The sequence below is a fragment of the Microbacterium sp. RG1 genome, from assembly GCF_005347485.1.
Classification (GTDB): Bacteria; Actinomycetota; Actinomycetes; order Actinomycetales; family Microbacteriaceae; genus Microbacterium; species Microbacterium binotii_A.
In genome coordinates, this window is record NZ_CP034121.1 from 1,530,574 (window position 1) to 2,426,024 (window position 895,451).

Annotated in this window: 884 protein-coding genes, 16 tRNA genes, 3 rRNA genes, 1 other RNA gene and 3 pseudogenes (1 of these 907 running past the window's edge); 357 read left to right on the forward strand and 550 right to left on the reverse strand. The window is 69.2% G+C overall.

Annotated features, from left to right (window positions below):
* Window positions 1-10 precede the first annotated feature (10 nt).
* On the reverse strand, window positions 11-757 hold the full coding sequence (locus tag EHF32_RS07330; protein WP_443189869.1) for an L-ribulose-5-phosphate 4-epimerase: 747 nt from the start codon (window positions 755-757) through the stop codon (window positions 11-13).
* 139 nt (window positions 758-896) lie between these two features.
* Complete coding sequence (locus tag EHF32_RS07335) at window positions 897-1,913, reverse strand: LacI family DNA-binding transcriptional regulator (RefSeq protein ID WP_137417570.1); 1,017 nt, start codon at window positions 1,911-1,913, stop codon at window positions 897-899.
* Window positions 1,914-2,127: 214 nt separating this feature from the next.
* Here EHF32_RS07335 and EHF32_RS07340 point away from each other — a divergent pair, with 214 nt between their 5' ends.
* Window positions 2,128-2,616 carry a hypothetical protein gene (locus EHF32_RS07340; protein ID WP_137417571.1) on the forward strand — a complete coding sequence of 163 codons (489 nt, stop codon included), beginning with the start codon at window positions 2,128-2,130 and terminating at the stop codon, window positions 2,614-2,616.
* On the opposite strand, the gene EHF32_RS07345 is transcribed toward EHF32_RS07340, so the two are convergent.
* Entirely contained in the window at window positions 2,603-3,931 is a 1,329-nt protein-coding gene (locus EHF32_RS07345) for a M20/M25/M40 family metallo-hydrolase (RefSeq protein WP_137417572.1), read from the reverse strand. The two genes, EHF32_RS07340 and EHF32_RS07345, sit on opposite strands and share 14 nt — an antisense overlap.
* A gap of 41 nt (window positions 3,932-3,972) precedes the next feature.
* Between EHF32_RS07345 and EHF32_RS07350 the strand changes: the two genes are divergently transcribed.
* Window positions 3,973-4,971, forward strand: a complete 999-nt coding sequence (locus tag EHF32_RS07350; RefSeq protein WP_137417573.1) for a Gfo/Idh/MocA family protein — start codon at window positions 3,973-3,975, stop codon at window positions 4,969-4,971.
* Between the two features lies 1 nt (window position 4,972).
* Window positions 4,973-5,836 (forward strand): NYN domain-containing protein, encoded by an 864-nt coding sequence (locus tag EHF32_RS07355; RefSeq protein WP_137417574.1) that lies wholly within the window; start codon window positions 4,973-4,975, stop codon window positions 5,834-5,836.
* A gap of 21 nt (window positions 5,837-5,857) precedes the next feature.
* Here EHF32_RS07355 and EHF32_RS07360 read toward each other — a convergent pair whose 3' ends face one another.
* The 3 genes from EHF32_RS07360 to EHF32_RS07370 all read right to left on the reverse strand — a co-directional run bounded on the left by EHF32_RS07360 (window position 5,858) and on the right by EHF32_RS07370 (window position 9,710).
* Window positions 5,858-6,247 (reverse strand): DoxX family protein, encoded by a 390-nt coding sequence (locus EHF32_RS07360; RefSeq protein ID WP_137417575.1) that lies wholly within the window; start codon window positions 6,245-6,247, stop codon window positions 5,858-5,860.
* Between the two features lie 76 nt (window positions 6,248-6,323).
* The gene (locus EHF32_RS07365) at window positions 6,324-7,097 is read right to left on the reverse strand and encodes an LLM class flavin-dependent oxidoreductase (RefSeq protein ID WP_137417576.1); all 774 of its coding nucleotides are present in this window, start codon (window positions 7,095-7,097) and stop codon (window positions 6,324-6,326) included.
* A gap of 72 nt (window positions 7,098-7,169) precedes the next feature.
* Window positions 7,170-9,710 carry an ATP-dependent Clp protease ATP-binding subunit gene (locus EHF32_RS07370; RefSeq protein ID WP_137417577.1) on the reverse strand — a complete coding sequence of 847 codons (2,541 nt, stop codon included), beginning with the start codon at window positions 9,708-9,710 and terminating at the stop codon, window positions 7,170-7,172.
* Window positions 9,711-9,839: 129 nt separating this feature from the next.
* Between EHF32_RS07370 and EHF32_RS07375 the strand changes: the two genes are divergently transcribed.
* Together EHF32_RS07375 and EHF32_RS15725 are read left to right on the forward strand one after the other, a co-directional pair.
* On the forward strand, window positions 9,840-10,571 hold the full coding sequence (locus EHF32_RS07375) for an EI24 domain-containing protein (protein WP_238343824.1): 732 nt from the start codon (window positions 9,840-9,842) through the stop codon (window positions 10,569-10,571).
* 79 nt (window positions 10,572-10,650) lie between these two features.
* The gene (locus EHF32_RS15725) at window positions 10,651-10,809 is read left to right on the forward strand and encodes a hypothetical protein (RefSeq protein WP_161594070.1); all 159 of its coding nucleotides are present in this window, start codon (window positions 10,651-10,653) and stop codon (window positions 10,807-10,809) included.
* A gap of 6 nt (window positions 10,810-10,815) precedes the next feature.
* Here EHF32_RS15725 and EHF32_RS07380 read toward each other — a convergent pair whose 3' ends face one another.
* On the reverse strand, window positions 10,816-11,280 hold the full coding sequence (locus EHF32_RS07380) for a DUF3817 domain-containing protein (protein WP_137417578.1): 465 nt from the start codon (window positions 11,278-11,280) through the stop codon (window positions 10,816-10,818).
* Between the two features lie 65 nt (window positions 11,281-11,345).
* Complete coding sequence (locus tag EHF32_RS07385; RefSeq protein ID WP_137417579.1) at window positions 11,346-11,807, reverse strand: MarR family winged helix-turn-helix transcriptional regulator; 462 nt, start codon at window positions 11,805-11,807, stop codon at window positions 11,346-11,348.
* A gap of 49 nt (window positions 11,808-11,856) precedes the next feature.
* Here EHF32_RS07385 and EHF32_RS07390 point away from each other — a divergent pair, with 49 nt between their 5' ends.
* Window positions 11,857-12,966 (forward strand): class I SAM-dependent methyltransferase, encoded by a 1,110-nt coding sequence (locus EHF32_RS07390; RefSeq protein WP_137417580.1) that lies wholly within the window; start codon window positions 11,857-11,859, stop codon window positions 12,964-12,966.
* A gap of 214 nt (window positions 12,967-13,180) precedes the next feature.
* Here the strand turns inward: EHF32_RS07390 and acs (EHF32_RS07395) are convergent, their stop codons facing one another.
* Window positions 13,181-15,175, reverse strand: a complete 1,995-nt coding sequence (gene acs, locus EHF32_RS07395) for an acetate--CoA ligase (RefSeq protein WP_137417581.1) — start codon at window positions 15,173-15,175, stop codon at window positions 13,181-13,183.
* A 105-nt stretch (window positions 15,176-15,280) separates the two neighbouring features.
* Between acs (EHF32_RS07395) and EHF32_RS07400 the strand changes: the two genes are divergently transcribed.
* Window positions 15,281-15,532 (forward strand): DUF4287 domain-containing protein, encoded by a 252-nt coding sequence (locus tag EHF32_RS07400; protein WP_137417582.1) that lies wholly within the window; start codon window positions 15,281-15,283, stop codon window positions 15,530-15,532.
* Between the two features lie 6 nt (window positions 15,533-15,538).
* On the opposite strand, the gene EHF32_RS16150 is transcribed toward EHF32_RS07400, so the two are convergent.
* From EHF32_RS16150 to EHF32_RS15730, 3 genes are all read right to left on the reverse strand, one after another.
* Entirely contained in the window at window positions 15,539-15,670 is a 132-nt protein-coding gene (locus EHF32_RS16150; protein WP_267955135.1) for a hypothetical protein, read from the reverse strand.
* Window positions 15,671-15,672: 2 nt separating this feature from the next.
* The gene (locus EHF32_RS15905; protein WP_192900706.1) at window positions 15,673-15,813 is read right to left on the reverse strand and encodes a hypothetical protein; all 141 of its coding nucleotides are present in this window, start codon (window positions 15,811-15,813) and stop codon (window positions 15,673-15,675) included.
* A gap of 65 nt (window positions 15,814-15,878) precedes the next feature.
* Window positions 15,879-16,043, reverse strand: a complete 165-nt coding sequence (locus EHF32_RS15730; RefSeq protein ID WP_161594071.1) for a hypothetical protein — start codon at window positions 16,041-16,043, stop codon at window positions 15,879-15,881.
* Between the two features lie 162 nt (window positions 16,044-16,205).
* Between EHF32_RS15730 and EHF32_RS07410 the strand changes: the two genes are divergently transcribed.
* On the forward strand, window positions 16,206-16,541 hold the full coding sequence (locus EHF32_RS07410; protein WP_137417584.1) for a UBP-type zinc finger domain-containing protein: 336 nt from the start codon (window positions 16,206-16,208) through the stop codon (window positions 16,539-16,541).
* Between the two features lie 52 nt (window positions 16,542-16,593).
* Here the strand turns inward: EHF32_RS07410 and EHF32_RS07415 are convergent, their stop codons facing one another.
* A complete protein-coding gene (locus tag EHF32_RS07415) occupies window positions 16,594-17,445 on the reverse strand; it encodes an MmyB family transcriptional regulator (RefSeq protein ID WP_137417585.1) in 852 nt (283 codons plus the stop codon).
* Window positions 17,446-17,565: 120 nt separating this feature from the next.
* On the opposite strand from EHF32_RS07415, the gene EHF32_RS07420 reads away from it, so the two are divergent.
* Window positions 17,566-18,195, forward strand: a complete 630-nt coding sequence (locus EHF32_RS07420) for a sugar O-acetyltransferase (protein WP_137417586.1) — start codon at window positions 17,566-17,568, stop codon at window positions 18,193-18,195.
* 69 nt (window positions 18,196-18,264) lie between these two features.
* On the opposite strand, the gene EHF32_RS16155 is transcribed toward EHF32_RS07420, so the two are convergent.
* The 5 genes from EHF32_RS16155 to nrdH all read right to left on the reverse strand — a co-directional run bounded on the left by EHF32_RS16155 (window position 18,265) and on the right by nrdH (window position 22,506).
* Entirely contained in the window at window positions 18,265-18,399 is a 135-nt protein-coding gene (locus tag EHF32_RS16155; RefSeq protein WP_272949065.1) for a hypothetical protein, read from the reverse strand.
* A gap of 213 nt (window positions 18,400-18,612) precedes the next feature.
* The gene (gene nrdF, locus EHF32_RS07425) at window positions 18,613-19,590 is read right to left on the reverse strand and encodes a class 1b ribonucleoside-diphosphate reductase subunit beta (RefSeq protein ID WP_137417587.1); all 978 of its coding nucleotides are present in this window, start codon (window positions 19,588-19,590) and stop codon (window positions 18,613-18,615) included.
* Window positions 19,591-19,651: 61 nt separating this feature from the next.
* Window positions 19,652-21,808 carry a class 1b ribonucleoside-diphosphate reductase subunit alpha gene (gene nrdE, locus EHF32_RS07430; protein ID WP_137417588.1) on the reverse strand — a complete coding sequence of 719 codons (2,157 nt, stop codon included), beginning with the start codon at window positions 21,806-21,808 and terminating at the stop codon, window positions 19,652-19,654.
* Complete coding sequence (gene nrdI, locus EHF32_RS07435; RefSeq protein ID WP_137417589.1) at window positions 21,790-22,269, reverse strand: class Ib ribonucleoside-diphosphate reductase assembly flavoprotein NrdI; 480 nt, start codon at window positions 22,267-22,269, stop codon at window positions 21,790-21,792. Before nrdI ends, nrdE begins: the two co-directional genes overlap by 19 nt.
* A gap of 3 nt (window positions 22,270-22,272) precedes the next feature.
* Complete coding sequence (gene nrdH / locus EHF32_RS07440) at window positions 22,273-22,506, reverse strand: glutaredoxin-like protein NrdH (protein WP_137417590.1); 234 nt, start codon at window positions 22,504-22,506, stop codon at window positions 22,273-22,275.
* Window positions 22,507-22,874: 368 nt separating this feature from the next.
* On the opposite strand from nrdH, the gene EHF32_RS07445 reads away from it, so the two are divergent.
* The 4 genes from EHF32_RS07445 to EHF32_RS07460 all read left to right on the forward strand — a co-directional run bounded on the left by EHF32_RS07445 (window position 22,875) and on the right by EHF32_RS07460 (window position 27,085).
* On the forward strand, window positions 22,875-24,080 hold the full coding sequence (locus tag EHF32_RS07445) for an MFS transporter (RefSeq protein ID WP_137417591.1): 1,206 nt from the start codon (window positions 22,875-22,877) through the stop codon (window positions 24,078-24,080).
* A 79-nt stretch (window positions 24,081-24,159) separates the two neighbouring features.
* Window positions 24,160-24,918, forward strand: coding sequence for an alpha/beta fold hydrolase (locus EHF32_RS07450; protein WP_137417592.1), 759 nt, complete (start codon window positions 24,160-24,162; stop codon window positions 24,916-24,918).
* Window positions 24,915-26,084 (forward strand): acyl-CoA dehydrogenase family protein, encoded by a 1,170-nt coding sequence (locus tag EHF32_RS07455; protein ID WP_137417593.1) that lies wholly within the window; start codon window positions 24,915-24,917, stop codon window positions 26,082-26,084. The genes EHF32_RS07450 and EHF32_RS07455 overlap by 4 nt, the downstream gene beginning before the upstream one ends.
* On the forward strand, window positions 26,081-27,085 hold the full coding sequence (locus EHF32_RS07460; RefSeq protein WP_337678157.1) for an aldo/keto reductase: 1,005 nt from the start codon (window positions 26,081-26,083) through the stop codon (window positions 27,083-27,085). The genes EHF32_RS07455 and EHF32_RS07460 overlap by 4 nt, the downstream gene beginning before the upstream one ends.
* On the opposite strand, the gene EHF32_RS07465 is transcribed toward EHF32_RS07460, so the two are convergent.
* Complete coding sequence (locus EHF32_RS07465; RefSeq protein ID WP_137417594.1) at window positions 27,086-27,358, reverse strand: metal-sensitive transcriptional regulator; 273 nt, start codon at window positions 27,356-27,358, stop codon at window positions 27,086-27,088.
* 32 nt (window positions 27,359-27,390) lie between these two features.
* Between EHF32_RS07465 and EHF32_RS07470 the strand changes: the two genes are divergently transcribed.
* Genes EHF32_RS07470 through EHF32_RS07480 form a run of 3 tightly spaced genes read left to right on the forward strand, consistent with a single transcriptional unit; the run spans window position 27,391 to window position 29,496 of the window.
* Window positions 27,391-28,665 carry a DUF445 domain-containing protein gene (locus EHF32_RS07470; protein WP_137417595.1) on the forward strand — a complete coding sequence of 425 codons (1,275 nt, stop codon included), beginning with the start codon at window positions 27,391-27,393 and terminating at the stop codon, window positions 28,663-28,665.
* 8 nt (window positions 28,666-28,673) lie between these two features.
* Window positions 28,674-29,021: a gamma-glutamylcyclotransferase family protein gene (locus tag EHF32_RS07475; RefSeq protein ID WP_137417596.1), complete on the forward strand. Its 348-nt coding sequence runs from the start codon at window positions 28,674-28,676 to the stop codon at window positions 29,019-29,021.
* A 10-nt stretch (window positions 29,022-29,031) separates the two neighbouring features.
* Entirely contained in the window at window positions 29,032-29,496 is a 465-nt protein-coding gene (locus tag EHF32_RS07480; RefSeq protein WP_137417597.1) for a SixA phosphatase family protein, read from the forward strand.
* Here the strand turns inward: EHF32_RS07480 and EHF32_RS07485 are convergent.
* The 8 genes from EHF32_RS07485 to galU all read right to left on the reverse strand — a co-directional run bounded on the left by EHF32_RS07485 (window position 29,493) and on the right by galU (window position 38,883).
* Window positions 29,493-29,975: a YbaK/EbsC family protein gene (locus tag EHF32_RS07485; protein WP_137417598.1), complete on the reverse strand. Its 483-nt coding sequence runs from the start codon at window positions 29,973-29,975 to the stop codon at window positions 29,493-29,495. The two genes, EHF32_RS07480 and EHF32_RS07485, sit on opposite strands and share 4 nt — an antisense overlap.
* Window positions 29,976-30,057: 82 nt before the next feature.
* Window positions 30,058-30,174, reverse strand: a 5S ribosomal RNA gene (gene rrf, locus EHF32_RS07490).
* A 111-nt stretch (window positions 30,175-30,285) separates the two neighbouring features.
* Window positions 30,286-33,390: ribosomal RNA gene (locus EHF32_RS07495) — 23S ribosomal RNA — on the reverse strand.
* 391 nt (window positions 33,391-33,781) lie between these two features.
* A 16S ribosomal RNA gene (locus EHF32_RS07500) occupies window positions 33,782-35,304 on the reverse strand.
* The 16S, 23S and 5S rRNA genes sit together here, the layout of an rRNA operon.
* A gap of 966 nt (window positions 35,305-36,270) precedes the next feature.
* Window positions 36,271-36,343, reverse strand: a tRNA-Ala gene (locus EHF32_RS07505).
* Window positions 36,344-36,389: 46 nt separating this feature from the next.
* On the reverse strand, window positions 36,390-37,289 hold the full coding sequence (locus tag EHF32_RS07510; RefSeq protein WP_137417599.1) for a large exoprotein: 900 nt from the start codon (window positions 37,287-37,289) through the stop codon (window positions 36,390-36,392).
* Window positions 37,290-37,346: 57 nt separating this feature from the next.
* Entirely contained in the window at window positions 37,347-37,982 is a 636-nt protein-coding gene (locus EHF32_RS07515; protein ID WP_137417600.1) for a GNAT family N-acetyltransferase, read from the reverse strand.
* A 16-nt stretch (window positions 37,983-37,998) separates the two neighbouring features.
* Window positions 37,999-38,883, reverse strand: coding sequence for a UTP--glucose-1-phosphate uridylyltransferase GalU (galU, locus tag EHF32_RS07520; RefSeq protein WP_137417601.1), 885 nt, complete (start codon window positions 38,881-38,883; stop codon window positions 37,999-38,001).
* 53 nt (window positions 38,884-38,936) lie between these two features.
* Between galU and EHF32_RS07525 the strand changes: the two genes are divergently transcribed.
* From EHF32_RS07525 to mscL, 3 genes are read left to right on the forward strand one after another with little or no spacing between them, the layout of a single operon-like run.
* On the forward strand, window positions 38,937-39,542 hold the full coding sequence (locus EHF32_RS07525) for a 5-formyltetrahydrofolate cyclo-ligase (protein ID WP_137417602.1): 606 nt from the start codon (window positions 38,937-38,939) through the stop codon (window positions 39,540-39,542).
* A 21-nt stretch (window positions 39,543-39,563) separates the two neighbouring features.
* Window positions 39,564-39,857, forward strand: coding sequence for an FmdB family zinc ribbon protein (locus EHF32_RS07530; RefSeq protein ID WP_137417603.1), 294 nt, complete (start codon window positions 39,564-39,566; stop codon window positions 39,855-39,857).
* Window positions 39,858-39,891: 34 nt separating this feature from the next.
* Complete coding sequence (gene mscL / locus EHF32_RS07535; protein ID WP_137417604.1) at window positions 39,892-40,311, forward strand: large conductance mechanosensitive channel protein MscL; 420 nt, start codon at window positions 39,892-39,894, stop codon at window positions 40,309-40,311.
* 4 nt (window positions 40,312-40,315) lie between these two features.
* On the opposite strand, the gene EHF32_RS07540 is transcribed toward mscL, so the two are convergent.
* Both EHF32_RS07540 and EHF32_RS07545 read right to left on the reverse strand, forming a co-directional pair.
* A complete protein-coding gene (locus tag EHF32_RS07540) occupies window positions 40,316-40,498 on the reverse strand; it encodes a hypothetical protein (RefSeq protein ID WP_137417605.1) in 183 nt (60 codons plus the stop codon).
* Window positions 40,485-44,180, reverse strand: a complete 3,696-nt coding sequence (locus EHF32_RS07545) for an ATP-binding protein (RefSeq protein ID WP_137417606.1) — start codon at window positions 44,178-44,180, stop codon at window positions 40,485-40,487. Before EHF32_RS07545 ends, EHF32_RS07540 begins: the two co-directional genes overlap by 14 nt.
* 199 nt (window positions 44,181-44,379) lie before the next feature.
* Between EHF32_RS07545 and EHF32_RS07550 the strand changes: the two genes are divergently transcribed.
* Entirely contained in the window at window positions 44,380-44,898 is a 519-nt protein-coding gene (locus EHF32_RS07550) for a methylated-DNA--[protein]-cysteine S-methyltransferase (RefSeq protein WP_137417607.1), read from the forward strand.
* A 21-nt stretch (window positions 44,899-44,919) separates the two neighbouring features.
* Here the strand turns inward: EHF32_RS07550 and EHF32_RS07555 are convergent, their stop codons facing one another.
* Window positions 44,920-46,536, reverse strand: a complete 1,617-nt coding sequence (locus EHF32_RS07555) for a solute symporter family protein (RefSeq protein WP_137417608.1) — start codon at window positions 46,534-46,536, stop codon at window positions 44,920-44,922.
* Complete coding sequence (locus tag EHF32_RS07560; RefSeq protein ID WP_137417609.1) at window positions 46,533-46,886, reverse strand: DUF485 domain-containing protein; 354 nt, start codon at window positions 46,884-46,886, stop codon at window positions 46,533-46,535. The genes EHF32_RS07555 and EHF32_RS07560 overlap by 4 nt, the downstream gene beginning before the upstream one ends.
* 131 nt (window positions 46,887-47,017) lie before the next feature.
* On the opposite strand from EHF32_RS07560, the gene EHF32_RS07565 reads away from it, so the two are divergent.
* Window positions 47,018-47,866, forward strand: a complete 849-nt coding sequence (locus EHF32_RS07565; protein ID WP_137417610.1) for a LuxR C-terminal-related transcriptional regulator — start codon at window positions 47,018-47,020, stop codon at window positions 47,864-47,866.
* Window positions 47,867-47,893: 27 nt separating this feature from the next.
* Window positions 47,894-48,238, forward strand: a complete 345-nt coding sequence (locus EHF32_RS07570; protein WP_137417611.1) for a histone-like nucleoid-structuring protein Lsr2 — start codon at window positions 47,894-47,896, stop codon at window positions 48,236-48,238.
* A gap of 6 nt (window positions 48,239-48,244) precedes the next feature.
* Here EHF32_RS07570 and EHF32_RS07575 read toward each other — a convergent pair whose 3' ends face one another.
* Together EHF32_RS07575 and EHF32_RS07580 are read right to left on the reverse strand one after the other, a co-directional pair.
* A complete protein-coding gene (locus tag EHF32_RS07575; RefSeq protein ID WP_137417612.1) occupies window positions 48,245-48,853 on the reverse strand; it encodes a hypothetical protein in 609 nt (202 codons plus the stop codon).
* Window positions 48,854-48,922: 69 nt separating this feature from the next.
* Window positions 48,923-49,312 (reverse strand): ester cyclase, encoded by a 390-nt coding sequence (locus EHF32_RS07580; protein WP_137417613.1) that lies wholly within the window; start codon window positions 49,310-49,312, stop codon window positions 48,923-48,925.
* A gap of 85 nt (window positions 49,313-49,397) precedes the next feature.
* Between EHF32_RS07580 and EHF32_RS07585 the strand changes: the two genes are divergently transcribed.
* From EHF32_RS07585 to EHF32_RS16025, 3 genes are read left to right on the forward strand one after another with little or no spacing between them, the layout of a single operon-like run.
* Window positions 49,398-50,354, forward strand: coding sequence for an epimerase (locus EHF32_RS07585; protein WP_137417614.1), 957 nt, complete (start codon window positions 49,398-49,400; stop codon window positions 50,352-50,354).
* A 45-nt stretch (window positions 50,355-50,399) separates the two neighbouring features.
* Complete coding sequence (locus tag EHF32_RS07590) at window positions 50,400-50,846, forward strand: SRPBCC family protein (protein ID WP_137417615.1); 447 nt, start codon at window positions 50,400-50,402, stop codon at window positions 50,844-50,846.
* 37 nt (window positions 50,847-50,883) lie between these two features.
* The gene (locus EHF32_RS16025) at window positions 50,884-51,564 is read left to right on the forward strand and encodes a helix-turn-helix domain-containing protein (RefSeq protein ID WP_137417616.1); all 681 of its coding nucleotides are present in this window, start codon (window positions 50,884-50,886) and stop codon (window positions 51,562-51,564) included.
* Here EHF32_RS16025 and EHF32_RS07600 read toward each other — a convergent pair.
* On the reverse strand, window positions 51,540-51,938 hold the full coding sequence (locus EHF32_RS07600) for a VOC family protein (protein ID WP_137417617.1): 399 nt from the start codon (window positions 51,936-51,938) through the stop codon (window positions 51,540-51,542). The genes EHF32_RS16025 and EHF32_RS07600 overlap by 25 nt on opposite strands.
* Before the next feature lie 81 nt (window positions 51,939-52,019).
* Between EHF32_RS07600 and EHF32_RS07605 the strand changes: the two genes are divergently transcribed.
* Both EHF32_RS07605 and EHF32_RS07610 read left to right on the forward strand, forming a co-directional pair.
* Window positions 52,020-52,826, forward strand: coding sequence for an alpha/beta fold hydrolase (locus tag EHF32_RS07605; protein ID WP_137417618.1), 807 nt, complete (start codon window positions 52,020-52,022; stop codon window positions 52,824-52,826).
* A gap of 37 nt (window positions 52,827-52,863) precedes the next feature.
* On the forward strand, window positions 52,864-53,541 hold the full coding sequence (locus EHF32_RS07610; RefSeq protein ID WP_137417619.1) for a HEAT repeat domain-containing protein: 678 nt from the start codon (window positions 52,864-52,866) through the stop codon (window positions 53,539-53,541).
* 12 nt (window positions 53,542-53,553) lie between these two features.
* Here the strand turns inward: EHF32_RS07610 and arr are convergent, their stop codons facing one another.
* The 5 genes from arr to EHF32_RS07635 all read right to left on the reverse strand — a co-directional run bounded on the left by arr (window position 53,554) and on the right by EHF32_RS07635 (window position 57,014).
* On the reverse strand, window positions 53,554-53,970 hold the full coding sequence (arr, locus tag EHF32_RS07615; protein ID WP_137417620.1) for an NAD(+)--rifampin ADP-ribosyltransferase: 417 nt from the start codon (window positions 53,968-53,970) through the stop codon (window positions 53,554-53,556).
* 38 nt (window positions 53,971-54,008) lie between these two features.
* The gene (locus EHF32_RS07620; RefSeq protein WP_137417621.1) at window positions 54,009-54,383 is read right to left on the reverse strand and encodes a hypothetical protein; all 375 of its coding nucleotides are present in this window, start codon (window positions 54,381-54,383) and stop codon (window positions 54,009-54,011) included.
* Between the two features lie 23 nt (window positions 54,384-54,406).
* Complete coding sequence (locus tag EHF32_RS07625) at window positions 54,407-55,114, reverse strand: alpha/beta fold hydrolase (RefSeq protein ID WP_202876839.1); 708 nt, start codon at window positions 55,112-55,114, stop codon at window positions 54,407-54,409.
* 327 nt (window positions 55,115-55,441) lie between these two features.
* A complete protein-coding gene (locus EHF32_RS07630; protein WP_137417622.1) occupies window positions 55,442-55,888 on the reverse strand; it encodes a GNAT family N-acetyltransferase in 447 nt (148 codons plus the stop codon).
* Window positions 55,889-56,621: 733 nt separating this feature from the next.
* The gene (locus EHF32_RS07635; RefSeq protein ID WP_137417623.1) at window positions 56,622-57,014 is read right to left on the reverse strand and encodes an HsmA family protein; all 393 of its coding nucleotides are present in this window, start codon (window positions 57,012-57,014) and stop codon (window positions 56,622-56,624) included.
* A 197-nt stretch (window positions 57,015-57,211) separates the two neighbouring features.
* Between EHF32_RS07635 and EHF32_RS07640 the strand changes: the two genes are divergently transcribed.
* From EHF32_RS07640 to EHF32_RS07675, 8 genes are all read left to right on the forward strand, one after another.
* Entirely contained in the window at window positions 57,212-58,408 is a 1,197-nt protein-coding gene (locus tag EHF32_RS07640; RefSeq protein WP_137417624.1) for an ROK family protein, read from the forward strand.
* A 51-nt stretch (window positions 58,409-58,459) separates the two neighbouring features.
* Window positions 58,460-59,464: an alpha/beta hydrolase gene (locus EHF32_RS07645; RefSeq protein ID WP_137417625.1), complete on the forward strand. Its 1,005-nt coding sequence runs from the start codon at window positions 58,460-58,462 to the stop codon at window positions 59,462-59,464.
* Entirely contained in the window at window positions 59,461-60,630 is a 1,170-nt protein-coding gene (locus EHF32_RS07650; protein WP_137417626.1) for a serine hydrolase domain-containing protein, read from the forward strand. Before EHF32_RS07645 ends, EHF32_RS07650 begins: the two co-directional genes overlap by 4 nt.
* Before the next feature lie 147 nt (window positions 60,631-60,777).
* A complete protein-coding gene (locus EHF32_RS07655; protein ID WP_137417627.1) occupies window positions 60,778-62,322 on the forward strand; it encodes an ABC transporter substrate-binding protein in 1,545 nt (514 codons plus the stop codon).
* Between the two features lie 48 nt (window positions 62,323-62,370).
* Entirely contained in the window at window positions 62,371-63,312 is a 942-nt protein-coding gene (locus EHF32_RS07660; protein ID WP_137417628.1) for an ABC transporter permease, read from the forward strand.
* Entirely contained in the window at window positions 63,309-65,072 is a 1,764-nt protein-coding gene (locus EHF32_RS07665) for a dipeptide/oligopeptide/nickel ABC transporter permease/ATP-binding protein (protein ID WP_202876840.1), read from the forward strand. The genes EHF32_RS07660 and EHF32_RS07665 overlap by 4 nt, the downstream gene beginning before the upstream one ends.
* Entirely contained in the window at window positions 65,069-65,911 is an 843-nt protein-coding gene (locus tag EHF32_RS07670; RefSeq protein WP_137417629.1) for an ABC transporter ATP-binding protein, read from the forward strand. Before EHF32_RS07665 ends, EHF32_RS07670 begins: the two co-directional genes overlap by 4 nt.
* Window positions 65,908-66,330, forward strand: a complete 423-nt coding sequence (locus tag EHF32_RS07675; protein ID WP_137417630.1) for a DUF3237 domain-containing protein — start codon at window positions 65,908-65,910, stop codon at window positions 66,328-66,330. Before EHF32_RS07670 ends, EHF32_RS07675 begins: the two co-directional genes overlap by 4 nt.
* Before the next feature lie 57 nt (window positions 66,331-66,387).
* On the opposite strand, the gene EHF32_RS07680 is transcribed toward EHF32_RS07675, so the two are convergent.
* The 3 genes from EHF32_RS07680 to EHF32_RS07690 are packed head-to-tail and all read right to left on the reverse strand — an operon-like array spanning window position 66,388 to window position 68,551.
* Window positions 66,388-67,065, reverse strand: a complete 678-nt coding sequence (locus EHF32_RS07680; protein WP_137417631.1) for an SDR family NAD(P)-dependent oxidoreductase — start codon at window positions 67,063-67,065, stop codon at window positions 66,388-66,390.
* A gap of 17 nt (window positions 67,066-67,082) precedes the next feature.
* Window positions 67,083-67,928 carry an aldo/keto reductase gene (locus EHF32_RS07685; RefSeq protein ID WP_137417632.1) on the reverse strand — a complete coding sequence of 282 codons (846 nt, stop codon included), beginning with the start codon at window positions 67,926-67,928 and terminating at the stop codon, window positions 67,083-67,085.
* Complete coding sequence (locus tag EHF32_RS07690; RefSeq protein ID WP_238343825.1) at window positions 67,925-68,551, reverse strand: TetR family transcriptional regulator; 627 nt, start codon at window positions 68,549-68,551, stop codon at window positions 67,925-67,927. Before EHF32_RS07690 ends, EHF32_RS07685 begins: the two co-directional genes overlap by 4 nt.
* A gap of 103 nt (window positions 68,552-68,654) precedes the next feature.
* Between EHF32_RS07690 and EHF32_RS07695 the strand changes: the two genes are divergently transcribed.
* Together EHF32_RS07695 and EHF32_RS07700 are read left to right on the forward strand one after the other, a co-directional pair.
* Entirely contained in the window at window positions 68,655-69,485 is an 831-nt protein-coding gene (locus tag EHF32_RS07695) for an SDR family oxidoreductase (RefSeq protein ID WP_137417633.1), read from the forward strand.
* Window positions 69,486-69,540: 55 nt separating this feature from the next.
* The gene (locus tag EHF32_RS07700) at window positions 69,541-70,551 is read left to right on the forward strand and encodes a hypothetical protein (RefSeq protein ID WP_137417634.1); all 1,011 of its coding nucleotides are present in this window, start codon (window positions 69,541-69,543) and stop codon (window positions 70,549-70,551) included.
* Window positions 70,552-71,070: 519 nt separating this feature from the next.
* On the opposite strand, the gene EHF32_RS07705 is transcribed toward EHF32_RS07700, so the two are convergent.
* The 4 genes from EHF32_RS07705 to EHF32_RS07720 form a co-directional block, all read right to left on the reverse strand.
* Window positions 71,071-71,496: a hypothetical protein gene (locus EHF32_RS07705; protein WP_137417635.1), complete on the reverse strand. Its 426-nt coding sequence runs from the start codon at window positions 71,494-71,496 to the stop codon at window positions 71,071-71,073.
* Window positions 71,497-71,704: 208 nt separating this feature from the next.
* A tRNA-Arg gene (locus EHF32_RS07710) sits at window positions 71,705-71,776 on the reverse strand.
* Between the two features lie 57 nt (window positions 71,777-71,833).
* Window positions 71,834-73,567: a ubiquinone-dependent pyruvate dehydrogenase gene (gene poxB / locus EHF32_RS07715; RefSeq protein ID WP_137417636.1), complete on the reverse strand. Its 1,734-nt coding sequence runs from the start codon at window positions 73,565-73,567 to the stop codon at window positions 71,834-71,836.
* 66 nt (window positions 73,568-73,633) lie between these two features.
* Window positions 73,634-74,224, reverse strand: coding sequence for a TetR/AcrR family transcriptional regulator (locus tag EHF32_RS07720; protein WP_137417637.1), 591 nt, complete (start codon window positions 74,222-74,224; stop codon window positions 73,634-73,636).
* 142 nt (window positions 74,225-74,366) lie between these two features.
* Between EHF32_RS07720 and EHF32_RS07725 the strand changes: the two genes are divergently transcribed.
* The 4 genes from EHF32_RS07725 (at window position 74,367) to EHF32_RS07740 (ending at window position 76,526) form a co-directional block, all read left to right on the forward strand.
* Window positions 74,367-74,963: a DUF6230 family protein gene (locus EHF32_RS07725; RefSeq protein ID WP_137417638.1), complete on the forward strand. Its 597-nt coding sequence runs from the start codon at window positions 74,367-74,369 to the stop codon at window positions 74,961-74,963.
* A complete protein-coding gene (locus EHF32_RS07730; RefSeq protein ID WP_137417639.1) occupies window positions 74,954-75,436 on the forward strand; it encodes a DUF6114 domain-containing protein in 483 nt (160 codons plus the stop codon). Before EHF32_RS07725 ends, EHF32_RS07730 begins: the two co-directional genes overlap by 10 nt.
* Complete coding sequence (locus tag EHF32_RS07735) at window positions 75,433-76,134, forward strand: hypothetical protein (RefSeq protein WP_137417640.1); 702 nt, start codon at window positions 75,433-75,435, stop codon at window positions 76,132-76,134. The genes EHF32_RS07730 and EHF32_RS07735 overlap by 4 nt, the downstream gene beginning before the upstream one ends.
* A 113-nt stretch (window positions 76,135-76,247) precedes the next feature.
* Window positions 76,248-76,526, forward strand: a complete 279-nt coding sequence (locus EHF32_RS07740) for a Fe-S cluster assembly protein HesB (protein WP_137417641.1) — start codon at window positions 76,248-76,250, stop codon at window positions 76,524-76,526.
* A gap of 46 nt (window positions 76,527-76,572) precedes the next feature.
* Here EHF32_RS07740 and EHF32_RS07745 read toward each other — a convergent pair whose 3' ends face one another.
* From EHF32_RS07745 to EHF32_RS07765, 5 genes are all read right to left on the reverse strand, one after another.
* Window positions 76,573-79,977 carry an error-prone DNA polymerase gene (locus EHF32_RS07745; RefSeq protein WP_137417642.1) on the reverse strand — a complete coding sequence of 1,135 codons (3,405 nt, stop codon included), beginning with the start codon at window positions 79,975-79,977 and terminating at the stop codon, window positions 76,573-76,575.
* The gene (locus tag EHF32_RS07750) at window positions 79,977-81,515 is read right to left on the reverse strand and encodes a DNA polymerase Y family protein (protein ID WP_137417643.1); all 1,539 of its coding nucleotides are present in this window, start codon (window positions 81,513-81,515) and stop codon (window positions 79,977-79,979) included. The genes EHF32_RS07745 and EHF32_RS07750 overlap by 1 nt, the downstream gene beginning before the upstream one ends.
* Entirely contained in the window at window positions 81,516-82,199 is a 684-nt protein-coding gene (locus EHF32_RS07755; protein ID WP_238343826.1) for a hypothetical protein, read from the reverse strand. It lies immediately after the preceding gene.
* Window positions 82,200-82,341: 142 nt separating this feature from the next.
* Window positions 82,342-82,935, reverse strand: coding sequence for a cysteine hydrolase family protein (locus EHF32_RS07760; protein WP_137417644.1), 594 nt, complete (start codon window positions 82,933-82,935; stop codon window positions 82,342-82,344).
* Window positions 82,932-83,867 (reverse strand): DMT family transporter, encoded by a 936-nt coding sequence (locus EHF32_RS07765; protein ID WP_192900707.1) that lies wholly within the window; start codon window positions 83,865-83,867, stop codon window positions 82,932-82,934. Before EHF32_RS07765 ends, EHF32_RS07760 begins: the two co-directional genes overlap by 4 nt.
* A gap of 40 nt (window positions 83,868-83,907) precedes the next feature.
* Here EHF32_RS07765 and EHF32_RS07770 point away from each other — a divergent pair, with 40 nt between their 5' ends.
* Window positions 83,908-84,405 carry a MarR family winged helix-turn-helix transcriptional regulator gene (locus EHF32_RS07770; protein ID WP_137417645.1) on the forward strand — a complete coding sequence of 166 codons (498 nt, stop codon included), beginning with the start codon at window positions 83,908-83,910 and terminating at the stop codon, window positions 84,403-84,405.
* A gap of 6 nt (window positions 84,406-84,411) precedes the next feature.
* Here EHF32_RS07770 and EHF32_RS07775 read toward each other — a convergent pair whose 3' ends face one another.
* The 3 genes from EHF32_RS07775 to EHF32_RS07785 all read right to left on the reverse strand — a co-directional run bounded on the left by EHF32_RS07775 (window position 84,412) and on the right by EHF32_RS07785 (window position 87,021).
* On the reverse strand, window positions 84,412-84,909 hold the full coding sequence (locus EHF32_RS07775; protein WP_137417646.1) for an HNH endonuclease: 498 nt from the start codon (window positions 84,907-84,909) through the stop codon (window positions 84,412-84,414).
* A 299-nt stretch (window positions 84,910-85,208) separates the two neighbouring features.
* Window positions 85,209-86,093, reverse strand: coding sequence for a M23 family metallopeptidase (locus EHF32_RS16160; RefSeq protein WP_272949067.1), 885 nt, complete (start codon window positions 86,091-86,093; stop codon window positions 85,209-85,211).
* 226 nt (window positions 86,094-86,319) lie between these two features.
* A complete protein-coding gene (locus EHF32_RS07785) occupies window positions 86,320-87,021 on the reverse strand; it encodes a metal-dependent transcriptional regulator (RefSeq protein WP_137417647.1) in 702 nt (233 codons plus the stop codon).
* Window positions 87,022-87,117: 96 nt separating this feature from the next.
* Between EHF32_RS07785 and serC the strand changes: the two genes are divergently transcribed.
* Window positions 87,118-88,230 (forward strand): phosphoserine transaminase, encoded by a 1,113-nt coding sequence (serC, locus tag EHF32_RS07790; protein WP_137417648.1) that lies wholly within the window; start codon window positions 87,118-87,120, stop codon window positions 88,228-88,230.
* Window positions 88,231-88,341: 111 nt separating this feature from the next.
* On the opposite strand, the gene EHF32_RS07795 is transcribed toward serC, so the two are convergent.
* Both EHF32_RS07795 and EHF32_RS07800 read right to left on the reverse strand, forming a co-directional pair.
* Entirely contained in the window at window positions 88,342-89,136 is a 795-nt protein-coding gene (locus EHF32_RS07795) for a DUF3027 domain-containing protein (RefSeq protein ID WP_137417649.1), read from the reverse strand.
* On the reverse strand, window positions 89,120-89,503 hold the full coding sequence (locus EHF32_RS07800; protein WP_137419171.1) for a cold-shock protein: 384 nt from the start codon (window positions 89,501-89,503) through the stop codon (window positions 89,120-89,122). The genes EHF32_RS07795 and EHF32_RS07800 overlap by 17 nt, the downstream gene beginning before the upstream one ends.
* A 117-nt stretch (window positions 89,504-89,620) precedes the next feature.
* On the opposite strand from EHF32_RS07800, the gene EHF32_RS07805 reads away from it, so the two are divergent.
* The 6 genes from EHF32_RS07805 (at window position 89,621) to EHF32_RS07830 (ending at window position 96,233) form a co-directional block, all read left to right on the forward strand.
* The gene (locus tag EHF32_RS07805; protein WP_137417650.1) at window positions 89,621-89,896 is read left to right on the forward strand and encodes a multidrug ABC transporter ATPase; all 276 of its coding nucleotides are present in this window, start codon (window positions 89,621-89,623) and stop codon (window positions 89,894-89,896) included.
* A 2-nt stretch (window positions 89,897-89,898) separates the two neighbouring features.
* Window positions 89,899-91,620, forward strand: a complete 1,722-nt coding sequence (locus EHF32_RS07810; RefSeq protein ID WP_137417651.1) for a helicase-associated domain-containing protein — start codon at window positions 89,899-89,901, stop codon at window positions 91,618-91,620.
* 47 nt (window positions 91,621-91,667) lie between these two features.
* Window positions 91,668-93,329: a DNA repair helicase XPB gene (locus tag EHF32_RS07815; protein ID WP_137417652.1), complete on the forward strand. Its 1,662-nt coding sequence runs from the start codon at window positions 91,668-91,670 to the stop codon at window positions 93,327-93,329.
* 56 nt (window positions 93,330-93,385) lie between these two features.
* A complete protein-coding gene (locus EHF32_RS07820; protein WP_137417653.1) occupies window positions 93,386-94,072 on the forward strand; it encodes a response regulator transcription factor in 687 nt (228 codons plus the stop codon).
* Window positions 94,073-94,155: 83 nt separating this feature from the next.
* Complete coding sequence (locus EHF32_RS07825) at window positions 94,156-95,835, forward strand: sensor histidine kinase (protein WP_137417654.1); 1,680 nt, start codon at window positions 94,156-94,158, stop codon at window positions 95,833-95,835.
* 110 nt (window positions 95,836-95,945) lie between these two features.
* Window positions 95,946-96,233 (forward strand): WXG100 family type VII secretion target, encoded by a 288-nt coding sequence (locus tag EHF32_RS07830; RefSeq protein WP_137417655.1) that lies wholly within the window; start codon window positions 95,946-95,948, stop codon window positions 96,231-96,233.
* Between the two features lie 79 nt (window positions 96,234-96,312).
* On the opposite strand, the gene groL is transcribed toward EHF32_RS07830, so the two are convergent.
* The 5 genes from groL to EHF32_RS07855 all read right to left on the reverse strand — a co-directional run bounded on the left by groL (window position 96,313) and on the right by EHF32_RS07855 (window position 100,387).
* On the reverse strand, window positions 96,313-97,932 hold the full coding sequence (gene groL, locus EHF32_RS07835) for a chaperonin GroEL (protein WP_137417656.1): 1,620 nt from the start codon (window positions 97,930-97,932) through the stop codon (window positions 96,313-96,315).
* 183 nt (window positions 97,933-98,115) lie between these two features.
* Window positions 98,116-98,319: a cold-shock protein gene (locus EHF32_RS07840; RefSeq protein WP_137417657.1), complete on the reverse strand. Its 204-nt coding sequence runs from the start codon at window positions 98,317-98,319 to the stop codon at window positions 98,116-98,118.
* A 135-nt stretch (window positions 98,320-98,454) separates the two neighbouring features.
* Window positions 98,455-99,057: a LytR C-terminal domain-containing protein gene (locus EHF32_RS07845; protein WP_137417658.1), complete on the reverse strand. Its 603-nt coding sequence runs from the start codon at window positions 99,055-99,057 to the stop codon at window positions 98,455-98,457.
* A 46-nt stretch (window positions 99,058-99,103) separates the two neighbouring features.
* Window positions 99,104-99,373 carry a DUF3263 domain-containing protein gene (locus tag EHF32_RS07850; protein ID WP_234074892.1) on the reverse strand — a complete coding sequence of 90 codons (270 nt, stop codon included), beginning with the start codon at window positions 99,371-99,373 and terminating at the stop codon, window positions 99,104-99,106.
* A 9-nt stretch (window positions 99,374-99,382) separates the two neighbouring features.
* Window positions 99,383-100,387 carry a DUF2332 domain-containing protein gene (locus EHF32_RS07855; RefSeq protein ID WP_137417659.1) on the reverse strand — a complete coding sequence of 335 codons (1,005 nt, stop codon included), beginning with the start codon at window positions 100,385-100,387 and terminating at the stop codon, window positions 99,383-99,385.
* A 69-nt stretch (window positions 100,388-100,456) separates the two neighbouring features.
* On the opposite strand from EHF32_RS07855, the gene msrB reads away from it, so the two are divergent.
* On the forward strand, window positions 100,457-100,864 hold the full coding sequence (gene msrB / locus EHF32_RS07860; protein WP_137417660.1) for a peptide-methionine (R)-S-oxide reductase MsrB: 408 nt from the start codon (window positions 100,457-100,459) through the stop codon (window positions 100,862-100,864).
* Window positions 100,861-101,400, forward strand: a complete 540-nt coding sequence (locus EHF32_RS07865; protein ID WP_234074889.1) for a nitroreductase family protein — start codon at window positions 100,861-100,863, stop codon at window positions 101,398-101,400. Before msrB ends, EHF32_RS07865 begins: the two co-directional genes overlap by 4 nt.
* Here the strand turns inward: EHF32_RS07865 and EHF32_RS07870 are convergent, their stop codons facing one another.
* The 3 genes from EHF32_RS07870 to EHF32_RS07880 form a co-directional block, all read right to left on the reverse strand.
* Complete coding sequence (locus tag EHF32_RS07870; protein ID WP_238343659.1) at window positions 101,401-102,348, reverse strand: DMT family transporter; 948 nt, start codon at window positions 102,346-102,348, stop codon at window positions 101,401-101,403.
* Between the two features lie 26 nt (window positions 102,349-102,374).
* Window positions 102,375-102,974, reverse strand: a complete 600-nt coding sequence (locus tag EHF32_RS07875) for a hypothetical protein (protein ID WP_137417661.1) — start codon at window positions 102,972-102,974, stop codon at window positions 102,375-102,377.
* A gap of 69 nt (window positions 102,975-103,043) precedes the next feature.
* Window positions 103,044-103,559 carry a MarR family winged helix-turn-helix transcriptional regulator gene (locus EHF32_RS07880; protein ID WP_137417662.1) on the reverse strand — a complete coding sequence of 172 codons (516 nt, stop codon included), beginning with the start codon at window positions 103,557-103,559 and terminating at the stop codon, window positions 103,044-103,046.
* 98 nt (window positions 103,560-103,657) lie between these two features.
* Here EHF32_RS07880 and EHF32_RS07885 point away from each other — a divergent pair, with 98 nt between their 5' ends.
* From EHF32_RS07885 to EHF32_RS16035, 3 genes are all read left to right on the forward strand, one after another.
* Window positions 103,658-103,987, forward strand: a complete 330-nt coding sequence (locus EHF32_RS07885) for a DUF7882 family protein (RefSeq protein ID WP_137417663.1) — start codon at window positions 103,658-103,660, stop codon at window positions 103,985-103,987.
* Window positions 103,984-104,325 (forward strand): hypothetical protein, encoded by a 342-nt coding sequence (locus EHF32_RS07890; RefSeq protein ID WP_137417664.1) that lies wholly within the window; start codon window positions 103,984-103,986, stop codon window positions 104,323-104,325. Before EHF32_RS07885 ends, EHF32_RS07890 begins: the two co-directional genes overlap by 4 nt.
* A gap of 112 nt (window positions 104,326-104,437) precedes the next feature.
* Window positions 104,438-105,985: a helix-turn-helix domain-containing protein gene (locus EHF32_RS16035; protein ID WP_137417665.1), complete on the forward strand. Its 1,548-nt coding sequence runs from the start codon at window positions 104,438-104,440 to the stop codon at window positions 105,983-105,985.
* A gap of 18 nt (window positions 105,986-106,003) precedes the next feature.
* On the opposite strand, the gene EHF32_RS16040 is transcribed toward EHF32_RS16035, so the two are convergent.
* From EHF32_RS16040 to EHF32_RS07915, 5 genes are all read right to left on the reverse strand, one after another.
* Entirely contained in the window at window positions 106,004-107,437 is a 1,434-nt protein-coding gene (locus tag EHF32_RS16040; protein WP_238343839.1) for a helix-turn-helix domain-containing protein, read from the reverse strand.
* 301 nt (window positions 107,438-107,738) lie between these two features.
* Entirely contained in the window at window positions 107,739-108,011 is a 273-nt protein-coding gene (locus EHF32_RS16220; protein ID WP_443189845.1) for a hypothetical protein, read from the reverse strand.
* Window positions 108,012-108,033: 22 nt separating this feature from the next.
* Window positions 108,034-108,345 (reverse strand): hypothetical protein, encoded by a 312-nt coding sequence (locus tag EHF32_RS07905; RefSeq protein ID WP_137417666.1) that lies wholly within the window; start codon window positions 108,343-108,345, stop codon window positions 108,034-108,036.
* A 203-nt stretch (window positions 108,346-108,548) separates the two neighbouring features.
* A tRNA-Thr gene (locus tag EHF32_RS07910) sits at window positions 108,549-108,621 on the reverse strand.
* 67 nt (window positions 108,622-108,688) lie between these two features.
* Complete coding sequence (locus tag EHF32_RS07915; RefSeq protein WP_137417667.1) at window positions 108,689-109,627, reverse strand: DsbA family protein; 939 nt, start codon at window positions 109,625-109,627, stop codon at window positions 108,689-108,691.
* A gap of 210 nt (window positions 109,628-109,837) precedes the next feature.
* Between EHF32_RS07915 and EHF32_RS07920 the strand changes: the two genes are divergently transcribed.
* Both EHF32_RS07920 and EHF32_RS07925 read left to right on the forward strand, forming a co-directional pair.
* Entirely contained in the window at window positions 109,838-110,941 is a 1,104-nt protein-coding gene (locus EHF32_RS07920; protein WP_137417668.1) for an ABC transporter ATP-binding protein, read from the forward strand.
* A 70-nt stretch (window positions 110,942-111,011) separates the two neighbouring features.
* The gene (locus EHF32_RS07925) at window positions 111,012-112,331 is read left to right on the forward strand and encodes a DUF4032 domain-containing protein (RefSeq protein ID WP_137417669.1); all 1,320 of its coding nucleotides are present in this window, start codon (window positions 111,012-111,014) and stop codon (window positions 112,329-112,331) included.
* Window positions 112,332-112,368: 37 nt separating this feature from the next.
* Here the strand turns inward: EHF32_RS07925 and EHF32_RS07930 are convergent, their stop codons facing one another.
* From EHF32_RS07930 to cysS, 3 genes are read right to left on the reverse strand one after another with little or no spacing between them, the layout of a single operon-like run.
* Window positions 112,369-113,010, reverse strand: a complete 642-nt coding sequence (locus EHF32_RS07930; RefSeq protein ID WP_137417670.1) for an NAD(P)-dependent oxidoreductase — start codon at window positions 113,008-113,010, stop codon at window positions 112,369-112,371.
* A 27-nt stretch (window positions 113,011-113,037) separates the two neighbouring features.
* A complete protein-coding gene (rlmB, locus tag EHF32_RS07935) occupies window positions 113,038-114,021 on the reverse strand; it encodes a 23S rRNA (guanosine(2251)-2'-O)-methyltransferase RlmB (protein ID WP_137417671.1) in 984 nt (327 codons plus the stop codon).
* Window positions 114,014-115,417, reverse strand: a complete 1,404-nt coding sequence (gene cysS / locus EHF32_RS07940) for a cysteine--tRNA ligase (protein WP_137417672.1) — start codon at window positions 115,415-115,417, stop codon at window positions 114,014-114,016. The genes rlmB and cysS overlap by 8 nt, the downstream gene beginning before the upstream one ends.
* A 63-nt stretch (window positions 115,418-115,480) precedes the next feature.
* Here cysS and EHF32_RS07945 point away from each other — a divergent pair, with 63 nt between their 5' ends.
* Both EHF32_RS07945 and EHF32_RS07950 read left to right on the forward strand, forming a co-directional pair.
* Complete coding sequence (locus EHF32_RS07945) at window positions 115,481-116,398, forward strand: DMT family transporter (protein ID WP_137417673.1); 918 nt, start codon at window positions 115,481-115,483, stop codon at window positions 116,396-116,398.
* A 2-nt stretch (window positions 116,399-116,400) separates the two neighbouring features.
* The gene (locus EHF32_RS07950) at window positions 116,401-116,859 is read left to right on the forward strand and encodes a GNAT family N-acetyltransferase (RefSeq protein ID WP_192900624.1); all 459 of its coding nucleotides are present in this window, start codon (window positions 116,401-116,403) and stop codon (window positions 116,857-116,859) included.
* Between the two features lie 4 nt (window positions 116,860-116,863).
* On the opposite strand, the gene ispD is transcribed toward EHF32_RS07950, so the two are convergent.
* Entirely contained in the window at window positions 116,864-118,063 is a 1,200-nt protein-coding gene (ispD, locus tag EHF32_RS07955; protein WP_137417675.1) for a 2-C-methyl-D-erythritol 4-phosphate cytidylyltransferase, read from the reverse strand.
* Window positions 118,064-118,077: 14 nt separating this feature from the next.
* A complete protein-coding gene (locus tag EHF32_RS07960; RefSeq protein ID WP_137417676.1) occupies window positions 118,078-118,560 on the reverse strand; it encodes a CarD family transcriptional regulator in 483 nt (160 codons plus the stop codon).
* 420 nt (window positions 118,561-118,980) lie between these two features.
* Here EHF32_RS07960 and EHF32_RS07965 point away from each other — a divergent pair, with 420 nt between their 5' ends.
* Window positions 118,981-119,451: a DNA modification methylase gene (locus EHF32_RS07965; protein WP_137417677.1), complete on the forward strand. Its 471-nt coding sequence runs from the start codon at window positions 118,981-118,983 to the stop codon at window positions 119,449-119,451.
* Between the two features lie 57 nt (window positions 119,452-119,508).
* Here EHF32_RS07965 and EHF32_RS07970 read toward each other — a convergent pair whose 3' ends face one another.
* Together EHF32_RS07970 and EHF32_RS07975 are read right to left on the reverse strand one after the other, a co-directional pair.
* Window positions 119,509-120,192 carry a response regulator transcription factor gene (locus EHF32_RS07970; protein ID WP_137417678.1) on the reverse strand — a complete coding sequence of 228 codons (684 nt, stop codon included), beginning with the start codon at window positions 120,190-120,192 and terminating at the stop codon, window positions 119,509-119,511.
* Window positions 120,189-121,421 carry a sensor histidine kinase gene (locus EHF32_RS07975; RefSeq protein ID WP_137417679.1) on the reverse strand — a complete coding sequence of 411 codons (1,233 nt, stop codon included), beginning with the start codon at window positions 121,419-121,421 and terminating at the stop codon, window positions 120,189-120,191. The genes EHF32_RS07970 and EHF32_RS07975 overlap by 4 nt, the downstream gene beginning before the upstream one ends.
* Before the next feature lie 168 nt (window positions 121,422-121,589).
* On the opposite strand from EHF32_RS07975, the gene phoU reads away from it, so the two are divergent.
* Window positions 121,590-122,258 carry a phosphate signaling complex protein PhoU gene (phoU, locus tag EHF32_RS07980; RefSeq protein WP_137417680.1) on the forward strand — a complete coding sequence of 223 codons (669 nt, stop codon included), beginning with the start codon at window positions 121,590-121,592 and terminating at the stop codon, window positions 122,256-122,258.
* Window positions 122,259-122,321: 63 nt separating this feature from the next.
* Here the strand turns inward: phoU and EHF32_RS07985 are convergent, their stop codons facing one another.
* The gene (locus EHF32_RS07985) at window positions 122,322-123,068 is read right to left on the reverse strand and encodes a phosphoglyceromutase (protein WP_137417681.1); all 747 of its coding nucleotides are present in this window, start codon (window positions 123,066-123,068) and stop codon (window positions 122,322-122,324) included.
* Between the two features lie 40 nt (window positions 123,069-123,108).
* Between EHF32_RS07985 and EHF32_RS07990 the strand changes: the two genes are divergently transcribed.
* Window positions 123,109-123,924, forward strand: coding sequence for a class I SAM-dependent methyltransferase (locus EHF32_RS07990; RefSeq protein ID WP_137417682.1), 816 nt, complete (start codon window positions 123,109-123,111; stop codon window positions 123,922-123,924).
* Window positions 123,925-123,935: 11 nt separating this feature from the next.
* Here the strand turns inward: EHF32_RS07990 and EHF32_RS07995 are convergent, their stop codons facing one another.
* The 4 genes from EHF32_RS07995 to EHF32_RS08010 form a co-directional block, all read right to left on the reverse strand.
* Window positions 123,936-125,054 (reverse strand): FUSC family protein, encoded by a 1,119-nt coding sequence (locus tag EHF32_RS07995; protein WP_192900625.1) that lies wholly within the window; start codon window positions 125,052-125,054, stop codon window positions 123,936-123,938.
* On the reverse strand, window positions 125,051-126,139 hold the full coding sequence (ygfZ, locus tag EHF32_RS08000; RefSeq protein ID WP_137417683.1) for a CAF17-like 4Fe-4S cluster assembly/insertion protein YgfZ: 1,089 nt from the start codon (window positions 126,137-126,139) through the stop codon (window positions 125,051-125,053). The genes EHF32_RS07995 and ygfZ overlap by 4 nt, the downstream gene beginning before the upstream one ends.
* The gene (locus EHF32_RS08005) at window positions 126,139-126,738 is read right to left on the reverse strand and encodes an FABP family protein (RefSeq protein ID WP_137417684.1); all 600 of its coding nucleotides are present in this window, start codon (window positions 126,736-126,738) and stop codon (window positions 126,139-126,141) included. Before EHF32_RS08005 ends, ygfZ begins: the two co-directional genes overlap by 1 nt.
* Window positions 126,739-126,899: 161 nt before the next feature.
* On the reverse strand, window positions 126,900-127,196 hold the full coding sequence (locus EHF32_RS08010) for a hypothetical protein (protein ID WP_137417685.1): 297 nt from the start codon (window positions 127,194-127,196) through the stop codon (window positions 126,900-126,902).
* Between the two features lie 117 nt (window positions 127,197-127,313).
* On the opposite strand from EHF32_RS08010, the gene EHF32_RS08015 reads away from it, so the two are divergent.
* From EHF32_RS08015 to EHF32_RS08030, 4 genes are read left to right on the forward strand one after another with little or no spacing between them, the layout of a single operon-like run.
* Window positions 127,314-128,009, forward strand: a complete 696-nt coding sequence (locus EHF32_RS08015) for a response regulator transcription factor (protein WP_137417686.1) — start codon at window positions 127,314-127,316, stop codon at window positions 128,007-128,009.
* A gap of 49 nt (window positions 128,010-128,058) precedes the next feature.
* Complete coding sequence (locus tag EHF32_RS08020) at window positions 128,059-130,224, forward strand: RNA degradosome polyphosphate kinase (protein WP_137417687.1); 2,166 nt, start codon at window positions 128,059-128,061, stop codon at window positions 130,222-130,224.
* Window positions 130,221-131,159 carry an NUDIX hydrolase gene (locus tag EHF32_RS08025; protein WP_137417688.1) on the forward strand — a complete coding sequence of 313 codons (939 nt, stop codon included), beginning with the start codon at window positions 130,221-130,223 and terminating at the stop codon, window positions 131,157-131,159. Before EHF32_RS08020 ends, EHF32_RS08025 begins: the two co-directional genes overlap by 4 nt.
* Window positions 131,160-131,162: 3 nt before the next feature.
* Window positions 131,163-131,669, forward strand: coding sequence for a 4'-phosphopantetheinyl transferase family protein (locus EHF32_RS08030; protein ID WP_137417689.1), 507 nt, complete (start codon window positions 131,163-131,165; stop codon window positions 131,667-131,669).
* Here the strand turns inward: EHF32_RS08030 and EHF32_RS08035 are convergent.
* Window positions 131,620-132,897 (reverse strand): M1 family metallopeptidase, encoded by a 1,278-nt coding sequence (locus tag EHF32_RS08035; protein WP_137417690.1) that lies wholly within the window; start codon window positions 132,895-132,897, stop codon window positions 131,620-131,622. The genes EHF32_RS08030 and EHF32_RS08035 overlap by 50 nt on opposite strands.
* On the reverse strand, window positions 132,894-136,826 hold the full coding sequence (locus tag EHF32_RS08040; protein ID WP_137417691.1) for a Pls/PosA family non-ribosomal peptide synthetase: 3,933 nt from the start codon (window positions 136,824-136,826) through the stop codon (window positions 132,894-132,896). Before EHF32_RS08040 ends, EHF32_RS08035 begins: the two co-directional genes overlap by 4 nt.
* Before the next feature lie 182 nt (window positions 136,827-137,008).
* Between EHF32_RS08040 and pstS the strand changes: the two genes are divergently transcribed.
* From pstS to pstB, 4 genes are all read left to right on the forward strand, one after another.
* The gene (gene pstS / locus EHF32_RS08045; protein WP_137417692.1) at window positions 137,009-138,121 is read left to right on the forward strand and encodes a phosphate ABC transporter substrate-binding protein PstS; all 1,113 of its coding nucleotides are present in this window, start codon (window positions 137,009-137,011) and stop codon (window positions 138,119-138,121) included.
* Window positions 138,122-138,199: 78 nt separating this feature from the next.
* A complete protein-coding gene (gene pstC, locus EHF32_RS08050; protein ID WP_137417693.1) occupies window positions 138,200-139,147 on the forward strand; it encodes a phosphate ABC transporter permease subunit PstC in 948 nt (315 codons plus the stop codon).
* 1 nt (window position 139,148) lies between these two features.
* Complete coding sequence (gene pstA, locus EHF32_RS08055) at window positions 139,149-140,240, forward strand: phosphate ABC transporter permease PstA (RefSeq protein ID WP_137417694.1); 1,092 nt, start codon at window positions 139,149-139,151, stop codon at window positions 140,238-140,240.
* A gap of 24 nt (window positions 140,241-140,264) precedes the next feature.
* Window positions 140,265-141,044 (forward strand): phosphate ABC transporter ATP-binding protein PstB, encoded by a 780-nt coding sequence (gene pstB, locus EHF32_RS08060; RefSeq protein WP_137417695.1) that lies wholly within the window; start codon window positions 140,265-140,267, stop codon window positions 141,042-141,044.
* A gap of 232 nt (window positions 141,045-141,276) precedes the next feature.
* On the opposite strand, the gene EHF32_RS08065 is transcribed toward pstB, so the two are convergent.
* The 6 genes from EHF32_RS08065 to EHF32_RS08090 form a co-directional block, all read right to left on the reverse strand.
* The gene (locus EHF32_RS08065) at window positions 141,277-142,161 is read right to left on the reverse strand and encodes an aminodeoxychorismate lyase (RefSeq protein ID WP_137417696.1); all 885 of its coding nucleotides are present in this window, start codon (window positions 142,159-142,161) and stop codon (window positions 141,277-141,279) included.
* Window positions 142,162-142,328: 167 nt separating this feature from the next.
* Window positions 142,329-142,781 carry a hypothetical protein gene (locus tag EHF32_RS08070; protein WP_137417697.1) on the reverse strand — a complete coding sequence of 151 codons (453 nt, stop codon included), beginning with the start codon at window positions 142,779-142,781 and terminating at the stop codon, window positions 142,329-142,331.
* A gap of 11 nt (window positions 142,782-142,792) precedes the next feature.
* Entirely contained in the window at window positions 142,793-143,569 is a 777-nt protein-coding gene (locus EHF32_RS08075; protein ID WP_137417698.1) for a hypothetical protein, read from the reverse strand.
* A gap of 104 nt (window positions 143,570-143,673) precedes the next feature.
* The gene (locus tag EHF32_RS08080) at window positions 143,674-144,189 is read right to left on the reverse strand and encodes a hypothetical protein (protein WP_137417699.1); all 516 of its coding nucleotides are present in this window, start codon (window positions 144,187-144,189) and stop codon (window positions 143,674-143,676) included.
* Complete coding sequence (locus EHF32_RS08085) at window positions 144,186-144,584, reverse strand: hypothetical protein (RefSeq protein ID WP_137417700.1); 399 nt, start codon at window positions 144,582-144,584, stop codon at window positions 144,186-144,188. Before EHF32_RS08085 ends, EHF32_RS08080 begins: the two co-directional genes overlap by 4 nt.
* 411 nt (window positions 144,585-144,995) lie before the next feature.
* A tRNA-Lys gene (locus tag EHF32_RS08090) sits at window positions 144,996-145,071 on the reverse strand.
* A gap of 89 nt (window positions 145,072-145,160) precedes the next feature.
* Between EHF32_RS08090 and EHF32_RS08095 the strand changes: the two genes are divergently transcribed.
* The 3 genes from EHF32_RS08095 (at window position 145,161) to EHF32_RS08105 (ending at window position 146,989) form a co-directional block, all read left to right on the forward strand.
* A complete protein-coding gene (locus EHF32_RS08095) occupies window positions 145,161-145,799 on the forward strand; it encodes a DNA-directed RNA polymerase subunit beta (RefSeq protein WP_137417701.1) in 639 nt (212 codons plus the stop codon).
* Between the two features lie 211 nt (window positions 145,800-146,010).
* A complete protein-coding gene (locus EHF32_RS16170) occupies window positions 146,011-146,511 on the forward strand; it encodes a helix-turn-helix domain-containing protein (RefSeq protein WP_137417702.1) in 501 nt (166 codons plus the stop codon).
* Complete coding sequence (locus EHF32_RS08105; protein ID WP_137417703.1) at window positions 146,501-146,989, forward strand: YbaK/EbsC family protein; 489 nt, start codon at window positions 146,501-146,503, stop codon at window positions 146,987-146,989. The genes EHF32_RS16170 and EHF32_RS08105 overlap by 11 nt, the downstream gene beginning before the upstream one ends.
* 21 nt (window positions 146,990-147,010) lie before the next feature.
* On the opposite strand, the pseudogene EHF32_RS08110 reads toward EHF32_RS08105, so the two are convergent.
* Window positions 147,011-149,045 (reverse strand): annotated as a pseudogene (locus EHF32_RS08110) (heavy metal translocating P-type ATPase).
* A 418-nt stretch (window positions 149,046-149,463) separates the two neighbouring features.
* Here EHF32_RS08110 and EHF32_RS15910 point away from each other — a divergent pair.
* A complete protein-coding gene (locus tag EHF32_RS15910; protein ID WP_192900626.1) occupies window positions 149,464-150,300 on the forward strand; it encodes a hypothetical protein in 837 nt (278 codons plus the stop codon).
* On the opposite strand, the gene EHF32_RS08125 is transcribed toward EHF32_RS15910, so the two are convergent.
* The gene (locus tag EHF32_RS08125; protein WP_137417705.1) at window positions 150,280-150,648 is read right to left on the reverse strand and encodes a hypothetical protein; all 369 of its coding nucleotides are present in this window, start codon (window positions 150,646-150,648) and stop codon (window positions 150,280-150,282) included. The genes EHF32_RS15910 and EHF32_RS08125 overlap by 21 nt on opposite strands.
* A 134-nt stretch (window positions 150,649-150,782) precedes the next feature.
* Here EHF32_RS08125 and EHF32_RS08130 point away from each other — a divergent pair, with 134 nt between their 5' ends.
* From EHF32_RS08130 to EHF32_RS08180, 11 genes are all read left to right on the forward strand, one after another.
* Entirely contained in the window at window positions 150,783-151,442 is a 660-nt protein-coding gene (locus EHF32_RS08130; RefSeq protein ID WP_238343660.1) for a DUF1345 domain-containing protein, read from the forward strand.
* A gap of 144 nt (window positions 151,443-151,586) precedes the next feature.
* Window positions 151,587-152,228, forward strand: coding sequence for a zinc ribbon domain-containing protein (locus EHF32_RS08135; protein WP_137417707.1), 642 nt, complete (start codon window positions 151,587-151,589; stop codon window positions 152,226-152,228).
* A gap of 129 nt (window positions 152,229-152,357) precedes the next feature.
* The gene (locus EHF32_RS08140) at window positions 152,358-152,552 is read left to right on the forward strand and encodes a chemotaxis protein CheY (RefSeq protein ID WP_137417708.1); all 195 of its coding nucleotides are present in this window, start codon (window positions 152,358-152,360) and stop codon (window positions 152,550-152,552) included.
* Window positions 152,549-152,776, forward strand: coding sequence for a hypothetical protein (locus EHF32_RS08145; RefSeq protein ID WP_137417709.1), 228 nt, complete (start codon window positions 152,549-152,551; stop codon window positions 152,774-152,776). The genes EHF32_RS08140 and EHF32_RS08145 overlap by 4 nt, the downstream gene beginning before the upstream one ends.
* Window positions 152,777-152,789: 13 nt before the next feature.
* Complete coding sequence (locus EHF32_RS08150; RefSeq protein WP_137417710.1) at window positions 152,790-153,233, forward strand: BLUF domain-containing protein; 444 nt, start codon at window positions 152,790-152,792, stop codon at window positions 153,231-153,233.
* 97 nt (window positions 153,234-153,330) lie between these two features.
* Window positions 153,331-154,371, forward strand: coding sequence for an iron-containing redox enzyme family protein (locus tag EHF32_RS08155; RefSeq protein ID WP_443189870.1), 1,041 nt, complete (start codon window positions 153,331-153,333; stop codon window positions 154,369-154,371).
* Entirely contained in the window at window positions 154,368-154,565 is a 198-nt protein-coding gene (locus EHF32_RS08160) for a CDGSH iron-sulfur domain-containing protein (protein WP_137417711.1), read from the forward strand. Before EHF32_RS08155 ends, EHF32_RS08160 begins: the two co-directional genes overlap by 4 nt.
* Window positions 154,566-154,595: 30 nt before the next feature.
* On the forward strand, window positions 154,596-154,877 hold the full coding sequence (locus tag EHF32_RS08165; protein ID WP_137417712.1) for a hypothetical protein: 282 nt from the start codon (window positions 154,596-154,598) through the stop codon (window positions 154,875-154,877).
* 126 nt (window positions 154,878-155,003) lie between these two features.
* Window positions 155,004-156,848 (forward strand): Na+/H+ antiporter NhaA, encoded by a 1,845-nt coding sequence (gene nhaA, locus EHF32_RS08170; protein ID WP_137417713.1) that lies wholly within the window; start codon window positions 155,004-155,006, stop codon window positions 156,846-156,848.
* A 68-nt stretch (window positions 156,849-156,916) separates the two neighbouring features.
* Window positions 156,917-158,251, forward strand: coding sequence for a HupE/UreJ family protein (locus tag EHF32_RS08175; RefSeq protein WP_137417714.1), 1,335 nt, complete (start codon window positions 156,917-156,919; stop codon window positions 158,249-158,251).
* Window positions 158,248-158,592, forward strand: a complete 345-nt coding sequence (locus tag EHF32_RS08180) for an LPXTG cell wall anchor domain-containing protein (protein WP_137417715.1) — start codon at window positions 158,248-158,250, stop codon at window positions 158,590-158,592. The genes EHF32_RS08175 and EHF32_RS08180 overlap by 4 nt, the downstream gene beginning before the upstream one ends.
* A 60-nt stretch (window positions 158,593-158,652) precedes the next feature.
* On the opposite strand, the gene EHF32_RS08185 is transcribed toward EHF32_RS08180, so the two are convergent.
* Window positions 158,653-159,741 carry a WxL protein peptidoglycan domain-containing protein gene (locus tag EHF32_RS08185; protein ID WP_238343661.1) on the reverse strand — a complete coding sequence of 363 codons (1,089 nt, stop codon included), beginning with the start codon at window positions 159,739-159,741 and terminating at the stop codon, window positions 158,653-158,655.
* Between the two features lie 84 nt (window positions 159,742-159,825).
* On the reverse strand, window positions 159,826-161,796 hold the full coding sequence (locus tag EHF32_RS08190; protein WP_137417716.1) for a purple acid phosphatase family protein: 1,971 nt from the start codon (window positions 161,794-161,796) through the stop codon (window positions 159,826-159,828).
* Between the two features lie 209 nt (window positions 161,797-162,005).
* Here EHF32_RS08190 and EHF32_RS08195 point away from each other — a divergent pair, with 209 nt between their 5' ends.
* Window positions 162,006-162,755, forward strand: a complete 750-nt coding sequence (locus EHF32_RS08195; RefSeq protein ID WP_238343662.1) for a hypothetical protein — start codon at window positions 162,006-162,008, stop codon at window positions 162,753-162,755.
* 13 nt (window positions 162,756-162,768) lie between these two features.
* Here EHF32_RS08195 and EHF32_RS08200 read toward each other — a convergent pair whose 3' ends face one another.
* The 13 genes from EHF32_RS08200 to EHF32_RS08260 form a co-directional block, all read right to left on the reverse strand.
* Window positions 162,769-163,344, reverse strand: coding sequence for an isochorismatase family protein (locus EHF32_RS08200; RefSeq protein WP_137417717.1), 576 nt, complete (start codon window positions 163,342-163,344; stop codon window positions 162,769-162,771).
* Entirely contained in the window at window positions 163,341-165,581 is a 2,241-nt protein-coding gene (locus tag EHF32_RS08205) for an MMPL family transporter (protein ID WP_137417718.1), read from the reverse strand. The genes EHF32_RS08200 and EHF32_RS08205 overlap by 4 nt, the downstream gene beginning before the upstream one ends.
* A gap of 57 nt (window positions 165,582-165,638) precedes the next feature.
* Window positions 165,639-166,034, reverse strand: a complete 396-nt coding sequence (locus tag EHF32_RS08210; protein ID WP_137417719.1) for a hypothetical protein — start codon at window positions 166,032-166,034, stop codon at window positions 165,639-165,641.
* A gap of 119 nt (window positions 166,035-166,153) precedes the next feature.
* Window positions 166,154-166,226 (reverse strand) — tRNA-Thr (locus EHF32_RS08215).
* Window positions 166,227-166,300: 74 nt separating this feature from the next.
* A complete protein-coding gene (locus tag EHF32_RS08220; protein ID WP_137417720.1) occupies window positions 166,301-167,845 on the reverse strand; it encodes an alpha/beta hydrolase in 1,545 nt (514 codons plus the stop codon).
* Window positions 167,842-168,996 (reverse strand): DNA polymerase III subunit delta', encoded by a 1,155-nt coding sequence (locus tag EHF32_RS08225; protein WP_137417721.1) that lies wholly within the window; start codon window positions 168,994-168,996, stop codon window positions 167,842-167,844. Before EHF32_RS08225 ends, EHF32_RS08220 begins: the two co-directional genes overlap by 4 nt.
* Before the next feature lie 9 nt (window positions 168,997-169,005).
* On the reverse strand, window positions 169,006-169,677 hold the full coding sequence (tmk, locus tag EHF32_RS08230) for a dTMP kinase (protein WP_137417722.1): 672 nt from the start codon (window positions 169,675-169,677) through the stop codon (window positions 169,006-169,008).
* The gene (topA, locus tag EHF32_RS08235) at window positions 169,674-172,334 is read right to left on the reverse strand and encodes a type I DNA topoisomerase (protein ID WP_238343841.1); all 2,661 of its coding nucleotides are present in this window, start codon (window positions 172,332-172,334) and stop codon (window positions 169,674-169,676) included. The genes tmk and topA overlap by 4 nt, the downstream gene beginning before the upstream one ends.
* 132 nt (window positions 172,335-172,466) lie before the next feature.
* Window positions 172,467-172,802: a helicase gene (locus EHF32_RS08240; RefSeq protein ID WP_137417724.1), complete on the reverse strand. Its 336-nt coding sequence runs from the start codon at window positions 172,800-172,802 to the stop codon at window positions 172,467-172,469.
* On the reverse strand, window positions 172,802-173,134 hold the full coding sequence (locus tag EHF32_RS08245; RefSeq protein WP_137417725.1) for a TadE family type IV pilus minor pilin: 333 nt from the start codon (window positions 173,132-173,134) through the stop codon (window positions 172,802-172,804). The genes EHF32_RS08240 and EHF32_RS08245 overlap by 1 nt, the downstream gene beginning before the upstream one ends.
* Window positions 173,131-173,349, reverse strand: coding sequence for a DUF4244 domain-containing protein (locus EHF32_RS08250; protein WP_137417726.1), 219 nt, complete (start codon window positions 173,347-173,349; stop codon window positions 173,131-173,133). The genes EHF32_RS08245 and EHF32_RS08250 overlap by 4 nt, the downstream gene beginning before the upstream one ends.
* A gap of 42 nt (window positions 173,350-173,391) precedes the next feature.
* Window positions 173,392-174,273 carry a type II secretion system F family protein gene (locus tag EHF32_RS08255; protein WP_137417727.1) on the reverse strand — a complete coding sequence of 294 codons (882 nt, stop codon included), beginning with the start codon at window positions 174,271-174,273 and terminating at the stop codon, window positions 173,392-173,394.
* Complete coding sequence (locus EHF32_RS08260; RefSeq protein WP_137417728.1) at window positions 174,264-175,292, reverse strand: TadA family conjugal transfer-associated ATPase; 1,029 nt, start codon at window positions 175,290-175,292, stop codon at window positions 174,264-174,266. The genes EHF32_RS08255 and EHF32_RS08260 overlap by 10 nt, the downstream gene beginning before the upstream one ends.
* 412 nt (window positions 175,293-175,704) lie before the next feature.
* Between EHF32_RS08260 and acs (EHF32_RS08265) the strand changes: the two genes are divergently transcribed.
* The gene (gene acs / locus EHF32_RS08265; RefSeq protein ID WP_137417729.1) at window positions 175,705-177,675 is read left to right on the forward strand and encodes an acetate--CoA ligase; all 1,971 of its coding nucleotides are present in this window, start codon (window positions 175,705-175,707) and stop codon (window positions 177,673-177,675) included.
* Window positions 177,676-177,801: 126 nt separating this feature from the next.
* On the opposite strand, the gene EHF32_RS08270 is transcribed toward acs (EHF32_RS08265), so the two are convergent.
* The 3 genes from EHF32_RS08270 to EHF32_RS08280 form a co-directional block, all read right to left on the reverse strand.
* Window positions 177,802-178,869 (reverse strand): ECF transporter S component, encoded by a 1,068-nt coding sequence (locus tag EHF32_RS08270; RefSeq protein ID WP_137417730.1) that lies wholly within the window; start codon window positions 178,867-178,869, stop codon window positions 177,802-177,804.
* Window positions 178,870-179,113: 244 nt separating this feature from the next.
* Complete coding sequence (locus EHF32_RS08275; protein ID WP_137417731.1) at window positions 179,114-179,584, reverse strand: RidA family protein; 471 nt, start codon at window positions 179,582-179,584, stop codon at window positions 179,114-179,116.
* A complete protein-coding gene (locus EHF32_RS08280; RefSeq protein ID WP_137417732.1) occupies window positions 179,581-179,805 on the reverse strand; it encodes a hypothetical protein in 225 nt (74 codons plus the stop codon). The genes EHF32_RS08275 and EHF32_RS08280 overlap by 4 nt, the downstream gene beginning before the upstream one ends.
* A gap of 107 nt (window positions 179,806-179,912) precedes the next feature.
* Here EHF32_RS08280 and EHF32_RS08285 point away from each other — a divergent pair, with 107 nt between their 5' ends.
* The 6 genes from EHF32_RS08285 to EHF32_RS08310 all read left to right on the forward strand — a co-directional run bounded on the left by EHF32_RS08285 (window position 179,913) and on the right by EHF32_RS08310 (window position 187,951).
* Window positions 179,913-182,435 (forward strand): transglycosylase domain-containing protein, encoded by a 2,523-nt coding sequence (locus EHF32_RS08285; protein ID WP_137417733.1) that lies wholly within the window; start codon window positions 179,913-179,915, stop codon window positions 182,433-182,435.
* Window positions 182,432-183,367: a metallophosphoesterase gene (locus EHF32_RS08290; protein WP_238343663.1), complete on the forward strand. Its 936-nt coding sequence runs from the start codon at window positions 182,432-182,434 to the stop codon at window positions 183,365-183,367. Before EHF32_RS08285 ends, EHF32_RS08290 begins: the two co-directional genes overlap by 4 nt.
* Before the next feature lie 102 nt (window positions 183,368-183,469).
* A complete protein-coding gene (locus EHF32_RS08295; protein WP_137417734.1) occupies window positions 183,470-185,938 on the forward strand; it encodes a hypothetical protein in 2,469 nt (822 codons plus the stop codon).
* Window positions 185,939-185,992: 54 nt separating this feature from the next.
* Window positions 185,993-186,066 (forward strand) — tRNA-Pro (locus tag EHF32_RS08300).
* Between the two features lie 232 nt (window positions 186,067-186,298).
* Window positions 186,299-187,066: an HAD-IIB family hydrolase gene (locus EHF32_RS08305; RefSeq protein WP_161594073.1), complete on the forward strand. Its 768-nt coding sequence runs from the start codon at window positions 186,299-186,301 to the stop codon at window positions 187,064-187,066.
* Between the two features lie 39 nt (window positions 187,067-187,105).
* Window positions 187,106-187,951, forward strand: coding sequence for a DUF1295 domain-containing protein (locus EHF32_RS08310; protein WP_137417736.1), 846 nt, complete (start codon window positions 187,106-187,108; stop codon window positions 187,949-187,951).
* On the opposite strand, the gene EHF32_RS08315 is transcribed toward EHF32_RS08310, so the two are convergent.
* The 3 genes from EHF32_RS08315 to EHF32_RS08325 all read right to left on the reverse strand — a co-directional run bounded on the left by EHF32_RS08315 (window position 187,944) and on the right by EHF32_RS08325 (window position 191,226).
* Complete coding sequence (locus EHF32_RS08315) at window positions 187,944-188,558, reverse strand: thymidine kinase (RefSeq protein ID WP_137417737.1); 615 nt, start codon at window positions 188,556-188,558, stop codon at window positions 187,944-187,946. The genes EHF32_RS08310 and EHF32_RS08315 overlap by 8 nt on opposite strands.
* Window positions 188,559-188,606: 48 nt before the next feature.
* Window positions 188,607-190,022 (reverse strand): malate dehydrogenase (quinone), encoded by a 1,416-nt coding sequence (gene mqo, locus EHF32_RS08320; RefSeq protein WP_234075400.1) that lies wholly within the window; start codon window positions 190,020-190,022, stop codon window positions 188,607-188,609.
* A gap of 133 nt (window positions 190,023-190,155) precedes the next feature.
* Entirely contained in the window at window positions 190,156-191,226 is a 1,071-nt protein-coding gene (locus tag EHF32_RS08325; RefSeq protein ID WP_137417739.1) for an aspartate-semialdehyde dehydrogenase, read from the reverse strand.
* A 157-nt stretch (window positions 191,227-191,383) separates the two neighbouring features.
* Here EHF32_RS08325 and EHF32_RS08330 point away from each other — a divergent pair, with 157 nt between their 5' ends.
* Window positions 191,384-192,604 carry a tetratricopeptide repeat protein gene (locus EHF32_RS08330; protein WP_137417740.1) on the forward strand — a complete coding sequence of 407 codons (1,221 nt, stop codon included), beginning with the start codon at window positions 191,384-191,386 and terminating at the stop codon, window positions 192,602-192,604.
* Complete coding sequence (locus EHF32_RS08335; RefSeq protein WP_137417741.1) at window positions 192,601-193,890, forward strand: tetratricopeptide repeat protein; 1,290 nt, start codon at window positions 192,601-192,603, stop codon at window positions 193,888-193,890. The genes EHF32_RS08330 and EHF32_RS08335 overlap by 4 nt, the downstream gene beginning before the upstream one ends.
* A 6-nt stretch (window positions 193,891-193,896) precedes the next feature.
* Here EHF32_RS08335 and EHF32_RS08340 read toward each other — a convergent pair whose 3' ends face one another.
* Window positions 193,897-195,183 carry an aspartate kinase gene (locus EHF32_RS08340; RefSeq protein WP_137417742.1) on the reverse strand — a complete coding sequence of 429 codons (1,287 nt, stop codon included), beginning with the start codon at window positions 195,181-195,183 and terminating at the stop codon, window positions 193,897-193,899.
* A 227-nt stretch (window positions 195,184-195,410) separates the two neighbouring features.
* Here EHF32_RS08340 and EHF32_RS08345 point away from each other — a divergent pair, with 227 nt between their 5' ends.
* On the forward strand, window positions 195,411-196,778 hold the full coding sequence (locus tag EHF32_RS08345; RefSeq protein WP_238343664.1) for a threonine/serine ThrE exporter family protein: 1,368 nt from the start codon (window positions 195,411-195,413) through the stop codon (window positions 196,776-196,778).
* A 9-nt stretch (window positions 196,779-196,787) separates the two neighbouring features.
* Here EHF32_RS08345 and recR read toward each other — a convergent pair whose 3' ends face one another.
* The 8 genes from recR to ffs all read right to left on the reverse strand — a co-directional run bounded on the left by recR (window position 196,788) and on the right by ffs (window position 207,905).
* Complete coding sequence (recR, locus tag EHF32_RS08350) at window positions 196,788-197,381, reverse strand: recombination mediator RecR (RefSeq protein WP_137417744.1); 594 nt, start codon at window positions 197,379-197,381, stop codon at window positions 196,788-196,790.
* Complete coding sequence (locus tag EHF32_RS08355; RefSeq protein WP_137417745.1) at window positions 197,381-199,465, reverse strand: DNA polymerase III subunit gamma and tau; 2,085 nt, start codon at window positions 199,463-199,465, stop codon at window positions 197,381-197,383. Before EHF32_RS08355 ends, recR begins: the two co-directional genes overlap by 1 nt.
* A gap of 63 nt (window positions 199,466-199,528) precedes the next feature.
* A complete protein-coding gene (locus EHF32_RS08360; RefSeq protein ID WP_137417746.1) occupies window positions 199,529-202,054 on the reverse strand; it encodes a glycoside hydrolase family 65 protein in 2,526 nt (841 codons plus the stop codon).
* Window positions 202,055-202,129: 75 nt separating this feature from the next.
* Window positions 202,130-202,855, reverse strand: coding sequence for an HAD family hydrolase (locus EHF32_RS08365; RefSeq protein WP_137417747.1), 726 nt, complete (start codon window positions 202,853-202,855; stop codon window positions 202,130-202,132).
* Window positions 202,856-202,930: 75 nt separating this feature from the next.
* The gene (locus EHF32_RS08370; RefSeq protein ID WP_137417748.1) at window positions 202,931-204,151 is read right to left on the reverse strand and encodes an acetate/propionate family kinase; all 1,221 of its coding nucleotides are present in this window, start codon (window positions 204,149-204,151) and stop codon (window positions 202,931-202,933) included.
* A 2-nt stretch (window positions 204,152-204,153) separates the two neighbouring features.
* Window positions 204,154-206,292: a phosphate acetyltransferase gene (pta, locus tag EHF32_RS08375; protein ID WP_137417749.1), complete on the reverse strand. Its 2,139-nt coding sequence runs from the start codon at window positions 206,290-206,292 to the stop codon at window positions 204,154-204,156.
* A gap of 112 nt (window positions 206,293-206,404) precedes the next feature.
* Entirely contained in the window at window positions 206,405-207,772 is a 1,368-nt protein-coding gene (locus tag EHF32_RS08380) for a CoA transferase (protein WP_137417750.1), read from the reverse strand.
* 36 nt (window positions 207,773-207,808) lie between these two features.
* Window positions 207,809-207,905, reverse strand: an RNA gene (ffs, locus tag EHF32_RS08385) — signal recognition particle sRNA small type.
* 110 nt (window positions 207,906-208,015) lie between these two features.
* Between ffs and EHF32_RS08390 the strand changes: the two genes are divergently transcribed.
* Genes EHF32_RS08390 through EHF32_RS08400 form a run of 3 tightly spaced genes read left to right on the forward strand, consistent with a single transcriptional unit; the run spans window position 208,016 to window position 212,511 of the window.
* Window positions 208,016-209,023 (forward strand): AAA family ATPase, encoded by a 1,008-nt coding sequence (locus EHF32_RS08390; RefSeq protein WP_137417751.1) that lies wholly within the window; start codon window positions 208,016-208,018, stop codon window positions 209,021-209,023.
* A gap of 4 nt (window positions 209,024-209,027) precedes the next feature.
* A complete protein-coding gene (locus tag EHF32_RS08395) occupies window positions 209,028-210,260 on the forward strand; it encodes a DUF58 domain-containing protein (protein ID WP_137417752.1) in 1,233 nt (410 codons plus the stop codon).
* Window positions 210,250-212,511 (forward strand): transglutaminase family protein, encoded by a 2,262-nt coding sequence (locus EHF32_RS08400; RefSeq protein ID WP_137417753.1) that lies wholly within the window; start codon window positions 210,250-210,252, stop codon window positions 212,509-212,511. The genes EHF32_RS08395 and EHF32_RS08400 overlap by 11 nt, the downstream gene beginning before the upstream one ends.
* A gap of 45 nt (window positions 212,512-212,556) precedes the next feature.
* Here the strand turns inward: EHF32_RS08400 and EHF32_RS08405 are convergent.
* The 8 genes from EHF32_RS08405 to EHF32_RS08440 form a co-directional block, all read right to left on the reverse strand.
* Window positions 212,557-212,648: transfer RNA gene (locus EHF32_RS08405), tRNA-Ser, on the reverse strand.
* A gap of 51 nt (window positions 212,649-212,699) precedes the next feature.
* Window positions 212,700-213,020: a DUF7882 family protein gene (locus tag EHF32_RS08410; protein WP_137417754.1), complete on the reverse strand. Its 321-nt coding sequence runs from the start codon at window positions 213,018-213,020 to the stop codon at window positions 212,700-212,702.
* Window positions 213,021-213,098: 78 nt separating this feature from the next.
* Window positions 213,099-213,980 (reverse strand): helix-turn-helix transcriptional regulator, encoded by an 882-nt coding sequence (locus tag EHF32_RS08415; RefSeq protein ID WP_137417755.1) that lies wholly within the window; start codon window positions 213,978-213,980, stop codon window positions 213,099-213,101.
* 339 nt (window positions 213,981-214,319) lie between these two features.
* Window positions 214,320-214,595, reverse strand: a complete 276-nt coding sequence (locus EHF32_RS08420) for a hypothetical protein (RefSeq protein ID WP_137417756.1) — start codon at window positions 214,593-214,595, stop codon at window positions 214,320-214,322.
* Window positions 214,596-214,726: 131 nt separating this feature from the next.
* Window positions 214,727-215,503: an SDR family NAD(P)-dependent oxidoreductase gene (locus EHF32_RS08425; RefSeq protein WP_137417757.1), complete on the reverse strand. Its 777-nt coding sequence runs from the start codon at window positions 215,501-215,503 to the stop codon at window positions 214,727-214,729.
* A 91-nt stretch (window positions 215,504-215,594) separates the two neighbouring features.
* Entirely contained in the window at window positions 215,595-216,146 is a 552-nt protein-coding gene (locus EHF32_RS08430) for a TetR/AcrR family transcriptional regulator (protein WP_137417758.1), read from the reverse strand.
* A 68-nt stretch (window positions 216,147-216,214) separates the two neighbouring features.
* Window positions 216,215-217,102 (reverse strand): SDR family oxidoreductase, encoded by an 888-nt coding sequence (locus tag EHF32_RS08435; RefSeq protein ID WP_272949037.1) that lies wholly within the window; start codon window positions 217,100-217,102, stop codon window positions 216,215-216,217.
* Between the two features lie 14 nt (window positions 217,103-217,116).
* The gene (locus EHF32_RS08440; protein ID WP_137417759.1) at window positions 217,117-217,677 is read right to left on the reverse strand and encodes a Dps family protein; all 561 of its coding nucleotides are present in this window, start codon (window positions 217,675-217,677) and stop codon (window positions 217,117-217,119) included.
* Between the two features lie 209 nt (window positions 217,678-217,886).
* Here EHF32_RS08440 and EHF32_RS08445 point away from each other — a divergent pair, with 209 nt between their 5' ends.
* Genes EHF32_RS08445 through EHF32_RS08455 form a run of 3 tightly spaced genes read left to right on the forward strand, consistent with a single transcriptional unit; the run spans window position 217,887 to window position 221,379 of the window.
* The gene (locus EHF32_RS08445) at window positions 217,887-219,683 is read left to right on the forward strand and encodes a glycoside hydrolase family 15 protein (protein ID WP_238343665.1); all 1,797 of its coding nucleotides are present in this window, start codon (window positions 217,887-217,889) and stop codon (window positions 219,681-219,683) included.
* Window positions 219,673-220,566 (forward strand): SMP-30/gluconolactonase/LRE family protein, encoded by an 894-nt coding sequence (locus tag EHF32_RS08450; RefSeq protein WP_137417761.1) that lies wholly within the window; start codon window positions 219,673-219,675, stop codon window positions 220,564-220,566. The genes EHF32_RS08445 and EHF32_RS08450 overlap by 11 nt, the downstream gene beginning before the upstream one ends.
* A 12-nt stretch (window positions 220,567-220,578) precedes the next feature.
* Window positions 220,579-221,379, forward strand: coding sequence for an SDR family NAD(P)-dependent oxidoreductase (locus tag EHF32_RS08455; protein ID WP_137417762.1), 801 nt, complete (start codon window positions 220,579-220,581; stop codon window positions 221,377-221,379).
* Between the two features lie 3 nt (window positions 221,380-221,382).
* Here EHF32_RS08455 and EHF32_RS08460 read toward each other — a convergent pair whose 3' ends face one another.
* From EHF32_RS08460 to EHF32_RS08505, 10 genes are all read right to left on the reverse strand, one after another.
* Window positions 221,383-221,880 carry a GNAT family N-acetyltransferase gene (locus tag EHF32_RS08460; RefSeq protein ID WP_137417763.1) on the reverse strand — a complete coding sequence of 166 codons (498 nt, stop codon included), beginning with the start codon at window positions 221,878-221,880 and terminating at the stop codon, window positions 221,383-221,385.
* Between the two features lie 99 nt (window positions 221,881-221,979).
* Window positions 221,980-224,961 carry an immunoglobulin-like domain-containing protein gene (locus tag EHF32_RS08465; protein WP_137417764.1) on the reverse strand — a complete coding sequence of 994 codons (2,982 nt, stop codon included), beginning with the start codon at window positions 224,959-224,961 and terminating at the stop codon, window positions 221,980-221,982.
* Window positions 224,962-225,105: 144 nt separating this feature from the next.
* Window positions 225,106-226,149, reverse strand: a complete 1,044-nt coding sequence (locus tag EHF32_RS08470) for an ABC transporter permease (protein WP_137417765.1) — start codon at window positions 226,147-226,149, stop codon at window positions 225,106-225,108.
* On the reverse strand, window positions 226,146-227,186 hold the full coding sequence (locus tag EHF32_RS08475) for an ABC transporter permease (RefSeq protein WP_137417766.1): 1,041 nt from the start codon (window positions 227,184-227,186) through the stop codon (window positions 226,146-226,148). The genes EHF32_RS08470 and EHF32_RS08475 overlap by 4 nt, the downstream gene beginning before the upstream one ends.
* The gene (locus EHF32_RS08480) at window positions 227,183-228,754 is read right to left on the reverse strand and encodes a sugar ABC transporter ATP-binding protein (protein ID WP_192900627.1); all 1,572 of its coding nucleotides are present in this window, start codon (window positions 228,752-228,754) and stop codon (window positions 227,183-227,185) included. The genes EHF32_RS08475 and EHF32_RS08480 overlap by 4 nt, the downstream gene beginning before the upstream one ends.
* A 118-nt stretch (window positions 228,755-228,872) precedes the next feature.
* Complete coding sequence (locus tag EHF32_RS08485; RefSeq protein WP_137417768.1) at window positions 228,873-229,883, reverse strand: ABC transporter substrate-binding protein; 1,011 nt, start codon at window positions 229,881-229,883, stop codon at window positions 228,873-228,875.
* A 184-nt stretch (window positions 229,884-230,067) separates the two neighbouring features.
* On the reverse strand, window positions 230,068-231,087 hold the full coding sequence (locus EHF32_RS08490; protein WP_272949038.1) for a LacI family DNA-binding transcriptional regulator: 1,020 nt from the start codon (window positions 231,085-231,087) through the stop codon (window positions 230,068-230,070).
* Window positions 231,075-231,413 (reverse strand): hypothetical protein, encoded by a 339-nt coding sequence (locus EHF32_RS08495; protein ID WP_137417769.1) that lies wholly within the window; start codon window positions 231,411-231,413, stop codon window positions 231,075-231,077. Before EHF32_RS08495 ends, EHF32_RS08490 begins: the two co-directional genes overlap by 13 nt.
* Window positions 231,410-232,279, reverse strand: a complete 870-nt coding sequence (locus EHF32_RS08500) for a DUF916 domain-containing protein (RefSeq protein ID WP_161594074.1) — start codon at window positions 232,277-232,279, stop codon at window positions 231,410-231,412. The genes EHF32_RS08495 and EHF32_RS08500 overlap by 4 nt, the downstream gene beginning before the upstream one ends.
* Before the next feature lie 286 nt (window positions 232,280-232,565).
* Window positions 232,566-233,171, reverse strand: a complete 606-nt coding sequence (locus EHF32_RS08505) for a hypothetical protein (protein WP_137417771.1) — start codon at window positions 233,169-233,171, stop codon at window positions 232,566-232,568.
* Between the two features lie 531 nt (window positions 233,172-233,702).
* Here EHF32_RS08505 and EHF32_RS08510 point away from each other — a divergent pair.
* Both EHF32_RS08510 and EHF32_RS08515 read left to right on the forward strand, forming a co-directional pair.
* Window positions 233,703-235,004, forward strand: a complete 1,302-nt coding sequence (locus EHF32_RS08510) for a hemolysin family protein (protein WP_137417772.1) — start codon at window positions 233,703-233,705, stop codon at window positions 235,002-235,004.
* A 99-nt stretch (window positions 235,005-235,103) separates the two neighbouring features.
* Window positions 235,104-235,511, forward strand: a complete 408-nt coding sequence (locus EHF32_RS08515) for a glucose-6-phosphate dehydrogenase (RefSeq protein ID WP_137417773.1) — start codon at window positions 235,104-235,106, stop codon at window positions 235,509-235,511.
* Between the two features lie 6 nt (window positions 235,512-235,517).
* Here EHF32_RS08515 and EHF32_RS08520 read toward each other — a convergent pair whose 3' ends face one another.
* Window positions 235,518-236,447: a diacylglycerol/lipid kinase family protein gene (locus tag EHF32_RS08520; RefSeq protein WP_137417774.1), complete on the reverse strand. Its 930-nt coding sequence runs from the start codon at window positions 236,445-236,447 to the stop codon at window positions 235,518-235,520.
* 191 nt (window positions 236,448-236,638) lie between these two features.
* On the opposite strand from EHF32_RS08520, the gene EHF32_RS08525 reads away from it, so the two are divergent.
* A complete protein-coding gene (locus EHF32_RS08525; RefSeq protein ID WP_137417775.1) occupies window positions 236,639-237,271 on the forward strand; it encodes a helix-turn-helix transcriptional regulator in 633 nt (210 codons plus the stop codon).
* A gap of 11 nt (window positions 237,272-237,282) precedes the next feature.
* On the opposite strand, the gene moaA is transcribed toward EHF32_RS08525, so the two are convergent.
* Entirely contained in the window at window positions 237,283-238,341 is a 1,059-nt protein-coding gene (gene moaA, locus EHF32_RS08530; RefSeq protein ID WP_137417776.1) for a GTP 3',8-cyclase MoaA, read from the reverse strand.
* A gap of 208 nt (window positions 238,342-238,549) precedes the next feature.
* Here moaA and EHF32_RS08535 point away from each other — a divergent pair, with 208 nt between their 5' ends.
* The 4 genes from EHF32_RS08535 to cydC all read left to right on the forward strand — a co-directional run bounded on the left by EHF32_RS08535 (window position 238,550) and on the right by cydC (window position 244,575).
* Window positions 238,550-239,995: a cytochrome ubiquinol oxidase subunit I gene (locus tag EHF32_RS08535; RefSeq protein ID WP_137417777.1), complete on the forward strand. Its 1,446-nt coding sequence runs from the start codon at window positions 238,550-238,552 to the stop codon at window positions 239,993-239,995.
* Between the two features lie 10 nt (window positions 239,996-240,005).
* Entirely contained in the window at window positions 240,006-241,037 is a 1,032-nt protein-coding gene (gene cydB / locus EHF32_RS08540; protein WP_137417778.1) for a cytochrome d ubiquinol oxidase subunit II, read from the forward strand.
* A 110-nt stretch (window positions 241,038-241,147) separates the two neighbouring features.
* Window positions 241,148-242,863: a thiol reductant ABC exporter subunit CydD gene (gene cydD, locus EHF32_RS08545; RefSeq protein ID WP_238343666.1), complete on the forward strand. Its 1,716-nt coding sequence runs from the start codon at window positions 241,148-241,150 to the stop codon at window positions 242,861-242,863.
* Window positions 242,860-244,575 carry a thiol reductant ABC exporter subunit CydC gene (gene cydC / locus EHF32_RS08550; RefSeq protein ID WP_137417780.1) on the forward strand — a complete coding sequence of 572 codons (1,716 nt, stop codon included), beginning with the start codon at window positions 242,860-242,862 and terminating at the stop codon, window positions 244,573-244,575. The genes cydD and cydC overlap by 4 nt, the downstream gene beginning before the upstream one ends.
* Window positions 244,576-244,578: 3 nt before the next feature.
* Here the strand turns inward: cydC and EHF32_RS08555 are convergent, their stop codons facing one another.
* The 5 genes from EHF32_RS08555 to EHF32_RS08575 form a co-directional block, all read right to left on the reverse strand.
* A complete protein-coding gene (locus EHF32_RS08555) occupies window positions 244,579-245,169 on the reverse strand; it encodes a GNAT family N-acetyltransferase (protein WP_137417781.1) in 591 nt (196 codons plus the stop codon).
* Between the two features lie 148 nt (window positions 245,170-245,317).
* Complete coding sequence (locus EHF32_RS08560) at window positions 245,318-246,349, reverse strand: ABC transporter ATP-binding protein (protein WP_192900628.1); 1,032 nt, start codon at window positions 246,347-246,349, stop codon at window positions 245,318-245,320.
* Window positions 246,346-247,149 (reverse strand): ABC transporter permease, encoded by an 804-nt coding sequence (locus tag EHF32_RS08565; protein ID WP_137417783.1) that lies wholly within the window; start codon window positions 247,147-247,149, stop codon window positions 246,346-246,348. The genes EHF32_RS08560 and EHF32_RS08565 overlap by 4 nt, the downstream gene beginning before the upstream one ends.
* Window positions 247,146-247,937: a molybdate ABC transporter substrate-binding protein gene (gene modA / locus EHF32_RS08570; protein WP_137417784.1), complete on the reverse strand. Its 792-nt coding sequence runs from the start codon at window positions 247,935-247,937 to the stop codon at window positions 247,146-247,148. The genes EHF32_RS08565 and modA overlap by 4 nt, the downstream gene beginning before the upstream one ends.
* A 1-nt stretch (window position 247,938) precedes the next feature.
* Complete coding sequence (locus EHF32_RS08575) at window positions 247,939-248,331, reverse strand: TOBE domain-containing protein (RefSeq protein WP_137417785.1); 393 nt, start codon at window positions 248,329-248,331, stop codon at window positions 247,939-247,941.
* 125 nt (window positions 248,332-248,456) lie between these two features.
* On the opposite strand from EHF32_RS08575, the gene EHF32_RS16045 reads away from it, so the two are divergent.
* The 7 genes from EHF32_RS16045 (at window position 248,457) to EHF32_RS08610 (ending at window position 253,181) form a co-directional block, all read left to right on the forward strand.
* Complete coding sequence (locus EHF32_RS16045; protein WP_238343667.1) at window positions 248,457-249,212, forward strand: hypothetical protein; 756 nt, start codon at window positions 248,457-248,459, stop codon at window positions 249,210-249,212.
* A gap of 71 nt (window positions 249,213-249,283) precedes the next feature.
* A complete protein-coding gene (locus EHF32_RS08585) occupies window positions 249,284-250,375 on the forward strand; it encodes a ThiF family adenylyltransferase (RefSeq protein ID WP_137417786.1) in 1,092 nt (363 codons plus the stop codon).
* A complete protein-coding gene (locus EHF32_RS08590) occupies window positions 250,372-251,607 on the forward strand; it encodes a molybdopterin molybdotransferase MoeA (protein WP_137417787.1) in 1,236 nt (411 codons plus the stop codon). Before EHF32_RS08585 ends, EHF32_RS08590 begins: the two co-directional genes overlap by 4 nt.
* Window positions 251,604-252,080, forward strand: coding sequence for a cyclic pyranopterin monophosphate synthase MoaC (moaC, locus tag EHF32_RS08595; protein ID WP_137417788.1), 477 nt, complete (start codon window positions 251,604-251,606; stop codon window positions 252,078-252,080). Before EHF32_RS08590 ends, moaC begins: the two co-directional genes overlap by 4 nt.
* Window positions 252,077-252,691, forward strand: coding sequence for a molybdenum cofactor guanylyltransferase (gene mobA / locus EHF32_RS08600; RefSeq protein WP_137417789.1), 615 nt, complete (start codon window positions 252,077-252,079; stop codon window positions 252,689-252,691). The genes moaC and mobA overlap by 4 nt, the downstream gene beginning before the upstream one ends.
* Window positions 252,688-252,948 (forward strand): DUF6457 domain-containing protein, encoded by a 261-nt coding sequence (locus tag EHF32_RS08605; protein WP_137417790.1) that lies wholly within the window; start codon window positions 252,688-252,690, stop codon window positions 252,946-252,948. The genes mobA and EHF32_RS08605 overlap by 4 nt, the downstream gene beginning before the upstream one ends.
* Window positions 252,948-253,181, forward strand: coding sequence for a MoaD/ThiS family protein (locus EHF32_RS08610; protein ID WP_137417791.1), 234 nt, complete (start codon window positions 252,948-252,950; stop codon window positions 253,179-253,181). Before EHF32_RS08605 ends, EHF32_RS08610 begins: the two co-directional genes overlap by 1 nt.
* A 2-nt stretch (window positions 253,182-253,183) precedes the next feature.
* Here EHF32_RS08610 and EHF32_RS08615 read toward each other — a convergent pair whose 3' ends face one another.
* The 5 genes from EHF32_RS08615 to EHF32_RS08635 form a co-directional block, all read right to left on the reverse strand.
* The gene (locus tag EHF32_RS08615) at window positions 253,184-253,612 is read right to left on the reverse strand and encodes a molybdenum cofactor biosynthesis protein MoaE (protein ID WP_137419184.1); all 429 of its coding nucleotides are present in this window, start codon (window positions 253,610-253,612) and stop codon (window positions 253,184-253,186) included.
* Window positions 253,609-254,082 carry a MogA/MoaB family molybdenum cofactor biosynthesis protein gene (locus tag EHF32_RS08620; RefSeq protein WP_137417792.1) on the reverse strand — a complete coding sequence of 158 codons (474 nt, stop codon included), beginning with the start codon at window positions 254,080-254,082 and terminating at the stop codon, window positions 253,609-253,611. The genes EHF32_RS08615 and EHF32_RS08620 overlap by 4 nt, the downstream gene beginning before the upstream one ends.
* A gap of 22 nt (window positions 254,083-254,104) precedes the next feature.
* On the reverse strand, window positions 254,105-255,637 hold the full coding sequence (locus EHF32_RS08625) for an SDR family oxidoreductase (RefSeq protein ID WP_137417793.1): 1,533 nt from the start codon (window positions 255,635-255,637) through the stop codon (window positions 254,105-254,107).
* A 68-nt stretch (window positions 255,638-255,705) separates the two neighbouring features.
* Window positions 255,706-256,329 (reverse strand): phosphatase PAP2 family protein, encoded by a 624-nt coding sequence (locus EHF32_RS08630; RefSeq protein ID WP_137417794.1) that lies wholly within the window; start codon window positions 256,327-256,329, stop codon window positions 255,706-255,708.
* A gap of 54 nt (window positions 256,330-256,383) precedes the next feature.
* Window positions 256,384-257,733, reverse strand: a complete 1,350-nt coding sequence (locus EHF32_RS08635) for a multidrug effflux MFS transporter (RefSeq protein WP_192900629.1) — start codon at window positions 257,731-257,733, stop codon at window positions 256,384-256,386.
* A 213-nt stretch (window positions 257,734-257,946) separates the two neighbouring features.
* Between EHF32_RS08635 and EHF32_RS08640 the strand changes: the two genes are divergently transcribed.
* From EHF32_RS08640 to EHF32_RS08650, 3 genes are read left to right on the forward strand one after another with little or no spacing between them, the layout of a single operon-like run.
* Complete coding sequence (locus tag EHF32_RS08640) at window positions 257,947-258,651, forward strand: DUF3105 domain-containing protein (protein WP_137417795.1); 705 nt, start codon at window positions 257,947-257,949, stop codon at window positions 258,649-258,651.
* A 4-nt stretch (window positions 258,652-258,655) separates the two neighbouring features.
* The gene (locus EHF32_RS08645; RefSeq protein WP_137417796.1) at window positions 258,656-259,309 is read left to right on the forward strand and encodes a DUF305 domain-containing protein; all 654 of its coding nucleotides are present in this window, start codon (window positions 258,656-258,658) and stop codon (window positions 259,307-259,309) included.
* A 25-nt stretch (window positions 259,310-259,334) separates the two neighbouring features.
* Complete coding sequence (locus EHF32_RS08650) at window positions 259,335-259,757, forward strand: hypothetical protein (protein ID WP_137417797.1); 423 nt, start codon at window positions 259,335-259,337, stop codon at window positions 259,755-259,757.
* On the opposite strand, the gene EHF32_RS08655 is transcribed toward EHF32_RS08650, so the two are convergent.
* The 4 genes from EHF32_RS08655 to EHF32_RS08670 form a co-directional block, all read right to left on the reverse strand.
* Window positions 259,712-262,177, reverse strand: coding sequence for an HAD-IC family P-type ATPase (locus EHF32_RS08655; RefSeq protein ID WP_137417798.1), 2,466 nt, complete (start codon window positions 262,175-262,177; stop codon window positions 259,712-259,714). The two genes, EHF32_RS08650 and EHF32_RS08655, sit on opposite strands and share 46 nt — an antisense overlap.
* 87 nt (window positions 262,178-262,264) lie before the next feature.
* Entirely contained in the window at window positions 262,265-263,239 is a 975-nt protein-coding gene (locus EHF32_RS08660; RefSeq protein ID WP_137417799.1) for a carbohydrate ABC transporter permease, read from the reverse strand.
* Window positions 263,236-264,570, reverse strand: a complete 1,335-nt coding sequence (locus tag EHF32_RS08665) for a carbohydrate ABC transporter permease (protein WP_137417800.1) — start codon at window positions 264,568-264,570, stop codon at window positions 263,236-263,238. Before EHF32_RS08665 ends, EHF32_RS08660 begins: the two co-directional genes overlap by 4 nt.
* Window positions 264,571-264,669: 99 nt before the next feature.
* Window positions 264,670-266,001, reverse strand: a complete 1,332-nt coding sequence (locus tag EHF32_RS08670) for an ABC transporter substrate-binding protein (RefSeq protein ID WP_137417801.1) — start codon at window positions 265,999-266,001, stop codon at window positions 264,670-264,672.
* Between the two features lie 281 nt (window positions 266,002-266,282).
* On the opposite strand from EHF32_RS08670, the gene EHF32_RS08675 reads away from it, so the two are divergent.
* The gene (locus EHF32_RS08675; protein WP_137417802.1) at window positions 266,283-267,314 is read left to right on the forward strand and encodes a LacI family DNA-binding transcriptional regulator; all 1,032 of its coding nucleotides are present in this window, start codon (window positions 266,283-266,285) and stop codon (window positions 267,312-267,314) included.
* Between the two features lie 52 nt (window positions 267,315-267,366).
* Here the strand turns inward: EHF32_RS08675 and EHF32_RS08680 are convergent, their stop codons facing one another.
* From EHF32_RS08680 to EHF32_RS08695, 4 genes are all read right to left on the reverse strand, one after another.
* A complete protein-coding gene (locus tag EHF32_RS08680) occupies window positions 267,367-272,316 on the reverse strand; it encodes an ExeM/NucH family extracellular endonuclease (protein ID WP_137417803.1) in 4,950 nt (1,649 codons plus the stop codon).
* Window positions 272,317-272,498: 182 nt separating this feature from the next.
* Window positions 272,499-272,882 carry a 50S ribosomal protein L7/L12 gene (gene rplL / locus EHF32_RS08685; RefSeq protein ID WP_137417804.1) on the reverse strand — a complete coding sequence of 128 codons (384 nt, stop codon included), beginning with the start codon at window positions 272,880-272,882 and terminating at the stop codon, window positions 272,499-272,501.
* 51 nt (window positions 272,883-272,933) lie between these two features.
* A complete protein-coding gene (gene rplJ, locus EHF32_RS08690) occupies window positions 272,934-273,422 on the reverse strand; it encodes a 50S ribosomal protein L10 (protein WP_137417805.1) in 489 nt (162 codons plus the stop codon).
* Between the two features lie 311 nt (window positions 273,423-273,733).
* Window positions 273,734-277,879 carry a 5'-nucleotidase C-terminal domain-containing protein gene (locus EHF32_RS08695; protein WP_137417806.1) on the reverse strand — a complete coding sequence of 1,382 codons (4,146 nt, stop codon included), beginning with the start codon at window positions 277,877-277,879 and terminating at the stop codon, window positions 273,734-273,736.
* Between the two features lie 170 nt (window positions 277,880-278,049).
* Here EHF32_RS08695 and EHF32_RS08700 point away from each other — a divergent pair, with 170 nt between their 5' ends.
* The 3 genes from EHF32_RS08700 to EHF32_RS08710 all read left to right on the forward strand — a co-directional run bounded on the left by EHF32_RS08700 (window position 278,050) and on the right by EHF32_RS08710 (window position 281,018).
* On the forward strand, window positions 278,050-278,703 hold the full coding sequence (locus EHF32_RS08700) for a YqaJ viral recombinase family protein (RefSeq protein WP_137417807.1): 654 nt from the start codon (window positions 278,050-278,052) through the stop codon (window positions 278,701-278,703).
* 232 nt (window positions 278,704-278,935) lie between these two features.
* Window positions 278,936-280,537, forward strand: a complete 1,602-nt coding sequence (locus tag EHF32_RS08705) for an MDR family MFS transporter (RefSeq protein WP_238343844.1) — start codon at window positions 278,936-278,938, stop codon at window positions 280,535-280,537.
* Between the two features lie 10 nt (window positions 280,538-280,547).
* The gene (locus tag EHF32_RS08710) at window positions 280,548-281,018 is read left to right on the forward strand and encodes a MarR family winged helix-turn-helix transcriptional regulator (protein WP_137417809.1); all 471 of its coding nucleotides are present in this window, start codon (window positions 280,548-280,550) and stop codon (window positions 281,016-281,018) included.
* Between the two features lie 58 nt (window positions 281,019-281,076).
* Here EHF32_RS08710 and EHF32_RS08715 read toward each other — a convergent pair whose 3' ends face one another.
* From EHF32_RS08715 to EHF32_RS08770, 12 genes are all read right to left on the reverse strand, one after another.
* Window positions 281,077-282,567 carry a glycoside hydrolase family 5 protein gene (locus EHF32_RS08715; protein ID WP_137417810.1) on the reverse strand — a complete coding sequence of 497 codons (1,491 nt, stop codon included), beginning with the start codon at window positions 282,565-282,567 and terminating at the stop codon, window positions 281,077-281,079.
* Window positions 282,568-282,639: 72 nt separating this feature from the next.
* On the reverse strand, window positions 282,640-284,274 hold the full coding sequence (locus EHF32_RS08720) for an FAD-dependent oxidoreductase (protein WP_137417811.1): 1,635 nt from the start codon (window positions 284,272-284,274) through the stop codon (window positions 282,640-282,642).
* The gene (locus tag EHF32_RS08725) at window positions 284,271-285,335 is read right to left on the reverse strand and encodes a LacI family DNA-binding transcriptional regulator (protein WP_137417812.1); all 1,065 of its coding nucleotides are present in this window, start codon (window positions 285,333-285,335) and stop codon (window positions 284,271-284,273) included. Before EHF32_RS08725 ends, EHF32_RS08720 begins: the two co-directional genes overlap by 4 nt.
* The gene (locus EHF32_RS08730) at window positions 285,332-286,393 is read right to left on the reverse strand and encodes an ABC transporter ATP-binding protein (RefSeq protein WP_137417813.1); all 1,062 of its coding nucleotides are present in this window, start codon (window positions 286,391-286,393) and stop codon (window positions 285,332-285,334) included. The genes EHF32_RS08725 and EHF32_RS08730 overlap by 4 nt, the downstream gene beginning before the upstream one ends.
* Entirely contained in the window at window positions 286,390-287,433 is a 1,044-nt protein-coding gene (locus tag EHF32_RS08735; protein WP_137417814.1) for an ABC transporter ATP-binding protein, read from the reverse strand. The genes EHF32_RS08730 and EHF32_RS08735 overlap by 4 nt, the downstream gene beginning before the upstream one ends.
* Window position 287,434: 1 nt before the next feature.
* Window positions 287,435-288,340 carry an ABC transporter permease gene (locus tag EHF32_RS08740; RefSeq protein ID WP_137417815.1) on the reverse strand — a complete coding sequence of 302 codons (906 nt, stop codon included), beginning with the start codon at window positions 288,338-288,340 and terminating at the stop codon, window positions 287,435-287,437.
* 1 nt (window position 288,341) lies between these two features.
* Entirely contained in the window at window positions 288,342-289,418 is a 1,077-nt protein-coding gene (locus EHF32_RS08745) for an ABC transporter permease (RefSeq protein WP_137417816.1), read from the reverse strand.
* Window positions 289,415-291,061 carry an ABC transporter substrate-binding protein gene (locus tag EHF32_RS08750; RefSeq protein WP_137417817.1) on the reverse strand — a complete coding sequence of 549 codons (1,647 nt, stop codon included), beginning with the start codon at window positions 291,059-291,061 and terminating at the stop codon, window positions 289,415-289,417. Before EHF32_RS08750 ends, EHF32_RS08745 begins: the two co-directional genes overlap by 4 nt.
* Before the next feature lie 211 nt (window positions 291,062-291,272).
* Window positions 291,273-292,283 carry a sugar phosphate isomerase/epimerase family protein gene (locus tag EHF32_RS08755; protein ID WP_137417818.1) on the reverse strand — a complete coding sequence of 337 codons (1,011 nt, stop codon included), beginning with the start codon at window positions 292,281-292,283 and terminating at the stop codon, window positions 291,273-291,275.
* Window positions 292,280-293,398, reverse strand: a complete 1,119-nt coding sequence (locus EHF32_RS08760) for a Gfo/Idh/MocA family protein (RefSeq protein ID WP_137417819.1) — start codon at window positions 293,396-293,398, stop codon at window positions 292,280-292,282. The genes EHF32_RS08755 and EHF32_RS08760 overlap by 4 nt, the downstream gene beginning before the upstream one ends.
* 5 nt (window positions 293,399-293,403) lie before the next feature.
* Complete coding sequence (locus EHF32_RS08765; RefSeq protein ID WP_137417820.1) at window positions 293,404-294,519, reverse strand: Gfo/Idh/MocA family protein; 1,116 nt, start codon at window positions 294,517-294,519, stop codon at window positions 293,404-293,406.
* A complete protein-coding gene (locus EHF32_RS08770) occupies window positions 294,516-295,307 on the reverse strand; it encodes a sugar phosphate isomerase/epimerase family protein (protein WP_137417821.1) in 792 nt (263 codons plus the stop codon). Before EHF32_RS08770 ends, EHF32_RS08765 begins: the two co-directional genes overlap by 4 nt.
* A 128-nt stretch (window positions 295,308-295,435) precedes the next feature.
* Here EHF32_RS08770 and EHF32_RS08775 point away from each other — a divergent pair, with 128 nt between their 5' ends.
* Window positions 295,436-296,083: a TetR/AcrR family transcriptional regulator gene (locus EHF32_RS08775; protein WP_137417822.1), complete on the forward strand. Its 648-nt coding sequence runs from the start codon at window positions 295,436-295,438 to the stop codon at window positions 296,081-296,083.
* A 111-nt stretch (window positions 296,084-296,194) separates the two neighbouring features.
* Entirely contained in the window at window positions 296,195-297,223 is a 1,029-nt protein-coding gene (locus tag EHF32_RS08780) for an NADP-dependent oxidoreductase (RefSeq protein ID WP_137417823.1), read from the forward strand.
* On the opposite strand, the gene EHF32_RS08785 is transcribed toward EHF32_RS08780, so the two are convergent.
* Entirely contained in the window at window positions 297,210-298,103 is an 894-nt protein-coding gene (locus tag EHF32_RS08785; RefSeq protein ID WP_137417824.1) for a LysR family transcriptional regulator ArgP, read from the reverse strand. The two genes, EHF32_RS08780 and EHF32_RS08785, sit on opposite strands and share 14 nt — an antisense overlap.
* 68 nt (window positions 298,104-298,171) lie before the next feature.
* On the opposite strand from EHF32_RS08785, the gene EHF32_RS08790 reads away from it, so the two are divergent.
* Complete coding sequence (locus EHF32_RS08790) at window positions 298,172-298,792, forward strand: LysE/ArgO family amino acid transporter (RefSeq protein WP_137417825.1); 621 nt, start codon at window positions 298,172-298,174, stop codon at window positions 298,790-298,792.
* Window positions 298,793-298,870: 78 nt separating this feature from the next.
* The gene (locus tag EHF32_RS08795) at window positions 298,871-299,146 is read left to right on the forward strand and encodes an acylphosphatase (RefSeq protein ID WP_137417826.1); all 276 of its coding nucleotides are present in this window, start codon (window positions 298,871-298,873) and stop codon (window positions 299,144-299,146) included.
* 52 nt (window positions 299,147-299,198) lie between these two features.
* Here EHF32_RS08795 and rplA read toward each other — a convergent pair whose 3' ends face one another.
* The 10 genes from rplA to EHF32_RS08845 all read right to left on the reverse strand — a co-directional run bounded on the left by rplA (window position 299,199) and on the right by EHF32_RS08845 (window position 306,662).
* Window positions 299,199-299,891, reverse strand: a complete 693-nt coding sequence (gene rplA / locus EHF32_RS08800) for a 50S ribosomal protein L1 (protein ID WP_137417827.1) — start codon at window positions 299,889-299,891, stop codon at window positions 299,199-299,201.
* A 14-nt stretch (window positions 299,892-299,905) separates the two neighbouring features.
* Window positions 299,906-300,337, reverse strand: coding sequence for a 50S ribosomal protein L11 (gene rplK / locus EHF32_RS08805; RefSeq protein WP_137417828.1), 432 nt, complete (start codon window positions 300,335-300,337; stop codon window positions 299,906-299,908).
* Between the two features lie 131 nt (window positions 300,338-300,468).
* A complete protein-coding gene (locus tag EHF32_RS08810) occupies window positions 300,469-301,740 on the reverse strand; it encodes a HupE/UreJ family protein (RefSeq protein WP_161594075.1) in 1,272 nt (423 codons plus the stop codon).
* Window positions 301,741-301,862: 122 nt separating this feature from the next.
* On the reverse strand, window positions 301,863-302,822 hold the full coding sequence (locus tag EHF32_RS08815; protein ID WP_137419186.1) for a DUF3500 domain-containing protein: 960 nt from the start codon (window positions 302,820-302,822) through the stop codon (window positions 301,863-301,865).
* Window positions 302,823-303,187: 365 nt separating this feature from the next.
* Complete coding sequence (gene nusG / locus EHF32_RS08820) at window positions 303,188-304,276, reverse strand: transcription termination/antitermination protein NusG (protein WP_137417830.1); 1,089 nt, start codon at window positions 304,274-304,276, stop codon at window positions 303,188-303,190.
* A 53-nt stretch (window positions 304,277-304,329) separates the two neighbouring features.
* Window positions 304,330-304,596: a preprotein translocase subunit SecE gene (secE, locus tag EHF32_RS08825; RefSeq protein WP_137417831.1), complete on the reverse strand. Its 267-nt coding sequence runs from the start codon at window positions 304,594-304,596 to the stop codon at window positions 304,330-304,332.
* Between the two features lie 45 nt (window positions 304,597-304,641).
* Window positions 304,642-304,714, reverse strand: a tRNA-Trp gene (locus tag EHF32_RS08830).
* A gap of 144 nt (window positions 304,715-304,858) precedes the next feature.
* Entirely contained in the window at window positions 304,859-305,311 is a 453-nt protein-coding gene (locus tag EHF32_RS08835; protein ID WP_137417832.1) for a hypothetical protein, read from the reverse strand.
* Complete coding sequence (locus EHF32_RS08840; protein ID WP_137417833.1) at window positions 305,308-306,225, reverse strand: hypothetical protein; 918 nt, start codon at window positions 306,223-306,225, stop codon at window positions 305,308-305,310. The genes EHF32_RS08835 and EHF32_RS08840 overlap by 4 nt, the downstream gene beginning before the upstream one ends.
* Window positions 306,222-306,662, reverse strand: coding sequence for a pyridoxamine 5'-phosphate oxidase family protein (locus EHF32_RS08845; protein ID WP_137417834.1), 441 nt, complete (start codon window positions 306,660-306,662; stop codon window positions 306,222-306,224). The genes EHF32_RS08840 and EHF32_RS08845 overlap by 4 nt, the downstream gene beginning before the upstream one ends.
* 147 nt (window positions 306,663-306,809) lie before the next feature.
* Between EHF32_RS08845 and EHF32_RS08850 the strand changes: the two genes are divergently transcribed.
* Window positions 306,810-308,627 carry an HSP90 family protein gene (locus EHF32_RS08850; RefSeq protein WP_137417835.1) on the forward strand — a complete coding sequence of 606 codons (1,818 nt, stop codon included), beginning with the start codon at window positions 306,810-306,812 and terminating at the stop codon, window positions 308,625-308,627.
* Entirely contained in the window at window positions 308,624-311,440 is a 2,817-nt protein-coding gene (locus EHF32_RS08855) for a hypothetical protein (RefSeq protein ID WP_137417836.1), read from the forward strand. Before EHF32_RS08850 ends, EHF32_RS08855 begins: the two co-directional genes overlap by 4 nt.
* Before the next feature lie 42 nt (window positions 311,441-311,482).
* Here EHF32_RS08855 and EHF32_RS08860 read toward each other — a convergent pair whose 3' ends face one another.
* Genes EHF32_RS08860 through gabT form a run of 5 tightly spaced genes read right to left on the reverse strand, consistent with a single transcriptional unit; the run spans window position 311,483 to window position 318,057 of the window.
* A complete protein-coding gene (locus tag EHF32_RS08860; protein WP_137417837.1) occupies window positions 311,483-312,850 on the reverse strand; it encodes an NAD-dependent succinate-semialdehyde dehydrogenase in 1,368 nt (455 codons plus the stop codon).
* Between the two features lie 32 nt (window positions 312,851-312,882).
* The gene (locus EHF32_RS08865) at window positions 312,883-314,430 is read right to left on the reverse strand and encodes an APC family permease (protein ID WP_202876809.1); all 1,548 of its coding nucleotides are present in this window, start codon (window positions 314,428-314,430) and stop codon (window positions 312,883-312,885) included.
* Window positions 314,427-315,308, reverse strand: a complete 882-nt coding sequence (locus EHF32_RS08870; protein WP_137417839.1) for a universal stress protein — start codon at window positions 315,306-315,308, stop codon at window positions 314,427-314,429. Before EHF32_RS08870 ends, EHF32_RS08865 begins: the two co-directional genes overlap by 4 nt.
* Entirely contained in the window at window positions 315,308-316,669 is a 1,362-nt protein-coding gene (locus EHF32_RS08875; protein ID WP_137417840.1) for a flavin monoamine oxidase family protein, read from the reverse strand. The genes EHF32_RS08870 and EHF32_RS08875 overlap by 1 nt, the downstream gene beginning before the upstream one ends.
* Window positions 316,670-316,701: 32 nt before the next feature.
* Entirely contained in the window at window positions 316,702-318,057 is a 1,356-nt protein-coding gene (gene gabT, locus EHF32_RS08880; protein ID WP_137417841.1) for a 4-aminobutyrate--2-oxoglutarate transaminase, read from the reverse strand.
* An 85-nt stretch (window positions 318,058-318,142) separates the two neighbouring features.
* Here gabT and EHF32_RS08885 point away from each other — a divergent pair, with 85 nt between their 5' ends.
* Window positions 318,143-319,669, forward strand: coding sequence for a PucR family transcriptional regulator (locus tag EHF32_RS08885; protein ID WP_137417842.1), 1,527 nt, complete (start codon window positions 318,143-318,145; stop codon window positions 319,667-319,669).
* A gap of 94 nt (window positions 319,670-319,763) precedes the next feature.
* On the opposite strand, the gene EHF32_RS08890 is transcribed toward EHF32_RS08885, so the two are convergent.
* The 13 genes from EHF32_RS08890 to EHF32_RS08950 all read right to left on the reverse strand — a co-directional run bounded on the left by EHF32_RS08890 (window position 319,764) and on the right by EHF32_RS08950 (window position 333,367).
* Window positions 319,764-320,906 (reverse strand): LacI family DNA-binding transcriptional regulator, encoded by a 1,143-nt coding sequence (locus tag EHF32_RS08890; protein WP_137417843.1) that lies wholly within the window; start codon window positions 320,904-320,906, stop codon window positions 319,764-319,766.
* Window positions 320,907-320,942: 36 nt separating this feature from the next.
* The gene (locus EHF32_RS08895; protein WP_137417844.1) at window positions 320,943-322,787 is read right to left on the reverse strand and encodes a glycoside hydrolase family 3 protein; all 1,845 of its coding nucleotides are present in this window, start codon (window positions 322,785-322,787) and stop codon (window positions 320,943-320,945) included.
* A 32-nt stretch (window positions 322,788-322,819) separates the two neighbouring features.
* A complete protein-coding gene (locus EHF32_RS08900) occupies window positions 322,820-323,674 on the reverse strand; it encodes a carbohydrate ABC transporter permease (protein ID WP_137417845.1) in 855 nt (284 codons plus the stop codon).
* Between the two features lie 11 nt (window positions 323,675-323,685).
* Window positions 323,686-324,636, reverse strand: a complete 951-nt coding sequence (locus tag EHF32_RS08905) for a carbohydrate ABC transporter permease (RefSeq protein ID WP_137417846.1) — start codon at window positions 324,634-324,636, stop codon at window positions 323,686-323,688.
* A gap of 4 nt (window positions 324,637-324,640) precedes the next feature.
* Window positions 324,641-325,903 carry an extracellular solute-binding protein gene (locus EHF32_RS08910; protein WP_137417847.1) on the reverse strand — a complete coding sequence of 421 codons (1,263 nt, stop codon included), beginning with the start codon at window positions 325,901-325,903 and terminating at the stop codon, window positions 324,641-324,643.
* 100 nt (window positions 325,904-326,003) lie between these two features.
* Window positions 326,004-326,645 (reverse strand): TetR/AcrR family transcriptional regulator, encoded by a 642-nt coding sequence (locus EHF32_RS08915; RefSeq protein ID WP_238343668.1) that lies wholly within the window; start codon window positions 326,643-326,645, stop codon window positions 326,004-326,006.
* Window positions 326,646-326,658: 13 nt separating this feature from the next.
* Entirely contained in the window at window positions 326,659-328,227 is a 1,569-nt protein-coding gene (locus EHF32_RS08920) for a glucoamylase family protein (RefSeq protein WP_443189871.1), read from the reverse strand.
* A 178-nt stretch (window positions 328,228-328,405) separates the two neighbouring features.
* Window positions 328,406-329,263 (reverse strand): MurR/RpiR family transcriptional regulator, encoded by an 858-nt coding sequence (locus EHF32_RS08925; RefSeq protein WP_137417850.1) that lies wholly within the window; start codon window positions 329,261-329,263, stop codon window positions 328,406-328,408.
* The gene (gene phnE / locus EHF32_RS08930) at window positions 329,253-330,086 is read right to left on the reverse strand and encodes a phosphonate ABC transporter, permease protein PhnE (RefSeq protein WP_137417851.1); all 834 of its coding nucleotides are present in this window, start codon (window positions 330,084-330,086) and stop codon (window positions 329,253-329,255) included. The genes EHF32_RS08925 and phnE (EHF32_RS08930) overlap by 11 nt, the downstream gene beginning before the upstream one ends.
* Complete coding sequence (gene phnE, locus EHF32_RS08935; RefSeq protein WP_137417852.1) at window positions 330,083-330,883, reverse strand: phosphonate ABC transporter, permease protein PhnE; 801 nt, start codon at window positions 330,881-330,883, stop codon at window positions 330,083-330,085. The genes phnE (EHF32_RS08930) and phnE (EHF32_RS08935) overlap by 4 nt, the downstream gene beginning before the upstream one ends.
* Window positions 330,880-331,599, reverse strand: a complete 720-nt coding sequence (phnC, locus tag EHF32_RS08940; RefSeq protein ID WP_238343845.1) for a phosphonate ABC transporter ATP-binding protein — start codon at window positions 331,597-331,599, stop codon at window positions 330,880-330,882. Before phnC ends, phnE (EHF32_RS08935) begins: the two co-directional genes overlap by 4 nt.
* Before the next feature lie 92 nt (window positions 331,600-331,691).
* Window positions 331,692-332,669, reverse strand: a complete 978-nt coding sequence (locus EHF32_RS08945; protein ID WP_137417854.1) for a phosphate/phosphite/phosphonate ABC transporter substrate-binding protein — start codon at window positions 332,667-332,669, stop codon at window positions 331,692-331,694.
* A 41-nt stretch (window positions 332,670-332,710) separates the two neighbouring features.
* Window positions 332,711-333,367: an HAD family hydrolase gene (locus EHF32_RS08950; RefSeq protein WP_137417855.1), complete on the reverse strand. Its 657-nt coding sequence runs from the start codon at window positions 333,365-333,367 to the stop codon at window positions 332,711-332,713.
* 53 nt (window positions 333,368-333,420) lie between these two features.
* Here EHF32_RS08950 and EHF32_RS08955 point away from each other — a divergent pair, with 53 nt between their 5' ends.
* Window positions 333,421-334,104 carry an amino acid deaminase gene (locus EHF32_RS08955; protein ID WP_238343669.1) on the forward strand — a complete coding sequence of 228 codons (684 nt, stop codon included), beginning with the start codon at window positions 333,421-333,423 and terminating at the stop codon, window positions 334,102-334,104.
* 80 nt (window positions 334,105-334,184) lie between these two features.
* Here the strand turns inward: EHF32_RS08955 and EHF32_RS08960 are convergent, their stop codons facing one another.
* The gene (locus EHF32_RS08960) at window positions 334,185-335,642 is read right to left on the reverse strand and encodes a helix-turn-helix domain-containing protein (RefSeq protein ID WP_137417857.1); all 1,458 of its coding nucleotides are present in this window, start codon (window positions 335,640-335,642) and stop codon (window positions 334,185-334,187) included.
* Between the two features lie 136 nt (window positions 335,643-335,778).
* Here EHF32_RS08960 and aceA point away from each other — a divergent pair, with 136 nt between their 5' ends.
* Window positions 335,779-337,095, forward strand: coding sequence for an isocitrate lyase (aceA, locus tag EHF32_RS08965; RefSeq protein WP_137417858.1), 1,317 nt, complete (start codon window positions 335,779-335,781; stop codon window positions 337,093-337,095).
* 38 nt (window positions 337,096-337,133) lie between these two features.
* Window positions 337,134-338,828 (forward strand): malate synthase A, encoded by a 1,695-nt coding sequence (aceB, locus tag EHF32_RS08970; protein WP_137417859.1) that lies wholly within the window; start codon window positions 337,134-337,136, stop codon window positions 338,826-338,828.
* 178 nt (window positions 338,829-339,006) lie between these two features.
* Here aceB and EHF32_RS08975 read toward each other — a convergent pair whose 3' ends face one another.
* Both EHF32_RS08975 and EHF32_RS08980 read right to left on the reverse strand, forming a co-directional pair.
* Complete coding sequence (locus EHF32_RS08975) at window positions 339,007-340,014, reverse strand: hypothetical protein (RefSeq protein WP_137417860.1); 1,008 nt, start codon at window positions 340,012-340,014, stop codon at window positions 339,007-339,009.
* 132 nt (window positions 340,015-340,146) lie between these two features.
* Window positions 340,147-340,938, reverse strand: coding sequence for a coenzyme F420-0:L-glutamate ligase (locus EHF32_RS08980; RefSeq protein ID WP_137417861.1), 792 nt, complete (start codon window positions 340,936-340,938; stop codon window positions 340,147-340,149).
* A 73-nt stretch (window positions 340,939-341,011) separates the two neighbouring features.
* On the opposite strand from EHF32_RS08980, the gene EHF32_RS08985 reads away from it, so the two are divergent.
* Complete coding sequence (locus EHF32_RS08985) at window positions 341,012-342,211, forward strand: pyridoxal phosphate-dependent aminotransferase (RefSeq protein WP_137417862.1); 1,200 nt, start codon at window positions 341,012-341,014, stop codon at window positions 342,209-342,211.
* Window positions 342,212-342,241: 30 nt separating this feature from the next.
* Here EHF32_RS08985 and EHF32_RS08990 read toward each other — a convergent pair whose 3' ends face one another.
* The 4 genes from EHF32_RS08990 to EHF32_RS09005 form a co-directional block, all read right to left on the reverse strand.
* Window positions 342,242-342,481, reverse strand: a complete 240-nt coding sequence (locus tag EHF32_RS08990) for a hypothetical protein (RefSeq protein WP_137417863.1) — start codon at window positions 342,479-342,481, stop codon at window positions 342,242-342,244.
* Window positions 342,474-342,800, reverse strand: coding sequence for a hypothetical protein (locus EHF32_RS08995; RefSeq protein WP_137417864.1), 327 nt, complete (start codon window positions 342,798-342,800; stop codon window positions 342,474-342,476). The genes EHF32_RS08990 and EHF32_RS08995 overlap by 8 nt, the downstream gene beginning before the upstream one ends.
* Before the next feature lie 9 nt (window positions 342,801-342,809).
* Window positions 342,810-343,334: a YbhB/YbcL family Raf kinase inhibitor-like protein gene (locus tag EHF32_RS09000; protein ID WP_137417865.1), complete on the reverse strand. Its 525-nt coding sequence runs from the start codon at window positions 343,332-343,334 to the stop codon at window positions 342,810-342,812.
* A gap of 205 nt (window positions 343,335-343,539) precedes the next feature.
* Window positions 343,540-344,505 carry an ArsR/SmtB family transcription factor gene (locus EHF32_RS09005; protein WP_137417866.1) on the reverse strand — a complete coding sequence of 322 codons (966 nt, stop codon included), beginning with the start codon at window positions 344,503-344,505 and terminating at the stop codon, window positions 343,540-343,542.
* Between the two features lie 55 nt (window positions 344,506-344,560).
* On the opposite strand from EHF32_RS09005, the gene EHF32_RS09010 reads away from it, so the two are divergent.
* Window positions 344,561-345,841, forward strand: a complete 1,281-nt coding sequence (locus EHF32_RS09010; protein WP_161594076.1) for an MFS transporter — start codon at window positions 344,561-344,563, stop codon at window positions 345,839-345,841.
* On the opposite strand, the gene EHF32_RS09015 is transcribed toward EHF32_RS09010, so the two are convergent.
* The 6 genes from EHF32_RS09015 to EHF32_RS09040 form a co-directional block, all read right to left on the reverse strand.
* The gene (locus tag EHF32_RS09015; protein ID WP_137417868.1) at window positions 345,838-346,974 is read right to left on the reverse strand and encodes a UDP-N-acetylmuramate dehydrogenase; all 1,137 of its coding nucleotides are present in this window, start codon (window positions 346,972-346,974) and stop codon (window positions 345,838-345,840) included. The two genes, EHF32_RS09010 and EHF32_RS09015, sit on opposite strands and share 4 nt — an antisense overlap.
* Window positions 346,971-347,378, reverse strand: a complete 408-nt coding sequence (locus EHF32_RS09020) for a MaoC/PaaZ C-terminal domain-containing protein (protein WP_137417869.1) — start codon at window positions 347,376-347,378, stop codon at window positions 346,971-346,973. Before EHF32_RS09020 ends, EHF32_RS09015 begins: the two co-directional genes overlap by 4 nt.
* Window positions 347,375-347,821, reverse strand: a complete 447-nt coding sequence (locus EHF32_RS09025) for an FAS1-like dehydratase domain-containing protein (RefSeq protein ID WP_137417870.1) — start codon at window positions 347,819-347,821, stop codon at window positions 347,375-347,377. The genes EHF32_RS09020 and EHF32_RS09025 overlap by 4 nt, the downstream gene beginning before the upstream one ends.
* A 64-nt stretch (window positions 347,822-347,885) precedes the next feature.
* Window positions 347,886-349,226: a CotH kinase family protein gene (locus tag EHF32_RS09030; RefSeq protein WP_137417871.1), complete on the reverse strand. Its 1,341-nt coding sequence runs from the start codon at window positions 349,224-349,226 to the stop codon at window positions 347,886-347,888.
* Between the two features lie 78 nt (window positions 349,227-349,304).
* Window positions 349,305-350,108, reverse strand: a complete 804-nt coding sequence (locus EHF32_RS09035; RefSeq protein WP_443189846.1) for a sulfite exporter TauE/SafE family protein — start codon at window positions 350,106-350,108, stop codon at window positions 349,305-349,307.
* A 29-nt stretch (window positions 350,109-350,137) separates the two neighbouring features.
* Window positions 350,138-351,151, reverse strand: a complete 1,014-nt coding sequence (locus tag EHF32_RS09040) for an SDR family NAD(P)-dependent oxidoreductase (protein ID WP_137417872.1) — start codon at window positions 351,149-351,151, stop codon at window positions 350,138-350,140.
* Between the two features lie 114 nt (window positions 351,152-351,265).
* Between EHF32_RS09040 and EHF32_RS09045 the strand changes: the two genes are divergently transcribed.
* Entirely contained in the window at window positions 351,266-351,952 is a 687-nt protein-coding gene (locus EHF32_RS09045) for a TetR/AcrR family transcriptional regulator (protein WP_137417873.1), read from the forward strand.
* A gap of 126 nt (window positions 351,953-352,078) precedes the next feature.
* Here EHF32_RS09045 and EHF32_RS09050 read toward each other — a convergent pair whose 3' ends face one another.
* The 3 genes from EHF32_RS09050 to EHF32_RS09060 are packed head-to-tail and all read right to left on the reverse strand — an operon-like array spanning window position 352,079 to window position 355,226.
* On the reverse strand, window positions 352,079-353,356 hold the full coding sequence (locus tag EHF32_RS09050) for a chloride channel protein (RefSeq protein WP_137417874.1): 1,278 nt from the start codon (window positions 353,354-353,356) through the stop codon (window positions 352,079-352,081).
* Window positions 353,353-353,937, reverse strand: coding sequence for a CoA-binding protein (locus EHF32_RS09055; RefSeq protein WP_137417875.1), 585 nt, complete (start codon window positions 353,935-353,937; stop codon window positions 353,353-353,355). The genes EHF32_RS09050 and EHF32_RS09055 overlap by 4 nt, the downstream gene beginning before the upstream one ends.
* A complete protein-coding gene (locus EHF32_RS09060) occupies window positions 353,937-355,226 on the reverse strand; it encodes an O-acetylhomoserine aminocarboxypropyltransferase/cysteine synthase family protein (protein WP_137417876.1) in 1,290 nt (429 codons plus the stop codon). The genes EHF32_RS09055 and EHF32_RS09060 overlap by 1 nt, the downstream gene beginning before the upstream one ends.
* 116 nt (window positions 355,227-355,342) lie before the next feature.
* Between EHF32_RS09060 and EHF32_RS09065 the strand changes: the two genes are divergently transcribed.
* On the forward strand, window positions 355,343-355,651 hold the full coding sequence (locus EHF32_RS09065) for a hypothetical protein (RefSeq protein WP_137417877.1): 309 nt from the start codon (window positions 355,343-355,345) through the stop codon (window positions 355,649-355,651).
* On the opposite strand, the gene EHF32_RS09070 is transcribed toward EHF32_RS09065, so the two are convergent.
* Together EHF32_RS09070 and EHF32_RS09075 are read right to left on the reverse strand one after the other, a co-directional pair.
* Window positions 355,640-357,091, reverse strand: a complete 1,452-nt coding sequence (locus EHF32_RS09070; protein WP_137417878.1) for a phytoene desaturase family protein — start codon at window positions 357,089-357,091, stop codon at window positions 355,640-355,642. The two genes, EHF32_RS09065 and EHF32_RS09070, sit on opposite strands and share 12 nt — an antisense overlap.
* Before the next feature lie 7 nt (window positions 357,092-357,098).
* On the reverse strand, window positions 357,099-357,545 hold the full coding sequence (locus tag EHF32_RS09075; RefSeq protein ID WP_137417879.1) for an SRPBCC family protein: 447 nt from the start codon (window positions 357,543-357,545) through the stop codon (window positions 357,099-357,101).
* A gap of 114 nt (window positions 357,546-357,659) precedes the next feature.
* Here EHF32_RS09075 and EHF32_RS09080 point away from each other — a divergent pair, with 114 nt between their 5' ends.
* Window positions 357,660-358,505, forward strand: coding sequence for an NAD-dependent epimerase/dehydratase family protein (locus EHF32_RS09080; RefSeq protein WP_137417880.1), 846 nt, complete (start codon window positions 357,660-357,662; stop codon window positions 358,503-358,505).
* Window positions 358,506-358,508: 3 nt separating this feature from the next.
* On the opposite strand, the gene EHF32_RS09085 is transcribed toward EHF32_RS09080, so the two are convergent.
* Window positions 358,509-358,988 (reverse strand): GNAT family N-acetyltransferase, encoded by a 480-nt coding sequence (locus EHF32_RS09085; RefSeq protein ID WP_137417881.1) that lies wholly within the window; start codon window positions 358,986-358,988, stop codon window positions 358,509-358,511.
* An 80-nt stretch (window positions 358,989-359,068) separates the two neighbouring features.
* On the opposite strand from EHF32_RS09085, the gene EHF32_RS09090 reads away from it, so the two are divergent.
* The 3 genes from EHF32_RS09090 to EHF32_RS09100 all read left to right on the forward strand — a co-directional run bounded on the left by EHF32_RS09090 (window position 359,069) and on the right by EHF32_RS09100 (window position 362,877).
* On the forward strand, window positions 359,069-360,403 hold the full coding sequence (locus EHF32_RS09090; protein ID WP_238343670.1) for an HNH endonuclease signature motif containing protein: 1,335 nt from the start codon (window positions 359,069-359,071) through the stop codon (window positions 360,401-360,403).
* Between the two features lie 124 nt (window positions 360,404-360,527).
* Entirely contained in the window at window positions 360,528-361,460 is a 933-nt protein-coding gene (locus EHF32_RS09095) for a DUF5996 family protein (protein ID WP_137417882.1), read from the forward strand.
* Between the two features lie 67 nt (window positions 361,461-361,527).
* A complete protein-coding gene (locus EHF32_RS09100) occupies window positions 361,528-362,877 on the forward strand; it encodes a D-alanyl-D-alanine carboxypeptidase family protein (protein ID WP_137417883.1) in 1,350 nt (449 codons plus the stop codon).
* Here the strand turns inward: EHF32_RS09100 and EHF32_RS09105 are convergent.
* From EHF32_RS09105 to EHF32_RS09125, 5 genes are read right to left on the reverse strand one after another with little or no spacing between them, the layout of a single operon-like run.
* Window positions 362,874-364,037 (reverse strand): serine hydrolase domain-containing protein, encoded by a 1,164-nt coding sequence (locus tag EHF32_RS09105; protein WP_137417884.1) that lies wholly within the window; start codon window positions 364,035-364,037, stop codon window positions 362,874-362,876. The genes EHF32_RS09100 and EHF32_RS09105 overlap by 4 nt on opposite strands.
* Window positions 364,034-364,990 (reverse strand): family 43 glycosylhydrolase, encoded by a 957-nt coding sequence (locus tag EHF32_RS09110; protein ID WP_137417885.1) that lies wholly within the window; start codon window positions 364,988-364,990, stop codon window positions 364,034-364,036. Before EHF32_RS09110 ends, EHF32_RS09105 begins: the two co-directional genes overlap by 4 nt.
* A 31-nt stretch (window positions 364,991-365,021) precedes the next feature.
* The gene (locus EHF32_RS09115; RefSeq protein WP_137417886.1) at window positions 365,022-365,846 is read right to left on the reverse strand and encodes a carbohydrate ABC transporter permease; all 825 of its coding nucleotides are present in this window, start codon (window positions 365,844-365,846) and stop codon (window positions 365,022-365,024) included.
* Entirely contained in the window at window positions 365,843-366,811 is a 969-nt protein-coding gene (locus tag EHF32_RS09120) for a carbohydrate ABC transporter permease (protein WP_192900632.1), read from the reverse strand. The genes EHF32_RS09115 and EHF32_RS09120 overlap by 4 nt, the downstream gene beginning before the upstream one ends.
* Window positions 366,808-368,166: an ABC transporter substrate-binding protein gene (locus EHF32_RS09125; RefSeq protein ID WP_137417887.1), complete on the reverse strand. Its 1,359-nt coding sequence runs from the start codon at window positions 368,164-368,166 to the stop codon at window positions 366,808-366,810. The genes EHF32_RS09120 and EHF32_RS09125 overlap by 4 nt, the downstream gene beginning before the upstream one ends.
* A 174-nt stretch (window positions 368,167-368,340) precedes the next feature.
* Here EHF32_RS09125 and EHF32_RS09130 point away from each other — a divergent pair, with 174 nt between their 5' ends.
* Window positions 368,341-369,372, forward strand: a complete 1,032-nt coding sequence (locus EHF32_RS09130) for a LacI family DNA-binding transcriptional regulator (protein ID WP_238343671.1) — start codon at window positions 368,341-368,343, stop codon at window positions 369,370-369,372.
* On the opposite strand, the gene EHF32_RS09135 is transcribed toward EHF32_RS09130, so the two are convergent.
* The 3 genes from EHF32_RS09135 to EHF32_RS09145 are packed head-to-tail and all read right to left on the reverse strand — an operon-like array spanning window position 369,369 to window position 372,845.
* The gene (locus EHF32_RS09135) at window positions 369,369-369,773 is read right to left on the reverse strand and encodes a VOC family protein (RefSeq protein WP_137417889.1); all 405 of its coding nucleotides are present in this window, start codon (window positions 369,771-369,773) and stop codon (window positions 369,369-369,371) included. The two genes, EHF32_RS09130 and EHF32_RS09135, sit on opposite strands and share 4 nt — an antisense overlap.
* Window positions 369,774-369,811: 38 nt before the next feature.
* Entirely contained in the window at window positions 369,812-371,332 is a 1,521-nt protein-coding gene (locus EHF32_RS09140; RefSeq protein ID WP_137417890.1) for an amidohydrolase family protein, read from the reverse strand.
* A 49-nt stretch (window positions 371,333-371,381) separates the two neighbouring features.
* On the reverse strand, window positions 371,382-372,845 hold the full coding sequence (locus tag EHF32_RS09145; protein WP_137417891.1) for a purine-cytosine permease family protein: 1,464 nt from the start codon (window positions 372,843-372,845) through the stop codon (window positions 371,382-371,384).
* Between the two features lie 124 nt (window positions 372,846-372,969).
* Here EHF32_RS09145 and EHF32_RS09150 point away from each other — a divergent pair, with 124 nt between their 5' ends.
* Window positions 372,970-374,520, forward strand: a complete 1,551-nt coding sequence (locus tag EHF32_RS09150) for a PucR family transcriptional regulator (RefSeq protein WP_137417892.1) — start codon at window positions 372,970-372,972, stop codon at window positions 374,518-374,520.
* Between the two features lie 8 nt (window positions 374,521-374,528).
* Here EHF32_RS09150 and EHF32_RS09155 read toward each other — a convergent pair whose 3' ends face one another.
* Complete coding sequence (locus EHF32_RS09155) at window positions 374,529-375,569, reverse strand: methionine synthase (RefSeq protein ID WP_137417893.1); 1,041 nt, start codon at window positions 375,567-375,569, stop codon at window positions 374,529-374,531.
* A complete protein-coding gene (locus EHF32_RS09160) occupies window positions 375,566-376,558 on the reverse strand; it encodes a putative oxygenase MesX (protein ID WP_137417894.1) in 993 nt (330 codons plus the stop codon). Before EHF32_RS09160 ends, EHF32_RS09155 begins: the two co-directional genes overlap by 4 nt.
* 118 nt (window positions 376,559-376,676) lie before the next feature.
* Between EHF32_RS09160 and EHF32_RS09165 the strand changes: the two genes are divergently transcribed.
* Window positions 376,677-377,618, forward strand: a complete 942-nt coding sequence (locus tag EHF32_RS09165) for a LysR family transcriptional regulator (protein ID WP_137417895.1) — start codon at window positions 376,677-376,679, stop codon at window positions 377,616-377,618.
* Window positions 377,619-377,733: 115 nt separating this feature from the next.
* Here the strand turns inward: EHF32_RS09165 and EHF32_RS09170 are convergent, their stop codons facing one another.
* From EHF32_RS09170 to EHF32_RS09190, 5 genes are all read right to left on the reverse strand, one after another.
* Window positions 377,734-378,630 carry a hypothetical protein gene (locus EHF32_RS09170; RefSeq protein ID WP_137417896.1) on the reverse strand — a complete coding sequence of 299 codons (897 nt, stop codon included), beginning with the start codon at window positions 378,628-378,630 and terminating at the stop codon, window positions 377,734-377,736.
* Between the two features lie 417 nt (window positions 378,631-379,047).
* A tRNA-Met gene (locus EHF32_RS09175) sits at window positions 379,048-379,121 on the reverse strand.
* 34 nt (window positions 379,122-379,155) lie between these two features.
* A tRNA-Thr gene (locus EHF32_RS09180) sits at window positions 379,156-379,227 on the reverse strand.
* A gap of 69 nt (window positions 379,228-379,296) precedes the next feature.
* The gene (locus tag EHF32_RS09185; protein ID WP_137417897.1) at window positions 379,297-380,580 is read right to left on the reverse strand and encodes a M23 family metallopeptidase; all 1,284 of its coding nucleotides are present in this window, start codon (window positions 380,578-380,580) and stop codon (window positions 379,297-379,299) included.
* A 272-nt stretch (window positions 380,581-380,852) separates the two neighbouring features.
* Window positions 380,853-381,659 carry an inositol monophosphatase family protein gene (locus tag EHF32_RS09190; RefSeq protein ID WP_137417898.1) on the reverse strand — a complete coding sequence of 269 codons (807 nt, stop codon included), beginning with the start codon at window positions 381,657-381,659 and terminating at the stop codon, window positions 380,853-380,855.
* A gap of 51 nt (window positions 381,660-381,710) precedes the next feature.
* Between EHF32_RS09190 and EHF32_RS09195 the strand changes: the two genes are divergently transcribed.
* Window positions 381,711-383,297 (forward strand): phytoene desaturase family protein, encoded by a 1,587-nt coding sequence (locus tag EHF32_RS09195; protein ID WP_192900633.1) that lies wholly within the window; start codon window positions 381,711-381,713, stop codon window positions 383,295-383,297.
* A 100-nt stretch (window positions 383,298-383,397) separates the two neighbouring features.
* Here the strand turns inward: EHF32_RS09195 and EHF32_RS09200 are convergent, their stop codons facing one another.
* From EHF32_RS09200 to EHF32_RS09225, 6 genes are all read right to left on the reverse strand, one after another.
* Complete coding sequence (locus EHF32_RS09200) at window positions 383,398-384,369, reverse strand: hypothetical protein (protein WP_137417899.1); 972 nt, start codon at window positions 384,367-384,369, stop codon at window positions 383,398-383,400.
* 154 nt (window positions 384,370-384,523) lie between these two features.
* On the reverse strand, window positions 384,524-385,021 hold the full coding sequence (locus EHF32_RS09205) for a hypothetical protein (RefSeq protein ID WP_137417900.1): 498 nt from the start codon (window positions 385,019-385,021) through the stop codon (window positions 384,524-384,526).
* A gap of 21 nt (window positions 385,022-385,042) precedes the next feature.
* Complete coding sequence (locus tag EHF32_RS09210; protein WP_137417901.1) at window positions 385,043-386,200, reverse strand: DUF3238 domain-containing protein; 1,158 nt, start codon at window positions 386,198-386,200, stop codon at window positions 385,043-385,045.
* Between the two features lie 748 nt (window positions 386,201-386,948).
* Window positions 386,949-387,033: transfer RNA gene (locus tag EHF32_RS09215), tRNA-Tyr, on the reverse strand.
* Window positions 387,034-387,138: 105 nt separating this feature from the next.
* Window positions 387,139-388,053 carry a PfkB family carbohydrate kinase gene (locus EHF32_RS09220; RefSeq protein WP_137417902.1) on the reverse strand — a complete coding sequence of 305 codons (915 nt, stop codon included), beginning with the start codon at window positions 388,051-388,053 and terminating at the stop codon, window positions 387,139-387,141.
* Window positions 388,050-388,541, reverse strand: a complete 492-nt coding sequence (locus EHF32_RS09225; RefSeq protein WP_137417903.1) for an FBP domain-containing protein — start codon at window positions 388,539-388,541, stop codon at window positions 388,050-388,052. Before EHF32_RS09225 ends, EHF32_RS09220 begins: the two co-directional genes overlap by 4 nt.
* A 67-nt stretch (window positions 388,542-388,608) precedes the next feature.
* Here EHF32_RS09225 and EHF32_RS09230 point away from each other — a divergent pair, with 67 nt between their 5' ends.
* From EHF32_RS09230 to EHF32_RS16050, 3 genes are all read left to right on the forward strand, one after another.
* The gene (locus tag EHF32_RS09230) at window positions 388,609-389,097 is read left to right on the forward strand and encodes a YajQ family cyclic di-GMP-binding protein (RefSeq protein ID WP_137417904.1); all 489 of its coding nucleotides are present in this window, start codon (window positions 388,609-388,611) and stop codon (window positions 389,095-389,097) included.
* Window positions 389,098-389,187: 90 nt separating this feature from the next.
* Window positions 389,188-389,556, forward strand: a complete 369-nt coding sequence (locus tag EHF32_RS09235) for a YybH family protein (protein ID WP_137417905.1) — start codon at window positions 389,188-389,190, stop codon at window positions 389,554-389,556.
* A 161-nt stretch (window positions 389,557-389,717) separates the two neighbouring features.
* On the forward strand, window positions 389,718-389,858 hold the full coding sequence (locus EHF32_RS16050; RefSeq protein ID WP_238343846.1) for a sigma factor-like helix-turn-helix DNA-binding protein: 141 nt from the start codon (window positions 389,718-389,720) through the stop codon (window positions 389,856-389,858).
* Between the two features lie 203 nt (window positions 389,859-390,061).
* Here the strand turns inward: EHF32_RS16050 and EHF32_RS09245 are convergent, their stop codons facing one another.
* From EHF32_RS09245 to EHF32_RS09265, 5 genes are all read right to left on the reverse strand, one after another.
* Complete coding sequence (locus EHF32_RS09245; protein WP_137417906.1) at window positions 390,062-390,628, reverse strand: manganese efflux pump MntP; 567 nt, start codon at window positions 390,626-390,628, stop codon at window positions 390,062-390,064.
* Between the two features lie 120 nt (window positions 390,629-390,748).
* The gene (locus EHF32_RS09250) at window positions 390,749-391,720 is read right to left on the reverse strand and encodes an alpha/beta hydrolase (RefSeq protein WP_137417907.1); all 972 of its coding nucleotides are present in this window, start codon (window positions 391,718-391,720) and stop codon (window positions 390,749-390,751) included.
* A 50-nt stretch (window positions 391,721-391,770) separates the two neighbouring features.
* Window positions 391,771-393,144: an FAD-dependent oxidoreductase gene (locus EHF32_RS09255; RefSeq protein WP_137417908.1), complete on the reverse strand. Its 1,374-nt coding sequence runs from the start codon at window positions 393,142-393,144 to the stop codon at window positions 391,771-391,773.
* 71 nt (window positions 393,145-393,215) lie between these two features.
* Window positions 393,216-394,277, reverse strand: coding sequence for a polyprenyl synthetase family protein (locus EHF32_RS09260; RefSeq protein WP_137417909.1), 1,062 nt, complete (start codon window positions 394,275-394,277; stop codon window positions 393,216-393,218).
* 48 nt (window positions 394,278-394,325) lie between these two features.
* Entirely contained in the window at window positions 394,326-395,003 is a 678-nt protein-coding gene (locus tag EHF32_RS09265) for a class I SAM-dependent methyltransferase (protein ID WP_137419192.1), read from the reverse strand.
* A gap of 141 nt (window positions 395,004-395,144) precedes the next feature.
* Here EHF32_RS09265 and EHF32_RS09270 point away from each other — a divergent pair, with 141 nt between their 5' ends.
* The gene (locus EHF32_RS09270) at window positions 395,145-396,386 is read left to right on the forward strand and encodes an isochorismate synthase (RefSeq protein WP_137419193.1); all 1,242 of its coding nucleotides are present in this window, start codon (window positions 395,145-395,147) and stop codon (window positions 396,384-396,386) included.
* A gap of 4 nt (window positions 396,387-396,390) precedes the next feature.
* Here EHF32_RS09270 and menD read toward each other — a convergent pair whose 3' ends face one another.
* The gene (gene menD / locus EHF32_RS09275) at window positions 396,391-398,169 is read right to left on the reverse strand and encodes a 2-succinyl-5-enolpyruvyl-6-hydroxy-3-cyclohexene-1-carboxylic-acid synthase (RefSeq protein ID WP_137417910.1); all 1,779 of its coding nucleotides are present in this window, start codon (window positions 398,167-398,169) and stop codon (window positions 396,391-396,393) included.
* Window position 398,170: 1 nt separating this feature from the next.
* A complete protein-coding gene (locus tag EHF32_RS09280) occupies window positions 398,171-398,557 on the reverse strand; it encodes a PLDc N-terminal domain-containing protein (RefSeq protein ID WP_137417911.1) in 387 nt (128 codons plus the stop codon).
* Window positions 398,558-398,627: 70 nt separating this feature from the next.
* Between EHF32_RS09280 and EHF32_RS09285 the strand changes: the two genes are divergently transcribed.
* Window positions 398,628-398,894 (forward strand): DUF4229 domain-containing protein, encoded by a 267-nt coding sequence (locus tag EHF32_RS09285; RefSeq protein WP_137417912.1) that lies wholly within the window; start codon window positions 398,628-398,630, stop codon window positions 398,892-398,894.
* 4 nt (window positions 398,895-398,898) lie between these two features.
* Here the strand turns inward: EHF32_RS09285 and EHF32_RS09290 are convergent, their stop codons facing one another.
* Genes EHF32_RS09290 through EHF32_RS09310 form a run of 5 tightly spaced genes read right to left on the reverse strand, consistent with a single transcriptional unit; the run spans window position 398,899 to window position 403,152 of the window.
* A complete protein-coding gene (locus EHF32_RS09290; RefSeq protein WP_137417913.1) occupies window positions 398,899-399,324 on the reverse strand; it encodes a GNAT family N-acetyltransferase in 426 nt (141 codons plus the stop codon).
* Window positions 399,325-399,337: 13 nt separating this feature from the next.
* The gene (locus tag EHF32_RS09295; protein WP_443189847.1) at window positions 399,338-400,297 is read right to left on the reverse strand and encodes a 1,4-dihydroxy-2-naphthoate polyprenyltransferase; all 960 of its coding nucleotides are present in this window, start codon (window positions 400,295-400,297) and stop codon (window positions 399,338-399,340) included.
* Window positions 400,298-400,322: 25 nt separating this feature from the next.
* Window positions 400,323-401,453 (reverse strand): AMP-binding protein, encoded by a 1,131-nt coding sequence (locus EHF32_RS09300; RefSeq protein WP_192900729.1) that lies wholly within the window; start codon window positions 401,451-401,453, stop codon window positions 400,323-400,325.
* Window positions 401,450-402,352 carry a 1,4-dihydroxy-2-naphthoyl-CoA synthase gene (locus EHF32_RS09305; protein WP_137417914.1) on the reverse strand — a complete coding sequence of 301 codons (903 nt, stop codon included), beginning with the start codon at window positions 402,350-402,352 and terminating at the stop codon, window positions 401,450-401,452. Before EHF32_RS09305 ends, EHF32_RS09300 begins: the two co-directional genes overlap by 4 nt.
* Before the next feature lie 2 nt (window positions 402,353-402,354).
* On the reverse strand, window positions 402,355-403,152 hold the full coding sequence (locus tag EHF32_RS09310; protein WP_137417915.1) for an LLM class F420-dependent oxidoreductase: 798 nt from the start codon (window positions 403,150-403,152) through the stop codon (window positions 402,355-402,357).
* A gap of 34 nt (window positions 403,153-403,186) precedes the next feature.
* On the opposite strand from EHF32_RS09310, the gene EHF32_RS09315 reads away from it, so the two are divergent.
* Entirely contained in the window at window positions 403,187-404,188 is a 1,002-nt protein-coding gene (locus tag EHF32_RS09315) for an o-succinylbenzoate synthase (RefSeq protein WP_238343672.1), read from the forward strand.
* On the opposite strand, the gene EHF32_RS15915 is transcribed toward EHF32_RS09315, so the two are convergent.
* The gene (locus EHF32_RS15915) at window positions 404,172-404,795 is read right to left on the reverse strand and encodes a TetR/AcrR family transcriptional regulator (RefSeq protein WP_238343673.1); all 624 of its coding nucleotides are present in this window, start codon (window positions 404,793-404,795) and stop codon (window positions 404,172-404,174) included. The two genes, EHF32_RS09315 and EHF32_RS15915, sit on opposite strands and share 17 nt — an antisense overlap.
* 138 nt (window positions 404,796-404,933) lie before the next feature.
* Between EHF32_RS15915 and EHF32_RS09325 the strand changes: the two genes are divergently transcribed.
* Window positions 404,934-407,702: an efflux RND transporter permease subunit gene (locus EHF32_RS09325; protein WP_137417917.1), complete on the forward strand. Its 2,769-nt coding sequence runs from the start codon at window positions 404,934-404,936 to the stop codon at window positions 407,700-407,702.
* Window positions 407,699-409,702, forward strand: a complete 2,004-nt coding sequence (locus EHF32_RS09330; protein ID WP_137417918.1) for a YhgE/Pip domain-containing protein — start codon at window positions 407,699-407,701, stop codon at window positions 409,700-409,702. Before EHF32_RS09325 ends, EHF32_RS09330 begins: the two co-directional genes overlap by 4 nt.
* 585 nt (window positions 409,703-410,287) lie before the next feature.
* On the opposite strand, the gene ccsB is transcribed toward EHF32_RS09330, so the two are convergent.
* From ccsB to EHF32_RS09365, 7 genes are all read right to left on the reverse strand, one after another.
* Window positions 410,288-411,298, reverse strand: a complete 1,011-nt coding sequence (gene ccsB / locus EHF32_RS09335) for a c-type cytochrome biogenesis protein CcsB (protein ID WP_137417919.1) — start codon at window positions 411,296-411,298, stop codon at window positions 410,288-410,290.
* 4 nt (window positions 411,299-411,302) lie between these two features.
* Window positions 411,303-413,102, reverse strand: coding sequence for a cytochrome c biogenesis protein ResB (gene resB / locus EHF32_RS09340; RefSeq protein ID WP_137417920.1), 1,800 nt, complete (start codon window positions 413,100-413,102; stop codon window positions 411,303-411,305).
* Entirely contained in the window at window positions 413,083-413,817 is a 735-nt protein-coding gene (locus tag EHF32_RS09345) for a cytochrome c biogenesis CcdA family protein (RefSeq protein ID WP_137417921.1), read from the reverse strand. The genes resB and EHF32_RS09345 overlap by 20 nt, the downstream gene beginning before the upstream one ends.
* The gene (locus EHF32_RS09350; RefSeq protein ID WP_137417922.1) at window positions 413,814-414,422 is read right to left on the reverse strand and encodes a TlpA family protein disulfide reductase; all 609 of its coding nucleotides are present in this window, start codon (window positions 414,420-414,422) and stop codon (window positions 413,814-413,816) included. Before EHF32_RS09350 ends, EHF32_RS09345 begins: the two co-directional genes overlap by 4 nt.
* Window positions 414,419-415,048, reverse strand: a complete 630-nt coding sequence (locus EHF32_RS09355) for a histidine phosphatase family protein (RefSeq protein WP_137417923.1) — start codon at window positions 415,046-415,048, stop codon at window positions 414,419-414,421. The genes EHF32_RS09350 and EHF32_RS09355 overlap by 4 nt, the downstream gene beginning before the upstream one ends.
* A 56-nt stretch (window positions 415,049-415,104) precedes the next feature.
* On the reverse strand, window positions 415,105-415,785 hold the full coding sequence (locus tag EHF32_RS09360) for a DedA family protein (RefSeq protein ID WP_137417924.1): 681 nt from the start codon (window positions 415,783-415,785) through the stop codon (window positions 415,105-415,107).
* Window positions 415,786-415,899: 114 nt separating this feature from the next.
* Window positions 415,900-416,397, reverse strand: coding sequence for a DUF6264 family protein (locus EHF32_RS09365; protein ID WP_137417925.1), 498 nt, complete (start codon window positions 416,395-416,397; stop codon window positions 415,900-415,902).
* Between the two features lie 46 nt (window positions 416,398-416,443).
* Between EHF32_RS09365 and aspS the strand changes: the two genes are divergently transcribed.
* Window positions 416,444-417,787, forward strand: coding sequence for an aspartate--tRNA(Asn) ligase (gene aspS, locus EHF32_RS09370; RefSeq protein ID WP_137417926.1), 1,344 nt, complete (start codon window positions 416,444-416,446; stop codon window positions 417,785-417,787).
* Window positions 417,788-418,067: 280 nt separating this feature from the next.
* Complete coding sequence (locus tag EHF32_RS09375; protein WP_137417927.1) at window positions 418,068-419,282, forward strand: mechanosensitive ion channel family protein; 1,215 nt, start codon at window positions 418,068-418,070, stop codon at window positions 419,280-419,282.
* Here EHF32_RS09375 and EHF32_RS09380 read toward each other — a convergent pair.
* The 5 genes from EHF32_RS09380 to EHF32_RS09400 form a co-directional block, all read right to left on the reverse strand.
* Window positions 419,231-419,530 carry a Dabb family protein gene (locus EHF32_RS09380; protein ID WP_137417928.1) on the reverse strand — a complete coding sequence of 100 codons (300 nt, stop codon included), beginning with the start codon at window positions 419,528-419,530 and terminating at the stop codon, window positions 419,231-419,233. The two genes, EHF32_RS09375 and EHF32_RS09380, sit on opposite strands and share 52 nt — an antisense overlap.
* On the reverse strand, window positions 419,527-419,808 hold the full coding sequence (locus tag EHF32_RS09385) for a glutaredoxin family protein (protein WP_137417929.1): 282 nt from the start codon (window positions 419,806-419,808) through the stop codon (window positions 419,527-419,529). The genes EHF32_RS09380 and EHF32_RS09385 overlap by 4 nt, the downstream gene beginning before the upstream one ends.
* Window positions 419,809-419,836: 28 nt before the next feature.
* Entirely contained in the window at window positions 419,837-420,130 is a 294-nt protein-coding gene (locus EHF32_RS09390) for a rhodanese-like domain-containing protein (protein ID WP_137417930.1), read from the reverse strand.
* Between the two features lie 65 nt (window positions 420,131-420,195).
* Window positions 420,196-420,294 carry a 30S ribosomal protein bS22 gene (locus tag EHF32_RS09395; protein ID WP_003792170.1) on the reverse strand — a complete coding sequence of 33 codons (99 nt, stop codon included), beginning with the start codon at window positions 420,292-420,294 and terminating at the stop codon, window positions 420,196-420,198.
* Window positions 420,295-420,376: 82 nt separating this feature from the next.
* Window positions 420,377-420,568, reverse strand: coding sequence for a helix-turn-helix domain-containing protein (locus EHF32_RS09400; RefSeq protein ID WP_137417931.1), 192 nt, complete (start codon window positions 420,566-420,568; stop codon window positions 420,377-420,379).
* Between the two features lie 138 nt (window positions 420,569-420,706).
* Here EHF32_RS09400 and EHF32_RS09405 point away from each other — a divergent pair, with 138 nt between their 5' ends.
* Window positions 420,707-421,138, forward strand: coding sequence for a hypothetical protein (locus EHF32_RS09405; RefSeq protein ID WP_137417932.1), 432 nt, complete (start codon window positions 420,707-420,709; stop codon window positions 421,136-421,138).
* Between the two features lie 2 nt (window positions 421,139-421,140).
* On the opposite strand, the gene EHF32_RS09410 is transcribed toward EHF32_RS09405, so the two are convergent.
* The gene (locus tag EHF32_RS09410; RefSeq protein ID WP_137417933.1) at window positions 421,141-421,545 is read right to left on the reverse strand and encodes an ArsR/SmtB family transcription factor; all 405 of its coding nucleotides are present in this window, start codon (window positions 421,543-421,545) and stop codon (window positions 421,141-421,143) included.
* A gap of 87 nt (window positions 421,546-421,632) precedes the next feature.
* Between EHF32_RS09410 and EHF32_RS09415 the strand changes: the two genes are divergently transcribed.
* Together EHF32_RS09415 and EHF32_RS09420 are read left to right on the forward strand one after the other, a co-directional pair.
* Entirely contained in the window at window positions 421,633-423,075 is a 1,443-nt protein-coding gene (locus EHF32_RS09415) for a TrkH family potassium uptake protein (RefSeq protein WP_137417934.1), read from the forward strand.
* Between the two features lie 64 nt (window positions 423,076-423,139).
* Window positions 423,140-423,811: a potassium channel family protein gene (locus EHF32_RS09420; protein ID WP_137417935.1), complete on the forward strand. Its 672-nt coding sequence runs from the start codon at window positions 423,140-423,142 to the stop codon at window positions 423,809-423,811.
* Window positions 423,812-423,814: 3 nt separating this feature from the next.
* Here EHF32_RS09420 and proC read toward each other — a convergent pair whose 3' ends face one another.
* A complete protein-coding gene (gene proC, locus EHF32_RS09425) occupies window positions 423,815-424,642 on the reverse strand; it encodes a pyrroline-5-carboxylate reductase (protein WP_137417936.1) in 828 nt (275 codons plus the stop codon).
* Window positions 424,643-424,734: 92 nt separating this feature from the next.
* Between proC and EHF32_RS09430 the strand changes: the two genes are divergently transcribed.
* Window positions 424,735-425,865 (forward strand): alpha/beta hydrolase, encoded by a 1,131-nt coding sequence (locus tag EHF32_RS09430; RefSeq protein WP_137417937.1) that lies wholly within the window; start codon window positions 424,735-424,737, stop codon window positions 425,863-425,865.
* Between the two features lie 26 nt (window positions 425,866-425,891).
* Complete coding sequence (locus EHF32_RS09435) at window positions 425,892-426,821, forward strand: LLM class F420-dependent oxidoreductase (protein WP_137417938.1); 930 nt, start codon at window positions 425,892-425,894, stop codon at window positions 426,819-426,821.
* A 42-nt stretch (window positions 426,822-426,863) separates the two neighbouring features.
* Here EHF32_RS09435 and EHF32_RS09440 read toward each other — a convergent pair whose 3' ends face one another.
* On the reverse strand, window positions 426,864-427,880 hold the full coding sequence (locus EHF32_RS09440) for an alpha/beta hydrolase family esterase (RefSeq protein ID WP_137417939.1): 1,017 nt from the start codon (window positions 427,878-427,880) through the stop codon (window positions 426,864-426,866).
* 166 nt (window positions 427,881-428,046) lie between these two features.
* On the reverse strand, window positions 428,047-428,478 hold the full coding sequence (gene tadA, locus EHF32_RS09445) for a tRNA adenosine(34) deaminase TadA (protein ID WP_137419196.1): 432 nt from the start codon (window positions 428,476-428,478) through the stop codon (window positions 428,047-428,049).
* A gap of 86 nt (window positions 428,479-428,564) precedes the next feature.
* On the opposite strand from tadA, the gene upp reads away from it, so the two are divergent.
* Window positions 428,565-429,197: a uracil phosphoribosyltransferase gene (gene upp, locus EHF32_RS09450; RefSeq protein WP_137417940.1), complete on the forward strand. Its 633-nt coding sequence runs from the start codon at window positions 428,565-428,567 to the stop codon at window positions 429,195-429,197.
* Between the two features lie 7 nt (window positions 429,198-429,204).
* Here the strand turns inward: upp and EHF32_RS09455 are convergent, their stop codons facing one another.
* Window positions 429,205-430,206: a magnesium and cobalt transport protein CorA gene (locus EHF32_RS09455; RefSeq protein WP_137417941.1), complete on the reverse strand. Its 1,002-nt coding sequence runs from the start codon at window positions 430,204-430,206 to the stop codon at window positions 429,205-429,207.
* Between the two features lie 238 nt (window positions 430,207-430,444).
* Window positions 430,445-433,999, reverse strand: a complete 3,555-nt coding sequence (locus tag EHF32_RS09460) for a TM0106 family RecB-like putative nuclease (protein ID WP_137417942.1) — start codon at window positions 433,997-433,999, stop codon at window positions 430,445-430,447.
* A 101-nt stretch (window positions 434,000-434,100) separates the two neighbouring features.
* Here EHF32_RS09460 and EHF32_RS09465 point away from each other — a divergent pair, with 101 nt between their 5' ends.
* On the forward strand, window positions 434,101-436,158 hold the full coding sequence (locus EHF32_RS09465; protein WP_137417943.1) for an NAD(+) synthase: 2,058 nt from the start codon (window positions 434,101-434,103) through the stop codon (window positions 436,156-436,158).
* 15 nt (window positions 436,159-436,173) lie between these two features.
* Here the strand turns inward: EHF32_RS09465 and EHF32_RS09470 are convergent, their stop codons facing one another.
* On the reverse strand, window positions 436,174-436,752 hold the full coding sequence (locus EHF32_RS09470) for a hypothetical protein (RefSeq protein ID WP_137417944.1): 579 nt from the start codon (window positions 436,750-436,752) through the stop codon (window positions 436,174-436,176).
* A 177-nt stretch (window positions 436,753-436,929) separates the two neighbouring features.
* Here EHF32_RS09470 and EHF32_RS09475 point away from each other — a divergent pair, with 177 nt between their 5' ends.
* The 3 genes from EHF32_RS09475 to EHF32_RS09480 are packed head-to-tail and all read left to right on the forward strand — an operon-like array spanning window position 436,930 to window position 438,639.
* On the forward strand, window positions 436,930-437,880 hold the full coding sequence (locus tag EHF32_RS09475) for an aldo/keto reductase (protein ID WP_137417945.1): 951 nt from the start codon (window positions 436,930-436,932) through the stop codon (window positions 437,878-437,880).
* Between the two features lie 58 nt (window positions 437,881-437,938).
* Window positions 437,939-438,082, forward strand: coding sequence for a hypothetical protein (locus tag EHF32_RS15735; RefSeq protein WP_161594077.1), 144 nt, complete (start codon window positions 437,939-437,941; stop codon window positions 438,080-438,082).
* Entirely contained in the window at window positions 438,082-438,639 is a 558-nt protein-coding gene (locus EHF32_RS09480) for a phosphorylase family protein (protein ID WP_137417946.1), read from the forward strand. The genes EHF32_RS15735 and EHF32_RS09480 overlap by 1 nt, the downstream gene beginning before the upstream one ends.
* A gap of 7 nt (window positions 438,640-438,646) precedes the next feature.
* Here EHF32_RS09480 and EHF32_RS09485 read toward each other — a convergent pair whose 3' ends face one another.
* The 4 genes from EHF32_RS09485 to EHF32_RS09500 form a co-directional block, all read right to left on the reverse strand.
* Complete coding sequence (locus tag EHF32_RS09485; protein WP_137417947.1) at window positions 438,647-440,155, reverse strand: MFS transporter; 1,509 nt, start codon at window positions 440,153-440,155, stop codon at window positions 438,647-438,649.
* Window positions 440,152-440,331 (reverse strand): hypothetical protein, encoded by a 180-nt coding sequence (locus EHF32_RS09490; RefSeq protein ID WP_137417948.1) that lies wholly within the window; start codon window positions 440,329-440,331, stop codon window positions 440,152-440,154. The genes EHF32_RS09485 and EHF32_RS09490 overlap by 4 nt, the downstream gene beginning before the upstream one ends.
* Before the next feature lie 70 nt (window positions 440,332-440,401).
* Entirely contained in the window at window positions 440,402-443,362 is a 2,961-nt protein-coding gene (locus EHF32_RS09495; protein ID WP_137417949.1) for an AAA family ATPase, read from the reverse strand.
* Window positions 443,359-444,519 carry an exonuclease SbcCD subunit D gene (locus EHF32_RS09500; protein WP_137417950.1) on the reverse strand — a complete coding sequence of 387 codons (1,161 nt, stop codon included), beginning with the start codon at window positions 444,517-444,519 and terminating at the stop codon, window positions 443,359-443,361. The genes EHF32_RS09495 and EHF32_RS09500 overlap by 4 nt, the downstream gene beginning before the upstream one ends.
* A gap of 82 nt (window positions 444,520-444,601) precedes the next feature.
* Here EHF32_RS09500 and EHF32_RS09505 point away from each other — a divergent pair, with 82 nt between their 5' ends.
* Entirely contained in the window at window positions 444,602-445,090 is a 489-nt protein-coding gene (locus EHF32_RS09505) for an 8-oxo-dGTP diphosphatase (protein WP_161594078.1), read from the forward strand.
* 3 nt (window positions 445,091-445,093) lie between these two features.
* Here EHF32_RS09505 and EHF32_RS09510 read toward each other — a convergent pair whose 3' ends face one another.
* The 10 genes and pseudogenes from EHF32_RS09510 to EHF32_RS16060 all read right to left on the reverse strand — a co-directional run.
* Window positions 445,094-445,321: a hypothetical protein gene (locus EHF32_RS09510; protein ID WP_137417952.1), complete on the reverse strand. Its 228-nt coding sequence runs from the start codon at window positions 445,319-445,321 to the stop codon at window positions 445,094-445,096.
* Window positions 445,318-445,500 (reverse strand): hypothetical protein, encoded by a 183-nt coding sequence (locus tag EHF32_RS09515; RefSeq protein WP_137417953.1) that lies wholly within the window; start codon window positions 445,498-445,500, stop codon window positions 445,318-445,320. The genes EHF32_RS09510 and EHF32_RS09515 overlap by 4 nt, the downstream gene beginning before the upstream one ends.
* Before the next feature lie 91 nt (window positions 445,501-445,591).
* Window positions 445,592-445,885: a GNAT family N-acetyltransferase gene (locus tag EHF32_RS09520; protein WP_137417954.1), complete on the reverse strand. Its 294-nt coding sequence runs from the start codon at window positions 445,883-445,885 to the stop codon at window positions 445,592-445,594.
* Between the two features lie 40 nt (window positions 445,886-445,925).
* Window positions 445,926-447,371, reverse strand: a complete 1,446-nt coding sequence (locus EHF32_RS09525) for a glycoside hydrolase family 1 protein (RefSeq protein ID WP_137417955.1) — start codon at window positions 447,369-447,371, stop codon at window positions 445,926-445,928.
* Complete coding sequence (yicI, locus tag EHF32_RS09530; RefSeq protein WP_137417956.1) at window positions 447,368-449,593, reverse strand: alpha-xylosidase; 2,226 nt, start codon at window positions 449,591-449,593, stop codon at window positions 447,368-447,370. The genes EHF32_RS09525 and yicI overlap by 4 nt, the downstream gene beginning before the upstream one ends.
* On the reverse strand, window positions 449,593-450,501 hold the full coding sequence (locus tag EHF32_RS09535; RefSeq protein ID WP_192900635.1) for a carbohydrate ABC transporter permease: 909 nt from the start codon (window positions 450,499-450,501) through the stop codon (window positions 449,593-449,595). Before EHF32_RS09535 ends, yicI begins: the two co-directional genes overlap by 1 nt.
* Window positions 450,501-451,481 carry a carbohydrate ABC transporter permease gene (locus EHF32_RS09540; protein ID WP_137417957.1) on the reverse strand — a complete coding sequence of 327 codons (981 nt, stop codon included), beginning with the start codon at window positions 451,479-451,481 and terminating at the stop codon, window positions 450,501-450,503. The genes EHF32_RS09535 and EHF32_RS09540 overlap by 1 nt, the downstream gene beginning before the upstream one ends.
* Window positions 451,482-451,549: 68 nt before the next feature.
* Window positions 451,550-452,863 carry an ABC transporter substrate-binding protein gene (locus tag EHF32_RS09545; RefSeq protein WP_137417958.1) on the reverse strand — a complete coding sequence of 438 codons (1,314 nt, stop codon included), beginning with the start codon at window positions 452,861-452,863 and terminating at the stop codon, window positions 451,550-451,552.
* A 111-nt stretch (window positions 452,864-452,974) separates the two neighbouring features.
* Window positions 452,975-453,397 (reverse strand): substrate-binding domain-containing protein, encoded by a 423-nt coding sequence (locus EHF32_RS16055; RefSeq protein WP_238343674.1) that lies wholly within the window; start codon window positions 453,395-453,397, stop codon window positions 452,975-452,977.
* A 508-nt stretch (window positions 453,398-453,905) separates the two neighbouring features.
* Window positions 453,906-453,989, reverse strand: a pseudogene (locus EHF32_RS16060) (LacI family DNA-binding transcriptional regulator); the annotation flags it as partial.
* A gap of 422 nt (window positions 453,990-454,411) precedes the next feature.
* Here EHF32_RS16060 and EHF32_RS09555 point away from each other — a divergent pair.
* The 7 genes from EHF32_RS09555 (at window position 454,412) to EHF32_RS16070 (ending at window position 459,830) form a co-directional block, all read left to right on the forward strand.
* Window positions 454,412-455,131: a winged helix-turn-helix domain-containing protein gene (locus tag EHF32_RS09555; protein ID WP_137417959.1), complete on the forward strand. Its 720-nt coding sequence runs from the start codon at window positions 454,412-454,414 to the stop codon at window positions 455,129-455,131.
* 42 nt (window positions 455,132-455,173) lie between these two features.
* On the forward strand, window positions 455,174-456,148 hold the full coding sequence (locus EHF32_RS09560; protein WP_137417960.1) for a DNA-3-methyladenine glycosylase family protein: 975 nt from the start codon (window positions 455,174-455,176) through the stop codon (window positions 456,146-456,148).
* 25 nt (window positions 456,149-456,173) lie between these two features.
* Window positions 456,174-456,398, forward strand: coding sequence for a hypothetical protein (locus EHF32_RS09565; protein WP_137417961.1), 225 nt, complete (start codon window positions 456,174-456,176; stop codon window positions 456,396-456,398).
* 117 nt (window positions 456,399-456,515) lie between these two features.
* Window positions 456,516-457,115, forward strand: coding sequence for a hypothetical protein (locus tag EHF32_RS09570; RefSeq protein ID WP_137417962.1), 600 nt, complete (start codon window positions 456,516-456,518; stop codon window positions 457,113-457,115).
* Between the two features lie 323 nt (window positions 457,116-457,438).
* Complete coding sequence (locus EHF32_RS09575; RefSeq protein ID WP_137417963.1) at window positions 457,439-458,251, forward strand: ABC transporter ATP-binding protein; 813 nt, start codon at window positions 457,439-457,441, stop codon at window positions 458,249-458,251.
* A complete protein-coding gene (locus tag EHF32_RS16065) occupies window positions 458,233-458,955 on the forward strand; it encodes a hypothetical protein (RefSeq protein ID WP_238343675.1) in 723 nt (240 codons plus the stop codon). The genes EHF32_RS09575 and EHF32_RS16065 overlap by 19 nt, the downstream gene beginning before the upstream one ends.
* Window positions 458,883-459,830, forward strand: a complete 948-nt coding sequence (locus tag EHF32_RS16070) for a hypothetical protein (protein WP_238343676.1) — start codon at window positions 458,883-458,885, stop codon at window positions 459,828-459,830. The genes EHF32_RS16065 and EHF32_RS16070 overlap by 73 nt, the downstream gene beginning before the upstream one ends.
* A 61-nt stretch (window positions 459,831-459,891) precedes the next feature.
* Here EHF32_RS16070 and EHF32_RS09585 read toward each other — a convergent pair whose 3' ends face one another.
* Entirely contained in the window at window positions 459,892-460,698 is an 807-nt protein-coding gene (locus EHF32_RS09585) for a Cof-type HAD-IIB family hydrolase (RefSeq protein WP_137417964.1), read from the reverse strand.
* Window positions 460,699-460,735: 37 nt separating this feature from the next.
* On the reverse strand, window positions 460,736-462,112 hold the full coding sequence (locus tag EHF32_RS09590) for an MFS transporter (RefSeq protein ID WP_443189872.1): 1,377 nt from the start codon (window positions 462,110-462,112) through the stop codon (window positions 460,736-460,738).
* 136 nt (window positions 462,113-462,248) lie between these two features.
* Here EHF32_RS09590 and EHF32_RS09595 point away from each other — a divergent pair, with 136 nt between their 5' ends.
* The 5 genes from EHF32_RS09595 (at window position 462,249) to EHF32_RS09615 (ending at window position 466,488) form a co-directional block, all read left to right on the forward strand.
* Complete coding sequence (locus EHF32_RS09595; RefSeq protein ID WP_137417965.1) at window positions 462,249-463,508, forward strand: sensor histidine kinase; 1,260 nt, start codon at window positions 462,249-462,251, stop codon at window positions 463,506-463,508.
* Complete coding sequence (locus EHF32_RS09600) at window positions 463,496-464,188, forward strand: response regulator transcription factor (RefSeq protein WP_137417966.1); 693 nt, start codon at window positions 463,496-463,498, stop codon at window positions 464,186-464,188. The genes EHF32_RS09595 and EHF32_RS09600 overlap by 13 nt, the downstream gene beginning before the upstream one ends.
* The gene (locus EHF32_RS09605; protein WP_137417967.1) at window positions 464,185-465,033 is read left to right on the forward strand and encodes a hypothetical protein; all 849 of its coding nucleotides are present in this window, start codon (window positions 464,185-464,187) and stop codon (window positions 465,031-465,033) included. Before EHF32_RS09600 ends, EHF32_RS09605 begins: the two co-directional genes overlap by 4 nt.
* A gap of 96 nt (window positions 465,034-465,129) precedes the next feature.
* The gene (locus EHF32_RS09610) at window positions 465,130-465,732 is read left to right on the forward strand and encodes a pyridoxine/pyridoxamine 5'-phosphate oxidase (protein ID WP_137417968.1); all 603 of its coding nucleotides are present in this window, start codon (window positions 465,130-465,132) and stop codon (window positions 465,730-465,732) included.
* A 9-nt stretch (window positions 465,733-465,741) separates the two neighbouring features.
* Window positions 465,742-466,488: a phosphotransferase gene (locus EHF32_RS09615; RefSeq protein ID WP_137417969.1), complete on the forward strand. Its 747-nt coding sequence runs from the start codon at window positions 465,742-465,744 to the stop codon at window positions 466,486-466,488.
* 9 nt (window positions 466,489-466,497) lie between these two features.
* On the opposite strand, the gene EHF32_RS09620 is transcribed toward EHF32_RS09615, so the two are convergent.
* From EHF32_RS09620 to EHF32_RS09630, 3 genes are read right to left on the reverse strand one after another with little or no spacing between them, the layout of a single operon-like run.
* On the reverse strand, window positions 466,498-467,325 hold the full coding sequence (locus EHF32_RS09620) for an SDR family NAD(P)-dependent oxidoreductase (protein ID WP_137417970.1): 828 nt from the start codon (window positions 467,323-467,325) through the stop codon (window positions 466,498-466,500).
* Window positions 467,326-467,368: 43 nt separating this feature from the next.
* Window positions 467,369-467,683: a hypothetical protein gene (locus EHF32_RS09625; RefSeq protein ID WP_137417971.1), complete on the reverse strand. Its 315-nt coding sequence runs from the start codon at window positions 467,681-467,683 to the stop codon at window positions 467,369-467,371.
* Window positions 467,684-467,737: 54 nt separating this feature from the next.
* Window positions 467,738-468,532 (reverse strand): class I SAM-dependent methyltransferase, encoded by a 795-nt coding sequence (locus EHF32_RS09630; protein WP_137417972.1) that lies wholly within the window; start codon window positions 468,530-468,532, stop codon window positions 467,738-467,740.
* Between EHF32_RS09630 and EHF32_RS09635 the strand changes: the two genes are divergently transcribed.
* Together EHF32_RS09635 and EHF32_RS09640 are read left to right on the forward strand one after the other, a co-directional pair.
* Window positions 468,531-469,391: a helix-turn-helix domain-containing protein gene (locus EHF32_RS09635; protein WP_137417973.1), complete on the forward strand. Its 861-nt coding sequence runs from the start codon at window positions 468,531-468,533 to the stop codon at window positions 469,389-469,391. The genes EHF32_RS09630 and EHF32_RS09635 overlap by 2 nt on opposite strands.
* Window positions 469,392-469,413: 22 nt before the next feature.
* On the forward strand, window positions 469,414-469,722 hold the full coding sequence (locus EHF32_RS09640; RefSeq protein ID WP_137417974.1) for a hypothetical protein: 309 nt from the start codon (window positions 469,414-469,416) through the stop codon (window positions 469,720-469,722).
* A 208-nt stretch (window positions 469,723-469,930) separates the two neighbouring features.
* On the opposite strand, the gene EHF32_RS09645 is transcribed toward EHF32_RS09640, so the two are convergent.
* Window positions 469,931-470,368, reverse strand: coding sequence for an Hsp20/alpha crystallin family protein (locus EHF32_RS09645; protein ID WP_137417975.1), 438 nt, complete (start codon window positions 470,366-470,368; stop codon window positions 469,931-469,933).
* Between the two features lie 159 nt (window positions 470,369-470,527).
* Between EHF32_RS09645 and EHF32_RS09650 the strand changes: the two genes are divergently transcribed.
* From EHF32_RS09650 to EHF32_RS09660, 3 genes are read left to right on the forward strand one after another with little or no spacing between them, the layout of a single operon-like run.
* On the forward strand, window positions 470,528-471,502 hold the full coding sequence (locus EHF32_RS09650) for a hypothetical protein (RefSeq protein ID WP_137417976.1): 975 nt from the start codon (window positions 470,528-470,530) through the stop codon (window positions 471,500-471,502).
* A gap of 47 nt (window positions 471,503-471,549) precedes the next feature.
* Window positions 471,550-471,969 carry a helix-turn-helix domain-containing protein gene (locus EHF32_RS09655; protein ID WP_137417977.1) on the forward strand — a complete coding sequence of 140 codons (420 nt, stop codon included), beginning with the start codon at window positions 471,550-471,552 and terminating at the stop codon, window positions 471,967-471,969.
* Complete coding sequence (locus EHF32_RS09660; RefSeq protein ID WP_161594079.1) at window positions 471,962-472,822, forward strand: alpha/beta fold hydrolase; 861 nt, start codon at window positions 471,962-471,964, stop codon at window positions 472,820-472,822. Before EHF32_RS09655 ends, EHF32_RS09660 begins: the two co-directional genes overlap by 8 nt.
* 41 nt (window positions 472,823-472,863) lie before the next feature.
* Here the strand turns inward: EHF32_RS09660 and EHF32_RS09665 are convergent, their stop codons facing one another.
* Both EHF32_RS09665 and pgl read right to left on the reverse strand, forming a co-directional pair.
* Window positions 472,864-474,579 carry a long-chain-fatty-acid--CoA ligase gene (locus tag EHF32_RS09665; RefSeq protein WP_137417979.1) on the reverse strand — a complete coding sequence of 572 codons (1,716 nt, stop codon included), beginning with the start codon at window positions 474,577-474,579 and terminating at the stop codon, window positions 472,864-472,866.
* Between the two features lie 28 nt (window positions 474,580-474,607).
* Window positions 474,608-475,336: a 6-phosphogluconolactonase gene (pgl, locus tag EHF32_RS09670; RefSeq protein ID WP_161594080.1), complete on the reverse strand. Its 729-nt coding sequence runs from the start codon at window positions 475,334-475,336 to the stop codon at window positions 474,608-474,610.
* 172 nt (window positions 475,337-475,508) lie between these two features.
* Between pgl and EHF32_RS09675 the strand changes: the two genes are divergently transcribed.
* Both EHF32_RS09675 and EHF32_RS09680 read left to right on the forward strand, forming a co-directional pair.
* Entirely contained in the window at window positions 475,509-475,853 is a 345-nt protein-coding gene (locus tag EHF32_RS09675; RefSeq protein WP_137417981.1) for an ArsR/SmtB family transcription factor, read from the forward strand.
* On the forward strand, window positions 475,850-476,500 hold the full coding sequence (locus EHF32_RS09680; RefSeq protein ID WP_137417982.1) for a cation transporter: 651 nt from the start codon (window positions 475,850-475,852) through the stop codon (window positions 476,498-476,500). Before EHF32_RS09675 ends, EHF32_RS09680 begins: the two co-directional genes overlap by 4 nt.
* A 7-nt stretch (window positions 476,501-476,507) precedes the next feature.
* On the opposite strand, the gene EHF32_RS09685 is transcribed toward EHF32_RS09680, so the two are convergent.
* The 4 genes from EHF32_RS09685 to EHF32_RS09695 form a co-directional block, all read right to left on the reverse strand.
* Window positions 476,508-477,140: a LysE family translocator gene (locus EHF32_RS09685; protein ID WP_137417983.1), complete on the reverse strand. Its 633-nt coding sequence runs from the start codon at window positions 477,138-477,140 to the stop codon at window positions 476,508-476,510.
* A 35-nt stretch (window positions 477,141-477,175) separates the two neighbouring features.
* The gene (locus EHF32_RS09690) at window positions 477,176-477,535 is read right to left on the reverse strand and encodes a hypothetical protein (RefSeq protein WP_202876810.1); all 360 of its coding nucleotides are present in this window, start codon (window positions 477,533-477,535) and stop codon (window positions 477,176-477,178) included.
* Between the two features lie 111 nt (window positions 477,536-477,646).
* Complete coding sequence (locus tag EHF32_RS15740) at window positions 477,647-477,796, reverse strand: hypothetical protein (RefSeq protein WP_161594081.1); 150 nt, start codon at window positions 477,794-477,796, stop codon at window positions 477,647-477,649.
* Window positions 477,797-478,168: 372 nt separating this feature from the next.
* Entirely contained in the window at window positions 478,169-478,816 is a 648-nt protein-coding gene (locus EHF32_RS09695; RefSeq protein WP_137417985.1) for a TetR/AcrR family transcriptional regulator, read from the reverse strand.
* A 38-nt stretch (window positions 478,817-478,854) separates the two neighbouring features.
* On the opposite strand from EHF32_RS09695, the gene EHF32_RS09700 reads away from it, so the two are divergent.
* Entirely contained in the window at window positions 478,855-479,469 is a 615-nt protein-coding gene (locus tag EHF32_RS09700; protein WP_137417986.1) for a GNAT family N-acetyltransferase, read from the forward strand.
* Here the strand turns inward: EHF32_RS09700 and EHF32_RS09705 are convergent.
* Window positions 479,353-480,474 (reverse strand): AraC family transcriptional regulator, encoded by a 1,122-nt coding sequence (locus tag EHF32_RS09705; RefSeq protein ID WP_137417987.1) that lies wholly within the window; start codon window positions 480,472-480,474, stop codon window positions 479,353-479,355. The genes EHF32_RS09700 and EHF32_RS09705 overlap by 117 nt on opposite strands.
* A 103-nt stretch (window positions 480,475-480,577) precedes the next feature.
* Here EHF32_RS09705 and EHF32_RS09710 point away from each other — a divergent pair, with 103 nt between their 5' ends.
* A complete protein-coding gene (locus EHF32_RS09710) occupies window positions 480,578-481,621 on the forward strand; it encodes an alpha/beta hydrolase (RefSeq protein WP_137417988.1) in 1,044 nt (347 codons plus the stop codon).
* On the opposite strand, the gene EHF32_RS09715 is transcribed toward EHF32_RS09710, so the two are convergent.
* Together EHF32_RS09715 and EHF32_RS15745 are read right to left on the reverse strand one after the other, a co-directional pair.
* Complete coding sequence (locus EHF32_RS09715) at window positions 481,618-482,904, reverse strand: MFS transporter (protein WP_137417989.1); 1,287 nt, start codon at window positions 482,902-482,904, stop codon at window positions 481,618-481,620. The genes EHF32_RS09710 and EHF32_RS09715 overlap by 4 nt on opposite strands.
* A 71-nt stretch (window positions 482,905-482,975) precedes the next feature.
* Window positions 482,976-484,796 carry a DUF2207 family protein gene (locus tag EHF32_RS15745; protein ID WP_161594082.1) on the reverse strand — a complete coding sequence of 607 codons (1,821 nt, stop codon included), beginning with the start codon at window positions 484,794-484,796 and terminating at the stop codon, window positions 482,976-482,978.
* Window positions 484,797-484,835: 39 nt separating this feature from the next.
* Here EHF32_RS15745 and EHF32_RS09725 point away from each other — a divergent pair, with 39 nt between their 5' ends.
* The gene (locus EHF32_RS09725; protein ID WP_137417990.1) at window positions 484,836-485,270 is read left to right on the forward strand and encodes a MarR family winged helix-turn-helix transcriptional regulator; all 435 of its coding nucleotides are present in this window, start codon (window positions 484,836-484,838) and stop codon (window positions 485,268-485,270) included.
* An 8-nt stretch (window positions 485,271-485,278) separates the two neighbouring features.
* On the opposite strand, the gene EHF32_RS09730 is transcribed toward EHF32_RS09725, so the two are convergent.
* From EHF32_RS09730 to EHF32_RS09740, 3 genes are read right to left on the reverse strand one after another with little or no spacing between them, the layout of a single operon-like run.
* Window positions 485,279-486,676: an L-serine ammonia-lyase gene (locus EHF32_RS09730; RefSeq protein ID WP_137417991.1), complete on the reverse strand. Its 1,398-nt coding sequence runs from the start codon at window positions 486,674-486,676 to the stop codon at window positions 485,279-485,281.
* Window positions 486,677-486,716: 40 nt separating this feature from the next.
* Complete coding sequence (fdhD, locus tag EHF32_RS09735; RefSeq protein ID WP_137417992.1) at window positions 486,717-487,580, reverse strand: formate dehydrogenase accessory sulfurtransferase FdhD; 864 nt, start codon at window positions 487,578-487,580, stop codon at window positions 486,717-486,719.
* Between the two features lie 7 nt (window positions 487,581-487,587).
* Window positions 487,588-490,005: an FdhF/YdeP family oxidoreductase gene (locus EHF32_RS09740; protein WP_137417993.1), complete on the reverse strand. Its 2,418-nt coding sequence runs from the start codon at window positions 490,003-490,005 to the stop codon at window positions 487,588-487,590.
* Between the two features lie 388 nt (window positions 490,006-490,393).
* On the opposite strand from EHF32_RS09740, the gene EHF32_RS09745 reads away from it, so the two are divergent.
* The 3 genes from EHF32_RS09745 (at window position 490,394) to EHF32_RS09755 (ending at window position 491,956) form a co-directional block, all read left to right on the forward strand.
* Window positions 490,394-490,654 (forward strand): hypothetical protein, encoded by a 261-nt coding sequence (locus tag EHF32_RS09745; protein ID WP_137417994.1) that lies wholly within the window; start codon window positions 490,394-490,396, stop codon window positions 490,652-490,654.
* 173 nt (window positions 490,655-490,827) lie between these two features.
* Window positions 490,828-491,676, forward strand: coding sequence for a tyrosine-type recombinase/integrase (locus tag EHF32_RS09750; protein WP_137417995.1), 849 nt, complete (start codon window positions 490,828-490,830; stop codon window positions 491,674-491,676).
* Between the two features lie 10 nt (window positions 491,677-491,686).
* Window positions 491,687-491,956 carry a hypothetical protein gene (locus EHF32_RS09755; RefSeq protein ID WP_137417996.1) on the forward strand — a complete coding sequence of 90 codons (270 nt, stop codon included), beginning with the start codon at window positions 491,687-491,689 and terminating at the stop codon, window positions 491,954-491,956.
* Here the strand turns inward: EHF32_RS09755 and EHF32_RS09760 are convergent.
* The 19 genes from EHF32_RS09760 to EHF32_RS15755 all read right to left on the reverse strand — a co-directional run bounded on the left by EHF32_RS09760 (window position 491,953) and on the right by EHF32_RS15755 (window position 504,733).
* Complete coding sequence (locus EHF32_RS09760) at window positions 491,953-492,240, reverse strand: hypothetical protein (protein ID WP_137417997.1); 288 nt, start codon at window positions 492,238-492,240, stop codon at window positions 491,953-491,955. The genes EHF32_RS09755 and EHF32_RS09760 overlap by 4 nt on opposite strands.
* Window positions 492,237-492,548 (reverse strand): hypothetical protein, encoded by a 312-nt coding sequence (locus EHF32_RS09765; protein WP_137417998.1) that lies wholly within the window; start codon window positions 492,546-492,548, stop codon window positions 492,237-492,239. Before EHF32_RS09765 ends, EHF32_RS09760 begins: the two co-directional genes overlap by 4 nt.
* Window positions 492,545-492,691, reverse strand: a complete 147-nt coding sequence (locus EHF32_RS15750; RefSeq protein WP_161594083.1) for a hypothetical protein — start codon at window positions 492,689-492,691, stop codon at window positions 492,545-492,547. Before EHF32_RS15750 ends, EHF32_RS09765 begins: the two co-directional genes overlap by 4 nt.
* Before the next feature lie 4 nt (window positions 492,692-492,695).
* Window positions 492,696-493,358 (reverse strand): M23 family metallopeptidase, encoded by a 663-nt coding sequence (locus EHF32_RS09770; protein ID WP_137417999.1) that lies wholly within the window; start codon window positions 493,356-493,358, stop codon window positions 492,696-492,698.
* Window positions 493,359-493,377: 19 nt separating this feature from the next.
* A complete protein-coding gene (locus tag EHF32_RS09775; RefSeq protein WP_161594084.1) occupies window positions 493,378-494,601 on the reverse strand; it encodes an SGNH/GDSL hydrolase family protein in 1,224 nt (407 codons plus the stop codon).
* Between the two features lies 1 nt (window position 494,602).
* Window positions 494,603-495,658 (reverse strand): hypothetical protein, encoded by a 1,056-nt coding sequence (locus EHF32_RS09780; protein WP_137418001.1) that lies wholly within the window; start codon window positions 495,656-495,658, stop codon window positions 494,603-494,605.
* Between the two features lie 29 nt (window positions 495,659-495,687).
* Window positions 495,688-496,053: a hypothetical protein gene (locus EHF32_RS09785; protein WP_137418002.1), complete on the reverse strand. Its 366-nt coding sequence runs from the start codon at window positions 496,051-496,053 to the stop codon at window positions 495,688-495,690.
* Window positions 496,044-497,252, reverse strand: coding sequence for a hypothetical protein (locus EHF32_RS09790; protein ID WP_137418003.1), 1,209 nt, complete (start codon window positions 497,250-497,252; stop codon window positions 496,044-496,046). Before EHF32_RS09790 ends, EHF32_RS09785 begins: the two co-directional genes overlap by 10 nt.
* A complete protein-coding gene (locus EHF32_RS09795; RefSeq protein WP_137418004.1) occupies window positions 497,252-497,692 on the reverse strand; it encodes a hypothetical protein in 441 nt (146 codons plus the stop codon). The genes EHF32_RS09790 and EHF32_RS09795 overlap by 1 nt, the downstream gene beginning before the upstream one ends.
* A 14-nt stretch (window positions 497,693-497,706) precedes the next feature.
* Window positions 497,707-498,126, reverse strand: a complete 420-nt coding sequence (locus EHF32_RS09800; RefSeq protein WP_137418005.1) for a hypothetical protein — start codon at window positions 498,124-498,126, stop codon at window positions 497,707-497,709.
* Between the two features lie 5 nt (window positions 498,127-498,131).
* On the reverse strand, window positions 498,132-498,503 hold the full coding sequence (locus EHF32_RS09805) for a hypothetical protein (RefSeq protein ID WP_137418006.1): 372 nt from the start codon (window positions 498,501-498,503) through the stop codon (window positions 498,132-498,134).
* Window positions 498,500-498,847, reverse strand: coding sequence for a hypothetical protein (locus EHF32_RS09810; protein WP_137418007.1), 348 nt, complete (start codon window positions 498,845-498,847; stop codon window positions 498,500-498,502). Before EHF32_RS09810 ends, EHF32_RS09805 begins: the two co-directional genes overlap by 4 nt.
* A gap of 20 nt (window positions 498,848-498,867) precedes the next feature.
* Window positions 498,868-500,352 carry a phage major capsid protein gene (locus tag EHF32_RS09815; protein WP_137418008.1) on the reverse strand — a complete coding sequence of 495 codons (1,485 nt, stop codon included), beginning with the start codon at window positions 500,350-500,352 and terminating at the stop codon, window positions 498,868-498,870.
* Window positions 500,349-500,690, reverse strand: coding sequence for a hypothetical protein (locus EHF32_RS09820; RefSeq protein ID WP_137418009.1), 342 nt, complete (start codon window positions 500,688-500,690; stop codon window positions 500,349-500,351). The genes EHF32_RS09815 and EHF32_RS09820 overlap by 4 nt, the downstream gene beginning before the upstream one ends.
* The gene (locus tag EHF32_RS09825; protein ID WP_137418010.1) at window positions 500,687-501,802 is read right to left on the reverse strand and encodes a hypothetical protein; all 1,116 of its coding nucleotides are present in this window, start codon (window positions 501,800-501,802) and stop codon (window positions 500,687-500,689) included. Before EHF32_RS09825 ends, EHF32_RS09820 begins: the two co-directional genes overlap by 4 nt.
* Window positions 501,803-502,066: 264 nt before the next feature.
* A complete protein-coding gene (locus EHF32_RS09830; protein ID WP_137418011.1) occupies window positions 502,067-503,593 on the reverse strand; it encodes a hypothetical protein in 1,527 nt (508 codons plus the stop codon).
* 259 nt (window positions 503,594-503,852) lie between these two features.
* A complete protein-coding gene (locus tag EHF32_RS09835; protein ID WP_137418012.1) occupies window positions 503,853-504,176 on the reverse strand; it encodes a hypothetical protein in 324 nt (107 codons plus the stop codon).
* Window positions 504,177-504,260: 84 nt separating this feature from the next.
* Window positions 504,261-504,575: a hypothetical protein gene (locus tag EHF32_RS09840; protein ID WP_137418013.1), complete on the reverse strand. Its 315-nt coding sequence runs from the start codon at window positions 504,573-504,575 to the stop codon at window positions 504,261-504,263.
* The gene (locus tag EHF32_RS15755; RefSeq protein WP_161594085.1) at window positions 504,572-504,733 is read right to left on the reverse strand and encodes a hypothetical protein; all 162 of its coding nucleotides are present in this window, start codon (window positions 504,731-504,733) and stop codon (window positions 504,572-504,574) included. Before EHF32_RS15755 ends, EHF32_RS09840 begins: the two co-directional genes overlap by 4 nt.
* A gap of 840 nt (window positions 504,734-505,573) precedes the next feature.
* Between EHF32_RS15755 and EHF32_RS16225 the strand changes: the two genes are divergently transcribed.
* Window positions 505,574-505,786, forward strand: coding sequence for a helix-turn-helix transcriptional regulator (locus tag EHF32_RS16225; protein ID WP_443189873.1), 213 nt, complete (start codon window positions 505,574-505,576; stop codon window positions 505,784-505,786).
* Here EHF32_RS16225 and EHF32_RS09850 read toward each other — a convergent pair.
* The 3 genes from EHF32_RS09850 to EHF32_RS09860 form a co-directional block, all read right to left on the reverse strand.
* Window positions 505,749-505,824: transfer RNA gene (locus tag EHF32_RS09850), tRNA-Arg, on the reverse strand. The genes EHF32_RS16225 and EHF32_RS09850 overlap by 38 nt on opposite strands.
* A 77-nt stretch (window positions 505,825-505,901) precedes the next feature.
* Complete coding sequence (locus EHF32_RS09855; protein WP_238343677.1) at window positions 505,902-506,591, reverse strand: asparagine synthase; 690 nt, start codon at window positions 506,589-506,591, stop codon at window positions 505,902-505,904.
* Between the two features lie 75 nt (window positions 506,592-506,666).
* On the reverse strand, window positions 506,667-507,095 hold the full coding sequence (locus tag EHF32_RS09860; protein ID WP_137418014.1) for a YdeI/OmpD-associated family protein: 429 nt from the start codon (window positions 507,093-507,095) through the stop codon (window positions 506,667-506,669).
* A 115-nt stretch (window positions 507,096-507,210) separates the two neighbouring features.
* On the opposite strand from EHF32_RS09860, the gene EHF32_RS09865 reads away from it, so the two are divergent.
* Window positions 507,211-507,408 carry a hypothetical protein gene (locus EHF32_RS09865; RefSeq protein WP_137418015.1) on the forward strand — a complete coding sequence of 66 codons (198 nt, stop codon included), beginning with the start codon at window positions 507,211-507,213 and terminating at the stop codon, window positions 507,406-507,408.
* Window positions 507,409-507,564: 156 nt separating this feature from the next.
* Here EHF32_RS09865 and EHF32_RS09870 read toward each other — a convergent pair whose 3' ends face one another.
* The 7 genes from EHF32_RS09870 to EHF32_RS09895 form a co-directional block, all read right to left on the reverse strand.
* Window positions 507,565-508,509, reverse strand: coding sequence for an aldose 1-epimerase family protein (locus EHF32_RS09870; protein ID WP_137418016.1), 945 nt, complete (start codon window positions 508,507-508,509; stop codon window positions 507,565-507,567).
* Window positions 508,509-510,020, reverse strand: a complete 1,512-nt coding sequence (gene araA / locus EHF32_RS09875) for an L-arabinose isomerase (RefSeq protein ID WP_137418017.1) — start codon at window positions 510,018-510,020, stop codon at window positions 508,509-508,511. The genes EHF32_RS09870 and araA overlap by 1 nt, the downstream gene beginning before the upstream one ends.
* A 20-nt stretch (window positions 510,021-510,040) precedes the next feature.
* Complete coding sequence (locus EHF32_RS09880) at window positions 510,041-511,615, reverse strand: xylulokinase (RefSeq protein WP_137418018.1); 1,575 nt, start codon at window positions 511,613-511,615, stop codon at window positions 510,041-510,043.
* Window positions 511,612-512,334 (reverse strand): L-ribulose-5-phosphate 4-epimerase, encoded by a 723-nt coding sequence (locus tag EHF32_RS09885; protein WP_137418019.1) that lies wholly within the window; start codon window positions 512,332-512,334, stop codon window positions 511,612-511,614. Before EHF32_RS09885 ends, EHF32_RS09880 begins: the two co-directional genes overlap by 4 nt.
* A gap of 179 nt (window positions 512,335-512,513) precedes the next feature.
* The gene (locus EHF32_RS15760; protein WP_161594086.1) at window positions 512,514-512,651 is read right to left on the reverse strand and encodes a hypothetical protein; all 138 of its coding nucleotides are present in this window, start codon (window positions 512,649-512,651) and stop codon (window positions 512,514-512,516) included.
* 256 nt (window positions 512,652-512,907) lie between these two features.
* Window positions 512,908-513,114, reverse strand: a complete 207-nt coding sequence (locus tag EHF32_RS09890) for a hypothetical protein (protein ID WP_137418020.1) — start codon at window positions 513,112-513,114, stop codon at window positions 512,908-512,910.
* A gap of 91 nt (window positions 513,115-513,205) precedes the next feature.
* The gene (locus EHF32_RS09895; RefSeq protein WP_137418021.1) at window positions 513,206-514,036 is read right to left on the reverse strand and encodes a universal stress protein; all 831 of its coding nucleotides are present in this window, start codon (window positions 514,034-514,036) and stop codon (window positions 513,206-513,208) included.
* Window positions 514,037-514,094: 58 nt separating this feature from the next.
* Here EHF32_RS09895 and EHF32_RS09900 point away from each other — a divergent pair, with 58 nt between their 5' ends.
* Both EHF32_RS09900 and EHF32_RS09905 read left to right on the forward strand, forming a co-directional pair.
* The gene (locus EHF32_RS09900) at window positions 514,095-515,129 is read left to right on the forward strand and encodes a glycoside hydrolase family 6 protein (protein WP_238343678.1); all 1,035 of its coding nucleotides are present in this window, start codon (window positions 514,095-514,097) and stop codon (window positions 515,127-515,129) included.
* Between the two features lie 118 nt (window positions 515,130-515,247).
* Window positions 515,248-516,246 carry a response regulator transcription factor gene (locus EHF32_RS09905; RefSeq protein ID WP_137418023.1) on the forward strand — a complete coding sequence of 333 codons (999 nt, stop codon included), beginning with the start codon at window positions 515,248-515,250 and terminating at the stop codon, window positions 516,244-516,246.
* 67 nt (window positions 516,247-516,313) lie between these two features.
* On the opposite strand, the gene EHF32_RS09910 is transcribed toward EHF32_RS09905, so the two are convergent.
* From EHF32_RS09910 to EHF32_RS09920, 3 genes are all read right to left on the reverse strand, one after another.
* On the reverse strand, window positions 516,314-517,732 hold the full coding sequence (locus EHF32_RS09910; protein WP_238343847.1) for a glycosyltransferase family 2 protein: 1,419 nt from the start codon (window positions 517,730-517,732) through the stop codon (window positions 516,314-516,316).
* Window positions 517,733-517,960: 228 nt separating this feature from the next.
* Window positions 517,961-518,674, reverse strand: coding sequence for a fructose 1,6-bisphosphatase (locus tag EHF32_RS09915; RefSeq protein WP_137418024.1), 714 nt, complete (start codon window positions 518,672-518,674; stop codon window positions 517,961-517,963).
* A gap of 136 nt (window positions 518,675-518,810) precedes the next feature.
* Window positions 518,811-519,428 carry a hypothetical protein gene (locus tag EHF32_RS09920; protein WP_137418025.1) on the reverse strand — a complete coding sequence of 206 codons (618 nt, stop codon included), beginning with the start codon at window positions 519,426-519,428 and terminating at the stop codon, window positions 518,811-518,813.
* 66 nt (window positions 519,429-519,494) lie between these two features.
* Here EHF32_RS09920 and EHF32_RS09925 point away from each other — a divergent pair, with 66 nt between their 5' ends.
* Window positions 519,495-521,258 (forward strand): DUF4012 domain-containing protein, encoded by a 1,764-nt coding sequence (locus EHF32_RS09925; RefSeq protein ID WP_137418026.1) that lies wholly within the window; start codon window positions 519,495-519,497, stop codon window positions 521,256-521,258.
* A 6-nt stretch (window positions 521,259-521,264) separates the two neighbouring features.
* Here the strand turns inward: EHF32_RS09925 and EHF32_RS09930 are convergent, their stop codons facing one another.
* Together EHF32_RS09930 and truA are read right to left on the reverse strand one after the other, a co-directional pair.
* The gene (locus EHF32_RS09930; protein ID WP_137418027.1) at window positions 521,265-521,960 is read right to left on the reverse strand and encodes an endonuclease/exonuclease/phosphatase family protein; all 696 of its coding nucleotides are present in this window, start codon (window positions 521,958-521,960) and stop codon (window positions 521,265-521,267) included.
* Window positions 521,961-522,024: 64 nt separating this feature from the next.
* Window positions 522,025-522,864, reverse strand: a complete 840-nt coding sequence (truA, locus tag EHF32_RS09935) for a tRNA pseudouridine(38-40) synthase TruA (RefSeq protein ID WP_137418028.1) — start codon at window positions 522,862-522,864, stop codon at window positions 522,025-522,027.
* A gap of 86 nt (window positions 522,865-522,950) precedes the next feature.
* Here truA and EHF32_RS09940 point away from each other — a divergent pair, with 86 nt between their 5' ends.
* Window positions 522,951-524,885: an acyltransferase family protein gene (locus tag EHF32_RS09940; protein WP_238343679.1), complete on the forward strand. Its 1,935-nt coding sequence runs from the start codon at window positions 522,951-522,953 to the stop codon at window positions 524,883-524,885.
* Window positions 524,886-525,005: 120 nt separating this feature from the next.
* Here the strand turns inward: EHF32_RS09940 and rplQ are convergent, their stop codons facing one another.
* From rplQ to EHF32_RS10120, 36 genes are all read right to left on the reverse strand, one after another.
* Window positions 525,006-525,557, reverse strand: coding sequence for a 50S ribosomal protein L17 (gene rplQ, locus EHF32_RS09945; RefSeq protein ID WP_137418029.1), 552 nt, complete (start codon window positions 525,555-525,557; stop codon window positions 525,006-525,008).
* 35 nt (window positions 525,558-525,592) lie between these two features.
* Complete coding sequence (locus EHF32_RS09950; RefSeq protein WP_137418030.1) at window positions 525,593-526,582, reverse strand: DNA-directed RNA polymerase subunit alpha; 990 nt, start codon at window positions 526,580-526,582, stop codon at window positions 525,593-525,595.
* Window positions 526,583-526,707: 125 nt separating this feature from the next.
* Window positions 526,708-527,106 carry a 30S ribosomal protein S11 gene (rpsK, locus tag EHF32_RS09955; protein ID WP_039395885.1) on the reverse strand — a complete coding sequence of 133 codons (399 nt, stop codon included), beginning with the start codon at window positions 527,104-527,106 and terminating at the stop codon, window positions 526,708-526,710.
* A gap of 33 nt (window positions 527,107-527,139) precedes the next feature.
* Window positions 527,140-527,514, reverse strand: a complete 375-nt coding sequence (gene rpsM, locus EHF32_RS09960) for a 30S ribosomal protein S13 (RefSeq protein WP_137418031.1) — start codon at window positions 527,512-527,514, stop codon at window positions 527,140-527,142.
* A gap of 153 nt (window positions 527,515-527,667) precedes the next feature.
* Entirely contained in the window at window positions 527,668-527,784 is a 117-nt protein-coding gene (gene rpmJ / locus EHF32_RS09965) for a 50S ribosomal protein L36 (RefSeq protein ID WP_005050492.1), read from the reverse strand.
* Window positions 527,785-527,842: 58 nt separating this feature from the next.
* Window positions 527,843-528,064 carry a translation initiation factor IF-1 gene (gene infA / locus EHF32_RS09970; protein WP_017201569.1) on the reverse strand — a complete coding sequence of 74 codons (222 nt, stop codon included), beginning with the start codon at window positions 528,062-528,064 and terminating at the stop codon, window positions 527,843-527,845.
* A gap of 167 nt (window positions 528,065-528,231) precedes the next feature.
* Complete coding sequence (locus tag EHF32_RS09975) at window positions 528,232-528,903, reverse strand: DsbA family protein (RefSeq protein WP_137418032.1); 672 nt, start codon at window positions 528,901-528,903, stop codon at window positions 528,232-528,234.
* Between the two features lie 11 nt (window positions 528,904-528,914).
* Window positions 528,915-529,697 (reverse strand): type I methionyl aminopeptidase, encoded by a 783-nt coding sequence (gene map / locus EHF32_RS09980; protein ID WP_238343849.1) that lies wholly within the window; start codon window positions 529,695-529,697, stop codon window positions 528,915-528,917.
* A 48-nt stretch (window positions 529,698-529,745) separates the two neighbouring features.
* A complete protein-coding gene (locus EHF32_RS09985; protein ID WP_137418034.1) occupies window positions 529,746-530,336 on the reverse strand; it encodes an adenylate kinase in 591 nt (196 codons plus the stop codon).
* Window positions 530,333-531,658: a preprotein translocase subunit SecY gene (secY, locus tag EHF32_RS09990; RefSeq protein WP_137418035.1), complete on the reverse strand. Its 1,326-nt coding sequence runs from the start codon at window positions 531,656-531,658 to the stop codon at window positions 530,333-530,335. The genes EHF32_RS09985 and secY overlap by 4 nt, the downstream gene beginning before the upstream one ends.
* A gap of 137 nt (window positions 531,659-531,795) precedes the next feature.
* Window positions 531,796-532,356, reverse strand: a complete 561-nt coding sequence (gene rplO / locus EHF32_RS09995; RefSeq protein ID WP_137418036.1) for a 50S ribosomal protein L15 — start codon at window positions 532,354-532,356, stop codon at window positions 531,796-531,798.
* Window positions 532,356-532,541 (reverse strand): 50S ribosomal protein L30, encoded by a 186-nt coding sequence (rpmD, locus tag EHF32_RS10000; RefSeq protein ID WP_137418037.1) that lies wholly within the window; start codon window positions 532,539-532,541, stop codon window positions 532,356-532,358. Before rpmD ends, rplO begins: the two co-directional genes overlap by 1 nt.
* Window positions 532,541-533,233, reverse strand: coding sequence for a 30S ribosomal protein S5 (gene rpsE, locus EHF32_RS10005; RefSeq protein ID WP_137418038.1), 693 nt, complete (start codon window positions 533,231-533,233; stop codon window positions 532,541-532,543). Before rpsE ends, rpmD begins: the two co-directional genes overlap by 1 nt.
* The gene (gene rplR / locus EHF32_RS10010; RefSeq protein WP_137418039.1) at window positions 533,230-533,589 is read right to left on the reverse strand and encodes a 50S ribosomal protein L18; all 360 of its coding nucleotides are present in this window, start codon (window positions 533,587-533,589) and stop codon (window positions 533,230-533,232) included. The genes rpsE and rplR overlap by 4 nt, the downstream gene beginning before the upstream one ends.
* Before the next feature lie 2 nt (window positions 533,590-533,591).
* A complete protein-coding gene (gene rplF, locus EHF32_RS10015; protein WP_137418040.1) occupies window positions 533,592-534,128 on the reverse strand; it encodes a 50S ribosomal protein L6 in 537 nt (178 codons plus the stop codon).
* Between the two features lie 6 nt (window positions 534,129-534,134).
* Window positions 534,135-534,533, reverse strand: coding sequence for a 30S ribosomal protein S8 (gene rpsH, locus EHF32_RS10020; RefSeq protein ID WP_137418041.1), 399 nt, complete (start codon window positions 534,531-534,533; stop codon window positions 534,135-534,137).
* An 88-nt stretch (window positions 534,534-534,621) separates the two neighbouring features.
* A complete protein-coding gene (gene rplE / locus EHF32_RS10025; protein WP_137418042.1) occupies window positions 534,622-535,212 on the reverse strand; it encodes a 50S ribosomal protein L5 in 591 nt (196 codons plus the stop codon).
* Window positions 535,212-535,571, reverse strand: coding sequence for a 50S ribosomal protein L24 (gene rplX / locus EHF32_RS10030; RefSeq protein WP_137418043.1), 360 nt, complete (start codon window positions 535,569-535,571; stop codon window positions 535,212-535,214). Before rplX ends, rplE begins: the two co-directional genes overlap by 1 nt.
* 5 nt (window positions 535,572-535,576) lie before the next feature.
* A complete protein-coding gene (gene rplN / locus EHF32_RS10035) occupies window positions 535,577-535,945 on the reverse strand; it encodes a 50S ribosomal protein L14 (RefSeq protein WP_045246799.1) in 369 nt (122 codons plus the stop codon).
* A gap of 34 nt (window positions 535,946-535,979) precedes the next feature.
* Window positions 535,980-536,312: a 30S ribosomal protein S17 gene (gene rpsQ, locus EHF32_RS16175; RefSeq protein WP_137418044.1), complete on the reverse strand. Its 333-nt coding sequence runs from the start codon at window positions 536,310-536,312 to the stop codon at window positions 535,980-535,982.
* Entirely contained in the window at window positions 536,312-536,623 is a 312-nt protein-coding gene (gene rpmC, locus EHF32_RS16180) for a 50S ribosomal protein L29 (protein WP_137418045.1), read from the reverse strand. The genes rpsQ and rpmC overlap by 1 nt, the downstream gene beginning before the upstream one ends.
* A complete protein-coding gene (gene rplP, locus EHF32_RS10050; protein ID WP_137418046.1) occupies window positions 536,623-537,042 on the reverse strand; it encodes a 50S ribosomal protein L16 in 420 nt (139 codons plus the stop codon). The genes rpmC and rplP overlap by 1 nt, the downstream gene beginning before the upstream one ends.
* Window positions 537,042-537,800, reverse strand: coding sequence for a 30S ribosomal protein S3 (rpsC, locus tag EHF32_RS10055; RefSeq protein ID WP_137418047.1), 759 nt, complete (start codon window positions 537,798-537,800; stop codon window positions 537,042-537,044). Before rpsC ends, rplP begins: the two co-directional genes overlap by 1 nt.
* A complete protein-coding gene (rplV, locus tag EHF32_RS10060; RefSeq protein ID WP_137418048.1) occupies window positions 537,800-538,195 on the reverse strand; it encodes a 50S ribosomal protein L22 in 396 nt (131 codons plus the stop codon). The genes rpsC and rplV overlap by 1 nt, the downstream gene beginning before the upstream one ends.
* A gap of 23 nt (window positions 538,196-538,218) precedes the next feature.
* Window positions 538,219-538,500, reverse strand: coding sequence for a 30S ribosomal protein S19 (gene rpsS, locus EHF32_RS10065; RefSeq protein WP_053546372.1), 282 nt, complete (start codon window positions 538,498-538,500; stop codon window positions 538,219-538,221).
* Between the two features lie 11 nt (window positions 538,501-538,511).
* Window positions 538,512-539,351 carry a 50S ribosomal protein L2 gene (gene rplB / locus EHF32_RS10070; RefSeq protein WP_137418049.1) on the reverse strand — a complete coding sequence of 280 codons (840 nt, stop codon included), beginning with the start codon at window positions 539,349-539,351 and terminating at the stop codon, window positions 538,512-538,514.
* Between the two features lie 24 nt (window positions 539,352-539,375).
* On the reverse strand, window positions 539,376-539,675 hold the full coding sequence (gene rplW / locus EHF32_RS10075; RefSeq protein ID WP_137418050.1) for a 50S ribosomal protein L23: 300 nt from the start codon (window positions 539,673-539,675) through the stop codon (window positions 539,376-539,378).
* Window positions 539,672-540,331 (reverse strand): 50S ribosomal protein L4, encoded by a 660-nt coding sequence (rplD, locus tag EHF32_RS10080; protein WP_137418051.1) that lies wholly within the window; start codon window positions 540,329-540,331, stop codon window positions 539,672-539,674. Before rplD ends, rplW begins: the two co-directional genes overlap by 4 nt.
* A gap of 4 nt (window positions 540,332-540,335) precedes the next feature.
* The gene (gene rplC, locus EHF32_RS10085) at window positions 540,336-540,995 is read right to left on the reverse strand and encodes a 50S ribosomal protein L3 (RefSeq protein WP_137418052.1); all 660 of its coding nucleotides are present in this window, start codon (window positions 540,993-540,995) and stop codon (window positions 540,336-540,338) included.
* Window positions 540,996-541,003: 8 nt separating this feature from the next.
* Window positions 541,004-541,312, reverse strand: a complete 309-nt coding sequence (gene rpsJ / locus EHF32_RS10090) for a 30S ribosomal protein S10 (protein WP_045246810.1) — start codon at window positions 541,310-541,312, stop codon at window positions 541,004-541,006.
* Window positions 541,313-541,725: 413 nt separating this feature from the next.
* Window positions 541,726-542,286, reverse strand: a complete 561-nt coding sequence (locus EHF32_RS10095; RefSeq protein ID WP_137418053.1) for an LPXTG cell wall anchor domain-containing protein — start codon at window positions 542,284-542,286, stop codon at window positions 541,726-541,728.
* 188 nt (window positions 542,287-542,474) lie between these two features.
* A complete protein-coding gene (locus EHF32_RS10100; RefSeq protein WP_238343680.1) occupies window positions 542,475-543,857 on the reverse strand; it encodes a sugar transferase in 1,383 nt (460 codons plus the stop codon).
* 200 nt (window positions 543,858-544,057) lie between these two features.
* Complete coding sequence (locus EHF32_RS10105) at window positions 544,058-545,935, reverse strand: DUF4012 domain-containing protein (RefSeq protein ID WP_137418055.1); 1,878 nt, start codon at window positions 545,933-545,935, stop codon at window positions 544,058-544,060.
* A gap of 101 nt (window positions 545,936-546,036) precedes the next feature.
* Window positions 546,037-547,248, reverse strand: a complete 1,212-nt coding sequence (locus EHF32_RS10110; protein WP_137418056.1) for a hypothetical protein — start codon at window positions 547,246-547,248, stop codon at window positions 546,037-546,039.
* A gap of 6 nt (window positions 547,249-547,254) precedes the next feature.
* Window positions 547,255-547,842, reverse strand: coding sequence for an acyltransferase (locus EHF32_RS16185; RefSeq protein ID WP_137418057.1), 588 nt, complete (start codon window positions 547,840-547,842; stop codon window positions 547,255-547,257).
* Window positions 547,843-547,844: 2 nt separating this feature from the next.
* Entirely contained in the window at window positions 547,845-549,053 is a 1,209-nt protein-coding gene (locus tag EHF32_RS10120) for a hypothetical protein (RefSeq protein WP_137418058.1), read from the reverse strand.
* Between the two features lie 129 nt (window positions 549,054-549,182).
* On the opposite strand from EHF32_RS10120, the gene EHF32_RS10125 reads away from it, so the two are divergent.
* The gene (locus EHF32_RS10125) at window positions 549,183-550,487 is read left to right on the forward strand and encodes an O-antigen ligase family protein (protein ID WP_161594087.1); all 1,305 of its coding nucleotides are present in this window, start codon (window positions 549,183-549,185) and stop codon (window positions 550,485-550,487) included.
* Here EHF32_RS10125 and EHF32_RS10130 read toward each other — a convergent pair.
* From EHF32_RS10130 to EHF32_RS10185, 12 genes are all read right to left on the reverse strand, one after another.
* Entirely contained in the window at window positions 550,467-551,225 is a 759-nt protein-coding gene (locus tag EHF32_RS10130) for a glycosyltransferase family 4 protein (RefSeq protein WP_137418060.1), read from the reverse strand. The genes EHF32_RS10125 and EHF32_RS10130 overlap by 21 nt on opposite strands.
* A 218-nt stretch (window positions 551,226-551,443) precedes the next feature.
* Window positions 551,444-552,541: a glycosyltransferase gene (locus tag EHF32_RS10135; protein ID WP_137418061.1), complete on the reverse strand. Its 1,098-nt coding sequence runs from the start codon at window positions 552,539-552,541 to the stop codon at window positions 551,444-551,446.
* Window positions 552,542-552,587: 46 nt separating this feature from the next.
* The gene (locus EHF32_RS10140) at window positions 552,588-553,127 is read right to left on the reverse strand and encodes a VanZ family protein (protein WP_161594088.1); all 540 of its coding nucleotides are present in this window, start codon (window positions 553,125-553,127) and stop codon (window positions 552,588-552,590) included.
* 75 nt (window positions 553,128-553,202) lie between these two features.
* Window positions 553,203-553,523: a hypothetical protein gene (locus tag EHF32_RS10145; RefSeq protein WP_137418063.1), complete on the reverse strand. Its 321-nt coding sequence runs from the start codon at window positions 553,521-553,523 to the stop codon at window positions 553,203-553,205.
* An 88-nt stretch (window positions 553,524-553,611) separates the two neighbouring features.
* Entirely contained in the window at window positions 553,612-554,805 is a 1,194-nt protein-coding gene (gene tuf / locus EHF32_RS10150) for an elongation factor Tu (protein WP_137418064.1), read from the reverse strand.
* A 164-nt stretch (window positions 554,806-554,969) separates the two neighbouring features.
* Window positions 554,970-557,084 (reverse strand): elongation factor G, encoded by a 2,115-nt coding sequence (fusA, locus tag EHF32_RS10155; RefSeq protein WP_137418065.1) that lies wholly within the window; start codon window positions 557,082-557,084, stop codon window positions 554,970-554,972.
* A 68-nt stretch (window positions 557,085-557,152) separates the two neighbouring features.
* Window positions 557,153-557,623 (reverse strand): 30S ribosomal protein S7, encoded by a 471-nt coding sequence (gene rpsG / locus EHF32_RS10160; RefSeq protein WP_137418066.1) that lies wholly within the window; start codon window positions 557,621-557,623, stop codon window positions 557,153-557,155.
* A gap of 5 nt (window positions 557,624-557,628) precedes the next feature.
* Complete coding sequence (gene rpsL, locus EHF32_RS10165; protein ID WP_036318318.1) at window positions 557,629-557,997, reverse strand: 30S ribosomal protein S12; 369 nt, start codon at window positions 557,995-557,997, stop codon at window positions 557,629-557,631.
* A gap of 288 nt (window positions 557,998-558,285) precedes the next feature.
* Window positions 558,286-559,872, reverse strand: coding sequence for a DUF5684 domain-containing protein (locus tag EHF32_RS10170; RefSeq protein ID WP_137418067.1), 1,587 nt, complete (start codon window positions 559,870-559,872; stop codon window positions 558,286-558,288).
* A 12-nt stretch (window positions 559,873-559,884) separates the two neighbouring features.
* Complete coding sequence (locus EHF32_RS10175) at window positions 559,885-560,547, reverse strand: spermidine/putrescine ABC transporter substrate-binding protein (RefSeq protein ID WP_137418068.1); 663 nt, start codon at window positions 560,545-560,547, stop codon at window positions 559,885-559,887.
* Between the two features lie 69 nt (window positions 560,548-560,616).
* Complete coding sequence (locus tag EHF32_RS10180) at window positions 560,617-561,102, reverse strand: hypothetical protein (protein WP_137418069.1); 486 nt, start codon at window positions 561,100-561,102, stop codon at window positions 560,617-560,619.
* A complete protein-coding gene (locus tag EHF32_RS10185; RefSeq protein ID WP_137418070.1) occupies window positions 561,102-562,079 on the reverse strand; it encodes an ABC transporter in 978 nt (325 codons plus the stop codon). Before EHF32_RS10185 ends, EHF32_RS10180 begins: the two co-directional genes overlap by 1 nt.
* A 113-nt stretch (window positions 562,080-562,192) precedes the next feature.
* On the opposite strand from EHF32_RS10185, the gene EHF32_RS10190 reads away from it, so the two are divergent.
* The gene (locus tag EHF32_RS10190) at window positions 562,193-562,783 is read left to right on the forward strand and encodes a hypothetical protein (RefSeq protein WP_137418071.1); all 591 of its coding nucleotides are present in this window, start codon (window positions 562,193-562,195) and stop codon (window positions 562,781-562,783) included.
* A 6-nt stretch (window positions 562,784-562,789) separates the two neighbouring features.
* On the opposite strand, the gene EHF32_RS10195 is transcribed toward EHF32_RS10190, so the two are convergent.
* From EHF32_RS10195 to pxpA, 6 genes are all read right to left on the reverse strand, one after another.
* Window positions 562,790-563,401, reverse strand: a complete 612-nt coding sequence (locus tag EHF32_RS10195; RefSeq protein ID WP_161594089.1) for a hypothetical protein — start codon at window positions 563,399-563,401, stop codon at window positions 562,790-562,792.
* Between the two features lie 62 nt (window positions 563,402-563,463).
* On the reverse strand, window positions 563,464-564,201 hold the full coding sequence (locus EHF32_RS10200; protein WP_137418073.1) for an alpha/beta fold hydrolase: 738 nt from the start codon (window positions 564,199-564,201) through the stop codon (window positions 563,464-563,466).
* A gap of 111 nt (window positions 564,202-564,312) precedes the next feature.
* Entirely contained in the window at window positions 564,313-568,188 is a 3,876-nt protein-coding gene (gene rpoC, locus EHF32_RS10205) for a DNA-directed RNA polymerase subunit beta' (RefSeq protein WP_137418074.1), read from the reverse strand.
* Between the two features lie 44 nt (window positions 568,189-568,232).
* On the reverse strand, window positions 568,233-571,736 hold the full coding sequence (gene rpoB / locus EHF32_RS10210; RefSeq protein WP_137418075.1) for a DNA-directed RNA polymerase subunit beta: 3,504 nt from the start codon (window positions 571,734-571,736) through the stop codon (window positions 568,233-568,235).
* A gap of 248 nt (window positions 571,737-571,984) precedes the next feature.
* The gene (locus EHF32_RS10215) at window positions 571,985-573,517 is read right to left on the reverse strand and encodes a 5-oxoprolinase/urea amidolyase family protein (RefSeq protein WP_137418076.1); all 1,533 of its coding nucleotides are present in this window, start codon (window positions 573,515-573,517) and stop codon (window positions 571,985-571,987) included.
* Window positions 573,514-574,269, reverse strand: coding sequence for a 5-oxoprolinase subunit PxpA (pxpA, locus tag EHF32_RS10220; RefSeq protein WP_137418077.1), 756 nt, complete (start codon window positions 574,267-574,269; stop codon window positions 573,514-573,516). Before pxpA ends, EHF32_RS10215 begins: the two co-directional genes overlap by 4 nt.
* Window positions 574,270-574,302: 33 nt before the next feature.
* Between pxpA and EHF32_RS10225 the strand changes: the two genes are divergently transcribed.
* The 3 genes from EHF32_RS10225 (at window position 574,303) to EHF32_RS10235 (ending at window position 576,441) form a co-directional block, all read left to right on the forward strand.
* Window positions 574,303-575,169 carry a spermidine synthase gene (locus EHF32_RS10225; RefSeq protein ID WP_137418078.1) on the forward strand — a complete coding sequence of 289 codons (867 nt, stop codon included), beginning with the start codon at window positions 574,303-574,305 and terminating at the stop codon, window positions 575,167-575,169.
* A gap of 218 nt (window positions 575,170-575,387) precedes the next feature.
* Window positions 575,388-575,915 (forward strand): hypothetical protein, encoded by a 528-nt coding sequence (locus EHF32_RS10230; protein WP_137418079.1) that lies wholly within the window; start codon window positions 575,388-575,390, stop codon window positions 575,913-575,915.
* Between the two features lie 37 nt (window positions 575,916-575,952).
* The gene (locus EHF32_RS10235) at window positions 575,953-576,441 is read left to right on the forward strand and encodes a SprT-like domain-containing protein (protein ID WP_137418080.1); all 489 of its coding nucleotides are present in this window, start codon (window positions 575,953-575,955) and stop codon (window positions 576,439-576,441) included.
* Window positions 576,442-576,445: 4 nt separating this feature from the next.
* On the opposite strand, the gene EHF32_RS10240 is transcribed toward EHF32_RS10235, so the two are convergent.
* Window positions 576,446-577,054, reverse strand: a complete 609-nt coding sequence (locus EHF32_RS10240) for a 2-phosphosulfolactate phosphatase (protein ID WP_137418081.1) — start codon at window positions 577,052-577,054, stop codon at window positions 576,446-576,448.
* A gap of 75 nt (window positions 577,055-577,129) precedes the next feature.
* Between EHF32_RS10240 and EHF32_RS10245 the strand changes: the two genes are divergently transcribed.
* Entirely contained in the window at window positions 577,130-577,627 is a 498-nt protein-coding gene (locus tag EHF32_RS10245) for a hypothetical protein (RefSeq protein ID WP_137418082.1), read from the forward strand.
* Window positions 577,628-577,664: 37 nt separating this feature from the next.
* Here EHF32_RS10245 and EHF32_RS10250 read toward each other — a convergent pair whose 3' ends face one another.
* From EHF32_RS10250 to EHF32_RS10270, 5 genes are all read right to left on the reverse strand, one after another.
* Entirely contained in the window at window positions 577,665-579,119 is a 1,455-nt protein-coding gene (locus EHF32_RS10250; RefSeq protein WP_443189848.1) for an FtsX-like permease family protein, read from the reverse strand.
* Window positions 579,116-579,883 carry an ABC transporter ATP-binding protein gene (locus EHF32_RS10255; RefSeq protein WP_137418083.1) on the reverse strand — a complete coding sequence of 256 codons (768 nt, stop codon included), beginning with the start codon at window positions 579,881-579,883 and terminating at the stop codon, window positions 579,116-579,118. Before EHF32_RS10255 ends, EHF32_RS10250 begins: the two co-directional genes overlap by 4 nt.
* Before the next feature lie 265 nt (window positions 579,884-580,148).
* Window positions 580,149-580,793 (reverse strand): response regulator, encoded by a 645-nt coding sequence (locus tag EHF32_RS10260; protein WP_137418084.1) that lies wholly within the window; start codon window positions 580,791-580,793, stop codon window positions 580,149-580,151.
* The gene (locus EHF32_RS10265) at window positions 580,790-581,956 is read right to left on the reverse strand and encodes a sensor histidine kinase (protein ID WP_137418085.1); all 1,167 of its coding nucleotides are present in this window, start codon (window positions 581,954-581,956) and stop codon (window positions 580,790-580,792) included. The genes EHF32_RS10260 and EHF32_RS10265 overlap by 4 nt, the downstream gene beginning before the upstream one ends.
* 59 nt (window positions 581,957-582,015) lie before the next feature.
* Window positions 582,016-583,377, reverse strand: a complete 1,362-nt coding sequence (locus EHF32_RS10270; RefSeq protein ID WP_238343681.1) for an aminotransferase-like domain-containing protein — start codon at window positions 583,375-583,377, stop codon at window positions 582,016-582,018.
* Window positions 583,378-583,523: 146 nt separating this feature from the next.
* Between EHF32_RS10270 and EHF32_RS10275 the strand changes: the two genes are divergently transcribed.
* The 12 genes from EHF32_RS10275 (at window position 583,524) to EHF32_RS10325 (ending at window position 596,492) form a co-directional block, all read left to right on the forward strand.
* The gene (locus tag EHF32_RS10275; protein WP_137418087.1) at window positions 583,524-584,372 is read left to right on the forward strand and encodes a nitrilase-related carbon-nitrogen hydrolase; all 849 of its coding nucleotides are present in this window, start codon (window positions 583,524-583,526) and stop codon (window positions 584,370-584,372) included.
* A gap of 14 nt (window positions 584,373-584,386) precedes the next feature.
* Window positions 584,387-585,823 (forward strand): dihydropyrimidinase, encoded by a 1,437-nt coding sequence (hydA, locus tag EHF32_RS10280; protein ID WP_137418088.1) that lies wholly within the window; start codon window positions 584,387-584,389, stop codon window positions 585,821-585,823.
* Window positions 585,824-585,879: 56 nt separating this feature from the next.
* Entirely contained in the window at window positions 585,880-586,896 is a 1,017-nt protein-coding gene (locus EHF32_RS10285; protein WP_137418089.1) for a TIGR03842 family LLM class F420-dependent oxidoreductase, read from the forward strand.
* A complete protein-coding gene (locus EHF32_RS10290) occupies window positions 586,893-587,768 on the forward strand; it encodes an ABC transporter permease (RefSeq protein ID WP_137418090.1) in 876 nt (291 codons plus the stop codon). Before EHF32_RS10285 ends, EHF32_RS10290 begins: the two co-directional genes overlap by 4 nt.
* Complete coding sequence (locus tag EHF32_RS10295) at window positions 587,765-588,598, forward strand: ABC transporter ATP-binding protein (protein WP_137418091.1); 834 nt, start codon at window positions 587,765-587,767, stop codon at window positions 588,596-588,598. The genes EHF32_RS10290 and EHF32_RS10295 overlap by 4 nt, the downstream gene beginning before the upstream one ends.
* The gene (locus tag EHF32_RS10300; protein WP_137418092.1) at window positions 588,595-589,359 is read left to right on the forward strand and encodes an ABC transporter permease; all 765 of its coding nucleotides are present in this window, start codon (window positions 588,595-588,597) and stop codon (window positions 589,357-589,359) included. The genes EHF32_RS10295 and EHF32_RS10300 overlap by 4 nt, the downstream gene beginning before the upstream one ends.
* A gap of 62 nt (window positions 589,360-589,421) precedes the next feature.
* Window positions 589,422-590,576 carry an ABC transporter substrate-binding protein gene (locus EHF32_RS10305; protein ID WP_137418093.1) on the forward strand — a complete coding sequence of 385 codons (1,155 nt, stop codon included), beginning with the start codon at window positions 589,422-589,424 and terminating at the stop codon, window positions 590,574-590,576.
* A 76-nt stretch (window positions 590,577-590,652) separates the two neighbouring features.
* On the forward strand, window positions 590,653-591,969 hold the full coding sequence (locus EHF32_RS10310) for an aspartate aminotransferase family protein (protein ID WP_137418094.1): 1,317 nt from the start codon (window positions 590,653-590,655) through the stop codon (window positions 591,967-591,969).
* 9 nt (window positions 591,970-591,978) lie between these two features.
* Window positions 591,979-592,146: a hypothetical protein gene (locus EHF32_RS15765; RefSeq protein ID WP_161594090.1), complete on the forward strand. Its 168-nt coding sequence runs from the start codon at window positions 591,979-591,981 to the stop codon at window positions 592,144-592,146.
* A gap of 34 nt (window positions 592,147-592,180) precedes the next feature.
* Window positions 592,181-593,674: a CoA-acylating methylmalonate-semialdehyde dehydrogenase gene (locus EHF32_RS10315; protein WP_137418095.1), complete on the forward strand. Its 1,494-nt coding sequence runs from the start codon at window positions 592,181-592,183 to the stop codon at window positions 593,672-593,674.
* 84 nt (window positions 593,675-593,758) lie between these two features.
* On the forward strand, window positions 593,759-595,207 hold the full coding sequence (locus EHF32_RS10320) for a DUF6421 family protein (RefSeq protein WP_137418096.1): 1,449 nt from the start codon (window positions 593,759-593,761) through the stop codon (window positions 595,205-595,207).
* Window positions 595,208-595,364: 157 nt separating this feature from the next.
* The gene (locus tag EHF32_RS10325) at window positions 595,365-596,492 is read left to right on the forward strand and encodes a threonine aldolase family protein (protein ID WP_137419204.1); all 1,128 of its coding nucleotides are present in this window, start codon (window positions 595,365-595,367) and stop codon (window positions 596,490-596,492) included.
* 7 nt (window positions 596,493-596,499) lie between these two features.
* Here the strand turns inward: EHF32_RS10325 and EHF32_RS10330 are convergent, their stop codons facing one another.
* Both EHF32_RS10330 and EHF32_RS10335 read right to left on the reverse strand, forming a co-directional pair.
* Window positions 596,500-597,360 (reverse strand): AlbA family DNA-binding domain-containing protein, encoded by an 861-nt coding sequence (locus EHF32_RS10330; protein WP_137418097.1) that lies wholly within the window; start codon window positions 597,358-597,360, stop codon window positions 596,500-596,502.
* A gap of 1 nt (window position 597,361) precedes the next feature.
* Window positions 597,362-597,973 carry a DUF4916 domain-containing protein gene (locus EHF32_RS10335; protein WP_137418098.1) on the reverse strand — a complete coding sequence of 204 codons (612 nt, stop codon included), beginning with the start codon at window positions 597,971-597,973 and terminating at the stop codon, window positions 597,362-597,364.
* Between the two features lie 67 nt (window positions 597,974-598,040).
* Here EHF32_RS10335 and EHF32_RS10340 point away from each other — a divergent pair, with 67 nt between their 5' ends.
* The 6 genes from EHF32_RS10340 (at window position 598,041) to EHF32_RS10365 (ending at window position 602,978) form a co-directional block, all read left to right on the forward strand.
* Window positions 598,041-598,682, forward strand: a complete 642-nt coding sequence (locus EHF32_RS10340; protein WP_192900636.1) for an alpha/beta hydrolase — start codon at window positions 598,041-598,043, stop codon at window positions 598,680-598,682.
* Window positions 598,683-598,862: 180 nt separating this feature from the next.
* Window positions 598,863-600,530, forward strand: a complete 1,668-nt coding sequence (locus EHF32_RS10345) for an ABC-F family ATP-binding cassette domain-containing protein (RefSeq protein ID WP_137418099.1) — start codon at window positions 598,863-598,865, stop codon at window positions 600,528-600,530.
* 87 nt (window positions 600,531-600,617) lie between these two features.
* Complete coding sequence (locus EHF32_RS10350; RefSeq protein ID WP_137418100.1) at window positions 600,618-601,574, forward strand: intradiol ring-cleavage dioxygenase; 957 nt, start codon at window positions 600,618-600,620, stop codon at window positions 601,572-601,574.
* Window positions 601,575-601,589: 15 nt separating this feature from the next.
* A complete protein-coding gene (locus EHF32_RS10355; protein ID WP_137418101.1) occupies window positions 601,590-601,823 on the forward strand; it encodes a Sec-independent protein translocase subunit TatA/TatB in 234 nt (77 codons plus the stop codon).
* On the forward strand, window positions 601,820-602,617 hold the full coding sequence (tatC, locus tag EHF32_RS10360; RefSeq protein WP_238343682.1) for a twin-arginine translocase subunit TatC: 798 nt from the start codon (window positions 601,820-601,822) through the stop codon (window positions 602,615-602,617). Before EHF32_RS10355 ends, tatC begins: the two co-directional genes overlap by 4 nt.
* Entirely contained in the window at window positions 602,598-602,978 is a 381-nt protein-coding gene (locus tag EHF32_RS10365) for a Sec-independent protein translocase subunit TatA/TatB (RefSeq protein ID WP_137418102.1), read from the forward strand. Before tatC ends, EHF32_RS10365 begins: the two co-directional genes overlap by 20 nt.
* Here EHF32_RS10365 and EHF32_RS10370 read toward each other — a convergent pair whose 3' ends face one another.
* Together EHF32_RS10370 and EHF32_RS10375 are read right to left on the reverse strand one after the other, a co-directional pair.
* On the reverse strand, window positions 602,979-603,305 hold the full coding sequence (locus EHF32_RS10370) for a hypothetical protein (protein WP_137418103.1): 327 nt from the start codon (window positions 603,303-603,305) through the stop codon (window positions 602,979-602,981).
* Complete coding sequence (locus EHF32_RS10375) at window positions 603,302-603,628, reverse strand: hypothetical protein (protein WP_137418104.1); 327 nt, start codon at window positions 603,626-603,628, stop codon at window positions 603,302-603,304. The genes EHF32_RS10370 and EHF32_RS10375 overlap by 4 nt, the downstream gene beginning before the upstream one ends.
* A 126-nt stretch (window positions 603,629-603,754) precedes the next feature.
* On the opposite strand from EHF32_RS10375, the gene EHF32_RS10380 reads away from it, so the two are divergent.
* Together EHF32_RS10380 and EHF32_RS10385 are read left to right on the forward strand one after the other, a co-directional pair.
* Window positions 603,755-608,374: an ATP-dependent helicase gene (locus EHF32_RS10380; protein WP_137418105.1), complete on the forward strand. Its 4,620-nt coding sequence runs from the start codon at window positions 603,755-603,757 to the stop codon at window positions 608,372-608,374.
* The gene (locus tag EHF32_RS10385; RefSeq protein ID WP_137418106.1) at window positions 608,367-609,149 is read left to right on the forward strand and encodes a DNA-formamidopyrimidine glycosylase family protein; all 783 of its coding nucleotides are present in this window, start codon (window positions 608,367-608,369) and stop codon (window positions 609,147-609,149) included. The genes EHF32_RS10380 and EHF32_RS10385 overlap by 8 nt, the downstream gene beginning before the upstream one ends.
* Window positions 609,150-609,172: 23 nt before the next feature.
* Here EHF32_RS10385 and EHF32_RS10390 read toward each other — a convergent pair whose 3' ends face one another.
* On the reverse strand, window positions 609,173-609,835 hold the full coding sequence (locus EHF32_RS10390) for a YitT family protein (protein WP_137419207.1): 663 nt from the start codon (window positions 609,833-609,835) through the stop codon (window positions 609,173-609,175).
* Between the two features lie 240 nt (window positions 609,836-610,075).
* Here EHF32_RS10390 and EHF32_RS10395 point away from each other — a divergent pair, with 240 nt between their 5' ends.
* The 3 genes from EHF32_RS10395 (at window position 610,076) to EHF32_RS10405 (ending at window position 612,194) form a co-directional block, all read left to right on the forward strand.
* A complete protein-coding gene (locus EHF32_RS10395) occupies window positions 610,076-610,483 on the forward strand; it encodes a transferase (RefSeq protein WP_137418107.1) in 408 nt (135 codons plus the stop codon).
* 202 nt (window positions 610,484-610,685) lie between these two features.
* Complete coding sequence (locus tag EHF32_RS10400; protein ID WP_137418108.1) at window positions 610,686-611,426, forward strand: LysR family substrate-binding domain-containing protein; 741 nt, start codon at window positions 610,686-610,688, stop codon at window positions 611,424-611,426.
* A 45-nt stretch (window positions 611,427-611,471) separates the two neighbouring features.
* Window positions 611,472-612,194, forward strand: coding sequence for a glutamine amidotransferase-related protein (locus EHF32_RS10405; protein WP_137418109.1), 723 nt, complete (start codon window positions 611,472-611,474; stop codon window positions 612,192-612,194).
* A gap of 12 nt (window positions 612,195-612,206) precedes the next feature.
* Here EHF32_RS10405 and EHF32_RS10410 read toward each other — a convergent pair whose 3' ends face one another.
* Window positions 612,207-612,998 carry a tryptophan-rich sensory protein gene (locus EHF32_RS10410; protein ID WP_137418110.1) on the reverse strand — a complete coding sequence of 264 codons (792 nt, stop codon included), beginning with the start codon at window positions 612,996-612,998 and terminating at the stop codon, window positions 612,207-612,209.
* Between the two features lie 159 nt (window positions 612,999-613,157).
* On the reverse strand, window positions 613,158-614,201 hold the full coding sequence (locus EHF32_RS10415; RefSeq protein WP_137418111.1) for an isopenicillin N synthase family dioxygenase: 1,044 nt from the start codon (window positions 614,199-614,201) through the stop codon (window positions 613,158-613,160).
* A gap of 236 nt (window positions 614,202-614,437) precedes the next feature.
* Between EHF32_RS10415 and EHF32_RS10420 the strand changes: the two genes are divergently transcribed.
* Entirely contained in the window at window positions 614,438-615,037 is a 600-nt protein-coding gene (locus tag EHF32_RS10420; protein ID WP_137418112.1) for a DUF1349 domain-containing protein, read from the forward strand.
* 105 nt (window positions 615,038-615,142) lie between these two features.
* On the opposite strand, the gene treZ is transcribed toward EHF32_RS10420, so the two are convergent.
* The 8 genes from treZ to xylA all read right to left on the reverse strand — a co-directional run bounded on the left by treZ (window position 615,143) and on the right by xylA (window position 626,702).
* On the reverse strand, window positions 615,143-616,885 hold the full coding sequence (gene treZ / locus EHF32_RS10425; RefSeq protein ID WP_137418113.1) for a malto-oligosyltrehalose trehalohydrolase: 1,743 nt from the start codon (window positions 616,883-616,885) through the stop codon (window positions 615,143-615,145).
* A gap of 29 nt (window positions 616,886-616,914) precedes the next feature.
* A complete protein-coding gene (treY, locus tag EHF32_RS10430) occupies window positions 616,915-619,263 on the reverse strand; it encodes a malto-oligosyltrehalose synthase (RefSeq protein WP_137418114.1) in 2,349 nt (782 codons plus the stop codon).
* Window positions 619,264-619,275: 12 nt separating this feature from the next.
* The gene (gene glgX / locus EHF32_RS10435; protein WP_137418115.1) at window positions 619,276-621,489 is read right to left on the reverse strand and encodes a glycogen debranching protein GlgX; all 2,214 of its coding nucleotides are present in this window, start codon (window positions 621,487-621,489) and stop codon (window positions 619,276-619,278) included.
* Between the two features lie 167 nt (window positions 621,490-621,656).
* Window positions 621,657-622,691, reverse strand: coding sequence for a DUF1266 domain-containing protein (locus EHF32_RS10440; protein WP_238343683.1), 1,035 nt, complete (start codon window positions 622,689-622,691; stop codon window positions 621,657-621,659).
* A gap of 67 nt (window positions 622,692-622,758) precedes the next feature.
* The gene (locus tag EHF32_RS10445; protein WP_137418116.1) at window positions 622,759-623,238 is read right to left on the reverse strand and encodes a glutaminase; all 480 of its coding nucleotides are present in this window, start codon (window positions 623,236-623,238) and stop codon (window positions 622,759-622,761) included.
* A gap of 26 nt (window positions 623,239-623,264) precedes the next feature.
* Window positions 623,265-623,960 (reverse strand): GTP pyrophosphokinase, encoded by a 696-nt coding sequence (locus EHF32_RS10450; protein WP_137418117.1) that lies wholly within the window; start codon window positions 623,958-623,960, stop codon window positions 623,265-623,267.
* Between the two features lie 79 nt (window positions 623,961-624,039).
* Window positions 624,040-625,341 carry a xylulokinase gene (xylB, locus tag EHF32_RS10455; RefSeq protein ID WP_137418118.1) on the reverse strand — a complete coding sequence of 434 codons (1,302 nt, stop codon included), beginning with the start codon at window positions 625,339-625,341 and terminating at the stop codon, window positions 624,040-624,042.
* A 170-nt stretch (window positions 625,342-625,511) separates the two neighbouring features.
* Complete coding sequence (xylA, locus tag EHF32_RS10460) at window positions 625,512-626,702, reverse strand: xylose isomerase (RefSeq protein ID WP_137418119.1); 1,191 nt, start codon at window positions 626,700-626,702, stop codon at window positions 625,512-625,514.
* A gap of 60 nt (window positions 626,703-626,762) precedes the next feature.
* Between xylA and EHF32_RS10465 the strand changes: the two genes are divergently transcribed.
* Window positions 626,763-627,920, forward strand: a complete 1,158-nt coding sequence (locus EHF32_RS10465) for an ROK family transcriptional regulator (RefSeq protein ID WP_238343684.1) — start codon at window positions 626,763-626,765, stop codon at window positions 627,918-627,920.
* On the opposite strand, the gene EHF32_RS10470 is transcribed toward EHF32_RS10465, so the two are convergent.
* On the reverse strand, window positions 627,907-629,427 hold the full coding sequence (locus EHF32_RS10470; protein ID WP_161594091.1) for a glycoside hydrolase family 43 protein: 1,521 nt from the start codon (window positions 629,425-629,427) through the stop codon (window positions 627,907-627,909). The genes EHF32_RS10465 and EHF32_RS10470 overlap by 14 nt on opposite strands.
* A 49-nt stretch (window positions 629,428-629,476) precedes the next feature.
* Window positions 629,477-630,481: a LacI family DNA-binding transcriptional regulator gene (locus tag EHF32_RS10475; protein ID WP_137418122.1), complete on the reverse strand. Its 1,005-nt coding sequence runs from the start codon at window positions 630,479-630,481 to the stop codon at window positions 629,477-629,479.
* Window positions 630,482-630,673: 192 nt separating this feature from the next.
* On the opposite strand from EHF32_RS10475, the gene EHF32_RS10480 reads away from it, so the two are divergent.
* From EHF32_RS10480 to EHF32_RS10505, 6 genes are all read left to right on the forward strand, one after another.
* Window positions 630,674-631,960, forward strand: coding sequence for an extracellular solute-binding protein (locus tag EHF32_RS10480; protein ID WP_137418123.1), 1,287 nt, complete (start codon window positions 630,674-630,676; stop codon window positions 631,958-631,960).
* 13 nt (window positions 631,961-631,973) lie between these two features.
* On the forward strand, window positions 631,974-632,987 hold the full coding sequence (locus tag EHF32_RS10485; protein WP_137418124.1) for a carbohydrate ABC transporter permease: 1,014 nt from the start codon (window positions 631,974-631,976) through the stop codon (window positions 632,985-632,987).
* Window positions 632,984-633,877 (forward strand): carbohydrate ABC transporter permease, encoded by an 894-nt coding sequence (locus EHF32_RS10490; RefSeq protein WP_137418125.1) that lies wholly within the window; start codon window positions 632,984-632,986, stop codon window positions 633,875-633,877. Before EHF32_RS10485 ends, EHF32_RS10490 begins: the two co-directional genes overlap by 4 nt.
* Window positions 633,877-636,177 (forward strand): glycoside hydrolase family 3 N-terminal domain-containing protein, encoded by a 2,301-nt coding sequence (locus EHF32_RS10495; RefSeq protein WP_137418126.1) that lies wholly within the window; start codon window positions 633,877-633,879, stop codon window positions 636,175-636,177. The genes EHF32_RS10490 and EHF32_RS10495 overlap by 1 nt, the downstream gene beginning before the upstream one ends.
* A gap of 284 nt (window positions 636,178-636,461) precedes the next feature.
* A complete protein-coding gene (locus EHF32_RS10500; RefSeq protein ID WP_137418127.1) occupies window positions 636,462-637,859 on the forward strand; it encodes an aspartate aminotransferase family protein in 1,398 nt (465 codons plus the stop codon).
* Window positions 637,860-637,894: 35 nt separating this feature from the next.
* On the forward strand, window positions 637,895-639,112 hold the full coding sequence (locus EHF32_RS10505) for an alpha/beta hydrolase family protein (protein WP_137418128.1): 1,218 nt from the start codon (window positions 637,895-637,897) through the stop codon (window positions 639,110-639,112).
* Between the two features lie 206 nt (window positions 639,113-639,318).
* Here the strand turns inward: EHF32_RS10505 and EHF32_RS10510 are convergent, their stop codons facing one another.
* Window positions 639,319-639,633: a DUF7882 family protein gene (locus EHF32_RS10510; protein ID WP_137418129.1), complete on the reverse strand. Its 315-nt coding sequence runs from the start codon at window positions 639,631-639,633 to the stop codon at window positions 639,319-639,321.
* Between the two features lie 73 nt (window positions 639,634-639,706).
* Between EHF32_RS10510 and EHF32_RS10515 the strand changes: the two genes are divergently transcribed.
* Window positions 639,707-640,033 carry a DUF7882 family protein gene (locus EHF32_RS10515; protein ID WP_137418130.1) on the forward strand — a complete coding sequence of 109 codons (327 nt, stop codon included), beginning with the start codon at window positions 639,707-639,709 and terminating at the stop codon, window positions 640,031-640,033.
* Window position 640,034: 1 nt separating this feature from the next.
* On the opposite strand, the gene EHF32_RS10520 is transcribed toward EHF32_RS10515, so the two are convergent.
* Window positions 640,035-640,760 (reverse strand): NRDE family protein, encoded by a 726-nt coding sequence (locus EHF32_RS10520; RefSeq protein WP_192900637.1) that lies wholly within the window; start codon window positions 640,758-640,760, stop codon window positions 640,035-640,037.
* A 50-nt stretch (window positions 640,761-640,810) separates the two neighbouring features.
* On the opposite strand from EHF32_RS10520, the gene coaBC reads away from it, so the two are divergent.
* A complete protein-coding gene (coaBC, locus tag EHF32_RS10525) occupies window positions 640,811-642,007 on the forward strand; it encodes a bifunctional phosphopantothenoylcysteine decarboxylase/phosphopantothenate--cysteine ligase CoaBC (RefSeq protein WP_137418131.1) in 1,197 nt (398 codons plus the stop codon).
* 138 nt (window positions 642,008-642,145) lie between these two features.
* Window positions 642,146-643,129 carry an LLM class F420-dependent oxidoreductase gene (locus tag EHF32_RS10530; RefSeq protein ID WP_137418132.1) on the forward strand — a complete coding sequence of 328 codons (984 nt, stop codon included), beginning with the start codon at window positions 642,146-642,148 and terminating at the stop codon, window positions 643,127-643,129.
* 40 nt (window positions 643,130-643,169) lie between these two features.
* Here EHF32_RS10530 and EHF32_RS10535 read toward each other — a convergent pair whose 3' ends face one another.
* From EHF32_RS10535 to EHF32_RS10545, 3 genes are read right to left on the reverse strand one after another with little or no spacing between them, the layout of a single operon-like run.
* Window positions 643,170-644,777, reverse strand: a complete 1,608-nt coding sequence (locus EHF32_RS10535; protein WP_137418133.1) for a glycerol-3-phosphate dehydrogenase/oxidase — start codon at window positions 644,775-644,777, stop codon at window positions 643,170-643,172.
* Window positions 644,774-645,592, reverse strand: coding sequence for an aminoglycoside phosphotransferase family protein (locus EHF32_RS10540; protein WP_137418134.1), 819 nt, complete (start codon window positions 645,590-645,592; stop codon window positions 644,774-644,776). Before EHF32_RS10540 ends, EHF32_RS10535 begins: the two co-directional genes overlap by 4 nt.
* A complete protein-coding gene (locus EHF32_RS10545; protein WP_137418135.1) occupies window positions 645,589-646,263 on the reverse strand; it encodes a class II aldolase/adducin family protein in 675 nt (224 codons plus the stop codon). Before EHF32_RS10545 ends, EHF32_RS10540 begins: the two co-directional genes overlap by 4 nt.
* A 67-nt stretch (window positions 646,264-646,330) precedes the next feature.
* On the opposite strand from EHF32_RS10545, the gene EHF32_RS10550 reads away from it, so the two are divergent.
* Window positions 646,331-646,963 (forward strand): TetR/AcrR family transcriptional regulator, encoded by a 633-nt coding sequence (locus tag EHF32_RS10550; RefSeq protein WP_137418136.1) that lies wholly within the window; start codon window positions 646,331-646,333, stop codon window positions 646,961-646,963.
* A 312-nt stretch (window positions 646,964-647,275) separates the two neighbouring features.
* On the opposite strand, the gene EHF32_RS10555 is transcribed toward EHF32_RS10550, so the two are convergent.
* The gene (locus EHF32_RS10555) at window positions 647,276-647,779 is read right to left on the reverse strand and encodes an Lrp/AsnC family transcriptional regulator (RefSeq protein WP_137419210.1); all 504 of its coding nucleotides are present in this window, start codon (window positions 647,777-647,779) and stop codon (window positions 647,276-647,278) included.
* A gap of 147 nt (window positions 647,780-647,926) precedes the next feature.
* On the opposite strand from EHF32_RS10555, the gene ald reads away from it, so the two are divergent.
* The 6 genes from ald to EHF32_RS10585 all read left to right on the forward strand — a co-directional run bounded on the left by ald (window position 647,927) and on the right by EHF32_RS10585 (window position 653,868).
* The gene (gene ald, locus EHF32_RS10560) at window positions 647,927-649,018 is read left to right on the forward strand and encodes an alanine dehydrogenase (protein ID WP_137418137.1); all 1,092 of its coding nucleotides are present in this window, start codon (window positions 647,927-647,929) and stop codon (window positions 649,016-649,018) included.
* Window positions 649,019-649,295: 277 nt separating this feature from the next.
* A complete protein-coding gene (locus EHF32_RS10565) occupies window positions 649,296-650,093 on the forward strand; it encodes an SDR family NAD(P)-dependent oxidoreductase (RefSeq protein WP_137418138.1) in 798 nt (265 codons plus the stop codon).
* A complete protein-coding gene (locus EHF32_RS10570) occupies window positions 650,093-650,704 on the forward strand; it encodes a TetR/AcrR family transcriptional regulator (protein ID WP_137418139.1) in 612 nt (203 codons plus the stop codon). Before EHF32_RS10565 ends, EHF32_RS10570 begins: the two co-directional genes overlap by 1 nt.
* The gene (locus tag EHF32_RS10575; RefSeq protein WP_137418140.1) at window positions 650,694-651,461 is read left to right on the forward strand and encodes a hypothetical protein; all 768 of its coding nucleotides are present in this window, start codon (window positions 650,694-650,696) and stop codon (window positions 651,459-651,461) included. The genes EHF32_RS10570 and EHF32_RS10575 overlap by 11 nt, the downstream gene beginning before the upstream one ends.
* A gap of 2 nt (window positions 651,462-651,463) precedes the next feature.
* On the forward strand, window positions 651,464-652,720 hold the full coding sequence (locus EHF32_RS10580; protein WP_137418141.1) for an aminotransferase class III-fold pyridoxal phosphate-dependent enzyme: 1,257 nt from the start codon (window positions 651,464-651,466) through the stop codon (window positions 652,718-652,720).
* Window positions 652,717-653,868 carry an MFS transporter gene (locus tag EHF32_RS10585; protein WP_161594092.1) on the forward strand — a complete coding sequence of 384 codons (1,152 nt, stop codon included), beginning with the start codon at window positions 652,717-652,719 and terminating at the stop codon, window positions 653,866-653,868. Before EHF32_RS10580 ends, EHF32_RS10585 begins: the two co-directional genes overlap by 4 nt.
* 120 nt (window positions 653,869-653,988) lie before the next feature.
* Here EHF32_RS10585 and EHF32_RS10590 read toward each other — a convergent pair whose 3' ends face one another.
* Genes EHF32_RS10590 through EHF32_RS10600 form a run of 3 tightly spaced genes read right to left on the reverse strand, consistent with a single transcriptional unit; the run spans window position 653,989 to window position 657,179 of the window.
* Window positions 653,989-654,951 carry a Gfo/Idh/MocA family protein gene (locus tag EHF32_RS10590; protein WP_137418143.1) on the reverse strand — a complete coding sequence of 321 codons (963 nt, stop codon included), beginning with the start codon at window positions 654,949-654,951 and terminating at the stop codon, window positions 653,989-653,991.
* A 37-nt stretch (window positions 654,952-654,988) separates the two neighbouring features.
* The gene (locus tag EHF32_RS10595; RefSeq protein ID WP_137418144.1) at window positions 654,989-656,626 is read right to left on the reverse strand and encodes an FAD-dependent oxidoreductase; all 1,638 of its coding nucleotides are present in this window, start codon (window positions 656,624-656,626) and stop codon (window positions 654,989-654,991) included.
* Window positions 656,627-656,675: 49 nt separating this feature from the next.
* Complete coding sequence (locus EHF32_RS10600) at window positions 656,676-657,179, reverse strand: MarR family winged helix-turn-helix transcriptional regulator (protein WP_238343685.1); 504 nt, start codon at window positions 657,177-657,179, stop codon at window positions 656,676-656,678.
* 105 nt (window positions 657,180-657,284) lie between these two features.
* On the opposite strand from EHF32_RS10600, the gene EHF32_RS10605 reads away from it, so the two are divergent.
* The 3 genes from EHF32_RS10605 to EHF32_RS10615 are packed head-to-tail and all read left to right on the forward strand — an operon-like array spanning window position 657,285 to window position 658,842.
* Window positions 657,285-657,686: a nitroreductase family deazaflavin-dependent oxidoreductase gene (locus EHF32_RS10605; RefSeq protein WP_137418145.1), complete on the forward strand. Its 402-nt coding sequence runs from the start codon at window positions 657,285-657,287 to the stop codon at window positions 657,684-657,686.
* Window positions 657,683-658,354, forward strand: a complete 672-nt coding sequence (locus EHF32_RS10610; protein WP_137418146.1) for an NUDIX domain-containing protein — start codon at window positions 657,683-657,685, stop codon at window positions 658,352-658,354. Before EHF32_RS10605 ends, EHF32_RS10610 begins: the two co-directional genes overlap by 4 nt.
* Window positions 658,351-658,842, forward strand: a complete 492-nt coding sequence (locus tag EHF32_RS10615; RefSeq protein ID WP_137418147.1) for a metallophosphoesterase family protein — start codon at window positions 658,351-658,353, stop codon at window positions 658,840-658,842. The genes EHF32_RS10610 and EHF32_RS10615 overlap by 4 nt, the downstream gene beginning before the upstream one ends.
* 9 nt (window positions 658,843-658,851) lie before the next feature.
* On the opposite strand, the gene EHF32_RS10620 is transcribed toward EHF32_RS10615, so the two are convergent.
* From EHF32_RS10620 to EHF32_RS10635, 4 genes are read right to left on the reverse strand one after another with little or no spacing between them, the layout of a single operon-like run.
* Window positions 658,852-659,067, reverse strand: a complete 216-nt coding sequence (locus EHF32_RS10620; protein ID WP_137418148.1) for a hypothetical protein — start codon at window positions 659,065-659,067, stop codon at window positions 658,852-658,854.
* The gene (locus EHF32_RS10625) at window positions 659,064-659,348 is read right to left on the reverse strand and encodes a hypothetical protein (RefSeq protein WP_137418149.1); all 285 of its coding nucleotides are present in this window, start codon (window positions 659,346-659,348) and stop codon (window positions 659,064-659,066) included. Before EHF32_RS10625 ends, EHF32_RS10620 begins: the two co-directional genes overlap by 4 nt.
* Complete coding sequence (locus EHF32_RS10630) at window positions 659,345-659,941, reverse strand: Asp23/Gls24 family envelope stress response protein (protein ID WP_137418150.1); 597 nt, start codon at window positions 659,939-659,941, stop codon at window positions 659,345-659,347. The genes EHF32_RS10625 and EHF32_RS10630 overlap by 4 nt, the downstream gene beginning before the upstream one ends.
* Entirely contained in the window at window positions 659,938-660,507 is a 570-nt protein-coding gene (locus EHF32_RS10635; protein ID WP_137418151.1) for an RNA polymerase sigma factor, read from the reverse strand. The genes EHF32_RS10630 and EHF32_RS10635 overlap by 4 nt, the downstream gene beginning before the upstream one ends.
* 143 nt (window positions 660,508-660,650) lie before the next feature.
* Between EHF32_RS10635 and EHF32_RS10640 the strand changes: the two genes are divergently transcribed.
* From EHF32_RS10640 to EHF32_RS15920, 11 genes are all read left to right on the forward strand, one after another.
* Entirely contained in the window at window positions 660,651-661,121 is a 471-nt protein-coding gene (locus EHF32_RS10640) for an Asp23/Gls24 family envelope stress response protein (protein WP_137418152.1), read from the forward strand.
* Complete coding sequence (locus EHF32_RS10645) at window positions 661,118-661,306, forward strand: DUF2273 domain-containing protein (protein ID WP_137418153.1); 189 nt, start codon at window positions 661,118-661,120, stop codon at window positions 661,304-661,306. Before EHF32_RS10640 ends, EHF32_RS10645 begins: the two co-directional genes overlap by 4 nt.
* Window positions 661,303-661,692 (forward strand): hypothetical protein, encoded by a 390-nt coding sequence (locus tag EHF32_RS10650; protein WP_137418154.1) that lies wholly within the window; start codon window positions 661,303-661,305, stop codon window positions 661,690-661,692. The genes EHF32_RS10645 and EHF32_RS10650 overlap by 4 nt, the downstream gene beginning before the upstream one ends.
* Window positions 661,689-662,273 carry a DNA/RNA endonuclease G gene (locus tag EHF32_RS10655; RefSeq protein WP_137418155.1) on the forward strand — a complete coding sequence of 195 codons (585 nt, stop codon included), beginning with the start codon at window positions 661,689-661,691 and terminating at the stop codon, window positions 662,271-662,273. Before EHF32_RS10650 ends, EHF32_RS10655 begins: the two co-directional genes overlap by 4 nt.
* Complete coding sequence (locus EHF32_RS10660) at window positions 662,270-662,884, forward strand: hypothetical protein (RefSeq protein WP_137418156.1); 615 nt, start codon at window positions 662,270-662,272, stop codon at window positions 662,882-662,884. The genes EHF32_RS10655 and EHF32_RS10660 overlap by 4 nt, the downstream gene beginning before the upstream one ends.
* 44 nt (window positions 662,885-662,928) lie before the next feature.
* Complete coding sequence (locus EHF32_RS10665; RefSeq protein ID WP_137418157.1) at window positions 662,929-663,099, forward strand: CsbD family protein; 171 nt, start codon at window positions 662,929-662,931, stop codon at window positions 663,097-663,099.
* Between the two features lie 89 nt (window positions 663,100-663,188).
* Complete coding sequence (locus tag EHF32_RS10670; RefSeq protein WP_202876811.1) at window positions 663,189-664,325, forward strand: glycerate kinase; 1,137 nt, start codon at window positions 663,189-663,191, stop codon at window positions 664,323-664,325.
* A gap of 30 nt (window positions 664,326-664,355) precedes the next feature.
* On the forward strand, window positions 664,356-664,814 hold the full coding sequence (locus EHF32_RS10675) for a hypothetical protein (protein WP_137418158.1): 459 nt from the start codon (window positions 664,356-664,358) through the stop codon (window positions 664,812-664,814).
* Window positions 664,815-665,027: 213 nt separating this feature from the next.
* The gene (locus EHF32_RS10680) at window positions 665,028-667,367 is read left to right on the forward strand and encodes a glycosyltransferase family 2 protein (RefSeq protein ID WP_137418159.1); all 2,340 of its coding nucleotides are present in this window, start codon (window positions 665,028-665,030) and stop codon (window positions 667,365-667,367) included.
* A complete protein-coding gene (locus tag EHF32_RS10685) occupies window positions 667,364-668,950 on the forward strand; it encodes a chitinase (protein ID WP_137418160.1) in 1,587 nt (528 codons plus the stop codon). The genes EHF32_RS10680 and EHF32_RS10685 overlap by 4 nt, the downstream gene beginning before the upstream one ends.
* A gap of 87 nt (window positions 668,951-669,037) precedes the next feature.
* Window positions 669,038-669,211, forward strand: a complete 174-nt coding sequence (locus EHF32_RS15920; protein ID WP_192900638.1) for a hypothetical protein — start codon at window positions 669,038-669,040, stop codon at window positions 669,209-669,211.
* Between the two features lie 59 nt (window positions 669,212-669,270).
* On the opposite strand, the gene EHF32_RS10690 is transcribed toward EHF32_RS15920, so the two are convergent.
* The 7 genes from EHF32_RS10690 to EHF32_RS10720 all read right to left on the reverse strand — a co-directional run bounded on the left by EHF32_RS10690 (window position 669,271) and on the right by EHF32_RS10720 (window position 679,951).
* Entirely contained in the window at window positions 669,271-669,786 is a 516-nt protein-coding gene (locus tag EHF32_RS10690; protein ID WP_137418161.1) for an ASCH domain-containing protein, read from the reverse strand.
* Window positions 669,787-669,865: 79 nt separating this feature from the next.
* Entirely contained in the window at window positions 669,866-673,003 is a 3,138-nt protein-coding gene (locus EHF32_RS10695) for a carbohydrate binding domain-containing protein (RefSeq protein ID WP_137418162.1), read from the reverse strand.
* Window positions 673,004-673,433: 430 nt separating this feature from the next.
* Window positions 673,434-674,555 carry an ROK family protein gene (locus EHF32_RS10700; protein WP_161594093.1) on the reverse strand — a complete coding sequence of 374 codons (1,122 nt, stop codon included), beginning with the start codon at window positions 674,553-674,555 and terminating at the stop codon, window positions 673,434-673,436.
* A gap of 155 nt (window positions 674,556-674,710) precedes the next feature.
* A complete protein-coding gene (gene mmsB / locus EHF32_RS10705; protein WP_137418164.1) occupies window positions 674,711-675,922 on the reverse strand; it encodes a multiple monosaccharide ABC transporter permease in 1,212 nt (403 codons plus the stop codon).
* Between the two features lies 1 nt (window position 675,923).
* Window positions 675,924-677,453: a multiple monosaccharide ABC transporter ATP-binding protein gene (mmsA, locus tag EHF32_RS10710; protein ID WP_137418165.1), complete on the reverse strand. Its 1,530-nt coding sequence runs from the start codon at window positions 677,451-677,453 to the stop codon at window positions 675,924-675,926.
* 75 nt (window positions 677,454-677,528) lie between these two features.
* Window positions 677,529-678,644, reverse strand: a complete 1,116-nt coding sequence (gene chvE, locus EHF32_RS10715; RefSeq protein WP_137418166.1) for a multiple monosaccharide ABC transporter substrate-binding protein — start codon at window positions 678,642-678,644, stop codon at window positions 677,529-677,531.
* Between the two features lie 299 nt (window positions 678,645-678,943).
* Window positions 678,944-679,951 (reverse strand): sugar phosphate isomerase/epimerase family protein, encoded by a 1,008-nt coding sequence (locus EHF32_RS10720; protein WP_137418167.1) that lies wholly within the window; start codon window positions 679,949-679,951, stop codon window positions 678,944-678,946.
* 110 nt (window positions 679,952-680,061) lie between these two features.
* Here EHF32_RS10720 and EHF32_RS10725 point away from each other — a divergent pair, with 110 nt between their 5' ends.
* On the forward strand, window positions 680,062-681,258 hold the full coding sequence (locus EHF32_RS10725; RefSeq protein WP_137418168.1) for an ROK family transcriptional regulator: 1,197 nt from the start codon (window positions 680,062-680,064) through the stop codon (window positions 681,256-681,258).
* Window positions 681,259-681,335: 77 nt separating this feature from the next.
* Window positions 681,336-682,580, forward strand: coding sequence for a maltokinase N-terminal cap-like domain-containing protein (locus EHF32_RS10730; protein WP_137418169.1), 1,245 nt, complete (start codon window positions 681,336-681,338; stop codon window positions 682,578-682,580).
* Between the two features lie 4 nt (window positions 682,581-682,584).
* Here the strand turns inward: EHF32_RS10730 and treS are convergent, their stop codons facing one another.
* Entirely contained in the window at window positions 682,585-684,885 is a 2,301-nt protein-coding gene (treS, locus tag EHF32_RS10735; protein ID WP_137418170.1) for a maltose alpha-D-glucosyltransferase, read from the reverse strand.
* Window positions 684,886-685,373: 488 nt separating this feature from the next.
* On the opposite strand from treS, the gene EHF32_RS10740 reads away from it, so the two are divergent.
* Together EHF32_RS10740 and EHF32_RS10745 are read left to right on the forward strand one after the other, a co-directional pair.
* A complete protein-coding gene (locus EHF32_RS10740) occupies window positions 685,374-686,339 on the forward strand; it encodes an acetylxylan esterase (protein WP_137418171.1) in 966 nt (321 codons plus the stop codon).
* On the forward strand, window positions 686,332-688,128 hold the full coding sequence (locus EHF32_RS10745) for an ABC transporter ATP-binding protein (protein WP_238343686.1): 1,797 nt from the start codon (window positions 686,332-686,334) through the stop codon (window positions 688,126-688,128). Before EHF32_RS10740 ends, EHF32_RS10745 begins: the two co-directional genes overlap by 8 nt.
* Here the strand turns inward: EHF32_RS10745 and EHF32_RS10750 are convergent.
* Complete coding sequence (locus EHF32_RS10750) at window positions 688,114-689,133, reverse strand: LacI family DNA-binding transcriptional regulator (RefSeq protein ID WP_137418172.1); 1,020 nt, start codon at window positions 689,131-689,133, stop codon at window positions 688,114-688,116. The genes EHF32_RS10745 and EHF32_RS10750 overlap by 15 nt on opposite strands.
* A gap of 293 nt (window positions 689,134-689,426) precedes the next feature.
* Between EHF32_RS10750 and EHF32_RS10755 the strand changes: the two genes are divergently transcribed.
* The 6 genes from EHF32_RS10755 to EHF32_RS10780 are packed head-to-tail and all read left to right on the forward strand — an operon-like array spanning window position 689,427 to window position 696,959.
* The gene (locus EHF32_RS10755) at window positions 689,427-690,740 is read left to right on the forward strand and encodes an ABC transporter substrate-binding protein (protein WP_137418173.1); all 1,314 of its coding nucleotides are present in this window, start codon (window positions 689,427-689,429) and stop codon (window positions 690,738-690,740) included.
* 58 nt (window positions 690,741-690,798) lie between these two features.
* Window positions 690,799-691,791, forward strand: a complete 993-nt coding sequence (locus EHF32_RS10760; RefSeq protein WP_137418174.1) for a carbohydrate ABC transporter permease — start codon at window positions 690,799-690,801, stop codon at window positions 691,789-691,791.
* Window positions 691,788-692,642, forward strand: a complete 855-nt coding sequence (locus EHF32_RS10765; RefSeq protein WP_137418175.1) for a carbohydrate ABC transporter permease — start codon at window positions 691,788-691,790, stop codon at window positions 692,640-692,642. Before EHF32_RS10760 ends, EHF32_RS10765 begins: the two co-directional genes overlap by 4 nt.
* Window positions 692,639-695,086 carry a glycoside hydrolase family 2 protein gene (locus tag EHF32_RS10770; RefSeq protein WP_137418176.1) on the forward strand — a complete coding sequence of 816 codons (2,448 nt, stop codon included), beginning with the start codon at window positions 692,639-692,641 and terminating at the stop codon, window positions 695,084-695,086. The genes EHF32_RS10765 and EHF32_RS10770 overlap by 4 nt, the downstream gene beginning before the upstream one ends.
* Window positions 695,083-696,039: a glycoside hydrolase family 113 gene (locus tag EHF32_RS10775; protein ID WP_443189849.1), complete on the forward strand. Its 957-nt coding sequence runs from the start codon at window positions 695,083-695,085 to the stop codon at window positions 696,037-696,039. Before EHF32_RS10770 ends, EHF32_RS10775 begins: the two co-directional genes overlap by 4 nt.
* The gene (locus EHF32_RS10780) at window positions 696,036-696,959 is read left to right on the forward strand and encodes an N-acetylglucosamine kinase (protein WP_137418177.1); all 924 of its coding nucleotides are present in this window, start codon (window positions 696,036-696,038) and stop codon (window positions 696,957-696,959) included. Before EHF32_RS10775 ends, EHF32_RS10780 begins: the two co-directional genes overlap by 4 nt.
* Before the next feature lie 70 nt (window positions 696,960-697,029).
* On the opposite strand, the gene EHF32_RS10785 is transcribed toward EHF32_RS10780, so the two are convergent.
* On the reverse strand, window positions 697,030-698,157 hold the full coding sequence (locus EHF32_RS10785; protein WP_137418178.1) for an acyltransferase family protein: 1,128 nt from the start codon (window positions 698,155-698,157) through the stop codon (window positions 697,030-697,032).
* A gap of 100 nt (window positions 698,158-698,257) precedes the next feature.
* Between EHF32_RS10785 and EHF32_RS10790 the strand changes: the two genes are divergently transcribed.
* Genes EHF32_RS10790 through EHF32_RS10800 form a run of 3 tightly spaced genes read left to right on the forward strand, consistent with a single transcriptional unit; the run spans window position 698,258 to window position 700,748 of the window.
* Window positions 698,258-698,941 (forward strand): response regulator transcription factor, encoded by a 684-nt coding sequence (locus tag EHF32_RS10790; protein ID WP_137418179.1) that lies wholly within the window; start codon window positions 698,258-698,260, stop codon window positions 698,939-698,941.
* The gene (locus EHF32_RS10795; protein WP_137418180.1) at window positions 698,938-700,035 is read left to right on the forward strand and encodes a sensor histidine kinase; all 1,098 of its coding nucleotides are present in this window, start codon (window positions 698,938-698,940) and stop codon (window positions 700,033-700,035) included. The genes EHF32_RS10790 and EHF32_RS10795 overlap by 4 nt, the downstream gene beginning before the upstream one ends.
* Complete coding sequence (locus tag EHF32_RS10800; RefSeq protein WP_137418181.1) at window positions 700,035-700,748, forward strand: GDSL-type esterase/lipase family protein; 714 nt, start codon at window positions 700,035-700,037, stop codon at window positions 700,746-700,748. Before EHF32_RS10795 ends, EHF32_RS10800 begins: the two co-directional genes overlap by 1 nt.
* A 28-nt stretch (window positions 700,749-700,776) precedes the next feature.
* Here EHF32_RS10800 and EHF32_RS10805 read toward each other — a convergent pair whose 3' ends face one another.
* Window positions 700,777-701,139 (reverse strand): DUF7882 family protein, encoded by a 363-nt coding sequence (locus tag EHF32_RS10805; RefSeq protein WP_137418182.1) that lies wholly within the window; start codon window positions 701,137-701,139, stop codon window positions 700,777-700,779.
* 149 nt (window positions 701,140-701,288) lie between these two features.
* Window positions 701,289-701,447: a hypothetical protein gene (locus tag EHF32_RS15775; RefSeq protein WP_161594094.1), complete on the reverse strand. Its 159-nt coding sequence runs from the start codon at window positions 701,445-701,447 to the stop codon at window positions 701,289-701,291.
* Between the two features lie 211 nt (window positions 701,448-701,658).
* On the opposite strand from EHF32_RS15775, the gene EHF32_RS10810 reads away from it, so the two are divergent.
* Both EHF32_RS10810 and nhaA (EHF32_RS10815) read left to right on the forward strand, forming a co-directional pair.
* Entirely contained in the window at window positions 701,659-702,426 is a 768-nt protein-coding gene (locus EHF32_RS10810; protein ID WP_137418183.1) for an alpha/beta fold hydrolase, read from the forward strand.
* Between the two features lie 118 nt (window positions 702,427-702,544).
* Window positions 702,545-703,909: a Na+/H+ antiporter NhaA gene (nhaA, locus tag EHF32_RS10815; protein WP_137418184.1), complete on the forward strand. Its 1,365-nt coding sequence runs from the start codon at window positions 702,545-702,547 to the stop codon at window positions 703,907-703,909.
* 118 nt (window positions 703,910-704,027) lie between these two features.
* Here nhaA (EHF32_RS10815) and EHF32_RS10820 read toward each other — a convergent pair whose 3' ends face one another.
* From EHF32_RS10820 to EHF32_RS10840, 5 genes are all read right to left on the reverse strand, one after another.
* The gene (locus tag EHF32_RS10820) at window positions 704,028-704,426 is read right to left on the reverse strand and encodes a VOC family protein (protein ID WP_137418185.1); all 399 of its coding nucleotides are present in this window, start codon (window positions 704,424-704,426) and stop codon (window positions 704,028-704,030) included.
* Between the two features lie 33 nt (window positions 704,427-704,459).
* Window positions 704,460-705,191 (reverse strand): hypothetical protein, encoded by a 732-nt coding sequence (locus EHF32_RS10825; protein ID WP_137418186.1) that lies wholly within the window; start codon window positions 705,189-705,191, stop codon window positions 704,460-704,462.
* A gap of 4 nt (window positions 705,192-705,195) precedes the next feature.
* Window positions 705,196-705,708: a hypothetical protein gene (locus EHF32_RS10830; RefSeq protein ID WP_137418187.1), complete on the reverse strand. Its 513-nt coding sequence runs from the start codon at window positions 705,706-705,708 to the stop codon at window positions 705,196-705,198.
* A 189-nt stretch (window positions 705,709-705,897) separates the two neighbouring features.
* The gene (locus EHF32_RS10835) at window positions 705,898-706,275 is read right to left on the reverse strand and encodes a MerR family transcriptional regulator (protein WP_137418188.1); all 378 of its coding nucleotides are present in this window, start codon (window positions 706,273-706,275) and stop codon (window positions 705,898-705,900) included.
* Window positions 706,272-707,222, reverse strand: coding sequence for an aldo/keto reductase (locus EHF32_RS10840; RefSeq protein WP_137418189.1), 951 nt, complete (start codon window positions 707,220-707,222; stop codon window positions 706,272-706,274). The genes EHF32_RS10835 and EHF32_RS10840 overlap by 4 nt, the downstream gene beginning before the upstream one ends.
* A gap of 152 nt (window positions 707,223-707,374) precedes the next feature.
* Here EHF32_RS10840 and EHF32_RS10845 point away from each other — a divergent pair, with 152 nt between their 5' ends.
* Window positions 707,375-707,989, forward strand: coding sequence for a hypothetical protein (locus EHF32_RS10845; RefSeq protein ID WP_137418190.1), 615 nt, complete (start codon window positions 707,375-707,377; stop codon window positions 707,987-707,989).
* Window positions 707,990-708,033: 44 nt separating this feature from the next.
* On the opposite strand, the gene EHF32_RS10850 is transcribed toward EHF32_RS10845, so the two are convergent.
* The gene (locus EHF32_RS10850; RefSeq protein ID WP_137418191.1) at window positions 708,034-708,765 is read right to left on the reverse strand and encodes a DUF1361 domain-containing protein; all 732 of its coding nucleotides are present in this window, start codon (window positions 708,763-708,765) and stop codon (window positions 708,034-708,036) included.
* 269 nt (window positions 708,766-709,034) lie between these two features.
* The gene (locus EHF32_RS10855; protein WP_137418192.1) at window positions 709,035-710,174 is read right to left on the reverse strand and encodes a tyrosine-type recombinase/integrase; all 1,140 of its coding nucleotides are present in this window, start codon (window positions 710,172-710,174) and stop codon (window positions 709,035-709,037) included.
* A 358-nt stretch (window positions 710,175-710,532) separates the two neighbouring features.
* Between EHF32_RS10855 and EHF32_RS10860 the strand changes: the two genes are divergently transcribed.
* From EHF32_RS10860 to EHF32_RS10880, 6 genes are all read left to right on the forward strand, one after another.
* A complete protein-coding gene (locus EHF32_RS10860) occupies window positions 710,533-710,769 on the forward strand; it encodes a helix-turn-helix transcriptional regulator (protein ID WP_137418193.1) in 237 nt (78 codons plus the stop codon).
* Window positions 710,770-711,648: 879 nt separating this feature from the next.
* Window positions 711,649-712,065, forward strand: a complete 417-nt coding sequence (locus EHF32_RS15780) for a hypothetical protein (RefSeq protein ID WP_161594095.1) — start codon at window positions 711,649-711,651, stop codon at window positions 712,063-712,065.
* 304 nt (window positions 712,066-712,369) lie between these two features.
* Entirely contained in the window at window positions 712,370-712,888 is a 519-nt protein-coding gene (gene mobC, locus EHF32_RS15785) for a plasmid mobilization relaxosome protein MobC (protein WP_161594096.1), read from the forward strand.
* A 2-nt stretch (window positions 712,889-712,890) separates the two neighbouring features.
* Window positions 712,891-714,228 (forward strand): relaxase/mobilization nuclease domain-containing protein, encoded by a 1,338-nt coding sequence (locus EHF32_RS10870; protein WP_137418195.1) that lies wholly within the window; start codon window positions 712,891-712,893, stop codon window positions 714,226-714,228.
* A 491-nt stretch (window positions 714,229-714,719) separates the two neighbouring features.
* On the forward strand, window positions 714,720-715,355 hold the full coding sequence (locus EHF32_RS10875) for a hypothetical protein (protein WP_137418196.1): 636 nt from the start codon (window positions 714,720-714,722) through the stop codon (window positions 715,353-715,355).
* 304 nt (window positions 715,356-715,659) lie between these two features.
* Complete coding sequence (locus tag EHF32_RS10880; RefSeq protein ID WP_137418197.1) at window positions 715,660-716,496, forward strand: metallophosphoesterase family protein; 837 nt, start codon at window positions 715,660-715,662, stop codon at window positions 716,494-716,496.
* A gap of 377 nt (window positions 716,497-716,873) precedes the next feature.
* Here the strand turns inward: EHF32_RS10880 and EHF32_RS10885 are convergent, their stop codons facing one another.
* The 4 genes from EHF32_RS10885 to EHF32_RS10900 all read right to left on the reverse strand — a co-directional run bounded on the left by EHF32_RS10885 (window position 716,874) and on the right by EHF32_RS10900 (window position 723,254).
* The gene (locus tag EHF32_RS10885) at window positions 716,874-717,785 is read right to left on the reverse strand and encodes a hypothetical protein (protein ID WP_137418198.1); all 912 of its coding nucleotides are present in this window, start codon (window positions 717,783-717,785) and stop codon (window positions 716,874-716,876) included.
* Window positions 717,786-719,870: 2,085 nt separating this feature from the next.
* Complete coding sequence (locus EHF32_RS10890; RefSeq protein ID WP_137418199.1) at window positions 719,871-721,103, reverse strand: ATP-binding protein; 1,233 nt, start codon at window positions 721,101-721,103, stop codon at window positions 719,871-719,873.
* 1,003 nt (window positions 721,104-722,106) lie between these two features.
* A complete protein-coding gene (locus EHF32_RS10895; protein ID WP_137418200.1) occupies window positions 722,107-723,024 on the reverse strand; it encodes a DUF7687 domain-containing protein in 918 nt (305 codons plus the stop codon).
* Window positions 723,021-723,254 carry a helix-turn-helix domain-containing protein gene (locus EHF32_RS10900; protein ID WP_137418201.1) on the reverse strand — a complete coding sequence of 78 codons (234 nt, stop codon included), beginning with the start codon at window positions 723,252-723,254 and terminating at the stop codon, window positions 723,021-723,023. Before EHF32_RS10900 ends, EHF32_RS10895 begins: the two co-directional genes overlap by 4 nt.
* Window positions 723,255-723,316: 62 nt before the next feature.
* Here EHF32_RS10900 and EHF32_RS10905 point away from each other — a divergent pair, with 62 nt between their 5' ends.
* On the forward strand, window positions 723,317-724,195 hold the full coding sequence (locus EHF32_RS10905; RefSeq protein WP_202876812.1) for a DNA adenine methylase: 879 nt from the start codon (window positions 723,317-723,319) through the stop codon (window positions 724,193-724,195).
* 234 nt (window positions 724,196-724,429) lie between these two features.
* On the opposite strand, the gene EHF32_RS10910 is transcribed toward EHF32_RS10905, so the two are convergent.
* The 7 genes from EHF32_RS10910 to EHF32_RS10940 form a co-directional block, all read right to left on the reverse strand.
* Window positions 724,430-724,792, reverse strand: a complete 363-nt coding sequence (locus EHF32_RS10910) for a DUF2185 domain-containing protein (protein ID WP_137418202.1) — start codon at window positions 724,790-724,792, stop codon at window positions 724,430-724,432.
* Complete coding sequence (locus EHF32_RS10915) at window positions 724,773-725,297, reverse strand: ankyrin repeat domain-containing protein (RefSeq protein WP_137418203.1); 525 nt, start codon at window positions 725,295-725,297, stop codon at window positions 724,773-724,775. Before EHF32_RS10915 ends, EHF32_RS10910 begins: the two co-directional genes overlap by 20 nt.
* A complete protein-coding gene (locus EHF32_RS10920; RefSeq protein WP_202876813.1) occupies window positions 725,297-726,415 on the reverse strand; it encodes an HNH/ENDO VII family nuclease in 1,119 nt (372 codons plus the stop codon). The genes EHF32_RS10915 and EHF32_RS10920 overlap by 1 nt, the downstream gene beginning before the upstream one ends.
* Entirely contained in the window at window positions 726,412-726,729 is a 318-nt protein-coding gene (locus EHF32_RS10925) for a hypothetical protein (RefSeq protein WP_137418204.1), read from the reverse strand. Before EHF32_RS10925 ends, EHF32_RS10920 begins: the two co-directional genes overlap by 4 nt.
* A complete protein-coding gene (locus EHF32_RS10930) occupies window positions 726,726-727,076 on the reverse strand; it encodes a YbaB/EbfC family nucleoid-associated protein (protein WP_137418205.1) in 351 nt (116 codons plus the stop codon). Before EHF32_RS10930 ends, EHF32_RS10925 begins: the two co-directional genes overlap by 4 nt.
* Window positions 727,077-727,313: 237 nt before the next feature.
* A tRNA-Ser gene (locus EHF32_RS10935) sits at window positions 727,314-727,404 on the reverse strand.
* 224 nt (window positions 727,405-727,628) lie between these two features.
* Window positions 727,629-728,483 (reverse strand): LLM class F420-dependent oxidoreductase, encoded by an 855-nt coding sequence (locus tag EHF32_RS10940; RefSeq protein WP_137418206.1) that lies wholly within the window; start codon window positions 728,481-728,483, stop codon window positions 727,629-727,631.
* Window positions 728,484-728,682: 199 nt separating this feature from the next.
* On the opposite strand from EHF32_RS10940, the gene EHF32_RS10945 reads away from it, so the two are divergent.
* The gene (locus EHF32_RS10945; RefSeq protein WP_137418207.1) at window positions 728,683-729,633 is read left to right on the forward strand and encodes an L-lactate dehydrogenase; all 951 of its coding nucleotides are present in this window, start codon (window positions 728,683-728,685) and stop codon (window positions 729,631-729,633) included.
* 4 nt (window positions 729,634-729,637) lie between these two features.
* On the forward strand, window positions 729,638-730,381 hold the full coding sequence (locus EHF32_RS10950; protein ID WP_137418208.1) for a creatininase family protein: 744 nt from the start codon (window positions 729,638-729,640) through the stop codon (window positions 730,379-730,381).
* Window positions 730,382-730,731: 350 nt separating this feature from the next.
* On the opposite strand, the gene EHF32_RS10955 is transcribed toward EHF32_RS10950, so the two are convergent.
* The 5 genes from EHF32_RS10955 to EHF32_RS10975 are packed head-to-tail and all read right to left on the reverse strand — an operon-like array spanning window position 730,732 to window position 737,007.
* Window positions 730,732-732,345 (reverse strand): dipeptide ABC transporter ATP-binding protein, encoded by a 1,614-nt coding sequence (locus tag EHF32_RS10955; RefSeq protein WP_137418209.1) that lies wholly within the window; start codon window positions 732,343-732,345, stop codon window positions 730,732-730,734.
* Window positions 732,342-733,139 carry an ABC transporter permease gene (locus tag EHF32_RS10960; RefSeq protein WP_137418210.1) on the reverse strand — a complete coding sequence of 266 codons (798 nt, stop codon included), beginning with the start codon at window positions 733,137-733,139 and terminating at the stop codon, window positions 732,342-732,344. Before EHF32_RS10960 ends, EHF32_RS10955 begins: the two co-directional genes overlap by 4 nt.
* Window positions 733,136-734,152 carry an ABC transporter permease gene (locus EHF32_RS10965; RefSeq protein ID WP_137418211.1) on the reverse strand — a complete coding sequence of 339 codons (1,017 nt, stop codon included), beginning with the start codon at window positions 734,150-734,152 and terminating at the stop codon, window positions 733,136-733,138. The genes EHF32_RS10960 and EHF32_RS10965 overlap by 4 nt, the downstream gene beginning before the upstream one ends.
* A complete protein-coding gene (locus tag EHF32_RS10970; protein WP_161594097.1) occupies window positions 734,152-735,765 on the reverse strand; it encodes an ABC transporter substrate-binding protein in 1,614 nt (537 codons plus the stop codon). The genes EHF32_RS10965 and EHF32_RS10970 overlap by 1 nt, the downstream gene beginning before the upstream one ends.
* 48 nt (window positions 735,766-735,813) lie before the next feature.
* Complete coding sequence (locus EHF32_RS10975; RefSeq protein ID WP_161594098.1) at window positions 735,814-737,007, reverse strand: metal-dependent hydrolase family protein; 1,194 nt, start codon at window positions 737,005-737,007, stop codon at window positions 735,814-735,816.
* Between the two features lie 235 nt (window positions 737,008-737,242).
* Here EHF32_RS10975 and EHF32_RS10980 point away from each other — a divergent pair, with 235 nt between their 5' ends.
* Both EHF32_RS10980 and EHF32_RS10985 read left to right on the forward strand, forming a co-directional pair.
* Window positions 737,243-737,713 (forward strand): PCC domain-containing protein, encoded by a 471-nt coding sequence (locus EHF32_RS10980; protein ID WP_137418214.1) that lies wholly within the window; start codon window positions 737,243-737,245, stop codon window positions 737,711-737,713.
* A 37-nt stretch (window positions 737,714-737,750) separates the two neighbouring features.
* A complete protein-coding gene (locus EHF32_RS10985) occupies window positions 737,751-738,503 on the forward strand; it encodes a GntR family transcriptional regulator (protein ID WP_137418215.1) in 753 nt (250 codons plus the stop codon).
* 218 nt (window positions 738,504-738,721) lie between these two features.
* Here the strand turns inward: EHF32_RS10985 and EHF32_RS10990 are convergent, their stop codons facing one another.
* Entirely contained in the window at window positions 738,722-739,210 is a 489-nt protein-coding gene (locus EHF32_RS10990; RefSeq protein WP_238343687.1) for a nucleoside deaminase, read from the reverse strand.
* A 184-nt stretch (window positions 739,211-739,394) separates the two neighbouring features.
* Between EHF32_RS10990 and add the strand changes: the two genes are divergently transcribed.
* The 10 genes from add to radA all read left to right on the forward strand — a co-directional run bounded on the left by add (window position 739,395) and on the right by radA (window position 751,170).
* A complete protein-coding gene (gene add / locus EHF32_RS10995; protein WP_137418217.1) occupies window positions 739,395-740,492 on the forward strand; it encodes an adenosine deaminase in 1,098 nt (365 codons plus the stop codon).
* Window positions 740,489-741,118, forward strand: coding sequence for a hypothetical protein (locus tag EHF32_RS11000; protein ID WP_137418218.1), 630 nt, complete (start codon window positions 740,489-740,491; stop codon window positions 741,116-741,118). Before add ends, EHF32_RS11000 begins: the two co-directional genes overlap by 4 nt.
* Before the next feature lie 45 nt (window positions 741,119-741,163).
* Entirely contained in the window at window positions 741,164-742,174 is a 1,011-nt protein-coding gene (locus EHF32_RS11005) for a BMP family lipoprotein (RefSeq protein ID WP_137418219.1), read from the forward strand.
* Window positions 742,174-743,703 (forward strand): ABC transporter ATP-binding protein, encoded by a 1,530-nt coding sequence (locus tag EHF32_RS11010; RefSeq protein ID WP_137418220.1) that lies wholly within the window; start codon window positions 742,174-742,176, stop codon window positions 743,701-743,703. Before EHF32_RS11005 ends, EHF32_RS11010 begins: the two co-directional genes overlap by 1 nt.
* The gene (locus EHF32_RS11015; protein ID WP_137418221.1) at window positions 743,700-745,508 is read left to right on the forward strand and encodes an adenine deaminase C-terminal domain-containing protein; all 1,809 of its coding nucleotides are present in this window, start codon (window positions 743,700-743,702) and stop codon (window positions 745,506-745,508) included. The genes EHF32_RS11010 and EHF32_RS11015 overlap by 4 nt, the downstream gene beginning before the upstream one ends.
* Complete coding sequence (locus EHF32_RS11020; protein ID WP_137418222.1) at window positions 745,505-746,677, forward strand: ABC transporter permease; 1,173 nt, start codon at window positions 745,505-745,507, stop codon at window positions 746,675-746,677. Before EHF32_RS11015 ends, EHF32_RS11020 begins: the two co-directional genes overlap by 4 nt.
* Window positions 746,674-747,588, forward strand: a complete 915-nt coding sequence (locus EHF32_RS11025; RefSeq protein WP_137418223.1) for an ABC transporter permease — start codon at window positions 746,674-746,676, stop codon at window positions 747,586-747,588. Before EHF32_RS11020 ends, EHF32_RS11025 begins: the two co-directional genes overlap by 4 nt.
* 17 nt (window positions 747,589-747,605) lie before the next feature.
* Entirely contained in the window at window positions 747,606-748,718 is a 1,113-nt protein-coding gene (locus tag EHF32_RS11030) for an acyl-CoA dehydrogenase family protein (protein WP_137418224.1), read from the forward strand.
* Between the two features lie 183 nt (window positions 748,719-748,901).
* Window positions 748,902-749,774 carry a hypothetical protein gene (locus tag EHF32_RS11035; protein WP_137418225.1) on the forward strand — a complete coding sequence of 291 codons (873 nt, stop codon included), beginning with the start codon at window positions 748,902-748,904 and terminating at the stop codon, window positions 749,772-749,774.
* Window positions 749,775-749,820: 46 nt separating this feature from the next.
* A complete protein-coding gene (gene radA, locus EHF32_RS11040; protein WP_137418226.1) occupies window positions 749,821-751,170 on the forward strand; it encodes a DNA repair protein RadA in 1,350 nt (449 codons plus the stop codon).
* A gap of 233 nt (window positions 751,171-751,403) precedes the next feature.
* Here the strand turns inward: radA and EHF32_RS11045 are convergent, their stop codons facing one another.
* The gene (locus tag EHF32_RS11045) at window positions 751,404-751,817 is read right to left on the reverse strand and encodes a dehydrogenase (protein ID WP_137418227.1); all 414 of its coding nucleotides are present in this window, start codon (window positions 751,815-751,817) and stop codon (window positions 751,404-751,406) included.
* A gap of 24 nt (window positions 751,818-751,841) precedes the next feature.
* Entirely contained in the window at window positions 751,842-752,321 is a 480-nt protein-coding gene (locus EHF32_RS11050) for a GNAT family N-acetyltransferase (protein WP_137418228.1), read from the reverse strand.
* Between the two features lie 39 nt (window positions 752,322-752,360).
* Between EHF32_RS11050 and EHF32_RS11055 the strand changes: the two genes are divergently transcribed.
* Both EHF32_RS11055 and EHF32_RS11060 read left to right on the forward strand, forming a co-directional pair.
* On the forward strand, window positions 752,361-752,807 hold the full coding sequence (locus tag EHF32_RS11055) for a GNAT family N-acetyltransferase (protein WP_137418229.1): 447 nt from the start codon (window positions 752,361-752,363) through the stop codon (window positions 752,805-752,807).
* Window positions 752,808-752,811: 4 nt separating this feature from the next.
* Window positions 752,812-753,000, forward strand: a complete 189-nt coding sequence (locus tag EHF32_RS11060) for a hypothetical protein (RefSeq protein ID WP_137418230.1) — start codon at window positions 752,812-752,814, stop codon at window positions 752,998-753,000.
* Between the two features lie 3 nt (window positions 753,001-753,003).
* On the opposite strand, the gene EHF32_RS11065 is transcribed toward EHF32_RS11060, so the two are convergent.
* Window positions 753,004-753,351, reverse strand: coding sequence for a MerR family transcriptional regulator (locus EHF32_RS11065; RefSeq protein WP_137418231.1), 348 nt, complete (start codon window positions 753,349-753,351; stop codon window positions 753,004-753,006).
* An 85-nt stretch (window positions 753,352-753,436) separates the two neighbouring features.
* Between EHF32_RS11065 and EHF32_RS11070 the strand changes: the two genes are divergently transcribed.
* On the forward strand, window positions 753,437-754,291 hold the full coding sequence (locus tag EHF32_RS11070; RefSeq protein ID WP_137418232.1) for an alpha/beta hydrolase family esterase: 855 nt from the start codon (window positions 753,437-753,439) through the stop codon (window positions 754,289-754,291).
* On the opposite strand, the gene EHF32_RS11075 is transcribed toward EHF32_RS11070, so the two are convergent.
* The 3 genes from EHF32_RS11075 to EHF32_RS11085 all read right to left on the reverse strand — a co-directional run bounded on the left by EHF32_RS11075 (window position 754,288) and on the right by EHF32_RS11085 (window position 758,128).
* A complete protein-coding gene (locus EHF32_RS11075) occupies window positions 754,288-754,959 on the reverse strand; it encodes a hypothetical protein (protein ID WP_192900639.1) in 672 nt (223 codons plus the stop codon). The genes EHF32_RS11070 and EHF32_RS11075 overlap by 4 nt on opposite strands.
* 57 nt (window positions 754,960-755,016) lie before the next feature.
* The gene (locus EHF32_RS11080; RefSeq protein WP_443189874.1) at window positions 755,017-755,463 is read right to left on the reverse strand and encodes an amino-acid N-acetyltransferase; all 447 of its coding nucleotides are present in this window, start codon (window positions 755,461-755,463) and stop codon (window positions 755,017-755,019) included.
* Window positions 755,464-755,602: 139 nt separating this feature from the next.
* Window positions 755,603-758,128 carry an ATP-dependent Clp protease ATP-binding subunit gene (locus tag EHF32_RS11085; protein ID WP_137418234.1) on the reverse strand — a complete coding sequence of 842 codons (2,526 nt, stop codon included), beginning with the start codon at window positions 758,126-758,128 and terminating at the stop codon, window positions 755,603-755,605.
* Window positions 758,129-758,326: 198 nt separating this feature from the next.
* Between EHF32_RS11085 and EHF32_RS11090 the strand changes: the two genes are divergently transcribed.
* Window positions 758,327-758,947 (forward strand): hypothetical protein, encoded by a 621-nt coding sequence (locus EHF32_RS11090; RefSeq protein ID WP_137418235.1) that lies wholly within the window; start codon window positions 758,327-758,329, stop codon window positions 758,945-758,947.
* A complete protein-coding gene (locus EHF32_RS11095) occupies window positions 758,944-759,174 on the forward strand; it encodes a helix-turn-helix domain-containing protein (RefSeq protein ID WP_137418236.1) in 231 nt (76 codons plus the stop codon). Before EHF32_RS11090 ends, EHF32_RS11095 begins: the two co-directional genes overlap by 4 nt.
* Window positions 759,175-759,395: 221 nt before the next feature.
* On the opposite strand, the gene EHF32_RS16090 is transcribed toward EHF32_RS11095, so the two are convergent.
* The 4 genes from EHF32_RS16090 to EHF32_RS11115 all read right to left on the reverse strand — a co-directional run bounded on the left by EHF32_RS16090 (window position 759,396) and on the right by EHF32_RS11115 (window position 763,176).
* Complete coding sequence (locus EHF32_RS16090) at window positions 759,396-759,950, reverse strand: hypothetical protein (protein ID WP_238343688.1); 555 nt, start codon at window positions 759,948-759,950, stop codon at window positions 759,396-759,398.
* Window positions 759,951-760,641: 691 nt separating this feature from the next.
* Complete coding sequence (locus EHF32_RS11105) at window positions 760,642-761,340, reverse strand: hypothetical protein (RefSeq protein WP_137418238.1); 699 nt, start codon at window positions 761,338-761,340, stop codon at window positions 760,642-760,644.
* A gap of 116 nt (window positions 761,341-761,456) precedes the next feature.
* A complete protein-coding gene (gene cls, locus EHF32_RS11110; protein WP_137418239.1) occupies window positions 761,457-762,926 on the reverse strand; it encodes a cardiolipin synthase in 1,470 nt (489 codons plus the stop codon).
* Window positions 762,927-762,993: 67 nt separating this feature from the next.
* A complete protein-coding gene (locus EHF32_RS11115) occupies window positions 762,994-763,176 on the reverse strand; it encodes a hypothetical protein (protein ID WP_137418240.1) in 183 nt (60 codons plus the stop codon).
* A gap of 99 nt (window positions 763,177-763,275) precedes the next feature.
* On the opposite strand from EHF32_RS11115, the gene EHF32_RS11120 reads away from it, so the two are divergent.
* The gene (locus tag EHF32_RS11120; RefSeq protein WP_137418241.1) at window positions 763,276-764,388 is read left to right on the forward strand and encodes a DUF4192 family protein; all 1,113 of its coding nucleotides are present in this window, start codon (window positions 763,276-763,278) and stop codon (window positions 764,386-764,388) included.
* A 1-nt stretch (window position 764,389) separates the two neighbouring features.
* Here the strand turns inward: EHF32_RS11120 and lysS are convergent, their stop codons facing one another.
* The 13 genes from lysS to tilS all read right to left on the reverse strand — a co-directional run bounded on the left by lysS (window position 764,390) and on the right by tilS (window position 776,197).
* Window positions 764,390-765,952, reverse strand: a complete 1,563-nt coding sequence (gene lysS / locus EHF32_RS11125) for a lysine--tRNA ligase (protein WP_137418242.1) — start codon at window positions 765,950-765,952, stop codon at window positions 764,390-764,392.
* Window positions 765,953-766,025: 73 nt separating this feature from the next.
* On the reverse strand, window positions 766,026-766,874 hold the full coding sequence (gene panC, locus EHF32_RS11130) for a pantoate--beta-alanine ligase (protein WP_137418243.1): 849 nt from the start codon (window positions 766,872-766,874) through the stop codon (window positions 766,026-766,028).
* Window positions 766,871-767,578, reverse strand: coding sequence for a Rossmann-like and DUF2520 domain-containing protein (locus tag EHF32_RS11135; RefSeq protein ID WP_137418244.1), 708 nt, complete (start codon window positions 767,576-767,578; stop codon window positions 766,871-766,873). Before EHF32_RS11135 ends, panC begins: the two co-directional genes overlap by 4 nt.
* On the reverse strand, window positions 767,575-769,167 hold the full coding sequence (locus EHF32_RS11140; protein WP_137418245.1) for a PH domain-containing protein: 1,593 nt from the start codon (window positions 769,165-769,167) through the stop codon (window positions 767,575-767,577). Before EHF32_RS11140 ends, EHF32_RS11135 begins: the two co-directional genes overlap by 4 nt.
* Window positions 769,164-769,748, reverse strand: a complete 585-nt coding sequence (locus EHF32_RS11145; RefSeq protein ID WP_137418246.1) for a PH domain-containing protein — start codon at window positions 769,746-769,748, stop codon at window positions 769,164-769,166. The genes EHF32_RS11140 and EHF32_RS11145 overlap by 4 nt, the downstream gene beginning before the upstream one ends.
* Window positions 769,696-770,187, reverse strand: a complete 492-nt coding sequence (locus tag EHF32_RS11150) for a DUF3180 domain-containing protein (protein WP_137418247.1) — start codon at window positions 770,185-770,187, stop codon at window positions 769,696-769,698. Before EHF32_RS11150 ends, EHF32_RS11145 begins: the two co-directional genes overlap by 53 nt.
* Window positions 770,184-770,708: a 2-amino-4-hydroxy-6-hydroxymethyldihydropteridine diphosphokinase gene (folK, locus tag EHF32_RS11155; protein WP_137418248.1), complete on the reverse strand. Its 525-nt coding sequence runs from the start codon at window positions 770,706-770,708 to the stop codon at window positions 770,184-770,186. The genes EHF32_RS11150 and folK overlap by 4 nt, the downstream gene beginning before the upstream one ends.
* Window positions 770,705-771,076 carry a dihydroneopterin aldolase gene (folB, locus tag EHF32_RS11160; protein ID WP_137418249.1) on the reverse strand — a complete coding sequence of 124 codons (372 nt, stop codon included), beginning with the start codon at window positions 771,074-771,076 and terminating at the stop codon, window positions 770,705-770,707. The genes folK and folB overlap by 4 nt, the downstream gene beginning before the upstream one ends.
* On the reverse strand, window positions 771,073-771,861 hold the full coding sequence (gene folP, locus EHF32_RS11165) for a dihydropteroate synthase (RefSeq protein ID WP_137419218.1): 789 nt from the start codon (window positions 771,859-771,861) through the stop codon (window positions 771,073-771,075). Before folP ends, folB begins: the two co-directional genes overlap by 4 nt.
* An 11-nt stretch (window positions 771,862-771,872) precedes the next feature.
* Window positions 771,873-772,463 (reverse strand): GTP cyclohydrolase I, encoded by a 591-nt coding sequence (folE, locus tag EHF32_RS11170; RefSeq protein ID WP_137418250.1) that lies wholly within the window; start codon window positions 772,461-772,463, stop codon window positions 771,873-771,875.
* A 7-nt stretch (window positions 772,464-772,470) separates the two neighbouring features.
* Entirely contained in the window at window positions 772,471-774,477 is a 2,007-nt protein-coding gene (gene ftsH, locus EHF32_RS11175) for an ATP-dependent zinc metalloprotease FtsH (RefSeq protein ID WP_137418251.1), read from the reverse strand.
* A 126-nt stretch (window positions 774,478-774,603) separates the two neighbouring features.
* Entirely contained in the window at window positions 774,604-775,155 is a 552-nt protein-coding gene (gene hpt, locus EHF32_RS11180; RefSeq protein WP_137418252.1) for a hypoxanthine phosphoribosyltransferase, read from the reverse strand.
* A gap of 49 nt (window positions 775,156-775,204) precedes the next feature.
* The gene (tilS, locus tag EHF32_RS11185) at window positions 775,205-776,197 is read right to left on the reverse strand and encodes a tRNA lysidine(34) synthetase TilS (protein ID WP_137418253.1); all 993 of its coding nucleotides are present in this window, start codon (window positions 776,195-776,197) and stop codon (window positions 775,205-775,207) included.
* Between the two features lie 179 nt (window positions 776,198-776,376).
* Between tilS and EHF32_RS11190 the strand changes: the two genes are divergently transcribed.
* Window positions 776,377-776,910 (forward strand): inorganic diphosphatase, encoded by a 534-nt coding sequence (locus EHF32_RS11190; RefSeq protein WP_137418254.1) that lies wholly within the window; start codon window positions 776,377-776,379, stop codon window positions 776,908-776,910.
* Window positions 776,911-776,979: 69 nt separating this feature from the next.
* Here EHF32_RS11190 and EHF32_RS11195 read toward each other — a convergent pair whose 3' ends face one another.
* On the reverse strand, window positions 776,980-778,359 hold the full coding sequence (locus EHF32_RS11195) for a peptidoglycan DD-metalloendopeptidase family protein (protein ID WP_238343689.1): 1,380 nt from the start codon (window positions 778,357-778,359) through the stop codon (window positions 776,980-776,982).
* Between the two features lie 224 nt (window positions 778,360-778,583).
* Between EHF32_RS11195 and EHF32_RS11200 the strand changes: the two genes are divergently transcribed.
* From EHF32_RS11200 to EHF32_RS11210, 3 genes are all read left to right on the forward strand, one after another.
* Window positions 778,584-778,656: transfer RNA gene (locus EHF32_RS11200), tRNA-Glu, on the forward strand.
* A 27-nt stretch (window positions 778,657-778,683) separates the two neighbouring features.
* Window positions 778,684-778,757 (forward strand) — tRNA-Asp (locus EHF32_RS11205).
* Window positions 778,758-778,838: 81 nt separating this feature from the next.
* Window positions 778,839-778,911: transfer RNA gene (locus tag EHF32_RS11210), tRNA-Phe, on the forward strand.
* 138 nt (window positions 778,912-779,049) lie between these two features.
* On the opposite strand, the gene EHF32_RS11215 is transcribed toward EHF32_RS11210, so the two are convergent.
* From EHF32_RS11215 to EHF32_RS11230, 4 genes are read right to left on the reverse strand one after another with little or no spacing between them, the layout of a single operon-like run.
* Window positions 779,050-780,018: a tyrosine-type recombinase/integrase gene (locus EHF32_RS11215; RefSeq protein ID WP_161594099.1), complete on the reverse strand. Its 969-nt coding sequence runs from the start codon at window positions 780,016-780,018 to the stop codon at window positions 779,050-779,052.
* Window positions 780,015-780,791 (reverse strand): FtsK/SpoIIIE domain-containing protein, encoded by a 777-nt coding sequence (locus tag EHF32_RS11220; protein ID WP_238343690.1) that lies wholly within the window; start codon window positions 780,789-780,791, stop codon window positions 780,015-780,017. Before EHF32_RS11220 ends, EHF32_RS11215 begins: the two co-directional genes overlap by 4 nt.
* Before the next feature lie 43 nt (window positions 780,792-780,834).
* Window positions 780,835-781,275 (reverse strand): hypothetical protein, encoded by a 441-nt coding sequence (locus EHF32_RS11225; RefSeq protein WP_137418258.1) that lies wholly within the window; start codon window positions 781,273-781,275, stop codon window positions 780,835-780,837.
* A complete protein-coding gene (locus EHF32_RS11230) occupies window positions 781,272-781,697 on the reverse strand; it encodes a hypothetical protein (RefSeq protein WP_137418259.1) in 426 nt (141 codons plus the stop codon). The genes EHF32_RS11225 and EHF32_RS11230 overlap by 4 nt, the downstream gene beginning before the upstream one ends.
* A gap of 59 nt (window positions 781,698-781,756) precedes the next feature.
* Here EHF32_RS11230 and EHF32_RS11235 point away from each other — a divergent pair, with 59 nt between their 5' ends.
* Window positions 781,757-782,311 carry a hypothetical protein gene (locus EHF32_RS11235; RefSeq protein WP_137418260.1) on the forward strand — a complete coding sequence of 185 codons (555 nt, stop codon included), beginning with the start codon at window positions 781,757-781,759 and terminating at the stop codon, window positions 782,309-782,311.
* Between the two features lie 137 nt (window positions 782,312-782,448).
* Here EHF32_RS11235 and EHF32_RS11240 read toward each other — a convergent pair whose 3' ends face one another.
* Window positions 782,449-783,153 (reverse strand): DUF3800 domain-containing protein, encoded by a 705-nt coding sequence (locus tag EHF32_RS11240; RefSeq protein WP_137418261.1) that lies wholly within the window; start codon window positions 783,151-783,153, stop codon window positions 782,449-782,451.
* Between the two features lie 419 nt (window positions 783,154-783,572).
* Window positions 783,573-784,646 (reverse strand): replication initiator, encoded by a 1,074-nt coding sequence (locus tag EHF32_RS11245; RefSeq protein ID WP_137418262.1) that lies wholly within the window; start codon window positions 784,644-784,646, stop codon window positions 783,573-783,575.
* Window positions 784,647-784,951: 305 nt separating this feature from the next.
* Here EHF32_RS11245 and EHF32_RS11250 point away from each other — a divergent pair, with 305 nt between their 5' ends.
* Entirely contained in the window at window positions 784,952-785,806 is an 855-nt protein-coding gene (locus tag EHF32_RS11250; RefSeq protein WP_137418263.1) for a DUF4062 domain-containing protein, read from the forward strand.
* Between the two features lie 356 nt (window positions 785,807-786,162).
* On the opposite strand, the gene EHF32_RS11255 is transcribed toward EHF32_RS11250, so the two are convergent.
* The 8 genes from EHF32_RS11255 to EHF32_RS11290 form a co-directional block, all read right to left on the reverse strand.
* Entirely contained in the window at window positions 786,163-786,348 is a 186-nt protein-coding gene (locus tag EHF32_RS11255) for a hypothetical protein (protein ID WP_137418264.1), read from the reverse strand.
* Window positions 786,349-786,433: 85 nt separating this feature from the next.
* On the reverse strand, window positions 786,434-787,042 hold the full coding sequence (locus EHF32_RS11260) for a hypothetical protein (protein WP_137418265.1): 609 nt from the start codon (window positions 787,040-787,042) through the stop codon (window positions 786,434-786,436).
* Window positions 787,039-788,187, reverse strand: coding sequence for a tyrosine-type recombinase/integrase (locus EHF32_RS11265; protein WP_137418266.1), 1,149 nt, complete (start codon window positions 788,185-788,187; stop codon window positions 787,039-787,041). Before EHF32_RS11265 ends, EHF32_RS11260 begins: the two co-directional genes overlap by 4 nt.
* Window positions 788,177-788,419, reverse strand: coding sequence for a helix-turn-helix transcriptional regulator (locus EHF32_RS11270; RefSeq protein WP_137418267.1), 243 nt, complete (start codon window positions 788,417-788,419; stop codon window positions 788,177-788,179). Before EHF32_RS11270 ends, EHF32_RS11265 begins: the two co-directional genes overlap by 11 nt.
* The gene (locus EHF32_RS11275; RefSeq protein ID WP_137418268.1) at window positions 788,416-789,783 is read right to left on the reverse strand and encodes a replication initiator; all 1,368 of its coding nucleotides are present in this window, start codon (window positions 789,781-789,783) and stop codon (window positions 788,416-788,418) included. Before EHF32_RS11275 ends, EHF32_RS11270 begins: the two co-directional genes overlap by 4 nt.
* Window positions 789,770-790,198 (reverse strand): hypothetical protein, encoded by a 429-nt coding sequence (locus EHF32_RS11280; RefSeq protein ID WP_137418269.1) that lies wholly within the window; start codon window positions 790,196-790,198, stop codon window positions 789,770-789,772. Before EHF32_RS11280 ends, EHF32_RS11275 begins: the two co-directional genes overlap by 14 nt.
* Window positions 790,195-791,601 carry an FtsK/SpoIIIE domain-containing protein gene (locus EHF32_RS11285; RefSeq protein ID WP_161594101.1) on the reverse strand — a complete coding sequence of 469 codons (1,407 nt, stop codon included), beginning with the start codon at window positions 791,599-791,601 and terminating at the stop codon, window positions 790,195-790,197. The genes EHF32_RS11280 and EHF32_RS11285 overlap by 4 nt, the downstream gene beginning before the upstream one ends.
* A gap of 11 nt (window positions 791,602-791,612) precedes the next feature.
* Window positions 791,613-792,011: a hypothetical protein gene (locus tag EHF32_RS11290; protein WP_058623021.1), complete on the reverse strand. Its 399-nt coding sequence runs from the start codon at window positions 792,009-792,011 to the stop codon at window positions 791,613-791,615.
* Between the two features lie 154 nt (window positions 792,012-792,165).
* Between EHF32_RS11290 and EHF32_RS11295 the strand changes: the two genes are divergently transcribed.
* The 4 genes from EHF32_RS11295 to EHF32_RS11310 all read left to right on the forward strand — a co-directional run bounded on the left by EHF32_RS11295 (window position 792,166) and on the right by EHF32_RS11310 (window position 795,945).
* On the forward strand, window positions 792,166-792,717 hold the full coding sequence (locus tag EHF32_RS11295; RefSeq protein ID WP_137418271.1) for a hypothetical protein: 552 nt from the start codon (window positions 792,166-792,168) through the stop codon (window positions 792,715-792,717).
* Window positions 792,718-792,960: 243 nt separating this feature from the next.
* On the forward strand, window positions 792,961-793,614 hold the full coding sequence (locus EHF32_RS11300) for a hypothetical protein (RefSeq protein WP_137418272.1): 654 nt from the start codon (window positions 792,961-792,963) through the stop codon (window positions 793,612-793,614).
* A complete protein-coding gene (locus EHF32_RS11305; RefSeq protein WP_137418273.1) occupies window positions 793,607-794,557 on the forward strand; it encodes an McrB family protein in 951 nt (316 codons plus the stop codon). Before EHF32_RS11300 ends, EHF32_RS11305 begins: the two co-directional genes overlap by 8 nt.
* The gene (locus EHF32_RS11310) at window positions 794,557-795,945 is read left to right on the forward strand and encodes a 5-methylcytosine restriction system specificity protein McrC (protein WP_137418274.1); all 1,389 of its coding nucleotides are present in this window, start codon (window positions 794,557-794,559) and stop codon (window positions 795,943-795,945) included. The genes EHF32_RS11305 and EHF32_RS11310 overlap by 1 nt, the downstream gene beginning before the upstream one ends.
* On the opposite strand, the gene EHF32_RS11315 is transcribed toward EHF32_RS11310, so the two are convergent.
* On the reverse strand, window positions 795,935-797,068 hold the full coding sequence (locus EHF32_RS11315; RefSeq protein ID WP_137418275.1) for a DNA-methyltransferase: 1,134 nt from the start codon (window positions 797,066-797,068) through the stop codon (window positions 795,935-795,937). The two genes, EHF32_RS11310 and EHF32_RS11315, sit on opposite strands and share 11 nt — an antisense overlap.
* Window positions 797,069-797,339: 271 nt before the next feature.
* Here EHF32_RS11315 and EHF32_RS11320 point away from each other — a divergent pair, with 271 nt between their 5' ends.
* Complete coding sequence (locus tag EHF32_RS11320) at window positions 797,340-798,512, forward strand: Fic family protein (RefSeq protein WP_137418276.1); 1,173 nt, start codon at window positions 797,340-797,342, stop codon at window positions 798,510-798,512.
* A gap of 373 nt (window positions 798,513-798,885) precedes the next feature.
* Entirely contained in the window at window positions 798,886-799,530 is a 645-nt protein-coding gene (locus EHF32_RS11325) for a hypothetical protein (RefSeq protein WP_137418277.1), read from the forward strand.
* A gap of 19 nt (window positions 799,531-799,549) precedes the next feature.
* Here the strand turns inward: EHF32_RS11325 and EHF32_RS11330 are convergent, their stop codons facing one another.
* The gene (locus EHF32_RS11330; protein ID WP_137418278.1) at window positions 799,550-800,125 is read right to left on the reverse strand and encodes a TetR/AcrR family transcriptional regulator; all 576 of its coding nucleotides are present in this window, start codon (window positions 800,123-800,125) and stop codon (window positions 799,550-799,552) included.
* Window positions 800,126-800,219: 94 nt separating this feature from the next.
* On the opposite strand from EHF32_RS11330, the gene EHF32_RS11335 reads away from it, so the two are divergent.
* Entirely contained in the window at window positions 800,220-801,242 is a 1,023-nt protein-coding gene (locus tag EHF32_RS11335) for an aldo/keto reductase (RefSeq protein ID WP_137418279.1), read from the forward strand.
* A gap of 87 nt (window positions 801,243-801,329) precedes the next feature.
* Here EHF32_RS11335 and EHF32_RS15925 read toward each other — a convergent pair whose 3' ends face one another.
* The gene (locus tag EHF32_RS15925) at window positions 801,330-801,467 is read right to left on the reverse strand and encodes a hypothetical protein (RefSeq protein WP_192900640.1); all 138 of its coding nucleotides are present in this window, start codon (window positions 801,465-801,467) and stop codon (window positions 801,330-801,332) included.
* 45 nt (window positions 801,468-801,512) lie between these two features.
* Window positions 801,513-802,145 (reverse strand): hypothetical protein, encoded by a 633-nt coding sequence (locus EHF32_RS11340; protein WP_137418280.1) that lies wholly within the window; start codon window positions 802,143-802,145, stop codon window positions 801,513-801,515.
* A 120-nt stretch (window positions 802,146-802,265) separates the two neighbouring features.
* Here EHF32_RS11340 and EHF32_RS11345 point away from each other — a divergent pair, with 120 nt between their 5' ends.
* Window positions 802,266-802,571 carry a heavy-metal-associated domain-containing protein gene (locus EHF32_RS11345; protein WP_137418281.1) on the forward strand — a complete coding sequence of 102 codons (306 nt, stop codon included), beginning with the start codon at window positions 802,266-802,268 and terminating at the stop codon, window positions 802,569-802,571.
* Window positions 802,572-802,714: 143 nt separating this feature from the next.
* Here the strand turns inward: EHF32_RS11345 and EHF32_RS11350 are convergent, their stop codons facing one another.
* The 4 genes from EHF32_RS11350 to EHF32_RS11365 all read right to left on the reverse strand — a co-directional run bounded on the left by EHF32_RS11350 (window position 802,715) and on the right by EHF32_RS11365 (window position 807,813).
* Window positions 802,715-804,361, reverse strand: coding sequence for a molybdopterin-dependent oxidoreductase (locus EHF32_RS11350; protein ID WP_137418282.1), 1,647 nt, complete (start codon window positions 804,359-804,361; stop codon window positions 802,715-802,717).
* A gap of 59 nt (window positions 804,362-804,420) precedes the next feature.
* A complete protein-coding gene (locus EHF32_RS11355; RefSeq protein WP_137418283.1) occupies window positions 804,421-805,077 on the reverse strand; it encodes a fasciclin domain-containing protein in 657 nt (218 codons plus the stop codon).
* A 135-nt stretch (window positions 805,078-805,212) separates the two neighbouring features.
* A complete protein-coding gene (locus EHF32_RS11360) occupies window positions 805,213-806,043 on the reverse strand; it encodes a PhzF family phenazine biosynthesis protein (protein WP_137418284.1) in 831 nt (276 codons plus the stop codon).
* A gap of 69 nt (window positions 806,044-806,112) precedes the next feature.
* Window positions 806,113-807,813 carry an AMP-binding protein gene (locus tag EHF32_RS11365; RefSeq protein ID WP_137418285.1) on the reverse strand — a complete coding sequence of 567 codons (1,701 nt, stop codon included), beginning with the start codon at window positions 807,811-807,813 and terminating at the stop codon, window positions 806,113-806,115.
* Window positions 807,814-807,989: 176 nt separating this feature from the next.
* Here EHF32_RS11365 and EHF32_RS11370 point away from each other — a divergent pair, with 176 nt between their 5' ends.
* Window positions 807,990-809,141: a polysaccharide deacetylase family protein gene (locus EHF32_RS11370; protein ID WP_137418286.1), complete on the forward strand. Its 1,152-nt coding sequence runs from the start codon at window positions 807,990-807,992 to the stop codon at window positions 809,139-809,141.
* Window positions 809,142-809,150: 9 nt separating this feature from the next.
* On the opposite strand, the gene EHF32_RS11375 is transcribed toward EHF32_RS11370, so the two are convergent.
* On the reverse strand, window positions 809,151-810,305 hold the full coding sequence (locus tag EHF32_RS11375; RefSeq protein ID WP_137418287.1) for a glycosyltransferase: 1,155 nt from the start codon (window positions 810,303-810,305) through the stop codon (window positions 809,151-809,153).
* A 162-nt stretch (window positions 810,306-810,467) separates the two neighbouring features.
* Here EHF32_RS11375 and EHF32_RS11380 point away from each other — a divergent pair, with 162 nt between their 5' ends.
* The 3 genes from EHF32_RS11380 (at window position 810,468) to EHF32_RS11390 (ending at window position 813,914) form a co-directional block, all read left to right on the forward strand.
* Window positions 810,468-810,728 (forward strand): glutaredoxin family protein, encoded by a 261-nt coding sequence (locus EHF32_RS11380; RefSeq protein WP_137418288.1) that lies wholly within the window; start codon window positions 810,468-810,470, stop codon window positions 810,726-810,728.
* 90 nt (window positions 810,729-810,818) lie between these two features.
* Entirely contained in the window at window positions 810,819-813,200 is a 2,382-nt protein-coding gene (locus EHF32_RS11385; protein WP_137418289.1) for an acyltransferase family protein, read from the forward strand.
* A 138-nt stretch (window positions 813,201-813,338) separates the two neighbouring features.
* Window positions 813,339-813,914: a DoxX family protein gene (locus EHF32_RS11390; RefSeq protein ID WP_234074297.1), complete on the forward strand. Its 576-nt coding sequence runs from the start codon at window positions 813,339-813,341 to the stop codon at window positions 813,912-813,914.
* A gap of 243 nt (window positions 813,915-814,157) precedes the next feature.
* Here the strand turns inward: EHF32_RS11390 and EHF32_RS11395 are convergent, their stop codons facing one another.
* Both EHF32_RS11395 and EHF32_RS11400 read right to left on the reverse strand, forming a co-directional pair.
* The gene (locus tag EHF32_RS11395) at window positions 814,158-814,781 is read right to left on the reverse strand and encodes a response regulator (RefSeq protein WP_137418290.1); all 624 of its coding nucleotides are present in this window, start codon (window positions 814,779-814,781) and stop codon (window positions 814,158-814,160) included.
* Entirely contained in the window at window positions 814,778-816,421 is a 1,644-nt protein-coding gene (locus tag EHF32_RS11400; RefSeq protein WP_161594102.1) for a GAF domain-containing sensor histidine kinase, read from the reverse strand. The genes EHF32_RS11395 and EHF32_RS11400 overlap by 4 nt, the downstream gene beginning before the upstream one ends.
* Before the next feature lie 264 nt (window positions 816,422-816,685).
* Here EHF32_RS11400 and EHF32_RS11405 point away from each other — a divergent pair, with 264 nt between their 5' ends.
* Window positions 816,686-818,446, forward strand: a complete 1,761-nt coding sequence (locus EHF32_RS11405; RefSeq protein WP_238343691.1) for an aldehyde dehydrogenase family protein — start codon at window positions 816,686-816,688, stop codon at window positions 818,444-818,446.
* A 3-nt stretch (window positions 818,447-818,449) separates the two neighbouring features.
* Here the strand turns inward: EHF32_RS11405 and pip are convergent, their stop codons facing one another.
* Complete coding sequence (pip, locus tag EHF32_RS11410; protein ID WP_137418292.1) at window positions 818,450-819,421, reverse strand: prolyl aminopeptidase; 972 nt, start codon at window positions 819,419-819,421, stop codon at window positions 818,450-818,452.
* 95 nt (window positions 819,422-819,516) lie between these two features.
* On the opposite strand from pip, the gene EHF32_RS11415 reads away from it, so the two are divergent.
* Genes EHF32_RS11415 through EHF32_RS11425 form a run of 3 tightly spaced genes read left to right on the forward strand, consistent with a single transcriptional unit; the run spans window position 819,517 to window position 822,756 of the window.
* Window positions 819,517-820,530, forward strand: a complete 1,014-nt coding sequence (locus tag EHF32_RS11415) for a malate dehydrogenase (protein ID WP_137418293.1) — start codon at window positions 819,517-819,519, stop codon at window positions 820,528-820,530.
* 1 nt (window position 820,531) lies between these two features.
* Window positions 820,532-822,256: a cation:proton antiporter gene (locus tag EHF32_RS11420; protein WP_137418294.1), complete on the forward strand. Its 1,725-nt coding sequence runs from the start codon at window positions 820,532-820,534 to the stop codon at window positions 822,254-822,256.
* Window positions 822,257-822,288: 32 nt separating this feature from the next.
* A complete protein-coding gene (locus EHF32_RS11425) occupies window positions 822,289-822,756 on the forward strand; it encodes a recombinase family protein (protein ID WP_137418295.1) in 468 nt (155 codons plus the stop codon).
* Between the two features lie 7 nt (window positions 822,757-822,763).
* On the opposite strand, the gene EHF32_RS11430 is transcribed toward EHF32_RS11425, so the two are convergent.
* A complete protein-coding gene (locus EHF32_RS11430) occupies window positions 822,764-823,333 on the reverse strand; it encodes a DNA-3-methyladenine glycosylase I (RefSeq protein WP_137418296.1) in 570 nt (189 codons plus the stop codon).
* Window positions 823,334-823,365: 32 nt separating this feature from the next.
* Window positions 823,366-825,474 carry an acyl-CoA dehydrogenase family protein gene (locus EHF32_RS11435; RefSeq protein ID WP_137418297.1) on the reverse strand — a complete coding sequence of 703 codons (2,109 nt, stop codon included), beginning with the start codon at window positions 825,472-825,474 and terminating at the stop codon, window positions 823,366-823,368.
* A gap of 195 nt (window positions 825,475-825,669) precedes the next feature.
* Here EHF32_RS11435 and EHF32_RS11440 point away from each other — a divergent pair, with 195 nt between their 5' ends.
* Entirely contained in the window at window positions 825,670-826,926 is a 1,257-nt protein-coding gene (locus tag EHF32_RS11440) for a GNAT family N-acetyltransferase (RefSeq protein WP_161594103.1), read from the forward strand.
* Window positions 826,927-827,070: 144 nt separating this feature from the next.
* Here EHF32_RS11440 and recQ read toward each other — a convergent pair whose 3' ends face one another.
* The 4 genes from recQ to EHF32_RS11460 all read right to left on the reverse strand — a co-directional run bounded on the left by recQ (window position 827,071) and on the right by EHF32_RS11460 (window position 833,984).
* Entirely contained in the window at window positions 827,071-829,092 is a 2,022-nt protein-coding gene (recQ, locus tag EHF32_RS11445; protein ID WP_137418299.1) for a DNA helicase RecQ, read from the reverse strand.
* A 490-nt stretch (window positions 829,093-829,582) separates the two neighbouring features.
* Window positions 829,583-830,128: a DUF1697 domain-containing protein gene (locus EHF32_RS11450; RefSeq protein WP_238343692.1), complete on the reverse strand. Its 546-nt coding sequence runs from the start codon at window positions 830,126-830,128 to the stop codon at window positions 829,583-829,585.
* A 33-nt stretch (window positions 830,129-830,161) separates the two neighbouring features.
* Window positions 830,162-831,325 carry a glycoside hydrolase family 3 N-terminal domain-containing protein gene (locus EHF32_RS11455; protein ID WP_137418301.1) on the reverse strand — a complete coding sequence of 388 codons (1,164 nt, stop codon included), beginning with the start codon at window positions 831,323-831,325 and terminating at the stop codon, window positions 830,162-830,164.
* A gap of 49 nt (window positions 831,326-831,374) precedes the next feature.
* Entirely contained in the window at window positions 831,375-833,984 is a 2,610-nt protein-coding gene (locus EHF32_RS11460; RefSeq protein WP_137418302.1) for a DEAD/DEAH box helicase, read from the reverse strand.
* A gap of 134 nt (window positions 833,985-834,118) precedes the next feature.
* Between EHF32_RS11460 and EHF32_RS11465 the strand changes: the two genes are divergently transcribed.
* The 8 genes from EHF32_RS11465 (at window position 834,119) to EHF32_RS11500 (ending at window position 840,626) form a co-directional block, all read left to right on the forward strand.
* A complete protein-coding gene (locus tag EHF32_RS11465; protein ID WP_137418303.1) occupies window positions 834,119-834,412 on the forward strand; it encodes a GNAT family N-acetyltransferase in 294 nt (97 codons plus the stop codon).
* Window positions 834,409-835,383, forward strand: a complete 975-nt coding sequence (locus EHF32_RS11470; RefSeq protein WP_137418304.1) for a pirin family protein — start codon at window positions 834,409-834,411, stop codon at window positions 835,381-835,383. The genes EHF32_RS11465 and EHF32_RS11470 overlap by 4 nt, the downstream gene beginning before the upstream one ends.
* Window positions 835,384-835,445: 62 nt before the next feature.
* Window positions 835,446-835,994 (forward strand): ECF transporter S component, encoded by a 549-nt coding sequence (locus EHF32_RS11475; protein WP_137418305.1) that lies wholly within the window; start codon window positions 835,446-835,448, stop codon window positions 835,992-835,994.
* Window positions 835,995-835,998: 4 nt separating this feature from the next.
* The gene (locus tag EHF32_RS11480) at window positions 835,999-836,580 is read left to right on the forward strand and encodes a TetR/AcrR family transcriptional regulator (RefSeq protein WP_137418306.1); all 582 of its coding nucleotides are present in this window, start codon (window positions 835,999-836,001) and stop codon (window positions 836,578-836,580) included.
* Window positions 836,581-836,627: 47 nt separating this feature from the next.
* The gene (locus EHF32_RS11485; protein WP_137418307.1) at window positions 836,628-838,376 is read left to right on the forward strand and encodes an ABC transporter ATP-binding protein; all 1,749 of its coding nucleotides are present in this window, start codon (window positions 836,628-836,630) and stop codon (window positions 838,374-838,376) included.
* On the forward strand, window positions 838,373-839,188 hold the full coding sequence (locus EHF32_RS11490) for an energy-coupling factor transporter transmembrane component T (protein ID WP_137418308.1): 816 nt from the start codon (window positions 838,373-838,375) through the stop codon (window positions 839,186-839,188). The genes EHF32_RS11485 and EHF32_RS11490 overlap by 4 nt, the downstream gene beginning before the upstream one ends.
* Before the next feature lie 23 nt (window positions 839,189-839,211).
* A complete protein-coding gene (locus EHF32_RS11495) occupies window positions 839,212-840,066 on the forward strand; it encodes a siderophore-interacting protein (RefSeq protein ID WP_137418309.1) in 855 nt (284 codons plus the stop codon).
* Window positions 840,063-840,626 carry an ECF transporter S component gene (locus EHF32_RS11500; protein ID WP_137418310.1) on the forward strand — a complete coding sequence of 188 codons (564 nt, stop codon included), beginning with the start codon at window positions 840,063-840,065 and terminating at the stop codon, window positions 840,624-840,626. Before EHF32_RS11495 ends, EHF32_RS11500 begins: the two co-directional genes overlap by 4 nt.
* 103 nt (window positions 840,627-840,729) lie before the next feature.
* On the opposite strand, the gene EHF32_RS11505 is transcribed toward EHF32_RS11500, so the two are convergent.
* The 3 genes from EHF32_RS11505 to EHF32_RS11515 form a co-directional block, all read right to left on the reverse strand.
* Window positions 840,730-841,893 (reverse strand): acyl-CoA dehydrogenase family protein, encoded by a 1,164-nt coding sequence (locus EHF32_RS11505; protein WP_137418311.1) that lies wholly within the window; start codon window positions 841,891-841,893, stop codon window positions 840,730-840,732.
* A 161-nt stretch (window positions 841,894-842,054) separates the two neighbouring features.
* Window positions 842,055-843,227: a hypothetical protein gene (locus tag EHF32_RS11510; protein WP_137418312.1), complete on the reverse strand. Its 1,173-nt coding sequence runs from the start codon at window positions 843,225-843,227 to the stop codon at window positions 842,055-842,057.
* A gap of 36 nt (window positions 843,228-843,263) precedes the next feature.
* Complete coding sequence (locus tag EHF32_RS11515; protein WP_238343693.1) at window positions 843,264-844,229, reverse strand: M15 family metallopeptidase; 966 nt, start codon at window positions 844,227-844,229, stop codon at window positions 843,264-843,266.
* Between the two features lie 108 nt (window positions 844,230-844,337).
* On the opposite strand from EHF32_RS11515, the gene EHF32_RS11520 reads away from it, so the two are divergent.
* Window positions 844,338-845,405, forward strand: coding sequence for an Rv2578c family radical SAM protein (locus EHF32_RS11520; protein ID WP_137418313.1), 1,068 nt, complete (start codon window positions 844,338-844,340; stop codon window positions 845,403-845,405).
* Window positions 845,406-845,463: 58 nt separating this feature from the next.
* On the opposite strand, the gene EHF32_RS11525 is transcribed toward EHF32_RS11520, so the two are convergent.
* Window positions 845,464-847,623, reverse strand: a complete 2,160-nt coding sequence (locus EHF32_RS11525) for a DEAD/DEAH box helicase (protein WP_137418314.1) — start codon at window positions 847,621-847,623, stop codon at window positions 845,464-845,466.
* A gap of 234 nt (window positions 847,624-847,857) precedes the next feature.
* On the opposite strand from EHF32_RS11525, the gene EHF32_RS11530 reads away from it, so the two are divergent.
* Both EHF32_RS11530 and EHF32_RS16095 read left to right on the forward strand, forming a co-directional pair.
* Entirely contained in the window at window positions 847,858-848,766 is a 909-nt protein-coding gene (locus EHF32_RS11530) for an aldose 1-epimerase family protein (RefSeq protein ID WP_137418315.1), read from the forward strand.
* Between the two features lie 287 nt (window positions 848,767-849,053).
* A pseudogene (locus tag EHF32_RS16095) lies at window positions 849,054-849,653 on the forward strand (DUF998 domain-containing protein); the annotation flags it as partial.
* A gap of 193 nt (window positions 849,654-849,846) precedes the next feature.
* Here the strand turns inward: EHF32_RS16095 and EHF32_RS11540 are convergent.
* From EHF32_RS11540 to EHF32_RS11560, 5 genes are all read right to left on the reverse strand, one after another.
* Window positions 849,847-853,011, reverse strand: a complete 3,165-nt coding sequence (locus tag EHF32_RS11540; RefSeq protein ID WP_137418317.1) for an efflux RND transporter permease subunit — start codon at window positions 853,009-853,011, stop codon at window positions 849,847-849,849.
* Between the two features lie 115 nt (window positions 853,012-853,126).
* Entirely contained in the window at window positions 853,127-853,498 is a 372-nt protein-coding gene (locus EHF32_RS11545; protein WP_137418318.1) for a fluoride efflux transporter FluC, read from the reverse strand.
* A complete protein-coding gene (locus EHF32_RS11550) occupies window positions 853,495-853,869 on the reverse strand; it encodes a fluoride efflux transporter FluC (RefSeq protein WP_137418319.1) in 375 nt (124 codons plus the stop codon). Before EHF32_RS11550 ends, EHF32_RS11545 begins: the two co-directional genes overlap by 4 nt.
* A gap of 35 nt (window positions 853,870-853,904) precedes the next feature.
* A complete protein-coding gene (locus tag EHF32_RS11555) occupies window positions 853,905-854,867 on the reverse strand; it encodes a DNA topoisomerase IB (protein ID WP_137418320.1) in 963 nt (320 codons plus the stop codon).
* A 1-nt stretch (window position 854,868) separates the two neighbouring features.
* A complete protein-coding gene (locus EHF32_RS11560; protein ID WP_137418321.1) occupies window positions 854,869-855,138 on the reverse strand; it encodes a DUF7218 family protein in 270 nt (89 codons plus the stop codon).
* 229 nt (window positions 855,139-855,367) lie between these two features.
* Here EHF32_RS11560 and EHF32_RS15790 point away from each other — a divergent pair, with 229 nt between their 5' ends.
* The 4 genes from EHF32_RS15790 to EHF32_RS11580 all read left to right on the forward strand — a co-directional run bounded on the left by EHF32_RS15790 (window position 855,368) and on the right by EHF32_RS11580 (window position 858,083).
* Window positions 855,368-855,532, forward strand: coding sequence for a DUF2207 domain-containing protein (locus EHF32_RS15790; RefSeq protein WP_137418322.1), 165 nt, complete (start codon window positions 855,368-855,370; stop codon window positions 855,530-855,532).
* Window positions 855,533-855,608: 76 nt separating this feature from the next.
* Window positions 855,609-856,472: a class I SAM-dependent methyltransferase gene (locus EHF32_RS11570; RefSeq protein WP_137418323.1), complete on the forward strand. Its 864-nt coding sequence runs from the start codon at window positions 855,609-855,611 to the stop codon at window positions 856,470-856,472.
* Between the two features lie 172 nt (window positions 856,473-856,644).
* Window positions 856,645-857,478: a DUF4097 family beta strand repeat-containing protein gene (locus EHF32_RS11575; protein WP_137418324.1), complete on the forward strand. Its 834-nt coding sequence runs from the start codon at window positions 856,645-856,647 to the stop codon at window positions 857,476-857,478.
* Window positions 857,478-858,083 (forward strand): PadR family transcriptional regulator, encoded by a 606-nt coding sequence (locus EHF32_RS11580; RefSeq protein ID WP_137418325.1) that lies wholly within the window; start codon window positions 857,478-857,480, stop codon window positions 858,081-858,083. The genes EHF32_RS11575 and EHF32_RS11580 overlap by 1 nt, the downstream gene beginning before the upstream one ends.
* A 3-nt stretch (window positions 858,084-858,086) precedes the next feature.
* Here the strand turns inward: EHF32_RS11580 and EHF32_RS11585 are convergent, their stop codons facing one another.
* Window positions 858,087-858,581, reverse strand: coding sequence for a universal stress protein (locus EHF32_RS11585; RefSeq protein WP_137418326.1), 495 nt, complete (start codon window positions 858,579-858,581; stop codon window positions 858,087-858,089).
* A 145-nt stretch (window positions 858,582-858,726) separates the two neighbouring features.
* On the opposite strand from EHF32_RS11585, the gene EHF32_RS11590 reads away from it, so the two are divergent.
* Window positions 858,727-858,921, forward strand: a complete 195-nt coding sequence (locus tag EHF32_RS11590; protein WP_137418327.1) for a DUF3073 domain-containing protein — start codon at window positions 858,727-858,729, stop codon at window positions 858,919-858,921.
* 96 nt (window positions 858,922-859,017) lie between these two features.
* Here EHF32_RS11590 and purF read toward each other — a convergent pair whose 3' ends face one another.
* Window positions 859,018-860,478, reverse strand: a complete 1,461-nt coding sequence (gene purF / locus EHF32_RS11595) for an amidophosphoribosyltransferase (protein ID WP_137418328.1) — start codon at window positions 860,476-860,478, stop codon at window positions 859,018-859,020.
* Between the two features lie 6 nt (window positions 860,479-860,484).
* Complete coding sequence (gene purM, locus EHF32_RS11600; protein ID WP_234075509.1) at window positions 860,485-861,537, reverse strand: phosphoribosylformylglycinamidine cyclo-ligase; 1,053 nt, start codon at window positions 861,535-861,537, stop codon at window positions 860,485-860,487.
* A 278-nt stretch (window positions 861,538-861,815) separates the two neighbouring features.
* Here purM and EHF32_RS11605 point away from each other — a divergent pair, with 278 nt between their 5' ends.
* A complete protein-coding gene (locus tag EHF32_RS11605; RefSeq protein WP_137418330.1) occupies window positions 861,816-862,406 on the forward strand; it encodes a zinc-binding alcohol dehydrogenase in 591 nt (196 codons plus the stop codon).
* Between the two features lie 2 nt (window positions 862,407-862,408).
* On the opposite strand, the gene EHF32_RS11610 is transcribed toward EHF32_RS11605, so the two are convergent.
* Window positions 862,409-862,759 carry a potassium transporter Trk gene (locus EHF32_RS11610; RefSeq protein ID WP_137418331.1) on the reverse strand — a complete coding sequence of 117 codons (351 nt, stop codon included), beginning with the start codon at window positions 862,757-862,759 and terminating at the stop codon, window positions 862,409-862,411.
* Window positions 862,760-862,852: 93 nt separating this feature from the next.
* Here EHF32_RS11610 and EHF32_RS11615 point away from each other — a divergent pair, with 93 nt between their 5' ends.
* Window positions 862,853-863,374, forward strand: a complete 522-nt coding sequence (locus EHF32_RS11615; RefSeq protein ID WP_137419222.1) for a GNAT family N-acetyltransferase — start codon at window positions 862,853-862,855, stop codon at window positions 863,372-863,374.
* A gap of 93 nt (window positions 863,375-863,467) precedes the next feature.
* Here EHF32_RS11615 and EHF32_RS11620 read toward each other — a convergent pair whose 3' ends face one another.
* The 6 genes from EHF32_RS11620 to EHF32_RS11645 form a co-directional block, all read right to left on the reverse strand.
* Window positions 863,468-867,148: an HtaA domain-containing protein gene (locus EHF32_RS11620; protein WP_161594104.1), complete on the reverse strand. Its 3,681-nt coding sequence runs from the start codon at window positions 867,146-867,148 to the stop codon at window positions 863,468-863,470.
* A 123-nt stretch (window positions 867,149-867,271) separates the two neighbouring features.
* The gene (locus tag EHF32_RS11625; RefSeq protein WP_137418333.1) at window positions 867,272-868,048 is read right to left on the reverse strand and encodes a heme ABC transporter ATP-binding protein; all 777 of its coding nucleotides are present in this window, start codon (window positions 868,046-868,048) and stop codon (window positions 867,272-867,274) included.
* The gene (locus EHF32_RS11630; RefSeq protein ID WP_238343694.1) at window positions 868,045-869,094 is read right to left on the reverse strand and encodes a FecCD family ABC transporter permease; all 1,050 of its coding nucleotides are present in this window, start codon (window positions 869,092-869,094) and stop codon (window positions 868,045-868,047) included. The genes EHF32_RS11625 and EHF32_RS11630 overlap by 4 nt, the downstream gene beginning before the upstream one ends.
* Window positions 869,091-870,194, reverse strand: a complete 1,104-nt coding sequence (locus EHF32_RS16100; RefSeq protein ID WP_161594105.1) for a heme/hemin ABC transporter substrate-binding protein — start codon at window positions 870,192-870,194, stop codon at window positions 869,091-869,093. The genes EHF32_RS11630 and EHF32_RS16100 overlap by 4 nt, the downstream gene beginning before the upstream one ends.
* On the reverse strand, window positions 870,191-871,000 hold the full coding sequence (locus EHF32_RS11640) for an HtaA domain-containing protein (protein WP_137418336.1): 810 nt from the start codon (window positions 870,998-871,000) through the stop codon (window positions 870,191-870,193). Before EHF32_RS11640 ends, EHF32_RS16100 begins: the two co-directional genes overlap by 4 nt.
* Before the next feature lie 72 nt (window positions 871,001-871,072).
* Window positions 871,073-871,426 carry a sterol carrier family protein gene (locus tag EHF32_RS11645; protein WP_137418337.1) on the reverse strand — a complete coding sequence of 118 codons (354 nt, stop codon included), beginning with the start codon at window positions 871,424-871,426 and terminating at the stop codon, window positions 871,073-871,075.
* A gap of 51 nt (window positions 871,427-871,477) precedes the next feature.
* Here EHF32_RS11645 and purD point away from each other — a divergent pair, with 51 nt between their 5' ends.
* The gene (purD, locus tag EHF32_RS11650) at window positions 871,478-872,764 is read left to right on the forward strand and encodes a phosphoribosylamine--glycine ligase (protein ID WP_137418338.1); all 1,287 of its coding nucleotides are present in this window, start codon (window positions 871,478-871,480) and stop codon (window positions 872,762-872,764) included.
* 8 nt (window positions 872,765-872,772) lie between these two features.
* On the opposite strand, the gene EHF32_RS11655 is transcribed toward purD, so the two are convergent.
* On the reverse strand, window positions 872,773-873,144 hold the full coding sequence (locus EHF32_RS11655) for a DUF6907 domain-containing protein (RefSeq protein ID WP_137418339.1): 372 nt from the start codon (window positions 873,142-873,144) through the stop codon (window positions 872,773-872,775).
* 75 nt (window positions 873,145-873,219) lie between these two features.
* Window positions 873,220-873,495: a helix-turn-helix transcriptional regulator gene (locus EHF32_RS11660; RefSeq protein WP_137418340.1), complete on the reverse strand. Its 276-nt coding sequence runs from the start codon at window positions 873,493-873,495 to the stop codon at window positions 873,220-873,222.
* Between the two features lie 120 nt (window positions 873,496-873,615).
* On the opposite strand from EHF32_RS11660, the gene EHF32_RS15795 reads away from it, so the two are divergent.
* Window positions 873,616-873,771: a hypothetical protein gene (locus tag EHF32_RS15795; protein WP_161594106.1), complete on the forward strand. Its 156-nt coding sequence runs from the start codon at window positions 873,616-873,618 to the stop codon at window positions 873,769-873,771.
* A 3-nt stretch (window positions 873,772-873,774) separates the two neighbouring features.
* Here the strand turns inward: EHF32_RS15795 and EHF32_RS11665 are convergent, their stop codons facing one another.
* From EHF32_RS11665 to EHF32_RS11675, 3 genes are all read right to left on the reverse strand, one after another.
* Entirely contained in the window at window positions 873,775-874,272 is a 498-nt protein-coding gene (locus tag EHF32_RS11665) for a hypothetical protein (protein ID WP_137418341.1), read from the reverse strand.
* Between the two features lie 165 nt (window positions 874,273-874,437).
* Window positions 874,438-875,907, reverse strand: coding sequence for a DHA2 family efflux MFS transporter permease subunit (locus EHF32_RS11670; protein ID WP_137418342.1), 1,470 nt, complete (start codon window positions 875,905-875,907; stop codon window positions 874,438-874,440).
* Complete coding sequence (locus tag EHF32_RS11675; RefSeq protein WP_137418343.1) at window positions 875,904-876,521, reverse strand: PadR family transcriptional regulator; 618 nt, start codon at window positions 876,519-876,521, stop codon at window positions 875,904-875,906. Before EHF32_RS11675 ends, EHF32_RS11670 begins: the two co-directional genes overlap by 4 nt.
* Window positions 876,522-876,580: 59 nt before the next feature.
* On the opposite strand from EHF32_RS11675, the gene EHF32_RS16190 reads away from it, so the two are divergent.
* The 3 genes from EHF32_RS16190 (at window position 876,581) to EHF32_RS11685 (ending at window position 879,166) form a co-directional block, all read left to right on the forward strand.
* Window positions 876,581-876,703, forward strand: a complete 123-nt coding sequence (locus EHF32_RS16190; protein WP_272949044.1) for a hypothetical protein — start codon at window positions 876,581-876,583, stop codon at window positions 876,701-876,703.
* 44 nt (window positions 876,704-876,747) lie between these two features.
* On the forward strand, window positions 876,748-877,680 hold the full coding sequence (locus tag EHF32_RS11680) for a phosphoribosylaminoimidazolesuccinocarboxamide synthase (protein ID WP_238343695.1): 933 nt from the start codon (window positions 876,748-876,750) through the stop codon (window positions 877,678-877,680).
* Window positions 877,681-877,846: 166 nt separating this feature from the next.
* The gene (locus EHF32_RS11685; RefSeq protein WP_137418345.1) at window positions 877,847-879,166 is read left to right on the forward strand and encodes a uracil-xanthine permease family protein; all 1,320 of its coding nucleotides are present in this window, start codon (window positions 877,847-877,849) and stop codon (window positions 879,164-879,166) included.
* Window positions 879,167-879,237: 71 nt separating this feature from the next.
* On the opposite strand, the gene EHF32_RS11690 is transcribed toward EHF32_RS11685, so the two are convergent.
* From EHF32_RS11690 to EHF32_RS11710, 5 genes are all read right to left on the reverse strand, one after another.
* Complete coding sequence (locus tag EHF32_RS11690; RefSeq protein ID WP_137418346.1) at window positions 879,238-880,251, reverse strand: LacI family DNA-binding transcriptional regulator; 1,014 nt, start codon at window positions 880,249-880,251, stop codon at window positions 879,238-879,240.
* Window positions 880,252-880,258: 7 nt separating this feature from the next.
* Window positions 880,259-881,731, reverse strand: a complete 1,473-nt coding sequence (locus tag EHF32_RS11695) for a glycoside hydrolase family 1 protein (RefSeq protein WP_137418347.1) — start codon at window positions 881,729-881,731, stop codon at window positions 880,259-880,261.
* A 28-nt stretch (window positions 881,732-881,759) separates the two neighbouring features.
* Complete coding sequence (locus tag EHF32_RS11700; RefSeq protein ID WP_137418348.1) at window positions 881,760-882,671, reverse strand: carbohydrate ABC transporter permease; 912 nt, start codon at window positions 882,669-882,671, stop codon at window positions 881,760-881,762.
* A complete protein-coding gene (locus tag EHF32_RS11705; RefSeq protein ID WP_137418349.1) occupies window positions 882,668-883,723 on the reverse strand; it encodes a carbohydrate ABC transporter permease in 1,056 nt (351 codons plus the stop codon). The genes EHF32_RS11700 and EHF32_RS11705 overlap by 4 nt, the downstream gene beginning before the upstream one ends.
* 72 nt (window positions 883,724-883,795) lie before the next feature.
* Window positions 883,796-885,067, reverse strand: a complete 1,272-nt coding sequence (locus tag EHF32_RS11710; RefSeq protein ID WP_137418350.1) for an ABC transporter substrate-binding protein — start codon at window positions 885,065-885,067, stop codon at window positions 883,796-883,798.
* Between the two features lie 225 nt (window positions 885,068-885,292).
* Here EHF32_RS11710 and purS point away from each other — a divergent pair, with 225 nt between their 5' ends.
* The 6 genes from purS to EHF32_RS11740 all read left to right on the forward strand — a co-directional run bounded on the left by purS (window position 885,293) and on the right by EHF32_RS11740 (window position 889,881).
* Window positions 885,293-885,541 (forward strand): phosphoribosylformylglycinamidine synthase subunit PurS, encoded by a 249-nt coding sequence (gene purS, locus EHF32_RS11715; protein ID WP_137418351.1) that lies wholly within the window; start codon window positions 885,293-885,295, stop codon window positions 885,539-885,541.
* Entirely contained in the window at window positions 885,538-886,245 is a 708-nt protein-coding gene (gene purQ, locus EHF32_RS11720) for a phosphoribosylformylglycinamidine synthase subunit PurQ (protein WP_137418352.1), read from the forward strand. The genes purS and purQ overlap by 4 nt, the downstream gene beginning before the upstream one ends.
* Before the next feature lie 212 nt (window positions 886,246-886,457).
* Window positions 886,458-887,411: an ABC transporter ATP-binding protein gene (locus tag EHF32_RS11725; protein WP_137418353.1), complete on the forward strand. Its 954-nt coding sequence runs from the start codon at window positions 886,458-886,460 to the stop codon at window positions 887,409-887,411.
* Window positions 887,408-888,169 carry an ABC transporter permease gene (locus EHF32_RS11730; protein WP_137418354.1) on the forward strand — a complete coding sequence of 254 codons (762 nt, stop codon included), beginning with the start codon at window positions 887,408-887,410 and terminating at the stop codon, window positions 888,167-888,169. The genes EHF32_RS11725 and EHF32_RS11730 overlap by 4 nt, the downstream gene beginning before the upstream one ends.
* A gap of 9 nt (window positions 888,170-888,178) precedes the next feature.
* On the forward strand, window positions 888,179-889,270 hold the full coding sequence (locus tag EHF32_RS11735; RefSeq protein WP_238343696.1) for a sensor histidine kinase: 1,092 nt from the start codon (window positions 888,179-888,181) through the stop codon (window positions 889,268-889,270).
* 17 nt (window positions 889,271-889,287) lie between these two features.
* Window positions 889,288-889,881 carry a response regulator transcription factor gene (locus EHF32_RS11740; RefSeq protein WP_137419224.1) on the forward strand — a complete coding sequence of 198 codons (594 nt, stop codon included), beginning with the start codon at window positions 889,288-889,290 and terminating at the stop codon, window positions 889,879-889,881.
* Window positions 889,882-890,130: 249 nt separating this feature from the next.
* On the opposite strand, the gene EHF32_RS11750 is transcribed toward EHF32_RS11740, so the two are convergent.
* A complete protein-coding gene (locus EHF32_RS11750; RefSeq protein WP_137418355.1) occupies window positions 890,131-890,778 on the reverse strand; it encodes a metal ABC transporter ATP-binding protein in 648 nt (215 codons plus the stop codon).
* A 55-nt stretch (window positions 890,779-890,833) separates the two neighbouring features.
* Between EHF32_RS11750 and aztB the strand changes: the two genes are divergently transcribed.
* From aztB to EHF32_RS11775, 5 genes are all read left to right on the forward strand, one after another.
* Window positions 890,834-891,679 (forward strand): zinc ABC transporter permease AztB, encoded by an 846-nt coding sequence (gene aztB / locus EHF32_RS11755; protein ID WP_137418356.1) that lies wholly within the window; start codon window positions 890,834-890,836, stop codon window positions 891,677-891,679.
* Window positions 891,680-891,689: 10 nt separating this feature from the next.
* Window positions 891,690-892,886 carry an ABC transporter gene (locus EHF32_RS11760; protein WP_137418357.1) on the forward strand — a complete coding sequence of 399 codons (1,197 nt, stop codon included), beginning with the start codon at window positions 891,690-891,692 and terminating at the stop codon, window positions 892,884-892,886.
* Complete coding sequence (gene aztC, locus EHF32_RS11765) at window positions 892,883-893,797, forward strand: zinc ABC transporter substrate-binding protein AztC (protein ID WP_137418358.1); 915 nt, start codon at window positions 892,883-892,885, stop codon at window positions 893,795-893,797. Before EHF32_RS11760 ends, aztC begins: the two co-directional genes overlap by 4 nt.
* A gap of 65 nt (window positions 893,798-893,862) precedes the next feature.
* Window positions 893,863-895,047, forward strand: coding sequence for a zinc metallochaperone AztD (gene aztD / locus EHF32_RS11770; RefSeq protein WP_137418359.1), 1,185 nt, complete (start codon window positions 893,863-893,865; stop codon window positions 895,045-895,047).
* 153 nt (window positions 895,048-895,200) lie between these two features.
* A protein-coding gene (locus EHF32_RS11775) for a threonine/serine ThrE exporter family protein (RefSeq protein ID WP_137418360.1) crosses the window boundary here: on the forward strand, window positions 895,201-895,451 show its 5' portion. Its footprint extends 1,060 nt past the window's final position; 251 of the gene's 1,311 nt are visible here — the first part of the coding sequence; it begins with the start codon at window positions 895,201-895,203; its stop codon lies beyond the right edge, outside the window.

Below are 895,451 nucleotides of genomic sequence, written 5' to 3' on the forward strand. Positions count from 1 at the left end.
GGGGAAGTCTTCAGGCGGCCGAACGAGGAGTCCGGTGCGCTTCGCCGTGCTGGCCGTAGACGTGCTGGTAGCGCTCGTAGAGGCGATCGATCACCTGTTCCGGCAGCGGCGTGAGCGAACCGCGCTGGGCGGCGATGTGCACGGTGCGGGCGACGTCCTCGAGCATGACCGCGGCCTTGACCGCATCCCGTGCCGTGGCGCCGATCGTGAATGGGCCGTGCCCGGCCATCAGGACCGCCGGCGAGCGGTGATCGGTGAGCGTGTCCACGATGCCTCGGCCGATCGAGTCGTCGCCGATGATCGCGAACGGCCCGACCGGGATCGGACCGCCGAACTCGTCGGCCATCGCGGTGATGACGCAGGGAATCTCTTCGCCGCGTGCGGCCCAGGCCGTCGCGTAGTCGGAGTGCGTGTGCACGATGCCGCCCACGGCGGGCATGTTCCGATAGACGTATGCGTGCGCCGCCGTGTCGCTGGAGGGCTGCCGGTCGCTGCCGGGGGTGTCTTCCACGACCCTGCCGTCGAGGTCGCAGAGGATCATGTTCTCGGGCGCCAGATCGTCGTACGAGACCCCCGAGGGCTTGATCACGAACAGGTCCGCCCCCGGCACACGCTCCGAGATGTTGCCGCCGGTCCACACGACCAGCCCGTTGCGCACGAGCTCGCTGTGAAGGGCTGCGACCTCGGCGCGCACGCGAGCGATCACGACCTCGGTCTTCACCCCCGTGGCGTAGCCCTCGCCTCGAGCGGCATCGATTGCGGACACGCGTCGACTCCTTCGTCTCTCGAAACCCCGTTGTGACGATCGATGTGACCGTTCACATTGCTGCGCAAGTGTAACGCCACGGATCGGCTTCCTGTCAACCCGCTGAGAGATCTCGGGTTGATAACGCCCGTCAGATCGGGCTGACCGGCCCGGAGGAGCCCCGGACGATGAGTTCCGGCACGATGGGCGCGACGACCGCATCCGAGCCGTCCGCCGGGCCCAGCAGGATGTCGACGCAGCGCCGGCCGAGGTCGGCGAAGTCCTGGCGGACCGTGGTCAACGGCGGCCAGAAGTGCGCGGATTCGGGGATGTCGTCGAAGCCCACGACGCTGATGTCCCCCGGGACGTCGAGGCCCTCGTCGCGGATCGCATGCAACAGCCCCAGAGCCATCTGGTCGTTCGAGGCGAACACCGCGGTGAAGTCCCGCACGCGCAGCAGCTCCCGGCCCGCGTAGTAGCCGAACTCCGCGGTCCAGTCGCCGAGGATGGGGGCGGTGGTGGGCACGTCGTTCGCGCTCATCTCCTCGAGGAAGCCCCGCATCCGGGCCTCCGCCTCGATCCAGTCCTGTGGCCCCGCGAGGTGGTAGATCCAGCGATGGCCGAGCTGGATCAGATGGCGCGTGGCGAGGCGGGCACCTGCGATCTGGTCGACGGACAGCGCGTGCTGCGGGTCGAGCTCGGTGGACTGCAGCGTGACGTACGGCACGTCGAGGTGCTGCTCGGCGAGCGCGCGGAAGACGCGGACCTGCGGCGCGATGACGACGAGACCTTCGACGGACTGCGCCATCAGATGCGCGATGCCGTCGGGGATCGAATCGGGGTCATGGGGCGAGATGTTCGCGGTGCTCACCCAGTAGCCGCGCTCGCGGGCGGCGGACTCGATGGCGGCGATGCTGGAGGCCGGTCCGTACTGCGTGCTGGACGCGGACAGGATCCCGATGGTCTGTGAGCGGCTGGTCACCAGCGCCCGTGCGGCTCGATTGGGCCGGTACTGCACCTGCGCCATCACGGCGAGGACTCGCTCGCGCGTCTCCGGCCGGATGCTCGGATGGTTGTTGATCACCCGTGAGACGGTCTGATGGGAGACCTCCGCCAAGCGCGCGACATCGCGGATACTGGGCCGTCGCCCCGTCGCATCGTCGCTCATTGGATCTCCCGGGCCGTGCGCACGGTCACACGCCCGTTGCCATTATGCACGCCATGCCCGCGGCCGCCCGCTTCCTGCGGCCGTGTGACAGTCACATTGGAGGCATCGAACAACTTCCCGGTGCAGGCCGAGGCGCACGGTCTACTGTGGATCCATGGCGGATTTCCTCGGACGTCTCCCCCTGAGTAACAGGGAGCGCCGGGACGAGTCCGCCGTGAGCGGGGACCGACGCGCGGCCATCGCCGATGCGCTCGATGAGGCTGCGCGTCTGCTCGCCGAATCCGCGTCCGACGACGCGGAGCACTGCGCCAGGGCGCGCCGGTTCCTCGAGGAGGCCGGCCTCGGAACGGGCGCTGCGGGGGGCAACCCCGACGAGCTCCGGGCCCTCGCGGTGGCCGTCCGCCAGGGACGCAAGCGCAGCATCCGCATGCTCACCCGCGTCGTCCGGGCGCTTCTGGTGCTCGGCGACGCGCTCGCCGTCGCCCCGCGTGTCGATGCCGGGGTGACGGGAGCCGTCGCGCTTTACGCCGCGACGACCGCACCGTTCGATCGACGCGCGGCACTGCGCGGCCACACCGTCCGCGCGAGCGACGAGGAATGGGAGTTCGGGCGCGGCCCCGTGATCACCGACACCGGCCGCGCCATCCTGCGGTTCGTCCTGGCACTCGACGATGTGGCGCCGCGCCCTCTCAGCTCCCGGTGATGAGGTCCCGGTAGAAGCCGATCCCCCGCAGCCACACCTCGACGCGGATGCGCTCGTTGTGCGCGTGCAGCGCCTCGCGCTCGGCGCGGGTGAGGTGGAAGGGCGTGAAGCGGTAGACGTTGTCGCAGATCCCCGTGAACCAGCGGCTGTCGCTCGCACCCAACTGGATGTAGGGCGTCGCCACGATCTCGCTGCCCAGCGACGAGTCGATCGCGCGCGCGATGCGACGCCACGGCTCACCACGCCACGGTGAGATGGGTGAGGGCTCGCTCGCCGCGCGGACCTCGATCTCGATCGTCTCGTCGGCGATGACGCGGCGGATCCGCGCGACGGCGGATGCGGCCGTGTCACCGGTGAGCAGGCGCACGTTGATCGCGGCACGCGCCGTCGCGGCCAGCACGTTCTCCCCCGGCGCACCCTCGAGCTCGGTCGCCACCGCGGTCGTGCGCACCAGGGCGTTCGTCTCGGGGCCCAGCCGCGCCAGCACACCGGCGATCAGCGGGCCCGTGAACGCGAGGGAGCGCAAGGCTGTGCCGAGAGGCCTCGGCGCGTGCGGTGCGAGCGTGCGGAGCATCGCGCGCACCGGAGGCACGAGCCGCACGGGGAACGGATGCCGGGCCAGCCGGTCGACGGCACGTGCCAGCCGCGCCGTCGCCGGACGCGCCGGCGGCGTGGATGCGTGACCCCCCTGCTCGCGCGCGGTGAGCCAGACCGTCATCGTGCCGCGCTCGGCGACGCCGATCATCGCCGTCGGACGCGCGATCCCCGGGAGCACCCCGTCGACGACGGCACCGCCCTCGTCGACCACGAGCGCCGGCCGCACACCGCGCGTGCGCAGCGCCTCCGCGATCGCGCGCGCTCCGTCGCCTGCGGTCTCCTCGTTGTGCCCGAAGGCGAGGTACACGTCGTGCTCGGGCACGACTTCGCGCATCAGCAGTTCTTCGACGGCCTCCAGGATGGCCACGAGCGCGCCCTTGTCATCGATCGCTCCCCGCGCGTAGACCGCCTGGTCGGCTCCGTCACCGACGAGCTCGGCACCGAACGGATCCCGATCCCAGTCCTCCTCGACCACGGGGACGACATCTTGATGCGCCATGAGCACGACCGGTCGCTCCGACGAACGCCCCGGCCATCGGAAGAGGAGTGCATGACCGGCGACGAGCTCCCGCTGCAGCCGAGCGTGCACAAGGGGATACAGGCGCTCGAGCGTGGCGTGGAACTCGTCGAACGCCGCCGTGTCGACCCGCGACTCGTCCGCGTAGGAGACCGTCGCGATCCTCAGGAGTTCCCGCAGTCTGTCCAGTGCCGTCGCCACGAGCCGAGCCTACTGCCGTACCCCTTGGGTACGGTGGTCGCATGACCACTGTCTCGAGTTCTCGCCTGCGTTGGGGCATCCTCGCCACCGGCAACATCGCCCACACGTTCACGAGCGATCTGCGCACTGCGGGCCTCGACGTCCGAGCGGTCGGCTCGCGTTCACTCGAAAGCGCCCAGCGCTTCGCCGCGGAGTTCGACATCCCCCATGCGCACGGCGACTACGCCTCGCTTCTGGCCGACGACGAGATCGACATCGTCTACATCGCGACCCCGCATCCCGCTCATGCCGAGAACGCGCTGGAGGCCCTCGCAGCGGGCAAGCACGTGCTCGTCGAGAAGCCGTTCACCCTGACCGGCGACGAGGCCGAGCGCGTGCGCGTCGCGGCGGAGGAAGCAGGGCTCCTGGCCATGGAGGCCATGTGGACCCGGTACCTGCCGCACATGATGCGCATCCAGGAGCTGCTCGCCGCCGGTGCGCTGGGCGAGGTGCGCGCCGTGACGGCGGATCACACCCAGTTCATCTCGACCGATCCTGCCCACCGCCTGAACGCGCTGGAGCTCGGCGGGGGCGCCCTGCTCGATCTCGGCATCTACCCGCTGTCGTTCGCCTGGGACGTGCTGGGGGCGCCCGTGCGCCTCACGGCGAGCGGGCGGCTGGGTGAGACGGGCGCCGACATCGATGTCGCAACCCTCGCCTCCTACACGAACGGCGCGCTGGCGACCACCTTCTCCTCTGCCCAGGGCATCGGGCCGAACCGCGCCGCGATCATCGGCACCGATGCCCGCATCGAGATCGACCCGACCTGGTACAACGCGACGGGCTTCACGCTCACGAACCGCTCCGGCGATGTCGTCGAGACGTTCCGTTGCCCGGATGCCGGACGCGGCATGCAGTACCAGGCGCTTGCGGCCGAGCAGATCATCGCGGACGGTCGCCGGGACAGTGATCGCCTGCCCATCGCCGAGACGGTCGCGATCATGAGACAGCTCGACGACATCCGCGCGCAGATCGGCGTGCGCTACCCGAGCGAGGGCTGACATGGCGGATCTGTCGACGAGCCGCGTGGCCGTCTATCTGGACTTCGACAACATCGTCATGAGCTGGTACGACCGCGTACACGGCCGCAACGCCTATTCGCGCGACCGGTCGCGTATCGCCGAGCAGCCGCACGATCCGGAGATCACCGAGAAGCTGGCACGCGCGACGGTCGATGTGGGCGCGATCATCGACTACGCCGCATCCTTCGGCACGCTCGTGCTGACACGCGCCTACGCCGACTGGTCGTCGCCGGTCAACGCCGAGTACCGGTCGCAGCTGGTGGCGCGCGCGGTCGACCTCGTGCAGCTGTTCCCCGCGGCCGCCTACGCCAAGAACGGCGCCGACATCCGACTCGCGGTCGACACCGTGGAGGACATGTTCCGCCTGCCGGATCTGACGCACGTCGTGATCGTCGCGGGCGACTCGGATTACGTGCCCCTCGCGCAGCGGTGCAAGCGTCTCGGGCGCTTCGTCGTGGGCGTGGGAGTGGCCGGCTCCACCGCCAAATCGCTCGCGGCCGCCTGCGACCGCTTCGACGCCTACGACTCGCTGCCCGGCGTGCAGGTCCCCGAACCCGCGAAGAAGGATGCGGCCTCGAACGCTCCCCGCTCACGCAAGCGGTCCGTGGATCCCGCGGCCGATCTGCTCGAGCGCGCGCTGCGCCTGGAGAACGACAAGGACCCGTCGCAGTGGCAGCACGCGTCCGCCGTCAAGAGCCTGATCACCCGCCTCGATTCCTCGTTCAGCGAGAAGGCTCTGGGCCACCGCAGCTTCACCGAGTTCGTCGCCGCGCATCCTGACATCGCCGAGATGGACGAGACCGACAACATCGTCCGGATGCGGCTGGTCGAAGCCAAGCGCTGACAGGCCGCATCCGGCTCGCCTTCAGTCGCGAGGGGCGCGCGTGCTCCACAGCGCCCAGGCGACGAGCGCGGGCTGGAAGAAGAGTCGGACCAGTCGCTTGACGTCGGTGTCGAGCCCGAAGCCGTCGCGACGGTGGGTGAACTGGGCCCAGTTGCCCGGAAGCACCGCGATGAAGAACGCTGCCAGCAGGGCACCCATGCGCCGGCGCTGCGATGGCAATGCCACCAGTGCCGTGCCGAGGGCGATCTCCACCGCGCCCGACGCGAGCACGACCGCATCCTCGTCGAGGGGCGTGGCGTCCACGACCCAGTCGGGCACCTGCGCGCGGAACTCCTTTCGCGCCCAGAACAGGTGGCTGACACCGGCGAACACCATGGCGGCGCCCAGCGCCCACCGTGCGAAAGTCCTCATGCTCTGATTCCACCTCGCTTCGAGACGTCTGTCGAGCCCCACGCGGTCGTTGCGCTTGCGTGCTCGGACATCGCGCTCATGACGCGTTCGCGTCGATCAGCGCCGCCGCCGTCCGGATGAAGTCGAGATAATGCTCGGGGTCGTCCCGTTCGACGATCACCCGGAGGACGACCTCGTCGACCGCTGCGCGGTACGCCGTCACGCGCTCCGCGTCGTCGAGGGAGCTGATCACCGTGTCGCGCGCGCTGAATCCGAGGCGCGCGAAGTTGGCGGCGTAGGCGGGGTAGCCGGCATACGCATCGGCCTCGGCGAGCAGCCGCGGCAACGCCGCCGCATCGAGCGCCGTTCTCACGTAGAGGATGGTGCGACTGTCCGGCTCGCGCTGCGCTGCGGCGGCATCGGGGGTCAACCAATTGAGCAGCTGGCCGTCGGCGACCGATGTCGCGAGCCGGCGCATCCGCGGGCCGAGGGCGCCCACGACGACCTGCGCTCCGGGCACGCCCGCGCGCAGGGCCTCGATCCCCCGCTCCACGAGCGCCAGCTGATGCGAGGGCGCGGACCCGGAGCCGATGCCCACGGTGAGCCTGCCTGCCGGCAGGTCCGCGGCCTGCAGCGCGGCGACGAGCGAGTCCGGCTCCCGTCGATCCAGCGGCACGACCCCGGTGGCGAGCCCGATCCGATCCGTGACCGTCGCCGCGGCGGCGAGCGCCGCCACCGCGTCGCCGCTCGGAGTGTCGTTCACCCAGAGCGTGGCGAAGCCGGCCTCCTCGGCGGCGGGGGCCAGGGCAGCGACGAGATCGGGCCCGAGGGCCCCTGCCAGTCCGAGCGAGAGCGAAGCGGGAAGCACCATCCCTTCACCCTGCCGCGTGCATACGAGGACCGCCACCCCTTGCGCACGGCAGGGGGTGGCGGTCTGTTCGGATCAGGCGGCGACGGCGCTGCGGACCACGGCCGCAGCCACCGGCCGACCGTCGACGACGTCGATGCGCACGGCACCCTGATCGCTCAGTTCGCCGGAGACGAGCAGGTCGGCGATACGGTCGTCGATCTCCCGCTGGATGAGCCGGCGCAGCGGTCGCGCGCCGTACTCGGGCTCGTAGCCGTGCTCGGCCAGCCAGTCCACGACCGCTTCGGTCGCCTCGAACGAGATCTCCCGCCGCGCCAGCCGGGTTGCGCTCTGCTCCAGGAGGAGGGACACGATGCTGCGAAGCTGCGCCTTCTCGAGCTTGCGGAACAGCACGATCTCGTCAATGCGGTTCAGGAACTCGGGCCGCATCGCCTCGCGAAGCTTGCCCATGACACGCGCGCGCAGCTCGCTCTCGTCGCCGAAGCCCGTCGCCCCGCCGCCGTCGGCGATGAACCCGATCGCGCCGGAGCGCGATGCGAGGAACTCGCTGCCGATGTTCGAGGTCATGATGACGACGGTGTTGCGGAAGTCGACCGTGCGGCCCTGGCCGTCGGTCAGCCGGCCGTCGTCGAGCACCTGCAGCAGCAGGTTGAACACGTCGGGATGCGCCTTCTCGATCTCGTCGAACAACACCACCGAGTACGGTGCGCGACGCACCCGCTCGGTCAGCTGACCCGCCTCGTCGTATCCGACGTATCCGGGAGGGGCCCCCACGAGACGGGAAACCGTGTGGCGCTCGCCGAACTCGCTCATGTCGAAGCGGATCACGGCGTTCTCGTCCTCGAAGAGTGAGGATGCGAGGGTCTTCGCCAGCTCCGTCTTGCCCACACCCGTGGGTCCGAGGAAGAGGAACGACCCCACCGGGCGGCGGCTGTCGCCCATACCGGTGCGGTTGCGCCGGACCGCCGTCGCGACGGCGGCGACCGCCGCATCCTGACCGATCACCCGGGCGTGCAGCTCGGACTCGAGTCCTGCCAGCCGCCCGCGCTCGCTCTCCGTCAGACGCGACACCGGGATGCCCGTGCTGCGGCTGATGACGGCGGCGATGTGCTCGGCATCCACGACCTGCTCGCCGCGCACCGCGTCGCGACGTGTCGCCTCGTCGATGCGGCGCTGTACATCGGCGATCTCGTCGCGCAGACGCATCGCGTCCTCGTAGCGCTCCGCCGCCACCGCTGCGTTCTTGTCCGCCTCGAGCGTGGCCAGCTGCGCCATCAGCTCGGACACGTCGACCGCGACGCCCAGCCGCAGCCGGAGTCGCGCCCCGGCCTGGTCGATGAGGTCGATCGCCTTGTCCGGCAGGACGCGGTCGCTCAGGTAACGGTCGCTGAGCTCGACAGCGGCACGCAACGCGTCGTCGGTGTAGGTGATGGCGTGGTGCTGCTCGTAGGCGGGGCGCAGCCCGTGCAGGATCCGCACCGCATCCTCGACCGAGGGCTCCCCCACCTTCACCGGCTGGAACCGACGCTCCAGCGCCGGGTCCTTCTCGATGGTGCGGTACTCGGCGAGCGTGGTCGCGCCCACCAGGTGCAGGTCGCCACGAGCGAGGCGGGGCTTGAGGATGTTGCCGGCATCCATCGCGCCGTCGCTGCCGGCGCCCGCGCCGACGACGGTGTGCACCTCGTCGATGAAGACGATGAGCTCGCCCTTGCGTTCTGCGATCTCCGTCATCGTCGCGGTCAGGCGCTCCTCGAAGTCGCCGCGGTAGCGGGCGCCCGCGAGCATCGCGGGAAGATCCAAGGAGACGACGCGGCTGCCGCGCAGTTGCTCGGGCACATCACCCGCGACGATCGCCTGGGCGAGCCCCTCGACGATCGCGGTCTTTCCGACACCGGCCTCGCCGATGAGCACGGGGTTGTTCTTCGTGCGACGGCTCAGGATCTCGATGGTCTGCTCGATCTCGTCCGCTCGGCCGATCACCGGGTCGAGCTCCCCCGCCTCGGCGAGGGAGGTGAGGTCGCGCCCGTAGCGCTCCAGCATGGTGGCGGGCTCGGATGCGGCCGCCTGCTCCGGAGCGCGATCGCCACCGGTCACGGTCTCGCGCACGCTCTGCGTGAGCGCCTCCGCCGTCACGCCGGCGCGCGCGAGGATCTGACCGGCGGGCGTGTCCTGCGCCAGCACCAGCGCGAAGAAGAGGTGCTCCGGGTCGATGTAGGTCGAGCCGGAGGAACGCGCGACCTGGAACGCGTGGAAGAGGGCGCGCTGAACCGACGTCGTCACCACCGCGCTGTCGACATCGGCCACGTCGGCGCTGGCCGGCAGACGCTGCTCCGACTCGCGGACGATGCTCTCGGGATCGACACCGAGTCGGGCGATCGCGTCGCGGACCTGGTCGACGCGCACGATCTCGCGGAGCACGTGCAACGCATCCAGCTCGTGCTGGCCACGCGCGAGGGCGAAACGCCCCGCATCCTGCAGCGTCTCCTGCGTGCGGGCGCTGAGGTAGCGCGACAGATCGATCGACCGCGCCGCGCGTCCGCGCTCACCTGCGAGGTAGCGCGAGAGGAAGTCGTCGAAGGCGTCGCGGCCCTCGTCGGGGGTGAAATCTTCAGGCATCTGTTCTCCTGATCGGGTTCGGGGTGCCGCTCTGCAAAACGGAGTTGAGCGTCGACACATCAACTTCAACACGGGAGAGGCGACGATATTCCCACTACGCTCGACCCAGCGCGGCGGTGAGGAGAACGAGTGAACGAGGTGCTCCACGGCGCACGCCTGCTGCTCGGCGGATTCGGGTGGTTCATGCGGCGCCCAGGCCTGATGCTCCTCGGACTCCTGCCCGCGCTCATCGTGAGCGCAGTCCTCTCGGTGGCCCTCGTCGCTCTCGCGACGACCCTGGCCCCGCTCACGGATGCGGTCACGCCGTTCGCCGACGATTGGCCGGCGGTCTGGACCATCGCGTTGCGCGTCGCGCTCGGCGTCGCGGTCTTCGCCGGCGCGCTTCTGCTGGCCGCGACGACCTTCACCGCGCTGACCCTGATCGTGGGCGAACCGTTCTACGACCGGATCTGGCGCAGCGTCGAGATCGCCGATTCGGGCGCCGTGCCCGAGCACGATCCCGGCTGGCGGGCAGCGTTGGCCGATGCGACCGGTCTCATCGTGCGCGGCGCACTCGCGGCCGCGCTCGCGTTCGCGCTCGGTTTCATCCCCCTGGTCGGCGGCGTGGTCGGCGCAGTGACCGGCGTCGTGCTCTCGGGGTGGATCCTCGCGGACGAGCTCTCCGGCCGCGCGCTGACGGCGCGCGGCGTCGATCGCCGCACTCGGCGCCGCTTGCTGCGACAAGCCCGCGGCCGGGCGCTCGGCTTCGGCATCATGACGCAGCTGTGCTTCCTCGTCCCGCTCGGCGCTGTGTTCACGATGCCCGCGGCCGTGGTGGGCGCCACCCGCCTCGCGGCGAGCGTGAGGCCGACCGAGGAGTGATCCCGCTCAGGGACGCGGATGCGGTCGGTCCGCACGCAGGCGACCCGGTACTCTGGAGGGAGTCTTCCGAAGGAGTGCCATGTACATCGTGTCCCTGCTGCTGTTCCTGCTCGGGATGTTCGCGTTCGGCATCTCGTTCTCGGTGCCCGGTTTCCAGGCCGTCATCTTCGTCGCCGGCATCCTGCTGATCTCGGCCGCGATGGCGCTGCCGATCCACGTGCGGGCCCGCGCGAAGTAGGTCCGCTCAGGCCCGACCGCCGGGAGGGCCGATCACGAGCAGCACGGTGAAGGCCGCGGCCACGGCGGCGGCGATCACGACGGCCGACAGAACCGGCCGACGCAGCACGGAGCGCAGCACACGGTCGTGCCATGCCGCATCCCGCGGGTCGGAGCCGGCCTGCATCCGCCATTCACCACTCAGCCGACCGGTTCGCGACAGCCACAGCTCGATGGGCAGTGTCGCGTAGGGCACGACCGCACTGACCAGCGCCAGAGCGGTCACGGCACCGCCCCACCGCTGGTTCTTGGCCACGAGGATCACCGTCGCGCCGTACGACAGGAAGATGAACCCGTGGATGCCGCCGCCGATCGTCACGGCAGGCGCGAAACCGGTCACGGCCCGCACGATGAGCCCGCCGATGAGCAGGGTCCACGAGATCATCTCGGCGATGGCGAGGGTGCGGAAGAGGGCGTAGGGCGTGCGGAACACGGGAGACTCCGGGGCTCGGTCGACGCGCTCGGGTCGGCGCTGCCCGCAGCCTAGACCGGAAATCTTCAGTCTTGCTGAAGGATCTCTCCGAACGGCTGCTCGTGCAGTCCCTGCAGTGCGGAGGAGAGAGCGGGGACGCCCGCACCGAACACCTCGTCGAGCGCTGCGAGACGCGCATCCGCCTCGGCGAGAGCCGCCGCGCCCTTCGTCGTCACACGCAGATCGGATGCGGCGCCCGCATGCGCGGTGGCGTCCTCGACCAACCCCTCGCCGGCGAGCGTCTTGACGGCGGTGTGCGCCGTCTGCACCGTGATCTGGGAGCGACGGGCGAGTTCGGAGAACGAGATGCCCGGGGTCGCCTGCACGTGCGCGAGAAGACCGTACTTGCGGGTCGTGAGACCGAGGTCCTTCAGCGCCGCGTTCAGACGCGTATCCCAGACGGCGGACACCGTCAGAAGCGCGATGACCGGACTGAACGGCGGGCGCTGCCCTGCGGGCTGCGGCGCCCCGTGCGTCTTGTCGGCCATCTGACCATCGTATCCGTCGACACTCTGCGGCGGCCGGTAGCGTGAAGGGATGGAATTCCGGTTCGACGTGCTGCGACGCTGGCCAGACGTCGAGTCGCCCGATCTCGTCGCGGTCGATGCCGCCGACCGGCTCCTGCTCGACGAATCCTCCGCCTGGCGCACCTCGATGAGCGCGGATGACATCGTGGTCGTCGGCGACGAGTACGGCGCGCTCGCGTTGGGCGCGACGGCCGCCTCTTCCGGCGTCGTACGGGTGCATCAGGACGCGCTCACCGGCGAGCAGGCCCTGGCGGTCAACGCGCACCGACTGGGCCTCACGGACCGCTACCGGCCGATGGAGCTGACCGGCGCGCTCGTGGCGGGCGCCCGACTCGTCCTGCTCCGACTCCCCCGCTCCCTCGACGCGTTGGAGGATGTCGCCGCCCTGATCGCCGCGCACGCAGCACCGGATGTCGTCGTGTTCGCCGGCGGACGTATCAAGCACATGTCGACGGCGATGAACGATGTCTTCCGCCGCTTCTTCGGCACGCTCGACGTCACGCACGCTCGCCAGAAGTCCCGCGTACTGGTCGCCCGCGACCCTCTTGCCGGACACGACCCCGAGCCGCGGCGCGCGGTCCACGACGGCATCACAGTCTGCGCGTACGGCGGCGCGTTCGCGGGAACGGCGATCGACATCGGCACCCGGTTCCTGCTGGCGCACCTTCCCGCGCGCCTTCCCGAGGGCGGCCCTCTCGTCGACCTCGCGTGCGGAACGGGCGTGGTCGCCGCATCCCTCGCGCTGCGCCATCCCGACCGCGCCGTCTACGCCTCCGATCGCTCCGCGGCAGCGGTCGCATCGGCGCGGGCGACGGCCGAGGCGAACGGCGTGGCCGACCGCATCCGCGTCGTGCGGGACGATCGCCTCACCGCGCTCCCGGACTCCAGCGTGTCCTTCATCGCCCTGAACCCGCCGTTCCACTCCGGCGCCGCCGTCACGACCGACCTCGCCGCGCCTCTGTTCCAGGATGCGGCGCGGGCGCTCCGCTCCGGCGGTGAGCTGTGGACGGTGTGGAACTCAGCCCTGCGCTACCGCCCGACCCTCCAGCGTCTCGTCGGCCCGACGCGGCAGGTCGCCCGCAACGCGAAGTTCACCGTCACGGTCTCCACCCGCCCCTGACGTCGGCCTCCCGCGGCCCCGGCCTTCTTCGCCTTCTCGGTTCACCTGTCACAGATCGCAGCGACAGCGCCGATCTGTGACAGGGGAATAGTCGCCTTCTCGGCGCGCCTGTCACAGATCGCAGCGCCAGCGGCAATCTGTGACAGGCGAACCGGGGTTCGGGCGCGCTCAGCAACCCGGCAGGATGCTGCGCAGGACCGGCTCCGGCAACCGGTCAGCGACCGAGGGACTCGCGAACGATCTCCGCGATCCGCGGCGGCACGGTGTCGTCCTGCAACGACGTCGTGTCACCCAGCGGCCGTCCGTCGACGAGGTCCACGAGCAGGCGGCGCATGATCTTGCCACTGCGCGTCTTCGGAAGATCGGGCACCGTGAAGACGTACGTCGGCTGTGCGACGGGCCCGATCGCGGTTCGCACGTGCCGGCGGAGCGCCGCCGCATCCTCTGCATTGGTGACGAAGGCGGCGATCGCCTGCCCGGTGACGTCATCGGCGACGCCCACGACCGCGGCCTCCCCCACGGCGGGATGCGCGACGAGTGCGGACTCGATCTCGATCGTCGAGAGCCGGTGGCCCGAAACGTTGATCACGTCGTCCACGCGGCCCAACACCCAGAGGTCGCCGTCGGCGTCGAGCTTCGCGCCGTCGCCGGCGAGGAAGTACCCCTGCGCGGCGAAACGCTTCCAGTACGAGTCCCGGTACCGTTCGGGGTTGCCCCAGACCGTGCGCGACATCCCCGGCCAGGTGCCGTCGACGACGAGCAGTCCGCCGCCACCCGGCCCCACATCCGCACCCTCGGCGTCGACGACGCGGACACGCAGACCCGGCAGCGCCGTGAGCGCCGATCCGGGCTTGAGCGTGGAGACGCCCGGCAGCGGGGCGGCGATCGCGCCGCCGGTCTCCGATTGCCACCACGTGTCGACGATCGGCGTCTCGCCCCGGCCGAGGTGGCGATGGAACCAGATCCACGCCTCGGGGTTGATCGCCTCGCCCACCGTGCCAAGCAGCCGCAGCGAGGAGAGCTCGTAGCGGGCGGGCGGGCCGTCGGGGAATCTGCTCATGAGCGATCGGATGAGGGTGGGCGCCGTGTAGTACGTCGTCACCGCATACCGTTCGAGGATCTGAAAGTGCCGCTCCCAGTCCGGGGTGTTGGGCGTGCCCTCGTAGAGGACGCTCGTGACGCCGTTGAGCAGGGGCCCGTACGTCTCGTAGCTGTGCGCGGTGACCCAGGCGAGGTCGGCGGTGCACCAGTACACGTCGGTCTCGGGCTTCGCGTCGAACACCGCCCAGTACGTCCACGCCACATGCGTCAGCCACCCGCCGGTCGTGTGCACCAGCCCCTTGGGTTTGCCGGTGGTTCCGCTCGTGTAGATGATGAACAGCGGCGTCTCCGCGTCGAAGAACTCCGGCTCGTGCGTGTCCGGGGCGACGTCGACCGTCTCATGCCACCACAGGTCGCGACCCTCGGTCCAGGCGACCTCGTCGCCGGTGCGGCGGATGACGAGCACGTGCTCGATCGAGGCGACACCGGCGACCGCCGCATCCGCTTGATGCTTGACGGGCACGGCGGCTCCGCGGCGGAACTGGCCGTCGGTGGTGACGAGGAGCTTCGCGCCGGTGTCCTCGACGCGGAAGCGCACAGCCTCCGCGGAGAACCCGCCGAACACGAGCGAATGGATGGCGCCGATCCGCGCCACGGCGAGCTGGATGATCACCGTCTCCACCAGCACCGGGAGATAGACCACGACCCGATCGCCCTTGCCGATTCCCATCGCGGTCAGCGCGTTCGCGGCCTTCGCCACCTCGCGCTGCAGTTCGGCGTACGTGATCGTGCGCCGGTCACCGGGTTCACCCTCGAAGTGGAAGGCGACCCGGTCGCCGTGCCCGGCGGCCACGTGCCGGTCCACCGCGTTGACCGAGGCGTTCAGGCGGCCGCCGACGAACCACTCTGCGGATGGGATGCTCTCGCCGTCCGTGGGCTCCCAGCGATGAGCGGTGTGCCAGGGCTCTGCCCAGTCGAGGATCTCGGACCGGTGCGCCCAGAACGTCTCGGGGTCCCGATCCGCACGCTCGATCCACTCGCGACGGATCCACTCCTCGGTCACGTTCGCGCGCTCCGCGAAGTCGACCGGCGGCGCGAAAGTGCGGCGCTCCTCGAGCAGGCTGCGGATGGTGTCGTCGTGCGCGGATGCGGTGGTGGGCGTGCTCATGCGTCTTCCGGGTCGGTGGGGGAATCCCAGCATCCCGCGCGCCGTGCGACCGGCAAATTCGGGTGACGCTTCGTGACGCCGCGAACCGGGGCCTACGCTGAGCGCATGACTGCGAAGCGCGTCGTTGCCCCGCCGATGGTGCCGGGCAGCACACCGAAGGGCCCGGCGTCCTACTTCCCGAGCATCGAGAAGACCTACGGCCGTCCGATGCAGGAGTGGCTGGACATCGTCGTGGCGCGACTGACGGCGGGCGAGACCCACATGACCGTCGTGTCGGGGCTCAAGAGCACTCACGCGATGGGGCACGGCCACGCCAACGCGATCGTCGCCTACGCGAAGGCCGAACTCGCGAAGTAGCGGCTCTCAGGAGTCTTCGCCACTGCCGTCGAGGACGGACTCCGCACCGTCCGACTGGGGGTCGTCGGGCTCCGCCGCCGTGGTCGTGTCAGGCTCGGGGCCGGGAGTGACGCCTGGCCGCTCGTCGGGATTCGACATCGTCAGCCTCCAGAGGGATTGTCGACGGGCGCACCGTCGTCGTCGGTCGTGATGTCCTCGCCGGCGTCCTGCTCGACGGGCGAGATCCCGGGTGCGGTGTCCTCATCGTCCGGACCGTGATGGTTCTGCTTGTCGTTGCTCATACGTCCCAGTACACGCGTGTCGGTGCGCCAGGCCGACGGGGTTGACACCCCACACTCCGCGTTCGTCAGTCGCGAGGATCGCTCGGTCGTACCGGCGCATCCTCCGCGATGTCGATGCGGGTCACGCCGTCGTGCTCCGACACGACGATGCGGGGCTTCGCATCCTCCTCCGTGGCGTGGGGCGCGCTCGTCAGTTGGTCGTGCCGCTTCTCTTCGTCACTCATTCCCATGCGGGCACTGTACGAGGTACGGCTCGGGAGAGCTCGGGGCTTGACGCGAGCGCGCGATCAGCCAGGACGGCAGACGAACAGTTCCTCGTCAGGCGTCCGAGCCGGCCTCCTGCGCACGGCGTAGCGTGGCGGGAGATCAGACACCACGGATCGGAGCAGGGCATGACGGACACGCCGCCGCCGAGCGGAACCGGATGCGTGGAGTGCCTCGCATCCGGTTCCTGGTGGCTGCATCTGCGCCGCTGCACCACCTGCGGACATGTCGGATGCTGCGAGGTCTCGCCGAATCATCATGCCCAGCGGCACTTCGAGCTCACCGGGCACCGGTTCGTGCAGAGCTTCGAGCCCCATGAGGAGTGGTGGTGGGATTACGTCGAGGAGCAGGAAGTCGACGGCGTCGTGCTCCCTGGTCCGTCGAGCCACCCCCCGGCCCAGAGTGTTCCCGGCCCGTCCGGTCACGTACCGGCGAACTGGGAGTCGATCATCTTCGACGAGTGAACGCCCTGTCTGATCACGGTCGGGTCGCCAGCTCGTCGTCCGATGCGGGCGCTCAGACGTCGTGCGCGTCGCCGGGCGGCCGAAGGGCGTCGGAGACGCGACGGAAGAAGGCATCCGCGGTGGATCCCGGCACGGCATCGAAGACGGTGACCATGTGCCCCTGGAGCTCCGGAACGAAGAAGTCTCGTACCGAGATCGAGAGCTGGCCGATCCCCTCGATCGTCGCGGTGATCTCCGAGGGACGCGGCAGGGTGACCTCCTGCAGACCCCAGAAGCGGAGGAAGTCCGCATCCGCGCTCAACCGGCGCAGGATGGCGCCGTAGCGTGCGGATGTCTCGTCACCGGAGTACCGGAAGAGCGCGACGGCGTCACGCGCCTGCGACTCCCAGGTCTCGAGTCGTCCCCGCCCCGAGGCGTTGAAGGTCTCCTCGAGGACATTGGTGCCGGGCCTGAACCGCCCGTCGGTGATCGCCACCATGAGGTCGTTCGCGACCACGACGTCGAGATTCGCGTCGGAGATATAGGCCGGAATACCCGGCCACCACCTCAGGATCGCCTCGATCTCGGCGCGCGGGCGCTCGAAGGCCGCCACCCTGCGGGGTGTCGCATGCCCGGCGAGCCGGTGTAGGTAGTCGGACTCCGCGGCGCTCAACCGCAACGCGCGCGCGAGTCCGGCCAGCACCTGCATGGACGGAGCGCTGCCACGGCCCTGTTCGAGTCGTAGGTAGTACTCACTGCTGACGCCCGCGAGGGTCGCGACCTCGTCGCGACGCAGGCCCGGCACGCGCCGGCCGATCTGACGTTCCACCCCCACCTGTTCGGGTTGGCGCTCCTCTCGTCGCGCCCGGAGGAATCCGCCCAGCGTCGTGCGCAGGGCGGACTCGGTGCGCGACGATCCATCCATCGGAATCAAACTTAACTCGATGTGTTCGCGGAAACATCGTCCGCGGGGAGGCGACCGCAGCGCGTTGACGGGGCACGCCCCCATCGATATGTTGTGCTTAACAACATATGAGGAGACGGCATGACCCCGGCACTGCAGGAAGCGCTCGATGACCTGGCCCGGTGGGCGGAAGACGACGACGATCTGCGCGCGCTTCTGGCGCACGACTGGCTTCGCTACCGGACTTCACCAGCCCTGCAGAAGCTGACGCGGGATGCGCACGCCGCGTGCGCACGATTCAACCTGCTGTACGACACCGCGCCCGACGAGGCGCGCGCCCTGTTCGCCGAGCTCGTGCCCGGCGCCGGCACGGGCATCGACGTGCGCCCTCCCATCATGATCGACTACGGCGCCAGACTGACGATCGGCGATCGTACATTCATCAACGCGGACTTCATGGTCATCGGCGGGGGCGCTGTCACGATCGGCGCGGACTGCCTCATCGGCCCGCGCTGCAGCATCTATACCCCGAACCACGCCGAGGACATCGAACGGCGCCTCGCCGGGTGGGAACTCCCCCTACCCGTGACCATCGGCTCCAACGTCTGGCTCGGCGGGTCGGTGACGCTCACCCCGGGCGTGACGATCGGCGACAACAGCATCATCGGAGCGGGCTCCGTCGTCACCCACGACATCCCCGCGAACATGCTCGCCGCCGGCAACCCCGCGCGGGTGCTTCGCCCCATCCGCGCGTCGGAGGACTCCGCCTGAGCCGCCCACGACGCGCCGGGAACGCAGAAGGGGCGGACGGCGAGCGTCCACCCCTTCCCGGCCCGTCGATCAGCGACCGACATCCTTGCGCGGCTTGAGGAAGAGCTCCGGCTCGCGCTTCTCGCGCTTCGCTGCTCGCTTCTCCTTGATCGACAGCTGCGGGGCCTTCTTGGCACCTCGCGTGTTCGGCGTCTTCTTGGACATGTGGACTCGCTTCCCCTCGATGGCTGGCGGATGACCTTCGACCATAGCCCGGTTCTCGAGGAAGTCAAATTACCGCTGGCCGGGACTTTTTTCGTTGAGACGATGCGCGTGGAGACTCGCCCGGACGACGACGAGGCCCCCGGCAGACCGCCCGAAAAGGGCGACCGACCGGGGGCCTCGTCAGTGCGGTGGAACCGCGAACCTACGCGGGGCTCAGAAGTCCCAGTCCTCGTCCTCGGTGGCCTCGGCCTTGCCGATGACGTAGGAGGAGCCCGACCCGCTGAAGAAGTCGTGGTTCTCGTCCGCGTTGGGCGAGAGCGCCGACAGGATCGCCGGGTTCACGTTCGTGACCGTCGAGGGGAACATGGCCTCGAACCCGAGGTTCATGAGCGCCTTGTTGGCGTTGTAGTGCAGGAACTTCTTGACGTCTTCGGTGAGGCCGACGGCGTCGTAGAGGTCCTGCGTGTACTGCACCTCGTTGTCGTAGAGCTCGTAGAGCAGCGAGAACGTGTAGTCCTTGATCTCGTCGCGCTCGGCCTGGGTGATCAGCTCCATGCCCTTCTGGAACTTGTAGCCGATGTAGTAACCGTGCACGGCCTCGTCGCGGATGATGAGGCGGATGATGTCGGCCGTGTTCGTGAGCTTCGCCTTGGCCGACCAGTGCAGCGGCAGGTAGAAGCCCGAGTAGAACAGGAACGACTCGAGCAGGGTCGAGGCCACCTTGCGCTTGAGGGGCTCGTCGCCACGGTAGTAGTCCATGACGATGTGGGCCTTCTTCTGAAGGTTCTCGTTCTCCACCGACCACCGGAACGCGTCGTCGATCTCGGGCGTCGACGCGAGGGTCGAGAAGATCGACGAGTAGCTCTTGGCGTGCACCGACTCCATGAACGCGATGTTGGTGTACACCGCCTCCTCGTGCGGGGTCAACGCATCCGGGATGAGCGAGACCGCGCCGACCGTGCCCTGGATCGTGTCGAGCAGGGTGAGGCCGGTGAACACGCGCATCGTGAGCGTCTGCTCGTCGGGCGTCAGCGTGTTCCACGACTGGATGTCGTTGGACAGCGGCACCTTCTCGGGCAGCCAGAAGTTGTTCACGAGGCGGTTCCACACCTCGAGGTCCTTGTCGTCCTGGATGCGGTTCCAGTTGATCGCCTGGACGTGGTCGATCAGCTTCAGCTTCTCGGGGGTCATGTCGGTGTCCTTGCAGAGATCGGTCGTTGAGCGAGCGGAGCGAGTCGAGACGCGATGCGCGTCACAGCATGCAGCTGACGCACTCGGACATGTCGGTGCCCTCGAGCGCCATCTGCCGCAAGCGGATGTAGTAGATCGTCTTGATGCCCTTGCGCCATGCGTAGATCTGCGCCTTGTTGATGTCGCGCGTGGTGGCGGTGTCCTTGAAGAAGAGCGTCAACGACAGGCCCTGGTCGACGTGCTGGGTCGCGGCGGCGTACGTGTCGATGACCTTCTCGTAGCCGATCTCGTACGCGTCCTGGTAGTACTCCAGGTTGTCGTTCGTCATGAACGGCGCCGGGTAGTAGACGCGGCCGAGCTTGCCTTCCTTGCGGATCTCGATCTTCGACGCGATCGGGTGGATCGACGACGTCGAGTTGTTGATGTACGAGATCGAACCGGTCGGCGGAACCGCCTGCAGGTTCTGGTTGTAGATGCCGTGCTTCTGGATCGACGCCTTCAGCTCCGCCCAGTCGCCCTGGGTGGGGATGTGGTGTCCGGCGAACAGTTCCTTGACCTTCTCCGTCTGCGGCACCCACTCCTGCTCGAGGTACTTGTCGAAGAACGCGCCCGATGCGTACGTCGAGTCCTCGAAGCCGTCGAACGCGTGGCCGCGCTCGATCGCGAGCGCGTTGGAGGCGCGCAGCGCGTGGAACAGCACCGTGTAGAAGTAGATGTTCGTGAAGTCCAGGCCCTCTTCGGAGCCGTAGTGCACGTGCTCGCGCGCCAGGTATCCGTGCAGGTTCATCTGGCCCAGGCCGATCGCGTGGGACCGGTCGTTGCCGTCCTCGATCGAGCGGACCGAGCGGATGTGGCTCTGGTCGCTGACCGCACTCAGCGCGCGGATCGCGGCTTCGACCGTCTCACCCAGATCGCCGCCGTCCATCGCCAGGGCGATGTTCATCGAGCCCAGGTTGCAGGAGATGTCCTTGCCGATCTGGTCGTACGAGAGGTCCTCGTTGAACGTGGTCGGCGTGTTCACCTGCAGGATCTCGCTGCAGAGGTTGGACATGTTGATGCGACCCTTGATCGGGTTCGCCCGGTTCACCGTGTCCTCGAACATGATGTACGGGTAGCCCGACTCGAACTGGATCTCTGCGAGCGTCTGGAAGAAGTCGCGCGCGTTGATCTTGGTCTTCTTGATGCGCGGGTCGTCGACCATCTCGCGGTACTTCTCGGTGACCGAGATGTCGCCGAAGGGGACGCCGTAGACCTTCTCCACGTCGTACGGCGAGAACAGGTACATGTCCTCGCCGTTCTTGGCGAGCTCGAAGGTGATGTCGGGAACGACGACACCGAGCGAGAGCGTCTTGATGCGGATCTTCTCGTCGGCGTTCTCACGCTTCGTGTCGAGGAAGCGCATGATGTCGGGGTGGTGCGCCGAGAGGTAGACGGCACCGGCGCCCTGACGCGCACCGAGCTGGTTGGCGTAGCTGAAGCTGTCTTCGAGCAGCTTCATGACGGGGATGATGCCGCTGGACTGGTTCTCGATCTGCTTGATCGGTGCACCCGACTCGCGGATGTTGGACAGCAGCAGCGCCACGCCGCCACCGCGCTTGGAAAGCTGCAGCGCGGAGTTGATGCCGCGGGCGATCGACTCCATGTTGTCTTCGATGCGCAGCAGGAAGCACGAGACAAGCTCACCGCGCTGCGCTTTGCCCGCGTTGAGGAAGGTGGGGGTGGCCGGCTGGAAGCGACCGGAGATGATCTCGTCGACCAGCTGGACGGCGAGCTTCTGGTCGCCGTCGGCGAGCGCGAGGGCGGTCATGACGACGCGGTCCTCGAAGCGCTCGAGGTAGCGCTTGCCGTCGAACGTCTTCAGTGTGTAGCTCGTGTAGTACTTGAAGGCGCCGAGGAAGGTCTCGAAGCGGAACTTCTTGCCGTAGGCACGGTCGTTGAGCTCCTGGATGAACTCGTGCGGGTACTTCGCGAGCACACCGGGCTCGTAGTACTCCTTCTCGACCAGGTAGTCGAGACGCTCCTTGAGCGAGTGGAAGAACACCGTGTTCTGGTTCACGTGCTGCAGGAAGTACTCCCGCGCGGCACGCTTGTCGGCGTCGAACTGGATCTGCCCGTTCGCGTCGTACAGATTGAGCATCGCGTTGAGGGCGTGATAGTCCAGTCCCTCGAAACGCGCCTCGGTCTTGAAGCTCAAGTCCTTCAGTGCTGCTTCCACCATCGTTCCAATCCTTCGCCGATGCGCTCGACGTCCTCTGGCGTGCCGAACAATTCGAACCGATCCAAGTGCGGCACACGACACTTTCGGCTGATGATCTCTCCGGCGAGCCCGTAGTGCTCACCGAAGTTGGTGTTGCCCGCGGCGATCACGCCGCGAAGCCGGGATCGGTTGGCCTCGTCGTTGAGGAACCGGATCACCTGCTTGGGAACCGCTCCCCGCTCCTCGCCCCTTCCCTGACCGCCCCCGTAGGTGGGGGTGATCAGGACGAAGGGTTCGTCGATGAGAGGGGTCGGATCCGTGGGCCGCAAGGGGATCCGCACGGCCCGCATCCCGAGCTTCTCGATGAAACGCGCGGTGTTACCCGAGACGCTCGAGAAGTAGACGAGGAGCGGAGCCGACGGTGCGGGCTCACGGAGGGAGTGGGCAACCGCGCCGACCTGGTCTGCGACAGCGGTTGCCATCGGTCAGGCCAGGCGCGCGGCCAGCTCGTCGATCTTGTCGGGACGGAAGCCCGACCAGTGGTCCTCGTCGGTGATCACGACGGGAGCCTGCAGGTAGCCGAGGGCCTTGACCTGCTCGAGGGCCGCAGGGTCCTGCGAGACGTCGAGGACCTCGTACTCGATGCCCTTCGAGTCCAGTGCACGGTAGGTGGCATTGCACTGCACGCACGACGGCTTGGTGTAGACGGTGATCGCCATTTCGACCTCTTTCTCCCCTCGGACGGACCTGTTCCCAGCACTTCTCGTCGCCGGGACCTCAATACTACATATGGGTACGGACATCGGATAGCACCACAAGGGGTAGTAGTTACATCCGTGTGATTTTCGTGCCGCTCTCCCCAGATACAACACAGGTTGTCCACCGTTTCATCCACAGCCGCGGTGTGTCTCGGCGGCTGAAAAAACCCTGAATCGCGGGCGAATCCTCGATGAATGACGAAACCATCCACACCGGCGTCCCGCCACCCGGATCCCGCGCGGTGGATAACCGCCGTCGGCGTGTCGCGGCGTGTCGCGCCCCCTCATCCGCCCGGCGGCCGAAGCGCCCGCCGAGATATCCTGAAGGGATGGCCGGATACCAGGAATTGCTGCGCACCCCGGGGGTGGCGCGCATCATCGCCGCACAGCTCACGGCGCGCTTCCCCAACGGGATGACGAGCCTGGCGATCCTCCTGCACGTCGAGCATGTGACCGGCTCCTACGGGTACGCGGGCCTCGTTCTCGCGGCCTCCTCCGTGGGGCAGGCGGTCTCGGGCCCCGTCACCAGCCGATGGATGGGCCGTTGGGGGATGCGGCGTGTGCTGAGCCTGACGATGATCGTCTGCGCACTGGCGATCCTCGCCATCGGCCTGCTCGATCTTCCTGTGGCCGGCTTCATGGCGTTCGGGCTCATCGCGGGACTGTCCACCCCGCCGGTGCAGTCCGCCGTGCGCACGATCTATCCCAAGATGGTCAACTCCCGTCAGCTCACTCCGCTCTACTCGCTGGACGCGTCGCTGCAGGAGATCATCTGGATCATCGCCCCCGTGGTCATCACGTTCATCGCGACGCAGATCGGCACGTGGGAGGCGCTCGTCCTGATCGCCGTCATCCTCGTCGGCGGCGGAACGTGGTTCATCCTCTCCCCCGAGGTCGGCCGGGTGCGCATCCCTCGCAGCAAGCGACGCTTCGGGAAGGTGCTCACGCGCCCCACCGTGCTGCTGGCCACCGTCATCGGGTTCCTGCTCATCGGGGCCTGTTCCGCCGTCGAGGCGGGTGTCGTCGCGACCTTCGACCACGGCGGGCTGGAGGCGGGCATCGTCCTCGCCGTGTTCTCGATCGGCAGCCTTGCCGGAGGCCTCTCGTTCGGCCACGTGCCCATGGGGCCCTGGGCGATGGCGCGACGCATGGGCATCGTCGCCGTCGGCCTGGTGCTGACCATGTTCTCTCTCGACATCTGGTGGCTCTCGGGCACTCTGTTCCTCGCAGGGATCGGCATCGCCCCTGCCCTCGCGGTGCTGTTCGCGATCACCTCCGTGAGTGTCAAGTTCTCCGACACCGCCGAGGCCTACGGGTGGATCGGCACCGGCCAGCTCATCGGCGCCGCGGCGGGCTCCGCCGTCGCCGGCTTCCTCATCGATGCGGTCGAAGCACCCGGGGCCTTCATCGCGGCAGCGGGCTTCGCCGCCGCCGGCGCGATCGTCGCCATCGTGTGCGTCCGCGCCTTCCCGGATCTGCGCCACCGCGACCCGAGCCCCATCCCCGACACGGAGCCCACGCCGATCATCACCTGAGCGCCGTTCGGCGTCCGCGCAGCGCCATAGAGCGACGTAGACGGGCGAGCGGGGCGGCAGGCGTTCTACGCTCGTAGACATGCCCGCATCCGTCGCGCTTCCCACCCTCGCGTGGGGCTCCCCCGCATCCGCTCATCACGCCCTCCTCGTGCACGGACTGGGATCGTCCGGCGCCCTGATGTGGCGCTTCGGAACAGCCCTGGCCGAGGCGGGCTGGCATGCCGTCGCCGTGGATCTGCGCGGTCACGGCCTGGCACCGCGAACGCTCGACTACACGATCGCCGCCTACGCCGCCGATGTGAGCCTGACGGTTCCCGGTTCCGGCAACGCGTGGGACCTCGTCATCGGTCACTCGCTCGGCGGCGCGTCCGCCGTCCTCGCCTCGGCGGAGCATCCCGAGTGGACGAAGCGGCTCGTCCTCATCGATCCCGCGCTGTACCTCCTGCCGGCCGACCGTGCGGTCGTCGAACGCAGCCAGCAGGATGCGTTCGACTCGCCCACCATCGAAGAGGTGCGTGCCGCGCATCCCCACTGGCACCCGCAGGACGTCGAGCTGAAGGCGCAGGCAGCCCAGCTCGCGAGCCCCTGGGCGGTGGAGCAGACGCTGGAGCAGAATCCCGATTGGGATGTGACGGATGCGGCCGCGCGCCTCGCGGTGCCCGCCCACGTGATCGCGTCCGACCCCGCCGTCTACAGCCTGTTCACGGGACCGCGTGCGGACGAGATCCTCGCCGGCAATCCCCGCATCACACGCTCGATCGTGGCCGGAGCCGGGCACTCGCCGCATCGCGATCGCCCGGAAGCCACCGTTGCGGCGCTGCGGGAGGCACTGGCATGACCTTCGATCCGAATGCCTACCTGCCCGATGAGCTGATCGAACGCATCCGCGGGCGCGCAGCGGACACCGATCGCGAGAACGTCTTCCCGGAGGAGGATCTGGCCGAGCTGCGCGCGGCCGGCTATCTCGGCATCCTCGTGCCCGCGGATCGCGGTGGAGCGGGGTTGACGCTCGCCGAGGCGTCCGTCCTGCAGCAGCGGCTGGCGACGGCCGCGCCCGCGACCGCTCTGGCCGTCAACATGCACCTCGTCTGGACAGGGGTGGCCAAGGTGCTGCGCGATCGCGGAATCGATGATCTCGCGTTCGTTCAGACCGGTGCCGCGGCCGGCGAGGTGTTCGCCTTCGGTATCAGCGAAGCGGGCAACGACCTCGTGCTCTTCGACAGCGCGACCGAGGCGGTCCCCCTCGCGGACGGCGGGTACACGTTCACCGGCACGAAGATCTTCACCTCGCTCGCCCCGGTGTGGACGCACCTCGGCGTGCACGGCCTCGACACCACATCCTCCGACGCGCCCAAGCTGGTCTACGGCTTCGTGCCGCGCTCGGATGCGGTGCGCACCCGAGACGACTGGGACACGGTGGGGATGCGAGGAACGCAGTCCCGCACCACGGAGCTCCACGGCGCCGTCGCTCCCGCCGACCGGATCGTGCGCCGGGTCGCGCCCGGCCCCCAGCCCGATCCGATCGTCTTCGGCATCTTCAGCGTCTTCGAGATCCTGCTCGCGTCCGTCTACACCGGCATCGGCCGACGCGCGCTCGACGTCGCCGTCGAGACGGCCGCGCGGCGGCGCTCGCGCAAGACGGGGCTGACGTACAGCCAGGACCCCGACATCCGGTGGCGGGTGGCGGAGATGGCGCTGACGTACGACGCCCTCGTCCCCCAGATCGCCGCGCTCGGCCACGACGTGGATGCCGGCGTGGACCACGGGGCGCGGTGGTTCTCGCTGCTGTCCGGTCTCAAGCACCGGGCAGCCGCGGGCGCCAAGCGGATCGTCGACGAGGCGATCCTCGTAGCCGGGGGCTCGTCGTATTTCTCGTCCAGCGAGTTGGGCCGCCTGTACCGCGACGTCCTCGCCGGCCAGTTCCATCCTTCCGACCCGGAGTCCGCACACGCGACCGTCGCCGCCGCGTGGCTCGGACCGCTCCAGCAGGGGGCGTCCGAGTGAGCGCCGTGGGTCGGGTCGTTCTCGGCGACGGCCTCGAGGTCAGCGCACTCGGCTACGGCGGGATGAGCCTCAGCGACGTGTACGGGCCGGTCGACGACGCGACCGCGCTCGCGACGCTGACGCACGCGGTGGATGCGGGACTCACGTTCGTCGACACGGCCAACATCTACGGCGCGGGCCGCAGCGAGCGCACGATCGCACGGCTGCTCACCAGCCGACGCGACGAGATCACCCTGGCGACCAAGTTCGGGATCTCGGGCGGTGCGATCGGCTCACGCGGCATCCGTGGCGACGCCGCCTACGTGCGCGAACAGATCGATCAGAGCCTCTCCCGACTCGGTACCGACCACGTCGACCTCTACTACCAGCATCGTGTCGATCCGCACGTTCCGATCGAGGAGACGGTCGGCGCGATGTCCGAGCTCGTGACCGCCGGCAAGGTGCTCCACATCGGGCTGTCGGAGGCCACCGCGGACGAGATCCGCCGTGCTCACGCCGTGCATCCGATCGCTGCCGTCCAGACCGAGTGGAGTGTCGTCAGCCGCGACGTGGAGAAGTCCGTCGTTCCGACGGCGGCCGAGCTCGGGATCGGCTTCGTGCCGTACTCGCCGCTGAGCCGTGCCTGGCTGACCGACGCCTTCTCCCCCGCCGACATCGGGCCCGGTGACGGTCGGCCGCGGTTCCCGAGGTTCTCCGCCGAGAACCTCGCCGCCAACGCGGACCTCCGCGCCGGCTATCTCGCTCTGGCGCGCCAGCGCGGCCTGACGGGTGCGCAACTCGCGCTCGGCTGGTTGTTCACGCGCGCCGCGCAGTTCGGAGTGGCCGCAGCGCCCATCCCCGGCTCGCGCTTCACGCGACACGTGGACGAGTGGCTCCCCGCATCCGGGCTCGTCCTGGACGCGGAGACCATGTCGGCCATGGAGCCGTTCGCGGCGGCGATCAGCGGCAACCGCAGCTTCGACGTCGGATGGACGAGTCAGCGCGAGGATCTGGCGAGCTGATCACTTCCCCGCGAAATCGAACGCGCGCAGCAGCTCCTCGACGGCGCGCTCCCGGTCCTCGCCGCCCTCTTCGAACATGTGCGCCACGTGGGTGCGCAGGTGATTCTCGAGCAGCAGACGATTCAACGATTCCAGTGAGCGCTGGATCGCCCGTGACTGCGTGATGATGTCCATGCAGTACTCCTCGGACTCGATCATCTTGGTCACCCCACGCAGTTGTCCCTCCAGGATGCTCGTACGATGCAGGGCGCGCTTCTTGATGTCGTCGATCACGCTGACAGAGTACGCCGTGGAAGGATGACGAAATGCCCCGCACACCGACAGCACTGCTGAGCGACGCCGACCGGGAGCGGTTGCGCGGGCTGCGACTCATGAAGGGAATCGCGCTCGGAGCTCTCATCGTGCTCGCGGTCGTCTTCGTCATCGCCTTCGCGCTGCAGAGCCGCTATCCGTGGCTCTCGTATGTTCGCGCCGCGGCGGAGGGCGGCATGGTCGGAGCGCTCGCGGATTGGTTCGCGGTGACGGCGCTGTTCCGGCGGCCGCTCGGCCTTCCCATCCCGCACACGGCGATCATCCCGACCCGCAAGGACGAGATCGGACGCACGCTCGGCGAGTTCGTCGAGACCAACTTCCTCGCCGCTCCTGTCATCCGCGGCAAGCTCGAGTCCTTCTCACTCTCGGCGCGTCTCGGCGCCTGGCTGTCGCAGCCCGCGAACGCCGAGCGCGTCGCGTCCGAGGGCGCGACGATCGCCACGAACGTCATCGAGGCGCTCAGTGACGATGACGTACAGCAGTTGCTCGGCGACCTCGCCCGCGAGCACTTGGTGCTTCCCGACTGGGGACCGCCGCTCGGCGGGTGGCTCGAGCGCATGGTCGACTCCGGTGCGCACCACGGCGCGGTCGACCTCGCCGCGGACAGCATGGCGTCGTGGTTGCGAGCGAACCGCTCGGCATTCACGGGCCTGATCTCCCGGCGCCTGCCCTCGTGGGTGCCGTCGATGGTGCACACGATGATCGATGAGGCCGCATACCACGAGGCCGTCAAGTTCGTCGCCGCGGTGCGTGCCGATCCCGATCACCCGGCACGGCACGCGGTGGACGGCTACCTCGCGCGTCTGGCGGACAACCTGCAGCACGATGCCGCGACGATCGGACGATTCGAAGACGCGAAGACGACAGTGTTCGATTCGCCTCGGGTCCGAGAGCTGGCCGGCGAGGCGTGGCGCACAGCTAAGAACGGTCTCACGCGCGGCCTCAGCGACCCGCAGAGCGGGCTGCGCCGGCGCCTGGTCGAGACCCTGACGGACATCGGCCGCCGTCTCGAACGGGATGAGGCCCTGCGCGCCCGCGTCGACGGCTGGGTGACGGATGCAGCGGTGTTCGTCATCGAGCGATACCGGCACGACATCGCCTCCGTCATCACCGACACCGTGGAACGCTGGGACCCCGAAGAGACCACCGAGAAGATCGAACTCATGGTCGGCCGCGATCTGCAGTACATTCGCCTCAACGGCACGATCGTGGGATCTCTCGCGGGTCTCACGATCTTCGCGATCGCGCACGCGGTCTTCGGAGCCTAGGGGGCGGGATGAGCACCACGGCGACGTCCGAGCGCCTCTTCTCCTATGGGACGCTTCTGCTCCCGCAGGTGCAGCTCGACCTCTTCGGACGTCGAATCGAGTCGACCGAGGACGTGCTCGCCGGCTATCACGTGCAGTACACAGAGATTGAAGACACGCGTGTCGTGGCCCTGTCCGGTCTGCCCACGCATCCTGTTCTGCGTCGGACCGGGAACACCAGCGACAAGGTCACCGGACGCGTGCTGGCGCTGACCCTCGATGAGCTGGACGCAGCTGACGAATACGAAGTCTCGCTGTACACGCGGGTGTCCGTTGTCCTGCAGAGCGGACGCGACGCCTGGGTCTACGTGGGATAGGAGGCGAAACATGGTCACACTCGTCCTCGTACGCCACGCCAAGTCCGACTGGGGCGTGGCCGGAGTGAGCGACCACGAACGCCCGCTGAACGATCGCGGTCAGCGTGACGCTCCTCTGATGGCTGCGACTCTCGCGGAGACAGATTTCCGCCCCGACCGCCTGCTCAGCAGCACGGCGCTGCGCGCCCGCACGACCGCGGAGGCGTTCGCGGCGTCGCTCGACGTCCCCCTCGAAACCATGCCCGAGTTGTACGGGGCGAGCGTGCCGGAGCTTTGGGACGCGGCGACGGGTGCGGGCGGACGGAGCGTGCTCATCGTCGCCCACGATCCCGGGCTGAGCGAGCTCGCATCCGAGCTCGCGGGGCGCCCCGTCACCATGACGACATGCGCCGTGGCGACGTTCCCGATCCCGGGCGATCGTTGGCCCGCTCTGCCACCCGTCGTCGACGAGTGGAGTATCCAGACGCCCCGTTAAGCCGCGTCGACCTTCACGACCACGCCGCCGGTGAGAGCCACGAGTTCATCGAACGACAGGGGGAACACCGTGTGCGGCGTGCCACCGGCCGCCCAGATCTGGTCGTATTGGGCGAGATCCTCGTCGACGACAGTCACGACCGGCACAGGGTGGCCCGTTGGCGCCACTCCCCCGATCGCCTGTCCCGTCGCCGCGCGGACCTGCTCCACCGTCGCTCGGACAATCGAGGAACGCCCGAGCCGCGCCGCGAGCGCACTCGTGTCGACGCGATGGGCGCCGCTGGTCATCACCAGCAGAGGTTCGTCGTCCGACCAGAACACCAGGCTATTGGCGATGGCACCGACGTCGACGCCGAGAGCGGATGCGGCAAGCGCAGCCGTGGACGCCGCGTCGGGCAGCACCACGATCTCGCCCTCAATGCCGGCAGAACGTAGAGCATCGTGGACGAGCTGGCTGCGAGGGTGAAGGCCTGACGTCATAGCGACAAGCGTATGGCCTTCCGGAAAAGCGTGCAGAAACGCGAAAGGGCCACCCAGCGTTGGGTGGCCCTTTCTAAAAGGAGTCCGGCGGTGTCCTACTCTCCCACAGGGTCCCCCCTGCAGTACCATCGGCGCTGAGAGGCTTAGCTTCCGGGTTCGGAATGGGACCGGGCGTTTCCCTCTCGCTATGGCCGCCGAAACACTATTGATGTTTCAAGTCATGCACACAACAAAAGAATGTTGTCTGCGGTTCTCGACCGTACATCGAGAACCACTCAGTGGACGCGAACAGCTTCAGTTCAAACGAAGTGTTATCAAGTCATCGGCTTATTAGTACCAGTCAGCTACACGCATTACTGCGCTTCCACATCTGGCCTATCAACCCAGTAGTCTGGCTGGGAGCCTCTCACCCGAAGGTATGGAAGTCTCATCTTGAGGCCGGCTTCCCGCTTAGATGCTTTCAGCGGTTATCCATCCCGAACGTAGCTAATCAGCGGTGCTCCTGGCGGAACAACTGACACACCAGAGGTTCGTCCAACCCGGTCCTCTCGTACTAGGGTCAGATCCTCTCAAACTTCCTACGCGCGCAGCGGATAGGGACCGAACTGTCTCACGACGTTCTAAACCCAGCTCGCGTACCGCTTTAATGGGCGAACAGCCCAACCCTTGGGACCTACTCCAGCCCCAGGATGCGACGAGCCGACATCGAGGTGCCAAACCATGCCGTCGATATGGACTCTTGGGCAAGATCAGCCTGTTATCCCCGAGGTACCTTTTATCCGTTGAGCGACAGCGCTTCCACAAGCCACTGCCGGATCACTAGTCCCGACTTTCGTCCCTGCTCGACCTGTCAGTCTCACAGTCAAGCTCCCTTGTGCACTTACACTCGCCACCTGATTGCCAACCAGGTTGAGGGAACCTTTGGGCGCCTCCGTTACTTTTTGGGAGGCAACCGCCCCAGTTAAACTACCCACCAGGCACTGTCCCTGAACCGGATTACGGTTCGAAGTTAGATATCCAGAGTGACCAGAGTGGTATTTCAACAATGACTCCACAAACACTGGCGTGTCTGCTTCACAGTCTCCCACCTATCCTACACAAGCCACACCGAACACCAATACCAAGCTGTAGTAAAGGTCACGGGGTCTTTCCGTCCTGCTGCGCGTAACGAGCATCTTTACTCGTAATGCAATTTCGCCGAGTTCGCGGTTGAGACAGTTGGGAAGTCGTTACGCCATTCGTGCAGGTCGGAACTTACCCGACAAGGAATTTCGCTACCTTAGGATGGTTATAGTTACCACCGCCGTTTACTGGGGCTTAAATTCGCAGCTTCGCTTACGCTAACCGCTCCTCTTAACCTTCCAGCACCGGGCAGGCGTCAGTCCGTATACATCGTCTTGCGACTTGGCACGGACCTGTGTTTTTAGTAAACAGTCGCTACCCACTAGTCTCTGCGGCCACCACACCCTTTCCGGAGCAAGTCCGTATAAGTGGATGGCCCCCCTTCTCCCGAAGTTACGGGGGCATTTTGCCGAGTTCCTTAACCACGATTCTCTCGATCTCCTTGGTATTCTCTACCTGACCACCTGAGTCGGTTTGGGGTACGGGCAGCTAGAACCTCGCGTCGATGCTTTTCTCGGCAGCATAGGATCACCCACTTTTTATCCGCATCGTGTCTCAGCCGAACGAGTCGCGGATTTGCCTACGACTCAGCCTACGCACTTGCCCCGGGACAACCATCGCCCGGGTTGGGCTACCTTCCTGCGTCACACCTGTTAATACGCTAACCGCACCAGCATGGGGTCGAGCGTTCACCAAGACGGCATCACCCCGAAGGGATCCACACATTCCTGGCTAGGACTCTTAGCACCACTGGATTAGCTTGGGCGGTTCTTCGCCGGTACGGGAATATCAACCCGTTGTCCATCGACTACGCCTGTCGGCCTCGCCTTAGGTCCCGACTTACCCAGGGAAGATTAGCTTGACCCTGGAACCCTTGGTCTTTCGGAGGACGTGTTTCTCACACGTCTTTCGCTACTCATGCCTGCATTCTCACTCGTGTAGCCTCCACGGCTGGTTCACACCGCCGCTTCGCTGGCCACACGACGCTCTCCTACCCATCAACACGGCTGGACCACGAAGGCCTACCAATAATGTCAATGCCACAACTTCGGTGGCGTGCTTGAGCCCCGTTACATTGTCGGCGCGGAATCACTTGACCAGTGAGCTATTACGCACTCTTTCAAGGGTGGCTGCTTCTAAGCCAACCTCCTGGTTGTCACAGCAACTCCACATCCTTTCCCACTTAGCACGCGCTTAGGGACCTTAGTTGGTGGTCTGGGTTGTTTCCCTCTCGACTATGAAGCTTATCCCCCACAGTCTCACTGCTGCGCTCTCACTTACCGGCATTCGGAGTTTGGCTGACGTCAGTAACCTTGTAGGGCCCATCGGCCATCCAGTAGCTCTACCTCCGGCAAGAAACACGCAACGCTGCACCTAAATGCATTTCGGAGAGAACCAGCTATCACGAAGTTTGATTGGCCTTTCACCCCTATCCACAGCTCATCCCCTCAGTTTTCAACCTAAGTGGGTTCGGTCCTCCACGACGTCTTACCGTCGCTTCAACCTGGCCATGGATAGATCACTTCGCTTCGGGTCTAGGACACGCGACTGAATCGCCCTATTCAGACTCGCTTTCGCTACGGCTACCCCACACGGGTTAACCTCGCCACGTATCGCTAACTCGCAGGCTCATTCTTCAAAAGGCACGCTGTCACCCCTACTAAGGAGGCTCCAACGGTTTGTAAGCAAACGGTTTCAGGTACTATTTCACTCCCCTCCCGGGGTACTTTTCACCTTTCCCTCACGGTACTTGTCCGCTATCGGTCATCTGGGAGTATTTAGGCTTATCAGGTGGTCCTGACAGATTCACACGGGATTTCTCGGGCCCCGTGCTACTTGGGATACTCTCCACGCCAGAACACGCATTTCGACTACGGGGCTGGCACCCACTATGGCTGGCCTTTCAAGACCATTCGTCTATACGCTTCTGTCACGTCGATCACCCGGCAGGATGATCAAGAAAGTCCCACAACCCCCAACGTGCAACGCCTGCCGGCTATCACACACGCTAGGTTTAGCCTCTTCCGATTTCGCTCGCCACTACTCACGGAATCACGGTTGTTTTCTCTTCCTGTGGGTACTGAGATGTTTCACTTCCCCACGTTCCCTCTACCCGCCCTATATATTCAGGCGGGAGTCACTAGGTCGGCACGCCGCCCAGCGGGGTTTCCCCATTCGGAGACCCTCGGATCAAAGTGTGCTTATCCACTCCCCGAGGCTTATCGCAGATTGCTACGTCCTTCTTCGGCTCCAGATGCCAAGGCATCCACCGTTTGCTCTTAAAGACTTGAAATCACATGAGTTTAAATCGTCAACTCGAAAATTGACTAAATGATCTAAAAAAGATCACCTGTGAAATGAATCCGAAGATTCATCTCTAAGATGCTCGCGTCCACTGTGTAGTTCTCAAAGTACGGGCGGTACCAACCCCCACTGCACAAGCAGCAGAAGAAGGCCCAGAGGTACAGCCGCAACCCCCAAAGGAGTCACACCCGGTCCCTCAGGACCCAACAGCGTGCATGCCCTCACCCAAGAACCCAGCTCCGTTCCAAACCCGAAGGTCGTACTAGAAACCAGACACTCACATGAGAGCCTCGTCAAATGTTCCACCCATGAGCTCCCAGCGAAGAACGTGTGCCTTCGAACTGGGTTCTGGAAGTCCGAAGACTTCAGATGCTCCTTAGAAAGGAGGTGATCCAGCCGCACCTTCCGGTACGGCTACCTTGTTACGACTTAGTCCTAATTACCGATCCCACCTTCGACGGCTCCCTCCACAAGGGTTAGGCCACCGGCTTCAGGTGTTACCGACTTTCATGACTTGACGGGCGGTGTGTACAAGACCCGGGAACGTATTCACCGCAGCGTTGCTGATCTGCGATTACTAGCGACTCCGACTTCATGAGGTCGAGTTGCAGACCTCAATCCGAACTGGGACCGGCTTTTTGGGATTCGCTCCACCTCACGGTATTGCAGCCCTTTGTACCGGCCATTGTAGCATGCGTGAAGCCCAAGACATAAGGGGCATGATGATTTGACGTCATCCCCACCTTCCTCCGAGTTGACCCCGGCAGTATCCCATGAGTTCCCACCATTACGTGCTGGCAACATAGAACGAGGGTTGCGCTCGTTGCGGGACTTAACCCAACATCTCACGACACGAGCTGACGACAACCATGCACCACCTGTATACGAGTGTCCAAAGAGTTCTACATTTCTGCAGCGTTCTCGTATATGTCAAGCCTTGGTAAGGTTCTTCGCGTTGCATCGAATTAATCCGCATGCTCCGCCGCTTGTGCGGGTCCCCGTCAATTCCTTTGAGTTTTAGCCTTGCGGCCGTACTCCCCAGGCGGGGAACTTAATGCGTTAGCTGCGTCACGGAAACCGTGGAATGGTCCCCACAACTAGTTCCCAACGTTTACGGGGTGGACTACCAGGGTATCTAAGCCTGTTTGCTCCCCACCCTTTCGCTCCTCAGCGTCAGTTACGGCCCAGAGATCTGCCTTCGCCATCGGTGTTCCTCCTGATATCTGCGCATTCCACCGCTACACCAGGAATTCCAATCTCCCCTACCGCACTCTAGTCTGCCCGTACCCACTGCAGGCTGGAGGTTGAGCCTCCAGTTTTCACAGCAGACGCGACAAACCGCCTACGAGCTCTTTACGCCCAATAATTCCGGATAACGCTTGCGCCCTACGTATTACCGCGGCTGCTGGCACGTAGTTAGCCGGCGCTTTTTCTGCAAGTACCGTCACTTTCGCTTCTTCCTTGCTAAAAGAGGTTTACAACCCGAAGGCCGTCATCCCTCACGCGGCGTTGCTGCATCAGGCTTTCGCCCATTGTGCAATATTCCCCACTGCTGCCTCCCGTAGGAGTCTGGGCCGTGTCTCAGTCCCAGTGTGGCCGGTCACCCTCTCAGGCCGGCTACCCGTCGACGCCTTGGTGAGCCATTACCTCACCAACAAGCTGATAGGCCGCGAGCCCATCCTGAACCAAAAAATCTTTCCAAACGTTGACCATGCGGCCACGTCTCGTATCCAGTATTAGACGCCGTTTCCAGCGCTTATCCCAGAGTCCAGGGCAGGTTGCTCACGTGTTACTCACCCGTTCGCCACTGATCCACAGAGCAAGCTCTGCTTCACCGTTCGACTTGCATGTGTTAAGCACGCCGCCAGCGTTCATCCTGAGCCAGGATCAAACTCTCCGTAAAAGAAAAATGCATACACACAACGGAAAAAGAAGTGCGCAGCGAGTTTGAACTGACCAAAAGGATGCCATTACTGACAATCCATAACGCCAACCCCAAAGGGTTGGACTTGATCCAAAGGAATCTCACCCAGCCGAAGCTGGAACGAGGTTATTTGGCATTTGACAAGTGCACGCTGTTGAGTTCTCAAGGAACGGATGCTCCTGCCGCTCGGCTTCTCAGCCTCGCCCGCAGGGCAACTTCTCCATCTTAGCCGTTTCGCTCGCCGTGTCAAATCCGCCGGAGCGGATCGTTCTCACCGCCGAGGCGGCGATCGACGGAACGATCGGCACCCCACACGCACGTCAGATCTGAGATCTTCTCGCTTGTGTGGGAGTGTGTTCTCCGCTTGAGGGGAACGGGGCTTCAGCCTCTCCGTTCTTCCCTGTGGGGCGAACAATTAATAACTTACGTGGGTTCCGGCCATCTGCCAACTCGAGCGCAACCCCCGGGCGTGTCGCGCATGTTTCCGGCCGATGACGCTGCCCTTTCCCGCCTCTCCCTCTCCCTCTCCCTCTCCCTCTCCCTCTCCCTCTCCCTCTCCCTCTCCCTCTCCCCGCGAGACTGCGTATTCGTCACGAGATCACGGGTGATGAGAGTGATCTCGTGCGGACGATGCAGTCTCGCGCGGGGAGGGCGGCCCGACGGCCCACGCTCATAGCGCCGGCGCGATCCGTCGCGAGGAGGTACGCCTGCCCGCTCCCCCTGTTCGGAGACATCGCGGCGCCCGCCCCACCCCCGATCGGCACGACGTCGCTCTGCCCCCGACCCTTCCGCCTCGCACCCGTCACGTTGCTCCCGACCCCTGAGACGGCATCCCCCACACACGAGATCGAGGGGGATGACAGTGACCTCATTCCGGAGATTCAATCTCGGGACAGGGGGACGCTGGAAACGACGAAGGCCCCCGCTGAGCGGGGGCCTATCCGGTGGACCTGAGGGGATTCGAACCCCTGACCTCTTCATTGCGAACGAAGCGCGCTACCAACTGCGCCACAGGCCCGGAACTCAACGAGCCTATCACGGCCCGACGAGGCGAATGAACCGCGTCAACCCGCTGCCCGGCGGGTGGAAAGCAGCCGGCGAACGTGGTCTTCGATCTCCGCGTCGTCGACGTAGCCCATCCGCGCGAAGGGCGACTCCTCGGGCGCCTTCGCGACCCGCGCGGTGTCGATCGAGGGCGGAGCTGCCTGCTCGGCGCGCTCGCGCTTGGCCTCCTCGACGGCGGCACGGCGAAGCGCCGCACGCGCGTCCGCCGCATCCTGCACGAGAGAGGCCCGGGACCCGGAGGTGGCCGCCAACGGACGCGGAAGCGAACGCGGCTCCCACGTGGCCGGAGCCGCCGGAGTCGGCAGAGCGACATCCTGCACATCCGCCTGACGAGCCTCTACGGTGATCTGCGGCGCAGGAGCGACCCGGCGAGCGGCCCGACGCGCCACACGCGACATCTGCTGCAGCATCAGCACGGAGATCACGAAGACAGCTCCCGATGCCCACAGCAAGGTCGTGCTCGCCGCGGTCAGCTGCATCCAGACGCCCAGCCCCGCCCCTCCGAGCGAGAGGAGCGCCAGGACGGTGGCCGTCAGTCGCGCGCGCCTGCGAGCCCGCGCCATGCGCACCTCGGGACGGTCACGCACCGCACGGGCCTCCTGCTTGGCGGCCGCGAGCTCCTGGCGCGCGATTTCGAGCTGTGCCCGCTCACGTTCGGCGAGCGTCTGACGAGCGAGCTTCTGCTGAGCGGATGCGGTGCGTGCCGTCAGCTCGAGCCGCACCTCCTCGGGCGTCTCGCTGGTCTCAGCGAGAACCCGCAGGGCCTGATTGAGGCGAACCGCATTGCGCTCGGCGGCGTTGTACTGGTGCCGGCTGTGCCAGGAGGGCAGGAGGTAGAGCAGCCACAGCGTCACAGCGACGAGGAAGATCACTCCTCCGCCCAACACCTGTCCGCCCATGCCGTCAACGGTAGGCGACGCACCGCGGCGAACCGGGCAAGCGTCGGCGTGTCGGCGTCAGTCGGGGCGACCGATGCGGTCGCGCTCCGGCACGGTCGCGGCGTCGGCGGGCGCGCGACCGGCGACCCAGCGAGCCAGCACCCCCTCGGGCACCTCTTCACGCGTGAGCGCGAAGGCGTAGTGATCGCGCCAGTCACCGTCGATGTGGATGTAACGCCGGCGCAGACCCTCGTAGCGGAAGCCGAGCTTCTGCACGACCCGCAGACTCGCGTCGTTCTCCGGCCGGATGCAGATCTCCATCCGGTGCAGCCGTAGCTCTGTGAAACAGAGATCGGTCGCGAGAGCCACCGATGTCGGCGTGATGTCGCGGCCGGCGTATTCGCGGGCCACCCAGTATCCGATGGTCGCCGAGGCGAGCGACCCGCGAGCGATCCCCCACACGTTCAGCTGGCCTGCGACCCGCCCGTCGTACTCCATGACCAGTGGGACGCCCGCACCATCGCGGTACTGCTGCAGAAGCCGGCGGATGCCGATCTTCATGTCGAGCAGAACGGCGCCGTCCGGGCTCGTCGCCTCCCACGGGCGCAGCCACGCGCGGTTCGACATCAGATGATCCTGCAACACGCGCGCGTCGCGCGCACGGATCAGACGGATGCCGACCCGCCCGTGCTCGCGCGGTGCCGAAAGGTCCATCTCGAACCTCCCCGGTTCAGAGTCCGGCGACGAAGTCCTTCAGCCACGGCCGCAGGTCCGGGCCGAGGTCGTCGCGATCGCTGGCGAGTTGGACGATCGCCTTGATGTAGTCGAGTTTGTCTCCCGTGTCGTAGCGCCGTCCGCGGAAGACCACGCCGTAGACGCCGCGCTCGGGATCCGTGGCGAGCTCCTGCAGCGCGTCGGTGAGCTGGATCTCGCCGCCCTTGCCGGGTTCGGTGTGCTCGAGCACCTCGAACACCTCAGGACCGAGGACATACCGGCCGATGATGGCGAGGTTGGAGGGTGCATCCTCCTTCTTGGGCTTCTCGACGAGGCCCGTCACCTTCACGACACCGTCCTCATCGGTCTCTTCGACCGCCGCGACACCGTAGAGGTGGATGTTCTCGGGGTCGACCTCCATGAGGGCGATCACCGCGGCACCGCGCTTGTCGTACTCGGAGAGCATCTTCGACAACAGCGGGTCGCGCTCGTCGATCAGGTCGTCTCCCAGCAGCACCGCGAACGGGTGGTCTCCGACGTGGGCCTGCGCACGCAGCACCGCGTGCCCGAGCCCCTTCGGCTCCCCCTGACGGACCATGTGCACGTCGGCGAGGTCGGAGGAGTGCTCCACCTTCGCGAGCTTGCCGGTGTCGCCCTTCTCCCGCAGCTTCTGCTCCAGCTCGGGCATCGCGTCGAAGTGATTCGCGATGTTGTTCTTGTTGCGACCGATGATGATGAGCACGTCCTGGATGCCCGCTTCGACCGCCTCTTCGACGACGTACTGAATGGCGGGCTTGTCGACGACGGGCAGCATCTCCTTCGGCATCGCCTTCGTAGCGGGGAGGAATCGTGTTCCCAGACCCGCGGCGGGAATGACGGCCTTGAAGGGCTTGTGACTCATGCCGCGATCCTATCGGCACGCCTTCCCCGGTTGCGGTCCTTAGAATCATGTGCATGTCAGACGGTGACGATCGCAATGCAGTGGACGACGTCAAGCGCGCACTCCGCGCCGATCTGCGGGAACGGCGACAGACCCTGTCGGCCGCCGCGCGGGAGAGCGCGGGCACGGGAGTCCACCAGCAGCTCGACGCCCTGACGTCGGCGCACCACGTGAGGTCGCTCTCCTGCTTCCTGTCGACGAATGCCGAACCCGATACGCGTGAGTTCGTGCGCGAGGCCGTGCGTCGCGGCATCCGGGTTCTCCTGCCCGTGACGCGGGTGGACGGCCTGCTCGACTGGGCCGTCGCCACCGAGGACGGCGAGATCGCGGAGGGCCTGTTCGGTCTGCCCGAACCTGTCGGAGAGCTGCTCGGCCCCATCGCCGTCAACGACGTCGACCTGATGATCGTGCCCGCCGCCGCCGTCGACCGCCGCGGCATGCGATTGGGATGGGGCCGCGGCTACTTCGACAAGACCATCGGCTCGATGCAGAAGTGCCCGCCGGTGTACGCAGTGGTCTACGACTCCGAGATCCTCGACGACGTCCCGACGGATGTGCACGACCAGCCCGTCGACGGCGTCGTCACCCCCACCCGCACCCTGACGCTGCGCGCCCGCTGAGCGCCTGACCCCGGAGGCACCATGCCCACCTACGCCTATGCCTGCAAGTCCTGCGGGCACCGCTTCGACACCGTCCAGTCCTTCTCCGACCCCGCGCTGACCGAGTGCCCCGCCTGCGGCGGCGAACTGCGCAAGGAGTACGGCTCGATCGGCGTCACGTTCAACGGTTCCGGCTTCTACCGCACCGACTCGCGCGCGGGCGCCTCGAGCTCGAGCTCGACCGGCACGTCGGGTGGAGACTCCGGCTCGTCCGGGGCATCATCGAGCACGGGAGCCACCGCCCCCGCTGCTCCCGCCGCCCCCGCGGCATCCTGACCGGCCGGACGCCGACGACATGAGGAGAGATTCGATGATCAAGGGTTTCAAGGAGTTCATCCTCCGCGGCAATGTGATCGACCTCGCGGTCGCGGTCGTCATCGGCGCGGCCTTCACCGCTGTGGTCAACGCGATCGTCGCGTCGATCATCACGCCGCTCATCGAGATCTTCTGGAAGGCGGATGAGAACGGCGTTCCCGGCATCCCCGTGCCCGACATCTACGGCGGCACGGTCACGTTCCCCATCGGCGGGCTCATCACTGCTGTGGTGAGCTTCCTCGCCGTCGCGGTCGTCGTCTACTTCGCGTTCGTCATGCCGATGAACCTGTGGAAGGCGCGCCAGGCCGCGCGCGCCGGCGTCCGCGAGCCCGAAGCTGCGCCGGCTCCCACCGAGCAGGAGCTGCTGGTGCAGATCCGCGACCTGCTCGAGCAGCAGAACAAGACCCGGCCCTGACGCCTCAGTAGTGCGGCGGGACTTCGCGCCGCATCCGCTCGTCGTTCGGGCCCGCCTCGGACGCAGCGGATGCGGCGTCGTCGTCTCTGCTCTCGGGCTCCTCAACCGCGCCGGGCGCCGGTGTCAGCCGAGCGCGCCGCGCTCCCGTCACGCGGACGACGCGCTGGCGGTCGTCACTCGGCGACATCGATGGGCTGCGTGCTCGCCTGCGGCGATGCGCCCGCCTCGACGCCCAGCAGCGTCGCGACGCGCGCCGCGACCGCCGCGGGGTCGCTGTAGAGGTCGAAGGCGTGCACGCGCAGGTAATGCCACCCCAGCCGTCGCAGGATCTGCGGGCGCAGACGCAGCGACTCGCGCAGGGACTCGGGACGCGTCTCCGGGTCGCTCTCGACCACGACGGCCTTGCCGTCATGACCCGCCACCAAGGGCAGCAGCCCGCGGTAGTCGAGATCGACCTTGATGCCCTTGGCGCGCAGCTCCCGGGCGAGGGCCCTGGTCAACGGGTCGGCGAGATCCTCGAGACGCGTCTCACGCGCGCGTGCCGCCACTCCACCCAGGATGCTCATGAGCGTCGCGGCGCCGTGCTCGAGCCTGCCGTCTTCGAAAGCGCTGGGGCGGATGGAGGAGACGATCACCATCGAGCGACGCGCACGGGTCATTCCGACCGTGAGCAGTCGCTCGCCATCCGCCGTGGAGAGGTCGCCGAAGTCGCTGAGGACGCGGCCGTGCTTGGTCAGCCCGAACCCGAGCGAGAAGACGACCCGGTCTCGACTCTCCGCGACCGACTCCTCGAGCGTCAGGACGGCGAACGGCTCGGCCGTCTCGCGCGAGACGAAGTCGGCGACGTCGGCGCGGCCCGCGAAGGCGACATCGACGGCCGCACGGATGCGCTCGGCGTGGCGTCTACTGGCCGTGACGACCATGAGGCTCTCACCGGAACGGTTGACCGCGTGCTCGGTCACGAGCGTCACGACGCGCGCGACCTCGGCATCGGGGCTCTCGACGGCGCCCGAGATGGGGTCCGGCGTGCCGGTTCCACCCTCGACGTAGTCGACGCTGAGGCTCCCCCGACCGAGGTAGGCACCTGCCCAGGGCAGTGAGACGAGCTCTCCGCCGTAGAACGCGTCGTTCACGAGTTGCGCGAGGTCCTCGCCCCCGGCGCGGTAGCTGCGGGTGAGCGTGGCGACGTCGAGCAGCTCCGCCATCCGTTCGAAGACCGAGACCTCGTCGAAGGGCTCGTCGAACTCGTCCGCGACCGCGCGCTCGCCCGCGCCGACGGCGAAGGGCGTCGGCTTCTGGGTGACGGGGTCGCCGAAGAGCACCACCTGGCGGGCGCGGCGCAGCGCGGGCGCCGCCTCCGCGAGACAGAGGGCGGCCGCATCCGCGATGATCACGACGTCGAACGGCGGGTGATCGGGGATCTCGGGCACCTCATAGGGCGAGGCGAGCCACACCGGCGCGAGCGTGCGCATGAGCGTCGGCGCCGCCCGCACGAGCTGATCAGGGGCTGAGACACCGCCCTTGAGCGCCTGCTTGAGAGCGGCGGCCTCGTCAGCGTGGTCGACCAAGCCGATCTTCCACTGCGTCGCGAGCTGCGCCGCGAGGACGGGCCCGGATGCGGCGGCGTGCGCTTCGTCCACGAGCCGGAAGTCGCGTTCGAGACGGTCCAGCACCGCGGTGTTCGCTCCGAGGAGCGCACGGTCGGTGCGCAGCAGATGCTCGAGGGCGGACTGCCACCACGCGAACTCGAGCTCGGCCGCGACCTGGTCCTCGGGCGCGTGGCGCACCGACAGTTCGGTGAGCAGGGGCGCGAGGCCCATGCGGTCGAGCTCGGTGCGCAGCGTGGCACGCTCGACGAGGTTCTCGAAGTACGCCGACTCAGCGGCGAGCCCGGCCAGCACGCGCATGAGCTGCGCCACCGGGAGCGAGGCCAGGCGGCTCGACTCACGACGCCGCAGGATCTGGTCGAGCTCGCCGAGCTGCGCGTGCACGCGCTGCCAGGCGACGTGGACGTCGGCGAGACCGACCGGCACCTCGGGCACGACGCCCGCATCCACCAGTCGCTGCCAATCGGCGCGCTGCTGCTGGATGCGCACGAGCGACTCGTACATGTCGCCGACGTGCACGCCCGGGCGCACGTACTCGCGCGACAGGCGCTTGAGCCGACGACGGTTGGCGCTCGACATGTCGGCGGAATCGCGCTTGGGCGCGTGCGCCTGGATGAGCTCGACGAGAGGACGCTCGAACACGCTCGGAGTGAACTTGTCGAGGGTCTCGCGGATGCCCTGCAGCAGACGCAGATAGTCGCCGAGCTCATCGATCGTGCGGAAGGGCCGCATCCGCGTCTGCGCGATCAGCTCGTAGCCGCGCTCGAGAAGGCTGGGAACCTCGCGGCCGCTCAGCTTGCCCGCGAGCGCGTGGGCAGCGCGCGCCGATTCGGTGGTGTCGAAGCTCACGCCGTACCAGGGCGAGTCGTCGGGACCGAAGCGGAACTCCCCCAGCTTCGCGGCGGTCACGAGCTTCGCCGCCGCCTGCGGCCGGGCATCCCGCAGTGCCTCAAGGGTGGCGATGTCGAACCGGGCGGTGGTCGACGGAGCCGGCGACAGGGCGCTCAGCTCGGTCAGCCGGCGCACGACCTGCAGGGCCGAGGTTCCGAGGCTGGGGTGCGAAGCGGTGAGCGCACCGCGGTAGTCGCGCAGCACCGTGCGCAGGCGCAACAGTGCGTCGTCGATCTCCGCGACCTTCGGCGGCTGCGCCTTCTCATTGCGTCCGATCGCGCGGATCAGATCCCGGTGCAGGTGTCGCGGCGTGACGGCGAGCGCATCGAGACCGATGCCGGCGAGGCGATGGCGGACGCCGTCGAGGGTCGAGCGGCGAGCGCTGACCACGAGCACGCGACGGCCGCTCTGCACGAGGGCGCCGATCGCGTTGATGACGGTCTGCGTGCCTCCCGTGCCGGGCAGGGTGTGCACCGCGAGCGAATGACCGGCCGCGATGCGCGCCAGCACGGCCTCCTGCTCCTCATCCGCATCGAGCAGAAGCGTGTCGGCGGCGGGGGTCCGCTCGTCGGGGCTCGTGACGCGCGGAAGCGCAGGACGCACGGAGAGGCGCGCCCGCTCGTCGGGATGCCCCGCGAGCGCGTTCAGCACCGGGTGGTCGAGGTCAGCGGTGTCGCGAGCCATTCCCGAACCGACGTCGACGAAGTTGGAGACGACCAGACGCGGAACGACGGTGAAGGTCGGGATGTGGGTCGTGAGAGCCCGCAGGTGGTCGATCACGGGCTGCGGGCGGAACACCGCTCCATCGTGAGCGAGGCCGGCGAGGGCTGCCGAGTCAAGGTGGATGCCGAAGTGGGTCCCCAGCGCGCGCACGAGCTCCGGGTTGACGACGAAGGAGCCGTGGAGCTTGAGCTCGAAGTCGGTGTGGTGGCGACGGATCGCGAGCGGCCGCAGCAGCACGGGAGCCGTGCACATGATCCCGCCGATGCGCCAGGAGGCCATGCCCACGGCGAGCGAGACGGTCTCCAGACCCCGCGCGGTGCGCAACTCGACGTTCTTGGCGGTGATCCGCTCCGCCGCCATCCGCGCGGTGCGCAGGGCGACCTCGTCGCGGTACAGGTTGGACAGCAGCGTCGACCGACCGGTCAGGAACTGCGGGAGGCTCCCCGGATGCGCCTTGTTGATGTCGATGCCGCGCTCGGGCGAGTCTTCATAGAAGAGGAGTGTCGAGCGCCCGCCGAGCAGTGCGGCCTGCGCGCGCAACCGCGCACGCTCGGGGTCTGCCACGTGCGCGACGACGACACCGGGCTCCGCGACGCCGAGATCACTCGGGCGCACCGGATTCGTCGCCTCGTCTGCACCAGAGATCATGGTGCCTTCTCCACGCCACACACGTGTCACCATAGGCGTGAGATGGACGAGCGGGGCTCAACCACGGCCGAGTTTCGCCGGATTGGCGACACGCCGAACGGACCGGCCGTTCCTCCCCACGATCACCCGGCCCGCGCGTTGTCCGCCGGGCGGACGCTCTCCCCCGCGGAAGGAGTGCGCGCACGAGAAGGATGAGCACATGACCCCGACCGGCTTCCGCATCCATCCGACGCCCCTCGGCGACGCCCTCGTTCTGACGAGCGACGCCGGCCTCGTCGGCTTCGAGTTCCTCGCCGCGCCCCTCGGCTCCGCCCTCGCTGCGTGGACGCAGCGTCTGGGCCGGGAGCCGGCACCCATCGACGACGACGCCGATGCGCTGCTCGGCCAGGTCGACGAGTACTTCGAGGGGGCGCGCACGGCGTTCGACGTCGAACTGGACCTGAGTCTGGTCAGCGGCTTCGCCCGCGACGCATTGGAGGCGATCTCCCGCATCCCGTATGGAGAGACGGCGAGCTACGGCGAGATCGCGATCGAGGCCGGTTCACCGCGGGCGCATCGCGCCGTCGGATCCGCGTGCGCCCACACACCGATCTCGCTCGTGATCCCCGCGCATCGCGTCATCCGCTCCGACGGCTCGATCGGCGAGTACGGCGGGCGCCCCGAGCACAAGCGCTACCTGCTCGAGCTCGAGGCCGCGCATCGTCCGGCGGGCGTGTAGGCCGCCCGCCGGACGATGTCGCTAGTGGTCGACCGCCTTCTCGGCCCCGAATCCGGTGAGCGAGCGCACCTCCATCTCGGCGGCCTTCTTGCGATCTTCGGCGCGACGTGAGGTCACCGACCCCAGCCATCCGAGGAAGAAGCCCAGCGGGATCGAGATGATGCCCGGGTTGTTGAGCGGCCAGATCGCGACACCGACGTCCTTGAACACGCTCGTGGGCGTGCCCCAGAACACGGGCGACAGCACGATCAGCACGATCGCCGCCCCGAGCCCGCCGTACATGCTCCACACCGCCCCGCGCGTCGTGAACCTGCGCCAGAACAGCGAGAACAGGATGGTGGGCAGGTTCGCCGAGGCGGCGACGGCGAAGGCCAGCGCGACCAGGAACGCCACGTTCTGACCCTGCACGCCGATGCCGCCGAGGATGGCCAGCACCCCGATGACGATGACCGTGCGTCGTGCGACCTTGACCTCGCCGTCCGGGGGTACATTGCCCTTCTTCACGACGCTCGCGTAGATGTCGTGCGCGAACGATGCTGCCGCCGTGATCGTGAGGCCGGCGACGACCGCAAGGATCGTCGCGAACGCCACCGCGGAGATGAACCCGAGCAGAACGGGACCACCCAGGTAGAGGGCGAGCAGCGGGGCTGCGGAGTTGACGCCGCCCGGCGCAGCCGCAATGGTCTCGGGCCCCACCAGCGCGCCCGCGCCGTAGCCGAGCACGAGGGTGAGGAGATAGAAGAGGCCGATCAACCAGATCGCCCAGACCACCGAACGCCGTGCTTCTTTCGCGGTGGGCACCGTATAGAAGCGCATCAGCACGTGCGGCAGACCCGCCGTGCCGAGCACGAGCGCGAGCGCGAGTGAGATGAAGTCCCACGGGTTCTTGCCGTACTGGAGGCCCGGGCCGAGCACCGCTTCACCCTTCGGCGAGGCGGCGACAGCGCTCTCGAGCAGCGTGTTCAGGTTGAACCCGTTGATCGCGAGCACCCAGACGGTCATGACGAGAGCGCCGCCGATGAGCAGGAACGCTTTCACGATCTGCACCCAGGTCGTGCCCTTCATCCCGCCGATGAGCACGTAGACGATCATCAGCACGCCGACCACGGCGACGACGATGGACTGCCCGATCTGGTCACCGATGCCCAGAAGCAGCGAGACCAGGCCGCCGGCGCCCGCCATCTGCGCGAGCAGGTAGAAGAAGCACACCGCGAGGGTCGTGATGGCCGCCGCCATCCGCACCGGTCGTTCCTTGAGACGGAACGACAAGACATCGGCCATCGTGAAGCGCCCGGTGTTACGCATCAGCTCTGCCACGAGCAAGAGCGCGACCAGCCACGCCACCAGGAACCCGATCGAGTAGAGGAACCCGTCGTAGCCGTTGATCGCGATGGCTCCGCAGATGCCGAGGAAGGATGCCGCCGACAGGTAGTCACCGGCGATCGCGAAGCCGTTCTGCGGCCCGGTGAATGAGCGACCGGCGGCGTAGTAGTCGGCGGCGGTCTTGTTGTTGCGTGACGCGCGGATCACGATGAACAACGTCACGGCGACGAACGCCGCGAAGATCGAGATGTTGAGGACGGGATCGTTCTCGACCGTCTGAACAGCTGCGTGGATGGCTCCGAAGACCTCGTTCATCGCGCACCTGCCTCTCGCTGCTCCAGATCCTCACGGATCGCACGCGACTGCGGGTCGAGGCGCCGGTTGGCGTAGGCGACGTAGGCCATCGTGATGACGAACGTCGAGACGAACTGGCCGAGCCCGAGCAGCAGCCCCACGGTGATGTCTCCCGAGACGCGCGTGGCCATGAAGTCCGCAGCGAAGGACGAGAGCAGAACGTAGGCGAAGTACCAGAGCAGGAAGGCGATCGCGAGGGGAAAGACGAACGCGCGCTGCGCTCGTTTCAGGCGTTGGAACGGGGGTGATTCCTCCACCTCGATGTAGTCGATTCCCGCGCCGTCGGCAGCGCGGTCGTGCGATTCAGTCATGTGGCCTCCTTGCCTCATGCCGCGGATGCGGGGTGTCCATCCGAGCCGTCGTCGCCTCTTCGCGGCGATGGTAGGGTCGACGCTACGAAAATCGGCAACGAGGCCGACACCCCCGGAAGTAGGTAGCACCTATGTCCCCCGGAACCACCAGCGATCTGCAGTTGATGACGCGCGCCGTCCACGATCTGGTCGCCCGCACGCGCTTTCCCGTCGCCTTCGGCGGACTCGTCCGTGAGCACTCCGTGCACGTCAGTTCCATCGTCGGAGCGCGCGGCCGGACCATCGAAGGTCTCATCGTGCGCGAGCAGCGCGGGCTCGGCGGAAGGGCTCTGACGGAGAAGCGCCCTCGCCTCGCTCTGGACTACCGGAGCGCACGCGGAATCACCCACGACTACGACGGCCCGATCCTCGGCGAAGGCATCGCGACCCTCTTCGCGGTCCCGGTCGTCGCGGCGGGCCGCACTCGCGGCGTGCTGTACTGCGGCTCCTGGGGTCAGACGGCCGTGGATGACGTGACGGCGGCGCCGGCGTTGAAGATCGCCGACGCCCTCGCATCCGAGCTCCGCATCCGCGACGAGGTCGCGCGACGTGTCGAACGCGCCCAGGATGCCGCCCCGGAAAGCGCGTGGGACGCCGCAGCGCGCGAGCAGGTTCGGGAGAGCTTCGCGGAGCTTCGTGCGATCTCCGCGACGGTCAGCGACGCCGCACTGCGCGAGCGCCTCGCGGCCGTCGAACGCCGCCTCGCGGACGTCGCGGCCGGCGACCGGCCCACCTCATCGGCGTCGGTTCAGCTCTCACCGCGCGAGCTGGATGTCCTCGCGTGCGCTGCGCTCGGGTCGACCAATGCGCAGATCGCTCAGGAGCTGGCGTTGAAGGAGACGACGGTCAAGTCGTACCTCGCGGCGGCGATGTCGAAACTGGAGGCCACGACGCGGCATGCGGCCGTGGCGAAGGCTCGCCGGGCGCGGCTGCTGCCGTGAGGAGCCGCCGATCTGTATGGTGACGTCATGGCGCGCAGAATCGTCCACCAGCTCGTAGACGACCTCGACGACTCCGTTCTGGAGGTGGGCGAGGGCGAGACCGTGCTCTTCTCCCTCGACGGCATCGCCTACGAGATCGACCTCTCGGATGCGAACGCCGCCGCTCTGCGCGACGCGATGGCCCCCTACGTATCGGCGGCCCGTCGCATCTCTGGCCGCTCGACCGCGAGCATCAAGCCGCGTGCTCGGGCCACCTCCTCGACACGGGACCTCACTGCCATCCGCGAGTGGGCGAAGGCCAACGGCCACCAGGTGTCCGAGCGCGGGCGGGTCGCCGCATCCGTCATCGAGGCGTACGACGCCACGCACTGACGCTGGTCACCCTCCGGGTGCACCGCGGTCCACGAGGTCGACACCCGCTGCGCGCAGGGCCTCGAACAAGCCTGCTCGGTCGCGGACGTCGTAGAAACGGAGCGGCGCCCAGCCACCCGTGGCGACTGTGGCCATGAAGTCCATGCCGGTGTTGCGGTACATCTCGTAGGTCATCTGCACCAGGGAGCGACGCCCCTGCAGGGTTGCGTCGAAGTCCGCCTCGATGCGCCCGGCAACCCTGCGCCGAATGCGAATCGACGTCGGATCCACAGCGCGAGCCTCGAACGATCCACCCCGCTCGATGATCGCGAACCGTTCAGTGACGATGTAGGTCGTGCGCTTGCTCACGGCAGCCTTGACGAAGAACCGGCCGACCACGAGATAGAGGCCGAACAGCCACATGAGCCCCATGCCGATGAAAGCGGGCCACGGTGCGCCGCCGCGAGACGCACTCACCGTTCCGAACGTGACCGACGCAAGCCAGACAAAGCTGAACGGCACCCAGAACACGTCCAAAGCGACGAACGGGGTTACGGGTTCCGGTCGTCCTCGCCACAGCACGGTCCCGTAATCGCGCAGTCCGTCGGCGCGCTCCTCAGCCCGCTCATCCCCCATCGGCTCATCATGGCACGGGCGGGTCGCCGTATCCGTCATCGAGGCGTACGACGCCGCGCACTGACGCGGCTATGCGCCGATCTGCTGCCGCAGCTCAGCGTCTCCCGTTCCCGTGAACTCGACGATGCGGCCGCCGACCACCCGGTACATCGCGAACTCCGCGACGTTGACGTGTCGGCGTGTGGCCGCGAACCCGCGGTAGACGCCGGTGTGGGTTCCGCTGCCGCGCAGGTGTGCGGCGATGCGGTCGTCCTCGATCACGAGTTGGATGCGTCGCCACTGCCAATCCGGGAAGGCGTGGAACAGATCCGCGAGATCGTCGATCCACGCATCCCGCCCGCCGGGCAGGTGCGCGCGTCGCACGTCCGAATCGACCAGCGCGCGGACGGCGTCCAGGTCGTGACGGTTGCAGGCGTCGAGGTACTCGGCGTGCCACTCGCGCAGTTCCCACGGCTCCATCCTCTCCATTATCGCGGGCGATGTCGGCGGCGTCTCAGGGCACCGGTACGGTCGAGTCACAGCTGACCGGCAGAGGGCGGAGCGCATGACGGACAAGCAGGTGGCGGTCATCGCGGGGGCGAGCGGGTTCGTGGGGCGCGAGATCGTGGCGGCGCTGCGGGCCGACGGCTACGATGTGCGGCGCATCGGTCGTACCGAACACGTGGGGTGGAACGACCCGCGCGCCCTCGTGGACGCGGTCGACGGCGCCGACCTCCTCATCAATCTCGCCGGCAAGTCGGTGAACTGCCGGTACAACGACGTCAACCGGAATGAGATCCTGCGCTCCCGCGTCGAGACCACGCGGGCTCTCCGCCACGCCGTGGCTGCGGCCCCCAACCCGCCCCCGCTGTGGGTGAACGCATCGACGGCGACGATCTACCGGCACGAGGAGCGGCGCGCCAACGACGAAGCCTCCGGCGTTCTCGGCGAGGGGTTCTCCGTGGATGTCGCGCGGGAGTGGGAACGCGAGTTCTTCGCCGACGAGCTTCCCCGCACGCGCCGCGTGGCGCTGCGAATGGCCATCGTGCTCGGCAACGGCCCCGCGCCTGACATGCTGCGACGCCTCGCGCGTTGGGGACTGGGCGGGCCGCAGATCGACTCGCCCTGGTTCCCTCACCGTCGATACCGCGGCATCGGGTCGCACCCGACCGGATCCGCGCGTGCCGGCTGGCACCGGACGCGTGGACGGCAGAAGTTCAGCTGGATCCACATCGACGACGTGATCGGAGCCGTCCGGTTCCTCGCCGAGCACGAGGAGATCACGGGCGCCGTGAACCTCGCGAGCCCAGAACCGACCGACAACCGCACGCTCATGCGCGCGCTGCGCCGGAAGACCGGCATGCCGATCGGGCTGCCCGCATGGCGATGGATGCTGGAGCCCGCGATGTGGGTGCTGCGTACCGAACCGGAGCTCGTCCTCAAGAGCCGTTGGGTCGTTCCGGGCGTGCTCGACGCCGCCGGATACACCTTCCGCCGGCCGCATCTCGAGGATGCGATCTGAGGCAAGGCCGCCGCCCGCGCCGCATCGGATACGAGGAGTCAAAGCATGGTCTCGAGCTTCACCGTCGTCACCCGCGCTCAGGTGTCCGTCGAGCGACTGTTCGATCAATCGCTCAGCATCGACGCGCACCTGGAGTCGATGGCAGGTTCCGGTGAACGCGCCGTTGCCGGCGTCACGAGCGGCCTCATCGGTCTGGGCGAGACCGTGACCTGGAGCGCCCGGCACTTCGGTTGGCGCTTCCGGATGACATCCGAGATCACCGCGCTCGATCGTCCTCGCCGTTTCGTCGACGAGCAGGTACGTGGTCCGTTCCGCACCTTCCGTCACGAGCATCGGTTCGAGACTCACGATGGGCAGACCGTCATGACCGACGTCCTGACGATCGCATCGCCGGTGTTCGGCCGGCTGGCCGAACGACTCGTGCTGGTGCCGTATCTGCGGCGGCTCATCCGGCAACGCAACGACGTTCTGGTGCGGGCGGCGGGAAACTGACCGCACGTCTGTCGCAGGCCACGGGCACAATGGCGGCGTGTACTCCGAACTCGCGCTGCCCGGCGGGTCTGCCCTCTGGCGCTCGAGCGGCGGTGCGGGCGGCGCGGTACCCGCCGACGGATGCGTCGATCTGATCCTGCTGGACGACGCGGTGTACGTCGCCGGCCCGTCGACGCGGTGGATCGCTGCCGTCGCCGACCCGGAGAGCGGGTCTTTCGGACTGCGTCTGTCGCCTGGTCGGGCACACGGGTTGTTCCGCGCCGCCCTTCCCCTGCTGGCAGACCGACTTGTTCCCCTTGCCGATACCGTGACCGCGGATGCGGCGCGTACCCTCCGCGAGCGGATGGTCCGCTTCGGCGACGGCCCGCATCCCACTGCCGGCCTCGTCGAGATCGCCGGCCGCGCGACCGTCGAGAACCCATGGTCACGAGCGGTCCAGATCGGCGCGCGACGCGCGGTCTCCGCGGCGCGTATCGCTGCGGAGATGAACGAGACCGAGCGCACCTTCCGCCGCCGGATGCGCGAGCGCTTCGGCTACGGGTACGCGATCCTCGTGCGCCTCGAGCGGGCGCGCCGCGCGCAGCGGCTCCTGCGGAGCGACCGCACGCTCGCCGACGTCGCCGCCGCGGCGGGGTACGCCGACCAATCGCATCTCACGCGGGAGTTCCGTCGGCTGGTGGGCGCGAGCCCCGCTCAGTTCGCGTCGAGCGCCGCGTAGAGATCGATCGAGTTGCCGTCGGGGTCCAGAAGGGTGGCGTACCGCTGACCCCACGGGGCATCCCACGGCGCCACGTGCCCCGCGTAGCCCTCCGCCTCGAGCCGCGCGAAGACCTCGTCCACCTCGGCCGGAGACTCCTGGTCGAACGCGAGCGCGATGCGGTGGCCGCCTGCCGCGGGCTCGTACTCCGGATCGAAGCTGCGGATGGTGGCGACCGTGTCCCACGCGAGGGCGGCCCCGTCATCCAGCCGCGCATCGACGTGCGGGGCGTCGTCCAGTCCGTGCGGGATGTCGACGCCGAGCGCGCGGTAGAACGCGAGCGAGGCGGCCATGTCCTGCGTGACGATACCGATGAATCCGAGTCTGAGTGCCATGGCTCCACGCTAGGCGCGCGCCGCTTCCCGTGTCTTGAACCGAACGGCCACGGTGTCGCAGACGCGACATACGCTCGAGGGGTGATCGCACGCACCTCCGGATCCGGCAGCCCGCTCGTCATCGTCCACGGCTTCGGCGTCGATCACCGCATCATGCTTCCCCTCGAAGAGGCGATCGGCGACACGCCATGGCGGCGCATCTACCTTGACCTGCCGTGGGCTGAGGGCGCACCGCCGTCTGATGCGGCGAGCGCTCTCGAGGTCGCGTCATCGGTCATCGACGACGTACGCTCGGCGCTCGGCGAGGCGCGGTTCGCGATCATCGGCAACTCCTTCGGCGCGATGATCGCCCGCTACGTCGCGCACGAGATGCGCGAACAGCTGCTGGGGCTGGCCACGCTCGCCGGTGTCTTCGAGCCCCGCCATGATGCGCGCATCGTGCCGCCGCGGCAGGTGCTCCGTGTCGACGAGGCAGTACTCGACGCTGCGGGTGATGCTCGCGGCGACTTCGCGGAAGTGAGCGTCGTGCAGGATGCGGCGTCGTTCGCCGCGTTCACCGAGTACGTCCTTCCTGGCCTGCGCGGCTCCGACCCGGCCGTCATCGATCGCATCGCGGCCAGCTACACGCTGCCGGCGGTTCCCGAGCTGGCGCACCCCGAGCCGTTCACCCTGCCAGCACTGCACCTTTTCGGACGGCAGGACGATGTGGTGGGTTACGAGGACGGATGGCGCTTTCGCGACCACTATCCGCGCGGCACCTACGCGGTCCTGGACCTCGCGGGGCACAACGTGCACCTGGAGCAGCCGCAGATCACGACCGCGCTGATCCGCGACTGGCTGCGACGCATGGATGCAGAAGCCGGATCTGCGCATTATCCCGGCCCCTGACGTCCCCCATCGCCCCGCCCGGGGATACGGTCACGGTATGACCGATTGGCAGACGCGGTTGCGCCAGCTGCCCGTCGAGGAGTGGGCGATGCTGCTCGACGCGAGCTCCGGCCTGCCCGGCCCCCGCGCGAACACCGCTCTGGCCGCGGCATTCGCCGTTGTCGCTGACGAGTCCGCTCTCCTCGTGCTCGGCACCCGCGACGACGAGTTCACCGCGATGTGCGTCGCGACGGCGTACGGCGCTCGCGCCGACGAGGCGGAGTACGCCGCCGCCGCTCTGCACGCCGCATCCGATGGGCGATGGCGCGTCCGCGAAGGCGTGGCGATCGGGCTGCAGCTCTTGGGCGATCGCGACTTCGCGCGGCTGACCGAGATCGTGACCGCGTGGGCCGAGTCGGACGACCCGCTCGTGCAGCGCGCCGCGGTGGCGGCGATCTGCGAGCCGCGTCTGCTGCACTCCCCCGCATCCGCCGCCGTCGCCGTCGGGGTCTGCGGGCGCGCCACCGAACTGCTGGCTCGACGGCCCCTCACCGAGCGCCGAGAAGCGGACCTGCGCACCTTGCGTCAGGCGCTGGGCTACGGCTGGAGCGTGGCGATCGCTGCCGATCCCGCACCGGGTCTGGCCGCCTTCCTGGCGCTCGACCCGTCGGATGTCGACGTGGCGTGGATCATCGCGGAGAACCGCAAGAAGAAGCGCCTGTCCGTTCTGCTGTGATCGCGGGCGCGGTCAGTTGATGATCTGGGCGTCCGGGTTCTCATTCAGCGCATCGATGCGGTCCCGCCATGACTGCAGCGCTTCAGGCGCCAGGCGGGTCCAGTCGGTCACTTCCCGAACGATCCGCAACGGTGCGGCACTGCGGTAGGAGCGCGTCGGGTTGCCGGGGAACTTCTTGTCCGTCACGTTCGGATCGTTCTCGAACGGACCGGTCGGCTCCACCTCGTAGACGTGCGGGATCTCATCGTCGCCACGCGCCGCGATCTCAGCCGCAAGGCCAGCGCCGTCCACCAGCGCCGTGAAGTAGATGTGGTTCATCACGACCTCGGGACGATAGTTCGAGCGGTGTCCCGCGACCAGCAGATCACCGGGCGACAAGCGCACCTTGGTGCCGTGGAAGAAGGGTCCGTCGTCGAGTGCATCGCTCACCCGGCACAGGTTAGTCCTGTGAGCGGACGGATCGCCCGCTAGAGGTTCCGGTCCGCCTTGCACTGATCCCGGATCGTCTCGAACGCGTCGGATGCGGCCTGGAAGGCCGCCTTGCCGTCGGGGCTCGAGGGTGCGGCGGTCACCGCGTCGAGGGCCTTGTCGGCCTCCTTCATCTGCGCCAGCATCCACTCCGGCGCGCCGGTCGAGGCGCGGCTCACCGCATCCCGCACCGCCGCGCGCCCCTCGGCCACCGCACCATCCGCGCGACCGGGGGTCTCGGCGAAGCTCGCGTACTCCTGCCACGAGTTCATGACGTTGAGGCAGGCCTCCGCGCTGATGCGCGCGGAGGCGGAGGCGCATCCGGCCAGCGCCAGCACGGCGAGCAGGGGCAGGACGGCGAGACGGCGATACACGCCGCCCAGGTTAGGAGCCGAACTTAGGCGCTGGTTGACAATGCCGCATCCCGCGCCGCCGTGGCAATGACCTCCGCGACGGCTTCGGCCTGCGTGAAGTAGAGGGCATGACTGGCCGCGACGTTCGTGATGGTCGCACCGGCGCGCGTGGCCATGTGCTGCAGCATCGCCTGGTCGAAGGCGCGGTCGTCCGTGGCGATGACCGCCCAACTCGGCTTGTCGCGCCACGCGGCGTGGGTCACTTCGGCCCCGAAGACGGCCATGTTCACCGGCACCTGCGCATCGCAGAGGAAGGCCGCATCCGCATCGCTCGCGTCCGCAGCGAAGCCGGGCTTGAACGCATCCGGGTTGAGGAAGCCGAAGCCGTCGTCGCCGACGTCGATGACGAACTCCGGGGTGGGCGCGAAGCCCTCGTACTGCTCGCCGCTGGTCTGCCCCGCATCCGGGATCAGCGCCGAGACGTAGACGAGGCCCGCGACCTTCTCGTGCACGCCGACCTCGGTGATGACGGTGCCGCCCCAGGAGTGCCCGACGAGGATCGTCGGCCCGTCCTGTCGGTCGAGCACGCGTCGGGTGGCAGCGACGTCGTCGTCGAACGACGTCAACGGGATCTGTGCGACCGAGACCCGGTGCCCCGATGCCGTGAGCACGTCGTAGACGCCCCTCCACGCGGATCCGTCTGCGAACGCCCCGTGCACCAGTACGACGTTGGTGATCCCTACGTTCTCCATGATTATTGCCCCCTTCATCCGTGTTGCCAACACTCGTCGACTGTCGCAATATATTGCATACTGTGCGCGAGCACCAGGGCGGGCTTTGCGCGGGCATGCGTGTCTGAGTTGTGCACGCCGCGTCGTCTCAACGCGTGCACGATGGGGACACACAGGAAACAACCCGCGCTTCGTGTCTCATTGGTGCACGCCGGAGCGACCCCGAGCGTGAACCGTTGAGACACGCAGGTCTCTTGGGGCGGCGCGACAGATTCCGCCCGTGGTGCGGCGCGACAGATTCGGCCCGAGACGGGGCTGTGCGTCATTGGCCCGAGACGGGGCGGTGCGTCAGAGGTGCAGCAGGGTGCGGGACGACGTGAAGCCGACGCGTTCGTACAACGAAACGGCGAGGTCACTGCTGTGGACGACCACCCGCTCCGCTCCGCGCGCGGTCGCCTCGTCGACCACGTGCGTGATCAAACGCTCCCCGATCCCCCGCTCTCGGTAATCCGGATCGACGTAGACACCCTGCAGGTCGGCCGTGACGCGCGTCAGAGCGCGGGGACTCGGCACCCGCTCGGTGAACACCACCCACGCCGCTCCCCGGATGTCGCCCTCAACCTCCGCGACGTAACACTCGTGTCGCGCGGCGCGCGCCCACTCGACGAACGCCGTGACGAAAGCAACACGTTCCGTCGCCGGCACGGCGTTCTTCTCATCGACGATCGATGACCACCGCAGCTCGGCGACCGGAGTGAGATCGACATCGACGGCCCTCCGGATGCGCAGATCCATCCCCACACCGTAGACGGCCACGCGCCATCTCGCGAGGTGGCGCGCGTCAGGGATCGAGGGCTCGGCACCCGCTCGGCGAGCACCACCCACGCCGTACCCCGGATGCTGCCCTCCACTTCGGCGATGTAGCACTCGTGCTGTGCGGCGCGCGCCCATTCGACGGACGCTACGGCGCATCCGCCCATCCCGCCGCGAGACTGCAGATCGGTCACGAGATCACGGGTAGACACCGTGATCTCGTGAAGAAGATGCAGTCTCACGCCGACGGATGCGGGTCGAATGGCGACGACCCCAACGGTCACCGTGAACAACGGCTCCGCTCCGCTCCTCGAGATGCTCGGAGTTCGTGAAGCATGGGACCTGGGGCCGAACGGCGACGTCCCTGCGCCGACGCGTTCGACGAGTCGTTCATCGCGTGGCCACCGGAGCCGTTCGAGGATGTCCGCGACGCCGGCGCCGTTACTCTCGACCAGACGCCGGAGCCGCGCGAGCTACCGTCACGACAGAAAGTCGATGACTGTGACGCCCGCCTCCGATGAGGGATGCACGCGGTCGCTGACCTCGGCTTGATCGCGAACAGTCAGCCAAGGAGGGTGCATGAGTGTGACAGCGATCTGAGCTGCGCTTGAAGCGAAGTATCCGACCCTCCCCCCTCCGCCTCTTCCACGAGGCCATGCGGGTGCAGGCTCACGCGCGCACATTGAGCACTCGACCCGCCGCGGCCGAGACCGACTCACTTCACCATGGCGCTGGCCGCACCCGCGAGGTAGGGGACGAGCCAGATCGCCCACACGAGCAGGCTGAAGCGGTGGAACGCGATCAACTCACGCTCACGGTCACGGATGAGGACGACGATCGCCCAGAGCAGATGCAACGCCATGAGCAGGATGGCGGCGGTCCCCGTCCACGCCATGAGTACCGCGGCGGGTCCCTCTTCGACGCCCATCGCCCTGCGGTCGGACGCAATGAGCCTCATTAACGCGGTTCCCGTCGCGTCCGCAGCCAGACCGGCAGCGAAGAAGAAGACGTGCCACCACTTCAACCTGCGTTGGATCCGCTCGGACCAGATGCCGACAGTGTAGAAGACGAGAGCGAGGGTGATGATGACGATCGCAATGATCAACATGCGACAACACTAGCAAACCTTCAGTACACCTGAAAGCGCTATAACCACACTAATCTGCATTAATTACGCGCATTCGCTCATATTAGAATCGGAGCATGGTCGCTTGCGTCGCAAAAAAACGGCGTATATCTTCCACTTATCCCCTATATGAGGGGCCTTTTAACGTCAATTGAACGTATTTTCACGATGGAGTGAATGTGTCAACGAACACGACGCGCGGTCGGATCCTCGACTACCTCGCGCTCGAATCCGACGCGACGGTCGCACATCTGGCAGCAGCCCTGTCCACGGCACGAAGCACCGTCCAGCGCGCGCTCGACGCGATGGTTGAGCAACAGGAGCTCCGCGTGCTCGAGGAGAAGTCGTCAGGCGGACGTGGTCGGCGTTCGCGGCGATACCAGCTCGCCGAGCGGCCCCGGCCGGTCCTGGTGTACATCGAGGCACCCGAGGAGGTCGTGGTGCGCGCCGTCGAACGCGACGGGACGGTGCTGGGTGCCGCATCGACGCGCCGCGAGTCCGCCGGACCACTCACGATCGATCAGATCATTGAACTGTTCCGCTGCGCTGCAGAGAACGCGGGCCGTGAGATCGCAGACTTCGCGGGGGCGGTGGTGGGGGTTCCAGGCCCGGTGACGACCCTTCGCAGCGGCGACCCGGCACCGCATCGTCGTTCAGCGTTTGCCAGCTGGGGCAGCAACCCTCCCAGCATCCGCCAGCTGCAGACCTGGGCCGGCGAAGACCCGGTCGAGGTCTTGGAGACTCGCCTGGGGCTGAGGGCCGTCATGGAGAACGACGGCAATCTCAGCGCGCTCGGCGAATCGCTTCTGGGCGCCGGACGCGGCGGCCACATCGTGTTGTGCCTGTCGCTGGTTCGCACGACGGGAGGCGGCATCGTCGTTGACGGACAGCTGCGTCCCGGACGCAGCGGTATGGCCGGCGAGATCGGTCACCTCTCGGTGCGCGCAGACGGACCCCTGTGCCCGTGCGGCAATCGCGGCTGCTTCTGGTCCGAGGCCGGCTACGAGACGCTGCGTATCGAGCTGTCCACCGTCGTGGGCCACGATCTCTCCCCCGCAGATGTCGCAGCGCGCGTGGCCGCAGGCGACTCGGTCTTCGTGGCGGCGCTACGCGACTTCGGTGCCCGGATCGGCAGCATCATCGCCCCCGTTGTAGGCATCCTCGATCCCGACATCATCATCGTGGACGGCGCACTAGGCGCGGCAGCGGAGACCGTCACCGTCGGGATGCGAGAAGCCCTCGTGCGCGACAGCTCGCCGCTCGCCGCTCGTGATCTCCGCGTCACATCCGGCGAGCTCGGTGACGCCGCACCTTTCGTCGGCGGTGCCGCGCACTTCCATCGATCGCTACCCGCCGCCACACCCGCTCACGTCTGACACGGCCGCGCCAATCGCCTCCGCATTCAGCATCTCTCCTCGAGGAATCACATGAACGACGACCCCCTTGACCCGATCAACCGCCTCCCGCTCGCGGGTGTGTGGACGCCTGAGTATGCCGAGCGCGTGGCGATGATCGAGGACCGCCCGGTCAATCCGCTCGAGCTGACCGAGGAGATGCTCGCAGAGATGGAGGCCTTCGGCCGACCATTCGGCGCGGCCGAACCCACCTCGGCACGAGTGACGAGCACAAGCGTCGACGGCCCCCATGGCCCGATCCCCGTGCGCATCTACGAGCCCACCGACGAATCGGGCGCCGCAGCGGGAGCGCTGCTGTGGCTGCACGGCGGCGGCTTCATCGGGGGCGACCTCGACATGCCCGAGGCGGATGCGGTGGCGAGAGGTCTCGTCACGCGCGCGGGCGTCGTCGTCGTGAGCGTCGACTACCGCCTGTGCGTGGGAGGGGTGCACCACCCAGTTCCGCACGACGACTGTTGGGCGGCGTATCTCTGGCTCCGCCAGAACGCCGGCCGATGGGGCGTGCCGACCGACCACGTGCAGGTGGGCGGAGCCAGCGCCGGCGGCAATCTCGCCGCATCCATCGCGCTGCGCGCGCGGGATGAGGGCGTGAGCCCCGCCGCCGCGCTGCTGCTCTACCCGGTGCTGCACCCTCGACTGCCCGCGCCCGATGCCGAGACAGCTGCGTGCCTGGCGCAGATCCCGGCCCCCCTGCGCTTTCCGGAGGAGGTGACGGTCGCGATGAACGAGAACTTCCTGGGCGGACCGCTGTCAACCGCCGACGCGCTCTCCTATCCGGGTCTCGCCCACGATCTGCGTGGCTACTGTCCCACCTACATCGAGATGTGCGAGTTCGATGACCTGCGTCCGTCCGGGGCAGCGTTCGCAAGCGACCTGCGCGCCGCTGGCGTCGAGGTGACCGAGGTGGTCGCCGCGGGCGTGCCGCACGGTCACCTGAACGCCATCGGCTCCCGGCACACCGCAGCAACACTCGACCGCATGGCCGCCGTGCTGATTCGCAACGGGAGCGGCGAGTGAGGGGCGCAGGCGTCGCGGAGGGGTGGGGCGCGGTAGCGGACGCATTTCATGCCAACTTCGTCGACCCTGGCGAGGATGCGGCAGCCGTCACCGTGTACCACCGCGGGCGGAAAGTGGTCGATCTCGTCGGTGGAAGGGATGTGTTGCGCGGGCGCACGGTCGCTGACGACGCGCTCATGATGGTCGCTTCGTGCAGCAAGGGGATCACCGCGACATTGCTCGCCCTGCTCGTGCAGGACTCACTGATCGACGTCGAGGCACCCGTCGCACACTACTGGCCGGAATTCGCTACGGCGGGCAAATCCAACGTCACCGTCGCCATGGTCGCCTCGCACACCGCGGGCCTGCCCTACCCGCCGCTGGGAAGCGGGCTGAGCGGTCTCGATCTGCACCGGGGCCCCGCGGTCACGGCCCTTCTGGCCGGCGCCACGCCGATGTGGGAGCCAGGCACCGCGATGGCCTACCACCCGGTGACATACGGCACGCTGCTCGATGAGATCGTTCGGCGCGCTACCGGCGTCGACCTGGCCACGCACCTCAGGCAGCGCATCGCCGGACCGCTGGACGTGGAGATGTGGTTCGGGGCCCCGTCGTCGGTGTTCGACCGCGTCGTTCCCGACCGGTGGCCGCCCGCGGCGCCTTCTGTCGAGGAGGAGGCGCCGGTCGGTAGCTACGCGCACACCCGCACCCTCCACATGCAGGAGGAGCCGCCGATGACGCTCGACCACACCGACGATGCCGCCCTGGCCGCAGCATACGGCGCTTCTCGGCCGGCAATCGGGGCGATCACCGACGCACGGTCGCTCGCGAAGATGTACGCGGCCACCATCGGAGAAGTCGACGGTGTGCGTCTACTCACCGACGACACGCGGCGGTTCGTCACGACCCCCCGCACGGACGAGGTGGAGACACTGGTCGAATCCGGCACGACCGGGCCCGATATTCGATTCGGCCTCGGTTTCCAGCTCTCGTCGCCCAGCATGCCGGGATGGGGCCCGGCGTCGTTCGGGCACACCGGAGCCGGTGGCCGACTGGGCATCGCCGATCCCGAACGCGAGCTCGCCCTCGGCTACGTCTGCAGCCGCATGTCCGGCATCGGACCCAGCGGCGACGCGCGCTGGCGCCGTCTGCTAGATGCCGCCGCCGCCGTGCAGGAAGGGCAATGACATGACCGCGCGCGCCGCTCGAGCACCCCCGCCCTCGCTCATCCCCGCCTCCCCCGCACACCTCGCGCTCACACCCCGCACCCTAAGAAGACTCCCGTCAGGTCGTCGCAATGTCGCACGGCCGACGAAGCAGAGAAAGCAGACATCATGAAGTTCCGGAAAGCACTGGTGGTCGCCGCCGCGGCAGCCGCGCTCACCCTGAGTGGTTGCGCGGCGGGCGGTACCTCCGTCCCCACCGACAGCACCCTGACCGTCGGGTTCAACAGCCCGCCCATCTCGCTCGACCCGCTACGTGCAGCGAACGGTCAGGGCCGCTGGTACGAGGACCCTGCGTACATGTCGGTGCTGCAGATCGACGACGACAACAACGTCGTCGCGGGCCTGGCCGACAAGTGGGGCTACGTCGGCGACGACAACACCACATTCCGCTTCACGCTGCGCGAAGGGCTCACCTTCGCCGATGGCACCCCGGTCAACGCGCAAGCCGTCGTCGACTCGTTCGACTACTTCCTCGCCAACGGCTCCGGCCCGACACGCGCGTACTTCCTCGGCATGACCGCGACCGCTCTCGACGACACGGAAGTCGAGTTGAAGACGCAGACTCCCAACCCGATCATCGACCAGCTCCTCACCCAGGATTATTACGCCTTCTCGCCGATCAGTGCTGCCGGGCTCGCCGACGACAACGCGCGCGCCGGTCAGACCTTCGGAGTGGGCCCGTACGTCCTCGACACCGCGCAGACCGTACCCGACAGCACCTACGTGTACGTGCGGAATGATGCGTACTTCGACAAGGATGCGGCAAAGTACGAGAAGATCGAGATCAAGGTCATCCCCGACGCCGCACAGCTCGTCCAGGCCCTGAACACGGGGCAGGTCGAGGTCATCCAGGTGGACGCGAACGTCGCCAACACGGTCAGCGACAACGTGGTCATGGATGCCCGGGTGGGCGCGTGGAACGGCCTGTACCTCACCGATCGAAACGGGACCGTGGTTCCCGCTCTCGCCGACCCCAAGGTCCGACAGGCGCTCGCTTTGGCCATCGATCGACCGGCCGTCGCGACCGCCGCGCTCGGCGAGTACGGCGAACCTGCGTACCAGGTGGCTCTGCAGGGCGACCCGTCGTGGGGATATGACCCGTCGTTGGAGGGGCTCTACGACAAGGACGTGGATGCGGCCAAGGCGCTGCTGGCGGAAGCCGGCTACCCCGACGGATTCTCGTTCACCGTGCTGTTCCAGGGTCCCAGCCCGAGCGATTCGAAGCTCGCCCAGGCCCTCGCGGCCCAGTTCCAGGAGATCGGGGTGACCATGGAGCTGAAGTCCGAACCCGACTTCGGCGCCTGGGTCAACGACTTCGTGTCCGGGCAGTACCCCGCCACCATCTTCGGCGGATCAGGACTGCCGATGTACCTCATGTCGCAGTTCGCGTGGACGCCCGACGCCATCATGAATCCCTACAAGGTGAGCAACGACGACGTCAACGCGGCCTTCGACACCCTGTCACGCGCAAGCGGGGAGGACGCAGTCACCGCCGCTCAGGCTCTCACCGCCGTGGTCACCGAGCAGGCGCTGACGATCCCCGTCGTCAACCAGAAACTGATCTACGCACACGCGAAGTCGGTCGACGGATTCCGTTGGATCGGCGACACCGGTCTGCCCAACTCCATCCTGAGCTGGTCGCCCGCTTCGTGACATCCGGGTGGGGCGGCGCCGTCCGCCGCCCCACCCCTGGAGAACCCCATGCTGAATCTGATCTGGCGCCGCCTCGCCCTGTCGATCCCCCTCCTCTTCCTCGTCTCGATCATCACGTTCGTGATCCAGAGTTTCCTGCCCGGCGACCTGGCACGTTCCCTCCTGGGCGTGAGCGCCACCGATCAGCAGTACCAGGCGTTGCGCGCGGCACTGCACCTGGACCAGCCGGTCCTGGTGCAGTACGGCATGTACATCGGCGGCATCTTCCGGGGCGACTTCGGCACCTCGGTCTACACCGGACAACCCGTCCTGCAGACGATCGCCCAGCGTCTGCCCGTGTCACTCTCCCTCATCGTCCTCGGCACCGTCATGGCCGCAGCGATCGGGATCCTGCTCGGAGTTCTCAGCGCCACGCGAGGACCGGTGCTTCGGCGACTGGTCGATGTCGGGTCGCTCGTCGGCGGCGCACTGCCGAACTTCTGGCTCGGCCTGGTCATCTCGCTCGTGTTCGCCGGAGCACTGGGATGGTTTCCCTCCACCGGGTACGTTGATTTCACCAGTTCCCCCGGGCTGTGGGTGTGGTATCTCGTCCTGCCGGTGTGCGCGCTCGCGATCGGCGCCATCGGGATCGTCGCCAAGGTCACGCGCGATCAGATGATGACGACCATGCGCCAAGGCTTCGTGCGCACTCTCCGGGCGGCGGGCGCCTCCGAGGCATCGATCATCTGGAAGCACTCGCTTCGCGGATCCGGCGTCGCGATCCTGACCGTGCTCGGCATCGTCTTCGTCGCCTCCCTCTCCGGAACCGTGCTGATCGAGAACGTCTTCGTGCTCCCCGGCCTCGGATCCCTCGCCGTCTCGGCCACAACACGACACGACATCCCCGTCATCCAAGGCATCGCCCTCGTGCTCACCGCGATGGTGATCGTCGTCAATCTGCTCATCGATCTCGCCTACGGCCTGATCAATCCGAAAGTGCGCCTCTCATGACCATCATCGTTCCGGCAGGCATCCAAGAGCCCGCTCCCTCTGCGCGGCGCCGACAGGGAAACCAACTGGCCTCCATGCTCGGGGTGAATGTCGTCGCCACCGCGGCCGCCGTGATCGTCCTCGCGGTCGTCGCCCTCGTCGCCCTTGCGCCCTGGATAGCCCCGTACGATCCGCTGCAGCAGGACCTCCAAGCGGTGCTGCAAGCGCCGTCCGCCGCGCACTGGCTCGGCACCGACACCCTCGGGCGCGATACGCTCTCGCGACTTCTCTTCGGTGGGCAGCCCGCCCTGACGGGTACGGCCGTGGCCCTGGCGGTCTTCGCCGCCAGCGGCATCCTGCTCGGGCTTCTAGCTGGATACCTCGGCGGCTGGGTCGACCGGGGCATCGGCGTGCTGGTCGACATCATGCTCTCACTGCCGGGAATCATCATCGTCCTGGCGGTACTGGCGGTGTTCAGCCAGAACTTGTATGCCGCGATGATCACGTTCGGCTTCCTGCTCTCATCCAGCCTCATCCGCGTCGTCCGCGGATCGGTGCTCGCGATCCGCGAGGAGCTCTACGTGTCGGCGGCCGAGATCTCGGGCCTCCGTGCCGGTCGGATCATGCTGCGCCACGTTCTGCCCGGCGTGACCGGTCCCGTGATGGTGCAGCTGGCACTGTTCACCGGAGCGGCGCTCGGGCTGCAGACCGGCCTCGGTTTCCTCGGCCTGGCCACGGCTCCGCCGTTGCCCAGCTGGGGCGGGATGGTCGGCGAAGCCGCCTCCGTGATGTTCCAGTCTCCCTTCCTGCTGATCTTCAGCGGTGGGATCATCACGCTCATGACCCTGTGCTTCGCCCTGATCGGCGACGGTGTGCGTGACATCAACGAGGGACGCGTCACACGTCGAGGCGGCACGCGCGCCCGCCGCGGCCTGCGCGATCGGTCGCGCGCCGCAGCACTGTCCGCGGCGGAGCGAACGCCGCCTGCAGGCTCGCTGCTGCGCGTGAGGGACTACTCGATCGCCTTCTCCCAGGCCTACCCGGACGAGGTGGTGCGCTCGCTGGACTTCTCGATCGACCGCGGTGAGATCGTGGGTCTCGTGGGCGAATCCGGCAGCGGCAAGACCATCACCGGCTTGTCTCTGCTGGGCCTGCTGCCCGACGGCGCCGCCGTGACATCCGGCGGGGCATGGATCGAGGACACACTGCTGACCGGCGCGAACGCAGCGACGCTGCGACGCATCCGCGGCAGAAGGATCGGTCTGGTCTCGCAGGAGCCCATGGTCGCCCTGGACCCGCTCTTCACCGTCGGCTCCCAACTCGACGAGGTGCTGCGCCGGCTCACCACTCTCCACAGCACTGAGCGCAAAGAGCGAGCGGCAGACCTTCTACGCTCGGTCGGATTGAGCGATCCGGCGCGTATCCTGCGCAGCCATCCGCACGAACTGTCCGGCGGCATGCTGCAGCGCGTGTCGATCGCCATCGCGCTCGCGGGCGAACCGGACCTCATCATCGCGGACGAACCGACAACCGCGCTGGACGTGACGGTGCAGGCCGGCATCCTCGATCTACTGCGCAGCCTGCGCGACAGTCGTGGGCTCGCCGTGCTGTTGATCACGCACGACCTCGCGGTCGTGGCCGATGTGTGCGACCGGGTCCTGGTGATGCAGCACGGAGAGATCGTGGAGTCGCGTGCGGCCGTCGACCTCTTCCAGGACCCCGAACACCCCTACACCCGCGTTCTCCTGGAGAGCACGCCGAGTCTGGTGGAGATCAGATGAGCACCTCACCCACTGCCCTGAACGTCCAGCATCTCGCTGTCGAATATCCGAAACGGCTGCGCAACCCCGCGCGCCGCGTGATCGACGACGTGAGCTTTTCCATCCCGGTCGGTCGCACGCTCGCGCTGGTCGGCGAGTCCGGCTCGGGGAAATCGACCATAGGGAAAGCCATCCTCGGGCTCGCTCCCATCACAGCCGGCAGCATCGTGCTCGGCTCCCGCGACATCACCACGCTGCCTCTTCGCCGCCGGCGAGAGGTCGCCAGCCAGTTGCAGGCCGTGTTCCAAAACCCGTTCGGCTCGCTCAATCCAGCGCTGACGATCGCGCAATCGCTCGCGGAGCCCATCCGCGCGATCGAGGCTGTCTCAGCAGCCGAGATCCGCAGCAGGTGTGCCGAGGTCATTGAACGCGTCGGACTGCCCGTCGATGCCCTGCGCCGGTATCCCGCGGAGTTCAGCGGCGGTCAGCGCCAGAGAATCGCGATCGCACGCGCGGCGGTGATGCGCCCCGGCGTGATCGTGTGCGATGAGCCGACGAGCGCGCTCGACGTCACGACTCAGGCGAAGGTGCTCACGCTGCTCGCAGACCTCCAGTCATCGCTCGGTGTCTCCTACCTGTTCATCACACACGATCTGGCGGTCGTGCGTGAGTTCGCTCATCAGACGATGGTTCTGGACGGCGGCAGGATCGTCGAGTCCGGTGAAACTGTGTCCTTGTGCGATCGTCCGCAGCATCCGTACACGCAGGCGCTCGTGGCCGCAGCGCCCGTCCCCGACCCCGTCGTGCAGCGACGACGACGCGAAGAACGACTGCGCAGGCAGGAGGAGGACGCCGCATGAGCATCCGTCCCGTGACGACGCTGATCGTCGAACTCGGCCCCGTCTACGACATCGGTCCCCTCCCAGGGGGGTTCCGACGCGTGATCTCGATCGCAGGCGGCTCCATGACCGGACCCGTGCTGACAGGACGCGTTCTTCCCGGCGGAGCGGACTGGAACACCGCACGAGAAGACGGCAGTGCGGACGTCTGGGCCCGCTACACCGTGCAGACCGACGACGGCGTCACCATCGGCATCATCAACGCGGGAACCCTGCCCGCCGACGCGGATCCGGACGCATTCGTCACCTCGCCGCGACTCGAGGTTCCTGACGGCGCGCTCGCTTGGCTCAGAGACGTTCCACTGGTCGGCACACTCGGACCGGTCCTCGGACGGACCGACGCGGTTCGCATCGGCATCTTCTCGGTGCACGCGCAGTAGTTGTCGAGGACCGGTTGCGGCGACTCGTCGGAGCACCGTCACCCACAGACCAGTCCGTCACCCTCGCAGAAGGACCTCGTGCGAGACCGGGGTTGCGTGGATGCGCCAGATCGTCTCGGCGATCTGATCCGCGCTCATCGTGACCCGGCCGGGGATTGTGTGGTCGGAGATGGCGAGCTTGAGCGCGAGGTGCGTGACGTGCACCCCGTCGGGCGCGACGGCGTCTGCGAGGTTGAGGGCGTAGTTTCGGAGCGCACCGGTCGCTGCGGAAATATTGCCGAAGTAGGGAACCGGTTCAACCGACCCCCCGCCGGTGACGAAGACGATGGCGCCCGTTGCCCGTGCCCGCATCTCGGGGAGGACGCTTCGAGCGGCGGTCATCGCGCCATAGAGGTAGAACTCGATCTGCGCTTGGGTGTTCTCGGGGGCGGTGTCGAGGATGGCGGCCGCAGATAGCGCCGGACTGGTCACGTCTGCGGGAGAGAACTGGAGCACATCGATGCCGGCGAAGTGCGCCGCCGCGTCACCGAGTGCACCCGCCAGGGCCTCCCTGTCGAGGAGGTCCGCAGGAAACGCGGCCGCACGGATGCCCTGGCCGGAGAGCTCGTCGACCAGTGTGTTCAACGATCGTGCGTTTCGTGCGATCAGCGCGACGGAAAAGCCCTCATGTCCGAAGCGTCGTGCGACAGACAGCCCGAGGCCGTGTCCGGCTCCGACAATGGCGATCGTAGGCATGGTGTCTTCTTCCGAGGTCAGGAAACGGCGTCGAGCAGGGTCATCTGCTCAGCGGTGAGGCGGAGCGCGCCGGCCTGGACGTTCTCGTGCAGATGGGTGATCGAGCGGGTGCCGGGGATCGGGATCGTCACGGGTGAGCGGTGGAGGATCCAGGCGAGGGCGACTTGAGCGGGCGTCGCACCGCTCTGCCGGGCGACAGTTGCCAGTGGGCTGCCGGAGTCCGTGAGTCCGGCAGTGCGGATGGGGAACCAGGGGATGAATGCGATACCCCGATCAGTGGCGTAATCGAGCACGGGTTGCGAGACACGAACGGCGAGGTTGTACATGTTCTGAACAGCAGCGATCGGCGCGGTGCGTTCTGCTTCTTGCAGCTGTTCCAGCGTGACTTCGGACAATCCGATATGACGGATCTTGCCCTGCTCCCGCAGGTTCTGAAGCGCGCCGACCTGGTCGGCGATCGGTACTGCGGGGTCGAGTCTGTGCAGCTGCATGAGGTCGATGGTGTCGAGCCCGAGGGTGCGCAGCGACAGTTCCACCTGCTGCACGAGGTACTCCGGTCGCCCGAGCGGGATGAAGACGTTCGGTCCGGTGCGAACGGTGCCCACCTTCGTGGCGATCACGACGTCATCACGGTAGGGCCGCAGCGCATCGGCGACCAGCCTTTCGGTGACGGCGGGACCGTACGAGTCGGCCGTGTCGATGACGTTCACGCCGGCGTCCACCGCCGCGCGGATGACCCGGATCGCCGCAGACCGGTCGGCGGGCTCACCCCACACCCCGTCGCCGGTGAGTCCCATCGTTCCGAATCCGATACGCGTGACGGGGACGTCGCCTCCGATGGCGAAGGTGTCGGGGAAGGTCATGTCGTCTCCTCTGATGCGTCGTCGGATGCTGGTCGGTCGAATCCTCCCCCGGCGAGGGTGAGGTTGTGGCGTGCCGCGTCGAGGAACTCTGAGAAGGGATTGCCGGCGTCCCAGTGCTCGTAAGCGGCACCCACGGCGGCCATCGCCACATCGAGCTGCAGCCGCGCGATGGCGGAGCCGCCGGAGCGCTCATCGACCCAGGCGCGCAGGTCGTCCGCGATCCAGCGGCTGCCGCGGGCGAAGACTGCAGACATCTCAGGCGTCGAGGATGCCTTGATCTTCCTCAAGGCGACGAAGGATCCCTCGATCGAGCTCAACCCCTCCAGGAGGCTTCCGGTGATCGCGTCCCACAACGGCTGCGTGTCTGCGTGACGCTCCCGGATCTGCGCCCACGTCTCCCGCTCTTCGGGGTCGGGTTCCGTGACGGTGTCCTGCTTGGCAGGGAAGTAGTTGAAGAACGTTCCGCGCGACACGTCCGCTGCGGCCGCGATCTCGTCCACGCTGACCGCGTCGTAGCCGCGTTCGGCGAACAGGGCAAGTGCGGCGTCACGGATCGCGCGACGCGACTGCAACTTCTTCCGCTCGCGCAAACCCCGCTGCGGCGGTGTTCCCAACTCGATCACAAGGTAAACGGTAGCACAATCATGAACTTGGGTATAAGTTGTACTTCGGTATAACAATCGACGCGGGGCGCAACCTGCATCTCGCCAGAGGAAGGAACGTGACATGACCAAGACCTGGTTCATCACCGGCGCATCACGAGGGTTCGGGAGACAGTTCGCCTTGGCCGCCCTGCGTCGCGGAGACCTCGTCGTCGCGACCGCTCGCGACGTCGAGACCCTCTCAGACCTCCAAAAGGAGTTCGGGGATGCCGTCCTGTCCCTCGCCTTGGATGTGACCGACCGCAGCGCCGTCTCTGACGCCGTCGCCGCGGCGTTCGAGCGGTTCGAGCACATCGACGTCGTCGTCAACAACGCCGGCTATGGGCTCTTCGGCATGGTTGAGGAGCTCACCGAAGAGGAGGTGCGCGCCCAGCTGGAGACGAACTTCTTCGGCGCGCTATGGGTGACTCAGGCGTTCCTTCCCCACCTGCGCGCCCAGGGTTCCGGGCACATCGTTCAGATCTCCACGATCGGCGGCGTGGGCGCGTTCCCCTCGCTCGGCGGCTATCACGCATCCAAGTGGGCCCTCGAGGGTCTCAGCGAATCGCTCGCACAGGAGGTCGCGGGCTTCGGCATCCACGTCACCCTGGTCGAGCCGGGCGGATTCGCGACGGACTGGGGCGGATCATCTGCCGTGCACGCGGCGCCGAACCCCGCCTACGACGACGTGCGCGCAGCGCTCGGGGCCGCCCGACGCGCAAATGCCCCGGGCGACCCTGTCGCCGCCGGTGACGCACTCCTGCAGATCGTGGATGCGACCGAGCCGCCGCTGCGCGTGCTCTTCGGCTCGCAGCCAACCCAGCTGGTGCGCCATCTCTACCAGCAGCGCCTCGACACCTGGGCGCGGTGGGAGCACGTCTCCCACGCGGCGCAAGGCAATACCGCGCAGCGCTGACCTCAACTCGCGCGGCATCCTGCCACGCACCCACCCCCTCCTGAAAGGAACACTCATGTCCACCACCGACAAGCGCCAAGCGCTCATCCTCATCCCCACCGGCGGCGACCTGCCGCTCGCCTCTCCGACCGAGGTGCCCTCGCTCCCCGTCGGGTTCTTCCTCGTGGAGCTTGCCGGCATCCTCGAACGCTTCGAGGACACCCACGAGTTCACCCTCGTCACTCCCGACGGGCAGGTGCCGATCATGGACCTCAACGGCATCGCACTGGCCTACCATGCCGTCGACGAGCTCGGCCCGATGATGCAGGCCACCCGCGCCGCTCAAGCAGGCGACGACTTCGACGTCGACACCTACCGTGCGCAGTTCGCATCACTGGTCGAACGTCGCGAGCGCGAACTGAAAACCCTGGAGCGTCACCTCGGCCGACTGCGCCTGACCCCGGCGCTGCCGGCCACCGACCGCGAGGCCGCCCTGATGCACGACACGCTCGCCGCGCGACTGGCAGCCCTCCCCGAAAGGACGTTCGCCTCGGCACGAGAGATCATCGAACGACACCGCAACCCAGAGGACAGCTTCGACCTCGGCGAGTTCGACTTCATCCACGCCCCCGGCGGTCACGCGCCGATGGTGAGCTTCCGCGACGACCCCTGGCTCGGCGAGCTGCTGCACGTCGCCCGCGAACGCGAGGTCGTACTCTCCCTCATCTGCCACGCACCCGTCATTCTCACCTCCACCCAGTTCCGGGTGGACGCACATGGCGAGAGCTACCGGGTGGAGGACAACGCGTTCTCCGGCATCACGGTCAGCACCGTCCCGCAGGCCGCCGAACGCATGGCAGAAGACTACGGCTACCTCCACCAGCCGACCCCCGGCGAAACCCGCCTGACGTACTACATCGACGAGGCACTGGAGCAGGCCGGCATCCACAACCTGCACAAGCCCAACCCCGCCTCCGTCGAAGTCCACCCGTCGCCGAGCGTCGGCCTGCTCTCCACCAACGGCCCACAGGGCATCGACGCGCTCGCCGAGAGCGTTGCCCGGAAGATCGCTGCCGTGACCGCGTAGCACTGGGTCACGGCAGCCCGCTCCCCCGACCCGGCTCGGATCGGGGGACGACCTCACAAAGCGGTCACTTCATCGAGGCGCGTCCCTTTGGTGGAACGAAACCCGTCTGCGCCCCTTGCTGCGATCAGGCAGCGAGGGGCGCAGACGAATCAGCCGAGGGAGATCCGTCTCGCGAGTGCGCGGACGTCGATCGCACGACTGGTAAGCCCGGCCGAAAATCTCGATAGGGAAAAGAGGCGCACGTACACCCGCGCGATCTCGACAAGGCCGGCATCGCGCGCGGAGAACACGACGAACATCGGCTGTCACCGTCACCACCGCCGTCTTCGGCCAGCGCAACGTCGCCGCGATCGACACCTACTTCGGCCCCGTTTACACGCAGCACTCCACGCTCGCGCCAGACGGCCTCGACAGGCTCCGGTGACAACTGATCGCTAGGGCGGGGAGAGGTCGGCGGGAGGATGTTGATCGCTCGTCGCGGCTGGAGCGGCGGCATCGTGCGGCGCGCTCCGCCTGTCGTCAAATAGTTGGATGACGGCTGACGATCTCTCTCCAGACATCTCCAAGGGGAGGTCCACCTGGGTGGGGCGCGTGCTCGTATGCCTCCGACAGCGCCTGCGCTTGGTCGGGCGACGCGGCTCGCTGTTCGATGTAGCGCACGATCGCCGAGTTGCCGAGGTTGCCGATAGGGGCTTGATCCTTGGCGTCCGCGGGCGCGTTCGGGTTCTCCCTCGCGATGACGCCCACGTGGTCATCACGTTCAGCGAGTCTTCCGAGCACCGACTCGGGCGCGTCGAAATTTCCGGCGAGCCCGGCGCGAGCGTCTTCGTTGCCCACTTCGATGATCGCCTCGCAGGCCTCGATGCTCAGGTCGGATCTACCGCTGGCAGACCACAACTCATCCTGAGCCATTAACCGGATGCGCGTCACTTCGTCTTCGCTCATGCGTGAACCTCCGTCTACCGTATGTGCTCTGCGGGCGATTGGGATCAAGACTGCCCGTACACATCCCGAAGAACCATCACGGGATGGTGTACGAGTACGACATCTGCTCCCGCCGGCACGCAGAGTCCCCCACACAGACGAAGGACAGAAGAAGGGATCGAGAACACGGCGTCTCCGGCCTCTCAGGGTTCACGTGACGTGACTTCGGTGCCCCTGGAGGGATTCGAACCCCCGACCCGCTCCTTAGGACGGAGTGGCTCTTCCACTGAGCTACAGAGGCTGGCCCATCGAGTCTATCGGCAGCGACGCGATGGACAGGTGACGCGACGCCGCCCGCTCAGTCGAACAGGCGACGCCAGAGGTTCGTGTCGGCCAGATCCAGCAGTTCGTCGCCACGGCCCGAGAGCACGGTGCGCAGCGCCCACAGCGAGAAGCCCTTGGCCTGCGCCGCAGTGATCGACGGCGGCATCGACAGCTCCTCGCGGGCGACCACGACGTTCACGAGCACCGGACCCGGGTCGGCCAGCGCGCGCCGCAGCGCGGGCTCGAGGTCGGCGGCACTCTCGACGCGGATACCGGTGATCCCCACCGCCTCAGCCACGGCAGCGAAGTCGGGGTTGTGCAGATCGGTGCCGTAGTTGACGATCCCGGCCGCCTTCATCTCGACCTCGACGAAGCCCAGCGCCGAGTTGTCGAACACGACGATCTTCACCGGCAGATCGTTCTGACGGATCGAGAGAAGGTCCCCCATGAGCATCGCCAGCCCGCCGTCGCCGGCGAGCGCGATCACCTGGCGGGATCGGTCGACGGCCTGCACACCGAGCGCCTGCGGCAGCGCGTTGGCCATCGAGCCGTGCGTGAACGAGCCCAGCAGACGTCGCTGCTCGGTCATGTGCAGGTAGCGCGCCGCCCAGATGACGGGCGTGCCCACATCCGCCGTGAAGACCGCATCCGGCGCCGCCAGCTCGTCCACGAGACGGGCGACGTACTGCGGGTGGATCGGCTTCTTGCCGTCGTCGTTCGCGAGCCCGTCGAGCTCGCGCCGCGTCTTGCGGTAGTGCTCGACCGACTCCTTCAGGTGGTGCTCCTTGCGACCCTCATCGATCAGCGGCAGTAGAGCGGATGCGGTCGCACCCGCATCCCCCACGAGCCCGACGTCGATGGGGGTGCGGTGTCCCAACTGCTCGCCGCGGATGTCGATCTGCACGATCTTCGCCTTCTCGGGGAAGAACTGCCGGTACGGGAAGTCGGTGCCGATCATCAGCAGCGCATCGCACTTCTCCATGGCGCGGTAGCCGGAGGAGAAGCCCAGCAGACCCGTCATTCCGACGTCGTAGGGGTTGTCGTACTCGATGTGCTCCTTGCCGCGGAAGGCGTGCACGATCGGTGCCTGCAGACGGCCGGCGAGCGCCAGCACCTCGTCGTGGGAACCCGCTACTCCGGCCCCCGCGAGGATCGTGACCTTGCCCGCCGCGTTCAACACGGCGGCCGCCTCTTCCAGCTCGGATGCGGACGGCACGACGACGGGGCGTGTGGCGCGGATCGGCGCGGACGGGCGTCGATGGGGAGCATCCGCGAAGAACACATCGCCCGGAACGACGACCACCGCCACCCCGCGCTTCTCGACCGCTGTGCGCATCGCCGTCTCGAGCACCCACGGCAGCTGCGCCGGGTCGGAGACCAGCTCGGCGTAGTGGCTGCACTCGCGGAAGAGCTCCTGCGGGTGCGTCTCCTGAAAATACCCACTGCCGATCTCGGCGGACGGGATGTGGGAGGCGATCGCCAACAGCGGCACGCGCGAGCGGTGCGCATCGAAGAGGCCGTTGATGAAGTGCAGGTTGCCGGGGCCGCAGCTGCCGGCGACGACGGCGAGCTCCCCCGTGATCTCCGCCTCGGCCCCCGCCGCGAACGCCGCGGACTCCTCGTGCCGCGCGTGCAGCCATTCGATGCCGCCGTCCTTGCGGAGAGCATCCGTGAAGGCGTTCAAGGAGTCGCCGGGCAACCCCCAGATGCGGGTGATCCCGGCGTGACGAAGAGTGCGGACGAAGAGTTCTGCGACGTTTCCGGCCATGGCACCACGCTAAAGCGGACCGACGGATCCGGCTAAGACGATTGACGAACGGCCCCCCGACGTGTGTCAGGGAGCCACGGCGGACACGACGCCCTGCACGCTGCGCTCGAGGAAGCCGACGATGTCGTCGATGTCGACGTCGTCATCGACGGCCAGCTCGATCAGCACGTCCTCGGCGAATGCCACCCAGGAGCGCAGGGCGACGTCGAGCAGCGGGCTGGCGGGAACTCCCAGCTCGGCGAACACGTCGCGCAGACGCTGGGCGTTGGCATCCCGAGCGCGGTCCACGACCACCCGCACCTCGGGGTCGCCGCTGGCGACGCCGCGCACGAGCGAGAAGAAGGTGCCGCGGTTCTCGCGCACGAACAGCGCGATGCGGCGCAGGGTGTCACGCAGCCGCTCCACCGCGGCCAGCTCCTCGCGCGGATGGGTCGCCTCCAGCAGCGCGTCACCCGCGCGCGCGACCACCGCCTGATGAAGGCCCTGTCGCGAGCCGAAGTAGTGGAAGATCAGCGCCCGCGAGACCTCCGCCCGCTCCGACAGCTCCTCGATGGTCAGGTCGTCGAGCGGCCTGTCCGCCAAGAAGGCGACGCCGAGGGCGACCAACTGCGCGCGACGCTGCTCCGGACTCAGCCTGGTGCGCCGCTCACTCCCCATAGCCAGAGCCTAGGCGAGACGTCGGCTGCGCTCGGGGTGAGAGTCCTCTCATACCCGCTCTCACGCTATTGACAGTTCGTCAACGAGGTCTAGGCTCACTCACCGACGGCATCGTCGCCGTCCCCTCACCCCCGGAGGATCGATGAAGTTCCCCAACATGGTGCGCTCGCGCGCCGGTCGTGTCGCCCTGGCCACCATCCCTGTCGTGGCCGCATCCAGCCTGCTGTTCGGCGGTGTCGCGCAGGGCGCCGTCCCCGTCTCGTTCGCGGTGTCCGGCAGCGAGTTCCAGATCAGCGCCTCGCAACTCGAGGGCAGTGGGTTCTCGCAGTACGCCGGCGTCACCCAGGACACCGCCGGCAACCAGCACTCGGTCGCGATCGCCAACATCGCCTCGGCGACGCTGGCCGATCTGTGCCAGTCCGTCGTGTCGGACACCCCGCTGGGCAAAGTCGGCGTGCTGATCACGGCCGGCGGCGGCGGAAACCCGGCGAGCGCCACGAACCTGCAGATCGGCATGACGGGTCTGCGCGGCGACTCGTCCTTCGGCAACATCCGCATCGGCGTGGATGCGTCCACCGTCAACACCGCGGCCAAGGGATCCGCGGGCGACTTCGCGCAGGATGCCGACACGGTGAGCATCGCGAACCTCCAGCAGAACTCCTGGAGCACCCAGGCGTCGACCTTCACCTTGACGGGGATGAAGCTGGAGCTGACCGACGGAACGAAGACATGCTTCTGAACGCCACGCGCCGCTCTCTCGCCGAGCGCGAGGCCATCGAGGAGGAGCCCGCGAAGAAGCCGTCGCGCTGGCGCGCCTGGCGCACGCAGCGACCGTTCGTCGGCGGCGTGTTCGTCATCGTCGCAGGTCTCGTGATGTTCCTGTCCAGCCAGCTCGATTTCGGCAAGCTGCACATCCAGCTCGGTATCGAAGGCCTGCAGGCGACCATCGTGCCGCTGGCTCTGGTCCTGCTCGGCGCCCTGTCGATCTTCATGCCCGCACACCGCATCTTCTACGGCGTGATCACTCTGGGCCTGGCCGTGTACTCGATCGTCGGGGTGAACCTCGGAGGGTTCATCGTCGGGATGCTGCTCGGCTGCGTAGGTGGCATCACGGTCGTCTCGTGGGCGCCGCGGTCCGGTGAGGCCGCATCCGCGCTCGCATCGGGCGAGGAGCGGGAGGTGCGAACCAACGGCGAGAAGGAGACCGCATGATCCGCCGCCTGCTGCCCGTCGCCCTGGTCGCGGCACTGGTCGCGAGCACCGGCGCCGCCGCCGCTCCGACCGAGCGACCGATGGCGTGGTGCATTCCGCTGTTCATGTCGTGCGACGACCCGACCCCCGCGCCGTCGCCCACGCCCTCGCCTAGCGCATCGGAGGAGTCCGGCCTGCCCGGACTCCCGGACCTCGGCGGGCAGAGCCCCACTCCGAGCGCGACGCCCACGCCGCAGGCATCCGCCGAACCGGAGGCGCCCGTCGAGGCGGTACCGGACGAGAGTGCCCCCGTGTTCACTCAACCGCCGGCGCAACTCGGCTCGGACGGCCTGTCGATCAGCGGGCTCAAAGGCATCTCGCTCGTGACCGTCCCCCTCGCCGACGGCACCCGAACCCACGCTCTCAAGATCAGTGCGGACAGCATCACGATCACCGGCTTCGCCCTGACCGTGGGGCATGCCGAGGGCCCGGCCCTGGTCACCACGGCGGACACCATGACGCTCTCGGGCAACGTGTCGGTCTACCTGAACTCCCTCACCGCGACCGGGGCCGACGGCACGTCGTACACCCTCGGCGCCGAGACTCCCCCGCCGCGCGACGGGATCACCCCGACGCTCCTGCGGGTCACGCTCGGACTCGTCGGGGCGACCGCCGATTCGATCAGCTACTCGAACACCGACCAGCGGCTGACGTCCTGAAAAGTTCCCGGTGAACCTCGTGTGAGTTCGATCCGATCCGCGTGCAGGGGTTGATTCCGCTTCGGATTCTCGGAATCGTGGCCGGTCCGCAGACATCGATGGAAGGGAGCACCATGCTCACTCTGACGGAGAACGCTGCTTCGGCGGTCAAGACGATCTCGTCTCAGATCCCGGCGGAAGGTGGCGGGCTGCGCATTCGCGACACCGGCACCGAGACCGGATTCGAGCTCGCGCTCGCTGCCGCCCCCGAACCGCAGGACGCGGTGGTCGAGACGTCGGGTGCTCGCGTCTTCGTGGACTCCGGTGCGACGGATGCCCTCGACGACAGGGTGCTCGATGCCGAGGTCGGCGACGACGGCTCGGTCCGTTTCGCCCTCGGCGTCCGGGGCTGAGACCCCGCCCCAAGGCCCCCGGGTTCGCCCGGGGGCCTTTGCCGTGTCATTGGAAGTCGCGTGAACGGTGCGAGATGCCCACCCGGAGATCCTCGAACGCATCCGCCACGAGGTTGGTGACCCCCTCCGCCGAACGCTCCAGCATCCCGCGCACGATCAGCGCCGGCGAGTCGCGCACGATGCGTCGGTATCGGTTCCATACGCCGGTCGAGCAGATCACATTCACCAGCCCGTGCTCGTCTTCGAGGTTGAGGAAGGTGATCCCGGATGCGGTCGCCGGCCGTTGGCGGTGGGTCACGAGGCCCGCGACCTCGATGCGCCGCCCCGACTCGTGGGCGCGCATCTCGCGCGAGGTCAGCACTCCTCGCGCATCCAGCACGGAACGGTAATGGGTCAGCGGGTGATCGTCGGTGGAGATGCCCGTCGCCCACAGATCGGCAGCGAGCGTCTCGTAGCTCGACGGGTCGGGGAACAAGGGCGGCTGCACCGCCATGACGGTGTCGGGGAGGAACTCCGCGCGGTCCTGCGCAGCGGTGCCGGCCGACCAGATGGCCTCGCGGCGGGTCAGCCCGAAACAGTCGAAGGCGCCGGCCGTGGCCAGCGCTTCCAGCTGCGCCACGGAGAGGTCGCACCGGCGCACCAGATCGCGCATGTCGCGAAACGGCCCCTCCGCGTCGCGCGCGGCGACGATGCGTGCGGCGACCTTCTCACCGATGCCGGTCACCGCTCCGAGCCCCAGCCGCACCGCGAACGCGCCATCACGACGATGCGCGGCGGACTCATCGGGAGCCGCCGCATCGAAGGGCCCCACGGGCGGCTGCGGACCACGGCAGGCATCCATCCCCGTCGGCTCGGTGCTGTCTCCGAGCGGCTCGAGTCCGGCCTGGGCGCCCGAGAGCTGCACATCGGGTCGGCGCACCTCGACGCCATGGCGCCGGGCATCCGCGGTCAACGTCGCGGGCGAATAGAAGCCCATGGGTTGCGCCCGCAGCAGCCCCGCGAGAAACGCCGCCGGGTAGTGCAGTTTGATCCACGAGCTCGCGTAGACCAGGAGGCCGAACGAGAGCGAGTGCGACTCGGCGAACCCGAAGTTCGCGAACGCCTGGATCTTGCGGTAGATCGCATCCGCGTCCTCCCCGACGAGGCCATGGCGCGCCATTCCTGCGTAGAGCTTCTCCTTCAGCGAGTCGATCCGCTCCTGACCGCGTTTGGAGCCCATCGCCCGGCGCATGAGGTCAGCGTCCTCTCCGGAGAGATCGCCCACCACCATCGCCATCTGCATCAACTGCTCTTGGAAGACGGGGATCCCTTTGGTGCGCTCGAGCACGGGGACGAGGTCGGGATGCGGATAGGTCACCTCTTCGTGGCCGAGCTTGCGCCGCACGAACGGATGCACCGCTCCGCCCTGGATGGGACCGGGCCGGACGAGGGCGATCTCGATCACGAGGTCATAGAACGCCCGGGGCTGCAGGCGCGGCAGCAATCCCATCTGCGCGCGCGACTCGACCTGGAACACCCCGATGGAATCGGCACGGCACAGCATGTCGTAGACCGCCGCTTCCTCCTTCGGCAGGGAGCGCAACTCCCACGTCTCCCCCGTCGCCGCGCGGATCAGATCGAAGCAGTACTGGAGAGCGGAGAGCATTCCGAGCCCGAGCAGGTCGAACTTGACCAGTCCCATCCACGCGGCGTCGTCCTTGTCCCACTGGATGACGGTGCGCCCCGGCATCCGGGCGTGCTCGATCGGCACGACCTCACCCACCGGTCGCTCGGTGAGCACCATGCCGCCGGAGTGGATGCCGAGGTGACGCGGCGCCTTGAGCAGCTCGGTCGCATAGGCCACGACCTGATCCGGGATGTCGTGGTCGGGTGCGCTCTCGAGCGATGCACCCCAGCGCTCGACCTGCTTCGACCAGGCATCCTGCTGTCCGGGTGAGAACCCGAGCGCCCGCGCCATGTCGCGCACGGCGTTCTTGGGGCGGTACTGGATCACGTTGGCCACCTGCGCGGCGCGCTCCCGCCCGTACTGCTGGTAGACCCACTGGATGATCTCCTCGCGCCGATCGGAGTCGAAGTCGACGTCGATATCGGGCTCCTCGTCGCGCAGACTCGACAGGAACCGCTCGAACGGCAGGTTGTAGGCGATCGCATCGACCGCCGTGATGTCGAGCAGATAGCAGACGGCGCTGTTCGCCGCCGAGCCGCGACCCTGGCAGAGGATGCCGCGGCGCCGGGCCTCCTGCACGATGCCGTAGACGATGAGGAAGTATCCGGGGAAGTCCTTCATCTCGATGACCTCGAGCTCGCGTTCGATGCGCCGACGCTGATCCTCGGTGAGGTTCGGATAGTTGCGCGGCACCGCATCCCACACCAGTTGCCGCAGCCATGACATGGGCGTGTGCCCCTCGGGAACGGGAAGCTTGGGCAGCGCCGGCGAAGCCTTCCGCAGCGGGAACGCGAGCTCGTCGGCGAGCGTGACACTGCGTGCGACCGCGCCGGGGTACCGCGCGAAGCGCGCGGCCATCTCGGCGCCCGAGCGCAGGAAGGCGCCACCGTGAGCCGGCAGCCAGCCGTCGAGCTCGTCCATACTGCGGTTCGCCCGCACGGCGGCGATCGCCGCCGCCAGGAGCCGGCGCTCGGGCACCGCGTAGTGCACGTTTCCGGTCGCGACGACGGGAAGGCCGCGCTCTGCGGCGAGGGCGGCGAGGATGTCGTTGGTCCGGGTGTCGCGCGGGTCGCCGTGATCGATGAGCTCGACCTGCACCGCATCCCGTCCGAACAGGTCGACGAGCAGGTCGAGTTCGCGCGCCGCCCCCGCGGGGCCTTCGAGCGCGAGCGCCTGGCGCACGGCGCCCTTACGGCATCCGGTGAACACGGCCCACTGCGGATCACTCGGGCCGCCGGACTGCTCGGCGAGCTCGGTGACGTCGTACACCGGACGCCCTTTCTCCGCACCCCGCAGCTGGGCGCGGGTGAGGGCGCCCGCGAGGCGGTGGTACCCCTCCTGCCCGCGGGCGAGCACCAGCAGATGACGTCCGACCGGATCCGGGCGACCCTTCTGCGGGGCGGGCAGATCGAGCGACAGCTCGGCACCGAACACCGTCTGGAGCCTGCGTGGCTCCGCCGCCTCAGCGAACCGCACCGAACCGTAGAAGCCGTCATGGTCGGTGACGGCGAGGGCATGCAGCCCCAGTCGCTCGGCCTGCTCGACGAGCTCCTCAGGCGAGGACGCCCCGTCGAGGAACGAGTACGACGAGTGCGCGTGCAACTCGGCGTAGGGCACGACCTGCTCGGGGCGCTCGATCGCCGGCGGCACATAGGGGCCGCGTTTGTGCGACCACGCCGGACTGTCGCCACCGTCCGCCCCGGCGGGAACGGGCCTCGGGCGGCGCGCGTCGCTGAGGGCGCGTTCGAGCTCAGACCACGGGACGGGCGGGTTGTGCCAGCCCATCAGTCGTACCTCGCCTCGACGCTCCAGCGGGCGTCCTCGTGCACGAGCAGCCAGGCGACCTGGGCGGCGTCGACGATCTGGAACCGGTGCGCCACACGGCGGCGGGCCGCATCCCATTCGCGTTCGATGACCGTCCACGGCCCCGCCCACGAGAGCACCCCGCGCCGGATTCCTGCGACGGCGATATCGGTGGGCGTGCCCGACAGCGCCCCGCGCTCGTCGACGAGGATGCGGGTGCCCTCGGCATCGCGCACCTCGGCCGGACGGGGCACGGGGAACACCGTGGTCGGCAGCGGTGCCGGCAGTGAACCCGGCCAGGGCAGCGACGCGTCGCGCGGGGCGACCGCGCGGTCACCCCAGGGCACCATCACCTGCCGCTCATCGAGCCAGCGCCCACCGGCGATGACCGGCGTCAGAACGCTCCGATGCCCGAGCATCGCCTGCACCCGCGAGAGCGCATGGTGCACCTTCTCGCGCTCCCCCCGGCCGAACAGCCCCGGCACGTGGTGAGCCTGATCGTCGACGGCCTCGGGCGAGATGCGCACGCGGGCCACTGGGCTGCGCAGCTCCTGCTGCTCGGCGAGCTGCCAGCGCACCCTGTCCACGACCGCCGCCGCGTCGAAGGTTCCCGGATGCAGCCAGACCCGTTCACTGCGCTCTCCCCGCTCCGACTCGAGCTCCACACGCAGCTCGGTGCACACCAGCCGCAAGGTGTCGAGACGCGCGATGAACTCCTCCGCCGCCATCCGCATCCCGAAGGCCGCCTGCTCGGCGAGTTCGACCGGCGGCTCGAACACGACCTCGCGATCGAGCTCGGGCGGGACGTCGCGGGGGGTCACCGTGCGGGAGTCCGCTCCCGCGGCGAGCGCCTGAAGCCGCACTCCCTGCTCGCCGAGGCGATCGCGGATGCCGTCGGTCGGCAGCTCGGCGAACGCGCCCAGCGTGTGGATGCCGAGTCGCGCCAACAGCGAGGCGAGCGAGGTCTCGGCCCCGGCGTCGTGCAGCAGGGTGGCGGGCAGGGACGCGAGGAAGGGTCCTGAAAGACCCGGAGGCACGCACCGCACCGGCGCCTCGGCGGTCGTTGCGGCACGGGCTGCCTGCTCGGCCGTGAAGGGGCCGTCGGCGATGCCGATGCGGACATCCCTCACACCCGCCTCGTGCAGCGCCGCACGCAGGACGTTCGCCGCCTCCTCCTCGCCGCCGTAATAGCGGGCGGGCCCCCGTGCCTTCAGCGCGCAGAGCCCCGGGCGGATGATCTGCACGTGCGGCGCGAGACGTTCGATCGCCGCCACGAGCGGCGCGAAGGCGCGATGGTCTCGTGCCGCATCCATCGCCACGATCTGCAGGCGAGGACAGGCGCTCTGCGCGTCGCGACGACGCTGGCCCCGACGCACCCCCTCGGCGCGGGCTGCTGCGGAGCAGGCGACCACGACGTTCTTCTCGACGACCGCGACCGCCGCCGCATCCTCGCCGCTCTCGCGTCCGAAGGCGACCACCGGCCAGTCCGGGATCCAGACGACGAGAGTGCGCACGGGCATCTAGCCCACCGCCCTCATGGGTACGGGAGCGGCCGGAGCCACGGCGGTGAGCGCGCCGTCGCGATCGGGGAGCATGAGACGCGCCCGCCGGGGCACGGGAGAGCGGCGCGACTGCACGGCGATCGTCACCGTGCGCGACGACAGGTAGCCGTAGCCGTCGCCGAGTCCGTCCCACTGGGAGTCGACGATCTGCAGCGCGGCCTCCGCCTGCGGCCAGACCCCCTGCACCAGAAGACTCGCTCCGCGGTCGCGCAGTCGCGCCATGAAGCGGGAGGCTTCGGCATCCGATACCGCGCCGCCCGGACGCACGGCGACCACCGGCATGACCTCGGCAAGGGTCGCGGCCACGGCCAGCCAGCGTGGGCCGGGCTCGGGGACGAGAACGAGGCGTTCGAGCGCGACCCCCAGTCCCGCCGCGGCCTCGGCGCCCAGCTCGGGCATCCCCACGGCCGCACACCACGCCCCCTCGCGCGAGGGACGGGCGAGCAGCGAGAGCAGCAATGACGTCGAGGGAGCGACCGTGTAGGCGGAACCCGCACGGAGCCCTCCGCCGGGAAGGAGCTCGGCCAGCGCCGGATGCACCGGCCGCACGGCCGCTTCCATCCGCCGGCCCTGAACGTGCTCGAGCTGCGCGCGGAGGCGATGGACCTCGCCCACGGCGTCTTCTCGCACGATCACCTTCACTCCGACAGGCTAGAACGAATGTTCTAGTTCTTCAATGTCAGATTCGAAGATACGAACGAGTTCGGACATCCTCTTCGCGAGCCGACCCGCGACGTCTGCACGAGGGGTGAGACAGGCGGCACCCTACGTGCCGCCTGCGACATCAGGTCAGCGATCGATCGTGCACACGTCGCTCGGATTCGACGATCTCGACCGTCGTCCGGATGCGGGCGAACCCGCCTTCCTGCAGGACGAGGGCCGTGGTCGCCATGATCTCCGCCGCCGTTCGCGTCACGCGCCCCATGCCGCTGATCTCGGTATCGAGATCGAAGGTGCGGGTCGCGTCCCACACCACCGTGGTGTCGTATCCGAGATTGCCGGCCATGCGCGCCGTCGTCTCGACGCACATGTTGGTCTGGATACCGCAGATCAGCAGCTCCCCTATCCCCCGCTCCTGCAACCAGGCATGCAGGTCGGGGGCGCCGTAGAACGCGGAGTTCACGCTCTTGGTGACCAGCAGTGCGGCCGGGGCGCGGTCGACGACATCGACGAGCGCGTTGCCCGCGGCGGACGGATGCAGCACAGACGCCTCACTGCGCGAGTCGTGGCGGACCACGACGACCGGGATGCCCTCGACCTGGGCGTACTGCAACAGCGCCGCGACGTTCCGCTCGCACTGCGGATTCGCCGTCGGCCCCCAGAACCCCAGGTCGTCGAACCCCTTCTGCATGTCGATCACCACGAGCGCGCGCGTCATGCCTTCATCCCACCACGCGACACCGGCTCCGGCGCCTCACCCGGCTGCCGACCGGGGACCGATTCCTGCCGCGTCGCGCGGCGACGATGCGGCAGCACGCCCCACACCACCCCGCCGAGCACGAGAGCGAGCCCGACCACCTGCGCGGGACCGAACGGCTCCCCCGCCAGCACGACCCCCAGCACGACACCCGTGACCGGGTTCAGCAGCCCGACGAGACCGACCGCGGCGGCGGGCAGCCGCTGCAGACCGGCGAACCAGGCCGCGTAGGCCACCGCCGTGCCGATGAGCATGACGTAGGCGAATCCGATGACCCCCTCGGGGCTCAGCTGCGGGGGCGGGCCTTCCACGATCAGCGCGACGGGCACGAGAACGACGGAGCCCGCCAAGAGCTGCCATGACGTCATGGCGAGCGCCGGCACCTCCTGCCCCCAGCGCGAGGTGAGCACGAAGCCGAAGGATGAGGCGACCATGGCACCCAGCGAGGCGGCGATGCCCCACGGATCGACCGACCCCGCGCCGACGCCGAGCATGAGCACGACACCGGCGATCCCGACAGCCGCCCCCAGCGCGGCGGCGACGCGCGGCCGCTGCCCGAGCAGTGCCCAGGCGAAGAGCATGATGCACGCCGCTGAGGTGGACATGAGGGTCGCCGCCAGACTCGAGGGAAGCCGCTGGCCGACGATGTAGATCAGCACGCTGAAGCCGCCGACGTTCAAGACGCCCAGCAGCAGCGACCGCCACCACCACGAGCCGCGCGGAAGGCGGCGGGCGAACAGCAGCACGAGCAACCCGGCGGGCAGGCATCGGATGACAGCACCCCACAGCGGGACATCGGGCGGCAGGAGGTGCCGCGTCACGACGTAGGTGCTGCCCCATGCGATCGGCGCGATCGCGGTGATGAGGATCCACCGCCGCCATTTATCTTCCATGGAAGGAAATACTACCTTCCGCGGAAGATATCGTGGTCGCATGAGCGGAACCGAGGATCGCGTCAGCCGCATCCAGGAGGACTGGCGACGGGAGCGTCCCGATCTCGACCCCTCCCCCCAGGGCGTCATCGGCCGCATCCACCGCGTGGGCATGGCTCTCACCCGCGAGCTCACCGCGGTGTACGCCCGCTTCGGGCTTACCGAGGCGGAGTTCGACCTGCTCGCCTCACTCCGGCGGGCGGGCGCGCCCTACAGCAGACCGGCCGGCGAGCTGGCAGAACACACGATGGTCACCTCGGGCGGGCTCACCAAGCGCGTCGACCGCCTCGTCGAACGCGGCCTCGTCACACGCTCCGGATCCGACGCCGACGGTAGGCGCCGCCTGATCGCGCTGACCGATGCCGGACGCGAGCTGATCGACGACGCCTTCACCGCCCACATCGCCAACGAGCATCGCCTGGTCGCGATGCTGGATGCGCCGGATGCGGAGCAGCTCGCCCGCATCCTGCAGCACTGGAGCGAGCGGCTCGAGCGGTAGGCGGGCTCAGGCGGCGAGCGCCAGGTACGGCTCCCACCGCGGATCGGCCCGCTCCGTTCCGCGCACGCTCCAACCCGAACCGTGTGGCACGTCCGGCACGAGGCGCAGCGTCCACGACATCTCCTGCGGTGTGCGATCCCCCTTGACGTTGTTGCAGCGCAGGCAGCACGCCACCAGGTTCTGCCATGTGTCGCGCCCGCCGCGCGAACGCGGCAGCACGTGGTCGATGGTGGATGCGGCCTTTCCGCAGTATGCGCAACGGTGGCCGTCGCGGCGCAGCACGCCCCGGCGGGTGACCGGCACGTTGCGCACATTCGGTATGCGCACGTAGCGGGTGAGGATGATGACCGCGGGCCGGTCATAGATCTGCGTCGTGCCCCAGATGGGCACGTCCTCGACGCGTTCGACGATGGTCGCCTTCTCGTTCATGACGAGCACAAGCGCTCGCTTGAAGGAGACGACCGCCAGTGGCTCGTAGCCGGCGTTCAGCACCAGTGTGCGCATTCCCAGTCCTCTCGAATGGCCCGGACGGCTTCGCGGATATTCGATTCGATGGACGCATCGGGGGTGCGGAGGCATGAAAAAAGGCGCTGTCTCATGGACAGCGCCTTGAACACACGGGAAACCCGTGAGTGTCGGTCACGTGATGCCGAAGGACGAGCAGACCGAGCGCATCCATGGTTCGGATGCGTGGTGAACTGCCCATCGGCGCCCTCCGCTTCTCTCAGCGTCGTGCCCTCAGGGTAGCCCACCGCGACGCGCCCGGGACGCGTGCTTGATGAACTCTCGGAATCGTGTCGGGGTCAGCCCGCGTTGGCTTGCAGCCAGGCGTAGGGGTCGACCAGCCCGCCGCCGATGCGCACCTCGAAGTGGAGGTGGTTGGCGGTGGAGGAGCCGGTGCTTCCCATCAGGCCGATGATCTGGCCGGCCTCGACGTAGTCGCCCGGGTTCACCAGGGTCTGGGTCATGTGGCCGTACAGAGTGGTGACGCTCTGGCCGTTGATCACGCTGTCGAGCACGACCGCGTAGCCGTAGCCGTAGTACCAGCCGGCGACGCGGACGGTTCCCGCCGCGGCGGCGAACTCGGGGGTACCGGCCGCGCCGAGCAGGTCGACGCCCTGGTGGTAGCCGTCGGCACCGAATCCGCGACCGACGCGGATCTGCGACATGTCGAGCGGCCAGCGCACGGCACCACTGCCGGGGGCGACCATGTTCAGGTCGATGTTGGCGGCGGAGAACGAGGCGGCGGAACCAGCGGCGGCGATGCGCGCAGCGGCGGCTTCGGCGGCCTTCTTCTTCTCGACCTCTTCGGGCGTGGTCGCCGCGTAGCTGCCGCGGTCGAGGCCCGCCGAGGTGACCGTGGAGGCGACGACGAGCGACTGCGGGTTCTCTGCCGCGACCTGCTCGATGGTGGCCGCATCCGTACCGCCGTTGAAGGCGGCGTAGGCGGGAAGGGCGACGGTCGCGACGAGACCGCCGACCATGCTGAGGATCACGACGCTGCGCAGAGGCTTGCGGAAGCTGCGGCCGGTGCGGGCCGGACGTGCGGCGCGTACGACAGCGGTCTTGGTGCGGGTCACCTGACCCTGGGCGGTGCGAGCCAGTTCGCGCATGCTGCGGCGACTGGTCACGGGATTCGCGGCGGCCTCGGGCGCGCCTGCCGACGAATCGTCGTTCTGTTCAGCCAAATCATCCTCCGGCGCCTCCGCGCTCATGGCGCTGGCTCGTCGGCACTCGATGTCGGGGCACGATATGCGGGTTGCACCACACGGACGACGAGCCGGAGAGGCAATCCGTGCGGGATCCATCGGTGGGCTTCTCACCTGCGGACTGTCCGAGGCTACCCGAAGGTAACGAATAAGTCACGCCGGCGTGGGCCGGATCAATACCCCGACGGGCTGTGGAGGACAGCTCTCAGCGAGCGTCGGCGACGAGGAAGATGTGGCCCGCGACCTCGACAGGAAGCTCCAGCCCCTCCTCCGAACCGTCCATCTGCACGAGGACGTAGCCTTCGTTGTATTGGAACGATCCGGCGGCGCCGGGGACGACACCGGCGGCCCGCAGCTGCTGCAGGAGTTCGGGGTCGACCTGGGCGGGCTCGGCGAGGCGACGCACGGTGCCGGTGATCGGACCGCCCTCGGCGTCGAGCTTGCGGACGAGGCCGACGACGCCCTCCTCGAACGTGGAGCTGGGCAGATCGCCCAGCTGGTCCAGACCCGGGATGGGGTTGCCGTAGGGCGACTCGGTGGGGTGTCCGAGCAGCTCGACGAGCCGACGCTCGACCTGCTCGCTCATGACGTGCTCCCAGCGGCAGGCCTCTTCGTGGACGTAGGCCCAATCGAGTCCGATCACGTCGCTGAGCAGACGCTCCGCGAGGCGGTGCTTGCGCATGACGTCGACGGCCTTCTGCCGACCGGCGCCCGTCAGCTCCAACGAGCGGTCGTCGGAGACGATGACGAGGCCGTCGCGCTCCATCCGGCCGACGGTCTGCGAGACGGTCGGGCCGGAGTGACCGAGTCGTTCGCTGATGCGTGCACGCAGCGGAACGATGTTCTCCTCCTCGAGCTCGAGGATGGTGCGCAGGTACATCTCTGTCGTGTCGATCAGGTCGGTCATGAACGTGTCCTCGAAGTCATAGGGGCCCGAGGAGAGCCTATCCAACGTGACGATGGTCACGGCGGTCGACGGCGAGCACGCCCCTAGAATCGAGCCATGTCCCACGTCGTGCTCCCTCGCGAGATCCTGCCCGCCGACGGCCGCTTCGGATGCGGCCCCTCCAAGATCCGCCCGGAGCAGGTCGCTGCTCTGGCCGAGCGCGGTTCGTCGCTGCTGGGCACCTCGCACCGCCAGGCTCCGGTGAAGAACCTCGTCGCGAGTGTGCGGGAGGGTCTCGCGGCGCTGCTGCGCCTGCCCGAGGGATCCGAGATCGTCGTCGGCAACGGCGGATCGACCGCCTTCTGGGATGCGGCTGCCTTCGGCCTCATCGAGAACCGCGCGCAGAACCTGGTGTTCGGCGAGTTCGGCGGCAAGTTCGCCGCCGCCGCAGCCGCGCCGTGGCTGCAGGCGCCCGACGTCCGCAAGGCCGAGCCCGGCACGAGCGCCTCCCCCGAGGTCGTGGAGGGCGTCGACGTGTATGCGTGGCCGCACAACGAGACCTCGACGGGTGTCGCCACCCGGATCGCCCGCGTCGCCGGGGATGCCGGTGCGCTGACGGTGATCGACGCGACGAGCGCGGCGGGCGGCATCGACTTCGACGTCGCCGAGACCGATGTCTACTACTTCGCCCCGCAGAAGAACCTCGGCTCCGACGGCGGCCTGTTCTTCGCGGCCGTCTCGCCCGCGGCGATCGAGCGCATCGAGCGCATCGCCGCATCCGGTCGCTACATCCCGGAGTTCCTGAGCCTGAAGAACGCGCTCGACAACTCCCGCCTGCAGCAGACTCTCAACACCCCGGCACTGTCGACGCTGGTGCTGCTCGACGAGCAGGTGCGCTGGATCAACGCCAGCGGGGGCCTGAGCTGGGCGGCGGCGCGCACCGCCGAGTCCTCCCAGGTGCTCTACGACTGGGCCGAGGCGTCGAGCGTCGCGACACCCTTCGTCACCGACGTCGCAGACCGCTCCCCCGTGGTCGTCACGATCGACTTCGACGAGAGCGTGGATGCGGCGGCCGTCGCCGCGAGCCTCCGCGCGAACGGCATCGTCGACACGGAGCCGTACCGCAAGCTCGGCCGCAACCAGCTGCGGGTGGCGACGTTCACCTCGATCGATCCCAACGACGTGCGCCAGCTGACGCGCAGCATCGACTACACGCTCGAGCACCTCTGATCCGGACAGGGCTTCGCGCCCCCACCGGGTGAGTATCCGTTCGCCGGGTGAGCATTCGATGTGATGCTCACCCGGCGAACGGATGCTCAGTGGGCGTAGCCCGTGGCGGACTCAGTCCTCGTCGGAGTCGTCCTCATCGTCGGAGTCGTCCTCCTGCGACTCGTCCTCGTCGCCCTCGTCCTCGTCTTCGTCGGGCTCGTCGTCCTCCGGCTCGTCCCCGTCCTCGTCTTCGTCGGACTCGTCGTCCTCCGACTCGTCGTAGTCGTCGTCGAGCTCGTCAATGTCGACGCCGTCGACGTCGCCCGCGTGGAGGATCGACTCGCCGTCCTCCGACTCGTCGTCCTCGTCGTCGTCGGCATCGTCGAGGTCGTCCGCATCCTCATCGGAGTCGTCGTCCTCGGCGTCGTCCTCATCGCTCTCGGCCTCCGCGGCAGCCTCCGCCGCCGCGGCCTGCTGGGCGTGGTATTCCGCGAGACGTGTGGCCCACGGCACCCACTCCGGCGCGAGGAGGGCACCGTCGCCGGGAAGCAGCTCGACCTCGAGGACCGTGGGCTCGGCACCCTCGACACGGGCCACCGAGACCGTCCAGTACCAGCCCGGGTATCCCGCCAGGCGATTCTCGAAGCGGAGTGAGACGACACCGTCGGGCTCGAGCGTGTATCCGGCCGCCGGCCCCACGGTCTGCGGCTTGGTGATCTCGTGAAGCGCGGACAGCGCCAGCTCGTGAGCGGCCAGAAGCTCGGCATCGGGCTCTCGAGGTTCGACCTCGACATCGTTCGCGTCGACGATGGCGGCTTCCTCCGCCGCCACCTCCGTCACCACGGTCTCATCGGACTGCGCGACGAGCTCCGCATCGACGGCCTCATCGGAGATCGACTCCGCGCCGGACTCAGGCGTCGAGGTCATCGGCTACCTTGCGCAGCACGGCGGCGATCTTCTTCGAGTGCGACGACGAGGGGTACCGCCCGCGGCGCAGGTCGCCGCCGATCCCGTCGAGCAGCTTCACGAGGTCTTCGAGGATGATCGCCATGTCGTCGGCGGGCTTGCGCGCGCGCTTCGCGAGGCTGACGGGGGCGTCGAGCACCCTCACCGACAGCGCCTGCAGTCCGCGCTTTCCGTCGGCCACACCGAACTCCAGCCGCGTGCCGGGCTTGACCGAGGTCGTGCCCTGCGGGAGAGCCGTGGCGTGAAGAAAGACGTCCTGACCGTCATCCGAGGAGATGAAGCCGAACCCCTTCTCCTCGTCGTAGAACCTGACCTTGCCGGTGGGCATGGACACCTCGCTGCTGCTCTGCACCCGGAAATCGTTCGCGGGCGCGACGGAACGCGGATCGGAAGATCCCCTGGTTCCAGCCTACGACACCCCCGCCGAGGCGATAGGCTGATGCGGATGAGCAAGCCCACGCCCGACAGCGACCTCCCGGTCAGCCGCCTCGACCGCATCCTCGCGTTCATGGCGCTGGGGCTGCTCGCGCTGTCGGTGCTGTCGTTCCTGTCGATCATGATCAGCACGGCGATGGGCCTCACCCACGAGGACTACGGCACGGGCATCTGGCCGGCCGTGAGCGCCGTCGTCTACATCGCTCCCCCGCTGGCGTTCGTGCTCATGCTCACCGTCATCATCCGCGCCTTCATCAGAAGGGCTCGGGCGAACCGAGCCGGGTGACGGTGGCGGGCCCCTCGGACGAACGCGCGCTGGCGTCGCTGCTTGCCGCGTCCGGCGATGAGGAGTTGGCCCAGCTCTTCGCCGCCCGCAGACTCGCGCCATCGACTCCCGCGCAGGACTTCTTCGACGTCGCGGCGACTCTTCTCAGCGACGCCAGCGTCGATCGCGCCCTGACGCGACTGGCCGCACCGGAACTCGCCGCCCTCGCCTCGGCGCAAACGGAGCCCGTCGCCCCGCCCCTGCGGGCGGCGCTCGCATCCCGCGCCCTGCTCGATGCCGACGGCGTGCCGTTCCAGGCGGTGCGGTCACGACTGGCCGAACGCGCCGGGTCCGAGGCGTTCGCGTCGCCGGAGGTGAGCCCGCTCGCCCCCGCAGATCCGCAGAGCGTCGCGGCGGCGGCGGAGCGCGCTTTCGAGCAGGTCGCCTCGCTCGCCGACATCCTGCTCGCGGCCGCGTCCGCTCCCCTGTCGCGCACGGGCGCCGGCGCGGTCAGCGCGACCGAACGCCGCCGGCTCGTCGACGACGGCGCGGTCGCCTCGGCGGAGCAGCTCGAGGATCTGATCGTCCTCGGGGCCGACGCGGGGTTGCTCAGCGACGAGGATCGCAGCTGGCAGGTGACGGATGCGGCGCCCGAGTGGCTCGACGCGGGCACGAGCGAACGGTGGGGACAGGTCGCGACGGCCTACGTACGCGCTCTTCCGGAAGCTCTCCGCACGCCCGAGGGCGGCTTCCTCCCACCCCCGGCGTGGCAGGGCGTCTACCGCCTCGATCCCGAGTGGCCGGAACAGGCTGCGGCACTGGTGCGCAGGGGGGTGCTGTGGGGCGTCCTCGCCGAGGACGGTCTGCTGCCCTGGACGGCGCAGCTGTCGAGCACCGGCGCCGTCGACACCCGTTCGCTGGCGGAGGCGCTGCCTCCGGAAGTCGACAAGATCTACCTGCAGGCCGACCTCTCCGCGATCTCGCCCGGTCCGCTCGCGCCGCGGCTCGAGCAGCGGCTGCGGCGGATGGCGGCACGCGAGACCAGGGCGCAGGCCTCGACCTATCGCTTCACCGCCGAGTCGTTGACGGCCGCGATGAGCGGCGGCGAGAGCGCCGAGTCCGTGCACGCCTTCCTGAGCGGAATCTCTCTCACCGGCATCCCTCAGCCGCTGGCGTATCTCATCGATGCGACCGCCGCGCGCCATGGCGCGATCCGCGTCGGCACGGATACGGCCACGGGCCGCACAGTGGTGCGCAGCGCGTCCCCGCAGCTGCTCGCCACCATCGCCGTCGACCAGTCGCTGCGCCCCGTCGGTCTGGTCGAGCACGAGGGCGCCCTCGTCTCACGCGCCGGGCGGGATGCCGTCTACTGGTCCCTGGTCGATGCGCGCTACCCCGTGGTCGCCGTCGACGAGAACGATCAGCTCGAGCGGGTGGTGCGACGAGCGACGCGGCAGGCCGTGACCGAGCCGCCCCCGAGCGAACAGTACGGGGCACTCATCGCGGCGCTGCGCGGTGCGCAATCCGGAGACGCGGACGCCGCCTGGCTCGAACGCGAGCTCGAACAGGCCGTGCGTGCCCGCGCGGCGATCGACGTCACCGTGAGGCTGCCCGACGGTTCGACGAGGGTCTTCGCGCTCGAGGCGACGGGCCTCGGCGGCGGGCGTCTTCGCGGACTCGACCGCGCCGCCGACGTCGAGCGCACCCTGCCGATGACGAGCATCGTCTCGGTGAGTCCGCGCTGACGGCGAGCCGACCCGCATCCGCCGCCACGCCGGTAAACTCGACGGTTATGTCCGACGGCCCCCTGATCGTCCAGAGCGATCGCACGGTTCTGCTCGAAGTCGCCCACCCCGAGTCCGAGAACGCACGGCACGAGCTTGCCGTCTTCGCCGAACTCGAGCGCGCTCCGGAGCACATCCACACCTACCGCATCACACGTCTCGGACTGTGGAACGCCCGCGCCGCCGGCCACGACGCGCAGGACATGCTCGACACCCTCGACCGCTGGTCGCGCTTCCCCGTGCCGCCCTCGGTCGCCACCGACATCCGAGAGACCGTGGGCCGCTACGGGCGCCTCGTGATCGAACGCGGGCCGTACGGCGGCGACGACGACGCGCTTCTGCTGCGCTCGACGGATGCGGCCGTGCTCGCCGAGGTCTCCCGCAACAAGCGCATCCAGCCCCTCCTCATCGCGCACCCCTCCCCCGGTGTCCACGTGATCGACGCCTGGGCGCGGGGCCAGATCAAGCAGGAACTGTTGAAGATCGGCTGGCCCGCAGAGGACCTCGCCGGGTACACCCCCGGCACCCCGCATCCGATCGACCTCGAAGAAACGGACTGGTCGCTGCGTCCGTACCAGCGCCAGGCCGTGGACATCTTCACGGAGGGGGGCTCCGGCGTCGTCGTGCTCCCCTGCGGCGCGGGCAAGACCCTCGTCGGCGCGGCCGCGATGGCCGACACCAAGACCACGACGCTCATCCTCGTGACCAACGCGGTCAGCGCGCGCCAGTGGCGCGACGAGCTGCTCAAGCGCACGACGCTCACCCCGGAGGAGATCGGCGAGTACTCGGGCCAGGTCAAAGAGGTCAAGCCCGTCACGATCGCGACCTATCAGATCCTCACGGCGAAGCGGAAGGGCGAGTACGCCCACCTCGCACTGCTCGACGCGCTGGACTGGGGCCTGGTGGTCTACGACGAGGTGCACCTGCTGCCGGCGCCCGTGTTCAAGCTGACCGCCGATCTGCAGGCTCGCCGGCGGCTCGGCCTCACCGCGACACTCGTGCGCGAGGACGGCCGCGAGGGTGACGTCTTCAGCCTGATCGGCCCCAAGCGCTTCGACGCGCCCTGGAAGGAGATCGAAGCCCAGGGCTTCATCTCCCCCGCCGCCTGCTTCGAGGTGCGCGTCGACCTGCCCGCCGACGAGCGACTCGAATACGCCGCAGCCGTCGACGAGGACCGTTACCGTCTGGCCGCCACGGCCCCGGCGAAGATCGATGTCGTCCGTGCGCTCGCCGCACGGCACAGCGACGAGCAAATCCTCGTGATCGGTCAGTACCTCGACCAGATCGACATCATCGCCGATGCGCTCGGCGCCCCGAAGATCACCGGCGCGACGCCGGTCGACGAGCGCGAACAGCTCTATCAGGCCTTCCGCGAGGGCACGGTGCCGCTGCTCGTGGTCTCGAAGGTCGCCAACTTCTCGGTCGACCTGCCGGATGCCTCCGTGGCGATCCAGGTCTCCGGGTCGTTCGGGTCGCGCCAGGAGGAGGCGCAGCGCCTCGGGCGCCTGCTGCGTCCGAAGAGCAACGGCCACACGGCCAGCTTCTACACACTCATCGCCCGCGACACCGTCGATCAGGACTTCGCGCAGAACCGTCAGCGCTTCCTCGCCGAACAGGGCTACAGCTACACGATCCTGGATGCGGACGACCTGCTGGCCGCAACGCGCTGACCCGCCGGAACGCCCGCATCCAGCCATCCCACCGAATCGGTCACCATAATGGGCCTATGACCGCACCGCGCATCCTCGTCGTCGACGACGAACCGAACATCCGCGACCTGCTCATCACGAGTCTCAAGTTCGCCGGTTTCCAGGTTCGCGCCGTCTCCAACGGGGCACAGACGATCTCGGCCGTCCTCGAGGAGGAGCCGGATCTCATCGTGCTCGATGTCATGCTGCCCGACATGAACGGCTTCAGCGTGACCAAGCGCCTCCGCGAGGCCGGATACACCGCTCCGATCCTGTTCCTCACCGCGAAGGACGACACGGAGGACAAGATCACCGGGCTGAACGCCGGTGGCGACGACTACGTCACCAAGCCGTTCTCGCTCGATGAGATCGTCGCCCGCATCCAGGCGATCCTGCGCCGCACGATGCAGGCGGACGAGGAGTCCGTGATCCGTGCCGGCGAGATCACCATGGACCAGGACACCCATGACGTGTACGTGGGCGACGCGCAGATCGAGCTGAGCCCGACCGAGTTCAAGCTGCTGCGCTACCTCATGCTCAACCCGAACCGGGTGCTGTCCAAGGCGCAGATCCTCGATCATGTCTGGGAGTACGACTTCAACGGCGACGCGGGCATCGTCGAGAGCTACATCTCGTACCTGCGTCGCAAGATCGACCCGCACTCCTCCGAGCCCCTCATCCAGACCAAGCGCGGCTTCGGCTACATGCTGAAGACCAAGTCCTGACACCGGAGCGCGACCTGGGCACCGAGAGCGACAGCGTCACGCGCTGGTGGCGCGGGATCAGCCTGCGCGCCAAGGTGACCGGAGTGACGGTGGCGGTCCTCGTCATCGGCCTCCTGGCGGCGGGTCTGGGAACCATGGTGTTCCTGCGCACGACGCTGCTGACGAACCTCGACCAGAACCTCAAACAGGTGGCTCAGTCGGCGATCGCGAGCGCGCTGGTGGAGGCCACGATCGACGCCGACGGCACGCTCGAGTTCGCGCCGAGGGAGGAAGCCGGCGGCACCGCGTACACGGTGGCCCTGTACGCCTGCACGGCGGAGGGTGCTCGACTCGCGGTCGCAGGGGGCCAGGACGCGTCCACGACACCGGTGCTTCCCGACACCTATCCCTGCGATCGCGCCTACATCGACCAGGACACCGTCACGACGCTCGACGGCAGCAACAACTCCCACTTCCGCGCGACGGTCATCGTGACGCCGGTGGAGGGGACCAATGCGACCGTCGTGCAGCTGGTCGCGGTGCCCACCGGCCCGACGGAGCGGATCGTCGCCACCTATCTCGGCATCTACGCGATCCTGGCGTTGGTCATCGTGATCGCGAGCGCCTTCCTCATCCGCTGGGTCGTGACCCTCACCTTCCGCAGCCTCGGGCAGGTGGAGCGCACGGCCGATGCGATCGCCGGCGGGGACTTCAGTCAGCGCATGACCGACATCGAGCCGGACACCACCGAGGTCGGCCGCCTCAAGCGCGCCATCAACACGATGCTCGGGCGCGTCGATGCGGCGATCTCGCAGCGCGACGCCACCGTGCGCCAGATGCGCAGGTTCATCGGAGACGCGAGCCACGAGCTGCGCACGCCCCTCGTGACCGTGCGCGGTTACGCGGAGCTCTACCGGATGGGTGCGATCCCGGATGCGGAAGCCACTGCGCAGGCGATGGAGCGCATCGAGAAGGAAGCCATGCGCATGACCTCCATGGTCGAGGATCTTCTGGCCCTCGCGCGCCTCGATGAGAAGCGCGATCTCGTGCTCGCACCCGTGGACCTGCGCCCGATCGCCCGCGATGCGGCACTGGATGTCGGCGCCTCGGCCCCGCAGCGCAGCGTGAGCGTGATCGATACGACCTCGGCCGCCCCGGAGTCCCTGCGGACGCCCCCGGTCTCGGCCTCACCGCAGGCACCCGCGGATGTGCCGCCGCGGCGGCGCGGCGCCGTTCCCACGGCCGCGATCACCCTGGCTGCGCGCCTGCGACGACGCTCGCGTGACGGCGGCGACACCGGAGAGGTGCATCCGCTGCCCGTGGCCTTCCATCCGCGCACCCCGATGATGCCGCCGGTCGTCATGGGCGAGGAGAACCGCATCCGTCAGGTCGTCGCGAATCTGCTGGGCAACGCGCAGCGCTTCTCCGCGCCGGACTCCCCCATCGAGCTGCGCGTGGGCACGGACCTCGAGAACCGCATGGGTTGGATCGACGTGATCGATCACGGCGAAGGTATTCCGGAGCAGATCCGCACGCAGATCTTCCAGCGGTTCTGGCGCGCCGACACCTCCCGCGCCCGGGAGACGGGCGGATCGGGGCTCGGTCTGTCGATCGTCGCCTCCATCGTGGAGTCGCTGCAAGGCACCGTCGAGGTGCGCGACTCCGAGGGCGGCGGAGCGACCTTCCGGGTCTCGCTCCCCCTCGCCGTCGACCAGGATGCCTCGGCGCACCTACTCATCGACACCCAGCCGTTGGAGCGTCTGCCGGATCTCCCGCGCTCCTGATCTCCCCACCCGACGAGAGTCGGCATGTGGTCCCCATCCGCTGCGAGAGACACGGCGACGCCGAGTCCGCGACCCCTAGCGTCGGAGTCTCCGACAGAGAGGGGCTCCCCATGGCGACCTTCGCCGTAGACAGCGACCAAGTGGCGTCAGCGACCATCGCGATCCGTGGAACCATCGACCGACTGCAGGGAGAGTCCACCGCACTGCTCGCGCAGCTGGGCGCGCTCCAGAGCTCGTGGACCGGAGCCGCATCCGGCATGTTCCAGGGCACGATCGAACAGTGGCGGGCCGCCCAGCGCACCGTGGAGGACGCCCTCGCGAGCATCCACGTGGCGCTCGGCGTGGCCGCACAGCACTACACCGAGGCGGAGCAGGCGAACATGACGCTGTTCCGCTGAGATCTCCGGTCCCCCCACCGGAAACGGCGGATGCCCCGGTCCCTTGCGGGGCCGGGGCATCCGTTCGTGAGGTCTGGACTCAGAAGTCCATGCCGCCCGACGGGTCAGCGGGAGCGGCGGCAGCCTTCTCCGGCTTGTCGGCGACGACGGCCTCGGTGGTCAGGAACAGACCGGCGATCGACGCGGCGTTCTGCAGCGCCGAACGGGTGACCTTGGCGGGGTCGATGATGCCCTGCGCGAAGAGGTCGCCGTACTCACCGGTCGCGGCGTTCAGGCCGTGACCGACGGGCAGGTCAGCCACCTTGTTGGCGACGACACCGGGCTCAAGACCGGCGTTGAGGGCGATCTGCTTGAGCGGAGCCTCGATCGCGACACGAACGATGTTCGCGCCGGTCGCCTCGTCGCCCGTCAGCGTCAGACCCTGGAACGCGGTCTTACCGGCCTGGATGAGCGCGACGCCACCACCGGCCACGACACCCTCCTCGACGGCAGCCTTCGCGTTGCGGACGGCGTCCTCGATGCGGTGCTTGCGCTCCTTGAGCTCGACCTCGGTGGCCGCGCCCGCCTTGATGACGGCGACGCCACCCGCGAGCTTGGCGAGGCGCTCCTGGAGCTTCTCGCGGTCGTAGTCGCTGTCCGTGTTGTCGATCTCGCGACGGATCTGGGTCACGCGACCCTCGATCTGAGCGGAGTCACCGGCACCCTCGACGATCGTGGTCTCGTCCTTGGTGATGATGACCTTGCGGGCACGTCCGAGCAGATCGAGGGTGGCGTTCTCGAGCTTGAGACCGACCTCCTCGGTGATGACCTGGCCGCCCGTGAGGATCGCGATGTCCTGCAGCTGGGCCTTGCGGCGGTCGCCGAAGCCGGGAGCCTTGACGGCGGCCGACTTGAAGATGCCGCGGATCTTGTTCAGCACCAGGGTCGCGAGAGCTTCGCCCTCGACGTCCTCGGCGATGATGAGGAGCTCCTTGCCATCCTGGATCACCTTGTCCACGATCGGCAGGAGGTCCTTGATGTTCGAGATCTTCTGGTTGGCGATCAGGATGTAGGGGTCTTCGAAGACCGCCTCCTGGCGCTCCGGGTCGGTCACGAAGTAGGGGTTCAGGTAGCCCTTGTCGAAGCGCATACCCTCGGTGAGCTCGAGCTCGGTGCCGAAGGTGTTGGACTCCTCGACGGTGACCACGCCCTCCTTGCCGACCTTGTCGATCGCCTCGGCGATGAGCTCGCCGATCGCGGGGTCGGCGGCGGAGATCGACGCGGTGGCGGCGATCTGCTCCTTGGACTCGATCTCCTTGGCGTCGGCCAGCAGCGCCTCGGTCACCGCGGCGACAGCCTTCTCGATGCCCTTCTTGAGCGAGATCGGGTCGGCGCCGGCTGCGACGTTGCGCAGACCTTCGCGCACGAGCGCCTGAGCGAGGACCGTGGCCGTCGTGGTTCCGTCACCGGCGACGTCATCGGTCTTCTTCGCGACCTCCTTGACGAGCTCCGCGCCGATCTTCTCGTACGGGTCGTCGAGCTCGATCTCCTTGGCGATGGAGACACCGTCGTTCGTGATCGTGGGTGCGCCCCACTTCTTCTCGAGGACGACGTTGCGGCCACGGGGACCCAGGGTCACCTTGACGGCGTCGGCCAGGGTGTTCAGGCCGCGCTCGAGGCCACGACGGGCCTCCTCATCGAAAGCGATGATCTTTGCCATGTGTGTCTCGTCCCTCCCGGACGTTGGCTTGTGTCTTTAGCACTCAGTGATATCGAGTGCTAATCCATTCTGGCACTCGCCCCCGGGGAGTGCAAGCCGCCGCGAGTGCCGTGAGAGAGCGCGGCGCACACGACGAGACCCCCGAGCACCGGCGGGCGCTCGGGGGTCTCGGGAGTGGGGGTCTCAGGCGACGATGCGAACCGACTCGGCCTGCGGACCCTTCTGTCCGCTGCCGACCGTGAACTCCACGGCCTGCCCTTCTTCGAGGACGCGGAATCCGGTCATGTCGATGTTCGAGTAGTGGACGAAGACGTCCTCACCGTCGCCGGAGGTGATGAATCCATACCCCTTCTCGGCGTTGAACCATTTGACGGTGCCCTGGGCCATACGAGTCTCCTGATGCTGTAGAACGCAGTCATCGTATGCAGCCGACACAGCGTCGAAGCGACGGATCCGGCACAGTTGACACAGCAGCAGCGAACTGTTTACGCCGCGGAAACACGCGGCCGTCGAGGAGGAGCCTCAGGGGGTCGGAGTGGGGCTCGGCGCCCCCGCAGCGGTGCGGTCCAGTCCGATCACGATCGTGAGCTGTTTCGCCTGTGACTCGTCCACATCGGCCGTGCCGGCGTCGTCGGTCGGCTGGTACTGCGTGCTCTCGGCGACATCCGCCCCGCCGATGAGCTCGGCGAGACCCTTGGCCGCCGCCTCGTCCCCCGGGAACGCGTAGTAGACCGTCGTCTGCGGGAAGTCGGTGGCGCTGGCGCTGCTCGCGTTGACGAGGTCGGCACCCCAGCCCTTCGCGATGAGTTCGTCCTTCAGGGTGGTCGCGAGTCCCGTCTCCGGCGTCGCGTTGAGCACCAGCACGGAGAAGGACATGTCGACGACGGGCGTCACTTCGGGCGTCGGAGTCGGCGTCGGAGTCGGCGAGGGCACCAGCACGATCCGCCCGGAGAGCACCAGGCTCCCGAAGATCCCCGCGGCGATGAGCACGATCGTGACGACGATCGCCCAGAGGGTGACCACGCCCGCCCGCATGCGCGGGTTCTCGGCGCGGTGGGCTCCGACACGCCCCGAGGCGTTCGGCAGGTCGTCGAAGCGGTCGCGGGGATGCGGGGTTCGGGACACCCCACGATGCTACCGGAGCGTGTCGCTCCGCCCGCGGAGCGGGGTCTCAGGCGCCGCGGCGGGCCGTCGAGCGCTCACGCCGACGCTCGTCGCGGATGCGGCGCAGGCGACCGACGAGGAGCGGATCCTGTGCCAGGGCGGCCTGCGAGTCGATCAGCCGTCCCAGCAGTTGGTAGTACCGCGCCGGGGTGAGCTGCAGTTCGACGCGGATCGCCTCCTCCTTGGCGCCGGTGTGTCCGAGCCAGCGCGCCTCGAAGGCGAGCAGCTGGGAGTCGCGCTCGCTCAGAGCGTCGGATGCGGGGTCGCGCACGGGCACAGGGCCACGCTAACCGAGCCTGCCCGCCGCATCCGGACGCCACTCCACAGCCGCGCCCAACGGGTCGACCGCGGCGAGCACCTCGCCATCCAGCGCCAGCGCGAAGCGATCCTTCGGCCAGGCGTCCGCTTCGATCGGCGCGTTCCACCCGTCGTGCAATCCCGGTGCGTCGATCGTGATCCAGCGTCCTGATGCCCGAGCCGCATCGATGATGCGTCGCCGCCCGCCCCTCGGAACATGGGCGAGCACGCCCGGCGTCGTGACCACGAGGGTCGCGTCGGACGGGGCGGTCATCGCAAGCTCCGCGATGACGCCCGGTGCCGCCGCATCCGCCGCTCGCAGGATCGGCGGTTCTTCGGCCGCGACGTCGAGCGCCGCCTCGATGCGCTCACGACGTCCGCTCTCCCCCGGCCAGACGAGCCCCGTGAGCCAGCGGCGGTCGTCGGTCGAGCGGGCGTCGAGCGGATGCAGGTCGATGCCCGCTCGCCACACGACCGTCGGCATGCGCAGCTCCGTCTCCGGACCACTCCACGTGGAGGTGAGGATGACCGCAGCGGGGCCGGCGGTCGGATCGAGCCTTCGCGTTCGTCCCGCATCCGCGTCATAGCGATAGGAGTAGCGGTCCGGATACAGACACAGGCCCGCACTGGCCCCGATCTCCAGAAGTGCGATGGGGCCCTCGATCTGTGAGAGCGCGGGAAGCAGCGCGGCGCAGCGCCCGGGCTCGTTCGTCTGCACGGAGCGCGCCGTGGACTCCGCCACGAGGATGTCGGCGTGCGCGAGCACCCATGCTCCCCAATCCGCATCCTCCGCCTCCGGTGCTCCGAGGAGCCGGCTGACGGCGAACACGAGGGGCGGCTGCCGATGGATTGCGGGGATCCGTGCCAGAACGGTGGCGAGCTCCGGAGTCGCCTGCACCGCGAGCGCCCACTGCTCATAGAGGCGGCTGCGACCCGGCGCCTCCTCCTCGGCGAAGCGCCGGTAGCGCGCGATGACGGCCTCGAGTTCGCTCACCCGCTCATTCTCGGTCACACGGGAACAGTGCCCTCGCAGGTCGGGTTGAATGGAGCAGAAGGAGGACCAATGAGCTACGCAGTGAACAAGTCCGAGGAGCAGTGGCGCGAGGAGCTCGGAGCAGACAAGTACGCGGTCTTGCGTGAGGCGGCCACCGAGCGCGCCTGGACGGGCGAGTTGCTCGACGAGTCGCGGGCGGGACTGTATGCCTGTGCCGCGTGCGGTGCCGAGCTGTTCAAGAGCGGGACGAAGTTCGACTCGCATTGCGGCTGGCCGAGCTTCTACGAGTCGGTCCGACCCGAGGCCGTGGAGCTGATCGAGGACAACAGCCACGGGATGGTGCGCACCGAGGTGCGCTGCGCCTCCTGCGGCTCCCACCTGGGTCACGTGTTCCCCGACGGTTTCGGCACGCCCACCGGCGACCGGTACTGCATGAACTCGATCGCTCTCGAGTTCACTCCGGAGGCGGACGCATGACCACCGGCGCACGCGACGCGATGCGCGTGCGCCGATCGTGGTCCAAAGTGACCGACGAGGCGCCGACGCATGACGAGCTCGTCGACATGGTCGCGGCCGCGGGACGGGTGGCCGACCACTCGTCGCTGCGACCCTGGCGGCTGATCGAGCTGCGCGGCGAGGACCGCGAGCGTCTCGGGCGTGCGATCCACAAAGCAGAGAAGAAGGACGGAGCATCGACCAAGCCGCTGCGCGCCCCCCTGCTGATCGCGGTCGTCGCCCGCATCCAGAAGGACAAGGTCCCGGATTGGGAGCAGGAGGCAGTCGCGTCCGGCGTCGCCCACATGCTGAGCCTGGCTCTCGACGAGGCCGGATGGGGCGTCATCTGGCGCACGGGCCACTACACCCGCAGCAAAGCGGTCGCCAAGGTGCACGGGCTGCGCAAGAACGAACGGCTGCTGGGGTGGCTCTACGTCGGGCGAAAGCCGGAGCCGTCCCGCGATACGCGGATCAAGCAGATCGACGGTGCCGCGTTCCTCAGCAGGCTCCCGCGCTGATCATCGACGCCGCCAACGGGGAACGGTCGCCACGACGACACCCATGACAGCCACGACCACGGCGATCAACGCCACCCCGATGGGCGGTCCGGCATGTCCGGGAAAGAGCGCGTCGATGGCGACCGACGCACCGAGCAAGCCGACCACCGAGCCGAGCCCCAGCTGCAGGACACCGGTGTGCCGCACGAGCGCTGCCGACAGGAAGATGTAGACGACGCCGATGGCGCCACCCACGTAGAGCCAGGGCTCGGTCGGCAATCGACGCGGTCCTGCAAGCACGAGCTGCACGCCGGCCGCAGCCGTCAGGAGCACGGTGCCGCCGGCGAAGTTCACGAGTGTGGCCGTCAGCGGACTGCCCACCTCGTTGCGCAGCCGCCCGTTCGTGGCCTGCTGCCAGGCGATTCCCGCTCCCGCGAGCAGGGGAAGCACGAGCAGCCAGACGGGAACGGATGCCGCTCGCTCGCCCACCAGTGAGACGACGACCGCCGCAACGACGAGCAGAGCCCCGGCAAGGCGTCCTATCGTGACGCCGACGACGCCGGCGGGGCCGTAGCCGACCCGATCGAGGACGACGCCGTTGACGGTCTGGCCCGCGACCACGCCGACGGTGAAGGCCGCGACGCCGATCGCCGCGACCGCGAGCCCCTGCGTGAAGACGGTGAACGCGCCCGCGGCGCCGCCGAGGATCATCCACACCGGGATGCGGCGCTCGCGAACGCCCGCGACCAGGCGGGCGATTCCCGCACGACCGCCCGCCAGCAGCGCACTGAGGGCGAGCAGGATGACGAAACCCGATCCGAACGAGATGGCGGCGGCCGTCAGCGCATCACCGATCGCTGCACCCAGCGCGCCGTTGATCTGCGCCTGCGTCGCGGTGAGAACGCCCACGAGGACAGCGCCGGCAACGGCGATCGGTCGGGGCAGGCGACGCGGGTGGGACGAGGTCACCGATCGAGACTACGCGGCGGCGCGGTTCACGATCCCCAGACAGCAGCGACCAGATCCGTCAGCAACGCATCCCCATCGGTGTTCGTCGCCGACTGATAGATCCACACGCCGTCGCGCACGTAGATCGTCTCGACGGTGTCGACGGGGTAGGTCGTCCCGGCGAGCGTCTGCGTGCAGATGAAGGCGGGCGCGTCCCCGACCTGGCAGGAATAGCCCTCTGCCGGCAGCGTCGACTCCGCATAGGACTGCGCCGCATCCGCATCCGCTCGACTGATCAAGAGGAGGTAGCCCGTGGCGTCGCCGACGATCCAGTTGCAGCCGAGGGCGAGGTTCGCACCCGGCGGCTCCGGGCGGGTGAACTGGGCCGCGTCGCCGTACTCCGTCATCTGGTCGACCGTCGCGGCTCGGGTCGCAGCAGAGCCGACCGCGCCGCAATCACCGGGGATCTGCACCGGCTCCGCCTGAGGGCTCGGCGTGAGGGTGACGCTCGGCGTCGGCGTAGGCGTGCCTGTCGAGACAGCCGCCGCACTGGTGGGAGAGCTCGAGTCCGGCGTACCGCCGCACCCGGTGAGTACGAGCGCCAGCCCGATCAAGAAGACGCTGCCGGTGATCTTGACGTTGCGCATCCCCGCCCCCCTCGTGCGGGCGAGTGTACGCCCGAGCATGCCCTGCCCGATATGGGTGATCAGACGGATTCAGGCGGTGGAGACCTGAGCACTGACGGGGGGATCCACCGCATCCACAGCCTCCGTCATCGCGTGGAGGAAGCCGACGATGGCATCAGCGTCCCTCGGGTCGAGGAAACGGACGGCTGCCATCATCCGCGTGTGCATACCGTCGAGCGTGCGGCGCACCTCGATGTGAGCGAGATCGGTCGTCTCGACGAGCAATCGCCGTCGGTCCTGCGGGTGCGGCTTGCGCTTGAGGTGTCCGCTGCGCTCGAGCCGATCCAGAATGCCGGTGACCGAGGGCGTGGAGACGCCGAGGTAGCGGCCGATGTCGACGGGCGAGACTTCCCCGCCCTGCCCGGCTGCACGCATCAAATACTGCAGCACGAGAAGGTCGTTCTCGCCCATGCCCATGGAGTCCTGGGTACGGCGGCGCATCGCCATCTCGGAGGCGCGATAGGTCCGCAGCGCGTCGAGCACTCGCCTTCCCGCTTGCTGGCGCACGTCATTCGCGTCATACCAGTACATCGCGCGGTCGCTCATCGAAACTCACGATTCGCGAAATGTTTGTTTGCCATATCGCTAGTCTACCTAGTAATGTCCACATCGAACAAGCTTCCTCTCGATCGAAAGGCATCCTCATGGGACAGCTCTACTACGCAAACGCCACTGACCCGGTCGAGATGAGCGATCGCCTGCTGGCGCACGTCAAGGTGGTCGCCACCACGAAGTTGCGTCGCCAGGAGTCCTTCACGCTCAACCTCCGCGGGGCAGACGGGCGCGAGACGCTGTGGATCCACTCATCCATCCCGCTGCGCTTCGTCCTCTCCTCCGCCGAGCCCGAATCGCTGAACCCCGTCTTCCTTCAGTCGCTCGCCGAGTCCGCCAGTTCGACGGCGGGGCTCACGGTCGACATGGACGACGAGGTTCCCGCCGCCCAGCAGCAGCAGCCGCGTCGGCGGGCGGCATGACGACGACGCTCGCGCCGTTCATCGCGGCCACATCCCGGACCACATGGAATCAGGCCGATGACGGGCTGTACGTCGCTCAGCGCGACGGAGACTTCTTCGGCTACATCGACCGCAACGACGACGGCAGCTTCGTCGCTTTCGACCGCTTCTCCTCACCCGTGGGGCGTTATGCGACCCTCGCCGCCGCGAAGGCGTCGCTGACGACGGTCGTCTCCGATCCGATAAACCGGCAGCGGTTGCGCACTCGCGAACGCCTGCCCTTCGTGGCTGCGACATGGGCGGGGCTGGCTGCCGTCGCCGTGGCCGTCACCGCAGGAGTTCTGGCCCCCGGGTTCTGACCGTCCATCGGCGGCCCGGACGACGCCGCTGATATGGTCGAACAGACCGACATAGGGGTGTCGGAGCACGGACAGGGCGCCTACCCGAAACGGCGTCGATGCCGTGTCGGGGGTGACGACTTTGACGCATGCCATCGGCCGACAGATCGAGCAGCTGTTGGAGGCGCGCGACTGGCAGCGCGCAGCCGGTCTCATCGAGGTCCACTGGGGTGAAACCCTCCTTACGGAGCCCCGTCGACTGCGGACATGGCTGTTCCGATTCCCGGAGGATTTCGCCCGACGCAACTCACGCATCATCCAGGGCAAGGTGTACCTGGACAGGATCATCGACGGTCCGGGCTCTCATACGACCAAGTTTCGGGGCGGCACGTCCGCCAGCGAAGCGCAGTCGGCCTTCGACCGCGTCACCCAACTGACCATCCGGGCCGCGGCAGCACGCGCCGGCGGCGACCTGAACGAAGCTACGCAGCATGCCCTACTCGCGCGCCGGGTGCTGGATGAGAGCGCAGTGGATGAACGCGAGAACATGCGGCCCGCTCTCCCGGAGATGACGTATGCATGGGGCTACGTGTGGGAGCACGCCGGCGATCTCCGGCCTGCGTTCCGCGAGTACTCCTACAGCTACGACTTGGCTCTTCTCCTGGGAGACCTCATGGGTCAGTCCAGAAGCGCCGCCGCCATCGCATGGTGCCACGCACTGGCCGGGCGGAACTCGGAGGCGCGACGGTGGCTCGAGCGCGTACCCGAAATGGGGGACGACTGGTGGGCACCTCGCAGCCGCGCGGTGGTCCTCCTCGCGGAGGCGCTGCTTCTGTCTGACCGGCTCTCCTTCGATGAGGCGAGAGCGCGCCTCGCGCTCGTCGATCTCCAGGCGGCGAGCGAACGCACTCATGCGCATATGTACGTCAGCGCGCTCCTCGCGGAATCACCCGGCGAGGCCATGCGCCTGTTGGTGGGCGTGGACGCGCCCGCGATGACCATCGCGGACTCCGCCTCGCGGGGGCAGAGCGCCGCATTTGTGGCTCTCTCGAAGCATGCTCTTCTCACGAAGCTGGGAATGCACACCGCCGCCCGCGAGGCTCTGGGAGTCGATGACGATCTCGGCGGCGAGGTCATCTCCGCGCTCGTGCGTGTTCAGCGCATCGCAGCAGACGCGCACGCGGGGCTCGACGAGAGAGTGATGCATGCGGCTTCGCTCATGAGCGCGAGCAGCTCGCACGCGCCGCGTGCGCTGGTCGCAGCGCTCGCGCTGCGCGCGGCTGCCTCTCGCCATCTCGCGATGGGCACGGGCGCGGACGAGTTCCGCCTGGCCGCATCCATCGCGTCGGAGCAGGAGTTGTACTCGCCGTTCGCGCTGCTCCCCCGTGCCGACGTGCGCGAACTCACCGCTGACAGCAACACGCTCTCACCGGATGTCGCCGACGCGATCGTCCGCGCCGCCAGAGTCGATGCGGGCGACCCGTTCCAGAAACTGACACCACGCGAGCGGGCGGTACTCGGCGTTCGCCTCAATGACGCGACGCTCGAGGAGATCGCGACGGAGCACTACCTCTCGATCAACACCGTCAAGTCTCAGATCCGGAGCGCATATCGCAAACTCGGTATCTCATCCGTGGAAGAACTGCGTTCGCTCGCCGCGACGTACGGCTTCGCGGGGTGAGCCGGGAGCATGCCGGTGTCAGTTGCGGCGAGGTGGCTGACGCTCATAGAACCCGCCTCGCTCCAGAAGCTGCACTGCACTCTGACGTGAAGAGACTCCGAGTTTGACGTAGAGCGATCGCACTTGCGACTTCACCGTGTTCCTGGAGACGAAACGTTCGCGAGCAATCTGATCGAGGGTGAGGTCCTCCCTCATCTGCCACGCCAGCTCCGTCTCGCGTGGCGTGAGCAGCGGCAAGGCTCGCACACGTAACCCGGACGGCTTGGGCAGCTTCTTCAGCCGGTTCGACAGCGAGGACACAAGCGATTCCCACGCCTCGTTGCGCGCCGCGAACTTCGTGAGAAGAGTCTGCAGCTGCGTGATCGACAGCGTCAGCAGCGGCGTCGCCGACCCCGACTCCGTCATCATTCTCAGGGCGTCCTCGACTTCGATGTCCGCAATGCGCTGGTCTCCGAGCGCCAGGTGCGCGAGAGCACGGCGAAGGAGTATCGGCGTCAGAGTCCGCAGACTGTGCTCCGTACCCAGAGACACGCATCCGCTCGTGACGCGAAGGACCGCCGCATAGTCTTCCCGCATCAAGTACGCCGACGCTCGCTGCATGTCGAAACAGAGGGCGTGCCCCGCAGGAGAGGGGATCTGATCCAGCACGGTGAGCGCACGGTCCGGCTCACCGCGTGTCAGAAGGGCATCGGCGAGAATTCCCGTTGCGAAGCCACGGATCATGGGGAGCACCCTCTCGTCGCGCGTGCTCGCGACCACGTTCGTCGCGATTGTGACCGCCGCACCAGGGTCACCGTTGACGAGGGCGACCATGGAGTCCACAGCCGTGGCGGCGGCTGCATATCGCGGATTCGACGGGAACGTCCTCAAGGCGCTGGCCAATGCGGAGAGTCTGTCCGGGTCGAGCTCCGCGGAGTGGATGAGGATCTCGCCCAGGATGAGTGGAAAGCCGCTCACGTCGGGCGACCACCCCGACCTTCGAGCGATTGCCCGGGCCGTCGCGGCGGCGTCTGTTGCAGCCGCGTAATCGCCGAACAGCGCCGAGCAGACACAGACCAGAGAATGGGCTCGGAAGAGCGCCTCTTCGCTCTCCGCGGCTTCGGCCGCCTGCGCGGCGCGGTAAGAGAAGGTTGCGCCTTCGCGCGCCTGCCCCGATGTCACGAACGCTTCGGCCACCGCGGACCACATCACGCTGCACTCCAACGGAGAGAGAAACGCGCCGACCGAGGCCGGCATCAACTCGGCGATCCGCTCGGCCAGTTCGAGAGCTTCGGCGTATGCACCGATCTGCAGCCGAGCAAGGATGACGCCGGTACTTGCGCGCAACCGGACCGCGCCATCAACCTCAGCAAGCGACAGAGACGGGATCGCGGCCACTCGATGCAGGACGGAAGCCCCGAGGTGATCAGCGCCGCGAAGCCCTATCTGCGCTGCCCGCTCGGCCTGACTCACATCGAACAACGATCAATCCAATTACTCTGTCACCCCCGACGCGCGGGATGCGGCGACCGGTTGTCTGCCCATTCGGGCTGGGAGCAGATTGCGTGTCGCGCTCGGTCGCTTCGCTTGCTTAGGTCTTTATACGGGTTCGGATTCCCGGAGAAGCGGGTGTCGCGCGCGGACTCACCCAGAAGTTCACCCACGAGCTCATCTCCGAGCCTTCACCAGCGTTCGCGAGTGAGGTTCCCCGTGGTTGTGGAACCCTTCGTGACGATCTGGTTTGTGGCCGGGCATGCAACGCACCCTTCGGGCGCTAGGACAGTTGTCCCTCACGATCGACCTGAGCGCCTACCCTGCCTCGGATGAGGAAGACGAGCACGAGGCCCACAGCGATGACCGCAAAGTTGCCAAGGCTAGCGACGGCAGCAAGGGGTCCTTCGGCGGGGTACTGAGCTTGCATGAAGATCGCGGGATCCGTGCTCGCGTGCAAAAGCACGGGGGCTAGCAGCGTGCGCGTAACCCGCATTGCCAGGTACATAAGGATGCCGAAGAAGAACGTGTACACGAGTTGCAGCAGGGTCGGCACGATCGCCTGACCGACGAGAAGGTTAGGTGAACACGTAGTCCAAGCCAGCGGCGTCGTAATCGATGCTGAACATGTGCAGCACGTTGAAAAGCAGAGCGACAGCGACAGCGATCCACATCCAACCCCTGCCGACGATCGGCTGTCGCGCAAACAGACCGCGCAACCATCCCACCGACGCACCGAAGATCGCCGACAGAAGGCAGCCGAGAAGCACCGGACCGGCGAAGAAGACGAGAACGTACGAAGCGGTCCCCGGCTCACCCGCGAAGGTCACGATGGGTGCGACAGAGAATCCGACGACTTCATAGAGCACCAAGTACACGACCGCGAGCAAGACGGAAACATAGCCTGCGATGGACTCGGCTCGGGGCAGGCAGTGTGCACCCGTAAACCGAGAAAGCAGCGACGAGCTCTGCGCACACGATGACCGCTCTGGACTTCCCCCGCGGTGGGCGCACCACCGCGCAAAGCGCTGGGTTTCCGTTGGGTCGGAGCCCTGTTTCTGACTCTCGCTCCCCCGCATTCCCAGTGTTCCCGTGCCGGCTACAGGACTTGAACCTGCAACCCCCGTATTACAAGTACGGTGCGCTACCAATTGCGCCAAGCCGGCGTGACCGCCTGGCGGTCTCACGCCCTCGCGAGCGCAGGGACGAGTCTATGCGCTCAGCGCGGGCGGATCACGACGACGGGGTCGGCGTGGGCGTGGGGCTGGCCGTGCGGTAGTACGCGTCGCTCGCCGTGGTGAGCACGAACTGCGCGAACTCCTTCGGGTCGTCGAGTGCGCCCTGGTACAGCTCGCCGTTGACGAAGATCATCGGCGTGCTGGTGAGTGTCAGCCCGTCCGTGCCGGGGATGCCGGCGACGGCCGCGTCGGTCGCGCTCTTGGCCCATGCCATGAACTCGCCGTTCTCGATGCAGGAACGCACCTGACGGGGTTCGGCCGCCCCCGCTGCCTGGGCCATGTCGGCGAGCGTCTCGTCGCTCAGCCCGTCGGATGTGGCCTCGGGCTGCTGCAGCAGCAGTTGGTGGTTGAACGCGAACACCGTGTCGGGCGAATAGGTCGCGACACAGGCCGCTGCACCCGCGGCACGCAGCGAGTACTTCGTGCCGTTCGACTTGGCCGTGAGCATGGCGACGGGGTGGTACGAGAGCGTCGCAGCCCCCTCCGTCACCCACGAGGAAAGCTGGGGAGCGTTCGCCGTCTCGAACTGCTTCGCGCCGGGCGCGAGGTAATCCACGTAGACGCGGATGTCGACGGAGGACCGGTTCGTGGGTACCGGCGTGGGGGTCGTGTCACCCTGCGGCGCCGCAGACTCTGTCGGCGCGGACTCGTCCACCGAACCGCCGAGCACCGACACACCGGCGACGGATGCGACGGCGAAGCCGCCGTCGACCGCGCCGCTCGGCTGCAGCTGCGGGGAGGAGGTCGACGAACTCACCGCGAACACCACCGCCGCGACCACGGCACCGACGACCGCCACGCCGCTGATCGAGAGCGCGGCCAGGCGAAGTCGACCGACTCGCGCGTGGCGCTGCCGCACTCGCTGCGCCTTCTCGCGCACCGCCTCGCGGCGATCGCTCGGCGCCGGGACGTTCGATGAGTCGTCGCTCGACATAGGACCTCTGAAGAAAACGTAGGGACCGGCGGAGTCCGGTCGGGCCGCACGGGAAACAGCCGATCCGATGCTAGCCAGACAGCCTGAGAAATGCCCAGACGCTCGTGCCATACTGAGAGGTGCGCCCGATGGCGGGCGTTGCGGGTCACCCCCGCGCATCCATCACTACGGATCGTCCGGCACGTACCTGCCGGTGAAGGAGAAGAAACAGTGGCAACTGTCACGTTCGACAACGCAACGCGTCTGTACCCGGGGGGAACCCGCCCGGCCGTCGACAAGCTCAACCTCGAGGTCGGAGACGGCGAGTTCCTCGTCCTGGTCGGCCCCTCCGGTTGCGGTAAGTCCACCTCGCTGCGCATGCTCGCCGGCCTCGAAGAGGTCAACTCGGGCAGCATCCGCATCGGCGACCGCGACGTCACCGACGTCCCGCCGAAGGACCGCGACATCGCGATGGTGTTCCAGAACTACGCCCTCTACCCCCACATGACGGTCGCCGAGAACATGGGCTTCGCGCTCAAGATCGCCGGCGTCGGCAAGGAGGAGCGCGCCCAGCGTGTGCTCGAGGCAGCCAAGCTCCTCGACCTCGAGGAGTACCTGACCCGCAAGCCGAAGGCCCTCTCGGGTGGTCAGCGTCAGCGTGTCGCCATGGGTCGCGCCATCGTGCGTCAGCCCCAGGTCTTCCTCATGGACGAGCCGCTGTCGAACCTCGACGCCAAGCTCCGCGTGCAGACGCGTACGCAGATCGCGTCGCTGGTTCGCCGCCTCGGCGTCACCACGGTCTACGTCACGCACGACCAGACCGAGGCGCTCACCATGGGTGACCGCATCGCCGTGCTGAAGGACGGCCTGCTGCAGCAGGTCGGCACCCCGCGCGACCTGTACGAGAAGCCGAAGAACGTCTTCGTCGCCGGCTTCATCGGCTCCCCCGCCATGAACCTCTTCCCGGCCGACCTGGCCGAGGGCGGCGTTCGCTTCGGTGACCTCGTGGTCCCCGTCGAGGCCGACACCATCGGCAAGGCGCACGGCACCGAGGTCACGATCGGTGTGCGTCCCGAGGACATCCAGGTGGCTCCGGCCGACGGCAAGGGCCTCTCGGTCGTCGTCGACCTGATCGAAGAGCTCGGCGCCGACGGCTACCTGTACGGCCACTCCGAGATCAACGGCAAGCGCACCGACATCGTGGCGCGCGTCGACGGTCGTCGTCACCCGAGCGCCGGCGAGACGGTCATCCTCGCGCCCGTGCCCGGCCACGTGCACGTGTTCGATCTCGAGAGCGGCGAGCGCCTGAACGACAAGGCGATCGCTTCGGTCTGATCGGAACGACCCCCGCGGCGCGGCGGATCCACCCGGATCCGTCGCGCCGCGACATATGTGGAGGGACACCATGGCGGATTCGCTGACGATCACGGCCAGTGCGATCGATCCCGCGCTGCTGACGCTGCCATGGAGCACGCCGCTCGCGGACTGGTCCAGCAACGACATCGTGCAGCTCCCCAAGGGCCTCTCACGCCACCTGGTGCGCTTCTCGACCCTCAGCGGCAAGGTCATCGCCGTCAAGGAGACCACTGGTGAGATGGCGCGGCGCGAGTACGACATGCTCGGAAACCTCGCCCGCCTCGACGTCCCGTGCGTCGACCGTTTCGCTGTGATCGACGGGCGGACGGATGCGGCCGGCCACCCGCTGCCGGCGGCCCTGGTGACCGCCCACCTCAAGTTCTCACTGCCGTACCGCGCCCTGTTCACCCAGGTGCTGCGCCCGAACACCGCCTCGCGCCTCGTCGACGCCCTCGCGGTCCTCCTCGTGCGTCTGCACAACGTGGGGTTCTTCTGGGGCGACGTCTCGCTCTCAAACACCCTCTTCCGACGGGATGCGGGCGCCTTCGCCGCGTATCTCGTGGATGCCGAGACGGGCGAGCTTCACGAAGGCGGCCTGACGCGGGGTCAGCGCGAGCACGACCTGGATGTGGCGCGCACGAACATCGCCGGCGAGATCATGGATCTCGCCGCCGGCGGTCGTCTGGCCGGTGACGTCGACGCGCTCGACATCGCCGACGGCATCGTCTCCTCGTACCGATCGCTCTGGGCGGCACTGACCGACAAGGAGAGCTTCTCCGCAGCGGAGTCGTGGCGGATCACCGAGCGGGTGCAGCGGCTGAACGCGCTCGGGTTCGACATCGGGGAGATGTCGATCGACACGGCGACTGACGGCGCCCTCGTCTCCATCCAGCCCAAGGTCGTCGACGCCGGACACCATCAACGCCGTCTGCTGCGCCTGACCGGTCTCGACGTCGAGGAGAACCAGGCGCGGCGACTCCTCAACGACCTCGACGAGTTCCGTGCACGCATCTCCCGCGTGGGCTCCGACGAGGAGATGGTCGCCCACGAATGGCTCACGCGGAAGTTCGAGCCGGTCGTCAAAGCCATCCCCTTCGATCTGCGCTCCAAGCTGGAGCCCGCGGAGGTCTACCACCAGGTTCTGGAGCACAGCTGGTACATGTCGCAGGCTCGGGGCCGCTCCGTGCCGCTCGCGGAGGTGCTCACGAGCTACATCGACGACGTCCTGCGTCACCGCCGTGACGAGGCCACCGTGGTGGGTCCGCCCACCGAGGCGACGTCGATCATCCCCGTGCTGCGCGACGACTACGTGCCTCGCGACGCGGACGACGATGAGGATGAGGCGATCGACTGGCGAGACCTGGTCTGATCACGGTCGGCGGCTCGCCGCATCCGATCACGCCGGTTCAGTAGCCGACGGTGAAGCGCTCCCGCGAGTGACGCGGCGTCTCGATCTCGTCGAGCACAGCCACGGCGAGGTCGGCGCCCGAGATGAACGAGTCGCCGTTGTCATCGACGACGAGCACGTCCCCGCCGTCACGATACGAGCCCGTGCGCTCCCCCGGCGCCCACGCGCCGAAACCGCCTGCGGGGTGGATGTAGAACCAGTCGCGGTCGCCCGCGCGCGTCTGGAGGTCTTCGAGGATGCCGATCGCCTCGAGCGCTTCGGGCTTGTACTCCTCCGCGAAGCTCTCGGTGTCGACGAGACGCGGGCCGCCCTCGGCGACGAGACTGCCGCCCGCGCCGCCGATGACGCCGATGCGCACGTCCTCGGGCAGCACCGAGAGCAGCTGCTCGATCGCCGGGCGGAGCGCGCCGAGCATGTCGCCGCGCGCGGCCACGGCCGAGACGACGACATCCACACCGAGCAGCTCGTTCACGAGGGTGGGGACATCCAGCAGCGTGGCCTCGACGTAGACCGCGCCCTCGACGCGTTCGGCGGGGACGGTGCGCGCGACCGAGAGCACCGTATGCCCGCGTCGGACCGCCTCTGCGACGATGTGGCTACCGGCGTAGCCGGTTCCTCCGAGAACGGCGATGCGAGACATGGATGCTCCTTCGGTCGGGGGTGGCTGTCAGGCCGACCGTAGCGTGGCGACCTGGTAGAGCGCGACGGATGCGGCGATCCCCGCGTTCAGGGACTCGGTCGCGGCGGAGATCGGGATCGACACGATCTGGTCGCATGTCTCGGTCACCAGGCGCGAGAGCCCCTTGCCCTCGGAGCCGACGACGATCACGACGGGACGGTCTGCCAGCTGCAGGGCCGGAAGCGCCACATCACCGCCGCCGTCGAGGCCGAGTACGAACACGCCCTGCTTCTTGAACTCCTTGAGCGTCGTCGTGAGGTTCGCCGCCATGGCGACGGGGAGGCGCGCTGCCGCTCCCGCGCTCGTCTTCCATGCGGCAGAGTTGACACCCGCGCTGCGACGCTGCGGAATGATCAGGCCCTGACCGCCGAACGCGGCCGTGGAGCGGATGATGGCACCCAGGTTGCGGGGGTCCGTCACACCGTCGAGTGCCACGATCAACGGCAGCTCGTCGCGGTCGATGATCTGCTCGAGCAGGTCCTGAGGGTGCGCGTACTCATACGGAGGCACCTTCAGCGCGACACCCTGGTGCACGCCGTCGAAGCCGGCCATGCGGTCCAGCTCCTGGCGCGTGACCTCCAGCACGGGGATCTCACGATGCGTCGCGATCGAGAGCATCTCCTTGACGCGGTCGTCCATCTCGACGCGCTGCGCGATGTAGAACGCGGTCGCCGGGATGCGGGCGCGCAACGCTTCCAGCACCGAGTTGCGGCCGGTGACCGTCTCCGTGTCGTCGTTCTGCTTCGAGCGCGGTGTGCGGTTCTGGCCTGCGATGCGCGGGGCGGCCTTGCCCCCGGCCGCGACGAAGCGCTCCTGCGCGGCCTTGCGCTTACCCGCGGGGTGCCAGGCGCGGTCCTCCGCCTTCGGTGTCGGGCCGCGGCCCTCGAGCGAACGGCGGTTCTTGCCGCCGGTGCCCTTCGTGGGGCCCTTCTTCTTGCCGCGTCCGGCTGACGGGTTTCCCGGCTTAGCCACGTTTCACACTCCAATGGGTCCCCTCGGGACCGTCTTCGAGGACGATGCCGGCGGCCGCGATCGCATCGCGCACCCGGTCGGCGCTCGCCCAGTCCTTGTCTGCTCGCGCCTGGGCGCGTTGGTCGATCATGACGCGCACGAGCGCGTCCAGGGCTCCCGCTTCGGGACCCGCCGCGCTCTTGCGCCACCGCTCGTCGAGCGGGTTGATGCCGAGGATGTCGGTCATGGCGATGACCTCGGCCGCGCGGCGACGCGCGTTCTCCGAGTCTCCCTCATCCAGTGCCGCGTTTCCTGCACGCACCGTCTCATGAAGGACGCCGAGAGCCTGCGGGACGCCGAGGTCGTCATCCAGCGCCGCGGCGAACGCTTCGGGAACCACCGCCGTCTCCGCCCCCGCACCCACGCGCTCGGCGCGTTCGAGGAAGGTGCGGACGCGATCGAGCGCCGCCTCCGCCTCGTCGAAGGCCTTGCCGGAGACATCGAGGCTCGAGCGGTAGTGCGCGGCGGCGAGCGCATAGCGAACGACGAGCGGGTCGCGCTCGGTGAGCACGTCAGCGGCGAGGGTGAAGTTGCCGAGCGACTTCGACATCTTCTGGCCGTCGACGGTGACGAGACCGTTGTGCACCCAGTACTGGGCGAACGCATCGCCCGCTGCCGTGGACTGCGCGAGCTCGTTCTCGTGATGCGGGAAGCGCAGGTCGAGACCGCCGCCGTGGATGTCGAAACGAGGACCGAGGTACCGGCGCGACATCGCCGAGCATTCGATGTGCCAGCCCGGGCGTCCCTCTCCCCACGGCGACGCCCACCGCGCATCCGCCGGCTCGCCGTCCTTGGCGCCCTTCCACAGCGCGAAGTCGTGCGGGTCGCGCTTGCCGCGAGGGTCCGCATCCGCCGCCGCTTCCATCGCGTCGACATCCTGGTGCGTGAGCGCGCCGTAGGCGGGCCATGACCGCACGTCGAAGTACACGTCGCCGGATCCGTCAGGCGCCGGATACGCGTGGCCGCGCTCGATGAGCAGCGCGATCAGCTCGATCATCTGCGGGATGGATGCGGTGGCTCGCGGTTCGTACGTCGGCGCGAGGATGCCGACCGCGGCATAGGCCTGACTGAAGGCGAGCTCCATACGGTAGGCGAGCGCCCACCACGGCTCCGCGGGCGTCGCGTTCGCGAGCACCTTGTCGTCGATGTCGGTGACGTTGCGCACGAACGTCACGCGGCCGAACCGATGCGCGAGCCAGCGGCGCAGCAGATCGAAGCTCAGCGCAGCTCGCACGTGACCGATGTGCGGGCCGGACTGCACGGTGGGCCCGCAGACGTACATCGTGACGTTGCCGTCCTCCAGGGGCGCGAAATCGCGCAGCGCCTGCGCCTGGGTGTCGTAGAGCCGGACCGTCACTCCACCAGCCTACCGGCGGGGCCGTGTCACCACCCCGACACATGACGGCGGTAGAAAGGGAGGATGCTGCCCGTGTTCGCCGTCCTCGCTGCGGCTGTGCTGTTCGGCACGACGGGCACCTCGCAGGCGTTGGGTCCCGACGGAACGACGCCCCTGAGCGTCGGCGCGGTGCGTCTGCTGATCGGCGGCACCGCGCTGGCGGTGATCGGCTTCGCCCTCGCCCGCCGGCACCGACGCGCGACGGGCGTCACGTCTCCCCCGCTGACCGCGCGCGCTTTCGTCCTCATGGCGCTGACCGGCGTCTGCCTCGCGGCGTATCAGCCGCTGTTCTTCCTGGGCACGGCGCGCGGCGGCGTCGCCGTGGGCACCGTCATCGCGCTCGGATCCGCGCCGGTGATGGCGGGGCTCATCGAATGGGCGATCACACGACGCCTCCCCCGACCGACGTGGCTCGTGGCGACGGCGCTCGCCACGACCGGGGTCGCACTACTGGCGTTCGCCGGCGGCGGCTCCGGTTCGGCGGACCCCCTCGGCGTGCTCGGGTCGCTGGGTGCCGGTGCGGCGTTCGCCGTCTTCGCGAACGCGCAGCGCCGGCTGATGTCGACCGGGTGGGATCCGTTCACCGTCGCCGGCGCGATGGGCGCCGGTTCCGCGATCAGTTCCCTGTTCATGCTCCCGTTCGCCTCGTTCGGCTGGCTCGCCGAGCCCAGCGGCGTCGCCGTCGCGCTCTGGCTGGGGCTCGCGACGATCGCGGTCGCGTACACGCTGTTCACCTGGGGCCTGCAGCGCCTCACCGCGGCGACCGCCGCGACGCTGACGCTCGCCGAACCCATCACCGCCACCCTGCTCGGGCTCGTCGTGCTCGGAGAGCATCTCGGCACCGCATCCGTCATCGGCATCGCGGTACTCACCGTCGGTCTCGTGGTGCTGGCCTGGGGCTCGCGCCGGCGAGATCCCGAACCTTTCCCCCTCGAAGGATGACCATGCTCGACTACCGCATCGACGATCCGACCCGCGGCGCAGCGCACGATCTCGTGACCTCGCACCTCGCCGCCATGCACGCCGGCACGCCCGCCGAGAGCGTGCACGCACTGGACGCCACCGGGCTGAGCGACCCCGACGTCACCTTCTGGTCTGCGTGGTCCGACGGTGAGCTCGCGGGCATCGGCGCTCTCAAGCGGTGGGGCGGCGACCGCGGCGAGCTGAAGTCGATGCGGGTCGCCGACGCCTTCCGCGGAACGGGCGTCGGGCGTGGCATCCTTCGCCACATCCTCGGCGAAGCGGCAGCGATGGGACTGACGAGCGTGTGGCTCGAGACCGGCAGCACACCGGAGTTCGTGCCCGCGGTGCGCCTCTACGAGAGCGAGGGCTTCGTCCGCTGCGAGCCGTTCGCGAACTACCGCGACGATCCGCTGTCGCTCTACTTCACGCGCGCGATCTGATCGGTCACTGCGCGGGCAGCAGCATCGCGACGGCGACCGCGAAGACGCCCTCGCCACGCCCCTCGAAACCGAGGCCGTCGGTCGTCGTGGCCGACACGGATACGGGAGCGCCCAGCGCTTCGCTCAACGCAGCCTCCGCTTCGCGACGCCGAGGGGCGAACCGCGGACGCGTGGTCTGCACCTGCACCGACACGTTGCCGATCACCCACCCCGCCTCGCCGACCAGGGCGCGGGTGCGAGCAAGGAACGCGTCGGCGTGCGCGTCCGCGTACTCGGGGCGGTCGACCCCGAAGTGCGTGCCGATGTCGCCGAGACCCGCCGCCGCCAGCACGGCGTCGACGACGGCGTGAGCGACCGCATCCCCGTCCGAATGCCCGGACAGGGCCGGTTCGCCCGGCCAGTGCAGTCCCGCGAGCCACAGCTCCCCGTCTCCGGCGAACGCGTGGACGTCCGTGCCGACGCCCACGCGCGGCGCGGGTGCCGGCTGCTGCAGATGAACCGGGTGCTCGATGGCCGGCGTCAGAAGTGCGCGTGCGCGCTCGAGGTCGGCGGGATGCGTGATCTTGAAGCCGAGCGCGTCGCCCGCGACGGCCGCGATACGGTGACCCGCTGCGGCGACGAGCGCGGCATCATCCGTGAACTCGGCGTCGGCGACGGCGTAGGCCGCACTCAGGACGTCGCGTCGGAATCCCTGCGGGGTCTGCGCCGCCCCCAGCTCGGAGCGATCGACCACGCCGATGATCTCGTCGCCGTCGACACGCTTGATCGTGTCGACCACGGGGAGAACGGGAACAGCACCCCACCCGGTCCGTTCGACGGCCTCCACGATCCGGGTAAAGACCTCGGGGGGTGTCAGCGCGCGGGCCGCATCGTGCACGAGCACGATCTCGATGTCGCCCCAGAGGGCTGCCAGGCCCGCGGCGACCGACTTCTGACGGGTGCTGCCGCCGGCGACGACGCTCACCCGTTCACGGGCATCCCCCGCGGCGGCGAGCGCTTCCGTCAGGGCTTCTCCCGTGCGCTCCGCGGGAGCGACGACGACCACCTGGGCGTCGAGTCCGCTGCGGAAGACGCCGTCGAGGGCGTGCCGCAGCATCGTGTGCGCGTCGATCCCGACGAATGCCTTGGGAACTTCTTCACCGAGACGGGTACCGGACCCGCCGGCGACGACCACGACCGCGATGCGCGGCACGGGCTGAGGCACGAAGGCGCCTTTCGTCAGCTGGCGAGAACCTCTTCGAGCAGGACGCTGGCCTTCTCCTCGTCCGTCTTCTCGGCGAGGGCGAGCTCGGAGACGAGGATCTGCTTGGCCTTGGCGAGCATGCGCTTCTCCCCCGCGGACAGACCACGGTCCTGATCGCGGCGCCACAGGTCGCGGACGACCTCGCTGACCTTGATCACATCGCCCGAAGCGAGCTTCTCGAGGTTCGCCTTGTAGCGGCGCGACCAGTTGGTCGGCTCCTCGGTGAAGGGAGCACGCAGGACCTCGAAGACGCGCTCGAGGCCGTCCTTGCCGATCACGTCGCGCACACCCACGAGGTCGACGTTGTCCGCCGGAACCTCGATGACCAGATCGCCTTGGGTGACGTTGAGCTTCAAGTACTTCTTGGTCTCGCCCTTGATGACGCGTTCCTTGACCTCGATGATGGTCGCGGCACCGTGGTGCGGATAGACGACCGTTTCGCCAACCTCAAAAAGCATGGAGTTATGTCCTTTCGGCAACGACCAGGATACCACAGGGCCGAATGCGCTAGGGTTCGCGCCCTCACACCCCACCCCTGATCCCCGCGTACACGCGAACGCGCGCACACGGAGACGTGCGTTCCCGGAGCCCCCGCCGCTCACTCCATCCCCCGAGTTGCGTCGCATGTGCGCAGTTGCCACACCTTTGCGCAGATGCGCCTGACATCGCCTGTCGCGGATGCGGAGAAGTGTCGCGCCATCGGATGCGGGATCCAGTTCACCCGCTCTTCGCGCGGGCGGGTGCGTCTCGCGCCCGTCGCGGGCGGGTGCGTCTCGCGACGCGCGCGGAGGAACAGCGGCCCGCGAGGGGCGCGGAACGGGATGGGCGGGCCGGACCCCGTAGAATGCTGGGGAAGCCGTCTGCAACCGGGAGGAACCGTGAAAACGCGCCTGATCGCGTCCGTCGTCGTGGCGGCTGCTGTCGCACTGGGAACGAGCGGCTGCGCCATGCTCTCGCCGCAGAGCACGACGATCCAGTACTCCCCCGCCGACGGACTCAACGTGCCGGCTTCGAGCGGACCGCTCGCCGTGCGCAACGCGCTCATCGTCGCCAACGACGAGGGCACCGAGGGCAACTTCGTCGCCGCGATCGTCAACGAGAGCGACTCCTCGCAGGTGCTGAACCTCGAGGTCGGCGAGAACGCCGTCAAGCTGACCGTGCGCGTCCCCGCCGGCGACACGGTGAGCCTCGGCACCGAGGACACCGATCCGCTGCTGATCGAGGACCTCGACGCCCACCCCGGCTCGACCGTTCCGATCTTCTTCCAGTCCGGCGACGGCGAAGGCGCCCGCGTGGAAATCCCCGTCCTCAACGGCGACCTCGACTACCTGACGCCGCTCGTGCCCTGAGCGCAGCGCACACGAAAGGGCGGGACACCTCCGGGTGCCCCGCCCTTCGTCGTCGCCTCAGGCCTCGAACCGGTAGCCCAGTCCGCGGACGGTCACCAGCATGACCGGATCGCTCGGGTTCTGCTCGATGCGCGAGCGGATGCGCTTGATGTGCACGTCGAGGGTCTTCGTGTCACCGAAGTAGTCGGTGCCCCAGACACGGTCGATGAGCTGCCCCCGGGTCAGCACGCGACCGGCGTTGCGCATCAGTACCTCGAGGAGCTCGAACTCCTTGAGCGGCATGTTGATCTCGTCGCCGCCCACGGTCACGGTGTGGCGGTCGATGTCCAGTGTCACCCGTCCGCCTTGGAGGACGCGCTCGTCGAGGTCGGCCTCCACCTGGGCGAAGCGGCGCAGCACCGCCCGCATCCGCGCCAGGAGTTCGCGTGCCGAGTACGGCTTGGTGACGTAGTCATCGGCGCCGAGCTCCAGTCCCACGACGATGTCGACCTCGCTGTCCTTGGCGGTCAGCATGATGATCGGCACGGACGAGACCGTGCGGATCTGACGGCATACCTCGGTGCCGGGCATGCCGGGCAGCATGAGATCGAGCAGCACGATATCGGCGCCGCGTTCGCGGAACGCGGAGAGCGCGACGGCGCCGTCTTCGGCGATCTCGACCTCGAACCCCTCCCTGCGAAGCAGGTAGGCGAGCGGGTCGGCGAGGTCGGGCTCGTCCTCGACGATCAGGACGCGGGTCATTCGGTGACTCCGTTCGGGTTCGGTGCCGCGGCTGTGGACGCGGCGGGGGTCTTCTTGGTCTTCTTGGGGCGGCGCCGGCCGCGGGGCGTCACGGCCTCGAGGTCGTCGGGAGGCATCGCGATCGGAAGCTGGATGGTGAACGTCGAGCCGCGTCCGACGCGCGACCACACGCGCACCTCGCCGCCGTGCCGCTGAACCGCGTGCTTCACGATCGACAGCCCCAACCCCGTGCCACCGGTGCGGCGGGAGCGTGCCTGGTCCGATCGGAAGAAGCGCTCGAACACGCGTTGCTGATCGGCCTCGGAGATGCCGATGCCCCGATCGGTGACCGCGATCTCCACGGCGTTGTGCACCTGCTTCACACCGATGCCGACGCTCGAACCGCCGGGAGAGTATGCGATCGCGTTGGCCACCAGGTTGCCGAGCGCTTCGGTGAGGATCTGCGTGTCGCCGCGCACGTACAAACCTCGTGTGCCGCCGCGAACGACCGTGACCCCGGAGGAGCCGGCGGCCAGCGCGTGGGCCTCGATCGCGGCGGTCACGACGGAGTCCACCGACACGTCGCCGACCTCGGCGAGTTCGTCCGCGGACTGCAGCCGGGAGAGGTTCATGACACGAGAGGTCAACGAAGCCAGCCGCTGCGCCTCGGCGCTCAGGCGGCCGGCGAAGATACGCACCTGCGCGGGATCGTCCGCCGCCGACTCGATCGCCTCCGCGAGCAGACTCACCGCCCCCACGGGCGTCTTCAGCTCGTGGGAGGTGTTCGCAACGAAGTCACGGCGCATCTGCTCGACCCGCTCGCGCTCGGTGATGTCGCGGATGACGATGAGGACGAGCTTCGGCGAGATGGTCGTCGCGCGGGCCGAGACGAGGCGGGGTTCCGCGGGAGAGGAGGAGCGGCGCAGCGTCAGGCTCGCCGTGCTGATCCCTCCCGCGCGCACCGCGCGAGCGAGGTCACGGATGCGTTCGTCGGGCACGACCTCGTCGACGTGGATCCCGAAGGCCTCTGCGGATGCGGATGCGGCACGCACCGTTCCCGAACCGTCCACCACCAGCGCGCTGTCGTCCATCGCGGCGAGGACGTCCGGAACGCCCTCCGGTACGGCCGTCGAGTTGCGCGCCTCGACGCGGGCCCGCGCGCGCATCGCGCCGATGATCAGGAGGGTGATCGACGCCCCGAGGACGACGCCCATGACCAGGGCCAGCAGCGCGAGCTGCGACGAGTTCATGGCTCCAGCGTAAATGGATGCTGAACCCGCACCCCGTCTCGGGCGCCTCCCGGGGCCCTGCCGCGGGTAACATTCACTCCCGCGGCACCGTTCGTTAACCTTCGACGGCGAGAATCGCCCGGGCCCGTCCCGTGCCGCCCACGACCACCCCAGGAAGGTGCCTGTTTCATGCGCGAGGTTTTCCAGCAGTCCCTCGATGAGGTCCGTGTCCGGCTCGTCGAGATCTCCGAGCTCGTCACCGAGGCCATCGAGAAGGCGACGAGGGCGTTCGGCACGAGCGACGTCGCGCTCGCCGAAGAGGTCATCGACAACGACTCGGTGATCGACGACAAGGCGATCGAGCTCGACGAGCTGGCCATCGACATCCTGGCGCGTCAGCAGCCCGTCGCGAGCGACCTGCGCACGGTCGTCTCGGCGCTGCGCATCAGTGCGTCACTCGAGCGCATGGGCGACATCGCCGAGCACATCGCGCAGCTGACCCGCATGCGTTTCCCCGACCGCGCCATCCCGAAGGGCCTGAAGGGGACCTTCACCAAGATGGGCGAGATCGACGTCGACGTGGCGCGCAAGCTCACCGAGCTGCTGCGCACGCGCGACCTGGATCTGGCCGAGCAGCTGCGCAACGAGGACGACAAGCTGGACGAGCTGCACGTCAGCGTCTTCGAGAAGGTGCTCAGCGAGTCCTGGCAGGGCGAGGCGGCCGCGACGGTCGACGCGACGCTGGCGAGCCGTTACCACGAGCGTTTCGGCGACCACGCGGTCTCGGTCGCGAAGAAGATCGTCTACCTGGCGACGGGCGACTGGGCCCCCCAGCCCGAGGCCGAACCGCAGATCTGACACGGCTCACAGACGGGAAGGGCCCGGATGCATCATGCATCCGGGCCCTTTTCCTATCTCGGCTTACTTGCCCTGGTTGGCGACGGCGGCAGCGCCCGCCGCGGCTGCTTCGGGGTCGAGGTACTCGCCCTTGCCCAGCGCCTGCAGGTTCTCGTCGAGGCGGTACACCAGCGGGATTCCGGTCGGGATGTTGAGCTCGGCGATGTCGTCGTCGCTGATTCCCTCGAGGTGCTTCACGAGGCCGCGGAGCGAGTTGCCGTGGGCGGCGACGAGCACCGTCTTGCCGGCGGTGAGGTCGGGGACGATGGACTCGCTCCAGTACGGCAGGAGTCGGTCGATCACGAGCTTGAGCGACTCGGTGCGCGGCACCTCGCCGTCGATCCCGACGTAGCGCGGGTCGTTCACCTGGCTGAACTCGGATGCGTCATCGAGCGGCGGCGGCGGAACGTCGAACGAACGACGCCACAGCATGAACTGCTCCTGGCCGAACTCGGCGAGGGTCTCGGCCTTGTCCTTGCCCTGCAGCGCGCCGTAGTGGCGCTCGTTGAGCCGCCAGGTGCGCTTGACGGGGATCCACAGGCGGTCGGCGGCGTCGAGCGCGAGGTTGGCGGTCTGGATCGCACGGCTCAGCAGCGACGTGTGGACGACATCGGGCAGCAGGCCTGCCTCGGCGAGCAGCTCGCCGCCACGGGCGGCCTCGGCCTTGCCCTGGTCGGTCAGGCGCACGTCGACCCATCCGGTGAAGAGGTTGAGCTCGTTCCACTGGCTTTGGCCGTGGCGCAGCAGGATCAGGGTGTGAGGGGTGGTCATGAGCCCATGATATCGACCGCGACGCTGGCATCATGGGGCCATGAGTCCTAAGCCTTCGGGTCGCATCACCCGGGGCACGACGGGCACGAACCGTCTCCGCCGCGTGGACAGGTGGATCGCCCGCCACCGCTCGCTCCGGACCGCGGAGCCGGAACCGCTCGTGGTGGATCTCGGCTTCGGCGCGAGCGGCGTCACAGCGCTGGAGCTCGAGGCTCGGCTGCACCGCATCCGTCCGGATGTCCGCGTCTACGGGCTCGAGATCGATCCCGCACGCGTGGCACGCGCTCGCGCGCAGCTCGAGGCCGTGCGCGAGGGGGCGACGATCTTCCGTCACGACGCGCGGGTCTCGTTCGCCCGCGGCGGCTTCGAGATCCCGCTTCCGGACCGGCCGCGCATCATCCGTGCGTTCAACGTGCTCCGTCAGTACGACGAGAACGAGGTTCCGGCGGCGTGGGAGCGCATGACGTCGCGCTTGGATGCGGGCGGGATCCTCGTCGAGGGCACCTGCGATGAGCTCGGGCGCATCAGCACTTGGGTCGAGATCGGGCCCGACGCCCTCCCGCGCACGCTGACGATCTCGCTGCGGCTGGCCGGCCTGGAGCTTCCCTCGATCGCGGCGGAGCGTCTGCCGAAGGCGCTGATCCACCGCAATGTGCCGGGTGAGGGCGTGCACGAGCTGCTGCGCGCGCTGGATGCGGAGTGGACGCGCGCGGCTCCCCTGGCGACGTTCTCCCCCGCGCAGCGGTGGCAGGCGGCGCTCGCTGCGCTCGTGGCAGGCGGGTGGCCGCTGCGGCAGCGTGCGCGGTGGCGTCTGGGCGAGCTGACAGTGCCGTGGGAGCGGGTGGCGCCCCGCTGAGAGACGGCGTCTCAGATGCGGGGCATGGCGGCTCGCGCCTCATCTTCGCCGAGGCCGGTCGCCACGAGCAGATCGACCGCGAACGGCCGCAAGGCGGAGATGACGCTGTGCTCGCCCGCCGAGGCGCCCGGCGCGAGCTGTGCCGGATCCAGATGGCGCGCGACGGCGCGCGCGGCCTCGCGCGCAGGGATCTGCTGTGCGATGTCGTCGAGCGACTCCCCCACGAGGGCCAGGGCCCGCGCCAGCGATCTCAGCAGGTCAGCGGGGATGGGGCGGGGGACGCCGTCGTCGATGAGGTAACCGGATCGACGCGCCACGACGCGGAGGTTTCGCACCGCGAGATCCGTCGCCGTCATGACGCGGCGGTATCGGTCGAGCTCCGCCCGACGCCGCCGCAGGAACGGGGAGATGCGCGCGACCGCGACCGCCGAGTCGAGCGACTCCTGCCAGGCCCGCACGAGCGGATCGAGCGCCCGCGCCTTCTCCAATGCACGCTCCGCACGTGAGCGGTCCCCGTCCTCGAGCGCACGGATGAGGGTCGCGGTCGCGTCATCGATCGCGGCGAAGAGGGTCCTCGCGTCGCGCAGCACCTCCGCGCGGGGATTCCGGGGCACGAGGGCTGTCACCAGAAGTGCCGCGACGCCGCCGACCGCGCCGTCCGCCAGCCGGCTCCACGACGCCTCCGTCGGCGCCATCGGGAACAGCAGGACGATGAGGCCCTGGATCGCCGCGGCGATGGCGAAGCCGGGCTGCGGCGACAGCGCTCTGGCGACGAACACGACGACGGCGAGGGTGATGCCCAGCTGCCACCAACCGGGGCCCACCAGGCGCAAGAGGATCTCGGAGATGACGATGCCCAGCAGCATCCCGCCCACCGTCTCGGCCACACGCCGCGGCCGCGCGTCGCGCACCAGGCCGAGGCTCGACACCGCCACCGTGCCGGCGAGCACGGGGGCCGAGTGACCGAGCACGAAGAGCGAGAAGACGTAGGCACCCATCGCCGCCACCGTCAGCTGGGCGATCGCGGGCAGATCCGTGACGGCTCGGGACACAGCGGGTCGCGGATCGAAGCGCTCTCGCAGCCGCGTCGACACGCTCGTGGTGTCGGCGCCGCCCGGGGGCACGGTCACCGCCGGCGTGAGAGTCGGGGCAAGCGCGGCACGCCGGCGCTGGCGCCCGCATCCGGCGGCACGACGGTGGTGACGGATGCGGCGACGTCGCCGTCCGCGGTGCGCACCACGACGTCGGTGTCGGTGTCAGCCGTGCGCTTGATCACGGCCAGAGCGATCGGCCCGTCCTCGTAGTGACGGCCGGCCGAGGTGATGCGGCCGATCTCGACGTCGCCGACGGCGACCACATCGCCGCGCGCGGGCAGGGATTCGGCGCTGCCGTCGAGGTGCAGGCTGACCAGACGGCGCGGCGGGTGACCGAGGTTGTGCACCTTCGCCACCGTCTCCTGCCCCCGGTAGCAGCCCTTGTCGAGATGCACGGCGGTGCGCAGCCAGTCGAGCTCGTGCGGGATCGTCCGCTCGTCGACCTCGTCGGCGAAGCGGGGACGCCAGGCGGCGACGCGCAGCGCCTCGACCGCGAGTTCGCCGGCGAAGCCGATCTCGCCGGATGCGGCCAGCTGCGCCAGCCGCGAGGCCTCGGCGGCATCCACGAGTGCCTCGTTCCAGCTGCGCTGCGCTCCGGGGTGCTCCTCGACGGGACCGTACGCGGCGCCGCCGACGGCGACCGCCGGCCACGGGTCCCGCCAGACGAGCGGCGTCTCGCCGATGGTGAGGGGGCGGATGAGGGCGAGCCCCGCGTCCGTCGCACCCACGACCGCGACCTCGGTCGAAGCGTCGCGGACCTCGACCCGCAGTCGGAAGCGCATGCGGCCCAGCCAGGTCGCAAGGGCGGGCGCGTCACCCGCGTCCGCGATGAGCCAGGTCGTCTCGCCGTCGTCCAGCACGGCCGCGGCGTGCTCGACGCGTCCCTGCGGATCGAGCACCAGGAGCTCGGTCGACACCCCGGGCTCCAGCCGCGCGAGCGCCTGGGTCGTGATCGAATCGAGCCAGCTCAACCGATCGACACCCGTGACGGCGATGACGCCGCGACCCGCGCGCGGAGCGACGGCCGTGCCGCGCACCAGCGCACGCTGTTCGCGCATGGGGTCGCCGACGTGCAGCAGCACATCGCCGTCGGTGATCGCGCCGGCGGGCGAAGCGATCATCAGTCCACCTTCGCCAGGCGGGCGGATGCGTGGGAGCCGAGCTCGGATCCGAGGGCGGCGATGTCCCAGGCCCAGAGCAGATGTCCGTCGACCAGGCCGTACAGCCGGGTCGCGGCCGTGTAGGCCTTGGTTCCAGGCGCGGCGATGACCGCGTCGGTCGCGATGTCGATGCGCGGACCGCGGATCTGACCGAGGTAAAGCTCGCTGACGCCGTCGGCGTGCACGATGTTCGCGGCGATCTCGAAGCCGCCCTCGGCGGTGCGCAGCGCCTCGACGTCATCGGCCGTCCGCGCCGGCTCGTCGGAGACGGCAGGAAGCAGGCCCGGACCGGGGTCTCCGGGCCCCTGCGGTCGCACGATGCGCCAGAAACCGACCTCGGAGACGAGCAGACGCCGTGATTCGCCCTCTCCGACCCAGGCGGTGGCGGAGTAGTTGACGGCGTCCCCGCCGTCATGGCTGAAGCTCACGCGGTGCGTGAACTCACCCGAGAAGTGGTGATCGCCTGCCTCGTAATCAATCACGCCGGTCCCCTCCCAGACTCCGAGGAGCCACGAGAGAGGTGCGAGGTCGGCGGGCAGATCGGTGGGGAGCTCGATCATCGCCCGCTCCGTCAGCGCTGGCCGCGGTAGAGGTTCCAGACCACGGCGCCCGAGACGAAGGCGATGGCGAGGGAGGCGAGCACGAGCAGGCCCACGAAGAACATTTCGAGCGCGACCAGGTCCATGCGCCCCATGGTAGCCCGTCCGCGAGGACGATGGGCTCAGCGCGAACTGGCGATGAGCGCGGAGAGCGCGACGGCCACGCTGATCACTCCGAGCACGAGCAGGGCCCCGAGGCTGCTCAGCGCAACGCGTTGGATGAAGCGCTGCACGCGCCCGTATGCCAGCTGGATGACGAAGGCGAGGATGACGGATGCGGCGAGCGCCAACGTCATCCACGTCGCGTGCCACGGCGACGGGACGAACAGCGCGACCGCGACACCCGCGACGGCCGCGAACACCCAGACCGCCACGATGCCGCCGAAGGGCCGACGTGGCGCCAGTTCCGGTGTCGTCATACGATCATTCTCACGCATGGGAGCGCGCGCTGCACGTCGTGCGTCACCGGTGAGATCTGCGTGCCTCGCGGCTGCGCATAAGATGAGCACGACGCGGACCCCGCCCGGAGGGTGACTTTGGCACAGCTTCTCGTTCTGAGTTCCGCCGGTAGCGCGCCTGCGCTCCCGGCGCTGGAGCTGTTGAGCCATCGTGTCCGCCAGATCCCCGCCGAGCCCGCGCAGCTGGTGAACGCGCCGAACGCCGACGTCGTCTTCGTCGATGCGCGTCACGATCTGGTGGGCGCCAAGTCGCTGTGCAAGATCCTGACGACCACGGGGCTCGATGCGCCGCTCGTGCTCATCGTCACCGAGGGCGGACTGACCGCGGTGTCCACCGACTGGGGCGTCGACGACGTGATCCTCGTCGGAGCGGGCCCTGCCGAGGTCGACGCCCGCATCCGACTCGCCGTCGGGCGCATGTCGAAGGAGCAGGTCTCGACCCGCATCCAGACCTCCGGCATCACGATCGACGAATCCTCGTACTCCGCCAAGGTGCACGGCAAGCCGCTGGATCTGACCTACAAGGAGTTCCAGCTGCTGCACTTCTTCGCGACGCACCCGTCGCGGGTGTTCACGCGGGAGCAGCTGCTCAGCGAGGTCTGGGGCTACGACTACTTCGGCGGCACGCGCACGGTCGACGTGCACGTACGACGCCTTCGCGCCAAGCTCGGCGACCTCGAGCAGCTCATCGGCACCGTGCGCAACGTCGGTTACCGCTTCAACGTGTACGAAGAGGATCAGATCCCGGCTGCCGGGGAGCGCGCCGGATCCTGACCCTCGCGGAGTTCACACTCGTGTCACCTCTGGCTGCAAGGATGTGGGAATGATCTCCGACGTGATGCTCGATGCGGGCCTGGGCGATGCCGACGACGACGACTTCGACGTCACCGACGGCGGTGACACGGAGCTGCCCGAGGCGCGGTATCTCGATCGCGAGCTGAGCTGGCTGGCGTTCAACCAGCGCGTGCTGGAGCTCGCGGAGGACCCGGCCGTGCCGACGCTCGAGCGAGCGAACTTCCTCGCCATCTTCGGCAGCAACCTCGACGAGTTCTTCATGGTCCGCGTCGCGGGACTCAAGCGCCGCATCATCACGGGCCTCGCGGTGCCGACGAACGTCGGCCGTGCGGCGCAAGACGTCCTCGCCGACATCTCCGGCGAAGCCCATGCCCTTCAGCTGCGTCACGCCGAGGCCTGGCAGCAGCTCGTGCGCCCCGCCCTGGCAAGCTCCGGCATCGAGGTGATCGGCTGGGGCGACCTCGACGACGACGACCGCGCGCGCCTGTCCGACTACTTCCAGTCGCAGGTGTTCCCGGTGCTCATGCCGCTCGCGGTCGATCCCGCCCACCCCTTCCCCTACATCTCCGGCCTGTCGCTGAACCTGGCCATCCGCATCCGCAACGCGAAGACAGGCCGACAGGAGTTCGCGCGCCTGAAGGTGCCGCCCATGCTGCCGCGGTTCGTCGAGGTCTCACGCGACGGTGAGCGCGTGCGCTACCTCGCGCTCGAAGACCTGATCGCCAACCACCTCTCGGACCTGTTCCCGGGTATGGAGATCCTCGACCACCACGCCTTCCGCCTCACCCGCAACGAAGACATGGTGATCGAAGAGGACGAGACCGAGAATCTCATCCAGGCGCTCGAGGCTGAGCTCATGCGCCGCCGTTTCGGACCGCCGATCCGCCTCGAGATCACCGACGACATGGACGAGCTCACCCTCGACCTGCTCATCAAAGAGCTCGACATCACCGAGCAGGAGGTCTATCGCCTCCCCGGCCCGCTGGATCTGCGGGGACTCTTCGACCTGTCGCGCATCGACCGTCCCGACCTGCACTACCCGCCGCACGTTCCCACGACGGCGCTGGCGTTCCAGCCGGGCGACAACAACGAGCGTGCCGACATCTTCGCCGCCATCCGCAAGGGCGATGTGCTCGTGCACCACCCGTACGAGTCCTTCGCCACCAGCGTCCAGGCGTTCCTCGAGCAGGCGGCGAAAGACCCGCACGTGCTCGCCATCAAGCAGACGCTGTATCGCACCTCGGGCGACAGCCCCATCGTGCAGGCACTGATCGACGCCGCTGAGGCGGGCAAGCAGGTGCTGGCCCTCGTCGAGGTCAAGGCGCGCTTCGACGAGGCGAACAACATCGTCTGGGCCCGCAAGCTCGAGAAGGCCGGGGTGCACGTGGTCTACGGCCTCGTCGGGCTGAAGACGCACTGCAAGCTGGCCCTCGTGATCCGCGAGGAGAACGGCGTGCTGCGCAGCTACTGCCACGTCGGAACCGGTAACTACAACCCGAAGACCAGCCGCATCTACGAGGACTTCGGCCTGTTCACCGCGAGCGACGAGGTCGGCCGCGACCTCACCCGTCTGTTCAACGAGCTGAGCGGGTACGCGATCGAGAAGAAGTTCAAGCGTCTGCTCGTCGCTCCGCTGCACCTGCGCAAGGGTCTCGTCCGTCTCATCGAACGCGAGCGCAAGCACGCCCTCGACGGCAAGAGCTCCGGCATCCGCATCAAGGTCAACTCGATGGTGGACGAGCAGATCATCGACGCGCTCTACCGGGCGAGCCGCGCCGGAGTGCCGGTCGAGGTCTGGGTGCGCGGCATCTGCAGCATCCGACCCGGCGTCGAAGGGCTGAGCGAGAACATCACGGTGCGCTCGATCCTCGGCCGCTACCTCGAGCACTCGCGGATCTTCGCGTTCGACAACGACGGCGACCCCGAGACGTTCATCGGCTCGGCAGACATGATGCACCGCAACCTCGACCGCCGCGTCGAGGCGCTCGTGCGCATCACCGCGCCCGCCCAGATCGCCGAGCTGGGCGATCTGTTCTCGCTCGCGATGAGCGACAACACGAGCTCCTGGTGGCTCTCGGGCGACGGCACATGGACGCGGCATTCGAGCGACGCCGACGGCAAGGCCCTCGTCGATCTGCAGGACAAGACGATGTTCCAGGTGCAGCGTCGTCGGCGTTCGAGGGCGGTGCGATGACGCACACCGCCGTCTATGCCGCGGGCGGAATCGTCTGGCGCCGGGTCGAGGACAAGCTGAAGATCCTCCTCATCCACCGCACCCGGTACCGCGACGTCACCCTTCCGAAGGGGAAGGTCGACCCGGGCGAGGCGCTGGTGGAGACCGCGGTACGCGAGATCTTCGAGGAGACCGGGATCGCCGTCTCGCTCGGGCTCCCGGTCGGGGTCTCCCGCTACACGCTCCCGAGCCGGCGCGAGAAGATCGTGCACTATTGGTCGGCGGAGGCCACCGATGCCGCCATCCGCGCGTCCGCGTTCGTGCCGAACAAGGAGATCGCCGCCATCGAATGGGTGAGTCCGCGCAAGGCGCTCACCTACCTCAGCTACCCCGTCGACGTGGAGATCGTCGAGAACTTCCTGCGGTTCGTCGACGACGGCGTGCTGGAGACCTTCCCGATCATCGTGCTGCGCCACGCGAAGGCCACGCCGCGCGACGAGTGGTCGGGCTCCGATGCCTCCCGTCCCCTCACCGCGCGCGGGCGTAAGCAGGCGGAGGCGATCGTCGGACCGCTGAGCACGTTCGGCGTCCGTCGGATCGTGTCGTCGGATGCGGTGCGATGCACCGAGACGGTGGCTCCGCTGGCTGCCGCCCTCGGAAGGTCGGTCAAGACGAGCGAGCTCATCAGCCAGGACGCCTGGGAGGAGGGGCGCTCCGACGCCCGCACGGTCGTCGGCAAGCGGGTGCGCTCGCGCAAGCCGGCCGTGGTGTGCAGCCACGGGCCGGTTCTGCCGGACATCCTGCACGAACTGGCTCTCGCGACCGGCACCCTGCGCGGATCGTATCTCGGCAGCGCGTCCGCGCTGGAGGTCGGCGGATTCTCGGTGGTGCACCTGTCACGCACGAACCCCGGTTCCGGCATCGCCGCGATCGAGACGCACCTGCCGAAGGTCTGACACGTGCCGCACCCGATCCGCGTGGTCTGGACGACACGCGACGGCGCCGAACGGCGAACGGCTGCCGCCCGGCTCGTCCGCGACGCCACAGGACGCACACTCCGGCACGGACCATGCTCCAGGTGCGGCGGTGATCACGGTCGGCCCCGCCTCGAGGGAGGCGGCTCCGTCTCCCTCGCCTACGCGGGCGATCTCGTGGTCGCGGCGCTGGCAGAGGACGGCGACATCGGCGTCGACGTCGAGCGAGGTGCCGCATCCTCACCGGCGCGGCTCGATCGGCTCGCTCCCGGCGCAACCCTGCGGGACTGGACGAGGTTCGAGGCCGCGACCAAAGCCATCGGGGGCGACCTCCGCGACGGCGCCCACCTGCCTGTCGTCACCGCAGGAGAGATCTGGGCGGCGGCCGTCTCCGGCCGCGCGGTGCACGGCCGTGAGATCGACGCCCCCGCCGGCTTCGTGATCAGCGTCGCGCGAGCCGCGGCAGCGGAGCCCGATCGATCCACGAGCTGAGCACCTCCGCCGAGGCGCCGTCGAGCAGGCCGCGGAAGTCGTCGGTGACGACCAGCCCGTGCCGGTGGGCTGCGGTCCAGGCGCGCAGCAGATCGAAGAAGGCCGCATCACCCAGGTGCAGCCGCAGGGCATGCAGGGCGAGGGCGCCGCGCTTGTAGACCCGGTCGTCGAACAGCAGGGCCGCGCCCGGATCGGCGATCACCAGATCCTGCGGCTCATCCGCGAGCCGGTGCAGATGGGTACGCGCGCAGGCGTCGGCATCCGGTCCGCCCGATGCCTCCGACCACAGCCATTCGGCGTAGCAGGCGAAGCCCTCGTTGAGCCAGATATCCTGCCAGCGCGCGATTCCGACGCTGTTTCCGAACCACTGATGCGCGAGCTCGTGCGCCACGAGTCGCTCACTCGCCTCATCCAGATGATTCGCGCCGAACACCGCCATACCCTGCGACTCGAGCGGGATCTCGAGATCGTCGGCGGTCACGACGACGCGGTACTGGCTCTGCGGATACGGCCCGAACCGCTCGGCGAACGCCGCGATCATCAGCGGAAGGTCGGCGAACGCCGCGGCGGCCGGCGCCCGCAGTGCTGTCGGCGCCCACAGCTCGACTGGCACCGGGGCGTCGATCACGGTGCGCCCGTAGCGACCGATCTGCACCGCCGCCAGATACGTCGCGGTGGGCACGTCGCAGACGTACTCCGTGATCCGACGGCGCCCCTGCACCTGATCGAGGATGCGAGTCCCCACCGCGACGGCGGTGTACTCGCGGTCGGTGGCGATCCTCATCCGCATCCGGGCGCGGTCGTCGGGACGGTCGTTGCAGGGGAACCAGGTCGACGCCCCCGTCGGCTGATTCGCCACGAGGGCTCCGTCGGTCAGCTCCTCCCAGCCGATCGTGCCCCACGGCGAACGGCGCGGCGCGGGCGAGCCTTCGTAGCGCACCTCGATCGTGAAGGCCTCCCCCGCCGCGACGTCACGACCGAATCCGATCTGCAGATGCTGCGAGCTCTGGCGCTGCACCGCCGGGCTCGCGCCGTCGACACGAACCCGGGTGACGCGCATCCCGATGAGATCCAGACTCACGCCGCGCAGGTCGGTGGACGCGGTCGCCACGATCGTGGCGGTTCCGCTCAGGCGGTTGGTGCGAACGCGGTAGTCGAGGTCGAGATCGTAGGAGACGACGTCGTAGGTGACGTCGCCGCTGCGGGGGGCGTAGGCGTCGCCGGTCACGAGGTGGACTGGTACGCGCGCACCTTGACCGCACGCCACGGGCCGATGGGATTGCCACTCCAGCGGGTGCCGACCGGAACCGCCTCGCCGCGCATCACGAGGGATGCGGGACCGACGGTCGCGTCGGCACCGATGACGGCCGCGGGCAGGATCACGCTGTGCGGACCCAGCGTCGCGCCGGGCTCGAGCTCTACGGTGTCCATGCTCATGATTCGATCATGGAACAGGTGGGTCTGCACGACGCATCCCCGGTTGACCGTCGCTCCGTCGCCGAGCGTGACCAGATCCGGTTCGGGGAGCCAGTAGGAGTCGCACCAGACACCGGTGCCGATGCGCGCCCCCATCGCCCGCAGCCACACTGCAAGGGCCGGTGTGCCGACGGCGGCACGTGCGAACCACATCGCCGCCACCATCTCGGTGAACGTGTCGACGACTTCCGTCCGCCAGACGAAGCTGGACCAGAGGGGCTGCTCGCCGGCACGGATGGGGCCGACGATCGTCCACTTCGCGACCACGGTGACCGCTGCCGCGACGGCCCCCGCCGCCAGCATCACGATCCCCGACAGGAGGAGCGCCCCCAGCCAGCCGAGCCAGACAGTGAGTCCCGCGAGCGCGAACAGCACCGACAGCCCGATGGCGCAGGTCACGACCACGGGGACGAAGCGGCACAGCTCCCAAAGCGCCCGCGCGAGGCGCAGACCGGCCGTCGGACGGTAGGTGCGCGACTCATCCGCTTCGGTGACGGCGCGGCGCAGCCGCACCGCGGGCGAGCCCAGCCACGACGACCCCGGCTTCGCCTTGCGCGGCGCCGACGACAGCACCGCCACCAGCCCGTCACGGGGCACGCGGTGCCCGGGCGCCGCCATGCCGGAGTTGCCGAGGAAGGCGCGCTTGCCGATGCGGACGGTGCCCAGCCGCATCCACCCGGCGTGCAGCTCGTAGGAGGCGACCATCGTGTCGTCGGCGAGGAAGGCGCCGTCCTCGATCCGGGCGAGCGACGGCAGCAGCAGCACCGTCGACGCCTCGACGTCGCGCCCCACGCGGGCACCCAGCATCCGGAGCCAGACGGGAGTGAACAAGCTCGAGTAGAGCGGGAAGAGGATGGTGCGCGACGCGTCCAGAAGGCGCTCGATCGTCCATGCCTGCCACGCGACTCGGCTGCGTACGGGATACGTGCCCTCCACGAGTCCGATCGAGAGCAGGCGCACCGCGACCACCACGACGCCGGCGAGCACGAGACCGCACACCAGCACAGCCGGCACGAGCCACGACGCAGCCGCACCGAATGCGGCGGACAACGACGGGGCACCCTGCACTCCGGCGGCCAGCACGACCGCGCCGCAGAGGATCGCGAACACCGGGAGCACGGCAAGCGCCAGCGCCGACGCGCCGTACGCCCACATCCAGCGGTGCGGAGTGGGGGGCCGCTCAGTGGGCCAGTCCTCCGCGACCGCGCCCACGCGGACCGCAGGCGACCCCGCCCAGGCCTGCGCCGCCCGCACCCGCCCGAAGACGGCGGAGCCGGGGGCGATCTCCGCGCGCTGCCCGATGCGTGTGCCCGGAGCGAGGGTGCTGCGCGCGCCGATGGTCGCCGCGGCGCCGATGCGGATGGCGCCCACGCGCAGGAGGTCGCCGTCGATCCAGTAGCCGCGCAGATCCACCTCGGGCTCGATCGACGCACCGTCGCCCACCTCGAGCATCCCGGTGACGGGAGGCAGCGTGTGCAGATCGACGTCGCGGCCGATCCGGGCTCCCAGCGCCCGTGCGTAGTACGTGATCCAGGGGGCCCCGGCGAGACCGACCGCATCCACCTGGTCGGCGATCTGCTCCGCCAGCCACACCCGCAGATGCACCGCTCCCCCGCGCGGATAGTCCCCCGGTCGCAGCCCCGCGAGCAGGACACGCGCGGATGCGGCGGCGAGCGCCATCCGCCCGAACGGCGTCGCGAACAGGAGCCACCCGACCACGAGCAGCCACACCGGCGCCGTCGGAAGGGCACCGAAGCCGGGGAAGAGGTGGAGGACGGTGCCCGCGGTGAGGATGTAGAGCAGCCACCGCACGCCGGACAGGATGAACAACGGGGCACCCGCGAGCGTCTGCAGCCACTGCGTCGCGCGCGGCGTCGGTTCGGGGCGTCGGTACTCACCGCCCTCCGCGTCGGGCAGGAACGGTCCGAGCGCCTTCGCCATCGCCGACAGACGGGACATGTCGTAGATGTCGGCGACGGCGAACTCCGGGACGCGCGCACGGATGCGGGACACGAGCTGCGCGGCGGCCAGTGAGCCGCCGCCGAGGTCGAAAAAGTCCGCCTTCCGCCCGGGGACGGCAACACCCAGTACCGCTTGCCACTGCTCCGCCAGCCACGCCTCGGCCGGATCGAGTCCCGACGGCGGCGCCTCCACGCCCGGCAGCGGCCACGGCAACCCGGCCCGGTCGACCTTGCCCGACGTCCGGACAGGCAGCTCGTCGACAACGGCGAGCAGCGGGACGATCGCCGCCGGGAGGCTCGCAGCCAGGCGGGCCCTCGCCTCGGAACGGTCGAGTTCGGCCCCCGGCTCGAGAACGAGATAACCCACCAGGACGGCCACTCCCGCCTCGCTGTGCCGCACCGCCGCCGCGGCGGCGTGCACGCCCGGGAGCTCCTGCAGCGCGGACTCGACCTCGCCGAGTTCGATCCGCCGGCCCCCGACCTTCACCTGGTCGTCGGCCCGCCCCTGGAACACCAGGCCCGCGCTCTCGAAGCGGACCAGGTCACCCGAGCGGTAGGCGCGCTCCCACCCCAGGGAGGGCATGGGCGCGTACTTCTCCGCATCCTTCGCCGGATCGAGGTAGCGCGCCAGGCCGACGCCGCCGATGATCAGCTCGCCGACCTCGCCCTCGCCCACACGCGCACCGTCGGCATCCACGACGGCGAGCATCCAGCCGTCCAGCGGCAGTCCGATCCGCACCGGGGCCGAGCCGTCCATGAGCGAGCCGCAGGCCACCACGGTCGCCTCAGTGGGCCCGTAGGTGTTCCACACCTCGCGACCCTCGGACTGCAGGCGCGCGGCGAGTTCGGGCGGGCACGCCTCCCCACCGAAGATGAGCAGCCGCACATTCTCGATGGCCTCCGCCGGCCACATCGCCGCCAGCGTCGGCACCGTCGAGACCGCGGTGATGCCCTGACGGATCAACCACGGTGCGAGATCCTCCCCCGAACGCACGAGCGAGCGAGGAGCCGGGACGAGGCAGGCGCCGTGGCGCCAGGCCAACCACATCTCCTCGCAGGACGCGTCGAAGGCGACCGAGAGGCCGGCCAGCACCCGATCACCCGGTCCGAGGGGCGCATCCTGGAGGAACATGCGCGCCTCGGCATCCACGAAGGCCGCCGCCGACCGGTGACTCACCGCCACCCCCTTCGGTACCCCCGTGGAGCCGGAGGTGAAGATGATCCAGGCGTCGTCCTCCTCCGTCACGACCGGAACCGCGTCGAACGCGCGCGTCGACGGATGCGGGGCGTCTCCGTCATTCAGCTCGACCGCAGTCGTCGACCGCTCCGACGCGACGTACACACCGCCGGCCCCGATGACCCCGGCCACGCGCGCCTCCCCGAACACGAGGCGCGCACGCTCGTCGGGATCGTCCGCATCCACGGGGACGTACGCCGCTCCGGCGACGAGCACCCCGAGGATGGCGACGTACAGATCCTTCGATCCCGAAGGCATACGCACCCCGACCCGGTCGCCGCGGCGCACACCCGCGGCGATCAGGCGTGCAGCGGTGCGACTGACGTGGGCCATCAGCTCTGCGTAGCTCAGGGCACCCGAGCCGTCGTCGACCGCCGACGCCTCGGGATGGCGCCTGGCACTCTCACGCAGGATGTCCACCAGGGTGCGAGGCGACGGCGCCTCGGCGGATCGGTCCAGAACGGCCTGCGAATCGGAGAGCATGCGCCGAAAGTAGGGAGCGCGGGTGAACGGATGGTGTCGCCACGCGCTCATGCCACCGCATCCGCCTCGCTTCGTTCACCTTCCGTTCACCCGCACAGCGGACGCTGGTAAACGCGCCTGCTTAGCGTCTTCGGCGAGCCCTGCACCGGGCCCGTAAACCCTGACACGTGAAGGATTTCACAGTGAAGATCACCCGCATCGCCCAGGTGGGCGCCATCGCCGCCATCGCGGCACTCGCGCTCGCCGGCTGCGCCGCGAACGAGGCGCCCGCCGGCAACGAGACCTCCGCCGGCTCCGAGTCGTCGCTGCCCACCGGTCTCTCCGGCACCCTGAACGGCTCCGGCGCCACGTCGCAGCAGGTCGCCATCCAGTCCTGGACGCAGCTGCTGCAGACGGCGAACGCCGACCTGACCGTCAACTACGACCCGCAGGGTTCGGGCACCGGCCGCGAGTCGTTCCAGTCGGGCGCCGTGCAGTTCGCCGGCTCCGACCGCGCCTTCAAGAAGGACGAGATCACCGCCGGCCCGTTCAGCGCCTGTGCCCCCGACTCAGGCCTTGTCGAGATCCCGGCCTACGTGTCGCCGATCGCGATCATCTTCAACGTCGAGGGCGTCGACCAGCTCGACCTCGACCCCGCCACGATCGCGGGCATCTTCGCCGGAACGATCACCAACTGGAACGACCCGGCCATCGCCGCGACCAACAAGGACGCGAAGCTGCCCGACCTGGCGATCACGCCCGTGCACCGCTCCGACAAGTCGGGCACGACCGGCAACTTCACCGACTACCTCTCCAAGACCGACGCCGCGGGCTGGACCTACGGCTCCGTCGAGGAGTGGCCGATCTCGGGCGGCGAGGCTGCCCAGGGCACTTCGGGCGTCGTGAACGCCGTCAAGGGCGGCAACGGCACGATCGGCTACGCCGACTCGTCGCAGGCCGCAGGCATCTCGTCGGTCGCCGTCAAGGTGGGCGATGACTTCGTCGCGCACTCCGCCGAGGGTGCGGCCACGGCCGTCGACGCGTCGCCGTTCGAGGACGGCCGCGGCGACAACGACCTCGCCATCACGATCGACCGCACCACGACCGAGGCCGGCGCCTACCCCGTCGTGCTCATCAGCTACCTGATCGGTTGCGAGAAGTACACCGACGCCGCTGCGGCGAAGCTCGTCCAGGGCTTCTTCACGACGGCGATCAGCGAGGAGGGCCAGGAGGCCGCCGCCAAGAACGCCGGCAGCGCCCCCATCTCCGACACGCTGCGCGAGCGCGCTCAGACGGCCATCGACGCCATCTCCTGACACGCACAGAGCGGCCCCGGGTTCGTCCCCGGGGCCGCTCTGGCCCGTCCTGACCCGAACACGACGAGAAAGCGATAGATGACAGCCACCGCCGCGGGACCCACCCGCCCCGCTGCCAAACGGCGCCCCGGAGACATCTGGTTCTCCGGCTCCGCTCTGGCCGCCGGCAGCATGATCCTGGTGACGCTCGCCGCCGTGGCGATCTTCCTCATCATCCAGTCGATCCCGGCTCTCGGAGCAGACGCCTCCCAGGCGTCCCTGCTCTCCTCCAACTTCTGGGCCTACGTCGCACCGCTGCTGTTCGGCACGGTGTGGGCCGCCTTCCTCGCCCTGCTGATGGCCGTTCCGCTGTCGCTGGGCGTCGCCCTCTTCATCACCCACTACGCACCGCGCCGCCTCGCGCAGGGTCTCGGCTACATCGTCGACCTGCTGGCCGCGGTGCCTTCCGTCGTCTTCGGCCTCTGGGGCATCCTCGTGCTGGCCCCCGCCGTGCAGCCGGTCTACTCGTGGCTGAACGAGAACGCAGGCTGGTTCCCGCTCTTCTCCGGTGACGTCTCGGCCACGGGGCGCACGATCTTCACCGCCGGCATCGTGCTCGCCGTCATGGTGGTCCCCATCATCACGGCGATCTGCCGCGAGGTGTTCCTGCAGACGCCGAAGCTGCATGAAGAAGCAGCCCTCGCCCTGGGTGCGACCCGCTGGGAGATGATCCGGATGGCCGTGCTGCCCTTCGGTCGCTCCGGGATCGTCTCGGGTGCCATGCTCGGTCTCGGGCGAGCCCTCGGCGAGACCATGGCCGTCGCCATGGTGCTCTCGACCACGGGCGCCGTCACCTGGCAGCTGTTCACCTCGCAGAACCCCTCGACGATCGCCGCGAACATCGCACTGACCTTCCCCGAGGCCTACGGCACGAACATCAACGTGCTCATCGCGACGGGCCTCATCCTGTTCATCGTGACCTTCGTGGTCAACGCCATCGCGCGCTGGATCGTCAGCCGCCGCAAGGAATTCTCGGGGGCGAACTGACATGACGATCACCGAATCCGCAGCCCCCGCGCGCACCGCGGCCGGCGCACAGCTGCGCGCCGGCCGCCTGGCCGGATGGTTCCCCTGGGTGCTGCTGGGCGCATCGCTCGCCGCGATGTTCGCCGTCTTCGCCATCCTCGGCACCGCAACCGGTGAAGGTGTCAACGTGGCGGGCTGGCTCGTCTCGGCGGCGCTCATCTACCTCGTGCTCATCACGGTCATCTCCACGATCGTGGAGGGCAGCCGCAAGGCCGTCGACCGCCTGGTCACCGGCATCGTCTCGAGCGCGTTCCTCATCGCGATGGTGCCGCTCGTGTCGGTCGCCTGGACCGTCATCGCCAACGGTGTCGCCCGCTTCGACGCGACGTTCTTCTCCTCCTCGATGCGCAACGTCGTCGGTGAGGGCGGCGGCATCGTGCACGCCATCTGGGGAACGGTGCTGATCACGCTCGCCGCGGCGATCATCTCCATCCCGATCGGGCTCCTCACCTCGGTCTACCTCGTCGAGTACGGCCGCGGCCGGCTCGCCCAGGCGATCACCTTCCTCGTCGACGTCATGACCGGCATCCCCTCGATCGTCGCCGGCCTGTTCGCCTATGCGCTGTTCGCACTGTTCTTCGGGCCCGGCATCCGCATGGGCATCATGGGCGCCGTGGCGCTCGCCGTCCTGATGATCCCGGTCGTGGTGCGTTCGAGCGAAGAGATGCTGCGGCTCGTGCCGAACGAGCTGCGCGAGGCGTCGTACGCCCTCGGCGTGCCGAAGTGGCTGACCATCGTGAAGGTCGTGCTGCCGACAGCGATCGCCGGTATCACGACGGGTGTCATGCTCTCGATCTCCCGCGTCATCGGCGAGACCGCGCCGCTGCTGATCACGGCCGGCTTCACCGACTCGCTCAACTACAACCTCTTCGACGGCCGCATGCAGACGCTGCCGGTCTTCGTCTACACGCAGTACGCGAACCAGGGCATCCCGCCCGAGGCGTACTGGGATCGTGCCTGGGCCGCAGCGCTCACGCTGATCCTCATCGTCATGCTCCTCAACCTCGTCGCCCGGATCGTCGCGAAGGTCTTCGCGCCGAAGACCGGCCGCTGATCTCCCGAGAGAAAGAACCCCTTCGTGTCAAAGAGCATCGAAGTCAACGACCTCAACGTCTACTACGGCGACTTCCTCGCCGTCGAGGGCGTCGGCCTCCACATCCAGCCGCGGAGCGTCACGGCCTTCATCGGCCCGTCCGGATGCGGCAAGTCCACGTTCCTTCGCACCCTCAACCGCATGCACGAGGTCATCCCGGGCGCGCGCGTCGAGGGCGAGGTGCTGCTGGACGGCGAGAACCTCTACGGCCAGGGCGTCGACCCCGTGCTGGTGCGTCGCCAGATCGGCATGGTCTTCCAGCGCCCCAACCCGTTCCCGACGATGTCGATCCGCGAGAACGTGCTGGCCGGCGTGAAGCTGAACAACAAGCGGATCTCGAAGTCGGACGCGGATGCGCTCGTCGAGAAGTCGCTGCAGGGCGCCAACCTCTGGAACGAGGTCAAGGACCGCCTCGACAAGCCGGGATCCGGCCTCTCCGGCGGTCAGCAGCAGCGTCTGTGCATCGCGCGTGCGATCGCCGTCTCCCCCGACGTGCTGCTGATGGACGAGCCGTGCTCCGCCCTCGACCCGATCTCGACCTACGCGATCGAGGAGCTGATCGACGAGCTCAAGAGCGAGTACACGATCGTGATCGTGACGCACAACATGCAGCAGGCGTCGCGCGTGAGCGACAAGACCGCGTTCTTCAACATCGCCGGCACCGGCAAGCCCGGAAAGCTCATCGAGTACGACGACACCTCCACGATCTTCACGACGCCGAGCGTGCAGGCCACCGAGGACTACGTCTCCGGCCGCTTCGGTTGATCCGACGGCACCCGGAAGGGGCGGTCGCGCTTCGGCGTGACCGCCCCTTCCGCGTGTCGTCCCGTCTTCTCTGCCCGAGCCTGTGCCCCGCCGCCTGTGCCCGAGTTGCGTCGCATGTGCGCAGATGCGCCACTTCTCCGCATCCGCCACAGTTGATCACTGTCGCGGGTGCGGAGAAGTGTGGCCCCTCCGCCGACGAAGCCGACGAAGCCGCGGAGCCGATGGATGCAGGTCAGTCGCGCGGCGACAGCAGGTAGGCGTTGAGCTCGGCGGTGAAGGCCGCGTCGTACGGCAGCGGCGCGCCGTCGACCGCGGTGATGCCGGCGGCGAGGCGCACGCTGGAGACGAGCCAGGCCGCATCCGCTTCTCGCAGCGCGTCGACGCCGAGCGTCGCATAGTCGACCTCGAATCCGCGCTCGGCGAGGTGCGCGAACAGGCTGAGCTGCGTCGTGCCGTGCAGGATGCCGGCGCCCGGCGCGGGCGTGACGAAGCGGTCGCCCTGGCGCAGCACGAGCGACGAGGTGGGGCCCTCGAGCAGCACGCCGTCGCTGGTGACGAACACCGCGTCGTCCGCATCCCGGCGGTGGGCCTCGCGGATCGCCGCCATGTTGGTCGCGTACGACAGGGTCTTCGCGCCGAGCAGGAGCCACGGCGCACGCTCCGGGGCACCGCTGTCGTATCCGCGGTCGAGCAGGACGACGCGGATGCCGTCGCGGCGCGCACGGGTGTTGTCCGGCGCCTCGGCGACCGTGACCCAGGCGGTCGGCGTCGGGCCGTGCTCGACCCCGCGGCTCAGGATGAGCTTGATGACGCACTCGCCCGCCGGGCACTCGGATGCGGCGGCCGCGACCGCCTGGTCCCACTGCACGAGGTTGGGCACAGGAAGATCGCACAGCCGCGCCGAGTGCGCGAGTCGCTCGAGGTGGGCGGACACCTCCTGAGCATGGCCGTCCACGACTCCGATCGACTCGAAGATGCCGTCACCGCGCTGCGTGCTGAGCTCGCCCACACTCAGCGCCGGTGCCGACGGATCGATCGGCGTGAACGTGCCGGAGAAGTCGGTGCGCGCGTCCTCGGATGCGGCGGGTGCGAGCAGGAGTGCGTATCGCCAGGCCATTCCCCGAGCCTACGCGGGCGGAATACTGCACGGCGAGGCTCCGTTACACTGGAACAGCCGGGCCGCAGTAACCCCGGGCTCCAACTTCTGCCGCTGCGAGCGGCCTTGCGCCGAGAGGCGTTTCTGCGGCCTGGCACTTACTTTTTCCCGATAGGGCGTTCGCCGACCTACCGCGGAACCAGCGTCAGACAGACGCACAGAATGGCCACGAGCGTCAGAGCCAGCGGTGTGCACAACGCGATCGCCGTAGCCGACGCTCCGGAAAGCCGGCGTTGCAGCGACGCCCGCAGGGGCACGCCTGCCCAGAGCATGAGCAGTGCCAGCGCGATCGCGGCCACGCCGCTCGAGAAGACGACCGGGGATCGAGCGAAGCCCGCTCCGAGGTCATCGGCATGGACGCGATAGAGCGCAGCGGCCAGCGCGATTCCCTGCATTCCCAAGCCTGCAAACAGGAGATTGAACCACGATGCCCTCCGACTCCACGCGAGACGTCCCATCACGCCGAATGCCGGCGCGATGTGGTCGCTCGCGAACCGTCCGATCGGAAGGCACCACCCGATGACGAAGGCAGCCACTGTCGAGAGGATGACGAAGGCGAGGACGACGTGGAAGGTCACCACGAGATGACGCGCTAACCGATGGACCTGGCGAGCGGGCCGACGACGGTGAGCCTTTCGGTCGGGCAACGTCTCAGCACCTCGATGTCGTCCACGCTGCGACACTTCTCCAGGGTCAGATGAGTCAGATTCAACGCATCCAGATGAGCGAGCCCAGTGAGCTCGCGAACGCTCTCGAATGTCACGTCCTTCAGGTGAGGAAACGCCCGCAATGAGCCGACGTCGAAGCTTCGCGCGTTATGTACCCAAAGGGTCTGAAGCGCGGGCTCGACGTCACTCGGCTCGGCGACGAGCGACGACGTCTTCGATGCGCTCATGAGCGTGAGGCTCTGCAACTGCGGCGGCACGGCGGGCAGGGAACCTTGGTTCACGCTGTGGACCTCGATCCTGGTAACGGCCGGGGCGTCGAATACCGACTCGAACCCTTTCAGCGACCCGAAGTATGACTCGAGCTGCGGAAGCTGAGACAGCTCGGTCCTGGTCGGCTGCCCCATCATGATGTCGAGTTCGCGTAGTCCCGTGAGGCTGGAGATCGCAGTGGTGTCCACGCCCGCGTCGATCACCGACAGCCGCCTGAGCCCGACGTTGTGGCGGAGAAACTCCACGTGCCCCAAGGGGTTCGCGAGAAGAGCCAGACCGTACCCCAAGTCGATGATCCGGCGGAGCTGCGACTCCGTGGGCACAGTGCCCTCAAAAAGGGCGTAGGGCACTTCGTCTGGCGGAACACGACGGACGAGCAAGTCCCCCTCACGTTGGAAGAAGGGCAGCTGCAGGAGATCATCCAGCGACACTGAGAACGCTCCTCTCTTCGGACACGCACTCCCCCTGATCGGCGACGTGGAATACGTGACGGACACTCTTCGACAGAGAAGTAGCGGTTGTCATTCAAGACCCCTCACTGCCGCTCCCTTTCGTCCAGCGGAACCCACGGCGGTCGCTTGCGCACGAAGATCCCCACTATGACCGCAAGCAACAAAGAGGCGACCGAAGAAAGCCACAAATAGGTTGCGATCTCACTTGCAACGCGCGTAACACCCTCGTGGACGGCACCGTCGTGCTCCTCGAGCAGAGGCCCCCATGCCGCGTTGACCACGAACAGCCACGGGGTACCCACGGCCCCGCAGGCCCACAGCGAGGCGTCCAGTAGCGACAGCCATGGTCTCCGGTTGGCATCTGCGTTACGTCTTCGGATCAGCAAGACGAGAAGCAACACCGCGACGCAGTAAACAACCCAAACACCTATGACCCACGCAGGACGTGTTCCAAGTTCAGCCACAGCTTCGGGAGGAGTCAGTCCATAGGAAGCGGGGCCACCAAAGATCGCGGCTGAACCTAGGATCAGCAAGGTGGCCGAGCCGACCCCGATGATGACGGCGGTTCCCGCACGGGCGACTGGGCTGGTCTTCATCATTCCGAGCTCTCGCTGTGAGAGCCTCGCGTTCCGACGCGAAGGGCAAAGACTCCGACGAACGGTAAAGTCACGGCGCTCAACATCGTTATCGGAGCAGCGAAGGGGCCCTGCCGGATGCCCCCGACGAACAGCTCGTACGCGCTTCCTATGCTGAGAGCCGGCCAAACGAGAGAGGCTGTGGTCAATAACACCGCGAACACGACCTGAATGGGCCTGACGATGTGCGCGTTCCGCGACAAGTAGAGCACGTAAGCCCCGAGGAGCAGGAAGAGGATGAGAACGGCCGCCGCAACGCCGCTGACGAGCGAGTTGCGGACCTCGACGGGCAGGTATGGCCACCTGGCCGCAAGGGGGAAGCCCACCAACGCGTCGTCGGCCACGATAGCGACGGCCATCCCCACGAGGGTTGCGAGCGCGACGAACCAGAGCGAACTGGGCCTCACTCTGCGTCGTCGTCCCATCGTCTTTCGCGCTAACAATCCACCATCCCGCGGAGGTGGCGTCAGACGCGGTTGTGAGTTCGCGGAACGATGCAACGACGGCCCCATCGAGTCGACGAGACAGCTCAAGGCGAGCTGCCCTCGCGCAACTCGCCCCCAGGTCCGTCGCTACCCAAAAATCTATCGTTTGGATGCAGGCGACCCATGACGAGCATGTAAAGGCCGCATCACATCTACCCCGAACAGGAGTGCGAGGGCGCGAGCCAATGAACGGCCCCAGCCCGATGCAGAAGCCGGACGCTCGGCGCTCTCGAAGACACAGCGAGCTGGCTTCATCTCAAGTCACTCGCGCGAGTAAGCGCAACATGGTGGGCCCCGAGGGGCTCGAACCCTCGACCCGCGGATTAAAAGTCCGATGCTCTACCGACTGAGCTAGAGGCCCGTGACCTCCAGCCTACTGTTTCGAAAGACCTCTGTTCGCCGCATCCGCTGCCCGTCGGCCGTGCGCGGAGCGCGGGTACCCTTGAGGGGATGACTGACGAGCAGCGGCCCTTCCACAAGCCCATTCGGCGTCCCGCCGAACTGTTCGACCGCCTGTTCTCGGGCGATGATCCCGCCGAGGTATCGCGCATCGCGCATTCGACGGCCGCTGCTCTCCTCGCCCGCGTGCGTGCGGATCCGGATGCGGAGGTCGTCGACCGGTTGGTGTCCTTCGCAACCGAGCACGGCATCGACGACGTCGCCGAGTTGTGGTCGCGTGCACCTGCGCGCTCGCTGCCGGGCGCGCTCTGGCGTCTCTACCTGCTCCAGGCGATGATCCACGACGACCCGCGCACGGCGGCGCTCCTGTACGAGCGGGGCCGCGCTGCACTCGCATCGATCGACGACCTGGTCGCGGGCGCGCCGGCGCCGGCAGGACCCGAGGAGTTGATGGGGCTGATCGACATGATCCTGCGTGGGCTCTTCGAGGGCGACTTCGCCGTCGCGCTCGAGCGCGCCGCGGCGTTCTGCCGCGTGACGGCCGCGGGTGCGGTGCAGCTTGCCGACGATCACGAAACGAGTGAGCCGGAGCGGGCGTCCTCGCTCACCACGCGGGCGCTTCGTCTCACGACCTACGCGGAGGATCTCACCGCATCCGCCGCGCTCTGGCGCCGCGACAACCTCACCTGACCTGTCTCCGCCGCGAGACTGCATTCTGAGCACGAGATCACGGTGATCACCCGTGATCTCGTGGCTGAAGTGCAGTCTCGCGGTCGGGATGGCCGCGCCTTGAACTTGCGTATACACGCCCACACTCGTATCGTTCTGTTTTCAGAACGTTAGGTGAGATGTGAGCGATTCCGTCGGCGTACGCCTGCGATGACTACGCGAGGCGCGCGGCATGTCGCTCTCCGAGCTCGCGCGCGTGAGCGGGATCGGTAAGGGCACGATCTCCGAGCTGGAGAATGAGCGCCGAGGTGCACGTCTCGACACCCTGTTCGCACTGACGACCGCGCTCGACGCACCCCTGGGCGCCCTCGTGCCCGGCCGAGTAACCGGAGCCGAGCCCGTCACCGGCGCTTCTGTGTCCGCGACACTGCTCGACAAGTGGACGGTCGGCTCGACCCTGATCGAGGCCTACCGCGCAACCCTCACGACCGACCGCCAGGAGTCCCGCGCTCACGCTCACGGCGTCGAGGAGACGGTCACCGTCATCCGGGGCCGGATCCTCGTCGGCCCCACGGGCAGCGAGCAGGAGGTGGGTGTCGGCGAGAGCATCCGCTACCCCGGGGATGCACCGCATCTGTTCCGGGCGCTCGACGACACCGCCGACGTCATCCTGCTCATGCACTACCCACCGCACACCGGATCCGAGAGAGGACACCTCCCCCATGACCCATGACCAGCACCTGCCCGAACGGAGCCGGATCGTCCAGCAGCACCTGACGGATGCGGGGATCGCCTCGCAGGTGCGCGAGCTGCCGGACTCGACTCGCACCGCCGCCGACGCAGCCGCAGCACTCGGATGCGAGGTCGGAGCGATCGCGAGCAGCCTCCTGTTCCTGGCCGACGACGAACCGGTGCTAGTGATGACCAGTGGTCGGCATCGCGTGGACACCGCCATCCTGGCCACCGAGCTCGATGCGACGATGATCGTCATGGCCTCGGCGAAGCAAGTGCGTGCGATCACCGGACAGGCCATCGGCGGCGTGGCGCCGGTAGGGCACCCGGCGCCGATCCGAACCGTGATCGATACCAGCCTGAACGACTACGAGACGATCTGGGCCGCGGGCGGCACACCCCACACCGTGATGCCGCTGACGTTCGAACAGCTCACGGCACTGACCGGCGGCTCGCCCGTGCGGATTGCCTCGGACTGAGCGGCGACTACCCCGCCGCGGCTACACCCGAGCGGCGTCGCCGAGGATCTCGCGGGTGCTCGTCTTCGGTCGCAGATCTAGACGACGCAGAAGCTGGGCGTTGATCGCCACCACCACGGTCGACGCCGACATCAGGATGGCCCCGATCGACATCGGCAGCACGAATCCGAGTGGTGCCAGCACCCCCGCCGCCAGCGGCACCGACAGCAGGTTGTACCCCGCCGCCCACCAGAGGTTCTGCGCCATCTTCCGGTATGTCGCGCGCGAGAGCTGGATGACGGACAGCACCGAACGCGGATCCGAGCCGGCCAGGATCACGCCCGCCGAAGCGATCGCCACGTCGGTTCCGGCGCCGATCGCGATGCCGACGTCGGCCTGTGCGAGAGCGGGCGCATCGTTGACGCCATCGCCGACCATCGCGACGACCCGACCCTCGGACTGGAGATCTCTCACCCGGTCGGCCTTGTCCTCCGGGCGCACCCCCGCAAAGACGCGATCGATACCGAGCTCCCGGGCCACGGAATTCGCCACCGCCTCCGCGTCGCCCGTGATCATCACGACCTCGCGCCGCAGCGCGCGCAGCGCCTCGATCGCCCTGACGGGACTCCTCACGCACGGCATCAGCGAGGCGCAACGCCCCGACGACATTCCCGTCGGCGAGCACGTGCAGGATGATCGCCCCTTCGTCCCGCCAGGCACCGGCGACCGGCAGCTCCCGCGCGTTCTCTTCGCGAAGCAGATTCGGCCCGCCCACCCGGATCGTCCTGCCGTCGACCGTGGCCGTGACGCCGACCGCCGGAGAGGACGTGACATCCGACGCGCTCGGGATGCGTGTGCCACGCTCACGAGCAGAGGCGATGATGGCACGGGCGAGCGGATGCTCGGATTCGACCTCCGCGGCGGCCGCGAGAGCGAGCACGTCGTCCGGCGTCAGTTGACCTGCGGCCTCGATGCCGGTGACGGCGGGCTCCCCCTTCGTCAGCGTGCCGGTCTTGTCGAAGAGGACGGTGTCGACGGTGCGCATCCGCTCGAGCGCGAGTCGGTCCTTGATCAGGACGCCACCACGGGCAGCGCGCTCCGTCGCGATCGAGACGACAAGCGGAATGGCGAGACCGAGCGCGTGCGGGCAGGCGATGACGAGAACGGTGATCGTGCGTATCACCGCCTCGTCGGGCAGTCCGACCAGGGTCCAGACCACAGCCGTGATGACCGCAGCACCGAGGGCGAACCAGAACAACCAGGCCGCAGCCCGATCGGCGATCCGCTGCGCGCGCGACGACGAATTCTGCGCCTCGGCGACGAGTCGCTGGATGCCGGCGAGGGTCGTGCCGTCGCCGACCGCGGTGATCTCGACCCGGATGGATGAGTCGGTCGCGATGGTTCCCTCCACCACCGCCGCGCCCTCGGCACGGGGCACCGCGCGAGACTCCCCCGTGATCATCGACTCGTCCATGCTGGCCGCCCCGGCGATGACGCGACCATCGGCCGGGACGCGCCCACCGGGGCGCACCACGACCACGTCGCCGACCCGGAGGTCGGAGGGGGCGACCGTTCGCGTGACATCGCCGTCGACGATCTCAGCCTCGTCGGGCAACAGGGCGGCCAGAGAGTCGAGCGCCGATGTCGTCTGCGCGAGCGAGCGCATCTCGACCCAGTGACCGAGCAGCATGATGACGATCAGGAGCGCCAGCTCCCACCAGAAGTCGAGCTCGTGATCGAGCAGCCCGACGCTCGCCCCCAGTGACGCGACGAACGCGACGGTGATGGCGAGTGCGATCAGCAGCATCATCCCTGGTCGGAGCGCTCGTACCTCCGACACCGCGCCGGCGAGGAACGGCCATCCGCCCCAGAAGTACATGACCGCACCCAGCAGTGGGGAGACCCATCCGACCCAGGCGCCACCGGGAAGCGGGTAGCCCAGCAGCATCGAGAACATGCCCGAGAAGGCGACCACAGGCACCGCGATCACGAGCATCACCCAGAAGAGCCGACGAAATCGAGTGACATGGTCACCGTGACCTGCGTGCCCACCATGCGCGTGCCCGCCGTGCGTCATACCGGCGCGCTGATCGTGCACCTCGGTTTCGTGACGTGCCGCTTCGGTGCGATGCGGCATGTGCTCGTGCGACATCCTGCCCTCCCTCCGCGGGCGGCGCCCGCGGGTTCAGGATACCCCCCTGGGGTATGCCCGAGGCAACAGACGGAAAGAGAACGGGGCGAGGGCCGCAGCCCCCGCCCCGTCCCGCCTCGGATCGTCAGCTCATGCGGGTCCGCCGACGCACGACCAGCAGCATCATCGCGATTCCGACGATCAGCAGCAGCGCCCCCAGCACGATGCCGGTGGTCCACAGCGCACCGCCGGTGGCGGCGAGCGGCGAGCGGCGAGCGGCGAGCGGCGAGCGGCGAGCGGCGAGGCGACCGTCACCTCGAGTGCCACCGATGCGAGCTCGGAGGAGGCGGCGAAGGCTCGCAGGGTGTGCGCTCCCGCCGCCGCATCCGGGCAGGCGCCGTCGCTCAGCGGCCCCGAGCGCCTCACGCTGCGCGAGCAGATCGAGATCATCGGCGACGTCATCGGCAGGCCGCTCTCGGTGACCGAGCAGACGGAAGCGGAGTCGGCGGAGATGCTCTCACGTCATGTTCCGGAGGTCTGGGTACGCCAGATCATCAAGGACTGGCGAGAGGCGGTCGGCGCCTGCCCGCGCTGTCCGACGAGTACACGCGCATCACCGGCAAGCCGGCTCGTACGTTCCGCCGGTGGGTCGAAGACCACAAGCACCTGTTCCAAGGGGAGGACAGCGCATCCCGCGGATGATTGGGTGGTTCGTATGCCGCAACGCCTCTACCCTCCGACGGGGCTGATCAGCGCACATGTGCCGAGAGCAGACGACATCGTGCTCGTCGACGACGACAGGCTTCTCGTCGTTGTCAGCATCCGAGCATTTCCGGAAGGACTCGAAGCGCGGCTCATGGTGTGCAGCGCTCCGGGCATCGATCTCCGAGACAGGCTGCTCGTCAGCCCCAACACGCCACGGGGCGACCGCGTGCCGACACTCGCGCTCAACGAGACGGCGCAGGCGGAGCCGTTCACAACGATCAGCGGCGGGGGCGGTGAACACAAATGCGATCTGCTTCTCTACACAGCTGTCCCCGCGGACGTGACCGTCGACGCGATCGTGTTCCGCTGGCCGGAGTTCGGCCTCCACGCAGAGTTCACGCTGGATGCCGGCGCCGTCGCGGATGCGCGGACGAGAGTCCACACACCGCGCTGGGTGCGACTCGACACCGCGTCCTCAGCGGCGGGTCCGCCCTAGATGGAAGGACGCCATGATCACACCGAACCCCACGAACGCGAGCAGCGCACCGCCGACGAGAATGAGCACCGAGGGGACCATGACGTCGAGGTACTCGGGCCCGAGTCGGACCAGCCAGGGAAAGAGAGCCGTCTGAGCCAAGAGGTAGGCCGCCCCCTGCCCGGCGATGACGAACCCGCCTGCGATGCCGGCAAGGCCAGCGACGATGAGCAGTACTCGCGCGACCAGGCGGGAGCGCCCGTCGGTCGTCGCCTGCTCCAACGGCTCGGAGACGCCCCCGGCATCATCGTTCTGGATTCCCCACCCAGCCAGCACCTCGTGTGTCGCAAGAGCGTCCTCGTCTCTCACCTCTCCCCCCCCGTTCCGGCTGATGCACCGCATCGAGTTCAGTGTGGCGCGACCCGCGCGTCACGGCAATGCACAGGGCAACCCACCCCTCGCACGCCGTACGATCCGGGTATGCAAGAGCGAACGGCCTGCCCGTGAGCACGCCGACCACGGACTTCTCTTCGCGCCGCCACCGCGCCGGGTGGCGGGTCACGCTCCTGTTCGGCGTGTTCTTCGTCGTCACCGTCGCTGTGGGCCTGACGTCCTCATGGATCTACGCACCCGCCATCGGCTGGATCGCCGGGGCCGGCACCTTCTCACTCTGGGTGTGGCTCGGCATCCTGCGTCTGGATGCCGCCCAGACCGAGCAGCACGCGACCCGTGAGGATCCGACCCGGACGACCGCGCAGACCCTGCTGGTGCTGGCCAGTCTCGCGAGCTTCGGCGCCATCGCGCTCGTGCTGGTGGAGGCGGGCACCGTGAGCTCGAACTCCGCCCGGCTCGAATTGGCCGGCATCGCGGTTGTCACCGTGGCGTCGTCGTGGTTTCTCATCCACGTGCTCTTCAGCCTCCGCTACGCGGCGCTTTACTACGCGCAGCACGGCGGCATCGACTTCAACCAGCCCGATCCCCCGGACTACCGCGACTTCGCCTACCTCGCGTTCACGCTCGGCATGACTTACCAGGTGTCGGACACCACCATCACCAGCAGCACCATCCGACGCGAGGCCCTTCGCCATGCGCTCCTGTCGTTCCTGCTCGGCGTCGTGGTCGTCGCAGCGACCATCAACCTCGTTTCGAGCCTCGCCCACTGATCGAGCGGATGCGGCGATCCACAGCGGTTCTGGACCCCGAATCCACGGTGTTATCGTCTGATCAGGACGCAGATCGCGCCCGGGCGCACCGGCACGAGGCATCCGATTCCCCCTCGGACCCGACCGACTCTCCTCAGGAGTGACATGTCTGAACACGTGCCGTTCACCGACAACTTCAGTGACCTCTCCAACGCCGACGGCTATCAGTTCGAGTTCCGCTGCGAGCGCTGCGGAAACGGCTACCGCTCCGCGTTCCGCCGCGACCCTCGAGCCGCCGGGCAGAAGATCGCCCGCGGTCTCGGCAACCTCTTCGGGGGTCAGCTGTCGCAGTTCACCTCGATGGCGGAGAACCTGCTGGATCGCAGCACCAACTCCCCCGCGAAGGACGAGGCGCTGCGCGCCGCCACCGCGGAGATCGGCCCGCGGTTCCACCAGTGCCGCGGATGCAGCGACTGGGTGTGCGGCGACGTGTGCTGGAACGATCAGGTCGGGCAGTGCGTGCGCTGCTCCCCCGCCCTCACAGAGGAGCTCGCGCAGTTGCAGGCCGAGACCCGGCGTCAGCAGATGCGCCAGCGACTGGAGACCGTTGACCTCGTCGGCGGGGTCGACCTCGGCCGCCAGGCTCAGCCGCGCTGCCCCTCGTGCGGCGCGCAGTCGCACGGCGGCAAGTTCTGCGGCGAGTGCGGGGCCTCGTTGGTGAGCGTCCGCGTCTGCGGCGGTTGCCGCGCGGAGAACCCCGGCACGTCGCGCTTCTGCGCGGAGTGCGGAACGAGCCTCATCGCCTGACGCCACGTCGGCGAAGCGTTCCCGCCCTGCTCCGCAAGCCCCTCCGGTCTTCGGACCCCATCGCGTACGTTCGTGACATGACGGCACGCATCCCGACGTTCGCCGCCCCGATTCGAGGGCTGCGCGAGCATGCCTGAGCGCGTGAACGCGGAAGTGCAGCGGCTGCTCGGGCTCGACAGCGCGATCGTCGTGCACTACACCGACGCCATCACCCCCGACAGCTTCTCGCTGAGCTACCGCTCTCTGTATCTCCACAGCTCGCACCGAGACGCCATCGAGGAGATCTGGGCGGCGCAGCGCCAGGATGGCACGGCCACATCATGACGACGGACCCGAACGCCGCGGGCGTCGTCTGGGCGCGCGTCGAAGACGGCTTCCACGTCGGCAGCAGGCGGGGCGAGTTCCTCGGCTACATCGAGCGGCAGAGCGACGGCGCCTTCGCAGCCTTCGACATGCACTCGCGCCCTGCGGGGCGCTTTGCCGTGATCACCCACGCGATGAGCGCACTCACCGCGCAGCCGCCGCGCCCGCATCCTGTCCGGCGCTGAAGGAGTCCCCACCGTGACCGATCCGTTGATCTCCGTCGTCTACACCAGTCACGCGCGCGCCCCCTTCACCGACCCCGACCTGGAGCAGCTGCTCTCCATCAGCCGGGAATCGAACGCTCGCCGCGGAATCACCGGCATGCTCCTGTATCGGGCGGGACACTTCATCCAGATCCTCGAGGGCCCGGATGCAGCGGTGCGCGAGCTGATGCGGGTGATCCAGGAGGATCCCCGGCATGCCGACGTGCGGATCGTGCGGGACGAGGAGATCCGCGCGCGACGGTTCTCGGAGTGGAGCATGGGATATGAGCCCATCTCGCCCCCATCGCATCCGGCCCCCGACGGCTTCCGCGACACGTTCGACGACCTCGGCGACCAGGACGACCCGGACAACGTGCTGCGGGCTATCGGCGAGCTCACCCTGTGGTTCCGGGTGCGCAGCCGGCATCAGGGGGACTGAGCGCGCCGCGCGCTCCGACGTGTCAAGCCCCCTTCGCCCCGGCGCGGGAACGGGTGAGATACAGACGTTCCCCCGAACGATCGGAGCACTCGTGTCACTGACCGCCATCCCCCGGGCGGTGCTGCCCGGTCTGCCCTTCGCCGCCCGCGGCCCGCTGAGTGCGGCCGTCGCGCTGCGCCTCTCCGGTTCTGTGGCGGCCGACAATCTGGCCGCGCGGGGCGAGCGCGCCCTCGCGGCCACGTCGGACATCGTCCGGGACGACGACATCCAGCTCGCGCTGTTCTGCCTGTACGCGAACGCCTACGGCTCGCTCGACGGCCTCGACGCCACGCTGGAATGGGACGCGGAACTCCTCACCGTCCGGCAGCTCCTCGAGTCGGCGTTCGAAGCCGCCTTGCGCCGAGAGGTCTCGGTGCCCGCACTTCCGGCCCCTTCCGCCTCCAACGTCGCGCAGGCGCTGTTCACGCTGACCGCCGATGACAGCGGCCCGAGCCTGTCGCGCTACCTCGCCCGCAAGGCGACGGACGAGCAGGCGCGCGAGTTCCTCATCCAACGCACGGTCTACACGCTGCGCGAAGCCGACCCGCACTCGTGGGCGATCCCCCGGCTGCGCGGGCGCGCGAAGGCTGCGCTCGTGGAGATCCAGTCCGACGAGTACGGCGGGGGCCGCCCCGACCGCGTGCATGCCGAGATCTTCGCGCGCACCATCCGCGCCGCCGGCCTCGATGATCGCTACGGCGCGTATGTCGACGACGTTCCGGCCGTGACCCTGGCCTCGCACAACGCGATGTCCATGTTCGGATTGAACCGTCGCCTGCTCGGCGCCATCGTCGGCCACCTGGCCGCCTTCGAGATGACGTCGTCGATCCCCAATCGTCTCTACGGCGACGGCCTGCGCCGGCTCGGCTACGGCGAGGACGTGACCGACTACTTCGACGAGCACGTCGAAGCCGACGCCGTGCACGAGCAGATCGCCGGCCGGGATCTCGCGGGCACCCTGGCGGAGGACCGCCCCGATCTACTCGCCGACATCATGTTCGGCGCCGCCGCGTGCCTCGCCGTCGACGGCTGGGTCGCGCAGCACATGTACGACGCGTTCACGAGCGGCGTCTCCTCACTGCGTGGCGGTGCCGCATGAACGACGAGCCCGTGACGATCACCGCCTACCCCGACGGACCGCTGCTCGTGCGCGACGAAGCGCGGATCGTGGACGCGGCCGGCAACCCGGTCGAGCGCCGCCGCACCGTCGCCCTGCGTCGGTGCGGCCTGTCGAGCATCAAACCGTTCTGCGACGGCACGCACAAGGCGGCGGGCTTCCATACGGACGAGTGATGACGGTGCCTGTCACGAGAGGATGGGGGCATGGACACCGCACCCGACGACGAGGTCGCCGCCGACTACCTGAGCGCCGCCCTCGTGCCGCGCCCCTCGAACTGGGTACGTGCGGGGGTCGATGCACTGCTCGGCTCCGGTGTGCTCAACATGTACGACGTCGAGGTGCGCCGGATCGACACCCAGGCGCTCGTTCTGCGCATCCCCACCGATGCCAACATGGCGTCGCATCTGTTCGGCAAGATCGAGCTGGAGATGGAGACGCTCACGGTCTCGGCATTCCTGGAGTCCTGGCGCCCGATGCAGCGCTGATCGGAGGCGCTCCGTCAGGGTGGGTCAGACGGGGCCCCTCTCACTCGCCCCGCCCGCCCCCGGATGCGGCAGACTTCCTCCTGGGCGTTCGCCCGTGATCCCGCATCCGCGCCCGGGAGGAGCCCGATGACCAGCGTCGAACTGCACCGCAGCGGCCCCGCCAAGAAGAAGCGCCGCCCGATCGCCCCGGACCGCCTGTCGGCCGCCCTGATGCTGATCGCCACTGCGCTCGCCATCATCTGGGCGAACAGTCCCTGGGGTGCGGGCTACGAGCACTTCTGGGAGACGCCCATCACGATCGCCGTGGGCGATGTGCGGATCGACTCGAACCTCCACGCGCTCGTCAACGACGGGCTGATGACACTGTTCTTCTTCCTCGTCGGACTCGAAGTCAAACGCGAACTGACCATCGGCGAACTCACCGACCGCGCTCGCGCCACGCTGCCGATCGCGGCGGCGGTCGCGGGGCTCGTGGTACCGGCGGGGATCTTCATCCTCTTCACCCTCGGCACCGACGAGAGTCACGCGTGGGGTGTCGTGATCTCCACCGACACGGCGTTCCTGCTGGGGGCCCTCGCCATCATCGGCCCCAAGTTCCCCGCTCGCCTGCGCGCGTTCCTGCTGACCCTCGCCGTCGTGGACGACATCGGGGCGCTGCTGGTGATCGGCGTCTTCTACTCCGACAGCCTCAACCTCGCGGCCCTCGTGGTGACTGTCGTGCTCATGGGTCTGATCGCCCTGGTGCGCTTCCTGCCGTACGGCCGAGGCTTCTCCTACGCGGCCCTCGGCATCGCCCTCTGGATCGTCGTGCTGCTGTCGGGCGTGCACGCGACCCTCGCCGGCGTCGCCATCGCGCTCCTCATCCCGGTCTTCCCACCCCGGCGCAGCGATGTCGAACGCACGGCCGAGCTCACGCGTGCCTTCCGCGAGTCCCCCAACACCGTGTACGCGGCCGCGGTGCAGCGCAGCGTCCGCGACTCGCTCTCGATCAACGAGCGCGTGGATGCGGGATGGCGCCCGTACATCTCGTTCGGCGTGCTGCCCCTGTTCGCGCTGGCGAACGCGGGCGTCCATCTCGACCCGGCGACGCTGAAGGAGGCCTTCACCTCGCCGCTCACCTGGGGCATCATCGTCGCGCTCGTCGGCGGCAAGTTCATCGGCATCACGGGTGCGACCTGGCTGCTGCGCGCGACGGGCAAGGGCGTTCTCGCCCCCGGTCTCGGAATGACGCGGATCGCCGGCGGCGGCGCGCTGTCGGGCATCGGGTTCACGATCGCCCTGTTCCTCGTGCCGATCGCGATCGACGATCCCCACACGCAGGACCTCGCCCGTGTCGGCGTACTCACCGCATCCGTCCTCGCGTTCCTCGCCGGATGGGCGATCATCTCGATCGGCGACCGGCTGCGGCCGCCCGTCGCCGTCGGCAAGTACCTGAACCGGCCCGTCGACCCCGCGCGCGACCACATCAAGGGACCGAAGGACGCGCCGCTGACGATCGTCGAGTACGGCGACTTCGAGTGCCCGTTCTGCGGCCGCGCGACCGGCTCCATCGACGAGGTCTTCGCCGCGCTGGGCGACCAGGTGCGTTGGGTGTGGCGGCACCTGCCGCTCGACGCGCCGCATCCACACGCGCAGCAGGCGGCGCAGGCATCGGAGGCCGCCGCGGCGCAGGGCCACTTCTATGAGATGACGCGCAAGATGTTCGCCCACCAGGACCAGCTGGAGCTCTCGGACCTGATCCGCTACGCCGACGAGCTGGGTCTGGACACCGATCGCTTCGCCGACGACCTGCGCTCCCCCGCTGTGCTGCGCCACATCCAGGACGACCGTCTGGATGCGGAGCTCATGGACCTGCACTCGACGCCCACGTTCTTCATCGGCGGGATCCGCCACGTCGGCCCGTGGGACTCGGCCTCCCTCATCCGTGCGCTCGAGGCGTCCCGCGGTCGCGTCATCGAACCGCACCCGTAAGTCGACCCCGCTCCGAGCGGTTGCCGCGCGTTCGACAACCGTTTGCCCGCCGCCCATAGGGTGCGCATGTGCCTACCACCGTCGTCCGTCGTGCGCCGGAGACCCGGCTCGCAGCCATTGCGCTCGCGGCCCTCCTGCTGGTCCTCGTTCTCGTCCTCCTGCCGACGCAGCGCGCGGCGGCACATCCCACAGGGTCGACGGGCGTGTTCCTCACGGTGCGCCAGGATGCGGTCGAGGTGAAGATGCAGATCCAGAAGGCCGGCTTCGTGGCGGCCACGGGCTACGACATCGCCACCGACCAGTCGGAGCTCGACGCCATCTCGGACAATCTCATGACGTTCCTGCTCCACCGCGTGCACGTCTCGGACGAGCAGGGCTCATTGGCCGCAACTGTGCTCGAGGAGCCGACCTTCGCGACGGTCAACGACGAGGATGCGATCGAGACGACGCTCCGCTTCACCGCGGGCCGTCCGCTGCAGGGTGCACTGGAGTTCACCGACGACTTCATCATCGACGTCGTCCCCTCCCATCAGGTCTACGTCGCTCTGATCAGCGACTGGGATGACGGCCAGATCAACGAGGGCGAGCCGCAGGTCATCGGCGTGCTGGGCGGCGGCGTGACGCACCTCACGTGGGAGCGCAGCGACACCGACCCGCTGCACGGCCTGCTCGCGGTGATCCGTCTCGGGATGCTGCACATCGCCGAGGGCACCGATCATCTGCTGTTCCTCACGACGCTGCTGATCGTCGCTCCTTCGCTCGCGACACGGGCTCGGCGAGGGTGGCGCTGGCAGCAGCCGATCCCCGTGAAGAAGACCGTGGGCAGGGCAGCGCTGACGATCACCGCGTTCACCGTCGGACATCTGATCACCCTGGCGCTGGTGTCGCTGGGGCTCATCTCCTTCCCCGAGAAGCCGGTGGAGATCCTCGTCGCCGTCTCCATCGCCGTCGCTGCTGCGCACGCGCTGAAGCCTCTGCTCCCCCGCGGTGAGCTGCTCATCGCGGGAGTGTTCGGGCTCGTGCACGGCACGGCGTTCGCCACGACGATCCTCGAGCTCAACCTCGGATTCGGCGAGACGCTCGTCGCGATCATCGGCTTCAACGTCGGCGTCGAGCTCGCACAGCTCATCGCCGCGGTACTCGTGCTCCCTCTGCTCATCTGGCTCTCCCACGCGCGCGCGTTCGTCGGTTTCCGCACCGCCGTCGCGATCGCCGCGATCCTGGCCGCTGCCGCGTGGATCGGCGGGATTCTGACCGACCAGGACTCGGTTCTGCAGCCGGTGTTCACCGAGATCGCGAGCTTCCCCGTCGTGTCGTACCTCCTGCTGGTGGCCCTCGTCGCGGCGCTCTGGTACTTCACGCGCACCACCGCCGCCTCGCGCCGGATCGAGGCGGGACGATGACCGCGTCGCGGCAGCGCGCCCGGACCTCGCTGCTGGGCCGAGGCTCGGTCACGCTGACCGTCGCGGCGCTCCTTCTGGGCGCGGGAGCCTCGGTCGCCGACGCCGCGGAGGACGACCCGGATGCGGGAACGACGACGGGCGAGACCATGGTGATCACCGTCGACGTCCCCGAGCATGTCGGGGCCGCATCCCCATCCCCGACCGCTACAGCACCGCAGGCGCCCGCCGGAGCGCTGCCCGCGACGGGCGACGACGTTCAGCGGCTGCTGCCGTGGCTCCTCGGCGCACTGGCCGTCACGGGCGCCGGCGCGGCCCTGGCCGCTCGCCGACGCCGCGCCTGAGCCGCCACCCACGACAGAGTGCCCCCGGATCCTTCCGGGGGCACTCTGTCGTGGCGAGGCTCAGTCGGCCGACGAAGCCCCGACTGCCGCCTTGGCACGCTCTTCGGCGAGGGCGTGGGCGACCGCATCCTCCACGCGCGCGTCGGCACGCTGCTGCGCGGCCTCGCTGCGCCGGCGACGCGCGCGCAGCAGCAGGAAGACCGCGGCCGCCGCGAGCAGGACGATCACGAGCAGGGTCCACGGGATGGCGACGCCGATCGTCTGCCCCGTCACCGTCTCGAGCGGAGTCGTCGAGCCGGACGCATCGGTCACGACGGGCACCACGTGCACGCCCGCGATGAGCGCGAGCACGGGAGGGACGCCCGGCACGGAGACCGTCTGGGTCCACGACTCGCCGGGAAGGAGCGCGGGCACGTCCTGTGCCGCCTCGGCATCGATTCCGAACAGGTCGAAGACTCCGCTGACACGCGCCGTCGGCTGCGCGGCGATCGTGGCGTTTCCGGTGTTGTGCAGGGTGTAGGTCACGGTGGCGTCACCGCCGACGAAGGGGTTGAGCCCGCCGTTCCAGGCGACAGACATGTTCTCGACCGCCAGGGAGGGGGCGAGCTCGCCGCCGACCCGCAGGTTGACGCGGATCCCCAGTCTCCGATCGACCGTGACGCCGTTCTGCGCGTCCGGCGCACTGAGCGAAGTGACCACGCCGCCGGCGTAGTCGCCGGGCGTGGCGTTCTCGGGGACGGAGAGGGTGAACGGGACGGTGACCGTCTCGCCGGCCGCCACCGTCACGGTCGCCTGCTGGGGCATGATCCACGCGCCGATCGCATGGGACGGCTCCCCCGCGACGAGCAACGACAGCTGGCCCTCGTCGGAGGTGGAGCCGTCGGCGGCGTACACCTTGAGATCCAGCGCCTCGTCACCGTGGTTCGCGATCGTGACGGCGTCCGAGACGGAACCGCCCGGATCGACCGTGTAGCTGTAGTTCGTGCGCTCCGCGCCCAGGTTGTTGGAGGCGGTCCGGACGGTCCAGGTGACCTCATCGCCCTCGGCGGCCTGAACGGGTGCGGCGAAGGCGAGGACGGCGAGCAGGGCGAGCATCGCGGAGCTCAGCGCGATGAGGCGAGGATGCGGAGGGGTCGAGCGTGGGTTCACGGAGGTCTTTCGGGTCGGAGGGGAATGGGGATGTCCGTGGGAGAGGGCACAGGCCCTCTCCCACGGACGGAGGGTGCGCAGGCGTCAGCCGGCGAGCGCGGTGAGGGTCAGGGTCGCGCGGTAGCTGCCCTTGGCCGTCTCGGTCGGGAGCTTGAGATCGAGCGCCGCACCGAGCAGCGCCGACCCCTTCGTGTGTCCCTGCGCGGCAGAGCCGAGCACGCGACTGACCGCCAGACCGTCACCGGTGTCGTAACCCGAGGCGACGGATGCACCGGCGGTGGCCCCGGCTCCGTCGGTGACGACCTTCGGCGTCCAGCCGAGGTAGCGGCCGGAGAACGTCTTGTCGCCGTCCTTGAAGTCCCCGAGCACCGAGGTGAGCGACCACGGCGCCAGCGAAGAGCGCGTGTCGGTGACGCTGATCGGGTTGATCTCGCCCGTCGCCTCGAAGTGGTCGCCCTTCTCCTCGGCGGTACCGAGGTCGACGAGACCGTTCTGTCCATCGATCGTCCAGCCGAACTCGCCGGGAGCCTGGTTGGGAACGTCGACCTGGATGTCCTGACCGTCGCCGTGGAAGGGGTGGATGGTGACCGAGTCGATCAGGGACCCGACGCCGTCGACCGCCGTGCTCGAACCGGGCGTTCCGCACCAGCTGACCTTGCCCTGCTCCACCGCGGCGTTGGGAGCGTCGCAGGTGCCCGAACGGATGCCCTCGACCACGAGCTGGTCGGCGCGCACCTGCACCTTGACGTAGCTGCGCACGTGCTCCTGGTTCTGCACCGAGTTGTACCAGTAGTCGCTCGGCTTCAGCGGGTCGGGGCCGTTGCCCGCTCCCGTGGTGCCGCTGTTGTCGGGCGCCGTGATGTCGTAGTACTTCGACCCCGATGCCGAGTTCGCCGTCATGTAGATGACGCCGCCCTCGCCGACGAAGACATCGTTCTGACCGGGCTGCTCGTCCGGGTTGGCCTTCTCGCCATTCTTGATCTCGTAGCTGCGGGTGTAGACGTGGTCGTGGCCCTGGAGGACGAGATCCACGCCGAGCTTGGAGAACGTCGTCGGGAAGTCCACGCGGCGCACCTTGTTGTCGGCGTCCTTCGCGTGGTCGGCGGCGGAGTAGATCGAGTGGTGGTACACGAGCACGGTGTACTTGGCGTCGGCGCCGTGCTGGTTCACCACATCCGTGACGTACTGCACGTGGGCCGCGTCACCGCCGCCGTTCGCCGAGTTGTAGCTGTTGCTGTTCAGATCGATGAACAGCACGTCCTTGTAGATGTACCAGTAGTCGCCGCCGGACGTGGTCGCCTTGTTGGCCGGGTCCTTGTAGTACGCCGAGGAATAGTCGGTGTTGGGCGTGTAGAAGTGCTGCTCGTACGCCTTGCCGCCGACGTCGTGGTTACCGATCGTCGCGGCCCACGGGTACTGGCGCAGCTGGTCGGGAGCGAGGAACGCGTCCCACTGCGGCTCGGTGTTGGCCGTCTCGACCTGGTCGCCGCCGGAGACCAGCAGCTCCGCGTTCGGGTTGGCCGTCAGCGCGACGTTCATGGTGTCGGCCCAGCCGGCGCCGTCCTTCGCGACGTTGCCCGACGACCCGATCTGGGGGTCGCCGAAGAACAGGAAGTCGAAGTCGCCCTCGAAGGACTGCGTCTTGAACGAGTAGGTCGGCGACCAGTTGCCGTCGGATCCCACGCGGTACGAGTACTGCGTGTTCTCCTGCAGCCCCGACAGGACCGCGTGGCGGTTGTATCCCGTGGTCGAGACGTTGGCCGCTCCGGTGGCGGCGAAGGTGGTCACGGAGGCCACGAACTGACCGTTCACCACGGCCGAGGTGGGGGCCAACTGCACGACCTGCGACGTGTCGGCCGAGGTGTACCAGGACACCGTGCGCTGCGTCTCGTTGGAGGCGACGCCCAGCACGATGCCGGTGTAGCCCGCCGGGTCGTCGGCGTGCGCCGCGGGGGCGACGAGGGCGCCGCTGAGCATCAGCGCGGCGCCGACCGCCGCCGCCGAGGCCCACAGGGCCGCGCGACCCGTGGGCCGCGAGGGTGCTGCAAGGAGCATGTGTCTTCCGTTTCTGGAGAGGAAGTGGATGTGGGTCAACCAGGAAGGCGCACGGATGCCGGCGCCTGCACGCAGACTGGCCCGCCGAACTTTCCTGGGAGTGAACGATCGATGGCATACGAATCGGCCGTCGGGAGAACAGATGAGGATCACGGAGTGACCCGCCGGTGCGCTCGGCCGGTGAACGCCGGCGGCAGATCCGGAGAACAATGCGCGAACCGGGGCTCGAGAGCACGGCGGCGGTCACCGCGACCGGCATCCTGGTGTCGCCCCTCCCACTTCTGCAAGGACTCTCTGTGCCGCACCGCCCCGCATCCCTCGTCCTCGGCGCGACCGGCCTCGCGCTCGCCCTCGCTCTGACCGGATGCGCGAGCACGGACTGGAACGTTCCGCGCGACACGATCGGCGTGGTGGGATCGCCCGCGCCGGGTTTCGCCCCCGAGATCGAACCGACACCGGAGGCCACGGTCGATCCGCGCAGCGGGTCGTGGGACGACGTGCATCCCGCGCCCGGCTACCGCGTCGTGCTCCTCACCTCCGGCGACGACGCCACAACCCAGGCGCTGCGGGACGCCGTGACGGCATGGGCGGCCGACGAGGACGTCGACCTGAGAACCGTGGATGCGGACGACGACGCGATCTCGGGCATCGTGCACGCAATGGATCTGAACCCCGAGCTCGTGGTCGCGGCCGGTGAGGACCTCATCGACGCGATGGCCATGGTGACGCCGAACCACCTCGACATCGCGTTCCTCGTGCTCGGCGCGGAACTGGCCGAGCCCACCGAGAACGTCACTGCCGTCGACTGGACCGGTGCGGGATTCCGTGGCGAGGGCCTGGGGTCGGCCACGCACTTCGACGAGGCGTCGTTCACCCCCGAGCGCTGCGACGACGCCATCCGCGCGGGCGTCGCGGCCGTGCTGACCGGGATGACCGGCGTCGTGCTCTGGATCTCGTGATCTCCGTGCGCGCTCAGCGCGACACGGTCACCTCTGCGCCGGCGTGCGCGATCTCGGCGAGGGCCTTCTCACTCGACTCGGCGTGCACGCCGGCGACGAGGTCGGTGAACACGCGCACATGCCGGCCTGCGGCGATGGCATCCAGGGCCGAGGCGCGCACGCAGTAGTCGGTCGCGAGACCCACCACGTCGATGTCGAGGATCCCGTGCTCCGCAAGCAGCTCGGTCGCCGTGCGTCCGTCGTCGGTGCGCCCCTCGAAGAGCGAGTACGCGGGCTCTCCGCGCCCCTTCTTGAGATGATGCGTCACAGCGGACGTGTCGAACACCTCGTCGTACTCCGCGCCGAAGGTTCCCGCCACGCAGTGCGGCGGCCACGTGTCGATGAAGTCGGGCTCCGCGGCGAAGTGCCCGCCGTTGTCGCCCTCGGCATCGTGCCAGTCCCGGGATGCCACGATGAGGCCGTAGTCGCCCGCGTGCTCCGCGAGGTACGCGGAGATCCGCTCGGCGACCGCGTCACCCCCTGCCACACCGAGCGCACCGTGCTCGGTGAAGTCGTTCTGGACGTCGACGATGAACAGCGCCTTGGTCATGCTCCGAGCGTACGCCGGTACTCGGCGCGCGTCATCGGCGCCGCATCCTTCGTCTCCGGCCCTGCACGCCACAGCTTGGAGGGCCACCACACCGCGCGCCCGATATCGGAGGCGAGTGCGGGCACCAGAAGCGAACGGACGACGAAGGTGTCCAGCAGCACGCCGAACGCGACGATGAACGCCAACTGCGCCAGGAACAGGATCGGAATGACACCGAGGGCGGCGAACGTCGCCGCGAGCACGAGGCCGGCCGAGGTGATGACGCCTCCGGTCGACACGAGGCCGCGCACGATGCCCGCGCGCGTGCCGTGGCGAAGCGACTCCTCCCGCACGCGCGACATGAGGAAGATGTTGTAGTCGATGCCGAGCGCGACGAGGAAGACGAAGCCGTAGAGCGGCACCGCGGGGTCTGCGCCGGGGAAGTCGAACACGTGGTTGAACACGAGCGCGCTCACCCCCATCGCGGTGCCGAACGAGATCACGGTGCTCGCGATCAGCAGCACCGGCGCGAGGATCGATCGCAGCAGCAGCATGAGGATGACGAAGACGACGGCGAGGATGACCGGGATGATGACCGTGCGGTCACGGATCGAGGTGGCGTTCGTGTCGACGTCGATGGCGGTCTGGCCGCCCACCAGCGCCGCGCCTTCTCCGAGATCGCTGTCGAGGGTGTCTCGCAGCGCCACGACGGCGTCGTCGGCCGCGGCGGAGTCGGCCGCATCCGCGAGCGTCGCGATCAGCAGCACGTCGCCGTCGACGGTGGTGGCCGAGGGCGCGGGGGTGCCGGGAGGGCCGACCGCGGCGAGCTCGAGCGCGCCTTGCGAGACGGTGACCGACGCCTGACCCGTCGGCGAGTCCGCGGCGGCGATCGCCACGCTGTCGATGCCTTCGGCGTCCGACGTGGCGGTGACGGCGGCGGCCGCATCCGTTTCGGAGACCACGACGTAGACCGGGCTGCCGGAGCCGGCCGGGAAGTGCTCCGCGAGCACGTCCTGGCCGTCACGCGCCTGCGAGTACCCGAGCACGAGGTCGCTGGAGGGCACGCCGTCGGCCTTGAGCTGCGTGATGCCCGCGGCTCCCACGAGCAGGACGACGGTGCTGATGGTCCACACCGGACGAGCACGCCGCGTGACGAATCGCGCCACCCGCGGCCAGAGGCCCGACACGGGGGCGTTCGGGTCGTCAGACGGCACCGCGGCGGGGTGCTTCGGAATGAAGGGCCAGAAAGCGGCGCGGCCGAAGAGCGCGAGCAGCGCGGGCAGGAAGGTGAGTGCGGAGAGCATCGCGAACGCGATGCCGATGGCCGCGATCGGTCCGAGCGCACGGTTGCTGGCGAGGTCCGAGAGCAGCAGGCAGAGCAGTCCCGCGATGACGGTTCCCCCGGAGGCGAGGATGGGCTCGAACGCGCCGCGCCAGGCCTGTACGGTCGCCGGCCACCTCTTCTGCCCCTCGGCCACCGCCTCGCGGTATCTCGCCACGAAAAGGAGCGCGTAGTCGGTGGCGGCGCCGATGACGAGGATGAACAGGATGCCCTGCACCTGGCCGTTCAGCACGAAGATCCCGGCTTTGGCGAGCCACCACACGGTCAGCAGGGCCACGCACAGCGCGAACACGCTCGTGAGCAGCACGAGCACCGGCAGCAGCGGGGATCGGTAGACGATGACGAGGATCACGAAGACGGCGATGAGCGCGACGCCGAGCAGCAGCCCGTCGATGCCGAGAAACCCCTCGACGAGGTCCGCCGTGAATCCGGCGGGGCCGGTCACCCATCCTTCGACGCCCGACGGCGCCTGTGAGGCGACGACGTCGCGGACCGCCTCGACAGCCTCGGGCACCTCGCCCGAGGCGTCGATGGGCACGAAGATCTGGGCGGCGAGACCGTCGTCGGACACGATCGGCGGCGAGATGCCGTCGAGGACTCCGGGCGTCTGCGCGATGTCGTCGGCAACCGTCTGCAGCCCGGCGAGCTGCTCGTCGCTGAGCTTCTGGTCCGCCGAGAACACCACGACGGCCGGGATGCTGTCACCGGCGAGGAAGTCAGGAAGCCTCTCGTTGACCTGCGTGGAGGCCGCGCTCTGCGGCAGGAACGTCGACTGGTCGTTGGTGGAGACCTCGTCGACCTTGCCGAAGTACGGGCCACCGATCGAGCCCACGACGAGCCAGACGAGCACGAGCAGCGCGGGGATACCCACCCGGAGCCAGCGGGAGGGTCGGGTCGACGTCGAGGATGCGGCCATGTCGCTAGCTTATCTAGCTATATAGCCTTCGCGCCACTTGTTTCTTCTGCTTGCTTCTCAGGACGCGAACATGCTCACGAGGGACAGAACGAGCGCGAGGACGCCGACGGCGAGGAACCCCACCGTGAACCATCCGGTCAGCCGTACGAGCGGAGATCGCGCGACGAACCGCATCCGGTCGTCCGCACCCGGCCGGTAGTAGATGGCCGCCTCGTCCGCGCCTGCAAGATGAGCCTCGTCGGCGTCGCTGAGCACGGCGCGCCCCACCCCGCCCTCCGCGGTGAACCAGTGCGCGACGCGTCCGTTCTCGCCCGGTTCGATCACCGCGTTCGCGGGGGTCCACGTGCCGTCGACCAGCAGCAGGATCAGCCAGACGACGCCGACGGCCACCGCGCCGAGGAAGCCGACCCAGGTGAACGTCTCCAGCAGCACGTCGACGGTGTGACCCACCATCCGATCATCCCACCCCCTCCCGCCCGCTCCGCCATCCCGGGCGAATGCTGCGGGCGCGCAGATGCGGAGGCCGGGAAAACAGAAGAGGGGCCCCTTCCGGGACCCCTCTTCTCGTGCTGAGCCGCCTAAGGGAATCGAACCCTTGACCTATTCATTACGAGTGAATCGCTCTGCCGTCTGAGCTAAGGCGGCGCGCGTCGCTTCCGCGATGCACAAGCAACGATCTTACATGCTCGAACGGGCGGCCGCGAACGCTCGGGAGGCGCTCACTCGCAGCGCAGGCCGTCCTGGGGCACCGTGCCGTCGACGAAGTACGCCTCCACTGCGTCGTCGACGCAGGTGTTGCCCTTGTTGTAGCCGGTGTGACCCTCGCCGACCCGCGTGATCAGCACGCCGGAAGCGAGCTGATCGGCCAGTGCCACCGACCAGTCGTAGGGAGTGGCGGGGTCGTTCGTCGTGCCGATGACCACGATCGGCGCGGCGCCCTGAGCGGTCAGCGCCTTACGCTCGCCGCTCGGCGGGAAGGGCCACGAGGCGCACGAGTCGACGTCGCTGGACCAGTACGGCGCGACGGTCGGCGCGCGCTCCGCGAGCAGAGCCTTCGACGCGGCCTCCTGCTCCGGCGTGGCATCGTCCGGGTAGTCCATGCAGTTGTAGGCGATGAAGGCCTCGGTGGAGTTGTCGCTGTAAGCGCCACCGCTGCGGTTGTAGTAAAAATCGGCGAGCTGGAACGCGACCGACGGATCGCCCTGCAACGCGTCCGACAGCGCCGTGGTCAGATACGACCAGCTGTCCTGCGAGTAGAGCGCGGCGACGATCGCGGTCATCATCGAGTCGGCGCCCATACGGCGGCCGTCCGCGTTGACGAGCGGATTGCGATCGGCACTCGCGAGCAGCGTGCTGAGATCCGACATGCCGTCGTCGACCGTGCCGGTGAAGGGGCAGTCGGAACCCTGGAGGCACGAGGCCATGTAGGCACGCAGCGCCGATTCGAATCCGATGCCCTGCGTCGTCGACACATCCAGCTGGGAGGTTTCGGGATCGATCGCGCCGTCGAGGACGAGGCGGCCGACACGCTCCGGGAAGAGCTGCGCGTACGTCGCGCCCAGGAACGTGCCGTAGGAGTAGCCGAGGTAGTTGAGCTTCTCGTCACCCAGCACGCCGCGCAGCAGGTCCATGTCGCGTGCGGACTGCTCGGTCGTGATGAACTGCAGGATGCCGTCGCTGTTCGCCTCGCACGCCTGGGCGAACGTCGCGTTGCGCGCCTCGAGCTGACTGTTCCACTCCGCGGACCCGCGGGTGCCCGTGGGGATGTCGAACAGATAGCGGTCCATGTCCGGGGCGTCGAAGCAGCGCACCGCGCTCGACTCGCCGACGCCGCGCGGGTCGAACCCGATGACGTCGTAGTCGCTCTGGAGAGCGTCGCCGACCGCGAACGAGAGCGAATCGCGGATGAGTGCGACACCGCTCGCGCCGGGGCCGCCGGGGTTCGTCAGCAGCGAGCCGAGGGGCTCTCCATCGGTGGCGAGATGACGCACGACGGCGAGGTCGATCTCGCCGGCCGACGGGTTGTTCCAGTCGAGGGGGGCCGTAACCGTGGTGCAGTCGAGGCCGGTGCCGCACGCGTTCCACGCGAGCTCCTGCCCGTAGAACGGCAGCAGCTCCTCGGAGATGCCGGTCGTGTCGGGCTCTGCGCTGCGGGTCGGCGAGGGCGCGACGTCGACCTTGAACGCGCACCCGGCGAGGGCGGCGAGGGTGACGACGACGCCTGTCACGGCGATCAGGCGACGGATGCGGGGGGCGGCGCTCATGACGCGCTCCTTCCGGTGGCGACGGCGACCAGCAGGCTCTCGAGCGCCAACGCGGGGGCCGCATTGCGCTCGAGGTTCCGTCGGGTCAGGGCGATCTCGTCGAGGACGAGAAGGGTGCGAGCCGGCTCCCATGCCGCCGCAAGGGCATGCAGGTCGTCGGACAATTCGGTGTTGATGAGGCCGTCGGTGCGGCCGAACTGCACCATCACCACGTCGCGGAACAGCGACTGCAGGTCGGTGAGGACGCGGTCGATGCCGTCGCGGAGGCTGCGCGTCGCGCGCCGCTTCTGCTCGTCGGCCAGCGCATTGAGCTGCGATCGGACCGCGGGTGGCACCGCGGCACCCTCGGCGAGGCCGACGGTTCGCAGGAGTGATGCCCGTTCGGCCTCGTCTCGCTCGACGGTGAGGGCCTTCGCGTCGTCGGTGGCGACCTGCACGATGCGGGCGGCTGCGTCCACCGCGTCTCCGACGCCGCGCACGGCGAGTGCGCTGCGCAGCGTCTCGTCGCGCCGCCGGCGCGCGTCGTCATCCGTCGCCAGGCGCTGCGCCATGCCGATGTGGCGCTGCGCATGCCGCGCGGCCTGCTCGGCGACCTCCGCGTCGACCCCGGTGCGCTGGGTGATCAGACGAGCGACGTCGGACACATCCGGCTCGCGCAAGCGGACCGTGCGCACACGAGAGCGGATGGTGGGCAGCAGATCGGCGTCGCTCGGCGCGCAGAGCACCCAGATCGTGCGCTCCGGCGGCTCTTCGAGCGCCTTGAGCAGCACGTTCGAGGTGCGCTCGGCCATGCGGTCGGCGTCTTCGACAACGATCACGCGATAGCGGCCCAGCGAGGGCGAGTAGTACGCGCGCTCGACGAGCTGGCGCGCCTCCTCGATGCGGATGACGACCTGCTCCGTACGCAGCGCGGTGAGGTCTGGATGGGTGCGAGCGAGCACCTGGCGCACGGCCGCCTCATCACCGGGCTCGGCGATGAGGGCCGCTGCGAACCCGTAGGCCAGCGTCGAGCGGCCCGAACCGGGAGGGCCCGTGATCAGCCACGCATGCGTGAGCTGCGCAGGATCGGAGGCGGCCGCTTGCAGCAGCTGCACCGCGGCGTCCTGCCCCCACACGTCTTCCCAGGCGAGAGAGGACGTGGCGGTGTGCATGCGCCCAGCCTATCCGCGGCCGTCGACGCTCCCGTCAGCGTCCACAGGAGGCAGCAGGCTTGCGACGCGATCGCGGATGACGGCGGCGATCTCCTCGACACCCGCGGTCGCATCGATCACCAGGAAACGCTGCGGCTCACCCGCGGCGAGGTCCAAGAAGGCGGCTCGCACCCTGGTGTGGAACTCGTCCTTCTCCGCCTCGAGGCGGTCGAACGGCTTGTCGGCGGCATCGAGGCGGGAGCGTGCGGATGCCGGGTCGAGATCCAGCAGCACGGTCACATCCGGCAGCGCGCCTCCGGTGGCCCAGAGCGACAGCTGGCGGATCTCCCCCGCATCCAACACGCGTCCGGCGCCCTGGTACGCGACGGACGAGTCGAGGTAGCGGTCCTGCACGACGATCTCGCCGCGAGCCAGGGCGGGCCGCACGAGCGTCTCGACGTGCTGGGCGCGATCCGCCGCGTAGAGCAGCGCCTCGGCCCGCGCCGCGACCTCGCCCCGGTGATGCAGGACGATGTCACGCACCAGGACACCGACCTCGGTTCCCCCGGGCTCCCGAGTCCGCACGACCGTGCGGCCGGACTCGCGCAGCCACTGCTCGAGCAGGCCCGCCTGTGTGGTCTTTCCCGAGCCGTCACCACCCTCGAAGGTGATCCACAGACCCGACGGCGTCGCGGCGGTCACTTCTTCGCGGGTGTCTTGCGGGTGGTCGTCTTGCGCGCCGAGGTGCGCTTGGGTGCAGGTCCCTTGGCGCGCTTGTCGGCGAGCAGCTGCTTCGCCCGCTCGAAGTCGACGTCGTCGACCGTCTCGCCGCGCGGAATGGTGGCGTTCGTCTCACCGTCGGTGACGTAGGCACCGAAGCGGCCGTCCTTGATCTTGATCGGCTTGCCGCTGACCGGGTCGGCGTCGAACTCCTTCAGAGCGCTGGATGCGCGCCTGGCGCCGTACTTGGGCTGTGCATAGAGCTCGAGTGCCTCCTCGATGGTGATGTCGAAGATCTGCTGCTCGGAGTCGAGCGAACGCGAGTCGGTGCCCTTCTTCAGGTACGGACCGTAACGGCCGTTCTGAGCGGTGATCTCCTCCTCGGTCGCGGGGTCCACGCCCACGACGCGCGGCAGCTCGAGCAGCTTGAGCGCCGTGTCGAGATCGACGGTGTCGACCGACATGCTCTTGAAGAGCGAGGCGGTGCGGGGCTTGGGCGCGGCTTCCTTCTTCGCGCCGCGCCTCTTGGGCGCTTCGGCGACCTCACCGGTCGCCTCGTCCACCGCATCCGGATCGACGGGATCGACTTCCTGGACGTAGGGGCCGAAACGGCCGTCCTTGACGACGATGAGCTTGCCGTTGTCGGGGTTCTCGCCCAGCACGCGGTCGCCGGCGATCGGAGCGTCGACGAGTTCCTGCGCCTTCTCGGCGGTCAGCTCGTCGGGCGCCAGCTCGTCGGGGATGTTGATGATGCGGGGCTTGGCCTCGGGATCCGCCGGATCGACCACCTCGAGGTACGGTCCGTACTTGCCGAAGCGGAGCGTCGCGGTGTCGGTGATCCGAGTGGCGTTGAGCTCGCGCGCGTCGATGTCGCCGAGGTTGTCGACGATGTGACGGAGTCCGACGTGGTTCTCGGAACCGAAGTAGAACTCCCGCAGCCACTGCTCGCGTCGCTGCTCGCCGCGGGCGATCGCGTCGAGGTCGTCCTCGAGCGCCGCCGTGAAGTCGTAGTCGACCAGGTCGGAGAAGTGCTGTTCGAGCAGACGCACGACGCTGAAGGCGAGCCAGCTGGGCACGAGGGCCTGACCGCGCTTGGAGACGTAGCCGCGGTCGAGGATCACGTCGATGATGCTGGCGAACGTGGAGGGACGACCGATGCCCTTCTCCTCCAGCGCCTTCACGAGACTCGCTTCGGTGTAGCGCGGCTTCGGCGACGTCGAGTGCCCCTTGGGCTCCACTTCGCGCGTGGCCAGCTCGTCGCCGACGCTCAGGGCGGGCAGCGACTGGTCGTCGGCCTTGTCGGCGTCGGCGCGCTTCTCATCGCGGCCCTCCTCGTACGCCTCCAGGAAGCCCTTGAAGGTGTAGACGGTGCCGGATGCGGTGAACTCGAGCGCCTTCTTGTCTGCCGTCAGCGCGAGCGTGACGGTGGTGGTGTCGTACTTGGCGTCGGCCATCTGGCTCGCGACCGTGCGCTTCCAGATCAGGTCGTACACACGCTGCTCGTCGCGATCGAGGTGGGAGGCGACGGATGCGGGCGTGCGGAAGTGCTCGCCAGAGGGACGGATGGCCTCGTGTGCCTCCTGCGCGTTCTTGCTCTTGCTCGCGTACACGCGCGGGTTGGCGGGCACGGCGCGGTCGCCGTAGAGGGTCACGGCCTGCTCGCGCGCCGCCTCGATCGCCTGCTTCGAGAGCGAGGTCGAGTCGGTGCGCATATAGGTGATGTACCCCTTCTCGTAGAGACGCTGGGCGACACTCATCGTGTGCTTCGCGCTCATCGAGAGCTTGCGGCCGGCCTCCTGCTGCAGCGTCGAGGTCGTGAACGGCGCGCGAGGGCTGCGAGTTCCCGGCTTCGATTCGAGCGCGGAGACCTGTGCCGTGCCGACGCTCTCGATGGCCGCGGCCAGCGCGCGCACGTCCTCTTCGGTGAGGACGACGACGGCCTTCTTCAGTTGGCCCTTGTCGTCGAAGTCCGTGCCGCGCGCGAGCGGTGCGCCGTCGAGGCGGGCCAGGCGCGCGGTGAACGACTGGTCGCCCTTGACGGCGAGCGTCTCGATGTCCCAGTAGCTCGCCGAGACGAACGACATGCGCTCGCGCTCCCGGTCGACGACGAGACGGGTGGCCGCGGACTGCACGCGACCGGCACTCAGCGCGGCTCCTTCGCGGCCGCTTCCGACCTTGCGCCACAGCACGGGCGAGACGTCCCAGCCGTAGAGGCGGTCGAGCACTCGACGGGTCTCCTGCGCGTCCACAAGGGCCAGATCGAGCTCGCGCGTGTTCTCGGCGGCGGCGCGGATGGCGTCCTTGGTGATCTCGTGGAACACCATGCGCTTGACGGGGACCTTGGGCTTGAGCACCTCGAGCAGGTGCCACGCGATGGCTTCGCCTTCGCGGTCTTCATCGGTGGCGAGCAGGACCTCGCTCGCATCCTTCACCGCCCGCTTGAGCTCGGCGACAGTCTTGGTCTTGCGGTCGTTGACCACGTAGAAGGGGTCGAAGCCGTTGTCGACGTCGATCGAGTACTTGCCGTACGCGGCCTTCTTCTCGGCCGGAATGTCCTTCTTGCTCGCGAGATCGCGGATGTGCCCCACGGAGCTGAGCACCTCGTAGTCATCACCCAGGTAGCCCTGGATCGAGGTCATCTTGGTCGGCGACTCGACGATCACGAGCGTCTTGCCGCTCTTCGTCGTGGTCTGAGAACCCTTTGCCAACGGTGGTCCTTTCGTCGCTGTCACCATACACACCTCGGGTCGGTGGTCGGCTGGAGGGCCGGTTCACCCGTCGTCGCGCGGCTCTGGCGCGGGACCCGCGCGGGCTGCGGCCTGGGCGAGGAACGGACCGAAGGCGCTGCTGAGACGCACGGTCGCGATGAGACCCTCCACCTCGCAGGATACGACCTCCGCGGATGCGGTGGCCGCCAGCTGGGCGGCGCGCTCGCACGGAACTCCCGTCACGGCGCCGGATGCGGCGTCCGCCGCGGCGAGCGCCGCCGCATCCGTCGCGGCCGACAGGCGCTGCGCGTGCACGCTCGCCGCACCGACCACGCTGAGGCCCGCGACGAGGACCGCGAGCGCACCGATCACGCCCACCGTCGCCGCCGTGCCGGGCATCAGCGCCCGCCCGAGAGGGCGCACGAGCGCGCACGGAGCGTGATGACCGGCAGCGGCGCGGGGGCCGACGCCGTGACGCACACGAGGTCGCCTTCGTCTCCGATCGTGCCCGTCGCACCCGGGACGGCGCGGGTGAGTGCGGCGAGCGCCCGCGCGGCGTCCTCGCCCCGTGCCGCGAGCCGCGCCGCATCCGCGACGGCGTCCTGCAGGCGTACCTGAGCGGATGCGGTGGCGAGCCCGCCGATGCCGAGGATCAGCACGAGCAGCACCGCCGGCACGGCGACCGCGAACTCCGCCGCGGCCGAGCCGCGATCGCCGAGCCGGGATCTCATTCGACCGTGAGAGCGCGGCGCACGAGGTCCTCGAGGATCCCCCGCACCTCATCGGATCTCATGATGACGACGAGGAGTCCAGCGAAGGCGACGGCGGCCATCGTCGCGATCGCGTACTCGGCCGTCGCCGCTCCGGAGTCGTCGCCGAACAGCTCTGCTGCACGGCGGCGGGTGAGATCGGGAAGGCGGCTGTGGGCTCTGGCGGTGGGTGTCATGTGTTGCTCCTCTCTGATGGGCACCGGCGGGTGGGCACGCGGTCACAGCGGGAGTGCGGAGGCGCCGAGCACGCTCATGAGCATCGGCGCGACCCCCAGCAGCACGAAGGCGGGAAGGATGCAGACGCCCAGCGGCAGCAGGAGCGCGGCGCCGAGTCCGGCCGCCCGCATCCGACCGTCCGTGCGGGCGCGGTGGCGCGCGAGGGACGCTCCGGCGCGGAGGAGCTCGACGGCGGGGACGCCGGCGGAGCGCGAGAGCTCCAGCAGCCCGTCGATCCCCTCGTCGGCGGTCTCGACCTCGGGGTCGGCCAGAGCTCGGGCACGCTCGATCGACACGCCGCCGGAGAGCGCGATCGCGACGAGCTCGGCGTGCAGGCCCGGCATCGCGGGCGGCGGTGTCGCGCGGCGGGTGAGCGCACCGGTCCACACGCGAGCCACGATCATCAGGGCGATGCCCGAGATGAGGCATCCGATGCCGATCGGGCTGCCCGTGAGCACGCCGATCGTGTCGAAGCCCAGCGCGACGCCGAGGCCGATGGACACGAGCGGCAGCCAGGCCATGAGTCGCGCGGTGGCCGCGGGCTCCGCGAGGGCGACACGCACCTCATCGCGACACTCCTGCGCGTCGCGCACCGCGGCGGCGACGGCCCGGAGGCTCTCGGCGAGCGGAGCGCCGACGGCGGTGGCCACCCGCCAGGTCGCGGCCAGCGGACGCCACCGATCGCCTCGGGCCGCGATGGCAGCGGGGATGGCCTCTCCGCCGTTGTGCGCCGCATGGATGGCGACCGCATCCGCGTCCCCCGTCGCAGCCAGGAACGCCCAGGCCGACGCCGGTGAGATGCCCGTGCGCAGCAGCACCGACAGACGCTGGGCGGCGTCCCCCACGCCGTCGGGACCGGGCCGGCGCGATGCGATCAGCCCCATGGGAGCGGCTCCATCCCGAGCCGCCCGTCGAGCAGGACCGGACGCGCGATGCCCGCCACATGCCGCATGCCGCCGCCGTCACGGGCGACGTGGATCACGACACCGATCGCGCTGACCACCTGGCGGGCGAGCGCGGCGTCGTCGAGGCCGGCGAGCGCGCCCAGCGCTTCCAATCGCGCCGGCACATCGTCGATGCCGTTGGCGTGGAGCGTGCCGGCTCCCCCGTCGTGCCCGGTGTTCAACGCCGTCAACAGCTCGCGCACTTCGGCGCCGCGGCACTCGCCCACCACGAGCCGGTCCGGCCGCATCCGCAGCGCCTCGCGCACCAGGCGGGCGAGATCGATGCCGCCCGCGCCCTCGAGGTTCGCCTGACGCGCCTCGAGGCGCACGTGGTGCGGGTGACGGATGCGGAGTTCCGCCACATCCTCGATCGTCACGATCCGCTCGCGCTCGGGCGCGGACGAGAGAAGCGCCGCCAGGAGGGTCGTCTTGCCGCTGCCGGCCGCTCCCGTCACCAGCAGGTTCTCGCGGGCGTCGACGAGCCGCTGCAGCGCGTGTTCGCCGCGGACGTCGAGCATGCCCGCCTCGCGCAGGGCGGCCAGGGAGCCGAGCTGCCGCCGCGGAACACGGATCGAGATCGTCGTGCCGTCCGCGCTGACGGGAGGAAGCACCGCGTGCACCCGCACGCCTCCGTCGAGGCGCACGTCCACACAGGGGGTGGCATCGTCGATGTGCCGACCGCCCCGTGCGATGAGACCCGTCGCGATCTCGCGCACCTCGCTCTCCGCCGCGTGCCAGTGTGGCACCTGCTCGGCGCCGCGGCCGCGGTCCACGAACAGGCCATGCTCGCCGTTGATGAAGATGTCGGTGACCTCGGGGTCGCCCAGATGCACCCGCACCGGATCCCACGCGGCGACGGGCAGAGCGCCGAGTGTCGCTTGCGGCGCTTCCGCCTCCGGCGTCGCCGGGCCGCCGGGGGCGGGCGCGCCACGCGGAGCGACGACGAAGGGCTGGGGCATGACGACGACGCTAGGCGCATGCCCGCCGCCGACGCCGCGTCCGACGAGGCACGGTTGAAGAACCGCGACCCCGGGACCGCTGGGGAGATGCGAGCGGGGCGGCGTTGCGGCCGGAGGCGAACCCCCACGCGGGCAAAAGAAAAGGCGGCATCCCATTGGGGGGTTGGGATGCCGCCGAGCACAGCCCCGCAAATTGGGGGTGATGAGGGCCGTACTCCCCGCCGCGAGGGCGGGCGCACACGAGCATACGCAACCTCACACCGGCGGCCAAACGGCATGCCGGACCAATCCGATTGATATATCGGTCGCCGCCACCCACCTTCTAATGGAGGTATCCGCCTCCGACCGGAGCAGGTCATGATGTGCGAGACGTCCCGCACGTCATCCCGAACAGCGCGCAAAGGAGCGAGCCATGAGCAGCCAGATCGACCACCTGCTGAACGAGACCCGTCGTTTCTCCCCCAGCGCCGAGTTCGCCGCGAACGCAGTCGCCACCGCCGAGCTCTACGAACGGGCGGCATCCGACCGAGAAGGCTTCTGGGCCGAGCAGGCACGCGAACTCCACTGGCACACGCCGTTCTCCGAGGTGCTCGACTGGTCGAGCCCTCCCTTCGCCCGGTGGTTCGGCGACGGCGAACTCAACGTCGCCTACAACTGCCTCGACCGCCACGTGCTTGCGGGCAACGGCGACCGCGTCGCTCTGCTGTGGGAGGGTGAGCCCGGCGACGAGCGCCGCGTCACCTACGCGGAGTTGACCGAGGAGGTCAAGCGCACCGCCAATGTGCTGACGGAGCTCGGCATCGGCGAGGGTGACCGCGTGGCGCTCTACCTGCCGATGATCCCCGAGGCGGTCGCCGCGATGCTCGCGGTGGCGCGGGTCGGCGCCATCCACTCGGTCGTCTTCGGAGGATTCTCCGCGGACAGCCTTCGCGCACGCATCGACGACGCCGGCGCGAAGCTCGTGATCACGGCGGACGGCGGCTATCGCAAGGGGAAGGTCTCGCCCCTGAAGCCCGCCGTCGACCAGGCCCTCGCCGACCGGGGGTCGGGCGTGCAGGAGACGGTCGAGCACGTGCTCGTCGTGCGCCGCGGCGGCAACGACGTGGACTGGACGGCCGGGCGCGACATCTGGTGGCATGACGCGGTGGCAGCCGCATCCGCCGAGCACGAGGCGAAGCCGTTCGGCGCCGAGAACCCGCTGTTCATCCTGTACACCTCCGGCACCACCGGGAAGCCCAAGGGCATCCTGCACACGTCCGGCGGCTACCTCACGCAAGCGGCCTACACGCACCGCAACGTGTTCGATCTGCACCCCGAGCGCGATGTGTACTGGTGCACGGCCGACATCGGCTGGATCACCGGCCACAGCTACGTCACCTACGGTCCACTCGCGAACGGCGCCACGCAGGTGATCTACGAGGGCACCCCCGACACCCCGCATCCCGGCCGCTGGTGGGAGATCGTCGAGAAGTACGGGGTCACGATCCTCTACACCGCGCCCACCGCCATCCGGTCGTTCATGAAGATCGGACGCCAGGTGCCGCAGGAGTTCGACCTCTCGTCGCTGCGGCTGCTCGGCTCCGTCGGCGAACCCATCAACCCTGAGGCGTGGATGTGGTACCGCAACGTGATCGGCGCCGAGCGCACGCCGATCGTGGACACCTGGTGGCAGACCGAGACGGGCGCCATCATGATCTCGGCCCTGCCCGGCGTCACCGAGACCAAGCCCGGATCGGCGCAGGTCCCGCTTCCCGGGATCTCTGTCGACGTCGTCGACGAGTCGGGCGAGGAGGTCGGCAACGACGCCGGCGGACTGCTCGTGGTCACCGAGCCGTGGCCCAGCATGCTGCGGGGCATCTGGGGCGACCCCGACCGCTTCGTCGAGACGTACTGGGAGAAGTTCGCCGACCGTGGCTACTACTTCGCCGGCGACGGCGCCCGCCGCGACGAGGACGGCGACATCTGGCTGCTGGGCCGCGTCGACGACGTGATGAACGTCTCCGGACACCGCCTGTCCACGGCGGAGATCGAGTCGGCGCTCGTGGGCAACGAAGCGGTCGCCGAGGCCGCCGTCGTGGGCGCCAGCGACGAGACCACGGGCCAGGCCGTGGTGTCGTTCGTGATCATCAAGGAGAGCTACCTGCGCCAGCACTCCCCCGAGGGCCTCGCCCAGACCCTGCGCGCCTGGGTCGGTGAGCAGATCGGCCCGATCGCCCGCCCGCGTGACGTCTACATCGTCACCGAGCTGCCCAAGACCCGAAGCGGCAAGATCATGCGGCGTCTGCTCCGCGACGTCGCCGAGGGGCGCGAGGTCGGCGACACGACGACCCTCGCCGACACGATGGTGATGTCCACCATCCAGGCCAAGCTCTCCACGAAGTAGCAGCGAACGATCGAGCCCCGCATCCCTCGAGGGTGCGGGGCTCGGTCGTTCGCGATGGAGTTCAGGGCACGTAGCCCGGCGGCGTGTAGATGAGCTCGCCGCCCGAGAGCACGAGCACGACGGCGCTCACAGAACGGGTGCCCGGCGCGCCGCGACGCCGACGCGCAAAGACGTCGAGGGGCGCTCGGCGGAGAACAGCGCCATCGGCGGAAGATTCGGCGACGGCGTCCGATCTTTCGTGATCCAGCGCCGGATGCTGGAAGCCAGCGAGAGCGCCACGAAGCTCGCGATCAGCTTGTCCAGCAGCGAGGTGATGAGATTCGCGGTCGCGATCGCGATCGGGAGCACCAGGCCCGCGTCGCGGAACCGGGCCGTCAGGGAGTTTCCGGCGACATGAGCGCTGAAGCCGCCGTACACGAGTTCCGTGATCGGGGCGGCGACGATCGTGCAGGCGACGGCGACGACCACGCTGAGCAGCAGGAACCGCGACAGGGAGCGTCCCCATCTCCATCGGTGAACGCCGTAGCCCCACAGGAGCGCTCCGACCACCGCGACCGGCGTGAACGGAAGGCCCAGGGTGCTCTCATTGACGAGCACACCGCCGAGCTGAGTGACGATGGCCGTCGCGACCGCGTACCACGGCCCGAGAGCCAACGCCACGACGGCGGTGCCGGCCATGTCCAGGTAGAGCGGCAGATCGAGCCAGAGCACGACGCGGCCACCCGCCACATTGAGGAGGACGGCTCCGATCATGACGCCGACGGTGAGGGCGACGCGTCGCCCGGCGGCACGAGGCGAGTCGAAACGGAGCACGGATGCCGCGCTCACCGGCGGCGCCTCGGCGCCGGATGCCGTCCCCGCACGCGACGACGGCCGCGGCGCGGCGGGCTTGGCTGCGATGCATCGGTCGCGCCAGCTCTCCGCATCCGCGTCGTCGACTCCGAGACTCCGCACGATGTCGACGACGAGATCGGCGTCGAGTCGGGTGCGTCCGGGACGGAAGGCGTCGTACACCGTCGAGCGCGACACGGCGACCGACGAACGACCGGAACGATCCGCCCTCAAGCTCGTGACTCGCGTCGCGATCTCCGCGTAGCTCACACCCCCGGCCTCGTGACGCAGTTGTTGGAGATCCTCCGCCACGGAGATCAAGGATCCGATCCCTGAGACACGACCGACGCCGTCGTCCTTCATCCTGACCCCCGTATTTCCCAGACGCTCATTCTGGCGCACCCCTCGTGGCGCGACAAACGGACGACCGGACCGTCCGGGATCGTCTGGGAACGTCCGCCGACCGGGATACGACGCGGCCGCACCAATAGCGTCGTCGCGAAGCTGCGGAACGCCGGAGCACATCCTCGGCGTGCGACTGACCGGGTGAACACGCGAAAGAGCCCCGCGACCTTTGGGGGGCGCGGGGCTCTTTCGTGGTGCCGCCTCAGGCGACGGTGAAGACGACCTCGACCTCGACGGGGCTGTCGAGCGGGAGCACGGGCACGCCCACGGCGGAGCGGGCGTGACGTCCGGACTCGCCGAAGATCTCGGCGAGCACGTTGCTGGCTCCGTTGATCACACCGGGCTGTCCGGTGAACTCCGGCACGGAAGAGACGAAACCGGTGACCTTGAGCACACCCGTCAGGCGGTCGACACCGCCGACGGCGGCTGCGGCCGCGGCCACCGCGTTGAGCGCGGACTGACGCGCGTACGTCGCGGCATCCTCCGGCGCAACCAGACCCTCGCCCTCGCCGACCTTGCCCGTCGCGGGGAGCTGTCCCGCCACGAACGGCAGCTGGCCGGCGGTGTGCACGAGGTCGCCGAAGGCCTTCGCGGGGATGTAGGACGCAACGGGCGGCACGACCTCAGGCAGATCGATCCCCAGTTCCGCGAGTCGCTCGGACACCGTACTCATGCGTTCTCTCCTTCGAACTGGCGCGCGGCGGCCTGTGCCGCACCGAGGCCTGCATTGGCGGCCGCATCCGAGCCGACCGGACGCTTGAAGTATGCGACGAGACCGCCCTCGGGGCCCTGCACGACCTGGACGAGTTCCCAGCCCTGCTTGCCCCAGTTGTTCAAGATGGCGGCGGTGTTGTGGATCAACAGCGGAGTGGTGAGGTACTCCCAGGTGGTCACGGCGTCTCCCGTTCGTGGGTGAGGACGGGGTCTGAGCCCCGGAAACAGCGGGAACCGGATGCCGTGCCATCGAGTGTTCGCCCAGCATCCTGGCTTACGATCACCCTATGCCCGATAAGAAACGCACGGCCACCGGTGTGCTCTCTGGCCTCGCCGGACTCGTCGGCCTGAGCGTCGTCGCCGGTGTTCTCATCACCGCCACGGTCACGCCCGCCATCGCCGTCACCGGCGCCGCGACATCGCAAGCGATCAAGCTGTTCGACAACATGCCGAACTACCTCGAGATCGACGACATCATGGAGCCGTCGACGATCTACTGGAAGGACGGCACGGGTAACTTCGTCCCGCAGACCTCCTTCTACGACCAGAACCGTTCGCCGGTGAAGTTCGACCAGATCGCGACCGTCATGTACGACGCGATCCTCTCCAGCGAAGACCCGCGGTACTACGACCACGGCGGCGTCGACCTGATCGGCACGACGCGTGCGGTGCTCTCCAACCTCGAGGGCGGCGCGAACACCCAGGGCGGGTCGACGATCAGCCAGCAGTACGTGAAGAACATCCTGATCCAGCGTTGCGAGTGGAACGCGCAGAGCGAGGACGAGCGGCAGTCGTGCTTCCTCGAGGCGACGAACTCATCCGGCAGCGAAGGCATCGAGCGCAAGCTCCAGGAGATGCGCTACGCGATCGGGCTCGAGCAGAAGTACTCGAAGAACGACATCCTGCTCGGCTACCTGAACATCGCCAACTTCGGCGGCACGACCTACGGCATCGACGCCGCATCCCGGTACTACTTCGGTGTACCCGCGGCCAACGTGACACTCGGCCAGGCGGCCACCCTCGCCGGCATCGTGCAGAACCCCAACACGTACCGCATCGATCAGCCCAATCGCGAGACGAACGGCGCCGCTGACGGCTACGCCCTCACCAAGAAGCGCCAGACGTACGTGCTCGATCGGATGCTCTCCGACGGCAAGATCACGCAGGAGCAGCACGACGCCGCGGTGGCCGAGCCGATCACGCCGGTGATCACGCAGCCGACCACAGGGTGCGCCGCGACCAGCGCGCCGTACTTCTGCCAGTACGTGGTTTCCGTGGTCAAGAAGGACCCGGCCTTCGGTGCCGATGACACGGAGCGCGCGATGAACCTGCGCCGCGGCGGTCTGCAGATCTACACGACACTCGATCCCGACATGCAGTACCAGGCGACGGTCAGCATGGCCGAGAACGCCCCCGCATCCGTTTCGGGCATCGACTTCGGTGCCGCGACCGTCAGCATCGAGGCGTCCACCGGCCGCATCCTGGCGATCGCCCAGAACACGAATTTCTCGGAAGAGGCGAATGCCGGCGAGGGCTACAGCTCCCTCGTCTACGCAGGTGACTCCACGTTCGGCAACTCCATCGGCTTCGAGGCGGGCTCGACGTTCAAGCTCTTCACGCTCGTCGACTGGCTGGAGCAGGGCCGATCGGTGAACGAGGTGCTCGACGGCCGGATGAGGGTTTTCAAGAACTTCACGAACTCCTGCACCGGCAACATCGTCAACAGCACCCCCATCAACAACTTCGGCAAGGTCAGCGGCGGCGTGGGAACGCCCATGTCGTTCACGGCGCAGTCGCTGAACACCGGCTACCTCGCCATGGCCGCCGAGCTCGACATGTGCGATATCGCGAAGGTCGCGAAGAAGATGGGCGTGACGACCGGCGACGGACGTGACATCACCATGTCGAACCCGTCGGAGGTCATCGGTGTCGACAACATCTCGCCGATCGCCATGGCGGGCGCGTACGGCACCATCGCGAACAACGGCATCTACTGCCAGCCGCAGGCCATCGAGCGCGTGACGGACGCTGCCGGCAATGAGCTCAAAGCCCCCGATCGCACCTGCACGCAGCAGGTCTCTCCCGAGGTCGCCGCCACCGCCGCCTACGCCCTCCGAGGCGTCATGAACGGGGGGACGGGAAACAACGCGAACCCCTACGACGGCACCCAGCTGATCGGTAAGACGGGAACGCACGAGAGCAAGCAGACGTGGATGATCGAGTCGAGCACGCGCGTCGTCAACGCCGCCTGGGTCGGTACCGTCAATGGCGACAACGACATGTTCGGTCGCGGTCTCCAGAACATCCGCTACACGCTGGCCAAGAACCTGCAGCGCACGGCCGACCAGGTCTACCCCGCGGGTGACTTCCCCGCGCCGGATCCGAACCTCACGAAGCGCACGCTGAAGGAGCTGCCCAACGTCGTCGGGCAGACCATCGACCAGGCGCAGACGACGCTGCAGAACGCCGGCTTCGAGGTGACGGTGGGCGACCCGGTCGACTCCGACCAGCCGACGGACATCGTCGCTGCGCAGAACCCCGGCGCGGGTCAGGTCGCGGGCGGCACGACCGTCACGATCAACCCCAGCAACGGCCAGGGGGCGACCATCCCGGCCGTCAGCGGCAAGGTTCAGGATGCGCAGAAGACGCTCCAGGATGCGGGATTCACCTCCATCGCGCTGGGCGCCTGCACCCCGGACGACAAGCTGCCCGACAACGAGAGCCGCGCTACGGGCACCAACCCCGCTGCGGGCACGGCCGTCAACCGCGGCTCGCAGATCCTGATCAACTACTCCAAGAAGAGCTGTTGACCGGCAGTCCGAGCCGTTCCGCCCTCACCGCTGTCGCAGCGGTGGGGGCGGTCGGCGTAGGCGCGGCGGTGTGGGGCATGGGTGTCGAGCGGTACCTGTTCACGCTGCGCGAGCACACCCTCCCGATCCTGCCCGCGGGCGCGCGCGAGCTGCGCCTGCTACACCTGTCCGACGCGCACATGGCGCCGTGGCAGCACCGCAAGCAGGAGTGGATCGGGCGCCTCGCGGAGCTCGCGCCGGACCTCGTCGTGAACACGGGCGACAATCTCGGTCACGCAGAGGGACTCGCAGGCATCCGGCACGCCTTCGCCGGCCTGCGGGGCGTTCCCGGCGTGTACGTGCACGGCTCGAACGATCTGTACGCGCCGTCGCCCCGCAATCCACTGCGCTACTTCACGGGCCCGTCGAAGGCGCATCGGTCGGCGGAGGCGCTCGACACGGGCGCTCTCGATCGATTCCTGACAGACGAGCTCGGCTGGCACGCCCTCGACAACACCACGACGACGCTCGAGGTGGCGGGGCTGCGCATCGACGCCTTCGGCGTGAACGACGCGCACCGACGCTGGGACGACCTCCCCGCTCTCGTGCCGAAGCGGGCCGAACAACGCGCGGCGGGCGAGGCGGATCTGGTGCTGGGTGTGACGCACGCGCCGTACCGACGGGTGCTCGATGCCTTCGTCGACCTCGACGCCGATCTGCTGCTGGCGGGGCACACGCACGGCGGTCAGGTGCGCATCCCGTTCTCCTCGAAGGCGATCGTCGCCAACTGCGATATCCCGCTCGACCAGGCCCGGGGCCTCAGCACGTGGGCACGCGGCGGCCGCCGCGTGCCGCTGAACGTGAGCGCCGGCATCGGCCACTCGATCTTCGCGCCGGTGCGCTTCGGCTGCCGTCCGGAGGCCTCGCTTCTGACGCTGATCCCCGCGGCCTGACGGAGAGGGTCCGGTTCTCCACAGCCGGATGCGGCGCGCGCGCCGTCCCCGTTCGCCCGTATCGCCCGGCGGGGGATGCGGATGCCGCCGAGCATCGGGGACATGAAACGTGTGCTCGCCGCTCTCCTCGTCCTCGCCGCCGCCGTCGTCGCCGCCGCGGTGTCGATCATGCCCGCATCCGCAGCCTCTCCCGGAACCGGCTTCGGCGAGTGGGCGAGCTCTACCCGCTACGGGTGGCACGGCTCGATGGCCATCAGCGGCATGCACACCTACTGCATCTTTCCCGGGCGCCCCCTTCCCACGGGCGACAGCGTCGACAACGGACTGAGTCCGAATGCCGCCGGTCTCGACCCGCAGCGACTCACCGCGATCAACATGCTCGTCTCGACCTACGGGCAGACCGACGACCCCGTGCAGGCGGCGGCCGTCGCCTGGGCGGTGAAGGCGATCGCGAACTGGAACGAGTCGCTGCATCACTTCGGCTATCCCGGCGACACCCTGCAAGGCGCGATCGACTGGGTCTTCCGTCATGTCGCGCCCGACCACAACGGCGCCGTGCAGAATCTCGCCGCCGCCTATTACGCGGAGGCGATGGCACTGCCTGCCGGACAGACGACGGCGACCGGCTCGCTGCAGTTCGCGACGGATGCGGCTTCTCCCCTGCGCGGCACGGTGACCGCCGTCGCGGACGCCGCAGGAGCGCGCGGGCGGATCACGCTGCAGAACGCGGTCTTCGCCGACACCGGTGAGGCTGCGCGAGACGACGCACAGATCGGTGTGGCGTACGACATCCTCGCATCCGCTCCCGCCGGAGGCACGCGCTTCCGCGTCTCGGGTGAGGGGCACTTCATCGGCGGCTTCCTGCCCGTCGTTCGTCACTTCACGACGCCGGGCGGCCAGGACACGGCGGGGCCGGGCGGCCGCCTCGAGTTCCCGCTCGCCGGTGCCGACGAGCAGGAGCGTGACACGACGTTCGACCCGCTCGTCACGACGCAGGTGGTGTCGCGCTACATCCCGGGTGGCGCCTACGTCGACGACGTGACGTTCGCCAGCGCCCGAGGCACCTGGGCCCGCACGATCGACGGCGGCTACCTTCCGGTCACGGCCATCGCGACCCTGTATCGGACGGAGACGGAGCCGCAGCTCACGGACGCTCCCCCGACCGACGCGGAGGAGGTCGCCGAGCTCGAGGTGACCACCGACCCCGCCATCGGCCCGACGGCGCCGTACCGGGTCGAGTCCGCTGATCCGCTGCCCGGCCCCGGCTTCTACACCGCCGTATGGCGCATCGAGCGCTCCCGGCAGAGCCCGGAGACCGCAGCGGCGTTCACCGCCGATTACGTCTGGCAGGAACGCTTCGGGGTGCAGAGTCAGATCACGATGATCCCGGAGGTCTCATCGAGAGCCGATGCCCTCGTGGCGGTCGGCGACCGGATGTCCGACGAGGTGATCGTGGGGGCGCCTCTCCCGACGTCCGGGGTTCTCGTGACCGCATCCGTGTTCCGCGTTCCCGACGGCGTCGCGGCGACGGATGCGTGCACGACCGAGAACCTCGTCTGGCAGGGGCCGGAGGAACCGCTACGCGTGACGGAACCGGGATCGGTGCGCGTCTCGGGCCCCGTGGTGCCCGACTTCGGCACCTACGTGTGGCGCGAACGCGCGGCCGATGCCGAGGGTCGGCTGATCCACGAGGGCGCGTGCGGCGTCGAGAGCGAGACGACCCGCGCCGCCATGCCGACGGTGTCGACGCGGGCTGTGAGCTCCGTGGGGCTGGGCGGCGCGGCGGTCGACATGGCGCTGGTCGAGGGTCTCGTCCCGACGACGGGCACCACGTGGTTGAGCTTCGAGGTGTTCCAGGCGCCCGAGGGCGTCACCCCCGCGGAAGCCTGCACGCCCGAGACGCGCGTAGCCGAGACCTCCGCGTCCCCTGTCGCCGTGACCGCTGCGGGCGAGTACGCCTCCCCCGCTGTCCGCCTGCACGCTGCCGGCGTGCACTACTGGGTCGAGTCGCTCTGGCACATGCCCGAGGGCGGCGAGGCCCGTCTGCTCGCCCGCGGAACCTGCGGTCTCGCCGAAGAGACGACGGTCGTCGAGCAGCCCGCGGTGACCACCCGCGCAGTCGAACACGCGGGTGTCGGCGACCCGTACATCGACCGGGCCACGGTCACGGGGCTCGGCGACGGCGTCGATGCGCAGCTGGTGTTCTCGGTGTTCCACAACGAGCCGGGCACCGAGCCACGCTGCGACGCGGAGACGCTCGAGCATCGGACGTCTCCGGTGGCGGTCTCCGCATCAGGTGAGTACGTCTCCCCTGATGTCACCTCGGCTGAGGCGGGGACGAAACTCTGGATCGCTGAACTCGCCTACCGACCCGTGCCGGGCGCCGAACTCGTCGTGCTGCACACCGGTACGTGCGGAGAGGAGGGTGAGACGACCTTCGTCGACATGCTGGCGATCAGCGGCGGACCCTCTATGCGCACGGTCGCGGGACTGGGAGTGGGCGCGCTCGCCCTCGGGTTCGCAGCGGCATCCGTCGTCGCGTTCCGTCGGCACCGTACGCAGCTCCGATGATGCCTCCGCGATTCGGGGAATCGCTCGGGCTGGGGTAGACTCGAACGGTTGCCACGGGGTGTGGCGCAGCTTGGTAGCGCGCTTCGTTCGGGACGAAGAGGCCGCAGGTTCAAATCCTGTCACCCCGACCGCACAGCAGAAGAGGTCGACCTTCGGGTCGGCCTCTTCTTGCGTTCCCCCTCCTCCCCGCGGTCAGGGGTGGCGGGGCGGAGGAGGCGGGGGCGCCGGACGAGGCGGCGTGGGCGCCGGGCGCGCACGGCGGGTGCGGTCGCCCCCGATAGGATGGCGGGAGCCGCGCCGCCGCGCTCAGATCCTTCCGCCGGGCCGCCGGCAGATCCCGACACCCGCTGGAGAGCCGTCATGACTCAGCCGCCGAAGCTTGTTGCGTTCGATCTGGACGACACGCTCGCCCCGTCCAAGAGCGCGGTCGATCCGCGGATCGCGGACCTGCTGCTCGCGCTCGCCTCACGGGTGGAGGTCGCGATCATCTCCGGCGGCCAGCTCGCCCAGTTCCGCGCCCAGGTCGTCGAGCAGCTGCCCGAGACCACCGACGACATCCTCGACCACATGCACCTGCTGCCCACCTGCGGCACCCAGTACTACCGCCTCACCCCCGCGGGCATCACCACCGTCTACGCCCACAGCCTCACCGACGACGAGAAGACCCGCGCCCTGGCCGCCGTCGAAGAAGAAGCCAAACGCCTCGGACTCTGGGCCGAACAGACCTGGGGACCCATCCTCGAAGACCGCGGCTCGCAGATCACCTTCTCCGCCCTCGGCCAGTCCGCACCCCTGGACGCGAAGACCGCCTGGGACCCCACCGGCGAGAAGAAGAACACCCTCCGCGAAGCCGTCGCCGCCCGCATCCCCGACCTCGAAGTCCGCTCCGGCGGATCCACCAGCGTCGACATCACCCACCGCGGCATCGACAAGGCCTACGGCATGCAACGCCTCGCCGAACACACCGGCATCAGCCTCGACGACATGCTCTTCATCGGCGACCGCCTCGACCCCGACGGCAACGACTACCCCGTCCTCGCCCTCGGCGTCACCTGCCACGCCGTCCACGGCTGGCAAGACACCGCCGACTACCTCGACACCCTCATCCCCACCCTCCCCACACGCTGACCCTTCCCCGCGCCGCCGTGCGCGCGCTACGGTGACGTCATGGGCGCTCTGGGGATGGTCATCGTGCTCGCCGGTGCAGTCTGCGCGCTGTGCTGGATCCTGTCGCTGATCACGAAGGACACCTCATGGGTCGATCGGATCTGGTCGATCGTGCCGGTCGCCTACGTGTGGATCTTCGCGGGCGTGGCGATCGCTGGCGGCCTCGACGCGGCGCGGCTCATCCTGATGGCCGTGCTCGTGACGCTCTGGGGTGCGCGCCTCACCTTCAACTTCGCCCGCAAGGGCGGCTACAGCGGCATGGAGGACTATCGCTGGGCGATCCTGCGAGCGCGGATGCGGCCGTGGCAGTTCCAGGTCTTCAATCTGCTGTTCATCGTGCTGTATCAGAACGCGCTGCTCGTGCTGATCACCCTGCCCGCGGCGGCCGCGATGCTGAACGCGACGCCGCTGAACGTGTGGGATGCGGTGTGGGCGCTGCTGTTCCTCGTCTTCCTCGCCGGGGAGTGGCTCGCCGATCAGCAGCAGTGGAACTTCCATCGAGCCAAAGCCGCGGCCGGCGGCGAGCTCCCGCCCGGCTTCGTGACCACCGGACTGTTCCGCTACAGCCGCCACCCCAACTTCTTCTTCGAGCAGGCGCAGTGGTGGGTGCTGTACCTGATCGGCGCCAACGCGGCCCTCAGCGCCGGTGCCGGCATCCTGGGCGGAGCGATCAATGTGACGATCGCGGGGCCGATCCTACTGACTCTGCTGTTCATCGGCTCGACCGTGTTCACGGAATCGATCTCCGCCGGCAAGTACCCGGCCTACGCCGAGTACCGGCGTACGACCTCGATGCTGGTCCCGTGGCCGCCGCGCAGCCGCCAGAGCGCCGAGGCGCTCAGCTGAGGCGTCCGCCGGATGCGGTCAGGTAGCACTGCGCGCACATCGACTCGTACGTGACCTTCTCGTGGCTGAGCTCGTCGATCGCCACCTGGTCGCCCTCGAAGACGAAGCGGCCTCCGACCAGCCGCGCGTTGAAGAGGGCCTTGCGACCGCAGCGACAGATCGTCTTCAGCTCCTCCAAGCTGTGGGCGAGTTCCATGAGGCGGCGTGAACCGGGGAACGCGTGCGTCTGGAAGTCGGTGCGGATGCCGTAGGCGAGGGACGGCACGCCGTCCAGCACCACGATGCGCAGCAGATCGTCGACCTGAGTACGCGTCAGGAACTGCGCCTCATCGATGAGCAGGCACGCCACATCCGCACCCTCCGCCGCGAGAACCCGAGCGCGGTGCGCCGCGAAGAGCTCGCGCAGGTCGTCCTCGGGCCGGATGAGGAAGTCCACCCCGCGTGACATGCCCAAGCGGCTCGAGATGCGGTCGGCGCCCTTCGTGTCGATCTCGGGCTTGGCCAGCAGGACATGCTGGCCGCGTTCCTCGTAGTTGTACGCGGCCTGCAACAGCGCCGTCGACTTGCCGGAGTTCATCGCCCCGTAGCGGAAGTAGAGCTTGGCCACCTAGAGATTCTAGGCGGCTCACCGCGTCCGCTTCGTGGCGGCGCCGGATCAGACCGTGAGGTGCAGCTCCTCGGCCGTCGCGGCGAGGGACGCCTCGGCCGCAGCCGGATCCGGGTTCAGCGTCGTGCCGTAGCTGGGGATGAGCTCCCGCAGCTGCGGCTCCCACTCGCCGATGCGGTCGGGGAAGCAGGACTTCAACAAGCCCAGCATGATCGACACGGCGGTCGAGGCTCCCGGAGACGCGCCCAGCAGACCCGCGATCGAGCCGTCCGCCGCGGCGACGACCTCGGTGCCGAACTGCAGCTTGCCGCCCTTCATGACCTGGGCGCGTTGACCGGCGTTCAGCAGCTCCCAGTCCGCGCCGTCGGCGGACGGCATGAACTCGCGGAGGCTGTCGACCTTCTTCTTGTGCGTCTTCAGCAGCTCGCTGACGAGGTACTTCACAAGGTTGAGGTTGGTGGCGCCGGCCGTGAGCATGCTGCCGAGGTTCGAGAGGCGCACCTGGGTGACGATGTCCCAGGGCGAGCCGTTCTTGAGGAACTTCGGGCTGAAGGTCGCGAACGGACCGAACAGCAACGAGGTCTCACCGTCGACGACACGGGTGTCCAAGTGCGGCACCGACATGGGCGGCGCGCCCACGGATGCCTGCGAGTAGACCTTCGCCTTGTGCTGCGCGACGAGGGCGGGGTTGCTGGTCTTCAGCCACTGTCCACCGATGGGGAAGACGCCGTAGCCCTTCGCCTCGGGGATGCGGGAGCGCTGTAGCAGCTTGATCGCCCAGCCGCCCGCCCCGATGAACACGAAGCGCGCGTTGATGCGTCCCGGCGTGCGGCCCACCGTGTGACGGTAGCCGACCTGCCACGAGCCGTCCTTCTGCCGCTTGAGCGAACGCACCTCGCGGCCCGTGAGGACCTCGGCGCCGCCCCGCTGCATCGAATCCAGCAGCTGCCGGGTGAGCGACCCGAAGTCGACGTCGGTGCCGCTGGGCACCCGCGTCGCGGCGAACGGCTCGCCCTTGCGACGCTGCTGCATCAGCAGGGGCGCCCACTGGTTGATGACCCGGGAGTCCTCGCTGTACTCGATGCCCTCGAACAGCGGCTGCTGCTTCAGTGACTCGTACCGGCGCTTGAGGTAGGCCACATCCTTCTCACCGCGCACGAACGTCATGTGGGGCGTGCGGTTGATGAACGTCTCGGGGGCGGCGAGCACGCCGCGCTCGACGAGCGTCGACCAGAACTGCCGGCTCTGCTGGAACTGCTCGTTGATCGCCACGGCTTTGGCGGGATCGACCGAGCCGTCGGGGGCGGCGGGCATGTAGTTCAGCTCGCACAGCGCCGCGTGTCCCGTTCCGGCGTTGTTCCACGCGTTGGAGCTCTCCTGGGCGACCTCACCCAGGCGCTCGAACACCGCGATCTTCCAGTCCGGCTGGAGCTGCTGCAAAAAAGTCCCGAGTGTGGCGCTCATGATGCCGCCACCGATCAGGAGGACGTCGACGTTTCCTGTCACCCGACAAGTCTAAAGCGGCGCGCGCGCCCCCTCCGCCAGTGGGAGGGGGCGCACGCGCGGGAACTTTCGCGGTTCTTGCCGCAGGCGCGACTCAGGCGGTGACGCCCAGGCGTGCGGCGACGATCTCGGCGATCTGCACCGCGTTGAGCGCGGCACCCTTGCGGAGGTTGTCGTTGCTGATGAACAGCACGAGCCCCTTGCCCTCGGGCGCCGACTGGTCGCGGCGGATACGACCGACGTAGCTGGGGTCGCTCCCCGCGGCCTGCAGCGGCGTGGGGACCTCCTCCAGCGCGACGCCGGGCGCTGCCGCGAGCAGCTCGCGGGCGCGGTCGGGGGTGATGTCCCGCGCGAACTCGACGTTGATCGACAGCGAGTGGCCTGTGAAGACGGGGACGCGCACGCAGGTGCCCGCCACGCGCAGCTCGGGCAGTTCGAGGATCTTGCGGCTCTCGTTGCGGAGCTTCTTCTCCTCGTCGGTCTCGTTCTCACCGTCGTCGACCAGGTTGCCGGCGAACGGGATCACGTCGAACGCGATGGGCGCGATGTACTTCTCCGGCTGGGGGAAGTCGACCGCGGACCCGTCGTGCACGAGACGCAGGGTGTCGCCCTGGGCGAGAACGCCCTCGACCTGTCCGAGCAGCTCCTGGGCACCGGCGAGGCCGGACCCGGAGACGGCCTGGTAGGTGCTCACGATGAGTCGCTCGAGGCCCGCCTCGGCGTCGAGGACCTTGAGCACGGGCATGGCGGCCATCGTGGTGCAGTTCGGGTTCGCGATGATGCCCTTGGGGCGTTCATCGATCGCGTGCGGGTTGACCTCGCTGACGACCAGAGGGACCTCGGGGTCGTTGCGCCAGGCACTCGAGTTGTCGATGACGACCGCGCCGGCCTCGGCGAAGCGGGGCGCGTGCGCGCGGCTGCCGGTGGCGCCCGCGGAGAAGAGGGCGATGTCGATGCCGGCGGGGTCGGCCGTCGCGACGTCCTCGACGATGACCGTCTGACAGCCGAACTCGACAGCGGTACCGGCCGAGCGCGCCGTGGAGAACAGGCGCAGCTCACCGATCGGGAAGGAGCGCTCGGCGAGAATCTCCCGCATGACGGTGCCGACCTGACCGGTGGCGCCGACGACGGCGACGGAGAGTCCGGATTCGGAGATGCGGGTCATGTCTGTTCCTCGGGATGTCGCGGGGCGCGCCGCATCAAGCGTGGACGGGCGCAGGGTTGCCCGATTCTACCGTGCGGCGGCGGATGCCCATCCCTGGGGAAAGCGCTGTGTGACGGCGTGACGTGACAGACAATGGCGGAGGACGGAAGGGGATGCCGTGGAGGATCCGGTCATCGACGCTCTCGCACGTGCGGTCGCGGCAGCGCCGACGGATGCGGAGCTGCGACTGCACCTAGCGACCGTGCTGCTGGATCGGGGACGCACCGAGCGCGCACTGGCCGAGGCGAGCACGGTCCTCGCCGCGGAACCCGGCAACGCCCGCGCGCGCGAGATGCTCGCCCGCATCCTCCAGGCTCCCTCGCCGGCCTCCCCCGCATCCGCCCCACCGGCACCGGACTCGGCTTCGGGCGACACCGGGTTCGACTGGTCGGCGGCGGAGGCCGAGGTCGGCCACATCGCGCAGCCCGTGTTCGTCGGCGACGGCGCACCCGCATTCGACGAGCACGACGTGCAGCGCTCGAGCGTGACGCTCGCCGACGTCGGCGGGATGCGGGAGGTGAAGGAGCGCCTGGAGTCCGCTTTCCTGGCTCCGCTGCGCAACCCCGAGCTGCGCGCCCTGTACGGCAAGAGCCTGCGCGGCGGTCTCCTGATGTACGGTCCCCCGGGATGCGGCAAGACGTTCCTCGCCCGCGCCGTGGCCGGCGAGCTCGGCGCCTCATTCGTGAGCGTCGGGCTGAGCGACATCCTGGGTCAGTACATGGGCGACAGCGAACGCAATGTGCGGGAGTTGTTCCAGCTCGCCCGCAGGCAGGCGCCCACCGTGCTCTTCATCGATGAGATCGATGCGATCGGCCAGCGCCGGTCGCTCGCTCGGCAGAACGGGATGCGCGGGGTGGTCGTCTCGCTCCTGGAAGAGCTCGACGGCCTCGGCAGCGACAACGAGGGCGTGTTCGTGCTCGCCGCGACCAATCAGCCCTGGGACGTGGACCCGGCGCTTCGCCGTCCGGGCAGGCTCGACCGCACCCTGCTCGTCCTGCCGCCGGACGCGCAGGCGCGCCAGGCGATCCTGCGCCACCACCTCGCGGGGCGCCCGGTCGAAGGCGTCGACCTCGCCTCGCTGGCCGCCGACACCGAGGGTTTCAGCGGTGCGGATCTGGCGTACGTCTGCGAGTTGGCGAGCGAGAACGCGCTGCTCGAAAGCAGCCGGAGCGGCGTGCCGCGCCTGATCGGGATGGCCGACCTCCGACAGAGCATCGCACAGGTCACCCCGTCAACTGGGCCCTGGCTCGAGTCGGCACGCAACGTGGTGCGCTTCGGAGAGGATGACGGAACGTTCGCCCAGCTGCGCGAGTATCTGCGTCAGAGCGGGCGGCGATGAGCGAGGCGCCCGCCGCGGCGCTGGCGCACGCCCAGACGCTCCTCGATCTCGGTCGTCACGACGATGCGCTGCGCGAAGCCGGACGCGAACTCGCCCGGCAACCGGAATCGGCGCCGGCACTGCGGATCAGCGCCGAGTGCCTCCGGGTGCTCCAGCGGATCGACGAGGCCGACGACCTCGCCCGTCAGGCGGTGGCGCTCTACCCGGATGCCGCGTGGGCCTGGCGCCTGGCCGCACTCACGGCGCTGGACCTGCACCGGTGGGATGATGCCGCCGAGGGTGCGGACACGGTGCGTCGCCTGTCGGGCGAGACCCCCTGGGCGCTCTCGGTGTACGCCGATGTCATGCTCGGCTGCCGTCGGGTGGACGACGCGATCGAGGCACTCGTACAAGCACTGCGCCAGCAACCCGACGATGCCGACCTGCACGCGCAGCTGGCCGATGCCCTCGTGCGCGGACGACGCCGCCGAGACGCCGAGGAACATGTGAGCGCGGCGCTGGCGATCGATCCGACGCATCCGTGGGCCAGGCGCCTGTGGCCCATCATCAGCCGCCGCGACGACGACGCGGATGCGGCGATCCAGCTCGCCCGGATGCTGGGCGAGGCTCCGCAGGACACGGACACCGAGACGGCATTCGAGATGGCGAGCGCCCGCCTTCTGGTCCCGCCGTTGGCGATCGTCGCGGTCGCGAGCGCCCTGGTGCTGGCCCTTTGCGCGTTCGGGCCCGGCCTGCTCGGCTGGCGTGTCGACACGGCCACCCCCGCCGTCGCCGTCATCGTGGCGCAGATCTGCGTGTGGACGGCGTCAGTGGGACTTGTCGTGTCGTGGGCGAACCGCCTGCGCCGACGACTGGGCCCGCTGTTCGAGCCGATCGTGCGCTCGCGTCTGACCGAGGGTCCGATCGTCGTCTTCTCCTCGCTCTATCTGGCAGGGGCCCTCGTGCTGACCGGCATCGGAGTCCTGATGGGAGCCCTCGCGGGCGACCCGACCGGCACCATCGTCGTGCTGGGCGGCGTCGTGAGCGCGTACACGGCAACCGTCCTCATCGCAGCCCTCGCACTGGTGGCGAGACTCACCTACCGCCGCGGGCGCGCGCTCGCGCCGCTGCTGTATCTCGCACTGGCGCCGGGCGCCGTGGTCGGCGTCGTGTTGCTCGCGCTGTTCCTGGTGGGAGCTGTGCTCTACGTCATCGCCTGGGCGCTGTCGGGAGAGCGGCTGCCGGAGCCGTTCTGGAACCGGCTGCCGGACCGGCGACGCGAGGCGCCCTCGTCACCGCGGACGTAGAGCGGGTCAGCGACCGCTGCCGGCGTAGACGACCGCGTCGCCTTCGCCGTCAAGGCCGTAAGCCGTGTGCACGACCCGCGCCGCCTCGGCGATGTCGTCGGCACGCAGCACGACCGAGATGCGGATCTCGGAGGTGGAGATCATCTCGATGTTGATGCCCGCCGTGCTCAGGGCCTCGAACAGGGTCGCGCTGACGCCCGAGTTCGTGCGCATGCCCGCGCCCACCACAGACAGCTTGCCGATCTGGTCGTCGTGCACCAGCGCCTCGAAGCCGACATCCAGCTGATCGGCGGCCAGCGCCTTCAGCGCGGCCGCGGCGTCCGATTTGGGCAGGGTGAAGGAGATGTCGGTGCGGGCCGTGGCCGCGGCCGAGACGTTCTGCACGATCATGTCGACGTTGGCGCCGGACTTGGCGACGATCTTGAAGATCTCGGCGGCCTTGCCGGGCACGTCGGGAACACCGATGACGGTGATCTTGGCCTGGCTGAGGTCGGTGGCGACGCCGGCGACGATCGGCTCTTCCATGGCTTCTCCCTCGGGGATGTAGGCGGAACGCTGCTGCGCGTCGAGCACGAAGGTGCCCTCGCTCGAACTGAAGGTGGACCGCGCGTGGATGACCACGCCGTGGCGGCGCGCGTACTCGACCGCACGGATGTACAGCACCTTCGCGCCGTTGGCGGCGAGCTCCAGCATCTCCTCCGTCGAGACGACGGGAAGCTTGCGGGCACGCGGGACGACACGGGGGTCAGCGGTGAAGATGCCGTCGACGTCGCTGTAGATCTCACACACGTCGGCGCCGAGGGCGGCGGCCAGCGCGACCGCCGTGGTGTCGGAGCCGCCGCGGCCGAGGGTCGTGATGTCGCGGGTGTCGCGGTTGAAGCCCTGGAAGCCGGCGACGATGACGATCGCGCCCTCGTCCAGTGCCTCGCGCAGGCGCACGGGGGTCACGTCGACGATGCGGGCCGCACCGTGCTTCGCATCGGTGATCATGCCGGCCTGGCTGCCGGTGAAGGAGCGCGCTTCGAAGCCCATCGAGTGGATGGCCATGGCCAGCAGCGCCATCGAGATGCGCTCGCCCGAGGAGAGCAGCATGTCGAGTTCGCGGGGTGCGGGGATCGGCGCCACCTCGTTCGCCAGATCGAGGAGCTCGTCGGTCGTGTCGCCCATCGCGCTGACCGCCACGACGACGTCGTGGCCGGCGCGACGGGTGTCGACGATGCGCTTCGCGACGCGCTTGATGCTCTCGGCGTCGGCGACCGACGACCCGCCGTACTTCTGGACGATCAACGCCACTGTGCTGCTCCCGGGGATGCGCCGTGTCCGGCGCGACGACGATGGAACGCTCGGATGCGGCGTCCAACGCTCCATCTTAGGCAGCCCGGCATTCCGTCCCCGCCATGTGACGACGGGCTCCGACCTCGCCGGTTACCCTCGAGAGGACACCGCTGACACGGAGGCCGACGCACTCGATGTCCCCCCGCCCCGCCCTGCCGAGGTTCTTCAGGCCCGCGCGCCGACGCGTGGAACCGCCCGCTGACACGACGGATCTCCTGCCCGTCGTCGACGACGCCCTCAGCGTGCGCATCCTGGATCTCGCGGTCCGGATGGGCGAGACGATGCTCGTCGCCGGCGCGCCGGCGAGCGACGTCACCCTGACGATCGTGCGCGTATGCGAGGTCTACGGCCTCACACCGGTTCACGTCGACGTCACGTACAACTCGATCACCGCGGCCTACCACCGCTCGGGCGCCGCCCGGCCCGTCACCCTCCTGCGCGTCGTGCGCGGCAGCACCCCCGACCACGACCGCCTGATGCGACTGCAGGCACTCGTCGCCGACATCTCCGCTGGGATGGGCCTCGACGATGCCCAGGCGGCGGCACGCCGCATCCGCCGCGCGCCGTTCCGCTATCCGCCGGCCGCCGTCATCACGGCCCAGGGCGCACTCGCCGTCGGCGTCGCGGTCATGTTCGGCGCGAACTGGCTGCTCATAGCGCTCGCGTTCACGGGGGCGGCCTGTGCCGCCCTCACGCAGTTCGCCCTCGCGAAGGCCCGCGTCCCGTACTTCTTCAGCCAAGTCGCCGGCGCCTTCGTGCTCACGGTCATCGCGGCGATGAGCCGCTTCCTCGCGGTCCTGGGCGTCCCCGGCGCGGACGATATCCGCCCTTCGGTCATCGTGGCGGCCGGCATCGTGCTCATGCTCGCGGGACTCACCGTGGTCGGAGCCGCACAGGACGCGATCGACGGCTTCGCCCTGACGGCGACCGGACGCATCCTGGAGCTCGTCACGCAGACGATCGGTGTCGTGATCGGCATCCTCGCGGGGCTCGAGACCGTGCGGGTGATGGGACTTGCGATGGAACCGCCCGACACGGCACTGCCGCTCGGGCCGCCGCTCATGCAGTTCGTCGGCGCGTCGATCATCGCGATCGCGGTCGCCGTCTTCAACGGCGCCGGCGGACGCGTGGTCGCCGTCAGTGCGCTGCTCAGCCTGGTCGCGTGGGGCGGTTACACGATCGCCGCGGCAGCGGGACTGGAGGTCGCCGCGGCGAGCGGCATCGGAGCCTTCGTGGCGAGCTTCGTGGGCATCGTGATCGCCTTCCGTCTCCACGTTCCGTCGGTGGCGGTGACGACGGCGGCGATCCTGCCGATGGTGCCGGGCGCCGCGGTGTTCCGCGGGCTTCTGGGTGTCGTCGAGTCCGCGGGCGACACCGCGGTGATGATGACCGGGTTCGCGACGCTCGTGAACGCCGCCGTGATCGGGATCAGCCTCGCCGTCGGCGCCTCGCTCGGCCTCTACCTCGGACAGCCCGTACGGGCGTCTCTGTCGGGCGTGACCCGTTCGCGTGCGAAGGCGCGGCGCTACGACGGGCCGGGGCGCAGCCGCTGACCCGCTCGCTCAGATCGCGCGGCGGCCCTCGAAGGCCCGCCCGAGCGTGACCTCGTCGGCGTACTCCAGGTCACCGCCGACCGGGAGACCGGAGGCGAGTCGGGTCACGCGGATCGACAGCGTCGTCAGTAGGCGGCTGAGATAGGTGGCCGTCGCCTCGCCCTCCAGGTTCGGATTGGTGGCGAGGATCACCTCCTGCACCGTTCCGTCGGCAAGGCGCTGCATGAGCTGCGTGATGCGCAGGTCGTCGGGGCCGACACCGGCGATCGGACTGATCGCGCCCCCGAGCACGTGGTACAGCCCGCGGAACTCCCGCGTGCGCTCGATCGCCGCCACATCCTTCGCATCTTCGACGACGCAGATGAGCGTCTCGTTGCGGCGCGGGTCGCGACAGATCGCGCAGCGATCCTGCTCTGACACATTGCCGCAGATCTCGCAGAAGCGCACCTTCTCGCGCACCTCGACGAGGAGCTGGGCGAGCTGGGAGACGTCGAAGTTCGGCGTCTGAAGGATGTGGAACGTGATCCGCTGAGCGGACTTCGGACCGATCCCCGGCAGACGGCCGAACTCGTCGATCAGGTTCTGGACGATGCCGTCGTACATCAGGAGAACCTCGTCGGCTGCTGGTAGGGCTCTTCACGCACGAAGCGCGCATCGAGGACCTGGCGCACCACCGCCTCGCCGTAGCGCTGGATGCCGTCGGTCGGCGCGGAGCGCACGGGCGCGGGCGGCGGCACGACGGGCGGGATGGCCGCCACATCCGTCGGGTACATCTCTTCGTCGGCGGGATCGACCGGCTCTTCGGGGTCGAACGACGTCGCGACCTCGCCCGCGGGCAGCACGGCGCCCTCGGGCGGCGCCACGGTCAGCGTGCGCATCGCAGACGCTTGGGCGTCTTCGGGCTCCTCGTCGACGGCCAGCTGCGCGACGGGCGCCGCGGGCGCCTCCCCCGCATCCGAGGTCGGGATCGGCGCGACGGCCCACTCGGTGACCGGAGCAGCGGAGGACGCACGAGCGGGACCCGGTCGCTCGGCCGGCGGAGCGGACGGCTCCGCACGAGGCGGCGCGGGGGGTGCTGCGGGAGCCGCCTCAGCGGGCGGGGCGGGGTCGGTGTCCTGGTCGTGGCGCGCGATGTACTTGACCCGGATGCCGAGCACGCCCTGGATCGCCTGACGAAGGTCTTCGCTGGGCCCGGCGCCCGCCGTGCGCTTCTTGAACGCGGCGATGTCGCTCTGGCTGCGGAAGCTGAGCGTGAGGATGTCGCCCTCGAGAGCGGCGACGCGCGCCGCCGTCGCGATCAGCCACGAGCTGCGGCTGATGGTCTCCAGGCGCCCGAGCACCTCGGGCCACGCATCACGCAGTCGCTGCACCGTGACGGGACCGGCCGGGATCTCGGGCGCGGGCTGCGCCGCCGGCTCGGCGACGGGCTCGGCGACGGCCGCGGAGGGGGCAGGCGCGGAGGGTGCGGGCGCCGCCACCGGGACGGGGGTCGGCGGAACGGGCACGGCCGCAGCCTCGGCCGCGCGGGGGGCGGACGAGGGGGCGGGACGCGCCGCCGCCGGGGCCGCGGGAGCCGAACCGACGGTGGGAGCGTTGGCGAGCACCCGGGCGACCATGAGCTCGAGCTGGAGGCGCGGCGACGTTGCTCCCGACATCTCGTCGAGGGCGGCCACGACGATGTCGGCGGTGCGCGACAGGCGTGCCGTGCCGATGATCTCGGCCTGACGCGACATGCGCTCGAGCTCGTCGGAGGGGATGCCGCGCAGCACGGCGGACGCACCCGCACCGGTGGCGGCGATGACGATGAGATCGCGAAGACGCTCGAGCAGGTCTTCGACGAAACGCCGCGGATCCTGCCCGGTCTGCACGACACGGTCGACCGCGGCGAACGCGGAGGCGGCATCGAGGTCGCCGAAGGCGGTGACGACCTCATCGAGCAGCTCGGCGTGCGTGTAGCCGAGGAGGGCGACCGCGCGTTCGTAGCCGATCGCCGCGTTCTCGGAGCCGGCGATGAGCTGGTCGAGCAGCGACAGCGTGTCGCGCGGCGAGCCGCCGCCCGCGCGGACGACCAGCGGCAGCACCCCGGGCTCGACCGAGACGCCCTCGGTCTCGCACATCTGCTGCACGTATTCGAGCATCGCCGCGGGCGGCACGAGGCGGAACGGATAGTGGTGGGTCCGCGAGCGGATCGTGCCGATGACCTTCTCGGGCTCGGTCGTGGCGAAGATGAATTTGACGTGCGCGGGCGGCTCCTCGACGAGCTTCAGCAGCGCGTTGAACCCCTGCGGGGTGACCATGTGCGCCTCGTCGAGGATGAAGATCTTGAACCGGTCGCGGGCCGGGGCGAAGATCGCCCGCTCGCGGAGATCGCGCGCGTCGTCGACACCGTTGTGGCTGGCCGCGTCGATCTCGACGACGTCGAGGGATCCGCCGCCGCCGCGACCGAGCTCGACACAGCTGTCGCACGTGCCGCACGGGGTGTCGGTGGGGCCTTCGGCGCAGTTCAGACACCGCGCGAGGATGCGCGCGCTGGTGGTCTTGCCGCATCCGCGCGGGCCGGAGAAGAGGTAGGCGTGGCCGATGCGGTCGCCACGCAGGGCCGTCATGAGCGGGTCGGTCACCTGGGACTGCCCGATCATCTCACCGAACGCCTCGGGACGGTAACGGCGGTAGAGGGCTGTGGTCACCCCAGTAGCCTACGGCGTGCCACCGACGTCGCGGCGGGTGCGTTCGCCCGCCGCGACGTCGGGTCAGGCATCGAAGTGCGCCTCGTTCTCGCCGATGAGCGTCGGCCCGGTCACGACGGGAAGCGAGGCGGTGAGCGTGGGCACGGATGCGGAGAGCAGCGTGCCGTCCTCGCGCCTGGCGTCGGCGAACATCTGCAGCGTCGGCCGCCCCGGGCGCACGGGGCCCTGCGTGGCCAGCGGCACGACGAGCTCCTCATCGGGGGAGATCGTGTAGGCGACACCGCGCACGGAGAAGGCGACGTCCTCTCCCCCGGCGCGGTTGCGCACGATCATCTCGTCACGACGCAGCGTGATGTCCAGGTGCGACGCGTGCCACGTGAGCGCGTATGAGAGCTCGGGCCACGCGGCGGGCAGCCGCGGGTCGAACGTCAGCTCGCCGTAGTGGTCGCGCATCCCGCCGAAGCCGGAGACCAGCGACGCCCACACGCCGCCCGCGGAGGCGACATGCACGCCGTCCGCCGCGTTGTTGTGGAGGTCGGCGAGGTCCACGAAGATCGAGTCGAGGAAGTACTCCAGCGCGAGGTCCTGGTAGCCGACCTCCGCCGCCAGGATCGACTGCACGACGCCCGAGAGTGTCGAGTCGCCGGTGGTCAGCGGGTCGTAGTACTGGAAGTCGGCGAGCTTCTCCGCCTCCGTGAAGTGATTGCCCTGCAGGAACAGTGCGAGCACGACATCCGCCTGCTTCAGCACCTGGTAGCGGTAGATCACGAGCGGGTGGAAGTGCAGCAGCAGCGGACGCTGCTCGTCCGGGGTGTTCTCCAGGTCCCACACCTCGCGCTCGAGGAACACGGCGTCCTGCGGATGGATGCCGAGCGCCGGGCTGAAGGGGATGTGCATCGCATCGGCCGCCTTCTCCCAGATCTCCGGCTCCTCCGGGTCCAGACCCAGTCTGTCGGCCATGAGGCGGTAGGCCTCGGGAGCGGCGAGCTCCATCTCGCGGACGGTGCGAGCGGCGAAGCGCAGGTTGAAGCGCGCCATGACGTTCGTGAAGAGGTTGTCGTTGACGACCGTCGTGTACTCGTCGGGACCGGTGACGCCATGGATGTGGAACGAGTCCGCACCGTCGACCTCGTCGCGCCAGAACCCGAGCGAGTTCCACAGCCGCGCGGTCTCGACGGCGATGTCGACCGCCTCGCGGTAGAGGAAGTCGACGTCGCCGGTGGCGCGCACGTACTTGGCGAGCGCGAAGCTCACGTCGGCGTTGATGTGGTACTGCGCGGTTCCGGCGGCGTAGTAGGCCGAGGCCTCCTCGCCGTTGATCGTGCGCCAGGGGAACAGCGCGCCCGCCTCGTTGAGCTGGAAGGCGCGGCGACGCGCGTCGGGGAGCATGTGCACCCGCATCCGCAGGGCGTTGCGTGCCCAGTGCGGGCTCGTGTACGTGAGGAAGGGCAGCACGTACACCTCGGTGTCCCAGAAGTAGTGCCCGCTGTATCCCGAGCCCGAGACGCCCTTGGCGGGCACGCCCAGACCGTCGGCACGGGCCGCCGCCTGCGCGAGCTGGAAGAGGCACCAGCGTGTGGCCTGCTGCAGGTCGTCGTGTTCGGCGATGCGCACGTCCGAGCGGTCCCAGAAGGCGTCGAGCCATGCGCGCTGCACGGCGTACTGCGTCGCCACGCCCTCCTGGAGGGCGCGATCGAGCGTGCGGCGGCACCGGTCGACGAGCTCGGCCGCGGGCACCCCGCGCGAGGTGTGGTAGCTGACGAGCTTCGTGACCTTGACGGGAACCCCGGCCTTCGCCTGCACGCGGAACACGTTCTTGGCGATGTCAGGCTGGATGAGGGTGCGCGCCGTGTACTCGTTCGTGGTCTCGACGATGTGGTCGGCGGCGACGGCGAGCGTCATCTCCGAGTGCGTCACCTTGTAGCTGAGCACGGAGCGCGCGCCGTCCTGCCAGAACTCCTGCGGCTGCAGCACCCGCTCCTCGATGCGCTCGGCGCGGCGCGGGTCGAAGCCGGCTTTGAGCTTGCTCGCCGGCCGACCGCCGTACACGTCCTCGCCGTCCTGGCGGTTCACGAGCTGACAGCTGATGGTCACGGGTGCATCGGCGTTGAGCACCGTCACCTCGATGCTCATCAGCGCGAGGTGCTTCTCCTCGAACGACACCATGCGCTCGAAGTCGATGCGCACCTCCTTGCCGGAGGGCGTGCGCCAGAGCAGGTGTCGGCGCAGCACGCCGTCGCGCAGGTCGAGGATGCGCTCGTACTCGAGGATCTCGGCGACATCGAACGAGAGCGGCTCGTCGTCGACGTAGACCCGCATGACCTTGGCATCCGGGGCGTTGATGATCGTCTGCCCGACCTCGGCGAACCCGTAGGCCTGCTCGGCGTGACGGATCGGGAACACCTCGTGGAAGCCGTTGATGAAGGTGCCCTGCTCGTGGCCGAAGCGCCCCTCGGGCTGATTCCCCCGCAGCCCCAGGTATCCGTTGCCCACGGTGAACAGCGTCTCGGTGACGCCCGCCTCGTCGATGTCGAACGAACGCTCGACGAGTCGCCACGGGTCGACCGGGAAACGGTCTCTATCGATCATGAACATGCCTTCCGCCGGTGACACGGCCAGGGATTCGGGTGAGGAGATGCGATCGGGTATCGCAAAAGAACCGGCTCAGTCTACGAAGGCGGCGAGGTCGTCCACGACCACATCCGCGCCGGCGGCGCGCAGCGCCTCGGCACCGACGCCGCGATCGACGCCCACGACCAGGGCGAAGCCCGCGGCCTGAGCGGATGCGGCACCGCTCAGCGCGTCTTCGACGGCGGCGCTGCGCGCGGGATCGACCCCCAGCATCCGCGCGCCGCCGAGGAAGACGTCGGGCGCGGGCTTGGACGCGAGGTTCTCGCGCTCGGCGACGACGCCGTCCATCACGACGGCGAACCGGTCACGGATGCCGGCGGCGGCGAGCACCTCTTCCGCGTTCTTCGAGCTGGAGACCACGGCGACGGGCACGCCGCGCTCGCGGAGCTGATCGACCAGGCGCAGCGAGCCGGGGTACGGCGCGATCCCCTCGCCGCGCAGCACCCGGGCGAAGACCTCGTTCTTCCGGTTGCCGATGCCGCAGACCGTGTCCGCGGACGGATCGTCGTCCGGCTCACCCCAGGGCACCTCGACGTCGCGCGAACGCAGCAGGCTCGCGACGCCGTCATAGCGCTTCTTGCCGTCCAAGTGCAGGAAGTAGTCCTGCTCCGTGTAGGGCGGGGTGATGCCCCACGCGGCGAACAGCTCCTCGAACATCGTCTGCCAGGCGTGCATGTGCACCTCGGCCGTCGGGGTGAGCACCCCGTCGAGGTCGAAGAGCACGGCGTCGTAGGAAGACAGATCGGGCAGGTCGGTCACGAAGCCTCCAAAGTTGCGCTCGACCGGGCGCACCCAGCGTAGTCGCGGCAGGTTACGCGTCGGTGTCGCGCGCGCTCAGGCGACGCGGGCGACGGCAAGTGCCTGCCGCGCGATCTCCAGCTCCTCGTTCGTGGGCACCACGAGCACGGTCACCGACGAGTCCGGGGTGGAGATCGTCCGGATGCCCTTGCGCCGCTCCTCGTTGGCGGCCGCATCCAGCTCGACGCCGAGGAAACCGAGCGTCTCCAGGGCTGCGGCACGGATGAGGGGCGAGTTCTCGCCGACGCCCGCCGTGAACGAGATCACGTCGACGCCGCCCAGCTGGGCGATGTAGGAACCGATGTAGGCGCGAAGGCGATGGATGTACACGTCGAAGGCGAGCGACGCGGGACCGTCGCCGGCTTCGCGGCGGTCCTCGATGTCGCGCATGTCCGACACTCCGGCGAGCCCCAGCATCCCGCTGCTCTTGTTCAGGAACGCATCGAGCTCCGCCGGGGACATCTCTTCGCGTCGCGCCAGAACGAGCAGGATCGACGGGTCGAGATCTCCCGAACGGGTGCCCATCACGAGCCCCTCGAGCGGGGTGAGCCCCATCGACGTCTCGACCGAGTGGCCTCCGTCGATGGCGGTGATGGATGCGCCGTTGCCGAGGTGGAGCACGATCTGCTTGAGGCTGCGCAGCGGGCGGCCGAGGTACTCGGCGACGGACTCCGAGACGAACTTGTGACTCGTTCCGTGGAACCCGTACCGGCGGATGCGGTGCTTGCGGGCGATGGCGCGATCGATGGCGTACGTGTAGGCCGCCGGCGGCAGCGTCTGATGGAACGCCGTGTCGAAGACCGCGACGTGGGGCAGGTCGCCGAAGGCCGCACGCGCCGCGCGGATCCCCTGGACCGCGCCGGGGTTGTGCAAGGGGGCCAGCACCGAGAGCTCATCGATGTTGATCTCGACGAGGTCGGTGATGAGCGTGGGCTGGAAGAAGCGCGCTCCGCCCTGGACGACGCGGTGACCGACGGCGACCGGGGCGTTCTCGGTCAGCGACGGACCGTGCTCGGCGAAGGCGTCGAGCATCACCTGGAACCCGACGGCGTGGTCGGGGATCGGCAGCTCCTGCGTGTAGGTGGCATCGACCGCCGCCGCCCCCACACCCGTGAAGTGCACCTTGTGGCTGGCCGCTCCCATGCCCTCGCCGATGCGCTCGACGAGCCCGGACGCCAGCGCCGTCTCGGTCTCGACGTCCAGCAGCTGGTACTTGAACGAGGACGAGCCACTGTTGATGACGAGAACGACGCTCACGTTCATGCCTTCCCTTCGGATGCGGGCTCATCGCCCTGAGCCTGGATCGCGGTGATCGCGATGGTGTTGACGATGTCCTCGACCAGCGCACCGCGCGACAGGTCGTTGATGGGCTTGTTCAGACCCTGCAGGACGGGGCCGATCGCGATCGCCCCGGCCGAGCGCTGCACGGCCTTGTAGGTGTTGTTGCCGGTGTTGAGGTCGGGGAAGACGAAGACCGTGGCGCGACCCGCGACGGGCGAGCCCGGCATCTTCTTGGAGGCGACGGCGGCGTCTGCGGCCGCGTCGTACTGGATGGGACCCTCGACGGGAAGCTCGGGTGCGCGCTCTCGCACGATGACGGTCGCCTCACGCACCTTCTCGACATCCGCTCCCGACCCGGACTCACCGGTCGAGTAGGACAGCATGGCGACGCGCGGCTCGATGCCGAAGCGGTCGGCGGTCTCGGCCGAGGAGACGGCGATGTCGGCCAGCTGCGGCGCCGTCGGGTCGGGGATGACCGCGCAGTCGCCGTAGACCAGGACGCGATCGGCGAGCGCCATGAGGAAGACGCTGGAGACGACGCCGACGCCCGGACGCGTCTTGATGATCTCGAAGGCAGGGCGGATGGTGTGGGCCGTCGTGTGCGCGGCGCCCGAGACCATTCCGTCGGCGAGACCGAGGTGCACCATGAGCGTGCCGAAGTACGAGACGTCGGTGACGGTGTCGGCGGCGCGCGCCATCGTCATCCCCTTGTGCTCGCGAAGACGCGTGTACTCCTCGGCGAACTTCTGCACCAGGACGGGATCGAACGGGCTGATGACCTGGGCCGCGGCGATGTCGATGCCGAGCTCGAGAGCGCGCGAGCGGACCTCGACCTCCTCACCCAGGATGATGAGGTCGGCGATGCCGCGGGCGAGGACGGTGGCGGCTGCGCGCAGCACGCGGTCGTCGTCGCCCTCGGGCAGCACGATCCGACGGCGGTTCGAGCGCGCCCGTTCGACGAGCCCGTACTCGAACATGAGGGGCGTGACGACGGTGGGCTTGGCGAGGCCCAGCAGACGCGTCAGCTCGGCGCCGTCGACGTGCCTCTCGAACAGCGACAGCGCCGTGTCGTAGGAGCGCTGCGAGTCGGCGGCCAGCCGGCCACGGGTGTTCATGATGCGCACGGATGTGTCGTAGGTGTCACGGTCGGTCGCGATGATCGGGAGCCGGGACCCGAGGCCGTCGATCAGGCGGTCGATGTCGGCCGGCAGTGGGAAGGGACCGTTGAGGACGATGGCCGACAGCGACGGGAACGTGCCGGAGGCATGCGCGAGCAGGGTCGCGAGCAGCACCTCGGTGCGGTCGGCGGGGATGACCACGACCGCCCCGTCGCTGAGCCGCGGGAGCACGTTGGCGGGGCTCATGGCGGCGACGATCACGCCGAGCACCTCGCGCGTCAGCAGTTCCTCGTCACCCTTCACAAGCGTTCCGTCGACGGAGCGCATGACGCCCCGGACGGTCGGGGCCACCAGGAAGCGGTCCTCGGGAAGTGCCCACACGGGCACCTCGATACCCGCGGGGACGATGTCACGGACGGCCCCGATGGTCTCGTCCAGCATCGAGGGGTCGACGCGGGTGGCGACCACGGCGAACAGCTCCGCGCGGGCCTGACGCAACTCGCCGACCGAGAGCTTCGCGATCTGGGCGATGTCGGCGGGCGTGCGCGGATCGCTCGTGCCGAGCTGCTCGCTCTGACCCTGCTGGGCACGGCCCCCGACGACCAGCAGCACGGGGGCACCGAGATTCGCCGCGATGCGGGCGTTGTAGCCGAGTTCGGCGGGGCTGCCCACATCCGTGTAGTCGCTGCCGAGGATGACGACCGCGTCGCACTGCGCCTCGACGGTCTTGTACCGCTCGACGATGCGCGCGAGTGCCGCATCCGGGTCGGCGTGCATGTCGTCGTAGCCGACGCCGATGCAGTCGTCGTAGGCGAGGTCGACGCCGTCGTGGTCGAGCAGCATCTCGAGCACGTAGTCGCGCTCGGTCGTCGAACGGGCGATGGGGCGGAAGACGCCCACACGCGCGGTCGCATGGCTGAGCGCTTCGAGCACTCCCAATGCGATCGTGGACTTTCCCGAATGACCTTCCGCGGACGTGATGAGGATGCTCTGAGCCACCCGATCAGCCTAGGCGCGCCTCATGTGGGGAGCCAGATGAGGCGTCCGTGAATAAACTCCGCTCCCCCGGCAGCCGCTCTCGCCGCCCCACTTGCCCGCAGGGGGTCGGGGGTCAGAGCCAGGCGGGCGGGTCACCGCCGAGGCGCGTGGCCACGCGATCGAAACGCAGGGTCGCCTCGCCCACCCGGAAAGGCGGCGGCGCGAGCAGGAGCGCACCCTCCGAAGTCTCGATCCGCTGTCCCGCAACTGTCACGGAATCGGCGCCGGATGCGGATGCGGCGCCCTCCCCGGCGAGCGTCGTCAGTGCGTGGGCGGTGCGGGCCAGGGACAGTCGCCACCTGCTGCCACGCCCCGAGATCTGGCGGCGGGTGAGTCCGGCGACGGCGGCGGCCGCCGCGAGGTACCCCGTCGTCCAGTCGAGGGCCTGCACGGGCAGCGAGACAGGGGCCGCCGCATCCGCGTGCCGCATGCCGATGTCGGCGATTCCGGTCGAGAACTGCACCAGCGAATCGAATCCGCGTCGGCCGGCCCAGGGTCCGCTCCAGCCGTACGCGCGAACCCCGACCTCGACGAGTCCGGGGCGCAGGCGATGTCGTTCATCCTCGCCCAGCCCCAGGTGGTCGATGGCACCCGCGCGGTAGCCGTGCACAAGGACGTCGGCGGCAGCCAGCAGATCGGAGAGCGTACGCCGCCCGGCGGGTGTCTTCGCGTCCAGGCGCGCGGAGCGCTTGCCGGCCATGACGTACGGGAGCACGGCGGGTTCGTCCCACGTGTCGGGGTCGATGCGGAGCACGTCGGCGCCGAGGCCTGCCAGCACCTGCGTGGCGGCGGGCCCCGCGATGACACGGGTCAGATCGAGCACACGAAGCCCCGCGAGCGGTCTGGCCGGCTCGGGATGCCAGGTCGAACCCGCGTCTGTCGGCCCCGTATCGATGCGGGCGATGAGGGGCTCCGAGGCGACGGCGGAGCCGGGCACGGACCGCATCCACTCCGCGCGGGTGCGCAGCGTCGCCGCCGCACCGCCCGCCGCGACGATCGCCGATTCAAGCTCGTCCGCGCCGCGGTGGGCGATCGCGGCGGACAACTCCTCGACGGTCCGCGCGTCGGGAAGCGCGAGTGCGGCCAGCAGGGCCGCCCGATGGTGCGGCGCGTTGGCATGCGTGCGGATCCACGAGCCGTCTGCGGTCGGGAAGGCGCCGGACAGGGGATCCCAGGGCGAAGGGAACGACCCCTGAGCGGGCCGGATGTGGCGGCCGAGCCACGCGTCGACGAGGGTGCGATCCACCCGCACCTCGGGGCCGGGGAGCAGAGACGCGCTCTGCATCAGCGCGTCGACGGCCGAGGCCAGCGCGCCCATCGCCGTCGTGGCCAGCGTCGAGACGGGCAGGGCGTCATCGAGGTGCGCGACCCCGCTCAGGCCGACGTCACCTCCGACGTCGAGGATGCGGCGGAGCTCGTCCTGTGCGGTGTCCCGGTGCACGGCGCCACCCTACGCTCGAGGCACGTCGACGGGAAAAGAAAAGACTCTCCGCGAACCCGGCAGAGCCTGGTTACCCTTGCTACGTTTCCGTCCTGGGGGAGTTGGCCTGGATGCCGCCTCGCGGAGAGCTGACACAAGTCTAACCCAGCCCGCACACCGCCGCTCACGGCGAATACCCCGCCCCATGCTCCGCAGCGCACGTTACGATCGGGACACGATCGCGCCGACGGGAAGGCATCCGGCATGACCGATACCGCACGAGTCCTCACCGACGAGGTCGATTCCGCGATGGACGCCGAGCGGTTCACCCGCTTGACGCGCGCGATCGGCAAGAGCGTCGCCACCGTCATCGACGGCAAGCCCGATGCGGTGCGCAGCGCCCTCGTGGCCCTCCTCGCCGAGGGTCACCTGCTCATCGAGGACGTCCCCGGCGTCGGCAAGACCATGCTCGCCCGTGCGCTGGCGGCATCCGTCGACGCGACCGTGCGCCGCATCCAGTTCACGCCGGATCTTCTTCCGGGCGACGTGACGGGCGTGTCGGTGTTCGATCCCGTCGCCCGCGAGTTCGAGTTCAAGCGCGGCGCTGTGTTCGCCCACATCGTCATCGCCGACGAGATCAACCGCTCCTCCCCCAAGACGCAGTCCGCACTGCTGGAGGCGATGGAGGAACGTCAGGTGACCGTCGACGGCGAGGCGCATCACCTCCCGGACCCGTTCCTCGTGGTCGCGACCCAGAACCCTCTCGACATGGAGGGCACGTACGCACTGCCCGAGGCGCAGCGCGACCGCTTCATGATGCGCATCTCGATGGGGTATCCGGATGCGGCGGCAGAGGCTCTCATGCTCCGCCAGCGCGAGACCGAGAACCCGCTGTCCCACATCCACCCCGTCGTGCACGCGGAAGAGGTGCTGGGGCTGATCGCCTGGGCCCGACGCATCCACGTCGCGCCTGCCATCGAGGAGTACGCCGTGGCGCTGGCCCAGGCCACGCGTACGCATCCCGAGGTGCGCCTCGGGGCGAGCCCACGGGCGACCCTCCAGCTCGTGCGGGCCGCGAAGGTGTGGGCGGCGCTCGAGGGGCGCGCGTTCGTCATCCCCGACGACATCGCGGCGCTGGTCGTGCCCGTCTTCGCGCACCGGATCATCGCGACGCGCTCCTCCAGCACCCGGGGCTCGGATTCGCACTCGGTGCCCAAGATCCTGGAGCGCATCGTCGACAGCGTCCGCGTTCCCCTCGCCGCGCGCACCTGAGCGCATGAGACGCAGCTGGCCGCTCACGGCGCGGGGAACCGGTGCCGTCGTCCTCGCTCTCGCCTGCTTCGCCGCAGCGAACCAGCTGGGTCTCGTCGAGCTGGTCTTCGTGGGGCTGCTCCTCGTCTCGCTCGTGGTGGCCGGGCTGGTCGCCGTCTATGCAGCGCGCGGTCGCGCCGAGGTCACCCGCACCGTCGTGCCCGCGGTACCGGATGCGGGCGACGAGATCGAGGTGACCGTGCGGGTCGGGGCGCACTCCGCACTTCCGACCTCCGGCGGCCGCTGGCGCGACTCGATGCCGGACGGTATCGAAGGCGGCGGCCCGGGCACCTTCCCCGCCGTCTCCTCCGGGTTCAGTCGTGACGATCGTGCGGTCGTCGTGGGGTATCGGGCCCGGGTGCGCCGCCGCGGCATCCATTGGATCGGCCCCTTCGAGCTCAGCTCGCTGGATCCGTTCGGCGTCGCCCGGCGCACCGTCGCCCAGGGCGAGCTGACGCGGCTGGTGGTGACGCCCGCGGTCGAGGAGCTGCTTTCGCTGGCGGGCGTCGCCGGCGCCTCGGGCGGCAGTCTCTCGCGCGCGACGAACCGGCTCGGACAGGGCACCGACGACGTGATCGCCCGCCCATGGGCGCCCGGCGACTCCATGCGCCGCATCCACTGGCGCGCCTCCGCCCACCGCGACGAGCTCATGGTGCGCCAGGAGGAGCAGGAGAGTTCGCCCGAGGCGACGATCGTCTTCGATCGCGCGCTGGGCCGCTTCTCCCCCGATGCCACCGAGGCCACCGGCTCCAATCCCGCCTTCGAGGCCGCCGTGGGCGCGGTCGCGTCCGCGCTGGCACGACTCGTCGCCGACGGGTACACCGTCGCACTCATCGAGCCCGACGGCGTCCCGCTGTGCGACCACGTGGAGCCGGCGGATGCGCCGGCGCTCGAGGCCGCGATGCTCGTGCTGGCGACGGTGCAAGCGCGGCTGGACGACCGCCTCGGTGCGCTCGCGGGACTGTTCGCGGGCGAGACGACGGGTCCGCTCGTGCTGGTCACCGGCGCGCTGTCGCAGACGGATGCGGCGATGCTCGCCACCGTGGGTCACCACAGCGCCTTCCCCGTGCTGCTCAGCACCGCTCCCGCACCCGGGGCGTTCGACGCGGCGACCGGATGGACGGCCGCGGCGCTCGGCAACGACGTCGCCGACGCGTGGCGTGACGCGGTCTCGGAGAGGCTCCCCCATGCCGGCTGAGAAGACCACGCACGCCCAGGGGCAGGCCGCGCTGGCCGTCGGTGTGTTCGTCGCGCTCGTCGCCACGACGCTTCCGGTGATGCGCGTCATCGCGCCGGGCGCCTGGGTCGCGGCGGGGTTCGGACTCGCGGCCGTCGTCCTGGCCCTCGGCGCGGTGCTGCGCCGCGTCGGCGTCGCGGGGCTCGTGGTCACCGGCATCGACATCGTCGTCTGGGTGCTCGCGCTGACCCTGCTCTATCTGCGCGACAGCGCCTGGGGCGGGCTCGTCCCCTCCCCGGCGTCGTTCGACGCGGTGGGCGCGCTGGTCTCCGCGGCGGTGCAGGAGATGGCGGTGGGGGCGGCGCCGTTGACCGCGACGCCCGCGCTGTCGTTCTTCGTCGTCGCCGCGATCGGGGCGCTCGCCATCGTCCTCGATCACGTCGTCATCACGACCCGGATGCCGCTGCTCGCCGCCATCGCCCTCGTCGCCGTCGCCGTCGTTCCCACCATCGCGGTGCCGGCGTCGATGGATGTGTTCGCCTTCGTCCTGCTGGCCGCCAGCATCCTGTTCCTGCTCGCGACCGACACGCGCACCCACCGCGGCACGACCGGCCCGCGCGGTGCGCCCGCCGCGGCGTCGGCCGCTCTCATCGCGGTCGCATCGATCGCCGTGGCGGTCGTCGTCACACCGCTGCTGCCCGCCCCCGACGGCGAGGCGGCGGTAAGCGGAGTCGGCAGCAGCGGCATCAACCCGACCCTGCGCCTCGGCGACGACCTGCGGCGGCCGAACCCCGTCGAAGTGCTGCGGGTGCGCTCGTCCGAGCCCCGCGCTCCGTACCTGCGCGCCGTGACGTTGTCGAGCTTCGCGGGCGAGGTCTGGCGGCCGGACGAACGCGATGCGACGCCGGTGGGCGCAGGGCCCGGGTTCGGCCCGGTGCGCACCGATCCCGACATCGCTCGCACCAGCGCCGACACGAAGATCGACATCGTGAAGCTGAACACCCCGTACCTGCCCATCCCCTTCCCCGCGACGGCGATCGGCGGGCTCACGGGCGACTGGGGCATCGTGGCCGACAACCGCACGGTCGTCAGCGAAGACGGGGATTCGCGCGGCCAGAGCTACGAGGTCATCACCGAGACGCCCACCCCCACGCTGGAGCAGATCCGTGCTGCGACCTCCCGCGGCGCCGACGTCGACCCCGAACTCCGCGAGATCCCCGACGACACCCCGGCGAACGTGTCCGAGCTCGCCCGGGCCGTCACCGCCGAGACGAGCAACGACTACGACGCCGCGTTCGCCCTGCAGCGCTGGTTCCGCTCGAGCGAATTCACCTACTCGCTGGACGCACCCGTCCAGGAGGGTTTCGATGGAGCGGGCGTCGACGCGATCGGACAGTTCCTCGAAGTGCGCAGCGGATACTGCGTGCACTTCGCCTCCGCCTTCGCCGCCATGACGAGGTCGCTGGGGATGCCGACGCGCATCGTGATCGGCTACCTGCCCGGCACCGCCACGACGGATCGGATCGACGGCGACCTCGTCTACTCGGTCTCGAGCGACCTGCTGCACTCCTGGCCCGAGGTGTACTTCGAGGGCATCGGCTGGGTGCCGTTCGAGCCGACCAACAGCCTCGGCGTGCCGACCGTGTTCTCCAGCGGTGTGGGCACCTCGCTGGATCAGATCGACTCCGCATCCCCGGCACCGACGGCGGAAGCCACGCCCACCACCGCTGCGACCGAGCGCCCCGACACCCCGGACAGCCCGCAGGCCGGCACGGTCGACGGCAGCGCCGGAACCGGCGCGATCGTTCCCGCCGTGTGGGTGACGATCGCCGCCCTCCTCCTGCTGACGGCTCCCGCGCTGGTCCATGCGCTGCGTGGCCGCCGGCGCCTGATCCTCGCCGCGCGGGGTGACGCGAGCGCGGCGTGGCTGTTCGTGGAGGAAGCGGCGATCGATCTCGGGCTGCCGGTCCCCGCGAGCGCATCGCCGCGTGCGCTGGCCGAGCGCCTCGTCGCGGCGGGGGCAGCGGCGGAGGATCTGCGGCTGCTCGTGGACGCGATCGAGCACGCCAGCTACGCGCCCGCATCCGCGGCGTCGATCAATGACGGCAGCGGCCTCGCCACGGCGGCCTCGCGCGTGCGGCGCGCGCTGATGGATCAGGCCACGGCTCCGCGACGCATCCTCGCCGTCGTCGCACCGCGCTCTCTCGTCATCCGTCCCGGCACGACCGCGGCCGGCGCGGGCTGGCACGAGCACGCTCGCACACCGCTGTAGACAGAAGATGAGCGTCACCCCGCGGACGGGGTGACGCTCATCTGATGGCGGAAGTGACAGGATTTGAACCTGCGAGGCGAGTTACCCCGCCTACATGGATTCCAGCCATGCTCCTTAGGCCGCTCGGACACACTTCCAAGGAGCGATCCTAACACGGGCGGTCGCCGGCACCCGCGCGCGGGCTCCGCTCACCCCGCGTCGTCGCCGGGTTCCGCACGCTCCGGAAGAAGCACGATCCCACCCGAGGAGTGCGCCGAACGGGCGAGCTCCTCGATCCACTCGCGGCTGATCTCGGCGGGCTCCGGGTCGTCGAACACGAATCTCAGCGGGATGGAGGGGGCGAACCAGAGGGTGCTGCGCCCGCCCTCCTCGCTGTCCGGATGCGTGAGCGAGACCGTGAAGCTCTCGCCGCGGCGCAGCTTCGTGGCGATGACGACTTTCAGATGCGCGAGGGCGCGATCCTCGATCTCCACCGCCGTCTCGCCCGCTCCGTAGAAGATCTGTCCCATGCCGTTCACGGTATGCGAGCACTTTCGCCGGTTCGCGGACTCCACTCCGAGCGCGCACGAAATGTCCCCGACGCGCGCTCAGCGCCGCAGCGTGTGCGAGGGCGGCTCGCCGTAGGCCTCGGCGTACTGGTGCGCGAAGCGGCCCGTGTGGGCGAAGCCCCACCGCGCCGCGATCTCCCGCACGGTGCGGGCACCCGCATCCGCGGCCATCAGATCGGCGTGCGCCCCCTCGAGCCGGATGCGGCGCAGGAACGCCGACGGCGACATCTCGTACGAACGCCGGAAGGCGAGTTGCAGACCGCGCACCGACGTCCCCGCGGCGAGCGCGACGTCGCCGATGGTGATGGGTTCGGCGACGTGCTCCTCCATGAACGCGATCGCCCGGCGCACGGTGCGCGGCGAGCTCTGCGCGCGCGTGTGCGAGTGCTCGCCCAACAGCGGGAAGGAGGTCGCGATGGTCGCCACGAGCTGGTGCGTGAACTGGGCGCGCAGGAGCGGCGACGTGGCCACAGTCTCGTCGGCGAGCAGGGTCGCCTCGATGAAGCGCAGCGTCTCGGCGACGATCGAGTGGCGCTGGGCGCTGCCGTTGACCCGGTCGGTCCGAAGCCGCGGCGGCTCCTCCCCCAGCATCCCGCGCAGCACCCGATGGAACGTGTCGGCGTCGAGGCTGACCGCCCGCAGCTGCAGCTGGGTGAAACGTGCCGAGAACGCGGTCGCCGGCGGTACGAGGAACGGGATGCGGCCGTCGCCGCTCTCCTGGCCCACCGACCACCGATGACGGCCGGCGACCGCGTGGGCGACGATGAACTGGGGGAACTCCTCCGCGTCCGTACGGTTCGATCCGCCGAAGCGGAGCGCCGTGGCCATGAGGGTGCTGTCACTCACGGCCGCCATCTGGTAGCGGAATCCGGCCGGCGGGTCGGCCGTCAGAACCATCGAGGTGTTGAAGAGCTCGCTCACCGATTCCTGCGCGCGTTGCGGGTCATCCGTCTGCAGTCCACGGCGGGAAGGTGCTCCCTGGTTCACGCCCCGTCACCTGAAACGACGACCGTGGAATCCAACCTACCCAACTGCCCTCCTCGCGCGCCGATCACGGCGCATCCCCACACTGTGCGATCACCCGCCCGCCGGCTCGGTATCGATCCGATCCACGCGGGAAGTATCCGCCACACGCAGCCGCGTGACAGCAACGAGAATCGAGGTCGTTCGTGCACGAACAAAGAGGGTTGACACCGGATACGCGATCTGGCATATCCGCATCCGGTCACCGAGAGCGACCTGGACGACGTGTGGATCCGCTCAGTGCGAGGAGCCGTCGAGAAGCGCCGTCACCTGGTCGAAATCGAGCGTCTGCGCGATCTCCTCCGCGCGGTCGTAGCGGGATCCGGCCAGCACGACGAACACGGCGCCGACCACGTCGACGAAGCCGACGCAGTCCTCGCCGCGCAGGGCCCGATAGCGTTCGGGGGCGATGCGCTCCCACCGCAGTTCCTCGACGTCCGGGGCGTCAGCGGTGACGTCGGCGGCGGTACCGGCTGCGGGCGTGCGGTTCTCCGGCATCATCTGCAGCGTCATCGTCGCCTCCTGCTCCGTGGGGTTTCCTCCACTGTGCGCCCGGGCGGTAGCAAACAGCTGAGGCTTGACTTATCGGCTGCTGCTCGCCTACGCGTGCACGGGCGACCCGGACGAGCCGCCCGTGCAGCGCCTCAGCCGAGGAAGGGGCGCAGGTCGGGGTAGCCGCTGGTCTGCCAGGCGCCGTCGACGACGACGTTCTCGCCGTTGATGTAGGAGGCGTCATCCGACGCGAGGAACAACGCCACGCCGGCGATCTCCTCGGGCTCGGCCGGACGGCCCGCCGGGATGCGGGCCATGTACGCCTCGGGAACACCGGGCATGGTCATGAGACCGCCGGTGAGCGGCGTCGCCACGAGACCTGGCGAGACCGCGTTGACGCGGATGCCGTCGCCGGCGAGCTCCAGCGCGGCGTTCTTCGTGAGCATCACGACACCGGCCTTGGCGGCCGAGTAGCCCGCGCCGAAGTGCATCGGGACGAGCGAGTTCAGCGACGCGATGTTCACGATCGACCCCTGCTGCCCTTCGGCGAGGAAGTGCTCGGCGCCGAGCTTCGTGCCGAGGAAAGCGCCGTAGAGGTTGAGGCGGATGTTGAAATCCCACGTCGCGAGGTCCATGTCCACGATGCGGCCCGGCCGGGATCCGCCGGCGACGTTGTAGACCGCGTCGATGCGTCCGAAGCGTTCGCGTGCGCCGTCGAAGAGCGCCGCCATCCCGCCTTCGTCGGTGACGTCGGTCGCGAGTCCCGCGACGCTGTCGCCGAACGTGGCGCCGGCGGCGGCGACCGCCTCGGCGTTGATGTCGGCGACGAAGACCCGAGCGCCCTCATCCACCAGGCGACGCGTGATCGCCGCGCCGATTCCGGAGACGCCTCCGGTGACGATCGCGACCTTGCCGTCGAAACGTGCCATGACTGCCTTCCCGCGACGACCGGGCGGCGTCGCTGCTCGACAGCAGTCTAGGCAATCTATCTGACATATGTCTTATAGATCGCGGGTCAGGTCAGAGCTGCCACCAGCCGGCGGACGCGGTCAGGATGACAGCGACCGCACGATCGAGATCCGCCATGTCCGTGCGCAGCCATTCTTCGATCGCCCCCACCGTCCCGGCCGCGGCATAGGCGACGGCGAGCGAGACCGCGGCGGCATCGCCCGCGATCGCCGCGGGCACGATACCGGGACGCTGGTGCACCCACTGCTCCAGTCCCTGCCGGAGGCTCCGCTCGAGCCCCGCACGCACCGGCGCCGCGAGCAGCGGCTCCATCGCCGACCGGTACACAACGGCGCGCGTACGGACGTGCTCCAACAGCATCCGCTCGCCGTCGCCGATCGCCGCATCCGCACCGAGGGTCGCGGTCACCTCCTGCAGCTCCGCCTCGAGCGCGTCGGCCATCAGCTCCGCGACGCCCGCGGTATGCCGATAGAAGGTGTCGCGCGTGACGCCGGCGGCACGGCAGAGGTCGGTCACGCTGATCTGCGACAACCGCGTGGTGGATGCCAGCTCGAAGGCCGCGGCACGCAGGCGCTCCTGCGTGCGACGCACCCGCGGATCCATCCGCCCATGCTAAGCGCACGCGCAGAGGCGGCCGCCCGGTATCCGGACGGCCGCTTCCCCCGCGAAGGTCAGTGCACCGGCATCCCGCCCGTCACGGCGATCGTCTCGCCGACGACGTAGCTGGATTCCTGGGAGGCGAGGAAGACGAACGCCGGGGCGAGCTCGACGGGCTGGCCGGCCCGTCCGATCGGCGTCTGCGAGCCGAACTCCTCGATCTTCTCGTTCGGCACGTATGCGGGCTGCAGGGGCGTCCAGATCGGACCGGGAGCCACACCGTTGACGCGGATCCCGCGTTCGATCAGCTGCTGCGACATCGCGCGCGTCCAGTTGGCGATTCCCGCCTTCGAGACCGCGTACTCGGCCAGCGAGGGCGAGGGCTGGAAGCCCTGCACACTCGAGGTCGTGATGATCGCCGCGCCGGGCTTCAGATGGGCGGAGGCGGCCTTGGTCAGCCAGAACAGCGGATAGATGTTGGCTTTCACGACGTGGTCGAGCGTGTGCGTCTCGAAGTCGTCGATGCTGTCGACGGTCGGCATCGTGCCGGCGTTGATCACGAGGATGTCGAGGCCGCCGAGCTCGTCGACGGCGCGCTCGACGACGTCGATGTTGATCTGCTCCTGCTGGAGGTCTCCCGGAAGGAGGACGGCCTTGCGACCCTCCTTCTCGATGAGCGCCGCGACCTCCTCCGCCTGCGCCTGTTCCTCGGGCAGGTAGCTGAGCGCCACATCCGCGCCCTCGCGGGCATAGGCGATCGCCACCGCGCGGCCGATGCCGGAGTCGGCGCCGGTCACGAGGGCCTTCCGCCCGGGCAGGCGCCCCAAGCCGATGTAGCTGGTCTCGCCGTGGTCGGGCGCGGGATCCATCGCGTGGATGTCTCCCGGCGCGCTCTGCTGCTGGGGCGGGAAGGGCGGCCGGGGGAACTGGGTGGTCGGATCCTGGGCGTCGTACATGCTCATCGCGCGGGCCCCTCTCAGCGCGCCGCCGGCGCGCGGTTCTCGGCACTGACCATCCACGCGAGCTGCTCGAGGCGCTCGAGGACCGCGTGCAGGATGTCGGCGCTCGTCGGGTCCTCGTCATCCACCTCGTCATGCACGTCGCGGCAGGTGCCGATCGTGGCCTCGAGACGTTCCGTGATGAGGTCGATGACCTCGCTCGTGTCGATCTCTCCCTGCGGGAACTCCGGCAGCGTGGTGGTCTCGGCGACCGTGTCGCTGCGGCCGTCCGGGAGGGCGTGCAGCGCCCGCATCCGCTCCGCGACGGTGTCGCTGAACTCGCGGGCGGCGTCGATCACCTCGTCCAGCTGCAGGTGGGTGTCGCGGAAGTTGCGGCCGACCACGTTCCAGTGCGCCTGCTTGCCCTGCAGCGACAGCTCGATCAGATCGACGAGCACCTTCTGCAGGTTGTCGCTGAGTTTCTGGGATGCGGTGAACCCACTCTCCGCGTTCTGCTCCTCGGTGAGTCCGGCTCCTGCTCCACCCTTCGCAGGGCGGCGGCGGTTGCGCGTGGTGCTCGATGCTTTCGTGGCGGCCATGTCGTCCTCCTTCGTCGTCGAGGACGGGTCGTGCCCGTCGCTCGGTGTCTGACGGATGCGAGGCTAACCCCGGCTCCGCGCACGCCGGCGGGGGGTTGTCCACCCCGCCGGCGGTTGCTAGCGCTCGCGCGCCCGACGGCGCTTAACCCGCCCGCGCGCCGCATGCAAGCCTGCCCCCGCGGCACGGGAGGGCGCCTAACGTGACTGACGTGCCCCGGCCCTCCTCCGACCTCTCGTCCTACGCCGCGATCGGCGACGGGCGGACGATCGCTCTCATCGATCGCCGCGGCAGCATCGACTGGCTGCCGGTGCCCAACCTCGACTCCGTGCCGGTCTTCGCACGCATCCTCGATGCCGACAACGGCGGATGCCTGGAGATCACGCCGGTGGGCGAGTTCGAGGTGCGTCGTCGGTACGTCGCGCGCACGAACGTGCTCCAGACGACATTCGTCACTGCGGCGGGCACCGCGCGACTGACGGACGCGATGGTGACGGGCGTCGCCGGGCGTCTTCCCTGGGCGGAGCTGGCGAGGCGAGTGGAGGGCATCGACGGCGAGGTCGCCTTCACGTGGCGCGTGCAGCCGGGGACCCGTCTGAACACGGCGGCTCCCTGGGCGGAGCAGCGCGACGGTGCCACCATCCTCCGTGTCGGCGAGACATCTCTGGCTGTGGTGGGTCAGGGACATGGCACGCCGACCACCGTCGATGACGGCGCAGGCCCGCGGGTCGAGGGAGCCTTCACGACCTCGCCCGACTCGCGCCACCTGCTCGTGGTGGTCGCGACCGACGGCGAGCCGCTGCACCTGCCGCATCCGGAGAACGTCGACCGCAGCATCGACCGGACGATCGAGGGCTGGCGCGCCTGGTCGCGGGAGTTCGGCTACGACGGCCCGTGGGCGGCCACCGTCCAGCGCAGTGCGCTCGCCCTGAAGCTGCTCGTCTACTCCCCCACCGGAGCCATCGCCGCGGCCGCGACCACCTCGCTGCCGGAGAACCCGCGCGGCGGCAAGAACTGGGACTACCGGTTCGCGTGGGTGCGCGATCTGGCCTACACCGCGCACGCGCTCGTGCGCTTCGGCCTCCGAGAGGAGACGCACGCTGCGATCTCGTGGCTGCTGCGCACCATCCGCGACAACGGGCCCGACCTGCACGTGCTGTACACGCTGCGCGGCACGCTCGCGCAGAACGTCACGGAGCACGAGGCGCCGGGCTGGCGCGGGATCGGGCCGGTGGTCACCGGCAACCCGGCAAACGGGCAGCTCCAGCTGGGGGTGTACGGCGACCTCTTCGCCATCTGCCGCACCTACGTGGAATCCGGCAACGTGCTGGATGTCGCCACCGGTCGCATGCTCGCCGCCATGGCCGACCGCACGTGCGACGAATGGCGACAGCCGGATTCCGGGATGTGGGAGCTCCCCGAGATCCGCCACTACACCTCCTCGAAGATGGGCTGCTGGCAGGCGCTGCGAGACGCAGTCGAACTCGCCGAGGCGGGCGCCATCCCCGGCAGCGCCGAGCGCTGGGCCTCTGAGCGCGACCGCATCGCGGCCTGGATCGCCGAACACGGCTGGTCGGAGGAGATCGGGGCGTACGTCATGCATCCGGGATCCACGGATGTCGACACCTCGGTGCTCCTGCACGCCGAAAGCGGATTCGACCGCGGCGAGCGGATGTCTCGGACGATCGACGTGCTCACCGAGCGGCTCGGCGGTGGAGACCTGCTCTACCGCTACACCGGGATGGATCAGGAGGAGCACACGTTCGTCGCCTCCGCGTTCTGGCGGGCCGGCGCGCTCGCGTGCGTGGGACGCCACGACGAGGCCGTCGCGGCCATGGACGACCTGGTCGCCCGCGCCAACGACGTCGGGATCTTCGCCGAGATGATCTCGGAGCACGACGGTTCGTCGTGGGGCAACCTCCCCCAAGCGCTCAGCCACCTGGCCGTGATCGGCGCCGCTCTGACGATCCGCGACCTCGTGCCCGCGGAGGAGCTCGATGGGCACTGAACCCCGCCTCTTCCGTCGCCTCGACGCGATCCTCGTCGAGAGCATCTTCTGGGACGACCGCACCGACGAGCTCGTCTGGGTCGACATCACCCGCGGCACGATGCATCGCGCCCGGCTGGACGATCCTGAGGACGGCTCCCGTGACACGGTCGTGCGGCTGCCGGCGCCCGTGAGCGCCGTGCAGCCCGCCGCATCCGGCGGGTTCGTCGCCGCGTTGAAGGATCGTGTCGTGGTACTGGATGCGGACGGCACCATCCGGCGGACCGTGGCCGTGCTGCCCCACGCGCACGCGGGAATCCGCAGCAACGAGGCCAAGGTCGACCCGTTCGGGCGTTTCGTGGTGGGAGCGATGAACGTGACCACCGGCGAGCCCGATGCGGGTCTGTACCTCGTCGAGCCCACGGGCTCTGTGCGTGTGCTCCGCGGCGGGTTCGGCGTGGCCAACGGCTTCGAGTGGTCCGACGATGCGCAGACGATGTACGTCACCGACACGGCCACGCGGACCGTCTACCGCGGCGCGTACTCCCCGGGGCCGGAGGCGCTCGGCGAGCTGACGCCGTTCCTGATCGGCGAGGACTCCGACGGCCTCGCCCTCGACACCGACGGACGGTTCTGGAACGGCGTCTACGGCGCGGGGCAGGTCGTGCGGTGGAGTCCCGATGGAGGCGTCGAGGCCCGCATCCCGATCCCCGCACCGCAGGTGACCTCCGTCGCCTTCGGCGGGCGGGCGCGGAACCTGCTGTTCGTGGGGACCGCTCGCGAACAGCTCACCGAGCAACAGCTCGTCGCCGCACCCCTCAGCGGATCGATCTTCGTGATCGACACGGACGCCCAGGGGCGCCCGGCACACACGTTCGGACCGATCCCGTCCGACGGGGAATGAAAGGACACCCACATGGATCTCGGCATCGCAGGCAAGAAGGCTCTCATCACCGGGGGCGACTCGGGCATCGGCTTCGAGACCGCGAGGCTCCTCCTCGCCGAGGGGGTGACGGTCGTGCTCACCGACCGCGATGCGGACAAGCTGGAGGAGTCCGCCGCCACGCTGGACGCACCCGAAGGTCGACTCCACGCGTTCGCCGCCGACATCACCGACCCCGCATCCGTGGCGGAGCTGCACCGCAAGACGACGGATGCGGCGGGCGCGATCGACATCCTGGTGCAGTCGGCGGGCATCACCGGCGCGCAGGGGCTCTTCCACGAGATCGACGACGAGGGCTGGACGTCGACGATCGAGACCGACCTGCTCGGGCCGGTCCGTGTCATCCGGGAGTTCCTGACGGACCTGCGCTCCGGCGGATGGGGGCGCCTGGTGCTCCTCGCCTCGGAGGATGCGGTGCAGCCCTACGACGACGAGCTGCCGTACTGCGCGGCGAAGGCCGGCATCCTGGCTCTCGCGAAGGGGCTCTCGCGCAGTTACGCCTCCGAGGGGCTGCTGGTCAACGCCGTCTCCCCCGCCTTCATCCACACGCCCATGACCGACGCGATGATGCAGAAGCGCTCGAAGGAACGGGGCGAGTCGTTCGACGAGGCGATCGCGTCGTTCCTCGACCAGGAGCGGCCGTACATGGAGCTCGGTCGTCGCGGCGAGCCGGAAGAGGTCGCGTCGGTGATCGCGTTCCTCTGTTCGGCGCGCGCGTCCTTCGTCAACGGCTCGAACTACCGCGTGGACTCGGGGTCGGTCGCCACCATCTGACGCTCAGTCGTCGGCGGCGCCGGAGTCGGCGAGGTCCTTGCGCAGGAAGACCTCGTCGGCGCCTCCGGCGCCGCCGGCGGCCTCCGCGACCACGTACCCCTGGCGCTCGTAAAGGCGGATGTTGGCCTCGCTCAGCCGGCCGGTGAACAGCTCCGCCGTGCGGGCGCCCGATCGGCGTCCGCACGCCTCGACCGCGTCCAGCAACGCGGACCCGATGCCCTCGCCCTGCTGGTCGGGCGCAATGGCGAGCCGCCCGACCAGCAGCACGTCGCCGTCGATACGCGCGCGGATCGCGCCGACCATCCTCCCGGAACGCCGTGCCACCTGGCCGAGATTGTCCCGCAGCTCGTAGGCGACCTCCTCGAGCGTCTGGGTGAACACCGGCATGTCCACGTCGCGGTAGATCAGCGCCTCCTGCACGAAGGCCGCACGCTGCAGGGTCAGCACCTCTCCGGCATCCTCGGGCGAGATCGGTCGGATGTCGATGTCGTCGGCGCTCATGCGTCCTCCTGTCGGTCGGGGTTCCCCACCATCCTGCGCGGACGCACCGGGGCCGGGCCAGCTGTGTGCTGCCCCGGCCCCGGTGGTGTAGGACGCTCCCTAGCCGCAGGTGGTCGACGGCACGAGCGCGCTCTGCGTCGTCGTGCGCCCGTCGGCGGCCCTCGCCGTCACCGTCACGGTCTGCGCCGGCGTCGCCGTCAGCCGGGTCGTGAAGGCTGCCGATGCCGAGGCGCCGGGAGCCAGCGTCAACGCCTTGCTGCCGTAGGCGCCGACGATCGTCGCCGTGATCGTCGACGGATCCGTGCTGACGACCGCGACCGAGTGCACGACCTTGCCGGCCAGACACTTCGCGGCGACGGTGGTCGTGAACGCGACACCGAGCGACACCGTCGCCGAACTCGACACGCTCACGCGTCCATCCCGGTACCCGTCGTAGGTGGCGGTGACGGCACCGACCTGGGCGGGAACCTCGATCGAGGCCACCCCGTCCGCGAGGGTCGCGCTCTGGCTCCAGCCGCCGCCGGCGAAGGTCACCGTACCGGCGACCTGACCGGCGTCCGCGGCGACGACGTGCGCCGTGGCGGTGCGGCCGGAGGCGGTGAGCGTCGTGGTCGAGGCGACGGCGGCCACATCCGTCCATCCGTGCAGAGCCGTCAGGACTGCCTGCGACACGTTGACGAAGGAGCCGTGGCGGGGGCTTGCGGGCAGGCCGCCCACGGGACGCACGTTCCAGTCGGCGCGGCGCGAGAGGCGGTCGCCCTGGGTGCTGCTCGCGATCTCGTCACCGGTCGTGACGAATGCGCGGTAGCCGCCGGAGCCGTAGTTGTCGACGAGGAAGACGTACCCGTCGTCGTCAGCGGTGTTGTTCGGGTCGCCGTCGTTGAGCTTCACGATCTGCGGCCCCTCACCCGCTTGCCCGGTCTCGAGGCTGGTCATGGCGGTGTCGATCAGCTGCCAGCCCGTCTCCGGGTTCGCATTCCAATCCGAACGGGTGGTCTTCGCGGTGAGCACCTTGGACCGCTCCAGGAAGATGTCCTTTCCGCGCTCGAGGCCGTCGGCGGCGCCGCCGTCCTCGTTCTTCGTGAACCGGTAGTAGTAGTCACCGATCTTCTGCACCGTCGAGTCGATCCGCGCGTAGCCGGTGTTCTGCCACTCGGCGGGCGGGTAGGTGAAGGTGCGGAAATCGCGGGTGAGGACGGTGAACACACGGGCGTGCAGGTTGTCGTTGTTGGTCTTGGACGCGTCCGAGTACAGCCGCGACGAGAAGTGCACGACGTAGGACTGCAGCTCGTCATCCCAGTACGCCTCGGGCGCCCACGTCATGCCGGCGGCCGGCTGGTTGATCGTGATACCCGTGTTCGCGTCGTTGGTGCGCTTCCAGTGCACCATGTCCGTCGACTCCCACACCTCGATCTTCAGGCTGCCCTCGGACTGGGCGGGACCCCAGCCGGTACCGCAGCTGATGCAGAGGTCGGTCGCGACCATGTAGTACTTGTCGCCGTCCTTGGACCGCAGCACGTACGGGTCACGGAGGCCCTTCGTGTCGGTCGTCGACGTGATGACCGGGTTTCCGCCGTTGACCGCGGAGAAGGTGAAGAAGTCGTTCCCGCTGGTGGCGGCCTGATAGATCTTCTCGTCGCCGTCGGATCTGAAGTACGCCGCCGCGTAACCGGCATCCGGTGCCCACCGTCCGTGCTCGGCGACGGTGACCTCGAACGTGCGCCCGGCAGAGCGTCCGTTCAGCGTGGCCGTCGCGGTGAGCGTGACGTTGCGATCACCAGCGCCGTATGCCGGCCTCGAGACGATGCCGCCACCCGAGAACGGGTCCGCCGAGCCCGCCGCCGGCGCCGTGTAAGCCGGGTCGGTGCCGGTCACGAGGGTCGGGTCGGACGAGGTCCAGGTGATGGACGCGCCGTTGACGGCGCCCTTCGTCGCCAGCGGCAGGTTCTCGGTGGTGCGCGTCGCCAGCACGATCGCGTCGAGATCACTCGACACGGACGGAGCGACGACGGTGACATCGAAGGCCAGCGTGCCCAGCGAGCTGGCGGCCGTCAGGGTGACGGGGGTGTCCTGGGCGATGGAGCGGGAGACGACACCGGTCGTGGACACGGTCTCGGGGGAGGAAGACGTCCACGTGAGCGCGACGCCGTTGACGGTGGCCGCGAGCGTCAGGTTCGTGGACACCCGGTCGAGCGAGGGATTGGCCCCCAGCATCGTTGCGAGCACATCACCGCGGAGCAGCGCGGCCGTGGCCGCGCTCTTCTCCTCGGCCGTCGGCATGCTGGCGCGTACGTCGTCCGCGGTGAGCGCTGCGTCCCAGAACTTCACGTCCGAGACGTCGGCGCGCAGCAGCGCGTCGCCCTGGTAGAGGGAGCGTCCGAGATACCCGAGGACGTTGCCGCTCGGGATGATCGAGCTGAGGGAGCGGGTGTGGGTGAGCGTCGAGATGACGGCACCGTCGCGGTAGAGGGTCAGCGTGTTGCCCTGCCCCACCATGGTGAGCGTCGTGAACCCGGGGTTGAGGCCGCCGCCGGCCGGCATCCGCGTCTCGCCGTTGTCGCTCCCGGACTTCACGCGGATCGCGGCGAGCGCCTGGTTGACGTAACCGCCCTGCGACGACCGCGGACTCAGGAAGATGTGGTTGCCGAGCTGGGTCGTGTTCCACGGCCCCACGCCGTCGCCGATGACCCAGCCGAAGTGATTCGCGGAGGTCTGCGTCGCGACGGTGTACTCGACGGTGAAGTCGTTGTCGGTGCCGGTCACGAGCCCCTTGGGCAGCGATGCGTACCCGTCGGCTCGGAACCGCAGCACGGCGTCACCCGCCGCATCCGCGAACGACGCGTCGGTGAAGCCGGTGAGCGTGGCGTTGCGGCCGTTGCCCGACACATCGAGCAGCGACTGACCCTGGTGGGACATGTCGTAATGGGCCGTAGGGGCGGGGACGTCGGCGGCCTGAGCGGCGAGGGGGACGCCGAGACCGGTGACGGTGAGCGCTGCGCCCAGCACGGATGCGGCCAGCGCACGGGCGCGCCGGCGATGCCGTGTCGGGGTGACGGATACGGGCGGGGAGTTTCTCGTCATCGAGAGTCCTGTTCGTCTCGAGCGACCGGGCCGCGTGCGGCCGACGTCGCATCGGATGCGGTGTTCAGTTGTGGATCTGCCCGCGCGCGGGCACGACACGGCGTCGGAGCGGGCCGTACGGCCGCCCCGACGCCGTGTCGGGGGTCATCTCCGTCGTCTGGCTGTCAGCACACGCTGCAGGAGCACGAAGACGAGCAGGATGCCGCCGGTGATGATCGTGAGATACTCGGGGCGGATGGTGCCGTCCTTCGTGATGATCATCCAGAGGGTCGCGAGCACCAGCGAACCGACCACGGAGCCGAGCACGTAGCCCGCGCCGCCGGTCAGCAGCGTGCCGCCGATGACGACGGCCGCGATCGCGTCGAGCTCCCAGCCGATGGCCGTGACGTTCTGCGCCTTGCCGCCCACCTCGGCGGTGTAGACGACGGCGGCGAGGCCCGCCAGCGCACCGCTGATGATGTAGATCGACACCCGGGTGCGGGCGACGGGGAGTCCCATTAGCTGCGCCGACGACTCGGCACCGCCGATGCCGTAGATCGTGCGTCCGGAGCGTGTGCGGTGCAGGAAGAAGAACGCACCGATCACGACGAGCACGGCGATGAAGAACCCGGGCGTGAGCACGAGGTCGTTCACCTTGGGGCCGTCGATGAGCTTGAAGTCGGTCGCCAGCAGCAGGATCGGCGAGTCGTCGGGCGCCTGCACCGGCACGGTCGACAGGATCGACGCAAGCCCGCGAGCCAGGAACATCATGGCCAGCGTCGCGATGAACGGCTGCACGTTGAAGTACTGGATCAGCACTCCCGAGATGAGGCCGAACAACGCGCCGAACACGATCATGAGAACGATCGCGAGCCACCCGTTCACACCGATGTTCATCAGCATGACGCCCGCGACCGAGGTGAAGGCCACAACCGCGCCGACGGAGAGGTCGATCCCGCCCGAGAGGATGACGATCGTCATCCCCACGGCGAGGATGATCGTCGGTGCGAAGCTGACGAGCAGGCTCGACATCGTGCCCATGTGGAACACGCGGCCGTACGCGAGCTCCGCGTACACGAGCATGGCGATCAGCAGCAGGACCGCCGCGAGAGACGGGATCACCGACTGACTGCGCCCCCAGATGCGGGCGAACCCACGGGAGGGGACCTTGTCGAGGTCGATGGACGAGGTCGAGACGGACGCGCTCACGCGACGGCCTCCTTTCGGGAACGGGTGCGCCCGAGTCGCAGGACATAGCCCCGCACCCGCTCGGACTGCAGGAGAACCAGCACCACGATGACGATCGCCTTGAAAGCGGGCGTCGCGGCGGCCGAGATCCCGAGGAAGAGGACCGTCTTGTTGAGGGTCGCGATCAGCAGGGCGCCGACCGTGGAGCCGAGGATCGAGAACTTGCCGCCCGCGAGCGACGTGCCCCCGATCACGACCGCGAGGATCGCGTCGAGCTCCATCTGGTAGCCGGTGCCCGAGACGTCGACCGTCATGACCTCGGAGACGGTGAACAGGCCGCCGGTGGCCGCCAGGACACCCGAGAGGATGTACACCGCGATGAGGATGGGCCGCGGCCGGATGCCGGCGAGACGGCTGGCGGCGGGGTTCACACCGATCGACTCGATCATGAGCCCGAGCGCCGTGCGCCGCATGATGACCGAGACGAGGACCACGATCACGATCGCCGCCACGAAGCTGATCGGCAGTCCGAGGATCTGCCCGTTCGCGATCTGGCGGAACGGCTCGTTGGTGGCGTTGGTGTTCTGGCCCCCGGTGATGACGCGGGCGATACCGCGTCCGGCGAGCATCATCACGAGCGTGCTGATGAAGGGCTGGAGTCCGATGACGGACACGAGCAGGCCGTTGACGAGACCGAGGACCGCACCCAGCAGGAGCGCGATGCCGATCGCCGTCAGCATGGCGCCCACCGACGTCGGCGCACCGGCCGCGGACAGGCTCTCCATGGCTGCGGCGCCACCGACGGCCATGATCGAGCCGACCGACAGGTCGATGCCCTTGGTCGCGATGACGAAGGTCATGCCGAGGGCGATCATGATGATCGGCGCAGACACGCGCAGGATGTCGAGGAGGTTCCCCGCCAGCATGCCGGTCGTCGGGTTGATGCCGACCGACAGATAGGTCGGGTCTTTGATGACGTTGAGCGTGAGCAGCAGGGCGATGCCGACGATGCCCCAGAACCAGGGCGTGCGCACGAGCGTCTTCAGGAAGGACGTCATGAGAGCTCTCCTTCGGCGAGCGCCTCGGTCTGGGCCTCGGCCTTCTCTTCCGTTTCGGCGGCGATGATCGAGACGATGCGCTCGGCCGTCACGTCGGGTCCGTTGACGACCTCGCCGATCTTGTCGTGGTCCTTCAGGATGACGATGCGCTCGGACAGGCGGACGACCTCCTCCAGCTCGGAGGAGATGAAGACGACGCCCATGCCCCCCTCGGCGAGCTCGGCGACGGTCTCCTGGATGTCGGCTTTGGCCCCGACGTCGATGCCTCGCGTCGGCTCGTCGAGCAGCAGCAGCTCCGGCTCCGTGGCCAGCCAGCGGCCGAGAAGCACCTTCTGCTGGTTGCCGCCCGAGAGCAGCCGGATCGGCCGGTCGGGGTCGTTCGGTCGCACGCTGAAGCGCTCCATGTAGGTCTTGACCAGCGCGTCGACCTCGCGAGCGGGCACGCGGCGCAGCCAGCCCCGCTTCGCCTGCAGCGCCAGCATGATGTTCTCGCGGACGCTCAGGTCGCCGATGATGCCGTCGTCGCGGCGGTTCTCGGTCGAGTAGGCGATCCGGTTGGCGAGGCCGGCGACCGGCGAGGCGATGTTGGCCTTCTTGCCCCGGATGCGCACGGTGCCGGAGTCGGCACGGTCGGCGCCCATGATGAGTCGGGCGAGCTCGGTGCGGCCGGCGCCCAGAAGGCCCGCGAAACCGACGACCTCGCCGCGGTGGATCTCGATGTCGGTCGGGTTCAGCGCGCCCTTGCGGCCCAGCCCCTCCGCGCTGTACACGGGGGTGTCGGTGCGGTCGCGCTCGTCGACCTGGCGGTTGGAGCCGAGGGCTCGCAGCGCGTCGAGGTCCTTGCCGATCATCTTCGAGATGAGCTGCGTGCGGTCGAGTTCGTGAGTGAGGTACTCCCCCACGAACGCTCCGTTGCGCAGGACCGTGATGCGATCGCTGATCGCATACACCTGGTCGAGGAAGTGGGAGACGAAGAGGATGGCGACGCCCTGGTCGCGGAGACTGCGGATGACGCCGAAGAGCACCTCGACCTCGGCGGAGTCCAGGCTCGAGGTCGGCTCGTCCAGGATCAGAACCTTGGACTCGGTGACCATGGCGCGGCTGATGGCCACGAGCTGCTGGAGGGCGATCGAGATGGATGCCAGCGGCGCACGGGGGTCGAGGTGGCCGAGGCCCATGCGCGCCAGCGCTTCGGCGGCCCGGGCGTGCGTCTTGCGCCAGTTGATGCCGAGCGCACCTCGCACCTCGTGTCCCAGCATGACGTTCTCGCCGATGGTGAGGTTCGTGCAGAGATTGACCTCTTGGTAGACCGTGGAGATCCCGGCATCCTGCGCCGACTTGGTACCGGTCAGGCGCCGCTCGACGCCGCCCACGAGGATCGAGCCCGAGTCGATCTGGTAGACGCCGGTGAGGGCCTTGATCAGCGTGGACTTGCCCGCGCCGTTCTCACCCATCAGGGTGTGGACCTCCCCGGGGAGGAGGCGGAAGTTCACGGCGTCGAGCGCTTTGACGCCGGGGAAGGTGATCGATGCGCCGCGGACTTCGACGATCGGGGGTGATTCGGTCATCACTGACGAGCTTCCTCGCTACGGGGCTGGTGCCCTTGGGGGCCGGACAGAGAGCGGGGATCGCCCGGGGCGATCCCCGCTCTGCCTGCCGGCGCGGTTTAGTGCGGGCTTGCGGCGCTCAGAACGCGAGGCCGTCGGCCAGCGCCTTGTCGGCCGCCTCCGGCGAGTCGAACGTGGCGCTCTTGACGATGATGGTCGAGTCGACCTTGTCGCCCGCGAGGGCCTTCTTGACGGCGTCGACGGCGTCGGTACCGAAGAAGGGGTTGTACTGAGCGACGAAGCTCAGGTCGCCCTTGGCCAGCGCCTCGAGCGCACCCTTGGTGCCGTCGATCGTGGCGATCTTCACGTCGGTGCCGGGCTTGAGGCCCGCCGCCGTCACGGCCTGCGCCGCGCCGATGCCCATCTCGTCGTTCTGAGCGAAGATGAACTGGATGTCGTTGTTGTTGGCCTTCAGGACGGTCTCGATGACCGACTTGCCCTCATCCGTCTTCCAGTTGGCGGTCTGCGCGCCGACCTTGTTCCAGCCGGACGCGCCGCCGAGTGCCTCATCGAAGCCCTCGTTGCGCTCGTTGACGACCGAGAGACCCGGAACGCCCTCGAGGACGAAGTAGTTGGCGCCCTCGGGGAACGCGGTGGTCGCCCACTCGCCGACCGACTTCGCGACCTGCACGTTGTCGGGCGCGATGCGGGTCACGTAGAGGTCTTCGGGAGCGTCGACACCGCGGTCGAGCAGGATGACCGGGATCTCGGCCTCCTTGGCGAGCTTGAGCGAGTCCTCCCAGCCCGACGCCTCGGTGGCGGTGAGCAGGATGACGTCGACCTCGTCGTTGACGAACGTCGAGAAGGCGTCCAGCTGCGACTTCTGGTCGCTCGGGCTGGCAGCCGGGGCGTACTTGAGCTCGAAGCCGGCGTCCTCGGTGAAGGCGTCCTTGATGGCCTGCTCGTTGGCGTTGCGCCATCCGCCCTCAGGACCCACCGCGACGAAGCCGACCGTGGTGAGGTCGCCGCTGCCGCCGCTCGCCTCGCCGCCGGCCTCTGCGTCACCGCTCGAGCAGCCGGCCAGACCCAGCGCGAGAGCCCCCACGCCGATGAATCCCAGCATGCCCAGAGCGCGCTTGTTGTGTGCCATGTGATCTCCTCCTTGAGACTCCCCGACGCTCATCGTCGAAGAGGTGGTCCGTGTGCCCCCAGCGGGAACGTCGGGTAGCCACATTGTGCGCGCTAACAATGCGACTTCGCAACTGTTTCGGGGCGATTCGTTATTTTTCCGTTACCGCGAACATTTGTTGCGCACAACAACCCGTGGCAGCGACTCAGCCGCGCGGCGCGGAGGCCGTGGACGAACGCACGACCAGCACCGGCGCGATGCGATCGTGCCGGGTGTGATCCTCGCCGTCGATGGCAGCGATCACGAGTTGCAGAGCGAGCTCTCCCAGAGCGGAGAAATCCTGGCGGACGGTCGTCAGCGGGGGCAGGAAGTGCCGCGCATCCGGGACGTCGTCGAAGCCGACGACGCTGACGTCCTCCGGCACGCGCAGGCCCTGATCGACCAGGCCGTGCACGAGACCGAGCGCCATCTGGTCGTTCGCGGCGAACACGGCCGTCGCACTGCCGGGATCGAACGTCTTGCCCACCTCGTAGCCGTAGTCCGAGGTCCAGTCCCCGATGATCGCCTCACCCACGGCGAGGTCGGCAGCGGCGAGCGATTCGCGCCAGCCCTGCTCGCGCTCGCGAGCGTCGTACCAGTCCAGCGGTCCCGCGAGATGCGCGATGCGTCTGTGGCCGAGCTCGATCAGGTGGTCGACGGCCAGACGTGCCCCGCTGCGCTGATCGACGGCTGCGGTATGCCACACGTCGTCGGACTCGGCCTTGATCACGATCGTGGGCAGACCCGTGCTCTTCTGCCGCAACAGTTCGAGCGAAGACGCGCGGGGGGCGATGACGCACAGGGCGTCCACGCCCTGTGTCACGAGCTCCACGACCCCCGCATCCAGCTGCGAATCATCGTCGTCGTCGATCGAGAACGCGCTGATCGCGTACCCGACATCGCGCGCCGCGGCTTCCAGGGCGCGCAGCGTGCTGTTCGGACCGAACTGCACCGGGCCGTCCACCAGCACCCCGATCCGCATCGCCCGCCGCGTGGCAAGCGCCCGCGCGATCGAGCTGCGGGTGTAATTCATCTCCTCGATCGCCTTCAGCACGCGCTCACGTGTCGAGTCGCGGATGTTGGGGTGGTCGTTGAGGACCCGCGAGACGGTCATGTGAGACACACCCGCATGTTTGGCGACGTCGTAGATGCTGGGCCGCTGCCAGCCGCGCGTCAGCTCTGACACGCACCGTCTCCGGAATCGGATGCGGGCGCCGGCGGCTTCGCGTGGCGGGAGACTGTGGCGCGCAGGGCCAGAGCAGCGCCCAGCCCCAGGAGCAGGGTTGCTGCCCACAGGACCGGCTCCATCGGCGCCAGACCGGTCGCGGCCAGGGAGCCCACGCCCTCGACCCCGGCGCCGCATCCGCTCGTGCACTCGATCGGGGTGATCTGGACGCTGACGCCGATGCTCCCGGGGTCGGCGTCGAGGTCAGCCGCGTGGGCGGGCGCCGTCGCCGCGGCGACCGCGAGCGCGCTCATGGCCGTGGCCAGCACCGCGCTCCAGCGCTTCATGATGCCCCCACCCGATCTGTCATCTCGTTGCGTCCCTCTTCGCGCCCTCGCCGGAGCGCATCGTCGATCATGGCGGAGATCCGCCTGCGGGAGCGTGATCGTCGCCACAGGATAGCCCAGACGACGAGACCCGCCCCCAACAAGATCGCCAACTGCGGCCACGGTACCGCCCAGATCGCCACGTCGGCGGAAATCGGCGCCAGGGCCGCATCCGTGTCGGAGATGGTCAGGACCTCCGGCGCGAGGGTCACGGTGGCGGTCAGCAGCACCCAGGGCCACACCTCGTCCACCTCCACCGTGATCTCCCGGCGATCACCGGGCAACAGTTCTTGCGCCTGCTGGCCCGGCGCGGGGAAAGCGACGCTCCGACCGCCGACGGACACCGTGCCCATGGCGGCGAGGCGCGTGTTGCCGTCGTTCACGACCTCGAACGAGACCGTCGCCTCCCCCGGGCGCAGCGGGTTCCACGAGAGGCGGTGATCGCCGGCGAGCGCGTCGAGCGAAGCCGCCGGGGTGATCTCACCCGTCACCCGTGTCAGCACGCGGAAGCCGACCCTGCTCTCGACGCCCACACTCGCTCCCCCCGCGGCACTGCCCGCCGTGAGGATGGATGCGGTCACGCCCGCCGCATAGTCGCCGGGTTCCGCGCGCTCGGGCACGGCCAGCGAGAACGGGACGACGACGCTCTCACCTGCGGGCACCGTCACCGCGGCGGGCGCCTCGATCCAGGTACCGGCGGCGGTCGACGCGGCCGCATCCGCGAGGATGTCGAAGCGGCCCGTCTGCGTGAAGAAGCCGTCGGCGGCCGTGATCCGGAAGGTGATCTCCTGCTCGCTGAGGTTGCGCACCGCGAAGTACTCGTCCACGTGCTCCCCCGGCGCCAGCTCGTGTTCGACGGCGCGCCGCCCGTCCGCCCCGCGGCATCCGCGGGCGCGACCGACCAGCGGACGGGATCGTCGTCGGCCGCGGCGGCCGCGACAGGGGCGAGGGGCACGAGCAGGGCCGCGAGAGCGGCGACGGACAGCACCGACGCCCTGATCACGGACGGCGGGGTACGAAAGCGTGGGAACACAGCGGTCATCCTGGGGGAAGGGGCGGAGGAGCCGTCGCCGGCTCCTCCGCATGGGGCGTGCGCGAGGCGGGGACGCGACCTCAGGACAGCTCCTCCCACAGGGTCAGCGTGATCGTGCCGGAGTAGCTGCCCGGCGTGACGTCCTTCGGGGTCTTGAGCAGCAGATCGGCCGTCGCCTGCCAGGTGCCTGCGGCGCTCTCGGCATCGAAGGCGATCGCGAGGAACTCGGCGTCCACGAGCCCGACGTTGTTGGGCCCCCCATCGAGCACGGTGTCGACGTCCGGACCTTCCGCGACGTCGGCGCTCTGCGTCAGCAGCTTCGGCTTCCAGCCCAGGTGGCCGGGGTCGATCGAGGCGTTGCCGGACGTCAGCGCGCTGGCCTGACCGGTCACGTACCAGGCGGAGCCGGCGGGGATGGCGTCGCGGTCATCGGTGACCGTCACGGTGGGAAGCGTGCCTTCGAAGACGCGCTGGTCGGGTTCGGCGGACTCCCCTTCGGTCAGCACGGCGGAGCCGGGGGCGACGCTCAACGTCAGGGCACCGGCATCGGGCAACGCCGCGATGTCGACGGTGACGTCGACCTCGTCGTTGCCGATCTCATCCGCGACCGCCGCTCCCGCGGCGCCGATGAGAAGTGCGCCGCCGACCAGGCCGACGGCGGTCCGGGCGAGAAGGCCCTTCTTCATGGTGTGTCTCCGATCTCCGGCGAAGCGACAGCGCTCAGCCGAGCTCCAGGACGGCCGGACTCTCCGGTCGCCAGATTGCCCGAGAGGGATGCGGCCGCAACCGGACGCCTCTCTGCGAAAGGGACGCTGTCGCCGCGTGCGGTCGCGACGTCGGGCCGAGGGCCGGCGTGCGCAGCGAGCATCGTGCACCTTTGCTGTGACCCGACGATGGGTCACTCACTCGTTTTTCGACGTGGTCAGGTTGTCATCGGCGCACGCCACAACGCGCGCAAGGGATTGCGGAGGCGTCGGGCGGGTTGCGGATACGCGACATCGCGTGTTAGCGGTACCAATGACTTGTGGTCGATGTTAGCGCGAACGCCTGGTCTGTCAAGCGCGGCCGCACCGCGCTCTCTCGGCGAACGCCGAGCATCGCGGCCACGCGCCCCCGTACGCTGGTGCGATGACGCACTCCGCCGATTCCTCCGACAGTCATAGTCCGCGCGCCCGGGTGACCCCGGGCGTCTGCCTGCGCATCGAGGAGGTCGGCCGTTGAACGGCGACCTCCTTCTCAATATCGCCCTCGTCATCGTCTTCGTCCTCATCGGCGGCGTGTTCGCCGCAACGGAGATGGCCCTCGTCACCCTGCGCGAGAGCCAGGTCAACGCCCTCGCCGCACGGGGCAAGCGCGGTCGCAAGGTCGCCGATCTCGCCCGGAACCCCAATACGTTCCTCTCCGCCGTGCAGATCGGCGTGACGGTGGCCGGTTTCGCCTCGGCCGCCTACGGCGCCTCGTCGATCGCTCCGTCTGTGACGCCGCTGTTCGTTTCGCTCGGACTCGCCGAGTCCGTCGCGGCGACCGTCGCGACGATCGTGCTCACGCTGGTGATCGCGTATCTCTCGCTGGTGCTCGGCGAGCTCGTGCCCAAGCGCCTCGCGATCCAGCGCAACGCGCAGTTCGCCTACGCCGTCGCCCCGGTCCTGGGCGGATTCGCGCGGTTCATGCGTCCGGTCATCTGGCTGCTGTCGGTGTCGACGAACGCCCTTGTCCGCCTGCTCGGCGGCGACCCGGACAAGACCGCCGACGAGCTCACCGACGAGGAGCTTCGCGACATCGTCTCCAGTCATGAGGGCCTGCCGGAGGACGAGCGCCGCATCCTCGACGACGTGCTCTCGCTGCGCGACCGCCAGATCAGCGAGGTCATGCGACCGCGCCCCGAGGTGATCGCGCTCGATGCCCACGAGCCGGTCGAACAGGCCGCGGCGCGGGTGAAGGACCTGCCGCACTCGCGGTACCCCGTCATCGACACCTCGATCGACGACATCGTCGGGTTCGTCCACGTGCGCGACATCTTCGACGCCGCCTCCGCATCCGGCAGCGGCGAGCTGGTCTCCCTCGCCCGCGAGATCCCCTACCTCCCCTCCTCCGCGCGCGTGCTGCCGACGCTCACGGGGATGCGGGCGCAGGGGCATCACATCGCGGTCGTCGTGGACGAGTACGGCGGCACGGACGGCATCGTCACGCTCGAGGACCTGGTGGAGGAGGTCGTCGGCGAGATCTTCGACGAGTACGACACGGATGCGGTCGCCGAAGCCCTCACCGCGGAGGGCGGCACCGTCGACGGCCGGCTCAACCTGCAGGACTTCGAAGAGGCGACCGGCATCGTCATCCCCCGGGGCAGCGCAGACACCGTCGCCGGTTACGTGGTCGAGAGGCTCGGGCGCCTCGCCCGCGTGGGCGATGTCGTCGACATCGACGGCGCCACGATCCGCGTGAGCGCGATCGATCGGCGCCGGATCAGTGAACTACACGTGACCCGCGCGCCGGCACCTCTCGAACAGATCCCGAACTGATCGTCCTGGCGGGGACGGGGCGCCCCGCCCCCGCCAGGTGATCTACCGTTGTAGGGGCAGGACCCGCGCACCCGAAGCGCGCCCGCCAGGAAGGACCCCGTGAGGATCGCATCGTCATCGGACTGGCGGCAGAACATCCCCTTCGAGACCCCGCTGCTGGTCGCCGACATCGCCCCGGGCGAACCGGGCCGCTGCGCATCCTGCCCCGCCGACGCGCCCGCGCGCGAGCGGACGGAGCTGTGGGCCGTCAAGCATCGCCACCCCAACAACCACGACGGGTTCGTGCGCTTCTACTGCGCAGAACACCGTCCCGAGCCGTCCCGCGCACCCGCGCCCGCGGCTCCCCCCGTACGCGCGAAGCGCAGCGCCACGCGTCCGGCCGCACCCGCCCGCCAGAGTGCGCCGAAGCCCGTTGTACCCGAGCGCGTCCGCGCCGTGTGCCCCACGTGCTTCCTCGAGGCGAACGCCAACGGGGTGTGCGGCATGTGCGGCGAGCAGATCGCCTGAGTCCGCTCAGCGGACCCGCAACGCTCCGGACTCGACACTGACCGCGAAGCCCGTCACCTCGCCGACCTCTTCACCGTCGATCTCGAACGCACACGGCTCGGACAGCTCGACGCTCAGCCGCTGCGCCTGCGCGTGTCGCGCCGATTCCGTGCTCGTCGCCGAGCGCTCGCGATCGAACAGGCGAAGGATGCCGTTGTCCCACATCGCGGTGCGCAGCGTCTCGAGCCAGTCGCCGACGCCGGCCGCGCTCATCACGAGGACATCGAGCAGTCCGTCGTCGAGCTGAGCGTCGGGGAAGAGGGTGACTCCACCCTGGATGGCCCCGCAGTTGCCCACGAGCAGCGTGTGCGCCTCGACGTTCTGCGCCGGCTCGTCGTCGAGCGCGAGGCGGACATCGATCACGCTCGACGACGACAGAGCGCGCCCCATCGCCGCCACGTAGGCGAGCCATCCCGCCTTCGACTTCAGGTCGTCGTCCGTCTCGGCGAGCATCTGCGCGTCCAGGCCGAATCCGACCATCACGACGAAGGCGTGGCGCTCGGTACCGCTCTGCCGGGTGAGATCGACCCAGCCGATGTCCATCGAGCGCGATTCCGATGTCAATGCCCGGCGCATGGCGGCCGGAAGGCTCAGCAGCGGCACGCCCAGGTTGCGCGCCAGCAGGTTGCCGGTGCCGCGGGGCACGATGCCGAGAGCGGCATCCGTCCCGGCGAGCCCCTCCGCCACCGCCCGCACGGTGCCGTCGCCGCCCGCGGCGATCACCAGATCGCACCCGGCTTCGACCGCCGCGCGCGCCGGACCCTGCCCCGGGTCCTCGGGAGTCGTCTCGAACCACTCCGGCTCAGCTTCCGCGCTGACACCGGCCCACGCGCGCGCAAGATCCTCGCGCTTCGTCTTGCTGGGGTTGTAGATGACGGCGGTGCGGGATACGGGCATGGACACATGCTCTCACCCCGCGCGCGGTGCGGGTCTCTGCTTGCGGACGGGGGCGGGTTGTGGCGCTCTCCGGTCGCAGCCGTGGATAATCCACAACGCTCAACGCGCGAATGCGCGGCTCGGACTGTAGAACCTCGGAAATGTTGTGGTCTGACCTTTTAATTTCATCCGAAAACATGAACAATGAGGACATGACCCGCCCCGGCTACAGCGCGATCTCCAGCTACTCGCGCGTCCAAATCCTCCACGTTCTGCAGAAGCGCGGACAGCGCACGGTCGCCGAACTGTGCGAGGCGACCGAACTGCACCCGAACACGGTTCGCGAGCACCTGCAGCGCCTGCTCGACGGCGGCTACATCGTGGCAGAGACCGAGCACCGCACCACCCGCGGTCGCCCGCGCGTGCTGTACAGCACCACCTCGGACCGCCAGGGCATCAGCGTCATCTCGCAGCGCAAGGTGCGCGAGGCGGCGCAGCGCGGCGATCTCATGCGCCGCATCATGCCGTGGACGAACGTGTCGGACACCGGGCTGACCCCGGATGCCGTGCACCAGATCGACGCCCTCGTCGAAGACCTCGGCGATGCGGGCTTCGAGCCGATCGTCGACGAAGCCGAGCTGACCGTCGACATCTCCCCCTGCCCCAACGCGGGCGCGGATCCCGACCACCGCGAGACCCTGTGCGACGTGCACCTGGGCCTCATGGACGGGGTACTCGCCGAGGCCGGAGGACCGCTGCGAGTGGACAAGATGGCCGCCTCGTGCGACCCGCGCAATTGCGTCGTCAAGCTGATGCTCGCGCAGCGGGTGACACTGCCGGCATGAACGTGCGGCCCTCAGCCGCCGATCGCGTTCATTCCCCGCGACGGCTGCAGGAACGAGGGGTCATCGATGGCGTGGCCCGCGAGCTTGCCCGCGATGCACGAACGCAGCATGGCGTCGACCTGCGCATCGGACGCACCCCCGCGCAGCAACGGCACGAGGTCGTACTCGGTCGTGGAGAACAGGCAGTTGCGCAGTTGCCCGTCGGCGGTCAACCGCATCCGATCGCAGTCACCGCAGAACGGCGCCGTGACCGACGCGATGACGCCCACGGTGTGCGGGCCGGCGTCCAGCGCCCAGCGCTCGGCGGGCGCTCCGCCGCGGCCGGGGACGGGGGTCAGCTTCCACCGGCGGCCGAGCGCTTCGAGGATCTCCTCACGGGTGACCATCTGCGAACGGTCCCAGGTGTGACCCGCATCCAGCGGCATCTGCTCGATGAAGCGCATCTGCGCGTCGTTGGCGACGGCGAACTCGACCAGGTCGACCAGTTCATCGTCGTTGACGCCGCGCATCGCGACCGCATTGAGCTTGAGCGGGCGGAGCCCGGATGCGGCGGCCGCCGCGATCGCCTCGCGCACCTCGTCGAGTCGGTCACGACGCGTGAGCTCGGCGAAGCGGTCGCGCCGCAACGTGTCGATGGAGATGTTCAGGCGGCTGAGGCCCGCCGCCACGAGGTCGGGCAGAAGCTCGGGCAGGCGGATCCCGTTGGTGGTCATCGCGATCGCGACCGGCCCGTCGGGGGATTCGATGCGCGCCAGGCGGGCCACGACGTCCACGATGTCGCGGCGCAGCAGCGGCTCGCCGCCGGTCAGGCGGAACGTGCTGATCCCGTCGGCGGCGGCGATGCGCGCGACGCGTTCGATCTCGTCCGTCGTCAGGATGCTGTTGCGCGCGAGCCACTCGTTGCCCTGCTCGGGCATGCAGTACGTGCAGCGCAACGAGCAGCGGTCGGTCAGCGAGATGCGAAGGTCCCGGTGCACCCGGCCGAATGCGTCGACGAGCGGATCGCCTTGGCCCTGCTCCCCCGCATCCACGGGCGGCGTCCGGCGCAGCTGGAGCGGAACCGCCGTCATCCGCTCGCCTCCGCCGCTCGATCGCCCATGACACGAGGGTACGTGCCACGCTCATGGCCCCGGCGCGCATCGGGGTGGAAATTCCTCGCCATTATTCACGGCCGCCCCCTGCGGCCATCTCATTTCGAACTGCGACACTGTGCCGCAACCTCTCATCCGGCCGGTCCCGCGGCCCGGAGTCGAGGCGAGGGCTCTGAAGGGGACGCTCATGGATTTTCTTGATCCGCTCGCGCTCGCGCGCTGGCAATTCGGTCTGACCACGCTGTATCACTACCTGTTCGTCCCGCTGACGCTGGGCATGGGGCTGATCGTCGCGATCTTCCAGACCTGGTGGGTGCGCACGGGCGAGACCAAGTGGCTCCAGCTCACGCGCCTGTTCGGCAAGATCTTCCTGATCAACTTCGCCATGGGCGTGGTGACCGGCATCGTGCAGGAGTTCCAGTTCGGAATGAACTGGTCGGCCTACTCGCGCTTCGTCGGCGACGTGTTCGGCGCCCCTCTCGCCTTCGAGGGCCTGCTCGCCTTCTTCTTCGAGGCGACCTTCATCGGGTTGTGGATCTTCGGCTGGGACCGCCTGTCGAGGCGCGTGCACCTGGCCACGATCTGGTGCGCCTGGATCGGCGCGACGCTGTCGGCGTACTTCATCCTGGCCGCGAACTCGTTCATGCAGAACCCCGTTGGGTACACCATGTCGCCCGACGGCACCCGCGCCGAGATGACCGACTTCTTCGCGGTGCTCACCAACCGCGTCGTGCTCGCGACCTTCCCGCACACGATGTTCGCCGCCATCATGTTCGCCGCCGCCGTCGTGGTCGCCGTCGCCGCCTGGCATCTGGCCCGCGGGAAGCACTTCGAATCGATGCGTCCCGCCCTGCGCTTCGGGATGTGGACGGTCATCATCTCCTTCGCCGGCACCGCCATCTCCGGCGACCTGCTGGGCCTTCAGATGGTCGCCACCCAGCCGATGAAGATGGCGGCCGCGGAGGCGCTGTACAACACGGCGTGCGGAGCGGATGCCTCGTTCTCGATCTTCTCGCTCGGCACCCCCGACGGGACGAGTGAGATCTGGTCGCTGCGTGTGCCGTATCTGTTGTCGTTCCTCTCGACGCACACGCTCGACGGCTGCGTGGAGGGCATCAACAACCTGAACGCGGAGTACACCCAGAACTGGCCCGTGTTCGCCGACCAGCTGGGCGGCGACCTGCCCTTCGCGCCCACCATCTGGATCACCTACTGGTCCTTCCGCTGGATGATCGGCTTCGGCGGCCTCGCAGCGGTGATCTCCGTGGTCGGCCTGTGGCTCACGCGCAAGAAGGCGAAGCGCGCCGTCCCGCAGTGGGCCTGGCGCGTGGCGATCTGGTCGGCACCGCTGCCCATGTTCGGCAGCCTCGTCGGCTGGCTGTTCACCGAGATGGGGCGTCAACCCTGGATCGTGTTCGGTCTCATGCTGACCCAGGACGGCGTCTCGCCGAGTGTTCCTGGATGGAACGTGCTGATCTCGCTGATCGCCTTCACCCTCACCTACGCGGCTCTGGCCGTCGTGGAGTTCGGCCTGATCCTGAAGGCCGCGAGAAAGGGCCCGGAGCCGATCCCCGAACCCGGTGACGGCGAGAGCGCCGACGACGATGCCCACCGCATGACCACGGTCTACTGAGGAGCTCGCCATGGATCTCGCATACCTCTGGTTCTTCATCGTCGGCGTGCTGTTCGTCGGATACTTCGTGCTCGACGGCTTCGACTTCGGCGTCGGGATGTCCCTGCCGTTCCTCGGCAAGGACGACATCGGCCGCCGGCAGATCATCAACACGATCGGCCCCGTCTGGGACCTCAATGAGACGTGGGTCATCGTCGCCGGCGCCTGCCTGTTCGCGGCATTCCCGGAGTGGTACGCCACGCTGTTCAGCGGGTTCTACCTGCCGCTGCTGCTCATCCTGCTCGCCCTCATCGCCCGCGGCGTCTCCTTCGAGTACCGCCACCAGCGCGACTCGCTCCGGTGGAAGAAGGGCTTCGACACGATGATCGTCGTCGGCTCGGCGCTTCCCGCGCTGCTGTGGGGTGTGGCGGTCGCGAACATCGTGCAGGGTGTCCCACTGGACGCACACCACGAGTTCACGGGTTCGCTGCTGACGCTCCTGAACCCTTACGGCCTGCTCGGCGGTCTCACGACACTGCTGCTGTTCTTCACGCACGGCGTGTACTTCGTCGCGCTGAAGACCGACGGCCAGGTGCGCACCGACGCCCGCAAACTGGCCCGCACCTCGGGACTGCTGACCGTCGTGGTCGCCGCCGCGTTCCTCGGCTGGACCGTCATGAACGCGATGGGTGCCCAGGCTCCCGCGCTGCCGCTCGTAATCATCTGCGCTGTCCTCGCGGCCGTGCTGCTGATCGCGTCCGTCCTGGCGAATGCGACCGACCGCGAGGGGTGGGCGTTCGCCTTCGGCGCGGGCACCGTGGCATTCGCCGTGCTGACGCTGTGGCTCGCGCTCTTCCCGAACGTCATGCCCTCCTCGACGGACCCCGCGGGCACCCTGACGATCGAGAACGCCTCGAGCACCGACTACACCCTCACGATCATGACCTGGGCCGCGGTGGTCTTCCTGCCGCTCGTGCTGCTCTACCAGGGCTGGACGTACTGGGTCTTCCGCAAGCGCGTGATGCGCGCGCGGATCGAGAAGGCCGCAGAGGTCGTCCACTGACCGCCGTCATCCGCTCCACCCCTTCGGAGCGGATGACGGCGCACCCCGTCGGACCGGCGGATGCTTGCGAGCATCGGCCGGTCCGACGGCACATGAGGCAGGATCGAAGAGTGAGTACGGACGCCGCCACCCGCGCGTCGGGCAGTAACCGCCCGATCGATCCGCGGCTGCTGCGATACAGCTCCGCGTCGCGGCACTTCCTGCTGATCACGGCGGCGATCGTGCTCGCACAGACCGGCGTGATCATCGGCTTCGCCTGGCTGCTGACGACCGCGCTTGTCGGCGCCATCGCCGGCGAGCCCGTCGAGACGCTCCTTCCGGCCCTCGGCGGCGCGGCGGCACTCGCGCTCGTGCGGGGGTTGCTGATCGCCGCATCCGAGCGAACCTCTGCGCTGGGAGCAGCGCGAGCGTCGCTGCAGCTGCGCGCAGCTCTGGTGTCGGCTGTCGACCGACTCGGCCCGGGGTGGCTGTCCCGCCGCAACAGCGCAGCGCTCGCGGTCACGGCGGGCCACGGTCTGGGGGCGCTCGACGCCTACTTCGGCCGTTACCTGCCGCAGCTGGTCGCGACCGCGATCACCATGCCCATCCTGATCGTCACGATCCTCGTCTCGGATCCCCTCTCGGGCCTCATCGTCGTCCTCACGATGCCTCTCATCCCCCTGTTCATGGTGCTGATCGGTCTGGCCACACAGACCGTGCAGCGCCGACAGTACGGGACCCTGCAGCATCTGGCGTCCCGCTTCGCGGACACGGTGGCGGGCCTCGGCACGCTCAAGGTCTTCGGACGCCAGCACCGCGCCGCGCGGAGCATCGAGACCGTCACGACCGACTACAAGCGCGAGACGATGGCAGTGCTGCGCGTCTCGTTCCTGTCCGGCTTCGCGCTCGAGTTCCTGGCGTCCATCTCCGTCGCGATCATCGCGGTCGAGATCGGCTTCCGTCTGCTGGGCGGACAGATGCCGCTGCTGGTGGGCTTGTTCGTGCTCCTCCTCGCGCCGGAGGCGTACCTGCCGCTGCGGCAGGTGGGCGTGCAGTTCCACGCCGCGGCCGAGGGCGTCGCCGCGACCGACGAGATCTTCCAGACTCTGGACGACGCCCGCGCGCTGGCGCCCGCAGCATCCGTCGCCCCCGCCGCGACGCCGACGACGACAGCCGGCCCTCTGCTTCGCCTGGACGATCTGCGCGTACCACGCGGGGATCGTGAGATCGGCCCGATCGACCTGGAGCTGTCGGCCGGAGAGGTCGTGCTGCTCGAGGGCCCCAGCGGCGCGGGCAAGTCGAGCATCCTCGCCGCGCTCCTCGGTTTCGCCGAATACACGGGTCGTATCGAGGTCGCAGGTTCCCGGGCGACGGATGCGGCCGCCCGCGGCATCCTGGCGTGGGCCGGTCAGCGACCCGGCCTCGTGAGCGGTTCGGTGGCGGAGAACGTGGCCCTCGGCGACGAGCATCCCGATGAGGCTCTCGTGGCGCGATGCCTGGCCGACGCCGTCGCGGATGTCGACGGTGCACTGTCGCTCGGCGTCGCCGGGGCGGGGCTGTCAGGCGGCCAGGCGCAGCGCGTCGCGGTGGCACGCGCCCTGTACCGGATGCGGCGCCGCGGTACGCCCGTGCTCGCACTGGACGAGCCGACGAGCGCCCTCGATGCGCGCACCGAGGCTGCTCTGTGGCAGACCGTGCGCCACGCGGCCCAGACCGAGGGCGCCGCCGTGCTGCTGGTCTCGCACCGGCCGACGGCGCGGACGATCGCCGATCGCGTCGTCGCCGTCTCATCGACCGCCGCCATCGGTTCCGCGGTGGACGCGATCGGAGAGGGGGGCGCGTCGTGAGGACCTCCGACGTCCTGCGGTCGGCGCAGCCGCCACTGCGCAGCTTCTGGTGGGCGCTCGCGGCCGGCACCGGAACCGCCGTCAGCGCGATCGCACTGCTGGCGGCCAGCGCCTGGCTCATCACGCGTTCCGCCGAGCAGCCCGCGGTCATGTACATCACCGCGGTGGTGGTGGCCGTCCGCGCCTTCGCCCTCGGACGCGGCGTCTTCCGGTACCTCGAGCGGCTGAGCGGGCACGATGCCGCGCTCGGGCGCCTCGCCACCGTGCGCGCCGACCTCGTGCGCCGCATCGTGCCGCTCGCCCCCGACGGACTGGGCACGACCCGGCGCGGGGCGCTGCTGTCCCGCCTCGTCGACGACGTCGACGAACTGCAGAACCTGCCGCTGCGCGTCGTCATGCCCCTCGCGACCGCCACCCTCGCCTCGGTCGCGAGTGTTGTTTTCACGGCCTTCCTTCAACCGATCGCCGCCGCGGTGCTCGCCGTGTGCCTGGCGGCGGCGTTCGCGCTGGCCGCGTGGGTGGGCTGGCGCGCCGGCGCGCGGGCAGAGCGCCGCATCGCGCCGCTGCGCTCCCATCTCTCCGACGCCCTTCTCGATCAGCTGACCGCCCTCGACGTGCTCACCGCGTTCGAGGCGACGGATGCGGCACGCATCCGCATCCGTGACGCCGACGAGCAGCTGCGCCGGGCTACGGTGCGCCGCGCGGGCGCACAGGGGCTCACCTCCGGAGCGGTGTCGCTCGTGGCGGGGGTCGCCTCGCTCGCCACCCTCCTCGCCTGCGCCGCCCTGCTCGGACAGGGCGGTTTCGACGGGCCGGCGCTGGCCGTCGTCGTCCTCCTGCCGATGGCGGTGTTCGAGGTCTTCGGGACCGTACCGCTGGCCCTCGCCGCGTGGCGTCAGGTTCGCACGGCCGCCCAGCGCGTGGCCGAGACGGTGCCCGACGCGGTACCCGCGGGACTCCCCCGTGACGAGCCGGCGGCGACGGGAGATGCTCCGCCCCTCGGCGACGGACTGCGCCTGTCAGGCGTCGCGGCCCGCTGGCCCGACCGCCTCGCCGCGCGCACGTTCCGGGACGACGACGCCGCGGCATCCGTCGACGACGCCGGCCGACTGGCGGACATCGACCTTGACGTGCGGCCCGGCGAACGGGTCCTCGTCACGGGCCCGAGCGGCGCGGGAAAGACGACTCTCGCGCACGTTCTCGTGCGCTTCCTCGACTACGAGGGCTCTTACCGCATCGGTGGCGTCGAGGTGCGCGAGATCTCCGGCGACGACCTACGCCGGACGATCGGTCTCTGCGAGCAGTCGCCGTATCTCTTCGACGAGACGCTCCGCCAGAACCTGCTCTTCGCCCGCGACAGCGCGGACGATGCGGAGCTCTGGGATGTGCTGGACCGTGTCGGGCTCGCGGAATGGGCACGCGAGCGGGGCGGTCTCGATGCAGACCTCGGCGAGCGCGGCGCCCTCGTGTCCGGCGGGCAGGCGCAGCGGATCGCGCTCGCACGGGCGCTGCTCGCGCGGTTCCCGGTGCTCGTGCTCGACGAGCCGACGGCGGGTGTGGATCCCGCCGCATCCGATCGGCTGCTGCGCGACCTGCTCGGCGCCGTCGCGGCCGACCGCGCCGTCGTGCTGATCTCGCACGTGGCACCTCCGGAGGGGCTGGTGGACCGGGAGGTGCGTCTCGAGAACGGCCGGCTGGCGGCATCCGCCTGAGGTCTAGATCTCGAGTGTGAACAGCTGAGCGCCTTCGGGTGAGGATGCGCGCGCGAATCCCAGGCGGTCGTAGAAGGCCAGTGCTCCCGCGTTGCGGGCGTCCGCGCCGAGGTGCAGGCCGCGCACGCCGCGCTCGCGCAGGGCTTCGACGAGCGCGTCGATCAGACGCCGCCCCGTGCCCTGCCCCTGCAGCACGGGCAGCAGGTCGATGTGCAGGTGCGCGGGGTGGGTGGTTCGCAGCGCGCTGCTCTCGGTGCGCGCATCCGCCTCGGCGACGATCGCCCACTGCCGGGCGTTCGCGTCGGTGTGCGCATAGCGCGCGCGATGGTCCGGCCACCAGTGCTCGGCGAACCAGGCGTCGAAGGCGATCGTGTCGTCGGTCGCGACGATGTATCCCGCCGGCCGCCCCTCGGCATCCTCGGCGACGAAGGCGAGGTCGGGATGCCGATCGAGGTAGGGCGACAGGTACAGGTCGGCCCAGAGCCCGTCGTCGGTCAGGATGCCCGCAGCGTCGGAACCGGCCGCCGCCGTCGCGAGACAGACCGCCGCCAGCGCGTCTTCGTCACCCGGGTGGAACGGACGGATGACTCCCATGCGCCGAGCGTACCCGCCCCTCCTGTGCACCCGCGGGCAGTCGTCTCCCCTGTCCCCGAGCGCGCATCCAATTGTCGAGCGAGCACTCAATGCGGTGCTCGCTCGATGAACGAGTGCTCGCTCGGCGGGCGGGGATGGCGGAGCCGGATCAGGCGGGCAGCAGTCGGACGCACGCGGCGTCCACGGACAGCGTGACCTCCGCCCCCGCGCCCAGGCCGCGCGCCGCGAGCTCGTCGAGCGACACGTCAACCGCGATCCCACCGGTGGCCGTATGCACGCGCGCGCCCGCGATCGTGGGCTCCACGCGCACGACGCGGGTCGACCACGACCCGTACGCCCCGTCGCCCACGATCCTCACATCCCCGGGGCGGAACACGGCCGCTCCCTCCGGCGCCCCGCGGAGGTCTCCGCGTCCCTCGATCAGCGCACCGTCGACCCGCACTCCGCCGGCTGCCGCGGCGCCCACGACGCGGTTGAGTCCGGCCAGCGATGCGACGAACGCCGTCGCCGGGGCGCCGAGCACGTCGCGCACCGCGCCTTCCTGTGTGAGCCGGCCCGCCTCCACCACCGCGACGCGATCGGCGAAGGCGACCGCATCCACCGCGTCGTGCGTCACCAGTACGCACGTCCTGCCGACGAGGTGCTCGGCCAGGAGGGCCCGGATCCCGTCCGCCGTCACGGGATCGAGCGAGGTCAGCGGCTCGTCGAGGAGCACGAGCCGAGGGGATGCGGCGAGAGCGCGCGCGATCGCGACGCGCTGCTGCTGACCCCCGGACAGGTCGGCGGGTCGCCGCTTCCCCGCATCCGCGAGCCCTACCCGCGCCAACCACTCCTCCGCCATCCCCCGCGCCATGCGCGCCGGCGTCCCGGCGGCGCGGGGCCCGAATGCCACATTCTCGCGCGCACTCAGGTGCGGGAACAGGTGGGGGTCCTGCCCCAGCAGCACGGTGCCGCGGCGCGCCGGTGCGAGCTGGAACCGCGGTGTCGAGACCTCCTCCTCGTCGAGGACGATCCGCCCATCGGTCAGGGGCACGAGACCGGCGAGCGCGTCCAGGAACGTGGACTTGCCGGCACCGCTCGGGCCCATGATCGCCGTCGTCTCGCCGGACGCCACCGACAGGGGCACGTCCAGGTCGAATCCCGGCCGCGAGACATGGATGCGGGCGTGCACCGCGGTCATCGCACCGCCCCCGGCCGCCACGCCCGCACGAGCAGGAGCACCAGCACCGCGGTCGCCAGCAACAGCAGCGACAGCGCGGCGGCGGCGCCCTGTGACACGCCGGCCCCGTTGAACGCCGTGTAGATCGCAAGCGGCATGGTCTGGGTCACGCCGGGCGCGTTGCCGGCGAACAGCGCCGTCGCCCCGAACTCGCCGATCGCCCGCGCGAAGCAGAGCACGACGCCGGCGACGAGCCCGGGACCCGCCAGGGGAAGGGTGACGCGGCGCAGCACCGTCCACCTGCCGGCGCCGAGGGATGCGGCGGCTCGCTCGTAGCCCGTTCCGATCGCGCGCAGGGATCCTTCCACCGCCAGCACGAGGAACGGGAGCGCGACGAAGACCTGCGCCAGGACGACGGCCGTCGTCGTGAACGGCACGCGCACCCCGATCGCACCGAGGGCGTCGCCGAGCACCCCGTTGCGACCGAACAGGTACAGCAGGGCGACACCGCCGACCATCGGCGGGAGCACGAGGGGCACGGTCACGAGCGCGCGCAGCACGGCCGCGGTGCGAGGAGCCGCCCGCGCGATGAGCAGCGCGAGCGGCACACCGACGGCGACGCAGACGGCCGTGGCGGCGGCCCCCGTGCCCAGCGAAAGGGTGAGCGCGCTCAGCGCGGCCGGCGAGGTGATGTCCGAGAGGAAGGTGGACCAGTCGACACGGGCGATCAGCGCAAGCAGAGGCAGCAGCAGGAACGCGAGCCCGACCGCCGCGGGGATCGCGAGCGAGCGCGGCAGGTGACCGCCGGGCGCACCGCTCACGGTGCGCCGAAGCCGTGCGCGGCCAGGATCTGCTGCCCCCGCTCGCCGCGCACGTACGCGACGAAGGCCGCGGCGGCCTCCGCATCCGGTGCGTCCTTCAGCGCGACGATCGGGTACCGGTTGACCACGGCGTCCGCGCCTTCGGGCGTGAGGGAGTCCACGTCGTCGCGGTGCTGGACGTCGGTCGCGTAGACGAGGCCGGCGTCGGCCTCACCGGCGGCGACCTTCGTCAGCACCGCGGTCACGTTCTGCTCCTGACTGACGGGGGTGACGGTCACGCCGGCGGCGCTCAGCAGCTTCTGGGATGCGGCGCCGCACGGCACCTCCGACGCACACAGGACGACGGTCGCCCCGGGCTTCGCCAGGTCGGCGAGCGATTCGATGCCGGCGGGGTTCCCCCGGGGCACCGCGATGACGAGCGTGTTGGTGGCGAACACCTGCGGCCCTTGGGCGAGGCCCGCATCCACGATCTTGTCCATGTTGTTCTCGTCCGCCGAAGCGAACACGTCGACGGGGGCGCCGCCGATGATCTGGGTTGCGAGGGTCGACGAGCCGTCGTACGAGATCGGCGCGATCTGCACGCCGGGGTGCTCCGCCTCGAAGCCCTGGGCGATCTCATCGAACGCGGCGCTCAGGGATGCGGCGGCCGAGATCGTGAGCGTTCCGGTCAGCTCCGTGGCGCCGGAAGCACTCGGGGCGGACGTCGGCTCGCCGGCGCCGGCACAGCCGGCCAGCAGCAGGGAGCCGGCGACGACCAGGCCGATCAGGGAGAGGCGACGAGCGGGCATGTCAGTCCTTCGGGGTCTCGACGATGACGGTGGTGGCCTTCACGACCGCGACGGCGAGGGCTCCGGGCTCGAGAGCGAGGTCGCGGGCCGATTCCGCCGTCATGAGCGAGACGACCCGGTGCGGCCCGGCTTGGATGTCGACCTGAGCCATCACCCCATCGATCTGGACCCGGGTCACGAGGCCCACGAAGCGGTTGCGGGCGCTGGAGAGCACATCGCTCGGATCATCGGATGCGGCGGCGAGCTCGCTCGCCCGCGCGGCGAGCGCGTCGCCGGGGATCTCGACAGGGGTGGCATCGGTCGTCGGCAGGATGCCCTGGTCGATCCACCGCCGGACGGTGTCGTCGCTGACGCCGAGCAACCGAGCGGCGTGAGACACCTTGAAAGAGCGCATGCAGATGACAATAACCGTATTCGCGGTCATTCACGGCGGAATATTCCGCATTCGCGACTTCACGACTCCCGCTTCGCCGCTGGCATGATCGAGGCATGGCCGAGTCGTCTGTTACACGCACCATTGTGAGTTCGTTCACCATCGACGACGCAGCGAGCTTCGCCTCCGTTGAGGTCCGACGCATCGCCATGGCACCGAACGTCCATCCGGGCGCCCACTGGCACAACGGCCCGGTGTTCGGCGTCGTCGAATCCGGCTCCGTGTTCTTCCAGGTGAAGGACCAGCCTCTGCGGGTGCTGCACGCCGGGGACACCTTCTTCGAGCCCGGCGACACGACGATCACGCGCTTCGATGCCACCGACGAGGGTGTCACGTTCCTCGCTTGGTTCCCCGTACCCGCGGGGATCGAGCCGGAGCTCACCATGGGGGCGAAGCCTGAGCGTGTGTCCGACGGCCTAGAGAGCCTGCCCTCCCCGTGGGGTGTCTTCACCCGCGATTCCGTGACGTCGATCGACGGCGAGGTCAGACTCTTCGAACGGTTCTCGGTCGCCGGTGAACCACACCTCACGCTCGAGACCGGCGACACGACGGTCGCCGCGGGGCTTCTCCCCCGCCTCGAGGCGTTCCTGTCGCGGCGCGCGCTCTGGGAACGGGAAGCCACCGACGCGGTGGTCGTCGAGTTCAGCACGGAAGACCCGACACAGGACGAGCTCGACGAGGCCGCCGCCGACCTCAGAGCCGCGCAGATCGTGGTCTTCCCCGATGCCGCGGTCACGGTGCACTTCAACGACACGTGCGGGCAGCACTTCCTGGAGGGCTACTGGCCCGCGGTGCACTTCAGTTCCCTTGACGCCGTCACGGAGGTGTCCGTCGAGTCCTGACGGCGCGGCACCGCACATGTCCCCGGAGTCCACCCGATCCCCTGCCCGCCGGCCGCGGCTACCCTGGGGTCATGTCCCTGCCCGCGCTCGTCGAGCCGGTTGCCGCGCTGTCGGAGTCCGAGCGCGCACGCACCGCACGCCACGCCGTCCTCGCCGGATTCGGTGAGCTCGGTCAACGCCGTCTCGCGGCCGGCCGCGTCGCCGTCATCGGCGTCGGCGGACTCGGCTCTCCCGTCGTTCTCGCACTGGCCGCCGCCGGTGTGGGCGAGCTCATCGTCATCGACGACGACGAGGTCGAGCTGACGAATCTGCAGCGTCAGGTGCTCCACCGCGTCGGGGACGTGGGGGCCCCGAAGATCGACAGCGCCCGCCGTGCCGCCGAAGACCTGGGGTCGGCCACCGCGGTCACCGGCATCCGTGCACGCATCGACGAGACGAACGCGGATCAGCTGCTCGCCGACGCCCACCTGGTCATCGACGGCAGCGACACCTTCGCCACCCGCGCGGCGGTCGCCGCGGCGTGCGAGCGCCGCGGCATCCCTCTCGTGTGGGGAACCGTGCAGGAGTTCGCGGGCCAGGTGACCGTGTTCTGGTCGGCGCCGCCGAAGGGCGTCGCTCCCGTGGTGCTCGCGGATCTGTACCCGCCGGAGACGGTGGGTGAGGTGCCTTCGTGCTCCCAGGTCGGCGTCCTCGGCGCGCTGTGCGTGCAGGTCGGCGGAGCGCTCGCGATCGAGGCCGTGAAGCTCATCACGGGGATCGGCGAGCCGCTGCTGGGGCGCATCCTGCTCGTCGACGCCCTCACCGCCCGCGTCCGCGAGGTCCCGCTGCGCCCGAGCGGCCAGAGCCCGGCGCCGGCGCCCGTTCCGCTCCCCGACATCGCCGAGATCGACACCGCCGAGTTCGAGGTGCGCCGCGCCGCCGGCGTCGCCGTGCTGGACGTGCGCGAGCCCGAGGAGACGGATCTGGGCACGGTTCCCGGCGCGCAGCTCGTGCCGCTGGCCCTCGTCCTCGAGAATCCCGCCGCGCTCGGCGCCGGCCCGTACGCGGTGGTCTGCAAGGCCGGGATGCGGGCGCACCGCGCCGCCCGCGCCCTCGCCGCCGCGGGCGCCGACGTCGTGGTGCTCGCCGGCGGCATGGATGCGTGGAGCGGAGGCCGCGCATGAGCATCCGCACCGTCGAGGAACAGCTCGCCGTCGTGCTCGCCGAGGCGGCGCCCCTGCCCTCCGAGCGGGTCGCCCTGTCGGCGGCGGCCGGTCGCACGACCGCCGCGCCGGTGCATGCCGGCGTCGACATCCCCGTCTTCGAGAACTCCGCGATGGACGGTTTCGCGGTGCGCTTCGCCGACGTCCGCGACGCCACGGATGCCGAGCCGAGCCGACTGCGCGTCATCGCCGATCTGCCCGCAGGCACCGCCCTCGACCCCGACCTGCGTCCCGGGGAGGCCGCGCGCATCATGACGGGCTCCCCCGTGCCCACCAGCGCCGACACCATCGTGCCGTTCGAGCACACCGCGGGCGGACTCGACGATTCACTGGGCGAGATCGCCGTTCTCATCGCGCCGCCCGCGTCCGGCGCACACGTCCGTCGACGCGCCGCCGACCTCTCCGCCGGCGATGTGGTGATCGGAGCCGGCGTCCGGCTCGGCCCGCTCCAGATCGCGGCGGTCGCGGCGGCGGGTGTCGGCGAGGTCGAGGTCACGCGGGTCCCGCGCGTCGCCGTCGTCTCCACCGGCGACGAACTCGTCGCTCCGGGGCTTCCGCTTCGGCGCGGACAGATCCCCGAGTCGAACAGCATACTGTTGGCGGGTCTCGCAGCGGCCGCCGGCGCCGAGGTCGTGCTGCGCGCGAGCGTCGACGACACGGACACGTCGCTTCTCGAGGTCCTTCACGATGCAGGCGTCGTCGGCGCGGACGTCGTGATCACCTCCGGTGGCGTCAGCGCAGGGGCGTACGAGGTCGTCAAGAACGCGCTCAGCGGCGACATCGCCTTCCCCAAGGTCGCCATGCAGCCCGGCAAGCCGCAGGGCTTCGGGCGCCTCGCCGCGGGTCCCCTCCTGTTCGCCCTGCCCGGCAACCCGGTCTCGTCCGCCGTCTCCTTCGAGGTGTTCGTGCGGCCGGCGCTGCTGCACATGCTCGGTCGCGCCGCGCTGCACCGCGACATCATCCGCCTTCCCGCGGCCACCGGCTGGCGCACGCCGCCCGGCCGCCGCCAGTACCTGCCCGCGGCGATCGACCGTTCCGATGCCGCCGCCTGGCGCGTGGCACCTGCGACGGCGGGCGGCTCGGGCTCCCACCTCGCCGGCGGCCTCGCGCGCGCCGAGGCCTACGCGGTCGTCCCCGCGGACGTCGAGGAGGTCCGCGAGGGCGATCTCGTCGATGTCATGCTGATCTCATGAGCTTCACCCACCTGGATGCGGCGGGCCACGCCCGCATGGTCGACGTCACCGCGAAGCAGCCGACCGTCCGTTCGGCGACGGCACGGGGCCTCGTGCGCGCGTCCGCCGACATCGTCGCGGCGTTGCGCGACGGCTCCGTTCCCAAGGGGGACGTGCTCGCCGTCGCTCGGATCGCCGGCATCCAGGCGGCGAAGCGCACCCCCGATCTGCTCCCGCTGGCGCACGTGATCGGGGTGCACGGGGCGGTCGTGGACCTCCTCGTCGTGGACGACGGGGTCGAGATCGAGGCGACGGTGCGCACGGCCGACCGCACCGGCGTGGAGATGGAAGCGCTCACGGCGGTGAGCGTGGCCGCGCTGACCGTCATCGACATGGTCAAGGCGATCGACAAGTCGCCGTCGATCGAGCACGTGCGGATCGTGCGCAAGGAGGGCGGCAAGTCCGGGACCTGGCACCGTCCGGGCGAGGCATGAGCGACCTGCAGGCGATCATCCTGACCGGCGGCCGCGCGGCACGCCTCGACGGCATCCCCAAGGCGCTCGTGCGCCTGGAGGGCGCCACCCTGCTCGAGCGCGCGGTCGACGCCGCCCGAGCGGCGGGCGCCGTCGACGTCATCGTCGCCGGCCCCGAGGTGGATCCCGCCCCCGATCACGTGCGATGGGTGCGGGAGGACCCGGCGTTCACCGGCCCCGCGGCGGCGCTGCGTGCCGCGATGTCGATGGCTGCGGCCGACGCGGCGTGGACCCTCGTGCTCGCGGTCGATCTCGTGCGTCCCGCAGAAGCCGTCACCCGTCTGATGACGGACAAGGAGCTGCTGCCCGGCGACACCGACGGCATCTGCCTCGGCGACGCCTCGTCCCGTCCGCAGTGGCTGACGGGGCTCTACCGCACCGCCGCCCTGGCGCGCGGAGCCGCATCCCTCGACGACGAAGGCAGGGATCAGGCGGTGCGCCAGATCATGGCCGAGCTCGCGATCGCGGTCGTTCGCGCACCGGACGAGGTCGTGGCCGATATCGACACGTGGCAGGATCTGCAGGATGCGGGCGCCGTCGCGCCCCGTGCCGAGAAGGAGGACGACAGATGAGCGAGCACCTTCCGCCGGAAGCTCTCGACGAGTGGGCGGCGCAGATCGCCGAACGTCTGGGCCTCGCGCCCGAGGACCTGCCGATCTCGGCCGTACTGGATCTGGCGGGCGTCGTGGCGCGCGGTGTCGCACGCCCCGCGGCACCGGTGAGCACCTTCGCCGCAGGGCTGGCGGCCGGACGAGCCGGCGGCTCGAGCGACGACGTGCGGCGGGCCATCGCCGAGATCACCGATCTCGTCACCGAACGCGAGGCGTGATGGCGCACGTCCGCTACTTCGCCGCCGCCGAGGAGCTCGCCGGGCGGGCCGAGGAGCATCGCACGGAGACGACGGTCGGAGAGCTCCGACGCGCCCTGGCCGAGGAACGCCCGGGGCTCGGCGGCATCCTGCCGCGGTGCGCCGTGCTGGTCGCGGGAGCGCGGCGCGACGACGATGCGCCGCTGGACGCCGACACCCTGGTCGACGTGCTGCCGCCCTTCGCGGGCGGCTGAGCTCAGCCGCCCAGGCCCTTCCACGCGGTCGTGCCGTCCGACTCGACCTGGCGCTTCCAGACCGGCAGTTCGCGCTTGATCTGCTCGATCACCTCGCGGCACACGGTGAAGGCCGCATCGCGGTGACCGGATGCGACGGCGATGACCACCGCCGCGTCGCCGACCTCCAGCCGACCGATGCGGTGACTGACCGCCACGAGCGCGCCGGTGTCGCCGATGGCCTGCTCGGCGATCCGGTGCAGGAACCGCTCCGCATCCGGGTGGGCCGAGTACTCGAGCGCCACGACCGCCGTCCGCGCATCCGGGTCGTTGTCGCGGACACGGCCCACGAACGTGGTGAGCGCGCCGGATGCGGCGTCGTCCACGGCGGCAAGGTGCGCGTCGAGATCGAGGGGCTCGGCACTCACGCGGGCGATGACGACGGGCATCAGTGGTCTCCTCCGGCGAGTTGGTCGATGACGTGGTCGGCGACGGAGAGGATCAGCGGCATCCCCTCGGCGACCGCGGCCGGCTTCCCCGGCAGGTTGACGATGAAGGCGCCCCGCGCGGTTCCCGCCAGACCGCGGGTGAGCAGCGCCGCGGGCTTGCTCTGACCACCGCGACGTCGCAGCTCCTCCGCGATGCCGGGCAGCTCCCGCTCGATCACGCGTGCGCTCCCCTCGGGCGTCTGGTCCCGGGGCGAGACGCCCGTGCCTCCAGAGGTGACGATCAGCCGGGCGCCGTCGGCGAGCGCAGCGTGCAGGGCGCTCTCGACGCTGTCGGCGCCGTCCGCGACGACGCGTGCCGGTGGGCACTCCCACCCGGCGGTTCGCAGGTGTTCGACCGCGACGGGTCCGGATGCGTCCTCGCGCTCGCCCGCGGCGGACCGATCGGACACGGTGATGACAGCCGCCAGACGCATACCGGTCAGCCTACGACGCGCGTCAGAGCTCGCGTGCTTCGGCCGCCGCGATGATGTGCTCGGCCATGCCGCGGAAGACGAAGCCGTGGAACGGCAGGACCGCGAACCAGTACAGCCGGCCGCTGAGTCCGCGCGGGAAGAACACGGCCCGCTGATCGTAGCGCGAACCGTTCGGCTCGGGTGTCACGGACAACTCGAGCCAGGCGAGGCCCGGTACCTTCATCTCGGCGCGCAGTCGCAGCATCCGTCCGGGCTCCACCGCCTCGACGCGCCAGAAGTCGATCGCGTCCCCGACGGCGACGCGGGTGCGGCTGCGTCGGCCGCGGCGCAGACCCACCCCGCCCACCGCGCGGTCCATCCACCCGCGCACGGCCCAGAGGATCGGCGTGGAGTACCAGCCGTTCTCCCCTCCGATGCCCGCCACGACGCTCCAGAGATCCTCCGGGGACGCGGTCGTCACGGCGCTGCGCGCATCGGTGTAGACCGTCCGCCCCGCCCACTCGGGGTCGCTCGGCAGCGGGTCGCTGGGGACCCCGGAAACCTCGGCGTCCTGCCAACTCGTCTCGATGTCGTCGGCGTCCACGCGCCCCAGCGCGAGCTGCACGGCGCGCCGGTACGAGGTCAGACCGCCCTCCGGCGGCGGGATGACCTCGTCGATCGAGCGGTCTTTGATGACGCACTCGTTCTGCAGCGAGGCGATGAGCGGTCGCGCGATGGAACGAGGCACCGGGGTGACGACGTTGACCCAGTGCGAGGCGAGTCCCGGCGTCAGCACCGGCAAGGGGGCGATGGGGCGTTGCGGGAGGCCCGCCTCCACGGCGTAGCCGTTCATCATCTGGCCGTAGCGGGGCGCGTCCGGCCCGCCGATGTCGAATGCCCGGTCGACCTCGGGGGCGAGACGCGCCGCCCCGAGCAGGTAGTACAGCACGTCGCGGACCGCGATCGGCTGCACACGGTTGCGCACCCACTTCGGCGCCGGCATGTACGGCAGCACCTCGGTGAGGTGGCGGATCATCTCGAAGGATGCGGAACCCGAGCCGATGACGATGCCTGCCTGGAGCACAGCGGTCGGGACCGGACTGTCGAGGAACACCTCGCCGACCTCCACCCGGCTCGCGAGGTGCGGCGACAGCGGCACGCCCTCGGGATGCAGGGCCCCCAGGTAGACGAGGCGTGAGACGGATGCGGCGGCCGCCGCATCCGCGACCGTGCGCGCGGCGACGAGGTCGGTGTCTTCGAACCCCTTGCCCTGCCCCATCGAGTGCACGAGGTAGTACACGACGTCGGCGCCGTCACACGCCTCGGCCATGGCTTCGGCGTCGGTGACGGAGCCCTCGACGATGTCCACGTCACTCCCCCACGGCAGGGCCCGCACGCGCTCGGCGTCACGGGAGAGCACACGCACCCGATACCCCGCGGCCAGCAGGCGCGGGGTGAGTCGCCCGCCGATGTATCCGGTGGCGCCCAGCACCAGCACGAGCGGCGTCGTGCCGTCCTCGCGGTTCTGGGCGCGCAGGGCGGGCTCATGCCCGGTGGGCGAGGAGAGCGTGGTCATGCTGCGAGGGTAAGCCCGTCGCCCGCGGCGGGGGGGCGGCTCTTGACAGGTCGAGCGTCGACGCCGCCTCAGCGGCGCTCGGGTTCGAGGCGGCGTCCGAGGAGGGCGACGCACACCAGCGCGACGCCCACGCCGACGGCGATGCCGCCGACGGCGTCCGTGAGCCAGTGCGCGTGCAGGTAGGTACGACTGAACGCCATCAGCAGTACCCAGGCGGCGGCGACGATGACGGTCCACACCCGCGGCAGCAGCACGACGAGCATGGTCGCCACCGTGGCGGCGTTCGCGACGTGGCCCGAGGGATACGAACCGAAGTCGCTCAGCACCGACATGTCGGCCGGGCGACCACGCGCGAACACGTTCTTCAGGATCTGCACGACCAGAGCGCTCGCGGCGATCGCGATCACGAGCGTCGCGGCCGACCAGGGTCGTCGAGCCAGCATCAGGATCGCCACGCCGACGACGGGCACGACGAGAGAGCCCACGAGCGTTCCGCCGGCGACATTGAGGAACAGCGAGAGCTGCGCCAGGAACGGCGCGGCGGTCGCGGCGAGCAGGTCGTTCCAGGCGGTGTCGATGGCGAACGGCGCATCGCCGCTCAGCACGATCCACACCCCGATCGCCACCCCGAGAGCGACGAGTCCTCCCCCGACCCACAGGATGCCGCGGGGAGAGGCGCTGGGCTGGTTCATCGCGTCAGTCTGGCACGCGCATCCGGGATCCGCGGGGTGGATCGCGATGGTGTATCAGGGCGCGAGCTGGGCGACCGTGCGCGGACGCACGATGAACCAGAGCGACAGCGCGGCGATCACCCCGCACCCGACCATCACCGACGCCATGGTCGTGGGCGAGATGGGCGCCCCGTGCGAGAGCCCGCCCACGAGCGGGGAGATGATGCCCGCGACGCCGAAGTTCGTGGCTCCGATGATGGACTGCGCGGTTCCCGCAGCGTTGCCGTGCCGGTCGAGCGCCAGCACCTGCACGCACGGGAAGGTGAATCCGCACGTGGTCATGAACAGGAACAGCGGCACGACGGTGCCCCACACGCCCAGGTGCAACTGATCGCCGACGATGATGGCGGCACCGGTCAGCACCAGAGCCGATGTCGAGAACGCCAGAACCCACTGCGGTCCGAAGCGGGCGGCGAGCCGGGATGCGGTCTGCACACCGATCACGAGGCCGACCGAGTTGGCGGCGAACAGGAGGCCGTACTGCTGCGCGTCGAAGCCGTAACTCTGCTGGAAGAGGAACGAGGACGCCGACAGGTAGGAGAACAGCCCGCTGAAGGTCATACCGCCGATGATCAGCACGCCCACGAAGACGCGGTCGCTGAAGACGCTCCGGTAGCGCTGCCAGATCGTCGTCGAGCCCCGCTCCTGACGGCGAGCGCGCGGGAGGGTCTCGGGGATGAAGATGAGCGCGGACACCAGCATGACGACGCCGTAGACGGCGAGGACGACGAAGATCCCGCGCCACGGCATGACCTGCAGCAGCCAGGAGCCGACGAGCGGTGCCAGCACCGGCGCCACGCCGGAGACGAGGGCGAGCCGCGAGAGCATGACCACGAGTCGACGTCCGCCGAACAGGTCGCGCACGATCGCCGCCGCGACGACACCGCCGGCCGCGGCGCCCGCGCCCATGAGCACGCGGGTCACACCCAGGCTCACGAGATCCGGCGCGAAGGCGGCGGCCGCACTCGCCACGATGTGAAGGCCCGTCACGATCAGCAGTGGGACGCGGCGCCCCAGCTTGTCGCTCAGAGGCCCGACGACGAGCTGGCCCAGGGCGAACCCGATGGTCGTCCCCGTCAGGGTCAACTGGATCATCGCCGCGGTCGTGTCGAAGTCCGCCTCGAGGATGGGGAACGCCGGCAGGTACAGGTCGATCGTGAACGGTCCGAGCGCGGTCAGCGCGCCCAGGAGCACGATGTACAACACGCGACGCCACGTCGGCATGGCATCGCCGGGGTGCAGCACGATGGGGGCGGTCGCCGGGTTCGAGCCGAGCGTGCGGATGGCGCCCGTCGCCGGGCGCGGCACGCGCACCGACCCGGTGGCGGTGATCTCGTTGCGGTCGGGAGCGGGGGCGTCAGACAAAGGGGTACCAGTTCGCAAGAGAGGGTGGCGCCGAGCGGCGGGCGGCACTCGAAACGATTCGAGCGGCAGATCGATTCTATCCGAGCTCCCCCGACACCGGCCCGGATGACTTCCCAGCCCATACCGGATGCGTTCGCATAGAATCCCCCCGGGCCGGCAGCACGGCCCGTGTCCCGCCCTTCCGTGCCCCACTCACCCGAGGACGTACATCACATGACCCCGACGCCCGACAAGCGCCAGAGCGGCAATCCCGCGACGCAGGCGAAGATCACCAGCTCCCAGAAGCAGGAGCGCGAGCAGCGCCGCCAGGAGAAGCTGGCCGAGTACCAGCGCCAGCTCGCCAAGCGCCGGCGCAGCAAGCTCGTGTGGTGGGTCGTCGGCTCCGGAGCAGCGGTCGTCGTCGTCGCGCTCGTCGTGGCGTCGATCATCTTCACGCCGAAGCCGGTCACGTATCAGGCGCAGAACTCCACGGGCGCGGTCATCGAGGGCGTCGAGACGTTCTCCAACACGACGAATCACGTCGAGGGCCCGGTCGAGTACCCGCAGACCCCGCCGGCGGGCGGCGAGCACAACCCGTTCTGGCTCAACTGCGGCATCTACACCGAGCCCGTCCCGAACGAGAACGCCGTGCACTCGATGGAGCACGGCGCGATCTGGGTCACGTACGACCCGGCCAGGGTGGGCGACGACGAGCTCGCGACCCTCAAGAGCTACTTCCCGCAGACCTACACCCTGCTTTCGCCGTACGAGGGTCTCGACTCCCCCATCGTGCTGAGCGCGTGGAACGCGCAGCTCAAGCTGGACGCCGCGGATGACGCCCGCATCCCCGAGTTCTTCACCGAGTACTGGCGCAGCCAGAACGCCCCCGAGCCCCTCGCCGCGTGCAGCGGCGGCGTCGACGCACCCGGCCGTCAGTGATCCGATGACGGGAGTCTCTGGGCGCCGGCCAGGCCGGTGGATCGCCGCCGGCCTGGCTGCGCTGGCGGTGGTCGCCGTCGGCTTCGCGATCGGGCGCTTCTCGCTCTTCGACAACGGCCCGGCCGTCCCCAACGCCGCCGACATCGGGTTCGCGCGCGACATGCAGGTGCACCATGACCAGGCCGTCGAGATGGCGATGATCGCGTACCGGGGAACCGGGGACGACACGGTCAAAGCGCTCTCCTACGACATCGCCACCGGCCAGGCCGCGCAGAACGGGATGATGTTCGAGTGGCTGACGCAGTGGGGCGTGCCGCAGCAGGGCACGCTCATGAGCTGGATGGACGAGGCCGACGGTCACGGCGCGCACGGCACGGCGGCGGGCGCCGACCCGGCCGACGTACGCGCCTCGATGGGGATGGCCACCGACGCGGAGCTGGCCGCACTCCGCAACGCGACCGGCACGGCGCTGGACTGCCAGTTCCTGACGCTCATGATCCGTCACCACGAGGGCGCCATCCCGATGGCAGATGCCGTTCTCGAGCGCGGCAGCATCCCCCGCGTGCTCCAGGTCGCGGAGACGATGAAGACGAACCAGACGGCGGAGATCGACGCGATGCGCTCCTCGCAGGCGCGGCTGGGCTGCTCGGCCGGCTGAGCGGGGCGGCCGCTATGGTGGTCGCGTGAACCAGCATCATGTCGGCCGCCCCGTCGCGGTGACCCTCGCGGTCGTGCTGGTCTCCCTCACCGGGGCCTACAACGTCGTGCTCGGCATCCTCGTGCTGCTGAGCCGCTACGACGTCGCCGATGACGACGTGCTGGCCGTCTCTCTCATCGGTGCGGGCATCATCCTGTTCGGACTCCTGACGCTCGCGGTCGCCTCGGGAATCGCGCGGGGCAGCCGACTCTCCCGACTACTCGTGACGGTCTACATCGGCATCCAGCTCACGCTGCACGTGATCACCATCGTCACCAGCGACACCTGGGACGGCCTGCTCTTCGTGCAGATCGCCCTGCAGATCGCGCTCCTGGTCGTCCTGTGGACGCCGCTCGGCTCGCGCTACTTCCGCTCGCGGGACACTGCGCCGGATCCCTTCGCCCCCTGAGAGCGGGCGAGCGAAGCGCGCACGTACCGTACGTGGAACACCCGCACGATCTCGATCGCGCCGATGGCGCCGATCACGAAGAGCGTCAGGGCGTACGCGCCCTCGCGGCCGGGATCGACGAGCTGGAAGAACTCGATCGACAACGGCACCGTGAACAGCGTGATCAGCGCGAGGAACATGACACCGATCACGATCACTTTGAAGCGGTTGAGCGGACGCGACAGGATGGACAGGATCCAGATGCCGACGACGGCGAGGATGATGGTCGAGCCCGTGCGCAACTGGTCCTCCCCGACACCGATCGAACGGGCGACGAGCGTGTATCCGGTGAGTGTGAGTGCCACGATCAGCCCCGAGGGCAGGGCGAAGGCGAGTGAGCGCGGCAGGAAGCCCGGGATGTAGCGCCGGGCGTTCGGCATGAGCGCGAGGAAGAACGCGGGGATGCCGATGGTCAGCCCGTCGGTGATGGACAGCTGGCGCGGCAGGAACGGGAACGACAGGACGAGCGTGCCGAACAGGATGGCCAACGCCGTCGCGTAGGCGGTTTTGGTGAGGAACAGCATCGAGACGCGCTCGATGTTCGCGATGACCTGACGCCCCTCGGCGACGACGTCCGGCAGGTGCGAGAACCTGCCGTCCAGCAGCACGAGGCGCGCGACGGCCTTGGTCGCTGCGGCGCCGGAGTTCATCGCGATCCCCATGTCGGCGCTCTTGATGGCGAGCGCGTCGTTGACGCCGTCTCCCGTCATCGCGACGGTGTGTCCGCGGCTCTGCAGGGCGAGCACCATCGCCTTCTTCTGCTCGGGGGTGACCCGCCCGAACACGGTGTGCGTCTCGAGGACCTCGGCCAGCGCCTCCTGATCCTCGGGAAGCGTGCGCGCGTCGTATCCCTCGGCGACATCGAGCCCCACGTCGCGGGCGATGGCGGCGACCGTGCGCGGGTTGTCACCCGAGATGATGCGCACCCCGACGCCCTGCGCGTGGAAGTACGAAAGGGTCTGTGCCGCATCCGCACGCACGCGCTCACGGAACGTGACGACCGCGACGGGGCGGAGCGGATCAGGGAGCCGTTCCTCCGCCACGTCTCGGTCGTCGAGTTCGACCGGCGCCTGCGCCAGTACGAGCGTGCGCAGTCCCCGTGAGGCGAGTCCGGTCACGAGTGCGCCGAGGACGGATGCGGCATCGGTCGCCTCCTCGGGGAACACCATCTCGGGAGCGCCGAGCACCCAGGTCTCCCCCGCCAGCGAGACCGCGCTCCACTTGCGGGCGGATGAGAACCCGATCCGCGCGGTCGGCGAAGTGCCCGGCGCGTTCGGATACGGCTCGCGCAGACACCGCGCCGTCGCGTTGGCATCGGGGGCCGCGCCGTACCACGCGAGCGCGCCTTCCCAGCCCTCCGCCGCATCCGGCAGCGGATGAGCGCCGTCGAAGGTGATCTCACCCTCGGTCAGCGTGCCGGTCTTGTCGAGGCAGATGACGTCGACCCTCGCGAGTCCCTCGACGGCCGGCAGCTCGTTGACGAGCACCTGTTTGGCGGCGAGTTTCGCCGCGCCGACGGCGAAGGCGATGGAGGTCATGAGCACGAGGCCCAACGGGATCATCGCCGTGAGCGAGGCGATCGTGTTGACGACCGCCTGCTCCCAGCGCCCCTCGGAGAAGATCACCGTCCAGCCGCCCGCGACCATGACCTGCGCGTTGAGCACGAGCAGACCGATGGGTCCGATTCCCCAGCTCACCCACCTCAGTACGCGGTCGATGCTGGTGCGCAGCTCGCTGCGCACCATCGAGAAGCGCTTGGCCTCGGACTGGAAACGATTCGCGTAGGAGTCCGCACCGACCTTGTCGACCCGCGCGTCGCCCTCCCCGCCCACGACGATCGAGCCCGAGAGGACCTCATCACCGGGGCGTTTGTCGACCGCATCCGATTCGCCGGTCAGCATCGACTCGTCGACCTGCAACGCGACGGAGCGCTCGAGCACGGCGTCCGCAGCGATCTGATCGCCCGCTCGCAGCACGAGCACGTCGCCGAGCACGACCTCCGCCGGCGCGATCTCCACCTCGCGACCGTCGCGTCGCACCCGGGCGCGCGGCGCGTTCAGCAGGGCGAGACGGTCGAGGGCGAGTTTGGCGCGGAACTCCTGCACCGTGCCGATGATCGCGTTGGCGAAAGCCGCCAGGCCGAACAGGGCGTCCTGCCATCGGCCCACCAGCAGCAGGACGAGGAAGCACGCCCCGACGATGCCGTTGAACAGGGTGAACACGTTGGCGCGCACGATGTTCCAGACGCTGCGCGACGTGTCGGCGTCGACCGAGTTGCCGAGGCCCGCGGCGAGACGCCGGGCAGCCTCCTCCGCGTCGAGGCCGGTGTCCGGATCGGCGATCGAGAGTGCCTGCTCGGATGGACCCGCCCCCTGGTGCATGCGCTCACCCTATCCGCCTGCCGCCTGAACGCATCAGGGGACCGCATCCTCTCGGATGCGGTCCCCTGATCTGCGTCGCGCGGGGCGTCAGCCCTTCGTCGCGCCGGCCAGGAGGCCGCGCACGAAGAACCGCTGCAGGGCGAAGAACACGATCAGCGGAACGATGATCGAGATGAACGTACCCGCCGACTGGAGATACCAGCGGTCGCCCCACGATCCGGACAGCGAGTTCAACGTCTGCGTCAACGGCAGCGATGAGCTCGGCGCGAAGATCGTGGCCACCAGCAGGTCGTTCCACACCCACAGGAACTGGAAGATCGCGAACGACGCGATCGCCGGCATCGCCAGGGGCAGGATCATCCGGAAGAAGATCTGCCCGTGACCGGCGCCGTCGACGCGTGCCGCCTCGATGACCTCGCTCGGGATCTCCGAGATGAAGTTGTGCAGGAGGAAGATCGCCAGCGGCATGGCGAAGATCGCGTGGGCGATCCACACCGTCGCGAAGCTGTGCTCCACGCCGCGCAGCTCGAAGCCGGGGAAGACGGCGACACCGTTGATCTCGAGACCGCGCGAGAACAGGCTGAGCAGCGGCACGAGGGCCATCTGGATCGGCACGATCTGGAGCGCGAACACGAAGATGAACAGGCCGTTCTTGCCCTTGAAGTCGATCCAGGCGAACGCGTACGCCGCCAGCGATGCCAACGCGATCGGGATGGCGGTCGCGGGGATGGCGATGGCGAGCGAGTTGAGGAACGACTCCCCCAGCGTCAACGCCGTACCACCGGAGGTGAGCGCGTCGAAGTAGTTGTCGAGCGTGAACGCAGGGTCGACGAAGACCGTCCACCATCCGCTCGTCTGGGAGTCGGCACCCGGGCGGAACGAGGTGACGAAGAGGCTGAAGGTCGGGATGGTCCAGAAGATCGCGATGATGATCGCGATCAGCGTGGCCGTCTTCGACGTCATCCGCTTCTGCGCCGTCTTCTCGTTACGACGTGTGTCGCGCGCGACCTTGCGCGCAGCCTTGGCGTCGAACGCCGGCGTGGTCGGGGCGGCGGCGCTCATCGGATCTCCTTCTGCTTGCGCATCTGACGCGCGTTGTAGATGATCAGCGGCAGCACGAACAGGAAGAGCACGACGGCCAGTGCCGAGGAGTGCCCGTAGCTCTGGAACCGCTGCTGCTGGTTGACCATCTCGAAGCCCAGCACCGAGGTGTTCGACCGACCACCGGTCATGACGGCGACGATGTCGTAGACCTTCAGCGAGGCGATCGTGATCGTCGTGAGCACGACGATCAGCGAGGAGCGGATGCCCGGAACGGTCACGTTCGTGAATCGCTGCCAGGCCGAGGCGCCGTCGAGCTGCGCGGCTTCCAGCTGCTCCGTCGGGATCGCCTTGATGGCGGCCGAGAGGATGACCATCGCGAAGCCGGTCTGCGTCCACACGAACACGGCCAGCAGCGCGAAGGTGTTGACGAGCGGCTGCGCGTCCAGCCAGCCGACGGGCTGTCCGCCGAACATGGTCACGATCGCGTTGAGCAGACCGATCTGCTCGCCCTGGCGGTAGTCGTAGACGAACTTCCAGATGATGCCGGCGCCGACGAACGAGATCGCGACCGGCATGAACACGAGCACCTTCAGGATCTTCTCGCCTCGCGCGCGGTCGATGAACGCCGCGTAGGCGAGCCCGATGATGGTCGACAGCGTCGGGGCGAACAGTGCCCAGATGACCGTGTTGATGACCGACCAGAAGCCCTCGGGGTTCGTGAAGGTCCAGATGTAGTTCTCGAGGCCGACGAAGTTGTCACCCGTCTTGTCGAAGAACGACTGGAAGAAGGTCGAGATCGCCGGATAGATGAGTCCCAGCAGGAGCAGCAGCATCGCCGGTGCCAGGAACACGACGAGCTGGAACACGTATCCCGCGCCTTCGCGGGATCGATAGTCGGCGAAGAAGAGCAGGGCGCCCACGCCCAGGGCGATGGCGAGCACATAGACGAGTGCGTTCTGGTACGGGCGAAGCAGCATGAAGGCGATCAGCGGAATCGCGAAGCACGCGACGACGCGGAGCCACATGTAGCCGCGACCGCGTCGGGGCGCGAACTCGATGAGCAGCAGCACGAGTCCGACCACGGCGCCGAACACGATCAGCACGATGGGGATCTGCACGATGGGGTTCAGCCCACCGAGCCAGATGAAGAAGCTGTTGAGCGAGAAACCGAGCGAAGTCGGCGGCGCGTCGTCAACCTGCGGGCTCAGCCACAGCAGAAGCGCGGCGATGACGACGAGAGCCGCGGCGGCGATGGCGATGATCGTCGCGATCTTGCGCGCGCGGGGCGATTTCGGGGGCTGGAGCTCGTCATGGAAGACGAGCGGCTCCGTCGTTTTCGTCTGGGACATCTGGGTCCTTGTCCTCCTGGCGGCTGCCCGCGGGCGGGGCCGCGGGGCCGCCCGGCACAAGAGCCGGACGACCCCGCGGTCGCGAGCGAGCCGACGGGATTAGTTGTCGTATCCCGCCTGGATGTCGCTGAGCACCTGGTCGACCGGACGGCCGTCGATCCAGTTGACCATGCCCTTCCAGAACGAGCCCTGACCCACGGTGGCCGGCATCAGGTCGGAGGCGTCGAAGCGGACAACCGTGGACGGGTCCTGCAGCGTCTTCATGGCGTCCGTCAGGAACTCGCTCGAGGCGAGCGACGGGTCGGCGCCCTTGTTGGCGGAGATGACGCCGCCGAGCTTGACGCGGGCGTCGGCGAACTCGGGAGTCGACATGTACTCCACGACCTTCTGGACGGCCTCGTCGTCGCTGAACGCGGTCACGAACTCGCCACCGGCCTCGACGTACTGCTCACCGTCGGCGGTGATGCCGGGCAGCAGGAACGCGTAGACGTCACCGTCGGGGGCGACGGTCGGCGTGGCACCGGAGGCGGTCTTGGCCTCGAGGAAGTTCGCCGAAAGGAACGACGCCTGGTGCGTCAGAGCGCAACGACCGTCGGCGACCGCGGCCGCGACGTCACCGAAAGCGGTGGAGTTGATGCTCTTGACGTCGCCGTAGCCCGCGTTCACGTAGTCGGGGTTCAGCAGGATCTTGCCGACGGCATCGAATGCGTCCTTGATCTGCGGGTCGGTGAACTTGACCTCGTTCGCGACCCACTGGTCGTACACGTCGGCACCGGACTGGCGCAGCACGAGGTCCTCGATCCAGTCGGTACCGGGCCAGCCGGATGCGGCGTCGGATGCGAAGCCCGCGCACCACGGGGCGGCGCCGGTCTTGTCGCGGATGGTCTGGGTGAGCGTCAGCAGGTCGTCCCACGTCTTGGGAGCCTCGACCCCCCACTCCTTGAAGCTGGCGGGCGAGTACCAGACGTAGCCCTTCACGTTGCCGAGCATCGGCGCCGCGTAGAACGTGCCGTCGAGGCTGCCGTAGTTCTTCCAGTCTGCGGACCAGTACTCGTCGACGTTCTTGGAGACGGCGTCGGAGCCCTCCTTCACCTCACCGGTCTCGATGAGGGACTTGAGCAGACCCGGCTGCGGGACGATCGCGATGTCGGGGGCCGAGCCACCCGTCACCTTCGTCACGATGTTGCCCTCGAAGCTCTTGTCACCCGTGTAGACGACCTTGATGCCCGTGTCGGCGGTGAACTGCTCGAAGGACTTGTTGAGCGCATCCGCCTCTCCACCGGTGATACCGCCGGCGATCTGGACCGTCGCGCCCTCGACCGAGCCGCCACCCTGGGACGAACTGGTCTCGGCACAGCCTGCGAGCGCAAGGCCGGCGACTCCCAACAGAGCCATCGGGACAAGCACCCGACGTCGCTGTGACCTGGTCATGTGATTCCTCCTCTTTGAGCACGCAGGAGCATCTTGCCCCGCGTATCGGCTTCACTCAGGAACCGATTCCACGCCACCGTAATCCAATCCCGCATCCGACACAACAGCGAACGATCACAACTCGATAACCTGCTATGGGAGCGCTCCCGAATGGGCCGAACTGGGCGATGGGAGCGCTCCCGCACTGTCTATTCCATGTGGAACCGGTTCCCTATCGGTGGAGATATCGCCTACCATGTGGAGCGTCCCCACATCACCCGTCGAGGAAGAGGGTGGCTCTCATGAGCGGAATTGCCGACGTCGCACGTCAGGCCGGTGTTTCCAAGTCCACGGCGTCACGCGCGCTCAGCGGTTCCGGCTACGTTTCTCAGGAGACGAGAGACCGGGTCACTCGTGCGGCCGACATGCTGGGGTACGTCCCGTCGACCAACGCGCAGAGCCTGTCGACCGGCCGCACCCAGAACATCGGCGTGGTCATGCCCTACGTCAACCGGTGGTTCTTCGCCGAGGTGCTGGAGGGCATCCAGGCCTCACTTCTCGAACGAGGGTTGGATCTCACTCTCTACGACGCCAAACCGGGCAGCGACACCCGCGAGCGCATCTTCGAGAGCTTCCTGACGCGCAAGCGGTTCGACGGCCTCATCGCGGTCGGGCTGGAGCCCGAGGAGAACGAGCTGGACAGCATGCTCGCCCTCGGCAAACCCGTCGTGAGCGTCGTCGGCAACCACGAGCGCACCAGTGTCGTGACCCTCGACGATGCGCTGACCGCCCGGCGCGCCACGGAGCACCTGATCGAGCTCGGACACCGCCGCATCGCCTTCCTCGGTGCGGGCTCGCGCACCCGCTGGCCGCACGTGGAGTCGTCCCGACTCGACGGCTACATGCAGTCCATGGCGGATGCGGGGTTGGCGGAAGAGGCGACCCACACGGAATCGGAGCTGACGCTCCCCGCCGGCTACGACGCCGCGGTCGAACTGCTCAGCGACGCGCGCACGCGCCCCACGGCGATCGTCGCGGCCTGCGACGAGGTCGCCATCGGCGCCATCATCGCTGCCAGGCGTCTCGGCCTGCACGTTCCGGCGGCGCTGAGCGTCATCGGCATCGACGATCACGAGTTCGCCGAGATGTTCGCGCTGACGACCTTCCGCCAGGTGCCGCGAGAACAGGGCGCCGCGGCCGTCGAACTGCTCATGCGTCAGATCCAGGACCCGCCGCTCGCTCCCGTCATCCAGCGCCTCAAGCCGCGACTGATCGTGCGCAGCTCCACCGGTCCGCTGCGCTCGGATCGGGCCACGGCCGACGCCACGGTATGACGCGAGGGCGCCGGCGCCGAAGCGCCGACGCCCTCGCGTCATCCGTCGTCGATCAGCTGCGTCGACGCACCGGCACCGCGCGTCCGACGATACCGAGCGCGAGCAGCAGTGATGCGGCGAGCAGTGCACCCGCGATCCACTGCGTCTCGGCACCGGTGGCGGCCAGCGATCCCGGCCTGGGAGCGATGGAGACCGCCTGCCAGCCGATGACCTGACCGTTCGCGTCGAGCACCACGAGCCGGTGATCGCCCGTGAGATCGGCGGGCAGGGTGACCGTGACGTTGCCCGCCGCATCCACCTGGTGCCATCCACCGAGCTGACGCGGGGTGGAGTACAGCCAGACCGTCACCCAGTCGCCCGCGTACTGCGTGCCGACGTGGATCGTGATCGTGGCTCCGGCGCGCAGCTCGCCCGCGACGACCTTGATGAGGTCCTGCAGCGTGGGCACGAGCTGGCTCGGGTCCACGGGCTGCGGCGTCGTGGTCGGCGGGGTGGCGGAGGTCACCTTCAGCGGGAGGCGGAGTTCCGTGCCCGTCTGCGGCGCCTGGAGGATGATCGTACTGTCCGCCGGAGCGTCGGCGGGCACCGTGAAGGTGACCGTCGCGGTTCCTCCCGTGACGGTGACCGGATCGATGACGGCCGTGCTGCCCTCGATGCTCACCAGCAGAGAGGTCGTCTCCGGGCTTCCGAGCGAGGTGAGGTTCAGCCCGCCCACCTGGAACGAGACCTGCGCACCGGGCGCGACGGATGCCAGGAGCCCCGTCACCTCGGCGCTGCGCGTCGCGTAGCTCGGGGAGACCGGGCTGTTCGCCGTGAGATACGAGATCCACGCATCCCGGTCGATGAGACCGGAGTCGCGCGTGTCGGTTCCCTCCGCAAAGGTGCGGAAGTTGTCGCCGCCCTGCAGGAGGAAGTTGAACGAGCCGATCCGGTACGAACCCTTCGGATCGATCGGCTCGCCGTCGATCCAGACGCCCGTGATGTGGGATCCCTGCGCCGCGTCCGCGTCGTAGGTGTAGGTCACGTTCTTCGAGAGACCGAGAGCGAGGTAGGGCCGCGACGGGATCGTCCCGTCGGCGTTCGTCTGCCACTGCTCCTCGAGCACCTGCGTGAACTGCTCCCCCGTGAGGGTCGTCGTCCAGAGGTTGTTCACGAACGGCAGGACCGCGTTCGCCTCGGCGAACGTGATGACCCCGTCGTCGCCGCGCAGCAGCTCGGCACGAAGACCACCGGGATTCACCACGCCGATCTCTGCGCCACCGCGAAGCGGGTCGGAGAGCGTCGCGACGAGCGAGTCGGCGACGAGGTTGCCGAGCGTCGACTGCGCGGCGCGGTTGTCACGCGTGCCGCCGGCGTAGACGCCGTCCGTGTACGCACCGCCCGTGAAGGCCGTCGTGATGTCTGCCGTGACGCTTCCGACCGGGACGCTGCCCCTCTCGGCGGCGTAGGCCAGCGCCGCGTCGACGATCTCCTTGACCTCCGCGACCCGCGGATACTGTGCCGCCAGTTCGGCGTTCAAGGCCGCGCTCTGCGCTGCGTCGTTGGAGGTGTTGCCGTCGTTCTCGATCGCGATGCGCGCCACGTTCCGCTGCGTGTGCGCGAGCACGTCGCCCGTTTCCGCATCCAGTGTCAGACGCACCTGGCCGATGTTCTCGCCGTAGTTGCCGGTCTGCACCACGGGCCGCGTGCGGTCGGTGCCCGGGATGGGGGCATCCCACGCGTACAGCTTGTGGGTGTGACCGGTGAAGATCGCGTCGACGGCGGCCGAGGTGTTGGTGACGATGTCGGCGAACGCCTTGCCGTCCTTCAACTCCTCCTCCAGCGTCGACTTCTCCGTCACACCGGCCGCAGCACCCTCGTGGTACTCGGCGATGATGACGTCCGCCTCACCGTTGGACGGGTCGCCGTCGGTCAGCTGGGCCGCCACTCGGTTCACGGCCTCGACGGGATCACCGAAGTCGACCGTGGCCACCCCGCCGGGCGACACGAGCGTGGGAGTCTCCTCCGTCACGGCGCCGATCACGGCGACCGTCAGCCCCTGCACCTCGAACGTCGCGTACTCCTGCAGCGCCGGCGTGGTGGTTCCCTTCTCGTAGACGTTCGCGCCGAGGTACGGGAACGCCGCCTGATCCTTGACACGTCCTTCGAGGTCCTCGAGGCCCTTGTCGAACTCGTGGTTGCCGACCGCCGAGGCGCTCAGCTCCAACGTGTTCAGGACGTCCAGTGTCGGCTTGTCATCGGCCACCGACGACGCGAACAGGGAGGCGCCGATGTTGTCACCGCTCGAGAGGAACAGGGTGTTCTCTTCACCGGCTTGAGCCCGCAGCTGCTCGATGGTGGCAGCGAACTTCACCGTGTTGTCGTCGATTCGACCGTGGAAGTCGTTGATGTTCAGCAGGTTGAGTGCGACGGTCGGATTCCACGTGATGCCCACCACGACCGGGTCGTGGTCGCTGGAGCGGTAGGGCGAGACCTCGTAGAAGTTCGTCGCGTTGTAGTTGTACCGGCTGTACTCGAGCGCGATCGACTCCCCCGCGTTGATGTTCCACACATCGACGCCGGTGACCATCTTGGCCGCGGCGGGCGAGGCCAACACGTGGTCGAGCGAGCCGCTCGCACCGTCGAAGGAGTACGTGTGCTTGCCTGTGCGCGATCCGAGGTCGGTGTACCCGGCCGCGTAGAAGACCTGCATGGGGTCTTCCTGCGTGTACGAGTTGAAGTCTCCGAGCAGGAACACGCGGTCGGTCCCGGCAGCAGCCTTCCGCTCGTCGGCGAAGTCCACGAGCGCCTGCGCCTGGCGCACCCGGTCGCCGTTGTAGGCGCCCTGTGGCCCGTTGGCATTGTCACCCGTGGCCGGGTTGTCGCGGTTGTCCCCCTTCGACTTGAAGTGGTTCACGATCGCCAGGAAGGCGGCATCCGTCTCACCCTTGGGCGCGAACGCCTGAGCGAGCGGGCGTCGCGCGTTGACGAAGGCGGCATCGAGATCGATGACGGAGTCGCCGACCGGCGATACTGCGTCGGCCTTGTAGATGAACGCGGTGCGGATGACGTCCTCACCTGAGGGCACCTGGGTGGGCGAGGGCACATAGGCCCACTCGTCCTTGCCGAGGTCGGCGTTCAGCGCGTCGACGAGAGTCGACAGGGCCGCATCGCGGTTCTCGCCGAACGCCGCCGAGTTCTCGATCTCCTCGAGCGAGACGACCTCGGTGCCGAGCGCGTTGATCGCGTCGACGATCTTGTCCTGTTGACGCTTCAGGCTCACATCAGTGGCCGCACCGCGCGGGCCGTTGTTCGGGCACTGGTTCGCCGTGATGGGGTTGCCGTCGCGGTCGGTGTAGACCGACGTGCAGCCCACGTCCGCAGCGGTGGTCGTGAAGTAGTTCAGCACGTTGAAGCTGGCGATCGAGATGTCGCCGCCGACCGCGTCGGGTGCGGATGCGGCGCGCGCCGATCCGATGGTGACGGGCAGCGGGTCGCCGGCCTTGAGCTGCGTGGTCGGCTGAACCTTCCAGGCACCGTTGCGGTAGTCCAGGATCACCGGCTGAGTGAACGACACTGCGCCACCCACCGTGACATCGACGTCGGTCAGGTACGGCAGCGGGATCGCCTTGTTGGTCGAACCACCCAGGAAGTTGATCGACGCACCGTCGTCGAGCACGACACCGCGCGCGGCGTTGTCGGCGACGGCGTCCGTGTACTCCTGGGTGCCCACACGCGCGACATCCGTGGGCGTGATGAGCGGCTTCTCGCCGGACGCGAGCCCGATCTCGGCGTACTGGTTCGTCGTGTACGTGTTGCTCACCGTGAATCGGCCCTGGGGCGCCACGAGCATGCTCTCGAACTTCTCACGGTCCGCCGGCGCGATCGGCCAGGCGAGGGGCACCGGCGTCACGGCCGCGACCTGCTCGTCGATCGCGGTGACCGAGCCGGCCGAGACGTTGAGCTGGGTGAGTGTCTGGGGGTCACCCGCGACGCTCGAGTACTCGCCGGCCACGCCGGTCACCTCGACGTAGGCGCCCATCGGGGCCTTCGCGGCGAGGGCCGCTCCCGCCTGCCCGGTTCCTCCGTAGACGAAGAGGGCGTCGGATGCGGTGTGAGAAGCATCCACCGCGCCACCTGTACCGGGAGTCTGGATGGTGAACCCGTTGAAGCCGCCCTCCGCGTAGGCGCCGGTGACGATGCCGCGCGTGGTGACCGTCTGGCCCAGCAGCGGCGTCGCGTCGCCGGTGCCCTGGATCTCGGCGATCGTCCGGATCGCGGGAGTACCGGGGTCGGTGCCGGGATCCGGGTCCGTGCCGGGGTCGGGGTCGGGGTCGGGGTCGGTGCCGGGATCAGGATCGGTGCCTGACTTCGCGGATGCCTGCGGCGTGATCTGCGCGGGGTGGCTGAAGTCGGCCGCGTTGTCGTCCGTATCGACGAAGTTCGTTCGCGCGAGCGAGTTCGGGACGGCGTTCCCGCCGGTGACCGGGACAACGCTCGTCTCGAACGTCTTGGATGCGCCGTAACCGAGGAGATCGACGACGTGCTGCTGCTCGACGACGGATCCGGTGGGAAGCGTGAGCGCCTGCGTGGTGTCCGCGAGGTAGAGCGTGCCCGTCGTGCCGGAGGCGTTGAAGCCCTTGTCGAACGACAGGTCCGGGGTGACGGGGAGCGCGGCGCCCACGGCGCCGTTGCCGTTCCACGCGATCAGGTAGTAGTCATCGGGCTCGATGACGCCGCTCAGCGGCTCGGTGACCGAAGGGCCCCCGGTTCCATCGGCGGAACGGTATTGGAGCGACCAGCCGTCCAGGCTCTGCGCGGTCTCGCCGGCGTTGTACAGCTCGACGAACTTCTTGTTGAACGGAGCGTTGGCGCTTCCGCCCTTGAGGTAGACCTCGTTGATGATGACATCGGCGGGCTCGGCGGCGACGGCGACGGCGGGCACGAACATGCCCGCGACGACCGCGGTTCCGATCCCGAAGGCGAGCGCTGCAAAGGGGCGCCTCGGCTGGGAGGGGGACATGGATCTCCTGAGGTTCTGCTGGGGGACACCAGGAGACTACGAAGAGAGACCCCCTCCGCGGCTTACGAGAAGATGACGGTTCGATGAGATTGCTCTCATCCGGGCGTGCTACGCGCGCGGACGCACGAAGGCCCCGGATGCGGCGAACCGCACCCGGGGCCTTCGTGAAGAAGGTGAGGACCTTACTTGAGGGTGACCGTCGCGCCGGCCTCTTCGAGAGCGGCCTTCGCCTTGTCGGCGGTCTCCTTGTTGGCGCCTTCGAGAACGGGCTTGGGGGCGCCGTCCACGAGAGCCTTGGCCTCGCCGAGGCCCAGCGAGGTGAGCTCGCGGACCGTCTTGATGACCTGGATCTTCTTGTCGCCGGCAGCCTCGAGGATGACGTCGAAGGAGTCCTTCTCCTCGACCTCTTCCGCGCCACCAGCAGCACCCGCAGCGCCGGCAACGGCGACGGGGGCGGCAGCGGTGACGTCGAACTTCTCCTCGAACGCCTTCACGAACTCGCTGAGCTCGACGAGGGTCAGGCCGGCAAACTGCTCGAGCAGCTCCTCAGTGGTGAGCTTCGCCATGATGTATCTCCTAGATAGGTGGGGGTGTGTGGGAAAGAGCTCGCCGGACGCTTACGCGGCCTCGGCGGTCTCCAGCTTTTCGCGAAGCGCGTCGATGGTGGCTGCAGCCTTGCCCATCGTCGCCTTCATCATGCCCGCGGCCTTCGCCAGCAGAACCTCACGGCTCTCCAGGGAGGCGTACTTGTTGACCTCGTCGGCACTCAGGGCGTTGCCCTCGAAGATGCCGCCCTTGATCACGAGAAGCGGGTTGGCCTTGGCGAAGTCACGCAGAGCCTTGGCGGTGGCGACGAAGTCACCGTGCACGAACGCCACGGCCGAGGGACCCTTGAGGTCCTCGTCCAGCGCCGTGATCCCCGCGTTGTTCGCGGCGATCTTGGTCAGCGTGTTCTTCACCACGGCGTAGCTCGCGTCCTGACGGATGCTGTTGCGCAGCTGCTTGAGCTGGGCAACCGTCAGACCGCGGTACTCGGTCAGCAGAACGGCGGTCGAGTCCTCGAAGTTCTTCGTGAGCTCGGCGACCGATGCATCCTTCTGCGCCATGGTCACTCCTTGATGTGAACGTGACACCCCGCGGTGGCGGAGCGTCGGCCTCGACCACCCGCACATGACAAAAGCTCCGGCGCAAGCGCACGGAGCTCAATTCCCGAAGGAGGAAGTTCAGTGTCACCTGCGCGGGCCCCTGCGGTGCAGAGCTTCGATCGCGACACGTTTGCACGCACGGCGATGACCAGCGGTCTTTGGCTTGTCACAAGACTACGCCACGTTGCCCGTCGCCCCAAATCCGCCCGGGGAGCGCGTGACCCCCGCCCCGATCATTCGGGCGGGGGTCACGCGTCACTGCCGACCTTCGATCACGCTCGCCTGCGCCGGATGCTGCGCGCCGAGACTCCAGCCCCCACCAGCAGCAGGGCGACGAGCGACAGCCCCACGATCGACCCGCCGTCCTGGCCCGTGCTGGGCAGCGCGCCGATCTGAACCTGCTGCCACCCGATCACGTTGCCCTGCGCATCCTGCACGATGAGACGATGCACCCCGGAGACGCCCGCGGGCAGAGTCACCGTGATGTTGCCGAGCTCGTCCACGCGGTACCAGCCCAGCAGCAGCGGGTCGGAGCGCAGCCAGACGCTCACCCAGTCGCCGGCGTACGCCTCACCGACGTGGATCGTGATCGTCTGCCCGGGCTGGAGGGTGGTCCCTCCCTGGATCTGGACCGCGTTCTGCGTGGCGGGCGTGAGCGCCGACTCGGGCGCGGGCGTCTCGACCGCTCCCCCATCCGTTCCCGGCACGGCCGGACGCACGTCGATCGGCACGCGGATGACGGTGCCCGAGTCCGGCACCGTGAGGGAGATGACCGCCGGGCCGGCGACATCGCCCGGCGTCGTCAACGACACGTTCGCCACGCCGTCGGCGACGGCCACGGGTGCGTAGGCGGCCTGACCGATCGACGGCTCCAGCACCGCGTTGGCGGGGCTGCCGAGCGATGTGAGGTCGAACCGCGAGACCTGGAAGGTGACGGCCTCGCCCGCGACGACGGATGCCGGCACACCGGACACCTGTGCACTGCGGGAGGAGAAGTCCGGTGTCAGTGCGGGATGCGCCGCCAGGTAGTCGATCCAGGCGTCGCGGTCGACAAGACCCGAGTCGCGCGTCTGAGCCCCCTCCTTGAACGTGCGGAAGTTGTCACCGCCGGTCAAGAGGAAGTTGAACGAGCCCACGCGGTACTCGCGGTTCGGGTCGATCGGCTGTCCGTCGATCCACACGCCCGTGATGTGCGAGCCCTGCGCCGCCGCGGCGTCGTAGGTGTAGAACACGTTCTCGGACAGCCCGAGCTGCAGGTACGGCCGTGACGGGACTTGACCCTTGTCGTCGAGCTGCCACTGCTCCTCGAGCACGTTCGTGAACTGGGCTCCCGTGAGAGTCGTCGTCCAGAGGTTGTTGACGAAGGGCAGGACGGCGTTCGCCTCGGCGTACGTGATGACGCCGTCGGGCGCGTAGCTCAGGTCGGCTCGCAACCCGCCCGGATTGACCACACCGATCTCGGCTCCGCCGCGGGCCGGGTCGGCCAGCGCGTCGCGGATGGAGTCCGCGACGAGGTTGCCCAGCGTCGACTGCGCGGCGCGGTCGTCGCGCGCTCCTCCTCGGTACACGCCGTCGACGTAGGAACCGCCGCTGAAGGCGGTCGTGATGTCGGCGGTCACCGACCCCACCGGCTGGTTGCCGACCGCAGCAGCATCCGCCAGCGTGGCGTCCACGATCCTCTTCACCTCGGCGACGCGGGGATAGGCGGCGACCAGGTCGGCGTCCGCGGCGGTCGTGCGCGCGGCGTTCTTGACCGTGTAGGACTCCACCGCTCCGGTCACCGGGTCGAGCTGCAGCACGACCTGGCCGATGTTCTCGCCGTAGTTCCCGGTCTGAACGATCGGACGGGTGCGATCCGTGCCCGGAATCGGAGCCTCCCACGCGTAGAGCTTGTGGGTGTGCCCGGTGAAGATGGCGTCGACCGCCGCCGAGGTGTCCTCGACGATCGAGGCGAACGCTCCCCCGTGGGCGACCTCCTGCTCGAGGGTCGACTTGTCCGGGGTGCCCGCCGATGCTCCTTCGTGATACTCCGCGATGATGACGTCCGCCTCCCCGTTGGTCGGGTCACCGTCGGTCAGCTGCGCGGCCACGCGGTTGACTGCTGCGACAGGGTCGCCGAAGGCGACTCCCGTGATGCCGTCGGGCGAGACCAGGCTCGGCGTCTCCTCCGTGACGGCACCGATGACGGCGACCGTCAGCCCGTCGACGGTGAAGGTCGCGTACTCCGGGAGCAGCACCTCCCCCGTCTTCGCGTCGTAGACGTTCGCGCCGAGGTAGGTGAAGTCGGCGCTGTCGGCGACACGACCGGTGAGATCGGCGATCCCCTTGTCGAACTCATGGTTGCCGACGGCGGACGCCTTCAGTCCCAGCGCGTTCAGCACCTCGAGGGTCGGCTCGTCCTTGAAGTACGACGAGGCGAACAGGGAGGCACCGATGTTGTCGCCGTCGGAGAGGAACAGGGTGTTGGCCTCGCCGTACTCTGCACGCAGCTGCTCGATCGTCCCGGCGAACTTGACCGTGTTCTGGTCGATGCGTCCGTGGAAGTCGTTGATGTTGAGCAGGTTCAGCGCGACGGGGCCGGCGATCTGGAAGACCGCCTCCGCCGAGGTCAGGCTTGAGCCGAGCTGCGGCGCCGTGATCGGGATCGTGATCGCACCGCCGGGGGCGTCTGCCGCCACCTTCACCTCGATGTCGACGGATGCGGTCGCGCCGGGCGCGATCGTGGGGATCGACCATGTCAGCGTCGAGTCCTGACGTGCGACATTCTTCGGAAGGACTGGGAACGACGCCTGGGTCAGCAGCTGGGTCGCGTCGGCGACGACGGTCGCACCGGCCAGGTCCACTCGTCCGGTGTTCTCGACCGTGAGCGTCAGCGTCGCCGTGTCGCCCGGAAGGACGGCCTCACCCGCGGGGATGTTGCTCGTGATGCCCGTGGTCCACATCGCAGGCCAGGCGGGCTTGTCCGTGTCGAAGAGCCAGTCCTGGAAGAACGCCCCCAGATCGCGGCCGGAGACCTGCTCGGCGAGCGCGATGAAGTCGTCGGTGTCCGCGGAACCGCCGGCGTGCGCCTTCGTCCAGGCGGCATAAGTCGCGTCGAAGGCGTCGCGGCCGATGGCGGTCATGAGTGCGCCGAGGGTGTACTTACCGCGGTTGTAGACCTGCCAGTCGTACAGTTCGGCCGGGTCGGTGAAACCGACGGTGGGCGTCAGCCACCGGGAGGCCGACGCGGAGCTCCAGCTGGCGAACGAGTCGTTCTCCGGGGTGGTCTGGCTGAGGCCGACGCCGTAGCGGTAGTAGGTGGTGAAGAACTCCGCCGCGCCCTCGTTGAGCCAGATGTGCGACCAGTCGGCCGGGGCGACCTCGTTGCCCAGCCACTGGTGGACGAGCTCGTGGATGAGCGTGTTGGCGGAGACGCTGCCGTCGAAGAACGGCCGATCCTGGGTCTCCAGGGCGTACCCGACGCCGACGCGGTCGACGATGAGGCCGACACTGTTGCCCGGGTAGGGGCCGAGCTTCGTCTCGAGCCAGTCGATGATCTGCTTGATCTCGCCGCGACGCGTGTTGATCGCGTTCTGCACGTTCACACTGATGGTCGGGTCGACGAAGCTCCATTCGTGCAGCGTGCGGCCGCTCGCGAGGGTGATATCGCTCTCCAGCACGTTGAAGCGCCCGATCGAGAGGACGGAGAGCTCGGTCGCCATGGGATTGCGCTGCTGCCAGTCCCACGTGGTCGTCCCCGCCTGCGCGTCGACGGTCTTGCCGATCAGCTCGCCGTTGCTCGCGACGCTCAGCGGGTTGCCGCCTGCGGTGGTGGGCGCTGTCACACTGATGTCGTAGGTGGCTTTGTCCGCGGGCGCGTTGTTCTGCGGGAACCAGGTCATGGCGCCGATCGGCTGACCCAGGGCCGTCACGCCGTCGGATGTCTTCACCCAGCCCTCCGAGGAACCGTCGGCGTCGATGTGCCTGACAGGTGCACCCGAGTACGCCACCGCGACCGTGAACGGTCCGCTGACCGCCGTCGCGGGGGTGATGTCGAGCTTGAAGAGCGTGGCGTCCACATCCTGCTCACGGGAGAACTGCGCAGGCACCCCGTTGACCGTCACGCTGTCGACGGTCATGCCCTCGAAGTCGAGCGAGAACGCCGACAGCGGCGCCGGAGCGGTGGCGGCGATCGTCGCGACCGCGCTCACGTCGTCGTTCGCGCGGTACGTGAGGTCCAGGTCGTAATGGGCGACGTCGTAGCCGCCGTTGCCGACGTGGGGGAAGAGCGGGTCACCCGCCGTGCGGGCGCCGACCGTCGGCTCAGCGCCGACGGCGGGAACGGTCGCAACCGCGGAGGCCGCGACGACGGCTCCGACGATGAGCGCTGCGGTGAGGATCCGGCCACGGCGGTGCGGTCGGAGAGCGGAGTCGGACATGGTCCCCCTGGGTCGACACGGGCGCGAGAGCGCGAGGAAGGTGCAACGGCCCGACCCTAGGGTTCAGAGATTTCTTACCGGTTTCCCAGCCGTTCCAAATGTCCGCCCCGGCACCGCCGGGGGCGCATGTCGTTCTCGAAGGCGTCGGCCACCGGGCGTACGCTCGAGAGGTGACCCCCGAACTCGCCGCTCGCATCGTCGCGGACTCCCGCGACCGGGTGGCGTGGATCCGGGCGCGCTCACGCGGCATCACGGCGACGGATGTGGCATCGCTCACGAGCGAGCGGGCGATCGCGAAGGCCGCCGACCAGAAGCTGGGCGGCTCGAGGTTCTCCGGCAACGCCTACACCGATCACGGCCGGCGACGCGAGCCCGAGATCGCCGCCTGGGTCGCGGCGACCCACGGCATCCAGCCCTCATCCGCGCTCTTCCACGCGGTCGTGGAGAAGCGGCACCTCGCGACCCCCGACGGCATCGCGGTCGACGCCGACGGCCGGGTGACGCTGGCGGAGATCAAGACGACCAACAAATCGTGGCGGTCGATCCCGCGCGGGTACCTTCGTCAGGTGTGGTGGCAGCAGCACGTGCTCGGCGCCGAGCGCACCCTCGTCGCCTGGGAGCAGCACGACGGCTTCGTCCCCGTCGACGACGAGCCGCGGTGCGCATGGGTCGAACGCGACGAGGTCGAGATCGGCAAGCTCGTGCGCCTTGCGACCGCCCTCATCGACGAGTTGCACCTGCGCACCACGCGCGGTCGCGCGCCTGCGCCGGCCCCGCAGGCCCCGCCGCGTCGCGAATATCGCGCACTCGTCTTCAGCGACTGACCCGTCGCTCGCTTCCCGCATCCTGGTGGCCGGGAATAGTTGACGCGCCTCAACGATTGCTCATATAGTTGACCCAACTCAATCGTTGACATACATCAACTTACTGCGCCGATGACGCCGCACCCCACCGAAGGATGCCGCTGTGACCACCACCATCTCCCGACCGACGGACGCGTCGAGCAAGACCTCGCGCCGTCACGTCCTCGAAGCCCTGTCCGGACTGCTGCTGGGCATGTTCGTGTCGATGCTCGCTTCGACCGTCGTCTCGACCTCACTCCCCGTGATCATCCACGACCTGTCCGGGGACCAGAGCTCCTTCACTTGGGTCGTCACCGCGACCCTGCTGACCACCGCGATCACCACCCCCATCTGGGGCAAGCTCGCGGATCTCACCAACCGCAAGGTGCTCTACCAGCTGGCCATCGCGATCTTCGTGCTCGCCACCGCAGCCGCCGGGTTCTCGCAGAGCCCTGAGATGCTGATCGCATTCCGGGCGGTGCAGGGCATCGGCGCCGGCGGTCTGGCCGCGCTCAGCCAGGTCATCATGTCGGACATCATCAGCCCGCGTGAGCGCGGGCGCTACATGGGCCTGTTCGGCGCCGTGATGGCGGTCGCCACCGTCGGCGGCCCGCTGCTCGGCGGCGTCATCACGGACGCGTGGGGCTGGCGCTGGAACTTCTTCGTCGCGCTTCCCTTCGCCGTGGCCGCCCTGCTCATCGTTCAGCGCACCCTGCACCTGCCCCAGCGCACGCCGCGCAAGGTGTCGATCGACTACACGGGCATCGTCCTGCTGGCCACCGCCGTCTCCCTTCTGCTCATCTGGGTCACCCTGGCCGGCAAGTCGTTCGACTGGTGGAGCGTGAACACGCTGTTCATGGTCGGCGGCGCGATCCTCGCGACGGCGCTGTTCATCGTCGTCGAACTGCGGGTGCGCGAACCCCTCATCCCGCTGACGCTCTTCCGCAACCGCACCTTCACCCTGGCCGTGATCGCCTCGATCGCCACCGGCATCGCCATGTTCGGCGCCTCCGTGTACCTCAGCCAGTACATGCAGTCCGCGCGCGGTGCCACGCCGACCGAGGCCGGCGTCATGACCATCCCGATGATCGCGGGACTGCTCGTCGCATCCATGGGCGTCGGTGCGCTGATCACCCGGTTCGGCCACTGGAAGCCCTACCTCATCGCCGGTGGCGTGCTGCTGACGGCGGGCTCCGCGCTGCTCTCGACGATCCACTACGACTCCCCCTTCGCCCTCGTGTCCGTGTACATGTTCCTGTTGGGCGCCGGCGTCGGCATGACCATGCAGAACCTCGTGCTCGTCGTGCAGAACACGTCGCACCCGAGCGAGATCGGCGCCGCGAGTTCGGGCGTCACGTTCTTCCGCAGCCTCGGCGGCACGATCGGCGTGTCCGTGATGGGCGCCGCCCTGGCGACCCGGGTGACGGATCTGCTCACCGACCGCGCGGACGAGGTCCGCACGGCGCTGGCCGGGCTCGGCAAGGCCGGCGCGGAGTGGGCCACGCAGCTGAGCTCGGGCACTCTGCCGCAGGTCTCGGCCATGCCCGAGCCGCTCCGGGTCATCTTCGAGGATGTGTACGCGAACGGTATCTCGCACGCGTTCCTCATCGCGGTACCCGTCGCCGTCCTGAGCGTGCTGGCGATCGTCTTCCTCCCGAACACCCCGTTGACGCGGATGACCACGACCGAGCGGGCGCACGCCTCCGAGGCGGATCTCGCCACGGTCTCGGTGCCCGAGGCCATGGCCACGCTGAGCTCCACCGGCGCCATCACGACGCAGTCGGGCACGCCGGATGCGGGCGACGAGCGCAAGTAGAGTGATGACGATGTCCGAGAAGTCGAGCGACGAGGAGCGCACCGAGGCCGTGCGTGCACTCGAGGCCCAGTTCAGCGACCTCATCGGACAGTTCCGACGCGTCATCAGCGAGAATGCGCATCGCGTCAGCCCGGGACTCCTGCCCGGCGCGTACAAGGTGTTCACGACCATCGCGCGCCACGAGACCGTGACGCAGGCGACGCTGGCTGATCACCTCCTGCTGGACAAGGGGCAGCTCAGCCGGACGGTGCGCGAACTCGAGGCCCTCGGTCTCATCACGCGCTCCCCGGACCCTGCCGACGGTCGCTCCAGCCTGCTCTCGCCCACCGAGTACGGGCTCGAGCGGCTCGTGGCCGCACGCGCTCCGCAGGAGGGCGTGCTGGTACGCGCGCTGGAGAGCTGGGACGTCTCGGACATCGACAACCTGCGCCGCCTGCTCCAAGCGCTCATGGCCGGCATCAACCCCGACACGGTCTCCTGACGGTCAGGAAGGGCCCCCGCACCGGCATCCGGGGCGGGGGCCCTCTCGTTCTCGAGGGTCAACCGATGTGCACGGCGATCTCGTGGACGCGCGCGATCTTCGCCTCGGTCGTGGACGCGGAGGGGTTCGTCACGACGAGCCTCAGCTGATCGACGCCGGCGACGCCGACGGCGATCTCACGCGCCCCTTGCGTATTGCCGGTGACAGTCGCGACCGTCTGCCACCCCGCAGCAGTGTGAGCCTGGATCGAGAAGTCCACCAGGACCGTGCCCGTGCTGGTGCCGTAACCGCTGTAGACCCCCACGGAAGCCACATCGAGCGGCTGGGCGAAGGTGAGCGTTGCCGTCGGTGTCGCATCCCCGACGGCGGAGAGCCAGCGGCCCGCGTCCGAGCAGTCGCCGTCGACCAGCTTCGTGCCGGGCGTGGACGCACTGTTCTGCGATGACACCTGGACGCTCGCGCCGATCGCATCGTGGTCCGCGCAGGGCGACGTGTTCGGGGCGCCCGCGAGCCAGTCCTTCACGAACTGCCCCTGGTGCTCACCGGCGAGGATGTTCCAGTCGTAATCGAACATCTGCGGCTTCCAGAAGTTGTCGAGGATCCACGCCTGCCACCCGATCCAGGGTCGTGCATCCATGTACGTCCGGAAGGGCACGCCCCAGTTCGTGGTCGTTCCCGCGGTGATCGAGTCCGAGAACTCCCCCGGCGGGTTCCAGCCGAACTCGCTGACCACGACCGGCAACGTCTGGGCTGCCGTACCGAACTTCTGGTCCAGGAGTGCGGTCGTCGGCGCCCCCTGATTCGGGTACAGGTGGTACACGTAGGCCGTGTTGTCGTCGACGATGGGATTGGTCAACGCACCATTGAGCATCGTGCTCCACTGCGGGGAGCCCATCAGCAGGAGGGTGTCCGGCGCCTCAGCGCGGATCCCGTCGACGACCGGCTGGATGTAGTCCTTCCAGGTGTTCCAGCTCGCCGGTGAGATCGGCTCGTTGAACACCTCGAACACGACATTCGGGTTCGAGCCGTAGACGGGCGCGATGTAGTCCCAGAACCGTTCGACCGTCGAGCGCGGAACGGCGCCGGCCGCGTCCCCGTAGTTCCGCACGAGATGCAGATCGATGATGATGTAGACGCCGCGCTCGACCGCCTGAGCGACGTACGGCGCGATGTACTCGGCGTCGTAGGCGGCGAGATCCGTCGTCGCGCCGATCTCGGTGACCGGCAGGCGGATGACCCGCGAGTTCCAATCCACGGCCACGTCGATCAGCTCGGATGTGGGCCGCGCATTGCAGTACTCGCACAGGTCGTTCTGCTCGGGGGCGAGCACGGAGACTCCGCGCAGGGCGACGTCCTGGCCGTTCGCGTCGACGATGCGATTGCCGTCGACCTGCAGGGCCGGCAGAGCGGCGGCCGCAGGACCCGCTGCTGCGCTGTCCGGCCCGGCTGCGGCGTGCGCCGCGAGAGGCACGGAGAGCGCGACGGCGGCGAGCGCGGAGGCGACCGCCACCGGCCAGCGCCGACGTGCGCGTGAGGAGGATCGGTGCATGGTGTGTTCCCTTTCCTGTTCGTCGCCGGCCTCGTTGCCCACGACGCTTCCGGCCGAAGCCGGGAAGATCTCTCAACCGGCCGACACGACCGCATCCTGCGATGCGGGCCGGGGCTTCCAGTGATGCGTGCGCACCTCTTCGGGCCAACGCAGACTGATACCGAGCGTGTCGCCGAGCAGACGCTGGTAGTCCTCGAGCAGTCGCCGGTCGGCGCGGACCGCCCGCGGCGGCCGGGCCTCACGCAGACTGAACGCGGCGAGCGCGCCCACGGCCTCACCGATCGCCCACTCCACGGGGTGCAGCCGATAGCACCCGTTCGTGATGTGGGTGGTGCCGATGTTCTTGCCCGCGGGCAGGAGGTTGTCGACCCGCACCGGAAGCAGCGCGCCCAGCGGGATCTGGAACGGGTACGACTCGATGTCGACGTAGGTGCGTCCCGCGGTGCTCGGGTGCAGATCGATCCGGTAGTGGCCGAGGCCGACACTGTCGGTGAACAGCTCGCTGCCGGCACCCGCGCCGCGCGCCTGGACGCCCACGTGCTGTTCCACGACGCGGAACTCGGTGAGCGCCCGTCGCGCCTCACGGATGTACGGCGCCTTCGCATAGCCGTCGGCGGTTCCCGTCACGTCACCACGCAGTCGTAGCCCGGGGTAGCCGTGACCGCCGTCCTCGCGCGGCGCCTCGGTCTGCATCCAGTACAGGAACGACGCGGACAACTCGCGGCTGGCCGCCAGCGCCCGCTCACGCTGTTGCGCGCCGACGCCCAGCAGCGGGGCCTCCCAGTAGTCGATCTGCGGCCAGTTCACGAGCGAGACGTCGGAATCGATCGTGCCGTCGCGGAAGTTCTCCGCCGCCACCACCCGACGGAAGCGCCACAGGTCGAAGGGCACGTCGGGAGTCGGATGCAGCTGGAAGATCGGGCGCGTGCGCACGCGCAACCCGATCGGCTCGATGTCCACCCACGACAGCTGCGGCCCCGGCCAGAACGGATCCACGTGCGTGCGCCAGTGGTCGTAGCGAGCGGGCTTGTCCCCGGTGTGGTCCTCCCCCGGACGGTGTTCGAGGGCGAAGCACCATGAGATCGCCTGCTGGTCCATCGGGTCAGCGGTCTCGGGCGCGTGCAGCTCACCCGTGTCTTCACGCCCTTCCGCTCCGATGACGTGTTCGACGCCGGCGAGCTCGAGGAGCTCGCCCAGCTCCGTGGCATCGACGACGATCGGCGCCCGCAGCTCCTTCTCCGTGCCGTCGACAGCGCGCACCGTGACCGAGCGGATGCGGTCGCCCGCCGTCTCGACGGCGACGGGTCGATGCTCGAACAGCACGCGCAGCCGCCCGGAGGCCAGCCACGGCGCGACCATCTCCTCGATCACCGCCGCCGCGACCCGTGGCTCGTGACAGAGACGGCTGACGATGCCTCGCCCCGGGTCCAGCAGCGGGTCCGCCGCGGTCTGCGGCGTCAGCGGGTAGTTGCGGCGATAGTACGCACGCACCCGCTGCCGGAAGTCGGTGTACCCGGGCGAGGCGTGCGGCCCTTCGATCCACGCGTTCTCGTCGGGCGGTACGGCTTGAGCCGTGAGCTGCCCGCCGAGCCAGTCCGTCTCCTCGGTGAGCAGCACGTGAAGCCCGAGCCGCAATGCCGTCAGCGCCGCGGCGACGCCACCGCATCCGCCGCCGATGATGAGCAGGTCCGCATCCGTCCTGCTCATACGTCACGCTCCGTCCGCGCCTGGGCGACCGTGCTGCCCGCGACCAGCTCGCACCGCACCAAGACGCTCTCCCTGGGGGCGGTCGGATCCTCGACCATGGCGATGAGCCTGTCCACGGCGATGCGGCCGATCTCCTTCCGCGGGATGCGCAGATCGCTCCAGCCCGCACCGGTCGCCGCGGTGTCCTCGAGCACAGCGACCGACACGTCGACCGGGATGGACACGTTCCGCTCTGCGAGACGTGCGCGCAGCGTGTCGGCGATCCGCTCGGACTCGACGACGGCGGCGGTCGCCCGGCCGGTCGCGAGCGCGTCGACGACGACGTCGGGGAGCCCGGACACCTCGTCGGTGTACCCCGGGGAGTCGTCGCGGAGCTTCAGGTGCTCGACGGCCTCCCGATACCCGGCACGCCGGTCGTCGTAGGGCTCGCCACCGATGGAGTCCCTCACGTACGCGATGCTGCGGTGACCGTTCGCGTGCAAGCGCTCGACGATCTCCGCGGCGGCGCTCCAGTAGTCCGGCACGATGCAGGGGAAGGGGGCTCCTGGCACGTCGCGACGTCCAATGTGGACGAAGGGATATCCGTCCTGCCAGAGCCTGGCGAGTTCCGCGCGGTCCGGGCTCATGCCGAGCAGGATGCTGCCGTCTGCGATGGTCAGGCGGTTGGTCTCGGCGCGGTAGATGCGACGTGTGCCGGAGCCGTCGCCCGTGGAGCTGAAGAGGACGAGGTCGTGCCCGCTCTCCTCTGCGCGCTCCTCGATTCCGAGGAGGAACTCGAAGTAGAACGACTCGCGCGCGTGGGGGAACAACGGCTCGAAGGTGTGCACGCCGAGCAGCTGGGTGCGCTTGCCACGGAGGTTGCGCGCCACCGGATTGGGCACGTATCCCAGCTGCGCGATCGCATCCTGCACGCGGCGCCGCGTCTCCTCAGGAATCCGGGACGACGACGCGTCGCCGCTGATCACCCGGGAGACAGCGGACTGCGAGACCCCCGCCAGGCGCGCGACATCGGCCTGACGCGCGACGCGCCCGCGAGGGGGGAGCGAGGATTGATCGGTCATGCGGGTTCCTCCGTCGACGTCAGGGGGGTGGGGGCGGTCATCGCGGTGTCGGCGATGAGGTCGGAGCGACCGACCTCATGCAGCCAGCAGTCGGCCCAGTGGCCGTCCGGCTGCACCGTGCGCGGGGGCGTCTCGGTGCGACAGCGCTCCATCGCGAACGGGCAGCGCGGATGAAAGCGGCATCCCTCCGGAGGCTCGATCAGACTGGGCGGCTCGCCGAGGTCGTCGGCGGTCCCGAACAGCTCGTCACGGTCGAGGTTCGTGGCACGGTGGGGGTCGGGAGAGGATTCGACGAGCAGCTTCGTGTACGGATGCTGGGGACGCGAGATGACCTCGTCCTTGGGCCCCGCCTCGACCATCTGTCCGGCGTACATGACGACGATGTCGTCGCACAGGTAACGGGCGCTCGCGATGTCGTGCGTGATGTAGAGCATCGCGAGGCCGTCCTCGCGGCACAGGCGGTTCAGCAGGTTGAGCATCTCGAGCCGGATCGACACGTCGAGCATCGAGATCGGCTCGTCGCCCAGCAGCACGCGCGGCTTCACGGCCAGCGCCCGCGCGATCACCACGCGCTGGCGCTGTCCGCCGGAGAGCTCGTGCGGGAACTTGTCCAGGAAATCGCGGGCGGGGCTGAGGCTCACCCGTTCGAGGAGATCGATCATCTGCTGCTCGCGCTCGCCGCGCGTGGTCGCACTCTGATGCAGCCGGAGCGCGCGGTCGAGGTTGTGCCGCACGCGGTGGAGCGGGTTGAGCGAGCCGAAGGGGTCCTGGAAGATCAGCTGCACGGCCTTGCGGTAGGCCTTGTCCACGTTCCGCCCGGTCGCCACGGGCCGCCCGTCGAGCAGGATCTCGCCCGAGGTCGGCTCGTAGAAGCGGGCGAGCATCCGGGCGAGCGTGGTCTTGCCGCTGCCGCTCTCCCCCACCACCGCCGTGACACGCCCCGGGACGAGGCGGATGCTCGCCCCTTCGACGGCGCGCACGGTCGCGGAGCGACCCACGGCGCCGGTGACCGTGAAGTGCTTGGAGACATCGATCGCCTCCAGAACCGCGTCGCTCATGCGGGGACCTCCTCGTCGTGCAGGTGACAGGCGACCTCGCGGTCGCCGCGGGTGCGTGGCAACGGCAGCTCGCGCTCACACCGGTCGAACGCACGCGGACACCGGGGGGCGAAGGAGCATCCGGCGGGCAGTGCGCGCAGATCCGGGGGCGTGCCGGGGATCCCCTCCAGCCGAGTGGCCGTCGCGTGCAGCGGCGGGAACGAGTCGCGCAGCCCCTTCGTGTAGGGATGCAACGGCGAACGATAGATCTCGGATGCGGCGGCGAGCTCGACCACGCGGCCCGCGTACATCACGGCGATGCGATCCGCGAGCTCGAGCAGCAACGACAGATCGTGGGTGACGAACACCACCGCGAAGCCGAACTCCCGGCGCAAGCGCAGCACCTGCGCCAGGATCTGCCGCTGCATCACGACATCCACGGCCGTCGTCGGCTCGTCCATCACGATGAGCTCGGGACGGCACGCGAGCGCCAGGGCGATGGTGGCCCGCTGCCGCATCCCGCCGGAGAGCTCGTGCGGATAGCTGCGTACCCGGTCGGCGGAGATACCGACCAGCGACAACAGATGACGCGCCTGATCCCAGGCCGCCGCTTTCGAGAGGGAACGGTCGTGGGTGCGCAGCACATCCACGAACTGCGCACCCAGCCTCATGACGGGATTCAACGCATCCATCGCGCTCTGCAGCACGATCGACAGGCGCGTCCAGCGCAGCTCCCGCAGCCTCTTGGGCGTGAGGGTCACGAGGTCGATGGCCTCACTCCCATCACGCGGGTGGTACATGATGCGCCCGGCGGTCGTCACGGCCGGCGGACGCTGGAGGCGCGTGAGCGCCGTGATCAAGGTCGACTTGCCCGAGCCGGACTCGCCCACGACACCGAGGATCTCGCCACGGCGTAGGGAGAACGTCACATCGGCGCAGGCGCGGGTGGGCGCGCCGAGGGACGCGTACTCCACGCTGAGCTGCTCGACCTCGAGCAGGACGTCGTCATCGCGCTCGGACACGGATGCGGCCTCCGCACGGTTCTCGGCGGCAATGGTCATCTCAGGCTCCTTCCACGGCGACCGCTGCGCGACGCACGCGCGCGGTGCGCTTTGCCACGAGGCGCGATGCCGAACGCAGCTTCGGGTTGGCGAGCTCGTCCACGCCGAAGTTGATCAGCGCGGCGGCCGTGCCGACCAGTGCGATGCACAGCCCCGGTGGCACGAGCCACCACCAGAGTCCTCTGAGCACGGCGCTCTGCTGCTGGGCGGCCTGGATCATGGTCCCCCAGCTGACCGCCGAGGAATCGGACACCCCCAGGAAGGCGAGGCCGGCCTCGGCCATGACTCCGCCGATGAGTCCGCCGAGGAACATCGACGCGATCCAGCCGTACAGGTGCGGGAGCACCTCGGTGAAGATGAGGCGGGTGTGGGACTCCCCCATCATGCGCATCGCCTGGACGAAGTCGCGGCTGCTCACGCTCATGGCTTGTGCGCGAAGCGTCCTCGCACCGCCCGCCCAGCCGAAGACGCCGATGATGACGGCGATCATCACGAGACCGGTGCCCTGCAGATAGCCCGCCACCACGAAGATGAGCGGGAGCACGGGCATCACGAGGAACAGATTGGTGACGAAGTTCAGGGCCTGGCCGGTGACACCGCGGAAGTAGCCGGAGGGCACCCCCACGAGGATGGCGAGCAGGGTGCCGATCGCTGCGGAGAGGAAACCGACGAACATGGAGCCGCGCGCTCCCTCGACGACCTGCGCCAACACGTCCTGACCGAACTGCGTCGTGCCCAGCAGATGCTGCGGGCTCGGCGGCTGCGAGATGGCCGAGATGTCGTTCGCACGCGCATCCAGCCCGAAGATGTCTAGGAGCAGTTGCCCGAACAACGCCAGCAGGACGAAGAACCCCAGCACGATGACCCCGAAGGTCACCTTGCCGTTCGCGAAGAGGCGGTACTTCACGTCACTTCTCCTCTCGCACGCGCGGGTCGAGCCAGGCGTAGACCGAGTCCGCGATGAGATTCGCCAGCAGAACCGTGAGGGTCACGAGGAGGAAGACGCCCTGCATCACGGGGTAATCGCGCTTCTGCAACGCGGAGAAGAGCAGGTAGCCGATGCCGGGGTAGCTGAACACGATCTCGGTGAGCAGCGCACCTCCGACCACACCGCCCAGCGCCATCGCGAAGCCGGTGAACTGAGGCAGCATGGCGTTGCGGGCCGCATAGCGCCAGCGCACGCGGGACGACGACAGACCCTTCGCCTGAGCGAGGAGCACGTAGTCCTCGCCGACAGTGGTGACCGTCATGTTGCGCATGCCGAGCATCCAGCCTCCGAAGGCGGAGAAGACGATCGTCGCCGCGGGTAGCGCGCCGTACTGCAGCGCGCTGACGATGAACGGCAGATTGAACCCGACGGGAAGGTTCGGGTCGTAGCCGCCCGCGAGGGGGAACCAGCCGAGGATGAACCCGAAGTACCAGACCGCGAGCAGGGCGATCCAGAAGTACGGCACGGAGGACAAGAAGGTGGTGAGCGGCGTGACGATCGAGTCGAAACGCGATCCGGCCCGCCATCCGGCCGCGACACCGAGGGCCGTGCCCAGCAGGAACGCGGCGATCGTCGTCGTTCCCACCAACAGCAGGGTCCACGGCAACCCCGTGGCCACGAGGTCCGCGACCGGAACGGGAAAGTTGACGATCGAGACGCCGAGGTCGAATCGCGACAGCTGCACGAGGTACGCCCCGTACTGCTCGAAGAGGTTCTCCTGCGGGTTGCCGAACAGCCCCTGGATCGATTGCAACGTGGCCGGCGGCAGGGCCTGTCCGCTCACACGCTCCAGCTGATCGATGATCGCCGCCGACGGGTCGCCGGGCATGAGTCGAGGGATGACGAAGTTGAGGGTGATCGCCGCCCACGCCGCGGCGAGATAGAACCCGAACCGGCGCAGCAGGAAGATGCCGCGGCCGCGTCGCGGCCTCCTCTTGGCCGTCACCTGCGCCACGCTGACCGTGGCAGAGGTGACGGCCCCCGGCGCCAGGCTCATGATGCGGGAGTGAGGGACAGGAGGGTGCGGATGGTGTCGGGCCCGAGGCTCGGGAAGGGCACCGCGTCGAAGTCCTCCGGCGTCGGCCAGCCCTTCCAGTGAGAGGCGTTCACGTCGACGAACCAGTACGAGTTGTACAGCGGCGAGAACGGCACCTCGTCGACCACGATGCGCTGCATCTGCATCCCGAGGTCCTTCATCGTCGCCTCGTCGGCGGCCCGCGTCATCTCGGCGAGCACCTGGTCGGTCTCCGCATCGTTCCAGCGCCCGATGTTGGTTGCCGCGGCCGTGCCCAACGGCTCGGCGTAGCGACTGTCGAGGAAGCTGTACACCCCGTACACGCCCGCTCCACCCGTCGTCGCGATCGTCAGATCGAAGTCGCCGGTCTTCTGCTGGTCGTACAGGGTCGCGCCCGGTGCGCCCGCGGGCGCTACGGTGACTCCGAGGACCTTCTTCCAGCTGTTGATCATGATGTCGGCGTAGGCGTTCCACCCGAAGTCTTGGTTGAACGAGAGCCGGGGAGTGAACGTCTTGCCGTCCTTGACCAGCGCGCCGTCGACCACCGCGTATCCGCTGGCGGCGAGAGCCTCGACAGCCGCGGACGCGTCGACCTCCTGCACCATCCCCTGATACTCGGGAGCGATCCAGTCGGAGTAGATCTGGTCGACGAGACCCGTGGGACCGGCCTCGGTGCCCGGACGGTTCAGGGTGGCGGTGATGTCCGATCGCGGAATCGACATCGCGAAGGCGCGTCGCACATTGACGTCGTCGAACGGCGCCTGAGCGGTGTTGTACATCATGGAGTACGCGCCGCCGGTGGCATACAGCTGGTAGAGGTTCGTCTCCGGGCTCTGAGCGACGAACTCCTCCTCCGCGTTCGGCCATCCGACCGGCGCCCAATCGACGTCACCGCGCAGGAGCTGCGCCTTCACGGTCTCGCCGCTGGTCGCGAGGATCTTCATGTACGCCATGGGGAGCTTCCCGCCCCAGTAGTCGTCGCGCGCCTTGAGCGTGACCTGCTGCGGGGCGAAGGCATCGAGGGTGAACGGGCCCGTGCCCACCGGGTCGGGGTTGGTCCAGGTGGTCAGATCCTGGTCCTTCCAGATGTGTTCGGGCACCATCGGAAGCGAGCTCGAGGCGAACTGGTTCAGCGCCGCGAACGACGGCTCGTCGAAGGAGACCTGCACGGTGTCGTCGTCGACCTTCTCGACGCCTGCGTAGGTGACACCGGCGAGGTTGAGCTCGGGCCGCTCGAGCGGAAGGGAGAGCGAGTAGGCCACGTCGTCCGCCGTGAGCGCCTCGCCGTCGGAGAAGGTGACGTCGTCGCGGATGTCGATCGTGAGTCGCGTGCCGGACTCGTCGAAGTCGAGGGAGTCGGCCAACCAGGGCTCGACCACCGCGCCATTGGCGTAGTCGATGCGCGCCAGCGGCTCGTAGATGAGCTCTGCATTCGGCGCCTTCTCGGTCGCGGGACCGAGGACGTTGTAGTTGCGGACGTAGGTGGTGCCGCCGTCCGACTTGCCGAAGATGATGGTGTCGGCTCTGGTTCCGCCCGCGGAGGTCGTGCCGGCCGTGCAGCCGGCGACGGCGACGAGGGCGGATGCCGCGAGTACGGCGGCGAGGACTCGTCTGGTGGTGCGCATTCCTGTCTCCTTCGACTGGATGTTCGGGGGTGTCCGCGGCGTGGAGCCGCGGTGCTCAGATGCGGGGAGCACGCTGTTGTGCTCCGGAGGCCACCTCGTGTTCATTCGTATGAGCAATCCATTCGAGCGAGGGAAATGGATGCTTCTACGTATGAGCAAGAGGCTATGAAGAAGCCCGGGCGAAGTCAAGAGCCGCCCGGGCTCCGGTGGGTTATTGGTTGTGGAAGGCGTCGTCGAAGGAGGCGGTGGGGGTGGGCCAGAGCAGGCTGCGGACGAACTCGACGGCTTGAGCTGCGCCGTGGAGGCGGTCCATGCCCGCGTCTTCCCATTCGATCGAGATCGGGCCCGCGTAGCCGATGGCCTCCAGGGCGCGGAACGAGTCCTCCCAGGGCACGTCGCCGTGACCGGTGGAAACGAAGTCCCACCCCCGGCGAGGATCCCCCCACGGCAGGTGCGAACCCAGGACCCCGGCCCGGCCGTTGCGAGGCCGCATCCTGGTGTCCTTGCAGTCCACGTGATAGATCCGGTCCTGGAAGTCCCAGATGAATGCGACCGGGTCGATGTTCTGCCACATCATGTGCGACGGATCCCAGTTGAAACCGAACGCGCCGCGGTGATCGATCGCCTCCAACGACCGCACCGAACTCCAGTAGTCGTACGCGATCTCCCCCGGATGCACCTCGTGCGCGAACCGCACACCCTCACCGTCGAACACGTCCAGGATCGGATTCCACCGCGCCGCGAAATCCTCGAACCCGGCCTCGATGACGGATGCGGGAACCGGCGGGAACATCGCCACATACGGCCAGATCGACGACCCCGTGAACCCCACCACCGTGTCCACGCCGAGCTTTCGCGCCACCCGCGCCGCCCGCGTCATATCCTCCGCCGCCCGCCGACGCACACCCTCCGCCTCCCCATCGCCCCACACGTACTCGCGCAGGATCGCCTCATGGCGGAAATCGATCGGCGCATCACACACCGCCTGGCCGGCCAGATGATTCGAGATCGCGAACACCTGGAGTCCGTGCCTGTCCAGGATCTCCCGGCGCGATGCGATGTAGGCGTCATCCTCATCCGCACGACGCAGGTCCAGGTGGTCGCCGGATGCGGCGATCTCGAGCCCGTCGTACCCCCAGGATGCGGCGAGGCGCGCGACCTCCTCGAACGGGAGATCCGCCCACTGACCGGTGAACAACGTGACGGGATGCGTGCTGGTCATGTCAACTCCTTCGATGCGGCGGGAGACTCCGGTGGCGCCGGAACGGGGGCGACATCCACCCAGCGCCGTTCGCGCGCGGAGGTGAGGACGGCGTCGGTGATCTCGGCGGCGCGCAGGCCGTCCGCGAACGTGGGTAGACCGTCGGGCGATGCTCCATCGAGCACCGCGTACGCGTCCGCGACGAAGCCGTTGAACGCGTCCTGGTAGCCCATCGGGTGGCCCGCGGGAACGAGGGAGAGGCCACGGTCGCCGACCGCGCCCGGATCGCGCAGGACGAGCTGCGATCCCTCTCGGGAGCCGATCCACAGCTCCTCGGAACGCTCCTGCGCGAATCGTAAGCTCCGCGCCGAGCCGTGGAGCTCGAGCACCAGCCCGTTCTTGCGACCGGGAGCCAGCTGACTGACCAGCAGGGTCCCGAGCGCACCGCCTTCGAGCTCCACCACGACGGCGGCGATGTCCTCATTCTCGACGGCGGAGCCCGCGCGCGTGTCGAACACCGTCGAGGTGCGCGCGGACAGCGCGACGATCCGGCGTCCCGTGACGAACTCGAGGAGATCGCACAGGTGGGAGCCGATGTCGGCGAAGGCCCGGGAGGCGCCGCCGAGGCTCGCATCCGCGCGCCAGTCGGTGTCGCCCGACTCCAAGAGCCAGTCCTGCAGGTACGCCCCGTCGATCGTGAGGATGCGGCCGACGGCGCCCGTGGCGACGAGTTCGCGCGCCTGACGCACCACCGGGTGATATCGGTACACGAACGGCACGGCCCCCGCGACGCCGGCCTCGGCCGCAGCGGCGACGACCGCGCGCGCGTCCTCGACGGACGTCGCCAGCGGCTTCTCGCAGACGACATGCTTGCCCGCGGCGAGCGCGGCCAGCGCCTGTTCGGCATGGTCGCGGTTCGGCGTGCACACGTGGACGACATCGATGTCGTGAGCCGTGACCAGTTCGGCGACATGGGCGGCGGGACGCCCGATCCCGAGCCGGTCCGCGGCCTGAGCAGCCCGTTCGGGTGAGGAGCTGGCGAGCGCGACGAGGCGAGCACCCGCGGCACGAGCGGCGCGGGAGTGGACGGCCGCCATGAAGCCGCCGCCGAGGAACCCGGCCCGCACCGGGGACATCCGCGTCACAGCGTCACCTGCCGCGGGTCGCGGTCCGCGGGCACGAGCGGCAACGGCTCCACGGAGCTGTCGACCACGATGGGAACGCCGGCGTCGATGGACTCGTCGATCGCCACGAGGGTGTCCAGCACGTGATAGCCCAGCCGGCCCGTCGCGATGTGCGCGGTATCGGCACGGATCGCCCGCGCCATGTCCAGAACACCGAGGCCGCGGCCCGCCTCGATGCCGACGGGCTCCACGGTCTCCCAGCTCGGCTCGGCGCCGCCGAGGACACGCCCCACCCGCACCTCGCCGCCGAATGTGTTCGGGTCGGGCACGACGAGCGCGCCCTCTGTCCCGTTGATCTCGATGACTCCGCTGCGGGCGAGCACGGCGTCGAAGCTGAAGACGCTGTCGGCTGCGGCGCCGCCCTCGAAACGGGCCAGCGTCTGCACATGCGTCGGGACCTCGACCGGGAAAGCGGTACCCGCGCGATCGCCGACCTGGATCTCGCGCGTGGCGCGTGCCTGGGAGCCCAGCGCCATCACCCGATCGATCGGGCCGAGGATACTCACGAGCGCCGAGACGTAGTACGGGCCCATGTCGAAGAGCGGCCCCGCGCCTCGGGCGAAGAGAAACTCCGGGTCGGGGTGGAAGGTGTCGGGGCCGATGTACTGCATGGTCGTATGAGCCGACAGCGGGACCCCGATGTCGCCGCGCAGGACGGCGCGTCGCGCCGTCTGCAGGCCCGGGCCCAGGATCGTGTCGGGGGCGACGCCGACGCGCAGGCCCGCCGCATCCGCGGCAGTGAGCAGGTCACGGGCGCTCGCCCGATCGATACCGATGGGCTTCTCCGACCAGACGTGCTTGCCTGCGGCGATCGCGGCCGCGCTGACCGCGGCGTGCGCGGCGGGGATCGTGAGGTTGACGACGATCTCCACGTCGGGGTGGGAGAGCACATCCTCGGGGCCACCGGCGAGGGGCACCTGGTGCCGCGCCGCCTGTGCGGCCGCGCGCGCCGTGTCGAGGTCGCCGATGGCGAGGACGCGGACGTCGGGGAACGAGCGCAGATTGTCGAGGTAGGTGTCGCTGATCATCCCCGCCCCGATGACGCCGACGCCGACGGGCCCGGTGCCGGTCATCGGATGCCCGCCTCGGCGAGAAAGGCGACGCCTGCCGCGAGTCCTTCGAACAGATCGCCCTCGTACTCGTCGAACTCGAGCACGGCGAGCTCGAGCGAGGTCGCCGCCAGAAGCGCTGCGGTCAACGGAACCTGCCCCTGCCCCGCAGGGACCTGTCCCAGACCACCCTGCGGCGAGTCGGGAAGGAAGGGGTCGACGCCGGTGGCGCCGTCCTTGACGTGCAGCGCTCGCAGACGCCCTCCGAGGCGTGTCGCGAGGGCGGGCACGTCCTGCCGTCCGACGGCGGCCCAGTAGGCGTCGAGTTCCAGGACGACATCCGCGCGCAGAAGCGAGACGAAGAACTCGTAAGCGCTCCGACCATCGATCGAGTGGTGGAACTCCTGCGAGTGATTGTGGTAACCGACCCGCAGGCCACGGGATGCGGCCGCGGCCGCCGCCCGGTTCAGCCGATCGGCCGTACGGCGCACGCCATCCTCGTCGCGCCAGTGCTCACCCCACACCATCGGCTCGAAGACCGTATGCGCTCCGAGACGGACAGCCGCGTCGAACACCTCGTCCAGCGTCGCTGCGCCGTCCTCTCCCGCACCCACGAGCGGAGCGTGAACGCTCGGGCTGTGCAGGCCGTGGCGCGCGAGGGATTCCGCCAGCGATACTCCCCCTTCCACGATGCCGTAGGCCTCGACGCGACGCACTCCGAGCCGGGCGAGGTGCGCCAAGGTGTCCTCCCGATCGACGGCCAGCGCCTCGCGCAGCGAGTACAGCTGAACGGACAGTGCGGCTTCGGTCATGGGGGGTCCTCGATTCTCTGACGCGACGGTGCGCAGGTGGGCGGGCGGCGATGCCACGCGATGGAGTTGACGAAAACCGACAGTAGTGCCGGTTTTTGGTTTCGTCCAGCCCCGCTAGGGTCGTCCCCATGCCCGAACCCTCGCCGCGCGGCTACGCCAGCGGTCGACGCCGTCGCGATCAGGTCGTCTCCGCGGCCTTCACCGCATTCGGCACCGTCGGTTACCGGCAGACGAGCATGAGCCAGATCGCCGCTGATTGCGGCGTCTCCCGCGCCGGACTCTTCCACCACTTCCCGACGAAGGAGTCGCTCCTCGAGGCCGTCCTCGACGAGCGGGATCGGCGTCATTCACTGCGTTTCTTCGAAGGTGCCCCAGGCCCGGGCCACGATGGACTCGACCACTTCGCCCGGCTCGTCGCGCTCACCGGCGCCAATGCCACGACCCCGGGGATCGTGAGCTTGTATGCCGTGCTCTCCGCAGAGGCGACCGACCCTGCCCACCCCGCGCACGCATACTTCGTACGTCGCTACGAGAACTCACGCCGCCATCTCACGATGGCCTTCGAGGACCTTCGCTCCCGCGGTCTGCTGCGAGACTCTTCCGTCGACGGACTCCGCCTGGCGGAGGAGATCATCGCCATCATGGACGGCATGCAGATCCAGTGGCTGCTCTCCCCGACGGCTGTCGACATGCCCGGCCGCCTGCGCGAGCGCCTGACCGAGATCATCCGCGTCGAACTTCCTGAGGTGCCGCCCACGCGTGCCGCGGAGCTGTGACGTTCTCCACACGGTGACACCCGGGTAACGCCCACGAGACATAGCCGCGATTGACTGAGGGCAGTCACCGCATCGCATGGCCGATGCCTTCCGCAGCGAAAGGAGCGGCCGATGATCCCCCGACCGCTGAGACACGACGCCCCCTCCTCCGCGCCGATGCGGGCCGAGGACGTCCCGACCCGGATGCGCGCCGCCGTCATCGACTCGACCGGAGCGCCGGAGCTCCTCCACGAGACCCAGCTCCCGGTTCCGCAGCCGGTGCTCGGAGAGCTGCTGGTACGCGTCGTCGCCGCAGGAGTGAATCCCATCGACGCGAAGACGCGGGCAGGCCAGGGAGTGAGCGGAGCCATCGCGGCCTACCCGGCGGCGCTGGGTTTCGACTTCAGCGGTGTGGTGGTCGCCTCGCCGTTCGAGTCGCACCCGTTGCCGGCCGGCACCGAGGTCTTCGGGATGGTGCCCTTTCCGCGCACCGGCGGCACCTACGCCGAGTACGTCGTCGTGCCGTCGCAGTCGCTCGCCCGCAAGCCCGCCTCGCTCTCGCATGTCGAGGCCGCGGGGATCCCCCTGGCCGCCCTCACCGCCTGGGGTGTCGTCGTGGAGACCGCGCATGCCCATGAGGGCCAGCGCGTGCTGATCCACGCCGGGAGCGGCGGCGTGGGCCACTTTGCGGTGCAGCTCGCCGCGTACTTCGGCGCCCATGTGACGGTCACCTCCTCCGCCCGCAATGCCGCGTGGCTGCGGGAGCTCGGCGCATCCGTGGTCATCGACTACGCCACCACGCGGTTCGAGGACGTCGTGGCGGACATGGACGTCGTGATCGACCTCGTGGCCAACACCGAGGACGAGGTCGGAACACGCTCGCTGGGCGTCATCCGCCCCGGCGGTCTGTACGTCATGGTGCCCAGTGGCGGCTGGCCCGGTTTCGCTGAGGCCGCGGCGGAGGTGGGGGTGCGCGCCACCGGCTACAAGGTCATCCCCGACGGAGATGTCCTCTCGACCCTCGCGCGGTTGCTCGACACCGGATCGATCCAGGTCTACATCGACGCCGTGTACGAGCTCGCGGATGCGGCCAGGGCGCACCGCGAGCTGGAGCGCGGCCGCACACGGGGGAAGTCCGTGCTGCGCATCAGCGAGGCGTGATCCTCAGCGCTCTGCCCGCCGTCTCCGCCACCGCATCCGCGACCGCATCCAGCAGGGAAGACGTCAGGTTCCACTGCTGCCAGTACAGCGGGACGTCCACGGGCGGCCCGGAGAGCAGCACGAGCGAACCGTCGGCGAGATCCGCCTCCGTCTGGAGATCGGGCAGCATCCCCCACCCGAGACCACCGCGCACCGCATCGGCGAAGGCATGCGAACCGGGCACGAAGCTGCGGGGCGGGGACGCGGGATCGACACCCCGCTCTTGCAACCACCTGGTCTGCAGCTCGTCGTGGCGATCGTAATCGACGACCCGGGCGTGCTCCGCTCCCAGACGCTCGAGTTCCCGCGCGCGCGTCGGCGTCGCCACGGCGCGGTAGCGCATCGCCCCGAGGGGACGCACCCGACATCCGGCCACGGGATCGGCCCGCGACGTGACCGCGGCGATCACGCGCCCCGACGCGAGCATCTCGGCGGTGAAGTCCTGATCGTCCCGGTGGAGATCGAACACCACATCGTGCAGCGCCGAGACCTGTGACAGCGCGGCGACGAACCAGGTCGACAAGGAATCCGCGTTGACGGCGAGCGACAGACTGACCGCCGCTCGACTCTCACCCTCACCCGCCTCGCCCAGCTCTCGCAGCACGTCGTGCGAGAGCAGCGCGTACTGCCGGGCCAGGCGCACGACTCGTTCGCCGTCGGCGGTCGCGCGAGCGGGCTTGGAACGCACGAGCAGGACACGGCCCAGCCGTTCCTCCAGCGCTCGGATGCGTTGACTGACCGCCGAGGGGGTGATGTGAAGTCGGCGAGCCGCCGCCTCCATCGTTCCCGTGTCGACGACGGCGGCGAGCGTCGCAGCGAGGTCAGCCGGAAGATCAACCATGAGCACAGCTTATGATGATGAAGGAATCCGAACTGGTGCTCATGCGCTGCCGATCATAACGTCGGAGCGTGTTCTCCTCCCTCGCCGCGGGCCTCGGCCTCGGCCTCTCGCTCATCATCGCCATCGGTGCGCAGAACCTGTTCGTGCTGCGCCAAGGCATCCGGCGCGAGCATGTGCTCGCCGTCGCGCTCGTGTGCGCTGCCTCGGATGCGGCGCTGATCGCGGTCGGCGTGTCCGGCCTCGGGCTCGTCCTCGCCGCCGTCCCCTGGGCGATCGAGGGCGCGCGGTGGGCGGGTGCCGCGTTCCTCCTCGGGTACGCGCTGCTCGCGGCGCGCCGGGCCTGGCGTCCGGCGGCCGCATCGTCCGTCGATGCGACGCCCTCTCCCCCGGTCGCCCGCACCTCGCTCACCGCGGCTCTGCTCACGTGCCTGGCGCTGACCTGGCTCAATCCGCACGTGTACCTCGACACCGTCTTCCTGCTCGGGTCGGTCGCGAGCACGCACGGCGACACACGATGGTGGTTCGCGGCCGGTGCGATGACGGCGAGCGTGGCGTGGTTCTTCTCGCTCGCGTACGGCGCCCGGCTTGTCGGCCGGTTGTTCGACTCCCGGTTGGCATGGCGGATCCTCGACGCGATCATCGCCGTCGTCATGGCCGTGATCGCGCTCAGCCTCGTCCTCGGAGGCTGATCCGGACGCATCCTGCCACCCACGCGTCGTTCGCGACAGCCCGCAGCACGACGTGTGCATCCACGGCACAATATGCGCATGCGTCATGTCCGAGTGATCGTCAGCGGCGCCGTGCAGGGCGTCGGCTTCCGTTACGCCGCCCACGACGCCGCCGCTCGACTCGGCGTGGCCGGCTGGGTGCGAAACCGCCGAGACGGCACGGTCGAGGCCGAGCTCCACGGCGAGGAAGGCCGCGTAGATCAGATGATCGATTGGCTTCGCAGAGGACCGAGCGCAGCGCACGTCGAGCGCGTGGAGGTCTCGGAGACCACCCCCACGGGACCGCTCAGCTTCGACATCAGAGAAGACGCCTGAGCATGCAGGAAGGGCCCCGTCCGAAGACGGGGCCCTTCCTGTGAGACGTGTCTCAGACCAGCGCGTTGACGTCCAGCGGGATACCGGGGCCGAACGTGGTCGACACCGCACCCTTCTGGATGTAACGGCCCTTGGAGCTGGACGGCTTCAGACGGACGATCTCCTCGAGAGCGGCCTTCAGGTTCTCGTCGAGCTGGTCGGCCGAGAACGACGCCTTGCCCACGACGAAGTGCACGTTGGCGTGCTTGTCGACGCGGAACTCGATCTTGCCGCCCTTGATCTCCTCGACGGCCTTGGCCGGGTTCGGGGTGACCGTACCGGTCTTCGGGTTCGGCATGAGACCGCGGGGACCCAGGACCTTACCGAGGCGACCGACCTGGCCCATGAGCTCGGGGGTCGAGACGGCGGCGTCGAACGACGTGTAGCCGCCCGCGACCTTCTCGATCAGCTCGGCGCCGCCGACCTCGTCAGCGCCCGCGGCGAGAGCAGCCTCGGCGGCCGGGCCCGTCGCGAAAACGATGACGCGGGCGGTCTTGCCCGTGCCGTGCGGGAGGATGACGGTGCCGCGCACCATCTGGTCCGCCTTGCGGGGGTCGACCGACAGCTTGAGGGCGACCTCGACGGTGGAGTCGAACTTCTTCGACCCGGTCTCCTTCGCGAGGGTCACAGCCTCGGTCGGGGTGTAGAACTTGTCGGCCTCGATCTTCTCGGCGGCCGCGCGGAATGCCTTGGACTTGGTAGCCATGTTCGTTATCTCCCTCAGTCCTCGACCGTGATGCCCATGGAGCGGGCGGTGCCGGCGATGATCAGCGAGGCAGCCTCGATGTCGTTCGCGTTCAGGTCGGGCATCTTCGTCTCGGCGATCTGGCGCACCTGGTCCTTGGTGAGCTTGGCGACCTTGACGGTGTGGGGGGTCTTCGAACCCTTGGCGACGCCTGCGGCCTTCTTGATGAGCTCCGCGGCGGGCGGGGTCTTCAGGATGAAGGTGAAGCTGCGGTCCTCGTAGACGGTGATCTCCACGGGGATGACGTTGCCGCGCTGCGACTCGGTCGCGGCGTTGTACGCCTTGCAGAACTCCATGATGTTGACGCCATGCTGACCGAGCGCGGGGCCGATCGGCGGCGCCGGGTTGGCTGCACCGGCATTGATCTGAAGCTTGATCAGGCCGGTCACCTTCTTCTTCGGTGCCATTTCTCTTCTCTCTCTCGTGCGCCCGGCAAGGGCGCGCTCCCGCAAGACCGGCCGAACGCCGGATGCGGTGGGGTACGCGGAAAATCCGCAACCTCGCCATTGTACGCGATGTCGCGCGTTCGCGAGCCGAGCTACAGCGAGTCGACGTGAAGCGGTGCCCCCGACTCCTCGCGCTCCTCTGACGCCTCCCCCACGAACGCGTGGCGCCGCCCATGACGACGCTCGACGAGGTAGCCGATCGTCACGACCCACAGCGCAACGATCGCCCACCCTCCGTACGCGCCGAGCCCGTCGGCCACATCGGCGATCGGATTGTTCACACCAAGTCGCGCGAGAAGCCACCCCAGCGCGCTCGTGCCCGCTACGAGTGCCAGCCCCACCCGCAGCACGGCGTAGCCACGCCAGGGCGAGAGGATGACGAAGGCGGGCAGCACAGCGGCGACGACCGCGAGCTGGAGAAGCTCGATTCCGATGTTGAAGCCCAGGAGGCTGATCACGAGCTGCCCGGTCGACAGCCCCAGCTCCGCGAGCGTGAACGAGAACGCCATCCCGTGGATCAGCCCGAAGAGTCCTGCGACCACCGCCTCTTTGCCGGGGAACAGCGGTCTGATGGCGTGCAGCGCGCCGACGAGGATGCTCACGGCGATCAACGATTCGATCGGGACGGCGGGGATGTCGAGGTGAGTCAGCGCGCTGATCGCGAGTGTGGCGGAGTGGCCGATCGTGAAGGCCAACGTGATCGACACGATGCGCAGCACCGATCGCTTCGGTCCTGCCGGACGCCGCCAACGCCCAGCGAACGCGATCAGCGGCGCGGGCAGGAGAAGCACGATGAGGAACAGCAGGTGGTCGGTGCCCTCGAGGATGTGAGTCCCTCCCAGCTGCACCATCGCCACGAAGCCGCTCCACATGCTCCCCGAGCCGAGGTCGATCGTGAGCGGGGCGACGGTTCCCGATGCCGGGTCGACCGCGATCACACCGAGCTGCTTCGCCTCATCACCGAGATCGCCACCGGCCCAATCTTGATCGACGACGACGAAGATGCGGTGCGTGATGACCTGGTGGATGATCACTGTGTCATCCAGCGTGAACTCACGCGTCGTGGCATCCGCCGGCGGTGTCATCTCGATCTGAGCGACGAGTTCGCTGAACTGACCGGTCGAGGTCTGCTCAGCGTCTGCGATCGTCAGCTCGCCGACGTCGACCGTCCACGGCTCGCCGGATGGCGTGGTGATCTGGAGGTGCGCGGCGATGTAGTCGCTCAGCGCGTCTGCCGAATTCTCCAATGCGTCGGCGGCCGTGATGTCGATGCCGCTCGCCAGACGCAGGTCGTCGCTAGGCAGTTCGATCGTCGCATCGATAGAACTGTCGTGCACATCGAGGGTGACGACCGAATGCGGCATCGGATGAGCCGATGCAGGGGCTGCTGCGGTGAGTCCGAGTGCGGCGACGGCCAAAGCCGTCGCCGCACTCCTCACCGCGAGGCGCGCGGTGCGAGGTGCCCGGCGCGCGGTGCGCGACGACATCAGAAGCTGAGCTGCCCGCCGTAATCGCGGGTGTGGTCGCGATACACCGTGTGATAGTGGATCTGGTTCTGCACGACCACACCGTTCTGGCACACGAACTCAATCCACACGCTCGGCCCATCGATGCGCACGTAGTCTCCTTGCGCCGTGAGATCGGTGCTACCCGAGTACGACAGATAGGTGTCGGCGAGCTCGCTGGAGTATGTCGCCATGAGGTCTTCGGCCGTTGCGTCATCGGCGATCGCAACCCACGGGTACATCGCCGCGAGCACGAGTTTCTGCTGGTCGGCGCTGAGGTCGCCGACTCGCACACCCGACTTGGTCGTCGGGAAGTCACCGTCGGTACCCGGCCCGAGAAGCACGTCGGTGTACGACTGCGAGAGCTTCGCCGCCGCGAGCTGCGAGCTGTCGAGCGAGTTGATGGCGGCGGACATCGCGTCTTTCATAACCGTGAGCGGCGCGTAACTCGTGCCGTCGTCCGCGGTCCACGACGTCGGCTCGACACCGATGAAGAACGGAGTCGTTCCGGCGACGACACCATCCACATAGGTGATATTGACCGCGAGGTGATGTCCACCGAAATGAAGCTGCCATGTGCCGGTCTCGGATGGCTCACCGAGAATCGCGAAGTAGTAGTTGCCCGCGGAGTACGCACCTCCTGGACCGCCCCCGCCGTTGCCGGAGCTCTGCAACGAGTTGAGCTCGTCATCGGCGAGCAGGATCTGCATGGCCTGTTGGTAGCCCGTGTCGCTGCTCGTGCCGAGCGCCGCCTGCAGCACCGCTTTCGCCGCAGCCAGTTGTGTATCGGAGAGCGACGAGAAGGTGATACCGACGCGGCACTGCGCACCGCAGGGCAGGTTCGACCACGCCGTCGCGTTCGCGGAATCGAAATCGAGGAGCACCTCGGCCTGTTGCGACGAGTCGAGCGTCGCCGTGAAGGCGTCTGCTGCTGCGACCACATCGGCAACCGTCGTCGACGCCTCGGCCGTCGCTGAAGCCGACGCGCTTGAAGTCGGCGTCGCGCTCGGGGTAGACGTCGACTCCGCGGTCGGCGCCTCAGCCGCGCACGCAGCGAGGGTCAGCGCGGCAACAAGGAGCATGGCTGCTCCCGCAACAGCGCCACGGGGGCGATGGCTCGGACTGATCGTGTGATCGTCGACTGGCTTCGGCATCACGTCTCCTTCGATAACCCAGCGGTTCACCGCGACCATAACGCGAACCGACGCTTCGCCGCCTCCCCTGAACTGCTATGAGTGTCGGGGCCGGATGCCAGACGACGAAGGGGTGGATGCCACGTGGCATCCACCCCTTCGCGAAACGAGTGTCAGACCATCTTGGAGACCTGGTCGAAGGACAGCTCGACCGGCGTCTCACGCTCGAAGAGCGAGACGAGAACCGTGAGCTTGCCGCTCTCGGGCTTGATCTCGCTGATCGAGCCGGGAAGACCCGCGAACGAGCCTTCCTTGATGGTGATCGTCTCGCCGATCTCGTAGTCGACTTCCGCCGCGATGACGCGGGCGGCGGCCGGCGCTGCGCTGCCGCCACCGGACTTCGCCGGGGCGACGTCCTTGATCTCGACGAGGCTCTTCAGCATGTTGAACGCTTCTTCGAAGCGCAGTGGCGTCGGGTTGTGGGCGTTGCCGACGAAGCCCGTGACGCCGGGCGTGTGACGGACGACCGACCAGGTGTCCTCGTTGAGCTCCATGCGCACGAGCACGTAGCCCGGGATGCGCACGCGGGTGACCATCTTGCGCTGGCCGTTCTTGATCTCGACGACGTCCTCCATCGGGACCTCGACCTGGTAGATGTCATCCTCGACCTCGAGCGTCGACTTGCGCTGCTCGATGTTGGCCTTCACCTTGCGCTCGAAGCCGGCGTAGGAGTGGATGACGTACCACTTGCCCTCGAGCGCACGCAGCTCCTGACGGAACGCCTCGTAGGGGTCGGCGTCCGCGTCGACCTCCTCCTCGATCTCGTCGACGGCGGTGGCCGCGTCATCGATCTCGGCCACGAACTCGGGGTCGAGCACGGGAGCGTCCGGCTCGCCGTTGATGTCGGGTCCGTCGTAGGGCGTCACTTCGTCGGCCTCCTCGGCTGCGCGCTCTGCTTCTTCTTCTGCGAGCAATTCGGTCAGCACCTCGGCTGCCGCTTCGGCCTCGGCGGCTTCGTCGATCTCCAGCGCGTCGTTCACGATCGCATCGGCCTCGGGGTCTTCGACGTCGGCGTCCGCGTCGTAGCCGGTGTCGGAGTCCTCATCCTCGTCGTCGCCCTCGATGTGCAGCGCAACGTGCTCGGCGGCCTCGACGGAGCGCTCCTCGGCGGCGAGGGTGTTGCCCTCCTGCGCCTCGTCGTCCTCGCTGGACTGCTCGGCGGCGGTCGCCCAATCGGCGTCGTCGGTGTATTTCTCAGACACTTACGTACTCTCTCGTTCTGGTCTGCGGGTGGCGACACCCGCGCCTCGCGATGTCAGGCTCCGGGAACTCCGAAGACGACTGTCGTCAGCCAGACGAACACGACATCGAGTCCGTAGACGACCGCCATCATCACGATGACGAAGCCCAGGACGACGCCGGTGAACTTCACCAGCTCCTTGCGCGTCGGGGTGACGACCTTGCGAAGCTCAGCGAAGACCTGGCGGATGAAGATGACGATGCGCAGGAAGAAGTTGGGCTTCTTCTCGCGCACGGCACCGCCAGCGGCGACAACCTCGCCCTTCGGCTCGTCCTGGACCATGCACCCACCTGAATCGCTTACGTCGTGCCAGCATGCGCTGGCGCGCAGGGCGGACAGGAATCGAACCTGCAACCTGCGGTTTTGGAGACCGCTGCTCTGCCAATTGAGCTACCGCCCTAGAGACCCGGAGGTCTCGCGCCCGCACTCCTGCCGTGACCTGATCCGAAGGGATGTGTCGTCCCGATGACGGGCACGGCGAAAGAATGCAGACTTCAACTGCACGCTCAAGTGTACGGCATGGCACACGAGGGCGCGAACGCGCTCACCCCGGAAGGCACGGCGAGAAGACCGCGATCACCACCGCAGGACCGTCGGAGGCCAGGGTCACGGTGACGCCGTCCTCCGAGATCCAGCCCTGTCTCTCCGCGCCGGGAAGAGTGTCGGCGAGAGGTCGCCAGACGCCGGGATCCAGGCTTTCGCCGAGGTCGTCGCGCACACTCTCCGCCTCGGAGACGTCGGCCGCGACCGCAAGCACCCCAGTGGCCGTCAGCACGACCTGCTCCGTGTCAGCGGGACGCGAACACGCCTGCGTGCGCGGCTCGGCGGTCTCGAGCGTTCGCAGCACCTGGGGGTCCACCGCAGATGCCTGAGCGACGAGATCGTCGAACACCTGGTTCATCCGGCGGTCCGCCGCATCCGCATCCACCGACGAGCACGCGCTCAGCGCGAGCACGGCGAGCAACGAGGCAGCCGCGATGCCGGAACGCGCCCTCACGGTCTCACCACCTCGAGCACCTCGTAATCCGCCGCCACGGGCTCCGTGACCTGCACGCCCAGCGACGCGAGGTGATACAGCAGCCACCCGTCGTACCAGCCCTCGACGTCGCAGGGTGAGGAGGTGTCGACGTAGTCGGATGCCGGGATGCCGTAGACGTACACGGCGCGACAGCTCGCATCGGCCTCCAGCTCGGGGCCGTACTGGTCGTCGGTGACCCCGGCCCGATCGGCCGCGAGGAAGGCCGGGTAGTAGTTCTGGTACTGGTACCAGTGCATGGCCTCGTGAACGAACACGGGCCACACGGACGATTCCATTCCCGGGTCCCACGCGAGGAACAGCCAGCTCGGGTAGCGGGTGGAGTAGCAGCCGCCGACGACGATCTCGTATCCGGTGCGCTCGGAGAGGTGGTAGCCGCAGTTCTCGTCCCCGGCATCGAATGCGACCTGGACACGGTCCGCGCCGATCGAGGAGAGGAACGCGCGCCCGTCCGGGTCTGGCCCCGGCATCGCTGTCCCACCCGGATTCGGCACGGCCAACAGCGGCGAGTCGGTCCCCGTCTTCCACTCCTCGACCTGCGCGTGCTCGTCGTCCCAGGCGCGACGATCGCCCGCGTACTCGGTCGTCGCCTGCTGGGTGGCGGTCACCTTCTCGGAGGCGGCGGCGAACGTGTCGGCGATCGCCGCCTCCTGCTCGGGGCTCATCACCCGCGACGCGAGCAGCCGCTCCCGCTGCTGCCAGATGAGCCACGCTCCCCCGGTACCGGCGGCGAGCAGCATGATGAGGACGAGGCTCAGCGAGACACCGATGATCCAGCCTGCGCCGCGACGGCGGCGTCGCGGCGCAGCGGGCTCGACCGTCTGCGGGAGGACAGGCGGCGATCCGGCCGCCGGCGGGGCCGGATCAAACGTCACGCCATCGCCCCTTCGGCGGGATCGGCTGCTCGCCGTTCGAAGGCGCGTCCGGTGGTGAGCGACGGCGTGATGCGTACCAGGACGTCCTTGACGGTGGGAGCCCAGGGCGCCGAGGCGAGGGCTTCGAGCGCCGCGATCTCGTCGGAGCGGTCGACGGCCGCCGCCGTCCCGCGCACGACGACGCTCCAGGCGTCCTGCGTGCTGTGGTGGTCGACCTCGAACAGCACCTCGTCGCGGGCGGTGAGCTCGAGCAGCTTCGTGCCCGGCGCGGTGCGGAACAGGATGCTGCGTCCGTCGAGCGCGTAGCCGACCGGGAACACGTCGATGCGCTCGCCGATCCTGGTCACCAGGCGACCGACCTCCTGCGTGGCGAGCAGGCGCCACATCGCCTCCTCGTCCAGTACCCGTACCCCGTCCGCCTGCGTCGTGTCGCTCATGAGCCCATCCTGGCCCAACCGGCCCCCGCGCGCACGGGCTCGTTCTCTCCCCAGGCACTCAGGTGCGCCCCCGCTCGCGGAGTACGCTGAATCGGTCGCCGCCCACCACCCGATGGGCGGCGCTGCGACGAGGTTCGAGGAGCGACGGTGAACGAGGTGCCGGCCCCCCAGCAGTTCCAGGTGGACCTTCGCGGGGTGATCGATCTGCTCAGTCGGCACATCTACTCGAGCCCGCGCGTCTTCCTCCGAGAGCTCCTGCAGAACGCGGTCGATGCGATCGCCGCCCGTCGCGCGCTGGATGGCGGCGGCGGCCGCATCCGCATCACCCCGGCAGGACTCGAAGCCGCCGAGTTCATCATCCGCGACGACGGCATCGGTCTCACCGAGAGCGAGGTCGCCGATCTTCTGGCGACGGTGGGGCGCAGCTCCAAGCGCGACATCTTCGACCTTCCGCGCAGTGACTTCCTCGGTCAGTTCGGCATCGGGATGCTGTCGTGCTTCATGGTGTGCGACACCATCGTGATCCGGTCGCGGAGCGCCGCCGGCGGACCTGCCGTCGAGTGGGTCGGGCGCTCGGACGGGACCTTCGCGGTGCAGCCGTTCGAGGGCGAGGTGCCGGTCGGCACCAGCGTGCACCTGACCCCCCGCAGCGACAGCGCGTCTTTGCTCACGGGCGCGACGGTGCTGGAGCTGGCCGAGACGTTCGGCCGCTATCTGCCGGTCTCGGTCGTGGTGGATCTGCCCGGCGGCGGCGAGACCACCGTGACCGAGCCCGCCCCCTTCCTCGACGGCGACCGCGAGACGCGGCTGACGTACGGGCGCGAGCTCATCGGCGTCGAGCCGCTGGATGCGATCGAGCTGACGGTCGCTGCCACACAGACCCGCGGCGTCGCCTACGTGCTGCCGTTCGCTCCGCCGCCCTCGGCACGTCAGAGCACGCGCGTCTACCTGCGCCGCATGCTGCTGGCAGAGCGTGCCGACGACCTGCTCCCCGACTGGGCGTTCTTCGCGCGCGCGGTGATCGACTCAGGCGGGCTGCATCCGACCGCCAGCCGCGAGGCGCTCGTCGACGACGACGCGCTCGAGCAGACCCGCAGCGAGATCGGCGACGCGATCCGGCGATGGATCCTGGAGCTGGCGTTGCGCGAGCCGGCGCGGCTCGCGCAGTTCGTCGCCGTCCACGAGGTCGCGCTGAAGTCGCTCGTCCGCCATGACGACGAGCTGGCCCGCTTCATCGTGCGCTGGCTCTCGGTGGAGACCACGGCAGGGCGCGTGCGGATCGAGGAGCTCGTACGCCGCTCGCCCGAGGTGCGGTACGCCGAGACCGTCGACGAGTTCCGGCAGCTGGCGAGCATCGTGCCGCCCGGGACGCTTCTGGTCGACGGTGGCTACCTCTACGATGCCGAACTCATCCGCCTTCTGCCCGAGATCTTCCCCGAGGTCACCGTCGAGCGCGTCGAGGTCGGCGCCGAGATGGACCGGCTCGATCTGCCGCCGCTCGACGACCGCAATGCGGCCCTCGATCTCGAGCGTCGCGCTCGCGCTGCCCTCGGCGACGTCGACGTCTCCGTGCGCTCGTTCGAGCGCCGGGAGCTGCCCGGGCTGTTCGTCGCGGATCCGCAGGCTCTCCGGGCTCTCGACCGGGGACGCGCCCGCGGCGCCGCCGGCGCGCTGTGGTCGGGAGTCCTCGACCGCGCTGAGAAGGCCGTCTCCGGAGCGGACGCGGATGCGACACCGCCCGCCGCCAGGCTGTGCCTGAACTGGGCCAATCCGACGGTCCGCGCCCTCGCCGCGGCCGGCGACACCGCGGTCTTCGACAGCGGCATCCGTCTGCTGCACGTGCAGTCGCTGCTCGCCGGCCATCACCCGCTCAGCCCGCGCGACCGCGCCGTGATGAGCACCTCGCTCGCGGAGCTGCTCGAGAGAGCGCTCGCCGCCACCCCCGACCCGGAAGGAGCATCATGACCGGTTACGCGACCCGCATCCGATCGCTGTTCGATGAGATCGACCGCACACCCTGGGGGCCCGCCGAGAGGGCATTGGTCGCCGAGGCGGTGTCGCTGGCGCAGGAAAGCGGCGACGAGCGCCTCGAGTACGAGGCGCGGATGCGGCAGACCGCCAGCGCCAACATGGGCGGCGACACGGATCTGATGCTCACCTCGTTCGCGTGGTGCCTGGGGCACCACGACGCCGACCCCGAGCGCTTCCCCGCCGAGCTGGAGCCGGCAGGCGACCTCATGTGGCACTACAAGTGGATGGCGGGCGCCCTCCGGGGCTCGCCCGAGTTCTCGTCCGAGCAGATCACGGCCGTGCTCGATGACATGCAGACCCACTACGAGCGGGCAGGTCACGGCATGAGCGGCGTGCTGATGGCGCGCTTCGAGGACGCGTGGTCGGCCGGACGCATCGACGAGGCTGCCGAGCTGCGACGTCGGCTCGACGCCACGCCCCGCGACGAGTACAGCCACTGCGACGCCTGCACGCGCAGCCAGTTCGCCGGGTTCTTCGCGGAGACCGGTGACGAGGCGGAGGCGATCCGTCTCGTCGAGGAGCTCGTCGAAGGCGGCTTCACGTGCGGCGAGGAGCCCGAGCACGCCCTCGCCCGCTCCCTCCTGCCCTACCTGCACGCCGGGCGCCCGGATGACGCGCGGGCGGCGCACCTGCGCAGCTACCGCCTCGCGAAGGACAACGCCGACAACCTCTCGATCATCGCGAAGAACATCGTCTTCTGCGCCGTCACGGGCAACGAGGCACGCGCGCTCGCGCTCGTCGAACGACACCTGCCGTGGCTCACCCACGACGGGCTGAACGCCAGCGCGCACCTGGAGGCGCTCGCGGCCTTCGCCGTCGCGTTGGATGCGGTCGCCGCCTCTGGTCACCCCGACGCCGCTGTGCGCGGCTCCGACGCCGAGGCGCTCGTCCCCCTGATCGGCGCGCACGATGGTCTCTGGCCCGCCGCCGAGCTCGCCGCACGGATGTGGACCGCCGCCGAGAGCATCGCCCAGGCCTTCGATGCCCGCAACGCGACCGACGCCCAGACCGCCTGGCTCGCCGGGCAGCGCACTGTCGGCGCCGAGCGCTACGAGGTGCCGATCAGCTCCCACGACTTCGCCGCCCGGTCCTCCGCCCCCGCTCCCCGCACCCCCGCGGAGCGCGTCGAGCGGGCGCTGGCCCTGCACCAGCTGGGCTCGATCGCCTCCCTCGAGGCGATCCGCGAGGCGCTGGACGACGCGGACGTCGAGCAGCGGGTTTCGCTCACGCACGGGCTGCTCGCCGTGCTCGTCGCCCTCGGTCGCCTCGACGAGGCGACCGCCGCGCTGCCGAGCAGACTCGCCGCCCTCCGCGCGGCAGGACGCGTCGCACAGGCGGAGCTGGAGGAGGAACTGGGACTCCTGCTCTACGGCGCCGACGCCGACGACGCGCCCGAGACCCTCCAGCGCGCGCTCGACGAGCACCACGGTGCACCGGCCGAGGTGCGCGCGGACCTCCTCGCGACGCTCGCCTTCCTCCGGCTCAAGGATCAGACGGCCACCGAGCCCGACGACCGTCGACGCACCGCGGAGATGTTCGCCGAGGCGGCGGAGCTGTTCGCCGAGGCTGGGGAGACCGGTCCCTCGCACTCGCAGCGCTGGATGCAGGCGGACATGACGGCGGCAGCGGGCGACCTGCCCGAGGCGCTGGACCTGCTGGAGGCTCTCCTCGCCGACAACGAGCTCAGCGAGGCTCGTCGTGCGCGGGCCCTCCTGCTGCGCGCGCGCACCCGCGGCGGGCTGGCCGAGTATGCAGCCGGCGCCGCCGACGCGGACGAGGCGACACGCATCCATCTGCTGAGCGGGGCCGATGACCGGCTCGTGAGCGATGTCTTCTTCCTCGCGGGCGCGCTGCACGAGGACGCGGGCGCCATGGGCGAGGCCGTCTCCCGCTACCGTGTCGCCACCGAACGCCGGGAAGCAACGGGCGCCCCCGCGACGGACCTGCGCTTCCGGCTGGGTCGCGCCCTGCTGGGCGCCGGATTCGGCGAGGAGGCCATCGAGGTGCTCGATCAGGTGCTGCAGGAGGAGACGGCCGCCGAGGAGCCGGCCGGCTCCCGTGCGATCACCGTCGGACTGCTGACCCGTGCGTTCGAACAGGCGGGACAGTTCGGCAACGCGCTGGGCGGCTGGGAGTTCGTCGCGCAGTTGCACGAGGAGGCGGACGAGCCCGCCGCGCGCGCATACGCCCTCAAGGAGCACGGACGACTGCTCGGCCGTTTCGGCGAGATCGACGACGCGATCGACTCGTTGACGCAGGCCGTGGAGATCGTGCGCGGGGACGAGGAGCAGGTGGGCCTGCTGGCCGACGGCCTCCACACGCTCGCGCAGGCTCACCAGCAGCGCGGCGACCTCGATGAGGTGTTCGCGCTGCTGGACGAAGCGGTCGAGCTCGGCCGCGCGAACGACGCGGCGTGGTTCGTCGCCGACGTGCTCGACACGCGGGCACGGGCTCTCGCCGCCGCTGAGCGCACGGACGAAGCCGTCGCCACCGCCCTGCAGGCGGCCGACGGCTTCGTGCGGGCGGGGGACACGACCTCCGCCGGCCGCTCCGAGTTCGTCGCCGCGCGCATCCTGATGGGCGCGGAACGCCCCACGGATGCGGTGCCCCTCTACCGCGCGGCCCTCGAGCACGCCGGCGACGACGAGGCGCTGCGCCAGACCGCCGCCCTCGAGCTCGGTGACGTGCTGGAGAGGCTCGGCCGACCGGCCGAGGCGGCCGAGGTCCGCGCGACGCTGCCGGCATGACGATGGCGGGGGCGAGATCCTCGCCCCCGCCATCGTTCCGGCTCAGTCGGCGATGCGGATGAGCTTCTTGTTGACGAACTCCTCCGCCGCCAGCAGACCCATCTCGCGGCCGGTACCGGACCGCTTGACGCCGCCGAACGGCAGCTCGGGGGAATCGGCGAGCACGCAGTTGACGTAGACCATGCCGGCCTCGATCCGATCCGCCACACGCTCCGCCTGCGCGAGGTCCGTCGTGTAGACGTAGGAGCCGAGCCCGAAGCTCGTGTCGTTCGCCACGCGCACCGCGTCCTGCTCACCCGACACGCGATAGACCACGCCGGCGGGCCCGAAGAGCTCTTCACGATAGACGTCCATCTCGGGCGTGACATCGGTGAGCACGGTGGGCGCGTAGAACGCGCCGTCACGGGTGCCGCCGGTCACGAGGCGCGCGCCCTGCGCGACGGCGGTGTCCACCTGCGCCTCGAGCCGCTCGGCGGCCGCGAGCGAGGACAGGGGTCCGAGCAGCGTCTCCTCGGCGAAGGGATCGCCCACGGGCGTCTCGGCCATCGCGGCGGTGAACTTCTCGAGGAAGGCGTCGTACAGCTCGTCGACCACGATGAAGCGCTTGGGCGCGTTGCAGGACTGCCCGTTGTTGTCCATGCGCGCCTCGACGGCGGCGGCGACCGTGGCATCAAGATCCGGGGTGGAGAGCACGATGAACGGGTCGGATCCGCCGAGCTCCAGCGCGACCTTCTTGAGGTTGCGTCCGGCGATCTCCGCGACGGCGGCGCCGGCGCGCTCCGAGCCGGTGACCGACACCCCCTGCACCCGCGGATCGGCGATGACGGTCGCCGCCTGCTCGTTACTCGCGTAGAGGTTCAGATATGCGCCCTCCGGCAGACCCGCATCCCGGTAGATCTCCTCGATCGCCGCCGAGGACTCCGGGCACTGCGGCGCGTGCTTGAGCAGGATGGTGTTGCCGAGCACCAGGTTGGGGGCGGCGAAGCGGGCGACCTGGTAGTAGGGGAAGTTCCAGGGCATGATGCCCAGAAGCACCCCGAGAGAGGTCGGGCGGATCACGGCGGAGCCCTCGCCGAGGATGTCGATCGGCCGGTCCGACGTGATCTGCTCGGCGTGGTCGGCGTAGAACTCGGTGATGTCTGCGGCGAAGTCCACTTCACCCAGGGCCGCGGCGAGGGGCTTGCCCATCTCGCGCACGGCGATGGCTGCGAGCTCGTCACGGCGCTCCCGGTGCAGCTCGGCGGCGCGGCGCACGAGAGCGGCCCGCTCGGCGACGGGCATGTCGCGCCACTGGCGGTAGGCGCGCTCGGCCTCGGCGAGCTTCTGCTCGAGTTCGGCATCGCTGAGGGCGGGGTAGGTGGCCAGCTGCTCACCGGTGGCCGGGTTCACGACCGCGTATTCGCTGCTCATTCGTCCTCCTTGGTTGTGGTCTCAGTCTGCCGTCACCGCCGGCGGCGGCGCAGGCTCTCGGGCGCATCCAGGCTCAGCGTGCGCCCGCGGAAGAAGTCGGGGCGCTTGACCGCCTGCCAGATCATGATCACGACGCCCAGCAGGATGACCGTCACCCCCAGCACGAACACGAGTCCCAGGCCGAAGATCTGCGAACCCGATCCGTACTCGGGGTCCATCGAGTCGACCAGGGTCGTCACGAACAGCACCGCGAGGATGGCCCCGCCCACGAGCGGGAAGAGGAACGTGAAGACGAAGGCGCGCACCGAGTCGAACCACTGCTTGCGGAAGTACCAGACGCATGCGAAGGCCGTCAGCCCGTAGTAGAAGCAGATCATCATGCCGAGGGCGGTGATGGTGTCCCACAGGACGTTCTCGCTCACGAAACGCATGACGGCGTAGAACACCGACGCCACGATCGAGGCGACGATCGTCGCGAACCCCGGGGTGAAGAAGCGCGGGCTGACCTTGGCGAAACGCTCGGGCAGCGCGCCGTAGTGCCCCATGGCCAGGAGGGTGCGCGCCGGTGACACGAACGTCGACTGCAGCGAGGAGGCGGAACTGGTGAGCACCGCGAGGGACACGAGGGCTGCGAGGGGACCGAGCACCGGACCCGACAGGTGGAAGAACACGTTGTCCTGGATGTCGGGGTTGCCGAGGCCGAACTCCCCCGTGCCGACACCGGCGAACATGATGAGCGAGACGGCGAGCAGCAGGTAGAGCGCCACGATCACGAGCACCGTGATGGTCGCCGCCCGTCCCGGCGTCTTGTCGGGGTCCTTGGTCTCCTCGTTCATGGTGAGGGTCACGTCCCAGCCCCAGAAGATGAAGATCGACAGGGAGAGGCCTGCGGCGAAGGAGCTGAACGACGAAACGGCGAACGGGTCGAACCACGACCAGTCGAACGGCGTCGGGTCGAAGCCGTTGCCGTTGACCGTCTCGATGATCGCGGCGACCGCGAAGACGACCAGGACGACGACCTGGAATCCGACCAGCACGTACTGCAGCTTCTGCGTCGTCTGCATGTCGCGGTAAGAGACGAAGGTCGCCGCCGCCATGAACGCGAGGCACACCAGGACGTTCACCCCCGGTTGCGCCGCGATGTCGGCGATCGAGGGGTTCTGGGTGATCTGGGCGATCAGCAGGAAGAGGAAGTCGACGGCGATTCCGGCGAGATTCGAGAGCACGAGGATGGTGGCGGCCACCAGCCCCCACCCGGCCATCCAGCCGATCCACGGCCCGAAGGCGCGCGTGGCCCAGGTGAACGAGGTGCCGGAGTCCGGCATGCGCCGGTTCAGCTCTCGGTAGCCGAACGCCACCAGCAGCATGGGGATGAAGCCGACCAGGATGATCGCGGGTACCTGCACGCCCACCGCGGAGACCGTGGGCCCCAGAGCGGCGGTCAGGGTGTAGGCGGGCGCGATGCAGGAGATGCCGATCACGACGGCGCCGATCAGGCCCACCGTTCCCGCGGACAGCCCCTTCTTGGAGAGTCCGCCGGTCTCGGCGGCGACGGCCTGCGATTCGGGTGCGCTCATCATCGAGCCCCTTCTGCGTTGCGGGTGCGAGGCACCACGATCATGGGAACGGGCAGCACGTGCAGCATCTTCGCCGCCGTCGAGCCCAGGAACAGCCGCCGCGGCTGCGCGAGCCGGCTGGAGCCGACCATGGCGATCTCGCCCGGGAGCCATTCGATCTGCGACACCGCATCCTCGATGTCGGCACCCTGCGCGCTGACGACCTCGGCCACGGAGCCTTCACCGAGCGAGGCGCGCGCCTGGGCGAGCACCGTCTCGGCATGGGTCGCCTCGGTGAGCCGGATGACGCCGGTGTCGACGCCCGCCGGCAGATCGACCGTCGCGAGCGACAGCAGCCGCAGGGGCGCACCCGATGCGGTGGCAAGGCCCGCCGCCTCGGCCAGGAGCACGTCGCCGCCCGGCCTCGTGCCGATCGCGGCGGTGACCCGCTCGATACCCACGGATGCGGCGACCTCCCGCGCGCCCTCGGGAGCGAGCACGACGGGGACGTCGGAGGAGTGCATGAGCTCGTTCGCGACGGTACCCAGGCGGTGACGCCCGCGGAGCCCGCCGTTCGCGGCACCCACCACGATCATGCCCGCTCCGAACTCGGCCGCGGCAGCGATGAGCCCCTCGGCGAAAGACTCGCCGTAGCGCACGTGCCGACCGTGGGCGACGGTGTCCTTGAGGGACTCGGAAGCGCGGGCCAGCCACTCCCGCGCCCGCTCACGGACGAGCCGGTCGTACCCCGCGTCGGGCGGCGTGATGACCGAGCGCTCGCCCGGCAGCACCATCACGATCTCCAGCACCGACCCGGTCGCCGTCGCGAGCCGTGCTCCCAGCGCGAGCGCGTCGGCGCCCGCATCCGTCGCGGTGTAGCCGACGACCACCGGCGCGGCCATCAGCGCAGCTCCTTGAGGATCTCGGATGCGGCGCGGTGCCCCATGCGGATCGCGCCGTCGACGTGCTGGTAGCCGGCGCCCGCCATGTCGCTGCACGCCAGATGGATGGGCCCGACCGCCGTGCGCAGATCGGCGCCGTAGCGGTGGAGGCCACCCAAGTCGAAGCTCGCCGCGTACGCGCCGCGGGTCCACTCCTCGCTGCCCCAGTCGCTCTCGTAGTAGACGATCGGATTCTTGGCCTCGGGACCGTAGTAGTGCGACAGCGATTCGAGGATGCGCGCCTTTCGCTCGGCGGCGTCGAGGCGGAACAGATCGTCGGCGTTGCGGTCGGAGACGAAGCCGACCAGCGTGCCGCGCTCGTCGCCGTGGTTCGTGTTGTCGTATGCCTCGTGCGAGAGCTCATACGGGCTGAACGCCGTGCCGGAGAGCCCCTGCTCCCGCCAGAACGGACGGTCGTAGACGGCGTGCACCTTGATGACGAAGCCCATCGAGATGTGCTGGTGCATCTGCTGCTGCAGGCGCGGCAGCGGCGGGACGAAGGAGATGCGCGGGTACAGCACGGGCGCGAGGGCGAGAATGGCGCGTCGCGCGCGGACCGTCACGGATGCGGCCTCGGCCACGACGCCGCCCTCGTCCCAGGTGAGCGAGCGCACCGGTTGATCCAGCAGGACGTCCTCCCCCAGGCGCTCGGCGAGCAGCAGCGGCACCTGCTGCAGTCCGCCCACGACGCGCTTGTCGAGGATGAAGTCCGCATCGACGAGGTGCGAGTAGCTGCCGGCGCTGGCCGCCATGAGCAGCGACTGCAGGAGGGAGAAGGCGTGGGTCGGCTTGGTGAGCATCGCCGAGCCGGTCGCGAAGGCGAGGTTGCGCACCGCCTCGTCGTCGTCGGTCTGCGAACGCAGCCAGGCGTCCCACGAGATGGTGTCCCACTCGGCGGCCTTCGGGTGCGCCCACGGGCGGTCGGGGTCGATCTCGGCGACCATCGCGTCGAGGTCGGCGGTGATGCGTTCGATCTCGGCTGCCGTGTCGGGCGCGACCGGGAAGACGTCTCCCGTGAACCGCGTCACGGTGCCGTCGGGGCCGACGTATACGCTGTCGCCCTCGCGGTAGCGCGAGAAGGTGGAGAGCCCGAGCTCCGCGACCGTGTCGATGAGCGCCTGCTGATCGGGCGACACCCACTGACCGCCGATCTCGAGCATCGCACCCTCGATCGTGTCGGTCCACAGCCGCCCGCCGACGCGATCGCGCGCCTCGAGCACGGCGACCGACAGACCGGCTTTGCGGAGGTCGTTCGCGGCGGTCAGCCCGGCAGCTCCCGCGCCGATGACGACGACGTCTCTGATGATCTCGGTGTTGCTCATCTCACTCCTTCGTGGTGCTCGGGTGTTGCGTCTCAGACGGCGGCGAGGGATGCGGCGAGGACGTCGAGTCCCTCGCCGAGGAGGTCGTCGTCGATCGAGAGAGGCGGCAGGAATCGGATCACGTTGCCGTAGGTGCCGCAGGTCAGCAGGATCACGCCCTCGGCGATGGCGGCCTTCGCCACGGCGGCGGCGAGCGCCGCATCCGGAGCACCCGTCGCCGGGTCGACGAACTCGGCCGCGACCATCGCGCCCCGGCCCCGGACGTCGCCGACGCGCGGGTCAGCCTGCTGGAGCGCCTCGAGGCGCGAGGTGAGGATCGCGCCGATCTCGCGTGCTCGTTCGACGAGGCCCTCGTGCTCGTACGCGTCGATCGCCGCGAGCGCCGCTGCGCAGGCGATCGGGTTGCCGCCGTAGGTGCCGCCGAGGCCGCCGGCGTGCGAGGCGTCCATGATCTCCGCCCGGCCGGTGACGGCGGCGAGCGGCAGTCCGCCCGCGAGGCCCTTGGCCGTCGTGACGAGGTCGGGCACGATGCCGGACCCGTCGCTCGCGAACATCTCACCGGTGCGGGCGAAGCCCGTCTGCACCTCGTCAGCGATGAAGACGACGTTGTTCGCGCGGCACCAGTCCACGAGAGCTCCGAGGAACCCGTCGGCCGGAACGATGAATCCACCCTCGCCCTGGATGGGCTCGATGACGAGGGCCGCGAGGTTGTCGGCGCCGACCTGCTTCTCGATCATCGAGATCGCGCGCGCGGCCGCATCCGCTCCGCTGAGGCCGTCTCGGAAGGGGTACGAGAGCGGCGCGCGGTAGATCTCGCCGGCGAAGGGGCCGAAGCCGCTCTTGTAGGGCATCGCCTTCGCGGTGAGGGCCATCGTGAGGTTGGTGCGGCCGTGGTAACCGTGATCGAAGGCGACGACCGCGGGCTTGCCGGTGTACTTGCGGGCGATCTTGACGGCGTTCTCCACGGCCTCGGCACCGGAGTTGAACAGCGCGGTGCGCTTCTCATGGTCACCCGGGGTGAGCCGGTTCAGCGCCTCGGCGACCGCGACGTACGACTCGTAGGGCGAGATCATGAAACAGGTGTGCGTGAACTGCGCGGCCTGCGCCTGTACGGCGGCCACGACCCCGGGGTGCGCGTTGCCGACCGAGGTGACGGCGATGCCGGAACCGAGGTCGATGAGCGAGTTGCCGTCGGCGTCGACGACGACACCGCCGCCCGCGGCCACGGCCTGGATGGGCACCGTGTGGCCGACCCCGGTGGGAACCGCCGCGGCCTTGCGCGCGAGGAGCTCCTGCGAGCGCGGGCCGGGAATGGCGGTGACGAGGCGCCGCTCCTGCGGCAGCGAGGGTCCGCCCAGGGGCGTGGTGGTGACGTCGGCGATGCTCATGGCCGCGAGCGTAGGGCGAACGCACAGCGCGCTGCACTCGCCTGTCCGTACACGTGCCTGTGCGACATGCGCCACGATGTACAACATGAGTACGTCCCTCGGCGACAGTCCGACCCTCGGCTCCCTTCTCGCCCGGCGGGATCTGGACCTGCGCGCGGCGGGAGAGTTCGACGCCACCACGCTGGCGGCGCGGGTGCAGGGCGTCCACAGCTCGGACCTCGCCGATCCGACGCCGTTCCTGGCGGAGGGGCTCGTGCTGCTCACGACCGGCACGCAGTTCCTCGGCTCCGACGACGATTCGCCCGACTTCGACGCCTACGTCGCGAGGCTCCGCGGACGCGGGATCACCGCGCTCGGATTCGGCACGGAGGTGGTGCGCGAGGGCATCCCGCGCGGACTGGATGCGGCGTGCCGCGCCCACGGACTTCCGCTGTTCGAGGTGCCCTACCGCACCCCGTTCATCGCCGTCGCCCGCGCCAACGCGCAGGCCATCGCGGCCGAGGAGTACGCGAGGCGCAGCTGGGCGCTCGCCGCGGGGCGTGCGCTCTCGCTGGCTGCGCTGCGTGCAGACGGGCTCGCCGCGACGCTGGACGAGCTCGCGCGACAGCTGGGCGGCTGGGTCGGCATGTTCGATGCCGCCGGGGCCCTGACCCACGAGCATCCGGCAGCGTCCTTGGATGCGGCCACGCGCGACGGCCTGCGCGACGAGGTGTCGGCGCTGCTGCGCCGCGGCGCGCGGGCGGGCTCCTCGCTGCACATCGGCTCCACCACGTTCCACGTGCAGACCCTGGGCCGCGGCGGGCATCTGCGCGGCGCGATCGCCGTGTCGGCCGAGGTGTTCGACCGCGAGGCGCGCGGGGTCGTGACGACGGCGGTCGCCATGGCGGGGCTCGCGCTCGAGCAGCGACAGACACTCGCCCAGGCCACGACGGCGCTCCGAGCCGGCCTCGCCGAGGCGCTGCTGGCCGGCGACGGCGCGCTCGTGCGGCGCGTGTCGAAGCCGCTGTGGGGGACGCTCGGCACGGGCGCCGTCGCGATCGGGCTCACGGATGCGGAGGCCGCCCGCCGCGAAGACGTGCTCCAGTGGCTGGAGAGCGCCGTCGCGGCCCGCGGCGGCTCGCTGTTCTTCGGTCGGATCGAGGACGGACTGCTGCTGGCGGCACCCGCGGGAGACGGAGTGTTCGCCGAGCTCGCCACGAAGCTCTCCTTGCGGGTCGGCGTGTCCGCTCCCGCGACGCTCGACACCGCTCCCGTCGCCCTTTCGCAGGCGCGGGTCGCCCGAGAGCGGGCCTCGGCGGGATCGCTCGCGGCGTTCGCGGAGGTGCGCGGCGGTCTGCTCTCCGTCCTCGACGACGAGCGCGTCGGCGCGATCGCCCGCGCGGAGCTGGAGCCGCTGCTGCGCCACGACGCCGAGCACGCGACCGCCCTCGTCTCCACCCTCGACGCGTGGCTCGCGGCGGACACCGCCCACGAGGCCGCCGCTCGGGCGCTCGGCGTGCACCGGCACACCGTGCGGGCCCGCCTCGCCCTCACCGAGCGTGTGCTCGGCGTGGATCTTTCCTCCTTCGCGGTGCGCGCCCAGCTCTGGCTCGCCCTCCGCGCCCTGGACTGACCGACCACATCCCTGCGCGAACGAGCATCCGTTCATCCAGAGAGCACCCCATTGCGTGCTCACCCGGCGAACGGGTGCTCACTCGGCGAGCTGCTCAGCCGCAGCCGCAGCTGGCGCGCACGACGAGAGCCGGAGCGAAGACCGCTTCGAAGGGCGAACCGTCCTCCGGAAGCGGCCCGGCCGTACCCGCGAGGATGCGGGCGGCCGCTCTCCCCATCGCCTCCATCGGCTGACGCACGGTGGTGAGCGCCGGCGTGCTCAGGCGCCCGGCGAGGATCCCGTCGAACCCGGTGACGATGACATCGTCGGGAACGTGGAAGCCCAGCTCGCGCACCACGTCCATGGCCGCCAGCGCGTTCTGATCGGTCGAGCACACGAGAGCGCGCGGCATCCGCCCCGCCGCTGCGAGCGCGTGCAGGTGCTCGGCCATCCGATCGGGCCCGCGCACGGTCGCGTCAACCGGCTCGTCCTCCGGGGCGATCCCCGCCCGGAGGAGACTCTCCCGGTACTGGGCGAACCGTTCCTCGCCGTCCCAGGAGTCCAACCGTCCGACGAACGCGAATGAGCGCACGCCGTGCACCGTGAGCAGGTGCGTCATCATCTCGCGCATGCCCTGCGTGTTGTCGACGCGCACGCGATGATGCCCGTCGGCAGCGGGCGCTGCGGAGAAGAGCACGATCGGTATCGACGAGGAGAACCTCGACAGCACCGCCGCCGATCCCTCCGACGGGAAGATCGCGAGCCCGTCCACGCGGCCCGCCGTGTCCGCCACCGACACATCGCTGTCGGAGCCGCTGCTGAGCATGACAGGTCTGCCCATCACCCAGCATTCGAGGGCGAATCCGCGCTGGACCTCGTCGACGTAGAGCGGGAAGGCCCGCGGATCGGCCAGCAGCTCGTCGTCGGTCTCGGCCCACGGGATGATGCGCGGCCCCTCGAGGTCGGGGCTGTGCAGATCGCGCAGCGCGCGCACCCGAGCCTCCGGCTCGTGGGCGCGCTCGAGCATCAGGTCGAACGCGTGCAGGCCCAGGATGCCGGTGCGCCCGCGCGCGAGCCCTCGCGCCGACGCGCTCGGGGCGTAGCCGAGTCGCCGCGCGGCCTCCAGCACGCGCTCGCGTGTCGCCTCACTGAGCTGCTCGGGGCGGCGGAATGCGAACGAGACGGAGGCGATGGACACGCCTGCCTCCTGGGCGACGTCGTAGACGGTCGTGCGGCGGGTCCGCGGGCGTTCACTCACGCGTGCGACATCCTTCCCTGCGACAGGACGTGTGCGCTAGGCGAGTCGCAGCCCGTGACGCACCGGGAACAGCGGATCCCCGGTATCCGACGGTACATCCTCCCTCGAGGCACGCACGGCGGCCATCGAGCGCGGCAGCTCCACGGGCAGCCGACCCTCGGGCCGCACCCGACCGGTCAGGGCCTCGATCACCGCGCGGGGGGAGCTGCCGTAGTCGACGACGATGGCCGCCGCATCCGCCACGAACGGGGTGAGGATCGCGGGGCGGTCGATCGTGACCACGAGGACCAGCGGGCACCGGCGCGCGATCTGCTGGAGACGGTAGACGAGGCCGGGCGGGAAGTCGAGCGAGCCCTGGTGGAACCACGCCTCCAGGAAGAGGTCGTCGCGCGCATCGAACGGAGCCTTGATCCGAACGATCGCGAGATCGGCGGATGCCGGATCGGCGACGGTCGGACCGAGTTCGGCGACGTCGGGTTCGGCGAACCCCTCGACGTAGAGCGCCCGCACCGGAGCGAGGGGCAGCGTGGGTCCCGCGTCTGCCTCTCGGTTGAGCAGCACGGTCAGCGAGCGCGACTGTGCCCGCTCGCCGGCGGCGCGGAAGTCCGCGTTGCCGACGATCCGTTCAGCCGCGTCCACGTCGACGTAGGGGTCGTCGAAGAGGCCGAGGGCGAACTTGACCCGGAGCAGGCGGCGCGCCGACTCGTCGATGCGCTGCTCGCTCACGCGACCCGAGCGCACGAGCTCCAGCAGGAGTTCGACGCACTCCTCACCGCCGAACTGGTCGGCGCCCGCATCCAGGATCTTCGCCATCCGCTCGACGGGAGTGAGCGCCTCGACCCCCCACGCCCGGGCCGGCAGCACCTGGTCGCCGACGTGGTTGTCGTTCACGAGCTCCCAGTCGGTCACGACGACGCCGTCGTAGCCGAGTTCGTCGCGCAGCAGATCGGTGACGATCTGGCGGTTGTAGCCGAATCCGACCTCCTCGATCGGCTCTCCGCCGCGCTCGAGGCCCACCGGCATCCCGTAGTACGGCATCATCCCCGCCGTCCCGCGTCGGATCGCCTCGCGGAACGGCTCGAGGTGGTAGTCGAACATGCCGCCCGGGTAGACCTGCTCACGGCCGTACGGGAAGTGGGCGTCCTCGCCGTCCTTCTGCGGGCCACCGCCCGGGAAGTGCTTGGTCGTGCAGGCGACGCTGTCCGGTCCCAGCCGATCGCCCTGGAAGCCCTGCAGGTAGGCGGCGGTGAACTCGGCGACGCGCTGCGCGTCCTGCCCCAGCGTCTGCGCCTGACGCCCCCATCGCGGCTCGGTCGCGAGATCGATCTGCGGATGCAGGGCGGCGCGGATGCCGACGGCCACATACTCCTGCCGTGCGATGTCGGCGAAGGCGCGCACGGTCTCGACGTCGTCGATGGCGGCGAGGCCGAGCCCCTCCGGCCATTGCGAGAACGGCCCGGCGGAGAAGGCCACCCCCGTGTTCTCCACGAACGCGTGGCGCGGATCGGTGCTGATCGTCACGGGGATCCCGTGGGGCGTCTCCTCCGCGAGCGCTTGGAGGGCGTTGTTCCACGTGGCCGCCTGCCGTGCGGTGCGGATGGCGTGCACGTTGAAGTGGTTCATGTGCTTGTCGCGCACGACGGTCGTGGTGGGCGACTTGGAGATGCGCCCCGGTTGCTCGAGGAGCTCGCCGTCCTCGCCGACCTCGATGACCGTCTGGAACATGAGTCCGCACTTCTCCTCGAGACTCAGTCGCCCCAGCAGGTCTTCCGCGCGCTCTTCGGGCGTCAGGCGCGGATCCTCGTACGGATCCATCACGCCGTTGCCGTTCAGGTCGCGGTAGCGGGTGCCGTCGGGGGCGGTCGAGAAGGTCGCGGACATGGGGGCCTTTCTGGGGTGCGTGTCGACGGTGCTCACTTGAGTCCCGTCGTCGCGACGCCCTGGATGAAGTAGCGCTGCAGGAACACGAACAGGAGGATGATCGGGGCGATCACCAGCACGGAGCCCGCGAGCAGCAGGCCGTAGTCGGTCGCGTTCTGCCCCGTCGCGTAGAGGGAGATGGCGACGGGAAGGGTGTACATGTCCTCGCTCTGGGCGGCCACGAGCGGCCACAGGAAGTTGTTCCAGGACGCGAGGAAGGTGAGGATGCCGAGCGTCGCCAGCGGCGGCCCGCACAGCGGCATCACGACGCGGGCGAAGATGCGCAGCTCTCCCGCACCGTCGATGCGCGCCGCCTCGAGGAGCTCGTCGGGAATGCCCAGCATGAACTGACGCATGAGGAACACGCCCAACGGGGTCGTGACGAACGGCAGGATCAGCGCGGCGTAGCTGCTGGTGAGCCCGAACGAGGAGACCATCACGAACAGCGGCACGAAGGTCACGATGCCCGGCACCATGAGGGTGATGAGCACGACGGCGAACAGCACCTTCTTGCCGGGGAAGTCCATCTTCGCGAGCGCGTAGCCGACCATCGAGCAGAAGACGAGGTTGCCGAGCACGGTCAACAGCGCCACGACGATGCTGTTCGTGAAGAACCGGCCGATGTCGAGCGGACCGAACCACTGTGCGAAGTTCTCCCACGTGATCTGCTGCGGGAGCCAGGTCGGCGGGCGCTGCAGGATCTCGCTCTGCGTCTTGACGGAGCCCAGCAGCATCCAGACGAACGGGAGGACCCACACGATCAGGCCCGCGACCAGCACGGTGTAGGTGAGGGCACGGCCGGTGAGCGCGCGGCGAGCGCGGCGGGAGGCCATCGTCGTCGATGTCATGATCTCCTCCTTCAATCCTTCGAGCGCAGCAGCCGGAACTGCACGAGGCTCACGAGCGCGATCGCGAGGAACAGGATGTAGCTCGCGGCGGATGCGGTGCCGTACTCGCCGAAGCCGAACTGCTTGAACGTGTAGTAGGCGACCGACAGGGTCGAGTCCAGCGGTCCGCCCTGCGTCATCACGAAGGCCTCCTCGAAGAACTGCAGGAAGCCGACCGAGATGAGAACGGCGCCCAGCAGCAGCGTCGGACGCAGCAGTGGCAGGGTGATCGCGGTGAGGCGGCGCCAGGCGGAGGCACCGTCCATGACGGCCGCCTCCTTGACGTCCGTCGGGATCGCCTGGAGCCCCGCGAGGAAGATCACCATGAGCGTTCCGACATTGCGCCAGACCGCCATCGCGATGAGCGAGGGCAGCGCCCAGGTCGTGTCGTTGAGCCAGTCGGGGCCTTGGATGCCGACGACGGCGAGCGCCGCGTTCAGCAGGCCCTCCGGCTGCAGGATGTACCGCCACACCACCGAGACGGCGACGATGCTCGTGACCACCGGCGCGTAGAAGCCCACCCGGAGGAAGGCGACGATCCGGCCACCGCCGGAGTTCAGCGCCAGGGCCAGAGCGAGCGCCACGGCCATCGTCACCGGGATGCCGATCACGACGAAGGTCGCGGTGACGCCCGCCGACTTGAGGAAGGTGGGGTCTCCCAGCACGGCCAGGTACTGGTCGAGGCCGACGAAGTTGACCGCGAAGGGCGAGCGGATGTCCTGCGCGCGGAAGTCGGTGAACGACATCGCGAAGGAGCCGACGATCGGCACGACCATGAAGGCGGCGAAGACCAGGACGAACGGGAGCGCGAAGCCCCACGCGATCAGACCCTGACGCCGGCGACGGCTCGAGCGGCGGCCACCGCCGGCGCGACCGGAGCCGGCCAGCGCCGCTCCGGTCGCGGCCAGTGATGTCTGCGTCATGGGATCAGCCCAGCCCCACGGCGTCGGCCTTGCTCTGAAGCTCCTTCATCGCATCGGCCGGGCTCATGGTCCCCAGACGCACCTTCTCGAGCACGGCGTCTCCGGCCGCAGCCACCTTCACCCAGGTCGTCGTCGCCGGGACGGACTTCGCGGTCTCGAGCTGCGTACCGAAGGCTGCGAGCGTGGGCTGCGAGGCGAGCGCGTCGTCCTGCCACGCCGCCTGGACAGCGGGGAGGTCACCGGTCTGGTCGTACCAGCGCGCCTGCGTCTCGGGCTCGCTCAGCCACTGGGCGAGCTTCCATGCGGAGTGCGCGTTATCGGAGCCGTCGAACACGACGAGGTTCGAGCCGCCGCTGAACGACGTGGAGGACTCCTTCGTCGGGAGCACGGCCGTCGTGAACTTCGAGGAGAAGTCCGCGCCGCCGAGCTTCTCGAGCGAGCCGATCATGAAGGGGCCGTCGATGAGCATCGGGGTGCGGCCGGCGACGAAGTCCGCCTCCTGCGCCCCCGAGGAACGGTCTGCCGACGGGTTGGCGAGTCCGTCCGTGAAGAAGCTCTGGTAGTACTCGTACGCCTCGACCATCTCCGGGGTGTCGAGCGTCCATGCCGAGCCGTCCTCGAGGGAGGCACCGTTGGACCAGGGCATCCAGAGCGTCCCCTGGAAGGAGTCGTTGCCGGCGGGCAGCCGGATGCCGTACTCCGCCCCCGCCTTGGACTTCATGTCGGCGGCCATCTGGCTGAGCTCGTCCCACGTGGCGGGTGCGCTCGTCCAACCGGCCTGCTCGGCCATGTCGGTGCGGTAGTACAGCACACGCGTGTCGACGTACCACGGCACGCCCGCCGCGCGGTCTCCGACCTTGTTGGACTCGACCGCGCCGCCGAAGGCGCCGGACGTGTCGAGATCGGTGGGCACCGTCTGGAAGGCGTCGGCGAAGTCGGCCATCCAGGTCGAGCCCATCATGGCGATGTCGGGGGTGTTGCCGCTCGCGATCGCGGTCTGGAACTTGCTGTAGGCGGAGTCCCAGGGGATCGCCGTGACGTCGACCTCCACCCCGGGGTTTGCCTCTTCGAACGTCTTGACGAAGTCGGGAAGCGCCTCGCCCTCCGTGCCCATCGCCCACATCGTGATCTTGCCCGTGGCGGGTTCGCTTCCGATGGTCGTCGCTTCCTGGGCCGCCGTTCCCGCGTCGTCCGCTCGTCCGCATCCCGCCAGGCTGAGGGCGGCGACGGCGAGCAGCGCGACGGCGCCGAGCCGAACATGTTTCATGGTTCCTCCTTGAACGAGACACACCTGTTGGCGTCGTGACTACGTTACTTAAGCGCTTAAATTGTCGCAACCCCCACCGACGGACGCGTCGACGGGGACCTCAGAGCGGACGGAGATAGCCGCGCACGAACTCGTCGAAGAGAGCGATCATGTCGACCTCATCGTCGAGGAGGAACTGCTGCTGGAGACCATCCATCACGGCGCTGATCAGCCGGCCGGCGCGCGCGGGGTCGACGTCGGCGCGGATCTCCCCTGCGGCTTGCCCCGCTGCGATGATGCGCTCGGCGGATGCGGCGGAACCGCGGTAGCGGTCGACGAACTCCTCGTGCGCGGGATGGGCGGGATCGATCGCATCCGCGGCCACCGTGGTGTACAGCGCGGAAAGGCCGCGCGGAGCGCTCTGGTTGTAGGTGACCACATCCGCGCTCTGCTCGATGAGCCTGTGCTCCACGGGATCACCGACCGCCGCTCGGATGCGCTCGTCGCGCTGGCGGAGAACCTCGACGAAGAGCTCCTCCTTGCTCGAGAAGTGATGCAGCAGACCCGCCGGGGTCACCCCCACGCCCCGGGCGATCGCCCGCAGGGACCCCGCGTCGAACCCGCTGCGGGCGAACACGAGGAGGGCCTCCTCGACGATCTGCTGGCGACGGGCCTGGCCCTTCGCGTAGCTGCCACGCTTGCCGCGCGAAGGGGAGGCGACGGACTCCGCCGCCTCCCCGATCGCCTCATCAGATGTGCTCACCGCATCCCTCTCGTCATCGATCGCCCGACTCTCCCCAGCTTGAACCGAACACCTGCGCCTGCATCGCGGGTCGGAGCGTGCGCTCCATGTCGCTATCCACGACATAGTCCTTGAGGCTGTCGCCGGTCAGCTCGTTGCCGATGGCGGCCATGATCATCGACTGGTCCAGCGAGAGGTAGCGCTCGGCGATCATGCCGCTGTGCACCGCGACCGCGTCATAGAAGCCGCCGGGGCCGTAGGCACCGAGGTCGTCCTCGATGCGCGAGAGGTTCTCAAGAACCCCATCGCGGTCGTAGGGCAGCGCGAGGAAGCTCGCGTGCGGGGTCACCACGCCGTCGCCGAACTGCGGGTCGGGGCCTGTGCCCACCGAGCAGCCGGGCCGGTCGATGTCGACGTCCGTCTTCTCGCGATCGGAGGTGTAGCCGTCCGAGCGCATCCCCGCGAGGTCGACACCGTACTCGGCGTAGCCGCCGAACGGGTCACTGGCGGGCGAGAAGCCCCAGTAGCCGTAGCCGGCGTCGTCCCCGTGCCGCTCCTGCACCGCGACCGTGATCGGATGGTTCAGCGCCCACGAGCTCTGCCCCCACTCGGTCTCGGGGATCAACAGATCCGGCATGAGCGCCTCGAACATGCTGCCGCCCCAGCTGGGGACGAAGCTCATGCCGTCGTAGGAATAGACGCCTTCCCACACGTCGAAGCCCGAGTAGGTGCGCGTGGTGCCGGTGGGCAGCTGCTCCTGCCAGGCCCAGTCGCAACCCGGCGGCATCGTGCGATGCGTCCCGTACAGCGCCGTCGGCGGGATCTGCCCGTTCGCGATGCCCAGATAGGTCGCGATGCGGCTCTCGCTCACCGTCGTGTCGTAGTGATGGCACGTGTAGTACGCGGTCTCACCCGAGCCGTTGTACATGGGGGCTTCGACGCTGCAGCCCGTGGGCGGGGAGTCCCAGAACCCGCCGCGGTTCGTGCCGGCCGGCAGCCCTGCCGCGCCCGCCGGATCGAAGAAGGCGCCGAAGTCCATCGACCGGTACAGGGCATCCGCCTGGCGGGCCAGACTCGGGTCCGCCTCGCGCACGATGCGCAGGGATGCGGCGAGCCAGCCGTTGTCGACCGTGGACAGGAACGGCTCGACCGGGTCGCCGGAGTCGGGCCAGGTCGTCAGCTTGGCGCCGGTCGCCGGGTCGTACCAGTTGTAGAACATGCCGCTGGCACCGTTGCGCTCGAGCCGATCGAGCGTGTCGAGGGTCGTCCGCATGCGGTCACGGGCCTCCCGTCGATCGATCAGCCCGATGTCGCGGGCGGTCACCGTCGACCACAGATAGCCGCCTATGTTCGTCGGCGAGGTATAGGCGCCCGCGCTCTGCAGCGCGCCGTCGATGTTGTCCGACGGCAGGCCGGTGTCAGGGTCCGTCATCGCGACCAGCGATGCCCAGGTGTCGGCGGCGTAGCGCTCCAACGTGCGGGTCTCGCTGGTGTGGTGGCCGTGGCCGTGGCCTGTGGGCACCGCATCCGCCAGCGCGGGCGCCGCGGTCGTCACCGCCAGCACCGCCGCGGATGCGGTGGCCAGCACGAAGCGGGTCGTCATTCTCATCGTCGCTCTCCTCATCGAAAGCGGCTCCGGGGGGGAACCGTGTGTCCCAAAACCCTTACATGTGATTGGTTTTCATTCAAGGTGCTCCGCCACGGAGGCGGCGCCCTCCGCCGAGCGAGCATTCATTCGCCGAGCGAGCACCCCATTGCATGCTCACTCGGCGAACGGGTGCTCATTCGGCGGGGTCTGCGAGGTTGTCGGAGAGGATCTCGAGCACCTGGGCACGGATGCGGGGCGACCGTTCACCCAGCTCGGCGGCGACGGCATCCACCAGCACCTCGCCGAAGACGGCGTGCACGGCGCGAGAGGTGTGCTCCAGCTCGTCGCGGAACGTCGCGCCTGCCGGCGCCAGGACGAGCGACAGGTCGGCGATCTCGGTCAGCGTCGAGGCGACGAACGAGGTGATGAGAAGGACACCCGCGCCGGCGGCCTCGGCCGCGCGCGCGGCCCGCACGCTCGCCTCGTTAGCCCCGGACCCGCTGATCACGATGCAGACATCGGTCTCCGTGAGCTGGCGCGCGGAGATCTGCTGCGCGATCGGATCGGCGACGATCTCGGCGGGACGCCCCACGGCGGTGAGCCGCATCGCGAGGTCGCTCGCGAGCGGCGACGACAGCCCGTTGGCCACGACCAGCACCCGCCGGGCGCGGGCGATGCGCGTCACCGCGTCGGAGACCGCATCCTCCGTCAGAAGCCCCGCCGATCCGACGAGCGCCTGCGCCGCGCGATCCATCGCCGTGCGCATACGACCGAGCACACCGACGCCGTGATCGATCGCTGCATCCGGCTGCGCGCCGAGTTCCGCAGCGAGGGCGACCCGTAGCTGGGGATACCCGCGGTAGCCGAGGCGCTGACACGCCCGCACGACCGAGGAACGCGCGACGCCCGCCCGTTCGGCGAGCTGCTGCGCCGTCAGTTCCACGACGACCTCCGGCTCCGACATGATGAGGTCGGCGACGCGCCTCTCGGTCGGTTGCAGGACGTTGCGCAGCGCGGCGATGCGCACGGTCGTGGCAGCGTCAGCGGACACGCGCACCCTCCATGATCCTGCGGCGGACCGCACCACTGATCGCATCGATCGTCATCGTGACCGCGATGACGACGATCAGCAGCATCCCCACCGTCGACCACTCACGGTACTGGGTGTACGTGGTCAGCATGTCGCCGATTCCGCCCACCCCGATCAGGCCCAGCACGGCGGACGAGCGGACGTTGATCTCGAACCGGTAGAGCCAGAACGACAGGAACGCCGGGCTCGCCTGCGGCCACGCGCCCCATCGCAAGACCTGCAGCGTACTCCCGCCGGCGGCACGCGCCGCCTCGATCGGCCCCTGCGGCACGGCCTCGACAGCCTCGTATCCCCACTTGCCTAGCGTGCCGACGCCGTTGACGGCGAGGGCGAGGGCACCGGTGAGCGGCGTGAGTCCCGTCATCGACAGGATGATGATGGCGAAGATGATTTCCGGAACCGCGCGGATGACGGAGAAGACGAGACGCAGCGCGGATCGCAGCCACGCGGGCCCGAAACCGCGGGAGGCCACGAGGCTCAGCGGCGTCGCGACGATCACGCCGAGCACAGTGCCGACCCACGCCATCTCGACGCTGCGCCAGGTCTGCCAGAGCGCCTCGGGCAGCTTCGACCAGTTCGGGGCCGAGAACATGAGCCAGATGTAGCGCACGATCGCCGCGGGAAGCTCCGCCAGCCGCGACCACGTGATGTCGACGGACCAGAAGGCAGCGATGACGATCACCGTCACGCCGACGCCGACGACGAACACGAGAGGTCGACGCGGACGCTCAGGCAGCGCGCACGCGGCCGCAGTGCGCGCCGGCGAGGTGTCGACCGCGCTCATACGAGCCTCCGTCGAACGGCGGCACTCAGGGCGTCGAGAAGGACGACGAGCACGAGGATCTCCAGGATGATGAGCGAGAGCTGGTCGTAGCGGTAGTACGTGCGCACCGCGTCGATGAGCAGGCCAAGCCCGCCCGCACCGACGAGTCCGAGCACCGACGAGGCGCGGACGTTGAGCTCGAAGACGTACAGCGTCTGGGCGACGAACGCCGGCCAGGTATCCGGCAGGGCGAGCGTGCGGTTGATCTGCAGTTGGGTGCCGCCGGCCGCGCGGCCCGCCTCGATCGGGCCCGCATCCATCGCGTCGATCGACTCGGAGACGAGCTTGACGATGATCCCGACGTTGAAGAGCACGAGCGCGAGGATGCCGGGAAGCGCACCGACGCCGACCATCGCCACGAGCACGGCGGCCGACAGGAGGTCGGGAACGGCGCGCACGACGTTCAGCACGGTGCGCACGGCGCCCCGGAGCCACGGATGCGGGTCTGTCGGACGGGCGGCGAGGAAGCTGAGCGGAAGCGAGAAGAGCGCGCCGACGGCGGTGCCGATGACGGCCATCTGCAGCGTCTCCAGGAGCGGTCCGACGGTGCGCGGGAAGAACGACCAGTCAGGCTGGAGCAGCCCCAGGACCTTGCTCGCGCCGTGCTGCCAGTTGCGGACGATGCCGCTCAGGTCGAAGTCGATGCCGACGACGGGCAGGCACATGAACACCGTGGCGGCGGCGATGACGGCGGCGATCGCCCAGCCGCGCCACCGACCGCCGGGTCTGGGCGGCAGCTCGAGCGGCGGGGCGCTCACGAGCCCAGCCGATCCTCGGCCGTGACCGACCGACCGTAGATCTGGGCGAAGTCGGCATCCGTGGCGTCGGCGGCTGCGCCGTCGTAGACGAGCTCACCCGCCCGCATCCCGATCAGCCGCGTGCCGTACTGGCGGGCGAGATCGAGCAGGTGGAGGTTCACGAGCACCGTGATGCCGAGGTCACGGTTGATGCGGCGGAGGTCTCCCATCACCCCGTGCGCCGTGGGCGGGTCGAGGCTCGCGACGGGCTCGTCGGCGAGCACGATCCGCGGCTGCTGCGCGAGGGCGCGGGCGATCGCGACGCGCTGCTGCTGGCCGCCCGAGAGCGCCGAGGCGCGGTCGTAGACCTTCGCGAGGATGCCGACGCGCTCCAGCGCCTCGTAGGCGAGCTGCTTGTCGGCCGGCGTGTACGCACCGAGGAGCGTGCGCCAGGTGGGGGTGTGCGTGAGTCGCCCGACGAGCACGTTGTTCAGGACGCTCGTGCGTCCGGCGAGGTTGAACCCTTGGAACACCATGCCGATGCCGCCGCGCAGACGCCGGAGCGTGCGAGGCTTCGCGCCCGCGAGCTCGGTGTCGCCGACCGTCAGCGAGCCCGCGGAGAGGGGCACGAGCCCGTTGATCGTGCGGATGAGGGTGGACTTGCCGGAGCCGGAGAGTCCCACGACCGCGACCATCTCGCCGGCGGCGATGTCGAGACTCACACCCCGAAGGCCCATCGTGCCGTTCGGGTAGCGCACCTGGACATCGCGCAGGCGGATGGGCCAGGAGGCCGGGGCCGCAGCCCCGACCTCCTGACCGATGGTCGTCGTCACTGCAGACCCAACTGCTGCGCCGCACGGGCGACCACGTCGAGCGACGAGGGGTCGGCGGGCGCGAGCTTGGTGATGGAGTAGATGCTCTGCAACACCTTCGAGCCCTCGTCGGAGCTCGAGTACTCCTCGAGCGCGTCGGTGATCTTCTGCTGCAGCTCCGGCGACAGGTCGGAGGTGAGCGCGACGCCGTCGTTGGGGATCTCGTCCGTCATCGCGAAGACGACGACCTTCTGACCTACATCCGGGACGTCCTTCTTCACGATCGTGCGCGCGTCCCAGAAGCTGAAGCCGACCTCGGCGTCGCCGTTGTAGACCGCGAGCACCGAGGCGTCGTTCGCGGTGACCGGCAACTTCTCGATGTCGCTGTCGGTGTTGATGCCGGCCTCCTGCAGCGCCAGCACGGGATAGATGTAGCCGGCGGGAGAGCCCGGTCCGAGCATCGCGACCTTGGCACCCTTGACCTTGGTGATGGAGTCCAAGCCCGCCGGGCCCTTCATCGCGTCGGCGCCGTTGCAGAAGAGCATCCCGTCGCGTTCGACGGGAGTGTCCTCGCAGTACTTGTCCGGGTTGTTCGTCATGAACTGCGCCGGGTAGGTGATGTTGCCGTTGCGCTCGGTCTGGAGCACGACCTTGGCGCCGTACTTGTCGCTGGCCTGCCAGAGCTGCAGCGAGGGCAGGAAGCCGATCTGGGCCTGGCCCGCACCCATGGCCTCGACCGCCGCCTGGTAGTCCTTCGCGACGACGCCCGTGACGGGGATGCCGAGCTTTTCGGTGAGCATGTCGGTCAGGGGCTTCGCGGTGTCGACGAGTCCGTTCTGGTCCTGCGAGGGGACCAGCGCCAGCACGAGGGAGTCGGGGTCCGCCGCGGCGCCGCTCGTTCCCGGATCGGCCGAGCCGGCACAACCGGCCAGGAGCAGGGATGCGGCCGCCACGACGGCGGCTGCGGCGCCGAGGCGCAGGCGGGTGATGTTCATGTGGTGTCCTTCAGATCGGGGTGGTGTGCGGGTCGGTGGGGTCAGGCGACGCGGGCGGCGAGCGCCCAGCGGGAGATGTCGTCGAGGAGGTCGTCCAGGCGCGGGGCGCGGTAGGTGGGCTGGGCCTCGGGAGCTGCGGATGCGCCCACGAGCGCCGTGGCGTGGCCGCGGGCATGGACGGGGGCGAGGTCGTTGCGCCAGATGTCGCCGATGCTCAGGACGGGCCGGGCGGGATCGAGCTCGTCGAGGAGCATCTCCAGGCCGGCGGGCTTCGCCGCATCCGTGACGATCCGATCGAAGCGTCCCGCGAGCCCCAGCACCTCGAGCGCTTCGGTGAGGCGCACATCGGGCGCGTTCGTGAGGAGGATCCGCTCCGCGTCGACCTCGTCGAGCAGTCGCGCCAGACCCGCAGGGGTTCCGATCGGCGCGGCGGATGTGGCGAGCATCCCTCGGCTCGCCCGGTAGCCGAACGCGAGGTGCGTCTCGTCGGCGCCGGCGCGCAGGGCGAGGATGCGGACGAGGTCGTAGCTGTCGACGGCACCCTCCGCGTTCGGGTCCGCGAGCCCCCGCCGCACGTCGGTGACGAAACTCTCCGGCAAACGGCCGGCGGCGGCCACGGATGCGGCATAGGCCAGCACGGGCCCGTCGCCGAGGGCGACGGTACCGTCGAAGTCGAAGATGAGAACAGGACGTGGCACGGGGCTCCTTCAGGTGGACGCTTCGTCCATGTTGAAGGAGGATTGTGGACGCAATGACCACGCCCGATGAACAGCCGGTTAAATCATCGACCGAGCGAGTGGATGCGGCCGCCCGCCGTGCGACGGAGGATCCCGTCGCGGCGCTCGCGCTCCTGCCCGGCGTCGCCGCATCCATTCGGCAGGACGCGGCGGACGGCCTGTTCGACGCGTGGGAGCTCTCCACCGCCGTAGACGAGAACACCGGGGAGCCGGTCGTCCCCCGGGCGCTGTTCGACCACCTGCACGCCACCGCGGGTCTGGAGGCCACCTGGCCCGTCGGCAACGCGGGGCTCGTGCACGTCTACGGCTATCTCTTCTCCCTCGCCGAGACGCCCTACGGGCTCAAGCGCGAGCGGTGGCTGGATGCGGATCTGGCCGCCGCCTACGGCGAGCGCACGCTCTTCCACGCCGAGGCCCTGCGCGGCCGCGCCGTCTGGGTCACGCCGCTCGCGCGCATCACGGACGCCGCCCGCACCCTGCTGGCCGAGCACACGGTGCGTGAGGAGCGGATCGGCCCGATGCGCGCGCGGATCGCCATCGGGCGGCACGCCGCATCCGGCCCCTTCGCCCTCGCCTACGCGATCGATCGAGGTCAGGGCGAGCGCCTCGTGACGACGTTCCCGGTCTCCTCCCCCGACCAGACGCTCGCCGCGATCGACGCCGAGCCGCCCCGGCTGCGCTGGAACGCCGCCGAGTGAGCACCCGATCGCCGAATGCGCACCTCATTGCATGCTCACTCGGCGAACGGATGCTCGCTCGGCGAGTGGGACTCACGCACTCAGCCCGGCGAGTGCGCCTCGAGGAACTCGTAGACCTCGGTGGTGTCGACGCCGGGGAAGGCTCCGGTGGGCAGGGTCGCGAGCAGGGTGCGGGGCGTGCGGACGTTCGGCCAGGAGTTCTCCCGCCAGGCGTTCTCCAGCTCGGCCGGCGCGCGGCGGCAGCACACCTCGACCGAGTGTCGTGAGACTCCGCGGTTGGCGGTGTCACGCCCCAGGAACCACTTCGTGTCCTCGAAGCGCACGCCGACGCTGACCGAGTGCGCCCCCTCGCTCGAATACTCGACGCGGGCGGTGCACCAGTACGTTCCGTTGCCCGTGTCGGTGTACTGGTAGTAGGGGTTGAAGCGGTCGTCGACATCGAAGACCACGCGGCTCGTCCACCGCCGGCAGCACATCTGCCCCTCGATCGCGCCCAGCCGATCGGCCGGGAAGTTCACGTCGTCGTTCTCGTACGCCTTCGTGATGGTGCCCGACTCGTGCACCTTGAGGAAATGCACCGGGATGCCGAGGTGCACCGTGGCGAGGTTCGTGAAGCGGTGGGCGGCGGTCTCGTACGAAACCGAGTAGAGGTCGCGCAGATCCTCGATCGAGATCGCCCTGTCGGCCTTGGCGTCGGCGAGCACGGGGACGACATGGGATTCGGGCACGAGCAGGGCGCCCGTGAGGTAGTTGGTCTCGACCCGCTGGCGCAGGAACTCGGCGTAGCTCGTGGGCTCCCGGTGCCCGAGGATGCGGCTGGACAGCGCCTGCAGCACCGCCGTGCGCGCATCGCCCTTCGCGGCGACCCGGCTCGAGAGGTAGAGGCGCCCGTGTTTGAGGTCGGCGACGCTGCGGGTGGTCTGCGGCAGATCGGGCACGTAGTGCAGCGTGAATCCCAGGTGCGCGGCGATGTCGCTGGCGGATCGCTGGGTGAGCGGGCCGCCGGGGTGCGCCACCGCATCCAGGATCGCCCGCGCTTCGGTCTCGAGGTCGGCGAAGTAGTTGTTCTGCTCGCGCATGAGATCGCGCAGCTCGACGTTCGCGCGCCGCGCCTCCTCGGGCGTCGCGGAGCGTTCGTCGCGCAGTCGATCGATCTCGCCGTGCAGAGCCAGCATCGCCCGCAGCGCCTCATCGGGCACCGCCTTGCCGATGCGGAACGCGCCGATGCCGAGTGCCCGGAACGTCTGGCCCTTCATCGCCCGCTGCAGCGCGATCTCCATGGCGGCGCGCTCGTCGAGCGGCTCCGCCTCCAGCAGCGCGTCGACCGTCGTCCCGAGCGCCTTCGCGATGGCTCGCAGCAGTGTGAGACGCGGCTCGCGCTTGCCGTTCTCGATCATGGACAGCTGGCTCGGCGCCCGATCCACCGCAGCGGCGAGCGCGTCGAGCGTCATGCCCTGCGCGGTGCGCAGTTGGCGGATGCGGCGCCCGATCGTCAGGGCGTCGGCGTCGTCGGTCATCGGATCTTCTTCGATCGTCATGGATCGGGATTGTGTCACAAGAACAGAAGAACGAGCAATCTTCTCCCCGAGAACCTCGGTTTCGGATCGAGATCTTCACCCAAAGTGGTCACACGCCTCGGGACGACGACCGTCCCTCAGATCACAGGAGACCGACATGACCAGCACCGCCCCCTTCGCCCAGGGCCCGCTGCGCGCGGGTGACATGACGCAGACCGCCGCCGAGCTGCAGGAGATCTGGAACACGGATCCGCGCTGGGACGGCGTCGAGCGCACCTACTCGGCCGAGGACGTCATCCGCCTCCGCGGCTCGGTGCGCGAGGAGAACACGCTCGCCCGCCGCGGTGCGGAGAACCTCTGGAACCTGCTGCACACGGAGGACTACATCCGCGCGCTCGGCGCCTACACCGGCGGACAGGCCGTGCAGCAGGTGCGCGCGGGCCTGAAGGCGATCTACCTGTCCGGGTGGCAGGTCGCCGCCGACGGCAACCTCGCCGGTCAGACCTACCCCGATCAGAGCCTCTACCCCGCCAACTCGGTGCCCGCCGTCGTGCGCCGCATCAACAACGCGCTCATCCGCCAGGATCAGATCGAGCACGCCGAGGGCGAGATCACGCAGGACTGGCTCGCCCCCATCGTCGCCGACGCCGAAGCCGGTTTCGGCGGCCCGCTCAACGCCTACGAGCTCGCGCAGTCGCTCATCCAGGCCGGCGCCGCCGGCATCCACTGGGAGGACCAGCTCGCGAGCGAGAAGAAGTGCGGTCACCTCGGCGGCAAGGTGCTCGTCCCCACGCAGCAGCACATCCGCACCCTCAACGCCGCGCGTCTGGCGGCGGATGTGGCGGGCGTGCCGACGGTCATCATCGCCCGCACCGATGCCCTCGCCGCAGACCTCCTCACGAGCGACGTCGACCCGCGCGACCAGGAGTTCACCACCGGCGAGCGCACGTCCGAGGGTTTCTACCGGGTGCGTCCCGGCATCGACGCGGTCATCAGCCGCGGCCTCGCCTTCGCGCCCTACGCCGACCTCATCTGGGTCGAGACGGGTGAGCCCGACATCGAGCTCGCCCGCGCGTTCGCCGCGGCCATCCACGAGCGCTACCCCGGCAAGCTCCTCGCCTACAACTGCTCGCCCAGCTTCAACTGGAAGCGACACCTGAGCGACGAGCAGATCGCGACGTTCCAGCAGGACCTCGCGGACCTCGGCTACAAGTTCCAGTTCATCACCCTGGCCGGATTCCACGCCGTCAACTACGCCATGTTCGACCTCGCCGCCGGCTACGCGGAGCGCGCCATGAGCGCCTACGTCGAGCTGCAGGAGGCCGAGTTCGCCGCAGAGGCGCGCGGCTACACCGCCACCCGCCACCAGCGCGAGGCGGGCACCGGCTACTTCGATCACGTCTCGACCGCGCTCAACCCCGACAGCGCGACCCTGGCGCTGGCCGGCTCCACCGAGACCGCCCAGTTCCACTGACCCTTCTTCCGTTCCTTCCGCCTTCGAAAGGCAGTGCCATGACCCCCACCGCCACGGGCCTCGCGCCCGAGAGCACCCGCATCCGCGGCGACGAACGCCACCCCGGCACCGGCCCGATCGCGACCGGGCCGCACGCCCCCGCCATCGAGGTCCGCGGCCCGCTCCGCGAACGATACGACGAGATCCTCACCTCCGAAGCCCTCGGCTTCCTGGCCGAACTGCACGACCGCTTCGCAGGGCGCCGGCACGACCGGCTCGCGGACCGGATGCGGCGCCGCTACGAGATCGGCAACGGGTACGACCCCCGTTTCCGCGACGACACCGCCCGCATCCGCGACGACGCCTCCTGGCGCGTCGCCGGCGCCGGCCCCGGACTCGAGGACCGCCGGGTGGAGATCACCGGACCGACCGACCCGAAGATGACGATCAACGCCCTCAACTCCGGCGCGAAGGTCTGGCTGGCCGACCAGGAGGATGCCACGAGCCCGACCTGGCGCAACGTGATCGAGGGGCAGCTGTCGCTGTTCGACGCGATCCGCGGACAGCTGTCGTTCACGAGCGCCGAGGGCAAGCGCTACGAGGTCACGGCCCCCGAGACGCCAACGATCGTGATGCGCCCGCGCGGCTGGCACCTCGTCGAGGAGCACCTCGGGTTCACCGACCGCTCGGGCCGCACGCTCGCCGCATCCGGTTCGCTCGTGGACTTCGGCCTCTACGCGTTCCACAACGCGCATCGGCTGATCGAGAACGGCGCGGGCCCCTACTTCTACATCGCGAAGCTCGAGTCGAGCGAAGAGGCGAAGCTGTGGGACGACGTCTTCAGCTTCACCGAGCGACGGCTGGGTCTCGCACACGGCACGATCCGCGCGACGGTGCTCATCGAGACGCTGCCCGCCGCGTTCGAGATGGAGGAGATCCTCTACGAGCTGCGCGACCACTGCGCGGGGCTGAATGCCGGACGCTGGGACTACATCTTCTCGATCATCAAGAACTACCGCGGCCGCGGGGCGCGCTTCGTGCTCCCCGACCGCAGCGAGGTCACGATGACGGTGCCGTTCATGCGGGCGTACACCGAGCTGCTCGTGAAGACGTGCCACAAACGCGGAGCCTTCGCCATCGGCGGCATGAGCGCCTTCATCCCGAATCGTCGTGACCCCGAGGTCACCGCGCGCGCGTTCGAGAAGGTCGCGGCCGACAAGAAGCGCGAGGCCGGCGACGGCTTCGACGGCACATGGGTCGCGCATCCGGACCTGATCCCCGTGGCGCGCGCGGAGTTCGACGCCGTGCTCGGCGACCGGCCGAACCAGCTCGACCGGCAACGCGACGACGTCGAGGTGACCGCGGCCCAGCTGATCGACGTGCACATCGGCCGCCCCATCACGGCGGCGGGGGTGCACGGCAACGTCTCGGTCGCCATCCGCTACATGGAGGCGTGGCTGCGCGGCCTCGGCGCCGTCGCGATCGACAACCTGATGGAGGATGCGGCCACCGCCGAGATCAGCCGCTCGCAGGTGTGGCAGTGGATCCACCAGGATCGCTCGACCGAGGACGGCACCCGCATCACCCGCGAGTACATCGAGGAGCTGATCGCGCAGGTGCTCGGCGAGGTGGAGCGACGTGACGGCGACCGGTTCGACGACGCGGCCGAGGTGTTCCGCGACGTCGCCCTGGGTGCCGAGTTCCCGTCGTTCCTGACGCTCGGCGCGTACTCCCGGTTCCTCGTGGAACGCTGATCACTCCGGGATCCCCGGTCGGCCCGCTCTTCGCGGAACGGCCGGGGATTCTGTGTGTTCCGGTGCCCGAACTCCTGCAAAACCGTCCGAACCACCGCCCGGCGCCGCCGAACCGGGCGGATCTGCAGGAGTTCGGCCGTCGACGGCACCCGTACCGCTCGCGAGGACGCCATGGACGTCAGGGGGCGAGGAGGGCGAGGAGCTCGTCCGGAGCGACAGCGGCCCGCAGATCCGGACCCACGACGCGCCCGCATCCGTCGAGCTCCACCGTCACCGTGGCACCTGTCTGCGTCTCCGGCAACGGATGCAGGACCACCGTGGATGTGGCCTCCGCCTCGCACGTGCCCGCGGGACCCGCCTCGTCGATGAGAGCGAGCGCTCGCGCGGCCCGCTCCCGATCGAGGTCGTCGACACCCGCGTACGGGAGCACTCCCTGAATGCTCACCACGGCCCCGTCGGCGGGGAGCGGCGCCGGGGCGTATCGACAGACCCGCATCCCCGTCACCTCGTCGGCGGAGGGAAGCGGGGGCGGCGGCACGGGGACGGCCGTCGCGCCGACCTCCGGAAGGACCCGCGCGCGGTCGATGTCCACGCGCGGAAGCGTCTGGGCCACCACCAGAAGGCTCGCCGTCGATGCGCAGCCCGCGGCCGTCGCCTCGGCGGACTGGATGAGGCTGCCGCGCTCGAACCGCTCATCGACGAGGCTGAGCCGCGACACGGCGGCTTCGATGCGCTCCAGGACGTCGAGTCGCGGCTGCGCGCAGCCGTCCGACGGATACGGCACCCGGATGAATCGGCCGTCGGCGCCCTCCAGCCACAGCTCCGGACCGATCCACATCGATGCCGGGCAGACGAAGCCAGGTGCCGCATTCGGTTCGGCGAGGGCCGCGAGCAGCTCGCTCAGATCCCCCTCGAACCGTTCGATGCGCGACCCCGACCATATGCCCTCGGCATCCGTCTGGGTCGTGAACCCGTCGCAGCGGTGCAGCGCCACGGGCTCGAAGCCGTCGGGTACGGCGCCTGCGACCACCTCCGGATCCACTCCACCGAACCCGTCACCGCAGCGCAGCTCATCGATCGGCACCGCGTCGCCGCGCGGCTCGCCCGACACGAACGGTAGCGCGCCCGCGCACCCGGTGAGCGCCGCCGCCAGCAGCACCGCGATGAAGGCCCCGGTCTTCCGCATCCCTCCACGCTACGGATGCGGCACGAGGCCCCGCACAACGAAGCGCTAACGATCGGGGTACCGAACTCCTACACGATCGCCCCGATCAGCCGGCCGATCCGCGGCGGCCGCCCGTTCTGCAGGAGTTCGGGCTCAGTCGCGCGACGCGCGCCCCGCGGCGAACCCGTCGGCGTATCCGACCTGGCGCCCCATCGCGATCGCCTCGTCGGTGCCGAGGCGGAACATGTCGTGCTCGCCGGTGCGGGGCAGGGTGCGTGCGCCGGGGGTGTCGACCTCATCGGTGACGTAGCGCGACAACCCGCGAATCACCGCCACGGGACGCCCGGTCGCCTTGCCCTTGACGAGGTCGCCCGCCGAGGCGATCTCGTCGGCGACGACGGGCACCGTCACCACGAGCGGCCGGCCCTGCGCGTCGGTGCCGCCGCGCAGATCGTCGACGACCCGCATCCCCGCCGCTCCGATCGCGATGTCGGTCTGTCCGATGCGCCATGCGCGCCCCAGGGTGTCGCTGACGACGATGCCCAGCCGCACCCCGAAGCGCTCCCGCAGCGCGGCGCACAGCGCGCGAGCCGACGCGTCCGGGTCGACCGGCAGCAGCAGGATCGTCCCCTCGGGAGTGTTGGAGGCGTCGACGCCTGCTGCGGCTCCCACGACGCCGAGCCGGTTCTCCACGATCCGGGTGGTGCCGCGAACCGCGACGACCCGCGCGGTCTCCGCCGTGATCGCGTCCTCGCGATCGGATGCGGCCAGCTGCCGCCCCTCCGCCTTCGACACGATCTTGGAGGTCACGACGAGGATGTCACCGTCGATGACGCCATCCGCATCGGCCGCCAGCGCGTCACCGATGATCGCGGCGAGGTCGTCGCCTGCGACCACCTCTGCGATGCCGTCGAGGGCCCAGACCTGTATGCGGGGTGCGCTCACCCGATCATGTTTCCATACCCGGCGGGGGCCTTCGACCCTGCTGCGGCGGGCGCTCCCCCGCTAGGCTCGGAGGGTGACCGAACGCGCTCCCGTCTCCCGCAAACTCTCCGCAATCGCCGAATCCGCGACCCTCAAGGTCGATGCGAAGGCAAAGGCGCTGCAGGCAGCCGGACGCCCCGTCATCTCCTACGCCGCCGGCGAGCCCGACTTCCCGACGCCGGAGTTCATCGTGGATGCGGCCGCGGAGGCGCTGAAAGACCCGGCGAACTTCCGTTACACGCCCGCCGTGGGTCTTCCCGCGCTGCGCGAGGCGATCGCCGCCAAGACGCTCCGCGACTCCGGCCTCGAGGTCTCGCCCTCGCAGATCATCGTGACCAACGGCGGCAAGCAGTCGGTCTACCAGGCGTTCCAGGCCGTCGTGAACCCGGGCGACGAGGTTCTGCTGCCCGCGCCGTACTGGACCACCTACCCCGAGACCATCCGCCTCGCCGACGGCGTGCCCGTCGAGGTCTTCGCCGGCGCGGACCAGGACTACAAGGTCACGGTCGATCAGCTCGAGGCCGCGCGCACTGACCGCACGACGGTGCTCGTGTTCGTCTCGCCGTCCAACCCCACCGGCAGCGTCTACACGCCGGAGGAGACACGCGCGATCGGCGAGTGGGCCCTCGCGCACGGCATCTGGGTCATCACCGACGAGATCTACCAGAACCTCGTCTACGAGGGCGTGCGGGCCGTGTCCATCGTCGAGGCCGTGCCGGCGCTCGCCGGCCAGACGATCCTCGTCAACGGCGTCGCGAAGACGTACGCGATGACCGGCTGGCGTGTGGGCTGGATGGTGGGCCCCGCGGACGCGATCAAGGTCGCGGCCAACCTGCAGTCGCACCTGTCGAGCAACGTGAACAACATCGCGCAGCGCGCCGCCCTCGCGGCCCTCACGGGCCCGCAGGACGAAGCCGAGACGATGCGGGTCGCGTTCGACCGACGCCGCCGCCTCATCGTCGACGAGCTGTCGAAGATCGACGGCGTCACGGTTCCGAACCCGCTCGGCGCGTTCTACGTCTACCCCGACGTGCGGGGTTTGCTGGGCCGCGAGTGGGAGGGCGTCACCCCGACGACGACGCTCGAGCTCGCCGACCTCATCCTCGAGAAGGCCGAGGTCGCCGTCGTTCCCGGCGAGGCGTTCGGACCGTCCGGCTACCTGCGCCTCTCGTATGCGCTGGGTGACGACGCCCTGCTCGAGGGCGTTCAGCGCCTGCAGCGTCTGTTCGCCTGACGCGGAGCCCGCGGCAGAGCGTCCTCAGCTTCATCCGAGGGCATCCGTGAGCTCGGCGATCAGACCACGAGCGGTCTCTCGGCTGGATGCGGTCGTCTCAGCTTCGGCTGAGACCAGTCGTGTGAGCACCCATCGGGCGCCCATGAGCGCCTCCGAGCCCGTGCTCGCGTACCGCGTGATGTCGTCGAGCTCGTCGGCCCAGCCGAGCAGTCCCTCGACCCGCAGCCGTTCGGCGAAGGCGCTCAGCTGCCTCCAGAGATCGTCAGCCATCAGTCGTCTCCGCCGCGCGCGATGCTCCGGAGGAGGCTCCCGGCACCTCGATCGTGATCCGGGAGCCGCCCTCGATCACGCCGTGACCCTTGTCGGGTGTGGGAGCGGGGACGGGGATCTCCTGCTCCGCCTCCCATACAAGCCGTGCCTCGTGCGCGGACGGGTGGAAGAGCTCGTCGAATCCGAGCAGCCCGCCCGACGAGCCCGCCTCCCCGCCGTCCGATCGCTGGCGGCGGTGGGTGGAGATGCTCACGAACACGAAGACCAGCGGGATGCTCAGCACGAGGACGATGGTCCCCCACCCCAGCACGTCGCTCATCTCGATGCGTCAGTGCTCGTACGTGCCGTGGATGATGGCGCGGCCGAGGGTCTTGAACGCGAGGTTGAACGAGACCACGGCGGGTGAGGCGTCCGCATCCACTCCGAGCGTCGGCTCGGACACGGCGTGCACGACGAAGTAGTACCGGTGCACCTGGTCGCCCTCGGGCGGCGCGGCGCCCATGAAGCCAGCCTGTCCGCCGTCGTTGCGCACGTGGAAGGCTCCTGCGGGAAGCTCGGCCGCGGCGGCTCCGGTGTCGAGCGACGTGACGGATGCGGGCACGTCGACGAGCACCCAGTGCCAGAAGCCACTGGGGGTCGGGGCGTCGGGGTCGAAGCAGGTGACGACGTAGGACTGCGTCCCCTCGGGAGCACCCGACCACGACAGCTGCGGCGAGGTGTCGCCGAGGGCGGCGACCTGGTCGTCCTTCAGCGGCGCGCCGTCGATGACGTCGTCGCTGGTGACGGTGAACGCGGCCACCGCGGGAAGAAGCGGATACGGGTCCGGCGTCTGGGGACGGGTGAGATCGGTCATGGCACCGAGCCTACGCACGGGGCGTGCGAGCGGACAGGGAGTTGCGGACTCCCATCGACCGGATCTGCGGGCCGCCGACCACCGAGAACCGCTACACAATTGCGCATCCGCCACAGAGAAGAACTGTCGCGGATGCGGAAACCTGCCGCATCCGCGCAAGGGCGACGCAACTCGGGCATATGCCGGCGGCCAGACCCGCCGCGGGCTAGGCGCGGGAGCCCTGGGCGCAGAGGGCGTCGCCGGCGGCGCTGCGGTAGTACAGCACCGCGCGGCCGTAGCGGGCGCGGTTGAGCAGACCCGCGCGCGCCATCACCCGCAGGTGCTGGTTGACGGCGGAGGTCGACACCCCGAGCCGCAGCGCCAGGTCGGTCGAGGATGCGGGCTCGCCGAGCTCGGTCAGCAGCACCGCGCGCGTACGCCCGAGCAGGTCGGTGACGGCCGCAGCGTCAGGGCCGACCGCGGTGGACCACATCGCGCCCTGACCTCGCGCGGGGTACATCACGGTCGGCGGCAGATCGTCGTCGATCGGGGTCGACACGCGCGCCGTGAAGATCGACGGCACGAGCGTCAGGCCGTCGCCGAGAACGGGACGATGACGCACAGCCGGGTTCCACAGCCTGACGTCCAGGTGCCGGCCGTCGTAGCGCACCGCATCCGAGAGCCCGTTCAGCACGGCTCCGATGCCCGCCCGGGCGGCGATGCGTCCGCGATAGGCGATGTCGGCCTGCATGACGGCGTGCATGCGCACCCAGTGCGGCGCGAAGCAGAGATCCCATGCCGTCGCGAGCGCGCGCTGCAGGCGTGCGACGACGACGCCGTGACGTCCGTGGAAGACACGGGGCACGCTCCCGTGCACCTTCTCGAGGTCCGCGTGCAGATGCGACCGGCTGATCCGGCCGAGGTCGGCGAGCTCGTCCTCCAGCGACGTCAGCGGCGAGGACGGACGCGGGTTCACGAAGTCCGCGACCCACCGCCTGTCGTTGACGAGCGCGAGCAGCATCTCCTCGTCGAGGAGCGAGCGCACCCCGGCGATGCGCTGCACCCAGGGGCGCTGGAGCGGGAACCATTCCGGCTCGTACAGGGCGCGCAGCGCCAGGCCGAGCTCGGACAGCGGCGAGACGCCGAAGCGGATGGCGGACACATCCGCCGCCTCCATCTCGTACCGAATCATGAAGCCATAATCTACATCGATTGCATCCGGACGAACCCGCTGCGGGAATGGAACGGTGACGAGCACCACCCCCACCGTTCCTCTGCGCACCCTCATCTCCGACGACCAGACCCTGCGTCGCCTGCTGACGATCACACTCGTCGACACCCTCGGCCGAGGCGCCTTCTTCACGCTAACGACGCTCTACCTGACCCTCATCGTCGGCGTCCCCGTCCTGTCCGTGGGCATCGGCCTGACGATCGCCGGAGCTGTCGGCGTCGCGAGCTCACTCACCTTCGGGCACTTGGCCGACCGCTTCAGCGCCCGTCGGATGCTTCTCTGGCTGCACCTGCTGCAGGGGGCGGCCCTCATCGGATACGTCTTCGTGCACGACCTGCTGACCCTCGTGATCGCCGCATCGCTGGTGACCCTCGCGCAGCAGGGCAACGCCAGCGTGCGCTCGGCCGTCGTCGGGCGCGCGTTCCTCGGCGAGGACCGCGTCCGCATCCGCGCGGCGATGCGCACCGTCACCAACGTCGGCATCGGCGTGGGGACCGCGGTCGCCGCGATCCCGCTCGCCCTCGGCACGGCCTTCGCCTTCCAGATCACGATGTCGGTCTCGGGCGCCCTGTTCCTCGTATCCGCGCTGCTGGTCACGGGCCTGTCCGCCGAGCGCGTCGACGTGCGGCGCACGTCGCCGGTCGAGACGGATGCTGACGCCGCACCGCAGAAGGGTCCGAGCCCCTACCGCGACGCGCGCTTCCTGTCGCTCACCGCGCTCATGGGCGTGTTCGGCATCCAGTTCGGGCTCTTCGAGGTCGGCGTGCCGCTCTGGGTGGTCGCGCACACCGTCGCCCCCGACGTCCTCGTGAGCCCGCTGCTGCTCGTGAACACGGTCGTCGTGGTGCTGCTGCAGGTGCGCATGAGCCGCGGCACCGGCACTTTTGCGGGGGCCGGGCGCGCCATGCGCAACGCGGGCATGCTGATGGTGCTCGCCTGCGCGCTGTGGGCGGGAGCCGGGTGGATCGGCGGCGACGGGTGGGGGCCGATCGCGCTGGCCGCCGTCATCCTGCTGGCGGCTGCTCTCGTGCACTCGCTCGCCGAGATCACCTCGAGCGCCGCCGGCTGGAGCCTGAGCTTCGACCTGGCGTCGCAGGAGCGGATGGGCAGCTACCAGGGCGTCTACGGCACCGGCTACGCCCTCGGGGCGATGATCGCGCCCGCCGTCGTGACGATGACAGCCATCAATCTCGGCACGGCCGGATGGGCGATTCTCGCGGTGATGTTCGGCGCGGCGGCCGCGGGGGTGGTGCTCATCGCGCGCCGCGCCGCGCGGGATGCGGTGACGATCGGCTAGAGCTCGACGCCGACGAGCACGGGTTCGGGCTGGAGGATCAGACCGAACTCCTGCTGCACCCGCTGCTGGATGAAGCGGGCGAGCTCGGCGATCTCGCCCGCCGTCGCCCCGCCGCGGTTCGTCAGCGCGAGGGCGTGCTTGCTCGACACCGCGGCGCGCGAGCGGCCGACGCGGAAGCCCTTGCCGATCCCCGCGTGCTCGATGAGCCACGCGGCGCTGACCTTCACGTCGATCGAGCGCACCGGGGCCGGGGGGACGTACCCGTCGAACTGGTCGAGCGGGATGACGCGCACGGGCTCGATCTCAGGCTCGAGCGGCCACCTCGGGCACTCCGCCGGGAGGGTGCGCGCGAACTCCTGCGACACCACGGCGTTCTGGAAGAACGAGCCCGCGGAGCGCGTGTCGGCGTCATCCGCATCGAGCACCATGCCCTTGCTGCGGCGGGTGGCGAGCACGGTGTCGCGCACCTCGGCGAGCGAGACGACCGCATCCGCCTCGAGACCCAGCGCCCGACGCAGCTGCTCGCCGCGCACGGGCGCCGCTCCGTGGCCCACCTGCTGCAGTTCCAGGGTGACCGAGAGGATCACGGCCCGACGGGCGGCGACGGATCCGTAGTGGTGCTTGAGCACCGAGGTGCGGAAGCCGAGGTTCAGCTCGGTGGCAGGTACCGTCGACACCTCGCCGGTGGACTCGTCGATGAGCTCGACCTCGACCAGCGTCTGCGAGATGTCCTGCCCGTACGCCCCGACGTTCTGCACGGGCGCCGCGCCCACGGTGCCGGGGATGCCGCTCATCGCCTCGATGCCGGCGAGCCCCGCCGTCACGGTGTCGGCGACCAGCGCGTCCCAGTCGTGTCCGGCCTGCACGCGCAGACGCGCGAAGCCCTCGCGGGGCGAGGGCAGCCGCTCGATGCCCCGGGTCAGCACACGCACCACGGTGCCGTCGAACGGCTCGTCGCCGACCAGGAGGTTCGACCCGCCACCGAGCACGAACCAGTCGTCGCCGTCGGCCCAGACCTCGCGCAGCGCGGCGATCAACTCGTCGCGAGACCGCGCCTCGCGCATCCGCGCAGGGGCGGCACCCGTGGCCAGCGTGGTCAGCTGCGCGAGCGGCAGCGGTTCTACGGCGGTCATGCCTCGCGGGCCACCCGCACCTGCGCCTTGCCCAGCACGGTCGTGTCGGCGTGGGTCACCGTCAGGTCGATGCGCAGCGTCTCGTCGTCGATCTGGCCGACGGTGGCGACGACGCGCACGTCGGCTCCGGTCTCGGCATCGACGACGACGGGTCGCGTGAAGCGCACGCCGTACTCGCGGATGCGGCCGGCATCTCCGAGCCAGGGCACGATCGTCTCGACCGACAGCCCCATGGTGAGCATGCCGTGGGCGAGGACGCCGGGCAGGCCGACGCGGGCGGCGACGTCGTCGCGGAAGTGGATGGGGTTGAAGTCGCCCGACGCGCCCGCGTACCGCACGAGCGACTCGCGGGTCAGGTGCACGTCGCGCTCGGCGACGACCTGGCCGATCTCGTACGCGGTCATTCCTCGCCTCCGATCAGCAGGATGGATGTGGCCGTCACGACGTGCGCGCCGGCTGCATCCGTCACCTCGGCCTCGCTCGTGACCATGGCGCCCTTGCCCACGGCGCGCACGCCCGTCACGCGCAGCTGCGCGGTGAGCTCGTCGCCTGCGACGATGGGCCGCGAGTAGCGGAAGCGCTGCTCGGCGTGGATCGTGCGCTCGAGGGCGATCCCCGAGTCGGGCTCTGCCAGCAGCTGCTGCAGGGTGAGGTCCTGGATCACCATCGCGAAGGTCGGCGGCGCGACGACGTCGGCATAGCCGAGCGCCCGGGCAGCAGCCGGATCGGTGTGCTGCGGGTCGGTGGCGAAGACGGCGCGGGCGAACTCGCGGACCTTCTCGCGACCGACGAGATACGGCGGTGTCGGCTCGAAGGCGCGCTCGACGAGGGTGGGATTCACGGGCACGGCCCCATCCTACCGAGGGGCCTGGGTCGGGCCGGGCGGAGCGGCCGTTGTTATCCCCGCCCGATCAATCGAGCTGCGCGGAGATCGCGTCGGCCTCGCTCTGGATCGTCTCGGCGGAGACGAGGTCGGAGGCCTGCGTCTTCAGCAGTTCGACGAGAGTGTTCAGCCGCGTCTGCGCAACGCCGCTGTCGTAGACGTCCGATCTGAGCTGTTGCAGCGCCTCGGCGTACAGTGCCGAGAATCCCTCGTCGGCGAGGAAGCGCTCGACGAGCACGTTGGATCGGGAACCACCGCCACCGCCCCCACCGGCACCGCCCCCACCGCCGCGTGCACCACCGCCGCCCTGCGCCGTGCGGCCTCCGGCTCCGCCACCACCGGGGCTCACACCATAGGAGAGGTTCTGGTCCCAGGCGATGACCGTGAACGTGCCGGTCGTCTCGTCCCAGCGCAGGTAGGAGTTGTTCCCGGGGCCGTCGATGTCGTCCGTGTTGGCCACGAGCTCCTGTGCCGCCAGGTACCGGGCGAACTCGTCGACGTCGAGGTAGCTCGACAGCTGGTTCGCGAACTCGTCGTCGGAGGCGGTGGCGAGGAACTCGAGGAAGTCCGCGAGCGGCGTGAAACCGTCGTCGTCGGAGAGCGAACTGCTGTTGCTCTTGAGGTCGAAGACGTCCGCGTAGTCGTCCGCGCCCTCGCCCCGGTAGGAGTAGTCCCCGCCGCTGTCGGCCTTGTAGGTGATGCCGGGGTTTTCGAACGTGTCCGAGTTCCAACCGGAGTCGTCGGGAAGATCGAGCACGAGTCGCAGTTGCTCGGCCCCACCGTTGACGCTGAAACGCACGTACGCGTATTGCTCGGCCGCGACGTCGGATGCAGCAAGCACGCTCAGCGCGACGGCTTCGTTGAGCGAGGTCTCGGTCGACGAGCCACGCACGACGAAGTCGCTGCGGCCGTCGTAGACCTGCCCGTCCACGTACTTGTCGAGCCGGATCAGCCACGGGAGACCCTCGGGCTCGGTCTCGCCGGCGGTGCCGTCTCCCGAATCCGTCTCGACGACGCCGCGCAAGGAGGAGTTGCCCTTCAACCGCAGCCCCACATTCTCGAAGACCGTGCCGTCGATCGTGACGGTCGCCGAGATCCACTCCTTCTCGCCGGAGCTCGCGTACGCGTCGAGCATGGCCTGGTAGTCGCCCTCGTCGTACGAGACGGAGATCGAGTGGACCTCGTCGGTGTTGAAGAATTCGCCCGATGCGCTCTGCTGGGCCGTCGACGTCGACGTCGAGGACGCCGCTGTCTCCGGGGCCGCGCCGACGGCGCATCCCGTCAGCACGACAGCCGCGACGGTCAGACCGGCGAGCGCGTGTGCGAGGCGTTGTGCGGGCTTCGATCCCTTGTCGTGGCGGTGGGGCATGAACCCACAGAAGCGAACTCGGCTATCAGCGACCCAGCAGCCGTCTCGGTTCGGGCTTTCCCTCTGCCCTGTCGTTGCTCAACGCTTGCGCCCGCGGACGGCTTTGACCGCCATCTGGGTGCCGATGAAGACGAGGAAGGCGGCGAACAGGATGTTGGCGACGAAAGGATCGAGCAGTGTCGCGATCCACGCTCCCAGCGCGGTGGTCGTGCAGGCGGCGACACCGACGAGAGCCGCGGCGACCAGGTCGACGTTCTTACGGCGCAGGTTGCCGATGGTCCCCGACAGGGCGGTCGGGATCATGAACAGCAGTGAGGTCCCCTTCGCCTCCAGGTCGCTCGCGCCGAACAGCAGCACGAGCACGGGGACCACGATCACTCCTCCGCCGACACCGATGAGGCCGGCCATGATCCCCGTGAAGACGCCGACGACGACCAGCGCGATGCTGGAGAAGATGGTCACCTCGATCTCCGCGTCGCGGGAGGGGATGACGAAGAACAGGCTCGCGATCACGACGACGATGAAGGCGACGAAGCCCCACCGCAGCGCCGTCTGCGAGATCTTCGGCAGCAGCCAGGTGCCGATCTGCGCGCCGATGACCGCTCCGACGGCGAGGAGGATGGCCGGCACGAGAGCGACCGAGCCGTGCACCGCGTAGGAGATGACGCCCACGGCGGCGGTCGGGACGATCGCGGCGAGCGAGGTCCCTGCGGCCAGTCGCTGGTCGAACTTCAGCAGCATGACCAGCAGCGGAACGATCACGGTGCCGCCGCCCACGCCGAACAGTCCCGACAGCAGGCCGGCCAGCAGCCCCGTCGCGATGCAGGTGAGGATGAAGGCCGGGGTGCGCGGGCGGAGCACGCGTGCGGGGGCGTCGGTCACCGGGAGAGCCTACCGTCGCCCCCGTCGTGTCACTGCACGGACCACCCTCCGTCGGACGCGAGGATCACGCCGTTGATGTTGGCGGCGTCGTCCGAGAGCAGGAAGGTGATGGATGCGGCGAGCTGCTCCGCGGTGGCCACGGTCGGGATCAGCTGCTCGAAGGGAGACACCCGGGCGCGGCCGCTCTCGGAGAGGTGCGGCGGCAGAGCGATACCGGTGGCGACGGCGCCCGGCGCCACGGCGTTGACGCGGATCCCGGCCGGGCCGTACATGAAGGCGGCCGACTTCGTGAGCCCGATCACGGCGTGCTTCGAGACGGTGTACGCGTTGCCCGCGGCGTTGCCGCGCAGCCCCGCTTCCGACGAGACGTTGACGATCGCCCCTGCCCCGGCGGCGGTCATCGCGGGGATCACCGCACGCGACAGTTTGAAGGTGCCGGTGACGTTGACCGACATGACGCGATCCCACACCGCATCCGTCGTCTCACCCAGCGGCGAGAAGTCGTCCATGATCCCGGCGACGTTCGCGAGCGCGTCGATCCGTTCTCCGGCGGCCGCGACGATCCGGTCGACGGCCTCCTGGTCGGTGATGTCGCCGGCGACGGCCACGAGCTTCTCCCCACCGTGCGCCGCCACCAGCTCGTCCAGGCGATCGGCGGAGATGTCGACGGCGACGACGCGGCCGTCCTCCCGGAGCACACGCGACGCCACGGCGCGCCCGATCCCGGATGCGGCGCCCGTGACGATCACGGTGCGACCGGCGAAGCGGCCCGCGACCACCCGCTCGACCCACGGCGCGGGGCCCGTCTGCTCGGGCATCGTGCCTCCGTTCGCCTGACGGACGAGATCGTCGACGACCGACTGCGGCAGCTGCCCCTGACTCAGCGCGACGAGCTGTTGGAGCGGCTGCGATCGAACCGGACCCAGCGCGTCCTCCGTCGTGCCGGACGCGGCGAGCAACCCGCGGATGAGGTCGCCTCCGACGGGGTGATCCAGCCATTGTGCGATCGTGCTGTTCGCGGTCAACACCACACTCTCCGACATCGCAGAGCCCTTCTCTCGAGCGGACCGTCGCCGTTCGACGGATAATCCCGCACGGGAAATACTACGCTCATCAGGACCGATGCGCCCGGGAACGATCGAGGAGACGGAGCCGACGTGACGCCAGGATCGCCCTCCCGCCGAGGACGCGGTGAACGCGCGGGGCTGGACCGCGCCGCGATCCTCGACGCGGCGCGGACGCTGCCCTCGGAGCAGCTCACGATGCAGGGCGTCGCCGACGCGCTCGGGGTCGACCGCAAGGCGCTCCATCACTACGTCCACGGGCGCGAGGGCCTGCTGGAGCTGCTGGCCGAGGACGTGTTCCTGACCCGCATCGCGGCGCTCGAGATCCCATCGGATGCTCCGTGGCCACAGGCCTGTCGCACCTTCGCCGAGGGGATACGTCAATCGCTGGTGGCCTCGGGCGCCCTCGTCGAGCACTTCCGCACCCTCTCGCGGGCGACGCTCGCCGCGGTCCGGCCCGCCGAGGTCGTGCTGGAACGGCTGCTCGACGGCGGGCTCGACGAGGTCGCCGCCGGACGCACCCTGCTGCTGTTGACGACCGTCGCCACGGGCTTCGCCCGGGAGGAGGTCGCCGCCGCGGGAGCGGGCGGGCACCCGCAGGTCGCGCAGTTCCGCGGAATGCTCCGCGAGACGGGCGCCACGGATCTCAGCGTGCTGCGCCGGCTCGACGAGAGCGGCTTCGATGCCTACGGCGATGCGCAGTTCGCCTTCGACGTCGATGCCGTCATCGCCACCGTCGAGGTCCGCCTCGCCGAGGCCGAGGTCCGCCTCGGCGACTGAGGCCCCCTCGGCGACCTGAGCATCCGGATCCCGCCCCGCCGAGTGAGCACCCGTTCGTCGAGCGAGCACCCGATCGGATGCGCGCTCGGCAATCGGATGCGCGCTCGCGCGCCGCGCAGCGCGCGGCTACTCGCGACCGGGGTCGAGGGGCGCGAAGCCTGCGAGACCGCCGCGCTTGAGCAGCCCCGCGACCGCGAGCGAACCGGCGACGGCGAGGAAGATCGGAAGCAGGAGAGAGAAGCCCGTGTTGGTGAACTCGATGATCAGGGCGATCGCGGTGAACGGGGCGCGCATGTTCGCGGCGAGGAAGGCGGCCGCGGCGACCACGGCGAGTCCCGTGCCGCTCGCCCCGGGCCAGAGCAGGGCCCATCCCGCCGCCGCCGCCGCTCCCAGTGCGGCGCCGATCGCGACGGAGGGCTGCAGCGTTCCGCCGATGGCGCCCGCTCCGAGGGAGAGCGTGGTCGCGACGTACTTCAGCACCGCGAGGATGAGCAGGAACACGACCGGCTCGCTCAGCTCGAAACCGGCGGTGGCCAGCGCGCGCCCGTTGCCGAGGATGAGCGGGAAGAACATCCCGACGGCGCCCACGGCGGCGAACACGAGCGGGAGCACGACGAGCAGCTTCCAGCCGGTGGGCCGGAAGGCGCTCAGCCGTTTGGTCGCCGCCACGAAACTGGTGGCGACGACGCCCATCAGCGGTCCGACGACCAGGGCGGCGACGAGCAGCGACGCGTTGACCTCGATCGATCCGAGGTCGTAGAGCGACTGGTCGCCCACGAGCGGCCGCGCGACCAGGGTCGCGATCGCGCTGACCGCGAGCGCGGTCACAGCGGCGGCGATCGAGAACTCGCCGAGGAGGATCTCCACCGCGAACACCGCGCCGCCCAACGGGACGTTGTAGACGGCCGCAAGACCCGCTCCCGCCGCCGAGGCGATCAGGATGCGGCGCCAGCGCGGCGTCAGGCGGAGCCAGCGGACGACCTTCGACGACGCCATCGCGGCGAGCTCGCGCGGGGCGACCTCCTTGCCGATCGACGCGCCCAGCGCGACGGAGACCACCTGCAGCACGGTGTCGACGAGGGTCTCCAGCGCCGGCATCCGTCGCCCGTCGACACCCTGCTCGACGCTCGCGACGGGACGCCCGAAGCGGCGGATGAGGTACCAGCCGACGGCCGCCATGACGCCGGCCGCGCTGACCGTGGCCAGGGGCAGCCAGAACTCGGATGGCGCGGCCAGACCGTCGAGGAAGGGGCCTCGGCCCTCACCCCAGACGAGGTGTTCGACGGAGTGGACGATCCAGACCAGCAGCAGGACCGCGAGCCCCGTACCGACGCCCGCGAGGACGGTCGCCGCGCCGATCCGCGTGAGGTGACCGACGGCGGGGCGCAGCCGCGTCGCGCTCACCGCAGCGTACGCCGGGAACTGATCTGGCCCGTGTCGAACCCCATGAGGTGCAGGCCGCCGTGGAAGCGCGCGTGCTCGATCTTGATGCAGCGGTCCATGACGACGGTCAGGCCCTTGCTCTCGCCGTAGCGGGCCGCATCCTCGTTCCAGATCCCGAGCTGCACCCAGACGGCGGGCGCACCGACCGCGAGGGCGTCGTCGATGACCGAGGGGATGTCGTCGGCGCGGCGGAAGACGTCGACGATGTCGGGCACCTCCGGCAGCGAGGCGAGATCGGGGTAGGCGGGCTGACCGAGGATCTCGGTGGCGTTCGGGTTCACGAAGTACACCCGGTAGTCGCCGGACTGCAGGAGGTACGTGCCGACGAAGTAGCTCGAGCGCGCCGGATTCGCGGAGGCCCCGACGATCGCGATGCTCTTCGCGGCGCGGAGGATCGCGAGGCGTTCCTTCGCACCCGGCCCCTCCCACGTGCGCTGCGAGCGCAGCAGCTTGGCGAGGGGGGAGCTGGCGGGCAGGGCGCACGTGAGCCCGTTCGGCAGGCGGGTCTCGACGGTCTCCTCGAGGTCGGTCACGTCGTTCATCATGCCTCCTGTGCGGCGGCGAGGGCCTGGTCGAGGTCGTAGATGATGTCGTCGACGTCCTCGATGCCGACGCTGATGCGCACGAGCCCCGGCAGCACTCCGCCGTCGATGAGCTGCTGCTCGGTCAGCTGCGCGTGGGTCGTGGACGCGGGGTGGATGACGAGCGTCTTCGCGTCACCGATGTTGGCGAGGTGGCTGGCGAGATCGACTGACTCGATGAAGCTGCGACCGGCCGCGCGGCCTCCCTTGACCCCGAAGCTGAAGACGGCGCCGGGGCCCTCCGGCAGGTACTTCTTGGCGCGATCGTGGTGGATGTGGCCGGGAAGTCCCGCCCAGGTGACGTACTCGACGCGCGGGTCGGCGTCGAGCCACTCGGCCACGGCACGCGCGTTCTCGACGTGCGCCTTCATGCGGTACGGCAGCGTCTCGACGCCCTGGGCGAGCAGGAAGGCCGAGTGCGGCGCGAGCGCCGGGCCGATGTCGCGCAGCTGCTCGGCACGGAGGCGGGTGAGGAAGGCGTACTCGCCGAAGTTGCCCGACCACTCGAGCCCGCCGTAACTCGGCACCGGCTCGGTGAACAGGGGGAAGCGCTCGCTCGACCAGTCGAAGCGGCCCGACTCGACGACCACCCCGCCGAGGGAGGTGCCGTGCCCTCCGAGGAACTTGGTGGCGGAGTGCACGACGATGTCGGCGCCCCACTCGATCGGACGGCACAGGTAGGGCGTGGCGACGGTCGAGTCGATGACGAGCGGAACACCGGCGGCGTGCGCCACAGCCGCGAGGCCCTCGATGTCTGCGACCTCGCCCGACGGGTTGGCCACGGTCTCCGCGAACACCGCCTTCGTGCGGTCGGTGATGGCGGCCGCGTAGTCGGCGGGATCCGCCGAGGCCACGAACGTCGTCTCCACGCCGAAGCGGCGCAGCGTCACGTCGAGCTGGGTGATGGAGCCGCCGTAGAGGTTGGCGCTGGCCACGATGTGATCGCCCGCCCCCGCGAGCGAGGCGAACGTGATGAACTGCGCCGAGAGCCCGCTGGAGGTGGCGACGGCGCCGAGCCCCTGCTCGAGCGACGCGATGCGCTCCTCGAACGACGCCGTCGTGGGGTTCGCCAGGCGGCTGTAGATGTTGCCGTACTTCTGCAGCGCGAAGCGGGCGGCCGCATCCTCCGTGTCGTCGAAGACGAACGCCGAGGACTGGTAGATCGGCAGCGCGCGGGCGCCGGTGACGGCGTCGGGGATGTTGCCGGCGTGGATGGCACGCGTGCGGAAGCCGTATTCGCGGTCGGCCATGAGGGCCCTTTCGAAGGGGGATGCGGGTTTCCCGCAGCCTACCGGCCGCTCGGCGCCGCCCCGATTCGTGTGTCGGCGTGCGTCGGCGCACCGCGTCGGTCGCTATCGTCGGTGACATGGAGGACTGGACCGAGCAGGCAGCGGAGGCGCTGGACAGGCTGACCGAGTCGGGACTCGGCGATCCCTGGGTCGGCACCGCTCGCATCCTGTCGGCGACGCCGCCCTCTTCTCGGCGGCGCCACCAGAGCTGCACGGTCGAGCTGGCCCTCGCCGCGGAGGGCTTCGAGGGCGCGACGGCGTCGGCCGAGGTCGTGATCGACACCCGGTATTGGCCGAGGCCCGGCACGGTTCTGCCGGCGCGGTTCTCCCGCGCGCTCCCCCGCACGATCGACGTGGACTGGGAACGGCTGCGCTCAGCGCGGTGACAGCGACGGCGCCTCCGGGATGCCGAACACGTGCCTGAGCGCGCTGCGCGCCGCCCACCATCCGCCGAGCCCGTGCACACCGGGACCGGGCGAGGTCGACGCCGAGCACAGGTAGACCCCCGGAAGCGGTGTGCGCCAGGGGTCGCGGCGCAGCACGGGGCGTTTGAGTAGCTGCGCGACGTCGGGACTGCCCGCGGCGATGTCACCGCCGGGGTAGTTCGGGTTGTGGCGCGCGAGGTCCACGGCCGTGCGCGAGCGGGCGGCGAGGATCGTGTCGCGGAAGCCGGGCGCGAACCGTTCGATCTGGGCGACGACGGCCTCCTCCCGGTCGACGTCGCTGCCGGCGGGCACGTGGGTGTACGCCCACAGGGTGTGCGCGCCGTCGGGGGCGCGCGTGCGGTCGAAGAGCGAGGGCTGCGAGATGAGCACGTACGGGCGTTCCGGCATCCGCCCGTGCACGACGTCGTTCTCGGCGGCCGCGATCTCCGCCCGGGTGCCGCCCAGGTGTACCGTGCCGGCCTTCGCGACCGCGGGATCGGCCCACGGGACGGGCGCGGACAGCGCGAAGTCGACCTTCGCGACGGCCGCGCCGTAACGGAACCGGCCGAGCGCCTCCCGGTACGAAGGCGGCAGGTCGTCGCCGGCGATGCGCAGAAGCGCCGCGGGTGTGACGTCCAGCAGCACCGCGCGAGCCGGAGGCAGTTCCGCGAGCGAGCGCACCTCGTGGTCGCGGACGACCTCGACCCCGTGATCGCGAAGGTCCGCCACCATCGCGTCGACGATCGCCTGGCTTCCGCCGATCGGGATCGGCCAGCCGTGCGCGTGTGCGTAGGCGCCCAGTGCCAGCCCGGCCCCGGATGCGGCGAGGCTCGGCTGCGGCAGGATCGAGTGCGATGCCACGCCGGTGACGAGCGCGGGCGCCGCGTCCTCGCGGAACCGCCACCCCCACAGCCGTGACCCCTGGTCGAGCACGCGCACGCCGAATCGCGCGGCGAACACGGGGTCGGCGGGGACGCGCAGCAGCGGTCCGCCGGTCAGCTCGGCCAGCTGGCGGGTGTTCTCGGCGAGCGGGCGCATGAGCCGCGCGTAGGCGGCGCCGTCGCGCCCCAGCTCCTCAGCCGTGCGGTCGAGGTCCCGGTATGCGAGCGCCGCACGCCCGCCGTCGAGGGGATGCGCGAATGAGAGCTCGGGGACGACGAAGTCGACGCGTTCGGTGAGGCCGAAGGACCGGAAGAAGGCGGACTCGAACGCGAGCGGATGCACGGCCGAGCACACATCGTGGAGGAACCCCGGCAGCGTCAGCCCCGCCGAGGACGCGCCGCCGCCGAGGGTCGCGGCGCGCTCGTACACGCGGACCGAGAGTCCGGCTCTGGCGAGGGTCACGGCGGCGGCGAGTCCGTTCGGACCCGACCCGACCACGATGACGTCGAGATCGCTCACTCTTCGATCATCCCCCTCTCGCGGCCCGACCCTCCGCCAGGAACGCCAATCGTTGCAGGGTCTCGGCGTTACGCAGGTGCAGCGGGGGGTTCAGGATCCACCGCGGGATCCATGCTCCGGGGCCGGCGACGGCGTCCTCCGTGATGCGAACCAGGCATCCGTCCTCGCTCGGTCGCACCTCGATCACGACGCGCGCCTCCCCCATGGGCCAGCCGCGCGCACGGAGCACGATCCGCCGCGGCGCGTCGTACTCGCGCACCTCGGTGGTGTCGTCGATCAGCACGGGCCAGACGCCGAACGAGTGGTGCAGCTGCGCCCCTTCGGCCGGCCAGGCATCGTCGACCGACCGCATCCGGGAGGCTCCGACCACCCACGAGGGGTACAGCCAGCCGTCCGCCATCACGGCGAAGACCTCTTCGGGCGTGCAGGACATGCGACGGACATTGCGTGACATGGGCGGCCTCCGATCGTCGTTGCGTCACGCTAAGCACGACCGCTGCGAGCTTCGACGGGGTTGCCTCCCGCGGCTGCGGCCGCTATCCGACTCTCGCTGTGGCACGCTGGAGACATGCGGATCGCAGTGACGGGATCATCGGGAAAGCTCGGACGCGTGGTCGTTCGCGAACTGGCCGCGGCCGGACAAGAGGTCATCGGCCTCGATGTCGTCGGCGAGCGCGGACCCGGCTTCGTGCAGGTGGATCTGACCGATTACGGACAGGTCGTCGACGCGCTCGGGTCGGTGAACGACCAGCACGACGGCGTCGATGCACTCGTGCATCTGGCCGCGGTTCCCGCACCGGGCCTGCGCGCGGACGTCGCCGTCTTCCACAACAACATGACGGTGTCGTTCAACGTGCTGCACGCCGCGACACGGCTCGGCATCCACCGGATCGTCACCGCGTCGAGCGAGACCGTGCAGGGGCTCCCCTTCGATGCTCCGCCGCCCTACATCCCCGTCGACGAGGACTACCCCGCGCGTCCCGAGTCGGTGTACTCCCTCGTCAAGCACCTCGAGGAGCGGATGGCGATCGAGCTGGTGCGCTGGCACCCGGAGCTGTCGATCACGGCGCTGCGCTTCTCGAACGTCATGGTCCCCGAGGATTACGCCGAGTTCCCCTCCTTCGACGGCGACGCCCGGCTGCGCAAGTGGAACCTGTGGAGCTACATCGATGCCCGCGACGGCGCGCAGGCCGTGCTCCGCGCGCTCGAGACGGCTCCGACCGGCTTCGACCACTTCCTGATCGCCGCCGCCGACACGGTCATGTCGCGTCCCAACGCCGAGTTGGTGGCCGAGGTGTTCCCGGACACCGAGGTGCGGGGCGAAATGGGCGTGAACGACAGCCTGTTCTCCACGGCGAAGGCGCAGCGCCTGCTCGGCTACGCGCCGCGGCATTCCTGGCGCGATCACGCCTGAGGCTCAGGACTCCGGCTGCACCGGCTTGCTCATCTGCACGGCGGTCACGCCGAAACCGAGCGACTCGTACAGCCGGCGAGCGCGCTCGTTGAAGCCGAAGACGTTGAGCGCGAGCTCTCGCCCGCCCCGCTCGGCGACATACCGCTCGGCCAGGAGCATGGCCGCCCGCCCGTAGCCTCGCCCGCGATACGGTTCGTCGATCTCGACGTCCCACACCCACCACACGCCCTCGTTCCCGCGCGGATGCGGGCCCAGCCACATCACCCCGACGCGGCGACCCGCCGCCTCGACGTGGAGCACGTCGTGTCCCACGGCGGGAAGCCCACCGGGGAAGAGCTCTGTGTACGACTCGGCGGCGATGCGTTCGGCGGTGGCACGGTCATCGCCGGCGCGCACGCGCTCCTCGGTGTACGCGCGATGCTGAACGGCGATCCACGCGGGGAACTCGTCGTCCGAGAAGCGGCGGAAGGTGACGTCGACCATACCTCCATCATCGCGGCCATGCCGGCCCGCATCCGCCGCGAGCCCGTCGCGATGTCGGAGGCCCTCCCTACTGTGAAGGTATGTCCAACGATGCGCCCCTCTTCGAAGAGGACCCCGACGCGTCGTTCGCCCGCGACGTCGAGAGGGCGCCGGTCGAGCCCGAAGACGCGGTCGATCGCGTGGTCGAGGTCTCCGCGATGCTGTCCGTCTTCGCCGCCGAGCAGGTGTGGGCGATCTCCGAGATGCGCGCCGACGCGCACGCCGAGGCCAAGCGCGCGGGCCGGCACGATCGGGGCATCGTGGAGCGCTCGCTGCGCCTCGAACTCGCGCAGGCGATCGGAGCCACCGAGGCTGCGGCCGACCGCCTGATCGCCCACGCGGTGGCGCTCGTCGAGCGGTATCCCGAGACTCTCACCGCGCTGAGCCGCGCGCAGATCACCCAGCGGCACGCCCAGGTTCTCGTCGACGCCGTCGATCGTGCCGAGCCATGGTTGCGCGACGAACTGGCGCCACTCGCACTCGAACTCGCCGCCCGTCTGCCCATCGGCGTCTTCCGGCACGCTGTGCGCCGCCTCGTCGACGATGCCCGTGCCGCCACGCTGGCCGAGCGGCAGCGCGAGGCGCTCGACACGCGTCGCGTCGCGGTCGACGACGACCGTGACGGGATGGCGTGGCTCACGGTCTACCTGCCCGCCGTCGAGGCGAGGGCGATCTTCGACCGCCTCACCCGCACCGCCGCAGCCCTCATCGCCGCGGAGACTGCATCCGAAAGCCCGGAGAGTTCCGTCGGAGACGAGACCGATCCGCGGCGCACGCTCGATCAGGCACGCGCCGACGTCGCGGCCGACCTCTTGATCGACGGCGAGGCGCCGCAGCACGGCGAGCAGGCGCGCGGCATCCGCGCGACGGTCGCGGTGACCGTGCCCGCGCTCACCCTCCTCGGCGCGAGCGAGGTGCCGGCCGTCGTCGACGGCGTCGGCCCGATCCCCCTCACGAAGGCTCGCGAGCTGTGCGGCGGGGCAGACGGATGGATGCGCGTGCTGACCCACCCCGAGACGGGTCTGGTCCTGTCGGTCGGGCGCACGCAGTACCGACCGCCGGCGAGCCTGCGACGGCTCGCACGGTGGCGCAGCGCGCGGTGCAGCGCTCCGGGGTGCATGGTTCCGGCGAATCGGTGCGAGATCGACCACACCATCGCGTGGGAGCACGGGGGTTCGACCGCGGCCGACAACCTCACCCCGCTGTGCAAGGGGCATCACACCGTCAAGCACCACGGCGGATGGAAGGTACGGCAGTTCGCGGATGCGTCCACCGAATGGACGAGTCCGACGGGCCGCATCTACACCGTTGTACCGGAGCGACGCACGCCCACGTTCGTTCTGGATGCCTCGCCGCCGGGCGACCCGCCGTTCTGAACGCCCCACGCCAACGTCCGACACCCGTCGAGGCCCCTTCCACCCGCGGGGTCCGACGGACCTGCCATGCTCGACGCATGGTCGCGGCCACGGCGGCCGCATCCGTGCTCCGGAAGAGGTCCGCATGCTCGAGACGCGTCTACCCTACGAGGCCTGGCAGCCCACGAAGGAGACCCTGCACCGGTTCGTGCAGGTGGTCGGCAAACTGCGGCTCGCACGCAGCGTACGGCGCAACCACTGGTGGAACGTGCCGTTCCACCTCACCGGCTCCGGGATCACGTCGCGTCCGATGGGTGCGGACCCGACCTTCGCGGTCGACTTCGATTTCATCGATCACCGCCTGAAAGTGGCGACGAGCGAGGGCGTCCGCACGTCGTTCTCGTTGCCTGGACTCTCCGTCGCAGACTTCCACGCGCGCCTCGTCCGCGCCCTCGACGGCGCGGGCGTCGACGCCGCGCCGATCCTCGCGGCGACGCCGTTCGACCTGCCCGATGCCGCCCGCCCGTTCCGCGACGACACCGAGCACGACGCGTACGACCCCGCATCCGTCACGGCGTACTGGCGGCTGCTCTCGGATGCCGGCCTCGTTCTCGAGGAGTTCTGCGGTCGTTTCAGCGGCAAGACGAGTCCCGTGCACCACTTCTGGCATACCTTCGACATCGCCGCGACGCGCTTCTCCGACATCGTCGTGCCGCACACCGACCAAGCGGACAGCGTCACCCGCGAGGCCTACTCTCGGGAGGTCGTCTCATCGGGGTTCTGGTTCGGCGACGCGAGCGTGCCCGAGCCCGCGTTCTACTCCTACACGTCACCGGAGCCGCCCGGCATCGCACATCGCCCGCTCCCCGAGGGAGCGCAGTGGCTGGATCGCGGCACCTCCCACCTCGCCGTGTACCCGCTCGCGCGCGCCCAGGCGACGGGTGACCCGCGAAGGGCCGCGCTCGACTTCTTCGAGGCCGCGTACCTCGCCGGGGCGGAGCTGGCCGGATGGGACATCGCGCGCTACGCCTGCGTCGACGGCGTGACCGATCCGTTGCGCGCCGCCGTCGGCGGCTGACAGCGCGCCACCGCACCCGCACCGGATGCGGCAGGATGGTGCTGCGCGCGAGGGATGGGGGCCCGAGATGACGACGCACGACGACCCGACCGATCAGCTGGTCCCGTTCGCCGACCTGCTCGACGCAGGCGGGGACGATCCGCCACCCGTCGATCGCCAGGTACGGCGACGGCGTCGCTGGATCGTGGCGATCGTGCTGCTGGTCCTCGTCGTCCTCCCTCTCGCGGCGGGCGGCGGCTACACGGTCTGGGCGCTCAACGCTCCGTTGCCGGAGCCTGTCATGACCGCGGAGAAGCCGTCGGTGTCGACACCCGGAGCGGCCGGCATCGCGATGCCGACGGAGGGCGCGTCGGCGCTGAGCGTGTCAGGAGGCGACGCCTACCTCGGCGCGGGAGCCAGCGGCATCTGGACCTCGAGCGGCGGCGATGAAGCGCGTCCGCTGGCCAGTATCAGCAAGCTCATCACGGCGCTTGTCGTGCTCGACGCGTCGCCGCTCAGCGGGCCGGACGACCCGGGGCCCACGATCACGTTCTCGAAGGCCGACCACGATCTGTACGACGAGTACTACGTGCAGGGCGCGACGATCCTCGCCATGCCGACCGGCAGCTCGATGTCGCTGCGCGACGCGCTCACGGCAATGCTGCTCCCCTCCGCGAGCAACTACGCAGATGCCGTGTCCACCTGGGCGTTCGGCTCGCGCAGCGGATTCCTCGACGCTGCCCGCACCTGGCTCGACGCGCACGGGATGACAGGCACCACGATCGTGGAGCCCACAGGCATCAGCGCGCGCAACACTGGCACGCCCACCGACCTCCTCACCCTCGGCAAACTCGCCGCATCCGAGCCGACCATCGCCGCGATCGCCGCGATGCCGTCCGCCTCGCTGGGCGATCTCGGCACCGTGAGCAATACGAACAATCTTCTGGGCGTCGACGGGATCACCGGCCTCAAGACGGGGAACCTCGGACCCGACAACTACAACCTGCTGTACACCTCGACGCTGGATGTGGGAATCGGCGAGCCGCTGCATATCACCGGCGTCGTGCTCGGGGTGTACTCCCGCGGCACGGTGGACAGCGTCGTGCGTGCGCAGCTGCAGAGCATCCGCGACGGGTTCCACGCGGAGCAGCTCGCCGAGGAAGGGCAGCAGATCGGTTCCCTGTCGACCCGCTGGGGGTCACGTGCAGCCCTGGTCGTCGCCTCGACCCCCAGCATCCTGACCTGGTCGGACACCGCGATCACCGTCGACATGGATGTCTCGGTGCCCACGACGTACACCGACGGCGAAGTCGTGGGCACGATCACCTGGACGGCTGGACCGAACACGACGACGGCGGACGTCGTCGTCTCGGGCGACATCGAGCCGCCGACCGAGTGGTGGCGCCTCACCCACCCCGGGCAGCTCGGCGCCGGCTAGGCCACGATCCCGCGGAGCGCGTCCACGATTCGGGTCGCCCGGTGATCGTCGACGGCCTCCATCCAGTTCGTGACGAACGAGAAGCCGACCCTGCTGTCGAGATCGGCGAACGCGACCTGCCCGCCCGCGCCGTCGTGACCGAAGCTGGACGACCCGAGGTACCGCCGCGCCTCGGAATCGAGCTGGAACCCCGCGCCCCAGCGCGGCCACGGCGGCGGCGCGTCGAAGAACGGCGCCCCCGCCGTACGCTCGCGTGTGGCCGCGACGACGGTGTCGTCGTCGAGCAGACGCACCCCGTCGGTCTCGGCCACTGTCGCCGACCACATCGCTGCGACGGCGCGTGCCGTCGCGACGACCCCGGCACCCGGGATGACGGCGGCCTGCACGGCCGGCGTGTTGAAGCCCTCCGCCTCCCCGACGAGCGTGGACGGCAGGGCGCCGCCGAGCGTCATGGCACGGTCGCCCCAGTCGACGACTCCCGGCACGCGCTGAGCCGCCTGCTGTGCGACGAGTCCTTGGAGGGAGGCGCCGACGAACAGGTGCGCGGCTGAGCCGGTGTGCTCGGCCGGCAGCCCGAGCCACGCATCCGCACCGAGCAGGTCGGCCATCTCACGGAACGCGACGGCAGCGGAACGACCGCTCGCACGGCGCACGATCTCGCCCGAGATCCAGCCGTGCGTCAACGCGTGGTACGCCCATGCCTCCCCGGGCTTCCACAGCGGTTCCTGCGCCGCGAGCAGCGCGGCCACGCGGTCGAAGTCGAGCAGCTCCTGGGTCGTGAGGTCGACGCTCAGCGCCGGCACCCCTGCGCGGTGGGCCAGCGCGTCACCGACCGTCACCGCATCCTTGCCGCGCTGGCCGAACTCCGGCCACAACGCGGCCAGGGGGCTGTCCAGATCGACGCGTCCGGATGCGGCGAGCCGCGCGACGAGGATCGACATCAGGCCCTTGGAGCACGAGAAGACCACCGACGGGGTGTCACGTTCCCACGGGCGGTCGATGCGTGCATCCGCAGAACCGGCCCAGAGGTCGACGACGCTGCGACCGTCGACGCGGATCGCCAGGGCTCCGCCCATCTGCGGAAGCCCGTCGAACGCCGCCGCGAAGGCGTCGCCGATCGCTTCGAAGCCCGGGGCGATGTGCCCGTTGATCCCGATCATGCTGCGATCTCCTCCACGATGAGACGGTCGTTCTCCCACCGCACCGGAAGCGGATCCGACAGAGCGCCCACGAAGGCGCCGTCCGTGCCGATGTTCTCGAACGCGAGCATCACATCGCGCCCCGCCGCATCCTGCGTGATGCGACCGCTGTAGAGCTTCTCGCTCGCGACGAGCACGGCCCGGTCCACCGGGTAGGGCCCGAGCGGATCGTCGAGGGCCACCGCCCAGATCCCGCCGCGCTCACCGGTCCGTGCGCCGGCCAGATGCGCCGAATCGCAGGAGAAGATGAGCGCCCATCGGCCGTCGATCTGCACCAGTTGCGGGACTTCGAGGTGCGCGAAGCCCGCACCGGGAACGCTGAGCGGCGGGCTCACCTCCCAGCGCGACAGGTCGGCCGAGCGGGCGTGGCCGATCACCCCTGTGTCGCGCTCGCCATCGCCCAGGGCGCGCGCGGTGACGAGCATGTGCCATCCGTCCCCGGCGGGGTCGGCGAAGACCCACGGGTCGCGCCACGCCTGTTCATGCCAGGTACCGTCGCCGAGCGTCTCGTACCATCGCGGGTCTGCGGCGACGACGACCGAGGCATCCTTCGTCCAGGCGCCCGGCTCCGATGCGGATGCGGCCAGCACCGTCTCCACGTTCGCGTGCGCCACGGGGTCGAGGAACCGTGAGCCCGTGTAGAACATCCGCCACGTCTGCGCCTCGCGGACGACGCTTCCCGTCCAGGTGGCCGTCGCGTCCGGCGCGTCCCCGCCGGACGGTCGCAGCACCGTGCCGTGCACAGTCCACGTGCGCAGGTCGGTCGAGGTGGCGTGACCGACCGTCGCATTGCGGTGGCGCAGGTCGGGGTCTCCGAGCGAGGTCGGCGCCTGCAGGAAGTACATGTGGTGGGTGTCGCCGTCGCGGGCGAACCAGAAGTCCCAGACCCAGTGGTCGGGCAGCGTGAACGTCACAGAGTTCTCCTCATGAATGGGGAAGGGCCGCTCAGCCCTTGACGGCGCCTTGCACCAGCGCGCGGATGAACTGCCGCTGGAAGATGAGGAAGAGCACGACCGCGGGCGTGATGATGATCAGGGCTCCCGCGTTCAGCAGCGGGATGCTGAGCGAGTACTGCCCCTGGAAGAAGGTCAGCGCACCGGCGACCGTCCGCTGCAGCGGGTCGGCGATGAGCACGACCGGCAGCAGGAACTGGTTCCACGTCCAGATGAACAACAGGATCGCCAGGGCGGAGAGCGCGGGCATCGCGAGCGGGAGCTGGATGCTGCGGAACTCGCGCCAGAGCGACGCTCCGTCCACCCGGGCCGCCTCGGAGAGCTCCCTGGGCACGTTGATGAAGTGGGCCCGCATCCAGAACACGCCGAACGGCATGTACAGCCCGATGAGCGGGAAGATCACCGCCCACGGGGTGTTCACGGTGCCGAGCGACTGCGCCTGGTAATAGAGCGGGATGATGAGGGCCTCGAACGGGATCGTCAGGCCCAGGATGAAGAACACCAGCACTCCGCGGCCGAAACGCACCTGGAGTGATCCGAGCGCGAACCCGGCGAGGGTGGCGGCGATGAGGCTCGCCGGCACGACTCCGAGCACGATGAGCATGCTGGAGCCCATCAGCTGCCAGACGTGGCCCGTCTCGAACGCGGTGGCGAAGTTGCCCCACTGCGGGTCGGTCGGCCAGGTGAGACCGGTCGGGTTGCGATCGGCGGGCTGCAGGGCGGCCGAGAACATGCTGACCAGCGGCAGCACGGTGACGATCACCGCCACGCTGAGCAGGAGGTAGCCGAGCACACGCTCGGTGCGGCTGGCGATCACGAGTCGCTCGCTCTCGAGAGTCGTTGGATGGGCAGGACGACGACGAGCACCAGCACCATCAGCACGATGCCGAAGGCGGACGCGAGGCCGACGTCGCTCTGGGTGAACCCGATGCGGAAGATGGACAGGCCGGGAACGAGGGTGGCCCGGCCAGGTCCGCCCTGCGTCGACGTGTAGATGATGTCGAAGCTGGACAGCGCGGCGATGACCGTGACGGTCACGAGCACGGCGATCTCCTGGCGCAGCCCGGGGAGGGTGATGGTGAAGAACTCGCGCCACCACCCGGCGCCGTCGAGCCGGACCGCCTCGTAGAGCGAGACGTCGATCTTCCCGAGGCCGGTGAGCAGCAGCACGGTGCACAGCCCCGTCAGCACCCACGATCCGATCAGACCGACAGCCGGAAGAGCCGTGCCGTAGTCGGCGAGCCAGGGGCGGGTGATCCAGCCGAGCCCCAGCCATCCCAGGATCTGGTTGACCGCGCCGGTCTGCGCGTACATCCAGGACCAGGCGATACCCGCTGCGGCCAGCGGGATGATCTGCGGAAGGAAGAGCACCGTCTGCGCCGAGGCGGCGAACGCCTTCGACCGCAGTCCCCGGATGAGGGTCGCGAGCACGAGACCCGCCCCCACGGGGATGATCGTGAAGAACGCGATCAACACGAAGGCGTTGCGGATGGCACCGAGCAGGTCGGGGTCGGTGAAGACGGTGAGGTAGTTGTCCACCCCCACCCAGCGCGCGACGCCGATGCCGTTCCAATCGTAGAACGAATACTGCACCCCTTGGATGAGGGGCCAGACGACGAACGACACGTAGGCCGCGAGAGCCGGCACGAGCAGGAGCCAACCGGCGAGCGTCCCGCGCCGGGCGGCCGCCTTGGCAGCGGCCCGGCGCGGGGGCGCGGTCGCCGCCGCGGCGGTGCCGTCGGGTCGGGGTGCCGCCACAGCGGCGACCGCGCCGTCGGTCATTTGCCGCCGACCTCCTTCTCGTAGAACGCCTGGACGCGGTCCACGAACTCCTTGCCCGTGATCTGGCTCGTCACCAGCAGCTGCGACTCGGGGATGATCGATCCGGCGTAGATACCGGCGGTCGTGTTGGACATGAAGTCGACCTGACCGTTCTCGGCGCCGATCTGCGCGGACATCGCGAGCGCATCCTCGATGAGCGAGCCGGACTCGACCTTCGGCTGCTCGAGCGACGGGTCGCCACCGGGCGACGCGCCGGTGACGTCCACGATGATCTGGCGCGCGGTCGGGTCGGTGTGCACCCAGTTGAGGAAGTACACGATCTCGTTCAGGTGCGCCGATTTGGCTGCGACGGAGAAGGAGTTCGCGGCGCCCATGGCGACGTGGTCGCCTCCGGCCTCCGCCGGCGGGACGAGGAAGAACGAGACGTCGGAGCCGAGAGCCTTCTGATAGTTCGCCGCCTCCCAGTTGCCGTTGAAGGTGAACAGACCCTCGCCCTCACCGAAGCGGCTCGTGAAGGTGAAGTAGTCGATCGCGTTGATATCGGACGGGAAGTAGCCCGCATCCGCCCACTTGCGCACGAGCTCGGCGCCCTTCACGTTGCCCTCTTCGTCGTAGCGCGCACCCGGCTCGTTGAACATCCACGACAGGAACTGGTCCTTGTCCACGTACTGGTTCATCGCCGCCTGCACGACGAAGTTCACGACGCCGTCCTTGTCACCGGCCATGATCGGCAGGGCGCCCGCGGCCTTGGCCTTGGCCATGTCGTCCTCGAGCTCGGCGAGCGTCTGCGGCGGCGCGTCGATGCCGAGCTGGGCGGCGAGCTTGTCGTTCATGTAGATGCCGGTGATGCTGTAGCCGAGCCCGAGCTGGTACAGCGAGCCCGAGCCGCGGATGCCGTCCTCGCTCATCCGCAGCGGCGCGAGCTGCGAGGCGGGCCACGCATCCCAGCCGTAGGCGTCGAAGTACGGGTCGAGATTGGCGACCAGGCCGTCACGCACCGTGTCGCCCAGGGTGGGGAGGCGGATGAGGTCGGGCGGTGTCGCGCTCGCGAGCAGTTTCGGGGCGTTCGCCGTCAGGTTCTGGAACGTGTCACGGGTGATGGTGAAGGTCACGTTCGGGTGCTGCTTGGTGAACTCCTCGGTCAGCTTGTCGGTGACCGGGAAGCCCGTCTCGTCGGCGATCGTCAGCTCGACCGGGTCGGAGGTGAGCTCGGTCGAGACGGTGACGTCGTTCTGGGCGGCCGGTGCGGCGGCTCCCGGCGCGCAGGCCGTCAGAGCGGCTACGGCGAGGCCGGTGATCGCCAGCAGGGCGACCGGCCCTGAGCGACGCAGGCGGCGGTGCGGTGTCGTGGTCATGGGGCGACTCCTTTGTCTGTGGTGCAAAACACGGCTCCGGATGACGGGAACATCGGGTCATGTTCTCGTCGGTCCCTGTGCTGAATGGATTTAGCACGCACATTGTGCGCATACTGGGGTCCCAGTGTCAATTTCCGCTCCGCGTACGCTGGGAGAGCATTCAAGGAGGTGTGCGTGGGGAAGCGAGTCACCCTTGCGGATGTCGCGCGCAGAGCCGGGCTGTCACCGTCCGCCGCATCGATGATCCTCAACGGCCGCCCCGACACCCGCCTGTCGGCCGATGCCCATGAGCGTGTGCACGCCGCCGCATCCGAGCTCGGATACCGACCGAACGTCGCCGCCAGGGCGCTGCGCACCGACACCACCCACACGATCGGCTTCGTCTCCGATCACGTCGCCACGACCCGCTTCGCGAGCGGACTCATCAAGGGGTCCCTCGAAGCCGCGGAGGCGGCGGGGCACGTCGTGCTGGTCGCCGAGACCGGCGGTGAACCGGAGCGTGAGGTCGAAGCGGTCTCGGCGCTGCTGGATCGTCAGGTCGACGGGATCATCTTCGCCTCCATGCGAGCGCGGGAGACCTTCGTGCCGCCCTTGCCCTCGCGCACGCGCATCGTGATGCTCAATGCGACGAACGACGTGCACACCTGCAGCGTGCTCCCCGACGAGGAGACCGGCGGGCGGCGGGCGGTCGAGCTGCTCGCCGACGCCGGTATCACCGAGGGCATCGTGCTGCTCGGCTACGACGCCGAGGCGGAGCGCGACGTGTTCCGCTCCGAGACGGTCGCATCCCGCATCCGCGGCATGTCCGAAGCGCTCCGCGAGCGCGGCATGACGCTCGCGCGCTCGGAATCCATCTGGCTGTGGGAGCCGGCGAGCGGCCACGAGGTGATCTCACGCCTGCTGAGCGAGGGCGAGCGACCGAAGGCGATCATCTGCCTCAACGACCGGCTCGCCTTCGGCGCCTCGCAAGCGCTGGCCGAGGCCGGTCTCGGCATCCCGGACGACGTGTCACTTGTCTCCTTCGACAACGACGAGCTCGCGGCCTACCTGCGACCGGGCCTCACCACCATCGGGTTGCCGCACGAGGAGATGGGCCGTCGTGCTGTCGAACTGCTGCTCGAGCCGGACGGCCCGCCACCCGGCATCCACCTCGTGGAGATGCCGGTCGTCGTGCGCGCCTCCGTCCGATCGGCGGCCCCCGGCTAAGCGCCGGCGGGCGAGTAGCCGATCAGCCAGGTCACCCCGAAGGCGTCGCGCACCTGCCCGTCGACGTCACCCCACGGTCGCTCCCCCATGGCCTCGATGACGGTTCCGGTTGCGGCGAGCGCGTCGAACCATCGTCGGGACGTGGCTGCGTCGCCGGCGCCCAGCAGCGCGAAGAGCACGCCGTGCACCTGGACGGATGCGGCGCCGTCGGCTGCATCCGAACCGAACAGGTCGACGGGACCGCGCAGTTCGCCGTGCGCGATCCACGACGGCGCGCCGTCCTGGCGGCCGAACTCGGCGAAGGTGTGGAGCTCCAGCTCACCGCCGAACACGTCGCGGTAGGTCTTCAGCGCGTCCGCGGCGATGCCGGCGAACTGCAGGTACGGGACGGGGGCGGCCATTCCGGCAGGCTACCGCTCACCCCCGACCCGCTGCGCGATCAGACGAGCCAGGCACGCTCGTCGCCGCTGAAGCGATTGACGGCGCCCGGCATGGACGTCGCCCGCTCGTACATGCGCGCGAGGCCGGGCATCACCGCCTGGTTGCGCTCGTCGAGGCGGTCCTGGCGCTCGATGATCTCGTCGAGGCGCTCGGCGAGCTCGGCACGCGCGGCACGCTCGTCGACCGTGATCACCTCGCCGCCGGCGACGACCACGCGCCCCTGCACCATGACGATGTCGATCGAGGAGCCGTTCTCGGAGTAGACGAGTTGCAGGTCCAGCTTCTGACGGGGCGTGAAGGCCATGGTCTCGAGGTCGTAGATCACCAGGTCCGCCTGCTTGCCGACTTCGAGCGAGCCCACCACATCGTCGAGCACGGCGCTGCGCGCTCCCCCGATCGTGGCCGCGGCCAGCACCTCGGCGACTGTCGGCCACTGGTCGATGTCCGGCCCGGTCACCTTGTGCAGCAGAGCCGCGGTCTTGACCACATCGAGCATCCGCGGCGAATCGCTGCTCGAGCAGCCGTCCGTGCCGAGGCCCAGGTTGACGCCCGCGTTCTGCAGCATGCGCCACGCGGCGATCCCCGAGCCGAGCTTGAGGTTGGAGATGGGGTTGTGGGAGATCGAGGTGCCCGCCGCAGCGACCGTCTGCATGTCGGCATCCGTGAGCCAGATCCCGTGGGCGAGCGTCGTGTGGGGCGAGAGGGCACCGATCGACGCCATGTAGGAGACGAGGCTCCCGCCGTACGACTCGTCCCCGGTGACCAGCTGCGTCTTGGTCTCGAGCACGTGGATGTGGCATTCCGCCCCGAACTCGAGCGCCATCTCGGTCGCCCCGGTCAGCAGCGCCGGCTCGCACCGCTGCGGGGCGGAGGGCGCGACCATGAACCGCAGCCGGCCGTTCGCGCGACCGTGGTGCGCGGCGAAGGCCTCGCGGGCGAACCTCAGATACGCCTCGGTGGACGGCACGTGCGCGGAGCGGATCTCGCGCACCACGTCGTCGGGCAGGTACTCCTCGGCGAAGGGCACCGTGTCGAGGAAGGGCCGGTTGATGACGTGTCCCGAGACGTTCGCCCGCACGCCCAGTTGCTCGTAGGCGTCGAAGACCGCGGCGAGCTGCTCGTGGTCCTGCCCCGGGGTCTCGAGCACGTCGTCGACGAGCGTCGTGACCCCCGCCTTGAGCGACTCGATACCGAAGAGGGTCGTGCGAAGACGCACGAGGTCCGGCGCGACGCGGCTGTCGCCGAGGATCGGATACGACATCGCCATCCACATCTCCAGCGGCAGATTGTCGTAGCGACCCTTGTAGAGCATCTCCCACGAGTGGGTGTGCGCGTTCACGAAACCGGGTGCGACCAAGCGGTCGCGACCCTCGACGATCTCGTCGCCGGGCTCGGGCTGGAGGTGCTCGCCGATCGCGACGATGACGCCGTCGGCGATCCGGATGCTGCGCACGATCGGGGTGCTGCCCGAGATCGGGTCCATGGTGATGACGTGGGCATCGCGGATGAAGGTGCTCATGGTGGTTCTCCGTCGAGGGGTGGGGCGAGGCGGCGCGGGGCGGGGATCCTCAGCGGGCGGATACGGTCTCGCGGGGCTCGGCCGCATCGGTGAACTGCTGCGCCTCGATCCAGCGCTTGTGGCTGGTGCGGGCCAGCAGCCAGTAGGTGAGGCCGGCGGCGACGCCGCCCGTGAGCCAGGAGATGTCGAGGCCGCCGAGCGCCTGCGAGCCGAGACCCTGCAGCGCCGGCACCATCCCGTTCAGGAACAGCCAGGTGAAGACGATCCCGACGAAGAAGGCGATCAATGCGCGCGGGTTGACGTCGGGCAGACGCGTCGATCCGACGGCGTCGAACAGGTGGTCGAACCGGCGCGAGCGGCGCTCGAAGATGCCGTAGTGCACGAGCATGATCGCGCCCCACGTCGCGACCCAGCCGACCACCCCGACCAGCCACGCGTCGAGGGTCTGGGCCGCATCCTCCTGGAAGATGAAGAAGACGGCGGCAGCGAGCGAGAGCACGCCGACGAGGATGTTGAGGGCCTTGCGGCCGACCTTGAGATCGAGCGCCTGGGCGGCGACGCTGAAGCTGTAGATGTTGAGCACGTTGGTCGCGATGGGCCCGTGCAGCACGAGGAGCAGGACCGGGATCGCGAGGGCACCGAAGTTCTCGACGATGAGCTGGCCGGGATCGACCGTGCCGTTCTTCGTCGCGAGGGACGCTCCGAGCAGACCGAGCCAGATGACGGGGATGAACTGCCCCAGCGCACTGGCGAGATAGAGCTTGCGACGGGGCACGCTCGTGCTGATGAAGCGCGAGTAGTCCGCCGCGTAAGTCAGCCAGGTGATGCCCCAGCCGATGCCGATGGCGGTCATCACGGCCGACATCGCGACGATGCGGTCGCCACCGGAGAGCTCCGCGCCGGCGGGACCCGCGTAGCCCCAGTCGATGTCGAGGAAGAACCACGCGACGATCGACATGATCACCAGCACGAGCACGGTCGGGGGCACCGTCCACCGCTCGAACGCCGCGATCGCCTTGTATCCGGCGAGCGCCACGCCCACCTGGATCGCCATGATGAGGGCGGCGATGCCGATCTTCCAGCCGATGTTCGCCTGGGTCGGATCCAGCCATCCCAGCTCGCCGAGCAGGGCCGTCACGAGGTCGAGGACGATCCACGTGTTGACGGCGCACCATCCGATGACCACGACCGCCTGGATCACCGAAGGCAGGTAGTTGCCCCGGCGGCCGAACACGGCGCGGCCGAGGAGCATGCCGGTGACGCCGGTCTTCTGACCGAACAGCACGAAGATGCCGAACAGGCCCATGCCGATCAGGTTGCCGATCACGAGCACGAGCATCGTGTCGAGGAGGCTGAGTCCCATGCTGATGCCGAGCGCTCCCAGCACCCAGTTGATGGGGGCGATGTTGGCGCCCATCCAGATCCAGAACTGACCGGAGACGCGGGTCGTTCGGGCGGACTCGGGAATCGGCTGGAGCGTCTCTTCGATGTCGTGCGGACTGGCAGAAGACATGGGCGGTGTCCTTCTCGCGAGGTGGAGCGATCAGTGGAGCGGGTCGCCACCCAGCATGCGGCGGCGGTGTTTCCGCGCTCGCGGCGCTCTGTAAACTCGCGGTCACGGCGAATGGACAGAATGTATGCCCCTCCTGCTCGATCAGATCCTCGCGGACGCCGTCGTCCAGAAGACCGAACCCGAACTCGTCTGCGGCATCGCATCCGAGGTGGATGTGCGCTGGGTGCACGCGAGCGAACAGCTCGACATCGCGCCGCTCCTGCGCGGCGGGGAGCTCATCCTCATGGAGGGGGTCAACCTCGTCTCGGCGAATGCGGCCCAGCTGCGGACCTACGTCGACACCCTCGTCGCACGCGACATCGCCGCGCTCGCCGTGGAGACGACACCCCGCCTCCCCCGCATCCCCGAGGCGCTCGTCGAGCACGCGGAGGCGAGCGGCCTGCCCGTGATCCACCTGCACCGCCGGGTGCCGTTCGTGCAGATCTGCGAGAGCATCAACAGCCAGCTCGCCGACGTGAGCCTGCGGCGCCTGCGCATCGCCGATCAGATCTCCCTCGCCCTCTCGGAGGCGATCGAGAACCTGGCGAGCATCGACCAGTTGCTAGCCCTCATCCGGGATCAGGCGAACTCGTCGACGCACCTCACGTCGCTGTCCGGGCAGACACTGGGAGTCGCGCTCATCGAGGCCGACACGCCGTCGCTCGGCATCGAGTACACCGCACCGGTGTCGTTCGGCGGCACGGTCGTGGCCACGCTGACGCTGCGCCCGGCGGCGGACGCCGACATCCACCTCATCTCGGGCGCGTTGTCACGAGCGCCCGAGATCCTCGCCATCGCGCTGCTGCGCACGCATCCGCTCTCACCTCACGACCGGCGGCGGAGCCGGTTCATCTCGCTGCTGGCGTCGAGCGGGCCGCGCACCTCCGCCGCCGAGCACGCGCGTGAGCTCACGACGCTGGCCGTGCGGCTGGGGTTCGAGCCCGACGACCGGTTCATCCCGTTCGTCGTCGAACTCGACGACGCCTCGAACGTCACGGCCGTGCAGGACGCGATCGCCGGGATCTCGCCGCGTTCGACCGGGCAGTTCGCCGACGGCCGGTACGTCGGCATCGTGGGGTTCGCCCCGTCATGGGACGCCCAGAACGTGCGCGGTGCGGTGACGGATGCGCTGCGCCGCCTCGCCGCGCGCGGCGGAGTGCGCGCCGCGGTCGGACCCACGAGCGCGAGCGTGGACCGGGCCGTGCGGGCCGTGCGCTCCGCGAGGGAGAGCGTGCCGTACACGTCGGATGCGGAACCGGTGGTGGATGCGGCGAGCATCGCCGTGACGCGCCTCTGGCCACTGTTGTCGCAGATCGAGCCGGTCGCGGAGTTCATCGACGAGCAGATCGGCGCTCTCCTCGACCGGGATGCCGTCGCGCACGGCGAGCTGTTCGACACGCTGCGCGCACTGGCGGCGAACCTCGGCAGCAAGACGGATGCGGCCGCATCCCTCGGCATCCATCGACAGACCTTCTACCAGCGTTTCGAGCGCATCACCGGCATCCTCGGTCCGCTCGAGCCGGGGTCGGCGCGGATCGGCGCGGTGCTCACCGCGGTCTTCCTCGAACAGGCACGGCGCCAGGCCGCGGCTGCGGCCGAGGCGAAGCAGGACGCGGCGAGCCGCCCGAACGCGTGACGGCGGGGTCAGTCCTGCTCCTCGCGCACGATGGCGGCACCGGCGGTCAGGGCGCTGAGCTTCGCGAGCGCCACGTCGCGTGGCAGCGGCGCCATGCCGCAGTTGGTGCTGGGCATCAGCTTGTCGGCGTCGACGTAGCGCAGCGCGTCACGGAGGGTGTCGGCGACCTCCTCGGGCGTCTCGATCTCGTCGGTGGCGACGTCGATGGCGCCGAGCATGACCTTCTTGCCGCGGAGGAGCTCGATGAGCTCCATCGGAACGCGGGAGCCGTGGCTCTCGAGCGACACGATGTCGATCGCCGAACGCTGCAGGAGCGGGAAGGACTCCTCGTACTGACGCCATTCGGTGCCCAGCGTCCGCTTCCACCGGGTGTTCGCCTCGATGCCGTAGCCGTAGCAGATGTGCACGACGGTCTCGGCCCGCAGTCCCTCGGCCGCGCGCTCCAGCGTCGCCACTCCCCAGTCGCGCATCTCATCGAAGAAGACGTTGAAGGCCGGCTCGTCGAACTGGATGACGTCGATGCCCGCCGCCTCGAGCTCTCTGGCCTCCTCGTTGAGGATGACCGCGAACTCCCACGCCAGCTTCTCGCGGCTGGCGTAGTGACGGTCGGCGAGCGTGTCTATCATCGTCATCGGGCCGGGAAGCGCCCATTTCAGCGGGCGATCCGTCTGTCGACGCAGGAAACGCGCGTCGTCGACGAAGACCGGCTCGGGCCGACTCACGGCGCCCACGACGGTGGGCACACTCGCGTCGTAGCGGTCACGGATGCGCACCGTCTCGCGGCGCTCGAAGTCGACACCGGCAAGGTGCTCGATGAAGGTCGTCACGAAGTGCTGCCGGGTCTGCTCGCCGTCGCTGACGATGTCGATGCCGCGGCGCTGCTGCTCCTGCACGGCGATGCGCAACGCATCCTGCTTGCCCTCGACGAGTGCCTCACCCGCCAGCTCCCACGGCGACCAGAGGACCTCGGGCTTCGCGAGCCACGACGGCTTCGGGAGGCTCCCGACGATCGCGGTCGGCAGCAGTGCGGGCGTCTCTGCGCGGCTCATCGGGCGAGTGCGGGCTCGAGACCGGCCCATCGTGCGAGCACATCACCGTACGTCGCCAGGAAGTGCTCGGCCGCGTACGTGCCCTGCGTGATCGCCAGCTGCGCGCGCTCGACGCGGTCGTAGTCGACCTGTGTACGCGAGAAGTCGCCGTGCTCCAGGCTCGGGCGGTACACGCTGCCCGCGGCCGCGTTCGCGTTGTAGATCTCCGGGCGGTAGATCTTCTGGAAGCTCTCCATCGTGCTGATCGTGCCGATGAGCTGCAGATTCGTGTAGTCGTTGGCCAGGTCGCCGCGGAAATAGAACGCGAGCGGCGCCGCGCTGCCCGCGGGCATGAAGTAGCGCACTCGCAGCCCCATCCGGGAGAAGTATTCGTCGGTCAGCGAATACTCGCTCTGGAGGTACTCGACACCGAGCACCGGATGCGTGTTGTCGGTGCGACGGTACGTCTTGCTCGTCGAGACGCTGATGCAGATCACCGGCGGCGCCTCGAAGCGCGCACGGTAGGCGTCCGAGTCCAGGAACGCCTGGAACAGCGCGCCGTGCAGGGCGCCGAAGTCGTCGGGCACGGTGAACGCGCCGGCATCAGCGGTGACGGCGGGAAGACGCACGCTGAAGTCGTAGTCGCGCACGTAGGACGAGAAGTTGTTGCCGACGATCCCGTGATGCCGGATTCCGGTGTGCGAGTCGCGGATGTGGACGTCGAGCACCTCGAGCAGCGGGAAGTGGCGCTCCTCCCCGTCGACGGCCAGCGCCGCATCCACCGAGACGATCTCGAGCTCGACGGCGTACCGGTCGCCGTTCGGGTTGTCCCACGGGGCGAGGTCGTTGCACCGGCGATCGATCATCGTGAGCACGCTGCGGAGATTCTGCTGCCGGTCCTCCCCGCGGGCGAGGTTGGCGAAGTTCGTCGTGGCACGGGACTCGGCGGAGGGCGAGTAGTCCTCGTCGAACGGTGTCGTGGAGATACGGAACGTGAGCTCGTTCGTCATGCGCAGCCAATCGGGTTCTCGCGCGGCGGGTGGGTCGCGGGGGTGTCGTGCCATCGTGCCGAGAATCTGAACCCATCGGGTAATTCGACGTGACTATGCGCTCCTATAGCCTTCGTCTATGGCAAAGACCTCCGCGGGCATCTCGCTGCAACAGCTCCACTACTTCGTGGAGGTGGCGGCGGAGGGATCCATCTCCGCCGCGGCCGATCTGCTCTACGTCTCGCAGCCCACGATGTCGGCGGCGATGAAGGACCTGGAGGCCCGCGTCGGACGGGCCCTCCTCATCCGGTCGGCGCGGGGCGTGACGCTCACCGTCGACGGCACCGAGTTCCTCGGCTACGCACGGCAGGTCGTCGAGCAGGTCGCGCTCCTCGAACAGCGCTACCTCGGCCGGCCGCCGGCCCGACGCCTGCTCGGCGTCTCCACGCAGCACTACTCGTTCGCCGTCGACGCGTTCGTGCGGATGGTGAAGAGCTTCGGCGCGGCCGAGTACGAGTTCTCCCTGCGTGAGACGCGCACGTGGGACATCATCGAGGACGTCCGCACGCTCCGCAGCGAGATCGGCATCCTCTACCGTGACGACGTCAACCGGAACGTCATCAACAAGCTGCTCCGCGATGCGGGGCTGGCCTTCCATCCGTTGTTCTTCGCAGAACCGCACATCTTCATCTCGCGGAAGAACCCGCTCGCCGCCCGGGGTCGCGCAACGCTCGACGACCTCGCCGATCTGCCGCGACTCACCTTCGATCAGGGCGCGAACAACTCGTTCTACCTCGCCGAGGAGATCCTCTCCACCCTCTCCGCGAAGCAGGAGATCCGGGTGTCCGATCGCGCGACCATCTTCAACCTCATGATCGGGCTCGGCGGCTACACGATCTCCACCGGCATCATCAGCGACGACCTCGATCCCGAGATCGTCGCCGTCCCCCTCGAGGTCGACGAGAGGATCGAGATCGGCTGGATCGGTCAGGCCGCCCTGGGGCTCACCGAGCAGGCGCAGCGCTACCTCGACGAGGTGCGCGCCGTGGTGTCGGGCTTCGGTGTGGAAGTGGCGGGGTAGGGGGCGGGGAGGCTCCAACACTCTCGCAAGTAGCCGAAAGGGCAAGACAGGATAATCACCTTCGCAGCCGCTGCCTTTGATTCAGGCCTCCTGTAGTGGTGAGACATAGCTGCCGCTACGAAGAAGCACTGAGCTTGCGGAATTCAGGGAAGAGGCTCACCTGCACGGGGCCACCCATGCCCGACCACCGAAAACCAACTTGTCCCATCCCAGGACCGGAAGAGAAGAGATGGCCGTCCATCGTCGGACCGAGTAGAGCGGAACTCCGCGCCGTACAATATGCGACACCCACTACCCGCATGCAGCCACGCGCTTTAGCGGGGCGAAACGCGGCATTCCATCCACTGCCGCGAGCGATGGATGGAAAGGTCCACCCGTCGACTAGCTCGTCGGGCAGATCGTAGGAGTCTTTGACAAGCCGATTCGAGAGAACGTAAGTAAGGTTGTCACGACCATCGAACTCCCTAGTGAAGATCTCGCGGTTGAAAGCAACAACCGCCCGGTGAGCCGTTAGCAAGCCCTCCGGGAGACCCGGAGGTGGGGCGTCGCCAGCGATCGACGTGAGCGTGATGCTTCGTGTCGTCTCATAGCGAATGAGAGCGAATTGCGAGCCGACCGGAACCCGCGCCTCCACCATTGCGACCGCGGCGTCTCCCACCGAACAATAGAGTATCGACTCGCCAATATCGTTTAAACGCCCACGGTAACGTACACGGTCAGCGGGAGCTTCCCATACATCAGAATCACCGTTCATCTCTGCGATGGGTAAAGTGAGCGCACCACCTTGCAATTGGCGAGCACGCCACATCGTCCATCCGGCAGGGTAAGTACTTCCCATAATGCAAAGGGCAACGGGTCTACCCTCGACCGCGCCAACGACATCCAAGTATCTGGCGTAGATATCGTTATCATCGCGCGGCGGGTCCCCCCAGAACAGTCTTCTCCGCTCTTCGAACCGAGCCAAGTCGAGCTTGGCCAGGTAGGAGAAGTAATTGCCCTGAGGGTCGCGCACAGAAGAAGGCTATTCGAGGCTTCGCAGGTTCGACTGGTTCCTCGCCGAGGCACTGCGGAAAACAGGGTCCACCCATGCGATCGGGTGTAGCTCCACGAGCGAGCTTCCAAGATCGAGCGACTCTGCGCGCAAGGCGACACCCTCGCCGCGATAGGCAAGCGCTTCGACCTGGCACCTAGCAAAGCACGCACGCAGCTCATCCGCTGCGGAGTCAGCCTTCGCGCGTAACCTACTCGACCTGCACCAGTGACGTCCGCCGCGCTCGATTATGCACTCAGACGTCGCTCACCGTTACGCACCGCTCGACGCCGCCACGTTCTCCAGCGCGCACCCGAGAAGAACCGTACTGGCCCTGGGCAAGCATCACTCCACCCCGGAAACGCAGAAAACCCCCGGTGGAACCGGGGGCCTTGTCTGTAGCAGGAGCGGGGCTTGAACCCGCGACCTCACGATTATGAGTCGTGCGCTCTCACCAACTGAGCTACCCTGCCGCGACGTTCCGGCGGCGGACCACCGGATGCTGCGAGCCCCGAGTCAGGATTGAACTGACGACCCCTTCCTTACCATGGAAGTGCTCTGCCACTGAGCTATCGGGGCGCTGCCCGGAGCAATCCGGGCAACCAGAAAAGAATATCAGAGCCGAGGGCCCCGACGAAACACGGCCGGTCAGCCGCCAGCGTGCTGACGCAGCCACGGCAGCGGGTCGATCGCCGTCGTGCCGTTGTCGAGAACCTCGAAGTGCAGGTGCGCCCCGAACGAGTGGCCGGTGTCGCCCACACGTCCGATGAACTGGCCGACCTTCACCGTGTCGCCGGTCTTCACCTGCAACGAGCCGTACTGCATGTGGCCGTAGCGGGTCGAGACGAGCTTGCCGTCGATGACGTGATCGATGATGATCATCACGCCGTACCCGCCGCCGCTCTCCGTCGCGGTGCGCACGACGCCGTCGGCGACGGCCTGGATCTCGGCACCCTCGCCCGGCGTGAAGTCCAGGCCCTCGTGCATGGTGCCGTCACGCATCCCGAAGCCGTAGCTGATCGAGACGCCCACCTTGAACGGCCACTGGATCGGGCTGTTCGCGTTGTTCGTGAAGAAGTTCGAGTAGTGCGTGATGCCCGACTCGGCGGCGAGCTCAGCGGTCGACGCCGTGGAGTAGTCGCTGCGGTTCAGGGCCGTGACCTGCGCATCGGCCGGAGCCACGTACGCCTGGATCTCGTCGCTCGACAGTGCGCTCGAGGTGCCGGCTTTCGAGCCGGTCGCGATCGAGACGGATGCGGCGGCGGAGCTGCCCGCGCCCGAGACCGCCTCGGCGGGCGTCGTCATACCGATTGCCAGCAGCCCGACGATTCCCATGGCGCCGACGGTGGCGGATGCGGCCGTCGCACGCTTGAACGCCGCACCGCTGAAGCGGCGACGCTTCGCCGGAGCGGCCTCGGCGACATCCTGCCCCGCGACGGGCTCATCGGCGATCGCGGCCGCGGCGACCTGGATGGGGGTCTCACCCGTGAAGGAGAAGAGTCGGGCAGCGGCCTCGAACTCGTCGGCGATCGCGTGCGCTTCAGCTTCGTCGGCGAGAACCGCCTCGGCGAACACACGGGCCTCGTCGTCGAGTTCCGTCGCGACATCCGCGACAGGCAACTCGGCAGGGCTCGCCTCCGTCTCCGAAGCGACCGAGACTGTGTCGACGACCGGCAGAGCGATCGGTTCGTCGTCGATGGCATCCAGAGCGACGTCGATGGGCGTCGCCGAAGCGACGGAGGCCTGGGCGAGCGAACGCGCACGGCGGCGGGTCAGTGGCGCCTCGGCGACGGGCGCCTCGGGCTCCGATATCGACAGCGTGACCTCGGCGGCAGCGACGGGCTCCGGTACGACCTCGAGCACCAGCTCGGGCTCGGCGACGGGCGTCTCGGAGCGCTGCGACGACCAGACCGGCGTGGGACGCGCAGCCACCTGCTGCGCGCGGAGCTGTGCCCGGGTGAGTGGAGCGACCGCATCCGAGGTCCCCGAAGAAGCCGCCTCAGCAGCGCGGTTCCGGCCGGAGCGTCGCGTGGGAGCGGTCTCCGCCTGGGGATCTAGGGGGGTCAAAACGTGGTCAGCCTCGGTCTCGGTCGCACGGGAAGCGACAGGGAAAACGGAAGGAGATGCTCATCCTCGTTCGGGCAACGAAGATAACGAATAGGTAAACAATACAACCCGGAGCCTGAGAATGCCATGCGCGCGCATCAGTCTTCGAGTCGGGCGAGCAGAGCGGCGAAGAGACCCGGTGCCGCCGCGATCGTCATCTCGCGATCGGCACGCTTGCCGTCCAGTCCCGCCACGACGCCGCCGGCCTCGGTGACGATGAGGGCCCCCGCCGCATGGTCCCACGGCCACAGGCCCTTCTCGTAGTAGCCGTCGATGCGACCGGCCGCGACGCCCGTCAGATCCAGCGAGGCCGCACCGATTCTGCGCAGGTCGCGCGCGAGCGGCATCACCCGGGCGAGGCGCTCGAGCGCCGGCCCGTGAGTCGCGGGGTCGTATCCGAACCCCGTGGCCAGCAGCGCTCCCGCATCCGACGGCTCGGCGACGCGCAGGGCCCGCTCGCCCTCGATCGACGAGACGAGACGCGCTCCTTCGTCCCGCGCCGCGGTGAAGAGCTCATCGACGGCGGGGTTGTAGACGGCACCAGCCAGCGCCTCCCACTTCTGCGGGTCGGGCTCCCCCGACACGGCGGCGATGCTCACGGCGTACGCCGGGATGCCGTAGGCGTAGTTGACGGTGCCGTCGATCGGATCGACGACCCACGTGATCCCCGAGGCGGATGCGGCCGCGCCGCCCTCCTCCCCGAGGAAGCCGTCGTCGGGACGCGCCGCCGCGAGACGCTCGCGCACCAGCTGCTCGACCTCGCGATCGGCGTCGGTCACGATGTCCGCCAGCGCGGACTTCGTCGCGGCGATCTGCACGCCTTCGCGGCGCCGCCGGGCGGCGAGCGCCCCCGCCTCCTTCGCGACCTCGATGGCGAGCGATTGCAGATCCAGAGCGGAAGGCATGTTCCCACGCTACCGTCGCGCGGGGCGAGGGTCCGCCGTTAGCGTGGCGGCATGACCGTCATCGCACCGACCCATGACGTCGTGATTGTCGGCGGGGGCCACAACGCCCTCGTCGCCGCCGCCTACCTCGCCCGCGCGGGCCGCTCGGTCGTCGTGCTGGAGCGGCTCGACCACACCGGAGGCGCGGCCATCTCCGAGTCGCCGTGGGTCGGCGTCTCTGCGCGACTGTCGCGATACTCCTACCTGGTGAGCCTCCTGCCCGCCCGCATCGTCGACGACCTCGGGCTTCGCCTGACCCTGCGGCGCCGACGCTACTCCTCGTACACACCCGACCCGGCCGACCCGGCGCGCGGCGTGCTCGTCGACACCGGCGACGCGCAGGCGACGGATGCGAGCTTCCGCCGCGCGACCGGCAGCGCCGCGGAGTCGGATCGCTACCGGAGGCTGAACGCGCGGGTCGCACCCCTCGCGCGCACGGTCTTCCCGTCCATGACCGAGCCGCTGCCCACCGCATCCACTCTGCGCACGGCGCTCGGCGACGACGCGCTGTGGGATGCGGTCACGGCGCGGCCGCTGGGAACGCTGCTGCGGGAGAGCCTGGAGAGCGATCTCGCGCGCGGCATCGCGCTCACCGACGGGCTCATCGGCACGTTCTCGCACGCCGACGATCCCTCCCTGCGACAGAACCGCTGCTACCTGTACCACGTGATCGGCGGCGGAACCGGGGACTGGGACGTCCCGGTCGGCGGGATGGGACACGTGAGCGCGGAGCTGGAGCGCGCCGCACGGAGCGCGGGCGCCGAGATCCGCACCGGCGCCCCGGTCACGAGCGTGAGCCCCGACGGCGAGGTGCGCTACGGAGGGAGGGATGCGGGGGTCGTCACCGGGCGACTGGTGCTCTCCGCCGTCGGACCGGCCGTCCTCGATCACCTGCTCGCCGCGGCGGGAGCCGACGTTCCGCAGCGGCCGGAGCCGGAGGGCGCGCAGGTCAAGGTCAACATGCTCCTGCGCCGGCTCCCCCGACTGCACAATCGCCACGTCGCACCGGCGGCGGCGTTCGCGGGAACGTTCCACGTGAACGAGACGATGACCCAGCTCGACACCGCGTACACGGAGGCGGTCGCCGGCCGCATCCCCGATCCGCTGCCGGCCGAGATCTACTGTCACTCGCTCACCGATCCCTCGGTCCTGGGGCCAGAGCTGCAGGACGTGGGCGCGCAGACTCTCACTCTGTTCGGGCTTCAGGTGCCGCACCGGCTCCTCGACGGCGCAGACCCCGACGCGATGCGTGCCACCCTGCTGGCGGCCGCAGAGCGCTCACTCGAGTCCGTGCTCGCCGAGCCTCTCGCCGACTGCATCTGGGAGACCCCGACCGGGGCACCCTGCATCGAAGCGCGCACCACCGCGGACCTTGAGGAGTCGCTCGGCATGACCGGTGGCGACATCTTCCACGGTCCGCTGTCATGGCCGTGGCGCGAGGACGAGACGGATGCGACCTCCCCCGCCGCGGCGTGGGGCGTCGACACGGTGCACTCCCGCATCCTCCGCTGCGGATCCAGCGCCGCACGGGGCGGCGCCGTCAGCGGGCTGGGCGGTCACAACGCGGCGATGGCCGCGCTGGCGCTGCTTCCCGGCTGACGCGAGGACACACCCCGTCGCTGCACTGTTGCGTCGACCGGGAACGATCAGCGCGCAGCGCAGCACGAGCCGCTGCGTCGAGTACATGAACCGCGAATGATCAGCGCGGGGGCAGCGGCGGCGGGGGCGGGAAGCCCTCGTACCCGGGGGCCGCGGGAGGCTCCGACGGCGTGACCGGCGCTGCGGATGCGGGCGGCTGGGCGCCGTACGCCGCCTCCGCCGTGGGCGAGACCGTCGGGGGCACCGGGTGCCAGCCCGTCGGGTATCCCGTGTAGTAGGCCTGCCAGTCGGGCGAGCCGTCGGGGAGGACCGGCAGCGGGGTGACGCGGTCGGCGTACGTCGGCCACGCCTGGGGGGCGGCGACCGGCCAGGTCGGCGGCGCCGTCTGGGCGCGGGGCGCCTTGGGACCGAACAGCAGGTTGACCAGCGGTACCAGGGCAGTGCCGACGGCGGCCAGGATGGTCACGGCCACGACGATGCGCCAGTAGACGTCGTAGAAGTCCACCCACTCCTGGATCGTCAGCGGCAGCACGAGCAGCACGACGAGGGCTGCGACGAGGCCGACGGTCACGTATCCGACGATGCGGTTGAACAGGGTGGGAACGCGGACGATGGCCTTGGTGTACAGACGCACGTGGAGCACGGCGAGCTGGACGATCAGCACGATCATCAGGAACGAGAAGAACCGGGCGAAGGCGGTGAGGCCCTCGGCGCCGTAGCGGAAATCGTCGAAGGAGGGCCGCTCCGGCATCCAGGTGAGGAACGCACCGACGATCAGGATCAGCACCCATGCGATCATGCTCGTCAGCACGAACCACCCGGGACGCCGAGGGGCCAGATGCGCGTCGAGGATCGAGACGCCGGCGAAGGCGGCGAGCAGGAAGATCGTGAGGAACGCGCGTCCGACGATGCCGTTCTGAGAACCGATGAGCACCCAGACGACGCTGACGAGCGCCGCGGCGATCAGGGCGCCTATGGCGACCCAGATGCCGGCCCGCACGAGACGGTTCGGGCTCGACGACTCCGTGGTCGGCGCAGCGGACGGTGCGACGGGCGGTTGCGGCGCGGACATCACGGCTCCCTTCGCGGGCGCCCCTCGCCCGCCCCCTCATCCTGGCACGCCGCGCCGATCCGCCGAGGAGGGTTGTGGGCGGTGGGGAGCCCACCATCGACATTCCTGCCAGCGGTTACGCTCTTGCCACCGCACCCCGAGCGAAACGGAAACCTCAGCTTTCACTATTCGGACGGAAGCCGAGGTCGTCGAGGCCATGATTCAACGAGCCATCCTCGGCCGAGTCATCATTGCCAGGCCCCACGGCATCAATCACGAAGGTCGCCAGGACTGCGATAACGCACGAGCCGACGCTTGCGACGACAGAGACCACAGCCCACCCGAGGGTATTGTCCACCCCAACGACACCGGATTCGACGACGCCCACAAGCATCCAACCAACCAAAGGTCCGACTGCCGACAGTGCAACGAAAGCGCCCTTTCGCTCTCCTAGGGATCTGAGTAGGGGCAGAGTTGCCAACATCACAAATAGAGCTGTGAGGACACCGCCGGCCGCACCATAGAACGCGTTGCGCAAAATCCCATCGAAGTCAGCAATCACTCCCGCCGCAAACACCGATTGCCAGGCAAGGATCATCGCTGCGCACGAAACCGCCTCGACCACAGTAATACACGCGAGCGTCAGCCAGTAAATTGCCGCACCGGAGCGCATAGGCGTACTCATAGGCGGAGATCATGCTGGAGCATGAGTCGCACCGATGATCTCGGAAACGCAGGCGCCGGAGATGCAGAAGAAGTCACCCTGACTCCCATGATAGAGGGTTTGCCAATACTGCCCACCGCTCGAGTTCATAAACAATCCATACGCCTCGTGCGCAGGTATCGGCTGACGTGACCCATTAACCTGCATTACGCCGCTCTTCCAGATATTCACATAAACGGTGTAGCGAATTGCACCATATTGACAAAGCGGATTCCCGACCGTGTGGCTGATCTTCGTCTGATAAAGGCTCGCTGAAACCGCTTCCTCGCTGAATACGATGCCATCCACCGAGGCCGTGCCCTGCTCCTTGACGTTTCCAGAACTGTCGTAGAGATACGTCGTGCCGACGTGCCGATCCTGCTGGATCCATTGGGCCCCGAAGTCGATCTTCACGCGGACTCCACTTCGGTGACCGATGGTTGCCCATGGATCCCAGTTGAGCGCGGGCGTCATGAACCCGCGATTGTCACCACCATAACTATCTCCGAGTACACCCGCGCACTGTCCACCGATGCTCTTGAAGAGGTCCCACGCGACGCGATCGTTCGTGATGAACGTGTTGTACAGAAACCAAGATGCCTCGGGTTGCACAGCAAGTCGTTCAATCGCACCCTCGGCTTGACGCGACAACGATGCCGAGTTCGGCGGAAGCGTGTTCGCCTGCAGAATCTTCTCTGTTCCCGCCGACTCTCCGTTGACCGCTAAAACCGAGTAGGCATAGGTCTTGCCAGGCTCCAATTCGGCGTCGGTGAAGTGAGATTCTTCCGTCGTGGCGATGAGGGATCCGTCTCTGCGTACCTCATAGGCGCTCCCGTCGTCGGGCCATGCTACCGAATAGCTCGTCTCAGAGACGGCGGTCGTCAGACTGATCTCGAGCCCATCGGGATCGATAGGGGTCACCTCGTCGAAAGATCTCTCTTCACTCGACGACTGCGATTTGCCGTCAGTGAAATAGTTAACCCCTTCGATCCAATCCCAACCGTCCGCTCCCGGCTCGGGCGCATCCGACCTGATCTCCTGCGCAACCGGCGCGTAGTACGTCCTCAGTAAGACTGGCCTGCCGTCGCTGACGGAAATGAGGGCGGTTTGTTCGCCATAGTTGGGCGCATCTGCATCGATGAGTTCCACGGGTGAACCCGTGCTGTCGAAAACGTGTGTGAAATCTCCCGTCGGAGCTCGAAGCGAAATCGGAGCGTCGTCTGGATCGATGTCGCTCGCGTGAGCGGGAATCGAAAGCCCTCCGACGGCAACGACCCCTGCTGCAATCCAGCACAGACCATTCCGGAAAATTCGTCCCGCGGCATTTCTACCGCCCGGCTGTGCATGCTTCACAATCCTCCCTCACCCGATGCTCATTTGGTTCCTCAAACTCCCACTCTGGCGCATGGCGACTCGCAACGGGTAAAGATGAGAGTTTGCTCATACCAGCCATCTCAAGAGAGTGCCGCGACACATCTCGTTGGTGATGGCGATCACGGCACACACGGCTGCGCGGCGCTCGCGACACGTGGCTTGCCGCCGACAGGCTAGGCGCGGCGGCAACGATGAGGGCAGCGAGCCCGAGCGCCGCATCGGCACGGGCATGCTCCCCAGAACATTAACTACCGGGCACGGGTACGTCAGCGAATGAACGACCCTCAGCCTCGGTGTCCGCTAGGCACGTGGCGCCCGGCGCGCTCCGAACGGGTGGGCGAAGAGTTAGTCGCCTTCCCCAGGCTGGATGAGTTGAAACTACGGAACAAGCAGCCCGGTACCGACTATCTGGAGCGAGCACCTCGTACAGCCCTGAAGACCTATGACGCCCCCGGATCACTCCGAGGGCGTCATTTGGACTCGTTGCTTGTTCTCTCCTGGGGGAGAAGAGGGTCTCGATACCTGGTGGCGAGTGAGGGATTCGAACCCCCGAAGGCTACGCCGGCTGATTTACAGTCAGATCCCTTTGGCCGCTTGGGTAACTCGCCAAGTGCGCACCTGCCCAGCTTGTACAGTCGACCAGAGGCGCGATCTCCGATACTACCCCCTCGCCGACGTACTCAGAAATCCGCGGCGGGCCCGCGCGCGGCGGCTCAGGAGCCCTGATCGAGTCCCGACAGCGCGGAGGGCAAACGCAGCAGCGCGCCCTCGAAACGGCAGGTCGCGGCCGCGACCTCCATCGCCGTGTCGACCAGCGTCACCCAGGCAGCCTCGTCGCTCGGATGCTCGGACAGCAGCGACGCGACGGCGGAAGAGAGCACCGCGTCGCCCGCTCCCATCGTGTCGACGATGACGCCGGGGACGGAGGCGATCGGACGTTCGATCGCGACCGCATCGGTGACGACGCCCGCACCCTGCGCACCGCGCGTCGTCAGCACGGCCACCGCACCGAGCTCCCGCATCCGGTCACGTACGGTGTCCAGCGGTGCCGCGTACAGCAGCTCCGCGTCGTCGTCGCCGACCTTCACGAGATCGGCGAGCGCGGCGAGCTCCTCGAAGCCCGCGACGAATCCGGCGCGGTCGTGCATCATGCCCTCGCGCGGGTTCGGGTCGACCGCGAGCAGCCCGTCGGCGGCACGCACCGCATCCGCGAGCTCGGCCGCCTGCGCCGCGTCGTCGAGCGGGAAGCAGCTGACGACCGTGATCGCCGCATCCGCAATGATGCGACGCTCCTCGTCGCCGAAGTGGATGCGGCGGTTCCACGCCGCCTCGTTGAACACGTAGACCGGCTCGCCGCCGGCGTTGCGGGTGCTCACCGCGCGCGACGAGCCGTGCGGCGACGGAGTCGCCACCAGCTCGACGCCGAAGTCGTCGAGATAGGCGCGGATCCGATCGCCGGGCTCGTCGTCGCCGACCATCGCGATCAGCGTGGTCGGAAGGCCCAGCCGAGCCAACCCGACGGCCACGTTCAGGGCCGCTCCCCCGACGAACTCGCGCACTCCGGTGTCGTCGCGCAATTCGTCGATCAGCGCGTCTCCGATGACGACGACCCGTCCTGCTGCGGTCATGCCTGTTCCCCCTTCACGCGCCCGACGAACGCTTCAGCCCGTGCGCGTGTGCCATCGATGCGGCGGTCGACGCTCGCCCGGATCTCGCTCGGCGCGAGGGGGGCCGCCAACCGCACGGTCTCGTGGCACGACAGATCGGCGCACATGTACGTTCCCACACTGTCACCGCTCTCCCCCGCCTCGCCCGCCCGGCGCGCGGTGAACAGCGCGACCTGATCGCCGGGCTGCATGGTGTGGCACAGGTTGCACATCGCCGATCGCGCACGGCCGTTGCCCTCCGCGGCGCGGAGCACCACGCCCGCAGGCCGCCCCTCGGACTCGGTAACCAGGTACCCCCGGCCGCGCGAGCGCGGGTCGCGCCAGGCCAGGAAGTCGAGGTGGTCCCAATCGGTGAGCAGGAAGTCGTGCGGCATGGCGGCCACCCGGACTTCCTCCGGCGCCGCGTTCACGAACGACTCGCGCACCTGTTCCTCGGTCAGAGCCCGCATGAGACAAGTCTACGAATCGGCGCGGACGCCGGATGCGGGCCGCATCGGCCCATGGAAGAATCGCGGCATGGCAGATTCCTCGTTCGACATCGTTTCCAAGATCGATCGGCAGGAGGCCGACAACGCTCTGAACCAGGCCCGCAAGGAAGTGGAGCAGCGCTACGACTTCAAGGGCACGGACGCGTCCATCGAGTGGAGCGGCGAGTCGATCCTCATCAAGGCCAACAGCGAGGACCGCGCGAACGCTGTCCTGGATGTCTTCCAGACAAAGCTCATCAAGCGCGGCATCTCGCTCAAGAGCCTGGAGTCTGGCGAGCCCACCGCCAGCGGCAAGGAGTATCGGATCGTCTCGACGCTGAAGGAAGGCATCTCGCAGGAGATCGCGAAGAAGATCGGCAAGATCATCCGCGACGAGGGCCCCAAGAGCGTCAAGTCCCAGATCCAGGGCGACGAGCTGCGCGTGCAGTCGAAGTCCCGCGACGACCTGCAGGAAGTGCAGCGTCTGCTCAAGGCCGCCGACCTCGACGTCGATCTGCAGTTCACCAACTACCGGTGAGCCAGGGCTGAAGAACTTTCTCGTCACAGCTCGGCGGCTGCGACGTCTTCCTCGGTGACCGCACATCGCGGTCGCATCGAAAGGAAGACCATGACCTCGCTCGACCAGCTGCCCGCCGAGTTCGCCCGCCGCTTCAACGCGCGAGACCTCGCCGCCCTCACCGCTCTCAACGCCCCCGGCGCCGTCTTCGTGCCCGCCCCGGGTCAGCCGGTCACAGGCGACGAGGCGGTCGCGGGCGCGCTGGAGCAGTTCCTCGCCATCGGCCTGCCGATCTCGATGACCGTGCGCAACGTGTTCGTCAACGGCTCCGTCGGCCTCGCGATCGCCGACTGGACGCTCGAGGGGACCGCCGCCGACGGCAGCCAGGTGTCGCTCGGCGGCAGCACGGCCGACGTCGCCGTCTACGACGAGGAGCACGGCTGGCGGTACGCGATCGACAACCCGTTCGGTACCGTCTGAGCGCGAGCGGGCCGGGGCGGCGCCGGCATCCCGTCGCGCCGATCGCCGACGACCGCAGCGACGACGCCGACACCGCTCTCGACGTCGAGGCGCGGCTTCTGCTCGCCGGCGCACTGGCGGCCATCAACAACCTCCCGGACGAACTTCGCCGACCCCTTCTGCTGAGTGTCGTCGACGGCCTGTCCAGCGCTCAGATCGCCGAACGTCTGGGCCTCACCGCCGCCGCTGCGCGTCAGCGCGTGGCTCGCGCCCGCAAGGCGCTCGGCGCCTGCCGCAAGGCGGGTATGGAGGCAGCCGGCTAGGCAACGCCGCACATCTCGCGTGAGAACGGCATGAGAGTCGTTTCACATTCCGCCGCCGCACGCTCCGGGGTGAAAGCCTGGGGCGAAGCAACACCGCGCGCCGGGGATGTTCGGGTCATCGTCGTCGCGTGAAGCGCGATGTCGTGTCGTGTAGCCCCTCCCCGTCGCGGGAGGGGCTTTCTCGTGCCGGGACGACGGCGCCGTCAGGCGGTGAGGTGCGAGATCAGGATCTGTGTGCCGATGCCGATGAGCACGAGGCCGCCCACGATCTCGGCCGGGCGACGGAAGCGGGTGCCGATGCGGTGCCCGATGAGCACCGCGGCGAACGACAGCACGAAGGTCACCAGACCGATCGCGATGACGGCGATCCACACCGGGAAGTTCAGGAATGCGAAGCTCAAGCCGACGGCGAGAGCGTCGATGGAGGTCGCGACGGCGAGAACGATCGTCTCCCGCGTCGAGAGGCGGGCACTCCCGGCTTCTGCGCCCTCCTTGTCGGGGGTCAGCGCCTCCCACAGCATCTTGACGCCCACGGCGGCGAGCAGCGCGAAGGCGACCCAGTGGTCGAACGGCTCGATGAACGCGGCGAACGCGCTGCCGAGAAGGTATCCGAGCAGCGGCATGAGCGCCTGCGCGAGGCCGAAGGCGAGCGCGAGCACGAGGGCGTTGCGCACGATCTGCGAGCGCAGCTGCAGCCCCTTGCCGAGGGCGACCGCGAAGGCGTCGGCGGAGACTCCGACGGCGAGCAAGGGCAGTGCCCAGAACGACATGACGCTCCTGGTGGGGTGGTGGGAGGACGCGGGCGATGGCCCGCATCCTCCAGCCTGCCGATTTCGGAAAACCGAACTCAACTCCGCCGCACGATTGTCAGCTTTTCGGCTTCCCCAACATCAGTGGAAGCGTGCGCGCGCCCACTGCTCCAGCTGCGCGTACGCGACGCGTCGCGGCTCCGGCGCCGACAGAAAAACGTCGTGCACCGCCCCCTGGATGCGGGCCACCGTCACGAGCGGGCCGAGCTTGAGCGCGGCACGCGCGATGTCGTCCACCACGAGCACAGAATCGGTCGAGGTCATCTGCTCGCTCCAGCGGATCGGCGACGACGAGCGTGCGGAGAGGAGAACGAACGCGGGTGCTCCCACATCCACGCCGGCGGCGATGCGCGCGTGCCCCTCCAGCACGGCATGCAGCCAGCCGGGATGCGTCGCGAAGCCCTGCGCCGGCCGCCACTGCTCGCGGTAGCCCGGTATCGGCAGCACACCGAGCTCGGTCTGCGCCCGCGTGTAGAACCCGAGGTCGACGACGGGCTGCGACCCGCGCGGCTGAACGCGGGCCCGCGCCTGGATGAGGGGCGCGATGGCCTGGCGCCCGAACGACCCGATCTGGAACTCCAGCCAGGGACTGTTGAGCACGACCGCGGAGGCCGTTCCCGGGTGGCGTGCCGACCACAGTGACAGCGTCAACCCGCCCGTGGAATGCCCGAGGAGCACGAGTCGCCTGTTGCGGCGCGGCCCCATCGCGGCGAGCGCCGCCGCGATGTCGGCGTCGTACTCGTCGAGGCTGTCGGCGTAGCCGGGAACCTGTCCCTCGCGCAGGCTCCGCCCGTACCGGTGCAGATCGAGGGCGTAGAAGCGCGCTCCGAGCCGGGCCCAGAAACGCGCCAGCTCTGTCTGGAAGAAGTAGTCCGACCACCCGTGGACGTACAGCACGTCGACGTCGCGAAGCGGCGCGACCAACCGGCCGAACGGATGCGGCAGGTGCCGCACGAGCGTCGCCACCAGCGGACCGTCGTCCGCGGGAAGATCCAGCGGCAGGGTCTGCTGCGCGAAGCCGGGCCCGAGGATGTCGGGGACCCAGGCGCTCATGCCGTCAGCCTAGCGACGCGCGTCCGGGAAGCGACCGATCGGTCGCGAGCTCACTCGCCGCGCGAGATCGCCACCATCTCGTCGCGCGGCACGACCTTGATGCGCGCACGCTCGGCGGGAGCCCCGAGGGCGATCTCGTGCTCGTCGAGCCGGTGCCACCCCTCGAGGTCGGTCCAGCGCACGCCGCGCTCGGCGAGCAGGGCGGGGACCGCCTCCGGGGAGGCATCCTCGGGCTGCCACCACGAAGCCTGGCCGTTGATCAGGTGGCGCACGGTCTCCATCGCGTCGGACTTGGTGTGACCGATCAGGCCGACCGGTCCGCGCTTGATCCAGCCGGTCGCGTAGACGCCGGGGACGACCTCGTTCGAATCGGGGTGGAGCACCTGACCCTCGAGGTTCGGGATCACCCCATGGCGCTCGTCGAACGGGACGCCGGGAAGCGGCGAGCCGAAGTAGCCGACCGCGCGGTACAGCTGCTGGATCGGAACCTCGCGCAGCTCGCCCGTACCGGCGACGCCGCCTTCGCCGTCGGGACGCGTGCGCTCGTAGACCAGCGCCGCGACGCGGCCCGCCGCATCCTTCTTGACCTCGACGGGCTTGGCCCAGAAGTGCAGGTGCAGGCGCCGAGAGGCCTCGCCGCCGGCGCCGTTCGCACCCGGACGGGTGCGCCACTCCTGCAGCACGCGGTCGATGACCTTGACCTGCTTGTTGCTCGCGATCGCGGCGAGCGACGCCTCGTCGTAGTCGAAGTCCTCGTCGTAGACGACCATGTCGACGTCGCGCAGCTCGCCGAGCTCGCGCAGTTCGAGCGGCGTGAACTTCACCTGGGCGGGGCCGCGGCGTCCGAACACGTGGACATCGGTGATGGTCGAGGCCTCGAGCCCGGCGTGCACGTTCTCCGGGATCTCGGTCGGAAGCAGATCGACGGCGTGCTTGGCGAGCATGCGCGTGATGTCGAGGGCGACGTTGCCGTTGCCGATGACGGCGACCGAGCCGGCATCCAGCGGCCAGGTGCGCGGCACGTCGGGGTGCCCGTCGAACCAGCTCACGAAGTCCGCCGCGCCGTAGGAGCCCTCCGCGTCGATGCCGGGGATGTCCAGGTCCGCGTCGCGGATAGCACCGGTGGCGAAGATCACCGCGTTGTAGTGCTTCTTGAGGTCGTCGAGGGTGATGTCCTCACCGAAGCGCACGTTGCCGAACAGGCGGATGTCGCCGCGGTCGAGCACGTCGCGGAGGGCCGTGATCACGCCCTTGATACGAGGGTGGTCGGGGGCGACGCCGTAGCGCACGAGGCCGTAGGGAGCGGGGAGGTGCTCGAACAGATCGATCGAGACGTCGAACGCGCGCTCTGCCTTCAGGAGGATGTCGGCCGCGTAGATACCCGCGGGTCCTGCGCCGACGATGGCCAGCCGGAGCTTGGTCATGGGAGTCCTTTCGAGGGATACAGCGGCGTCGGGGGCGACGCCTCGAGCGCTCTGGTTCGCAGGCGCGGAGATCAGCTGCTGCGGTCGGCGACGGCGTCGGCGAACCGCGTGAGCGCCTCGCGGACCGCACCGCGCGGGAGCGGCTCCAAGGCGGCGACCGCCGCGTCCGACCATTCGTGCGCGAGCGCCAGGGTCTGCTCGGTGGCCGCGTGCTCGCGCAGCTCGGCCAGTGGATCGTCCAGCAGCGCCGGGTCGGCCCCGTCGGCGATCTGAGCCACGCCCGCGTCGATGCGCGCGAGCAGGTCGACGGATGCCGGATCGTCGAGGCGTCCGAGCAACAGATACGGCATGGTCGGCACGCCCGCGCGCAGGTCGGTGCCGGGCACCTTGCCGGTCTCGGCCGCATCCGCCGAGAGGTCGATGACGTCGTCGAGCAGTTGGAAGGCCACACCGACCTTCTCTCCGAAGGTCAGCAGCGGCTCTTCGTAGGCGAGGGGGGCGTGCGAGAAGAGGACACCGGCCTGCGCGGAGGCTGCGATGAGCGAGCCCGTCTTGTCGCTCAGCACCTGCAGGTAGAAGTCGACGGGGTCATCGCCCGCCTGAAGACCGACGGTCTCGTGCATCTGCCCGAGAACGAGCCGCTCGAAGGTGTCGGCCTGCAGCTTCATGGCCTTGTCGCCCAGGCGCGACATGATCTGGCTCGCGCGGGAGAACAGCAGGTCTCCGGTGAGGATGGCGACGCTGTTGCCCCAGACGGAGTGCGCGGCGGGCACACCCCGGCGCACATCCGCACCGTCCATGACGTCGTCGTGGTACAGCGATCCGAGGTGGGTCAGCTCGAGAGCGGATGCGGCATCGATGACCTGCTCGTTGACGCCGTCACCCAGCTGAGCGGTGAGCACCGTCAGCATCGGACGCACGCGCTTGCCGCCGGCCTCGTAGAGGTAACGGCTCGTGGCGTCGGCGAGGGCATCGGCCACGTGCAGCTCATCGGCGAGGTGGGCCTCGACCTTGGCCAGGCCGTCTTCGACGGTCTTCTGAAGTCGGCGGGAAACGGGACCGGCGAAGACACGGTCGGCGAGGCCGAGTCTGCTCGCGAGGTGCGCGCCAGGCGCAGAGGGGCTCCGTGTCACTCCTCTAGCCTACCCGCGGGCCGGAGAGGCTCGCCCCGCTGCGGGCCCTCAGTTCTGTGCGGGCTCGGCGAACGGTGCACGCGCGCGGTGGAGCGCCACGATGCCGAACGTGAGGTCGCGGTGAGCGACGTCGACCCAGCCCGCATCCCGGATCCAGCCGCTGAGCGTGCGCTGGTCGGGCCAGTCCTTGATCGACTCGTTGAGATAGTCGTAGGCGTCCGCGTTCGAACTGACGCCACGCGCCACGATGGGCAGGACGCGGTCGTTGTAGAAGCGGTAGAGGCCGGCGAACAGCGGGTGCGGCGGGTGCGAGAACTCGCACACCACGAGTCGGCCACCGGGCTTGGTCACGCGGCGCATCTCGGCGAGCGCCGCGTGCGGGTCGTTGACGTTGCGCAGGCCGAACGAGATCGTGACGGTGTCGAACGACGCGTCTTCGAACGGGAGGGCGGTGGCATCCGCCTCCTGGAAGGTGAGGTTCATGATGTGCCCGTGGCGCCGGACGCCCTCGGCGATCATCCCGGGCGAGAAGTCGGCGGCGACCACCTCCGCGCCGCTGCGGGCCAGCGCCACGGCGCTCGCGCCGGTGCCGGCGGCGAGGTCGAGGATGCGCTGGCCGGCGCGCGGCGCGATCGCGCGCGTCGCCGCGACGCGCCACAGCCGGTCGTTGCCGAGGCTGAGCACCGTGTTGGTGCGGTCGTAGCCGGCGGCGACCTCGTCGAACATGCCGCTGACACGGCCCGGATCCTTGCCGAGGTCGGCGCGGTGCTGGTCAGGGCTCTCGGTCACATCACCAGCCTAAGGCGTGCGTGCGCACCCCTCTCGCTGGGCCTTCCTCGAGCGGGGCGAGTCTAGGCTGGGAGGGTGATTCGTGCCTCGCGTCCTCGGCTGCTCGTCGAGACCCGCGAGATCGACCCGATCGACGATCTGCTCGTCTTCACCGACTCCGCCCGCCCGCTCGTGTGGCAGCGCCGGGGCGAGGGCATGGTGGGTCTCGGCGAGCCGCTCGCCCTGCCGTTCGCCTCCGACGCCGACGCGCGCGCCGATCGGTGGCGCGAGCTCGCCGCCGCCGCCGTCGTCGACGACCCGCTCGAGATCCCCGGCACGGGCCTCGTCGCCTTCGGCGCCCTGCCCTTCGACCGCCGCTCCGCCCGGCCCGGCGCCCTGCTCGTTCCTCGCGTCGTCATCGGACGCCGCGACGGGCGCTCCTGGCTCACCCGCATCCGCTGGAGTGACGAGGCCGCCCTCGCCCCCGCGGCGACGCCCTACGGCGCGCACTGGTCCGCGACCCTGGGTCCTGGCCGTCAGCATCCCGCCGGCTACATCGCCTCGGTGCGCGACGCCGTCGCGGCGATCGCCGCGGGCGAGGTCAGCAAGGTCGTCCTCGCGCGAGACCTCGCGGGCACCGTGCCCGCCGGCTCCGACCTGCGCCGGCTTGTGCGCGCCCTCGCATCCGGCTACCCCGACACGTGGGCCTTCGCGGTCGACGGGCTGATCGGCGCCAGCCCCGAGACCCTCGTGACCGTCGAGCAGGGCACCGTCACCGCTCGCGTGCTCGCGGGCACGACGGCGCGCGGCGCGGATCCGGATGCGGATGCGGCCGCCGCCCTGGCCCTCGCCACGAGCACCAAGGATCAGGACGAGCATCAGTTCGCGGTGCGCAGCGTTCTGGCCGCGCTCGAACCGCACACCCGCGCGCTGCGCTCGAGCGAGCAGCCGTTCACCCTCAAGCTGCCGAACGTCTGGCACCTGGCGACCGACGTCGAGGGTGCGCTCTCCGACACGGCGTCGTCGCTGGATCTCGTCGCGGCGCTGCACCCGACGGCCGCCGTCGCCGGAACCCCCACGTCGGCCGCGCTCGATGTCATCCGCCGCCTGGAGCCCTTCGACCGCGGTCGGTACGCGGGCCCTGTGGGATGGATCGACCAGGCCGGCGACGGAGAGTGGGCCATCGCCCTGCGCTGCGCCCAGTTCGACACCCCGGACGCGGGCGGCGACGTCTCCCTCACCGCGTATGCCGGTGCGGGGATCGTCGCCGCGAGCGATCCCGAGTCCGAGCTGCTCGAGACGCGGGTGAAGTTCCGCCCGATCGTCGAGGCTCTGGCCTGAGCGCTCAGCGCTCCAGCGGCACCTCGATGAGCTGACGGCCGCCTGCGGGAGAGGTGAGCGCCTGGTCGAGCGCGGCCCGCGTCGTGATCCGGCGGTACTCCCACCCGTAGGCGAGAGCGAGATGCTCCAGCCGCACCGACTGCGGCGTGTACTGCACGCGGTCGATGGCGGCCGCATCCGCGACGCGAGCGACTTCGAGCCCGTCGAAGATCGTGCCGCCGCCGTCGTTGCCCACGATCACCTGGATGCGCGGCTCCGCCTCCGCCGCCGGCAGCAGCAGGGCGCCGACATCGTGCAGCAGGGCGAGATCGCCCAACAGCACTCGGGTCACGCCGGGGCGCCCCTCGTCCTGGCTCGCGATCGCCACGCCCGTCGCGGTCGCGATGGTGCCGTCGATGCCGGCGAGCCCGCGGTTCGCGTGCACCGGAACCTTCTTGCCGCCCAGCACCTGATCGGCGACGCGGACGAGGCGCGAGGACCCGAAGACCAGCCGGTCGTGGGGCCAGCTCGCGCGCCACACCGCATCGACGAGCGCCGCTCGATCGAGAGGCGCTCGCAGCACGTCGAGTTCCGCGGAGACCGCCGACAGCCGCTCGCGCGGGACGGCGGAGGCGAGGCCGTCCGCGTCGGGTGCGGGCGGCGAGAGATCGACGGATGCGGCACGGGAGGCGCGCATCCACTCCCCCAGCCACGCACGATCGGCGTCGCCGGGCGCCACGGAGACCGCGTCGGCGGCGGTCGTGCGACCGTTGAGGTTCAGCGGCTCGCCGGGGCCGCGGATCGCGATGACCTCGACGTCGTCGCGACGCAGCAGAGCGGTGACCTCGCGGCTCAGCGTCGGATGGCCCCACACGACGGCGCGCTCGACGCGTCCCCCGAGCTCGGGATCCGACAGCGCCTGCCGGTAGCCGTGCACGAGCAGGCGCCCGAACCGGGCGCCGCTGACGATCTCGGCGATGAGCGGCCAGCCTCCCTCGTGCGAGACGCGTTCGGCGTCGGCTCCCGCATCCGCTCCGGCGATCACGACCGTGCGCGGGCCCTGCATCAGCAGCAGCGGAGCCGCTCCGGGCTCCTCGGGGACGTCGGACTCGCCGATCCCGCCGCCACCCTGGTACAGCGCTCCGGATGCAGGCTCCTCCTTTTGCGCGTCGGGGGTTTCGTCAGCGCCGGAGACGGCGAACCACGCGGGAAGGGCGCCGGCCAGCGGCTCGCGGAAGGGCAGGTTGACGTGCACGGGACCGGCGGGGCGGGTGCCGGCGCCGAGAGCGGCGTCGAACGCGTCATCGGCGAGCCGGCGGAACATGCGGCTCTGCTCGGACGAACCGTCGGCGTCGATCGCGTCGGGCACCGGAGCGTCGATGTCGAGACGGGTCGCCGGCTGGAAGAGCCCCGGTTGCCGCGTGGTCTGGTTCGCGCCGACACCGCGCAGCTCCGGCGGGCGGTCTGCGGTGAGCAGCAGCAGCGGAACGCCCGCGTGATGCGCCTCGAGGGCTGCAGGCATGAGGTTCGCGACGGCGGTTCCGGACGTGCACACCACGACCGCCGGAACACCGGATTCGCGCCCGATCCCGAGGGCGGTGAAGCCCGCGACCCGCTCGTCGATGCGCACGTGCACCCGCGCGCGCCCCGACGTCTCGGCGGCGGCGGCGACCAGCGCGAGCGCCTGCGACCGCGAACCGGGGCTCACCACGATGTGCTCGACGCCGCGCTCCAAGAGCTGCGCGAGCAGCGCCGCAGCCGCATCCGTCGCCGGCGCGCGGCCGGCGTCTTCGGGCGTCGTCATCTCAGCGCGGCTCGTCCTCGTCGGGCCGATGCGGCGCGGGATGTCCCGGTGCCTCCGGCGAGCGGGGGGTCTCGTCGTCGGAGTCGAGCTGTGCCAGCTCCTCCTCCAAGCGGCGGATGCGCTCGTCCTGGTCGCTGATCGAGCCGATCGTGCGGAGGAAGTCCGGATCGTCGTCGGGTGCCCGCCGCACCGGCGCCGCGTTCTTGCGCGCGCGCCCGGTCACGAACCACAGGATGCCGCCCACGACGGGCAGCAGGATCACGATGACCAGCCAGGTGCCCTTGCTGACGCCGCGGTGACGCGAGGCCGGTTGCACCGCGCAGTCCACGACCGTGTAGACCCAGAAGACGACGGCAACCAGCGCCAGAATGAGCAGGAGCCGGACCATTCCCCCATCCTAGGCCGCGCGGCCTGCACGGGCCCCGAGAGCGCAGGCGCTCGACGCGTAGGATGAGGGGGTGAAGGCCCGTCCCGCGATCGTCTATTCGTTGCTGCGCGTTCTCGCGTTCCTCGTGCCGTTCGCGATCCTCATGCTCTTGCCCGTGTTCCAGGAGCTGTACTGGCTCGCGGCCATCTTCGCCGCGCTGATCGGGCTGAGCCTGTCCATCCTCTTCCTGCGCCGCCCCTTGGCGGAGGCGACGGCCGATCTCGGCAAGCCGCGCGAGCCGCGCCGCCCGCTCGGTGCCGACGACGCCGAGGCGGAAGACGCCGCATCCGGGGACTGAGTCCTCAGCCCTCGCGCACCCGCCGCGAGCCGGGGCGGACCATCGCCGTCGCGTCGGGGGTGTCGAAACCGAACTGCCGGTACAGGCCGTGCGCGTCGCCGGTGAACAGCGTCCAGCGGAACTCGGCACCGGGACCTTCGTCGATCATGGTGCGCACGAGGAGCTTGCCGGCGCCGGCGCCTCGTGCCGCGGGATCGATCACCACGTCCGCCAGGTACGCGTCGTTGACGCCGTCCGAGACGGCGCGCGCGAAGCCGACCTGCGCTCCTGTCGCCTCGTCGTAGACGCCGACCACGCGCCACGCCCCGTCGATCTGCCGCTCGATCTGCTCCCGTGAACGCCACCGATGCCAGTACACCTCGCTCGAGAGCATCCGCCAGATCCAGGCGCGGTCGAGGCGAGCCGGATCGGAGTCCGCGACGAAGACCATGGTCGTCCGCCGCTCAGCCGTGGAGAGCCCAGAAGACCAGCGCCGCGTAGGCCAGCGAGCCGAGCGAGGTGAGACTCAGCGCGACCACCAGCTCCTTCGGCTCGCGATACGTCCACACGATCAGCACCGCGGGAAGCACCAGCAGCAGCACGAGCAGCGTGAGCCACGCCGGCGGGTAGAACAGCGCCAGGAAGATCGAGATCGCGAAGGGCACGAGCACGATCACGGTGAACAGCACCTGCGTCGCCCGCTTGCCGATCCGCACGCTCAGCGTCTTCTTGCCCGCCTTCTTGTCGGGCTCGATGTCGCGCAGGTTGTTGGCCAGCAGCACGGCGCAGGCGAACAGACCCGCGGCGACCGCGCCGAACCAGGCCTCCTGCGGCAGCGCCTGCACCTGCACCCAGGTCGTGCCGAGGGTCGCGACGAGCCCGAAGAACACGAAGACGACGACCTCGCCGAGCCCCGCGTAGCCGTAGGGCCGCTTGCCGCCGGTGTAGAACCACGCCCCGATGATGCAGACGGCACCCACGGCCAGGAACCACCACTGCTGCGTGCGGATGGTGAGCGCGAGGCCTGCCAGCGCGGCCAGGGCGAAGAAGGTCAGCGCCACGATCAGCACCGTGCGCGGCTTCGCCTTGCCGGCGCCCGTCAGACGCGCGGGTCCGACGCGGAAGTCGTCCGTGCCGCGGACGCCGTCACTGTAGTCGTTGGCGAAGTTCACGCCGATCTGCAGGAGGACGGCGACGGCCAGGCAGCAGAGCGCGAGCAGCCAGTGCAGGGCGTTGTCGATCACGAGCGCCGCACCCGTGCCCAGCAGCACCGGGGAGACGGCGAGCGGGAGCGTGCGGAGCCTCGCGCCCTCGATCCAATCCCCCACGCCTGCGCGCCGCACCGGACGCGGACCTACCTGCGCCCGCGCCTTCTGGGGGTTGCCCGAGACGCCGGGTCGCTTCTTCCTGGTCTTACTGGCCACGAGCAACAATCCTATTGCGGCGACCTCAGCGCTCGATGAGCGCCCGCAGCGCCCGGCGGTCCGGCTTGCCGCTGGACAGCAGCGGGATGCTCGCAACCACCTCGATGCGATCGGGTCGCGCCGGCGCTCCGAGGTCGGCGCCGACCGCCACGCGCACCTCGTCCAGACGCACGGATGCGGCCGCATCCGCTCCCGGCACGACGACGACGGGTGTCTCACCCCACCGCTCGTGCGCCGCGCCCACCACGACCGCGTCCGCGAATCCGGGGAGTCCCCGCACGACGCGCTCGACCCGGTCGAGCGACACGTTGACCCCGCCGGAGACGATCACGTTGTCGAGACGGCCGGTGACCCGCAGGCGTCCGTCCTCGAACGAACCGGCGTCACCCGTGCGGTACCAGCGCTGCCCCGCGTCGTCGCGCACGAAGGCTGCGGCCGTGCGCTCGGGATCGTCGCGGTACCCCTCGGCCAGCATCGGTCCCGACAGCTGCACCTCGCCGTCCGCGATCCGCACGCGCACACCGTTCAGCGGAACGCCGTCGTACACGCATCCGCCGCTGGTCTCACTCGCCCCGTAGGTGCGCACGATGCGCGCCCCGAGGGATGCGGCGCGCTCGCGCACGGCATCCGGAAGCGCCTGTCCGCCGACGAGGATCGCCTCGAACGAGGCGAGGGCCGCACGCACCTCAGGTGCGTCGGCCGCGGCGATCAGCTGGTTCACCTGCGCCGGAACGAGCGAGGTGTAGGTCGGCGTGCGTGCGCCGTGCGCGGCGGAGGCCATGCCCCGCGCGGCGGCGACGAAGCCCTCCGCCGAGAAGTGACCCTCGAGGATCGCCGGTTCATGCCCCGCCAGCAGCGAGCGCACGAGCACCTGCAGCCCCGCCACGTAGGTCGCGGGCAGCGCCAGCAACCACGCGCCCTCCCCGATCCGCGCGGCGGTGGAGCTCGCGCTCGCGATGAGGGCGCTGCGGCTGAGCAGCACGTCCTTGGGGTAGCCGGTCGACCCCGAGGTCGTGACGACCGCCGCGACCCCCGCCGGCACCGGCACCGGCGCTGCGCCGCCGAGGTGCACGGCGGGACCGGCGCCGTCGAGCGCCGCGCGCACCGCCCCCAGCACCCCGCGGGCGCCCGGCGCCGACGGGGGCCGGGCGGTCAGTAGTGCCACGGGTAGGGCGACCAGTCCGGCTCGCGCTTCTCCAGGAACGCGTCGCGCCCCTCGACCGCCTCGTCGGTGCCGTAGGCCAGGCGGGTCGCCTCGCCGGCGAAGACCTGCTGCCCCACGAGCCCGTCGTCGACCGCGTTGAAGGCGAACTTCAGCATCCGGATCGCCGTCGGAGACTTCGTGAGGATCGTGCGTGCCATCGCGATGGCCTCGCGCTCGAGCTCGGCGTGCGGCACCACCCGGTTGACCGCGCCCATCTCGTAGGCGCGCTGCGCGGAGTACTCCTCCGCCAGGAAGAACACCTCGCGCGCGATCTTCTGACCGACCTGACGAGCCATGTACGCCGAGCCGTAGCCCGCGTCGAAGGAGCCCACATCGGCATCCGTCTGCTTGAACCGGCCGTGCTCGGCCGAGGCGATCGACAGGTCGGCGACGATGTGCAGCGAGTGCCCGCCGCCGGCCGCCCAGCCGGGGATCACGGCGATGACGACCTTCGGCATGAACCGGATCAGGCGCTGGACTTCGAGGATATGCAGGCGCCCGGCCCGTGCCGGATCGGCGACCGTCGTCTCGTCCTCGGAGTACTTGTAACCGTCGCGCCCGCGGATGCGCTGGTCACCGCCGGAGCAGAAAGCCCAGCCGCCGTCCTTCGGGCTCGGGCCGTTGCCCGTGAGCAGGACGACCCCGATGCGCGGGTTCTGGCGAGCCGCATCCAGCGCGCGGTACAGCTCGTCCACCGTGTGCGGGCGGAAGGCGTTCCGCACCTCGGGGCGGTCGAACGCGATGCGCGCGATGCGGCCGTCGTGCGAGACGTGCGCCGTGATGTCGGTGTAGGAATCCGCCCCCGGGGCGAGTTCCCACTCCGCCGGGTCGAACAGTTCTGAGACGGTCATGCTCAGCCGTTCTTCGCGTCGCGCCAGCGCAGCCAGCGGCGAGCGATCTCCGGGTCGTAGTCGGGGCCGTTGAGCCCGAGTGTGAAGGTGCGCACGCCTGCCGCGAACAACGCGTCGGCATACTCCTCGTCGCGATCCTTCAGCTCGTTCGAGATCACGAGATTCGAGACGTCGCGGCCCTCGGTCTCGGCCCACTTCTCGATCACGCCGATCTTGTGCGCGATGTCCTCCGGCGCGACGAAGCTGTGCCAGATGTCGGCGTGACGCGCGACGAGCCGCAGCGTCTTCTGCTCGCCCGCGCCGCCGATGAGGATCGGGATGCGGCGGGTCGGCGCCGGGTTCAGCTTGCCCCACCGCGTCGTCACGCGCGCGAGGCCGTCGGCGAGGTCGTTCAGCCGTGAACCTGCGGTGCCGAACTCGTAGCCGTACTCGTCGTAGTCGCGCTGGAACCAGCCCGAGCCCGTGCCGAAGATGAATCGTCCCTCGCCGCCCTTGGCGCTGATGTGGTCGATCGTGCGGGCCATGTCCGCCTGCAGATCCGGGTTGCGGTAGCTGTTGCAGTTCACGAGGGCGCCGAACTCGACGCGCTCGGTCTGCTCCGCCCACGCGGCGAGCATGGTCCAGGACTCGAAGTGCGCGCCGTCCGGGTCGCCGTGCAGCGGGTAGAAGTGGTCCCAGTTGAACAGGATGTCCACCCCCATGTCCTCGAACCGCACGACGGCGTCGCGGATGTCGGAGTAGGCGGCGTGCTGCGGCTGGAGCTGGAGCCCGAGGCGGACCGGAGTATCGAGAAGAGGCATGCCGTCAGCCTACGACCGCACGCACAATGGAGCGGTGACTCCCGCGCTCGCCGACATCCGCTCGAACCTCCACGTCGTCGCGCTTCCGCTGCGCACCCGCTTCCGCGGCATCGACGTGCGCGAGGCGCTCCTGTTCGAGGGGCCCGCCGGGTGGGCGGAGTTCTCCCCGTTCACCGAGTACGACGATGACGAGGCGGCGACCTGGCTGGCCGCGGCGATCGACTTCGCCTGGAACGCCCAGCCGGATGCGGTGCGCGCCCGCATCCCGGTCAACGCCACCGTTCCCGCCGTCCCCGCATCCGCGGTGGCGGAGGTGCTCAGCCACTTCGACGGCTGCCGCACCGCGAAGGTGAAGGTCGCCGAAGCCGGGCAGACCCTGGCCGACGACGTCGCGCGCGTCGCCGCGGTGCGCGAGGCGATGGGGCCGGCCGGCCGCATCCGCATCGACGCGAACGGCGGGTGGAACGTCGACGAGGCGGAGCACGCGCTGCGCGCACTCGCCGAGTACGACCTCGAGTACGCCGAACAGCCGTGCGCGAGCGTGGCGGAGCTCGCCGAGCTCCGCTGGCGCGTGCATCGTTCCGGCATCGACATCGCCGCCGACGAGAGCGTGCGCAAGGCCGTGGATCCGCTGCGCGTCGCCCGGGAGCAGGCGGCCGATCTGCTGGTCGTCAAGGCGGCGCCGCTCGGCGGTGTGCGCCGGGCGCTGCGGATCGTCGCGGATGCGGGGCTACCCGCCGTCGTCTCGAGCGCCCTGGACACCTCGGTGGGGCTCGGGATGGGACTCGCCCTCGCGGCAGCGCTGCCCGCGCTGGACTACGACTGCGGATTGGGCACCGCGTCGCTGCTGGCGGCCGACGTGACCGCCGAGCCGCTGCGCGCCGCCGACGGCGCGATCGAGGTGCGGCGCGCGGTGCCGGACGCCGACCTGTTGGGCAGCTATGCCGCCTCGTCCGCCCGCCGCGTCTGGTGGGAGGAGCGCCTCGAGCGCTGCTACGGCCTCGTCAGCGGCGCGGAGCTCACTCTGCGTCGGTGACCGCCGCCGCCAGCATCGCGGTGCGCTGGGTGAGCAGATCCTTCGCGGCCAGGGGGGCGAGGCCCGAGATGACCGAGAAGGCGCAGGTGGCGTCCCAGACGTCGAGCACCAGGCGCGCGAACTCGATCGCGGGGATGCGCAGCCGCAACCGGTAGGCCCCCGCGACATCGGCGACGATCTCTGCGACCCGCTCCGCCATGGCCGCCTCCCAGGCGAGGTAGGCCCCGGCGAGCCGCTCGTCGCGCATCGCGTTCGTGCGGATCTCGCTCATCAGCACGACACCCGTCGGCCCGTCGGTTCCGACGTCGAGGATGCTCGTGACGAGCTCGGCGACGCTGCGATGCACCGACGAGTCCTCACCGAGCTCTCGCACCCGCTCGGTCACCCGTTCCAGCTTCTGGTCGGCGACCTGCTGCATCAGCCCGAGCAGCAGCTCCTCCTTGGAGGCGAAATTGGAGTAGAAGGCGCCGCGCGTGAAGCCGGCGCGCTCGCAGATCGCTTCGACGGATGCGCCTTCCAGACCCAGCTCGGCGAACACCTCGGATGCGGCGGCGAGCAGCCGCGCGCGGGTGTTCTCCCGGCTTCGGGGCACGGCGGGTTGCGTCACGATCTCTCCTTCCACCACGTCCATGCGGCTTTCATCGATCGCCCAGGTTCACCACGGAGGCGACTCTAGGATACACAGTTGTATCGGATACACTCCCGTATCGAACCCGCCCGATCACCTCGACCCACGGAGGCGCCGGTGTCCACGCTCCTGTACTCGCTCGGCCGCTGGTCGTACCGCCGACCGTGGCGCGTCCTGATCGCCTGGCTGCTGCTGCTCGCCCTCGCCGGCGCCGGCGCCGCACTGTTCTCGCAGGGCACCGACAACAAGTTCTCCATCCCCGGCACCGAGTCGCAGGCGGGTCTGGAACAGCTCTCGCGCACCTTCCCCCAGGTCAGTGGCACGAACGCGCAGTTCGTCGTCGTCGCCGCCGACGGCACGAAGATCACGGACGACGACTACCGCACGCGCATCGAGGACACGATCGCAACGATCGAGAAGCTCGACGGCGTTCTCGCGGTCACCGATCCCTACGACGCGTCGATCACCGGCAGCATCTCCGACGACGACACCGCGGCGATCGTGCGCATGCAGTTCGACGGTCAGGCGACCGACGTGCCGGAATCCACGCGCACCGATCTGCAGTCCACGGTCGACGCACTGGAGCCCGAGCTCCCCGGGGGCTCACAGGTCGCGCTCGGCGGCGATCTGTTCGCCGTCTCGCTGCCCGGGGTCACCGTGACCGAACTCGTCGGCCTGCTGATCGCGCTCGTCGTGCTGATCGTGACGTTCCGGTCGTTCGTCGTGGCGGGGCTCCCGCTCATGACCGCGATCCTCGGGGTCGGGCTGTCGATGGCGCTCATCTTCGTGGCCACCGCTTTCGCCTCGGTGTCCTCGACGACGCCGCTGCTCGCACTCATGCTCGGCCTCGCGGTGGGCATCGACTACGCGCTGTTCATCATCTCGCGGCATCAGGATCAGGTCCGTGAGGGCGCGGACCCCGAGGAGTCCGCGGCGCGCGCGACCGGCACGGCCGGCTCCGCCGTGCTCTTCGCCGGGATGACGGTGCTCATCGCACTCATCGGCCTCGGCTTCGCCGGCATCCCGTTCCTGACGACGATGGGTGTCGCGGCGGCGGTCGCCGTCGCGATCGCCGTGCTCGTCGCGGTCACGCTGACCCCCGCGATGCTCGGCTTCGTGAAGGGGCGCGTGCGTGGCTGGCGCAGGCGCGACCGGCGCCAGGCTGCGGATGCGGCAGCTCCCGCCCGGCGCGGCTTCGCGGCGCGATGGGTCGCCATGGTGACGCGCCACCCCGTCGTGACGAGCGTCGCGGTCGTGGCGGTGCTCGGCGTGGCGGCGATCCCGGCGACGAGCCTCGCGCTGGCCCTGCCCAACGCCGGTCAGCTGCCGAAGGGCGACCCGGCCCGCGTCGCCTACGACCTGACGAGCGAGCACTTCGGTCCCGGCGCCAACGGCCCACTCATCATGACCGGGACGATCGTGACCTCGACCGACCCGCTCACCCTCATGAAGGACCTCGGCGACGAGATCTCCCGCATCCCGGGCGTGAAGGAGGTCGCACTCGCGACCCCGAACCAGGCGGCCGACACCGGCATCGTGCAGATCGTGCCGGAGACCGCCCCCGACGACCCGGCCACGGCCGAGCTCGTGCGCGAGCTCCGCGCCCAGCACGACCGCCTGCTCGACGAGTACGGCGTCGATCTCCAAGTCACCGGTTTCACGGCCGTGGCCATCGACATCTCAGACCGGCTGTCGGCGGCGCTGCTGCCCTTCGGCATCTTCGTCGTCGGGCTCTCCCTCATCCTTCTGATGATCGTCTTCCGCTCCATCTGGGTGCCGGTCAAGGCGGCGCTCGGCTACCTGCTCTCGGTCGCGGCGTCGTTCGGCGTCGTCGCGGCCGTGTTCGAGTGGGGCTGGTTCGCCGACCTCCTGCACGTGGCGCGTGTCGGGCCCGTCATCAGCTTCATGCCGATCGTGCTGATGGGCGTGCTGTTCGGGCTCGCGATGGACTACGAGGTGTTCCTCGTGTCCCGGATGCGGGAGGACTTCGTGCACGCCCGCCGCGACAACCCGCATCGCCCGGCGCGCGAGATCGCGCTGGAGGCCGTGCGCGGCGGCTACACCGCATCCGCCCGCGTGGTGACGGCCGCCGCCATCATCATGTTCGCCGTGTTCGCGGCGTTCGTCCCCGAGGGCGATTCGAACCTCAAACCGATCGCCCTCGGGCTCGCGACGGGAATCGCCATCGACGCGTTCCTCGTGCGCATGACGCTCGTCCCCGCCGTCATGGCGCTGCTCGGAGACAAGGCCTGGTGGATGCCGAAGTGGCTGGAGCGCATCCTGCCGCACTTCGACATCGAGGGCGAGGCCGTCGAACGGGAGCTGTCGCTGCGCGATTGGGCGAGCACCGGCTCGGCCGTCGTCGTCGCCGACAAGCTCGCCCTGCGCACCGACGCGAGGCCCGTGTTCGGTCCCGTGGACGCGACCGTCGACCCCGGCGAGGCGCTCGTGGTCGCGGCGGAGGATCCCGCCGCGACGCACGCACTGACCCTCGTCCTGGCGGGCCGGCTGAGCCCGAGCGAGGGACGTCTCCGGGTCGCGGGCCACCTGCTGCCCGAGCGCGGCGCCTGGGTGCGGGCGCGCGCCGGGATGGCGCTGCTGGCCACCGCATCCGACCCCGTCGACGACCTCCGACACGCACTGTCGGGCTCTCCCGCGGTCGTCGTGGTCGACGGCATCGACCGCCTCGAGCGACTGCCCCATACCGAACGCGACACGGCTCTGGCGCTGCTGCGCGACGCCGCGGCGCGACAGCTCACGCTCGTCGCCACCGCCGTGGGGTCCGCATCCGACATCGCCGCCGCACGCACGCTGCTCACCGACGCCGGGTACCGCACCGGCGAACCCGTCACTCTTCCCACGGCTCCCGCGGAGGTGCTCGTATGACCGTCCCCATCGAACGCTCCCACGCACGACGTCCCGTCACCTGGCTGACGGTCCTCGGGATCGTGCTGCTGCCCGTCGTCATCGGCGGGCTCCTCGTGGCCGCCCTCTACAACCCGGTCGAACGACTCGAGAACATGTCGGCGGCGATCGTGAACGACGACAAGCCGGTGGAGATCGACGGGCAGCTCGCACCGCTCGGACGCCAGCTCACCGCGGGACTCGTCGAGGGCTCGTCGGACGTGCCGAGCAACATCGACTGGACGATCTCCAACGATGAGGATGCGGCGGCGGGCCTCGCAGACGGCACCTACAGCGCGGTCATCACGATCCCCGAGAACTTCTCCGCCGCCGCAACCTCCACCGCCCCCGGCTCGACCCCGGAGCAGGCGACGATCTCGGTCGAGAGCGCGCCGGACGGACGCGTGGTCGACCAGGCGATCACCGCGCAGATCACGCAGACGGCCGCATCCGTGTTCGGCAGCGCCGTCTCGAAGCAGTACCTGACGAACGTGCTGCTCGGCTTCACGACGCTGCACGACCAGCTGGGCGACGCGGCGAACGGTGCACAGCAGTTGGCCGACGGTTCGGCGAGCGCGGCCCAGGGCGCGACCGAGCTGTCCAGCGGCGTCGGTCAGCTCGCCGCGGGCGCCGACCAGCTCGCCTCCGGAGCCTCGCAGGCCGCCACGGGCGCCGCCGCGCTGCCCGGCGGCGCGCAGCAGCTCGCATCCGGTGCGCGCCAACTCTCCGACGGTGCCGGCACTCTCGCGGCCGGTCTCGACGCCGCATCCGGCGCCGTGGTGAACCAGGACCTCAAGAACGCGGCCGCCGCCACGACGACGGCCGCGAACAGCGCGCTGACGCAGACGAAGAAGCTCGGCACGACGCTCGGCGGCCTGGTCCAGGAGTGCTTCGTGACGTACGGCCCCACGGCGACCCTGTGCGCCGAGCTCGCCGCCACGATCGGCGACGCCGAGAACCCGACCCCCGGCACCGTCGCGGGCGTCGGCACGGCGGCGGGAACCGCCGCCGGCTACGGCCAGGGCACGGCCGACGGCATCGACAAGCTGATGACGGACACGAGCGCGGGCATCGCGCAAGCCGCCGCCGGCGCGCGCGACCTGCAGTCGGGCGCGGGCGGCCTCGCCACCGGCGCCGACCAGCTCGCGGCCGGCGCGGCCCAGCTCTCGAGCGGGGTCTCACAGCTGGCCGGCGGCGCGAGCGCCCTGGCGAGCGGAGCGGACCAGGCCTCCACAGGCGCCACGTCGCTCGCCGACGGCGTGACCCAGCTCTCGAGCGGCGCGGGTTCGCTCGCGACCGGGCTGGACACGGCCGTGGACCAGGTCCCGACGTACACCGACGAGCAGGCGCAGCAGACCGCATCCGTCGTCGCCGAGCCCGTCTCGGCGCAGGGCATCGGCTCGAACCTCTTCGGCGCGGCGGCCATCCCGCTGCTCACCGCCCTGGTGCTCTGGTTCGGCGGTCTCGGATCGTACGTGGCGTTCCAGGCGGTGTCCGCACGGGCGCTGACGAGCCGCCGGTCCTCGGTGACGCTCGCGCTGCGCGCCTTCGCCCCCGGAGCCGTCCTCGGCGCCGTGCAGGGTCTGCTCCTCGCCGGGGTCGTGCAGTTGGCGGCGAGCTACGACTGGGCTGACTGGTCGATCTTCGCGGCGATCTGCGTGGTCGCCGGCGTCTCGTTCGCGGGCGTGAACCAGGCGCTCGTGGCCGTCTTCGGCGGCGCGGGCCGGTGGATCGGAGCCATCATCGGCGCCTTCGTCGTGGCCACGGGGGTCGTCTCCACGGTCCCGGGCGTGCTGACCTCGATCGCCTCCGTGCTGCCGGTTCAGCCCGCCTACGCCGCCATGCTCGGCGCTCTCACGAGTGCCGGTGGGGTGACGGCCGGCGTCACGGTCCTCGTCGTGTGGCTGCTGCTGTCGCTCGTGGCGACCACGATCGTCGTCTCCCGTCGCCGCACCGTCTCGGCCCGCGCCGCCCTCGCCTGACCCGCGGGGCGACGGGGCGCGGCGGCGCCTGACCCCGGGTCGGCCGGTGTCCGCGGTCGGAGGCGCGTCCGGTCTGCCTGACCTCCGGGTCGGCCTGACCTCCGGTCGGGAGCGCGCCCGGTCGGAGAAACGCGCTCCCGTCGGAGGATCCACGCCGCATCCTCCGACATTGGGCCGAATCTCCGACGCTCGGATGCCAGGTGCCGGCCGGAGGCCGGAGGCCGGAGGCCGGAGGCCGGAGGCCGGAGGCCGGAGGCCGGATGCCAAGTGCCGGCCGGAACCGGAGGCCGAAGCCGCGGCGGGTGCGGGCGCCTGCTGAGCCGAGCGTCGGACGCGAGCGGGCCACCGCCCTGCCCCACCCTGCCCCGCCTGGGCCAGGCGCGGGTGCGCCCGGTCGGAGAAACGCGCTCCCGTCGGAGGATCGACGCCGCATCCTCCGACATTGGACCGAATCTCCGACGCGCGGAGCAGCTCCGACGCACGGATGGGCCGGAACCGGAGCCGGATGCGGCCGCCCGCCCCGCCCACACAGCAGCGTGCCCCGGCAGCCTGAAGGCGCCGGGGCACGCTGGTGCGGGATGCGGGTCAGCTCAGGCCGCTGTAGACGTGCAGACCCTTGAAGAAGAGGTTCACGATCGTGAAGTTGAACATCACGGCGCTGAATCCGATGATCGAGAGCCACGCCGACCGCGTGCCGCGCCACCCGCGCGTGGCACGGGCGTGGATGTAACCGGCGTAGAGCACCCAGATCACGAAGGTCCACACCTCTTTGGTGTCGAAGCCCCAGTAGCGACCCCACGCGTCGTTGGCCCAGATGGAGCCGGCGATGAGGGTGAAGGTCCAGAAGATGAAACCGACGATCGCGAACCGGTAGGCGAGCGACTCGAGCGCGTCCGCACCGGGGAGGATGCGCAGGAACCGCGGGCCGGTCTTCGCGTCGGCGGCGGCCGCCTTGCGCTCACGTCGCGCCTGCAGCAGCTGGGTCACCGAGAGCGCGAAGGCGAGCGCGAAGAACGCTGTGGCCAGGGAGGCGACGAACACATGGACCACGAGCCAGACGCTCTTCAGCGGGTCGGCCAGCGGAACGACGTCGACGTGGAGCAGCGTCGCCCAGCCCATCAGCACGGCGACGAGTCCCGTGATGAACGCGCCCAGGAAGCGCAGGTCGTAGCGGAACAGCACGCCCAGGTACACGGCGACGATGAGCACCGTGCCCGTCAGGGCGAACTCGTACATGTTCGACCACGGCACCCGCTCGGCGGCGATGCCGCGCAGCACCGCTCCGGTCACGTGGAAGAGGAACGCGAGCCACGTGAGCGACGTGCCGATGCGCGCCCACACCGGACGCGAGCGGTCGCGTCCGCGTGCCGCGAGGGATGCGGCGGCGCGCTCTTCGCTCGCCCGCACCTGCGAGATCGTCTCGCCGCCGGCGCCGACGAGCTCGCGCTCGCGCACGCGGGCGTCCTGCCGGTCGACGGCGTCGGCGGAGCGGCGGGCGAGGTCGACCGTGTACGCGGTGAACGCGAGCGCGTAGATTGCGACCGCCGTCCAGACGGTGAGCAGCGAGACCGCGTCGAGCGAGAGCTGTTCGGGCATGGGGTCAGTCTACTTTCGGGTCTGCGTCGGCGGTCGGCCGATTCGCGTCGATGATCTCGCCCTCCGCGGCCTCGGCGAAGGCACGTCCGTGCCGATCGGCGAGCTGGTCGACCGCGACGGCGATCTGCGGATCCTCCCCGCGCGCGAGGCCCGCGTACTCGATGAGCAGCTCGCCATCGCGCGGCGTGACCTTCACCCACATCCGCCGGCGGGGCACGAACAGCGCCAGCAGCAGTGCAGCGAGCGCGATCACCGCGAACAGCAGCACCCAGGGTGCGCCGACGTCGTGGTGGATGGAGAGCGACACGAACCTCGGCACGGCCTGCGAGTAGTCGGCGCCCGGCGAGCCCGAGTCCAGGGTGCCGTCGGTCACCTCGTTCTGACTCGGGTCGGCGGCGTTCTCGAACGTGATCGTGCCGAGGCCGTTCGGCAGATCGGTCGTCTGGCCCGGAAGCAGCTGGATCGAGGACTTGTCCGTATCGATGCCGGTGAGCTTCGTCATCCCGGTCGGATCCAGGGTGTAGACCGAGCGGGGCGTGCCGTCGTCGATGCCGAGGTCGCCCTCGTAGACGTCGAGACTCAGCACGGGATAGATCAGATCGGGGTAGACCGAGGTGTAGGCACCGGTGTCCAGCGGCTGCGCCGTCGGATAGAAGAACCCGACGAGACCGAGCTGCTGCGGCATGCCGTCGGCGATCTTGACCACGCCGAGCGAGGTCATGTTGTTGTTCTGGGGCAGGAAGGGCACGGCGTCGCGGAACACGACGTCGCCGTCGGCGTCGCGCACCGTGACGATCGGCGCGTAGCCGTTGCCCATCAGATACACGCGGTCCCCCGCGATGTCGAGCGGGTGGTTGACGCGCACCTCGCCGTCCTGCGGATCCTGGCCCGGCAGCTGCGTGGTCACGTGCGCCGCGAAGTCGCCTGCCTGTCCCGCCGCCGCGGTGCCGGAGGGCTGGTAGGTCACGTCGAACCTGTTGAGGGTGATCGAGTACGGCGAGAGCTGGTCGGCGTCGACGAAGCGTCCGGGGTTGAAGGACGAGTAATCCGTCAGGGCGTTCACGAAGCTCGTGCCCTGCACCATGGCCCGCTGACCGGTGTAGGTCAGCGCTCCGCCCACGCCCACCGCGATGAGCACACCCACGAGGGCGATGTGGAAGAGCAGGTTGCCCGTCTCGCGGAGGTATCCGCGCTCGGCCGACACCGACAGCGAACCGCGGCCGTCGTAGCGCTCGACGCGGTAGCGGGCGGTACGCAGCTGGGCTGCGGCCGAGGCGACGGCGTCCTCCGCCGCGGCCGCGGCATCCGTGCCCTCGGGCAGGCGCACCACGATCTCGCGGTGGTCGTCGAGGCGGGACAGGCGTGCGGGCGTGCGCGGCGGACGCGCGCGCAGCGCCTTCCAGTGGTGCCGCGTACGCGGGATGACGCATCCGATGAGCGAGATGAACAGCAGGATGTAGATCGCCGAGAACCACGGCGAGCTGTAGACGTCGAACAGCTTGAACCAGTCGAGCACCGGAAAGAGATCCGGGTTGTCGGCGCGGAACTGCGTGACACCGTTCGGGTCGGCCGAGCGCTGCGGGAAGATCGAGCCGGGCACCGCCGCGATCGCCAGCAGCAGCAGCAGCACGAGGGCGGTGCGCATGCTCGTCAGCTGCCGCCATCCCCACCGCAGCCACTCGATCGGTCCGAGGCGCGGGGAGGTCACATCGTCGTCGCGCGAGGGAGCGGGGCGGCCGTCGACGTGGTCCGAGGGCCGGAGCGGCTCCGAGACGTCGGCTCGATCAGATGGGGAGCGGGACATTGACCAGCACCCCCTGCAACTGCGACATGAGTGAGCTCCAGACGCCGGTGACCATCAGCACACCGAGAACGATGAGCAGGACGCCGCCGAAGATGTTGATGGAACGGATGTGGCGGCGCAGGAACGACACCGACTTGCTCGCCCAGCCGAAGCCGGCCGCCAGCAGGAGGAAAGGGATGCCGAGCCCGAGCGAGTACGCGAGTCCGAGCACGGCGGCGCGGCCGGGGTCGCCCATGTTCCACGACAGCGCGAGGATCGTCGCGAGTGTGGGGCCGATGCACGGCGCCCATCCGATGCCGAGCGCGAGGCCGAGCAGCGGCGCGCCCACGAGCCCCAGGTTGCCGCGGACGTTGGGCTTGAAGGTGCGCTGCGCGAAGCCGAACAGGCCGATGAAGATGAGCCCCATGATGATCACGACCGCACCGAGCACGCGCGTGATGATGTCGGAGTACTCCAGGAAGAACCGACCGAGCGAGCCGCCCAGCACCGTCATCGCCATGAAGACCACCGTGAATCCGGCGATGAAGAGCAGGACGCTCAGCAGCAGGCGCCCGCGCCCTCTGCGACCGGATGCGGTGCCCGCCGCCCCGCCGAGAAAGCCGAGGTAGCCGGGCACGAGCGGGAGCACGCAGGGAGAAAGGAACGACACGAGTCCCGCGGCGAGCGCCACCGGGATCGCGACCCAGAGCGCTCCTTCGGCGACGATGCCGGTCACGAACCCTCCTTGAGGGCGTCGCGCACGAGCGTCGTGAGGATCGAGGCGTCGCCGAGCTCGCCGACGATACGAGCGGCGACCCGGCCCTGTTTGTCGAGCACGAGGGTCGTCGGCGTGGCCGTGAGCGGCGTGGCGGAGGCGAACGACAGCTTGAGCTTGCTGTCGTCGACCGCCAACAGGCTGGGGTAGCTGATGCCGTTGTCCTTGGCGAAGGATGCGGCGGTGGGCGCCTGGTCGTAGGTGTTGATGCCGAGGAACGACACGTTCTCACCCTGGAGGTCCTCGTACGACTTCTCCAGGCGGGGCGCCTCGACGATGCACGGACCGCACGCGGCGTACCAGAAGTTCACGACGAGCACCTGGCCGGCGTAGTCCTCGTTCGTCACCGTCTCACCGCTGTCACTCACCCCCGTGAACACGATGGGATCCGAACGCTCCGCCGGCGGGGTCTCGATGACCGCGACGCCGTCGGCGCCGATGTAGCCCTTGTTCGAGCCCTCCCGGTACTGGTCGGCCAGGGAGTCGTTCGCCGAGCAGGCGGCGAGGGTGACCGCGAGCGCGCCGGCGACCAGGGCTGCCGCAAGGCGGCGGGGACGGAATCTCATACTGCTCCTACATCGACGGCGCCTTCGGCGGATGCGGGCTCCGCGTAGGCGATCTCGCGCCAGGCTCCCGGGCCGCCCTCGAAGCTCGTCACGCTCGACAGCGCGCAGCGCCGGGCGCGCGGGTCGTGCCGCAGAGGGAGTCCGGCGATCGCGAGGTGGGTCACCCAGATCGGCAGCTGGTGGCTGACGAGGACGACATCGCCCGCGGGAACCGCGTTCCACGCCTTCGCCATGGCCCGCTGCATCCGCGCGACGACCTCGGCATAGGGCTCGCCCCAGCTCGGAACGGAAGGTCGCGTCACGTGACGCCAGTTCAGGGGGTTGGCCAGGGCGCGCCGCATCCGCTTGCCTTCGAACACGTTCCACGGCTCGATCACGTCGGGCTCGACGACGGGCTCGAAACCGAAGAGCTCGGTGAACGGCTCGGCCGACTCGCGCGTGCGCTGCAACGGTGAGCAGACCAGCGCCGTGACGGGACGCTCCTGGGCCTGCACGTGCTCCGCGGCCTGGCGAGCCATCCGACGGCCTGCCGCGCTCAGCCGGAACTCGGGCAGGCGACCGTAGAGGACACGGTCGGGATTGTGGACCTCGCCATGGCGCACGAGGTGGAGGCGTTCGGCGGGCACCCCCCGATTTTACGTGGATGCCGGATATGAAGAGACTGAGCGTCAGCTGGTAGCGGTCAGTCGCGGGCACCCACGCGGCGTCGGTGGGCGAGCAGCGCCCGCACCCGCGCGACGACGAACCACGCGATGCCCGCGGCGACGCCGACGATGACGATCACCTGGAACACCTCCGCATACTGCTCGACGATGTGCCACGACTCGCCGAGGAAGAAGCCGGCGAGCACGAAGATCGTGTTCCACACCAGGCTTCCCGCGGCCGTCAGCAGCACGAAGCGCCACAGCGGCATGCGGGTCACGCCCGCGGGGATCGAGATGAAGCTGCGGAACAGCGGCACCATCCGCCCGAAGAACACGGCCTTGCCGCCGTGCTTGTGGAACCAGGCGACCGTGCGGTCGATGTCTTCCGGATGCAGCAGCGGCACCTTCGCCGCCACCCGGCGCAACCGCTCGATGCCGAGCCAGGCGCCGATGCCGTAGAGCACGAGCGCACCCACCACGGAGCCCGCCGTCGTCCACAGGAGCGCCTCGGCGAGCGTGAAGCCGCCGCGACTGGCGGTGACCCCCGCCATCGGCAGGATCGCCTCGCTCGGCAGCGGCGGGAAGACGCTCTCCAGGGCGATCGCGATTCCGGCCCCGATGGGGCCGATCCACTCCATCAGCCCGACCAGCGCGTCCATCAGCTGGCTCAGCCAGGACTCGTTCGACGAGGCGCGGACAGGCAGAGCGACCTGGGTCATCGGGGTCCTCGAGACTCTCGGTGATGGGGCGAAGGATGTCGTGCGTCGCGCACACGGTATCCATCCCCGGTGAACCGCGGCTGGGAAACCGCCCGCGGCCTCACCGCCGCGGCGTCAGACGGCGGCCCAGAGCAGGAAGGCGCCCACGAGCCAGCTCAGCGCGGCGAGGACGGTGCCCACCAGCGGAACCCAGAAAGCGCGGCGACGCACGACGAGCAGCAGCACGGCGAAGAACGCGGTCAGCACGAAGACGATCCACGGCACCGTGAGCATGGTCCACACCCCGCCCTGGAGCAGTTCCGTGCGGCACACGCGGCCGTCCGCGCCGCATCCGGCGGAGGAAGATGCCAGCAGCAGAGCGAGCGCCGATGCGACCGCCGAGACGGCGGCGTTCGCGGCCAGCAGCACGATCGTCAGGACGATGTCCCACGCCTTCCGCCGCCGACGTGACGTTGCGCGCCCCGTGTCGCGCCGCGGCTGTGGCGCGGGGTGTTCCCGGCGCGGGATCGGCTCCGGCCGGACGGCCGCCGGCGCCTCGTCGGAGCCGACGCGGAACGACTCGGGCGGCAGCCGGAAGATCGCGGGTTCCTCGCCGGGGCGCTCACTGCTCACGCGGCCATCGTACGGGCGCCGGGCACGGCCCGTAGACTGCTCTCTCGTGAGTGAACGCGTTCTGGTCAAGCAGCTGAAGTCCCTTCCCGCGGGAGGTGTCTCGGTGTCCGGATGGGTCGAGACCGTCCGCGATCAGAAGAAGGTGCAGTTCGTCATCCTGCGCGATGAGACCGGCGCGGTGCAGCTCGTGAACCCCGCGACTCGCGAGCTCGGCGAGGACGCGACGGCCGAGCAGTCCGCGGCACTCGCACTGACCGAGACGATCTCGAACCTCGCGACCGGCACGTTCCTGACGGTGACCGGTGAGCTGAAGCACGACGAGCGCGTCAAGCTCGGCGGCGTCGAGATCAAGATCGCGTCGCTGGAGATCGCGGCGGCCGCGCTGCCGGAGACGCCCATCGCCGCCGACAGCGGCCTCGACAAGCGCATGGACTGGCGCTTCATCGACCTGCGCCAGCGCCGCAACAACCTGATCTTCCGCATTCAGACGACGCTCGAGCACGCCATGCGCACCTACTGGGTCGAGCACGACTACGTCGAGATCCACTCCCCCAAGCTCATGTCGACGCCCGCCGAGGGCAACGCCGAGCTGTTCGCTCTCGAGTACTTCGGCGACCAGACGGCGTACCTGGCGCAGAGCCCGCAGCACTTCAAGCAGATGGCGCAGGCCGCCGGCTTCGGCAAGGTGTTCGAGATCGGCGACGTCTTCCGCGCCGACCCCAGCTTCACCAGCCGCCACGCGACCGAGTTCACCTCGGTCGACGCCGAGCTGTCGTGGATCGACTCCTACGAGGACGTCGCCGCGATGCAGGAGGAGCTGCTCGTGGCCGCCTTCACCGCGGTGAAGGAGAAGCACGGCGAGGAGATCAAGGAGCTCTTCGACATCGACGTCGTCGTGCCGACGCTTCCGTTCCCCCGCATCCCGCTCGCCGAGGCGCGCGAGATCGTGAAGGCGCGCGGCTACGACATCCCTCGCACCGACGGCGACCTCGACCCCGAGGGCGAGCGTCAGATATCCGCGCATGTGCGTGAGACGTACGACCACCAGTTCGTGTTCGTCACGGACTACCACCCCGAGATCCGGCCGTTCTACCACATGCGCAACGCCGAGACCGGGCTCACGAACAGCTACGACCTGCTGTTCAACGGCACCGAGATCACGACGGGCGCGCAGCGCGAGCACCGCATCGACGTGCTCGAGGCGCAGGCGCTGGAGAAGGGTCTGTCGCTCGAGGGCCTCGAGCACTACCTCGACTTCTTCCGCTACGGCATCCCACCCCACGGCGGCTTCGGCATGGGTCTCGCCCGTGTGCTGATGCTCATGCTCGGCCAGGACTCGATCCGCGAGGTGACCTTCCTCTTCCGCGGACCCACGCGCCTCGCCCCCTGACCCGTCGCCGCTCTCGCGCACCCCTCCTCGGGTGCCCGAGTTGCGACGCATGTGAGCAGATGCGCCACTTCTGCGCAGCCGCGACAGGTTGATCCTGTGGCGGCTGCGCAGAAGTGTGGCACCAGCGGCGGACCGATGCGGAGACCGCCGCACCGAGGGGATGCCGGCACCTGACGCACCCCGCCGAGGGCACGAAGTATCACCCGAGCCGGCACCGACTGTCGAGTCACGCGACGGGTTCGGGCGCTCCACGTAGCGTGGTCGGACCCGAAGGAGGACCATGCTCGACAACCCCTGGGCGCAGTTCGCCCTGATCCTGGCCATCGCCCTCGTCGCCGCCGCCCTGGTGACGGTCGCGGCGGCCGTCTCCACCCGACTGACCAGGCGACGCAAGTCCTGGCCGAACGGACTCGTGCGCCGAGCGCGTGCACCGTTTCGCACGCTCGCCTTCCTCGTTGCGACATGGATCGCCGTGACGGTGGCCTTCCCGCTCCGCGACTGGCGCCCGATGCTCGATCAGGCGTTCACGATCCTCGTCATCGGCGCGACGGCGTGGCTGTTGGGTGCTCTCGTCGCGTTCAGCACCGATCTCACCCTGGGCCGCTACCGCATCGACGTGCCCGACAACCGGCTCGCTCGCCGCATCCGCACCCAGACGCTCATCGTGAAGCGCCTCGCGATCGTGCTGATCGTCGTGCTCGCCATCGGCGCGGCGCTGCTCACCTTCCCCGCCGTCCGCGCGGTCGGCGCGAGTGTGCTGGCCTCTGCGGGCATCGCCTCGATCGTCGCCGGACTCGCGGCGCAGTCGGTTCTGGCCAACATTTTCGCCGGCCTGCAGATCGTCTTCAGCGACGCCCTGCGCGTCGATGACGTGGTCGTCGTCGAGGGCGAGTGGGGCCGGGTGGGCGAGATCACCCTCAGCTACGTCGTGCTGGATCTGTGGGATGAGCGCAGGCTGGTGCTGCCCTGCACGTACTTCACGACCACGCCGTTCCAGAACTGGACCCGTCGTGGCTCCGAGCTGCTCGGCGCCGTCGAACTCGACCTGGACTGGCGCGTCTCCCCCGCGCGGATGCGGGAACACCTCGACGAGGTGCTCGCACACACCGACCTCTGGGACGGTCGCGCCAGCGTCCTCCAGGTGACCGAGGCGACCGGCGGCTACGTACGCGTGCGCATCCTGGTCACCGCGCGAGACGCTCCGACGCTGTTCGACCTTCGCTGCCTCGTCCGGGAGGCGATGGTGACCTGGACCCAGGCCGCCATGCCGGCGGCCCTGCCGGTCCAGCGCGTGCTCGTGACGGAGCCCGACGGTGCGGCTCCGCAGACGCACGAGCCGACGCCTCAGGATGCGGGACTGTTCACCGGCAGCGCCGAGGCCGAGGCACGTGCCGACACCTTCACGCAGGCGATCCCCGTCGTCTCAGGCGGGGAGGAACAGGCTCAGAGCTCGAAGTCCACCGCGACGCGCGACGAGACCACCGAGCGCACGTAGGTGACGACCTCTTGGTGGGCGGGGTGCTCGATGTACTCGTGCAGGCCGTCGACGTCGTCGAAGTCGGCGACGATCGCCACGTCCCAGTTCTCGCCGCCGAGGACGTCGGCGCCCGAGGAGATGGCGCGGATGCTGGGCACGACGCCGTCGAGGGCGAGGAGGCGCGTGGTGATGCCGGTGGCATGCTCGATGCGCTGATCGGCATCGGTGGCGGCGAGCTTCCAGGCGACGATGTGGCGGATGGTCACAGTGATGCTCCTTCGGGGCGGGTGGCGTCCTCGACGGCGGCGCGCAGCCGCTCGGGGTTCACCCGCCAGTACGCGTGCAGGTCGTCATCGATCATGACGACGGGGATCTTCTCGGCCCACTGCTCGTGCAACGCCGCGTCATCGAGGATGGACTTCTCCTCGAGCTGGATGCGGTCGGCCGCGTCGTCGGGGAGTTCGGCGAGGACATGCTCGATCACCCCGCGCGCGACGTCGCAGAGGTGGCAGCCTTCTTTGCCGATGAGCGTGATGGTTCTCACGCTCACATCCTAGATCGGGTATACGACCTCAGGACTCGACCGGGTAGCCCGCGGCGATCCACTCGCCCGTGCCGCCGTCGACGTTCGTGGCCTCGTATCCACGGGCCTCGAGCGCCTGCACGACGCGCGCCGAGCGTCCGCCCATCTGGCAGATGACGTCGAAAGGCCCCTCAGGCAGGCGGTCGAGATTGTCGCCGATCGTCGACATCGGAACGTTGACCGCACCGGGGACGTGGCCGGAGGCGAACTCCTCGACCTCTCGCACGTCGATGAGAGGAACGCCCTCGCGCTCGCGCAGCTGCTGCACCGTGATCGAATTCATGTCACCAGGCTAGACCGCAGACACGAAGCGCCCGTCCAGGGGACAGGCGCTTGTGTCGATGCCGCTTACTTCTTGTTGCGGCGCTGGTGGCGAGTCTTGCGAAGCAGCTTGCGGTGCTTCTTCTTCGCCATGCGCTTGCGGCGCTTCTTGATGACAGAACCCACGGAAAACCTCACTGGTTGGCGGTCTGGGCGCAGGATGACCTGCTCCCGGGAACGAGGCACCGAAAAAATGCCTCGGATAAGTCTAGCCGACGTCGGCGATCGGCCGCTGCACGGCCTCTGTGACGGCGGATTCGGGCACCCGATAGCTGCGCCCGAAGCGCACCGCGGGCAGTTCACCCGCGTGCACGAGACGGTACACCGTCATCTTCGACACGCGCATGATCTGCGCGACTTCGGCGACGGTGAGAAAGCGCACGTCGGGCAACTCGGCCATGTCCCATCCTCCCCGGGGTCCAGCACACTCTAGGGGGATGCATAGACGCGTGTAAACCGGAGTGACGCGTGTGACGCGCATAGCGACGACATAGTCGGCACCGATGGAACGCCTCATCGTGCACGAGAACCTCTCCTCATGACCACGGACGACCCCACCTCCACGACCCCCTCCCCTGCCCCACCGACATCCGCACCCGCGCCTCCCACGATGGCCGCCGCGGATGCCGCCGCCTCCTACACACCCCCCACGGCGCCGGAGGCGACGCCGACTCGGGTGCAGTCCCGGCGGCCGCGCGGTCTCGTGATCGGCGCCATCGCCGCCGGCGCCGTGCTCGCCCTCGGCGCCAGCTTCGGCGGTGGGATCGCGACCGGTTGGGCGCTGTCGGGAACCGCTTCGACCTCTCAGTTCCAGGACGGCGGGTTCGGTCCGGGCGGATCGGCGGGCGACGGCGAGCGCCCGGAGTTCGGTCAAGGCGGTCCGGGTGGCCCTCAGCAGGACGGCACGATGCCGACCCGACCGGACGAGGACTCGACGACCCCCGACGAGGATTCCGGCAGCGGGTCCTGAGCTCAGCGGCCGCGCTTGCCGAACGCCGCCGCGACCGCGCGGTTGACGGATGCGGCCGCGCGACCGACGGCTGCAGCCGCATTCGCCGCCGGCTCCGGCAGCGTCGAGACGAACGCGGCAGCCGCATCCTCGTCCTCTGTGAGGAAGGGCATGAGCCACGCATCGATCTCGTCGAGCGGCTCGCGGGAGAGGCTGTAGTAGCGGTGCTGCCCCTCTTCGCGCACCGACACGAGGTCGCTCTCGCGGAGCACCTTGAGGTGCTTAGAGACCGTCGGCTGGCTCACGCCCAGCTCGCTCACGATGTGCGAGACGCTCGTGCCGTCTTGTCCGGATGCCGAACGATCCAGCAGAAGGCGCAGGATGTCGCGCCGGGTCGCGTCCGCGATCACGCCGAAGATGTCCGCCATGCGCCTTAGGTTAGTCGGGCTCCGAGCGGAGTACCATGACACGCGTTCCGGTCGCAGACCGCTCCGCATCTCCGAAGGGTCCCACGGATGACGTCCGACTCCGCGAGCTCGGCGACGCGGCATCGGCTCAGCGCCGCGTGGGAACGCATCAGCGATGCCGCCAAGACCTTCACGACCTCGTCGCCGGCGCGCTTCGCGGTCCTGATCTTCTCGGGCCTGATCCTGCTGTTCACGGCGCTCCTGTCGCTGCCCGCGATGGCGGCGGACGGCCGGGTCACCCCGCTCGCGGACGCCCTGTTCACCGCTGTGTCCACCATCTGCGTCACGGGTCTGTCGACGGTAAACATGGGCTCGCACTGGTCGCCGCTCGGGCAGGTCGTGATCTACATCGGCGTCAACGTCGGCGCACTCGGCGTGCTGACCCTCGCCTCGATCCTCGGCCTCATCATCTCCCGCAGGCTGGGGCTGCGCGCGAAGCTCATCGCCGCCGGCGACAGCAATCCGATGCGCGTGCACGGCGGGCCTGTGAACGAGGGGCAGACCGTGCGCCTCGGCGAGGTCGGTGCGCTGCTTCGCACCGTCGCCCTCTCCACGCTCGTCATCGAGGCCGGGCTCGCCATCCTGCTCTATCCGTCGCTGCTCGCCGGCGGAGTGGATCCGATCACCGCTCTCTGGGAGGCGCCGTACTTCGCCGCGATGTCGTTCACGAACACCGGCTTCACCCCCAACGCCGACGGTCTCGCACCGTTCTCGCACGACTACCTGTTCATGACGGTGCTGATGATCGGCGTGTTCCTGGGGTCCATCGGCTTCCCGGTGATCTTCACCCTGTGGCGGCATCAGTGGCACGTGCGCCACTGGTCGCTGCACACCAAGCTGACCCTCATCACGACCGTCATCCTGTTCTTCGCCGGCGCCGTCGTGTTCGTGAGCCTGGAGTACGACAACCCGCTGACCTTCGGCGGGATGGATGCCTGGGACACGACCTTCCAGTCGTTCTTCCTGTCGGCGATGACACGCTCGGGCGGCTTCTCCGTCGTCGAGATCGGCGACCTGCACGGCTCCTCGCTGCTGGTCGGCTCCATGCTCATGTTCGTCGGCGGCGGGTCGGCGTCGACGGCGGGCGGCATCAAGGTCACGACCCTCGCGGTGCTCGCCCTCAGCGTGTGGTCGGAGGCTAAGGGCCGTCCGTCGGTGCAGGCGTTCGGCCGCCGCATCCCGAGCGACGTACAGCGCGTCGCATTGTCGGTCGTGGCCTGGGGCGCGACGATCGTCGCGATCTCCACGATCACCATCGCCCAGATCACCAAGGCGGATGTCGACAAGGTGCTGTTCGACGTCGTGTCGGGCTTCGCCACGGTCGGCCTGTCGACGGGACTCACCAGCGACCTGCCGGACCCGGCGGTGTACGTGCTGGCAGCCACCATGTTCATGGGTCGCGTCGGCACCGTGACCCTGGCGGCGGCGGTGGCCGCATCCTCCCGCTCCCAGCTGTACTCGCTCCCGGTCGAGCGCCCCATCGTCGGCTGAACGGCGCGATCTGAATCCGCATCACGGTCGATGGGAGCTGAGCGATCGCCGTAATCTGTTGCCCATGGTTGAGAAGCTCCGCAACGACGCGCCCGTGCTCGTGATCGGCCTCGGTCGCTTCGGCGCCGCCTGTGCGGGCGAGCTCGACCGCTTGGATCGCGAGGTGCTGGCGATCGACGACAACCTCGATCTGGTGCAGAAGTGGTCGGAGCGGGTCACCCACACGGTGCAGGCGGATGCACGCAACATCGAGGCGCTCACGCAGGTGGGTGCCGCGGACTTCCAGGTGGCGGTCGTCGCCGTCGGCTCCTCGATCGAGGCGTCCGTGCTCATCACCGCGAACCTCGTCGACCTGAAGGTCCCGCAGATCTGGGCGAAGGCGGTCTCACAGTCGCACGGCAAGATCCTGGCCCGCGTCGGCGCGAACCACGTCATCTACCCGGAGCGCGAGGCCGGCGAGCGCGTCGCGCACCTGGTGAGCGGTCGGATGCTGGACTTCATCCGCTTCGACGACGACTTCGTGCTCGCGAAGATGTACCCGCCGCGCTTCATTCGCGGCGTCGGCCTCAACGAGTCCGGTGTGCGCACCAAGTACAAGGTGACGGTCGTCGGCGTGAAGAGCCCCGGCAAGCCGTTCCGCTACGCCGAGGCCAACACGGTCGTCACCAACCACGACCTCATCATCGTCTCGGGGACCAACAGCGACATCGAGCGCTTCGCCTCCCTCGACCGCTGAGGCTCAGTCGCCGGCGGCGAGCTCCTTCGCGCGGGCGAGGGCGGCATCCGTCGCCTCGGCGAACACGCGCTCAAGGTGCGCATCCTGCAGCACGGCCACGGCGCGCTCTGTCGTCCCCTTGGGGCTCGTGACGCGTCGGCGCAGCTCGGCGGGGTCCTCGCCCGTGGCATCGAGCAGCGCCGCAGCGCCGATGAAGGTCTGCTCCGCCATCAACCGCGCGGTGGCGGAGTCGAATCCCTTCCCGATCGCCGCCTCGGTGAGCTTCTCGATGAGCAGGAAGACGTAGGCGGGGCCGGATCCCGAGATGGTCGACAGGGCGTCGATCTGCTCCTCCGCCACCTCGACGACGGCACCCACGGTCTCGAACACCGCCCGCACGACGGCCATCACGCGCTCGTCGGCGAGCGAGCCCGCAGCGATCCCCGTCACGGCCTTGCCGACCACGGCCGGCGTGTTCGGCATGGAGCGGACCACGATCGCGTCGGGCCCCAGTATCCGCTCGAACGTGGCGATCGTCACGCCCGCGGCGAGGCTCACCACGATCGTTCCCGGACGCAGGTGCGGGCCGATCTCGGCGAGCAGATCCGGGACCATTCCGGGCTTGACACCGATCAGCACGACCTCGGCGGACGCGGCCGCTCCGGCATTCGCGGCCGCATCGTCCTCGAGCGCGAGCGAGCGGATACCGGGGTCAGTCAGGAGCTCGGCCTTGGCACGGCTGCGGTTCGTGACGACGACCTGGCCGGCGAGCCCGGAGGCTGCGACTCCCTGGGCGATGGCGCCGCCCATGGAGCCCGCGCCGAGGATCGCGAGAGGGGGGAGCTGGCTCATTTTTCCACCCTACGACCCGGGGGCGCTCCAGGTGCCCCGGCTATCATCGGAACGGCCGGGGCCGCGATGTGCCCCCCCTCCTGGAGGCGTCCATGATCGAACCCACCAGCCCCCTGTTCGACGGCATCACCGCCCGACAGGTGGACACCGCACGTATCTCCGCGCGCGTTCTGCTGCGCGATGGCGATCGCAGCGACACCCCCGCCGAGCGCACGGTGGTGCTCCTGCACGGCCTGCTGTCGTCGTCGCTGATCTGGCAGGAGTTCATGGAGGATCTCCCGAGCGACCTGCGCGTCGTCGCGATCGACCTGCGCGGGTTCGGGGGCACGGAGTCGCTGCCGGTCGACGCCACCCGCGGGGTCCGCGACTTCGCGGACGACCTGCACGCCGTGCTCGACGCCCTCGAGATCCGCGCGGCGCACCTCGTCGGCACCGATCTCGGCGCATCCGTCGCGACGCAGTACGCGCTCGACGGGCACGGCGCCCTGTCGCTGACGCTGCAGGCACCCATCTCCCCTTACGGTCTGGGCGGCACCCGCCTCGACGGCAGTCCCCTCACCGACGACGGCGCGGGAACCGGCGCGGCCACGGCGAACGCGGAGTTCGTGCGCCGGCTGACCGCTCGCGACAAGAGCGACGAATCGCCCGCATCGCCTCGGAGCGTCTTCCGCGCCGAGTTCGTCTCGGAGTCGTATCGGACGGCTCGCGAGGACGTCTGGGTCGACGCGATGCTCTCCACCTCCACGGCCGGCGGAAACTACCCGGGCGACACCGCGTCGAGCCCCAACTGGCCGGGCGTGGCGTCCGGCGATCTCGGCGTGCTCAACGCGCTCGCCCCCGCCCACTTCGACCAGTCCGCGCTCGCGCACCTCGGGGCCCGCACGCCGGTGCTGTGGATCCACGGCGAGCTCGATGCGATCGTCTCGGACGCCTCCTTCCTGGACCCGGCCCACCTCGGCTCGCTCGGCATCCTGCCGGACTGGCCGGGCGCGGATGAGGCGCCCAGCCAGCCCATGGTGTCGCAGACGCGTGCCGTGCTGGATGCGGATGCCGCGAGTGGAGCAGACGTGCGCGAACTCATCGTCGAGGGGGTCGGCCACCTCGTGCACCTCGAGCGTCCCGCCGCCGTGCGGCAGGCGCTGCTGGAGGTCATCGGGTACATCGGGCACGCCCCGAACCCGGCGCCTCCCACCGAGACGATCGTGCTCAAGTCCTCGGACTGAGCGCCGCGAAGGGGCAGACTGACTGCATGGAGTACTGCGTCTTCACGGAACCGCAAGAGGGCTTCGGCTATCGGGACCAACTGGCCCTCGCCCAGCGCGCGGAGGAGCTCGGTTTCGACGGGTTCTTCCGCTCCGACCATTACATGCGGATGGCCCCCGGCGACCCGCTGCCCGGACCGACGGATGCCTGGACGACCCTCGCGGGCCTCGCGCGGGAGACCTCCCGCATCCGCCTCGGTACGCTCGTCTCCTCCGTCACCTACCGCGTGCCGGGCGTCCTCGCCGTCCAGGTGGCGCAGGTCGACGACATGAGCGACGGCCGCGTCGAGTTGGGCCTCGGCACCGGCTGGTTCGCAGAAGAACATGCCGCGTACGGCATCCCGTTCCCCGAGAAGCGGTTCGGGCTGCTCGAGGAGCAGCTCGAGATCCTCACCGGGATGTGGCAGACCCCCGTCGGCGAGACGTTCTCCTTCCGCGGCGAGCATTACCGGCTCGACGAGAGCCCCGCGCTCCCGAAGCCGGTGCAGGAGCGCGTGCCGGTGATCGTGGGCGGCGGCGGACCTCGGCGCACGCCGGCCATCGCCGCGCGATACGCGAGCGAGTTCAACATCGGCTTCGCGACCGACGAGGTGATCGCAGAGAAGTTCCGCACCGTGCGCGCCGCCTGCGAGAGCATCGGACGCGACCCGGGAAGCCTGAAGCTCTCGGTCGCCCTGCCGACCATCGTCGGACGCACCACCGCCGAACGCGAACGACGCGCTGCCGCGATCGGCACGGACGCGGCGGGCTTCGACAACGGAGCGAACATCATCGGCGATCCGGCCGCCGTTCTCGAGCGGGTCGAGCGACTGCGCGCGCTGGGCGCGGATCGCGTCTACTTCCAGCTCATGGACATGCGCGACCTCGAGCACCTCGACCTGCTCGGCACCGAGGCGCTCCCTCACCTGCCGCGCTGAGGGTGGCGCCCGCGCGGGTCGCCACCCTCGGCGCGGCTCAGCTCAGCTCAGCTGCGCAGCGAAGAAGTCCCACATGATCGCGTTCGCGTCGACGAGGTCGGTGGTCGCGCCGAGCACCGACGCGTAGCCGGCCTGCGTCTCGAGCGCGTGACCGGGCCAGGTGTGTCCCATGCCGTCCACCACGTACGACACCACGGGCCCGTCTCCGCACTGGGTGTATGTCGTGACACTCACACCCGCGGTCGGCGATTCGACGCCCGGCTCGCCGCATCCGTCGATCGCAGCCCAACGCTCGACGGCCGTCTGCACGCCGTACTGCCAATAGCCCGCGCCGCCGCCGTCATAGGGGTTGATGGGGTCAGCAGTACCGGCGAAGCTCAGCACCGGAGTACCCGCGGCGGGATCGCACGTCGCGGGATCCGGCGCCCAGCTGCCATCGCTCTGCTGCTGCGGCACTCCTGCGCGCAGCCCATCGACGGGAGCGATCGCGTCGAACAGGCCCGGCCGTTCGCATGCGGTCGCCGAGATCATGCGACCGCCGCCCGAGTAGCCCGTCGCGAACACGGTGTCCACGCATCCCTCCGTCTTCACCCGGTCGACCAGATCGGCGAGGAAGCTCACGTCGTCGGCGCTCTCGGTCGGCGCGCCGACCTCGGCCGTCGTCACCACGCCCGGCACGTTCCACGCCCAGAGGCCATCGGCGTTGCCCGGCACCGACCCCTGAGGCACGACCAGGACGAAGCCCTCCTCGGCCGCGGTCCGTTCCAGCTCGCTGACGCCCAGGATCAGATCGACGTTGTTGTTGGAGCCGTGCAGCGCGAACACCGCGGCCGCAGGGTCCGCCCCCTCGGGCATGAACACCGAGACGTGGCGCTCGGCACCCTCGAACGTGTAGTCCAGGTCGGTGCGGCCGGGCTCCCACGCCGGCGCACAGGACGCCGACGGGGTCGGTGCGGCTTGTGGTTCGGCATCGGCGGCGCATCCGGCCGCGGCGAGCGCGGCCACCGCGACGGCGGTCACCGCCAGGCCGCGACGCAGTGACGTGCGGTTCTCGGTCATGGAGTCTCCCTCTCTTCGGTGATGACGGAGGCCGGGGTGACAACAAAAAAGACCCGGAGCACGACGATGCGTATCGTCGGTCTCCAGGTCTTGCCCTTGCGGTAACAACCCCGTACCCGTGCCTCTGCGACGAGGCCACTCGAGCGTAGCGCGGTGCGAGACCGCGTCAGCGACGGGCTGTGAAGAACTCCTGGAGCTGCGCGGATGCGGCCTGCTCCGCCACTCCGCCGATGACCTCGACGCGATAAGGCAGGCGGCGGTCGCGCAGGAGGTCGTACATGGATCCCGCGGCTCCCGCCTTGTCATCCCACGCGCCGAACACGACGCGACCCATGCGAGCCTGCAGGATCGCACCCGCGCACATGACGCAGGGCTCCAGCGTGACCACGAGGGTGCAGCCGCTGAGGTTCCAGGACCCCGTGGATGCGGCCGCCCGACGCAGCGCGACGACTTCGGCATGGGCGGTGGGGTCCCCGGTGAGTTCGCGCTCGTTGCGCCCCTCGGCGATCGTCCGTCCCTCGGCATCGAGCACGACCGCACCGACCGGGACGTCGCCGTCCGCCGAGGCGTGCTGCGCCAGCTCCAGCGCACGCGCCATGGCGGCGTCGTCGGCGGGTCGGGTGGGCAGATTCACCCGGCCAGACTAGCTCCGCGGCCCGCATCCGCGTGACGTAATCTGGACCCATGCGCCTGCACGTCGCCGACCACCCGCTCATCACGCACAAGCTCACGGTGCTGCGCGACAAGAACACCCCCTCCCCGGTGTTCCGTCAGCTGACGGAGGAGCTGCTGACCCTCCTCGCGTACGAGGCGACGCGCAACGTCCGGGTCGAGGAGCTCGAGATCGAGACCCCGGTGACCTCGACGACGGGCGTGCGGATCTCCGAACCGCGCCCCCTGGTCGTTCCGATCCTGCGCGCGGGCCTCGGCATGCTCGACGGCATGGTGAAGCTGCTGCCCACGGCGGAGATCGGCTTTCTCGGCATGGCGCGCAACGAGGAGACCCTGCAGCCGTACACCTACGCGGAGCGCCTGCCCGACGACCTCAGCGACCGCCAGTGCTTCGTGCTCGACCCGATGCTCGCCACCGGCGGATCGCTGGGCGCAGCGATCGACTTCCTCTTCGCCCGCGGCGCGCAGGACGTCACCGCGATCTGCATCCTCGGAGCACCCGAGGGCGTCGCGAAGATCGAGGAACTCGTCGGCGACCGCGATGTGACCCTCGTGCTCGGTGCGCTCGATGAGCGCCTGAACGAGAAGGGCTACATCGTGCCCGGTCTCGGCGACGCGGGCGACCGCCTCTACGGCACGGTCTGACCCCGACTCAGAGCCACTTCTTCTTGCGGAAGATCACCCAGAGGGCGACCGCGAAGACCCCCATGCCGCCGACGGCGAGCGGGTAGCCGTACTCCCAGTGCAGCTCGGGCATGTTCTCGAAGTTCATGCCGTAGATGCCGGCGATGAGCCCCGGCGCGAAGATGATCGCCGCCCACGACGAGATCTTCTTGATCTCGTCGTTCTGCGCGAGGTTGGCCTCGGTCTGACGGCGGGCGACGAGGGCGGAGTGCACCGTCAGCGCCTTATCGAGCAGCGCCCGGAACCCGTCAATGCGGTCCGCGATGCGGATGACGTGGTCGAGCACGTCACGAAGGTTGCGCTGCACCTCGAGGTCGACGTCGTACTTCTCGTAACCGCGACGCAGCCATTCCAGCATCCCGGCCATCGGCTGCACGGCACGCCCGAAGCTGATGACCTCGCCGAAGAGCTCGTAGATGCGACGTGAGAGCGCGTCGTCGTCGCTGTCGCCGAAGAGCTGATCCTCGATCTCGTCGATGTCGTTCTCGATACCGGCGACGACCGGTTCGTACTCGTCGACCACGCGGTCGAGGATCGCGTAGAGCACGGCCTCCGGCCCCAGCTCCAGCAGCTCCGGCTGGCGCTCGAGCCGCTGTCGGACGGCCGCGAGGTTCGGCGACTCGGCGTGACGGATGGTCACCACGAAGCGGGGTCCCACGAACAGGTGCAGCTCACCGAAGTCGACGTGCTCGAGCTCGTCGTCGTAGTGCGCCGGACGCAGCACGACGAACAGGGTGTCGCCGTACCGTTCCACCTTGGAGCGCTGGTGTCCTTGGAGGGCGTCCTCGACCGCCAGGGGATGCAGGCCGAACTCGCCCGCGACGCTTGCGAGCTCGGCGGGGCCGGGCCGATACATCCCGATCCAGGCGAAGCCGTCGTGGGCGTCGAGCAGTTCGTAGGTCTCGTCGAGGCTGCGCGGGGTCTCCACGCGGTGCCCCTGGACGTAAATGGCGTTGTCGATCAGAGTCATCGGATTCTCCGGTGGTGCGGGCGCTGCGAGGCGCCAGAGGATGGGGTTCCGGGCTCGCCATGGCGCGGCCACCGGATCCCTTCTCTACCGGAGGGATGCGGCGGTGTGCGCCGTGGCGCACGAACTATCGCCGGCCATGGCCATCACCGCCTCTCTGTCTTCTCGGGTGGTCGTCTCGGCTGGGACTTCTCCCGCACGGGAGATGCCCGTGCTCCGCCCGCTCAGCGGGCCCGGGCGATCATACCTCTCCCGGATGACCGATTCTCACCCCTGTCGCCGTGACCGACGACGGCTCGTCCTCACCGACCAGCCGGGCGAACGCGCTCAGTCGCGCCACTCCCTCGGGGGTGCGCGGCAGGTCGTCGAGCAGGTCGGGCGAGAAGACGACGTACGCGGCGAACTGCGCGCGAGAGACGGCCACATTCAGCCGGTTCTGCAGGAGCAGGAATTCCAGCCCGCGCGGAGCCTCGCGGCCCGAGGACGCGGCGAGCGACACGATCGCGACGACCGCTTCCTGACCCTGGAACTTGTCCACCGTGCCCACCCGGACACCGGTGAGACCCGCCGCCTCCAGCGCGTTCTCCACCTCCACCTGCTGACCGTTGTAGGGCGTCACGACGATGACGTCCGCGGCGGTGAGCGGCCGCGCGACCACCTCACCGTCGTCCTGGCACGTCCAGGTGCGACCGATCATGTCGCGGACGATGCGCACCACCTCCGCCGCCTCCTCGGGCGAGGCGACCGCGTTGCCCGCGTGCACCACCGGAACCGGGTGCACGCCCGGTTCCACCCCGTCCAGCGTGCGGGTGGCGGTCACGGGCGCGGACGCGAGTTCGCCGTCGTAGGAGAGCTCGGACACCGCGCTCGCGAGTGCGGGATGCATCCGCCACGTGTGCGAGAGGAAGTAGCCGTGGGATGCGGGCAGCACCGCCTGCCCGTCCATGACCCACCCCAGCGCTGACTCGTCGACCGGCTCGGGATGCGTGCCCTGACTGACCTGCGGCAGCTGCTGCGGGTCGCCGAGCAGCAGCAGGCGACGCGCTGCCCGGGACACGGCGATCGTCGAGGCGAGGGAGAACTGACCCGCCTCGTCGATCACGAGCAGATCGAGGCTGCGACGGGGAACGCGTCCGGCGTGGCTGAAGTCCCACGCGGTCCCGCCGACGACGAAGCCGCCGGGTCGGTCCTCGGTGAACGCCGCGAGCGCGTTCTTCTCGAACACCGTGAACGACACGGCATCCGCCTGGCTCGGGTCTTTGAGCGCCTTGCCGACGAGGTTCGAGGGGAGTCCTGCAGCCACGATCCGATCCAGCATGTGCTCCACGACGGCGTGCGACTGCGCGACGACACCCACGCGGAAGCCGCGCTCGGCCACGAGACGCGCGACGACATGGGAGCCCACGTAGGTCTTTCCCGTGCCCGGAGGACCCTGGACGGCGAGATAACTGTCGTCGAGATCGACGACGCTGCGAACGATGGCCGCGACGTCGTCACCGGTCGAGGGCGTCAGCGCGTCCGTCGTGGTGCGCGGAGCGACGCGGCGCAGGATGTCGGTGGCCGCGTCGAGCGGGAAGTGCGGATCAGCGTCGATCAGGGTGTCGGCCCACGCGTCGATCGCCGCCTGCTGGTTACCGGCTGCGGGGGGAGCTGCCGGCGCGAGGGCGATGGGCAGATCCGCCCACGTCTCGCCGTCGGCGGCGAGTTCCTCGACAACGGCGCCGTCATCCAGCGCCTCGACGATGCGCACCGCACGCGCCGCATGGATCCACCGCGGGGATGCCTCACCGAACGGCGCCGGAGTGGCGTACACGAGGAAGGGCTGGGTGCCGACGCTCAGCCGCGTGCCCGGCGCGGGATCGCCCCGCAGCTCGAGGCGGCGACGCAGGGCGCGCTGACGCCCTTGCCCCGGCTGCCAATCGTCCACCACACGCGTGCGTGCGCCGTCGAGCACGACGACGTCGCGGGTGTCCTCCCACAACGACACCGGCTCGCGGAGCCGGAGGAAGTGCGAGGCCCAGAAGGTCTTCGCCTCGCGCGGGTAGTAGTCGATCGCCGCGGCGCCGAGGCGCAGGGCCGCCGCATCCGACTCGTCGTTGGTGACGGCCGCGCGGCGCTGGAGGGCGACGGAGCGGAACGACGGCTCGTAGACGTCCTCACCCACGACGGGATCCGCCGAGGGGAAGAGCTGGGCCTCGCGCGCGCGGTCGACGAGCCAATCCCGCAGGCGGAGCGTCGAGACGCAGTCGTCACGGTTGTACTCGGCCAGATCGTCGAGCACGAGCTGAGCTTGATCGCTCCGCCCCGCCTCGAGCAGCGCCCGCGCCTCGACGTAGCGCACGATCGAGTCGTCGCCGCGCTGCACGTCGCTCGTGCGGCGCTGGGCGCCCATGTACAGCGGCTCGAGCTTCTTGATGGAGTACGACCGCGACCCGACCCGCAGCGCCCGCCGGACGATCGGATACAGGTCGACGAAGACGCCGTCGCGCAGCAGACGGTCGACCTCGGCCTCGCGGGTGCCGTGACGCGCAGCCATCGCCAGCAGGTGCGTCGGCTCGTAGGGCGCGTAGTGGTAGATGTGCATGCCCGGATGCGCGCGGCGACGCAGATCGACGAAGTCGATGAACGTCTCGAGGGCCGCCTTCTCGTCGGTGAACGAGTGCGCCCACAGCGCCGAGTACTGCTGCTCGGGATCGATCCATCCGAACAGGTAGTCGATCCCCCAGTCACCGGCCCCTTCGGTGTACAGCGGGTCGCCCTCGAAATCGAAGAAGAGATCGCCCGCATCGCGTCGCGGCAGGGCGGCGAGCGCCTGCGGCAGCACGACCTCGTAGCGCGGCACGGCGTCGGCGGGGACCGTGCCGTCGGGTCCGGGCACTCCCGTCGGACTCTCCAACTGCAGACGGGCCTGCGTCCGCAGCGACGTGAAGACGTCGTCGCTCATGCGCTCCGGCGCTGCCTCGGCTCCGGCCAACTCGTCGATCGTCGTGATGCCGGCGGCGCGCAGACGCTCGCGCTGCACGGGACGCATCCCGGCGACGAGCAGCAGGTCGCGGTGCGCGGCCACCTCCGTCTCGCACGTCGCACACCGCCCGCACGCCACGACACGCAGCGCTCCGCGGCTGTCCGCCCACGCGATCGGCTCGCCGGCGGCGCCCGCGGTCAGGTCGCGGTCGGCGATGAGCGCGCGCAGGCGCGCGCGACGCTGCCGGTACACCGGAAGCAGATCGCGCACCCGGTGGGTGCTGACCGAACCGTCGCCCAGCAGCAGCTCCACACGGTCGGCTCGGGGGACCCCCGCAGCGTCGAGCTGATCGACGTATGCCGCCAGCTGCATCAACGCCGTCACGCGCGCGTGACGGGCAAGTTTGGTGTCCTGCACGATCCACGCGCCGTCGTCCGCACGCACCAGGAAGTCGGCGAAGCCCACGAACTCACCGGTGCGGAATGCCGCCTGATAGACGACGTGGGCATCCGGATCTGCAAGAGCGGCGAGGGTCGCGGCGACCGCATCCGTCATCGCCGTCTCATCGCCCGACCGGGTCTCGGGGATCTCGACGACCGCGTCGCCGAACTCGTCGCGGTAGCGCTGCAGCACGGCCAGCTCGTGCCGCGTGCCGAGCCTGGCCGCCCGCTCGAGCATGACGTCTTCGGGTTCGATGACCGCGGGGATGCGGCCCAGCCGCGCATCCAGCTGGCGCAACCACGCGAACTCGCACTCCGCGGCGGCCTTGAGGTCGCTCGCGCTCCACACCACGCGCCCGCTGTCGGACCCCGCAGGCTCGATGTATCGCATTCGCTCCCTTTCCCTCATCGACCCTAGTTGCGGCCGCCGACAGCGCCTCCCCGGCGACACAACCCCGTTCTGCGCGCCCGTACGGGTGCCAGACTGGACCCGTGAGCACGCACCTGCCCTTCACGAGCCCCTACCGGCACGGCTTCGCCCGTGTCGCCGCCGTCACGATCCCGGTCAGTGTGGCCGACCCCGCGACGAACGCGGAGGCCGTGCTCGCCGAGGCGCGCGCCTGCCATGACGACGGTGTCGCCGTCGCACTCTTCCCGGAGCTGGCCCTCAGCGGCTACGCGATCGATGATCTCGTGCTGCAGGACCCGCTGCTGGATGCGGTGGCCGCCGCCATCGAGCGGATCGTCGCCGCATCCGTCGACCTCCGCCCCGTGCTGGCCGTCGGCGCGCCGCTGCGCCACGGCAACCGTCTCTACAACTGCGCGGTCGTGATCCACCGCGGCGAGATCCTCGGCGTCGCCCCGAAGTCGATGCTCCCCACCTACCGCGAGTTCTACGAGCGCCGCTGGTACGCCCCCGGCGACGACCAGCGCGGCGGCGACATCCGCATCGGCGACCTCTACGCTCCCTTCGGGCCGGACCTGCTGTTCGAGGCGCTGGACGTGGATGGGCTCGTCGTGCACGCCGAGGTCTGCGAGGACATGTGGGTTCCTGTACCGCCCTCGTCCGAGGCTGCGCTCGCGGGGGCCACGGTACTGCTGAACCTCAGCGGCAGCCCGATCACGATCGCCCGCGCCGACGACCGGAAGCTGCTCTCGCAGTCCCAGTCGCTGCGCTGCCTCGCCGCCTACGCCTATGCCGCGGCGGGCCAGGGCGAGTCGACGAACGACGTCTCGTGGGACGGCCAGACCATGATCTACGAAGGCGGTCAGCTGCTCGTCGAGACGGATCGGTTCCCGGACGCGGCCCGCCGCAGCGTCGCCGACGTCGACCTGGACCGCCTGCGCCAGGACCGCCTGCGCCAGGGCACCTTCGACGACAACCGCCGCTCACTCGCGGAGCGCGTGGGGGCGTTCCGCACGATCCACTTCCGCCTGGACCCGCCCGCCGATCTCACCGGGCTGCGCCGCCCGGTCGCGCGATTCCCCTTCGTCCCCGCCGACCCCGCCCGCCTCGCGCAGGACTGCTACGAGGCCTTCAGCATCCAGGTCTCCGGACTCGAACAGCGGATGCGGGCGATCGGCTCCCCGCGCCCGGTGATCGGCGTCTCGGGGGGCCTCGACTCCACCCATGCGCTCCTGGTCGTCGCCCGCGCGATGGACCGGATGGGGCGCCCGCGCAGTGAGATCCTCGCGTACACGATGCCCGGCTTCGCGACCGGCGACGGCACCAAGTCCAACGCGATCGAACTCGCCGAGGCGATCGGCGCGACGATCGAAACGATCGACATCCGTCCCGCCGCCACCGAGATCCTGCGCGGGATCGGCCACCCGGCCGCCGACGGCGAGCGGCTCTACGACGTCACGTACGAGAACGTGCAGGCGGGGGTCCGCACCGACCTGCTGTTCCGCCTCGCGAACCGCCACGGCGGCATCGTCATCGGAACCTCCGACCTCTCCGAGCTGGCGCTCGGCTGGGCCACGTACGGCGTAGGCGACCAGATGAGTCACTACGCCGTCAACGCCGGGGTCCCCAAGACGCTGATCCAGCACCTCATCCGATGGGTGATCGCAGACGGCGTCGGCATCGACGGGCGCACCGCCGCCGTGCTGCAGGCGGTCCTGGACACCGAGATCAGCCCCGAGCTCGTCCCCGCGGGCGAGGACGGCAAGGTGCAGTCGACCGAGGACGCCATCGGCCCGTACGCCCTCCACGACTTCACGCTGTTCCACATCCTGCGTTTCGGGATGCGGCCGTCGAAGATCGCGTATCTCGCCGAGGTGGCCTTCGCCGACGCGGAGGCGGGGCTCTGGCCGGCCGGGTTCCCCGACGACGAGCGGTACGCCTACGACCGCGAGACGATCGTGCGGTGGCTGCGGGTGTTCCTCAGGCGCTACTTCGGCTTCGCCCAGTTCAAGCGCACCGCGATCCCCAACGGCCCGAAGGTCTCCCCCGCGGGATCGTTGTCGCCGCGTGGGGACTGGCGGGCACCGAGCGACGGGAACGCCGCCGCGTGGCTCAGCGAGCTGGACGCTGCCCTGGAGGCCTGAACGCACCCGGGCCGATCAGCCCTCGTCGCGGGCCCAGGCGAGCGTGATCACGAAGGCGTTCCGGGACAGATCCTGGATCGTGTAGCTCGTCGGCCGATCCCGCACCCATCCGCGGTGGCCGCCCTGATCGAGCTTCACGGACGTGGCCGACAGCCGCGGTCCGCGCCCGTCGGCGGCGAGCACCGCCTGTGCCCGGCTCCAGTGGGTGAGCAGATCCAGGTCGGTCGCGCCCTCCCACAGCTGGCTCTGCGCCCGCATCACCGCGCGGGTGTGCGTGTCGGGATGCAGGTCGCGCAGGTCGATCCCCACACGGACGCCCGGCTCGCTCACCGCGACGACATTGGCCGCCCGGTACTCAGCGACGGTCACGACGAGATCGAGCTCCTCGCCCTCCAGCGAGGCGATCAGACGCGTGTGGTGGCCGAAAGTCGTTGGGGCTTCGCGTTCGATGCGTACGGCGGCCGGGTCGACACCGAGTCGCGCACCGATGATCGCCCGGGCGAGCAGACGCTTACGGTCGTGCGCAGTGACCGAGGGGTCCCATCCGAGTCGAGCGTCGATTCCCGCCGGGGTGTCGAGAACGACCGATTCCATCGCTGCCTCCCGAGATCGCGGGCACAGCCGTCTGCGCCCTGTCTTCGACCCTAGCCCGGGCACGCCGCGCCACCACCGGGCGATCCCGGAAGTAATGGGAATGGGCGGCGGCATCCCCGTCTTGTTCATAGGGAGTGCGCGCACACTGACCGTGCGCAGCAGCGACGAAAGGACATCATGACCCGCATCGGACGCAGCGACCTCGACGTCTTCGGCCTCTCTCTCGGCGGCAACGTGTTCGGCTGGACGGCCGACCGCGACGCCTCCTTCGAGATCCTCGACACATTCCACGACGGCGGCGGCAATTTCATCGACACCGCCGACGCCTACAGCGCGTGGGTGCCGGGAAACAGGGGAGGAGAGAGCGAGACGCTCATCGGCGAGTGGCTGGCCGCACGCAAGCCCCGCGACATCGTCATCGCCACCAAGGTGAGCCAGCACCCGGAGTTCCGCGGCTTGTCCGCGAAGAACATCCGTGCGGCGGCGGAGGCATCGCTGAAGCGACTCGGCGTCGACACGATCGACCTGTACTACGCCCACTTCGACGACCCCGACACGCCGCTGGAGGAGACGGTCGCCGCGTTCACCGATCTGGTGAACGACGGCCTCATCCGCTACACGGCCGTCTCCAACTACTCGGGCGACCGCATCCGGCAGTGGATCGAGCTCGCGCAGGCCGCGGGCGGCCCGCTCCCGATCGCCGTGCAGCCGCACTACAACCTGGTGCACCGCAATGAGGTGGAGGAGCACATCATCCCGGTCGCCGAGGAGTTCGACCTCGCTCTCGTGCCCTACTACGGGTTGGCGTCGGGCTTCCTGACGGGCAAGTACCGTTCGGCGGATGCGGCCGGTGCCGGTTCCCCCCGCGCCGAGGGCGCCGCCAAGTACGCGACACCGCAGGGACTCGCGATCATCGACGCCCTCGAGCGCATCGGCGGCGAGCACGGCGTGTCCATCGCGGCGACGGCCCTCGCCTGGCTCCGTCAGCGGCCCGCCGTCGTGGCGCCCATCGCGAGCGCTTCTCGCGCGTCGCAGGTCCCCGACCTGCTGACGAGTGTCGGCGTCGAGCTGACCAGCGAGCAGATCGCGGAGCTGGACCGCCTGTCCACGTGGCAGCCCGCCTCCTGAGCACATCTGACGAGCCCGCGACGACCACGATCGTCGCGGGCTCGTCTACGCTCGCAGGGTGAGTCTTTTCGGTTCCGGTCCCAGCGACGACCAGGGCAAGCCCTCCGCCACCCGCATCGGCATCTGGATCGCCGTCGCCGGAGTCGGCCTCTTCTTCCTCATCTCGGGCATCATCGGCATCGTCAGCGGGGGCGGCAACTGATGCGTCTGCTGGTCGCGGCGCTCGAGAGCGAGGTCGTCGCCTTCCCCGCGGAACTCGACGGCTTCGACCGGCTCATCACCGGCCCCGGCAAGCTGCCCGCCGCCGTCAACCTCACGCGCGCGCTCAGCGCCGGCGACTACGAGGAGATCGTCGTGGTCGGCACCGCCGGCTGCATCGATCCGCTGCTGCAGGGGGATCTGCACGAGATCGCCGGCGCCATCCAGCACGATGTGACGGACCCCGACGGCGTCGTCGGTCAGCACCTGTCGCTTCCCCCGCGGGTCGGCCACGACCGCGAGGGTGTCGTCATCGCGACCGGCGACTCCTTCGTGGACGATGCCGAGACCGTGAAGCTCATCCGATCGCTGGGTGCGGGCCTCGTCGACATGGAGACGTACGCGTACTTCTGGGTGGCCGCCGAGTTCGGTGTGCCCATCCGCGTTCTCAAGGCGGTCTCCGACAACGCCCAGGACGATGCGATGACCGACTGGGATGCGGCCGTCACCGCCTGCAGCCACATCCTGCGCGAGCGCATCCGCGCCGACTACGGGGTCTGATCCCGGGTCAGGATGCCGCGTCGGCGACCTTCTGGGACCGGCGCCTCGCGCCGAGGTCTGCCACGGCGATGACGAAGGCGACCGCGAGGAACAGTGCAACGGTCACCATCCCGAAGCCGTACGCGTCGTGGAACACGACCGCATCCTCGGCCGAGTGGCCGTCTTCGCGGTAGACCGTCGCGTAGAAGAGCGCGAGCGCGACCGCCGTCCCCACCGCGGTGCCGATGCGCTGGCCGAGCTGTCCGACCGAGCCCGCGAGCCCACCCTCGCGTACGGGGATGTCGGCGAGGGTGAGGGTCTGGTTCGGCGAGACCACCAGGCCGCCCCCGATGCCGCCGAGAAGCATGGCACCCGCCATGACGAACGGCGTGACGGAGTCGGGGACGTAGAGCGCGGTGGCCACGAGACCGGCGACGCAGACCAGCATCAACCCGAGTCCCACGACCACGACGGGCCTGCCGAACCGCACGACGAGCGAGCCTCCGATGTACGAGGAGACCGCGCTGGCCAGCGCGAACCCGATCGTGACCATGCCCGCGAAGACGGGCTCGATGTGCAGACCGCTCTGCAGATAGAGAGTGGTCATGAGGAACATCGACGGCACCGCGGCGAAGTACGTCGTCTGCAGGAGCGTGCCGTTGCGGTACGAGCCGATCCGGAAGAGCTTCAGCGGGATGAGCGGCTGCTTGCCGATGCGCGTGTAACGCTGCTCCCACGCCACGAACCCGGCGGCGAAGAGCACGAACAGCACGAGCAGCCACCACCGTCGCGGGTCGTCCCCCGGCGCGCCGGTGGTGAACAGGAACGGCCACATGAGCGAGACCACGGTGAGGGCGAACAGGATGACGCCGACCGGGTCGAGAGCGAGCTTGCGGTGCGAGCGGGTTCGTGTGGCCGGCAGAAGCAGAGCCGCCAGCAGGATGGCGATCAGCCCCAGCGGCAGGTTCATCCAGAAGATCCACCGCCACCCGTCCTGAGGACCGCCCAGAGCGATGAGCAGACCACCGAGGGTCGGCCCGAACGCCGTCGCCACGCCGATCGTGGCCCCGAACAGCCCGAAGGCGCGGCCGCGCTCCTTGCCCTGGAAGAGCTGCTGGATGAGCCCGAGCACCTGCGGCATCTGGATGCCGGCAGCCGCACCCTGCAGGAGGCGCGCGACGAGGAGCACCGTGGAGTTCGGCGCGAGCGCGCAGACGACGCTCATCGCGGTGAACAGCGTGAGCCCGATCAGGAACAGAGCGCGGCGCGAGCGCTGATCGCCGATGCGTCCCATCGGCACGAGGAACAGACCGAAGGTGAGGACGTAACCGGAGACGATGAGCTGCAGCTCGGTCGCGCCAGCGGAGAAGGCCGTCTCGATCGACGGCAGGGCCACATTGACCTTGGACAGGTCGAGGATCGTGAGACCCGCGACGGCGACGCACACCCAGAAGGCGCGCCAGCGCGCGGCCGAACTCAGCGGGATGTCGGTCGTGACCGGGTGCGCGGCGGATGCGCCGTCGGCCGCCACGCTCATTCCCCGCTGCGGCTGAAGGCCGAGCGCAGCACGAGGAAGACGACGAGCGCGACAACGGCGACGATGACGAGCTTGAAGACGAAGGCGATCACCGAGAACAGCAGGTTGACGAGGAACCAGCCGATCACGATCGACGCGATGACGGCCAGTACCGTCCACAGGGTGTTCTTGCTCACGCTTCCACTTTAGGCGCGGGCGCGGACCCGGGGTCCCGGCTTGCGTCGCACGAGGATTCGTCGAACGTCGTCATCTCTGCCGGATGATGCTCGGTCCCTGCGGCGTCGCCTCGATCGTCAGCTGGGCGGGCAGCTGGTCCTTCATCGCCTCGACATGGCTGATCACGCCCACCGTCCGCCCTCCCGCCCGGAGCTCGTCGAGGACGCTCATCGCGAGCTCGAGCGTCTCGGCGTCGAGCGAGCCGAACCCCTCGTCGATGAAGAGCGTGTCCAGCCGCATCCCGCCGGCGCGTGCGGTCACCACCTCGGCGAGCCCGAGCGCGAGCGACAGAGAAGCGAGGAACGTCTCACCGCCCGACAGCGACTGCGGCGGGCGCAGCTGACCGGTGAATGCATCCATCACCTCGATCCCGAGTCCGGATGCGGCGCCGCGCGCGGCCAGCGCATCGGAGTGATGGAGGCTGTACCGACCCGCCGACATCTCCGCCAGGCGCACGTTGGCCGCGATGACGATCTCCTCCAGTTCTGCCGCGAGCACGAAGGTCTCGAGTGTCATCCGCCGTGTGTTCGGCGCACGCCCGAGCAAGGTGTCGGCGAGACGCGTGACGACCGCTGCTTCCTCGGCGAGTTCGGCGACCGTCGCGTAGGCCTCGTCGATGCGCACGACGAGATCGCTCAGCCGCTCCGCGGCGGAGACGACGCGGCTGAGTTCGGCGATCGCATGTCCGCGCGCCCGGTCCGCATCCTCAGCCTTCTGTCTCGCCTCATCGAGCTCGATCGGCCCCTCCGGCACGCCGGCCAGCTCGAGCTGCAGCTCGAGCAGACGCGCGCGCACCAGTGCGAGATCGCGCTCATGCGTCTGGACCCGGTCGACCAGCGCCGCCGTCTCCGTGCGCGACCGCAGGGCGTCGGCGGCGTCCAGCGGGTCGGTGAAACCCGCCTGCTCCGCACCCTCCGCGGCCTCGGCCGCTGCCACATCCGCCGCCTGCTTGGCGGCTACGAGCGCCGCTTGCGCGCTGCGTCGGCGACGCGCGCGCTCGCGTCGCGCGATGAGGACGGCGCGGCGGTCCGCCACGCTCTCGAACTCCTCGCGCGCACGCGCGACGGTCTGCGCGACCTCCTCCCGGCGCGCCGACAGGGCGGTGACGCGCGTCGCAGCCTCACGCTCGTCGCGTGTCGCGCTCTCGACCGCTGCGGCGAGCTCGGCCTGCTGTGCGTCGATGAGCGCGAGGTCGCGCTCGATCTCACCGAGGCGCGCCTCGGCGTCGTGTGCGCGCCGCAGTTCCTCCTCGGCGTCGGCGAGCGCCCGGTCGAGCTCCTCAGCACCGGCGCTTCCCGCGACCGAGCGCGCCTCGGTGAGCTCGTCCCGCAGACGGCGCGCTTCGTCCGCGGCACGCGTCTCCTCCGCGCGGGCCCGCACGACGGCCGCCTCGGCCTCGGTGATCGTTTCGTCCGTCACGGCATCGTGGGCACGAGGCGCGGGATGCGGGTGCTCGGTGGACCCGCAGACGGCGCAGGGCTCGCCCGGAACCAGGGCAGCCGCGAGTTCACCCGCGCGCTCCGCCACGCGTCGACGCATCAGACGCGCGAGTGCCGCGGATGCCGCCGCCGACGCGTCGAGTGCCCCGGTGTAGGCAGCCTCGGCGACGGTGAGTCGCGCATCCGCATCCGACGCCCGCCGGCCCGCCTCCTGCCGCAGCCGCGCTGCCTCGACGGCGCCCTCCCCCTCGGCGACCCGGGCCGCCTGAATCGCGGCTTCGGCCCGCGCGGCGAGCAGAGCCTCCCGCCGGGCCGGCGTCTCGGCCGTCTCGGCGGTCAGGCGCCGCAGCGTCTCGCCCGCATCGGCGAGGGCACCGTTGGCCAGCGCGAGCTCCGCATCCAGGGCGTCCCGCTGACGCTCGCTCTCGACCGCGGCGTCGACACGGGCGAGCTCGCCCGTCAGCTCCTCGTCGGTCGCGTCGAGATCGGCCGCCGGATCCTCACCGGCGGCGAGCCATTCTTCATCGGCCGCCGCGGCCTCGATCTCGGCCGTCCGGGCGGCGAGACCCGTCCGGGCGGCGCGCTCGAGGGCACCGCGCAGCGTCTCGGCCGCGACCGCGCGGTCGCGTTCGACGCGCGCCTGCGCGACGACGTCGGCGTCGGCCTCGAGCGCCGCGAGCCGGGTGTCCGCCTCGGCGCGGGCACGTTGCGCCTGGCGCTGGCGCTCGCGGAGCGCGAGATCGGCGGCGGCCGCGGTCCACACCTCGTCGGCGCTCGCTCGCGCGATCTCGGCCGTCTCGACCCGGTAGCGCGCCCGCTCCGCCGCAGTGCGCACCGCCTCTCGCCGCGCGGTGAGATCGTCGGGTGCGGAGGACTCGGCCTCCTCGTCGACGAGCAGCTCGGCTTCGGCCAGCAACGCCTCGGCGTGCACGCCCCGCTCCCGCAGCTGCTGCTGCGTGTCGCGACGACGGTCGTCGAGCTCCCGGGCGTAGTCCTCGTAGCGCCGGGTTCCGAAGAGGGTGCGCAGCAGCGCCTGTCGCTCGTCGTTGCGCGCCAGCAGAAAGCGGGAGAACTTGTTCTGCGCGAGCAGGATGACCTGCTGGAACTGCTGCAGGTTGAGTCCCAGCACCCGATCGAGGATCTCGGCGGCATCCCGCGGACGCGAGGCACGGCCGATCCAGACGCCGTCGACGAGCTCGAACAGCTCGGCGCGCGCCGGCTCTGTCGTCATCCCGCCGCCGCGCAGCTTCGGGCGCGCATACTCGGGCGAACGGACGACGCGCCAGCGCACGTCGCCCACCGTGAACTCGAGGCTGACCTCGGTGGGATCCTCCGGCGCACAATGATCGCTGCGCAGACGTTTGTCGGGACCGTCGTAACGCGGCACGTTGCCGTAGAGGGCGAACGCGACGCCGTCGAGAACGCTCGACTTCCCGGCGCCCGTGCGCCCGGTGATGAGGAAGATGCCGTCGTCGGCGAACGCGTCGAAGTCGACGACCTGCCGATCGCGGAACGGACCGAAACCCGCCAGTTCGAGCCGGTGGAGCCTCACGCCCCGGCCTCGACGAGGGCGTCCTGCTTCTCGGCGAGCGTGGTGCGCAGCAGTTCCGCCTCGGCGGGCGACGCGGCTTCGCCCTCGCGAACGTGCCCGAGGAACGCGTCGATGAGCTCACGGTCGCTGCGTGCCTGACGGACACGCTGAACGTAGCTGGCTACCTGCCCGGCACCGGCCCGGTCGGGGACGTGCGCCACGCTCGCGCAGAACGGGAACCGCTGCTGCAGCCGGCGCATGACGTCGCGCTGCGGCAGCGCGTCGGTGTACTCGGCGCTCACCCACGCCGACTCGGCGTCGGCGTAGCGCGGATCGGTCAGCAGGTCGTCCAGGGGTGCGCGCAGCACCTCGAGGCGCCGCGGGACGCTCACGTCGCGCCAGGTGACCGACGCGAGCCCCGCCTCGTCGAGATCGACGATCCAGACGCCTCGACGACGCCCCTTCTCGCCGAAGCCGTAGTGCAGCGGCGCACCCGCGTAGCGCACACGGTCGCTGAGCTGCTGACGACCGTGGATGTGGCCGAGCGCGACGTAGTCGGGCCCGTCGAACACCGCCAGCGGCACGACGTCGAGAGACCCCTGCCGAATCTCACGTTCGAGCCCCGGCGTCGCCTCGATCCCCGCCGCGAAGCAGTGCGAGACGACGACCGAGCGACCGCCGCGCTCGGCGCGGTCGGCACGCACGAGATCCATCGCGTGCTGCAGGGTCTGCGCCTGTGTGCGCAGTTCGGCCTCGGGCCACAGATGACGCACCTGCGCCGGGGCGAGGTAGGGGATGCCGTAGACGTGCACCGGACCGTGCGCGTCTACGACCGTGATGGGCGCGGCCAGGCGGGTGGGATCGGTGAGCACGTGGATCCCGTCGCGCAGCAGCCGCGCCTGGAAGCCGAGGCGTGCGGCCGAGTCGTGGTTGCCGCTCGTGACGATGACCTGCGCCCCGGCCTCGCGCAGCCCGACGAGCGCGTCGGTGAGCAGGGTGTAGCACTCGGGGGCGGGGGCCGCCGAGTCGAAGACGTCGCCGGCCACGATGACGAGATCGATCGCCTCCTCGCGCACGATCGACATCATCTCGCCGAGCACACCGCGCAGGGCGTCGATCGTGGTGTAACCGTGGAAGGTACGCCCGATGTGCCAGTCCGAGGTGTGCAGGATCCGCATGTGTTCACGGTACGGGCGGCCTCGGACACGGTGTCGGACCCTCGCCACAGTTCCGAAACATTGCCGCCGTAAGGTTGCGGGCATGGCCATCCGCGACGTCTGCGTCGTCTACATCCTGCGCGGTCACGCGTCGGATGCGCAGGTGCTGCTCGGCTACAAGCGCACGGGCATGGGTCTGGGACGCGTCGTGGGCATCGGCGGCAACGCGGAACCCGGCGAGAGCGTCGTCGACGCGGCCGTGCGCGAGGTGCGGGAAGAGACCGGACTCGAGATCGATGCCGCTCTGCTGGAGCCGGTGGGCCGGCTCGTCTACCGCTTCCCCTCCCGCGACAGCTGGTCGCAGCGCTCGCACGTCTTCGTCTACCGGGCGCCCGTGGTCGAGCCCGTCGAGACGGACGAGATCGTGCCGGCGTGGTTCGGGCTCGACGAGGTGCCCTACGACCGGATGTGGGACGACGCGCGCCGCTGGCTGCCCGCGGTGCTTCGCGGCGGCACGGCGTACGGCAGCTACACGTTCGGCGACGACCTCGCGACGGTCGTGGCCGAGTCGCCGGGCACGCCCGCCGCGTGAGGATCAGGCGTTGACCTGCTCCGCGAGGCGCGCGAGTTCGTCGTTATCGGTCTCGATGGCGGCGTCGTCGAAGCGCTGACGCAGCACGTCGATGACGCGCTCGATCGGCAGGCCCCTCACGTCGACGCGCGTCTGGGCGATGATCCCGTCGACCTTGTCCTGGCGCGTGGCGATGTGCTGGTCCATGACGGGCTCGTCCTGCGTGCCCTCGGGGAACGATTCGCTGCTCATTCGGTGTCTCCCGTCGCCAGGTCGGGGTCGGCGCCCTGCGACGGCTCGTCGGACTCCACCAGTTCCGGCGACGCCTCCGCGCGCTCGTTCTGCTCGGCGGCCTCCTCGTCGGAGGTGCCCTCCCAGCCGCCGGGCGGGTCGGCGTTGATCACGCCCTCGGGCAGATCGCGATCGTCCATGGCGCATTCCCTTTCGTCGTGTCCCAGCATCCCGGAACGCACGAAGGAGGGCCCCAGGGATTGACGCCTGTGGACGGCGACGGTAGAGCGCTCAGACGCGCTGCTGAAGGATGCCCGCGCGCTCGGGGTGTGCGGCGAACCAGTCGGCGACGTACCAGCACATCGGGACGACCTGACGGTCGCCCGCCTGCTCGAGCAGGCTCACGGCGCGCTCGACGATCTCGCCCGCGTAGCCGTGGCCGCGGAAGCTCGGCACCGTGAAGGCCCGCGTCATCGAGACGCTGCGCCCGTCGTCGCGGTAGTCGAGGACGCTCACGAGGTCGTCGCCCAGGTACAGCGCGTAGCGGGAGGCATCCGTCTGGTCTTCGAAGCGGAACTCGGTCACCCCGCCAGGCTACGCCGTCGGCGGGGTGACCGAGGCCGTCTCAACCCAGCTCGTCGGCGGCCGGGATCGCGCGGGTGCGCGCGAGACGCCGGTACCAGAGCCCCGAGTCCTTGACGGTGCGCTCGAGGGTGTCGAAGTCGACACGCACTACGCCGAACCGCTTGGCGTAGCCGTAGCCCCACTCGAAGTTGTCGAGCAGCGACCACACGAAGTACCCGCGGAGGTCCACGCCCTGCTCGAGCGCACGGTGCGCGGCGGTGAGGTGACGCTGCAGGTAGTCGACGCGCTCGACGTCGTGGACCGCCCCGTCGGGCGCGACGTCGTCCGCGAAGGCGGCGCCGTTCTCGGTGATCATGAGCGGCTGCGCGGGGAACTCGTCGCGAAGCGCCAGCAGCAGCTCCTCGAGTCCTTCCGGCGCGATGTTCCAGCCCATCTCCGTGTACGGACCCGGCTGCTCGACGAACTCGACGAGCTGGTCGCTGCCGGGCCAGGCCGTCCCACCCGCGCTCGCCTTGTGTCCGTCGTTCTGCTGGCGCGGCGAGGAGCCGTCCCACAGGCGCACGGTCGCCGTCGAGTAGTAGTTGACCCCGAGCACGTCGATCGGCTGGTTGATCCGCTCCAGGTCGCCGTCCTGCACGAACGACCAGTCCGTGACGGATGCGGTGTCCTCCAGCAGGTCGGCGGGGTACTCGCCCTTCAGCATGGGATGCGTGAACGCGCGGTTCGCGAGCGCGTCGATGCGACGCACCGCCTCCCCCGACCGCTCGCCCACGCCGCGCAGGACGTGGAAGTTGAGGGTGACGGAGTACTGCGGATCGCCCGTCGAGGTCGCACGCAGCGCCTGGACGGCCAGGCCGTGGGCGAGGTTGAGGTGGTGCACGGCGGCGAGCGCCGCCGCGGGCTCGTGGCGGCCGGGGGCGTGACCGCCCTGGCCGTAGCCGAGGTAGGCCGAGCACCACGGCTCGTTCAGGGTCGTCCAGGTGTGCACCCGGTCGCCGAGGGCTGCGCCCATGACCTCGGCGTAGCGCTCGAAGGCGTCGGCGGTCGCCCGGACGGGCCATCCGCCCGCATCCTCCAGCGGCTGCGGCAGGTCCCAGTGGTAGAGGGTCGCCACGGGACGGATCCCGCGCTCGAGGAGCCCGTCGACGAGCCGTGAGTAGAAATCGATGCCGGCACGGTTGACCTCGCCCGTGCCGGTGGGCATGATCCGCGGCCACGCGATCGAGAACCGGTAGGCGTCCAGTCCCAGCTCCGCCATCAGGTCGAGGTCGCTCTCCCAGCGGTGGTAGTGGTCGCACGCCACATCACCGGTGTCGCCGTTCCACACCCGACCGGGCGTGTGGCTGAAGGTGTCCCAGATCGAGGGGCCGCGACCGTCTTCCGCGGCCGCCCCCTCCACCTGGTAGGAGGCCGTCGCCGACCCGAACGTGAATCCGGGAGGGAACACCAGGCCGCTGTCTCGGAAATCCGCGTTGCCCGCGCTCATCGGGTCACCTCCGCAAGGTCTGCGCGCAGCGTCTCGCTGCGTCCGTCGGGCGTGGTCACGAGCACCTCGGCGACGCCTTCTCCGCCGGGGAACACCCGCAGCGTCAGCCCCTCCAGGTAATCGTAGTCAGGGCGGTCGTCGCGACCCCCCCAGGGCAGGACGGCGCCGGGGCGCACGTACAGCGGAAGCGAGTCGACGCCGTGACGCTCGCGGCGCCACCCGCCGGTCGCGCTCTCTCCCGTCAGCAGGTGGGTCCACTCGCCGTCGGGCAGATAGAACTCCACCTCGCCGTCCGCCGAGAACACCGGTGCGACCAGCAGGTCGCCGCCGAGCATGTACTGCCGATCGAGGTGGGCGCAGGTGGGATCCTCGGGGAACTCCATCGCCATCGGGCGCAGCAGCGGCACGCCGTCGGATGCGGCCTCCACGCCGCGCTGGAACAGATACGGCATGAGCCGCATCTTCAGCTGCGTGAAGATGCGCGTGACCTCGACCGCCTCGTCGTCGAAGTTCCACGGCACGCGGTACGACTCCGAGCCGTGGAAGCGGCTGTGGGAGCTCAACAGGCCGAAGGCCGTCCAGCGCTTGAACACCTCGGGATCGGGGGTGCCCTCGAACCCCCCGATGTCGTGGCTCCAGTGCGCGAAGCCGCTCCACGCGAGCGAGAGACCGCCGCGGAGCGTCTCCGCCATCGACACGAAGGTCGACGTGCTGTCACCGCCCCAGTGCACCGGCATGGACTGCCCTCCGGCGGTCGCCGACCGCGCGAACAGCACCGCGTCGTCCGCGCCGCGCGCCTCGACGAGCACCTCGTGCACGGCCGTGTTGTACAGGTGGGTGTAGAGGTTGTGCATCCGGTCGGGAGCGCTGCCGTCGGCGTAGACGACATCCAGCGGGATACGCTCACCGAAGTCGGTCTTGAAGCAGTCCACCCCCTGCGCGACGAGAGCACGCAGTTTGTCCTGGTACCACCGGGTCGCGTCGGGATTCGTGAAGTCCACGAGCCCCATGCCCGCCTGCCAGAGGTCCCATTGCCAGACCGAGCCGTCCGCGCGCCGCACGAGGAAGCCCTGTGCGGCCGCCTCGGCGAACAGCGGCGAGCGCTGGGCGATGTACGGGTTGATCCACACGCACACGCGGAGGTCGCGCTCGTGCAGTCGCCGCAGCATCCCGTCGGGGTCGGGGAACACCCGCGGGTCCCACTCGAAGTCCGACCAGTTGAACTCGCGCATCCAGAAGCAGTCGAAGTGGAAGACGGAGACCGGCAGCTGGCGCGCGGCCATCTCGTCGATGAACGACGTGACGGTCGCCTCGTCGTAGTCCGTCGTGAAGCTCGTGGAGAGCCACAGCCCGTACGACCAGGCGGGAACGATCGGCGGACGCCCGGTGAGCGCGGTGTAGCGCGTCAGCACGTCCTTGGGTGTCGGGCCGTCGATCACGAAGTACTCGAGCACCTCGCCGGGCACGGAGAACTGCACCCGCTCGACCGTCTCGGAGCCGATCTCGTAGGAGACGTGTCCGGGATCGTTCACCAGCACGCCGTAGCCGCGGCTGGAGACATAGAACGGGACGTTCTTGTAGGCCTGCTCGCTGGAGGTGCCGCCGTCCGCGTTCCAGATCTCGACGCTCTGTCCGTTCTTGACGACGGGGCCGAAGCGCTCGCCGAGACCGTAGATGAGCTCGCCGACGCCGAGATCGAGCTGCTCGTGCACGAACGTGTGCGCGCGGGCGCTGCTGCCGCCGGCCCTGGCGTTGTCGACGATCCCCGGGTCGACCTGCGCATCATCGGCGAGGGCGATGTACCCCTGCGCCTTGTGTCCGCTGCCGGTCAGACGCTTCTCGCCGGAGAAGAAGTCGAGCGACCACGGTGCCCCCGCGGCGATGCGCGCGGTGAGGGATCCGGTGCGCAGGCGCGCACCCGCCGCATCCGCCTCGACCTCGGCGATGCCGGACGCGGCCGCGATGCCGAAGGACAGCGGCGGGGTGCCGCCGTCGTGGTGGACGATGCGCACGCGCACCACTCCCTCGGCGGGCGAGGAGAGCGTGACCGTCAGCGTCGCACGGTTCAGGGTGTCTCCCCGGCGTTCGATGACCTTCGTCGGCGCGGTGATCACCAGCCCGGGGCCGTCGAGCGTGTCGGTCTCCCAGATGTCGTACGCCTCCTGCGCGTACAGGGCGGTGACCCCGGGGCGCAGCTGCCAGAAACCATCGGTGAACTTCATTACTTGACTGCTCCTGCGGTGATGCCGCGCGTGAGGGTGCGCTGGAAGATGAGGAAGAAGAGGAGGGTGGGGATCAGACCCAGGAGGGCCGAGGCGCTGGTGGTGGTGACGTCCATGAGCCGGTCGCCCTGCAGGACGCTGATCGCGACCGGCACGGTCTGGTTGGCGTTCGACACCAGGAACGTCAGCGGGATGAGGAACTCGTTCCACGTCCAGATGAAGAAGAAGATGACGAGGACCGACAGCGTCGGACGACTGATCGGGAAGACGACGCGCCACAGGATCTGCCAGCGGCTTGCGCCGTCCATCGCGGCGGCCTCCAGGACCTCCTTGGGGAAGGTGCCGTAGACCGACGCGAGCAGGTACGTGCCGAAGGCCGCCTGGATCACCGTGAAGATGATGATCACCGACCAGACGTTGTTGTAGAGTCCGACCGCCTTGGACAGGTAGTAAAGCGGGTACAGCAGCGCCTCCTGGGGCAGGAGGTTGGCGAGCAGGAACAGCAGCACGATCCAGCTGCGCCCGCGCACCCGGCCGATGCCGATCGCGAACGCGTTCAGCACCGAGATGAGCACGGCCAGCAGCGCCACCATCCCGGAGATGAAGAACGAGTTCCACACCTTCTCGGGGAAGTTGACGCGCTCCCAGAACGCGGCGAGACCCGTGAAGTCGATCTGGCTGGGCAGGGCGAGGGGTCCCCCGTTCGAGTAGTCGGCGGGCGACTTGAACGAGTTCACGAGGATCAGGTAGAACGGCGCGATCACGACGATCGCCCCGACGATGACGAAGGCGAGCATCAGCCAGTCGATGCCGCGCGGGCGGGTCATGCCCCCGCGACCGCGACGCGGCGTGCGCGGGGCGCGACGCCCCTCGCCCTTCGTGGTGGTCACAGCCATGGTGACGGCCATCAGCGACCCTCCCTTTCCTTGCGCTCCGCCGCGTTCTGCGCGCGGATGAAGAGCACGGCGACGATCGCGATGACGATGGTGAGTGCGGTGGCGATGGTGGCGCCGTAGCCGACCTGCTGGGCCTGGAAGAACTCGCTGTAGGCGTAGTAGGCGGGCACGATCGTCGAGGTGCCGGGGCCGCCGCGGGTCAGCACGTAGACCGGGCCGAAGACTTTGAGGGCGGCGATCGTGCACGTGAGGGTGACGACGAAGATCTCCGGGCGGATGATGCTCATCGTGATCGAGCGGAAGCGCTGGAACCAGTTCGCGCCGTCGAGCTCGGCGGCTTCGTAGAGCTCGGGGTCGACGCGCTGCAGGGCGGCCATGAAGACGACGATCGGATACCCGAGCTGCACCCAGACGAGCACGACCATGATCGCGCCGAGCGCCGTGTCGGGGCTGCCGAGCCAGTTGTGTGCGAGGGATCCGAGCCCGATGCTCTCGAGGATCGTGTTGAGGGCGCCGTCGTCGGGGCGCAGCACCCAGCCGATGACGATGCCGGCGATGGCCGCAGGGAGGATCTGCGGAAGATAGTAGGTCGCGCGCAGGAAGCTCGCGAGACGCCCGCCGTACTTGCGCCCGACGACGTCGAAGAGGAGCGCGGCGATGATGAGGCCCAGCACCGTGGGCAGGATCACCATGGCGACGATCATCCAGATGCTGTTGCCGAACGACGTCCAGAACTTGGTGTCGCCGAACAGGCGCACCCAGTTGTCGACACCGATCCACTCCGGCGGCTTGATGCCGCGCCAGCTCGTGAACGAGAGGTAGATGTTCCACACGAGCGGGATCAGGATCACGACGCTCAGCAGGATCAGGCCGGGGACGAGGTAGAGCCAGTAGCCGGCGGATCCGCGCCCGCGCTGCGGGATCAGCGGCTCCTCGGGAAGGGGCTTGGCGCGCCGCGCTCTGGGCGGCCGCACGAACGGGACGGCGGACATGACCGTCTCCTCACTTGATCGAAGGGATGGGGGTGGCGGAGGGGCGGGCGCCCCTCCGCCACCGGCGGTCAGCCGCGCAGGCTCGAGACGTACGACTCGTACTCGTCACCGAGTCCGGTCTGCACCTGCTCGGGCGTCGAGCTGCCGTTGGCGAGGTTCTGCAGCTGGGCGACGAGCGTGTCGTAGAACGTCGGCGTGGGCCAGTCCGGGTAGAACGAGAGGCCGTCGGAGTCGAGGATCGAGTTGAACGCGGTGATGAGCTCCTTGCTCTTCTCATCCGTGATGTCGGACTCGTTCGCCGCCACCGGAACGCCGCCGTTGTTGCCGATGATCGCCTGGATCTCGGGGCGCAGCGTGATGTCGATGAACTTGTAGGCCAGATCCTTGTTCTTCGCGTTCTCCGGAACGACCCACAGGTTGCCCGAGGAGCCGAGGCTCAGCTTGCTGCCGGGGAAGTTGAAGATGCCCCAGTCGTACCCGCTGATCTCCTCGGTGAAGCGGCCGTACCACCAGCTGCCCGACACGAAGATCGGGTAGTTGCCGGCGATGAACGCGGTGCCCGCATCCTCCGCCTTCATGCCCGCCACGTCCGGGGAGATGTAGCCGGCGTCGACGTACTCCTTGAGGGTGTCGGTCGCGTAGGTGATGGGCTCGTCGTTCCAGTCCACCGGGTTCTTGTAGAGCTGGTAGTCGTCGACCCACGAGCGGTCGGCCTTGCTCAGCGCCAGCTGGTACCAGAGCTGTCCGAGCGGGTACTCCGCTCCCGCTTCGGCGAGCGGCGTGATGCCCTTGGCGACGAACGCGTCGAGCACCTTCACGAACTCGTCGTAGGTCGTCGGCACTTCGAGACCCGCATCCGCGAAGGCCTGCTTGTTGTAGTAGACCGTGACGAACTCGCCGTAGTTCGGGACGCCGTACCAGGCGTCGCCGCCCATGACGCCGTCCTCGCTGTAACGGGCCGTTGTCTGCAGCGACGGGGCGAGCTTGTCGGCCCAGCCGTTCTCCTCGACCGCCGACGTGATGTCGGTGAGCAGCCCCTGGCTGGCCAGCAGGCCCGCGGTCGCATTGCCCTTGTTGTACTCCATGATGTCCGGCGCCTCGTCGGAGTTCAGGACCTGGCTGGCGGTGGAGCGGATCTGCTCGAAGCCCTTGGCCTCGAAGTCCACCTTGGCGCCGGTCTCGTCCTCGAAGACCTTGATCGCCTCGTCCCATGCCTTGCCCATGGCACTGTCTTCGCCCTCGTAGTGCCAGAGCGTCAGGGTGTTGGAGTCCTCCGTGCTCCCGCCGCCGCCCGAGCAGGCGCTGAGGGCGAGGGCGGCCACGGCGACGCCGCCGAGCAGGATGAGGGAGCGGTGTGTGGTGCGTGATGTGATGCGTGCCATCTTCGGCACTCCTTTCATGGTGACCGTCGGTGGTCGGGTGTTGCGGGACGGGCGAAGCGGCTTATCGAAGCGCTTCGATAACGCGCAGGAGAAGGGTCGGAGGAAGGTGGGTCATCTCGACGGGGCGGCGACGGATCCGACGTCGAGGTAGTGGGGGGCGATGAGGTGCACGCCCGGTTCCGGAGCGGATCCGGAAAGGGCGGCGACCGCGAGCTCGACGGCGAGCTCGCAGCTTTCCGCGGGAACGAGAGGGATCGAGTCGAGCGGCGTACTGAGGGCGGCGGTGTCGAACGAGGAACCGACGGAGACGATCGAGATGTCGCCGGGAACGCTCAGTCCCGCATCCGCGAGCGCATCGAGAACGCCCTGGTGGACGTCCTCCGCGCAGTGCAGCACGATCGCCGTCACGCCCTCGGCCAGCAGAGCCCGCACCGCGTCGCGGATCGTCGCCGTCGTGGGACGCGACTGCCCGGCGTAGCGGAACGCGGTCGTGACACCGCGGCGTTCGGCAGCACGCTCGAAGCCGGCGCGCACGCGCGGGGGGGAAGTTCGAGCGCTCGTAGGAGATCTCGGGGTGACCGAGCATGCCGATCGAGCGATGGCCCGCATCGATCAACCGGTCCGCTGCGAGGGCGGCGGCGCGTTCGAAGTCGAGGTCCACGCAGACGAGCGAGTCCCGATCATTCGGGACGCCGATGAAGATGCTGGGGAGCGCGATCTCGCGCGACAGCGCCACGCGGGCGTCGTCGGGAGCGACGTCGAGCACCAGGATCGCGTCGACCAGGCCGCTGGCGGCCACACGCCGCATCCCGGCCTGCGCGTCCTCGTCTGTCAAGAGCAGGATGTCGTAGTCGTTGCGCCGTGCCGCGACCGCCGTGGCCAGCACGAACGCCATGTGCGTCGGTGCGTGGGTGTCGATGCGCAGCGGCTCGGTGAGCGCGAAGATCTGCGTCCGCCGCCCGGCGAGCATGCGCGCGCCGGCGTTCGGGCTGTAGCCGAGCTCGGCGACGGCCTTCTCGATGCGCCGACGGGTGTGCACGGCGACCGGCCGTTTGCCGCTGAGCGCGTAGGAGACGGTCGAGATCGACACGCCGGCAGCCTGCGCCACCTCGTTGATCGTGACCATCTCATCCTCTTCGCCGGGTTGGTCGAAGCGCTTCGACGCTGCTTCGTCCAGGACTGTAGAACACGATCGGATGCCAGCGCAACATGTTTCGCGGAATGAACAACAAAATCGAGGCCGCTGCCCGTTTGACGTAGACACGCCCGGCACGTCATAATCGGCCACATGACTGACGATGCACGTTCTCTGTCCGCCTGGGAGGCGAACGGGACTGCCGGCTCCATGATGGCCGGCCGCATTGTCATGTGTTGTCGAATGTGCCGCTGACTCGGTCACCCCGTCCGACGCCGCCGCGCATCTGAAGCGCCGCGCGTCCTCTGCATCCGCTCTGTGATGCTGCGCACCCGGCCCTGACCCTGGGCCGCGACTGACAACACGCGAATCGGGCACGAGTCCCGGTTCCTCTTCCGGCAAGGAATCCGCACATGTCCACTCCCGTTGCTCTCGACGACCGCACCACCGCCCGTCCCGCCCTGCGTCTGGTCACCGACGCTCCCGCATCCCCCGCTCCGGCACCCACCGCCGCCGAACGGAGTCTTCCTGCCGGCACCGCGCCGCGTGGCTTCGCGCTCTACGTCGGCTTCGACGAGGCGAAGGCCGCCGCGTCCGGCGTCTCCCTCGGCACGATCGTCGAGGCGCTCCGCCGCACACTGCACGATCTCGCCCCCGCCGCGGAGACCTACGCGACCGTCGCCCTCGCCCCCGTCGGCGCCGGTGGCCGCGACGTCGACGTGGTGCGCCTGGCACTGCACGAGCCCTCCGCCGTCGCACGCACGAAGCCCGAGATCGAGGTCGAGGAGCGCGCCGAGGCCGGTGTGGTCGTCGACATCTCCCGCAAGCGCGTTCTGATCGACGGCGAGTCCGCCGCCTTCACCTTCAAGGAGTTCGAGCTGCTGCAGTACCTCGTGCTGCGCGAGGGCCGCACGATCGAGCGCGCCGAGCTCGTCGGCTCCCTCTGGCAGCAGGGCGACGCGGACGCTCCCGGCGAGCGCACGATCGACGTGCACGTGCGTCGCCTGCGGGCCAAGCTCGGGCGCTTCGAGGACATCGTGCGCACGGTGCGCGGCGTCGGCTACCGCTTCGACCGGCACGCCGACGTCGCCATCCGATACGGCCACGGCACACCCTCCCCCGACCGGTTCTGAGCCGGTCGGCCCGCTGTCGGCGGGCCGACGTAGGGTGTGCACATGGATGCGGGCACCGCGACGATCGGGCACCGCCCGCCTCGTTCCGCCGCGCCGACGCACGCGCGCCCTCGCGAGAGTGTCTACCGCCCGCGCGGCGAGCTGGATCTGACCCGCACCGTCGTGTTCCAACGGCGCGGGGCGCACGATCCCACCCTCGTCGTCGACGGCCACGTCATCTGGCGCGCGAGCAGAACCCCCGAGGGCATCGCCACCCTCGCCCTCCGTGAGAGCGGCGTCGGTATCCGCCTGGCGGCGTGGGGTCCCGGAGCCGGCTGGGTGCTCGACCAGGCTCCTGGCCTGTGCGGCACGCATGACGACCACGGTGACTTCGACGCCTCCCGGCATCCGCTCATCGCGTCGTCGCATCATCGCCACCCCGGACTACGCCTGAGCAGGACGGACCTCGTCTTCGACGCCCTCGCAAGCGCGATCTTCGAACAGAAGGTCACGGGGCTGCAGGCATTCGGAGCATGGCGTCGGATCGTCACCTGGTTCGGTGAGCGCGCCCCCGGCCCCACCCCGCGCCCGATGTTCGCGCCACCCACCGTCGACCAGTGGCGACGCATCCCTTCCTGGGCCTGGCACCGCGCAGGACTCGAGCCGCCACAGTCGCGCGCCGTGGTCAAGGCAGCCGCCCACGGCGACAGCCTTGTACGTGCGCTGTCGGAGGCCTCGGACAACACCCGGCGCGACCACATCCTCACAAGCCTTCCCGGCATCGGCCCGTGGACCTCGGCCGAGACGCGCATCCGCGCCTGGGGCGATGCGGACGCGGTGAGCGTCGGCGACTACCACCTCGCGCACGAGGTCGGGCACGCACTCATCGGCCACCGCGTCGACGACGACGCGATGCTGGAGCTGCTCGCCCCGTGGGCGGGGCAGCGTCAGAGGGTGATCCGGTTGCTGGCGGCCAGCGGCGTGCACGAGCAGCGTCGCGGCGCGCGCCTGGCGCCGGAGGACCACCGCTCGCGCTGAGTCGTCCACCCCCTACGCTGGGCGCATGACGAACTCGAGAACGGGCTGGCCCCGCGGTCGCACCATGTGGATCCTCGGCACGCTGGCCCTGTTCGCGGCGGGCGTCGTGATCGGCATCGCCCTGGGCTCGGTCTGGATCGGCCTGCTCCTCGCCCTCATCGTGTCGATCGGATGGCTCATCGCCTACGAATCGTGGCGGGGTCGCAACGTCGGCATCTACGACCGGGACGACGACGGCGCCCAGCTCTGAGCGCGCTGACTGCTTAGCGGGACAACGATCGTCGTAGATCTATGGCGTCATTGACGATCACGAAGCCTCGGTGCTGACGCGACGTAAGCGGGACGACCGGAGGAGTAGGTTCGCATCATGGTTTCTCAGTCTCTCCAGCGGTGGACGACTGAACGCGCCGCGGCCATGGACCGGATGGAGAGAGTACACACCGCGGTGACCGGCGGTCTGAGGGGCCGGCCCCGTGACGTCACGGAGCTTAATCACGCGCTTTTCTTGCGCCTCGCGGCGGAAGTCCAAGGGTACTGCCGAGACCTCCACGATGAGTCCATCGCAGCGATGCTCACGCCACAGCTTGTTCCCAACCAGACTCTTCGGGACACCTTCAGGCATGCGCTTGAGGATGGCCGCAAGTTGGGCACGGGGAACGCGGGGCCCGGCAACCTCGGTAGCGACTGGACAAGACTGTCTATGCAGCTGTGGCCCGACCTCAATACCACCTATCCGTCTCCCACGGATGGCGCCGCGGATTGGAACCGACGACTTGAGTGGCTGAACAACGCCCGCAATGGCATCGCCCACAACGACGTCGCCAAAGTCGCTGCTGCTCACTCAGCACATCCACTTACGCTCAATACCTTCCGCGTCATGCGGCGACGCTTCACCAAATTCGCGTATGGGATAGACAGTGTTACGCGCGCATACTTGAATGCAGCTACCGGCACCGCGCCGTGGTGATGAGGAGGGGATATGCCATCGCAAAACGGCCGCACCCGTCCGCACGCGAGCGAGCCACTCAGTCCGAAGACCGGCACTCCGGTGCGCGTACGATTCGGCAACCGGGACTCGACGGGCACGATCGTGGGGCGAACGATCACTGGCAGGTACAACGTCAAGATTGACATTGTCGGAGCCGATGAACCGGTAACGGCGAGCTACTCGCGTGAAGAGTTGCGCCTAGCCAACTGACTTCGGGATGTGGTGCGCACTTGACTGCCCAGCTCCGCGCCCGGATCGAATCGCGCACCACCCCTGGAGGGCGCGCACAGCGCGCTCCTAGGATGGGGCGCGTGACCACCACAGATCCTGCCCTGCCACCGATCGATCCCCCCGCCGCATCCGGACCTGCTCTGCAGTTGCGCGGCCTGACCAAGCGCTTCGGTGACAAGGTGGCCGTCGCCGGCATCGACCTCGACGTGCCCACCGGCTCCTTCTACGGGCTCGTCGGCCCCAACGGCGCGGGCAAGACGACGACGCTGTCGATGGCCACGGGTCTGCTGCGCCCGGATGCGGGAACCGCCGTCCTGCACGGGGTCGACGTGTGGCGCGACCCGGTGGCCGCGAAGGCGATGATCGGCAACCTCGCCGACGGCGTGCGTCTGTTCGACCGGCTCACCGGTGAGCAGCTCATCACGTACACCGGCATGATGTTCGGTCTGGCGCGCGACGAGGTGGCCGCTCGCACCGCCGACCTGCTGACCCTCATGGACCTCACGGAAGCGGCCGGCACCGCCGTGGTCGACTACTCCGCGGGCATGACGAAGAAGGTCGCGCTCGCCTGCGCCCTCGTGCACGCGCCGCGCATCCTGGTGCTCGACGAACCGTTCGAGTCGGTGGATCCGGTCTCCGCGGCGAACATCGAGGACGTGCTGCGCAGCTATGCCGGCAGCGGCGGCACCGTGATCGTGTCGAGCCACTCGATGGACCTCGTCCAGCGTATGTGCGACCACGTCGCGGTCATCGCGAGCGGGCGCGTCCTGGCGGCGGGCACGATCGACGAGGTGCGGGCCGGCCAGAGCCTGCAGGACCGCTTCGTCGACCTCGTCGGCGGCCGTCACCATTCGGAGGGACCGCAGTGGTTGCGACTCTCCTGAAGCTGCGCTTCCGCGTCCTCGGCAACACCCTCGCCGCCAACCCCTGGCAGCTCGTCGGGTTTATCCTCGGCGGACTCTGGGCCGTGGGGCTCCTGATCGGCGTGTGGATCGGGCTGTTCGCGGCGGGCTTCGCCGGCCTCGATGTGGTGACGATGGTGGTGACCGCGGGCGGTGGCATCCTCGTGCTCGGCTGGGCGCTCGGACCGCTGTTCGTCGCGGGTGTCGACACGACGCTCGATCCCGTCAAGCTCGCCCCGTTCCCCCTGACGACGAACAAGATGATGGTCGCCCTCACGGCCGCCGGGCTCACCGGCATCCCCGGGATCGCCTCGATCGCGGGCGCACTCGGCCTCTTCCTCGCGCTCTGGCGGTGGCCGATCGCCCTCGTCGCCGCCCTCGTGTGCATCCCGCTCGGCATCCTCACGTGCGTCGTCGTGTCGCGGCTCATCGCCGCGCTCAGCAGCAGCGCCGGCGGGAACCGCCGCACGCGGGAGCTCCTCGGTGGTCTCGCGTTCCTTGTGATCATGCTCGCCGGGCCCATCACGATCGGCATCATGAACCTGCTCGACGCGGGAGTGAGCGCCGCAGGCAATCCGACTGACCGCATCGGCGGCATCATCTCCGCAGCCTCGTGGACCCCGATCGCCGCGGCGTGGGCGGTGCCGGCGACGCTGGCGTCGGGCGACATCCTCGGGGCATCCTGAAGCTGCTGATCGGGGCTGCGACCCTGGTTCTCCTCTGGTGGTTGTGGCGACGATCGCTGGCTGCGGCCCTGGTCTCACCGCCGCGTGCGCGCACCGCCACGGTCAAGGCGGGCAAGATCGGCTGGTTCGGGCGCATGCCCACCGGCGGCACGGGAGCGACGTGGGCTCGAGCGCTGACGTACTGGCTGCACGACCCGCGCTACCTCCGTCAGCTCCTGGTGGTGCCCATCTTCCCCGTGCTCATGCTGTTCTACTCCGGCGGCGACGTACGTAGCCCGATGTTCGCGTACTCCGCCGTGCTCGTCGCCTTCGTGCTCAGCATCGTCTCCTACGCGGATGTGTCGTACGACGGGACCGCCTTCGCGACGGTGCTCGCCACCGGCGTGCGCGGACGGCAGGACCGCGCCGGCCGCCTGCTCGCCGCGGCGGGGCTCGGGGTGCCGCTCACCATTGTGATCGCGATCGTCACGGTGGGTCTGTCCACGCAGTGGTCGTTGCTCGTTCCCGTGCTGGGAGCGAGTCTCGGCCTGCTGCTGACCGGATACGGCGTGTGCGCGATCAGCTCCGCCTCCATTGTGCAGCCCGTGCCGGCCCCGGGGGACAGCCCGTTCAAGCGGGTTCCCGGAGCCAGCGTCGTGACAGCGCTGCTCATGTTCCTGATCTGGATCGGCATCGCGGTGCTCTCGTTGCCCTCGCTCATCCCCGCCATCCTCGCCGGCGTGACCGGCGACGCGATGTGGGGATTCGTGGCGCTGGCGGCGGGCCTCGTCCTCGGGGTCGTGTTCGCGATCGTCGGGGTGCTGGTGGGCGGCCGCGTCTTCGACCGCAACGCGCCTGCCCTCCTCGCGCAGTTGCAGAGCTTCAAGGGCGCCTGACCGCAACGCCACGACGAGGGCCCCGGAGCGTGTGCTCCGGGGCCCTCGTCATGTGCGCGCATCAGGCGGGAAACAGCTCCTCCAGGACGCGGACGACACCGTGCTCCAGGTGGGAGGGCGCGCGCAGGCGCGCGCGGGCGGCCACATCCGGGTGGGCGTTGGCCATCGCGTACGAGTGGTAGGCCGCATCCATCATCTCGAGGTCGTTCAGGTAATCGCCGAAGACGGCGGTCTGCTCGGCCGAGACACCCAGTACACCCTGGAGGCGCCGGAGCGCGACGCCCTTGTTGACGCCGCGGTTCATGACGTCGACCCAGTGCGCGCCGGAGACGACGACCTGGTGGGTGCGGGCGATCTCGGACAGCGCGGGAGCTGCGCCCGTCTCCGCGTCGCCGAAGTCGTAGACGGCGATCTTGAGGACGTCGTCATCGACCTCCTCAAGATCCGATACGTGCTCGAGCAGGGCGTAGTACTTCGCCGCCTCCGTGCGGAATGCGTGATCGTCCCGCTCGATGTACGCGGAGCGCTTGCCGCAGAGCACCACGCCGACATCGTGGCTCATCCCGCGCACACGCCCGAGGACGTCGGCGACGAGAGCGCGGTCGAGGGTGTCGGAAGCCAGCTCCTCGCCGTCGCGCACGACGTACGTGCCGTTCTCGGCGATGAAGACCATGCCGTCGGCGTGGTCTTCGAACTCACGGCGCAGGGTGGCGTATTGGCGGCCGCTCGCCGGCGCGAAGAGGGCGCCCGCGCGCCGCATCCGCTCCAGGACCGGCCAGAGCCCCTCGGGGACGCGGCCGTCGCCGTCGAGGAGCGTGCCGTCCATGTCGACGGCGACCAGGCGGATGTCGGATGCGGGCGCGCTCATCCCTCCATCCTCCCCGATCCGCCGGACGCGTCCGCGCTCAGGTGGTCGCCGCGGTCTGCTCGGCGAGCGGGACCGGCGTCTCCGCGTAGCTGCGCGAGAGACGCCGGTACTGCGGCGACAGGAACGCGCCGACGACGATCACCAGCATGACCAGGCTCGCCGCGACGAAAACGAGCGCGATGCCCCGCGCTTCGCCGTCGCCCAGCAGCCAGCGCCACCCGTCGCGACCCGCGTCGGTGCGCATGTACGGGATGAGCCAGAACTCGGCGAGCGGGCCGATGAGGAAGGCCGAGATGGGCGCGGCCGCGGACTCGATGCTCGCGGCGAACCCGAAGACGCGCCCCTGCGTCTCGTACGGCACCACTCGCTGGATGATCGTCTGCTCGGCGGCCTCGGCCACCGGCATGAGCGCCATGAACACCAGCATCCCCACCGCGTACAGCCACCACCATTCGCGCAGCGCGAAGGTGAGTCCCAGCACCGAGACGCCGACGTTCACCCACAGGAGCGTGCGCACGGGGTTCTTGCCGAGACCGAATCTGGCGACGAGACCGCCGCCGATGATGAAGCCGATGCTCGTGATGCCGAGCACGACGCCCCAGATCTCGACGCTGAAGAGCGTGAGCCCGTACGGGTCCATGAGCGCCATGAAGACGCCGCCCACGAGGTTGTTGAACGTCGTGAACAGCAGGAGCGGCATGAGTCCTGGCACCGAGCGGATGGCGGGAAGAACCCCGCGGAACGTGAATCGCCGCGGCGAAGCGTCGGGGTCGTGCGCGACTCCTCGTTCGGGGATCGGCACGAACAGCAGGTGGGCGAAGGCGACGGCGGTCGCGACGATCGCGATGAAGACGGTCGGCCCCATGCCGAGCAACCCCACCGAGAGCCCCGAGAAGACGCTCGTGACCATGAAAGCGACACCTTGGACGGTGCCCACGAGTCCGTTCGCGCGGTCGCGGCGCTCGGCCGGCACGAGAAGGGTGACCGTCGTGGACAGCGCGATGTTGCGGAGGTTCTCGACGACCCCGCCGATCAGGATGACGCCGGCGAACAGCCAGAACCACGGGCCGCCCCAGTCGATGAGCGCGGAGGCGGGGAGCGCCAGGAAGAGGGCGCCCGCGAGCAGGTACGTGGCCAGGGTGATGAGGCTGGAGAGCACCATCACGGCCTTCTTCTTCATGTGGTCGACGATCGCCCCGAAGACGACGCCGAACACGGCCACCAGGAGCATGTAGCTGCCGCCGATGATCGAGGTGGCGAGCACGTTGCGCGTCTCGAGGTACGCCCAGAACGTGAGCGCGAACCAGAGGTAGCTCGTGGTCACGTTGGCGACGAGCGTGTTGGCCAGCACCTGGTAGAAGCTGCGCATGCGCGAGATGCGGGCGTGCTCGGCCGTGTCGGGGCTTTCGAGCATGACGGGCTCCGCTTCGCTGGATGGTGGGTCCATCATGACGCCGGGTGCCGACATGCGCGAGGGTTCGGGTTTTCCCGAACCCGGTCGTCGGGATTGCTCCGATGTGGCCCGCGCAGTGCGCCCCTACTTTGGAGACATGACTTCCGCAGCTCCCACCGCGCGACGCGCGCGGCGCTTCGCCCCGGCGCAGACCGCCGGCGCGATCGCCCAGCTCGCCGCGCTCGGCCTCATCGGCCCCTTCATCCTGAGCACCCTGTTCGGCATGCTCGGCACCGGACTCGGGCTGGTGCCGGCCCTCGGCGTGGGTCTCGTCGTGCTCGTCGGACTCGTCTACGTCATGTACGCGGTCGGGTGGCTGGAGATCGCACGGATCGACGGGCTCTACGGACTCGGCCTTCCCGCCCCGCGCTTCAGCCCCCGGCTTCGACCGGGCTTCGGCGGCTACCTGCACTCGCTCTGGCGCCAGTTCATCGATCCCTCGATGTGGCGGGCGTTGGCCAACACGGCGATCGCCACCGTCATGGGCGTCACGGTCATCAGTCTGGTCTCCGTCGCCACCGGTGCGATCGGCGTCGCCTTCGCCCCCCTCTCGGGAGTCGACGAGGTGTGGGTCGGCGTGGGCATGATCCCCGCCGGCTGGGCACCGGTCGTGGGCATCGTGACCGCGCTGGCTGCGATCGCGACGACGATCGGCCTCGGGCTGCTGCACGGCGTGATCAGCCGCGCCATCCTCGGCCGCTCCCGCACGGCGATGCTGGCGCAGGCGGCACGCACCTCCGACGCGCAGCGGGCCGGAGCCATCCGTGCCGCCGACGTCGAACGCACCCGCATCGAGCGGGACCTCCACGACGGCGTCCAGCCGCGTCTCGTCTCGGTCGGCATGACCCTGGGACTCGCGCAGCAGAAGATCGACGACGACCCGACGGCCGCCAAGGCGCTGCTCGAAGAGGCGCACACCTCCACGAAGGCGGCGATCACCGAGCTGCGCCAGCTGGCCCGCGGCATCCACGCCTCCGTCCTGGACGACCGTGGACTGGATGCGGCACTGTCCGCCCTCGCCGCCCGCTCGCACGTGCCGGTGGCGCTGGACGTACGCGTCGACGGCCGCTGCCCACGAGAGGCCGAGACCGCGGTGTACTTCGCGATCGCCGAATCCCTCACGAACGCGGCGAAGCACTCGCGCGCCGCCGAGTGCCGCGTGGTCGTCCGCGTCCGCGACGGAGGCACCCTCTGGGCCCGCATCGAGGACAACGGTATCGGTGGCGCGCGGGTCCTGCCCGGCGGCGGCCTCGACGGCATCTCGAACCGCATCCTCGCCGCCGGCGGAAACGTCCGCCTCGACAGCCCGCAAGGCGGGCCCACCGCACTGGAGGTGAGTGTGCCGTGCGCATCCTGATCTGCGAGGACTCCGTCCTGCTCCGCGAAGGTCTCGTGCGACTGCTGGCGGACGCCGGGCACGACGTGGTCGCCGCCCTCCCGGACGCGAGCGAGCTCGATGAGAGCGTCGCCGCCACCGACCCGGAGCTCTGCATCCTCGATGTGCGCCTTCCCCCGACCTACACCGACGAGGGCATCCGCGCGGCGCTGCGGCTGCGCGGAGCACACCCCCAGCTGCCCGTGCTCGTGCTCTCGCAGTATGTCGAGGAGCGGTACGCGAGCGAGCTGATCGCCGCGAACGGCGGAGCGCTCGGCTACCTGCTGAAGGATCGGGTCGCGGATGTGGCCGACTTCCTCGACACGGTGCGCCGTATCGGCGGCGGAGCGACCGTGCTCGATCCCGAGGTCATCGCGCAGCTGCTGAATCGGCGCACCCGCGATGAGCGGATGCAGCGACTCACCGAGCGCGAATCGACGGTGCTGGCGCTCATCGCCGAGGGGCGGTCGAACCAGTCGATCGCCGCGACCCTCTTCCTCTCGGAGGCGTCCGTCGAGAAGCACATCACCGCCATCTTCCAGAAGCTCGAACTCGAGCCCGGCGAATCGGGCAACCGCCGCGTGCTCGCCGCCCTCGCGCACGTCGAGCACGGCGCTGGCGAGACCGGCCCGCAGACACCTCAGACAGGAGCATCACGATGACCACGCTCACCCCTCCCCCCGCAGCTCCCGGCGAGGCCACTCCTTCGGGCTCGGCGACACCGCCCCGGCATCCCGCAGGCAAGGCCGTCGCGATCACCGCGATCGTCATCGGTGCCGTGATCCTCGGCGGCACCGTGGTCTCGGGCGCCGCGAACGCCGTGACCGCCTCGCTGCCGACGTCGTCGCAGACGCTCAGCGTCGCCACCACCGGCGTCACCGAGGTCGACGTGGATGCCAGCGCGGCGCTGTTCGAACTGCGGTTCGACGACGTCGACGAGGCTCGGCTCGAGGTGACCTCCGGCCGATCCGCGTGGCGGATGGAGCGTGACGGCGACGAGCTGAAGATCAGCGCTCCGGACGGCTTCTTCGGCATCGGCTGGATCGGCCAGCAGCCGCGCGTCCTGCTGACGCTTCCGCGGACCCTCGAGGGCGTCGACGCGTCGCTCACGCTCTCCGCGGGAGAGCTTCGCGCCACGGGCACGTTCGGCGATCTCGACACGCACCTCTCCGCCGGCAGCCTCATCGTCTCCGGCGAAGCCCGAACGATCGATACCTCCATGAGCGCCGGAAGCTCCGACATCCGACTGTCGGGTGTCACCGAGGCCGAGTTCGAGCTCTCGGCGGGCGACCTCACCGCCGAGTTGACCGGCGACGCCCCGCGCAGCATCGACATCGGCGTCAGCGCCGGGTCCGCGGATGTCACCGTGCCGCGCGGCAACTACGACGTCCGCTCCAACGTGGAGGCCGGCGGCGTCGACAACCGGCTCTCCGCCGGCAGCGGCCCCCGCATCCCCGTCAAGGTCCGCGTCTCCGCGGGCGACGTCACCCTCCGCGACAACGGCTAGGCGCGAACGCGCATTCATTGAGCGAGCGAGCATCCGATCGGGTGCTCGCTCGCTCAATGCGTGCTCACTCGGCGAGTGCAGGAGGAGGATGGGAGGGTGACGTCCTCCTCCTTCTCCGCATGGCTGCGGGCGCAGCCGTCGCTCGCCGGGGCGGCGCCGGCTCTCGACACGGCGAGTCTTCCCGAAGAGCCACACGTGCTGTTCGAACAGTGGCTGCGCGGTGCGGCGGCCGCCGGTGTCGCCGAGCCGCACGTGGCGACGCTCTCGACCGTCGACGCGGACGGACTCCCCGATGCCCGCGCGCTGATCCTCAAGGACGCCGGTCCCCGCGGATGGGCGGTCGCAGGTCCCCGGTCATCCGCGAAGGCCGAGCAGCTCACGGCGCACCCGGTGGCGGCCCTCAGCTTCTGGTGGCAGCCGATCGTCCGCGCCGTGCGGCTGCGCGGCGGGATGCAGCCCGCCACCGCCGCCGAGATCGCCGGGGACTTCGAGGCGCGTCCGGAGTCCGCACGCGTCGGACTGACGTCCGCGGACTGGATGCTCTGGTGGCTCGTGCCTACGCACGTCGAGTTCTGGCAGGGCTCCCCCGACCGACGCCACACACGCATCATGTACGAGCGGCAGGGCGAGAGCTGGCACCACGAGGTGCGCGGCGGCGAGACGAGCGCCCGCGCGCAGGGAGCCGCATCTCGCCGATAGCCTCGAAGGATGCAGCAGGAGCAGGGTCTTTCGGGAGGCAACTCGGCGGGTCCCGTCTTCCGCGCGGGGAACACCGTCCGCAAGGCTTGGACACCGGCATCTCCGCACGTGCACACGTATGTCACCTCCCTGCGCGAGGCCAGCGTCGACGCGCCTGCTCCCCTCGGCCGCGACGAGCAGGGTCGTCAGGTGTGGGAGTTCGTCCCCGGCGCGCTGGCGGAGGAGGGCCTGACGCGGCCGGAGCTTCATCGTGTGGGCGGGATGGTGCGCGCCATCCACGATGCGAGCGTGGGATTCGCGGTGCCGGCGGATGCGGCCTGGGATTCGGCGATCCCGGCGCCCGGCGCCGAGCTGGTCTGCCACAACGACCTCGCCCCGTGGAACCTCGTGATGGGCGAGAGATGGGTCTTCATCGACTGGGATGCGGCGGCTCCCAGCACCCGTCTCTGGGATCTCGCGTACGCCGCCCAGGCGTTCACGCTCAACGACCCGTCGCGCTCCCCCGACGACGCCGCCGCGGATCTCGCCGCGTTCGTCGACGGCTACGGGGCGGACGCCGCGCTGCGTGCGGCTCTGCCCGCGGCGATGGCCGCACGGGCGGAATCGATGCACGAGCTTCTGCGCTCTTCCCACGCCGCGGGCCATGAGCCCTGGGGATCCATGTTCTCGTCGGGTCACGGCGATCACTGGCTCGCCGCATCCCGCTACGCACGCGAGCACCAAGCTGCCTGGACCGAGGCGCTGAACGCGCGCTGAGCCCGCTGCCTAGAGCGCGAGCATGCGCTCGCTGCGCTCCCAGAGCTCTCGCGCCAGAGCGGCATCGTCCGCCTGTGCATGAGTCCGCGCGGGCTTGCGCTTCACGTAGTACTCGCCCGGCGCATAGTCACGACCAGGCTCGCCCTCCGCGAGGTACACGAGGGTGTCGGCACCCTTCGGGATGCTCGTGAGGAAGAGCTTCTTGAGGGGCGTCTGGTAGATGAGGCGCATGGGCGAGCTGGGCGCGCTCGAGAAGCTCGTGGCGATGTTGCCCGGGTGGAACGCCACCGCGCCGATGCCCTGTGCGCGGTAGCGCCGATCGAGCTCCTTGACGTGGAGGATCTGCTCGAGCTTGGCCGTGCCGTAGGCGCGCGTGGCGCTGAAGGAGCGCTCGTTGTCGAGGTCGTCGATCTCCAGCTGACCGAACAGACGCGCGCCGACGCTGGAGGTGTTGATGATCGTGGCCGTGGAGGCGATGAGCCGGTCCTTCAGCAGCTGTGTGAGCAGGAACGGCGCGAGGTAGTTCACCTGGAAGGTCATCTCGTGTCCGTCGATCGTGCTCTCGCGCACCTTGCCGAAGATGCCTCCGGCGTTGTTGGCGAGCACGTCGATGCGGTCGTACTGCGTGAGCAGATCGTCCGCGAGCTCTCGGACGCTCGTGAGATCGGCGAAGTCCGCGAGGTGCACGCGCGCACCCACCTCCCGGGCGATCTGCGCGGTGCGCTCGCCATTGCGCCCGACGGGGATGACGGTGTGCCCCTGCGCGTGCAGCGCCCGCGCCGCCTCCCGCCCGATGCCGTCGCTCGCACCGGTGATCACGATCGTCTTGCCCGCCATGAGGCCTCCTTCGCCGTAGCTCGCGAAAGCCTAGTCCTCGTTGTCAGCGAGGCAGCATGAAGAAGAGTCCGAGCACGGCGAGCAGGAGCGCCGCGAGCGAGACCACGAGCGCATGCGCGTTGCCCCCATATCGCGCGGAGCGCGCCAGAGCGATGATCGCCAGCAGCACCCAGAGCCACGAGGTGAACATGAATGCCGCCATCGGCATGAGCGCAGCCATGCTGCTCGCGCCGCTGGTGGTCAGCATGATCCACGAGAAGGACGCCCAGATGATCGCCAACGGCACGAAGGCGACGTACGAGAGAACGAGATTCAACGCCTGCGGCGGACGCGGGCGACCGCGCTGGTCAGAGCTCATGTCGTCCTCCGGCGTCGATGGGTCGGAAGTGCCACCGTACCCGGCCTGATCTCGTCAGGACACGCGGCAGATGATCTCACCGTGCAGGACCGAGAACCAGCCGTCGTCGGATGCGGCCCACTCACGCCATCCGGCGGCGATCCGGTCGAGCTCGTCGGCGTCGGTGTCGGGGCTGCTCTCCAGCTGCCGTGCGAGCGCGGACTGACGGATGCGGTCCGCCCACAGATTGCCCCACCACCTCCGCTCATCGGCGCTCGCGTAACACCACGTGCTCGACGACGCGCTGATGTCGGTGAGCCCTGCCTCCCGCGCCCAGGAGAGGAGACGTCTGCCGGCATCCGGTTCGCCGCCGTTGGCGCGGGCCGCCGCCTCATACAGCTCCAGCCAGCGGTCGAGTTCAGGCATCTGCGGCCACCACGCGAACCCGGCGAAGTCGGCGTCGCGCACCGCGATGATCCCGCCGGGTCGGGTCACCCGCGCGAGCTCCCGCAGCGCCTGCACCGGATCCGCGATGTGCTGCAGCACCTGATGGGCGTGCGTGACATCGAACGAGTCGTCGTCGAACGGCAGAGCGTGCACGTCCGCGATCCGCACGTCGACGTTCGACGCTCCGCGCTCCTCCACCGTCGCGCGGGTCAGCGCCGCCTCGTCCTCGCCGATCTCCGTCGCGGTGACGTGAGCCACGCGCTCGGCGAAATCGACCGTGATCGTGCCGGGCCCGGCCCCCACATCCAGCAGTCGGTCATCGGCTCCGAGGAAGGGCAGAAGGTAGGCGGCGGAGTTCTCGGCGGTACGCCAGCGGTGCGAGCGCAGCACGGATTCGTGGTGACCGTGGGTGTAAGTGGACATGCCTCCAGGCTCCGGCTTCGAACCGCCCCGACGGAAGACCGTACTGTTCATAGGAGCGGTCCACCCACCCAGCCGAGAGGAGCCGGTCATCGCGAACGAACTCGGCGACTTCCTCCGTGCTCGCCGTCAGGACAGGGCGCTCGCGCCCGGGCACGACTCCCCCGGCGCCCGGCGGACTCCGGGCCTGCGCCGCGAGGAGGTCGCGACCCGCGCCGGGATCAGCGTCGACTACTACATCCGGCTCGAGCAGGGGCGCGAATCCCACCCGAGCGATGCCGTACTCACGGCTCTCGCCCACGCGCTCGCGCTGTCACCGGATGCGGCGCGTCATCTCGTGCGGCTCCGCGACGCCGACGCTGCGCGCGCCGAGCCGAGGGCGGACAGCGACCTCCTCCCGCGGATGTCGGCGCTCGTCGCGGCGGTCCGCCCACAACCCGCGTACGTGCTCGACAGGTTCAGCACGATCGTCGCGGCGAACGAGGACGGGATGTCGCTGCACGCCGGGCTCGCTGAGCTTCCGCCCCCGCAGCGCAACACGTGCCGCTACCTGCTGACCGACCCGCGCGCCCGGGAGACGTTCCTCGACTGGGAGGAGCTCGCCCGCGGCGCCGTCGCCCACCTGCGCGCGGCGAACGTCGACCGCCTGGATGATCCGCGACTCGGGGATCTCGTGCGCGAGCTCGAGACGAGGAGCCCGCACTTCACGGCATGGTGGAGCGGCCACATCGTCGAGCGGCGCCGGGGCGCGACCACCCGCATCCGGGGCCTCGACGGTGTCGTCGTCGAGCGGAGTTACGAGATCCTCCACCTGCCGGACGACGCCGTGCGCCTGACGGTCTGGCTCCCGCCGGCGGCGTGAGCACCCGACCTACACTCGTGCCATGAGCGCTTTCCTCCCCGGTTCCCGCGGCACGCAACCCTGCCCGAATTGCGGCGCCCAGGTCGCGCAGTCGGACCGGTACCCCGAGTACCTCTGCGGCGAGTGCGAGGCTCGCGCAGTGGATGCGGACGGCGCCCGCGTCACAGGATCGAACGCCTCCTTCGGCGGCGGCTTCGTCCTGCACTGGCGGGACGGCGAACACGAGTCACTCCCCTGCGCCTCGGCCCGGGTGTGGGTCGACGGGCGCGAATGGGAGTACTCCGAGGCGCGCTTCGGCGGGGTGCTGATCACGCCCGTCCGCGACCGCTGACCCCGCAGTCGGCTATGCGTCAGCAAAGAATCACGAAAAGGTAACGGAAACCTCTTCCCCTCCGTTATCTCACCGTTATAGAGTGCTCGCACGGTAGTTGTTTTGCTGTGGCAGCTACCGACATGTGATTGCAGGACACTCTTGGTGCAAAGGGACAAGGGCCGGTCGGAAGCCTCTCCGACCGGCCCTTACTGCTGTCCGCGATGCGTCAGCTCTGCGACTCCGAGACCTGCAGCTCGGGGGCGTCGTCGCCCGTCACGATCTCGACCTTCCGCGGCTTGGCCTTCTCGCTGACGGGGATCGTGACACTCAGCACGCCGTTGCGGTAGCTCGCCGAGATCTTCTCGGTGTCGAGCCCCTGACCGAGGCTCAACTGACGCAGGAACGTGCCCGACGTCCGCTCCCGCGTGATCCAGGTGACTCCGTCACCCGCCGACAGCGTGCGCTCGGCACGGATGGTGAGCAGCTGACCGTCGATGTCGACGTCGACCGATCCGGGATCGATGCCCGGCAGGTCGGCGGTGAGGACGTAGTGGTCACCGTCGCGGTAGAGGTCCATCGGCATCTGCCGAGGGCCGCGCCGCGCGGTGTCGAAGAACGTGTTCGCCATGCGCTCCAGGTCACGGAGCGAGTCGTATGCAGCCATAGTCGTCTCCTCTCGAGCGGGATCGGATGTGGGATCCGACCCGTAGTCCCTAAGTTGAGCCCCCTTGACTCAACAATCACAGATTAGCACTCTCATGCCGCGAGTGCTAGTTCTCACAGCCGCCTCTAGGGCCCTCCTGCGACCTCATAGACTCAGCGCGTGAACGACCCCGCCGAGGCAGCGAGACGGCCGCCTCTGCTGCAGAGGATCGCCCTGAATCCGCTGGTCTGGGCGGCCGCCTGCATCCTGGCGGCGCTGCCCGGATACCTCACCGAGGGCGGGTTCTTCCCCTTCCTGATGACGATCATCGCGGGGGCCCTCTGCGGGATCTGGTTCGTGAACCTCACGGTGCGCATGCCGCATCCGACCGGCGCGATCGTCCACCTCCTGGTGGCGGTCGCCCTCGCACCAGCCCTCTACGCATCGATCGAGCTCCTTCCACCGCTCTTCGCGCCCGGCACACCGCGCGCGATCTACGCGGGGCTGCTCCTCGCATTGCCCCCTGCCGCCGGCTGGGTCTGGATCACACTGCTCAGCCGCGTCATCAACCTCCTACCGGGCAAGACCCGAGCGCAGCCGCGAGTACCGCTGGCCTGGGAGAACGACGGCGATGCGGTCATCCTCCGCTTCCGGGCGATCCCGATGCGGATGCGGGAGCTCACGGTGTGGATCATCGCCACCATCGTCGTGACGGGGGCGCTCGTCACCACGGCGCTCATCATGTTCAGCGCCGTCGTCGAGCGACTTGGACCCCGCATGCTGATCCTCGCGCTCGGGGCGCTCTTCGCCTTCCCCGCCTATCTCATCGTCACCGCGCTGTTGCGCAGACGCTCCGTCGAAGCGAGCGTGCGCGTGTCACGCGACCGGATGTGGATCACCGCCGGCGAGGCGACGCACGCGCTTCGGCTGAGCGAGATCGAGCGGCTGCGATGGGGCACCACGAGCGACTACGCGCGCCTCGAGGTCACCGCGCCCGGCGTCGACCTGGCTCTGCTGGTGGGCATCGCGAAGCAGACCGACGGCATCGCGTCCGAGCTTCCTCCACTGCCGGCGCGAACGCTGCGTCTCGCCGAAACCGAAGGCCTTGAAAGAATCACCTCGCGCCGCAGCTTGGTGACCCTCTCGCGTGAATAAAGAACCCCTTTACATACCTTTACGTACGTTTATGGCACTATATAGCCGTGGAAGAACTTTTGAGTGTCGACGACGTCGCTGCCCGTCTACAGCTCCGACCCCGTACCGTGCGCGAATACATCCGCAGTGGACGTCTGCAAGCGACCCGCATCGGCAAGCAGTACCGCATTCACATCAAGGATCTGAAGCTCATCGAAGGCGGTGCGCCCCTGGCAGCCCCCACCCAGGATGGCGCGTCGACGCGGACTGCGGCCTCCGTCGTCGTTCGCGTCGACGCCGCGAGCGCGGAACAGGAACGGCGAGTCTCAGACCTGCTCAATGCGAATGGAGCGGCACCCCGGGTCGCACTTCAGATCGTGCGCATGCCAGATGATCTCGCGCTCCAGATCATCGCGTCCGGCCCGCTCGAGGCCGTCCTGGACGTCCTCGTCACCATCAACAATGCTGTGGAGATCACGAATGAATGACCTCCGCTATCGCAGCAGCGCTGGTGCCCTCCAGATCCGCGACACATATGAGCGGCTTCTGCGCCGCTACCTGCCCGATGCCGGACAGAGCGTCGCCCTCACCTCGATCGGCGAGATCACCGCAATCACCGCCGGATCTCCCACAGCTCCGCCCGTCGTCCTTCTGCACGGCTCGGGCTCGACGGCGCTGTCCTGGGCTCCGACCATCCTGCAGTTGGCCGAGTCGCATCACGTCCACGCGTTCGATCTGCCAGGCGAGCCCGGTAGGAGCACGCCCACCCGGGTGCCCTTCGCCGCCGAGGATCAAGCCCGCTGGGTCTTCGAAGCGCATCAACAGCTCATCGGCGCTCCGGCCGCCTATGTCGGAGTCTCGCTCGGCGGGTGGATCGCCACGGCGTTCGCGGCACACCGCCCCGCGCAGGTGGAACGTCTGATCCTTCATTCGTCCAGCGGCTTCGGCCCGCGCAAGATCGCCCCGCTCGTGGTTGCCGGCCTCCTCGCAGGGCTCGGGGAGCCCGGCCGGAAGCGTGCCCTGTCCTATCTCACAGGGCCGCACCGGACCGACGAAGCGCGAACAGAACTCCAGCGACAACTCGACCGGTACGCGATGCAGACCTTCGCGCACTTCTCGCCTCGGACCGACAAGCTCCCCGAGCATCCGACGGAGTTGTTGCGGAACATCCGGGGTCGCGTGACCGCCACCTTCGGCGCAAAGGACCGGATGCTCGACGCCGTTGCGGCAGCCCGCCGCATCCGCTCGACGATCCCCGGTGCCGACGTGGAGCTTCGCTCGCACGAGGGCCACCTTCTCAGCGACCAGCCCCACCTGACCTACCGCCAGCTCACCGACTGAGCAGACGTCGCGGCGATGCAGTAGGTCAGGCGATCCGTGCCCTAACGGGCCGAGAGGCGCTCGCGGACGACGCGGCGCAGCACCTTTCCGATCTGCGAGCGCGGCAGATCCTCCACCTCGACGATCCGCTTGGGCACCTTGTACGAGGTGATGTGCGTGCGCGCGAAGTCGCGAAGCGCGGCCGCGTCGAAGACTGCGCCCTCGCGCGTGACGATCGCGGCCACAACATCCTCGCCGCCGGAAGGACGGGGGATGCCGACGACGGCCGCCTCCGCCACATCCGGATGCAGCAGCAGCACCTGCTCGACCTCGGTCGGGCTGACGTTGAAGCCCCCCGTGATGATGAGCTCTTTGACGCGGTCGATGACGGTGACGAAGCCGTCCTCGCTCACCGTCACGATGTCGCCGGTGCGCAACCAACCTCCGGGAAGCAGCACGGCCTGGGTCTCGTCGGGCTGTTGCCAATAGCCCTGGAACACCTGCGGGCCGCGGATGAGCAGCTCCCCCGCTTCCCCGGCCGGACGGTCGACGCGAGGATCGTCGGGGTCGACGACCCGGATCTCGGTGCTCGGGAAGGGCACGCCCACCGTCCCGGGGCGCCGCGAGGGACCGATCGGGTTGCCGAGCGCGACCGGCGACGTCTCGGTCATGCCGTAGCCCTCCACGAGAAGCCCCCCGGTCGCCTCCTCCCAGCGCGTCACCGTCGGCACCGGCAGACTCGTGGCTCCGGAGATGGCGAAGCGGATGCCGGAGAGATCGACGCCCTTGCGTGTGCTGGCCCGCGAGAGTGCGTCGTAGATCGGTGGCACGGCGGGCAGGAACGTGGGCTTCGAGGTCGCGGAGGCGGCGACGACCGCATCCACGTCGAACTTCGGGAAGAGCACGACGCGCGCACCCAGCGAAATCGCGAAGGTGAGGCAGAGGGTGAGCCCGTACGCGTGGAAGAGCGGGAGCACGGCGTAGAAGACCTCGCCACCCTCGGTGAGCCCCGGCACCCAGGCACGCCCCTGCGCGGCGTTCGAGCGGAGGTTGCGGTGCGAGAGGATCGCCGCCTTGGGCGTGCCCGTGGTGCCGCTCGTGAGCTGCAGGAGCGCGGTGTCGTCCAGTCGCGGCTTCGGCCACTTACGCGGGAGCTTGCGCACGCGCACGAAGTCGGACCATTCGAGCAGGCCGCGGGCGCGCGGGCGGGTGGTCATGGCTTCGCGCGTCTCCCGCGCCCTCGCGACGGGCAGCCGCAGCGCCAGACGCTTGCCGAAGGGCAGGGCGTCCGGCATCCGCACCGAGACGATCGCCGAGGGCGCGACGTCTTCGGGGAACTCGGCGACGGTGTCGGCGACCTTGTCCCACACGATCGCGACGACGGCGCCGTGCACCTCGAACTGGTGGCGGAGCTCGCGCGGCGTGTAGAGCGGGTTGTGCTCGACGACGATCGCGCCGATGCGCAGGGCCGCGTAGAACGCGACGACGTGCTGGGGACAGTTCGGCAGGATGAGCGCGACCCGGTCCCCCGCCTGCACGCCCAGCTTGCGCAGGGCGTTCGCGGCGCGGGAGACCTGCTCCCCCAGCTGGGCGTACGTCGTCTCGGCGCCGAAGAACTCCAGCGCGACACGGTCGCCGTAGCGCGAGACGGATGCGTCGAGAAGGTCGACGAGCGTCTCGGTGACGGGTTCGATCTCGGCCGGCACCCCCTCGGCGTAGGAAGCGATCCAGGGGCGGGCCTCGAGCGGTGAGCCGGCGGGCTTCTGGTCCGTGGTCATGCTGCTCTTCCTCGTGGGCGGGACGGGGTCAGCCGGCCGCAGCCTCGTCGAACAGCCACTGCACCGATCCGCCGGCGGCCGTGACGTGAGCAGCGACGACCGCGATCGGCAGCTTCCCCTCCGCGAGCGCTTCGGCCAGCGCTTCCTTCTTGCCTGCACCGGTCGCGAAGACGACCACATGCTGCGCACCGTCCAGCGCCTTGAGAGTGAGCGTGATGCGCGTGGGCGGCGGCTTGGGAGAGTTGTGGACCGGGATCACGAGCTCGTCGACCGGGCGGAAGTCAGGATGCCCGGGGAACAGCGACAGTGTGTGTCCGTCTTCTCCGACGCCGAGCCAGACCAGGTCCAGGCGCGGAGATCCCGCATCCGTCTTCGGCAGCGCGGCGATCGCCGCGGCGTACCGGCGCGCGGACTCGTCCTCGTCGACGTCCGTGTCGGGACGCAGCTGCACCATGGTGTCGAAGCCGGGCTGGTCCAGCAGCGCGGGAGCGATCGTGCCCCAGTTCGACTGCGGGTCGCTGATCGGCACCGAGCGCTCGTCGCCGATCAGGACCGTGACCTTCGACCAGTCGATCGCGTCCGCATCCTGGGCCGCGAGGATCGCGTAGGCCGCCATCGGCGAGCTTCCGCCGGCGAGCACCCAGACAGCGCCGCCGTTCGCCTCGATCGCGGCGCCCAGCGTGCGAACCGCGTCACGGGCGGCCTCGGCGGCGACGTCCGCGGCCTGCGGGAAGGTGGTGATCGAACCGTAGGTCACGATGGGCTTCTCTCGTCTCGGGTGAGGTCGGATGAGCGGGTACCGCCGGTGTTCACGGCGAGCAGCCTCGCCCTCCTCGATTCAACCCCAGGTCGTATGCGATCCGGTGCATGGCAGCTGGGAAACTGGCACACACTCGTCATAGTTCACGATTTCATGTACTATCCGAGCCATGAACACCGTGCTCAATCGTGCGACCGCGACGCACACCGCCGCCCTGGCACGACTCGGACACGCCCTGTCGGATCCGACGCGGGCAGGTGTCCTCTTGGCCCTGCGCGAGGCTCCGGCATACCCGTCCGACCTCGCCGACGCCCTCGGCGTCTCGCGCCAAGTCATGTCGAATCAGCTCGCGTGCCTTCGCGGGTGCGGTCTGGTCGAAGCGATCCCCGAGGGGCGTCGTACCTGGTACCGCCTCGCCGACAGCCACCTCGCTCCCGCCCTGGACGAGCTGCTCAAGGTCGTCCTCTACGTCGAACCGGGCTGCTGCGCGGGCGACACCTGCCGCTGCGCATGAGCACCTCGGTCGCCCCGAGCCCGGGGCGCCTCCGCGTGCTGCAGCGCCGAATCCGCTGGATCGTGACCGCGACGATCGCCTACAACATCGTCGAAGCGTCCGTCGCGCTCGCCGCCGGCGCCGCGGCATCCTCGGCGGCGCTCGTGGCGTTCGGCCTGGACTCAACGATCGAGGTGCTCTCGGCGGCGGCGGTCGCCTGGCAATTCACCCGTCGAGACCCGGAGCGTTGGGAGCGCGGCACACTCCGCGTGATCGCCGTCGCCTTCTTCGCGCTCGCGACCTACGTCGCCGCGTCGTCGGCGTGGGCGCTGACGACGCACGTCGAACCCGAGCACTCCCCCATCGGCATCATCCTCACGGCACTCAGCGTCCTGATCATGCCGTTCCTTTCACTCGCCGAGCGACGCACCGGTCGAGAAGCGGGCTCCGCCACCGCCGTCGCCGACTCCGCCCAGACCCTGCTGTGCACGTACCTCTCCGCCGCCGTGCTCCTCGGACTCGCGCTCAACAGCGCGTTCGGATGGTGGTGGGCTGATGCCGTCGCAGGTCTCGTGATCGCCGCATTCGCGGTTCGAGAAGGTGTTGAGGCGTGGCGCGGCGACACCTGCGCGACCTCGGTCGGAATGGTGCTCGAGAACGAGCACTGAGCGAAGGTCAGCTCTTCGAACCGCTGACCGCCAGCACCCCGCCGAGACCGATCATCATGACGCCGCCGGCGCCGGAGAGCGTGGAGATACGCCGCGGCGAACGGGCGAACCAGGCCCGCGCCGTTCCCGCGGCGAGCGCCCACACGCTGTCGCATACGAGAGCGAGCGTCTGGAAGATCAGTCCCAATAGCAACAGCTGCAGCCATACCGCCCCGGCCGCCGGATCCACGAATTGCGGCAGGACCGCCACGAAGAAGGCGATCGTCTTCGGGTTCGTGAGCCCCACGACGAAGCCCTGGCGAAGCAGCGTGAAGGTCGAGACCGGCGCACGGTCGACACCGTCGACCCGGGCGCGCCGGTGACGGATCGCCTGTATTCCGAGCCAGACGAGATACACCGCGCCGGCGATCTTGATGACCGTGAACGCGACGACGGATGAAGCGACGATCGCGCCGACACCGAAGGCGACCGCCACGACCGCGGGCACCGTGCCGAGGGCGTTGCCGACGACACTCAGAACACCGGCGCGACGTCCGAGCGCGATCGATCGTCCGATCACGAACAGCACACTGGGCCCGGGGATCACGATGATCACCACCGACGTCACGACGAAGGCGACGAGGTTCTCGAACGGGATCATGGCCGAACTCTAGCGGCCGGCTGTTTCCGGCGCAGTCAGTGACTCTGGCCGTGAGCGCGCGTCCGCGGGTGGCGTTCAAGCATCCGGAGCATCGGACTCGCGACGCCTCCGTCGTAGACGACGAGGTGACCGTCGCCGAGAACCCACGCCGTGCCGGCGTCGAGCGGCAGCTCGAGCCAGGACTCCGGCGTGAAGTCCAGCTCCACCAGCAGGCCGGATGATGTCCGCAGCCGCACCTCGTGAACCGGGCCCCATCGCCGTAGGGCGATCACACGCGCCCGCGGAAACAGCCCTCGCACGCCGGCGCTCTCCGCGGCGACGAGGGGATCGTCGACGATCACGACGAGGTCGAGGTCGCCCGCCATCGTCTCGGCGCCGCGCGCATATGAGCCCACCTGAATCACCGCGAGAACAGCAGGATCGGCACAGGCCCAGTCCACGACGCCTTGTGCAGCCGACGCCGTCGCGCGACGCCGACCCTTCAACCGCACCGGCATCGGATCAGGTCAGTCGCGGCCGTGGTCGACGATCGCATCCTCGGCCGCGTCCATCGCCGCTTCACCCTCTTCCTGCGACTCGGAGCCCCCCGATGCGGCGGAGTCCTGGGACTTCTTCTCGTTGTGTTCTTCGTGTCCGGTCTTCTCGGCGTTGCTCATCGCGATCTCCCTCGTTCGTTGCGTTCGGATTCGGGACGCCTTCAGTCCACTCCCCCACAGCGACATGCGCAGGGGGGTTGCGCAGCCCGCACATGGTGGACAACTCAGCCAGACCCTCCGGGCGGGCCACGCCCACTCTCCGAAATCGGCATCAGTGGCTGAACTGTGCTCCCCGACCCCCGAACCTGGGCTCCGGCTATGCGTCAGCAAAGAATCACGAAAAGGTAACGGAAACCTCTTCCCCTCCGTTATCTCACCGTTATAGAGTGCTCGCACGGTAGTTGTTTTGCTGTGGCAGCTACCGACATGTGATTGCAGGACACTCTTGGTGCAAAGGGACAAGGGCCGGTCGGAAGCCTCTCCGACCGGCCCTTACTGCGTCACCGGAACACTCGCGAAACCACCCGCGAGCACGGCGATCACCCCCTCCACCTGAGCGTCGTCCCGCGTCGTGAGCCACCACTCCGCGAGCCCATCCGCCGCCGCATGGATCGCCGAGACCACCACCTGCGGCGATTCCAATCGGACGCCTCGCTGCGCGCACCAGAGCTCGAGCCGCTCCGCGATCATCCGCCGATACGCGGCGGATTCCGCGCGAGCCGCATCCACCAGCGCATCGGATGCACGGGCGAGAGTGGTCAGTTCCGCCAGGCGCTCGAACCTGCGGGGGTCGGAGCGCACCTCCGCAAGGAAGGAACCCAGCGCCGCGGCCACCGCCACCTCCAACGTCTGGGCAGGCAGCGGCTCGGCCCAGACCCGCGCGGCGAGGCGCTCGGACTCCCGATCCAGCAATGCGGCGACGAGCGCGGCCTTCGTCCCGAACGCGTAGTTCACCACGCGATGCGCCACGCCGGCACGCTGCGCCACCGAGCGCAAGGAGAGAGCCCCGGCGCCGTCCTCCACCATGACCTCCACCGCCGCATCCAGGAGCTGTCTGCGACGTTCGGTCACTCCGAGATAGGGCCGTGACTGCGGTTCATCCTTCACAGCATCCTCCGAGCCGGTGGTCGATCGTCGCATCCATACTAGTTTTATCCACCTGGACCAATTGGAGCGTCATGTCGAACATCATCGTCACTCCCGCCCGCGCCGAGGAGCTGCGTCCCGCGGCCTCGATCCTCGCCGAGGCTTTCGAGCACGACCCCGTTCTCGGCGTCATCGTGCCGCAGCGCGACCGCCGGCGCGAGCGCCTGACGGATCTGTTCGAGGCGACGCTGAACGCCGGACCGTACACGACGGGCACGGTCGATCTCGCCCGCAGCAGTGACGGCGAACTGCTGGGCGTGGCGGCGTGGGAGGGACCCGAAGCGCGGCGCGGGGCGCTGGGGCGCCTCGCCCGCCGACTCCCGCTGTTCGTCCGCTCGATGGGATGGATGCGGCTCGCGGGTGCCTTCGCGATGCTGAGCCGGATGGAGCGGTACCGGCCGACGGCGCCGCACTGGTACCTGGCCGAAATCGGCGTCAGCTCCCGCGCCCGCGGTCGAGGCGTGGGAGCGACCCTGCTCTCCACGCACCTGCGCGCGCTCGACACCATGCGCCAGAACGCGTACCTCGAATCATCGACCCCCGACAACCGACGTCTGTACCGGCGACTCGGCTTCGAGGAACTCGCTCCCATCACCGGTCTCCCCGGGGCCCGGCCGGTCGCGATGCTCCGCCGCCCGGTGGGCTGAGGCCCGACGCCACTCGGTCGGCGACATCCCGACCCATCGCCGGGTCGCACGCCGCAGCGAACGCGCATCCGCGAAGCCGGCCGCGGCCGCCACCTCGCTCGACGACGGAGCGGATGCGGCGAGCAGCCGCTCGGTCAAGCGGCGCCGCTGGTCGTCGACGAGCGCGCCGTAGGACGTGCCGGCGTCGGCGAGACGCCGGCGGAGAGTGCGCTCGCTCATCGACGCGGCGCGCGCGTGTTCCGCGAGCGGGAGCACATCCGGCAGCTCCGCCGCGATCCGCGCGGCGATCCGGGCGACCAGCTCACGACGATCCACCGCCGACGCCGCCTCCGCCTCGAGCCCGGCGCACGTCGCCGCGAACGTCCACGGATCCGCGTAAGGGTTCGATTGCTCGGCCAGACGCGTATCGATCCACCAGGCGTCCTGCGCGGCCGCGAATCGCACGGGAGCACCCAGGCCGCGCTCATAGGCACCCGAGTCCGACGGCCGCGCACGCGCGAGATCGACGCGCTCCGGTCGTGCGCTGCCTGCGGAGACGTCGTGCACCATGCGCGTGAAGTGAGCGAAGGCGGCGTCGATCAGCACCCGGTCCACGGACGCGTCACCGGTGTAGGTCTCGGCGACGACCGCGAGCGAACGCTCGTGGCGTTCGAGACGCCACCGCACCGGAGACCCGGCGAACATCTGGAACCGCACGGCGACCTCGATCGCGTCGCGGATGCGGGAGGCCGAGAGCATCGCCAGCCCGAGCATCCCGAGGACGGTCACGGGCTGCCGCCGCCCGAGCTCGATTCCGAGAGCGGGGTCGTCGAGTGCGGCGCCGGCCGCGGCGACGATCAGTCGCATCTGCGACAGTGAGACCCGGGTGCTGTCGGCATCGAGAGAGGCGCGGTCCACGCCCGCACGACGCAACGCGTCGTCGATGCTCACGCCGCGCTCGTCAGCGCGGCTCACGAGATGGCGCAGGAGGTGAGGGCCGACCGTAGCCGTCCGGGGGACGCTCATGGGGTCATTCTGTCTGACCGGCAAGGTCCGCAGGAACGACCGTCGAAGCCCGCACCGAGCCCGGAGCGCGGCCTAACGTGTTGCGCACCCACCGACGAAGAGGATGCCCGTGAGCCCCACCGCACAGGAGCGCGTCACGCGCACCGTCATCCGCACGCTCGGGGCGCTTCCCGCCCCTCTCCAACGCCTGATCGCCGGCCGCCCGGTCGAGATCGACGGCCAGCGCCTTCTTACCGAGGTGCAGATGGCACTCCGCCTGCTCAACGCGCTGCCCGGCGCCGCCTTCGAGGAGCTGCCGCTGCGCCAGGCCCGCGCGCAGGTCGATGCGGAGGCGCGGATTTTCGGGCGCAGCGATCCCGTCGCCCTCGTCGAGGACATCCGCATCCCGACGCGCGGCGGTGAGGTCGGCGCGCGTCTCTATGAGGGGTCGGCGACGAAGGCGCCGAGCGGCACCGTGGTCTACTTCCACGGGGGCGGCTGGGTGGTCGGCTCTCTCACCTCGTGCGATTCCGTGTGCCGCTTCATCGCCGCGCACACCGATCTGCGCGTCGTGTCGGTCGACTACCGGCTGGCCCCCGAGCATCCGTTCCCGGCGGGCGTCGAAGACGCCGTCGACGCGTACCGCTGGGTACGAGATCACCCGGAGTGGGGCAGCACGGTGGCTGTTGCGGGCGACAGCGCCGGCGGCAACCTGAGCGCGGTGGTCTGCCAGCTGACCGCGGATGCCCCGCCGGATTTCCAGCTGCTCTTCTTCCCCGTCACCGACACGAGCACGAAGCATCCGTCCTACTCCCTCTTCGGCGAGGGCTACTTCCTCACCGAACGACAGATGGACTGGTACATCCAGCACTACCTGCCGCAGCCCGCCGACCGCACGGACCCCCGCGCATCGCCGTTGCTGGGCGAGCTCGCGGGGCAGCCCCCCGCGCACGTCGCCGTCTCAGGGTTCGACGTGCTGCGCGACGAAGGCACCGCGTACGCGCAGCGCCTGCGCGCGGCGGGAGTGCCCACCACGCTGCAGGTCGTGCCCGGCCACATCCACGCGTTCGTCAACGCCACCGGCGTCGGCCGGACGAGCAGCGCCGCGTTGGCCGAAGCGGTCGACGCGCTCGGGGCGGGTATGCGCGCCGCCCGCCTGACGCGCTAGTACGCGCCGTGGGCGCGCCGACGCGCGCGGGATTCGATGACGACCCCGACAGTGCCCACGACCCACAGCGCGAATGTCGCGCTCATGGCCAGCCGCAACTGGTCCCTGGTGTACGCGGCGGGATCGGCGCCCTGCAGATCGAGCACGACCCCGATCACGTAGACGAGCACGAGCGCCGCGATGAAGCCGCCCATGTTGACGACGCCGGTCGCGGTCGACAGGCGTGAGAGCGGGTTGTCCCGGCGCACCACGTCGAAGGCGATCATGGATGCGGCACCGCCGCTGGAGAGGGTGACGACCCACACCACGAGCAGCCACAGCGGAGCCTCGCCCGGGGTGACGAGCACGGCGGCCAGCGCCACCGCCTGGGCCGCGACGGAGCCCAGCGCGATCAGCGCACGCCGACCCGGATGCGCAGCGGAGAGCATGCCCATCAGCGGGGCGAAGACGGCGCCGCTGAGCACGAACACGGTCACCAGACCTGCGGCCGCATCGCGGGAGAGCCCCTCTCCGGCCATGAGGAACGGAATGCCCCACAGCAGAGCGAACGCGGTACCGGCGAACGGCGTGACGAAGTGGATCCAGAACCCGAGGCGCGTTCCCGGTTCGCGCAGCGCCGCGACGACGAGCGCGAACTGACGCGGGCGCGGCCTGCCGTCGGCGGCCACGGGCCGACCCCGCTCGCGGATGACCAGCGCGTCGAGCACGGCGAAGACGACGAACACCCCCGCGACGGCGGCGAAGGCGCTCTCCCAGCCGACGCCGTGCGCGAGGGAGGTGAGCAGCACCACGCTGAGCACCTGGCCGAGCTGGCCGAACTGTGCGGTGATCTGCTGCAGCACCGGCACGCGCTTGGCGGGCAGCCAGAGTGCGATGAGGCGCAAGACGCTGGGGAAGATGAGTGCGTCGCCGGCCCCGGTCAGAAGACGCGCCAGGATCGCGGAGGGCACGTCGGGGGCGAACGCCAGCCACAGCGAGCCGCCGGCCATGGTCAGCATCCCGACCGTTGCGATGACGCGGGCGCCCCAGCGATCCAACAGCAGACCCGCCGGGATCTGCATGGCGCCGTAGACCGCGAGCTGAAGGGTGGTGAACAGGGCGAGCGTGCTCGATCCGGCGTCGAAGCGCACCGCCATGTCGGTGCCGAGGCCGGCGAGCGAGCTGCGACCCACGATCGCGACGAGGTAGGTGAAGGCGCCGGCGACCCAGATGATCCAGGGCAGGGCCCCGCGAGCCGGGCCCGGGACGCGGATCGTGCCGGTCGAGGCTCCGTAGTCGGTCATTTCGGGTGCGGGGTAGCCAGGAAGGGGCGCACTCCGCGAGCGAAAGACATCGAGCCCATTCTACCGAGCGCTCAGACGCCGCCTCCGCCGCCGCCACCGCCACCGCCGCCCGCGGACCCGCCGCCGGTCGAGCCGCCGGAACTGCTCGAACTGGAGACGGCTGCGGCCGAGAGCGAGCTGACACCGCTCGTGAAGGCGCTCACGTTGAAGGCGGTCGCCCCGGCGTACCAGACCGGCGCGCCGGCGCTCTCGTAGTAGACGGCCAGCTGAGCGGCCCACTGCTTCTCCAGGCCGAACACCACCGCGTAGGGCAGCAGCGGTTCGTAGATCGCGAGGACCGCCGCCGCATCCGTCGCGTCGACCGGAAGACGCTCGGCCGTCTGGGGCGACTGCAGCATGCGGATGCGGTCGGCCTCCGCCCAGCTGATGAAGAGCCGGAGGCCGGCGAGCTGCTCCCGCGTCTCGGCACCCTTGGGGCTCAGCGGACGGTGGAAGAGCACCAGCAGCCCGACGAGCCCGACCACCACGGCGACGATCAGCACGGTGAGGGGGACGGCCGGATGCACCTGTGCGGACAATCCCAACGCTCCCGTGACGACGGTCGCCACCGCCGCGGCGGCCAACGCCCAGACGACCGGAGGACGAACCCCGCGTCGCACCGTCCGGTAGATGCCGCGCTCGACCAGTTCCGCACCGGCCCAGCTGCGCATGTCCTCCGCGGCCTGAGCGAGCGCCGTGTTGCGGTCGCCGAACGCGAACTCGGCACCTGGCCGCGCGTCCTCACCGAACAGGCCCTCGATGAACTCCGCGCCGTCCTGGCGGGCGCGAGACGGGTCCACCAGCACGGCCCGCAGCTTCGGCCGCGCCCGGGATCCACCCGGCACCTCTTCGATCCGGATCGCGCCCCGCACGGCGAGCTCCAGCAGTGCTGCGGGCGCGGCCTTCGAGGGCTTGGACAACAGCACGGCAGCCGTCAGGGGCGTGACGCCTGCGGGAGGCTCGTACTCGGCGACGACGAGGCCGCGGCCGGGAGAGTCGCGCAGTACCCTGCGCCAGACGACGATCGCCCACGCGAAGGCACCCAGGAGAGCCAGGAACGATCCGCTCTGAGCCCAGCCCCACCCGGAGGCGAAGTAGCTGCTGTCGAACGGCACGAAGGTGCCCGGCTCGAACCCCACCGACAGTGTGACCGTCTGACGTGGGGCGACGTTCGCCACCGACACGGATGCGGCCGCCGCATCCGTGTCGAGAGTGATCGGGCACGTCGTCGTATCCCCTTGCGCACCCACGTAGCAGGCGGCCGCGCCGGTGAGGGAGGCGGCGAGCGCGGGATCGACGTGGAGCGTCGCGGAGACGGAGCCGAAAGCCTGACCCCAGTCGACGCCGTTCACGTCCCAGTAGAACTCCTCCGTCCCCGTCTTCGGGAAGTACCAGGTGACGTTGCTCAGGTCGTAGGTGAAGACGTAGGTCTGCGCACCGTGCACGAAGCCGTCGACGCGCGAGGTCACGCTCCACGTCCCGTCGTCGCTGTCGACCTCGGCATCTCGCGGCGCGCCCGTCTCGTCGGTGACGGAGACGAGTTCGGGCCGCAGCGGCTGACCGTTGTAGGTGTCGGGGATGGTGCGGCGCATGCCGTGGTTCTGATCGGTCTCGGGGAACTCGGCGACGAAACGCTCGACGACGTGCAGCCGGGAGGTGCCGTCGTCCGCGCGGGTCAGCGTGTAGTCGACGTCGAGACTGCGGAACGCGAAGTCGTCGACGCCGGCCTGAACGATCATGGCGGGCTTCGGGAGCGCGGACGCCTGCGGTGCGGCGGCGAATCCCGTCACTGTGAGAGCGAGGGCGAGAGCGGATGCGGCGGCGATGACGCGCGTGATTGCCCCAGCGATCATGGCACCAGCCTATGCCGGGCACGGCGTACGCTATCGGGCATGAGCGACCGCCGTCTGGCCATCGACGCCTGGGAGAGCCTGTTCCGGGCCCAGCACGAGATCTTCGCTGAGGTGGGTGCCGATTTCGAGCAGAGCGGCCTGCAGCAGGGCGAGTACGACGTGCTCCTGACCGTCACGCGCGCGCCCGACATGTCGGCGCGGCTGCGCGACGTGACGCGCAACATGCTCATCAGCCAGCCCAGCGTCTCGCGTCTGGTCGACCGGATGGTCGCACGCGGGCTGCTCTCCAAGTGCATCGATCCCGATGACGGTCGCGGCGCGATCGTCCGGGCGACCGACACCGGTGCGCGTCTGTTCCGCTCCATCGCGGCCGTGCACAGCCGATCGATCGCCGAGCACATGTCGACCCTCGACGACGACGAGCTGCGCACCCTGCTGGATCTCACGCAGAAGCTGCGGCCCCGTCGGGACTGAGCGCCCGCTCAGCATTCGATGACGTTGACGGCGAGACCGCCCTCGCTCGTCTCCTTGTACTTCGTCGACATGTCGATGCCCGTCTGACGCATCGTCTCGACGACCGTGTCGAGCGAGACGTAGTGCGAACCGTCTCCGCGCAGCGCGAGCCGGGCGGCGGTGACCGCGGTGGCGGCGGCGATGGCGTTGCGTTCGATGCACGGGATCTGCACGAGCCCGCCGACGGGGTCGCAAGTGAGACCCAGATGGTGCTCCATCGCGATTTCGGCCGCGTTCTCGATCTGCGCGGGGGTGCCACCCATGACGGCCGTGAGACCGCCCGCCGCCATCGCGCAGGCTGAGCCGACCTCCGCCTGGCACCCGCCCTCGGCGCCCGAGATCGAGGCGTTCGCTTTGAACAGCGATCCGAGCGCGGTCGCCGTCAGCAGGAACCGCCGGATGCCGCGCGGGCGCTCATCGTCGGCGATCGCCCGGTCGAGGCCGACGCCCGCATCCGCGAGGAACCGCCACCAGTACATGGCGACGGCGGGAAGGATGCCGGCGGCCCCGTTCGTGGGAGCCGTCACCACCCGTCCGCCCGCCGCGTTCTCCTCGTTGACGGCGAGCGCGAAGGCTCCGAGCCACTCGCCGGGAAGCTCGCGGTGGCCGATCGCCTGGGCGCTCTCGAGCTGCGCACGCAACGAGCCGGCTCGGCGCTTCACACCGAGCTGTCCCGGGAGCACGCCGTCGTGGGCGAGCCCGGCCGCGATGCACGCGCTCATCGCGGCCCAGATCGCGTCGAGTCCGCTGCGCACCTCGTCCTCGCTGCGCCAGGCTTCCTCGTTGCGGCGGGCGATCTCCGCGATGGAGAGGCCGGTCTCGGCGCAGAGCGCGAGCAACTGGGCGGCGCTGGCGTATGGGTGGGGCACGGCCGCGGGAACGCCCGCCGCCCCGCCGTCGCGGCGGATGAAGCCGCCGCCGACCGAGAAGTAGGTGTCCGTCGCGACGGGCTCGCCCGCCGCATCCCACGCCGTCAGCGTGAGGGCGTTGGGGTGCTCCGGACGACGGACGCGGGGCGAGAGCACGATGTCGTCGGCGCGGAAGCGGATCGGGTGGATGCCGGCGAGCTCGAGGATCGTGTCGTCACCGATCGTGGACCATGCGCCGCGCACCAGCTCCGGATCCACCGTGTCGGGGCGGTGGCCCGCCAGCCCCGCGACGATCGCGTCGGGGGTGCCGTGGCCGATGCCCGTCGCGCCCAGCGAGCCGAACAGCTCGCACCGCACACGATCCACGCGCTCCAGCAGGCCCGCATCCGCGAGGCGGTCGGCGAAGGCCCCGGCGGCGCGCATCGGCCCGACGGTGTGGGAGCTCGAGGGTCCGACACCGATGGAGAACAGCTCGAACGCCGAGACGTATGCGCTCACCCCGTCAGCCTACGCTCGGCATCATCCGGATGCGGCGGGGTCACGCCTCGACGTCGATGCGCTCGGGATGCGCGTAGATGTTCAGGGACGCGCCGCGGGAGAACCCCACGAGCGTGAGCTGCATCGACGACGCCAGCTCCACAGCGAGGGAGGAGGGCGCCGAAACCGCGGCCAGCACGGGGATGCCCGCCATGACCGCCTTCTGCACGAGCTCGAAGCTCGCACGGCCCGACACCTGCAGTACCGTGCCTGCCAGCGGCAGCCGGTCGTCGAGCAGAGCCCAGCCGATCACCTTGTCGACCGCGTTGTGGCGCCCGACGTCCTCACGCAGGACGAGCATCTCGCCCGTCGCGATGTCGAAGAGCGCCGCCGCGTGCAGACCGCCCGTCTTCTCGAACAGCGCCTGACCGCTGCGCAACGTGTCGGGGAGCGAGGCGAGCCATCGCGCGGGCGCACGGCTCTCGTCGGCAGCCAGATCGAAACGCGAGACCTTGGTGATCTGTTCGATGGATGCGGCTCCGCAGACGCCGCAGGAGCTCGTCGTGTAGAAGTTACGGGCCGCGTCCTTGGCGGGGATCTCGCGGCCGGGCGCCAGTGCCATGTCGAGCACGTTGTAGGTGTTCTCGCTCTGTGGCGCACCGACGGGGGTGCTGCCCGGCCCCCCGCAGTGGATCGCGCTGCGGACGTCGGAGCCGGCGGCGATGACGCCCTCCCCCGTGAGGAAACCGGCGGCCAGTTCGAGATCGTGACCCGGGGTGCGCATCGTCACGACGAGCGGCTCCCCGCCCACGCGCACCTCCAGCGGTTCCTCCACGACGACCGTGTCGGCACGACGACGCGTCGAGACGCCCTCGTCCGTGAAGGCGATACGGGTGACCGGCGTGCGCTCGGTGAGTCGTCCCATGCCGCGCTCAGCGGTGCTCGAGGCGCACGATGACCGCCTTCGAGGTCGGCGTCCCGCTCACGTCGGCGACCGACTCCAGGGGCACGAGCACGTTCGTCTCAGGGTAGTACGCGGCCGCGTTCTGACGGGGCGTGTCGTAGGACACGATGCGGAAGCTCTCCGCGCGACGCTCCTCCACCTGGCCGTCCGCATCCGTCCACTCGGAGACGAGGTCGACGATCTCCCCGTCGACGAAACCGAGCTCACGGATGTCCTCGGCGTTGACGAGCACGACGCGGCGCCCGCCGTGGATCCCGCGGTACCGGTCGTCCTTGCCGTAGACGGTGGTGTTGTACTGATCGTGCGAGCGCAGCGTCTGCAGCAGCAGGCGCCCGGCGGGGATGTGCGGGTACTCGAGCGGGTTGACGGTGAAACGGGCCTTCCCGTCGATCGTCGCGAACCGGCGCTCGTCGCGCGGGCCGTTCGGCAGGAAGAACGTGCGTCCCTTCTGGATGCGGCTCTCGAAATCCTCGAAGCCGGGGATCACCCGCTCGATGTGCGAGCGGATGAGGGCGTAGTCCGCCTCGAGAGCGGCCCAGTCGGCCTGCGGCACATTGGCCGGGTCGTGGAGACCCGCCGTATCCAGGCCTTCCGGCTCGACGGTCCCGTGCTCGGGAAGGGTGCGCTCATGGTCACCGTCGTGGACGGCCGGCGCATCCTGGGGAGAGGATCCGCCCGCGAAGACGAGCGCGCACAGCCGCGCGATGATCGCGACCTCACTGAGCATGTCGTCGGAGGGCGGGGCGAGCCGACCGCGCGAGGCGTGCACGGCGCCCATCGAGTCCTCGACCGTGACCCGCTGCTCCCGGCCGCCGCGACGGTCGCGGTCCGTACGTCCGAGCGTCGGGAGGATCAGCGCACGTCGACCGGTGACGACATGGGAGCGGTTCAGCTTGGTCGACACGTGCACCGTGAGCCCCACACGCGCCATGCCCGCCTCGACGACCGCGGTGTCGGGCGTCGCCGACACGAAGTTGCCGCCCATCCCCATGAAGAAGCGGACCTTGTCGTCGCGCATCGCGCGGATGGCGGCGACGGTGTCGAAGCCGTGGGCACGGGGTGCGGCGAAGGAGAACTCCCGATCGAGGGCGTCGAGGAAGGCATCCGCCGGCTTCTCGTAGATACCGACCGTACGGTCTCCCTGCACGTTCGAGTGGCCGCGCACGGGGCAGACCCCCGCACCGGGGCGGCCGATGTTTCCCTGCAGCAGCAGCACGTTCACCACGTCGCGCAGGGTCGGCACCGAGTGCTTGTGCTGCGTGAGCCCCATGGCCCAGCACACGATCGTCGCCTTCGAGGCGCGCACCTCGTCGCCGATGGCGCGCAGCTCGTGCTCGCTGAGGCCGGTGGCCTCCTCCAGCTGCGCCCAGCCGGCATCCGCCATCTGACGGCGGTACGACTCGAATCCACTCGTGTGGGCGCTGATGAAGGCGGTGTCCAGCACATCGCCGTCGCGGTCCTGGGCCTCGAGCAGATGCTTGCCGATCGCGTGGAAGAGGGCCTGGTCTCCGCCCGAGCGGATCTGCACGAAGCGGTCGGCGAGTTTGGTGCCGCCGAAGGCGACTCCGCGCGGGGTCTGCGGGTTCTCGAACCGCATGAGGCCCGCCTCGGGCAACGGATTGACCGCGATGATGCGCGCTCCGCGCTGCTTGGCCTTCTCGAGGGCCGACAGCATGCGGGGATGGTTCGTGCCGGGGTTCTGCCCGGCCACGATCAGCAGGTCCGCCTCGTGGACGTCTTCGATCGAGACGGTGCCCTTGCCGATGCCGATCGTCTCCGTCAGCGCCGAGCCGCTCGACTCGTGGCACATGTTCGAGCAGTCGGGGAGGTTGTTGGTGCCGAGGCCGCGCACGAGCAGCTGGTACAGGAACGCCGCCTCATTCGAGGTGCGACCAGATGTGTAGAACACCGCCTCGTCGGGGTGCGACAGTGACCTCAGCTCGTCCGCGATCATCTCGAGCGCCGCATCCCACGAGATCGGCCGGTAGCGCGTCGCGCCCTCGTCGAGCACCATCGGATGCGTCAACCGCCCCTGCTGACCGAGCCACCAGTCGTCGCCCTCGCGCAGGTCCTCGATCGAGTGTGCGGCGAAGAACTCCGGCCCGACGCGGCGCACGGTCGCCTCTTCCGCGACGGCCTTGGCGCCGTTCTCGCAGAACTCCGCAACATGGCGCTTGTCCTCCTCCGGCCACGCGCAGCCGGGACAGTCGAAACCGTCCTTCTGGTTGACGCGGAGGAGGGTCTCGGCGGATCGTTTGAGGCCCATCTGCTCGTTCGCGATCTGCAGCGCGTGGAGCACGGCCGGCACGCCCACCGCGACCTTCTTCGGTCGCGACACGTGCACACGGGTCTCATCGATATTGGCCGTCGGCGGCTTCATCGGCATGCCGCCAGAGTACGCCCCCGCGCAGTCGCGCGTGTCGAGCTCGCGCCTGGAAGGGGACGACTGGTGACGCGACCCAGTCGCTTCTACGTCAGGAGATCTCCCTCCTACACGACGATTTAGGGGATGTTCGTCCTGCGGAGTGGCGTTCTCCTGCACAATGCTGATCCTCCGTGCTTGACCAGCGGAGAAACGAGACAACGGCCCCCACCGAAGCGGAGGCCGTTGTCCTACTGTCTCAACACAGTGTGCGCCCGAAGGGACTCGAACCCCTAACCTTCTGGTCTGTAGTTGACCCCGACTTCTGGTCAATCGAGCGCTGTGAAGCGTGGTCGAGCCTATGTCAACTCGCGCTTGACAGCGAATCGACGCACTCCGGGCCGGTGCTGTGATGGCCCATGACAGCGTGGAAACGCTCCCCTACTTGGCTTTCGCGCGTCGCATCATCCGCAAGGCCGGAGAGCGCGTCGGGGATGCCGACGAGTTCGAGCTTGCCGAACTCGTGTCACTTCGGGTCGACATCGAAGAGGCCATTGCGGTCGCGGTTCGCGGCCAGAAGGCCACGGGCCGGTCATGGACGAAGATCGGTGACGCTCTCGGCATAAGCCGCCAGGCCGTGCAACAGCGCTACGGAGAGAAGGTCAGCGCATGATCCTCTATAAGGTCACGGTCGATCGCCGGACGCGCTGGCACCGCTGGCGCGCCGAGTGCTCGTGCGGTTGGACGTGGCACGGAAGCCGCTCCCTCCGCACCACGCAAGCTTTCGCGAATTGGCACGTCGTCACTGCCGTCCATTCGCACGCATCAGTCTGAGAATCCAGATATATGAACGGCACCATCCTGGGGGCGTGGTCGGACGCGATCACGGCGTTTCTTACAGCACAGCAAGGTAGCGGGGTCGCCCGCACATCCATCTACACACGGAGGCAGCACCTCAACCACATCGCCGCCCGCGTGCCCTATGGGCCGTGGGAGCTGACGACCGATGACCTGGCCGGTTTCATGGCCTCGCACAACTGGGAGCGCGAGACGCGCCGGAGCCGTCAGACGACGTTCCGGGCGTTCTACGGGTGGGCAGCGAAGACGGGCCGCATCGAGACGGACCCGACCGAAGCTCTCGACAAGGTGAAGCCGGGTGACCCGAACCCCCGGCCGGTGCCGGATCGGGTCTACCTCGCTGCCCTCGCGCAAGCCGACGAGGAAGAGGCGCTGTGGATCGACCTGGCCGCGGAGCACGGCCTACGCCGCGCCGAGATAGCGTGCATCCACTCTGACGACATCGTTGAGACGCTGCTGGGGCACGACCTCATCGTGCACGGGAAGGGAAGCAAGCTGCGCGAGGTGCCGCTGACCGCGGCCATGGCGCGCAAGCTGCTCGACATCGTGACGGAGCTCGGGCGGGGCTACCTGTTCCGTGGCGACGAGGATGGGCACGTGTCGGCACGGTGGCTCGGAACGCGCGTCAGCCGCCTGCTGGAGGGCGACTGGACCATTCACAAGCTGCGCCACCGCGCGGCTACTCGGTTCTGGATCGCCTCGGAAGGTGACCCCTACGTGGTGGCCGACCTGATGGGCTGGGCGTCGCTCGCCATGGTGCGCGTGTACGTGAAGCTGCCCGACGAGCGCAAGCGTCGCATCGTGAACGCTGCGAGCCGGGTTCCGTCCCTGGTCTAGAGTTCGATCCATGACAACCGAGACGCCCACCACCCGACGCACTACCGAGCTGCTGGCCCTATGGGTCATCGCTGGAGTGGCCCTGGTGGTGGGCGTCATTCTTGCGCTCACCGCGGGCGCATCCGCCGACTCGTTCAACTCGGCGGATGACGTAGTTATCGTCGCGGCGCTCTCCTGGTGGTCGAACGCGCTACTGCTCGTCGGCGTAATCATGGCTGCCGGGGCGCTCGTCCTGAGCGGCGTGCGTTCGTTGCTGCGCCGCTCAGGACTCCCGGTCTAACGGGTCGGGTTCGCCAGCGCCGCCCCCAGCGCCACCGAGCCGAGCAGGCTCGACGCCGACTGGATCGAGAGCGCCAGGTCGGCCGCGCTGGTCTGGAAGAACGGCGCGACAGCGAGGCCCGCGATAGCGACGACGTAGAGCACCCGCCGCACGTTCAGCGGCAGGAACTCAGACGACGCCGCCTGTAGCTCTTCGACAACGAATGTGGTCGAGCTCGGCCCGCCGGCCTGTGCGTCCTCGACAAGTTCGCGCGCTTCGGCGCGGGTGGCGGGTCGCTTCGTCATGCTTTCTTCTCCTTGGTGATGGTGTCCTCGATGCCGTCGAGGCGGTCGTCGGTGTCGGCCTGGCGCCGCATGAGCCATGCGACGTCGCGCTGAATGGTGAGCAGGATTCCGCGGTTCTCGTCGTGCTTGTTGTCGAGGTCGTCGCGGAGGTTGATGGGCGTCCCGTCCGGGTGTCGGTGATCGTTGGCGACTTGCGCCTCGATCGCGCGGAGACGGGCGAGCACGAGCGGCGCGAGGACGGCCCCGACGATCGCCACGGCGAGCCCTCCGCCTGCCGTGACGATCGCGACGAGTACGGGTTCGGTCATGTGAGCGCGGCCCCTTCGGCGAATATGGCCAGGATCAGTGCCACGGCTTGGACCACCTCGTAGAGGTAGGCCATGGCGGCGAGGGCCGTCACGAACGTCATGACGATCGCGACGACCCCCGCCACCTGGAGAGCGCGTCTCATCGGCTTAGAACGCGCCTTCCCAGTACCAGAGGCCGGAGTAGTACCCCTGGAACCAGGTGCCCTTCCCCTCGACCACCTGACCCGCCGCGCGGGCCTTGAAGGTGCCTTCCGTGCCCGCCCGAAGGATGTCCACGACGGGGCTGGAGGTGTTCGGCTCGCGCCGTCCGTTGCTGTTGGCTTTGGCTGTCGCCTTGAAGATCGACGGCGCGACGGCCGGGGGCGCGCCCTCGGCGCCGTTGTCGCGCGCCGCGATCCGCTTGATCTCGGGCAGCGGGTCGGTGAACGCCCCGCTGGACACGCGGCGCTGCTCGATGTGGACGCACGAGCCATCCGTCGATCCGGAGGTTCCTTCGTGGAGGATGACCTGCCCGGCCGCGACTCGCTCGCCGACCTGCTGCGACGACGCCCACGGGCCGTGCGAGTAGGAGATGTCCCACTCGTTGCCGTCGTCGAGCACCGATCGCACGGTGATGCCGTGCCCGAACCCGTGCGCCGACGAAGGCGCGGTCTTGCCGACGACGGTTCCCGCCCGGAGCGCGGGGACGCCGATCGTGCCGGGCTGCGTGCTGTGGCTGATGTCCTGGCCGCGGTGGGTGCGCCCGCCGGGCCGGGGATCGCCGTACGGCGAGGTGTAGCCGCCGCTGTAGTAGTCGCGGAGAATGCCCATGGTTGTGTGTCCTTTTCTGTCAGGTGGTGATGGTGGAGGCGATGAGCATGGCGGCGTCGGCGTAGCCGAGCGCGTTGGGGTGGGTGCCGTCGGTGGTCATGAATCCGAACTCGGTCATGCGGTTGCCGTAGCGGTGCGCAAGGTCGATGAGCGGCACGGTGCGGGTGCGGTGGTAGGCGTTGAGCGCATCGACTTGGCTGGGCGCGGAGTGCGGGAACGCGGACACGACCGCGGCGTCACCGCCCGCGGCACGTGCGGTCGCGATCAGAGCGTCGGTGTCGGTGATGATCTGCGCGACGGTGCGACCGTTCTCGATGTCGTTGATACCGAGGCTGATGAGGGTGAGGTCGGCTTGGACAGCGGTGATGAACGCTCTCCCTCCGAACGTGTTGTTCCCGGCCTTGTTCGCCCAGTGATCGGCTTGCGAGCCGCCGACGCCCGCGTTCAGGACACGGACGATGTTCGGGCGGGTACTATCGGCGATCTCGACCCCGGCGACGAACGAGGTTCCGGCGGTGCGGGTGATCGTGAGCACGTTGCCCGCGCTGACGGAGCCTGCGGTGACGAGCTGCCGGTAGATGCCGGGCGTCGCGCGTTGCGTGTTGATCGCGACGGCGCTGCCGCCCGTGGCTTGCGCGGTAATCGTGCCGGTGCCGGTGTCGCCGAAGAAGTACACGAAGAACTGGTTCGCGGCGACGTCGGGGGTGTAGGTGCAGGAGCCTGCGCCGCTGAGCTCGAGGCCCGCGTTGCCGCCCGCACCGACCCCGGCGCTGACATACCCGAACGGTCCGCGGTTCCATCGTGAGTCGTCGTTTCCGGCGTGGCCGGGCACGCTCATCGCGTAGAGGGCGGGGATGCCGAGCGCGGTCAGACGTGCGGCGAGCCGTGCCGGGTAGGAGTTCGGGCCTCCCTGGTTCGTGGTGCCGGGTGCGGTGGTGAACGAGTCGGAGTAGACGCCCGCGGTCGTGGAGTCCCCGACGCACAGGATGCGTGCGGGGCCGTTGTTCAGCAGGGAGCGTTGAAGCGCACGCCACCAGGCGGGCAGGGTGGTGAACTTCGCGTTGCGACCCACCGCGACGGGGCTGTCCTCCACGATCGTCTGAGTGCTCACGTCCGCGAGGTCCTCGCGCATCCGCGCGATGTAGTCGCGGGTCTTGTTGTCCTCGTCGTACCCCTGGCGGCGGTCGTCGGTGGATCGTACGATGTCCATTCCCGCAGCGAGAGCGTCGTCTCCGTTGGCCATGTCAGGCGTCCTCATCTGTCCAGGACTCGCCCGCGGGCGAGTCGTCCCATGCGTCCCCGGAGGGCAGCAGAATCCATGCGGTGTCGGGGGTGTCGACGGTGCGAGCCGTGACCGTCATCTCGTCCCGGTCCAGGTCGAAACGCACCTGGTCCGCGGAGCCGACGTGAATCTCATCCGGCACGGTCAAGATCACCGTCTCTTCCGCCGTCGCCGTCCAGTCCGCGACCTTCACGGCACGCACCTGACGGCCCCGATGCTGCGCCCGACGCACCGCGTAGGACGCGAGACCAGCGCCGGGAAACGGCGTCTCCTTCTCGATCAGCTGCACGCGAGTCGGCGGGTGAGTGAGCGCGTGCGCGTCGGTCGCGGTCTGCTCCAAGCCGTCCTGCGTCCACGTGTAGCGGACCACGGCCGCGTCGAACCATTCGCCGCTGCCTCGGTCGATCGTGTCTTCCGTGTCGATCAGGTCGACACCCCACCCGACCGTTACAACGCCGTCGCCATGACCGGCATACGTCTCCCCGCGCAGCGTCCACACGCGCTGCTCGTCGCACACGAGGCGCAACCCGCGGGCCTGAACGAGCGGCGAGAGGAAGTCCAGCGCAGTCACGCCCGCCCGCCACACCAACGCATCCGCGTGCGCGTCGTCACCGACCGCCCGCCACAGTCCCGAACCCGTCAACCGCGCGCCGGGGATCGCCAGCGCGAGCACGTAGTTCACGACATCCACCAGTCGCGTGTAGGCGACGGGGGATGCATCATCACGCAACGCGCGATAGTCGCCCAGCAGGGCCTCATCGCTCGCGAGAGACAGGGACACCTCACCGTTCGCGAGACGCCGCGGGCGGCTGCGCACGCCAAGATCGAACCGCCGTACTGTTCCACCATCGCGCTGCGCTGCGACCTCCACGCGCGCCGACGAGCGCGGATCGAGCAACGCCAACACGCCCGCGCTCGGCGCAACCACACGAACCGTCGCCTGCACGTGCGGAGCACCGCCCGCATCCAACACGATCTCACCGCCCGACAACGCCACGGCGATGGGAGGCGATGTCAAGATTCGCGCCGCGTAAGTGTGGACCGAGATCACGGCGCGACCTCCTGGAACCCGCACGACACGATCCACGCGTTGCGTGTGGTGTCTTCGATGGGTCGCGAAACCTCGCCCTGCACGACGAACGTCATGTTGTGGCTGGGCCGGTCGGCGTCGGTCAGGACGGCCACCGCCGCGAGCGCCAGGGCGTCCTGAGCGGCTTTGCTGGTCGTCTCGGCTCCCTCGCCAGAGAAGCCAAGTTCTAGACGCCCTGAGCGGGCCTGAGCGGGCCGGAGAGTGGCGTCGGGGTACTCCCGGCCGAGGATCGGGTGCACGATGCTCTGTGCCGCGCGCGCGTTCTCGAACGTGAGGAAGATGGCGGGTTCGACGGTGACGCCGCCGATTGCGATCAGAACCACGTCGTCCCCCCGCCACTGCCGGGACGGACCGCTGTGCGAACCTCGCCCACCTTGTCGCCGGGTCGCCAGTTACGCCAGGCCGAATCATCCACGCCGACGACGACGGTGGAGCGCACTGTCTCCGGTACACCGTCCAGGTCGCCTTTGAACTTCGACACGTCGGCGGTGGCTTTGCCTGTCTCTGCGTCGATCATGATCTGCGTGTTGTCGGGCAGGGTCAGGAGCTTGTTGCCGAGTTCGTCAACCTCCTGCGTCACCTCGCCCGCGTCGCGCACGAGACCCTTGAGCACCTCTTGCTGTTCCTCGAACTTGGTGTTCGCGCCGTCCACCACGGCAGCAAGCTCGCGCGCCGCGAGGTTCTGCTTCGAGTTCTGCTCGACGGACCGCTGCTGCTCGGGGGTGAGCGCCTTCAGCGACTCGCGCATGTCGTCCGCGATCTGCCGGTTCTCGTCCATGCCCTTGGCAGCGATGGCGTTCACCACGGCGAGCTGGTTGAGGTCGCCCGCCATGGCTCGCGCCGCCTCGGGGATCGTGATGCCGAGCGTGTTCGCGTATTCCTCCGCCTTCGCCCGCTCGTCGCCGGTCAGGATCTCGGTGGTCCGGGAGGCGATGGTCATGGCGTCGAGCACGGTGCTACCCGCGTCGATGTATGCCTGAGCGAGGCCGTTCGCGCGCTCTTCGAGCTTCTGCCGTTCCTCGTCCGCGAGTTGCAGACCGGCCACCAGGAGGCCGATACCAGCGGCGCCACCGGCCAGCGCGAGCGATCCGGCGAGGTTGCTCGCCCCTCCCGCCATGCCGCCGAACACGTCCTGGGCGATCTGGGGCAGGTCTTCGAGGTCGCCGCGGAACGAGGAGAATGTCTCACCGAGGTTTTGACGCAGTTCGTCGCCAGCTTCCTCGGTGCTGCGCTTGATGGCGTCGAGGCCGTCGTCCACGCCCTTGGCGGCGTCCTTTGCGCCGTCGCGGTAGCCGCGTTCGAGGTCGCGTCCGCCCTTCTTGGCGTCGTCGGAGACGGCCTTCTGAGTGCGCCCGCTGGCGAGCACCATGGCGCGGAAGCTGCTCTCCATCTTGTCGCCTGCTTTGTCGCCGTCGCGGGCGAGGTCATCGAGCGAGTCCGCGGTGTCGTCCAGCGCCTTGGACAGGTCCTTCACCTGCGACTGTGCCGCGCGCGTGTTGGCGGCGATGTCGATGGCGGGCATTACTCCTGCTTTCCTTCAAAGGCGGTGGCGATGGTGCGCACGGTCGTTTCGATCCACAGACGAGCTAGGCGGGGGATCATTTCGCGAGCTGCGGGATAGAACACGTATCCGCGTTTGTTGCGCGGTTTGAGCTGGTGCGCCTTGCCCCCGAACTCGACGGCGTACCAGTCGGTCTTGGGGTCAAGGCCACCCTTCAGGGGGCGTCCTTTCCGCGCCGATTGGATGCGGACGTTCTGGTTGCTGACGGAGACGACGGCGGTGTTGACCATGACCCGGTGCTCCAGGCGGGTATCCGCCCGCTCAGCCATGGCCTTGGTGGTTTCGGGCGCCGCGACGCGCTTGGTCTGCTGACGGATCATCTTGGCGATGGTCTTGTCCAGCGACCGAATGGCGTAGATCGCCGCCAGGAGTTCCGGCGACGCCTTCGCGTCGAGTCGCATCGCGGCCCCTCGGGTCAGGCGACGGAGCGGACCGGCTGCCCGTTGACGGGCATCGAGACGGAGCCGGTGGCCACCGAGTCGAGGGCGCCGCCGATGGGGCCGGGCACAGGGACGATGGTGGCGGTGTAGAGCGGTGCCGTTCCGGTGGCGGGCTTCTTGGGCTTGAACTTCATGACGGTCGGAACGCCCACGTTCGCGGCGAGCCACTGGGCGAGCGCGAGGGCCGTCTCGTGGTCCTGCGCGTAGTCGATGTTGCAGACCCAGGTGGGCGTGCCGGTCAGGTTGTGGATCGCGGTGGGGGTCATCCCCTTCCACTGCGCGGTGGGCGTGGTGGGCACAAGCTCGACCTTGGAGACGTGGGCCTCGTAGTTGTCCGTGCCGAGCACGAGGTCGATGTCGTTGAGGACGATGGGCTTGACGACGGGTGTTGACATGGCGGCTACTCCTTGGATGCGAGGACGGTGAGGGGGATGTCGAAGGCGAGGCGGTTGTTGTACGCGACGCTGGTGGCTTCGTCGTGCATGAGGCGCGTGTCGAGGTAGTCGAGGATCGCGAACACGAGGGGTTCGAGCTGGTCGCCGGCCATGTGCAGCGCCTCTTGTGAGGCGATGAGCGTGAGCAGCATGCCGACGTTCCGGTGCGACTTGGGAGCCTCGGGGCTTCGCGCGATGCCGGTGTAGCGAAGCTGCACGGTGGGCACGGTGATGCGGTCGAGAATGCGCTCGGTGGCGATGACCTGGACGGCACTGAGCTTCGCGTCGGTGGCCCAGTCGGCGCGGAACTGCCTGGCGAGTTTCGTGACGACGCTCACCAGATCGCTCCCTCGCCCCGCTGGGGTCGGAGAAGCTGCTTCACGTGCCAGTCCAGCGGGTAGGACGTGATGCCGTACCCGCCCGCCGACAGCTCGCCGTTGCCGTCGCTCGCGGCGTTGCCCGCGTTGAAGATGTTGCGGGCGTGCATGATGTGCGCGAGGCGGTATTCCTCGGGCACATCGGCGCCCTCTGCGAGGGTGGGGGCGTAGGCGACGCATCCGGCCTTCGCCGCTGCGAGGTAGACCGCGAGCGCGTCGTCACCGAGGATGCTGCCGTCAGGCCACACAATCCCGATGAGCGCCCGGTCTGCGGCGACGGATGCTTTCACCCAGTCGGTTGCCATGTCGTCTACGCCCCCTCTTCTCAGGCCGTGGTCACGATGCGGAGCGCGCCCGCGTTGGTCGCGAGGCTGGCCCAGTAGCCGAACAGCGCGATGTCGGTTGCGCCGTTGCCCGGCTGGATGCCAGAGACGCGGATCGGCACACCGGGCAGCTCGAAGAACTGGAACGCCTCGCGCGCACCGACGAGGACCTTGCCGGTGCCGACGTTGCCGGGCACGATCTTGAACCCGTCGAGGTCGCCGTCCTCCAGGCCGAATCCGGCGTTGAGGAAGCCGAGCTTGTCGTCGTCCTTCATGAGCACGATGTCGCGCCACAGCTCGGGCGAGACGACGGCGAACGAGGGGCGGTTCTCGGTGTTGACGACGCCGAGGGCGCCGTCCACGATCGCGGCGAGGCCCTTGGCGACGCCGGTGGGGACGGTGCCGGGCGTGGTCGTCTGCGCGGCCGCGACCATGGCGGCGAGGCACTTGGTGTCGGTGGCGCGGGCGTAGCTCTCGGTCTGCTTGTCGAGGAACGACGAGATGACGGACTGGTCGTTGAAGTCCTCGAATCGCCGGTCGAGGCGGTGGCCGGATGCGAGTCGCTGGGCGGTGATGGGCACCGGCTCGGTGTCCACGGCGGCGGACGGCACCTCAGTCGCGTTGCCGCTGTAGTCCGCGACGACGGGTTCGGTGACCCAGCGCCAGCCCTGCATGACGTAGTTCGTCAGCGCGACGGACTGCACGAGCGGCACGAACCGGCGCGCGTAGGGGCGCCGCTGCCACAGCTCACCCAGGTAGCCCGTCTCCTGGGTGTCGGCGCCGATGGTGACGGTGGTCGGGCCGGACTGCTGCACCTGCGCGAGCGCGAAGGACTCGCCCGCGCTGGCGTAGGGGCGGAGCATGTCGGGGTCGTTGCGCTGGATCGCGGAGAACAGGCCGTCGAGGGTGACAGCAACTTCCACGGTGCGCTCGGTGTCGGGGACGATGGTGGGCATAGGTTCCTCCTGAGGAGCGGGTTCGGTGGCCGGTGAGGCCGGGGTTTCGTTGGGCGCGGGTTGGGTGGTCTGGGGTTCGTCTTCGTCCTCGTCGGTGATGTCACCGAGCGCGAACAGGTGGGCGCCCGCCCATGCGCCCTCGCGCGTGACGGCGGCGCCGGTGAGCCGTCCGGCGAGGCCTTCGACTCCGCGGCGGACGATGCCCGCAATCTCGGGCGAGAGCTTGCGAACCCGGTTGGGGTCTGCGAGGTAGGCGTCGCCTTCGTCGGTTGCGGCGATGGTGAATTCGGCGTAGACGCCGCCCTCTGCGGGTCGGTGTTCCAGGACGGTGGCGCGGCCCAGCGGGTCGTACTTGCCGTGTTCCAGGTTGAGCGTGACCACGCTGGGGTCACGGGGCAGGGTGACGACGCCGGGGCCGTAGCGGAGCGGTTCGGCGCCCGAGGCGGACAGGCGGGACACCTCGCCGTAGGGCAGGAGGATGCCGCGGAGCGTGCGCGCGTCGGCGTCAACGGCGAAGTCGTGGCCGGTCATGCTCGGGTCCCCGAGATGATCACGCCCGCGACGGCGGCGGTGTTGTCGTTGCTGGGCGCGTTTGCGGTGACCGCACGACCGATCCCGAGGGCGAAGTCCTTGCCCTCGGACCCGAACTCGTAGGCGACGAGCGTGCCCGCCGCGACGGGGATGGTGACGAGGGGAACGTCGGTCGCCGGAGCGGGGGTGCTGGCCTTGTTGTAGAGCTTGACGAACACGGGCGTTGCGGTCGGGTTGAACACGGTCAGCTCGTAGAGGGTGCGGTCGCCCGCGACGATGAGTGCCGCGTTGGTGCTCGCCGTGGTGACGTGGTTGAACGGGGTGGTGCTGCGACTCATGCGGTCAGCTCCTGGGGTGCGGTCGGGGCGGTGTGGGGTGCGGCGCCGGATGCGCCGTAGGGGTCGTTGGGAACGTTGGTGAGGTTGGTCCGGTTGAACCGGATTGCCTTGCCCTCGGGCGTCACGTCGTTCTCGGACAGGCGAGCTTCGATGGGTGCGAGCCACATCTCCAGGTCATCGATGAGCTGGGAGCGGGTGCCCTCTTGGGTGGAGTAGGTCAGCGAGGCGGTGGCGGGCGAGCCGTCGAGCAGCGCGACCGGCAGGCCGAGGTGGTTGGCGATGTCGATGCGGGCAGCGTTGCGGCCCTTGTCGAACAGGTCGGGTTCGACCTGACCCTCAGTGCGGAGCCTGAGTTCCGCGGGGATGAACGCGACCATGCCGAACTCGCTCGTCCGGTTGGTGGCGATGGCTTGCACGTACTGCATCGCCTTCGCGGGATCGATCGATCCCGCTGCGATCTCTTCGAGGATCATGGCCGGGATGGGGCTGCGGACGCGCCCGACCCAGGCCTTCTCCATGTGACGCCATCCGCGGATGCTTTCTCGGGCGGTGATGAGTAGACCTTCATCGGGTCCGGCGAAGAGCACCACATCGGCGGGGTCGGTGACGGGCACCTGATCGACGCGGATGCCGGTCGGCGTGGAAGCGTCGAAGTTCCATCGACTGCGGGCGATGCGGCCCGCCGCCGTGATCTGCCCGAAGGCGTCGCGCTCCACGACCCACAGCGACCACCCGTGAAAGATCAGGTCATCGAGGGTGAGGGCGATGCGATGCCACGCGGTCTGCGGCGATCCGGTGCTCGTGAACCATCCGGGCTGCGTCGCATCGGCAGCGAAGGCGCCGGATGCGTCCCACGCGCCGAGCTGCATCGGAAGGTCGGAGAGCTTGGACACGATGAGGTTGCGACCTCGCTTGACCGGCGCGACGGTCATGGCGGTGTCGCGCGTCACAGCGTCGGAGCCGGTGGGGCCGTAGATGTCGGAGTAGACGAGGGGCTGGAGTTCGGACGGCGTTCCCCAGAGCGGGGTGACGCCGGTGGCCATGCTGGCGAGGCCGAGCACGGTGGAGGCGGCGGCGGGAGGGCCGAACATGAAGCGTGAGAACCAGGACATCGGGATGAACTCTCGGGTTGGGCGGATCGAAAGTGTTAGCCGGGGCTGTGGATAAGTCCCCCGCCGCGGCGTCGAGGCCATACCTGCCGCCGACAGCGCGACGGCAGGCGCCGTCAGGGGTCGCCCCGCATCGCACAAATCTTCGAATGTATCTCACCTACAACATGATGCGGCAATGCACATCATGTCAACAGGCGCAGATCTACATATAGTCTCAATGACAATTACTCCGCGGTCGCGGCCGCGCAGGGTCATGCTCGGCGATCACGAGACGACGATGGGGCCGAAGGCTTCGCCCGCGCTGGGGTCGGGCAGTGCGTACATCGCGGCGGCGACCGCTTCGAGCGGAGTGATGTCGAAGCCCGGATCGTCGTTCGGGATGCCGAAGAGGACCGACTTGCCCGCCATGCGCTTGGTGGCTCCCGCTGCGGCCTTGTCCATGGGCGCCTGCTCCCAGTGGGCGACGGTCGCGTGCGTGATGCCGTTGAGGAGCCGGGTGTGCGAGACGGCCTTCTCAGCGAACGCCAGGGGGCGGGTTTGGGGTCGGGGTCGGGCGACGCGGTTGAGCTGCTGGATTACGTCCTTCTCCTGCGCAGAGCCGCCGTCATATGCGATGGGGAGGCGGAGCATCTTGACGTACTGCCAGAGCTTGCGGTCGAGGTTGGCGTTGCCCTCCTGGTGGTGCAGGAGCTTGAAGCCGATGCGCGGCGGCGCGGCCTCGGAGTCGTCGCCGTCGAGCGCCCACGCGGTCGCTGCGAGGTCGGCGCCGTCGTCGGGGAGATACCAGGCGACGGCGATGGATGCCCACAGGCCACCGGGGTGGACGGCGAACGCGAGCGCCTGCGAGGTGACGCCGGTCGGCACCGGGCCGCGCTCGGTGGTGTCGGCCCACGATGTCGTGTCGATCACGGTGTCGTTGCCGAGCGCCTTGCCGAAGTGCCCCAGGTACTCCAGGGCGAACCGAGCGGCGCCGAGCAGCGCGAAGTTCTGGCGGATGGTGGCGAGCTTGGTGAGGCCGTCGAGGCCGGGGTGTAGGGCGTCGATGAGTTCGCCCGCCCCGGCCTCCCACGAGGCGAGTGCCGCTTCGGAGATGTCGTCGGCTACGCCGTAGCGGATGCGGCCCGCGTTGAGGTCGTGGAGGGTGGTCCAGAAGTGGGAGCCGTCGCGGTACTTGCCGCCTGTTCCGGCGTAGACGAGCTGCGCACCGGGTCGCGTGTCGAATGACGGAACGACGGCGCCCACCACGTCATCCCACACGTCCGGTTCGGGTTCGCCTGCTTCGTCCAGCACGAGCAGGTCGTAGCCGCCGGATCGCACGTCGTCGCCGGTCGGCGCGAGCACGGAGAGCTTGGAGCCGTTGGGGAACTCCAGGCCCTTGCTGCCCTTGCCGTCGAGCACCTTGATGGGGCGGGTCTTGGGGTCTTTCCACTTGCGTTTGATGGTGTCGCGTACGTCGAGGCTGAATCGCTCGTCGGCCTTCTTGGCGAGCGTGAGCATGGTGTACGCGGCCATGTAGACGGGTCGCATCCAGCACCGTCCGATGGTGACGCACCAGATGCTCGTGGTCTTGGCCGAGCGTCGCGGTTCGAGGACGGCGTTGAGGAAGTGCCCCTCGTCGTCGCGGGGGTTCTCGGCGTCGAGGGGCCCGCCTGCGCCGAGGATGTCGGCGGTGCGGAGCATCTGCGGTTGCAGGTTGCCGAGCAGGCCGTCCGGTGAGATGCGGCGCGGCACTATCTCGTTGATGACCCACGCGCCGACAAGGAACTCGGCTCGCGATTGGTGCGAGGACACGAGGGGGGATTCTTCGTAGGGTCGGCGCCCGGAGTCCCGAAGTTCGATCCATGCACGGGGGACGCCGAACGCATCGACCTGAAGCAGCGGGTGAGCCGCGACTTCGGGGGGAAGTTCGGTGCCGAACCAGTCGGCGGGAGATTCGAACTTGTGTACTGCGTCACTCATGGGGTGCCCTCGTCTTGGGGGGAGTCTCTGCTGCCAGAGGCGGTAGTAGATGCGCCGCTGGTCAAAGACTCAGCGTCGAACATCTCTTCGGCTAGATCGGCCAGGAGGTGGCGGGGCCTGTCACGGTCTTCGGTCGATGCTTCGCGTTGGTGATGGCTGCACCCTCGGCGCCGCCGTGCGCTCGGTTGCCTCGGCAGCATCCGGGCGTCGCGTGTCGATGCTCGGGCGCAAGCTCGTGGAGCGCGGAGGCGCGCGCACCGGGAAGGTGGCCCACGTCGTAGGGCTGGCCCGGCATGATCGGCCCGCCGCCTCGCCAGCACGGCACGGGCTGCTGCCGCTTGTGGCTGACGCGCACCCGCGCTCGGATCACCTTGGCGTTGCGCTGATACTCGCGCGTCTGATGCTTGGCGCTCATCGGCGCCGGTCCTTCCACATGAGCACGATCCAGTAGGCGAAGAGCACGCCAGCGACGGGCAGGCCGATAGCGGGGTCGATGTGGTCAGGCGCGAGCAAGGGCCACCCGACCGATGTAGCCGCCGTGAACGGCGAGGCGGTCGGCACACACGTCGGCATAGGCGCGCGCCACGTCGAGCTGCGGCTCGCCTTCGGCCACGAGGACGGTGCGCATCACGTCGAGCTGGACGGCGATCTTCTCGACCTGTCGGGCGGTGGCTCGGAGGTCGAGGCCTCGCGCTCGGTTGGCGAGCGGCGTCGCCGCGTCGATGAGTTCGGAGAGGTCGTTCGCCAAGGAGACGACGGCGTGCGTGGGGCGGTCGGCGTTCTTGATACGCGGGCCAGTGGGCTTGCGGGTCATGCGTTGAGTCCTTTGGCGAGGAAGTCTGCGAGTTGCTGGGGCGTGTAGTCGGGGCCGGGTCTGTACTCGGTGCCGTGGTTCATGAGGCGGTTGTCGTCTCTGAGTCCGCATCGTGCGCACCACCCGGAGAGCGGGTCGAAGGCGTGTTCGTGAGGCATTGGCCCTTGCCAGCTAGATGGTGAAGGGAAGGTGAGGGTTGGGAGGTTTGGCCCCCCTACTCGTGCGAACACGATTCGGAGGGGCCAGCTAGACGGAGCCAGGGCGGAGCCTGGGCCGGTCAGCGCGGCACGCCTGGTTAGGGCGTCACGGACGGGATATGCACGGCGGGATGCGTATGGGTGGTGAGCGCCCGGTCATGCCTTGACCGCTCCCCCGGTCGTGCTCGGGGCGACGAGTGTTCGATGTCGCGGCCGTCCCCCGCGTGTCCCGGCTGTGCCGTGGTTGTGGCGCTGCTGCCCGCCTATTCGGTTATCCCGCGCCAATCAAGGCGCAGGAACTCGGTGGGCCACGTGGTCGGTCCTGCCTGCACGTCGTGATTTGTGTCATGTCGGGCAAGTTATGGCGCTACGACAAACGACACTCGTAATGAGTGCGGCGTGTCGTGATTTTCGTCGTGAGCGCACTACGATTGGCGCTATGACGAGTCCTGACACCGAATGGCAGGTCGAGTGCTATCTCCGCCCGGATGGAGCGCGCGTGTGCTTCCACGTCTCGGAGACGCACGTCCAGCTCCCGCGCGAGCTATTGACCCAACTCGCTACCGCGGAGGGATGGCAGGCGACCGCCGCCCCCGCCGCGGAAACTCGCGAGGCGTATGGGCCGCACGAGTTGGCCAGCCCGGTCATCGTTGGCCCGGCACACCGACACTCGTGGCGCAAGACAAGCAATACCCACAACGGACAGACCGTGTACCAGTGCCGCAAGTGCGAGACGGCAGCTATCGAAGGAGCGAAGCCATGACACTGATGAACGACACAGAATTGGGCATCGCGGGCCGCATGCGTGCCGCTCGCCTCTTGAAGGGGCTGGAGCAGCAGGAAGTTGCCGACATCCTGGGCGTTGCTCGAACCACGGTGTCAGCGTGGGAGCGCGGCGTCAGCGAACCGAGCGCGACGAACTTCGCACGCTGGGCAGTAATCACCGGCCAGCCGATGGAGTGGCTGGCCGGTGAAGTGGTGCGCCCGAAGGGACTCGAACCCCTAACCTTCTGATCCGTAGTCAGATGCTCTATCCATTGAGCTACGGGCGCATGTCTCCCGTCGCATTCCTGCGCGCGGGCACTAGGAGAGACTACAACACAACCGGGCCCGTCGCGAATCGAGGCGGCTACTCGAGCTCGCTGAGGTCGATTCCACCGCGCCGCTCGCTCGCGGCGGACACCGCGGGCGCCGCATCGTCGTCCTTCGCGTTCAATCTGCGTCGATGCGCCGCGAGGCGAGGGAGGTCGACGAGCCGCAGGCTCTGCATCCGCGCCTGCCGCATCTTCTCGTAACCCGGCTCGAGATCAGGCCGGGCAGCTTCGATCCGCAGCGAGCTGTCGATGTTGCGCGCCACCTCCGCCCAGGCCGCCTCACGCGCCGCCTCGACCAGCTCGCGAAGCCCGTCGAGGTCCTCCGCGCGCTCTCGGAGCTCCTCCGCGATGCGCAGGGACTGCTTGCGTCGACGCCGGAGGTTGCGCACGTCCCGGCTGCGATAGTCGTGGGTGCCGCCGGAGTCGCTGAAGCGGCCACGCGCCAGCTTCCGCTCCCTCTCCGCGCGTTCGGCATCCGCTTCGGCCTCCTCGGCGAGCTTCAGCAGCGCGTCCTTCGCATCGGGAACGAACCGGTCGGCGTCGAAGCCTTCTCCCGCGGAGAGGATGTCGACCAGGATGTGGTTCTTCAGCGACAAGCGCGTGGCGGCAGCCGCGATGTAGACGCCTTCGGCGACGACATCGGCGAGTTTCGGGCGCGACGCTCGGGCGGCCCACAGGGCTCCGAGTCCCTTGTGTTCCGTCGGTTCGTCCGCTCGTGATGCCACAGCACCCCCTCCCCCGATTCTATCGGAGGGGTCTCGGCGACTCACGGGTCGAGAACGGGCAAAACCGCTGCCGCGTCAGCTCAGGGACTCGATCACCCGAGCGACACGCCGCTGCCGTGTCTCGACGGCCTTGGCGCCCGTCACCGAGGTGACATGGGCCTTCTGCGCACTCGGCGACAGTGCGTCGAAGGCAGCACGGAGCCCGGCGGATGCGAGCGCCTCGGCGAGGTCCTCCGGCACCTCCACCGTGCGAGGAACGGTGTCGAGCTCCACGTCGACGGTGATCGCGTCACCGCCTCCGATTCCCGTCTCACGCCGCTTGTCCGCGCTGAACGGGATCAGGTGCTTGCCGGCCATCACCCCGACGGTCGAACGATACGTGTACCCGTTGACGGTCACCACCAGCGCGGGGCGACGTCCGCCGCCGAGTTCCTCGATGACGTCCGTGGGGATCTCGATGCCGGTGTTGTTGCCGAACTGCGACATGGTCGTCTCGAACCGCATGAGCCGAGTATGCACCCCCGCGGCACTAGCAACCAGGGCGGACTGGTGCAACCCCGCCGATCTTGCCGGACCGCGGTACTAGCCTGACGGCACACCTCGACGAAGGGAGCACATCATGGGTTTCATCGATGATGCGAAGGAGACCGCGGAGACCGCCGGTCGCAAGCTCAAGGACAAGTGGGACGACACCACGGACCGCATCGGCGACAAGATCGACGAGGCCAAGGCCGACGCGAACGTCAAGAAGGCCGAGGCCGAGAAGGAGTCGGTCGAGCGTCGTAACGAGGTCAAGGAGAACCTGCGCGACAGCTGACACCCGGCGCGCACCCTGTCATCGAAGGCCCCGGAGAAGGATCCTCCCTCTCCGGGGCCTTCTGCGCGTCCCGAGACCACGTTCGCCTGTCACAGATCGACGCCGGAGGCGCGATCTGTGACAGGCGAACACGTCTGTGGAGCGGGGCGATACGGGTCAGATGGCGCGGATGGTCCAGCTCGCCGAGTGCGACCCACCGGGCTCGAGCACCAGAAGGCCGGCGTCGTAGGGGTACCGGTCCGCGTTGAACGCGTCCGGCGCGCAGGTCATGGGCTCGATCGCGAGCCCCACGCGGTGCCCCGAGAGCCCGGGGCGGTCGGCCGTGTGCACCTGGACCCAGGGGCACACCGCATCCCACGTCATCGCGACGCCGCGGCCATCCGCACCCGTCACGCGAACCGTCGCCAGGCCATCCGCGTCGCGGATGAGTCCGGTGTAGGCGTGGTCGATCTCGGCCGCACCGATCCGTCGCGCGGTGCGATAGTCGAACCGCGACGGATCGTCCGCCTCGACCGCGCGCAGTTCGGTCGGCGCCAACCGATCCTCCGTGACGTGCAGCACCTCGGCGGCGGGCAGTTCGAAGGTCCAGTCGTCGACGAGTCCGTCGCCCGCCACGAGGTACGGATGCGGCCCCGTGCCGTACGGCGCCGCGGTGTCGGACTCGTTGAAGGCCGTCACCGTCTGCGTCAAGCCATCCGCATCCAACGCGAAACGCGTCTCCACGCGCACACGCCACGGGTACCCGTCCTGCGCCTCGACCACCGCCGACAGGGTGACGTGATCGGAGCCCTTGTCGATCGCCGTGTAGTCGAGCCACGCGGCGAGCCCGTGCAGCGCGTGGCCGCGTGCGGGCTCCGTCAAGGCGAGGCGGTACTCCTCGCCACCGAAGGTGTAGCGGCCGTCCACCACCCGGTTGGGCCACGGGGCGAGCGTCGCTCCGCGATAGGCGGGACGCACCTCGTCCGCCGCGAAGGGCACGACGAGGTCGCGACCGGCGTACGTGAGGGTGCGAAGCGACGCACCGACGCTCGCGATGCTCGCCTCGACGTCACCCGAGCGCAGCAGGTGCTGCGTTCCCGACAGCGGAACCGAGCCCGTCATCACAGGCCCTGCGCCAGGCGGTAGTAGGCCTGGTTCCAGCGCAGCTCGCGCTGGAAGTCGCGCACCGTGGTCGACTCGTCGATGACGACCAGCTCGGTCTTCGCGATCTCGGCGAAGTCCCGGAAGACCTCGATGCCGACGGCGGTCGACATCACCGTGTGATGGGCGGCTCCCGCCGCGAGCCAGCAAGCAGCCGACGTCGCGAAGTCGGGAGCGGGCTTCCACACCGCGCGGCCGACGGGCAGCTTCGGCAGCTCGGGCGCGGACACGTTCTCGACCACGTTGGCCACGAGACGGAACCGGTCGCGCATGTCGCTCATGGCGACGACGACGGCGGAGCCCGGGTCCGCGGTGAAGACCAGGCGCACCGGGTCGTCCTTGCCGCCGATGCCGAGCGGGTGGATCTCCAGTCGGGGCTTGGCGGTGGTCAGCGACGGGGCGACCTCGAGCATGTGAGCGCCGAGGATCTTCTCGTCACCGGCCACGAGGTCGTAGGTGTAGTCCTCCATGAGGCTCGCGCCACCGGGAAGGCCCGCACCCATGACGTTGGCCACGCGCACGAGGATCGCCGTCTTCCAGTCACCCTCGGCGCCGAAGCCGTAGCCCTCGGCCATGAGGCGCTGGACGGCCAGACCCGGAAGCTGCTTCAGAGCGCCGAGGTCCTCGAAGCTCGTCGTGAAGGCGCCGAAGCCGCCCTCTTCGAGGAACGAGCGCAGTCCGAGCTCGATCGCGGCCCCGTCACGCAGGGACTGGTGCCGCTCGCCGCCCGCGCGAAGCTCGTCGACGACGTCGTACAGCTCCTCGTACTCGGCGACGAGGGCGTCGATGTCGGACTCGGATGCGGCGGCGACCGCATCCGCCAGCTCGTTGACACCCCAAGTGTTCACCTGCACGCCGAAGCGCAGTTCCGCCTCGGTCTTGTCTCCCTCGGTGACGGCGACGTAGCGCATGTTGTCGCCGAAGCGGGCGAGCTTGAGCGTACGGACCGCTGCCCAGCCGGCGGCAGCGCGCTCCCAGTCCTCGATCTGCTGGCGCACGACCGGGTTCGACACGTGTCCGACGACAGTCTTGCGCGCGACGCCGAGTCGCGTCTGGATGTAACCGAACTCGCGGTCGCCGTGGGCGGCCTGGTTGAGGTTCATGAAGTCGAAGTCGATGTCGGCCCACGGCAGCTCGACGTTGGCCTGCGTGTGCAGGTGCAGCAGCGGCTTCTGCAGCGCGTCGAGGCCCGAAATCCACATCTTCGCGGGGCTGAAGGTGTGCATCCACGCGATCACGCCGATGACGTCGTCACGGCCGTTGATCTCCAGCGCCATGCGACGGATCGAATCGGCATCCTTCAACACGGGCTTCCAGACGACCTTCACGGGGAGCTCGCCCAGGCCCGCGACGACGGCCTGCGACTGCTCGGCGACCTGCTTCAGGGTCTCCTCGCCGTAGAGGTTCTGGCTGCCGGTGACGAACCAGACCTCGTAGCCGTCGAGGGAGCTGGACAAGGGGGTACGAGGCATGGATATCTCTCTTTCGGTTTTCAGAGCGCGGCCACGGCGGCGGCTTCGATGGCGAGGCCGGAGCGGTAGCGCTCGAGGTAGGCGGCGAAGCCGGCGACGTCGTCGGCGTCGGGCTCCGCGGTCGAGGTTGCGGCGCCGGCGAACACTCGGCGCTCGAGGTAGGTGGACAGATCGAACTCGTCGGATTCGCCGAGATACGCGGCGAGCACCGCGATCCCCCAGGCGCCGCCCTCGGATGCGGTCTCGCCGACCGCGACCGGGGCGGCGAGCGCGCCGGCGAGGAAGCGCTGGGCGACGCCGGCCGTCCGGAACATACCACCGTGGGCGAACATCAGATCGAGCGCGACGCCTTCCTCGGCGAGCACCCGCATGCCCAGGGCCAGCGTGCCGAACACGCCGTAGAGCTGGGCGCGCATGAAGTTCGCGAGGGTCAGGCGACTGTCGGGCGTGCGCACGACGAGCGGACGGCCCTCTTCGAGTCCGGCGATGGGCTCGCCCGCGAGGTGGTTGTAGGCGAGCAGCCCACCCGCATCCGCCTCGCCGGCGACCGCCTCGCGGAAGAGGGCCTCGAAGACGGCATCCGCGTCGAGCGGACGGCCGGATGCGGCCGAGAACCGCGAGAACATTTCGACCCACGCCGCGAGCTCGCTCGCGCCGTTGTTGCAATGCACCATCGCGACGGGGTCTCCCGCGGGTGTGGTGACGAGGTCGAGTTCATGGTGCACGCGCTCGAGAGGGCGCTCGAGGACGACCATCGCGAAGATGCTCGTCCCCGCGCTCACATTGCCCGTGCGCGGCGCCACGGCGTTGGTGGCCACCATGCCGGTCCCGGCATCACCCTCGGGCGGGCAGAGCGGGATGCCGGGGCGGAGCGCGCCCGACGGGTCCAGGAGCGCTGCCCCCTCGGGAGTGAGCGCGCCCGCCTCGCGTCCGGCGGGAAGGACCTCCGGGAGGATGTCGGCGAGCGGAACGCCGATCGCGCCGAGCGCGTCGTAACGGGCGAGCAGCTCGGCGTCGTAGTCGCGCGTCGCGGCATCGATCGGGAACATGCCGGATGCGTCGCCCACACCCAGCACCGATCGCCCGGTCAGGCGACGGTGCACGTAACCCGCGAGGGTGTTGATCGAGGCGATGCGGGGCACGTGCGGTTCGGCGTCGATCGCCGCCTGATGCAGGTGCGCGATCGACCAGCGCAGCGGGATGTTCACGCCGAACAGATCGCTCAGCGCGCTCGATGCGGGTCCGGTGTTGGTGTTGCGCCATGTGCGGAAGGGCACGAGCAGCTCACCGGATGCGTCGAAAGCGAGATAGCCGTGCATCATCGCGGAAACGCCGATCGCGACGTGGGTGTCGGGGCGCACGCCATGACGCTCGATCGCGTCGGCCACGAGCGCGGCGTACGCCGCCTGCAGGCCGGCGACGACCTCGTCCAGGGAGTAGGTCCAGAGACGGTCGACGTAGCTGTTCTCCCACGCGTGGGCGCCCACGGCGATCACCGCGCCAGTCTCGTCGATCAGGCAGGCCTTGATGCGCGTGGAGCCGAGCTCGATGCCGAGCCAGGTGCGCCCCGTCGTGATGGCCTCTGCAGCGGTCATCGCCGGTCGTCCCCGCTCTGTCCGTAGACGTTCTGGTAGCGCGCGTAGAGGCTGTCGATCGCCTCCTGCGGGATGGGCACGAGTTCGCCGCCCTGACGCGCGATGTGCACGGTGCGCGCGACGTCCTCGACCATGACGGCCGCCTTGACGGCATCCTTCGCGCTCACCCCGATCGTGAACGGACCGTGGTTGCGCATGAGCACCGCACGGGAGCGATGCCCGCGCAGCGTCTCGACGATCCCGCGACCGATCGAGTCGTCGCCGATGATCGCGAACGGGCCGACCGGGATCGGGCCGCCGAACTCGTCGGCCATCGCGGTGATCACACAGGGGATCTCCTCACCGCGTGCCGCCCACGCGACGGCGTAGTCCGAGTGGGTGTGCACGACCCCGCCCACGTCGGGCATGTTGCGGTAGACGTAGGCGTGCGCGGCCGTGTCGCTGGAGGGCGAACGCTCACTGCCGGGCGTTCCCGGGATCACGTTGCCGTCGAGATCGCAGAGGATCATGTTCTCGGGCGCCAGATCGTCGTAGGAGACACCGGACGGCTTGATCACGAACAGGTCGGTTCCCGGCACGCGACCGGAGACGTTGCCCCCGGTCCACACGACCAGTCCATAGCGCACAAGCTCGCCGTGCAGAGTCGCGACGTCGTCACGGACGGCATCGATGGCCGCTTGGACGTCAGAGGGGAAGGGCGTGGCTGCGCTGCCTGTCACGGGTGCTCCATTGGTCTCGTGGCCCGCGGGGTCCCATACCCGGCCGGCCGAAACAAATGTTACCGGTCACACACCGGGTGTGCAACGACTCTTCCCCCGATGAGCACCTCACGCGGATCGGTGCGGAGCGCTCGTTCGCCGCGCAAGCCGATGCGCACACGGGCGAAGCACAGCCGCCGCTAGAGGATGGCGTTGAGGTAACTGATGATCGACGCGAAGACGAGGGCCCCCACCCCGAGCGCCAGCAGCGCCACCCCGACGTAGATGAGCCATCGGGATCCGCCCGGCTCCGGATTGCGTTGCCCCTCGCGCGCCATGAGCGCCATGCTACTGAGAAAGGATGACGATCGTGTGACGCGGCGCGTCAGATCACATACGAGCGACGCCGCCGTTGTCAAGCCCCTCCGTCCCGTTACGCGCGATTCCCATACTGAAGGGGCAACACCGCACGCCGAACGTGTTCGGGTCATCGACGGCGAGCGAAGGCACGGAGCGTTCCGCCCGTGTGATGAGAGGTCCTCTCCGGTTCCCCCAGGCCGCAGAGGGCCTCTCCGCTTTTGTGGGCGAGATCTCTCAGCGATGGAGACGTCGTCGCGACACCGTCAGCGCGAGCGCGCTCAGTACCGCGAGCGTCGCGACGACGAAGGGGACGAGGCTCGCGACACGCTGCGCGTGCAGCTCGAGCCCGGGGATCGCCCCCGCAGCGAAGACGCCGACGGCGACCGCGATGAGCGCGAGCAGGCCGAGAGCAGTGACAGCTATCTGTGTTGCACGATCCATGAGGACTCCTTCGTCCGCCTACCGTGGTGGCACAAAAGTAGTCCCGTCCGGGCACGTTTGGCCCGTACGCGCCGAAACTGTGGGAATCCGCTCAGCGGACGACGGCTGTGGCGGTCGTCACCTGCGAGACGACCTCCTCGCTGACCGACCCGAGCAGGAAGCGCGCGAAGGCGCCCCGCCCGTGCGAACCGACCACGACGAGCCTGGCCGATCCCGCCGCGTCCGCGATGGCCGCAGCAGGATCACCCTCGACGACACGGGTCTGCACCTCGAGAACCGGGTATGCCTCGCTCACCTTCTCTGCGACACGGTCGACGGCGGACTGGGTGATCGCGTGGAGATCCGTGAGATAGAGGTCGGGGTACACACCGAAGTCTCCCGGAACGGCGACCGGCATCCACGCCGAGACGATCGTCAGACTCTCGCCGAAGCGCTCCGCCTCGGCTGCCGCGAACGCCACCGCCGCGTCGGAGACCTCCGAGCCGTCGACACCGACCACGACGCCCTCCCCGTCGGTGGGAGCATCCAGCGGCACCACGACGACGGGCGAATGCGATCCCGCTGCGATCCGGTAGCCGTGCTGACCGCGACGCCCCTGCCCGCGCTTCTCCCCGCCGATCACCAGCAGCCGCGCGTCCTTCGACGCCTCCACGAGCTCCGCGACCGGATTGCCGTGCGAGACGCGCACGTCGCACGAGACACCCGTCGATCGCAAGAGTTCGGCCTGCTGTTCGAGGCGTGCACGCGTCGCGGTGACCGCCGCCGTCAGCACGTCATCCTCGCCGACGGCTCCGGTGGCGCCGCCGACGACGGAGAAGAGCACCAGCGGCTCCCCGCCGCGCCGCGCGCGGGCCGCCGCCCAGTCGACCGCACGCTGCGAGCCCTCCGCATCCGTCACGCCCACGATGATCGAGTCCGACATCCTGTGTCCTTCCGGTCGTTGCAGTCAGGGTAGCGCGGGCGCGCGGTACAGTCCTTGCGTGAGTTCCACGCCAGCCAGGCCCGCCCGTCCACGCCGGCGCGCCTTTCCCCGCTGGCTGCTGATCACGGTCCTCGCGGCGAGCCTGGTGATCGTGATCACCGCCATCGGCGTCGTCGGCTGGGCGATCACCTCCGGGCTCCAGTTCCTCGGCGCGCAGGCGCCGGGCGTCGGCACACGCATCGTCGTGCCGGAGGAGTCCAAGGCGAGCAAGGCCGCGACCGAGGGCGGACTCGACTCCGACGCACAGGCCGCGGCCGACTACCTCGCCGCTCAGCCGACCGCCTACTGGCTCACCCCGGAGATCGATCCGATCGGCGACGCAGGTCCCCGCATCCTGAACCTCGCCGCCGAGGCGCGCGATCAGGATGCGGCACTCGCCGTCGTCGTCTACGGCCTGCCCGAGCGCGACTGCGGCAGCCAGTCCGCGGGCGGGTTGGACGACGCCTCGTACGCCACCTGGACGGCGGAGATCGGACAGGCGCTGGCGAGCGTGAAGGACGTGCAGAAGATCGTCGTGCTCGAGCCGGACAGCCTCGCCCAGGCACCCGACTGCGACGCGAACATCGATCAGCGCATGAGCGCCCTCCACGATGCGGCGCTGCGTCTGGTGGGCGTCGACACGTGGGTGTACCTCGACGGCGGACACTCCAACTGGCGCCCCGCCTCGGAGATGGCCTCTCTCATCCAGCGGGTCGGCGTCACCGACAAGGTGCGCGGCTTCGCCACCAACGTGTCGAACTACAACCCCACCACCGACGAGTTCGCGTACGCACACGAGGTGTCCGCGCTCCTCGGCGGCAGCCACGCCCTCATCGACACCTCACGCAACGGCGCCGGCACCTCCACGAGCGAGTGGTGCAACGATCCGACGGCGCTCGTGGGTGACCCGGGCGGCACCTACGGCGACGACGTCGTCGACACGAACCTGTGGATAAAGCCGCCCGGAGAGAGCGACGGCGTCTGCAACGGCGGTCCGCGCGCCGGATCCTGGTGGCCGGAAGGCTCCGTGCAGCTCACACGCAACGTGCTCTGACCGCCCGCGGCGCGGCGTACACCGTGAATCGCGGGCAATCCGGCGGATATGGAACAATGGCGACGCGTGCGGTGCCACGAGCCGCGGCCTTGAACCGAGAATCGAGGATACCGGACTCATGAGCGACGCTTCTGACGGGCAGAAGACCGCGGTCATCGTCGAAGACGATCCCGACGTCCGCCACCTCCTCGCCGAGGTCCTCGAAGCGGCGGGTTTCTCCACCGTGTCGGTCGGCAACGGCATCGACGGCGTGCGCGCCGTGCTCGCCTACCAGCCGCTCATCACGACACTCGACGTCAACATGCCCGGCATCGACGGATTCGAGGCGGCCCGCCGCATCCGCGAGAAGTCGAACACCTTCATCATCATGCTGACCGGTCTCGCCGACGAGGCCGACGTCGTCCTCGGACTCGGCGCAGGTGCCGACGAGTACATCGTGAAGCCGTTCCGTCCGCGGGAGTTCCGGGCGCGCGTCGAGGCACTGCTGCGCCGCCCCCGCCCCGAACCCGCCGGCCAGTCGCGCCGGCAGGAGAGCGTCGGACCGTCCTTTCCGGGCGCACGCCCGCAGACGCAGTCCATCCCGGTGCAGCCCGAGACCAGACAGCCCATCGCGCCTGCCTATGTCGAGGAGCCGGTGTACCCGCCCGAGGCGGCCATGCCGGCCGACCGCGCCACCTACGCGCCGCAGCCGACCCCCGCACCTGCGCAGCCGGTACCCGCCCCGGCAGCCGGATCGGAACTGACCCCTCACACCCAGGGCGCGCTCGTTCCGGGCGGGGGTTTCTGGGTGACCCACCGCGATCTCCAGCTGAACCCCGAGACGCGCATCGTGCTCATCAACGGTCAGCAGGTCGAGCTGACCCGTACCGAGTTCGATCTCCTCGCCACGCTTCTCGAGTCCAAGCGGCGCGTGCGCAGCAAGGCCGATCTGACCCTCGTGCTGCGCGGCGAGTCCTACGTCACCTCCTACTACGTGGGCGAGGCCGACAAGCGCGCTGTCGAGGCCCACATGACGAACCTCCGCCGCAAGCTGGGCGACAACCCCAGCAACCCGCGCTACATCGAGACCGTGCGAGGAGTCGGCTATCGCCTGACGACCGAGTTGCTCGCACCCTGATTTCGCGGGGAAGCGACGAAGAGGGCCCACGGGAAACCGTGGGCCCTCTTCGTCGGGGTGGTGCGGGTCAGACCTTGTAGCCCTGGTAGCGGCGCAGCAGCTTCGAGAACATGAGCAGCGTCTGCAGGACCGTCACGACGCCGACGATCGGCCAGCCGATCCAGAGGATGGAGGACTGCACGACCGGGCCGAGCATGTTCCAGATGATTGCCATGGCGACGAGCGCGGCGGCCAAGAGGATGAAGGGCGTCCAGTGACCGATCGATGCACCGCCGCGTTCCGCCTTGGCCTGCATGGCCCAGTTGTCCACCTTCTTGCGCGACAGGAAGCGCGTCCACGAGCGCAGGAAGTGGCTCAGACGGATCCACATGAAGATCTCCGCCGGGAAGACCAGCAAAGCGAAGAGGATGTCGCGCCGATTGCAGTACTTCATCGTGCGCGCGATGCGCAGGTTCAGCAGCACGGCCGTCAGCACGGGGATCAGCCACAGCGGCGAGAAGACGAAGGCGTTGATCGACAGGGAGCCCGCGAGCAGCACGAGGAAGGCGACGCGGACGAAGAGGTTGGTGAGCATGCCGAAGTTCTCGAACCAGCGCAGGCGCAGGTTGGGGTGGAACGGCTGCCCCTTCGTGTCGCCGCGCTGCCCGGGCCACATGAGCTCGATCGCACCGAAGGTCCACTTCACCTGCTGCGCGTCGTATCCCTTGAGGGTGGTCATCCCGCCCACCGCTGCGCGGGCGTAGGGGCTGATCTTCGTGAGATAGCCGGCGCTCTTGATCTGCAGCGAGAGCAGGGAGTCCTCGACCTCGCTGTCCTTGACCCACGGGGTGTTCTGGTGGTTCTGCTTCATCGCGTCACGCAGGGCGTTGGTCGAGAAGATCGAGAACTGGCCGCCGAGCACCGCCATGTTGCGGCCACGGAGGAGGTTCTGCAGGTTGAAGGCCGCGAACTGGGTGCGCTGACCGGCGATGAGCCACTTGGCCGTGAGGCCCTTGATGGGACGATCGTCGATCGTGTAGATCGCCGAGATGCCTCCGATGCGCGAGTCGCTGACCGCTTCGGTCTCCAGGTACTCGACGGCCCGCGGCTCAGCGATCGTGTCGCCGTCCACACCGAGCAGATAGTCGCATCCCTCGACCAGCGAGTAGCCGTAATTGAGCGCACCGACCTTCTTGTCGGGGTTCTTGCCGATGTCGTGAACGAAGACCTCGGTGAACTGCTCGCCGAGGTCGGTCATGATCTCGTGCGGACCGGCGTACTCCGAAGCGATCTTCGCGGTGTTGTCGGACGTGTTGTTGATGACGACGTGGATGACGTCGGGAACACGCGTCTGGGCGAGCAGGGCCTCGATCACATCGGCGATCGACTCCTCCTCGTTGTAGGCGGGGATGACGCATCCGATGGTCGAGCGGTGCGTGGTCGAGTTCTCGAGCACCGACATGAAGTCCTGCTCGAAGTGGGACTCGAGGTCCGCGCCGGGCGTCATCGCCGGGTACACCGGCTCGAGCTGCTGTGAAGGCACCTGCTGATACGCCATGCGGGGGTCCGACACAGTGATCACTTCCTGACGTTCATGGGCCGCGATGCGGCGGGAGATCGGCACGCTTTTCGTGCGATGAGTCCAGACTGCACGCTCTACCGCAAGATCATGGCAGGTCCCGCGAGAAGCTCAGCGCAAGATTGGCGCAAGATCAGCGCCGGTGGCCGCCGCGGCTCAGCCGGGGAAGATCGCGATCGGCAGGTACTGGTACACCGTCTGCTGCTGGAACGAGGCGTCCGTGTTCGCCGTGCCTTCGACGGAGATCGTCAGGGCGAACTCGAGAGTCAGACCGAACGTGTCCGCCGGCAACTGGTGGATGCTCTGCTGGGGAACGTACAGTCCGCCCTGGAAGCTGTTGAGCAGCAGTCCCCGGTCGGAGCGCAGGGTGTCGCTGGGAACCAGCGTGCGCGGATCGGCGCTGAACTGGTACGGCGACTGCATCTGGTTGGAGGTCTGCGTCGTGGTGGAGTTGATCTGCACCGAGGAGATGTACACCCGGCGCTTGTCCGTCAGCACCGCCTTCTCGTCGACACGGTGGTCGTAGACGTTGACCGCGAAGCCGAAGACCTTCTCGTTGTTCGGGGTCCACTCCTGCGTGCGCTTGGGGTCGACCGCCCACACGTTCAGCACGAGCTCGAGATCCTGCGCCACGTCGCTGCGCAGCTCGACCGAGCCGTCGTACGTGAACTGAGAATTGAACGCCATGCTCGCCGACGGCGCGGGCGAGGGCACGACGGTCGTCGGCTGCACGGCGGTGTTGCTGCCCTGCAAGGAGTTGAAGCCGTCGACGATCTGCGAGCAACCCGTCAGCGCCAGGATGCTCGCGAGGGCGAGAGCGGCCCCCGCGCTGAGCCGACGCACACGGCGATCGGCGAAGGGGATTCTCACAGGGCGCTCCTCGCAGACGTGGCCTCACGAGGCTCACAGGATTTCGGGTCGGTGCCGACCCGCTTCCAGATAAACCCCAGGGTCGGCGCCGAAAGTATACGCGATCCGCCCCCGAGCGCCATGCACGGGATCCGCGTCAGTCCTGCGGCGCTCCGGCGATGGCGATCGTCAGCGTGTCACTTGCGGTCTGCTTGGCGTATTCGGTGGAGGTCGGAGTGGTCTGCACGAGGAAGTCGTAGGTGAACTGGACCTGCACGAACGTCGCCTCAGCGGGCACGTCTCCGATGTTGAAGGTCTGCGAATAGCTGTAGGGGTCGAGAACCAGGTAGCCGGGGCTGACCGACGACTGGTCGGTCTGCGGGGCGAGCGGGTCGAAGGACCGCGAGGCGTTGCCGGGGACCGCGACCATGGTCGCCTTCTGGAGGAAGACCTTCTGTCCGTCGTTGGGGGTGACGGTGGTCACCATCGAGATGCTGACGGGCTTCAGGGCCGTGGCCGTCCAGCGGTCCATCGACAGCGTCGACCAGTAGTTGATCGTCGCGCTCACCGCGCCGGCGGGCACGACGCGCTGAGTCGAGCCGCTGGACAGGTCGTTGGTCACGGGCGTCGGAACGGGAGTGCTCGATCGCGATGGCGATGTCGGGCTCGGCGTCTGCGCACCCGTGTTCCACGGCGCCGGGCCGCATCCGGTCAGCAGCACCGCGGCGAGCAGCGAAGCGACGACCGCGACCGGCCTCCGATGACTGCGGCGCATGGCGACTCCCGGTGTGAGGTGGACTTCCCACTCTAGCGGCGCGGCATGACCGCTTAAGGTGAAGGCGTGACCAATCCCCTGCTGCCGGCTCCCGCCAGAACCGCCGGACGCATTCTCGTCTGGGTACTGCTCGCGCTCCTCGTCGTCCTCGTGGCCGCAGCGGCCTGGCTGGGGGTGCGAGGATACCTCGCGTACGGCCACCTGACCGCGGCGCAGCGGGCCGCCGCAGAGGTCACCCGCAACCTCGACGACACGGATGCGGCGACCGCGCGACTGGCCGACATCGCCGCCGACACGGCCGAGGCGCGCTCCCTGACCTCCGACCCCGTGTGGCAGGCTGCCGAGGCCCTGCCGTGGGTCGGTGACCAGCTCTCGGCCGTCGCCACCGTCACCGCAGCGGTCGACGATGTGGCGGGCAAGGCACTGACTCCCCTCGTGCGCGTCGCGTCGGACTTCTCGGCCGGTGCGTTGAAGCCTGTCGACGGTCGCATCGACGTGAGCGGGTTGGGCGACATGCACGAGGCGGCCCAGAGCACCACGGCACAGGTGACCCTCGCGTCCGATGCCGTCGACGAGATCGATCGAACCACCCTGCTCCCCCCGCTCGCGAACGCCGTCGAGGACGTGTCCGAGCTGCTCGCCTCGGTCGAGACGGGATCGGATGCGGTCAGCCGAGCGACGGCACTGATGCCGGCCGTCCTGGGCGCGGAGGGGCCACGCAACTATCTCGTCATCTTCCAGAACAACGCCGAGTGGCGTTCGCTCGGCGGCATCGTCGGCGCGATGGCGCTCGTGCACACGGAGAACGGCCAGATCTCCCTCGCCGCCCAGGCATCCGCCTCCGGAGACATCGGCAAGCTGCGTGAGCCCGTGCTCGACATCGGTCCCGAGCTCACCGCCTTCATGGAGACCCGGCCCGCGCGCTACATGCAGAACGCCACCCAGGTCCCCTCCTTCCCCCTCGCGGCGCAGATCGCGCAGGCGATGTGGGAGCGGGAGTATGGCCTCAAGGTGGACGGGGTGATCTCCCTCGACCCGGTCACCCTGTCGTACATGTTGGCGGCGACCGGCCCCGTGGCGTTGCCCACGGGCGACGAGCTCACGAGCGAGAATACGATCCCGCTGCTGCTGAACGAGGTCTACCTGCGGTACGACCCGGCGACCCAGGATGCGTTCTTCCAGGCGGCCGCCGCATCCGTCTTCACCAAACTCGCCGCGGGAGACGTGGCCCCGTCCGCCCTCGTCTCGGCCTTGGCGAAGGCCGGGGAGGAGGAGCGCCTGCTCATCTGGAGCAATGCGCCCGAGGAACAGGCGATCCTCGACGGCACGAGCCTCCAGGGCCTGCTGCCGGTGACCGACAGTCAGCAGACGAGCTTCGGGGTGTACCTCAACGACGCCACCGGCTCCAAGCTGGACTATTACATGAAGGTCGGCACCGGCGTCCAATGGTGCAGCACCGCCGGCGGAGCGGCCGAAGCCGTGCTCGACGTGTCGCTCACCAATGACGCACCCTCCGACGTCGCGGGCTACCCGTCCTCCATCACCGGAGGGGGCAGCTTCGGGACTGCGGCCGGGCTGACCCGCACGACGGGCTATCTATATCTCCCTGAGGGCGCCTCCGTCATCTCTTCGGAGAACTCTGACGGCAGCGGTTTCCAGTCCGGCACCGACCAGGGCAGGCCGGTTCTCGTGTGGTCGTCGCTCCTCGCTCCGGGCGAGGCGGCCAGCGCCAGCATCCGCGTCCGCACGCCCTGGACTCCCGAGCTGAGTGCCCAGGTCACGCCGGTGCTGCCCGGTACGGACTCGGCCCTCGCCGTCTCGTGCGGTTGAGCGGACTCAGCTGACCTCGACGCGCGAACGCGACGACGAGAGCGTGGCCGTCACGAGGATGGGCAGGTGGTCGCTGAGCCCCTGCGGCAGCGTCCGGATGTGCTCGATGTCGAAGCCGGTGGACGTCGCGAAGTCGTAGTGCCCGCGGAAGAAGCGATAGCGGGTGTACGTGCGGGTGTCGCTGAGCGTGAGCTCGTACCCCTGGTCCCGCACGCGCTCACCAAGACGTTCCTTGAAGACGGGGTAGTTGTAATCGCCCACCATCAGAGCGGGAAGCTGCGGTCCGAGGTCCTGCAGCTCGGCCAGTGCCGTGCGGATCTGGTGGCGGCGTAGGGAGTTGAGGGCGGTGAGCGGTGCGGCGTGGAAGGACGCGACGATGATCTCGCGACCCGCGTCGATGTCGTGCAGTCGCACGCCCAGCATGCGCTCCTCCGCGGGCTTGAGCACGCGGTCGTGCAGCGACTTCTTGAGCGAGAGCGCACGTACCTCCTGCAGCCGGAAGCTGCTCTCGCGGTAGTAGACCGCCAGACCCAACCGGTTGCGGCTCGTGGCGTCCGCCAGGCGCAGGCCCCCGCTGACCTCGGGGATGTCGGTCGTGTCCGCCTCCTGGAGGCAGAGGACATCGACGCCGTGCTGCTCGGCGAGATCCGCGATCTCGCCCGCAGCGCGATGTTTGCGCAGGTTGTAGGAGATGACCTTCATCAGGCCATCCACACTATGCCCGGCACATGAACGACGGATGCCGGTTGCGCAACGCCCAGCGAATTCATTCCTGATCGCGACGCGCCCGCGTCTGCTCGGCCCGCGCCGCCATCAGCTCCGGCTCCGGATAGCCCACTTCCGTCAGCACCAGCCCGCGCGCGGCGAGGACGGCGAACTCACTCGTCCGCGTCGCCTGCTCGCGCAGCCGCACGACGTCCTCGACCGCGAGGCGCCCTTGTCCGACCGCGACACACGCCCCGACGAGCGCGCGCACCATCGAATGGCAGAACGCGTCCGCTTTCACGTTCGCCACGATCGCTCCCTCGTCGTCGCGGCGCCAGTCGAACTCGAGCAGCGTACGGATGGTCGTCGCCTCCTCGCGCGGCTTGCAGTAGGCAGCGAAGTCGTGCAGGCCCCGCAGCGACTGCGCGGCCTCATCCATCGCTGCGACATCCAGCGCGGCACGCACGGTGGTGGTGAACTCCCGTCGCAGCGGATCGTAACCGGTGACGTCGTCGGCGATCCGGTAGGCGTACCGGCGCCAGACAGCCGAGAATCGCGCGTCGAAGCCGTCGGGCGCGAGCGCGGTGCGGTGCACCGTCACATCCGCGTACGAGCTCAGAACGCCGCGGATGCGTCGCGCCAGAGCCGCAACGGGATCGGACTCCGACCGGCGCGAGGCCGCCAGCCGCGTCCGCTGCGCGTCGTCGAGGTCGAGATGGGCGACCTGGCCGCTCGCGTGCACGCCCGCATCCGTGCGCCCGGCGACCGTCAGCTGCGGCGCACCGGCGATGATCCGCGCCAAGGCCTCCTCGAGCGTTCCTTGAACGGTGCGCAGGCCCGGCTGCCGCGCCCAGCCGCGGAAGTGCGTGCCGTCATAAGCGATGTCGAGTCGGATCCGCACTGCACAAGCCTACGGGTGCACTCGACGGAGGCGCCCATGCGCGGATCGTAGAATGGCCGGGTTTCCCACCCCGGATCCTCTCCCCCATGATCGCTGACACCCCTCTTCTCCCGCGCGCCCGCTACGCGGGTCTCGACGGCCTCCGCGCGGTCGCTGTCGCGCTCGTCGTGGTCTATCACCTGTTCCCCGGCTGGTGGATGCGTGGCGGGTTCGTCGGCGTCGACGTCTTCTTCGTGATCAGCGGATTCCTCATCACCTCGCTGCTGCTGCGCGAGCACGATGAGACCGGTCGCGTCGCGCTCGGAGCCTTCTGGCGCCGTCGGGCGCGACGGCTGCTGCCGGCCCTGCTGCTCGTCCTGACGGTGTGTGCGAGCTCGGCGTGGCTGATCGGGGGCGACGTGCTCGTGGGGCTGGGCCGACAGCTCCTCGGCGCGCTCGTGTTCGGCTACAACTGGACCGCTGTCGTGGACGGCGCGGACTACTTCGGCTCCGGGGGCGGTGAACTCTTCCGGAACCTCTGGTCCCTCGCCGTCGAGGAGCAGTTCTACCTCGTCTGGCCGCCTCTGCTGCTCGCTCTCCTGCTGCTTCCCCGCGCCTGGATGCGCGTGGCCGCTGCACTGATCGTGGCGGCCGCATCAGCGGTCTGGATGGCGGTCATCGTCGCGTCCGGCGCCGCCGATCCGCTCACTCTGGGCGCGCGCGTCACCCGCGCCTACTTCGGGACCGATTCACACGCCTTCGGCCTCCTTCTCGGCGTCGCCGCCGCGTTCACGTGGCGCGCGGCCCTGCGCGTCGAGCGCGGCTGGATGCGACGGCCGGGCGTTCGCGGCGGCGTGTCCGCGATCGGCGCCGCCGCTCTCGCGAGCCTCGTCCTGCTGGCGACGATCGGACAGAGCCAGAGCAGCGTGACCTTCCCCGGCGCACTTGTCGCGGCGAGCGGACTCACCGCGATCGTGGTCGTGGCGGGGGCGTGGCCCGAGTCGCTTCTGGGCCGGGCGCTGGATGCGGCACCCCTGCGGTGGGTCGGCGAACGCTCGTACGGCCTGTATCTCTGGCATTGGCCCGTGTTGGTGCTGCTGGTCGCCGCCTGGCAGGGCACGAGCATCGATCGCCCGTTCCCCGCGACGATCGGCGCCGCCGCACTGGCCGTGACGGTCGCTCTGTCGGCACTGTCGTATCGGTTCCTCGAGATGCCGGTGCGCCGCCGCGGAGTCCGTCAGGTCCTCTCCGACCTCCGACGAGCGTTCGCGTCGAGCGCGCGCCGTCGAGCGAGGGCCGTCGGGGTCACGGCGACCTGCCTGCTGCTCATAGCCGGCACCGCCACCGCTGTCGCCTCGGCTCCGGCTGTCTCCAGCGGTGAGGCCGTGGTCACCGCCGGCATGGACGCGCTGCAGGATCAACCCACGCCGACGGACGCGGGAGGGGACCCCGACGACGACATCGTCACGGGCGACGAGGTCACCGCCGTCGGCGATTCCGTGATGCTCGCCTCGGCCCCCAGCCTGCTCGCCGCGCTTCCCGGGGCGGATGTGGACGCCGTCGTCTCGCGTCAGATGTCCGCGGCTCCCGACATCCTGCGATCCCTCGCCGACTCGGGCCGACTGCGCGAGTTCGTCGTCCTGGGTCTGGGCACCAACGGCTCGATCTCGCAGCGAACCCTCGATCAGGTGATCGAGGCCATCGGCCCCGATCGTCAGCTCGTGCTCGTCACCGCGTCCGCACCCAGATCCTGGATTCCCGGCGTCAATGCCGAGCTCGCAGCGTTCGCCCGCACGCATCGCGGAGTCCAGATCGCGGACTGGCAGTCGGCGATCGCACCGCGTGCCGACCTGCTCGCCGGCGACGAGGTGCACCCGGGGGATGCGGGCGGCAGGATCTACGCCGACGTCGTGGTCGCCGCCCTCGCCGACGCGCAGCGGGCGAAGGCACGGTTCTCCGCGTTCGCGGCTCAACGTGCCTTCGAGCAGGAGCTGCGCCGGTCCCAGCTGTTCCAGGCGCCCGGCTCGCCCGCCGCGGGCTGAGCGGGCGGTCACACCCCCTCCCGCAGACACCTCGCCGTAAACGGCGCGAACCCCGCGGGATCCGAAGATCACGCGGGGTTCGCGGTGCAAAGGGGCCGGGACGGGTCCCGGCGGGTCCGATTACTCGGACTTCTTCTCCTCCGACTCGGCCGGGGCCTCGTCAGCGGTGGCCTCGGACGCCTCGGGGGCCTCCTCGACGACAGTCTCCTCGGCCGGAGCCTCTTCGACAACCGTCTCCTCGGCGGGGGCTTCCTCGACGGGAGCCTTCTCGACCTTGGCGGCCTTCTTGGCGGGGGCCGCCTTCTTCTTGGTGACGGGCTCGAGCACGAGCTCGATCACGGCCATGGGAGCGTTGTCGCCCTTGCGGTTGCCGATCTTCGTGATGCGGGTGTAGCCGCCCTCACGCTCGGCGACCAGGGGCGCGATCTCGGTGAACAGGACGTGCACGACTTCCTTGTCACCGATGACCGAGAGCACGCGACGGCGCGCGTGCAGGTCGCCGCGCTTTCCGAACGTGATGAGACGCTCGGCGAGCGGACGCAGGCGCTTGGCCTTGGTCTCGGTCGTCGTGATCGACTTGTGCGTGAACAGTGCCGCAGCAAGGTTCGCCAGCAGAAGACGCTCGTGTGCGGGGCCGCCTCCGAGGCGGGGTCCCTTCGTGGGCTTGGGCATTCTCAGTTACTCCAGGATTTCGCGGGTGAGCCGGATCAGGCGTTGTCTTCTTCGTATCCGCCGTAGAAGTGGGCGCCGTCGAAACCGGGCACCGAGTCCTTCAGCGACAGACCGAGCGAGACGAGCTTGTCGCGCACCTCGTCGACCGACTTCTGACCGAAGTTGCGGATGTTCATGAGCTGCGTCTCCGAGAGGGCGACCAGCTCGGACACCGTGTTGATGCCCTCGCGCTTGAGGCAGTTGTACGAGCGCACCGAGAGATCGAGGTCCTCGATGGGCATCGACAGCTCGTTGGAGAGGACGGTCTCGACCGGCGCGGGTCCGATCTCGATGCCCTCGGCCTCGACGTTCAGCTCGCGGGCGAGGCCGAACAGCTCGGTCAGGGTGCGACCGGCCGACGCGACGGCGTCGCGCGGGGCGATCGAGGGCTTGGTCTCGACGTCCAGCACGAGCTTGTCGAAGTCGGTGCGCTCACCGGCACGGGTGGCCTCGACGCGGTAGCTGACCTTGAGCACCGGCGAGTAGATCGAGTCGATCGGGATCTGACCCGCCTCGGCGTACTCGTTGCGGTTCTGCGTGGCCGACACGTAGCCGCGGCCGCGCTCGATCGTGAGCTCGAGCTCGAAACGAGCGGTGTCGTTGAGGGTCGCGATGACCAGCTCGGGGTTGTGCACCTCGACGCCGGCCGGAGCCGAGATGTCGGCGGCGGTCACTTCGCCCGCACCCGTCTTGCGCAGGTAGGCCGTGATGGGCTCGTCGCGCTCGCTCGAGACGACCAGCTGCTTGATGTTCAGGATGATCTCGGTGACATCCTCCTTCACACCGGGGATGGTGCTGAACTCGTGCAGCACGCCGTCGATGCGGATGCTGGTGACAGCAGCACCGGGGATGGACGAGAGGAGGCTGCGACGCAGCGCGTTGCCGATGGTGTAACCGAAGCCGGGCTCGAGCGGCTCGATGACGAAGCGGCTGCGGAACTCCCCGATCTTCTCCTCGGTCAGAGTGGGACGCTGTGCGATGAGCACGATGTGTTCCTTTCGGCTAAGTGCCCGCTATATGACACTTGCGTGGATGAGGTGTTGAGTTTTTCTCGCGGATGCCGGGGCGCACCGTCAGGCGGCGCGCCCCGGCATCCAGAAGCTGTGAGACGTCAGACGCGGCGACGCTTGGGCGGGCGGCAGCCGTTGTGCGCCTGCGGCGTGACGTCCTGGATCGACCCCACCTCGAGGCCGGCAGCGGTCAGCGAGCGGATCGCGGTCTCGCGGCCCGAACCCGGACCCTTCACGAAGACGTCGACCTTCTTGACACCGTGCTCGGCGGCCTGACGGGCGGCCGACTCGGCGGCCATGCCGGCCGCGTACGGGGTCGACTTGCGCGAGCCCTTGAAGCCCACGCCACCGGAGGACGCCCAGCTGATGACAGCGCCGGACGGGTCGGTGATCGAAACGATCGTGTTGTTGAACGTCGACTTGATGTGGGCGTGACCCACGGCGATGTTCTTCTTCTCCTTGCGGCGGGGCTTGCGCGCCGCGGACTTGGCCTGTGCCATGTGCGTGTTCTCCTAAACCCTGGGGGCCGCGCCTTAGCGCGCCTTCTTCTTGCCGGCGACGGTGCGCTTGGGACCCTTGCGCGTGCGGGCGTTGGTCTTCGTGCGCTGACCGCGCACGGGCAGGCCGCGGCGGTGACGCAGGCCCTCGTAGGAGCCGATCTCGACCTTGCGGCGGATGTCGGCGGCGACCTCACGACGAAGATCACCTTCGACCTTGTAGGTGCCTTCGATGTAGTCGCGGAGCGCGACGAGCTGGTCGTCGGTCAGATCCTTGACGCGGATGCTCTCGTCGATCGAAGTCGCCTTCAGGATCTCAACGGAGCGGGTACGGCCGATGCCGTAGATGTACGTGAGTGCGATCACCACGCGCTTGTCGCGCGGGATGTCGACGCCGGCAAGACGTGCCATGCGGCTCTCCTAGGAGTGAGTGGAGGTGTGGAGCAGGATCGGTGCCCGGGCCTCCGCCCGAGGTGTCCCCCTTGCGGGTTCTGATCCTGCCTGTTGTTCGTTGTTCAGTTGTGGGAGCGGATGCGGCCGCCAGCCGCATCCGCCGACTGCTCGTCAGCCCTGGCGCTGCTTGTGGCGCGGGTTGGACTTGCAGATGACCATGACGCGTCCGTGACGACGGATCACCTTGCAGTGATCGCAGATCGGCTTGACGCTGGGGTTGACCTTCATGATGCTTCCTGTTCGCTGTCTTCGTGCTCCGGAGCGGAGCCGTTACTTCTCGACCGGATCAGCGGTAGCGATAGACGATGCGGCCGCGCGTGAGGTCGTAGGGCGAGAGCTCCACGACGACGCGGTCCTCGGGGATGATGCGGATGTAGTTCTGCCGCATCTTGCCGGAGATCGTGGCGAGCACCTTGTGCCCGTTGCTCAGCTCGACGCGGAACATCGCGTTGGGCAGAGCCTCGGAGATCACGCCTTCGATCTCGATGACACCGTCTTTTTTAGCCATAGCCTCGCTACCCTCGTGCAGACCGGTCGATCTGCGGTGGATGGGATTCGGTGCCGGAAACGCCTCGACGGCGACACGCCAACGAAGGCGCAAAGCACCAAAGATCAACTATAGGTGATAGAGCCGCATCGCGCCACTCGACGCGTGGCGCGTTCGCTCCCGCCCGCTCAGGAGATCCGGCTGAGGATGTCCGTCTGCGGGTTGTACGTGATCTGCACCAGATCACCGTTGACGCGCAGCGTCGGCGTTCCCGTGGCACCGTCCGGCAGCGACCGGGACTTCGCGAACTTGATGTACGCGTTCGAGGTGATCGCGTTCTCGAGGTCGGAGGTGACATTCACACCCGCTCCCCGCGCAAGATCCACCAGCTGCTCGTCGGTCAGGCCGGTCGAGTTCTCGGCGGGCTGGTTCGCGTACAGCGCCTGCAGGAAGGCGTAGGCATTGTCGGGGTCGGCGGCGGCGACGGCGTACATGGCACTGGCGGCGCGGCTGGAGTACTCGGTGCCCTGCGAGAGGCGGTCCAGGATCGCGACGGGATACACGTTCAGGGTGATGTCGCCCGACGAGACGAGGCCCTGGATCGTCTCGCCCTCCGTCTGCTCGAACTGGTTGCAGTACGGGCACATGAAGTCGATGTAGGTGTCGACGGTGTGCTCTCCCGTGCCGAACGAGATCGCGCCCGTGGAGGAGTCGATGTTGGAGGCCTCGGGCGCCTTGCCCGGGTCCGCAGCCACGTTGTTGAAGACGACGACGAGACCGCCGACGACCACGATTGCGACGACAGCGACGACGCTGATCCAGATCGCGAACCAGTTTGTCTTGCCCTTTGCCGCTGCCATGACGCTCTTTCCTACTCGATTTCGACCGGCTTCACACCATACGGAGCCAACCCCGCGGCTCCGCCGTCGGGGGCCGTGAGAACCCAGATGCCTCCATCATGGACGGCGACGCTATGTTCCCAGTGGGAGCCGGCTGAACCGTCGACCGTGGAGACGGTCCACTCGTCGTCTTCGACGAACGTCGCCTCGGAACCTGCGACCACCATCGGCTCGATGGCCAGCACGAGGCCGGGCTGGATGCGAGGGCCCGGATCCGGCACGCGGTAGTTGAACACCGAGGGCGCCTCGTGCATCTTGCGGCCGATTCCGTGGCCGACGTAGTCACGCAGGATGCCGTACTCCCCCGCGGCGGTAATGTGATCCTCGACGGCGGCGCCGATCTCACCGATGTGGCGTCCGGTCGCCATCGCGGCGATCCCGGCCCACATGGAGCCCTCCGTGACCCGTGACAGCTCCTGCCGCGCTGCGACGAGCTCGGGCCGCTCGGGATCGGGCAGGACGATCGTGATGGCCGAGTCGCCGTTCCAGCCGCGGAACTGCGCTCCCGCGTCGATCGAGACGATGTCGCCGGCCGCGAGCACCCGGTCGCCGGGGATCCCATGGACGACCTGCTCGTTGACGGACACGCACGTCGTGTGACGGTAGCCGCGCACGAGCTGGAAGTTCGACTCCGCACCGCGGCCGGTGATCACGGCGGCAGCCGCCGCATCCACGTCAGCCGTCGTCACGCCGGGGGCGATCATCTCCCGCACCGCCTGCAGAGCGGCAGCAGTGATCAGCCCCGGCTCGACCATCTGACGCAGTTGCGCCGGGGTCTTGTAGATGGAGCGTCGCAACACGGCTCAGGATGCCGGCGTCAGCCCGCGTGCGATCAGAGCCGTGAGGATGCGCTCGGTGATCACGTCGAGGGAGCCGATGCCGTCGATCGCGACGACGAGGCCGCGCTCGCGGTACACGTCGAGGATCGGCGCCGTCTCGTTCTCGTAGATGCTCAGCCGGTGCGCGATGACCTCGGCCGTGTCGTCCGTACGACCCTGCTCCGCGGCACGCTTGGTCAGACGGGCGATGCTCTCGTCGCGCGGCACGTTCAGTTCGATCACGGCGTCGAGGCTCTCGCCTCGCTCCTCCAGGAAGGCGTCGAGGTCGCCCACCTGGCCGAGGTTGCGGGGGTAGCCGTCGAGGAGGAAGCCGGGAGCCGCGTCGTCCTGGGCGAGCCGGTCGCGCACCACGGCGCTGGTGAGCTCGTCGGGGACGAGGTTCCCCGCCGCGATGATCGCCTGCACCTGCTGGCCGAGAGCGGTGCCCTCGGAGATGTTCGCGCGGAACACGTCGCCCGTCGACACCGCCGGAACGCCGAACGCCTCGGCGATCCGCACGCCCTGCGTGCCCTTGCCGGAGCCCTGGGGCCCCACGATCAGCAGGCGCGCGGTCATCGCAGGAGCCCTTCGTAGTGGCGCTGCTGCAGCTGCGCGTCGATCTGCTTCACGGTCTCGAGTCCGACACCCACCATGATGAGGATCGAGGTGCCGCCGAACGGGAAGTTCTGGTTCGCACCCACTGTCGCCAGGGCGATCAGCGGGATCAGAGCCACCAGACCCAGGTAGATCGAGCCCGGCAGCGTGATGCGGGTGAGCACGTAGTCGAGGTACTCCGCCGTGGGACGGCCGGCACGGATGCCGGGGATGAATCCGCCGTACTTCTTCATGTTGTCGGCGACGTCGACCGGGTTGAACGTGATCGCGACGTAGAAGTAGGTGAACCCGACGATCAGCAGGAAGTACAGCAGCCAGTACAGCGGGTGGTCGCCACGCGTCAGGTAGTTCTGGATCCACACGACCCAGCCCGGCAGTGCGCCGTCGGCATCCGGAGTCTGGTTGAACTGCGAGATCAGCGCGGGGATGTACAGCAACGACGAGGCGAAGATGACCGGCACCACGCCCGCCATGTTGACCTTGATCGGGATGTACGTGTTCGTCCCGCCGTAGGTGCGGCGGCCCACCATCCGCTTCGCGTACTGCACCGGGATTCGGCGTTGGGACTGCTCGACGAACACGACGAGGGCCACGATCACGACACCGACTGCGAGGACGAGCAGGAAGACCTCGAAACCGCGGGCCTGCCAGATCGACCACATCGCGGCCGGGAAGGTCGCAGCGATCGAGGTGAAGATGAGCAGCGACATGCCGTTGCCGATGCCGCGCTCAGTGACGAGCTCGGCGAACCACATGATGAGGCCGGTACCGGCGGTCATCGTGATGATCATGAGCAGCTGGGCCCACCATGCGTCGTTGGTCAGCAGCTGCTCGCAGGAGGCGACACCGGTGTTGCCGAAGAGCTGGCCGCTGCGCGCGACGGTCACGAGGGTCGTGGACTGCAGCAGGGCGAGGGCGATCGTCAGGTAACGCGTGTACTGCGTCAGACGCGCCTGGCCCGACTGCCCCTCCTTGTAGAGGGTCTCGAAGTGCGGGATGACCACGCGCAGCAGCTGGACGATGATCGTCGCGGTGATGTAGGGCATGACACCCAGCGCGAAGATCGACAGCTGAAGAAGCGCACCGCCCGAGAAGAGGTTGACGAGCGAGAGCACGCCCTGCGTGTTCGACGTGTCGGCGAGACACGACTGAACGTTCGGGAAGTCGACGAACGGCGACGGCACATGTGCACCGAGACGGTACAGCACGATGATGCCCAGGGTGAAAGCGATCTTCCGACGCAGGTCAGGCGTGCGGAACACGCGCGCGATGGCGCTGAACACGTGGATTCCTCCAGAAAGGGTTCCCGGCGCAGGAGGCGCACAGATCACCAGGGTATCCCACCCCGCGCGTGACGAGCGGCCGCATCCTCCGGGTATGCGACAGGGGCCGGAGAGATCCTCCGGCCCCTGCACGCGGCTTACTTGACGGTGCCGCCCGCGGCGACGATCTTCTGCTCAGCGGAGCCGGAGACCTTGTCGACCTCGACGTTCAGCTTCACCGAGATCTCGCCGGTGCCGAGCACCTTGACCTTCTCGTTCTTGCGAACCGCACCCTTGGCGACCAGATCGACGACGGTCACGTCGCCACCGGACGGGTACAGCTCCGCGAGCTTGTCCAGGTTCACGACCTGGTACTCGACGCGGAACGGGTTCTTGAACCCGCGCAGCTTCGGGGTGCGCATGTGCAGCGGCATCTGCCCACCCTCGAAACCGGCCTTGACCTGGTAGCGGGCCTTCTGGCCCTTGGTGCCACGGCCGGCGGTCTTACCCTTGGAGCCCTCACCACGACCGACGCGGGTCTTGGCGGTGTTGGCCCCGGGGACGGGACGAAGGTGGTGCACCTTCAGCACGCCCGGACGCGCCACGGCGACGTCCTTCTTCTCCGCCTTGGGCGCAGCGGCCTTCTTGGCGGCGGGCTTACGGGTCGTCTTGGCAGCGGCCTTCTCAGCCGCCTGCTCGACGTTCTCGTTCTCAGCCATTAGTCGATCTCCTCAACCTTCACGAGGTGAGCGACGGCCTTGACGTAACCGCGCGTCTGCGCGTCGTCGGGGCGGACGACCGAGTCGCCGATCCGCTTGAGGCCGAGGCTGCGCAGCGTGTCACGCTGGTTCTGCTTCTCGCTCACCTTGGACTTGACCTGCGTGACCTTCAGACGCTGAGCCATCAGGCACCTACCTTCGATGCGGCCGCGGCCTCAGCCTCGGCGCGAACCAGACGGGCCGGAGCGACCTGGTCGAAGTCGAGGCCACGACGGGCAGCCACCTGACGCGGCTCCTCGAGCTGCTTCAGGGCCTCGACGGTCGCGTGCACGATGTTGATCGTGTTCGACGAGCCGAGGGACTTCGAGAGGACGTCGTGGATACCGGCGCACTCGAGCACGGCGCGCACGGGGCCACCGGCGATGACACCGGTACCGGCAGCGGCGGGACGCAGCAGGACGACGCCCGCAGCGGCCTCACCCTGAACCGGGTGGGGGATGGTCGATCCCGAGCGGGGAACGCGGAAGAAGTTGCGCTTGGCTTCCTCGACACCCTTCGAGATCGCCAGCGGGACCTCACGGGCCTTGCCGTAGCCGACACCCACCACACCGTTGCCGTCACCGACGACAACGAGAGCGGTGAAGCTGAAGCGACGGCCACCCTTGACGACCTTCGACACGCGGTTGATGGTCACGACGCGCTCGAGGAACTGGCTCTCCGAGCGGTCGCGCGACCCGCGGTCACGCTGGTTGGCGTTGCGCTCACGGCCACCGCGACGCGGCTCCCGCTCACGCTCGGCGGGCGCCGTCTCCGTCGCCGCCGCCTGAGTGGCATCGGTCACTTCGGTCTCCTGGTTGGTGTTCGTTGCATCGCTCACAGGTTCAGCCCTCCTTCGCGGGCGCCCTCGGCGATCGCGGCGACACGACCGGCGTAGCGGTTGCCGCCACGGTCGAAGACGACGTCAGCCACGCCGGCAGCCTTCGCGCGCTCGGCGACGAGCTCGCCGACCTTGCGGGCCTTCGAGGTCTTGTCGCCGTCGAAGCCACGCAGATCGGTCTCGAGGGTGGACGCACTGGCCACGGTGTGGCCCTTGCTGTCGTCGACGACCTGCACGAAGACGTGGCGGGCCGAACGGGTCACGACGAGGCGGGGGCGCTCGGCGGTGCCGACGATCTTCTTGCGAAGACGCGAGTGGCGACGAGCGCGGGCCTCGGACTTGGAAGTCACGGCCATGGTTACTTACCAGCCTTTCCGGCCTTGCGCCGGACGACCTCGCCGGCGTAGCGCACACCCTTGCCCTTGTACGGCTCGGGCTTGCGGATCTTGCGGATGTTGGCAGCGGCCTCACCGACGGCCTGCTTGTCGATCCCGCTCACGGTGAGCTTGTTGTTGCCCTCGACCGTGAACGTGATGCCCGCAGGCGGGTCGACCAGGACGGGGTGCGAGAAGCCCAGCGCGAACTCGACGGACGAGCCCTTCTGCGCGACGCGGTAACCCGTACCGACGACCTCGAGGCCCTTGGTGTAGCCCTGGGTGACGCCGATGATGTTGTTGTTGATGAGCGTGCGGGTCAGGCCGTGAAGCGACCGCGACTCGCGCTCGTCGTCGGGGCGGGTGACGAGAACCTGGTTCTCCTCCACCTTGACCTCGATCGGGTGGGCAGCGGTGAGCGTGAGCTCACCCTTGGGGCCCTTGACGGAGACATCCTGGCCGGACACCGAAACGGTGACGCCGGCGGGGATGTCGATGGGAAGACGTCCGATACGCGACATATCAGGTCACCACACGTAGGCGAGGACTTCCCCACCCACGCCCTTCGACTCGGCCTGACGGTCCGTGAGGAGGCCAGAGGAGGTGGACAGGATCGCGACGCCGAGGCCGCCGAGGACCTTGGGGATCTCGGTCGACTTCGCGTACACGCGGAGGCCGGGCTTCGACACGCGCTTGATGCCGGCGATCGACCGCTCGCGGTTCGGGCCGTACTTCAGCGTGAGCGTCAGCGTCTGGCCGACACGCGCATCGGTGACCTCCCAGCCGGAGATGTAGCCCTCCTGCTGGAGGATCTCGGCGATGTGGGTCTTGAGCTTGGAGCTCGGCAGCGACACGGAGTCGTGGTGCGCCGAGTTCGCGTTGCGCAGACGGGTCAGCAGATCTGCGACCGGGTCTGTCATCGTCATGATGGTTTTCCTTCGTTCACCAGGTTTCGACCGCCGTTACACGACGGCCGACCTGTGGTGGATGCCGACGGATGCCGGCACGGGGGTGTTACGCCTGAGCGTCCGCCTGGCGGAACGGGAAGCCGAGGTGACGCAGCAGAGCGCGGCCCTCGTCGTCCGTGTTCGCCGTGGTGACGATCGTGATGTCGAAACCGCGGACGCGATCGATCTTGTCCTGGTCGATCTCGTGGAAGACCGACTGCTCCTGCAGACCGAACGTGTAGTTGCCGTGGCCGTCGAACTGGCGCTCGTTCAGACCACGGAAGTCGCGGATGCGGGGCAGCGCGAGGTTCACGAGACGGTCGATGAACTCCCAGGCGCGGTCGCCGCGCAGGGTGACGTGCGCACCGATGGCCTGTCCCTCACGCAGCTTGAACTGCGCGATCGACTTGCGGGCCTTGGTGACGACCGGCTTCTGGCCGGTGATCTTGGTGAGGTCGTCGACCGCGCCATCGATCACCTTGCTGTCGCGAGCTGCCTCGCCGACACCGGTGTTCACGACGACCTTGACCAGACCGGGGATCTGCATGACGTTCGCGTAACCGAACTCGTCCTGCATCGCCTTCTTGATCTCGGCGTTGTACTTCTGCTTCAGGCGGGGCTGGGTCTTGCCAGCCTCCGCGGCAGTGGCGGTGCTCATCAGAGGTCCTTACCTGACTTCTTCGCGTAGCGCACGCGGACGGTGCGCTTGACGCCGTCCTTGACCTGCTCCTCGACACGACGGCCGACACGGGTCGGCTTCTTGGTCGAGGGGTCGACGAGTGCGACGTTGGAGATGTGGATGGGGGCTTCGGTCGTCTCGATGCCACCGGTCTTGGTGCCGCGCTGGGTCTGGCCGACCCGCGTGTGCTTGGTGACGTAGTTGACGCCCTCGACGATGACGCGGTTCTGCTCGGTCAGGACCTTGCGGACCTTGCCCTGCTTGCCGCGGTCGCCGCCCTTGTCCTGCTTCTTACCAGTGATGACCTGAACCAGGTCACCTGCCTTGATCTTGGCCATGAGGGTCAGATCACCTCCGGAGCGAGCGAGACGATCTTCATGAACTTCTTGTCACGAAGCTCACGACCGACCGGGCCGAAGATACGGGTGCCGCGGGGCTCCCCGTCGTTCTTCAGGATGACGGCGGCGTTCTCGTCGAACTTGATGTAGGAACCGTCGGGACGACGGGTCTGCTTGACGGTGCGGACGACGACGGCCTTGACCACGTCGCCCTTCTTGACGTTGCCGCCGGGGATCGCGTCCTTGACCGTGGCGACGATGACGTCGCCCAGGCCGGCGTAGCGCCGGTTGGAGCCGCCGAGCACACGGATCGTGAGCAGCTCCTTGGCGCCGGTGTTGTCGGCGACCTTGAGGCGGGATTCGTTCTGAATCACTTGTTACTCCTTGGGTTCCAAGTAAGCCCGAGGCTTACTTGGCCTTCTCGAGGATCTCGACCAGGCGCCAGCGCTTGGTGGCGCTGAGCGGGCGGGTCTCGTTGATGAGCACCAGGTCGCCGATGCCGGCGGTGTTGCCCTCGTCGTGCGCCTTGACCTTGGAGGTGCGGCGGATGACCTTGCCGTAGAGCGGGTGCTTCACACGGTCCTCGACCTCGACGACGATGGTCTTGTCCATCTTGTCGCTGACGACGTAGCCGCGGCGTGCCTTGCGGTAGCCACGGGCGCCGGCGTCACGGACGTCGTGCTCCGAGCTCTCGTGCCCAGCGGTCTGCTCGACCTCTGCAGCCTTCTTCGTGGTGGCCATCACTCAGCCTCTCCTTCGGCGGCGGCCGAGGTGTCCTCGGTCTTCTTCGCCTTCGTCTTCTTCGCCTTCGCCGGCTCAGCGGCGACGGGCGTGGCACGGATGCCCAGCTCGCGCTCGCGGATCACGGTGTAGAGCCGCGCGATGTCGCGCTTGACCGCACGGATGCGGCCGTGGCTCTCGAGCTGGCCGGTGGCCGACTGGAAGCGCAGGTTGAACAGCTCTTCCTTGGCCTTGCGCAGCTCCTCGACGAGGCGCTGGTCTTCGAACGTGTCGAGCTCGCTCGGGGCGAGCTGCTTGGTGCCGATCGCCATTACGCGTCGCCCTCCTCGCGCTTGATGATGCGTGCCTTCAGCGGCAGCTTGTGGATGGCACGGGTCAGCGCCTCGCGAGCGAGCTGCTCGTTGACGCCCGCGACCTCGAACAGGACGCGGCCCGGCTTGACGTTCGCGACCCACCACTCGGGCGAGCCCTTACCCGAACCCATGCGGGTTTCGGCGGGCTTCTTGGTCAGCGGACGGTCGGGGTAGATGTTGATCCACACCTTTCCACCACGCTTGATGTGACGCGTCATGGCGATACGAGCGGACTCGATCTGACGGTTGGTCACGTAAGCGGGGGTCAGCGCCTGGATACCGAACTCGCCGAACGACACCTGGGTGCCGCCGGTGGCCTGGCCGTCACGCTTGGGGTGGTGCTGCTTGCGGTACTTGACCTTGCGGGGAATAAGCATCAGGCAGACGCTCCTTCTGCGACGGGGGCCTCGTTGCGGGGGCCACGACGGCGGTCGCCACCACGGTCGTCGCGACCGCGGGACTTCGGTGCGTTGGCCTGCTCGCGAGCGAGTTCCTTGTTGGTGAGGTCGCCCTTGTAGATCCAGACCTTCACGCCGATGCGGCCGAAGGTGGTCTTGGCCTCGTAGAAGCCGTAGTCGATGTTCGCACGCAGGGTGTGCAGGGGCACACGGCCTTCGCGGTAGAACTCCGAACGGCTCATCTCGGCGCCGCCGAGGCGGCCGGAGACCTGGATGCGGATGCCCTTGGCGCCGGCGCGCTGAGCGCCCTGCAGGCCCTTGCGCATCGCGCGGCGGAAGGCCACACGTGCGGAGAGCTGCTCGGCGATGCCCTGCGCGACGAGCTGAGCGTCGGCCTCGGGGTTCTTGACCTCGAGGATGTTCAGCTGGATCTGCTTGCCGGTGAGCTTCTCGAGGTCGCCGCGGATGCGCTCGGCCTCCGCACCACGACGGCCGATCACGATGCCGGGACGCGCGGTGTGGATGTCGACGCGCACGCGGTCACGGGTGCGCTCGATCTCGATGTTGCTCACGCCTGCACGGTCGAGGCTCGACAGCAGGAGCTTACGGATCTTGATGTCCTCGGCCACGTAGTCGGCGTAGCGCTGTCCGGGCTTCGTCGAGTCCGAGAACCACCGCGACACGTGGTCGGTGGTGATGCCGAGGCGGAAGCCGTACGGGTTGACTTTCTGTCCCATTACTTGCTCGCCTTCTTGCTCTGGGCCGGGGCGGTCTCTGCCACCTCGGGCGTCGCCAGGACGACGGTGATGTGGCTGGTGCGCTTCTTGATCTGGAACGCTCGGCCCTGGGCGCGGGGCTGGAAACGCTTGAGCGTCGTGCCCTCGTCGACGAACGCGTTCTTGACGAACAGATCCTGCTCGTCGAAGAACTCGCCTGCCGCATCCGCCTTCACACGGGCGTTCGCGATCGCCGAGGCGACCAGCTTGTAGATGGGCTCGCTGGCGCTCTGCTGCGCGAACTTCAAGATCGCGAGAGCTTCTTCAGCCTGCTTGCCCTTGATGAGAGCGACGACACGACGAGCCTTCTGAGGGGTCACGCGGATGTGTCGCACGCGTGCGATGGACTCCACCATTTCTTCTCCTCTGCGTCACCGCGTCAGCGGCGACGGCCCTTCTTGTCGTCCTTCACGTGGCCGCGGAAGGTGCGGGTGGGCGCGAACTCGCCCAGCTTGTGGCCGACCATGGTCTCGCTCACGAACACGGGGATGTGCTTGCGACCGTCGTGGACTGCGATCGTGTGACCGAGCATCGCGGGCACGATCATGGATCGGCGCGACCAGGTCTTGATGACGTTCTTGGAACCCGCCTCGTTCTGCGAGACAACCTTGCGAAGCAGGTGCTCGTCGACGAAGGGGCCCTTCTTCAGACTGCGTGGCATCTTCTTGACTCCTACTTGCGCTTCTTGCCGGCGGTGCGACGGCGGACGATGTACTTGTCGCTTTCCTTGTTGGCGTGGCGGGTGCGGCCCTCGGCCTTACCCCACGGCGTGACCGGGTGGCGTCCACCGCTGGTCTTGCCCTCGCCACCACCGTGCGGGTGGTCGACCGGGTTCATCGCGACACCGCGGACGGTCGGGCGGACGCCCTTCCAGCGCTTGCGGCCGGCCTTGCCCCAGTTGATGTTCGACTGCTCGGCGTTGCCGACCTCGCCGATCGTCGCGCGGCAGCGCGCGTCGACGTTGCGGATCTCGCCGGAGGGCAGACGAAGCTGCGCGTAGGGACCGTCCTTCGCGACCAGACGCACGCTGGCGCCGGCGGAGCGGGCCATCTTCGCGCCGCCGCCGGGGCGGAGCTCGATGGCGTGGATGACGGTACCGGTGGGGATGTTGCGCAGCGGCAGGTTGTTGCCGGGCTTGATGTCAGCGCCGGCGCCCGACTCCACGATGTCGCCCTGCTGCAGCTTGTTGGGCGCGAGGATGTAACGCTTCTCGCCGTCCACGTAGTGCAGCAGCGCGATGCGCGCGGTGCGGTTGGGGTCGTACTCGATGTGAGCGACCTTCGCGTTGATTCCGTCCTTGTCGTTGCGACGGAAATCGATCACGCGGTACTGGCGCTTGTGGCCACCACCGATGTGACGCGTCGTGATGCGGCCCTGGTTGTTACGTCCACCGGTCTTGCTCAGCGGGCGCAGCAGGGACTTCTCGGGCGTCGATCGCGTGATCTCGGCGAAGTCCGCCACCGACGAGCCGCGACGACCGGGGGTCGTCGGCTTGTACTTGCGAATAGCCATAATCTGTGTCCTCTATCCCGACCGTCAGCCGACTGCCGTGAAGATGTCGATGGTGCCCGACTTCAGGGTGACGATGGCTCGCTTGGTGTCCTTGCGCTTGCCGATGCCGAAGCGGGTGCGGCGGGCCTTGCCGACGCGGTTGATCGTGTTGACCGAAGCGACCTTGACACCGAAGATCTTCTCGATGGCGAGCTTGATCTCGGTCTTGTTGGCGCGGGTGTCCACGTAGAACGTGTACTTGCCCTCGTCGATCAGCCCGTAGCTCTTCTCGGAGACGACCGGCTTCAGGATGATGTCGCGCGGGTCCTTGTTGACGGCGGTCATGCCGAGACCTCCTCGGTGGCGGTCCGCGACGCGACGAACGCGTCGTAGGCGGCCTTGGTGAAGACGATGTCGTCGGAGACGAGCACGTCGTAGGCGTTCAGCTGGTCGAAGGCGAGCACGTGGACGTACGCGAGGTTGCGCACGCTCAGCAGGCTCAGCTCGTCGTCACGCTCGATGACGACGAGGACGTTCTTCGCGGGGGTCAGCGCGCTCAGCACCGCGGCAGCGGCCTTCGTCGAGGGAGCACCCTCGACGCCGAACGAGTCGACGATGTGCAGACGCTCGCCGCGAGCACGGTCGCTCAGCGCGCCCAGAAGGGCGGCCGCGATCATCTTCTTGGGCGTGCGCTGCGAGTAGTTGCGCGGCTTCGGACCGTGGACGATGCCACCGCCGGTCATGTGCGGCGCACGGATCGAGCCCTGACGGGCGTTACCCGTGCCCTTCTGCTTGAAGGGCTTGCGGCCGGCACCGGAGACCTCGCCACGACGCTTGGTCGAGTGCGTGCCCTGGCGAGCCGCCGCGAGCTGCGCGACGACGACCTGGTGGATGAGGGGGATGTTCGTCTTGACGTCGAACAGGGCGGCGGGCAGCTCCACGGAGCCGGCCTTCTTGCCGTCTGCCTTCACGACGTCGAGCGCGAGAGTCGAGTCAGCCATGTTCTCAGGCACCCTTCACTGCGTTGCGGACGTAGACGATGCGGCCACGAGCGCCGGGCACAGCGCCCTTGACGAGCAGCAGACCCTTCTCGGCGTCGACGGCGTGCACCGTGAGGTTGAGGACGGTCACGCGCTCGCCACCCATGCGGCCGGCCATGCGCATGCCCTTGAAGACGCGGCTGGGCGTCGACGAGGCACCGATGGAACCGGGCTTGCGGTGGTTGCGGTGCGCACCGTGCGAGGCGGAGACGCCCTTGAAGTTGTGGCGCTTCATGACACCCGCGGTGCCCTTGCCCTTGCTGGTGCCGACGACGTCGACCAGCTTGCCCGCTTCGAAGACACCGTCGACCGTGAGCTCCTGACCGAGTGAGTAGTCAGCGGCGTTCGCGGTGCGGATCTCGGTGACGTGGCGGCGCGGCGTGACGCCGGCAGCCTCGAAGTGGCCCTCGAGGGGCTTGGTGACCTTGCGGGGGTCGATCTGACCCGCAGCGATCTGAACGGCGTTGTAGCCGTCCTTCTCGGGGGTGCGGATCTGCGTGACCACGTTCGGCGTGATCTGGATGACCGTGACGGGGACGAGCTTGCCCTGCTCGTTCCAGACCTGGGTCATGCCGAGCTTGGTGCCCAGGAGGCCCTGGGAGATCTTGGAGTTGATGTCAGCCATGTCGAACCTCAGAGCTTGATCTCGATGTTGACGTCGGCCGGAAGGTCGAGACGCATCAGCGAGTCGACGGCCTTGGGCGTCGGGTCGATGATGTCGATGAGGCGCTTGTGGGTGCGCATCTCGAAGTGCTCGCGGCTGTCCTTGTACTTGTGGGGCGACCGGATGACGACCACGACGTTCTTCTCGGTCGGCAGCGGCACGGGGCCGACGACGGTGGCGCCGGCTCGGGTCACGGTGTCGACGATCTTGCGCGCCGAGCTGTCGAGCCCCGCGTGATCGTACGACTTCAGGCGAATGCGGATCTTCTGTCCCGCCATAGTCTGCTCACTCTCTTTCTCGCGTCATACCTCTGAGGGCATCGGACGCACGGTGACGCTTGCGCGCCGGGCACTTCTCCCGCTTTCGCGGTGATGCTGCACCACTGTTCTCGTGTCAAACCGACGTCTTCCGACGCCGGCCCCGCACTCCACGCGCAGTGCACGCCCGTTTCCGGGAAGAAGTGTGGGAGATGTCGTTCTGCTGCCCGCGGCCTAGACCCCGCGCTCGAGGCGCTGATCTATGCACTGCCCTGGCAGTGATCCGGGCAGCAAAGCACCCGGAATGTGGAACCTGACTAGTCTACGTGTCGCCCGGGCGTGTCGCAAACTCGGGCGTGTCGGAGCGGCGTGTCGAGGAGAACGACAGAACCCCCGGGCTTCAGCCCGGGGGTTCTGTCGTTGAGCGTGGTGTGTCAGGCGCCCTGGCGCTGACGACGCACCGCAAACACGGTGACCGCGAGGCCACCGAGCAGCAGCACACCGCCGCCGATCCAGACGCCCATCAGCGAACCGCTGTCGACACCGGTCGCGGGAAGACCCGTGCCGGAGCCGGTGCCGCCGCTTCCGGTGCCCACCGCGAAGCTGGTCGTCTCGGTCACCGTGACGCCGTTCTTCTGACCGGTGACCGCCACGTCGTACGTGCCGGTTGCGTTCGAGGGCAGCTTGACGTTGAATGACGCGTTGCCCGCTGCATTCGTCGTCGTGCTGAACGTCGGCGACGAGCTGACGGCCAGCTTGACCGAGGCCTGAGTGATGCCGGCGCCGTTCTCTCCGGTGACGACGAAGCTGATCGGCGTGTTGCCGTCGAAGGCGGTGGCGACGAGCGTCACCGTGCCGCCGGGGGTCGGGGCACCGGAGACAGCCGCCTCGGGCTCGCCGGGTGTGGGGACATAGGCCTGCGCTGCCGCGGGAGCGGCAACGAGGGCGGCAGCGGTCAGGATGACCGCTGCGATCTTGGTGCGAAGGCTCTTCATTTTCAACTCCGTGGGGGTGTGAGGCGCGGCCTCAATGGGTACCAGGATGGTCCGGGAGTTGGACTGAGGGACGAATCGCCCAGCCTACCCCCGCAGGCCACGCTAGCTCTTCTCCCAGCGCACTCACAAGTCGGGACCATGGTAAAGGTCTTTTCTTTACGTCTCCGTAACCTCACCGATCCACAGGATCAGTGGGCGGTCTTGCCCGGGGCGAGCACCGCCCGCACGGTGCGGAACAGGATGATGACGTCTTGGGTGAACGACCAGTTCTCGACGTAGTACAGGTCGAGGCGGATCGCGTCCTCCCACGAGAGCGATGAGCGGCCGCTCACCTGCCACAGCCCGCTCATACCGGGCTTCACCAGAAGTCGACGGTGCGCAGCCTCGTCGTAGAGCGCCACCTCGGCGTGACGCTGGGGGCGCGGACCCACGAGGCTCATGTCGCCCGCGAAGACGTTGAACAGTTGGGGCAGTTCGTCGATGGAGTGCTTGCGGATGAAGCGCCCGACGCGGGTGATCCGCGGATCGTTGACCACCTTGAACAGCGGCTCATCCGTCGTCCCCTGCAGATCGAGCAGCGAGGCGAGCTGGTCGTCCGCGTTCGCGACCATGGAGCGGAACTTGATCATTCCGAAGGGCTGCCCCAACCGGCCGATGCGCTCCTGGCGGTAGATGAGTGGTCCGCGGCTCTCTGCCTTCACGGCGATCGCCACGACGAGCATGAGGGGTGACGCGGCCACGATGAGCAGTCCCGAACCGACGATGTCGAATGCCCGCTTGAGGAAGCGCTTGGCGCCGTCCAGTTTCGGGAAGGAGACATGCACGAGGGGCAGCCCCGCGACAGGACGCGCGTGGATACGGGGACCTGCGACGTCGGTCAGAGCCGGAGCGACCACCCAGTCGACGTCGCGCTCCGCCATGGCCCACCCCAGCCGTCGCATCGTCTTGGGGTCCAGGTCATCCGACCCCGCAGCGATGACGGTGTCGGCACGAACAGAGTCCACCACGGCTTCCGTGTCGTCGAAGGTCCCCAGAACCGGGACGGGTCCGATACGCGGGCCGAGACCCGCGTCCGTCAACGCACCGACAATGGCGATCCCGGTGCCTTCGGTCGTGTGGATCATGCGGACGACGTGCGCGACCTTGGCCGGAGATCCGATGACCACGGCGCGGTGAACGTATCGAGTGTGACGCTGCTGGCGTCGCAGCCACTGGCGCCACACCCAGCGCGAGAGAATCAGCAGCGCCGCCCCCACGGGCAGCGCGAACAGGAAGAGCGAACGCGCCAGGTCGATGCGGAGGAAGAAGCAGGCCGCGAGGATGAGCCCGAATGCGAAGAGGGATGCACGGATGATCCGCTGGTACTCCGTGAAGCCGTGCCCGACGATGTGCCGATCGCGGGAGTCGACGGCATCGAGGGTGACGAGCCAGATGACCCCGACGACCACGACGACCACCCAATAGGGAACAGTCGGGCCTCCGGGCCAGTCGAGGTTGTCAGCCGCCTCGGGAAGCCAGAGCGCGTAGGTGCTCAGAGTCGCCACCACGACGGCGAAGTCGCTGAACAGCAACCTGCCTGCGTAGCGGCGAGGCCATTTCAGTGAACGGACGGAGCCGGTTCGCTCGACGGGAAACGACATCGCCGCACTTCCGCTCTGCGCGGAATGAGCTTCCACCGTCACATGGCCCCCTCAACTCGGCGCGCACACCCCCGCACACGCTTTGTCAACAGTCTATTCATATGACGGTCGTTGCTGTAATGGGGCGCTGCTCACTGCCCCGGTCGGGTCGCGGCCAGTGCGTCGCAGGATGCGTCGATGGAGATCGGCGTATCCCCCACACCCGCGGAGCGTCGGATGCTGATCGGCCCCTGCGCATCCTCGGGAATCGTGCTCGTGAACTTGATCGTGCGCGATTCGCCCATCGGCACCACGAGCGTGCGACTCTCTCCCGCGCGGCCGCTGTCGACGCCCGATCGATCCCACCCATCGAGGTCGCTGGTCGCCGGGTCGCTGCCGACGATTGTGGATCCAGGCGGAGCGATGAACAGAAGGTCGAGCAGCATGCTCGTGCGCGGAATGCCGAGACCTGGGTTACGCCAGCTGAGAGTCCATCCCGAGAGATTCGCCGAGGGGACGTTGTTGTGCACCGTCGTCGTCGTCGTCATAGTTCCCGCAGCAGCGTCGCATGTGACGGCGATCCCGGTGCTCATGTAGTAGCTGAGCTTGTCGTAACCGGCGTCGTTGACGAACATCCCGATCTCGGTGCCGTGGGAGTTGTCTGTGGCCAATGCTCCAGAGACGCCCAGAGTGGTCGCCAGCGCCTCCTCCTTCTCACGCGGGAACCAGAGGAAGACGCGCTGTTCGGCGACGCCCCGCGAGATCTGATCGAACATCGACAGCGGATCCCACGATCCGGAGACGACGGCGCCGAACACGCCGCCGGCCACCGCGGCGAAGTACGTGTCGGCTGCCGCACCGTCCATGCCGAATCGCTCGTAGGCATCGCTCAGAAGGACCTTGACCGCGTTCTCGGACGTCAGCTGCTGCCCGTCGATGATGTCCACGGGTCCCGTTGCTTGGAGCATGTAGGAGAGCACGACGGGATCGATCGAGATGACGCCGTCGATGTCCTCGCCCATCGTCTTCTGCCAGAGAGCGCGGAACATCTCCGCCGTCGTGGGGAAGTTGGGCGTTCGATTGTAGTTCTGCGCGAACGTGGTGAAGTCGTTCTCGTACAGCGCCGTCGTCTCCTCGGGCAGTTCCACGTAGCTGCGTCCTGAAGTGCCGTGCTCGTCGTACGTGGCCGCGCTTGCCTGGTTGCCCATCGAGATCTTGCCGTTGTCGACGGTCAGGAGGAAACTCGTCGCCGCGTTGCCGCCCGTCGCACGAGATTCCGCGTTGTTCTGGAAGAGCACCAAATAGTGTCGGGGCCCCTCGGAACCTGCCATCTGAAGCAGATTCGGAAGATACTCCTCAAGCAGCGCCACTGACGGCGCTGCCTTATCGATCACGTCGACGAGCTGACCAACTGCTTTATCCACAACGGGGAGTAGCTGAGAACGATCCACTCCACTCACAGCGCTTTGAGCACGCGAGAACGCATTGCTGATCTCGGGCAACACACTCTGCGCCTGCGCGAACGGTGCGAGATTGAATCCGCCGCCCTCGACGGTCAGATTGTGGACGTCCATGGAATCGACAAGCTCCAGCCCCGCCGGCAGCGCGTCGTTGACGAGGATGTGGGTCGCTTCGGTGGCATCCCGCACTGCCGCAACGTTCTGTCCGACCAGTGGAATCGTCGACATCGCGGCCCACAACGGGCTATTGACGGTGGCTTCGGCCCGCGACGAGAGTTCGGTCACGCGGGCGACAGTCGCGTTAGCGCTCGCTGAGTTGCCCGCTCGGACCTGGTCGAGGGCGGCACTGAGCTGCCCCTTAGCGGCGAGGAGGTCGTCGCGTACTACGAGAGCTTGGGTCACGAACACGCCACCGCCCACGGCGAGCGCCACTACGAGCGAGAGCAGCCCACCGACGATCCACGGCCAACGACGCGATCGACGCGGCGGCTCTTTCGAGGTGACCGCCGCCTCTCTTAGCGCGCGCCGTGACACCGGGGTCACTCCGGGCCGGACTCCGCTATTCGACACTCATCGCTCCTCAGCCCTAGACGCCAGTTCGAGCGGGCATAACCAGTTCGACCGGGCGCACCCTTCACCGTAGGCCACGATTATCGCGAATATCGTGAGGCTCACGAGCGCGTTGCCCTCAACCAGCGAATAAAGCCGATGACCTGGTACGCCGCAACGAGCAGTTCGGCGAACGCGAGCCCCCACAGTAGCCCCCCGCCCCCTGCCATGGCCGACAGGACCACCATGGCGGACAGCCCGACCGTCGCTCCGAGCACTGCTCCTTGCGCGACGGTGCGCGCCCGCCCGATCAACGTCAGGCACGCGAGTCCGACGATCTGCGTGACGACGACAGCGCCGACCGCGACGCCGACCGGCACGGCGAGATCCGCCCCAACCTCGATCGCACCGCCCGACAGAACCCAGCCGGCGAAGGGGATCGCTGCTGCTGCGGTCGTGCCGACAACCGCACCGATACTCCCCGCAGCCCAGACGGCGATCGTCAGCCGTCGACGTTGTAGCGTCGGACCCGCTGCCGGGATCCATCCCTGGAAGACCTGCAGGAAAGGCAGCAGCGCGTTCATGATCGCGGTGTATAGACGATATGCGAGCGCAAGGGGTTCCACCGCGTCGGGCACAAACCACCCCGCCAGGATGGGGGGCGTACCGCCATAGAGATTCGCCGTGCCGGCCGTCACAACCGCGTAGCGCTGCGATCTCATTTCGGCGGCAGCAGCAGCCCAAGTAAACGGCGCGGGGCGGGGCGCGCCGTGGAGTGCAACGGCGTAGCTCGCGACTAGTCCGCACAATCCGAGGGCGAGAACGACCAAAGCATAGGCAATGACCGAAGACGTCAATGCCGCGGCGACTACACCCACGACGACCCCCGCTGCACGGGGTAGTGTGTCGAGTCCCAATACGCGCAATGGCTGCGACTGTCCGACGAAGTACCAGACTGCCCCGAGCGGCTGCAGGAGGTAGCCGAGCGTGACCAACGCGGCCGCGAGCGGGTTCAACCCGGTCAACAACACAGCAACTGCGACCGCAATCGGAGCAATGACAAGGAACAGCAAACCGCGGATCCGCACGGAGTTCTGAAGCTGCCCTCGGCGCAGCTCCGGCGCCGCCGCGGCGATCATCGATGGGCCGGTCAGGTTCCACCCAAAACCGACGATCACGCCAGCGATACCCGCGATCGATTGCGCAACGACGATTCCCGCCCAATCAGCGGGGCCGACGACGTGCACGAGCGCCGGAATCGAGAGGATGTTCACCGTCAAATTGATCACGGTGCTCGATCCGAACGACACGAGTTTGCCGAGAAACCGTCTCACGTCAGCTCATCCGAGGTAGGTCCGCACAGTCCGGGCGGGCGCGCCGACCGCGATGCCGCCCGGCGGGACGTCGCGCGTGACGACGGCACCGGCGCCGATCACGGCGTCGTCACCGATAGTGACGCCGCCGAGGATGATCGCGTTGTCACCGATCCAAACGCGGTCCCCGACGATGATGCGCCCGCGGGCACGCAGAGAACGATCGACGGGAGCGGGCATCGCACGGAGCATCCCGACCACCCCCCGGTAGTCGCCGTGATCGTGGTCGACGATCGCGACGTTGCGGCCGGTCAAACAATCGTCGCCGATCGCAACGGACTGAACGGCTCCGACGTGAATTCCTCCCGAGGAACGGAAGCGGGCTCCGATCGTAATCGACGAGGCGAACTCATCGCCTGCATAGTTAGTGACAGCCTCGAGCCACACCGGGCCACGGCTGTCGAAGTCGACTCCGACACGGATCCGTTTCCGTCCGATGATCTGGCTGCCGGATGGCACATGCGCGCCCTGCCAGCCCAGCATTCGACCCTGAGTCCTCGCGACGGCCGAGCGGACGCCGCGACGCACGGTGTCGACGCCCTCCCAGAGCGCCACGATCAGCGCCGAATCTGACTGCGACGGAGCAGGGAGCCACGCACACGCCCGAAGACCGACGGCAAGGCTCGCTTGAGACGACCAAAGGTGTCGGGAAAGGCGTACTTGAAGGCGATAGCCGCATCCGTGGACATCGTCTGAGTCTGGCTACGCAGCGAGCGCCGGCGCCATGCGGCGAACTCTCTCCGCCACGAAGGGTCGAAGGCCGAGGGCGGGTCGGCGGCGGTCGGGTCGGTGAGATCGCGTCGATACGCCCGACGCAGACGCTTGCTGAGCCCACGCCCGTTGGAGTCCTTGTCGTAGCCATATGCAGGCTGCGCGCCGAGCTCGCGCTGCGCGGCCAACAGAACCTCTGCGTAAGAACGACTCAGCGTCAACAGCGCATCGTTGCCGAGCCCCTTGTCTCGGAGGTCGATGTTCTGCCGCACGCTGATGGCCTCGGGGTCACGCGGATCGAAGCCGGAGAAGTGCATGAGTCGCACAGGATCACCATTCGAGGCGATCTCGTACTCGTCGGCTCGGACGACAATCTCACGTTCTTGAAGATTCCAATGCCCGATGTTGTATCCACGATGGCGTAGCGAGTGTGCCGCGAACATCACAGAGCCAATATCTGTCCACTTCTGGTCAACGAAGAGACCTAGCAGCGGATAGATGAGGCACTCCCGCTGGAGGTGCGACCACCACCAATCGAGGAAGGGCGCTCCCGCGGGACCCACAGCACAGAAGCCGAGGTTGTGCACCCCCACGGTCAAGGTGTTGATCTCCGACGTGAACGTCTCCCCCGGCGGGATTGGCTCGAGGATGTGGGGCGTCAAGACGACGCCGAACTCATCGATGAGCGCGGGGAGCTCGTCAAGCGGTGACACCACCTGCATGTCCGGATCGAGGTACACGGCGCGCTTGTAGGACTCGAGCAGGCGCTGCAGGAAACGGGGCTTGACGCCGGTCGAAAGCTCCACCACGTCGTAGATCATCGCGAGGTTGTGCACCTCACGGTCGCCGAGCCCCAGGTAATCGAGTCCGACAAACTCGCAGTTGTCCCGCGGCGCGATCGATGAAGGGACATCGCCGTCCACAACCATGATCTTCAGCTCGCGCCCTGGCTCCACTCGAGCGACGCTCTCCTGAAGGGCCAGTGCTTGCGGAAGATAGTTCCTTGCGACGATCGTGCAATAGACGATCGATTCGGTGTCGTGCGCGCGGCGCATGTGTCCCTCCTGACGCACCCACAGTCCACTGCTAGCGCGCATTCCCCAAAACGCACACCGCCGGAAATCGAGTAGGTTGGCGGAGTGCCGCTCACCATGCTAGCTCAGCGCATTCCCGCGGCTTCTCACGTGCTCGTACTGGTCGCGCTCGCAACCGTATCGTGGGATCGACTGCTTAACATCACCATGTTCGGCTTCAACGTCAAGGTCCCGACGGTCTGCTTCGCCGCCGCACTGAGTCTCGCGCTCCTAGCCCGCCTTCGCGCCTCAACCTCCGACCACAGGCCGGCGAAGGCCCTGCCGCCCGCGCTGCCACGACATCTCTGCCTGCTGATTCTTGCTGCTCTCGCAATGCTCATGATCGGAGCGCTCATCAGCCGTCGTCCGGTGCCCGGACTACTCCAGATAGTGACGGTCATCCTCGGCGCCGTCGTACCGCTGGCCGCGTGCGTTTATGCCATCAGTTCACGATCTCGCCTGATCACCGCACTCGACGCCTTCATCTGGGGCGGAGTGGCCGCCGCTGCCTTCGGTGTTTACCAGTACGCGGCTGGCATCTCAGGTTGGCCCCAGCTGATCCCGTACGAAGATCTCGGCGGGGGTCTGCCCCGAATCTCCTCGTTCCTGTACGAGTCCGGATACTTCGGCTATTTCATGGTGCTCGTGATCTCCGCGGTGGTGGCCCGCCACCGGCTCGCCCCAACCGGGTTCTTCCTCCGAGGAAGCATCCCGCTCGTGGTCGCCCTGGTGGCCGTTACACTGCTCGCGAACACGAGGGCTGCCTACCTGACGCTGCCGCTGCTTGGAGTTCTTCTCGTTCTCAGCCGCCCGCGACGACTCCCCCGCACACGTACTTTAGTGGTTGCAGCCACGGCGGCTGTCGTAGTGGCCGGGTTAATCCTGATCGTGTTCCCCACGCTGACGCATTTCCTCTTCGAGCGAGTGGCGTCGATCCTTGATCCCACAGAAGTGAGTTCGAACGCGCCGCGACTCGCCGTCACCTCCGGTGTGCTGCGGATCCTGGCGGACAACTTCTGGCTCGGCATCGGCCCGGGGAACCTGTTCGCCTATGCGCCGGAGTATGATCTCGTGATCGCTGGCAGTTCGCCGAACACTGTCGTCGCCAACAATGCGTACCTCCAGGCACTCCTGGACGGCGGCCCGATGGTTCTCCTGTTACAAGTTGCGATTGCTGTGGCACTGCTTCTCGTGACCTTCCGCTGGTCGCGCCCCGTGGCGAGCGCCCTAGCGACCGGCTGGCTCGCCGTCGCGTCCGTCGCGTTCGTGGGAACGTCGTACTTCTGGGACTTGAAGCTCTGGGCCGTAGCTGGGCTCGCGCTCGCAGCCGCCGCGGTCGCCCCGAGAGCCGAGGTCGAGGCCCGACCGGACCTCGATGACACCGCACCAACGGCTTCAGCCGAGCGCGCCGCCTAACGCGGCGTCCACGCGCGCGGCGGTCGCCTCCCACGTAAATGCTCCCGCGAGGTCTCCGGCGACGTCCGCTCCAGAGATCATGGACGTCGACATTGCTGCGGCCCACGCCTCGGCATCCCGCTCAGACGCGACGGCTTCGCCGTCGGCTCCGACAATCTCCGCGACCGACGGACATCCTGCCCAGTACAGCACCGGAGTACCACAGCGCACGCTTTCCAGCGCAGGCAACCCAAACCCCTCATGCAGCGATGGGAAGACAAGCGCCACTGCCCCTCGATAGAGACAGGCGAGTTCGGCGTCATCGACGCCTGAGAGCAACGAAAGGCGATCGGCGACACCGTACCGCACGGCCCGCGTCCTGCACTCCTCAAGCTCGGCTACGGGCACCACAACGACGCCCCTCACGGGCACGAGAGCGAGAGCACCGAGGAATGAGTTGATGTTCTTGTGCGCCCGCATGTTGCCGACAAACAGGAAGTAGGGCTCATCCTCGACGTGCGCATCGCCGTCGCGGGTGAAGGCGTCAGAGCATCCGCCTCGCGTGTTCACGATCTCGACATCATCGTCGCGCAGCCATGTACGGATGTCGTTCGCCGATGCCTCGGAGACCGTGAACACCAGACCGCTTCGCCGCACGAGCGCTCTCGCGGCCGCGTAATAGCCCTTGTATTTTAATCCCTCTACGCCGGGCACCCGAAGGTGAATCAGGTCATGGATCGTGACGAACTGCCGCCGCACGCCGAGGAACGTGTTGTAGCCGGGGCTGTAGAGGGCATCGTCCCGCCCGACAGGAACGGAACGCAGGAGCTCCGTTGGCCCGGAGGGACGCCCTGAGAGCGCGAGTGAGCGCCACGGCGTGTTTAACCGGGCGAGCACTTCGGATGCGTATCGCCCTATGCCGTGAGCTCCGGACCACCTGTCATCAACGAACAGACGCGCGACCTCGGTCTGTCCGTTCACGACAGACACTCCTGCACCCACGAGCGGATCCGCTCGTGGAAGACATCCGCTCCGAACTCGTTTGCGCGCTCCACACACCGCTCAGGGCGGGAAGCAGTTGCGCGTTCCACCCCGTCAAGAAGCTCTTCGGGCGTCCACGATGCGATGATCGCCCCAGTCTCTCCATCGATGACCGACTCTGCAGCTCCTCCGACCGCGTTAGCGATGACGGGCGTACCAGCCGCCATCGCTTCGACGGGGATGATGCCGAAGTCCTCAATCGGAGCGAACACCACCGACAGTGCGCGGCGATACAGCGCGTTCAAGAGGTCCGTCGAGGGATGATCAACGAAGAATACAGAACCGGGATGGCGCATCTCGCCGATCCTGCGCAGGCGCGCCTCGTCCGGGCCGGATCCGGCCAGCACGATCGGAAGGCCCGCCGCCATGCCCGCGTCGATCACTCGTTCCAGTTGCTTGTAGGGCACGAACCGCGAAACCCCCAGAAGGAACTCACTAGGTAGGGCGTTCAGTCGAGACGTGTCGGTGGCGCTGAGCTCGGGGGCACGATGGAAACGCTCCACCGCGACCGGCGGATAGATGACGACTGACTCGCGCTCCCAGGTGTCGGAGATCCGCTGCGCGACGAAACGGCTGTTTGCGGCTATGGCGACGGGCTCCTGCGCGCGTCTGCGGTCGAGCGGCTTTAGGGCGCGGGAAACAGCTCGAGCCCCAGCGCCACCGCCGCGCCCGTCCAGCTCAGGCACCCATACGTACCGAGCCGGGGTGTGTGCATACACGAGCTTGGGTGCGCTGCGGGCAGGGCCACCGAAACGAGCGTGATGCGCGAAGAGATGACTGCTGCAAAGCACCCACTCTGCGTCCGCCGCGGGAAGCTGCCGCCAGGCAAGGGGCATTAGAGGCAGTGCCGCCGCCTTGCGTCCGCGAAGAGGAGTCCGCGCCAACCAGGTCTCTCGGACATCAGCGAAACGACCTTCGCTCGCGTTCCAGAGACAGAAGCGTTCCGCGTCGGGAAAGATGCGCCCGAGCTCCTCGAAGACGTTCTCGGACCCGCCGCGAGGGGCCAGCCATTCATGAACGAGAACGCCAGTCATGATCCCCCACCCACCGCAACAGCCTACCTGACCCGCTGCGGGCACCTCAGCGCACCCCACGCTCCCAAAGGGCTCGGGCGATGAGCTTGCGGTCGCGGGCATCGACGACGGCGCGAAGCATGATCGCGAGGATCGCGCCCAGGTAGCCTCCCGTGGTGTTCGCGACGACGTCGAGCACCGAGGCGAAGCGCGCGGCGAGGAAGGTGGCCTGAAAGAGCTCGATCGCGCCCGAGAACGCCGGGATCATGAGGATGACAGCCCACACCGCCTTGCGGGGAAGGGCAAGCGCGAGCAGGAACCCGAGCGGTACGAACATTACGATGTTCGCAGTGAACTCCAGCTTGCTGTAGCCGAACCACTCGGGGATGCCGTTTCGATGCAGCACGCCCAGGAAGCGTTCGATGGCGACGTCATAGCCGGCATCCAAGGGCGTCGGCGACAGCGTGGCAGCGAGTACGACACCGATATAGGCGATCAGACCCGCCAGCGCGATACCGAGACGCAGTCGGCTGGGAGCGGGCTTACGCGCGGACGAGTCGCTCCGCCCCCACTGCTCCAGCAAAGCTTCGGTCTCGTGCGCAGACATCGACATGCTCGTTCCCCGCCGTCCCCCGTGGCATGCGTTGAACGGCAATACTAGGGCACCGTTCCTCGAAGCGTTCTACGCCCCCGCGAGCATCGGGAGAAAGACCGCGAGCAGTAGCCCCAGGAGGACTCCTGCGTTCATCAGCGCACCGATGATCACCGTCGCCGACTGCTGGCCTCTTCCGGCGATCGCTCCGAGCACGCAGAGGATCAAGCCGATGAGCGCGATCGCGGCGGCCACGAGACCGATGAGCGGAGTACTGAGCGCTGAGGCGGTCAGGCCCCGATACATGGCGAAGGCGATGCCCAGCGGCACGGCCACCGCGATCAGAGCATCGACGATGGCGATGATCCCGAATGCGCGCGCGAGCTTCGAGACGGGGTATCGGGATGCCACCGAACGAGCGTATCGGATGGTGAACTCCGTATATGCCGACAGGGGTCGGGCCCGAAGGCCCGACCCCTGTCGGCGAAGTCCGAAGGACTTACTTGAGGATCTTGGTCACCGTGCCGGCGCCGACGGTGCGGCCACCCTCACGGATCGCGAAGCCGAGGCCCTCTTCCATGGCGATCGGCTGGATGAGCTCGACCGACATCTCCGTGGTGTCACCGGGCATGACCATCTCGGTGCCCTCGGGCAGCGTGATGACGCCGGTCACGTCCGTGGTACGGAAGTAGAACTGCGGGCGGTAGTTCGTGAAGAACGGGTTGTGACGGCCGCCCTCCTCCTTGGACAGGATGTACGCCGTGCCCTCGAAGTTGGTGTGCGGGGTGACCGAACCGGGCTTGACGACGACCTGGCCGCGCTCGACGTCGTCACGCTTGGTGCCGCGAAGGAGCAGACCACAGTTCTCGCCGGCCCACGCCTCGTCGAGCTGCTTGTGGAACATCTCGATACCGGTGACGATCGTCTTCTGCGTCGGGCGGATGCCGACGATCTCGACCTCGGAGTTGATCGCCAGCGTGCCACGCTCGGCGCGGCCCGTAACGACGGTGCCACGACCGGTGATCGTGAAGACGTCCTCGATGGGCATCAGGAACGGCTTGTCCTTGTCGCGCACCGGGTCCGGGATGGACTCGTCGACGGCCTCCATGAGCTCGACGATCGAGTTGACCCACTTCTCGTCGCCCTCGAGAGCCTTCAGGCCCGAGACGCGGACGACGGGGGCGTTGTCGCCATCGAAGTCCTGCGACGACAGCAGCTCGCGAACCTCGAGCTCGACGAGCTCCAGGATCTCCTCGTCATCGACCATGTCGCTCTTGTTCAGGGCGACGAGCAGGTACGGCACGCCGACCTGCTTGGCCAGCAGCACGTGCTCGCGGGTCTGAGCCATCGGGCCGTCGGTGGCGGCGACCACGAGGATCGCGCCGTCCATCTGAGCGGCACCGGTGATCATGTTCTTGATGTAGTCAGCGTGACCGGGAGCGTCGACGTGAGCGTAGTGACGCTTGGGCGTCTCGTACTCGACGTGCGAGATGTTGATCGTGATGCCGCGCTGGCGCTCTTCGGGAGCGGAGTCGATCGACGCGAAGTCGCGCTGCACGTTGGTGGCCGACGGGAACTTGTCGGCGAGCACCTTCGAGATCGCGGCGGTGAGCGTGGTCTTGCCGTGGTCGACGTGACCGATCGTTCCGATGTTCACGTGCGGCTTGGTCCGCTCGAACTTGGCCTTAGCCACTGGGTCCTCCTCAGGACGTCGTGTAGAGACTCCGGTCGCTGGGTTGCGACCGGCTCGCTACGGGGATTGTTCTCAGTGTAATAGAGAGGGGTCGTGTGAAGTTGTGAGCCAGAAGTGCGGACGGGACGAAACCGCCCCGTCCGCAGACGAGACCTCCGAGGAGATTACTCGCCCTTCGTCTTCTGAACGATCTCGTCCATGACATTGCGCGGGACCTCGGCGTAGCTGTCGAACTCCATGGAGTAGACAGCGCGACCGGAGGTCTTCGAACGCAGGTCACCGATGTAACCGAACATCTCGGACAGCGGGACATTGGCACGGACGACCTTGACGCCGGCCGCATCCTCCATCGACTGGATCTGGCCGCGACGGGAGTTCAGGTCGCCGATGACGTCACCCATGTACTCCTCGGGAGTACGCACCTCGACGGCCATGATCGGCTCGAGGATGACGGGGTTCGCCTTGCGGACGGCCTCCTTGAAGCCCATGGAACCCGCGATCTTGAACGCCATCTCCGAGGAGTCGACGTCGTGCGAGGCACCATCGAGCAGGATCGCCTTCACGCCCACCATGGGGAAGCCGGCGAGCACGCCGACGTTCATGGCGTCCTGGAAGCCCTGATCGGTCGGGCTGATGTACTCGCGCGGGATACGGCCACCCGTGACCTTGTTCTCGAACTCGTACGTCTTGTCCGCCGTGACCTCGAGGGGCTCCAGCGCGAACTGGATCTTGGCGAACTGACCCGAACCACCGGTCTGCTTCTTGTGCGTGTAGTCGTGACGCTCGACGGTCTTGCGGATCGTCTCGCGGTACGCGACCTGGGGCTTGCCGACGTTGGCCTCGACCTTGAACTCGCGCTTCATGCGGTCGACGAGGATGTCGAGGTGGAGCTCGCCCATGCCCTTGATGACCGTCTGACCGGTCTCGGCGTTCTGCTCGACGCGGAACGTCGGGTCCTCTTCAGCGAGCTTCTGGATCGCGAGACCCAGCTTCTCCTGGTCGGCCTTGGTCTTGGGCTCGATGGCGACCTCGATGACCGGCTCCGGGAACGTCATCGACTCGAGGACGACCTGGTTGGTGCTGTCGGAGAGGGTGTCACCGGTGGTGGTGTCCTTCAGGCCGATGACGGCGTAGATGTGACCGGCGGTCACCGAGTCGACCGGCATCTCCTTGTTGGCGTGCATCTGGAAGATCTTTCCGATGCGCTCCTTCTTGCCCTTGGTCGCGTTCACGACCTGGGCACCGGAGTCGAGGTGACCCGAGTACACGCGGATGTAGGTCAGACGACCGAAGAAGGGATGCGTGACAATCTTGAACGCGAGCGCCGCGAACGGCTCGTCGCGGTCGGCGTGACGCTCGATGACGATCTCTTCGTCCTTGGGGTCGTGCGCCTCGATGGCGGGCACGTCCAGGGGTGAGGGGAGGTAGTCGACGACCGCGTCCAGCATCGGCTGCACGCCGCGGTTCTTGAACGCGGAGCCACACAGGACCGGGTAGACCTCGGAGTTGATCGTGAGCTTGCGGATCGCGCCCTTGATCTCGGCCAGCGAGAGCTCCTCGCCGCCGAAGTACTTCTCGAGCAGCGACTCATCGCTCTCGGCGACCGTCTCGAGCAGCTTCTCGCGGTACTCGGCAGCGCGGTCGGCGAGGTCGGCCGGGATCTCCTGGATCTCGTACTTCGCACCCATCGTGACGTCACCCTTGGCATCGCCGGGCCACACCAGAGCGCGCATCTCGACGAGGTCGATGACACCGACGAAGTCGTTCTCGGCACCGATGGGCAGCTGCAGCACGAGCGGCTTGGCCTTCAGGCGGTTCACGATCGTGTCGACGGTGAAGTAGAAGTCGGCGCCCAGCTTGTCCATCTTGTTGACGAAGCAGATGCGCGGCACGTCGTACTTGTCGGCCTGACGCCACACCGTCTCGGACTGGGGCTCGACGCCCTCCTTGCCGTCGAAGACGGCGACGGCGCCGTCGAGCACGCGAAGCGAGCGCTCGACCTCGACCGTGAAGTCGACGTGGCCGGGGGTGTCGATGATGTTGATCTGGTTCTTGTTCCAGAAGCAGGTCACAGCGGCGGAGGTGATCGTGATGCCACGCTCCTGCTCCTGCTCCATCCAGTCGGTGGTCGCAGCGCCGTCGTGCGTCTCACCGATCTTGTGGTTGACGCCCGTGTAGAAGAGGATGCGCTCGGTCGTCGTCGTCTTGCCGGCATCGATGTGCGCCATGATGCCGATGTTGCGGACCTTGTTGAGGTCGGTGAGCACTTCTTGTGCCACGGGGATGTCCTTACGTGTTGTCGGGTGCGCCGGCCGGGGCGGTGGCCCGGCCGGCGCCGAGCTGCTGATTACCAGCGGTAGTGCGCGAAGGCGCGGTTCGACTCGGCCATCTTGTGGGTGTCTTCGCGGCGCTTGACCGCGGCACCGAGGCCGTTCGAGGCGTCGAGGATCTCGTTCTGCAGACGCTCGGTCATCGTCTTCTCACGACGACCCTTCGCGTAGCTGACGAGCCAGCGCAGCGCCAGGGTGTTCGCTCGGTGCGGCTTAACCTCGACCGGCACCTGGTAGGTCGAGCCACCGACGCGGCGGCTCTTGACCTCGAGGGTGGGACGGACATTGTCGAGCGCCTTCTTCAGCGTCGCGACCGCGTCCTGGCCGTTCTTGGCCTCGACGCCGCGGAGCGCCGTGTAGACGATCGACTCGGCGAGGGACTTCTTGCCGTCGACGAGGATCTTGTTGACGAGCTGGCTGACGATCGGTGCGCCGTAGACCGGGTCGTTGACGACCGGACGCTTCGGGGCGGGACCCTTACGAGGCATCTAACTCAACCCTTCTTCGCGCCGTAGCGGCTACGGGCCTGCTTGCGGTTCTTGACGGCCTGGGTGTCCAGGGCGCCACGAACGATCTTGTAACGCACACCGGGGAGGTCCTTCACACGACCGCCGCGCACCAGCACGAGCGAGTGCTCCTGCAGGTTGTGGCCCTCGCCGGGGATGTAGGCGGTGACCTCGGTGCCGTTGCGGAGCTTCACACGAGCGACCTTGCGCATCGCCGAGTTCGGCTTCTTCGGGGTGGTGGTGTACACGCGGGTGCAGACACCGGCCTGCTGCGGGTTCGACTTCAGCGCGGGAGCCTTGGTCTTGGTGACCTTCGGCGTGCGCCCCTTGCGAACCAACTGCTGAATAGTTGGCACGTTCTCTCCTTGTCAGTGCTGCACGGTGACAGCGTCGTGGTCTCCCCCGCTCCGACGGATTCTTGCGATTCGTGTCGGAGAGGGCTCACGCGGACCCACCGGGGCGGCAGAATGACTGACGCCCGTTTCGTTGGTGGATATGCCGTGGGGGTGGCCTGTTCGCAGGCCGTTCCCTGAGATGGTGTGCTCCCGTTCACCCTGTTCGTGCCGGGCACGACGCAGGGCGCGCGCGAGCGCACACCCGCTCAATGATACGCGCCGAATCGGGATGCGGTCAAACGACCGCGATCATGCGTCCGCGCGCACGATGCGCAGCTCCGCGTCGCCCAGGAGGAAACGCTCCGTCACCTCGTGCTCGGTGCCCGGCGCGACGTCGATCTCCTCCTGTGCGGCGAACACGACGACGCCGTTCGTGGAGTCCAGATCGCTCACCATCCAGGCATCCGCACGACGACGAAGCAGGGCGTGCGTCTTGGAGACCGTGCGCGTGTCGTCGACGACGGTCACCAGCTGCGCGCCGGGTGCGGCGTGGACGGGGACGGGCCGACGCCCCAGCACGACGGCATCGCCGGTGAGCTCCATGGGCGATCCGTCGGGCAGCAGGAGCGCCCACTTGGGCCGACGACGCGAGGCGATGACGGTGTCCTCGACGATGTCGCCGACGCCGGGCCGCGATGCGGCGACGGATGCGGCCGCCGGCCGCGGCATGCCCGCGATCGGCGCTCCGGCCACCGCCGACACCTCGCCCGAGGCTTCGGGGAACGCGTCGGGCTCGGCGACGAAGGACTCCCGCAGCACGGGAGGTGCCGCGGGCGGCACGAACGAGTCGGACGGCGCCGATTCCGCCGCCGCGGGCGTCTCCGGCTCCACCCACGCCGGCGTCGCGGCCGCGGGTGCGGCCTCCTCCTCGACGATGGCCGGCTGCCACCAGGACATCACCGGAGCGGGCTCGGCCGAGGCCGGCGCGACGTAGGGATCGTCGACAGGAGCCGCGGGCGCATCGGCGACAGGCGGCGCGTAGGGATCGGCGGCGGGCGTCGGGAACGCGTCGTAGGCAGGGGCTGCCGGCGCCGACGGAACGTAGGGGTCTGCGACGGGCGCGGGGACTGCAGGTGCGGCGTAGGCGCCCGGTGCGGGCGCCGCGTAGGGATCGACCGCAGGCGCACCAGCGGGTGCGGCGTACGGGTCCGCGGGAGCCGCGGCGTAGGGCTCAGCCGGCGCGTAGGGATCAGCGGCGGGTGCCGACGGCGCGGGCGGCAGAGGCGGCTCGCCCCATGCTCCGGCGATGGGCATGGCTGCGGTGGCGGGGGCCGCTGCCGGGGCACCGGGCGCAGGCGGCGCCGGAGGGATCCATGCCGAGGGCGACGGCACGTCGCGGCGGGCGCCGAACTCGTCGGCGGCCGGGGCGTACTGCGGCGCGAATCCGAGAAGGTCCTCGACTCCGCCTGCCGCCTGGCGCGGAGCACCTTGCTCGATCGGCCTGGCGGAACCGAAGCCCAGAACGCTCGCCCAGACGGGGAACAGCAAGGCGGCCAGCACCGTCATGCCCACGCCCTGTCCGAACATGACGTTCACGCGATGCGCGGCGGTGATGAAGGCGACGTAGACGAAGATCTGCCCGAAGAACGGGATGAGGTAGAGCAGGAGGAGCCAGGGGCTCAGACCGCCGATGATGAACAGGACCGCGACGTTGTAGACCGGGATCCAGGCCTTCCAGCCCTCGATGCCGAGCTTCGCGTACACCCGTGACAGCGCGAGCGCCCCCCAGACGTAGACCAGGAGCGACGGCACGAGCGACACGAGCACGAGGAGCACGACGGTTCCTGCGTCGGGGACCAACGGCGAGGAGTAAGCGGCGACGAGTGCGTTGAGCATGGATGAACTGCCTCAGGGAGTGGGACCGTCGAGGTCTCTGGGGTCGAAAGGAACGTCGAGCGAACGCGTCAACTCTTCCAGCATGGCGGTGATCTGCGGTTCTACATACTTCGCGACCGCTGCTTGGATGCGGATGCGGTGATGCAACAGCACCTGGCATACTTCGCGTCCGATCAGGTTCGCGTAGTCGTCGGCCAGCGCCACCTCGTGACGCAGCGCTGCCTTCGCCTCATCGGACAGCGGAGGGAGCGCGGGGATGCCCGCATCCGCATCGGCGGCCATGCCCGCCAGCGTGAAGAGGAAGGGCGCACCCGGGATCGGGTCCGGGTCCAGCGGCAGTCCGTCGTACTCGGGCTCGAGGTCCTCCGTGGGTCGGTAACTGCGGGCCCTGTTGCGAGTCGCCTGCTGGTCGAGCTCGGACTGGAGCAGGGGGAGATTGCGCGCCGTGTACTCCGCGACGGCGTGGTCGACGACCGTCTTCAGGCGGGTGGACAAGCCGTGCTGCACGGCATGGGGTACGTCGCCGCCAAGGCCTGCGGCCGAGAGGATCGGCGAGCCCAGGCAACGGCGGCACACCGCGAGACGCCCGCGGTGCGTCGCCGGCTCCCAGCGGGGCAGCCAACGCAGCCAGGCGTCGACGGCCTGGCTCACCTGCGTCTCGAGCGAGCGCTCCACGCTCTAAAGGTAGCCGCCACCCGCGTCTTTCCGCGGGAAATCCACGCATCCGGTCGGTCGAGTCCGCGATCAGACCTCGTCAGGGCCCTCCCAGGGCCACCGCGGACGCCCGGCGTGGGTACGGACGAGCGCGATCGCGCACCACGCGGCTGTTGCCGCCGCGATACCCACCACGCCCCCTTGCCACCCGGTCAGCAGACGAGCCATGAGCGAGAGCCCCACCGCCACATCCTCTGACGCGACGGCGCCCGCGACTCCGGCGCTGAGGCTGTACCCGAACCACACGGCGACCGCGACGAACAGCGCCCCGGTGTAGGCGGGGTTGCCCGGCCTGAGCACGAAGGCTGTGCCACCGGCGTAGACGCCGCAGGCGACGACGACTCCGACGATTCCGGGCGCCTGCCCGACACCCGCCACCGGAACGACCTCGACGTCCGCGAGCAGGCTCACCATCCCGAACGCGGCGATCATCAGGGCGAAGAACCCCGCGAGCGTCAGTGCGATGGCGACAGCCGGACGCACCGGCGGAGTGCGCGGTGCGTCCGGCTGCGACATCAGACCTGGTGGAGCTGCGGGCCCGCTTCGAGGGTGCGCTCGTACTCGCGCTGCGCCTCGTCGTTGAGCGCGGTGACGCGGCGTCCGCGGGCGGCGACCCACGCACCGAACCACACCGTCAGCTCACGACCGAGCACGAAGGCGAGGATCGGCAACGGGGAGAACAGCGAGACCTGCATGAGCTCCGCCCCCTGGCGGGCGGTCAGCTCCCAGAACGGCGCCTGGAACAGGATGCCGAGAAGGGAGCCCGCGTACGCGGCGACGCCGACGAGCAGGCCCCAGATGACCCAGTGGGCCCAGCGCGCACGGTTGAGGATCGCGCCGAGGAACCAGAAGCCGAGGTAGAAGACGACCACCGGCATCCAGAAGGTCCACGAGCCGATCAGGGAGAGGGCGAGCTCGGCGGGGTCGTTCTCCACGGTGCCCAGACCGCCGTAGAAGTAGCCGAAGGCGAAGAGCACGCCGAACGACAGGACGGCGAAGGCGAGGGCGGCAAGCAGGCCGATCGCACCCGCGGCACCGCGGTTGCCGCGGGGACGGGGCGCCTCCGGCGCCTGCACGAAGATCGGCTGAGCAGCGGCGCTGGTGTAGGCCGGCTCCGGCGCCGCGACCGGGGCCACCGTCGTCGCTGCGGCAGCAGCCGGAATGGCCGTCGTCGCAGCGGGCTCGGGGTCCATGGGGACGGTCTCCGGGCGGTCGTACCAGGGGACGTCGTCGTCGGCACGGCCTTGGTCGGTCGTCGCCTCGGTCACGACGACCTCCTCGACGACACGCTCGCCGTCGGAGGTCGGGGTCTCGACGACCACCACGTCCTCCTCGACGACGTGCTCGGAGGCGACGTCCTGCTCTCCGGTCGCCGTGCGCTGAGCGGCCTCCGCGTCGGCCAGGGCCTCGTTCGCGTTGCCCACGACGTCGTCCACGACGACGGTCGGCTCCTCCACGGGTTCGCCGGCCGAGGGCGTCTTCTGCTCGGTCATCGCTGTCGCTCCTTCAGCGGGGGTGCACATCCGCTTCCCGAGGGTAACGCCGGGTCGCGTCGGGCCGGGTCAGGCGCGCGGCGCGCGGCGATCCGTGCGGCTAACCTGACCCCATGACGCTGCGCCATCGTTCGAAGACCACCCTGCTCGCGGCGTCCTGTTCTCTTCTCGCTCTGCTGGTCCTCGCGGGCTGCGCACCGGATCCCTCGCCTGCACCGACCGGCTCCACGCTCGGCCCGTCGTCCTCGGCCACGCCGACTCCGACGGCAACCCCGACACCCACGGCGAGCCCCGTGGCGATTCCCACGGACTGCCGCGAGATCCTCTCCGACGCGGTGCTCGCTCAGCTTGCCGACGTGCCGCTCAACGACCCGGCATTCGGGGCGGCCGGTGCGCAGGCCGACGGCAGCCTCACCTGTATCTGGGGAAGCCCCGCGACCGACACCGGCAGGCTCACGACCACGATCTCGAAGAAGTCGCGCGGACCGGCTCTCGACATGCTCAATGCGCTCGTCGGCGAGGGCTTCAGCTGCTACACCCCGAACAACGGAACCCGGTGCGAGAAGGTCTGGGTGGACCCGCAGTACCCGGTCAACGACGGGCGCACGCTGTTCTGGCGCGACGACGTACTGATCGACACGCAGTACGTCGGGCTCGCGCCGTCCGGCTACACGGATGCGGTCATCTCGCGCGTCTTCGACTGAGCGCGCTCAGCTCGGCCAGAGCTGCAGCGCGACGCGTTCCGTGTAGCGGTCGGGGTGCCACCCCGTGAACACGCTGGCCAGCCACGTGCCGTCTCGGATGACCTGGTCCTCCGAGCCCTCCGCGGTCGCCAGCCGGCAACGCACGCCGTCGCCGAAGTCGCCGCACGCGTAGCCCGCCGTCTCCAGTGTCGAGCGGGCGAGACGGGCGGCGTCCGCATCCACCTTCGCCACCGTCGTCACGATGGAACCGGTGTTGATACCGGTGAACGTGCACGACACCGTCACTTCGGGTGCGAGCGAGGCCTCCAGCGTCGTCGCTGAGACGCGCGGCGCACTCGCGTCCTGCACCGGCACTCCCCCGGCGCGCTGGGTGAGTTCCGCCCACAGTGCCTCCGTGTAGAGGCCCTGGCACAGCGGGGTCGACGAGACGGGCTGAGGGGCGACCGTCTCCCCCTGAGCGACCGGGGCGGATGTGGAGGAGCGCAGGGTGTCGCCGAGCATCTGGATGCCCGCTGGGATCGCCGGGATCGCAAGGACCACCAGCGCCGCCACCACGGCAGCACTGCCGAGCCCCACGACCCACGCCATGAAGCTGTTGCGACCGCCGATCCGTGCCACGCCGACCTCCCCCGTCCACGCTACGCGTCGCATCCCGCGAAGCGAGGCAGCGGCACGCGGCCTCAGACGCGGGCGGGGACGTGATCGGCGATCCAGCCGTGGACGAGCCCCATGAACCCCGCGTGGTCGTCGCGGAAGACGGTGTGCCCCGACCCCGGCAGCACCGTGACGGTGAGCCCGTCACCGCGCATGGCCGCGGCGACAGTACGGGTGATCAGCAGGCTCTTCTCGGCCAGCACGACGAGACTCGGCTGCCGGGGCCGACGCGGCGCGACGAGGGCACGGGTGTCGGCGAGGCCGAGGATGGTGCGCTTGTCCCAGGCCTGCAACGATGACAGCTCGAGGTCGATGTCCTGCGTGCTCCAGCCGGGGTTCATGCGCCGCAGCATCGCCCGACGCGGCTTCGGGGCGACGGCGAAGGCGAGCTTGTACGCGAGCCCTCGCACTCCACGCGGAAAGGCGAAGGCGGGGTCCACGTAGACGGCGGCGCGGGGCGCGAGCCGCTCGGCCACCATGCTCGCCACGAGTGCTCCGAGGGAGTGCCCGACGATCAGATCCGGCGCATCATGCCCCAGCATCGGCTCCAGCGTCTCGATGACATCCTCGGCCCAGGCGGCCGGCGAGTAGCTCCGAGCGCGGGGGCTCCGGCCGTGTCCGGCCAGGTCGACGGCGAGCACACGGAAGCCGGCCGCCTCGAGGTCGTCGCTCACGCGGTGCCACGCCCGTGAGTCGGACATGATGCCGTGGATGAGGATCGCGGTGCGCGCACCGGAGCCAGAGGAGCGAACAGCGAGCTGCATGCCGGAACGGTAGCCCGCGGGGCTTGGCGCGAGCCGAATGCCTGCTGTGCGGACGGGGAACGACGAAGGCCCCCGAGCCGGAGCTCGGGGGCCTTCGTCGTCAGTCGGGGATCAGTTATAGGTCCCGGGCGTGAAGTCGTCCGTCGAGAAGCTGTCGAAGTCGACGTAGCTCAGGTCGGAGTCGCTGTACGCACCGTCCGAGGCGAAGATGCGGTTGGGGTACCGCTCGCTCTTGGCCTCTTCGGTCGCCTCGACCGTGACATTGCGGTACTTCGACAGGCCGGTCCCCGCGGGGATCAGCTTTCCGATGATCACGTTCTCCTTCAGGCCCACGAGCGGGTCGCTCTTGCCCTCCATCGCGGCCTGCGTCAGAACGCGGGTTGTCTCCTGGAAGGAAGCGGCCGACAGCCACGACTCGGTCGCGAGCGAGGCCTTCGTGATACCCATCAGCTCCGGGCGGCCCGACGCGGGGCGCTTGCCCTCGGCGACGGATGCACGGTTGATGTCGATGAAGCGACGCGAGTCGACCATCTCGCCGGGCAGCAGCGTGGTGTCGCCGTGGTCGACCACGGTGACCTTGCGCAGCATCTGACGGACGATGACCTCGATGTGCTTGTCGTGGATCGGGACACCCTGCGACCGGTACACGCCCTGGACACCGCCGACGAGGTACTTCTGCACCTCGCGGGCGCCCATGACGCGCATGATCTCCTTCGGGTCGAGCGTGCCGACCTGGAGGGGCTGACCGACCTCGACGCGCTGGCCGTCCTCGACGAGCAGGGTGGCGCGCTTGAGCACGGGGTAGACGTGCGGCTCGTCACCGTTGTCCGGCGTGAGGATGACCTTCTTCTGCTTCTCGGTCTCTTCGATCGTGATGCGACCGTCGGCCTCCGCGATGGGCGAGGAACCCTTGGGGGTACGCGCCTCGAAGAGCTCCTGCACGCGGGGCAGACCCTGCGTGATGTCCTCAGCGGATGCCGAACCACCGGTGTGGAAGGTACGCATCGTCAGCTGGGTACCGGGCTCACCGATCGACTGGGCCGCGATGATGCCGACGGCCTCGCCGATGTCGACGACCTTGCCGGTCGCGAGCGAGCGGCCGTAGCACTTCGCGCACACACCCACGGCGGAGTCGCAGGTCAGGACCGAGCGCACCTTGATGGAGGTGACGCCGCCCTCGACCAGGCGGTTGATGAGCACGTCGCCCACATCCGAACCGGCCTCGGCGAGAACCTCACCGCTCGGGCTGACCACGTCCGCGGCGAGCGTACGGGCGAACACCGAGTTCTCGACGTTGGCGTCCTTGATGAGCACCCCGTCGGCACCCGCGGCGGCGATGGGCAGCTCCAGACCCTTGGTCGTGGCGCAGTCCTCCTCGCGGATGATGACGTCCTGCGACACGTCGACGAGTCGACGCGTCAGGTAACCCGAGTCGGCGGTACGCAGAGCGGTGTCGGCGAGACCCTTACGGGCACCGTGGGTCGCGATGAAGTACTCGGCCACGCTCAGCCCCTCGCGGTACGAGGAGATGATCGGGCGGGCGATGATCTCACCCTTCGGGTTGTTCACCAGACCACGCATACCCGCGATATTGCGGATCTGCAGCCAGTTACCACGGGCGCCCGAGCTCACCATCCGGTTGATGGTGTTGTCGGCCGGGAAGTGGCTCTTCATGGCCGCCTGGACCTCGTCGGTCGCAGCCGTCCAGATCTTGATGAGCTCCTGACGACGCTCGGCGTCGGTCGTGAGGCCCTTCTCGTACTGGGACTGGACCTTCGCGGCCTGCTTCTCGTAGCCCGCGATGATGTCCGCCTTGTTCGGCGGGGTCAGCACGTCGCTGAGCGCAACGGTCACACCCGAACGCGTGGCCCAGTAGAAGCCGGCGTCCTTGATGCGGTCCAGGGATGCGGCGACCTCGACCTTGGGGTACTCCTCGGCCAGCTTGTTGACGATCTGCGACAGCTTGCCCTTGTCGGCCTGTTCGCGCACGAACGGGTAGCCCTTGGGAAGGGTGTCGTTGAAGATCGCCTGACCGAGCGAGGCGTCGACGAGACCGTGGCGCTCGTAGCCCTCGGGGGCTTCGCCCTCGAGGAAGGTCAGACCGGGAACGCGGATGCGGACCTTGGCCTGCAGGTCGAGGGTGCCCTCGTCCTTGGCCAGGATCGCCTCACCGACCGAACCGAACACGCGGCCCTCACCGACGGCACCCTCCTTGACCGTGGTCAGGTGGTGGAGACCGATGATCATGTCCTGCGAGGGCAGGGTGACCGGACGGCCGTCCGACGGCTTCAGGATGTTGTTCGAGGCGAGCATCAGGATGCGGGCCTCGGCCTGCGCCTCGACCGACAGCGGCAGGTGCACAGCCATCTGGTCACCGTCGAAGTCCGCGTTGAAGGCGGCACACACGAGCGGGTGGAGCTGGATGGCCTTACCCTCGACGAGCTGCGGCTCGAACGCCTGGATGCCCAGACGGTGCAGCGTGGGAGCACGGTTGAGGAGCACCGGGCGCTCGCGGATGATCTCCTCGAGCACGTCCCAGACCTCGGGACGCGTACGCTCGACGGCGCGCTTCGCGGCCTTGATGTTCTGCGAGTGACCGAGGTCGATCAGGCGCTTGATCACGAACGGCTTGAACAGCTCCAGGGCCATCTGCTTGGGCAGACCACACTGGTGCAGCTTGAGCTGCGGGCCGACGATGATGACCGAACGGCCCGAGTAGTCGACGCGCTTGCCGAGCAGGTTCTGACGGAACCGACCCTGCTTACCCTTCAGCATGTCGCTGAGGGACTTGAGGGCGCGGTTGCCGGTGCCCGTGACCGGGCGACCACGACGACCGTTGTCGAACAGCGCGTCGACGGCCTCCTGCAGCATCCGCTTCTCGTTGTTGACGATGATCTCGGGAGCACCGAGGTCGATCAGACGGCGAAGACGGTTGTTGCGGTTGATCACGCGACGGTAGAGGTCGTTCAGGTCGCTGGTGGCGAAGCGGCCGCCGTCGAGCTGGACCATCGGACGCAGCTCCGGCGGGATGACCGGGACGACGTCCAGAACCATCGATGCCGGCGACATACCGGTCGACAGGAACGAGTTGACGACCTTGAGGCGCTTGATCGCACGGATCTTGCGCTGGCCCTTGCCCTCGGAGATCTGCAGACGCAGGCTGTCGGCCTCGGCGGCCAGGTCGAAGCTCTCCAGACGGCGCTTGATCGACTCCGCGCCCATGTGCGCCTCGAAGTACTGACCGAAGCGGTCGACGAGCTCGTTGAAGATCTCGTCCTCGGGCTTCAGGGCGCCGACCTCGAGGGAGCGGAACTCCTCCCAGACGCGCTCGAGCTTGGCGATCTGCTCGTCACCGCGCTTGCGGATGAGAGCCATCTCCTTCTCGGCCGCATCCTTGGCCTTCTTCTTGGCGTCGGCCTTGGCGTCCTCGGCCTCGAGAGTCGCGAGCTCCTCCTCGAGGGCCGCCAGGCGAGCAGCCACACGGGCGTCGCGGCGGTCGCCGAGGTTCTTGATCTCGAGACGCAGGTTGTTCTCGTGGGTGGGGAGGTCGCGGTGGCGGCCCTCCTCATCGACGGAGATCACCATGTAGGCGGCGAAGTAGATGACCTTCTCGAGGTCCTTCGGCGCCATGTCGAGCAGGTAGCCCAAGCGCGAGGGGACGCCCTTGAAGTACCAGATGTGGGTGACGGGCGCGGCGAGCTCGATGTGGCCCATGCGCTCGCGGCGGACGGAGCTCTTGGTGACCTCCACGCCGCAGCGCTCGCAGACGATGCCCTTGAAGCGGACGCGCTTGTACTTGCCGCAGGCGCACTCCCAGTCGCGCGAGGGTCCGAAGATCTGCTCGCCGAACAGACCGTCCTTCTCGGGCTTCAGGGTGCGGTAGTTGATCGTCTCGGGCTTCTTGACCTCGCCGAAGGACCAACGACGGATGTCGTCGGCCGTGGCCAGCCCGATGCGGATCTGGTCGAAAGTGGTGGATTCGAGCACTGGTTCTCCTGTGTGCCTAATAAATCTCGGTGAGTGAGCCGGGGTCAGATCTCGTCGATGGACGAGGACTCGAACCGGCTGGAGATGTTGATGCCGAGCTCCTCCGCAGCGCGGAAGGCGTCGTCATCGGTGTCGCGCAGGTTGACAGCCGTACCGTCGGCCGAGAGGACCTCGACGTTCAGGCAGAGCGACTGCATCTCCTTCATGAGCACCTTGAAGGACTCGGGGATACCGGGCTCCTGGATGTTCTCGCCCTTGACGATCGCCTCGTACACCTTGACGCGGCCGAGGATGTCGTCGGACTTGATCGTGAGGAGCTCCTGCAGCGCGTAGGCGGCGCCGTAGGCCTCGAGGGCCCACACCTCCATCTCACCGAAGCGCTGGCCGCCGAACTGCGCCTTACCACCCAGCGGCTGCTGCGTGATCATCGAGTACGGACCGGTGGAGCGCGCGTGGATCTTGTCGTCCACGAGGTGGTGCAGCTTCAGGATGTACATGTAGCCGACGGAGATCGGTGCCGGGAAGGGCTCTCCGCTGCGACCGTCGAACAGCGTGGTCTTACCGCTGGAGTCGATCAGTCGCACGCCGTCACGGGTCGGGTTCGTCGAGTCGAGCAGACCCGCGATCTCCGACTCGAACGCACCGTCGAACACCGGGGTGGCGACCTTGGTGCCGGCGGGGGCCTCGAAGGCCTCCTTCGGCAGGTTCGTGGCCCACTCCGGGTTGCCCTCGACCTTCCAGCCCTGCTGGGCGATCCAGCCGAGGTGGAGCTCGAGGACCTGACCGAAGTTCATTCGACCGGGGATACCGAGCGGGTTGAGGATGACGTCGAGCGGCGTGCCGTCGGCGAGGAAGGGCATGTCCTCGACGGGAAGGATCTTCGCGATGACACCCTTGTTGCCGTGGCGGCCGGCGAGCTTGTCGCCCTCGGTGATCTTGCGCTTCTGGGCGATGTAGACCACGACCCGGCGGTTGACACCGGAGCCGAGCTCGTCGTCGCCGTCCTCGGCGTTGAACTCCTTGACGGCGATGATCGTGCCCTGCTCACCGTGGGGCACCTTCAGAGAGGTGTCACGGACCTCGCGGCTCTTCTCGTTGAAGATCGCGCGCAGCAGGCGCTCCTCGGCCGAGAGCTCGGTCTCGCCCTTGGGCGTGACCTTGCCGACGAGGATGTCGCCGGGGCGGACCTCGGCACCGATGCGGATGATGCCGCGCTCGTCGAGGTCCTTCAGCAGATCGGGGCTCACGTTCGGCAGGTCGCGCGTGATCTCCTCCTTGCCGAGCTTCGTGTCGCGGGCGTCGACCTCGTACTCCTCGATGTGGATCGAGGAGAGGGTGTCGTCCTTCACGAGCTCCTGGCTGAGGATGATCGCGTCCTCGAAGTTGTGACCCTCCCACGTCATGAACCCGACGAGCAGGTTCTTGCCGAGGGCGAGCTCGCCGTTCTCGGTCGCGGGACCGTCGGCGATGACCTCGCCGGCTTCGATGCGCTCACCGGCGGAGACCACGACGCGCTGGTTGTACGACGTGCCCTGGTTGGAGCGGTCGAACTTGCGCAGGAAGTAGTCGTCGGTGCCGCCCTCATCCGTCTGGACGGTGACGACGTCGGCGGAGACCTCGGCCACGACACCGGAACGCTTGGCGGTGACGACGTCACCGGCGTCGACGGCCGCGTAGCCCTCCATACCGGTTCCGACCACAGGCGACTCGCTGCGAACCAACGGCACGGCCTGGCGCTGCATGTTCGCACCCATGAGGGCGCGGTTCGCGTCGTCGTGCTCGAGGAAGGGGATCAGCGAGGTCGCGACCGACACCATCTGGCGCGGCGAGACGTCCATGTAGCCGATCTCTTCGGCCGGGAAGAGGTCGACCTCGCCGCCCTGGCCGCGGCGGGCGAGCACTCGCTCGTTGGCGAACTTGCCTTCGGCGGTCAACTCGACACCGGCCTGAGCGACGATGAAGTCGTTCTCCTCGCTGGCGGTGAGGTAGTCGATGTCCGTGGTGACGCGACCGTTCACGACGCGGCGGTACGGGGTCTCGATGAAACCGAACGCGTTGATGCGCGCGAAGGAGGCGAGCGAACCGATCAGACCGATGTTCGGGCCTTCCGGCGTCTCGATCGGGCACATGCGGCCGTAGTGCGAGGGGTGGACGTCACGGACCTCGACGCCGGCGCGCTCACGCGACAGACCGCCGGGGCCCAGCGCCGACAGACGACGCTTGTGGGTCAGACCCGCGAGCGGGTTGTTCTGGTCCATGAACTGCGACAGCTGCGAGGTTCCGAAGAACTCCTTGATCGCCGCCACGACGGGACGCACGTTGATCAGGGTCTGCGGCGTGATCGCCTCGATGTCCTGCGTGGTCATGCGCTCGCGCACGACGCGCTCCATGCGCGACAGACCGGTGCGGACCTGGTTCTGGATGAGCTCGCCGACCGCGCGGATGCGACGGTTGCCGAAGTTGTCGATGTCGTCGACGTCGATGCGGATCTCGGCCTTCTTGCCGGCGCGCACGCCCTCGAAGGTCGTGTCGCCGCGGTGCAGGCGGACGAGGTACTTGATGGTCGCGACGATGTCGTCGACCGTGAGCACCGAGTCGGTCAGCGGGGTGTCGAGACCCAGCTTCTGGTTGATCTTGTACCGGCCGACCTTGGCGAGGTCGTAGCGCTTGGACGAGAAGTAGAAGTTGTCCAGCAGCGCACGCGCAGCCTCGGCAGCGACCTGCTCGCCCGGACGGAGCTTGCGGTAGATGTCGCGCAGCGCGTCTTCCTTGGTGAGGATCGTGTCCTTCTCGAGGGTCTCCTCGATCGAGCTGAAGCCCGCGAACTCGTTCATGATGTCTTCGCTGGACAGACCGAGCGCCTTCAGGAAGACGGTGACCGACTGCTTGCGCTTGCGGTCGATGCGCACGCCCACCTGGTCGCGCTTGTCGATCTCGAACTCGAGCCAGGCGCCGCGGCTGGGGATGACGCGGGCCGAGACGATGTCCTTGTCGCTCGTCTTGTCGGCGACGCGGTCGAAGTACACACCGGGCGAACGCACGAGCTGCGACACGACGACGCGCTCGGTGCCGTTGATGATGAACGTGCCCTTGTCGGTCTGGAGCGGGAAGTCGCCCATGAAGACCGTCTGCGTCTTGATCTCACCGGTCTGGTGGTTCATGAACTCGGCCTCGACGTAAAGCGGGGCCGCGTACGTCTTGCCGCGCTCCTTGCACTCCTCGATGGAGTACTTCTCGGGCTCGAGGTAGGGGTTGGTGAAGCTCAGCTGCATCGTCTCGCTGAGGTCTTCGATCGGGGAGATCTCCTCGAAGATCTCCTCGAGACCGCTCGTGGCCGGCACGTCGGTGCGACCTGCGGCCTGCGCCTCGGCGACACGTGCCTTCCAGGCGTCGTTGCCGACGAGCCAGTCGAAGGACTCCGTCTGCAGCGCGAGAAGGTCGGGGACCGTCAGCGTGTCGGTGATCTTCGCGAAGGACAGACGCGAAGCGCCGCGTCCGTTCTTGGGGGTCTTGGTGGTGGGGGTGCTTGCGTGGGGCGCGGCAGCCAAGGGATAACCTCCATGGGCCCGGGCGGGGGCTCGTGATTCTGATGTCAGATGGAGTGCTCGATCTTCCCGACGCGTTCGCACCGCACGCCGCTATCTGCGGGGGCACGCACGCAGGCCGACCACCATATGAGGGCATGGGAGGAGGGAGCGCAAAGACCAACTATATGTCAGATGACGCGCCGTGTCCAGTCGAATTCTTGACGAGTTTCACGACCTGCGGTATAACCGCGCGTCGTCCCCGGCGACCCTCATCCGACGGGCCTGATCCGCACCCGGGTACCGGGCCTCGCCTGAGCGAGCCGGTCCAAGGACTCGGGCGTGGCGACGGCGATGACCGGGTAGCCGCCGGTGACCGGACCGTCCACTCCGAGCACGACCGGCCGACCGTCCGGCGGGACCTGAAGCGCGCCGGGAAGCATGGCCTCGCTCGCCAACTCCCCCGCGCGGATGCGGGTCAGTCCGGGCCCCTCGAGGCGCACCCCGATGCGGTCGGCGGCAGAGGACACGTGCCACGGGCCGGCGAAGAGCGTCCGCCCGGCGTCGGCCGCGAACCAGTCGGCGCGCGGTCCCGGCACCACCTCCAGGATGACGTCGCCGGGAGCGGGCGCCGTCCACGCGACGGCGTCGATCGGCGGCACCTCGCCCGCGATCTCCGCTGCCGTGGGGATCTCGTCTCCCGCGGCGAGGGGGGCGGGCCCGAGGCCCGCAAGGGTGTCCGTGGCTCGGGAGCCCGCGCTGCGGGGCGCATCGATCCCGCCGCGCACCGCGAGGTAGGCGCGAAGGCCTGTGGTGAGGGGGCCGATCTCGAGGACGGAACCCGCGGGCCACAACACGGCGCGGTGCGGGTCGGCGGCCCTGCCGTCGACCCGCACCGCGCCCAGGCCGCCCGTCACCGCGATCCATCGATCGACCAGCGCCGTCGCTCGGAACGGCCCCAGCAGGATCTCGATGACCGCTGCCGTCTGCGCAGAGCCGACGAGGCGATTGGCGAGGGCCGCCGCGCGCCGATCGGCGGCCCCGGACACGGCGATGCCCGTCGCACCGGCGCCGGGCCGTCCGAGGTCCTGGATCGTCGCCAGCGGGCCGGGGCTGTCGATGCGCAGCGCCGGAGCGGTCGGCGCTCGCGGAGCCGGCGGGGCGGGGAGCTCCACGCGCGTGCGCTCGGGCCGGAAGCGCACACGCGTCCCCGCGGTCAACAGCGCCGGGGCGGCCGCATCCGGGTCGAACAGCGGCGCGGTCGTCGTGCCGATGATGCGCCATCCGCCCGGCGTCGCCCGTGGGTAGGTCCCCGTGAATCCGGCGGCGAGCGCGACGGCGCCGGCGGGAACGCGCGTGCGCGGGGCATCCAGGCGAGGGATGTCGAGGTCCCACCCCTCCCCGACGAGATACGCGAATCCGGGAGCGAACCCCGTGAACGCCACCCGCCAGGGCGTGCGCACGTGCCGCTCGACGAGCTCCGCCGCCGACAGCGCGCTCCAGCGCCCCGTCTCGGCGAGGTCCGGACCGTCGTAGACGGTGGGAAGCGTCACCTCCGCCGCGTCCCGGTCGGTGCGGGATGCGGCCGCATCCGTCGCCGCGATCCACGTCCGCACCGCCTGCGCCGGGACACGGCGGGGATCGAAGCGGACGAGCACCGTGCGCGCCGCGGGAACGAGTTCCTCGACGCCGGCCGGGACGGATGCGGCAAGACCTGCGTGCAGGCCCAGCACCGCGTCCAGGTCCTCGAGCTCGATCAGCAGGCCGCCCGCCCCGAAGGGCAGGACGCGCCGCCCGCCGGTCACCACGGCGCCCGGACCTCGATCCCGGCGGCCGTGAGGGCCGCGCGGACGGCGGCGGCCATCTCCACCGCCTCGGGCGTATCGCCGTGCAGGCAGAGCGAGACGGCCTCGGTGCGTACGACGGAGCCGTCGACCGCGACGACCTCCCCCGCCGTCGCCAGGCGCACCGCGCGCGCCGCGACCTGATCCGGATCGCGCAGCAGCGCCCCCGGCGCACCCCTGGGCACGAGCGACCCGTCCGACAGGTATCCGCGGTCGAGGAACGCCTCGCCGAAGAACGGGACGCCCGCATCCGCCGCCGCTTCGCGCAGGTGATCGCCGAGACCCAGCACGGGAACAAGCCGGCCGAGTCCGTCGGCGAGAGCCGCGACCTCGGCGACGACCGCCGCCGCCGTCTGCGGATCGCTTCCGGCCGCGTGATACAGCGCTCCGTGCGGCTTCACGTAGCGGATGTCGGCGCCGGCAGAGCGCAGTGCGCCCAGTTGCGCGGCGAGCTCGCGTCGCAGCCGGGTCGGCGCGATCCGCATCGCCCGTCGCCCGAATCCGTCGTGGTCGGGATACGAGGGGTGCGCCCCGACGGCGACGCCGCCCGCCGCGGCCAGCGCCACCGCAGCGCGCATCGCGTCGGGGTCGCCCGCGTGGCCGCCGCACGCGATGCTGGCGCTGGAGATCACCGCGAACATCGCCGCATCGTCGGCGGTCGGCTCGCCCTCGACGGTCTCGCCGAGGTCCGCGTTCAGATCGATCGAGGGCATGTGCACACGGTAGTGCCGCCGTACTGTGGAGTCATGGCCCGCGCGCGTTACGAGCACGTCTCGCATCCGGAGACGCGACTGTCGGACGGCTCGATCGCCCGCATCGTCCCCTCGTCGTTCACGAGCGGGTTCGAGCTGGATGTCGCCGGCACGCCGCAGTCGCACGTCGATCTCGACGATCCGACCCACCTGCACTTCGAGTACATCGGGCGCATGGCGGCCGTGATCGACCAGCTGCGCCTGCCCGGTCAGCCGCTCACCGCCGTGCACCTCGGCGGAGGCGCACTCACCATCCCCCGCTACGTCGCGCACACGCGTCCGGGGTCCCGTCAGCAGGTCATCGAGCTCGAACAGGCCCTCGTCGACCTCGTGCGCACGAACCTCCCCCTGCCGCGCGGGGCGCAGATCCGGGTGCGCATCGGCGACGCCAGGGCGGGACTCGCGCGGCTGCCGGAGTCGCTGGTGGGCAACGTCGATCTCCTCGTGTCCGACGTGTACGCGGGAGCACAGACCCCCGCACACCTGACCACCGTGGAGTTCTATCGGGATGCCGCTCGTCTCCTCGCCCCGGACGGGGTGCTGCTCGTGAACGTCGCCGACGGCGCGGGCCTCGCCTTCGCACGTCGACAGGTGGCGACCGTGCGGGAGGTGCTGCCGGAGATCGCGCTGCTCGCGGAGGTGCAGACGCTCAAGGGACGACGCTTCGGCAACCTCGTGATCGCCGCATCCGCCGCCCCCCTGCCGACGGCGTGGCTGCCGCGCCTCATGGCGGCGGGGCCGCATCCGGCGAAGGTCGCGACCGGTACGGAGCTCGAGGAGTTCGTGCGCGGGGCGGTTCCTGCGACGGATGCGACCGCCACCCCTTCACCCAAACCCGCCGCATCCCTCTTCGAGCTCTGAGCCGGCCTGCTCTCTCTGACCGCGAGACTGCATCTTCGACACGAGATCACGGGTGAACGCCGTGATCTCGTCATGTAAATGCAGTCTCGCGAAGAGGGGGCGCGGGGAGTCCTGGCGGGGCGCGAACGGCGGCGGAGGGACGCCGGTGCGGCGTGCCTGAAGCGCCCGGCGGCGGAGGTCGGCGACACTGGATGCGGCGCCGGCACGAAGGGAGCAACGTGAGCTATATCAGGGGGCACCACCCGGAGACGCTGCGTGAGATCGTCGACGAGCGGGAATGCCTGGAGCGGCTCGAAGAGATCGGCTCGCAGCGCAGCCTGGCCGCGCTGATGGAACGCGTCTGGCTGCTGAAGGTGACCGACCAGCTCGACGAGGCGCTCCTCGTGGCCGAGCAGACCGTGCGCACCGCGCGTATGGCCGGAACCCGCAAGGACCTGCTGCGCGCCCGCATCCTGCACGCCACCGTTCAACAGGAGCGCGGACAGCTCGGCGCTGCGGCGCACGAGCTCACGACCTGCGCCGAAGAGGCCGAGGGTCAGGGGTGGGCGGGTATCGCCGCGTTCGCCTATCAGCACCGCGGCAAGGTGCATCTGGACGGCGAGGACCTGGATGCGGCCCGCGCCGACTTCAAGCGCACCCTCTTCCTGCGCCAGCAGGCCGGTGCGCCCGAGGAGCAGCTCGAGACGACGCTGCTCGCCATCGACACGGTGGATCGCCGCCGCATCGCGGCGAGCGTCGCCAGCTGAGACGCCCGCTGTCCGCGGCTCGATCTACGCTCGTCCCATGTCGGATCTGCAGCGCGTGCGCGTCTGGGCGGAGGCCCTGATCGCCCTGCATCTCGACGACGGCTGGAGCTTCGGCTTCGACAACGCCAAACGTCGCGCCGGTCTCTGCGACTACACGAAGCGCCGCATCAGCCTCTCGCGCTATCTGAGCGCCCGCTACGACGACGACACCAACCACCAGACGCTGCTGCACGAGGTCGCGCACGCGCTGGCGGGCTCGGCCGCCGGACACGGCCCCCAGTGGAAGCGCATCGCACGCGATCTGGGATACGTCGGCGGCGCGACGCATCACGGCGAGACGGCCACGGATCTCGCCCCGTGGGTGGGGGTGTGCCCCAACGGGCACGTCGTCTACCGGCACCGCAAGGCGACCCGCCAGACCTCCTGCGCGAGCTGCGCCCCGCGCTACGACCCGCGCTTCGCGTTCACCTGGACCCGGCGCGAGATCACGCGGGCCGCGCGGATGGCGGCGTCCACTCCGCGCTGACCCCTCACGCCGCGACGAAGACGCCGTCGCGCAGAACCGGAACCGCGGATGCGGCATCGAGCGTCGCCGCAGCCAGCACCGCCTCGCGCGACCCCGCCTCCAGCAGCGCCTGTCCGCTCGCGCTCGCCGTGAGCAGATGCCGCACCGCGCTCTGCAGGCCGCGGAACGACTCGCACGCCGCGGCCGCCTCGGGCGAGGTGTGATCGAGCCCGAGCGCACCGAGCGCGTCGATCACGGCACCCGCGCCGAACTGGTCCTCCACGGCCACGCGCCAACCGGCCGCATCCGCATCTCCCGCGGCGATCACGGCGACGGAGGTGCGCGCGCCACGACGCTGCTGCTCCGCCAGCACCGCGGCGGCGACCGCTGCCGCATTGCGCAGCGCCCCGAGCAGGACGACGGCACCGGCGTCGTGGGCGGTACCCGTGAGTTCGGCGAGTCCCGTCTCGGCGAGCGGGACCGCGCCGCCGGCGGCGACCGCATCCACGACCTCGGTCGACGCGGAGAGCACATCCACGATCACGACCACGTCGGATGCGGCGAGCCGGCGCACTCCCGACACCCCCCACTCGAAGCGGATCTGGTAGCGCGACTGGTCGGCGATCTCGGGCATCCGTCCAGATTAGGACGAGCCCGCGCCGCGGCCCAGCCGCGTGACGTCGTGAGACGCGCGGGGCAGACTGGGGCCATGCGCATCCTGCTGAAGTTCGTCATCGACTGCGATCCGGATGCGGCCTGGCGCGCGCTGCACTCCCCGCGTGCCGTCGCCGAGCTCTACGGTCCCCTGATCGACATGCAGCCGCTCAGTCCGCTCCCGACCAGCTGGGAGAGCGGTCAGGATGTCGCCGTGGGACTCTTCGCCGGCGGCATCCTGCCCCTCGGGACCCAGCTCATCTCGGTCAGCGATCGCGCGGTCGACGAGCTCCGCGGCCCCGTGCGGATCTTCCGCGACTCCGGGGCGCCGCTGACCGGCCCCCTCGCGTCGCTGGACGTGTGGGACCACCAGATGGCCGTGAGCCCCGCGGGGTACGGCCGCACGCTCTGGCGCGAGCGGCTCGTGATCGAGGCCAGGACCGCCCCGCTGTTCTGGCCGGTGCTGTGGACGACCTGGCAGTGGCGGGCCTCCCGCATCCGCGCGCTCGCGCCCACGTGGGCCCACGACCCGGAAGCCACGGCCTCCGCCTGAGCGGGCCCGCACCCACCGGCACGGACCCGCTCACGATTCAGGCCTCGGCGAGCGCCTCGATGGGGGCCACACGCGTGGCGAGCCGGGTCGGCACGACGGCCGCGACGAGGGTGAGCACGGTCGTCGCCGCGACGATCACGAGCACGGGGATCGGCGGGACGGCCGGGAGCACGAATGTCGGCTCGGGCGGGCGCGTGGGATCGATCGGCACGGAGCCGAGGAGGGACTGCGCGCCAGCCCAGCCGTAGACGATGCCCAGCAGCAGCCCGGTCGCGGTGGCCGCGATCGTGATGTGGGCGGCCTCACGCAGCACCATCGCGCGCAGCTGCGCGTTCGAGACTCCCAGGGTGCGCAGCAGGCCGAGCTCGCGACGCCGCTGCACGACGCCGAGCGTGAGCAGATTGACCAGACCCACACCGGCGATGACAGCCGAGACCGCGACGAGTCCCATCATCACGGCGGAGAACGTGTCGAGCACACGCGACAGCTCGTCCGGCATCGATCCCCCGCCGGCGGCGGTCATGACGGCCTTGGTCGAGGCGATCGCGACGGCGAACATCGTGATGAGCGTGACGCCCATGACGACACCGATCGCCATCCGGCTCGACCGCTCGGGGTAGCGCAGGGCGTTCTGGGCGGCCAGCCGCGACATGGCCGAGCGGCCGAAGACCGAGCCGACCAGTCGCAGAACGGGCGGCATCACGAGCGTCGCACCCAGCGCGAGGCCCGTGAACGACAGCACGCCGCCGAAGAAGGCGATGATCACGCCCGTGGGGCTGAGCAGCCCGTAGGCGATCCCACCGCCGAGCAGGAGCACCCCCAGAACGAGGAGGGCGAGCGCGGTGACATTGCGTCCGGTGCGTCGTGCGGCGCGCGCGTAGGGCGCTTCCACGGAGCCGCCGAGCGCCTCGAGCGGCGTGACGGTCAGCACTCGCCGCGACCCCGCCCATGCGGCGGCCCACGTGGTGAGCGCGACGATCACCGCCGGGACGACGAGCATCGGCTCCACCGGGCTGAAGGACACGTCGAGTCCCAGGGCCCAGTCCGCGGCCCCGACGCCGATGATCGCGACCAGCGTTGCGCCGACGAGACCGACGAGCGCACCGATCGTCCCCACGATCAGTCCCTGCCGCGCGAGCTCGGTGCGCTGCGAACGCGCCGATGCGCCGATGAGGCGCAGCAGCGCGATCCGCCGCGTCCGGCCGGCGACGACCGTGGCGAACGTGTTGGCCGTGACGACGCCCGCCACGTAGACCGCCACCCCCACCAGCAGGACGGTGAGGAAGCTGAGCACGAAGGCGAGCGTGTCGCTGTCGCCGATGTAGGGGTCCGCCCGCAGGAGCGCCGCGATGTAACCGGTGGCGGAGATGAGGATGACTCCGAACGCCGTGGAGATGGCCGAGACGAGGATGCTCGCCCCCATCCCGCGCTCGCGCAGCCACGCGAGGGGTGCCGCGACTCGCGCGGCTGCCGGCAGCGCCGCGGCGCTCACGCGACGGCTCCCTGCTCCGCGGCGAGCATGAAGGCGGCGATCTGCTCCGCGCTCTGCCCGCGGTGATCGGCGACGACACGGCCGTCGCCAAGATAGATCACGCGGTCTGCGTGGCTCGCGGCGATCGGGTCATGGGTGACCATCGCGATCGACTGTCCGTGCTCGCGGCTCGCGGCGCGCAGCAGTGCCAACACCTCGCGCCCGGTGCGGGAGTCGAGGTTGCCGGTCGGCTCGTCGGCGAAGAGCAGATCGGGTGCCGTGGCGAGGGCGCGGGCGATGGCCACTCGCTGCTGCTGCCCACCGCTGAGCTCGTGGGGCCGATGCGTCAGACGCGAGCGCAGCCCGAGCGTCTCGACGAGCATGTCGATCCGCGCACGCTCCATGGCCGACGGGCGACGGTCGTCCAGGTCGAAGGGGAGCGTGATGTTGCCGATGACGTCCAGCGTCGGCACGAGGTTGAAGGACTGGAACACGAAGCCGACTCGGCGGCGCCGCAGGACGGTCAGTTCGCGGTCGCCGAGGCCGGTGATGTCGGTGTCGCCGATCCACACGGATCCGCTCGTCGGGGCGTCGAGGCCGGCCATGATGTGCATCAGCGTCGACTTGCCGGAGCCGGAGGCTCCCATGATGGCGGTGAACTCGCCGCGACGGATGCCGACGGCGACGTCGTCGAGGGCGCGGACGGCGCCGGCGCCGCTGCCGTAGGTCTTCGTGAGCCGCGAGACGCGCGCGGCGAGGCCGAGTTCGCTGGAGGAGATGTGCATGTCTCCGACGCTATGGATCGGGCGGGATCGGCCGCGTCGCCCGCCCGGCGTATCCGCATCCTTCTGGCGGATGATTCGCCTGGACCGGGCGGGGTACGGGTCGGAGGGGAGGCGCGGCCCGAGGGGCGTTCGGCGCCGACAGTGCCACACTTTTCCGCATCCGCGACAGGTGATCACTGTGGCAGGTGCGCAAAAGTGGCGCATCTGCGCAACTGCGACGCAACTCGGGTACCAGCCGGGGCACCCCGTAGGCGGGAGCGGAGGGTCAGGCGAGGCCGTGCTCGAAGGCGAAGACGACGAGCTGCACGCGGTCGCGCAGGGCGAGCTTTGCGAGGATGCGGCTGATGTGCGTCTTCACGGTCGCCTCGGACAGGAACTCCCGCTCCGCGATCTCGGCGTTGGAGAGCCCGCGGGCGGCGAGCGCGAAGATCTCCCGCTCACGGTCGGTCAGCGCCTGCCAGGCCAGCGGCGCCGCGACGGCCGGAGGCGAGAACTGTGCGAACAGGTCGCGCGTGGCGCTCGCGGCGATGACGGCGGAGCCCGCGTGCACCGTGCGGATGGCGGCGAGGAGGAACTCGGGGTCCGCATCCTTCAGCAGGAACCCGCTGGCCCCCTCTCGGATGGCGCGCGCCGCCGCCTCATCCAGATCGAAGGTCGTCAGCATCACGATGCGCGGTGCGTCGGCGTCGCGCAGCAGCTCCGCCGTGGCCGCAAGGCCGTCCAGGCGCGGCATCCGGATGTCCATCAGCACGACGTCGGGGCGCTCCCGGCGCACCACCTCGATGGCCTCGACGCCGTCGCCCGCCTCGCCCACGACACTCAGATCGGGCTGAGAATCGACCAGCATGCGGATGCCGGCGCGGAAGAGCGCCTGGTCGTCGACGAGGACGACGCGCACCGCGGCGCTCATGCCGCGGCCCCGATCGGCAGATGCGCGTCGACGAGGAAACCGCCCTCGGTGGCTCCGGCGAACAGCGTTCCGCCGACCAGCTGCGCGCGCTCGCGCATGCCGACGACGCCGTGCCCGCCGGGGTCGTCGAGCACCCGCTGCTGCTCTCGGGCCGGAGCACGCAGCGCATTGCGCACGGTTGCTCGCACGTGATCACTCTGCCACGCGAGCCAGACCTCCACGGGGCCGTCGCCGTGCCGCAGGGCGTTGGTGAGCGCCTCCTGCAGGATGCGGAACACGGCCAGCTGCACGGCCGCCGGCACATTCTGCGGCGGCACCGGCGCGATCTGCACCCGCAGATCCACGCCCGCCGCATGGACCTGGGCGAACAGGGCGTCGAGGTCAGCCAGCGTCGGCTGCGGCCCGGCCCCCTGCTGATGGCGCAGCTGCGTGAGCAGCAGGCGCACATCCGTCAGCGCGGAACGTGCGGTGGACGAGATCGTCCCGAGCGCGGTCGTGGCGGCGGCGGGGTCGGCCGCGGCCGCGTACCGGGCGCCGTCGGCCTGAGCGATCACCACCGCCAGGGAGTGCGCGACGATGTCGTGCATGTCGCGGGCGATCCGCATCCGCTCGGATTCGATCGCCACCTGCGCGCGCGCCGCATCCCTCGCCTGCCGGGTCTCTCTGGCACGCGCCGCGGTGCGCACCAGCGCACCCGCCGTCCACGAGAGCCCGAGGGCGAACAGCGCCGCCAGCATGACGAACACGGCCAGCGGCAGATTGCGCCAGTCCAGACCCGAGGAGACCACGTAGGAGTTGACGAAGACGAGGTAGATCGCGATGGCCGCGGAGCCCGCGACCGCGGAGGAGAAGCCGATCCAGAACAGCAGCCGCGTCCCGTAGGCGGCCGTCGCGTAGAGAATGACGAAGATCGCGACGTTGCTGAGCATGGGCTGCAGCCCCAGCGCCATCTGTGCGAGCGCGCTCACCCACGCGACGGCCAACGCCAGGAACGGCGAGAACCGGCGCAACCCCAGCGCCACCGCCATGCCGAGGGACACCAGCACGCCCCACACCTGATCGCCCGAGGACGGCGTGTAGAACAGGAAGCCCGTGACGCCGAAGAACCCGAACGCGAGGACGGCGTCGACGAGCCACTGCACGGGCGAGAGCTGGCGGAACACTCTGACACGCTACGCGGACGCCGGCGGCGCCCGCATCCGTCCAGCGATGTATCCCGCGCTCAGCGCCCGCTCGCGCGTGCTGCCGCGGCGAGGGCGGCCGCCGCCCCCTGGGCGTCACCGGGCGAGATGAGCCCCACCGTCACGCGCACATGGGGGGCGTGCGCCTCCCCCGCCACGAACGGCGCCCCCGCGGCGACCACGATCCCGGCGGCGGCGAGCTCGACGAGGGCCGCGCGCTCATCGAGGACGGGCACCCACAGGTTGATCCCGTCCGGCGGCACGAGCGGGACACCCTCTCGCCGCAGCGCCCCCACCATCGCCTCCTGCCGGTCCCGGTAGGCGAGGCGGGCGCGCTTCACGGCCGCCACGGGATCCGGCCGGGTGAGCATGTCCAGCAGCACGCTCTGCAGCAGGCGCGACGTCCACCCCGGGCCCAGCATCCGGCGCGCGATCACGCGGTCCAGCACCCGAGCCGGGCCACCCATGGCGGCGATGCGCAGGTCGGGCCCGTGGGACTTCGAGAAGCTGCGCACGTGGACGACCTGATCGGGCAGCCAGCGCGCGAGCGTCACCGCGGGCGCCATCGCGATGAGGCCGGAGTGGTCGTCCTCGAGGACGAGCACCCGGTCGCCGTCGCGCGCCGCGCGGATCGCACCCGCGAGCTGCTGGGCCCGCATCGCGGTCATCGAAGCGCCGGTCGGGTTCTGCGCCCGCGGCTGCAGCAGCACCGCCGACGGATGCCGCGCGAGGGCCCGGGTGAGGGATGCGGGCACCATCCCCTCGTCGTCGACCTCGACCGGCACGGCCTCGGCACCGAGGGCGTCCAACAGGTCGAAGAAGTAGGGGTAGCCGGGAGACTCGATCGCCACCCGGTCGCCGAAGCGCACGGTCTGTTCCATCACCCTCGCGATGCCGTCCATCGCGCCGTCGACGACCGTGAGCGTCTCCACCCGCGAGGGCCAGCTCTCCCGCAGCACGTCCGCGAGCTCGGGAAGGACCGGGACGTCGTGGTATCTCCCCGCCCCCGCCCGCAGATCGACGCGCTCGAACGCCGCGCGCAGGGGTGGCAGGAGGGCGGGGTCGGGCATGCCGGACGCCAGATCCCAACCTGCGGGCGCCGTACCCGACAGGCCCTTCACGCGGGGGGTGAGCCAGGCCCGACGAGGCGCGCGCACGAAGCTCCCCGCCCTCCCCCTGGAGACGATGACGCCCGCGCGGGCGAGCGCCTGCCAGGCGGCGCTGACCGTCGCGGGGCTCACCGAGAGGGCCGCCGCGACCTCGCGCACCGTGGGCAGACGGTCGCCGGGGGCGAGCACGCCGTCGGTCACCAGACGTCCCAGTTCGCGGGCGATCCCCTCGGGACTGCGCTCGCCGGCCGCGGCGATCCGTGCTCCGACCGGGTCTTTCACCGATTCGCTCACGGGTGCACCATTAACCATCACGTCACAGGCTGAAACCGAAGAGAAATGTTCAGTCAGAAAGATAACAGAACGGGGATGACCCGCCGGAACCGCTCCGGTCCCCGTCGCTGCCAGGGTCCTCCACGAGAAACAACCGGGAGGCGACGATGACGACGGTGCGCGCAGCGATCACGCAGACGACGTGGACGGGCGACAAGGCGTCCATGCTCGACAAGCATGAACAGTTCGCTCGGGATGCGGCGGCCGCCGGCGCCCAGGTGATCTGCTTCCAGGAGCTGTTCTACGGCCCCTATTTCGGGATCACGCAGGACAAGAAGTACTACCGCTACGCGGAGCCCGTGGACGGACCCGTCGTGCAGCGGTTCGCCGCCCTGGCGAAGGAGCTGTCGCTGGTGATGGTGCTCCCGATCTACGAGGAGCAGCAGACCGGCGTCTACTACAACACCGCCGTCGTGGTGGATGCGGACGGCTCGATCGCGGGCGTCTACCGCAAGAACCACATCCCGCACGTCGAGAAGTTCTGGGAGAAGTTCTACTTCCGTCCCGGAAACCTCGGCTACCCGGTCTTCGACACGGCGGTGGGCAAGGTCGGCGTCATCATCTGCTACGACCGCCACTTCCCCGAGGCATGGCGCGAGCTCGGCCTGAACGGCGCACACCTCGCCTTCAACCCCAACGCGACCAAGCCCGGCCTGTCGAATCGCCTCTGGGAGGTCGAGCAGCCGGCCGCGGCCGTCGCGAACGGATACTTCGTGCTCGCGCCGAACCGCGTGGGCCGCGAGGACAACGAGTACGGCGACGAAGCCGTGACCTTCTACGGCAAGAGCCAGATCGTCGATCCGCGGGGCAACTACGTGGGCGAGCTCGGCTCGGGCGAGCACGAGGAGATCCTCATCCGCGATCTCGACATGGACCTCGTGCAGCAGATGCGCGACGACTGGCAGTTCTTCCGCGACCGCCGGCCCGACACCTACGACGAGATCACGGCCCCCTGAGAGGCGGATCGATCATGACCACCACACTCATCACGGGCGGCACCGTCGTCTCCGCCACAGGCCGCGTGGCGGCCGACGTCCTCGTCGACGGCGAGCGGGTCGTCGCGGTGCTCGCACCCGGCTCCCAGCTCCTGGGCAGCGATCTGACCGCATCCATCGACACCGTCATCGACGCGACCGGCAAGTACGTCATCCCCGGGGGCATCGACGCCCACACCCACATGCAGCTGCCCTTCGGCGGCACGAGCGCGTCCGACACCTTCGAGACGGGCACGCGCGCCGCGGCCTGGGGCGGCACGACCACGATCGTGGACTTCGCGGTGCAGCGCACCGGCGAGCGCGTCCAGGACGGGCTCGCCCATTGGCACGAGCTCGCGGCGGGCAACTGCGCGATCGACTACGGGTTCCATCAGATCGTCGGCGGCGTGGATGCGGACGCTCTGGCGGCCCTGCCGGGACTCATCGACGAGGGCATCACGAGCTTCAAGATGTTCATGGCGTATCCCGGCGTCTTCTACGCGGACGACGCGCAGATCCTTCGCGCCATGCAGGTCGCCGCCGACACGGGCCTGCTCACGATGATGCACGCCGAGAACGGCCCCGTGATCGATGTGCTCGCCGAGCAGCTGGTGGAAGCCGGCAAGACCGATCCCTACTTCCACGGGATCGCTCGCGCGTGGCAGGCCGAGGAGGAGGCGACGCACCGCGCGATCATGCTCGCGAATCTCACCGGCGCACCGCTGTACGTCGTGCACGTGAGCGCGAAGCAGGCCGTCGAGCAGCTCGCCACCGCACGGGACAAGGGCCAGAACGTCTTCGGCGAGACGTGTCCGCAGTACCTGTACCTCTCCCTGGAGGAGCAGTTGGGGGCCTCGAGCGAACAATGGGGGGCGTTCGAGGGTGCCAAGTGGGTCTGCTCCACACCGCTGCGGGCCCGGGCGGAGGGCCACCAGGACCACATGTGGCAGGCGCTGCGCACGAACGACCTGCAGATGGTGTCCACCGACCACTGCCCGTTCTGCATGAAGGGGCAGAAGGAGCTCGGCCTCGGCGACTTCCGCGCGATCCCCAACGGCATCGGATCGGTCGAACACCGCATGGACCTCATGTACCAGGGCGTCGTGACCGGCGAGATCACTCTCGAACGCTGGGTGGAGCTGACCAGCACGACCCCGGCGCGCATGTTCGGGATGTACGGCCAGAAGGGCGTCATCGCGCCCGGCGCGGATGCGGACATCGTGATCTACGACCCCAAGGGCCACACATCGATCGGCGTCGACAAGACCCACCACATGAACATGGACCATTCCGCATGGGAGGGCTTCGAGGTCGACGGCCACGTCGACACCGTCATCGCGCGCGGCAAGGTCGTCGTCGACGCTGGCCGGTACCTGGGGCGGGCCGGCGACGGCCGGTTCGTCAAGCGCGGCCTGAGCCAGTACCTGATCTGATGCGCGCGCTCCGTCCCGGCTCCCCGGCCCTGCTCACCGACCGGAAGGTGTGACCCATGGACTTCGGCGTCGTCCTGCAGACCAACCCGCCCGCATCCCGCACCGTCCAGCTGTCGCAGCTGGCGGAGGCGCACGGTTTCAGCCATGTCTGGACGTTCGACTCGCACCTGCTGTGGGAGGAGCCCTACGTGGTGCACTCGGCCATCCTGAACGCGACCAAGCGCATCACGGTCGGCCCCTTCGTGACCAACCCGGCCACCCGCGACTGGACGGTGACCGCATCCGTGTTCGCGACGCTCAACGAGATGTACGGCAACCGGACGATCTGCGGGATCGGACGCGGGGACTCGGCCGTGCGCGTCACGAACGGCAAGCCGGTCTCGATGTCCGAGCTGCGCGAGTCGATCCACGTCATCCGGGAGCTGGCGAACTCTCGTCCCGTCGAGTACAAAGGCGCGACGCTGCAGTTCCCCTGGAGCCGCGGGTCGGAGCTCGACGTCTGGGTCGCCGCCTACGGTCCGCTCGCGCTGAAGCTGACCGGGGAGGTCGGCGACGGCTTCATCCTGCAGCTGGCCGACCTCGACATCGCGAGCTGGATGATCAAGGTCGTCAAGGATGCCGCCGCCGCTGCCGGTCGCGACCCCGACAGCATCGCGTTCTGCGTCGCAGCCCCCATGTACATCGGCGAGGACCGGCAGCACATGCGCGACCAGTGCCGGTGGTTCGGCGGCATGGTCGGCAACCACGTCGCCGACATCGTCGCCAAGTACGGCACGTCGGGCGAGGTTCCGCAGGCGCTCACCGACTACATCGCGGGACGCACCGGCTACGACTACAACAGCCACGGCAGGGCGGCCAACGACCACGTCGACTTCGTGCCGGACGAGATCGTCGACCGGTTCTGCCTGCTCGGCACCGCCGAGGAGCACATCGCCAAGCTCGAGGCACTGCGGGAGATCGGGGTCACCCAGTTCGCGGGCTACCTGCAGCACGACAACAAGGAGGAGACGATGCGCGTGTACGGCGAGCGCGTCATCCCCGCCCTGACCGAGCACATCACGGCGAAGCGATGAGGACGCGCCGCGCGGCCGCCGCGATCTGGGGCGTGGTGGGCGTCGCGGCCGTCGTCGCCCTGTGGGAGCTCTACAAGTTCCTGGGCCCCGCCGAGGGGGTCGTGATCGGAGGAGTCACGGTCCTTCCGCGCACCACCGACATCGCGATGCCCCACATCTGGGACATGGTCGCCCGGGCGTTCGAGCCCACCACCCGAGCCGCTCAGACCGTCCCCCTCTGGCTGACGACAGCGCAGGCCGCGGCGGTGACCCTCGGAATCACGGCTGTGGGGTGGCTCGTCGGCGTGTTCTTCGGCCTCGCGATCGCGACCCTGATGCAACGCTTCCGCACCGCGGAGTCCGCCATCCTGCCGTGGGTCGTGCTCAGCCAGACCGTTCCCCTCATCGCTCTGGCGCCCGTCGTCCGCAACTGGGGGACCCAGTTGGAGTTCGGCGGGTTCCGCTGGGAGAACTGGATGTCGGTGGCGGTGATCTCCAGCTACCTCGCGTTCTTCCCCGTGGCGGTCGGCGCCCTGCGCGGACTCTCCTCCCCCGATGCGGCACACCTCGATCTCATGCGCGCCTACGGCCTCGGCTGGTGGCGCACCTACGTGCGCCTGCGCCTGCCCGCGAGCGTCTCCTATCTTCTGCCTGCGCTGCGGCTGGCGGCGGCGAACGCCGTCGTCGGCACAGTGGTCGCGGAGGTGTCCATCGGGATGCGGGGCGGCATCGGGCGAGCGATCGTCGAGTTCGCCGCGACCGCGAGCTCCGACCCTCCCAAACAGTGGTCTCCCATCCTCGGCGCTGTGCTCGTGGGCCTCGTGGCCGCGGGCTTCGTGGCCCTCATCGGCCTCGCACTGCGCCGCTATCGCAGATCAGAGGTGAACGGATGACGTCGATCGACACACCCGCCGCGCCGGCGGCCCCGGCCGCTGTGAGGGTCGCTGCCGCGACCAAGACCTTCCGCAGTGGTCGCGGCGCGATCGTGCAGGCGCTGACCGACATCGACCTGACGGTCGCGGCGGGCGAGTTCGTCTCGCTCATCGGACCGAGCGGATGCGGGAAGTCCACGCTTCTTCGCCTCATCGCCGACCTCGACACGCCCTCATCCGGCGAGGTGCACGTCTTCGGCAAACCCGCACGCCGTGCCCGGCTGGACCAGGACTACGGCATCGCCTTCCAGCAGGCGGGACTGCTGCCGTGGCGCACGGTCCGCGCGAACATCGCGCTGCCGTTGGAGCTCCACGCGACGAACCGAGCGTTGCGGCAGGCACGGACGCAAGAACTGCTCGAGCTGGTGGGGCTCGCCGACTTCGCGGACAAGTTCCCCGACCAGCTCTCCGGCGGCATGCAGCAGCGCGTCGCGATCGCCCGAGCCCTGGCGGAGAAACCACGACTCCTCCTGATGGACGAGCCCTTCGGCGCGCTGGACGAGATGACCCGCGAGACGATGCAGACCGAGCTCGCCCGCATCTGTGCCGAGACGGGCGCCGCCGTGGTCTTCGTCACCCACTCGATTCCCGAAGCCGTGTTCCTCTCGGACCGCGTCGTGGTGATGTCGCCGCGTCCGGGGCGGATCACGGAGATCCTCGCGATGGGTCTCCGCGGCGAGCGCACCGATGAACTGCGCGAGGAATCGCTGTTCTTCGAGCGGGTCAGTGCCGTGCGCGAGGCTCTGCACGGCACCCCGCGCAGCGGCGCCCGCGGGGTGGAGACGCGATGAGAGCCGCACGGTGGCAGACGGTCGCGGCGCCCCTCGCGCTCGGCGTCGTCGCGCTCGCGTTGTGGCAGCTATGCGTGACAGCCTTCGCGATCCGTCCCTTCGTCATCCCCGGACCGCTCGCGATCGCAGCGCAGTTCGGCCAGCGCACCGAGGTGATCTGGACCGCGAGTCTCGCCACCGCGACGAACGCGCTGGTCGGGCTCGTCGCGGGGACCGTCATCGGAACCCTGTTCGCGATGCTCGCCGCCGCCTGGCGCCCGATCGACCAGCTCACCGCCCCGATCGTCACCGCACTCGCGGTGGTTCCCATCGTGGCCCTCGCTCCCGTCTTCTACGCGATGTTCGGGGCCGGCGCGAACACCGGCCGCCAGTTGATCGCCGCCATCGCCGTCTTCACGCCGGTGTACTTCAACGTGCTGCGAGGGCTGCGCCAGGCGCGCCCCATCCACCGCGACCTGATGCGCGCGTACGCCGCGACCGCCGCCCAGACCACACGCGCGGTGACGCTGCCCGCGGCCCTGCCGTTCTTCTTCACGGGGCTGCGCATCGCCTCCTCGCTGGCGGTCATCTCGGCTCTCGTGGCCGAGTACTTCGGCGGCCCCGTCTCGGGGCTCGGTAAGGCCATCACCTCGGCCGTCTCCTCCAGCAACTATCCGCTCGCCTGGGCGTTCGTGCTCGGCGCGATCCTCACCGGCCTCGTGTTCTACTGCGCCACCTATCTGCTCGAGTACGTCGTGATGGCGCGACGCCGAGTGTCCTGACCCACCGCGACCGCGGTTGGAAACCCACCCGAACCACAGGCACCACCAGAGGAGGAAGCACCATGAGACACAGCACCCGGATGCTCGTCGGCGCCGGCGCGATGGCAGTGACCGCCGCGCTCGCGCTGACCGGCTGTTCGTCGGGCGGCGACGCCGCGACGGACGACGCCACCACGGCCGACGGCCTCACGCCCGTCACCCTTCAGCTGCAGTGGGTGGCGCAGGCGCAGTTCGCGGGCTACTACGCAGCGGTCGCCGAGGGGTACTACGAGGACGAGGGCCTGGATGTCACCATCCAGGAAGCCGGCACCGACACCGTCCCGATCGACGTCCTCGCGTCGGGCAACGCGGACTTCGCGATCTCCTGGGTCCCGAAGGTGCTCGGCTCGATCGAGCAGGGCACCAACGTCACGGACATCGCGCAGATCTTCGAGCGCAGCGGCACGACGCAGATCTCCTTCAAGGACAAGGGCATCACCGAGCCCGCCGACCTCGCCGGGCACACGGTGGGCAGCTGGGGCTACGGCAACGAATGGGAACTGTTTGCGGGGATGCAGAAGGCGGGCATCGACACCTCCACGGGCATCAGCCTGGTGCAGCAGGCCTTCGACATGAACGGCTTCCTCGCCGGCGACATCGACGCGGCGCAGGCGATGACGTACAACGAGTACGCCCAGGTTCTCGAATCGGTCAACCCCGCCACCGGTGAGCTCTACCAGCCGGAAGATCTGAACGTCATCGACTGGAACGAGTACGGCACGGCGATGCTCCAGGACGCGATCTGGGCCGATGCCGGCCGCCTGGCCGACGACCCTGCCTACGCCGACACGGCGGTGAAGTTCATCAAGGCGTCCATCAAGGGATGGGTGTACGCGCGCGACAACGCCGAGAAGGCCGCCCAGATCGTGACCGAGGCCGGCTCCACGCTCGGGGCGAGCCACCAGCTGTGGATGACCAACGAGGTGAACAAGCTGATCTGGCCCTCCACGAGCGGGGTCGGAATGATCAACTCCGATGCGTGGCAGCAGACGGTCGACATCGCTCTGAACACGAAGAACGACACCGGTTCTACGATCATCACGACGGATCCGCCCGAGACGGCGTACTCGAACGACTACGTCGAGAAGGCGCTGGCCGAGTTGAAGGACGAAGGAGTCGACGTCGACGGTGCCGGCTTCACGCCCCTGACGGTCACGCTGAAGAAGGGCGGCGAGTAGAACACCCCCGGTCGCCCGGGGGCGGAGGGATCCGCGCCCGGGCGACCGGCCACCACTCGAACGAGGGATGCAGGCCATGAGCACCACTGACACCACCACCGATCTCGACCGCCGCGCGTGGGAGCTCGACCGCGCCCATGTGTTCCATTCCTGGTCGGCGCAGGCGGCGCTCGATCCGCTCGTCATCGCCGGCGGGCAGGGCACCCGCGTCTGGGATCACGCCGGCACGCGCTACCTCGACTTCTCGAGCCAGCTCGTGAACGTCAACATCGGCCACCAGCATCCGGCCGTCGTCGAGGCGATCGCCCGGCAGGCGGGGCTGCTCACGACCATCGCGCCGTCCACGGCGAACCTGACGCGGGGGGAGGCGGCCGAGCGCATCATCGCGCGCGCCCCCGAAGGATTCCACAAGGTGTTCTTCACCAACGGCGGTGCCGACGCGAACGAGAACGCGATCCGCATGGCACGGCTCGTGACTGGCCGCGACAAGGTGCTCTCCCGCTACCGCTCCTACCACGGCAACACCGGGGCAGCCATCGTGGCCACGGGCGACTGGCGCCGCATCCCGAACGAGTACGCACGCGGACACGTGCACTTCTTCGGCCCCTACCTCTACCGTTCGGAGTTCTGGGCGACGACGCCCGAGGAGGAATGCGCCCGTGCCCTCCACCATCTCGAACGGGTCGTGCAGGCCGAGGGGGCGGCCACGATCGCTGCGATCCTCCTGGAGTCGGTGCCGGGCACCGCGGGCGTGCTCGTGCCGCCGCCTGGCTATCTCGCCGGCGTGCGGGAGATCTGCAACCGGTACGGCATCGTGCTGATCCTCGACGAGGTGATGGCCGGGTTCGGCCGCACCGGCCGCTGGTTCGCCTTCGAGGGCCACGACGTGATGCCCGATCTCATCACCTTCGCCAAGGGGGTGAACTCCGGGTACGTGCCGGTGGGCGGGGTCATCATCTCCGATCCGATCGCGGCGGCCTTCGACGAGCGCGTCTTCCCGGGCGGTCTCACCTATTCCGGCCACCCCCTGGCGGCGGCATCCATCGTCGCGACCCTCGACGCGATGGAGGCGGAGGGGATCGTCGAGAACGCGGCACGAATCGGACGCGATGTCCTGGGTCCGGCCCTGCACGCGCTCGCCGAGAAGCATGACGTCATCGGCGAGGTGCGCGGCGAAGGCGTGTTCTGGGCGCTCGAGCTCGTCGCCGACCGCGCGACACGCGAGCCCCTCGCCGCCTCCGCGATGGGCGCGCTCAAGAAGGACCTCATCGGGCGCGGGCTGCTCCCGTTCGTGCAGGACAACCGCATCCACGTCGTTCCGCCGTGCGTCGTGACCGACGAGGATGTGAGTGAGGCCATCGGCATCTACGACGCAGCCCTCGCGGCCCTCTGATCCCCATGCTTGGGGAACGAGACCACACACCGCTGCGTCGCTCCTCGACGTGCAGGCGAGAAGATACCGCCCACCGGAAAGCCCCTCACCTCGACCAGCGGTCGCAGCGGCATGATGACCGATGAGGATGTGCACGAGGCCATCGGCATCTACGACGCAGCCCTCGCGGCCCTCTGATCCCCACCCACGACGACGTGACAGGAGAAACGACATGACTCACACCCTCGGACACTGGGTATCGGGACGCGACTGGGACGGAGCATCCGAGCGCACGGCACCGGTCTACAACCCCGCGCACGGCACGGTCACGAAGCAGGTGCGGCTGGCGAGCACCGCGGACGTGGATGCGGCGGTGGCCGCCGCCGTGGCCGCCTGGCCGATCTGGCGCGACGCCTCGATCGCCAAGCGCACCTCCGTGCTGTTCGCGTTCCGCGAGCTGCTGAACGCCCGCAAGCAGGAGCTCGCGGAGATCCTCACGGCCGAGCACGGCAAGGTGCTCTCCGACGCCCTGGGCGAGATCGCCCGCGGCCTCGAGGTCGTCGACTTCGCCTGCGGCGTCGGACAGCTGCTGAAGGGCACCTACTCCGAGAACGTCTCCACCGACGTCGACGTCTACACGTTGCGCCAGCCGGTGGGCGTCGTCGGCGTCATCAGCCCCTTCAACTTCCCCGCCATGGTGCCGCTCTGGTTCCTTCCTATCGCGCTCGCGGCCGGCAACGCCGTGGTCCTCAAACCCAGCGAGAAGGACCCCTCCGCCTCGATCTGGCTCGCGCGCCTGTTCGCCGAGGCAGGGCTGCCCGAGGGCGTGCTGACCGTCGTCAACGGCGACAAGGAGGCGGTCGACGCCCTCCTCGTGCACCCCGACATCCGCTCGATCTCGTTCGTCGGCTCCACGCCCATCGCGCAGTACATCTACGCGACCGCCGCCGCCGCGGGAAAGCGCGTCCAGGCGCTCGGCGGCGCGAAGAACCACATGCTCGTGCTGCCCGACGCCGACCTCGACCTCGCCGCGGACGCCGCGGTCAACGCGGGCTTCGGCTCGGCCGGCGAGCGCTGCATGGCCGTCTCCGTGGTCCTGGCGGTGGATGCGGTCGCCGACGCGCTCGTCGCCAAGATCACCGAGCGGATGTCGACCCTGCGCACCGGAGACGGCACCCGCGGCTGCGACATGGGGCCGCTCATCACCCGCGAACACCGCGACAAGGTCGCCGGCTACCTGGATCAGGCCGCATCCGACGGCGCCACGGTCGTCGTCGACGGGCGGGGCATCGACGTCGACGGCGAGGCGGACGGCTTCTGGCTCGGCCCCTCGCTCATCGACCGCGTGCCGCTGGATTCCGCGGTCTACCGCGACGAGATCTTCGGACCCGTCCTCTCGATCGTGCGTGTGAGCGGCTACGAGGAGGCGGTCGACATCATCAACGCCTCGCCCTACGGCAACGGCACCGCGATCTTCACGAACGACGGCGGCGCCGCCCGCCGCTTCCAGCGCGAGGTGCAGGTGGGGATGATCGGCGTCAACGTGCCCATCCCCGTGCCGGTCGCCTACCACTCGTTCGGCGGATGGAAGGCATCCCTGTTCGGCGATGCGAAGGCCTACGGCCCCTACGGCGTCTCGTTCTTCACCCAGGAGAAGGCGATCACGAGCCGCTGGCTGGACCCCTCGCACGGCGGTCTCAACCTGGGGTTCCCGCAGAACGCCTGAGCGCGCATCGCCCGCGGCCCGCGTAGCCTGTTCGCACCATCACCACGCCGCATCCGCGGCCGATTTCGACGATCGGAGGTTCCCATGTCCATCGACGCCGCCCACCCCTCCCGTGAGCTCAAGGCGATCATCGGCGAGCCCGAGGTCGTCGAGGACGCCGCGAGCCTCGCGGTCGGCGTGGAGGACGATCCTGCCTGGCTCGACCTGAAGGACGCCGCCGTCGCGCTGCAGGGCATGCAGGCCAAGGACGGGTCGGTACCTGAGGCGGAGGACCGGACGGCCGCGCGCGTGGAGGTCGAGCGGATCGTCGCGGCCGTGCAGGAGCTCGCTCCGCGCTTCCCGCACGACGCCGACTACCTCCAGGCCCTCGTCGGCGACTTCCTGCGCTGGTCGGCGGAGGACTTCGGCGTGCCGGACTTCTTCGACGCGCTCGTCGCCTTCCAGCCGCAGCAACACCGGGTGGACGGGATGCGCCACCTCGTCGTGTTCCCGATGTACACGCAGAACGGCTCGCCGAACCGCTACATCGAGGCCGTGCTCGTCGAGGTGATCTGGCCCGAGTTCATCGCGCAGCTCGAGACGGAGTACACGAACGCCCTGTTCGTCTCACTCCGACTGGTGGACTTCACGCCGGGCTACGACACGAACTCTGCCGTGCTGTTTCCCGAGACCGTGTCGATGCGGGAGGTGCCCGCGTTCACGTGGGGGGCGATCTTCCAGGACCGCGAGGCGGCGCGCTACCGCAGAGTGGTCGCGGCCGCATCCGAGATCACGAAGCTCGAGCTGCCCGAGGACGCGGCGCGGATGCTCACGGACCAGGCACTCACCGAGCAGACCTTCGTGATGTGGGATCTCATCCACGACCGCACCCACATGCGTGGCGATCTGCCGTTCGACCCGTTCATGATCAAGCAGCGCATGCCGTACTTCCTCTACTCGCTGGAGGAGCTCCGGTGCGATCTGACCGCGTTCCGCGAGTGCGTGCTGATCCGCCGACGCCTCGACGAGCGGGTCGCCGCCGGTGAGCAGCTGAGCGAGGTCGACGAGCGGATGCGGGAGCACGCCGGACTCGTGCTGTACGCGGTGCTCTTCGATCGCATCTTCCGCTTCGCGATCACGGGCACCCGGGTGCGCAACTACGACGGGCTCGGCGGCCAGCTGCTGTTCGCCTGGCTGCACCGCCGCGGCGTGCTGCACTGGACGGACACCCGGCTGCGCATCGACTGGGATCAGGTTCCGGATGCGGTCGTGGCGCTGGCGGATGCGATCGACGAGCTGTACTGGCGTTCGATCGACCGCCCGAAGACGGCGCACTGGCTGGCGGCCTACGAGCTCGTGAGCTCGGTCGTGACCCCGCATCCGGCCTCGGTGTGGGCGCGGGGCCTCCCGGACGAGGTGCTGTCTGGCCCGCCCGCCGGCTTCACCGATCAGGTGCTGACCGACGAGTTCCCCCTGTCGATGTTCTACGAGGCGCTGGAGAAGAAGATGCGCGACGTCATCGCCTCCACCGCCGGCATCCGCGCCGCCGACTGACCCGCCGTAGCGGCTCGCCGCCGCATCCGCTCATCAGGAGAAATCCGTTGTGCAGGACGATTCCGCGGGGATCGTCCTGCACAACGGTGATCTCCTGCACGAGGGCCGCCCGACCCGGCGTACGGATGCAGGGGCGGCCGACGTAGATTGGACGATTGTGACGACTCTGCATGACACCGCCGTGCGCGGCTTCGCCTCCGACAACTACTCCGGCGTGCACCCCGAGGTGCTGGCCGCGATCGCCGCCGCCAACGAGGGGCACCAGATCGCCTACGGCGAGGACGTCTACACAGCCCGCCTGCAGGAGGTCGTCGGCGCGCACTTCGGCGAGCGTGCGGAGGCGTTCCCCGTCTTCAACGGCACCGGCGCGAACGTCACCGGCCTGCAGTCGATGCTGCCTCGCTGGGGTGCGGTGATCGCCGCATCCACCGCGCACATCAACGTCGACGAGGGCGGTGCGCCGGAGCGCGTGGGAGGCATGAAGCTTCTGACCGTCCCCTCGCCCGACGGCAAACTCACCCCCGAGCTCGTCGACCGCGAGGCCTGGGGCTGGGGCGACGAGCATCGCGCGCAGCCGCTCGTGGTCTCGATCACGCAGACCAGCGAGCTCGGCACGCTTTACACCCCGGATGAGATCCGCGCCCTCGCCGATCACGCGCACGAGCGCGGGATGCGGCTGCACCTCGACGGGGCCCGCATCTCCAACGCGGCGGCCGCCCTCCGCGTGCCGCTCGCCGCCTTCACGACCGACGCGGGCGTCGACGTCGTGAGCCTGGGCGGCACGAAGAACGGCGCGCTGGGCGCGGAGGCGATCGTCGTGCTCGACCCCGCCGCATCCACCGGTCTCACGTATCTGCGCAAACTCAACATGCAGCTGGCCTCGAAGATGCGCTTCGTCTCGGCGCAGCTCGTGGCGCTCTACGAGGGCGATCTCTGGCTGCGCAACGCCTCGCACGCGAATGCGATGGCCCAGCGCCTGCGCCAGGGCGTGGATGCGGGGCTCGCCGACGGCTCGATCCGCGGCGTCTCGTTCACGCACCCCACCCAGGCCAACGGCCTGTTCGCGATCCTGCCCGAGGGCGTGGCGGATCGCCTGCGCGAGAGCTTCCGGTTCTACGACTGGGGCCCCGCCGACGGAGGCTCGGATCAGCGCGAGAGCGATGATCCGAGTGGCGGTGGGGAGGATGAAAGCCGCCGCGAGGTGCGCTGGATGTGCTCGTTCGACACGACCGAGGACGACATCGACGCGTTCGTCGCCGCGATCGTCCGCGAGACCACCCGCTGACGCGTGCTCAGGCGCCGGAGGGGCGCCCCAGCACGAACGACGCCACCGACGGGCGCCAGTGGCGGGCCACGTAGTCGACGGCCTCGTCGACCCCGAGCGCGCGCGACGAATTGCCGACCCGCACCCACAGTTCACGGGTCGAGCCGCCATCCTTGGGCTGCGTGACGAACACGGGCTTGCCCGACGGCCGGCACTGCACGAGACACACGACGACACCGTCGCCCGCTGTCCCGAAACGGATGCGGGGAAGCGCTGCGGCGTTGCGGCCGAGCGAGGTGGAGAGCATGTCGCGCAGCCACAGCTCGAAGCGGTCGTGGTCGGGCGTGCGCAACGTCTGCAGGTCGCGCTCGAGACCCACCGCCTCGCCCGCATCGTTCGCGCCGATCACGAGGAGACCGCCGCGCGAGTTGAGGAACGCCGCCACGGTCTTCGCGACGGCGAGCTCCATGCGCGGATCCTTGCGCGACTCGCGCACGTTCCAGCGGGCGGTCTCCTTGAACTCCCGGCGCTCTGACTCGCCCGCGGCGAGCACCGCCGCCGCATCCGGCATCGTGCTCGTCCCGCGCACCGCCGCCACCGCCCCCGCGACCAGGAAGGACAGCCCGAGACTCGCGCCCGTCGCCAGCAGCAGGGTGCTCGGCATCCACAGGCGCTGCCCCGGGATGAACAACCCGGAGATCAGGGCACCGGCGCTCACCCCGAGCACGCCGATGAGGGTCATCGTCGCCGTGCCGAGCGACAGCCGTTCACCGAACAGCCGACGCAGCAGCATCGCGATGCCGTAGGCGACGAGCAGGACGACCGGCAGCGCGACGGCGAAGTCGACGAGCGAGGGACTCGCAGGGAACGAGGATGCGGCGAGCGGCATGTCAGCGCAGAGCGCCGACGCTGGCCAGGCCCAGGCGGATGAGGGTTCCCCGGCCGCCCTCCATCTCGGCCGCGAGCGCGTCGGATGCGGCCTCCGCCGGCTCCATCCAGGTCACCTCGAGGGCGTCCTGGCGCGGCTCGCACGTGCCCGTGACCGGCACCACGAAGGCGAGCGAGACCGCGTGCTGACGATCGTCGTGGAACGCGCTCACACCGGGGAGGGGGAAGTACTCCGCGACCGTGAACGGCGTCGGGCTGGGCGGCAGCATCGGAAAGGCCATCGGGCCCAGATCGTTCTCGAGGTGTCGGAAGAGCGCGTCGCGCACGGTCTCGCCGTAACGCACTCGTCCCGACACGATCGTGCGCGTCATCTCGCCCAGCGGCGTCGCCCGCAAGAGGATGCCCACCTGCGTCACCACGCCCATGCCGTCGGTGCGCACCGGGATCGCCTCGACGTAGAGCATCGGCAGTCGGCGTCGCGCTTCGGCGAGCTCGACGTCGCTCAGCCACGCCGGATTGCCGGCACTTCCCGGCAGCCCCCCGAGACCCAGGGGATCGCGCGACGAGTCGTCGCCGGGCTCGTGGGGATCAGGATCGGGCGTGCGGACCGGCATGCCTCCTGTATACCCCACACGCCGGCCTCACATGGCGGATGGGGGTGGTGGGTAAGAGGATGGAGCGATGGATGCCACCCCGATGCTCGACGACGACGCCGTGCTGTTCTCCGACGACGACGACACCGCCGATCGCCCGCTGCTGGTTCTGCTGCACGGCTACGCGAGCGACGAACGCGACCTCTTCTCCCTGGCGTCGCATCTGCCGGCCGAGTACCGCATGGCCGCCGTGCGCGCGCCGCTCGCACCACCGTGGCCGTCACCGGGCTACTCGTGGTACCCGATCGAGGGCCTCAACGGCCGTGACGCGGGAGCGATCACCGCCGGTGCGGACGCGCTCATCACCTGGCTGGATCGCACGAGCACGGCCGAGACCGTCGGACTCCTGGGGTTCTCGCAGGGCGGCGCCGTCTCGCTGCAGGCCCTGCGCCGGCAGCCCGACCGCTTCGCATTCGCGGTGAATCTCAGCGGCTACGTCACCCCGGGTGAGCTCGACACGGATGCTGCGCTCGCCGCGCGGCGCCCGCCGGTGTTCTGGGGGCGCGGTTCCGCCGACGAGGCGATCCCCGCTCCCCTCATCACCCACACCGCGCAGTGGCTGCCCGATCACGTCGACCTCACCGGGCGCCTGTACCCCGGCCTCGGCCACTCCGTCAGCGCGGAGGAGCTCGTCGATATCCGGGCGTTCCTCGTGCGTCAGCTCGGCTGACCCCTTGCTCGGTCTGGACATCGCCCGCCGCGGTCGGTAGGGTCTTCGAGTCCTGCCCCTTCCGAAAGGTCGAACCGGTGTACTTCCTCGACGGCTTCCAGCCCACGCGCTGACCCCGTCGATCACCGTGCCCGCGGGCACCCGGGTGTCAGTGCTTCCACCGACATCCTGGGAGGCACCATGCCCGCTCTCTCCGCCGCGGTCGTCCTCGACCGCCTCTCCTTCTCGTGGCCGGACGGCACGGCCGCTCTGAGGGAGGTCTCCGGCACGTTCGGCACCGGAACCACGGGTCTCGTCGGACGCAACGGCTCCGGCAAGACCACCTTGCTGCGCCTGATCGCGGGCGAGCTGCATCCGACATCCGGTCACCTCGGCGTCGACGGCGACGTGGCCGTGCTGCCGCAGCGGCTCACCCTGGATGCCGACCGTCCCGTCGCCGACCTGCTGGGTCTGGGCGAGGTGCTGGCCGCTCTGCGCGCGATCGAGGCGGGCGACGTCGACGCGCGCCACTTCGACACGATCGGCGACGACTGGGACGCGGAAGCCCGCGCCGTCGCCGCGCTCGATGCCGCCGGGCTTCCCGGCGATGCGCTCGACCGGCGCGTCGGCCAGCTCTCCGGCGGCGAAGCCGTGCTCGTCGCGACGGCGGGACTGCGGGCCCGCCGGGCGGCGGTGACCCTTCTCGACGAGCCGACCAACAATCTCGACCGTGCGGCGCGCGCCCGGCTGCGCGATCTGCTCGCGGACTGGCCGGGCGCCCTGATCGTCGTGAGCCACGACGTGGCGCTTCTGGACGGGATGGCCGAGACGGCGGAGCTGTATGCGAACCGCCTCACGCGTTTCGGCGGAGGCTACCGCGCGTGGCGCGAGCATCTGGCGAACGAGCAGGATGCGGCACGCGCCGCCGAGCGCACGGCCGCATCCGCCGTGCGGCGCGAGAAGCGCCAGCGGATCGAGGCGGAGACGACGCTCGCACGACGCGCCAGGACGGCGCACAAGGCGCAGGTCGAGAAGCGCGTACCCAAGATCATCGCCGGTGGCCGTAAGCACGCGGCGCAGGTGTCGGCGGGCAAGCTCCGCGGCATGGTCGCCGATCGTGAATCCGCCGCGCGCGACGCGCTCGATACGGCGGAGCGGCGCGTGCGCGACGACGAGAGCGTGCATCTAGATCTGCCCGACCCGCAGGTCGCTGCGGGCAGGCGCCTCGCCGAGATCGGCGACGGCGACCGCACCTGGACGGTGCAGGGCCCCGAGCGGATCGCGATCGTCGGATCGAACGGCGCCGGCAAGTCGACTCTCCTCGAGCGACTGGCGGGGAGAACCGCGCACGGCTCAGCCGGAACGGGCCCGGACGGGGAAGGCGACCGGCAGGTCGGCCCGGTCTGGCTGAGTTCTGCTCGTGCGGTTCTGCTCACGGAACGGGTGGGATACCTTCCGCAGCGCCTGGATGGGCTCGACGACGACGCGACCGTGCTGTCGACCGTCGCCGATGCGGCACCGACGATGCCGACCGCAGAGCTGCGCAACCGTCTAGCGCGGTTCCTGCTGCGAGGCGCGACCGTCGACCGCACCCTCGCCACCCTCTCCGGCGGCGAGCGGTTCCGAGTCTGCCTGGCGCGTCTGCTGCTCGCCGATCCGCCGCCGCAACTGCTCCTGCTCGACGAGCCGACCAACAACCTCGATCTGGAGACGGTCGACCAGCTCGTCGATGCGCTCTCCGCCTATGGCGGAGCGCTCGTCGCGGTCAGCCACGACGACGAGTTCCTCTCCCGCCTGGGCATCGACACGGTCCTCGAGATCGAGGAGGAGGGGATGCGGGAGGTGCGACAGAGCGACGCCGCATCATAGGACGCACAAAGGAATCCCAAAGCGCGCGCCTCATCGGATCTCTCATGATCGGTTCAACATCCCTCGCCGACATGTCAGGAGACGATCATGAAGCGCATCCCCGATGCCGAGCAGACCCTCCGGGGCCCCGCCTACGAAGGCAGGCTGCTGGACCGGCCGGACGAGGAGGTCGTCGACCAGGGCGCACCCTTCGATGTCCGCACGCTCATCACCCGGCGCGGAGTCCTCGGGCTGGTGGGGGTGGGCTTGGGCACGGCGGCGCTGGCCGCGTGCGCACCCGTCAGCTCCGCCAGCACCACGAGCTCGACGTCGACGCCCACCGCGACGCCGTCTGCATCGTCCACCAGCGCAACGACGACGACCGCGCTGCCGGCGGGAGAGATCCCGGACGAGACGGCAGGACCGTACCCGGGCGACGGCTCCAACGGACCCGACGTGCTCGAGCAGAGCGGCATCGTGCGCAGCGACCTGCGCACCAGCATCGGCTCTTCGACGGCCGTCGACGGAGTGCCGTTGACCTTCACCTTCACCATCACCGACATGGCGAACGGCGACACCCCATTCACCGGAGTCGCCGTGTATGCCTGGCACTGCGACGCCCAGGGCCGCTACTCGATGTACTCCGAAGGGGTCGAGGACGAGACGTGGCTGCGCGGTGTGCAGGTGGCGGATGCGAACGGGCAGGTGACCTTCACTTCGATCGTCCCCGCCTGCTACAGCGGCCGCTGGCCCCACATCCACTTCGAGGTGTACCCGAGCATCGACGACATCACCGATGCGTCGAACGCCATCGCCACCTCGCAGATGGCAATCCCCGAGTCAATGACGACCGACGTATACGCGCAATCCGCCTACGAAGGCTCACTGCAGAATCTCTCCCAGGTGTCTCTGTCCAACGACAACGTGTTCGGCAACGACAGCGCCGCTCTCCAGCTCCCCACGGTGTCCGGTGATGCGTCGAACGGCTACTCGACGACCCTCACCGTCCGCGTCGACACCACCACCACTCCCTCCGCCGGCGCCGCGCCCGGCGGCGGCCGCTGACCGAAAGGATCCGTCATGTTCCAGAACCTCACCGGATGGCACGCGCTCATCGTGCTGGCCATCGTCCTGCTCATCTTCGGCGCAGCCAAGCTGCCGGCGCTCGCGCGCAGTGTGGGCCAGTCCGTCCGCATCCTCCGGTCCGAATCCACGGAGCCCCCCGTTGCGGCACCGGCTGCGCCCGAGCGCGTCGACCTCGCCCCCGCGCAGCACGAGACCGACGACCGTCTCCGCACCGGTTCGAGCTCATGAGCGCCACCGTCGCACCGCCGGCCGGCATGCCGCTTCGCACGCACATGCGCGAGCTGCGACAGCGGGCGACGCGGGCGACGGTGGCCATCGTGCTCGGCGTGGTCGTCGGGTTCGCCCTCTCCGGCAACCTGCTGGATATCGTGCGCGTGCCGATCGAGCAGATCGCGGCGACACGGGACGCGAGCCTGAATTACACGAGCATCACCGGGGCTTTCGATCTGCGGCTGCGCGTCGCCCTCATCGCCGGGCTCGCCCTGTCGAGCCCGGTGTGGATCGCCGAGATCTTCGGATTCGTCGCCCCCGGCCTCACCCGTCGGGAGAAGCGCTACCTGTTCGGCTTCTTCGCCGCCGCGCTACCGCTCTTCCTCGTCGGCGCGGCCTTCGGTCTCGCACTGTTCCCGCACATGGTGGAGCTGTTGAGCTCCTTCGCCGCTGCGGAGGACTCCACCGTCCTCGACGCGTCGACGTACGTCGACTTCGTCCTCAAGATCGTGGTCGTGTGCGGGATCGCCTTCGTCGCGCCGGTTCTGCTGGTTCTGCTCAACGCACTCGGCATCCTCCCCTCGCGCACCATCGCTCGGAGTTGGAGGTGGGTGGTCGTGGCCATCGTTCTCTTCAGCGCGATCGCCACCCCTGCCGCGGACATCCTGTCGATGTTCGTGGTGGCCGTCCCGCTCGTCGTGCTCTTCGCCGGCGCATGGGCGGTCACAGCCGTAAATGACCGCCTCGACGCGCAGCGGAAGAGTCATACCCTGACCTCGAGAGGAGAAGACCGTGTTCGGACTCACGGTTGAGAAGCTGTTCCTCGTCATCCTGCTCGCGACGCTCGTCTTCGGCCCGCATCGCCTGCCCGAGGCTGCTCGAGCTCTGGCTCAGTTCCTCCGCAGGACGCGCGGCGCGATCGAGGCGGGCCGCGATCGGGTGATCGCGGAGACCGGGTTGCGTCAAGAGGACTGGCGCGAGCTGGATCCGCGACGATACGACCCTCGCCGTATCGTCCGTGAGGCGCTGACAGCGCCCGACGTTCCCCCGGTCACGGCAGCGGCCGACCCGGCGACGCCGACGCCGATCACGTGGCGGATCGAAGGGACCTCGGCCCATCCCCGACGCGTGCAGGTACGGCAGACGCAGCCGTCCAGCGAGGGCGACGGCTGATCAGCGGCCGCCGTCGCGCCCCGCTCCTCCGATGCCGGGCGCACCCGGCTGTCCATAGGGCCCGTGGTCCGCGGTTGCACGATGGTCCTGAATCGGACGCACCGACGAGCCGACGCCGCGCATCATGCGCCACACCGACACGGCGGTGATCGCGCCGATCACCACCACCACGGCCAAGATCACCGCGAGGCTCTGCGTGACGATGCCCAGGACCACGGCGAGCACGGCGGCGAGTGCCAGCATCCCGAGCACGACCCCCAGGATGGCGCCGATCGATGGGCGCCGGAGGGGCTGCTGCTCGTCGTACGGCGATGTGTCGTTCGTCATCCGTTCGCTCCCGTCGATGAAGAGCCCCCCACGTTACCCAGACCCACCGTGTTCGGCTGGCCGAGCGGCCCGAACTGTTCATAACCCGGACGCTCGCCGGGGCGGTGCTGCGGCGGCGGAGTATCGCGCAGGACGCGAGGCACCCACAGCGCGCCGAGCACGACGACGACGGCGCCGGCGATGATCGCGGCGACCAGGCTCTGGGTGATGGCGGCGGTGAAGCCGCCGATGATGCCGGCCAGGACCAGCATGAGGGCAGCGAAGGCCACGATGCGCCACGCCGAGGAGCGCACCGGGCGATCGTTCTCGTGTGTCGTGTCCATGTCTGCCACGGTAGGCGCAGCGCTGCGCCCTCACACCCCCGTTGACCTCGGCACCGTCGGCGTCTACGCCTGCGCTCTGAGCGCAATCCCCGCCCAGGTGTCGGCGGCTACGTCCACAATGATCGGGTGAGTGATGTGCTCGGCCAGTTCTCGCCTGCCACGCAGGACTGGTTCCGGGGCGCCTTCGCCGCTCCGACCGATGCGCAGGCAGGGGCCTGGCACGCGATCTCGCAACGACGCCACGCGCTCGTGGTCGCCCCCACCGGCTCCGGAAAGACACTGTCGGCCTTCCTCTGGGCGATCGACAGCGTGTTCCGCGAGCGGACGGCGTCGCCGACCCCCGCGAAGGATGAGCCGCGCACCCGCATCCTCTACATCTCTCCGTTGAAGGCGCTCGGCGTCGACGTGGAGCGCAACCTCCGCTCGCCCCTCGTGGGAATCGGGCAGTCCGCCCGGCGCCTGGGCCTCGCCGCGCCCGACGTGCGCGTCGGTGTGCGCTCCGGAGACACCACGTCCTCGGACCGACGCAAGCTCGTGAGCGATCCGCCCGACATCCTCATCACCACACCCGAGTCGCTCTATCTGATGCTCACGAGCCAGGCGTCCGAGACCCTGCGCGGCGTGCACACCGTCATCATCGACGAGGTGCACGCGGTGGCTGCCACCAAGCGCGGAGCGCACCTGGCCGTCAGTCTCGAACGCCTCGACGCGCTGCTCGAGACTCCGGCGCAGCGCATCGGCCTGTCGGCGACCGTCCGCCCGATCGACGAGGTCGCACGGTTCCTCGGGGGTGCGGCGCCCGTCGACATCGTCGCCCCGCGCGCCACCAAGGCCTTCGACATGACCGTCGTGGTGCCCGTCGACGACATGCTGCATCCGCCGCCTCCTCCCGGGCAGCAGGCCGAAGCCGAGGGCGAGGACTGGTTCGCGTCGGGCGGGGGCGAGAGCACCGAGGTCACGGGCTCGCTGTGGCCGCACGTCGAAGAGGCGATCGTCGACCGCATCCTCCAGCACCGTTCGACGATCGTCTTCTCGAACTCCCGCCGGCTCGCCGAGCGCCTCACCGGCCGTTTGAACGAGATCTACAGCGAACGGCTGGGGCTCGACCTGCCCGACCCCGCCGTGCCGGCGGCGATGATGGCGCAGGCGGGGGCCACCGCGGGCGCCGAACCGGTGCTCGCCAAGGCGCATCACGGCTCCGTGTCCAAAGAGCAGCGCGCCATCGTCGAGGACGAGCTGAAGTCGGGCGTGCTCCGCTGCGTCGTCGCCACGAGCAGCCTGGAGCTCGGCATCGACATGGGAGCGGTCGATCTGGTGATCCAGGTCGAGGCGCCGCCATCGGCCGCATCGGGACTGCAGCGCATCGGTCGCGCCGGTCACCAGGTCGGCAAGGTCAGCCGCGCGGCCCTGTTCCCGAAGCACCGCGGCGACGTGCTGCACACCGCGATCGTCACCGAACGGATGCTGGCGGGTCGGATCGAGTCGATCCGCGTGCCGCAGAACCCGCTCGACATCCTCGCCCAGCAGACCGTCGCGGCCGCCGCACGGGGAGCGATCGAGGTCGAGGACTGGTTCGAGACCGTGCGGCGCAGCGCACCGTTCCGGACGCTCCCCCGCTCCGCCTACGAGGCGACGCTCGATCTTCTGGCGGGTCGATACCCGTCCGACGAGTTCGCGGAGCTCCGGCCGCGGCTCGTGTGGGATCGCGATCACGGCACGCTCACGGGCCGTCCGGGCGCGCAGCGGATCGCGGTGACCAGCGGCGGCACGATCCCCGACCGCGGCCTGTTCGGCGTGTTCGTCGCGGGTGAGAGCCAGAACGCCCGCGTCGGAGAGCTCGACGAGGAGATGGTCTACGAGTCGCGGGTGAACGACGTGTTCACGCTCGGCACGACCAGCTGGCGCATCGTCGAGATCACGCACGACCGCGTCAACGTGGTGCCCGCGTTCGGCCAACCCGGCAAAGTCCCGTTCTGGCACGGCGACGGGCTCGGCAGACCGGCAGAGCTCGGCGAGGCACTGGGCGCCTTCTCGCGTGAGGTCTCGGCCGCCGAGCCCGCCCGCGCCCGGGAACGCCTGACCGAGGCCGGGCTGGACGCCTTCGCGCAGGACAACCTGCTCGCCTACCTCGCAGAGCAGCGCGAGGCGACCGGTTCGGTCCCCACCGATCGCTCGCTCACGGTGGAGCGCGGGCGCGACGAGGTCGGCGACTGGCGCGTCATCCTCCATTCCCCGTACGGCATGCAGGTCCACGCACCGTGGGCGCTGGCGGTCAACGCCCGCATCAGGGAGCGCCTGGGCGTCGAGGGGTCCGCCGTGGCCAGCGATGACGGGATCATCGCCCGCGTCCCGGATGCCGAGGCGGAACCACCGGGCGCCGAACTCTTCGTGTTCGACCCCGACGAGCTCGAGCAGATCGTCACGGACGAGGTCGGGGGCTCCGCGCTCTTCGCGTCACGATTCCGCGAATGCGCCGCCCGTGCCCTGCTGATGCCGCGGACGAATCCCAACCGTCGCAGCCCCCTCTGGCAGCAGCGGCAGCGTTCGGCGCAGCTGCTGGAAGTCGCACGCCGTCACCCCACCTTCCCGATCATCCTCGAGACCCTGCGCGAGGTGCTGCAGGACGTCTACGACCTTCCGGCGCTGACCGGGATCGCACGCAAGATCGCGGATCGACGCATCCGTCTGGTCGAGACGACGACCTCGCAGCCCTCCCCGTTCGCGCGCGATCTACTGTTCGGCTACGTCGGCGCGTTCATGTACGAGGGCGATTCGCCGTTGGCCGAGCGCCGCGCCGCCGCGCTCTCGGTCGACCCGGCGCTGCTGGGCGAGCTGCTCGGCAAGATCGAGATGCGCGAGCTGCTCGATCCCGACGTCATCGCCCAGTTCGAACGGGAGGCGCAGCGACTCGACGACGAGCGCAGAGCCCACGGGCTCGAGGGCGTCGCCGATCTGCTGCGTCTGCTCGGACCTCTCGGCGTCGACGAGCTGACGTTGCGCCTGACCGACGGCGAGGAGGCGGCGCGGTATGCGACGGAGCTGGTCGAGGGCCGCCGCGCGATCCGGGTCGGTATCGCCGGGGCGGAACGGATCGCCGCGATCGAGGATGCGGGGCGGCTGCGGGACGCCCTCGGCGCCGCTCTTCCGGTGGGACTGCCCGTGGCGTTCCTCGAGCCGGTGGCGGATCCGCTCGGCGACCTCGTCGCGAGGCACGCCCGCACACACGGCCCGTTCACCGCCGACCAGGTCGCCGAGCGGTTCGGTGTCGGGGTCGCTGTCGCACGGCACACGCTTCAGCGCCTGGAGTCATCGGGGCGGGTCACGAGCGGCTTCTTCCTGCCCGAGTCCGCCGCGCGCCGCAGCGACGACACCGAATGGTGCGACAGCGAGGTGCTCCGGCGGTTGCGGATGCGGTCGCTGGCCGCCATCCGGGGCAGCGTCGAGCCCGTCTCCCCCGACGCCTTCGCCCGTTTCCTCCCGGTCTGGCAGCACGTGACCCGACCCCTGGAGGGGATCGACGGCGCCCTCGCCGTCATCGAGCAGCTCGCCGGTGTCCCGATCCCCGCGAGCGCCTGGGAGTCTCTCGTCCTGCCTTCACGGGTCAGGGACTACACGCCCTCGATGCTCGACGAGCTGACGGCCACGGGAGAGGTCGTCTGGGCCGGACACGGCGCGCTCCCCGGCCGCGACGGGTGGGTGTCACTGCATCCCGCCGACGCCGCTTCCCTGACTCTGGCCGTCCCCGAGGACGAGGTCGCCGCCGATTCGCTCGACGCCCGCATCCTCGAGGTTCTCGCCGCCGGCGGCGCGTACTTCGCCGCGCAGGTGCGAGAGCTCGCGCAGGCGGAGAACGAGCAGTCCGTCGTCGACGCGCTCTGGCGACTGGCGTGGGCGGGCCGGGTGACCAACGACACCTTCGCCCCCGTACGCGGGCTGCTGTCGGGCGGCTCGCAGGCGCATCGGGTGGCCCGGCGGGCGCCGCGCGCGCGGACGTTCCGCGGCACGAGCATGCCGCGCCCGACGGCTCCGGCGCGGCCCGCATCCGTCGGCGGGCGGTGGTCGCTGCTTCCGACGCCCGAGAGCGACCCGACGCTGCGCCACACCGCCGCGGCGTCACTGCTGCTGGATCGCTACGGCGTGGTGACCCGCGGCTCCGTGCAGAACGAGGGCCTGCCCGGAGGCTTCGCCCAGGCGTACCGCGTGCTCGCCCAGTTCGAGCAGGCGGGGCACTGCCGACGCGGCTACCTCATCGAGAAGCTGGGCGCGGCGCAGTTCGCCGCGTCGGCGACGATCGACAGACTCCGCGAGTTCGCCGCGGTGGGCGACCCGCCGCCTCGCAGCGGCGTCACCCTCGCGGCGACCGATCCCGCCAATCCCTACGGGGCAGCGCTCGGTTGGCCGGCGCGCGAGGGCGTGAAGCATCGACCCGGGCGCAAGGCGGGGGCGCTGGTCGTGCTCGTCGACGGTGACCTCGTGCTGTATCTGGAGCGCGGTGGCAAGACGGCGTTGAGCTTCACCGACGATGAGGACGCCCTCGCGGCCGCCGCGGCGTCGCTCGCGCAGACCGCGCGCGCCGGGAGGCTCGAAACCCTCACGATCGAACAGGTAGACGGTGCGTTCGTCTTCGGCACGGTGCTGGGCCGGTTGCTGCGCGATGCCGGTTTCGTCGAGTCCACACGGGGCCTGACGCTGCGTCGGCTCACCCCCGGGGACGCGGCGCGAGCGGAGCGGTCGACGCGTGCCTGAGGGCGACACCGTCTACCGCGCGGCGGCCCGCCTGCACGCCGCCCTGGCCGGGCGCGTCGTCGAGCGGTTCGATCTGCGTGTTCCGCAGCTCGCGACACTCGACTTGCGGGGCCAGACCGTGCACGCGGTCGTGCCGCGCGGCAAGCATCTGCTGGCGCGCATCGGCGATCAGACGCTGCACTCGCATCTGAAGATGGAGGGCGAGTGGCACGTCTACGCCCCCGGCGCCCGATGGCGCAAACCCGCTTTCAAGGCCCGGGCGATCGTCGGGGTCGCGACGGCGGATGCGGTCGGTTTCGATCTGGCCATGATCGAGGTGGTCCCGACCGCGCGGGAGGACGAGCTCGTCGGTTACCTCGGCCCCGATCTGCTCGGTGCCGATTGGGATGCTGCCGAGGCCGTTCGCAGACTCGGCGCCGACACGCGTGCCGCCCACGTCGCGGTGCTCGATCAGCGAAACGTCGCGGGTTTCGGCAATGTCTATGCGAACGAGCTGCTTTTCGTGCGCGGCATCCATCCCGAGACACCCGCGACCGAGATCGATGCCGCCGGGCTCATCGAGACCGGTGCGCGCATGATCCGCGCCAACCGGGACCGTCCCGCGCGGACGTTCACCGGCCAGGACCGCGCCGGAGAACGCACCTGGGTGTACGGGCGCGCCGGCAGACCGTGCCGTCGTTGCGGCACCCTCATCCGCGAGACCGCGCTGGGTGCCTCGCCGACGGCAGAACGCAATGTGTTCTGGTGCCCGCGCTGCCAGCCCGCGCCCGCCTGATCGCGCGGCTGACGGCGCCGGGATCAGTGCCCGATGTAGCGGCCGGGCCTGTGGTTCATGGCAAGGACCAGGTTCAGCAGCACGGCGCCGATCGCGCTCAGCAGCACGGCGGGTGCCGGGATCACCAGCAGCGAGATCAGGATGATCACGAGGTCGAGGATCAGCTGGGTCCAGCCCGCACGGAAACCGGTGCGCTCCTGGATCAGCAGGGCGACGATGTTGATCCCGCCCAGGCTCGCCTTGTGGCGGAACAGGATCAGCAGACCGACGCCCGCCAGCAGGTTGCCGCCGAGTGTGCCGTAGATCGGGTCCAGGCTCTCGATGTGCAGGAGTGCGTGGTGCACGACCGACCATCCCGACACGAGCGCGATCGAGACCGCCGTACGCAGGGTGAAATCCCACCCCTTCTTCCAGATCGCCAGCACGGCGAAGGGAAGGTTCACGACGGCGAAGATCAACCAGAACGGCCATGAGGTCGCGTAGTCGAACAGCAGCGCGACGCCCGCGGTGCCGCCAGTGACCGAGCCCGCCGACTGCAGCAGGTAGAGACCGAGCGAGGCGGCGAACGTGCCGGTCAGAATGCCAAGGATGTCCTCCGGCACACTGTGCGCCGTCTGCTTGACGTCGAAGACCAGCGTCGAGGCGGTCTCAGGGGCGCTCGGGCGCGCTCCGAGCTCCGGTTCCATCGCGTCGGCGGCGGACTCGGCGGGCTCCGGATGCGGCTCGTTCACGTCGTCCATCGTGCCACTTGGATGAGGCGGCCCCGCGCCGCTGCTAGGTCGTCGAAGCGTACGGCGCAACCCGCATCCGATCCCGCGTCGGCTCCGAATAGGGTTCAAGGCCGGGAGAGTGCCGGGTCGGGAATGAAACCCCGTACCGGATCGTTTCGATCAGTGCTGGCACCTCGAGGTCCGGAGGAGGCGATCGTGGGCAAGAACTACATCGATATCGAGAACGAGCGCGGTGAGATGCTGCGCTACCGCAAGCACGTGAATGGACGCGGGCTCATCGCGAACGGCGCGAAGGTCCACCCGACGGCGGTGGTCGAAGCGGGCGCCTATGTGGAGCCCGGCGCGCAGATCGCTGCTGACGTCTACGTCGGCCGCGGGGCGTGGATCGAGAGCGACGTCGTGATCGGCCCGAAGGTCAAGATCGCGCCGCACGCGCACATCGGTTCCCGCGCACATGTGGGCGCCGGCGCGCAGATCGGCGTGCGCACGCAGATCGGCCCCGGAGCGAGTGTCGCCGGTGGTTCGCTGATCGGCGACGACCAGACCATCGCCCAGGGCGAGCGTGTGGCCACCGATCGTCGGGGGCTTCGCTCCGCCGCCTGAGCGCACCGCATCCGTCACCCGCATCGTTCGCCTGTCCCAGATCGCGCCCACCGGCGCGAGATGAGACAGGCGAACTGTCGTTGCGGGGGCACCCCTCATACCCGAGTTGCGTCGCATCTGCGCAGATGCCTCGGGCCCCGCACGCCCCTCGGCACCACACGCGCCTCGCGAGCCACGAGCTCGCGGCGGCTAGCCTGGGGGCATGGCTGGTCGAGGGTCACCGAAGGGCGGGAGGAAGCCCGCACGCTCCGCAGCGACCCGCAGCACCGCCGCGCACCGGCCGCCCCAGAAGGGATCGCCCCGCACGTCCCCCAAGAAGCCGGCCCCGACTCCGGAGCCGCAGATCCCCGAGGGCCCGTTCCGCCTCGGCGCGATCCCGGGGGCCACGCCCGGCAAGTGGATCGACATCTGGCACGAACGGATGCCGCGCACCCCCCTCGAACTCGTACCGCTCGAGGTCGCCACGCAGGAGCAGGCGTTGCAGAGCGGGCAGGTGGATGCGGCGCTGGTCCGCCCGCCCGTCGACGCCGACCGCTGGCATCTCATCCGCCTCTATGAGGAGACGTCCGTGGTCGCCTTCTCCGCCGACTCGCACCTCACCGCGGGAGAGGCGCTCGCGCCCGAAGACCTCGCGGGCGAGGTGCTCATCGTCCCGGCGGACGATGTACTCGACCCGCACGTCCCCGGCACCGTCCCCCCGGCCTTCGCGGCACCTGCGACGACGGCGGACGCCATCGAGATCGTCGCGTCGGGTGTGGGCATCGTGATCGTCCCGATGTCGCTCGCCCGGCTCCACCACCGCAAGGACGTCGAGTACCGGGCGCTCACGGGCGCGGCGACCTCACCCGTCGGATTCGCGTGGCCGCGCGAGGACGCCTCGCCGCTCGTCGACACCTTCATCGGCATCGTCAGGGGCCGCACCGCGCAGTCATCGCGCGACTGAGCGGCCTCAGCGGCGGCCACCACAGCCGCGCCATAGAATCGCAGGATGGATTCCCGCCCGCTGCTGTACCTCTGCGCGCGCCCGCAGCGGGATGCGGCCGAGGCGGAGTGGGCATCGTTCCGCATCGCGATGGGACGCGACGCCGACGGACTCCACGCATGGGATCTGGTCCGAGCCCCCCTGCCGGCCGACGCGATCGAGAGTTACGCCGGCTTCGTCGTCGGCGGCAGCCCCTTCAACGTGACGACCTCCGACAAGGGTGCGGTGCAGAGCAGGCTCGAGGACGACCTCGCCCGCGTGGCCGAGGCCGCCGCGTCCGGCGCGACGCGGGCGATGTTCACCTGTTACGGCATCGGCGTCGTCACCAGCGTCTTCGGGGGCACCGTTGCCGACACGTATCCCGAGGGGACGGGTGCGACGACCGTCGCCCTCACGGATGCGGGGCGCCGCGACCCGGTGTTCGGTGGGCTGCCCGAGCGATTCGACGCCTTCACGGCGCACAAGGAGGGCACCGACATCCTGCCGTCCGACGCCGTCCTGCTCGCCACGAACGAGGACTGCCCCGTGCAGGCGTACCGCGTCGGCGAGAGCCTGTACACGACCCAGTTCCACCCCGAGCTCACGCCGCAGGACTTCACGGCGCGCATGCGGATCTATCGCGACGGTGGATACTTCGATCCGAGCGAGTTCGACGTGGTGGCTGCTCGTGTGCTGGCCTCCCCGGTCACCGAGCCCGCCCGCATCCTGCACGCCTTCGCGCGTCTGTGAGAGACGGTCGACTCAGCGGCGACGCAACCGTTGCGCGACGCGCACGACGGTGACGAGGGCGATGACCACCGCGGCGCAGACGGCGGCCGTGCCGATCGCCGCGCTGTGCGGCTGATCGGTCAGTCGACCCACGGCGAGCCACGAAAGCCCCCAGCACAGGGCGAGGGAGGGCGCGACGCGGCCGAACCAGGCGATGCCGCATCCGATCGCCGCCACGGCGACCAGGACGACGATGCCCCAGACGTCCGCCGCGTCCTCGGCGCCGGCGGGCAGGATGCGGGTCAGCAACGCCGCGGTGTTCGCGACCGTCGCGAGCGTCACCCAACCGAGGTGAAGTCCCGTCACGCCGTCGATCAGCACGGCGGACACGGCACCCTCGCGCGGCTGCATGATGGCACGGCGCCACGTGATCGCGAGGGCGACGAGCAGCAGCACGATGACGAGCACGGTCAGCGGCAGCGTGGTGAACTGCGCCGAGACGAGCCAGAGGCCGTTGAGCACCTCGGTCGCGGCGATCAACCACCCGAGACGTCGCTGGCGCTCACTCGAGCGCTGACCCGGTAGCGCCTGCCAGATCGCGTAGGCGATGAGCCCCAGGTAGACCGCCGACCAGATCGAGAACGCCTGCCTGGCCGGCGCGAGATAGCTCGCATCGGCGTCGAGGGCACCGTCTTGCAGGTCCTGCACGGCGGTGCCGCCGAACAGGCCGGTACCGACCATGGCTGCGACCAGCATGAAGCCGGTCGCAGCCAGGACGACGATCTGACGCGTGAGGTCGGATGAGCGCGAGGTGGCGACGTTCATGCCATAACGCTAGATAATCTAGCTATCCCACGCCAGGGGTTGACAGCCCCATCGGCGGCTCGATGTTCCCGTCGTCGAGCGAGCACCCATTCGTCGAGTGAGCACTCCATTGCATGCTCGCTCGACGAACGGATGCTCCTTCGGCGGGAGGGTCGGGGGTCAGCGGTAGCTCGAGAGCACCCGCTGAGACTCCCGCTCCGCCTTCTCGTTCGCCTTCCCTTCGCGCGAGCCCGCGAGCTTCGCACGGATGTGGTCGCCCACGGTGATGGGCTCGTACAGATCCGGGTGCTCCGCGTCGATGCAGGAGGTCAGCGTCTCGATGAGCGCGTCCACGTCGCCGTCGTGGAAGAAGGCGGCCGATCGGCGACGCTCGATCGTGCCGTCGATCACGGGCGGCTTCACCCGGTGCAGGGTGGACATCCACCGCTCGTTCGTCCAGCGCGCCGTCACATCGCCGAGGTTGATGAGAAGCGCGTCGTCGGCGGGAGCGACGTCATTCCACGACCCGTCGGCGCCGAGCACCTGCAGGCCCTTCACCTGGTCGGCCCAGAGGATCGTCACGATGCCGTAGTCGGTGTGCTCGCCCATGCCCACGAGGTCGCCGTCCAACGTCACGTCGGTCCCGGGCGGCAGCGCGTAGTTGTTCATCCGCATGACGTCGAGGGAGTGGCCGGTGCGTCTGTCGAAGAACTCGGGCTCCAGCCCGAGCGCGTCGGCGAAGATGCGGGTCATCGTGCGTGCCACGCGCGCCGCCTCGGCGAAGTACGCCTGAACCTGCGCCTCGAAACCGTCGACGTCGGGCCACAGGTTGTCGGCGTACTCCGGCTGCGGAAGACCCGGGGATGCGGGATAGGCGGCCTGTGCGGCACCGACGTTGAACGCCTCGAAGAAGTCGTTCATCCGGTTCGCCGACTCGACGCCGAGCGAGAGGCTGAGGGACTCGGATTTGGGCGGGCTGTAGCCGCGGTTGATCTGCGGGGGTGTGCGATAGGTCTTCTTCTGCTCCAGATCGAGGGCGAAGAAGCGGTCCATCGCGTCGGTCAGGCCGGCGGTGACCGCATCCGGAATGCCGTGTCCGGTGATCTGGATGAAGCCGACCGTGCGGCAGGCGTCGTCGATCGAGCGCGCGACCTCGGCTTTCGCCTCGGGGCTGCCGTCGGAGACGTACGCGGTGATGTCGACGAGGGGGACGTGGAAGGTCATGGCGACTCCTGGGTGGGGATCGCCCTCGGAAGGGCGACCGATGGGTATCGAGGTAGCCACTTCACGGTTTCCCACCGCGGCTTCCGACGGCCGCGGCGCGTGTTTACATGAACGCTGCCGCCAGGCTAGACGGCTTGCGTTTCCCCCGCGTTACATCTCGCACGGCCTGCCCGGTCGGGCGTGAGACGGTGCGCTTGTAGATTCGGAGGGGTTCGCGATGAAGGGGGATCACCACCATGACGGTTGAGTTGCCGGGGCTACCGCCTCTGACCTGGACCCACAGCGAGGGTCGGTACGACCGGGAGGGCGACGTGCTGGCGCTCACCTCCGACGCGGAGGTCGACTGGACGAACGACGCGACCGGTGCGCCGCCGTCGCACACCTCGACCAGTCTCTCCTTCGACATCGACGAACCCTTCCAACTCTCCGCGTGCGTGTCGGTGGACACCCCTCGCACCACATTCGATGCCGCTGTACTCACCCTGTGGGTCGACGAGGACAGCTGGGCGAAGCTGTGCTTCGAGAACTCGCCGCAGGGCGAGGAGATGGTCGTCAGCGTCGTGACGGATCGCTACTCCGACGACGCGAACGGCCCCGTCATCCGGGAGGGGTCGGTCTGGCTCCGCGTGTCGAGCCTTCCGGGCGGCGCGTACGCCTTCCACTACTCGACGGATGGCGTCGTCTGGCGCTTCGTGCGTCAGTTCCGGCTGAACGCGTCGACACGCCCGCGGGTCGGCTTCATGTCGCAGGCGCCCATGGGCCCGGCCGCGACCGCCCGCTTCCGGGACATCTCCCTGGTCCGCGAGCAGCTCGCGGACGTGCGCGACGGGAGCTGAGCGCCGGGCCGAGCCGTTCGCCGAGCGAGCATCCATTCGCCGCGTGAGCACTGCATTGCATGCTCGTTCGACGAATGAATGCTCATTCGGCGGGATGCGGCGACCTCAGCCCCGCGGCGGGCCGAGCACCACGGCGGCATCCGCCGGAACGGTCACCGCGCCCGCAGCGGGCGAGACGGGGGCGGTGGCGAGCAGCACGTCCTCCGCCGCCTCGAGCGGCACGTGCCACGGCTCGGCGGCGAGGTTCACGATGACCCGCAACGGCCCGCGGCCCAGCACGAACCGGCGCGCGGACGGCGCCGCATCCGGTCGCTCGATCGCGGCGGACAGGTGCGCCGACGCGGGGTCGGTGAGCTCGGGCCGCTCGCGCCGCAGCCGCGCGAGGTTCCGGTGGAGCGCGAGGATGCGGGCATGGTCGCCCGCCTCGGCCTCCTCCCACACGAGCTTGGCGCTCTGGAACGTCGCCGGATCCTGCGGGTCGGGCACCGAGGCTTCGTCCCAGTCCGTCTTCGCGAACTCCTCCGCACGCCCCTTCCGCACCGCCTCGCCGAGCCACTCCTCCGGATGCGAGGTGAAGAACGGCCACGGGGTCGACGCGCCCCACTCCTCGCCCATGAAGAGCATGGGCGTTCCGGGCGCGGTCAGCGTCAGCACGGCCGCGACCGCCAGCCGGTCGGGCGAGAGCGTCGCACTCAGCCGATCGCCTGCGGCGCGGTTGCCGATCTGATCGTGGTCCTGGGCGAAGGTCACGAGACGCCAGGTCGGCACCTCCGCGGGGATCGGATGCCCGTGGTGGCGCTCCCGGAACGACGAGTACGTGCCGTCGTGGAAGAACCCGCGCGTCCACACCTTCTCGAGCGCGTCGGATGCGGCGAAGTCCGCGTAATAGCCGGTGACCTCACCGGTGAGCGCGACATGGACGGCATGATGCCAGTCGTCGCTCCACTGCGCGGCCAGACCGTAGCCGCCGGCCTCGCGCGGCAGGATCAGCGTCGGATCGTTCATGTCGCTCTCGGCGATGAGGGTCAGCGGCCGGCCGACGTGCGCCGACAGGGCGTCGACGGCCTCCGCCATCTCGCGCAGGATGTGGACGGGTCGCTCGTCGTGCAGCGCGTGCACCGCATCCAGCCGCAGCGCGTCGACGTGGTAGTCCCGGAGCCACATCAGAGCGTTCTCGACGATGTAGGCGCGGACGGCCGGCTCGTCGAGGTTGACGGAGTCGCCCCAGGTGTTACGGGTGCCCTCGCGCAGGTACGGGCCGAACTCCGGGAGGTAGTTCCCGGACGGACCGAGGTGGTTGTACACGACGTCCTGCACGACGGCGAGGCCCGCGGCATGGGCCGCGTCCACGAAGCGCGCGTATCCCGCCGGGCCGCCGTAGGCCTCGTGCACGGTGTACCAGGCGACGCCGTCGTAGCCCCAGTTCCAGACGCCGTTGAACCCGTTCACGGGCAGCAGCTCGATGTGACTCACGCCCAGTTCGACCAGGTGCGGCAGCCGCTCGATCGCCGCGTCCAGCGTCCCCTCCGGCGTGAACGTGCCGAGGTGCAGCTCGTAGATCAGACCGCCCGCCAGCTGCCGGCCGGTCCACGCCGCGTCGGTCCACGCGAACGCGGCGGTGTCGACCCACGCGGATGCCGCGTGCACACCGTCGGGCTGCCGGCGCGAGCGCGGGTCGGGGCGCAGCTCGCCGTCGTCGAGCACGAACCCGTATCGCTCGCCGTCGGCGAGATCGACCGGGGCCTGCCACCATCCGTCCGCCGCCGCGGTCAGCTCACTCTCGCGGCCGAGCCCGGCACCCGAACGCATCCTCACCCGCCGCGCCTTCGGCGCCCAGAGCTCGATCATCGTCTCGTCCTCGTCTCGTGGCCGGGTCGTCATGCGCGCGGCGCCGCGAGCGCGACCGGCGTGAGGAGGGCGACCGGGTAGGTCGCCAGCAGTTCGGCGAGCGGGATCGGCTCGGTGTCGAAGACCCGGCCGGTCAGCTCGTCCTGCACAGCGCCGGCGGGATGCAGCAGCGTGGCGTCGCCCCATCCGCCGCGGGCCGCGAGACCCACCGGCAGCCGGGTCGCGACCGCGATCGCTCCGCCGCGATCGAAGGCCACCGCGTGCTCGGCGGCGGCGCCGGTCACGGTCACCGGTGTGTAGCGGGTGAACAGGTGCGGGCGGTCACGACGCAGGCGCAACGCGCGGGAGACCACCAGGAGCTTGGCTGCGGCGCCCTGGTCCACGGGCGGCACGAGCCCCTCATCCAACCGCGCGAGCGTGGCGGCGCGGGCGGCGAAGTCGACGTGGCGGCGGTTGTCCGGGTCGACGAGCGACTGCTCCCACAGCTCGGACCCCTGGTACACGTCGGGGATGCCGGGGCCGGCGAGCTGGAGGACCTTCGCGGACAGGCCGTTCGAGTAGCCGGCCGCGGCGATCTCGGCGACGAACGACTCGACGAGCGGGCGCGCCGGGCCGAAGGCGGCGTCGACGACGGCGTGCATCCTCCGCTCGAAGTCCTCGTTCACCTCGAGCCAGCTGGTCGCCTCGCCGGCCTCGCGTGCGGCCTTCTCCACGTAGGCGTGGAGGCGCTCGGCGCTCGCGGGCCAGGCACCGATGACGGCCTGCCAGAGCAGCGCGTCGAACGGTCCGTGGCCGGTCGTCGCGATCTCGCGCAGCGCGTCGAGCGTCTCCGCCCACCGCTCGGGGATCTCTGAGAGCACGTCGAGCCGCGCCCGGACGTCCTCGCCGCGTTTCGTGTCGTGCGTCGACAGCGCGGTGAGCGAGTGCGGCCACGAGGCGTGCCTGCGGGCGAAGGCGGCGTGGAATCCGGCGACGTCGAGCGCGAACTCGGAGGGGTCTCCCCCGACCTCGGTCAGCGAACCGAGACGGGTGAAGCGGTAGAACGCGGTGTCTTCGACCCCCTTCGCCATGACCGGCCCGGTCGTCTGCTGAAAGCGCTGCGCGAGCTCGCTCGAGCCGTCGGCGAGCAGCGGTACGAGAGCGGCGATCGCCTCGGCGAGATCCGGTCGGGCAGCGGATGCGGCCTCCGCCGCCTCGTCGAGCCACGCGCGCCCCGCCGGCAGGTAGCTGCGGTAGGTGGGGAACAGGGCGAGGAGCTCGGCCAGGGCGTCTCGCGCCCCGGGGATGGGTGTCGGCAGCAGGCGCACCAGCCGCGCGACCTCTGAGGCCTGGATCGTATCGGCGATCTCGCGCTTCGTCCCGTGGATGAGCTCGCCCCAGGACGGCGCCGGGGGCAGTCCGGTCTCGATGCGCAGCTGTGCGTCGAGGGCGTCGAGTCCCGCTCGCCCGGCGGGGTCGACGAGCACGCGCTCGATCTCGCCGAGCGCGTCGTAGCCGGTCGTGCCGACGGTGTGCCACCACGAGGGCAGCTCCTCGCCGCGCTCGAGGATCTTCTCGACCCACACGGGCAGGCCGTTCGTCACCTCGGCGAGGCGCGCGAGGTACCCGCCCGGGTCCCGCAGCCCGTCCGGGTGGTCGACGCGCAGACCGTCGACGAGCCCCTCGCGCACCCACCGCAGGATCTCGACGTGCGCGTCGTCGAAGACGCGCGGGTCCTCGACGCGGACGGCGGCGAGCGTCGTCACGGCGAAGAAGCGCCGGTAGTTCAGCAGCGCGGCCTCGTCGCGCCAGAAGCGCAGCTCGTAGTGCTGTCGGTCGAGCACCGCGGCGACGTCGTCGGGCTCGAGGCCCTCGAGCGAGCCCGGCGCGAGCGGCAGCTCGTGGTCGTAGTAGCGCACGAACCCGTCGGGCGCATCCGGAGCGGGTGTCGGGTCGACGGTGATCTCGCCGATCACCTCCGCGAGCGGAGCACCGAGGACGGGCAGGCGCACCCGTCCGTCGTCGAGCGCGCGATCGACGTCGAACGCGGCCGCTCGCACGGACGCCTCGCCTAGGCGCAGGTAGTCCCACCACCACGGGTTCTCGCGCGGGATCGAGACCCCCATGTGGTTGGGAACGATGTCCACGAGCACGCCGAGCCCCGCGTCGTGGGCGGCCGCCACGAACCGGTCGAGCGCCTCACCACCGCCGCGGGCGGGGTCGACGAGGGAGGAGTCGACGACGTCGTAGCCGTGATCGGAGCCGGTCGTCGCCTTCAGCAGCGGCGACAGGTACACCCAACCCACGCCGAGGTCGGCGAGGTAGGGGACGACGGCGGCGGCCGCATCCAGATCGAAGCTCGGACGGATCTGCAGGCGGTAGGTCGAGGCGGGCAGCATGCGTCCTCCGGGTCAGTGCGGGAGCTCGGACTTGGGAGCAGCGCCGGGCACCTCGTCGACAGGGACCGTGAGGTTCTGCGTCAGGGATGCGGCGACCGAGTGGTCGGGCTCCGCCTCACTCTCGTGGTGCTCGCGCAGCACGATGAGCGACTTGGTCTCGACCGGCAGCACGTCGCCCGGGCGGACGGGCTCCGAGTCGGCACGGTTGCCGGCGGTGTCGACGAGCACGTCCCATTCGGGCGAGAAGTCGACGTTCGGCAGCGTGAACTCCACCGGCTCATCGCCGGCGTTGAAGAGCACGATGAAGTGGCTGTCGATGATCTGCTCGCCCCGGCGATCGCGTTCGCGGATGCCGTTGCCGTTGAGGAAGACGCCGACGGCACGGCCGAAGCCGGAGTCCCAGTCCTCGGGACGCATGGGCGTGCCGTCGGGACGCAGCCACACGATGTCGGGCACGGGCGCGTCCTCTTCCTGCAGCACCGGACGTCCATCGAAGAAGCGGCTGCGACGGAACGTGGGGTGATCGCGGCGGAGACGCGACAGCGCCGCGGTGAACTCGATCAGGGGAAGGTCGACGTTCTCCCAGTCGACCCACGTGATCTCGTTGTCCTGCGCGTAGCCGTTGTTGTTGCCGCCCTGCGTGCGGCCGAGCTCATCGCCGTGCAGGAGCATCGGGATGCCCTGGCTGAGCAGCAGCGTCGCGATGAAGTTGCGCTGGGCGCGGGCACGGAGCGTCAGCACCTCGACGTCGTCGGTCGGACCCTCGACGCCGAAGTTGTACGAGCGATTGTGCGATTCGCCGTCGTTGCCGTCCTCGCCGTTCGCGTCGTTGTGCTTCTCGTTGTACGAGACGAGGTCGCGCAGGGTGAATCCGTCGTGCGCGGTCACGAAGTTGACGGATGCGACCGGCCGCCGCCCGGAGTTCTCGTACAGGTCCGCGGAACCGGTGAGCCGCGAGGCGAACTCGCCGAGCGTGGCCGGCTCGCCGCGCCAGAAATCGCGCACCGTGTCGCGGTACTTGCCGTTCCACTCGGTCCACTGCGGCGGGAAGTTGCCCACCTGGTATCCGCCGGGTCCCACATCCCATGGCTCGGCGATGAGCTTGACCTGGCTGACGATCGGATCCTGCTGCACGAGCTCGAAGAAGGCGGCGAGGCGGTCCACCTCGTAGAACTCGCGTGCGAGGGTGGCGGCAAGATCGAACCGGAAGCCGTCGACGTGCATCTCGAGCACCCAGTAGCGCAGCGAATCCATGATCAGCTGCAGCGCGTGGGGGTTGCCGACGTTGAGACTGTTGCCCGTGCCGGTGTAGTCCGTGTAGTACCGCTTGTCGTCGGCTTCGAGGCGGTAGTACGCCTCGTTGTCGATGCCCTTCATCGACAGGGTCGGCCCGAGGTGGTTGCCCTCGGCCGTGTGGTTGTAGACCACGTCGAGGATGACCTCGATGCCGGCCGCGTGCAGCGCCCGCACCATGCCCTTGAACTCCTGCACCTGCTGCCCGCTGCCGCCCGTGGAGGAGTACGTGTTCTGCGGCGCGAGGAACGCGATGGTGTTGTAGCCCCAGTAGTTCGACAGCCCCTTCTGCTGCAGGGTGTCGTCGTCGACGAACTGGTGCACGGGCATGAGCTCGATGGCGGTCACGCCGAGCTTCTTGAGGTGCTCGATGATGACCGGATGCGCGATCGCGCTGTACGTGCCGCGGATCTCCTCGGGGATTCCGGGATGGAGCTTGGTGAGGCCCTTCACGTGAGCCTCGTAGATGAAGGTCTCCGAGTAGGGCGTCTTCGGCTGGCGGTCGCCGCCCCAGTCGAAGAAGGGGTTGATGACGACGGCCTTCATCATGTGCGCGGCGGAGTCGTCGTCGTTGCGCGAATCCGGGTCGCCGAAGTTGTAGCCGAAGAGCGACTGGTCCCAGTCGATCTGACCGTCGACGGCCTTCGCGTACGGGTCGAGCAGCAGCTTGTTGGGGTTGAATCGCTGGCCCGACGCGGGGTCGTACGGACCGTGCACGCGGTAGCCGTAGCGCTGCCCCGGGCCGACGTTGGGCAGGTAGGCGTGCCAGACGAACGCGTCGACTTCGATGATGTCGAGACGCGTCTCGACGCCGTCGTCGTCGAACAGGCACAACTCGACCCGCTCGGCGCCTTCGCTGAAGAGGGCGAAGTTCGTACCGTTCCCGTCGTACGTCGCCCCCAGGGGATATGCCGATCCGGGCCAGGTGTGCACGTCGTCGCCTCCCGGGGCATCGGATGCAGGGGATTTCACACTAGTGGACGCGGAGGGCGCGGTTTCGTCGGTCACCACCGGAGCATGGCTCATCAAGGTGAGGCCGGCGCAGGGCTTGACGCGGACCGCCGCGAGGACTCCGGATCCGGCGCCCGGGTGACGCCGCGTCAGGCGGCGGGCCAGGCGACGGATGCGGCGGTCCAGGCAGAACTGCCCAGCTCGGCGATCGCGGCGCGCTGGCGCTGCACGGCCTCGAGGGAGTCGGAGCGGAAGGCCGTCGCGATGACGACCTCGCGCCAGTAGTCGTCCGGGTTCCGGTACACCGCGAATGCCCTGGCGGCGAGTTGTTCCAGCAGCCGCCACGCATCCGCAGCATCCAGGTAGTCGGCGACATAGGCGTAACGCACAGCGCCGATCGCGCGCTCGATATCGGCCGCCAGCAGGAGGCGGGGCGGGTGCTGCTCGCTCCCTCGCGCGAGATCGTGGATGTCGAAGACGGGGAGACCGGTGAGGGCTGCGACCCGCGACATCATGCGCTCGGCGTCGTCACTGTTCGCGATCTCCGCGAATCGGGCCGACAGCAGACCCTGCGACAGCGTGTCGGCGACGAGCAGCTCAGCATCCGAGCCGGAGACGATCTTGTACTGCTCGTCGAGGGAAGCGCGCAGCTGTGCGATCGGCGGCAGCGGAAGGGCGAGCCACGGAGCGCCGCGCTGCCCGTCCTGATATTTCGACCGCACCTGCTGCGGCAGTTCCGCGAAGGTCGGCGTGAACGCCAGCGACGAGTTCCAGCCGCGGATCGCGAAGTCGCTGGCGGAATCGAGCGCGAGGATCTGCTGCTGACGCTCTGTCAGCGGCGGCCGAGCGGCGAGGGCGAGATAACGCCGCTGCGCGCGCAACGGCGCGGAGGCATCGAAGAAGGACAACGCGGTCGAGGCGACCAGCAGCCCGATCATCGTGCCGAGGGCGAACATGACGAACAACGAGGTCGCTGTGCCGTTGGCCCACGAGCCCACCGACAGGACGACCGCCGCGATGCCGAACGGGACGGCGATCGCGGTCACCGGGACCGCCCGACGCCGCATCTGCCGCGGATCGGCGCGCCGGCGCCGCTCCATCAAACGCACGTACCGCCAGCGCGTCCGCACCGGGAACTCGACCTCGCCCGGATGGTTCTGCAGGACGGTCGCGGGTGCACTCACCGGAACATCTTGGCACCCTGTCGAGGCGGTCGTGCGCGCCCTGTGAACAGCGCACCGGGCGCAGCGTTCACGCTCCGGCGGGCGGGGTGCGGGCGAGAGCAACGCGCTCGGCGAGGTACGCGCCCAGCGACATGAACCCGCCCGCCGCGCTCCACCGCACGAGAGGCCCGTCGGCGCCGAGGCGCAGCGGTGAGGATGCGGCGTCCACCGCACCGGAATCGATCGGCTCCCAGCCGACGTGCACACTCTGTCCTTCGGCGAATCCGCCCCGGAAGGCCGCCGCGGCGATCGCGGCCCGCTCCCGCTGCGACTCGGCCGCGAATCCGCGCCGCACCTCTTCCCGCGCGCGGACGACCTCGCCCGTGGCGAGCACGGCGTCCTCCGTCAGCAGGAGCACACCCAGATGCCAGGCGGAACCCGCGGGCACGATGCGCGGCGCCGCGGGGATACCGAGGATGCGGCGGCTGCGCCACACGCCGAGCGCCTCGCGCGGCACGTCGCCCAGCTCGCGACGGGCCGCATCCAGGAGTTCGGCCACGGCGTCCACGCGCCGAGCCTAACCGCGCCCGAGCCTCAGACGCGGATGACGTTCGGCGGGCTGGCCGTGTGTCCCTGCTCGCCGTGCACCTCGCGGTGCAGTCGTTCCATGCGCTCGTCGAGCGCGGCCGCGGTCTCGGCCGCCTCGCGCAGGCTCTCGGTGAGCCCCATCGGCACCTGGCGGTCGTACTTGTAGTAGATCTTGTGCTCGAGGCTCGCCCAGAAATCCATCGCGATCGTGCGGAACTGCACTTCGACGGGAACCCGTACCGGGCCGGTGGAGAGGAAGACGGGCACCTCGACGATCGCGTGCAGGCTCTTGTACCCGTTCTCCTTGGGCGTGGCGATGTAGTCCTTCACGGTGCGCACCGTGATGTCGTCCTGCTGGGTCAGCAGATCGAAGAGCCGGTACGCATCCGTCGTGAAGCTGCACGTGACGCGCACTCCGGCGATGTCGGTGATGTGCTCTCGGATCGAGGCGAAGTCCGAGGGGATGCCCTTGCGCGTGACCTTGTCCACGAGACTGTCGGGCGACTTCAAGCGGCTGGTGACGTGCTCGATGGGGTTGTACTCGTGCATGTGGAGGAACTCGTCCCGCAAGATCGAGATCTTGGTCTCGATCTCCTGCATGCCGAAGCGGTACTCGAGCAGGAACCGCTGCAGCTCATCACGCACCTCGCGCAGCTGCGCGGGGGACATCATGATCTGTTGCTGCTCGAGCGGCACCTTCATGTCTCCGACCGTACGGGCGCCCGCTCGGTGGGCGCTGTGAGGACCGACCGGATCGGCCGCATCCGGTCGATCCAGACTCTCAACCGAGCGTTCCGGCGGCCTGGCGTGCGGCGCCGAGCGCGACGTACTCACCCGGCTCCGGAACCTCGACCGGCAGCCCGAAGACCTCGGGCGCCACGCGGCGCACCGCCTCGGACTGGGCGGCCCCGCCGATCAGAAGCACGCGTTCGAGCGGCACGCCGAGCCCGCGGAGGGCGTCCAGGCCCGCGCCGAGACCGGACAGCATGCCCTCCACCGCCGCGCGGGCGAGGTTCGCCCGCGTCGTCGAGGCGAGCGTCATTCCCTCCAGGGATGCGGTCGCGTCCGGAAGATTGGGGGTGCGTTCGCCCTCGAAGTAGGGGATGAGTCGCAACCCCCCGGCCCCGGGCTCCGCCGTCAGCGCGAGCGCACTGAGCTCGGCGTGATCGACTCCGAGCAGCCGGGCGATGGCGTCGAGCACCCGCGCGGCGTTGAGGGTCACGACGATGGGAAGGAAGTTGCCCGATGCGTCGGCGAAGCCGGCCACCGTGCCGGTCGCGTCGATCGTGCGCTCGGCGCTGACGGCGAACACCGTGCCCGAGGTGCCGATGGAGACGATCGCATCGCCCGGGACCGCGCCGACGCCGAGGGCGGCACCCGCGTTGTCGCCGGCGCCGGGACCGACGCGGCGGCCCGCCGCATCCGTCACCCACTCGTCGGGGCCGAGCACGCGCGGCAGGAGTGCGTCGTGACCGAGAGCGGCGACGAGCAGCTCCCTGTCGTAGCCGCCCGTCTCAGGTGACCAGTAGCCGGTCCCGGAGGCGTCGGAGCGGTCGGTCACGAGCTCGTCCAGCACCGGACCGAGCGCACTCTCGCCCGCGGGGCCATAGCCGCGCAGACGCCAGGTGAGCCAGTCGTGCGGCAGCGCGACGGCGGCCACGCGCGCCGCATTGTCGGGTTCGTTGTCGCGGAGCCACCGCAGCTTCGTGATGGTGAAGGAGGCGACCGGTACGAGCCCCGTGCGCGCGGCGAGCGCCGGGGCGCCGAACTCGGCGGTCAGCTGGGCTGCCGCGCCGCCGGAGCGGGTGTCGTTCCACAGCAGGGCCGGGCGGATGACGCGGCCGTCGGCATCCAGCGCGACCATCCCGTGCTGCTGCCCGCCGATGGACCACGCGGCGATGTCGTCGAGGCCGCCCGCATCCGCGATGGCTGCCTGCAGGGCCTCCCACCAGGCGGCGGGATCGACCTCGGTGCCGTCGGGATGACTCGCGCGGCCCGTGCGCACGATGGCGCCCGATTCCGCGTCGATCACGACGACCTTGCACGACTGGGTCGACGAGTCGACCCCCAACACCAGCGTCATCGCTGCTCCTTCTTGCTCAGGACATCTGCTTCTTCAGAGGGCGCCTCCCGCATCCCCTGGGCACCGTGTCCCACTTTCCGCAGTTTTCGGGGTCGAATCCTGCGGAAAGTGGGACACGGAGTGCGGCGAGCGGGACATGGGTCCCGGCGGCCGCACGGGACGCGGGTGCGTCAGCCGCGGGCGCCCAGCAGGTGCTCGGTCGCGAGCTGCTGCAGGCGCACGAAGCCGCCGCCCTTGCCACCCATGTAGGCGTCGGTGTCGAAGTCCTCGTAGGCCGAGCGGTCCGCGAGGAACTGCTCGTAGGTCTCGCCCTCGCCCAGGGTCGGCACCGACAGCTCGGGGACCTTGGCGGCGGCGAGCGCCTCCTGCACCTCGGGGTCGGCGCGGAAGGCAGCGGCGCGCTCCTTCAGGAGGAGGTACGTGCGCATGTTGGCCGCAGCCGATTCCCACACGCCCTTCTCGTCCTCGGTGCGGCTGGGCTTGTAGTCGAAGTGACGGGGACCGTCGTACGCCGGAACGCCGCCCGGGCCGCCGTTCTCGAGCAGATCGACGAGCGCGAACGCGTTGTGCAGGTCGCCGTGTCCGAACACGAGGTCCTGGTCGTACTTGATGCCGCGCTGGCCGTTGAGATCGATGTGGAAGAGCTTGCCGTGGTACAGGGCCTGGGCGATGCCTGCGGCGAAGTTGAGTCCTGCCATCTGCTCGTGCCCGACCTCGGGGTTCAGGCCCACGAGCTCGGGGCGCTCGAGCGAGTCGATGAAGGCGATCGCGTGGCCGAGCGTCGGCAGCAGGATGTCGCCGCGGGGCTCGTTCGGCTTCGGCTCGATGGCGAACTTGATGTCGTAGCCCTTGTCGGTGACGTAGTCGCCGAGGAGGTTGACGGCCTCGCGGTAACGCTCGAGGGCCGCGCGGATGTCCTTCGCGCTGTCGTACTCGGCGCCCTCACGGCCGCCCCACATGACGAAGGTCTTGGCGCCGAGCTCCGCACCCAGGTCGAGCTGGCGGAACACCTTGCGCAGCGCGTAGCGGCGCACGTCGCGGTCGTTGGCGGTGAAGCCGCCGTCCTTGAAGACGGGGGCCGAGAAGAGGTTCGTGGTGACCATCGGGATGATCAGGCCGGTGTCGGCCAGGGCGCCCTTGAGGCGATCGATCTGCTTCTGACGCTCAGCGTCGGTCGAGCCGAAGGCGAACAGGTCGTCGTCGTGGAAAGTGAGTCCGTAGGCGCCGAGCTCTGCGAGCTTCTCGACGGCGTGGACGACGTCGAGGGCCGGACGGGTCGGCCCGCCGAACGGGTCGGTGCCGTTGTATCCGATGGTCCAGAGACCGAACGAGAACTTGTCGGCGGGAGTGGGGGCGGGCATGACGCTCCTTCGCGATGCGAGGCGGATATGTTGTTATTCGCAACTTACTACACTGGAGCCATGGACGCCATCGGCATGCGGCAGCGCAACCTCTCCCGCATCCTTCGACTCGTACACCGCGAGGGCGCCCTCTCGCGCGCCGCCCTCACCGAGGCGACGGGACTGAACCGCTCGACGGTCGCCGCCCTCGTCGCCGAGCTCACGGCGCAGCAACTCGTCGCCGAGAAGGCGCCGGACCCGGCGAGGCGCGCCGGACGCCCCTCCCCCATCGTCGCCGCACAGTCGCGCACGGTGGCGATCGCGGTCAACCCGGAGGTCGACGCGGTCACCCTCGCCGCGGTCGGGCTCGATCTCTCCATCCCCGTCCGCGCGCGCGTCACGATGGCCGAGGCCCCCACGCCGGCCGAGACCGCGGCGCTCGTGACCGAGCACATCGACCGCTGGCAGCGGACGGAGCTCGCCGGCCACCGCATCGTGAGCGTCGGTCTGGCCGTCCCCGGACTCGTCCGCACCGGCGACGGTCTCGTGCGCGACGCCCCTCACCTCGGATGGCGCGACGTCCCCCTGGCCGATCTCATCCGCGAGGCCACGGGGCTTCCCACCGCCATCGGCAACGACGCGAGTCTCGGCGTGCTCGCCGAGCACCTGTTCGGCGCCGCCCGCGGCACGGCGGACGTCGTCTACCTCAACGGCGGCGCGAGCGGCATCGGCGGCGGCGTGATCGTCGCCGGCAACCCGCTCGCCGGCACGGGCGGATACGCGGGCGAGTTCGGGCAGAACCGACCCGGGATCGAGGATGCGGCGGACCGACGGGTGCCCGGCGGCGTTCTGGAGGATGAAGTCAACCGCTCTCTCCTGCTCGCCGCCCTCGGCCTGAGCGATGCCGACGACGCGCAGCTCACGGATGCGGTCGCCGCCGCATCCGGGGACGCCCGTGCCGAGATCGAACGGCAGCAGCGGATCCTCGCGACGGCACTGGCGAACGCGGTGAACGTGCTCAACCCGAGCGTCGTCGTGCTCGGCGGGTTCCTCGCGGCGCTGTGCGCGAGCGATCTGGGCGCACTCGGCGACGCGGTGCGCGCCCAGGCGATGCCCGCGTGCGCGGAGACCCTCGAGCTGCGCCTCGCCTCGCTCGCCGAACACCGTCTGCTGATCGGGGCCGGCGAACTCGCCTTCGCCGACCTCCTCGCCGACCCCTCGGAGTTCAGCCCACGCTGAGCGCGAAGCGCGTGATGCGGGCCTCACCCGAGCCGACCGCCACCGGTCCCACCCAGGCGCCGATGAACCCCCGCGGCGGCTGGGGGGCCAGCACGTCGAGTTCGCAGAAGGCCACCTCCTCCTCGCCCACGAAGAGCGACGCCGTGAGGTTCCGGATGCGGACGGTGAGCTCGAGTTCGTCGCCGACAGCGTCGCGTCCGAGCGGCAGGCGTCCGATCTCGGCTCCGGCGAGCACGGCGATCGCCTCTCCCGCGCCGGTCACCGACAACTCCAGCTGCTGAGCGTCGGAGACCCGCAGCAGCACGCCCGCACGGAACCCGTCGTCCGCGGGAGTGATCCGCAGGCGCAGCGACGCCTCGCTGTTCTCGTCGGGCAGCCGTCGTCCGAGGAACGAGACCCGCGCCGTCCTCGACGGCTCGGCGCCCCCGGGGAGCAGCAGACCGTCGGTGCCCCAGGTCGCGATCTCCTCCGGGAGGCGGCCGGCGCCGTTCCACTCGAGGTCGAGGCGCTCGGTCGTGAAGCGCTCCTCGACACGGGTCGGCCACGGCCGCTGATCCGGCACGCTTTCCGCCGTCACCACTTCCTCGACCCGCCCGATGCCCGGTGCGAAGAGTGGACGACCATCGGCCCACCCGACCGGCACGAGCGAGGTTCGCCGGCCGAGGATCCCCCGTCGTCCGTCGACCGGGTGCAGCGCCAGCACCGTCGCCCAACTGCGGCCCTCGATGTCGTCCACCAGATCGGCGTGCCCCACGGCGACGATCGGCGCCACGGGCCCGAGATCGCGGTGCGAGAGGCGGGGGTTTCCCGCATCCCCCACATACGGACCCTCGATGCGATCGGCGTATGCGACGCACACCGCGTGCTCGAGGTCGGTGCCGCCCTCGGCGACCAGCAGCATCCAGCCGCCATCCGGATGCGGCAGCAGGTGCGGCCCCTCGGCCCAGACCGCCCCGACGGCGGCTCCCGTCCAGATCACGACGGGCGCGCTGAGCAGCGCCCCCGAGGCGAGGTCGAGCTCGGCCACCCACACCTCGGTGCGACCGGGCCAGTAGCCCTCGACGGCCTCCCTCGTGCCGCAGAGCCAGACGCGATCGCCATCGACCGTGATCGAGGGGTCGAATCCACCGACACCGTCGATCCAGACCGGGTCTGACCATGGGCCCTCTGGAGCGTCGGCCGTGACCAGGAAGTGGCCGGTCCGCCCTGCCCAGTCGCCCTCCTCCGGCCCGACGACCGTGCACACCACGACGAGCCGCCCGTTCACCTCGCGCACCGTCGGCGCATACGTGCCGGAGGACGAGGTGAGCCCGGACAGGTCGATCTGCCCGGGCCGATGCAGCACGTGCCCCGCGAGCGTCCAGTTCACGAGGTCGTCCGAGACGTGCACGGGTAGCCCCGGCAGGTACTCGAAGCTGGAGGTGACCAGCACGTAGCGATCGCCGAAGCGGCAGATGCTGGGATCCGGGTGACAGCCCGGCAGGATGGGATTGCGGTAACGACCCATGGATGCTCCTTCGCGTGATGGTCGGGTGCCGCCCGCGGGGGCGGTGGTCTCAGTGCCCCGCGCGCGGCGGGGCGGTGGTGGCACGAGGAACGAGCCGCGTGGCGAGGCGGACGTGCGTCGCATCCAGTTCCTCGCCGTTCATGAGGGCGAGCACCATGGTCGCGGCCGCGGCGCCGAGGCGCTGCATCGGCTGGCGCACGGTCGACAGCGGCAGGGCCGCACGCGCGGCCTCGGGGACGTCGTCGAACCCGATGACCGACAGATCCTCCGGCACCGAGAGTCCCAGCTCGTGCGCCACGTCGATGATCGAAAGTGCCGAGAGATCATTGGCGGCGAAGATCGCCGTGGGACGGTGGGGCGACGAGAGCATCTGCACGGCGGCCTCGCGAGCGATGTCGCCGTGATAGCGGCCGACGCCGACGAGGTTCGGATCGAACGGGATGCCGGCCTCGGACAGCGCCACGCGGTAGCCCGCGTCGCGCGCGGCGGAGGAGCGCAGATCCGGACGCCCTGCGATGAAGCCGATGCGACGGTGCCCGAGCTCGACGAGATGGCGAACCGCCTGCTGCGCGCCGGTGAAGCTGTCGGATTCGACGGTCGGGAGGTCGGCACGCCCGGTGTGCGGATCGACCGCGACGATGGGCACGTCCGAGGTGACGTTCACGATCGTGGGGGTCACCATGATCGCCCCGTCGATGAGCGTCCCGCTGAGCCGGCTCAACGACCGCCGCTCCCACCCCGTCCCCTCCTGATGCGACCCGCTGTAGGCGAGCACATCGTGACCGGAGTCGGCCAACGCACTGCCCACGCCCTTGAGCACCTCCGCGGAGAAGGGCTCGAAATCGGCGACGAGAACGCCGATCACCCCCGTGCGCCGTGAGCGCATGCTCGAGGCGACGAGGCTCGACTCGTACCCCAGTTCGTCGACCGCCGACAGCACGCGCGCCACCGTCTCCTCCGCCACGCCGTACCGGCCGTTGACGGCTTTGGAGACGGTCGCGACGGACACGCCGGCGGCTGCGGCGACGTCGTGGATCGTGACCCTTCGGACCATGACGCCTCAGCGTAGACCACCGGAAAAGGTTTTCGAAAACGTTTGACACCCTTTCGGGTGCTTGCCACACTGACACCGCTCGGAACCCTTCGAGCCCCCGCACGACGCCACGTCGAGGCAGCGACGCCACGGATGCTCGTGCCCACAGCAGCACCTCGAGGTGCGACTCGATGAAGAGAAAAGGTGGATCACATGAGAACCAAGAAGTTGCTGGTCGGTGCTGCTGCGCTGGCCATGAGCGCGCTCGCGCTCGCCGGATGCAGCGGCGGCGGAGACGGCGGCGACAGCGGCGGCGATGTCACGCTGACCTTCTGGCACAACTCGACCACGGGTGACGGCAAGCAGTACTGGGTCGACACGGCCGCCGCCTTCGAGAAGGCCAACCCCGGCGTCAAGATCGAGATCCAGTCGATCCAGAACGAGGAGATGGACGGCAAGCTCCAGACCGCCCTCAACTCCGGCGACGCCCCCGACATCTTCATGGCCCGCGGCGGCGGCAAGCTCGCCGACGTCGTAAAGGCAGGGCAGGCCATGGACCTGACCGACGGCCTCTCGCAGGCGACGAAGGACGCCATGGGCGGCTCGCTCTCCGCCTTCGCGATCGACGGCAAGAACTACGGCGTTCCGACCGCCGTCCTGCCCTCCGGCATCTACTACGCGTCCGACCTCTTCACGCAGGCCGGCGTGACCGAGACCCCCACCACGATCGACGAGCTCGAGGCGGCCAACGAGAAGCTGCGCGCGGCCGGGATCGACCCGATCGCCGTCGGCGCGAAGGACGCATGGCCCGCCGCGCACTGGTACTACAACTTCGCCCTGCGCGCCTGCTCGAAGGACGCCCTCGACAAGGCGGCCTCCGACCGGTCCTTCGACGACCCGTGCTGGCTGGAGGCGGGCGAGAACCTCGAGGCCTTCATCAAGACCAACCCCTTCAACGACGGCTTCCTCACCACGACGGCGCAGCAGGGCGCCGGCTCCTCGGCCGGCCTGCTGGCCAACCACCAGGCCGCGATGGAGCTCATGGGCGCCTGGGACCCGGGCGTGATCGCCTCCCTGACCCCGAACGAGGAGCCCCTCGCCGACCTCAAGTGGTTCCCCTTCCCCGAGGTCTCGGGCGGTAAGGGCGAGGCGGGCGCGATGATGGGCGGCGTCGACGGCTTCAGCTGCTGGGTCAACGCTCCCAAGCAGTGCGTCGACTTCCTGAACTTCATCGCGGAGAAGGACAACCAGGAGGGATACGCGAAGGCGTTCCAGACCCTTCCGGCATCCACCGAGGCACAGAGCGTCGTGACCGACCCCGCTCTGGTCGACATCCTCAAGAGCTACAACAACGCCCCCTACGTGGTCGTGTGGCTCGACACCCTGTACGGCCAGAACGTGGGCAACGCGCTCAACGTCGCCGTCGTCGACCTGTTCGCGGGCAAGGGCACACCGCAGGGCATCGTCGACGCCGTCAACGCCGCGGCCGCGAAGTCCTGAGAGGTCGATGACGATGGCTTCCGTTCGCGAACACGCGAGTACCGTCGCTGACGCGGCGGACAGCCTTCCGCCGGTGGGCGGTGCCGCATCCGCGGCATCGCCCACCCGGCCCCGCCGGCGCGGGGGCAGGTGGCGCCTGCGCGCCGAGCTGCTCCTGCTCCTCGGCCCCGCCCTGATCGTCTTCGTCTCGTTCGTGATCTTCCCGGTCGCGATGGCGGCGTTCTACGGCTTCTTCAGCTGGTCGGGATATGGCGCCCCCACCGACTTCGTCGGCATCCGCAACTACGTCACGATCCTCACCGACCCCGCCTTCCACGAGGCCCTCGGCCACAACGGCTTCATCGTCGTCATGTCGCTCGTGATGCAAGGACCGCTCGCTCTGGGACTCGCACTGCTGCTGAACCGCAAGATGCGGTTCCAGTCCCTCATCCGCGTGCTCATCTTCGTGCCGTACGTCATCTCCGAGGTCGTCGTCGGCCTCGGCTGGGGTCTGCTCCTGCAGTCGAACGGCGCACTGAACGGGCTGCTCGAGAAGATCGGTCTCGGCGCTCTCGCGAACGACTGGATCTCGAACCCCTCGCTCGCGATCTGGACCCTCATGGTCATCATCACCTGGAAGTACGTCGGTTTCGCCGTCATCCTCTTCCTCGCAGGTCTCCAGGGCATCCCGGAAGAGCTCTCCGAGGCGGCCGCGATCGACGGCGCGTCGTACTGGCAGATCCAGCGCCACATCGTCCTGCCGCTCATGGGACCGACGATCCGGATCTGGGCCTTCCTCTCGGTGATCGGATCGCTCCAGTTGTTCGACCTCGTGTGGATCGTGTGGGGCCAGTACGTCGCCTCGACGGCGGGCACCTCCACCATGGCCACCTACATGGTCGCCAACGGGCGCAACGCCGGCAGCTACGGCTACGGCAGCGCGGTCGCGGTGGTCATGTTCCTCATCTCGCTGGCGGTCGCACTGCTCTACCAGCGCTTCGTCCTGCGCCGCGACACCGCCGGCGCCATCACGGGAGGTGCCCGATGACCGCCACCGCTGCCGTCGTCACCCCGGGCCGGCGCACTCCGACCCGCCGACACTCGAGCGGCCTTCCCGGCCAGCGGAAGTCGTCCAACCTCGCCGTCTACTTCGTCGCCCTGGTGCTCGTCGCCCTGATGCTGGCGCCCGTCGCGTACATCATCTTCGGCGGGTTCCGCACGAACTCCGAGATCACCCTCGATCCGTCCGGACTTCCGACGACGTGGAACTGGGAGAACTACGTCAACGTGCTGGCCAGCGGCGTCTTCTGGCGCCAGGTGGGCAACTCGCTCATCGCCGCCGCCGCCACGACGCTGTTCGTGGTCGTCCTGGGGCTCATGGCGGCCTTCGCGCTGGCGCGGTACAACTTCCGCGGACGCGGTGCGTTCTACGCACTGTTCACCGCCGGACTCATGTTCCCGATGACGGTCGCGATCACTCCCCTGTACATCCTGGTGCGCGACCTCGGACTCATGAACTCGCTCGCCGGCGTCATCGTGCCGCAGATCGCCTTCGGTCTCCCGATGACGATCATCATCCTCGTGCCCTTCCTCGCGGCGATCCCCCATGAGCTCCAGGAAGCCGCATCCATCGACGGGTGCTCGCGCCTCGGCTTCTTCTGGCGCATGGTCGTCCCGCTCGCGGTGCCCGGCATCATCACCGTCGGCATCCTCGTCTTCGTCCAGAGTTGGAACTCCTACATGCTCCCGCTGTTCATCCTCAACAACGAGGCTTCCTTCACGCTGCCGCTGGGCACGCAGGCGTTCGCGTCGCAGTACTCGGTCGACACGGCCAAGGTGCTCGCGTTCACCTCGCTGTCGATGATCCCCGCCCTCGTGTTCTTCAGCCTCTTCGAGCGCCGCATCGTCGGCGGTCTGACCGGGGCGGTGAAGGGCTGATGTCGCTCGAACAGGATGCGGCCGTGTCCGCCGCCGCGCCCAGCTCGCGCGTCGTCGATCTGCTCGGGCGCATGACACTCGACGAGAAGCTCGCGCAGCTCGTCGGATTCTGGATCGACCAGGGCGACGAAGTCGTCGCGCCCATGGCGGGCGAGATGGCCGGCTCCACGCGGTACGCGGATGCGTCGGTGCACGGCATCGGCCATCTCACCCGCGTCTACGGCACGCGCCCGGTCGAGCCGGTCGAGCGCGCCGAATGGCTGTGGTCCGAGCAGCGCCGACTGCGGGAGCAGACACGTCTGGGCATCCCCGCGATCGTGCACGAGGAGTGCCTCACGGGCCTGGCCGCGTGGAAGGCGGCGACCTTCCCGACCCCGCTCGCGTGGGGAGCGGCGTTCGATCCGGAGCTCGTGGCCGAGGTCGGCGAGATCATCGGCGAGTCGATGCGCGAACTCGGCATCCACCAGGGCCTCGCGCCCGTGCTCGACGTCATCCGCGACCCGCGATGGGGGCGCGTCGACGAGTGCATCGGCGAGGATCCCTACCTCGTCGGCACCGTCGGCACCGCGTACGTCCGGGGGCTGCAGGATGCGGGCGTGCACGCGACCCTCAAGCACTTCGCGGCCTACTCGGCCTCGCAGGCGGGCCGTAACCACGCCCCCGTGCACGCCGGGCGCCGCGAACTGCAGGACGTCTTCCTGCCACCGTTCGAGATGGCCGTCCGCGACGGCGGGGCGCGCAGCGTCATGAACTCGTACGCCGACATCGACGGTGTCCCGGTGGCCGCATCCGCCGAGCTGCTGACGGGGCTGCTTCGCGAGGAGTGGGGCTTCGACGGCGTCGTGGTCTCGGACTACTTCTCCGTCGCGTTCCTCGAGACGATGCACAAGATCGCCGCCGATCGCGGCGAGGCGGCGGCGCTCGCGCTCGCCGCGGGCATCGACGTGGAGCTGCCCACCGGTGACGCATACACGGAGCCGCTCGCACAGCGCGTCCGCGATGGCCGGGTCCCCATCGAAGACGTCGATCGCGCGGTGCTGCGGGTTCTCACCCAGAAGGAGGAGCTCGGCCTGCTCGATGCCACCTTCGAGGAGCCGGCACCCGCATCCGTCGATCTCGACACCCCCCGCCACCGGGCGCTCGCGCGCCGCCTGGCCGACGAGTCGATCGTGCTGCTCTCCAACGACGGCGTCCTGCCGCTCGCCGAGCCGTCGCGGATCGCACTGATCGGACCGAACGCGGATGCGGCCTCGGCGCTGATGGGCTGCTACTCCTTCGCCAACCACGTGCTGGCCCACCATCCGGGTGTGCCGATGGGGTTCGAGATCCCGTCGCTGCGCGAGGCGCTGGTCGCGCGCTACCCCGGGGCATCGTTCGACGTCGCAGAGGGCTGCGCCGTCGAAGGCGAGGACCGCTCCGGCTTCACCGCGGCGATCGATGCCGCGCGCGACGCGGAGGTGGCGATCGTCGCGGTGGGCGACCGCGCCGGGCTCTTCGGCCGCGGGACGGTCGGCGAGGGCAACGACGTGGAGTCGCTCGAGCTGCCCGGCGTACAGCGGGAGCTGGTCGAGCGCATCGTCGCCACGGGAACCCCCGTCGTCCTCGTGGTGCTGTCGGGCCGCCCCTACGCGATCGATTGGGCCCTCGAGGGCGAGACCGCGCCGGCCGCCGTGCTGCAGTCATTCTTCCCCGGTGAGGAGGGTGCCACTGCCTTGGCGTCCCTTCTCGCCGGGGACTCGGCGCCGTCGGGTCGGCTGCCCGTCTCGCTGCCCCGATCGGCGGGCGCACAGCCCTACAGCTACCTGCATCCGCTGCTGGGCGCGGCGAACGAGATCACGAGCGCGGACAGCACCCCGGTGCGTCCGTTCGGCTTCGGCCTCTCCTACACGCGCTTCGCGCACCGCGACCTCGAGGTGGATGCGGACGCGAGCACCGCGGGCGGGTTCACGGCGCGCGTCGTGGTCGAGAACGTGGGCGACCGCTCCGGCGTCGACGTGGTGCAGTTGTACACGCACGACCCGGTCGCCTCCGTCACGCGCCCGGTCGCGCAACTCGTCGGCTACGCCCGCGTCACGCTGGCCGCCGGCGAGCGCGCGACGGTCGAGTTCGCCGTCCCCGCCGCGCGGCTCGCCTTCTCCGACCGCGGCTATCGCCGGGTGGTCGAACCCGGCGCCCTCGAGGTCTGGGTCGGACCGTCCTGCGACGAGCGCGAGACGGCCGCCGGCACCACCCTCGCGGGAGGGGTGCACGAGATCACGGCGCGCGACGAGCGACTCACGGTGGTGAGCATCACGTCGTAGGCGCCGAAAGAGACGGGCCGGCGCGCGCTGGGGGGACAGATCGCGCGCCGGCCTCTTCGCGCCCGTCCCGCATCCGCCCGCGCGACCCGCATCCGCCACAGGCCTTCGCGCGCCGCATCCGCCACACTTCTGCGCAACGGCCACAGTTCATCACTGGCGCATGTGCGCAGAAGTGCCGCATCTGCGCACATGCGATGCAACTCGGGCAGGGAGAGGGGGACCGTCCGGCGGGTACAGTTTGGCCTGCGTCGGGAGTATCGTCGGGCGCAACGAGAGGCGCCGACATGACTCCTGAGCACGCACCCTTCGATATCGCCGACCTGCAGAGCAAGGCGCGCGACCACCTCTGGATGCACTTCGCCCGGCAGTCCACGATGGACTCGCCCGACGGCGTCCCGATCATCGTCCGCGGCGAGGGCCATCACATCTGGGATGCGGCGGGGCGCCGTTACCTCGACGGCCTCGCCGGCCTGTTCGTCGTCAACGCCGGTCACGGCCGGCGCCGCCTCGCACAGGCGGGCGCACGTCAGGCCGAACAGCTCGCCTTCTTCCCGATCTGGTCGTACGCGCATCCGGCGGCGATCGAGCTCGCGGACCGGCTCGCCGATCTCGCCCCGGGCGATCTGAACCACGTCTTCTTCTCCACGGGGGGCGGCGAGGCGGTCGAGACGGCGTTCAAGCTCGCCAAGAACTACTGGAAACTCGTCGGCAAGCCCGGCAAACACAAGGTGATCTCCCGCGCCATCGCCTACCACGGGACTCCGCAGGGGGCACTCGCCGTCACGGGCCTTCCCGGCATGAAGCAGATGTTCGAGCCGGTCACACCGGGCGGCTTCCGCGTCCCCAACACGAACTTCTACCGTGCCGCCGAGATGGGCTTCCCCGGCACCTCGGAAGAGGAGTTCGGCCGATGGGCGGCGGACCGGATCGAGGAGATGATCCTGTTCGAGGGCCCCGACACGGTCGCCGCCGTCTTCCTCGAGCCGGTACAGAACTCGGGTGGGTGCTTCCCGCCCCCGCCCGGCTACTTCGCGCGTGTGCGTGAGATCTGCGACGCGTACGACGTGCTGCTCGTCAGCGACGAGGTCATCTGTGCATTCGGCCGCGTCGGCGAGTACTTCGCCGCCGACGCCTTCGGCTACCAGCCCGACATGATCACCTTCGCCAAGGCGGTCACCAGCGGCTACTCCCCGCTCGGCGGCACGATCGTCAGCGACCGCATCTACGAGCCGTTCGCCACGGGAACGACCAGCTTCGCGCACGGATATACCTTTGCCGGGCATCCTGTGTCGGCCGCGGTCGCGCTCGAGAACCTCGACATCTTCGAGGAGGAGCAGCTCAACGCGCACGTCCGCGAGAACTCCCCCCTCTTCCGCGCCGCCCTCGAGCGGCTGACGGATCTGCCGATCGTGGGAGACGTCCGCGGTGCCGGGTACTTCTTCGGCATCGAACTCGTGAAGGACAAGACGACCAAGCAGACGTTCGACGAAGCCGAGTCGGAGCGGCTGCTCCGGGGGTTCCTCTCCAAGGCGCTGTACGACGCAGGACTCTACTGCCGCGCGGATGACCGCGGGGATCCCGTGATCCAGCTCGCGCCGCCGCTCACGATCGGACCGGCGGAGTTCGACGAGATCGAGCAGATCCTGCGCGGTGTGCTCACCGAGGCCTGGCAGCGCCTCTGACACGCTGTCGGACACAGAGACGATCCGGGGGGATCATGTCGCACACCAGTGTCTTCGCCGCTCCGTTCGCGCGGTCGGCCGACCGTGATTTCGTGGTGCGCTGCGTGCTCGGCCTCGCGCCCTCCGGCGGCGCGGACATCGGCGAGGTCCTCGCGGCCGTCGGCGATGTGAAGGCGAAGGATGCGGGGGCGTGGCTGTCGGCATGGCAGGCGCTCGGGGAACGCGCCGCACGGGACGCGCAGGATGCGGCCGCCGACGGTCGTGCCGACACGGCGCGCTGGGCGTCACTGCGCGCGGCGAACTACCTCGCGGTCGCGGTGGACGCCGCATCCGCCGCCGACGACGAGGACCGAGCCGCGTCCCTGTTCTCCGCCCACCGCGCCGCATGGGACGCGTTCGCCGCGGATGCGGGCGTGCGCATGAGCCGGATCGACGTTCCGCTCGACGGCACCACGATGCCCGGCTATCTGTTCCACGCGGATGCGGCGGGTCCTCGCCCGACGCTCGTCTTCGTCAACGGCAGTGACGGCTCGATCAGCTCACTGTGGGGCACCGGGGTCGCCGCCGCCCTCGCGCGGGGATTCCACGCCTACGTCTTCGACGGTCCCGGCCAGCAGTCCGTGCTGTTCCAGCACGGCGTCCCGTTCCGCCCGGACTGGGAGAACGTGCTGGCACCCGTCGTCGACGAGCTCGCGGGCCACCGCTACGTCGACGAGCATCGCATCGTCGTATGGGGCATCAGCCAAGGGGGCTACTGGGTGCCGCGGGCGCTCTCCGGCGAGCACCGTTTCGCGGCCGCCGTCGTCGATCCCGGCGTCGTCGACGTGTCGACGTCGTGGACGGACCACTTACCGGCTTCGCTTCGCAGACTCCTCGACGAGGGAAAGGATGCGCAGTTCGACCGCGACATGGCTCTCGGAATGCGGTTCTCCCGCGACCTCGCGGCGACGTGGGCGTTCCGCGCCCGCCCGGTGGGTTCCGGCGGATATGCGGCGGTGATCCGCCGCATCCGGGAGTTCGCCCTGTCGGAGGCCGAGGCTGCGCGCATCGACACGCCGCTGCTGATCACCTCACCCGAGGGCGAGCAGTTCTGGCCGGGTCAGTCGGAGAGGCTCGCGGCCCTGACGCGCACCGTCTCGCATGTGGTTCGCTTCACGGCGGCGGAGGGCGCGGACGGACATTGCGAGCCGTTGGCGAGGACCCTGGTGCACGAGCGCGTGCTGGACTGGATCAGCGCGACGATCCGGGAGTGACCGGCCCATCGGTTCTCGGCAGCAGCTCTCCATCCACCACGTCGATGCCCGGCACGCTGTCGAACAGCGGACCCTCGGGCGAATCGGGCTGAGCGTTCTCGTCGCGGGGGCGCATCGGCCTCACCTCCTGCGGAAGACAAGCCTGCCGCATCCGCGAGACGACCCAGGGCGCCCTTGACAGCCCGCGCAGGGCGCCGTAGGACTTCTCAGCCGTGGTCGACGGGCTCGTCGGCCGGCTCCGGCACGATCGAGAGCCCGTGCGGGCCGGATGCGGCGAGCATGAGGTCTTCGACCCACGCGCGGTTGATCTTCGGCTGACGCGAACCATAGAAGTGGAACTGCATCGGTACCGAGGGGTGCACCCAGAAGCTGCGGCGACCGCTGCCGTCGCCCACCTCCACGTCGAACATGAAGGGCTCGCCGCGGCGCAGCTTGTTCATCACGACGATGCGCAGATGCGCGAGAGTCCTGTCCTCGATCTCGACAGCGTTCGAGGCGGTGTCGTAAATGAATCGGCCCACGGTACGAGCATAACCAGCGCGGCCCGGATGCCATGACCTCCCGTTACCGGTGGGTCGGGATTAGGGTGTGCGCATGGGAACCATCTACTACGGCGGCGGCAGCACGCCGATCCACATCGAGGATCGTGCTCTCGCGCATCTCAAGGTCGTCATCGCGACCAAGCTCCGCCGCGGTGAGAGCTTCACCCTGTCGTGGCGGCATCCCGACGACCAGCCGCGAGGCCGCAGCACGCTGTGGCTGCATCCGTCGATTCCGCTGCGCTTCGTCTTCGACGACCCGGAGCCGGCCATGCTCAGCCGCGAATGGGTCGAGGAGCTGGCCAACTCCGCCAACTCGTCGGGCGGCATCATGCTCGTCGCAGAGCACTTCGACACCCACCCCGCCCCCACGGCGTCCTGACTCAGGCTGTCGGGGTGAGCGGCCCCCAGTGTCCGGGCGAGGGGAGGTCCGCGTAGCGGACATCCACTCCGCCCTCTCCCCCGACGCTCGCCACGCACACGAGCAACGACAGCGTCGGGATGCCGAGATGGCGGTGATCCCGGATGAGCGCGCGGTCGTCCGTCGCCTCCAGTTCCGCGCTGCGCTCGATGACCTCGAGCCAGGTGCGCCACCAGCCGTCGCCTGATTCCCCGTCGGCCACCGCGGCGAACTGCGGCAGCCAGTGGGTGATGCGCGCGGTGCGCGGATCGTCGAGGTCGTCGTGCGCGATCATGTGGGTACCGGGGCTCAGCAGGCCCTCGCGCAGTGCCTCGCCGTCCCAGGAGATCACCCGGGCGCCGGCCCGTGAGACATCCAGCAGGTTGAAGCCTCGCGTCGGCGGCGCATCCACGGGTACACGGCCAGCCACCGCCTCCAGCGGCAGCACGCCACGAGAGGTGACCGCGTCGTCCGCGAGAGGTGAGGTGTCGGCGCGGTTCAGCAGGACCGCCAGCCGGGATGCGGCGGGGTCGGCCGCGAGCCACGCGCCGCCGGCTCGCACGTCGTGCACTCCGATGACGCCCGGGTAGGTGTCCGGCCACCAGGGTCCCAGCCGGTTCCAGGGACGATTCGGGTCCTCGTCGCGGATGGCCACGACGCGCGTGGGCTCACTCGCGTCCTCGGGCACGCGGACGATCACGGTGCACATCGGCGGAACGGTCTCCTTCGGGCGGCGGGACCGGATGCGACAATCGAGACATGTTCGTCGTCGTCGCAGTCACGGGCGGCATCGCCGCATACAAGACGGTACATCTGGTGCGCGACCTCGTTCGCGCGGGCCACGAGGTTCACGTCGTCCCCACGGCCGATGCCCTCCGGTTCGTGGGCCTGCCGACCTGGGAGGCCCTCAGCCGCAACCCGGTCACCACCTCGGTGCACGACGATGTCGCACGTGTACGCCACGTCTCCCTCGGACAGCAGGCGGATCTCGTGATCGTCGCACCCGCCACCGCGAACACCATCGCCAAGATGGCCGCGGGCATCGCCGACGACCTGCTCGGCACGACGCTGCTCGCGACGACCGCCCCGGTGGTCGTCGCCCCGGCGATGCACACCGAGATGTGGCGCCACCCCGCGACGACCGCCAACATGGCGACTCTGCGCAGCCGCGGCGTGATCGTCGTCGGCCCCGATGACGGGCTCCTCACCGGCGGCGACAGCGGGCCCGGCCGGATGAGCGAGCCGGCAGACATCCTGCGCACCGCTCTCGGCGCGGTGTCCGCACCCGACCTCGAAGGACTTCGGGCGCTCGTGAGCGCGGGCGGCACGCGCGAGCCGCTCGACCCGGTGCGCTTCATCGGAAACCGATCGAGCGGACGTCAGGGCATCGCCCTCGCCCTGGCCGCCGCCGACCGCGGGGCCGAGGTCGATCTCGTGGCCGCGCATGTGGAGGCCGCCGTGCTCGCCTCGGCCGCAGCCCACCCCCGCATCCACATCTCGCACGTGGGCACGACCGCAGAGCTGCAGGATGCGGTCGCGGCGGCCGCATCCGTCGCGGACGTCGTCGTGATGGCCGCGGCGGTGTCGGACTACCGCGTGAGCGAGGTCGCCGACACGAAGCTCACCAAGGAGGGCGGCGACGGCACGCTGACGCTGCACCTCGTCGAGAACCCCGACGTCCTGGCGGGACTCGCCCGCACACGCCGCCCCGGCCAGACCATCGTCGGATTCGCCGCGGAGACCGCATCCGGAGAAGAGCTCCGTGAGCGCGGGCGCCGCAAGCGCGAGCGCAAGGGTGCCGACCTCCTCGTCGTCAACCGCGTCGGTTGGAGCGAGGGATTCGAGTCCGAGGAGAACGCCGCGCTGCTGCTGACCGAGGGCTCCGAGACCGAGACCTCCGGCTCGAAGCGCGCGGTCGCCGACGCCGTCTGGGATGCGGTGCTCGGCCTGCGCTGATCAGAGCACAGCCCTGGGGACCGAGCGATCCGTCCGGGTCGTCGGCGCCTGCCGCATCCGCGGGCTCGGCGCAAGGCCCGGGGTCCGCAGCCGTGCGGGGCCTAGCGTCGCTGACACCCCTCACAGAAGGACGATGCGATGACACGTTTCGGCTACACCCTCATGACCGAGCAGAGCGGGCCGCGTGAGCTCGTGCGCTATGCCGCGGGCGCGGAGGAGGCGGGCTTCGACTTCCTCGTCTCCAGCGACCACTTCTCACCGTGGCTGACGACCCAAGGACACGCGCCGCATGCGTGGACCGTCCTGGGAGCCGTCGCGCAGGCGACGAGCCGCGTCGAGCTGATGACCTACGTCACCTGCCCGACGATGCGCTACCACCCCACGATCGTCGCTCAGAAGGCCGCCACGCTGCAGCTGCTCTCCGAGGGACGCTTCACACTCGGCCTCGGCTCGGGCGAGAACCTCAACGAGCACGTCGTGGGCGAAGGGTGGCCTGCCGTGCAGATGCGCCAGGACATGCTCGTCGAGGCGATCGAGATCATCCGGGCACTGCACACCGGCGAGCTCGTCACGTACGACGGCCAGTACTTCCGCGTCGACTCCGCCCGCATCTGGGACAACCCCGACGGCGGCGTGCCCATCGGCGTCGCGGTGTCGGGCGACAGCTCCATCGAGAAGTTCGTCGACCTCTCCGACCACCTCATCGCCGTCGAGCCGGATGCGGATCTCGTGAAGGCGTGGGATGACAAGCACCCGGCGAGCGGGTCGGAGTCCGGCGAGAGCCGCAAGATCGGCCAGATCCCGATCAGCTGGGACCCGGATCGCGAGGCGGCCATCGCCCGCGCGCACGACGAGTTCCGTTGGTTCGGCGGCGGTTGGGGCGTCAACGCCGACCTTCCGACGCCCGCCGGGTTCGCGGCCGCATCCCAGTTCGTCCGGCCGGAGGACGTCGCGGACTCCATCGCGTGCGGACCCGACCTCGACGAGCTCGCCGAGAGCGTGCGACCGTTCCTGGATGCGGGCTTCACCGACGTCGCCATCGTGCAGATCGGCGACGCGCAGCAGGAGCGATTCGTGGCCGAGGTCGCCGCTCCCCTGCTGGAAAAGCTCCGCGCGCTCTGATCCACCGGGCCGCGGGCGGCTGCTCGGGCGCCCGAGGCGGTCAGTCGACGGGCAGGCGAACGGCGGCGCGAGCCGCGTCCAGCTCCGCCGCGGTGCGCTCGAGGCTCCAGCCCCGCGCCTCGGCCATGATGTCCGCGGCGAGACCGAGGATGCGCTCTCCGGGGTCTTGGAGGCGCCCGATGCCGGTGCGCCGCAGCAGGACGTCGGTGAGATGCTCGGGTGCCTCATGGCGCACGGCCCACGCGACGGCGGCGAGCGGTTCGCCGTCGGAGGTGGCGCGCTCGGCGAGACGCGGATCGGATGCGGCCAGCGCCAGCACGGAACGCGCACGGCTGCCGTAGTGGGCGAAGAGCACGTCTGCCGTGTCCGCCGCGAGTCCGAACCCCGCCGCATCCCGGCGCAGCACGGCCTGCGCGGCCGTCACGTCATCGACATCCCCGCCGGGAAGGGGCGTCTTCGCGCTGGTCGAGGGCGCGGGACGCAGGCCGTGCGCGGCCAGCCGGTCGACGATCTGCTGGGCGAAGGCGCGGGAGGTCGTGTACTTCCCGCCGAGCGCCGAGAACAGACCCGCGACGCCGTGACGCGCGTGGTCGACGAGATCGGATGCGCGGGAGGCCCGGTACGTGTCGGTGCCTGCCGACTCCGCGAGCGGACGCAGACCGCCGTACGCGGCGGTGACGTCGTCGAGCGTCAGCGCTTCCGGGAGCTTCGCGCCCGCGTTGATCTCGGCGATGAACCGCTCGATCGCGCCCCGCGTGAGCCGCCACTCGTCGACCGGGCCGGTGTACGGGGTCTCGGTGGGCCCGATCAGGCTCCGGTCACGCCAGGGCGCGACACTGAAGTGCCCGCCGGACGACACCGTGAGCACCATCGTGTCGCCCAGGCGGCGGGTGACCAGATAGATGCCCTCGGAGCGCACCGCGGGCGCCGGGCCGATGGCCTCTCGCAGCGCGGGAGTACGCGCGAGGAAATCGTGTGAGAAGGAGCCGGTCGCATCGATCGTCACCGTCGCCGCGATCTCCGCCGTCTCATCCGACACGCGGTCGTGCACCTCGGCGCCGACGACGCGTCCCGCGCGCACCAGCAGGCGCGTCGCACGCGTGTAGGTCGAGATGGTCGCGCGATGGGAGGCGGCCGCCTCCGCGAACGCGAGGGTGAGACGCTCGGGCGAGAGCATCATCGCGTCGTAGTAGAGGATGCCGTGCCGCATCCATCCGAGGCCCCGGTCGACGAGCTCGGTTGCTGACAGCGACCGGTGCCGGGGGATGTGCGCGGCCGCATCCGCGATCCGGTTGCGGTCGAACGACAGCACGTCGTACGCGGTCAGGCCCAGGTGCTCGATGAGTCCCGGCTCGGGCAGCACCATACCGATCGGGCGCACGAGGTGCGGTGCGATGGAGAGCAGGGTGCGTCGCTCGGCGAGAGACTCGCGCACCAGACGCACCTCCAGGTTCTTGAGGTACCGCAGCCCACCGTGGATGAGCTTGCCGGTGGCTGCACTCGTGGCGCCACCGAGATCGCCCGCCTCGACGAGCGCGACCGACAGTCCTCGACTGGCGGCCTCGTAGGCCGTCGCGACGCCGGTGATCCCGCCGCCGACCACCAGCACGTCGACCGCACTGTGGGGCAGAGCGCGCCGCAGACTCATGCCGCCGCCAGGTCGGCGCGGATGCCGGCGATCATGCGCTCGCGCTCGGAGGGGATGTCGAGAAGCCCCAACCTCAGCACGCGCGCCGCGATCTCCCACCGGTCGAGGTCGGCCACGCTGACGGTTCCCGCGCGCAGGTAGGACCGCAGGTAGAAACGCAGGAGGATGCGGCGCACGGCTCCGTAGACGACGCGCATCGGCGCGGACGTGCCCGGGAAGAGCTCCGCCTCGCGGAACAGCAGGCGGGTGAGGGCGACGTCGGCGGCGGGCTGGCCGGCGACCGCCGTCTGCCAGTCGATGACGACGTTGCGCTCGGCCAGCACGAACACGTTCTGCGGATGGAAATCGAGGTGCAGCACCGCATCCCCAGCGGGGAGGGCGCGGATGCGGCGGGCGACCGCATCCCGTTCGGCGGATGTGAGGGCCGAGAGAGCAGGGGTGTCGAGCTGCACGACGGCGAGCTCCCGCACATCGGGCAACCGGTCGGTGCGTGCGCGGTGGACGAACAGGTGCTCGGTCGCGAGTGTGCTGCCCACCTGAGGCAGGCGCAGGATGTTGCGCTCGGCCACGGCCGTGAGCGGCACGCCCTCGATGCGGTCGAACACGATGCCGTGGCGCCCATCCACCTCGACGCCGCCGTGGCAACGCACCGGGGTGATGCCGAGCTCGTACGCGAGCCGCGAAGCGGCGACCTCCTGCGCGACCTCGGCCGCATCGACACCGGGGAAGGCCAGCTTGACCACGCGGTCGTCGCCGTCCGCGAACACCTCGGCCGACCGACCGCGCGCGATCGGGCGCGACCCGACGACGCTCATCGCCCGGCCCGCTGAGGCTGGCCGTATCCACGGCGCGTGGCCGCTTCCACCACCGCGTGCTGCGCCGCCGCGTCGAGCGCCCGCGGTTGCCCGATGGCGCGCGCGTGCCAGTACAGGTCGCAGATCCACTCCGTCAGCAGCGCGTTCTCCACCGCGTGGACGAGGTCGCGCCCGAGTGCGACGGCGCCGTGGTTGGCCATGAGCGCGGCGAGTCGCCCGTCGAGGGCTGCTCCCACGGCCTGCGCGAGCTCGACGCTGCCGAACGGGTGGAAGGGGGCGACCCGGAGCGGTCCGCCCAGAAGCAGCTGCTGGTAGTGCACCACCGGTACCTCGTCGAGCACGAGCGAGAGGCTCGTCGCCATCGGCGCGTGGGTGTGGACCACCGCGCCGACCTGATCCGCGGGCGCGTGCCGCAGCACGCCCAGATGCAGTGCCGTCTCGGACGTGGGCGCCCAGTCGCCCTCGACGACCTCGCCGTCGAGGGTGACGATCGTGACCTGTTCCGGGGTGAGTTCGCCGAGCACGGCGCCGGTGGCCGTGACGGCGGCGTGCTCTCCCACGCGCATGCTGACGTTGCCGGCCGTGCCGACGAGGAGGCCCGCTTCGGCGAGGGATCGGGAGGCGTCGGCTACGGCGACGCGCGCGGCTGAGGTATCTGACGACGTTGTCATGGCGCTAGCATGACCGTGAGGACAAACCAAAGTCAAGTTTGGTTTCTGGCGGAAGGATGCGGCACCCGTGACACCTCTCGCTGCGACGGAACCGGACTGGGACCGCATCCCGCTGCAGCGCGCTCCACGTCAGCAGCGCTCACGCGAGAAGGTGGCGCGAGCACTCGCGGCCGCATCCGGTCTCGTGGCACGCGAGGGCGTCGCCGCCCTGACGCTCCCGCGCGTCGCCGAGGCCGCGGGAGTCAGCGTGGGCGCGCTCTACCAGTACCTTCCCGATCGCGACGCGATCGTGCGCGCCCTCGTCGCCGAGTACCACGCACGACTCGAGGCCCTCCTCGAGAACGCGGTCGCCCTGACGCGCGCGAGCACGCCGCCCTCCGATCCCGTCGGACATGTGATCGACGCCGTGGCCGAGATCTACCGCGACCGTGACGCGGTCCGCATCCTCGGCACCGCTTCGGCCGGGGGACTCATCGACGCCGACCGCGCGGCGCACAAGCAGCGGATGGCCGAGGCCGCCGCGCGCCTCCTCCACGCCAGCGGTCTCTCCCACGACGAGACGGATGCGACGGCCCGCGCCCGCGTCGCGTTCCTCGCCGCCGACGCCGTGCTGCACGACGCCTTCGCCGTCCCGCCCGCCGCGCAGGAGCAGACCCTGCAGGAGTTGCGCCTGCTCCTGCGCCGCTACCTCCAGCCCTGACCGCGGATCCACATCCTCCCGCCCGACTCACCTCCGCCCGCCCGGCTCGCCTCCACCCGCCCGGCTCCCCCACCCGTCCGCCCGGCTCGCCTCCACCCGCCCGGCTCGCCTGTACCCGCTCGGCTCGCCTGTCAGAGATCGAGCCACACGTGTCGATCTGCGACAGGGGAACACGGACTGCCCCAGTTCACCCGTCACAGAACGACGGCTGCGAGTCGATCTGGGGCAGGGGAACACGGACGGCCCCAGCTCACCTGTCGCAGAACGACACGTGCGGTGACCGGACGCGGTGAAGCGACGGATGCGGAGGGGTCAGCCGATGGGGCCGCGCATGTCGTCGAAGCCGGCCGCGCGGGCCGAGGTGCGCACCCAGTCGAACACGATCTGGGTCTCCGTCGACGCGACCGCGGGATCCATGCTCAGGCGTGTGGCGACGAAGTCGCGCAGCTGCTCGGGCGACGTCGTGACGACGTGGATGAGGAAGTCGGTCTGGCCGCCGAGGAAGAAGAGGTTCAGGACGTTCGGCAGGCGCGAGACCTTCTCGGCGTAGGTCTTGATCGCCGGCCGCGCCTGCGCGCGGAGCTTCACCGCGACGATGGCCTGCAGGGGCAGCCCCAGAGCGGCGAAGTCGACGTCGGCGTGCGCGGATCCGAGGGCGCCGGACTCCCGCAGAGCCCGCACGCGCGCGTGCGTCGCCGAGGGCGAGAGCCCGACCCGCGCGGCGAGCGCCGCGTTGGTCTGCGACGCATCGCGACGCAGCTCCCAGAGGATGCGCTCGTCCACCGGATCGGCCCGACGGTTCTGCGCCTGCGCCATGCTCACCCCGCATCCGGCCGGAGATTGTCCGGAATTCTCGCACCGCTGAGAATTCTCTTCGGCAGGTAGTGATTCTGACACGATTTTCTTCTAGATTCGGCCCGCTCCAGACGAACATCCTGATACATCGACACGAAGGACGGCGCCATGCGCATCGGAATCCCCGCCGAGGTCAAGAACCACGAGTACCGCGTCGCCGCCACGCCGGCCGGCGTGCGCGAGCTGGTGCGGCACGGCCACGATGTCGCGGTACAGAGCGGCGCCGGCACGGGCAGCTCGATCACCGACGAGGAGTTCGCCGCCGCGGGCGCTCGCCTCGTCGACGTCGCCGAGGCCTGGTCGGCGGAGCTCGTGCTCAAGGTCAAGGAGCCGGTGGCCTCCGAGTACGGCCACCTGCGCGACGACCTCACCCTCTTCACCTACCTGCACCTGGCCGCCGACGAGCATCTCGTCGATGCGCTGCTGGGCGCCGGCACGACGGCGATCGCCTACGAGACCGTTCAGCTGCCCGATCGCTCCCTCCCGCTGCTCGCCCCCATGAGCGAGGTGGCCGGGCGCCTGTCCGTGCTGACCGGCGGCTACCACCTCCTCGGCTCGCAGGGCGGCCGCGGCGTGCTGCTGGCCGGGGTCCCCGGCGTGCGCCCCGCGAAGGTCGCGGTCATCGGCGGCGGCATCGCGGGCAGCAATGCGGTCGCGCAGGCCGTCGGGCTCGGCGCCGACGTCACCGTGCTCGACATCTCGATCCCGCGGCTGCGCCAGCTCGACGATCTGTACCGCGGCGCGGTGCGCACGGTGGCATCCAGCGCGTACGAGATCGAACGCACGGTGCTGGATGCGGACCTCGTCATCGGCGCCGTCCTCATCCCCGGCGCGAAGGCGCCACACCTCGTCTCGCACGAGATCGTCGAGCGGATGAAGACCGGAAGCGTCCTCGTGGACATCGCGATCGACCAGGGCGGGTGCTTCGAAGACTCCCACCCGACGACCCATGACGATCCGACGTTCCGTGTCGGCCCGACGATCTTCTCGTGCGTGGCGAACATGCCGGGCGCCGCGGCGGGCACTTCAACCCCGGCCCTGACCAACGCGACGCTGCCCTACGCCCTCGCCCTCGCCGACAAGGGCTGGGAGCGGGCGCTCGCCGATGACCCGGCCCTCGCACTCGGGCTCAACACGCTCCGCGGTGGTATCGCGAACGCGGGCGTCGCCGCCGCCTTCCCCGACAAGCCTCGCGCCTGACGTCGGCAGGATGCGGGGCGGCCCGCATCCGCAACACAGGAGATCACCACTCATCAGGAGGATTCCGACGGATCCGTCCTGATGAACGCACACCTTCCTGCGCAACGCACATCGCCCGCGCGTGACGGCGGTCGAGTGAGCGTGCCACAGATTACGGCGGCGTTTCCCGCACCTGCGAATCGCGGCGAATGCTTGCTCCGCGCGGGGTGCGTACGGTTTCATGAACCAACTTGGTCAAACGTCCAACTGCGACGGAGCAGGGACGAAGGAGGCGCTCATGCAGGAAACGCGGCGACCCGTGGCGGTCGTGACCGGTGCGAGTTCGGGGCTCGGACGCGGATACGCGAAGCGTTTCGCCGCCCGCGGCCACGACCTCGTGCTCGTCGCCCGCCGGGCGGATCGACTCGAGGAGCTCGCCGCCGCAGTACGCGCGCAGCATGGCCGGCAGGTCGACGTCATTCCCGCGGACCTCACCGACCCCGCCGCTCCCGGCCGGATCGCGGCCGAGCTCGCGGAGCGCTCGCTGACGGCCGAGGTGCTGGTGAACTGCGCCGGGTTCGGTACCGCCGGAGCCTTCGCCGGTGAGGACCCCGCGCGGATCGCACAGGAGATCGCGGTCGACGTGACCGCCCCCACGTTGCTCACCCGGCTGCTGCTGCCCGACCTCCTCGCCGCCGACGGCGGCATCCTCCTCATGATCTCCAGCATCGCCGGCCACCAGCCCACCCCGAATCTCGCCGTGTACGGCGCGTGCAAGGCGTTTCTCACCTCGCTCACCGCGTCGATCTGGGAGGAGAACCGCGGGTCCCGGATGCGGGTGCTCGCCGTGTGCCCGGGCCCGACGGCGACGGAGTTCTTCGAGGCGTCGGGTTCCGAGCAGTTCAAGGTGGGACGCGTCGGCACGATCGGCGAGGTGCTCGACGCGACGTTCGCTGCCCTCGACGCTCGCCGCGGACCCGTCGTCACGGTCGGCTGGGGCAACCGCATCCAGTCCTTCGGCGCGAAGCTCGCTCCGCGCCGGCTCACGCTCAGGGTCGGACGCACCGCGACCGAGCGCGCGGGACGGGGCGCTTGATGCGCCGGCTCTCCTTCGAGGAGCGTCGCAGCGAACTGCTCGACGCGGCCGTGCGGGTCATCGGCCGCGAGGGACTGGCCGCGGCCACCACGCGCGCGATCGTCGCCGAGGCAGACATGCCGCTGGGGGCGTTCCACTACGTGTTCGCCTCGCGCGACGACCTGATCGCCGCGATCGTCGAGCACATCACGGAGCAGGAGCGCCTCGCGGCGTGGATGGATGCCGACACCGACGCGACGTGCGCCGAGGTGCTGGCGCGAGGGCTGGATGCCTATCTGCGACTCCTCGAGTCGGAACCGCAGCGCGAGATGACCCTGCTCGACGTCGCCACGCATGCGATGCGGCACGATCCGGATGCGGTGAGGGGTCAGTGGGCGACCTATCGCGCCGCGGCGCGCGCCAGCCTCTCCTACGCCGCCGAGCTCGCCGACATCGCCTGGACACGCCCGCTCGACGAGCTCGCGTGGTCGCTGGCGAGCTGCCTGGACGGACTCACCCTCTCGTGGCTCAGCACGCGCGACTCGGATGCGGCACGCCGCCACATCCGTCTGCTCGCCGATGCCTTCGCCGCCTACGCCACCCCCGTGAAGGAGACCACCGATGCTGACTGAGACCGATGCGCGTGTGCTCGCGCTCACCAACGCGCGAGCCGTGCTGGGGGCACTTCCCCGCCTGGTCGAGCTGGTGCCCGAGGCCGGACGGATCCTCGGGACCCTCCCCGCGCCGACGACGCTGTCGCTCGTCGCGCCGGGGATCCCCGTGACGCGATACCGCTTCGCCCCTGACGGCATCGCCCCGGTCTCCGAGGGCCGAGGACCGACGCTGATGTTCCGTTCCGTCGATCACCTCAACGCCGTCATCGCCGGCACGGCGCAGCCCATCCCGATCGCCGGCCCCGCCGGCATCCGCTTCCTGACGCGCGTGTTCACCCCGCTCACCGACCTGCTCGGGGTCTACCTGAAACCCGATGACGAGCGCCTCGCGGATGCGGAGTTCCGCCGCCGCAGCACGCTGCTGACACTCGAGGTCGCGGCGCGCGCGATCGCGGTCGTCGGCAACGAGGACACGAGCGGGCGTTTCTCCGCGGCGCACATGCCCGACGGTGATCTCGACCTCGAGATCGGCGACGAGCTGCGCTACCGGCTCGAGGTCAAGAATCACCGCATCCGCCTCGATGACGAACTCTCGGACCCGCCGCGCGCCGCCCTCCGCTTCGCGGACCTCGACGTCGCCGGCGGCGTGATCAGCGGCCGCGACAGCGCGCTGGCCTGCGTCTGCGACGGCAGGCTCGCCATGCGCGGCTTCATCCCCCTCGTCGACAACACCAGCCGCATCCTCGACCGCGTCGGCGCCTACCTCGGAGCGTGATCATGAGCACCCCCACCCTGACCCCCGTCTACAGCTACACGAAGAGCAACGAGGCGTTCGCCCGGGCCGTGAAAGTCATCCCCGGCGGCGTTCCCGGGCACCTCGGCCCCTCCGAAGGCTGTTTCATTCCCCGATCGGCATACCCGCTGTTCTCCGAACGTGCCGAGGGCACCCGGTTCTGGGACGTCGACGGCAACGAGTACATCGACTACATGTGCGGCTACGGGCCGAACGTGCTCGGCTACGGCGACGCGGATGTGGCCGCCGCCGCCCAGGCGCAGGCACGCAAGGAGGACGTGGTCTCCCTTCCCTCGACCACGATGATCGACCTGGCGGAGCTGCTGGTGGACACCGTCGCGAGCGCCGATTGGGCGTTCTTCGCGAAGAACGGCGGCGACACGACGACGCTGGCCATCATGACCGCCCGCGCCGCGACGGGTCGTCGGCGCATCGTCTTCATCGAGGGGTACTACCACGGCGTCGCACCCTGGACGCAGAAGCTCGACTACCCCGGCGTGCTCGACACCGATGTGCAGGGCAACATCGAGGTGCCGTGGAACGACATCGAGGCCATGCGGCGGGTGTTCACCGAGCATCGCGGTGAGATCGCCGCACTCATCGCCCAGCCGTACAAGCACGGCAACTTCTTCGACAACGCCCTCCCCGCCCAGGGCTACTGGCAGGCGGTGCGGCGGCTCTGCGACGAGCACGGCGTCGTGCTGATCGTCGACGACGTCCGTGCCGGCTGGCGCCTGGACCTCGCCGGCAGCGACCACTTCTACGGCTTCGAGGCGGACCTCATCTGCTTCTGCAAGGCCATCGCGAACGGTTACAACATGTCGGCGCTGTGCGGGAAGGACAGCCTGCGCGAGGCGGTGTCGAGCATCACCTACACCGGCAGCTACTGGATGAGCGCCGTGCCTTTCGCCGCCGGCATCGCGACGATCGAGAAGCTCAAGGCGATCGACGGCCCCGCCCTGTTCCGCGAGCTCGGCACCACGCTGACGACCGGGCTCACCGAGGTCGCCGCGTCGCACGGCCGAACGCTCGTCGCCTCCGGCGAGCCGGCCCTGTTCTATCTGCGCCTCGCCGACGACGAGTCGCTCATGCTCCACCAGCGGTGGATCGCCGAATGCGTACAGCGCGGAGCGTTCTTCAGCTCCCACCACAACCACTTCATCAACGCGGCCCTCACGAGCGCCGACATCACCCGGACGCTCGAGATCGCCGACGAGGCGTTCCGCGCGATCGAGGCATGACGGCGCTGCCGGCACTGCGCACGCGTGGAGCGGCTGTCGGAGCCGCCTACGCCGCGCAGGGCCTCGGCTACGCGACGATCGTCACCGCTCTGCCGACGATCAAGGATCGTGTCGACATCGGCGACGACGCGGTGTCGATACTGCTGCTCGCGACCTGCCTCGCCGCCGCTCTCGGATCCGTGCTCGCCGACGTGATCGCCGTGCGGGCGGGCAGCAGGCTCGCCCTCACCTCCGGGCTCGCCGCCCAGGCGGTGGGACTCCTGTTCGTCAGCTTCACCGCATCCCTTCCCGTTCTGATCGTCGCGATCGTGCTCTACGGCGTGGGCCTCGGCGCGGTCGACGCGTCGTCGAACATGCAGGGCTCGCTGCTGCAGCGCCACCACGAGCGCCCGGTGTTCGGCCGGCTGTACGCCGGGTACACGGGCGCGGCGATCGTCGCCACCGGGGTCACGGCGGCGGTGCTGGCCACCGGCGCTCCCGCGGGTCTCACCCTGGTCATCGCAGCGGCGGCGCAGATCGCGATCGCCGGATGGGGCCTCGGGGCCTTCGATCCCACGCGCGCGGCGCACGAGGTCGACGACACGGCCGCATCCCGCCCGGCCCTGCCGCGCCGAGCGATCTGGGCGGTGGGCGCGATCGTGTTCGCGGCGTTCGTAGTGGACTCCGCGGTCGCGAGCTGGAGCACGATCTACCTCACCGACGGGCTCCGGGCCGACCCGGGCGTCACGCCCCTCGGCTACGGGGCGTACCTCGTCGCGATGCTGGCGGCGCGACTGGGCACGGACCCGCTCGTGCGACGGATCGGACGGATGCGGCTGGGTGTCGCGGCGGTCATCGTGGCCGTGGCCGGCGCCGTGCTGGTGGCGGCGGCGCCGTTCGTGCCGACGGCGATCCTCGGCTTCGCGGCGATGGGCGTGGCATCGGGGGCGCTCGTGCCGATCGCGTTCAGCCGTGCCGGCGAGCTGCTTCCGGAACGCAGCGACGAGGTGATCGCACGCGTGAACCTCTTCAACTACGCGGGCGCCGTCGCCGGAGCGGTCGCGCTCGGACTCATCGCCGCAGGGCCGTCGCTCGGCCCCGCATTCCTCGTGCCTGCCGTCATCCTGGCCGCACTATCGCCGCTGCTGCGCACTCTCCGCCGCCACTGACCTCGCCGCCCCCGTTCTCAGCCAGGCGAGCCTGGAGGTGCGCTGTTCCCCTGTCACAGATCGACGCCGGAGGCGCGATCTGTGACAGGGGAACAGAGAAGCGGCGCGCGGGCGGAAGGCTCAGCGGGCGAGGGCGGCGCGGATGCGGGCCATCGTCTCCAGCGTGAGGCGCGTGCGCTCCTGATCCTCGGCCGCGGCGGTCCCTCCCGCCTCGACGAGGGCTACGAAACGCTCCACCTCGCCGCGCAGCGAGTGACGCTCCTCGGGGATCTCCACGGCCTCGCGATCGCCGTCGACGGCGTGACGCACCACGCGGCGCGGGCTGACGAGATCGTCGATCGAGACGGTGGCCTGTTCCCCCTCGATCTCGCTCGGACGCCCGGCGTTCGTGATCTTCGAGTATGAGACGTCCACCACGAGACCCGGGTAGCCGAGCAGCGCAACGCCGGCACCGTCTGCGCCGCTCGCGATCGGCACATCCAGCGCCTGCACCGTGTCGGGGCGGCCGAACAGCAGCATGGCCGCGTGCACGCTGTAGACGCCGAGATCCGCGAGGGCACCGCCACCCATCGCGGGGTCGAAGATGTTGACCCGCCGCCCCGCCAGCACGTCGTCGTAGCGCGAGGACCGCTTGCCGTAGTGCAGCGACGCGCGCCGTAGGACGCCCAGCGTCGGGAGCAGGTCGCGCACGACACCGATGCCAGGGTCGTAGGCCAGCCGCATCCCCTCCATGAGGACGAGCCCGCGCTGCGTCGCCTCCCGGGTGAGCGCGATCCACTCCTGCTCGGAGTCGACGGCTGGCTTCTCGACGAAGACGTGCCTGCCGGCGGCGAGCGCCGCGCGGATCTGCTCGGCATGAACCGAGTTGGGCGAGCCGACGTACACCGCGTCGATCTCCGGATCGGCCAGCACCGCGTCCAGATCGGATGCAGCGTGCGGCGCACCGATGCGCCGGGCGATCTCGACGGCGCGGTCCGCGTCGCGAGAGGTCGCCGTGTGCAGCGCGATGCCGTCGACCTGGGCGACGGCGCGGGCGAAAGCCTCGGTGATGATGCTGGAGCCGATCGTGGCGACGTTGATCATCGCACTAGCGTAGGCGGGGCCGCGTGGGCGACGGTGCTCACGCGAGCGCGAGCGCCCGGTGAACGGACGCGACAGCGCTGGATCCCTCACCGACTGCCGCTGCCACCCGCTTCATGGATCCGCGCCGTACGTCGCCGGCGGCGAAGAGCCGGGGCAGCGAGGTCTCGAACGGCAGCGGCTCGCGTCCCAGCTGCTGCCAGCGGGAGATCGACTGCACGGTGACGTCGGTGCCGGTGCGCAAGAACCCGTGGTCGTCTCGGTCGAGCGTTCCGAGCCAGGATGTGGCGGGCTCGGCCCCGATGAAGCAGAACAGCCCACGGGCGTCGACATCGCCGACGGTGTCGATGCGTACGCTCTCGAGGACGCCGTCGCCGTCCAACGCCGTCACGTTGGCGGCCGTGTGGATGCGGACCCCGGGGCTCTCCAGCAGCCGGTCCACGAGGTAGCTCGACATGCGCTGGCGCAGGTCCGTCCCGCGCACCACGAGGTGCACGGGACAGCCGTTGCCGGAGAGATAGAGGGCGGCTTGTCCCGCAGAGTTCGCGCCGCCGACGACGACGGAGGGCGCACCCGCGACCTGATGCAGTTCGAGAGGCGTCGCCGCGTAGTAGATGCTCGAGCCTTCGAACCGCGACCACCCCTCGATGTTCAGGCGGCGGTAGGCGGCACCCGAGGTGACGATGGCGGTGCGGGTGCGGATGAGGCGGCCGTCGGCGAGGGTGACCTCGAGTCCCTCGGGGACCTCGGCGATCGCGACGGCCTCGCAGGGGGCGTAGACCCGCACCCCGAACTTGAGCGCCTGCAGCGTCGCCTGGCCGATGAGCTGGCCTCCGCTGACGCCGAACGGGAAGCCGAGGAAGTTCTCGATACGAGAGGTCGCGGCGGCCTGGCCACCGGGCGCCACGGCATCGAGGAGCACCGTGTTCAACCCCTCCGATGCGCCGTAGATCGCCGCGGCGAGACCCGCGGGCCCGCCGCCGATCACGACGAGGTCGACGGCCGCATCCGTCTCGGCCTGATAGCTCAGTCCCAGCCGGTCGGCGACGATGCCGGGCGTCGCACGCGGGACCGGCTCCCCCTGCAGGTAGGCGATCGGCAGGTCCTCGATCCGCACGCCGTGATCGGCGTGCACGCCCATGTCGTCGGGATCCACCTCGACGGCGGTGTGCACGAGGTCGAGCCGCTCGGCGAAGCGGTCGAGGGCGAGGAACTCACGCGATCCCCGGAGCCCGACGAACTTGAGCGTGAGGGCGGCGGGGCCGGTTCGCAACGATTCCCGGCGGTCCCACAGGGCGTGCAGGATCAGGTCGCAGAGCTCGTCGTCCTCCGCCATCAACCGACGCAGCTGCGCGCGCGGCACCCGCAGGATGCGGCCGGGCTCGGCGACACGGGCGGAGAGGAAGGCGCCCTGCCCGTTCAGCAGGCTCAGCTCACCCGCGAACGTGCGCGCACCCATGCGTGTGAGCACGACCTCGTCGACCCAGCCCAGACCGTCGCGCATGATCTCGATCTCGGCGGTGTCGACGAGGATCATGTCGTAGTCGTGGTCGCCGGAGCGGAACACGTAGTCCCCGGCGGCCACCTCCTCTGCGGTGCCGTACGCGCACAGCCGCTCCCACTGCGCGTCGGTCAGGTCGGAGGGACGAGTCGGCACGGCGACGGTCTCGTGGCTCATACGCGGGATTGTCCTCGTCGGTCGGCTCCGCCACAACTCGACGGGCGCGTCACCCGCGTTCGGGGCCCATGAGCGGGCGCAAGGCCCTCGTGAGGGCGGTGATGTCGGCGCGATCCGACCCCGCCAGAGCCTCCGCCTCCCGCCGCACGAGCTCCGTCATGGCCGCATCGACCACCCTGATGCCCTCCTCGGTCAGCAGGATGTAGACGCTGCGTCCGTCCGAGGGATTGCGCTTTCGCACCACGAGTCCTCGCGTCGAGAGGTTCGCCAGCCGATGCGACATCGTCGCGCTCGTGATCATCGTCCGTTCGATCAGCTGCGCGGGGCTCAGTCGGTGCGGAGGATCGGCGCGGCGCAGCGCCGCGAGCACGTCGAACTCCCAGGACGCCAGACCCGCCGTCGCGAACGCCGCAGCACGCAGTCGGTCGAGCCGGATCGCCGCACGACGCAGCCTCGACATGACGTCGAGAGGAGTGAGGTCGACATCGGGCAGGCGTCTGCCCCACGCGTCGATCAGCAGATCGACCTCGTCGTCTCGACGGTCATCGCTCACACGACGACGGTAGCGTGCGCAGGCGGCTCGCAGACGGCATCCTCCATCTCTCGCGGGGAGTGCGAGGATCGAGGGGGCGAACCCACCGGCGGACGGAGCACACGCATGACCGCGTACAACGACCACGTGATCGCCGAGTTCCGACGAAACGGCGGCCGGGTGGAGAACTTCGGCGACGCCCTCATCCTGCTGCACCACATCGGCGCCCGCAGCGGCCTTGAGCGCATCGCCCCGCTCATGACGCTGCCGGACGGCGCCGACGCGTGGCTGATCGCCGCATCCAAGGCGGGGGCCGAGGACAACCCGGCCTGGTTCCACAATCTCCGCGCACACCCCGACGTGACGATCGAGACGCCGTCGGGCGACGTGCACGTGACGGCCCGCGTGCTCGACCCCTCCGAACGGGATGCGGCATGGCGACGCTTCCTCGAAGCGAGCCCCGGTTTCGGCGACTACGAGCGACGCACGACGCGCACCATCCCGGTCGTCCGTCTGGAACGCCGATGACGGGTCAGCCCGGAGTCGACATCCCCGATGCGCGTGGACGCACGGGCCTCGACCTCGCAGGGCGCGACCTGGACGGCAACCCCAGGGTGCGGGTGCGCGAGGTCCGCGTGCTCACCTCGAACTGGTTCGTGACGCGCACGACGACCTTCGACTTCCAGCATTCGGACGGCACCTGGACCACCGAGCACCGCGAGACGTACGACCGCGGCGACGGAGCGTGCATCCTTCTCTACGACGCCGAGGCACGCTCCGTGCTGCTGACACGTCAGTTCCGCTACCCGGTCTACGTCAACCGGCATCCCGACGGCATGCTGATCGAGGCGGCGGCGGGCCTGCTCGACGACGACGCTCCCGAGGCGGCCATCCGGCGTGAGGCCGAGGAGGAGACCGGGCGCCCGGTCGGCGAGGTGGAGCACGTCTTCGACGTCTACATGAGCCCCGGCTCGGTGACCGAGCGGCTGCACTTCTTCGCCGCGCCGTACCGTCGCGGCGACGTCGTGTCGGGCGCGCGGGCGGGACTGGCCGACGAGGGCGAGGACATCGAGGTGCTCGAGCTCGATGTCGACGACGCGCTCGCGCGCATCGGTGTCGACATCATCGACGCGAAGACGATCATGCTCCTGCAGTGGGCGGCGTTGCGCGGACCGTTCGCGGCGGCCCGTTCGTGACGACGCGGCTGCTGCTGATCTCGGACACCCACATCCCGCCGCGAGCGCGAACGCTCCCGGATGCGGTGCGCCGCCTCGCCGACGACGCCGATCTGATCGTGCACGCCGGAGACTGGGTCGTCGCGGATGTCCTGGACGATCTCGCGCGGCACGGCGAGGTCGTGGGCGTCTACGGCAACAACGACGGGGCGGACCTGCGCGCCCGGCTTCCGCTGGTCGCGCACCGTCGGATCGAGGGCGTCCGGATGAGCGTGGTGCACGAGACGGGCGACGCACGCTCGCGGGAGCGCCGCATGGATGCGGCGTACCCCGAGTCCGATCTGCTCGTGTTCGGACACAGCCATATCCCGTGGGACACCGTCACGCCCGCGGGCCTGCGTCTGCTGAATCCGGGCTCTCCGACCGACCGGCGCCGGCAGCCCCACCACACCTGCATGACGGTCACGATCGACGACGCCCGCGTCGAGGCGGCACTCGTCACTCTCTGACCCGCTCGGTCAGCCCTCTTCCTCCTCCGCGAGCAGCGACCAGATCGAGGGCGGGTCACCTGCACTCCGCTGCAGGATGACGTATTCGGTCTCGGGATGCTCGGCGATGAAGCGCCGTGCGTCCGCGAGCGTCATCACGCGCTCCGTGACCTCATCGCCGTTGCGCTCCGACCAGTAGTTCTTGAACTGGACGCGGTACTCCTTCACGCCATCCGACCCGGTCACTGGATCCGGTCGATCTGCACTCGAATGAGGTCCGCCTCCGGGAAGCGGGCGAGCAGCAGATCGGCGACCTCGCGGCCGGTGTCGGCCGCACCCGCCGACGCGTCCGCGGCGATGCGCACCTGGACGAGCTCCGAGGCGGCTTCTCCGGTCACGAGCGGGGTGATGGAGCCGAGTGCGCCGGCCACCGCGTCCGCGACGCGCGGCGGGAAGACCGCGGCGACACCGGAGGAGGTGAGGACGAGCTCGGTCACCGCATCCCGCGGCGCAGAGGGCAGATTCATGACACGTCCTTTGGTGGCTGGGGGGCGTGGATGTCCTCGATCGTGACGTCGATCGCGGCGACGTCGAGATCGGTGTGGCGCTCGACGACCTCCGCGACCCGCCGCCGCACGTCGTCGGCCACGGCGTGGGCGTCGAGATCCCATGCGATGGATGCGGTGATGTCGATCGTCACCGGGGCGCCGAGCTCCTCAACGTCGCCGATGATGCGTGTGCGCCCGATGAACACGCCGTCGAGCTCGTCGGCGGCCGAGCGCAGGAGGGTGCGCACCGCCCCCTCGGCGACGGTGATCCGCACTCTCGGGTCGGGGTGGCGCACCGGCAGATCACGTCCGGACCGCAGCTCGGCCGCGACCTGATCGAGGATGCCGCCGAACCATCCCGCCGACGGCTCGGGAAGCGAGGCCGCGTCGGCGGCGAACAGATCGCGGGAGAGGTCTCCGACGCGGGAGAGGGACTCGAGGGCGTTCAGGCACTCCGGGCACTGTTCGATCTCGGCGTCGCGCGGCGAGCGCCCCGCCTCCAGATACTCGCTCAGCTCCTGGATCGTGCGTCCGCAGTCGAGGACGTCGGATGAGGCGTTCGATGCGGTCATCGCCATCCCTCCATCCCGATCATGATGCTCGCTCTGGCGCGGGCGAGGTTTCCGCGGACCGTGCTCACCGGCACGTCCAGTTCCTCCGCGATCTCGGAGTAGCCGAGACCCGCGGCTTCCCGGAGCAGCCAGGTCCGTCGCTGCGCTTCCGGCAGCCTCTCCAACGCCGCCGAGAGTGCCGCGAGTCTAGCGTTGCGTTCGGCGACGTGCTCGGGCCTGGTGCTCTCGGGTGTGGACGGTTCCCACTCATCGAACCCCTCCTCCTTCGCCGAACGGCGCAGGACCCGCAGCGCTTCGCGCGACGCGATGCGCAGCAGCCAGGCCTTGACCGACGAACCGTCGCGGAGGGTCGGCAGCTGCCGCCACGCGACGACGAAGGCGTCCTGCACCACGTCGTCGGCGTCGGCTTGCGAGCGGAGCATGCGCGCGATGTACGCGCGCATGAGCGGGCTATGCCGACGGACGATCTCCGCGAAGGCTGCGACATCGTCATCGACCGCCCGCTCCACCAGGATGCGGTCGGACAGCGCTGCGAGGTCCCTCGCCCCCGTCTCGGGCTCCGCCATCGGCTCCTCCGAAATCCGCCGGAACTTTTTTGTGACGATCCGGCGGGTAGGTGCCTCATGTCAGTAGGGCGAAGTTAGCGCCGACGACGAGAACCGTCTCGCGCTCTTGTCACCGCCCTGGCAACGAGATAAAGGAGCACATCATGGCCACTGAGCAGAAGACCACCCCCGCCGTCACCCCCGCCCGCGTCGACCGCGGCACGATCGGCACGACCGGAGCGGCCCCGACGGCCGCGGCCGCGGGTCGGACCGTCATCGCCGATGGCGTGGTCGCGAAGGTCGCCGGCATCGCGGCGCGAGAGGTTCCCGGCGTCTACGCGCTCGGCGGCGGCGGCGCCCGCGCTCTCGGGATGATCCGCGACGCCATCAACGCGACGGACCTCACGCAGGGTGTGAAGGTCGAGGTCGGCGAGACGCAGGCCGCGGCCGATCTGACGATCGTCGTGGAGTACCCGGCCCCCATCCAGGAGGTCGCCGCCGGCGTCCGTGCCGCCGTGGCCGGGGCGATCTCGCGCCTGGTGGGCCTGGAGGTCGTCGAGGTCAACGTCGAGGTCAACGACGTGCACCTTCCCGGTGACGACACGGACGACGACACCGAGGCGCGCGTCGCATGAGCGCCACGGTGAGCGGAGCGCTCGTGGGTGCGGTGCTCGCCGTGTCCGCCCTGCTGTTCGGCTTCTGGGGATTCCTCCTGGTGGCCCTGTTCATGGGCATCGGTGCGCTGGTCGGTCGCGTCGTGTCGGGTTCGCTCGATCTCCGCGCGCTCGCCAACGTGTTCTCCGGCCGCCGGACATCATGAGCTCCGCGACCTGGCCCGCGCTCGACGGCGGGATGACACCCGCCGCCGAGACGGTCCTGTCGGGCCGGACGCTCGTGGCCGAGCGTGCTCTGGCCGCCATGTGCGAACAGGTGGCGGCACGGGCCGTGGGCGTCCCCCGGCGAGCGGTCACGGTCAGGCTCGGCGCGACCGCCGGAGCGCTGGCGGTCCGGGTGGAGGCTCCGCTTCCCGTCCCCGACCTGTCGGATGAGGCGGCGTCCGCCGAGTCCGACACCGTCACCGCGCGCGGACACCGCATCCGCGAACAGATCCGCACCGACATCGCGGCCCTCACCGGCCGCGAGGTGCGCCGCGTCGACCTCACGATCACCGGCGCCCGCATCGAGAAGAGGAGGAGGGTCAGATGAGTGCCACCCCTTCGCCGGACCGCGCGCTCGCGCGCGTGCAACGGCGTGAGACCCACTCGCCGCGGTCGACGGCCATGGTCGTCGCCGTCGTGCTGGTGATCGCGCTGATCGCCTACCTCGGGGTTGAGACCGTGCTGGTCATGGCGGGCGCACCCGCGCTCGTCGCCGCCCCGACCGACCTGCTGCGCGGCCTCTCCGCGGCGTCCGGCGCGGCGATGACCGCGATCGGCGCCGCCGTCGCCCTGGTGGGTGCGGTCTTCGTGGTCATCGCCGTCACCCCGGGCCGACTGGCGAAGCACACCATGGCCACCGTCGACGGCACGATCGTCGTGGTGGACAACGGCGTGATCGCCGCCGCCCTGGCCCAGCATCTGAGCGACGCCCTCGGCATCGACCGACGCCGGCTCACCGTCGGAGTGGGCCACCGCCGCGTCGATGTCACCGTGCAACCCGAGACGGGTCTCGGGATCGATCTCGACGAGGTGCGCGCCGTATCCGAAGCGGAGCTGGACACGTACCAGCTGACTCCGTCGGTCACGCTGAGCGTGCACCGACGCCTCGACAAGAAGGAGGAGCGATGAACACCACCCGTCGCGGTCTCAACCGCACCCTCGTCCTCGTCGTCGGTCTCATCGCCGTCGCCTCGGGAGGCGCCGTCGTGTGGGCGTCCGTCTCCGCCGACGCCCACCGACTGTGGACGCAAGCCCTCACCACCGCCGCCGACGCCGTGGACTCCGCGTACACCTCGACCCTCGTCGGCGGGGGACCGGTGTCGTGGGCTGGCGTCGGCACGGTCGCGGGCGCAGTGATCCTCATCGTGCTCCTGCTCATCCCCGTCGCGCTGTTGGCGCACCGGCGTTCGCGCACCGTGCTGCGCAGCACCGAGACGGATGCGGCGTCCGGCCGCGTCGTCGTCCGGGAGGGGTTCGCCTCCGACGCGGTCACCGCCTCGCTGGCGCAGCGGGCCGACATCCTCTCGACCCGCGTCGTGGCCGATGATGTGCGGGACGCGCCCGTGCTCCACGTGGCCGTGACCCCCCGCTCCCAGGCCTCGCCTCGCGACGTCGCCGACCACGTCGCCGCCGTCGGCGCCCGTCTCGACGCTCTGCTGGACCGCCCCACGCGGACATACATCTCACTTCACGCAGGACTCCGGGCGCGTCTCGCCTCGGACCGGCGCACCCTCACGTGACCGCGCACCGCGCGCGGGTCATCCGAAAGAGAAAGGAGACCCCCATGGGACTCGACGACAAGATCAAGAACGCTGCTGAGGACCTCGTCGGAAAGGCCAAGGAAGCCGCCGGAAAGGTCACGGGCAACGAGAAGCTCGAGGCCGAGGGCAAGGCCGAGCAGGCCAAGTCCGACCTCAAGCAGGCCGGAGAGAACGTCAAGGACGCGCTCAAGTAAGCCGGAACGGACGTGCCCCGCGGCCCTCGGTCGCGGGGCACGTCGCTGCGGGGATACCGCTCGCGGGCTCCGGCTGCGACGATCGACGGGTGCCCGCTACCGCTTCCCCCGCCCGCTCGCGGATCGTCATCGCTCCCGACAGCTTCAAGGGATCGATCGACGCGACGAGCGCGGCACGCGTCCTGGCCGAGGGATGGCGCAGCGTCCGCTCCGACGACGAGCTGCTGCTGCGGCCGATGGCCGATGGCGGCGAAGGCACGCTGGATGCGTTCGCCGCCGCGATCCCGGGCTCTCGACGCGTTCCCATCACCGTGACCGGTCCGACGGGACGCCGGGTCGACTCCCACTGGCTGATGCTGCCGGGCGACCACCCCCGCACCGCGGTGGTCGAGCTGGCGTGCACCTCCGGGATCGAGCTCGTGGGTGCCGCGGAGGCGGTCGACCCGCTGGCGACGCACACGCTCGGATTCGGCGAAGCCATCCGCGCCGCCCTCGCGGCCGGTGCCACTCGCCTGCTGCTCGGAATCGGTGGCAGCGTGTCCAGCGACGGCGGTGCTGGGGTGCTGACCGCGCTGGGTGCGGTCGTCCGTGATGGTCAGGGCCGCCAGGTCCCCTCCGGAGCCGCCGGACTCGCGCGCGCCGCATCCTTCGATGCCGACGACCTCATCGCTCCGCCTGTCAACGGGATCCTCGTGCTCTCCGACGTCCGAGCCCCGCTCCTGGGCCCCCACGGCGCCGCACGGGTGTTCGGGCCGCAGAAGGGAGCCGACCCCGACCAGGTCGAAGAGATCGAGGCCGCGCTGACGCGGTGGGCCCGCCTCGTCGGCGTCGCCTCGGATATCCCGGGAGCGGGAGCTGCCGGCGGATGCGGCTTCGGCCTCCTGGTCTGGGGCGCCCAGCTCGCTTCCGGCGCGGATGCGGTCGCCGAGACCATCGGGCTCGACGTCGCGCTCGCAGGTGCGGACCGCGTGATCACGGGCGAAGGGTCGTACGACTCCCAGTCGCTGCTGGGCAAGGCGCCCGGCGTCGTCCGCGCGTATGCAGAGATTCGGGGCGTGCCCGTGAGCGTCGTCGCCGGCCGCTTCGGTGTGGCCGCAGGAGCGGATGACCTGTCACTGGTCGAGCTGGCGGGATCCGCCTCGGCGGCCCTGGCGGATCCGCGACGATGGCTGCGCGAAGCGGGCGCCCGCCTCGCGCGCACGCATACCGGGCGCGATAGCGTGTAGAGACGGTACCGACGAGGCGAGGAGCGCACGATGAGTCTTCGCGCGCGACTGCGTCGGCGGGTCGAACAGGATCTGCGCAGCGCACGGGTGCTCATCGACGGCGACGCCGAGGCTCTCATCACCGGCATCCGGCGCGTCATCGGCCCCGACCAGCTCGTCCTGCCCGGCGTCGGCGATCGGCCGGCCGATCTCGGCGTCGTGATCATCGACCGCAAGGCGCACGGTTCCACCCTGCACCGTGCGCAGGAGTTCTTCTCGCGGATCGACGCGCAGCTCGTCGACGACGCGCCGCGGATCTGTCTCATCGTGGGCGGCGCGACCTCAGTGGCCCCGCGCACACTCGCGCGTCTGCTGAGCGCCGAAGTCGTCCACCAGATCGTGGTGAGCACCGCGCCCTCACTGGCCACAACGCGAGACCGCGCCGACCGCCGCCGCCTGCGCGCGCTGGGATGGCTCGGAATCGACATCCTGCGACTCGGTCGCGTCTGAACGGCGCCGCTCGAACCGCAAGGAATGCGCAAGAAATGCGCAAGATCCGCAATCCTGCCGCAAGATTCGGGCCGTTCCGTCCGAATTCCCCCGCGCACCGTCCGCAGCTGGAACCGCTCTCGTACCGTAGCTCCAGCAGCATTCCGCTGCTCTCGGTGAGCGCCCCGTCACCCGAAGACGCGGGCGCTCACCGCTCCTTCGGCAGGGGACGGCATGGCGAAGACTCCTGCGCTTCCGAGCGCACGAAAGCGGCAGTGGGGATCCGAACGGAGCCGCGAACCGCTGCCCACGCTTCACCCGCGACCCTCGGCCCCGAAGATCGTCTGGGCGCGCGTCGCCATCGCGATCACGGTCGCCGGCTGGGCCGCCTACATGCTCACCACCGCACTCCGCCAGATCTTCGCCTACGACGGCGAGCACATCTGGCCCACGATCGAGGCCTGCATCTACGCGCTCGTGATCACCGCATTGAGCTTCTCCGCGCTGATGTTCCTCGTGCAACGCGAGGCTGCGCTCAGACGATTCCGCGATCACGAGCGGGTGCCGCGCGCGGAGCTCGACCGCCACTTCGACGACGAGCACGGCGAGGGGATGACCGTCCTCATCCCCTCCTACGCCGAGGAGCCCGCGGTCATCCGCAAGACCATGTGGTCTGCGGCGCTGCAGGAGTATCCGTCCCTGCGGGTGGTGCTACTGCTGGATGACCCTCCGTTCCCGACGGATCCGCACACCCTCGCGCGCCTGGAGGCGACCCGCCAGATCGCCCTCGGAATCGCCGAGGATCTGGCCGAGCCCGCGTATCGCTTCACAGAGGCTTTGTTCGACTTCGAGCAGCGTGCCGCGACCGGCGGCGTCGGCGAGGCGGAGATCCGGTCCCTCCGCGACGAGTACCGCTACGCGGTCGCCTGGTTGAACGACATGGCGGACTCCGAACCGCACGAGGACCACGTCGACACCTTCTTCATCGACCAGGTCGTGCGCGGGCTGGCCGACGACCTGGACCTCACCGCGTCCGCGTTGGAGTCCGCAGCAGAATCGGGAACGGAGCTCTCGCACCAGCGGCTGCACGAACTGCACCGGCGCCTGGTGTGGATCTTCTCCGTGGATGTGGGCACGTTCGAGCGCAAGCGCTACGCGTCGCTGTCCAGCGAAGCGAACAAGGCGATGAACCTCAACGCGTACATCGGCCTGATGGGCGGTCGCTACCGCTTCGTGGAGGGCCCCGGCCGCAAGACCGTGCTGCGACTGGTCGCGGGCGCCGGACAGGAGGCGGATCTCGTCATCCCCAACTCGGACTACCTGCTCACCCTCGATGCCGACTCGCTCCTGCTGCGCGATTACTGCCTGCGCCTGGTCTACTTCCTCGAGCAGCCCGGCAACGAACGCGTCGCGGTCACCCAGACGCCGTACTCCTCGTTCCGCGGCGCCCCGACGCGCATCGAACGTCTGGCGGGCGCGACGACGGACATCCAGCACATCCTCCATCAAGGCATGTCGGGCTACGACGCGACCTTCTGGGTCGGGGCCAACGCCGTGATCCGTATGGAGGCGATGGACGACATCATGCAGATCGACGATGTCGACGGCTTCGAGGTGCGCCGCTACGTGCAGGATCGCACCGTGATCGAGGACACCGAGTCCTCGGTGGACCTCGCCGATCACAACTGGACGCTCGTGAACTACCCCGAGCGACTCAGCTACTCGGCCACGCCGCCGGATTTCGGCTCCCTCGTGGTGCAACGGCGGCGCTGGGCGAACGGCGGCCTGCTCATCCTGCCGAAGTTCCTGCGCCAGGTGCGCGCCCGCAGACGCACATCGCGCCCCGTGCGCCTGGGCGAGTGGATGATCCGCGTGAACTACATGGCCTCGCTCGCATGGGCCAGCTTCGCCCTGCTCTTCCTGCTCACGTTCCCCTTCGACAGCGACCTGCTGAGCCCGCTCGTCCTGGTGGCGGCCGCGCCGTACTTCCTGTGCCAGGCGAGCGACCTCAAGTACTCGGGCTATCGCTACCTCGACATCCTGCGCATCTACGGCTTCAACCTCATCCTGCTGCCGGTGAATCTCGCCGGCGTGCTGAAATCCGTCGAGCAGGGCCTGACCGGCCGCAAGATCCCGTTCGCCCGCACCCCGAAGGTGCGTGAGCGCACGGCGACGACGCTCCTCTATGTCATCGCCCCCTGGGCGATCGTCGCGTTCTCGATCTTCACCGCGTGGTGGAGCTTCAACGCCCAGAACTGGGGAACGTTCTTCTTCGGCGCGCTCAACACGGTCTGCGCCCTGTGGGCGTGTGTCGAGAACATCGGCATCCGCAACTCGATCGTCGATGTGTGGATGGGACTGACCAATTGGATGTGGGTCACCGTGCCCACCGAGACCGTGGGGCGCGCCGCCCCCGGCGAGCCCGGCTTCGACTGGCAGGACGCGCTGTTCCACGGCTACCCCGCCGCCGGCGATCCCGTGCGTCGCGCGGTCCGTCCCACCCCGTCCGCCGCGGTCGAGACGGCACCCTCGCGCGCTCTCGAGGCGAGAAGCGCGACGGGCCGGCGCGCATGAACCCACGCGTCGCCTACACCGCACCGCCCGCTCCCGGCCCGTACGACGGCAAACGCCTGTCACCGTGGCGGGTCGCGCTCGGGGTCATCATCCTCGTCGCCATCGTCGCCGGTTCGCTCTTCGGCTACCGCCTCCTCGTGGTGGACCAGGTGCGCGCGGTCACGGGCGCTGCATGGTTCGCGCCGTACGTCGACGTCACGACGACACCGTTCTTCGCTTTCGAGAAGCCCGAGAACGATGCCGATCGGAACGTCGTGCTCTCGTTCGTGGTGGCCGCCGAGGCGGACTCGTGCACGCCGTCCTGGGGCGGCTACTACGACCTCGACGAGGCGGCGCGCGATGTGGATCTCGATCGGCGCATCACGCGGCTGCGCGAGAGCGGCGGCGATGTCGTCCTGTCCTTCGGCGGGGCAGCGGGCACCGAGCTCGCCAACGCCTGCTCCGACGAAGAGGGACTCCGGCAGGCGTATCGGAGCGTCATCGACCGCTACGACGTGTCGACGATCGATCTCGACATCGAGGGTGCGAACCTCGAAGACCCGGTGTCGGGTCTTCGCCGGGCGGTCGCGATCGCCGATCTCCAGGACGAGCGGCGGGCGGCGGGCGACGACCTCGCCGTCTGGCTCACCCTGCCGGTCGCGCCCGACGGGCTGACCGCGGCCGCGCGCACCGCCGTCGCTCAGATGCTGGAGTCGGGCGTGGATCTGACCGGTGTCAACGTCATGACGATGGACTACGGCGTCGACCGCGGCACGCAGACCATGGCCGAGACCGCCATCGACGCGCTCCGCGCGACGCATGCGCAGCTCGGCGCGCTCTACGAGGATGCCGGGACGACGCTGACCGCACCCACCCTCTGGGGCAAGCTGGCCGCCACGCCCATGATCGGTCAGAACGACGTCGCCGGCGAGGTCTTCACCCTCGACGATGCGACCGCGCTGAACGCCTTCGCGCAGCAGCAGCGGATGTCGCGACTGTCGATGTGGTCGCTGAACCGTGACCGGACGTGCGGCACCAACTACGCCGACACCTCGGTCGTCTCCAACGATTGCAGCGGCGTCGACCAACAGGACACGACATTCGCCGAGACACTGCAGCCCGGATTCGAGGCGACACCCGACGCGTCAGCGGGGCGCCGCACCACGCCGGAGCCTGTTCCCACGGTGACCGACGACCCCGCCGCCAGCCCGTACCCGATCTGGACCGAGACCAACACGTACCTCTCTGGCGCCAAGGTCGTCTGGCGGCAGAACGTCTACGAGGCGAAGTGGTGGACGCGCGGCGACGATCCGGACAACCCGTTGGCGGACGCGGACTCGTGGCCGTGGCGGCTCATCGGCCCCGTGCTGCCGGGCGAGACGCCCTACCCGCAGCCCACACTGCCGGCGGGCACATACCCGGACTGGGATCCGGCCGCGACATACACCGAGGGTCAACGGGTGATGTTCCAGCAGGTCCCTTACGAAGCCAAGTACTGGACGCGTGGCGACAGCCCCGCTGCCCAGGCCACGGACGCGGACGGCTCGCCGTGGCAACCGCTGACGATCGCGCAGCTCGAGCAGATCATCCAGAGCGGCCCCTGAGGCGGAGCCGCGTCAACCCCCGCGAAGGTGGGCTCACCGCGGCGTAGCGTGCCGGCATCCGCTGGATCCGACCGAGAGGAGACCACGATGTCGAACAACACCTTCCCGCCCCCGGTGCCGCTTCCCGGGGACGGCGAGGCGGATGGGGCGCCGACGCGAGAGGTGGACGGCAAGGAGGTGCTGGACCAGGATCTCGACGACGACAAGGTCGACAGCGCCGACGCCGACCGCGTCGCCTCCCAGGAGGGCGACGCGAGCTGAGCCGGAGCTCGGGGTGCCCGCCGCGGACGGCGCGGGGAGCCTGGGCTCCGCCGCCGCCATCAGTCCGCGTGTTCCGGCGGCCACACCACGGAGAACCGCTCGAAGACGATCTCCTCGTCCTCCGACCAGACGGCGCCGCGCGCGGCGCTGACCCGCTCCCAGTAACGCCGATGCTCGCGCCGCCAGCTCTCGAGCGAGCCGTCGTCCTCTCCCTCGTCTCGGGCGAAGGATGCATCGGCGCTCCCGAAGGGGCCGAGGCGAAGCTCGGTGCTGCGGATCACGATGCGCGGTGCGCCCGTGCTGTCGCAGGCGATCCAGTGGGAACCGATACGCGGCACGGCATCGCCACGCGCCACGAAGTCCGCGACGAGCTCGGCGGTCGCGCGCTTACGTCCGGACAGGACGATGTCGAGGAGCTCGTCGGCCAGGCGCGCCGAATCACCGAAGTGCTCGACGGTGTAGTCGGGTGAAGCACTCACCGCCTCGGGGTGGGCGGCGCGATACTCCCCCCACATCCGTTCGGCAGCGGCGATGTCGCGAGTGAGGGCGACGGAGGAAAGCGACGGCTCGGACATCGGTCGATTCTCTCACCCTCCACGCAAAAGCAGGTGCCCGGGACGGCGAACGCCGTCCCGGGCACCTGCTGCTCATCCGTTAGAGCTCGGAGCGACGCGCCCGCGCCCGCAGCCGGAGCATCGCCAGGATGCCGAGGCCGAGCATCGCGGCGCCGAACAGCGACGCGGACATCATCGGCGTCGTGTCCTGCCCCGTCGCGGCCAGCGCACCCGCGGCCGCACGTACGGTGACGGGCAGCTCAGCGAGGATGCGGTCGCCATCGCGCAGTTGGATGTGGTGCTCCCCCGGCGTGATGTCCGCGGGGATCGTCACCGTCGCACGGAGCGCGCCGTCGGTCACATCGACCGTGGCGAGCGCGCGATACGTGCTCGCGATGCCGATCTCCACCTTCGCGACATCGAGTCCCTGCGCCGTCACCGTCACCGACTCACCCGCACGCACATCCGTACGCGACAGAACCGCGGTCACATCGGAGTCGCCGGGCTCACCGGGCTCACCCGGGTTGCCGGGCTCACCCGGGTTGCCGGGCTCACCGGGCTCACCAGGCTCACCGGGCTCACCGGGCTCACCGGGCTCACCCGGGTTACCGGGCTCGGTTCCCTCTTCAGCCGTGAAGGTCCAGTTGTCGACCTCCATGAGCTTCGAGTCCGTGCCGCCCTCGGGCTCCGCGAAGACGAAGAACACATCGTGCTCCCCGGTCGCGCCGGTGACGTCAGCCTTCACGGTGGTCCACTCGCCCACGGTTCCCTCGACGGCGATCTCGCCGACGACGGGGCCGTCGACCTCGTCGAGCCGGACCTGGATCGACGCGCCCTCCACGAGCGGCTTGACCCGGGCCGAGACCGAGGCGGCCCCGTCACCGAAGTCGACCCCCGAGATTCCGGCGAAGTCGCCGTCGTCGATGGAGCTCAGCGCCATGTTGCCGCTGCCGTTGTGCTCAGGGAACTCGACCGACGCCGCATCCGTCGCGACCGTCTTCAGCCCGAGCTGCCATGCCAGCGTCTCTGCCTCGAAGGTGCGGTACGGGTCGAACGCCTCGACCTGCTCGACGCCTGCGCGGGTTCCCTGGACGGGCTTGATGGTGCCGTCCGCGTTGAACTCGAGCTTGTCGATGTGCACCGAGCGGTAGCCCTGGGTCGATCCCGGGGTTCCGAGCGCCGCAGCCCACGCCGCGCCCCGCGTCTGAGCGTGGTACGTGAAGTACGTCTCGCCCTTGAACGTGAACATGTCGGAGTGGTTGTTGCCGCCGTTACCCGCGCCGAAGAAGTTCGACTGGTTCTGGAAGGCGACACCCGCGTACTTGGACGCCGGCAGGTTCATCGGGTCGTCGGTCATCATGTAGGCGATCGCTCCGGTGGGCGGGTAGACCCCCTCCTGCGGACGCACCTGGAAGTTCGACGAGTACGAGTAGTAGTACGTGTCGCCGCGCTTGAACATGCTCGAGGCCTCGAACATGCCGGGGCCGTCGATCTCCACGGGGTCGCCGTCGAGCGTCACCATGTCGTCCTTCAGCTTTACGACGCGCGTCGACTTCGGGTTCTGCGGACCCTGGACGTTGCTGCCCGAGCCGATCTGCGAGTTGCCGCCGAAGTACAGGTACGCCTGTCCGTCGTCGTCGATGAAGACCTCGGGGTCGAACAGCCACATCCCCGCGGGGAATCCACCACCGGCGATGTACTCGGGCGAGACGGTGTCGGGGATGATCTTCTTGCCGACCGGGTCGGTCCAGGGCCCGAGGGGCGATCCACCCACGACGACGGCCGTGCCGGTACCGCTGTCGCAGAAGTACAGGTAGACCTTGCCGTCCTTCTCGATCGCCGCCGGAGCCCAGGAGTTGCGTGCCCACGGAGCTGCGCCGCCCTCACGCGCGATCGGAACCGCGCCGTGGTCGACCCAGTTGACCATGTCGGAGGTCGACATGACGTTCAGACGCGTGATGGCACCGTAGCCGTTCGACTGCGTCGGCAGGCCGTTGGCGTCCTTGGTGTTCGCCTCGTACTGCTGCGTGTCATCCGTCGAGTAGATGTAGAGGCGGCCGTTGTAGATCAGGTGGTGCGGGTCGGCGCCGAACTTGTGGCCGACGAGCGGGTTGTGGTCGCCGATGGGCTTGGTCTGCACCTCTTCCAGGCTGCCGTAGGTCGGGGCCGCCGGGGCGTCCGCGACCTTGATCAGCGACATGTCGTCGACCTGGAAGTCCTGCAGTGCACTCGATCCCCACGGTGTCTCGACGAAGAACCAGTCCGCGGACGCGTGGTTGGCGCCGGCCGTGAACTCCTTGGAGAAGGTGCCCCACTCGCCGCGCGTGTAGGTCTGACCGTTGTCGACGCAGCCGTTGAAGTTGCTCGGGCAGAACGTGAAGTTGAACTGCTGGGTCGGCTCACCCTCGGTGTACTTCAGCTTGCCCCCGAGACGGTAGGTTGCGCCGGCCTCGAGCTTGCCCGTCACCGAGGCGAAGGGCCCCGACTGGGTGTTGGTGCGACCGGTGACCTTGAGGGAGTGCGCCCCGCTGGCGGCGTCATCGCTCAGCGCGAGCGTGCCGGAGCGAACCGCGGTCCATCCCGTGAACCCGTCCACGAACCGGCCATCGGGAAGCAGGTTGCCGGCGACGGCCGGCGGCTCGGTCACAACGGGAGTGCCGGGGTCGGTGCCGCCCGCCGTGGTCAGGGAGACATCGTCGATGACGAAGCTCTGCACGTTCGTGTTCCACGGCGTCTCGACGAACATGATGTCGTAGGTGGAGATAGCCGGGGTGAAGGTCTTCTCGAGGACCTTCCACTGACCCGCCGTGACCGTGGCGCTGGTCACGACATCGCACTGACTACGCGAACTCGTGCACAGCACGATGTTGAAGTTCTGCGTGGCCGCGCCCGCGTCGAACTTCACCGCGAGCGACAGGTGGTAGCTCTTCGCCGGATCCAGGAGACCCGTGACGGTGGCCGTCGGTCCCGACTGGAACGTGGTGCGGCCGCTGATGGCGAGCGACTTGCTCCCCGACTTGGCATCGTTGCTCTCGGCGAGCGTTCCGCCCAGGGGCGCGGTCCAGCCGCTGATCCCGGTCTCGAACGTGCCGTTCGCGATCAGCGGGGTGGATGCGGCATGGGCCGCGGGGATCGCGACCGCCGAGGACAGCGCGAGCGCGCCGATTCCCAGCAGCGCGCCGACTGTCCGTGGCCCGCGTGCGCGTGCACGGCGTGGGGTGCGTAGGGGTGGTCTCACGTCTTGTCTCCTTTGAGTTCGAGTGCCACCAGCGCCTCATCTGCGAAAGCGCCGCTCCCGTCGATCGGTCGCCGGCCTCACCGGCCACGAACCCGGTTCCGACGCAATGAGCCACCTTGCTCACCGCACCCTGTCGCGCACGGGAGGCCGCGGGACGCCGTCACCTTCGCATGCAGGCTTGTCGCCGCTGCGAGGGGCCGACTCACCCTGCGTCGTCGGCGTCTGGTCGTCGGCGAAAACGCGAGGATGGGGAACCGTTCGTGATGTTACCGGTACCATTAGCGCTAACACAATGGCCTCGCATAACAAACTCTCAGTTTCGAACGATTTTCGACGGCCTGCCCCTCCGGCAGGGCAGCCTAAAAGCGCCTGCGCTCGCAAGCCGCGGCGCACCGCCGGGGCGCCGCAACCGCCGCTGCGCTGATCCTCTTCAGCGACGGAGCGCGGTCGTCGGGTCGGCCAGGATCGGCGCGAAGGCGAGTTCGGCGGGCCCGATGAGCATGAGTCGTGAGCGCAGCCGGGAACGTTCGAGGCGCACGACGCGTCCCTCCGCTCCCAGGGGGTGCAGGCGTACGGCCGCCGACAGTCGCTCCCTGCTGACGGACAGAAGCGAGCCCAGGTAACCCGAGAGCACCACGAGCTCAGGGCTGAAGGCGTTGACGAAGTTGGTCAGCGCGATCGAGAGCACATCGACCTGCCGCGCGACCTCCGCCATGACCTTCGGGTCGCGTGCGACCCCCAGCTCGACATCCAGTTCGTCCTCGTCGAGTCGCCGGCGCCCCAGCAACGGCTCGATCAGGCTGAGATCCACCTCCGCCTCCAGGCATCCCCGCCGGCCGCAGACGCACCTGATGCCGCCGGGGTTGACGACCGTGTGACCCAGCTCGCCCGCATAGCCCGACGTACCGCGCAGCAGGGTGCCGTCCATGATGACGCCGCCACCGATGCCGCGCAGCGAGCCGCCGAGGTAGAGGAGGTTGCGCGCCCCGCGCGCGACGCCGAAGCGGGTCTCCACCAGGGCGCCGATGCTCGCGTCGTTGCCGGCCGTGACGTGCATGCCGAGCTTGTCGGACATCCGCGCGGCGATGGGTTCGTTCCGCCACTGCAGCGTCGGCGCCACCAGCACCGATCCGCGGGCGTCGACAAGGCCCGGCACGGCGAGCCCCACACCGACCACGCGATAGTGCCGATCGATGTCGGCCCGCATCACGTTGATGAGATCGACGGCGAGCTGCACGAAACGACGCGGGCTGACCGGCCGAGCGGTGTCGTGATGCAGGCGAGCGTGCACCGTGCCGCCGAGCCCGATGAGCGCGACCGTGACGCCGTCCGCATCCACGCCCACGCTGATGGCCGAGACCGCGTCGTCGACCTGCAGCTCCGAGATGGGACGGCCCGCCTTGCCCGTCGAGGGCACCGCCGGCAGCTCCCGCACCAGAGCCGCATCCATCAGCTCCGCGACGAGGCCGGTGATCGTGGAGCGGTTGAGCCCCGTCTGGGCACTGAGCTGCGCGCGTGAGAGAGTCCCGTTCAGCCGGAGCTCCGACAGCACCGCCACGAGGTTCTGCCGGCGGACCGCGTCATTCGTGGTTCCACCCCCCGCGGAGCCCGCGGGGGTGGAAGATCAGGCCCCGTCGCGACGGTCACCGCAGTCACCCGGCAATTCTGACACGGCGTCCGGCGGTCGCCCGGCGCGGGGCGGGGCGCTCACGCGCCGCCGCTGCGCCGCTTGTTGAAGATGTCGAAGGCGACCGCCAGCAGCAGCACGATGCCCTTGATCGCCATCTGCCACGCCGCATCCACGCTCAGGATCGACAGGCCCATGTTGAGCACACCCATCACGAGACCACCGATCACGGCGCCGACGACCGTGCCGATACCGCCCTGGACCGCCGCCCCGCCGATGAAGACGGCGGCGATCGCATCCAGCTCGTAGTTCTGACCCGCAGAGGCGACCGCGCTGCCGGCACGGGCCGTGCTCACCACGGCCGCGAGGCCCGCGAGCACACCCATGTTGACGAAGATGAAGAAGTTGACCCATCTCGTCTTCACACCGCTCATGACGGCGGCGAACAGGTTGCCGCCCATCGCGTAGATGTGCCGGCCGAACACCGTGCGATTGAGCACGAACGTGTAGGCGAGCACGAGCACCGCGAGGATGATGAGCACGATCGGCGTTCCGTTGTAGGTGGCGAGCGTCCACGCCGTCGCCATGATCGCCACGACCGCGACCGCGTTCTTCAGCCAGAACGACCAAGCGACCTCCCGAGGCAACTCCATGCGACGCAGCGTGGCGCGCGTGCGCAGCTGCTGAGCCACGAGCGCGACCGAGGCCAGCAGACCCAGCACGAGGGTGAGCGCGTCGCGGTCCGCGACGTAGCCGAAGACGGGCGGAAGCCACCCAGCGCCGATCGCCGTGAAGCCGTCGGGGAGTCCGCTGATCGTGCCGCCGGTGAGCAGCACGAGGGTGAGACCACGGAACAGGAGCATGCCGGCCAGGGTCACGATGAAGGCCGGTATCCCCACGAACGCCACCCAGAATCCCTGCCAGGCGCCGACGACCGCGCCGACGACGAGGGAGAGGATGACCGCCGCCCACCACGGCAACCCCCAGTTGTTCATGGAGATCGCCGCGATCGCGCCCACCATGGCCACGACCGAGCCGACCGACAGATCGATGTGACCGGCGATGATGACCATCACCATGCCGATCGCGAGGATCAGCACGTACGCGTTCTGCTGGATGAGGTTGTTGACGTTTCCGGGCATCAGAAGGCGGCCGCCGGTCATCACTTGGAACAGGACGATGATGATGACCAGGGCGGCCAGGATGCCGTACTGCCGGAAGTTGATCCGGGCGAGCAGACCCCGCCTCTTCTTCGGCGGGGTGTCCACCGTCTGCGTCGACGCAGTAGCCATGTCAGTTCCTTCCGGCGGTCATGTGCCGCATGAGCGTTTCCTGGGTCGCATCGGCACGATCGACCTCTGCCGTGATGCGCCCTTCGGAGATGGTGTAGATGCGGTCGGAGAGCCCGATGACCTCGGGAAGCTCCGAGGAGATGACGATGACCGCCTTCCCCTGCGCCGCGAGTTCGTTGATGATGCCGTAGATCTCGTACTTGGCCCCCACGTCGATTCCGCGGGTGGGCTCGTCGAGGATGAGCACGTCGGGTCCCGTGAACATCCACTTCGAGAGCACGACCTTCTGCTGGTTGCCCCCGGACAACCGGCCCGTGATCGCGGCGACGCTGGGCGCCTTGATGTTCATCTTGTAGCGATAGGAATCGGCGACCTTGTACTCGCGGTACCGGTCCACCACCCCGAGCCGCGCCAGTCGCGCGAGCGCGGATGCGGAGACGTTGACCTGGATGTCGCCGATGAGGTTGAGACCGTACTTCTTCCGATCCTCGGTGGCGTAGGCGATGCCGTGGCGGATCGCCGCATCCACCGTGCGCACGTCGATCCGCTCGCCGTTCTTGTACACCTCGCCGGAGATTCCGGTGCCGTACATCCTCCCGAAGACGCTCATCGCGAGCTCGGTGCGCCCCGCGCCCATGAGACCGGCGAAGCCGACGATCTCACCCGCCCGCACCATGAAGGACGCGTCATCGATCACGACACGCTCGGTATCGACCGGGTGGTGCACGGTCCAGTGCTCGACCCGGAACAGCTCCTCGCCGATGTCGGGCTCGCGTGGCGGGAACAGGCTGTTGAGATCGCGGCCGACCATGGCGCGGATGATGCGCCCCTCGTCCGTCTCCGGGTCGTCCCTGCGCATCGTCTCGATCGTGCGGCCGTCGCGGATGATGGTGATGCGATCAGCGATGCGCAGCACCTCCTTCAGCTTGTGGCTGATGATGATGCAGGTGATTCCCTGAGCGCGCAGCTGGTCGATGAGATCGAGCAGGTGGGCGGAGTCGTCGTCGTTGAGCGCCGCGGTGGGCTCGTCGAGGATGAGCAGCTTCACCTCTTTGGCCAGCGCCTTCGCGATCTCGACCAGCTGCTGCTTGCCGACGCCGAGCTCGAAGATCTTCGTCGCGGGGTTCTCCTTGAGACCCACGCGCGCGAGCAGGGCCGCCGCTTCCCGGTTGGTGGCGTTCCAGTCGATGACGCCCCGGCGCGACTTCTCGTTGCCGAGGAAGATGTTCTCGGCGATCGAGAGGTACGGACTCAGCGCGAGCTCCTGGTGGATGATCACGATGCCGGCCGCTTCGCTGTCGTTGATCGAGCGGAACGCGACCTGCTGTCCGGAGAGGGTGATCGTGCCTTGGAAGCTGCCCGCCGGGTAGACGCCGCTGAGCACCTTCATGAGCGTGGACTTGCCCGCGCCGTTCTCGCCGCAGATCGCGTGCACCTCGCCGGGGTAGACGTCGATGGAGACGTCCGAGAGCGCCGGCACGCCGTTGAAGGACTTGGAGATCCCCGCCATGCGCAGGATCGGTTCGGTCATGGTGTGTCCCTTCGCCGCCCGCGGGCGACGCTCGAGCGGCGGGGCGGGTGACACCCGCCCCGCCGCGTGGATGGATCAGAGACCGACGTCGGAGGCCTTGAGGAAGCCGGAGTCGATGAGCTTCGACTGCACGTCGTCCTTCGTGACCACCTCGGGGGTCAGCAGGAACGACGGCACGACCTTCTTGCCGTTGTCGTAGGTCTTGGTGTCGTTGACCTCGACCTCCTTGCCCTGCGTGATCTCCTGGATCATCGTGAACACGCGGTCACCCAGCGCACGCGTGTCCTTCCAGACGGTCATGGACTGGAGACCGTCGAGGATGGCCTTGACGTTCGCCTTGTCCGCATCCTGACCGGTGATGATCGGGTAGTCCGCACCGGCGGTGTATCCCGCGGACTTCAGCGACGCCTCGATGCCGATCGCGAGGCTGTCGTTGGGCGAGAGCACCACGTTGACCTTCTTGCCGTCGCCGTAGAACGACGAGAGGCGGTTGTCCATCTCGGCCTGAGCCTTGTCGGACGCCCAGCCCTGGATACCGATCGACGCCCACGCGTCGTCGTTCGCGGGAGCCTTGCCGCTGGGAACGACCAGCTGCCCCTTGTCGACGTACGGCTTCAGGACATCCCACGCACCGGCGAAGAAGAACTTCGCGTTGTTGTCGTCAGGGCTGCCGGCGAAGGGCTCGAGGTTGAACGGCCCTTTGCCGTCCTTGAGACCCAACTGCGTCTCGATGTACTGGCCCTGGAGGGTGCCGACCTTGTAGTTGTCGAACGTGGCGTAGTAGTCGACGTTCTCGCTGCCGTTGATGAGGCGGTCGTAGGCGATGACGGTGGCGTCCTGTGCCTTCGCCTCCTCCAGCACGGGGCCGAGAGTGGAGCCGTCGATGGCGGCGATCACGAGGATCTTCGCGCCGCCGGCGAGCTGGTTCTGGATCTGGCTGATCTGCTGATCGGTCTTGTTGTCCGCGTACTGCAGGTCGACGGTGCAGCCGGCGTCCTTCAGCTTGGCCTGCAGCTGCTCACCGTCGTTGATCCAGCGTTCGAGACTGCGGGTGGGCATCGCGATGCCGACATTGCAGTCGGTCGAGGCGGCGGCACCGGACGGGTCGTCGCCGCCCCGCGTCGACGAACACGCGGCGAGGCTGATGGCGAGGGCGCCGACCGCCACGGCCGCAAGGAGCTTCTTCTTCATGTGATGTGCGTTTCCTCTCTGAATCGCAAGGCCGATAGCGGCGCGCCCGCACTATCGCTGCGGCGGGCTCGGGGCTTCGTCGTCCCGGCTGATGACCGTCGGAATTATGACGGCTCCGTAAAATTAACCACCTCGGCGAATTTTGTCTAGAGGCACAACATAATTGCGTGGGAGCGATCCCTCCCGGCGGGGAGCGAAGGAGCGCGCGAGCGAGCATCCATTCAGCGAACGAGCATTCGATGGGGTGCTCGCTCGACGAACGGATGCTCGCTCGGCGAGGAGCGCGTCGCAGCTACTGGTTATTGGTTGTGGAAGGCGTCGTCGAAGGAGGCGGTGGGGGTGGGCCAGAGCAGGCTGCGGACGTAGTCGACGGCTTGGGCTGCGCCGTGGAGGCGGTCCATGCCCGCGTCTTCCCATTCGATCGAGATCGGGCCCGTGTAGCCGATGGCCTCCAGGGCGCGGAACGAGTCCTCCCAGGGCACGTCGCCGTGACCGGTGGAAACGAAGTCCCACCCCCGGCGAGGATCCCCCCACGGCAGGTGCGAACCCAGGACCCCGGCCCGGCCGTTGCGAGGCCGCATCCTGGTGTCCTTGCAGTCCACGTGATAGATCCGGTCCTGGAAGTCCCAGATGAATGCGACCGGGTCGATGTTCTGCCACATCATGTGCGACGGGTCCCAGTTGAAACCGAACGCGCCGCGATGATCGATCGCCTCCAACGCCCGCACGGAACTCCAGTAGTCGTACGCGATCTCCCCCGGATGCACCTCGTGCGCGAACCGCACACCCTCACCGTCGAACACGTCCAGGATCGGATTCCACCGCGCCGCGAAATCCTCGAACCCGGCCTCGATGACGGATGCGGGAACCGGCGGGAACATCGCCACATACGACCAGATCGACGACCCCGTGAACCCCACCACCGTGTCCACACCGAGCTTTCGCGCCACCCGCGCCGCCCGCTTCATATCCTCCGCCGCCCGCCGACGCACACCCTCCGCCTCCCCATCGCCCCACACGTACTCGCGCAGGATCGCCTCATGGCGGAAATCGATCGGCGCATCACACACCGCCTGGCCGGCCAGATGATTCGAGATCGCGAACACCTGGAGTCCGTGCCTGTCCAGGATCTCCCGGCGCGATGCGATGTAGGCGTCATCCTCATCCGCACGACGCAGATCCAGATGGTCGCCGGATGCGGCGATCTCCAACCCGTCGTACCCCCAGGATGCGGCGAGGCGCGCGACCTCCTCGAACGGGAGATCCGCCCACTGACCGGTGAACAACGTGACGGGATGCGTGCTCATGGACTCTCTCCTCCAAGGTCCGGCTTCTGTCGGCATCCTGTCACAAGTCGGACATCCAACCGGCTAATCCCGGAGAAGGTGAGGCAGAACACGTGTGATTTACTACCCCTATGACGGACGCGGGCAGGGCCCTGGGGAGCGCTCCCGCCGGCGCCGGCGACATCTTCCAGCTTCTGCTCGACGGGCACGCGCGCACGAAAGCGGACCTGGTCCACCTCACGGGCCTCGCCCGCTCGACCGTGTCGTCGCGCGTTGACGCCCTGCTCGCTTCGGGGCTGGTCTCCCCGGCCGGCGAAGCAGCATCGACGGGCGGGCGGCCGCCGTCGCGCGTCGCGTTCAACCCGCGCGCGGGGCTCGTGCTCGCCGTCGATCTCGGCGCTTCCCACGCCACGATCGCCGTCTCCGATCTGAGCGGGCGGATCCTCGCGTCGGTCACGCATCCGATGGACATCGCCAGCGGACCCGTCGCGGTCCTCGACCACGTCGCCGAGCAAGGAGCCGCACTGTTGCAGGATGCGACTCTGCCCGCCGTTCCCCTGGCGGGCGTCGGGATCGGAGTGCCGGGCCCTGTCGAGCACTCGAGCGGCCGCCCGTACAACCCGCCGATCATGCCGGGCTGGGATCGCTTCGACATCCCCTCCTACATCCGACGCACGTTCGATGTCCCCGTCTTCGTCGACAACGACGTCAACCTCCTGGCGCTCGGCGAGCAGGCGGCGAGCTTCCCCGAGACGACGGACCTGATCTTCGTGAAGGTCGCCACGGGCATCGGCGCCGGAATCATCGCGGGCGGACGCCTGCAGCGCGGCGCCCAGGGGTCCGCGGGTGACATGGGTCACGTGCGCGTGCCTCACGCGAGCGCGTCACGCGGCCGCCGCTCCGAGGAGCTCGACCTCGAAGACCTCGCCAGCGGAAGCGCGATCGCCGCGACGTTGCGCGCCCAGGGAGTCGAGGCCGAGACGAGTCAGGACGTGATCGAGCTCGTCCGCGCCGGCAACGCGGCCGCCATCGATGCGCTGCGCCAGGCCGGACGCGACGTCGGCGAGGTGCTGTCGACGGTCGTGAACCTGCTCAACCCCTCCGTCATCGTGCTCGGCGGGAGCATCGCCCGCGCCGGGGAGCATCTGCTCGCCGGCGTGCGCGAGGTGGTCTACCGACGCTCCATCCCGCTCGCCACCCAGCATCTCGCGATCGTGCAATCTCCCACCGCCGAGCGTGCTGCGGTGCTCGGCGCGGCCATGCTCGTCGCGCGCGAGGTGCTCTCCGCCGAGAACGTCAACATCCGGGTATCGCAGGCCGCGGACTGACGGCGTTGTGTAAGCCCTGAGGGCCGGGCACGTCCAGCCCTTCCTTCGGCGGGCGCCCAGCCACCAAGGTGGAGACCGTGGACATCACGGATGAAGTCGGCACCTGGGTCGCGCAGCAGCGGTGGTACGCCGGCAAGAGCCATGAACCGCACTTTCGCGTGCTGGATGCGCAACCCGCGCCGGCCGCCACCCGCTACCTGCTGATGGACGACGCCGGCACGCTCCCCGCGCTGTACCACGTGCCCGTCGGAGTCGTCTCACACGCGGACGAGGGTGACGACGTGATCGGCCGGGCGGTCGACGGGCTCCTCGTGGATGCGGCGCGGCAGAGCGCCTTCGCGATCGGCACTCTCGAAGCCATGGGCGTCGATGTGAGCCGTGTGACGGGGTCGCGCGTGCTGGCCGTCGAGCAGTCGAACACGTCGATCGTCTTCGAGGAGGACGGCGAGCCGTCCATCATCATGAAGCTCTTCCGCACACTTCACCACGGGGAGAACCCCGACGTCACCGTGCAGCGGGTGCTGAGCGCCGCCGGGTCACCGTACGTCCCCCGGTTCTACGGGAGCCTGGATGCCGAGTGGCCGGATGTCGGGCGCGGATCCGGTGTGGCTCGGGGCACACTCGCTTTCGCGCAGGAGTTCCTCCGGGGCGTCCGTGATGGTTGGTCCGTGGCGCTCGAGGCGGCGCGGGAGGGGCGCGACTTCACCGAGGCGGCGCACGATCTCGGGATCGCCGTGGCCGGGGTCCACGGTGCCCTCGGCGAGACTCTCGGCGCATCCGCTCCCGACCCGGATGCGGTCGCCGCCGTCGGCGTCGCCTGGCGGCGGCGACTTCGGATCGCCGCTGCGGAGGTTCCGGCGGTCGCCGACCGTCTCCCCGCGATCGAGGCGGTCTACCGCTCCGCTCTCGGACGGACATGGCCCCTGCTGCAGCGCATCCACGGTGACCTGCATCTCGGCCAGGTGCTCGCCGTTCCGCACGGCGGCTGGCGCCTCGTCGACTTCGAGGGGGAACCGCTGCGTCCGATGACCGAGCGGGCGATCCCCGATCTCCCACCCCGCGACGTGGCGGGCATGCTGCGCTCCTTCGACTACGCGGGAGCCGTCGGCGAAGCTCTCGACGCCGCGGCGTGGTCCGCCGCCTGCCGCGGCGCGTTCCTCGATGCGTATGCGAACGCGCCGGGCGCAGTTGCGCTCGATCCCGTCCTGCTGCGCGCCCTCGTGCTCGACAAGGCCGTCTACGAGTCGATCTACGAGGCGCGGAACCGTCCCGATTGGCTTCCGGTGCCCCTGTCAGGAATCGACGCGGCGCTGGCCGGCTGACCCCTCAGTCGACCTCCGGCTCGGGCTCGGGCGCCCGCAGCATCAGGAACCGCGCGCCATAGGCGGGCAGCGACACCGCAAAGCTCTGCAGGTCGTCGACACGTCCTGCTTCCTCGCCCGTCGCGGCGTCCGTCACGTCGCTCTGCGGCAGGAGGTGCTCCGAGCGCACCGTTCCGACGATCGGCTCGCCGGAGAAGTTCAGCACGGTCACCTGCATCGGCGCATCGGCGGCCGCATCCCCGTTGTCGAGTCGATGCACGAGAACGAGCATCGCCGCGTGCGCAACCTCCGGCACGTCCACCTGGGTCGCCGTCGCGATGCCCGACTCCCGTCGCAGATCGAGGATGCCGGCGAGGCGGCTCGCGAACGAGTCGCCGTCGTCGAGCTGCGCGGGCAGAGGTCCGTAGAGAGCGCGACCGCGCGGCATTCCCGCCGCGGACCGCGTGGCGACCGGATCGGCATCGAGCAGATCATGCGCTCCCCGCTCGATCCAGCGCGTATCACCCGCCGAGATGAGATCGGCGACCTCGTCGGCGGGGACGGTCAGCATCCCGACCAGATCCCAGCCGGAGAGGGCGAAGACACCGGGCTGCCAGGCGTTGTACGCGCAGAGGAGCAGGTGGGCGTCGCGGATGACCGGCACGTGCTCGTCGCGGACATCGTCGAGACGCTTGATGCCCTGCGTCGCCGCGATCAGCGACGCCGTGGTGCAGGCGATTCCGTTCTGCGTGAAGACGCGGTTGTAGTCCGCAGTGCCCGTGAGGTGCTCGGTGAGCTCGGCGCGAACGAGCTCGGCCAGGTCGCCGCCTGAGACCTCATGTCCGCGGAATCGGTAGAGATCGTCCGCGTGACGGGTCGCCCAGTGGACCAGCTCGTAGGTGAGCTCGTCGTGGTTCTGGAGCCCGTGGACGAGCTGCACCGGCGCGACGCCCAGCTCCAGAGACGAGGTCAGTGCGAGCCGCAGGAACTCGGTCTGCCCCGTGGCGAGCGCGTGGTGGTAGCCGGGGCGCCCGATGAAGTCGTACGAGAGGTCAGCGCCGACGGCTCCCGTGTCGCGGATGTCCTCGATCGTCAGGTTGAGCTCCTGGAAGGTGAAGCCGCCCACCTTTCGCACCATGCCCGCGATGATGTGGTTCGCCGCGTGCGAGAGCGGGTGCCCCTCGGACCATGCCGGCAACCCCTCTGCGCTCTTCTCCACGCCGAGGAACCCGTTGGCGTCCAGACGCAGCGCACTCGTACCGAGTTCCCCGAGCGAGTGCAGGGCATCGCCGATCACGAGCCGCATCCCCGCGAACGTCGGATCCAGCCAGTTGATCGAGGGCTGCCCCTGCTTGAAGTAGTGCAGGTACACCCAGCGCCGGGTCGCGCCGTCGGGGCCGATGACGGGCGCGGTGGCGCTCCAGTTGGTCTCCTTCACCCCCGGCGTGTAGAAGATCACGCGCTGCAGGGCCCCGATGATGTAGCCGCGCTCCGCCAGCTCGTGCTCGGTGGCCGGGTCGAGGTTCACGCTGTCGACGCCGTCGGGTACATCCGGCAGCAGCGACCAGTCCTCTCGCGGGATCTCGACCATGTGATAGATGCCCGGGTAGTCCTTGAAGCCCATCTCCGCCAGGCGGAAGTCGGCGCCCTTGCCGGTGTGACCGGGCACGATGTCGTCGATGACGCTGCCGCCGTACGCATCGGCGACGTCGCAGAGCGCGCGGAACTCGTCCTCGGTTCCGAAGGCGGCGTCGATCGCGGTGCTGATGCGGTCGAAGTGGCCGTCGACGCTGGGCGTCTCCCCCCATCCCGCAATCCCTCCGGCACGCTTGACCGGGCCGGTGTGGATCGCCGTGATCCCGATGCGCTCGAAGACCGCCCACAGCTCCTCGTCTCCGAGAGCAGCGAGGAAGGACTGTCCCGGGCGGGTGATGAGCGAGATCGGATACGCCGTGAACCACACGTCGCTCGTGGCGATCGCCCGACGCGCATCCGGACGGGCGTACGGGTTGCGCCACATCGCGGGCTGGCCGGAGAGCTGGCGCGCGAGGACGTCCGCGTCCTTGAGCATCGATTGCCGCACGAGCCACTCGACGTAGGACGGATTCGTGCCGTTGGCGGTGCGCGGATCGGTGCGGATGCGGCGGACGCTGCCACCCCGGAACTGGTCGCGCGGGCGGAGCCGGCGCGGACGCGCGGGATAGCGCTGTTCGTCGTAGCTGATCTCGGCTGCCTCGAGCTCGCCCTCGCCGACCTCCGCGGCCATCCTGGGCAGGTCGATGGGGCCGGTGTAGAGGTCTTCGGGTCGGTGGTCGTCGCGCGCCATTCCTCCACGGTAGAGATTCCGCCCGTTCGCCACGAGCACTGGCGCGCATCCCGCGGAACAACTATGGATGCGCGCCCGAATGGCGCCGACGCGTCCATCGCCTGCGGAAGCCGCTCGGTCCCGGCGATCACGGCCGGCACCGCCCCCACGACGAAACGCCTGAGGGTAGCGCGTCGGCGCCGACCAGCGGGGGCTCTCCTCTCGCCCAGCAAGCAAGGGTGTTAGCACCCCGGCGTCGTTCCTCCCATAACCGAGCGCGGTCGCCCGAGTTGCGTCGCCTATGCGCAACCGCGCCACGTCACCGCATCCGCCACAGCCATTGACTGGCGCATCTGCGCAAGGGTGTGGCGGATGCGGGGGGGCGACCGACACCCCCGATCCATCCACCGCCCGATCACGGCGGCGTCGAGCGCGGGCAGGGCAATCCTGTCCGAAACCTGTCCAGCGTCCCGTCGCGGGGCCGGCGCGAAGATCTCTAGCCTGTCATCATGTCTCGCTTCGACCTTCCTCTCGATGAACTCCGCGATTACCGGCCGGAGGTGCGCGTCCCCGCGGATTTCGACGATTTCTGGCGGACCACCATCGCCGACGCACGCCGCGCGGGCGGTGAGGTCGTCTGCGAGGAGCACGAGACACCACTGACCGCGTTCCGCGTCTACGACGTGCGCTTTCCCGGCTTCGCTGGAGAACCCATCGCCGGCTGGTTCCTGCTTCCGCGCGAGGCATCGGCCCCCCTGCCGGTCGTCGTCGAGTACAACGGTTACGGCGGTGGACGCGGCCTCCCGTTCGAACGTCTCGGCTGGGCAGCGGCCGGATACGCCTACTTCTTCATGGACACGCGGGGACAGGGCGGGATGTGGGGCAGCGGCGGAATCACCCCCGACCCGCACGGGTCGGGGCCGGCCTCGACCGGCGTGATGACGCGCGGCATCGAGAGCCCTGAAGATCACTACTATCGGCGCGTCTTCACGGATGCGGTGCGTGCCGTCGATGCCGTGCGCACGCTCCCCGGCGTCGATCCGACCCGCGTCGCCGTCGCGGGCGGGAGCCAGGGCGGCGGAATCGCATTGGCCGCTGCCGGCCTGAGCGACGGGCTGATCGCCGCGCTGCCGGACGTCCCCTTCCTCTGCCACTTCGAACGATCCGTGGGCATGACCGATCGCGACCCCTATCAGGAGGTCGTGCGCTACCTGTCGGTGTATCGCGGCGCCGAAGACCGCGTCTTCGAGACACTCTCGTACTTCGACGGCGTCAACATGGCCGCCCGCGCCACCGCCCCCGCCCTGTTCTCCGTCGGGCTGCTCGATCCGATCTGTCCGCCGTCGACCGTGTTCGCGGCGTTCAACCACTACGGCGGCGAGAAGGAGATCGAGGTCTACGCGCACAACGAGCACGAGGGCGGTCAGGCCTATCAGTGGCTCGCGCAGACGCGGTTCCTCGCGGCGCGTGTCTGACACGAGTCCCCGCGACGCCGGTCACCCCGCGGACGCGGAAGCGGTTCTCGCCGCTGGCGTGCGCCGCACGCAGCCGCTGCGCTCGCTGCTGCGCCTGCTGCATCCGCATCGCACACGCCTCGGCTTCGCAATGGCGGCGTTCGTGATCAAGGACAGCCCCACCTGGGTGCTCCCGCCCGTGACCGCCGCGATCATCGACATCGTCGTGATCGGAGGCCCGCTGTGGCGCATCGGAGTGTGGGCGGGGGCGGCGCTGCTGCTGCTCGCTCTCAACTATCCCTTTGCGATGGTCGTGGTGCGCATCACGAGCGCCGCGACGCGGTCGCTCGCCTACACGGTGCGCACGGGGCTGGCCGCCAGGCTTCAGCGGTTCTCCCTCGGCGTGCACAACCGCCACAGCGCCGCCGTCGTGCAGACCAAGATCATCCGTGATGTCGAGAACATCGAACTCATGCTCGCGCAGGTCTTCCCGACCGTTCTGTCCGCGGTCGCCACCGTGCTCGGCGCGATCATCGTCACCGCCGTCCAGGTGCCGCAGTTCGTGGCGGTCTTCGTCGTCGCCATCCCCGTCGCCGCGGGGCTGATCGTCTACATCCGCCGCCGGGCCGCTCGCCGCAACGAGGACTTCCGTCGCGAGGTGGAGCGCCTCTCCGCGCAGGTCAACGAGATGGCCGTCCTGCTCCCGATCACCCGAGGTCACGGCCTGGAGGATGTCGCCACCACACGCGTGGCCGACCGTGCCGAGTCGGTGCGCCGAGCGGGTGCGCAGCTCGATGTCCTCAACGGCCGATTCGGCGCGATCTCGTGGCTCACGTATCAGGTGCTCGCCCTGCTCTGCCTGGTCGCGGCGTCCTCACTCGCCGTCACGGGCGTGCTCCCCATCACGGCGGGCGATGTCGTGCTGCTGAGCACGTACTTCACGATCCTCACGAACGCCGTCGTCATGCTGATGAACGTGGCGCCCGTGCTGAGCCGGGGCATGGATGCGATGCGCTCGATCGCCGACGTCGCCGAAGAACTGGACATCGAAGACAACTCGGGCAAGGCCGACCCCGGGCGCCTGAGGGGTGCGATCGAGCTGCAGGATGTCGTCGTGCGCTACCCGGACGCCGCGCTCCCCGCCCTCGACCGCATCCGCCTGCGCATCGAGCCCGGCGAGACGATCGCGTTCGTGGGGGCATCCGGCTCGGGCAAGTCGACGCTGCTGAACGTCATACTCGGCTTCGTCACGCCGACTTCCGGCACGATCCTGCTCGACGGACAAGACCTGTCCACGCTCGATCTGCGCGCCGTTCGCCGTTCCTACTCGATCGTCCCTCAGGAGACGGTCCTGCTGGCCGGCACGGTACGGCAGAACGTCGCCTACGGCCTCCGCGAATCCTCGGACGAGCGCATCCTGGCGGCGCTGGCCGACGCGAACGCGCTGGACATCATCGAGCAGTCTCCCGACGGCCTCGACACCCGGGTCGGCGAGCGAGGCTCACGCCTGTCCGGAGGACAGCGACAGCGTCTCGCGATCGCGCGGGCCCTCATCCGCGACCCCTCCATCCTGATCCTCGACGAAGCCACGAGCGCCCTCGACCCGGTCTCCGAACGGCACGTCTCCGATGCCCTCGAGCGCGCACGCCGCGGCCGCACGACGCTCATCGTGGCTCATCGACTCACGACGGTCCGGGGCGCCGATCGCATCGTGGTGGTGGACGCCGGACGCATCGTGGAGATCGGGAGCCACGAGGAGCTGCTGCGCGTCGGGGGCGCCTACGCGCGGCTGGCCTCAGGGAGCGACTGAGCCGATCACGGGGCGCTCCCCCGTGCCGCGCTCGATGATCCAGGTGGGCATGTCGATCTGCCGGCTGAAGGCCGTCGGGTCCTGGATCCGCTCGAGGGCGAGCTCGGCCGATGCGCGCCCCAGCGCCACGGGATCGTACGAGACGACGCTCACGCCCATGAGATCCGCGGTGTCGAAGTCGTCGAACCCGACCAGCGCCGTGCGGTCGTCACCGCGGGCGCGCAGTGCCCGGAGAGCACCGATCGTCATCCTGTTGTTTCCCGCCACGATGGCCGTCGGCGGCTCGGCGCGGTCGAGCAGAGCTCCCACCAGCCGCTCCGAGGGAACGGACATGTCGTCTTCGAGGAGCTCCCACGCGCCCTGCGCGGGGATGCCTGCGGCGCTCAGAGCCGCCCGGTAACCCGCTACGCGCTCCTGCTGGGAGTAGACGGATGCGGGATTGCACACGTAGGCGATGCGCCGATGCCCGTGCGCGACGAGTCTTCGCGTCGCCTCTTCGACGCCCGCCCGGTTGGCGAGGACGACCGCGTCGGCGACCAGGTTGCGTGCGGGGCGATCGACGGCGACCACCGGGGTGCCCAGCTGTCGTTCGCCCTCGAGATACGACTGGTCCGAGGCGACCGGCACGAGCAGGAGCGCGTCGATGCGGTGGGACAACAGGGTGTCGGCGGTGCGGGCCTCACCCTCCTCCGTGTCATCGGTGGTTGCGAGGATCAGCCCGTAGCCGTGCTCGTTGAGGTGCTTCTCGATGCCGGAGGCGACCTTGTAGTAGAAGGGGTTGCCCAGCTCCCCGATCATGAGTCCGACGGTGCGCGTGCGGCCCCCTCGCCGCAGTCCCCGAGCCAGCGCGTTCGGGCGGAAGCGCAGCCGCTTCGCGGCAGCCAGGACGCGCTCCGCCGTCTCGGGCGCCACGAGCTCACGCTGCGTGAATACCCGCGACACCGTTTTCGAGCTCACGTTGGCGAGCCGCGCGACGTCGTCCGCCGTCGCTCTCTGCTGGGTCATCGTCGCCCCCTTTCGTGGTCAGTGTAGCGCGGAGACGCTCTCATGTCGTCGATAGACATTGGAGCGACATTCGCATGCGGATGATCGGGACGTTCTCTCGATAAATGCCCGATCAACTGCTATTTAATCTCCGTCTGCGATAGTTGGACAGTCGAAGACAACGTTGACATTCATCCCTTGTCAACGTGGGACATTCCGGCTTAAGTTGGCGCTGCGCCCCCGCACCCACGGCGGCGCAGCGCCCGACCCACGGGTGCTCCAGATCAACGGTGAATCTGCAGAGGAAGACACTCATGGCAAAGAAGCTCATCGCGGGCGCTGCCTTCATGGCGGTGGCCGCACTGGCTCTGACGGGCTGCTCCGGCGGCGCGGCGGACGACGCGAACAACAAGATCGACGGCGAGGTGAAGGGCGAGGTCAAGTTCGTGACCTGGCGCACCGACCTCATCCAGGATGGAACGTTCGACAAATACGCGGAGGAGTTCCACGCGAAGTACCCCGACGCCACCGTCACGTTCGAGGGCATCACCGACTACGAGGGCGAGCTGCGCACCCGCCTGAGCACCGAGAACTACGGCGATGTCCTCGGCATCCCGAACAGCGTGCAACCCGATCAGTTCGCCGACTACTTCGAACCGCTGGGGCAGACCTCCGATCTGGAGAGCACGTATCGCTTCCTCGCTCCGAAGAGCTACGACGGCACCCAGTACGGTCTCGCACTGGGCGGCAATGCCAATGGGCTGGTCTACAACACCAGCGTCTTCAAGGAGGCCGGGATCACCGAGCTCCCGAAGTCCGAAGACGAGTTCTTGGCCGACCTGAAGCAGATCGCCGACAAGACCGACGCGACGCCGCTCTACACCAACTACAAGGACGGCTGGCCGCTGAGCCAGTGGACCGGCAACGTCGGCGCGATCACGGGCAACCCGGACGCCCTGAACGAGATGACGACGCAGGACGCCCCGTGGACGGAGGGCACCGACATCTACGCGATCGACTCGCTGATTTTCGATGCGACCTCCGCCGGCCTCATCGAAGCCGACCCGCTGACGACCAACTGGGAGCAGTCCAAGGTGGACTTCGCCACCGGCAAGATCGCGACGATGGCGCTCGGCTCGTGGGCGATCTCGCAGCTCCAGGCAGCGGCGACCGACAACGGCGAGAGCGCGGACACCGTCGGCTACATGACGTTCCCGGCGTCCGCGGACGGCACCCAGTACGCCGTCGTCGGCGGCGACTACAACCTCGGGATCAACATCCATTCGAAGGTCAAGGCGGCCGCCAAGGCATGGATCGACTTCCTGCTCGAGGATTCCGGCTTCACGTCGGATCAGGGCATGGTCTCGGCACTGCTGGCAGACCCGCTCCCGGACAACCTCGCAGGCCTCACCGACAACGGCGTGCAGTTGCTCGAGCTGAACGCCGCCCCCGCGGGCGAGGAGTCGCTGCTGACGAACATCGCCGACAAGGCGCAGATCGATCTGTACGGCAACATCTATCGCCAGAAGCTCGTCGACATCGCCCGCGGCGCGGCCAGCGGCGACAAGCAGTCCTACTTCGACGAACTCAACGCCGCCTGGGCCGACGCTCGGGCCTCGGTGGGATAACGACCCCTCGCGTGCACCGGGACGACCCGTCCCGGTGCACGCCGGTCAGGAGCATCTCATGTCCTTCAGTGCAGCATCCCCTGAGAGCGCTGACGCCACCCGCGCCGTCGTGACGACCGAGCATGCGACCGGTCGTCGCCGGCTTCGCCGCCGGCCCACCGCCCCCGCGGGCGGCCCCGCCGGCCGCAGCATCCTCGCAAAGCTCACACCGTATCTGTTCATCGCCGCCGCCGTCGGCCTGCTCCTGCTGCTGACGTACCTGCCGGCCGCCAACATGCTGTGGTACAGCGTCACGGACTGGGACGGCATCGACAAGCAGAAGAACTTCGTCGGCCTGGCGAACTACATCGACGTCTTCACCGATCCCCGGATCTTCAGCGTCTTCTTCGTCAGCCTCTACTACTTCGCCGGCGCCTTCGTGCAGATGGCGATCGCCCTCTACTTCGCCGCGCTGCTGTCGACGCGCACGCGTTTCGCGAACCTCTTCCGCGGCATCCTCTTCTTCCCCTACCTGATCAACGGCGTCGCCATCGGCTTCGTCTTCCTGTACCTCTTCCAGCCCGGAGGCACGCTCGACACGGCGCTGTCGTGGTTCGGGATGACGGATCCCCCGCAGTGGCTCGGCGACCCCAACGTCGCGAACTTCTCCCTCGCCGGCACCAGCGTGTGGCGCTACACCGGCATGAACTTCGTCCTGTTCCTCGGGGCGATCCAGTCGATCCCGCAGGACCAGTACGAGGCGGCCGACATCGACGGCGCAAACGCCTGGCAGCAGTTCTGGGCGCTCACCTTCCCCGGCATCCGTCGCATCATCGGCCTGAGCTTCATCCTCGCCGTCGCCGGCAGCCTCTCGGTGTTCGAGATCCCGTTCATCATGACCGGCGGCGCCAACGGCACCTCCACCTTCGTCATCCAGACCCTGCAGACGGCGTTCACCTACCGGCAGGTGGGGCTCGCCTCGGCCATGGCCATCGTGCTCCTGCTCATCGTGCTGGCCGTGACGTGGATCCAGCGGCGGATCTTCCCCGACGAGAAAGTTGACCTGACATGACCACCAAGCTCCGCAGCACAGCGCGCGTGCGCGCGGGCCGGACGGCGGCCGGAACCGTCAAGTACGGATCCCTCCTGATCGCGGTCGCGCTCACCGTGCTGCCCCTGTCGGTCGTTCTCATCGCCAGCCTCAAGACGCAGCAGGAGTTCGGCGCGAGCGGCCCCTTCGACGCCCCCAGCAACTGGTTCAACTTCGAGAACTACGTCACCGCGTTCCAACAGGGCAACATGGTGCAGGGCTTCATCAACACGACGATCGTGCTGGTGATCTCGCTCGCCGGAACGATCCTGATCGGAACGATGGCGGCCTACGCCCTCGATCGCTTCCACTTCCGCGGCAAGACGCTCGTGGTGGGTCTTTTCCTCGTCGCGACGCTCATCCCCGGGGTCACGAGCCAGGTGGCCACCTTCCAGATCATCAACGGGCTCGGCCTCTACGACTCGATGGGCGCGCTGGTGCTGCTGTTCATGGGCACCGACATCATCTCGATCTACATCTTCATCCAGTTCATGCAGTCGATCCCGACCTCCCTCGACGAGGCCGCCATGATCGACGGCGCGAACCGGTGGACCATCTACTGGAGAGTGATCCTTCCCCTGCTCAAGCCCGCCATCGCCACGGTCGTGATCATCAAGGGGATCGCCATCTACAACGAGTTCTACCTGCCCTTCCTCTATCTGCCTTCGCAGGGACTCATCTCGACGTCGCTGTTCCGCTTCAAGGGCCCGTTCGGCGCGCACTGGGAGATCATCGCCGCCGGGACCATCCTCGTCATCGTCCCCACCCTCCTCGCGTTCCTGCTGTTGCAGCGCTGGATCTACAAGGGCCTCACATCAGGAGCCGTCAAGTGACCTCGACCCCCCTCGTCCGCCGTCCGCTCACCCAGGACTGGACGCTCACTGCGGGCGCCGGACCGGTGCCCGCAGCGATCGAGGGCCGCACCATCACCGCCACCGTGCCCGGATGCGTGCACGTCGATCTGCTCGCCGCGCAGCTCATCCCCGACCCGTACCTCGACGACAACGAATCGCTGCTCGCGTGGATCGGTCGCGTCGATTGGACGTATCGCACGCGCTTCACCTGGTCCCGCGGCGACAGGGACCGTCACGACCTGGTCTTCGACGGCCTCGACACGGTCGCCCGGGTCGAGCTCAACGGCACGACGCTGATCGAGACAGCGAATCAGCACCGCAGCTACCGCCTGCCTGTGGACGGCCTCCTCGTCGAGGGCGAGAACGACCTGGTCGTGCGCTTCACGGCGCCGGTTCCCTACGCCAACGCGCAGAGCCTGGCACTGGGCGTACGCCCCCGCCCCTACCCGCTGCCCTACGAGGCCATCCGGAAGTCCGCCTGCAACTTCGGTTGGGACTGGGGCATCGCGACCTTCACGAGCGGCATCTGGCGCGAGGTGCGCCTGGAGTCGTGGACGAGCGCACGACTCGATCGCGTGCTCGTGGATGCGACCCCCGACGGCGACGGCGGGGTCGTGACCGCCCGCGTGCAGATCGATCGCGCGGATGCCGGCGCGCCGCTGGCGGTACGCCTCACCGTGGGCGGCGAGAGCGCGACCGTTCCGATCTCCGCAGGCGAAGCGACGGTGCACGTCGCACTCGACCGGGTCGAGCGCTGGTGGCCCATCGGCTACGGCGCCCAGCCGCTCAGCGACGTCGCCGTCGAGCTCGTCCACGCCGGCGGCGTGATCGACCGCACCGAGCGGCGCGTCGGTTTCCGCACCGTGCGTTGGGACACGACGGCGGACGCCGAAGGCACCCCGTTCACGCTCGTCGTCAACGACCAGCCGGTGTTCGTGAAGGGTGTGAACTGGATTCCCGACGACGCGCTCCCCGTTCGCGTCGATCGCGCACGGTACCGCCGCCGACTCGAGCAGGCTGTGGAGGCGAACCTCAACCTCATCCGGGTGTGGGGCGGTGGAATCTACGAGAACGACGACTTCTACGAGCTGTGCGACGAGCTGGGACTGCTGACCTGGCAGGACTTCCTGTTCGCCTGCGCCGCCTACCCCGAGGAGGAGCCGCTGCGCTCCGAGATCGAGGCGGAGGCGTACGAGAACGTGGCACGGCTGGCCCACCACGCCTCGCTCGTTCTGCTGACCGGCAACAACGAGAATCTATGGGGGTTCGAGGACTGGGACTGGAAGCGCCGCCTCGACGGCAAGACCTGGGGCGCCTACTACTACTACGAGCTCTTCCCCCGCGTCATCGCGGAGATCGCCGCCCATGTGCCATACGCGCCCGGCAGTCCTTTCAGCCCGGGCGGCCAACACCCCAACGCCGAAGAGCACGGGACCATGCACCTCTGGGAGCAGTGGAACCGGCAGGACTGGCTGACCTACCGCGATCACCGACCCCGGTTCGTGGCGGAGTTCGGCTGGCAGGGACCGCCCGCGTGGTCGACGCTGGTCCGCTCGATCAGCGACGCCCCGCTGACCCCGGAGTCGCCGGGCATGATCGTGCACCAGAAGGCGATGGAAGGGAACGTCAAGCTGACCACGGGACTCGTGCCCCACTTCAGGGTTCCGGAAGACATGGAGAGCTGGCACTGGGCGATGCAGCTCAACCAGGCCATCGCCGTGCGCACCGCGCTCGATCACTTCCGCTCGTGGGCGCCCCACACGATGGGCGCGATCGTCTGGCAGCTCAACGACTGCTGGCCGGTCACCTCCTGGGCGGCGATCGACGGCGACGAGCGCCCCAAGCCGCTGTTCTATGCGCTCCGACAGTCGTTCGCACCGCGGGTGATCACGGTGCAGCCGCGTGAGTCGGGACTGGCGGCGGTGCTCGGCAACGACACGGATGCCGCGTGGGAGGGACACCTGCGCGTGCGGCGGCTCGGGCTGGACGGCACCGTGCATGCCGAGGAGACCCTGCCGCTGAGCGTCGCGCCCCGCGCGAGCGCCACGGTGCCGCTGCCCGCATCCGTCGCCGTCGCCGGGGATGCGGCGTCCGAGTTCCTCGCGGCGGACGCGCACGACGCGCGCGGATTCTGGTTCTTCGCCGAGGCGCGCAACAGCGCCCTCACCGCGGCGCAGTTCGATCTCTCGGTCAAGACCGTCCCCGGAGGCTCGGAGGTGACCGTCACCGCGCGGTCGCTCATCCGCGATCTGACGTTCCTCGTCGACAAGCTCGACCCCGCAGCCCATGCGGAAGAGGGTTTGCTGACGCTCCTGCCGGGTGAGACCGCGACCGTTCGCATCAGGCATCGCGGTGCGCTCGACGCCGAGGCGCTCGCCTCGCCCGCCGTCGCGCGCAGCGCGAACCAGTTGGTGACCTCGTGAACGGGCTGCAGGAACCCGTCTGCGGAATGACCTGGGGGTGGGTGGGCACCCGCGGCGAGTGGGCGACGCCGGAGGCCGCCGCATCCATGCGGGCGATGGCCGACAGCGGCGTCACCTGGACCGCGCTCGCCTATGCGGCGTATCAGGACACCCCCTTCTCGACCGCCATCCCCTTCGATCGCGAGCCGACTGTCACCGATGACGAGATCGTTCACGCGATCCGCCAGGCCCACGCGCTCGGTCTCCGCGTGTGTCTGAAGCCCGTGGTGAACGTCGCCGACGGTACGTGGCGCGCACACATCGGCTTCTTCGACTGGGACGTGCCGGGCGAGCCCAGCTGGTCCGAGTGGTTCGCCTCCTACCGGCGCTTCATCCTCCACGCGGCACGCCTCGCGCAGCAGGAGCGTTGCGCGATGCTCTGCATCGGCTGCGAGATGGTGCGCGCCGACGGTCAGGAGGCCCACTGGCGGGCTCTCATCGCCGACGTGCGCGCCGTGTACGACGGCCTGATCACCTACAACTGCGACAAGTACCAGGAGGACCACGTCACCTGGTGGGACGCGGTCGATGTCATCTCGTCGAGCGGGTACTACCCGATCGACCGGTGGGATGCGGAGCTCGACCGGATCGGGAAGGTCGTCGCCGACAGCGGCAAGCCCTTCTTCTTCATGGAGGCCGGCTGTCCGAGCCGCACGGGCTCTGCCGATCTCCCGAACGACTGGGCCCTGCCCGGCGAGCCGTCGGGAGCCGAGCAGTTGCGCTACTACGAGGCGATGTTCACCGCCATCCGCGCGCGGGAGTGGGTGCAGGGTCTCATGCTCTGGGACTGGCCCGCCCACCTGTACGACGCGCACGAAGCGGCGCGCAATGACGACTACTGCCCCTATGGCAAGCCCGCACTCGGGTACATGAGCGCGGCATTCCGCGAATGGCGAGAGGAACCTTCCCGATGACAACCCCGCCCGCCGTGGTCGCCATCGACGCGGGTCAGACCGGCATGAAGGTGCGGCTCGACCGCCCGGGAAGCGCCCCGATCGACGAGGTGTTCCCCGGCATCCGCACGCACGAACCTCTTCTTCCCCAGCTCGCCGCTGTCGCGCGCACGGTGGCGCGCGAGCACGACGTGCGCGTCGACGTCCTCGCCGCCGGCGTGTCCGGACTGACCGACGCGGAGGCCGATGCTGCCGCCCTGCGCACCGTGCTCGAGGATCAGCATCCCTCCCGCGTGCTGCTCGCCCACGATTCGGTCACGTCGTATCTCGGAGCGCTGGGCGATCACACGGGAGCCGTGGTCGCCGCCGGAACCGGCGTGGTCACCCTGGGTGTCGGTAGCCGGCGCGTCGCCCGCGTCGACGGCTGGGGCAACATCATGGGTGATGCGGGCAGCGGCTACTGGCTCGGACGCGAAGCGCTGGATGCGGTGATGCGTGCGCACGACGGCCGCGGAGCGCAGACCGCCCTGACCGCTGCCGTGCGCAGCATCTGGCCCGACCTGGAGAGCGCCTACATCGCGCTGCAGGTCGCGGATGACCGGGTGGCCCAGATCGCCGCCCTCGCGAAGTCGGTCGCGACGCTCGCGGAGTCGGATTTCGTCGCTGCGGACATCTGCCATCGCGGGGCCGGCGAACTCGCTCTGTCGGTGTCGACGGCCATCGAGCGCGTGCGGGAGGCGGACGACGATCGGCCGGCGGTCTGTGCGATCGGCGGCGTGTTCCGCGCGCCCATCATCCGGACGGCGTTCGAGCGTGCGCTGCACACACGTCAGCCCGACGCCGTGCTCCAGCCCGCACGCGGGCAAGGCGTGGACGGCACGGCGGAGCTCGCGCGGCTGCATGAGGGTCACGCGCTGCTGGGTTACGTGTCCGTCGCCTGACCCCCGGGCCGGATCGCGCGTGGTGCAGCGAAGCATCGCGCGCGATCCGGCCCGGCCGCCCCCTCCCCGTTCAGGAGAGAACCACCGCGCGACTCGGGCGCGACCGTCGGCGCGCCGACCGACCGACCAACAGGTCGTGGGCGGGCTGCTCGACACCGCGATGGAGGACGAGGGCGAGGCCGAGCGCGATCGCCAGCGCGATGGCCGCCCCGACGGCCGCTACCGCATCCGTCCGCTCGGACGGGAGGAACCGCATCACGCTCTGCAGGATCAGCAGATGCACGATGTAGAACGCGAAGGAGGCGGCGCCGAGCTTCTGCATGACACGGGAGGAGAGCCCCGTCGCCCTGCGCTCGATGTCGGCGCTGGCGAGAGCGACGATGAGCAGAACGAAGCCGACACACGTCGCCGATCCGGCACCGAACGGTGTCTCGCCCAGCAGCGACGCGGATGCGTAGCCCCCGAGAGCGGTGAGCACCGCCGGGGTGAGCCGAGCGATGCGCCAGCCGTGGTCTCGGACGAGGAGGGCTGCGGCGATGCCCGCGACGAACTCCGCCAGTCGCGCGGGCGGGAAGCTGTATGCCGAGATGGGCGGGGTGAGCGCGGTGACCGCGGCCGGCACCATCCATGCCGCCGCGATGCTGAAGACCAGGATCACGGCGGTGACGCGGCGGCTGCGTCCCGCGATGAGACGGATCAGCACCGGGAAGCAGAGGTAGAAGAACGCCTCGCACGCGAGCGACCAGGCGACGGGGTTACCCGCCTGCCACCAGTCCGCCCGCCACGGATTGACCAGGAGCACGTTGGACAGGAGCGCCAGCGGGTCGGACGTGCGGATGGCGGGGAACATGATGGCGCCGACCCACAGTGCGAGCGCGACGCCGACGAGGTGGAGCGGGTAGATCCGGGCGAAGCGTCGTCGGTAGAACTCTCGGACGCGCTGCGGGCGGTACGAGAAAGCGAGCACGAATCCCGAGAGGATGAAGAAGAGCGACACGGCGCTGGCACCGGCACCGAAGACGACCGAGAGCGCGGTCTGCGTGCCGCCGCCGAAGTACTGCATGTTGCGCAGGTGGTACAGGAAGACGACCAGCGCGGCGATCGCTCGCAGCCCAGTGAGCGAGCCGAGTGCGATGCGTGGCGCGGCGGGCGTGTCGGCTTCGACGACAAGGGGACGGGTGAGGTGAGCCGCGGTCATCGCACGAGCCCACCAGCGCGCGCATTGCGAGAACGTTCGGCGGGCGCTTTACGCTGCGTTTAGGTTCGCTGTGGTCGACTTGTCGCGGAGGTGACCGCCGATGCGCGTACTGATCGTCGAAGACGAGCCGCTCCTCGCGGATGCGATTCAACGTGGGCTGCGCATCGAGGCGATCGCGGCGGATGTGGCCAGGGACGGCGCTCGCGCCATGGAGGCGGTCGCCGAGACGAGGTACGACGTGGTCGTACTGGACCGCGACATCCCCGTGGTGCACGGCGATGACGTCTGCCGTCGGATCACGCGGATGGACGACGCCCCGAAGGTGCTGATGCTCACCGCATCCGCCGCCGTCTCCGAGCGGGTCGCGGGGCTGGCGATCGGTGCGGACGACTACCTCACGAAGCCCTTCGACTTCGACGAGCTCGTGGCACGGATCGCCGCGCTGTATCGCCGGTCGGGTGTCGCCGTGCCTCCGGTGCTCGACGTCGGCGACCTCCGCGTCGACTCGTTCCGGCGCGAGGCGTACCGCGAGGGGCGCTTCTTGCACCTCACCCGCAAGGAGTTCGCCGTGCTGGAGGTATTGGTCCGCGCTGCCGGCGGGGTGGTGAGCGCCGAGGATCTGCTCGAGCAGGCGTGGGATGAGAATGCCGACCCGTTCACCAATACGATCCGCGTCACCGTCTCCACTCTCCGCAAGAAGATGGGGGCACCGGCTCTCGTCGAGACCGTTCCGGGCGCGGGCTACCGCATCGTCCGTCCCTCGAGCGGAGAGCCCACACCATGATCGCTTCACTGCGCCTGCGCACCGTCCTGACCGCGGTCGCCGCGGCCTCCGTTGTCGTCGCCGCCGCTCTCATCGGCCTCCTGACGCTCGTGGTCCTGAGGCTCAACGCGCAGTCCGGCTCGGTACAGGAGCCCTCGGGAGGAGGCTTCCTCTACGCCGACGCCGTCAGCATCGATCAGGTGATCTCGCTCTCGTTCGGCGTGATCCTTCCGCTCAGCGTGCTGATCGTCGCGGCCGTCACCGCCGCAGCGTGGCTCGTCATCGGGCGCCTCACCCGCCCGTATGCGGATGCGGTCACCACCCTCGTCGAGGCGGAGGCCGAGCAGGAGCGAGATGTGAGACTCGTCCCGCCGAGCGCTCCCGCCGAGACCCGTGACCTGTTCGTTGCCGTCAACACACTCCTCGATCAGGTGCAGGCGAGCGCGGAGAGCGGCAATCGGTTCGCAGCCAATGCCTCGCACGAGCTGCGCACTCCGCTTGCGACGTCTCGCACGCTGCTGCAGGTCGCCCTTCGCGACCGCCCGTCGGACGAGGCCGCGGTCACGTTCCGGCGCCTGCTCTCGGTCAACGACCGCATGATCTCGATCACGAGCGCCCTGCTCGAACTCGCCGCCGCCGAAGCGCATCTGAGCATGTCGGGCGTGGACCTGCGGGAGCTGGTGGCCGAGCAGATCAGCGAGCTCGAAGCCGAGATCCGTGAGCGCCGGGTGAAGGTGAAGCTCCGGCTCGACCCGGTGCGCATCATCGGCAACCGGCAGCTGCTCGGCCAGCTCCTCGCGAACCTGCTGCGCAACGCCGTCATCCACAACCAGGACGGCGGCACGCTGGCGGTATCCCTCACCGCGTCGGGAACGCCGGTGCTGGCCATCGAGAACGACGGGGAGCACATCCCCCCGGAGCTTCTGCAGACGCTCGCCGAGCCGTTCACTCGACTGCACGCGCGCACCGGCGCGAAAGGACACGGTCTGGGATTGTCGATCGCGCAGCGGATCGCCGAGCTCCACACCGTCGATCTGTCGCTCAGCTCCCGACCGTCGGGCGGGCTCCTGGTCACCCTGCGTTTCGAGGGCAGCTCGACGCAGGACGAGCTCTGATGCGCGTGCGCGTACGCGCCGTCGCGTGGGCCGCGAGCCTGGGGGCGGCCGTCATCATCGGGGCGACGGCGCTGGCCGCCACGCCGCCCTCGCCGACGGCGAGCGCCTCGCTGACCGTGGTGATCGGCGCGTCGATCTCCCAGGGGTACCACGCGAGTTCGGGGCACGACTGGCCCACCCTCGCGGGACACGAAGAAGCGGCGGCGGCGCGCGGGTGCCGAGTGGTCAACCGGAGTATCGGAGCCACCCGCCTGCTGACGTCCTACCCCGATCTGCCCAGCAGCCTGTCACGCCTGCAGGCGGACGGGCTGTCGATCCCCGGGGTCCACCGGGTCATCCTGACCGACATCATCAATGACATCCAGGCGGTTCCGCACGAGTACCGCGCCGCGGAGATCCTCGCGGGGATCCGTCGCTTCGCCGACGAGGCGCGGGCCGCCGGCGTGCTGACCACGGTCGCCACGCTCACTCCCTACGGCGGGTTCGACCGTTGGGACCCCGCCGGAGAACAGACCCGCGTCGAGGTGAACGCGGCGCTGCGCGCGGGGGAGGTCACAGGTGTCGATGTGATCGACTTCGACGCCGTGCTCGCCGATCCCGCTCACCCCAACCGCATCCTGCCCGCCTTCGACTCCGGCGATCACCTGCATCCGAACGATGCCGAGCAGTCGGCCCTGGCGGATCTCGTCGCGGGCTCCGCCGCCCTCTGCTGACCTCGGCTCGGCGGGCGTGCCCGAGAGCTCAGTCCGCGGGCACGAGATCGAAGCGCTGCGACGTACCGCGCGGCGTCGGAACCGGAACCTCGCTCGGCGCCGGTTCCGGCACGACGTAGAGCCCCGCGGGGCCGTTCGCGGTGTACGCGAGTGCTTCCAGCCACGCCCGATTGAGAGCCGGTTCGCGCGTACCGAAGAACTTGAACTGCAGGTTCGCATTCGGATGGAGCCAGACGGAGGTCCGCCCGCTTCCGAGGCTCACGTCTTCTTTCCAGGTCAACGCGAACGACTCGTTGCGACGCAGCTTGGTGAAGATCACCTGCTGGAGATGAGCCAGGGTGCGATCCTCGAACTCCGCCTTCGTGTACTGGTCGTAGATCAGTTTTCCCATGATGGGCTCCGGCCTGCCCCAGCGGAGTGAGCGACGATCAGCCGTTCGACAGTGGTCCAGACCTGAGAAATCGACACGCTCCGGGGGCGGTTGACCAGCAACGATCCTCCGGAGGATGGCGATGCGCAACCCTGTGGGATCGGATTACGTCAGCAGCGAAACGGCTCCGATACCTCCCAGTCCGGCCCCACGGCGATCAGCACGTCCGCCATGGCCTCGGCCCAGTTGTCGGCGTCGACCTCGACACCGTGGCCGTAGCGATCCCCGGCGATCGGCACGATCAACTGAACGGGGACGACGAAGAGCATCGCTCGTTCCTACCCGTATGCGTTTCACACCCTCCACCGCCTTGACGACCGGCGACGAGGCGCATAGTGCCGCTCACCGCTCCGCGGGAGACCACAGCGCCCGACGCAGAAAACCCGAAAGATCCCCGATCGATACCGCGTGGCGCGATAACATCCGGGCACCGCCTCCGGCGGATTCTTCCGGTCGACTCGATGAAGGCGGAGCACCTCGATGGATCAACCCGCCGTCGTGCTGCTCCACGGCTGGCCGGGCCTCGCCTCGGATTACGACGAGGTCGTCTCGCGGCTGCCCGATGCGCGCTGCATCGTTCCGGCACTGACAGGTTTCGGTACGGGCTTCGACGGCCCGCTCGCGGCAGGAGCGGCCTCGGCCGATCGACACGCGGCGCGCTTGCTGCCGACGATCCCCGTGTCCTCTCCGGCCGTCGTCGTCGGGTACGACATCGGCAGCCGCATCGCGCAGGCGATGCTCCGTCAGGCTCCCGATCGGTTCGCCGGGGCCGTGCTGACTCCCGGCTATCCCGGGATCGGCGCACGCGCGGGTGCGCCCGAGCTCGCTGATCGGTTCTGGTACCAGCACTTCCATCGTTCCGGGCTCGCCTCCCGTCTCATCGACGGCAGCCCGGATGCGGTGCGCACCTATCTCGAGGGTATCGTCGAATCGTGGGCGCCGGGCGCGGAGCTCATCCATGGTGAGAGGTTCGACCGCGTCGTGCGGGCCTACTCCCGTCCGGGCGCCTTCGAGGCGAGTCTCGCCTGGTACCGGGACAACATCGGGTACTCGGGCACCGGCGTCATCCACACGCCGACGACCATGCTGTGGCCAGAGCGCGATCCGCTCTTCCCCCTGCAGTGGGCAGACGAGCTGACCGCATGGTTCACCGACATCACGTTGCAGTCTGTGGATACGGGGCACTTCGTGCCCCTCGAGGATCCCGCATCGGTCGCGGACGCCATCACGCGTCATCTCGACTCCTGACGAAGCTCCCACAACATGACGGCGCGGAGGAACACAGGCCCCGCGCGTTCCCTAGAATGGTGGACGGCGCGTCGGGAAGTCTGGTCGACACTTCTGTCGAACGACCCCGAGGAGCCTCATGTCCACAGAGCCGTCGATTCGCGCGCCCCGTTGGCCGGGATCAGCCGAGGTTCAGCGTGTCACCCGCCTCCTGCGAAAAGAGGCGGTGGGAGGCGCACTGCTGGTGATCGCCGCAGCCGCCGCGATCATCTGGGCGAACTCCCCGGCATCCGAGGCCTACTTCACCCTGCGCGACTTCCGGTTCGGCTACGAGCCGTGGCATCTCGAACTCAGCGTCGGCGCCTGGGCCGCCGACGGCCTGTTGGCGATCTTCTTCTTCATGGTGGGACTGGAGTTGAAGCGGGAGATCGTCGTCGGCGACCTGCGGCGATTCAGCACGGCGATCGTGCCGATCACGGCTGCCGTCGGCGGCGTCGTCGTGCCGGCGCTCATCTACGTGGGCATCGTCTGGACGCAGCCGTCGCTCCTGGAGGGCTGGGCGATTCCGACCGCCACCGACATCGCCTTCGCGGTGGCCATCCTCGCGCTCGTGGGCTCACATCTCCCCGGCCCCCTGCGAATCTTCCTCCTGACGCTCGCCGTCGTAGACGACCTCATCGCGATCGGGATCATCGCCGTGTTCTACACGAGCGACATCCAGGTGGTCCCGTTGGCCGTCTTCGCAGTACTGGTGGTGGTCTACGGCATCATCGCGCAGCGCGGCCGCGCGTTCTTCACTCGGCATCCGTCCGCGGCGTGGCTCATCCTGCTGCCCATCGGATTCACCGCCTGGGCTTTCCTGCACGCGTCGGGGGTGCACGCCACGATCGCGGGCGTCGCGCTGGCGTTCACGATTCCGGTTCGCGCATCTAGACGGGATCGGGGCGACGCGAGCGATCTCGCCGAGAGCTTCGAGCACCGCTTCCGTCCGTTGTCGGCCGGCTTCGCGGTTCCGGTCTTCGCTTTCTTCGCCGCCGGCGTCGCGGTGGGCGGCTGGGACGGCCTCGTGCGCGCCGCCACCGACCCGGTGACCATCGGAGTCGCCGCGGGACTGGTCCTCGGCAAGCCGTTGGGCATCCTCCTCGGCGTGCGCCTGTTGACCCTCATCACCCGCGTGCGGCTGAATCCCGCGCTCCGCTGGATCGATCTGATGGGTGTCGGGCTCCTGGCCGGCATCGGATTCACCGTCTCGCTGCTCATCGCGGAGCTCAGCTTCGCCGACGGCTCCCCCCACAACGCCGACGCGAAGATCGCCATCATGGTGGCCTCGGTGCTCGCGTCTGTGCTCGCCGCATCCGTTCTGATCGCCCGGAACCGCCGCTACGCGCAGCTCGCGCGGCAGGAGCAGATCGATGCGGACGCGAACGACGTGCCGGATGTCTACGAGCAGCCGGTGCACACGAAGCGCGGTGAGGACGAGGAGAGTCGCCCTCGCAATCGGTGAGCCGGGAAGTCTGGTCGGCAACGGTCGTCGACCGTTCCCTGCGACAGAGAGCACGCCATGACCGATCGCATCCTGGTCCTCGGAGATGCCCCGACCACGCCCCTCGCGGCAGGCGCGCTCAGGTCGCCGCTTCCGGCTTCATCCAGAACGGCGAGTAGTGGTAGCCGTCGGGGTCGTCGAACTGGCGCTGGTACATGAACGGGTAGTCGTCGATGTCGCCGATCCGACCTCCCGCAGCGCGAGCACGCTCGACGAGTTCATCGACGGCCTCGCGACTGTCGAGATCGAACGACACCGTGATCTTCGAGGGCGTGTCAGGCCCTCCGATGAGATCCTCGGTTCCGCCGACACGCGCGTACATCTCTCGGCTGCCGAGCATGACGTACTGGTCGGGAGCGATCACGAAACACGACACATCGTCGTTCGACATCTCGGCGTTCAGGCTCCACCCGAGAGCTGCGTAGAACGCGGTCGCACGCTCGACGTCTTCGACGGGGCAGGTGAGGAAGAGGCTCATGGCGCACACCCTCGCAAAGGGCGGACGATCACGTCAAGTGTGGGCCCGCAGCAGCCGCTCCCACGTCGCGGGATCATCGAGGGCGGTCAGCAGCTCGTCGGTGCGGGGCTGGGGCGCCTCGATCTGCGCGAGCAACAGCGCGTTGCCGGTGCGCCTCACCGCGGCGAGGGTGCGAGGGCGGTCGTGGTGATAGACGCCGGATGTCGCGCGCAACGCCGCGTCGGCCCCGCGCAGTTGTACCTCGCGCCGCAGATCGAGCAGCACGATCATGTCCTGCACGTGCGCGGGGAGCCCCGCGAACTCGGCCGATCTCGGGAAGCGGTCGGGCTGCGACGGCCGCGCCACCCAGAGGAAGCCGAGCAGCTCGTCGGGCGGAAGCCCTCGAACGGTCGACTCGGCGATCCTGAACTCGTCACCGAGCGCGGCGCGGGCATGGACATCGGCGCGGCCGTCGGGGGCCATGCGGACAGCGGCCCTGCCGAGCAGCTGCTGCACGCGCACGGCTCGATCAGAGAGGCGAGCCGCGCCTGCATCCGACTCCTGCTGACGATTGCGCGAGCGCATCCAGACGGAGCCGACGGCGATGGCCGCCGGAACGACGACGCACAGGATCGCGAAGGCGACGAGCACCGCGCGCACGGCACCGCCGGCCGACGAGTCGGCGGAGAGGAACACGATCGCGACGATGCCGAGGACGGTCGCCGCGGCCCCCAGGACGGACCTCGAGGCGCGGCGCACCGGCCGCCCGCGCGGCGCCTCCGGCACGCGATCAGCCCTCCGAAGTGAACGACCAGAGGTTGTCAATGCCACCCGCGGTCGCCACCACAGCGACATCCTGATGGACATCGGCGCGGTCGAACAGCTGCGTCGCGCACGCGCTCACCCCGAAACGCTCCTGGAACCACAGCGACAGGGCCTGCTGCTGCGAGATGCGCCAGGCGAAGAAGCTCGCCTGCTTGTTGTTGCGCGCCTTCCAGGTGATCTTCTCGTCGGCTCGCGTGAGTTCGACGGGGAGCGCCGTCTGGATCGCCACCTCGATGGCGTCGAGATCGGGCGTCACGCGCGCGGGGTCCCAGTAGGTGCGGATGACGAACCCGGTGCCCTTCCCGCCGGGCGCGTGGAAGCCCCGGTAGACGCCGACATAGCGGGCGTCGGCCTGGTTCCAGATGTCGAGCGCGGTCTTCGCCGACTTCTTGACGCCGAAGACACCGCCTTCGTCGGTGAGCGCGAGGAACGCCTCCGGCGTCGTCAGGGATGCGGCGAGGGCAGCGTGATCGGGCATGGGTGTTTCTCCGTTCGGGCGCGGAATGTTCGCTGTGGGGCACAGCATAGGGAGAACAGAAGTTGCTCCCCGGACGTCATCCACAGGCCGGATACATCGCCCGCCGTCAGAGCGACTTCGGCAGCGCGACGATGCGCGTGAGACCGACGTCGCGGAGAGCGAGGGATGCGGGCAGGGTCAGAGCGTCGATCACTGTTCCTCCTCCTCGATGGTCGAGTGCGCGAAGTGTGCGATCTTCTCGTCCATCACCGCGATCGCGCGGGCGAGTACCTGCCGGCGCTCCTCCAGGGCCGCTCGACGCTCGCGCAGGAAGCCGACGGGATCGGGCGAGGCGTGCGGGCCGTGCAGCAGATCGGCGAAGGTGCGCAGTTCATCGATGCCGAGCCCGGCATCCTTCATGCAGGTCACGACGTGGATCCAGGCGATGTCCTTCTCGCTGAAGACCCGGTGGTTCCGGTGGTCGCGGGCGAACGGCCCGATGATGCTCTCGTCCTCGTAATAGCGGAGCGTGTCCGCGGTGAGGCCCGTCGCAGCGGTGGCCTCGCCCATCGTGAACGTCGGGATCATTCGGGCTGCCTTCCGTCGAGTTCGTCACGATCGTCGGCCTGCAAGTGCAGTTGCAGGGCATCCATCGCCTCATCCAACTGAGCGAGATCCGACACCCCGACGATCGGGGTCACCACGGGTGATCCCTCGAGCAACCATGACAGCACGACCTGGTTCCGCGTCGCATCCCACCGACGAGCGACCCGGTCCAGTGCTGCCAGACGACGCTCCGTATCGGGATGCCGGTACGCCTCCTGCAACCGCTCCGGTCGGGCGAAGGCCCCACCGAGCAACGTCGTGTACGCCCACATCCCGAGCCCCTCGGATGCGACGTAGTCGATCGCCTCGGGCGATGCGATGACGTGTCCCCACTCCGGAAGCGGCGCGAACGGGACCGGCTGGAGGTAGCTGTGCCGCAGCTGCACGAAGCGGAAGGGCTCGACGTCCCGCGCCCGCGCCGTGGCGCGCGCTCTCTCGACGCGCCACGTCGCATGATTGGACGCGCCCAGCCGCCCGACCCCCCCGTCTGCGACGAGGGCTCCGAAGGCCTCGACCTGATCCTCGAGCGGCACCGTGCGGTCTTCGACGTGCGCCCACAGCAGGTCGATCGTCTCGACGCCGAGCCGCTCCAGCGATCCCGCCACCGCCTCGGCGATGGCGCTGGGGGCCAGCCCCTCCAGGGATGCGGCACCGGCACCGGCCTGAGTCGGGTTCGCGCCGACCTTGGTCGAGATCGACACGTCATCTCGCACACCCGGATGACGACGGAGCCATTCCCCGAGCACCGTCTCGCTCGCCCCGCCCCGGCCGGACGGTGATGCCCAGAACGCGTAGTTGTCGGATGTGTCGAGCCAGCGTCCGCCGCGTGAGACGAAACGATCGAGCAGCGCGAACGACGTCTTCTCCGAGAGCCGAGTACCGAACCACATCGCGCCCAGGGCGAATCCGTTGCCATTGAGAGTGTCCATGAACACGCAGCGAACCACCTGGAGTGCGCTCCAGGTCAAATCGGGCTCTGCGACGCGAAGCCGGCGACTCCCGACCTCACGCCGGATCCGGGACGATCGTGTCCCGCGTGACGGGCTTTGCCGCATCGCGCGATCTGCGTCATGATGCCGTCATGCGCGCCTCCCGCCCCCTCCTCGGCGTATGGCTCGCCCTCGTGACGGTGGTCGCGGCCGGATGCGCCACTTCGGCCGGCAATCCGGCGAGCGCCGACGCGATCGCCGAGCGGGTCGGCGAGGTCGGCATCTCGGCCGACCTCGTCTTCACTACCGCGGTGCCGGGCTACACCCTGGCTCCCCAGTCGGTCGGCGTGTCGAACGACGACGGCATGTCGGCGACCTGGATCCGCGACGGGTCGGGCGCCCTGATCTCTTTGCGCACGCAGCGAGGCGATATGACCGCCGAGACCTGCGCGGCGCTGCCGATGTGGGACGATCCCGAGACTCCCGTCACCTGCACCGAGCAGGACGGGATCTGGCACCGAGAGCGCAACGGCACTCACGAGGACATCGTCGTGCGCGCCGGCGCGACGGTGCGCATCATCGGGTCGGCCGGGGCCACAGCGGACGAGATCGACGCGGCCGCGAAGGCGGTTCACGTGCCCTCGTCGACGGAGCTCGACCACATGTTCTCCGACACCCCGAGAACGCCGCCGACCCCCGTGGAGCGCGGCGATCTGCCCGAGAACGGCGACGGCGCCCCCATCCAGCCGTCCGGCCCGGGCGGCTGACACGCGCTCAACGGAGGTCGGTGGCGGTGCCCTGAAACCCTCGACTAGTTCAGGAGGGCGTTGTAGGCGAGGCCGAAGATCGGCACGTAGAGGAGCGCGACGAGCACCGTGTGGGTGGCGACGAACGCCACCCCCTCCAGGGCACGGCCGCGGGCGGCGAAGTGGTCACGGAGCTTGCGAATGAGGGCGGCGGGGTGGCGAACGTCCCAGCTGTTCAGGCGCAGGTACCGCCCGAGGTAGACGCCGAGTGAGCCGAGCAGTATCGCGATTGCGGCGAACGTCCAACTCCATGCGGGCGGTCCGGAACCGGCCGCGGGATCCGCGATGACGACGATGAGGCCGAAGTGGATCAGAGCGAGGCTGAGCACCGCGTTGGCGAGCCCCGAACCGGTGAGCGTGAGAGTGTGCACGATGTCGTACCAGAGCGGGACGGGGGTGTGCTCACGGCGATGGCTGAAGTTGAGCTCGGTGATGAGGTAGATGGAGTTCGGGAAGAACACCAACCACGCCAATGTGGCGATGCCGAGGTAGACCCAGACGGCGACGACCGGCGCCGATGCCGAGAGGGCTCCGAGGCTGAGCGCGGCGGGTGCCACGAGGATGAACCCGACGAGCCCGACGAACGCGAGAGCCACGGGCGCCAGCGACAGCCCGATGTTGACCAGCATCGGCCGGTACAGCGGCACCGTGTACACCTTCGCACGGAGCACGATCAGCACCGCTGCGTAGGCATTGAGCAGGACCACGCACGCCAGTGCAGTGAGGATCGCGTTCATCGCTCCTGATCCTTCACCGAGTGCGGGGCTTTCTGGGCCATGGCGCGATCCTATGGGCAGGCTCGTTTGCCCTCCGGATCGCGGCACCCGGAAATGCGAAAACCCCCGATTCCTCGGGGGTTTTCATGGCGGTGACGGTGGGATTTGAACCCATCTTCACCACCAGCCATTCCGGGGCGACTATCCGTTCTCCGCGATTTTCCGCGGAGCTAGCTCACATCTACTCACATCGCCTCACTGGCTCTCGCAGGCATTCCGTTACTGCTGTGTTACCGCTGGAGCGCCAGAGACCTTTGGACGTCAAGCGCGGAGGCCACTTCATCCAGGTCATCCTCGAACAGGTCCGCGTAGGTGTCGAGGGTCATCGCAGCGCTGGCGTGGCCAAGCATGCGCTGCACGGCTTTCACGTTGGCGCCGGCGCTGATCGCGAGAGACGCTGCCGTGTGTCTAAGGTCGTGTGGAGTGACTCGAGGCATCTCACCGGGCGCGCGTTCACCCCGCCCCCGCGCCTCTTCGGCCAAGGCAGCGTCAGCCGCTCGCGCTCTCTTGGATGCACCCGCGAACCACCCAGATACAGCGTTGCCGGGCGCGAGATAGCCTCCCGCTTCCGAAGGCCACACCAGCTCTCCCGACCGCTTGCCTCTCGTAGCTCGAGCAAGAGCGCCGTCGAGAAACGACGGATAGACGACGGATCGCCGCTCATGCGGCTTCGGGGTGCCGACAACGACATGACCGTTCACGAAGACAGCGTTGACCTCAATGTTCAAACGGCGCTTCCTGAGGTCAACGTGCTCTACCTGGAGTCCGATCGCCTCACCCCACCGAAGCCCCGTGTAAGCAAGAAACCTGACGAAGTCCGGATACATCGATTCTTCAGCTAGACATTCCACCTGCCTATGAGACAGGTACGGGCGCGCGCGCAGCTTCTTCCGCGGCGTCTTGACGTCGCGAGCGGGGTTGGACTGGATACGTCGGTCACGGACGGCGCCGTCCAGGATCGCGGCAAGCACGCCGTAGCACCGTTTCACGGTGGTCGCGGACTTATGCCGGCTCAGTTCAGCCACCCACGTCGCCACCTCCGTGTGCCGAATGGAGCCGATCTTGCGGTTCCCCCACGCGGGTTCGACGTGAACACGCCACGCACTCTCGTCACTGTGGAAGGTGGACGGCTTGACCGCCGCTCGATGAGTGATCAGCCACTCGCCCCCAAGGGCGCCGACCGTGATCTGAGCGTCGCCTGGCGCGATATATGAACCCTGCAGCTTGGAAGACTCGACGGTAGTGAGGTAGGCCTCCGCATCACGCTTCCGCATGAAACCGCCCTTACGGGCCGTCTTCCCGTCGGGCTTGCGGTAACGCGCCTCCCACCGCTTCCCGGCCTGGGTCTCGTAGGCATAGGCGCTGCCCATCTGGCTCCTCCGTGGGTGGGTTCGGATGCGTGTAAATGTGAGCCTAGGGCGCAGGAGAGGTTGCACCTGACCAGCCGCAGGGGTCATCGCGCCAGCGGATAGCCAGTTCTGTTCGTAAACGAGCGGAAACGTGTGCTAGCGTCTTCCTTTCAACTCAATAAATGGCCCGAAGATCAATTAGGCATAAAGGGCAAGTACGAGGAAAAGCACTTCAAAGGTCGAGCCCCGAGGGGAAGTACTTCCGCGAAGTCCGAGTACGCGATAGAGACGGCGCGACGAGCGCCACCGACACCAGACGGCCGGCTACACGACCAGGTGGACGGGTCTCTTGGAAGCAAAGCTGCTCCAAGGGATCACTATGTCTACATCCATTCTCGAGGCCTCTCCGGCTCCTCTCCTCGCCACGCTCATCTCCCCGGCAACACTCGCCGAAGCACTCGGTACGACCGAACGCACTCTCAGCGAATGGCGCATCCGCGGCACCGGGCCGGCGTATCTGCGTGTCGGTCGCTCCGTGAGGTATCGCCCCGAAAGCGTCGACACGTGGCTGCTCGCGCAGGAACACCTGAGCACCGCGGAAGAGCTGTGCGCATGAGCCCCGCCGAAGAGACCCCTGTACCGCGTGTACCGGCGATGACGCCGGTACATACTTTGGGAACTTCGGCACCCCTCTCCGACGTGGGCCGGAGTGGGCACATCGGCCAGATCTATGCTCCTGATCTGGCATTCTCCGCGCACGCAGAGAGGCATCTCTACGTGTCCGGAGTGGGCTCCGACTGGGCGTCGGTGGGCTTCGCTGGGCTCAGAACCTCCTACGTTGCGCCTTTGCGGCAAACCCCCGCCACCGCACTCACTCGCGCGGCGCCGGTTCGGGCGCGGATGTGGAAGTTCTCTCTTCCCCGCCGGCACCCGGAGACTGGGCACCTGTTCGCAGACCTAAACCACCTGCGCGCCGGTCTCCAGCGCAAGTCGATCGATCGCTGCATGTGGCTCATCCATGACCGCGATGAAGGTTCAGCGCCCCACATCCAAGGCGTTCTTCGGATGAGCCATTCGAGGATGCGCGAGCAGCTCTCGACGCTCCTGGGGATACCACTGCCGTCCATAAACCCCCTGTTGGACAGGTCTGGACAGGTCGGGACAGATGATCGATCACTATTTCGGCCATGTCTCGACGGCTCCGGCAATCTCTGTCGATCAGATCAAGCTCAGTGTGTACCGCGGCAAGATGACCCCTCGAGAGGTCGGAGAAACCTATCCAAGGGTCTTTATCCGAAACCATGCAGCCCTCGACAGGCTCGCTGTCAAGGGCGAATCGCAGCGCCGGCGGGACGCATATCTGCGTGAAAAGGCACGGGACGAGGCTCAACCCTCAGGAGAGTGAGCCCTCCCCATCCACCACAGCAGCTCGACGGCTTATCTCCGCGCCCCGCGAGTCGGACTACCCCTACATCAAGAAACCCTAGGAGACCTCATGAGAAGGACACAAAGTCAGCTCCGTGCGGCACAGATTGCCAAGCTGCTCGCTGAAGAGGAAGCCCACAGGCGCAGCGTGAACGACGCGATGAAAGTCGCGGCATTCGCACGCTGCAACGCCGTTGAAGAACTGTACGAGCTCCTCGAGATCAAGGCCGAACGGCCAATCCTCCGGGCCGGCAAGAACGGGCAGCGCGAAGTCGCCTCCGACAGGGATGAGAGCAAGAGATGCGCACGCCTCATTGAGCGCGTGGCCGACCTGCTCACAGCCTGTTCGCCCGCGAAGTCCATGGAGACGACACCTGGTTCCGCGCAGATTATCGGAGGCCTGCACACCGAACGAACGTGGGCGACCGAGCAGCCATTCGTGGACCCAGCCCCGCTCCCATTGGAGGGAAGTCGACCGACGTCCTGAGCGACGACCTTTCTACGACCCTCGCGCTCGGGCCGCGCACAGAGGAACCCTCCTCCGCATCACCGCGATGCAGAGGAGGGTTCCTCTGTTTCCGGAAGGGGGTCCCGCCCTCGGCGGGGGAAGGCGGGGGCGCCTCCGGGTGTCGGGCTGGAAGCCTGACCGAGCCGTATCCGAAGACGTGAGCGGAGCGATATGTCTGACGGATAAACTGCTCGCCGTTCTTTGTGTAGTCTGGGACCACCCTCGCGGAGCGGGGAAGCAGAGGCCCGGACTGCACAAAGAACCGAGCGAAGGGGACGGCCTGATGACGAGGACCGACGAGGCGAGCGAAGCGAAGCCCCGTCGTCCGAGGAAGAAGGCCGTCAACTTCGCGAAGCGCCGCACATTGAGATTCAGTGACGACGAGGAACGAGCCGTCGAAGACGTGCGGCGAGCTTTAGCCGCGTCCTCCGGTCGCGACCTCGAAGAGGTCACCTTCTCCGAAGCACTTCGTCTACTTATCACCGACAAAGAAGACGCAGCACAGGTCGAAGCCAGAGCGCTCGCGATCGAACGCCGCAGCCCGGAGTCAATGACCTGGGGCCTGGCGGATATCTCCGACAGACTCGGCTACGAGCTCGGGCCGATCCGCAATCACATCGCGCACATCGGCGGCAATCTGAACCAGATCGCGAAGCGGGTCAACACGGGAGATCCCGTGACAGCCGCAGAGTTGACTCGTGCGCTTCATGCAGTCGCCGAACTTCGCCAAGTCCCAGACGATATTGAACGCCGCATCGCGCGGCTCGTCGACCGAGGACTCCCACCCCGCGGAGATGCCTGATCATGGCAGTCGTGGTAGCCAGCTCCACCCGTTCGGCGGACGCCCTCATCAACTACGCCCTCGAGGACAAGCCGGACCAGAAGCTCGAACGATACGTTATGGCGTCCGGGGTCGGCGGCCTGCTCGTCTCCGTCGCGAAACAGCAGATGCGTGACGTTCGCAAGCGGTGGGGAAAGGACAAGCCTGGCGCGTTCGTGCAGGCGTACCACGTCGTCCAATCATTCGCCACGGACGAACTCGACCCGGACGATCCTGACGCCTGGATGACCGCGCAACGACTCGGCAGCGCCCTTGCCGAACAGCGGTTCCCCGGCCGGCAGGCTCTCATCGTGACCCAGCGCGACGGTGCCACAGGATGCGTACACAACCATCTCGTCATCAACTCCATCGACACCAAGACGGGCCGCAGCCTCGACAGCAGCCTGATCACGCATGCACGGCTTGTCGAAGCACACGAGCAGGTACTTGCAGAGAACGGGTTCGAACAGCGGGCAGACCTGAAACAGGCGTTCAGCGACGCGACGGAACGCCGCGAGCGTGGCGAACCCAGCTCCCTCCGCACCGCGCGTTCAAGGGCCAACCACGAACTACGCGAGTTCCAACGCCACATCATCTGGGAGACCGAATGCGATATCGCAGATGACCTCGGCCTCCCCCGCAACAAGGAGCCCTTCAGCCTCGACCTCCTGAAACACCGCATCGATGTGACGCTCACTGATCCGGAAAGCGTCGATTGGGACAGCTTCGTCACGGTCGGACGTTCACATGGCGTGCAGATCGAGCAACGCGGGAGAGGCGGTCGGGGGATCTCCTACGGGCTGCTGCGAGAAGAACCCAACGGGACTCTCGCGGAGCCAACCGCATCCGATCGACGACGCGGCACGACTCTCGGGACCGCCTTCGAGATGGACGCCGTTGAGCAAGCGCTCGCGCGGAATCTCAGAGCCCATCAGTCTGCCCCCGCGATACTCGCGTCTCCCCCGACGCCTGCCTATAGCGAGGCTGACACCTACACGCCGGCGCCCGCGAGTACGGCAATGGATGGTGGCGAGGACGCTGCGACGACCGAACCCCCCTTCACGGATGCCAGACCACCAGGAACAACCAGCCTGGCGGAGCTTCGCGCGCAGCAGTCGGATATCGAAGCGGAAGACGCGACCGCCCGTACGGCAGCCGACCATGTGGATGGCCGCCGGGACGACGGCCCGCATCTTCCCGTCGAGCCAGCAGAGCCAGCTGCCCGCCGAGCCAAGAAGCTGCCACTACACGTTCGATTCCCCGAGCTCGCGCGTGTCACGGACGTTGACAATCTTCCGGAAGCCGAGCGCAGCCTCGATTGAGGCCCGCACGTGGACACGTGCCGGTCACAGCACGGCCAGAGACCGGCCAGCTCTCGCCCCCGCAGGGCCCCGGCCACACGTTGACCCCGGTCTGCCCACAGGATGGTCAGCAGCGGGCCAGTAGCGGCCCAAGCAACGCCGGCCGAGGGCAGTGCGTGGGCCGACTGTGACCCGTTTCCGGCCACTTTGTGCCCGGTCACCTCGACGGCGATAGTCACAGGACTCCGGACTCCATACAGCGCGCCAGGCCCAATTCACGATTTCGCGCGCAGCAATCGCCTCAGTAATGCTGCGTGATACTTGTGCGCATGCGAACAATCTCGTGCCACGAGAGAGCAGATGTGCGACGCGAGTCTGCGAATCTTCTATGAGAAGACATGTGAAGATAAATACGCTTTCTGCTCGTATATGAGCACTAATTCGGTGCATGCTCTCTTTGGCGACTCTCGCCTGCCGAGAACACCTCTTGTCGCCCCACTACGGTGTAGCGAATGGACGACAGAGACCTCGACCCAGTGGCCCATGAACCCGCGCCACGGACACCAATCCAGAATCTCGCTGACGCGATCAGTCAGCTGACTGACGATCCGGAATGGATGATCGCTGCTCTGACCGAGAAATTGCGATCCATGCGTGCGCCTGCTCCGCCGACAGAGGCCGAGGTCCAGTTCCTACTCAGCTCAAGCGCCTTGACCCCAGCAGAGATTTCGCGGATCAGTGACCGCGTTGCGCGGTACATCCTGGTGCTCGAAGGCGCCGACAGCTTCCTCTCCGCACTTCATGTCACTTGGTCTCTCGAGCAAGTGTCAAGCTACCTGGGAAAACCCCACGCCGACATCCTGGCTGCCGTCGACCAGCGAAGGCTCTACGCCGTAAAGATCGCGCAGCGGATGCGCTTCCCGGTGTTTCAGTTCGCGATCGGCCATCCTGAGCCGCTCATGCCACACCTTCCTGAGGTCATCGAGGCTGCCGGCGAAACAACGAACTGGGCCAGCGTCGTCGCCTTTATGGAGACACGGCGTGCAGAGCTGGTTGCCGTCGCCGCTCAGACGCCACGCGCCTGGCTGCTCGACGGGGGCAGGTTCGACGAGGTCGAACAACTCCTCAACGCAACACACCGGCACTAGGTCTAATCGAGATATGCCCGCAGAGCGAAGCAACTTCTGCGGCAGCGCGGTAGCGATGTTCGTAGCCCAAGTAGTCGCCTACGCCGAGATCGAAGCCGCCGTTAGCGGCGGGTCGGACCCGCGTCCACATCTGTGAGATGACCACACGAGGCGCTCCCCGAAGTGCGAAGGTCCCAGTAGACATGCGCGTAGCAGGCTGCGCCGATGAGGCGCATGTCATTTCGGCTCTCGAGGGCTCAGTGCCTCTGCGGCCCCCGAAGTGAGCCCCCGTGCTGCCGACGAACAGTTGTCGAGAGGTGAAGAGATGAAGGTACTCGAGAGCGCCGAGACGATGGATGTTCCCGACGAGAAGGTCTGGGCTGTCGGAGACCTGCACGGAAACGTGAACTGGATCCAAGCGCTGTTTCCGGCGATGCGTCGATTCGATCCCACCCTCCGCACAGTCCTTCAACTAGGCGACTACGGCTTCGAGCACTCGCGCGCGGGAAATCATGCCGTGGACTACTGGGCCAAGAAGGTAGGGATCAAGCGGGTGCTTGTCACGCTTGGCAACCACGAGGCATGGGGCGAGATCACCCCGGCGCAGGAGGACCATCCTGGTCAGGCGATACGGGTGAGCGAAGTGGTCTGGTTCCTGCCCCGTCCGTTCAGGTTCACGATCGCCGGTCGAACCGTGCTCTCTCTCGGCGGCGCTTCGAGCGTCGACAAGAGTCGTCGGACTGACGGGAAGGACTGGTTCGAGGACGAACTCATCACGGAAGCGATGGTGCAGACGGCCGTCGTCGGCAAGCATGCCGACATTCTGTTGACGCACGAGTCCCCGCTTCGCGCCGTACCCGAGGTGCGAAGAGTTCTACGCACGAACCCGTTTGGATATCCCTCTGAGGCGCTGGCAACATCGGCGGCACAGCGGGCCTTGGTCCAGCGAGTGAGTGACGCCGTCCGGCCTGGACTACATCTGCACGGACACATGCATGTCTATGGCGACGCCCAGATCGCTAGCGGCCGCAGAGTCATTAGCCTCGCCCGGGACACCTTCGAGGAAAGCGCCGGCGTGCTCGATGCCCCAGCGCTGGCTTTCACACCGCTCCCGCACGCCTACATCCGCAATACGAAGCTTGGCTCGCCAAGGCGTATCTGACGTTGACTAGACACGATACGAGGCCGTTCAAGATCTTCAGGCTACGATTGCAGCACTCCCCCGGACGCTTCGGCTACCGGTTAGAAGGCCCCGCCCAGGCGGGGCCTTCGGATGTTCGCCGCCAGAACGAAAGTCAATGCAGCGGCTATAGCCCAATGTGCACTTCATCTGGGAACCAGCTCACCACAAGTGCCTCTGCCGTTCAGCGCGTTGAACGGGCGTCCTTGAACGCGTTGTCAACGAGCTTCTTCACAGCCGCGTCACGATGAGACAATCCACGATCCCCTTTGCTCAGAAAGCAGAGCGAGACGTACACGGAAAGGTCGTCCATCGCACCGCTTCGGATCAAGAGATGACGACTGCTATCCGCGCGATGGTTAGTCGTTTCCGTAATCGTAGTCATCGGCTTCGTAGTCGCGCTCGATAGTGAAAGCCGTGGGCACTTCCGCCTCCTCAAGAAACTCCACTCGGTCGAGAATCAAATGACAGTTCGGACAGCCGAAATAAACGGCATGAACACTGAGTGACTCCCTTGGAAGCGTGAACACATCGTCAGGATGCGGGTAGTCGACCACGACACCGCCGTAATCTTCCCCCTCGAGTGAACCCTCTTCGCCGCAGACTGGGCAAGCGGTCGTCGAGACATACGTAAGTTGCGCGGACGGGTCGAAGGGCTTGGTGAGCGCGTCTCGAAGCGCTGCAGGCGTCCCCGGGTTGTCCCGCTGGTCGAGCCTTTGCTGGGCACGCTCCAGTAGTGCTGCGACGTGCTCTTGAACGTGATCCTTGTGCTGGGCCAAGTAGCCCTCAACGCGCGTGAGGAGGGACCCGCCGACGAGGCTGTGCAGGTCCATATCGGTCGCCACGACGAGAATGCTCGCCTGGTTCCATAGCTTCCCCCACCACACATCCTCAGGATGCAGGGACCGTCCGGTGCCGCCACCATGCATGTACTCGTTACGAGACGAGCTGAACTGGGCCGCCTCCTTCCCAGAGAATGGGCGGAATGTCTTCTCCGCACGAGACCACAAGGCTTTTGCTTGAATCGTCTGAATATCGGCGCCGTCGTGCGCAACTACCCCGAGCGTGGCGAGGATGTGCTTCCCGTCGGCGTCAGGCGGGATAATCAGCAGAGGTGAGATGTGCGCGAGCGCAGCTTTGGCCAGGAATTCCAACGCGGTCGTCGCCCACAACGAACGCTCGTCGAAATCGCGGATCGTCTCATCGCTCAGTGAACGACGTGCGAAGACCTGTGCCTTCGACCACAGGTCTTCGAAAGTGGGAATCGCCATCAGTTGTCCCATCCGGTGATCAGTGCGACGCGTTGAACGCGTCGAGTCTGGGCATCTGCAGCGGAGGCTCTCGCATGCAAGACCCGGCGATTTGCGATCACTAGGACCGTACTGGGATCTGTCCAGTGGTGGGCGTGTGCGGAGTCTCTCAACGCGGCGAGTTCCGAGGCCGCCTGTCGGGCATCGTCGTCCATTGCCGTCATACACCCCGGGTCGTAACGCCAGCGCTCCCTCGCGTCGACGGCGGGTGCATAGAACCCAGAACGGCCGCCACCCACCTTGAACACGCCAACCCGTTGCGCGTCTGTGGGCTTCCCAGGATCGGAGATCAGTGTCGGCGTTGAGGACGGCTCGGCGGCAGCAAGCAGGACAATGTCCGGCATCGCTCGATGATGCGCACCATCAGTGTGTAAGGGCTGTGGGCCGGCACCGAACTTCGCGCTGAGTGATTGCGGGTGTGCGTCTCCGGAATCGAGGACCTGCAAAGTGCTGAGTGCGGGTTCACCGCGTCGTATCGGAACCGGACGCCACCCCAGCTGTTGGGATTGCCGCAGTAGCTCTCGAATGTCAGCCTGACAGGTGGTCCATCCGTTTCGGATCGCCTCGTCAGCGGCTTGCTGCAGGGTTGTCATCGCACCGAGTCTTTCACACCCGGCCCCCCGACATGGCGCTCATGAAGTTCATCGGCTGACGCGACGTGAGGCTTGACAGGATCATCTCGAATTGCCTTCTTTGACCGCGGCTGGTTTCCACTTCAGTCGTCCGGCGGTCTTAGCCTGCTTCGCACCAGACATGGACGGCTCTCATACCGAGTTCGTTCAAGCGTCGCGAAGCGGTTGATTCGAAACTGGGACTAGGCGCCGATAGTTCGGATAACTGTGAATATCGGCGGTTAAGTCAACATCCCTTGAAGCGAGATGGGACTGATTCTGGAAGCCGACCCTTCAGGAGGCTCCTCTCCGCCGTCCACTGAACCCACTTAGCGCGATGAGGACGGCCAGGGCCGCCAGAAGCACGGCGCACGCAGGAGGATCGATGACGCCTCCGCTGGGACGCCCAGCAGTAGGTTCGGGGGCGGAGCTAGCGAGGCCGACAGGCTGGGGTACTACGGCATTGTGGACGGGGGTATCGGCATGCAATGGCTTGCCGTCAACAAGCGCGATCACCGCGGTGATGAGCAAACTGATCGATCCAACAACAGCCGTCGGGAGCCACTCCTGCCCTGGCGTGAATTGGACGCTGATTACAACCAAACCCGCGCCGACGCCAAGCGTGAGGAGCACGAACGCCACCATGCGCCACCCGCTGGTCAGGTCCCGAAGCGCAGGCACGAAGATCGTGTACACCGCGCCAGGGAGCGTCGTGAGCACGAGAGACACCCAAATTAAAGGGACGCCGTCTCGAATCATGTTGGAGGCGACGATGAGTCCAACCACTTCGACCCCTATGGCCGATGCCATGTAGATGCTCGCACGAACATCACTCCGCCACCTGCCGCTTCCCGAGCTAGGCAACTTGGTGTGTTGAGTCATTTCATTCCTCTCCCCGAACAAGGTCAACGTGACGAGCAATCGCGTTGTAATCATTCAGGAAGATGGACGCATCGGTCGCAACCCAGGCAACGACACTCTGCACTGAGTAACACACCGGTCCGCCCCGCGGCCTACGGGTCATCCCTCAACATGCAACATGCACTCTGTGGACCGCGGACCCGGAACCAGCAATGCCCCACAACCCCGGGCGCCACTGAGTTCGACGCGGCAGTCGAGCAATGTGGGGCATCACCCGAAGCCTGAAACCTGCCGCAACCAACGAGCGACGTTCTTGGTCCTCCCAAGCGGCAAGGACAGTCTTGCGACTAGAACACGTACTGAGCCGAACGACCCTACTCCTCGACGGCACCATCCCTGGACGACGACATTCACGTTTGCGGCGGCAGTCAGCTGACGATGGTGATGCCGGGGGCCCTGGTGAAGCCCCATCTACGAGCCGACTAGCCACGCGACCAGGTTCTGAACAAATCCCCACGAGAACGCCCCCTGCCAGCAGCAATCACGTCGGCGGTAGCGGGCACTTCGTTCTCCTTCAGATCTTCGGCCAGTCGCTGGTCAGGTACGCCTCGACGGCGCGGTGGCGGAACGAGTACGGCTTGCCGCGGTCGATGATGCCGCGCACAGTGTCGAGCCGCTGCGCGGTGGGGCCGGCGTCGGTGGTCTTCTTGAATCCCATCTTCTCGGCGATGCGGGTGAGCGTGCGCTCGGCAGCCGGAAGGTCAGCCATCGCCTCGAGCAGCTGCTTCTCGCGAGCAGGCAGGCGTTCCAGGATGCGCTCTACGTGGGCGGTCGCCTCGCGCTGAGCGCCGCGCCAACCCTGACGCACCTGATCTGCAGTGATGGTCTGCGAGGCGCCGGCGTACCAGGCCTGCTCGCCGGCCAGCTGGAACAGGAATGGCTCACCGCGACAGAGATCCACGATTGCCGCAGCGGCATCCGGGGCCATGAACACCGACGCGGTGCCGCCGACGCCGTCCGGGACCTCCCACCCCTCGAGGACGAACGTCTGCAGCGCCTCAGCCAGGTCCAAGTCGTCGATCGCGGCGAGCGTGGTGGTCTTGAACCGTCGCGCGAACGTCGCACCCTTGCGGGCACCGGCCATGTCTTCGAAGTCCGGCAGGCCCGTGAGGTACACCGCGATGGGCAGCGAGCGGCTGACACGCGCGCCGCCGGGGACTGTGACCTCGACCTCGTGGGTAAGCGCGTCCCCGAGCGCGATGAGCAGCTGCGAGAGAGCCTTCTCGTCGGTGATGTTCTGGATCTCGTCGATGTGGATCAGCGCCATGACGTCGCCGTGCGCGATCGCCGCCACACCGACCTCGACCAGGAGCTCTGTCAACGCAGAGTACGGCTCCGGTCCGTCGACACCGCGGAGCGTGAGGGAGACACCGGAGGCAGCGACCGCTTGCACGCGGGAGATCGCGTCGCTGATCTTCTTCTCGCGCGATGCGGGAAGACCTGCAGCATCGGCGAGCTTCAGCACGGCGTCGGCGACGAGCTTGAGCGGGTCGCTTCCTGCGGGGATGCGCAACTGCGGGGTCACCCAGTCGCCAGCGCGCGACGCCTCCTGTGCGATCTTGCGCACGAGCGTGGACTTGCCGAGCCCGGGTTCTCCGAGGATCGTCCGGCCGCGCTCAGGAAGGCCAGCGAGTCGTCGCGGGCGGACGACGTCGCGCCAGTCGCTCAGCTGCTCGATGCGTCCCGCCCAGACCTCGGGGATGGTGTCCGAGCCAGGGCTGAAGGGGTTGTCGAGAGCATCGCGCATGTCGATAAGTTTATCAGTCTTTTGCGCGCTTGCTAACTTTATCGGCGCTTCGATCTGGTGGCTCGAAAGAAGCCGCGTTTCTCGGTAAATGGTAACCGCAGACGCTGCAGCGCCGGTCGATGACGCAAGCCCGATCTCTCGAGCGGGCTCGTCAAGGGGGCGAGTGATGGCGGCCGGGCAAATGTACCGTTTCTGCCGATCCAAAAACGGTACACGCATGCGACGTGATAACCCCAGGTCAAGGGGCGTTTTTGCCCCTATGCACGTGGGGAGAATGTACCGTTTATTTGGGGGCTCGGAGGCAAAAACGGTACATGGGGGAACGGGATAACCCTTGATTTTCCGCGGTTTTCTTGATGATCAAGAGAGAAATGTACCGAATGTACCGCCGATTTCGAGAAACCCTACACATGCGCGCATGCACACACGCACGCATATAAGTTCCTTCCAGAACGCGGTACATTCGGTACATTCGCCCTTCAGCCCACGAAATATCCCGGTCAGCGGGGCTTTCGGTGTGTACCGTTTCTGATTTTCGTCGCGGTACACGACCGCTGCGATCGCGCAGAAGGCGTCAGGAATTGCGGCTTTGATCGGGGCTTTTCCTCGGGCGACCGATGTACCGCGAAAAACGGTACATCCTCGCTGGGGGACACCGATGACGTCAGTGCTGATAGTCGACGCCGGCACGGTAGTCGGCATCGTTGCTTTCGCGAGAGGCGTCAGAACCATCGCGGAGCTCTGTCCGCAGGCGCGAACTGATCGCAATCCGCTTTCCTCCTCTTAGCCCCCCCCTGCGCCAAGCCGAGATCGAACGCGTTCGCGAACGACTCGAGCGTTACGGTGGGTCCCGGCGAGCTGAGTTTGATCTCCACGTTCGGCCCCCTCCCCCCACATGGTGCATTGTGTCGGCGGCTTCGAGCCGGTAGACCCACCCCGGGTACAGCGCGCGCCGAATCTCCACTGCTTCGCCGTCGGGCGCGGGCCCCTGGGCGAACCCTCGTCACTGCCCCTGCCGGTCCCAGCGCACCGCCCACTCCGCGGCAAGACTCGGGAGCTCGCGCACAGTCTCTCGCCCGCAGATGAGATGCGTGACCTTAGCCATGTTCACGAGATCAACGAGGCGGCAGAGGTAGCTCTTACCTTTCACCCACCAGGTTTCGTAAGCATCAACGATTATCAGGTGGTCGATTGGGACGCCTGTGACCGCCTCGACCTCGGCTCGTTCGTAGCCATCGAGCGCGGTGATGTAGACAGCATCCGAGATCTTCGAACCAAAGGTGGTTGTGTAGTAGTACTCCTTGATTTCCCACATCGCCAGCGGGTTCACCGTGGCAGGCATAGACCCATCCATCCGCCGCGACATAGCGGCGTAGAGCGTGCCTTCGAAGTCAATCACGGGCAGTGCTCGCGGATCATAGTCGCAAGGCCGTCCGCCGAGGGCATCTGCCACCACGAGGTTGACGATTGCCGTCAGGAAGGAAGGCTGGCGCATGTCGCCCGACTGCTTGTTCATCGGGACGCGCACGACGTTCCCGTGGACCTCGAAGTCAACGGCGATCTGCACGTCGCCCTTCATTACGGGGCCGAGCGGGCGAGCCCCGGTCACATCCACTACTTCATCGAAGAGTTCTGCCGCCTCGGCGGTGACCATCAGATCATTCTTAATCTGGTTGTTCAAGATGTCAGCCCGATAGGCGAAGTAGTCCGCGAGAAGGAGCGCCAAGTCGGACGGAGCTCGAACTTCGCCCAGCGCATCTGTCGGCCGCCCCAGCTTCACCATCGCGCGGTGCATGTCGAACGGCGTGAAAGCGCTGATGACCCCGCTACGCGGAACGGAGGAACCAAGCGCTTCGGTGATCGTTCGAACGTATGCCCAGAATATCGAGCCCTGGTCCGCAAACCTCGGGTCTGCTCTCATTGCACTGCGCCCCGATACGCTTCGAGAATCTCGTCGAGCGGAGTGCCCAGCGCGGCGGCAATGTCCTCAAGGTCTTGAACATCAAGCCGCCGCTGCGCGGTCTCGTACTTCGACACGAAGGACTGCGGCTTGCCGAGAGCCTCCGCGACTTCGGCTTGGCTCAGCCCAGCGGTCACGCGGAACCTGGCAAGCACGTCTGCGAGGATTACGCGACGCTGCCGTTGGTCCATGAGGCCAAACTGGCACTCTGCTCTTAATTATCCGAAATTGGGATATGTGCTAGCGTAGGTCAGTGACTCTCCCCGACCTCAAACCGCAACGCGTGGTCGCCCCCTTCAAGTCGCAGCTGCTCAAGTGGATCGGCAACAAGCAGCGCATGGCGCACTCGATCGCCAACCTGTTCCCGGGCGACATGCAGGCCTACCACGAGGTGTTCTTGGGGTCGGGCGCTGTGCTCGGAACGCTCGCGCCTGAGCGGGGATACGGTTCCGACGTGCTGCCGCCACTGATGGAAATCTGGCGCACCCTCTCGGCTGACCCCGAACTGGTGAAGCGTTGGTATGCCGAGCGCCGAGAGGGCTGGACGCCGGAGACGAAACTCGAACTCTACGAGCGCGCCAGAGCGTCCTTCAACGCGAACCCCAACGGGGCAGACTTACTTTACCTATGCCGGACGTGTTACGGCGGTGTTGTCCGGTTCCGGAAGGGCGACGGGTACATGAGCACTCCCTGCGGCGTTCACTCCCCGATGCCCGCTGATAACTTCGCTGCGCGCGTTGACCAGTGGGCGTTTCGAACACGGAACGTGCAGTTCGACCTCATGGACTTCCGTCAAGCGTTCGAACGGGCGGAGTCGGGTGACGTTGTGTACTGCGATCCGCCCTATACCGACAGTCAGACGATCCTCTACGGCGCACAAGCGTTCAATCTTCACGACCTGATTGAGCAGATAGACGTCGCCAAGTCCCGTGGCGTCCGTGTCGCGCTCAGCATCGACGGGACAAAGAAGTCGGGACTCCACACCGTCCTTCACGATTTCCCCGAGCACCTCTTCGAAACAGAGGTGGCCGTCACCGTGGGCCGAAGCATGCTGCGCAGGTTCCAGATGGGCGGCGAAACGCTCGAATCAGAGGTAGTCCATGACCGACTGCTGCTCACGTACGCAGAGTAGTTAGGCAGACATCGCGCGTTAGTCCGACCAAGAAACAAAGAACCAAGCGATGCCGATTGCGATAGATCCCATCAGAGGGATCAGGGTCTCAGTCAGCGATGTTACTTGTGGCGACCTCGCTGGCGCACCATACGACGACGCCCCGACCGCGTTGCTCAGCATCCTCGAAAGCCGCGACGCCGATGGGGCGCTCTAGCTGACGTGAGCTGGTTGGCGGTGCCCCTCTCGCCGCTCTTAGGGTTGTGGCGGTGGGACGCCTGGAATGGCGGCGGCCGCACCGGTCTTGTTGTCCACCAGCTGGATGCGGCCCGCCTCATCGCGGGTGATAGTCAAGTCCGTGCCCACGGGCATGTAGAGAATCGGCAACACCGCGGGCTCGATGTCCACAACCGTGTTGAAACTCACGACCTGGAGGTTGGCGGGGTCGTTGATGTAGTCGTCATCGTCAATCTCAGAGAGAAAGCGCCAGCCGTTGTCTACGGCATCTACCGCCTTCTCACGAAACGCCCAGCGCAGCGGTGCACGCCGCTCCAGGACGTTCTTCGAAACGATGGACCCGCCGGAGTTCTTGACGTATTCAGGGATGCGATGAGACATAGCTCTCCATGCGCTCCAGGATGCTCTTTCGGTACGGCAGTTTCGCGGCCGACTTGATCGGAGACAAGCCGTGGACGGATTCAGTCGTGAAGTCCAACACGGGCTGCTGGAACCAGAGATCGTAGATAGGGGCGAGGTCGTCGTCGGTGTACTTCATGTTGAGGACTTCGAGGAACGGCAAACGGCGAGCGTCATCAAGCGCATTTACATCTGCGCCATGCTCGATGAGACGCTGAGCAAGCTTCACATCCTCCGCGATGTCATGCTTCGCGTGACCGAACAGCACATGCAGGACTGTCACACCTCCGCTGCCCGGACCTCCCAGCGGAGCACCATGGTCCAGCAAGAAGTTCGACACTTCGTATCGGGAAGCTAGGTCGGTGTTGCCCAGAGCCATCATCACAAGGCTCCTGCCATCTTGCGCCAGGCGAGCAACGTCGGAGGGGTCGAAGGCCTTGAAGAACTCTGTGGCAGGCTTCATGCGAGCGGTAAGGAAGACATCCATTACTCGTACCTATGACTCCTGTTGTTAGAGGGCAACTCGGGCCGGTAGTTCGCGGGGTCGTTGTACCAGTCGCGGAACTCGGCTGGCGTCATCTCTCCATCCTTGTATCGCTGCCATACGACATCGTACTTCTGGTCTGGAATGTGCCCCATGTCCCAGACACCATTGCGCGGCGTGCCGGGGACCCAGTCGATGACTTCATCGGTGTTGGGGTCTCGAACGAGGCCGTCCGGTCCCTTGTTGTTCTCCCATGTGGTCTCCGGAACGTCCTTCCGGAACGACGGTCGCGCGCCAGGTTTCAGGTAAGGACGCGTATCAACGACGGCCTCCGCGACTTCGGCAGCGGCTTCCGCGGCCCGTTCGCCCTCATCGCCCCACTTGAAGAGGTTGCGAAGCGCCTCCTTGGCGGAGTTGACGAGCTTTTGGAGCATCCCGCGCAACTTGTTCATCGCGTTCACGACCGTCTCAACGGTGCGGGCGATGCGAGGCGTCAGTGCGGTGACGCGCGTTCCAACCTGCACCGCGACGGCGGGTGCTCCCACGCCCAGCGTCGCGACTGCGGTGATCGCGGCACTTACGGCCATGCCCACGATTTGCGAGATGGCGTCGCGCACGATGTCGTGTGCGAGCTGGACCATCTGCGACGCCATCGATAGGCCCGAGGACACAGCGCCCGCCCAGGTCCCAGAAGATGCGAGATGCTGCGAGAGGCCGGTGACATGCGCTCGGTAGGCATCAAAAGTTGCACCCGAAAGGTCATCGAGGTCGCCGAGACGGTTCATTGCCGTGGCGCTAAGCTCGCTCATCCGCCCGGCGACGTTGCTCCAGGTCTGCGCGAACGCCTCGACCTCGGAGGCGCTCCCGGTTAGATCGTTAAGCCAGCCCTTAAGAGGCTCGATGTGGTCGAGCAGCCATCCAAGACCATTCGCGATGAGGGTGCCGATGGGGTCGATGATGGCCGCGGCCGTGTCGAGAGCAACAGAGAAAGCCGCCATTCCGCCGTCTATCCAGCTTCCGCTCTGGATGGCTTCAGCCAGCGCCTGACTGTCCGTGATGAGGAAGGCGCCACTGAAGGCGGGCGTCGTGTCTACTGGCGCCGCGACGAGTGGGGTGCTCATCCGAGGCGGCCCTCGATGCTTCGTGCGGCCTGAGCGACCGCATCCTCATAGCCTTCGAAGTCGCGAACGACCGCGCGCATTGCGTTTCCCGTGCGCTCCAAGACTCCTTCGGCGCCGTTGATGTGCTCCGCAACGGCGCCCGACACCACCGCAACCGGCGGCACCATCCAGGCGCAGAGCAGGCCGAACGCGCCGCCGCCTAAGTTGATGCTCTGAATGGCCGCGGCAGCCTCCGCTGCGTCCTGTGCGAGCTGCTGCATCCGGCTCGCGTGCTGAAGCATGATGTCCGCATCGACCTTGATGTCGACGCTCATGCCCGGCCTCCGAAGCGCCAACTGTGGTCGCCGGTCTCGTCGGCTTCGAAGTCAGCAGCGACAACTCTCACGAGCGGGTCGTCCTCGCCGAGAATCTCGACGGTCCGCGCCAGTGTCTGCGCGCGCGCGTCTTGAGTGGCCTTGCGGACGAGTTCCATGACCTCTTCGCTTACGCGTCGACCCCCGCGCTCCAGCGCAGCATCGGAGATGTTCACCGAGCGAAGTGCGCCGCTGCTGTCCACCTCGACTGAAACATCACGGCGCAGCGAGACGGCCCGGCCGCGAACCTCGTCGATAGCGGCCTGAAGCTGCGGCAGCAGTGCTCCGCGTTCCTCGGCGCGCCGCACATCGTCGCGAATCCTCGCGATCGAGTCCTCTGGAGTCTCATACATAGGGCTCCCCCTCCCTGAGGCGAGGGTACGCCGCGCCGAGAACGCCCCCGGCGTTATCCACAGCGGTGACTCTTGAGACGCACGTATGAGTGCGGCTCACGGATTGTTACCGCTGCGTTACCGCGACGCTCTCCAAGAACAAGAGAAACCCCCGCGATCCCAATGTTTACAAGGGATCTACGGGGGTTTTCATGGCGGTGACGGTGGGATTTGAACCCACGGTAGGGGGTTACCCTACACAACTTTTCGAGAGTTGCACCTTCGGCCGCTCGGACACGTCACCGCCGACCAGCTTACGTCACGCCGGGCCGAGCCGCCAATCAGCACGAGTCGGCGCCCCTCACCCATCCTGCGTGTCTCACTTATGCACGTTCAGCCAGCCGTTTGCCTGCATAAGTGAGACACAGATGCGGGGGCCACGCGACCTTGGGCCACGGCCCTGGGCCACGGACCACGGGCCACGCGACCCTGGCGGCTCAGCGGGCGAGGACCACGGGCCCTGGCGGCTCAGCGGGCGAGGGCGGCGACCCCGGCGATGAGGTCGACCGCACGGGCCGGCTCGTCGATCCCGGCGGCGAAGACATAGGTCGCGGCGAAGCCCGCATCCGAGAGCGCATCGACGCGCGTCGCGACCTCGTCCGGAGTCGAGCTCGGGTTGATCGCGATCATGGCGGTCTTCTCGATCTCGTCGTAGTCGCGACCGACGTCGTCGCAGTGCGCGCGCAGCACGTCGAGCTTGTGCGTGGGCACCTCCGCCATCGCCGACAGGTTGCACGCGTCGGCGTACTGCGCGACGAGCTTGAGGGTCTTCTTCTCTCCCCCGCCGCCGACCATGAGGTACGGCTTGGTCACGTTCTGCGGCGAGTTGAGCGTGCGCTCGAGCTGCCAGATCGCACCCTCGTACGGCTCCTCGGAGTCCGACCACATCTGCAGGCAGATCTGGAGCGTCTCCTCGAGCTCGCGGAAGCGCTGAGCCACGGGAGGGAACGGGAATCCGAGCCCCTTGCACTCCTCCTCGTTCCACGCAGCGCCGATCCCGAGCCCGACCCGGCCGCCGGAAAGGACGTTCAGCGTGGTGATCTGCTTGGCCAGCAGCGACGGATGCCGGTAGATGACGCCCGTGACGAGGGTGTGCAGCAGCGCCTTCTCGGTGTGCGCGGCGATGAAACCGAGCGTGGCATAGGCCTCGAGCATCTCGTGCTCCACCGGACCGATACCCGGCAGCTGCCAGAAGTGGTCCATGACGGTGATGCGCTGGATGCCGGCGGCCTCCGCGTTGCGCACGTGCGCGGCGAGCGCGGGGCCCAACTGAGCGGGCCCGCTCTTCCAGGTGAAGTCCGCGATGTGGATACCGAATTCCATGGGCCCGTCCCGTCCGGACGGATGCCGCATCCGCCCTCCGCCGATCAGGGTACGACCACCGCAGCACCCCGAGGGCGGATGCGGATGAACTCATCGGAACGGGATCAGAACCGGATGCGGCCGCCACCTCGACGCGCCGGGTTTTCTTCCGGCGAACACGCCCGCGCGCGCCGACCGCCGGGCCTGCCAGACTGGGGTCATGTCTGCGATCGAGAACTCGAAGCTCACCGTCGTCGGCGCTGGCAGCGTCGGCTCCAGCGTCGCGTATGCGGCCCTCATCCGCGGCTCCGCACGCCACGTCGCCCTCTACGACATCGCGACGGAGAAGGCCGAGGCCGAGGTGCTCGATCTCGCACACGGCACGCAGTTCACCGGCACGAGCGACATCATCGGCGGCAGCGACCTGTCGGTCGTCGAGGGCTCGCACGTCGTCGTCATCACCGCGGGAGCGAAACAGCGCCCCGGTCAGACGCGGATCGAGCTCGCGGGCACGAACGCCAACATCATCAAGTCGATGATGCCGCAGCTGCTCGAGGTCGCCCCCAACGCCATCTACGTCATCGTGACGAACCCCTGCGACGTGCTCACCGTGCTCGCGCAGGAGGCAACCGGTCTGCCCGTCGAGCGCATCTTCGCCTCCGGCACCGTGCTCGACACCTCGCGTCTGCGCTGGAAGCTCGCGCAGCGCGCCGGCGTCTCGCCCTCGAGCGTGCACGCCTACATCATCGGCGAGCACGGCGACACCGAGTTCCCGCTGTGGTCCAGTGCCTCCATCGGCACCGTGCCGATCCTCGACTGGCAGACGCCGACGCATGACCGCGTGACGGTCGACGAGCTCGACGAGATCGCCGTCGACGTGCGCGACGCCGCCTACAAGGTGATCCAGGGCAAGGGCGCCACCAACTACGCGATCGGCCTGTCGAGCGCCCGCATCGTGGAGGCGATCCTGCAGGACGAGCACGCGGTCATGCCGGTGTCGACCGTGCTGCACGGTTACCACGGCATCGACGGCGTCGCCCTCTCGGTGCCCTCGATCGTGAGCGCGTCCGGCGCGGTTCCGATCCCCGAGACGGCGTTCAGCCCGAACGAGCTGGGCCTTCTCCGACGTTCGGCCGACGCGCTGCGCGACGTCGCCGCATCCCTGCGCTGATCGCATGATCGAGCTGGCGCACGCCACCTGGACCGAGGTCGCAGCGTATCTCGCGTCCCGCCCGCGCGTGGCGGTACTCCCCTTCGGGGCGCTGGAACAGCACGGTCCGCACCTGCCCCTGTCGACCGACACGCTGCAGGCGGATGCGGTCGCCCGCCGCCTCGCCGAGAACCTGGACGCGGCGCTCCTGCCACCGGTCGCCTACGGCAACACGTGGAGCAACGACGCGATGGCGGGCACCGTCTCGATCGGCGCCGATACGGTCACCGCCCTGTGCACCGACATCGCCGCATCCCTCGATCGCGCCGGCTACGCGCTGCTCGTGGTGGTCAACGGCGACTACGGCAACCGGCTTCCCCTGCATCGGGCGGCCGAGCACGCCGCCGCTGCCGGTCAGCGGATGCCGGTGGTCGTGCTCGACTATCCCGGGCTGACCGAGATCGGGGATGCGGTGAAGGAGTCGCCGTGGGCGGCGCCGGGCCTCTGCCACGCCGACGAGCTCGAGACGTCGATGGTGCTGGCCGTGGCGCCCGCTCTCGTGCACCCGGATCGGTACGAGGCCTCCTACCCCGAGCTGCCCGCGGACTTCGGCCTGCGGCAGATGCCCCTCGCACCTTTGTCGGCGTCCGGAGTGTTCGGCGACCCGCGCCCCGCGACCGCCGAGAAGGGCGAGCGGATCCTCGCGCACGTCGCCGCGGAGAGCGAGCGCATCGTGCGCCAGGTGCTCGCCGGCGTCGAAGGCGCCTGAGCCTCGATGCGTGCATCCGTGCTCGGCGCGGGCATCCGTGCTCGGCGCGGGCATCCGTGTCCGGCGCAGGCATCCGTGCTCGGCGCGGCCTCCGTGTCTCACTTATGCACGAAACGCGGCCCCCGCACGTGAACGTTCGAGACACGCACCACCTCACACACGGAGCCACCACATCCGTGTCTCACTTATGCACGAAACGCGGCCCCCGCACGTGAACGTTCGAGACACGCACCCGCGCACGCACCCACAGACACGCACCCGCGCACGCACCCACAGACACGCACCCGCACCGGGCCCCCGCACGCACCCGCACCGGGCCCGCACACGCCCACGCGCGCCCGCGCGGGCGGTCAGTCGGCGGCAGCCGCGCCGGGGATCGCGCCGATGAGCTCCCGCGTATACGGGTCGGCCGGGGCGTCGAAGATCCGCTCGGCCGTCGCCTGCTCCAGGATGCGGCCGCCGCGCATCACGGCGACGCGGTCGGAGATCTGGCGGATCACCCCGAGGTCGTGGGAGATGAACAGGTAGGTCAGCCCGTGCTCGGCCTGCAGATCCACGAGCAGCTGCAGCACCTGCTCCTGCACCGAGACGTCGAGCGCGGACACCGGCTCGTCGAGCACGATGAGCTCCGGACGCAGCGCGATCGCGCGCGCGATCGCGACGCGCTGACGCTGTCCGCCCGAGAGCTGGGCGGGACGCCGGGTGAGGAGGTCGGTCGACAGGCGCACCTGCCCCAGCAGGTCGCGCACGATCGAGGTGCGCTCCGCGCGGGCCACACCGAACGCCTGCAACGGCTCCGCGATGAGCTTCGCCACACTCATCCGCGGATCGAGCGAGCCGAAGGGGTTCTGATAGACGACCTGGATGCGGCGGCGCAGCTCGCGCAGCGCCGAGCCCCGCAGGTCGGTGATGTCCTCGCCATCGAACCGGATCTCGCCCTCGTCACTCGGAATGATCCTCGCGACCATGCGCGCCGTCGTGCTCTTGCCCGATCCGGACTCGCCGACGAGCGAGAAGGTCGTCCCGCGCGCGACCGAGAAGTCCACGGCCTCGACGGCGCGGATGCCGCGGCTGCCGCCGTACGTCTTGCCGAGGCCCGAGACCTCCAGCAGCGGTGCTCCGCTCTCGGGAACGACACGGTCGACGACGCTGGCCGACGGGGTGAGCCGTCGCGCATTGAGGCCCGGCGCCGCGGCGACCAGGCGCTGCGTGTACGGATGCGTCGGGTCTGCCAGCACGAGCTCGGCCGGACCGCTCTCGACGATCTCGCCCTTCTCGACCACGATGATGCGATCGGCACGGTCGGCGGCGACAGCCAGGTCGTGCGTCACCAGCAGCACGGCGGTGCCGTGCGCCTCGGCGAGTGCCTGCATCCGATCGAGCACGTGGCGCTGCACGGTCGCGTCCAGCGCACTGGTCGGCTCGTCCGCGATCACGAGTGCGGGCTCGCACGCCCACGCGATTCCGATGAGGATGCGCTGGCGGAGGCCGCCCGAGAGCTCGTGTGGATACTGGCCCGCGCGCAGAGGCGCCTCGGGCACGCCGACCTCGGTGATGATCTCCACGGCGCGACGGGCCGCATCCGCCCGCGACAGGCCGCGATGGCGGCGCAGAGTCTCGGCGATCTGCTCACCCACACGCATCAGCGGATTCAAGCTGTGGGAGGGATCCTGCGGCACGAAGCCGATCCGTCCACCTCGGATGCGGCGCAGCGCCGACGCCGAAGCGGTGGTGATCTCGGTGCCGTCGAAGACGATCGATCCGCCGCGCACGTGGGCCTCGGCCGGCAGGAGCTTCACGAGTGCGTGGGCGATCGTGCTCTTGCCGGATCCCGACTCGCCGACGACGGCGACGATCTCGCCGGGGTTCACCTCGAGGTCGATGCCGCGCAGTGCGCGGTGGGAACGGCGTCCGGTGCCGTAGTCGACGCGCAGATCCGTGACGCGCAGCAGAGGGGCGGTCATCGGTCACCTCCGATGAAGCGGGCGACGCGGTTGACGGAGAGGACGACCGCGAGGATGACGGCGCCGGGCAGCAGACTCAGCCAGGGCGCGATGGCGACGAAGTCGCGCCCGGCCGATACGAGCGCGCCCCACTCGGGTGCCGGCGGCTGAGCGCCGAAGCCAAGGAAGCTCAGCGCCGAGACCGACAGGATGGCGAGGGCGAGCTCGAGCGATGCCATCGCGATGATGGGGCGGGCCGCGTTCGGCATCACGTGACGCACGAGGATCGCGGGGCCGCGGGCGCCGAGCGTCCGGGCCGCTTCGACGTACTCCTCGCTGCGCACGCGCAGCACCTGTGAGCGCATCACGCGGGCGAACGACCCGGCCGTGCCGAGTCCGACGCCGAGGGCGATCGAGAGGGGGCCGAACCCGAGCGAGGCGACGACGATGAGAGCGAGCAGGATGCCGGGGATCGCGATGAGCACGTCGACGAAGCGCATGACCACGAAGTCGAGCGGTCCGCCCACATAGCCACACACGAGGCCGACGATGGAACCGATGAGCACACCCGCGACGACGGCGAGCACGGCCGAGGACAGAGAGAGCTGGGCGCCGTAGATCACGCGCGAGAACACGTCGCGCGCGAGGTGGTCGGTGCCGAACAGGTGCTCCGCGCTCGGCGGCTCGAGCCGGGCGGTGCCCACCGAGTCGTACGGATCGTAGGGGGCGAGCAGCTGCGGGGCGACGACGGCGACGAGCGTCAGCAGCAGCAGGAGGAGAGAGAGCAGGAGGCCGGGTCTGCGAAGGATGCTCATCGCGCACCCGCCTTTCGTCCGACGAGCCGCGTTCGGGTACGCGGGTCGATCACGCCGTAGAGTCCGTCGACGATGAGGGTCACGATGGCGTACACGGTCGCCACGACGACGACCACGCCCAGGACCACGTTCACATCGCGGGCCAGCACGGCGTCGACGGTGAGCCGGCCGATCCCGTCTCGGGAGAACACGGTCTCGACCACGGCGGTGCCGCCGGCGAGGTAGCCGATCTGCAGGCCGATGATCGTGATCGAGGGCAGCAGGGCGTTGCGCAGCACGTGCCGCACCACCACGGTGCGCTGCGCGAGGCCCTTCGCGTTGGCGGTGAAGACGAAGGGGCTGGCGCCGGCGTCGAAGACGGCGGCGGAGAAGACCTGGAAGAAGATGGCTCCGGTCGGCAGCGCGAGGGTGATGCCCGGCAGCACGACGCTCGCGAAGCCGTTGGTGCCGGATGCGGGGAACCATCCGAGTCCGAACGAGAACACGCTGATGAGCACGAGGCCCGACAGGAACGCCGGGATGGCGATGCCGAGCGGCGGGATCTGGGTGACGAACGCCCGCATCCACGCGGGTCTGGCGACATACGCCCAGACGGTGAATGCGAGGGCGGCGACGAAGCCCACCACGAGCGCGAACACGGCCACGGCGGCGGTGTTCGGGAAGGCGCGGCCGATCATCTCCGCGACGGGCTGGCCCGTGGCGATCGAGATGCCGAGGTCGCCGCGGAAGAGGGCGAGGAAGTTGACGATGTACTGCTGCCAGACCGGCCCGTCCAGCCCGTAACGCTCGCGGAGCGCCGCGAGCTGGGCGGGGTCGGTCGTGGTGGCGTCGCCGCCGCGCAGGGAGAGCGCGGCGAGGATGGGGTCCCCGGGCAGCGCGTGGATCAGCAGGAAGGCGACGGTGTAGGTCGCCCAGATCACGAAGAGGCACTGCACGATCTTCGGGATCAGGAAGCGGGCGATCGCCTGTGCCCGCCCTCCCGCTGAGGCCACGCGCTGCTCGGGGATGGTCATCAGTTCGAGACCACCGCGGCGTCGTAGAGGTGCAGACGCGAAGCCGAGTCGAAGGTGATGCCCTCGACGCCGGCGCGCGAGCCGTGCAGCTGCACGGTCTCCAGCGTCGGGATCACGTAGGCACGCTCGGCGACGATCTGCTGGATCTCGTCGACGATCTTCTGGCGGGCGGCGACGTCGGCCGTCTGGGACTGCTTCTGCAGGAGGCCCTCGAGCTCCGCGTCGTCGACGATGCCCCAACGGGAGGGAGACGCCGTCGACAGCAGGGTGCGCAGCGCGTCGGGGTCCGTGCGGGTCAGACCCGCGCCGAGGGCGTCGTAGTCGCCGGAGGCGATGGCGCCGAAGAAGTCACCGGAGGAGACCATCTTCAGCTGCATGTCGATGCCGATCTCCTTGAGCTGGATCTGCGCCGCCTCGAGCACGTCCTGCGCGTAGAAGGCCGTGACCGTGAAGCTGAGCGGCTGACCGCCCTTCGCGTAGATGCCGTCGGAGCCGAGCGTCCATCCGTCGTCCTCGAGCAGCTTCTTCGCGGCATCCGCGTCGAAGGCGAGGGTGTCGCCGAGATCGGTGTAGCCGGGGGTCGAGGAGGTCAGCACGCTCGTGGGCGCCTTGCCGCTCATGGAGCCGGCGAGCACGTTGATCTTGTCGCGGTCGAGACCCTTTGTGACTGCCTGGCGCACCGCCTCGTCGGCGAGCACGCCGCGCGAGGTGTTGACGACGAGCGAGTTCGGAACGCCGGGGTTGGCCTTTGCGTACAGGTGGTACTTGTCACCGGAGAAGCGCGCCTCGTCGACGTAGGGCACGTCCTGGATGACGTCGTACTCGCCGGACTCGAGACCGCCGGTGCGCACCGACGGCTCGGTGATGATCGGGAAGGTGACCGAGTCGAGGTAGGCCTCGCCCTCGTGACCGCGCAGCGACGACGCCCAGTCGTAGCCGTCGCGCTTGACGATCTTCACGGCGTCGTTGGGCACGTACGAGTCGAGCACGAACGGACCGGTGCCGGCGACGGCCTGGCAGCGCGCCTCGGCGGTCTCCGCGACCGTGGCCGGCGAGAGGATGCCGAGCGACATCGTGGTGGCGCCCTGCTGGAACTGCACGTTGGGGGCGGAGAAGTTCACCGTGAACTCGGTGTCGCTCGTGACGTCGGTTCCCGCGTAGCCTGCGAGGTAGCCGTTGGCGAGGGATGCGGAGGCGCCGAGCGCCTTGATCGCGTCGAAGTTCGCAGCGATCGCCTCGGAGGTCAACGGGGTGCCGTCGCTGAAGGTGACGCCGTCACGCAGCGTGAAGCTGTAGGACATGAGGTCGTCCGCCACGGTCCAGTCGCTCGCGAGCCACGGCACGATCTCGCCGGTGTCGGGGTTCTGGTCGAGCAGCGAGTCCGTCAGCTGACGGCCGACGATGAGCGAGGTGGTCACCGACGACTGCTGCGGGTCGAGGCAGGTCGGGTCCTCCTTGAGCGCGAAGACGATGTCCTGCGGCAGATCGGCGGCGGGGGTCGCGGAATCGGCGGCGGGAGCCGAAGCGGCACAGCCTGCGAGGGTCGCCACGGCGAGTCCCGCGAGAAGCGGGAGGGCGACGCGTCGGGCGCCGCCGGATCGGATGAGGGTCACGGGATCTCCTTGATGCGGGGAAGGGGTCGGGTGGTGCATGGGGGGAGGTCAGAGGGGAAGAGCGCCTGCGACGAGCTCGCCGCGGGCGACGACGGCCACGAGGTTCTCGGGGCGCAGGGTCTCGATGTCCTGCCAGGGCTTACCGCGGACCACGAGGAAGTCGGCACCGAGGCCGGCCTTCAGGCGCCCCGTGGTGCCGGTCAGGCGCACCGCGTCCGCAGCGTCCGAGGTGCCCGCGATGAGCGCGCGCTCGGAGCTCCACGAGAAGGCCGTCTTCATGAGGCGGAGCTCCTCGAGCTGGTCGCCGAAGCGCACCATGACGCCGTTCGCGTCGGTGCCGAGCACGAAGCGCACACCGGCCGCGGCCGCGCCCGTGAAGTTCGCGTCCCGCTCGATCACCACGGCGCGCGCCTTCTCGGCCGCCTCGTCGCTGACCGGGATGCGGCGATCGGCGATCGCGTCGTTGATGAGCAGGGTGGGAGCGATCGGCACGTTGCGCTCGATCAGCGTCTCCCAATGGCGCTCCTCGATGCCGGTGCCGTGCTCGAGCGAGTCGACCTCGAACCGCAGGGCGATGTCGACGCCCTCCGCGCTGTGCGTGTGGGCCGCCACGAGCATGCCGAGAGCGTGCGCCTCGTCGACGGTCGCGGCGATCTCCGCATCCGTCTGGTTGCGCCAGCCGACCTTGTCGCCCATCGAGAGCACGCCACCGCTCGTGTAGATCTTGATGCCGTCCGCACCGGCGCGCGCCCACTGGCGCACGAGCTTGCGGCACTCGTCGGGCGAGTCGGCCACCGGCGGACGGTGCGGGTAGTGGGGCGGCGTGAACAGGTCACCGTGGCCGGCGGTCATCCCGACGGGCCCGTTCACGAGCAGACGGGGACCGGGGACGAGTCCCGCCTCCAGCGCACGGGCCACGGCGTACTGCACGTCGCTGCCCGACAGATCGCGCAGGGTCGTGATACCCGCGGCCGCCGCACGTCGGGTGTGCGCGAGGACGTGCAGCGAGCGCTCCGCGGCCGGGGTGATGATCGGCCAGGTGAGCCAGTCGGCGCCGGGGGCCGCCGACGCGTCGAGGTGGACGTGCGTATCGATCAGCCCCGGAATGAGGCTGTACTCGGGCGTACCCTCGGCGCTCTCGACGGCCGTGATGCGTCCGTCCTGCCAGGACAGGCGGGCCGCACCGAGATCGCGCTCGCCGTCCCAGACGTGCAGGACGGGGGTGGTGACAGAGGTGGACACGGCGATCTCCCGGGGGCGAGGAGGGCGGAGGGGGGACGGGGTGGGCAACGCTGACCGATCGTCACGATACCGAGGAACATGGCCGACAAATCGACAAGTGTTGACATACGGCGGAATATTTACCGAAGCGAAACACGAGCAACACGCAAGAAATCGCCATCAGGGATGATCTGAGCGACCGATCCCGTGTCGTGGGAACGCTCACTTATCGACAAGCAGCCCGACAGGAGCTTCCATGCAGACCGCCGAGATCCAGACCGGGCGCCGTGTCGTCGTGGTGCTCGAACCCGGGGACGAGATCCTCACCTCGCTCGCCGACGCCTGCCGCCGCCACGGCATCGCCCAGGCGGCGATCTCGACCTTCAGCGGCGCGTTTCGCACCGTGCGCCTCATCGCGGCGGAGACGCCCGCCGCGGATCCCGAGGCTCCCATGCCGACCGCCGTCGACGTCCCCTATACGGAGGGCCTCGGCTCGGGCACGATCACGACCGCATCCGACGGCGCGCTCGTCGTCCACGTGCACGTGGCGGTCGGGGTGAAGGACGACGCCGCCCGCGCCTACGCGGGGCATCTCCTCTCGGGCGAGACGCACTACGTCGTCGAGGTGGTTCTGGACGAGATCCTCGCCCCCGTCCTCGAGCGGCGTCCGCATCCGGGATCCGCGGGACTTCCGATCCTTCAGATCGCCGCCGCGACTGCGCCATGATGTTCTCAGCCGTGCTCGCGACCCGGAAGGTCCCGCTGTGACGTATCTGCCGCTGCCTCGCCCGCTCGGCGATCGCGCCCACCTTCGCGTCCTCCACGGTCTGCTGCGCTTCGTACGCGAGGCCGCGGCCAGCCGCACCCCTCTCCCGGGGGAGTTGGAGCTGACCGCGCGCCTCGAGTGCACGCGGCAGCAGCTGCGCAACGCGATGGCCGCCCTCGAGGCGCAGGGGATCGTCCGCCGCCGACAGGGTTCGGTGACGACCGTGGACCCGATCGCGCTCCGGCTGAGCGTGCGCCTGGAGGAGCAGTTCGAGCACACCGACCTGCTCGACCGCCTCGGCTACCAGTCCGAGGTCGAGACGCTCTCCAGCGGCACGAAGGCCCTCGGCGCGGATGCCGGCGCGCTCATGGAACTGGCGGCCGAGATGCCCGCGCTCGCCGTGCGCAAACGCTGGCGCGCCGACGGCGTCGTGGCGATGATCGCCGACGACCTGCTTCCGCTCGACACCGCCGAGCGGAGCTTCGACCCCGACGAGTCCGTCTTCACCGCGGCTGCGAAGGTCTGGGGCGAACCGGTCATCTGGGAGGTCTCGACGCCGGGCGTCGCGACCCTCCACGGCGAACTCGCGGCGCTGTTCGAGCGGGCGGAGGGCTCGCCCGTCATGACCTCCGAGATCGTGGGGATCGGCGCCAGCGGGCGCCGCCTGATGCACAGCTTCGAGTACCACGCTCCCGACATCGTGTCGTATTCGCTCGTGCGCACCGTCCGCCCGCCGTGGGGCGGCGCCTGACCCCCGCATCCGCGCCCGCTCGCTTCGGCTCCGCGTCCGCGTCCGGGTCCGGTCGCGGTCACCGTACGGGCGCTCCCTGAGCCCGTTCGCCTGTCACAGATCGCGCCTTCCGCGTGGATCTGTGACAGGCGAGCGAGAACGCTTCGTGCTCACCTGTCACAGACGGCGCCCCGGGCCTCGATCTGTGACAGGGGAAGCTGAGAGCCGAGCCGCGGGAGTCAGACCCAGAAGCCGACGTGCGCCTTCGCGGCCTCGTCCTCGAGCAGCGGGCCGACGACCTCGATCTTGCGCTGACCGCGCGCGAACACCTCGCGGCAGGGAAGCGAGAACGTCGGGTTCTCGGGGTGGTCGCCCGTGAGCTCGAGCAGGCGGTGCTCGCTGAGCGCGTAGACCACACGGTCGATGCCGCACCAGTACGCGGCGCCGGAGCACATCGCGCACGGCTCGGCGCTCGTGAACAGGGTCGAGCCCTTCATCCCGTCCGCTCCCAGAACCCGGAACGCGGCGGCGACAGCCTGCAGCTCGGCGTGCTGGGTGGGATCTCCCTCGGGAGGCAGCGAGTTGTTGCCGCACGAGGAGACGACCTCGCCCGCGGCGCTCACGACGATCGACCCGAACGGATGCGTGCCGTGCGCGACCGCGTCTTCGGCGACCTGGATGCTCTGGCGCAGATGGGCGAGGTCGGCGTCTGTCAGTGAGTGCGTCACGAATCTCTCCTTGTGAACAAGTGCTACGAACCGACTTTCACCGTAGCGGGCAGATCCGCCAAAATCCGGGGTGAGCATTACGCGGGTGTTACAAGTCGCGAACGAGATCCGCTCCACTTGTCGACAAGTTGCGCGGAGCGGATAGCGTGCCGCTGTACCTCCCACCCGCATCCGAAGGGGACCCATGTCGCAGAACCACGTCGCGCGTATCGACGAGACGGCGATCCGCGCGCTGCCCAAGGCCGAGGTGCACGTGCACCTCGAGGGCACGTTCTCGTTGCTCGACATGCTGACGCTGGCGAAGGAGAATGACGTCGCGCTGCCTGGACCCGCCGCGACGCTGTTCGACATCTCCACGCACGACGCCTTCGCCGCCCCCGCGATCACCACCGGGGGCGGCGCGGGCGCCGGTTCGGCAGGTCTCAGCGGGTTCCTCCGGTTCCTGGACTGGCAGTGCGGGCTGGTGCGCACCCCGACGCAGGCGGCCCGGGTCGCCTACGCGTTCGCCGTACGTCAGAGCGCCTCCGGCATCGGCTACAGCGACGTCATCGTCAATCCCACGCACTGGAACGCGTGGCGCGGCCGCGAGCTCGACCTGCTCGACGCACTGGGCGCCGGGTTCGACGAGGCGGAGCAGGACGGCCTCTGCCAGGTGGGCGTCGCGTACTCCCTGCTGCGCAGCCAGTCCGGTGCCGAGGCGGAACGTCTGGTCGGCGAGCTCGTCGCCGCCAGGCCGCGTCGTGTGATCGCCCTGTCGATCGACGGCGACGAGAAGGTCACCGGCCGCACCGGTGAGAAGTTCCGGGGCGCGTTTCGGCTGGCCGCATCCGCGGGTCTGCGCCGGACCGTGCACGCCGGAGAGTCGAGCGGACCGGAGGGCGTGTGGGATGCGGTCGAGCTGCTGCAGGCGGAGCGCATCGACCACGGCGTGCGCTCCATCGAGGATCCTGCCCTCATCGACCGGCTCATCGCCGACGGCATCAGCCTCGGCGTGTGCCCGCGCTCGAACCTCACGCTCGGCATCTACCCCGACTGGGCCTCCCACCCCCTCCCGCGCCTGCTGGCCGCCGGCGTCTCGGTCACGTTGAACACGGACGACCCGGCACCGCTGGGCACCACCCTCGAGGCGGACTGGGCGGTGGCGGCCGAGCAGTTCGGATTCGACCACGCGGATCTGGTCGGCTTCGCCGCACGCTCCATCGACGCGTCGTTCGCCGACGTCGACACGAAGAGCCGGCTGCACGCCGAGCTCGCGGCCGTGAGCGAGGTCGCCCCGGTATGAGCGGTCGCCGTCGCCTGACCCTCCTGGCCGCCGCCTGCGGCGCAGGAGCGGTCCTCGTGGCGACGGCACTCACCGGCGCGGCCCTGGCCCGCACCGACGACTCCGTCGAGCTCGCACCCCTCATCGCCGGCTGGGGCACGCACTGGCAGGTCACCGGCACGAAGTCGGAGCCGCTGTACACCGAGCGCATCGACGCGCGGCGCGACGGCGACGCATTCGAGGTGCGCATCGAGGTCATCGGTCAGGGCGACACCGCCCTGGGCACACAGCGCAGCGCCGTCTCGGTGGATGCGGCCGGCACCATCGCGTGGACCGAGGGCTGCACCAAGGACGCCGCGGACTGCGCCGACGACGCGCACCTGCGCGGCTTCCTCGCGACCGCCGCCCTCATCTCCCTCGACCGCGAGGGGCGACTGCCGGCCTCCGGAACGGCCCGCACGCTGCACGGCACGCCGGTGGTCTGCGTGGCGGATGCCGCGTTGCACCCGGATGCCGCCGCCGCCGACGTGCGGCTCGACCCGTGCTTCGACCGCGCCACCGGAGCCGTGCTCGCGCACTGGTCCCCCGACAGCGCGGCCTTCGTGGGGGCCACCCTCGCCCCCGGCTTCACCGTCTCGACCTCCTGACCCGCACCACCCGAACCCGCCACACCCACCCGAAAGGACACCGCAATGCGTCTTCGCCCCCTCCTCGCCGCGGCCATCGCCGCGACGGCCGCGCTCGCACTCGCCGGTTGCTCCGGCACGGCCGACGCCACGTCGTCCTCCGCCGCATCCGATCACGTGATCCGCGTCGGTGCCCTCACCCCCGGCAACGCGAACGACGGCGCCTTCAACCAGGCGCTGGCCGACGCCCTCGCCAAACTCCAGGACGAGGGACTCATCACCTACGAGCTGCGTGAGCAGATGGCCGACCCCGCCACCAGCGAGCCCGTCGTCGCCGACTTCGCCAGCCAGGGATTCGACCTGGTCATCGGACACGGTATCGAGCTCGGCGACGCGATCTTCTCCGTCGCCAAGGACTTCCCCGACACGTACTTCACCGCCTCGGGCGGCGCGGACATCCTCGACAAGTACACCGACAACGTCGAGACGTGGACCTACAGCACGCCCGAGGTGGGCTACCTCTCCGGCTACATCGCGGGCCTCACGCAGGCATCGCCGATCGGACGCGTGGAGAGCCTGGAGCTGGACTTCGTGAAGGCGACGGACTCTTTCTTCCAGCAGGGCGCGCTCGCGGCCAACCCGTCGGCCCAGCTGCTTCCCGTCGTCTACGCCGGGAGCTTCGACGATGCCGAAGCCGCCGCATCCGCGACCACGGGCCTCATCGGCCAGGGCGCGAAGCTCGTCTACACGACCGGCGACGGCATCGCCGCCGGAGTCGGTGCCGCGGCCTCCAAGGCGGGCGTCCTCTCCGTGGGCGTCTCGCCCGCCGCCGGCGCCGAGGCGCTCAAGACCAACGTGTCCACGGTCGATCTCGACATGTACCCGATCGTCAAGGCGTGGGTCGAAGAGGTCGCGGACAAGAAGTTCGGCGGCAAGGGCGTCACCTCGACGCTCGAGAACGGCGGACTGGTCTACCAGGACATCAACAGCGTCGACGGCGCCGTGCCTGCCGACGTCGCCTCGAAGGTCGAAGAGCTCATCGCGGGCCTCAAAGACGGAAGTGTCACCATCTCCTGATGACCACCCGCACCCCTGAGACCGACCGGGCGCTCGTCGCCCGGTCGGTCTCCAAGAGCTTCGGCGCCGTCCACGCCCTGGACGCCGTCGATTTCGCGGTGCGCGCCGGCACGGTGCACGCCCTCGTCGGCGAGAACGGCGCGGGCAAGTCGACGCTGGCCAAGATCCTCGCCGGCATCGAGTCCGCGGATGCGGGCACGATGACGCTCGACGGAGCGTCCTATGCGCCCCGCGACCGCGCGGCCGGCAAGGGGCGCGGCGTCAACATGGTCCCGCAGCAGCTGAGCCTGGTGGGCGAGCTGAGCCTGGTGGAGAACCTGCTGCTCGTGGGTTCGACGCGCATCGCCCGCCGTGGCGCCGCACGCGCGGCACTGGCCGACACCCTCGAGCGCGCCGGCGTGAGCGTCGACCTCGACGTTCCCACCGCACGGCTGAGCCAGGCGCACCGCCAGCTCGGCGAGATCGTCGTCGCCCTCGCCGAGGGCGCGACGACCCTCATCCTGGACGAACCCACCGCAAGCCTCGGCCCCCGCGAAGTGGGCGGCCTGTTCGAACACCTGCGCACGCTGTGCGGCCTGGGTACGGCGATCGTGCTCATCACGCACCGCCTCGAGGAGGTGCGTGCGGTCGCCGACGAGGTGACCGTCCTGTCGCACGGACGCCGTGTGCACCACGGCCCCGCGCGCGGCCTCTCCGCCGCCGAAGTCGCACGGCTCATGGTCGGCGACCTCGAAGAACCCGCCGTGCGCGCGCCCCGCATCCCTGGCGAGACGGTGCTCGCCGTGCAGGGCGTCCACGCCTCGTCCGACACGGATGCGGCCCTGACGGATGTGTCCCTCGAACTCCGCGCCGGCGAGATCGTCGGCATCGCGGGCGTCGCCGGCAGCGGCCAGAACACGCTCATCGACGTGCTGGCGGGGCTGCGGGCACCCGCATCCGGATCCCTCGTCTTCCAGGGACGCACGGCGCCCTCCGCCGTCGAGCTGCTCCGCGGCGGCGTGGCGTGGATCCCCGAGGAGCGCAGCGACGCGCTCGTTCCCACGCTCTCCCTCGGCGACACGCTGGGGCTCTACGGGGCCGCCAGCGGCGCGCGCACCGACCGCCGTACCCGCGGCGCGGCGCGTGCTTCGACCGGCGAGCGCCTCACCGCGTTCGATGTGCGCCCCGCCGTCCCGACCCTGGCGGCGGGAGGTCTGTCCGGCGGCAACCAGCAGAAGCTGCTGGCCACCCGCGAGCTCGGTCACAGCTGGCCCGGCGGCGCACCGCGCGTCGTGCTCGTGTACGGGCCGACCCAGGGGCTGGATCTTCGGGCGGCCCAGGCCATCCGCGACCGCCTCATCCAGGCCGCAGAGGCGGGGGCGGCCGTCGCCGTCGCCTCGCACGACCTCGACGAGATCCGCGGTCTGGCCGACCGCATCGTCGTCGTCTTCGATGGGCGTATCGTCGCCGACCTGCCCGCGGCGAGAGCGACCACCGCCCGTATCGGCGCGGCGATGGCAGGACTCGACCCCGCAGAGGAGACCTCATGACCGACTTCACCGACCTGCTGCCGACGACCGAGGAGCTCGTGCACCTGCGCGCCGTCGCGGCGGGGCACACCGCCCCCGATCTGATCGTGCGCGGCGGGCTCGTGCAGTCCCCGGGCACCGAGGAGTGGCTCGAGCGCGACGTCCTCATCGCGGGGCGGCACATCGCGACGCTGACGCCGTGGGACCACGTCCCGACGGCGGACGCCGAGATCGACGCGCGCGGATGCCACGTCGTGCCGGGCTTCATCGACACCCACCTGCATGTGGAGTACACGAACCTCACGCCGGGCGAGCTCGCCCGCCTCTCGGTCGCCCGCGGCACGACGACCGTGCTCACCGACCCGAACGGCGCGGCGAACGTCTGGGGCGCGCGAGGAATGGACCTGGCGTTGTCCACGACGACGCCGCTGCACGTGTTCCAGCAGGTCTCGCCGACCACCCCCACCTCTTTCGCGCTGGAGCGCGGCGGTGCGGTCATCGAGGAGGAGGTCGTGCGCGCCCGCCTCCACGACGACAACACCGCGACCCTCGGGGAGTCCAACCCGTTCGACTACGGCGAGCTCTCCACCGGTCGTTTCCGCGAGGCGCTCGTCGCGGGTCGCCGTCTCACCGGCCACACGGCGGCGCAGACGCACGAGTCGCTCTGGGGCTACCTGGCGGCGGGCATCAGCGACGACCACAACGCCTCGACCGTCGACGAGGTACTGGAGCGCACGCGCCTCGGCGCGATGATCACCGTGATGGGATCGTCGCTGGCCGACAACACGGTCCCCCTGTTCGCCGATCTCGAGGCGATCGAGCCGGCGCTTCGCCACCTGAGCTTCTGCGCCGACGACAAGCACGCGCTCGACCTGCACACCCAAGGCCACATCGACCACCACGTGCGCCAGGCGATCCGTTTCGGTGTCGACCCGCAGCTCGCGTACCGCATGGCCACCGCACAGCCCGCGCACTACTACCGGCTCGACCAGGTGCTGGGCCTGCTCGCCCCCTCCCGCCTCGCGGACCTCCAGGTCATCCGCGACCTCGCCGAGGTGCGGCCGGAGGCCGTGATCGTCGCAGGGCGCCTCGTCGCCAGGGACGGCGTGGCCCTCTTCGAGAACACCGACGAGCTGCCCGACTGGGCGCGCGACACCGTGCACCTGCCGGAGGAGCTGCCGGCCGACCTGCTGGTCGTCGCCGCCCCCGAGGGCACCACGCGGGTGCGCGTGCGCGCGATGGAGATGTACAACGGTTACTTCAAGCGGGAGTTCACCGCATCCCTTCCGGTCGTGAACGGCCAGGTCGTGTCCGACCCCTCGCAGGACGTGCTCAAGATCGCGGTCGTCGACCGCCACCATGGCGAGGCACTGGCGGGACACGGGTTCGTCAAGGGCTTCGGCCTCGGCCGCGGCGCGATCGCCATCTCGATGAACTGCCCGAACATGAACATCGCGGTGCTCGGCGCGGATGACGACGACATGCGTCTCGCGGTCGAGGAACTCGGCCGTATGGGCGGCGGGTTCGTGACGGTCGCCGACGGCGAGGTCCTCGCCCGTGTCGCACTGCCGGTGGGCGGCATGATGAGCGACGCCCCGTTCGAGGAGACCGCCGCTGCCCTCGCGGCCGGGCACGCGGCGACCCACGAGCTGGGCTGCACGATCGCCTCGCCGTACATCATCCTGTCGTTCGTGGGGCTCTACGTGGTCCCCGACCTCGGCCTGACCGAACTCGGCCTCATCGACGCCGCGACGCAGCAGTTCGTCGACGTGCTCGTGCCCGGCCCCGTCGACGCCTGCGGACACGACCCCGAGGAGCACGCGTGATCCGTTCCTCCCGGATGCGGTCCGTCGCCCTGACCGGCGGCGTGGTCGCCGCGGTCGTGCTGGTGGCGGTCGCACTCATCCTCTTCGCCGGCGCCGACCCGCTCACGGGTCTGCGCGGGCTGGTGGAGGGGGTCTCCAGCTCGCCGTACCGCGTGGGTGAGCTGCTCGTGGGGGCGGCTCCCGTGGCGATCGTCGCACTGACGCTGATCCCCGCGCTCCGGGCGGGCGTGTTCTCGGTCGGCGCCGAGGGCCAGGTCACGATGGGCGCGATCTTCGCGACCGCCGCCATCCTCTGGGTGCGTGACATGACGTCGGATGCGGCACCCGCCGCCGTCTACGCGCTGGTCGGATTCGTCGCCGGCGCCGTCGGCGGAGCCGCCTTCGCGCTGGTGCCGGCCTGGCTCGCCGTGCGCTGGCGGGTCAACGTCATCCTGTCGACCCTGCTCCTCAACTACGTCGCCACCGGCTTCCTCGGCTGGACGCTGCGCACCTGGCTCGCCAGCGGCGAGGCTACGGCGACGCCGCAGAGCGAGCGGCTGCCTGACGCGGCGGCCCTTCCCGCTCTCATCCCGGGCACCCGCGCGCACGTCGGCATCCTGCTCGTCGTCGTTGCCGTGGTGCTGTTCGAGTGGTGGCGCCGCTCGCGGCAGGCGACCCGCGTCGCCGTCTTCGCCGAGCGCCCCGCGCTCGCACTGCGCCTGGGCGCGACGCGGCAGCGGACGCTCTACGGCACCATGCTCGTCTCCGGCGCCGGCGCCGGCGTCGTCGGATGGCTGCAGATCGCGGGCGTCAACGAGCGTCTGCTGGGCTCGGTCTCGGGCGGCGTCGGCTTCTCGGGTCTCGCCGTGGCCCTGCTCGGCGGCCTGCTTCCCGCCGGCATCGCCGTCGCGGCCGTCTTCTTCTCCGCCCTCACGGTGGGCGCGGTCGGGATGCAGTCGGCGACCGGAACGATCCCGTCGTCCATCGCGGAGGTCATCAAGGGCGTCCTGTTGCTGGGCGTCGCGGTGATCGCGGCGTCACGGCCGGGGCTCGTCGCCCCCGCGCATCCGGGGCCGGCTCCGGCGCCGGATGACGGCGCGTTCTCCACGGAGGAGATCACGGATGCGGCGGCCGCATCCGGTGAACCGGTCGTCGAGGCCGAGATCGCCGCAGAGGAGGGAACCCGATGACCATCGCACTCTGGGCGTCGATCCTCGCCGGCGCCATCGCGCTGGCCGCCCCCCTCGTGATCGCGGGGATCGGCGAGGGCTTCGTCGAACGCGCGGGACGACTCAACCTCGGCATCGAGGGCATGATGATCCTCGGCGCCTTCACCGCCATCTATGTCGGCAGCTCGTTCGGCCCCTGGCTCGGTCTCGTCGCCGGCGCCGTCGTCGGCATCGCGCTGGCGCTTCTCATGAACCTGCTGGTCTACACGCTCAAGGCGAACGAGATCGTCGTCGGCCTCGCGATCACCATGCTGGGCCTCGGACTGTCGACCTACCTGTTCCAGCTCTGGATCCCCGCCGGCCGGACGAACGTGAGCGTTCCGACGATCGCCCCGATCGACCTCGGTCTGCTCACCGACATCCCGCTCATCGGACCTGCCCTGTTCGGACAGAGCCCGCTCGTGTACGCGACGCTCGTGCTGCTGGCCGCCGCCTGGCTGGTCATGCGCTTCACCCGCTTCGGCCTGCAGGTGCGCGCCACGGGCTCGGATCCCGCATCCGCGGCCCTGCGCGGCGTGCGCCCGCGCAGCGTCGGAGCACGGGCGCTGCTCATCGGCGGTGCGACAGCCGGCCTCGCCGGCGCCGTGATCGCCGTCGGGGCGATCGGCTCGTTCACACCCAACATGACGGCGGGCCGTGGCTACATCGTGCTCGCGATCGTGATCATGGGCCGGATGAACCCGATCGGCATCGCGCTGGGCGCCCTGCTGTTCGGCTTCCTGCAGAGCTTCTCGTTGCTGTCGCAGTCGACCAGCATCCAGCTTCCCAGCGAGCTCTACACGGCGCTGCCGTACCTTGTGACCCTCGTCGTGCTCGTTCTCACCTCCCGTGCCCAGCTGCGCCGCCAGCTGTCCCGCCTCCGTCTGTCCTGACCCGAAAGGACCCGTCCATGCTCACCCGCCCGTCCCCCGTCGCCCCTCCCGCCGACGAGCAGCACTGGGTCGACACCGCCCGCGAGCTCGCCGCCGGCTTCGCCGCGACCGTGGCCGCCGACGACGCCGATGCGCGCCTGCCCATCGAGCACCTGCGGGCCCTCGCGGCCTCGGGGCTGGACGTCGCGTTCCTGCCGCGCGAGCACGGCGGCGAGGCGCTGTCGTACGCCACGCTCGGCGCCGTCGTGCAGACGCTCGCCGCGGCCCACCCGGCTGTGGCCACCGTATGGCTCATGCACCTCGGAGCGGCGCACGCGCTCGTGACGCTGTCGTCCGACGAGCAGGCCGCCTTCTTCGCGGCGGAGCTGAGGGCGGGCAAGCGGTTCGCGAACGCCCTGAGCGAGCCGGCCGGCGGCAATCACTTCCTCGCATCCCAGCAGGATGCGGATGCGGTCGGCGAGAACTGGTCGCTGACCGGCCGCAAGCTGTTCGTCTCCGGCTCCGAAGCGGCCGATCACCTCTTCCTCAACGCCCGGATCGACGGCGCACCCGCCTTCTTCGGCGTCACGATCGACGACACCGTCTCGTTCCCGGCGATCGAGGAGACCATGGGGATGCGGGCGACCCGCAGCCGCACGATCATCTTCGACGGCACACCCCTGCTGCGCTCCCGGCTGACCGGACCACCGGCCCCCGATTACGCGAACCTCATCACGGTCGGCTTCGCGTTCCTCTCGCTCGGCATCGCCGCATCCGCGATCGACGCGATCGCCCAGACCGCGGGCAAGGTGCGCGGCGGCACGAGCCTCGCCGAGGCCACCTGGGTCCGCCAGGAGACCGGCATGGCGTGGGCGGAGCTCACGGCGGCGACGCTCATGGCCGAGCGCACGGCGTGGCTCGCCGACCAGCGATCCCCCGAGGCGATGCCCGCGGCGACCGAGACGAAGATGCTGGCCAACGAGGTCGCCAAGCGCACGGGAGCGCTCGCGGTCCGTATCGGCGGGGGCGGCGGGTTCCTCGTCTCCTCCCCCATCCAACGAATCTTCCGTGACGCGCAGGCGGGCGCGCTCATGGCCTACTCCGTTCCGTTCAGCTCCGAACTCGTCGGAGGCTGGGTGCTGAGCGGGTGAGACCCCCGGGTGCCGCCTTCGCTCTGCGACGCGGTGCCCGGGTCGGGGTGCGTGGCGGCGATGTTCCGCCCGAGGCACGCCGAGGACCCCCCTCCTCGACGTTCCCGGCGGCCGCCGCCACGCATCCTTATGCTCCGCGTTCCGCCGTCTCGTCCTCGGCCGGCCGGTGGATACGCTGGAATGATGAGCCTCATCGATCCCCGCGAGAAGGAAGCCCGCCGCAACGCGAAGTACCAGGGAAGCCCGACCGCTCTGATCGCGACGATCATGTTCGGGGTCGCATCGCTCGCGACGACGGCGGTCATCGGCTTCGGCATCGGCGGGTTCGTCGACCAGTTCCGCGTGATGAGCATCAACAGCGTCTTCAGCACGTGGGACACCGCCATCCCGATCTGGCTGCGCAGCTGGTCCCTGCCGATCGGCATCGTCGCCACGATCATCATGGTCGGCGGCTACAGCACCTGGAACCACCGCTACTCCGGACGCACCGACGGCTACGCGTTCCTCGGACCTCTGCCCATCGTGCTGGCCGGTCTCACCCTCGGCTCCTGGTACGCCACCACGCTGTGGACCGCGCCGGACGCGGTGGGCATCGCGATCGACCCCACGTTCGGGCAGAACGAGAACTGGGATGCGGGCGCGTGGATCATGTACGCGGCCCAGTGGTGGCTGCCGGGCATCTTCGCGCTTCTTACCCTGCTCACGCTGCTCGGCCGGCTGGGCGCCCAGAAGCGCCGGCGCCTCAACAATGAGCTCGCGACGCAGCTTCTCCAGAACGGTGCGCAGGTCGAGGCGGAGATCACCGAGGCCCCTCTTCCCGAGCCGAGCTCGTCGCGGATGATGGCCCAGGTCACGCTGCGCTTCGAGGACGCCGAGGGCACGAGCCGCTGGGTGACGTCCATCGTCGCCGTGCCGACGAAGCAGTTCCCCACCACCGGGTCACGGCGCCCCCTGCTCTTCGACCCGGCGGATGCGGGCAACGTCCAGCGCATCCTCTTCTCCCCGACCGGCGGCACCAAGCCCGGCGACTTCGTCTCCGTCTCCGCAGCCGACTGACCCGGCCCGCCCCGGGGATGTCTCAGGCGCCGCGTAGCCTGAGAGCATGGCCACCCGTCGTCCCGCTCCCGCGCCCTTCCGCTGCACCGAATGCGGGTGGACGACGGCGAAGTGGGCGGGCCGCTGCGGCGAATGCCAGCAGTGGGGAACCGTCGTCGAAGCGGCGCAGCCGACGGGTGTGATGCGCTCGCTCACGCCCGTGAGCCCCACCGCCGCGCGCGCGGCCCGACCGATCACCGAGCTCACGACCGCGGAGTCGCCGCGGCGCGCGAGCGGCGTGGCCGAGTTCGACCGGGTGCTGGGCGGCGGCATCGTGCCGGGCGCGGCGATCCTCCTCTCCGGAGAGCCCGGCGTCGGCAAGTCGACCCTGCTGCTCGAGGTCGCCGCCCGCGCGGCTCGCGACGGGCATCGCGTGCTCTACGTGAGCGCGGAGGAATCGACCGCGCAGGTGCGCCTGCGCGCCGAGCGCACGGGCGCACTGCACGACGAGCTGTACCTCGCGAGCGAGACCGACCTCGCCACCCTCATCGGCCACATCGACGACGTCCAGCCGTCGCTGCTCATCGTCGACAGCGTGCAGACGGTATCCTCCTCGCTCAGCGAGGGTCTCGCCGGACATCCCAGCCAGGTGCGCGAGGTCGCGGCGACCCTCATCCGCGTCGCGAAGGAGCGCGCGCTGCCGGTGCTCATCGTCGGGCACGTGACGAAAGACGGCTCGATCGCCGGCCCCCGTCTGCTCGAGCACCTCGTCGACGTGGTCTGCCACTTCGAGGGTGATCGGCAGACCTCGTTGCGCTTCGTCCGCGCGCTCAAGAACCGCTTCGGCCCCACCGACGAGGTCGGCTGCTTCGAGATGACCGGAGACGGCATCAGCGAGGTCCCCGACCCCTCCGGCCTCTTCCTCAGCAAGGGCGCCCCCGTCAGCGGCACGTGCGTCACGGTCGCCCTCGAGGGGCGCCGCGCGCTGCCGGTCGAGATCCAGGCGCTCGTCGTGGCCGCATCCGGGCCCAACCCGCGCCGTGTCGTGAACGGCGTCGAATCGTCACGAGTGGCGATGATCCTCGCCGTCCTGGAGCGCCGCACCGGGCTGCGGGTCGGCGAGCGCGACATCTACGTGTCGACCGTCGGGGGTCTGAAGATCACCGAGCCCGCCACCGACCTCGCGATCGCCCTCGCCATCGCGAGTGCCGCGACCGATCGCCCCGTGGGGCATCAGGTCGCCGCGATCGGCGAGCTGAGCCTCACCGGCGAGGTGCGTCCGGTGGCGCAGCTCGCCCAGCGCCGCACCGAGGCCGGTCGCCTCGGCTACACGACGGTCATCGACTCCGGCGCGAAGGATCTGCTCTCCGCCCTCGGCCGGGTGCACATCCCCACCCCCGCCGCCTCCCACCGCTGATCGCGCGCGCCCGTCCGCCGGCACACGTTTCCTTCTTCCCGAACTGCGTCGCAGTTGCGCAAGTGCCACACTTTTCCGCATCCGCTACAGAGAATTGCTGGCTCATCTGCGCAGAAGTGTGGCGCTATCGGGGGTCGCGAGCCCGTGGCGCTCGCCAGGGCCGCGGGGCGGTGTGGCGCTCGTGGGGTCAGGAGCCCCTGCCGCGCCCCGGGACGCGCGAAGGCTCCGACGGCTCAGACCTCGAGGGCGGCGAGCAGGTCGGCGGGAGTGGCCTGCAGCGGATGCGGGCCCGCGATGTCGAAGAACACGGTCGTGATCTCCTCGCGGTGCGCGCTGAGGAAGCTGCGGAGCCAGTCCGGGCCCTGCAGCCCGACCGTGGGCGGCAACGTCTCGGGCTTGTGCGCGGCGTCGCTGAACAGCAGCAGCGCCACCTGCCCGGTGTTGGGGTCGCGATACGTCCACACCTCGCCGGCATCCAGCGGGTTGTCGCTCTCGCCGGTGCGCATGAGCGGGACGACCGTGGGGCCGTGCCGGAGTGCGAACGCCACCGCCGCCATGTCCTGCGTCTGCAGCGCATCGGTCAGCGCGGTGTTGCGGAACTCCAGCGGAGGCTGCTGCTTCTTCCCGCGCTTCTGCTTGCCGGCCATCCCCCCAGCGTATCCGCCGCGTCGTCAGCGAAGCGGCATCCGCAGGCACACGAGACGCTCCCGCACCTCCCATGACGCAACCTCGACGAAGCCGCGGCTCCGGTACAGTCCGATCGCTCCGTGCCGCCAGTCCCAGACCGAGAGCCGGAGGGATGCGGCCCCCGCCGCGGTCGCGCGTCGCGCGGCCTCGGCGAGGAGCGCCCCGCCCGCTCCGGCCCCACGCGCCGCGGGGATGACCCACAGTCGCTTGATCTCCGCATCCGCTCCGTCCACGCGCAGAACCACCATCCCGATGATCTGGCTATCGCGCTCGGCGAGCAGCACGTCCGCGCCGGGGAAGGCCGCGGCGTCGACTTCGGCAGCATAGGCGGGAGCGAGCGGCCCGAACTCCTGCAGACCGTGCGCGACCTTCTCGGCTTCGGTGTGCTCGTGGTACGCGCGCAGGAGTTCGGACACCGCCGCGGCATCGCCGACGGCGGCGATGCGGACCGCAGCAGGACTCATCCCTCCATTCCACACCCGCCGGCGCGGGAGAATGGACGGATGAGCTGGAGCCTGCGTCCGAGCACCCCCGACGACGCGGCGTGGATCGCAGAGCTCCGCGCGGAGGTCATGCGACCCGATCTTGAACGGCTCGATCGGTACGACCCGGTCTACGTGCGCCAGCGCTTCCTGACGGCGTTCGACCCCGCCTTCACCCGCGTGATCGTCGTGGATGGTGCGGATGCGGGCAGCATCGCCGTGCGTCCCGCATCCGACGGGGTCTGGGTCGAGCACTTCTATCTCGCCACGGCCCACCAGGTCCGGGGGATCGGATCACAGGTGCTCGCCCTCGTGCTGGACGAGCACACCGGCGACGCACCGCTGCGGCTCAACGTGCTGCAGGGCTCTCCCGCGCGGCGACTGTACGAGCGACACGGCTTCGTGCTTTACCACGAAGACGACGTCGACGCATTCCTGCGACGGGAGCCGGCCGCGCCGCTACCGTGACCGCATGAACCGCGATCGCATCATCGGCATCGTCGCCGCTGTCATCGGCCTCGTCCTGGCGACCCTCTTCGTGATCTGGGACCTCAACGGTGCACCGTCGTGGCTGCACTACATCACCTGGATCGCGGGCGCCCTCAGCGGATGGGGGCTCGTGGTGGCCTTCACGGCCGGCAAGCGCGGCATGAGGCCCTGAGTCTCAGCGCCCCCGGTTGGCGGCGAGGAAGCCGGCCAACGCCTCCTCTGTCTCGCTGAGCGTGCGGATGCGGCCCGCCACCCGCTCCCGCATCTCGGCCACCCGTGCGAGCAGTTCCGCGTCACCGTGCGACTTCTCTCCCGTGGCGCAGGGAAGGACGGCTCGAACGTCATCGCGTGTGAACCCGAGTTCGAACATGGCGTGGATCGTGGCGACCATCGGCACCGCCCGGTCGGAGTAGTGACGGTAGCCGTTGTCGCCGCGCTGCGGACTGATGAGGCCCAGCTTCTCGTAGTGCCGGATCGAGCGCGCGCTGACGCCGCTCCGGTCGCTCAGCTCGCCGATGATCATGCGCCTGCCCCTCGATTTGACCTTGACACGATGTCAAAGCATATCGTCGCGAGCGAACCACGATCGGGTCGGAGAGGCGGAGCACATGACGGAGCAGATCGAGGTCGACGGGCGGATACGGACCTTCACCGTCGTCGGGGAACGGGGCGCGGGACAGGCGCTCGTCCTGGTCTTCCACGGATCGCGGCAGACGGGCGAGATCCATCGCGCGTTCACCGGCGGCGCGTATGACGCGCTTGTCCAGAAAGGCGCCGTGGTCGTCTACCTCGACGGCTACCGCGGCAACTGGAACGACGCGCGTCGCGAGAGCCGGTTCCCCGCACGGCTCGCCGGAATCGACGATGTCGCCTTCACGCGTGCCGTGATCGCTCGGCTCGGCAAGACGCACGACATCGACGAAACCCGTGTGTACGCGATCGGATACTCCAACGGCGGCCAGATGGTCATGCGCCTGCTCCACGAGGATGCGCCCCCGCTCGCCGGCGGCGCCATCGTCGCCGCGACGCTGCCCGAGCCCGCCAGCTTCCTCCTGCCCCAAGTCGCTCCCGCGCCGCATCCGGTTCCGGTTCTGCTCGTGCACGGCACCGCAGACCCGGTGGTCCCCTATGCGGGCGGGCGGATGCCGCGCTGGGCGCAGATCCTCTTCCGCGTCGGCGGCTCGTCGCTCTCCGCACCCGAGACCGCCGCATACTTCGCGCGCCGCAACGGCATCGCATCGCCCTCGATCACGCGAGCGGATGCGGCATCCCACCCCGACGGCACGCGCATCGAGCGCGCCGACTGGCGGGAGGCGGGCCACCCGCCGGTCACGTTGGTCACCGTGCACGGCGGCGGCCACACGGTTCCCGGTCCGAAGCCCGGCCCGCGCCTGATCGGCCGCACGGCCACGAGCATCTCGATCGCCGACTTCGCCGCCGAAGCTTTCGGCCTGAGCGGCTAGTTCAGCAGGAACTGCGCCGACTGCGCGGAGGGGATACCGCCGATCGACACGGCAAGGTGATACGACGCACCACCGCCCGGCGCCTTGGGCCGGTTCGCGTTCTGGCAGGTGTCGACGGCGGAGCGCGTGCGGTCCCACGTGATGGGCGTCGCGCTGGTCACGGTCTGACCCGCGGTGAGGGTCACGACCATGTCGCTCGGCTCGCTCTGGCAGTCGGTCGAGCGCCACCACGTGTCCTCGCCGGACGTGACCGTGAAGGTCTGACTCGTCGTGCCGACGTTGATCGTGCAGTCCGTGGCCGAGGTGTTCGTGAGCCGGATCGAGAGCTGCGGGTTCTCGTCCGCCGCATAGGTCGACTGGTTCGTCAGCGCCTCCACGCGCACGTCGTCCTTGGTGCAGGTGGGGATGCCGGCATCCGTCGCCTCGTCCGCGGGCGTGTCGGTCCCGGACGCGTCGGTCGCGGGGGCATCGGTTGCCGCCGGGGTCGAGGGGTCCGGCGTCGCGACAGGGGTGGATGCGGCCGGGGTAGGCGCGGCGACGGAGTTCCACGGCTGTGCGATGAACAGCCACACCAGGCCGATGACGGCCAGCAGGCCGATCAGCGCGACGAGGCGGCGACGGCGGTACACGGCCTTCGACGGGCGACGACGCGGGGTGGGAGTGCTCACGCATCCAGGCTACGTCGCACCCGGCGCCGCGCCCCCGCGGCTCTCCGCGCGCGAACCTCAGAGCTCCTTGAGCATCCTCGTGTTGCCGAGGGTGTTGGGCTTGACGTGCGCGAGGTCGAGGAACTCGGCGATGCCCTCGTCGGGGCTGCGCGCCAGCTGCGAGTAGACGTCCGGGTCGACGACGTGCTCTCCGATCGGCGCGAAGCCACGTCGGGTGAAGAAGTCGACCTCGAACGTGAGGCAGAACAGCCGCGACAGCCCCAACGTGCGCGCCTGCTCCTCGAGACCTTCGACGAGCGCCCGCCCGACGCCGCGGTGCAGCCACGCGTCGTCCACGATCAGCGTGCGGATCTCGCCCAGGTCGTCCCACATGACGTGGAGGGCGCCGCATCCGATGAGCACGCCGTTCGCGTCCTCCGCGACCAGGAACTGCTGCACCGCCTCGTAGAGCACGACGATGTCCTTGCCGAGCAGGATGCGGCGCTGCACGTACGGCTCCAGCATCCGGTGGATCGCACGTACATCTGCCGTCCGCGCCGGCCGCACGGTGAACTCGCTCACGGTGCAACCCTACGCCGGGATGCGGCACGTACGACGAAGGGCCGGATGCGGTGTGCATCCGGCCCTTCGTGCGTGTGCGGTGTCAGCTTCCGGCGACGATGTCCGGCGTCGCCGAGATCTCGCCGGCGACGCCCGCGCCGAGCGCGACCTTCTCGCCGCGCGGCGCGATGTCGAACGTGAACCGGCCGCCCTCGGCGTCGACCTTCACGTGGTCGCCTGCGTTCAGCTCGCCGTGGAGAATCTTCTCGCTGAGCTGGTCCTCGACCTCGCGCTGCATCGCACGGCGCAGCGGACGCGCACCGAGCGTCGGGTCGAACCCGATCTCGATGAGGCGGTCCTTGGCCGCATCCGACAGCTCCACCGTGAGGTCGCGGTCGAGCAGACGCTCGGCGAGACGCTTGGTGAACAGACCCACGATCTGGCGCAGTTCCGACTTGTTCAGCTGCGGGAAGACGATGACGTCGTCGACACGGTTGAGGAACTCGGGCTTGAAGTGACGCTTCAGCTCCTCGTCGACCTTGCCCTTCATCCGCTCGTAGGTCGTCTGCGCGTTGCCTTCGACCTGGAACCCGACCGGGCCGCCGGCGATGGCCTGCGAACCGAGGTTGGTGGTCATGATGATCACCGTGTTCTTGAAGTCGACGACGCGGCCCTGACCATCGGTCAGACGACCCTCTTCGAGGATCTGCAGCAGCGAGTTGAAGATGTCGGGGTGCGCCTTCTCGATCTCGTCGAACAGCACCACGGAGAACGGCTTGCGGCGCACCTTCTCGGTGAGCTGGCCGCCCTCTTCGAAACCGACGAATCCGGGAGGGGCACCGAACAGCCGGGACACGGTGTGCTTCTCACCGAATTCGCTCATGTCGAGCGAGATGAGCGCACCCTCGTCGTCGAACAGGAACTCGGCGAGCGCCTTGGCGAGCTCGGTCTTTCCGACGCCCGTGGGCCCGGCGAAGATGAACGAGCCGCTGGGACGCTTAGGGTCCTTGAGGCCGGCGCGCTGACGACGGATCGTGCGGCTGAGGGCCGCGATCGCCTCTTCCTGACCGATGACGCGCTGGTGCAGCGCCTTCTCCATGAAGACGAGACGGCTGGTCTCCTCCTCCGTCAGCTTGAACACCGGGATGCCCGTGGCCTGGGCCAGCACCTCGGCGATCAGGCCCTCGTCGACGACCGCGGTCGTCGCGACATCGCCGTTCTTCCACTGCTTCTCGAGGCGCAGCCGCTCAGCGAGCAGCGACTTCTCCTCGTCACGCAGGGATGCGGCCTTCTCGAAGTCCTGCTCCTCGGATGCGGCTTCCTTCTGCTCGCGCACCTTGGCGATCTTCTCGTCGAACTCGCGCAGCTCGGGCGGGCTCGAGAGGATCGACAGGCGCAGGCGCGCGCCGGCCTCGTCGATCAGGTCGATCGCCTTGTCGGGCAGGAAGCGGTCCGAGATGTACCGGTCGGCGAGGTTCGCGGCGGCGACGATCGCACCGTCCGTGATCTGCACCTTGTGGTGCGCCTCGTAGCGGTCGCGCAGCCCCTTCAGGATGTTAATCGCGTGGGGCAGGCTCGGCTCGGCGACCTGGATCGGCTGGAAGCGGCGCTCGAGGGCCGCATCCTTCTCGAAGTGCTTGCGGTACTCGTCGAGGGTCGTCGCACCGATCGTCTGCAGCTCGCCGCGCGCGAGCAGCGGCTTGAGGATGGATGCGGCGTCGATCGCGCCTTCGGCGGCACCCGCACCCACGAGGGTGTGGATCTCGTCGATGAAGACGATGATGTCGCCGCGGGTGCGGATCTCCTTCGTGACCTTCTTCAGGCGCTCCTCGAAGTCACCGCGGTAACGGGAGCCGGCGATGAGGGAGCCGAGATCGAGCGAGTAGACCTGCTTGTCCTTCAGCGTCTCGGGCACGTCGCCCTTCACGATCGCCTGCGCGAGGCCCTCGACCACGGCCGTCTTTCCGACGCCGGGCTCACCGATGAGGACGGGGTTGTTCTTGGAGCGGCGCGAGAGGATCTGCATCACGCGCTCGATCTCCTTCTCGCGCCCGATGACCGGGTCGAGCTTGTTGTCGCGCGCGGCCTGGGTGAGGTTGCGGCCGAACTGGTCGAGCACGGCCGAGCCGCCCTGCGCACCGGTCGTGGCCTGCTCGCCGGCGCCGGTGGCGACGCCCGCGGGCTCCTTGCCCTGGTAGCCGCTCAGCAGCTGGATGACCTGCTGACGTACCTTGTTGAGGTCGGCACCGAGCTTGACGAGCACCTGGGCGGCGACGCCCTCGCCCTCGCGGATGAGGCCGAGCAGGATGTGCTCGGTACCGATGTAGTTGTGGCCCAGCTGCAGCGCCTCGCGAAGGCTCAACTCCAGCACCTTCTTCGCGCGCGGCGTGAAGGGGATGTGGCCGGTCGGCTGCTGCTGACCCTGGCCGATGATGTCCTGGACCTGCTCGCGCACGGCGTCGAGCGAGATGCCCAGGCTCTCAAGCGCCTTGGCGGCGACGCCCTCGCCCTCATGGATGAGACCGAGCAGGATGTGCTCGGTACCGATGTAGTTGTGGTTGAGCATCTTCGCCTCTTCCTGGGCGAGCACAACCACGCGACGGGCTCGGTCGGTGAATCTCTCGAACATCGCGGCTACTCCTCCGGCGCCAGGTGACGCCAACATCGGGCGCACCCTCCGGCGCGCTGTACATCGAGGCTAACCAGAGCACGGATGCGGCAAGCCCGTGTTCGCCGTGGGCGCACCGCATCCGCCGCTTGCGGTCACACCCGTCTTGCCATATCGTTTTTCGATAACAACGATATTCGATATGCCAGGGAGGACCTCATGACCACCCCCACTCAAGCCCGCGTGCTGCGCGGCAGCGACATCGCCGCGATGTGGATCTTCGTCGGCGCAGGGATCGCGGTCGTCGGAGTCACGCTCTTCTTCGCGATCGGGCGGATCGTCGATGCGCTCAGCGGCAAGGCGCTTCCCGTCGAGGCGCTGTTCTCCGGCACGACGGTCGCCGCTCCCATCGGACCCGACGGGGCGATGCGCGACATCCTGTTGGAGCGCGCGTGGATCACCCCGGGCGCCTTGTCGGTCGCGGGCACGGGGGCTCTGGTGATCCAGCAGCTCGTGCTCGCCGCATCCGTCACCGCACTCGTGGTCTGCCTGCTGCTGGTGACCCTCTCGGTGATGCGGGGGCGGGTGTTCAGCGGCCGCAACACGGTGCTCGTCGTCGCCGCGGGCGCGTCGGGGCTCGCAGGCCTGTTCGGCGAGCCGTTCTTCGGCAACATCGTCGCCAACGACGCGTTCCGCGACATCTCGCAGGGCACGTTCGACAACCCCGTCATGAGCGTGGACCTGCCGCCGGTGATTCTCGCCGCCTTCATCGTGGCGATGGCCAGCACCGTGTTCACGGTCGGCGACCGGCTGCAGCGCGACACCGAGGGCCTCGTATGAGCCCCGCCGAGGACGAGGGCCCCAGCGGCGTCCACTGCCGGCTCGACGAACTGCTGACCGAACGGGGCATGACCCTGGCGGAGCTGTCGCGCACGGTCGGGGTCTCGGTGGTGAACCTGTCGGTGCTGAAGAACGACCGGGCCCGCGCCATTCGCTACTCGACGCTGTCGGCGATCTGCCGCGCCCTCGACTGCGAGATCGGCGACCTCCTCGTCCGCCAGGACTGACCCCTCCGTCAGCCGCCGCCTGCGCCCCCACCTCCGGGGGCCGTCACCCCTCCCCACGCCCGCACCTCCGGGGTCCGTCACCCCTCGTCTTCCCCTGTCACAGATCGACGCGAACGCTTAGATCTGTGACAGGGGAGCGAGGGTTTGTCCCGCTCACCTGTCACAGATCGCGCATTCGGCGTCGATCTGTGACAGGTGAGCACGGCCTCCGCGGCGCGGCATCACCATCGGGACGCGAGCGCACGACGGGCGCGTGCGATGAAGCGACCGGACTGCTCGAAGACGTCCTGCTTCGTTGCCCGGATGACGAGCCACCCGGCCGCGGCGAGACGCTCATAACGCTCGATGTCCAACGCCCACTGACGCGGGTCACGCAGGTGGTGCTCACCCTCGTACTCGAACGCGATGCGACGCTGCGGATACGCGAGGTCGACGCACGCGACATACTCGCCCGCCACGAACACGTCGACGTTCAGATCCGGTTCGGGCAGTCCTGCATCGACGATCGTGAGCCGGAGCCACGTCTCCGGTCGTGAGCCCGATCTGGCGCGCAGACGTGGGAGCGCCTCCCGGAGACGACCCACCCCGACCCTCCGTCCCGCATCCACTGCTCGGCTCATCTCCGCAAACGACGCCAGCGGCTGGAGGCGCCAGTTGCGCAAGACGGCATCACCGATGGCTACCACGTCGTAGGGATGGCGAAGGGATGCGGCCAGCATCGCCCAGGTCGTCGACGGCGAGGTGAGATGCAGACCGGTCTCGCGATGCTGAACCACTGAGGTGAGGTCAGGGACCGCCTGGTGACCGGCCACACCACGTCCCCGCGGAGGACGCCGCGGAGCCAGCACCCCCACATGCACCGCGTCGTCGCGAACCAAGCGAGGCGGCAACGGCAGCCCAAGGAGAACCGCCGCCGTCGCGTGGGTGAAGAACTCGTGTGCGCCCATCTGAGTCGCGAAATCCATGGCTCGTCCGATGTGGCGAGCCTCATGGACGCCGAGAAGGCCACCGCGCCACTGAGCGGGGAGCTCACGCTCCTTCGCGCGAACACCGTGGAACGGTCGCAGCAGATCGGGCGCACGTAGCGTCGCCTCGGAAACACCGAGCTTCCGTGCGGCACCCACACGAAATGCGGGTCCGAGATCGTGGGGGAGGCCTCCTGACACGGCTCCACACTGGATGCACGTCGGAGCGACGGCTGCTCATCCCCACGTCGACACGCCGCAGCGAGCACGTGTGGAGAAACGTTCCCGCGCCGCACGATGCGCGAGCCCCCAAGACTCGCCTGCCCCAGATCGGACCGAAGTGATCTGTCTGCGACAGGGGAGCATCCGGACCAGCCACTCACCTGTCACAAATCGAGCCGATTTCGTCGATCTGTGACAGGCGAAGCAGCTGACGTCCGACTGCACCACCGAGGAGGGCGGCAGCGGAAGCCGCCGCCGGGAGCCCCGGAGCGGCGGGGAGTCAGAGAACGGGGACGCGGGTGGTCTCGAACGTGTCGCCGACGAGCACGAGCTCGACGCCGGCTCCCTCGGCCACCCCCTCGGCGGAACCGATGAGCGCACGCGGGGCCATATCCATCGTGCAGGCGCGGTCCGCGGCTGGGGTCTGGAAGGTGAGCGTGATCTCGGCGTCAGCCGTCTTCTCGATCGTGTCCACGGCGGGCGCGCAGGAGGAGGAACCCCACGTCACGAGCGCGAATCCGCCCGAGGTGAGCCATCCCGCGCTCGGCAGGAAATCCGTCTGCGTGCCGGGGCCGGCGAGGCCCTCGACCCCTGGCAGCTCGACGCTGCCGGATGCGTTGCCGTAGCTCACGTCCACACGGGTCGCCTGCGCGGGATCGACGCCCTCCGGCACACCGACGAGCGTGACGCGCGGCACGAGGTCCTTCGTGCAGGCTCGGCCGGCGTCGCCGGCTGCGTCGTCGAAGCTCACCGAGATGACGCCGTCCGCGAAGGTGGGCGTCTCCGCGACAGGCACACAGGTGGAGCTGCCCTCGGTCACCACGGCGATCATCCGGCCGCTGTCGACCCAGCCCGCATCCAGCTGCAGGTCGGCGACGGCGGACTCGCCGGGTGCGGCGTCGCCCGCGCATCCGGTGAGCATGCCGGCGGCGACGAGCAACGAGCCGGTGATGGTGAGCAGGGTCGTGGTGCGGCGCATGACGGCTCCCTCAGAGATTTACGGATGCGGCCGCGACGCGACCTCCGGCCTCTCATCTTGTCGCAGCGGCCTGCGCATCACCGGAAAGCCCGGTAACGGCCGGGTCACGATCACCGCTACTGCAGAGCCGACGTCAACCGGGCGAGGTTGTCGAGCACCGTGGAGCGCAGGGGCTGGCGCAGCCACTCCTCGAGGGTGAGCTCGGTGCTGAGGTTGCGGTAGTGGTCTTCGACCTGCCGCATCTCCTCGACGAACTCCTCGCCGCGCACGAGCATCGAGATCTCCATGTTCAGACCGAACGAGCGCATGTCCATGTTGCTCGATCCGATGACCGCGACCTCGTCGTCGATCGTCATGGCCTTGGTGTGCAGGATGTAGGGCTTGCGGTACATCCAGATGCGCACGCCCGCGCGCAGCAGCACCTCGTAGTAGCTGCGCTGAGCGTGGTAGACCATCGCCTGGTCGCCCTCTTCGGAGACGAACAGCTCGACCTCGACGCCGCGGTGGCAGGCGGTCGTGATGGCGTTGAGGATCGACTCGTCCGGCACGAAGTACGGGCTGACGAGGATGATCCGCTCCTTCGCGGCGTACATGAGCCCGAGGAACAGGCGCAGGTTGTTCTCGAACTCGAACCCCGGACCGCTCGGCACGATCTGGCAGTCGAGATCACCGGTGGCCCGGCGCAGGTCGAACTCGTCGACCTCCTCCGTCAGCAGCTCGTCGGTCTCGCTGTACCAGTCCGAGAGGAAGACGGCGTTGACGCTGCCGACGACCGGCCCCTCGAGGCGCACCATGAGATCGACCCAGTGCAGGCCTCGACGGATGTTCTTGCGCAGGTTGTACGTCGAATCGGTGACGTTCTGCGAGCCCATGAAGGCGATGTCGCCGTCGACGACGAGGAGCTTGCGGTGGTTGCGCAGGTCGGGACGCTGATACTTGCCGCGCAGGGGCTGCACGGGAAGCATCAGATGCCACTGCGCCCCCATCGCGTCGAGGCGCTTCAGGGTGCGCCGGTAGAAGGGCTTCCCCCTGTTGGCCCAGTGATCCAGCAGCACCCGTACGGTGACGCCGCGCTCGCGCACCTCTTCCAGCGCACGGAAGAAGTTGTCGGTCGAGGCATCCGACTGGAGGATGTAGAACTCGACGTGCACGTAACGCCGGGCGCTGCGGATGGCATCGGCCATCGCGTCGAGGCTCTCCTGGTAGTCGGCGATGAGGTGAGCCTCGTTGTCACCGGAGAGCGGCATGGCCCCGAGGTTCGTGTTCAGCCGCACGAGCGAGGTGAACCAGCCCGGCGCACCGGGACGCAGCGTGCCGTGATCGAGCCCCGCCGTGGCCTGCTGGATGTACTCGTTGATCGCGCGCTGCTTGCGACGGCGCTTGCGCGGCAGGCGCGGTGTGCCGATCACCAGGAAGAGCACGACACCGATCACGGGGATGAAGTAGATCGCCAGCAGCCACGCCATGGCCGCCGTGGGGCGCCGGTTGCGGGGGACGATGATGATGGCCGCGATGCGGATCACGACATCGAAGACGAAGACGGCGACCAGCCACCACGATCCGAGATCGATGTCGATGTTGATCATGTCGTCTCCCCCGCCCGCATCCTGCTCAGCGTAGCGGCCGGGCGCACCAGACCCGCGTGGTGGGCGCTCAGTGGTCGGAGGCGATCGGAGGCAGGCCGCGCTTGGCGCGTTCTTCGGCCTCGATCTCCGAATAGACGCGGCGCTCGGTGCGGTCCATACGCAGGATCGAACGCACGATGAAGAAGAACGTCGCCGTCACGACGATGGTCGGCAGAATCGACCACAGCGCCGCGACCCAGATGTTCTCCACTCCTCCATGGTACGCGACGGCTCCTCCACACCGGCCGGGCCCGGCGCGGCGGCCTGTGCGATCGGACCCCTGGCGGCCGCGACCGCGCAGCCTCGATGCATGACCACGATCATCAAGGCCCGGGATGCGGCCGACTTCCTCTCTCTGGTTCCCCGGCTGCTCGGCTACGAGCCGCGACACAGCGTCGTGCTGATCCCCTTCAGCGCGGGCCGCACCGGCGGCGGCCTTCGCGTCGATCTGCCGCCCGCGGCGGCCGACACGGATGCGGTGGCCTCGACCCTCATCGGGTTCGCCTGCCGCGTCGAGCACACCGACGCCTACGCCGTGCTCGTGTACGACGACGCCGACACCCCGACGCATGCGGAGCTCGTGGCGGCGCTGGAGATCAGGGCACAGGCGTGCGGGCTGCGCCGCATCGATGCGCTCCACATCTCCTCCGGACGCTGGCGCTCCTACCTCGATCCGGCCCTCGGCGGAGAGATCGCGGCCGACCCGGATGCGGGCGCGCATCGCCCCGACGGCGACCAGGGGGCAGGGGCGTCCCTGCCGCACGTCGACCTCGCGCGGAGCGAGCGGGTCGGCCGGGCGTTGACCGAGTGCGCCCGCGCGCTGGAGTGGGTGCTGAACGGGTCACGCCCGGCGGACGCCCGCATCCATCCCGACGCCCTCGTCGCCTCCCTCGCCCTGGAGGATCTGCCCGCGTTCTTCGAGACGTGGCTCACGCCCCGAGGTCCGGTGCCGCCGGGCGACGCGGCCGGCGCGGAGCGCGCCGACGTGCAGGATCTCGCGCTGCTGATCTGGTGCCTGGCGCGCCCGGCCCTCCGTGACATCGCACTGGCCACGTGGGTGCGCGGCGTCGACGGCGGGGATGCGGCGCTCATCGCGCAGCAGGAGTGGGAGGCCGGTGTCGCGTACCCGGACGAGCTGGGCGCCTGGATGATGGGCGAGGGGGCGCGCCCCGACGTCGATCGACTGACCGGTGCGTTGGAGGTATGCCGGCTCGCGGCCTCATCGGCTCCCGCCGCGTGTCGTCCCGGAGCACTCGCTGCGGGCGCTTGGCTCTCCTGGGCGCTCGGGCGCTCCACCCACGCCGCCCGCTACTGCGAGCAGGCGTTGGCCATCGACGCTGAGCACGGCCTCTCGCTCATCGTGCTGTCGATGGTCGACGCGGGGCATCTGCCCGACTGGGCGTTCCGGGCTCAGCCCGGCTGACTCACTTAACGAGCGGGAAGAGGATGGTCTCGCGGATGCCGAGACCGGTCACGGCCATCAGCAGTCGGTCGATGCCCATGCCCATGCCGCCCATGGGAGGCATGCCGTGCTCCATCGCCCGCAGGAACTCCTCGTCGATGCGCATGGCCTCGTCGTCGCCGCGCGCGGCCAGCTTCGCCTGCTCGACGAAACGCTCGCGCTGGATGACGGGGTCGATGAGCTCGGAGTAGCCGGTGGCGAGCTCGAAGCCGCGCACGTAGAGGTCCCACTTCTCCACGACACCGGGGATCGAGCGGTGCTCGCGCACGAGCGGGCTGGTGTCGAGCGGGAAGTCCATGACGAACGTCGGGCGCACCAGGTGCGTCTTGACGAAGTGCTCCCACAGCTCTTCCACGTACTTGCCGTGGGTCGCGTGCGGCGGCTCGTCGACACCGGCGGCATCGGCGATGCGGGCGAGCTCGGCGACGGGCGTCTGCGGGGTGATGGGATCGGCATCGATCTCGGATGCGGCGAGCGCATCGTTGAGCGAGTCGTACATCGAGATGCGGTCCCAGTTGCCGCCGAGGTCGTACTCGGTCCCGTCGGCCCAGGTCACGACGTGGCCGGCCTCCGGACGTCCGGCGAGGCGGTTGGTGGCCGCGGCCGCGTTCTGGATGAGCTCCTGCGTGAGATCGGCGATGCCGTTGTAGTCGCTGTACGACTCGTAGGCCTCGAGCATCGCGAACTCGGGGCTGTGGGTCGAGTCCGCGCCCTCATTGCGGAAGTTGCGGTTGATCTCGAACACCCGGTCGAGCCCGCCGACGACGGCGCGCTTGAGGAACAGCTCCGGGGCGATGCGCAGATAGAGCTCCGTGTCGAAGGCGTTGGAGTGCGTCACGAACGGACGCGCCGATGCGCCACCGTGCTGCACCTGCAGCATCGGCGTCTCGACCTCGATGAACTCGTGCCCCGCGAAGGTCTCGCGCAGGCTCGCGTTGACGGCGGCGCGGGTGCGCACGGTCGCCCGCGCCTGGTCGCGCACGATGAGATCGAGGAAGCGCGAGCGCACGCGCGTCTCCTCGTTCAGCTCGGAGTGCAGGTTCGGCAGCGGCAGCAGCGCCTTCGACGCGATCTGCCAGTCCTCGACCATGATCGAGAGCTCGCCGCGGCGGCTGGAGATGACCTGGCCGCGCACGAACACGTGGTCGCCGAGGTCGACGAGCTCCTTCCAGCGCTGCAGCGACTCCTCGCCGACGGCGGCGAGCGACACCATGGCCTGGATGCGACTGCCGTCGCCCGACTGCAGCGACGCGAAGCAGAGCTTGCCGGTGTTGCGGCTGAAGACGACGCGGCCGGCGACGCCGGCGATGACGCCGGTCTCCTCGCCCGCCTCCAGGCTCGCGAAACGCTTCCGCAGCGCGGGGATCGTGTCGGTCACGGCGACGGAGACGGGGTAGGCCCCGCCCGCCGCATCCGTCCGCTCCGCGATGAGTCGCTCGCGCTTGGCCAGTCGCACCGCCTTCTGCTCGAAGACGTCCTCGTCGGGGGTCTCGGCGGGCGCGGTGTTCTCGGGCTGAGAGGTCATCGTGGGGGCTCCTCGGAAGTCGCCGTCAAGTCTATCCGGGGCGCCTGCGGTGCCCGGTTGCCGTCGGAGGGGCTCAGCGCACGAAGATCTCGGCGTTGTCGACGAAACGGTGGCCACCGACGGAGGCGGCGATCAGGGCGAGCGCGGGGCCTTGGTGACCCTCGTCGACGGGCAGGAACGTCGCCGGGTCGACGACGTTCAGATACTCGAGCCGGATGCGGGACTCGCCCATGAGCGCGCTCTGCGCCGCTGCGATGCACGCGTCGACGTCGCGGTCGGCGTTGGATGCGGCGGCCTCGAGCGCGCGCGGCAGGAGCGCGGCGGCGGCGCGATCGGCCGCGTCGAGCGTGTCCAGCCGCGTGGAGATCGGCACGCCGTCTGCGCTTCGCACCGTCTCGGCCTCGACGATCTCGACGTCGAAGAAGAGCTCGCGCACCATCCGGCGCACGAGGAACACGCGCTGGCGGTCGCGTTCGCCGTAGACGGCGACGTCGGGGCGCACCAGGTTCAGCAGCTGCGCCTCGACGGTCAGCAGTCCGTCGAAGTAGAAGGGACGCACCCGTCCCTCGTAGCGCAGGCCGAGATCCCCCGCGCTCACCTTCGTCGTGGCCTTGCCCGCGGGCAGCAGCTCGGCCGCATCCGGAGCGAACACGAGGTCCACGCCGAGCCGCTCGAGCAGCGCGGCATCCGCGTCGGGCGTGCGCGGATAGGCCTCGTACTCGGCGTGCGTGGCGAAGCGCAGCGGGTTCACGAACGAGGAGACCACCACGATCCCGGCGTTCTCACGCGCGGTGCGGATGAGGTCTGTGTGGCCGTCGTGCAGCGCACCGATCGTCGAGACGAGTGCGACACGCGTGCCCTGGGGAGCCGCGGCTCTGGCCTCTGCCAGTCGGGTGCGCAGCTCCGCGATGGTGCGGATCATCCGTCGATCGTATCGCCCACGGGTCCGCGCGGATCCGCGCGTGTCAGGGCGTCGTCGACCGTCGAGCGCACGAGCGCCGACAGGTATCCGCCAGGGTTCTCGACGCCGATGCCCGCGAGCAGCCCCGTCGCCTGCTGCACGATCACGCGGGAGAACTCGGTCGCGGTCGCGATCGCCTCCGCGTACGCGGGCCGGTCGGCCTCGGCGATCACGACCGGCTCGCAGCCGATCTCCACCGCGAGCGCCTGCGCGATCGGCAGGACGGCGGCGGGCGCCGTGACGGCCGCGTACGAGGCGGCGAGCTGGCGCAGGTCGATCGTCGTCCCGGTGAAGGTGATGGCGGGATGCACGGCGAGTCCGATCGCGCCGAGCCGCTGCGCGGGGGCGAGCACCTCGGTGCCGTAGCCGGGGTCGGTGTGCAGCACGAGCTGGCCGGGCTGCCAGCCGCCGAGCTCGGCCAGGCCCGCCACGAGCGAGGGCAGCTCCTCGTGCGGAACGGCGAGCACGACGAGTTCGCTGCGCCGGAGCACCTCCGCCGCGTCCAGCACCGGCACTCCGGGCAGGATCGCCTCGACGCGGTCCTGGTCGCTGCCAGCGGTGATGCCGGTGAGCGCGTGCCCCGCACCGCCAAGAGCGGCCGCCATGATGGGTCCCACCCGCCCCGCACCGATCACTCCGACGCCCAGACGGCCGTCACGCCTCATCCGTTCTCCTCCTCATCCCGTCCGTCGCCCGGTCGGACGGTCGTCGCATCCTCGACGAACCACCGGTGCGACCTGTCACTCTGCGCGGCCGTCACCGCGCGACGCGCCACATCCTCGAACATCCCCCGCGCCGCCTCGACGTCGATCGCGCCGAGGCTCGTGTCGACCGCTCCGGCGACGGTGTGCGCCCGGGTGGACGCCACCCGCAACGCGCGGTCGATCGGCCCCTGCTGCAGCGCGAAGGACTGCAGCCGGGCGAGCGGCACGACGACGAGCGAACGCCAGAATCTCCCGCGGCGCAGGAACAGCGCCGCATCCGTCACGGCGAAGCCGTTGCGCCGCCACGACACGGGACGCAGGATGCGGGCGCGGCGCGGCGTCGTGATGAAGACGGGGTCGTCGGCGGCGCCGAGCAGACCGCGCTCGAACAGGAGCGCGCGTTCGGCGTCGTCGAGCCAGGGCAGCAGCAACGCGACGACCCGCTCGGCGTCTTCGCGGGTGCCGACCGGCAGCACACGGGTGAACGCCTCCGCCGCCTCCTGGCCCGCGCGCGAGCCGGACAGCCGGTTGACGGTGATCGTCCACCATCCCGCGGGACGCCAGAGGATCGGCTGGTGCACACGCACCGCGTGCACCCGCCCCGGCGGAAGGATCTCGGTCACGGTCGTGAGGATGCCGAACACGATGCGCACGCCGTGGTCGGTCGGCGCGATCGCGTAGCGCAGGGCACGCACCGTCCCCCGGCCGACGTAGGTGGCGAATCCGATCATCGTGGGGAGGATCGCAAACACGAGCCAGCCCGGGCCCGTCGCCGCCCAGACCGCGAGCGCGATCATGATCGCCAACACCACCACGGTCGAGTCGCGCAGGAGCATGGAGCCGATGACCCGGCCGGGCGGGATGCGGACGACGGATGCGGGCTCCACCTCAGGCTCGTCGGTTCCCGCGACGAGCGAGTCCATCGCCTGCGAGGCGGTCTGCACGGCCGCCGAGCGCCACGACGTCGCGGCGCCGCTCGGTCGGCTCTCACCGAGGGCGCGGCCGGAAGCGAGGCGCAGGATGTCGGCGCGCACCTGTTCCGCGTTGGAGGTCGAGAGGTACTCGAGGCGCACGTTGGCGTCGAGGCCCGCGCCGACGACCTCGAGCTTCGCGAGACCGAGCAGGCGCGCGACCAGAGGACGCGTGAGGTTCACGCCCTGCACGCGGTCGAGCGGCGCCCGCCGGTTGGTGCGGAAGACAACACCGGAACGCACCTCGACGTCGTCGCCGGTGATGCGGAAGGTGTGGAACCGCCACGACATCCAGAACACGAGGATGAGGGCTACGACCACCAGCAGCACGACGGCCAGCGCGAGCAGCACCAGGTCGTGGCCGAGCACGTAGTCCACCGGGTCGCCCGGAACCGGACCCGCGAACCCGGGCGCCAGCCAGGGCGCGAAGATCTCGATCAACCGGTCGCGCAGATTGGCGACGATGAAGCCGAGGACGACGACCAGGAACAGTCCGCCGCGAAGCAGCGGCGTCAGCGGGTGCAGTCGATGCCACTCGCCGTCGCTCAGCGCCGAGCGGCCCACATCCGGTTCGGTCACAGTCCCGTCCGCCGGGATTCCGCGACCGCGATCAGCACGTCGCGCAGCTTCTCGGCCGCATCCTGCGTGAGCCCCGGGATCACGACGGCGGATGCGGCGGCCGCGGTCACGAGCTTGAGCTGCGCGATGCCGAAGGCACGATCGAGGGGACCGTGGGTGATGTCGACGAGCTGCATGCGTCCGTAGGGAACGGCGACGACGCGCTGGAAGAGGATGCCGCGGCGCAGCACGAGATCGTTCTCGCGCAGCCGGTAGCCGAACGAGCGGATCTGGCGCGGGGTCAGGATGAGCGTGATGGCCAGCACGACCAACAGCACGCCCGCGGGGATCCACACCCAGCCGGTGCCGGTGACCGCCGCGATGATCGGCGCCGCGACCGCTACGAGCACGAGCGCCGCGGTGAGCGAGATCAGCTGCACGGTCCGGTAGGCGCGGGCGAGCTGGTGCCACGACCCGTCGCGCACGAAGAGTCCCTCCCGACGGGACTCGAGCAGTTCGTCGAAGGTGCCCGCATCCAGCACCGCCTCGTCAGAGGTGGGAGAGGGTGTCGCCTCCGGGGCTCCCGGCGTCGGGTTCGTCATCGTCGTCCTTCCGGATCGTGCACAGACTCTCGGCCACCAAAGCGGCCGCGACGAGGAAGACGCAGGCCACGATCGTCGCGATCAGGGTGCTGAACGAGCCTACCGAGGGGATGACGGGCCGCGTCAGCAGGAAGACCGAGAGCCCGATCGCGACGCCGCCCATCGCCGCACCGACGATGCTCGCAGCCTTGGCGAGCATCGCGATGCGCACGGCTCGGAACGGATCGATCGGGACGGCCGAGCGTCCGCGCGTCGCGCGCCGTACCCCGATGCCGAGCACCAGCACGAGCGCGCCGAGCAGCGCCAACAGGATCGGCAGCGTCAGAACGGGGGTGAACGTCGCCTGCCCGGACGCCGTCAGCACCTGGTCGATGAGGAAGCCGACGCCCGCGCCGAGGACGACGGCGATCGCGAGGGATGCGGGCGAGGTGCGCTTCATGACAGCGCCTCGACGAGGTCGGAGACACGGCCGACACCGGGCAGCACCGCATCGGCGTCGAGGGCGAGCCAGGGCCGCAGGACGAAGTCGCGCTCGGCGGCGCGCGGATGCGGCAGCGTCAGCGTCGCCGTGTCCGAGCGCACATCGCCGTGGGCGATGAGATCGAGATCGAGCGTGCGATCGCCCCACCGCTCACGGCGGCGCCTGCCGTGGTCGGCCTCGATGCGGTGGAGGAACTCCAGCAGCACGGAGGGCGCGAGGCGGGTGTCCACCAGCGCGACGGTGTTCAGGTAGCGGGGCGCGTCGGGGTCGGGTCCGTCGGGACGCACCGCCACGGTCTCCATGACGGGAGCGACGCGCACGTTCGTCGTCAGCGGGAGCCGCGAGAGGTCGGCCGCCGCCTCGTCCAGCAGCGCGCCGCGATCGCCCAGGTTGGAGCCCAGCGCGATCACCGCCGTGACGGATGCGGCCCCCGCCGGCACGGACGAGCCGGCGAAGCCCTGGGCGAGCCGGCGGTTCATCGCTCGCCTCGGGCGCGCACGATCGTGACGGCCGCATCGGTGAACGGGACCGTGATGGGCGCCTGCGGCTTGTGCACCGTGACCGTGACCTCGTCGACGAGCGGGCGCGCCAGCACGACGGCGGCGATGCGGGCGGCGAGCGTCTCGATGAGATCGACCGGCTCGCCCGTGACGACGGCCACGACCTCCTCGGCGATCTCGCCGTAGTGCACCGTGTCGGCGACGTCGTCGCTCGCGGCTGCCGGGGCGAGGTCGAGGCGCATCGTGACGTCGACGACGAACTCCTGTCCGTCACGCTTCTCATCGGCGTAGACGCCGTGGAAGCCGGGGGCGCGGAGGCCCGTGAGGGTGATCGTGTCGCGGCTCATCCTGCTCCTCCCGAGCGCCACGCCTCCGCGATCGCGAGGGCGTCGGCGGTGGCCTGCACATCGTGGACGCGCACTCCCCAGGCGCCGGCGTGGGCGGCCAGTGCGCTGGTGACGGCGGTGGCCCGGTCGCGACGGACGAGATCGTCGGTGCCGAGCGTCTCGCCGAGGAACCGCTTTCGGCTCGTGCCCACGAGCACGCGCGGACCGATCCCGACCACCTGCGGCAGAGCCCGCAGCATCTCCCAGTTCTGCGCGCCGCGCTTGGCGAAGCCGACGCCGGGGTCGAGCACCAGGCGAGACGGCGGGATGCCGGCGGATGCCGCGGCCTCCATCCGTGCGATGAGCTCTCCCGTCACCTCGCGGGCCAGATCGCGGTACTGCGCCGGGGCGTACATGTCGTCGGAGTGGCCCCGCCAGTGCCCGAGCACGATGTCCACGTGCGCGTCGGCGGCCACATCCAGGATCGAGGGGTCCGACAGTCCGCCGGAGACGTCGTTGATGATCCGCGCACCCGCGGCCACGGCGGCGGCCGCGGTCGCCGCGTTCATCGTGTCGACGCTCACGGTCACCCCGGACTCGGTGAGCGCGTGCACGACCGGCAGGATGCGCTCCTGCTCCACCTCGACGCCCACGCGCTCCGCGCCGGGTCTGGTGGACTCGCCGCCCACGTCGATGATCTGCGCGCCCTCACCCACCAGCCGCAGCGCGTGGCGCACCGCCTCCTCATGGGCGAGGAAACGGCCGCCGTCGCTGAAGGAGTCCGGCGTGACGTTGACGATGCCCATGATCAGACAGCTCACGAGGCTCCTCCTGCGATCAGGGCGATGAGTTCGGCGCGCGCCGCGGGCTCGGCGAGCTCGCCACGGGCCGCGATGGTCACCGTGGTCGCATCGACCTGGCGTCCGCCGCGCATCGTGACGCACTCGTGCGACGCGTCGAGCACGACCAGCACCCCGCGTGCAGCCACGCCCTGGGCGATCGCGTCCGCGATCTGCTCGCCGAGGCGTTCCTGCACCTGCGGGCGGGAGGCGAGGATGTCGACCACGCGCGGCAGCGCCCCGAGTCCGACCACACGCTCGGCGGGCAGGTAGGCGAGGTGCGCCTTGCCCGCGAACGGCAGGAGGTGATGCTCGCACACCGAGCGGAAGCGTACGTCGCGCAGCACGACGGGTCCCGACGGGAGGGTGTCCGGCGCCGGCCCCTGCGCCACCGAGATGGTGTGGGCGAGCGGTTCGGACGCGTCCTCGCCGACGCCGGCGAAGAAGTCGGCGTACAGCTCCGAGACCCGATGCGGGGTCTGCTTCAACCCGGGGCGATCGGGATCCTCCCCGATCGCCTCGAGCAGCTGGCGGACGAGGTCCGCGACGCGAGGACGGTCGACGGCCACGACGGCCTTACGCGGTCGCGGGACGAGCCTGACCCGACGGACGCTGACGCGGCGTCGCGGGGGCGGCCGCCGCATCCGCCTCCTGCGCTGCGGCCACACCGACCTGCGGCGCACGCGCCGGCACGTCGACGGGCGGCAGCGGCGAGACCGGGCGCTCGGAGCTGGACAGCCACTGCGGGCGCGGGGGCAGGCGCTTCACATCCGAGAAGATCTCGGCGAGCTCGATGTGATCCAACGTCTCCTTCTCGAGGAGCGCGAGGGCGAGCTTGTCGAGGATGTCGCGGTTGTCGTTGATGACCTGGTATGCCTCGTTGTGGGCCTGCTCGATGAGAGCCCGCACCTGCACATCGACGCGCTCGGCCACACGCTCGCTGAAGTCGCGGCCGTGGCCCATGTCGCGGCCCATGAAGACCTCGCCGGAGGACCCGCCGAGCTTGACCGGACCCACATCCGTGGTCATGCCGTACTCGGTGACCATCTTGCGAGCGATGTTGGTGGCCTTCTCGATGTCGTTCGAGGCGCCGGTGGTGGGGTCGTGGAAGACGATCTCCTCGGCGACGCGACCACCCATCGCGTAGGTCAGCTGGTCCTGCAGCTCGTTGCGGGTGACGGAGTACTTGTCGTCTACGGGCAGCACCATCGTGTAGCCGAGCGCCTTGCCACGGGGCAGGATCGTGACCTTCGTGACCGGATCGGTGTGGTTCATCGCCGCCGCAGCGAGCGCGTGACCGCCCTCGTGGTACGCCGTGATGAGCTTCTCCTTGTCCTTCATCACGCGCGTGCGACGCTGCGGGCCCGCGATCACGCGGTCGATCGCCTCGTCGAGGGCGCGGTTGTCGATGAGCTGGGCGTCGGAGCGCGCCGTGAGCAGGGCAGCCTCGTTGAGCACGTTGGCGAGGTCGGCGCCGGTGAAGCCGGGGGTCTTGCGGGCGACGACCTCGAGGTCGACCGAGTCCGCCAGCGGCTTGCCGCGGCCGTGCACCTCGAGGATCTGCTTGCGGCCCTTGAGGTCGGGGGCGTCGACGCCGATCTGACGGTCGAAGCGGCCCGGGCGCAGCAGCGCGGGGTCGAGGATGTCGGGACGGTTCGTCGCGGCGATGACGATGACGTTCGCCTTCGGGTCGAAGCCGTCCATCTCGACGAGCATCTGGTTCAGCGTCTGCTCGCGCTCGTCGTGACCGCCGCCGAGACCGGCGCCACGGTGACGACCGACGGCGTCGATCTCGTCGATGAAGATGATCGCCGGGGCGCTCTCCTTGGCCTGGTTGAACAGGTCGCGCACACGGCTGGCGCCGACACCGACGAACATCTCGACGAAGTCGGAGCCGGAGATCGAGTAGAAGGGCACCCCCGCCTCGCCGGCGACGGCGCGCGCGAGCAGGGTCTTACCGGTTCCGGGAGGGCCGTACAGCAGCACGCCCTTGGGGATGCGGGCACCCAGCGCCTGGAACTTGGTGGGGTCCTTCAGGAAGTCCTTGATCTCCTGCATCTCTTCGATGGCCTCGTCGGAGCCGGCCACATCCTGGAACGTGACGGTCGGGGACTCCTTGGTCACGAGCTTCGCGCGGGACTTGCCGAACTGCATGACCTTGCTGCCGCCGCCCTGAGCGGAGGAGATGAGGAACCAGAAGATGATGCCGAGCAGCAGGATCGGCAGCAGGAGCGAGATGAGACCGTCGAACCAGGTGGCGCGGGGGACGACGTCGTTGTACCCGTCGGACGGCTTGGCGGCGTCGATGGCCTTGACCACCTCGTCGGCTCGGGCACCGACGTAGTAGAACTGCACGTCGTTCGCGCCCTCGTAGGGCTGGGACAGCTTCAGGTCGACGCGCTGATCACCGTCGGTGTTGGTCACCTCGGTGACCGTGGAGCCGCTGAGCAGTTCGAGGCCCTGCTGGGTCGTGATCTGCTTCGCCGCGCCCAGGCTCGAGATGAGCGAGAAACCAACGATGAGGAACAGCCCGATCACCAGGACGTACAGGAGCGGGTTGCGCGTGATCTTCTTGAAGTCCATTTCGCGGGGAGACCCCGGCCCTTTCGTCGACGTACCGCCTCCCGACGGTCGTTTCAGGGTAGCGCGGGCTCTCTATGCCGGGTCTGTGCATTCGCCCACGGCGTACAGGGCGCGCGGCCCCTGCGATCAGCTGTAGACGTGCGGGGCGAGCACCGCGACGTCGCGCAGGTTGCGATAGCGCTCGGCGTAGTCGAGGCCGTAGCCGACGACGAACTCGTTGGGGATCTCGAAACCGACGTAGCGGCAATCGACCTGCACCTTGGCGGCCTCGGGCTTGCGGAACAGCGCGAAGACCTCGACGGATGCGGCGCCGCGGGCCGCGAAGTTCTCCAGCAGCCAGCTGAGCGTGAGGCCCGAGTCGATGATGTCCTCGACGATGAGCACGTGCTTGTCGTGGATGTCGGTGTCGAGGTCCTTGCGGATCTGCACGACGCCGCTCGAGCGGGTGCCGGTGCCGTAGGAGGAGACGGCCATCCAGTCCATCGGCACGAGGGTCGGCAGGGCGCGGGAGAAGTCGGCCATGACCATGATCGCGCCCTTGAGGACCCCTACGAGCACGAGGTCCTTGCCCTCGTAGTCGGTGGCCACCTGGGCCGCGATCTCCTCGAGCTTGGCGAGGATCTGCTCCTCGGTGGCGAGAACGGTCGTGAGGTCGTCTGCGATGTCCGCTGCGCGCATGGGTCGATTCTAGGTGCCGACTCCGGCGGCGCCCTGTGCGTCGGCCGGGTCAGGTCGAGGCGCTGAACACGATCCGCCCGCCGACGCGGGCCGCGCGGCAGGCGGGGAGGTCGATGGGCCCCTGGCCGTGCCAGTCGGTGACCAGCCGCTCGACCTCCTGCGTCTGACGGTGCGTGAGCGAGACGTGGAACTCGCTGGCCACGACGTGGCGCAGGATGCGGGTGCGCAGCGCCGACGGGTTGGCGGCGAGGGCTGCGACCGAGACGGCGATCCCCGCCTCGGCGGGCTCGACGATGTCCTCGATGGTCTCGTCGATCATCTCGGCGAAGGCGGCCGCATCCTCTCGCAGCTGCTCGGCGGTCCGCGCGAGGGCATCTGCGATGCCGGGGCCCAGCTCGCGCTCGAGCACCGGCAGCACCCGCTGACGCACCCGTACCCGGGTGAAGGCGGGGTCGTCGTTGTGCGGATCGTGCCACGGTTGCAGTCCGGCCGCGGTGCAGGCGGCGAGGGTCGTGGCGCGCGAGACGCTCAGCAACGGACGGAGCCACGTGAGGCCGGCGTCATCCCGGCGCTCCGGGGCCATCCCGCCGAGGCTCGTCGCCCCCGAGCCGCGGGCGAGCCCGAGCAGCACGGTCTCGGCCTGGTCGTCGAGGGTGTGGGCCAGCAGCACGGCGGACGCGTCGAGTCGCGACGCGGCCTCCGCGAGCGCGGCGCGACGGGCGGTGCGAGCGGCGGCCTCCGGCCCCTCCCCCGCGGCCGACACGTCGACCCGCACGACCTCGGCGGCGAGCCCGAGCCCTCGGGCGAGGTCTGCGGCGCGGGCGGCGACCGCATCCGATCCGTCCTGGAGTCCGTGATCGACCGTCACTGCGATCGCGCGCACGTCGAGGGCGACGGCTTCGAAGGCGACGGCCGTCGTGAGGGCGAGGGAGTCGGCCCCGCCCGAGAGCCCGACGACGACGGTCTGTCCGCGCCGGGGTTCTAGCGCGGTGCGGACGGCGCGGCGCACCTCGGCGGTGGCGGGGTCGAGTCCGGGTCGCATGTCACCACGCTACTGGCGAGGGCGGCGAGCGCCCGCCGGCACGGCTCTGCCAGAGCGCGCTTCCGGATCGGTTCCGCGCCTCCTTTCCCGGGTTCTGGCTGAGTCCTGCCCGCGGAACCGCCGAAGCGGGCCGACTAGGCTGTGTGGCGAATCCGCTGAACTTCCGAAGGAGCACAGGAATGGGCGCATACGACGCCGTCATCGAGATCCCGCGCGGCAGCCGCGTGAAGTACGAGGTCGACCACGGCACGGGCCGGGTCTTCCTGGACCGCGTTCTGTTCACGCCCATGGGCTACCCCAGCAACTACGGCTTCTTCGAGAACACCCTCGGCGAGGACGGCGACCCGCTCGACGTGCTCGTGCTGCTCGACCGCGACATCTACCCCGGCGTGCTCGCGAAGGTGCGCCCCGTCGCCGTGCTGAAGATGAGCGACGAGGCCGGCGGTGACGACAAGGTCGTCGCCGTGCTGGCGAAGGACCCGCGCTGGGCCCACATCCAGGACGTCGACGACATCGACGAGTGGACCAAGGGCGAGATCGGCCACTTCTTCGAGCACTACAAGGACCTCGAGCCCAACAAGTGGGTCAAGGTCGACGAGTGGGCGAACGCGGCCGAGGCTGAGCGCCTCGTGTCGGAGGCCTTCGCGCGCTTCGAGGAGCACGAGGGTCAGACCAAGACGCAGGGTGAGGGCCAGGCCCCGAACTCCCTCTGAGATCCCTCAGACGAAGAGAGCGGATGCGGCACCGGCCGCATCCGCTCTCTTTCTGTCTGGGTCTCCGGCTCAGAAGCCGACGCCGCGCGCCGCCATGAACGGCCGGGGGTTGACGGTTCCGCTCGGGGTGTAGACCTCGAAGTGCAGGTGGCAGCCGAAGGAGTTGCCGGTGTTGCCGACGCCCGCGATGACGTCGCCGGCGTTGACCCACTGGCCGCGCGACACGTAGATGCCGCCATTCGAGATGTGGGCGTAGCCGGTGCCGTAGCCGCCGCCGTGGTCGATGCGGATGTAGTTTCCGTAGCCGCCGTTGCCGCCGGCGAAGGTCACCGTCCCGGAGGACGCCGCGTAGATGTTGCCCCAGCATCCGGCGCCGAAGTCGGTGCCGTAGTGGAAGCTGCTCGCGCAGTAGCTCGGACCGCACTGGGCGTAGCGCTGGCCGTACTCGGACGTGATGCTGCCGCCGGCGGGCCGCACCCAGCCTGAACCGCCGCCGCCACCGCCACCGCCGCCTCCACCGCCCGGGCTCGGCGCCGGGTTGTTCTTCGCCGCCTCTTCGGCCGCGATGCGACGCTGTTCGGCGAGGATCCATGCACGCTCGGCATCGCGGCGCTGCTGCTCGACGACACCGGCCTGGTAGTCGGCGACGGTCTTCGCGGTCGTGTCCTTGAGCGCGGCCAGCTGCGCCTGCAGCGTGCCGAGGTTCTGGTTCTGCGCGTCGAGGGCGGCCTGAGCGGCATCCGCTGCGGCCTGCGCCTCCTGCATGGCCTGCTCGGCGGCCTTCTGGAGCTTGTCGCGCTCGTCGCGGGCGGAGGTGGCCTGCGCGGTGAGCGACTGAGCGGCGTTTCTGGCCGAGACGGCGGCCGCGTACACGTCCTGGTTGCGCTCGAGGAGCTTGTCCATCGTGCCGAGGCGGGCGAGCAGGTCGTCGGCACCGGCCGCGGAGCCCGCGAAGAAGAGCTGGAGCGACGTGTCGTCGCCTCCGGCCTTGTAGAGCTGGCTGGCGACGCGTCCCGCCTTGTTCGCCGCCTCCGTCGCCGCGGCGGCTTGGGTGTCGGCCTGCGACTGCAGGCTGTCGGCGCGGGCGGCCGCGTCGAAGTAGGCCTGCTGCGCGGTGAAGTACTCCTGCGACTTCTGGTCGGCGATCGCCTGCTTGGCGGCGACGTCGGCCTGAAGCTGCGCGATGAGCGTCTCGATGCGCTGGATCTCGGCGTTCTTCGCCGCTTCGTTGTTCTTCGCGTTCTGAACGTCATCCCACGAGGGATAGCCCTCGATCGCGAACGCACGAGGCTGGAGCGGGCCGGCCAGCGCAGCGAGTCCGACGACTCCGAGTGCGCCGGCTCCCAGGGCCACACGGCGGGTCATTGTGGGCCAGAGGGCGCGCTTCTCTTGGGCGGTGGGGCCGCAACCGCAGTCCTCTTCCGCTCCGGACAGATCTTCGGCAGACACAACAGCCCCTCATTCACCGGCCCAACACCGACAACACTAACAACATCAGTCACATCCGCAACGGGTTCCTCGAGCGCAGGATGCGGGCGGTCCCGCGCCATCCTCTCCCCTCATCGACGGCCCGCCGGGCAGCGACGCGCGCGGGCGTTCAGACCCGATTTCGCATTTGCTGGAACCTCGCCTATGCTTGCTCTTCGGTAAGCGTGAGCCCGAAGGGTTCATCCGGCCCCATCGTTTAGCGGCCTAGGACGCCGCCCTTTCACGGCGGTAGCACGGGTTCGAATCCCGTTGGGGTCACACAACCGAATACAATTAAACAAGCATGGCCCTGTAGCGCAGTTGGTTAGCGTGCCGCCCTGTCACGGCGGAGGTCGCGGGTTCAAGTCCCGTCAGGGTCGCTCTGAGCGACGGGCCCTTCTCGAAGGGCCTTTCGTTTAGGACGCGGCATCGCGTCGCCTCGCGCGATACGGATGCTGCGGGGCTCTGTAGCTCAGTTGGTAGAGCGCACGACTGAAAATCGTGAGGTCACGGGATCGACGCCCGTCGGAGCCACAAGGACCGTCGTTACAACGGTCCCAGAAACCCTCGCCTAGCTTTTACATGGCGGGGGTTTTGCTTTGCCCGGATTTGCAGGGATGCAGCTACCGTTTGTACGGTCGGCGGCCCCACGTCGACACTTCACGAGCTCTGCTAAGCGCCAGTAATCGCGGCGGATTCACCTCCGTCATGTTGACCTCGGCGATTTCCAGCCCAAAAATTCGAGAGGGCCGCAGTTCCACGCTTCGCAGCGTCCCGCCTCGTGTCCGAGTAGAGCTGCGTTACAGCGAGCGACGCATGTCCGAGGATGGCCTGAACATCGGGCGGTGAGACACCTGCGAGGAACAGGACGACGGCAGCCGTGTGGCGAAGGTCGTGCCAGTGCAGAGGTTCCTCGCCCGGCGGGAACGACTTCACGGTGTCCCGCACATTCGCCCAGTCGAGCGCCCTGCTGAGGTTCTTGGAGTTGATGTAGCCCCCACGCGGCCCCGGGAACAACAAGTCATGCGGCCCTTTGCCTTGCGCCGCCTCGATGATGATCGACACGAGGGGCTCGGCGAGCGGGACCATCCGGACACGACGGCCTTTCGTCGGTCCTACGACAAGCTCGCCGTTCAGGCCGGGGGAGGCAGTCCGAGCGACGTGGATAGTGCGCGCCGCCAAATCCGCGTCCCCGACTCGGAGGCCGGCAATCTCCCCGAGACGGCAGCCTGTGTAGAGCATCGCGAGGACGAAGCGACGGTATGGCCCTGACGTCGGCAGGGCCTCGATGAGGCGGTCGACTTCCGCGACCGTCAGCGCACGCGAAGACGGGTCAGATTCGCGGGCACGAGGGATCTCAGCTCCCTGGCACGGGTTCGAACCGATGAAGCCACCTTTCACAGCGACTCGACATATCGCCGAGAGCAGGCTCAAGGCATCGATTCGGGTGGAGCGAGCGCCCGGCCAGACGGCGAACTCAGCTTCGACATCGAGTGGACTGATCGAGGCGATCTCTCGGTGCGCGAATGACGGACCGACGCGCGTGTTCCATGCCGACTTGTAGGCGCGGCCGGTCCCAGGGCTGACCTTCGACAAGATCAGCGGCCAGTAGCGCTCTTTGAGCTCGCCGACCGTGATCACCGTGTCATCACCTCTCCGGCTCGTGAAGGGCCCATCCCTCCGCGCACGGTGCCGAGGTACGACGCGTACGTGAAGCTCGGGAAGTCCACTCGTTGCGCAGAACGTCCCGGTCCCTGATAGAGCCCGACCCCCTGGGGGAACGTGTGCACGGCGTCCGCGAGCTGAGCGGGGCAGAACGGGTGCAGCATGCGCACCGCCTCCTGATTGTCTACGCGGAGCGTCACACGAACGGCGTAGTTGGATCGTTCGTTCCCGCCGAGGACGGCCGCATCGGCGCGTTGGGCGATGGTGACGATGCGAAATCCGACCTTCGCTGACTCTCGCACGAGGCGTGAGACGTTGCGCCGAATCGCCGGCGCGAATCGCTGCCCCGCGCGCCGACCGGATGCGGCATCGTCGTCTTCCGCCGCGGCGATCAGACCCGGATACTCCTCCAACACGACGAGGACCAATGGGACATCCGGGGTGAAGGTTTCGATCTTGTCCTGCTCGAGCTCGAGAAGGAGCCGGAGACGACGGTCGAGCTCCGCCACCACCGCGTCGAGTGCGGCAACGTGCGCGCCGATGTCCGCACCCGTGATCGACCGCCAGTCCGGCCGCAGGTGGTCGCGCAGCGGATTCAGCAGCACTCCGGACGGATCCGCACCGGCGACAACGACCGACGATGAGTCGAGCGCGGCGGCAAGCAGCCGCATGACGAACGCCGACTTGCCCGAACGAGTCTGACCCTGCACGAGGATGTGGCTGGCCTCGGACACGAGGTCGAGGGTCACGGCCTCTCCCCTCGCATCCGAAGCCAGCCCAATCGGGAGGTGCTCAAGCACCGGCGCCCCCGACGACGATCTGCACCACACGGGCGGTCTCCTCGGTCGCCTCGAACGGTTCGGCAGCGGCGACGCCGAGAGCGCCTCGCAGCCAGCTCATGCGCTTCGACAACGGCGCCGCCCCTACCGGATACCGGACCACGAGCAGCAAGGCACCATTGTTGAGGCGACGCGCGCGCTGGATGCTCTCCGGCGCAACCGGCTCGCCGTTCTCGACACGCTGGAGGACTGCCCACATGAGGCCGACCACCCGCGCGAGCTGACGTCCGCCACGCGGCGTAATCGGGGCGAGCCCGACGACCCCCGATCCGAGCAGCAGCAGACCAGCCACCGCCGGCAGAGCACGATCCGCTGCAAGGCCGCTACTGAGGAGCAGCACACCCACCGCAGCGACGATGCCGACGAAAGCGAGCCGAGCGCGCAGGCCGCTCACGCCTCGCGGCCCTTCACCTGCGCCAGCGGGACGAGTCGGTCGCAGACGATGGACAAGGCCACCCGACCGTTGGACTCGTAGGGCGTCACCCAAATATCGCCGGCCGGGCAGAGCGCGACACCCAAGGGCAGCACTGCGGGTTCGGTCACCGCGATCGACACGCCGCGGTCCACCCCACCTTCCGGCCGAGCAACCACAACACCGGACGCATACGTCGGCTTGCCGTTGGGCGCCAACTTCGGCACTTGGTTGTCTCCAGTTCGGATGCGCGGCTCGCCCCCCATTCCCTGGGCACGGATGTTTCTCGCGGCCCACTCGCTATCCACTTTCAACATAACCATCATCGACTCCTTTGATATTTGTGCACATGTTTCATAGAGGCCCTCAAGCGAGAAGCCGGCGCCGGCGAGCGTATCACACATGTTTCATTTCATATACGTGCTTATGAATGACCCTGTCGGACTCGCGTAGAATCTGCCGCATGACGCTGATCACCGCGAGCGAAGCGTGCGCGGTCCTCAATGTCTCACTGCGGGCCATCGACCAGTTGTGGCAAGCAGAGTTGCTGACCGAGCCCATCCCCATCGGCCGGCAGAAGCTCTACGTCGAAGCCGAAGTCATAGCACTCGCCAATCGCGCGGTGATTCCCCGTCCCTATCCGCGCGCCTACGTCGTGCGGGTGCTTGCCAAGGCGAACGCGGATGATCATTCGCGCGCCTACAAAGGCTTTACGGCCGGTCTCTACGATCCGAGCGACCCGAAGCGCGACGCCGAGCATCGCCGTCTTGCGCTGGCGGGCTGGTGGCCTTGCCGCGATCCCGAGGCGCAAGTAGGTCATCCGCTCATTGCAACGCTAGCCGGCTTCGTTGTCGGGGCCTACCGCATCAGCGGGCCTGGACAGCGCAGCAATGGGCGTGTGATGTTCGACGTCGAACCGCTCGACCGCGACACCGCGAGCCTGCTCGAGAACCGTCGTCTTACACTGACGGGCGGACCCATCTCGCTCGAGATCGGCCCGGGCACGACCAACCCTTAGGACGCCTTTCCCGAGATCCTCTTTACAAGATCAAGGCCCACTAAGGACACGCTTGCAGCGAGCGGCACCGTCGCGTAACATGTGTCAAGCAGACCCCCTCCGCACACGTGGATCAAGGGGGTCTAGCTGTTTCTTGGCTAGACTTCACGCGGTGCGCGTGCCCGATCGCGCTCCGCCAGGAAATCTCCGTACCAATTCCAGGCGTACTCAGCCTTCTCGTACCGGTCAACAGCGGTGTAGGCGCACCACGCGACTAGATCTGCCATCTGGACGAGCTGGGACGAGGCGGATTCGAGCAGAAGCGCGTCTTCCAACACACCGCGATCCGACAACCTAAGCGTGCGATGGGCGCGCCTATAGATCGGATCCGCGCCGTTCCCATCCATGAATATCATCGCCAGGGACTCAGAGCCAGACATCTGCTCCTCGAGATCCATGATGAAGCGTTCGTACACTGCGTACTTGAGATCAGCAGTCCCAGCCGTCGGGTCCCGGCGGTATACGGCTCCAACGCGGAGACCCTCAGCACAGCGCAGGGTGTCCAAGCAGGCCAGAGCCACATCCCGCCCCAGGTCACGCCAGTAGATCTGTCCACCGTGGTCATATCTAGTCGGAATCTTCTTAGATATGCGGTCGCGGCCGTTGATGTAGTCCGTCGAATGAAGCTCTTGGGTAACTGGGATTCCCATCTCGCGCCACAGCTTCTTCCGCAAGTCGAGCCACGCCCGTAACACGGCGTGCCAGTGGTCCGGATGAAACTCGATCCACCCGTACACGATGAGCCCGTCTTGAGTACGTCCCGAATCATCCACATAGATGAGTCGGTCAAGGTTTCGCGCCACGTTCGAACTCTATCGGCCACAGTCAGGGGGCTGCCGCCCTGCGCGCTACGCGCTTCGGTTGCCCTCGGTCGGCGTTCCGCCGTGGCCTGATCCCGTGACCCGCGCGGCGCCGGGGGCAGGCGCGCCCACGCCGTGCGGCGTCGGGTTGCGCCTGACCCCGCCCCCTCACGAACGCACGTACTCAGACCACGTCGGTACGGCGCGGGATCGCACCGCGACGAGTGAGACTGCCGAGTACTGAGGGCACTCGCGGCGGAAGAACTCGACCGCTTCGGGGGCGCTGTCACTCAGCCCCGCGACCACACCCAGCAGCCTCGCGGGTGTCCGAAGGCGTCGCCTTCGTGAATGTCCCAATCGGGTCGCATGGCTGCGGCCTCGTCGTGGGATGCTCCCAGGAAGTCCATCGTGTCTCCGTTCGTTCAGGGCGCGGACGGTCCGCGCGCCATGACCTCGCGGCGCGCTCGCACCGCGACCTTCTCGACCGCCGCGGGCGCAGCCGGCACCGGCAGCGGCTCGTCCGGTGTCTGCTGTCGGGATTCCCACCAGGCGCGACGGCCTGCCCGCTGCGCGGTCCGGGTCAGCCCCGTAAACGACCAGCCCGGACGTGTCTTTGTGCGACGTGACGCGCTAACCACCTGCGCGCGTGACCCGTAGCGGCGGTGCACGAGGCTCGCGCAGTCCTGCGGAGCGCAATCAGGCGCGCAGCGCATCCGACGAGCGGCATCGCCCAGGGCGACCTGGTGTCGCCACACCGCGACCGGCACCTCATCCGCCCCGGTCGCGACATCCTTGAGGACGTAGTTCAGCGCTTTGGAGAGGTACCAGATCGTCTTGGCGCCGTCACCGTCCGCCCGGAACGCATCGCACTGCGCCTGCGGCCCCCACTCGATGACCGTCCCGTCGATCTTCGACACCGCAGTCGCGGCCCTCGCACGGTCCCGCAACGTCGCCGCAGTCGGCGCCTCAGCACTGGCGATACGGATGATCGCGTGGACGTGCAGCACGCCCCGGTCCTGCCACTCCCGCACGATGAAGAACTCGACCGACTCCCACCGGTCGCGTAGCGCCCGCCGCGTGCGGTCCCACAGCACACCCGAGTCACGGTTCCACGCGACCTGACCCGCATAGTCGTACGAAGCAGGATCGAGCGGCACACCACGCAACCCAGCATCCCGCGCAGTATGCACCGCACCACACCCACACCGCACAGGCGGCTTGCCGCCGTCGCGCGGCACCCGATGCACCCGCCCGAACGTCGGCGCCGTCAGCGTCAGCAGATAGAACCGGAAGTTCTCGACCGGACCATCGAACACACCCGAGCGCGCGATCGCCGCCCAGTCATTCCGATACAGCTCCGCGCACGACGCGCAGCGGCTCTTGATCCGCGAGCCGCACCGCATCCAGATGCCCGAGGCTGTCTTGATCGGCGCCGAGCAGCCGCGTTCCAGCACGCTCGCGCGCGCCGCGTTGTCTTCGGGGGTGCGTTCCGCCATGACGGCGCCGCACCGGCAGTTCGCCTGAAAATCGTGAGGTCACGGGATCGACGCCCGTCGGAGCCACAAGGACCGTCGTTACAACGGTCCCAGAAACCCTCGCCTAGCTTCTACATGGCGGGGGTTTTGCTTTTGCCTGGTGACAGGCGGATTCCGAACCACTCCCCTTGCCTATGGCCGGCCAGCGTAGAGCGAGCGCCACGCAACGAGACACGCAACACGCACGAGCGACAGCCGCTGGGTTGGGCCGGTCTGGGGCCGGTCGCGTCGCATTCTCTGTAGGTGGCGCTAGCTACTGTTCTGTCATGTCGTTTCCTGCATCTGTCCTGCGTGTGATGATCGCATCGCCATCCGATGTCCCCGAGGCGCGCGACGCGGTCGAAAGAGCAATCCACAGCTGGAACGACGCGAACGCCCGCACGAAGCAGGTGATTCTCCTTCCGTGGCGGTGGGAGACATCGTCGGTTCCGCTGCTCGGAGGCCACCCCCAGAAGCTCATCAACGGCCAAGGCGTGGACGACTCGGACATTGTCTTCGCGCTCTTTGGTGGCCGCCTCGGGTCACCGACGCCCGATGCAGTCTCAGGAACTGCGGAGGAGATCGATCGAGCGGTTGAAATGGGCAAGCCGGTCCACCTCTACTTCTCTACCGCTCCCCTCCCCAGCGACATCGACACAGCGCAGCTCGACGCTCTCCGCACGTTCAGGCAGGCGATGCAGGAACGAGGCCTACTGGGTGAGTTCAGCAACGTGGATCAGCTGAATCATGAGGTTTGGAAGGCTATCGAGCACGATCTCACTCAACTGCGCCTGGAGAACTCTCCACAACAGCGAGTCCGGACAGGTGTCGATCTCCTCGTTCAGCCGGGCAGCGAGCGCGAGTTGAACAGTTACGATTCGAAAGGCAAGCCGCGGTATCGGACCCGGCGCTGGCTGGAAATCGAGAACAGAGGCGATGTCGACGCCGAGCAAGTCGTTATTCGACCAGTAGGCGAAGACTCCGGCGTCATGCTGATGGCGGGAGGTAAGCCCACGGTCATTCACCGCGGCCAGTCTCGTCGATTTGCGATGGAACTGTTCGGCGGGGAAAGCGATCCAGTGGTAACCGTCAGCTGGGTCGAACACGGGGAGACGAGAGAAAAGGACTTCCACGTTGGCTGAGGTGCGGCGATAGCCGAGGCCCTCATCGCGTAGTGCTCCTCAACCCGCGGTGAGCTCAGGGTGAACATCAGGGCAGTCGGCGAGGCAACAGCCACACAGGGGATGCGCGGCAGACCCAGCATCCGCGTCGCTCTCGCACGCGCACTTCTCGCACGAACAGCGGGTGCCGCGCACGGGCAGATTCAACTCCGTGCGCCGGGCGTCACTGACCTCGGACGCGAAAACGAGGTGATACTCGACTCCACCAAGCACCACTACGCGGTCCTGCTCAAGATTTTTCATAACCGGGCAGGATAGCGTCACGCCCACCGAAGAACATTGGTAGATCCGCGCGGGTACACCCTGGCGCCATGAGATCAGCAACCCTGCTCGCCGTCTTCGTCTGACAACCGGGAGATGAGTTCGTAGTCGTCCTCGTCAATCAAGCCGACAATGAGGGCGTACTCGACGGCGTCGAAGCTGTTCGGCCGCGTCTCCCAGTCATCCGCGAGGCCGGTCGTCCTGTACTGCGGCTCGTATGTCCATGAGCGAAGCGTGCTCACCAGTTCTTCGCGCGAGATGCCGCCCCTCGCTGCGGCGCGGACTACATCCATTGCGGTCGCGAACTGCGACTCTGACCCGCTCACATCACCACCTCCAAATTGCATCGGGGACCTCGGCTCCAACGATGAGCGAGAGCTTCCGCTTGGTCTTGTCGAGCGTGTTCCCCAGGGTCGCGCGGTCGTCGGACCGGATAACGAGCTCGGGATACCCGTCGAGAGTCACCCATCCGCTAAGCAACGTCAGGTCGAGATCCCACTCGGTGCTCGACAGCTCGCGGTAGCGTTCCCGAGAACGCTCGATGTCTGCCTCGGCGTCCGGTCGGTCCCACCCGTTCACTCGGCACAGGGTCGCGATGACGGACTCCCACCGGTCATTGAGCTCTGCGAGCCCCGAGTGCTGCGTTTCGTGGCAGGCGCCGCACAGCGCGATCACTCCCGCGAGCCGTTGCACGGCCAGAGACGCCGCTACTTCGAAAGCCCAGATCTCGTGACAGTCCGGGTTCCGCGTGCCCTCGCCGTAGAACGACGGCTGATCACACACCTCGCACACTCGACCGGCGCGCTCTGCAGTCATACGACTTAGCGCTACCCACCTGGACGTCGGCAGGATCGCTCGCAGGTTGGAGCCCCATACGCTGCCTGGCAGCCGGTCAGCGCCAAGCGTCATGGTGCCGTCTTCGTTCCGGATGATCATAAGTCGCCGCCTCTCTCAGCTCGACCGAGGCCTGAGCCGAACAGCGAGTCGATTGCGGCGGCCGCCCGCTTGGCGACGTCGGACCGAGCGCGGCTATATCGCTCGGTCATCTGCATGCTCGAGTGCCCGAGCACGGCCTGGACGTCGTTGGCCGAGGCGCCGGCATCGAACAGCATCGTGGCGAGCGTGTGGCGCAGGTCGTGGAGCCGGAGGTCGTCGCGGTGCAGCTTCGCACGGAGGGTCTTCCAGTCGATCGCGCGGCGCACGTTCGAAGCGTTGATCCGCCCGCCGCGAGGACCCGTGAACACGAGGTCGCCGCGATGCTTGCCAGCCATGGCCTCGGTCAGCGGCGCAACGAGCGGCGTAGGGATCGGCACGTCGCGCTCCTTGTGGCTCTTCGGCGTCAGCTCGACCCCGCGCCCATCCGCGCCGATGCTGAATGCGCGGCTCACGTGGATCGTCCGATGCGCAAGATCGACGTCTTCCATGCGCAATGCCGTCGCCTCGTTGGCGCGCATACCGGTGTAGACAAGAGCGGCGATGTAGCGCCTGTAGTGCGCGTCATCGATCGCTGCCAGCAACGTCGGCACCTCCGCAGCAGTGAGCGCGCGAGATCGCAAGCTGGTTGCCGACTCTGACTTCGGACGTCTGGCGAGACGCGCCTGGTTCAGCGGCACCAGGTGCGCACGCACGGCGCCATCGAGCAGACGACTCAGCACCGAGAGGGCATCGATCCGCGTGGAGGTACTCCCCTCCCACCCGGCGATCGCCTCCTCGATGACTCCCGCAGTGAGCTTCTCGAGCTTCATGTGTCCGAGCCACGGCTTCACGCGCAGCCGCCACCCACGCTCATATGCCCGCGCCGTGGACGCACGCACGCTGCCCTCGATAACCGACCAGTGCCGCGAGTGCCACTGAGTCAGCGTCATGTCGCCGTCGGGGTAGCGGCGAGTGAGGGTCTCAGCGCGGAGCTTCTTCGCCTCTGCGAGCGTCTCAACGTAGGTCGATCTCTCGCGCTGCTCGCCGTTCAACCCGATCGCCCAGACGCGCACCTGGTACTTGCCGCGATCCTTCCGGAAACGGATACCCTCGGGCAGCGGGCGCCGCGTCTTCGGATCGATCCGCTCGGCTCGTTCAGCGGACACCGCGAGTACCGCCTGCCTCGAGGAACGCTGCGACGGTCGACGCCCGCCACAGCATGTGCTTACCCATGTGCGCGTCGGGGAACGGAAACCGGTTCTGACGCCGCAGCGAGTCGAACGTCGACAGCGGCACGCGGCAGAGCGAGGCCGCCTCGCGGCGCGTCAGGTAATCGTTCTGCTCGGCGTGATTGGCGACGTATGTCTCGGGTTCGTCAACGAGCGTGTGAGTGGTCATGTCGTGCTCCTTTCGGTGGGTGGGGTGTTGCGATCTCGTGCGCGATCGCGGCGCCACTGGCGGGCGGCATCCGCGGCTTCTCTCGCGAGTGCTTTGTCGCCGTCGGTGAGCCAGCCCATGCCCGCATACGCCCATGAGCCAATAACGAGTACCTCGTCGGGGCTGGTCGCCTCGGTCGGCTTCGTCTTTGCGAGCAGGTGCTTGAGGCGCCAGGTCCGTCGTGCGCCACGGAGCGATCCGAGCGTCACGGAGTAACGCCGCGACTTCGTCGAGAAGTGACCTCGGAAGCCGAGCATCCCGTCCCAGCGATGCAGCTGCTCGTACGGTCCGTCGGGATCGACGACAGCCGCCAGCTCGCGAACGGTCGACTTGATGCGCTTGATGTGATCACGGCCGGCGCCCGTTGGTTCAAGGTCTTCGGTCGCTTTGGTGGCGTACTTCGCGATGTAGGCGGCCACAGCGCGGTCGGACAGTGCACCGTCAAGACCCTCGCGACGCACGATCGGCCGCACGTCGAACTGCTTGCCCCAGGTGAGCGTGCGAGTCCTGGCGTCGCCAGGAAGTGGAGCCGCAGCGACGCTCGTCTTCCTCACAGCGGACTGGATCGCGGTCACCAAGTGATCGGTCGTCACTGCGGCCGACGGCGCCGGGAAAGGGAGCTCGGAATGGATGCCGTCGAGCCGGATGATGGCGTGGAAGTGGACGACTCCCCGACGCTGGAACTCGGCGACCTTCGCGAACTGCAGCCGTACGACGCGGGCCGCTGCGCGCTGCGTCATGCCGAGCGATCGAGCCAGCTCGCGGCGCAGCCGGATCGTGAACCGACGCCACAACTCGGGCGCGTGGTACTGCCAGACGACGTGACCGACGTAGTCGTAGCACTCGGCGCACACCGCATCGCCCCGCTGCGGATCGTCGTCGTCATGGTGGCAGCGGCATCCTCTCGGCTTGCCGTGTTCGCAGACGCCGGTGCGACGGTCGACGGCGGTCGTGTGAACGGCTCCGAACGACGGGGCTGTGAGCGTGAGGAAGACCATCGGGTGCTCGGCGACCTCCTCTGGCACCTCCTTCATCCCACCCGCAGCGCCGGCCATGATCATGTGCCAGGTGTCGCCCTTGTACTCGTGACTGCAGGACTCGCAGCGTGTGGCCCGTCGATTGCCGCACCGAGTGAAGGTGACGCCGTCAGGTTCGCTCGTCGACGAGTACTCCGAGAGGATCTCGCCGGATGCCTCGTGGAGCGTCGTCGAGGATCCGACGAGACGCACCGGGTTGAGGCAGTAGCCCGTCGAGGCGACGTTGTGCATCCAACGGTCGTACTCCTCGCTGCGGAGCCGCCGCGCGACGGACTCATCGAGACGCATCGGTCACCACCATCACGGGCACCGCGCAGCCGATCGGGTAGGTCAGGCCCATGAACGGGTCGTCGTACCAGGCGATGCGGCAGATCTCATCGCTCTCGCCGGTCTCGCGGCGCAGCTCCTGCCACTTGATGATCGCTGCATCCGAGCAGGAGTTGTTCGCGATGGTCGGCCCGTAGTCGTCGAGCAGACTGTCATCGACGGCGGGCGCGTCGTATCGTGCGACCTCGAGGATGGCGGCGCGGTCCCACTTCTCCCCCAGGTTGCAGGGCGCAAGAACGTCAGCGGGGCGTGTCCCGGTCGTCTGGCGGCTTGGGGTGGGTGACGGGCTCCCAGTCGGCGCCGCACAGCCCGACAGGACGAGCGCCGCGACGAGGCCACCGATGGCGGCCGATGCGAGACCACGGATGCTGTTCATGATGCGGTTTCCTTTCGTGAGGTGCGTCGCGGGGTTCGCGGCGCACGGGGTGAGCGCGGCTGACGCTCTTCGGAGGCGGGTGGTTCGGGGATGACGACAGGCACCTGCCGCGGTGCGGCATACCGTGACGAGACGTCGCGGATCATGTCGTCGGTGATCAGTCCGGCGCGGACACGCTCGGGAGGGCGGCCATCTTCGGGCAGGACATAGGCGACGCCGGGAGTGGTCGGCGAGATCTCGTGACAGCGTGCACCTGCCGCCACGGCTCCGTCGCCGAGGACCATCGCGGTCTCCATGCGGTCGCGCAGTCGGAGCCCGACCGTCTGAGTGAAGAGGCCGCGCGCCGGCAACGTCTCCTTGCGCGGATCCTGGAGACAGGCGAACACGATGAAGCCGACAGCGCGGCCCTGTGAGGCGAGAGTCGCGAGCGCCGAGTTTGCCCGGCGGAGCAGATCTCGATCGGTCTCGTAGGCGGTGAGCGCCGCGAGCTCGTCGATCAGCACGACGATCGTCGGGATGTCGAGGGTCGCGACATGCTGTCGGGTCTTGCCCGCGAGATCCTTCGCTCGCTGCTGCATCGCGGCGACGGCATCCTCGAGCAGAATCACCGAGCGCTCAGCGTCGGCGGCAAATCTCGTCAGCAGCGAGCGCCCGAGAGCGAGTTCCATGCCGCCCTTGCGGTCAATGCCCCAGACCTCGACGAGGCCGCTGTGGATGGGTTCGGCGAGTCCCAGGAGCAGACCCCAAACCAGCGACGCCTTACCACTGCCAGACGCGCCGGCCACAAGGGTGTGCGGGCCGAGGCGAAGCGACCACAGTGCGCCCGTTGTGTCTCGACCCATCGGGACCGTCCTGCCATCCCATGTCGCCGGCAGGTCGAGAGAGAACGCGAACTCGAGCGCATCCACGAACCCCAGCCGCAGCACCATGGCGCCGATGTGCTCGCCGTGGACCGTCGCGCGGCGCGCACCGAAGGCCTGCGCGAGAAGATCCGCCTGAGCCTGCAGGTGCTCACGGCCGAGTCCTTGCGGAAGGGCGACGCCGACCGCACAAGTCCAGCCCTCCCACACGGGGGTGCTGATTGCGGGAACCACCATGCCGCGCGTGCCATAGCTGGGGACGCCGAGGCCAACGCGCATCGAGACGCCGGGCCAACTCGCGAGGATGTTGCGCGAGACATCGCGCCTCCACTTGTCCTCGGGACGGCGCGGCATCCGGAGCGCCGTCACCGTCAGCCAAAGTCCGAGCAGGAGGACAAGCGCCAGGCATCCGACGTTGAACGCAACCTGCACGGCCGGCACCGGCGGCAGCCATGAGATGACTACGACGATCGCCGCGACCCACCACCAGCGACGCAGGAGGATGCCGAACTCGTCGCCCCAGCTATGCAGTTCGCGCGGCACGGTGATCCGCATTACTCGGCACCCCGCGGCTTCGGTGCCGGCTTCATCTCGCGGGCGCGGAGCGAGTAGGCGACACGCGGACGCCCCTGCCCCTCCTTGACGTACGGCGTCACGGTGAGCCCCTCGAAGACAGCGGGGCGGAACGGCAGACCGTTCAGCTCAGGCGGCAGCTGCGGCTCGGAGATGCTCGCGATCTTGACGGTGACCTCGCCCTGACCCTTCTTGGCGTCGGGGTCGGCGTCGATCACACGGACCTGCCAGAGCGGGTGGCCGGAGTTCTTGTCGAGGTCCTGCCCCTGCCGCTCGCCGTCGTCCGACCACTTGACGATCGGCTCGACCTCACCAACGACGAACGCACCGCGTGGGAAGAACGCGTCGAAGCTGACCGGGATTGCTGACTGGATTGCCATTACTCGTTCCTCTCAACTGGTGAACTTTTTGCTCACAGGAACAGCATCACACTTCCCGCTCATGCAGTCAACCTTTTTCTCACTTTGTGCTTCTGGTGTCTCTACGCGCAGAAAAACGGCACACGAGTAAGCTCGGAGCCGTGGAGGGGTCACCATGAGCGAACTACCGGCGCTGCCGACGTGGGGCGTTGTTCCCGACCCGGTTCGCAACGTCCTCCAGCGACTCAAGGAGCGAGCCGCCGCCGGGGTCGAGGCAATGGACACTCAGAAGATCAGCGGCGAGACCCCGCAGAACCACGACGAAGCGTTCCTGCAGATGTCGTGGGCAGCCGAAGCCGCCGATCGCGCCACACGGGACTATCGCAGCGTCTTCAACGCCTACACGCACAAGTTCCACCAGCCGAAGCCGCCGATCGGCGAACTCGCTGCAATGCAGGGAGCGATCACACAGTCATTCGCGAAGCGGTACACGCCGAAGACCGTCGAGGCGATCGAGGCATTGCTCTCTGAGGAACCCAACCTCGACGCGATCCGTTCGGGCATCCGCGCCCTCGGCTTCGAGGATCTCCGCGGTATCTCCGACGCGCTCGACCGAGCGATGGCGGCCGCCGAGTCTGAGCGTGGCTTTCACCCATGGCTGCCGGCGGCCGACAAGGCTCGTGCCGCGAGCCGCGCCCTACAAGACCTCGGCGACGACGAGCTGTGAGAACTTTCTTTACTCGTTCAAGGCCGGCCTGACGGCCGGCATCGGAGCTGCTGTTGGCCCGTCTGCGGTGCGTCCGGTCCTCGCTCCGCTGCGGTCCGGGCGCTCCTCACGGTCCAGCACCAGCTCCGCGAGGGCACTTCGACGCGTCATTCCTGGATCGTTGCGTTCAGCGATGCGTCGTGTCGTGTCGTGTCGTGGGCGGCACTTCAATGGCCATCAACTGCGCTTCAGTAGTCTGATCGTGTGCCCGATCTGACAGCAACCCACGTACTGACGACGGATGCCGTGCGCTGGGGAATCGAGACGCTCGGGCTTCGCAAGCTGCACCCCACTTTCGTGGTCTACCTCTACCTCCGCGCAAAGGCGCGATCAGGCACGCTCTCCGATGCATCGGCCACGTCTGATGAGCTGCTGTCTCTCATCCGGATGCCCGGCAACCCCCGCAAGCCCTACTACTTCCCCCTAATCAGCCGTGGCCAGCGGGCCGATGGGCTGCTTCACACCTTCTGGCGAGCGCCGAACATCGCGGGTAGTTGGTCACCGGGTTCGATCCATCGTCAACAGAGCGGTGCCTGGCTCGGGACCGAAGACGGGGAGTACGCGATGCCGAACGATCACACCGAGCTGGCGTTCAATCAGATGCTGTTCGGGGAACCAGTCTCGGCGCTCGCCCTCGGCGCATACTTCCTGCGTAACGACGGCTTCGTTCTCACTGGGACGCCGACTCCCGAGGATCTTGTAGCCGGGTTCCGCGTCAAGTTCGACTTTCCGAGCGAGGCGGAGGATGACTTCCAGCGGCTGTTCACCAGCCAAGGCCCGGACGATGACTTCGCCTGGTTTGAGAAGTACCCTCAGTCGACGGTCGAGTTGAACGCGGAGGAGGAGACGGATGTTTGATTCCCTCGTTCCCAACGTTCGACTGCTTGAAGCTGACGACCTAGGAATCGGAGTCCATGCAAAAGCTGAAGCTGGACACGCATCGTCGGCGCCCGATGCGCCGGTGGTGACCGACGAGCATCCGCGCGTCCGCGAAATCGTGCGACTCGCAGGCATCTATGGGGGCGTTATTCTGACCGGCCCGCCCGGCACCTCCAAGTCCTTCTTTGCGGCCGCGGCCGCGGCGATGCTCGCCGGGGACAAGAGTCGATACAGCTTCGTCCAATTCCATGCGAGCTATCAGTATGAAGACTTCATGGTGGGCTACAGCCCGACAAAGTCGGGCTTCGAGGAGAAGACTGGCCCGTTCCTCAAGCTTGTAGACGCCGCCACACGAGACCCGGAACACACCTACGTGCTGGTGATCGATGAGCTATCTCGGGCCGACGTCGGCAGAGTTTTCGGCGAAGCGCTTACGTACGTTGAGCGAAGCAAGCGGGAGCTCCCCTTCCTCATCGCGAACGGGCGCGAGATCAAAGTGCCGTCCAATTTGGTCATCCTCGCGACGATGAATCCGTTCGATCGTGGCGTCGACGAAGTTGATGCGGCGTTTGAAAGACGGTTCGCAAAGGTCTCAATGGAACCGGATCGTCTTCAGTTGCTTTCGATCCTTGGCGACAGCGGGCTCGAGGACGCGGTGCAACATCGCGTCGCCGGTTGGTTCGGCAAGGTGAACGGGCTCTCGAAGACAAATCCAGCGGCAGCCGTCGGGCACGCTTACTTCGCCGGGATCACGGACGAGTCTTCGCTGGCCGACCTGTGGGACTATCAACTCCAATACGTCGTGGATCGGGCGTTCCGTCGTGACCGCAACACTGGAACCGAAGTCGAGGCGGCATGGAAGCGGATATTCGACGACGCAACTGATGACGGCGATGGTGCGAGCGCACTCGCAGGCAACTGATGCCCACTGACCGCGATGTCCTCGTCGTCGAGTGCGAAGAGTATGAGCATGTCGACGTCGACAGCTCACTCTGGGTCAGCGATCGACACACAATCGTCCTGAACTCCGAGATCGATGGTCGAGACGTACTGCGCGCCAGCTTCCGGGGCGGAAAGCTGCAGTTGCAGGCGACATCGTACGTGGGCGTTATCCCGCTCAACCAACATGTCGTGCTGCGCGTTCGCCCTCGCGTTCCCCTCGCCAACCTGACACGCATGGTCATCGAAACGGGGCACAGCGTTCTGCCCCTCCGTGCGTTTCGTGAGTACGCCGGCCGCGGAAATGCTGACGACTGGACGATGGACATCTACGCGGACACTCTTCTAGATCATGTTGACACCATCCTCGACTCAGGAATGATGCGCGTCTACCGCCGACTCGAAGGCGAAGGACACTACCCGCACGGGCGGATTGAGGTAGCGCGCACGGTTCAACGTTTCGCTGCTCGTGGCATCCCGAATAAGGCCGCATTCTCCTGGCACGAACGCTCCGTCGACGTTCCGGCAAATCGCTGCCTCAAGACCGCAATGGAACTCGTGCTGGCACATCTCCTGAAGGAACGCGACCAGCCGCGAAAGGGCGATCGAGCGAAGGTCAAGCGCCTAGCCGGACAGCTCGCCGCGTTCGACGAGGTGGGCGAGGACGTCGACCTTCGATTCCTAGAAGATCCCGAGGTACGAGGTGATGTGCCGCTCCCGGACCCGCGCGCATATTATCGACCGGCGCTGGATCTTGCGCTGCTCGTGGTACGCGGGCGGGGGATCGCACTCGAGATTGGAGGCGACGACGTGCGGATGGGATCACTGCTCATCGACACGAACAAGCTCTTTGAGAACTTCGTGCGTGTGAGTCTCGCTCGGCGTTTCTCCTCTCAAGGCTGGGCCGTCGAAGTGCTCGATGGCAATAAGGAGGGCAAGGTCGAGCTCTACGATGCCCCCGACCCAGGGCCGAATCTGTTCGGCAAGCCGCTCGACGCGCTCGCACGCATTGATGCAGGCGCCGCACAGCCGGATATCGTACTGCGCGATGCAGCCGGCAACTTCCCACTCATCGCTGAAGTCAAGAACACTGTCCACGGTAAGGACGCGCAAGCGAAGGACGTCCTACCTGAGCGAGGCGAGGTGGAGCAAGCAGTTACGTACGCTCTACGCTACGACCTGACTTTTACCTTGCTAATCCACCCGTGGATCAAAGGCTCCAAAGGTCTCGTTTACGTCGGCCGCGTCCGCACGGTTGATGTTTACGACTATCGGCTTGACCTATCTCAAGATGCCGGCATCGACACGGCGCTAGAAAACCTTGCGAGTGTAGTGGCGCGACTCGCCGGGATAACGAACTCTACAACTTGACGTCGTGCTCATTCATGAGCGGCACGAGGTCAACGCCGATGGCGTCGTATCCCATACTGACCGCCGTCTTGAGCGTCGTGCCGGTGCCCATGAACGGGTCGAGGACAACACCACGAGCAGGTGAATTGTGACCGCAGTCGGTCCACCCAGTCGTCACCTTCTTGGCGAATGTGAACTCGCGGAAATACCCACCGAGCGCTTGCTTGGCCTCGGCGGCGAGTCGCTGAACTTCGGACGAGTTCCGACCGGTGCCGTTCTGAACCCTGAGCGCCTTGCCCGCGTCGGACACTCCTGTTGCCTGAATGGCCCGGATGTGTTCCGGCGTGAGCCCATGTAATTTGGCGAGTTCCATCGCCCGCCTTGCCTGCGGGCGAGTTGGATCGAGCTGGTCAGTGCGCTCTGTCACGCGACGACGGGGTTGGCCACACTGGGAGCAGTACTGCGGCGGCGCGCCAAGCGTAATAGCGCGACGCACGATCTCTTGGGGGTAGGGAGCGAGATGCGAGCCCATGTTTCGTTCTGGGTTTATTGTCCAGACGTCCCCGGGGTTAGCCCCGTTGCCGTACTCCTCCGAATACCCCTGAAGGTCGTAGTAGTACGAGTCGCGCGTGGTGAGGTGAATGATGTACTCGTGTCGATTGACGAGTCGGTTCTTCACCGGGTCAGGCATTCCAGCCGTCTTCGCCCAGATGATGCGGTTACGAATACGCCACCCCTGCTTGATGGCGTTGTACTCGATGCCGGCCGGCACACCGACGAGAGATCTGCGGTAATAAGTATCCCCAACATTGAGGAATATGGAACCGGAGGGACGCAGCACTCGCTTCCACTCGGCGAGACATTCCATGATTGCCGCGATATAGCCGTCAGGCGTGGCTTCCAGGCCGATCTGATCGTCGTGACCGTAGTCGCGCTTCTGCCAGTACGGCGGCGAGGTCACGATCAGGTCCACAGAGTGGTCTGCGAGGTTTGTCTCTCTCGCGTCTCCTCTGACCACCTGCATCGTAGCGGGAGCGAGCTTCGCCTCCCAGCTGTCGAGCGAGGTGATTGAGGCCGTGCCGAGGTTCGGGCGGCGCCCTTCGCCCTCCTCAGCGGGCTGGGGGTTTGTGGATGTGGCGCCCATAGTCCTCAATCTTGCCGTGTGCGTAGTCAGTCCAACCTTAAGGAAGGTCGCCGACGTTCGCCTACAGCCTCGCCGAGCCAGTTGATGCTGCCCCCTGTCGCGTCCGTTAGGCAGCGCGAAAGACCGGAGAGGCCGCATCGAGACGGCCCGCAAGGCTGACGCTCCAACTGGTGCGGGGCCTGGTTGGCGCGTCGGTCGCACGCTCCAACTGTCGTTGTTCATACTCCTCCACGCTCCAACAAAAGTCGCTCTTCTGTTGTAGTTTGGACCTGTGGATGCAACTCGATTTGTAGATTCCGCGTTCGGTAACGCAACGCGCGAACCCGGCAAGAAGGACTCGTTCGTCTATTACCTCCCCAAGCACATTCCTCGTCAACTCGATCTGCCAAGCACAGTGGTGACGTCGCTATCCGAGGCGGACGCCGCGCTCGGCCACCTGCAGGGGCTCGGCATGCTGATCACCGACCCCAGCCTCCTCATCGGCCCGTACCTTCGCCGCGAAGCCCTGGCCAGCTCTCGCATCGAAGGAACTCAGGCATCGCTCTCAGATGTCTTCCAAGCTGAGGTTGATGCCGACGCGCGCAACGACGACACCGCCGAGGTACAGCGCTACCTTCAGGCAACCCGCCAGGCGTACGAACTAGCAGCGACACTTCCAATCACACAGCGTCTCATCCTTCAGGTGCACGAAACACTCCTGACAGGAGTGCGAGGCGAGGAAAAGTCCCCCGGCGAGTTCCGGCGATCCCCGGTGTGGGTGGGCCGCGCAGGAGCTACACCGGACACCGCGACATTCGTCCCACCACTGCCCCAACACCTCGGCGACCTCCTCGCAGACTGGGAGCGATTCGTCAACGACGACGGTCGCACCCTCCCCGCGCTCATCCAGGCAGCACTGATGCACTACCAGTTCGAGACGATCCACCCGTTCCTTGACGGTAACGGGCGAATCGGGCGACTGCTCATCAACCTCCTGCTCATGGAACGCCAGCGCCTACCACTGCCCTTGCTATATCTCTCGAACTACTTCGAGACCCACCGCGACGAGTACTACGAGCGACTGCAGGCCGTGCGCGAAAGTGCCGACATCGAAGGCTGGCTCGTATTCTTTCTCGACGCTGTCCGCGCCCAAGCAGACGATGCCGTCACCCGCTCCAGGCACCTCATCTCCATCCGCGAGAGCTACCACTCAGAGGCGATCAAAGAGCGATCGAGTCTGCCCCGGCTCGTAGACATCATCGTGCGCAACCCCTTCGTGACCGTGAAGTCCGTACAGGACGAGCTCGAGCTAACGAACCAAGGAGCCCGGAACCTGATCAAGAACGCCGAGACACGTGGCTGGCTTCGGTCGCTCGGCACCCACGGGCGAGGAGGTCGCGAGCGCTGGTACTCACCCGCGATCTTCGAGGTCATCGACATGCCGATGAGCTACACCAACGAGTAGCCACCGGGCCGGTCACGGGCCGGGAACCCGGCTGAAACCACCCGATACCTGCCGTCACCAACGAGCACGACTTCCGCACAATCACGCGGCAAACGAGCACTCGTGAGCACCCACAGACCTGCCGCATACAACTGAAAATCGTGAGGTCACGGGATCGACGCCCGTCGGAGCCACACGGACCGTCGTTACAACGGTCCCAGAAACCCTCGCCTAGCTTCTACATGGCGGGGGTTTTGCTTTTGTCTGGTGAGACTGGCTTTTGCCCCGTTCGCCCCCCGAGCCGAAACGCACCCGGCTCACACGACGCATCTCCAATGTGTTCGGCGGTCAAGATCGCGCGCGATGGCACACGGCCGCAGTAGCTTTGGCCACCGTGAGCAGAAACGTCTTGGCCTACGGGTTGCCACCATCGATCTTGGATGCCCTTCACAGGGCAGTGCCAAACGGATTCGAGCGTACGTCCGACCGGCGCTGGGTGAGCGAGCCACGAAACGAGATCAGGCGAATCCTCGAGTTCCAGACGATCAAGGGTGCGCAGTACTCAGCGAGGTGGGGGTTCGGCGTCGACTTCGTACCGAAGGTCCGCGGCGGCCGCCCCTCGTGGAAGAGGACCGCCAAGAGCGCCGACTTCGATGTCACCATCGACCCGATCGATGACGCGGGCGGTGTCCCGCGGTGGGGCTCCATCGTCGCTACCGACTCCGGGCGACACGTCGACGCAGTGGCTCGAGACGTCTGGTCGAAGGCTTCTCAAGACTTCTCCCGCGTGGTCGCTGTTGCAGACCTGCTCGATGTCATGAACGCCCGAGCCACCATGACCTTCCGGAGATTCGGACCGCACAACTATGTCCAGACGGATCTCACCCGCGGACTCCTGCAGATCGCTGTCGGGGACCTCGATAAGGGCATGGCCCTCGTGGGCACGTTCTGCGAGCGATTCGACATCAGTCAGGATCACCCCGTCCTCATACAAGCCATCGCGCATGCGCGCACGCTCTCTGCTCAGACGGCACAGTGATGCGCCACTGATGACTCGACTAATGCAGCCGCAGCCCGTCGAGGAGGAGGCGGACCATCGCGTTCGGAGAACCGTCGGCCGACGGCGCACGGTGACTGAGGTCGCCGATCGCCTGCAGCAGCTGAATCGGGTCGACGCCTGAGCGCACCTCACCCGCATCCACCGCCGCATCCAGGAGCATCCGGATGGCCGGGCCCAGCTTCGCGATGAGGTGGGCCGGCAAAGACTCGAACGCGGGATCTCCGGAGATCAGCGCCGCTGAGAGGCCCTGCTTCGTGGCCACGAACCGGGTGAACCGCTCCACCCACCGGTCGAGGGCCTCGCCGGGCGGGAGCTCGTTCAACAGTTCAGTGGCAACGGCGGCCGTGGCGTCGATCTCCGTCGTGAACACGGCGGCGACGAGTTCGGCGCGGTTCGGGAAGTGGCGGTAGAGCGTTCCGACCCCGACGCCGGCCTCCGCAGCGATCTCACGCGCGGGAGCATCGACGCCCGCGCGTGCGAAGACGACACGGGCCGCCTTAAGGAGCGCGGCCGAGTTATGTGCCGCATCCGCACGGGGGCGACGGGGCGCAGGGGCAGCGGAGTCCGTGGGCACGTCGCTGGGACCTCCTTGCCAAACGGAACAGCGTTCCGTATTGTGAGCGAGAGCGGAACGTCGTTCCGTATTTCACACACTAGCGGAGGATCCCATGCAGTACCGCACCCTCGGCCGCACCGGCATCAAGGTGACCCCCTACGCCCTCGGCGCCATGATGCTCGGCTCGTACGGCAACCCGGACCGACAGGAGGGCATCCGGATCATCCACCGCGCCCTCGACGCCGGCATCAACTTCGTCGACACAGCGGATCGCTACGGCGACTCCGAAGAGGTGGTCGGCGAAGCGCTCCGCGGTCGCCGAGACCAGGTCGTCCTCGCCACCAAGTTCTACGGACCGGTCGACGACGACATCAACCATCGGGGCGCGTCCCGCCGCTGGATCATGGATGCGGTCGAGCGCTCACTCCGCAACCTCGGCACCGACTACATCGACCTCTACCAGCTCCACCGCCCCGACCCCGACACGGACATCGAGGAAACCCTCTCCGCACTGACGGATCTGGTGCGCCAGGGCAAGGTCCGCGCGATCGGAACCTCATCGATGCGCGGCTCCGAGATCGTCGAGGCGCAGTGGGTCTCCGAGCGCCGCGGCTTCGAGCGCTTCCGCACGGAACAGCCGAACTACTCGATCCTCGACAGGGAGATCGAGCGCGAGATCCTCCCCGTCGCGCAGCGCTACGGAATGGGCACGCTCGTCTACAGCCCGCTCGCCGGTGGCGCGCTGTCCGGTAAGTACCGGGCAGGCCAGAGCAACGACAACTTCCGCGCCGGCACCGGCATGCAGCACTTCCGCGACGAGCGCCGGCTCGCCACGATCGAGCAACTCGTCGCGCTGGCGGACGAGGTCGGCCTCCCCCTCTCGCACCTGGCGATGGCGTTCACTCTCGCCCACCCGGGAGTGACCTCGGCGATCATCGGACCGCGGACGATGGAGCAGCTGGAATCCACACTCGCCGGCGCGGAGGTCGCCCTGTCGGACGAGGTGCTCGACCGCATCGACGCCATCGTCGCCCCCGGCGAGAGCGTCGGCGAGATGGACATGGTCTACCGCGGACCGGAGGTGGGCGACGCCGCGCTGCGTCGGCGACCCGTGTCGGAGCGCATGGCGGGTTGAGCGGATGCCGGCGGCTGGGGCGTTTCGTCTCGCTGCGCTCGCTCAACGACCGGGCACCGCACGCGCTCGGTTGACGGGTAGGGCGGCTCAGGCGGGCTCGGTGACGCGGACGAGCCCGCAGTTCAGGCACGACCACGCGACAAGGAACGCCTCGTCGTCCAGGATCTCGAAACGCAGCGCATCACCGCAGGTGGGGCACACCCACGGGGGTTGTCGAGAGGTCACCTCTCGAGCGTAGAACCGCCTCCGGCGGCGAGGGTCGTCGCGACGTCAGCCGTCGATGCCGAGCAGCTGCTTCGCGGCGGCGACGGCCGCGGTGCCACCGAAGTCGGCGTCGACGCCCAGCTTCAACTGCGCGATCGACACGTACACACCGGGCACGTTGGTGATGGTGGTGACACCTCGCAGGTCGCCGGTCGTGCGCTCGACATCTGCGATGCCACCCGCGGCCTCGAGCCCCGCATCCGGGACGTACTCGAGCCCGGCCAGCTCGATGGTGTCGGGAGTGGGTACGTCGACCGCGCCGTTGTTCGGATCGACGTTCACGCCGAAGGTCACTGCATCCGCCCCGATGGGAGATATCCAGCTGCAGGCGATCGAGCCGTCCTCGATGGTCTCGTCGGATAGCTCGAGGCCCGCGATCTGAGCCGACACGACAGCGCCGATCGCCTCGCACGAGGGGAAGCGTGACAGCACGGCGTCGACCGTGAACGAGCCCCCGCTCGAGCCCTCCCCATTCGCGCCCTGCGCCGAGGAGGGCTCCTCGCTCACCGGCGCCGCACTGGAATCGGGGTCGCCCTCGGCGGGGGCCGGAGCGGCGGCGGCGCACGATGCGAGCAGCGCGGCGCCGCATCCGAGTGCGAAGGCGGCCAGGAGTCGGGTGAGCGGGCGGGAGGTCGGCACGGAGGGAGCTTACAGACGGCTCCGGGCGACCCGAGGGTTATCCACATCGCCGTAAGGTGTCCGAAGACGCTCGCTACGTCATACCCCCTGGGGGTATGCTGGTCTCGGAACGGAGCACACATGATCCAGCGCATCGAGTTCGGCCGCACCGAGCCCAAGGCAGCCTGCGCCTGCGGCGGCCATGGCGACCACCACGCATCCGAGCCTGCAGCCGCCGACGCCCAGGAGATCCTCGTCGCCGGCATGACGTGCGCGCACTGCGTGAAGGCCGTCACCCAGGAACTCACCGCGATCGACGGCGTGAGCGATGTGTCCGTCGACCTGCAGGTCGGCGGCGCCTCCCGCGTCACCTTCCGCTCCGCATCCCCCGTCGACGCGCAGGCGATCGCCGCCGCGATCGACGAGGCCGGCTACTCGCTGGCCTGAGCCGCTCGCCGCACCGCCCGCTCTCCGCGAGACTGCTTCTTTCGCACGAGATCAGGGGTAATACCCGTGATCTCGTGCTCGAAATGCAGTCTCGCGGGATGAGGGGTACTCGCACGCTCGCGGGAGGGAGGAAGCGCGCCGGGTCAGCTCACCGTCACGAGTGTGCGCTGCCAGCCGGACGAGCCGTCGGGGGCGATCGGTGCGGGCTCCTCGATCTGCAGTTCGCCCGCGGCGTTGATCGCACGCACCGCGATGTAGTGCGAGCCGGGTGTCGCGTCCCACTCGAGCACCCACTGCACCCAGGTGTCCTTGTTGACGGGCGAGGAGAGGGTGGCGCGCTGCCATTCGCCGTTGTCGATGCTCACTTCGACCGCCGAGATGCCAACGCCCTGCGCCCACGCCATGCCGGCGATCGGCACCTTTCCCGCTGCGACCGGCTTACCGATCTTCGGGGTGTCGACGCGGGACGAGAACTTGATGGGTGCGCGTTCGCTGTAACCGCGGGGCGTCCAGTAGGCGGTGTCGGCGGCGAAGGTCGTGACCTTCAACTCCTCCACCCACTTCGTCGCCGACACGTACCCGTAGAGGCCGGGAACCACCATCCGGACGGGGAAGCCGTGCTCGAGCGGGAGCGGCTCGCCGTTCATGGCGACCGCGAAGATGGCGTCGACGCCCGGATCCGTGAGCGATTCGATCGGAGTGGATGCGGTGAAGCCGTCGACGCTGCGCGAGAGCACCATGTCGGCGCCGGACTGCACGCCGGCCGCAGCCAGCACGGTGCGCACCGGAACGCCCAGCCACCGCGCGTTACCGACCAGGTCGCCGCCGACCTCGTTCGAGACGCACGTGAGCGTGATCACGTACTCGTCGAGACCGAGGGCGATCAGATCGTCGAAGCTCAGCTCGACGCGCTTGTCGACCATGCCGTCGATGACGAGGCGCCACGTGTTCGGGTCGACCGAGGGAACGGTCAGCGCGGTGTCGACGCGGTAGAAGTCCGCGTTGGGGGTGAAGAGGGGGGAGATCCCGTCGATGTCGAGCTCCGCGCCCTGAGGGACGGGAACCGTGGTCTTGGGTGAGGGCAGCCGGAGCGCATCGCGGATCTGCCGGATGGATGCGGTCGTCGCGTTGAGCGCGCGGGCGCCGAGGCCCACCACGACAGCGGATGCGGCGACGATGCCGGTCAGGATGAAGAACCCGCGGCGGTCCATCTGCACGTCGGACGGCGCGGGCTTCGGGCGTCGTTCGGGGGACGGGGGACGCGGCACCGAGCCCACGGAGGCCCCATCACGGGCCCCTTCAACAGGGCTTGTGGCCGCGGGCGCCGCAGCGGCGGCGAGCTTCCAGCGGCGCAGACGCCGGGTGAGCAGCAGGAGCATCGCGATGCCGACCGCACCGCCCGCGACGCAGGCGACTCCGGCGAGAGCCCCTGCATCCGCACGTGTGACCACCGCCGCGGTCGCGAGGGCGGCGGCGATCGCGAAGAGCACGATGCCCCAGAGAGGGCGGACGGTCTCGACGATGCCGATGACGGCCGCGGCGATCACGACGGCCACCGCGAGCGAGGCCAGCAGCACCGGCTTGTCGGCGGTGCCGAACGTCGAGATCGCGAACTCCTTGAGAGGTCGCGGCACGATGTCGATGACGAACGACCCGACCGCGATCAGGGGGCTGGTTCCCCGGGAGACGAGGGCGGCGACCGCCTCGCTGACTGCGAGGAAAGCCGCCGCCGCAACGACGCCGGCGAGCGAAGCCCAACCCCACGTCGTGCGTATCCGCAGTCGTGTCATGGTCGGTCTCCGCTCGCCGGTCCGGCGGTCACGCCGGAGTGTCGTCAGTGTTCAGGGGATCACATGGGGGGCATCAGCACCGAGTCGATGAGGTACACGGTCGCGTTCTTGGTCTTCACGCCACCGCAGATGACCTTGGCGTCGTTGACCATGATGTTGTCACCGCTGCCGGTCACCGTCACGTCCTGACCCTCGACCGTGGTGTGCGTGCCGTCGATCGCGTCCGGGGCGATCTGGCCGGGGACCACGTGGTAGGTGAGGATCTTGGTGAGCGCCGCGCTGTCGGTCTTCAGCGAGTCGATGGTCGCGGCGTCGATCTTGCCGAAGGCCTCATCCACGGGAGCGAAGACGGTGAACTGGCTGCCGTTGAGCGTGTCGACGAGGTTCACGTCGGGGTTCAGCTGGCCGCTGACGGCCGCCACGAGGGTGGTGAGCAGGGGGTTGTTGGATGCGGCCGTCGCAACCGGGTCGAGCGACATGCCCTCGACCGAGCCCGCGCCGCTCGGAACCATCGCGGCGTAGTCGGCGCAGCCGGCGCCGACGAGGTCGGATGCCGCATCCATCGTCTCGCTGGGCATCGGAGCCGCCGTCGAGGTCTCGGGCGCCATGGTGCTCTCGGACGTACCGGCAGATCCGCCCGCACAGCCGGCGAGTGCGAACCCGGCGACGGCGAGAAGGGTGAGGCCGCCGAACAGGTGCTTCTTGTTGGTGCGCATGATGTCCTCCGAATCAGAGAGTCGCTGTGTGCCGACTCGTTCAGAACACGCCCCGGTGCCGGGAGCGAGGCCGCCGCACTCTTGCGGCGTACATCATCTGTTCGGCGTGCCCCGTGAAACGGATGGGAAGAATTTCTAGCGGATGCGCACGGCCCTCCCGGAGACCACGATTCCGCCCGTCTCGGTCACGTCCACATCGAGCACGCTCGGCCGCCCCACGTGTGCGCCCTGACGGATCCGGATGCGCCGCGGCGCGAGGCCGCGGCTGCGCAGGTATCCACCCGTGGCCGCGGCGGCAGCACCCGTAGCGGGATCCTCGGCGACCGTGCCGACGGGGAAGATGTTGCGCGCGTGCCAGAGAGTGTCGCTCTCGGGCCAGAGCACGATGATCGTGGCGGGCCATCCATTCTCGTCGAGCAGGCGGCGCGCGGCTCCGGGGTCGAACGTGAACGCGTCGAACACCGAACGCTCGGCCAGCACGATCAGCGGATGCCAGTTCCCGCCGTACGCGAGAGCGGGCGGATACGACGGATGCAACACATCCCGATCGATCCCCAGCAGAGCGAGGAGGTCGTCCAGCGTCTGGGGCGTCAGCTCCGCGGCACCCGGTTCGACGCTCGTGAACGACACGAGGCGCCCCTGGTCGTCCGAACGTGTCTCGATCTCGATCCCGCCCACCGCGGTCTCGAACACGAATCGACCGTCGCCCTCGCGCTCCGCGAGCGCTGCGGCCGTGGCGACCGTCGCGTGCCCGCAGAAGGGCACTTCGGCGATCGGTGAGAAGTAGCGGATCCGGCGGGTACCGTCCTCATCGGTGGTCGCGAACGCGGACTCGGCGTACCCGAGGTCGGTAGCGGTGCGCTGCATCCGCTCGTCGCTCCATCCCTCGGCGGTGCGCACGACCCCGGCCGGGTTGCCGCCCGCGGGGTCGTCGGAGAAGGCGGTCCAGTGCTCGATCTCACTCACGGTGCCACGCTACCCACGCTCCGGCGCACCGGCTCCGGTCCACCCGGCGCTGCGTGGACCGGTCGGACGTCAGCCCTTCAGGTCGGGGAAGTCGCTCTCGCGGAACTCGGAGCCGATGCGCTCGGCCCCGGCCGCCTCCTCGCGCTCGCGCAGCTCGACGCGGCGGATCTTGCCGGAGATCGTCTTGGGCAGCTCGAAGAACTCGACGCGGCGCACCCGCATGTACGGCGGCATGTGCTCGCGCGCGTGCGCGAGGATGCTGCGCGCGGTCGCCGCATCCGGCTCCACGCCCGCGGCGAGCGCGACGTAGGCCTTGACGACGTTCAGTCGCACCGCATCCGGAGCTCCGACGACGCCGGCCTCGGCGACGGCCGCGTGCTCGAGCAGGATCGACTCCACCTCGAACGGCGACACCTTGAAGTCGCTGGCCTTGAACACGTCGTCCGTGCGCCCGACGAAGGTCAGGAAGCCGTCGGCGTCGCGGACGGCGACATCGCTCGTGTGGTAGTACCCGTCGTGTTCGACCTTGGCGGTGCGCTCGGGCTCGCCGATGTAGCCGGGCGTGAGGTTCAGCGGCCGCACCGGCTCCGTGGGCAGGCAGATCTCCCCCTCGTCGGCGACCTCGCCCGTGACCGGGTCCAGCAGCACGATCTCGACGCCGGGAAGCGCGCGTCCCATGGATCCGGGCTTGAGCGCGACGCCCGGGGTGTTGCCGATGACGGCGGTCAGCTCGGTCTGCCCGTAGCCGTCGCGGATCTGGATGCCCCACCAGCGCTCGATCGTGGCGATCACCTCGGGGTTGAGCGGTTCACCGGCCGACAGCAGCTCGCGAAGCGCCCGCGGCTTGTGCTCGAGATCGGCCTGGATGAGCATGCGCCACACGGTCGGCGGTGCGCAGAACGTGTGGACCCCCGCGCGGTCGAGCTCGCCGGCGAGCGCCACCGCGTCGAAACGGCGGTAGTTGTATACGAACACCGTCGCCTCGGCGATCCATGGCGAGAAGAACAGACTCCAGGCATGCTTGCCCCAGCCGGGCGCGCTGATCGTCATGTGCACGTCGCCGGGGCGCACACCGATCCAGTACATCGTGCTGAGGTGGCCCACCGGATACGAGACGTGGGTGTGCTCGACCATCTTCGGGCGCGAGGTCGTGCCGGAGGTGAAGTACACGATCGCCGTGTCGGTGGAGTCCACGACGACCCCGGGGCGCTCGTCGGATGCGGCGTCCGCATCCGTGAACGAGGCCCAGCCCTCTCGGTCTCCGCCGACGACGACCCGCACGAGCCCGGCGTCGAGGGCGTCGAACTTCTCCGCATCCGCGGCATCCGCGATCACGACCCGCACGCCTGCGCGATCGATGCGCTCGGCCAGATCGTCGGGTCCGAGCACGACCGAGGTCGGCAGGATGACGGCGCCCAGCTTCATGATCGCGAGCATCGCCTCCCAGAGCTCGACCCGGTTGTCGAGCATCAGCATCACGGCGTCACCGCGGCGCACGCCCTTCTCACGCAGCCAGTTCGCGACGCGGTCGGAGCGCACCCGCATCTCGTCATAGGTGCGCGATTCCTCGGTGCCGTCTTCCTCGAGCACCCGCAAGGCGAGCCGGTCGTTGCCGAGAGCGATCTCGTCGAACCAGTCGACGGCCCAGTTGAAGTGGTCTCCGACATCGGGCCAGACGAACCCGACGCGAGCGGCCTCGATGTCGTGGGAGTGGGCGAGCAGGAAGTCCCTGGCCTCGCGGAATGCGCGGCCGGCAGCGGAGTGGAGCATCGTGTCTTCGTTCTCGACGGGGAGAGGATGCGGCGCTCGCGAGCGGGCTCTGGCGCCGTCCGGTCAGTCTAGAACCGCGTGTGTGCGGGCCGCGGCATCCGTTCCCGGGCACGCCCGATAGCATCGGTGCGGTCGTCGCCGCCAAGGGGAGCCGACCGCACGGCACCGGGGGATTCATGGAGACGACCAGACGACAGCAACGCGGACGCCGCTCGGTGCTGCGCCGACGCAGAGCACTCGTCACAGCCATCGGCGTCCTCGCCGTGGTCCTGATCGCCGTCGGCGTCGTGGCCCTCGCGCGCGGAACGACCTCGACACCGTCACCGGCGGCCCAGTCGGCAGATCCACCGACTCCGACGCCCACCCCCACCCCCACCCCTCTCACCGCGAGCCGGCAACTGCTCGCCGACAGCGACGACCCTGCCGCGTGCGCCGTGAGCTTCGCCGGCGACGCCATCACCGAACCGCCGCAGCTTCAGTCGCAGGGGGCTCTCTACGATTCCCTGCCGATCCCGCGCCGGGACGGCGCGGTCTTCGCGGGCTGGTACACCGGTCCCGCCGACGCACAGGCCTTCACGATCGCGGCGCGCGTGAACGGCGCCGACGTCGTGACCTGCACCGACGACGAGATCACGCTGTACGGCGCGTGGAAGAGCCCCGACGAGGTCGCGAGTGAGGACGTCGGCGTCCCGATCCTCATGTATCACCAGTTCACCACCCGACCCGAGGGCGAGGACGGCTGGCTGAAGGGCAACTACGCGTACATCAACGACTTCGACGCGCACATGGCCTACATCGCCGAGAAGCAGTTCTACCTGCCCACGTGGGACGAGCTGAGCGCCTTCATCGACGGTCAGCTCTACCTGCCCCACCAGTCCGTGATCGTCACCGACGACGACGCAGACCAGACCTGGCTGGATCTGGCCGTTCCCGTGGTCGAGAAGTACGGCGTGCTGACGACCTCGTTCGTGATCACCGGAGCGCGGCAGGCGCCGTCACCGGGCCTCCACGTGCTCCAGCGCTCACACACCCACGACATGCACACGGCCGGCGACAACGGCAAGGGCAGGATGGTCAACTACTCGGTCGACCAGATCGTCGCCGACATGAACGCCTCGGCCGCGATCCTCGGCGTGAAGCAAGTCATGGCCTACCCCTACGGCCACTACAACGACACGGCCAAAGAGGGCCTGCGCCAGGCCGGCTACGAGATGGCCCGCACCATCGAACCCGGCTACGTGCACGCCGGCACCGACAAGCTGGCTCTGCCCACTGTGCGGATCAACTACGGCATGGGCCTGCAGGACCTCATCAACCTGATCGGCTGATCCGGCGGATCAGATCTCCCCGGGTGAGATCGCCTGACGGTCGATCTCCTCGACGAAGTAGCGGGCGCGCGACGGAGCCGGGCGCGGCGACGAGGCGCGGCGGGGTGCGTAGACGACGAGCGAGTGGAACAGGAAGCGCACCACGAAGGCGGCCACGAGGGTCACCGCGGTGGCGATGACCACCGAGATGTGCCACGTGGAGATCATCAGCGTCGTGATCGGGATGCGGATGAGCAGCTCGACATTGTTGAACGAGAACGACTTCGCGAACCTGCTGCCGATCCCGGATGCCTGCTCCCGCATGTCCTGGAACACGAACCGCTCCTGCAGCAGGAAGTTCGCGATGATCGTCGTCTCCGCGGCGATGATCATCGCGGCGAGGTCGGTGACACCGGCGTGCGAGAGCAGCCACACGATGGCGACGTTGGCCACCGCGCCCAGCGCGCCGATGAGCGCGAAGGCGGACATCTTGCCGAAGCGGAGCATGGCGAGCTGCGCGAGGAACGAGATGCCCTGCGAGAACGACGCCTTCGAGGCACCCGCGAAGCGGTCCGCGAACGCGAACGGGATCTCGGCGACGCGCAGCGAACGACGCGCGAGGATCTCGAGCAGGATCTTGAAGCCGCGCGGGCGCAGCTGGTCGAGATCGATGGCACGACGGTCCACGAGGAAGAACCCGGTCATGGGGTCGGTCACCTCGCGCAGGCGGATCGGGAACATCGCCTTCGTCACGGCGGTGGACCCGCGCGAGACGATCACGCGCGACCGATCGGCGAGACCGCCCGCCGTGCCGTCTGCGGTGTAGCGCGACGCCACCACCACATCGACGTCGCCGTGCAGGTAGCGCCCGACCAGACGGGCGATGTCCTCCGGCGGGTGCTGAAGGTCGCCGTCCATGACGATGCAGACGTCGCTGGGGGCGGCATCCAGACCGGCGACGACGGCTCCGCTCAGACCCCCCACGGGGTCGTCGCGGTGGATGAGGCGAACGGGGATGCTGGCGGTGGCCGCGACGCGTCGGATGACGTCGGGCGTCTCGTCCGTACTGTCGTCGACGAAGAGGATGTCGACGCTGAAGCCCTTCGCGGTTGCGGCGACCCGACGCACGAGCTCCGCCACATTGGGCGCCTCGTTGAACGTGGGGACGATGACCGTGACCTGCATGTGCACCGCCTGATGGAAGCTGTGAACGCCCGAGTGCGGGCGACATTCCTCATCCTGGCACGCTCCGGTTGTCAATTCCCTGGGGTTGAGCTTGCGCATAGGAATCCGCTAGCCAACTCGTAACCACCCGATCACGGGCTGTTTACCCGTACCCTGGAATCCATGAGCGAAACGGGATCCGGCATCACGATGTTCGGCGCCGAGTGGTGCCGCGACTGCCGCCGCACGAAGGCTCAGCTCGACGAGCTGGGCGTGGAATACACCTACGTCGACCTCGAGGCCGACCCCGCCGCGGCGGAGGTGGCCCGCGAGATCTCCGGGCGCACCAACATCCCGGTCGTGGTCTACCCCGACGCGACCCACCACGTCGAGCCGTCCAACGCGGACGTCGACGCGAAGCTGCGCGAGCTGTCGATCATCTGAGCGGCACCCCGCCTCTGAACGGGATGCCGGCGCCGCAGAGCGTGGGACCGCTCCCCGTACACTGATTCCGGCTTACGCCGGAATCAGCACGTGAACCGCACTCCTCCCCCCGCATCCCGCAGAGACATCCAGGGCCTGCGCGCCCTCGCTGTGCTCGCCGTCGTCGGCGCCCATGCCACGGGGTGGCCCCGCGGGGGCTTCGTCGGCGTTGACGTGTTCTTCGTCATCTCGGGCTTCCTCATCACCGGCTTGCTGCTGCGCGAGGTCGAGGCGACGGGGCGGGTGAGTCTCGCCCGCTTCTACAGGCGGCGTGCGCGACGCCTGCTGCCCGCGGCCGTCGTCGTCCTCGCCCTCACCGTCGGCGCGGGCTTCATCGTGTTCAACGCCGTCGTCGCAGAGCGCACGCTTCACGATGCGGCATGGTCCGCACTGTTCGCAGCGAACTGGCACTTCGCCGCGGCGGGCACCGATTACTTCCATGCGACGGATGCGGCATCCGCCCTGCAGCACTTCTGGTCGCTCTCGGTGGAGGAGCAGTTCTATCTGGTCTGGCCGGGCGTCGTGGTGCTGAGCCTCCTGCTGTTGCCCTCGGCCGCGCGGCGCGGCCGGCGTGGCCGTCTCACGGTGGCGGGGATCGCGGGGGCGATCGTGCTCGTTTCGGCGCTGTGGGCCGCATCCCAGACGGCGTCGGAGGTGACCGTGGCCTACTTCTCCACGCTCACCCGGGCGTGGGAGCTGGGTGCGGGCGCGATGCTGGCCGCCGCCGCACCGTTGCTCGCGCGCATCCCGCGGCCGGTCGGCGGGATCATGGGGTGGGTCGGTCTCGCGGGTATCGTGGCCGCCTTCGCCGTGATCGATCCGGCCGCAGGCGGCTTCCCCGCACCCTGGGCCGCTCTCCCCGTCGCGTCGACGGCGCTCGTGCTGGCCGGAGGGGTCGGCGGTGATCCGCGCCACCGTCACCTGTTCCCCCTGACGAATCCGCTCAGCGTCTTCGTCGGCGACATGTCGTACTCGCTGTACCTGTGGCACTTCCCTGTCATCGTGTTCGCCTCGGTGGTCCTCGCCGGACGCGACGAAGCGCTCTGGCTCACCCTGGGGGCGATCGCCGTCCTGTCGCTGGCGACGTATCTCATCGTCGAGCAGCCGTTGCGGTACGCGCCGTTGCTGCCGCGCGCAGCGGATGCGGCCGAGCCCGCGCCGTCGGAACCCGTCGCAGCCCCGCGCGCCGCCGCCGTTGCGCCAGCCGCCTCGGCTCAGCCGCGCGCCGTGCCGCAGCCGCGCGTCGTGGCGACGCGTCCCGCGGGATGGACCCCGGGCACCCGGTACTACCCCGGCTCGCCGCGGCCACGACCTCTCCCCGCCGACCGCGTCATCGAGCCGGTGCTCGCCGATCCCGACCCGGAACCGGTGGTGGCACCGATCCTCGTTCCGGAGGAGGTAGCCGCCGAGGAGGGGAACGAGGGCGGGTCCGCGTGGAGCGCCTGGCGTGGCCGCTTCGGAACGCAGATCGTCCTGGCCTCCTCCGGGCTCGGCATCGCGGTCCTGACGGCCGTCCTGGTGGCGCAGAGCATCTTCGGCGCGCCGGTGATCGGGCCGCTCTCCCCGCCCGCCGAAGCCCAGGCGGGTGGGGACGACCCGCTCGCCGCCATCCAGAGCGAACTGGCGGCCGCCGCATCCGCCACGCAGTGGCCGGCCCTCTCACCGTCGCTGGACACCGTGATCGCCCGCGGCTCGGCGGACAATCCGGCACGGGACTGCTTCGCTCCCGACGTGACCCCGGACGCCGCCCGGTGCAGTTGGGGTTCGGAGCAGGCCGCGACCCGCATCTATCTCGTCGGCGACTCGACCGCCATGGCGTACGCCCCCGCGTTCAAGAAGATGGCAGAGGACAGCGGCGGCGCCATCCGGGTCACGACCGTCGGGCTGTACGGCTGCCGGTTCACCGAGGTGGCGGTGCAGAACGACGGCGCCGGCGTCATGGCGGCCTGCGAGCAGCGCAAAGCCGACGTACGCGCCATGGTGCTCGCCGACAGCCCCAGCATCGTCGTGATGAGCGACGCGTACACACTGGGCCACACCCCGGACGGGCAGGACCTCAGCGCCGAGACGCTCATCGCCTCGCAGCAGGCGGAGGCGGCCGGCTACGGCGCGCCGGGGCGGATCGTGCACCTCGCTCCTCCCCCGGAGGGCGCCGACCTCGCGCGCTGCTACTCGCCGCTCACCTCGCCCTACGACTGCGCGAGCGCGGTGTCGCCGACCTGGCAGCAGATGGAGGCGCTGGCCGAGCGGGCGGCCGCCGCATCCGGTGATCACGCGATCAGCTCGCTGCCGTTCAGCTGCTGGGAGGGCGTGTGCCCGGCATTCGCCGGGGCACTGCCGGTCAAGTACGACCAGACGCACCTCAGCGTGCCCTTCGCCGAGCGGATCGCCCCGATCCTGCGGGCGGAGCTGGCGGCCGCAGGACTCCTCTGAGCGGCGGCCGTGACGGTGGGACCTAGGTCCCTATCCGCCCCTGGTCGGGCGGAGGAGGGTGGAACCAACAAACACACACAGCCCCCAGGTTCCGGCCCCACACCGCCGCTCCGAGGGATCGAAAGGAGCACACCTCTTATGGCCACCATCACCGCAAATGTCCGGACGCAGGTCGCTGCCAAGCCGATCACGGCAGAGGCGAGCGTCGTCACCAGCCTCGCGGCTCGACGCACCGTCGCCATCGCGCGTTTCGCGACAGGCTTCATCTTCCTGTGGGCCTTCCTCGACAAGACCTTCGGCCTGGGCTTCTCCACTCCGGTCGAGCGGGCCTGGATCAACGGCGGCACGCCCGCCCAGGGCTTCCTCAACAGCGAGGCCGTGAGCGGCCCGTTCAAGGGGATCTTCCAGGCGATCGCGACTCCGCTGACCGACGTGCTGTTCATGGCCGGCATGCTCGGCGTGGGACTGGCCGTCATGCTCGGCATCGGGATGCGGGTCGCCGCCGTCGCCGGCAGCGCGATCATGCTCTTCATGTGGATGGCGGAGTTCCCGATGATCTGGGGCACCGGCTCCACCAACCCGGTCGTCGACTACCACATCATCTACGCCCTCATGCTCATCGTTTTCGTCGCACTTGCGGCCGGCGAAACGTGGGGCCTCGGCGCCCAGTGGCGCAAGCTGCCCATCGTGCAGAAGAACCACTGGCTCATCTAGCCGACCTGCTGGCCGCGTGACGGTGCGGCGCTTCCTCGCCCGGGGAGCGCCGCATCGTCATGTCCGCACGTCCGCCGCACCGACCCGCATCCCGGTCCCGTGGTCCGCTCCCGGACCCGGGGCCTTTGCCTGTCCGAGGCGCCCGGCGCCTTTGCTTGTTCGGAGGACCCGAGACGTCACGCCCGGGGACCGGGGCGCCCGGGGACCGGGGCGCCCGGACGGCGGGTGGGCGGCGGCGCGGGGTCAGGAGCGGCGCTGCTCGGCGCGGTAGACCGCGGCCTGGGTGCGGCGCTCCATGCCGAGCTTGCGCAGCAACCCGGACACGTAGTTCTTGACCGTCTTCTCGACCAGGTTGAGCTTCTCGCCGATCTGGCGATTGGTCAGTCCGTCGGCGATGAGGTCGAGGATCTGCCGCTCGCGCAGCGTGAGGTCGACCTGGGGGGCGGCCTGCGCATCGGCACGCGAGCGGACCAGCTCCGCGGCGCGGGTGCCGGTGAGGGTCTTGCCCGCGGCGACCTGACGGATGCTGTCGAGCAGCCCGTTCGCGCGGATGTCCTTGAGCACGTAGCCCGCAGCACCCGCGAGCACCGCCGCCTCGCTCGCGCGGTCGTCGTCGAAGGCGGTGAGGATGAGGCACGCGATCTCCGGATGCGCGGAGCGCACGTCACGGCAGACATCGATGCCGTCGCCGTCGGGCAGGCGCATGTCGAGCACCGCGACGTCCGGGCGCACCGCATCCACGCGCGGCAGCGTCTGCGCCGCCGTCGACGCCTCACCGACGACCTCCATGTCGGGGGCGGCGTCGATGAGGTCGACGACCCCGCGGCGCACGAGTTCGTGGTCATCGAGAACGAAGACGCGGATCATGTGTCGGCCTCCTGCCGTGAAGTCTCGTCATCGGATGCGGCCTCCGGAGCGGCCAGCGGCACGCTCCACGCGGCGAGGGTGCCACCGCCGGGGCGGGGCGCGAGTGCGAAGGTGCCGCCGCGGGCCTCGGCGCGCGCCTGCAGATTGCTGAGGCCGCTGCGCCGCTCACGGGCGGGATCCAGCCCGCGTCCGTCGTCGCCGACCTCGATGACGATGCGGCCGTCGCGCACCTCCACCCGCACCTCGGCGTGCGAGGCGCGGGCGTGCCGGACGACGTTCGAGAGCGCCTCGCGCACGACGGCGGCGGCCTCCGGGGCGAGGTCGGCGGGCACGTCGTGATCGACCGGACCACGGAACACGAGCCGCGGCGGATCCGCCAGCAGGGCTCGATACTCTCCGACGACGTCCACGATGCGATCGCGCAACGTGACGCCGCCCACGTCGTCGTGCTGCAGGGCGAAGATCGCGGTGCGGATCTCCGCGATCGCCTCGTCGAGGGCGTCGATCTGCGCCGAGAGACGCTCCCCGACGCGCGGATCGTCGACGCCGGCGGACACGACCTGCAGCTGCATCCCCGCCGCGAACAGGCGCTGGATCACGTTGTCGTGCAGGTCGCGCGCGATGCGGCCGCGGTCCTCCAACAGCGCGAGGCGGTGGCGGTCGGCGCGCGCACGGCTGAGCTCCCCGGCGAGATCCGCGACGGAGGCCAGCGCGGTGGTGCGCCGGATGTCGTCGTCGCTGAACGGCCGTTCACGCAGGTGCCGGGCCAGCAGCACCCCCACATCCGCCCCGTCCTGTCCACCGAGGCTCACCACGAACGCATCGCCGAATCGCACGGTCTCGCCCTCGAACGTGGGCAGTGCCACCTCGGGCAGGACGGTGGCACCCGTCGACAGCAGGGCGCGGGCGACCCGATCGTGACCGGGGAGCTCGACGCTCTCGAGCTGGCGCGCCATCGCGTCGCCGCGCACGATCTGCAGCCGCACGGTGCCGCGTTCGGTGGAGGTGATGATCGCCACGAGCGCCGCACCGGTGAGCGTCGGCAGATGCTCGGCGAGCAGCCGGTAGGGCCGCTCGTCGTCAACCTCGAGGAAGACCGCGCGCACCTCTGCTGTCGCAGCGGCCCAGCGCTCCCGCATCCTCGCCGCCTCGTACAGGCGCGCCTTCTCGATCGCGATGCCCGCCGTCACGGCGAGCGAGCGCAGGAGTTCCGTGTCTTCCTCGGTGAAATGGCCGTCCGGGTGCTCGGCGAGGTAGAGGTTGCCGAACATCTCCTCACGGACGCGGATCGGGACCCCGACGAAGCTGTCCATGTGGGGGTGGTGCGCGGGGAATCCGGTGAATCTCGGATCGGCGGCAACGTGATCGACCCGCACGCTCTCGGACACGATCGCACCCAACAGGCCGCGTCCGCGCGGCGGATGCCCCATCCGCGCCGCCGTCTCCTCGTCGATGCCCACGTGCACGAAGTCGACGATCGCGCCGTCGGCGCCCAGCACGCCGATCGCGCCGTATCGCGCACCGACGAGGTCGACGGCCGACTCGACGATCTCGCGCAGCACGGAGTGCAGATGGATGTGGCCGACGATCGCCGCATTCAGCGAGAGCAGGCTGCGCAGTCGCGCCTCGATGTCGGCCACGGTCCCCTCCCCTGATGTCGCGCCCAAGTCTAGGTGCGCCCCCGTCAGCACCCTCCGACCGCCGCCGTGACTACCCACCTCGTCCCCGCCCGTCCCCCACCCTGTCCCCGCCCGTCCCCCATCCCCCGGTTCGCCTGTCACAGATCGAGCCATCCGGCTCGATCTGTGACAGGCGAACAAAGCGGGCGACCCCCGACGACCGGCGCGTTGTACTCCAGGCCCGGCTCACAGCATCCGGAACGCCGGGCGCGGCACACTTACCTGGTGGCCCACCCGAAGGAGAGCGCCGTGCCCGCGTCCGAGTCCTCTGCAACGCCCGCACCCGTGTCCGCGCCCGAGCTCGATGCACGGCTCCGAGCCGCGATCGACGACGACCTCGTCGCGCTCCGCCAGGGCGCCGCCCTCTGGTCCCGCTCGAGCATCGCCGAGCGCATCCGTGCGCTCTCGGCCACGAGGGATGCGGTCGGCGCCGCCGCCGCGGACTGGGCCGGAGTCGCCGCGCGCGCGAAGGGACTCTCCCCCGACCACCCGCTCCGCGGCGAGGAGTGGCTCTCGGGCCCCTACGCCGTGCTCGGCGCACTCGACGGCTACCTCGCGACGCTCCGCCGGATCGCCGCCGGCGGCAGCCCGCTCGACGGGGTGCGCCTCGACCGGGCCCCGGGCGACCGCATCCGCGCGCACGTCTTCCCACGCGAACCCATCGACAACCTCCTGCTGTCGGGATTCACGGGAGAGATCTGGCTGCGCCCCGGCACCGACGCATCCTCCGCGATCCGCCGCGCGGGGCTCGCGCAGGTCTCTCCGGGCACCGCCGGGGTGGGACTCGTCCTCGGCGCGGGCAACATCTCCGCGATCCCGGTCCTGGACGTGCTCTACGAGCTGCTCGCGTTCGACCGCGTGAGCCTGCTGAAGGTGAACCCCACCCAGGACGACCTCGTGCCGGTCTTCGAGCGCGCGCTCGCGCCGCTCATCGGTCGGGGACTCGTGCGGATCGTGCGCGGCGGCGGCGATGTCGGCGCCTACCTCACCGCGCACGAGGGCATCGAGCACGTGCACATCACCGGGTCCGCCGCGACATTCGACGCCATCGTCTGGGGCGACCGGGACCGCACCACCGACGAGCCGCGCCTTCGCACCCCCATCACGGCGGAGCTCGGCGGAGTGTCTCCGATCATCGTGGTGCCGGGTGACTGGACCGACGCCGATCTCCGTTTCCAGGCGGCTCACATCGCGACGATGCGTCTGCACAACAGCGGCCACAACTGCATCGCGGGTCAGGTCGTGCTGATGAGCGCGGACTGGCCGCAGCGGGAGCAGTTCCTGCGGGCCCTGCATGAGGCGTACCGCAGCGCCCCGGCACGGCCGGTCTGGTACCCCCGCGCCGACGAGCGGCTGCACGCGCTCGAGGCGACGTATCCGAGCGCCCAGTGGTCAGCCGGACACAGCCGCGCGCTCGTGCAGGTGGCGCCGGGGGAGGATGCCGCGGAGCTGGAGACGACCGAGTACTTCGCGCCCGTGCTGGGCGTGGTGGAGCTGCCCGGAACGGGTCAGGACTTCCTCGACGCCGCCGTCGCCCACGCGAACACGTCGCTCGCGGGTACCCTGGGCGCCAATGTCATCGTCGACCCCGACGCGGAGGATGCGATGGGGGCGGGTTTCGAGAGGGCGATCGCCGATCTGCGCTACGGCGGGATCGCGATCAACGCGTGGACCGGCGTGCTGTTCGCGACACCCGTGCTCAGCTGGGGCGCCTTCCCCGGCTCCGATGTGCGAGAGGTCGGATCGGGCATCGGCGTCGTGCACAACACCTCGCTGCTCGCAGACGTCGAACGGTCGGTGCTGCGCGGGCCCTTCCGCCCGTTCCCTCGCTCGCTGGGCGCTGGGCGCTTCTCCGTCCTGCCCACCCCGCCGTGGTTCGTCTCCGCACGCACAGCGGCGGCGGTGAGCGAGGGGCTGACCCGCTATCGGGTCGACCGCAATCCGCTCGGGCTCGCTCTGACGTTGATCAGAGCGATGGGTGCCTGAGCCTCACGCGAACCGGTCGGTGGCCGCCCGCAGAGCCGCCGCGATACCCGGCTCGGATGCGGAGTGCGAGGCGTCGTCCACGACGATCAGCTCCGACTCGGGCCAGGCCCGGTGCAGGTCCCAGGCGGTCATGATCGGCGTGCAGACGTCGTAACGGCCCTGCACGATGACCGCGGGGATGTCGCGGATGCGGTCCACCTCCTCGATCAACTGGCCCTCACGCAGCCATCCGTGGTTGACGAAGTAGTGGTTCTCGATGCGCGCGAACGCGGTGGCGGCATCGGGATCCGTCATCGACGCCACGAGATCCGGGTCGGGACGCAGCGTGAGCGTCGACGCCTCCCACCGGGTCCACGCGAGCGCGGCGGGTCGGTGCACGGCCGGGTCCGCATCGAACAGGCGTCGGTGGTAGGCCTCGATCATGCGGCTGCGCTCGAGCACCGGGATCTCGGCGACGTAGCCCTCCCACAGGTCGGGGAAGATCGCCGAGGCACCGCCCTCGTAGAACCACTCCAGCTCGTGCCGGCGGAGCGTGAAGATACCGCGCAGCACGAGCTCGGTGACGACCTCAGGGTGCGCCTGGGCGTAGGAGAGCGCGAGGGTCGACCCCCAGGAGCCGCCGAACACCTGCCAGCGCTCGATTCCGAGGTTGCGGCGCAGGAGCTCGAGATCGGCGACCAGGTGCCAGGTCGTGTTGAAGCGCAGGTCGGCGGTCGGGTCGCTCGCGTGCGGGGTCGACTTGCCGCATCCGCGCTGATCCAGCAGGACGATCCGGTAGCGCTCCGGATCGAAGAAACGTCGATGCCAGGGCGAGGTCCCGCCGCCGGGCCCGCCGTGCAGGAAGACGACCGGCTTGCCCTCCGGGTTGCCGGACTGCTCCCAGTAGATCCGCTGCCCGTCGCCGACCAGCAGCTCTCCGCTCTCATAGGGCTCGATCGGCGGGTACAGGATGTCGTCGAGCTCGGAGACCGTCATATCCTCACGGTACCTTGCCACCCCATCCTGTCCACGGATGCGCTATGGCGCTCACCGGGATGTGCCCGCCGTGAGCCTGCTCGTATGCTCATCGCATGAGCACAGCTGCGCCCACCACGATCACCATCACCGGCGCCGGAGGGCAGATCGGCTACGCGCTGCTGTTCCGTATCGCGGCAGGCGACATGCTGGGCCCCGACCGACCCGTCAGGCTGCGGCTGCTGGAGATCCGCCAGGGACTGCGCGCCGCGGAGGGCGCCGCCCTCGAGCTGCAGGACGGCGCGTTCGAGCTGCTGCGCGACGTCGAGGTCACGGAGGATCCGGCCGTGGCTTTCGACGGCTGCAACATCGCCCTCCTCGTCGGCGCGCGCCCGCGCGGCCCCGGCATGGAGCGCGGCGACCTCCTCGCCGCGAACGCGGGGATCTTCGGACCCCAGGGCGCCGCGATCGCGGCGCACGCCGCATCCGATGTCCGGGCCGTCGTGGTCGGCAACCCCGCGAACACGAACGCGCTGATCGCATCGGCCGCAGCGCCCGATGTCCCTGCCGAACGCTTCGCCGCACTCACGCGCCTGGACCACAACCGCGCCGTCGGACAGCTCGCCGAGGCCGTCGGCGTCGGCGTGTCGGCCGTGCGCGACGTGACCATCTGGGGCAACCATTCCGCCACCCAGGTTCCCGACGTGACCCACGCGACGATCGACGGCGCACCCGCCCTCGAGGTGCTCGCCGCGCGCTTCGGCGACGAGGATGCGGCGATCCGCTGGCTCGACGACGAGTTCACCCCGCGGGTGGCGAAGCGCGGGGCGGAGATCATCGAAGTGCGCGGCTCCTCCTCCGTCGCCTCCGCCGCCAACGCGACGATCTCGCACATCCGCGACGATGTCGCGGGCACGCAGCAGGGCTGGACCTCCGCCGCGGTCGTCTCGCACGGCGAGTACGGCGTCCCGGAGGGGCTCTTCAGCTCCTTCCCGGTGCGCTCGGACGGCAGCGGTTACCGCATCGTGGAGGGGCTGGAGGTTCCTGCCCGCATCCGCCGCCGCCTGGACGCCTCAGCCGCCGAGCTCGCCGACGAGCGCGAGGCCGTGCGGGCGCTGGGGGTGATCTGAGGTGGAGCATCTGGCCGTCATCGTCGGCGGCATCATCGTCGTCGCCATCGTGACGGCCCTGGGCCGGCGGCTCAACATCGCCGGTCCTCTCGTGCTCGTCGCCATCGGCCTCGTGCTGGCCGCCCTGCCGTTCGTGCCCGACATCCCCGAGGTCGATCCCGAATGGATCCTCGTGGGCGTGCTCCCACCCCTGCTGTACTCCTCGGCCGTGCAGCTTCCCGCGATCGAGTTCCGTCGCGACTTCACTCCGATCGCGGGGTTGTCGGTCGTGCTCGTGGTGGGAAGCGCCGTGCTGCTCGGCTTCTTCTTCACCTGGGTGATCCCGGGTCTGGACCTCGCGCTCGGCATCGCCCTGGGTGCGATCCTCTCGCCGACGGATGCGGTCGCCACCTCCATCGTGAAACGGATGGGCATCTCCACACGCGTGACGACGATGCTCGAGGGCGAGAGCCTACTCAACGACGCGACGGCTCTCGTGCTGCTGCGCACCTCGACGGCCGCTATCGCCGCCGGCTTCTCGTTCGGCGAGACCATCCTGTCGTTCCTGTGGGCGGTGCTGATCGCCCTCGTGATCGGCGGACTCGTCGGCTGGGTCAACCTTCGCGTGCGCACGTGGGTCGGCCACTCGGCGGCCAACACCGCCATCAGCTTCGCGATCCCCTTCATCGCCTATCTGCCCACCGAGGAGCTCAACGGCTCGGGGCTCGTCGCCGCTGTCGTCGCGGGCATCGTCACAGGGCAAGGCGCGGCCAGACGCTTCGCGCCCGAGCAGAGGCTGTCGGAGGAGGCCAACTGGCGCACGATCGAGCTCGTCCTCGAGGGCGGCGTCTTCCTCGTCATGGGGCTGGAGCTCACCGACGTCGTCAACAAGAACCTGACCGAGCACGACGGTCTGTGGCACGGCACCTGGCTCGCCCTGTCAGCCCTCGGAATCATCGTCGCCGTCCGCGGCGTGTATGTCGCCCTCCTGATCTGGCAGCAGGGGCGAAGAGCGCGGCGGTTCGCCGGCTTCGACATCGAGCGCGTCGACAACAGGCTGCAGGGCATGGCCGACGGCACGATACCGATCGAGAGATCGAACCCGGAGCGGGCGATGCGCCGCATCCCGTCGATCCGCAAGCGGCTCGCGCGCCTGGGTGCCGACCTGGACTACTACCGCTCCGCCCCGCTCGGGTGGAAGCACGGCACGATCATCGTCTGGGCCGGGATGCGGGGTGTCGTGACCCTCGCCGCGGCGCAGACCCTCCCGCGTGGCACCGACCACCGTCCGCTGCTCATCTTCGTCGCCTTCATGGTGGCGATCATCAGCCTGCTCCTGCAGGGCTTCACCCTCCCCGCCCTGGTGCGTCTGCTCCGGATCCCGCCGGAGTCCGCGGGACCGACGCGCGAGGAGCAGCGGCGGCTGGACGACGTGCTGCGCGAGGCCGCATCCGAGCGACTCCAGGACGACGATCTGCGCCGGCGCGACGGAACGGCGTTCAGCGAACGCATCCTGACGCGAGTGGGAGCGAGGCTCGTGGACCCGCCCGACGATGAGATGACGGCAGCGGCACGCGAGGTGCTGGAGCTGCGACTCGAGATGATCGACGCCATGCGCGAGCGCCTGCTCGAGGCGGGATCGTCGGGGTCGTTCAGCACCGCGGCACTGCGCCACGCTCTCGCCGAACTCGACGCCGACCAGATCAGCCTCGAGCTGCGCCTGTCGGACGAGACGGGCGCCGAGTGACACCGTCACCCGATCCGGGGGACAATGGACGCATGATCAGCGAGGGGACGGGCGCCGATGCCGGTGCGGGAGCCGATCCTGCGACCGCGCCACTGCACCTGCCCCACCCGGCGGCCGACTGCCCCAAGTGCTTCACGGAACTGCAGACCGACCGCAACTGGTGGCGTGCCCGACCGACCGGCGCGCGCCTCGTGGGCCTCGTCGTGAACCGCGACGACATGCCCTCGGTCGTCGAGCAGCGCGCCGAGCTGACGCGTTTCGGGGTGCCCATCGACGGCTTCCGCCACCCGGCCCCCGACATCCTCGAGTCGTGGGAGGAGCGCCTGAGCCGCCTGTTCGGGCGCCTCACCCGCGGCGACGTCCTCGTTGTGGCGAGCGTGCATGCGCTCGGCCGCAACATCGACGAGGAGACCCGCACGGTCGCGGAGCTTCGCCGACGCGGTGTGATGGTGAAGGTGCTGGGCCATTCCGGCCGGCACCTGTTCGACACCGGCCGCTGACGACGACTCAGGCCGCGCGCCAGCAGCCGGCGACGTGGTCGTCGACGAGGCCGGCCGACTGCATCAGGGCGTACATCGTCGTGGGACCGACGAAACGGAACCCCCGACGGCGCAGCTCCTTGCTGAGCGCGGTCGACTCGGCCGTCGTGGCCGGCACCTCCGCGAAGGAGGCCGGTGGCACGTGCGCCTGGGGCGAGAACGACCAGATCAGCGTGTCGAGCTCGCCCGGCGACATGGCCTGAACAAGACGCGCGTTGCCGATGACGGCCTCGATCTTGGCTCGATTGCGCACGATGCCCGCGTCGCCCATCAACCGCTCGATGTCGGTCTCGTCGAAGGCGGCGACCGCATCCGGTTCGAAGCCCGCGAACACCTCACGGAAGCGTGGGCGCTTGCGCAGGATGGTGATCCAGCTCAGGCCGGCCTGGAAGCCCTCGAGGCTCATCTTCTCGAACAGCGGCCGGTCACCCCGGAGCGGGCTGCCCCACTCCTCGTCGTGGTAGCGCAGGTACTCGGGATCGGCACCGGCCCACGCGCAGCGCGCGCGGCCGTCTTCTCCCACGAGGATGTCGGTCATCCGCCCACGCTATCGGCGGGCGCCGACACCGCTCAGCGCTTCTTCTGCAGCGACTTCTCCGAGACCGGCGCCTCACCGGATGCGGCCAGCTCCGCGTAGTACGCGTGCGCCTCGTCCTGCCGCTGCTGCTCCGCACCCGACGCGATGTGCGCGCGGATGTGCTCCGGCTCGAAGCCCCACGCATCCACGAGATCCTGGGCGTGCGGGCGGAGCCGGGCCGACAGACGACCGATGTAGCGCGAGACGGAACCGGCGCGCTGGGCGGAGAGGCGACCGTTGATGAGGTACCACGACAGGTGCTTCTCGATGAGGCTCATCCCGAAGAGATCGCGCAGCCATGTGAGCACCCGCAGCGTGCCGTCGTCGCCGATGCGGTGCACGGCGTCGGTGAAGGCCTCCCACTGCAGCAGCTCGCCGTGGGCACGCGCCGCCTCGATGAGGTCGTACTGGCACTCGTTGAACAGCGCGGCGGCCTCGGCGGCGGGCAGCTTCGCCGCCGGACGAAGGCGCGCGGCGACGTCGGCGACCATCTGCTGCACGCGTCCCGCCAGAAGCTCGAACTGCTGGTCCTCGCGCAGCCCGAGCTCCACCGAGCGAGCGGTCGAGCCGAAGTCGGCGAGCGACTGCCCGAGCTGTCGGAGCCCCGCCCCGTGGAACACCTTGCCCGCGGTGCTCCCCACGGCGAAGCGCGCGAGGGCGGCCGCATCCTTGCCCTTGAACTGCGAGGCGTAGTCCGACAGCAGACGCTTGCCGACGAGCTGGAGCAGCACGTTGTTGTCGCCCTCGAAGGTCACGTACACGTCGAGGTCGCTGCGCAGTCCGACGAGCCGGTTCTCGGCGAGGAAGCCTGCGCCGCCGCTCGCCTCGCGGCACTCCTGCAGGATGTCGAGCGCGTTCCACGTCGACAGCGGCTTCAGCGCCGCGGCCAGGGTCTCGAGGTCTTCACGCTCCTCCGAAGTGTCCGTACGGCCGGAGAACACGCCGTCGAACTTCTTGAGGAACTCGTCGTGCGCGAACGCCTGCGCGTAGACGGTGGCCAGACGCGGCAGGAGGCGGCGCTGGTGCTTGCCGTAGTCGAGCAGGGTGACCTCGGGGGTCCCCGACCCGGAATCGAACTGCCGACGCTGGTTGGCGTAGGTGACGGCGATCTTGAGTCCGAGAGCGGCAGCCGTGGTGGCGGCGCCGTCGAGCGAGACGCGACCCTGCACGAGGGCACCGAGCATCGTGAAGAAGCGGCGACCGGGGCTCGCGATCTCGCTCGAGTACGTGCCGTCGGCGGCGACGTCGCCGTAACGGTTGAGGAGGTTCTCGCGGGGGACGCGGACCTGGTCGAAGTGCAGGCGGCCGTTGTCGATGCCGTTGAGGCCGCCCTTGACGCCGTCGTCCTCGCCGCCGACGCCGGGCAGGAAGTCGCCCGCCTCGTCGCGGATCGGCACGAAGAAGCAGTGCACGCCGTAGTTGACGCCGCCGGTGATCAGCTGCGCGAAGACGGTCGCCGCGCGCCCGTGCACCGCGGCGTTGCCGAGGTAGTCCTTCCACGCGCCGCGGAACGGCGTGTGGATCACGAACTCCTCCGTGTCGGCGTCGTACGTCGCGGTCGTGCCGATCGCGGCCACATCCGATCCGTGACCGGTCTCGGTCATCGCGAAGGCACCCGGCAGCTTCAGCGTGACGACGTCGGCGAGCCACTTGTCGTGGTGCTTCTTCGTGCCCAGCTGCTGGATGGCGGCACCGAAGAGCCCCCACTGCACGCCGGCCTTGATCTGCAGGCTCGGATCGGCGAGCACGAGCTCCTCGAAGCCTGCGATGTTCGCGCCGTTGTCGCCGAGGCCCCCGTACTCGACCGGGTACGCGCGCGCCGACACGCCCTGCTCGACGATGAGACCCAGCTGACCGAAGACACGGTCACGGTGCTCGGCGACCGTCTGGCCGTCGATCCGCCAGAAGGCCGGATCCTTGATCATCTCGCGCGCCTCCCGGCGCGTTTTGCCCCACGTGCCGAGCAGCATCTCGGTCACGGCGGGCAGGTCGATGCGGGGCTCGGCGGCCTCGGCCGCGGAGTGCGCGGCGGTGGGCGCACCCCCGGCGGGAGTGCGCCGGTTGGTCGCAGGCTTGGCGGGACGGACGACGGCGTCGGTCATGGCATCACCCTTCGGTGGGACAGAGGAAGACGATCTCGACGGTAGGAGCACGACAACCGGAGCCCAACTCGGTTGCAGATCCTCTACAACCGGATGCGGCCACGTCGCCGCGTCCGGTTGTGTGCTGGCGACATCGGCCGCGAAGGAGCGACGGTGTCGGACGTCTCGGACACACTGGATGAGGGAGGTACGCCCATGACGCTCACCTTGAAGCCCTGGTCCTCTGCGGATCTTCCCGTGCTCGAGCGCGCGAACACGCCGGAGATGACGCGGTTCATCGGCGGACCCGAGACCGAGGCACAGGTCGCCGAGCGCCACGAGCGCTACCTGCGCCTGAACGCGAGCGGCGAGGCCGAGATGTACCGCATCGACGTCGACGACGAGCCGGTCGGCGCGATCGGGTTCTGGCAGGTCGATCACGACGGCGCCCCGGCGTACGAGGCCGGATGGAGCGTCGAGCCCGCATGGCAGGGGCGCGGCATCGCGTCGACGGCCTTGCGGCACCTGATCGCGCGCGTGCGGCATCGTGGCGACCGCACGCTGCTCGTGGCCTACCCGGGTGCCGACAACGCGGCATCCCAGGGCGTGTGCCGTGCGGTCGGCTTCGCCCGCGGGAGCACCTTCACCGAGCCCTGGCGGGGCGGATCACTGACGGTGACGACATGGACGCTCGACATGTCGCCGCTCGAGATCGGCGATCGCGTGCCGGATGTCGACGAGCGGTTCTCCGGCGCCCTCGACCGGGAGCGGTGGTGGCCGTACTACCTCCCGCACTGGGCGTCGCGTGCGACGACGAGCGCCAGGTGGCGCACCGGAGCCCAGGGGCTCGAGCTGCGCATCGATGACGACACCGCGCCGTGGGCGCCCGACATCGACGGAGAGGTGCGGGTATCGCACCTGCAGACGGGGCAGCGCTCGGGGCCGGAAGGGTCATCCGTCGGGCAGCATCGCTTCCGCGAGGGGCTCGTCGTGCGCGAGGAGCAGCCGGATGCGGGGCTGTGGCTCGTTCGGTACGGCGTGATCGAGGCGCGTATGACGGCGGTGCGCGACGCGCGCGCGATGGTGGCGTTCTGGCCGATCGGCGTCGAAGACGCCCCCGAGCACTCGGGGGAGATCTGCGTGTGCGAGATCTTCGGCCACGAGCTCGACGACGACGGCGGATGGGTGGGAGTCGGCGTCAAGGCCCAGCACGACCCGGGACTGCGCGACGATGTCGAGAAGATCCGCGTCGAGGGCGATCTCACCCAGCCCCATGACTACGCGGTGGAGTGGTCGCCCGACCGCATCCGATTCTTCATCGACGGGCGATGGGTCAAGACCGTCAACCAGTCGATCGACTACCCCGTGCAGCTCATGCTCGACGTCTACGACCTCCCCCTCGCGCCACGGGAGGAGTCGACCCACCCGTTCCGGATGCGGGTGGAACGGGTGCGCAGCTTCCCGCCGGCCTGAGGCCTCCCCCGGCCGCGCGCGGCACCGCGCGACGCGCACGTTCCGCAGGAGATCTCCACTGTGCAGGACGATTCCCGGCGAATCGTCCTGATGGGGGGACTTCTCCTGTGGAAGGGATGCCGACCCGTCCGGCGAGAGGGCGGGTCAGGCCGCGGCGATAACCTCGAGCACGGCCTCGCCGTACGCATCGCGTTTCTTGGCGCCGATGCCGGTGATGCCGTCGAGGTCGGCGAGAGAGCCCGGACGGTGCTCGGCGAGCGCACGCAGGGTCGCGTCGCCGAAGACGATGTAGGCGGGGACCCCTTGCTCGCGTGCGGTCTGCGCGCGCCACTCGCGCAGGGACTCGAACAGTGCGCGATCCCCCTCGGCCACGGCGTCGGATGCGGCGGCCCGCCGCGCCCGGGGTGCGGCGGCGGGGCGGCCGATCACGTCGCGCCGCAGACGTACGGGAGTCTCACCGCGCAGCACGCCGCCGGCCTCATCGCCCAGCGCGAGGGTGCCGTACTCGCCGCGCGCGACGAGCACGCCGCGCGCGAGGAGCTGCCGGATGATGCTGCGCCAGTCCTGGTCGCTGAGGTCCGCGCCGATGCCGTACGTCGCGAGCTCGTTGTGCCGTTGCTGACGGATGCGGTCGGTGTCGGCGCCGCGCAGGATGTCGATGATCTGGCCCGCCCCGAAGGACTGGTTCCGCTCGCGCTGCAGGCGCACGACCGTCGACAGGAGCTTCTGCGCCGGCACGAGGCCGTCGAAGATCTCGGGCGGCGTGAGACACGTGTCGCAGTTGCCGCAGGGGTCGGCCTGCTCGCCGAAGTAGTTGAGCAGGTTCTGTCGGCGGCACTCGACGGTCTCGCAGAGCGCGAGCATGGCGTCGAGGTGCTGGCCCATCCGGATCTTGAACGCGCGGTCGCCGGGGCTCTGGTCGATGAGCCGCCGCTGCTGCACGACATCGCCGAGCCCGTACGCCATCCAGACGACGGAGGGATCGCCGTCGCGGCCCGCGCGGCCCGTCTCCTGGTAGTAGCCCTCGACGGACTTCGGCAGATCGATGTGGGCGACGAAGCGCACATCCGGCTTGTCGATACCCATGCCGAAGGCGATCGTCGCCACCATCACGACGCCGTCGTCACGCAGGAACCGCGACTGGTTGGCCGTCCGCGTCTCGGCCGGAAGGCCCGCGTGATACGGCAGCGCATCGATCCCCTGCGCACGCAGGTAGTCGGCGGTCTGCTCGACGCTCTTGCGACTCAGCGCGTACACGATGCCGGCGGAGCCCTCCGGCTGGGACCGGATGAAGGCGACGAGCTGGCGGCGCGGATCGACCTTGGGTTCGATGCGGTACTGGATGTTGGGCCGGTCGAAGCTGGCGACGAAGTGGCGGGCGTCGCCGAGCGCCAGCCGCTCCGTGATCTCGCGGTGGGTGGCGCGCGTCGCCGTGGCGGTCAGCGCCATGCGCGGGACGCCGGGGAAGAGGGCGCCCAGCTCGCCGAGGGCGAGGTAGTCGGGGCGGAAGTCGTGGCCCCACTGCGACACGCAGTGCGCCTCGTCGATCGCGATCACGCTCAGCCGGCCACGCTTCAGCAGCGCTGTGGTGGCGGACAGGTTGAGTCGCTCGGGGGCGACGTAGAGCAGGTCGATCTCGCCGGCCACGTACGCACGCTCGACGCTCTGCCGCTCGCCGGGCAACTGGGTGGAGTTGAGGTAGGCGGCGCGCACGCCGTTGGCGAGCAGCGCTTCGACCTGATCGTGCATGAGGGCGATGAGAGGGCTGACGACGAGCCCTGTCCCCGGCCGCACGAGCGCCGGTACCTGGTAGGTGACGCTCTTTCCGCCGCCGGTCGGCATGAGCACGATCGCATCGCCCCCGCCGACGACGTGATCGACGATGTCGGCCTGGTCGCCGCGGAAGGCGTCGTAGCCGTAGACCTCGTGGAGCACGGCCCTCGGGTCCTGGCCCGCGAAGTCGCGGCGCGGCGCGGACGCGGGAGCGTCTTCCGGCGGCACCCAGCCGTCGTCCGGCGGCGCCCACCCGCTCTCGCCGTACGGATCGTAGGGCGGCTCGTCCTCCGGCGGCGCCCAGTCATCCGGTGGGACGTCCCACGAGGACGGATGCGGCGAGCTCACCCTCCCAGGGTAACCAGCCCCGCCGACAAACTCGCCGCGCCGCATCCGCGCTGCGCCGGCTCCCGCCGCCCGCCTCCTGCGTGTCTCCCACCGCCTCCCGCCGCCCGCACCATGCGTGTCTCCCACCGCCTCCCGCCGGCCCGCACCCCTGCGTGTCTCAAACGTTCAGGCCCCAAGGCCCCGCAACGTGCACAACTGAGACACACAGCAGCCCAAACCCCGCGCGCACCCATGCGTGTCTCAACGGTTCAGGCCCGAAGCCCCCGCAACGTGCGCAAGTGAGACACACATCCCCGCGCTCGCAAGGTCACCACGCACGCACCCTTGCGTGTCTCAACGGTTCACGCCCCAAGCCCCCGCAACGTGCACGGGTGAGACACGCAACCGCCGCGCCGCAAGCTCATCCCGCGCGCACCCTTGCGTGTCCCACACGTTCACGCCCAGAGTCCCGGAGACGTGCACAACTGAGACACGCAGCTCCGCATACGCAGCGAGGGGCCGCGGTCAGCTCCCCGCACGCGGCGACTCGCCGCGGTCAGCACCAGCGATCGGCGAGCGCTCCGACGACGTTGAGGTTGCGGTTCGTCGCGATGCCGAGCATCTTCGCGGCGGAGAGCGGGTCGACCGTGCCGTCGTTGTACCCGGGGCCGAGCAGAGCGTGCGCGGCGCGGCCGGACACGACCATCTCGCCCTTGTCGCCGCTGGTCGCCTCCACGAGGGCCGCCTGCTCTGGGGCGAGCTCGTCCTTGAGCAGGTACACGTAGTGCCGCGCGAGGTTCGGGCGGGCATCGCTCAGCGCCCGCGCGTCGTCGGCGATCCGCGCGAACTCGTCGGTCGAGAAGACGATCGTGGGCACGTCGAAGCCACGGTCGGCGCGGAACGCGCGCTCCAGCGCCTCCTCGATCCGGGCGCGCGAACGCATCCGCGTCGAGAACCTCACGTTGCCGGTGTTGAGGTGCGTGGTGACGTCCTCGAAGCCGAGTTCGGACACCACCCGGCAGATGTCGCCCTTGGGGAAGACCCGCTTCGCTCCGAGGTTGATGGCGCGGAGAAACCCGAGATACGTCGGCACCCGGCCCATTGTGGCCCGCCGCGTCCGATCCCGCATCCCCCGTCACTCGCCGGGGAACGTCTCCTTCAGCTCCAGGATGCGGCCGGTCGCTGCATCCACCTTCTCGGCGAACGCGGGGTCGGTCTTGGCCCGCTGCAGCACGGCCTGGTACATCTCGGGGAACACCGACGTGTCGGCCGACAGCAGCAGCAGATCGACACCGGCGTCCACGGCGAGCACCGCCCGGTCCGCGGGCGCCCAGCGCTCCACCTGCGCCGTGGCCGAGATGTCGTCGGTCATCACGACGCCGTCGAATCCGAGCCCGTCGCGCAACAAGCCCGTCACGACGGGTTCGGAGAACGCGGCGGGCATCGAGGGGTCGATGCGCTGATAGACGGCGGTGGCCATCATGACCGCGGCCGGCCCCTCGTCGAGAAGGGTGCGGTAGACGTTCACGTCCGGCGAATCCGCGCCGACGACGGTGTCGACGACATCGGCCGCGTAGTCGGTGTTTCCGGTCACCCGGCCGAGCCCCGGGAAGTGCTTGATCGTGGGCAGGACGCCGGCCTCCCGCATCCCCTGGGCGAAGACGCCCGCCTTGTCGGCGACGGTCGCCTCGTCGTATCCGTAGTGGCGGTTGTAGACACCGATCGGCTGGTTCAGCCGTGCGGTGTCGGCGCTCGTGACGATGTCGGCCACGGGCGCGAGATTCATGTCGACCCCCGCCGCGCGCAGCTGGGCGCCCCATCGCTCGGCATCCGCGCGCAGTGTCGCGTCGTCGCGTTGCGCACTCGTGAGCGCCGTCGGCATGGGCTCGAAGCCGTCTCCCGAGAGCACCTGCACGTCCCCACCCTCCTGGTCCGTCGCGATCCAGGTGCGGGGGCCGGTCGCCGGCTCGACCGCCGTGAACTGCGCGACGAGCGATGCCGTGGCCGCCGCGCCCGCGGAGGAACGTCCGCGCAGGAAGAGCCCGCTCACGCCCGGGTCGGCCATCGCGGCGAGCGCCGTGGGGTCGGGGGCGTCGGCGGGGGTTCCGACCATGAACAACTGCCCGACGCGCTGCTCCAGCGTGAGCCCATCAACCGGGTCGGGCGTCGGAGTCGGTGTGGGCGTGGGGCTTCGGGTCGAGGGCGCGGCCGTCGGCGTGGCCTGCGTGGTGGAGCATCCCGCGAGCGCCGCCACCGCGGCGAGAACGGCAAGCGCGCGAACCGTGATCGTCTTGCGCATCATTCCAGTGTGGCCGAAACCGCCTGGACGAGTCCGGGGTTGCGTCCGGTTACAGGCGCACGACCTCCGTCACGCTGACGTGCGCGGCACCCTCTTCCGCGGATGCGGCGAGGTCGACGACCGCGCGGATGCGCCAGTCGTGATCGCCCTCCGGATCGTGGATGACCTGCTCGACGCGCCAGAGGCCGCCGGCCGCGTCCGACTCGTCGATCGTGCAGAGCGCGGGCGAGCGCGCACCGGCGTCGGTGAGGACGGCGTCGTGCTCGTCGTAGTACGCGTCGAGGGCGTCGGACCAGCCCGCATCCGGGTCCAGCGCGACGAGGTCGTCGTCGCGCTGGAGAGCCGCGAGCTGCACGCGCCGGAACATCTCGTTGCGCACGAGCACGACGAAGGCGCGACGGTTCCCCACGACCGAGGGGGGTGCGGGGGGAACGACGGGCTCGCCCGCCTCCTCCGCCGGGTTCACGAGCCGCTCCCACTCGTCGACGAGGCTCGAGTCCACCTGCCGCACGAGTTCGCCGAGCCAGGCGATCACGTCCAGCAGCTCCTCGGTTCGCGCTTCGGCGGGCACGGTCTGCCGGATCGCGCGGTACGCGTCGCTCAGGTAGCGCAGCACGAGGCCCTCGCTGCGGCCGAGCTGGTACCAGGAGACGAACTCCGCGAACGAGAACGCCTGCTCGAACATGTCGCGGACGACGGATTTGGGTCGCAGCTCGAAGTCGCGCACCCACGGCTGACTCGACGCGAACACCTCGAACGCCTCGCCGAGCAGCGTGGCGAGGGGCTTCGGGTAGGTGATCTCCTCGAGCGCCGCCATCCGCTCGTCGTAGTCGAGCCCGTCGCGCTTCATCGCCGCGACCGCCTCGCCGCGCGCCTTGAACTCCTGCTGGGCGAGCACCGGACGCGGGTCGTCGAGGGTCGCCTCGATCACGCTGACCACATCCAGCGCGTAGTGACCCGATCCCGCGGTGCGCGCCGGTCGGAGATCCGGCCCGATCTCGGAGGTTTCACCGTCGATACTCCGACCTTCGTCGCTTTCTCCGACGGGAGCGGCGGCAGATGCGGGCACGGCGGATGCCGGAGGTGCCGGATCGAGCAGCTCGATGGCGGCGAGCGCGAAGGGCGAGAGCGGCTGGTTGAGCGCGAAGTTCGGCTGCAGATCGACCGTCAGCCGGATGCGGCCGTCCGCCACCTCGACGACGTCGGCCGCGACGAGCGTGCGGAAGATCGCGAGCGCGCGGCGCGCGAGCTCGTAGCGGCGCGCGCGGGGCTCGTGGTTGTCGAAGACGAGTGAGCGCACGTGCGCGAAGACGTCGCCGCCGCGGGCGATGACGTTGATGAGCATGGCCGCCGTCAGCTGCATCTGCGGCACCAGGGGTTCGGGGACCGCCTGGACGAGCCGCTCGAACGAGCCTTCACCCCAGTTCACGGCACCTGCCGGCGCCTTCTTGCGCACGATCTTCTTGCGCTTGGCGGCGTCGCCCGCCGCTTTGCGCAGCGCCTGCTCGTTCTCGATCTCCCACTCGGGGGCCATGACGACGACCGTTCCGGCCGTGTCGTAGCCCGCACGGCCGGCGCGGCCCGCGATCTGATGGAACTCGCGCGCGGTGATCTGCCGCATCCGGATGCCGTCGAACTTGGTGAGCGCCGTCAGCAGCACGGTGCGGATCGGCACGTTGATTCCCACACCGAGGGTGTCGGTGCCGCAGATCACGCGCAGGAGGCCCCGCTGCGCAAGCGTCTCGACGAGACGCCGGTAACGCGGCAGCATGCCGGCGTGGTGCACACCGATCCCTGCGCGCACGAGACGCGAGAGGGTCTTGCCGAACGCCGTCGTGAAGCGGAAGCCGCCGATGGCCTCCGCGATCTCGTCGCGCTGCGCGCGCGTGGCCACCTTCACGCTCGCGAGCGCCTGCGCGCGCTCCATGGCCTGGGCCTGCGAGAAGTGCACGATGTACACCGGCGCCTCGTTCTCCTCCAGCAGCTTCTCGACCTGCTCCTGGATCGGGATGCGGGCGTAGGAGAAGTGCAGCGGCACGGGGCGCTCCACACCCGTCACCTCGACGGTCGGGCGCTGCGTGCGACGGGTGAGGTCGGCGGCGATCCCGGTCACGTCGCCGAGGGTCGCCGACATGAGCAGGAACTGCGCCCGCGGCAGGAGCAGGAGCGGAACCTGCCACGCCCAGCCCCGGTCGGGCTCGCCGTAGAAGTGGAACTCGTCCATCACGACCTGGTCGACCGACGCATCCGCTCCGTGGCGCAGTGCCAGGTTCGCCAGGATCTCGGCCGTGCAGCAGACGATCGGCGCATCCGGGTTGACCGAGGAGTCGCCCGTGACCATCCCGACGTTCTCCGCCCCGAAGATGTCCACGAGGGCGAAGAACTTCTCGCTGACGAGAGCTTTGATGGGCGCGGTGTAGTAGCTCCGGCCTCCCCGCGCGATGCTCACGGCGTGCGCGGCGACAGCGACGAGCGACTTGCCCGTGCCGGTCGGCGTCGACAGGATCACGTTCTGGCCGGAGACGAGCTCGATGACCGCCTCGTCCTGCGCGGGGTACAGCTCGATGCCCCGACCGACGGTCCAGTCTCCGAATGCGTCGTACAGCGCATCCGCATCGTCCCCGGCGGCGCGGGCGAGCTCGGTGAGGGATGCGGTCATCCCTCGAGTCTGCCCGAATCCGGCGGCGTCGGGCGGGTCGTGCTCGTCAAGCGACGCGCGCATTCTCTGCGGATGACGCAGCCCGGGACCGCCCGCCCGCGGCTAGCGTGGGAGCACGCGAGCAGAGGAGAGCCATGTCGGATGAGCTGAACGTGCGCGTCGAACGCGGCGAGGACAGGTACGAGGTCTTCCTCGATGACGTGCCGGCGGGCTTCACCGCCTTCTACACGGACGAGGAGGGTCGCACGGTGTTCCCCCACACCCAGGTGGACCCCGCGTTCAAAGGCCACGGCGTCGCCAGCATCCTGGTCGAACGCGCGCTCGAGGATGAGGCGAAGCGCGGCGAGACGATCGTGCCACTCTGCCCGTTCGTCGCGAAGTACCTGCGCGAGCACGAAGTCCCAGGTCTCAAGGTCGCCTGGCCATGACCCGACTCGACGCTGACGCCGAGGAGAGCCTCGAGCAGTCGGTCGAGTGCGACGGCCCCCGCGCCGTCGTGCTCGACGCGCGGGAGGTGCCCCTGGGCGGAGTACGCGCGATGCAGGTGCACCGGGCCCTTCCGCAGCGCGAGCTGCCGATGGTCGGCGCGTGGTGCTTCCTCGATCGCTTCGGCCCCCAGGAGGTGCGGATGCGGGTGGAGCCGCACCCGCACATCGGGCTGCAGACGGTCACCTGGCCGCTGGTGGGCGAGGTCCGCCACCGTGACGGCATCGGCAGCGACGTGCTGATCTCCCGCGGCCAGCTCAACCTCATGACGAGCGGACGCGGGATCGCACACTCCGAGTACTCGGTCACCGACGACCCGATCCCCCTCGACGCCCTGCAGCTGTGGATCGCTCTGCCCGACTCGCGTCGCCACGGCGAGCCCGCCTTCGAGCAGCACATCCACCTCCCCGAGCTGGCACTGGACGGCGGCGGCAGCGCCACCGTCGTCATGGGAGAACTGGCGGAGGTGCGCTCGCCCGCATCCGCCTATACGCCGATCGTGGGCGCCGAGATCCGCGTGCCCGCGGGATCCCGCGTCACGTTGCCGCTGCGCGCGGACTGGGAGTACGCGCTGGTCGGCGTCGCGGGGACCCCGCGCGTGCACACGGCGGATTCCGCGCACACCGAGCTGGTCGGGCTGCAGCTGCTGTATCTCGGCCGCGCGCGCGGCGAGGTGGAGATCTCGAGCGACGAGGACGCCACCCTCTTCCTCCTGGGCGGCGAACCCTTCGAGGACGAGATCGTGATGTGGTGGAACTTCGTCGGGCGCGATCACGACGAGATCGTGGCGGCCCGCGATGAGTGGGAAGCGGGCGCGGCGCGCTTCGCGCACGTCGTCGGCCACGGTGACGAACGCGTCCCCGCACCCCCGCTGCCGGCTGTGCGTCTGACGCGTCGTCGGCGCCGGCTCTGAGCGGCGGAGTTCTCCCGGTCGCTCCGAGCCGCAGATCGCCCTGGCGCCGATAGTCTGGGGAGGTGGCCCGCACCTCCGTTCTGTCGACGCGCGTGCTGCTCGTCTGCGCCGCGATCGGTGTGGCCACGGGCATCCTCGGCGGCATCGCGGGCTGGGCCACGGTGCCGCTCCTCGGATTCGTCCCGCCGCTGTACGGCCTGCTCCTGGGCGTGCACGTGCTGCCCGGTATCATCGCGCAGGAGGTGCTGCGCCGACCCGGCGTCGCGCTCCTGGCGCATCTGCTGGCAGCCCTCGTCTCCAGCGCCACCGCGCCGCAGTACGCACTGCAGTTCCTGGGCACGGCCGTGCTGTTCGGTGGCATCCAGGAGGTGGTCGCCGCCGCGACCCGGTACCGGTCGTGGCGCGCATGGCGCTTCTTCGTGTCAGCGCTCGTCATCGGCGTGATCATCGCCGCCGCGGTGTTCTTCGCCGCGCACCTGAAGACGCTTCCGATCTGGGCGCAGGTCGCCTACCTCGCCGTCTCGGTCCTCGCCCCCGTCGCCTGGACCGCCGTGGGTCTCTGGGTCGGCATCGGACTGCGTCGCGCGGGCGTCGTGCGCGGCGGGCGCTGAGTCGATGACCGACGGCGCCGACAGCCCGGAACGCCGCCGGCTCGCGCAGCTCGTGGCGGACCTCATCCTCGAGAACGGCCTCATCGATCTCAGCTTGTCCGGCATCGCACGCGCGGTGGGCTCCAACAACCGGATGCTGCTGTACTACTTCGGTTCGAAGGAGCGGCTGTTGGAGGCCGCATCCGAGATCGCGATCGAGCGCTTCCCGCACCTCGCCGCCGTCTTCGAGCGCCTCGCCGCCGACGACGTCCCGCTGCGGGAACGCCTGCTGCGGGCGTGGCAGGATATCGGCGCCCCCGAGAACCGGTCGTACCTGGTGATGTTCTTCCACCGCTTCGCGGTCGCGCTCGGCGATCCCGAACGCTGGAACGAGTTCCTCTCGCACCTCGGCACGGGATGGGTGGGCCGCGTGCGCGCGGTGTTCGTCGCCGAGGGGTGGACTCCGGATGCGGCCGAGCTCGCCGCGACGCGCGTCGTCGCCGAGTGGCGCGGACTGCAGTTCGCGCTCCTGTGCGGAATGGGACCGGCGCAGCTGACGGCCGCCTACGAACGCAGTATCGACGAGCTCCTGGAGAAGCCGAGTTAGGTTAGGCTAAGTTGGGAGGACCCGCCCGTCCGAACTCTGGATCCTCCGTGCCCGCTGCCTCCGCCGATCGCGACGCTCCGTCCGCCGCATCCGGCGTCCGCGCACCCCTTCTGCAGGTCGACGGCCTCTCGATCACCCACGAGGGCGCGACGCGTCCCTCTCCCGCATCCGTCTCGTTCCGGATCGATCCCGGCGAGGTCGTGCTGCTGCTGGGGCCGAGCGGTTCCGGCAAGTCGACGCTGGCTCTGGCGCTGAACGGGCTCATCCCCCACGACATCCCGGCCGAGGTCGCCGGTCGCGTGAGAGCCGGGAACCTGGACACCCGTGACGCCTCGGTCGCTCAGCTGAGCACGCAGGTGGCGATGGTGTTCCAGGATCCCGATGCCCAGCTCGTCACCGGCACGCTCCTGGACGAAGTCGCCTTCGGACCCGAGAACCTGCGCCTGCCCGTCGATGAGGTGCTCCGCCGCGCCGAAGACGCCCTGCGCCGCGTCGGACTCTGGGACCGTCGCCACGAGAACCCGGACCGCCTGTCCGGCGGCGGACGCCAGCGCCTCGCGATCGCCGCTGCCCTCGCCATGGGCTCCCCTCTCCTGGTGCTCGACGAGCCCACGGCCAACCTCGATCCGCGGGGCATCGAGGAGGTGTACGCGACGCTTGCCGACCTGGTCGCGGCCGGCGATCGCGCAATCCTGCTGATCGAGCACAACCTGGATGCGGCCGTGCCGCTGATCGATCGCGTCGTCGTGCTGGATGCGGCGGGCGCGGTCATCGCGGACGGGGCTGCCGACGATGTGCTGCGTACGCGCGCGGACGAGCTGCACGAGCTCGGCGTGTGGCTGCCGACCTCCACCCTCGCGGCGCTCCGGCTGCGGGCCGCGGGGTACCGGATGGAGCCGCTGCCCCTGAGCCCGGATGAGCTGCGCGCGGCGCTCGAGGCGCAGCCTGCACCCGCATCCGTCGCACACATCGTGCCGGCGGGCACCGCGCCGCGCACGGTCCGCGAGCCGATCGTGCAGGTGCGCTCGCTCACCCTGCGGCGCGGACGCACCGAGGTGCTCCACGATGTGTCGCTCAGCGTCGCCGCGGGCTCCTTCGTCGCGATCGTCGGAGCCAACGGCGCCGGGAAGACGAGCCTGCTGCAGGCGATCGCGGGAGTCGTCGTCCCCCCGCGCGGCACCGTGACGGTCGCAGGGACCGACGTCGGCCGCGCCGACGCCCGGACGCTTCCCGCCCGCATCGGCTTCGTGTTCCAGAATCCGGAGCACCAGTTCATCGCCCATACGGTCTCCGATGAGATCGCGCACGGCCTGCGGCGGCAGCGGCTCGCCGACGAGGAGGTCCGCCGTCGCACCGACGAGCTGCTCACCCGGTTCGGCCTGGCCGAGCGTGCCCAGGCGCATCCCTTCCTGCTCTCGGGCGGTCAGAAGCGCCGTCTCTCGGTCGGTACGGCGCTCGTGGCCGGCGCGCCGGTGCTCGCACTCGACGAACCGACCTTCGGGCAGGACCGGGCGCGTGCGGACGAGCTGCTCGCCCTGCTCGCCGAGCTCAACGCGGCGGGCACCACGGTGCTCGTGGTCACGCACGACATGCAGCTCGTGACGGAGTACGCCGATCACGTCGTCGTCGTGCACGAGGGGCGCGTCGCCGCATCCGGCCGCACGTCCGACGTGTTCGCCGACGCGGCGCTCATCGAGCGAGCCGGGTTGCGTCCGCCGCCGATGCGGCGCGCGCTCGCGCAGCTGGAGGGCCATCCCGCCCTCGACGGAGTCGTGCGCTTGGCGGATCTGCCATGACGGCGACGATCGACCCGTTCGCGGCTCCCGCAGCGGCATCCGGGGCCCGCTTCCTCTACGCGCTCAACCCCCTCGCCAAGTTCGCGGCGATCATCCCGCCGAGCCTCGCGCTGGTCTTCGTGCGCGACACGACCACTCCGCTCGTGTTCCTCGCCCTCGCCTACGCGCTGCTGCTCGTGGGCGCGCGGGCGTCGCGCCAGGTGCTGCTCACACTGTTCCTGGCGCTGCCGGCCGCCGTTCTCGTGCTCGGATGCGGCTTCGCCGTGTGGACGGATGCCGCCCAGGTCGACACGACGCCGCTCGTGCTGCAGATCGGCGAGTGGCGGCTGTTCTCCGGCGCACTCGAGATCGGCTTCGCCACGGCGCTGCGCCTGATCGCGATCCTGGCGCTCGCCCTGGCGGCGGGATTCACGACCTCGGGAGCCGATCTCGCCCGGTCGCTCGTGCAGCAGCTGCGCGTGCCGTACCGCATCGGTTACACGGCTCTCGCCGCGTTCCGCTTCGTGCCGCGGTTCGCGCACGAACTCGAGGTGATCCGGCAGGCGCACCGGGTGCGCGGGTCGCACGGCGGGCGGGGGCCCTTCGCCGCGATCGCCCGCTGGGGCGGGTACATCGTCCCCCTTCTCGCGGGTGCGATCCGGCACGCCGAGCGCGTCGCCCTCGCGATGGACGCGCGCGCGTTCGGCGCCTTCCCCGACCGCACCGAGCGTCATCTGGTGCCCTTCCGCATCCGCGACGTCGTCTTCGTCCTCGCGTTCTGGGCCGCCTCGGCGGTGGTCCTCATCATCGTGCGCCCGTGGGCCGGCGCCTGACACACCCCACAGAAAGGCTCCGCATGGCTCGGTTCTCCCGCCTCGTGAAACCCGCTTCCCCCGACCTCCTGCACCTGCGGGTGCTCCGCACCGCACGCCTCAGCGAACACTGGATGCGGGTGACGCTCGGCGAGGGGGAGATCGACCGGTTCGTCCCGCTCGGCTACGACCAGTGGTTCCGCCTCTTCCTCCCCGTCGGCGGCGACGAGGGTCTGGATCGGATCCCCGCGAAGGCGAACAAGCTGCTCGGGTACCTGAAGTACCTGCGCATCCCGGACGGCGTGCGTCCCGTCATGCGCAACTACACCGTGCGCGCGTATCGGGCAGCGACCGCGGGCGCCGGCGCGGAGATCGACGTCGATTTCGTGCTGCACGGCACAGGACCCGACGCGGGCCCTGCGTCGCGATGGGCCGCATCCGCACGCCCTGGTGACAGCGTCGTGATCATCGACGAGGGGCTCGGGTTCGACCCGGAACGCGGCGTCGATCGGGTGATCCTCGCCGCGGACGAGACGGGGCTCCCCGCGGTGTCGGGGGTGTGTGCCTCGCTGCCGGTGAACGCGACGGGCGTCGCCCTGATCGAGGTGCCGTCCGAGGCCGATGCGCTGGCGTTCGAGGCGCCCGCCGGCGTCGAGGTGCGGTGGCTCGTCCGCGACGCGCAGACCCGTCCCGGCGCCCTCGCCCTCGCCGCCCTCGAAGAGATCCCTCTGCACGCGGAGGGCACACACGCGTTCATCGTCGGCGAGCAGTCGCTACCGACATCCGCCCGCCGCGCACTCGTGGCCCGCGGCCTCGACAAGGCCTCGATCAGCTTCATCGGGTACTGGCGGCTGGGGGCGGCCCGGTCCGCGTCGCAGTCCGCGAAGGTCGACGCATGAGCGCCCCGTCCGCCGAGGCGCCGCGAACGGCGCGCGGCCGCATCCCGACCCTGGTGCTGCTGACCTGCGCCGCCATCGGTGTCGCCGGCGGCGTGGTGCTGTGGGGTGTGACCGCTCTGTCGACGCTGCTCTTCGCGGTCGTCCCGTTCGCGTCGGTCGCGCTGGCGGGGATGTGGCTGCTGCCGGCAACCATCGCGTTGCGGCTGCTGCAGCGCCCCGGTGTGGGCCTTCTCGTGGGCCTCATCTCGGGGATCGTCGTACTGCCCTACATCGGCACCAACCTGTGGTGGGCGTTCTTCGCCGAGCTGCCGTTCCTGCTGGTGCTGTACCGCTCCTGGAGCACCTGGCTGCACGTCGCCGGCGCTCTCATCATCGGCGTGGTCTATCCGCTGTTCGCAGCCGAGTACTTCGACCTGTGGACCATGCCGCTGCCCGCGATGATCGGCTTCTTCGCGCTCACGATCGCGAGCTGCCTGGCGGGCACCGCGATCGGCGTCGTGATCGCCGATGCCCTCCGGCGCGCGGGCGTCGCACGCCTCGCCCGCCGCCGGACCCGCTGACCACGGAGATCGGCCCAACCTGCCCGTTCGCCTGTCACAGATCGACGCGCGCGCGTCGATCTGTGACAGGCGAACACCGGGTGGCGCGCTCGCGCCGCCCGGGCTACTTCCGGCCGGTCACCTGACGCGCGACGATCTCGCGCATGATCTCGTTCGTGCCGCCGTAGATGCGGTGCACGCGGGCGTCGACGAACGCGCGGGCGACCGGGTATTCGAGGATGTAGCCGTAACCGCCGTGCAGCTGGACGGCGGCGTCGAGCACCTCCCACTCGCGCTCCGTCGTCCAGAACTTGACCTTGGCGGCCTCCTCCGGCGTGAGCTTGCCCTCGCCGTAGAGGGCGATGGCGCGGTCGACGTAGGCCCACAGCACATCGACCGTCGTCGCCATGTCGGCCAGGCGGAAACGCGTGTTCTGGAAGTCGGCGATCGCGTGGCCGAACGCCTCCCGGCTGCTCGTGTACTCGAGCGTCCAACGCAGGCCCGCTTCCGCAGCAGCGGCCGCGGCCACGCCGATCGACAGTCGCTCGAGCGGGAGGTTGCGCATGAGCTGCACGAAGCCGTGACCGGGCTCGCCCCCGATGAGGTTCTCGTCGGGGATGAAGACGTCGGTGAACGACAGCTCCGCGGTGTCGTGCCCGGCGAAGCCCATCTTGTGCAACTTCTTTCCGTGATCGAAGCCCTCCATGCCGTTCTCGACGAGCACGAGGCTGAACGCGTCGGGGCGGTTGCCCTCGCCCGTCTTGACGAAGGTGACGACGAGGTCCGCCGTCGCACCGGAGGAGATGAACGTCTTGGCGCCGTTGAGGATCCACCCGCCGTCCACCTTCTTCGCCACGGTAGAGATACCGCGCAGATCGCTGCCCGCACCGGGCTCGGTCATGGCGAGCGCGCCGATCACCTCACCGGTGGCCATGCCGGGCAGCCACTTCTGCTTCTGCTCCGGCGTGCCGAAGTGAGCGAGGTACGGCACGGCGAGGTCGTCCTGGATGCCGAAGGCACCGGCCAGCGACCCGAGCCCGGCCTTGATGACCTCCTCGTTGACCACGGCGCGGAAGCGGTAGTCCTGCAGCATCCCCGCGCCGCCGAACTCCTCGGGGACCGACAGTCCGATGATCCCGGCGTCGCCGGCGGCCCTCATGGTCTCGCGGTCGATCTCACCGGCCGCATCCCACGCTTCGCGCCGGGCGTTCGTGCCGTAGCGCTTGATGAACTCGACCACGACCTCCCGGAAGGCCTCGTGATCCTCGTCGTAGATGTCGCGTTCCACGGACGTCTCCTCCATCTCGGGGCGCCTGCGTCGACACGCTGCGGCGCCATCGCCTGACGCGATCCTAAACCGGCGGATGCGACCGGAGCACACCACGCTGTGGAATCGCATCCCACACACACCGAAACCGAGTGTCGCGATTGTGGAGGCCCTCCAGCGGGTCAGCGACCCTCGGTGCGCACCGGATCCGTACCGTCCGGGGCGACGTCGTAGAAGACCGCGCGGTAGTCGCCGTCGAACCAAAAACGCGCGCGCACCGGCCCCGCGTGCTGCCCGAACGTCGGCGAGTCGATGTCGCTGTCGGCCACCCGCTCCAGCCGCAGTGCGACGCCGCTCAGGCTGTCGATGCCCTCTGCGTCGGCGGCCGCCTGCATCGCGGTCCACAGCCTGGGCCAGGAAACCTCGTCGAGCGAGAACTGCTCGGCGGCCGAATCCGGCTGCGACGGCGTCGGACCGTCGCGGGTCACCTCACCGCGGCGGTACTCCCAGCGGTCGGTGTCGGTGGAGCCGGGCGTCACGGGGGCATCGACGAGGATGACGTCCTCGCCGACGGAGATACTGACCACCCGGTCGTGCCCGATCTTGGCGGTGAGCGCCGCGACCGCATCGGCGGTGACCTCCGGCTGGCGGAGATCCGCGGTGAGCCGCCCCTCCCCCAGCGCGGTGACGGTCTGCGCGACCGCTGTCGGGTAGGGCGAGGCCACCGATGCGCCCGCGACGAGGAACGCGACGGCGAACAGGACGAACCGCGCTCCTCTTCCCTTCGGGCCGACGCCGATCAGCGGTCCGCGCCGCCGCCCCTTGATCGTGACCGTCCCGGGCTCGGGCAGGCGGGGCTCGCCGAGTTCGGCCTGCGGGGGGATCCGGATTCCCGCGTACGGCGCTTGGGTGACGTCATCGTCGGCGATCGCCACGTCTGCACCGTCCGCGCTCAGCAGTGCGACCGCGCGCAGGCTCCCCGGCTGGACCCCGGGGATGTCCACGAGCCGCACGATCTGGCGGACGCGCGCGCGATATGCGGGACCCTCCAGCGGCTGGATGCTGAGGTCGAGATCGCACACCGGCTGATCGTTGATCAATGTGCCGGTCTGGGTCACCGCGTCGATGCGTGCGAGGGCCATCCTGCCCTCGGATCGCGCCGTGTCGAGGTCTGCGGTCGACGCGGCCGGCATTCCTCGCGTGGCCCTTGCGATCAGTATCAGGATGCCACTGAAGATCGCCAGGGCCATCCCGAGGGGAAAGGTGATCTCGCCGGCCCCGGGTGGGCCGATCTCCGAGACCACGAGAGCGCCGAGGGCCATCCCCGCCCCCACGAAGAACAGAAGGCGGATCATGTCTCCATGCTAGGTCTCCGGATGCGGTGAGCCGGGTCAGCCGGTGTAGGAGGGCGCGGCGGGGAGGCCGAAGAACTCCTCCAGCGTGTGCCAGCCGCCCTCGTGGTAGGCGCGCGCCAGCTCGGGTCCGATGTAGCGCAGATGCCAGGGCTCCGCCTCGTACCCGGTCACGGGCGTGTGCCCCTGCTCGTACCGCACGATGAAGCCGAACTGCCAGGCGTTCGCCGCCACCCACTGACCCTCGGGGGAGGTTCCGAAGTCGTCGAGCGTGCCGCATCCGCTGCCGCAGGGCATGAGGTCCATCGCGAGCCCGAGCTGGTGCTCGCTGAAACCCGGTTTGGCGCTCGAGACCTCCGCCTCGGCCTGTCCGCCGCGCGCCACGTTCTCCTGGTATGTCGTCACCTGGGTGTCGTACGAGCGGTAGCCGCTGAGCTGACCGAGCGAGCCGACGCCGGCCGTCTCGACGGCCTCCGCCATCTGCTGCAGCGCGGCCGCGGCATCCTGGCGGAGCACTCCCGCGTTGAAGGTCTGCAGGCCCTGCACCTGCACGATGCCCTGCGGCTCGTAGTCGAGCGGACTCAAGGGCCGCTGCTTGTTGACGACGACCCAGCGCCGTGCCGCATCCGACAGCGAGATACAGGGCGCGGTTCCGGAGACGACCGCCTCGCGGAAGGACATTCCCCCGCCGGCGGCCACGATCACGGCCTCGTCGTCGCCGGCCGCGACCGCCGCGGCGACAGCGGGGTCGTCGCAGATCGATGCTGCCGCAGGCGCCCGGGTGAAGACGGGCGCGGGGATGCTCTGCGCGGCGGGCGGGCCTGCCGGTGCATCGGGAGATGCCACCGGCGCTCCCGCCAGGAGAGCGCTCACCCACAGGATCGCGACGACGACGCCAGCCACCGCCGCGCCCGCGACCGCGACACGACGGCGGCGGAGACGCCCGGACGCGACGCGCGCAGCGCGGCGCGACGTGAGCGTCTCGGGTGACGCGGTGGAGATCACGCTCTATTGTGCCTCCCGCCTGCACACCCGGCGAGTCGGATCAGACTCCCGTACGAATCTTGTCCACGACGAGTTGACATCGACTCGAATCTTTGTTCCACTTTCGTCATGCGGTGGAACGGTCAGAAGGTCGGCGAGGAGGATGCGTCGGCGCTGCCCGGGATGGAGCGGCTTGAGGGGCTCGTGCGCTCGGTGACGACGCCGGAGTTCGCCGGCATGACCTTCCACGAGGTCGCGGCACGCTCTGCGCTGAATCATGTTCCCGGCTCGTCGGCGATGCCCTTCGACTGGACCATCAACCCGTACCGCGGATGCAGCCATGCCTGCACGTACTGCTTCGCCCGCGGCACGCACACGTACCTCGACCTCGATGCGGGTCGCGACTTCGACACCCAGGTCGTGGTGAAGGTCAACATCGCCGAGGTGCTCGAGCGAGAGCTCGCCCGCAGCTCGTGGGGTCGTGAGCACGTCGCCCTCGGCACCAACACCGACCCGTACCAGCGTGCAGAGGGGCGCTACCGACTCATGCCCGGCGTCATCGACGCGCTGGCCGCGTCCGGAACCCCCTTCTCCCTGCTCACGAAGGGAACGCTGCTGCGTCGCGACCTGCCGGTGCTGCAGCGGGCGCACGAGCGGGTCCCGGTGTCCATCGCGATGTCGATCGCCCTCTTCGACGACGACCTGCAACGCTCTGTCGAGCCGGGCACACCGACGGCACAAGCACGCCTCGACACCGTGCGCGCGGCGACGGATGCGGGCTTTCGCGTCACGGTCTTCCTCATGCCCGTGATGCCGCACCTGACCGACTCGATCGCGGCACTCGACGACGCGTTACGGCGGATCAGAGCGGCGGGGGCGATCCGCGTCGTCTACGGCGCTCTGCACCTGCGCCCCGGCGTGAAGCCCTGGTTCATGGCGTGGTTGCGGCGCGAGCATCCGGAGCTCGTCTCGAGCTACCTGGGCCTGTATCCGGGCGCGTCGGTGAGCGCCCCGAAGGCGTACCGCCAGTGGCTCGCGCGGCGGGTGCGGCCCCTGCTGCGGGCGCACGGGCTCGACGGCCGCGACGAGGAGGAGCCGGTGCGTGCGCGTCCGGTCGCCCCGGGCGCGCGTGCGGCGGCAGCCGCCGCATCCGTGCGCGCCACCGGACCGGCGCCGCAGCCGGCGCGGCTGTTCTGACCCCCAGACGCGGCAACGCCCCCTCGCACGGGGCGAGGGGGCGTTGCGGGACTCGGCGTCAGGCGGAGGCGACGTCGGCGAGCTGGCGCCCGGCGACCTCCTCGACGACGTCGTCGCCGGGGCGCACCTCTTCGAACGGCGCGTCGATCTCGGCGCGCGAGAGCAGCTCCGTCATGCGACGGCGGCGCTGACGCGGCACCAGGGTGACGACGGTGCCGCTGCGGCCGGCGCGGCCGGTGCGGCCCGAGCGGTGCAGGTACGTTTTGTACTCATCAGGAGCGTCGGCCTGGATGACCAGGTCGATGTCGTCGACGTGGATGCCGCGCGCCGCCACGTCGGTGGCGACCAGCACGTTGACCTTGCCGTCGGTCAGGCGCTGCAGGTTGCGCGTGCGCTTGGCCTGGTTGAGGTCTCCGTGCAGGGCGACGGCGGAGATGCCGGCATCCTCGAAGTTCTCGACGAGCATCTCGGCGAACGCGCGGGTGCGCGAGAAGACGAGCGTCTTGCCGTCGCGGTCCACGAGGGATGCGAGCAGCTCGGCCTTGTCGCGGTGGTCGACGACGAAGACACGGTGGTCGATCGTTCCGGTCTCCTGCGTCTCGCCCGCGACCTCGTAGACGGCCGGGTCGACGAGGAACTCGTCGACGAGGGCCGCGACCTCGCGGTCGAGCGTGGCGGAGAACAGCAGCTTCTGGCTGCCCTCGCCCGTCAGACGCAGGATGCGCTGCACGGGCTCGGCGAATCCGAGCTCTGCCATGTGGTCGGCCTCGTCCAGCACCGAGACCTGCACCTCGGACAGGTCGAGCTTGCCCTGGTTGATGAGGTCCTCGATGCGACCGGGGGTGCCGATGATGATGTCGATGCCCTTCTTGAGCGCACCGACCTGGCGCGCCTGGGGCACGCCGCCGTAGATCTGCGTGGTGAACAGGCCGACGCTGCGGGCGATCGGCTGCACGGTGCGGTCGATCTGCAGGGCGAGCTCACGCGTGGGCGCGAGGATGAGCGCCTTGGGTCGGCGGCCGAACTCGCGACGGGTGCCCGCCTGCGAGCGCAGGATGCGCTCGACCAGCGGCGCGCCGAAGGCGATGGTCTTGCCGGAGCCGGTACGGCCACGGGCGAGCACGTCACGCCCCTCGAGGATCGGGGGGATCGTCGCGGACTGGATCGGGAACGGGCTGGGGGCGCCGAGCTCGGCGAGCACCTTCACGATGTTCTGACCGAGACCGAGCTCACCGAAGCCCTGCCCCTCGATGGTCTCAGCCTGGACGGCTTCGGCCTCGAGACGCTCGTGCACGACGTCGACGTGCTGGTCATGCGCCTTGGCGGCCGTCGCGTTCCAATCCGAACGGTTGCCGCCCTCGCGGCGCGCGGGGCGGTCGTCGAACGAGCGACGCGGACGGTCGTCGAAGGAACGACGGGGACGGTCATCGAACGAACGCGCCGGACGGTCACCGAACGATCGCGCGGGGCGGTCACCGTCACGGCGAGCCGGGCGATCATCGAACGAACGACGAGGACGGTCATCGAACGAACGCGCCGGACGGTCACCGTCACGGCGAGCCGGACGGTCATCGAAGGAGCGCGCCGGACGGTCGTCGAAGGAACGACGGGGACGGTCATCGAACGATCGCGCGGGGCGGTCACCGTCACGGCGAGCCGGACGGTCATCGAACGAACGACGAGGACGGTCATCGAACGAACGCGCCGGACGGTCACCGTCACGACGGGCCGGGCGGTCATCGAAGGAGCGCGCCGGACGGTCGTCGAACGAACGACGAGGACGGTCATCGAACGAACGCGCCGGACGGTCACCGTCACGGCGAGCGGGACGGTCATCGAAGGAACGACGCGGACGGTCGTCGAAGGAGCGCGCCGGGCGGTCATCGAACGAACGACGGGGACGGTCATCGAACGAACGCGCGGGGCGGTCGCCGTCACGACGGGCTGGGCGGTCGTCGAACGACCGGGCGGGGCGCCCCTCGCGGATGCCGCGGGCCTCGTCGCGACCGGCGCGTTCGGCGGCGGTCCACCGGCGCTTGGGGGCCGACTCAGCGGCCTCCTCACGGTAGCCGCGGTGGTTGGGGCTCTTGGAGCCGGTCGAGCCGGCCGAGGACTCGCCCGGACGACGCTTGCGGTCCTGGAACGAGGTCTTCGCGCCGTAGCGGGGCTCGAAGTTCTTGGCCGGACGTCCGCCGGCGGGCTTCTTGTTCTTGGGCATGGGTGATTCTTCCTGGGTTCTCTTCGCACGAGAACAGCACCCGCTCAGAACGCGGGCATACCCGGACTACCGTCGGCCGGGGCCATTTTCGATGATGGTCATGTGCGCCGAGCGGCGCTCACCATCGGCCCCATGGACTCACAAACCCATCCGCGCACCACGCGATGTCCAGAGCCGACATTCCAGAGTAACCCACGCGACTGGGAAAGTGCCTCACGTGACTACGCTGAGAGGATGAACGCCGATCCGACCGGAGTCCGTCACCGCCTGTCGTCGTCGAACGGATCGGCCGAGATCACCGAGGTCGGGGCCTCCCTGCGGGCGTTGCGGATCGACGGGGTCGACCTCGTCCCGCACTATCCCGACACGGCGGCGACGCCCGCCGCATCCGGGGTCGTTCTCGTTCCCTGGCCCAACAGGGTGCGCGACGGGCGCTGGTCGCAGCGCGGCACCGACTACCAGCTCGCGCTCACCGAGCCCAAGCTCGGCAACGCCTCGCACGGGCTCCTGCGCTTCGCCCCGTACCGGGTCGTAGGCGCCGAGACCGATGCCGTGACGCTCGAGGCCGATGTCTTCCCCCAGACCGGCTACCCCTTCCATCTCGCCACCCGCGTCACCTACGCCCTGACCGACAACGGCCTGGACGTCCTGCACCAGATCACGAATGTCGGAGCGGATGCGGCACCTGTCGCGCTCGGCACGCATCCGTACCTCTGCATCGCAGACGTGCCCACCGCAGAGCTGCGCCTCGAAGTGGACGCGGCGACGTGGTTCCGCCTCGACGAGCGCAACCTGCCGATCGCGGAGGAGCCCGTGGATGCGGCGCACGACCTGCGCACCCCGCGCCGGGTCGGAGACCTCACGCTCGACACCGCCTACTCGACGCTCCGCCGTGGTGCGGGCGGTCGCGTTCGCGGCGTGCTCCACGCCCCGGACGGCCGCCGCCTCGAGCTCTGGGCCGGCGCCGGGTTCGAGTACCTGCAGGTCTTCACGACCGACCGCTACCCGGGCCAGGAGGTCGCTGTCGCGATCGAGCCGATGACCGCCCCCGCCGACGCTCTGAACTCGGGCCGCGATCTGCGTTGGCTCGAGCCCGGTGCGACGTGGGAACTCGAGTGGGGCATCTCCCTCACACGCCCCTGAAGCGCCTGGCCGAGCCCAGCGAGTGAGCATTCGTTCGTCGAGTGAGCACACGATCGGATGCTCGCTCGACGAACGGATGCTCGGTCGGCACAGACGAACGCTCCGTTCCGCGTCCGCCGGTAACACGCATCGGGGTTTTCGGTAACCTCCGACGGATATCGTTGACCCCAGCGGTTTCGGCCGCTGCGGCGACGCCGACCGGCTGAGCTGCTCGCCAGCCGGTGCGTGCAAGGGGCTCCACGTTTCCACCGGCTGGATCGGTGTCCGTCTGGGTGGAGGGTACCCGCATGCTGCGTACCGTATTCGCGTCGTTTCCTGCTTCGAGCCTCAGCGGGGCAGACCCCACGCCACCGCGCGTGCGGCTGCACCGGGCGGTGGCCGGGCTCCTGCGGGCGGACGCCCTGCGGCTCGCCGTGCTGGCGCTGACGATCCTGCTCACCGGGCTCGGGATCTCCATCGCGACGACGACAAATCCGCAGTGGTGGCGGCTGCATTTCAGCGAGCTCGGCACGTACGGCGACGCGTCGGCGATGTTCTTCAACGGCACGCTCATCCTCGGCGGCTCCACCGTGCTGCTGTTCGCACGCGCCGCCGCGCGTCAGCTCCGTCCGCTGGAGGGGACGCGTGTGCGCCGCGGCACGGCGACGACCGCCCGCATCCTCTTCTCCGTCGTCGGCGCCAACCTCGCCCTGGTGGGATGCGTGCCGCTGACGACCAACGGATTCGTCCACGATCGGGTCGCCGCCGCGATGGTCCTCGGCTTCGCGGGACTCCTGCTGACGAGCCCGTTCATGATGCACCGTTTCCCGAAGCGGCTGGTACTCACGACGGGATTCGTGTTCGTCGGCCTGTTCGCCGGAGCCTGGGTCTTCGTCGCGGGCACGATCAACCTCGCCCTCTTCGAGGTCATCGCCTTCAGCGCGATGTTCGGCTGGTCGGGCGTTTTCCTCAGCGCTCTGGCCGCGTGCGCCTCACCCGCGACTCAGGCCGAGCCGGCGGCGCCCGCATCCGCATCGACGGAGCCGGCGCTCGTCACCCGCGCCACGGCGTCCGATGACGAAGCGCCGGTCGCCGTCGAGGTCACGATCCTCGCAGCGCCCGCCGGGTCGTCGGAGCATCGGGTTCCCCGGCGGTCCCGGGCGAGCCGGATGCCGGTTCGTCGCCGGCGCGCCGCGAACGCCGGCGCTCTTTCGCACCCTCGACGAGGTTGTAGAGCGTCGGCAGCACGAGCAGTGTCAGCACCGTCGACGAGACCAATCCGCCGATGACCACGATGGCCAACGGCTGCGAGATGAAGCCGCCGTGGCCCGTGATCCCCAACGCCATCGGCGTGAGCGCGAAGATCGTCGCCGCCGCCGTCATCAGGATGGGGCGGAGTCTGCGTGAGCCACCCGCGACCGTGGCGTCGTGGGCGTTCAGCCCCTTCTCGCGGTACTGGTTGACCAGGTCGACGAGCACGATCGCATTGGTCACCACGATGCCGATGAGCATCAGCACACCGATCAGCGAGGCCACACCCAACGGCACCCCCGTCGCGATCTGCAACAGGATGGCGCCGGTCGCCGCGAACGGCACGGAAACCAGCAGCAGCAGCGGCTGACGCAGCGACTTGAAGGTCGCGACCATGACGATGTAGACGATCAGGATGGCGGCGAGCATCGCGAGGCCCAGCTGCGTGAACGCGTCGCTCTGCTGGGTCACGACACCGCCGAGCGAGGCATCGGCCCCCGTCGGCAGCGACACGTCGGCGAGCGCCTTGTTGACGGTCGCGTTCGCCGAGGTCAGGTCGTCGCCCGACGGGGTGACGGTGACCGTGGCCGTGCGCTGACCGCGCTCGGTCGTGATCGAGGTGGGCCCCTGGCTCTGCTCGACCGTCGCGATCTCGTCGAGTCGCACCACACCGCCGACGCTCGGGATGGTCAGTGCTCGCAGATCATCGATCGTGACCGGGACCTGGGATGCGGCGAGGTACACCGTCAGTGAGGTGCCGTCGATTTCCACCGAACCGACCTGGCGCGGCTGCATGGTGCCGGAGACGAGCCCGCCGACGGCGACCTCGGACAGGCCGCGGGCAGCGGCCGCATCCCGGTCCACCGTCACGGCGATGTAGGGCAACGACGCGGAGAGGTTGCTCGTGACCTGCGAGATGCCGTCCTTGCCCTCGAGACCCGACTGCACCGCATCCGTCGCCTCCTGCAGCGTCTGCTGGTCCGGCGCGGTCACATCGATCTCGATGTCGCTCGAGCCGAAGCCGCCGCCGGAGGAGGCGAGCGCGATGGTGCCCACGTCGTCGAGATCGGCGAGGGCGGACTGCACGCGGTCGCGGAGGGCGAGCTGGTCGGCTCCCGCATCCGTCGTGATCGAGTAGGTGATGCCGCCGCTGCCGCCGGAGAACGCGTCGCGCACGGCGGAGCCGCTCGAGCCGATCGAGACCTGCACGGTCTCGATGCCGTCGACGCCCTTGAGGGTCTCCTCCACGCGGGACGCCGCGGTGTCCTCCGCATCGAGGCTGGCGGCCGGACCCAGCGTCTGCGTGATGGTCAGCGTGTTCTGACCGGAGTCACCGAGGAAGTTCGTCTTCATCAGCGGGGCGAGCGCGCCGGTGCCGACCAGGACGAGCAGGGCGAGTCCGAGCGTCACCCACGAGTGCTTGAGCGTCCACGAGAGCACCGGCAGGTACGCCTTCTGCAGGCGCGAGGGCGGCGCGGAGGGATCCTCCGGGTCGATGCTCTCGCCGTCGGGTCCCTGCACGGGCTTACCGGGCTTCAGGAACCAGTACGCGAGCACGGGAACGATCGTGAGAGACACGAACAGCGACGCCGTCATCGCGAGGGTGACCGTCAATGCGAAGGGACGGAACAGCTCGCCCGTGAGGTCGCCCACGAAGGCGATCGGCAGGAAGACCGCGACGGTCGTGATGGTGGATGCGGTCACCGCCGCCGCCACCTCGCGCACGGCGAGCAGGATCGAGGCGCGTTTGTCCGCATCGCCGACGTAGTGCCGGCGGATGTTCTCGATGACGACGATCGAGTCGTCGACGACGCGCCCGATCGCGATGGTCAGCGCGCCGAGGGTGAGGATGTTCAGCGAGTAGCCGAACGCCTGGATGCCGATGAAGGTGATCAGCACGCTCGTCGGGATCGAGATCGCGGTGACGATCGTCGCGCGCACCGACAGCAGGAAGATCAGGATGACGAGAACGGCGAAGACCAGCCCGAGCAGCCCCTCCTGTGCGAGCGCCTCGATGGACTGCTCGATGTAGGGGGCCTGATCGAACACCACGGAGAACTGCGCGTCTCCGCCGAGCGCGTCGCTGAGCTGCGGCAACGCGTCGGTCACGGCACGGGAGACATCGACGGTGTTCGCCGCCGGGAGCTTCGTGACGGCGATCGTCAGAGCCGGCTCCCCGTTGACCCGCGAGAGCGATGTGACCGGATCGGCCGCTTCGGCGACGGTGGCGACCTGACCGATCGTCACGGTCCCCTCACCGAACTGCGCCGCATCCGTCGGCACGAGCGGCAGAGCCGCGAGCTCGTCGACCGAGGTGATCTTGGCTCCGGTCTGCACGGTCAGCGTCTGGTCGCCCTCCGTGATGGCGCCGCCGGGGAAGAGCACGCCGTTCTTGTCGAGGGCGTCGGTGATCGCCTGCTGCGTGAACCCGGATGCGGCCAGCTTCGCCGCATCGGGGGTGACGACCACACGCTTGCCGATGCCGCCGACGATCTGCGCGGCGTTGACGCCGGCGAGATCCTGGATTTCGGGGACGACGGCGGACTCGAGCTTGTCCTGGATCGCCTGCGCGTCGCTGTAGCCCGTGACGGCCAGCTGGATGACGGGCAGGTCGTCGATCGACACGGAGATGACGTTGGGCTCGACGCCGGTCGGCAGCTGGTCCTTGATGCGTCCGATCGCCAGGTTGATCTTCTGCTCGGCGGTAGCGAGGTTGGTGCCGTAGGTGAACGACGCGCGCACGATCGAGGCGTTGGTGGTGCTCGTGGCCGTCGTGGATTCGAGACCCGGGACGCCCTGGATCGCCGTCTCGATCGGCGTCGACACGTCGTTGGAGACGACCTCGGGCGAGGCGCCGGGGTACGTCGACAGGATCGACAGCTGCGGGAACTCGACGGAGGGGATGAGCTCCTGCTTGAGGCTGGTGAGCGTGAGCGAGCCGAAGATCGCTGCGACGATCGTGATGAGCGCGATGAGCGCGCGGTTCTTCAGGCTGAGGACTGCCAGGTGTGACACGGGAGCGCTTTCATGACGGCCGACTCGAGAGGGTGCAGCGGCGAGGAGGCACGATACAGGGCTGCATCGAGGTCAGTATCTCACGCGTTCTCGCGGGAACGCCGGGCTCACCGGCCTATCCGGCGATGAGCCCGCCGATCGCCAGACCCGCGGCCGCGGCGGCGGCAGCCAGCACAAGTGTGCCGATCGTGTTCGTCGCGGCAGCCCATCCGCGACGGTCGGTCGCCATCACGGCGCTGACCGCGGCCACCGAGCTGAAGGTCGTGAAGCCGCCCAGGAGCCCCGTTCCGATGACGGCGAGCAGCACTGCATCCGACACAGCGCCGGTCAGCAGGCCGAGCGCGAAGGAGCCCGTCACGTTGATGACGAGCGTCCCCCAGGGGAATCGAGGGCCCACGAGCGCGGTGACCGCGAGGTCCACGACGTAGCGCGCACCCGCGCCGATCCCTCCCGCGACGGCCACGACGAGGAACGTGAGAGGCGTCATGCGGACCTCCGCCGCCCGAGGGCGAGGCCCGCCCACGCGACAGCGAGTCCCACGGCCGCGGTCGCGAGGGTGAGTGCGACCGCCGCGCCGTCGACCGCCTGCACCGCGAACGTGCTGTAGGTCGTGTAGCCGCCGAGCACACCGGTTCCGAGCAGCTGGCGCAGATCGCGCGAGCGCGCGGTCTCGGCGCGACGGGTCAGCACCCCCGTCAGCAGGCCCAGCGCAAAGGCTCCCGTGACGTTGATGACGGGCACCGCGATCGGGTGCCAGCCCGGCACATCGATGAGCAACAGCCCGGCGCGCGCGGCGGTTCCGAGGGCACCGCCGAGGACGATCAGTCCGAGATGCCGCCACGAGAACCCTGCTGCCACCCGGCAACGGTACCGCCGCCGTTCCGGGTCTGCGCTCAGCCTTCGACGAGACGCCGGATCGCGGTCTCGGGCGAGACGCCCGACTCCAGCAGCCGCCCCTTCGCGTACGCCCGCCACACCCGCGGGTCGATGTAGCTGCTCCGCGCGACGGACGGCGTGTTGCACAGCACCGCGGCCGTCGCCTTCACGGCGTCGCGTTCCGCCAGCTTGCGCGCCTTCTTCGACTCCACGTGCCCGAGACGCGCGAGGCTCTCCGCCGCGGTGACCGTACCCCGCAGCGTGCGGAAGTCCTTCGCCGTGAAGTCTCCGCCGGTGAGCACACGGATGTAGGCGTTCACCTCGCCGGGCGTCAGAGCCACGCGCCGTCGACCGCGCCGGTAGGCGAGCAGCGGCGAACGCGGGCGCCCCGCCGTCAGCTGCTCGAGGACGACGGCCAGGTCCTCGTCCTCGATGCGGATGCGGGCGCGCACCCCGCTCTTCGCGGGGAAGTCGAGTTCGATCACGCCGGCCTCGACGCGGACGTCGCGCCGCTGCAGGGTCGTGAGGCCCCGCCCGCCGCCGCGGCGCAGGTACTTCGTGGAGCCGATCCGGATGGCTCCCGCATCCAGCATCCGGAACGCGGCGGCGAGCACGGCCTCGCGCGAGTCGTCCGCGCGTCTCAGTGCCGCCGTCACCCGGCCGCGGGCGCGCGGCAGCGACTCCGCGAGGGCGAGAGCACGCGCGTACTTGCCCTTGTCCCGCTTGGCCGACCAGTCGGGGTGGTACAGGTACTGCCTCCGACCGGCGTCGTCGGTGCCGACCGCCTGGATGTGGCCGTTGTCCTTCGCACAGATCCAGACCTCCTGCCACGCCGGCGGGATGACGAGGGCCTCGATGCGGGCACGCTCCGCTGCCGTGACCTTCGAGCCGTCGGGCCGCGTGTAGCTGAACCCCGTGCCGCTGCGCGTGCGGGAGATCCCCGCATCCGATCCGGGATCGACCCGGGCCAGTCGCGCCACGTCAGTGGTTGCGCAGAGCCGAGATCAGCTCCGCCTTGCGCTTGCCGGAGTATCCGGTGAGACCGAGTTCTTTCGCGCGCTTGCGCAGTTCGGGGACCGTCCAGTCCTCGTAGTCACCGGAGCGCCCCCCGCGCCTGCCGACGGCCGAACGCCCGTCGCGCGCCGCCGCGTTGGAGATGCGCGCGGCCTTCTCCTTCGAAGCGCCCTCGTCGCGCAACTCCTCGTACAGCTTCGGATCCTTCAGGCTGTTCGCCCCGCGTCCACCCGGCATGTCGGCCTCTCCCGCCCCGCGTCCACGAGGCGTTTCCCCGACGCTAGAGCGCGCCGCATCCGTACATCAGCGGGCTTGACATGTGAGAGGACGCGCGCCTACGCGACTAGCACCGGGCGCTTTCGAGCGTCAACCCCTCTGACGCTGTGAGTGCGCAGTGGGAATGTTGGGACGTGCCCACGAGGCATCCGGGTCGCGCGGCGTCCCGGCGAGAACGAGGAGAATCCAGATGAACATCGCACTGCTCATCATCATCGTCGTCGCCATCGTGCTGGCGATCGTCGGAGGCCTCAACACAGCGCTGAACTGGCTGCTGTGGGTGGCCCTCATTGTCGGCGTCATCGCGCTGATCGCATTCCTGCTCCGAGTCATTCGAGGCGGCAGCAAGGTCTGACACCTCGAAGAAGGGGCATCCGTCGCCGACGGGTGCCCCTTTTTCGCGCGCGGCCGTCCGCGGGTAGCGTGAGCGCATGGTCTCCGCGCGCGAGCACATCGATCCCACCCCGTTCGTCGAGGCGAACCGCGCCAACTGGGACGAGCGCGCCGAGCTCCACGCCGCCCGTGACGGGTCGGGGTACGGGATCGAGCGCTTCGTCGACGACCACGAGGCGCTCTCCGACGTCGTCCGCTTCGACCTGCCTCTGCTCGGCGACATCCGCGGCAAGCGCGCGGTGCACCTGCAGTGCCACATCGGCACCGACACGCTCTCCCTCGCCAGGCTCGGCGCGCACGTCACCGGGCTGGATTTCTCCGAGACGGCGATCGCCGAGGCCCGACGGCTCGTCGCCGAGGCCGGCGACGCCGTCGACTTCGTACGCTCCGATGTGCGGGATGCGGCATCGGTGCTGCAGCCCGCATCCTTCGACCTCGTCTACACCGGCATCGGCGCGTTGTGCTGGCTGCCGCGGGTCGACGAGTGGGCGCGGGTCGTCGCGGCGCTGCTCGCGCCCGGCGGGTCGTTGTTCATTCGCGAGGGTCACCCCATCCTGTGGTCGGTCAACGAGACGCTCGAGGACGACATCCACCTCCGCTTCTCCTACTTCGAACCCGCCGAGCCGCTCGAGTGGGACGATGACTCCACCTACGTGCCGACCACGCGTCCACTGACGGCGACCAAGACGTACGAGTGGAACCACGCCCTGGGCGAGATCGTGACCGCGCTGCTGGATGCGGGCCTGCGCATCGACGCGCTCGTCGAACACGACAGCGTGCCGTGGGAGGCGCTGCCCGGTCGGATGACGCATCGGGCCACCGACGGCGAGTGGGTGCTGACCGGCCGGTTCGCCGGCGTCATGCCGCTCACCTACACGATCCGCGCCACCAAGCCCGCCTGAGCCTGAGTCACACCCGCGCCTCCGCCCGCGCTCCCGAACTCCTGCAGAATCCGCGCGGCAGCGGGGCTCGGCAACCGGATAAGCCACTTCGCAGGAGTTCGGGTCTTCCGAATCGAGATATATCGTGTTATCTTCACAACGCGATATATCTCGATAGACGAGGAGAACCGACATGGCACCGGAAAAGTGGCTCATCCACCCCGGCGAGACCCGCGTGATCGACCTGGACGACATCACGCACCTGAAGGTGGGCCTGGTCGGCGGTGAGATCGACATCGTCGCCCACGACGAACCCGGAGTGCGCATCGAAGTGCACGCCGTGACGACCAAGGATCTGCGCATCTCCGCCGAAGACGGCCGCATCGAGATCGACCACCCGCAACTGCGCTGGGACAACTTCCTCGAGGTGTTCCGCAACTTCGGTTCCGGAGGCCCCAAGGCCGAGATCAGCGTCGCGGTGCCCGCGGACATCGCGCTCACCCTCGGCGTCGTGAACGCCAGCGCCCTCGTCTCCGGCCTCGCCGCGGATGCGCGCGTCAACACGGTTTCGGGCGACGTGATCGTGGACGGACTGAGCGGTGACCTCACCGTGAACGCCGTGTCGGGCGACGTCCAGAGCCGAGGACTCGACGGCGCGCTGAACGCGAACAGCGTCTCCGGTGACGTGACGGCGACGGGCCGCATCACGAAGGCGACGGTCGACACGGTGTCCGGCAGCATGATGATCGACGCGCTCGGGCCGGTGCACCAGATCGGGCTGAACACCGTCGCCGGCAGCACCACCATCCGCCTGGATGCGGGACTGCCCGCCAACTACGTGGTGCGCAGTGTCAGCGGACGCGTGCAGATCGACGGGGTGCCACAGTCCGGCCGAGGCAGCGGACCCACCACGAACTACTCCGGCTCGATCGGCGAGCTCAGCGGCAGCTTCGTCGACGTCCGGGCGAACTCGGTCTCGGGCGACATCACGGTCCTGCGCCGCTCCGCCGCGGAGGGCGAGCAGTGATGGCCCCGGTGTTCTCGCACGGCGACCTGCGCCTGTATCTGCTGAGCCTCCTCGACGAGTCCCCGCGCCACGGCTACGACCTCATGCAGGCACTCGCCGACCGCACGGGCGGCACCTACACGCCGAGCGCCGGCACGATCTATCCCCGCCTCGCGAAGCTGGAGGAGGAGGGCCTGGTCACCAAGACGGTCGACGGTCGCAAGACGGTCTACGCGATCACGGATGCGGGGCGCGCCGAGGTCGCGGCCCGTGCGGGCGAGCTCGAGGGCATCCAGTCCGACCTCGCCGACTCCGTGCGCCTCATCGCCCAGGAGGTACGTGGCAGTGTGCGCGAGGCGATGCGGAGCCTGCGCGCCGATCTCGCCGCAGCGTCCAAGGCGGACCGGGACGCTCCCGCCCGCCCCCATGAGGACGACGAGCGCAGCGCGGCACGCGAACAACTGCGACGTGCAGAGGCGGCGGTCACCGAGTTCCGCACGCAGGTGCGCGCCGACATGCGCACGCACGTCGCCCGCGGCGGCCAGCTCTCCGCGTCAGCGGTCGACGCCTTCATCGAGGCGATGGATGCGGCGGCGCGCGAACTCACCCGCGGACTGCGCGGTTAGGAGCTATTCGACCCAGGGGTCGTCGGCGTCGGCCAGGGGCTCCTCGAGGGGGACGACGAGCACCGGCCGGTGCTGGCGGTGCGCCAAGCGCGCGGCGACGGAGCCGGTGAAGAACTCCCGCAGGGTCTCACCGAATCCGCGCCTGCGGGTGCCGACCACGATCATCACGGCGTCCACCTGATCGGCCAGATCCTTCAGCGCCATCGCGGGATCGCCGACGAGCGAGCGCAGCGTCCACGCATCCGGCTCGAGGAGCTTCTCGGCTCGGTCACGCACCGCGTCCGCCTGGGCCTGCCCCGCCGCGAGGTTGATATCGATGGGCGCGCTGTGCTGGACACCGTCGGGATCGGCATAGGTGACGAACCGGGTCACATCCACATACGCGACGATGAGATCACGCCCGAAGAGCCGCGCGTAGCGGGCGGCCTCGTTCCACACTCGATCGGGAAGGTCCGCGGTCGCTCCCAGCACGACCGGCCCGACAGCTTCTTCGCTCATGACTCCTCCGCGGGCGGCCGCGGGAGAGACCCCGCGAACCGCCGTGTTATTGTTGATGCTACTCTTCCCGGTTCAGAAACCGGACTACGCGGATGCGACGGGCGCCAGCTGCAGCCCTCGCCGTCAGAATATGAGGGGGTCTCGCATGGGGCGTGGCCGTCAGAAGGCGAAGCACACGAAGATCGCCCGTGAGCTGAAGTCATTCAGCCCGTCGGTGAACTACGCGGCGCTCGAGCGCGAACTCGGTCACCCGAGTGACGAGAACGAGTACGTCGACAAGTGGGCCGACCAATACGAGGACGAAGACGAGGACGAGGACTCGCTCGAGGGCGCCCGGTAACCCACCGGCGCCCACGCAGCGGCACCTCGCCCGCTCGTCGTCACAGCCAGGCCGCACGGCGCACCGCATCGGTGCCCGTGCGGCTGCTCTGTGGTGTCAGGATGTCTGCGTGCCCTCGACCCAGGCCAGGTACTCGTCGCTGACGGTTCCGGTGACGTAGCGGCCGTCGAAGCAGCTCATATCGAGGTCGGTGATGTCCGAGCCCTCGAGGATCGCCGCCTTCAGGTCATCGATCTCCTGGTAGACCATGTAGTCGGCGCCGAGTTCCTCGGCGATCTCGGGGATCGTCCGGCCGTGCGCGACCAGCTCGTGCCGCGACGGCATGTTGATGCCGTACACGTGCGGGAACCGCACGGGCGGCGCGGCCGAGGCGAACGTCACCGACAGGGCGCCCGCGTCGCGCGCCATCTGGATGATCTCCTTGCTCGTCGTGCCACGCACGATCGAGTCGTCGACCAGCAGCACGTTCTTGCCCTTGAACTCGCTCGGCATGGCGTTGAGCTTCTGACGCACGCTCTTCTTGCGCACGGCCTGGCCGGGCATGATGAACGTCCGACCCACGTAGCGGTTCTTGTAGAAGCCCTCGCGGTACTCGATACCGAGCTTGCGGGCGACCTGCATCGCCGCGGGACGCGACGAGTCCGGGATCGGCATGACCACGTCGATCTTGCCCTGCGGGGTGTACTTCGCGATCGTGTCGGCGAGGCGGTCGCCCATGCGCAGTCGCGTCTCGTACACCGAGATGCCGTTCATGACCGAGTCGGGACGCGCGAGGTACACGTACTCGAACGAGCACGGCGCGAGTGTCGTGTCGCTCGCGCACTGGCGTGCGTGGAGCGTGCCGTCGAGCGCGACGAACACGGCCTCGCCGGGAGCGACGTCGCGGACGACCTCGAAGCCGGCGTTGTCGAGCACGAGCGACTCGGAGGCCACGACCCACTCGTCGTGACCGTCCGGGTTGGAGCGGCGACCGAGGATGAGCGGGCGGATGCCGAACGGGTCCCGGAAGGCCAGCAGACCGTGACCGGCGATCAGGGCGATCGCGGCGTACGAGCCCTCGACGCGCTCGTGCACCCGCGCGACGGCGCGGAAGACCTGCTCGGCGTCCAGCTCGAGACCCGGGATCTCGGCCTGCAGCTCACCGGCGAGCACGTTGACGAGCAGCTCGGTGTCGGAGCTCGTGTTGAGGTGGCGGCGATCCTTGCGGAACAGCTCCTCGGTGAGCTCTCGCGTGTTCGTCAGGTTGCCGTTGTGCACCAAGACGATGCCGTAGGGCGCGTTGACGTAGAAGGGCTGCGCCTCTTCTTCGTTGGATGCCGTTCCCTTCGTCGCGTAACGCACGTGACCGAGCCCGATCTCACCGAGGAGGGCGCGCATGTCACGGGTGCGGAACGCCTCGCGCACCTGCCCCTTCGCCTTGGCGATGTGGAAGACGCCCGTGCCCTCGGCGGTCGCGATGCCGGTGGAGTCCTGTCCGCGGTGCTGCAGCAGAAGGAGGGAGTCGTAGATGTCCTGATTGATCGGACCCTGCCCGACCATTCCGACGATGCCGCACATGAGGTGTTACTTCGCTCCGTCTCGCGTGCTGTCGCCGTAGGCGCCCACCAGGCGCACGGCACCGCCGTCGACGCCCTTGGCGCCTTCGATCCATTCACCGTCGGCCCGGGCTCCCTCGCCCACGACGCCGACCTGCCACGCATCGATGCCGTACCGGGCGAGGACGGATGCGGCCGCATCCACGCGCTCGGCGGAGATGACCGCGAAGAATCCGATGCCCAGGTTCCACGTGCCCTCGGTGGCCTCGAGCTCCAGGTCGCCGAGATCGGCGAGCACCCGGAACACCGGAGCAGGCGACCACGTGGAGCGGTCGACCTCGACCCAGCTTCCGGGCGCGAGCACGCGGGCAAGGTTCGCACCGATGCCGCCGCCGGTCACGTGGCTGAGGCTGTGCACGTCGGCGCCGAGCTCGTCGATGAGCGCGAGGATCGGCGTCGTGTAGAGACGGGTGGGCTCGAGGAGGGCCTCGCCCCACGTGCGGCCGAAGTCGGCCGCGTGGTCGCCGTACTGCACGCCCGCACGAGCGACGATGTGACGCACGAGCGAGTAGCCGTTGGCGTGGAGCCCGCTCGAGGCCAGGGCGATCACGGCGTCGCCGGGGCGGACGCGATCGGCGCCCAGCACACGGTCGGCCTCGACCACGCCGGTCGCGGCACCCGCGACGTCGTAGTCCGCGACCCCGAGGAGCCCGGGGTGCTCGGCCGTCTCGCCGCCCACAAGCGCCGTTCCGGTGGCCTCGCACCCCTCGGCGATGCCGCGCACGATGGCGGCGATGCGCTCGGGGACGACCCTGCCGCACGCGATGTAGTCCGTCATGAACAGCGGCTTGGCGCCGACCACGACGATGTCGTCGACGACCATGCCGACCAGATCCTGACCGATCGTGTCGTGCTTGTCGATCGCCTGCGCGATGGCGACCTTGGTGCCCACGCCGTCGGTGCTGGAGGCCAGCAGCGGCCGGCGGTAGCCGAGAAGAGCGGAGGCGTCGAACAGCCCTGCGAATCCGCCGACACCACCCAGGACCTCGGGGCCCTGAGTGCGACGCACGGCCGACTTCATGAGTTCGACGGCCAGATCACCCGCGGCGGTGTCTACACCCGCGGCGGCATAGGGATCGGGAGCCACCCCCTCAGCCTACCCGGACGAACGCACCGTCGCTCCGCTGCGGGAGAGCGGTGCGACATCTGCACGATCGGTGGGACGCACATGTACGCACGAGGCGCATGAGCCGGCCGAGGTGCGATCGGTCGTGCACACGTCGTCGCACGGATACCGGTGAGATGCGCGCCTGGGCGCAACGCACCCGGCGAGGGGCGGGCGGCCCCTACAATGTCGGCATGCCGAGCGCCGAGAGGCCGCAATGGGTGGTCCGCGAAGACGCGGGGCCGAGCGTGCTCGCCGCGCTCTACCTACGGCAGATGCTCGGCATCCGCAGCCCCGACGAACTGCCAGGGCTGCCTGGCGTGCCCACCGACGCGCCCCAGGCGGATGCGGTGCTGGAGAGGCAGTGGCGGGCACTGTGGGCGATGACCGTCGAGCCGCTCGCGCACCCGTCCGAGGTGCCGCTGGAGCTCGTCGCGGGCATGGACACGCTGCTCGCGCTCCCCGCCGACGGAGCCGACGAGCTGCGTGCGGCGATCGTCCCGCATGCCGGCGCTGCGCTCGCCTTCGCACGGTCCGCCAGCGCGGTCCACACCGATCGCGTGCGCGGCTCGTCCTACCGCGCGTACGCGAGCGCGATCGCCGTGCACGAGCGCGAGGTGGGCAGGCGCGCGCACTCGTTCGAGCTGAACGTGCAGGTGCTGCCGCTCGCCCAGCGCGGGCTCTGGTGGATCGGCTCCCTCACGATCGCCGTGACCGACGGGCTGCGCGGGGATGTGGTGGCCTTCGACGCGGCGATCCACCCGATCATCGCGGAACTGGCCTGAGCTCAGTCCTCGTCGCGGCGGACGTGGGCCACCTCGACCGAGACGTCGCGGGCGCGTCGCGCCATCGCCCGGTCGAGAAGGAGGGCGATGACTCCGCCGACAGTCAGGCCGACGACGGCGCAGACGAGGGCGAGGAAGCCGAACACCTGCATCTGGGTGTACTGCACGCCCGCTGCGCTCGGCTCCTCGGTGCCGTGGAACACGAAGGTCAGGATCATCGCGACGAGCACACCCACGGCTGCACCCAGAACGAGGAAGACACCGTACTTGGGCGCGCGACGCACCCGCAGGGTCTCGACGTGTTCATCGGTGACCGTGCGGGGGGTCTGGGGGTCCTGCGGCTCGGGGGCCATGGGTCCATTGTCTCATCCGCTGCACACACGGCTGGGCCGCTGCGCGGGCGCATCGCTCCTATCGTGGATCGGGTGAGAGCTGCTGTCGATCTGATGGAGGGCTTCACCCTCCGCCCCTTGGCATTGAGCGATGCGCGCGAGCTGGCCGCAGCGTATCGACGCAACCGTGCGCACCTTGCCCCCTGGGAGCCGCTGCGACCGGATCGCTTCTTCACACAGGCCGGCCAAGAAGAGGACCTCGAGAGCCGGCTGGCGGCGAGCACGGCCGGCACCGGGTACTCCCTGGGCGTGCTTCAGGGCGCGCGGATCGTCGGGAGGTTCAATCTCGCGGGGATCGTCCGGGGTCCGTTCCAGAGCGGAGGACTCGGCTACTGGGTCGATCGCGACGTCGCGGGACGGGGACTGGCGACCGCTGCGGTGAAGGCGATCCTGTCCGCTGCGCGCGGGGAGCTCGGGCTGCACCGCGTGGAGGCGAGCACCCTGACGCACAATCTCGCTTCGCAGAGCGTGCTGCGCAAGGCCGGCTTCGAGCAGATCGGCATGGCTCCGCGGTACCTCCGGATCGCGGGCCGCTGGCAGGACCACAACCTGTACCAAATCATCCTCCACGAGTGACAGTGCCCCGCAGCACGCCGAAGCGCCGGCCCCCAGGACCGGCGCTTCGGGTTTCGACGCCCCGCGGAAGCCGTTCGCGGGGCGTCGAGTCTGTCAGGCTCGCTGACGGCGTCGCACGGCGATCAGCAGCATCCCGCCGAAGGCGATGACGCCGATGCCGAGCCACAGCGCGCCCGTCGGGGCGCTGGCGCCCGTCGAGGCCAAGGCGCGGTCGGTCGTAGCGTCACACGCGACCTGCGCGCCCAACGGGAACGAGAACGACACGGCGTCGAGCGCGGTCCCGGCGGTGTAGAAGCCCGCGAAGGCCTCCGCGCCGGCGGCGGTGAGGGTGGCGCTCGCGCCGTTCCACGCGATGCGACCGGACGACTCGCTCGCGGTCGGGAGGGACAGCGTGGCGAACACGACGCCGGAGGCATCGACGTCCGGCGACCCGTTGAACCCCTTCGACTGCACGTTCAGGATCAGCGACGCCGACGTGGCGCTGTTGACCTGGATGCGCGGGTTCGACAGCGTCAGATCGAGCAGGCCGTTGTGCCCCGTGTAGTGGACGGATCCGCCGTAGCTCACCCGGCCTCGGTCGGTGTCGGCGCTGTACGCCCCCGAGCCCGAGCCCCAGCCGCCGGAGATGGAGCCCTTGGCGATCGGACCGGTGATGTAGCTGCGGAAGGACTCCTTGACACCCCACTGGATCGAGGCGCCGGAGACGGACTGCGCAACGCAGACCTGCGCGGCGGGCTGCTCGTCGACGGGCTGCGACACGACGGGATCAGTCCCGCCGCCGGGCGTCTCCGCGCGAGCGGTGACGGTGAAGGTCGTCGACAGGGCCGACTGCAGAGTGTCGCCCGCACGCAACAGGTACACGGTGTGCACACCCGTCGCGAAATCGGCCGGCACGGTCCACGCGAAGCTCACCACGCCACCCACGGCCGCCTGGGCGGGCAGGGTCACGACATCGGAGTGGATCTCAGCCGAGACCAGCTCGTTCTCGTCGAAGCCGGAGCCGGTGATGGTGAGCGTGCCGCCCTGGGCGACCGAGCTGCTGCTCACACCCACGACCGGCGTGACCTCGCCACCCACCGGGAAGGTGAACGTGACCGGGTCCAGCGCCGTGCCAGCGGCGTAGAAGCCCGCGAAGCTCGCGGCGCCTTGCTCGGTGAGCGTGGCCGCGGAGTTCACCCACGTCGCCGCATCCTCGGTCGAGACCGGGGCGGACAGCGCCAGCGAGGCGAACGGCACGGCCGTGTCGCTCGTGACGGTGCCGTCCAGCGCACGCGAGGTGACATCGAGGTAGAGCACGCCCGATTCGGCATTCGTCACCTCCACCCGGGGGTTGGCGAGCAGCATGTTCAGCTGACCGTCGTGACCGGTGAGGTGCACCGAGCCGGGGTAGTCGACCGAGCCGGCGGCATCCGCCAGGTCATACTCACCCACGCCGTTCGACCAGATGAACAGCCCCTCGGAGTTCTGCGCCACGCGATCGAGGGAGATGGATCCCTTCGCGATCGGGCCGGTGATGTAGGAGCGGAACGACTGCTTCACGCCCCACGTGAGCGTGGCGCCGGAGATGTCGCCACCCTGCCGCGCGACGCTCACGGGCGTGAACGTGTCGAGCGAACGGTCGGTGACCGAGAGCATGTGCGCGGCAGAGGTGGCCACGTTGTAGCTCTTCGAGCCGTCGAGGGTGCCCGCCGGAACGGTCACCTGGAGGCTGAAGGCACCGTCCACGATCTGTCCGGGCATCACCCATGCCTGCGTGATCCATCCGGCCGACGGCAGCGGGCCTTCGCCCTGCCAGACGGCAGTCTCACCGAAGAGCACGTAGGCGCCGTTGATGGCGGAGGCACCCCGGAATCCGGTTCCCGACACCGTCAGCACGTTCTCGACCGCGGGGTCGAGGTTCTCGTTCGGAGTGACGGTCACCTTGGGGTCGGCCGTCGGCTCCGGCTGGGGCTCCGCCTCGGCCCAGGCGACCGGGACGAACAGTTCGTTGTCGGGCTGCGTCCCCTGGCTTGCGGTGTTCCCGAAGGTGAAAACGCCGAGCTTCGGGTTGCCATCCTCGGGCTTCTTCTCGTTGGCAGCCGCCTCCGACACGTCGATCGTCCACTCGAAGTCGACGGTTCCGTCGCCGTTGTCGGTCCACGCGATGCTGGAGTCGCTCGCCGCGGCGGATACGCGCGTGATCACCGCTCCCGGACGATCGGCGTTCTTGCCGCCTTCTGACGGCTTCCAGGTGTCCTTCACCCATCCGAACCGTGCCGTGAAGCCGCTGTCGGAGGCGGGCTTCACATAGTTCGTGCCCGAGACCGTGAGGGTGTCGCCGGCGGGATCGAGGTCGGTGTCGGGGGTGACCGTCAACGCCGGGGCCGGCACGACGGGGCGCTCGCCGAGGTAGTTGACCGGAACGGACAGCTCCTGCGCAGCGTTGACCACACCGCCGGCACCGTACGTGTAGACCCCCCAGGTGCCGTCGGGCAGCGCGGAGGAGAAGTCCTTCACGTCGAGCGTCGCCGTAAAGGTTCCCGCCGCGGTGATCTCCACCCACTGCGAACGGATCGCCGACTGGTACTGCGTCGGGACCTGCTCGAGGACGGATGCGGCCAGTGCCCACTTCTGCGAGACGACCTTGCGCGCCGTGCTCGGAGCGGATGTCGACGGCTTCCAGTTCCCCAGGAAAGAACCGAAGACGACGTAGTCGCCCTGCGGCAGCGTCGCCGGGATCGGCGCCCCGCGCCCTCCGACGTTCGCGGCCGGGTCGAACCCGGACCCCTTCACGACGAGCTGGTCGCCCGTGTAGACGGCCTGCCCCGTGTACGGCGTCACACCGTCCGCGAGGAACACGGAGAGCGCCGGCTGGAACGTCGGCTGCTGCGGGGCCGCGCTGACCGAGTGCGCGACGGCGGTCGAGGTGGAGCTCGCGTACGCGGCCGCATCCGACGGCGTGAACACGGCGGTGAGGCTGTGGTCGCCGACAGAGAGGGTGCCGGTGGAGACGGACGCCGTCCCGGCGTCGACCGCGCGACTGCCCAAGGACGCGGTGCCGTCGAAGAACTCGACCGAGCCGGATGCCGCGGGCATGACCGCCGCGGTCAGCTCGACGGATGCTCCCTCGATCGAGGTTCCCGCGGGCGAGACGGACAGCGTCGTCACGGTCGCTGCAGCCGGCGCGGCCACCGGCACCGTGAAGCTCAGTGCGTCCAGCGCCGTGCCGTCTCCGTAGAAGCCCGCGAAGGCTGCGGCGCCCTGCGCCGTCAGGGTGGCCGCGACGTTGGTCCACGTTGCCTCGGACGCCGTCTTGCTGACCGCGGGGAGCGCCAACGTGGCGAACGGAATGTCATCGAACGTCTCGAACGAGCCGCTCGAGAGGCTCTTCGAGACCACATCGGCGTACAGGGTGGCGCTCGCCGTCCCCGTCAGCGTGATCCGGGGGTCGCTGATCGTGAGATCGAGCTGTCCCTCGTGTCCGACGAAGTGGATTCCGCCCGGGAACGACGCGGTGCCGGAGGCGGCATCCGCATCGACCGTGCTCGTCCCGGCCGTCCACGAGAAGGGCGCGGTGCTGCTCACCGTCGACGCCGTCGCGGTGATCGAGCCGTGCGCGATCGGGCCGTTGATGTAGTTGACGAAGCTCTGCTTGACGCCCCACGACAGCGTCGCCTCGCCGACCTGAGCCTGAGCGGGCACCGCCGCGCCCAGGGCGGCTCCGGATGCGACGAGCGCGGCCGTCAGCGCACTCGCGAGCAGCCGTCTGAGCGGCACTCTCTTGGTTTCTTGCACGGGTCTACTCCTTGCGGGAAGAGATGGACAGGCGCGCTCAGCGCGACACGATTGCGGCGTGAAGCCATGCAAGAGTTAGCTTAGCCTTACCAAACTCTAATCTGGGAATTCGATATGTGCTCGTTACGCGGACCGCCGCGGCAAGACGATCGGCCGGCCCGTATCGGGATCGGCGAGAATCCGTACGGGTGTGGCGTACACGGACTCGACACGATCGGCCGTGATCACGTCGGCGGGGGCGCCGAACGCGGCGAGCGTTCCGGCGGCGACCATCGCCACCTCGTCCGCGTATGCGGCGGCCAGCGAGAGGTCGTGGAGCACGACCACGACCGCGCGGCCGGCGGCGGCGAGTCGGCGGGCGATCCGGAGGACGTCCTCCTGATGCCGGAGATCCAGCGCCGCCGTCGGCTCGTCGAGCAGCACCACGGGCGTCTCCTGCGCGAGCACCCGCGCGAGTGAGACACGAGCCTTCTCGCCCCCCGAGAGCGATGCGTAGGTCCGCTCGGCGAGATGCGCGACATCCGCGGCCGCCATGGCCTCAACGATGGCGACGTCATCTCTTCCGTCGCCCGCCCCCTGCCACGGAGCGCGACCCATCTCCACAACGTCGTGCGCGGTGAACGCGAAGGCGACGCGGTTCTCCTGCAGCAGCACGGACCGCATCCGCGCGAGCTCCGAGGGCCGGAGAGCGCCGATGGGTCGCCCGCCCAACAGCACCTCGCCGGACGCGGGCCGCACGTCCCCCGCCATGATCCCCATCAGGCTGGACTTGCCTGCTCCGTTGGGTCCCACGAGCGCGACGACCCGCCCGAACCCGATGCCCAGGCTGATGTCGCGCAGGATGTCGGCACCGCCCAGGCGCAGACCGATTGCGTCGAGACGGATGGCTATGGCGCTCATGCCCAGCCTCCGCCCCGACGGCGGCTGCGCCGGATGAGCCAGTAGAAGAACGGGCCGCCGATGAGAGAGGTGAGGATGCCGATGGGCAGGTCGGCCGCGGGCACGAGGGTGCGGGCCAGCAGGTCGGCGTAGACGAGGAGCACGGCGCCGCCGAGCAGCGACGCGACCAGCAGCGGGCGATTGGCGGGACCCAGCAGCATCCGCGCGAGGTGAGGGACGACGAGTCCGACGAACGCGATGATTCCCACGAACGCGACGGCGACACCGGTCATGGAAGCCACGAGGACGATCGAGACGATCCGCAGCCGCTCCACGCGCACGCCGAGGTGCGCCGCCGTCCGCTCTCCGAGCGCCAGCAGGTCGTACCTCCGCGCCAGCGCCAGAGCGCCCGCCGCGGAGAGCACGCCGACGACGGCGACGACGCCGACCTCGTCCCACCGCGAGCCGTTCATGGAGCCGAGCTGCCAGAAGACGATCTGCTCACGAGAGGCGGTGTCCCCGACGAACATGAACACGGCCAGGGCCGCGCCCGCGAACGCGTTCACGGCGATGCCGGTGAGGATCAGCGTGACCGACTCGGTGCGCCCTTGGGCCCGCGCGGTCGCGTAGACGATGCCTGTCGCGGCGAGGCCGCCCAGGAAGGCGAACACCGCGGTGGTCCACCCACCGAAGGCGGCCAGACCGAGCGTGATGGATGCGGCCGCGCCGACGGCGGCACCCGAGGAGACGCCGACGACGCCCGGCTCCGCGAGCGGGTTTCCGAAGATCGACTGCATCACGGCCCCGGCCACAGCCAGCAGCGCACCCACGAGCAGCGACATGACGACGCGCGGGAAGCGGATCTGCCACAGGGTCTGCTCCACGAGCGGATCGCCCGGCGCCCAAGGGTTCGCGATTCCGATCGCGCGCAGCAGGGATCCGACGACCTCGGATGCGGGGATGGGCAGCTGCCCGACGCCCGCCGACAGGAGCACCCCGACGACCAGGAGGACGGCGGCCGTGCCGCCCACCAGCGTCCGACGGGTCCGCAGCGCCCGTGCGCTCACGACGCGGTCGGCGCGTACACGGCGCGCGCCAGCGCCTCGAGCACCTCGGCCGAGCGCGGCCCGAACGAGAGGATCTGGCCATCTGCCATGTCGACGAAGCGGCGGTGGGCCCCGGCGGTCGTGATGGCGATCGCCGGCTTCGACGCGAGAAGCCCGTCGACGCCTCCGACGGACTCGATGCCGCCGGACATGACCAGGATGAGGTCCGGATTCGCGGCGACCATCGCCTCGTCGGTGAGGGGCCGCATCCCGTCCCATCCGAGCTCTCCGGCGACGTCCACGCCGCCCAGCGCGCGAATGATCTCGTCTGCGCCGGACTCTTCGCCGAAGAGGTAGTACACGCCGGCCGTTCCCCGCAGGTAGAGGAACACCATGCGCAGCCGATCCGCGTCGCTCACGGGCGTGACGGCGGCGATGTCGGCTCGCGCGCGATCGACCTCGTCGCCGATGCGTACGGCGAGGGCCTCCCCCGCCGCGGGCGCACCGAACACCGCCGCGACGTCCCGGGCCAGCTGCTGCGCCCCGGCGAAGGACGCCTCGTTCTCGACGAAGACGACGGGGATGCCCACATCCCTCAGTTGTTCGACCACGTCCCTCGGCCCGATCGAGCCGTCCGTGATGACGAGGGTGGGGCGAAGCGCGATGACCGCCTCGGAGCTGACGGTGTGCCCGCCCGTCGTGACCACAGGCAGATCCTCGACGCCCGGGAAGACGGTCGACACGTCACGCCCGACGAGGGAGTCGCCGAAGCCGAGCCCCCACACCGTCGCCGCCAGCGAACCGGCGAGGTCCATCGCGACGACACGGGACGTGTCGTCGACGGTCACCTCGCTCACCCCGCCGAGATCGTGGGAGAGCGCCGTCGTCGGCAGCGACTGCGCGGGCTCGTCGACGACCGGGACGATCGCCGCGTCGGGCAGCACGGCTGTCGACGGGCCCTCGTACGAGCGCGGATCCTCGAGGACGTCGAGGTCGGAGATCGGCCGAGGCTGCGCCGCCGAGCCGGCCGGTGCCGGTGACGCCGACGGGTCGTGTGCGGCACAGCCGACCAGCAACGTGACGGCGGTCGCCACCGCGACGACGAGCAGCCGACGTCTCACGACCGCCCTCCGCGCGCGCGGCGCCGGACGGCGGCGATGATCACGGTCGCAGCAGCGGCGGCGACGGCGACAGCGGCACCGATGCCCCACCCCCAGGCGGGCGTCGACGCCTCGTCGACGAGCTCCGCCGCCACAGGCGTCTGCGAGGGCTCCGCCGATGCGGCGGGCGAGGGCTCGGGATCGGCGCATTCGAGCGTCAGGTCGAAGGAGATCGGGTCGAACGCCGTCCCGGTCTCGTAGTTCCCGAACTGTGCGTACCCGTCCGCGGTGATGGCGGTCGGCACCTCCGCCGCGGACATCCCCGTGCCGGTCGTCGTGGGCGCGACGGCTGCGAGATCCAGCGTGACGAAGTCGACCTGCGTGGCGGAGTGCACCTGGTCGGTCGCCCCGGCCAGCGCGTCGTCCATCGAGAGGCCGCTGACGTCGAGCAGGAGGTGCCCGCCCGTGGAGCCCATGACGAGGGTCGGCTGGGCGATCGTGGTGTCGAGCAGTCCGTTGTGTCCGGTGAAGCGGACGCCGCCGCCGAAGGACACCGAACCCTCGCCGGTCACAGGGTCGATGCTTCCACCGGTCGCCGGCCAGCTGAAGACCGGCGTCGCGTAGGACGCACCGTCGACGGGCTCCCACGACCCCTTCGCGATCGTGCCGGAGATGTAGGAGCGGAACGACTCCTTGAAGCCCCAGGTCAAGAAGCCGCCGGTCACCGCGCACGCCTCGTTCGCGCGCTCCGTCGCGACGGCGCCCGTGGGCACGGCGAGCAGAGCGACGGCCAGGGTGATCGCGGACGCGGCAGAGCGAAGGAGCATGGCGGGACCATTCCGGAGTAGTGAGGTAAGCCTTGCCTACCCTAGCGGATGGTCGTGCCGGCCCCCGCGGCGTTACGGACGCAGGGGAAGCAGATCGGAGACGTCCGACCTGGTGCCGGAGGCGCGGATGCGGCCGGCGGCCGCCGCATCCGACCACGACTCGAGCCCCGTCGCGAGGGCGATCCACGTACGCGCGTCGGTCTCCACGACGTTCGGCGGCGTGCCGCGGGTGTGCCGCGGCCCCTCGATGATCTGCACCGCGCCGAAGGGCGGCACACGCACCTCGACCGTGTGACCGGGCGCCTTCTCCGCGAGCAGCTGCAGGAGATACCGCACGGCGGTGGCGAGATCGGGGCGAGCGGGCGATTCGGCCGCCGACACCGCGGCGAGCGCAGCGCGGCCGGCGTCGGTAGTGATGCGCGGCATGACGCCACGCTACCCCGGCGCCCGCGAGCGGCTCTCGGTAGGGTGGGGCGGGTGAAGATCCTCGTTCTCGGCTCCGGCGCGCGCGAGCACGCCATCATCCTCGCGCTCGCCTCCGAACAGACGCACCACGAGATCCTCGCAGCGCCGGGCAACGCCGGAATCGCTCGGGACGCCGCCATCGCCCACGTGCCCGGCGGCGCGGTACTGAACCCCGAGGACCCCACCGCCGTCACGGAGTACGCCAACGCCCACGCGATCGATCTCGTGGTCATCGGCCCCGAAGCGCCCCTCGTCGCCGGCGTCGCTGATGCGCTGCGCGAGCGCGGCATCCCGGTCTTCGGACCCGGCCGTGCCGCCGCACAGCTCGAGGGTTCCAAGACCTTCGCGAAGCGGATCATGGATGCGGCGGGCGTCCCCACCGGCCGCGCGGTGCGCGCGCAGACCATCGACGAGGTGGGCGCAGCACTCGACGACCTCGGCGCTCCGCACGTCGTCAAGGCCGACGGGCTCGCCGCCGGCAAGGGCGTCATCGTCACCGAGGACCGCGATGCGGCGCTCGCCCACGCGGCCGAGTTCCTCCCGAGCGGTGCCGTGCTCATCGAGGAGTTCCTCTCGGGCCCCGAGGTCTCGCTCTTCTTCCTCAGCGACGGCGACACCGTGCGGCCGCTCAGCCCGGCGCAGGACTTCAAGCGCCTGGGCGACGGTGACAGCGGCCCCAACACGGGCGGCATGGGTGCGTACTCCCCGCTCCCCTGGCTCGCCGAGCGCTTCGGCGACGAGCGCTCGTTCGTCGACCTCGTGACCGAGACCGTCGCCCTTCCCGTCATCCGCGAACTCGATCGCGAGGGCACGCCCTTCATCGGGCTGCTCTACGCCGGCCTCATCCTCACCGACACCGGTGTCAAGGTCATCGAGTTCAACGCCCGTTTCGGCGACCCGGAGACGCAGGTCGTGCTGCCGCGCCTGGTCACCCCGCTCTCGCAGCTTCTCCTGTCGGCGGCATCCGGAACGCTCGAGGACGAACCGCGGCCGGAGTTCTCCGACGCGTCCGCGGTGACGGTCGTGCTCGCGAGCGAGGGCTATCCGGCGGCGCCCGTCACGGGCCGCGCGCTCGCGGGGCTGGATGCGGCCGCATCCGTCGAGGGCGTGCACATCGCCCACGCCGCCACCCGGGACCAGGACGGTGGACTCGTCGCGACGGGCGGGCGCGTGCTGAACGTGGTGGCCGTGGCCGACGACTTCGCCGCCGCCCGTGACCGCGCCTACCGCGCACTGGATGCGATCGAACTGGCGGGCGGGCAGTACCGCACCGACATCGCGGCGCGCGTCGCCGGCTGAGTCCCGGCCTACCGGATCGTCTCTACGGGAGACTCCGCGTAGCGGGCCAGTGCAGCAAACAGCCGTTCCTCGACACCCGTATCCTCCACCCCCGCCAACCTCAGCGCGCTCCGCAGAACCCGAGGAGCATCGGCGAGGGGGATCTGCAGCTCGCTCCCGGGCCCGGCCCCGACGTAGAACCAGGTGTCGGCCCGACCATCGCGGCGCCACACCGCGAACTCCAGCTGGACGGTCGTCGTCGCATCCGGACCGAGAAGGATCTCGACCGCCTCACCGACTGCGCGGTGCAGACGATCGTCGACGTGATCGTCCTCTCGGTGCCCACCCTCGCACCAGGTCGGACACTCGTGCATCTGCCAGGACGGCCGGCTCGCGGGCATGCTTCACTCCAGAGTCATCGAGCGGGCACGACGACATTCACGCACGAGGCAGCGACATCCGCCGCGCGAGCGCGATCAGCGGCCTTCCGCGATCCCCTCCGGCATCGGCGGGAGCAGCCGTTCGACGGGGGTGTCGAGCACCTCTGCAAGCGCGACGAGCGTGCGAAGTCGCGGGTTGGCCGGTGTGCCCGGGTTCGACTCGCCGCGCTCCAGCTTCCGATAGGTGAAGGCGGAGATACCCGCCGCGTGGGCGGCGCGTTCCTGGCTGATGCCACGTCGGGCCCGCGCCTGGCGCAGATTGACTCCCAGCCGGCGCGCGAAGTCGTCCCACGGCGGCAACGGATCGGACATGGTTCCAGCATCGGACACACTGCACACTGGCATGCACATGTATACGTGCGATCGCTGCTTGCCCCCATCCCCGCATTATGACATGCTCATGTATACATGCTTCATCGGTATGGGGAACCAATGCGCAGAAGTCGTCTCGGCGCCATACGGCGGACCGCGCTGATCGCGCTCATGGCCGTCATCGAACGAGCACCGGCGCTGCTCGCCGCCACCCTGGCTGTGGCGATGTGGCTCCTCGCCATCGGCATCGCCCTCAGGACGACGTTCGGAGCGTGAGGGTCACTGCACGCGCGCCTGCACCCATCCGGTCGAGATGTCGTCGGTGGTCGTGATCTGGAGCTGAACGGGCCCCACGTAATCGACCGAGGCCCATTCGTTCGACACGATCGCGTCGCCGCAGACGAACGTGCCACCGGCGATCGAGCGCTTCTCATCTCCGACAGCCGCCGTCATCAGCTCGTACGACACACGCCCCCCTTCGCACCAGCCATCGATGCGCAGAGCCTGTCCGGCCTCGATCACGCCGGGTCCGGCCGTGGACTCGTTGTAGTCCTCCCGATGGTCGGGATTGAGGAGGAAGAGCGCGATCTGGCTCGGATCGTCGACATCCGGTGTGCGCACCGGGGCGGGCACGGCGGACGGGGTGTTCGTCGACGATGCGCTCGTCTCCGGCGCAGCGGTCGGGTCGGTCTGCACGGCGTCGGCGGTGCACCCTGCGGCGCCGAGGGCGGCGAGGGCCAGACCACCGAAGAGGAGGGGACGGATGCGGCTACTCATGCCTTCCACGGTAGAAAGCGCCCACCGAGACCGCGCAGCTGGTTGATCCTGGGCCGTACGACGTCTACGGTGGGCGCCCTCATCCTGTCCGAACTCCTGCAGAATCGCCCCTTCGAGCCGCGGAAGCCGCGGACCGGTCCGTTCTGCAGGAGTCCGGACCTGCACTCAGCGGCGCACCAGCTCCTTCGGGCGCCGCATGAAGAGCACGGCCACGAGCCCCACGAGGACGATGCCCGCGGGAAGCAGCGTGGCCTGCGCCATCGCGGTGGAGAACCCCGCGATCACGGGCTCGGGAAGGGTGCCGGTGCCGAAACCGGAGGTGGCGTCCGCCGCACCCGGGAGGTTCGCCTCGAGCCGGGCCTGCATGACCGCCGCGATCGCGGCCGACCCGATGACCGAACCGACGACGCGCGTCGTGTTGTAGATGCCCGCGCCCGCGCCGGCCTGCCGCGGCGGGAGCCCGCGGGTCGCGGTGGTGGCCAGCGGTCCCCACATCCCGGCGTTGCCGATTCCCTGCAGGGCGGAGGGGAGCAGGAACATCAGGATCGGGGTCGCCGGGTCGGCGATGAGGACCGCGTTGAACACGAGCGACCCGCCCACGAGGATGAGTCCGGGCACGAGGATGACGCGCGGATCCACGCGGTCGAGCAGGCGACCGGCCAGAGGCGCGAGCACTCCCGAGAGCACGGCCATGGGGATCATCAGCAGCGCGGCCTCGGTGGGCGTGAGTCCGCGCGCCAGCTGCAACGCGAACATGAACGGCAGCGACATGGCCGTCACCGCGAAGCCCACGGCGGCGATTCCGACGTTCGCGGCGGAGAAGTTGCGCTCGCGGAACAGGTCCAGCGGAACGAGCGGCTCGCTGCGGGTGCGCGCCTGGGTCCAGATGAACACAGCGAGAACCAGCACACCCGCGGCGATCATGAGCCAGACCCACGGCGCCCAGTCGAAGTGCTCACCCTCCTGAAGACCGAAGACGATGAGGAACAGCGCCAGGGCGGAGAGGAAGACCCCGACCATGTCGAAGCGATGACGGTGCGTCTCGAGCTGCGGCACCAGGATCCAGGCCAGGACCAGTCCGATGATGCCGACCGGCACGTTGATGAAGAAGATCCACTCCCAGCCGAGACCGTCCACGAGCAGTCCGCCGGCGAGAGGACCGACGAGCATCGCGACACCGGCGGTCGCGCCCCACAGGCCCATGGCGGCACCGCGCTGCGCGGGCGGGAAGGTGCGCGTGATCACGGCCATCGTCTGCGGCGTGACGAGCGCGGCGCCGATGCCCTGCACGGCGCGCATGGCGACGAGCATGCCGAGACTGGAGGAGAGCCCGCATCCGAGCGAGGCGAGGGTGAACAGCGCGAGGCCGATGAGGTAGATGTTCTTGGGGCCGAACCGGTCACCGAGGCGGCCCGTGATCAGCAGCGGCACGGCGTAGGCGAGCAGGTAGGCGCTGGTCACCCACACGACGTTGTCGAGGTTGTTCGTACTCGGATCCAGCGCGGCCTTGATCGCCGGGTTGGCGACCGAGACGATCGTGGTGTCGACCAGGATCATGAAGAACCCGATGACGAGGGCCCACAGGGCGGGCCAGGGACTGCGGGTGGGTGTGGTGGCGGTGGTGGGAGCGCTCATTCGCGAGCAGCCTTTCTCTGAGTGAGGTACCGGTCGCTGGTGCGGTCGTGCGCGTCCGGCCCCCAGGCGAAGCTCGGGTCGCCGAGGCGCCCGAGGAGAGCATCGAGCCAGGCCAGGTCGGCCTCGGCGAGAGCGTGGGAGCGATCGACCTCGATGAGGTACTGCTCGGAGACTCCTCCCGGGCGGGCCTTGTTCAGCCCCGCGGCGATGTCGGCGATCTGCTCCGTCAGTGCGGCGCGCCGTAAGGCGAGCAGCGCCGCGGCGTCGTCGCGGTCGAGGTTGTGGGCCTCGGCGAGCGCGACGCGAAACTCGACGGGGCGGTCGATGCGCACGAGCTCGGTGCGGATCCACTCGTCCAGCGACGCCAGCCCGGCATCCGTCAGCGCGTAGGTCGTGCGCTCGGGACGATTCCCCTCGCGCTCGGTGCCCGCCTCGGCGATGAGTCCCGCCTTCTCCAGGCGGGCGACCGTGTGATAGACCGTGCCGCCGGTGACGTTCAGGATGCGGTCGTCGTGCCGCAGCCGCATGAGCCGCAGCATCTCGTACGGATGCATGGGGTCTTCGCGCAGCAGCGCGAGCACCATGATCCCCAACGGGGTGATCCGAGTCGTCATCCGATACTCCAGGTCGATTAGTCCACATGGACTATACACCCGCGGCGTACTCTGCCGGCATGCCGGATCCGCAGCGCGAAGCCGCCCGCCGACGCGGCCACGAGATCTTCGATCCGATCGTCGAGTCGCTGCCCGAGATCGTGCGCGACGCGTACGCCTTCCTCGACGAGATCACGCCCTGACCACCGCGACGGGCCGAGCGGCGCCCGCACGGGATAATGGGCGGGTGAACGACCCTGTGCTCCTCGACGGCTGGCGGCATGTGTACTCCGGGAAGGTCCGGGACCTCTACGTTCCCGACGACACCCCCGAAGGCGCTTCCGGCGAGCGCATGCTCGTCGTCGCGAGCGACCGCGTGAGCTCCTTCGACCACGTGCTCGAGCCGGGCATCCCCGACAAGGGCGTGCTGCTGACGACCCTGAGCCTCTGGTGGTTCGACCGCCTCGCGGGCGGCGACGGCGGTCGCCGCATCCCGAACCACCTCGTCGCGGACCACGTCCTCGGCGCCGACGACACGGCGCACGAGCTGATCCCGGATGCGGTCGCCGGCCGCGCCATGGTCGTGCGCGCGCTCGAGATGCAGCCCATCGAGTGCGTCGTGCGCGGCTATCTCACCGGCTCCGGCTGGCTCGAGTACCAGAGCACGGGAACGGTGTGCGGCATCCCGATCGCTGCGGGGCTGAACGACGGCGACCGCCTACCGGAGCCGATCTTCACCCCGGCCTACAAGGCGCCGATGGGCGAGCACGACGAGAACATCTCGTTCGAGCGCACCGCCGAGATCGTGGGAGGCGAGATGGCCGAGCGCCTGCGCGAGCTCTCGCTGGAGATCTACGCGCGCGCTGCGGCCACCGCCGAGGAGCGCGGACTCATCCTCGCCGACACGAAGTTCGAGTTCGGTCTCGACGACCAGGGCCTGCTCACCCTCGCGGACGAGGTGCTGACCCCCGACTCGTCCCGGTACTGGGACGCGCAGGCGTGGCGCACCGGCACGACGCCCGCCGAGCGGATGGCGAGCTTCGACAAGCAGATCGTGCGCAACTGGCTCGCCGCCGCGTGGGTTCCCCGCGAGGGCGAGCCGCCGCGGCTGCCCGACGAGATCGCGGCGCAGACCTCCGCCCGCTACGCCGAGCTGCTGCGCCGCCTCACCGCCGTCTGACCCCGCATCCGCGTCGCCGGGCGGGCCGGAGGACACTACCGCCGCGCCTCTGGGCACGCCAGACTTTCCGCGAGACTGCACTTTGGCCACGAGATCACGGGTATTACCCGTGATCTCGTGCGGGAGATGCAGTCTCGCGGGATGAACACCCCCGAAAGGACCACCCATGCCCCTGTGGAAGATCCACGGAAACGGACGCACCGTCGCCCCGGGCGACGTCGTCGCCCCCGACGAGCGCCTGAATTGGCCCGCGACGATCGCGATCGGCGCTCAGCACGTGATCGCCATGTTCGGCGCCACCTTCCTCGTGCCGATCCTGACGGGATTCCCGGTCGCCACGACGCTGCTGTTCTCCGGCGTCGGCACGCTGCTGTTCCTCCTGGTCACGAAGAACAAGCTCCCGAGCTACCTGGGCTCCTCGTTCGCCTTCATCGCGCCCGTGACGGCGGCGACCGCATCCGCCGGCATGGGTTCCGCCCTTGCGGGCATCGTCGCGGTGGGTGTGCTGCTCGCCGTCATCGGCGTCGTCGTGCAGCTCGCCGGCCTCGGCTGGGTCGACAAGCTCATGCCCCCCGTCGTCGCCGGCGCCATCGTCGCGCTGATCGGCTTCAACCTGGCCCCCGCCGCGTGGGAAAACTTCCAGCAGGCGCCCGTGATCGCCTCGATCACCCTCGCGGCCGTCATCCTCTTCAGCGTGCTCTTCCGCGGCTTCCTCGGCCGGATCTCGATCTTCCTGGGCGTCGTCGTCGGCTACATCGCGGCCGCGATCGCCGGTGAGCTCGACTTCAGCAGCGTGGCGGATGCGGCCTGGATCGGCCTGCCCACCTTCCACATCGCCGACTTCGCGAGCGCCGGGACCTGGAGCGCGATCGCGATGTTCCTGCCGGTCGTGCTCGTGCTGGTGGCCGAGAACGTCGGCCACGTGCGCGGTGTCGCGACGATGACGGATGCGTCCGTCAACCGCTCGACCGGTCGCGCCCTCATCGCCGACGGCGCCGCCACCACCGTCGCCGGCTTCTTCGGCGGCTCGGGCACCACGACCTACGGCGAGAACATCGGCGTGATGGCCGCGACCCGCGTGTACTCGACCGCCGCGTACTGGGTCGCCGGCATCGTCGCGATCCTGCTGAGCATGTCGCCCAAGATCGGCGCTGTCATCAACTCCGTGCCCGCGGGCGTGCTGGGCGGCGTCACGACCGCGCTGTACGGCCTCATCGGCATCATCGGCATCAAGATCTGGGTCGACAACCGCGTGGACTTCTCACGTCCCGTGAACCAGTACACCGCCGCCGTGGCCCTCGTCATGGCGGTCGCCGGGTTCTCGATGTCGTGGGGCGACTTCCAGCTCGGCGCGATCGTGGTGGCCACCGCGGCGGCCCTGGTGATCTACCACCTCGGCAACGCCATCGCGCGCTGGCGCAAGACGGGCGCCGACGACGGCGGTCCGATCCCTGCGGTCGGTCCGCTGGGCGGCGACCCCGAGTGAGGCACGGGCGTCGCGGGTGGGATCCGTCCCCCTCGCGACGCCCGTCATCCGCGTGAAGCGGATGCGGCGGCTCAGGCCGACTCGCGCCGGATCAGCTCGGACGACAGGATCGTGGCGTGCGGGGGGTTCTGCCCCGCGAGCAGCGCCAGCAGCACGTCGACCATCTGCTCGCCCTGCTGCTGCGAGGGCTGGCGGACGGTGGTCAACGCGGGCGTCACCGCGGTCGCGACCGGCGAGTCGTCGAAGCCGACGATGGCGATGTCGTCGGGCACGCTGAGACCCGTACGCTCGAGCGCCGCCAGCGCGCCACGCGCCATGAGGTCGCTCGCGACGAACAGGGCGTCGATCTCGGCGCCGGACGCGAGGATGCGTTCCATCGCCGTGTAGCCGCCGGCCGAGGTGAAGCCGCCGTCCTCGATCGGGCCGACCTGCAGTCCCGCGTCCTGCAGCACCTCGCGGTAGCCGGTGAGACGGTCGATGCCCGCGGGCATGTCGATCGGACCCGAGATCGTGCCGATGCGGGTGCGTCCCGCCTCGACGAGGTGCCGGGTCGCCGTGCGGCCGCCGTCGACGTTGTCGATGTCGACGAAGTACGCGCCATCGCGGCCGTGGGCGGGCCGCCCGCCGTAGACCACGGGGACCGCCGCGGCGATCCGGTCGACGAACGTGTCGCTCGTGTGGTGCGAGACGACGATCGCGCCGTCCACGGCGCCGCTTCGCAGATACGCCGCGGTCTTATCCCGCGGATCGTTGCTCGCGATGATGAGATTCAGGACGTAGTCGGACCTGCTGAGCCGTGCGTTGATGCCCGACACGATCGACGCGAAGAACGGGTCGCCGAAGAACCTGTTGGTGTCTTCCGGCACGATCAACGCGATCGCCATCGTCGCTCGGCTCGCCAGCGAGCGGGCGGCCCGGTTGGGCACGTAGTTCAGCTCGCTGATGGCGAGTTCGACGGCGGCCACCGCAGCGGGACTCACTGCGGTGGCGCCGTTGACGACTCGGGAGACCGTGGACCGGGAGACCCCGGCCATCGCGGCGACGTCCTCGATGGTGGCGGTGGCACGACGAGGGTCGCTGGTCACGAGATCTCTACCTCTGCAGGACGGCGCCCTCGGGCGCGTTATCGATCGCACGGGCGGCGATCACCCGACGATACTCCAGAGCGCTGTCCTTCAACGTACGCACCTGGGTGTCGTAGTCGACGTGGACGATGCCGAACCGCTTCTCGTAGCCCCAGGCCCACTCGAAGTTGTCCAGCAGCGACCAGTAGAAGTAGCCGCGCACGTCGACGCCCGCGTCGGCCGCATCCAGCACGGCGGACAGGTGCGCGCGCAGGAATTCGGTGCGCTCCGCATCCTTCACCCGCGCGACGCCGTCCTCGACCACGAGCTCGTCGTCGTAGGCCGCACCGTTCTCGGTGACGTAGAGAACCGTGCCCGCGGCGGCGGCGTACTCGTCGGAGACGCGGCGCAGCAGCCTGGTCAGTCCCTCCGGCTGCACCTCCCAGTTCATCGAGGTGCGCGGCAGGCCGCGGTCGTGCCAGTAGATGCCCTCCGCCGCCGGGAACGGCGAGCGGCCCGGACGATCGGTGGGAGCCTCGCCGGGCAGCGGCGGGTTCGGGTCGGGCTGGGCTCCCACGAACTCGCCGTGGTAGTAGTTCACCCCGAGACTGTCGATGGGCTGCGAGATGAGCTCGAGGTCGCCGGGACGGATGGCTGCCTGCCACGTCTCGACCGCCGCGGCATCGACGACGCGGATGTCGTCGACCACGTCCTCCGGGTAGGAGCCCCGGAAGATCGGGTCGAGGAACCAGCGGTTGAACTGACCGTCGATGCGACGCGCCGCATCCCGGTCGCCCTCGTTCTGCGGGTCCACCGGGTCGGGGACAGTGAGGTTCAGCGTGATCCCGAGGTTCTTGCCCGCGTCGCGTCCACGGAGCTCCCGGACGACCTGCCCGTGGCCGAGCAGCAGGTGGTGCGAGGCCAGCATCCCCTCTGCGATGGAGTAATGGCCCGGGGCGTGGATGCCGGCGGTGTAGCTGAGGAACGACGAGCACCACGGCTCGTTCAGCGTGGTCCAGATGTCGACCCGGTCGCCGAGCGCGTCGTACACGTCCAGCGCGTACTCCGTGAACAGGTCGCTGGACTCGCGCACCGCCCAGCCGCCGCGCTCCTGCAGCGCCTGCGGCATGTCCCAGTGGTAAAGCGTGAGCCACGGCAGGATGTCGGCGTCGCGCAGCTCATCGACCAGACGCTTGTAGAAGTCCAGGCCCTTCTGGTTGAGCGGGCCGGCGTCCGGGCGCACGCGCGACCACGACACGGAGAACCGGTAGGTGTCGAGCCCCAGACCCTTCATCAGCGCCACATCCTCGCCGTAGCGGTGATAGTGGTCGCAGGCGACGTCACCGTTGTCGCCGTTGATGACGGCACCGGGCTCGCGGCAGAACGCGTCCCAGATGGATGCGGTCCGCCCGTCCTCGAAGGCAGCGCCCTCGATCTGGAAGGCCGCGGTGGCCGCTCCGAACAGGAAGTTCCGCGGGAACGCGCGCAGAGCGTCGCTCATTGTCGATGTACCTTTCTCGCGCCGGGCCTCAGCCCTTGACGGCGCCTTGCATGATTCCGCTCACCAGCTGCTTGCCGGCGAAGACGAAGAGGATCAGGAGCGGGATCGTCGACAGCAGCACGCCCGCGAGGACGATCGAGTAGTCGACGAAGTAGTTGGACTGCAGCAGCGACAGCGCGACCGGAAGGGTCGGGTTCTGCCGGTCGAGCACGATGAACGGCCAGAAGAAGTTGTTCCAGGCCGTCACGAACGTGAACAGCGCCAGCATCGCGGCCGCGGGACGCGCGGCGGGCACACCCACCGTGAGGAAGGTGCGGAACGAGCTCGCCCCGTCGACGCGGGCCGCCTCGATCAGCTCGTCCGGCACGGCCTGGCGGATGTACTGCGTCATCCAGAACACGCCGAAGGCGCTCACCAGGGCCGGGATGATGATCGCGCCGATCTGACCCGTCCATCCGATCTCGCTGAACAGGAGGTACAGCGGCACGACGCCGAGCTGGGTCGGCACGGCCATCGTGGCGATGACGAACACGAGCAGCCAGCTCGAGCCGCGGAACTTCAGCTTCGCGAAGGCCCATCCGGCCAGCGTCGAGAAGAACACGACGGATGCGGCGATGAGCGCCGAGCTGAAGATCGAGTTCCACAGCGCCGGCCAGAAGTTCACGGCCGGATCGTTGATGACCTTCGCGGCGTTCGCGATGAAGTTGCCGCCGGGGATCCACGACATGTTGGGGTCGCGGATCGTGTACGAGTCGCCGGAACCGATGAGCAGCGACCAGTAGAAGGGGAACGCGGCGCTGAGCAGGACGACGCCGAGGGCGGCGTACACGAACCAGCCCGGACGCGACCCGCGCACCGGGCGGCGCCTGCGCACCGGCTTGCGGCCGGGCTCCAGCAGCGCTTCCTCGGCCACGACCGGCGGGTTCTGCAGAGTGGTCATCGGAGGACCTCCGTCTTCTGGGGCGCGGCGGTGCGGGACGCTTCGACCGCTTCCTTGGCGGCGCGTCGGGCAGCGCGCATCTGGGCTCGACTCATATCGGACTTCTTGCCTTCGTCACGCACGAGACCGCGGGTGACGAAGAGGTTGATCGCGCCGATCGCGAGGATGATGAGGAACAGGATCCACGCGAGGGCGGCGGCACGGCCGAAGTTCCACTGGCCCCAACCGAGGTCGTAGAGCCACAGGGTGATGGTGAGCCACTGGTTGTCGGCGCCGCCGGTTCCGGTCTGGTCGTACATCCGCGGCTCGTCGAAGATCTGCAGGCCGCCGATCGTCGAGGTGATGATGACGAAGATCAGCGTGGGCTTCAGGCTCGGCAGCGTGATGGAGAAGAACTGGCGGACCTTGCCCGCGCCGTCGACCGTCGCGGCCTCGTAGAAGTCGCGCGGGATGGCCTGCATGGCCGCCAGCAGGATGAGGGTGTTGTACCCGGTCCAGCGGAAGTTGACCATCGTCGCGATCGCGATGTGGCTGGCGAACGCATCCGAGTGCCATTTGATGGCCGGGATGCCGAGGTCGGTCAGGATCGAGTTCACGAGACCGTACTGGTCGCCGAACATGTTGGAGAAGATGAGCGCCACGGCGACGGGGGCCATGACATAGGGCAGCAGCACGCCCATGCGCCAGAAGGTCTTGGCACGGATGTTCTGGTCCAACAGCACCGCGATGAAGATCGCGAGGATCAGCTGCGGGACGGTGGAGAGCAGGAAGATCGAGAACGAGTTGCGCAGCGCCGTCCAGAACTTCGGGTCGTTGATGACCGTCGCGTACTGGTCGAAGCCGACGAATGTGCCCGTGCCGCGCACGAGATCCCAGTCCTGGAAAGAGATGTACGCCGTGTAGGCGATCGGGAAGAGCCCGACGATCAGGAAGAGGATGAAGAAGGGGGAGATGTACAGATAGGGGGACAGCTTGAGGTCCCAGGAGCTGAGGCTCTTGCCACCGAAGCCGATGCGCTTGGGGGATCTGGCCGTCGTGGACGAGGCGCTCACGTCGTTCCTTCGTTTCGTTGAGCGTGGGACGGGCCCGCAGGGTCGGCCCTGCGGGCCCGTCTCACTGCGGGATTACTTGATGGCCTCGACCTCAGAGACCCACTGGTCCCACGAAGCCTTCGCGTCCTGCGTGCCGTCCTCGACGCGCGTGAGCGCCTTCTGCATCGCGTCGTTGACCTGGAAGTAGAACTCGCCCTTGAAGGGGGTGACCGTCACGGCCTTGGCCCGCTCGGAGAAGATCTGGCCGACCGGAGCGTTGTTGAAGTACTCGTTGGTCGAGTCCAGCAGCGTGGCGTCGGTGAGCGCGTCGTTCTGGCTCGGGAAGGTGCCGGCGTTTTCGAACGCCTTGACCTGGGTCTTCGCGTCCGTCAGCCAGTCGGCCAGCTTCTGCGCGGCCGCGACGTTCTTGCCGTTGGCGGGGATGGTCAGGTACGAACCACCCCAGTTGCCGCCGCCGCTGGGGAACATCGGCGCGACGTCCCAGCCGGTGACGTCCTTCGCGTTGCCGGAGATGACACCGAGCATCCAGCCGGGGCAGAGCATCGTGGCGAAGTCGCCGTTGCTGAGACCGGCGAACCAGTCGTCGGACCACTGGCTGAAGTGCGCCGACTGCGTCGCGCTGGCCTTGGTGACCTGGTCGTAGATGTCCTTGACCTCGGAGTTGGTCGTGGCGGTGATCTTGCCGTCCGAGGGGTTCTCGTAGGCCGCCTCGACCTGGTTGATCATGCCCTGGTAGGTGCCGCCGGCCGAGTCGAAGAAGGCCTTGCCGGTCGCCGCGACGTACTGGTCGCCGACCTTGAAGTAGTTGGCCCAGTCGCCGTCGAAGAGCTTGCCGACCTCGGCGCGGTCGGTCGGAAGACCGGCGGCCTGGAACAGGTCGGAGCGGTAGCACACGGCCTCGGGGCCGATGTCGGTGCCGTAGCCGATGAGGTTGCCGTCGGCGTCGGTGGCCGCCTTGACCTTCCAGTCGAGCCAGCGGTCGGTCAGGTCGGTGGGGACCGGGGCGAGCATGTCGGAGTACTGCATGACCTCGGGAAGCCAGTCGACCTCGATCGCCTCGATGTCGGCGAGGCCGGTCTTACCGAGCTTCTGGAAGTAGTTGGCACGGGCGTCGTTGGACGTCGCGGCCTTGTTGTGAACGATCTTCACGTTCGGGTTCTCGTCCATGTACTCCTGCAGGAGTGCATCGGTGTAGCCGAAGTCGTTGAAGGTGGCGATGGTCAGCGTGACCGGCGCGTTCGGGTCGGACTGCTCGCCGCCACCGGTCGAACAACCGGCGAGGACGATGGCTGCGGTTGCGATGCCGGCGGCGAGGCCGAGCGGTCGCAGGGCGCGTGATTTCACGGGACACTCCTTTGTGGATGCGGTTCGGTGCCAGAAAGCTCTCCGCCGTCCCCAGGACTGGGAGCGCTCTCATCGGACGCGACTCACAGTATGGGAGCGCTCCCGAGAGGTCAAGAGAGCGCTCCCAGCGTTCGAGTAACGGTTCGATAACGCGGCGGCACCGCGGTCCTCCCGCCCGCCTCTAGACTGGGAGCAGACCATCTCCCGCGCACCCTCGGAGCCGTTATGCCCACGATCGTCGTCGATGTCATGCCCAAGGCCGAACTGCTCGACCCGCAGGGCAAGGCGGTCCAGAACGCCCTCCACCGCCTCGGCGTCGAGGACTTCGGCTCCGTCCGGATCGGGAAGCGGTTCGAGCTGACCGTCGAGGGCACCGTCGATGACGCGCTGCTCGAGAAGGTGCGCGAGATCGCCGACGACGTGCTCTCCAACGCGGTCATCGAGGACGTGGTGGGCATCGAGGTCGTCGAATGAGCGTACGCATCGGGGTCATCACCTTCCCCGGTTCGCTCGACGACCGCGACGCGCAGCGTGCCATCCGCGTCGCCGGCGCCGAGCCCGTCGCACTCTGGCACGGTGACCACGATCTGCGGGACGTCGATGCGCTGGTTCTGCCCGGCGGCTTCAGCTACGGCGACTACCTCCGAGCGGGCGCGATCGCGGCCCTCGCGCCGATCATGTCCGAGGTGAAGGATGCCGCCGCCGCCGGCATGCCTATCCTCGGTATCTGCAACGGCTTCCAGATGCTCGTCGAGGCACATCTGCTCCCGGGCGGGCTGATCCGCAACGCGCACCAGCAGTTCGTGCGTCGCGACCAGCGTCTGCGCGTCGAGAACGCCGACACCGCCTGGACGAGCGACTTCAGCGCAGGCCAGGAGATCGTCATCCCCTTGAAGAACGCCGACGGCGGCTACATCGCCGACGCCGAGACGCTCGCGCGCGTCGAGGGCGAAGGCCTCGTGGCGTTCCGCTACGTCGGTGTGAACCCCAACGGCTCGCTCGACGACATCGCCGGACTCACCAACGAGCGCGGCAACGTCGTGGGGCTCATGCCGCATCCCGAGCATGCGGTCGAGCCGGGCTTCGGCCCAGACACCTCCGCCGCCATGCGCTCCGGCGTCGACGGCCTCGGCTTCTTCAGCTCGGCCATCCAGGCCGTGGTCTCCGCCGCCGCCTGACCGGGCCGCGGTTCCGCCCCTTCCCTTCCCTTCCCTGCTCGCCTGTCACAGATCGAGCCCCGCGGGTCGATCTGTGACAGGCGAGCGTGGGGGTGAAAGCGGCGCCGACCGGGCGAGAACCGGCTTGCGGCCGATCGGGCATGACACGTGTCATGCCCGAGTCGTGACAGAAGCCTCCGGCGCGGAGGGATGCCGCACGATTGGCTGAAGGCATGAGCGAACCGCGCGTGCAGATACCCGCCACCCCCCTCGCCTCGGATGCGGCCGCCGTCGAGTTGCGCGGAATCGTGCGCCGCTTCGGCCGCGCCGGTCAGCGCTTCACGGCCGTCGATGGCATCGACCTGCGCATCGAACGCGGCGAGATCGTGGCGCTGCTCGGCCCGAACGGGGCGGGCAAGACCACGACGATCGACGTGCTGCTCGGACTCGCCGAGCCGGATGAGGGCAGCGCACTCGTGTTCGGAGCGCATCCGCACCGCGCGGTGGCGGCCGGCCGGCTCGCCGCGGTGCTGCAGACCGGCGGCCTGCTGTCGGATCTCACCGTGCGGGAGACGGTCACCGTCATCGCGGACCTGTACGGTGCGGGCTCCCGCGTCGCCGAGGTGATGGAGCGCGCCGATCTCACCGAGATCGCCCGTCGCAGGGTGGGCAAGTGCTCCGGCGGCGAGAAGCAGCGCGTGAAGTTCGCGCTCGCACTCCTGCCCGACCCCGACGTGCTGGTGCTCGACGAGCCCACCGCGGGCATGGATGTCATGGCTCGCCGCCGGTTCTGGCAGGCGATGCGCGCCGACGCGGATGCGGGACGCACGATCGTCTTCGCCACCCACTACCTCGAGGAGGCCGAGCAGTTCGCCCGGCGCACCGTCGTGATGGCCAAGGGCCGCATCGTCGCCGACGCCGCCACCGCGCACCTGCGCGCCTCCCTCGGAGGCCGCCTCGTCTCGGCGACGCTCGCCGACGAGGCACTGGCCACGGCCTTCGCCGCAGAGCTGGTGGGCGACGAGTCCGCCGCGGAGGTGTCGGTGGACGCGTCGCGGCTCACGGTGCGCACCGCCGCATCCGATGCTCTCGCCGCGCGTCTGCTCGCCGCGGGCGCGAGCGACCTCGAGATCACCGCCCCGACCCTCGAATCCGCCTTCACCCGACTCACCGAGGAGCCCTCATGAGCACGCTCGTCTCGCCCGCGATGTACCGCATCGAGGGTCTGCGTCAACTGCGGAACCCCTACACGCTGGCCTTCACGCTGGCCATGCCGTTCGCGATGTACCTGCTCTTCGGGGCCAGCATGGACTACGCCTCGCAGAGCGTCGGTCACGCGAACGCCTCGTTCTACGTCATGGTCTCGATGGGTGCGTACGGCACCGCGACCGCGATGAGCTCGCTGTGCTCGCTCGCCGCATCCGAGGTCGGTCAGGGGTGGGGACGCCAGCTCGCCCTCACGCCGCTCTCGACCGCGGGATACGCCCTGACGAAGGTGCTGTCGGCGATGTCGTTCGCCGCGCTGTCGGTGCTGATCGTCTACATCGCCGGGTATGTCACGGGTGCCGCCGCCGACGACGTGTGGCGCTGGTTCGCATCGGCGGCCCTCACGCTCGTGCTCGGCCTGGTCTACGGCCTGTTCGGCCTGGGTGTCGGACTCGCGTTCAACTCGGACTCGGCCGCCGCCCTCGCCTCGATCTCGATCACGTTCTTCGGCTTCTTCGGCAACGTGTTCGTCCCCCTGAGCGGCGTCATGCTCGACATCGCCAAGTGGACGCCGATGTACGGATACGCAGCCCTCGTGCGCTGGCCGGCCACGGGCGGCGCGCTGGTCGCCGGAGGATCCGATCCGCTCTGGGCCGTCGTTCTCAACGTGCTCGTCTGGGGCGCGCTGTTCGCTCTGCTGGTGCGCTTCGGCGTCGTGCGCTCGCGGCGTCGTCGTTAGGCTCGAGCGGTGACGACCCCCTCCGCACCCGCGCGCGTGCCACAGGATCCGTGGCAGCGCTGGGGTTGGGTCATGGCCATCGTGTGGATGGTCTTCCTCGTCTTCCCGATCCTCTCGCTGCTCTCGTCGCCGGCGCCCCTGGGGTTGCTCGCGCTCGGATGGGCTGCGCTGGCGGGGTTCGCCGTGGCCTACGTGGTCGGTTTCGTCTCCGGGATGCGGTCGGCCTGGGGAACGCCCACCCCGCTCGTGAAGACGCTCTTCTGGGTGCAGATCGCCTGCGCCGCGGCCACGGTGCCGGCGATCGGCGACGGCGCTCTGAGCTTCGTGCCGTTCGTGATGTCGTACGCGAGCTATGGCCTGCGGCGCGCGTGGCACTGGGCGACCACGGCCGCGGGCATCGGGCTCGTCGTCATCGTGATCGTCGCCACGGGATCGATCGAGGACAACATCCAGATCCTGTCGGTGGTCATCATGATCGCCGTCATCAACACCGTGACCAGCTGGCTCATCGGCCGCTCGGTCGACACGGACCGGATCCGTCTGGAGCTCGCGGCCAGCGACGAGCGCACGGCGATCGCCCGCGACGTGCACGACCTGCTCGGTCACACGCTGACAGCGGTGAAGCTCAAGGCCGAGCTCGCCGAGCGCCTCGTCGACCGCGACCCCGATCGCGCGAAGGCCGAGCTCGCCGACATCGTGCGGCTCACCGGCGAGGCGATCACGGGCGTGCGCAGCACCGTGACCGGCATCCGCGGGCAGGCCTTCGCCGAGCAGCTCGTCGCCAGCCGTGCAGCGCTCGAGTCGGCGGGGATGGCCGTCGAGGTCAGCGGCGACGCCGCATCCCTCTCGCCCGCGCAGTCACTGCCGGCGGGGTGGATCGTGCGGGAGGCGACGACCAACATCCTGCGCCACGCGCACGCCCGCACGGTGCGCATCTCGGTGGCACCGGGCGTCGTGACGGTCGACGACGACGGCGAGGGGGTGCGCCAGCGCCCGGGCAACGGCATCCGCGGCATGCAGGAACGGGCGGCCGCGGCCGGCGCCGTCCTGGAGGTGGCTCCGGCACCCAGCGGTGGAACGAGAGTGAGCATGACGTGGTGACCGCACCGATCAGACTGATGCTCGTCGACGACCAGGCGCTCGTGCGCGGCGCGATGGGGGCCCTGCTCGAGCTGGAGGGCGACCTCGTCGTGGTGGCCGAGGCCGCAGACGGCGCGCAGGCCGCATCCCTCGCCGCCGAAACCACACCAGACGTCTGCCTCATGGACATCCAGATGCCCGGGGTGGACGGCATCACGGCCACGCGTCAGGTGCGAGAGGCGAGTCCGACGACCCGCATGCTCGTCGTCACGACGTTCGCCCGGCCCGGCTACCTCCGTCAGGCTCTGGATGCGGGAGCCAGCGGCTTCATCGTGAAGGATGCGCCGGCGGATCGCCTCGCCGAGGCGGTGCGGCGCGTGCACGCGGGGCTCCGTGTGGTCGATCCCGAGCTCGCCGAGGCGTCACTGTTCGAGGGGCAGAGCCCGCTGACCGAGCGCGAGCAGCAGGCGCTGCGCCTGTCGGCGGACGGGCGGGCGGTCGCGCAGATCGCCGCAGAGATGTTCCTCTCGGCGGGCACCGTGCGCAATCACCTCTCGTCGGCGATCGGCAAGACGGGCACCGAGAATCGCTCGCAGGCGGCGCAGGTCGCCCGCGAGAAGGGCTGGATCTAGCCCTTCGCCGTCAGCGCGGACGTCCGTCCCCGGGCGTTCGCCTGTCACAGATCGCGCGGAACGCGTCGATCTGTGACAGGCGAACAAGGGGGGCGGGGCCCACCGGGGCGGGGCCCGCCCACCGGGGCGGGGCGCACCGGGGCGGGGCGCACCGGGGCGGGCACCGGGGCAGGGGCGCACCCGCGCGGGCACGGGGCGGGGGCGCACCGGGGCAGGGGCGCGCCGGCGCGGGCACCGCGGCCGGGTCAGTCACACGAGGCGACCGCCGTCCAGGCGGAGCACGCGCCCGGCCGCAGCGATGAGCACCGGGTCGTGGCTCACGCACACGACGACGGCACCGCGGCCTCGCTCCCGCTCGACGGCGGCGAGGATGCGGGAGCTGCTGGCCGCATCCAGCCCCGTCGTCGGCTCGTCGAGCAGCAGCACGTCGGCGCGGCGGGCGAGCGCCTGGGCGAGCAGAGCTCGCTGTCGCTGACCGCCGGAGAGCATCGCCACGGGCCGGGACGCGAGAGCGGTGATCTCCAGCGCGACCATCGCCTCCGCCGCATCCGTCCGCTCCGCGCGTGAGGGCAGCGGGAGCCGGCTCCGCCAGGCCCCGATCCGCACGAGCTGCACCACCGTGAGCGGCAGCCCCTCGGCGATGGCCGAATGCTGGGGCACGAAGGCGATCCGTCCGGCGCCGTCGACGACGCCGCTCCGGCCGGGCCGCACCCCGGCGAGCGCCTCGAGGAGCGTGGTCTTGCCCGCGCCGTTCGGCCCCGCGATGACCGTCAACACGCCGGGATCGAGGCGCAGATCGAGCGGATGCAGCAACGTCCGACCCCCCGCGTCGACGCGCAGCCCCGTCGCGCACAGTGGGGTCGATGCGGGAGCCGGCGGCGGATCGGAGAGGAACATCCGACCAGCTTAGCCAAGTTGAGAACGGTTCTCATTATCGCTACGGTCGGATGTCGTGACCCTCCTCCTCCCCCTCGAACATGCGTTCCTGCTGCGCGCGCTCGTCGGCGGTTCGCTCGTGGCCGTGCTGTGCGCGGTCGTGGGCACCTGGGTCGTCATCCGGGGCATGGCGTTCCTCGGCGAGGCACTGGCGCACGGGATGCTTCCCGGCGTCGCCCTGGCCACCGTGACAGGCGCCCCCGTGCTCCTCGGCGGCGCCGCGAGCGCCGTGGCCATGACGATCGGGATCGGGGCGCTGCGCCGGCGCGGGCGTCTCGCGTACGACACGAGCATCGGGCTCCTGTTCGTCGCGATGCTCGCCGTCGGCGTGATCGTCATCTCCCACTCCGGCAGCTTCGCGACGGATGCGACCGCGATCCTCTTCGGCGATGTGCTGGCGATCTCGGCCGAGGATCTCGCGGTGCTGGCCGTCGCCACAGCGATCGGGCTGGCGCTCGCGGTCGTCGCGCACCGGGCGCTCGTCGCGGTGGCCGTGGACGCGCGCGTCGCACGGGTACTGGGTGTGCGTCCGGCCTGGGCCGAGGCCACGCTCACCGGCCTCGTGACGCTCGCCGTCGTCGCCTCGTATCAAGCCGTCGGCTCGCTCCTCGTGGTCGGGATGCTGCTCGCCCCGGCTGTGGCGGCCCGACCGTGGGTGCGCGGGATCGCGGCCGCGATGGCCCTCGCCGCGGCCATCGGGATCGTGGCGGTCACCGCCGGACTCGCGCTCTCGTGGCACCTCGGCACCGCCGCCGGAGCGTCGATCGCCGCATCCGCCATCGCCGCGGCCGCATTGTCCGCGCTGCTTCGCTCCCTGTTCGCCCCCCGCCGCTCCGCGACCGCGGTGCCGGCTCCGCTCTAGAAAGCTCCGTGTGCGTCATCCCCTCGCTCTCACCGTCGTCACCGCATCCGCTCTCCTGCTCGCCGCCTGCGCGAGCCCTCCGCAGTCAGAACCCGCCCTCACCGCAGACGCCGGCCACGGGCAGGTCGCCGGCGCCGCCGAGGTGAGCGAGCCGCCCCTGCACCTGCTGACCGCGACCGCCGACGGCCGACTGACGCTGCTCGACCTCCTCTCCGAAGAGACCTCGAGCCTCGGCCGCATCGACGCTCCCCTCGCGACCGCCACCGACGGTCGCTACCTCTTCGCCGACACCGGCGACGGCATCGAAATCGTCGACAGCGGGATGTGGACCTGGGATCACGTGGATCACTTCCACTACTACCGCGCTGAGCCGCGCCTGCTGGAGAAGGTCCCCGGCCACGGCACGGCTCGTACCGCGACGACCATCTCATCGACGACCGGCGGCACCGGGATCTTCTTCGCCGACGGCGAGGCCGTGCTGCTGGACACCGAGGCCCTCTCCCAGGGCGAGGTCGTCGAGCTGTTCCGGGTGCGGATGCCCGAGCACGACGGCTACATCGTGCCCGTGGGCGACCACGCCCTCGTCACGACCGGCGAGGGCACCGTCCAGGTTCGCGACAGCGACGGCGCCCTCCACGGCGACTCCGTCCCCTGCGCCGACCCCGCCGGCACGCTCACCACGCGTGTGGGCGCCATCCTCGGATGCCGGGACGACGTACTGCTGGCCGTCGCCACCGACGCGGGCACCGCCATCGAACGCATCGCGCTCCCCGACGGGGTCGCGGCGCCGCGCGCCTGGGCCAACAGAGAGGGTCGCCCGACCGCCGCAGGCCTCAGTCCTGACGGATCGATCGTCCTGCTCGACACGCGCGAACGCACCGCGACGGCGGTTCCGGCCCCGCGACCGCTGATCGCCGTCACGGCGGTCGACGACGCATCCGAGCACGTGCTCGGTCTCACGGTCGACGGACGGATGAGCGTGATCGACGGCGCGACGGGTGCCGAACTCGCCCTGACGGAACCGCTCGTCGCCGCCTCGCTCGCGGCGGGACGCACACCCACCCTCATCGCGGACGACCGGCGTGCGTACCTCAACGGGATCACCGAACGCGTGCTCTTCGAGATCGACTTCGCGGATGCGGGGCGCATCGCCCGCACGTTCACCACGACCGACGAGCCGGCCTTCATCGCGGAGACCGGCCGATGACCGCCGGGCGGCGCATCGCGGCGTTCGCCGCCGCGCTCGTGGCCGCGGGCGCGCTGTCGGCCTGCGCCCCGACGTTCGAGGATCGCCCCCTCGTCGTGGTCTCCACCAACATCCTGGGCGACGTCGTGACCGAACTGGTCGGCGATCAGGCCGAGGTCGTGACCCTCATGAAGCCGGACTCGGATCCGCACTCCTTCGAGATCTCGGCCCAGGAGGCGGCGCGACTGCGCTCGGCGGACCTCGTGGTCTCGAACGGTCTCGGGCTCGAAGAGGGTCTCGGTCAGCACCTCGAGGCGGCGGCGGACGAGGGCGTCGCCCAGTTCGTCGCGGGTGACGTCATCGACGTCCTGCCGTACGCGAGCGAGGAGGCGGACGGCGCCGACGACCCGCACTTCTGGACCGATCCCGCGCGGATGCTGCAGGTCGTCGACGCACTGGAGCCGACGCTCGCCGGCATCGACGGGGTGGATGCGGCGACTCTCCGCGCCGACACCGCCGCGTATCGCACCGAGCTTGCGGCTCTGGATGCCGAGATGAGCGGTGCCCTCGCCGCCATCCCCGCTGAGAGGCGCGCACTCGTGACCAATCACCACGTCTTCGGCTACCTGGCGGACCGCTTCGACGTGCGTCTCGTGGGTGCCGCGATCCCCGGCGGAACCACGCTCGCCGCACCGAGCGCGGCCGACCTCGCGGAGCTCGTCTCCGCCATCCGGGAGGCCGGCGTGCGCACGATCTTCGCCGAGTCCTCCTCGCCCGATCGACTCATGCGCGCGCTGGCCGAGGAGGCCGGCATCGACGTACAGGTCGTCGAGCTGTTCACCGAGTCGCTCACCGCCGCCGACGGCGCGGCCGGCGACTACCTGACCATGATGCGCGTCAACACGCAGCGCATCGTCGCCGGGCTCTCCTGAGCCCCTCCATACGGCCGCACCGGCCGGCGGGCCCCGCCCGCGAACCCACAGAAACGAGGCACCACATGCACCTGAGACGTCCCGCGCTGCTCGCGCTCGGACTCGTCGCCGCGGCGACGCTGACCGCCTGCGCCGGCACAGCTCCTGCCCCCGCATCCTCGAGCGCCGCCGAGCCTCCCGCCGGCGAACGCGTCGCGATCAGCTACGAGGGCGGCATCCTCGTGCTCGACGGCACGACGCTGGAGACGGTCGGAGATCTCGCCTCCGAGGAGTTCACCCGGCTCAATCGGGCCGGCGACGGCTCGCACGTGCTGGTCACGATGAGCGAGGGCTTCCAGATCCTCGACACCGGCGCCGCATCCGGGTCCGATCCGGCACTCACCGATCTCGTGTTCCCCGCGGACGCCCCCGGGCACGTCGTGCGGCACGCAGGCAAGACGGTGCTCTACGCCGACGGTACGAGCGACACGACGATCATCGACACGGATGCGTTCGCCTCGCTCGGCGACGCCCTTCCCGCATCGACGACGATCCCCGGCACCGAGGCGCACCACGGAGTGTCGATCGTGCTCGAGGACGGCACCCTCGTGACCACCGTGGGTTCGGCGAACGGTCGCAACGGCATCACGGTGCGCGACGAGGACGGCACCGAGATCACCTCCAACGCCGACTGCCCCGGCGTGCACGGCGAGGGAACGGCCGCCGACGAGGTCGTCGTCTTCGGATGCGAGAACGGCGCGCTGATCTACCGCGACGGCGAGATCGCGAAGGTCACGGCACCCGACACGTACGGCCGCACCGGCAACATCTTCGTCACCGACACGAGCCCGCTCGTCGTCGGCGACTACAAGAACGACCCGGATGCGGAGGGGTACCTGCTCTCGAGCGTCGCGTTGATCGACACCCAGAAGGCGAGCATGAAGGTCGTGCCGCTGCCGGAGGGCGTCTCGTACACCTTCCGCGACCTCGCCCGGGGTCCAAAGGACCTCGGTTACATCCTCGCCACCGACGGCTCGATCCACGTGATCGACCCCGCGAGCGGCGAGCTGGTGGACGAGTTCCCGGTCATCGCAGCGTGGGAGGGCCCCGTCGAGTGGCAGGACCCGCATCCCGCCATCGTCGTGTCGGGCGACGTCGCCTACGTGACCGAGCCCGCGGCGAAGAAGGTGCACGCGGTCGATCTGACGAGCGGCGAGGTGCTCGCGAGCGCGACGCTCGCCGTGACCCCCAACGAGGTCGCCGTCTCCTGACACCGCCATAACCCACGTTCGCCTGTCACAGATCGCGCGGAACGCGTCGATCTGTGACAGGCGAACAGGTTGTGTCGGCCCAGGACACACAACGGCGGGCTCGGCGGGGCCTTGGTCCCGCATCCGGCCGGGTCGGGATGCGAGGATGGCATCATGGCCGGCGCCCGTATGATCCCGGCGGACGACGGCGACGCCACCCCCCTCGATGAGGCACGACTGGAACCCGTGCGGTTCGTCGCGCTCACCGACGCGGTGCTGCGCCTGGGAATCCTCATGCTGGGCGCGGGCGCATCCTCCGCCCGCGTGCGCACCACGATGGAGCGCGTCGGCCGCGCGTGGGGCATCGAGACGATGAACGCCCGCGTCGGCATGCTCGACATCGTGCTCACGGTCAGCCGCGGCCA

Excerpts from the sequence above, each read along its gene's own strand:
- EHF32_RS08425 (WP_137417757.1), bottom strand. The coding sequence starts at position 215,503 with ATGGCACGTTTCGACGGCAAGGTCGCGATCGTCACCGGAGGCGTCTCC.
- EHF32_RS08305 (WP_161594073.1), top strand. The coding sequence starts at position 186,299 with ATGACTCAGCCGCCGAAGCTTGTTGCGTTCGATCTGGACGACACGCTC.
- EHF32_RS10095 (WP_137418053.1), bottom strand. The coding sequence starts at position 542,286 with ATGAAGAGCCTTCGCACCAAGATCGCAGCGGTCATCCTGACCGCTGCC.
- EHF32_RS07950 (WP_192900624.1), top strand. The coding sequence starts at position 116,401 with ATGCTCGACTACCGCATCGACGATCCGACCCGCGGCGCAGCGCACGAT.
- EHF32_RS09570 (WP_137417962.1), top strand. The coding sequence starts at position 456,516 with ATGGTTTCTCAGTCTCTCCAGCGGTGGACGACTGAACGCGCCGCGGCC.
- EHF32_RS08590 (WP_137417787.1), top strand. The coding sequence starts at position 250,372 with ATGAGCATCCGCACCGTCGAGGAACAGCTCGCCGTCGTGCTCGCCGAG.
- aztD (WP_137418359.1), top strand. The coding sequence starts at position 893,863 with ATGCACCTGAGACGTCCCGCGCTGCTCGCGCTCGGACTCGTCGCCGCG.
- EHF32_RS10875 (WP_137418196.1), top strand. The coding sequence starts at position 714,720 with ATGGACGACAGAGACCTCGACCCAGTGGCCCATGAACCCGCGCCACGG.
- EHF32_RS09405 (WP_137417932.1), top strand. The coding sequence starts at position 420,707 with ATGACCACGGACGACCCCACCTCCACGACCCCCTCCCCTGCCCCACCG.
- EHF32_RS08105 (WP_137417703.1), top strand. The coding sequence starts at position 146,501 with ATGACCCATGACCAGCACCTGCCCGAACGGAGCCGGATCGTCCAGCAG.
- EHF32_RS09535 (WP_192900635.1), bottom strand. The coding sequence starts at position 450,501 with ATGGCCGTCACCATGGCTGTGACCACCACGAAGGGCGAGGGGCGTCGC.
- EHF32_RS08455 (WP_137417762.1), top strand. The coding sequence starts at position 220,579 with ATGGATCTCGGCATCGCAGGCAAGAAGGCTCTCATCACCGGGGGCGAC.
- nrdH (WP_137417590.1), bottom strand. The coding sequence starts at position 22,506 with ATGGCGATCACCGTCTACACCAAGCCGTCGTGCGTGCAGTGCAATGCC.
- EHF32_RS09415 (WP_137417934.1), top strand. The coding sequence starts at position 421,633 with ATGACGTCCGACTCCGCGAGCTCGGCGACGCGGCATCGGCTCAGCGCC.
- EHF32_RS09305 (WP_137417914.1), bottom strand. The coding sequence starts at position 402,352 with ATGACCGTCTCAGAACTGTTCGACCCGGCGGAGTGGGAACTCGCCCCG.
- EHF32_RS10305 (WP_137418093.1), top strand. The coding sequence starts at position 589,422 with ATGAGACACAGCACCCGGATGCTCGTCGGCGCCGGCGCGATGGCAGTG.
- EHF32_RS09940 (WP_238343679.1), top strand. The coding sequence starts at position 522,951 with ATGATCGCTGACACCCCTCTTCTCCCGCGCGCCCGCTACGCGGGTCTC.
- EHF32_RS10240 (WP_137418081.1), bottom strand. The coding sequence starts at position 577,054 with ATGCCCGAGATCGCCGACCAGTCGCGCTACCAGATCCGCTTCGAGTGG.
- EHF32_RS08795 (WP_137417826.1), top strand. The coding sequence starts at position 298,871 with ATGCGTCATGTCCGAGTGATCGTCAGCGGCGCCGTGCAGGGCGTCGGC.
- EHF32_RS07385 (WP_137417579.1), bottom strand. The coding sequence starts at position 11,807 with ATGGCCGACAAGACGCACGGGGCGCCGCAGCCCGCAGGGCAGCGCCCG.
- EHF32_RS10655 (WP_137418155.1), top strand. The coding sequence starts at position 661,689 with ATGAGTGCCACCCCTTCGCCGGACCGCGCGCTCGCGCGCGTGCAACGG.
- EHF32_RS10880 (WP_137418197.1), top strand. The coding sequence starts at position 715,660 with ATGAAGGTACTCGAGAGCGCCGAGACGATGGATGTTCCCGACGAGAAG.
- EHF32_RS10480 (WP_137418123.1), top strand. The coding sequence starts at position 630,674 with ATGAGAACCAAGAAGTTGCTGGTCGGTGCTGCTGCGCTGGCCATGAGC.
- EHF32_RS09910 (WP_238343847.1), bottom strand. The coding sequence starts at position 517,732 with ATGACGCCCGGCGCGGACCTCGAGTCCCACTTCGAGCAGGACTTCATG.
- EHF32_RS09710 (WP_137417988.1), top strand. The coding sequence starts at position 480,578 with ATGCCCGTGAGCCCCACCGCACAGGAGCGCGTCACGCGCACCGTCATC.
- EHF32_RS10635 (WP_137418151.1), bottom strand. The coding sequence starts at position 660,507 with ATGGCGGAGCCCGAGACGGGGGCGAGGGACCTCGCAGCGCTGTCCGAC.
- EHF32_RS10630 (WP_137418150.1), bottom strand. The coding sequence starts at position 659,941 with ATGACCGCATCGAACGCCTCATCCGACGTCCTCGACTGCGGACGCACG.
- EHF32_RS11060 (WP_137418230.1), top strand. The coding sequence starts at position 752,812 with ATGAACCGCGATCGCATCATCGGCATCGTCGCCGCTGTCATCGGCCTC.
- EHF32_RS10120 (WP_137418058.1), bottom strand. The coding sequence starts at position 549,053 with ATGCGCCGCGCGCACGACACCGAATCGATCGTCTATTGCACGATCGTC.
- EHF32_RS09060 (WP_137417876.1), bottom strand. The coding sequence starts at position 355,226 with ATGGCCGACCGCGAATACGGCTTCCGCACGCGTGCCATCCACGCCGGC.
- EHF32_RS09030 (WP_137417871.1), bottom strand. The coding sequence starts at position 349,226 with ATGCCCCACCGCCACGACAAGGGATCGAAGCCCGCACAACGCCTCGCA.
- EHF32_RS09775 (WP_161594084.1), bottom strand. The coding sequence starts at position 494,601 with ATGGCCAACGGAGACGACGCTCTCGCTGCGGGAATGGACATCGTACGA.
- EHF32_RS07585 (WP_137417614.1), top strand. The coding sequence starts at position 49,398 with ATGACGGACAAGCAGGTGGCGGTCATCGCGGGGGCGAGCGGGTTCGTG.
- EHF32_RS09625 (WP_137417971.1), bottom strand. The coding sequence starts at position 467,683 with ATGAGCTCTGACCAGCGCGGTCGCCCGCGTCCGCCGCAGGCGTTGAAT.
- EHF32_RS09145 (WP_137417891.1), bottom strand. The coding sequence starts at position 372,845 with ATGTCTTCTGCCAGTCCGCACGACATCGAAGAGACGCTCCAGCCGATT.
- EHF32_RS09455 (WP_137417941.1), bottom strand. The coding sequence starts at position 430,206 with ATGACTCTGATCGACAACGCCATTTACGTCCAGGGGCACCGCGTGGAG.
- phnC (WP_238343845.1), bottom strand. The coding sequence starts at position 331,599 with ATGGGCCTTCGGGGTGTGAGTCTCGACATCGCCGCCGGCGAGATGGTC.
- EHF32_RS11025 (WP_137418223.1), top strand. The coding sequence starts at position 746,674 with ATGACCATCGCACTCTGGGCGTCGATCCTCGCCGGCGCCATCGCGCTG.
- folK (WP_137418248.1), bottom strand. The coding sequence starts at position 770,708 with ATGAACCGCCGGCTCGCCCAGGGCTTCGCCGGCTCGTCCGTGCCGGCG.
- mobA (WP_137417789.1), top strand. The coding sequence starts at position 252,077 with ATGAGCGACCTGCAGGCGATCATCCTGACCGGCGGCCGCGCGGCACGC.
- EHF32_RS07675 (WP_137417630.1), top strand. The coding sequence starts at position 65,908 with ATGAGCATCCGTCCCGTGACGACGCTGATCGTCGAACTCGGCCCCGTC.
- EHF32_RS10275 (WP_137418087.1), top strand. The coding sequence starts at position 583,524 with ATGACGACGGTGCGCGCAGCGATCACGCAGACGACGTGGACGGGCGAC.
- EHF32_RS08605 (WP_137417790.1), top strand. The coding sequence starts at position 252,688 with ATGAGCGAGCACCTTCCGCCGGAAGCTCTCGACGAGTGGGCGGCGCAG.
- rpmD (WP_137418037.1), bottom strand. The coding sequence starts at position 532,541 with ATGGCTCAGCGTCTGAAGGTCACGCAGGTCAAGTCCAAGGTGAGCGAG.
- EHF32_RS11050 (WP_137418228.1), bottom strand. The coding sequence starts at position 752,321 with ATGAGTCCTGCTGCGGTCCGCATCGCCGCCGTCGGCGATGCCGCGGCG.
- EHF32_RS11105 (WP_137418238.1), bottom strand. The coding sequence starts at position 761,340 with ATGCGCCGCACCACGACCCTGCTCACCATCACCGGCTCGTTGCTCGTC.
- rplO (WP_137418036.1), bottom strand. The coding sequence starts at position 532,356 with ATGGCTGAGAACGAGAACGTCGAGCAGGCGGCTGAGAAGGCCGCTGCC.
- rplW (WP_137418050.1), bottom strand. The coding sequence starts at position 539,675 with ATGACCGCCGTCAACAAGGACCCGCGCGACATCATCCTGAAGCCGGTC.
- EHF32_RS08140 (WP_137417708.1), top strand. The coding sequence starts at position 152,358 with ATGCCTGAGCGCGTGAACGCGGAAGTGCAGCGGCTGCTCGGGCTCGAC.
- recQ (WP_137418299.1), bottom strand. The coding sequence starts at position 829,092 with ATGCGGCGCGGCGAGTTTGTCGGCGGGGCTGGTTACCCTGGGAGGGTG.
- EHF32_RS11750 (WP_137418355.1), bottom strand. The coding sequence starts at position 890,778 with ATGTTCCTCTCCGATCCGCCGCCGGCTCCCGCATCGACCCCACTGTGC.
- EHF32_RS11365 (WP_137418285.1), bottom strand. The coding sequence starts at position 807,813 with ATGCTCCACTCCGCTGCCGGCCGCGCATTCCGCGAGGCCAGGGACTTC.
- EHF32_RS10755 (WP_137418173.1), top strand. The coding sequence starts at position 689,427 with ATGGCAAAGAAGCTCATCGCGGGCGCTGCCTTCATGGCGGTGGCCGCA.
- EHF32_RS09795 (WP_137418004.1), bottom strand. The coding sequence starts at position 497,692 with ATGCGACTCGACGCGAAGGCGTCGCCGGAACTCCTGGCGGCGATCTAC.
- EHF32_RS09615 (WP_137417969.1), top strand. The coding sequence starts at position 465,742 with ATGCAGCAGGAGCAGGGTCTTTCGGGAGGCAACTCGGCGGGTCCCGTC.
- pxpA (WP_137418077.1), bottom strand. The coding sequence starts at position 574,269 with ATGCCCTCGATCGATCTGAACGCGGACCTCGGCGAGACCGTCGAGGGC.
- EHF32_RS10310 (WP_137418094.1), top strand. The coding sequence starts at position 590,653 with ATGAGCACCACTGACACCACCACCGATCTCGACCGCCGCGCGTGGGAG.
- EHF32_RS08165 (WP_137417712.1), top strand. The coding sequence starts at position 154,596 with ATGGACACCGCACCCGACGACGAGGTCGCCGCCGACTACCTGAGCGCC.
- EHF32_RS08190 (WP_137417716.1), bottom strand. The coding sequence starts at position 161,796 with ATGCTCCTTGCAGCACCCTCGCGGCCCACGGGTCGCGCGGCCCTGTGG.
- EHF32_RS15795 (WP_161594106.1), top strand. The coding sequence starts at position 873,616 with ATGCGCAGAAGTCGTCTCGGCGCCATACGGCGGACCGCGCTGATCGCG.
- EHF32_RS11005 (WP_137418219.1), top strand. The coding sequence starts at position 741,164 with ATGCGTCTTCGCCCCCTCCTCGCCGCGGCCATCGCCGCGACGGCCGCG.
- EHF32_RS08465 (WP_137417764.1), bottom strand. The coding sequence starts at position 224,961 with ATGACGAGAAACTCCCCGCCCGTATCCGTCACCCCGACACGGCATCGC.
- ygfZ (WP_137417683.1), bottom strand. The coding sequence starts at position 126,139 with ATGATCGCTTCGCCCGCCGGCGCGATCACCGACGGCGATGTGCTGCTG.
- EHF32_RS11685 (WP_137418345.1), top strand. The coding sequence starts at position 877,847 with ATGCCCCTGTGGAAGATCCACGGAAACGGACGCACCGTCGCCCCGGGC.
- EHF32_RS10640 (WP_137418152.1), top strand. The coding sequence starts at position 660,651 with ATGGCCACTGAGCAGAAGACCACCCCCGCCGTCACCCCCGCCCGCGTC.
- radA (WP_137418226.1), top strand. The coding sequence starts at position 749,821 with ATGGCCACCCGTCGTCCCGCTCCCGCGCCCTTCCGCTGCACCGAATGC.
- EHF32_RS08195 (WP_238343662.1), top strand. The coding sequence starts at position 162,006 with ATGCGCGAACCGGGGCTCGAGAGCACGGCGGCGGTCACCGCGACCGGC.
- EHF32_RS10795 (WP_137418180.1), top strand. The coding sequence starts at position 698,938 with ATGATCGCTTCACTGCGCCTGCGCACCGTCCTGACCGCGGTCGCCGCG.
- EHF32_RS08220 (WP_137417720.1), bottom strand. The coding sequence starts at position 167,845 with ATGAGCGCCGCCCCCCGCATCCGTCGCCTGATCGCCGTGACAGGCGTC.
- groL (WP_137417656.1), bottom strand. The coding sequence starts at position 97,932 with ATGGCAAAGATCATCGCTTTCGATGAGGAGGCCCGTCGTGGCCTCGAG.
- msrB (WP_137417660.1), top strand. The coding sequence starts at position 100,457 with ATGAGCTACGCAGTGAACAAGTCCGAGGAGCAGTGGCGCGAGGAGCTC.
- EHF32_RS10845 (WP_137418190.1), top strand. The coding sequence starts at position 707,375 with ATGCGCGCCTCCCGCCCCCTCCTCGGCGTATGGCTCGCCCTCGTGACG.
- EHF32_RS09485 (WP_137417947.1), bottom strand. The coding sequence starts at position 440,155 with ATGAGCGTGGCGGCCGACGGCGCATCCGCCGCGCACCCGGTCACGACC.
- EHF32_RS09375 (WP_137417927.1), top strand. The coding sequence starts at position 418,068 with ATGCTCGACAACCCCTGGGCGCAGTTCGCCCTGATCCTGGCCATCGCC.
- EHF32_RS07335 (WP_137417570.1), bottom strand. The coding sequence starts at position 1,913 with ATGAGCGACGATGCGACGGGGCGACGGCCCAGTATCCGCGATGTCGCG.
- EHF32_RS08010 (WP_137417685.1), bottom strand. The coding sequence starts at position 127,196 with ATGACGACACCGGAACTGGCGCCACGTCGGCCCTTCGGCGGCATCGTG.
- EHF32_RS09620 (WP_137417970.1), bottom strand. The coding sequence starts at position 467,325 with ATGGCGGGCAAGACGATCGTGATCACCGGTGCGAGCGACGGCATCGGG.
- EHF32_RS11740 (WP_137419224.1), top strand. The coding sequence starts at position 889,288 with ATGCTCGTCGACGACCAGGCGCTCGTGCGCGGCGCGATGGGGGCCCTG.
- EHF32_RS10965 (WP_137418211.1), bottom strand. The coding sequence starts at position 734,152 with ATGACCATCCCCGAGCAGCGCGTGGCCTCAGCGGGAGGGCGGGCACAG.
- EHF32_RS10225 (WP_137418078.1), top strand. The coding sequence starts at position 574,303 with ATGGCCCGCGCGCGTTACGAGCACGTCTCGCATCCGGAGACGCGACTG.
- EHF32_RS08920 (WP_443189871.1), bottom strand. The coding sequence starts at position 328,227 with ATGACGACCCGCTTCGTGCTGGCCACCGCATCCGCGGCGGTGCTGGCG.
- moaC (WP_137417788.1), top strand. The coding sequence starts at position 251,604 with ATGAGCTTCACCCACCTGGATGCGGCGGGCCACGCCCGCATGGTCGAC.
- EHF32_RS10375 (WP_137418104.1), bottom strand. The coding sequence starts at position 603,628 with ATGGACACGACACACGAGAACGATCGCCCGGTGCGCTCCTCGGCGTGG.
- EHF32_RS08460 (WP_137417763.1), bottom strand. The coding sequence starts at position 221,880 with ATGAGCGCCGACGACATCGACATCCGACCGATCTCGCCCGAGGATGCC.
- EHF32_RS07885 (WP_137417663.1), top strand. The coding sequence starts at position 103,658 with ATGGGACAGCTCTACTACGCAAACGCCACTGACCCGGTCGAGATGAGC.
- EHF32_RS11120 (WP_137418241.1), top strand. The coding sequence starts at position 763,276 with ATGACCACGATCATCAAGGCCCGGGATGCGGCCGACTTCCTCTCTCTG.
- EHF32_RS11065 (WP_137418231.1), bottom strand. The coding sequence starts at position 753,351 with ATGATCATCGGCGAGCTGAGCGACCGGAGCGGCGTCAGCGCGCGCTCG.
- EHF32_RS09430 (WP_137417937.1), top strand. The coding sequence starts at position 424,735 with ATGATCGAACCCACCAGCCCCCTGTTCGACGGCATCACCGCCCGACAG.
- EHF32_RS11725 (WP_137418353.1), top strand. The coding sequence starts at position 886,458 with ATGAGCGAACCGCGCGTGCAGATACCCGCCACCCCCCTCGCCTCGGAT.
- EHF32_RS08410 (WP_137417754.1), bottom strand. The coding sequence starts at position 213,020 with ATGGGACAGATCTTCTACGGAGCGGGCGAGACGGCGGTGGAGATCGAG.
- EHF32_RS08250 (WP_137417726.1), bottom strand. The coding sequence starts at position 173,349 with ATGACACCCACCGCCAGAGCCCACAGCCGCCTTCCCGATCTCACCCGC.
- EHF32_RS07930 (WP_137417670.1), bottom strand. The coding sequence starts at position 113,010 with ATGTCTCGCATCGCCGTTCTCGGAGGAACCGGCTACGCCGGTAGCCAC.
- EHF32_RS08865 (WP_202876809.1), bottom strand. The coding sequence starts at position 314,430 with ATGATGAGCGCACCCGAATCGCAGGCCGTCGCCGCCGAGACCGGCGGA.
- rplA (WP_137417827.1), bottom strand. The coding sequence starts at position 299,891 with ATGGCTACCAAGTCCAAGGCATTCCGCGCGGCCGCCGAGAAGATCGAG.
- EHF32_RS09140 (WP_137417890.1), bottom strand. The coding sequence starts at position 371,332 with ATGAGCACCTTCATCCGCGATGCCCACGTCATCACCATGGACCCGATC.
- EHF32_RS10185 (WP_137418070.1), bottom strand. The coding sequence starts at position 562,079 with ATGACCGAGCAGAAGACGCCCTCGGCCGGCGAACCCGTGGAGGAGCCG.
- rpsQ (WP_137418044.1), bottom strand. The coding sequence starts at position 536,312 with ATGGCCACCACGAAGAAGGCTGCAGAGGTCGAGCAGACCGCTGGGCAC.
- EHF32_RS09555 (WP_137417959.1), top strand. The coding sequence starts at position 454,412 with ATGTCCACTCCCGTTGCTCTCGACGACCGCACCACCGCCCGTCCCGCC.
- mscL (WP_137417604.1), top strand. The coding sequence starts at position 39,892 with ATGATCAAGGGTTTCAAGGAGTTCATCCTCCGCGGCAATGTGATCGAC.
- purQ (WP_137418352.1), top strand. The coding sequence starts at position 885,538 with ATGAGCGTACGCATCGGGGTCATCACCTTCCCCGGTTCGCTCGACGAC.
- EHF32_RS09820 (WP_137418009.1), bottom strand. The coding sequence starts at position 500,690 with ATGAGTCGCAGCACCACCCCGTTCAACCACGTCACCACGGCGAGCACC.
- EHF32_RS10750 (WP_137418172.1), bottom strand. The coding sequence starts at position 689,133 with ATGACCCAGCAGAGAGCGACGGCGGACGACGTCGCGCGGCTCGCCAAC.
- EHF32_RS09105 (WP_137417884.1), bottom strand. The coding sequence starts at position 364,037 with ATGATCGGGATCAACGGGCACATCGCCCCGGGCTTCGAAGCGATCGGC.
- EHF32_RS09400 (WP_137417931.1), bottom strand. The coding sequence starts at position 420,568 with ATGGCCGAGTTGCCCGACGTGCGCTTTCTCACCGTCGCCGAAGTCGCG.
- EHF32_RS10725 (WP_137418168.1), top strand. The coding sequence starts at position 680,062 with ATGACGGACGCGGGCAGGGCCCTGGGGAGCGCTCCCGCCGGCGCCGGC.
- EHF32_RS07685 (WP_137417632.1), bottom strand. The coding sequence starts at position 67,928 with ATGACCTTCCCCGACACCTTCGCCATCGGAGGCGACGTCCCCGTCACG.
- EHF32_RS08625 (WP_137417793.1), bottom strand. The coding sequence starts at position 255,637 with ATGACCACGCTCTCCTCGCCCACCGGGCATGAGCCCGCCCTGCGCGCC.
- EHF32_RS08735 (WP_137417814.1), bottom strand. The coding sequence starts at position 287,433 with ATGACCATTGCCGCCGAGAACCGTGCGGAGGCCGCATCCGTGTCCGAG.
- nrdI (WP_137417589.1), bottom strand. The coding sequence starts at position 22,269 with ATGGCAACCGCTGTCGCAGACCAGGTCGGCGCGGTTGCCCACTCCCTC.
- hydA (WP_137418088.1), top strand. The coding sequence starts at position 584,387 with ATGACCACCACACTCATCACGGGCGGCACCGTCGTCTCCGCCACAGGC.
- pstC (WP_137417693.1), top strand. The coding sequence starts at position 138,200 with ATGACAGCCACCGCCGCGGGACCCACCCGCCCCGCTGCCAAACGGCGC.
- recR (WP_137417744.1), bottom strand. The coding sequence starts at position 197,381 with ATGTACGACGGCATCGTCCAGAACCTGATCGACGAGTTCGGCCGTCTG.
- EHF32_RS09055 (WP_137417875.1), bottom strand. The coding sequence starts at position 353,937 with ATGAACGACGTGACCGACCTCGAGGAGACCGTCGAGACCCGCCTGCCG.
- gabT (WP_137417841.1), bottom strand. The coding sequence starts at position 318,057 with ATGAGCATCGCCGACGTCACCACCACGCCCCTGGGCGGACCCTCGCTG.
- EHF32_RS09075 (WP_137417879.1), bottom strand. The coding sequence starts at position 357,545 with ATGTCACGCAATGTCCGTCGCATGTCCTGCACGCCCGAAGAGGTCTTC.
- EHF32_RS08945 (WP_137417854.1), bottom strand. The coding sequence starts at position 332,669 with ATGAACATCACCCGCCTGCGCCTCGGCGCCGCAGCCGCCGTCGTGGCG.
- EHF32_RS10840 (WP_137418189.1), bottom strand. The coding sequence starts at position 707,222 with ATGGACACTCTCAATGGCAACGGATTCGCCCTGGGCGCGATGTGGTTC.
- EHF32_RS08420 (WP_137417756.1), bottom strand. The coding sequence starts at position 214,595 with ATGACGCTGCAGATGATGCCGGAGAACCGCACGCCCGCAGCCGGTACC.
- EHF32_RS07510 (WP_137417599.1), bottom strand. The coding sequence starts at position 37,289 with ATGGGCGGACAGGTGTTGGGCGGAGGAGTGATCTTCCTCGTCGCTGTG.
- EHF32_RS07350 (WP_137417573.1), top strand. The coding sequence starts at position 3,973 with ATGACCACTGTCTCGAGTTCTCGCCTGCGTTGGGGCATCCTCGCCACC.
- EHF32_RS07570 (WP_137417611.1), top strand. The coding sequence starts at position 47,894 with ATGGCGCGCAGAATCGTCCACCAGCTCGTAGACGACCTCGACGACTCC.
- EHF32_RS09255 (WP_137417908.1), bottom strand. The coding sequence starts at position 393,144 with ATGACCAAGCTCCGGCTGGCCATCGTCGGCGCAGGACCCGCGGGTATC.
- EHF32_RS07880 (WP_137417662.1), bottom strand. The coding sequence starts at position 103,559 with ATGAGCGACCGCGCGATGTACTGGTATGACGCGAATGACGTGCGCCAG.
- fdhD (WP_137417992.1), bottom strand. The coding sequence starts at position 487,580 with ATGGGACGACTCACCGAGCGCACGCCGGTCACCCGTATCGCCTTCACG.
- EHF32_RS08730 (WP_137417813.1), bottom strand. The coding sequence starts at position 286,393 with ATGAGCGACGCGGTTCTGGAGGCGATCGATGTCTCCAAGCACTTCACG.
- EHF32_RS10960 (WP_137418210.1), bottom strand. The coding sequence starts at position 733,139 with ATGAGCATCCTTCGCAGACCCGGCCTCCTGCTCTCTCTCCTCCTGCTG.
- EHF32_RS07480 (WP_137417597.1), top strand. The coding sequence starts at position 29,032 with ATGGTCACACTCGTCCTCGTACGCCACGCCAAGTCCGACTGGGGCGTG.
- EHF32_RS09510 (WP_137417952.1), bottom strand. The coding sequence starts at position 445,321 with ATGAGCAGCGAATCGTTCCCCGAGGGCACGCAGGACGAGCCCGTCATG.
- EHF32_RS09015 (WP_137417868.1), bottom strand. The coding sequence starts at position 346,974 with ATGACCGCCGTAGAACCGCTGCCGCTCGCGCAGCTGACCACGCTGGCC.
- EHF32_RS08240 (WP_137417724.1), bottom strand. The coding sequence starts at position 172,802 with ATGCCCGGCACGGCGGCGACGGTGGGCGTGATCGGTGCGCTCGCGGTC.
- EHF32_RS10860 (WP_137418193.1), top strand. The coding sequence starts at position 710,533 with ATGTCTACATCCATTCTCGAGGCCTCTCCGGCTCCTCTCCTCGCCACG.
- EHF32_RS08725 (WP_137417812.1), bottom strand. The coding sequence starts at position 285,335 with ATGACCGATCAATCCTCGCTCCCCCCTCGCGGGCGCGTCGCGCGTCAG.
- EHF32_RS11580 (WP_137418325.1), top strand. The coding sequence starts at position 857,478 with ATGGCCCCGGTGTTCTCGCACGGCGACCTGCGCCTGTATCTGCTGAGC.
- EHF32_RS10405 (WP_137418109.1), top strand. The coding sequence starts at position 611,472 with ATGGATTCCCGCCCGCTGCTGTACCTCTGCGCGCGCCCGCAGCGGGAT.
- EHF32_RS10925 (WP_137418204.1), bottom strand. The coding sequence starts at position 726,729 with ATGAGCGTCGACATCAAGGTCGATGCGGACATCATGCTTCAGCACGCG.
- rpsM (WP_137418031.1), bottom strand. The coding sequence starts at position 527,514 with ATGGCACGTCTTGCCGGCGTCGACATCCCGCGCGACAAGCGCGTGGTG.
- EHF32_RS08845 (WP_137417834.1), bottom strand. The coding sequence starts at position 306,662 with ATGAGCGACACGACGCAGGCGGACGGGGTACGGGTACTGGACGAGGAG.
- EHF32_RS09930 (WP_137418027.1), bottom strand. The coding sequence starts at position 521,960 with ATGAAGGTCATCTCCTACAACCTGCGCAAACATCGCGCTGCGGGCGAG.
- menD (WP_137417910.1), bottom strand. The coding sequence starts at position 398,169 with ATGACGACGCCCGAAGACGCCGGCCGCGCGCCGGCGACGGATGCGGCT.
- EHF32_RS11345 (WP_137418281.1), top strand. The coding sequence starts at position 802,266 with ATGATCCAGCGCATCGAGTTCGGCCGCACCGAGCCCAAGGCAGCCTGC.
- EHF32_RS11355 (WP_137418283.1), bottom strand. The coding sequence starts at position 805,077 with ATGCGCACCAACAAGAAGCACCTGTTCGGCGGCCTCACCCTTCTCGCC.
- EHF32_RS11395 (WP_137418290.1), bottom strand. The coding sequence starts at position 814,781 with ATGATCCGCGTCTTCGTTCTCGATGACCACGAACTCGTGCGCCGCGGG.
- EHF32_RS10575 (WP_137418140.1), top strand. The coding sequence starts at position 650,694 with ATGCTGACTGAGACCGATGCGCGTGTGCTCGCGCTCACCAACGCGCGA.
- EHF32_RS08525 (WP_137417775.1), top strand. The coding sequence starts at position 236,639 with ATGACCCGCCCCGGCTACAGCGCGATCTCCAGCTACTCGCGCGTCCAA.
- EHF32_RS09685 (WP_137417983.1), bottom strand. The coding sequence starts at position 477,140 with ATGATCCCGTTCGAGAACCTCGTCGCCTTCGTCGTGACGTCGGTGGTG.
- EHF32_RS09640 (WP_137417974.1), top strand. The coding sequence starts at position 469,414 with ATGAGCGCTTTCCTCCCCGGTTCCCGCGGCACGCAACCCTGCCCGAAT.
- mmsA (WP_137418165.1), bottom strand. The coding sequence starts at position 677,453 with ATGACCGAACCGATCCTGCGCATGGCGGGGATCTCCAAGTCCTTCAAC.
- EHF32_RS09680 (WP_137417982.1), top strand. The coding sequence starts at position 475,850 with ATGAGCACCTCGGTCGCCCCGAGCCCGGGGCGCCTCCGCGTGCTGCAG.
- EHF32_RS07360 (WP_137417575.1), bottom strand. The coding sequence starts at position 6,247 with ATGAGGACTTTCGCACGGTGGGCGCTGGGCGCCGCCATGGTGTTCGCC.
- EHF32_RS11375 (WP_137418287.1), bottom strand. The coding sequence starts at position 810,305 with ATGCAGGTCACGGTCATCGTCCCCACGTTCAACGAGGCGCCCAATGTG.
- EHF32_RS10900 (WP_137418201.1), bottom strand. The coding sequence starts at position 723,254 with ATGGACCAACGGCAGCGTCGCGTAATCCTCGCAGACGTGCTTGCCAGG.
- rpsS (WP_053546372.1), bottom strand. The coding sequence starts at position 538,500 with ATGCCACGCAGTCTGAAGAAGGGCCCCTTCGTCGACGAGCACCTGCTT.
- EHF32_RS09725 (WP_137417990.1), top strand. The coding sequence starts at position 484,836 with ATGAGCGACCGCCGTCTGGCCATCGACGCCTGGGAGAGCCTGTTCCGG.
- EHF32_RS11135 (WP_137418244.1), bottom strand. The coding sequence starts at position 767,578 with ATGAGGCGTGACGGCCGTCTGGGCGTCGGAGTGATCGGTGCGGGGCGG.
- EHF32_RS08270 (WP_137417730.1), bottom strand. The coding sequence starts at position 178,869 with ATGAAGGACGACGGCGTCGGTCGTGTCTCAGGGATCGGATCCTTGATC.
- EHF32_RS09065 (WP_137417877.1), top strand. The coding sequence starts at position 355,343 with ATGGAGGACTGGACCGAGCAGGCAGCGGAGGCGCTGGACAGGCTGACC.
- infA (WP_017201569.1), bottom strand. The coding sequence starts at position 528,064 with ATGGCTAAAAAAGACGGTGTCATCGAGATCGAAGGCGTGATCTCCGAG.
- EHF32_RS10870 (WP_137418195.1), top strand. The coding sequence starts at position 712,891 with ATGGCAGTCGTGGTAGCCAGCTCCACCCGTTCGGCGGACGCCCTCATC.
- EHF32_RS09080 (WP_137417880.1), top strand. The coding sequence starts at position 357,660 with ATGCGGATCGCAGTGACGGGATCATCGGGAAAGCTCGGACGCGTGGTC.
- EHF32_RS07660 (WP_137417628.1), top strand. The coding sequence starts at position 62,371 with ATGCTGAATCTGATCTGGCGCCGCCTCGCCCTGTCGATCCCCCTCCTC.
- EHF32_RS09920 (WP_137418025.1), bottom strand. The coding sequence starts at position 519,428 with ATGCGCCGCAGTCATCGGAGGCCGGTCGCGGTCGTCGCTTCGCTGCTC.
- EHF32_RS09250 (WP_137417907.1), bottom strand. The coding sequence starts at position 391,720 with ATGAGCGCCTGGGTCCCCGACATCCTCGGGCCCGGCTTCGCGCAGCAG.
- EHF32_RS08655 (WP_137417798.1), bottom strand. The coding sequence starts at position 262,177 with ATGCACCAGGGGGCGGGTCCATCCGAGCAGGCACTCTCGATCGCCGAT.
- EHF32_RS11350 (WP_137418282.1), bottom strand. The coding sequence starts at position 804,361 with ATGACACGACTGCGGATACGCACGACGTGGGGTTGGGCTTCGCTCGCC.
- EHF32_RS08225 (WP_137417721.1), bottom strand. The coding sequence starts at position 168,996 with ATGCACACCGCCACGTCCTCTCTCGCCTGGGAAGACGTGTGGGGGCAG.
- EHF32_RS11310 (WP_137418274.1), top strand. The coding sequence starts at position 794,557 with ATGCCCACTGACCGCGATGTCCTCGTCGTCGAGTGCGAAGAGTATGAG.
- EHF32_RS10850 (WP_137418191.1), bottom strand. The coding sequence starts at position 708,765 with ATGAACGCGATCCTCACTGCACTGGCGTGCGTGGTCCTGCTCAATGCC.
- EHF32_RS08560 (WP_192900628.1), bottom strand. The coding sequence starts at position 246,349 with ATGACCGCGGTGCACGCCCGCATCCATGTCTCGCGGCCGGGATTCGAC.
- EHF32_RS09540 (WP_137417957.1), bottom strand. The coding sequence starts at position 451,481 with ATGTCCGCCGTCCCGTTCGTGCGGCCGCCCAGAGCGCGGCGCGCCAAG.
- rpmJ (WP_005050492.1), bottom strand. The coding sequence starts at position 527,784 with ATGAAGGTCAACCCCAGCGTCAAGCCGATCTGCGATCACTGCAAGGTG.
- EHF32_RS11510 (WP_137418312.1), bottom strand. The coding sequence starts at position 843,227 with ATGATCCGCCTTCTGTTCTTCGTGGGGGCGGGGATGGCCCTCGGCGCT.
- EHF32_RS08770 (WP_137417821.1), bottom strand. The coding sequence starts at position 295,307 with ATGACCGAAGCCGCACTGTCCGTTCAGCTGTACTCGCTGCGCGAGGCG.
- EHF32_RS08325 (WP_137417739.1), bottom strand. The coding sequence starts at position 191,226 with ATGACCCGCATCTCCGAATCCGGACTCTCCGTCGCCGTCGTCGGCGCC.
- EHF32_RS10300 (WP_137418092.1), top strand. The coding sequence starts at position 588,595 with ATGAGAGCCGCACGGTGGCAGACGGTCGCGGCGCCCCTCGCGCTCGGC.
- EHF32_RS15905 (WP_192900706.1), bottom strand. The coding sequence starts at position 15,813 with ATGAGCAACGACAAGCAGAACCATCACGGTCCGGACGATGAGGACACC.
- EHF32_RS11495 (WP_137418309.1), top strand. The coding sequence starts at position 839,212 with ATGGCTCGGTTCTCCCGCCTCGTGAAACCCGCTTCCCCCGACCTCCTG.
- EHF32_RS10450 (WP_137418117.1), bottom strand. The coding sequence starts at position 623,960 with ATGAAGGTGCCGCTCGAGCAGCAACAGATCATGATGTCCCCCGCGCAG.
- EHF32_RS11315 (WP_137418275.1), bottom strand. The coding sequence starts at position 797,068 with ATGGGCGCCACATCCACAAACCCCCAGCCCGCTGAGGAGGGCGAAGGG.
- EHF32_RS08960 (WP_137417857.1), bottom strand. The coding sequence starts at position 335,642 with ATGACGATCGAAGAAGATCCGATGACCGACGACGCCGACGCCCTGACG.
- EHF32_RS10285 (WP_137418089.1), top strand. The coding sequence starts at position 585,880 with ATGGACTTCGGCGTCGTCCTGCAGACCAACCCGCCCGCATCCCGCACC.
- EHF32_RS09835 (WP_137418012.1), bottom strand. The coding sequence starts at position 504,176 with ATGAGCGCCAAGCATCAGACGCGCGAGTATCAGCGCAACGCCAAGGTG.
- EHF32_RS07555 (WP_137417608.1), bottom strand. The coding sequence starts at position 46,536 with ATGAACGAGGTCTTCGGAGCCATCCACGCAGCTGTTCAGACGGTCGAG.
- EHF32_RS09695 (WP_137417985.1), bottom strand. The coding sequence starts at position 478,816 with ATGCGACGATCGACCACCGGCTCGGAGGATGCTGTGAAGGATGAACCG.
- EHF32_RS16170 (WP_137417702.1), top strand. The coding sequence starts at position 146,011 with ATGTCGCTCTCCGAGCTCGCGCGCGTGAGCGGGATCGGTAAGGGCACG.
- EHF32_RS10785 (WP_137418178.1), bottom strand. The coding sequence starts at position 698,157 with ATGACCGCGGCTCACCTCACCCGTCCCCTTGTCGTCGAAGCCGACACG.
- EHF32_RS09440 (WP_137417939.1), bottom strand. The coding sequence starts at position 427,880 with ATGACCGAGAACCGCACGTCACTGCGTCGCGGCCTGGCGGTGACCGCC.
- EHF32_RS10645 (WP_137418153.1), top strand. The coding sequence starts at position 661,118 with ATGAGCGCCACGGTGAGCGGAGCGCTCGTGGGTGCGGTGCTCGCCGTG.
- ftsH (WP_137418251.1), bottom strand. The coding sequence starts at position 774,477 with ATGGACTTCAAGAAGATCACGCGCAACCCGCTCCTGTACGTCCTGGTG.
- EHF32_RS07925 (WP_137417669.1), top strand. The coding sequence starts at position 111,012 with ATGGCGGATTCGCTGACGATCACGGCCAGTGCGATCGATCCCGCGCTG.
- EHF32_RS10720 (WP_137418167.1), bottom strand. The coding sequence starts at position 679,951 with ATGAGCACGCATCCCGTCACGTTGTTCACCGGTCAGTGGGCGGATCTC.
- EHF32_RS10665 (WP_137418157.1), top strand. The coding sequence starts at position 662,929 with ATGGGACTCGACGACAAGATCAAGAACGCTGCTGAGGACCTCGTCGGA.
- EHF32_RS08990 (WP_137417863.1), bottom strand. The coding sequence starts at position 342,481 with ATGGCTGACGATCTCTGGAGGCAGCTGAGCGCCTTCGCCGAACGGCTG.
- EHF32_RS07735 (WP_137417640.1), top strand. The coding sequence starts at position 75,433 with ATGATCCGCCGCCTGCTGCCCGTCGCCCTGGTCGCGGCACTGGTCGCG.
- EHF32_RS10940 (WP_137418206.1), bottom strand. The coding sequence starts at position 728,483 with ATGGAATTCGGTATCCACATCGCGGACTTCACCTGGAAGAGCGGGCCC.
- folP (WP_137419218.1), bottom strand. The coding sequence starts at position 771,861 with ATGGGCATCGTCAACGTCACGCCGGACTCCTTCAGCGACGGCGGCCGT.
- EHF32_RS09760 (WP_137417997.1), bottom strand. The coding sequence starts at position 492,240 with ATGACGAAGCGACCCGCCACCCGCGCCGAAGCGCGCGAACTTGTCGAG.
- EHF32_RS10580 (WP_137418141.1), top strand. The coding sequence starts at position 651,464 with ATGAGCACCCCCACCCTGACCCCCGTCTACAGCTACACGAAGAGCAAC.
- EHF32_RS09435 (WP_137417938.1), top strand. The coding sequence starts at position 425,892 with ATGGAGTACTGCGTCTTCACGGAACCGCAAGAGGGCTTCGGCTATCGG.
- EHF32_RS10260 (WP_137418084.1), bottom strand. The coding sequence starts at position 580,793 with ATGAGCGCCGCGGTGCGCGTCGTCCTCGTCGACGACCAGGCGCTCTTC.
- EHF32_RS09475 (WP_137417945.1), top strand. The coding sequence starts at position 436,930 with ATGACCCGCATCGGACGCAGCGACCTCGACGTCTTCGGCCTCTCTCTC.
- EHF32_RS09675 (WP_137417981.1), top strand. The coding sequence starts at position 475,509 with ATGAACACCGTGCTCAATCGTGCGACCGCGACGCACACCGCCGCCCTG.
- EHF32_RS08900 (WP_137417845.1), bottom strand. The coding sequence starts at position 323,674 with ATGACATCGACGACGATGGCCTCCCGCCGCGCTCGCCGCGCGCTCACC.
- EHF32_RS10610 (WP_137418146.1), top strand. The coding sequence starts at position 657,683 with ATGACGGGTCAGCCCGGAGTCGACATCCCCGATGCGCGTGGACGCACG.
- EHF32_RS07400 (WP_137417582.1), top strand. The coding sequence starts at position 15,281 with ATGACTGCGAAGCGCGTCGTTGCCCCGCCGATGGTGCCGGGCAGCACA.
- EHF32_RS09715 (WP_137417989.1), bottom strand. The coding sequence starts at position 482,904 with ATGACCGACTACGGAGCCTCGACCGGCACGATCCGCGTCCCGGGCCCG.
- EHF32_RS11270 (WP_137418267.1), bottom strand. The coding sequence starts at position 788,419 with ATGACCACTCACACGCTCGTTGACGAACCCGAGACATACGTCGCCAAT.
- rpsK (WP_039395885.1), bottom strand. The coding sequence starts at position 527,106 with ATGGCACAGGCCAAGTCCGCGGCGCGCAAGCCCCGCCGCAAGGAGAAG.
- EHF32_RS07445 (WP_137417591.1), top strand. The coding sequence starts at position 22,875 with ATGGCCGGATACCAGGAATTGCTGCGCACCCCGGGGGTGGCGCGCATC.
- EHF32_RS07915 (WP_137417667.1), bottom strand. The coding sequence starts at position 109,627 with ATGTCGAGCGACGACTCATCGAACGTCCCGGCGCCGAGCGATCGCCGC.
- EHF32_RS08645 (WP_137417796.1), top strand. The coding sequence starts at position 258,656 with ATGACGGGAGTCTCTGGGCGCCGGCCAGGCCGGTGGATCGCCGCCGGC.
- EHF32_RS11035 (WP_137418225.1), top strand. The coding sequence starts at position 748,902 with ATGAGCCTCATCGATCCCCGCGAGAAGGAAGCCCGCCGCAACGCGAAG.
- EHF32_RS07545 (WP_137417606.1), bottom strand. The coding sequence starts at position 44,180 with ATGATCTCTGGTGCAGACGAGGCGACGAATCCGGTGCGCCCGAGTGAT.
- EHF32_RS09040 (WP_137417872.1), bottom strand. The coding sequence starts at position 351,151 with ATGTCGGAGAGTGTGGTGTTGACCGCGAACAGCACGATCGCACAATGG.
- EHF32_RS08145 (WP_137417709.1), top strand. The coding sequence starts at position 152,549 with ATGACGACGGACCCGAACGCCGCGGGCGTCGTCTGGGCGCGCGTCGAA.
- EHF32_RS08555 (WP_137417781.1), bottom strand. The coding sequence starts at position 245,169 with ATGGGAGTCATCCGTCCGTTCCACCCGGGTGACGAAGACGCGCTGGCG.
- EHF32_RS10400 (WP_137418108.1), top strand. The coding sequence starts at position 610,686 with ATGGCTGGTCGAGGGTCACCGAAGGGCGGGAGGAAGCCCGCACGCTCC.
- EHF32_RS11480 (WP_137418306.1), top strand. The coding sequence starts at position 835,999 with ATGACCGACGGCGCCGACAGCCCGGAACGCCGCCGGCTCGCGCAGCTC.
- EHF32_RS08205 (WP_137417718.1), bottom strand. The coding sequence starts at position 165,581 with ATGGCCGCATCCTCGACGTCGACCCGACCCTCCCGCTGGCTCCGGGTG.
- EHF32_RS11090 (WP_137418235.1), top strand. The coding sequence starts at position 758,327 with ATGACCACCCCCACTCAAGCCCGCGTGCTGCGCGGCAGCGACATCGCC.
- EHF32_RS07740 (WP_137417641.1), top strand. The coding sequence starts at position 76,248 with ATGCTCACTCTGACGGAGAACGCTGCTTCGGCGGTCAAGACGATCTCG.
- EHF32_RS10565 (WP_137418138.1), top strand. The coding sequence starts at position 649,296 with ATGCAGGAAACGCGGCGACCCGTGGCGGTCGTGACCGGTGCGAGTTCG.
- EHF32_RS10570 (WP_137418139.1), top strand. The coding sequence starts at position 650,093 with ATGCGCCGGCTCTCCTTCGAGGAGCGTCGCAGCGAACTGCTCGACGCG.
- EHF32_RS11665 (WP_137418341.1), bottom strand. The coding sequence starts at position 874,272 with ATGAGTAGCCGCATCCGTCCCCTCCTCTTCGGTGGTCTGGCCCTCGCC.
- EHF32_RS15920 (WP_192900638.1), top strand. The coding sequence starts at position 669,038 with ATGTCGAACAACACCTTCCCGCCCCCGGTGCCGCTTCCCGGGGACGGC.
- cls (WP_137418239.1), bottom strand. The coding sequence starts at position 762,926 with ATGATCAACATCGACATCGATCTCGGATCGTGGTGGCTGGTCGCCGTC.
- EHF32_RS07540 (WP_137417605.1), bottom strand. The coding sequence starts at position 40,498 with ATGTCGCCGAGTGACGACCGCCAGCGCGTCGTCCGCGTGACGGGAGCG.
- EHF32_RS09635 (WP_137417973.1), top strand. The coding sequence starts at position 468,531 with ATGCCTCCAGGCTCCGGCTTCGAACCGCCCCGACGGAAGACCGTACTG.
- EHF32_RS10810 (WP_137418183.1), top strand. The coding sequence starts at position 701,659 with ATGGATCAACCCGCCGTCGTGCTGCTCCACGGCTGGCCGGGCCTCGCC.
- EHF32_RS10955 (WP_137418209.1), bottom strand. The coding sequence starts at position 732,345 with ATGACCGCCCCTCTGCTGCGCGTCACGGATCTGCGCGTCGACTACGGC.
- EHF32_RS11415 (WP_137418293.1), top strand. The coding sequence starts at position 819,517 with ATGAGCACAGCTGCGCCCACCACGATCACCATCACCGGCGCCGGAGGG.
- EHF32_RS08705 (WP_238343844.1), top strand. The coding sequence starts at position 278,936 with ATGTTCGTGTCGATGCTCGCTTCGACCGTCGTCTCGACCTCACTCCCC.
- EHF32_RS08995 (WP_137417864.1), bottom strand. The coding sequence starts at position 342,800 with ATGAGCGACGTGCTGGGGTGGGGGACCATCGTCCTCGTGCTGAGCATC.
- EHF32_RS09500 (WP_137417950.1), bottom strand. The coding sequence starts at position 444,519 with ATGCGGATCCTGCACACCTCGGACTGGCACATCGGGCGTACCTTCCAC.
- EHF32_RS11425 (WP_137418295.1), top strand. The coding sequence starts at position 822,289 with ATGATCAGCGAGGGGACGGGCGCCGATGCCGGTGCGGGAGCCGATCCT.
- EHF32_RS09090 (WP_238343670.1), top strand. The coding sequence starts at position 359,069 with ATGTCCAACGATGCGCCCCTCTTCGAAGAGGACCCCGACGCGTCGTTC.
- EHF32_RS08435 (WP_272949037.1), bottom strand. The coding sequence starts at position 217,102 with ATGAGCATGTACGACGCCCAGGATCCGACCACCCAGTTCCCCCGGCCG.
- EHF32_RS11250 (WP_137418263.1), top strand. The coding sequence starts at position 784,952 with ATGTCGTTTCCTGCATCTGTCCTGCGTGTGATGATCGCATCGCCATCC.
- EHF32_RS08895 (WP_137417844.1), bottom strand. The coding sequence starts at position 322,787 with ATGTCCGCGACCTTCTCGACCGCCCCCGACGGCACCCGCTACCGCGAC.
- EHF32_RS07695 (WP_137417633.1), top strand. The coding sequence starts at position 68,655 with ATGACCAAGACCTGGTTCATCACCGGCGCATCACGAGGGTTCGGGAGA.
- EHF32_RS10760 (WP_137418174.1), top strand. The coding sequence starts at position 690,799 with ATGTCCTTCAGTGCAGCATCCCCTGAGAGCGCTGACGCCACCCGCGCC.
- EHF32_RS10650 (WP_137418154.1), top strand. The coding sequence starts at position 661,303 with ATGAGCTCCGCGACCTGGCCCGCGCTCGACGGCGGGATGACACCCGCC.
- EHF32_RS09585 (WP_137417964.1), bottom strand. The coding sequence starts at position 460,698 with ATGAGCGCGCCCGCATCCGACATCCGCCTGGTCGCCGTCGACATGGAC.
- EHF32_RS08020 (WP_137417687.1), top strand. The coding sequence starts at position 128,059 with ATGATCTCCGACGTGATGCTCGATGCGGGCCTGGGCGATGCCGACGAC.
- EHF32_RS07720 (WP_137417637.1), bottom strand. The coding sequence starts at position 74,224 with ATGGGGAGTGAGCGGCGCACCAGGCTGAGTCCGGAGCAGCGTCGCGCG.
- hpt (WP_137418252.1), bottom strand. The coding sequence starts at position 775,155 with ATGCGCGCAGCGGACATCGCAGACGACCTCACGACCGTTCTCGCCACC.
- EHF32_RS10315 (WP_137418095.1), top strand. The coding sequence starts at position 592,181 with ATGACTCACACCCTCGGACACTGGGTATCGGGACGCGACTGGGACGGA.
- serC (WP_137417648.1), top strand. The coding sequence starts at position 87,118 with ATGTCCCACGTCGTGCTCCCTCGCGAGATCCTGCCCGCCGACGGCCGC.
- EHF32_RS11450 (WP_238343692.1), bottom strand. The coding sequence starts at position 830,128 with ATGGGCCGGGTGCCGACGTATCTCGGGTTTCTCCGCGCCATCAACCTC.
- EHF32_RS07785 (WP_137417647.1), bottom strand. The coding sequence starts at position 87,021 with ATGACCGACCTGATCGACACGACAGAGATGTACCTGCGCACCATCCTC.
- EHF32_RS09230 (WP_137417904.1), top strand. The coding sequence starts at position 388,609 with ATGGCAGATTCCTCGTTCGACATCGTTTCCAAGATCGATCGGCAGGAG.
- EHF32_RS11335 (WP_137418279.1), top strand. The coding sequence starts at position 800,220 with ATGCAGTACCGCACCCTCGGCCGCACCGGCATCAAGGTGACCCCCTAC.
- EHF32_RS11430 (WP_137418296.1), bottom strand. The coding sequence starts at position 823,333 with ATGACCGACATCCTCGTGGGAGAAGACGGCCGCGCGCGCTGCGCGTGG.
- poxB (WP_137417636.1), bottom strand. The coding sequence starts at position 73,567 with ATGGCCGGAAACGTCGCAGAACTCTTCGTCCGCACTCTTCGTCACGCC.
- rplQ (WP_137418029.1), bottom strand. The coding sequence starts at position 525,557 with ATGCCCAAGCCCACGAAGGGACCCCGCCTCGGAGGCGGCCCCGCACAC.
- EHF32_RS08680 (WP_137417803.1), bottom strand. The coding sequence starts at position 272,316 with ATGTCCCCCTCCCAGCCGAGGCGCCCCTTTGCAGCGCTCGCCTTCGGG.
- rplR (WP_137418039.1), bottom strand. The coding sequence starts at position 533,589 with ATGGCCGTGACTTCCAAGTCCGAGGCCCGCGCTCGTCGCCACTCGCGT.
- EHF32_RS08585 (WP_137417786.1), top strand. The coding sequence starts at position 249,284 with ATGTCCCTGCCCGCGCTCGTCGAGCCGGTTGCCGCGCTGTCGGAGTCC.
- EHF32_RS08210 (WP_137417719.1), bottom strand. The coding sequence starts at position 166,034 with ATGGTGGGTCACACCGTCGACGTGCTGCTGGAGACGTTCACCTGGGTC.
- EHF32_RS10255 (WP_137418083.1), bottom strand. The coding sequence starts at position 579,883 with ATGCACATCTCCTCCAGCGAACTCGGCCTCGCCGCGCGCGTCTCGCGG.
- galU (WP_137417601.1), bottom strand. The coding sequence starts at position 38,883 with ATGAGTCACAAGCCCTTCAAGGCCGTCATTCCCGCCGCGGGTCTGGGA.
- EHF32_RS10355 (WP_137418101.1), top strand. The coding sequence starts at position 601,590 with ATGTTCCAGAACCTCACCGGATGGCACGCGCTCATCGTGCTGGCCATC.
- EHF32_RS09235 (WP_137417905.1), top strand. The coding sequence starts at position 389,188 with ATGACCTCGCTCGACCAGCTGCCCGCCGAGTTCGCCCGCCGCTTCAAC.
- EHF32_RS09815 (WP_137418008.1), bottom strand. The coding sequence starts at position 500,352 with ATGACCGGCCACGACTTCGCCGTTGACGCCGACGCGCGCACGCTCCGC.
- EHF32_RS11465 (WP_137418303.1), top strand. The coding sequence starts at position 834,119 with ATGTCGGATGAGCTGAACGTGCGCGTCGAACGCGGCGAGGACAGGTAC.
- folB (WP_137418249.1), bottom strand. The coding sequence starts at position 771,076 with ATGAGCCGCGACACGATCACCCTCACGGGCCTCCGCGCCCCCGGCTTC.
- EHF32_RS07985 (WP_137417681.1), bottom strand. The coding sequence starts at position 123,068 with ATGACCACCCCTCACACCCTGATCCTGCTGCGCCACGGCCAAAGCCAG.
- EHF32_RS11575 (WP_137418324.1), top strand. The coding sequence starts at position 856,645 with ATGGCACCGGAAAAGTGGCTCATCCACCCCGGCGAGACCCGCGTGATC.
- EHF32_RS09245 (WP_137417906.1), bottom strand. The coding sequence starts at position 390,628 with ATGTCGTTCTGGGCACTGCCCTTGCTCGCCGTCGGAGTCTCCGCCGAC.
- EHF32_RS08360 (WP_137417746.1), bottom strand. The coding sequence starts at position 202,054 with ATGATCGATAGAGACCGTTTCCCGGTCGACCCGTGGCGACTCGTCGAG.
- EHF32_RS16150 (WP_267955135.1), bottom strand. The coding sequence starts at position 15,670 with ATGTCGAATCCCGACGAGCGGCCAGGCGTCACTCCCGGCCCCGAGCCT.
- EHF32_RS11660 (WP_137418340.1), bottom strand. The coding sequence starts at position 873,495 with ATGTCCGATCCGTTGCCGCCGTGGGACGACTTCGCGCGCCGGCTGGGA.
- EHF32_RS07590 (WP_137417615.1), top strand. The coding sequence starts at position 50,400 with ATGGTCTCGAGCTTCACCGTCGTCACCCGCGCTCAGGTGTCCGTCGAG.
- EHF32_RS07355 (WP_137417574.1), top strand. The coding sequence starts at position 4,973 with ATGGCGGATCTGTCGACGAGCCGCGTGGCCGTCTATCTGGACTTCGAC.
- EHF32_RS10415 (WP_137418111.1), bottom strand. The coding sequence starts at position 614,201 with ATGACCTTCCACGTCCCCCTCGTCGACATCACCGCGTACGTCTCCGAC.
- EHF32_RS09750 (WP_137417995.1), top strand. The coding sequence starts at position 490,828 with ATGAACGGCACCATCCTGGGGGCGTGGTCGGACGCGATCACGGCGTTT.
- EHF32_RS07515 (WP_137417600.1), bottom strand. The coding sequence starts at position 37,982 with ATGGACCTTTCGGCACCGCGCGAGCACGGGCGGGTCGGCATCCGTCTG.
- rplL (WP_137417804.1), bottom strand. The coding sequence starts at position 272,882 with ATGGCGAAGCTCACCACTGAGGAGCTGCTCGAGCAGTTTGCCGGCCTG.
- EHF32_RS11700 (WP_137418348.1), bottom strand. The coding sequence starts at position 882,671 with ATGACCACTCTGCAGAACCCGCCGGTCGTGGCCGAGGAAGCGCTGCTG.
- tatC (WP_238343682.1), top strand. The coding sequence starts at position 601,820 with ATGAGCGCCACCGTCGCACCGCCGGCCGGCATGCCGCTTCGCACGCAC.
- mmsB (WP_137418164.1), bottom strand. The coding sequence starts at position 675,922 with ATGGCTACTGCGTCGACGCAGACGGTGGACACCCCGCCGAAGAAGAGG.
- EHF32_RS10910 (WP_137418202.1), bottom strand. The coding sequence starts at position 724,792 with ATGTCTCATCGCATCCCTGAATACGTCAAGAACTCCGGCGGGTCCATC.
- EHF32_RS09825 (WP_137418010.1), bottom strand. The coding sequence starts at position 501,802 with ATGTCCTGGTTCTCACGCTTCATGTTCGGCCCTCCCGCCGCCGCCTCC.
- EHF32_RS10345 (WP_137418099.1), top strand. The coding sequence starts at position 598,863 with ATGCCCGCTCTCTCCGCCGCGGTCGTCCTCGACCGCCTCTCCTTCTCG.
- EHF32_RS09460 (WP_137417942.1), bottom strand. The coding sequence starts at position 433,999 with ATGCGATACATCGAGCCTGCGGGGTCCGACAGCGGGCGCGTGGTGTGG.
- EHF32_RS09310 (WP_137417915.1), bottom strand. The coding sequence starts at position 403,152 with ATGCCTCTTCTCGATACTCCGGTCCGCCTCGGGCTCCAGCTCCAGCCG.
- tadA (WP_137419196.1), bottom strand. The coding sequence starts at position 428,478 with ATGGCGCGTGCGCTGGAGCTGGCGCAGCACGCCTCGGCGGACGGCGAC.
- EHF32_RS09630 (WP_137417972.1), bottom strand. The coding sequence starts at position 468,532 with ATGTCCACTTACACCCACGGTCACCACGAATCCGTGCTGCGCTCGCAC.
- EHF32_RS11655 (WP_137418339.1), bottom strand. The coding sequence starts at position 873,144 with ATGCCCGCGAGCCGGCCGTCCTGGCAGATGCACGAGTGTCCGACCTGG.
- EHF32_RS07840 (WP_137417657.1), bottom strand. The coding sequence starts at position 98,319 with ATGGCCCAGGGCACCGTCAAATGGTTCAACGCCGAGAAGGGGTATGGA.
- EHF32_RS10505 (WP_137418128.1), top strand. The coding sequence starts at position 637,895 with ATGTCGCACACCAGTGTCTTCGCCGCTCCGTTCGCGCGGTCGGCCGAC.
- phnE (WP_137417851.1), bottom strand. The coding sequence starts at position 330,086 with ATGAGCGCGGTCGACACCTCGCCGGCGCGCACTGCGGCCGCGTGCGCG.
- EHF32_RS10855 (WP_137418192.1), bottom strand. The coding sequence starts at position 710,174 with ATGGGCAGCGCCTATGCCTACGAGACCCAGGCCGGGAAGCGGTGGGAG.
- EHF32_RS10765 (WP_137418175.1), top strand. The coding sequence starts at position 691,788 with ATGACCACCAAGCTCCGCAGCACAGCGCGCGTGCGCGCGGGCCGGACG.
- EHF32_RS11590 (WP_137418327.1), top strand. The coding sequence starts at position 858,727 with ATGGGGCGTGGCCGTCAGAAGGCGAAGCACACGAAGATCGCCCGTGAG.
- EHF32_RS09470 (WP_137417944.1), bottom strand. The coding sequence starts at position 436,752 with ATGGAATCGGTCGTTCTCGACACCCCGGCGGGAATCGACGCTCGACTC.
- EHF32_RS10690 (WP_137418161.1), bottom strand. The coding sequence starts at position 669,786 with ATGTCCGAGCCGTCGCTTTCCTCCGTCGCCCTCACTCGCGACATCGCC.
- EHF32_RS11585 (WP_137418326.1), bottom strand. The coding sequence starts at position 858,581 with ATGAGCGAAGAAGCTGTCGGGCCGGTCGTGCTGGGAGCGACCGCGGAC.
- EHF32_RS08255 (WP_137417727.1), bottom strand. The coding sequence starts at position 174,273 with ATGGGGCTGATCGCATCGCGCCGGCCCGGTCCCGACGGCGTGGGGGAC.
- mobC (WP_161594096.1), top strand. The coding sequence starts at position 712,370 with ATGACGAGGACCGACGAGGCGAGCGAAGCGAAGCCCCGTCGTCCGAGG.
- rpsC (WP_137418047.1), bottom strand. The coding sequence starts at position 537,800 with ATGGGACAGAAAGTCAACCCGTACGGCTTCCGCCTCGGCATCACCACC.
- EHF32_RS10410 (WP_137418110.1), bottom strand. The coding sequence starts at position 612,998 with ATGAACGTCGCCACCTCGCGCTCATCCGACCTCACGCGTCAGATCGTC.
- EHF32_RS16155 (WP_272949065.1), bottom strand. The coding sequence starts at position 18,399 with ATGTCCAAGAAGACGCCGAACACGCGAGGTGCCAAGAAGGCCCCGCAG.
- EHF32_RS07775 (WP_137417646.1), bottom strand. The coding sequence starts at position 84,909 with ATGCGCACACTGGTGCTGAACGCCGGCTACGAGCCACTGGCGGTCGTC.
- EHF32_RS11455 (WP_137418301.1), bottom strand. The coding sequence starts at position 831,325 with ATGCGCAAGACGATCACGGTTCGCGCGCTTGCCGTTCTCGCCGCGGTG.
- EHF32_RS09560 (WP_137417960.1), top strand. The coding sequence starts at position 455,174 with ATGGATGCGGGCACCGCGACGATCGGGCACCGCCCGCCTCGTTCCGCC.
- EHF32_RS09125 (WP_137417887.1), bottom strand. The coding sequence starts at position 368,166 with ATGACCACGACACCGCACCGCCGCCTGCGTCGCTCAGGGCCGGTCGCC.
- EHF32_RS08675 (WP_137417802.1), top strand. The coding sequence starts at position 266,283 with ATGAGCGGAATTGCCGACGTCGCACGTCAGGCCGGTGTTTCCAAGTCC.
- EHF32_RS08040 (WP_137417691.1), bottom strand. The coding sequence starts at position 136,826 with ATGCTCTCCGATTCGCAGGCCGTTCTGGACCGATCCGCCGAGGCGCCG.
- EHF32_RS08395 (WP_137417752.1), top strand. The coding sequence starts at position 209,028 with ATGAGACGCAGCTGGCCGCTCACGGCGCGGGGAACCGGTGCCGTCGTC.
- EHF32_RS10895 (WP_137418200.1), bottom strand. The coding sequence starts at position 723,024 with ATGAGAGCAGACCCGAGGTTTGCGGACCAGGGCTCGATATTCTGGGCA.
- EHF32_RS11290 (WP_058623021.1), bottom strand. The coding sequence starts at position 792,011 with ATGGCAATCCAGTCAGCAATCCCGGTCAGCTTCGACGCGTTCTTCCCA.
- EHF32_RS10675 (WP_137418158.1), top strand. The coding sequence starts at position 664,356 with ATGAGTCTTCGCGCGCGACTGCGTCGGCGGGTCGAACAGGATCTGCGC.
- EHF32_RS11440 (WP_161594103.1), top strand. The coding sequence starts at position 825,670 with ATGACGCTCACCTTGAAGCCCTGGTCCTCTGCGGATCTTCCCGTGCTC.
- EHF32_RS08885 (WP_137417842.1), top strand. The coding sequence starts at position 318,143 with ATGAGTACGTCCCTCGGCGACAGTCCGACCCTCGGCTCCCTTCTCGCC.
- EHF32_RS15775 (WP_161594094.1), bottom strand. The coding sequence starts at position 701,447 with ATGCTCTTCGTCGTCCCCGTTCAGTTGATCGTGCCGATCGCCGGGGAT.
- EHF32_RS08760 (WP_137417819.1), bottom strand. The coding sequence starts at position 293,398 with ATGTCCCCGGTGCGGGCCGGGTTCCTCGGCGGCGGCTTCATGGCGGCC.
- EHF32_RS10520 (WP_192900637.1), bottom strand. The coding sequence starts at position 640,760 with ATGTGCACCGTGATCGTCCGCGTGCCCGAGGACGCGAGTGAGCCCACG.
- EHF32_RS09765 (WP_137417998.1), bottom strand. The coding sequence starts at position 492,548 with ATGACCGAACCCGTACTCGTCGCGATCGTCACGGCAGGCGGAGGGCTC.
- EHF32_RS07565 (WP_137417610.1), top strand. The coding sequence starts at position 47,018 with ATGTCCCCCGGAACCACCAGCGATCTGCAGTTGATGACGCGCGCCGTC.
- EHF32_RS11145 (WP_137418246.1), bottom strand. The coding sequence starts at position 769,748 with ATGACGAACCCGACGCCGGGAGCCCCGGAGGCGACACCCTCTCCCACC.
- EHF32_RS08285 (WP_137417733.1), top strand. The coding sequence starts at position 179,913 with ATGCCCGATAAGAAACGCACGGCCACCGGTGTGCTCTCTGGCCTCGCC.
- phoU (WP_137417680.1), top strand. The coding sequence starts at position 121,590 with ATGCGCGAGGTTTTCCAGCAGTCCCTCGATGAGGTCCGTGTCCGGCTC.
- EHF32_RS07665 (WP_202876840.1), top strand. The coding sequence starts at position 63,309 with ATGACCATCATCGTTCCGGCAGGCATCCAAGAGCCCGCTCCCTCTGCG.
- EHF32_RS10835 (WP_137418188.1), bottom strand. The coding sequence starts at position 706,275 with ATGATCCCGACGTTCACGATGGGCGAGGCCACCGCTGCGACGGGCCTC.
- EHF32_RS08610 (WP_137417791.1), top strand. The coding sequence starts at position 252,948 with ATGGCGCACGTCCGCTACTTCGCCGCCGCCGAGGAGCTCGCCGGGCGG.
- EHF32_RS11615 (WP_137419222.1), top strand. The coding sequence starts at position 862,853 with ATGGAGGGCTTCACCCTCCGCCCCTTGGCATTGAGCGATGCGCGCGAG.
- EHF32_RS10140 (WP_161594088.1), bottom strand. The coding sequence starts at position 553,127 with ATGTCTGCGCACGAGACCGAAGCTTTGCTGGAGCAGTGGGGGCGGAGC.
- EHF32_RS07745 (WP_137417642.1), bottom strand. The coding sequence starts at position 79,977 with ATGGGCTGGCACAACCCGCCCGTCCCGTGGTCTGAGCTCGAACGCGCC.
- EHF32_RS08665 (WP_137417800.1), bottom strand. The coding sequence starts at position 264,570 with ATGTCCCAGACGAAAACGACGGAGCCGCTCGTCTTCCATGACGAGCTC.
- rplB (WP_137418049.1), bottom strand. The coding sequence starts at position 539,351 with ATGGCTATTCGCAAGTACAAGCCGACGACCCCCGGTCGTCGCGGCTCG.
- EHF32_RS09160 (WP_137417894.1), bottom strand. The coding sequence starts at position 376,558 with ATGACGAACGAGCTCACGTTCCGTATCTCCACGACACCGTTCGACGAG.
- ald (WP_137418137.1), top strand. The coding sequence starts at position 647,927 with ATGCGCATCGGAATCCCCGCCGAGGTCAAGAACCACGAGTACCGCGTC.
- EHF32_RS11305 (WP_137418273.1), top strand. The coding sequence starts at position 793,607 with ATGTTTGATTCCCTCGTTCCCAACGTTCGACTGCTTGAAGCTGACGAC.
- EHF32_RS07960 (WP_137417676.1), bottom strand. The coding sequence starts at position 118,560 with ATGCTTTTTGAGGTTGGCGAAACGGTCGTCTATCCGCACCACGGTGCC.
- EHF32_RS07365 (WP_137417576.1), bottom strand. The coding sequence starts at position 7,097 with ATGGTGCTTCCCGCTTCGCTCTCGCTCGGACTGGCAGGGGCCCTCGGG.
- EHF32_RS11570 (WP_137418323.1), top strand. The coding sequence starts at position 855,609 with ATGGTCTCCGCGCGCGAGCACATCGATCCCACCCCGTTCGTCGAGGCG.
- EHF32_RS07730 (WP_137417639.1), top strand. The coding sequence starts at position 74,954 with ATGCTTCTGAACGCCACGCGCCGCTCTCTCGCCGAGCGCGAGGCCATC.
- EHF32_RS09165 (WP_137417895.1), top strand. The coding sequence starts at position 376,677 with ATGGCAAAGACCTCCGCGGGCATCTCGCTGCAACAGCTCCACTACTTC.
- EHF32_RS10320 (WP_137418096.1), top strand. The coding sequence starts at position 593,759 with ATGTCCATCGACGCCGCCCACCCCTCCCGTGAGCTCAAGGCGATCATC.
- EHF32_RS10800 (WP_137418181.1), top strand. The coding sequence starts at position 700,035 with ATGCGCGTGCGCGTACGCGCCGTCGCGTGGGCCGCGAGCCTGGGGGCG.
- EHF32_RS08535 (WP_137417777.1), top strand. The coding sequence starts at position 238,550 with ATGGATTTTCTTGATCCGCTCGCGCTCGCGCGCTGGCAATTCGGTCTG.
- EHF32_RS08480 (WP_192900627.1), bottom strand. The coding sequence starts at position 228,754 with ATGACCGAATCACCCCCGATCGTCGAAGTCCGCGGCGCATCGATCACC.
- EHF32_RS09895 (WP_137418021.1), bottom strand. The coding sequence starts at position 514,036 with ATGTCGGACTCGATCATCGTGGGCGTGACGGATGCGGAGGGCTCGCAG.
- EHF32_RS09100 (WP_137417883.1), top strand. The coding sequence starts at position 361,528 with ATGACGACGCACGACGACCCGACCGATCAGCTGGTCCCGTTCGCCGAC.
- EHF32_RS10920 (WP_202876813.1), bottom strand. The coding sequence starts at position 726,415 with ATGAGCACCCCACTCGTCGCGGCGCCAGTAGACACGACGCCCGCCTTC.
- EHF32_RS08860 (WP_137417837.1), bottom strand. The coding sequence starts at position 312,850 with ATGAGCAGCGAATACGCGGTCGTGAACCCGGCCACCGGTGAGCAGCTG.
- EHF32_RS09290 (WP_137417913.1), bottom strand. The coding sequence starts at position 399,324 with ATGGTCTTCGTCGCGGACTCCGATCCGGCTCGCCTCGACCGCGCCTGG.
- yicI (WP_137417956.1), bottom strand. The coding sequence starts at position 449,593 with ATGAAGTTCACCGATGGTTTCTGGCAGCTGCGCCCCGGGGTCACCGCC.
- EHF32_RS08260 (WP_137417728.1), bottom strand. The coding sequence starts at position 175,292 with ATGCCCCAGCCCTTCGTCGTCGCTCCGCGTGGCGCGCCCGCCCCCGGC.
- cydB (WP_137417778.1), top strand. The coding sequence starts at position 240,006 with ATGGATCTCGCATACCTCTGGTTCTTCATCGTCGGCGTGCTGTTCGTC.
- EHF32_RS16225 (WP_443189873.1), top strand. The coding sequence starts at position 505,574 with ATGCGTGCCGCTCGCCTCTTGAAGGGGCTGGAGCAGCAGGAAGTTGCC.
- EHF32_RS08955 (WP_238343669.1), top strand. The coding sequence starts at position 333,421 with ATGACCACGCCCGATGAACAGCCGGTTAAATCATCGACCGAGCGAGTG.
- EHF32_RS09605 (WP_137417967.1), top strand. The coding sequence starts at position 464,185 with ATGACCACGCTCACCCCTCCCCCCGCAGCTCCCGGCGAGGCCACTCCT.
- EHF32_RS11245 (WP_137418262.1), bottom strand. The coding sequence starts at position 784,646 with ATGGCGGAACGCACCCCCGAAGACAACGCGGCGCGCGCGAGCGTGCTG.
- EHF32_RS15755 (WP_161594085.1), bottom strand. The coding sequence starts at position 504,733 with ATGCCTCACGAACACGCCTTCGACCCGCTCTCCGGGTGGTGCGCACGA.
- rplJ (WP_137417805.1), bottom strand. The coding sequence starts at position 273,422 with ATGGCGCAGAAGGATGCATCGGTCGCCGAGCTCACGAAGAACTTCGAG.
- EHF32_RS09005 (WP_137417866.1), bottom strand. The coding sequence starts at position 344,505 with ATGATTCGGTACGAGATGGAGGCGGCGGATGTGTCCGCCATCCGCTTC.
- EHF32_RS11470 (WP_137418304.1), top strand. The coding sequence starts at position 834,409 with ATGACCCGACTCGACGCTGACGCCGAGGAGAGCCTCGAGCAGTCGGTC.
- EHF32_RS08710 (WP_137417809.1), top strand. The coding sequence starts at position 280,548 with ATGTCCGAGAAGTCGAGCGACGAGGAGCGCACCGAGGCCGTGCGTGCA.
- EHF32_RS10180 (WP_137418069.1), bottom strand. The coding sequence starts at position 561,102 with ATGTCGCAGCCGGACGCACCGCGCACTCCGCCGGTGCGTCCGGCTGTC.
- EHF32_RS07625 (WP_202876839.1), bottom strand. The coding sequence starts at position 55,114 with ATGGAGAACGTAGGGATCACCAACGTCGTACTGGTGCACGGGGCGTTC.
- EHF32_RS07705 (WP_137417635.1), bottom strand. The coding sequence starts at position 71,496 with ATGAGCGAAGACGAAGTGACGCGCATCCGGTTAATGGCTCAGGATGAG.
- EHF32_RS15725 (WP_161594070.1), top strand. The coding sequence starts at position 10,651 with ATGTACATCGTGTCCCTGCTGCTGTTCCTGCTCGGGATGTTCGCGTTC.
- EHF32_RS10290 (WP_137418090.1), top strand. The coding sequence starts at position 586,893 with ATGAGGACGCGCCGCGCGGCCGCCGCGATCTGGGGCGTGGTGGGCGTC.
- EHF32_RS09515 (WP_137417953.1), bottom strand. The coding sequence starts at position 445,500 with ATGGACGATCGCGATCTGCCCGAGGGCGTGATCAACGCCGACCCGCCC.
- EHF32_RS11640 (WP_137418336.1), bottom strand. The coding sequence starts at position 871,000 with ATGCTCCTTCGCTCTGCCGCGTCCGCGATCACCCTGGCCGTCGCTCTG.
- EHF32_RS08715 (WP_137417810.1), bottom strand. The coding sequence starts at position 282,567 with ATGCACCGATCCTCCTCACGCGCACGTCGGCGCTGGCCGGTGGCGGTC.
- EHF32_RS11545 (WP_137418318.1), bottom strand. The coding sequence starts at position 853,498 with ATGACGCCTCTCACGTTCCTCGTCGTGGCCGTCGCGGGAGGGATCGGC.
- EHF32_RS10535 (WP_137418133.1), bottom strand. The coding sequence starts at position 644,777 with ATGAGTCTGCGGCGCGCTCTGCCCCACAGTGCGGTCGACGTGCTGGTG.
- EHF32_RS11490 (WP_137418308.1), top strand. The coding sequence starts at position 838,373 with ATGACGGCGACGATCGACCCGTTCGCGGCTCCCGCAGCGGCATCCGGG.
- EHF32_RS09975 (WP_137418032.1), bottom strand. The coding sequence starts at position 528,903 with ATGGCAGCGGCAAAGGGCAAGACAAACTGGTTCGCGATCTGGATCAGC.
- EHF32_RS09205 (WP_137417900.1), bottom strand. The coding sequence starts at position 385,021 with ATGCGCTCCGGTGCGGCAATTTACTGGCTGACGCTCGCGTGTATTACT.
- EHF32_RS08505 (WP_137417771.1), bottom strand. The coding sequence starts at position 233,171 with ATGAAGAAGGGCCTTCTCGCCCGGACCGCCGTCGGCCTGGTCGGCGGC.
- EHF32_RS08780 (WP_137417823.1), top strand. The coding sequence starts at position 296,195 with ATGATCCCCCGACCGCTGAGACACGACGCCCCCTCCTCCGCGCCGATG.
- EHF32_RS08695 (WP_137417806.1), bottom strand. The coding sequence starts at position 277,879 with ATGTCCGACTCCGCTCTCCGACCGCACCGCCGTGGCCGGATCCTCACC.
- EHF32_RS08495 (WP_137417769.1), bottom strand. The coding sequence starts at position 231,413 with ATGAAGCGCTGGAGCGCGGTGCTGGCCACGGCCATGAGCGCGCTCGCG.
- EHF32_RS09190 (WP_137417898.1), bottom strand. The coding sequence starts at position 381,659 with ATGCCTTCCGCTCTGGATCTGCAATCGCTCGCCATCGAGGTCGCGAAG.
- EHF32_RS09390 (WP_137417930.1), bottom strand. The coding sequence starts at position 420,130 with ATGAATTCGATCACGGTGCAGCAGCTGCGCGAGCGCGAGGGCGTTCCT.
- EHF32_RS11520 (WP_137418313.1), top strand. The coding sequence starts at position 844,338 with ATGCGGTGGAACGGTCAGAAGGTCGGCGAGGAGGATGCGTCGGCGCTG.
- EHF32_RS07420 (WP_137417586.1), top strand. The coding sequence starts at position 17,566 with ATGACCCCGGCACTGCAGGAAGCGCTCGATGACCTGGCCCGGTGGGCG.
- EHF32_RS07770 (WP_137417645.1), top strand. The coding sequence starts at position 83,908 with ATGAGCGGAACCGAGGATCGCGTCAGCCGCATCCAGGAGGACTGGCGA.
- EHF32_RS07890 (WP_137417664.1), top strand. The coding sequence starts at position 103,984 with ATGACGACGACGCTCGCGCCGTTCATCGCGGCCACATCCCGGACCACA.
- EHF32_RS11055 (WP_137418229.1), top strand. The coding sequence starts at position 752,361 with ATGAGCTGGAGCCTGCGTCCGAGCACCCCCGACGACGCGGCGTGGATC.
- EHF32_RS10490 (WP_137418125.1), top strand. The coding sequence starts at position 632,984 with ATGACCGCCACCGCTGCCGTCGTCACCCCGGGCCGGCGCACTCCGACC.
- EHF32_RS09985 (WP_137418034.1), bottom strand. The coding sequence starts at position 530,336 with ATGACCGCGCGCCTGCTGATCGTGGGGCCCCAGGGCTCCGGCAAGGGC.
- EHF32_RS09740 (WP_137417993.1), bottom strand. The coding sequence starts at position 490,005 with ATGCCGATGAAGCCGCCGACGGCCAATATCGATGAGACCCGTGTGCAC.
- EHF32_RS11730 (WP_137418354.1), top strand. The coding sequence starts at position 887,408 with ATGAGCACGCTCGTCTCGCCCGCGATGTACCGCATCGAGGGTCTGCGT.
- EHF32_RS07645 (WP_137417625.1), top strand. The coding sequence starts at position 58,460 with ATGAACGACGACCCCCTTGACCCGATCAACCGCCTCCCGCTCGCGGGT.
- EHF32_RS10485 (WP_137418124.1), top strand. The coding sequence starts at position 631,974 with ATGGCTTCCGTTCGCGAACACGCGAGTACCGTCGCTGACGCGGCGGAC.
- EHF32_RS11085 (WP_137418234.1), bottom strand. The coding sequence starts at position 758,128 with ATGTTCGAGAGATTCACCGACCGAGCCCGTCGCGTGGTTGTGCTCGCC.
- EHF32_RS10685 (WP_137418160.1), top strand. The coding sequence starts at position 667,364 with ATGAACCCACGCGTCGCCTACACCGCACCGCCCGCTCCCGGCCCGTAC.
- EHF32_RS10200 (WP_137418073.1), bottom strand. The coding sequence starts at position 564,201 with ATGCAGCTCGCTGTTCGCTCCTCTGGCTCCGGTGCGCGCACCGCGATC.
- EHF32_RS11150 (WP_137418247.1), bottom strand. The coding sequence starts at position 770,187 with ATGAAGCGCACCTCGCCCGCATCCCTCGCGATCGCCGTCGTCCTCGGC.
- map (WP_238343849.1), bottom strand. The coding sequence starts at position 529,697 with ATGGTCGAGCCGGGGCTGATCACTGCTGCCGCTCTGCAGGCGGTGCGG.
- EHF32_RS10420 (WP_137418112.1), top strand. The coding sequence starts at position 614,438 with ATGACGGTTGAGTTGCCGGGGCTACCGCCTCTGACCTGGACCCACAGC.
- EHF32_RS07560 (WP_137417609.1), bottom strand. The coding sequence starts at position 46,886 with ATGACTGAATCGCACGACCGCGCTGCCGACGGCGCGGGAATCGACTAC.
- EHF32_RS09810 (WP_137418007.1), bottom strand. The coding sequence starts at position 498,847 with ATGGCAACCGACTGGGTGAAAGCATCCGTCGCCGCAGACCGGGCGCTC.
- coaBC (WP_137418131.1), top strand. The coding sequence starts at position 640,811 with ATGTTCGTCGTCGTCGCAGTCACGGGCGGCATCGCCGCATACAAGACG.
- EHF32_RS10500 (WP_137418127.1), top strand. The coding sequence starts at position 636,462 with ATGACTCCTGAGCACGCACCCTTCGATATCGCCGACCTGCAGAGCAAG.
- EHF32_RS10830 (WP_137418187.1), bottom strand. The coding sequence starts at position 705,708 with ATGCCCGATCACGCTGCCCTCGCCGCATCCCTGACGACGCCGGAGGCG.
- EHF32_RS10295 (WP_137418091.1), top strand. The coding sequence starts at position 587,765 with ATGACGTCGATCGACACACCCGCCGCGCCGGCGGCCCCGGCCGCTGTG.
- EHF32_RS07635 (WP_137417623.1), bottom strand. The coding sequence starts at position 57,014 with ATGTTGATCATTGCGATCGTCATCATCACCCTCGCTCTCGTCTTCTAC.
- EHF32_RS10190 (WP_137418071.1), top strand. The coding sequence starts at position 562,193 with ATGACGCTGCGCCATCGTTCGAAGACCACCCTGCTCGCGGCGTCCTGT.
- EHF32_RS09645 (WP_137417975.1), bottom strand. The coding sequence starts at position 470,368 with ATGGCTGCATACGACTCGCTCCGTGACCTGGAGCGCATGGCGAACACG.
- EHF32_RS09420 (WP_137417935.1), top strand. The coding sequence starts at position 423,140 with ATGGTTGAGAAGCTCCGCAACGACGCGCCCGTGCTCGTGATCGGCCTC.
- EHF32_RS09545 (WP_137417958.1), bottom strand. The coding sequence starts at position 452,863 with ATGGCACGCATCACATCACGCACCACACACCGCTCCCTCATCCTGCTC.
- EHF32_RS08520 (WP_137417774.1), bottom strand. The coding sequence starts at position 236,447 with ATGCCCGTATCCCGCACCGCCGTCATCTACAACCCCAGCAAGACGAAG.
- EHF32_RS10585 (WP_161594092.1), top strand. The coding sequence starts at position 652,717 with ATGACGGCGCTGCCGGCACTGCGCACGCGTGGAGCGGCTGTCGGAGCC.
- EHF32_RS07750 (WP_137417643.1), bottom strand. The coding sequence starts at position 81,515 with ATGCCCGTGCGCACTCTCGTCGTCTGGATCCCGGACTGGCCGGTGGTC.
- EHF32_RS09280 (WP_137417911.1), bottom strand. The coding sequence starts at position 398,557 with ATGGTCCGGCTCCTGCTCATTCTGGCGCTGGTTGCCGTCGTCTTCTGG.
- EHF32_RS08875 (WP_137417840.1), bottom strand. The coding sequence starts at position 316,669 with ATGAGCAACACCGAGATCATCAGAGACGTCGTCGTCATCGGCGCGGGA.
- EHF32_RS08275 (WP_137417731.1), bottom strand. The coding sequence starts at position 179,584 with ATGAGTACGGTGTCCGAGCGACTCGCGGAACTGGGGATCGATCTGCCT.
- EHF32_RS07990 (WP_137417682.1), top strand. The coding sequence starts at position 123,109 with ATGAGTCCTAAGCCTTCGGGTCGCATCACCCGGGGCACGACGGGCACG.
- EHF32_RS11230 (WP_137418259.1), bottom strand. The coding sequence starts at position 781,697 with ATGTGTGATACGCTCGCCGGCGCCGGCTTCTCGCTTGAGGGCCTCTAT.
- EHF32_RS15745 (WP_161594082.1), bottom strand. The coding sequence starts at position 484,796 with ATGATCGCTGGGGCAATCACGCGCGTCATCGCCGCCGCATCCGCTCTC.
- EHF32_RS07670 (WP_137417629.1), top strand. The coding sequence starts at position 65,069 with ATGAGCACCTCACCCACTGCCCTGAACGTCCAGCATCTCGCTGTCGAA.
- EHF32_RS11695 (WP_137418347.1), bottom strand. The coding sequence starts at position 881,731 with ATGAGCGACGCTCTGCGCGCGTTCCCGCGGAACTTCCTGTTCGGAGCG.
- EHF32_RS11000 (WP_137418218.1), top strand. The coding sequence starts at position 740,489 with ATGAGCGGTCGCCGTCGCCTGACCCTCCTGGCCGCCGCCTGCGGCGCA.
- rplF (WP_137418040.1), bottom strand. The coding sequence starts at position 534,128 with ATGTCGCGTATCGGACGTCTTCCCATCGACATCCCCGCCGGCGTCACC.
- EHF32_RS08390 (WP_137417751.1), top strand. The coding sequence starts at position 208,016 with ATGACCGATACCGCACGAGTCCTCACCGACGAGGTCGATTCCGCGATG.
- EHF32_RS10625 (WP_137418149.1), bottom strand. The coding sequence starts at position 659,348 with ATGAATCTGCCCTCTGCGCCGCGGGATGCGGTGACCGAGCTCGTCCTC.
- EHF32_RS10350 (WP_137418100.1), top strand. The coding sequence starts at position 600,618 with ATGAAGCGCATCCCCGATGCCGAGCAGACCCTCCGGGGCCCCGCCTAC.
- treY (WP_137418114.1), bottom strand. The coding sequence starts at position 619,263 with ATGCTGCCCGCCTCGACCTACCGCCTGCAGATCCGTCCGAGCTTCGAT.
- EHF32_RS11260 (WP_137418265.1), bottom strand. The coding sequence starts at position 787,042 with ATGATCATCCGGAACGAAGACGGCACCATGACGCTTGGCGCTGACCGG.
- EHF32_RS11235 (WP_137418260.1), top strand. The coding sequence starts at position 781,757 with ATGACGCTGATCACCGCGAGCGAAGCGTGCGCGGTCCTCAATGTCTCA.
- EHF32_RS07680 (WP_137417631.1), bottom strand. The coding sequence starts at position 67,065 with ATGCCTACGATCGCCATTGTCGGAGCCGGACACGGCCTCGGGCTGTCT.
- EHF32_RS07865 (WP_234074889.1), top strand. The coding sequence starts at position 100,861 with ATGACCACCGGCGCACGCGACGCGATGCGCGTGCGCCGATCGTGGTCC.
- EHF32_RS15790 (WP_137418322.1), top strand. The coding sequence starts at position 855,368 with ATGAACATCGCACTGCTCATCATCATCGTCGTCGCCATCGTGCTGGCG.
- EHF32_RS07410 (WP_137417584.1), top strand. The coding sequence starts at position 16,206 with ATGACGGACACGCCGCCGCCGAGCGGAACCGGATGCGTGGAGTGCCTC.
- modA (WP_137417784.1), bottom strand. The coding sequence starts at position 247,937 with ATGCCCGCTCGTCGCCTCTCCCTGATCGGCCTGGTCGTCGCCGGCTCC.
- EHF32_RS08135 (WP_137417707.1), top strand. The coding sequence starts at position 151,587 with ATGTCTGAACACGTGCCGTTCACCGACAACTTCAGTGACCTCTCCAAC.
- EHF32_RS11500 (WP_137418310.1), top strand. The coding sequence starts at position 840,063 with ATGAGCGCCCCGTCCGCCGAGGCGCCGCGAACGGCGCGCGGCCGCATC.
- rplX (WP_137418043.1), bottom strand. The coding sequence starts at position 535,571 with ATGGCCAAGATCAAGGCAGGTGACCTGGTTCAGGTCATCACTGGTAAG.
- EHF32_RS07800 (WP_137419171.1), bottom strand. The coding sequence starts at position 89,503 with ATGCCCACCGGCAAGGTCAGGTTCTACGACGAGGAGAAGGGGTTCGGC.
- aztC (WP_137418358.1), top strand. The coding sequence starts at position 892,883 with ATGACCGCCGGGCGGCGCATCGCGGCGTTCGCCGCCGCGCTCGTGGCC.
- EHF32_RS08335 (WP_137417741.1), top strand. The coding sequence starts at position 192,601 with ATGAGCGAGGCGCCCGCCGCGGCGCTGGCGCACGCCCAGACGCTCCTC.
- EHF32_RS09120 (WP_192900632.1), bottom strand. The coding sequence starts at position 366,811 with ATGACCGACGGCGCGGTCGCCGCTGTGGCGGCACCCCGACCCGACGGC.
- EHF32_RS07820 (WP_137417653.1), top strand. The coding sequence starts at position 93,386 with ATGACCGCACCGCGCATCCTCGTCGTCGACGACGAACCGAACATCCGC.
- EHF32_RS08085 (WP_137417700.1), bottom strand. The coding sequence starts at position 144,584 with ATGGCCGTCGCTATCGTGGCCGACGACGCGTTGGTGGGCTTCCCCCTT.
- EHF32_RS07830 (WP_137417655.1), top strand. The coding sequence starts at position 95,946 with ATGGCGACCTTCGCCGTAGACAGCGACCAAGTGGCGTCAGCGACCATC.
- add (WP_137418217.1), top strand. The coding sequence starts at position 739,395 with ATGTCGCAGAACCACGTCGCGCGTATCGACGAGACGGCGATCCGCGCG.
- EHF32_RS07600 (WP_137417617.1), bottom strand. The coding sequence starts at position 51,938 with ATGGCACTCAGACTCGGATTCATCGGTATCGTCACGCAGGACATGGCC.
- purF (WP_137418328.1), bottom strand. The coding sequence starts at position 860,478 with ATGTGCGGCATCGTCGGAATGGTCGGGCAGGGTCCGATCAATCAGGAC.
- secE (WP_137417831.1), bottom strand. The coding sequence starts at position 304,596 with ATGGTCCAGGACGAGCCGAAGGGCGAGGTTGTCGCCGCTGGCGGTGCC.
- rpmC (WP_137418045.1), bottom strand. The coding sequence starts at position 536,623 with ATGGCGATCGGCACCAAGCAGCTCGCCCCGAGCGAGCTCGACACGTTC.
- EHF32_RS10340 (WP_192900636.1), top strand. The coding sequence starts at position 598,041 with ATGGATGCCACCCCGATGCTCGACGACGACGCCGTGCTGTTCTCCGAC.
- EHF32_RS10890 (WP_137418199.1), bottom strand. The coding sequence starts at position 721,103 with ATGCGCGATGCTCTCGACAACCCCTTCAGCCCTGGCTCGGACACCATC.
- EHF32_RS09705 (WP_137417987.1), bottom strand. The coding sequence starts at position 480,474 with ATGAGCGTCCCCCGGACGGCTACGGTCGGCCCTCACCTCCTGCGCCAT.
- EHF32_RS10470 (WP_161594091.1), bottom strand. The coding sequence starts at position 629,427 with ATGGGTCGTTACCGCAATCCCATCCTGCCGGGCTGTCACCCGGATCCC.
- EHF32_RS11530 (WP_137418315.1), top strand. The coding sequence starts at position 847,858 with ATGAACGCCGATCCGACCGGAGTCCGTCACCGCCTGTCGTCGTCGAAC.
- EHF32_RS10495 (WP_137418126.1), top strand. The coding sequence starts at position 633,877 with ATGTCGCTCGAACAGGATGCGGCCGTGTCCGCCGCCGCGCCCAGCTCG.
- xylA (WP_137418119.1), bottom strand. The coding sequence starts at position 626,702 with ATGCCCGCCCCCACTCCCGCCGACAAGTTCTCGTTCGGTCTCTGGACC.
- EHF32_RS08575 (WP_137417785.1), bottom strand. The coding sequence starts at position 248,331 with ATGCGCTCTTTCAAGGTGTCTCACGCCGCTCGGTTGCTCGGCGTCAGC.
- EHF32_RS09150 (WP_137417892.1), top strand. The coding sequence starts at position 372,970 with ATGCCCCTCCTGCTCGATCAGATCCTCGCGGACGCCGTCGTCCAGAAG.
- EHF32_RS15750 (WP_161594083.1), bottom strand. The coding sequence starts at position 492,691 with ATGAGACGCGCTCTCCAGGTGGCGGGGGTCGTCGCGATCGTCATGACG.
- EHF32_RS11560 (WP_137418321.1), bottom strand. The coding sequence starts at position 855,138 with ATGCCGGGTGGACGCGGGGCGAACAGCCTGAAGGATCCGAAGCTGTAC.
- EHF32_RS09085 (WP_137417881.1), bottom strand. The coding sequence starts at position 358,988 with ATGGTCGACGTCACCTTCCGCCGCTTCTCGGACGACGAGTTCCCCGCG.
- EHF32_RS09575 (WP_137417963.1), top strand. The coding sequence starts at position 457,439 with ATGGGGCGCGTGACCACCACAGATCCTGCCCTGCCACCGATCGATCCC.
- EHF32_RS07470 (WP_137417595.1), top strand. The coding sequence starts at position 27,391 with ATGCCCCGCACACCGACAGCACTGCTGAGCGACGCCGACCGGGAGCGG.
- EHF32_RS09095 (WP_137417882.1), top strand. The coding sequence starts at position 360,528 with ATGCTCGAGACGCGTCTACCCTACGAGGCCTGGCAGCCCACGAAGGAG.
- EHF32_RS10390 (WP_137419207.1), bottom strand. The coding sequence starts at position 609,835 with ATGGAACCGGAGCTCGGAGCGCGCCCGAGCGCCCCTGAGACCGCCTCG.
- EHF32_RS09410 (WP_137417933.1), bottom strand. The coding sequence starts at position 421,545 with ATGGCGGACATCTTCGGCGTGATCGCGGACGCGACCCGGCGCGACATC.
- treZ (WP_137418113.1), bottom strand. The coding sequence starts at position 616,885 with ATGATCGAGCTCTGGGCGCCGAAGGCGCGGCGGGTGAGGATGCGTTCG.
- EHF32_RS10820 (WP_137418185.1), bottom strand. The coding sequence starts at position 704,426 with ATGAGCCTCTTCCTCACCTGCCCCGTCGAAGACGTCGAGCGTGCGACC.
- EHF32_RS10740 (WP_137418171.1), top strand. The coding sequence starts at position 685,374 with ATGTCTCGCTTCGACCTTCCTCTCGATGAACTCCGCGATTACCGGCCG.
- EHF32_RS07580 (WP_137417613.1), bottom strand. The coding sequence starts at position 49,312 with ATGGAGCCGTGGGAACTGCGCGAGTGGCACGCCGAGTACCTCGACGCC.
- EHF32_RS09135 (WP_137417889.1), bottom strand. The coding sequence starts at position 369,773 with ATGGCCGCCCCCGTCCCGTACCTGCAGTTCGCCGGCATCGCCGCGGAC.
- EHF32_RS08245 (WP_137417725.1), bottom strand. The coding sequence starts at position 173,134 with ATGAGATCCCGGCTCGGCGATCGCGGCTCGGCCGCGGCGGAGTTCGCG.
- proC (WP_137417936.1), bottom strand. The coding sequence starts at position 424,642 with ATGAGCCAGCTCCCCCCTCTCGCGATCCTCGGCGCGGGCTCCATGGGC.
- EHF32_RS08475 (WP_137417766.1), bottom strand. The coding sequence starts at position 227,186 with ATGACGTCCTTCCTGAAGACGCTCGTGCGCACGCCCTGGTTCTGGGGC.
- EHF32_RS09360 (WP_137417924.1), bottom strand. The coding sequence starts at position 415,785 with ATGACCCAGGTCGCTCTGCCTGTCCGCGCCTCGTCGAACGAGTCCTGG.
- EHF32_RS15760 (WP_161594086.1), bottom strand. The coding sequence starts at position 512,651 with ATGGCGCGCGAGGGGCAACGCAATCCGGAGCCGGGCGGATCCCGATGG.
- mqo (WP_234075400.1), bottom strand. The coding sequence starts at position 190,022 with ATGAGCGCCACACTCGGGACTTTTTTGCAGCAGCTCCAGCCGGACTGG.
- EHF32_RS10660 (WP_137418156.1), top strand. The coding sequence starts at position 662,270 with ATGAACACCACCCGTCGCGGTCTCAACCGCACCCTCGTCCTCGTCGTC.
- EHF32_RS07760 (WP_137417644.1), bottom strand. The coding sequence starts at position 82,935 with ATGACGCGCGCGCTCGTGGTGATCGACATGCAGAAGGGGTTCGACGAC.
- EHF32_RS08180 (WP_137417715.1), top strand. The coding sequence starts at position 158,248 with ATGACCGCGTCGCGGCAGCGCGCCCGGACCTCGCTGCTGGGCCGAGGC.
- EHF32_RS09220 (WP_137417902.1), bottom strand. The coding sequence starts at position 388,053 with ATGACCGCAGCAGGACGGGTCGTCGTCATCGGAGACGCGCTGATCGAC.
- EHF32_RS11080 (WP_443189874.1), bottom strand. The coding sequence starts at position 755,463 with ATGCTGGAGCCGTACGTGCAGCGCCGCATCCTGCTCGGCAAGGACATC.
- EHF32_RS09865 (WP_137418015.1), top strand. The coding sequence starts at position 507,211 with ATGGGTTTCATCGATGATGCGAAGGAGACCGCGGAGACCGCCGGTCGC.
- EHF32_RS10530 (WP_137418132.1), top strand. The coding sequence starts at position 642,146 with ATGACACGTTTCGGCTACACCCTCATGACCGAGCAGAGCGGGCCGCGT.
- EHF32_RS08400 (WP_137417753.1), top strand. The coding sequence starts at position 210,250 with ATGCCGGCTGAGAAGACCACGCACGCCCAGGGGCAGGCCGCGCTGGCC.
- topA (WP_238343841.1), bottom strand. The coding sequence starts at position 172,334 with ATGACCTCGATCCAGGGCTACCTGGGTGATGACTACGAGGTGCTCAGC.
- EHF32_RS07415 (WP_137417585.1), bottom strand. The coding sequence starts at position 17,445 with ATGGATGGATCGTCGCGCACCGAGTCCGCCCTGCGCACGACGCTGGGC.
- EHF32_RS07575 (WP_137417612.1), bottom strand. The coding sequence starts at position 48,853 with ATGGGGGATGAGCGGGCTGAGGAGCGCGCCGACGGACTGCGCGATTAC.
- acs (WP_137417581.1), bottom strand. The coding sequence starts at position 15,175 with ATGAGCACGCCCACCACCGCATCCGCGCACGACGACACCATCCGCAGC.
- EHF32_RS11095 (WP_137418236.1), top strand. The coding sequence starts at position 758,944 with ATGAGCCCCGCCGAGGACGAGGGCCCCAGCGGCGTCCACTGCCGGCTC.
- EHF32_RS08005 (WP_137417684.1), bottom strand. The coding sequence starts at position 126,738 with ATGATCGAGCTCCCCACCGATCTGCCCGCCGACCTCGCACCTCTCTCG.
- EHF32_RS08750 (WP_137417817.1), bottom strand. The coding sequence starts at position 291,061 with ATGCGCACCACCAGACGAGTCCTCGCCGCCGTACTCGCGGCATCCGCC.
- EHF32_RS11435 (WP_137418297.1), bottom strand. The coding sequence starts at position 825,474 with ATGACCGACGCCGTCGTCCGTCCCGCCAAGCCTGCGACCAACCGGCGC.
- EHF32_RS08660 (WP_137417799.1), bottom strand. The coding sequence starts at position 263,239 with ATGAGCGCCGCCGCCCCGACCACGCCGGCGTTCGACGCCAAGGCTGCG.
- EHF32_RS11070 (WP_137418232.1), top strand. The coding sequence starts at position 753,437 with ATGACGGAGCAGATCGAGGTCGACGGGCGGATACGGACCTTCACCGTC.
- EHF32_RS11605 (WP_137418330.1), top strand. The coding sequence starts at position 861,816 with ATGCCGAGCGCCGAGAGGCCGCAATGGGTGGTCCGCGAAGACGCGGGG.
- EHF32_RS08855 (WP_137417836.1), top strand. The coding sequence starts at position 308,624 with ATGACCGGTTACGCGACCCGCATCCGATCGCTGTTCGATGAGATCGAC.
- EHF32_RS10605 (WP_137418145.1), top strand. The coding sequence starts at position 657,285 with ATGACCGCGTACAACGACCACGTGATCGCCGAGTTCCGACGAAACGGC.
- EHF32_RS11670 (WP_137418342.1), bottom strand. The coding sequence starts at position 875,907 with ATGAGCGCTCCCACCACCGCCACCACACCCACCCGCAGTCCCTGGCCC.
- EHF32_RS11030 (WP_137418224.1), top strand. The coding sequence starts at position 747,606 with ATGCTCACCCGCCCGTCCCCCGTCGCCCCTCCCGCCGACGAGCAGCAC.
- EHF32_RS08975 (WP_137417860.1), bottom strand. The coding sequence starts at position 340,014 with ATGCGGAAGACCGGGGCCTTCATCGCGGTGCTGCTGGCGGCGGCGCTC.
- aceB (WP_137417859.1), top strand. The coding sequence starts at position 337,134 with ATGACCCCCACCGCCACGGGCCTCGCGCCCGAGAGCACCCGCATCCGC.
- EHF32_RS11015 (WP_137418221.1), top strand. The coding sequence starts at position 743,700 with ATGACCGACTTCACCGACCTGCTGCCGACGACCGAGGAGCTCGTGCAC.
- EHF32_RS10135 (WP_137418061.1), bottom strand. The coding sequence starts at position 552,541 with ATGACTGGCGTTCTCGTTCATGAATGGCTGGCCCCTCGCGGCGGGTCC.
- EHF32_RS07630 (WP_137417622.1), bottom strand. The coding sequence starts at position 55,888 with ATGGATCTGCGCATCCGGAGGGCCGTCGATGTCGATCTCACTCCGGTC.
- EHF32_RS09020 (WP_137417869.1), bottom strand. The coding sequence starts at position 347,378 with ATGACCGCGTACGAGATCGGCCAGGTCGTCGCCGAGCGCGACGTGCAC.
- chvE (WP_137418166.1), bottom strand. The coding sequence starts at position 678,644 with ATGAAGAAGAAGCTCCTTGCGGCCGTGGCGGTCGGCGCCCTCGCCATC.
- EHF32_RS09265 (WP_137419192.1), bottom strand. The coding sequence starts at position 395,003 with ATGTTCGACGAGGTCGCCGCCGGCTACGACCGCACCAACACGGTGCTC.
- EHF32_RS09770 (WP_137417999.1), bottom strand. The coding sequence starts at position 493,358 with ATGGGCATTCTCCGCGACTACTACAGCGGCGGCTACACCTCGCCGTAC.
- EHF32_RS09595 (WP_137417965.1), top strand. The coding sequence starts at position 462,249 with ATGACTTCCGCAGCTCCCACCGCGCGACGCGCGCGGCGCTTCGCCCCG.
- EHF32_RS08870 (WP_137417839.1), bottom strand. The coding sequence starts at position 315,308 with ATGGCCGCGCCGGTGGTCGTCGGCTACACCGCGACGGATGCGGGCGCC.
- EHF32_RS10475 (WP_137418122.1), bottom strand. The coding sequence starts at position 630,481 with ATGGTCCGAAGGGTCACGATCCACGACGTCGCCGCAGCCGCCGGCGTG.
- EHF32_RS09890 (WP_137418020.1), bottom strand. The coding sequence starts at position 513,114 with ATGGATCGTGCAACACAGATAGCTGTCACTGCTCTCGGCCTGCTCGCG.
- EHF32_RS09565 (WP_137417961.1), top strand. The coding sequence starts at position 456,174 with ATGACGAACTCGAGAACGGGCTGGCCCCGCGGTCGCACCATGTGGATC.
- EHF32_RS08160 (WP_137417711.1), top strand. The coding sequence starts at position 154,368 with ATGAACGACGAGCCCGTGACGATCACCGCCTACCCCGACGGACCGCTG.
- EHF32_RS07970 (WP_137417678.1), bottom strand. The coding sequence starts at position 120,192 with ATGACCCGCGTCCTGATCGTCGAGGACGAGCCCGACCTCGCCGACCCG.
- EHF32_RS10235 (WP_137418080.1), top strand. The coding sequence starts at position 575,953 with ATGTCGGATCTGCAGCGCGTGCGCGTCTGGGCGGAGGCCCTGATCGCC.
- EHF32_RS11010 (WP_137418220.1), top strand. The coding sequence starts at position 742,174 with ATGACCACCCGCACCCCTGAGACCGACCGGGCGCTCGTCGCCCGGTCG.
- EHF32_RS11525 (WP_137418314.1), bottom strand. The coding sequence starts at position 847,623 with ATGCCCAAGAACAAGAAGCCCGCCGGCGGACGTCCGGCCAAGAACTTC.
- pip (WP_137418292.1), bottom strand. The coding sequence starts at position 819,421 with ATGACGGTCTCCGAGCTCGACGACATCCTGTACCCGCCGATCGAGCCC.
- EHF32_RS10515 (WP_137418130.1), top strand. The coding sequence starts at position 639,707 with ATGGGAACCATCTACTACGGCGGCGGCAGCACGCCGATCCACATCGAG.
- EHF32_RS09505 (WP_161594078.1), top strand. The coding sequence starts at position 444,602 with ATGGCCATCCGCGACGTCTGCGTCGTCTACATCCTGCGCGGTCACGCG.
- EHF32_RS09350 (WP_137417922.1), bottom strand. The coding sequence starts at position 414,422 with ATGAGATTCCGTCCCCGCCGCCTTGCGGCAGCCCTGGTCGCCGGCGCG.
- EHF32_RS09665 (WP_137417979.1), bottom strand. The coding sequence starts at position 474,579 with ATGACCACGGACCAGAAGCCCGCCGGCTCACCGCTCGAGGCCCGCCCC.
- EHF32_RS10555 (WP_137419210.1), bottom strand. The coding sequence starts at position 647,779 with ATGGCGCAGGCGCAGAACCGTCGGGCCGATCCGGTGGACGAGCGCATC.
- EHF32_RS07815 (WP_137417652.1), top strand. The coding sequence starts at position 91,668 with ATGTCCGACGGCCCCCTGATCGTCCAGAGCGATCGCACGGTTCTGCTC.
- EHF32_RS11675 (WP_137418343.1), bottom strand. The coding sequence starts at position 876,521 with ATGACGACTCGGATCACCCCGTTGGGGATCATGGTGCTCGCGCTGCTG.
- EHF32_RS07655 (WP_137417627.1), top strand. The coding sequence starts at position 60,778 with ATGAAGTTCCGGAAAGCACTGGTGGTCGCCGCCGCGGCAGCCGCGCTC.
- EHF32_RS08025 (WP_137417688.1), top strand. The coding sequence starts at position 130,221 with ATGACGCACACCGCCGTCTATGCCGCGGGCGGAATCGTCTGGCGCCGG.
- nhaA (WP_137417713.1), top strand. The coding sequence starts at position 155,004 with ATGACCAGCGTCGAACTGCACCGCAGCGGCCCCGCCAAGAAGAAGCGC.
- rpsH (WP_137418041.1), bottom strand. The coding sequence starts at position 534,533 with ATGACGATGACAGACCCGGTCGCAGATCTGCTGACCCGTCTGCGCAAC.
- rplV (WP_137418048.1), bottom strand. The coding sequence starts at position 538,195 with ATGGTGGAGTCCATCGCACGCGTGCGACACATCCGCGTGACCCCTCAG.
- EHF32_RS08630 (WP_137417794.1), bottom strand. The coding sequence starts at position 256,329 with ATGAACCAGCCCAGCGCCTCTCCCCGCGGCATCCTGTGGGTCGGGGGA.
- EHF32_RS07530 (WP_137417603.1), top strand. The coding sequence starts at position 39,564 with ATGCCCACCTACGCCTATGCCTGCAAGTCCTGCGGGCACCGCTTCGAC.
- EHF32_RS09525 (WP_137417955.1), bottom strand. The coding sequence starts at position 447,371 with ATGAGCGCGGGCAACGCGGATTTCCGAGACAGCGGCCTGGTGTTCCCT.
- EHF32_RS10915 (WP_137418203.1), bottom strand. The coding sequence starts at position 725,297 with ATGGATGTCTTCCTTACCGCTCGCATGAAGCCTGCCACAGAGTTCTTC.
- EHF32_RS10590 (WP_137418143.1), bottom strand. The coding sequence starts at position 654,951 with ATGATCAACGTCGCCACGATCGGCTCCAGCATCATCACCGAGGCTTTC.
- EHF32_RS11380 (WP_137418288.1), top strand. The coding sequence starts at position 810,468 with ATGAGCGAAACGGGATCCGGCATCACGATGTTCGGCGCCGAGTGGTGC.
- EHF32_RS10245 (WP_137418082.1), top strand. The coding sequence starts at position 577,130 with ATGCGCATCCTGCTGAAGTTCGTCATCGACTGCGATCCGGATGCGGCC.
- araA (WP_137418017.1), bottom strand. The coding sequence starts at position 510,020 with ATGCCTCGTACCCCCTTGTCCAGCTCCCTCGACGGCTACGAGGTCTGG.
- EHF32_RS08785 (WP_137417824.1), bottom strand. The coding sequence starts at position 298,103 with ATGGTTGATCTTCCGGCTGACCTCGCTGCGACGCTCGCCGCCGTCGTC.
- EHF32_RS11275 (WP_137418268.1), bottom strand. The coding sequence starts at position 789,783 with ATGCGTCTCGATGAGTCCGTCGCGCGGCGGCTCCGCAGCGAGGAGTAC.
- nhaA (WP_137418184.1), top strand. The coding sequence starts at position 702,545 with ATGTCCACAGAGCCGTCGATTCGCGCGCCCCGTTGGCCGGGATCAGCC.
- EHF32_RS09755 (WP_137417996.1), top strand. The coding sequence starts at position 491,687 with ATGACAACCGAGACGCCCACCACCCGACGCACTACCGAGCTGCTGGCC.
- EHF32_RS08745 (WP_137417816.1), bottom strand. The coding sequence starts at position 289,418 with ATGAGCCTGGCGCCGGGGGCCGTCACCTCTGCCACGGTCAGCGTGGCG.
- EHF32_RS08485 (WP_137417768.1), bottom strand. The coding sequence starts at position 229,883 with ATGGCACACAACAAGCGCGCTCTGGGCATGCTGGGATTCATCGGCGTG.
- nrdF (WP_137417587.1), bottom strand. The coding sequence starts at position 19,590 with ATGACCCCCGAGAAGCTGAAGCTGATCGACCACGTCCAGGCGATCAAC.
- EHF32_RS08640 (WP_137417795.1), top strand. The coding sequence starts at position 257,947 with ATGACCCCGACGCCCGACAAGCGCCAGAGCGGCAATCCCGCGACGCAG.
- EHF32_RS07390 (WP_137417580.1), top strand. The coding sequence starts at position 11,857 with ATGGAATTCCGGTTCGACGTGCTGCGACGCTGGCCAGACGTCGAGTCG.
- EHF32_RS09790 (WP_137418003.1), bottom strand. The coding sequence starts at position 497,252 with ATGCCCGCCATCGACATCGCCGCCAACACGCGCGCGGCACAGTCGCAG.
- EHF32_RS09840 (WP_137418013.1), bottom strand. The coding sequence starts at position 504,575 with ATGACCCGCAAGCCCACTGGCCCGCGTATCAAGAACGCCGACCGCCCC.
- EHF32_RS08720 (WP_137417811.1), bottom strand. The coding sequence starts at position 284,274 with ATGAGCAGGACGGATGCGGACCTGCTCATCATCGGCGGCGGATGCGGT.
- rpsG (WP_137418066.1), bottom strand. The coding sequence starts at position 557,623 with ATGCCTCGTAAGGGTCCCGCCCCGAAGCGTCCGGTCGTCAACGACCCG.
- EHF32_RS10950 (WP_137418208.1), top strand. The coding sequence starts at position 729,638 with ATGATCGAGCTGGCGCACGCCACCTGGACCGAGGTCGCAGCGTATCTC.
- EHF32_RS10545 (WP_137418135.1), bottom strand. The coding sequence starts at position 646,263 with ATGACAACGTCGTCAGATACCTCAGCCGCGCGCGTCGCCGTAGCCGAC.
- EHF32_RS09195 (WP_192900633.1), top strand. The coding sequence starts at position 381,711 with ATGACCGTCATCGCACCGACCCATGACGTCGTGATTGTCGGCGGGGGC.
- EHF32_RS07725 (WP_137417638.1), top strand. The coding sequence starts at position 74,367 with ATGAAGTTCCCCAACATGGTGCGCTCGCGCGCCGGTCGTGTCGCCCTG.
- EHF32_RS10945 (WP_137418207.1), top strand. The coding sequence starts at position 728,683 with ATGTCTGCGATCGAGAACTCGAAGCTCACCGTCGTCGGCGCTGGCAGC.
- moaA (WP_137417776.1), bottom strand. The coding sequence starts at position 238,341 with ATGACGGCGGTTCCGCTCCAGCTGCGCCGGACGCCGCCCGTGGATGCG.
- lysS (WP_137418242.1), bottom strand. The coding sequence starts at position 765,952 with ATGACCTCTCAGCCCGAGAACACCGCGCCCGCCGAGACCCCCGACGAG.
- EHF32_RS09660 (WP_161594079.1), top strand. The coding sequence starts at position 471,962 with ATGAATGACCTCCGCTATCGCAGCAGCGCTGGTGCCCTCCAGATCCGC.
- EHF32_RS09700 (WP_137417986.1), top strand. The coding sequence starts at position 478,855 with ATGTCGAACATCATCGTCACTCCCGCCCGCGCCGAGGAGCTGCGTCCC.
- rplE (WP_137418042.1), bottom strand. The coding sequence starts at position 535,212 with ATGAGCACCGCCACTGCCGCGGAGGCTGGCAAGACCCAGCCCCGCCTG.
- EHF32_RS15740 (WP_161594081.1), bottom strand. The coding sequence starts at position 477,796 with ATGAGCAACGCCGAGAAGACCGGACACGAAGAACACAACGAGAAGAAG.
- EHF32_RS07805 (WP_137417650.1), top strand. The coding sequence starts at position 89,621 with ATGAGCAAGCCCACGCCCGACAGCGACCTCCCGGTCAGCCGCCTCGAC.
- EHF32_RS07765 (WP_192900707.1), bottom strand. The coding sequence starts at position 83,867 with ATGGAAGATAAATGGCGGCGGTGGATCCTCATCACCGCGATCGCGCCG.
- EHF32_RS10885 (WP_137418198.1), bottom strand. The coding sequence starts at position 717,785 with ATGGCGATTCCCACTTTCGAAGACCTGTGGTCGAAGGCACAGGTCTTC.
- EHF32_RS10980 (WP_137418214.1), top strand. The coding sequence starts at position 737,243 with ATGCAGACCGCCGAGATCCAGACCGGGCGCCGTGTCGTCGTGGTGCTC.
- EHF32_RS10780 (WP_137418177.1), top strand. The coding sequence starts at position 696,036 with ATGACAACCCCGCCCGCCGTGGTCGCCATCGACGCGGGTCAGACCGGC.
- purM (WP_234075509.1), bottom strand. The coding sequence starts at position 861,537 with ATGAAGTCGGCCGTGCGTCGCACTCAGGGCCCCGAGGTCCTGGGTGGT.
- upp (WP_137417940.1), top strand. The coding sequence starts at position 428,565 with ATGCGCCTGCACGTCGCCGACCACCCGCTCATCACGCACAAGCTCACG.
- rplD (WP_137418051.1), bottom strand. The coding sequence starts at position 540,331 with ATGGCTGACTCGACTCTCGCGCTCGACGTCGTGAAGGCAGACGGCAAG.
- resB (WP_137417920.1), bottom strand. The coding sequence starts at position 413,102 with ATGTCCCGCTCCCCATCTGATCGAGCCGACGTCTCGGAGCCGCTCCGG.
- EHF32_RS07475 (WP_137417596.1), top strand. The coding sequence starts at position 28,674 with ATGAGCACCACGGCGACGTCCGAGCGCCTCTTCTCCTATGGGACGCTT.
- panC (WP_137418243.1), bottom strand. The coding sequence starts at position 766,874 with ATGATCCGCACCATCGCGGAGCTGCGCACCCGACTGGCAGAGGCCAGA.
- EHF32_RS16190 (WP_272949044.1), top strand. The coding sequence starts at position 876,581 with ATGCCGGATCCGCAGCGCGAAGCCGCCCGCCGACGCGGCCACGAGATC.
- EHF32_RS15780 (WP_161594095.1), top strand. The coding sequence starts at position 711,649 with ATGAGAAGGACACAAAGTCAGCTCCGTGCGGCACAGATTGCCAAGCTG.
- EHF32_RS08310 (WP_137417736.1), top strand. The coding sequence starts at position 187,106 with ATGGGCGCTCTGGGGATGGTCATCGTGCTCGCCGGTGCAGTCTGCGCG.
- EHF32_RS10330 (WP_137418097.1), bottom strand. The coding sequence starts at position 597,360 with ATGCCGCTCGCCGCATCCTCGTTCCCTGCGAGTCCCTCGCTCGTCGAC.
- EHF32_RS08620 (WP_137417792.1), bottom strand. The coding sequence starts at position 254,082 with ATGCGTCTGGCGGCTGTCATCACCGTGTCCGATCGGTCCGCCGCGGGC.
- EHF32_RS08670 (WP_137417801.1), bottom strand. The coding sequence starts at position 266,001 with ATGACCAGGTCACAGCGACGTCGGGTGCTTGTCCCGATGGCTCTGTTG.
- EHF32_RS11645 (WP_137418337.1), bottom strand. The coding sequence starts at position 871,426 with ATGCCGCGCATCACTACCGACGCCGGCCGCGCTGCGCTCGCCGCGGTG.
- EHF32_RS09590 (WP_443189872.1), bottom strand. The coding sequence starts at position 462,112 with ATGCTCGAAAGCCCCGACACGGCCGAGCACGCCCGCATCTCGCGCATG.
- EHF32_RS08430 (WP_137417758.1), bottom strand. The coding sequence starts at position 216,146 with ATGGATCCGCGGGTGCGTCGCACGCAGGAGCGCCTGCGTGCCGCGGCC.
- EHF32_RS07875 (WP_137417661.1), bottom strand. The coding sequence starts at position 102,974 with ATGCGCAACGTCAAGATCACCGGCAGCGTCTTCTTGATCGGGCTGGCG.
- EHF32_RS09225 (WP_137417903.1), bottom strand. The coding sequence starts at position 388,541 with ATGCGGGCTCTGACCGAGGAACAGGTGCGCGAGTCGTTCGTGAACGCG.
- EHF32_RS08295 (WP_137417734.1), top strand. The coding sequence starts at position 183,470 with ATGAAACGTGTGCTCGCCGCTCTCCTCGTCCTCGCCGCCGCCGTCGTC.
- rplC (WP_137418052.1), bottom strand. The coding sequence starts at position 540,995 with ATGGCTGACATCAACTCCAAGATCTCCCAGGGCCTCCTGGGCACCAAG.
- treS (WP_137418170.1), bottom strand. The coding sequence starts at position 684,885 with ATGGCGCGCGACGACCACCGACCCGAAGACCTCTACACCGGCCCCATC.
- aceA (WP_137417858.1), top strand. The coding sequence starts at position 335,779 with ATGACCAGCACCGCCCCCTTCGCCCAGGGCCCGCTGCGCGCGGGTGAC.
- EHF32_RS11625 (WP_137418333.1), bottom strand. The coding sequence starts at position 868,048 with ATGAGCGCCATAGCCATCCGTCTCGACGCAATCGGTCTGCGCCTGGGC.
- EHF32_RS11295 (WP_137418271.1), top strand. The coding sequence starts at position 792,166 with ATGAGCGAACTACCGGCGCTGCCGACGTGGGGCGTTGTTCCCGACCCG.
- EHF32_RS08440 (WP_137417759.1), bottom strand. The coding sequence starts at position 217,677 with ATGGCCGCCACGAAAGCATCGAGCACCACGCGCAACCGCCGCCGCCCT.
- EHF32_RS10540 (WP_137418134.1), bottom strand. The coding sequence starts at position 645,592 with ATGAGCGTCGTCGGGTCGCGCCCGATCGCGCGCGGTCGGTCGGCCGAG.
- EHF32_RS08065 (WP_137417696.1), bottom strand. The coding sequence starts at position 142,161 with ATGGCCTGGCGATACGCACTCCTGCTCGCACCCGCCGCATCCGAGGAC.
- EHF32_RS07795 (WP_137417649.1), bottom strand. The coding sequence starts at position 89,136 with ATGACCTCGACGCCTGAGTCCGGCGCGGAGTCGATCTCCGATGAGGCC.
- EHF32_RS11370 (WP_137418286.1), top strand. The coding sequence starts at position 807,990 with ATGGAGACGACCAGACGACAGCAACGCGGACGCCGCTCGGTGCTGCGC.
- EHF32_RS08775 (WP_137417822.1), top strand. The coding sequence starts at position 295,436 with ATGCCCGAACCCTCGCCGCGCGGCTACGCCAGCGGTCGACGCCGTCGC.
- EHF32_RS09905 (WP_137418023.1), top strand. The coding sequence starts at position 515,248 with ATGAGCGACGCTTCTGACGGGCAGAAGACCGCGGTCATCGTCGAAGAC.
- EHF32_RS09200 (WP_137417899.1), bottom strand. The coding sequence starts at position 384,369 with ATGTCCGCGCCGCAACCGCCCGTCGCACCGTCCGCTGCGCCGACCACG.
- EHF32_RS08910 (WP_137417847.1), bottom strand. The coding sequence starts at position 325,903 with ATGAAACATGTTCGGCTCGGCGCCGTCGCGCTGCTCGCCGTCGCCGCC.
- EHF32_RS08080 (WP_137417699.1), bottom strand. The coding sequence starts at position 144,189 with ATGATGAAGACCAGCCCAGTCGCCCGTGCGGGAACCGCCGTCATCATC.
- EHF32_RS07550 (WP_137417607.1), top strand. The coding sequence starts at position 44,380 with ATGACCCCGACCGGCTTCCGCATCCATCCGACGCCCCTCGGCGACGCC.
- EHF32_RS07700 (WP_137417634.1), top strand. The coding sequence starts at position 69,541 with ATGTCCACCACCGACAAGCGCCAAGCGCTCATCCTCATCCCCACCGGC.
- EHF32_RS10595 (WP_137418144.1), bottom strand. The coding sequence starts at position 656,626 with ATGAGCCACGAGACCGTCGCCGTGCCGACTCGTCCCTCCGACCTGACC.
- EHF32_RS09880 (WP_137418018.1), bottom strand. The coding sequence starts at position 511,615 with ATGACCGCTGCAGAGGCCATCACGACGGGGCGCACCTGGCTCGGCATC.
- EHF32_RS10790 (WP_137418179.1), top strand. The coding sequence starts at position 698,258 with ATGCGCGTACTGATCGTCGAAGACGAGCCGCTCCTCGCGGATGCGATT.
- EHF32_RS09745 (WP_137417994.1), top strand. The coding sequence starts at position 490,394 with ATGGCCCATGACAGCGTGGAAACGCTCCCCTACTTGGCTTTCGCGCGT.
- EHF32_RS08905 (WP_137417846.1), bottom strand. The coding sequence starts at position 324,636 with ATGACGCAGACATCACTGGCCGCGACCGGAGCGGCGCTGGCCGGCTCC.
- acs (WP_137417729.1), top strand. The coding sequence starts at position 175,705 with ATGAGCAGCCAGATCGACCACCTGCTGAACGAGACCCGTCGTTTCTCC.
- EHF32_RS11190 (WP_137418254.1), top strand. The coding sequence starts at position 776,377 with ATGGGCGCATACGACGCCGTCATCGAGATCCCGCGCGGCAGCCGCGTG.
- EHF32_RS11045 (WP_137418227.1), bottom strand. The coding sequence starts at position 751,817 with ATGGCCGGCAAGCAGAAGCGCGGGAAGAAGCAGCAGCCTCCGCTGGAG.
- EHF32_RS07485 (WP_137417598.1), bottom strand. The coding sequence starts at position 29,975 with ATGACGTCAGGCCTTCACCCTCGCAGCCAGCTCGTCCACGATGCTCTA.
- EHF32_RS09000 (WP_137417865.1), bottom strand. The coding sequence starts at position 343,334 with ATGACCGATCTCACCCGTCCCCAGACGCCGGACCCGTATCCGCTTCTT.
- nrdE (WP_137417588.1), bottom strand. The coding sequence starts at position 21,808 with ATGGTGGAAGCAGCACTGAAGGACTTGAGCTTCAAGACCGAGGCGCGT.
- EHF32_RS07455 (WP_137417593.1), top strand. The coding sequence starts at position 24,915 with ATGACCTTCGATCCGAATGCCTACCTGCCCGATGAGCTGATCGAACGC.
- EHF32_RS08755 (WP_137417818.1), bottom strand. The coding sequence starts at position 292,283 with ATGACCAGCACGCATCCCGTCACGTTGTTCACCGGTCAGTGGGCGGAT.
- EHF32_RS10465 (WP_238343684.1), top strand. The coding sequence starts at position 626,763 with ATGGACGCCATCGGCATGCGGCAGCGCAACCTCTCCCGCATCCTTCGA.
- EHF32_RS08095 (WP_137417701.1), top strand. The coding sequence starts at position 145,161 with ATGACTGACGAGCAGCGGCCCTTCCACAAGCCCATTCGGCGTCCCGCC.
- EHF32_RS15730 (WP_161594071.1), bottom strand. The coding sequence starts at position 16,043 with ATGGGAATGAGTGACGAAGAGAAGCGGCACGACCAACTGACGAGCGCG.
- EHF32_RS09480 (WP_137417946.1), top strand. The coding sequence starts at position 438,082 with ATGCGTCTGCTGGTCGCGGCGCTCGAGAGCGAGGTCGTCGCCTTCCCC.
- EHF32_RS09330 (WP_137417918.1), top strand. The coding sequence starts at position 407,699 with ATGACCGTCCCCATCGAACGCTCCCACGCACGACGTCCCGTCACCTGG.
- EHF32_RS11280 (WP_137418269.1), bottom strand. The coding sequence starts at position 790,198 with ATGAACAGCATCCGTGGTCTCGCATCGGCCGCCATCGGTGGCCTCGTC.
- EHF32_RS11610 (WP_137418331.1), bottom strand. The coding sequence starts at position 862,759 with ATGGCCCCCGAGCCGCAGGACCCCCAGACCCCCCGCACGGTCACCGAT.
- EHF32_RS10680 (WP_137418159.1), top strand. The coding sequence starts at position 665,028 with ATGGCGAAGACTCCTGCGCTTCCGAGCGCACGAAAGCGGCAGTGGGGA.
- EHF32_RS10170 (WP_137418067.1), bottom strand. The coding sequence starts at position 559,872 with ATGCTCAACGCACTCGTCGCCGCTTACTCCTCGCCGTTGGTCCCCGAC.
- EHF32_RS09870 (WP_137418016.1), bottom strand. The coding sequence starts at position 508,509 with ATGACGGGCTCGGTTCCGCTGTCGGGAACGCAGCACCTGCTGCGCTCG.
- EHF32_RS07975 (WP_137417679.1), bottom strand. The coding sequence starts at position 121,421 with ATGAACTCGTCGCAGCTCGCGCTGCTGGCCCTGGTCATGGGCGTCGTC.
- EHF32_RS10370 (WP_137418103.1), bottom strand. The coding sequence starts at position 603,305 with ATGACGAACGACACATCGCCGTACGACGAGCAGCAGCCCCTCCGGCGC.
- ccsB (WP_137417919.1), bottom strand. The coding sequence starts at position 411,298 with ATGCCCGAACAGCTCTCGCTCGACGCGGTCTCGCTGCTCACCGTCTGG.
- EHF32_RS08450 (WP_137417761.1), top strand. The coding sequence starts at position 219,673 with ATGGGCACTGAACCCCGCCTCTTCCGTCGCCTCGACGCGATCCTCGTC.
- EHF32_RS09155 (WP_137417893.1), bottom strand. The coding sequence starts at position 375,569 with ATGAGCCGCGCAGAGACGCCCGCACTGCTGCCGACCGCGATCGTCGGG.
- tilS (WP_137418253.1), bottom strand. The coding sequence starts at position 776,197 with ATGCGACCCGGACTCGACCCCGCCACCGCCGAGGTGCGCCGCGCCGTC.
- EHF32_RS07450 (WP_137417592.1), top strand. The coding sequence starts at position 24,160 with ATGCCCGCATCCGTCGCGCTTCCCACCCTCGCGTGGGGCTCCCCCGCA.
- EHF32_RS08810 (WP_161594075.1), bottom strand. The coding sequence starts at position 301,740 with ATGCCGCATTCGGTCGTCACCCTCGATGTGCACGACAGTTCTATCGAT.
- EHF32_RS11460 (WP_137418302.1), bottom strand. The coding sequence starts at position 833,984 with ATGACCGCATCCCTCACCGAGCTCGCCCGCGCCGCCGGGGACGATGCG.
- EHF32_RS08200 (WP_137417717.1), bottom strand. The coding sequence starts at position 163,344 with ATGACCAAGGCGCTGTTCATCGTCGACGTCCAGAACGACTTCACCGAG.
- xylB (WP_137418118.1), bottom strand. The coding sequence starts at position 625,341 with ATGACGCTGGTGTTGGGGGTCGACTCGTCGACCCAGTCGTGCAAGGTC.
- EHF32_RS07945 (WP_137417673.1), top strand. The coding sequence starts at position 115,481 with ATGCTGCCCGTGTTCGCCGTCCTCGCTGCGGCTGTGCTGTTCGGCACG.
- EHF32_RS10805 (WP_137418182.1), bottom strand. The coding sequence starts at position 701,139 with ATGGGAAAACTGATCTACGACCAGTACACGAAGGCGGAGTTCGAGGAT.
- EHF32_RS07525 (WP_137417602.1), top strand. The coding sequence starts at position 38,937 with ATGTCAGACGGTGACGATCGCAATGCAGTGGACGACGTCAAGCGCGCA.
- EHF32_RS11390 (WP_234074297.1), top strand. The coding sequence starts at position 813,339 with ATGGCCACCATCACCGCAAATGTCCGGACGCAGGTCGCTGCCAAGCCG.
- EHF32_RS09860 (WP_137418014.1), bottom strand. The coding sequence starts at position 507,095 with ATGCGGTTCGAGACGACCATGTCGCAGTTCGGCAACAACACCGGCATC.
- EHF32_RS07370 (WP_137417577.1), bottom strand. The coding sequence starts at position 9,710 with ATGCCTGAAGATTTCACCCCCGACGAGGGCCGCGACGCCTTCGACGAC.
- rpsJ (WP_045246810.1), bottom strand. The coding sequence starts at position 541,312 with ATGGCGGGACAGAAGATCCGCATTCGCCTGAAGTCGTACGATCACGCG.
- EHF32_RS09800 (WP_137418005.1), bottom strand. The coding sequence starts at position 498,126 with ATGTCAACACCCGTCGTCAAGCCCATCGTCCTCAACGACATCGACCTC.
- rplK (WP_137417828.1), bottom strand. The coding sequence starts at position 300,337 with ATGGCACCGAAGAAGAAGGTGACCGGCCTGATCAAGCTTCAGATCAAT.
- rplP (WP_137418046.1), bottom strand. The coding sequence starts at position 537,042 with ATGCTTATTCCCCGCAAGGTCAAGTACCGCAAGCAGCACCACCCCAAG.
- purS (WP_137418351.1), top strand. The coding sequence starts at position 885,293 with ATGCCCACGATCGTCGTCGATGTCATGCCCAAGGCCGAACTGCTCGAC.
- EHF32_RS07610 (WP_137417619.1), top strand. The coding sequence starts at position 52,864 with ATGACCGATTGGCAGACGCGGTTGCGCCAGCTGCCCGTCGAGGAGTGG.
- EHF32_RS10335 (WP_137418098.1), bottom strand. The coding sequence starts at position 597,973 with ATGCCGGTCCGCACGCCCGATCCTGATCCCCACGAGCCCGGCGACGAC.
- pstA (WP_137417694.1), top strand. The coding sequence starts at position 139,149 with ATGACGATCACCGAATCCGCAGCCCCCGCGCGCACCGCGGCCGGCGCA.
- EHF32_RS08765 (WP_137417820.1), bottom strand. The coding sequence starts at position 294,519 with ATGACCGGCACCGGGCCCGTCGGCGTCGGCGTCATCGGGGCGGGGATG.